This window comes from Arthrobacter sp. FX8 (genome assembly GCF_026723805.1).
GTDB lineage: Bacteria > Actinomycetota > Actinomycetes > Actinomycetales > Micrococcaceae > Arthrobacter.
In genome coordinates this window covers 2,356,982-3,267,344 of the sequence record NZ_CP113505.1, presented here as the reverse complement: position 1 = coordinate 3,267,344, position 910,363 = coordinate 2,356,982, and the positions used below count along the sequence as shown (strand labels likewise).

General features: G+C 66.1%; 822 protein-coding genes, 5 tRNA genes, 80 pseudogenes and 1 riboswitch (2 of these 908 cut by a window edge). Of the genes and pseudogenes, 511 read left to right on the top strand and 396 right to left on the bottom strand.

From position 1 onward, the window contains the following. Positions 1-346 (top strand): annotated as a pseudogene (locus OUO20_RS15315) (ammonium transporter) (it extends 946 nt beyond the left edge of the window). Between the two features lie 150 nt (positions 347-496). Here the strand turns inward: OUO20_RS15315 and OUO20_RS15310 are convergent. Beyond that, a complete protein-coding gene (locus OUO20_RS15310) occupies positions 497-1,543 on the bottom strand; it encodes a family 43 glycosylhydrolase (RefSeq protein WP_268002087.1) in 1,047 nt (348 codons plus the stop codon). A gap of 124 nt (positions 1,544-1,667) precedes the next feature. Then, positions 1,668-5,168, bottom strand: coding sequence for a DEAD/DEAH box helicase (locus OUO20_RS15305; RefSeq protein WP_268002086.1), 3,501 nt, complete (start codon positions 5,166-5,168; stop codon positions 1,668-1,670). A gap of 213 nt (positions 5,169-5,381) precedes the next feature. On the opposite strand from OUO20_RS15305, the gene OUO20_RS15300 reads away from it, so the two are divergent. The 4 genes from OUO20_RS15300 to OUO20_RS15285 all read left to right on the top strand — a co-directional run bounded on the left by OUO20_RS15300 (position 5,382) and on the right by OUO20_RS15285 (position 8,252). After that, the gene (locus OUO20_RS15300) at positions 5,382-5,963 is read left to right on the top strand and encodes a DMP19 family protein (protein ID WP_224084138.1); all 582 of its coding nucleotides are present in this window, start codon (positions 5,382-5,384) and stop codon (positions 5,961-5,963) included. An 87-nt stretch (positions 5,964-6,050) separates the two neighbouring features. Further along, complete coding sequence (locus OUO20_RS15295; RefSeq protein ID WP_224084137.1) at positions 6,051-6,746, top strand: protein tyrosine phosphatase; 696 nt, start codon at positions 6,051-6,053, stop codon at positions 6,744-6,746. Positions 6,747-6,928: 182 nt separating this feature from the next. Next, the gene (locus OUO20_RS15290; protein WP_224084136.1) at positions 6,929-7,507 is read left to right on the top strand and encodes an RNA polymerase sigma factor; all 579 of its coding nucleotides are present in this window, start codon (positions 6,929-6,931) and stop codon (positions 7,505-7,507) included. Further along, complete coding sequence (locus OUO20_RS15285) at positions 7,500-8,252, top strand: hypothetical protein (protein ID WP_224084135.1); 753 nt, start codon at positions 7,500-7,502, stop codon at positions 8,250-8,252. The genes OUO20_RS15290 and OUO20_RS15285 overlap by 8 nt, the downstream gene beginning before the upstream one ends. Positions 8,253-8,275: 23 nt before the next feature. Here OUO20_RS15285 and OUO20_RS15280 read toward each other — a convergent pair whose 3' ends face one another. Then, positions 8,276-8,833 (bottom strand): COG4315 family predicted lipoprotein, encoded by a 558-nt coding sequence (locus OUO20_RS15280; protein ID WP_224084134.1) that lies wholly within the window; start codon positions 8,831-8,833, stop codon positions 8,276-8,278. Between the two features lie 233 nt (positions 8,834-9,066). Between OUO20_RS15280 and OUO20_RS15275 the strand changes: the two genes are divergently transcribed. Both OUO20_RS15275 and OUO20_RS15270 read left to right on the top strand, forming a co-directional pair. Continuing rightward, complete coding sequence (locus tag OUO20_RS15275) at positions 9,067-9,567, top strand: sigma-70 family RNA polymerase sigma factor (protein WP_056391805.1); 501 nt, start codon at positions 9,067-9,069, stop codon at positions 9,565-9,567. Next, on the top strand, positions 9,564-10,217 hold the full coding sequence (locus OUO20_RS15270; RefSeq protein WP_268002085.1) for an anti-sigma factor family protein: 654 nt from the start codon (positions 9,564-9,566) through the stop codon (positions 10,215-10,217). Before OUO20_RS15275 ends, OUO20_RS15270 begins: the two co-directional genes overlap by 4 nt. On the opposite strand, the gene OUO20_RS15265 is transcribed toward OUO20_RS15270, so the two are convergent. Beyond that, positions 10,214-10,693: an SRPBCC family protein gene (locus OUO20_RS15265; protein ID WP_134165060.1), complete on the bottom strand. Its 480-nt coding sequence runs from the start codon at positions 10,691-10,693 to the stop codon at positions 10,214-10,216. The two genes, OUO20_RS15270 and OUO20_RS15265, sit on opposite strands and share 4 nt — an antisense overlap. 29 nt (positions 10,694-10,722) lie before the next feature. Beyond that, positions 10,723-11,540: pseudogene (locus OUO20_RS15260) on the bottom strand (DUF1206 domain-containing protein). A 312-nt stretch (positions 11,541-11,852) separates the two neighbouring features. Between OUO20_RS15260 and OUO20_RS15255 the strand changes: the two are divergent. After that, on the top strand, positions 11,853-13,427 hold the full coding sequence (locus tag OUO20_RS15255) for a hypothetical protein (protein WP_268002084.1): 1,575 nt from the start codon (positions 11,853-11,855) through the stop codon (positions 13,425-13,427). Between the two features lie 5 nt (positions 13,428-13,432). Then, the gene (locus OUO20_RS15250) at positions 13,433-13,879 is read left to right on the top strand and encodes a hypothetical protein (RefSeq protein ID WP_268002083.1); all 447 of its coding nucleotides are present in this window, start codon (positions 13,433-13,435) and stop codon (positions 13,877-13,879) included. Between the two features lie 17 nt (positions 13,880-13,896). On the opposite strand, the gene trmB is transcribed toward OUO20_RS15250, so the two are convergent. Together trmB and OUO20_RS15240 are read right to left on the bottom strand one after the other, a co-directional pair. Continuing rightward, a complete protein-coding gene (gene trmB, locus OUO20_RS15245; RefSeq protein ID WP_018770074.1) occupies positions 13,897-14,820 on the bottom strand; it encodes a tRNA (guanosine(46)-N7)-methyltransferase TrmB in 924 nt (307 codons plus the stop codon). 44 nt (positions 14,821-14,864) lie between these two features. Beyond that, the gene (locus OUO20_RS15240) at positions 14,865-15,284 is read right to left on the bottom strand and encodes a hypothetical protein (protein ID WP_134165062.1); all 420 of its coding nucleotides are present in this window, start codon (positions 15,282-15,284) and stop codon (positions 14,865-14,867) included. Positions 15,285-15,433: 149 nt separating this feature from the next. Here OUO20_RS15240 and OUO20_RS15235 point away from each other — a divergent pair, with 149 nt between their 5' ends. Both OUO20_RS15235 and OUO20_RS15230 read left to right on the top strand, forming a co-directional pair. Beyond that, entirely contained in the window at positions 15,434-16,780 is a 1,347-nt protein-coding gene (locus OUO20_RS15235) for an MFS transporter (protein ID WP_208324273.1), read from the top strand. Between the two features lie 8 nt (positions 16,781-16,788). Next, positions 16,789-18,195 (top strand): MFS transporter, encoded by a 1,407-nt coding sequence (locus OUO20_RS15230; protein ID WP_268002082.1) that lies wholly within the window; start codon positions 16,789-16,791, stop codon positions 18,193-18,195. Here OUO20_RS15230 and OUO20_RS15225 read toward each other — a convergent pair. Next, entirely contained in the window at positions 18,192-18,950 is a 759-nt protein-coding gene (locus OUO20_RS15225) for an SAM-dependent methyltransferase (protein WP_268002081.1), read from the bottom strand. The two genes, OUO20_RS15230 and OUO20_RS15225, sit on opposite strands and share 4 nt — an antisense overlap. Positions 18,951-19,266: 316 nt before the next feature. Between OUO20_RS15225 and OUO20_RS15220 the strand changes: the two genes are divergently transcribed. Next, positions 19,267-21,159, top strand: coding sequence for a DEAD/DEAH box helicase (locus tag OUO20_RS15220; RefSeq protein WP_018770079.1), 1,893 nt, complete (start codon positions 19,267-19,269; stop codon positions 21,157-21,159). Positions 21,160-21,231: 72 nt separating this feature from the next. Here the strand turns inward: OUO20_RS15220 and OUO20_RS15215 are convergent, their stop codons facing one another. The 7 genes from OUO20_RS15215 to OUO20_RS15185 all read right to left on the bottom strand — a co-directional run bounded on the left by OUO20_RS15215 (position 21,232) and on the right by OUO20_RS15185 (position 25,999). Further along, positions 21,232-21,882: an MBL fold metallo-hydrolase gene (locus OUO20_RS15215; RefSeq protein WP_018770080.1), complete on the bottom strand. Its 651-nt coding sequence runs from the start codon at positions 21,880-21,882 to the stop codon at positions 21,232-21,234. 21 nt (positions 21,883-21,903) lie between these two features. Then, positions 21,904-22,206 (bottom strand): putative quinol monooxygenase, encoded by a 303-nt coding sequence (locus OUO20_RS15210; RefSeq protein ID WP_018770081.1) that lies wholly within the window; start codon positions 22,204-22,206, stop codon positions 21,904-21,906. 45 nt (positions 22,207-22,251) lie between these two features. Next, positions 22,252-23,265 (bottom strand): aldo/keto reductase, encoded by a 1,014-nt coding sequence (locus OUO20_RS15205; protein WP_018770082.1) that lies wholly within the window; start codon positions 23,263-23,265, stop codon positions 22,252-22,254. 39 nt (positions 23,266-23,304) lie between these two features. Further along, on the bottom strand, positions 23,305-23,931 hold the full coding sequence (locus OUO20_RS15200) for a nucleoside/nucleotide kinase family protein (protein WP_018770083.1): 627 nt from the start codon (positions 23,929-23,931) through the stop codon (positions 23,305-23,307). A gap of 22 nt (positions 23,932-23,953) precedes the next feature. Continuing rightward, positions 23,954-24,331, bottom strand: coding sequence for a DMT family transporter (locus OUO20_RS15195; protein ID WP_056391787.1), 378 nt, complete (start codon positions 24,329-24,331; stop codon positions 23,954-23,956). Next, on the bottom strand, positions 24,331-24,654 hold the full coding sequence (locus OUO20_RS15190; RefSeq protein ID WP_056391785.1) for a DMT family transporter: 324 nt from the start codon (positions 24,652-24,654) through the stop codon (positions 24,331-24,333). Before OUO20_RS15190 ends, OUO20_RS15195 begins: the two co-directional genes overlap by 1 nt. Positions 24,655-24,664: 10 nt before the next feature. Continuing rightward, a riboswitch (guanidine-III (ykkC-III) riboswitch) is annotated at positions 24,665-24,730 on the bottom strand. 87 nt (positions 24,731-24,817) lie between these two features. Continuing rightward, complete coding sequence (locus tag OUO20_RS15185; protein WP_056391782.1) at positions 24,818-25,999, bottom strand: ROK family transcriptional regulator; 1,182 nt, start codon at positions 25,997-25,999, stop codon at positions 24,818-24,820. Positions 26,000-26,220: 221 nt separating this feature from the next. On the opposite strand from OUO20_RS15185, the gene OUO20_RS15180 reads away from it, so the two are divergent. From OUO20_RS15180 to OUO20_RS15150, 7 genes are all read left to right on the top strand, one after another. Further along, on the top strand, positions 26,221-27,453 hold the full coding sequence (locus tag OUO20_RS15180) for an ABC transporter substrate-binding protein (protein WP_268002080.1): 1,233 nt from the start codon (positions 26,221-26,223) through the stop codon (positions 27,451-27,453). A gap of 124 nt (positions 27,454-27,577) precedes the next feature. Further along, positions 27,578-27,865 carry a hypothetical protein gene (locus tag OUO20_RS15175; protein ID WP_268002079.1) on the top strand — a complete coding sequence of 96 codons (288 nt, stop codon included), beginning with the start codon at positions 27,578-27,580 and terminating at the stop codon, positions 27,863-27,865. Then, positions 27,856-28,365: a carbohydrate ABC transporter permease gene (locus OUO20_RS15170; RefSeq protein ID WP_268002078.1), complete on the top strand. Its 510-nt coding sequence runs from the start codon at positions 27,856-27,858 to the stop codon at positions 28,363-28,365. Before OUO20_RS15175 ends, OUO20_RS15170 begins: the two co-directional genes overlap by 10 nt. Beyond that, positions 28,362-29,246: a carbohydrate ABC transporter permease gene (locus OUO20_RS15165; protein ID WP_144600154.1), complete on the top strand. Its 885-nt coding sequence runs from the start codon at positions 28,362-28,364 to the stop codon at positions 29,244-29,246. The genes OUO20_RS15170 and OUO20_RS15165 overlap by 4 nt, the downstream gene beginning before the upstream one ends. 23 nt (positions 29,247-29,269) lie before the next feature. Then, positions 29,270-30,358 carry an ABC transporter ATP-binding protein gene (locus OUO20_RS15160; RefSeq protein ID WP_144600155.1) on the top strand — a complete coding sequence of 363 codons (1,089 nt, stop codon included), beginning with the start codon at positions 29,270-29,272 and terminating at the stop codon, positions 30,356-30,358. After that, positions 30,355-31,710 carry a glucosylglycerate hydrolase gene (ggh, locus tag OUO20_RS15155; protein ID WP_268002077.1) on the top strand — a complete coding sequence of 452 codons (1,356 nt, stop codon included), beginning with the start codon at positions 30,355-30,357 and terminating at the stop codon, positions 31,708-31,710. Before OUO20_RS15160 ends, ggh begins: the two co-directional genes overlap by 4 nt. Before the next feature lie 45 nt (positions 31,711-31,755). After that, positions 31,756-33,030 (top strand): Gfo/Idh/MocA family protein, encoded by a 1,275-nt coding sequence (locus tag OUO20_RS15150; RefSeq protein ID WP_268002076.1) that lies wholly within the window; start codon positions 31,756-31,758, stop codon positions 33,028-33,030. Here OUO20_RS15150 and OUO20_RS15145 read toward each other — a convergent pair. Continuing rightward, the gene (locus OUO20_RS15145; protein ID WP_268002075.1) at positions 33,014-33,583 is read right to left on the bottom strand and encodes a HutD/Ves family protein; all 570 of its coding nucleotides are present in this window, start codon (positions 33,581-33,583) and stop codon (positions 33,014-33,016) included. The two genes, OUO20_RS15150 and OUO20_RS15145, sit on opposite strands and share 17 nt — an antisense overlap. Positions 33,584-33,688: 105 nt before the next feature. On the opposite strand from OUO20_RS15145, the gene OUO20_RS15140 reads away from it, so the two are divergent. Together OUO20_RS15140 and OUO20_RS15135 are read left to right on the top strand one after the other, a co-directional pair. Then, positions 33,689-34,300 (top strand): phosphoribosylanthranilate isomerase, encoded by a 612-nt coding sequence (locus OUO20_RS15140; RefSeq protein ID WP_268002074.1) that lies wholly within the window; start codon positions 33,689-33,691, stop codon positions 34,298-34,300. An 84-nt stretch (positions 34,301-34,384) separates the two neighbouring features. Further along, on the top strand, positions 34,385-34,801 hold the full coding sequence (locus OUO20_RS15135; RefSeq protein WP_018772137.1) for a YccF domain-containing protein: 417 nt from the start codon (positions 34,385-34,387) through the stop codon (positions 34,799-34,801). Here OUO20_RS15135 and OUO20_RS15130 read toward each other — a convergent pair. From OUO20_RS15130 to OUO20_RS15120, 3 genes are read right to left on the bottom strand one after another with little or no spacing between them, the layout of a single operon-like run. Beyond that, positions 34,798-35,181 carry a VOC family protein gene (locus tag OUO20_RS15130; RefSeq protein WP_018772136.1) on the bottom strand — a complete coding sequence of 128 codons (384 nt, stop codon included), beginning with the start codon at positions 35,179-35,181 and terminating at the stop codon, positions 34,798-34,800. The two genes, OUO20_RS15135 and OUO20_RS15130, sit on opposite strands and share 4 nt — an antisense overlap. Before the next feature lie 56 nt (positions 35,182-35,237). Then, positions 35,238-36,047 (bottom strand): 2-phosphosulfolactate phosphatase, encoded by an 810-nt coding sequence (locus OUO20_RS15125; RefSeq protein WP_268002073.1) that lies wholly within the window; start codon positions 36,045-36,047, stop codon positions 35,238-35,240. Further along, on the bottom strand, positions 36,044-36,913 hold the full coding sequence (locus tag OUO20_RS15120; protein ID WP_268002072.1) for a DUF4031 domain-containing protein: 870 nt from the start codon (positions 36,911-36,913) through the stop codon (positions 36,044-36,046). The genes OUO20_RS15125 and OUO20_RS15120 overlap by 4 nt, the downstream gene beginning before the upstream one ends. 118 nt (positions 36,914-37,031) lie before the next feature. Here OUO20_RS15120 and OUO20_RS15115 point away from each other — a divergent pair, with 118 nt between their 5' ends. From OUO20_RS15115 to clpB, 5 genes are all read left to right on the top strand, one after another. After that, the gene (locus OUO20_RS15115) at positions 37,032-37,442 is read left to right on the top strand and encodes a TOBE domain-containing protein (protein ID WP_268002071.1); all 411 of its coding nucleotides are present in this window, start codon (positions 37,032-37,034) and stop codon (positions 37,440-37,442) included. Continuing rightward, the gene (modA, locus tag OUO20_RS15110; protein WP_268002070.1) at positions 37,439-38,341 is read left to right on the top strand and encodes a molybdate ABC transporter substrate-binding protein; all 903 of its coding nucleotides are present in this window, start codon (positions 37,439-37,441) and stop codon (positions 38,339-38,341) included. The genes OUO20_RS15115 and modA overlap by 4 nt, the downstream gene beginning before the upstream one ends. 38 nt (positions 38,342-38,379) lie before the next feature. Then, on the top strand, positions 38,380-39,240 hold the full coding sequence (locus tag OUO20_RS15105; protein WP_268002069.1) for an ABC transporter permease: 861 nt from the start codon (positions 38,380-38,382) through the stop codon (positions 39,238-39,240). Further along, positions 39,237-40,322 (top strand): sulfate/molybdate ABC transporter ATP-binding protein, encoded by a 1,086-nt coding sequence (locus tag OUO20_RS15100; protein ID WP_268002068.1) that lies wholly within the window; start codon positions 39,237-39,239, stop codon positions 40,320-40,322. Before OUO20_RS15105 ends, OUO20_RS15100 begins: the two co-directional genes overlap by 4 nt. A gap of 161 nt (positions 40,323-40,483) precedes the next feature. Further along, on the top strand, positions 40,484-43,126 hold the full coding sequence (gene clpB, locus OUO20_RS15095) for an ATP-dependent chaperone ClpB (RefSeq protein WP_018772129.1): 2,643 nt from the start codon (positions 40,484-40,486) through the stop codon (positions 43,124-43,126). 46 nt (positions 43,127-43,172) lie between these two features. On the opposite strand, the gene OUO20_RS15090 is transcribed toward clpB, so the two are convergent. Next, positions 43,173-43,850 carry a septum formation family protein gene (locus OUO20_RS15090; protein WP_268002067.1) on the bottom strand — a complete coding sequence of 226 codons (678 nt, stop codon included), beginning with the start codon at positions 43,848-43,850 and terminating at the stop codon, positions 43,173-43,175. A gap of 272 nt (positions 43,851-44,122) precedes the next feature. Between OUO20_RS15090 and OUO20_RS15085 the strand changes: the two genes are divergently transcribed. Both OUO20_RS15085 and OUO20_RS15080 read left to right on the top strand, forming a co-directional pair. Then, complete coding sequence (locus OUO20_RS15085) at positions 44,123-44,356, top strand: DUF3073 domain-containing protein (RefSeq protein WP_018772127.1); 234 nt, start codon at positions 44,123-44,125, stop codon at positions 44,354-44,356. 126 nt (positions 44,357-44,482) lie between these two features. Next, on the top strand, positions 44,483-45,256 hold the full coding sequence (locus OUO20_RS15080; RefSeq protein ID WP_268002066.1) for a VOC family protein: 774 nt from the start codon (positions 44,483-44,485) through the stop codon (positions 45,254-45,256). A gap of 46 nt (positions 45,257-45,302) precedes the next feature. Here OUO20_RS15080 and purM read toward each other — a convergent pair whose 3' ends face one another. The 3 genes from purM to OUO20_RS15065 are packed head-to-tail and all read right to left on the bottom strand — an operon-like array spanning position 45,303 to position 48,487. Continuing rightward, on the bottom strand, positions 45,303-46,448 hold the full coding sequence (purM, locus tag OUO20_RS15075) for a phosphoribosylformylglycinamidine cyclo-ligase (protein WP_018772125.1): 1,146 nt from the start codon (positions 46,446-46,448) through the stop codon (positions 45,303-45,305). Continuing rightward, a complete protein-coding gene (gene purF / locus OUO20_RS15070) occupies positions 46,445-48,115 on the bottom strand; it encodes an amidophosphoribosyltransferase (protein WP_018772124.1) in 1,671 nt (556 codons plus the stop codon). Before purF ends, purM begins: the two co-directional genes overlap by 4 nt. 57 nt (positions 48,116-48,172) lie before the next feature. Next, a complete protein-coding gene (locus tag OUO20_RS15065; protein ID WP_018772123.1) occupies positions 48,173-48,487 on the bottom strand; it encodes a hypothetical protein in 315 nt (104 codons plus the stop codon). A 319-nt stretch (positions 48,488-48,806) separates the two neighbouring features. Between OUO20_RS15065 and OUO20_RS15060 the strand changes: the two are divergent. The 3 genes and pseudogenes from OUO20_RS15060 (at position 48,807) to OUO20_RS15050 (ending at position 53,017) form a co-directional block, all read left to right on the top strand. Beyond that, a pseudogene (locus OUO20_RS15060) lies at positions 48,807-49,912 on the top strand (S-(hydroxymethyl)mycothiol dehydrogenase). Beyond that, positions 49,909-50,529: an MBL fold metallo-hydrolase gene (locus tag OUO20_RS15055; RefSeq protein WP_268002065.1), complete on the top strand. Its 621-nt coding sequence runs from the start codon at positions 49,909-49,911 to the stop codon at positions 50,527-50,529. The pseudogene OUO20_RS15060 and the gene OUO20_RS15055 overlap by 4 nt, the downstream one beginning before the upstream one ends. Before the next feature lie 140 nt (positions 50,530-50,669). Continuing rightward, positions 50,670-53,017, top strand: a pseudogene (locus OUO20_RS15050) (FdhF/YdeP family oxidoreductase). 429 nt (positions 53,018-53,446) lie between these two features. On the opposite strand, the gene OUO20_RS15045 reads toward OUO20_RS15050, so the two are convergent. The 8 genes from OUO20_RS15045 to purU all read right to left on the bottom strand — a co-directional run bounded on the left by OUO20_RS15045 (position 53,447) and on the right by purU (position 66,595). Then, positions 53,447-54,925 (bottom strand): HNH endonuclease signature motif containing protein, encoded by a 1,479-nt coding sequence (locus tag OUO20_RS15045; protein WP_268002064.1) that lies wholly within the window; start codon positions 54,923-54,925, stop codon positions 53,447-53,449. A gap of 499 nt (positions 54,926-55,424) precedes the next feature. Further along, positions 55,425-57,932, bottom strand: a complete 2,508-nt coding sequence (locus OUO20_RS15040; protein WP_268002063.1) for a GcvT family protein — start codon at positions 57,930-57,932, stop codon at positions 55,425-55,427. Positions 57,933-58,188: 256 nt separating this feature from the next. Beyond that, positions 58,189-59,601 carry an MFS transporter gene (locus OUO20_RS15035; protein WP_268002062.1) on the bottom strand — a complete coding sequence of 471 codons (1,413 nt, stop codon included), beginning with the start codon at positions 59,599-59,601 and terminating at the stop codon, positions 58,189-58,191. A gap of 525 nt (positions 59,602-60,126) precedes the next feature. Beyond that, positions 60,127-61,458, bottom strand: a complete 1,332-nt coding sequence (locus OUO20_RS15030) for a molybdopterin molybdotransferase MoeA (RefSeq protein ID WP_018771782.1) — start codon at positions 61,456-61,458, stop codon at positions 60,127-60,129. A gap of 156 nt (positions 61,459-61,614) precedes the next feature. After that, positions 61,615-62,520, bottom strand: coding sequence for a bifunctional 5,10-methylenetetrahydrofolate dehydrogenase/5,10-methenyltetrahydrofolate cyclohydrolase (locus OUO20_RS15025; protein WP_018771781.1), 906 nt, complete (start codon positions 62,518-62,520; stop codon positions 61,615-61,617). Beyond that, positions 62,517-63,143 carry a cyclodeaminase/cyclohydrolase family protein gene (locus OUO20_RS15020; RefSeq protein ID WP_018771780.1) on the bottom strand — a complete coding sequence of 209 codons (627 nt, stop codon included), beginning with the start codon at positions 63,141-63,143 and terminating at the stop codon, positions 62,517-62,519. Before OUO20_RS15020 ends, OUO20_RS15025 begins: the two co-directional genes overlap by 4 nt. Positions 63,144-63,147: 4 nt before the next feature. After that, on the bottom strand, positions 63,148-65,640 hold the full coding sequence (locus OUO20_RS15015; RefSeq protein WP_268002061.1) for a GcvT family protein: 2,493 nt from the start codon (positions 65,638-65,640) through the stop codon (positions 63,148-63,150). A 49-nt stretch (positions 65,641-65,689) separates the two neighbouring features. Further along, positions 65,690-66,595, bottom strand: coding sequence for a formyltetrahydrofolate deformylase (purU, locus tag OUO20_RS15010; protein WP_018771778.1), 906 nt, complete (start codon positions 66,593-66,595; stop codon positions 65,690-65,692). Between the two features lie 122 nt (positions 66,596-66,717). Here purU and OUO20_RS15005 point away from each other — a divergent pair, with 122 nt between their 5' ends. Then, positions 66,718-67,398, top strand: a complete 681-nt coding sequence (locus tag OUO20_RS15005) for a GntR family transcriptional regulator (RefSeq protein ID WP_018771777.1) — start codon at positions 66,718-66,720, stop codon at positions 67,396-67,398. Positions 67,399-67,530: 132 nt separating this feature from the next. Then, positions 67,531-67,812 carry a hypothetical protein gene (locus OUO20_RS15000; protein WP_268002060.1) on the top strand — a complete coding sequence of 94 codons (282 nt, stop codon included), beginning with the start codon at positions 67,531-67,533 and terminating at the stop codon, positions 67,810-67,812. 28 nt (positions 67,813-67,840) lie between these two features. Here OUO20_RS15000 and OUO20_RS21565 read toward each other — a convergent pair. Beyond that, positions 67,841-69,156: pseudogene (locus OUO20_RS21565) on the bottom strand (LuxR C-terminal-related transcriptional regulator). Positions 69,157-69,286: 130 nt separating this feature from the next. Here OUO20_RS21565 and hxlB point away from each other — a divergent pair. The 3 genes from hxlB to OUO20_RS14975 all read left to right on the top strand — a co-directional run bounded on the left by hxlB (position 69,287) and on the right by OUO20_RS14975 (position 71,644). Beyond that, the gene (gene hxlB, locus OUO20_RS14985; protein ID WP_134165085.1) at positions 69,287-69,886 is read left to right on the top strand and encodes a 6-phospho-3-hexuloisomerase; all 600 of its coding nucleotides are present in this window, start codon (positions 69,287-69,289) and stop codon (positions 69,884-69,886) included. Between the two features lie 54 nt (positions 69,887-69,940). After that, positions 69,941-70,564 (top strand): 3-hexulose-6-phosphate synthase, encoded by a 624-nt coding sequence (hxlA, locus tag OUO20_RS14980; RefSeq protein WP_018771773.1) that lies wholly within the window; start codon positions 69,941-69,943, stop codon positions 70,562-70,564. A gap of 102 nt (positions 70,565-70,666) precedes the next feature. Further along, entirely contained in the window at positions 70,667-71,644 is a 978-nt protein-coding gene (locus tag OUO20_RS14975) for a glucose-6-phosphate dehydrogenase assembly protein OpcA (RefSeq protein WP_268002058.1), read from the top strand. Between the two features lie 65 nt (positions 71,645-71,709). Here the strand turns inward: OUO20_RS14975 and OUO20_RS14970 are convergent, their stop codons facing one another. From OUO20_RS14970 to OUO20_RS14935, 8 genes and pseudogenes are all read right to left on the bottom strand, one after another. After that, complete coding sequence (locus OUO20_RS14970; RefSeq protein ID WP_268003447.1) at positions 71,710-73,557, bottom strand: BCCT family transporter; 1,848 nt, start codon at positions 73,555-73,557, stop codon at positions 71,710-71,712. A gap of 458 nt (positions 73,558-74,015) precedes the next feature. Next, a complete protein-coding gene (locus OUO20_RS14965; RefSeq protein WP_018771770.1) occupies positions 74,016-74,825 on the bottom strand; it encodes an IclR family transcriptional regulator in 810 nt (269 codons plus the stop codon). 81 nt (positions 74,826-74,906) lie between these two features. Continuing rightward, positions 74,907-75,244: pseudogene (gene uraH, locus OUO20_RS14960) on the bottom strand (hydroxyisourate hydrolase). After that, positions 75,241-75,738 (bottom strand): 2-oxo-4-hydroxy-4-carboxy-5-ureidoimidazoline decarboxylase, encoded by a 498-nt coding sequence (uraD, locus tag OUO20_RS14955; RefSeq protein WP_268003446.1) that lies wholly within the window; start codon positions 75,736-75,738, stop codon positions 75,241-75,243. The pseudogene uraH and the gene uraD overlap by 4 nt, the downstream one beginning before the upstream one ends. A gap of 195 nt (positions 75,739-75,933) precedes the next feature. Next, complete coding sequence (locus OUO20_RS14950; protein WP_018771767.1) at positions 75,934-76,359, bottom strand: ATP-binding protein; 426 nt, start codon at positions 76,357-76,359, stop codon at positions 75,934-75,936. After that, entirely contained in the window at positions 76,352-76,684 is a 333-nt protein-coding gene (locus tag OUO20_RS14945; protein WP_268002057.1) for an STAS domain-containing protein, read from the bottom strand. Before OUO20_RS14945 ends, OUO20_RS14950 begins: the two co-directional genes overlap by 8 nt. Beyond that, a complete protein-coding gene (locus tag OUO20_RS14940) occupies positions 76,684-78,642 on the bottom strand; it encodes a glycosyltransferase family 2 protein (protein ID WP_018771765.1) in 1,959 nt (652 codons plus the stop codon). Before OUO20_RS14940 ends, OUO20_RS14945 begins: the two co-directional genes overlap by 1 nt. Continuing rightward, on the bottom strand, positions 78,639-79,721 hold the full coding sequence (locus OUO20_RS14935) for a PP2C family protein-serine/threonine phosphatase (RefSeq protein WP_268002056.1): 1,083 nt from the start codon (positions 79,719-79,721) through the stop codon (positions 78,639-78,641). The genes OUO20_RS14940 and OUO20_RS14935 overlap by 4 nt, the downstream gene beginning before the upstream one ends. A 274-nt stretch (positions 79,722-79,995) precedes the next feature. Here OUO20_RS14935 and OUO20_RS14930 point away from each other — a divergent pair, with 274 nt between their 5' ends. Further along, positions 79,996-80,277, top strand: coding sequence for a hypothetical protein (locus tag OUO20_RS14930; protein WP_223992807.1), 282 nt, complete (start codon positions 79,996-79,998; stop codon positions 80,275-80,277). Between the two features lie 172 nt (positions 80,278-80,449). Here OUO20_RS14930 and OUO20_RS14925 read toward each other — a convergent pair. After that, positions 80,450-81,021, bottom strand: a pseudogene (locus OUO20_RS14925) (GNAT family N-acetyltransferase). A gap of 70 nt (positions 81,022-81,091) precedes the next feature. Between OUO20_RS14925 and OUO20_RS14920 the strand changes: the two are divergent. Further along, positions 81,092-82,573 (top strand): MFS transporter, encoded by a 1,482-nt coding sequence (locus OUO20_RS14920; RefSeq protein ID WP_268002055.1) that lies wholly within the window; start codon positions 81,092-81,094, stop codon positions 82,571-82,573. On the opposite strand, the gene bcp is transcribed toward OUO20_RS14920, so the two are convergent. The 7 genes and pseudogenes from bcp to OUO20_RS14885 form a co-directional block, all read right to left on the bottom strand. Beyond that, a complete protein-coding gene (gene bcp, locus OUO20_RS14915; RefSeq protein WP_018771759.1) occupies positions 82,551-83,030 on the bottom strand; it encodes a thioredoxin-dependent thiol peroxidase in 480 nt (159 codons plus the stop codon). The genes OUO20_RS14920 and bcp overlap by 23 nt on opposite strands. Before the next feature lie 81 nt (positions 83,031-83,111). Then, complete coding sequence (locus OUO20_RS14910) at positions 83,112-83,756, bottom strand: winged helix-turn-helix domain-containing protein (protein ID WP_223992806.1); 645 nt, start codon at positions 83,754-83,756, stop codon at positions 83,112-83,114. 9 nt (positions 83,757-83,765) lie between these two features. Continuing rightward, positions 83,766-85,108: pseudogene (gene allB, locus OUO20_RS14905) on the bottom strand (allantoinase AllB). Beyond that, positions 85,101-86,294, bottom strand: a complete 1,194-nt coding sequence (locus tag OUO20_RS14900; protein WP_018771756.1) for a glycerate kinase — start codon at positions 86,292-86,294, stop codon at positions 85,101-85,103. Before OUO20_RS14900 ends, allB begins: the two are co-directional and overlap by 8 nt. A gap of 2 nt (positions 86,295-86,296) precedes the next feature. After that, positions 86,297-88,087 (bottom strand): glyoxylate carboligase, encoded by a 1,791-nt coding sequence (gcl, locus tag OUO20_RS14895; RefSeq protein WP_268002054.1) that lies wholly within the window; start codon positions 88,085-88,087, stop codon positions 86,297-86,299. A 166-nt stretch (positions 88,088-88,253) separates the two neighbouring features. Further along, a complete protein-coding gene (locus OUO20_RS14890) occupies positions 88,254-89,207 on the bottom strand; it encodes a 2-hydroxy-3-oxopropionate reductase (protein ID WP_268760781.1) in 954 nt (317 codons plus the stop codon). A gap of 37 nt (positions 89,208-89,244) precedes the next feature. Continuing rightward, the gene (locus OUO20_RS14885; protein WP_268002053.1) at positions 89,245-90,045 is read right to left on the bottom strand and encodes a hydroxypyruvate isomerase family protein; all 801 of its coding nucleotides are present in this window, start codon (positions 90,043-90,045) and stop codon (positions 89,245-89,247) included. A 189-nt stretch (positions 90,046-90,234) separates the two neighbouring features. On the opposite strand from OUO20_RS14885, the gene OUO20_RS14880 reads away from it, so the two are divergent. The 8 genes and pseudogenes from OUO20_RS14880 to OUO20_RS14845 all read left to right on the top strand — a co-directional run bounded on the left by OUO20_RS14880 (position 90,235) and on the right by OUO20_RS14845 (position 99,557). Continuing rightward, a complete protein-coding gene (locus OUO20_RS14880; protein ID WP_268002052.1) occupies positions 90,235-91,107 on the top strand; it encodes a hypothetical protein in 873 nt (290 codons plus the stop codon). A gap of 182 nt (positions 91,108-91,289) precedes the next feature. Beyond that, on the top strand, positions 91,290-92,573 hold the full coding sequence (locus OUO20_RS14875) for an ABC transporter substrate-binding protein (RefSeq protein ID WP_018771752.1): 1,284 nt from the start codon (positions 91,290-91,292) through the stop codon (positions 92,571-92,573). A 66-nt stretch (positions 92,574-92,639) separates the two neighbouring features. Beyond that, on the top strand, positions 92,640-93,527 hold the full coding sequence (locus OUO20_RS14870; RefSeq protein ID WP_268002051.1) for a carbohydrate ABC transporter permease: 888 nt from the start codon (positions 92,640-92,642) through the stop codon (positions 93,525-93,527). Next, positions 93,527-94,477, top strand: coding sequence for a carbohydrate ABC transporter permease (locus OUO20_RS14865; protein ID WP_268002050.1), 951 nt, complete (start codon positions 93,527-93,529; stop codon positions 94,475-94,477). The genes OUO20_RS14870 and OUO20_RS14865 overlap by 1 nt, the downstream gene beginning before the upstream one ends. Positions 94,478-94,545: 68 nt before the next feature. Continuing rightward, the gene (locus tag OUO20_RS14860; RefSeq protein WP_018771749.1) at positions 94,546-95,589 is read left to right on the top strand and encodes a LacI family DNA-binding transcriptional regulator; all 1,044 of its coding nucleotides are present in this window, start codon (positions 94,546-94,548) and stop codon (positions 95,587-95,589) included. A 39-nt stretch (positions 95,590-95,628) separates the two neighbouring features. After that, positions 95,629-97,211 (top strand): annotated as a pseudogene (locus OUO20_RS14855) (glycoside hydrolase family 32 protein). Between the two features lie 34 nt (positions 97,212-97,245). Beyond that, complete coding sequence (locus OUO20_RS14850; protein WP_268002049.1) at positions 97,246-98,193, top strand: carbohydrate kinase family protein; 948 nt, start codon at positions 97,246-97,248, stop codon at positions 98,191-98,193. A gap of 26 nt (positions 98,194-98,219) precedes the next feature. Then, positions 98,220-99,557: a NosD domain-containing protein gene (locus tag OUO20_RS14845; RefSeq protein ID WP_268002048.1), complete on the top strand. Its 1,338-nt coding sequence runs from the start codon at positions 98,220-98,222 to the stop codon at positions 99,555-99,557. 78 nt (positions 99,558-99,635) lie between these two features. On the opposite strand, the gene OUO20_RS14840 is transcribed toward OUO20_RS14845, so the two are convergent. Together OUO20_RS14840 and OUO20_RS14835 are read right to left on the bottom strand one after the other, a co-directional pair. After that, positions 99,636-100,925, bottom strand: coding sequence for an MFS transporter (locus tag OUO20_RS14840; RefSeq protein ID WP_026266147.1), 1,290 nt, complete (start codon positions 100,923-100,925; stop codon positions 99,636-99,638). A gap of 45 nt (positions 100,926-100,970) precedes the next feature. Next, positions 100,971-102,238: pseudogene (locus OUO20_RS14835) on the bottom strand (M20 metallopeptidase family protein). A 137-nt stretch (positions 102,239-102,375) separates the two neighbouring features. Between OUO20_RS14835 and OUO20_RS14830 the strand changes: the two are divergent. The 6 genes from OUO20_RS14830 (at position 102,376) to OUO20_RS14805 (ending at position 107,914) form a co-directional block, all read left to right on the top strand. Further along, a complete protein-coding gene (locus tag OUO20_RS14830; RefSeq protein WP_018771743.1) occupies positions 102,376-103,395 on the top strand; it encodes an Lrp/AsnC family transcriptional regulator in 1,020 nt (339 codons plus the stop codon). A gap of 195 nt (positions 103,396-103,590) precedes the next feature. Further along, a complete protein-coding gene (locus tag OUO20_RS14825; RefSeq protein WP_268002047.1) occupies positions 103,591-105,042 on the top strand; it encodes a cation:dicarboxylate symporter family transporter in 1,452 nt (483 codons plus the stop codon). Positions 105,043-105,082: 40 nt separating this feature from the next. Further along, on the top strand, positions 105,083-105,382 hold the full coding sequence (locus OUO20_RS14820) for a putative quinol monooxygenase (protein ID WP_026266145.1): 300 nt from the start codon (positions 105,083-105,085) through the stop codon (positions 105,380-105,382). Between the two features lie 92 nt (positions 105,383-105,474). Continuing rightward, positions 105,475-106,353: a Rieske 2Fe-2S domain-containing protein gene (locus tag OUO20_RS14815; protein ID WP_134165102.1), complete on the top strand. Its 879-nt coding sequence runs from the start codon at positions 105,475-105,477 to the stop codon at positions 106,351-106,353. A 151-nt stretch (positions 106,354-106,504) separates the two neighbouring features. Further along, positions 106,505-107,077, top strand: a complete 573-nt coding sequence (locus OUO20_RS14810; protein WP_268002046.1) for a GyrI-like domain-containing protein — start codon at positions 106,505-106,507, stop codon at positions 107,075-107,077. 3 nt (positions 107,078-107,080) lie between these two features. Then, entirely contained in the window at positions 107,081-107,914 is an 834-nt protein-coding gene (locus tag OUO20_RS14805; RefSeq protein ID WP_018771738.1) for an MBL fold metallo-hydrolase, read from the top strand. A gap of 86 nt (positions 107,915-108,000) precedes the next feature. On the opposite strand, the gene OUO20_RS21560 is transcribed toward OUO20_RS14805, so the two are convergent. The 6 genes from OUO20_RS21560 to OUO20_RS14780 all read right to left on the bottom strand — a co-directional run bounded on the left by OUO20_RS21560 (position 108,001) and on the right by OUO20_RS14780 (position 113,631). Beyond that, positions 108,001-108,327 (bottom strand): HNH endonuclease signature motif containing protein, encoded by a 327-nt coding sequence (locus tag OUO20_RS21560; protein WP_326498043.1) that lies wholly within the window; start codon positions 108,325-108,327, stop codon positions 108,001-108,003. Positions 108,328-108,333: 6 nt separating this feature from the next. Beyond that, the gene (locus OUO20_RS14800; RefSeq protein ID WP_326498042.1) at positions 108,334-109,473 is read right to left on the bottom strand and encodes a DUF222 domain-containing protein; all 1,140 of its coding nucleotides are present in this window, start codon (positions 109,471-109,473) and stop codon (positions 108,334-108,336) included. A gap of 81 nt (positions 109,474-109,554) precedes the next feature. Further along, positions 109,555-110,754 (bottom strand): N-acetylglucosamine-6-phosphate deacetylase, encoded by a 1,200-nt coding sequence (locus OUO20_RS14795; RefSeq protein WP_268002045.1) that lies wholly within the window; start codon positions 110,752-110,754, stop codon positions 109,555-109,557. Positions 110,755-110,757: 3 nt separating this feature from the next. Beyond that, entirely contained in the window at positions 110,758-111,561 is an 804-nt protein-coding gene (locus tag OUO20_RS14790; RefSeq protein ID WP_268002044.1) for a copper homeostasis protein CutC, read from the bottom strand. Further along, positions 111,546-112,325, bottom strand: a complete 780-nt coding sequence (gene nagB / locus OUO20_RS14785) for a glucosamine-6-phosphate deaminase (protein ID WP_268002043.1) — start codon at positions 112,323-112,325, stop codon at positions 111,546-111,548. Before nagB ends, OUO20_RS14790 begins: the two co-directional genes overlap by 16 nt. Positions 112,326-112,380: 55 nt before the next feature. Beyond that, positions 112,381-113,631, bottom strand: coding sequence for a PTS transporter subunit EIIC (locus OUO20_RS14780; protein WP_268002042.1), 1,251 nt, complete (start codon positions 113,629-113,631; stop codon positions 112,381-112,383). 231 nt (positions 113,632-113,862) lie between these two features. On the opposite strand from OUO20_RS14780, the gene OUO20_RS14775 reads away from it, so the two are divergent. Both OUO20_RS14775 and OUO20_RS14770 read left to right on the top strand, forming a co-directional pair. Next, positions 113,863-114,093 carry a glucose PTS transporter subunit EIIB gene (locus tag OUO20_RS14775; protein WP_018770722.1) on the top strand — a complete coding sequence of 77 codons (231 nt, stop codon included), beginning with the start codon at positions 113,863-113,865 and terminating at the stop codon, positions 114,091-114,093. Beyond that, the gene (locus tag OUO20_RS14770) at positions 114,093-114,551 is read left to right on the top strand and encodes a PTS sugar transporter subunit IIA (protein WP_018770721.1); all 459 of its coding nucleotides are present in this window, start codon (positions 114,093-114,095) and stop codon (positions 114,549-114,551) included. The genes OUO20_RS14775 and OUO20_RS14770 overlap by 1 nt, the downstream gene beginning before the upstream one ends. A 10-nt stretch (positions 114,552-114,561) precedes the next feature. Here OUO20_RS14770 and OUO20_RS14765 read toward each other — a convergent pair whose 3' ends face one another. After that, positions 114,562-115,314: a GntR family transcriptional regulator gene (locus OUO20_RS14765; protein WP_142070787.1), complete on the bottom strand. Its 753-nt coding sequence runs from the start codon at positions 115,312-115,314 to the stop codon at positions 114,562-114,564. Positions 115,315-115,424: 110 nt separating this feature from the next. After that, positions 115,425-116,819, bottom strand: coding sequence for an MFS transporter (locus tag OUO20_RS14760; RefSeq protein WP_268002041.1), 1,395 nt, complete (start codon positions 116,817-116,819; stop codon positions 115,425-115,427). A 59-nt stretch (positions 116,820-116,878) separates the two neighbouring features. Here OUO20_RS14760 and OUO20_RS14755 point away from each other — a divergent pair, with 59 nt between their 5' ends. Beyond that, positions 116,879-117,880 carry an IclR family transcriptional regulator gene (locus OUO20_RS14755; protein ID WP_268002040.1) on the top strand — a complete coding sequence of 334 codons (1,002 nt, stop codon included), beginning with the start codon at positions 116,879-116,881 and terminating at the stop codon, positions 117,878-117,880. Between the two features lie 5 nt (positions 117,881-117,885). Next, a complete protein-coding gene (locus tag OUO20_RS14750; protein WP_268002039.1) occupies positions 117,886-118,764 on the top strand; it encodes a hypothetical protein in 879 nt (292 codons plus the stop codon). An 84-nt stretch (positions 118,765-118,848) separates the two neighbouring features. Here the strand turns inward: OUO20_RS14750 and OUO20_RS14745 are convergent, their stop codons facing one another. The 3 genes from OUO20_RS14745 to OUO20_RS14735 all read right to left on the bottom strand — a co-directional run bounded on the left by OUO20_RS14745 (position 118,849) and on the right by OUO20_RS14735 (position 122,575). Next, positions 118,849-120,336 (bottom strand): C4-dicarboxylate transporter DctA, encoded by a 1,488-nt coding sequence (locus OUO20_RS14745; RefSeq protein ID WP_018770716.1) that lies wholly within the window; start codon positions 120,334-120,336, stop codon positions 118,849-118,851. Between the two features lie 108 nt (positions 120,337-120,444). Then, entirely contained in the window at positions 120,445-121,029 is a 585-nt protein-coding gene (locus tag OUO20_RS14740; protein WP_268002038.1) for a dTMP kinase, read from the bottom strand. Positions 121,030-121,192: 163 nt separating this feature from the next. After that, the gene (locus OUO20_RS14735) at positions 121,193-122,575 is read right to left on the bottom strand and encodes an SLC13 family permease (RefSeq protein WP_268002037.1); all 1,383 of its coding nucleotides are present in this window, start codon (positions 122,573-122,575) and stop codon (positions 121,193-121,195) included. A gap of 115 nt (positions 122,576-122,690) precedes the next feature. On the opposite strand from OUO20_RS14735, the gene OUO20_RS14730 reads away from it, so the two are divergent. Both OUO20_RS14730 and OUO20_RS14725 read left to right on the top strand, forming a co-directional pair. Beyond that, on the top strand, positions 122,691-122,966 hold the full coding sequence (locus tag OUO20_RS14730) for a hypothetical protein (RefSeq protein WP_018760893.1): 276 nt from the start codon (positions 122,691-122,693) through the stop codon (positions 122,964-122,966). Between the two features lie 2 nt (positions 122,967-122,968). Further along, the gene (locus OUO20_RS14725; RefSeq protein ID WP_268002036.1) at positions 122,969-123,901 is read left to right on the top strand and encodes a threonine/serine dehydratase; all 933 of its coding nucleotides are present in this window, start codon (positions 122,969-122,971) and stop codon (positions 123,899-123,901) included. An 80-nt stretch (positions 123,902-123,981) separates the two neighbouring features. On the opposite strand, the gene OUO20_RS14720 is transcribed toward OUO20_RS14725, so the two are convergent. Next, complete coding sequence (locus OUO20_RS14720; protein ID WP_018770711.1) at positions 123,982-124,332, bottom strand: hypothetical protein; 351 nt, start codon at positions 124,330-124,332, stop codon at positions 123,982-123,984. Between the two features lie 156 nt (positions 124,333-124,488). Between OUO20_RS14720 and OUO20_RS14715 the strand changes: the two genes are divergently transcribed. Beyond that, positions 124,489-125,406, top strand: coding sequence for an SMP-30/gluconolactonase/LRE family protein (locus OUO20_RS14715; RefSeq protein ID WP_018770710.1), 918 nt, complete (start codon positions 124,489-124,491; stop codon positions 125,404-125,406). Between the two features lie 53 nt (positions 125,407-125,459). Here OUO20_RS14715 and OUO20_RS14710 read toward each other — a convergent pair whose 3' ends face one another. The 3 genes from OUO20_RS14710 to hisC all read right to left on the bottom strand — a co-directional run bounded on the left by OUO20_RS14710 (position 125,460) and on the right by hisC (position 127,973). After that, complete coding sequence (locus tag OUO20_RS14710; protein ID WP_056391642.1) at positions 125,460-126,101, bottom strand: NADPH-dependent F420 reductase; 642 nt, start codon at positions 126,099-126,101, stop codon at positions 125,460-125,462. A 70-nt stretch (positions 126,102-126,171) separates the two neighbouring features. After that, positions 126,172-126,804: a YitT family protein gene (locus OUO20_RS14705; protein WP_268003445.1), complete on the bottom strand. Its 633-nt coding sequence runs from the start codon at positions 126,802-126,804 to the stop codon at positions 126,172-126,174. Positions 126,805-126,854: 50 nt separating this feature from the next. Continuing rightward, a complete protein-coding gene (gene hisC, locus OUO20_RS14700; protein ID WP_268002035.1) occupies positions 126,855-127,973 on the bottom strand; it encodes a histidinol-phosphate transaminase in 1,119 nt (372 codons plus the stop codon). A 92-nt stretch (positions 127,974-128,065) separates the two neighbouring features. Between hisC and OUO20_RS14695 the strand changes: the two genes are divergently transcribed. Continuing rightward, positions 128,066-128,539 (top strand): Lrp/AsnC family transcriptional regulator, encoded by a 474-nt coding sequence (locus tag OUO20_RS14695; protein WP_018770706.1) that lies wholly within the window; start codon positions 128,066-128,068, stop codon positions 128,537-128,539. A 244-nt stretch (positions 128,540-128,783) separates the two neighbouring features. After that, complete coding sequence (locus OUO20_RS14690; protein WP_268003444.1) at positions 128,784-130,784, top strand: rhamnogalacturonan lyase; 2,001 nt, start codon at positions 128,784-128,786, stop codon at positions 130,782-130,784. Positions 130,785-131,172: 388 nt separating this feature from the next. Here OUO20_RS14690 and OUO20_RS14685 read toward each other — a convergent pair whose 3' ends face one another. The 3 genes from OUO20_RS14685 to OUO20_RS14675 form a co-directional block, all read right to left on the bottom strand. Beyond that, positions 131,173-131,712 carry a hypothetical protein gene (locus OUO20_RS14685; RefSeq protein WP_134165512.1) on the bottom strand — a complete coding sequence of 180 codons (540 nt, stop codon included), beginning with the start codon at positions 131,710-131,712 and terminating at the stop codon, positions 131,173-131,175. A 59-nt stretch (positions 131,713-131,771) separates the two neighbouring features. Then, positions 131,772-132,593 carry a hypothetical protein gene (locus OUO20_RS14680; protein ID WP_224084126.1) on the bottom strand — a complete coding sequence of 274 codons (822 nt, stop codon included), beginning with the start codon at positions 132,591-132,593 and terminating at the stop codon, positions 131,772-131,774. A gap of 523 nt (positions 132,594-133,116) precedes the next feature. After that, on the bottom strand, positions 133,117-133,995 hold the full coding sequence (locus OUO20_RS14675) for a MurR/RpiR family transcriptional regulator (RefSeq protein ID WP_026265989.1): 879 nt from the start codon (positions 133,993-133,995) through the stop codon (positions 133,117-133,119). 101 nt (positions 133,996-134,096) lie between these two features. On the opposite strand from OUO20_RS14675, the gene OUO20_RS14670 reads away from it, so the two are divergent. The 3 genes from OUO20_RS14670 (at position 134,097) to OUO20_RS14660 (ending at position 137,214) form a co-directional block, all read left to right on the top strand. Then, on the top strand, positions 134,097-135,491 hold the full coding sequence (locus OUO20_RS14670; RefSeq protein WP_442781086.1) for an MFS transporter: 1,395 nt from the start codon (positions 134,097-134,099) through the stop codon (positions 135,489-135,491). A gap of 116 nt (positions 135,492-135,607) precedes the next feature. Beyond that, on the top strand, positions 135,608-135,979 hold the full coding sequence (locus OUO20_RS14665; RefSeq protein WP_268002033.1) for a GAF domain-containing protein: 372 nt from the start codon (positions 135,608-135,610) through the stop codon (positions 135,977-135,979). Then, the gene (locus tag OUO20_RS14660) at positions 135,976-137,214 is read left to right on the top strand and encodes a metal-dependent hydrolase family protein (protein ID WP_268002032.1); all 1,239 of its coding nucleotides are present in this window, start codon (positions 135,976-135,978) and stop codon (positions 137,212-137,214) included. Before OUO20_RS14665 ends, OUO20_RS14660 begins: the two co-directional genes overlap by 4 nt. 70 nt (positions 137,215-137,284) lie before the next feature. On the opposite strand, the gene OUO20_RS14655 is transcribed toward OUO20_RS14660, so the two are convergent. From OUO20_RS14655 to OUO20_RS14645, 3 genes and pseudogenes are all read right to left on the bottom strand, one after another. After that, entirely contained in the window at positions 137,285-138,253 is a 969-nt protein-coding gene (locus OUO20_RS14655; protein ID WP_268002031.1) for an SRPBCC family protein, read from the bottom strand. Between the two features lie 177 nt (positions 138,254-138,430). Beyond that, positions 138,431-141,004 (bottom strand): annotated as a pseudogene (locus OUO20_RS21725) (exo-rhamnogalacturonan lyase family protein); the annotation flags it as partial. Between the two features lie 226 nt (positions 141,005-141,230). Then, positions 141,231-141,386: a hypothetical protein gene (locus tag OUO20_RS14645; RefSeq protein ID WP_018770695.1), complete on the bottom strand. Its 156-nt coding sequence runs from the start codon at positions 141,384-141,386 to the stop codon at positions 141,231-141,233. 227 nt (positions 141,387-141,613) lie between these two features. Between OUO20_RS14645 and OUO20_RS14640 the strand changes: the two genes are divergently transcribed. Further along, entirely contained in the window at positions 141,614-142,225 is a 612-nt protein-coding gene (locus OUO20_RS14640; protein WP_018770694.1) for an NADPH-dependent FMN reductase, read from the top strand. Positions 142,226-142,318: 93 nt separating this feature from the next. Here OUO20_RS14640 and OUO20_RS14635 read toward each other — a convergent pair whose 3' ends face one another. Beyond that, entirely contained in the window at positions 142,319-142,795 is a 477-nt protein-coding gene (locus OUO20_RS14635; RefSeq protein WP_018770693.1) for a sensor histidine kinase, read from the bottom strand. 169 nt (positions 142,796-142,964) lie between these two features. Here OUO20_RS14635 and OUO20_RS14630 point away from each other — a divergent pair, with 169 nt between their 5' ends. Next, positions 142,965-143,717, top strand: a complete 753-nt coding sequence (locus OUO20_RS14630) for a ZIP family metal transporter (protein WP_056391631.1) — start codon at positions 142,965-142,967, stop codon at positions 143,715-143,717. Between the two features lie 12 nt (positions 143,718-143,729). On the opposite strand, the gene OUO20_RS14625 is transcribed toward OUO20_RS14630, so the two are convergent. Both OUO20_RS14625 and OUO20_RS14620 read right to left on the bottom strand, forming a co-directional pair. Continuing rightward, a complete protein-coding gene (locus OUO20_RS14625) occupies positions 143,730-144,434 on the bottom strand; it encodes an ABC transporter ATP-binding protein (protein ID WP_018770691.1) in 705 nt (234 codons plus the stop codon). 26 nt (positions 144,435-144,460) lie between these two features. Beyond that, positions 144,461-145,564: an FtsX-like permease family protein gene (locus OUO20_RS14620; RefSeq protein ID WP_268002030.1), complete on the bottom strand. Its 1,104-nt coding sequence runs from the start codon at positions 145,562-145,564 to the stop codon at positions 144,461-144,463. Between the two features lie 166 nt (positions 145,565-145,730). Here OUO20_RS14620 and OUO20_RS14615 point away from each other — a divergent pair, with 166 nt between their 5' ends. The 5 genes and pseudogenes from OUO20_RS14615 (at position 145,731) to OUO20_RS14595 (ending at position 149,665) form a co-directional block, all read left to right on the top strand. Next, the gene (locus OUO20_RS14615) at positions 145,731-147,050 is read left to right on the top strand and encodes a sensor histidine kinase (protein ID WP_268002029.1); all 1,320 of its coding nucleotides are present in this window, start codon (positions 145,731-145,733) and stop codon (positions 147,048-147,050) included. Next, positions 147,043-147,701, top strand: a pseudogene (locus tag OUO20_RS14610) (response regulator). The gene OUO20_RS14615 and the pseudogene OUO20_RS14610 overlap by 8 nt, the downstream one beginning before the upstream one ends. An 86-nt stretch (positions 147,702-147,787) precedes the next feature. Beyond that, a pseudogene (locus OUO20_RS21720) lies at positions 147,788-148,857 on the top strand (AMP-binding protein); the annotation flags it as partial. 78 nt (positions 148,858-148,935) lie between these two features. Continuing rightward, positions 148,936-149,400 carry an AMP-binding enzyme gene (locus OUO20_RS21715; RefSeq protein ID WP_442781141.1) on the top strand — a complete coding sequence of 155 codons (465 nt, stop codon included), beginning with the start codon at positions 148,936-148,938 and terminating at the stop codon, positions 149,398-149,400. Between the two features lie 79 nt (positions 149,401-149,479). Then, positions 149,480-149,665 (top strand): hypothetical protein, encoded by a 186-nt coding sequence (locus OUO20_RS14595; protein ID WP_268002027.1) that lies wholly within the window; start codon positions 149,480-149,482, stop codon positions 149,663-149,665. Between the two features lie 188 nt (positions 149,666-149,853). On the opposite strand, the gene OUO20_RS14590 is transcribed toward OUO20_RS14595, so the two are convergent. Beyond that, positions 149,854-150,372, bottom strand: coding sequence for a GNAT family N-acetyltransferase (locus OUO20_RS14590; RefSeq protein ID WP_268002026.1), 519 nt, complete (start codon positions 150,370-150,372; stop codon positions 149,854-149,856). Between the two features lie 127 nt (positions 150,373-150,499). Here OUO20_RS14590 and OUO20_RS14585 point away from each other — a divergent pair, with 127 nt between their 5' ends. After that, on the top strand, positions 150,500-151,738 hold the full coding sequence (locus OUO20_RS14585; RefSeq protein ID WP_268002025.1) for a sensor histidine kinase: 1,239 nt from the start codon (positions 150,500-150,502) through the stop codon (positions 151,736-151,738). A gap of 59 nt (positions 151,739-151,797) precedes the next feature. Here OUO20_RS14585 and katG read toward each other — a convergent pair whose 3' ends face one another. Further along, positions 151,798-154,092, bottom strand: a complete 2,295-nt coding sequence (gene katG, locus OUO20_RS14580; protein WP_268002024.1) for a catalase/peroxidase HPI — start codon at positions 154,090-154,092, stop codon at positions 151,798-151,800. 573 nt (positions 154,093-154,665) lie between these two features. On the opposite strand from katG, the gene OUO20_RS14575 reads away from it, so the two are divergent. The 7 genes from OUO20_RS14575 (at position 154,666) to OUO20_RS14545 (ending at position 164,273) form a co-directional block, all read left to right on the top strand. Beyond that, positions 154,666-155,775: an SDR family oxidoreductase gene (locus tag OUO20_RS14575; protein WP_268002023.1), complete on the top strand. Its 1,110-nt coding sequence runs from the start codon at positions 154,666-154,668 to the stop codon at positions 155,773-155,775. 156 nt (positions 155,776-155,931) lie between these two features. Continuing rightward, the gene (locus OUO20_RS14570) at positions 155,932-157,680 is read left to right on the top strand and encodes an ABC transporter ATP-binding protein (RefSeq protein ID WP_268002022.1); all 1,749 of its coding nucleotides are present in this window, start codon (positions 155,932-155,934) and stop codon (positions 157,678-157,680) included. Continuing rightward, the gene (locus OUO20_RS14565; protein WP_326498041.1) at positions 157,677-159,713 is read left to right on the top strand and encodes an ABC transporter ATP-binding protein; all 2,037 of its coding nucleotides are present in this window, start codon (positions 157,677-157,679) and stop codon (positions 159,711-159,713) included. The genes OUO20_RS14570 and OUO20_RS14565 overlap by 4 nt, the downstream gene beginning before the upstream one ends. Before the next feature lie 179 nt (positions 159,714-159,892). Beyond that, on the top strand, positions 159,893-161,341 hold the full coding sequence (locus OUO20_RS14560; protein ID WP_268002021.1) for an HNH endonuclease signature motif containing protein: 1,449 nt from the start codon (positions 159,893-159,895) through the stop codon (positions 161,339-161,341). Between the two features lie 308 nt (positions 161,342-161,649). After that, positions 161,650-162,528: a phosphatidylinositol-specific phospholipase C/glycerophosphodiester phosphodiesterase family protein gene (locus tag OUO20_RS14555; protein WP_144600218.1), complete on the top strand. Its 879-nt coding sequence runs from the start codon at positions 161,650-161,652 to the stop codon at positions 162,526-162,528. A gap of 27 nt (positions 162,529-162,555) precedes the next feature. Further along, entirely contained in the window at positions 162,556-163,611 is a 1,056-nt protein-coding gene (locus OUO20_RS14550; RefSeq protein ID WP_144600219.1) for a hypothetical protein, read from the top strand. A 179-nt stretch (positions 163,612-163,790) separates the two neighbouring features. Continuing rightward, positions 163,791-164,273 (top strand): SRPBCC family protein, encoded by a 483-nt coding sequence (locus OUO20_RS14545; RefSeq protein ID WP_018770662.1) that lies wholly within the window; start codon positions 163,791-163,793, stop codon positions 164,271-164,273. Positions 164,274-164,352: 79 nt separating this feature from the next. Here OUO20_RS14545 and OUO20_RS14540 read toward each other — a convergent pair whose 3' ends face one another. The 3 genes from OUO20_RS14540 to OUO20_RS14530 form a co-directional block, all read right to left on the bottom strand. Beyond that, positions 164,353-165,063 carry an MFS transporter gene (locus OUO20_RS14540; protein WP_268002020.1) on the bottom strand — a complete coding sequence of 237 codons (711 nt, stop codon included), beginning with the start codon at positions 165,061-165,063 and terminating at the stop codon, positions 164,353-164,355. 11 nt (positions 165,064-165,074) lie between these two features. Continuing rightward, complete coding sequence (locus OUO20_RS14535) at positions 165,075-165,749, bottom strand: MFS transporter (RefSeq protein ID WP_268002019.1); 675 nt, start codon at positions 165,747-165,749, stop codon at positions 165,075-165,077. A gap of 115 nt (positions 165,750-165,864) precedes the next feature. Further along, positions 165,865-166,800 (bottom strand): dihydrodipicolinate synthase family protein, encoded by a 936-nt coding sequence (locus tag OUO20_RS14530; protein ID WP_268002018.1) that lies wholly within the window; start codon positions 166,798-166,800, stop codon positions 165,865-165,867. A gap of 166 nt (positions 166,801-166,966) precedes the next feature. On the opposite strand from OUO20_RS14530, the pseudogene OUO20_RS14525 reads away from it, so the two are divergent. Next, positions 166,967-167,991: pseudogene (locus OUO20_RS14525) on the top strand (LacI family DNA-binding transcriptional regulator). Between the two features lie 14 nt (positions 167,992-168,005). Here the strand turns inward: OUO20_RS14525 and OUO20_RS14520 are convergent. Next, positions 168,006-168,484, bottom strand: a pseudogene (locus OUO20_RS14520) (GNAT family N-acetyltransferase). Positions 168,485-168,674: 190 nt separating this feature from the next. Here OUO20_RS14520 and OUO20_RS14515 point away from each other — a divergent pair. Then, positions 168,675-169,595 carry a patatin-like phospholipase family protein gene (locus OUO20_RS14515; RefSeq protein WP_268002017.1) on the top strand — a complete coding sequence of 307 codons (921 nt, stop codon included), beginning with the start codon at positions 168,675-168,677 and terminating at the stop codon, positions 169,593-169,595. A gap of 208 nt (positions 169,596-169,803) precedes the next feature. After that, on the top strand, positions 169,804-169,947 hold the full coding sequence (locus OUO20_RS14510) for a hypothetical protein (protein ID WP_155845608.1): 144 nt from the start codon (positions 169,804-169,806) through the stop codon (positions 169,945-169,947). Between the two features lie 238 nt (positions 169,948-170,185). Here OUO20_RS14510 and OUO20_RS14505 read toward each other — a convergent pair whose 3' ends face one another. Further along, positions 170,186-170,545, bottom strand: coding sequence for a VOC family protein (locus OUO20_RS14505; protein WP_268002016.1), 360 nt, complete (start codon positions 170,543-170,545; stop codon positions 170,186-170,188). Positions 170,546-170,664: 119 nt separating this feature from the next. Between OUO20_RS14505 and OUO20_RS14500 the strand changes: the two genes are divergently transcribed. The 10 genes and pseudogenes from OUO20_RS14500 to OUO20_RS14445 form a co-directional block, all read left to right on the top strand. Continuing rightward, entirely contained in the window at positions 170,665-171,567 is a 903-nt protein-coding gene (locus OUO20_RS14500) for a LysR family transcriptional regulator (RefSeq protein WP_018770653.1), read from the top strand. Positions 171,568-171,698: 131 nt separating this feature from the next. Next, positions 171,699-173,072, top strand: a complete 1,374-nt coding sequence (locus tag OUO20_RS14495; protein WP_018770652.1) for an MFS transporter — start codon at positions 171,699-171,701, stop codon at positions 173,070-173,072. Further along, positions 173,069-173,980 carry a shikimate dehydrogenase gene (locus OUO20_RS14490; RefSeq protein ID WP_268002015.1) on the top strand — a complete coding sequence of 304 codons (912 nt, stop codon included), beginning with the start codon at positions 173,069-173,071 and terminating at the stop codon, positions 173,978-173,980. The genes OUO20_RS14495 and OUO20_RS14490 overlap by 4 nt, the downstream gene beginning before the upstream one ends. Continuing rightward, positions 173,977-174,717, top strand: a complete 741-nt coding sequence (locus OUO20_RS14485; RefSeq protein WP_018770650.1) for an SDR family NAD(P)-dependent oxidoreductase — start codon at positions 173,977-173,979, stop codon at positions 174,715-174,717. The genes OUO20_RS14490 and OUO20_RS14485 overlap by 4 nt, the downstream gene beginning before the upstream one ends. A 66-nt stretch (positions 174,718-174,783) precedes the next feature. Further along, complete coding sequence (locus tag OUO20_RS21710; protein WP_442781085.1) at positions 174,784-175,992, top strand: Gfo/Idh/MocA family protein; 1,209 nt, start codon at positions 174,784-174,786, stop codon at positions 175,990-175,992. Next, a complete protein-coding gene (locus OUO20_RS14470; RefSeq protein ID WP_268002014.1) occupies positions 175,916-177,472 on the top strand; it encodes an FAD-dependent oxidoreductase in 1,557 nt (518 codons plus the stop codon). Before OUO20_RS21710 ends, OUO20_RS14470 begins: the two co-directional genes overlap by 77 nt. Beyond that, entirely contained in the window at positions 177,469-177,981 is a 513-nt protein-coding gene (locus OUO20_RS14465) for a hypothetical protein (RefSeq protein ID WP_268002013.1), read from the top strand. The genes OUO20_RS14470 and OUO20_RS14465 overlap by 4 nt, the downstream gene beginning before the upstream one ends. Beyond that, positions 177,978-178,847, top strand: coding sequence for a sugar phosphate isomerase/epimerase family protein (locus OUO20_RS14460; protein ID WP_134165491.1), 870 nt, complete (start codon positions 177,978-177,980; stop codon positions 178,845-178,847). The genes OUO20_RS14465 and OUO20_RS14460 overlap by 4 nt, the downstream gene beginning before the upstream one ends. Next, entirely contained in the window at positions 178,844-179,683 is an 840-nt protein-coding gene (locus OUO20_RS14455; RefSeq protein WP_018770646.1) for an aldo/keto reductase, read from the top strand. The genes OUO20_RS14460 and OUO20_RS14455 overlap by 4 nt, the downstream gene beginning before the upstream one ends. 20 nt (positions 179,684-179,703) lie before the next feature. Then, a pseudogene (locus OUO20_RS14445) lies at positions 179,704-181,488 on the top strand (FAD-dependent oxidoreductase); the annotation flags it as partial. A 61-nt stretch (positions 181,489-181,549) separates the two neighbouring features. Here OUO20_RS14445 and OUO20_RS14440 read toward each other — a convergent pair. Then, complete coding sequence (locus OUO20_RS14440; protein WP_268002010.1) at positions 181,550-183,421, bottom strand: pectinesterase family protein; 1,872 nt, start codon at positions 183,419-183,421, stop codon at positions 181,550-181,552. After that, complete coding sequence (locus OUO20_RS14435) at positions 183,421-184,764, bottom strand: pectate lyase family protein (RefSeq protein WP_268002009.1); 1,344 nt, start codon at positions 184,762-184,764, stop codon at positions 183,421-183,423. The genes OUO20_RS14440 and OUO20_RS14435 overlap by 1 nt, the downstream gene beginning before the upstream one ends. Positions 184,765-184,929: 165 nt before the next feature. Here OUO20_RS14435 and OUO20_RS14430 point away from each other — a divergent pair, with 165 nt between their 5' ends. From OUO20_RS14430 to OUO20_RS14415, 4 genes are all read left to right on the top strand, one after another. Further along, positions 184,930-185,343, top strand: a complete 414-nt coding sequence (locus OUO20_RS14430) for a hypothetical protein (protein WP_326498040.1) — start codon at positions 184,930-184,932, stop codon at positions 185,341-185,343. Then, complete coding sequence (locus OUO20_RS14425) at positions 185,316-185,630, top strand: ArsR/SmtB family transcription factor (protein WP_018770641.1); 315 nt, start codon at positions 185,316-185,318, stop codon at positions 185,628-185,630. The genes OUO20_RS14430 and OUO20_RS14425 overlap by 28 nt, the downstream gene beginning before the upstream one ends. Further along, positions 185,627-186,034 carry an SRPBCC family protein gene (locus OUO20_RS14420; protein WP_268002008.1) on the top strand — a complete coding sequence of 136 codons (408 nt, stop codon included), beginning with the start codon at positions 185,627-185,629 and terminating at the stop codon, positions 186,032-186,034. The genes OUO20_RS14425 and OUO20_RS14420 overlap by 4 nt, the downstream gene beginning before the upstream one ends. 103 nt (positions 186,035-186,137) lie before the next feature. Next, entirely contained in the window at positions 186,138-186,386 is a 249-nt protein-coding gene (locus OUO20_RS14415; RefSeq protein WP_018770639.1) for a hypothetical protein, read from the top strand. Positions 186,387-186,818: 432 nt separating this feature from the next. Here the strand turns inward: OUO20_RS14415 and OUO20_RS14410 are convergent, their stop codons facing one another. After that, a complete protein-coding gene (locus OUO20_RS14410; protein WP_268003441.1) occupies positions 186,819-188,579 on the bottom strand; it encodes a DUF5671 domain-containing protein in 1,761 nt (586 codons plus the stop codon). After that, entirely contained in the window at positions 188,576-189,040 is a 465-nt protein-coding gene (locus OUO20_RS14405; protein WP_018770637.1) for a hypothetical protein, read from the bottom strand. The genes OUO20_RS14410 and OUO20_RS14405 overlap by 4 nt, the downstream gene beginning before the upstream one ends. 265 nt (positions 189,041-189,305) lie before the next feature. Between OUO20_RS14405 and OUO20_RS14400 the strand changes: the two genes are divergently transcribed. The 3 genes from OUO20_RS14400 to OUO20_RS14390 all read left to right on the top strand — a co-directional run bounded on the left by OUO20_RS14400 (position 189,306) and on the right by OUO20_RS14390 (position 192,942). Beyond that, positions 189,306-190,676: an MFS transporter gene (locus OUO20_RS14400; RefSeq protein ID WP_268002007.1), complete on the top strand. Its 1,371-nt coding sequence runs from the start codon at positions 189,306-189,308 to the stop codon at positions 190,674-190,676. A gap of 110 nt (positions 190,677-190,786) precedes the next feature. After that, the gene (locus OUO20_RS14395) at positions 190,787-192,043 is read left to right on the top strand and encodes an aminopeptidase P family protein (RefSeq protein WP_018770635.1); all 1,257 of its coding nucleotides are present in this window, start codon (positions 190,787-190,789) and stop codon (positions 192,041-192,043) included. Between the two features lie 62 nt (positions 192,044-192,105). After that, positions 192,106-192,942: an IclR family transcriptional regulator gene (locus tag OUO20_RS14390; RefSeq protein ID WP_056391544.1), complete on the top strand. Its 837-nt coding sequence runs from the start codon at positions 192,106-192,108 to the stop codon at positions 192,940-192,942. 26 nt (positions 192,943-192,968) lie between these two features. On the opposite strand, the gene OUO20_RS14385 is transcribed toward OUO20_RS14390, so the two are convergent. Together OUO20_RS14385 and OUO20_RS14380 are read right to left on the bottom strand one after the other, a co-directional pair. Continuing rightward, positions 192,969-194,303 carry an MBL fold metallo-hydrolase RNA specificity domain-containing protein gene (locus OUO20_RS14385; protein WP_223992714.1) on the bottom strand — a complete coding sequence of 445 codons (1,335 nt, stop codon included), beginning with the start codon at positions 194,301-194,303 and terminating at the stop codon, positions 192,969-192,971. Positions 194,304-194,369: 66 nt separating this feature from the next. Continuing rightward, positions 194,370-194,837, bottom strand: coding sequence for an Hsp20/alpha crystallin family protein (locus OUO20_RS14380; RefSeq protein WP_018770632.1), 468 nt, complete (start codon positions 194,835-194,837; stop codon positions 194,370-194,372). Positions 194,838-195,108: 271 nt separating this feature from the next. Between OUO20_RS14380 and OUO20_RS14375 the strand changes: the two genes are divergently transcribed. Together OUO20_RS14375 and OUO20_RS14370 are read left to right on the top strand one after the other, a co-directional pair. After that, on the top strand, positions 195,109-195,576 hold the full coding sequence (locus OUO20_RS14375) for a DUF4383 domain-containing protein (protein ID WP_018770631.1): 468 nt from the start codon (positions 195,109-195,111) through the stop codon (positions 195,574-195,576). A gap of 44 nt (positions 195,577-195,620) precedes the next feature. Then, a complete protein-coding gene (locus tag OUO20_RS14370; RefSeq protein WP_268002006.1) occupies positions 195,621-196,076 on the top strand; it encodes a universal stress protein in 456 nt (151 codons plus the stop codon). 501 nt (positions 196,077-196,577) lie between these two features. On the opposite strand, the pseudogene OUO20_RS14365 reads toward OUO20_RS14370, so the two are convergent. Continuing rightward, a pseudogene (locus tag OUO20_RS14365) lies at positions 196,578-198,189 on the bottom strand (PucR family transcriptional regulator). Positions 198,190-198,295: 106 nt separating this feature from the next. Between OUO20_RS14365 and OUO20_RS14360 the strand changes: the two are divergent. Next, positions 198,296-199,846 (top strand): purine-cytosine permease family protein, encoded by a 1,551-nt coding sequence (locus OUO20_RS14360; RefSeq protein WP_144600233.1) that lies wholly within the window; start codon positions 198,296-198,298, stop codon positions 199,844-199,846. A 62-nt stretch (positions 199,847-199,908) separates the two neighbouring features. Further along, a complete protein-coding gene (locus tag OUO20_RS14355) occupies positions 199,909-200,856 on the top strand; it encodes a polysaccharide deacetylase family protein (RefSeq protein ID WP_268002005.1) in 948 nt (315 codons plus the stop codon). Between the two features lie 87 nt (positions 200,857-200,943). Here the strand turns inward: OUO20_RS14355 and OUO20_RS14350 are convergent, their stop codons facing one another. Beyond that, the gene (locus OUO20_RS14350) at positions 200,944-201,786 is read right to left on the bottom strand and encodes a helix-turn-helix transcriptional regulator (RefSeq protein WP_268002004.1); all 843 of its coding nucleotides are present in this window, start codon (positions 201,784-201,786) and stop codon (positions 200,944-200,946) included. An 85-nt stretch (positions 201,787-201,871) separates the two neighbouring features. On the opposite strand from OUO20_RS14350, the gene ilvD reads away from it, so the two are divergent. The 6 genes and pseudogenes from ilvD (at position 201,872) to OUO20_RS14320 (ending at position 208,161) form a co-directional block, all read left to right on the top strand. Continuing rightward, entirely contained in the window at positions 201,872-203,731 is a 1,860-nt protein-coding gene (gene ilvD, locus OUO20_RS14345; RefSeq protein ID WP_134165483.1) for a dihydroxy-acid dehydratase, read from the top strand. A 105-nt stretch (positions 203,732-203,836) separates the two neighbouring features. Beyond that, positions 203,837-204,610, top strand: coding sequence for a hypothetical protein (locus OUO20_RS14340; protein ID WP_018770624.1), 774 nt, complete (start codon positions 203,837-203,839; stop codon positions 204,608-204,610). 82 nt (positions 204,611-204,692) lie between these two features. After that, positions 204,693-205,510 (top strand): annotated as a pseudogene (locus OUO20_RS14335) (oxygenase MpaB family protein). Then, complete coding sequence (locus OUO20_RS14330; protein WP_134165480.1) at positions 205,503-206,411, top strand: DUF817 domain-containing protein; 909 nt, start codon at positions 205,503-205,505, stop codon at positions 206,409-206,411. Before OUO20_RS14335 ends, OUO20_RS14330 begins: the two are co-directional and overlap by 8 nt. A gap of 470 nt (positions 206,412-206,881) precedes the next feature. Then, the gene (locus tag OUO20_RS14325) at positions 206,882-207,721 is read left to right on the top strand and encodes an MFS transporter (RefSeq protein ID WP_268002003.1); all 840 of its coding nucleotides are present in this window, start codon (positions 206,882-206,884) and stop codon (positions 207,719-207,721) included. A 44-nt stretch (positions 207,722-207,765) separates the two neighbouring features. Continuing rightward, positions 207,766-208,161, top strand: coding sequence for a (R)-mandelonitrile lyase (locus tag OUO20_RS14320; RefSeq protein WP_144600322.1), 396 nt, complete (start codon positions 207,766-207,768; stop codon positions 208,159-208,161). Between the two features lie 77 nt (positions 208,162-208,238). Here OUO20_RS14320 and OUO20_RS14315 read toward each other — a convergent pair whose 3' ends face one another. The 6 genes from OUO20_RS14315 to OUO20_RS14290 all read right to left on the bottom strand — a co-directional run bounded on the left by OUO20_RS14315 (position 208,239) and on the right by OUO20_RS14290 (position 214,128). Further along, positions 208,239-208,661, bottom strand: a complete 423-nt coding sequence (locus OUO20_RS14315) for a universal stress protein (RefSeq protein WP_018770619.1) — start codon at positions 208,659-208,661, stop codon at positions 208,239-208,241. A gap of 112 nt (positions 208,662-208,773) precedes the next feature. Then, entirely contained in the window at positions 208,774-210,150 is a 1,377-nt protein-coding gene (locus OUO20_RS14310) for an LLM class flavin-dependent oxidoreductase (protein WP_268002002.1), read from the bottom strand. Positions 210,151-210,174: 24 nt separating this feature from the next. Next, a complete protein-coding gene (locus OUO20_RS14305) occupies positions 210,175-210,933 on the bottom strand; it encodes an ABC transporter ATP-binding protein (protein ID WP_018770617.1) in 759 nt (252 codons plus the stop codon). Then, complete coding sequence (locus OUO20_RS14300; protein ID WP_223992704.1) at positions 210,909-211,763, bottom strand: ABC transporter permease; 855 nt, start codon at positions 211,761-211,763, stop codon at positions 210,909-210,911. The genes OUO20_RS14305 and OUO20_RS14300 overlap by 25 nt, the downstream gene beginning before the upstream one ends. Next, complete coding sequence (locus tag OUO20_RS14295) at positions 211,760-212,878, bottom strand: ABC transporter substrate-binding protein (RefSeq protein WP_268002001.1); 1,119 nt, start codon at positions 212,876-212,878, stop codon at positions 211,760-211,762. Before OUO20_RS14295 ends, OUO20_RS14300 begins: the two co-directional genes overlap by 4 nt. Positions 212,879-213,234: 356 nt before the next feature. Further along, a complete protein-coding gene (locus tag OUO20_RS14290; protein ID WP_026265975.1) occupies positions 213,235-214,128 on the bottom strand; it encodes a helix-turn-helix transcriptional regulator in 894 nt (297 codons plus the stop codon). Between the two features lie 140 nt (positions 214,129-214,268). Here OUO20_RS14290 and OUO20_RS14285 point away from each other — a divergent pair, with 140 nt between their 5' ends. Then, a complete protein-coding gene (locus OUO20_RS14285; protein ID WP_268002000.1) occupies positions 214,269-215,285 on the top strand; it encodes a zinc-dependent alcohol dehydrogenase family protein in 1,017 nt (338 codons plus the stop codon). Positions 215,286-215,430: 145 nt separating this feature from the next. Beyond that, the gene (locus OUO20_RS14280) at positions 215,431-216,471 is read left to right on the top strand and encodes an NAD(P)-dependent alcohol dehydrogenase (protein ID WP_018770612.1); all 1,041 of its coding nucleotides are present in this window, start codon (positions 215,431-215,433) and stop codon (positions 216,469-216,471) included. 90 nt (positions 216,472-216,561) lie between these two features. Here the strand turns inward: OUO20_RS14280 and OUO20_RS14275 are convergent, their stop codons facing one another. The 5 genes from OUO20_RS14275 to OUO20_RS14255 all read right to left on the bottom strand — a co-directional run bounded on the left by OUO20_RS14275 (position 216,562) and on the right by OUO20_RS14255 (position 220,193). After that, positions 216,562-217,599, bottom strand: a complete 1,038-nt coding sequence (locus OUO20_RS14275) for a nitronate monooxygenase (protein WP_018770611.1) — start codon at positions 217,597-217,599, stop codon at positions 216,562-216,564. Positions 217,600-217,769: 170 nt separating this feature from the next. Beyond that, positions 217,770-217,964 (bottom strand): hypothetical protein, encoded by a 195-nt coding sequence (locus OUO20_RS14270; protein WP_018770610.1) that lies wholly within the window; start codon positions 217,962-217,964, stop codon positions 217,770-217,772. Between the two features lie 318 nt (positions 217,965-218,282). After that, a complete protein-coding gene (locus OUO20_RS14265) occupies positions 218,283-219,014 on the bottom strand; it encodes a GAF and ANTAR domain-containing protein (RefSeq protein ID WP_268001999.1) in 732 nt (243 codons plus the stop codon). Between the two features lie 33 nt (positions 219,015-219,047). Further along, complete coding sequence (locus OUO20_RS14260; protein WP_268001998.1) at positions 219,048-219,464, bottom strand: hypothetical protein; 417 nt, start codon at positions 219,462-219,464, stop codon at positions 219,048-219,050. Between the two features lie 9 nt (positions 219,465-219,473). Further along, entirely contained in the window at positions 219,474-220,193 is a 720-nt protein-coding gene (locus tag OUO20_RS14255) for a GAF and ANTAR domain-containing protein (RefSeq protein WP_268001997.1), read from the bottom strand. Between the two features lie 67 nt (positions 220,194-220,260). Between OUO20_RS14255 and OUO20_RS14250 the strand changes: the two genes are divergently transcribed. Next, a complete protein-coding gene (locus OUO20_RS14250) occupies positions 220,261-220,995 on the top strand; it encodes a GAF and ANTAR domain-containing protein (RefSeq protein ID WP_268001996.1) in 735 nt (244 codons plus the stop codon). A 31-nt stretch (positions 220,996-221,026) separates the two neighbouring features. Here OUO20_RS14250 and OUO20_RS14245 read toward each other — a convergent pair whose 3' ends face one another. Beyond that, positions 221,027-221,752 (bottom strand): Type 1 glutamine amidotransferase-like domain-containing protein, encoded by a 726-nt coding sequence (locus tag OUO20_RS14245; RefSeq protein ID WP_223992691.1) that lies wholly within the window; start codon positions 221,750-221,752, stop codon positions 221,027-221,029. Positions 221,753-221,834: 82 nt separating this feature from the next. Here OUO20_RS14245 and OUO20_RS14240 point away from each other — a divergent pair, with 82 nt between their 5' ends. The 3 genes from OUO20_RS14240 to OUO20_RS14230 all read left to right on the top strand — a co-directional run bounded on the left by OUO20_RS14240 (position 221,835) and on the right by OUO20_RS14230 (position 223,433). Further along, complete coding sequence (locus tag OUO20_RS14240; protein ID WP_056391489.1) at positions 221,835-222,167, top strand: ArsR/SmtB family transcription factor; 333 nt, start codon at positions 221,835-221,837, stop codon at positions 222,165-222,167. 12 nt (positions 222,168-222,179) lie between these two features. After that, a complete protein-coding gene (locus OUO20_RS14235; RefSeq protein ID WP_018770603.1) occupies positions 222,180-222,677 on the top strand; it encodes an SRPBCC family protein in 498 nt (165 codons plus the stop codon). A 156-nt stretch (positions 222,678-222,833) separates the two neighbouring features. Further along, positions 222,834-223,433 (top strand): J-domain-containing protein, encoded by a 600-nt coding sequence (locus tag OUO20_RS14230; RefSeq protein ID WP_056391486.1) that lies wholly within the window; start codon positions 222,834-222,836, stop codon positions 223,431-223,433. Between the two features lie 133 nt (positions 223,434-223,566). Here the strand turns inward: OUO20_RS14230 and OUO20_RS14225 are convergent. Beyond that, positions 223,567-225,737: pseudogene (locus OUO20_RS14225) on the bottom strand (transglycosylase domain-containing protein). A gap of 178 nt (positions 225,738-225,915) precedes the next feature. Here OUO20_RS14225 and OUO20_RS14220 point away from each other — a divergent pair. Beyond that, entirely contained in the window at positions 225,916-226,542 is a 627-nt protein-coding gene (locus OUO20_RS14220) for a PadR family transcriptional regulator (protein ID WP_018770600.1), read from the top strand. A gap of 24 nt (positions 226,543-226,566) precedes the next feature. Here OUO20_RS14220 and OUO20_RS14215 read toward each other — a convergent pair whose 3' ends face one another. The 3 genes from OUO20_RS14215 to OUO20_RS14205 all read right to left on the bottom strand — a co-directional run bounded on the left by OUO20_RS14215 (position 226,567) and on the right by OUO20_RS14205 (position 229,239). Next, positions 226,567-227,886, bottom strand: coding sequence for an ammonium transporter (locus OUO20_RS14215; protein WP_056391480.1), 1,320 nt, complete (start codon positions 227,884-227,886; stop codon positions 226,567-226,569). A 322-nt stretch (positions 227,887-228,208) separates the two neighbouring features. Then, on the bottom strand, positions 228,209-229,003 hold the full coding sequence (locus OUO20_RS14210; RefSeq protein WP_268001995.1) for a carbon-nitrogen hydrolase family protein: 795 nt from the start codon (positions 229,001-229,003) through the stop codon (positions 228,209-228,211). Next, entirely contained in the window at positions 229,003-229,239 is a 237-nt protein-coding gene (locus tag OUO20_RS14205) for a DUF2630 family protein (protein WP_026265973.1), read from the bottom strand. Before OUO20_RS14205 ends, OUO20_RS14210 begins: the two co-directional genes overlap by 1 nt. Positions 229,240-229,324: 85 nt before the next feature. On the opposite strand from OUO20_RS14205, the gene OUO20_RS14200 reads away from it, so the two are divergent. After that, positions 229,325-229,723 carry a hypothetical protein gene (locus tag OUO20_RS14200; RefSeq protein ID WP_018770596.1) on the top strand — a complete coding sequence of 133 codons (399 nt, stop codon included), beginning with the start codon at positions 229,325-229,327 and terminating at the stop codon, positions 229,721-229,723. A 32-nt stretch (positions 229,724-229,755) separates the two neighbouring features. Here the strand turns inward: OUO20_RS14200 and OUO20_RS14195 are convergent, their stop codons facing one another. From OUO20_RS14195 to OUO20_RS14185, 3 genes are read right to left on the bottom strand one after another with little or no spacing between them, the layout of a single operon-like run. Continuing rightward, entirely contained in the window at positions 229,756-230,091 is a 336-nt protein-coding gene (locus OUO20_RS14195) for a DUF202 domain-containing protein (protein WP_018770595.1), read from the bottom strand. 4 nt (positions 230,092-230,095) lie between these two features. Next, the gene (locus OUO20_RS14190; RefSeq protein WP_056391475.1) at positions 230,096-230,491 is read right to left on the bottom strand and encodes a YidH family protein; all 396 of its coding nucleotides are present in this window, start codon (positions 230,489-230,491) and stop codon (positions 230,096-230,098) included. A gap of 9 nt (positions 230,492-230,500) precedes the next feature. Further along, positions 230,501-230,860 (bottom strand): YnfA family protein, encoded by a 360-nt coding sequence (locus OUO20_RS14185; protein WP_268001994.1) that lies wholly within the window; start codon positions 230,858-230,860, stop codon positions 230,501-230,503. 54 nt (positions 230,861-230,914) lie between these two features. Here OUO20_RS14185 and OUO20_RS14180 point away from each other — a divergent pair, with 54 nt between their 5' ends. From OUO20_RS14180 to OUO20_RS14170, 3 genes are all read left to right on the top strand, one after another. After that, positions 230,915-231,943 carry an LLM class flavin-dependent oxidoreductase gene (locus tag OUO20_RS14180; protein WP_268001993.1) on the top strand — a complete coding sequence of 343 codons (1,029 nt, stop codon included), beginning with the start codon at positions 230,915-230,917 and terminating at the stop codon, positions 231,941-231,943. A gap of 156 nt (positions 231,944-232,099) precedes the next feature. Continuing rightward, complete coding sequence (locus OUO20_RS14175) at positions 232,100-233,197, top strand: ferredoxin reductase (RefSeq protein ID WP_056391470.1); 1,098 nt, start codon at positions 232,100-232,102, stop codon at positions 233,195-233,197. Positions 233,198-233,210: 13 nt separating this feature from the next. Next, on the top strand, positions 233,211-234,395 hold the full coding sequence (locus OUO20_RS14170; protein ID WP_056391468.1) for a fatty acid desaturase family protein: 1,185 nt from the start codon (positions 233,211-233,213) through the stop codon (positions 234,393-234,395). Positions 234,396-234,468: 73 nt separating this feature from the next. On the opposite strand, the gene OUO20_RS14165 is transcribed toward OUO20_RS14170, so the two are convergent. Further along, a complete protein-coding gene (locus OUO20_RS14165; protein WP_442781140.1) occupies positions 234,469-235,380 on the bottom strand; it encodes a cation diffusion facilitator family transporter in 912 nt (303 codons plus the stop codon). A 155-nt stretch (positions 235,381-235,535) separates the two neighbouring features. Next, complete coding sequence (locus OUO20_RS14160; RefSeq protein ID WP_235509800.1) at positions 235,536-235,943, bottom strand: ArsR/SmtB family transcription factor; 408 nt, start codon at positions 235,941-235,943, stop codon at positions 235,536-235,538. Between the two features lie 174 nt (positions 235,944-236,117). Here OUO20_RS14160 and OUO20_RS14155 point away from each other — a divergent pair, with 174 nt between their 5' ends. Beyond that, a complete protein-coding gene (locus OUO20_RS14155; protein ID WP_268001991.1) occupies positions 236,118-236,954 on the top strand; it encodes an alpha/beta fold hydrolase in 837 nt (278 codons plus the stop codon). A gap of 99 nt (positions 236,955-237,053) precedes the next feature. Here the strand turns inward: OUO20_RS14155 and OUO20_RS14150 are convergent, their stop codons facing one another. Next, complete coding sequence (locus tag OUO20_RS14150; protein WP_134165453.1) at positions 237,054-237,464, bottom strand: response regulator transcription factor; 411 nt, start codon at positions 237,462-237,464, stop codon at positions 237,054-237,056. A gap of 76 nt (positions 237,465-237,540) precedes the next feature. Beyond that, entirely contained in the window at positions 237,541-238,284 is a 744-nt protein-coding gene (locus OUO20_RS14145; RefSeq protein WP_268001990.1) for a GAF and ANTAR domain-containing protein, read from the bottom strand. 295 nt (positions 238,285-238,579) lie between these two features. On the opposite strand from OUO20_RS14145, the gene OUO20_RS14140 reads away from it, so the two are divergent. The 4 genes from OUO20_RS14140 to OUO20_RS14125 all read left to right on the top strand — a co-directional run bounded on the left by OUO20_RS14140 (position 238,580) and on the right by OUO20_RS14125 (position 242,935). Beyond that, entirely contained in the window at positions 238,580-239,173 is a 594-nt protein-coding gene (locus tag OUO20_RS14140; protein ID WP_056391456.1) for an adenylate kinase, read from the top strand. Between the two features lie 46 nt (positions 239,174-239,219). Further along, positions 239,220-240,098 (top strand): NAD-dependent epimerase/dehydratase family protein, encoded by an 879-nt coding sequence (locus OUO20_RS14135; protein WP_018770582.1) that lies wholly within the window; start codon positions 239,220-239,222, stop codon positions 240,096-240,098. Between the two features lie 95 nt (positions 240,099-240,193). Next, positions 240,194-242,041, top strand: coding sequence for a S8 family serine peptidase (locus tag OUO20_RS14130; RefSeq protein ID WP_268001989.1), 1,848 nt, complete (start codon positions 240,194-240,196; stop codon positions 242,039-242,041). Between the two features lie 96 nt (positions 242,042-242,137). Then, positions 242,138-242,935 (top strand): phosphatase PAP2 family protein, encoded by a 798-nt coding sequence (locus OUO20_RS14125; protein ID WP_134165452.1) that lies wholly within the window; start codon positions 242,138-242,140, stop codon positions 242,933-242,935. Between the two features lie 60 nt (positions 242,936-242,995). Here OUO20_RS14125 and OUO20_RS14120 read toward each other — a convergent pair whose 3' ends face one another. After that, positions 242,996-243,313 carry a MerR family transcriptional regulator gene (locus OUO20_RS14120; RefSeq protein ID WP_018770579.1) on the bottom strand — a complete coding sequence of 106 codons (318 nt, stop codon included), beginning with the start codon at positions 243,311-243,313 and terminating at the stop codon, positions 242,996-242,998. A 144-nt stretch (positions 243,314-243,457) separates the two neighbouring features. Here OUO20_RS14120 and OUO20_RS14115 point away from each other — a divergent pair, with 144 nt between their 5' ends. The 4 genes and pseudogenes from OUO20_RS14115 to OUO20_RS14100 all read left to right on the top strand — a co-directional run bounded on the left by OUO20_RS14115 (position 243,458) and on the right by OUO20_RS14100 (position 246,388). Beyond that, positions 243,458-243,883: an Hsp20/alpha crystallin family protein gene (locus tag OUO20_RS14115; RefSeq protein ID WP_026265970.1), complete on the top strand. Its 426-nt coding sequence runs from the start codon at positions 243,458-243,460 to the stop codon at positions 243,881-243,883. A 64-nt stretch (positions 243,884-243,947) separates the two neighbouring features. Continuing rightward, complete coding sequence (locus tag OUO20_RS14110; RefSeq protein WP_018770577.1) at positions 243,948-244,325, top strand: J domain-containing protein; 378 nt, start codon at positions 243,948-243,950, stop codon at positions 244,323-244,325. Between the two features lie 41 nt (positions 244,326-244,366). Then, complete coding sequence (locus OUO20_RS14105; RefSeq protein WP_018770576.1) at positions 244,367-244,744, top strand: hypothetical protein; 378 nt, start codon at positions 244,367-244,369, stop codon at positions 244,742-244,744. Between the two features lie 97 nt (positions 244,745-244,841). Continuing rightward, positions 244,842-246,388: pseudogene (locus tag OUO20_RS14100) on the top strand (glycoside hydrolase family 1 protein). Positions 246,389-246,409: 21 nt separating this feature from the next. Here OUO20_RS14100 and OUO20_RS14095 read toward each other — a convergent pair. Continuing rightward, complete coding sequence (locus OUO20_RS14095) at positions 246,410-247,522, bottom strand: App1 family protein (protein ID WP_261377375.1); 1,113 nt, start codon at positions 247,520-247,522, stop codon at positions 246,410-246,412. A 32-nt stretch (positions 247,523-247,554) separates the two neighbouring features. Further along, positions 247,555-248,286 (bottom strand): DUF72 domain-containing protein, encoded by a 732-nt coding sequence (locus OUO20_RS14090; protein ID WP_268001988.1) that lies wholly within the window; start codon positions 248,284-248,286, stop codon positions 247,555-247,557. A gap of 43 nt (positions 248,287-248,329) precedes the next feature. Here OUO20_RS14090 and OUO20_RS14085 point away from each other — a divergent pair, with 43 nt between their 5' ends. From OUO20_RS14085 to OUO20_RS14075, 3 genes are all read left to right on the top strand, one after another. Then, a complete protein-coding gene (locus tag OUO20_RS14085; RefSeq protein ID WP_261377376.1) occupies positions 248,330-250,156 on the top strand; it encodes a glycoside hydrolase family 15 protein in 1,827 nt (608 codons plus the stop codon). Positions 250,157-250,270: 114 nt separating this feature from the next. Further along, positions 250,271-250,561, top strand: coding sequence for a hypothetical protein (locus OUO20_RS14080; RefSeq protein ID WP_018770571.1), 291 nt, complete (start codon positions 250,271-250,273; stop codon positions 250,559-250,561). Further along, on the top strand, positions 250,561-251,271 hold the full coding sequence (locus tag OUO20_RS14075; RefSeq protein WP_268001987.1) for an HAD family hydrolase: 711 nt from the start codon (positions 250,561-250,563) through the stop codon (positions 251,269-251,271). The genes OUO20_RS14080 and OUO20_RS14075 overlap by 1 nt, the downstream gene beginning before the upstream one ends. Before the next feature lie 37 nt (positions 251,272-251,308). Here the strand turns inward: OUO20_RS14075 and OUO20_RS14070 are convergent, their stop codons facing one another. Beyond that, positions 251,309-251,557, bottom strand: a complete 249-nt coding sequence (locus OUO20_RS14070) for a hypothetical protein (protein ID WP_134165448.1) — start codon at positions 251,555-251,557, stop codon at positions 251,309-251,311. Positions 251,558-251,748: 191 nt separating this feature from the next. On the opposite strand from OUO20_RS14070, the gene OUO20_RS14065 reads away from it, so the two are divergent. After that, the gene (locus OUO20_RS14065) at positions 251,749-252,930 is read left to right on the top strand and encodes a zinc-dependent alcohol dehydrogenase (protein WP_268001986.1); all 1,182 of its coding nucleotides are present in this window, start codon (positions 251,749-251,751) and stop codon (positions 252,928-252,930) included. Positions 252,931-253,015: 85 nt separating this feature from the next. Here OUO20_RS14065 and OUO20_RS14060 read toward each other — a convergent pair whose 3' ends face one another. From OUO20_RS14060 to OUO20_RS14045, 4 genes are read right to left on the bottom strand one after another with little or no spacing between them, the layout of a single operon-like run. Further along, positions 253,016-253,828: a bifunctional allantoicase/(S)-ureidoglycine aminohydrolase gene (locus OUO20_RS14060; protein ID WP_268001985.1), complete on the bottom strand. Its 813-nt coding sequence runs from the start codon at positions 253,826-253,828 to the stop codon at positions 253,016-253,018. 17 nt (positions 253,829-253,845) lie between these two features. Continuing rightward, positions 253,846-255,123: a DUF6986 family protein gene (locus OUO20_RS14055; RefSeq protein ID WP_056391412.1), complete on the bottom strand. Its 1,278-nt coding sequence runs from the start codon at positions 255,121-255,123 to the stop codon at positions 253,846-253,848. 3 nt (positions 255,124-255,126) lie between these two features. After that, positions 255,127-256,725 (bottom strand): malate synthase A, encoded by a 1,599-nt coding sequence (gene aceB / locus OUO20_RS14050; RefSeq protein WP_224084119.1) that lies wholly within the window; start codon positions 256,723-256,725, stop codon positions 255,127-255,129. Positions 256,726-256,759: 34 nt separating this feature from the next. Next, on the bottom strand, positions 256,760-258,208 hold the full coding sequence (locus tag OUO20_RS14045) for an NAD-dependent malic enzyme (RefSeq protein WP_268001984.1): 1,449 nt from the start codon (positions 258,206-258,208) through the stop codon (positions 256,760-256,762). A gap of 221 nt (positions 258,209-258,429) precedes the next feature. Here OUO20_RS14045 and OUO20_RS14040 point away from each other — a divergent pair. Continuing rightward, positions 258,430-259,184, top strand: a pseudogene (locus tag OUO20_RS14040) (IclR family transcriptional regulator). A gap of 89 nt (positions 259,185-259,273) precedes the next feature. Here OUO20_RS14040 and OUO20_RS14035 read toward each other — a convergent pair. After that, positions 259,274-260,778: pseudogene (locus OUO20_RS14035) on the bottom strand (nucleobase:cation symporter-2 family protein). A gap of 134 nt (positions 260,779-260,912) precedes the next feature. After that, positions 260,913-261,821 (bottom strand): factor-independent urate hydroxylase, encoded by a 909-nt coding sequence (gene pucL, locus OUO20_RS14030; RefSeq protein ID WP_018769698.1) that lies wholly within the window; start codon positions 261,819-261,821, stop codon positions 260,913-260,915. 371 nt (positions 261,822-262,192) lie between these two features. Between pucL and OUO20_RS14025 the strand changes: the two genes are divergently transcribed. Continuing rightward, positions 262,193-262,363: a hypothetical protein gene (locus OUO20_RS14025; RefSeq protein WP_268001983.1), complete on the top strand. Its 171-nt coding sequence runs from the start codon at positions 262,193-262,195 to the stop codon at positions 262,361-262,363. A gap of 30 nt (positions 262,364-262,393) precedes the next feature. Here the strand turns inward: OUO20_RS14025 and ligD are convergent, their stop codons facing one another. After that, a complete protein-coding gene (gene ligD / locus OUO20_RS14020; protein WP_018769700.1) occupies positions 262,394-263,638 on the bottom strand; it encodes a non-homologous end-joining DNA ligase in 1,245 nt (414 codons plus the stop codon). A 31-nt stretch (positions 263,639-263,669) separates the two neighbouring features. After that, positions 263,670-265,040 (bottom strand): 8-oxoguanine deaminase, encoded by a 1,371-nt coding sequence (locus tag OUO20_RS14015; RefSeq protein ID WP_018769701.1) that lies wholly within the window; start codon positions 265,038-265,040, stop codon positions 263,670-263,672. A 401-nt stretch (positions 265,041-265,441) separates the two neighbouring features. On the opposite strand from OUO20_RS14015, the gene OUO20_RS14010 reads away from it, so the two are divergent. The 9 genes from OUO20_RS14010 (at position 265,442) to OUO20_RS13970 (ending at position 276,605) form a co-directional block, all read left to right on the top strand. Next, entirely contained in the window at positions 265,442-265,936 is a 495-nt protein-coding gene (locus tag OUO20_RS14010) for a nucleoside deaminase (protein ID WP_018769702.1), read from the top strand. After that, positions 265,918-267,486: an NCS2 family permease gene (locus OUO20_RS14005; protein WP_442781139.1), complete on the top strand. Its 1,569-nt coding sequence runs from the start codon at positions 265,918-265,920 to the stop codon at positions 267,484-267,486. Before OUO20_RS14010 ends, OUO20_RS14005 begins: the two co-directional genes overlap by 19 nt. A gap of 99 nt (positions 267,487-267,585) precedes the next feature. Then, on the top strand, positions 267,586-268,803 hold the full coding sequence (locus tag OUO20_RS14000; protein WP_268001982.1) for an XdhC family protein: 1,218 nt from the start codon (positions 267,586-267,588) through the stop codon (positions 268,801-268,803). Then, positions 268,794-269,729, top strand: coding sequence for an FAD binding domain-containing protein (locus tag OUO20_RS13995; RefSeq protein ID WP_268001981.1), 936 nt, complete (start codon positions 268,794-268,796; stop codon positions 269,727-269,729). Before OUO20_RS14000 ends, OUO20_RS13995 begins: the two co-directional genes overlap by 10 nt. A gap of 2 nt (positions 269,730-269,731) precedes the next feature. Next, entirely contained in the window at positions 269,732-272,575 is a 2,844-nt protein-coding gene (locus tag OUO20_RS13990) for a molybdopterin-dependent oxidoreductase (RefSeq protein ID WP_268001980.1), read from the top strand. A 98-nt stretch (positions 272,576-272,673) separates the two neighbouring features. After that, entirely contained in the window at positions 272,674-273,654 is a 981-nt protein-coding gene (locus tag OUO20_RS13985; RefSeq protein WP_056391390.1) for an aldo/keto reductase, read from the top strand. Between the two features lie 32 nt (positions 273,655-273,686). Further along, positions 273,687-274,427: a HEAT repeat domain-containing protein gene (locus tag OUO20_RS13980; protein ID WP_268001979.1), complete on the top strand. Its 741-nt coding sequence runs from the start codon at positions 273,687-273,689 to the stop codon at positions 274,425-274,427. Further along, positions 274,424-275,074: a uracil-DNA glycosylase gene (locus OUO20_RS13975; RefSeq protein ID WP_268001978.1), complete on the top strand. Its 651-nt coding sequence runs from the start codon at positions 274,424-274,426 to the stop codon at positions 275,072-275,074. Before OUO20_RS13980 ends, OUO20_RS13975 begins: the two co-directional genes overlap by 4 nt. A gap of 49 nt (positions 275,075-275,123) precedes the next feature. After that, positions 275,124-276,605: an HNH endonuclease signature motif containing protein gene (locus tag OUO20_RS13970; RefSeq protein ID WP_268001977.1), complete on the top strand. Its 1,482-nt coding sequence runs from the start codon at positions 275,124-275,126 to the stop codon at positions 276,603-276,605. A 13-nt stretch (positions 276,606-276,618) separates the two neighbouring features. Here the strand turns inward: OUO20_RS13970 and nboR are convergent, their stop codons facing one another. The 3 genes and pseudogenes from nboR to aceE form a co-directional block, all read right to left on the bottom strand. Further along, positions 276,619-277,269 carry a nicotine blue oxidoreductase gene (nboR, locus tag OUO20_RS13965; RefSeq protein WP_268001976.1) on the bottom strand — a complete coding sequence of 217 codons (651 nt, stop codon included), beginning with the start codon at positions 277,267-277,269 and terminating at the stop codon, positions 276,619-276,621. Positions 277,270-277,303: 34 nt separating this feature from the next. Further along, positions 277,304-278,281: an NAD(P)H-dependent flavin oxidoreductase gene (locus OUO20_RS13960; RefSeq protein ID WP_442781084.1), complete on the bottom strand. Its 978-nt coding sequence runs from the start codon at positions 278,279-278,281 to the stop codon at positions 277,304-277,306. 118 nt (positions 278,282-278,399) lie between these two features. Next, positions 278,400-281,138 (bottom strand): annotated as a pseudogene (aceE, locus tag OUO20_RS13955) (pyruvate dehydrogenase (acetyl-transferring), homodimeric type). A 311-nt stretch (positions 281,139-281,449) separates the two neighbouring features. Here aceE and OUO20_RS13950 point away from each other — a divergent pair. The 3 genes from OUO20_RS13950 to OUO20_RS13940 are packed head-to-tail and all read left to right on the top strand — an operon-like array spanning position 281,450 to position 284,563. After that, positions 281,450-283,018, top strand: a complete 1,569-nt coding sequence (locus tag OUO20_RS13950; RefSeq protein WP_268001974.1) for an NCS1 family nucleobase:cation symporter-1 — start codon at positions 281,450-281,452, stop codon at positions 283,016-283,018. Between the two features lie 26 nt (positions 283,019-283,044). Then, positions 283,045-283,788 carry an aspartate/glutamate racemase family protein gene (locus OUO20_RS13945; protein WP_056392547.1) on the top strand — a complete coding sequence of 248 codons (744 nt, stop codon included), beginning with the start codon at positions 283,045-283,047 and terminating at the stop codon, positions 283,786-283,788. A 13-nt stretch (positions 283,789-283,801) separates the two neighbouring features. Beyond that, positions 283,802-284,563 carry an SDR family oxidoreductase gene (locus tag OUO20_RS13940; protein ID WP_268001973.1) on the top strand — a complete coding sequence of 254 codons (762 nt, stop codon included), beginning with the start codon at positions 283,802-283,804 and terminating at the stop codon, positions 284,561-284,563. 40 nt (positions 284,564-284,603) lie between these two features. Here the strand turns inward: OUO20_RS13940 and OUO20_RS13935 are convergent, their stop codons facing one another. The 3 genes and pseudogenes from OUO20_RS13935 to OUO20_RS13925 all read right to left on the bottom strand — a co-directional run bounded on the left by OUO20_RS13935 (position 284,604) and on the right by OUO20_RS13925 (position 287,677). Continuing rightward, positions 284,604-284,981, bottom strand: coding sequence for a sterol carrier family protein (locus tag OUO20_RS13935; RefSeq protein ID WP_018768993.1), 378 nt, complete (start codon positions 284,979-284,981; stop codon positions 284,604-284,606). Between the two features lie 40 nt (positions 284,982-285,021). Further along, positions 285,022-286,038 carry an asparaginase gene (locus OUO20_RS13930; protein ID WP_268001972.1) on the bottom strand — a complete coding sequence of 339 codons (1,017 nt, stop codon included), beginning with the start codon at positions 286,036-286,038 and terminating at the stop codon, positions 285,022-285,024. 53 nt (positions 286,039-286,091) lie between these two features. Further along, positions 286,092-287,677 (bottom strand): annotated as a pseudogene (locus OUO20_RS13925) (molybdopterin-dependent oxidoreductase). 95 nt (positions 287,678-287,772) lie between these two features. On the opposite strand from OUO20_RS13925, the pseudogene purD reads away from it, so the two are divergent. After that, positions 287,773-289,088, top strand: a pseudogene (purD, locus tag OUO20_RS13920) (phosphoribosylamine--glycine ligase). A 1-nt stretch (position 289,089) separates the two neighbouring features. Next, the gene (locus tag OUO20_RS13915) at positions 289,090-290,028 is read left to right on the top strand and encodes a phosphoribosylaminoimidazolesuccinocarboxamide synthase (RefSeq protein WP_018768989.1); all 939 of its coding nucleotides are present in this window, start codon (positions 289,090-289,092) and stop codon (positions 290,026-290,028) included. Between the two features lie 48 nt (positions 290,029-290,076). On the opposite strand, the gene OUO20_RS13910 is transcribed toward OUO20_RS13915, so the two are convergent. Further along, on the bottom strand, positions 290,077-291,345 hold the full coding sequence (locus OUO20_RS13910; RefSeq protein WP_018768988.1) for a helix-turn-helix domain-containing protein: 1,269 nt from the start codon (positions 291,343-291,345) through the stop codon (positions 290,077-290,079). A gap of 128 nt (positions 291,346-291,473) precedes the next feature. Between OUO20_RS13910 and OUO20_RS13905 the strand changes: the two genes are divergently transcribed. Further along, positions 291,474-291,692: a hypothetical protein gene (locus OUO20_RS13905; RefSeq protein WP_018768987.1), complete on the top strand. Its 219-nt coding sequence runs from the start codon at positions 291,474-291,476 to the stop codon at positions 291,690-291,692. A 137-nt stretch (positions 291,693-291,829) separates the two neighbouring features. Here the strand turns inward: OUO20_RS13905 and OUO20_RS13900 are convergent. From OUO20_RS13900 to OUO20_RS13880, 5 genes and pseudogenes are all read right to left on the bottom strand, one after another. Next, positions 291,830-291,906, bottom strand: a tRNA-Pro gene (locus tag OUO20_RS13900). A gap of 83 nt (positions 291,907-291,989) precedes the next feature. Then, positions 291,990-293,816: an ABC transporter ATP-binding protein gene (locus OUO20_RS13895; RefSeq protein ID WP_268001971.1), complete on the bottom strand. Its 1,827-nt coding sequence runs from the start codon at positions 293,814-293,816 to the stop codon at positions 291,990-291,992. After that, a complete protein-coding gene (locus OUO20_RS13890) occupies positions 293,813-295,621 on the bottom strand; it encodes an ABC transporter ATP-binding protein (RefSeq protein ID WP_268001970.1) in 1,809 nt (602 codons plus the stop codon). The genes OUO20_RS13895 and OUO20_RS13890 overlap by 4 nt, the downstream gene beginning before the upstream one ends. Before the next feature lie 136 nt (positions 295,622-295,757). Continuing rightward, positions 295,758-296,702: a metallophosphoesterase gene (locus OUO20_RS13885; protein ID WP_018768984.1), complete on the bottom strand. Its 945-nt coding sequence runs from the start codon at positions 296,700-296,702 to the stop codon at positions 295,758-295,760. Between the two features lie 6 nt (positions 296,703-296,708). After that, a pseudogene (locus OUO20_RS13880) lies at positions 296,709-299,029 on the bottom strand (transglycosylase domain-containing protein). Between the two features lie 37 nt (positions 299,030-299,066). On the opposite strand from OUO20_RS13880, the gene OUO20_RS13875 reads away from it, so the two are divergent. From OUO20_RS13875 to arfA, 8 genes are all read left to right on the top strand, one after another. Beyond that, positions 299,067-299,222 carry a DUF4177 domain-containing protein gene (locus OUO20_RS13875; RefSeq protein ID WP_009359196.1) on the top strand — a complete coding sequence of 52 codons (156 nt, stop codon included), beginning with the start codon at positions 299,067-299,069 and terminating at the stop codon, positions 299,220-299,222. Between the two features lies 1 nt (position 299,223). After that, positions 299,224-299,757 (top strand): RidA family protein, encoded by a 534-nt coding sequence (locus OUO20_RS13870; protein WP_018768982.1) that lies wholly within the window; start codon positions 299,224-299,226, stop codon positions 299,755-299,757. Positions 299,758-299,772: 15 nt separating this feature from the next. Further along, positions 299,773-300,684, top strand: coding sequence for an NUDIX hydrolase (locus tag OUO20_RS13865; RefSeq protein WP_018768981.1), 912 nt, complete (start codon positions 299,773-299,775; stop codon positions 300,682-300,684). A gap of 59 nt (positions 300,685-300,743) precedes the next feature. Next, the gene (locus OUO20_RS13860) at positions 300,744-301,742 is read left to right on the top strand and encodes a LacI family DNA-binding transcriptional regulator (protein WP_026265720.1); all 999 of its coding nucleotides are present in this window, start codon (positions 300,744-300,746) and stop codon (positions 301,740-301,742) included. Positions 301,743-302,033: 291 nt separating this feature from the next. After that, the gene (locus OUO20_RS13855; protein ID WP_377204863.1) at positions 302,034-303,299 is read left to right on the top strand and encodes an extracellular solute-binding protein; all 1,266 of its coding nucleotides are present in this window, start codon (positions 302,034-302,036) and stop codon (positions 303,297-303,299) included. Positions 303,300-303,325: 26 nt separating this feature from the next. Beyond that, positions 303,326-304,228, top strand: a complete 903-nt coding sequence (locus OUO20_RS13850) for a carbohydrate ABC transporter permease (protein ID WP_018768978.1) — start codon at positions 303,326-303,328, stop codon at positions 304,226-304,228. Positions 304,229-304,230: 2 nt separating this feature from the next. Continuing rightward, positions 304,231-305,127 carry a carbohydrate ABC transporter permease gene (locus OUO20_RS13845; protein ID WP_018768977.1) on the top strand — a complete coding sequence of 299 codons (897 nt, stop codon included), beginning with the start codon at positions 304,231-304,233 and terminating at the stop codon, positions 305,125-305,127. Positions 305,128-305,192: 65 nt separating this feature from the next. Then, a complete protein-coding gene (gene arfA / locus OUO20_RS13840; protein ID WP_268001969.1) occupies positions 305,193-306,731 on the top strand; it encodes an arabinosylfuranosidase ArfA in 1,539 nt (512 codons plus the stop codon). A gap of 129 nt (positions 306,732-306,860) precedes the next feature. On the opposite strand, the gene OUO20_RS13835 is transcribed toward arfA, so the two are convergent. Next, positions 306,861-307,538, bottom strand: a complete 678-nt coding sequence (locus OUO20_RS13835) for a Crp/Fnr family transcriptional regulator (protein WP_011775987.1) — start codon at positions 307,536-307,538, stop codon at positions 306,861-306,863. 195 nt (positions 307,539-307,733) lie between these two features. On the opposite strand from OUO20_RS13835, the gene OUO20_RS13830 reads away from it, so the two are divergent. After that, complete coding sequence (locus OUO20_RS13830; protein ID WP_134164154.1) at positions 307,734-308,918, top strand: MarP family serine protease; 1,185 nt, start codon at positions 307,734-307,736, stop codon at positions 308,916-308,918. A gap of 10 nt (positions 308,919-308,928) precedes the next feature. On the opposite strand, the gene aroQ is transcribed toward OUO20_RS13830, so the two are convergent. The 5 genes and pseudogenes from aroQ to OUO20_RS13805 form a co-directional block, all read right to left on the bottom strand. Further along, on the bottom strand, positions 308,929-309,393 hold the full coding sequence (gene aroQ, locus OUO20_RS13825; protein WP_018768974.1) for a type II 3-dehydroquinate dehydratase: 465 nt from the start codon (positions 309,391-309,393) through the stop codon (positions 308,929-308,931). 81 nt (positions 309,394-309,474) lie between these two features. Next, positions 309,475-311,666: pseudogene (locus OUO20_RS13820) on the bottom strand (alpha-galactosidase). 152 nt (positions 311,667-311,818) lie between these two features. Further along, the gene (locus OUO20_RS13815; RefSeq protein WP_268001968.1) at positions 311,819-313,165 is read right to left on the bottom strand and encodes an ABC transporter substrate-binding protein; all 1,347 of its coding nucleotides are present in this window, start codon (positions 313,163-313,165) and stop codon (positions 311,819-311,821) included. A gap of 76 nt (positions 313,166-313,241) precedes the next feature. Further along, positions 313,242-314,165, bottom strand: a complete 924-nt coding sequence (locus tag OUO20_RS13810; protein WP_018768971.1) for a carbohydrate ABC transporter permease — start codon at positions 314,163-314,165, stop codon at positions 313,242-313,244. Between the two features lie 10 nt (positions 314,166-314,175). Further along, the gene (locus OUO20_RS13805; protein WP_018768970.1) at positions 314,176-315,108 is read right to left on the bottom strand and encodes a carbohydrate ABC transporter permease; all 933 of its coding nucleotides are present in this window, start codon (positions 315,106-315,108) and stop codon (positions 314,176-314,178) included. 181 nt (positions 315,109-315,289) lie between these two features. Between OUO20_RS13805 and OUO20_RS13800 the strand changes: the two are divergent. Further along, positions 315,290-316,494, top strand: a pseudogene (locus OUO20_RS13800) (Gfo/Idh/MocA family protein). A 10-nt stretch (positions 316,495-316,504) separates the two neighbouring features. Continuing rightward, positions 316,505-317,526, top strand: a pseudogene (locus OUO20_RS13795) (LacI family DNA-binding transcriptional regulator). Here the strand turns inward: OUO20_RS13795 and OUO20_RS13790 are convergent. Both OUO20_RS13790 and acs read right to left on the bottom strand, forming a co-directional pair. Beyond that, a complete protein-coding gene (locus OUO20_RS13790) occupies positions 317,523-318,320 on the bottom strand; it encodes a DeoR/GlpR family DNA-binding transcription regulator (protein ID WP_018768967.1) in 798 nt (265 codons plus the stop codon). The pseudogene OUO20_RS13795 and the gene OUO20_RS13790 overlap by 4 nt on opposite strands. A 90-nt stretch (positions 318,321-318,410) precedes the next feature. Then, the gene (acs, locus tag OUO20_RS13785; RefSeq protein WP_268003439.1) at positions 318,411-320,432 is read right to left on the bottom strand and encodes an acetate--CoA ligase; all 2,022 of its coding nucleotides are present in this window, start codon (positions 320,430-320,432) and stop codon (positions 318,411-318,413) included. A 410-nt stretch (positions 320,433-320,842) separates the two neighbouring features. Here acs and OUO20_RS13780 point away from each other — a divergent pair, with 410 nt between their 5' ends. The 3 genes and pseudogenes from OUO20_RS13780 to OUO20_RS13770 all read left to right on the top strand — a co-directional run bounded on the left by OUO20_RS13780 (position 320,843) and on the right by OUO20_RS13770 (position 323,775). Further along, positions 320,843-322,264: a hypothetical protein gene (locus OUO20_RS13780; RefSeq protein WP_268001967.1), complete on the top strand. Its 1,422-nt coding sequence runs from the start codon at positions 320,843-320,845 to the stop codon at positions 322,262-322,264. A gap of 43 nt (positions 322,265-322,307) precedes the next feature. Continuing rightward, positions 322,308-323,102: an endonuclease III gene (nth, locus tag OUO20_RS13775; protein WP_018768965.1), complete on the top strand. Its 795-nt coding sequence runs from the start codon at positions 322,308-322,310 to the stop codon at positions 323,100-323,102. Continuing rightward, positions 323,099-323,775, top strand: a pseudogene (locus tag OUO20_RS13770) (NUDIX hydrolase). Before nth ends, OUO20_RS13770 begins: the two are co-directional and overlap by 4 nt. 3 nt (positions 323,776-323,778) lie before the next feature. Here the strand turns inward: OUO20_RS13770 and OUO20_RS13765 are convergent. Further along, positions 323,779-323,970: a YegP family protein gene (locus OUO20_RS13765; protein WP_018768963.1), complete on the bottom strand. Its 192-nt coding sequence runs from the start codon at positions 323,968-323,970 to the stop codon at positions 323,779-323,781. A 165-nt stretch (positions 323,971-324,135) separates the two neighbouring features. Further along, positions 324,136-325,871: pseudogene (locus tag OUO20_RS13760) on the bottom strand (bifunctional 3'-5' exonuclease/DNA polymerase). Positions 325,872-326,202: 331 nt separating this feature from the next. On the opposite strand from OUO20_RS13760, the gene ssd reads away from it, so the two are divergent. From ssd to OUO20_RS13670, 19 genes are all read left to right on the top strand, one after another. Beyond that, on the top strand, positions 326,203-326,982 hold the full coding sequence (ssd, locus tag OUO20_RS13755) for a septum site-determining protein Ssd (RefSeq protein ID WP_326498039.1): 780 nt from the start codon (positions 326,203-326,205) through the stop codon (positions 326,980-326,982). After that, positions 326,979-327,281, top strand: coding sequence for a hypothetical protein (locus OUO20_RS21545; protein ID WP_326498038.1), 303 nt, complete (start codon positions 326,979-326,981; stop codon positions 327,279-327,281). Before ssd ends, OUO20_RS21545 begins: the two co-directional genes overlap by 4 nt. Beyond that, positions 327,278-328,582, top strand: coding sequence for a TadA family conjugal transfer-associated ATPase (locus OUO20_RS13750; RefSeq protein WP_268001966.1), 1,305 nt, complete (start codon positions 327,278-327,280; stop codon positions 328,580-328,582). Before OUO20_RS21545 ends, OUO20_RS13750 begins: the two co-directional genes overlap by 4 nt. After that, positions 328,579-329,376, top strand: coding sequence for a type II secretion system F family protein (locus OUO20_RS13745; protein WP_268001965.1), 798 nt, complete (start codon positions 328,579-328,581; stop codon positions 329,374-329,376). The genes OUO20_RS13750 and OUO20_RS13745 overlap by 4 nt, the downstream gene beginning before the upstream one ends. Beyond that, complete coding sequence (locus OUO20_RS13740) at positions 329,373-329,978, top strand: type II secretion system F family protein (protein WP_268001964.1); 606 nt, start codon at positions 329,373-329,375, stop codon at positions 329,976-329,978. The genes OUO20_RS13745 and OUO20_RS13740 overlap by 4 nt, the downstream gene beginning before the upstream one ends. Before the next feature lie 164 nt (positions 329,979-330,142). Next, positions 330,143-330,445 (top strand): hypothetical protein, encoded by a 303-nt coding sequence (locus OUO20_RS13735; RefSeq protein ID WP_268001963.1) that lies wholly within the window; start codon positions 330,143-330,145, stop codon positions 330,443-330,445. After that, the gene (locus tag OUO20_RS21540; RefSeq protein WP_326498037.1) at positions 330,445-331,866 is read left to right on the top strand and encodes a recombinase family protein; all 1,422 of its coding nucleotides are present in this window, start codon (positions 330,445-330,447) and stop codon (positions 331,864-331,866) included. The genes OUO20_RS13735 and OUO20_RS21540 overlap by 1 nt, the downstream gene beginning before the upstream one ends. A gap of 267 nt (positions 331,867-332,133) precedes the next feature. Further along, positions 332,134-332,328 carry a helix-turn-helix domain-containing protein gene (locus OUO20_RS13725; RefSeq protein ID WP_268001961.1) on the top strand — a complete coding sequence of 65 codons (195 nt, stop codon included), beginning with the start codon at positions 332,134-332,136 and terminating at the stop codon, positions 332,326-332,328. Between the two features lie 225 nt (positions 332,329-332,553). Further along, positions 332,554-332,718, top strand: a complete 165-nt coding sequence (locus OUO20_RS13720) for a hypothetical protein (RefSeq protein ID WP_268001960.1) — start codon at positions 332,554-332,556, stop codon at positions 332,716-332,718. Continuing rightward, a complete protein-coding gene (locus tag OUO20_RS13715; protein ID WP_268001959.1) occupies positions 332,715-332,870 on the top strand; it encodes a hypothetical protein in 156 nt (51 codons plus the stop codon). The genes OUO20_RS13720 and OUO20_RS13715 overlap by 4 nt, the downstream gene beginning before the upstream one ends. Then, the gene (locus tag OUO20_RS13710; protein ID WP_268001958.1) at positions 332,860-334,251 is read left to right on the top strand and encodes a DUF3631 domain-containing protein; all 1,392 of its coding nucleotides are present in this window, start codon (positions 332,860-332,862) and stop codon (positions 334,249-334,251) included. Before OUO20_RS13715 ends, OUO20_RS13710 begins: the two co-directional genes overlap by 11 nt. Beyond that, positions 334,248-334,436 (top strand): hypothetical protein, encoded by a 189-nt coding sequence (locus OUO20_RS13705; protein ID WP_268001957.1) that lies wholly within the window; start codon positions 334,248-334,250, stop codon positions 334,434-334,436. The genes OUO20_RS13710 and OUO20_RS13705 overlap by 4 nt, the downstream gene beginning before the upstream one ends. Positions 334,437-334,438: 2 nt before the next feature. After that, positions 334,439-335,074 carry a hypothetical protein gene (locus tag OUO20_RS13700; RefSeq protein ID WP_268001956.1) on the top strand — a complete coding sequence of 212 codons (636 nt, stop codon included), beginning with the start codon at positions 334,439-334,441 and terminating at the stop codon, positions 335,072-335,074. A 203-nt stretch (positions 335,075-335,277) separates the two neighbouring features. Further along, positions 335,278-335,460 carry a hypothetical protein gene (locus OUO20_RS13695; protein WP_268001955.1) on the top strand — a complete coding sequence of 61 codons (183 nt, stop codon included), beginning with the start codon at positions 335,278-335,280 and terminating at the stop codon, positions 335,458-335,460. A gap of 17 nt (positions 335,461-335,477) precedes the next feature. Further along, complete coding sequence (locus tag OUO20_RS13690; protein ID WP_268001954.1) at positions 335,478-335,639, top strand: hypothetical protein; 162 nt, start codon at positions 335,478-335,480, stop codon at positions 335,637-335,639. 4 nt (positions 335,640-335,643) lie between these two features. Beyond that, positions 335,644-336,444, top strand: coding sequence for a hypothetical protein (locus OUO20_RS13685; protein ID WP_268001953.1), 801 nt, complete (start codon positions 335,644-335,646; stop codon positions 336,442-336,444). A 123-nt stretch (positions 336,445-336,567) separates the two neighbouring features. After that, positions 336,568-336,909, top strand: a complete 342-nt coding sequence (locus tag OUO20_RS13680; RefSeq protein WP_268001952.1) for a terminase — start codon at positions 336,568-336,570, stop codon at positions 336,907-336,909. 389 nt (positions 336,910-337,298) lie between these two features. Beyond that, the gene (locus tag OUO20_RS13675; protein ID WP_268001951.1) at positions 337,299-337,487 is read left to right on the top strand and encodes a hypothetical protein; all 189 of its coding nucleotides are present in this window, start codon (positions 337,299-337,301) and stop codon (positions 337,485-337,487) included. Between the two features lie 42 nt (positions 337,488-337,529). Then, positions 337,530-337,841 carry a hypothetical protein gene (locus OUO20_RS13670; RefSeq protein ID WP_268001950.1) on the top strand — a complete coding sequence of 104 codons (312 nt, stop codon included), beginning with the start codon at positions 337,530-337,532 and terminating at the stop codon, positions 337,839-337,841. Positions 337,842-337,906: 65 nt separating this feature from the next. On the opposite strand, the gene OUO20_RS13665 is transcribed toward OUO20_RS13670, so the two are convergent. From OUO20_RS13665 to OUO20_RS13650, 4 genes are all read right to left on the bottom strand, one after another. Beyond that, positions 337,907-338,149: a hypothetical protein gene (locus tag OUO20_RS13665; RefSeq protein WP_268001949.1), complete on the bottom strand. Its 243-nt coding sequence runs from the start codon at positions 338,147-338,149 to the stop codon at positions 337,907-337,909. Continuing rightward, a complete protein-coding gene (locus tag OUO20_RS13660; RefSeq protein WP_268001948.1) occupies positions 338,146-338,478 on the bottom strand; it encodes a hypothetical protein in 333 nt (110 codons plus the stop codon). Before OUO20_RS13660 ends, OUO20_RS13665 begins: the two co-directional genes overlap by 4 nt. Positions 338,479-338,896: 418 nt before the next feature. Next, positions 338,897-339,112, bottom strand: coding sequence for a helix-turn-helix domain-containing protein (locus OUO20_RS13655; protein ID WP_268001947.1), 216 nt, complete (start codon positions 339,110-339,112; stop codon positions 338,897-338,899). Continuing rightward, positions 339,109-339,234 carry a hypothetical protein gene (locus tag OUO20_RS13650; protein WP_268001946.1) on the bottom strand — a complete coding sequence of 42 codons (126 nt, stop codon included), beginning with the start codon at positions 339,232-339,234 and terminating at the stop codon, positions 339,109-339,111. Before OUO20_RS13650 ends, OUO20_RS13655 begins: the two co-directional genes overlap by 4 nt. Before the next feature lie 99 nt (positions 339,235-339,333). On the opposite strand from OUO20_RS13650, the pseudogene OUO20_RS13645 reads away from it, so the two are divergent. From OUO20_RS13645 to OUO20_RS13635, 3 genes and pseudogenes are all read left to right on the top strand, one after another. Then, positions 339,334-339,453, top strand: a pseudogene (locus tag OUO20_RS13645) (DUF4244 domain-containing protein); the annotation flags it as partial. Continuing rightward, complete coding sequence (locus OUO20_RS13640) at positions 339,450-339,953, top strand: TadE family type IV pilus minor pilin (RefSeq protein ID WP_268001945.1); 504 nt, start codon at positions 339,450-339,452, stop codon at positions 339,951-339,953. The pseudogene OUO20_RS13645 and the gene OUO20_RS13640, both read left to right, overlap by 4 nt. Then, a complete protein-coding gene (locus OUO20_RS13635; RefSeq protein ID WP_268001944.1) occupies positions 339,950-340,372 on the top strand; it encodes an Rv3654c family TadE-like protein in 423 nt (140 codons plus the stop codon). Before OUO20_RS13640 ends, OUO20_RS13635 begins: the two co-directional genes overlap by 4 nt. Positions 340,373-340,393: 21 nt before the next feature. Here the strand turns inward: OUO20_RS13635 and OUO20_RS13630 are convergent. Both OUO20_RS13630 and OUO20_RS13625 read right to left on the bottom strand, forming a co-directional pair. Then, positions 340,394-342,768 (bottom strand): annotated as a pseudogene (locus tag OUO20_RS13630) (DEAD/DEAH box helicase). A gap of 86 nt (positions 342,769-342,854) precedes the next feature. Then, positions 342,855-343,547 carry a GNAT family N-acetyltransferase gene (locus OUO20_RS13625; protein ID WP_268001943.1) on the bottom strand — a complete coding sequence of 231 codons (693 nt, stop codon included), beginning with the start codon at positions 343,545-343,547 and terminating at the stop codon, positions 342,855-342,857. A 132-nt stretch (positions 343,548-343,679) separates the two neighbouring features. Between OUO20_RS13625 and trhO the strand changes: the two are divergent. Next, positions 343,680-344,575: pseudogene (trhO, locus tag OUO20_RS13620) on the top strand (oxygen-dependent tRNA uridine(34) hydroxylase TrhO). A gap of 65 nt (positions 344,576-344,640) precedes the next feature. Here the strand turns inward: trhO and OUO20_RS13615 are convergent. Both OUO20_RS13615 and OUO20_RS13610 read right to left on the bottom strand, forming a co-directional pair. Beyond that, positions 344,641-345,204: a hypothetical protein gene (locus OUO20_RS13615; protein WP_268001942.1), complete on the bottom strand. Its 564-nt coding sequence runs from the start codon at positions 345,202-345,204 to the stop codon at positions 344,641-344,643. A 50-nt stretch (positions 345,205-345,254) separates the two neighbouring features. Next, positions 345,255-345,731 (bottom strand): hypothetical protein, encoded by a 477-nt coding sequence (locus OUO20_RS13610; protein ID WP_268001941.1) that lies wholly within the window; start codon positions 345,729-345,731, stop codon positions 345,255-345,257. A gap of 43 nt (positions 345,732-345,774) precedes the next feature. Here OUO20_RS13610 and OUO20_RS13605 point away from each other — a divergent pair, with 43 nt between their 5' ends. The 5 genes from OUO20_RS13605 to proC all read left to right on the top strand — a co-directional run bounded on the left by OUO20_RS13605 (position 345,775) and on the right by proC (position 352,830). Beyond that, positions 345,775-347,442, top strand: coding sequence for a N5-glutamine methyltransferase family protein (locus OUO20_RS13605; RefSeq protein WP_268001940.1), 1,668 nt, complete (start codon positions 345,775-345,777; stop codon positions 347,440-347,442). A 128-nt stretch (positions 347,443-347,570) separates the two neighbouring features. Further along, entirely contained in the window at positions 347,571-350,294 is a 2,724-nt protein-coding gene (gene topA, locus OUO20_RS13600; protein ID WP_268001939.1) for a type I DNA topoisomerase, read from the top strand. 51 nt (positions 350,295-350,345) lie between these two features. Beyond that, entirely contained in the window at positions 350,346-350,765 is a 420-nt protein-coding gene (locus tag OUO20_RS13595) for an SseB family protein (RefSeq protein ID WP_018768947.1), read from the top strand. Between the two features lie 7 nt (positions 350,766-350,772). Continuing rightward, positions 350,773-351,762 (top strand): Ppx/GppA phosphatase family protein, encoded by a 990-nt coding sequence (locus tag OUO20_RS13590; RefSeq protein WP_018768946.1) that lies wholly within the window; start codon positions 350,773-350,775, stop codon positions 351,760-351,762. A gap of 234 nt (positions 351,763-351,996) precedes the next feature. Then, entirely contained in the window at positions 351,997-352,830 is an 834-nt protein-coding gene (gene proC, locus OUO20_RS13585; protein WP_268001938.1) for a pyrroline-5-carboxylate reductase, read from the top strand. On the opposite strand, the gene OUO20_RS13580 is transcribed toward proC, so the two are convergent. Together OUO20_RS13580 and OUO20_RS13575 are read right to left on the bottom strand one after the other, a co-directional pair. After that, complete coding sequence (locus OUO20_RS13580) at positions 352,827-353,459, bottom strand: NAD-binding protein (protein WP_018768944.1); 633 nt, start codon at positions 353,457-353,459, stop codon at positions 352,827-352,829. The two genes, proC and OUO20_RS13580, sit on opposite strands and share 4 nt — an antisense overlap. Before the next feature lie 45 nt (positions 353,460-353,504). Then, positions 353,505-354,938: a TrkH family potassium uptake protein gene (locus tag OUO20_RS13575; RefSeq protein WP_018768943.1), complete on the bottom strand. Its 1,434-nt coding sequence runs from the start codon at positions 354,936-354,938 to the stop codon at positions 353,505-353,507. Between the two features lie 104 nt (positions 354,939-355,042). On the opposite strand from OUO20_RS13575, the gene OUO20_RS13570 reads away from it, so the two are divergent. Beyond that, positions 355,043-356,254 (top strand): acetoin utilization protein AcuC, encoded by a 1,212-nt coding sequence (locus tag OUO20_RS13570; protein ID WP_056392604.1) that lies wholly within the window; start codon positions 355,043-355,045, stop codon positions 356,252-356,254. 60 nt (positions 356,255-356,314) lie between these two features. Further along, positions 356,315-356,958, top strand: a pseudogene (locus tag OUO20_RS13565) (ArsR/SmtB family transcription factor). Between the two features lie 29 nt (positions 356,959-356,987). On the opposite strand, the gene OUO20_RS13560 reads toward OUO20_RS13565, so the two are convergent. Next, positions 356,988-358,325, bottom strand: coding sequence for an alpha-hydroxy acid oxidase (locus OUO20_RS13560; protein WP_142071129.1), 1,338 nt, complete (start codon positions 358,323-358,325; stop codon positions 356,988-356,990). A gap of 66 nt (positions 358,326-358,391) precedes the next feature. On the opposite strand from OUO20_RS13560, the gene OUO20_RS13555 reads away from it, so the two are divergent. Further along, entirely contained in the window at positions 358,392-359,084 is a 693-nt protein-coding gene (locus OUO20_RS13555; RefSeq protein WP_268001937.1) for a FadR/GntR family transcriptional regulator, read from the top strand. A 25-nt stretch (positions 359,085-359,109) separates the two neighbouring features. Here the strand turns inward: OUO20_RS13555 and OUO20_RS13550 are convergent, their stop codons facing one another. Next, on the bottom strand, positions 359,110-360,144 hold the full coding sequence (locus OUO20_RS13550) for a LacI family DNA-binding transcriptional regulator (RefSeq protein WP_018768938.1): 1,035 nt from the start codon (positions 360,142-360,144) through the stop codon (positions 359,110-359,112). A 359-nt stretch (positions 360,145-360,503) separates the two neighbouring features. On the opposite strand from OUO20_RS13550, the gene OUO20_RS13545 reads away from it, so the two are divergent. From OUO20_RS13545 to OUO20_RS13525, 5 genes are read left to right on the top strand one after another with little or no spacing between them, the layout of a single operon-like run. Continuing rightward, positions 360,504-361,919 (top strand): Gfo/Idh/MocA family protein, encoded by a 1,416-nt coding sequence (locus OUO20_RS13545; RefSeq protein ID WP_018768937.1) that lies wholly within the window; start codon positions 360,504-360,506, stop codon positions 361,917-361,919. 10 nt (positions 361,920-361,929) lie between these two features. Beyond that, on the top strand, positions 361,930-362,895 hold the full coding sequence (locus tag OUO20_RS13540; protein WP_018768936.1) for an NAD-dependent epimerase/dehydratase family protein: 966 nt from the start codon (positions 361,930-361,932) through the stop codon (positions 362,893-362,895). Beyond that, on the top strand, positions 362,892-363,797 hold the full coding sequence (locus OUO20_RS13535; protein ID WP_018768935.1) for a 5-dehydro-4-deoxyglucarate dehydratase: 906 nt from the start codon (positions 362,892-362,894) through the stop codon (positions 363,795-363,797). Before OUO20_RS13540 ends, OUO20_RS13535 begins: the two co-directional genes overlap by 4 nt. Then, positions 363,797-364,906: a mandelate racemase/muconate lactonizing enzyme family protein gene (locus tag OUO20_RS13530; protein WP_018768934.1), complete on the top strand. Its 1,110-nt coding sequence runs from the start codon at positions 363,797-363,799 to the stop codon at positions 364,904-364,906. Before OUO20_RS13535 ends, OUO20_RS13530 begins: the two co-directional genes overlap by 1 nt. Before the next feature lie 28 nt (positions 364,907-364,934). Next, a complete protein-coding gene (locus OUO20_RS13525) occupies positions 364,935-366,386 on the top strand; it encodes an aldehyde dehydrogenase (NADP(+)) (RefSeq protein ID WP_268001936.1) in 1,452 nt (483 codons plus the stop codon). A gap of 78 nt (positions 366,387-366,464) precedes the next feature. Here OUO20_RS13525 and OUO20_RS13520 read toward each other — a convergent pair. The 4 genes and pseudogenes from OUO20_RS13520 to OUO20_RS13505 form a co-directional block, all read right to left on the bottom strand. Then, positions 366,465-367,576, bottom strand: a pseudogene (locus OUO20_RS13520) (M24 family metallopeptidase). Further along, a pseudogene (locus OUO20_RS13515) lies at positions 367,573-369,617 on the bottom strand (DUF6807 family protein). The pseudogenes OUO20_RS13520 and OUO20_RS13515 overlap by 4 nt, the downstream one beginning before the upstream one ends. A gap of 30 nt (positions 369,618-369,647) precedes the next feature. Next, a pseudogene (locus tag OUO20_RS13510) lies at positions 369,648-370,768 on the bottom strand (acetylxylan esterase). Between the two features lie 54 nt (positions 370,769-370,822). After that, positions 370,823-372,091: an ABC transporter substrate-binding protein gene (locus OUO20_RS13505; RefSeq protein ID WP_268001935.1), complete on the bottom strand. Its 1,269-nt coding sequence runs from the start codon at positions 372,089-372,091 to the stop codon at positions 370,823-370,825. A 371-nt stretch (positions 372,092-372,462) separates the two neighbouring features. On the opposite strand from OUO20_RS13505, the gene OUO20_RS13500 reads away from it, so the two are divergent. The 3 genes from OUO20_RS13500 to OUO20_RS13490 all read left to right on the top strand — a co-directional run bounded on the left by OUO20_RS13500 (position 372,463) and on the right by OUO20_RS13490 (position 375,953). Then, complete coding sequence (locus OUO20_RS13500; RefSeq protein ID WP_268001934.1) at positions 372,463-373,407, top strand: carbohydrate ABC transporter permease; 945 nt, start codon at positions 372,463-372,465, stop codon at positions 373,405-373,407. Then, positions 373,397-374,341 carry a carbohydrate ABC transporter permease gene (locus tag OUO20_RS13495; RefSeq protein ID WP_018768928.1) on the top strand — a complete coding sequence of 315 codons (945 nt, stop codon included), beginning with the start codon at positions 373,397-373,399 and terminating at the stop codon, positions 374,339-374,341. The genes OUO20_RS13500 and OUO20_RS13495 overlap by 11 nt, the downstream gene beginning before the upstream one ends. A 253-nt stretch (positions 374,342-374,594) precedes the next feature. Further along, on the top strand, positions 374,595-375,953 hold the full coding sequence (locus OUO20_RS13490; RefSeq protein WP_134164126.1) for an ABC transporter substrate-binding protein: 1,359 nt from the start codon (positions 374,595-374,597) through the stop codon (positions 375,951-375,953). Between the two features lie 122 nt (positions 375,954-376,075). Here OUO20_RS13490 and OUO20_RS13485 read toward each other — a convergent pair whose 3' ends face one another. Beyond that, on the bottom strand, positions 376,076-378,127 hold the full coding sequence (locus tag OUO20_RS13485; RefSeq protein ID WP_268001933.1) for a beta-galactosidase: 2,052 nt from the start codon (positions 378,125-378,127) through the stop codon (positions 376,076-376,078). 198 nt (positions 378,128-378,325) lie between these two features. On the opposite strand from OUO20_RS13485, the gene OUO20_RS13480 reads away from it, so the two are divergent. Genes OUO20_RS13480 through OUO20_RS13460 form a run of 5 tightly spaced genes read left to right on the top strand, consistent with a single transcriptional unit; the run spans position 378,326 to position 383,465 of the window. Then, positions 378,326-379,615 carry an ABC transporter substrate-binding protein gene (locus OUO20_RS13480; protein ID WP_268001932.1) on the top strand — a complete coding sequence of 430 codons (1,290 nt, stop codon included), beginning with the start codon at positions 378,326-378,328 and terminating at the stop codon, positions 379,613-379,615. Between the two features lie 45 nt (positions 379,616-379,660). Then, positions 379,661-380,614, top strand: coding sequence for a carbohydrate ABC transporter permease (locus tag OUO20_RS13475; RefSeq protein WP_018768924.1), 954 nt, complete (start codon positions 379,661-379,663; stop codon positions 380,612-380,614). Then, positions 380,611-381,528, top strand: a complete 918-nt coding sequence (locus tag OUO20_RS13470; protein ID WP_056392638.1) for a carbohydrate ABC transporter permease — start codon at positions 380,611-380,613, stop codon at positions 381,526-381,528. The genes OUO20_RS13475 and OUO20_RS13470 overlap by 4 nt, the downstream gene beginning before the upstream one ends. 18 nt (positions 381,529-381,546) lie before the next feature. After that, entirely contained in the window at positions 381,547-382,182 is a 636-nt protein-coding gene (locus OUO20_RS13465; RefSeq protein WP_018768922.1) for a hypothetical protein, read from the top strand. Positions 382,183-382,184: 2 nt separating this feature from the next. Beyond that, positions 382,185-383,465, top strand: a complete 1,281-nt coding sequence (locus OUO20_RS13460) for an MFS transporter (protein ID WP_223992632.1) — start codon at positions 382,185-382,187, stop codon at positions 383,463-383,465. Here the strand turns inward: OUO20_RS13460 and OUO20_RS13455 are convergent. The 4 genes from OUO20_RS13455 to OUO20_RS13440 are packed head-to-tail and all read right to left on the bottom strand — an operon-like array spanning position 383,452 to position 387,930. After that, entirely contained in the window at positions 383,452-385,503 is a 2,052-nt protein-coding gene (locus OUO20_RS13455; RefSeq protein ID WP_268001931.1) for a family 78 glycoside hydrolase catalytic domain, read from the bottom strand. The genes OUO20_RS13460 and OUO20_RS13455 overlap by 14 nt on opposite strands. Continuing rightward, entirely contained in the window at positions 385,500-386,075 is a 576-nt protein-coding gene (locus OUO20_RS13450; RefSeq protein ID WP_268001930.1) for a hypothetical protein, read from the bottom strand. The genes OUO20_RS13455 and OUO20_RS13450 overlap by 4 nt, the downstream gene beginning before the upstream one ends. After that, on the bottom strand, positions 386,036-386,716 hold the full coding sequence (locus OUO20_RS13445) for a glycoside hydrolase family 78 protein (RefSeq protein ID WP_268001929.1): 681 nt from the start codon (positions 386,714-386,716) through the stop codon (positions 386,036-386,038). Before OUO20_RS13445 ends, OUO20_RS13450 begins: the two co-directional genes overlap by 40 nt. Positions 386,717-386,721: 5 nt before the next feature. Continuing rightward, complete coding sequence (locus tag OUO20_RS13440) at positions 386,722-387,930, bottom strand: Gfo/Idh/MocA family protein (protein WP_268001928.1); 1,209 nt, start codon at positions 387,928-387,930, stop codon at positions 386,722-386,724. A 192-nt stretch (positions 387,931-388,122) separates the two neighbouring features. Here OUO20_RS13440 and OUO20_RS13435 point away from each other — a divergent pair, with 192 nt between their 5' ends. The 6 genes from OUO20_RS13435 (at position 388,123) to OUO20_RS13410 (ending at position 393,739) form a co-directional block, all read left to right on the top strand. Continuing rightward, complete coding sequence (locus OUO20_RS13435) at positions 388,123-388,845, top strand: YesL family protein (RefSeq protein ID WP_268003437.1); 723 nt, start codon at positions 388,123-388,125, stop codon at positions 388,843-388,845. Positions 388,846-388,968: 123 nt separating this feature from the next. After that, positions 388,969-390,498, top strand: coding sequence for an extracellular solute-binding protein (locus OUO20_RS13430; RefSeq protein WP_144601086.1), 1,530 nt, complete (start codon positions 388,969-388,971; stop codon positions 390,496-390,498). Continuing rightward, positions 390,499-391,473 carry an ABC transporter permease gene (locus OUO20_RS13425; protein ID WP_268001927.1) on the top strand — a complete coding sequence of 325 codons (975 nt, stop codon included), beginning with the start codon at positions 390,499-390,501 and terminating at the stop codon, positions 391,471-391,473. Positions 391,474-391,475: 2 nt separating this feature from the next. After that, entirely contained in the window at positions 391,476-392,348 is an 873-nt protein-coding gene (locus OUO20_RS13420) for a carbohydrate ABC transporter permease (protein WP_268001926.1), read from the top strand. Positions 392,349-392,371: 23 nt separating this feature from the next. After that, positions 392,372-393,067, top strand: a complete 696-nt coding sequence (locus OUO20_RS13415) for a rhamnogalacturonan acetylesterase (protein ID WP_018768914.1) — start codon at positions 392,372-392,374, stop codon at positions 393,065-393,067. Beyond that, the gene (locus OUO20_RS13410; RefSeq protein WP_134164117.1) at positions 393,068-393,739 is read left to right on the top strand and encodes a DUF1961 family protein; all 672 of its coding nucleotides are present in this window, start codon (positions 393,068-393,070) and stop codon (positions 393,737-393,739) included. 94 nt (positions 393,740-393,833) lie between these two features. On the opposite strand, the gene OUO20_RS13405 is transcribed toward OUO20_RS13410, so the two are convergent. Then, a complete protein-coding gene (locus OUO20_RS13405; protein ID WP_223992628.1) occupies positions 393,834-394,397 on the bottom strand; it encodes an ABC transporter substrate-binding protein in 564 nt (187 codons plus the stop codon). A gap of 197 nt (positions 394,398-394,594) precedes the next feature. Further along, entirely contained in the window at positions 394,595-394,777 is a 183-nt protein-coding gene (locus OUO20_RS13400; RefSeq protein WP_018768911.1) for a hypothetical protein, read from the bottom strand. Between OUO20_RS13400 and OUO20_RS13395 the strand changes: the two genes are divergently transcribed. Next, the gene (locus tag OUO20_RS13395; protein ID WP_043424831.1) at positions 394,712-395,089 is read left to right on the top strand and encodes a DUF7793 family protein; all 378 of its coding nucleotides are present in this window, start codon (positions 394,712-394,714) and stop codon (positions 395,087-395,089) included. The two genes, OUO20_RS13400 and OUO20_RS13395, sit on opposite strands and share 66 nt — an antisense overlap. A gap of 17 nt (positions 395,090-395,106) precedes the next feature. On the opposite strand, the gene OUO20_RS13390 is transcribed toward OUO20_RS13395, so the two are convergent. Further along, complete coding sequence (locus tag OUO20_RS13390; RefSeq protein ID WP_223992627.1) at positions 395,107-396,126, bottom strand: LacI family DNA-binding transcriptional regulator; 1,020 nt, start codon at positions 396,124-396,126, stop codon at positions 395,107-395,109. A gap of 150 nt (positions 396,127-396,276) precedes the next feature. Here OUO20_RS13390 and OUO20_RS13385 point away from each other — a divergent pair, with 150 nt between their 5' ends. From OUO20_RS13385 to OUO20_RS13350, 8 genes are all read left to right on the top strand, one after another. Then, positions 396,277-396,621, top strand: a complete 345-nt coding sequence (locus OUO20_RS13385) for an L-rhamnose mutarotase (protein WP_018768908.1) — start codon at positions 396,277-396,279, stop codon at positions 396,619-396,621. A gap of 120 nt (positions 396,622-396,741) precedes the next feature. Continuing rightward, positions 396,742-397,908 (top strand): L-rhamnose isomerase, encoded by a 1,167-nt coding sequence (rhaI, locus tag OUO20_RS13380; protein WP_144601091.1) that lies wholly within the window; start codon positions 396,742-396,744, stop codon positions 397,906-397,908. A 6-nt stretch (positions 397,909-397,914) separates the two neighbouring features. Next, positions 397,915-399,951 carry a bifunctional aldolase/short-chain dehydrogenase gene (locus OUO20_RS13375; RefSeq protein ID WP_134164115.1) on the top strand — a complete coding sequence of 679 codons (2,037 nt, stop codon included), beginning with the start codon at positions 397,915-397,917 and terminating at the stop codon, positions 399,949-399,951. Then, positions 399,948-401,399, top strand: coding sequence for a rhamnulokinase (locus OUO20_RS13370; RefSeq protein WP_134164114.1), 1,452 nt, complete (start codon positions 399,948-399,950; stop codon positions 401,397-401,399). Before OUO20_RS13375 ends, OUO20_RS13370 begins: the two co-directional genes overlap by 4 nt. A 106-nt stretch (positions 401,400-401,505) precedes the next feature. Continuing rightward, entirely contained in the window at positions 401,506-402,525 is a 1,020-nt protein-coding gene (locus OUO20_RS13365; protein ID WP_056392665.1) for an acetylxylan esterase, read from the top strand. Between the two features lie 315 nt (positions 402,526-402,840). Continuing rightward, the gene (locus tag OUO20_RS13360) at positions 402,841-403,980 is read left to right on the top strand and encodes a 3-deoxy-7-phosphoheptulonate synthase (protein ID WP_018768903.1); all 1,140 of its coding nucleotides are present in this window, start codon (positions 402,841-402,843) and stop codon (positions 403,978-403,980) included. Positions 403,981-404,134: 154 nt separating this feature from the next. Continuing rightward, complete coding sequence (locus tag OUO20_RS13355; RefSeq protein WP_018768902.1) at positions 404,135-404,347, top strand: helix-turn-helix domain-containing protein; 213 nt, start codon at positions 404,135-404,137, stop codon at positions 404,345-404,347. Between the two features lie 151 nt (positions 404,348-404,498). Further along, positions 404,499-404,597 (top strand): 30S ribosomal protein bS22, encoded by a 99-nt coding sequence (locus OUO20_RS13350; protein WP_003792170.1) that lies wholly within the window; start codon positions 404,499-404,501, stop codon positions 404,595-404,597. A gap of 79 nt (positions 404,598-404,676) precedes the next feature. Here the strand turns inward: OUO20_RS13350 and OUO20_RS13345 are convergent, their stop codons facing one another. After that, the gene (locus tag OUO20_RS13345) at positions 404,677-405,495 is read right to left on the bottom strand and encodes an HAD family hydrolase (RefSeq protein ID WP_018768901.1); all 819 of its coding nucleotides are present in this window, start codon (positions 405,493-405,495) and stop codon (positions 404,677-404,679) included. A 78-nt stretch (positions 405,496-405,573) separates the two neighbouring features. On the opposite strand from OUO20_RS13345, the gene OUO20_RS13340 reads away from it, so the two are divergent. Together OUO20_RS13340 and OUO20_RS13335 are read left to right on the top strand one after the other, a co-directional pair. Next, entirely contained in the window at positions 405,574-405,828 is a 255-nt protein-coding gene (locus OUO20_RS13340; RefSeq protein ID WP_018768900.1) for a glutaredoxin family protein, read from the top strand. 93 nt (positions 405,829-405,921) lie between these two features. Next, positions 405,922-406,626, top strand: a complete 705-nt coding sequence (locus OUO20_RS13335; protein WP_018768899.1) for a redox-sensing transcriptional repressor Rex — start codon at positions 405,922-405,924, stop codon at positions 406,624-406,626. Positions 406,627-406,738: 112 nt separating this feature from the next. On the opposite strand, the gene OUO20_RS13330 is transcribed toward OUO20_RS13335, so the two are convergent. Next, positions 406,739-407,590, bottom strand: coding sequence for a hypothetical protein (locus tag OUO20_RS13330; protein ID WP_268001925.1), 852 nt, complete (start codon positions 407,588-407,590; stop codon positions 406,739-406,741). A 208-nt stretch (positions 407,591-407,798) separates the two neighbouring features. Beyond that, positions 407,799-408,347: a YceI family protein gene (locus OUO20_RS13325; protein ID WP_018768897.1), complete on the bottom strand. Its 549-nt coding sequence runs from the start codon at positions 408,345-408,347 to the stop codon at positions 407,799-407,801. Positions 408,348-408,562: 215 nt separating this feature from the next. Between OUO20_RS13325 and OUO20_RS13320 the strand changes: the two genes are divergently transcribed. The 11 genes and pseudogenes from OUO20_RS13320 (at position 408,563) to OUO20_RS13270 (ending at position 422,696) form a co-directional block, all read left to right on the top strand. Continuing rightward, positions 408,563-409,243, top strand: coding sequence for a histidine phosphatase family protein (locus tag OUO20_RS13320; protein WP_026265708.1), 681 nt, complete (start codon positions 408,563-408,565; stop codon positions 409,241-409,243). A gap of 35 nt (positions 409,244-409,278) precedes the next feature. Beyond that, positions 409,279-409,857, top strand: coding sequence for a TlpA family protein disulfide reductase (locus tag OUO20_RS13315; RefSeq protein ID WP_056393113.1), 579 nt, complete (start codon positions 409,279-409,281; stop codon positions 409,855-409,857). Positions 409,858-409,871: 14 nt separating this feature from the next. Next, a complete protein-coding gene (locus OUO20_RS13310) occupies positions 409,872-410,627 on the top strand; it encodes a cytochrome c biogenesis CcdA family protein (RefSeq protein WP_268001924.1) in 756 nt (251 codons plus the stop codon). After that, complete coding sequence (resB, locus tag OUO20_RS13305; RefSeq protein WP_018768892.1) at positions 410,627-412,405, top strand: cytochrome c biogenesis protein ResB; 1,779 nt, start codon at positions 410,627-410,629, stop codon at positions 412,403-412,405. The genes OUO20_RS13310 and resB overlap by 1 nt, the downstream gene beginning before the upstream one ends. Beyond that, the gene (gene ccsB / locus OUO20_RS13300) at positions 412,405-413,517 is read left to right on the top strand and encodes a c-type cytochrome biogenesis protein CcsB (protein ID WP_018768891.1); all 1,113 of its coding nucleotides are present in this window, start codon (positions 412,405-412,407) and stop codon (positions 413,515-413,517) included. The genes resB and ccsB overlap by 1 nt, the downstream gene beginning before the upstream one ends. 197 nt (positions 413,518-413,714) lie before the next feature. Next, on the top strand, positions 413,715-414,077 hold the full coding sequence (locus tag OUO20_RS13295) for an Hsp70 family protein (RefSeq protein WP_268001923.1): 363 nt from the start codon (positions 413,715-413,717) through the stop codon (positions 414,075-414,077). Beyond that, positions 414,068-415,516, top strand: a complete 1,449-nt coding sequence (locus tag OUO20_RS13290; RefSeq protein WP_326498095.1) for an Hsp70 family protein — start codon at positions 414,068-414,070, stop codon at positions 415,514-415,516. The genes OUO20_RS13295 and OUO20_RS13290 overlap by 10 nt, the downstream gene beginning before the upstream one ends. Before the next feature lie 284 nt (positions 415,517-415,800). Further along, positions 415,801-417,899, top strand: a pseudogene (locus tag OUO20_RS13285) (LuxR C-terminal-related transcriptional regulator). Between the two features lie 165 nt (positions 417,900-418,064). Then, entirely contained in the window at positions 418,065-419,183 is a 1,119-nt protein-coding gene (locus OUO20_RS13280) for an IniB N-terminal domain-containing protein (protein ID WP_056392675.1), read from the top strand. A gap of 154 nt (positions 419,184-419,337) precedes the next feature. Further along, a complete protein-coding gene (locus tag OUO20_RS13275) occupies positions 419,338-421,206 on the top strand; it encodes a dynamin family protein (protein WP_018768887.1) in 1,869 nt (622 codons plus the stop codon). Beyond that, positions 421,203-422,696, top strand: a complete 1,494-nt coding sequence (locus tag OUO20_RS13270) for a dynamin family protein (protein ID WP_268001922.1) — start codon at positions 421,203-421,205, stop codon at positions 422,694-422,696. Before OUO20_RS13275 ends, OUO20_RS13270 begins: the two co-directional genes overlap by 4 nt. A gap of 3 nt (positions 422,697-422,699) precedes the next feature. Here the strand turns inward: OUO20_RS13270 and OUO20_RS13265 are convergent, their stop codons facing one another. Both OUO20_RS13265 and OUO20_RS13260 read right to left on the bottom strand, forming a co-directional pair. After that, positions 422,700-423,269 carry a hypothetical protein gene (locus OUO20_RS13265; protein ID WP_268001921.1) on the bottom strand — a complete coding sequence of 190 codons (570 nt, stop codon included), beginning with the start codon at positions 423,267-423,269 and terminating at the stop codon, positions 422,700-422,702. Between the two features lie 5 nt (positions 423,270-423,274). Next, positions 423,275-423,664 (bottom strand): PLD nuclease N-terminal domain-containing protein, encoded by a 390-nt coding sequence (locus tag OUO20_RS13260; protein WP_018768884.1) that lies wholly within the window; start codon positions 423,662-423,664, stop codon positions 423,275-423,277. Positions 423,665-423,725: 61 nt separating this feature from the next. On the opposite strand from OUO20_RS13260, the gene OUO20_RS13255 reads away from it, so the two are divergent. Continuing rightward, positions 423,726-424,040 (top strand): DUF4229 domain-containing protein, encoded by a 315-nt coding sequence (locus tag OUO20_RS13255; RefSeq protein WP_018768883.1) that lies wholly within the window; start codon positions 423,726-423,728, stop codon positions 424,038-424,040. On the opposite strand, the gene OUO20_RS13250 is transcribed toward OUO20_RS13255, so the two are convergent. The 5 genes from OUO20_RS13250 to OUO20_RS13230 all read right to left on the bottom strand — a co-directional run bounded on the left by OUO20_RS13250 (position 424,037) and on the right by OUO20_RS13230 (position 428,431). Further along, the gene (locus tag OUO20_RS13250) at positions 424,037-424,918 is read right to left on the bottom strand and encodes a 1,4-dihydroxy-2-naphthoate polyprenyltransferase (protein WP_026265707.1); all 882 of its coding nucleotides are present in this window, start codon (positions 424,916-424,918) and stop codon (positions 424,037-424,039) included. The genes OUO20_RS13255 and OUO20_RS13250 overlap by 4 nt on opposite strands. A gap of 76 nt (positions 424,919-424,994) precedes the next feature. Next, on the bottom strand, positions 424,995-426,188 hold the full coding sequence (locus OUO20_RS13245) for an AMP-binding protein (protein WP_268001920.1): 1,194 nt from the start codon (positions 426,186-426,188) through the stop codon (positions 424,995-424,997). 12 nt (positions 426,189-426,200) lie between these two features. Continuing rightward, positions 426,201-427,154: a 1,4-dihydroxy-2-naphthoyl-CoA synthase gene (locus tag OUO20_RS13240; RefSeq protein WP_268001919.1), complete on the bottom strand. Its 954-nt coding sequence runs from the start codon at positions 427,152-427,154 to the stop codon at positions 426,201-426,203. A 22-nt stretch (positions 427,155-427,176) separates the two neighbouring features. After that, positions 427,177-427,617: a VOC family protein gene (locus OUO20_RS13235; protein WP_268001918.1), complete on the bottom strand. Its 441-nt coding sequence runs from the start codon at positions 427,615-427,617 to the stop codon at positions 427,177-427,179. A 52-nt stretch (positions 427,618-427,669) separates the two neighbouring features. Beyond that, positions 427,670-428,431: a CPBP family intramembrane glutamic endopeptidase gene (locus OUO20_RS13230; RefSeq protein ID WP_018768878.1), complete on the bottom strand. Its 762-nt coding sequence runs from the start codon at positions 428,429-428,431 to the stop codon at positions 427,670-427,672. A 166-nt stretch (positions 428,432-428,597) separates the two neighbouring features. On the opposite strand from OUO20_RS13230, the gene OUO20_RS13225 reads away from it, so the two are divergent. The 4 genes from OUO20_RS13225 (at position 428,598) to OUO20_RS13210 (ending at position 433,458) form a co-directional block, all read left to right on the top strand. Next, positions 428,598-428,945, top strand: coding sequence for a hypothetical protein (locus tag OUO20_RS13225; protein ID WP_018768877.1), 348 nt, complete (start codon positions 428,598-428,600; stop codon positions 428,943-428,945). Beyond that, a complete protein-coding gene (gene nirB, locus OUO20_RS13220; protein WP_442781083.1) occupies positions 428,945-431,491 on the top strand; it encodes a nitrite reductase large subunit NirB in 2,547 nt (848 codons plus the stop codon). Before OUO20_RS13225 ends, nirB begins: the two co-directional genes overlap by 1 nt. Next, positions 431,488-431,823 (top strand): Rieske (2Fe-2S) protein, encoded by a 336-nt coding sequence (locus OUO20_RS13215; protein WP_018768875.1) that lies wholly within the window; start codon positions 431,488-431,490, stop codon positions 431,821-431,823. The genes nirB and OUO20_RS13215 overlap by 4 nt, the downstream gene beginning before the upstream one ends. A gap of 174 nt (positions 431,824-431,997) precedes the next feature. After that, positions 431,998-433,458, top strand: a complete 1,461-nt coding sequence (locus OUO20_RS13210) for an amino acid permease (protein ID WP_268001917.1) — start codon at positions 431,998-432,000, stop codon at positions 433,456-433,458. A gap of 108 nt (positions 433,459-433,566) precedes the next feature. Here OUO20_RS13210 and OUO20_RS13205 read toward each other — a convergent pair whose 3' ends face one another. Beyond that, positions 433,567-434,304: a dienelactone hydrolase family protein gene (locus OUO20_RS13205; protein WP_268001916.1), complete on the bottom strand. Its 738-nt coding sequence runs from the start codon at positions 434,302-434,304 to the stop codon at positions 433,567-433,569. Positions 434,305-434,376: 72 nt separating this feature from the next. On the opposite strand from OUO20_RS13205, the gene OUO20_RS13200 reads away from it, so the two are divergent. Next, a complete protein-coding gene (locus tag OUO20_RS13200) occupies positions 434,377-435,483 on the top strand; it encodes a DNA polymerase IV (RefSeq protein WP_442781082.1) in 1,107 nt (368 codons plus the stop codon). A 45-nt stretch (positions 435,484-435,528) separates the two neighbouring features. Here the strand turns inward: OUO20_RS13200 and OUO20_RS13195 are convergent, their stop codons facing one another. Beyond that, complete coding sequence (locus tag OUO20_RS13195) at positions 435,529-435,705, bottom strand: CsbD family protein (RefSeq protein WP_018768872.1); 177 nt, start codon at positions 435,703-435,705, stop codon at positions 435,529-435,531. 129 nt (positions 435,706-435,834) lie between these two features. On the opposite strand from OUO20_RS13195, the gene OUO20_RS13190 reads away from it, so the two are divergent. The 4 genes and pseudogenes from OUO20_RS13190 to OUO20_RS13175 all read left to right on the top strand — a co-directional run bounded on the left by OUO20_RS13190 (position 435,835) and on the right by OUO20_RS13175 (position 439,539). Beyond that, on the top strand, positions 435,835-436,509 hold the full coding sequence (locus OUO20_RS13190) for a pentapeptide repeat-containing protein (RefSeq protein ID WP_056392683.1): 675 nt from the start codon (positions 435,835-435,837) through the stop codon (positions 436,507-436,509). 119 nt (positions 436,510-436,628) lie between these two features. Beyond that, positions 436,629-437,854 (top strand): annotated as a pseudogene (locus OUO20_RS13185) (thiolase family protein). Further along, entirely contained in the window at positions 437,854-438,663 is an 810-nt protein-coding gene (locus OUO20_RS13180) for an enoyl-CoA hydratase/isomerase family protein (RefSeq protein ID WP_018768869.1), read from the top strand. Before OUO20_RS13185 ends, OUO20_RS13180 begins: the two are co-directional and overlap by 1 nt. 3 nt (positions 438,664-438,666) lie before the next feature. Further along, complete coding sequence (locus tag OUO20_RS13175; RefSeq protein WP_018768868.1) at positions 438,667-439,539, top strand: 3-hydroxyacyl-CoA dehydrogenase family protein; 873 nt, start codon at positions 438,667-438,669, stop codon at positions 439,537-439,539. 9 nt (positions 439,540-439,548) lie between these two features. On the opposite strand, the gene OUO20_RS13170 is transcribed toward OUO20_RS13175, so the two are convergent. Next, positions 439,549-439,782: a DUF6480 family protein gene (locus tag OUO20_RS13170; protein WP_018768867.1), complete on the bottom strand. Its 234-nt coding sequence runs from the start codon at positions 439,780-439,782 to the stop codon at positions 439,549-439,551. Between the two features lie 74 nt (positions 439,783-439,856). Here OUO20_RS13170 and OUO20_RS13165 point away from each other — a divergent pair, with 74 nt between their 5' ends. Then, on the top strand, positions 439,857-440,465 hold the full coding sequence (locus tag OUO20_RS13165) for a GNAT family N-acetyltransferase (protein WP_056392686.1): 609 nt from the start codon (positions 439,857-439,859) through the stop codon (positions 440,463-440,465). Between the two features lie 13 nt (positions 440,466-440,478). Here the strand turns inward: OUO20_RS13165 and OUO20_RS13160 are convergent, their stop codons facing one another. Further along, complete coding sequence (locus OUO20_RS13160; protein ID WP_268001915.1) at positions 440,479-441,267, bottom strand: SGNH/GDSL hydrolase family protein; 789 nt, start codon at positions 441,265-441,267, stop codon at positions 440,479-440,481. Between the two features lie 293 nt (positions 441,268-441,560). Here OUO20_RS13160 and OUO20_RS13155 point away from each other — a divergent pair. The 4 genes and pseudogenes from OUO20_RS13155 (at position 441,561) to OUO20_RS13140 (ending at position 444,538) form a co-directional block, all read left to right on the top strand. Beyond that, positions 441,561-442,264: pseudogene (locus tag OUO20_RS13155) on the top strand (tyrosine-protein phosphatase). Positions 442,265-442,354: 90 nt separating this feature from the next. Further along, a complete protein-coding gene (locus OUO20_RS13150) occupies positions 442,355-442,945 on the top strand; it encodes a hypothetical protein (RefSeq protein ID WP_268001914.1) in 591 nt (196 codons plus the stop codon). 106 nt (positions 442,946-443,051) lie between these two features. Then, positions 443,052-443,420, top strand: coding sequence for a hypothetical protein (locus tag OUO20_RS13145; protein WP_268001913.1), 369 nt, complete (start codon positions 443,052-443,054; stop codon positions 443,418-443,420). Positions 443,421-443,593: 173 nt separating this feature from the next. Continuing rightward, a complete protein-coding gene (locus OUO20_RS13140; protein WP_268001912.1) occupies positions 443,594-444,538 on the top strand; it encodes a hypothetical protein in 945 nt (314 codons plus the stop codon). Positions 444,539-444,606: 68 nt separating this feature from the next. Here OUO20_RS13140 and OUO20_RS13135 read toward each other — a convergent pair whose 3' ends face one another. Both OUO20_RS13135 and OUO20_RS13130 read right to left on the bottom strand, forming a co-directional pair. After that, positions 444,607-445,314, bottom strand: a complete 708-nt coding sequence (locus tag OUO20_RS13135) for a DUF4397 domain-containing protein (RefSeq protein WP_134164097.1) — start codon at positions 445,312-445,314, stop codon at positions 444,607-444,609. A gap of 104 nt (positions 445,315-445,418) precedes the next feature. Further along, positions 445,419-445,862, bottom strand: coding sequence for a PaaI family thioesterase (locus OUO20_RS13130; protein WP_051081334.1), 444 nt, complete (start codon positions 445,860-445,862; stop codon positions 445,419-445,421). A gap of 144 nt (positions 445,863-446,006) precedes the next feature. Between OUO20_RS13130 and paaZ the strand changes: the two genes are divergently transcribed. Both paaZ and OUO20_RS13120 read left to right on the top strand, forming a co-directional pair. Continuing rightward, complete coding sequence (paaZ, locus tag OUO20_RS13125) at positions 446,007-448,118, top strand: phenylacetic acid degradation bifunctional protein PaaZ (protein WP_268001911.1); 2,112 nt, start codon at positions 446,007-446,009, stop codon at positions 448,116-448,118. 136 nt (positions 448,119-448,254) lie between these two features. Next, the gene (locus OUO20_RS13120; RefSeq protein ID WP_268001910.1) at positions 448,255-448,662 is read left to right on the top strand and encodes a VOC family protein; all 408 of its coding nucleotides are present in this window, start codon (positions 448,255-448,257) and stop codon (positions 448,660-448,662) included. Positions 448,663-448,770: 108 nt separating this feature from the next. Here the strand turns inward: OUO20_RS13120 and OUO20_RS13115 are convergent, their stop codons facing one another. The 5 genes from OUO20_RS13115 to OUO20_RS13095 all read right to left on the bottom strand — a co-directional run bounded on the left by OUO20_RS13115 (position 448,771) and on the right by OUO20_RS13095 (position 452,877). Next, positions 448,771-449,076: a hypothetical protein gene (locus tag OUO20_RS13115; RefSeq protein WP_018768858.1), complete on the bottom strand. Its 306-nt coding sequence runs from the start codon at positions 449,074-449,076 to the stop codon at positions 448,771-448,773. A 13-nt stretch (positions 449,077-449,089) separates the two neighbouring features. Further along, entirely contained in the window at positions 449,090-450,226 is a 1,137-nt protein-coding gene (locus tag OUO20_RS13110; RefSeq protein ID WP_056392698.1) for a S1C family serine protease, read from the bottom strand. 100 nt (positions 450,227-450,326) lie between these two features. Then, positions 450,327-450,932 (bottom strand): TetR/AcrR family transcriptional regulator, encoded by a 606-nt coding sequence (locus OUO20_RS13105; protein WP_134164094.1) that lies wholly within the window; start codon positions 450,930-450,932, stop codon positions 450,327-450,329. Positions 450,933-451,047: 115 nt separating this feature from the next. After that, entirely contained in the window at positions 451,048-452,400 is a 1,353-nt protein-coding gene (gene paaK / locus OUO20_RS13100) for a phenylacetate--CoA ligase PaaK (protein WP_268001909.1), read from the bottom strand. 6 nt (positions 452,401-452,406) lie between these two features. Beyond that, positions 452,407-452,877 carry a hotdog fold thioesterase gene (locus tag OUO20_RS13095; protein WP_018768854.1) on the bottom strand — a complete coding sequence of 157 codons (471 nt, stop codon included), beginning with the start codon at positions 452,875-452,877 and terminating at the stop codon, positions 452,407-452,409. A gap of 189 nt (positions 452,878-453,066) precedes the next feature. Between OUO20_RS13095 and pta the strand changes: the two genes are divergently transcribed. After that, positions 453,067-455,193, top strand: coding sequence for a phosphate acetyltransferase (pta, locus tag OUO20_RS13090; protein WP_268001908.1), 2,127 nt, complete (start codon positions 453,067-453,069; stop codon positions 455,191-455,193). Between the two features lie 76 nt (positions 455,194-455,269). On the opposite strand, the gene OUO20_RS13085 is transcribed toward pta, so the two are convergent. Then, entirely contained in the window at positions 455,270-456,010 is a 741-nt protein-coding gene (locus OUO20_RS13085; RefSeq protein ID WP_268003434.1) for an MFS transporter, read from the bottom strand. Positions 456,011-456,033: 23 nt separating this feature from the next. Next, positions 456,034-456,447 (bottom strand): annotated as a pseudogene (locus tag OUO20_RS13080) (MFS transporter); the annotation flags it as partial. A 422-nt stretch (positions 456,448-456,869) separates the two neighbouring features. On the opposite strand from OUO20_RS13080, the gene OUO20_RS13075 reads away from it, so the two are divergent. The 4 genes from OUO20_RS13075 (at position 456,870) to OUO20_RS13060 (ending at position 461,838) form a co-directional block, all read left to right on the top strand. Further along, positions 456,870-457,676 carry a GntR family transcriptional regulator gene (locus tag OUO20_RS13075; protein WP_268001907.1) on the top strand — a complete coding sequence of 269 codons (807 nt, stop codon included), beginning with the start codon at positions 456,870-456,872 and terminating at the stop codon, positions 457,674-457,676. Positions 457,677-457,766: 90 nt separating this feature from the next. After that, the gene (locus OUO20_RS13070) at positions 457,767-459,116 is read left to right on the top strand and encodes an L-fuconate dehydratase (protein WP_268001906.1); all 1,350 of its coding nucleotides are present in this window, start codon (positions 457,767-457,769) and stop codon (positions 459,114-459,116) included. After that, positions 459,113-460,642, top strand: coding sequence for an aldehyde dehydrogenase (NADP(+)) (locus OUO20_RS13065; RefSeq protein WP_268001905.1), 1,530 nt, complete (start codon positions 459,113-459,115; stop codon positions 460,640-460,642). Before OUO20_RS13070 ends, OUO20_RS13065 begins: the two co-directional genes overlap by 4 nt. After that, complete coding sequence (locus tag OUO20_RS13060) at positions 460,639-461,838, top strand: fumarylacetoacetate hydrolase family protein (protein ID WP_056392711.1); 1,200 nt, start codon at positions 460,639-460,641, stop codon at positions 461,836-461,838. The genes OUO20_RS13065 and OUO20_RS13060 overlap by 4 nt, the downstream gene beginning before the upstream one ends. 86 nt (positions 461,839-461,924) lie before the next feature. On the opposite strand, the gene OUO20_RS13055 is transcribed toward OUO20_RS13060, so the two are convergent. Next, positions 461,925-462,215: a hypothetical protein gene (locus OUO20_RS13055; protein WP_018768847.1), complete on the bottom strand. Its 291-nt coding sequence runs from the start codon at positions 462,213-462,215 to the stop codon at positions 461,925-461,927. 111 nt (positions 462,216-462,326) lie between these two features. On the opposite strand from OUO20_RS13055, the gene OUO20_RS13050 reads away from it, so the two are divergent. From OUO20_RS13050 to OUO20_RS13040, 3 genes and pseudogenes are all read left to right on the top strand, one after another. Further along, the gene (locus OUO20_RS13050; protein WP_223992593.1) at positions 462,327-462,683 is read left to right on the top strand and encodes a VOC family protein; all 357 of its coding nucleotides are present in this window, start codon (positions 462,327-462,329) and stop codon (positions 462,681-462,683) included. Between the two features lie 55 nt (positions 462,684-462,738). Continuing rightward, positions 462,739-463,899: an acetate kinase gene (locus OUO20_RS13045; RefSeq protein ID WP_268001904.1), complete on the top strand. Its 1,161-nt coding sequence runs from the start codon at positions 462,739-462,741 to the stop codon at positions 463,897-463,899. 5 nt (positions 463,900-463,904) lie between these two features. Further along, positions 463,905-464,470 (top strand): annotated as a pseudogene (locus tag OUO20_RS13040) (GNAT family N-acetyltransferase). Here OUO20_RS13040 and OUO20_RS13035 read toward each other — a convergent pair. The 3 genes and pseudogenes from OUO20_RS13035 to OUO20_RS13025 form a co-directional block, all read right to left on the bottom strand. Then, complete coding sequence (locus OUO20_RS13035) at positions 464,467-465,663, bottom strand: NAD(P)/FAD-dependent oxidoreductase (protein ID WP_268001903.1); 1,197 nt, start codon at positions 465,661-465,663, stop codon at positions 464,467-464,469. The pseudogene OUO20_RS13040 and the gene OUO20_RS13035 overlap by 4 nt on opposite strands. Positions 465,664-465,667: 4 nt before the next feature. Next, a pseudogene (locus OUO20_RS13030) lies at positions 465,668-465,873 on the bottom strand (DUF2945 domain-containing protein). A gap of 213 nt (positions 465,874-466,086) precedes the next feature. Further along, positions 466,087-468,321 (bottom strand): S9 family peptidase, encoded by a 2,235-nt coding sequence (locus tag OUO20_RS13025; protein WP_018768840.1) that lies wholly within the window; start codon positions 468,319-468,321, stop codon positions 466,087-466,089. A gap of 147 nt (positions 468,322-468,468) precedes the next feature. Between OUO20_RS13025 and OUO20_RS13020 the strand changes: the two genes are divergently transcribed. The 3 genes from OUO20_RS13020 (at position 468,469) to OUO20_RS13010 (ending at position 471,639) form a co-directional block, all read left to right on the top strand. Then, positions 468,469-469,035: a hypothetical protein gene (locus tag OUO20_RS13020; protein WP_134164087.1), complete on the top strand. Its 567-nt coding sequence runs from the start codon at positions 468,469-468,471 to the stop codon at positions 469,033-469,035. Positions 469,036-469,048: 13 nt separating this feature from the next. Next, positions 469,049-470,710, top strand: a complete 1,662-nt coding sequence (locus OUO20_RS13015; protein WP_268001902.1) for an FAD-dependent monooxygenase — start codon at positions 469,049-469,051, stop codon at positions 470,708-470,710. 506 nt (positions 470,711-471,216) lie between these two features. Continuing rightward, positions 471,217-471,639, top strand: a complete 423-nt coding sequence (locus OUO20_RS13010; protein ID WP_018768837.1) for an Hsp20/alpha crystallin family protein — start codon at positions 471,217-471,219, stop codon at positions 471,637-471,639. A gap of 177 nt (positions 471,640-471,816) precedes the next feature. Here OUO20_RS13010 and OUO20_RS13005 read toward each other — a convergent pair whose 3' ends face one another. From OUO20_RS13005 to OUO20_RS12970, 8 genes are all read right to left on the bottom strand, one after another. After that, a complete protein-coding gene (locus OUO20_RS13005) occupies positions 471,817-472,764 on the bottom strand; it encodes an NAD(P)H-hydrate dehydratase (protein WP_442781138.1) in 948 nt (315 codons plus the stop codon). Continuing rightward, entirely contained in the window at positions 472,748-473,539 is a 792-nt protein-coding gene (locus OUO20_RS13000) for a histidine phosphatase family protein (protein WP_142071279.1), read from the bottom strand. Before OUO20_RS13000 ends, OUO20_RS13005 begins: the two co-directional genes overlap by 17 nt. A gap of 162 nt (positions 473,540-473,701) precedes the next feature. Further along, on the bottom strand, positions 473,702-475,387 hold the full coding sequence (locus OUO20_RS12995; RefSeq protein ID WP_268001900.1) for an alkaline phosphatase D family protein: 1,686 nt from the start codon (positions 475,385-475,387) through the stop codon (positions 473,702-473,704). 219 nt (positions 475,388-475,606) lie between these two features. Next, the gene (locus OUO20_RS12990; RefSeq protein WP_223992580.1) at positions 475,607-476,761 is read right to left on the bottom strand and encodes an LCP family protein; all 1,155 of its coding nucleotides are present in this window, start codon (positions 476,759-476,761) and stop codon (positions 475,607-475,609) included. A 133-nt stretch (positions 476,762-476,894) separates the two neighbouring features. Further along, the gene (locus tag OUO20_RS12985) at positions 476,895-477,587 is read right to left on the bottom strand and encodes an arsenate reductase/protein-tyrosine-phosphatase family protein (protein ID WP_268001899.1); all 693 of its coding nucleotides are present in this window, start codon (positions 477,585-477,587) and stop codon (positions 476,895-476,897) included. Between the two features lie 141 nt (positions 477,588-477,728). Continuing rightward, on the bottom strand, positions 477,729-478,361 hold the full coding sequence (locus OUO20_RS12980) for a DUF305 domain-containing protein (RefSeq protein WP_268001898.1): 633 nt from the start codon (positions 478,359-478,361) through the stop codon (positions 477,729-477,731). 53 nt (positions 478,362-478,414) lie between these two features. Beyond that, on the bottom strand, positions 478,415-478,924 hold the full coding sequence (locus OUO20_RS12975) for a hypothetical protein (RefSeq protein WP_268001897.1): 510 nt from the start codon (positions 478,922-478,924) through the stop codon (positions 478,415-478,417). 32 nt (positions 478,925-478,956) lie between these two features. After that, positions 478,957-481,092, bottom strand: a complete 2,136-nt coding sequence (locus tag OUO20_RS12970; protein ID WP_268003433.1) for a heavy metal translocating P-type ATPase — start codon at positions 481,090-481,092, stop codon at positions 478,957-478,959. 443 nt (positions 481,093-481,535) lie between these two features. Between OUO20_RS12970 and OUO20_RS12965 the strand changes: the two genes are divergently transcribed. Both OUO20_RS12965 and nhaA read left to right on the top strand, forming a co-directional pair. After that, positions 481,536-482,234: a PAS and ANTAR domain-containing protein gene (locus tag OUO20_RS12965; protein ID WP_268003432.1), complete on the top strand. Its 699-nt coding sequence runs from the start codon at positions 481,536-481,538 to the stop codon at positions 482,232-482,234. An 83-nt stretch (positions 482,235-482,317) separates the two neighbouring features. Continuing rightward, entirely contained in the window at positions 482,318-483,670 is a 1,353-nt protein-coding gene (gene nhaA, locus OUO20_RS12960; RefSeq protein WP_056392746.1) for a Na+/H+ antiporter NhaA, read from the top strand. Between the two features lie 14 nt (positions 483,671-483,684). Here the strand turns inward: nhaA and OUO20_RS12955 are convergent, their stop codons facing one another. The 8 genes from OUO20_RS12955 to OUO20_RS12920 all read right to left on the bottom strand — a co-directional run bounded on the left by OUO20_RS12955 (position 483,685) and on the right by OUO20_RS12920 (position 492,187). Continuing rightward, a complete protein-coding gene (locus tag OUO20_RS12955; protein WP_018768825.1) occupies positions 483,685-483,945 on the bottom strand; it encodes a hypothetical protein in 261 nt (86 codons plus the stop codon). 197 nt (positions 483,946-484,142) lie between these two features. Beyond that, complete coding sequence (locus OUO20_RS12950) at positions 484,143-485,300, bottom strand: ABC transporter ATP-binding protein (protein WP_186447816.1); 1,158 nt, start codon at positions 485,298-485,300, stop codon at positions 484,143-484,145. Then, positions 485,297-486,886: an ABC transporter permease gene (locus OUO20_RS12945; protein ID WP_026265696.1), complete on the bottom strand. Its 1,590-nt coding sequence runs from the start codon at positions 486,884-486,886 to the stop codon at positions 485,297-485,299. Before OUO20_RS12945 ends, OUO20_RS12950 begins: the two co-directional genes overlap by 4 nt. A 4-nt stretch (positions 486,887-486,890) precedes the next feature. Then, entirely contained in the window at positions 486,891-487,946 is a 1,056-nt protein-coding gene (locus OUO20_RS12940) for an iron ABC transporter substrate-binding protein (RefSeq protein WP_018768822.1), read from the bottom strand. A gap of 182 nt (positions 487,947-488,128) precedes the next feature. After that, entirely contained in the window at positions 488,129-489,883 is a 1,755-nt protein-coding gene (gene ctaD, locus OUO20_RS12935) for an aa3-type cytochrome oxidase subunit I (protein WP_268001896.1), read from the bottom strand. A 15-nt stretch (positions 489,884-489,898) separates the two neighbouring features. Beyond that, the gene (gene ctaC / locus OUO20_RS12930; protein WP_018768820.1) at positions 489,899-490,756 is read right to left on the bottom strand and encodes an aa3-type cytochrome oxidase subunit II; all 858 of its coding nucleotides are present in this window, start codon (positions 490,754-490,756) and stop codon (positions 489,899-489,901) included. Positions 490,757-490,915: 159 nt separating this feature from the next. Then, positions 490,916-491,404 (bottom strand): hypothetical protein, encoded by a 489-nt coding sequence (locus OUO20_RS12925; protein WP_018768819.1) that lies wholly within the window; start codon positions 491,402-491,404, stop codon positions 490,916-490,918. 60 nt (positions 491,405-491,464) lie between these two features. Then, positions 491,465-492,187 carry a VIT1/CCC1 transporter family protein gene (locus OUO20_RS12920; protein ID WP_268001895.1) on the bottom strand — a complete coding sequence of 241 codons (723 nt, stop codon included), beginning with the start codon at positions 492,185-492,187 and terminating at the stop codon, positions 491,465-491,467. Between the two features lie 200 nt (positions 492,188-492,387). On the opposite strand from OUO20_RS12920, the gene OUO20_RS12915 reads away from it, so the two are divergent. Continuing rightward, positions 492,388-493,563: a carboxylate-amine ligase gene (locus OUO20_RS12915; protein ID WP_018768817.1), complete on the top strand. Its 1,176-nt coding sequence runs from the start codon at positions 492,388-492,390 to the stop codon at positions 493,561-493,563. Here the strand turns inward: OUO20_RS12915 and OUO20_RS12910 are convergent. The 6 genes from OUO20_RS12910 to OUO20_RS12885 form a co-directional block, all read right to left on the bottom strand. After that, complete coding sequence (locus tag OUO20_RS12910; RefSeq protein ID WP_268001894.1) at positions 493,557-495,191, bottom strand: phospholipase C; 1,635 nt, start codon at positions 495,189-495,191, stop codon at positions 493,557-493,559. The genes OUO20_RS12915 and OUO20_RS12910 overlap by 7 nt on opposite strands. 1 nt (position 495,192) lies before the next feature. Beyond that, positions 495,193-496,395: an alkaline phosphatase family protein gene (locus tag OUO20_RS12905; RefSeq protein WP_261377463.1), complete on the bottom strand. Its 1,203-nt coding sequence runs from the start codon at positions 496,393-496,395 to the stop codon at positions 495,193-495,195. Between the two features lie 133 nt (positions 496,396-496,528). Then, positions 496,529-497,293, bottom strand: coding sequence for an ABC transporter permease (locus tag OUO20_RS12900; RefSeq protein ID WP_268001893.1), 765 nt, complete (start codon positions 497,291-497,293; stop codon positions 496,529-496,531). Further along, the gene (locus OUO20_RS12895; protein WP_268001892.1) at positions 497,290-498,105 is read right to left on the bottom strand and encodes an ABC transporter ATP-binding protein; all 816 of its coding nucleotides are present in this window, start codon (positions 498,103-498,105) and stop codon (positions 497,290-497,292) included. Before OUO20_RS12895 ends, OUO20_RS12900 begins: the two co-directional genes overlap by 4 nt. Positions 498,106-498,130: 25 nt before the next feature. Next, positions 498,131-498,496 (bottom strand): DUF1048 domain-containing protein, encoded by a 366-nt coding sequence (locus tag OUO20_RS12890; RefSeq protein WP_268001891.1) that lies wholly within the window; start codon positions 498,494-498,496, stop codon positions 498,131-498,133. Then, positions 498,493-498,849, bottom strand: a complete 357-nt coding sequence (locus tag OUO20_RS12885; protein ID WP_223992555.1) for a PadR family transcriptional regulator — start codon at positions 498,847-498,849, stop codon at positions 498,493-498,495. The genes OUO20_RS12890 and OUO20_RS12885 overlap by 4 nt, the downstream gene beginning before the upstream one ends. 197 nt (positions 498,850-499,046) lie before the next feature. On the opposite strand from OUO20_RS12885, the gene OUO20_RS12880 reads away from it, so the two are divergent. The 11 genes and pseudogenes from OUO20_RS12880 (at position 499,047) to OUO20_RS12830 (ending at position 508,983) form a co-directional block, all read left to right on the top strand. After that, positions 499,047-499,403: an SPW repeat domain-containing protein gene (locus OUO20_RS12880; RefSeq protein WP_144601347.1), complete on the top strand. Its 357-nt coding sequence runs from the start codon at positions 499,047-499,049 to the stop codon at positions 499,401-499,403. A gap of 14 nt (positions 499,404-499,417) precedes the next feature. Then, positions 499,418-499,765 carry a CU044_2847 family protein gene (locus tag OUO20_RS12875; protein ID WP_018768809.1) on the top strand — a complete coding sequence of 116 codons (348 nt, stop codon included), beginning with the start codon at positions 499,418-499,420 and terminating at the stop codon, positions 499,763-499,765. A 5-nt stretch (positions 499,766-499,770) separates the two neighbouring features. Further along, a complete protein-coding gene (locus OUO20_RS12870; RefSeq protein WP_018768808.1) occupies positions 499,771-501,111 on the top strand; it encodes a phosphoribosyltransferase in 1,341 nt (446 codons plus the stop codon). Beyond that, positions 501,108-502,441: pseudogene (locus OUO20_RS12865) on the top strand (erythromycin esterase family protein). Before OUO20_RS12870 ends, OUO20_RS12865 begins: the two are co-directional and overlap by 4 nt. 52 nt (positions 502,442-502,493) lie before the next feature. Then, complete coding sequence (gene acsA, locus OUO20_RS12860) at positions 502,494-504,329, top strand: acetate--CoA ligase (RefSeq protein ID WP_268003431.1); 1,836 nt, start codon at positions 502,494-502,496, stop codon at positions 504,327-504,329. Next, positions 504,326-505,375, top strand: coding sequence for a pyruvate dehydrogenase (acetyl-transferring) E1 component subunit alpha (gene pdhA, locus OUO20_RS12855; RefSeq protein WP_268001889.1), 1,050 nt, complete (start codon positions 504,326-504,328; stop codon positions 505,373-505,375). Before acsA ends, pdhA (OUO20_RS12855) begins: the two co-directional genes overlap by 4 nt. Continuing rightward, positions 505,372-506,364, top strand: a complete 993-nt coding sequence (locus OUO20_RS12850) for an alpha-ketoacid dehydrogenase subunit beta (protein WP_268001888.1) — start codon at positions 505,372-505,374, stop codon at positions 506,362-506,364. Before pdhA (OUO20_RS12855) ends, OUO20_RS12850 begins: the two co-directional genes overlap by 4 nt. Next, on the top strand, positions 506,357-506,719 hold the full coding sequence (locus OUO20_RS12845; RefSeq protein ID WP_268001887.1) for a biotin/lipoyl-containing protein: 363 nt from the start codon (positions 506,357-506,359) through the stop codon (positions 506,717-506,719). The genes OUO20_RS12850 and OUO20_RS12845 overlap by 8 nt, the downstream gene beginning before the upstream one ends. Beyond that, a complete protein-coding gene (locus OUO20_RS12840) occupies positions 506,668-507,741 on the top strand; it encodes a dihydrolipoamide acetyltransferase family protein (protein WP_326498094.1) in 1,074 nt (357 codons plus the stop codon). The genes OUO20_RS12845 and OUO20_RS12840 overlap by 52 nt, the downstream gene beginning before the upstream one ends. A 28-nt stretch (positions 507,742-507,769) precedes the next feature. Then, the gene (locus OUO20_RS12835) at positions 507,770-508,012 is read left to right on the top strand and encodes an acyl carrier protein (protein ID WP_018768802.1); all 243 of its coding nucleotides are present in this window, start codon (positions 507,770-507,772) and stop codon (positions 508,010-508,012) included. After that, entirely contained in the window at positions 508,009-508,983 is a 975-nt protein-coding gene (locus OUO20_RS12830) for an alpha/beta fold hydrolase (protein WP_018768801.1), read from the top strand. The genes OUO20_RS12835 and OUO20_RS12830 overlap by 4 nt, the downstream gene beginning before the upstream one ends. A gap of 9 nt (positions 508,984-508,992) precedes the next feature. Here the strand turns inward: OUO20_RS12830 and OUO20_RS12825 are convergent, their stop codons facing one another. The 7 genes and pseudogenes from OUO20_RS12825 to OUO20_RS12795 form a co-directional block, all read right to left on the bottom strand. Continuing rightward, the gene (locus OUO20_RS12825) at positions 508,993-510,270 is read right to left on the bottom strand and encodes an MFS transporter (RefSeq protein ID WP_018768800.1); all 1,278 of its coding nucleotides are present in this window, start codon (positions 510,268-510,270) and stop codon (positions 508,993-508,995) included. Between the two features lie 140 nt (positions 510,271-510,410). Next, entirely contained in the window at positions 510,411-511,811 is a 1,401-nt protein-coding gene (locus OUO20_RS12820) for an MBL fold metallo-hydrolase (protein ID WP_268001886.1), read from the bottom strand. Positions 511,812-511,915: 104 nt separating this feature from the next. After that, a pseudogene (locus OUO20_RS12815) lies at positions 511,916-512,184 on the bottom strand (thioredoxin family protein); the annotation flags it as partial. A gap of 1 nt (position 512,185) precedes the next feature. Next, positions 512,186-512,482, bottom strand: a complete 297-nt coding sequence (locus tag OUO20_RS12810) for a rhodanese-like domain-containing protein (RefSeq protein WP_018768797.1) — start codon at positions 512,480-512,482, stop codon at positions 512,186-512,188. Positions 512,483-512,538: 56 nt separating this feature from the next. Then, positions 512,539-512,877 (bottom strand): annotated as a pseudogene (locus tag OUO20_RS12805) (rhodanese-like domain-containing protein); the annotation flags it as partial. A 20-nt stretch (positions 512,878-512,897) separates the two neighbouring features. After that, positions 512,898-513,656 (bottom strand): sulfite exporter TauE/SafE family protein, encoded by a 759-nt coding sequence (locus OUO20_RS12800; protein WP_018768795.1) that lies wholly within the window; start codon positions 513,654-513,656, stop codon positions 512,898-512,900. After that, positions 513,653-514,270 carry a rhodanese-like domain-containing protein gene (locus tag OUO20_RS12795; RefSeq protein WP_134164064.1) on the bottom strand — a complete coding sequence of 206 codons (618 nt, stop codon included), beginning with the start codon at positions 514,268-514,270 and terminating at the stop codon, positions 513,653-513,655. The genes OUO20_RS12800 and OUO20_RS12795 overlap by 4 nt, the downstream gene beginning before the upstream one ends. A 124-nt stretch (positions 514,271-514,394) precedes the next feature. On the opposite strand from OUO20_RS12795, the gene OUO20_RS12790 reads away from it, so the two are divergent. Together OUO20_RS12790 and OUO20_RS12785 are read left to right on the top strand one after the other, a co-directional pair. After that, the gene (locus OUO20_RS12790) at positions 514,395-514,652 is read left to right on the top strand and encodes a metal-sensitive transcriptional regulator (protein ID WP_018768793.1); all 258 of its coding nucleotides are present in this window, start codon (positions 514,395-514,397) and stop codon (positions 514,650-514,652) included. 45 nt (positions 514,653-514,697) lie between these two features. Further along, positions 514,698-515,102, top strand: a complete 405-nt coding sequence (locus OUO20_RS12785) for a DUF302 domain-containing protein (RefSeq protein ID WP_134164063.1) — start codon at positions 514,698-514,700, stop codon at positions 515,100-515,102. A 78-nt stretch (positions 515,103-515,180) separates the two neighbouring features. On the opposite strand, the gene OUO20_RS12780 is transcribed toward OUO20_RS12785, so the two are convergent. Beyond that, positions 515,181-515,951: a CDP-alcohol phosphatidyltransferase family protein gene (locus OUO20_RS12780; protein ID WP_268001885.1), complete on the bottom strand. Its 771-nt coding sequence runs from the start codon at positions 515,949-515,951 to the stop codon at positions 515,181-515,183. Between the two features lie 41 nt (positions 515,952-515,992). After that, complete coding sequence (locus OUO20_RS12775) at positions 515,993-516,406, bottom strand: hypothetical protein (protein ID WP_268001884.1); 414 nt, start codon at positions 516,404-516,406, stop codon at positions 515,993-515,995. A gap of 160 nt (positions 516,407-516,566) precedes the next feature. Between OUO20_RS12775 and OUO20_RS12770 the strand changes: the two genes are divergently transcribed. Both OUO20_RS12770 and OUO20_RS12765 read left to right on the top strand, forming a co-directional pair. Then, on the top strand, positions 516,567-517,112 hold the full coding sequence (locus OUO20_RS12770; protein WP_018768789.1) for a YceI family protein: 546 nt from the start codon (positions 516,567-516,569) through the stop codon (positions 517,110-517,112). Between the two features lie 38 nt (positions 517,113-517,150). Beyond that, positions 517,151-518,512, top strand: a complete 1,362-nt coding sequence (locus OUO20_RS12765) for a phenylacetate--CoA ligase family protein (protein WP_268001883.1) — start codon at positions 517,151-517,153, stop codon at positions 518,510-518,512. A gap of 41 nt (positions 518,513-518,553) precedes the next feature. Here the strand turns inward: OUO20_RS12765 and OUO20_RS12760 are convergent, their stop codons facing one another. Further along, complete coding sequence (locus OUO20_RS12760; RefSeq protein WP_268001882.1) at positions 518,554-519,300, bottom strand: ABC transporter permease; 747 nt, start codon at positions 519,298-519,300, stop codon at positions 518,554-518,556. Positions 519,301-519,413: 113 nt separating this feature from the next. On the opposite strand from OUO20_RS12760, the pseudogene OUO20_RS12755 reads away from it, so the two are divergent. The 4 genes and pseudogenes from OUO20_RS12755 to OUO20_RS12740 all read left to right on the top strand — a co-directional run. Next, positions 519,414-521,429: pseudogene (locus tag OUO20_RS12755) on the top strand (DUF4118 domain-containing protein); the annotation flags it as partial. 188 nt (positions 521,430-521,617) lie between these two features. Next, positions 521,618-522,013 carry a sensor histidine kinase gene (locus OUO20_RS12750; protein ID WP_268001881.1) on the top strand — a complete coding sequence of 132 codons (396 nt, stop codon included), beginning with the start codon at positions 521,618-521,620 and terminating at the stop codon, positions 522,011-522,013. Then, a pseudogene (locus tag OUO20_RS12745) lies at positions 522,010-522,691 on the top strand (response regulator). Before OUO20_RS12750 ends, OUO20_RS12745 begins: the two are co-directional and overlap by 4 nt. Before the next feature lie 142 nt (positions 522,692-522,833). Beyond that, positions 522,834-524,809, top strand: a pseudogene (locus tag OUO20_RS12740) (amino acid transporter). Here OUO20_RS12740 and OUO20_RS12735 read toward each other — a convergent pair. Beyond that, positions 524,778-525,218 carry a hypothetical protein gene (locus OUO20_RS12735; RefSeq protein ID WP_056392795.1) on the bottom strand — a complete coding sequence of 147 codons (441 nt, stop codon included), beginning with the start codon at positions 525,216-525,218 and terminating at the stop codon, positions 524,778-524,780. The pseudogene OUO20_RS12740 and the gene OUO20_RS12735 sit on opposite strands and share 32 nt — an antisense overlap. A gap of 166 nt (positions 525,219-525,384) precedes the next feature. Here OUO20_RS12735 and OUO20_RS12730 point away from each other — a divergent pair, with 166 nt between their 5' ends. Next, positions 525,385-525,903: a GNAT family N-acetyltransferase gene (locus OUO20_RS12730; RefSeq protein WP_018768782.1), complete on the top strand. Its 519-nt coding sequence runs from the start codon at positions 525,385-525,387 to the stop codon at positions 525,901-525,903. A 3-nt stretch (positions 525,904-525,906) separates the two neighbouring features. On the opposite strand, the gene map (OUO20_RS12725) is transcribed toward OUO20_RS12730, so the two are convergent. Next, on the bottom strand, positions 525,907-526,680 hold the full coding sequence (map, locus tag OUO20_RS12725) for a type I methionyl aminopeptidase (RefSeq protein WP_018768780.1): 774 nt from the start codon (positions 526,678-526,680) through the stop codon (positions 525,907-525,909). 140 nt (positions 526,681-526,820) lie between these two features. Between map (OUO20_RS12725) and OUO20_RS12720 the strand changes: the two genes are divergently transcribed. The 4 genes and pseudogenes from OUO20_RS12720 (at position 526,821) to OUO20_RS12705 (ending at position 529,840) form a co-directional block, all read left to right on the top strand. Then, the gene (locus OUO20_RS12720) at positions 526,821-527,171 is read left to right on the top strand and encodes an ArsR/SmtB family transcription factor (RefSeq protein ID WP_268001880.1); all 351 of its coding nucleotides are present in this window, start codon (positions 526,821-526,823) and stop codon (positions 527,169-527,171) included. Beyond that, a pseudogene (locus tag OUO20_RS12715) lies at positions 527,168-527,871 on the top strand (aquaporin). Before OUO20_RS12720 ends, OUO20_RS12715 begins: the two are co-directional and overlap by 4 nt. Continuing rightward, positions 527,868-529,253: an FAD-dependent oxidoreductase gene (locus OUO20_RS12710; RefSeq protein ID WP_268001879.1), complete on the top strand. Its 1,386-nt coding sequence runs from the start codon at positions 527,868-527,870 to the stop codon at positions 529,251-529,253. Before OUO20_RS12715 ends, OUO20_RS12710 begins: the two are co-directional and overlap by 4 nt. Before the next feature lie 38 nt (positions 529,254-529,291). Further along, positions 529,292-529,840 (top strand): DinB family protein, encoded by a 549-nt coding sequence (locus tag OUO20_RS12705; RefSeq protein WP_268001878.1) that lies wholly within the window; start codon positions 529,292-529,294, stop codon positions 529,838-529,840. 169 nt (positions 529,841-530,009) lie between these two features. On the opposite strand, the gene OUO20_RS12700 is transcribed toward OUO20_RS12705, so the two are convergent. From OUO20_RS12700 to OUO20_RS12690, 3 genes are read right to left on the bottom strand one after another with little or no spacing between them, the layout of a single operon-like run. Next, entirely contained in the window at positions 530,010-530,840 is an 831-nt protein-coding gene (locus OUO20_RS12700) for an oxidoreductase (protein WP_268001877.1), read from the bottom strand. Between the two features lie 47 nt (positions 530,841-530,887). Next, positions 530,888-531,916, bottom strand: coding sequence for an aldo/keto reductase (locus tag OUO20_RS12695; protein ID WP_223992529.1), 1,029 nt, complete (start codon positions 531,914-531,916; stop codon positions 530,888-530,890). A gap of 30 nt (positions 531,917-531,946) precedes the next feature. Next, on the bottom strand, positions 531,947-532,828 hold the full coding sequence (locus OUO20_RS12690) for an aldo/keto reductase (RefSeq protein WP_268001876.1): 882 nt from the start codon (positions 532,826-532,828) through the stop codon (positions 531,947-531,949). Positions 532,829-532,921: 93 nt separating this feature from the next. On the opposite strand from OUO20_RS12690, the gene OUO20_RS12685 reads away from it, so the two are divergent. Further along, the gene (locus OUO20_RS12685; protein ID WP_268001875.1) at positions 532,922-533,803 is read left to right on the top strand and encodes a helix-turn-helix transcriptional regulator; all 882 of its coding nucleotides are present in this window, start codon (positions 532,922-532,924) and stop codon (positions 533,801-533,803) included. 142 nt (positions 533,804-533,945) lie between these two features. Here the strand turns inward: OUO20_RS12685 and OUO20_RS12680 are convergent, their stop codons facing one another. From OUO20_RS12680 to OUO20_RS12645, 8 genes are all read right to left on the bottom strand, one after another. Continuing rightward, positions 533,946-534,527, bottom strand: a complete 582-nt coding sequence (locus tag OUO20_RS12680; protein ID WP_268001874.1) for a hypothetical protein — start codon at positions 534,525-534,527, stop codon at positions 533,946-533,948. A gap of 226 nt (positions 534,528-534,753) precedes the next feature. After that, a complete protein-coding gene (locus OUO20_RS12675) occupies positions 534,754-535,728 on the bottom strand; it encodes a type IV toxin-antitoxin system AbiEi family antitoxin domain-containing protein (RefSeq protein ID WP_268001873.1) in 975 nt (324 codons plus the stop codon). A 169-nt stretch (positions 535,729-535,897) separates the two neighbouring features. Continuing rightward, entirely contained in the window at positions 535,898-538,543 is a 2,646-nt protein-coding gene (locus OUO20_RS12670) for an AMP-binding protein (RefSeq protein ID WP_018768769.1), read from the bottom strand. A 22-nt stretch (positions 538,544-538,565) separates the two neighbouring features. Continuing rightward, positions 538,566-539,249, bottom strand: a complete 684-nt coding sequence (locus OUO20_RS12665) for a hypothetical protein (protein ID WP_268001872.1) — start codon at positions 539,247-539,249, stop codon at positions 538,566-538,568. A 48-nt stretch (positions 539,250-539,297) separates the two neighbouring features. Further along, complete coding sequence (locus tag OUO20_RS12660; protein WP_223992519.1) at positions 539,298-539,759, bottom strand: sortase domain-containing protein; 462 nt, start codon at positions 539,757-539,759, stop codon at positions 539,298-539,300. Positions 539,760-540,028: 269 nt separating this feature from the next. Further along, entirely contained in the window at positions 540,029-540,799 is a 771-nt protein-coding gene (locus tag OUO20_RS12655; RefSeq protein ID WP_026265692.1) for a CHRD domain-containing protein, read from the bottom strand. Between the two features lie 154 nt (positions 540,800-540,953). After that, positions 540,954-541,346 (bottom strand): cupredoxin domain-containing protein, encoded by a 393-nt coding sequence (locus OUO20_RS12650; RefSeq protein ID WP_018768765.1) that lies wholly within the window; start codon positions 541,344-541,346, stop codon positions 540,954-540,956. Positions 541,347-541,452: 106 nt separating this feature from the next. Continuing rightward, positions 541,453-542,478 carry a hypothetical protein gene (locus tag OUO20_RS12645; RefSeq protein ID WP_268001871.1) on the bottom strand — a complete coding sequence of 342 codons (1,026 nt, stop codon included), beginning with the start codon at positions 542,476-542,478 and terminating at the stop codon, positions 541,453-541,455. Between the two features lie 356 nt (positions 542,479-542,834). On the opposite strand from OUO20_RS12645, the gene paaA reads away from it, so the two are divergent. The 6 genes from paaA to OUO20_RS12615 are packed head-to-tail and all read left to right on the top strand — an operon-like array spanning position 542,835 to position 547,703. Continuing rightward, on the top strand, positions 542,835-543,830 hold the full coding sequence (gene paaA / locus OUO20_RS12640; RefSeq protein ID WP_018768763.1) for a 1,2-phenylacetyl-CoA epoxidase subunit PaaA: 996 nt from the start codon (positions 542,835-542,837) through the stop codon (positions 543,828-543,830). Further along, positions 543,827-544,207, top strand: coding sequence for a 1,2-phenylacetyl-CoA epoxidase subunit PaaB (gene paaB / locus OUO20_RS12635; RefSeq protein ID WP_268001870.1), 381 nt, complete (start codon positions 543,827-543,829; stop codon positions 544,205-544,207). Before paaA ends, paaB begins: the two co-directional genes overlap by 4 nt. Further along, positions 544,204-545,130 carry a 1,2-phenylacetyl-CoA epoxidase subunit PaaC gene (gene paaC, locus OUO20_RS12630; RefSeq protein WP_268001869.1) on the top strand — a complete coding sequence of 309 codons (927 nt, stop codon included), beginning with the start codon at positions 544,204-544,206 and terminating at the stop codon, positions 545,128-545,130. The genes paaB and paaC overlap by 4 nt, the downstream gene beginning before the upstream one ends. Before the next feature lie 5 nt (positions 545,131-545,135). Further along, positions 545,136-545,657, top strand: coding sequence for a 1,2-phenylacetyl-CoA epoxidase subunit PaaD (paaD, locus tag OUO20_RS12625; RefSeq protein WP_268001868.1), 522 nt, complete (start codon positions 545,136-545,138; stop codon positions 545,655-545,657). Between the two features lie 9 nt (positions 545,658-545,666). Beyond that, a complete protein-coding gene (gene paaE / locus OUO20_RS12620; protein ID WP_223992512.1) occupies positions 545,667-546,893 on the top strand; it encodes a 1,2-phenylacetyl-CoA epoxidase subunit PaaE in 1,227 nt (408 codons plus the stop codon). 24 nt (positions 546,894-546,917) lie between these two features. After that, positions 546,918-547,703, top strand: coding sequence for an enoyl-CoA hydratase/isomerase family protein (locus tag OUO20_RS12615; RefSeq protein ID WP_268001867.1), 786 nt, complete (start codon positions 546,918-546,920; stop codon positions 547,701-547,703). Between the two features lie 145 nt (positions 547,704-547,848). On the opposite strand, the gene aceB (OUO20_RS12610) is transcribed toward OUO20_RS12615, so the two are convergent. Next, a complete protein-coding gene (gene aceB / locus OUO20_RS12610) occupies positions 547,849-549,465 on the bottom strand; it encodes a malate synthase A (protein WP_268001866.1) in 1,617 nt (538 codons plus the stop codon). Between the two features lie 227 nt (positions 549,466-549,692). Here aceB (OUO20_RS12610) and OUO20_RS21705 point away from each other — a divergent pair. From OUO20_RS21705 to OUO20_RS12590, 3 genes and pseudogenes are all read left to right on the top strand, one after another. Beyond that, positions 549,693-551,437 (top strand): annotated as a pseudogene (locus OUO20_RS21705) (L-lactate permease). Between the two features lie 102 nt (positions 551,438-551,539). After that, a complete protein-coding gene (locus OUO20_RS12595; protein WP_026265688.1) occupies positions 551,540-552,910 on the top strand; it encodes an FAD-binding oxidoreductase in 1,371 nt (456 codons plus the stop codon). 126 nt (positions 552,911-553,036) lie between these two features. Further along, positions 553,037-553,762 (top strand): FadR/GntR family transcriptional regulator, encoded by a 726-nt coding sequence (locus OUO20_RS12590; RefSeq protein WP_268001864.1) that lies wholly within the window; start codon positions 553,037-553,039, stop codon positions 553,760-553,762. Position 553,763: 1 nt separating this feature from the next. Here the strand turns inward: OUO20_RS12590 and OUO20_RS12585 are convergent, their stop codons facing one another. After that, positions 553,764-554,456 (bottom strand): GntR family transcriptional regulator, encoded by a 693-nt coding sequence (locus OUO20_RS12585; protein WP_018768753.1) that lies wholly within the window; start codon positions 554,454-554,456, stop codon positions 553,764-553,766. Between the two features lie 156 nt (positions 554,457-554,612). Between OUO20_RS12585 and OUO20_RS12580 the strand changes: the two are divergent. From OUO20_RS12580 to galU, 8 genes and pseudogenes are all read left to right on the top strand, one after another. Continuing rightward, positions 554,613-556,330, top strand: a pseudogene (locus tag OUO20_RS12580) (L-lactate permease). Continuing rightward, entirely contained in the window at positions 556,330-559,161 is a 2,832-nt protein-coding gene (locus tag OUO20_RS12575; protein ID WP_268001862.1) for an FAD-binding and (Fe-S)-binding domain-containing protein, read from the top strand. Before OUO20_RS12580 ends, OUO20_RS12575 begins: the two are co-directional and overlap by 1 nt. A gap of 298 nt (positions 559,162-559,459) precedes the next feature. Next, the gene (locus OUO20_RS12570) at positions 559,460-560,020 is read left to right on the top strand and encodes a hypothetical protein (RefSeq protein WP_268001861.1); all 561 of its coding nucleotides are present in this window, start codon (positions 559,460-559,462) and stop codon (positions 560,018-560,020) included. Next, a complete protein-coding gene (locus OUO20_RS12565) occupies positions 560,017-560,298 on the top strand; it encodes a PqqD family protein (protein WP_268001860.1) in 282 nt (93 codons plus the stop codon). Before OUO20_RS12570 ends, OUO20_RS12565 begins: the two co-directional genes overlap by 4 nt. 4 nt (positions 560,299-560,302) lie before the next feature. After that, positions 560,303-561,523, top strand: coding sequence for a hypothetical protein (locus OUO20_RS12560; RefSeq protein WP_268001859.1), 1,221 nt, complete (start codon positions 560,303-560,305; stop codon positions 561,521-561,523). Positions 561,524-561,569: 46 nt separating this feature from the next. Next, positions 561,570-563,108: a polysaccharide biosynthesis tyrosine autokinase gene (locus tag OUO20_RS12555; protein ID WP_268001858.1), complete on the top strand. Its 1,539-nt coding sequence runs from the start codon at positions 561,570-561,572 to the stop codon at positions 563,106-563,108. Between the two features lie 7 nt (positions 563,109-563,115). Then, positions 563,116-564,018 carry a nucleotidyltransferase family protein gene (locus OUO20_RS12550; RefSeq protein ID WP_268001857.1) on the top strand — a complete coding sequence of 301 codons (903 nt, stop codon included), beginning with the start codon at positions 563,116-563,118 and terminating at the stop codon, positions 564,016-564,018. Positions 564,019-564,134: 116 nt separating this feature from the next. Beyond that, on the top strand, positions 564,135-565,025 hold the full coding sequence (galU, locus tag OUO20_RS12545) for a UTP--glucose-1-phosphate uridylyltransferase GalU (protein WP_134164035.1): 891 nt from the start codon (positions 564,135-564,137) through the stop codon (positions 565,023-565,025). A gap of 10 nt (positions 565,026-565,035) precedes the next feature. Here galU and OUO20_RS12540 read toward each other — a convergent pair whose 3' ends face one another. The 5 genes and pseudogenes from OUO20_RS12540 to OUO20_RS12520 all read right to left on the bottom strand — a co-directional run bounded on the left by OUO20_RS12540 (position 565,036) and on the right by OUO20_RS12520 (position 571,204). Next, entirely contained in the window at positions 565,036-565,494 is a 459-nt protein-coding gene (locus OUO20_RS12540; RefSeq protein ID WP_268001856.1) for a VanZ family protein, read from the bottom strand. Between the two features lie 244 nt (positions 565,495-565,738). Next, on the bottom strand, positions 565,739-566,338 hold the full coding sequence (locus OUO20_RS12535) for an LPXTG cell wall anchor domain-containing protein (RefSeq protein WP_268001855.1): 600 nt from the start codon (positions 566,336-566,338) through the stop codon (positions 565,739-565,741). 171 nt (positions 566,339-566,509) lie between these two features. After that, a complete protein-coding gene (locus tag OUO20_RS12530) occupies positions 566,510-568,336 on the bottom strand; it encodes a DUF4012 domain-containing protein (protein ID WP_268001854.1) in 1,827 nt (608 codons plus the stop codon). Positions 568,337-568,389: 53 nt separating this feature from the next. Next, positions 568,390-569,701: pseudogene (locus tag OUO20_RS12525) on the bottom strand (UDP-glucose dehydrogenase family protein). Between the two features lie 60 nt (positions 569,702-569,761). Beyond that, a complete protein-coding gene (locus OUO20_RS12520) occupies positions 569,762-571,204 on the bottom strand; it encodes a sugar transferase (protein WP_268001853.1) in 1,443 nt (480 codons plus the stop codon). Positions 571,205-571,583: 379 nt separating this feature from the next. On the opposite strand from OUO20_RS12520, the gene OUO20_RS12515 reads away from it, so the two are divergent. The 6 genes from OUO20_RS12515 (at position 571,584) to OUO20_RS21530 (ending at position 577,610) form a co-directional block, all read left to right on the top strand. Next, positions 571,584-572,558 (top strand): NAD-dependent epimerase/dehydratase family protein, encoded by a 975-nt coding sequence (locus tag OUO20_RS12515; protein ID WP_268001852.1) that lies wholly within the window; start codon positions 571,584-571,586, stop codon positions 572,556-572,558. Next, complete coding sequence (locus tag OUO20_RS12510) at positions 572,548-573,759, top strand: glycosyltransferase (protein ID WP_268001851.1); 1,212 nt, start codon at positions 572,548-572,550, stop codon at positions 573,757-573,759. Before OUO20_RS12515 ends, OUO20_RS12510 begins: the two co-directional genes overlap by 11 nt. Next, positions 573,759-574,679 carry a glycosyltransferase family 2 protein gene (locus OUO20_RS12505; RefSeq protein ID WP_268001850.1) on the top strand — a complete coding sequence of 307 codons (921 nt, stop codon included), beginning with the start codon at positions 573,759-573,761 and terminating at the stop codon, positions 574,677-574,679. The genes OUO20_RS12510 and OUO20_RS12505 overlap by 1 nt, the downstream gene beginning before the upstream one ends. 391 nt (positions 574,680-575,070) lie before the next feature. Next, positions 575,071-575,664 (top strand): glycosyltransferase, encoded by a 594-nt coding sequence (locus OUO20_RS12500; protein WP_268001849.1) that lies wholly within the window; start codon positions 575,071-575,073, stop codon positions 575,662-575,664. A 29-nt stretch (positions 575,665-575,693) separates the two neighbouring features. Beyond that, a complete protein-coding gene (locus tag OUO20_RS12495) occupies positions 575,694-576,989 on the top strand; it encodes a hypothetical protein (RefSeq protein WP_268001848.1) in 1,296 nt (431 codons plus the stop codon). 27 nt (positions 576,990-577,016) lie between these two features. Continuing rightward, positions 577,017-577,610, top strand: coding sequence for a CatB-related O-acetyltransferase (locus OUO20_RS21530; RefSeq protein WP_326498036.1), 594 nt, complete (start codon positions 577,017-577,019; stop codon positions 577,608-577,610). A 1,265-nt stretch (positions 577,611-578,875) separates the two neighbouring features. Here the strand turns inward: OUO20_RS21530 and OUO20_RS12485 are convergent. Both OUO20_RS12485 and OUO20_RS21700 read right to left on the bottom strand, forming a co-directional pair. Further along, entirely contained in the window at positions 578,876-580,024 is a 1,149-nt protein-coding gene (locus tag OUO20_RS12485) for a polysaccharide biosynthesis tyrosine autokinase (RefSeq protein ID WP_442781137.1), read from the bottom strand. Then, positions 580,025-580,321: pseudogene (locus OUO20_RS21700) on the bottom strand (Wzz/FepE/Etk N-terminal domain-containing protein); the annotation flags it as partial. It abuts the gene before it with no gap. A 326-nt stretch (positions 580,322-580,647) separates the two neighbouring features. On the opposite strand from OUO20_RS21700, the gene OUO20_RS21695 reads away from it, so the two are divergent. The 6 genes and pseudogenes from OUO20_RS21695 to OUO20_RS12460 all read left to right on the top strand — a co-directional run bounded on the left by OUO20_RS21695 (position 580,648) and on the right by OUO20_RS12460 (position 586,042). Beyond that, positions 580,648-581,172 carry an acyltransferase gene (locus OUO20_RS21695; protein WP_442781081.1) on the top strand — a complete coding sequence of 175 codons (525 nt, stop codon included), beginning with the start codon at positions 580,648-580,650 and terminating at the stop codon, positions 581,170-581,172. Between the two features lie 303 nt (positions 581,173-581,475). Beyond that, positions 581,476-582,302, top strand: a pseudogene (locus OUO20_RS12480) (MBL fold metallo-hydrolase). A gap of 275 nt (positions 582,303-582,577) precedes the next feature. Beyond that, positions 582,578-582,724, top strand: coding sequence for a hypothetical protein (locus OUO20_RS12475; RefSeq protein WP_268001846.1), 147 nt, complete (start codon positions 582,578-582,580; stop codon positions 582,722-582,724). A 343-nt stretch (positions 582,725-583,067) separates the two neighbouring features. Then, complete coding sequence (locus OUO20_RS12470) at positions 583,068-584,306, top strand: MinD/ParA family ATP-binding protein (protein WP_268001845.1); 1,239 nt, start codon at positions 583,068-583,070, stop codon at positions 584,304-584,306. Between the two features lie 80 nt (positions 584,307-584,386). After that, positions 584,387-584,677 carry a hypothetical protein gene (locus tag OUO20_RS12465; protein ID WP_268001844.1) on the top strand — a complete coding sequence of 97 codons (291 nt, stop codon included), beginning with the start codon at positions 584,387-584,389 and terminating at the stop codon, positions 584,675-584,677. 3 nt (positions 584,678-584,680) lie between these two features. Next, positions 584,681-586,042, top strand: a complete 1,362-nt coding sequence (locus OUO20_RS12460) for an O-antigen ligase family protein (protein ID WP_268001843.1) — start codon at positions 584,681-584,683, stop codon at positions 586,040-586,042. On the opposite strand, the gene OUO20_RS12455 is transcribed toward OUO20_RS12460, so the two are convergent. From OUO20_RS12455 to OUO20_RS12445, 3 genes are read right to left on the bottom strand one after another with little or no spacing between them, the layout of a single operon-like run. Further along, on the bottom strand, positions 586,020-586,979 hold the full coding sequence (locus tag OUO20_RS12455; RefSeq protein ID WP_268001842.1) for an alpha/beta hydrolase family protein: 960 nt from the start codon (positions 586,977-586,979) through the stop codon (positions 586,020-586,022). The genes OUO20_RS12460 and OUO20_RS12455 overlap by 23 nt on opposite strands. After that, positions 586,976-587,722, bottom strand: a complete 747-nt coding sequence (locus tag OUO20_RS12450; RefSeq protein ID WP_268001840.1) for a LamG-like jellyroll fold domain-containing protein — start codon at positions 587,720-587,722, stop codon at positions 586,976-586,978. The genes OUO20_RS12455 and OUO20_RS12450 overlap by 4 nt, the downstream gene beginning before the upstream one ends. Positions 587,723-587,731: 9 nt before the next feature. Further along, a complete protein-coding gene (locus OUO20_RS12445) occupies positions 587,732-587,872 on the bottom strand; it encodes a hypothetical protein (protein ID WP_268001838.1) in 141 nt (46 codons plus the stop codon). Between OUO20_RS12445 and OUO20_RS12440 the strand changes: the two genes are divergently transcribed. After that, positions 587,864-588,733, top strand: coding sequence for an O-antigen ligase family protein (locus OUO20_RS12440; protein ID WP_268001837.1), 870 nt, complete (start codon positions 587,864-587,866; stop codon positions 588,731-588,733). The genes OUO20_RS12445 and OUO20_RS12440 overlap by 9 nt on opposite strands. 5 nt (positions 588,734-588,738) lie before the next feature. Here OUO20_RS12440 and OUO20_RS12435 read toward each other — a convergent pair whose 3' ends face one another. The 6 genes from OUO20_RS12435 to OUO20_RS12410 all read right to left on the bottom strand — a co-directional run bounded on the left by OUO20_RS12435 (position 588,739) and on the right by OUO20_RS12410 (position 593,293). Beyond that, positions 588,739-588,888 carry a hypothetical protein gene (locus OUO20_RS12435; protein WP_268001836.1) on the bottom strand — a complete coding sequence of 50 codons (150 nt, stop codon included), beginning with the start codon at positions 588,886-588,888 and terminating at the stop codon, positions 588,739-588,741. Next, complete coding sequence (locus tag OUO20_RS12430) at positions 588,885-589,274, bottom strand: hypothetical protein (RefSeq protein WP_268001835.1); 390 nt, start codon at positions 589,272-589,274, stop codon at positions 588,885-588,887. The genes OUO20_RS12435 and OUO20_RS12430 overlap by 4 nt, the downstream gene beginning before the upstream one ends. A gap of 153 nt (positions 589,275-589,427) precedes the next feature. After that, on the bottom strand, positions 589,428-590,627 hold the full coding sequence (locus OUO20_RS12425; protein ID WP_268001834.1) for an alpha-hydroxy acid oxidase: 1,200 nt from the start codon (positions 590,625-590,627) through the stop codon (positions 589,428-589,430). Between the two features lie 23 nt (positions 590,628-590,650). Then, positions 590,651-591,415 carry an amino acid ABC transporter ATP-binding protein gene (locus OUO20_RS12420; protein WP_326498035.1) on the bottom strand — a complete coding sequence of 255 codons (765 nt, stop codon included), beginning with the start codon at positions 591,413-591,415 and terminating at the stop codon, positions 590,651-590,653. Then, positions 591,412-592,374: an amino acid ABC transporter permease gene (locus OUO20_RS12415; RefSeq protein WP_268001833.1), complete on the bottom strand. Its 963-nt coding sequence runs from the start codon at positions 592,372-592,374 to the stop codon at positions 591,412-591,414. Before OUO20_RS12415 ends, OUO20_RS12420 begins: the two co-directional genes overlap by 4 nt. 4 nt (positions 592,375-592,378) lie before the next feature. Further along, a complete protein-coding gene (locus OUO20_RS12410; RefSeq protein ID WP_268001832.1) occupies positions 592,379-593,293 on the bottom strand; it encodes an ABC transporter substrate-binding protein in 915 nt (304 codons plus the stop codon). A gap of 228 nt (positions 593,294-593,521) precedes the next feature. Between OUO20_RS12410 and OUO20_RS12405 the strand changes: the two genes are divergently transcribed. The 3 genes from OUO20_RS12405 to OUO20_RS12395 all read left to right on the top strand — a co-directional run bounded on the left by OUO20_RS12405 (position 593,522) and on the right by OUO20_RS12395 (position 596,922). Next, positions 593,522-594,220 (top strand): GntR family transcriptional regulator, encoded by a 699-nt coding sequence (locus OUO20_RS12405; protein WP_144600895.1) that lies wholly within the window; start codon positions 593,522-593,524, stop codon positions 594,218-594,220. A gap of 190 nt (positions 594,221-594,410) precedes the next feature. Next, positions 594,411-595,811: a glutamate decarboxylase gene (locus tag OUO20_RS12400; protein ID WP_268001831.1), complete on the top strand. Its 1,401-nt coding sequence runs from the start codon at positions 594,411-594,413 to the stop codon at positions 595,809-595,811. A 241-nt stretch (positions 595,812-596,052) separates the two neighbouring features. Beyond that, positions 596,053-596,922 carry a class II glutamine amidotransferase gene (locus OUO20_RS12395; RefSeq protein WP_268001830.1) on the top strand — a complete coding sequence of 290 codons (870 nt, stop codon included), beginning with the start codon at positions 596,053-596,055 and terminating at the stop codon, positions 596,920-596,922. 24 nt (positions 596,923-596,946) lie between these two features. Here OUO20_RS12395 and OUO20_RS12390 read toward each other — a convergent pair whose 3' ends face one another. Next, positions 596,947-597,681 (bottom strand): hypothetical protein, encoded by a 735-nt coding sequence (locus OUO20_RS12390; RefSeq protein WP_268001829.1) that lies wholly within the window; start codon positions 597,679-597,681, stop codon positions 596,947-596,949. Between the two features lie 147 nt (positions 597,682-597,828). Here OUO20_RS12390 and OUO20_RS12385 point away from each other — a divergent pair, with 147 nt between their 5' ends. Next, the gene (locus OUO20_RS12385; protein ID WP_268001828.1) at positions 597,829-598,200 is read left to right on the top strand and encodes a hypothetical protein; all 372 of its coding nucleotides are present in this window, start codon (positions 597,829-597,831) and stop codon (positions 598,198-598,200) included. An 84-nt stretch (positions 598,201-598,284) separates the two neighbouring features. On the opposite strand, the gene OUO20_RS12380 is transcribed toward OUO20_RS12385, so the two are convergent. The 3 genes from OUO20_RS12380 to OUO20_RS12370 form a co-directional block, all read right to left on the bottom strand. Continuing rightward, a complete protein-coding gene (locus OUO20_RS12380; protein ID WP_082581824.1) occupies positions 598,285-598,491 on the bottom strand; it encodes a hypothetical protein in 207 nt (68 codons plus the stop codon). A 56-nt stretch (positions 598,492-598,547) separates the two neighbouring features. Further along, positions 598,548-599,474: a multidrug DMT transporter permease gene (locus tag OUO20_RS12375; protein WP_268001827.1), complete on the bottom strand. Its 927-nt coding sequence runs from the start codon at positions 599,472-599,474 to the stop codon at positions 598,548-598,550. Between the two features lie 85 nt (positions 599,475-599,559). Beyond that, the gene (locus OUO20_RS12370) at positions 599,560-599,838 is read right to left on the bottom strand and encodes a hypothetical protein (RefSeq protein ID WP_268001826.1); all 279 of its coding nucleotides are present in this window, start codon (positions 599,836-599,838) and stop codon (positions 599,560-599,562) included. A 418-nt stretch (positions 599,839-600,256) separates the two neighbouring features. Between OUO20_RS12370 and OUO20_RS12365 the strand changes: the two genes are divergently transcribed. The 4 genes from OUO20_RS12365 (at position 600,257) to OUO20_RS12350 (ending at position 601,883) form a co-directional block, all read left to right on the top strand. Further along, positions 600,257-600,508, top strand: coding sequence for a hypothetical protein (locus tag OUO20_RS12365; RefSeq protein WP_268001825.1), 252 nt, complete (start codon positions 600,257-600,259; stop codon positions 600,506-600,508). Then, entirely contained in the window at positions 600,505-600,783 is a 279-nt protein-coding gene (locus OUO20_RS12360) for a hypothetical protein (RefSeq protein ID WP_268001824.1), read from the top strand. Before OUO20_RS12365 ends, OUO20_RS12360 begins: the two co-directional genes overlap by 4 nt. Further along, positions 600,780-600,932 (top strand): hypothetical protein, encoded by a 153-nt coding sequence (locus OUO20_RS12355; RefSeq protein ID WP_018768715.1) that lies wholly within the window; start codon positions 600,780-600,782, stop codon positions 600,930-600,932. The genes OUO20_RS12360 and OUO20_RS12355 overlap by 4 nt, the downstream gene beginning before the upstream one ends. A 129-nt stretch (positions 600,933-601,061) precedes the next feature. Continuing rightward, the gene (locus OUO20_RS12350) at positions 601,062-601,883 is read left to right on the top strand and encodes an alpha/beta fold hydrolase (RefSeq protein ID WP_018768714.1); all 822 of its coding nucleotides are present in this window, start codon (positions 601,062-601,064) and stop codon (positions 601,881-601,883) included. Between the two features lie 81 nt (positions 601,884-601,964). Here the strand turns inward: OUO20_RS12350 and OUO20_RS12345 are convergent, their stop codons facing one another. Continuing rightward, entirely contained in the window at positions 601,965-603,053 is a 1,089-nt protein-coding gene (locus OUO20_RS12345) for a glycerophosphodiester phosphodiesterase family protein (RefSeq protein ID WP_018768713.1), read from the bottom strand. A 277-nt stretch (positions 603,054-603,330) separates the two neighbouring features. Here OUO20_RS12345 and OUO20_RS12340 point away from each other — a divergent pair, with 277 nt between their 5' ends. The 4 genes from OUO20_RS12340 (at position 603,331) to OUO20_RS12325 (ending at position 609,375) form a co-directional block, all read left to right on the top strand. Beyond that, positions 603,331-604,353 (top strand): DUF6454 family protein, encoded by a 1,023-nt coding sequence (locus OUO20_RS12340; protein ID WP_018768712.1) that lies wholly within the window; start codon positions 603,331-603,333, stop codon positions 604,351-604,353. Positions 604,354-604,384: 31 nt separating this feature from the next. Continuing rightward, positions 604,385-606,079, top strand: a complete 1,695-nt coding sequence (locus OUO20_RS12335) for a phospholipase C (RefSeq protein ID WP_223992436.1) — start codon at positions 604,385-604,387, stop codon at positions 606,077-606,079. Positions 606,080-606,169: 90 nt separating this feature from the next. Further along, positions 606,170-606,841 carry a hypothetical protein gene (locus OUO20_RS12330; RefSeq protein ID WP_018768710.1) on the top strand — a complete coding sequence of 224 codons (672 nt, stop codon included), beginning with the start codon at positions 606,170-606,172 and terminating at the stop codon, positions 606,839-606,841. 5 nt (positions 606,842-606,846) lie between these two features. Then, entirely contained in the window at positions 606,847-609,375 is a 2,529-nt protein-coding gene (locus OUO20_RS12325) for a hypothetical protein (protein WP_268001823.1), read from the top strand. Here the strand turns inward: OUO20_RS12325 and OUO20_RS12320 are convergent. The 9 genes and pseudogenes from OUO20_RS12320 to OUO20_RS12280 form a co-directional block, all read right to left on the bottom strand. Then, a pseudogene (locus OUO20_RS12320) lies at positions 609,293-611,127 on the bottom strand (glycoside hydrolase family 15 protein). The gene OUO20_RS12325 and the pseudogene OUO20_RS12320 sit on opposite strands and share 83 nt — an antisense overlap. Before the next feature lie 63 nt (positions 611,128-611,190). Further along, positions 611,191-611,946, bottom strand: a complete 756-nt coding sequence (locus OUO20_RS12315) for a ZIP family metal transporter (protein ID WP_018768707.1) — start codon at positions 611,944-611,946, stop codon at positions 611,191-611,193. Beyond that, complete coding sequence (locus OUO20_RS12310) at positions 611,946-612,563, bottom strand: hypothetical protein (RefSeq protein ID WP_018768706.1); 618 nt, start codon at positions 612,561-612,563, stop codon at positions 611,946-611,948. Before OUO20_RS12310 ends, OUO20_RS12315 begins: the two co-directional genes overlap by 1 nt. A 42-nt stretch (positions 612,564-612,605) precedes the next feature. Next, positions 612,606-613,712 (bottom strand): enolase C-terminal domain-like protein, encoded by a 1,107-nt coding sequence (locus OUO20_RS12305; RefSeq protein WP_018768705.1) that lies wholly within the window; start codon positions 613,710-613,712, stop codon positions 612,606-612,608. 3 nt (positions 613,713-613,715) lie between these two features. Then, a complete protein-coding gene (locus OUO20_RS12300) occupies positions 613,716-615,506 on the bottom strand; it encodes a thiamine pyrophosphate-requiring protein (protein ID WP_018768704.1) in 1,791 nt (596 codons plus the stop codon). A 2-nt stretch (positions 615,507-615,508) separates the two neighbouring features. Next, positions 615,509-615,970: a GMC family oxidoreductase gene (locus tag OUO20_RS12295; protein ID WP_268001822.1), complete on the bottom strand. Its 462-nt coding sequence runs from the start codon at positions 615,968-615,970 to the stop codon at positions 615,509-615,511. After that, entirely contained in the window at positions 615,967-617,163 is a 1,197-nt protein-coding gene (locus OUO20_RS12290) for a GMC family oxidoreductase N-terminal domain-containing protein (protein ID WP_268001821.1), read from the bottom strand. The genes OUO20_RS12295 and OUO20_RS12290 overlap by 4 nt, the downstream gene beginning before the upstream one ends. Continuing rightward, entirely contained in the window at positions 617,160-617,825 is a 666-nt protein-coding gene (locus OUO20_RS12285) for a gluconate 2-dehydrogenase subunit 3 family protein (protein ID WP_018768702.1), read from the bottom strand. The genes OUO20_RS12290 and OUO20_RS12285 overlap by 4 nt, the downstream gene beginning before the upstream one ends. Further along, the gene (locus OUO20_RS12280) at positions 617,822-618,289 is read right to left on the bottom strand and encodes a hypothetical protein (RefSeq protein ID WP_018768701.1); all 468 of its coding nucleotides are present in this window, start codon (positions 618,287-618,289) and stop codon (positions 617,822-617,824) included. The genes OUO20_RS12285 and OUO20_RS12280 overlap by 4 nt, the downstream gene beginning before the upstream one ends. 84 nt (positions 618,290-618,373) lie before the next feature. Here OUO20_RS12280 and OUO20_RS12275 point away from each other — a divergent pair, with 84 nt between their 5' ends. Next, positions 618,374-618,874 carry a MarR family transcriptional regulator gene (locus tag OUO20_RS12275; protein ID WP_056392902.1) on the top strand — a complete coding sequence of 167 codons (501 nt, stop codon included), beginning with the start codon at positions 618,374-618,376 and terminating at the stop codon, positions 618,872-618,874. Positions 618,875-618,995: 121 nt separating this feature from the next. Here the strand turns inward: OUO20_RS12275 and OUO20_RS12270 are convergent, their stop codons facing one another. From OUO20_RS12270 to OUO20_RS12255, 4 genes are all read right to left on the bottom strand, one after another. After that, the gene (locus tag OUO20_RS12270) at positions 618,996-619,964 is read right to left on the bottom strand and encodes an aldose 1-epimerase family protein (RefSeq protein ID WP_268001820.1); all 969 of its coding nucleotides are present in this window, start codon (positions 619,962-619,964) and stop codon (positions 618,996-618,998) included. Continuing rightward, entirely contained in the window at positions 619,961-621,034 is a 1,074-nt protein-coding gene (locus tag OUO20_RS12265) for a glucose 1-dehydrogenase (protein ID WP_268001819.1), read from the bottom strand. The genes OUO20_RS12270 and OUO20_RS12265 overlap by 4 nt, the downstream gene beginning before the upstream one ends. A gap of 133 nt (positions 621,035-621,167) precedes the next feature. Beyond that, on the bottom strand, positions 621,168-621,740 hold the full coding sequence (locus OUO20_RS12260) for a phosphatase PAP2 family protein (RefSeq protein WP_268001818.1): 573 nt from the start codon (positions 621,738-621,740) through the stop codon (positions 621,168-621,170). A gap of 341 nt (positions 621,741-622,081) precedes the next feature. Further along, positions 622,082-623,995 (bottom strand): transglycosylase domain-containing protein, encoded by a 1,914-nt coding sequence (locus OUO20_RS12255; protein ID WP_268001817.1) that lies wholly within the window; start codon positions 623,993-623,995, stop codon positions 622,082-622,084. 626 nt (positions 623,996-624,621) lie between these two features. Between OUO20_RS12255 and OUO20_RS12250 the strand changes: the two genes are divergently transcribed. The 6 genes from OUO20_RS12250 to OUO20_RS12225 all read left to right on the top strand — a co-directional run bounded on the left by OUO20_RS12250 (position 624,622) and on the right by OUO20_RS12225 (position 629,464). Then, complete coding sequence (locus OUO20_RS12250) at positions 624,622-625,086, top strand: hypothetical protein (protein ID WP_018768695.1); 465 nt, start codon at positions 624,622-624,624, stop codon at positions 625,084-625,086. A gap of 73 nt (positions 625,087-625,159) precedes the next feature. After that, positions 625,160-626,212, top strand: a complete 1,053-nt coding sequence (locus tag OUO20_RS12245) for a S1C family serine protease (protein WP_223992434.1) — start codon at positions 625,160-625,162, stop codon at positions 626,210-626,212. 224 nt (positions 626,213-626,436) lie between these two features. Continuing rightward, positions 626,437-627,786: an MFS transporter gene (locus OUO20_RS12240; RefSeq protein WP_018768693.1), complete on the top strand. Its 1,350-nt coding sequence runs from the start codon at positions 626,437-626,439 to the stop codon at positions 627,784-627,786. 517 nt (positions 627,787-628,303) lie between these two features. Continuing rightward, complete coding sequence (locus tag OUO20_RS12235; RefSeq protein ID WP_018768692.1) at positions 628,304-628,516, top strand: hypothetical protein; 213 nt, start codon at positions 628,304-628,306, stop codon at positions 628,514-628,516. Positions 628,517-628,646: 130 nt separating this feature from the next. Continuing rightward, positions 628,647-629,105, top strand: coding sequence for an SRPBCC family protein (locus OUO20_RS12230; RefSeq protein ID WP_018768691.1), 459 nt, complete (start codon positions 628,647-628,649; stop codon positions 629,103-629,105). Then, a complete protein-coding gene (locus tag OUO20_RS12225) occupies positions 629,102-629,464 on the top strand; it encodes an ArsR/SmtB family transcription factor (RefSeq protein WP_018768690.1) in 363 nt (120 codons plus the stop codon). Before OUO20_RS12230 ends, OUO20_RS12225 begins: the two co-directional genes overlap by 4 nt. Here OUO20_RS12225 and OUO20_RS12220 read toward each other — a convergent pair. From OUO20_RS12220 to OUO20_RS12185, 8 genes are all read right to left on the bottom strand, one after another. Continuing rightward, entirely contained in the window at positions 629,446-630,072 is a 627-nt protein-coding gene (locus OUO20_RS12220) for a maleylpyruvate isomerase family mycothiol-dependent enzyme (RefSeq protein WP_018768689.1), read from the bottom strand. The genes OUO20_RS12225 and OUO20_RS12220 overlap by 19 nt on opposite strands. A gap of 175 nt (positions 630,073-630,247) precedes the next feature. Beyond that, a complete protein-coding gene (locus OUO20_RS12215; protein ID WP_268001816.1) occupies positions 630,248-631,447 on the bottom strand; it encodes a hypothetical protein in 1,200 nt (399 codons plus the stop codon). Further along, positions 631,444-632,379 carry an OmpL47-type beta-barrel domain-containing protein gene (locus tag OUO20_RS12210; protein ID WP_268001815.1) on the bottom strand — a complete coding sequence of 312 codons (936 nt, stop codon included), beginning with the start codon at positions 632,377-632,379 and terminating at the stop codon, positions 631,444-631,446. Before OUO20_RS12210 ends, OUO20_RS12215 begins: the two co-directional genes overlap by 4 nt. Continuing rightward, entirely contained in the window at positions 632,376-632,873 is a 498-nt protein-coding gene (locus OUO20_RS12205; protein ID WP_018768687.1) for a hypothetical protein, read from the bottom strand. Before OUO20_RS12205 ends, OUO20_RS12210 begins: the two co-directional genes overlap by 4 nt. Position 632,874: 1 nt before the next feature. Then, a complete protein-coding gene (locus OUO20_RS12200; RefSeq protein WP_268001814.1) occupies positions 632,875-634,011 on the bottom strand; it encodes a COG1470 family protein in 1,137 nt (378 codons plus the stop codon). Positions 634,012-634,089: 78 nt separating this feature from the next. Further along, on the bottom strand, positions 634,090-634,542 hold the full coding sequence (locus tag OUO20_RS12195) for a hypothetical protein (RefSeq protein WP_144600873.1): 453 nt from the start codon (positions 634,540-634,542) through the stop codon (positions 634,090-634,092). Between the two features lie 891 nt (positions 634,543-635,433). Next, complete coding sequence (locus tag OUO20_RS12190) at positions 635,434-635,895, bottom strand: Lrp/AsnC family transcriptional regulator (RefSeq protein ID WP_043449375.1); 462 nt, start codon at positions 635,893-635,895, stop codon at positions 635,434-635,436. A gap of 180 nt (positions 635,896-636,075) precedes the next feature. Next, positions 636,076-636,303 (bottom strand): hypothetical protein, encoded by a 228-nt coding sequence (locus tag OUO20_RS12185; RefSeq protein WP_056392926.1) that lies wholly within the window; start codon positions 636,301-636,303, stop codon positions 636,076-636,078. Between the two features lie 343 nt (positions 636,304-636,646). Here OUO20_RS12185 and pdhA (OUO20_RS12180) point away from each other — a divergent pair, with 343 nt between their 5' ends. From pdhA (OUO20_RS12180) to OUO20_RS12155, 6 genes are all read left to right on the top strand, one after another. Continuing rightward, positions 636,647-637,873 carry a pyruvate dehydrogenase (acetyl-transferring) E1 component subunit alpha gene (pdhA, locus tag OUO20_RS12180; protein ID WP_018768681.1) on the top strand — a complete coding sequence of 409 codons (1,227 nt, stop codon included), beginning with the start codon at positions 636,647-636,649 and terminating at the stop codon, positions 637,871-637,873. Then, complete coding sequence (locus tag OUO20_RS12175; protein WP_144600872.1) at positions 637,870-638,997, top strand: alpha-ketoacid dehydrogenase subunit beta; 1,128 nt, start codon at positions 637,870-637,872, stop codon at positions 638,995-638,997. The genes pdhA (OUO20_RS12180) and OUO20_RS12175 overlap by 4 nt, the downstream gene beginning before the upstream one ends. A 2-nt stretch (positions 638,998-638,999) precedes the next feature. Continuing rightward, entirely contained in the window at positions 639,000-640,496 is a 1,497-nt protein-coding gene (locus OUO20_RS12170) for a dihydrolipoamide acetyltransferase family protein (RefSeq protein ID WP_268001813.1), read from the top strand. A 172-nt stretch (positions 640,497-640,668) separates the two neighbouring features. Then, positions 640,669-640,815, top strand: coding sequence for a lmo0937 family membrane protein (locus OUO20_RS12165; protein ID WP_018768678.1), 147 nt, complete (start codon positions 640,669-640,671; stop codon positions 640,813-640,815). 210 nt (positions 640,816-641,025) lie between these two features. After that, entirely contained in the window at positions 641,026-641,334 is a 309-nt protein-coding gene (locus tag OUO20_RS12160) for a hypothetical protein (RefSeq protein ID WP_186447800.1), read from the top strand. A gap of 441 nt (positions 641,335-641,775) precedes the next feature. Further along, positions 641,776-642,510, top strand: coding sequence for a glycoside hydrolase family 16 protein (locus tag OUO20_RS12155; RefSeq protein ID WP_223992431.1), 735 nt, complete (start codon positions 641,776-641,778; stop codon positions 642,508-642,510). A 275-nt stretch (positions 642,511-642,785) separates the two neighbouring features. On the opposite strand, the gene OUO20_RS12150 is transcribed toward OUO20_RS12155, so the two are convergent. Both OUO20_RS12150 and OUO20_RS12145 read right to left on the bottom strand, forming a co-directional pair. After that, positions 642,786-644,033 (bottom strand): RNA polymerase sigma factor, encoded by a 1,248-nt coding sequence (locus tag OUO20_RS12150; RefSeq protein WP_018768676.1) that lies wholly within the window; start codon positions 644,031-644,033, stop codon positions 642,786-642,788. Beyond that, entirely contained in the window at positions 644,033-644,368 is a 336-nt protein-coding gene (locus OUO20_RS12145; RefSeq protein ID WP_268001812.1) for a YciI family protein, read from the bottom strand. The genes OUO20_RS12150 and OUO20_RS12145 overlap by 1 nt, the downstream gene beginning before the upstream one ends. A 195-nt stretch (positions 644,369-644,563) precedes the next feature. Here OUO20_RS12145 and OUO20_RS12140 point away from each other — a divergent pair, with 195 nt between their 5' ends. Further along, positions 644,564-646,015 (top strand): FAD-dependent monooxygenase, encoded by a 1,452-nt coding sequence (locus OUO20_RS12140; RefSeq protein WP_268001811.1) that lies wholly within the window; start codon positions 644,564-644,566, stop codon positions 646,013-646,015. A 14-nt stretch (positions 646,016-646,029) separates the two neighbouring features. On the opposite strand, the gene OUO20_RS12135 is transcribed toward OUO20_RS12140, so the two are convergent. Next, entirely contained in the window at positions 646,030-646,446 is a 417-nt protein-coding gene (locus OUO20_RS12135) for a VOC family protein (protein ID WP_056392939.1), read from the bottom strand. A gap of 90 nt (positions 646,447-646,536) precedes the next feature. After that, complete coding sequence (locus OUO20_RS12130; protein WP_056393162.1) at positions 646,537-647,274, bottom strand: GAF and ANTAR domain-containing protein; 738 nt, start codon at positions 647,272-647,274, stop codon at positions 646,537-646,539. A gap of 143 nt (positions 647,275-647,417) precedes the next feature. Here OUO20_RS12130 and OUO20_RS12125 point away from each other — a divergent pair, with 143 nt between their 5' ends. Continuing rightward, positions 647,418-648,659: an acyltransferase family protein gene (locus OUO20_RS12125; RefSeq protein WP_268001810.1), complete on the top strand. Its 1,242-nt coding sequence runs from the start codon at positions 647,418-647,420 to the stop codon at positions 648,657-648,659. Positions 648,660-648,690: 31 nt separating this feature from the next. Here OUO20_RS12125 and OUO20_RS12120 read toward each other — a convergent pair whose 3' ends face one another. Then, on the bottom strand, positions 648,691-649,419 hold the full coding sequence (locus tag OUO20_RS12120; protein WP_268001809.1) for a cation diffusion facilitator family transporter: 729 nt from the start codon (positions 649,417-649,419) through the stop codon (positions 648,691-648,693). Further along, positions 649,416-649,742 (bottom strand): ArsR/SmtB family transcription factor, encoded by a 327-nt coding sequence (locus tag OUO20_RS12115; RefSeq protein ID WP_268003427.1) that lies wholly within the window; start codon positions 649,740-649,742, stop codon positions 649,416-649,418. The genes OUO20_RS12120 and OUO20_RS12115 overlap by 4 nt, the downstream gene beginning before the upstream one ends. A 179-nt stretch (positions 649,743-649,921) precedes the next feature. Between OUO20_RS12115 and OUO20_RS12110 the strand changes: the two genes are divergently transcribed. Continuing rightward, positions 649,922-651,460, top strand: a complete 1,539-nt coding sequence (locus OUO20_RS12110) for an HNH endonuclease signature motif containing protein (RefSeq protein ID WP_268001807.1) — start codon at positions 649,922-649,924, stop codon at positions 651,458-651,460. 17 nt (positions 651,461-651,477) lie between these two features. Here OUO20_RS12110 and OUO20_RS12105 read toward each other — a convergent pair whose 3' ends face one another. Continuing rightward, positions 651,478-653,013: an LCP family protein gene (locus OUO20_RS12105; protein ID WP_268001806.1), complete on the bottom strand. Its 1,536-nt coding sequence runs from the start codon at positions 653,011-653,013 to the stop codon at positions 651,478-651,480. A 202-nt stretch (positions 653,014-653,215) separates the two neighbouring features. On the opposite strand from OUO20_RS12105, the gene ftsW reads away from it, so the two are divergent. Both ftsW and OUO20_RS12095 read left to right on the top strand, forming a co-directional pair. After that, the gene (ftsW, locus tag OUO20_RS12100) at positions 653,216-654,517 is read left to right on the top strand and encodes a putative lipid II flippase FtsW (protein WP_268001805.1); all 1,302 of its coding nucleotides are present in this window, start codon (positions 653,216-653,218) and stop codon (positions 654,515-654,517) included. Continuing rightward, entirely contained in the window at positions 654,501-655,835 is a 1,335-nt protein-coding gene (locus tag OUO20_RS12095; RefSeq protein ID WP_268001804.1) for an MFS transporter, read from the top strand. Before ftsW ends, OUO20_RS12095 begins: the two co-directional genes overlap by 17 nt. Here OUO20_RS12095 and OUO20_RS12090 read toward each other — a convergent pair. Both OUO20_RS12090 and OUO20_RS12085 read right to left on the bottom strand, forming a co-directional pair. Continuing rightward, a complete protein-coding gene (locus tag OUO20_RS12090) occupies positions 655,832-655,978 on the bottom strand; it encodes a hypothetical protein (protein WP_155845532.1) in 147 nt (48 codons plus the stop codon). The genes OUO20_RS12095 and OUO20_RS12090 overlap by 4 nt on opposite strands. Before the next feature lie 255 nt (positions 655,979-656,233). Further along, entirely contained in the window at positions 656,234-657,022 is a 789-nt protein-coding gene (locus OUO20_RS12085; protein ID WP_268001803.1) for an ANTAR domain-containing protein, read from the bottom strand. A gap of 228 nt (positions 657,023-657,250) precedes the next feature. On the opposite strand from OUO20_RS12085, the gene OUO20_RS12080 reads away from it, so the two are divergent. Continuing rightward, complete coding sequence (locus tag OUO20_RS12080) at positions 657,251-657,769, top strand: MarR family winged helix-turn-helix transcriptional regulator (RefSeq protein ID WP_018768662.1); 519 nt, start codon at positions 657,251-657,253, stop codon at positions 657,767-657,769. A 62-nt stretch (positions 657,770-657,831) separates the two neighbouring features. Then, positions 657,832-658,275 carry a hypothetical protein gene (locus OUO20_RS12075; RefSeq protein ID WP_224084048.1) on the top strand — a complete coding sequence of 148 codons (444 nt, stop codon included), beginning with the start codon at positions 657,832-657,834 and terminating at the stop codon, positions 658,273-658,275. Between the two features lie 141 nt (positions 658,276-658,416). Here OUO20_RS12075 and OUO20_RS12070 read toward each other — a convergent pair whose 3' ends face one another. Beyond that, positions 658,417-658,740: a hypothetical protein gene (locus OUO20_RS12070; RefSeq protein ID WP_018768660.1), complete on the bottom strand. Its 324-nt coding sequence runs from the start codon at positions 658,738-658,740 to the stop codon at positions 658,417-658,419. A gap of 156 nt (positions 658,741-658,896) precedes the next feature. On the opposite strand from OUO20_RS12070, the gene OUO20_RS12065 reads away from it, so the two are divergent. Both OUO20_RS12065 and trxB read left to right on the top strand, forming a co-directional pair. Further along, positions 658,897-659,331 carry an arsenate reductase ArsC gene (locus OUO20_RS12065; RefSeq protein WP_134163971.1) on the top strand — a complete coding sequence of 145 codons (435 nt, stop codon included), beginning with the start codon at positions 658,897-658,899 and terminating at the stop codon, positions 659,329-659,331. Between the two features lie 22 nt (positions 659,332-659,353). Further along, complete coding sequence (trxB, locus tag OUO20_RS12060) at positions 659,354-660,331, top strand: thioredoxin-disulfide reductase (protein ID WP_142071539.1); 978 nt, start codon at positions 659,354-659,356, stop codon at positions 660,329-660,331. Positions 660,332-660,382: 51 nt separating this feature from the next. Here trxB and OUO20_RS12055 read toward each other — a convergent pair whose 3' ends face one another. Continuing rightward, positions 660,383-660,724 (bottom strand): hypothetical protein, encoded by a 342-nt coding sequence (locus tag OUO20_RS12055; RefSeq protein ID WP_018768657.1) that lies wholly within the window; start codon positions 660,722-660,724, stop codon positions 660,383-660,385. A 186-nt stretch (positions 660,725-660,910) separates the two neighbouring features. On the opposite strand from OUO20_RS12055, the gene OUO20_RS12050 reads away from it, so the two are divergent. Continuing rightward, complete coding sequence (locus OUO20_RS12050) at positions 660,911-661,525, top strand: PAS and ANTAR domain-containing protein (protein WP_056392957.1); 615 nt, start codon at positions 660,911-660,913, stop codon at positions 661,523-661,525. A gap of 7 nt (positions 661,526-661,532) precedes the next feature. Here OUO20_RS12050 and OUO20_RS12045 read toward each other — a convergent pair whose 3' ends face one another. After that, on the bottom strand, positions 661,533-661,928 hold the full coding sequence (locus OUO20_RS12045) for a hypothetical protein (protein ID WP_223992407.1): 396 nt from the start codon (positions 661,926-661,928) through the stop codon (positions 661,533-661,535). 193 nt (positions 661,929-662,121) lie between these two features. Between OUO20_RS12045 and OUO20_RS12040 the strand changes: the two genes are divergently transcribed. Both OUO20_RS12040 and OUO20_RS12035 read left to right on the top strand, forming a co-directional pair. Then, on the top strand, positions 662,122-662,553 hold the full coding sequence (locus OUO20_RS12040) for a hypothetical protein (protein ID WP_268001802.1): 432 nt from the start codon (positions 662,122-662,124) through the stop codon (positions 662,551-662,553). Positions 662,554-662,642: 89 nt separating this feature from the next. Continuing rightward, complete coding sequence (locus OUO20_RS12035) at positions 662,643-663,860, top strand: MFS transporter (protein ID WP_018768653.1); 1,218 nt, start codon at positions 662,643-662,645, stop codon at positions 663,858-663,860. Positions 663,861-663,908: 48 nt separating this feature from the next. Here OUO20_RS12035 and OUO20_RS12030 read toward each other — a convergent pair whose 3' ends face one another. Next, positions 663,909-664,586: an NADPH-dependent F420 reductase gene (locus OUO20_RS12030; RefSeq protein ID WP_018768652.1), complete on the bottom strand. Its 678-nt coding sequence runs from the start codon at positions 664,584-664,586 to the stop codon at positions 663,909-663,911. A 113-nt stretch (positions 664,587-664,699) separates the two neighbouring features. Between OUO20_RS12030 and OUO20_RS12025 the strand changes: the two genes are divergently transcribed. After that, entirely contained in the window at positions 664,700-665,305 is a 606-nt protein-coding gene (locus tag OUO20_RS12025) for a TetR/AcrR family transcriptional regulator (protein ID WP_261377403.1), read from the top strand. A gap of 106 nt (positions 665,306-665,411) precedes the next feature. Next, a complete protein-coding gene (locus OUO20_RS12020) occupies positions 665,412-666,113 on the top strand; it encodes an esterase/lipase family protein (protein WP_144600860.1) in 702 nt (233 codons plus the stop codon). On the opposite strand, the gene OUO20_RS12015 is transcribed toward OUO20_RS12020, so the two are convergent. Beyond that, positions 666,082-667,209, bottom strand: a complete 1,128-nt coding sequence (locus OUO20_RS12015) for a flavin-containing monooxygenase (protein WP_268001801.1) — start codon at positions 667,207-667,209, stop codon at positions 666,082-666,084. The two genes, OUO20_RS12020 and OUO20_RS12015, sit on opposite strands and share 32 nt — an antisense overlap. Positions 667,210-667,357: 148 nt before the next feature. Between OUO20_RS12015 and OUO20_RS12010 the strand changes: the two genes are divergently transcribed. From OUO20_RS12010 to OUO20_RS11980, 7 genes are all read left to right on the top strand, one after another. Beyond that, positions 667,358-668,011, top strand: coding sequence for a TetR/AcrR family transcriptional regulator (locus OUO20_RS12010; RefSeq protein ID WP_134163965.1), 654 nt, complete (start codon positions 667,358-667,360; stop codon positions 668,009-668,011). 155 nt (positions 668,012-668,166) lie between these two features. Continuing rightward, positions 668,167-668,709, top strand: a complete 543-nt coding sequence (locus OUO20_RS12005) for an alternate-type signal peptide domain-containing protein (protein WP_268001800.1) — start codon at positions 668,167-668,169, stop codon at positions 668,707-668,709. Between the two features lie 74 nt (positions 668,710-668,783). Next, positions 668,784-668,936, top strand: coding sequence for a hypothetical protein (locus tag OUO20_RS12000; RefSeq protein ID WP_268001799.1), 153 nt, complete (start codon positions 668,784-668,786; stop codon positions 668,934-668,936). Positions 668,937-668,965: 29 nt separating this feature from the next. After that, positions 668,966-669,391 carry a hypothetical protein gene (locus tag OUO20_RS11995; protein ID WP_268001798.1) on the top strand — a complete coding sequence of 142 codons (426 nt, stop codon included), beginning with the start codon at positions 668,966-668,968 and terminating at the stop codon, positions 669,389-669,391. Next, the gene (locus tag OUO20_RS11990; protein WP_268001797.1) at positions 669,381-670,025 is read left to right on the top strand and encodes a signal peptidase I; all 645 of its coding nucleotides are present in this window, start codon (positions 669,381-669,383) and stop codon (positions 670,023-670,025) included. Before OUO20_RS11995 ends, OUO20_RS11990 begins: the two co-directional genes overlap by 11 nt. Continuing rightward, positions 670,026-670,520, top strand: a complete 495-nt coding sequence (locus OUO20_RS11985) for a hypothetical protein (RefSeq protein WP_056392971.1) — start codon at positions 670,026-670,028, stop codon at positions 670,518-670,520. Positions 670,521-670,888: 368 nt separating this feature from the next. After that, complete coding sequence (locus OUO20_RS11980; RefSeq protein WP_018768643.1) at positions 670,889-671,266, top strand: VOC family protein; 378 nt, start codon at positions 670,889-670,891, stop codon at positions 671,264-671,266. A 135-nt stretch (positions 671,267-671,401) separates the two neighbouring features. On the opposite strand, the gene OUO20_RS11975 is transcribed toward OUO20_RS11980, so the two are convergent. Both OUO20_RS11975 and OUO20_RS11970 read right to left on the bottom strand, forming a co-directional pair. Further along, on the bottom strand, positions 671,402-672,334 hold the full coding sequence (locus OUO20_RS11975; RefSeq protein WP_268001796.1) for a phosphatase PAP2 family protein: 933 nt from the start codon (positions 672,332-672,334) through the stop codon (positions 671,402-671,404). 91 nt (positions 672,335-672,425) lie between these two features. Then, positions 672,426-673,647: pseudogene (locus tag OUO20_RS11970) on the bottom strand (MFS transporter). Between the two features lie 53 nt (positions 673,648-673,700). Between OUO20_RS11970 and OUO20_RS11965 the strand changes: the two are divergent. From OUO20_RS11965 to OUO20_RS11935, 7 genes and pseudogenes are all read left to right on the top strand, one after another. Next, entirely contained in the window at positions 673,701-674,687 is a 987-nt protein-coding gene (locus tag OUO20_RS11965) for an ABC transporter ATP-binding protein (RefSeq protein WP_268001795.1), read from the top strand. 1 nt (position 674,688) lies between these two features. Continuing rightward, positions 674,689-674,958: a hypothetical protein gene (locus OUO20_RS11960; RefSeq protein WP_268001794.1), complete on the top strand. Its 270-nt coding sequence runs from the start codon at positions 674,689-674,691 to the stop codon at positions 674,956-674,958. Next, positions 674,958-676,310 carry an ABC transporter permease gene (locus OUO20_RS11955; protein ID WP_268001793.1) on the top strand — a complete coding sequence of 451 codons (1,353 nt, stop codon included), beginning with the start codon at positions 674,958-674,960 and terminating at the stop codon, positions 676,308-676,310. Before OUO20_RS11960 ends, OUO20_RS11955 begins: the two co-directional genes overlap by 1 nt. Continuing rightward, positions 676,307-676,819, top strand: coding sequence for a GbsR/MarR family transcriptional regulator (locus tag OUO20_RS11950; protein WP_134163956.1), 513 nt, complete (start codon positions 676,307-676,309; stop codon positions 676,817-676,819). The genes OUO20_RS11955 and OUO20_RS11950 overlap by 4 nt, the downstream gene beginning before the upstream one ends. After that, positions 676,816-677,832 (top strand): magnesium/cobalt transporter CorA, encoded by a 1,017-nt coding sequence (corA, locus tag OUO20_RS11945; RefSeq protein ID WP_018768637.1) that lies wholly within the window; start codon positions 676,816-676,818, stop codon positions 677,830-677,832. The genes OUO20_RS11950 and corA overlap by 4 nt, the downstream gene beginning before the upstream one ends. 70 nt (positions 677,833-677,902) lie before the next feature. After that, positions 677,903-678,888 (top strand): annotated as a pseudogene (locus OUO20_RS11940) (o-succinylbenzoate synthase). 158 nt (positions 678,889-679,046) lie between these two features. Continuing rightward, positions 679,047-679,289: a hypothetical protein gene (locus OUO20_RS11935; RefSeq protein WP_018768635.1), complete on the top strand. Its 243-nt coding sequence runs from the start codon at positions 679,047-679,049 to the stop codon at positions 679,287-679,289. 34 nt (positions 679,290-679,323) lie between these two features. Here the strand turns inward: OUO20_RS11935 and OUO20_RS11930 are convergent, their stop codons facing one another. Beyond that, on the bottom strand, positions 679,324-680,496 hold the full coding sequence (locus OUO20_RS11930; protein ID WP_018768634.1) for a serine hydrolase domain-containing protein: 1,173 nt from the start codon (positions 680,494-680,496) through the stop codon (positions 679,324-679,326). A gap of 300 nt (positions 680,497-680,796) precedes the next feature. On the opposite strand from OUO20_RS11930, the gene OUO20_RS11925 reads away from it, so the two are divergent. Together OUO20_RS11925 and menD are read left to right on the top strand one after the other, a co-directional pair. Beyond that, entirely contained in the window at positions 680,797-682,863 is a 2,067-nt protein-coding gene (locus OUO20_RS11925) for a PhoX family protein (protein WP_268001792.1), read from the top strand. Positions 682,864-683,010: 147 nt separating this feature from the next. Then, a complete protein-coding gene (menD, locus tag OUO20_RS11920) occupies positions 683,011-684,768 on the top strand; it encodes a 2-succinyl-5-enolpyruvyl-6-hydroxy-3-cyclohexene-1-carboxylic-acid synthase (RefSeq protein ID WP_442781136.1) in 1,758 nt (585 codons plus the stop codon). 118 nt (positions 684,769-684,886) lie between these two features. Here menD and OUO20_RS11915 read toward each other — a convergent pair whose 3' ends face one another. The 4 genes and pseudogenes from OUO20_RS11915 to OUO20_RS11900 form a co-directional block, all read right to left on the bottom strand. Next, the gene (locus OUO20_RS11915) at positions 684,887-685,663 is read right to left on the bottom strand and encodes an amino acid ABC transporter ATP-binding protein (RefSeq protein ID WP_326498034.1); all 777 of its coding nucleotides are present in this window, start codon (positions 685,661-685,663) and stop codon (positions 684,887-684,889) included. Next, a complete protein-coding gene (locus OUO20_RS11910) occupies positions 685,660-686,622 on the bottom strand; it encodes an amino acid ABC transporter permease (RefSeq protein WP_268001791.1) in 963 nt (320 codons plus the stop codon). The genes OUO20_RS11915 and OUO20_RS11910 overlap by 4 nt, the downstream gene beginning before the upstream one ends. 35 nt (positions 686,623-686,657) lie before the next feature. Then, positions 686,658-687,611, bottom strand: a complete 954-nt coding sequence (locus OUO20_RS11905; protein ID WP_018768629.1) for an ABC transporter substrate-binding protein — start codon at positions 687,609-687,611, stop codon at positions 686,658-686,660. Between the two features lie 183 nt (positions 687,612-687,794). Continuing rightward, positions 687,795-689,191, bottom strand: a pseudogene (locus tag OUO20_RS11900) (isochorismate synthase). A gap of 115 nt (positions 689,192-689,306) precedes the next feature. Between OUO20_RS11900 and OUO20_RS11895 the strand changes: the two are divergent. The 4 genes from OUO20_RS11895 (at position 689,307) to OUO20_RS11880 (ending at position 693,751) form a co-directional block, all read left to right on the top strand. After that, entirely contained in the window at positions 689,307-690,080 is a 774-nt protein-coding gene (locus OUO20_RS11895) for a demethylmenaquinone methyltransferase (RefSeq protein WP_261377409.1), read from the top strand. A gap of 3 nt (positions 690,081-690,083) precedes the next feature. Next, a complete protein-coding gene (locus OUO20_RS11890; RefSeq protein ID WP_268001789.1) occupies positions 690,084-691,415 on the top strand; it encodes a geranylgeranyl reductase family protein in 1,332 nt (443 codons plus the stop codon). After that, entirely contained in the window at positions 691,412-692,512 is a 1,101-nt protein-coding gene (locus OUO20_RS11885; protein ID WP_056392994.1) for a polyprenyl synthetase family protein, read from the top strand. The genes OUO20_RS11890 and OUO20_RS11885 overlap by 4 nt, the downstream gene beginning before the upstream one ends. Positions 692,513-692,911: 399 nt before the next feature. Continuing rightward, positions 692,912-693,751: a type IV toxin-antitoxin system AbiEi family antitoxin domain-containing protein gene (locus OUO20_RS11880; protein ID WP_268001788.1), complete on the top strand. Its 840-nt coding sequence runs from the start codon at positions 692,912-692,914 to the stop codon at positions 693,749-693,751. 140 nt (positions 693,752-693,891) lie between these two features. On the opposite strand, the gene OUO20_RS11875 is transcribed toward OUO20_RS11880, so the two are convergent. Then, on the bottom strand, positions 693,892-694,320 hold the full coding sequence (locus OUO20_RS11875) for a hypothetical protein (protein WP_056392997.1): 429 nt from the start codon (positions 694,318-694,320) through the stop codon (positions 693,892-693,894). Between the two features lie 51 nt (positions 694,321-694,371). After that, positions 694,372-695,024, bottom strand: a pseudogene (locus tag OUO20_RS11870) (trimeric intracellular cation channel family protein). 61 nt (positions 695,025-695,085) lie between these two features. On the opposite strand from OUO20_RS11870, the pseudogene OUO20_RS11865 reads away from it, so the two are divergent. From OUO20_RS11865 to OUO20_RS11810, 12 genes and pseudogenes are all read left to right on the top strand, one after another. Beyond that, positions 695,086-695,954, top strand: a pseudogene (locus tag OUO20_RS11865) (sirohydrochlorin chelatase). Between the two features lie 54 nt (positions 695,955-696,008). Next, positions 696,009-697,754 carry a nitrite/sulfite reductase gene (locus OUO20_RS11860; RefSeq protein WP_056393000.1) on the top strand — a complete coding sequence of 582 codons (1,746 nt, stop codon included), beginning with the start codon at positions 696,009-696,011 and terminating at the stop codon, positions 697,752-697,754. Beyond that, complete coding sequence (locus OUO20_RS11855; protein ID WP_018769003.1) at positions 697,754-698,482, top strand: phosphoadenylyl-sulfate reductase; 729 nt, start codon at positions 697,754-697,756, stop codon at positions 698,480-698,482. Before OUO20_RS11860 ends, OUO20_RS11855 begins: the two co-directional genes overlap by 1 nt. After that, positions 698,479-699,423: a sulfate adenylyltransferase subunit CysD gene (gene cysD, locus OUO20_RS11850; RefSeq protein ID WP_018769004.1), complete on the top strand. Its 945-nt coding sequence runs from the start codon at positions 698,479-698,481 to the stop codon at positions 699,421-699,423. Before OUO20_RS11855 ends, cysD begins: the two co-directional genes overlap by 4 nt. Beyond that, positions 699,423-700,829 carry a sulfate adenylyltransferase subunit 1 gene (locus OUO20_RS11845; RefSeq protein WP_056393001.1) on the top strand — a complete coding sequence of 469 codons (1,407 nt, stop codon included), beginning with the start codon at positions 699,423-699,425 and terminating at the stop codon, positions 700,827-700,829. The genes cysD and OUO20_RS11845 overlap by 1 nt, the downstream gene beginning before the upstream one ends. A gap of 110 nt (positions 700,830-700,939) precedes the next feature. Further along, entirely contained in the window at positions 700,940-702,106 is a 1,167-nt protein-coding gene (locus OUO20_RS11840; RefSeq protein WP_268001787.1) for an RtcB family protein, read from the top strand. Between the two features lie 128 nt (positions 702,107-702,234). Then, positions 702,235-703,362, top strand: a complete 1,128-nt coding sequence (locus OUO20_RS11835) for an ABC transporter substrate-binding protein (RefSeq protein WP_268003424.1) — start codon at positions 702,235-702,237, stop codon at positions 703,360-703,362. A 28-nt stretch (positions 703,363-703,390) separates the two neighbouring features. Beyond that, positions 703,391-704,116 carry an ABC transporter ATP-binding protein gene (locus OUO20_RS11830; protein ID WP_056393004.1) on the top strand — a complete coding sequence of 242 codons (726 nt, stop codon included), beginning with the start codon at positions 703,391-703,393 and terminating at the stop codon, positions 704,114-704,116. Further along, complete coding sequence (locus tag OUO20_RS11825; protein WP_018769009.1) at positions 704,106-705,062, top strand: ABC transporter permease; 957 nt, start codon at positions 704,106-704,108, stop codon at positions 705,060-705,062. Before OUO20_RS11830 ends, OUO20_RS11825 begins: the two co-directional genes overlap by 11 nt. Before the next feature lie 263 nt (positions 705,063-705,325). Next, a complete protein-coding gene (locus OUO20_RS11820) occupies positions 705,326-705,781 on the top strand; it encodes an SRPBCC family protein (protein ID WP_268001785.1) in 456 nt (151 codons plus the stop codon). A 74-nt stretch (positions 705,782-705,855) separates the two neighbouring features. Beyond that, complete coding sequence (cobA, locus tag OUO20_RS11815) at positions 705,856-707,118, top strand: uroporphyrinogen-III C-methyltransferase (RefSeq protein ID WP_018769011.1); 1,263 nt, start codon at positions 705,856-705,858, stop codon at positions 707,116-707,118. 97 nt (positions 707,119-707,215) lie between these two features. After that, entirely contained in the window at positions 707,216-708,682 is a 1,467-nt protein-coding gene (locus tag OUO20_RS11810) for an FAD-dependent oxidoreductase (RefSeq protein ID WP_134163943.1), read from the top strand. A gap of 72 nt (positions 708,683-708,754) precedes the next feature. Here OUO20_RS11810 and OUO20_RS11805 read toward each other — a convergent pair whose 3' ends face one another. From OUO20_RS11805 to OUO20_RS11790, 4 genes are read right to left on the bottom strand one after another with little or no spacing between them, the layout of a single operon-like run. After that, positions 708,755-709,093, bottom strand: a complete 339-nt coding sequence (locus OUO20_RS11805) for an SRPBCC family protein (RefSeq protein WP_268001783.1) — start codon at positions 709,091-709,093, stop codon at positions 708,755-708,757. Continuing rightward, the gene (locus OUO20_RS11800; protein WP_268001782.1) at positions 709,027-710,013 is read right to left on the bottom strand and encodes an SRPBCC family protein; all 987 of its coding nucleotides are present in this window, start codon (positions 710,011-710,013) and stop codon (positions 709,027-709,029) included. Before OUO20_RS11800 ends, OUO20_RS11805 begins: the two co-directional genes overlap by 67 nt. A 28-nt stretch (positions 710,014-710,041) precedes the next feature. Then, positions 710,042-710,869: a DUF1206 domain-containing protein gene (locus OUO20_RS11795; protein ID WP_018769014.1), complete on the bottom strand. Its 828-nt coding sequence runs from the start codon at positions 710,867-710,869 to the stop codon at positions 710,042-710,044. 3 nt (positions 710,870-710,872) lie between these two features. Then, positions 710,873-711,163, bottom strand: coding sequence for a hypothetical protein (locus OUO20_RS11790; RefSeq protein ID WP_026265726.1), 291 nt, complete (start codon positions 711,161-711,163; stop codon positions 710,873-710,875). Positions 711,164-711,323: 160 nt separating this feature from the next. Between OUO20_RS11790 and OUO20_RS11785 the strand changes: the two genes are divergently transcribed. Further along, positions 711,324-711,863 carry a hypothetical protein gene (locus OUO20_RS11785; RefSeq protein WP_018769016.1) on the top strand — a complete coding sequence of 180 codons (540 nt, stop codon included), beginning with the start codon at positions 711,324-711,326 and terminating at the stop codon, positions 711,861-711,863. Positions 711,864-711,950: 87 nt separating this feature from the next. Here OUO20_RS11785 and OUO20_RS11780 read toward each other — a convergent pair whose 3' ends face one another. The 3 genes from OUO20_RS11780 to OUO20_RS11770 all read right to left on the bottom strand — a co-directional run bounded on the left by OUO20_RS11780 (position 711,951) and on the right by OUO20_RS11770 (position 715,268). Further along, positions 711,951-713,213: an AI-2E family transporter gene (locus OUO20_RS11780; protein ID WP_268001780.1), complete on the bottom strand. Its 1,263-nt coding sequence runs from the start codon at positions 713,211-713,213 to the stop codon at positions 711,951-711,953. Between the two features lie 146 nt (positions 713,214-713,359). Then, on the bottom strand, positions 713,360-714,040 hold the full coding sequence (locus tag OUO20_RS11775) for a FadR/GntR family transcriptional regulator (protein ID WP_268001779.1): 681 nt from the start codon (positions 714,038-714,040) through the stop codon (positions 713,360-713,362). 4 nt (positions 714,041-714,044) lie between these two features. After that, positions 714,045-715,268, bottom strand: coding sequence for an MFS transporter (locus tag OUO20_RS11770; protein ID WP_268001777.1), 1,224 nt, complete (start codon positions 715,266-715,268; stop codon positions 714,045-714,047). A gap of 213 nt (positions 715,269-715,481) precedes the next feature. Between OUO20_RS11770 and OUO20_RS11765 the strand changes: the two genes are divergently transcribed. Beyond that, on the top strand, positions 715,482-717,077 hold the full coding sequence (locus tag OUO20_RS11765; protein ID WP_268001776.1) for a CYTH and CHAD domain-containing protein: 1,596 nt from the start codon (positions 715,482-715,484) through the stop codon (positions 717,075-717,077). Between the two features lie 42 nt (positions 717,078-717,119). Here OUO20_RS11765 and OUO20_RS11760 read toward each other — a convergent pair whose 3' ends face one another. After that, positions 717,120-718,556, bottom strand: a complete 1,437-nt coding sequence (locus tag OUO20_RS11760; protein WP_018769021.1) for a PucR family transcriptional regulator — start codon at positions 718,554-718,556, stop codon at positions 717,120-717,122. 168 nt (positions 718,557-718,724) lie between these two features. On the opposite strand from OUO20_RS11760, the pseudogene OUO20_RS11755 reads away from it, so the two are divergent. Together OUO20_RS11755 and gabT are read left to right on the top strand one after the other, a co-directional pair. Next, a pseudogene (locus tag OUO20_RS11755) lies at positions 718,725-720,154 on the top strand (aminobutyraldehyde dehydrogenase). A 37-nt stretch (positions 720,155-720,191) separates the two neighbouring features. After that, complete coding sequence (gene gabT / locus OUO20_RS11750) at positions 720,192-721,562, top strand: 4-aminobutyrate--2-oxoglutarate transaminase (RefSeq protein WP_018769023.1); 1,371 nt, start codon at positions 720,192-720,194, stop codon at positions 721,560-721,562. A 78-nt stretch (positions 721,563-721,640) separates the two neighbouring features. On the opposite strand, the pseudogene rarD reads toward gabT, so the two are convergent. Next, positions 721,641-722,644, bottom strand: a pseudogene (gene rarD, locus OUO20_RS11745) (EamA family transporter RarD). 119 nt (positions 722,645-722,763) lie between these two features. Between rarD and OUO20_RS11740 the strand changes: the two are divergent. From OUO20_RS11740 to OUO20_RS11695, 10 genes and pseudogenes are all read left to right on the top strand, one after another. Then, positions 722,764-723,759: a DNA topoisomerase IB gene (locus tag OUO20_RS11740; protein ID WP_134164166.1), complete on the top strand. Its 996-nt coding sequence runs from the start codon at positions 722,764-722,766 to the stop codon at positions 723,757-723,759. Between the two features lie 75 nt (positions 723,760-723,834). Beyond that, positions 723,835-725,262 carry an FAD-dependent oxidoreductase gene (locus tag OUO20_RS11735; RefSeq protein ID WP_268003423.1) on the top strand — a complete coding sequence of 476 codons (1,428 nt, stop codon included), beginning with the start codon at positions 723,835-723,837 and terminating at the stop codon, positions 725,260-725,262. A gap of 43 nt (positions 725,263-725,305) precedes the next feature. After that, positions 725,306-725,620, top strand: a complete 315-nt coding sequence (locus OUO20_RS11730; protein WP_268001775.1) for a DUF4304 domain-containing protein — start codon at positions 725,306-725,308, stop codon at positions 725,618-725,620. Positions 725,621-725,674: 54 nt separating this feature from the next. Then, positions 725,675-726,280 (top strand): TetR/AcrR family transcriptional regulator, encoded by a 606-nt coding sequence (locus OUO20_RS11725; protein WP_134163934.1) that lies wholly within the window; start codon positions 725,675-725,677, stop codon positions 726,278-726,280. Beyond that, positions 726,280-727,551, top strand: a complete 1,272-nt coding sequence (locus OUO20_RS11720; RefSeq protein ID WP_268001774.1) for a glycosyltransferase — start codon at positions 726,280-726,282, stop codon at positions 727,549-727,551. The genes OUO20_RS11725 and OUO20_RS11720 overlap by 1 nt, the downstream gene beginning before the upstream one ends. Positions 727,552-727,584: 33 nt before the next feature. Beyond that, positions 727,585-728,945: pseudogene (locus OUO20_RS11715) on the top strand (GAF domain-containing protein). 123 nt (positions 728,946-729,068) lie between these two features. Continuing rightward, complete coding sequence (gene exaC / locus OUO20_RS11710) at positions 729,069-730,592, top strand: acetaldehyde dehydrogenase ExaC (protein WP_018769031.1); 1,524 nt, start codon at positions 729,069-729,071, stop codon at positions 730,590-730,592. A gap of 41 nt (positions 730,593-730,633) precedes the next feature. Beyond that, the gene (adhP, locus tag OUO20_RS11705; RefSeq protein ID WP_268001772.1) at positions 730,634-731,656 is read left to right on the top strand and encodes an alcohol dehydrogenase AdhP; all 1,023 of its coding nucleotides are present in this window, start codon (positions 730,634-730,636) and stop codon (positions 731,654-731,656) included. Next, complete coding sequence (locus OUO20_RS11700) at positions 731,656-732,063, top strand: DUF779 domain-containing protein (RefSeq protein WP_026265729.1); 408 nt, start codon at positions 731,656-731,658, stop codon at positions 732,061-732,063. Before adhP ends, OUO20_RS11700 begins: the two co-directional genes overlap by 1 nt. Positions 732,064-732,238: 175 nt before the next feature. Continuing rightward, positions 732,239-733,801 (top strand): amino acid permease, encoded by a 1,563-nt coding sequence (locus OUO20_RS11695; RefSeq protein WP_268001771.1) that lies wholly within the window; start codon positions 732,239-732,241, stop codon positions 733,799-733,801. A 76-nt stretch (positions 733,802-733,877) separates the two neighbouring features. Here the strand turns inward: OUO20_RS11695 and OUO20_RS11690 are convergent, their stop codons facing one another. From OUO20_RS11690 to OUO20_RS11680, 3 genes are all read right to left on the bottom strand, one after another. Next, positions 733,878-734,513: a DUF2461 domain-containing protein gene (locus OUO20_RS11690; protein WP_268001770.1), complete on the bottom strand. Its 636-nt coding sequence runs from the start codon at positions 734,511-734,513 to the stop codon at positions 733,878-733,880. 137 nt (positions 734,514-734,650) lie between these two features. Beyond that, on the bottom strand, positions 734,651-736,147 hold the full coding sequence (locus OUO20_RS11685; protein ID WP_134163929.1) for a catalase: 1,497 nt from the start codon (positions 736,145-736,147) through the stop codon (positions 734,651-734,653). 7 nt (positions 736,148-736,154) lie between these two features. Continuing rightward, on the bottom strand, positions 736,155-736,640 hold the full coding sequence (locus OUO20_RS11680; protein WP_018769037.1) for a Fur family transcriptional regulator: 486 nt from the start codon (positions 736,638-736,640) through the stop codon (positions 736,155-736,157). Positions 736,641-736,721: 81 nt separating this feature from the next. Here OUO20_RS11680 and OUO20_RS11675 point away from each other — a divergent pair, with 81 nt between their 5' ends. Both OUO20_RS11675 and htpX read left to right on the top strand, forming a co-directional pair. Then, positions 736,722-737,993 (top strand): MFS transporter, encoded by a 1,272-nt coding sequence (locus tag OUO20_RS11675; protein WP_268001769.1) that lies wholly within the window; start codon positions 736,722-736,724, stop codon positions 737,991-737,993. A gap of 29 nt (positions 737,994-738,022) precedes the next feature. Beyond that, positions 738,023-738,880, top strand: a pseudogene (gene htpX, locus OUO20_RS11670) (zinc metalloprotease HtpX); the annotation flags it as partial. Between the two features lie 210 nt (positions 738,881-739,090). Here the strand turns inward: htpX and efeB are convergent. The 4 genes from efeB to OUO20_RS11650 form a co-directional block, all read right to left on the bottom strand. Continuing rightward, on the bottom strand, positions 739,091-740,467 hold the full coding sequence (efeB, locus tag OUO20_RS11665; RefSeq protein WP_268001768.1) for an iron uptake transporter deferrochelatase/peroxidase subunit: 1,377 nt from the start codon (positions 740,465-740,467) through the stop codon (positions 739,091-739,093). Next, positions 740,464-741,660 carry an iron uptake system protein EfeO gene (gene efeO / locus OUO20_RS11660; RefSeq protein WP_268001767.1) on the bottom strand — a complete coding sequence of 399 codons (1,197 nt, stop codon included), beginning with the start codon at positions 741,658-741,660 and terminating at the stop codon, positions 740,464-740,466. The genes efeB and efeO overlap by 4 nt, the downstream gene beginning before the upstream one ends. Positions 741,661-741,713: 53 nt before the next feature. Next, entirely contained in the window at positions 741,714-742,577 is an 864-nt protein-coding gene (efeU, locus tag OUO20_RS11655) for an iron uptake transporter permease EfeU (RefSeq protein WP_268001766.1), read from the bottom strand. 305 nt (positions 742,578-742,882) lie between these two features. Beyond that, entirely contained in the window at positions 742,883-743,374 is a 492-nt protein-coding gene (locus OUO20_RS11650; RefSeq protein WP_018769043.1) for a YajQ family cyclic di-GMP-binding protein, read from the bottom strand. Positions 743,375-743,560: 186 nt separating this feature from the next. On the opposite strand from OUO20_RS11650, the gene OUO20_RS11645 reads away from it, so the two are divergent. The 3 genes from OUO20_RS11645 (at position 743,561) to OUO20_RS11635 (ending at position 744,678) form a co-directional block, all read left to right on the top strand. After that, complete coding sequence (locus tag OUO20_RS11645; protein ID WP_018769044.1) at positions 743,561-743,818, top strand: hypothetical protein; 258 nt, start codon at positions 743,561-743,563, stop codon at positions 743,816-743,818. Between the two features lie 166 nt (positions 743,819-743,984). Continuing rightward, positions 743,985-744,066, top strand: a tRNA-Tyr gene (locus tag OUO20_RS11640). A gap of 186 nt (positions 744,067-744,252) precedes the next feature. After that, positions 744,253-744,678 (top strand): CBS domain-containing protein, encoded by a 426-nt coding sequence (locus OUO20_RS11635; protein WP_268001765.1) that lies wholly within the window; start codon positions 744,253-744,255, stop codon positions 744,676-744,678. A 104-nt stretch (positions 744,679-744,782) separates the two neighbouring features. Here OUO20_RS11635 and OUO20_RS11630 read toward each other — a convergent pair. Together OUO20_RS11630 and OUO20_RS11625 are read right to left on the bottom strand one after the other, a co-directional pair. After that, positions 744,783-745,789 (bottom strand): annotated as a pseudogene (locus tag OUO20_RS11630) (LysM peptidoglycan-binding domain-containing protein). A gap of 401 nt (positions 745,790-746,190) precedes the next feature. Then, the gene (locus OUO20_RS11625; RefSeq protein ID WP_018769047.1) at positions 746,191-746,925 is read right to left on the bottom strand and encodes an ion channel; all 735 of its coding nucleotides are present in this window, start codon (positions 746,923-746,925) and stop codon (positions 746,191-746,193) included. A gap of 71 nt (positions 746,926-746,996) precedes the next feature. Between OUO20_RS11625 and OUO20_RS11620 the strand changes: the two genes are divergently transcribed. Then, positions 746,997-747,551, top strand: coding sequence for an acyl-CoA thioesterase (locus OUO20_RS11620; RefSeq protein ID WP_056393057.1), 555 nt, complete (start codon positions 746,997-746,999; stop codon positions 747,549-747,551). A 92-nt stretch (positions 747,552-747,643) separates the two neighbouring features. Further along, entirely contained in the window at positions 747,644-748,081 is a 438-nt protein-coding gene (trxA, locus tag OUO20_RS11615) for a thioredoxin (protein WP_268001764.1), read from the top strand. 66 nt (positions 748,082-748,147) lie between these two features. On the opposite strand, the gene OUO20_RS11610 is transcribed toward trxA, so the two are convergent. After that, positions 748,148-748,426, bottom strand: a complete 279-nt coding sequence (locus tag OUO20_RS11610; RefSeq protein WP_018769050.1) for a putative quinol monooxygenase — start codon at positions 748,424-748,426, stop codon at positions 748,148-748,150. A 103-nt stretch (positions 748,427-748,529) separates the two neighbouring features. Here OUO20_RS11610 and OUO20_RS11605 point away from each other — a divergent pair. After that, positions 748,530-750,205, top strand: a pseudogene (locus tag OUO20_RS11605) (AMP-binding protein). Here the strand turns inward: OUO20_RS11605 and OUO20_RS11600 are convergent. From OUO20_RS11600 to OUO20_RS11585, 4 genes are all read right to left on the bottom strand, one after another. After that, complete coding sequence (locus OUO20_RS11600; RefSeq protein ID WP_018769052.1) at positions 750,206-750,523, bottom strand: hypothetical protein; 318 nt, start codon at positions 750,521-750,523, stop codon at positions 750,206-750,208. A gap of 136 nt (positions 750,524-750,659) precedes the next feature. After that, on the bottom strand, positions 750,660-752,153 hold the full coding sequence (locus OUO20_RS11595) for a hypothetical protein (protein WP_268001763.1): 1,494 nt from the start codon (positions 752,151-752,153) through the stop codon (positions 750,660-750,662). Positions 752,154-752,222: 69 nt separating this feature from the next. After that, positions 752,223-752,816 carry a hypothetical protein gene (locus OUO20_RS11590; RefSeq protein ID WP_018769054.1) on the bottom strand — a complete coding sequence of 198 codons (594 nt, stop codon included), beginning with the start codon at positions 752,814-752,816 and terminating at the stop codon, positions 752,223-752,225. A gap of 104 nt (positions 752,817-752,920) precedes the next feature. Then, complete coding sequence (locus OUO20_RS11585; RefSeq protein WP_223992352.1) at positions 752,921-753,907, bottom strand: DNA-3-methyladenine glycosylase family protein; 987 nt, start codon at positions 753,905-753,907, stop codon at positions 752,921-752,923. Between the two features lie 184 nt (positions 753,908-754,091). On the opposite strand from OUO20_RS11585, the pseudogene OUO20_RS11580 reads away from it, so the two are divergent. Then, positions 754,092-754,495 (top strand): annotated as a pseudogene (locus tag OUO20_RS11580) (VOC family protein). 71 nt (positions 754,496-754,566) lie between these two features. On the opposite strand, the gene OUO20_RS11575 reads toward OUO20_RS11580, so the two are convergent. Further along, complete coding sequence (locus tag OUO20_RS11575; RefSeq protein WP_223992351.1) at positions 754,567-755,754, bottom strand: SLC13 family permease; 1,188 nt, start codon at positions 755,752-755,754, stop codon at positions 754,567-754,569. 59 nt (positions 755,755-755,813) lie between these two features. Here OUO20_RS11575 and OUO20_RS11570 point away from each other — a divergent pair, with 59 nt between their 5' ends. The 5 genes from OUO20_RS11570 to OUO20_RS11550 are packed head-to-tail and all read left to right on the top strand — an operon-like array spanning position 755,814 to position 761,098. Continuing rightward, positions 755,814-757,199 (top strand): cystathionine beta-synthase, encoded by a 1,386-nt coding sequence (locus tag OUO20_RS11570; RefSeq protein ID WP_018769058.1) that lies wholly within the window; start codon positions 755,814-755,816, stop codon positions 757,197-757,199. Between the two features lie 25 nt (positions 757,200-757,224). After that, positions 757,225-758,388: a cystathionine gamma-synthase gene (locus OUO20_RS11565; RefSeq protein ID WP_018769059.1), complete on the top strand. Its 1,164-nt coding sequence runs from the start codon at positions 757,225-757,227 to the stop codon at positions 758,386-758,388. A gap of 49 nt (positions 758,389-758,437) precedes the next feature. Then, positions 758,438-758,944 (top strand): winged helix-turn-helix transcriptional regulator, encoded by a 507-nt coding sequence (locus OUO20_RS11560; RefSeq protein WP_268001762.1) that lies wholly within the window; start codon positions 758,438-758,440, stop codon positions 758,942-758,944. Beyond that, the gene (locus OUO20_RS11555) at positions 758,941-760,302 is read left to right on the top strand and encodes an MFS transporter (RefSeq protein WP_442781080.1); all 1,362 of its coding nucleotides are present in this window, start codon (positions 758,941-758,943) and stop codon (positions 760,300-760,302) included. The genes OUO20_RS11560 and OUO20_RS11555 overlap by 4 nt, the downstream gene beginning before the upstream one ends. Before the next feature lie 25 nt (positions 760,303-760,327). After that, entirely contained in the window at positions 760,328-761,098 is a 771-nt protein-coding gene (locus tag OUO20_RS11550) for an SDR family oxidoreductase (protein ID WP_018769062.1), read from the top strand. 103 nt (positions 761,099-761,201) lie between these two features. Here OUO20_RS11550 and OUO20_RS11545 read toward each other — a convergent pair whose 3' ends face one another. From OUO20_RS11545 to OUO20_RS11530, 4 genes and pseudogenes are all read right to left on the bottom strand, one after another. Continuing rightward, complete coding sequence (locus OUO20_RS11545) at positions 761,202-762,392, bottom strand: acyl-CoA dehydrogenase family protein (protein WP_268001761.1); 1,191 nt, start codon at positions 762,390-762,392, stop codon at positions 761,202-761,204. After that, positions 762,389-763,881, bottom strand: a pseudogene (locus OUO20_RS11540) (APC family permease). Before OUO20_RS11540 ends, OUO20_RS11545 begins: the two are co-directional and overlap by 4 nt. Before the next feature lie 13 nt (positions 763,882-763,894). Then, positions 763,895-765,106, bottom strand: a complete 1,212-nt coding sequence (locus OUO20_RS11535; protein WP_026265733.1) for a glutathionylspermidine synthase family protein — start codon at positions 765,104-765,106, stop codon at positions 763,895-763,897. A gap of 3 nt (positions 765,107-765,109) precedes the next feature. Further along, the gene (locus OUO20_RS11530) at positions 765,110-765,751 is read right to left on the bottom strand and encodes a Tat pathway signal protein (RefSeq protein ID WP_268001760.1); all 642 of its coding nucleotides are present in this window, start codon (positions 765,749-765,751) and stop codon (positions 765,110-765,112) included. A 181-nt stretch (positions 765,752-765,932) separates the two neighbouring features. On the opposite strand from OUO20_RS11530, the gene OUO20_RS11525 reads away from it, so the two are divergent. From OUO20_RS11525 to OUO20_RS11490, 8 genes are all read left to right on the top strand, one after another. Then, the gene (locus OUO20_RS11525; protein WP_018769067.1) at positions 765,933-766,586 is read left to right on the top strand and encodes an MOSC domain-containing protein; all 654 of its coding nucleotides are present in this window, start codon (positions 765,933-765,935) and stop codon (positions 766,584-766,586) included. A 396-nt stretch (positions 766,587-766,982) separates the two neighbouring features. After that, on the top strand, positions 766,983-769,040 hold the full coding sequence (locus OUO20_RS11520) for a DEAD/DEAH box helicase (RefSeq protein WP_018769068.1): 2,058 nt from the start codon (positions 766,983-766,985) through the stop codon (positions 769,038-769,040). Between the two features lie 295 nt (positions 769,041-769,335). Beyond that, positions 769,336-769,406: transfer RNA gene (locus OUO20_RS11515), tRNA-Thr, on the top strand. 60 nt (positions 769,407-769,466) lie between these two features. Further along, positions 769,467-769,540, top strand: a tRNA-Met gene (locus tag OUO20_RS11510). A 338-nt stretch (positions 769,541-769,878) separates the two neighbouring features. After that, positions 769,879-770,127, top strand: a complete 249-nt coding sequence (locus OUO20_RS11505; RefSeq protein WP_056393080.1) for a hypothetical protein — start codon at positions 769,879-769,881, stop codon at positions 770,125-770,127. Between the two features lie 23 nt (positions 770,128-770,150). After that, the gene (locus OUO20_RS11500) at positions 770,151-770,342 is read left to right on the top strand and encodes a hypothetical protein (RefSeq protein ID WP_018769070.1); all 192 of its coding nucleotides are present in this window, start codon (positions 770,151-770,153) and stop codon (positions 770,340-770,342) included. Positions 770,343-770,527: 185 nt separating this feature from the next. Beyond that, the gene (gene yidC / locus OUO20_RS11495; RefSeq protein WP_268001759.1) at positions 770,528-771,316 is read left to right on the top strand and encodes a membrane protein insertase YidC; all 789 of its coding nucleotides are present in this window, start codon (positions 770,528-770,530) and stop codon (positions 771,314-771,316) included. 138 nt (positions 771,317-771,454) lie between these two features. Then, the gene (locus OUO20_RS11490; protein ID WP_268001758.1) at positions 771,455-772,009 is read left to right on the top strand and encodes a dihydrofolate reductase family protein; all 555 of its coding nucleotides are present in this window, start codon (positions 771,455-771,457) and stop codon (positions 772,007-772,009) included. Here the strand turns inward: OUO20_RS11490 and OUO20_RS11485 are convergent. The 5 genes and pseudogenes from OUO20_RS11485 to OUO20_RS11465 all read right to left on the bottom strand — a co-directional run bounded on the left by OUO20_RS11485 (position 771,994) and on the right by OUO20_RS11465 (position 780,066). Beyond that, positions 771,994-773,204 (bottom strand): annotated as a pseudogene (locus tag OUO20_RS11485) (MFS transporter). The gene OUO20_RS11490 and the pseudogene OUO20_RS11485 overlap by 16 nt on opposite strands. Before the next feature lie 45 nt (positions 773,205-773,249). Further along, positions 773,250-774,047 carry a respiratory nitrate reductase subunit gamma gene (gene narI / locus OUO20_RS11480; RefSeq protein WP_268001757.1) on the bottom strand — a complete coding sequence of 266 codons (798 nt, stop codon included), beginning with the start codon at positions 774,045-774,047 and terminating at the stop codon, positions 773,250-773,252. 2 nt (positions 774,048-774,049) lie between these two features. Next, complete coding sequence (gene narJ / locus OUO20_RS11475; RefSeq protein WP_268001756.1) at positions 774,050-774,670, bottom strand: nitrate reductase molybdenum cofactor assembly chaperone; 621 nt, start codon at positions 774,668-774,670, stop codon at positions 774,050-774,052. Next, positions 774,667-776,361 carry a nitrate reductase subunit beta gene (gene narH / locus OUO20_RS11470; protein WP_268001755.1) on the bottom strand — a complete coding sequence of 565 codons (1,695 nt, stop codon included), beginning with the start codon at positions 776,359-776,361 and terminating at the stop codon, positions 774,667-774,669. The genes narJ and narH overlap by 4 nt, the downstream gene beginning before the upstream one ends. Next, positions 776,361-780,066, bottom strand: a pseudogene (locus tag OUO20_RS11465) (nitrate reductase subunit alpha). Before OUO20_RS11465 ends, narH begins: the two are co-directional and overlap by 1 nt. Positions 780,067-780,171: 105 nt before the next feature. Here OUO20_RS11465 and OUO20_RS11460 point away from each other — a divergent pair. Continuing rightward, the gene (locus OUO20_RS11460) at positions 780,172-780,828 is read left to right on the top strand and encodes an SDR family oxidoreductase (protein ID WP_018769078.1); all 657 of its coding nucleotides are present in this window, start codon (positions 780,172-780,174) and stop codon (positions 780,826-780,828) included. Positions 780,829-780,859: 31 nt separating this feature from the next. On the opposite strand, the gene OUO20_RS11455 is transcribed toward OUO20_RS11460, so the two are convergent. Beyond that, a complete protein-coding gene (locus OUO20_RS11455) occupies positions 780,860-782,083 on the bottom strand; it encodes an ROK family transcriptional regulator (RefSeq protein ID WP_268001754.1) in 1,224 nt (407 codons plus the stop codon). A 96-nt stretch (positions 782,084-782,179) separates the two neighbouring features. On the opposite strand from OUO20_RS11455, the gene OUO20_RS11450 reads away from it, so the two are divergent. The 11 genes and pseudogenes from OUO20_RS11450 (at position 782,180) to OUO20_RS11400 (ending at position 792,805) form a co-directional block, all read left to right on the top strand. Continuing rightward, positions 782,180-783,892: a glycoside hydrolase family 13 protein gene (locus OUO20_RS11450; RefSeq protein WP_268001753.1), complete on the top strand. Its 1,713-nt coding sequence runs from the start codon at positions 782,180-782,182 to the stop codon at positions 783,890-783,892. A 31-nt stretch (positions 783,893-783,923) separates the two neighbouring features. Further along, positions 783,924-784,865: an aldo/keto reductase gene (locus OUO20_RS11445; protein ID WP_268001752.1), complete on the top strand. Its 942-nt coding sequence runs from the start codon at positions 783,924-783,926 to the stop codon at positions 784,863-784,865. 168 nt (positions 784,866-785,033) lie between these two features. Beyond that, complete coding sequence (locus OUO20_RS11440) at positions 785,034-785,897, top strand: HpcH/HpaI aldolase/citrate lyase family protein (RefSeq protein WP_134163680.1); 864 nt, start codon at positions 785,034-785,036, stop codon at positions 785,895-785,897. A gap of 27 nt (positions 785,898-785,924) precedes the next feature. Continuing rightward, positions 785,925-786,901 (top strand): annotated as a pseudogene (locus OUO20_RS11435) (DUF2797 domain-containing protein). Positions 786,902-786,936: 35 nt separating this feature from the next. Further along, positions 786,937-787,161: a DUF3188 domain-containing protein gene (locus OUO20_RS11430; protein ID WP_268001751.1), complete on the top strand. Its 225-nt coding sequence runs from the start codon at positions 786,937-786,939 to the stop codon at positions 787,159-787,161. 66 nt (positions 787,162-787,227) lie between these two features. Further along, complete coding sequence (locus OUO20_RS11425; RefSeq protein WP_056388879.1) at positions 787,228-787,689, top strand: FAS1-like dehydratase domain-containing protein; 462 nt, start codon at positions 787,228-787,230, stop codon at positions 787,687-787,689. Between the two features lie 2 nt (positions 787,690-787,691). Then, positions 787,692-788,129 carry a MaoC family dehydratase gene (locus tag OUO20_RS11420; protein WP_268001750.1) on the top strand — a complete coding sequence of 146 codons (438 nt, stop codon included), beginning with the start codon at positions 787,692-787,694 and terminating at the stop codon, positions 788,127-788,129. A gap of 30 nt (positions 788,130-788,159) precedes the next feature. Further along, complete coding sequence (locus tag OUO20_RS11415; RefSeq protein ID WP_268001749.1) at positions 788,160-789,434, top strand: MFS transporter; 1,275 nt, start codon at positions 788,160-788,162, stop codon at positions 789,432-789,434. 22 nt (positions 789,435-789,456) lie between these two features. After that, on the top strand, positions 789,457-790,524 hold the full coding sequence (locus OUO20_RS11410) for a UDP-N-acetylmuramate dehydrogenase (protein WP_144600775.1): 1,068 nt from the start codon (positions 789,457-789,459) through the stop codon (positions 790,522-790,524). Positions 790,525-790,596: 72 nt separating this feature from the next. Beyond that, positions 790,597-791,700 (top strand): winged helix DNA-binding domain-containing protein, encoded by a 1,104-nt coding sequence (locus OUO20_RS11405; protein ID WP_268001748.1) that lies wholly within the window; start codon positions 790,597-790,599, stop codon positions 791,698-791,700. Between the two features lie 130 nt (positions 791,701-791,830). Next, entirely contained in the window at positions 791,831-792,805 is a 975-nt protein-coding gene (locus tag OUO20_RS11400; RefSeq protein WP_268001747.1) for a type IV toxin-antitoxin system AbiEi family antitoxin domain-containing protein, read from the top strand. Positions 792,806-792,864: 59 nt separating this feature from the next. On the opposite strand, the gene asd is transcribed toward OUO20_RS11400, so the two are convergent. Next, a complete protein-coding gene (gene asd / locus OUO20_RS11395; protein ID WP_018769091.1) occupies positions 792,865-793,995 on the bottom strand; it encodes an aspartate-semialdehyde dehydrogenase in 1,131 nt (376 codons plus the stop codon). A gap of 250 nt (positions 793,996-794,245) precedes the next feature. Between asd and OUO20_RS11390 the strand changes: the two genes are divergently transcribed. Further along, positions 794,246-795,169, top strand: coding sequence for a phosphotransferase family protein (locus tag OUO20_RS11390; protein WP_268001746.1), 924 nt, complete (start codon positions 794,246-794,248; stop codon positions 795,167-795,169). Positions 795,170-795,432: 263 nt separating this feature from the next. Here OUO20_RS11390 and OUO20_RS11385 read toward each other — a convergent pair whose 3' ends face one another. From OUO20_RS11385 to OUO20_RS11340, 10 genes are all read right to left on the bottom strand, one after another. Beyond that, positions 795,433-795,717, bottom strand: a complete 285-nt coding sequence (locus OUO20_RS11385; protein WP_018769093.1) for a winged helix-turn-helix transcriptional regulator — start codon at positions 795,715-795,717, stop codon at positions 795,433-795,435. Beyond that, complete coding sequence (locus OUO20_RS11380) at positions 795,714-796,118, bottom strand: VOC family protein (RefSeq protein ID WP_018769094.1); 405 nt, start codon at positions 796,116-796,118, stop codon at positions 795,714-795,716. Before OUO20_RS11380 ends, OUO20_RS11385 begins: the two co-directional genes overlap by 4 nt. Positions 796,119-796,158: 40 nt before the next feature. Next, positions 796,159-796,485: a hypothetical protein gene (locus OUO20_RS11375; protein ID WP_268001745.1), complete on the bottom strand. Its 327-nt coding sequence runs from the start codon at positions 796,483-796,485 to the stop codon at positions 796,159-796,161. A 91-nt stretch (positions 796,486-796,576) separates the two neighbouring features. Continuing rightward, the gene (locus OUO20_RS11370) at positions 796,577-796,795 is read right to left on the bottom strand and encodes an NF038396 family protein (protein ID WP_018769096.1); all 219 of its coding nucleotides are present in this window, start codon (positions 796,793-796,795) and stop codon (positions 796,577-796,579) included. Positions 796,796-796,799: 4 nt separating this feature from the next. Beyond that, positions 796,800-797,384: a dihydrofolate reductase gene (locus OUO20_RS11365; RefSeq protein WP_018769097.1), complete on the bottom strand. Its 585-nt coding sequence runs from the start codon at positions 797,382-797,384 to the stop codon at positions 796,800-796,802. Then, on the bottom strand, positions 797,381-798,184 hold the full coding sequence (locus OUO20_RS11360; protein WP_268001744.1) for a thymidylate synthase: 804 nt from the start codon (positions 798,182-798,184) through the stop codon (positions 797,381-797,383). The genes OUO20_RS11365 and OUO20_RS11360 overlap by 4 nt, the downstream gene beginning before the upstream one ends. A gap of 20 nt (positions 798,185-798,204) precedes the next feature. Continuing rightward, a complete protein-coding gene (locus tag OUO20_RS11355) occupies positions 798,205-799,173 on the bottom strand; it encodes an NUDIX hydrolase (protein ID WP_134163692.1) in 969 nt (322 codons plus the stop codon). Positions 799,174-799,182: 9 nt separating this feature from the next. Continuing rightward, positions 799,183-801,432, bottom strand: a complete 2,250-nt coding sequence (locus OUO20_RS11350) for an RNA degradosome polyphosphate kinase (protein WP_018769100.1) — start codon at positions 801,430-801,432, stop codon at positions 799,183-799,185. Positions 801,433-801,562: 130 nt separating this feature from the next. After that, entirely contained in the window at positions 801,563-802,531 is a 969-nt protein-coding gene (gene mshD / locus OUO20_RS11345; protein WP_134163693.1) for a mycothiol synthase, read from the bottom strand. 34 nt (positions 802,532-802,565) lie between these two features. After that, positions 802,566-803,264: a winged helix-turn-helix transcriptional regulator gene (locus OUO20_RS11340; protein WP_018769102.1), complete on the bottom strand. Its 699-nt coding sequence runs from the start codon at positions 803,262-803,264 to the stop codon at positions 802,566-802,568. Positions 803,265-803,603: 339 nt separating this feature from the next. On the opposite strand from OUO20_RS11340, the gene OUO20_RS11335 reads away from it, so the two are divergent. The 6 genes from OUO20_RS11335 (at position 803,604) to OUO20_RS11310 (ending at position 809,015) form a co-directional block, all read left to right on the top strand. After that, positions 803,604-804,371, top strand: a complete 768-nt coding sequence (locus tag OUO20_RS11335) for a hypothetical protein (RefSeq protein WP_043424912.1) — start codon at positions 803,604-803,606, stop codon at positions 804,369-804,371. A 173-nt stretch (positions 804,372-804,544) separates the two neighbouring features. After that, positions 804,545-805,153 (top strand): FABP family protein, encoded by a 609-nt coding sequence (locus OUO20_RS11330; protein ID WP_018769104.1) that lies wholly within the window; start codon positions 804,545-804,547, stop codon positions 805,151-805,153. A gap of 16 nt (positions 805,154-805,169) precedes the next feature. After that, entirely contained in the window at positions 805,170-805,904 is a 735-nt protein-coding gene (locus OUO20_RS11325; protein ID WP_268001743.1) for a flavodoxin family protein, read from the top strand. 22 nt (positions 805,905-805,926) lie between these two features. Next, positions 805,927-807,009, top strand: a complete 1,083-nt coding sequence (gene ygfZ, locus OUO20_RS11320) for a CAF17-like 4Fe-4S cluster assembly/insertion protein YgfZ (RefSeq protein WP_268001742.1) — start codon at positions 805,927-805,929, stop codon at positions 807,007-807,009. Then, positions 807,009-807,440 carry an ankyrin repeat domain-containing protein gene (locus tag OUO20_RS11315; RefSeq protein ID WP_018769107.1) on the top strand — a complete coding sequence of 144 codons (432 nt, stop codon included), beginning with the start codon at positions 807,009-807,011 and terminating at the stop codon, positions 807,438-807,440. The genes ygfZ and OUO20_RS11315 overlap by 1 nt, the downstream gene beginning before the upstream one ends. A 51-nt stretch (positions 807,441-807,491) precedes the next feature. Further along, the gene (locus tag OUO20_RS11310; protein WP_018769108.1) at positions 807,492-809,015 is read left to right on the top strand and encodes a DHA2 family efflux MFS transporter permease subunit; all 1,524 of its coding nucleotides are present in this window, start codon (positions 807,492-807,494) and stop codon (positions 809,013-809,015) included. Here OUO20_RS11310 and OUO20_RS11305 read toward each other — a convergent pair. The 5 genes and pseudogenes from OUO20_RS11305 to OUO20_RS11285 form a co-directional block, all read right to left on the bottom strand. After that, the gene (locus tag OUO20_RS11305) at positions 808,977-809,693 is read right to left on the bottom strand and encodes a GNAT family N-acetyltransferase (protein ID WP_144600761.1); all 717 of its coding nucleotides are present in this window, start codon (positions 809,691-809,693) and stop codon (positions 808,977-808,979) included. The two genes, OUO20_RS11310 and OUO20_RS11305, sit on opposite strands and share 39 nt — an antisense overlap. Positions 809,694-809,720: 27 nt before the next feature. Continuing rightward, positions 809,721-810,746: an ATP-dependent 6-phosphofructokinase gene (locus OUO20_RS11300; RefSeq protein ID WP_018769110.1), complete on the bottom strand. Its 1,026-nt coding sequence runs from the start codon at positions 810,744-810,746 to the stop codon at positions 809,721-809,723. A 238-nt stretch (positions 810,747-810,984) separates the two neighbouring features. Further along, positions 810,985-811,242: a PspC domain-containing protein gene (locus OUO20_RS11295; protein ID WP_018769111.1), complete on the bottom strand. Its 258-nt coding sequence runs from the start codon at positions 811,240-811,242 to the stop codon at positions 810,985-810,987. A gap of 3 nt (positions 811,243-811,245) precedes the next feature. Next, positions 811,246-811,503, bottom strand: a complete 258-nt coding sequence (locus OUO20_RS11290) for a hypothetical protein (RefSeq protein WP_018769112.1) — start codon at positions 811,501-811,503, stop codon at positions 811,246-811,248. A gap of 1 nt (position 811,504) precedes the next feature. After that, positions 811,505-813,204 (bottom strand): annotated as a pseudogene (locus tag OUO20_RS11285) (PspC domain-containing protein). Between the two features lie 125 nt (positions 813,205-813,329). Between OUO20_RS11285 and OUO20_RS11280 the strand changes: the two are divergent. Both OUO20_RS11280 and OUO20_RS11275 read left to right on the top strand, forming a co-directional pair. Then, positions 813,330-814,697: an ATP-binding protein gene (locus OUO20_RS11280; protein ID WP_268001741.1), complete on the top strand. Its 1,368-nt coding sequence runs from the start codon at positions 813,330-813,332 to the stop codon at positions 814,695-814,697. After that, positions 814,694-815,383, top strand: coding sequence for a LuxR C-terminal-related transcriptional regulator (locus OUO20_RS11275; protein ID WP_018769115.1), 690 nt, complete (start codon positions 814,694-814,696; stop codon positions 815,381-815,383). The genes OUO20_RS11280 and OUO20_RS11275 overlap by 4 nt, the downstream gene beginning before the upstream one ends. Positions 815,384-815,538: 155 nt before the next feature. Here OUO20_RS11275 and OUO20_RS11270 read toward each other — a convergent pair. Continuing rightward, a pseudogene (locus OUO20_RS11270) lies at positions 815,539-816,755 on the bottom strand (pyridoxal phosphate-dependent aminotransferase). Positions 816,756-817,031: 276 nt separating this feature from the next. Here OUO20_RS11270 and OUO20_RS11265 point away from each other — a divergent pair. The 9 genes and pseudogenes from OUO20_RS11265 (at position 817,032) to rplL (ending at position 823,541) form a co-directional block, all read left to right on the top strand. Next, positions 817,032-817,104 (top strand) — tRNA-Trp (locus OUO20_RS11265). Between the two features lie 82 nt (positions 817,105-817,186). Beyond that, positions 817,187-817,471, top strand: coding sequence for a preprotein translocase subunit SecE (secE, locus tag OUO20_RS11260; protein ID WP_056388913.1), 285 nt, complete (start codon positions 817,187-817,189; stop codon positions 817,469-817,471). 115 nt (positions 817,472-817,586) lie between these two features. Further along, complete coding sequence (nusG, locus tag OUO20_RS11255) at positions 817,587-818,405, top strand: transcription termination/antitermination protein NusG (RefSeq protein WP_018769118.1); 819 nt, start codon at positions 817,587-817,589, stop codon at positions 818,403-818,405. Positions 818,406-818,533: 128 nt separating this feature from the next. Next, positions 818,534-818,965: a 50S ribosomal protein L11 gene (gene rplK, locus OUO20_RS11250; RefSeq protein ID WP_003803853.1), complete on the top strand. Its 432-nt coding sequence runs from the start codon at positions 818,534-818,536 to the stop codon at positions 818,963-818,965. Positions 818,966-819,143: 178 nt separating this feature from the next. Beyond that, a complete protein-coding gene (rplA, locus tag OUO20_RS11245; RefSeq protein ID WP_018769119.1) occupies positions 819,144-819,851 on the top strand; it encodes a 50S ribosomal protein L1 in 708 nt (235 codons plus the stop codon). A 132-nt stretch (positions 819,852-819,983) separates the two neighbouring features. Next, complete coding sequence (locus OUO20_RS11240; protein ID WP_018769120.1) at positions 819,984-821,081, top strand: GNAT family N-acetyltransferase; 1,098 nt, start codon at positions 819,984-819,986, stop codon at positions 821,079-821,081. A 7-nt stretch (positions 821,082-821,088) separates the two neighbouring features. Next, positions 821,089-822,206, top strand: a pseudogene (locus tag OUO20_RS11235) (GNAT family N-acetyltransferase). 297 nt (positions 822,207-822,503) lie between these two features. After that, positions 822,504-823,085, top strand: coding sequence for a 50S ribosomal protein L10 (rplJ, locus tag OUO20_RS11230; RefSeq protein ID WP_018769122.1), 582 nt, complete (start codon positions 822,504-822,506; stop codon positions 823,083-823,085). A gap of 78 nt (positions 823,086-823,163) precedes the next feature. Continuing rightward, a complete protein-coding gene (rplL, locus tag OUO20_RS11225; RefSeq protein ID WP_018769123.1) occupies positions 823,164-823,541 on the top strand; it encodes a 50S ribosomal protein L7/L12 in 378 nt (125 codons plus the stop codon). A gap of 72 nt (positions 823,542-823,613) precedes the next feature. On the opposite strand, the gene OUO20_RS11220 is transcribed toward rplL, so the two are convergent. Both OUO20_RS11220 and OUO20_RS11215 read right to left on the bottom strand, forming a co-directional pair. Then, positions 823,614-824,111 (bottom strand): aminoacyl-tRNA deacylase, encoded by a 498-nt coding sequence (locus OUO20_RS11220; protein WP_056388921.1) that lies wholly within the window; start codon positions 824,109-824,111, stop codon positions 823,614-823,616. Further along, positions 824,111-825,310: an acetyl-CoA C-acetyltransferase gene (locus OUO20_RS11215; RefSeq protein ID WP_026265738.1), complete on the bottom strand. Its 1,200-nt coding sequence runs from the start codon at positions 825,308-825,310 to the stop codon at positions 824,111-824,113. Before OUO20_RS11215 ends, OUO20_RS11220 begins: the two co-directional genes overlap by 1 nt. A gap of 255 nt (positions 825,311-825,565) precedes the next feature. Here OUO20_RS11215 and OUO20_RS11210 point away from each other — a divergent pair, with 255 nt between their 5' ends. The 9 genes from OUO20_RS11210 to OUO20_RS11170 all read left to right on the top strand — a co-directional run bounded on the left by OUO20_RS11210 (position 825,566) and on the right by OUO20_RS11170 (position 840,325). Beyond that, positions 825,566-826,057 carry a hypothetical protein gene (locus OUO20_RS11210; protein ID WP_268001739.1) on the top strand — a complete coding sequence of 164 codons (492 nt, stop codon included), beginning with the start codon at positions 825,566-825,568 and terminating at the stop codon, positions 826,055-826,057. Positions 826,058-826,366: 309 nt separating this feature from the next. Continuing rightward, complete coding sequence (gene rpoB, locus OUO20_RS11205; protein WP_018769127.1) at positions 826,367-829,876, top strand: DNA-directed RNA polymerase subunit beta; 3,510 nt, start codon at positions 826,367-826,369, stop codon at positions 829,874-829,876. Positions 829,877-829,979: 103 nt separating this feature from the next. Continuing rightward, positions 829,980-833,879: a DNA-directed RNA polymerase subunit beta' gene (locus tag OUO20_RS11200; RefSeq protein WP_018769128.1), complete on the top strand. Its 3,900-nt coding sequence runs from the start codon at positions 829,980-829,982 to the stop codon at positions 833,877-833,879. Between the two features lie 381 nt (positions 833,880-834,260). Further along, complete coding sequence (gene rpsL / locus OUO20_RS11195) at positions 834,261-834,635, top strand: 30S ribosomal protein S12 (protein ID WP_009358312.1); 375 nt, start codon at positions 834,261-834,263, stop codon at positions 834,633-834,635. A gap of 1 nt (position 834,636) precedes the next feature. Beyond that, complete coding sequence (gene rpsG, locus OUO20_RS11190) at positions 834,637-835,107, top strand: 30S ribosomal protein S7 (RefSeq protein WP_003803829.1); 471 nt, start codon at positions 834,637-834,639, stop codon at positions 835,105-835,107. Between the two features lie 69 nt (positions 835,108-835,176). Next, positions 835,177-837,291 (top strand): elongation factor G, encoded by a 2,115-nt coding sequence (gene fusA, locus OUO20_RS11185; protein WP_144600747.1) that lies wholly within the window; start codon positions 835,177-835,179, stop codon positions 837,289-837,291. 257 nt (positions 837,292-837,548) lie between these two features. Continuing rightward, the gene (gene tuf, locus OUO20_RS11180) at positions 837,549-838,739 is read left to right on the top strand and encodes an elongation factor Tu (protein ID WP_056334246.1); all 1,191 of its coding nucleotides are present in this window, start codon (positions 837,549-837,551) and stop codon (positions 838,737-838,739) included. A 100-nt stretch (positions 838,740-838,839) separates the two neighbouring features. Continuing rightward, a complete protein-coding gene (locus OUO20_RS11175) occupies positions 838,840-838,965 on the top strand; it encodes a hypothetical protein (protein ID WP_018769130.1) in 126 nt (41 codons plus the stop codon). A gap of 109 nt (positions 838,966-839,074) precedes the next feature. Next, positions 839,075-840,325 carry an Nramp family divalent metal transporter gene (locus OUO20_RS11170; RefSeq protein WP_026265740.1) on the top strand — a complete coding sequence of 417 codons (1,251 nt, stop codon included), beginning with the start codon at positions 839,075-839,077 and terminating at the stop codon, positions 840,323-840,325. A gap of 36 nt (positions 840,326-840,361) precedes the next feature. Here OUO20_RS11170 and OUO20_RS11165 read toward each other — a convergent pair whose 3' ends face one another. After that, a complete protein-coding gene (locus tag OUO20_RS11165) occupies positions 840,362-841,798 on the bottom strand; it encodes a GH1 family beta-glucosidase (protein WP_018769132.1) in 1,437 nt (478 codons plus the stop codon). Positions 841,799-842,196: 398 nt separating this feature from the next. Here OUO20_RS11165 and rpsJ point away from each other — a divergent pair, with 398 nt between their 5' ends. The 23 genes and pseudogenes from rpsJ to map (OUO20_RS11050) all read left to right on the top strand — a co-directional run bounded on the left by rpsJ (position 842,197) and on the right by map (OUO20_RS11050) (position 855,320). After that, complete coding sequence (gene rpsJ, locus OUO20_RS11160) at positions 842,197-842,505, top strand: 30S ribosomal protein S10 (protein WP_003803825.1); 309 nt, start codon at positions 842,197-842,199, stop codon at positions 842,503-842,505. A 17-nt stretch (positions 842,506-842,522) separates the two neighbouring features. Next, the gene (gene rplC, locus OUO20_RS11155) at positions 842,523-843,173 is read left to right on the top strand and encodes a 50S ribosomal protein L3 (RefSeq protein ID WP_018769133.1); all 651 of its coding nucleotides are present in this window, start codon (positions 842,523-842,525) and stop codon (positions 843,171-843,173) included. Between the two features lie 4 nt (positions 843,174-843,177). Further along, positions 843,178-843,798 (top strand): 50S ribosomal protein L4, encoded by a 621-nt coding sequence (gene rplD / locus OUO20_RS11150; RefSeq protein WP_018769134.1) that lies wholly within the window; start codon positions 843,178-843,180, stop codon positions 843,796-843,798. Beyond that, positions 843,795-844,100 carry a 50S ribosomal protein L23 gene (rplW, locus tag OUO20_RS11145; RefSeq protein ID WP_011692807.1) on the top strand — a complete coding sequence of 102 codons (306 nt, stop codon included), beginning with the start codon at positions 843,795-843,797 and terminating at the stop codon, positions 844,098-844,100. The genes rplD and rplW overlap by 4 nt, the downstream gene beginning before the upstream one ends. Positions 844,101-844,129: 29 nt before the next feature. Continuing rightward, positions 844,130-844,969, top strand: a complete 840-nt coding sequence (rplB, locus tag OUO20_RS11140; protein WP_026264302.1) for a 50S ribosomal protein L2 — start codon at positions 844,130-844,132, stop codon at positions 844,967-844,969. Between the two features lie 12 nt (positions 844,970-844,981). Further along, positions 844,982-845,262, top strand: a pseudogene (rpsS, locus tag OUO20_RS11135) (30S ribosomal protein S19). A 38-nt stretch (positions 845,263-845,300) separates the two neighbouring features. Continuing rightward, complete coding sequence (rplV, locus tag OUO20_RS11130) at positions 845,301-845,666, top strand: 50S ribosomal protein L22 (protein ID WP_009358304.1); 366 nt, start codon at positions 845,301-845,303, stop codon at positions 845,664-845,666. Then, positions 845,667-846,497, top strand: a complete 831-nt coding sequence (gene rpsC, locus OUO20_RS11125) for a 30S ribosomal protein S3 (protein ID WP_134163700.1) — start codon at positions 845,667-845,669, stop codon at positions 846,495-846,497. Further along, on the top strand, positions 846,498-846,914 hold the full coding sequence (rplP, locus tag OUO20_RS11120; RefSeq protein WP_043454603.1) for a 50S ribosomal protein L16: 417 nt from the start codon (positions 846,498-846,500) through the stop codon (positions 846,912-846,914). Positions 846,915-846,916: 2 nt separating this feature from the next. After that, a complete protein-coding gene (rpmC, locus tag OUO20_RS21520; protein WP_326498031.1) occupies positions 846,917-847,246 on the top strand; it encodes a 50S ribosomal protein L29 in 330 nt (109 codons plus the stop codon). Beyond that, on the top strand, positions 847,243-847,548 hold the full coding sequence (gene rpsQ, locus OUO20_RS11110) for a 30S ribosomal protein S17 (protein ID WP_018769137.1): 306 nt from the start codon (positions 847,243-847,245) through the stop codon (positions 847,546-847,548). Before rpmC ends, rpsQ begins: the two co-directional genes overlap by 4 nt. Before the next feature lie 630 nt (positions 847,549-848,178). Continuing rightward, positions 848,179-848,547, top strand: coding sequence for a 50S ribosomal protein L14 (rplN, locus tag OUO20_RS11105; RefSeq protein WP_003803789.1), 369 nt, complete (start codon positions 848,179-848,181; stop codon positions 848,545-848,547). 3 nt (positions 848,548-848,550) lie between these two features. After that, on the top strand, positions 848,551-848,913 hold the full coding sequence (gene rplX, locus OUO20_RS11100; RefSeq protein ID WP_015937845.1) for a 50S ribosomal protein L24: 363 nt from the start codon (positions 848,551-848,553) through the stop codon (positions 848,911-848,913). Continuing rightward, positions 848,913-849,494, top strand: a complete 582-nt coding sequence (gene rplE / locus OUO20_RS11095) for a 50S ribosomal protein L5 (RefSeq protein ID WP_018769138.1) — start codon at positions 848,913-848,915, stop codon at positions 849,492-849,494. Before rplX ends, rplE begins: the two co-directional genes overlap by 1 nt. Before the next feature lie 82 nt (positions 849,495-849,576). Continuing rightward, positions 849,577-849,975 (top strand): 30S ribosomal protein S8, encoded by a 399-nt coding sequence (gene rpsH, locus OUO20_RS11090; protein ID WP_018769139.1) that lies wholly within the window; start codon positions 849,577-849,579, stop codon positions 849,973-849,975. An 18-nt stretch (positions 849,976-849,993) separates the two neighbouring features. Beyond that, positions 849,994-850,530, top strand: coding sequence for a 50S ribosomal protein L6 (gene rplF / locus OUO20_RS11085; protein WP_018769140.1), 537 nt, complete (start codon positions 849,994-849,996; stop codon positions 850,528-850,530). Between the two features lie 2 nt (positions 850,531-850,532). Beyond that, positions 850,533-850,916, top strand: a complete 384-nt coding sequence (rplR, locus tag OUO20_RS11080; protein WP_018769141.1) for a 50S ribosomal protein L18 — start codon at positions 850,533-850,535, stop codon at positions 850,914-850,916. Further along, positions 850,913-851,629, top strand: coding sequence for a 30S ribosomal protein S5 (gene rpsE, locus OUO20_RS11075; protein ID WP_018769142.1), 717 nt, complete (start codon positions 850,913-850,915; stop codon positions 851,627-851,629). Before rplR ends, rpsE begins: the two co-directional genes overlap by 4 nt. 2 nt (positions 851,630-851,631) lie before the next feature. Further along, entirely contained in the window at positions 851,632-851,838 is a 207-nt protein-coding gene (gene rpmD, locus OUO20_RS11070) for a 50S ribosomal protein L30 (RefSeq protein WP_009358731.1), read from the top strand. Then, positions 851,839-852,324, top strand: a complete 486-nt coding sequence (gene rplO, locus OUO20_RS11065; protein WP_013601817.1) for a 50S ribosomal protein L15 — start codon at positions 851,839-851,841, stop codon at positions 852,322-852,324. A 210-nt stretch (positions 852,325-852,534) separates the two neighbouring features. Next, a complete protein-coding gene (secY, locus tag OUO20_RS11060) occupies positions 852,535-853,845 on the top strand; it encodes a preprotein translocase subunit SecY (RefSeq protein ID WP_026265742.1) in 1,311 nt (436 codons plus the stop codon). 5 nt (positions 853,846-853,850) lie between these two features. After that, a complete protein-coding gene (locus OUO20_RS11055; protein WP_018760442.1) occupies positions 853,851-854,420 on the top strand; it encodes an adenylate kinase in 570 nt (189 codons plus the stop codon). Between the two features lie 72 nt (positions 854,421-854,492). Next, positions 854,493-855,320, top strand: a complete 828-nt coding sequence (gene map, locus OUO20_RS11050) for a type I methionyl aminopeptidase (protein ID WP_144600745.1) — start codon at positions 854,493-854,495, stop codon at positions 855,318-855,320. A 108-nt stretch (positions 855,321-855,428) separates the two neighbouring features. On the opposite strand, the gene OUO20_RS11045 is transcribed toward map (OUO20_RS11050), so the two are convergent. Genes OUO20_RS11045 through OUO20_RS11035 form a run of 3 tightly spaced genes read right to left on the bottom strand, consistent with a single transcriptional unit; the run spans position 855,429 to position 858,715 of the window. Then, on the bottom strand, positions 855,429-856,778 hold the full coding sequence (locus OUO20_RS11045) for an ABC transporter substrate-binding protein (protein WP_018769145.1): 1,350 nt from the start codon (positions 856,776-856,778) through the stop codon (positions 855,429-855,431). 60 nt (positions 856,779-856,838) lie between these two features. Further along, positions 856,839-857,759 carry a carbohydrate ABC transporter permease gene (locus tag OUO20_RS11040; RefSeq protein ID WP_018769146.1) on the bottom strand — a complete coding sequence of 307 codons (921 nt, stop codon included), beginning with the start codon at positions 857,757-857,759 and terminating at the stop codon, positions 856,839-856,841. Continuing rightward, entirely contained in the window at positions 857,756-858,715 is a 960-nt protein-coding gene (locus OUO20_RS11035; RefSeq protein ID WP_026265743.1) for a carbohydrate ABC transporter permease, read from the bottom strand. The genes OUO20_RS11040 and OUO20_RS11035 overlap by 4 nt, the downstream gene beginning before the upstream one ends. Positions 858,716-858,930: 215 nt before the next feature. On the opposite strand from OUO20_RS11035, the gene OUO20_RS11030 reads away from it, so the two are divergent. From OUO20_RS11030 to OUO20_RS10995, 8 genes are all read left to right on the top strand, one after another. After that, a complete protein-coding gene (locus OUO20_RS11030) occupies positions 858,931-859,869 on the top strand; it encodes a P1 family peptidase (RefSeq protein WP_268001737.1) in 939 nt (312 codons plus the stop codon). 171 nt (positions 859,870-860,040) lie between these two features. After that, entirely contained in the window at positions 860,041-860,262 is a 222-nt protein-coding gene (gene infA / locus OUO20_RS11025) for a translation initiation factor IF-1 (RefSeq protein ID WP_009358723.1), read from the top strand. A 71-nt stretch (positions 860,263-860,333) separates the two neighbouring features. Next, entirely contained in the window at positions 860,334-860,447 is a 114-nt protein-coding gene (gene rpmJ / locus OUO20_RS11020) for a 50S ribosomal protein L36 (protein WP_009358722.1), read from the top strand. Between the two features lie 184 nt (positions 860,448-860,631). Continuing rightward, positions 860,632-861,006 carry a 30S ribosomal protein S13 gene (gene rpsM / locus OUO20_RS11015; RefSeq protein WP_003803743.1) on the top strand — a complete coding sequence of 125 codons (375 nt, stop codon included), beginning with the start codon at positions 860,632-860,634 and terminating at the stop codon, positions 861,004-861,006. A 54-nt stretch (positions 861,007-861,060) separates the two neighbouring features. Beyond that, the gene (gene rpsK, locus OUO20_RS11010) at positions 861,061-861,462 is read left to right on the top strand and encodes a 30S ribosomal protein S11 (protein ID WP_018769149.1); all 402 of its coding nucleotides are present in this window, start codon (positions 861,061-861,063) and stop codon (positions 861,460-861,462) included. A 130-nt stretch (positions 861,463-861,592) separates the two neighbouring features. After that, on the top strand, positions 861,593-862,603 hold the full coding sequence (locus tag OUO20_RS11005) for a DNA-directed RNA polymerase subunit alpha (protein ID WP_013601812.1): 1,011 nt from the start codon (positions 861,593-861,595) through the stop codon (positions 862,601-862,603). Between the two features lie 68 nt (positions 862,604-862,671). Next, entirely contained in the window at positions 862,672-863,253 is a 582-nt protein-coding gene (gene rplQ, locus OUO20_RS11000) for a 50S ribosomal protein L17 (RefSeq protein ID WP_026265744.1), read from the top strand. A 32-nt stretch (positions 863,254-863,285) separates the two neighbouring features. Continuing rightward, the gene (locus OUO20_RS10995) at positions 863,286-864,179 is read left to right on the top strand and encodes a tRNA pseudouridine synthase A (RefSeq protein WP_026265745.1); all 894 of its coding nucleotides are present in this window, start codon (positions 863,286-863,288) and stop codon (positions 864,177-864,179) included. On the opposite strand, the gene OUO20_RS21515 is transcribed toward OUO20_RS10995, so the two are convergent. Both OUO20_RS21515 and OUO20_RS21510 read right to left on the bottom strand, forming a co-directional pair. Further along, on the bottom strand, positions 864,180-865,025 hold the full coding sequence (locus OUO20_RS21515) for a sensor histidine kinase (protein WP_326498030.1): 846 nt from the start codon (positions 865,023-865,025) through the stop codon (positions 864,180-864,182). Next, complete coding sequence (locus tag OUO20_RS21510; protein WP_326498029.1) at positions 864,917-865,846, bottom strand: hypothetical protein; 930 nt, start codon at positions 865,844-865,846, stop codon at positions 864,917-864,919. Before OUO20_RS21510 ends, OUO20_RS21515 begins: the two co-directional genes overlap by 109 nt. Positions 865,847-866,099: 253 nt before the next feature. On the opposite strand from OUO20_RS21510, the gene OUO20_RS10985 reads away from it, so the two are divergent. Then, positions 866,100-866,885: a response regulator transcription factor gene (locus tag OUO20_RS10985; RefSeq protein ID WP_268001736.1), complete on the top strand. Its 786-nt coding sequence runs from the start codon at positions 866,100-866,102 to the stop codon at positions 866,883-866,885. A 3-nt stretch (positions 866,886-866,888) separates the two neighbouring features. Here the strand turns inward: OUO20_RS10985 and OUO20_RS10980 are convergent, their stop codons facing one another. From OUO20_RS10980 to OUO20_RS10885, 19 genes and pseudogenes are all read right to left on the bottom strand, one after another. After that, positions 866,889-867,368: an Hpt domain-containing protein gene (locus OUO20_RS10980; RefSeq protein ID WP_018769154.1), complete on the bottom strand. Its 480-nt coding sequence runs from the start codon at positions 867,366-867,368 to the stop codon at positions 866,889-866,891. A gap of 93 nt (positions 867,369-867,461) precedes the next feature. Beyond that, positions 867,462-868,346, bottom strand: coding sequence for a type II secretion system F family protein (locus OUO20_RS10975; RefSeq protein WP_268001735.1), 885 nt, complete (start codon positions 868,344-868,346; stop codon positions 867,462-867,464). A 7-nt stretch (positions 868,347-868,353) separates the two neighbouring features. Then, positions 868,354-869,286, bottom strand: a complete 933-nt coding sequence (locus OUO20_RS10970) for a type II secretion system F family protein (RefSeq protein ID WP_268001734.1) — start codon at positions 869,284-869,286, stop codon at positions 868,354-868,356. Positions 869,287-869,292: 6 nt separating this feature from the next. Then, positions 869,293-870,836: pseudogene (locus OUO20_RS10965) on the bottom strand (ATPase, T2SS/T4P/T4SS family). Continuing rightward, a complete protein-coding gene (locus OUO20_RS10960) occupies positions 870,837-872,033 on the bottom strand; it encodes an AAA family ATPase (RefSeq protein WP_268001733.1) in 1,197 nt (398 codons plus the stop codon). Next, positions 872,030-872,800: a Flp pilus assembly protein CpaB gene (gene cpaB / locus OUO20_RS10955; protein WP_268001732.1), complete on the bottom strand. Its 771-nt coding sequence runs from the start codon at positions 872,798-872,800 to the stop codon at positions 872,030-872,032. Before cpaB (OUO20_RS10955) ends, OUO20_RS10960 begins: the two co-directional genes overlap by 4 nt. A gap of 40 nt (positions 872,801-872,840) precedes the next feature. Continuing rightward, on the bottom strand, positions 872,841-873,875 hold the full coding sequence (locus OUO20_RS10950; RefSeq protein WP_268001731.1) for a pilus assembly protein TadG-related protein: 1,035 nt from the start codon (positions 873,873-873,875) through the stop codon (positions 872,841-872,843). Continuing rightward, the gene (locus OUO20_RS10945) at positions 873,863-874,252 is read right to left on the bottom strand and encodes a TadE family protein (RefSeq protein ID WP_268003420.1); all 390 of its coding nucleotides are present in this window, start codon (positions 874,250-874,252) and stop codon (positions 873,863-873,865) included. The genes OUO20_RS10950 and OUO20_RS10945 overlap by 13 nt, the downstream gene beginning before the upstream one ends. Positions 874,253-874,366: 114 nt before the next feature. Then, positions 874,367-874,606, bottom strand: a complete 240-nt coding sequence (locus OUO20_RS10940) for a Flp family type IVb pilin (RefSeq protein ID WP_268001730.1) — start codon at positions 874,604-874,606, stop codon at positions 874,367-874,369. A 484-nt stretch (positions 874,607-875,090) separates the two neighbouring features. Next, the gene (locus OUO20_RS10930) at positions 875,091-875,978 is read right to left on the bottom strand and encodes a type II secretion system F family protein (RefSeq protein WP_268001728.1); all 888 of its coding nucleotides are present in this window, start codon (positions 875,976-875,978) and stop codon (positions 875,091-875,093) included. Positions 875,979-875,995: 17 nt separating this feature from the next. Then, positions 875,996-876,946, bottom strand: coding sequence for a type II secretion system F family protein (locus OUO20_RS10925; RefSeq protein WP_268001727.1), 951 nt, complete (start codon positions 876,944-876,946; stop codon positions 875,996-875,998). 2 nt (positions 876,947-876,948) lie between these two features. Beyond that, positions 876,949-878,448: a CpaF family protein gene (locus OUO20_RS10920; RefSeq protein WP_268001726.1), complete on the bottom strand. Its 1,500-nt coding sequence runs from the start codon at positions 878,446-878,448 to the stop codon at positions 876,949-876,951. Continuing rightward, positions 878,445-879,650, bottom strand: coding sequence for an AAA family ATPase (locus OUO20_RS10915; RefSeq protein WP_268001725.1), 1,206 nt, complete (start codon positions 879,648-879,650; stop codon positions 878,445-878,447). The genes OUO20_RS10920 and OUO20_RS10915 overlap by 4 nt, the downstream gene beginning before the upstream one ends. Continuing rightward, positions 879,647-880,435, bottom strand: a complete 789-nt coding sequence (gene cpaB / locus OUO20_RS10910; protein WP_268001724.1) for a Flp pilus assembly protein CpaB — start codon at positions 880,433-880,435, stop codon at positions 879,647-879,649. The genes OUO20_RS10915 and cpaB (OUO20_RS10910) overlap by 4 nt, the downstream gene beginning before the upstream one ends. 33 nt (positions 880,436-880,468) lie before the next feature. Then, entirely contained in the window at positions 880,469-880,861 is a 393-nt protein-coding gene (locus OUO20_RS10905) for a hypothetical protein (RefSeq protein WP_268003485.1), read from the bottom strand. Further along, a complete protein-coding gene (locus OUO20_RS10900; protein WP_268001723.1) occupies positions 880,750-881,412 on the bottom strand; it encodes a pilus assembly protein TadG-related protein in 663 nt (220 codons plus the stop codon). Before OUO20_RS10900 ends, OUO20_RS10905 begins: the two co-directional genes overlap by 112 nt. A gap of 56 nt (positions 881,413-881,468) precedes the next feature. Continuing rightward, entirely contained in the window at positions 881,469-881,858 is a 390-nt protein-coding gene (locus tag OUO20_RS10895) for a TadE/TadG family type IV pilus assembly protein (RefSeq protein WP_268001722.1), read from the bottom strand. 116 nt (positions 881,859-881,974) lie between these two features. Next, complete coding sequence (locus tag OUO20_RS10890; RefSeq protein WP_268001721.1) at positions 881,975-882,187, bottom strand: Flp family type IVb pilin; 213 nt, start codon at positions 882,185-882,187, stop codon at positions 881,975-881,977. Between the two features lie 276 nt (positions 882,188-882,463). Further along, on the bottom strand, positions 882,464-883,120 hold the full coding sequence (locus OUO20_RS10885; protein WP_268001720.1) for a prepilin peptidase: 657 nt from the start codon (positions 883,118-883,120) through the stop codon (positions 882,464-882,466). Positions 883,121-883,423: 303 nt separating this feature from the next. Here OUO20_RS10885 and rplM point away from each other — a divergent pair, with 303 nt between their 5' ends. Both rplM and rpsI read left to right on the top strand, forming a co-directional pair. Continuing rightward, positions 883,424-883,867 carry a 50S ribosomal protein L13 gene (rplM, locus tag OUO20_RS10880; RefSeq protein ID WP_015937805.1) on the top strand — a complete coding sequence of 148 codons (444 nt, stop codon included), beginning with the start codon at positions 883,424-883,426 and terminating at the stop codon, positions 883,865-883,867. A 38-nt stretch (positions 883,868-883,905) separates the two neighbouring features. Then, complete coding sequence (rpsI, locus tag OUO20_RS10875; protein WP_268001719.1) at positions 883,906-884,409, top strand: 30S ribosomal protein S9; 504 nt, start codon at positions 883,906-883,908, stop codon at positions 884,407-884,409. Between the two features lie 53 nt (positions 884,410-884,462). On the opposite strand, the gene OUO20_RS10870 is transcribed toward rpsI, so the two are convergent. The 3 genes from OUO20_RS10870 to OUO20_RS10860 form a co-directional block, all read right to left on the bottom strand. After that, a complete protein-coding gene (locus OUO20_RS10870) occupies positions 884,463-886,451 on the bottom strand; it encodes an ArnT family glycosyltransferase (protein ID WP_268001718.1) in 1,989 nt (662 codons plus the stop codon). Beyond that, entirely contained in the window at positions 886,448-888,295 is a 1,848-nt protein-coding gene (locus OUO20_RS10865; RefSeq protein WP_268001717.1) for a glycosyltransferase family 39 protein, read from the bottom strand. Before OUO20_RS10865 ends, OUO20_RS10870 begins: the two co-directional genes overlap by 4 nt. Before the next feature lie 89 nt (positions 888,296-888,384). Further along, entirely contained in the window at positions 888,385-889,623 is a 1,239-nt protein-coding gene (locus OUO20_RS10860) for a bifunctional glycosyltransferase family 2/GtrA family protein (RefSeq protein ID WP_268001716.1), read from the bottom strand. 183 nt (positions 889,624-889,806) lie between these two features. On the opposite strand from OUO20_RS10860, the gene glmM reads away from it, so the two are divergent. Beyond that, positions 889,807-891,168, top strand: coding sequence for a phosphoglucosamine mutase (gene glmM / locus OUO20_RS10855; protein ID WP_026265751.1), 1,362 nt, complete (start codon positions 889,807-889,809; stop codon positions 891,166-891,168). 80 nt (positions 891,169-891,248) lie between these two features. Here glmM and mscL read toward each other — a convergent pair whose 3' ends face one another. From mscL to coaA, 3 genes are read right to left on the bottom strand one after another with little or no spacing between them, the layout of a single operon-like run. Beyond that, positions 891,249-891,650: a large conductance mechanosensitive channel protein MscL gene (gene mscL / locus OUO20_RS10850; protein ID WP_056389022.1), complete on the bottom strand. Its 402-nt coding sequence runs from the start codon at positions 891,648-891,650 to the stop codon at positions 891,249-891,251. A gap of 24 nt (positions 891,651-891,674) precedes the next feature. Then, positions 891,675-892,538 (bottom strand): M15 family metallopeptidase, encoded by an 864-nt coding sequence (locus tag OUO20_RS10845; RefSeq protein ID WP_268001715.1) that lies wholly within the window; start codon positions 892,536-892,538, stop codon positions 891,675-891,677. Positions 892,539-892,543: 5 nt separating this feature from the next. Beyond that, positions 892,544-893,539: a type I pantothenate kinase gene (gene coaA / locus OUO20_RS10840; RefSeq protein ID WP_186447803.1), complete on the bottom strand. Its 996-nt coding sequence runs from the start codon at positions 893,537-893,539 to the stop codon at positions 892,544-892,546. 117 nt (positions 893,540-893,656) lie between these two features. Between coaA and glmS the strand changes: the two are divergent. From glmS to OUO20_RS10800, 8 genes and pseudogenes are all read left to right on the top strand, one after another. Beyond that, positions 893,657-895,548: pseudogene (glmS, locus tag OUO20_RS10835) on the top strand (glutamine--fructose-6-phosphate transaminase (isomerizing)). Positions 895,549-895,735: 187 nt separating this feature from the next. Then, positions 895,736-896,083 carry a holo-ACP synthase gene (locus OUO20_RS10830; RefSeq protein WP_013601780.1) on the top strand — a complete coding sequence of 116 codons (348 nt, stop codon included), beginning with the start codon at positions 895,736-895,738 and terminating at the stop codon, positions 896,081-896,083. A 15-nt stretch (positions 896,084-896,098) separates the two neighbouring features. Continuing rightward, positions 896,099-897,682 (top strand): NAD(P)H-hydrate epimerase, encoded by a 1,584-nt coding sequence (locus tag OUO20_RS10825; RefSeq protein WP_018769183.1) that lies wholly within the window; start codon positions 896,099-896,101, stop codon positions 897,680-897,682. 68 nt (positions 897,683-897,750) lie between these two features. Continuing rightward, positions 897,751-900,063 (top strand): glycogen debranching protein GlgX, encoded by a 2,313-nt coding sequence (glgX, locus tag OUO20_RS10820; RefSeq protein ID WP_018769184.1) that lies wholly within the window; start codon positions 897,751-897,753, stop codon positions 900,061-900,063. Next, positions 900,060-902,387, top strand: a complete 2,328-nt coding sequence (gene treY, locus OUO20_RS10815) for a malto-oligosyltrehalose synthase (RefSeq protein WP_018769185.1) — start codon at positions 900,060-900,062, stop codon at positions 902,385-902,387. Before glgX ends, treY begins: the two co-directional genes overlap by 4 nt. Next, positions 902,384-904,153, top strand: a complete 1,770-nt coding sequence (gene treZ / locus OUO20_RS10810; protein ID WP_268001714.1) for a malto-oligosyltrehalose trehalohydrolase — start codon at positions 902,384-902,386, stop codon at positions 904,151-904,153. The genes treY and treZ overlap by 4 nt, the downstream gene beginning before the upstream one ends. Positions 904,154-904,174: 21 nt before the next feature. Continuing rightward, positions 904,175-905,215 (top strand): L-glyceraldehyde 3-phosphate reductase, encoded by a 1,041-nt coding sequence (gene mgrA / locus OUO20_RS10805; RefSeq protein ID WP_223992231.1) that lies wholly within the window; start codon positions 904,175-904,177, stop codon positions 905,213-905,215. A 159-nt stretch (positions 905,216-905,374) separates the two neighbouring features. After that, on the top strand, positions 905,375-906,460 hold the full coding sequence (locus OUO20_RS10800) for an inositol-3-phosphate synthase (protein WP_018769188.1): 1,086 nt from the start codon (positions 905,375-905,377) through the stop codon (positions 906,458-906,460). Positions 906,461-906,683: 223 nt separating this feature from the next. On the opposite strand, the gene OUO20_RS10795 is transcribed toward OUO20_RS10800, so the two are convergent. The 3 genes and pseudogenes from OUO20_RS10795 to mshA form a co-directional block, all read right to left on the bottom strand. Then, a complete protein-coding gene (locus tag OUO20_RS10795; RefSeq protein WP_268001713.1) occupies positions 906,684-907,286 on the bottom strand; it encodes an endonuclease domain-containing protein in 603 nt (200 codons plus the stop codon). A 591-nt stretch (positions 907,287-907,877) separates the two neighbouring features. Further along, positions 907,878-909,553 (bottom strand): annotated as a pseudogene (locus tag OUO20_RS10790) (formate--tetrahydrofolate ligase). 156 nt (positions 909,554-909,709) lie between these two features. Continuing rightward, positions 909,710-910,363: the 3' portion of a D-inositol-3-phosphate glycosyltransferase gene (gene mshA, locus OUO20_RS10785; RefSeq protein ID WP_223992220.1), read on the bottom strand. 612 nt of this gene lie beyond the right edge of the window; the window shows 654 of its 1,266 coding nt (coding positions 613-1,266); the start codon falls outside the window, past its right edge — the gene reads right to left on this strand; the stop codon is at positions 909,710-909,712.

Sequence of the window (910,363 nt, the reverse complement as noted above, 5' to 3'; positions counted from 1 at the left end):
CTTCGACGATTCCCTCGACGTCGTCGGTGTCCACCTGGTGGGCGGCATCCTGGGCACCCTGCTCATCGGCCTCTTCGCCACCGACGCAGCACCCAACGCCGTCAGCGGCCTGTTCTACGGCGGCGGGGTTGAACTGCTGGGCGTCCAGGCCCTCGCCACCGTCACGGTCCTGGTCTACTCCTTCGGCATCACCTGGGTCCTGGCAAAGATCCTGGACAAGACCATCGGCCTGCGCATCAAGCCCGAGGACGAACTGCGCGGCATCGACCTCGCGGCCCACTCCGAGCTGGCGTACCTGACGGACGAGGACCCGGTGGAACTGGGCTCGCCGCAGCGCGTCTCATAAAAGCTGCCGGGCGCCCGCCTGCTGGGGGCGGCGCCCGGTGCAGTTTTCACGCGGAGTGTCCCACGCGCCCCAGCGCACGAGTCAGGGCCAAACCTTGGACCGGTGCCGGCAGCCGCCGGCTTATAGTTCCGGGGTTTGGCCCTTCTGTGTTCAGTGTTCCGTGCAGGCCAGGATGCCGTCGCGCACCTCAAGCATCGCGGCCCGTATGTGGCTCAGCCGGGTGCGCGGGTCCGGCGCCATGGTGCCGATGTCCTCGCCGTTCCAGTGCGGGTGCGTGAAGTAGACCAGCAGTGCCCGCTCCGCGCCGCCGTCGCCAGAGTCCCCACCCTCGAGCGAGACCACGTCCGCGTGGCGTCCGACGACGGCCCGCCCGTCCACCGATTCCGGCGCCGTGAGGATCAGCCCGTCCAGGTGCTCCTGCCGGGTCCAGTTTCCGGTAGCGTCGCGGGAGCGGTAGACGCCCTGGCCTCGCCATTCGTCCACGATCATCCAGTACCAGCCGCCCAGCCGGAAGACCTTGGGCCCTTCGTGCGGCCGGCCAGGGACCGCGACGCCCTCGCGGACCCAGGATGCTGGATCCGCCGGGGTCTCCGTCACGGCGCTGTAAGTATTTGAGCCTCGGGTTTCGTCCTTGTACCAGAGCCGGTACCGGCCGTCCCCGCACCGTGCCACGGCGGCGTCGATGACCCGCGGTGAGGCCAGGTCCACGGCGCCCAGGTACTCCCAGTGCTCCAAGTCGCGGCTGGCGAGCTGGACGATTCCGGCCGTCCCGGTCCAGTCGGTGCGCCTGCCGCCGAGGACCGAGAGGTACATGATCCACCGGTCGCCGATGCGTACGACGTCGGGCGCCCAGAGGGTTGCCGGAAGGTCCGTTCCGGGCGGGATAAGTCCCCCGGCGGTGCCTTCGTAGCGCCAGGTGGCGCCGCCGTCGGACGACCTTGCGACGCCGATCCCGGTGCCGTGCACCCATTCAACCCCCGTCAGCCCCGGAGCGGTGGCGCGGCGCTGCGTGTAGAAGAGGACCCACTCGTCCCGCAGGTGGTCCGCCACCAGGACGGGATCTGTGGGGCCGTCCCACACCGGGTCCCGGTACGGGTTGGCAAAGGCGTCAGGACGCAGGTGGGGGAGGGTCGGCGGTGCAGTCATGTGCTGGGACACAATTTCTCCAACGTTGTAGTTTGCGTTGGGCACCAGCATAGGCTGCGATTGTCGACGCGGAAACGCACTTGCGCTGCGCGGATTCGCTGGCGCTACCAAGATGTGGGCCGCGACAGTGAAGATGCGCGTCGAAAACCAGGATGCGCGTCGATAACGACGGGCACTAGTCCTTGAACAGGCCCGCCAGGTCCTCGGCCGTGATGGCCCCGCCGGCCAGGGCATCGCCCTCCATGACGTCGGCAAACAGCTGCGACTTCCGGGTCTTCAGCGCCATGACCTTCTCCTCGATAGTGTCCTTGGCCACCAGCCGGTACACCATCACGTTCCGGGCCTGGCCGATCCGGTGCGTCCGGTCCACAGCCTGCGCCTCGGACGCCGGGTTCCACCACGGATCGAGCAGGAACACGTAGTCGGCCTCCGTGAGGTTGAGCCCAAAACCGCCGGCCTTCAGCGAAATCAGGAACACCGGCGCGCTGCCGTTCTTGAACTCACTGACCACGTCGGCGCGGTTCCGCGTGCTGCCGTCGAGGTAGCAGTACTCGATGTCCTCCTCGTCCAGGCGCTCCCGGACCTTGCCCAGGAACCCGGTGAACTGGCTGAAGATCAGCGCGCGGTGCCCCTCGGCCACCAGGTCCTCGAGCTGCTCGAACAACACGTCCAGCTTGCTGGACCGCACCGCTGACAACGCCGGGTCCACCAGCGACACGTCCAGGCTCAACTGCCGCAGCAGGGTCAGCGACTGGAAGATGGTGAACCGGTTCTTGTTGACGTCCTCGATCAGTCCCAGGATCTTCTGCCGCTCGCGCTGCAGGTGCGTCTGGTACACCTTCTGGTGCCGCGGGTTCAGCACCACTTCAAGGATCTGTTCCTGCTTGGGCGGCAGGTCCTTGATCACCTGGTCCTTGGTTCGGCGCATCATCAGCGGGCGGACCCGGCGGCGGAGTTTTTCCAGCTGCCCCTTGTCGCCGTTCTTTTCCACCGGCTTCTGGTAGTACTCCGCGAAGCGCTTGGGGCTGGAGAACAGGCCGGGGGCCACGATGGAGGTCAGCGCCCAGAACTCCATGAGGTTGTTCTCCAGCGGAGTGCCCGTGATGGCGAGCTTGAACGCGGCCGGCAGCTTCCGTGCACACTGGTACGCCTTGGACTGGTGGTTCTTGACGAACTGCGCCTCATCCAGCACCAGCCCGTTCCAGGTGCGGGAGGCGTAGGCCTCGTAATCGATGCGGAACAAGGCATAGGAGGTGATGACGATGTCGGCACCGTCAAGGGCCTCCGCCACCTCCTGGCCGCTCTTGGCAAAGGTCTCGCCGACCGTCCGAACGGTCAGCCCCGGCGCAAACCGGGCCGCTTCGAGGGCCCAGTTGCCCACCACGCTGGTGGGCGCCACCACCAGGAAAGGCGCGACGGCGGCGGGCCGGCTTTCAGCGGCAGCGGCAGCACCGGCGTTGGTATTCCCGTCGTCGGTGTTCCCGCCGTCGGTATTCCCAAGGGACGAAGCAGCCGCGGCGGCCAGCTCCTTGGCGGCGCACATCAAGGCCAGGGCCTGCACGGTCTTGCCCAGGCCCATGTCGTCAGCCAGGATGCCGCCCAACCCGTGCTTGTACAGGAAGCTGAGCCAGTTGTAGCCCTCCAGCTGGTACGGCCGCAGCTCCGCGTTCAAGGTGGGGGGCAGCGGCAGCCCGTCCGTGCCGCCCTCCAAGAGACCGCCCACGGCGGACCGCCAGGCCGCGGCCTGTTCGTCCACGATTCCCAGCTGTGCCAGTTCATCCCAGAGCCCCGCCTGGAACCGGCTGATCTGCAGCGGCGCATCCTTGTTGTCCTGCAGCGCCCTGGCTTCCTCGATCAGGGCCCGCAGCTGGTGCAGTTCCGGGAGGTCAAGGGAGAAGTAGGCGCCGCTGGGCAGCAGCATTTTGGTCTGTCCCGCGGCCAGGGCGGAGAACACGGCGGCGAAGGAAACAGGCTGGCCTTCCAGGGAAATCTGGATGCCCAGGTCGAACCAGTCGCGCTGTTCGGTTGCCTTGGTGGAGATGGACACCACCGGGGCCTCTTCAGCCTCGCGGTAGTCGGCGATGTCGCCCACCGTCTCCACGTCAACGTCCGGCGCCTCCCGCAGCCGCGGCAGCACTTCCTCGGTGAAGGCCAGCGTGTCCAGGCCCGTCAGTTCGGCCGACGCGGCCAGCCGGGGAGTGCCCCAGCCGCCCGTGGCGGGCTCGCCCAGCGCGGGCACCGCGTCCCACGGACGGCCAATGCCCTCAAGGATGCGGGACTCCGCCGTGTCATCGCGGTAGCCCGCATCGCCGGGGTGCCGCCACAGAGGTTGCGCGGTGACCAGCTTGCCGGTCTTGTAGTGCCACTCCCAGTGCAGCCGCACCCGGTGGTCCGCCCCGTAATTGGCCAGCAGCGACAGGGTGGGGACGGCCAGTTCGGGCAGTTCCACCGACTCGTCGCGGGCCGTCACCCGGGCCGCCTGTTTGAGCTTTGGATAAAAGCCCGTGAGGAAGCGTGACTCGTCCCTGGCAGGTATGTGCAGGGTGCTTGCGGCCGTGACGAACGCCAGCAGTTCCTCGCTGAGCCCGTTCTCCAGCGGCGCCAGGGTGATGGTTCCGTCGGGGTCGGGGACGCCGGGCAGCGCGGCCTCGCCGGATGTGAAGAACAGCCCGTGCGCCGGCCGGCCGATGGTGCCCACCGACGCCGGATCAACCTCAGCGCCCTCCACGGTAATGGTGGGTGACAGCTCCAGCCCGCCGTCGGAGGTCCCGGCGGTGGTGCCGGCCTCAGCGGCGTCCGCCACCGGAGTGCCGTACCGGCTCAGGGAAAGCCCGACGGCGGCAGGGGCCTCGGCCAGCCGGACCGGCCCGGTGCCGCGCGAGTGGACCAGGGCGAGCCCGATCTTCCCGGCCTCGGACAGCAGGCTCCACAGGTTCTTCCCCGAGTAGGAGTTCAGGCTCAGCCACAGTCCCGCGGAGTTGTGCATCCGGCTGGCGGTAGAGGAGTGGCCGGCGAGGAACTCCTGCAGCCATTCCACGTGCGCCTGGTTGGATTCGCGCCGGAAGTTCAGGTAGTTCAGGGTGTTCCAGGAAACGTCGCCGCGGATCCACTTGCCCTTGGCCCCCATGATGACGGGCCGCGCCTTGAGCTGCCGCACCCCGCGCACCGGGTCCCGGCGCCCCGTGTAGGAGAAATGCGGCGGCGGTTCCTCGATCTCGAACTGCAGGGCCAGGGGAACGCCGCTGGTGGAAGGGGCTGAACCGGGCTGGGAGATCAGCGGGCTGAGGGCCTGTTCCCAGTCGGACAGGACCGCCGAGGGTGCGCGGGATACCTGCGTGGAGGTGGACGGCGCCAGCAGCTGCACCCGGATGGACGGGTTGTCCTCAGCCGCGAACAGCAAGGCCGCCACGTGCTTGCAGTCCTTGCGGACCGGGCAGCTGCACACTCCCACGGTGCAGCTCCAGCCGCCCGCCTTCCGGACCAGCTTGGCCGTGGTGGAATAAGGGACCTCCGCACCGCCCCGGACCTTTCCCAGCATGAGGCCGGTGCCGCCGTCGAACGATATTCCCGAGACCCTGCTCGCCATGGCATAGGCCAGCCCGGCCGCCAGCGAGCGGTCGTTGATGGCGGGTGTCTGTATTGCCAGTTCCGCACTTTCGTCCGGTTGGGATGGCATGTACGCGCTACTTTCGGCAGGTCACGGCGGGGCCGGGTCCGGTGGGTGGTTATCTGATCCATCTTAGTTCGCCCGGCGGCACGCCCATGCCGGGCGCCTTCCCGGCCGGCCCCGAAAACTTCGCTTGACGTTCATTTGTCCGCCGATCCTGCCGTGGCCTGGCCGCCGTAGCGTGAAGGCGTCCGGCGTACCACCACCCCAGCAAGGAGTGCCATGACCACCAGCCAGCAGCCCGTCGTCCTGACCAGCAGCAGCATCGAAGGCAGGGACGAGGAGGTGGTGGAGGCCAACGTGGCCATCATCGATGCAATGCACAACGCCCTGCTGGCCACGGAGGACATGTCTCCCGTGGCCGTCCGCAGCTATTTTGTGGACTTCTACCTTTGCCAGGCCCTGGAGGGCGGGTTCGCGCAATACGCCGTCATGGCGGCCGCACGGTCCGCCATGGACACGCTGGTCCGGGAGGGGATGGCCGGAATGGGCGCCGGCGCGCACCTGGACCTGTTCAACCGCGCCGTGGACGCCTACGACGCACTGACCGCCGAAACAGCTGCCGCCTACCTGGACGGCATTGATGGCATCGGTGCCGTGCCCGACGGCGTCTTCCGGATGGAGGAGCTCGACGGCGAGTTTGAAGAGCTGCTGGAACGCGAAAACATCACTGCCCTCAATGCCCGCTGGCTGCGCGGCCAGGCGGACCTTCTGGTGCTGGACGATGAGGAAGTGGGCCCGTATATCCAGCGCCTCGCGGCAACCCTGGTTCCCAGGGAGAAAGAAAATTCGAGGCGCCCGTAACCTTTCCGCAACCGGAGGCGATGTAGTCCGTGATGGGTCCGCCCGGCGGACCCGATCCGATGTGTTGTCTAGGTTTGGAGAAGTTAGATGTCTGTGTTCACCGTTCTCGCCACCAGCAAAGTCGCCGCCGGAGTCCTGGCTGCAGGAACCCTGGCAGTGGGAGGAACCGGCGCCGCCGCCGTCTCGGGCGTCCTTCCCACCCAGGCCCAGCAGACTGCCCACGAGCTCTTCGGCGCACCTGCCCCCAAGCTTGCAGCCGAAGCAGCGGCTGACGCCCAGGCCACCCCGGCGCCCACGGCGACCGAAGCTGTGACCGGTGCCCTGAAGACCACCGACGCCGATGCTTCCGCCACGGCTTCCGGTTCGGCTGCGGCCTCCGACGATAAGGTCACCGCCGGTGCGACTGCTTCCGCGGCAGCCAACACCGCCGTTGACGCCGCCGGCCCGGCGGCCCTGGGCCTGTGCACCGCCTACACCCACGGTGGCGTGGACGCTTCCTCCAAGGCGTTCTCCTCGCTGTCCATCGCAGCCCAGGGTGAGGCGAACATCGAGGGCTACTGCACCGACGTCGTGGCCAAGGCCGATGCCGCTGCCAAGGCTGCGGCCGAGGCCAAGGGCTCCGCTGCCGTCGAGGCTGAGAAGCCTGAGCTTCCGTCCGCTCCCGCCGTTCCGGCAGTTCCTGCCGTCCCGGGTGCCGACGGCGCAACCGCTGTTCCTGCCGTTCCTGCCGTTCCCGCCGTGGGCGGCGACACCGTGCACGCTCCGTCGGTTTCCACCCGCTAAGGCACCTTGGCTAGTCTGGACTGCGGCCGCCGCTCCGGCTGCGGCCGCAGTCCAGGCAGCCGGCCGGGCGCGCACGCCTTTGGAAGTGCACCCCCGCCAGGCCTGCAAAGAGGCAGCTGGAAGGCCACGGAGACTGGCAGTCCGTACCGGAAACCGGGACAGGGCGCGGGCCGGATCCCGGGATGGAGGAGCCGCTGGTGCTAGACACTTTGGTCCAGGAAGAGATCGACATATTCGACAACGCGGCCGGAACCGATCCGGCCGTGTTGTTCGCGGCTGCCTATCGAACCTTCGCGGGGCCGGTGCACGGCTACCTCAAGGCCCGCGGCCTGGATGATCCCGAAGCTGTCACCCAGGACGTCTTCCTGGCCTTTTATCCCAAAATCGGCAGCCTCACCGGCGGTCTGGCGGGCGCCAAGTCCCTGCTCTTTTCCATCGCGCATGCCCGCATGGTGGACCACTACCGCCGGCTGGAGCGCAGGCCGCAGCTGACACCGTACGATCCCCAGCAGGACGGCCGCACCTCGCCGTCCGCGGAGGACCAGGCCGTGGAACTGACCGCCGGGGCCGCGGCGATGCTGGAAGGCCTCAGCGCGGAACACCAGGAAGTGCTGGCCCTGCGCGTCGTGGCGGACCTGTCCATCGACCAGGTGGCCGACATCATGGGCAAGAGCGCCGGAGCCATCAAACAGCTCCAGCGCCGTGCCCTGCAGAACCTCAAGGCCCAAACGCTCAAGAGAAACCAGGCGAACCATGAGTGACACCGCAGGATCCCGCAACGACGGGACCGTTGACCAGCTCCTGCTGGAGGCCGGCGTGGACGACGACGGCCAGCTCCGTGATGCCCTGGTCAACCTGCGCGCCCTCGGGGCAGGCGTCCCTGAGCCCTCCGCCGAAATCGCGGCCCTGATGGCGGGAACTTCCGCTGCCGGCCCCGCCCCCACCACGGTGCTCTCCGCCGCCGAACCTGCGGCACCGTCCACGCGTCCGGCCGGCCGCCCGGCCGATGAACTCGCCGCGCGCCGCAAGGCCAAGCGCCGGGTCACGCTCACCACCTTGTCTGTTGCCGCTTCGCTCGCGGCAGGTGGTGCCGTTGCCGCTGCTTCGGACCAGGGGTTCCGGGAATCCTTCACCCAGCTGAACCACGCCGTCACGTCATTCGTGACAGGGTCCAGTGCGGCACCCACCGGCCACGACATGCCGCAGGTGCCCGCGCCACAGCCTGCGGCGCCCGCCCCGCAGGCAACCAGCGGCCCGGACGCCGTCCCGGCGGCACCGGCCCCGGCTTCGGCACCTGCCGGTGCGGCGCCGTCGGGTGTTCCGGCACACGGAAACACGCCGAGCCATGGGGCTGCCACGCAGCAGCCCGCGGCTACCGAGCCGTCACTGCCCGCCACCGTTACGGAGGATGTCAGGAAGGGCCTGGAACCAAGCTCCAAGCTGCCCGTTCCCGTGCCCACGGAAGTCCCCCTCCCGGGCAAGGTCCCGGACGTTCCCCTGAAGTAGGCCGGACCGGTGGGCCTGCAGGCCTAGTAGCCCTGGCCGGCTGCCTTGATCATCGCGCCCGACGGGTCCGACAGGTACCAGACGCCGCCCACGCCCTGGCCCAGGATGTCGCCCGGCTTGGTGTCCTTTGCGAAGTAATAGAGTGGCATGCCGTTCAGTGTCACCTGCTTCTTCCCGTCAGGGGTGCTGATGGTGCCCAGCTTGCCGGTCACGCCTTCGCCCGCGGGGGAGCCCGAGGTGGTGGTCAGCGGCGGCCACTGGACCAGGCAGGAGCCGGTGCAGGCGCTGGTGCCGGAGTCCTTGGTGTCCTTGGTGAAGAAGTAGAGGCTCATTCCCTTCGCATCCACCACAATGCTGCCTGCGGATGAGGATGCCGTTTTGAGGTCGACGGCGGCGCCCGCCTGGGTCGATGACGCGGAGGCTGAGGCGGTGCCGGACGAAGAAACCGTGGCGGACGCGGTGCTGGAGGCACCCGTGGCCGGGCTGGTGGCCGACGGAGTGGTCCCGGTGCTGCTGCCGCAGCCGGTGAGGGCTGCCGCCAGGGCCAGGATGGCAAGGCCTGGCCCGACATGGTGCTTCATGATGTGCTCCTTGGCTGGTGTTTCCTGCTGATGCTGGTGCAGGCGCCCGGAGCTGAATTGCCGGACGCTAACCCCTACGACGCTTCCAGGTAAAGAATGGTTCACAGGCGCGCTCCGGAGCCGCCCGGTTGAACCTTTTCCTGCTGCCCAACGTGGTAACAGCCGGGAGCGCAGGATGCCGTGGCGTTCCACGCTGTGCAGTGATGTGAACGGGCAGGGACGGGGGAAGCGGGATGCCACTTGACGACAAGGTGGTGGAAGCCATCTACCGTGAACACGGCAGCGCCCTGCGCCGGTTCGTGCTCAGCGCCGTCCGGGATCCGCAGCTCGCGGAGGACGTGGTGCAGGAAACCGTGCTGCGCGTCTGGCAGCATGCGCCGGACATCAACGGCAGCTTCCGCAGTTATCTGTACCGCACGGCCAGGAACATCATGATCGACAACTACCGCCGGAGCCAGCGCCGGCCGAACGAGGCGCTGGAGAGCAGCCTTACCGACCCCGCCGCAGTGATGGGCCGCGTTGACGAGATGCTCAACCGGGTCCTGATGGAGGAAGCGCTGCTGCGGCTGAGCAAGGAACACCGGGACGTCCTGGTGGCCCTGCACTACCGCAGGTTCACGGTCAACGAGGCTGCCGTCCAGCTCAACATCCCCAGCGGAACGGTCAAATCCCGCGCCTTCTACGCGCTTCGGGCACTGCGCACCATCCTGGACGAGATGGGGGTGGAGCGGTGAACACCGACCTCCACCACCTGCTGGGTGCCTACGTGCTGGGCGGCCTGGATCCCGACGACCTCGCACTCTTCGAGGCGCACCTCCAGGACTGCGGCGCCTGCCGCAGGGAACTGGCGGTGCTGGAGAAGGTGCCCATGCTCCTTGACTCCGTTCCGGTCCCCGACGCCGTGGCACTGACCGCCGTCCCCGGCGGCAGCGGGGGTGCCGGCGCCACCCCTGCCCGCCTGCTCGGCGAACTGGCCAGCCGGCGTCGGACATTACGACGGCGGTGGGCGGCGCTGGCAGGTGCCCTTGCCGCCGCGTGCCTGGCCGTGGGACTTGCGGTGGGTCCCCTGCTCGCCAGGCCGCCGCATCCGGACGCCACCTACTCGGTGGCATCCGGGGGAGGGCTGCAGGTCAACATCGACATGGCCCGGAAGACGTGGGGAACCGAGCTTGCGGTGAGCGGCAGCAGCCTCCCGGCGGAAGGGACCCTTTCACTGTGGGTGCGCGACCGCGCCGGCGGGGAGGACCGTGCCTGCGCCTGGACGGCCACCCCGAGCGGGAAGGTCAAGGTCACCGGGGCAACCCCCATCCAGCTGGGCAGCATCTCAAGCGTGGAACTGCGCGACGGCGCCCAGCACGCGGTGGCGGTCATTACCGTTCCCTAGGGTGTGAGTCCCCTGAACTCCGCGACCAGTGACTCGTCCTCGCAGGCGCGGGCGAAGGCCTCGATCCGCCGTTCGATCTCGTAGCCCAGCAGCCGGCTGCCGATCCGTTCCATGAGGGGCCGGAGCGCAGCCGGGCGGCACGAAAAGGTGTATTTCCAGACCGCCCGGGTGCCGCCGTCGTCCGCCGTGAAACGCCAGCCGCCGCCGAAGTTGGTGAAGAACCAGGGGCCGGAGACCATGGTCATGCCCACGTTGCGGGGCGGCGCATAGGAGACATACTGGCTCACCATCGCCAGGCCAAGCCGGGACCTGGTGCGGGTGCGGACGCCTTTTCCTGGCGCCCGGGCGCCGTCAAGGAAGCCCTGGGCGGAGATGAAAGGGTCCCACTTGAGCCGGAAGTCCCCGGTGGTTTGGGAGAGGGCGAAGGCAGTCTCCGGATCGATGCGGATCAAGCGTTCGGCACGTACCTGGGGCATGCCTCTACCTAACCATGCTGATTGACGGCTTACTTGGTCATTTTGGCCAGCCGCGCGCGCATGATCATGTAAGCGCCGTAGCAGACCAGTCCGGCTCCCACCGCGGCCAGCAGGTAGGGGCCCAGCGGCTGGTCGCGGAGGGCCCGCAGCCCGCCGTCCAGGCCGGTGGAATCCTCAGGGTGCTCCTTGAGCGTGGCGATGGCGATAAGCAGTCCGGCCAGCAGCAGCACGGTTCCCTTGGCCAGGTAGCCCGCCACCCCCAGGGCCGTCACCGCTGTCCTGGCCGGGCCGGGGAAGGCATCCGCAACTGCTTCTCAAACGTTTTCTTTGGTCCCCGGATGCCGTACGCCACGCCCGTGACTGCCACCGCCACGCCGATCAGGACGAGCAGCGCCACCCCGCCAGGGGCCTGCATCATGGAAATGGTGAAGTCGCTGGCGGCCTTCCGGTTGTCATCGCCCGTCCCCGTGCCCATGGCGAAGTGCCACAGGGTCAGGGCCAGGACGGCGTACACGATCGCCTGCAGGGCGGCCTTGGCCTTGTTCTTGATCTTCTTCCTGGTGGGCTGGTGGTTGAAGTCGAAGATGGCGTCGCCGGTCTGCCAGAGGGACAGTGCGGCGCAGGCGGCGAAGCTTCCCCACAGCAGGAACGGCCCCACGGGCATGGTGGCAAGTTCGGCAACGGCGCCGCTGAAATCGGCGTGGCCCGTGCCGCCCATGGCCAGGCGGATGGCGATGGCACCCACCAGCAGGTGCAGGATGCCGCTGGCTGCGAATCCGGACCGTGCCAGGATCTCGAGGACGCGCGAATTGGTGACGTCCTCTGCCGTGTCTACGGCCTGTTTCAGTTCTTCTTTGATCGTCGTTCCTTTGGACAGGCGCGTTGCGCCGCTGTGCGTGCCCTTCTTACACGGGTAATCGTGCCATGCCGGCCGGGCCCGGAACAGCCGGCCCCGAACAGCCGGCCTGGAACCGCCGGCCCGGAACCGCCGGCCTCGAGCAGCCCGCCCGGCACGGCTCCACAGGAGACCGGCCACCCGATGCCCGGTTGTCCCGGCAGCCGCGGGCGATGGGGAGGGATCCCCATCGCCGGGCCCCGGCAGCCTGTGCAACCATAAGGACCAGCGATTGACGCGTACCGCACTTTTCCCGGGGGAACCATGACTTTTTACGGCGCAGACACCAGCCAGTTGCGGGCGCTGGCCAAGGCGGCAGACCAGGCAGCGTCGCTGCTGAGCAGCCGGGCAGGGTCACTGCACAGCCAGATCCAGTCCGCGCCGTGGAAGGGACGGGACGGGGACCGCTTCCGCCAGGAGTGGAGTGCCAGCCACCGGCCCAGCCTGGACAAGGTGGTGGCCAGCCTGCGGGAGAACTCGAAAATCCTGATGAAGCATGCCGACGAGCAGGAAAAGGCGTCGGCCGCCGGCGGGTCCGGCACCAGCGCTTGGGACCGGCTGACGTCGCTGGCCGCGCAGGCCAGGGAATGGCTCAGGGAAAAGGCCGAGGCAGCCAGGGCGGCGGCAGAACACCGCCGGGAGCTCGAGTCCGGGCTGGACCGGATGCTTAACGCCAGCCCGGAAGAGCAGGCGAAGTGGTGGGCCGCCCTCTCCGACGCGGACCGGAAATACCTGATTGAGGGCGAAGGCAGCGACGGCCCTTTCGCCGAGGACCTGATGCGCATGGATGGCGGCATTCCCGCCGCCGCCCAGCAGCTGGCCAAGCAGCACCTGCAGGAGCTGGCAAAGGCGGACATTCCGGTTTACTCGGAGACCGGGAAGGCCTCCATCGAGGCCCGGGTGGCCTGGGTCCATGGCGGTGCCGAGGTGGGGACCGAAGTGGTGGAGAACGCCGATGGTTCCGCCACGATGAAGGTTTACGGAAATATGGGCCTGGGCGTCAACGACACCACCGGAACGGCGGGGGCAACACTGACCGGGGAGGTCTCCCGCGAGTACACGTTCGCCAGCGTTGAGGAAGCGATGGCGGCGCGCCAACAGATGTACCGCGACCTTCCGCCGGACAGCATCGGCGAGATCAAGGACGTGGCGGGCAACCCGCCCGGATACATCCTGGACACCATTAATGATGCGGCGAAGGACAACGGTTCCACAGGGCAGACGGACAAGGCCAAGGGCACGTTTTCGCTGGCTGCCGAGGGTGAGGCCGGCACCGCGTCCGGCGGGGCAAAGCTTGACCTTGCGTACGAGCGGAACCTCACGGACGGTACCTCCACAGCCAGCGGCGAGGTCTCGGCACAGGGCAAGCTCAACCTGGACGGCAGGGTCTTCGAGGCCTCCGGCAAGGGCGGGCTGCAGGTCACCATGGACAAGGGCAACAACATCGAGTCAGTCTCCGTATCCATGGACGGCACCGTGGCCCAGGGGGTGACCTCCGGCGTGAAATCCGAGGCCGCCAAGTTCGATTCCACCGTGACCGCCGGAACGCAGGGGACGGTGAAGATTGATGTGGACTACTCACCGGAGAACCGGCCCGTCATTGACAGCTACCTTCGCAACGTCGCCCTGGGGAATGAGGCAGGCGCCGCCCGCGACGCCGCCCGCCTGTACGAGGCCGGCTCCGCCACCATCCAGGTGAACTCCGTGCTGACGGCCACCAACGAGGCAGGGTTCGACGTCAAGGTGGGTGAGGTGGAGGTCAAGACCGAGAACCAGTCCACCACCAACGTGTCCACATACTACAAAGTCCCCAATGACACCAAGCTCGAGAGGCTCTGAAACCAATGTCAGTGCACATCGAATCCCCGCTGGGCTTCACCGCAGACTTTCCCGAGCACACCCAGGTCCTGGATGATTCCACGGCCGGGCCCAACAGCGAGCAGTACGGCCTGCTGGGCGGCGTCCTGGTCACGGTGATCAAGGACGATACCTCGGTGCAGGATGCGCCGCAGGCCACCGGCTGGGCGCACCTGATGTCAGGGTTCTACCTTGAGGAACGCGGCGGCACCCTCCTGGCGGAGGGCGGGCTGAACCTGCCCGGCAAGGCCGCCTATGCGGTGGTTGTGGGATATGACGACGACGGCGGGCCGCCCAAGGTGGCGGCCACCGTGGGCGTGTGGGAAAGCGGGCGGTTCATTGGCGTGGTGGTCATCTGGCCCTACCTGAACCCGGAGGCCGAACCCCGGCTGGACATGCTCAAGGAGATCGTGGCCTCGATCAGCGTGGCCTGACCGCCGCCCGGCACCCCTCAGCGGCGGCGGTAGCAGAGATCGAAGATCAGGCGGCCTGCCTCGTGGGCCTTCGACTCGAAGCTGGTCCGGATCCTGCCCTCGAAGCGGGGAGCCCAGCCGCCCGTTTCATCCACGCCTTCGTTGGGACCGGTGTGCTCCGTGCTCACCGGTGCGCGTCCCTCGCGGACGGGGGCGCCGCCCACCACCGATTCGACGCCGGACTGCCAAACCTGGGTGAGCGGGCTTTCGGGTCCGCGGCGCTCTCCGGTGTGCAGGTTCTCGAAGTCCGCTGAGCCTGCCATGACGTCCCGGACGTGGACGGCATAGTTGGACCAGTCGGTGGCGATCCGGAACAGGCCGCCGGGCTTCAGCGCCCGGGCCGCCAGCTTGGCGAACTCCGGCTGGATGAGCCGGCGTTTGTGATGCCGCGACTTATGCCAGGGATCGGGGAAAAAGACCCACAGTTCGCTGACCGAGCCTTCGGGCAGCATGGTGGCCAGCACCTCCGGGGCATTTGCCTCCACCACCCGGACGTTGTCCAGGCCGCGGCTGTTGATCTTGATAATCGTGTTGGCCAAGCCCGGGGTGTAGACCTCGACGGCCAGGAAGTTGGTGTCCGGGTTCTGTTCGGCCGCATGGCAGATGGCGTCGCCAAGGCCGGAGCCGATTTCGACGATAAGCGGGGCCTCCCGGCCGAACTCTGCGGCGGCGTCGAAGGTGTAGTCGGGGTGGACCGAGGTGTTGGCCACGTGACGTGGAACGTTGACGGCCCAGCGCTCGGCGTGCTCTGCCCAGGCAGCCTGCCGCCGGCCCTGCAGCCTGGTGCCGCGGCGCACGAAGCTGACAGGCCGGCCGCCGTAGGTGCCAAAGGAGGCCTGGGTCCCGGGCGTAACGGGCCTGGGGACATGCGGCTGCTGGGGGTTTTCAGGGGATTCGCTCATCCCTTCCAGAATAGCGCCGCGGGGGCAGCGGAAGATCAGGGCGGTCAGAACAGGCCAATAGCGTCGAGTGCCGGGCCCAAGGCCAGGGCGAAGACCAGGCCGCAGATGCAGAGGGAAACTGCCGCGGCAGACCAGTTGCCCGATCCCCGCGGGGACCCCTTCAGGGCAGGCAGTGCCAGCCGCAGCGCCAGTACGGCGAAGAGGAGAGGCAGGCTGAACAGCACCATGGGGGTTACCCACGGCCTTGGGGACGGCCCTTCGTCCGGGTAGGTCATCAACATGGCGAACATGGACAGCGGCCCGGTGAGGAACATGCTCGCTGGGGCAAGAATCGCCAGGACCAGGCTGTTCGTTCCCTTGTTGCCTGGCCCTGCATTTCCTGTTCCTCCGTTGCCTGGCCCCCCAATGTCGTGCATGCCCGGGGGCAGGGGAGGGTGGGGGTCCTGTGATGGCGTCGTTTCCATGATGCTCCCTCAAGTTGGTGCGGCTTGTTGGTCCAGCCATTTGCCGGCCTGCGGCTGCTTACAACCTATGAAGCTGCAGGGGGTGCGGGAAGGTACCCGGCGTCGTATGTGGAAAACTCCCGGCGGCGCTTCCCTGCAAGAATGGGCGCATGACGGACGCAACGAATGCCGAAGCGAAGAAGCAGCGGCGGGGGGATGCCTCCGGCGACGCCCGGGGAAGGGCCCGGACAGGCAGCAGCGTGGTGGACACCAGCACCCTCGTGGACGCAGAAATCGATGAGCTTCCGGCAGCGGAGCCCACCCGGGTGGGCAGCCGCCGTGCCCTTGCCTATCTGGGGGTGTGCCTGGTCCTGATCGGACTGAACCTGCGCAGCGTCTTTTCCAGCCTTTCCGCGGTCCTTCCGGAGGTGACCTCGCAGGCAGCGCTGCCGGGTTGGTCCGTGGTGGTGCTGACCACCGTTCCCGTCACCCTGCTGGGTGTGTTCGCGCCGCTTGCGCCGGTCCTGGCCCGCCGGTTCGGTGCGGAGCGGGTGCTGCTGGGGGCCATGGCCCTGCTGACCGCGGGGCTGCTGCTGCGGCCAGTGGACACCGGTGCTGCCCTGGGCGGCGCCGGCCACCTGCCTGCCCTCCTGGTGGGCACGGCAGCCTGCGGCGCGGCCATCGCATTGTGCAACGTGCTTCTTCCGGGCCTGGTGAAGCGCGACTTCCCGCACCGGCTGGGACTTATGGGCGGCCTCTACACCACCGCGATTTGCGCCTCCGCCGCGCTCGGTGCCGGCTTTACCTACCCGTTCTACACCGCGACGGGGGAGTGGACCAGGGCGCTGTGGGTCTGGGCGGTGCCCGCCGCCGTCGTCCTTCTGTTGTTCCTTCCCGTGGCCGTTCGGCAGGGGACCGTCCGGCACCAGGCGGTCAGGGACGGGGTCAACGTGTGGCGCTCACCCGTTGCCTGGCAGGTGACCATCTTCATGGTGCTGCAGGCCATGATGTCCTTCAGCGGCTTCGCCTGGCTGGCCCCCATCCTCCGCGAGAGGGGTGTTGACGGGGCCACCGCGGGGCTGATCGTTGCCGTGTGCATCGTGCTGCAGATGCTGGGTTCCCTGTTCGCCCCCGCACTGGCCGCCAGGTTCCGGGACCAGCGCGCCATCAACACGGTGGTGGCGCTGATGACCGGCAGCGGGTTCGTGCTGAGCATCCTGGGCCCGCTGGACCTGGTCTGGGTGTGGGCCGGGCTGCTGGGGCTGGGGCAGGGAAGCCTTACCGCCTGCGCGCTGACCCTGATCATGCTCCGCACGCGCGACGGGCATACCGCCGCGCATCTTTCGGGCATGATGCAGGGTGTTGGCTACGGGGTGGGCTCCACGGGAACCCTCATGGTGGGCCAGCTGCACCAGGCCACCGGGTCCTTCATTCCCGCCGGAGTCCTGTTCATGGTGGTCGGCCTGCTCGCGGCGGTCTTCGGCTACCGCTCCGGCCGGGACCGGTACGTGGGCTAGGGAACGCTGTGCGCGACTCCACCCTCCCGGCCGCCCATCCCGCCACCGGGATCTTCCGGCCCCCGTACTTCTGGGTCACCATCGGCACCTGCGCCCTGGTGTTCCTGGCCGCCTTCGAATCCCTTGCCGTGACCACCATCATGCCCCTGGTCAGCCGGGAACTGAACGGCGGAAGCCTCTACGCCCTGGCCTTTGCGGGACCCTTGGCAACCGGCGTGATCGGCATGGTGGGCGCGGGCAACTGGTCCGACCGCCGCGGCCCGGCCATGCCGCTCTACACCTCCGTGGCACTGTTCGTGGCCGGCCTGCTGATCGCGGGCACCTCAAGCTCCATGCCCGTGCTGGTTGCCGGCCGGCTGGTCCAGGGGCTCGGCGGCGGCGCCCTCACCGTGGCGCTTTACGTGCTGGTGGCGCGGTTCTTTCCCGGGCCGCTGCACCCCAGGATCTTCGCCGCATTCTCGGCCGCGTGGGTGGTTCCCTCGCTGGTGGGGCCCTTCGCCGCCGGCGTCGTGGCCCAGGTCTTCAGCTGGCACTGGGTGTTTCTGGGTGTGGTTGGCCTGGTCATTCCGGCGCTGGCAATGATCGCCCCGGTACTGCGGGGGCTTGCAGAGCGCGAAAAGACAGGAGCGCCGGATAACACTGCTCCGCCCTGGGCCCCCGGACGCCTGGGGTGGGCGGCGCTGGCCGCGCTCGCCGTGCTGGGCCTGAACCTTTCCGCCGACGTCAGCATCCCCGCTTTTCCCGCCGCCACGGCACTCCTGGCGTCCGCCGCCGTCGTCCTTGCCTTGGTGGCTGTCCGGCCCCTGGTGCCCGCCGGTACCCTCACAGCCCATCGCGGGCTGCCGAGCGTGATCCTGGCGCGGGGCCTCGCCTCGGCGTCGTTCTTCGGCGCTGAGGTCTATCTGCCCTACCTGCTGATCGACCGGTACGAATTCCCGCCCACCCTGGCGGGCCTGACCCTCACCGGGGGTGCGCTGGCCTGGGCCGGTGCCGCCGCTGTCCAGGGCCGGCTGGGCTCCCGGCTCCCGGATCTCCGCGCCGTCCGGGTGGGGTCGCTCATGGTCCTGGCGGCCGTGCTCCTGGCCCTGGCCACCACCGCGCTGCACTGGCCGGCCGCCGTCGCCATCGCCGGCTGGGTCCTGGCGGGCGGCGGCATGGGCCTGCTCTACCCGCGCCTGAGCGTGATGACCCTGGCGCTGTCCACCAAGGAGAACGAAGGCTTCAACAGCTCCGCCATGTCCATCTCCGATTCCCTCGGCGGGGCATTGTCGCTCGCCACCACAGGGCTCGTCTTCGCAGCCTTTACGACGGCGGCCCAGTCCTTCGCGGGCGTCTTCGCCTTCACCGCGGCCATCGGCGTCGCCGCGGCACTGGTGGCACCCCGCGTCACCGCCGGGAAGCCCGCGGGGAACTAGGGCAGGCGGGTGGCGCGCAGGACGACGTCGGCAATGGTCGCCTCCTGCCCCTCCGGCCCGGTCACCGGCCGCTCCCTGCTGGTGAGGACCTCGATCTGCCACCCGGGGCCGTTGAGCTTCAGTTCGCGGACCACGTCATCACCCGTGTAGAACATGTCCAGGTGCTGGTGGTGGTCGTTGCCCCAGGGCGGCAGCCGGTCCGGGTGGTGGCCCACCACCAGCAGGGTTCCGCCGGGCTTGACGGCGGAGGCAGCCGTGCGCAGCGGGATCCGCCAGTCCAGTTCCTGGGAATGCAGGAACTGGGACGTCACCAGGTCATAGGAAGTGCCGGGTTGCCACTGCGTCAGGTCCGCCAGTTGCCAGGTGATCCGGCTGGCGATGTCGCCATTGGACGCGCGTACGCTTTCCCGCGCCAGCTCCGCCAGTTCGTGGGAATGCGCCCGTTCCAGGGCGACGGCGGAAACGTCGACGGCGGTCACGGACCAGCCCTGCTGGGCAAGCCAAATGGCGTCGGCGCCTTCGCCGCATCCCAGTTCCAGCGCCTTGCCCGGACGCAGTCCGCCGGCTTCCCGGACCAGCTGCTGGTTCGGCTTTCCGCTCCAAAGCCGCGCCTTGGTGCGGTACCGCTCGTCCCATGCCGCTGCGGGATCGATGCCGCCGCCGCCCCCTTCCGGCGCGCCGCCGCCGTCGTTCCCGTGATGCCGGTGGGTCTCCTCGTGCTGCGTCTCCTGGCGCCGGCCCGGCTGTTCGCTCATGCCTCAACAGTGCCCCGCCGGAGCCCCGAAGGCAACGCCGGGGACGGGTACAGGGCCGCGGGGTGCTAGACTGGAGGAACTTGATGTGCAGTGATGCCGCCTGCTCCTGATCTGGAGAACCTTTCCAGGGAGTGGGCTTTCTTCATGTGAGAGGCACATCCTGCGTCGATGAACGCGTTCCATTTGGTCCCTGCCGGCTGTCCTTATTTGCAGCGGCACGGTTGATCACCTGACTTTTCTTCGGCGAACCCCTGGTCCAACCGGCATCGGGGGCCGATATCCGCATGGATACCGCCTGAAAGACCGTAAAAACTACATGACAACTTTTGCTGCCCTCGGTACTCCCAAGGCCCTTGCAGACACCCTTTCCGCCCAGGGAATTGTTGAACCGTTCCCCATCCAGGTGAAGACCCTTCCGGACACACTGTCCGGTCGTGACGTCCTGGGCCGCGGCCGGACCGGATCCGGCAAGACCATCGCTTTCGCCATCCCGCTTGTAGCAAGACTCGCTGAGCGGGAAGCCAAGCACTTCCGCAAACCCGGCCGCCCCATGGGCCTGGTCCTGGCACCCACCCGTGAACTGGCAACCCAGATCAACGCCACCATCGAGCCGCTGGCCAAGGCCGCCGGCCTGAACACCACCGTGATCTACGGCGGCATCTCCCAGGCCCGCCAGGAAAAGGCGCTGCGTGCCGGCGTCGACATCGTCATCGCCTGCCCAGGCCGCCTGGAGGACCTGATCCGCCAGCGCATCCTGACCCTGGAGGCAGTGGAGATCACGGTCCTGGACGAGGCCGACCACATGGCCGACCTCGGCTTCCTGCCCGTGGTCAAGAAGCTCATGGACATGACCCCCAGCCAGGGCCAGCGCCTGCTCTTCTCCGCCACCCTGGACAACGGCGTGGACAAGATCGTCCAGCGCTACCTGTCCAACCCGCTCACCCACTCTGTGGACGACCCGCAGGCCGCGGTGACCACCATGGAGCACCACGTGCTGGTGGTCAACGACCAGACCGTCAAGAAGCAGCTGATCGTTGAGCTCGCTTCGGGTGCCGGCCGCCGCGTCCTGTTCATGCGGACCAAGCACCACGCCCGCAAGCTGGCCAAGACCTTGACCGACGCCGGCATCCCCGCCGTCGACCTGCACGGCAACCTGTCGCAGAACGCCCGCGACCGCAACCTCGCCGAGTTCTCCAACGGCGACGTCCGCGTCCTGGTGGCCACCGACGTCGCTGCCCGCGGTGTCCACGTCGATGACGTCGAACTGGTCATCCACGTGGACCCGCCCACCGAGCACAAGGCGTACCTGCACCGTTCCGGCCGCACCGCGCGTGCCGGCTCCGACGGCACCGTGGTCACGCTGACCCTCCCGGAGCAGCAGTCCGACGTCAAGAAGCTCATGAAGGCTGCCGGCGTCGACGTGAACTTTGAGCGCGTCACGGCAAACTCCCCGCTCGTGGCCGACCTGGTGGGCGAGATCGCCGACAAGGTCGACCCCCGCACCCGCGCCGCTCTGATGGCCGCCAAGGCTCCCCGCCAGGGCGGCGGCACCTCCACCGGTGCCAATGCTGAGCGCAAGCGTGCACGCCGCCAGGCTGCACCGTCTGCCGGTGGGCGCGGCGGCCGGGGCGGACGCGGCAAGGTTTCGGCCGAACCGGCCCGCACCGATGTTCCCCGCGCCGAGCGCCGGGCCGTGGCCTTCGAGGGCCGCACGGAAGCCCGCGCGGCATTCGACCGCAATGCCGAGCAAAATGAGGACCGCGCGGTGGCAGCAGCCGCTGCCCGCCGCAACGCCCGTGGCCGTGGTACCGCTTCGACCCACCGCAACGACGTCCCCGCAGCAGGTGGCCGCTCATCGGCCGGCCGCGGTTCGGACGGCCGTGCAGCAGAGGGCCGGGGCGATTCCCGGATCACCCGCAGCGACGCACCGCGCGGCGGCACCGGCCGTCCGGCTTCAGGCGGACGCCCCGCCGGCGGCGGCCAGCGCAGCGGCCGCCCCGCAACCGGCCAGCGTGCAGCAGCGGGGGCATCCGGCCAGCGCTCAGGTGCGGGTGCAACCGGCGGCAGCAAGGCTGTCTGGTCCTCCAACACCGGTGGAACCTCAGGCGGCTCCTACAGTGCAGGCAATGGCGGCGGCTCCGGCCGTCCGGCCCGCAGCGGCCCGCGCCGCGCGTCCGCCCCGGCGTCGAACGAACGCCGCGGCCGCTAGCCAATGAACTAGCCAATGAAAATGGCGGGCTCAACCACACGGTTGAGCCCGCCTTTTTTGTATTTGACGTACCTACCAGCCGCGGGCGCGCCACTCTTCCAGATGCGGCCGCTCGGCGCCCAGCGTGGTGGGCTTGCCGTGCCCCGGGTGCACCACGGCGCTGTCCGGGTAGGCATTGAACAGCCGCTCCGTGACATCGGACAGGAGCTGGGTGAACCGGCCGGGATCCTTCTGCGTGTTGCCCACTCCGCCCGGGAACAGCGAGTCGCCGGAGAAGATGTGGGCGGGGCCGTCCGGATCCTGGTAGACAAAAGCGATCGAGCCGGGCGTGTGCCCGCGCAGGTGCACGGCGGTCACGTCGAAGCCGTCGAAATTGCCGACGTCCCCGTGGCCAAGCCGCACGTCCACGGGAACCGGCAACGCATCGGCGTCGTCCGCTCCGGCGGCTGTCCGCGCGCCGGTGGCCTCCACCAGCCCCTTGAGCGCCCGGACATGGTCCCAGTGCTGGTGCGTGGTTGCGACCAGCGCCAGGCGCGGAGTGGCCGATGTGTCCGCAGCGCCGTCCGCGAGCAGCTGCTGGATGGCAGGGAGATCGTCAGCGGCGTCAATCAGCAGCTGTGCCCCGCTTTCCTTGGCGGTCAGCAGGTACACGTTGTTGTCCATCGCACTGACGGAGATGCTGCGGATGGTCAGGGCCGGCAGGTCGTAGCGAAGTGATTCCATGGGCTTTGTTCCAGCCACGGGCTACAGGTCCAGCGGCAGGGTGGTCGAGTAGACCTGCTTGGATGGCGGCGCGGCCAGGACCTCATGCAGCGCGCTCTTGCCTTCCGGTGTTCTCCGCCAGGCCGCGTAGTCGTCATGGTCCTGCGTGGTGGCCCAGGTTTCCACCACCAGGATGTGGCAGGGGTCGGCGTCATCCACCAGCGCTTCGATGCCCTGGTTGCCGGGCCACGCCCGGGTGGCGGCCAGCGTTTCGGACAGGTACTTCGCGGCGTTCTCGCGGTGGGCGGGGTCGATCTGGACTTCGAAGTGGACGATGGCAGGCATGGGGCTCCTTGGGTTGGGTGAGGGACGGGTTTTTGGAGAGCGGCTTTATTCCCGGCCTTCGGACACCCAGGCGGGGTCCGCTGAACGGGAGCCGACGACGGCGTCCGACGCTGCGTCGAGGGCCTCCAGGTGCGCCGGGGTGAGGTCCAGGGCAAGCGCGCCAAGGTTTTCGTCGATGCGTGCGGCCTTGCGGGTGCCGGGAATGGGGACGACCGGCAGGCCGAGCCGCTTGCCCTGGGCGAGCAGCCAGGCCAGGGCCACCTGCGCCGGCGTGGCGGCCAGCTGGTCCGCCACGGCCCGGACGGCGTCCACCACCGCCTGGTTGGCGCTTGCGGCGTCCGGCGCAAAGCGGGGGATGTTCCGCCGGAAGTCCTTCTCGCCCAGGCTTGCGGTATCGACGGTTCCGGTGAGGAATCCGCGGCCCAGCGGCGAGTAGGGGACGAATCCCACTCCCAGGGCGGCTGCGGCGGGAACAACATTGCGTTCCACGTCCCGGCTCCAGATGGACCATTCGCTCTGGACCGCGGCGATCGGGTGGACCGCTGCCGCGTCCTGCAGCTCCTGCGCCGTCACTTCTGACAGGCCCAGGTGCTTGACCTTGCCCTGCTGGACCAGTTCCGCCATGGCGCCCACGGTTTCCTCGATGGGCACCCTGACGTCCCGGCGGTGCATGTAGTACAGGTCGATGGCGTCGGTGCCCAGCCGCTGCAGGCTCCGCTCAACCGCCTGGTGCACGTACCCGGCGTCGCCACGGATGTCCGTGTAGCCGTCAGTCGGCGTGCCCACCAGCGCGAACTTGGTGGCCAGCTGGACCTCGCCCCGTCGGTCCTTGAGCAGCCGGGAAATCAGTTCCTCGTTGCTGCCGCCGCCGTAGATGTCCGCGGTGTCGATGAAGCTGACGCCGGCGTCAACGGCGTGATGCAGTGTCCGCAGTGCCTCGGCGGGGTCAACCTCGCCGTATACGGGGGTAAGGGCCATGCCCCCGAATCCAAGGGGGCTGACGGCCAGGCCGTCGCCAAGCTGGACGGTGCCGCGGCGGTCGGTGGGTGCGTTTGCCATGGGTGCTCCTGTTCGTTTCCTGCTCTTGGAATTGGTTGTCTAAAGCCAGGGGATGATGCGGTCCGCGGCCGGGCGGGTGGCCTGGATCAGCCGGGCATTTGCTTCATCGGGTCCGCCGGCCCAGGCCACCGCAGCCTCCCGGTCCATCCCGAAGGATACGTGCCGGTCCACCAGCCGCTGCAGCCGCAGCGCGGGCGGGGTCTCGAGGAACCAGACCTGGTCCAGTTGCGCCCGTACCTCCTTCCACGGTTCCTGGTCCGCCAGCAGGTAGTTGCCCTCCGTGATGACCAGCGGGACGTCCGCCGGCACGGCAATGGAAGCCGCCACCGGCTCGTCCAGGGCGCGGCGGAACTCCGGTGCGTAGACGACGGCCTCGTCCCGGCGCACCAGGCGGCGCAGCAGCGAAAGGTATCCGCCGGCGTCGAACGTATCAATGGCGCCTTTACGCTGCCGCAGCGGGGTCCCCTCGATGATGGCGTTGCCCAGGTGGAAACCGTCCATGGGAACCACAACCGACATTCCCGGGCCGAACTGCTCCTGCAGCCAGGCGGCAAAGGTGGACTTCCCGGAGCCCGGCGCCCCGGCGATGCCCAGGATGGTCCGCGTTCCGGGCGCTACCCGGTGCCGCAGGGCGTCCAAGGCGTCAGTGATCTCGGGGGAGTCCATGGCAAAAGCCTAACCGCCGGGATCAGCGGCGGCTCGACTCCACGGGATAGTCAGCGGCGGCGTGGTCCCTGGCCGGCAGCGCCTTGAGGCCGGCCGCGCAGCCCACGATGCCTGCGATGAACAGCAGTTTCACCACGCTGAACGGTTCCACCCCGGTGGCCATCGCCCAGCCCACCGTCAATGCGGCGCCAATGCCCACCCAGATGGCGTAGGCGGTGCCGAGCGGAATGCTGCGGATGGACATGCCCAGGCCCAGCATGCTCAGGGCGGCCGTGACGGCGAAGACGAGCGTGGGCAGCGGCCTGCTGAAACCGTCGGACAAGCCCAGCGCCGTGGCCCACACGGCTTCCAGGACAGCGGAGGCCAGGAGCACCAGCCAGGGAAACGGGCGCTTCATCATCACGCCACCACCTTCAGGCCAACCACGCACGCGGCGATGCCGGACAGCAGCAGCAGGCGCGCCGCCGTCGGACGTTCAACCTTGCTGGCCATCGCATAGGCGGAGGTCAGGACCACGCCCACCCCCACCCAAACCGCGTAGGCAGTGCCGGTGGGAATGGACTGCATGGCCACGGCCAGTCCGCCGGTGCTGGCGGCAACGGCCACAAGGAACAGGGCGGCAGGGGCCACGCGCCGGCGGCCGGAAGCCCGGGAGGCGTTGTGCAGGGCGGCTGCCCAGACGGCCTCCAGCGCGCCGGAAAGAAGAAGGATTAACCACGCCATGACCAGATCCTTTGGCCAGTCTTGTCGCGTGCCGGGTACTGAACCGTCGTCCGGAGGCTCGGGGTGGAGCCTTGGATCCCAGCGTAGCAACGCACGACGGCGGGCGGCCACGTTGGTGCCCAACCTCACCACCCGCGGTGGCCGGCCGGATCAACCGGCGCTCTCAGCCGGCGCGTTGCGCCAGCAGCTGTTCCACCCGCTCCGGCGCGTAGAGGCTCTCCTCCACCAGCCGGCACAGGCCCACTGCGGTGGCCTTCCGGCTGTCAGCAGGGACGATCTCCAGATCCACCAGCGAGGGTTCGAAGGCATCGGCCAGGATTTGCTGCCGGCAGGCCTGCAGGAAACCAGGGAGGACCCCCACCAGCCCGCCCACCGCCACCCGGCCGGGGTTCAGCGTTCCCACGATGGCGGCGAGGACGCGTCCGAGCACCCTTCCGGCGTCTGCGACTGCGGCACGGACGTCCGGATCGTCGTCGGCCGCGTCAACGAGCCGCCGCAGCGACCCGTAATGTGCAAATTGCGGGGCGGCAAGCAGCGCGCGCCCGGAGGCCACCGCCGCCAGGCAGCCGTCCCTGCCGCACCGGCACCGGCAGCCGGCGGCTTCCGGGATGCGCACATGCCCGATGTCACCGGCGGCCCCGTGGGCGCCGCGCACCAACGAGCCCCGGACAATGATGCCGGAGCCGATCCCGGTGCTGACCTTCACCGCGACGAGGGAGTCGAGCGGGCCGCGGACCTCCCCCACCGCCATTGACCGGGTGTCGTTTTCCAGCAGGACCGGGCAGTCGAGCCTGGATTCCATGGCCTCCTGCAAAAGCTGCAGGTCCCAATGGGCAAGGACGGTCCGCTCCAGGCCCAGGCGGTGGAGGGGGTCAACGGGGGCGGGCAGTCCCACTCCTGCCCCTACGGGTTGCCGGCCGTCCAGCAGCCGCAGCGCCTCACCCACCACCTGGTCCACCACCACCTCCTGCGCATTCCCGATCTCCACAGGGATGCGGACGGAAGCCACCACCTCCCTGCTCAGGGACAGGAGATGGATTCCGGCGTGCGTATGGCCGATTTCCAGGCACACCACCAGCTTGTCGCGGTCATCGAACCGGAGGGAGCGGGGCGGCCGGCCCCGCTGGGCGCGCAGGGGAGTGGACTCGTAGACAAGGCCCGCCGCGAAAAGTGCATCGAGCCGCTCGTAGAGGGTGGATCGCGCCATTCCGGTGATCTCCAGCAGGTCCGCCCGGCTGTACCCCGCGGTGTTGGAGCGCAGGAGCTGGAGAAGATGCCCGGCGCTGGTGGCCGGCCCCGGCGACGGCTGGGCGGTCTCGCCCACCAGCGTCCTCTGCTCCGTCATGCGGCAGGCTTCCTTTCAACTGCGGGCGCGGGCGTGGCCCGTCCATCATTGACGCGATCTGTATCACACAATTATGATCGATCATCAGACAAAATACCTAGCAGCCCTTCACCCCAGGAGGCTCTAATGTCCGTTTCCGCCCACCACGACGTCAGCCGGCGAGCATTGCTGAAGGGGGCCTGACGGTTTTGGCGGCCGGTCCGGTCCTTGCAGCCTGCGGGGTGAATACCAGCGGGAGCGGAGGCAAGGGTTCGGTCAGCTTCCTCTCCACGCAGTTCTCCCCGGTGGAGGAACGCCAGAAGTACGAGGCCACGCTCAAGAAATTCGCGGGGGACATCAGCGTGGCCTACAACCCCGTTGACACGGGCGTATTCAACACCACGCTGAAATCCCAGCTGGCAGCGGGGAAAGTCGAGGTGGGAATCGCAGGCGGACTGCACGGTGACCTGGCCCCCTTCGCCTCGCAGCTTGAGGATCTCAGCTCGCTCATGAACGACCTCTCCTCGGCGGGCTACTCCAAGGATGTGACCGAGCTGGCCAAGCTGGGCACCGACGTCCCCCGGTACATCCCCTGGATCCAGGCCACCTACGTGCTGGCCATCAACAAGAAGGCGCTGCAGTGGCTGCCGTCGGGAGCTGACGTCAACAAGCTCACCTACGACCAGTACCTTGCGTGGGCCAAGGCGGCCAAGGACGCCAACGGCCGGCCCGTCTTCGGCCTTCCCGCCGGCCCCAAGGGACTCCACCACCGCTTCTACCAGGGCTTCCTGCTGCCCAGCTTCACGGGCGGGCAAATCACCACCTTCCGCAACCAGGACGCCGTCAGCGCCTGGACGTACATGCGCGAGCTTTGGGCCAACACGAATCCGGCGTCCACCAACTACGACTTCATGCAGGAGCCGCTGGCCAACGGCGAGGTCCTGGTGGCCTGGGACCACGTGGCGCGCCTCATCACGGCCGTCAAGGACAAGCCGGACGACTGGCAGATGGTTCCGGCCCCGTCCGGGCCCAAGGGCAGGGGCTACCTCCTGATCGTGGGTGGCATGGCAGTGCCGAAGGGTTCCCCCGAGAAGGACAAAGCCTTTGAGCTCATCAAGGCCCTGTCCAAGCCCGAGGCGCAGATCGAGACACTGAAATCCAACGCATTCTTCCCTGTGGTGAAGACGGACATCGGCGGCGACCTGCCAGGCGGCATCGCCCTTGAAGCGAAGGCCGTCAAGGCGCAGCAGGAGGCTTCCGACGCCCTGCTCGCCCTGCCGCCCGTGGGCCTGGGCGACAAGGACCCCCAGGTCTCCCAGCTGTTCAAGAACTGCTTCCAGGAGATCTGCCTGAACAACTCGGACGTCAAGGCCACGCTGGACAAGCAGGGCGCGGAACTGGCCAAGATCATGGACACCCTCAACGTCCCGTGCTGGGCGCCGGATCCCAAGACATCCCCCTGCAAGGTCGCGTGATGGCCGCACCGGACGCGCCGGCGGCAGCCAGGCCGCACGTTCCCCCTGCGGGGCCCAAGGTCCGTGCCCCCAGGAGGAGGGAAGCTCCGCGGCCCTGCTCCTGATTGCCCCGTCGATCGTGTTCATGACGCTGCTCTTTGGCTGGCCGATGGTCAGCGGCGTCCTGCAGGCATTCGGCGGCCCCGAAGGCTTGACGACGGCGAACTTTACCCGGATGTCCCAGGACCCGTACTTCTGGTCCTCGGTGGGCAACACCCTCCTGCTCATCGTGGTGATGATCCCCATCCAGTTCGTCCTCGCCCTGGCGATGGCCCTGCTGATCCGGGCCAAGCCCCGGGGGCGTCTGCCTACTTCTACATCTGGGCCATCCCGCTCGCGGTCAGCGACCTCGCCGCCGGCCTGGTGTGGCTGACGGTCTTCACGGACCGCGGCTACCTCAACTCGCTCCTTGCATCCATGGGCCAGCAGCCCGTCTCCTGGCTCGCCTATGACAACTACCCCTCCATGTTCGCGGCGGTGCTCATTGCGGAGGTGTGGCGTGCCACGTCGCTGGTGTTCGTGATTGTCGTGGCCGGCCTGCAGTCCATTCCCAAGGATTACGAGGAAGCCGCCGGGGTCTTCGGGGCCAGCTTCTGGAACCGGCTGTGGCACGTGACCCTGCCGCTGCTGCGTCCCAGCCTGCAAACAGCGTTGATCCTGAGGACCATCCTGGCCTTCCAGACATTCGCCGTTGCCCTTGCCCTCACCGGCCAGAACTTTCCGCTGGTGGTGGGCGAGACCTACCGCTGGTACACAGGCCTGCAGGATCCCAACGTGGCATCGGCGCTGGCGCTGGTGGTCATGTTCGTCTCCATGGTCACGGCCGTGGGCTACCTGAAACTCCTGAGGGACCAGACGGAGGCGGCGCGATGAGCCATGCAACGACGGCCAGGACCACTGCCGGTGCCGACCGGCCCGAACCCGAGGTGGACCGCCGGCCCCTGGCCCGGCAGCGCCGCAACCGGGTGCTCCTCCAGGTGGCCTGCATCCTGATCACGCTCTTCATGGCACTGCCCATCTACCTGATCGCCCTGGCCGCGATGTCCAGCCGGCAATCGCTGCAGAAGTTCCCGCTCAGCTTCATCCCTGACAACTTCTCCACCGAGACCATGCAGACATTCCTGCAGTCCACCGGCATCCTGGGCGGCCTCATCAACTCCGTCCAGGTGGGCGTGTTCACGCTTGTGCTGTCGCTGCTCATCGGCGTTCCGGCAGGATACGCCGTGGCGCGCTTTGCCTTCCGGGGCAGGGAGCCGTACCAGCTCTTCCTGCTGTTCACCCGCGCCCTGCCGATCGTGGTGCTGTCCGTGCCGCTGGCCCAGCTCTTCCTGCAGACGGGGCTGTACGACAGCGCGCTCGCCGTCGTCCTGCTCCACTCGGCGCTGGCCCTGCCCACCACCATCCTGATTACGGCCTCGGTGTTCCTCGGTGTTCCGCGGGACGTGGAGGAAGCGGCGCGGATCTTCGGCTGCAGCCCGGTGCAGGCCTTCCTCAAAGTGGTGCTGCCCATGGCCATACCCGGCATCGCGGCGGCCTCGATCTTCACGTTCGTCATGTCCTGGAACGAGGTCCTGGGCGCGTCGATCCTGACCCTGAACCAGCGCACCCTCCCCGCCCAGGTCCTCAGCTCCCTCGCCGAATCGCCACTTGCCTACCGCTTCGCCGGCGGCTTCCTGCTGGTGGTCCCGGCACTGGTCTTCATCTTCTTCATGCGCCGCTACCTCACCAACATGTGGGGCTCCACCATCCGCTGATTGCGTCCCAGAGAGGCCGTCCCATGGCTGACATCTCCATCAAGGGTCTGCACAAGACCTACCCGGGCAGCACCGAGCTGGCCACGAACAACGTCTCCCTCGAGGTTGCCGAGGGCGAGTTCATGGTGCTGCTGGGACCCTCCGGCTGCGGGAAGACCACCCTGCTGCGCATGGTGGCGGGCCTGGACTTCCCGGACCAGGGCAGCATCTCCATCGGCGGGAGGGACGTGACCTACCTGCCCCCGCAGGACCGCAACCTGTCCATGGTCTTCCAGTCCTACGCCGTCTTCCCGCACCGGAACGTCCGCACCAACATCGCGTTCGGGCTGATGATGAAGAAGGTCCCCCGGGAAGAGCTGGAGCGGAAGGTGGAATGGGCGGCGGACCTGCTGCAGCTGAGCCCGTACCTGGACCGCTACCCCGCCAACCTCTCCGGCGGCCAGCGGCAGCGTGTCGCCGTGGCCCGGGCCATCGTCATGGACGCCGATGTGCTGCTGATGGATGAGCCCCTGTCCAACCTGGATGCCCTTCTTCGCCTCGACTTCCGCGCCGAGTTGAAGAAGATCGTCCAGCAGCTGGGTTCCACCACGCTGTACGTCACCCACGACCAGGTGGAGGCGATGAGCCTCTCGGACCGGGTGGCGGTGATGAAGAAGGGCCAGATCGCCCAGCTCGGCCACCCGATCACGGTGTACGAGGAGCCGGCCGACCGCTTTGTGGGCGGTTTCATCGGATCCCCGCCCATGAATTTCCTGGACGGCCGGATCACCCCGCAAGGAGGCCTGGAAGTGGGCGGCCAGAGCATCGCGGCGCCCGAATTCCTGGCCCGGGCAGCGGCCCGTACCGGCGGCACGGCGGTCATGGTGGGCATCCGGGCCGAGAACATTTCGCTGGAGCAGCGGGGCGCGGAGGGTTCCCTGGATGCGGCCGTGGAGGTGGTGGAACCGCTCGGACACGCCACCTTGCTGACAGTGGACCTGGGTGGGCAGACCGTCAAGGTCCAGGTTCCCTCAACAGCGCGGGTTTCGGCGGGGGACACGGTGGGACTGCGTTTCGAGCAAAGCGCCCTCCGCTTTTTCGACACGGAAACCCAGTTGGGGCTGACGGCGTGAGCGCCGAAGCGGACGCGACTGGTTTTCCGCTTCGGGACCTGGCGGACATGAGGCAGCGGGCCAGGGATGTCCTGGCCGCCAATGACCTGGGCACCATGGTCACCGCCGCGCCGAATCTCTACCCGCACATGTGGAGCTGGGACGCGGCCTTCGTGGCCACCGGCCTGTCCACGGTGAGCGTGGCCCGGGCGCTGCAGGAGCTGGACTACCTTCTCGCGGCGCAGTGGAAAAGCGGGATGATTCCGCACATCGTGTTCTCCGACGTCCCCGGCTACTTCCCGGACGTGGAGCGGTGGGGAACGCGCGGAGCATCGCCCGAGGGGGTGCAGTCCAGCGGCATCTGCCAGCCGCCCGTCCACGCGACGCTGCTGCGCCGCATCGTGGAGCGCGCGACGGCGGCGGGCGGCGAGGACGCCCGGCTCGCCGAAGAGTTCACCCGGCGGACGCTGCCCCAGTGGATCCGCTGGCATGCGTGGCTGCGCACCAGCCGCGGTGGCGACGGCTCGGGCCTGCTCACGATCTACCATGGCTGGGAGTCCGGCATGGATAACTCGCCGCGGTTCGACGGACCATACTCCAGGGTCCATCCCGGGCCGATGGAGCCCTTTGTCCGGACGGACACGCAAAAGGTCACCGACCGGAGCCAGCGGCCCAGCGACGAGGAATACAGCCGCTACCTCTGGCTGGTGCAGCAGATGGCCGGCGTCCGGTTTGACGACGCCCGTCTGCCGGAAGTGATGGACTTCCAGGTCAAGGACGTCTTCATGTCGGCGATCTTCGCCGCGGCCAACGAGGACCTGGCCGTGTTGGCTGAACACATCGGCCTGCGCGGGGATGTGGCCCGGTTGCGGGAGTGGGCGGAGGAGTTCCGGGAGGGCGTGGACGCCACCGTGGATGACCAAACCGGGCTGGCGCGGGACCGCGATGTGCTGGCCGGTGAATGGATCGGGTTGCCCACGATGGCCGGGTTCGCGCCGCTCATCTCCACGGCGGATGACTCCCTGTTGCGGCGGCAGCTGGACATCTTCGAAGGACCGGACTGGACCGGCGACCCGCGCCTGGCCTTCCCGCTGCCGGCATCAACCTCCACCACCTATGAGGGCCTCAAACCCCGGCAGTACTGGCGCGGACCGGTCTGGCCGGTGATGAACTGGTTCCTGGCGGGCTGCCTGCGCAGGCGCGGTGACGGGGAACGGTACCTGCGGCTGCGGGACGCTTCCCTTGCCCAGCTGATGGAGGGCCACTTCGCCGAGTACTACGAACCGTTTACCGGCGAGCCGCTTGGCAGCATGGACCAGTCCTGGACGGCGGCCGTTGCCCTGGAATGGCTCGCCGATCCTGACGCCGGCTGACCCGTGGAGGCGCCGCCGTCGTCCCTTCCAGTAACCGCACCACCGGTGCGCCTCCTCATTGCCGGCGCCGGTGCACGGGGTTCCGCCTATGCCCGTCTTGCCGTGGACACCGGCCGGGCCGCCGTGGTGGGGATCGCGGAGCCGCGACGGCACCTGCGCGAAGCCATCGCGGCGGAGCTCCACGTGCCGGCGGAGCGTGTCTTCGAGGACTGGCAGGCCATGCTCCGCACCCGGCTGCCTGCCGACGGCATCATCATTGCCACCCCGGACCGCGACCACGGAAGGCCGTTTGCGGCCGCCGCAGCCCACGGCTACCCGGTCCTCCTGGAGAAGCCCATCGCGCCCGACCCTGCCGGCTGCGCGGAGCTGGCGCGCCTGCAGCAGGAATCGGGAATCAGGGCAGCCGTCTGCCACGTCCTGCGCTACACGCCGCTGACCACCCTGCTGCGGCAACTTCTCTCCGCCGGGGCAGTGGGCCGGGTCATCTCCGTCCAGCACCTGGAACCCGTGGGCTTCTGGCATTTCGCGCACTCCTACGTCCGCGGGAACTGGCGGCGTGAGGCAGAGTCCAGCCCCTTCCTGCTGGCCAAGTGCACGCACGACGTCGACTGGCTCTCCTTCATCATTGGAAGCCGGCCCCTTCGGGTGTCCTCCTTTGGCAGGCTGTCGCATTTCCGGCCGGAGGAAGCGCCGGAAGGCGCGTCAGGGCGCTGCACGGACTGCCCGGCGGAAGCCCGCTGCCCCTATTCGGCCCTGCGAATCTACGGGCCGGGCCGGCCGGCGGACGGTGCCCCTGCGGACCCCGGCAGGGCCTATTTTGCCGACGTGGTGGACCCGGGCGGCACACCGGAATCGCTGTGGAAGGCGTTGGCAACGGGGCCCTACGGGCGGTGCGTCTACTCAGGAGGCAACGACGTGGTGGACCACCAGGTGGTGAACATCGACTACGAGGACGGCACCACCGCCGCCTTCACCGCCACGGCCTTCACCGCCGCAGGCCCGCGCCGCACCAGGATCTTCGGGAGCCACGGAGAAATCTCCGTCGAGGCAGGCAGCATCTCGGTCCATGACTTCCTGACCGGGACCACCACCGCCTACCCCGCCCCCGCCGCTGACCCCACGGTGCCCGGCGAAAAGCATGAAGGCGGCGACCGGGGACTCGTGCAGGCCTGGGTCGCTGCCCTGGCCGGCGGTGACTGGTCCGGAGTGGTGTCGGGGCTGGAGGAGTCATTGGTCAGCCATGCGGTGGTTTTCGCGGCTGAGGAGGCGCGCCGGAGGGGCGCCGTGGTACCGGTGGAAGGGTTCAGTTCCCGGCTGTAACCGGATCGAGCGACACCACGGCCAGGAAGCCGCGGCCCAGGACCTCGGGCGAGTCGGCGTCGGAACCCACCACGGCGTCGTACCTGCCCAGCTCCAGCGGCTCGGTGCCGCTGTCCCTGACCGTCGCCTGCCCCTGCAGCAGCACCGCAAGCTGGCCCTCAAACACTGGGTGGGCGCGCTTCTTGGACAGCTCGATGATGGACGTGTAGCCCTTGAAGGCGGCCGTTCGCGTGATGACGTTCAGGTCCCGGATGTCCCCGGTGGGCAGTTTGGCCACGGTGGCGGCGCCGCCGTCGAACCTGAAGGGACGGTACTTCTCCAGGGGCTGTTCCGCCCCGTCCACGGTGAGCAGCAGCAATTCCCCCTCGACGACCGTCAGGACCCGCTCCATGCCGGGGAACGCGGAGAAGTCCCCGGCCTTGGCCACGTCTGCGATGCTCACACGCCAGTCCCAGCCGCCGTCGGCCGCGCCCTGGCGGGCGATTTCCCTGGTCACCCCGCCGCCGTTGCGCCATGGTTCGGCCTTGAGTTCAGCGAAGCGGATGATCTGCATCAGCCCAGCCTAGTTCGCTGCGGTGGTCACGCGTCGCAGCCCGTACCCTGTCCCTGCTACTCTCCTGCGGGGGGTCATCACGAAAACAGCCTGAAGGAGCCGGGAATGTTCGTTAAAGTGTGTGGTCTCAGCACGCCCGAATCGGTGCGTGAAGCGGTGGATGCCGGCGCGGACGCCGTGGGGTTCGTCCTCACCGCAAGCCCCCGCGTTGTCTCGCCGTCGCAGGTGGCCTCCCTGCTGTCAGGGGTCCCCAAGGGTGTTTCCCCGATCGGGGTCTTCCGGGATGAGCCCGTGGCGGACGCCATCGCCATTGCCCGGGCCGCAGGCCTGGAATGGATCCAGTTGCACGGCCAGCGGTCGCGTGCGGACGTGGCAACAGTGCACGACGCCGGCATGAAGCTGGTCAGGGCCGTCACCATGGGTGCCGCCCAGGATGAGTTCGACGACTGGGGCGAGGACCTGCTCCTGATTGACGCCGCGGTGCCGGGCTCAGGGGAATCCTGGGACTACGCCTCCGTGGCGGACCTGCCGGTGCTGCAGGGACGGAACTGGCTGCTCGCCGGCGGACTGGACGCTGCCAATGTTGGCCAGGCATCAGCGGCCGCGCATGCCTGGGGAGTGGATGTTTCCTCAGGCGTGGAGGCATCCCGGGGCGTGAAGGACCCTGCCAAGATCCGCGCCTTTGTCCACGCCGCAAAGTCGGCCGCCACGGTGTAGGCGCCGCAGCCCGGCCGGGGATCAGGGCAGGATCAGGGGAGTCCCCCAGCGCCGCGTGGCAGGGGCTGGGGGCAGAATGGGTGCATGAAGACACTTCTGAACATCATCTGGCTGGTTTTCGGCGGCCTGTGGCTGGCCCTGGGCTATTTCCTCGCGGGCGTGGTCTGCTGCCTGCTGATCGTCACCATCCCCTGGGGCATCGCCTCGTTCCGGATCGCCGCCTACACGTTGTGGCCGTTCGGCCGGATGGTGGTGGACAAGCCCGGCGGCACCGGTGTCTTCTCGCTGCTGGGCAACGTGATCTGGCTGCTCGTGGCCGGCATCTGGATCGCCATCGGCCACGTGGTGACCGCGTTCGCCATGGCCGTGACCATCATCGGGATCCCGCTGGCCATCGCCAACCTCAAGCTCATCCCGGTATCCCTTATGCCGCTGGGCAAGCAGATCGTGCCCACCAATGCGCCGTTTGTGAGCAACTACCCCGTCAGCCGCCACCGCTAGGCGGATCCGTCCGGGCGCATCGCCCGCAGCACGCAGAACTCGTTGCCGTCGGGATCAGCCATGACAACCCAGGTTGCCGCTGCCCCCTGTCCCACCGAGATTTGCCGGGCGCCCAGCTCTTCCAGCCTGGCCACCTCCGCGTCCTGGTCCTCCGGGCGAAGGTCCAGGTGAAGGCGGTTCTTGAGTTCCTTCTGCTCCGGGACCCTGAGGAAAAGCAGGTCCGGCAACACGCCGTCCCCGGCGCTGCCTGCCGGCGGCTCCAGCACGATCTCGTCGTCCTCTTCATGGGTGCGGCGCCAGCCAAGCGCTTTTTCCCAAAAGGCAGCAGGAACCCGGGGGTCGGTGGAATCAATGGCAAGGGCTTGGATGCGCAGGCTCATCCGTGCAGTTTTGCATCCGGTTCCGGCATCCGTAAACCCGTGGAAGCCGCAGCCCCTTAGAGCGGCCGGAACGCCCCGTTGCGCAGGAGGGCCACCGAATCGCTTTGGTCCAGTTCCGCGGCGATGTCCACGTCCTCTGGGTAGCCGGCCCCGGTCAACTCGCGGCCGCTGGAACACAACTGGAGCATCTCACGCAGCCGAGGTTCGGCGGCTTCGAAAACGGCCATGGCAGCTACCGCCTCCGGCGCGTAGCCGTGCCTGCCGTCCCCGGCTTCGTAGCCGCCCCTGCCGGCGGCCGCCAGCCCGGCGATGAACGCGCCCGCCCCGATCTGGTCCTCCACCGCAGGCCGCAGCGTGCCGTCCGGCCAGCGCTCCCCGGCAGCAACCACCGCCAGTACCGCGTCCTCCGGAAGGTTCGCCGCCACCCAGTCGGCCGTGGCTGCGGCGTTCCGGAGGCACACTGCGGCCACCAGCGGTACGTCCCCGGCCAGCGCGTGGCAGAGTTCCGACCCGTTGGGGGAGGGCAGGACCACTTTTCCCAGGGCTTCTGCCGCGCGGAGGCTTGCGGGGGAGAGGCTCAGCCCGCCACCGCCGCGCGGGCCGGCCAGCTGCGCCTGGTGGTAGGCGGCGAAGTCTTCGGCGCTGGTGTCCCGCCACGGGTAGGGAAACACCTCCGCGCCGCGGTCCAGCGCCACACTGACGCAGGTGCTGAAGGAAAAGACATCCACCACCACCGCAATGTCGGCGCCGGACGCCACGGTCCCGGCTCCATCAAGGCCCCAGTCCAGCCTGACCGTGAACGGAAGCTGGCGGTGCGCGGCATTGGCGGAGTGCGTGTGCCGTGAACCGGAGCCCGGGGCGTTCATGCCAGTTCACCTTTCAGGTTCAGGTGCGCGGCGTCCTGCCATAGTTCCCGGGCCCGCGGGTGGTGGAAGAGCGGGTCCAGTTCCAGCAGGTGGCGCACGACGGCGGCCCTGCCGGCTGCGAAGTCGGCGTCACCGATGTGCGCGTAGTCTTTGCGGACAGCGGCAAGGTAGCGGGCGTATTCCTCAGGATCGCCGCCGAGGACCGAGAGGTCCGCGTCGCAGAGGAGGGCGCCGTCGTGGTCCCCTGGTTCGGGCTGGTGGTCCGACGTGAGCCGGACCAGCCGCGCCACTTCCGCCACCTCGTCCGGCGGCAGCCCGGTCCCGGCCAGTCGGCTTTCCGCCAGCCGGGCGGACTCCTCCTCGTCCCTGCCCGCCGCGCCGCGGTACACGGCATCGTGGAACCAGGCCGCCAGCAGCACGGTCCGCGGCGCCTCGCCCGGTTCGGTGAGCAGGTCCAGTGCCTCCAGGACGGAGAGCAGGTGGGTGCAGCCGTGGTAATGGCGGTGTGGTTCGCTCCATCGGTCCAGCAGGTCCAGGAAGAGTGCGTCACGGCCCGGCATGATGGCTTCCCAGCGGGTCAGCAGTGGGACCTTCAGCGACTTGTTCCGCCGGCGTGCCGGGATCCGGAGCCCGCTGGCGATCAGTTTGCGGACCAGCACCCTGCCCTCCACCCGGACCGCGCCTGCCGCCACCAGCTCCTCAATGCGGCGTTCCGGCACATCGTAATGGTCGCCGTCGAACGCCCGCTCCGGGATCCCCGCGGCAGCTGCGAACGCATGCAGCTCATCCAGCGAAGAGTCCGAGACCAGGTGCGAGAAATGTGTTCCGTGTGCAGGCCACAGCGGCGGGTCGATGTAGATGGCCATGGAAGGAGTCTAGTGCCGCCCTTCGGGCAGGGGACGCGCAGCCACGGGGCACGCAGTCATTTTGCATATGCTCCCAGAAGCGGAGGCATAATCCGCATCTGCGGACTAGAATCAGGGAATGACCCTTATCCGCGTTTCTGAGGCTGCCCGTCTCCTGGGCGTAAGTGACGATACCGTCCGCCGCTGGACGGAGCATGGAACACTTACCCCGCTCCGGGACGGTTCCGGCCGGCTCGCCGTCGATGGACTCGAGCTGGCCACGCATGCGCAAAAGCTGGCCCAGCTGCCCGATGACCCCAAGAGCGGGAGCAGCTCCGCCCGGAACCGGTTCGTGGGCCTGGTCACCAACGTCATCACGGACAAGGTGATGGCACAGGTGGAACTGCAGTGCGGGCCGTTCCGGGTGGTCTCGCTGATGAGCAGCGAGGCCGTGCGGGAACTGGGCCTGGAACCGGGCTCGGTGGCCACGGCGGTGGTCAAGGCAACAACGGTCATCATCGAATCCCCGAAGGGCAGGGCCACCGCATGACCCGGACCTCCACGCGTACCGCGGTGTCCGCCTCCCTGGCGCGGCTCCTTTCCCTTGCTGTCCTGCCGGCCGCCGTGCTGCTGCTGGCCGTCCTCACCGGCTGCGCTGCGGGCGGAGCGGCCCTGGGCACAGGCCCTGGCGAGGACAACAGCGCGGGCAACAGCGCAGGTAACAGCGCAGCCGGCTCAGGCGCCAAGCCGGAAGGCACCATCACCGTTTTCGCGGCCGCCTCCCTCAAAGGCACCTTCACCGAACTCGCCCGCACCTTCGAGGCGGAAAACCCCGGCACCACGGTTGCCCTGAGCTTTGCAGGGTCCTCGGACCTGGCCAGCCAGATCAGCCAGGGGGCGCCGGCGGACGTCTTCGCGCCGGCTGACCTGGCCAACATGAAGAAGGTGGAGGACGCCGGGCTGGTGGACGGCGCCGCCAGGAACTTCGCCACCAACACCCTCGCCATCGCAGTAGCGCCGGGCAACCCGGCAGGAATCACCGCACTGAAGGACCTTGCCCGGCCGGGCCTCAAACTGGTCACCTGCGCAAGGCAGGTTCCCTGCGGGACTGCCGCGGCCACGGCCGCGGAGGCGGCCGGAGTGGCGCTGAATCCGGTCAGCGAGGAGAACGCGGTCACGGACGTCCTGGGCAAGGTGGCCTCCGGGGAAGCCGACGCCGGGCTGGTCTACGGCACGGACATCAAGGCCGCCGGGTCCAAGGTGGCCGGGATCCAGTTCCCGGAATCAGGGAGTGCGGTCAACACCTACCCGATCGCCGGCGTCGCCGGCGGCCGGAACAAGGCCGCCGCACGGGCTTTCCTGGACCTGGTCACCGGTCCGGAAGGCCGGCGCGTCCTCGCTGCAGCGGGGTTTGGGCCGGCCGGAATCGGTGACGGAAGCGTCAAGTGACCCGGGAGCAGGCAGGCAGTCGGCAGCCCTTTCTGCCCATGGTGCGGCGACGCACCCCAAGTCCGGCCTACTCCGGCATCCCCGGCTGGGTCCGCGTGCTGGCCGTCCTGGCCGCCGTCGTCGTCGTGCTTCCGCTGCTGGCGATGGTGCTCCGCGTGGACTGGCCGCGGTTCCTCCCGCTGGTGACCTCCGGGCCGTCGCTGACCGCGCTGGGGCTGAGCCTGCGGACCTCGGCCGCCAGCACCCTGCTGTGCATTGTGCTGGGCGTACCGCTGGCCCTGGTCCTTGCCCGGGACACCTTCCGCCTGCAGGGGCTGCTGCGCTCGCTGGTGCTCCTGCCGCTGGTCCTTCCTCCTGTGGTGGGCGGCATCGCGCTGCTCTACACGTTCGGCCGGCAGGGGCTGCTGGGGCAGGCGCTCAACGTGCTCGGCCTGCAGATCGCATTCTCAACCACCGCGGTGGTCCTGGCGCAGACGTTCGTGGCCCTGCCGTTCCTGGTGGTGAGCCTTGAGGGTGCCCTGCGCACCTCGGGCTCCCGGTATGAGGCGGTGGCGGCGACGCTGGGCGCACGCCCCGGCACGGTGTTCCGTCGCGTCACGCTTCCGCTGGTGCTCCCGGGGCTGGCGTCCGGCGCGGTCCTCGCCTTCGCGCGGAGCCTGGGCGAGTTCGGCGCCACGCTGACGTTCGCGGGCAGCCTGCAGGGGGTGACGCGGACCCTGCCGCTGGAAATCTACCTGCAGCGCGAAACGGACCCGGACGCCGCCGTCGCCCTGTCCCTGGTACTCGTGGCCGTCGCCGTGGCGGTGGTTGCCCTTGCATACCGGCGCCCGGCACCGGGCCGTTCCGGGTCAGGCAAAAGGACGACGGCGCCGGCCCCGGCAGGAGGGGGTGTCCGGTGACATTGTCCTTCCACGCAGTGGTGGCCGGGCGCAGCTTCGACGTGGCCCTGAGCGTCCGACCGGGCGAAACCGTGGCCGTCATGGGGCCCAACGGTGCCGGTAAATCAACCCTGCTGGCCGGCATCGCGGGCCTCCTGCGGCCGGACAGCGGGCGGGCCAAACTCAACGGCAGGACCCTCTTTGACCTCGACGGCGGAAAACGTACGTGGGCGGCTCCGCACCGCCGCGGCACCGCCCTGCTGGCCCAGGAACCGCTGCTCTTCCCCCACCTGAATGCCCTGGACAATGTCTCGTTCGGGCCCCGCAGCGCCGGAGTTTCCAAGCGGAATGCGGAGGAGCAGGCGCTGCACTGGCTGGCCGAGGTGGAGGCCGGAGAACTGGCCGGGCGGCGTCCCGCCCAGCTGTCCGGCGGCCAGGCCCAGCGCGTGGCCGTGGCCCGTGCGCTCGCCGCCGACCCCGCCCTCCTCCTGCTCGACGAGCCGCTGGCAGCCCTGGATATCCACTCCGCGCCGCTGCTGCGCCGCCTGTTCAAGCGCGTCCTCGCAGGCCGGCAGGCCATCATCGTGACCCACGACGTACTGGACGCGCTGGTGCTCGCGGACCGGGTGGTCATCCTGGAAAACGGCCGGATCGCGGAGGAAGGCCCCACCCGGGCGGTGCTGGAGCGGCCGCGCAGCTCCTTTGCCGCCGGGCTCGCCGGGCTGAACTTCATTCCGGGCATCCTCGACGGGGCGGGGGTGCGGACCAGCCACGGCCTGCGGATTGCCGGCCACGACGAGGAAGCCGTCCCCGCCGCGGCGTCCGGGGAGCCTGGCCCGCTGCCCAGGGCGGGCGGTCCCGGCGTCGCCGTGTTCCCGCCGTCGGCCGTTTCCGTGTTCCTCGACGATGCGCACGGCAGCCCGCGGAACTCGTTTGCCGTCACCATCACGGACCTCGAGCCGCACGGCGACCAGATCCGCGTCCGGGCCGGCGGCCTGGCCGCGGACATCACCCCTGCCGCCTCCGCCGACCTGGGCCTTGTCCCCGGCATGACGGTGCACTTCGTGGTCAAGGCTGCGGCCGTGTCCGTGTACGGGACCTAGGCGGAGTATGTCCCGGCAGCCGATTGTCCAAGCAGGCCCGGCGGGACCTCCGGCTCTGGACAGCCGTTTCGCCGTGGGCAAACATGGCTAGTGGACGTCGCCGTCCAAAGTTGAGCGTAGTAGACTCAACTTAGTCAACAAGCCCCCGAAAGGAGCTCTCTTTGGACGTCAAATTCACCACCAAGAGCCAGGAGGCTCTTTCCGCCGCGGCAATGAACGCCTCGACGGCCGGCAACCCCCAGGTGGAACCGGCCCACCTCCTCAAGGCGCTGATGGACCAGCGTGAGGGCGTCGCCGTCGCGCTGCTTCGCGCAACCGGCGCCGATCCCGATGCCGTCAGCGTCCAGGCCAGCAGTGCCATCAAGGCACTGCCCGCCACGTCGGGCGGCTCCAGCCAGCAGGCGCAGCTGTCCCGGCCCGCACTGCAGGCCATCCAGCACGCCAAGGAGGAAGCGGACCGTCTGGGCGACAGCTTTGTCTCCACCGAGGTGCTCCTGGTGGGCCTCTCCACCGGCAACGATGCCGCCGCCCGCCTGCTGCGCGACGCCGGCGCCTCCCGCGAGGCACTTCTCGCCGCCCTGCCGGGCGTCCGCGGCGACCGCAAGGTGGACAGCCCGGACCCCGAGAACACCTTCCAGGCGCTCGAGAAGTACGGCACCGACCTCACCGCCATGGCCCGCGCCGGCAAGCTGGACCCCGTGATCGGCCGGGACGCCGAAATCCGGCGCGTTGTCCAGGTCCTGTCCCGCCGCACCAAGAACAACCCGGTGCTCATCGGCGAACCCGGCGTGGGCAAGACCGCGGTGGTGGAAGGCCTGGCCCAGCGGATGGTGGCCGGCGACGTCCCGGAGAGCCTGCGGGGCAAGACCCTCATCTCCCTTGACCTCGGCTCCATGGTGGCCGGCGCCAAGTACCGCGGCGAATTCGAGGAGCGGCTGAAGGCGGTCCTGGAGGAGATCAAGGGCTCAGACGGCCAGATTGTCACCTTCATCGACGAGATCCACACCGTGGTGGGCGCCGGCGCCACCGGCGATTCCTCCATGGACGCCGGCAACATGCTCAAGCCCATGCTGGCCCGTGGCGAGCTGCGGCTGATCGGTGCCACGACGCTGGACGAGTACCGGGAGAACATCGAGAAGGACGCAGCCCTGGAACGCCGCTTCCAGCAGGTGTACGTTGGCGAGCCCAGCGTGGAGGACACCATCGGCATCCTCCGTGGCCTGAAGGAGCGCTACGAGGCGCACCACAAGGTCTCCATCGCCGACTCCGCGCTGGTGGCGGCAGCCACGCTGTCCAACCGCTACATTTCGGGCCGCCAGCTGCCGGACAAGGCCATCGACCTGGTGGACGAGGCCGCGTCCCGGCTGCGCATGGAGATCGACTCCGCCCCGGAGGAGATCGACCAGCTGCGGCGCCAGGTGGACCGGCTCACCATGGAGGAGCTCGCGCTGGAGGGCGAGACCGACGCTGCCTCCGTGGAGCGGCTGGCTGCGCTCCGGGCCGACAAGGCGGACAAGGAGGAGGAGCTCTCCGCGCTCAACGCCCGCTGGGAGGCTGAAAAGGCCGGCCTGAACCGGGTGGGTGACCTGAAGGCCAAGCTCGATGAGCTGCGGTCCGCCGCGGACAAGGCCCAGCGCGAGGGTGATCTGGAGACCGCCTCGCGGATCCTCTACGGGGAAATTCCGGCGCTGGAACGCGAGCTGAACGCCGCTGCCGAAGCGGAGGCCGCCGTGACGGACAAGTCCGCGCAGATGGTGGCGGAGGAAGTGACGGCAGAAGACATCGCGGAGGTCATTTCCGCGTGGACCGGCATCCCGGCCGGCCGCATGCTGCAAGGGGAAAGCCAGAAGCTGCTGCACATGGAGGAGGAGCTCGGCAAGCGCCTCATCGGCCAGGGCAAGGCTGTAGCCGCAGTCTCAGACGCCGTCCGGCGCGCCAGGGCGGGCATCAGTGACCCCAACCGGCCCACGGGTTCCTTCCTGTTCCTGGGCCCCACCGGCGTAGGCAAGACCGAGCTGGCCAAGGCCCTGGCGGACTTCCTGTTCGACGACGAACGCGCCATGGTGCGGATCGACATGTCCGAGTACGGCGAGAAGCACAGCGTCGCCCGGCTGGTCGGGGCGCCTCCGGGATACGTGGGCTACGAGGAAGGCGGGCAGCTGACCGAGGCCGTGCGCCGTCGTCCCTACTCGGTGGTGCTGCTGGACGAAGTGGAGAAGGCGCACCCCGAGGTGTTCGACATCCTCCTGCAGGTGCTCGACGACGGCCGCCTCACCGACGGGCAGGGCCGCACCGTGGACTTCCGCAACGTGATCCTGGTGCTCACCTCCAACCTGGGCAGCCAGTTCCTGGTGGACCAGACGCTGGACGCCGAGGCCAAGCGCAATGCGGTCATGGCCACGGTGAACGCGTCCTTCAAGCCGGAGTTCCTCAACCGGCTCGATGAAGTGGTGCTGTTCGATGCCCTCACGGTGGAGGAGCTGGCGCACATTGTGGAACTGCACGTGGCGGAACTGGGCCGCAGGCTGCACGAGCGCCGGCTCACCCTCGATGTGACCGACAGCGCCAAGGCCTGGTTGGCGCTGTCCGGCTACGACCCCGCCTACGGCGCCCGGCCGCTGCGCCGCCTGGTGCAGCGCGAGATCGGCGACCGGCTGGCCAAGTCCATCCTCGCCGGTGAAATCAGCGACGGCGACACCGTCCTGGTTGATACCGCGCCGGACTTTGGGGAACTGACCGAAGGCAACGTGGACGCGTTGACGGGCGCCCCCAGTTCCGGGCTGTCGGTGCGGCGGAAGGACTAGCCGCAGGGCCTCTGAAGCGGGCCGTGCTGCCCTGGCGGGCTGACCGTCAGGGCAGCACGCTCGCGTTAATCACATCGCCGGTGTCTGCCGTGACGTAGCAATCAACCCTGCGGTCGCCGGATTCCCAACTGGTGCTGCTGGGGAAGCTGCGCTGGTAGTTGAGCTGGAAGTTTTTCGCCGCCGGGCCGAGTTTCGCCGCCTGGCAGACTTCCAGTGCCTTGGCCTTGAGCGGCTCCGCCCCCGGGTACTTGGCGCTTTCCGGATATGTCAAGGTGGCCACCAGCTGGGCCGAATGGCCCGTATCGCAGGGCACCAGCGTGGACGTCAGGGCCTGGGGATCGAAATCCTTGAAGCAGTCACCCAGTGCGTACGCCGGGGGTGCGACCCCTTCGCGGGGAAGGGGTTGGGGAGTGGCCGGCGGCGTGACCGTGGTTTGCAGCACGCCCTGTGCGTCATTCTTTGCCGCATCGGTGCCGGGCGATGAGTTCAACCAGACGGCAAGCCACACCAGTGAGCCGGCAACGGCAAGGATAACGACGACCAGAAACGCCTTCCACAGGGCAGGCTTCCTGTTGGTGTGTTTTTCCGGCGCAGGATCATGGCGCGGCTGGGACCAGGTAACGGATTCCGGGGCGGGGGCTGAACCGGTCCCACTGTGGATCTTCGGCAGGCTTCCGGTCCGCGGAGGCGAAGCGGGTTTCGGCGGGATGTCCTGGTGGTTCACGGGTGCGCATCCTCCTGGGTTTTGGTGCCACGGCTCGCCAACGGCCAGATAAAATCGGCAGTTCTTAAGCGACTCTACCGAAGAAAAATGCCGGAATCCCGCGGGAGGAGGTGCATCATGGTACCCCACCCGGCCGTCCGGGGCGCCGGGCGGCAAGCGGGGCCCGCCGAAAGCATGTAATCTAGGTGTACGACAAATTGACCAAACATTCCGGGGCCTCACCGATCGCCAAGGTGACCACCTCCGGTCCAAGTACAAAAGGGGGTCACGCCATGGGGCGCGGCCGTCAAAAGGCAAAAGCTACCAAGCAGGCTCGGGACATTAAGTACTACTCCCCGAACACTGACTACTCGGCACTTCAGCGTGAGCTGACGGGCCCTGGAAGTCGTTCAACGAGCCATTACTCGAATGAACCGGTCGAACCGGACTATTCGGCTTATGTGGATAAGTACGCGGATGATTTGGATGACGATGACGACGAGGTAGACAACCGTCGCATCGGCTAGTTGTCGCAAGCCTGCTGTGGCCCCCGGCCCGGCTGCTGTGGCGCCGCCTACGTCATGGAGCCCGCTGCCCCACCGAATTACCGGCAGGGCAGCGGGCTTTCCGTGTTTGGTTGGTAACCTGACCGCATGACTGTTCGGACCACGTACGCCAGCGGCGAGCCCTGCTGGGCGGATCTCCAGACCCCCGATGTTGATGCCGCCAAAGATTTCTACGCCCGCCTGTTCGGCTGGACCTACCAGGACTTCCCCACTCCGGACGGCCGCAGCTACGCGCAGGCCTTTGTCCGCGGGCAGTTGGTGGCCACCATTGCGCCGCAAAATCCCTTGCAGCTTGAGGCCGGCACCGCTGCCGAGTGGAACGTCTACTTTGCGGCCGCAGGTGCCGCGGACCTGCTCCAGGAAGCGGGCCATGCCGGCGGAACCGCCCAGTTCGGGCCTGAGACGGTGGGCGACACCGGGGTGCTGGGCTTTTTGGCCCCTCCCGGCGGCGGAACCACCGGGATCTGGCAGGCGGGTACCCACTTCGGCAGCCGGCTCTTCAACGAGCCGGGCGCCTTGGCCTGGGCTGAGCTCTTTACACCCGAGCCGCAGGCCGCCATCGGCTTCTTCCAGCAGCTTTTCGGCCATGAAGTCACCGAGTACCCCCAGGACGACGGCGGCAGCTACAGCACGCTGCTCATCGACGGCAGCGAGGTGGCCGGCATCGTTCCTGCCGACGAAGGCGAGGAAGCGGACTGGCAGATCTACTTTGGCGCGGCAGATATTGCCGCGGCGGCAGCGGCCGCCCTGGCAGCAGGCGGCGAAGTCCTGGTGGAGCCGGATGACCGTCCCACGGTGGGATCACTGGCCACCATCGAGGACCCGCAGGGCGGTGTGCTGAACCTCATACAGGTCGCTTAAAGTGGAGGCTCCCCACCGCGTGCAGTGGGGAGCCTCCAGCAGTTGGCTAGGCGTAGGCGTTGACCAGGCGGACAGCGCCGCCGTCCACGCCCTTGGCGCCCTGGACGTAATCCGGGCCGGACTTCAGGATGGAGTCCGAATCCTCGGTGACCGTGCCCATGATCCAGGACGGCAGGCCCCGGTCGTTCAGGCGGGCAACGGCGGCGTCGGCAGCTTGGGGCGACACGATGGCCACCATGCCCACGCCAAGGTTCAGGGTGCGCTCGAGGTCCGCCAGAGGCACGTTGCCCAGCTCCGAGACCAGCTTGAAGATGGCCGGCAGTTCCCAGGTGGCGCGGTCCACGGTGGCCACGAGGCCCTGGGGGAGGACGCGGGCCAGGTTGGCGGCCAGGCCGCCGCCGGTGACGTGGCTGAAGCCGTGAACAGCCGCTTCGGCGCTGACCGGGAAGGTGCGGGCCAGGTCCAGGCAATCGGCCGCGTAGACGCGGGTGGGTTCCAGGAGTTCCTCACCCAGGGTGCGGCCCAGTTCGGACACCTGGCGGTCCAGGGCCCAGCCGGCGTGGTTGATGACGCGGCGGACCAGCGAGTAGCCGTTGGAGTGGAGGCCGGAAGAGGCCATGCCGATCACGACGTCGCCCGCACGGACGCGGTCCGGTCCCAGCAGGGCATCGGCCTCGACCACGCCGGTGGCTGCGCCGGCAACGTCGTATTCGTGCTCGCCCAGCAGGCCCGGGTGCTCGGCAGTCTCGCCGCCCACCAGGGCGGTGCCGGCCACGGAGCAGGCGGCCGCGATGCCGCGGACAATGCCCGCGATGCGTTCCGGGACCACCTTGCCGCAGGCGATGTAGTCGGTCATGTAGAGCGGCTCGGCGCCTACCACCACGATGTCATCCACCACCATGCCCACAAGGTCGAACCCGATGGTGTCGTGGATGTCCATGGCCTGGGCGATGGCAACCTTGGTGCCCACGCCGTCGGTGGACGTGGCCAGCAGCGGCCTCTTGTAGGTCAGCAGCCGGGAAACGTCGTAAAGGCCGGCGAAGCCGCCCACCCCGCCGATCACCGAGGAGTTGTGGGTTGCCTTGACGGCATCCTTCATGAGCTCGACGGCGCGGTCCCCGGCTTCAACGTCCACGCCTGCGGAGGCGTAGGTGATGCCGGAGTTGTTTGCGGCGGGGCTAACGGAAGTCATACGGACTCTTTCTTATCGGCGCTGGTGGCGGCGGGTACGTCGGGCACAAGGTCGGCTTCGGTCAGCAGGTTCTCGAATTCTGAGTCCGGGCCCGGATCACAGCCGGTAGCCCCGGCCTTCTCAGCGGGGTCCTCGGTGGCGTCAACGGCCAGGGCGGCGGTTTGGCCGGGAAGCGCGGACGGGGAGGGCTTCAGGCCGCCCAGGTCGGTGCGTTCCAGGAGGTTCTTTCCCAGCTTGTCCGCATCCGGGAGCTTGATGGGGTACTTGCCGGTGAAGCAGGCGGTGCAGAGGCGTTCGCGCGGCTGGCGGGTGGCACCGATCATGCCGTCCTCGGAGATGTAGGCCAGCGAGTCTGCGCCGATGGCTTGGGAGATCTCCTCAATGGTGGCGCCGTTGGCAATCAGTTCGGCCCGGGAGGCGAAGTCGATGCCATAGAAGCACGGCCACTGCACAGGAGGGGAGGAAATCTTCACGTGCACTGCGGCGGCGCCGGCCTCCCGGAGCATCCGCACAATGGCGCGCTGGGTGTTGCCGCGGACGATCGAATCATCCACCACCACAACACGCTTGCCGCGGATCACGGATTCAAGGGCGTTGAGCTTGAGTCGGATGCCCAGCTGGCGCAGGGTCTGGGAGGGCTGGATGAAGGTACGGCCCACGTAGGAGTTCTTGACGAAGCCGTGCGCGAACGGGATGCCGGATTCTTCGGCGTAGCCAACAGCCGCGGGGGTGCCGGATTCCGGCACGGGGATGACGATGTCCGCCTGCTGCGTGTTTTCGCGGGCCAGCTGGCGGCCCATCTCCACGCGGGACTCGTACACGGAGCGGCCGGCGATGGCCGCGTCCGGGCGCGCGAGGTAGACGTACTCGAAAACGCAACCTGCCGGCGTCGGCTCCGCGAACCGCTTGGACCGCACGCCTTCCTCGTCGATGGCAATGAACTCGCCCGGCTCGATCTCCCGGATGAAGCTGGCGCCCACGGTGGCCAGGGCGGACTGCTCGGAGGCAACCACCCAGCCGCGCTCCAGCCGGCCCAGGACCAGCGGGCGGATGCCGAAGGTGTCACGTGCAGCGTAGAGCGTGCCCTCGTCCATGAACACGAAGCAGAAGCCGCCCTTGATCTTGGGCAGGAGTTCGGTGGCGGTTTCTTCCAGGGTCTTGCCGGGCTCGCCCTCCAGCAGGGCGGTGACCAAGGCAGTGTCAGAGGTGTTGCCCTGCTTCATTTCGCCGGTGAGGTGGCCGCCGTTGCGTTCGGTGATCATGGCATTGAGCTCGGCGGTGTTGGTCAGGTTGCCGTTGTGTGCCAGGGCCACCGTGCCGGTGGCGGTGGCGCCAAGGGTGGGCTGCGCATTGGCCCAGTGGCTGGCGCCGGTGGTGGAGTAGCGGCAGTGGCCCACGGCCAGGTGCCCGGTCAGGGTGTTCAGCGTGGTCTCGTCGAAGACCTGGGACACGAGGCCCATGTCCTTGTAGACGTTGATCCGCTTGCCGTCGCTGGTTGCTATGCCAGCCGACTCCTGACCGCGGTGCTGCAGTGCATACAGCCCGTAATAGGTAAGTTTTGCTACCTCTTCGCCTGGGGCCCAGACGCCGAAGACGCCGCAAGCGTCCTGCGGGCCTTTTTCGCCGGGGAGAAGATCATGGGAAAGTTTTCCATCGCCGCGTGCCACTGGTCGATTATCTCACGATATGGGGTATGACTTTTCCGGCCGCCCGTTTGTGACTTGCTACGCCTGGGGATCGGTGTCCGGCTCCGAGTCGGGAACGGCCTCCACGACGGCCCGGTCCTGCCGCTTCAGGCTGCGGCGGTCCAGGACCAGCGCCAGTGCGGCGCCCAGGATTGCGCCGCACGCGGCAAACATCACCAGGAAGAATCCGAAGACAGCGCCGGGGTCGAACGTTGCATCGCCCGGTACCGCGTAGGCAACCACTGCGGCTGCAGCAACACCCACCAGCGCACCCAGGACCAGGAAGGGAACGTACTTGGGTGCCCGGCGGACGGTTACTTCGCGCCGCTCGGCAGCGGATTCTTCAAAAGCCATGCCATCAAGCGTACTGCCGGAGATTTTGGGGACATAACGGGGCGTACGCCGCCATTGAGCGCCCTGGGCGACCAAAAACGCCCAGGCGGCCAATGCCGGACGCCTATCGCCCCGCTGCCCTGCAACTGATATATCTATTGACACTAGGTGTGGCCGCTGTCATATTGCTAGGTAGCGCTATGTGCATTCTGTTGTGCATTACGCAATTGTTCAGGGTTGGTAGGCCCAAGACCCCGTCCTTGAACAGCTGCGTCAGCTAGATTGGCACACGTCCCCGACTTACCGGACTGCCAAGGTCCAGGAAAGGAACACAAGAACAATGGTCCACAAGGTTCAAGCTGTCATTGTCCGGGAGAAGGACGCTCCGGTGTCGCTGGAGACCATCCTGGTGCCGGATCCGGGGCCGGGGAGGCCCTGGTGGACATCCTGACCTGCGGCGTCTGCCACACCGACCTGCACTATAAGCAGGGCGGTATCGGAAACGACTTCCCGTACCTCCTGGGCCATGAAGCCACGGGTGTGGTCAGTGCTGTCGGCCCGGATGTGACCTCGGTGGCCCCTGGGGACCGGGTGATCCTTAACTGGCGTGCCGTCTGCGGGCAGTGCCGTGCGTGTGCCAAGGGCCAGCCGCAGTACTGCTTCAACACGCACAACGCCACGCAGAAGATGACCCTGGAGGATGGAACCGTGCTTTCGCCGGCCCTGGGCATCGGCGCGTTCGCCGAGAAGACCCTGGTCGCCGCCGGGCAGTGCACCAAGGTGGACCCGGACGTTGACGCAGCCGCGGTGGGCCTGCTGGGTTGCGGCATCATGGCCGGCATCGGCGCCGCGATCAACACCGGCGAGGTCAAGCGCGGGGAATCCGTGGCCGTCATTGGCTGCGGCGGCGTGGGGATTGCCGCGGTCGCCGGGGCCAGGCTGGCCGGTGCGACGACGATCATCGCCGTGGACATCGACGACAACAAGATCGACATGGCCAAGTCGCTCGGCGCCACCCACGGCGTGAACTCGCGCCAGGAGGACGCCGTGGAAGCCATCCGCGCCCTCACCGGAGGCCACGGAGCGGACGTGGTGATTGACGCCGTCGGCCGCCCTGAAACCTACAAGCAGGCCTTCTACGCCCGCGACCTTGCCGGCCGCGTGGTCCTTGTCGGCGTCCCGACGCCGGAGATGACGCTTGAACTGCCGCTGCTGGATGTCTTTGGCCGCGGCGGCTCGCTGAAGTCCTCCTGGTACGGCGACTGCCTGCCCTCCCGCGACTTCCCGATGCTCGTCTCGCACTACAAGCAGGGCAACCTGGACCTCGACGCGTTCGTGTCCGAGCGGATCGCCATCGACCAGGTGGAGGAAGCGTTCGGCAAGATGCACGAGGGCAAGGTGCTGCGCTCCGTCGTCGAGGTCCAGTCGGCAGGGGCGTCCGCATGAGCGTCACCATCGAAAACCTGGTCACCTCCGGCACATTTTCGCTCGACGGCGGCACCTGGGACGTGGACAACAACGTCTGGATCGTGGGCAATGACGAGGAATGCATCATCATCGACGCGCCGCACGACGCCGCCGCGATCATCAACCAGGTCCGCAGCCGGAAGGTGAAGGCCATCCTGCTCACGCACGCGCACAACGACCACATCGGTGCCGCACGCGAGGTCGCCGATGCCCTGGGCGCACCGATCCACCTGAACAAGGAGGACCTGGTGCTCTGGGAGCAGGTCTACCCGGACGCCAAACCGGACCACTACCACTCCGATGGCGACGTGTTCCAGGTGGGCGGGGCAACCCTGAAGGCAATCCACACGCCCGGCCACTCGCCCGGGTCCACCTGCTTCCACCTGGAAAGCGAGGGGACGGTCTTCACCGGGGACACGCTGTTCAACGGCGGCCCCGGCGCCACCGGACGGTCCTACAGCGACTACCCCACCATCCTCGCCTCCATCCGCGAACGGCTCCTGACCCTGCCGGCCGACACCGTGGTCCGCACCGGCCACGGCGGGAACACCACCATCGCCGCGGAGCAGGAAACGCTGGCGAAGGTAGCCCAGTAGCAAGCGACATTCAGTAAGGTGACGTGCCGGAGAAAGGCGCGCCGGGAGGCCCGGCGCGCTTTTCACTGGCCCTCGAACACCACTCGCCTTCGAACAACACTCACCTTCGAACAACACAGGCCGGTAAGGAAGTTGGAACGATGAAGTTCGGTAAGCAGCCCGCCCCCGTCGCGGACATCAATGAGGACAACCTTGAGGTCCACAAGCCCAAGACCGAGGCCGCCGGCGTCAAGGCCGTCATGGTTGCCCTGGAGCGTGCAGTCGCCCAGGCAGGGGTGGCCCGCACGGCGCAGTCGCTGCTGCGGTTGAACCAGCGTGGCGGCTTCGACTGCCCGGGCTGCGCGTGGCCGGAATCGGACAAGAAGCGCAAGACGGCCGAGTTCTGCGAGAACGGCGCCAAGGCGGTGGCCGAGGAGAACACCCTGCGCACCGTAGGTGCGGAGTTCTGGGCCAAGCACTCCATTGCCGAGCTGTCCACCAAGACCGAGTACTGGCTGGGCAACCAGGGCCGGCTTTCCGAACCGGTGGTGATCCGGGAGGGCGAGACGCACTACTCGCCCATCTCCTGGAATGACGCGTTCGAGCTGATCGGGGAGCACATCCGGGCCAGCACCCCGGACCGGTGCGTCTTCTACACCTCCGGACGCACCGCGAACGAGACAGCCTTCCTCTACCAGTTGTTCGCCCGGTCCATCGGGACGAACAACCTGCCCGACTGCTCCAACATGTGCCACGAGTCTTCCGGCTCGGCGCTGAACCCGACCATCGGCATCGGCAAGGGCACGGTGTCCCTGGACGACATCCACGACGCCGAACTGATCTTCGTCGTCGGCCAGAACCCGGGCACCAACCACCCCCGCATGCTGTCCGCGCTGAAGGAATGCAAGGACAAAGGCGGCAAGGTAGTGGCCGTGAACCCGCTGCCAGAGGCGGGCCTGTTCAACTTCAAGGACCCCCAGACCGTCTCCGGCGTGGTGGGCGGCGGCACCCCGCTCGCGGACGAATACCTGCAGATCAAGGTGGGCGGGGACCTGGCGCTGTTCCAGGCGCTCGGCCACCTGCTCCTGGCGGCTGAAGAAGCCAACCCGGGCACCGTCGTCGACCATTCCTTCATCGCCGCGCAGACGGACGGATTCGACGCCTACCGTGAAGCCCGCCGGACTCTGGACTGGGACGAGACCGAGCGGGCCACCGGCCTGTCCCGTGGGCAGATCGAGAAAGTGGCGTCGATGCTGGTGGCGTCCAAGGCCTCGATCTTCTGCTGGGCGCTGGGCGTGACGCAGCAGCCACACTCGGTGGACACCATCAAGGAGATGGTCAACGTGCTGCTGCTGCAGGGCAACTTCGGCAAGCCCGGCGCCGGCGCCTGCCCCGTCCGCGGGCACTCCAACGTCCAGGGCGACAGGACCATGGGCATCTGGGAGAAACCCAAGGAATGGCTCCTGCAGGCCCTGGACAGCGAGTTTGGAATCACCTCCCCCGGCACCACGGCTACGACGCCGTGGAATCCATGGAGGCGTTCGAGCGCGACGAGGTGGACGTGTTCGTCTCGATGGGCGGCAACTTCTCGCTCGCCTGCTCGGACACCAAGGCCCTGGAAGCCGGGATGCAGCGGATCGGCCTGACCGTGCACATCAGCACCAAACCCAACCGCTCCCACATCGTGCACGGCCGCACCTCGCTGGTCCTGCCCACCCTGGGCCGGACCGACAAGGACGACAAGCACCCCAACGGCGCCCAGTTCCTGTCGGTGGAGGACTCCATGTCCGTGGTCCACTCCACCCAGGGCCGCCTGACCCCTGTCTCCGAGCACCTGCTGGCCGAGCCCGTCATCGTGGCGCGGATGGCCGAGGCGACCTTCGGCCCGGACCACCCCGTCAACTGGAAGGCCATGGCCGAGGACTACGACGTGATCCGCGACCACATTGCCCGCGTGCTGCCCGGCTTCGAGGATTTCAACGCCCGGGTCCGGACCAAGAACGGCTTCGTGCTGCCCAACCCGCCGCGCGACACCCGCTCCTTCGCCACGGACATCGGCCGCGGCCGGTTCACGGTCAGCCCGCTGGAATACCTCACCCCGCCGCCGGGGCACCTGGTGCTGCAGACCATCCGCAGCCACGACCAGTACAACACCACGTTCTACGGCCTGGATGACCGCTACCGCGGCATCTCCGGCGGCCGCCGCGTGATCCTCATCCACCCCGACGACCTCGCCGAATCCGGCTTCCAGGACCGGGAGCTCGTGGACGTGGTCAGCACCTTCCAGGGCGTGGACCGCCGCGCGGACAAGTTCCGCCTGGTGGCCTACCCGACTGCCAAGGGCTGCGCCGCCGCCTACTTCCCGGAGGCCAACGCCCTGGTCCATAAGGAGAACGTGGCCCGCATCTCCAACACCCCCGGCTTCAAGGCCATGTTCGTCCGTTTCGAACCCCACAAGGGCGAGGACGCGGTGGCCGAAGAGGCAGGATTGCTGCAGGCCAGCGTGTAGATGGCGCGACAGAGCGCCCCTGTGTCCCCGGCTGGATAACAGCGGGGAGGCGGGGGCGCTCTTCCGTCGTTTACGGCCTAAACAGGGTTGTTTCCGTGGGGCTCGGCCTCCGGATCCAGGTCCTTGCCATAACCGCTGGCCGAGGCAAGCCCCGACACCTGCTGGCCGGCGTTCGTTTGACCGGGGGCAAACTGCCCGTCCTGTGGGTCCTGGGTTTCCCCTCCGACCCGGGTGCGACATCCTGCCGCAGGTGCTCGTCGGAAGGAACGTTCTTGGATACCTCTTCATCAGCCATGCCAACAGCCAAACACTTGGGTCATAACGGCGGCAAGGGGTAAACGTGGGCCGCGTTCCGGCCATACTCCCGGCATACAGTCCGCCCAGTAGAACCGTGGGGCACGTCCAAAGCAGACCGGGGTGCAGCAGTCCTCATACGGGGGCGTGGAGGAACCGTTCCAAGGCTTCTTCTCCCGGGGACAGCGGAATGAACGCAAGGTCCGGTGGGCCGCCGAGTGACCTTCCGGGGGGTCCCACTATCCGTTTGAACCACTGGGGCCACCATGGTGGTTCCCAATCCTGGTGTTCGGACGTGTAATGGCGGCCGGTGGGTGAGGTCCAGCCGGGTGGTTCGTTCCTGGTGGCCGGGGTGGGTGTCCAGCCGGTGCTGTGCCGGAGTTTGTGGTGTTTTCGGCAGGGTTGTCCCAGGTTGGAGATCCCGGTGGTGCCGCCGTTGTTCCAGGCGAGGATGTGGTCGGCGTCGTTGTCGAGTGAATTGTTGCTGCAACCGGGGAACGGGCATTTTCCGTCCCGCAGCCGCAGCCAGGCCCGCATCGCGCCCGTGACCCTGTAGCTGGTCCGCCCGATCTCCAGCGGCGCCCCGTCCCGCGGATCCACCAACACCCGGTAGAACGAGCTGGCGCCGTTGGCGACGAGTTGCCTGGCCATGGACGGCGGGATGGGCCCGTAGCCGTCGAGCATGGCTGGTTCATCGGTCAATCCCATCAGCGAGGACACCGGGACGGTGACCAGCACCTGCGCTTGGATCCGTGGCGATGGGACATGTGCTGCTTCACCGACTTCAACATCCCCGGTTGCGGTGCCGCTGCCCAGAATCGCGTCGGCGAAGGTGTCGGCCCGGAGCTGGGGCATGCTGCGGGGCTCGTCGGGGCCCTGCATGCTCCGGGCGAGGGCGGTGAGCCGGTTCCAGCCGGCCAAGGCTTGGTGGGCGGGCAGGTGTGCGGAGAGCCAGGCCATGCTGTCCTGGTCCGGCCGGAACTCCACCCGCCGATCCGCCACGGACTTAGCGTGGCGTTTTCCGATGCTCTCGGCATGGTGGCGTTCCCGCCAAATCCTTGCCTTGGCCCTGAACCGGTGCGCGGGCATCTGCCCGGCCGGGCAGCCCCGTGCCGGGTCCGGGGCGCCCGGGTCCAGGAAGTGCCCTTCCAGTGCGGCGGCACCGGCGGCATCAAGGCTGGCCGTCTCGTCAACCATGGCCAGGGCATGCTGCCACGACAGGTCCCCGGCTTCCAGTGCCGACAGCGTCCGGGGCAGCGTGGTGGCCAGGGCGTGGGAGGCGGCCAGGAACGACGACGCGGCCCGCGGCCCCAGAGACAGCACACACCCGACCTCAGCCGCGACAGCCATCTCCTGCGCCTGCACCGAAGCATCCGGCCCGGCAACACGATGGGCGCTGTCCGAGTACGTCACCGCGGCCTTCGCCTTTAACGCCGCGAACCCTGCCTCCACTTGACGGGCCCCGACAAGAATATCAAGGCAACCATCGGCGAGCCCCGCCAAGGGATCAGCCGGCGAGAACGGCTCGGGACCGTGCCCCTCCACCTCGGCATGAAGCACAGCAAGGGCACCACGGATATCCGCATATGCCTTGGCCACCGCTGCTTTCCCCATGAACTAATCATCGGGGGAGGGTCTGACATTAAGAGGAGCGGCCGGACCTTTCACCGGCAGGGGAGATCGGAGCTAAACGACGGCTCCGTCATGGCGCTGCACCCGGCGGGAACGGCGGGGGAGGCGCCAGGCCCAGTACGCAATCATGAGTCCTGCCGTCGCTGCCCCTCCCGCGTATGTCGACGGCGAGCGGGAGGACCCAGGGACGGGCCGAACAACAGGAGCGTCAGCGAGGTCACCATCACGCAGACCGCGGCGAACGTCCAAGGGCGGCGGCCCGGGCGCTGCTGAATCACGGCAGTGACGCCAGAATGTCATCTGGCCACACCCTGGTCAGCACGCTGTTCCCCCAAACACCTGTTCCCTCAAATTTGTTGTTGCTCCGGTGAGTCTACGACACGGTTTTGCCGCGCGAATCAGTGCCCTCCCCGAGGCACCAAAAAGGGTGGGTGGTCCTGCCGGTCTCAAGCAGGTCCACCCACCCTTTGGGCGGGGCTGGTCAGCCGCGGAGGCGTTCCATGCCCGGGTCAAAGAGCGGCTCCGCAGTGACGGTGGCGGCCACCCGCCGGCCGAAGTACTCGATCTCCACGGCGTCCCCTTCGGACACTGACGAGGGCAGCCAGGCGTAGGCGATGGGCTTGCGGATGGTGAAGCCGTACGCCGCGCTCGTGACGTACCCAACGGCTTCCCCAGCCACAAACACCGGTTCCTTGCCCAGCACCACGGACGTGCCGTCGTCGACCGTCAGGCAGCGCAGTGTCTTGGCCGCCGGCTGTTCGCGGAGCGACGCCAGGGCCTCGGCACCAACAAAGCCCGTCTTGTCCTTGGCCACGGAGAAGCCAAGGCCGGCCTGGTAGGGGTGGTGCTCGGACGTCATGTCCGTGCCCCACAGCCGGTAGCCCTTCTCAAGGCGCATGCTGTTGAAGGCACCGCGGCCGGCGGCGACGATGCCGTGCTCCTGGCCCGCCTCGAACAGCAGGTCCCAGAGCTTCAGCCCATATTCGGCCGTGGTGTAGAGCTCCCAGCCGAGCTCGCCCACGTAGGAGAGCCGCATGGCCGTAACGGGGATGCCCCCAACGGAGATTTCCTTGGTGCGGAAGTACTTGAGGCCGTCGTTGCTGAGGTCGTCCCCGCTGACCTTGCCGATGACCTCGCGGGCCAGCGGGCCCCAGAGCCCGATGCAGCAGGTGCTGCCCGTGATGTCGGTGACGTGGACCCACTGGGCAGGATCAGCGGCCGACTGCTTCCGGGCCTCCACCCGGAGGTAGTCGAAGTCAACGTTGCTGTTGACGCCCAGCTGGAACTCCTCCTCGGCGAGCCTGGCGACGGTCACGTCACTGCGGATGCCGCCGTCGTCCGCCAGCAGCAGGCAGTACGTCACGGCACCCGGCTTTTTGGCGATATTGCCCGTGCTCAGGCGGTGCAGCAGTGCTTGGGCGCCGGGGCCGGCGACGGAGAGGCGCTTCAGCGGCGTCATGTCGAAAAGTCCGACGGCGGTGCGCGTCTTCCACGCTTCGGCGGCGGAAATGGGGGAGTGGAACATGGCGGACCATTCGTCGCGCCCAGGAGCCCGCCATTCTTCCGGCAGTTCGGCCAGGAGTCCGCGGTTGGCTTCGAACCAGTGCGGGCGCTCCCAGGCGGCGGACTCCAGGAAGAAGGCCCCGAGTTCCTTCTGGCGGACGTTGAACGGGCTGACGCGCAGGTCGCGCGGGGATTCGCGGGGCTGCAGCGGGTGCAGGACGTCGTAGATCTCCACGAAGTTCTGCTGCGACGTCTCGCTGACGTACGCGTCGGAGGTCTGCACCTTCTCGAAGCGTGTCAGCTCGCAGCCGTGCAGGTCGGTCTGCGGCTGGCCGTCGACGAGCAGTTCGGCCATGGCCTTGGCGACGCCGGCCGAGTGCGTGACCCACACTGCCTCGGCCACGAAGAAGCCGTCGAGGTCCGGCGCCTCGCCCATGAGCGGGCCGCCGTCAGGGGTGAACGAGAAGATGCCGTTGAAGCCGTCCTGGATTCCGGTGCTGCGCAGTGCCGGCAGCAGGTCCTGGCTGTCCTCCCACGCGGGCACGAAGTCTTCAAGGGTGAAGTCCAGGCGGGAGGGCATGCGGTGGTCGGACATCTCCCCGGCCGGGACCTTGGGCAGTGCAGCCATGTCCACGGGCATGGGACGGTGGGCGTAGCTGCCGATGCCAATGCGGTCGCCCCACTCGCGGTAGTACAGGTCCTTGTCCTGGTAGCGCAGAATCGGCTTGCTGGCACCCTTCGGAAGCTCGTTGACGCCCTCAAGTTCGGCAAGGGGCGTGGTGACCACGTACTGGTGGGCCAGCGGCAGCAGCGGCACCTCCAGGCCCACCATCCGGCCGAGCTCACGGCCCCAGAACCCTGCGCAGGACACCACGATGTCGGCTGGAATCACACCGGAGGAGGTCTCGACGCCGGTGACCTTGCTGCCCTCCCGTGCGATGCCGGTGACGGTGGTGGAGCCGAGGTAGGTGACACCGAGTTCGCGCGTCCGCTCGATCAGCAGCTGCACGGCCCGGGCCGCCAGGGCGATACCGTCGGTGGGGATAAGCAGGCCGCCCAGGACCTCGCGGCCGTCGGTAAGCTTGCCGGTGTTCAGCAGCGGGTAGATCTTTTCGCATTCGTCGGCGTCCACGATCCGGCTTTCGACGCCCCAGGAGGTCATCAGGCCCATCTTGCGCTTGAGGTCGGCCAGGCGCTCTGGGGTGGTTGCCAGTTCCAGGCCGCCCACTTGGTTGAAGCAGGACTGGCCGTCCTTGGTCAGGGCGAGCAGCTTGTTAACGGTGTAGGTTGCGAATTCCGTCATGGTCCTGGACGGGTTGTTCTGGAACACGAGGCCAGGGGCGTGCGACGTGGAGCCGCCTGCGAGCTCCAGCGGGCCCTGCTCGACGACGGTGATGTCGTTCCAGCCGCGGCTTGCCAGCTCGTCGGCGAGGTTGGTGCCGACGATGCCGGCTCCGATGATGACGACGCGGGGTGATGCGCTCATAATTCTTGGTTCTCCTGGTTGGTGCTGAAATCCGCCTGGCCGGGGTGATGGAGTTCGCTTCGCTATGAGCAACGCGCATCACTATATGCAACAGGGTGTCTCAGCTCACATAGGATGTCAAGGGTTTCCTGCTTTGTTGCGGGGATGGGCGGTGCTGTGATCACAGGCGGCAAAGAGGCCCCCGCCGCTGGTGCGGCGAAGGCCTCTTTGGTGCAGCTCCGGTTATCCGGCGGCGTGTGACCGTGCGGTCCCGGTGTCAGTGGGAGAAGTCTGCTGAAATCTCGGCGAGGGTGCGCCCTTTCGTCTCAGGCGCGAGCCATTGCGAGAGGACTGCGCCGAGTAATGCGACGGCGGCGGCTATGACCATGGTTGCGCCCATGCCGATGTTGGCGATCGCCCATGGCAGGGCGAAGGTGCCGAGTGCGGCTCCGATCCGGCTGAAGGACGCGGCGAAGCCCATGCCGACGCCGCGCAGGTGGCCGGGGAATACCTCGGCCGGATAGACCTGGGTCATCGTGGTGTAGCCGGCATTGAAGTAGGAGAAGGCGAGAAACAGGACGAGCACGAGGATCGCTGGTGCGTTCCCCCATACTCCGATGACCAACAGGATGCCCGCGCAGAGCCACTGCCCGGGCACAGTGAGGATTCGGCGGCCGAGCTTGTCAATCAGAAGTACGCTGGTGACAACGCCCGCGACTGCAAGTGCGGACAGGCCGACTCCACCGGCCCAGCCGCCGCCGAAGCCGAATTGGTTGAGTACCTCGTCGGCGAAGGTCGCGATCGCGAAGTACGGAGTGACCGCGCAGAACCAAAAACCTGCAGTGAAGATAGTGGCGCGCCAGTACTGCCTCGAGAACAGCATTCCGAAGGAGGCGTTCTTGATTTTGGTCCCACTCTCCGCGGCTTGGGCCTCCTGGAGCATCCTCAGATCCATCTCTCCGGTGATGCTGTCGTGCATCTGCGGCGATTCGACATATCGGTGTGCGATCTCGAGTGCTTCCTTGTGCCGTCCCTTAGTAATGAGCCAGCTCGGCGATTCGGGGAGGCCCATGCGGGCGAGGAACAGAACGAATGCCAGTAGGGTGCTCGTGCCGAGTACTAGGCGCCATGGGGTGCCGGCGTCGTGCAGGAGCGTGCCGATGATGAATGCCATCATGAAACCGACGTACCAGGCGATCAGGGTCAGCCCGAGCAACCGCCCGCGGAGCTTGGGTGGGGAGAACTCTGACAGCAGTGGCCCACCGATTGAGTACTCGCCGCCGATCGCGACGCCCATCATGAATCGGATGATGGCCAACTGGATCACGGCGCCGTCTCCAGAGGTTACGAAGAATTGGGCTCCTGAGGCGACCAGGAACAGGCCCATGTCCACCAGGAACATTGGCTTGCGTCCGAACTTGTCAGTAGCCCAGCCAGCCAGCGGGGAGCCGATGAAGATACCAGCCAGCGGGCCTGCAGCGATCATGCCCAGCGATAGTGCGTCGAGCTGGAGATCTGACCGCATGGATCCGGTGACCGGGCCGATGATTCCGAGGATGTAACCGTCGAGGAACATCCCGCCTATGAAGACCGCTACAAGCCGCATCATGAAGCGGCGCTTGAACTTGGAGCTGGTCTCTTTTGATGAGGAGGTGTCGACGGGGGCCGTCGTCTTGGTTGGATTGATCATTGAGATTCGTTCCCTTCCGGCTTCAGCGCAAACCGCTGAAGGTGCCAGAGCGCTGTTTCCTGGACCCACGGACAGGCTTCGGCGTCGTTCCCCGGTTCCGGCGCCCCGCGCTGCTTTGATCGATGGTGCTGCCATCCCTGATAGTCATAGACAGTTTCCTTTGGTGATCTGGCGCTGCCGCATGGATACTGGCAGCGTTGTGCGGCCGATGCACGGGCCAGGGCCCCTTTCGGATCGGCCATCATTCGTTCGTCTGTTCCCCAAAGTCATCACGGGTGGAGCCGGGGGACGGGAGGAGCGTATCCGGGCGTGCCTCGTTCCGTGATGATCAACAACCTTCGCTGTATGCAACAAAATCGTGCGCTAGCTCACATTCAATGTCAAGAGTGTGACCCCCTAAAGGCAAAGTGTGTAGGCGCTCCTGCTGGGGACTCCGGGTCACACCAAAGGCCCTGACCGCTGGGACAGGGAGACCTCTGCCATATCGAGTGCCTGGTGAGGGGGTAAACAGGGCAAACCTGTGCGTCAGGGTGGGATGGTGGCCTCCGCTCCGGGTGTCCTTGTGGTTTCTGGTGCTGCCCACGGAAGCGGGAGCACGGGAACGGGTCCCCCGGAATCAACACCCTGGGGTGGAACGGCCATGACCGCGTCCGCCCAGGCAAGCCCGCGCATCATGCCGGGCCCGGTGTGCTGGACTGGGAACGCAAGGCCGGACAGGAACCGGCAGGGGACCAAGCGTGTCCTTCCCGGATCGCCCTCGAGGTCGCAGCCGGACATCACGAGCTGCAACGGAGGCAGCTGCGCGCCCCCAAGCGAGGCCATCAGCGGTGCGCCCAGGGTGAGGAGGGCCATCATGGCCGCCAGGGGATTGCCGGGCAGGCCAATGACGAACCGGCCGCCGGGAAGCGCGGCGAGCACTGCCGGGTGCCCGGGACGCATCGCGACGCCGTCCACCAGCAACTGCCCGCCCATGGCGTCGACGGCGGCACGGAAATGGTCGGTGCCGGATTTTCCGGTGCCGCCGGTGGTGATGAGCACGTCTGCGTGCCCGCCATGGGGCATCACCGGGTTCTCCAGGGCAGCCAGCCAATCGCTGAACGAGTCACCGATTCTTTGCGGGCTGTCCGCAACACCGCCGAGCAGGGAAACCACGTGTCCGAGCTGCGGGCCAAAGGTGTCCCGGACCTGTCCCGGGCCCGGAATTCCCTGCGTCACCACTTCGGCGCCGGTGAGTACGACGGCGGCAGCGGGCCGGGCGCGGACCTGGACGGTGTCGTGCCCTGCCGCCGCAGCCAGGGCCACGTGCGCGGGATTAAGGACGGTGCCGGCAGGGATGAGTACGTCCCCTGACCGGGCTTCCTGCCCGGCAGGGCGGATGTGTTGGCCGCTGCACGGCTCACCGGGCTTCGCATCGGCACGCAGCGCCAGGATGTGGTTGCCGTTGGGGTCCCGCACGGCCAGGCCGCTTTCCTTGCGTAGGACGGCGTCGGCGCCGTGCGGTACCAGACCGCCGGTGGCAATCACGGCGGCACTGTTTGCAGGCAGGAATCTGTTGCCTGCAGGCACCGGGGATCCATGCTGGCCGGCTCCGGCCAGCAGCCATGGACCAGGCCCGTTCACGGCCCAACCGTCCATGGCGGACGAGGCATAATGCGGGAGGTCCTGGAGGGCGGTGACATCCCGGCTCAGCGTGCGTCCATTGGCTTCAGCGAGCGGGACTGCCACGGGCGGGAGCGGACCGGCGGAACCGAAGGCCACATGGCGCGCTTCGGACCACGGTATGCACCCGCGTTCCGGGACGGGACCCGGCGCAGCCGTGCTCCTGGAAACGGTGGCTGTCAATCCATTGGCAGGCATCCGGGGCCCCTCCTTTTAAGTCACCGGCACCATGCCGGTTGCGGGGTCCCGTTTTCCGAAAACGGTGCTTCGATGAGGAATACCTCCCCAGGTCTTAGGCCCATCGAAGCACCTTTCACGGAAAACGGGACGCCCGTTGCTAACGCTGTGCCTTTCCTAGCCCGCGGCTTCCAGGACCTGGGACTCCAGGGGCCCGGCCGCCAGCGGCAGGGAAGACACTTGCCTGCGTGCAGCCTCCACGGTGTGAAGCAGCAGCAATGCCGTGGTCACTGAGCCCACGCCGCCGGGAACCGGGGTGAGCGCCGCTGCCGTCCCGGTGACGCCGGCTTCGTCCACGTCACCCACCAGCGAGCCGTCGGGAAGGACGTTCGTGCCGACGTCGACCACTACCGTCCGGGAGGAGACATGGCTACCGGTCAGCAGGCCGGCGCGTCCGGCGGCGACCACCACGACGTCGGCATCCTTCGTGTAGCGCTCAAGAGGGCCCGACCTGGAATGGCAGACCGTCACGGCGGCATCGCGTGCCAGCAGCAGGAGGGACAGTGGCTTGCCCACCACGGCGGACCGGCCCACGACCACCACGCCCTTGCCCGCCAGGGGAACCTGGTAATGATCCAGGATTTCGACGACGGAGCGCGCGGTGGCGGGCGCAAAGGCCGGCTGCCCCACGGCAAGGCGACCCAGGCTCAACGGATTTGCGCCGTCAATGTCCTTTTCCGGGGCGATAAGGCCCACCAGGTTGTCCGTCCGGACACCGGGCGGCAGTGGAGTTTGCAGGATGATGCCGTTCACGGACGGTTCGGCGCTCAGGTCCCGCAGGACGCTGGCCAGCACCGGTTCCGTTGCGTCATGGCCCAGGTCGATGATCCGGCAACCCACTCCTGCCCGCTCCGCTGCCCGCTCGATGGAGCGGACGTACCAGTGCGTTGACTCATCGGCGGTCGCCATGACCACCGCCACGACCGGGCGGACGCCGTCCAGTTCAAGCGACCGGACCTGCTCCTGCACTTCCTTGTGGAACAAACCGGCCAAAGGCTTTCCGGAAAGTACTGCGGTGCTCAACCAAGGATCCTTTCCCGCACGCGGGCCGAGAGGGCCTCAGCCGCCAGGACTACCTTTTCCTCAATACCGTCCGTCTGCCGAGCAAGCAGCGCGCGTGCCTCCGGGTCCTTGACCGCCACGACGTTGATGTCGATGTTGACGCGCGCGGTGGCGGCAGCTGCGCGGGCGGCATCGGCAGCCGCTGCCACGTCGCTGATGACGTTCGCGTTGGCCACGTCGAACAGCTCCGTGGCGAGGTCCACGATGTCGCCTGAGACCTTGATGAGCTTGGCGGGTGTCTGTGCAGCCTGGATGAGTGCCGACTGGATCCCGGCCGCGCGCGCGGCCTTGGACTCATCCGTGTCGGACGGCAGCCTGTAGGAGTCGATGACTGCCTGGAAGGCCTGTTCGTCCGCGTCGGCCAGGCGCAGTGCCTCGGTAATGAGGTTGTCTGCTGCCTGGGTAATGCGCTGCACCTGGGGCGCGTGCTGTTCGTACCTGGCGCCTGTGGTGTAACGCGCCACCATGGCCACCAGGGCTGCACCCTGGGCCGCATGCAGGGCCGCGGCTGCACCGCCGCCCGGCGTGGGCTGTTTTGCGGCCAGGCGTGTGAGGTAGCTGCTGACTGTCTCTGAGCTGATCATGGCACTACCCGCGGAGCCGGGTCATGGTGGGGTCGTACAGCGGGTCCTGGGTCACCGTGGCAACGATCCGGCGTCCGAAGTACTCGATCTCCACGGAGTCGCCGATCGAAACTTCGGCGGGCAGGTAGGAATAGGCGATCGGTTTCCTGACCGTGTAGCCGTAGGCGGCGCTGGTCACGTAGCCAACTGCCTGGTCCTTGTAGAACACCGGTTCCTTGCCGAGCACCAGGCTGCGGCCGTCGTCGACCGTGAGGCAGCGCAGGCGCCGCGCGGAGTTCTCCTCCGTGCGGCCTTCCAGGGCCGCCTTGCCGACGAAGTTGTCCTTGGCCATCTTCACCGCGAAGCCCAGGCCGGCCTCGAAGGGGTCGTGCTCGGTGGTCATGTCCGTGCCCCAGGAGCGGTAGCCCTTTTCCAGGCGGAGCGAGCTGAACGCGGCCCGCCCGGCAGCGATGACGCCAAACGGCTGGCCGGCCTTCCACAGTGCATCCCAGAGCCGCTGTCCGTTGTCGGCGCTGGTGTACAGTTCCCAGCCCAGCTCACCGACGTAGGACAGGCGCATGGCGGTAACGGGGACGCCACCGATGACCACTTGCTTGGACCGGAAGTATTTCAGGCCATCGTTGGAGAAGTCATCGCTGCTGACGGTGCTGACGAGGTCGCGGGCGAGCGGGCCCCACAGGCCGATGCAGCAGGTGCCGCCGGTGGTGTCGCGGACCTGGACCCAGTCGTCGGCGCTGCCGCTTGCTGTCTGGTGCCGGGCTGCGCGTTCAAAGTAGGCGGTGTCGATGTTGCCGTTGGCGCCGAGCTGGAAGGTGTCCTCGCTGAGGCGGGCCACGGTGATGTCACTGCGGACCCCGCCCTGCTCGTCCAGCAGCAACGTGTAGGTGACGGCTCCGGGCTTCTTGTTCATTTCCGCGGTGGTCAGTTCCTGCAGCAGCTTCAGGGCGCCCGGTCCGGAGATTTCGAGGCGCTTGAGCGGGGTCATGTCGTACATGGCGACGGCGGTGCGCGTCTTCCATGCCTCGGCCGCGGCAATAGGCGAGCTGAACATGCCGGACCAGGAATCACGGGCCGGCGGCTGCCAGTCTGCGGGCATCTCCTTGAGGAGCTCGGCGTTGGCCTCGAACCAGTAGGGACGTTCCCAGCCGCCGCCTTCCAGGAAGTAGCCGCCCAGCTGCTTGTGCCTGGCATGGAAGGGGCTGACGCGCAGGTTGCGCGGGGAGAGCTTGGGCTGCAGCGGGTGCAGGACGTCGTAGATCTCCACGAAGTTCTGCTGCGAGGTTTCGCTGACGTATTCGGGGGTCAGCTGCACGTCCTCGAAGCGGTGGATGTCGCAGTCGCCCAGGTCGATGGAGGACTTGCCGTCCACCAGGAGTTCGGCCACAGCGCGCGCGATGCCGGCGGAGTGGGTGACCCAGACGGCTTCGGCCACGAAGAAGCCGTCGAGTTCCCTGGACTCGCCAACGAGGGATCCGCCGTCGGGGGTGAAGGAGAAGATGCCGTTGAAGCCGTCCTCGATCTCGCTTTCGCGCAGGGCAGGCAGGATCTGCTTGGTGGCTTCCCACGCGGGGAGGAAGTCCTCGAGGGTGAAGTCCAGCCGGGACGGCATGTTGTGCTCGCTGATCTCATGCGGCTTGAAGCTGCCGAGTTCGTCCAGGTCCACGGGCATGGGCTTGTGGGCGTAGGAGCCGATGCCGTAGCGGTCGCCGTGTTCGCGGTAGTAGAGGTCCTGGTCCTGGTGCCGGAGGATGGGCAGCCGGGCGCCGTTGGGCAGTTCGTTCTTGCCCTGCTGTGCCGGAACCGGGGTGGTCTTGACGTACTGGTGGGCCAGGGGCAGCAGCGGCACGGACATGCCGATCAGCTCGCCCACCTTTGCACCCCAGAAGCCGGCGCAGGAGACCACGATGTCTGCCGGGATCACGCCGTCGGGCGTCTGGACGCCGGTGACCTGCCTGCCGGACTGTTCGATGCCGGTCACAGTGGTGTTGCCCAAGTACTTGACGCCGGCCGCTTCGGTGCGCTTGATCAGCAGCTGCACCGCCCGCGCCGCGCTGGCCAGGCCGTCGCTCGGGACGTGCAGGCCGCCCAGGATGTCCTCATCGTTGATGAGCGGGTAAAGCTCCTTGCATTCTGCCGGGGAAAGAATGGAGCCTTCGATGCCCCATGCCTGCGCATAGCCGAGCTTGCGCTTCAGGTCCGCGAGGCGGGTCTCGGTGGTGGCAACCTCCAGGCCGCCCACCTGGTTGAAGCAGCTGACGCCGTCTTCGGTGAGGGACAGCAGTTTCTCCACGGTGTACTTGGCGAACAGCGCCATGGACTTGGAGGGGTTGGTCTGGAAGACCAGTCCCGGGGCGTGCGAGGTGGAGCCGCCGGGCATGTTGAGGGGTCCCTGGTCCAGGACGGTGATGTTGTTCCAGCCGCGCGCGACGAGTTCATCCGCGAGGTTGGTGCCGACGATGCCGGCTCCGATAATGACAATGCGTGGTGACGATTCCAAGGAAGTCTCTCCTGCTGCTTTACGGGTTGGGTCTGCGGACGAGGGCTGCTTACCGGAACACCACGGTGCTGGTCTGGTCCAGCAGCACGCGGTGCTGGCAGTGCCAGCGGACGGCGCGGGAGAGGGCCAGTGCCTCGGCGTCCTGGCCCACGGTGGACAGCTGCGCCGGGCCGTAGCTGTGGTCCACGCGGATGACTTCCTGCTCGATGATGGGACCCTCATCCAGGTCCGCCGTGACGTAGTGGGCGGTGGCGCCCACCAGCTTGACTCCGCGGTCGTAGGCCTGGTGGTAGGGGCGTGCGCCCTTGAAGCCAGGGAGGAAGGAGTGGTGGATGTTGATGGCCCGGCCCTCCAGCGCCCGGCAGAGATCGTCGGAGAGCACCTGCATGTAACGGGCCAGGACCACGAGGTCGGCCTCGTACTCCTCCACCAGCTCCAGCAGCCTGCGTTCGGCGTCGGCCTTCGTGTCCGGTGTGACGGGGACGTAGATGAAGGGGAGCCCTGCGGCTTCCGCCATTGCACGGTGGGTCTCGTGGTTGGAAACGACCGCTACCAGTTCGCCGCCAAGGCTGCCGCCGCGCCAGCGGAAGATCAGGTCATTCAGGCAGTGCCCGAACTTGGACACCATCACCAGAACGCGCGGCTGGGTCTTGTCGTGGAAGCTGAAACTCATGTCGAACCGGCCTGCAATGGACGCAAATTCTTCCTCGAGCATCGCCGGCGTGTAGTTGGGGGAGCCGGAGAACGCTGTGCGCAGGTGCAGGGTCTCACGCAGGCTGTCATCGAACTGCTGGTGTTCCTCGATGTTGAAGCCACGCTCGAAGAGGAACGTGGTCACGGCCTGCACAATCCCTGCCTGCTCGCGGCAGGACAAGGTCAGCACGAACTTCTGCGCCTGCTCTTCCTTGAGCGCCGGCAGGGTAGCGGTTGCTGAAGCTGTTTCAATGAGGGTCATGTCCCTCCTCCTTCTAGATATATTCAAAAGATGCGGACTGATATATTAGATTGGGTGTCAGCGTATACTGGTCTCGAGGCGAGGTCAATAGTTTTTTTCGGGTTGGGAAGAAGGGGCTCAGCATGGCATTCGAAGCTTTGGCGGTGGCGGACGACGCCGGCAGGAAGTCGCTGGCAGACGTCGCGTACGAGAGCATCCGCGACTGGTTGCTGACCCTTGAAATCAAGCCCGGCGAGCTGCTGAATGACGAGCTCCTTGCCAAGAACCTGGGCGTGGGGCGGACTCCGGTGCGCGAAGCGCTGAAGCGGCTGGAGCTGGACCGGCTGGTGAAGACCTACCCCCGGCGGGGTACCTTCGCCACCAGGGTGGACGTGACCGACCTTTCCTTCATCTCGGAAATCCGGGCCCAGCTCGAGCCCCTTGCTGCCGCACGTGCTGCCCGGGTGGCATCCCCGGCGGTTCGGGACGGGCTGCGTGCCACGCTCGAGAAGGTCGAGGCATTCGATGTTGCCGCAGCAACCGTAACCGAGACGCTGCAGCTGGATGCCCGGGTGCACCAGGGCATTTACGCCGCCGCTGCCAACCCTCACCTGGAGGACATCCTGATCCGCTATGACAACCTGGCAACGCGGATCTGGTGCATGGTCATCGACCGCCTGCCGGACCTGTCCCACCACGTGCGCGAACACCTCGATCTGCTCCGCGCCGTCATTGACGGGGATGAGGAGCGGGCCTCCGAGCTTGCCAAGGCCCACGTGAGTGGATTCGAGCATGCGGTCCGGGAGGCCCTCTTCAAGGCTTAGTCCCGGCCGGTCTGCGCGTCTGTTGACATCGGGTGTGACCTGCACCATACTCTGAATCCAGATTGATATATCAATCAAATATCAGAGTTGGATTCCCATGAGCGGCGATGGCGCCGGCGAACGGAGCGACCAGTGAATTCCCAGGCAACCCTTGAAGCCCCGCGGAGAGCCACCGGCCTTGACTGTCAACAACGTGGCCAGGGCGGCGGCACGTCGAAAAAGGCCCTTGGCCTCCGGACTGACTGGGCGCGCCTGCCTGGCCGCAATGTCGAGGTGTGGCTACTGGGGGAGTGCGTGGCCAGCGGGGTGGTGGACCAGGCTGCGGAGGATGGATCGGTGCTCTGGATAGCCGCCGAGGGCATCAGCACGCGGCGCATCTTCGACAAGCAATCGGGCTACCAGATCTGGGTGTGACTGCTCTTAGCCCTCGACGCTGCAGGTCCTAACGCAGTCCGTGGCTGTGGGCCAGCGCAATGGCTTCGGTCCGCGAAGCCACGCCCAGCTTCCTGAACAGGTTCCGCACGTGGAACTTGACCGTGTTCTCGCTGATGTTGAGCGCGGCGGCTATGCTTCGGTTGCGTTGGCCCGCAGCCAGCAGTTGGAGGACCTCGAGTTCCCGGGCCGCGAGGTTCCAGCCCGAGACGTCTGCCGGAGAAGCAGGCGGGTCCAGGGGCAGCGTGACGGAAATGTCCGCGCCCCACCCCGGCATGAGATCGACTTCCATGCGGCCGTCCAGTGCCTGGACCCTGCGCTGCAGCCGTTCCATGTTCGGGGCGTCAGCCGAGAGTCCGCCCCGTCCGTCGTCCCGGACATTGATCAGCAGGTTTTCGCCGTCGCAGTCCCACTGGGTCCGCACCCTGCGGACTTCCGGTTGCTCCATCATGGCCAACAGCAGCCCGCGCACTATGGCCCGCGCCGCGATGGCTACCTCGCCGGGCAGCGCCCGGCCATTCAAGGGGGTTCGATGAATTGCACGTCGATCCCACTGAACCGGGTCAGCGGACGCAGATCCTCGCGAAGCCGTTCGAAGGCGGTGGCCACCGGTTCCTTCACCAGTTCTGCCGTCTGGTCATTGTGCGTGCGCAGTTCCACCAGCGCCTTGGCCGCGGCGTCACTGACGGTAGCCCGTGCCGTTGCGTCATCCAGGGAGCCTGACCGTGCGGCCGCCAGGATGGTTTCCAGGGTTGTGGAATGAAGGTCCACCAGCTCGCCCGTGACCCTGATCCGTTCCGCGGATGCTGCCCGTGACTCCAGCAGGTAGGACGGCGGCGCATCCTTCACCTTCTCCTGGATCCGGCGTGCTGCCATTTCCCAGAGATAGGACACGAGGCCCAGGTTCTCCATGTCCCCGGCCTGCTGCCGACCCCCGGCCGTCCCGGGATAGGTAATGACCAGCAAAGCGTTGCTGGGAGCGTACCTCAGGGCGAAGGCCTGCCGTTGCCTGCCTGCGATCTGTGCCGTTCCCGCCCAAGGCCCCTCAGCGGCCACCTGCTCGCGCAGCTGCTGGAGTTCGCTGATCGATACCCGGGCCACCACCTCCCCGTCGCCTGACTTCTTCTGCGGGCGTCCTGTGCATTCCTCGGTGAAGATCACCAGGGCGTCGCCGCCAGTGTAGGGGCGGACAGCTTCGTGCAGCCGTTCGGCAATGGCGGAGAGGGGCGCCTCCGCGATCCGGGCCACCGCGCGGAGCAGGGGCCAGGGCAGGGCGGTTCCGGGGAAGTCCGTAACCAGCCGAACGGGCGGGGTGCTCTCAATCATCTCGACAGATTACGCGAAGAATCCCGTCCTGAACTACCCGAACGGGTGGTTAAAACCATCCCGAATTGGCGTATCACCTACCCGCCCGTTTCGGCACGATGGATGCCAGGTACACGATGAAGGAGGAGATATGGACTCAACCGTTCTGACCGCTCCCGCGGTGGAAGCAACCGGCGGGGCCATCACGGGCAATATCTCCCTGGTGTTAAGGGAGATCGCAGACACCGCGGCCCGCATCAGCCCGGACAGGCTGCGCCAGGCGGTCTCGATGCTGGAGAACGCCGACCGCGTCTTTGTGGCCGGGGCAGGCCGCAGCGGCCTGGTGCTGAGGATGGCAGCGATGCGGCTGATGCACCTCGGCCTCGTGGTCCACGTGGCCGGGGACACCACCACCCCCGCCATCCGGAAGGGTGACCTTCTGCTCGTCGCATCGGGCTCCGGCAGCACGTCGGGGATCGTGAAGGCCGCCGAGACCGCCGCCAAGGCGGGGGCCCGGATCGTCGCCTTCACTGCCAACCCCGGTTCGGCACTCGCAGGACTGGCTGACGCCGTCGTGCTGCTCCCGGCCCAGCAAAAGACCGACCACGGCTCGGGCGTCTCCCGCCAGTACTCCGGGAGCCTCTTCGAACAGGTGCTCTTCGTGGCAACGGAGGCGGTGTTCCAAACACTCTGGGACAACGCCGACGTCCCCGCCGAGCAGTTGTGGCTGCGCCACGCCAACCTCGAATAGACCTTTCCCGACTTTCCAGTCCTTTGGACAAAACCCCAACAGAAAGAAGAAGCAATGAAACTTCAGGTAGCCATTGACCTCCTCACCGTCGAGGACGCCCTCGAGCTGGCCGGCAAGGTCGCTGAATACGTGGACATCATCGAACTGGGCACGCCCCTCATCAAGGCTGCGGGCCTCTCCGCCGTTACGGCCATCAAGGAAGCCCACCCGGACAAGCTGGTTTTCGCCGACATGAAGACCATGGACGCCGGCGAACTTGAAGCCGACATCGCCTTCAAGGCGGGCGCCGACCTGGTCACCGTGCTCGGCTCCGCCGATGATTCCACGATCGCGGGCGCCGTCAAGGCCGCAAAGGCACACAGCAAGGGCGTCGTCGTTGACCTGATCGGCATTGCGGACAAGGCCACCCGGGCCAGGGAAGTGCGCGCCCTGGGTGCGAAGTTCGTCGAGATGCACGCGGGCCTGGACGAGCAGGCAAAGCCCGGCTTCGACCTGACTGGACTGCTCCGCGCGGGCGAAGAATCGCAGGTGCCCTTCTCCGTGGCAGGCGGCGTGAACGTCAGCACCATCGCAGCCGTCCAGGCCGCAGGAGCCGACGTGGCGGTGGCCGGCGGCGCCATCTACGGCGCCGCAGATCCGGCTCTGGCCGCCAAGGAACTCCAGGCTGCCATCAACTAGGCCCTGGCATACGGCGGCGGCTCCACCTGGACCGGGGTGGGGCCGCCGCTGTGCCATGCCCTCATCGAGCCCATTCCGTGGCGGACGAACCTGGAGAAGGCCATGATCGTTAACCTGCCCGACACCACCACCTCAAAGGTGTCCAAGAAACTCGTGGCCCTGCGCGAGCAGGGCGGCGTGATCGCGCTGGGCCGGGTCCTGACCCTGGTGGTCGTGACCAAGTCCGGGCTCGAGGAAGAAGCGATCGAGGCCGCGAACGACGCCAGCCGGGAACACCCCTGCCGGATCATCGTCCTCGCCGACGCCGGGAAGGACGCCGGGGACCGGCTCGACGCGCAGATCCGGGTCGGCGGGGACGCCGGCGCCTCGGAAGTGATCGTGCTGCGCGGCTATGGCCAACTGGCCCACGAGTCCGGGTCCCTGGTGGCCGCGCTGCTGCTCCCGGACGCCCCGATCGTGGCCTGGTGGCCGCACGGCGCCCCCGCGAACGCGTGCGAGACCTCCATCGGCGCGATCGCGCACCGCAGGATCACCGACTCCGCGAACGAACCCGACCCCCAGGCCGCACTGGAACGGATCCACCGCACCTACAAGGCCGGCGACACCGACTTCGCCTGGACCCGGCTGACCAACTGGAGGATCCAGCTCGCAGCAGCCCTGGACCACGTCGACCCATCCTTGGTGCTCGCCGCCGAGGTGGAGGGTGCCCCGGATTCCCCCAGTCCGCTGCTGATGGCTGCCTGGCTCAAGCTCGCGCTGGACGTACCTGTGAACAAGGTTGCAGGACCGGCAGGATCAGGCCTTGGCCGAGTGAGCATCACGCTGGCCGACGCCCGGATTCAGCTTCTCCGCCCCGGAGGCTTCGTCGCCGAACTCACCCAACCCGGCCAACCCGCCCAGCGGATCCCGCTCCCACGCCGCAGCCTCAGCGAATGCCTCGCCGAAGAACTCCGCCGCCTCCAGCCGGACCCTGTTTTCGGTGAGGTGCTGGCCACCGTGGGGCGTTTGTGCGCGGACTGGCAAGTGCAGCCGGTGCCTGAGGCCGGTTACCAGCTGCAGGGTTGCATGGTGGTGGCCTAGCCGCAGGGCCGTTAAAGGATTTGGCCCCGGCACATGATGCGCCGGGGCCAAATTCGGGTATTTACCTAACGTGTGGCTGCCTTCTCCAGATCCTGCCCGTTGCCCGGGCACCTCTGGCCATCGGCGCACTCTTCTGCGCACTCGTGCTTTGTCACAAGGTCGAACTGCGCGCCCCGGTGTTGCTCCACGCCCGCCCGGATAGCCCGTTCCACCACAGAGTCCGCCAGCCGGCGGCGCAGGGAGAGGGGGTCCCTGCGCAGGTCCTTGGTGATGGCGAAACAAAGCAACAGCATGACGATCACGAAGGGCAGGGCCGCGACGATGGTGATCCGCTGCAGGCCCGACAACGCTTCGGAGGGCTGGTCACCGCCGGCCAAAAGCATGACGGCGGCCACGGCGCCGGTGAGGGCGCCCCAGAAGATGACCAAGGCACGCTTGGGGTCGGAGCTGCCGTTGGAGCTCAGCGACGCCATGATCAGGGAGGCGGAGTCGGCGCCGGTAATGAAGAAGATTGCCACCAGGACCATGGCCAGGACAATCACGGCCGCAATCATCCACTCCGGCAAGGGGAGGTTCTTCACCAGGTTGAACAGGGCGCCGTCAAAATCGATGGTTGCCTTGCCGTCGGTGACGGTCATCAGGCCCGGCGTGCCGGCTTTGTCAGCTTCCTGCTGGATGTGGAAGGCTGTACCGCCGAAGATGCCAAACCAGATGACACTGACAATGCTGGGGACCAGCAGTACGCCGGTGACGAACTGCCGGATGGTCCGGCCGCGGCTGATCCGGGCGATGAACATGCCCACGAAGGGCGTCCAGGAAATCCACCAGGCCCAATAGAAGATGGTCCAGCCGGACATCCAGGTCCGCAGCGCCTCGTCGCCAACGGCCTCGGTGCGGGAGGACATTTCGGCCAGGTCGCGCAGATAGTCGCCCACCGCCGAGGGGATGAGGTTGAGGATGAAAAGAGTGGGGCCCGCCACGAAGACGATGGCGGCGAGGACCACTGCAAGGACCATGTTGACGTTGGACAGCCACTGGATTCCACGGCTGATGCCGGACACGGCGGAGGCGATGAAGCACGCTGTCAGGATGGCCACGATGGCCACGAGCACGGGTGTTCCGATCTCGCCTGTCCAGCCGTTCGAGGTGAAGCCGCTGCCGATCTGCAGGGCCCCAAGACCCAGTGACGCGGCGGTACCGAAGAGGGTGGCGAAGATGGCCAGGATGTTGATGACCTTGCCCACCGGCCCCTCAACGGTCCTGATGCCGAACAACGAGGTGAAGGCGGCGGAGATCAATTGCCTGCGTCCCAGCCGGTAGGTGCCATAGGCCATGGCAATGCCCACCACCGCATACATGGCCCAGGGGTGCAGGGTCCAGTGGAAAATCGAGGTGGCCATGGCAGTCTGGATGGCTGCCGGGGTGCGCCCGTCAACCGTTCCGGGCGGGGGAGAAACGAAGTGGTACAGCGGCTCGGCCACCCCATAGAACATCAGGCCGATGCCCATTCCGGCGGCGAACATCATGGCGATCCATGACACCGTGCGGAATTCGGGTTTTTCGCCGTCCTTGCCCAGCGGAATGTTGCCGAACTTGCCCATGGCCAGCCACAGGACAAACACGACGAACAGGGACGCCAGGACCATGAAGAGCCAGCCGGTGTATTCCATGACCCAGTCCAGGGCGTCCTTGGAAGTGGTGGCCAGGCTGTCCTTGTCGGCAAATCCCCACACCACGAAGGCAAGGGCAATGGCGCCGGTGATGCCGAACGTGGCCTTGTCCAGCGTCAGCTTCCGGTCGCGGCGCTGGGAGACGGCCTGCTCCCTGTTACTCAGCCGCAGTTCGGCCAGAATCTGCTTGTGTTCGTTGACGGCGGGAAGGGCGGCTGTCGATTCCTCTTGGTCGGTGTCCAGAGGCTCGGGGGAGCGCCATCTGAAGGCGGCACTTTTGGCTTGGCGGAGGTTAGATCACTATTAATGGCCATGAAAGCGGGTCCTTTGGCTAGTCCATGGGCTTGCGTTTAGTGCTGGGAATCGGGCAGAGCAATCCGGGGGTGAATTGCCGCGTGGCCGTTCGCCAGCGGTGGCAGGGCCTTGAGCCCCATGGGGGAGGTGTTCCGCAAAGATCAACAGAGTTCGCGCTAAGCAACAAGAGTGCTGTACGTCACTTTGAAAGTCAAGGATGCCAGGCAGCGTGAACCTCTTGGGGCGCATTGTGTCGCCGGACCGAGCTGTTGCATAGTGCGCTTGCTGTTGCGCTCTAGCGCCCGGGGGTTAGTGCACCGGCAGTGGCTCCCGCATAAGCGAAAGGGCAGGCCAACTGTTTGGGGACACAACAATGGCCCCGGGCACTGCCCGGGGCCATTGTTGTGTCATTTCCGCGTGTACCCCATATTGGCGCTGACCTGGAGCCCGGCTTCCTTGAGCGATTCGAGCAGGCCGGGAATCTTCTCGGGGTCGAACCGGAAGGCCGGGCCGGAGATGCTGAGGGCGCCAATCACGGTGCCCTGGTGGTTGTAGACCGGCACCGCCACGGCATTCAGGCCGATCTCGAACTCCTCGCGTACCACGGCGTACCCCTTGGCGGCTACCTCGAGCAGCTGTGCGTCCAGTTCCTTGCGGCTGGTGATGGTCCGGGCAGTCCGGGCAGCAAGGCCCGTCTCCTTGAGGATACGGTCCCGGTCGTCCGCCTCCAGGGCAGCCAGGAGGACTTTGCCGCTGGACGTGGCGTGCAGCGGGGTGAGGCTCCCCACCCAGTCGTAGGTGGCCAGGGTGGACGGGCCCATGGCCTGGTCCACATTCACCGCGTAGTTCGAGCGCAGGACCGCGAGGTTGACGGTTTCCTTGAATTCGTCGGCCAGGCTTTCCAGGACGGGCCGTGCCTCGCGGACCAGGCTGAGCCGCCCGGGGATGGAACTGGCCAGGCGCAGGATTCCAAAACCGAGCTGGTACTTGCCCCGCTCGCTGTTCTGGTGCACCATCTCGCGGGTCACCAGCGATCCCATCAGCCGGGAGACGGTGGACTTGTGGATCCCCATCTCCTCGGCTATTTCGCTCACGCCCGCGTGCCCTTCCCGGGCGAGGATCTCCAGGACGGTCAGGGCGCGCTCCACGGACTGCACGCCGCCGGACTGGCCGCCTTCGGCATCGGTATCGGATTCAGGGTCTCTATTCGAAGCCATACTTCCTGATCCTATGCCGGAAACTGTGACGGCGGTGACATTGGGTTAACGCGCTTGACACCCGGGCGCCCCCAGGCCGGCCTAGCTGCCGCGGTAGGTGGAGTACGCGAACGGGCTCAGGAGCAAAGGAACGTGGTAATGCTCCGGGCCGGTGACTTCGAAGACCAGGTCCACTTCAGGGAAGAACGTCGCGGTCTGCAGGCCGGCGTAGTACGTGCCCGTGGCGAAGTTCAACTTGTAGTGCCCGGGCTCCAGCTGTTCAGGCCCCAGGTCCTTCGCCCGGCCGTCGGCGTCCGTGCTGGAGGTGGCCAGCTCGCGCCAGGTACCGCCGTCGTTCTTCAAAAGGACGACGGCGACCCCGCCGCCGGGCGCCCGGCGCCGGTGTCGAGGATGTGGGTGGTCACGTGGGAAACGCTCATTCGCTGATCAGTCCTTCAAGCCGCAGTACGGCGATTTCGCGCAGCTGCTGGGCCACGATGGTGTCTTCCTCCTGCGGGGAATTGCCGAGCCGCTGGTTCAGGGCCTGCAGGATTTCCGGAGCGGTGCGTCCGGCGGCCCGGATCAGGAAGACGCGGCCGAACTTCTCCTCGTACTCGCGGTTCCCCCGGGCCAGGGCTTCTGCTGCCGCAGCATCGGCCGGATCCACCCCGGCCTGCTCGGAACGGGACATGGACGCCTCGGTGCTGGCCGCCGTCGGACGTTCCCCGATCCTGGGGTGGTGGGCCATGGCGGCGTCAACCTCCGCAGGAGTGAAGGGGTTGGCTGCCTGGGCGGCGAACTCCAGCAGCTGTTCCCGGCTGGCGAACGGCCGGGCTGCTGCCACCGCCTCCACCCAGCGGCTGACGTCGATGCAGGGCCGGAGGGTGGCCTGGGCCGCGGCGGAGCCGGCGGCGTTGAATTCGGCAAGCTTCATGCTGGCGTATTCCTCGATGGTCATGCTGGCATCCATGGTGACGGCTATGCGGATGCCGGAGAACCCGGCGCCTGTTCGGGGATTTCCCCAAACAAGGCTTCCGCATCATGGAACTGTTATTTCAGCATACGTAATATTCAAGAACAGCCGCGTGGCCGTGTCAAGCGGCGGCGCGCAGCTCCAGCAGGGGCAGTCCTAATCCTGGGAGGACGTCCTGGAAAGGACCCAGGTGTTGGTGGCACCCTGGCGCTCGAAGGTCACCGTGGTGACCAGCGCCTCGATCAGCGCCAGGCCGCGGCCCGACTCGGCGTCGTCGCCGGGCGTGGCCGGCTCCATGGGGCCGTACGGTGGCTTGGCGTTGTAGGCACTCACCCGGGCCTGCAGCAGCGTGGGCTGCACGGTGGTCTCCACCCCCAGTTCCACCTCCCGGTCCCCGGCCGGCCTTGCGTGCTGGACGATGTTGGAGGCGGACTCGATGACTGCGGTGGTAAACGTCATCTGGTCCATGTCGTTGACGAACGGAACGTCCAGCCAGAGGCTGTCCAGGTCGTTGTGGACCGCTTCGATGGCGTCCTCGGCAGCAGGCCCCCGGAAGCTGCGCGAGGCCAGGACCTCAGTCATTGCCGAACGCCACTTCGGCTGTGGCATACGCCGTAAGGACCTTGTCCATGCTGGTGAGCTTCAGGACCATGTTCACCTGGGGCTGCACCGCCGCGATCCGCAGGTCGCCGCCGGCCTGGCGGGCCGCCTTGAGGCAGCCGATCAGCGCGCCCAGCCCGGAGGAATCCATGAAGGCGGTGTTTTCCAGGTTCACCACGATCCGGTTGGACCCGCCGGCAATGACATCCGTGACGAACTCGCGCAGCTTGGGCGCGGAGACCATGTTGAGCCGCCCGTCCGCCTTGACTTCCGCGTACGAATCTTTGACCTCGTAACTGAACTCCATCAGGGTTCCTCTCTGTTTGCAGGTTCTGCGGCCGGTTCGTACCCCTTGTAGAGCACGGCGCGGACCAGGATGCTCATGACCACCAGGTCGAAAACCACCCAGACAACATTGACCAGGGTGCCCAGCGGTTCCGCCAGCCCGGCGGCAAGGCGGATGATTCCGACGACGGCGGCGACGGCAAGCAGGATGGACACCACGATCTGGGGCCGGATGAGGCTCCAGCTGGGTCCGCCGCTTTGGCGCGCCTTGGGGGTGACCGCGAACCCAAGGGGACGGCCGAACCACACGTTACGGGCCGCCGTCGTGCATGCCTTGATCCAGGTGGGGAACAGCGCCAGGCTGTACTGCTGCCCGCGCCAGGTGGGGATTCCGCGGCCGGCCACGGCGAACAGCAGCTGGTTGACCACCATGAACGGGATGAAGCGGATGAAGAAGTCCCAGCTCAGGCTGCTGACCGGCAGGATGCCCAGCAGCAGGTAGATGATGGGGGCCGCGAAGTAGATGACCGCGGCGAACCCGCTGAGGTAGGTCCACATGGTGGCGAAGTACATCAGGCGCTGGCCGAGCTTGAGGCCCTTCTGGACCAGCGGGTTTTCGCGGAGCAGCACCTGGATGGTGCCCTGCGCCCAGCGGAGGCGCTGGGTGAGCATGGTCTTCAGGTCCTCCGGCGCCAGGCCGTAGGCCAGGATCTCGTGGTGGTAGACGCTCTCCCAGCCCATGGCGTGCATGCGCATGGCGGTGGCCATGTCCTCGGTGACGGAGATGGTGGCCAGCGGCATTACCGGCTGGGCCTCGTCGCTGCGCTCCACGGTCAGCGCGTCCAGGACGGCCTGGACGGATTCCAGGGCGCCCAGCGGCGACCAGTCACGGGCGGACATGCGCTGGACGGCGTCGTCCGCCACCACCGGGACGCCGGACTCGCCCACGTGGGCCAGTTCCATGGCGGCGATCTCTTCGAGGTCGGCCTGCAGGGCGGCGACGTCGGCCTGGACCAGGGTCTGGACGGCGGCATCCACGCGGCGGCGGACGCGGTACGTGACCTCGCTGAGTGGCCTGCCGGCGTCCACTTCCTCCTGGGCCTCGCGGGTGGCTGCCTCCACTTCGTCGAGGACCTCGGCCACCAGGGGAGAATCCACGTCTGCCGACTTGCGGGCCTGCTTGATGGCTGCCCGGGATGCGGCCAGGGCACGGCGGATGCTCTTCTCGGTTTCCTTGACGTAGCCCACCAGGCCCAGCTGCATCAGGGCCTCGCGGCGAAGGATGGCGTTGGAGCCGCAGAAGAAGGCGGCATTCCAGCCGTCCTTGCCCTGCTGGATGGGACCGTAAAACAGGGGCGCCTGGCTGCCTAGCGGATCATCGGCCGGCACATTGCTGAAGTATTGGGGGGTTTGGACCAGGGCCACCCGGCGGTTGTTGAAGTAGCCCAGGGTCTTTTCCAGGATGTCCGGCTCCGGGATCTGGTCCGCGTCCAGGATCAGCAGGAACTCGCCGTGGGTCACCATGAGGGCGTTGTTCAGGTTCCCGGCCTTGGCGTGGCGGGGGAGGTCCTTGGTCCAGTCCTCGCTGCGGGTGACGTAGCCCAGGCCATGCTGTTCGGCCAGGGCCTTGAGCTCGGGCCGGGCGCCGTCGTCCAGGATCCAGGTGCTGTGCGGGTGCCGGATCTTCTGGGCCGCCAGTGCGGTGGTGAGGACCATGTCCAGGTCTTCGTTGTAGGTGGTGATGAAGACGTCCACGGTTGCATCGTGCGGCGGCGCGGGAGCGCCTTTGCGGATCCTCAGTTTCCACACGGTCATGCCGAAGAGCATGACGTCGATGAGGCTGTAGGTTTCGGCCACCACCAACGGCAGGGCGATCCACCAGGCGTCCCAGTTGAGGGACGCCATCCAGCGCCACGCGATGTAGTTCAGGCCGGTCAGGACGGTCAGGACAACCACCACGCGGGTCCAGAAGCGGATCAAGCCGGCACCTCCACGGGCAGGCGGCGGACCACAACCACGGTGACATCGTCTTCGGCGGTTTCTGCCGGGGCGAGGGCCAGGATGGAGTTGCTGGCTTCCTGCGCCGTACCTGCGGACTGCGTTGCGTGCTGCACTGCCTCGGTGAAGTCCTCCACTGACCCGAACACATCCAGCACTCCGTCGCTGACCACAACCAGCGAGTCGCCCGGGGCCAGCTCCAGGCCCGCCTGCGGCCACTGGGTCCCCGGCCAGGCGCCAACCGGTGGTCCGCCGGAGGGGAGGCGGTCCGCCGGTCCGGCCGGCTGGACATGCAGCGCAAGGCCGTGCCCGGCGTCTACATAGCTGACCTTGCCTGATGCCGCGTCCAGGCGGGCATGGAACAGGGTGACAAATGAGTTGGAGGAGTCCAGGTCGGCGGCGATCGCCTTGCTGGCGGCGCCGAACCCGGCGTCGAGGTCCTGCCGCAGGCCCGTGGAACGCATTACTGCGCGGACTGTTGCCGCGATCAGCGCCGCCCCCATGCCTTTGCCCATGGCATCGGCGAAAGTGAGGTGGAGCCCGTCCGGCGTCTGGTACCAATCGTAGAAGTCGCCGCCCACGCTTTGGGACGGGCGGAAGAGGCCCGCCACGTCGTAACCGTCAACCCGGATGTCTTCCTTGGGCAGGAGGCTTTGCTGCACTTCGGTGGCGCGTTCCAGCTCGCCCCGGGCAGCGGACTCCGCCGCGGCAGAGGGCCGGCGCCGGAACAGTGCATTGATCCGGGACTGCAGTTCCCGGGGGCTGAACGGCTTGCTGATGTATTCGTCGGCGCCGTTGTCCAGGCCGGTCAGCTTGTCGAGTTCGTCCGCACGGGCGGTGAGCATCACGATGAACGCGTCCGAGAACTCGCGAAGGAGCTTGCAGACCTCCAGCCCGTCAAGGTCCGGCAGGTTCAGGTCCAGGGTTACCAGGTCCGGCCTGGCGCGGCGGACTTCCTCCACCCCCGGGAGCCCTGCCCCGGCCTGGGTGACGTCGAAACCCTGCTTCACCAGGACGCGGACCAGGAGCCCGCGGATGTCGGGGTCGTCTTCGATGACCACGGCACGGCGGGTTTCGGGGGAGAGACCATAGCTCTACTTCTACAGTATTAAGGCGCACGGGGCATGTCTTAGGCTCCACAGTTTCCGGTGACTTCGCTGACAGAAACGTTGTATGCGGTCCCCTCAGCAGATCTTGCGGAAATCTTGGCATCTGCTTGCCGGGACGTTGAGGAACGGACGTCACACTCGAAGGAACGCAGCAGCGTGCAGGCGGAAAAGCCCGACGACGGGCCACGCGGCGGGCTGCATGGTTTGCGGAGAGCGGGGAAGCAGCATGGAACAAGTCAAAAAGAGGGGAGCGGACAAGGCCAAGGCATTGCTTCGCCTCTATTTCCACTCACGAAAAGTGCGGGCAGCGGCCAGGGAACTGGAGAACGCGCTGGCCGAATCGCGGGAAGTTTCCAGCTGGCCCGGAGACCGGCTCCCCGTGGGGGAGGAGATGTCCCGGCACGTGGAGAAACTGACCCGCCGGCTCAAGCTCGAGACCGAGGCGCACCACAGGCTGGGAATCCTTTTCAAGACTGCGGGTGGAGGGCATTCCGTAGCGGCGCTCTAGGTGCCACACTTAGCAGCAATCGATTGGCTGGGGATAGTCAGGAGATTGCTGTGAGTTTGTTTGTCGGTTGGTCGTACCTGATGGCTGGACTCATGACCATGGACGCGATGCTGCTGGCGCTGTGGGCCATGGAAGTCGATTGGCGAAAGTACTGGCACCGGAAGTAGCGCAGTTATTCCAGTTGCAGCCGCATCAGCACCCGGGGAAGCCGTTGAGCACCGAGGTGGTGTCCGCAGCCTTGGTGAAGCCAGTATCCTCGAACAGCTTCCGGGTGCCCACGTAGGCCATGGTGAGGTCCACTTTGCGGCCGTTGTTGTCCACCGGATAACCCTCGATGGCCGGGGCCCCATAGGAGCGGGCCATCTCCACGGCGCCTGCCAGCAGAACGTGCGAGATGCCTTTGCCGCGGTGGCCGGGACGGACGCGCAGGCACCACACCGACCACACGTCCTGGTTGTCCACATGCGGGATCTTCCTGTTGCGGGCAAAGGCCGTGTCCGCCCGCGGATGGACCGCTGCCCACCCAACGGGTTCGCCGCCGTCGTACGCCACAATGCCGGGCGGGGGATCCTGGGCCACCAACTGGCGGACCAGCTCCCCGCGTTCCCCGCCACGGAGGGAGACGTTCTGGCGGGACGGGATGCGGTAGCTCAGGCACCAGCAGACGGTGGCATCCGGCCGTTTGGGCCCCACCAGTATCTTCACGTCCTCGAAAATTGTTGCCGGACGAACCTCGATCGCCATGGAACTATCCTGACACCCACGCGCGAAACAGGGGGACCAAAAGGCGGGCGCCGTCACTACACTGGGACGCATGACCGAGCAGGACCCGGGCAGGGCGGCTGCGGATTCCGACTCCACCGGCACCTTCCTGCGGAGCCCGGCAGAGCGCTCCCGCACCTTCACCGGCATCCTGGTGAACACAGCCCTGGCCAACATCACCACCAGCTATTTGTGGTTCGCGCTGACTTTTTGGTTGTACCTGGAGACGCGGAACGTGATTGCCACCGGGGTGGTGGGCGGCGCGTACATGCTGCTGATTGCCCTCTCCAGCATCAGCTTCGGCACCTTCGTGGACCGCTGCCGCAAGCTGGCCGTGATGCGCTTCGCTGCCTGCTTCACGCTGGTCATGTTCGTGCTGTCCGGGGTGATGTTCCTGCTGGTGCCTGCCGCGTCACTGCTGGACCTGGGGCAGGCATGGTTCTGGATCTTCACTCTGGTCATCCTGGTCGGCGCCGTGGTGGAGAACCTGCGGAACATTGCCCTGTCCACCACCGTCACCATCCTGATCGAACCGGAGCGCCGTGCCAATGCCAACGGGCTGGTGGGGATGGTGCAGGGGCTGATGTTCATTGTCACCTCCCTGCTGTCCGGATTGTCCGTCGGTCTGCTGGGCATGGGCTGGACCATCGCCGTCGCGCTGGTGCTCACGGCGCTGGCCTTCGCCCACCTGCTGACCCTGCGGATGCCCGAGGAGGTGCGGCCCGCGGCAACAGACGCCCGCGGCGGGTTCGACCTGAGGGGCTCGATCGCGGCAGTGCTGGCCATTTCGGGGCTGTTCGCGCTGATCCTGTTCTCCACGTTCAACAACTTCATCGGCGGCGTGTACATGGCGCTGATGGATCCGTACGGGCTGGAAATGTTCTCAGTGCAGATGTGGGGTGCTGTCTTTGCGGTCGGATCCACCGGGTTCATCATCGGCGGCGCCTTGATCGGCAAGTTCGGGCTCGGCGCCAACCCCCTGCGCACCCTGCTGGTTGCGGTGGCGGCCATGGGAGTGCTGGGTGCGGTCTTCACGCTGCGGGAGTGGGCGTGGCTCTACATCCTGGGGATCTGGCTGTACCTGGTGCTGGTCCCGTTCGTGGAGGCGGCCGAGCAGACCGTCATCCAACGGGTGGTGCCGTTGGAGCGGCAGGGGCGCGTTTTTGGCTTCGCCATGGCATTCGAGTCCGCTGCCGCACCGGTCACCGCGTTCGTCATCGCGCCCATTGCCCAGTTTTGGATCATCCCGTACGCACGGTCAGCGGAAGGTGCAGCCCGACTGGACCCGCTGCTTGGCGGGGGCACCTCCCGCGGAATCGCCCTGGTTTTCCTGGTGGCCGGCATCATCATGATCGCGGCCGCCCTGCTGGCCTTCCTGACTCCCGTTTACCGCCGGGTTTCGGCTTCGTATGCCCACGTGGCGGCGGAGGCGAAGGCAGGTGGAACGCCCGGACGCTCCCGCAGCACGTGCGGAAGCGTCCGGGAAAACCCGCAGCAGGTGATGGATCGTCCTAGACGCCCAGGGCCTCCTTGAGGCGGGCGACGTGGCCGTCGGCCTGCACCTGGTACTGGGCCAGGGTGACTTTGCCTTCGGGGTCCACCACAACGGTGGAGCGGACAATGCCTTCGTGGATTTCGCCCTTGACCAGCTTCTCGCCCCAGGCGCCATAGGCCAGGGCAACGGCATGGTCGGGGTCCGAGAGCAGGGGGAAGGTCAGGGAGAAGTCGCCGCTGAAGCCGGCCAGGGCTTCCTGGGCATCCGGGGAAACCCCGATGACTTCGTAGCCCTTGCCCTGGAGGGAGGCGAGGCTGTCGCGGAAGTCGCAGGCCTCGGTGGTGCAGCCGGGGGTGGCGGCCTTCGGGTAGAAGTAGACAATGACGTTCTTGCCACGGTAATCGGCCAAGGAGGTCTCCCGGCCCTGGGCGTCCCGGAGGGTGAATTCAGGAGCCGGGGTGCCGGGCTGAAGCTTGGTGGTCAGGGTGGGGCTCATGGCGTTCCTTTGTAAGACTCGGTCAGTGATGGCCAAACATCAAGTGAAGCGGGTTGCCGCTTACTGATACAAACCAGCGCGTCATATGCAGTATTCCGCCGGTCCACGAACTGCAGCGTGCGGACCCGGCACAAACTGGTACCCGCCGCCGCGGACAGTTGCCACGGCATGGCGGGCGTTGCCCAGTTTCTTGCGGATCCTGCCCACGTAGACGTCGATGGAGCGTGCCGTGGCGCCGGGGAAATCGAGGGACTCCAGGAACTCCTGCAGTTCCTCGCGGCCCACCGTCCGTGACAGGTGGGTCACCAGGTAGCGCAGCACTTTGTATTCGACGCCGGTCAGGGCCACGGGCCTGCCGTCCAGCAGGACGGTGTCGGCGGCGAGGTCCACGGCGACCCGGCTGACGGGGCCGGCCGACGGCGGCAGGCGGGTGCCGCCGTCGTCATCAGTTGCGCCGGGGTTCTCCGCCGCGGAGGGAACCGGAGAGGAGTCGGCTGCGGCTCCTTCCGCGGCGGACGTGGGGGCTCCGGCGGCAGGCCAATGGACTTCCGCCTCCGGAGCAGTTTCGAGGGCCCTTGCCAGGACCATTTGGGCGGCGTGGCGCAGGAGTTCCGGGCTGGTTCCTTCGGCCGGAACCACCCACACGGCGAGACCGCGGGCGGCGGCCTTGCGTGAAGGAAATCCCGGCCGCGCCCCCGCCCCCGGATAGTGCGCTTCCACTGCCATGGCGTCTCCCTAGACGCCGCCGCGGCGGATCAGCCTGCCCGTGGGGGTCTGGCCGTCCACTACGGCGCCGCGGAGGAAGGTCTTGCGCACCACGCCGGACAGGGCTTTGCCGTCGTACGGGGTGATGGGGTTCTTGTGCTTGAGCTTGGACACGTCCACCACGAAGGCCTCGTCGGGCGCAAAGACGGCGAAGTCGGCGTCGTAGCCCAGCGCCAGCTGGCCCTTGTTGGTGAGGCGGGCCAGTCCGGCGGGCTTCTCCGCCATCCAGGACACCACCTGTTCCAGCGGGATGCCGCGGTGCCGAGCCTCGGTCCAGATCAGGGACAGGCCCAGCTGCAGCGAGGAGACGCCGCCCCAGGCCACGGCGAAGTCCCCGTTTTCCAGATCCTTCAGGTCCAGCGTGGAGGGGAGTGGTCCGAGACGATGCAGTCGATGGTGCCGTCCAGGAGGCCCTGCCACAGCAGCTCCCGGTTGGAGGCCTCCCGGATGGGTGGGCAGCACTTGTAGGCGGTGGCACCGTCCGGGATCTCTTCCGCCATCAGGGTCAGGTAGTGCGGGCACGTCTCCACGGTGAGCTTGACGCCGTCGCGCTTTGCGCTGGCGATCATGGGCAGCGCGTCCGACGACGACAGGTGCAGGATGTGCGCACGCGCACCGGTCCAGCGGGCCCGTTCGATGACCTCGGCGATGGCCTTGTTCTCGGCGCCACGGGGGCGGGAGGCAAGGAACGTGGAGTAGTGGTCGCCGCCGGGGTGCGGGGCGCGGTCAATCGCGTGCGAGTCCTCGGCGTGGACGATCATGAGGGAGTCGAAGGACTTGAGCTCGGCCATGTCCTCCTCCATCTCGTCCGCGTCCAGGTGCGGGAACTCGTCCACGCCGGAGTGCAGGAGGAAGCACTTGAAGCCGAAGACGCCCTCATCATGCAGGGGGCGCAGATCGGCCTTGTTGCCGGGGATGGCACCGCCCCAGAACCCGACGTCGATGAACGCCTGGTCTTCGGCCACCTCGCGCTTGAGCTTGAGGTTTTCCACCGTGGTGGTGGGCGGAACGGAGTTCAGGGGCATGTCGATGATGGTGGTCACGCCGCCCGCTGCCGCGGCCCGGGTGGCAGAGGCGAAGCCCTCCCACTCGGTGCGGCCGGGCTCGTTGACGTGGACGTGGGTGTCCACCAGGCCCGGGAGCAGCGTCTCGTCGTCGGCGAGGTCGATGATCTCGGCGCCGGCCAGGCCGTTGCCGAGCGGTTCGAGGGCCACGATCTTGCCGTTGCGGACGCCCACCTCGCGTGGCGCGATGCCGGCGGTGGTCAGGATGCGCCGGCCCCGGATGACGAGGTCGAAACGTTCTTCAGACACGGAGGTCCTCCTTGGTACTTGCGGCGGCAGGCCTGTTGGCTGCCAGCCCCGCACTGATTTGGGTGCCCAGCTGCTCCAGCAGCGGCCCTGCCTCTGCTATGCACCTGTTTACATCGGTTTCGAGCGCCGTCAAAGCGTAAACATCCTCGAATCCTGCGGCCGCTGCCTGGCCCTGGTCCAGGGTGGTCCGGCCGCAGACGGCGATGACCGGAACGCCCTGCGCCGCAGCAGCCCGGGCAACACCCATGGGGGTCTTGCCCAGCAGGCTTTGCTCATCCAGGCTGCCTTCGCCGGTGATCACCAGGTCGGCGCCGGCCAGCCGCTGCTCCAGTTCCGTGAATTCAAGGACGACGTCGATCCCCGGCCGCCGCGTGGCGGCCAGGACGGCGATGGCGGCGTAGCCCACGCCGCCGGCTGCCCCGGCTCCGGGAGCCTCGGCAGCCTTGACGGCGCGGAATCCGATTTCCCTGGCCAGGACTTCGACAAACCTGGCCAGGGCGGCGTCGAGCATGCCGACGTCCTGTTGTGTGGCTCCCTTTTGCGGGCCGAAAACCGCCGGGGCGCCCTGGGCGCCCAGCAGCGGGTTGTCGACGTCGGATGCCAGCACAAAGCGGGTGTCCACCAGCCGGGGCTCGAAATCGGTGAAGTCGATGCTGTGCAGGTTTGCCAGCGCAGCCCCGCCCGGTGGAAGTTCGTTGTTCCTGCTGTCCAGGAACCTGGCACCAAGCCCCTGCAGGAGCCCCGCGCCGCCGTCGGTGTTGGCGCTGCCGCCCACGCCCAGGATGATCCGCCGGCAGCCGGCGTCCAGGGCGGCCCTGATGAGCTGGCCCGTGCCCAGGCTGGTGGCTGTGGTGGCGTCAGCCGAGCCCGGCCTGCCGCCGTTCCGGACGCCCGGCATCAGCGCGAGCCCGGATGCCGTGGCCATCTCGATGACGGCTTCGTGCCCGCGGACGGCGAAGTCCGCATCCACGGGCTGCCCGCTGGGACCGGTGACCGTTGCGCTCCGGCGGGTGAAGCCGGAGCCGACGGCGGCGTCGAGGGTGCCCTCGCCGCCGTCGGCCACCGGAATCCGGACCACGTCAAGGTTCCCGCCGGCCCCGCGCTGCAGGCCCCGCTCCAGGTGGCTGCAGACCTCCGGCGCGGACAGCGAACCCTTGAACTTGTCCGGGGCGATAACCACGCGCATGGTTATGCCTGCAGGGCCAGGATGGCGGTGGGTGCGTCTGCGGCAGTCTCGGCCAGGGGCTCGAACTCGTTGACGGCGTTGATTTCCACGCCCATGGAGATGTTGGTGACCTTTTCCAGGATCACTTCCACCACCACGGGAACCTGGAACTCGCCCATGAGCGCCTTGGCCTTGTCGAACGCGGCGGCGAGGTCGTTGGGGTCCTCCACACGGACGGCCTTGCAGCCCAGGCCCTCGGCCACCTTGAGGTGGTCAACGCCGTAGCCGCGGGTGTCCTCGGACAGGTGTGCGCTGTTGATGTTCTCGAACGCCAGGGACACGTTCTGCTCCATGTTGAACCCGCGCTGGGACTGGCGGATCAGGCCCAGGTAGGAGTTGTTCACCACCACGTGGATGTAGGGGAGGTTGAACTGGGCGCCCACGGCCAGTTCCTCGATCATGAACTGGAAGTCGTAGTCTCCGGAGAGGGCCACCACGGTCTCATCCGGCTTGCCGCGGACCACGCCAAGCGCTGCCGGGGCGGTCCAGCCCAGCGGGCCTGCCTGGCCGGCGTTGATCCATTTGCGGGGACCGAACACGTGCAGCATCTGGGCCCCGGCGATCTGCGACAGGCCGATGGTGGACACGTAGATGGTGTCGCGGCCGAAGGACTTGTTCATCTCCTCGTACACGCGCTGCGGCTTGATGGGGATGTTCTCGAAGTGCGTCTTGCGGTGCAGGGAGGCTTTGCGGTCCTGGCACTCGGCAACCCAGGCGCTGTAGTCCGGCAGGGACCCTGCCGCCTTGCGCTCCCGGGCGAGCTCAACCAGCCCTGCCAGCGCCGCGCCGGCGTCGGACGCGATGCCCAGGTCGGGGGAGAACACGCGGCCGATCTGGGTGGGCTCGATGTCGATGTGCACGAACTTGCGGCCGGCGGTGTAGGTTTCCAGGCCGCCGGTGTGGCGGTTGGCCCAGCGGTTGCCAATGCCGATCACGAAGTCGCTGTGCAGGTAGTTCTCGTTGCCATAGCGGTGGCTGGTCTGCAGGCCCACCATGCCGGCCATCAGGCGGTGGTCGTCCGGGATGGTGCCCCAGCCCATCAGGGTGGGAATGACCGGAATGTTGAGGGTTTCGGCCAGCTCCACCAGCTGCGCGGAGGCGCCGGCGTTGATGATGCCGCCGCCGGCCACGATCAGCGGGTGCTTGGCCGCGGTCAGCATGTCCAGGGCCTTTTCCAGCTGCTTGCGTGAGGCCTTGGGCTTTTCAACGGGCAGGGGCTCGTAGGCGTCGATGTCGAACTCGATCTCCGCCAGCTGCACGTCGATGGGCAGGTCCAGGAGAACCGGGCCGGGGCGGCCGGAGCGCATCAGCTGGAAGGCCTTCTGGAAGGCGCCCGGAACCTGGCCCGGCTCCAGGACGGTCATGGCCATCTTGGTCACGGGCTTGGCGATGGACTCGATGTCCACGGCCTGGAAGTCTTCCTTGTGCAGCTTGGCAACCGGGGCCTGGCCGGTGATGCAGAGCATGGGGATGGAGTCTGCCCAGGCGGCGTAGAGGCCGGTGATCATGTCGGTGCCGGCAGGGCCGGAGGTGCCGATGCAGATGCCGATGTTGCCGTCCTTGGCGCGGCTGAAGCCGTCGGCCATGTGGCTGGCGCCTTCAACGTGGCGGGCCAGGGTGTGGCGGATGCCGCCGTGGGCGCGCATTGCGGAATAGAAGGGGTTGATCGCGGCGCCTGGCAGGCCGAACGCCTCGATGGCGCCTTCCTTTTCCAGGATGGCCACCGCTGCATCAACGGTACGCATCTTGCTCATGGGGTGCTCCTTGAAAGCTTGGGAAGTCTGTTTTTAGGTGTGCTGAAGGAAGGCCCGGCGGTCGCGGGGCACTTTGGGAGTGTCGGCGTCGTAAATTACGACGGCGGCCGGCGTGTCCGTGTCAATGTGCCCCGTTTTCGGGGCGGCCGGCTGGGCTGCGTGAGGGTTACTTGCGGCCGCTGAGCTGGAGGACCTGCTTGAAGAGTCCGGAGTGGTCCAGTGCGCCGTCACCCTGGCTGACGGTGGCGGCGACGAGTTGGGCGACGACGGCGCCGAGCGGGATGGCCACGTTGGCTTCGCGGGCGGCGGAGGTGACGATGCCCAGGTCCTTGTGGTGCAGGGCCAGGCGGAAGCCGGGATCGAAGTTGCGGTCCAGCATCTTCTGACCCTTCTGCTCCAGGACCTTGGAACCGGCCAGGCCGCCGCCGAGGACCTTGAGGGCGGCGCCGGTGTCCACGCCGTAGGCCTCGAGGAAGGCGATGGCCTCGCCGAGGACTTCGATGTTGACCGCAACGATGAGCTGGTTGGCTGCCTTGACGGTCTGGCCGGATCCGGAGGGGCCCACGTGGACGATGGTTTTGCCGACGGCATTCAGGACGTCCTGGGCGTCGTCAAAGTCAGCCTTGTCCCCGCCCACCATGATGGAAAGGACGGCGTCGATGGCGCCCTGTTCGCCGCCGGAAACCGGGGCGTCGAGGGGGCGGATGCCTGCTTCCCTGGCGTCTGCCGCGAGGCGGACGGCGACGTCGGGGCGAATGCTGGAGGCGTCGATCCAGAGGGCGCCCTGCTTGGCGTTGGCGAAGACACCATCCTTGCCGCTGACGACGCCCTCGACGTCGGGGGAGTCCGGCACCATGGTGATGACGACGTCGGCATCCTTGACGGCGCCCGCGATGCTGGTGGCGCCCTTGCCGCCTTCGGAGACCAGCTTGTCGATCTTGTCCTGGCTGCGGTTGAAGCCGGTGACGGTGTGGCCGGCCTTGACCAGGTTGATGGCCATTGGCAGGCCCATGATTCCGAGTCCGATGACTGCAACGTTGCTCATGATGGTTCTCTTTCCTGAAAAGTCTGTTCGTGGTTTCCCAACTGACTCGCATTTGTTGTCGTTTTGAACGCTCATAACGACAACTACTGCGAGTTAGTTGGGCGGGTGGGGACTACTTGGCGATGCGTTCGCGGATGGCCCAGCTGAAGGCCGTCTCCTGCGGTTCCTTGTACTCGAGGCCGATGTAGCCCTCGTAGCCGAGTTTGCGGCTGCGGGCGATCCATTCGCCGAGCGGGAGGGTGCCGGTGCCGGGGGCGCCGCGGCCGGGGTTGTCGGCGATCTGGATGTGGCCGAAGTCCTTGGCGTGGTTTTCGATCACGGCCGGGACGTCGTCGCCGTTGACGGCCAGGTGGTAGAAGTCGGCGAGGAGCTTGATGTTGCCGGCGCCGGCCTCGGCCTTGACGCGGGCAATGACCCTGAGTGCGTCGTCGGCGGTGAGGAGCGGGTACCTGGGTGCGCCGCTGACCGGTTCCAGGAGGACGGTGCCGCCGATGCGGGCAACCCCTTCTGCCGCTGCCGCCAGGTTCCTGACAGCCAGTTCGTCCTGTTCTTCAGGGGCGAATTCGTCCTGCCTGTTGCCGTAGAGGGCGTTGAAGGCCTTGCAGCCCAGGCGCCCGCCGATGCCGGCAACAACGTCCACGTTGTCCTTGAACTCCGAGCAGCGTCCCTTCCATGAGACCAGGCCCCGGTCGCCGCCGGGCATGTTGCCGGCGTTGAAGTTCAGCCCGGTGAGCTGGACGCCGGCGTCCGTGATGGCGTTCTCGAACTTGGTGATCTCGCTGTCCGCCGGAACGGAGGTCTCGAAAGGCCACCAGAACTCGACGGCGTCAAAGCCGGCTGCCTTTGCCGCGGCAGGGCGCTCGAGCAGGGGAAGCTCCGTGAGGAGGATGGAGCAGTTCACTGTGTACGTCATCGTAGGTCCTTCCGAGGAGGGGCTTTGATCTATCTTCCCTTGCTTCCGGCTCCCTTGCGGTTTCCGCTTCGTGGAATTTAGATTCTGCTTTATGAAAAGTGTAGGGAAGGTGGGGTGGGGTAGTCAAGGGGAGCCGGGGGAAGGAGACTGGTATGAGGTAAGCCCGCTCAACAGGAATGGACTCGAGCGATGACCACCGGTGCCCGCCTGCGTCTCCTGGCCTGGCTCGTTGCCCTGGCCGGATTCCTTGCGGCCTGTGTTCCCGTGGCGGGCCTGCAGGAGGCAACCACGGCTCCCGCTCCGGCTTCGGCCTCCGCGGAGACCGGCCTGCCGGGGGACGCTGCGGGTGGTGCGGCCCTTACTGCCCCGCCGGCTTCCAGTGATCCGGCGGCTCCGGTCCAGGCTTCCGGCCCCACCTCGGAGCCTTCGCCGGCGCCGGCACCCGTCCTTGCCCCGGTGCCGCAGCCGTTCGCCCTGAACCTCTACCGGGAGGGTGACTTCGTTCCGCAGTACACCTTTGACTGGTGCGTTGCCGCGAGCATCCAGATGGCGCACAACCTTATTGACGATACGGGCGGGGGCACCTGGGCTGACCGTGCGCAGCAGAATGAACTGTGGGAGATGGCGCGCGCCCGTTCCTCTGATTCGTTCAACGGTGCCAACCCCTTTGGCTGGGCCCAGGTGCTCACCGAATCGGGAATGGGACCGTACCGGGTGGTAAGCATTCCCGACTATCCGGAAGCGGTGAGGACGGCGGCCCGGGCCATTACCGACACGGGCCGGCCGGTGGGACTGGTCATGTGGAGCGGCAGGCACGCCTGGGTGATGAGCGGGTTCGAATCCCTCGGCGACCCCCGGCAATTCTCCGACTTCGCCGTGACCGGCATCCGCGTCCTGGATCCGCTGTACCCGTACGGCAGTGGACAGTGGGGCCCGTCGCCTGTTCCCAACAGCCTGCTGACCCCCGAGGAGCTGGCCACCCAGTTCGTGGTGCGGGAGCCACGCCGCTGGAGCAGCGGGCTCCCCGCCGGCTATCTCCTGGTGCTGCCAGTCACTGCCTGAACCTGCAGGCGGCTTCCCGGGACTTCTTTCTTGGGACTTCTTTCCCCGGAGGGTTCTTCCGCTGTGACACTTGACACCTTTCCCTGCTGAAACCTAAAGTAGGTGCCAAGTCGTTTTGGCAAAACGATTTTTCACCCCGATAGTCTCTCCGTTTCCGTTCAAGAGAAAGTGAGTCGACAGCGATGTCCACTCGTAAAAACATCAACAGGCTCGCCACCATCGGCGGTATCTGCACCGTCGTCGCCCTGGCTGCCTCCGGGTGCGGCGCAGGGGGCCCGGCATCATCGTCCGGGAGCGCCGGCACCAGCACCGTAAACGTCCTGGTGGAAGCCGGCGGCCACGCCGAGCTGACGGGCGTCGCGGAACAATGCAAGAAGGAAACCGGCGTCGACGTCAACTTCGTCGAACTGCCCTACGACGGCATGTTCAACCGTCTCTCCAGCGAATTTTCCTCCGGCACCGTCTCCTTCGACGTCGCCGCCCTGGACTCCGTCTGGCTGCCCAGCTTCAAGGACGCCGTCCAGCCCATTGACGAACTCTTTACCGATGAGGCAAAGAAGGACATCTTCCCGGCGTTGGTCAAGGAAGCCAACGTGGACGGCCATTTCATCGGGATGCCCGCCTGGACCAACGCGGAAATCATCCTGTACCGCAAGGATCTGTTCGAGGACGCCAAGAACAAGGCTGACTTCCAGGCCAAGTACGGCTACGGGCTCGCCGCCCCTACAACATGGAAGCAGTACCAGGACATTTCCGCGTTCTTCACCAAGGACGGCATGTACGGAACCGACGTCAAGGGCGGTGTGGAAACCGAATGGCTTGCCCACGTCCTGCAGGCCGGCTCGCCCATGGTCCTGGATGCGAACAACAAGGTGGTCATCGACAACGCCGCCCACAAGGAAGCCCTGGACTTCTACACCAGCCTCGTCAAGGACGCGCCCTCGGGTGCCGCACAGGTTGACTGGGCTGCCGCGCAGAACCTGTTCAACCAGGGCAAGACGGCCATGACCCGTTTCTGGGCCCACGCTTACCGCCAGATCCCCAAGGACTCGGCAGTGGCCGGCAAGGTTGGTGCTGCACCCATGATCGCCGGTTCAGCCGGCGTCGGCGGCGTGCCAGGCCCCTGGTACCTGTCCGTACCGAAAGCCACCAAGAACGCGGACGCCGCCAAGAAGTTCGTCAAGTGCGCCTACGACTACAACGACAAGGGCATCGAGTCGAATCTTGGCCTGGCCGCACGCATCTCCGCCTTCGAGAAATACCAGGACAAGCCAGGCTATGAGAGCTTCAAGCCCCTGATCCAGACCCTCAACGGCAAGGCCACGGCCACGCGCCCCGCTACCGAAAAGTGGCAGCAGATCGTGGACACCGTGCTGGTGCCCATGCTCCAGAAGGCTGTCGCCGGCGGTGACTCCGCAACTCTCCTCGCCGATGCCAAAAAGCAGATCGAGGACCTCCTTAAGTAAGACCCCCGCGGCCGGCGCCTGACTCACCGGCGCCGGCCGCGGCCCCAACCAGCGGAAGAGAAAACCGTGCGTATCTCCGATCGCCGCTTCGCATTGTTCCTGATGACACCAGCGGCGCTGTTCCTGGCAGTTTTTGTGGCCTTTCCGCTGTTCCGCCTGGTGGCGGACAGCTTCTTCAAGATTTCCCCGATTGCCGGCGGCCCCCGCGAGTTCGTAGGCCTGGACAACTACGTCAGGGCCTTCGCCTCGGAGGCCTTCACCGGCGCAGGGTGGCGGACACTTGCCTACACCCTGGTGGTGGTCACGCTGGAATTCGCGCTGGGCCTGGGCATGGCGCTGCTGTTCACCATGCTGGGCAAGAGCTCCCAGATCTGGCGGACCGTCTTCATGTATCCGCTGATGATCGCCCCCATCGTGGCCGGCCTGCTGTGGAAATTCCTGATGATCGACAACTTCGGCCTGATCGGAACCCTCCTGCACCAGGCGGGGATCCTGTCCGACCCCAACCAGATCGGCTGGCTGTCGGACCCGGGCATCGTGCTCTACTCGGTGGCCGTCCCTGACATCTGGCTGACCACATCGTTCATGTGCCTGGTGCTCTTCGCAGGCCTGCAAAACATCCCCGGTGACCTGATCGAGGCAGCACGGCTGGACGGTGCACGCGCACCGGCACTGCTGTTCCGGATCATCCTGCCCCTGCTGCGGCCGGTCATCGCCGTCGCCCTGGTGGTCCGCGGCATCGACGCAGCCCGCGCCTTTGACACCATCCTCATCCAAACCAATGGCGGCCCGCAGTCCGCGTCGGAAACCATGAGCCTGCTGATTTACCGGACCATGATCCGGTTCGGAGACCCCGGGCTGGCAAGCGCCATGGGCACCCTCTACCTGCTGGCCATGCTTGCCGTCGCCTTCGTGGCGGTATCCACCATTTGGCGGCCAGGGAAGGACAACTGATGAGAACCGCAGAAAGAGTCAGGCACGACGGCGGGGCCACGGCCATGGCGCCCGGGGCACCTTCGGCGCCGGTCGCCGCAGGCAAGGAACGCAAGCGCAGCGGTGTGAACCGGGAAGGCCTGGAAGCAGGCCGGCGGGGCACCCGTACCCTGCTGTGGGTCCTCCTGGCGGCAGCGATGGTGCTGTACGGGTTCCCGTTCCTGTACCTGCTGTTCACGTCCTTTAAGACGCCGATCGACACCATCGCGGTGCCGCCCACCATCCTTCCCCGGGAGTGGACGCTGGAGAACTACGCCAATGCGCTGGGCCGCAGCGGCGTGCCGGCGTCGTTCATCAACAGCATCCAGACGGCCATCATCAGTACCGTGCTTTCGCTGGTGCTGGCGGTGCCGGCGGCATACGGCATCACCCGGTACAAGACCCTCAGCGGCCGGATCTTCATCATGGCCGCGCTGGTGACCCGGATGGTGCCGCCGGTGGCCATCGGAATCCCGCTGGCGTCCATGATGGCCTCAATGGGGTTGGCCGACACTCCCATTGCCCTGTCCATCGCCCACACCACCATTTCCTTGCCGCTCTCGATCTGGCTCATGTCCAGCTTCTTCGAAGCGGTGCCGAAGGACCTGGAGGAAGCGGCCACCGTGGACGGGTGCAGCCGGCTGGGAGCCCTGTGGCGCGTGGTGATCCCGGTGGTGTCCGGCGGCATCGCGGTCACAGCCATCTTCGCCTTCCTGGCCTCCTGGAACGAGTTCCTGTTCGCGCTACTGATGACGGCCATCCGCTCCCAGACAACGCCCGTGGTGATCGCGAACTTCCAGACGCAGTTTGGCCTGGACTGGGGATCCATGACGGCCCTCGCCGCCGTGTATTCCATCCCCGTCATCCTCCTCACGCTGCTCCTGCAGCGCAGGATCGTGGCGGGCATGACCCTCGGCGCCGTCAAGGGCTAGATCACCAGCAACGAGTAGCCTACTGGTAGCCCCAGGGGCATCACTGACCATAAGGACGTGGGAGACAGATGAGCAACAAGAACATCGGCATCAAGGACGTGGCCGTGGCCGCCGGCGTGTCCGTCACCACCGTCTCCCATGTCCTCAATGACGTCTCATACGCCAGGGTGAGTCCGGAAACCCGGAACAAGGTGCGGTCCGCCGCCGAGCAGTTGGGGTACGGGCCAAACCGCCTGGCCCAGGCGCTGCGCACGCAGAGGACCGGCATGCTGGGCCTGGTCAGCGAGGATATCGCCACCACGCCGCACGCCGGGCGGATCATCCTCGGCGCCGACGAGGCCGCCAAAGCACGCGGGTACAACCTGATGATCATCAACACCTCCGGCTCGGCCAGCCTGGAGTCCCGGGAGGCCGACGTCGAGGCCCTCCTGGACCGCCGGGTGGACGGAATCCTCTACGCCACCATGTACCACCGCAACGTGGAACTGCCACCCAACCTCGGCAGCGTGCCCTCCGTGCTGGTGGACTCCGTGGCCACCGGCGGAAACATCACCGCAGTGATCCCGGATGAGGAAGGTGGTGCCCGCGCGGCCGTGACCGCGCTCCTCGAAGCGGGCCACACCCGGGTGGGATTCATCAACAACACTGACGACGTCCCCGCGACCCGTCAGCGGCTCCGGGCCTTCCGGGCCACGCTGACGGAAGCAGGGCTCGACGGCGACGCGGCACCTGTCGAGTCCGAGGTTTCCGAGGTGCATGGCGGCTATGAAGCGGCCCGGCGCATCCTGGCAGGCGCCCACCGGCCGACGGGCCTGTTCTGCTACAACGACCGGATGGCCATGGGCGCCTATCGCGCCGCTGCCGAACTGGGCCTGTCCATCCCGGCCGACCTTTCGATTGTCGGCTTCGATGACCAGGAACTGATCGCCGCCAACCTTTATCCGGGCCTCACCACCGTGGCCCTGCCGCACTACGAGATGGGTGCCTGGGCCACCGAGCACCTGATCGACGCCGTCGAGGGGAAGACGGACCTTTCCCTCATGGCCCTTCACCCGACCATCCTGAGTTGCCCCCTGGTGCGCCGCGACTCCATCGCGGCGCCCCGCCAGTAGGCAGCCAGCTCCTTCCACTTCCCAAGGGGAACACCAGACATGTCCAGTTGCCTTGATGCCGCCCGCCCGGAAACAGCTCCGGCAGAAATCTCCAGGTTCCGGCCTGCCATCCACTTCACGGCAAGGGATACCTGGCTGAACGATCCCAACGGCCTGGTGTTCCACGACGGCCTGTACCACCTCTTCTACCAAAACAACCCCTATGGCAGCGTCTGGGGCAACATGTCCTGGGGCCACGCCACCTCCCGTGACCTGCTGCACTGGACGGAACACCCGGTGGCGATTGCGTGCGACGAGACAGAGGACATCTTCTCCGGCAGCGTCGTGGTGGACCGCGGCAACACGGCCGGCTTCGGCACGGCGGACGCACCCGCCCTGGTGGCCATCTACACGAGCGCCTACAAAGCCGCGTCAGAACTGAACGGCACGCAGGCCCAGTCCCTCGCGTACAGCACCGACGGCGGCATGACGTGGCAGAAATACGACGGAAACCCTGTCCTCACCAGGAATTCGGCGAACTTCAGGGATCCCAAAGTGTTCCGCTACCAAGGGGAGCTGGGCGCGTACTGGGTCATGGTCGCGGTCGAAGCGCATCACCAGCAGGTGGTCTTCTACCGTTCGGATGACCTCAAGTCGTGGGATTTCCTGAGTGATTTCGGCCCGGCCAACGCCGATGCCGGTGACTGGGAGTGCCCCGATCTTTTCCCCTCGCAGTGGACGGGGACCCGGCCAACACCAAATGGGTCCTGATCGTCAACGTCAACCCCGGCGCAGTGGCTGGGGGATCCGGCGGCCAGTACTTCGTGGGCCAGTTCGACGGCGCCCGGTTCGTTCCGGACGCAGGTTCCCTCGTGGCTCCGGTCGGGCTGCGTACCGTCCCGGACCCCTCGGAGGCTTCGGCCGCGCTGCGGCAGTGCCTGTGGCTTGACTGGGGACGCGACTGCTACGCCGCCGTATCCTTCACCGACGCCCCGGATGACCGGCGCATCATCATCGGCTGGATGAACAACTGGGACTACGCCAACGAACTGCCCACAGCCCCATGGCGCTCCTCCATGACCCTGGCCCGCGAACTGCGTCTCACCGCAGTCGATGGCTGCGCCCGCCTGGTCCAACAGCCGGTCCTGCCGCAACCCGGCACAGGGGGAGCACTGCCCGCCGCAGGGGAGCACCTGACCGTGGAAACGGTTGAGCTACGGAACGAAGCCCTCCGCCTGCCGGACCCCGTACCCGGCAGTGCCCAGGTCATCGAGGCTGACATACTGCCCGGCACGGCGGACCGGATCGGGTTCCAATTCTTCGGAAACAGCGACGGCACCGCCGGCGCCATCCTCAGTTACGACCCAGCAACTGCCCAACTCATCCTTGACCGCAGGCAGTCGGGAAACACTGGCTTTCACGGGAAATTCGCTTCGGTTGAGTCCGCGCCGGTCCACCTTGAAAACGGTGTCCTGAAGCTGCTGATTGTCGTGGACCACTGCTCGGTCGAAGTCTTCGCCCAGGGCGGCAGGACGGTCCTGACCGATCTCATCTTCCCAGGCCCCGGCAACACGGAGAACCGGCTGACGGTCGACGGAGGCCCGGCAACAATACTCAAGCTCGCCGTCAGTGAACTTGCTTAACGGTTCGCCCTCGCCCAACGAAAGGTCCAAAAAGATGCCAACAGTCCAGCAGGCTGCCGACCCAAGGCAGGGCATCGACGTGGTTGTTGTCGGTGAAGCCCTCATGGACATCGTGGTCACGCCGCGGGGCACCGTGGAGCACCCCGGCGGGTCGCCGGCCAATGTGGCCTATGGGCTCGGGCGGCTGGGGGCAAGCACGGCATTGTTCACCTCGATCGGCGACGACCACCACGGCTCCGCCATCGAACAGCACCTCCAAAGCGCGGGAGTCCAACTCCTGCCGGGTTCCCGGGTCCGCGGCGCGACCTCTACGGCCACCGCGGTTCTGGCGTCCGACGGTTCCGCCCAGTACGACTTCAACATACGGTGGGACCTCCCACGGACCGCCCCGGCGGTCCTTCCCAAAATCCTGCACACCGGTTCGATCGCCTCCTTCCTGGCACCGGGAGCGCAAGGAGTCAGGGAGCTCCTTGAGCAGTCCCACGAGCGCTGCGTGGTCACCTACGATCCCAACATCCGCCCTGCCCTGCTCGGCAGCCACTTTGAGGCAAAGACCGTCTTCGAGGAACTTGTTCCGCTCACGGAGGTGGTGAAACTCAGCGATGAGGACGCCCGCTGGCTCTATCCGCGGCTGGCCGTGGATGACATCGCACAGCGAATCGTTGGGCTTGGGGCCGGTCTCGTCGCCGTCACCATGGGCGCGGAAGGATCCCTGCTCACAACAGGTGGCGCACGGGTGGAAGTACCGTCCGTCAGGTCGGCCGTGGTGGACACCATCGGGGCCGGCGACTCGTACATGGCTGCCCTCATCTACGGACTGCTTATGCGCGGAGCAGACGGGCTGGCACCGTCGGTGCTGGAGTCCCTGGGCCGCATGGCATCCAAGGCAGCGGCCATCACGGTGCGCCGCCCAGGGGCCCACCCTCCAACACTGGAGGAACTGCGGGAGGACCTCCCCGAGCATCAGCCGGTGGCCCCATGAACACCACGACACAAAGGGAAGAAGCCATGTCCAGCAACAACTACTACGACGTGACGACGTGGCCTGCCGGCGACCCGTTCGAGGACGTCGGTGAAGTCATCAACAGCATCATCGATGACATCAAGCACCGGCAGGCCGCCACCGATGCGAACAGCGGCGGAAAACCCGGCGCGGTGATCTACATACCGCCGGGGGACTACCGGCTGCGTACCCAGGTGCTGATCGACATCAGCTTCCTCAAGATCCAGGGATCGGGACACGGGTTTACGTCCTCCAGCATCCGGTTCAACGTTCCCGAAGACGACTGGCCCAACCTGCACGAGCTGTGGCCCGGCGGCAGCCGCATCCTGGTGGACATTCCCCTCAGTGGCGGCAGCGGGGAATCCCAAGGCGCCGCCTTCTACGTGGAGCGAACCGGGAGCCCGCGGATCAGCTCGGTGGAGTTCTCCAATTTCTGCATTGACGGGTTGCACTTCAGCCCGGACGGCTCGGGGATGCATCCGGAGAACACGTACGTCAACGGCAAGACTGGCATCCATGTGGCGAACGCGAATGACTCGTTCCGCGTCAACGGCATGGGATTCGTGTACCTCGAGAACGCCCTGACCATCTACAACGCTGATGCGTTTTCCATCCACGACAATTTCATCGCCGAATGCGGAAGCTGCATTGAACTGCGCGGGTGGGGGCAGGCGTCAAAGATCACTGACAACCTGATCGGGGCAGGCTTCAAGGGCCACTCGATCTACGCGGAGAAGCATGGCGGCCTCCTGGTCACCGCAAACAACGTCTTCCCCCGGGGTGCCAGCAGCATCCGTTTCAACGGCGTCACGCGCTCAAGCGTCACCAACAACCGCCTGCATTCGTTCTACCCCGGCATGGTGGTGCTCGAAGCGAACAGTTCGGAAAACCTCGTGGCCACGAACCACTTCCTGCGCGACCATGAGCCATGGACCCCGTTCCAGGGAGTCGGGAACGGACTGGACGACCTCACAGGGCTTCTCTGCGTCAGCGGCAACAGCAACTCGGTGATCGGGAACCACTTTTCCGAGGTCATCGACGCGCACAGCGTCCGGCCGGCCGGCGCCACGCCGGTCATCATCCGGCTGATGGAGGGGGCGGGCAACTTCGTTTCCAACAACCATGTGGTGGCCCTTGACGTTAATGCCTCGTCGAGTGACTCCTGCTTCGAGGCCCAGGTGGGCGCCCTGCTGGCCACTGGCGCTGCCGACGGCCTCGCCGTGACGGCCGTCGTGGTCGATTCCGCGTCAACGCGGAACACCATCCTTGATTCCGGAACTGACGCCCAAATCAGCGCTGACAGGGCCGCGAATGCCGTCAGGGCCACCCCAACGGCCGGCTGACAACGACAAGCCGGCTGACAACGACAAGAGGTCCCCGGCGCCGGAATGCTCGCCGGGGACCTCTTGGCAGCGGGACGGTCAGTGCGTCAGGTCCTTGCCCTTGGTCTCAGGGATGGTGAACACAAATGCCGCGCTGACCACCAGCAGCAGCACTGCGTACGCATTGAACACCTGCGGCGCGCCAAGCGAGGAACCCAGCCACTGCTGCAGGTAAGGGGCGGTGCCACCGAACAGGGCCACGCAGATGGAGTAGGGGACGCCCACGCCTACGGTGCGGATGGACGTTGGGAACAGCTCGGCGTACACGGCGGGGACGATGGCTGCGCTCGCGGCGATGAACACCAGCATCACGGACATGGACACCGCCAGCTGCCAGGCCGAATCCTTCAGGAGCCAGGTCATGGGGAAGTGCAGCACTGCCGAGCCGATGGCGCCGGCCCAGAGGACTTTCTTGCGGCCGATGCGGTCGGACAGCTTGCCCCATACCGGCAGCGCGGCGATGAAGACGATATTCGCGATGACGCCGGCCCACAATGCCTCGCCGCGGTCGATCTTCAGGGCGGTGGTGGCGTAGCTCGGTGCCACGACGCCCCAGATGTAATAAATGACCGTGAGGCCCACGGTCAGGCCGATGACCTGCAGCGCCTGCTTGCGGTAGCGGACAATCTGCGGCCAGATCCGCGCGCGCTTTTCGGTGACGGCTTCGCCCTGGAAGGCCTCGGTTTCGTGCAGCCGCGACCGCATGATCAGCGCGTACAGGCCCATGGCGGCACCGATGAGGAACGGCACTCGCCAGCCCCACGCGTTCATCGCCTCGGTGCTCAGGGCCATGTTCAGCACGGCTCCCAGCAGCGTGCCGAAGAGGATGCCCACCGTCCCCGACGTGTAGATCAGGGTGGCCCAGAAGCCGCGGTGCTCCTTGGGAGCCATCTCGGACAGATACGTTTGCGACGACGGCAGCTCACCGCCGTGCGCCAGGCCCTGCACCAGCCGGGCCACCAGCAGCATCAGGGAAGCGAACGCCCCGACGCTGGCAAAGGTGGGGGCGACGCCGATCATCAGGCTGCCCAGCGACGCGAGGCCGACGGCGAGCGTCATCGACGTCTTGCGGCCCACCCGGTCGCCGATCCAGCCGAAGAGGAAGCCGCCGAAGGGCCGGGCCACGAAGCCCACGGCGAAGATCGCCAGCGTGGACAGGACGGCCGATGCCGGGTCCGCTTTGCTGAACAGCTGGCTGGCAATGAACGGGGTAAACGTGGCGTAGATGGCCCAGTCGTACCACTCAACGGCGTTGCCGATGCCGGTGCCGACGACGGTCTTGGCGGTGGACATGCGTCCAGTCTGTGGCTTGGTTGCTGCAACGGACATGGTCTTCTTCCTGGTGGGTTGGGGCATGGTGGCGGTGCTGCCGGGCTAGGAGGCCTGCGAAAGGGCGGCCAGCCGGGAGATGGCGAGTTCCGCATAGAGGGCGGCCCCGTCAGCCAGCACGCCGTCGTGGAACGTTGCGTAGGGTGAATGGTTGAACGGCGAGGTTGCCGGATCGCCGCCCGGGGCCACGGCGCTGAGCCCCACAAAGGTGCCCGGTACCTCTTCGAGGACCCGGGAGAAGTCCTCCGAGCCGCTGAGGGGGTGGCCCAGCGCGAGAGGCGGCGCTCGCCGAAGAGCTCGGTGATCACCTTTTCGGCGGTGTGGGTTTCGTCCTCGCTGGTGATGGTGAGGGGATACTCCTGCAGGTAGTCGACGGCGACCTCCACCCCATGCGCGGCGGCGATTCCCTTGAGCAGGCGCGGCACGGCGTCCATCATCTTCAGGCGCGATGCTTCGGAGAACGTCCGGATGGTGGCCTCGATGCGGGCCGATTCGGGGATGACGTTCCGTTTGGTGCCGGCATGGAGCACGCCCACGGACAGGACCACGGGATCGAACATGTTGAACTGCCGGGTGACCATGACCTGCAGGGCAGTCACCATCTCTGCCGCCACGGTCACCGGATCCTTCGCCGAGTGCGGGGCCGAGCCGTGGCCGCCGGCGCCCAGCACCGTGACTTCAAGCCCGTCGGAGGCGCTGAGCATGACGCCGGGCTTGGTGCAGAAAGTGCCATGCGGTTCCAGTGAGGAGAACACGTGCATGCCGTAGGCCGCCTGGACGCGCGTGCCCGCGGCGTCCAGGACACCTTCCCGGAGCATGTAGCTGGCGCCGTCGAACCCTTCCTCACCCGGCTGGAACATGAGGACGACGTCGCCACGGAGTTGGTGCCTCTTCTCGGCCAAAAGGGTGGCGGCACCGGCGAGCATGGAGGTGTGCAGGTCGTGGCCACACGCGTGCATGGCACCGTCAGCCTGGGAGGTGAAGTCCACGCCGGTCTTCTCCTGGACAGGCAACCCGTCCATGTCGGCGCGAAGCAGGACGGCGGGGCGGACCGCGCTGTCCCCGGCATGGCTGTCCCCGGCACTGCTGCCGCCGTTCCCCTGCTCCCCGCCCGGGTGCCCGCCGCGCAGGACCGCGGTGACCGAACTCGTGTCCTTGCCCAGCGTGATCTCGTAGGGAAGTCCGTCCAGCGCCTGAAGGACCCGCTCCTGGGTGCGGGGGAGGTGCAGGCCAATTTCCGGCTGCCGGTGCAGGTCGTGGCGGAGCCGGATGAGGTCTTCCTGCAGGTCCTTGGCGTCGTCGGTTATGGGCACGTGTCACTCCTTGGAAATAGGCATCAGGGCTTGTGGACTATTCTGAAGTGGCGTGGTTCACATCAGACAAAAGCGCTGGAATTATTCGTGGAATGCCGTTTGCGGGCAGAATTCGCGCATCAAAGAAAGGTGGTCCGATGGAGCTCAGTGAGGATGACCTTGCCCTGATCCAGGTCCTGCAGGCCGCGCCGCGCCTGGGGTGGACGGACGCTGCCAAGGTACTGGACGAGCATGCCACCACGCTGGCGGCCCGCTGGGAGCGCCTTACGGAAAGCGGGGCGGCGTGGGTGACGGCGCACCTGGCGGGTGACCCGAAGCAGATGCTCCTGGCCTACGTGGCGGTGGACTGCGAAATGAACCGCCGGGACAGTGTCACGGCGGAACTGGCTGCTGTTCCCGAGATCGTGACGGTGGAGGAGGCGGCCAGCAACCGCGACCTGATGCTGACCGTCATCACACGTTCACTGGAGGAGTTCAGCGACAAGATCATTACCCGCCTCAAAGCGGTTGAGGGGCTCACAAAATACCAGGTGGCCCTGTGCACCCGGCTGCACAGCAGTGGCGACGACTGGCGGTTGAATGTCCTGAGCCGTTCACAGTTGGCCACGCTGCGCACGCTTGGCTCCCCGGCTGTTCCGGATTCCGCTCGGCCCGGCCACCTTCCGCAGAGCCACCTCGACCTGCTGCCGTTCCTTGCCAGGGACGGCCGCGCGACGGCGGCTGGGATGGCCCGCTCCCTCGGACGGCACCCGGCAACCGTGCAGCGTCAGTTGAACCGCGTGCTGGCAAGCGGCATCCTGTCGTTCCGCTGCGAGATCGCCCAGCGGTATTCGTCGTTTCCGGTGACCTGCCAGTGGTTTGTCAACGTACCAGCGGGCCAGCATGAGGCGGCTGCCGCCGGGATCCGCACCATCAGCAATGTCCGGTTGAGTGCCTCCACCACCGGGCCCACCAACTTTGTCATCATCATGTGGCTCCACACGCTGGCGGATGTCATGTCCGCCGAACTGGCGCTGCAGCAGAAGGTGCCGGGCATCGAGATCGTGGAAAGTGCGGTGATGCTGCGCACCGTCAAGCGGGTGGGCTGGATGCTGAAGGAAGACACGACGGCGAGTGGCGCCGTCGTGCATGCCGGAAGCCTGGGTGCCGCGGAGTGAGCGGGCATTGCGCCGCAACAGCGCACACGTCCCCTGGATAGCACGCTTCATCTTTAATAGTTCCGCATTACGGATTTATCTTTCCGGAAACATCCGTTTCCTACCGTTGGGGTGATCCTGCGGCGTCCGATGGCGCCGCCGTCCGAAGCAGGCGTCCTCCTGGATGACGTCCTCCCTAACGAACAGGCACCCCGCATGAATACCACCGCGCCCGCACCGCAGCCGCAAGTTCCGGCATCCGCGCCACGCACGAAACCGCTGTACAGGTCCCTCTTCGTCCAGATCCTCGCGGCGGTGGTGGCGGGTATCCTGGTGGGCCACTTCTGGCCGGACCTCGGCGCAGGGCTCCGTCCGCTGGGCGACGGCTTCATCCAGCTGATCAAGATGATCATCGCGCCGCTGATTTTCCTGGTCATCGTCACCGGCATCGCCGCGGTCAGCGACGTGAAGGCCGTGGGCCGGGTGGGTATCAAGGCCCTGGCCTACTTCACGGGTGCCACCCTGTTCGCGCTGGTCTTCGGGCTGGTGGTGGGGAACCTGGTGCAGCCGGGAGCCGGGCTCAACATCGACCCCGCAACCCTGTCCCAGGATGCCCTCAATGCCAAAACCGCCACCGCCCCGCCCAAGGATGCCGGAGCCTTCCTGCTGGGCATCATCCCCACCAGCGTCATTGGCGCCTTTGCCGGCAACAACCTCCTGCAGGTCCTGTGCTTCTCCGTGTTCTTCGGGGCGGCGATCGTCGTCGTCGGACGTGAACGCTGCCTGCCGGTGATCACCCTGATGGAAACGGTGCTGGAACTGTTCTTCAAGATCATGGCCTGGGTGATGCGGGCAGCGCCGGTGGGTGCCTTCGGTGCCATGGCCTTCATCATCGGCCAGTACGGCCTCGATTCCCTGGGGACGTACGCTGTGCTGATTGCGGCCTGTTACGGCGCCGCGGTGGCATTCATCGGGCTGCTGTTCGTGGTGGCGTGGGCCTACCCGCGGGTGCCGCTGTGGCAGTTCATGAAATATACGCGCGAGGAGTTCCTCCTGGCGCTGGGGACGGCGTCCACGGAGTCCGTACTGCCCCGGATCATGACCAAGCTGACCAACGCCGGCTGCTCGCGTGCCACCACCGGGCTGGTGGTTCCCACCGGCTACTCCTTCAACCTTGACGGGGCCGCCCTGTACCTCTCCATCTCGCTGCTTTTCCTGGCGCAGGCATTTGGCTACAACCTGGACCTGGGCCAGCAGTTGGCGGCCCTGGGAGTCCTGATGCTGACATCCAAGGGCATGGCGGGCGTTCCCGGTTCCGCCTTCCTGGCCCTTTCCGCCACCGCGGGGGCGCTGGGCATCTTCCCGGTGGCCGGCGTCGCGCTGCTGCTGGGCGCCGACCGGCTGATGGACTCCATGCGCGTCGTGGTGAACCTGCTGGGAAACTGCGTGGCCACCTTTGTCGTGGCCAAGTGGGAAGGGCAGTTCGACCGCGCCGCCATGTTGCGTGCATTTGCCGGTGAAGGTACGACGGCGGAAGCGGCCGGGCAGCCAGCCCCCACCAAGGTGCCGCAAGAGGAAGCGCCGCGCTCCGCCGTCGGGCCTGCCCACCAAAGCGCTGTGTCAGGCGGCGTCCCTGCGGAGCCCGCCGCGCCGGCGGTGGTCCCGTAGGTTCACCACCTCCTTCAGCCCCATGCTGCACAATGTCCCCATGACGTTTGCCAATGTGGGACTTCTTGGAACCAAGCCAGGCCAGCGCGACGCCCTCGTGGCCATCCTGCTCCGGCCCAAGCCCGGGATGAAGGAAGCCGGCTGCCTTCTCTATGAGGTGGGCATCAACGATGACCTGCCGGACACCGTCTTTGTTTCCGAACTCTGGGAATCCGCGGAAGCGCACCAGGCGTCGCTGGAACTGGCCAGCACGCGCGCCGCAATCGCCGAGGCGATGCCGCTGCTCTCAGGGGAGATGGGAGGCCACCGGTTTGCCGTTGTGGGGTCACCCCTGCGCTGACGGCGCCGGAGGCAGCCTGCCCAATAAACAGGTTTCCTGGACAGGGTGTTCTGTGATGAGTGGATTGCGGCGATTGGGGTAAGGGAGGACACATGAAACCGTTGCCCGCACTTGAGCTTGTCACCCGTTTCGAAGATGCCGAATGGCTTGACCCGTTGGCCAGGACTGTCCGGAAAGCCGTCAAGAAAGTCATTAAGCCCCAGTGGGCCCGGGACATCCTGCACGGCGTCCCCATCGGCCACCCGGTCCACCCCCTCGCTGTCCAGGTGCCGATTGGCGCCTGGGTCTCGGCGGGCGTGCTTGATGCCGTTCCCGGTGGCGAAAAAGCTGCCAGGTTGTTGATCGGTGTGGGCACCGCAAGCGTGCTTCCGTCCGCGCTGGCCGGGCTCATGGACTGGTCGCAGCTGCACCCGCAGCAGCAGCGGGTGGGCCTGGTGCACGCGGCGGCCAACGTCACGGCAACCGGCCTCTACATTGCATCACTCGTCCAGCGGGCCAGGGGCGGCCAGGGCGGCGGCAAGGTGCTTGCGTACCTGGGGCTCGCCACTGTGGGCGCCGGCGGGTTCCTTGGCGGGCACCTGACCTACCGCCAAGCCGCAGGGGTCAACCACAGCGAGGAGATTCCGCACCGCTTTCCCTCCGGCTGGCATCCGCTGTCCCCGCTGGCCGAACTGCCGGAGGGCGGCCTCCATAAGCGCGTCGTGGCCGGTATTCCGCTGCTGGTCCACCGCGAGGGCACCACCATCAATGTGCTGTCCGATGTCTGCAGCCACCTTTCCGGACCGCTTCACGAAGGCAAGATCAAGGACGTCGGCGGGGACGCATGCGTGGTCTGCCCCTGGCACCGGAGCACGTTCGCACTGCGCACGGGCGAAGTGAAGGCCGGTCCCGCCACGTCCAGGCAGCCGGTCTTCGAAACGCGCGTCACCGGGGACACCGTAGAAGTGTGCCTGCCCGGGGCCGACGGGTAGTGCGGGCGGACGGGTAGTAAGGACATTCGGCCCTACTGGCTGCTGTCACGCCGGGGAAAACTGGCTCCATGGGTTGGCTGCGTGTACGGTGAGTGACCTCCGGCAGGACATTGCGTCTCTCTACAAAACCCGCAAAGGAACTGTCGACTTCGTGGACATTCCTCCGCTGCTCTTCGCTGTCGTCCAGGGTCAAGGGGACCCTGATGGGCCAGCATTCGCCGGGGCGGTGCAGGCGTTGTTTACCGTCAGCTACGCGGCACACTTTGGTCTTAAGAAGCAGTCCGGTGAGGTGACAAAAGTGATGCCCCTCGAAGCCTTGTGGTGGTTCGAGGACCCGGATCACACGGAGCCGACGGAAGCCGTGAGCGCAGGCTTCACGGGACTCGGGGGCTTTGCCCGGGAGTCATGGCGCTGGCAGGCCATGATGGTGCAGCCTGAACCGATCGATGAAGCCCTTCTTGAGCGGGCCGTGGAAGAAGCCCGTCCCAAAGGGCTTCCCAGTTTGGAGTTGGTCCGCTTCGAGCGTTGGGAAGAGGGCCGCTGCGCGCAGGCGCTCCATATCGGTCCCTACGCGGATGAAGGCCAGACCATCGCCCTTCTGGACGCGGCCATCACGGCCGCCGGATTGAAGGTCCGGGGGCGGCACCATGAGATCTACCTCGGCGATCCGCGACGCAGCGCACCGGAAAAGCTGCGCACTTTGCTTCGCCACCCAGTGGTGTGATTCATGATGGTGCGGATTTCAGAACCACGGGAGATTGCCTCCGGAGTGGTCCTCATGACCACCGGTTCAGGGCCCATGGCCTCAAATCTCTACCTTGTGAGGTCAGGTTCCGCGTGGGTGATGGTTGACTGCGGATGGGCGGCCAGTGCGGAGCCGGTCCGCAAGGCTGTGGAAGACATGCTCGGATCCGGGACTGCGCCCGCAGCCATCTTCCTGACGCACATCCATCCCGACCACTCGGGCGCTGCCGGGGCCCTGGCACGGCGGTGGGACATCCCGGTGTTCGTCCACCAGGCTGAATTGCCCATGGCTGCCGGGCGGTACATCCCTGAGTTCTCCATGCCGTTGGACCGGTGGCTCATCGCCCCGTTCCTGTGGTCCCTGCCGGCCCGTGCACGCCGGCGGGTTGAAGCAGCCGGCGACATCACCGACGTGGTGCAGAGCCTGCCCCGGGACGGAAAAATGCCAGGTTTACCCGAGTGGGTCGCCGTCCCAACGCCCGGCCACACTGCCGGACACGTGGCCTACTGGCGATCCCGCGACGGTGTCCTGATCACTGGTGATGCTGTTGTGACGGTCAACTTGAACTCGATTCGCGGGCTCCTGCCGGGAAGACAGGATCTGTCCGGGCCTCCCTGGTACACCACGTGGAACTGGAAGCTGGCCATGGAATCAGCCAGGCGCCTGGCGGAGCTGGGCCCACGGTTGCTGGCACCCGGGCACGGACCGCCCCTGGCCATGGGGGTGGTGCCCCGGCTCCGGGCCCTGGCCGCCAGGGAGCGTGCCTTGCGGATTCCACTTCGTCGCCGCCTTGGGGGAGCGCCCGAGGCTGCATAGCCACATGGGCGTCGGCAGTAAACCAGGTATGCGTAACCGCTGCTCCGCCGCAGCCTGACAGTCAGTCTCAACCTACGTGGCCAGTCTTAGACGGCGAGGCGCTCCAGGAGCGCTTCCTCTAGGAGGCTTCGTTGCCCCGGGAGGGTGCCTGGTGGCCAGTGGGTTGGTCCGGGGTCTTGGTGTTCGGGGTTGTAGTGGCGGCCGGTGGGTGAGGTCCAGCCGGGCGGTCCGTTGTTGGTGGCGGGGTCGGGGGTCCAGGTGCGGGCGTGTTTCAAGCGGTGATGTTTGGGGCATAGCTGGGCCAGGTTCCGGACGGCTGTTCTGCCGCCGTGTTCCCAGGCTGTGAGGTGGTCGGTGTGGTTGTCGGGGGTGTGGTTGGTGCAGCCGGGGAAGGTGCATTTCCGGTCCCGCATGCGGATCTATTGTTTGATGGTTTCGGGGAGCCGGTAGCGGGTGCGTCCGATCTCCAGGGGTGCCCCGTCGCGGGGGTCGACCAGGACCCGGTAGAACGACTCCGCCCCGTCCGCGACAAGCCTCCGCGCCATCGACGCCGGGATCGGGCCCATGCCGTCCAGCACGGCCGGCTCATCGGTGAGTCCGAGCAGCGCGAACACCGGCACGGTGACCAGGACATCGGCCCGCGGGGTGGGAACCTTGCCAACACCACCGCTACTCCCGGTAGTTGTTCCCGCAGGATCACCCGTGGCCGTGGTGTTTCCTGCGCCGAGGAGGAGTGCTGCTGCGATGTCGGGGCGGAGTTGGGTGAGGGTGCGGGGCTCGTTAGGGCCTTGGAGGCCGTGGGCGGTGGCGGTGGTGCGGTTCCAGATGGCGCAGGCGGTGTCGCCGGGGAGGTAGAGCGAGAGCCAGGCCATGCCGTCGCGGTCCGGGGTGTATTCCATCCGCCGGTCCGCGACGCCTTTGGCGTGGCGTTTTTCGAGGGTTTCGGGGTGGCGGCGTTCCCGCCAGGCGCGGACCTTCGCGCGGAACCGGGCGGGCACCAGTTCACCGGCCGCGGCGCCGCGGGCGGGGTTGGGGGCGTCGGGGTCGAAGAAGTGCGCCACTAAGGCAGCAGCCCCGTCCGGGGTGAGCCCCTCGGTTTCATCGGCGACAATCCTGGCATGCTGCCACGACACCGACCCAGACGACAATGCACCCATCACCCGCGGCAATGAACACATCCGCCGGGACTGCTCCACCAAAGCACCCGCCGCCCCAGAACTCACTGTCAGGACACCGGCGATCTCCTCCACCGCGGACATCTCCGAAAACATGCGCTCATCCACCGGGGCGTCAGGGGCAAGCAGTGCCTGCTGGAAACCGACGCACTCCGCCGCATCGCGCGCCTTGACCGCCGCGAGCTGAGCCTCCAACCGCCACACGGCCGCCAACCGCTCCAGACACAACTCGTACCGCCGCTGCAACACATCAACAGCGGCACCTGCGACGGCCCCCAAACCAGCTGAATCGAGGGAAGCGTCTTCCAGAACCAGTACATCCAACGCAGCAACGGAGGCACGAACGCCCTCCATCACCGCCGCCAGGTCAGTACTGATTTCCATAAAAACATCGTCCTACGAGGCACTGACAATAATAGGTCGTGGGTAGGCCACGGCAGCAGACGCCCATCGCCGCAATGCAGCTCAGCCGGGTGCGGTGACCCATTCGCCGCTTCGCAGCACTGCCTTCAGGTTCAGGTCCTGGTCAAGAACGACGACGTCGGCCTGCATTCCGGCGCGCAGGTCGCCCGCATACGCCGAGAGACCCAGCAACGATGCCGGGACTGCCGACGCGGAGGTGACGGCATCCCGCAACGGAACTCCGGCAGCAACGCAGGAGCGGATGACGTCCAGCAACGTGCTGGTGCCGCCGGCAATGGCGCCAGTGGCGTCAACCCGGGCTACGCCGCCGGCAACTGTGACGGAGAGGGACCCCAGCCTGTACTGTCCGTCCTCCAGCCCGGTGGCGGCCATCGAATCGGTCACCAGCGTGATGTTGTGCGGCCCCACAAGGTCAAACACCAACTTCACGGTTTCCGGTGCCAGATGCACGCCATCGGCAATCAGCTCCACCACAGCCTGCCCGGCCTTGGCTGCGCTGAGGCTCGCCGATACTGGCCCGGGGGAGCGGTGGTGAAGCGGAGGCATGGCATTGAACAGGTGGGTTACCGTTGGGCGGTTCCTGCCGGTGGAATTGCCGGCCGAGTCCAAAGCCGCGGCCGCGCGCGACAAGAAGGCTGCCGCTGTCGCATGGTCCGCGGCGGTGTGGCCCAGGGATGGGATGATGCCGCGGGCCGCAAGCAGGGCGGCAAGTTCGGAGGCGCCGGGCAGCTCGGCCGCCAAGGTCATGGAGGCCAGGGTTGGCCCTGCCGCGGCCAGCATGCGGGCCACCACCTCAGGATCCGGTTCCAGGAGCAGGACGGGATCGTGCGCGCCACACTGCTGGCCTGAGAGGAATGGACCTTCCAGGTGCGATCCGGCAATCAGCCCCAGGCCTGCCAGCTCCCGCAGTATCTCCAGGTTCCGGACCAGGTCCCCGGGCTCTCCGGTAACCAGGCTGGCCAGCAGCGTGGTGGTCCCACGGCTGTGCAGGTAGCGTGCCGCCCGCTCGGCGCCGTCGGGATCGCCCTCCGAGAAATCCGAACCGTAGGCGCCATGGCAGTGCACGTCCACCAGTCCGGGCACCAGGATGCGTCTGGCGGGTGCGTCCGGCGGAAGTACCCCGGGGAAGTCCTGCGCCGGGCCCGCGAAGGTGACCAGGCCGCCGTCGGCCGCCACCACCCCGTCCGCAATATCCAGCGAGGCGGTGACGATGCGGCCGCGAAGAAACAGTTCCTTGCCCATCGTTTACCGTCCTTCGTTCGTGGGTTGGGGCAGCGGCACGGCCGCCACGGCGGCAGCCATGCGGGCGGCCAGTCCGTGGTCCGCGGCGCCGGCGCGGTCCCCGCCCGCCCCGCCCCCTTGCCGGGGCCGCGCCGAGGTGTGCACGGCATGGACTCCCGCTTCAAGGAGCGACGGTACCAGCGCCAGGGTGACACCCCCACCGGCCATGATCTGGACCGAGGGAGCACTCCGGCGTCCCTGCCGCACAATCCTGCGCAGCATCTCCAGCCCCGCGGCGCAGTCGGGGGCCCCACCACTGGTGAGGACCCGGTCCACCCCTGCGTGCTCCAGCCGGGAGAGCGCCCCGGCAGGGTCCAGGCCGGCGGCCAGGGCTGCGTCGAACGCGCGGTGGAACGTGACTTCGGCATCCGGCCTCACGGCCCGCGCTGCTGCCGCAATGTGCCGGATTGCCTGGACATCCGGGCCGCCGTCGGATGCCAGGACACCAACCACCACGCCCGCGGCTCCGGCACCCAAAGCCGCAGCGGCATCGCGCTCAATGACATCAAGCTCGCCGGGCGAATAGGTGAAGTTGCCCGGCCGCGGACGCACCAGGACATGGACGGGAAGGCCCAGGCCGCACGCCTGCCCGATGGTGCCGATGCTTGGCGTGACGCCCTCTGTCTCCGCCAGGGCGGCGCACAGTTCAACCCGGGCCGCGCCCACGGCGGCGGCCAGCCGGACGCCGTCGGCATTCTCCACGGCCAGCTCAAACTGCGGCGCGGTGCATTCCACGGACACCAGCCCGCGGCTTAGAGTCCCTGCCATGCCGGCTTCCGGCCGAAGGTGTCTTGGTAATACTCGCGGTGGGCGAGCCGGGAGGCTGCGGCCTCGTCCACCAGTACCGAGACGTGCGGGTGCAGCTGGAGGGCCGACGCCGGGCAGATGGCCGCTACGGGACCTTCGACGGCGGCAGCCACAGCCTCTGCCTTGGCCTCCCCCATGGCCAGCAGCAGCAGGTGCCGGGCCTCACGGATGGTTCCCAGGCCCTGGGTCAGCACATGGTCCGGCACCTCCTCCGGTGCATCAAAGAAGCGGGCGTTGTCCAGGCGCGTCTGCCGGGTGAGCGTCTTGATCCGCGTACGGGAGGCCAGCGAGGACATGGGTTCATTGAAGCCCACATGGCCATCCGTCCCGATGCCCAGAATCTGGATATCCACGCCGCCCGCGGCGGCGATCCGGGCCTCGTAAGCGGCGGCCTCCGCCTGCGGATCCCGGGCCATGCCGTCCAGTCCGTGGACCGCGCCGTCGCCGAAGTCCACGCTGGTCGTGAATTCTTCCCGGATGACCGAGTGGTATGACTGCGGATGCCCGGCAGGCAGTCCCACGTACTCGTCCAGCAGGAACGCCTGGGCCTGCGCGAAGCTCAGGCCGCCGCTGCGGTGCCGTTCGATAAGTTCCTGGTAGGTGCCCAGCGGGGTGGACCCGGTGGCCAGTCCCAGGACGGACGGGCCGCGGCGGACTTGGTCCTCGATGGCATCAGCGGCCGTGCGGGCCACGTCGTCAGGGGTGGGAAGGATGATGATTTCCATGCGCTCTGGGTGCTTCCGGTTGCAGTTGCGGGAGATGGGGATGAAAACGGTGGCGCTACTTGGCGGCGTCGGTCTCCACGGTGACTTCGTCGTCCTCGCGGCCGGGGGTGCGCAGATTCCAGCGCTTGATGACGAAGGAGAAGAGGAAGTAGTAGATCGCCGCGTAGCCAAGTCCTATGGGGATGAGCAGCCAGCCGTTCTGTGATTTGCCGAAGTTGAGGACAAAGTCGATCAGGCCTGCAGAGAATGTGAACCCGTGATGGATTCCCAGCGCGTTGACCAGGGCCATGGACGTTCCGGTCAGGACGGCGTGGACGATGTAGAGCGGGAAAGCCACGAACATGAAGGAGTACTCAAGCGGTTCGGTGATGCCGGTGAAGAAGGCGGTCAGTGCGGTGGAGAGCATGATGCCGCCGACGATCTTCTTCTGCGAGGGCTTGGCGTGGCGCCAGATGGCAAGCGCTGCTGCAGGCAGGCCGAACATCATGATGGGGAAGAAGCCGGTCATGAAGATGCCCGCGCTGGGGTCTCCGGCGAAGAAGCGGTTGAGGTCACCGCGGACCAGGTGGCCCGAGGCGTCGGTGTAGTCGCCGATGAGGAACCAGACGCCGGAGTTCAGGATGTGGTGCAGTCCCGCGGGGATCAACATGCGGTTGGCGAAGCCGTAGATGCCGCCGCCGGCAACAGCATTGCTGGCCACGGCCTGGCCCACCGCGGAAAGGCCGGCGTTGAAGAGCGGGTAGGCCAAGGCAAGGACGACGCCGGCTACCAGGCTGGAAACGGAGGTCAGGATGGGCACCAGGCGGCGGCCGCTGAAGAATCCAAGGAAGTCCGGCAGTTTTGTGCGGTAGAAGCGCTGCCACAGCGATGCGGAAAGCAGGCCCACCACAATGCCGGCCAGGACGCCGTAATTGATCATCGCCTGCTTGCCGGCCGGGTCAACCTGTCCTGCCAGGACCAGCGGGGACATGGCCTTGAAGACGCCGTCGATCACCATGTAGCCAACGACGGCGGCCAAAGCAGTGGAACCATCGGCCTTCTTGGCCCAGCCGATGGCAATGCCCACCGCAAAAATGAGCGGCAGCCAGGTGAAGACCGCATTGCCGGCTGCGGAGATGACGGCGGCGCCGCCTTCGAATCCAGGAATGGCGCCAAGCAGGTCGGCCTGGCCAATGCGCAGCAGGATGCCTGCGGCGGGAAGAACGGCGATGGGCAGCATCAGGGTGCGGCCCAGGCGCTGCAGTGTGGCAAACGCCTTGTTTGGCTTCTTTTCGGGAGCCATGGCGGCGGTCTCGGATGTTGACATGGTTGCACCTCTGCGGGTTCGGGTGGGGCTTGTAAAGGAGGGGTTCCAGCCGGTACTGTCTGGTTATGACCAGTTCAGTGTGATTCATCCCACGAGTACCTGTCAAGGCAATGGGAAATCCCGCCGGGCCATTTAAAAGGCCGGTAGTGGAAGCCATAATTGGTCGCACTTGGGCCGCCGGCCCCGGTGAGGAAGCAGTGCTCCCAGCGGGCACCATCAGAAAGGGCAACCATGTCCAAAGCAGAAAAGATCATTGAAGGACTGGGCGGAGCCGGCAATATCGTGGAGATTGAAGCCTGCATTACCCGCCTTCGCACGGAGGTTAAAGATGGTTCCCTCGTGAACGAGGCCTCCTTGAAGGCCGCCGGAGCCCACGGCGTGCTGACCTCCGGCACGGCTGTCCAGGTCATTGTTGGCCCCGAGGCCGACAACCTGGCCGAAGACATCGAGGACCTCCTCTAGTGGGTCAGTCCCTGGTGGTGCTGGCACCCATCGCGGGTACCGTAATTCGCCTTGCCGAAGTCCCGGACCCTGTGTTCGCCGGCCAGATGGTGGGTTCCGGCGCCGCAGTGGAACCGCCGGCGGGCGAGATGTTCGACGTCGTGTCCCCCGTGGCGGGAAAGGTGGTCAAGCTGCTGCCGCACGCCTTTGTTGTGGTTGAGTCCTCGGGGCGCGGCGTCCTCACCCATGTGGGCATCGATACGGTCAAGCTCAAAGGCGAAGGCTTTAAGCTGCTGATTGCCCAAGGCGACACTGTCGACGCCGGCGCTGCCGTCATGCGTGTCGATCCCACCGCCGCCCTTGCGGCAGGTTACTCGATGGTGAGTCCCGTCGTCGTCCTCGATACCAAGCCGGACGTGGCAACGCTTACTGGAGCCGGCACGGTCACCGCCGGCCAGGAGCTGTTCTCGCTGGACTAGGGGTTGGCTTCTAGAGCCGGACTTCCATGTTCAGCGAGTAGCGGTCGGAGCGGTACCACGAACGTGAATGTTCGATGGCAAGGGGGCCTGAATAGGACACCCGGTCGAAGGCCAGCACCGGCGCCCCCGTGCCGGTTCCGAGGAGTGCCCCCACATCCGCGGGGGCGCCCTCGGACCGCACGCTCTGCCGTGCCCTGTCGATCTGGTGCCCGAACTGCGCGGCGAGGGCTTTGTAAACCGAGCCGGTCAGGTCGATGTCCAGAAGGCCGCGGGCATGTTCGGGGTTGTACCAGGCGTCATCCACGCTGACCGGCCGGCCGTCTGCCAGGCGGAGGCGCTTCAAGTGGATGGCCTCGGAGCCCGGCGGCAGGCTGAGCGCCTCTGCCGTATCCGTGGGGGCAGCGCCCGCTTCGGCCACCAGCACCACCGTACTGGGCACGTGTCCCATCGCCTCCATTTCCTGCGTGAACGAAGCCAGGTGGAGTGTTGACTGCACTGGGGAATCCGCCACGAAGGTACCCTTCGCCGGAACCCGGACCAGGTGCCCCTCGTTGACCAGGCGGCCGATGGCGGCGCGGACCGTAATGCGGCTGACACCGTAGGAGTCCATGAGCGTCCGCTCGCTGGGAAGCCGGGCGCCGGGCTCCAGTTCCTCTTTGGCGAGCTTGAGTATGATCAACCGCAGCTGCTCGTGCTTGGGGACCTGGGTGTTATTGATGGCCGTGGCCGCCGCTCCGGCGGTGCTCCTTGATGTGGCGGACAATTGAGGCCCCTCCTGCTGCTGGATAAGTCCGGTCCGGACCACCTGCTTGGATTATTCCACAGGCGCGGGCCGCGGGGGCCGCCCGGCCACCTTTGTTGCCGGGCCGGGCGTTAGCGCACCAGTTCCGCATCGCGGGGCGCGGCAGGCTGCCGCACTGCCCTGGTGCGCAGGGCGAGCATGAGCACCGCACCCAGCAGGGCGGGCGCCGCGAAGGCAATGGCGGCTACGGGGACGCCGCCGCCGAAGCCCACCAGCAGTGCGCCGTAGGTTGGGCCTGCGATGGCTCCGATGCGTCCCACAGCAAGTGCCCAGCCAAGGCCGGTGGCGCGGGTGGCGGCAGGGTAGAACTGGGCGATGTAGTCGTTGATCATGTTCTGCGTGCCCAGGCCGCCGAAACCTGCGACGGCGGCGAGCACCGTCATGAGCGCGGCCGGCGGGTTGGCGGACATCAGGAGCAGGGCTGCCGCTGCACTGGCGAACCCCACCACCACCAGCGGCCCGGGCCCGAACTTCTGGCTGGCCACAGATGCCAGGACGGTGCCGACCACGGCACCCACCGAGTAGGCCAGCAGGAATGCCACGGAGGATCCGACGCCGAACCCGGCAGTGCGCATGATCTGCGGCAGCCACGTGCTGACGCCAAAGATGGTCAGCAGGCTCAGGAGAGTGATGCCCCACAGCAGGACTGTGGTCTTGCCGGTGCCGTTGGCGAAGAGGGCGCGCGTGGGAGAGACCCGCACGGCTGTGGCCGGGACATCCGTGGTGCGGGGCAGCCCGTAGGCGGCCTCGATGCTGTCGGCCTCTGCGGTGCGGGACCGGGTCCGCAGGAACGACGGTGACTCCGGCAGCAGGAACCAGGCGAAGGGAACGATCAGCAGCCCTGCGGCACCGATCGCGTACACCGGGCGGAAACCACTGGACTCCAGGACAGCGAGGGACGTCAGCGAAGCGGCAACAGTACCCGTTGCCGGCCCGGTCAGCACCGCACCGAGGACCAGTGACTTTTTCCCCGGCGGCGCGAATTCATTGGTGAGGGCTACCGCCGTCGGCAGCAGGCCGCCCACGCCGAAGCAGGCGATGAAGCGGAACGCTGCGAAGAGCTCCCAGCTGGGTGCCATGGCGCAGGCGAGCATGGCCAGCGAGAACAACGCCAGGGCGGACACAAAGATCCGGCGGCGGCCAAGCCGGTCCGTGAGCGTACCCACGATGAGTGAACCGAGCAGCATCCCCACCAGCGCCAACGAGCCCACCGCGCCTGCCGCGGCGGGCGTGACATTGAAGGGCGGCCGCCCGATCAGGGCGGGGAGGGTGGCGCCGTAGACGTAGAGGTCGTAGCCGTCGGCGAGCAGGCCAAGCCAGCACAGTACGAAGATACCGGCCAGGGATTTGCTGGGGGCATTGGAGTTCATCATTGATTCCAATCGGGTCAAGGGACGCTGGCTGTATGCCTGCGGGACGTCCATCAGCTTGGCCTGCTGCAGCAGCCCTGCGAACGGTCTTTTCACTGGGTGAAAAGCCTCTTTGTGGCGGGGCACACACCGCCCAGGCTTGAAGGACGCAACGGATGGAGGCGGAGATGGCGGGAGCGGGCAGGGCGGCAGCCGCCGCGCCCACAGAGGCCGCCACCGGTCTTCCGGGCACGCCCGTACTGGTGCGGGCTCTGAGCCTTCTTGCCCAGTTTACGGAACAGCGCCGTGCCCTGAATCTGTCCGAACTGTCCCGCCAGGCCGGACTTGCCCCGGCCACGGCCCTGCGGCTGGTGCGGCACCTGACGGAGTGGGGCGCGCTGGAACGCCTCGAGGACGGCCGCTACGTGGTGGGTGTGCGCCTCTGGGAAATTGCCTCGCTCTCGCCGCGGGGCCACGGGGTGCGGCAAATCGCCCTGCCTTACCTTGAGGACCTGTACGAGGTCACCCGGCATCACGTGCTGCTTGCCGTCCGCGAAGGCACGGACGCGGTCCTGATCGATCGGCTCTCTTCCCGGACCGCGACGGAGGTGGCCTACCGGGTTGGCGGACGCATGCCGCTGGGGACCACCGCCGTCGGGCAGGTACTGCTGGCCCACGCCGCTCCGGAGCTGCTGCAGGAACTGCTTTCGCAGCCGGCGCCCCCAGGGGTGCCGGGCAGTGTTTCGGATGCCGGGAGTCTCCCGGCGGCCCGGCTTCGCGGTGTCCTGGCAAACGTAAGGCAATCCGGCGTCGCAGTGGTTCGGCGGGACCATCCCTCCCGCACTGTCTCCGTCGCCGCACCCATTCATGGGGCTGCCGGCGATGTAGTGGCTGCATTGTCCATTGTGGTCCCGGATGCCCAGACGCCGGCGCATGATCTGGTGCCGCTGGTCAGGGCCGCCGCGCGGGCCATCTCGCGAAGCCTCGGCCACCAGGCGAAGGCCAGCGGAGCATGGCGGCACCCGCAGCCCGAGGAGCCGGGCCACCCCGGCCTGATACTTGGCGTCCTCCCGGCGCTCGCCAATCCCGCCGGTTTTGAGACCGTTCCGTTATTTGCGTCCCGCCTTTCACCCTTTACGCTTGAAACTACTAAGCATGCTGTCTATTTCGGAGGTTAACCCTGATGCGAAAAGTTTCTGCGCTTGGAGTGGTAACTGCGGCGATGCTGGCCTTGGCCGGCTGTTCGGGAGGAGGCGGCGGAACTGCCAGCCCGTCAGGCACGGCAACGACGTCGGCATCCGCCTCTGCCAGCCAAACCGCCAACGCCAAGGTGTACTCGGAGGACGAACTCCGCGACCTCATTTCGGGCATGAAGGACGCTGACGGCAACGAACTCAAGCTGTACTCCAAGGAGCAGGTTGACCAGGGCGGAAACATTGCCAACCTGCTCATGAGCACGGCAACCATCGACCCCAAGGACTGCAAGGACATTGCCACCGCCGGCTTGCTGGACAAGGTGGAAAGCGGCGACGTAGCCGTGGCGCTTTCCGAGGGCAACCAGCCGCGCACGCTGTCAGCACAGTCCGGCAGCCAGGGCCCCGACGCCGTCAAGACACTGAGTGACATCAGCGGCAAGATGAACCAGTGCGCCAAGTTCTCGGTCTCCGCCCTTGGCCAGAAGTACGACGTTTCCAGCCAGGAGCTGAAGGCGGACACTGACGCTGATGAGACCTTCGCAACCGTCAGCACCCGCAGCGGCGACAACCAGCAGAAGCTGATGCAGGTTTCCGCTGCCCAAGGGCGCCTGTTGGTGGTTGCCACCAAGGGCGGCACCGATCTGGGCGACAAGGACCAGAAGGAGCTTGAGGAGCTCATTAACGACGTGTTGAAGAAGGCCGAAGGCGGCGCAACGTCCAGCCCCACCTCCACCAGCTCGTCCGGTTCTTCCGGCGCGTCATCGCCGGGCAGCTCGGCGTCGTCCACTGCCTCGTCCACCTCGTCGGCGACGATGACCTCGGGCAGCGGTTCCTCGTCGTCGGCCTCCCCAACGGCGTCGCGGTAGCGGCACCAACTCCGCAATATTGAAACGGGGCGGGCCAGGACAATTATTGTCCTGGCCCGCCCCGTTCTCTCGTTGCCCGGCGCCCTACTTGGCTTTGCCGCTCAAGCCGACGCTGGCGCTTGTGTTTTCCGGCAACTCGGAGACGACCTCCCGTGTTGGTGCGCCCCGGAACTTCGGTGATGGGTCCTGTCCCGCTGTAAGCCGCTGCAGCTCCTGCCCCTCAAAATCCTCTTCCTTGCCCAGCAGGATCGCAGAGTCGTGGTTGGTGATCTCACCCTTGAAGGCGCGCAGCATGACGCTGCGGTCAAACTGGCCTTCCCACTTCGAGACAACGAAGGTGGCAACACAGTTGCCCAGCAGGTTGACTACGACGCGCATTGAGTCCATGAGCCGGTCTGCGCCAAGGAGCAGTGCCACGCCGGCCACCGGGAAGATACCCAGTGCTGCAGCAGTGGCGGAAAGTGCGAGGAACGAGGAGCCGGGAACTCCCGCCATGCCCTTGGATGTCAGCAGCAGTACGCCAAGGGCGGCCAGCTGTTGGCCAAGGTCAAGGTGGTGGCCGAAGGCCTGGGCCAGGAACAGCAGGGAGATCGAAAGGTAGATCGCGGCGCCATCGAGGTTGAAGGAGTAACCGGTGGGCACCACAAGGCCGGTGGTGGCACGGGAGCAGCCCGCGTTGGTCAGTTTGGTCATGATCCTGGGCATCACCGCTTCGGTTGATGCGGTGCCCAGGGCCAGGAGGAACTCCTCCCGCGTGTACTTCAGGAACTGCCAGAGCGGCACCCGGGCAAACCCCCAGGCCACGACGAACAGCAGGCCGATGAAGACCAAAGCGGCGCCGTAGCAGGCTGCGATCAGGACCGCGTAGGTGCTCAGGGTATCCAGCCCGTACTGGCCGATGATGAATGCCATGGCGCCGAAGGCGCCCAGCGGGGCGACCTTCATGATCCATGCCATGATCTTGAAGATCAGTTCCAGGATGGTTTCCATGACGTTGATGACCGGCAGGCACTTTTCGCGCCCGATCACTACGATGGCAGCACCAAAAAACACTGAGAAGAAGAGCACTTGCAGGAGGCTGTTGCTGGCAAATGCGCCGATGACGCTGGCCGGGATGATGTCCAGAATGAAGGACGCTGCATCCTTGGGTGCCGCGGACCCGGTCTTTGCGTCCAGGTCTGCCTGGGAGAGCGTCGACGGGTCGATGTTCAGGCCGGCTCCGGGCTGGACGATGTTTCCCACAATGAGTCCGAAGACCAGGGCGAACAGGGTTGCTCCCGTGAAGTAGAGCAGGGCCTTTACCCCAACCCTTCCGACCGCCTTGACGTCGCCTACGGCTGAAATTCCGGTAACGATCACCAGGAAGATCAGCGGCGCGATGATCATTTTGATGAGTTTGATGAAGCCATCTCCGAGCGGCCTCAGTTGTGATCCAAGGTCCGGCCAGAAATGCCCGATGAGGACACCTGCCACGACGGCGATCAGAATCTGGAAGAAGAGCGACTTGTACAGCGGCTTCCTCTTCGCGGGCACCGAACTCGCCTTCAGTGCCTCAGGGTTTGGGATCTTCATTGACCTTTGCCTATCAATCGGGAACAGCCCGTTTTCGGGGCCGTTTCCAACGTAATCCTCGTCACACTAATTCCGCAAGAGGAAAACCAAATTCCGCTATGTGGAATGTTAAATAGTGTTTGTGACTGCGACCCCGTCCAGTCGTGAGCGTAACGCGGCTATCAACTGCTGTGCGGGGACGGAGGCGTCCAGTTTCACGAAGCGCGCGTACTCCGGCAGGTCCCGGTATCCCGACTGGAATGCGGCGAGGTCATCAAGGCTCTCTGAGTCAGTGCCCCGGACAATGATGCGGTGGTGCGCCTCGACGGGGTCGATGTCCAGATGGAAGATGGCGTCCGGTTCCGGCAGGCGGGCCAGCAGCCACGGAAGGAACCGGCCGCGTGGCAATCCGTTGGCGGTCCGCAGTGCCAGCTGGCAGTGGAGGTGCCGGTCCATGATTACCAGGCCGTCGAACCGGCTGGCGCGCAGGTGCGATACCAGTACGTTGCCCACCCGGAGGGCGGTTTCGACGGCGTCGGCCAGTTTGGCGGGCAGGCGCACTCCCAGCCTGGCGGACAGCAGGGACATGACCCGCCGGCCCGCGTGGTTGCTCAAGAGCAGCGCACGGCCGCCCTCCGCCCGCACCGACGACGCCAAGGCGCGGGCCGCCGTCGACTTCCCTGATCCGTCGATACCCGTCAGCACAATGATCATCCGGCCTCCTCCCGCCGCCTTGTTCAACGCCGGGGGAGGGCGCAACGTCCCGGGTGAGCTGCAATTCACAGCTGGGGGACAGAGTCCGGGGCGGCAGGTCAAGGAAGTGAACAGCAAAGCGGGCCGCTAGATGCTGACGGGCCGCCTGATGGTGGAAAAGGACCTACATGATGCCGGTGGGTACCAGCAGGGCCCACGCCAGTGCCGGTGCCACCAGCACCACGCCGCCTGCGTAGAACATCAGCTGCTTGTAGACGCGCTGCCGGTCGTCGTCGCGGGCGTTGGCCACTACGAGTGCTCCGTCCGTGGAGAAGGGGGATACGTCGACGACGGTGGCTGCGATGGCCAGCGCGGCCACGGTTCCGGAGGCGCTGAGCGAGCTGGTGGCCAGGAGTGGGCCGGCCAGCGGGATGAAAGCGGTCAGCAGGGCGGTGGAGGACGCGAAGGCCGAGCCGACACCGATCACGTAGCAGAGGACCAGGGCGATCAGCAGCGGAGCCCCCAGGGCCAGGGCGTGCTCGGCAAGCGTGTCGATGACGCCCACGTGCTCCAGCAGGGATACGTACGTGATCATGCCTGCCACCAGCAGGACGGTGGACCAGGAGATGCCGCCGATGAAGGTCTTGTGTTCCTTGATGTTGACGAACGCGAGCAGGAGGCCGGCGGAGAGGGCCACGAAGCCGATGGGCATGTGGAAGCCGAGGGTGCACACCAGCATTGCCGCGATCAGCGCCAGCGTCAGGATCTGCTGGCCGTGCGGGCGTCCGGCGGAGGAAGTGTCTATGTCCACGTGCAGCCCGCTGGCACCGTCGCGCAGTTTGCCGATCAGGGCGAACAGGACGATGGTCAGCACCGAGAGGATGAGGTTCAGGGCGAAGCTGGCAATGAACAGGCCGCCCTGGGAAATCGGGAAGTCGTTCTTCAGTGCGATGTTGTGGACCAGCACGCCGGCCACGGACAGCGGGGAGAATCCGCCGGCGTGTGCGCCGTTGATGATGAAGGCGCCCATGACCACGGGGTGGATGCGCGATTCGTAAGCGAACCCGATGGCGGCCGGTGCCAGCAGCGCGATGGCGGCCGGGGAGAACGTTCCGAGCGAGGTCAGCGCGGCGGCGACCAGGAAGAACACCCACGGCAGCAGCATCGTCTTGCCGCGGACAATCCGCACACATCCCTTGACGATGATCTCGATGGTGCCGTTGCGCTGGGCCATGCTGAAGAAGTAGGTGACGCCGATGATGGTGAGGACGATGGTGGCCGGGAACTCCTCGAGGATCTGCTTGTCAGACATCCCGAGCATGAAATAGCCGACGCCGAATGACGCGACGAGTCCCATCACCCCGATGTTCAGCGGCCATTTGGTGGCCACGACGAACATCACCACGAGGATCACCAGCGGGATGATCTGGACAGCGGTCATGGTCGGCTCCGGGTCCGTGGCGGCCGCCTGGTTGAACATGCCGCCGGCAACGAGGGCAATCACGCCCAGGATGGCCAGGCCGGCCACCACCCACAGCAGGATACGACGGCGGAGGTTGCCTTCCACTCAACACTGCTGGAAATCGCGCGGGAACGGGCCGGCGACTACCTTCAGACCGTAGGCTGGAAGCCGGTCGGGGTTCCCCGGCCGGTACAGCAGTTCCCAGGTGAAAGGCAGGACCATGACCGTTTCCAGCGACGATCCCCAGAACACCGCAGACCTCCGCGGGCCGGGCGACCCGGACGGGGCCAAGGACGAAACCAAGGACGACGTCACCAAGGCCCCGCAGTCCGGCCAGCACCTGGAACAGCCGGGAGCATCCAACATCCGCGAGGAACAGCAGGGCCATGCTGCCGGAACGGTCCCGGCATCGTATGTGGGCGGCGAAGAGGCTGACCCGGAACAGAAGCCCGAAGAGGCGCTGGCGGAGCCGGGCACCTGGGATGACGAAGTCTGACAATGATCACCCGCGCTGACATCGACCAGGCCGCGCAGCGGACAGCGGGCCTTGTCCGCAGGACGCCCGTCCTGCAGGCGGATGCGGGCACCGCCGCCGGCCCGGTTTGGTTCAAATGCGAATTCATGCAGCACACGGGCACGTTCAAGGCCCGGGGCGCGCTGAACCGGATCCTGGCCAGCAAGGAACGGGGTGAACTGCAGGCGGACGTGGGGGTGGTTGTTGCATCCGGCGGGAACGCGGGCCTGGCCAACGCCTATGCGGCGGCCCAGCTCGGGGTGCCTGCAACGGTCTTCGTTCCTGAAGCGGCACCGGCCGTCAAAGTCGGCAAGCTCAGGGCCATCGGTGCCACCGTGGTCCAGGGCGGTTCAGAGTACGCGGCCGCCTACCAGGCCGCCATTGCGCACGCAGAGAAGACCGGCGCCATCTACTGCCATGCCTACGACCAGCCGGAAATTGCCGCCGGCGCCGGGACGGTGGGCTCCGAATCGCTGGAACAGGTGCCGGACGTGGACACCGTCCTGGTGGCCGTGGGCGGTGGCGGCCTGATGGCGGGAGTAGCCGCCGCCGTCGAAGGCTTTGCCAAAGTGGTGGCTGTGGAACCGGAAACTGCGCCCACCCTCCACGCCGCCCTGGCGGCAGGGGAACCGGTGGACGTCCCGGTATCGGGCGTCGCCGCGGACTCCCTGGGTGCCCGTAGCGTTGGTGACATCGGCTTCTCCGTCGCGGTCCGCTGCGGCGTCGGGAGCGTCCTGGTCTCCGATGAACAGATCATCGCCGCCCGCTCCGCGCTGTGGAACGACTACCGGATCGTGGTGGAGCACGGTGCCGCAGCTGCCTACGCCGCGCTCGCCTCCGGCGCCTACGTGCCCGGAAAGGACGAACGCGTTGCCGTCATCCTTTGCGGCGCCAACACGGATCCGGCCACGCTCTAGGCCGGAGACAGAGATAGGCCGGAGACAGAGAAAGGACCGGCCGCCTGTCCCGCAGGCGGCCGGTCCCTTCAGACGATTGTCTAGCCGCCGGCCTGGCCGCAGAACTTGCTGTAGGTGCTGCCGGCTTCCTGGTAGCCCGACTGCAGATCGGCCAGCTTGTCCTTGTCCGGGTTTTCCTTGGCCTGCTCGTCCGTGTACGCCAGGATCGAGGCCAGGGCGGGCTTGAGATCGTCCGAAGCAACGGCGTGGATGGGTCGGATCTGGTTGGCGAGGTTGTTCATCCCCGTCTTGCCGGCGTTGTTGGCGGGGTTCGACACAACGGCCTGGATCCGCTCGCAGGTTTCAGCGGTGGACAGTTGGTGCGTGGCGGAGCAGGCCGTGGCGGAGGCAACGAGGCCGGCGGCAAACAGGGCTGTGGCGAATTTCTTCATGGGTCCCTCAGTAGTGGTCAGAGGTTTCGATTGTAAGCAGATTGGGTAGGCCGATGCCTTCGCAAGCCCAATACATGCGCTTAAACTGGCAGCACCAATCGTGCGGAGCTTCCGCAGATGGGCCCCGCGCGCATCGACCCAGACTAAGGAACCAGCATGCGCCATCCAGTACGCCACGGTGCCGCCGCAGGGCTCGTGGCCTCTTTTTCATTGCTTCTTCCCACTGCCCTTCCGGCGTCGGCTGCCCCACCGTCCGGGGAGATAGTGCTCGACGGCGCCACCTCCGCCGAAGGCATCGCGGCAGGGGAGGGCAGGACTTTCTATGCAGGGGAACTCACCACGGGCGATATTTTCCGCGGCGACATCCGCAAGGGCACGGCAACCCGCTTCATCGATGCACCGGCAGGCCGCGCCGCCGCCGGGATGAAGGCCGATACCTGCCACCACCTGCTGTTTGTGGCGGGCGCCAACACCGGCAAGGCATTCGTCTACAACACCGACACGGGCAAGCCGGTTGCCGATATCCGCCTGGCCCAGGGATTCATCAACGACGTCACCCTCACCAGTGACGGGGCCTGGTTCACCAACTCAGCCGCCGCGGAGCTCTACTTCCTGCCGGTCGGCGGGGACGGGGAACTGGGCAAAGTGAAGACCCTCAAGCTCAGTGGCCCGGCGGCGGACGTCAAACAGGGGTTCAACCTCAACGGCATTGCGGCCGTGCGGGACGGCAAAATGCTCATCGTGGCCCACTCCCTCAACGGAGCCCTCTACACGGTGGACCCCAGGACCGGGGAGAGCGCTGCGATCAAGGGCGTCAAGGTTCCTTATGTTGACGGCATCCTGGTGCGCGGCGACAACCTTTGGGCCGTCCAGAACCAGCTGAACCAGATAGCGCGCATCGACCTCTCCGGCGACCTGGCTTCCGGCGAGGTACGGGACACGATCAAGAGCAGCGACTTCAATGTGCCTACAACGGTCGCCTTGTTCGGGAATACGCTCGCCGCGGTGAACGCCCAGTTCAACCAGCCGCCCAGCCCGTTCGAAGTGGTGCTGGTACCGGCCTGGAACCGTTAAACACAGAACTGGCTGGCAGTAGGCACTGCCAGCCAGTTGTCGGACGGGACGAATCAGAGAGTCCGAGTAGCCTTTTCCAAGTTGTCCTTCAGCTCAACGGCGTTCTGCCTCTTCACGTAGGCAGGACGGTCCCGCTCCACGCGCCAGCTCTCGGACAGCGGCCCCACGTTAACCGTGTCGAAACCGAATTCGTCGTACAGCCGGGTCACCAGGTCCGCGGCTTCCTGGTAGTCGCTGGCGGTGGCCAGGGCGCGCCGGTTTTCCGTGCCGTCCGGAGTTCCGTCCGTGGTGATGTCCTTTGCCATGATGTGGTTGAAGCCCTTGGCCACCTTTGACTGCGGGAGGTGCTCCTGCAGCAGACCGGAGGTGGTGGCTTCGCCGTTGTCCAGGGCGGGGATCCTGCCGTCCCGCTCCCAGTAGTAGTTGTTGGTATCGATCACAATCTTGCCGGCCAGCGGCTCCACCGGGATGTCCTTGTAGTTCTTCAGCGGCACCGTGACCACGGCGAAGTCGCCGGCCGCTGCTGCTTCAGCCGGCGTGGCGGCCCGCGCCCTGGGGCCAAGTTCCGAAACCAGCTCCTGGAGGGTTTCGGGCCCACGGGAGTTGCTGATGACTACGTCGTAGCCCAGCTCCACGGCCTTCCGTGCAACCTGGCTGCCAATATGTCCTGCACCGATGATTCCGATTGTTGTCATATGGGCGGCAACGCAGGTCCCCGCGCAGATATTTCAGCGGCCTGCAGGGAATAAATAGGCGGTTAGCCGCCTACTTTCCCAGGTACCGGCCCGGCCGGTGGTTCAGGGCGAGGACCAGGTTCAGGAGGGTGGCGCCGGCCGCGGACAGCAGCACCATCAGGGGCGGAACGAGTGCCAGGGCCGCCAGGACGATGGTCACGTCCAGCACCATCTGCACGTACCCTGCGCGCCATTTCAGCTTTTCCTGCAGCAGCAGGGCCAGGATGTTGAAGCCGCCCAGGCTGGACTGGTGCCGGAACAGGATCAGGAGGCCGACGCCGGCGAGCAGGTTTCCGCCCAGCACGCCATACACGGGGTCAATGTGCAGGGACCCCAGGGCCGCCGGGTGCAGGCTGGCCATTACGGACACCAGGGAGATCGCGGCGCCGGTGCGGAGGGCGAAGTTCCAGCCCTTCTTCCACACTGCCAGGGCGAAGAACGGCAGGTTCACTGCGAAGAAGATGACGCCAAACGGCAGTGCGACCGAATAGCTGAGCAGCAGTGCGAGGCCGGCGGTGCCGCCCGTCACGGCCCCGCTCGACTTGAGCAGGAACAGCCCCAGCGACGCCGCGAAGGTGCCGGTCAGGATGCCCAGGACGTCCTCAACCACGGAATGACGGACGGCCGACGGCGGCGCTGAAGGTGCCGCCGTCGGCCCTTCCATGTGCCGGGCTGGGGCAGGGGTTGCGGCAGCCGGTGTTTCTGTTGTGGTGCTCACTGGGCCGCGGCCGCCTCACGCAGGAACCGCCCGCGGTTGGCCAGGACAGCAAGGACCCTGTCGTTGGTGGCCCGGTCCGCCAGCGTGATGCGGACCCCGTCCACGGCGTAGCCGCGCACCAGGATGTCGGCGTCGGCCAACGCGTCCACGAGCTGCACACGCAAATCATCGTCGGCACGCAGCCAGTAGAAGTTGGCCTGGCTGTCCGGCACATCCCAGCCATAGTCCCGTAGCGCGCCGATGACCCGGGTGCGTTCCCGGGCCACCGCCTCGGTCCGCTCAAGAATTTCGTCCCCGGCGGCCAGTGAAGCAACCGCGGCCGCCTGCGCCATCCTGTTCACGCCGAAGGGGACGGCCGTCCGGCGGAGGCCCTCAGCAATTTCCGGCCGGGCAATGGCGTACCCGATCCGCAGGCCCGCCAGCCCGTATGCCTTGGAGAAGGTGCGCAGAATGCACAGGTTGGCGTGGCGGCGGTAGAAATCGAGCGAGTCGACGCCTGGTCCGCGCTGGAATTCGACGTAGGCCTCGTCCAGTACCACCAGCACCCGCGGCGGAACAGAGCGGAGGAACTCCTCAAGGTCCGCGGGGCTGATGGACACACCCGTGGGGTTGTTGGGCGAGCACAGGATGACCAGGCGAGTGCGGTCCGTGATCGCCGCGGCCATGGAGTGGAGATCGTGCTGCTCGGTGGCCAGCAGCGGCACGGGGACCGAAACGGCGCCCGCCACTGCCACCAGGATGGGGTAGGCCTCGAAGGAGCGCCACGCGTACACCACCTCGTCGCCGTGGCCGCAGACTGCGGAAATGATCTGCTGCAGGACGCCGGAGCTCCCCGGTCCGGCGGCGACTTCCCCGGCGCTGACGCCGAACTGCCGGGCAATGGCGTCCCGCGCCTCCACCGCACCCATGCTTGGGTAACGGTGGATCCTGCCCGCCTCGGCCGACATTGCCTCAATGACGGACGGCAGGGGAGCAAAGTGGCTTTCATTCGAGGCGAGGGCGGCGGTCAGGTCAGACTGCGCGCTCTTGCCGGCCACGTAGGCGGGAAGTTGGGCGACGGCGGTACGGACCTCGGGTGCCTGGGTTTCGGGAAGGGTGCTGGTCATGGAGAGCATGCTCCCGGAGCGCAGGACGTTTGCGCAACACAACTGTGTGCAGGAGGACAGATCCGGTGCGCAGGGACTGCAGGGGTGGCAAAATGCTCAGTATGCACCGCATTGATGCCCTTGACGCTGAGATCCTCCTCACACTTGACCGGGATCCGCAGGCCACGGTCCTGTCCCTCTCCAGGACGCTGGGCGTTGCCCGCAATACGGTGCACGCCCGGCTCCGCCGGCTGGTCAACGACGGCAGCCTGGCGCCCTTCAGCCAGCGGGTGCGAACGGAAGCGCTGGGCCTGCCGCTGATTGCCTTCATCTCGATCTCCATCAGCCAGTCCGCCAGCGACATTGCCGTGGCAGCGCTGCAGACCATTCCGGAAATCATCGAGATGCATGCCACCACCGGGGACGCGGACCTGCTCGCCAAGGTGGCCGCAAGGGACCCCGCCGACCTGCACAGGATCACCAACGCGATGCTGGCGATTGACGGCGTCGTCCGCACCAGCACGGCCATGTCCCTGGTGGAAGTCATGCCCACCCGCACCCTGCCGCTGCTGCAGGCGGCGACGGGGAAGCAGTGAATCCAACGAGGTGGGAAACAAACGCAATGGAACAAAATCTCCCAATTACTTCCGTCACACTATTGACCATATTTGTCATGCGCTGATAAACCTAAAGGGCAGAAAGCGTTTCCCCGCAGCTTCCATCCCTCCTCCACATCACTCGGGAGTGAGATCCTTGGCGTGAATGAAACGTTCCAAACTGACGTGCGGCAGACTCAGCTGCCGCCGCATCAAAGGAGATGTTCTTTTGGCACAATCCTCAATGTGTTCCCCGCAATCCCCAGCGGGCAGGGCCTGGAAGGCCGCGCCGGCCGCAGCGGCGGCAACGCTCGCCGCAGCACTGGCTTTCACTGGCGTCCCGCTTGCTGCTGCTGATCCCGGCCAGGCCGGGCCGGCCGCCCAGGCCAGCCCCGCCGCCCCGGCACCGTCCGGGCCCACACGCCAGGTGGAAACCCTGGACCGTGCCCCCGTGGCTGTGCTCACGGACCGGGGCGTCACCCTGGGTTGGCGGATGCTCGGCCTGGACAAGGACAGCGTGGGCTTCCACGTCATCCGTGACGGCGTCCAGATCACCGACGAGCCCATCCGCAGCACCACCACCTATGTGGATCCTGCGGGAACGGCGGCCTCGAAGTACGTCATCAAGACGGTCGGGAACGGCAACGGGCAGGACAAGCTCAGTGCCGAATTCAGTCCGCTGGCGCAGAACTACCTGCCCATCAAACTGGACAAGCCCGCCGACGGCGTCAGCAAGGACGGCAAGCCGTACACCTATACGGCCAACGATTCGAGTGTGGCGGATCTGGACGGCGATGGCGGCTACGAAATCATCCAGCTCTGGAACCCGTCCAACGCCCAGGACAACTCCAAGTCCGGCTACACCGGCAATGTGTACGTGGACGCCTACAAGATGGACGGCACCAAGCTTTGGCGAATCGACCTTGGCCGCAACATCCGTGCCGGCGCCCATTACACCCAGATGCTGGCCTATGACTTCGACGGCGACGGCAAAGGCGACGTGGCTTTCAAGACTGCGGACGGCACCACCGATGCGGCGGGGACCGTCATTGGCGATGCTGCGGCTGACTACCGCAACAGCGCCGGCTACGTCCTGTCAGGGCCGGAATTCCTCACAGTGTTCAACGGTGCCAGCGGCACCATTATGGACACGGTTCCTTACGATCCGCCGCGCGGGAGCGTAGCCGCCTGGGGTGATGGTTACGGCAACCGCGTGGACCGTTTCCTTGCCGGAGTGGCGTACCTCGATGGTGAGCACCCGTCCATGATGTTCAGCCGTGGCTACTACACCCGCACGGTCCTGGTCACCTACGACCTGGTCAACGGCAAACTGGTCAAGCGGTGGAAGTTCGATTCCGACGTGGCCGGGGCCGAATACAAGGGCCAGGGCAATCACAACCTGTCTGTGGCGGACGTGGACCAGGATGGCAGGGATGAGTTCGTCTTCGGCTCCATGACGATCGACGACGACGGCACGCCGCTGTACAACACCAAGCTGGGCCACGGGGACGCCATCCACACCGGCGACCTTGACCCCTCGCGGCCGGGCTTTGAGACGTTCGCCGTACACGAGAGCATGTCCGCGAGCGGCAATCGCGGTGCCACCTTCCGCGACTCCGCCACCGGTGAAGTGCTCTGGAGCATTCCCGCTGTCAAGGACACCGGCCGAGGCGCCACCGGCGACATCGACCCCCGGTTCCCAGGCTCGGAAAGCTGGGCCGTGGGCGGTGACGCTGCCTGGAACTCACCGGCGGGGTTCCTGATGTCGGCCAAGGGCGAGCGGATTTCGGACAAGATCCCGGCGGCCAACTTCATGGCCTGGTGGGACGGCGACCTGCTGCGGGAAATCGTTGACCACGACTTCAATGCCGAGGCAGGCGTGGGCGTACCCACCATCTCCAAGTGGAACTGGGAAACCGAAACCAGCGACCGGCTCCTGACAGCCACCGGCGCTAGGACCAACAACGGCACCAAGGGCAACCCGTCACTGCAGGCCGACTTGCTGGGTGACTGGCGCGAGGAACTGGTGTTCCCCTCCGCCGACAGCACCGAGCTGCGGATCTACACCACCACCTCTCCCACCGAGGTCCGGCTCCGCACCCTGATGCACGACCCCATGTACCGGACCGGCGTGGCCCGCGAGACGGTCGGCTACAACCAGCCTCCGCACCCCAGCTTCTTCATCGGTGAGGGCATGCAGACGCCGGCCTCACCGGCTGTCTTCTACGCAGGCAAGGCCAGGTAAGCCGCCGGACTCCGGCGAAGTCATCATGCAGATGCAGCCTGATTAAGGGCTATATGGAGGATCGGGAAGGGCGCGCTCAGCTACTCGGGGCGCGCCTTTTTCATGTCGTCGATCGGGAGGCCAGAGCCCAAAGATTTGGCGCTGCCATAGGTGCGGAGGGGTGCTGTGGGACGACGACGGGCCCCCGTTCCGACGCAGTGCGCTGGAACGCGGCGCGTGCTTAAGCGTCTGCCCGTCTGGCGGCGGGGGGCGCAGTTGTTCCCGGCTCGCGGCAAGGCGGCCACGGCGGGGCACCAATAGCCGCCGGAATGCTTCACGCTAGTGAGGATTCTTCATCTCGTCGACAAACTCCTGCGCTATCTGCGACATCAGGGTCAGTGCCTCTTCCTCAGTTATCGCCGCACCTGTGTTGGCACCCATGTCCAGAGACACCGTTCCGGCAAGGACGCGGAGCCCCGACCCCAACAGCGTTGCCGTCGAAGGATTCCTTGGTCAGGTACGCCTTCTCACCAATGTCCGGACCAGGGAGAAGTTGAATGGTGAACCTCTGGGGTCCATTGGCTGAGGAAAGTGTCTGGTCAAACATGGCGCAGCGAGCCATCAGCTCCGGGCTGTAGTCAAAGTCCGCTTTGGCGAGCGTCTCCCGAGGCGCGCTCCGCACATCAAAGAGAACCATGCCCATGCCTCGATTGCCGGCGTTGAAGATCTCGGCCAGCGCGAAGCCCATGGAGGGATCCAATTGCGCCTCGTGCTGCCACGACCTGTGGAAGACGTTGCATTCACCTGGCTCGGTCGGACCGAGGATCGGCGGAGTCGATCCAGACGCCGGTGGTTGGGTGATCAAGGCATAGGACTTGCGGACCATGGCTGTGTCTTCGGCCCTTCCGCCGTAAGGCTCCAGCACTTTGCTGCTGGCTTCTGGATGCATCGGGGTCCTCCTCCCGTTGGTTTCCGTCCCAGAGCTTGTTGGGGCGGGCAGGGGCTGTCTCAGAAGTCGATCCCCTTGACCAAGGTGACGAACTGTTCCTTAACCTGCTCTTCGGTGGGTCCAGCTGGTGAGATCAGGATCTCTGCGACGAATATGGCCATGTTCTGGCCGCGGGCCACCATCAGTGACATGTAGGTAACCGGTACATCACTTGGCGGCCGGAGAGCCTTGGGTCCGCCCGGGTCTGATCGGATTAGCAGGATTGCTTTGTCTCCAACGCCTTCGATGCTTTGGCCATCAGGCGGCATAGGCCCCGAGAGCGCGGACGCACCGCCTTGATGGAGCTCGATGGCGAATTTGAGCGAGTCCGCCCCGGGCGTACCCAGAGCACCAAATTGGTACCGACAGTTACCCTCACCCGGGAGAACCTGCGCCTGCGTTGTGGTGCCAAAGGCCTGCTTGAGCGCGTCTACGCTTACCAAGGCACATACGGGATTGTTCGTCTCAGTCTGGGGACCGACGGGCGGGGCGGGCGGTACACGGAGTTCAGCCCCGTTGCCCCACCCGCCCTCGACAAGGGCCTGGGCAAGTGCGCGCGCCGCGGCGTCGCCGTCCGGTCCCGGGGTGTCCGGTGACATTGGCGGCATGGCCACGATCCGCAGGTCGAGCGACTCGTTGCCGCGGACAGCCTTGAGCACCGTGTTTGCCGACGCCCCGCCGGACTCGCCGCGGAACCAGCCCGACCACTGCATGCATGCGAAATCACCGATGCCCTCAATGACCGAGCAGTCCGGTGTCTTTTTCGTTTCGGCGATCTCCGCCGCCGACGCGGGTGAGGTCAGTGAAACGGTGAGCGCAAGGACCTTCTCCGCCTTGCTCATGTAACTGCACACATACCCCTGGCTCCCCGCCGGTTTGCCCCCTGGGCCCATTTGGGCCAAACCAGGATCGATCTTTACGGCGATCTCGGGTGTGATCAGGTCACAGGCCGGACTGCCCGACTTGGCTGAAGCTGACCGCGTTGGTCCGGACAAGGGGGACTGCATTGGTTCGGATGAGGGCGACGCTGTTGGTGACGGAGGCGCACCGCCTTGCGCGCACCCTCCGAGGAGAAGGGCCTGTGCCGCGACAAGCGCAAGACCTTTCCACGGGGAAAGTTTCCGGTCAGCGCTCATTGCTTTCCCCTCCACCTCCAAAAAGCTGCCAAGCATCCGGCTGTTCTAATGCGCTGATGCTATGGGTGTGAAGGGCGGGTCGAAAGAGGCTAAGGACCCGCTGAAAAGAGAAGACGTGAACCGCTGAACATCACCGTGAGTTGTTCCGATGAAGCCGCGCGCACATCAGTACCGATACACCGGCCACCCACCTGAACGGCTACCTCTGCCGGTCCTATCATTGGGCAGCTTATGAACTGGGCCGCGGGTGCATGATCCGCATCTGGTCCCAGGTGCGTTCCGAAGCCGCGATACTCCGCGTCGACCGATCGCGATCCAAGGAAGCGAGCTCAACAGCCACAGCCTGCACCGCCGCCACTGCGCCCGTCAGGGAGGGGAAGAAGCCCGCACTTTCGGCAGGCACCACAATCCGGTCCGTTGCATGTTCCGCAACCGGTGAGCTGGCGGTGTCCGTGATGGTAACGATCCTGGTGCCGAGACTGTGTGCGATGTCCACGGCCCGGACGGTGCTGTCATAGACGCGCCAAAGGCTGATGGCAATGACCAGATCGTCCGGCGTCAGGCGAGCCACAGCATTGGTCAGTGCCGCCACGTCGGCGTCGAACAGCCTGACGTCGTACCCGGCAATGATGGCGTTGTGTTCCAGCGCCTTACCCGGAATGGCATAACTGCCGGCAGCAATAATGAGGGTTTGCCGCGCACCTGCGATGGCCTCGGCAACCGCATGGACCACGCCCGGATCCACGGTCCGCTCCAGGTGCGCCAGGTTGGACCGATCGGTGGTCAGCGAGGCCTGCGCCGGGCTGCTGACGTGGCCGTTGTGTTCGGCGGCGATTTCGACTGCGCTCAGCGATGCGAGGAACCGGGAGCGGAGCTCGAATTGAAACTCAGCCCACCCCTTGAAACCAAGCGTTTGGGCGGTGCGGGTCACGGTCGACGCGTTCGACGATGCCGCGGCCGCTATGTCGCTGACTGAACCGTAGGAGGCCAGCCGGGGCTGGGATCGAAGGACACCCAGTACCTGCAGCTGCCGGGCTGCAAGCTTGCGTCCCTGGGCCTGGCCGTCGAGCCATTCGGTCAAGGTGGCGCTGTTAACTTCTTGTTTCACCTATTGACCTCCGCAAGTGATCCACGTAACTTCAATCTACATGCACGGATCTGTGCAAATTCTAAAAACTGTACAACTTGGCCCACTTCGGCAGGATTCCCATGTCTCTAACAGCTCGCCTGGACCGGCTCCCACTCAGTCGTCCACACTACAAGCTTCTCCTTATCGGAGGGCTTGGATACTCCTTTGACGGCATGGACGGCGCGGTCGTGGCCTTCCTGCTGCCCCGCATCCAGGAACTCTGGGGCCTCAGCACGGCGTCCCTGGGCCTGGTTGGCTCCGCTGCACCGCTGGGCTTCTTCTTTGGCGCTATTCTTTCCGGCTGGATGGGGGACCGGTTCGGGCGCAAGAAGGTCATGCTGTGGGCCCTTGCCTTCTACTGCGCCATGTCCGTGGTTGCTGCCATGGCGCCCAATTTTGAAGTCTTCCTCGTTGCACGTGTCCTTGCAGGGCTCGGCGCTGGCGCGGAAAGCGTCATCATCGCCCCGTTCCTCTCAGAGTTCATCCCGCCCAAGCGGCGTGGCTGGTTCATCGGGACGCTGGCCGGGTTCTTCTCCTTCGGCTTCGTTGCCGCCGCATTCATCGGACGGTTCGTCGTCCCCGTGGGCGACGACGGATGGCGGTGGGCGCAGGTCATCACGGCAGTTCCCATCCTGCTGCTCCTCTGGTGGCGCCGCAGCCTGCCTGAATCACCCCGCTTCCTCATGAGTCAAGGCCGTGCGGCGGAGGCCCAACGCGTGGTTGAAGGCTTCGAGCAGAAGGTCCTCCGCGCAACAGGCAAGGAGTTGCCGGCAGTGGAGGAAGGCGTCGAGGATATTGCCAAGCATGGGCAAAAAATCAGCATTTGGAACGCCCTGAAGGTCATGTGGTCGCCGGCCCTCCGTCGCAGGACCGCCGTGATCTGGCTGATTTGGTTCGTCATCACCTTCTCCTACTACGGATTCTTCTCCTGGATCCCCACCCTTCTTGTGGGGCGCGGAATCACGGTCACCAAGAGCTTCGAATACTCCATCATCATTTACCTGGCCCAAATCCCCGGCTACTTCTCCGCCGCCTGGCTCTGCGACCGCATCGACCGCAAGAACACCATCGCCCTGTACCTGGCGGGCTCGGCCCTCAGCGCGTTCTGGCTCAGCCAATCCAGCGATGCCGGGATGATCCTGGTGGCGGCAGCAACGCTTTCCTTCTTCCTCAACGGCACCTACGCCGGCGTTTACGCATACACGCCGGAACTTTTCCCCACGTGGATGCGGGCTACCGGCGTAGGGCTGGCAAGTGCCGTTGGCAGGGTGGGAAGCATCCTGGCCCCGTCCATCATCGGTGTGTTCGCCGCAACCCTGGGCTTCGGCGGTGTCTTCACCATGACCACGGTGGTCCTGGCAGTCGGCGTTCTGGGTGTGGTCATCTTTGGAACGTCGACAGCGGGCAAGTCCTTGGAAGATATCAACGCCCGCACTGAACCGGAGCGCCCGGCCGTAGTGGGAGGCGGCAAATGAACGGATCGAAAGTCGACGCAGCACTCCAGGCCGTTTACGGAGAATTGCGCCAGGAGCCTGGGGTCATCCTGTTCACCGCCCTCCGTTGGCTGCAGGCAGACTCCGTATTGCGGCGTGTGTTCACCAGCCATCCAGAGGAGTACCCGCTGGGTGCTGAAAAGTCAGTGGAAATCTCTGCAGGCTGGCTGGAAACCGTCATAGCTAAGCAGCGGCCATTCCTGGCACCCGATCTGGAGTCGCTGGCCGAAGTGTTTACTGATGTTGCCCTGATTCAGTCCCTCGGATGCGGTGCGGTCATCAATATTCCCGTGGTCTCCGGCGGTGCGGTGGTGGGTGTGTTGGCACTGCTTGATGCCGAGGGAAAGTACACCGATCGGAGCCTCAGCACCGCATCAGCAGTTGTGTCCGCTGCGACCGAAGAGATCGCGTCGGCCTTTATCAATTCAGACCAAACCGTCTTTACCGGAAAGGAAGCAGTCCGCCCGTGACTCAATCCACCCAACCACTTGTCATTAGGAACGCCAGTGTCCTGGACGTTCACGTCGGCACCTTCTCGGTCGCCGACGTAGTCACAGCAGACGGAAAAATCAGGAGCGTAGAGAAGGGTGCGGATGCTCCGGAAGAAGCGCAGATCATCGACGGAACGGGCAAATATGTCATCCCGGGCCTCATTGACGCCCACGTGCACGTCGTGGCCTCGAGCGCGGACTTCCGTTCGCTGACCTGGACTCCGCCCTCCTATGTGTATGCGCAGACCGCCCGAATCATGCAGGGTATGCTGCGGCGGGGCTTCACCACCGTCCGTGACCTTTCAGGTGCAGATTTCGGCCTGGCGAAGGCGCAGGCCGAAGGGCTTCTTGAGGGTCCCAAGCTTCACTTCTGCGGGCGGGCCCTCAGCCAGACGGGTGGCCACGGCGATATGCGCCTTCCCGGCGAGGACCATGAGCCAAACCGCAAAGGCTGCTGCGGGATCGGCCGGGTTGCCGATGGTGTGGACGCCGTGCGCGCCGCGGCCCGTGACGAGCTCCGCAAGGGAGCCCACCACATCAAAATCATGGCCTCAGGAGGGGTATCGTCCCCCACCGATCGCATCGACTCCACCCAGTACTCGCGCGATGAAATGCGGGCCGCCGTGGAGGAAGCGGAGGCGGCCAACCGGTACGTCGCCGCGCACGCCTACACTGCCCGCGCCATCAACCGGGCCCTGGAGGCAGGAGTCAGGTCGATCGAACACGGCAACCTTCTTGATGACGAGAGCCTTCGTCTCTTCCTGGAAAAGGACGCCTTCCTGGTGCCCACCCTTGTGACATATTGGGCCCTGAAGGAAGAAGGACGGGAGTCCGGGCTGACGGAGGAGATGTGGGCCAAAGTGGATTCTGTCCTAAACAGTGGACTTGAAGCCATTGCCCAGGCCCACGAAGCAGGCGTGAAGCTGGTCTACGGTTCAGACCTGCTGGGCGGCATGCATCGTCACCAGAACGAACAGTTCAGGCTGCTGGGAAAGGTCCAGCCGGCCATCGGCGCTATCCGTGCCGCGACCACCACGGCCGCCGAGTTGCTGGGAAGGCCCGGTGAAATTGGAATTATCGCGCCCGGAGCGGACGCCGACATGCTCGTCCTGACGGCTGATCCGGTACAGGACATTGCTGTGCTTGCCGACATGGCTGACCATCTTGAGTTCGTCATCCAGGACGGCGCCGTCATCCCGGGGGCCGCAAACTAAGCAGTGACGGCAAAGCGCCGCCCGCCTTTGGGGGAAAGGCGGGCGGCGCTGGTTCTTCGGTTGGGACGGGTCAGTGGCCGCCGAGGTTGCCACCCACAGGCGGAAGGCCGCCGTCGGCGTTTCGGTCGTCCTCGCGCCGTTCGCCGGCGCTCAGGTTTTCGCCGGCAACCGTGTCATCGGACTCGCCGGTGGTGTCCACGAGGCCGTTGGTCTGGTCAAAAGCGTGGCCGATCCTGTCATCGCCCAGGTCGGCGACCGAGCCGGTGGAGCCGGCCCCCGACGTCGTGCCTGGGGTTGTGGTATCAGTTGTCCCCGTGCCCGGGTAGGCGCTGCCGGTGGTGGCGCCGGTGGTGAGGGGCTCTGCGGGTACAACCGGTTCTGCCGGGACCGCGGGAGTGGTCTGCGTAACCGTCACGTCACGCGTTTCGGTGTCTTCCTTGTTGCCGCTGGCAGCCATGGCCGCTGCTGCGCCCGCAGCCGCTGCGATGCCGACGCCGGCCGCAACCTTGCTGGAGACGCCGGCCTTGCCGGAATCGCCGCGGGAGCCCCCTGCATGTTCAACACCGGGCGTGCCCACAGCTGAGCCGGCATTGACGGATCCGCGCCAGGCGCCGCTGGCGTAGCCTTCGTCCTCAACAAATTCCTTGAACTTCTGCAGGTCCGATTCCGCCTGCCGGTCCACGACGTTGAGCTTGTCGCCCACCTTCTCGATCAGGCCTTCGGGCTCGTATTCGAGGCTCAGCCGGATTGAGGTCTGGCCGCCTCCCACGTCCTCGAACTCCACAGCGCCGGCGTTCGTGGCACCTTCGGTCGCGGCCCACGCAACTTTGCGGTCCGGGACCTGCTCCAAAATCTTGGCTTCCCATTGCCTGCGGACGCCGCCGATCTCGGCCACCCATTCCAGCCGGTCGTCACTGAGCTGGGTCACGCTCTTGACGCCGCCCATGAAGTGCGGGAATTCCTCGAACTGGGTCCACTGGTTATAAGCGGTGCTCACCGGTACGTTCACCAGAATGCGTTTTTCCACCTTCGTGCTCATAACGTCTCCTTCGCTTTGCTACCGGAAACCAATGACTCGGGAAGAATCATCAGCATGCTTACTAACATACCTTTTGATCTTGGATGTTTCCAGAGTCCAACTTGGTCATGGGGGAAAACGGACGACGGCGGCACCCGGCCAGGTGCCGCCGTCGCGGTTTTGTGCCACGCAGGAGTGTCAGTCCAGGTACCGGCCCACGAGCGCCAGGTTCTGGATGACTGCCAGCCCGAACTGGGCGGTGTCATTGGTGGACACCGTCGGCGCCTCGTCCACGGGCGCCAGCACGTGGGGCGGCTCGATTTTCCGCAGGGTGAAGGCCGATTCGTGGTTCAGGTGCTCCCCGCCTTCGGCAAAGCTTTCCCATGCCCGGGCTGCCAGTTCGGGGTCCTGCAACCTGGCCGCCGCGTAGGCCGTCAGCCTGCTGTGGGCCTGGGTGAGATGGATGCCGTCGAGCGGCCGGCCCACGGCTTCCACCTGTTCCTCCTTCGATGCCAGAAAGAGCCGGCAGTACTGCAGCCAGGCCCGCTCGAACTCCGGGTCCGGCACCAGGTCCACCAGCTCGCTGCAGATTTCCACCAGGCCGAACACCGCGCTGAGGTGTGAGACCTGCATCTGCTCGCGGCCGGTGTCGAACCGGCCCTTGTCCAGGTCATACAGCGCTTCACCGGTGAGGAAGCCGTACTTGAGCGCCCCGATGTCCGCCATGGTGCCCAGCAGCCGGTCGCGGGAACGCGGGTTGCCGGTGCGTTCCCAGTCCGTCAGCCAGGTTACGGCGAGGGAACCCCAGTCCGTCCCCAGCCCCACGCCAAGTGCGCCGCGGTTGGGGCGGTAGGTGTCGGCATCCGGGCGGACCTTGCGCACGGGGTCAAGACCCAGGAAGTTCTGGTCGCTGTCCACCAGTTCGGTCAGCAGGTCCCCGGTGCGCTCGTCCGCCGTCAGGTAGTAGTAGAAACGCCGGTAGGCCGGCGTGCTGATCCGCAGCTGCTTGGCGCTGCAGCCCCAGTGCTGGACGTTGTGCCGTGAGCCGAGCCCCTTCCAGGGACCCAGGTGGTAAACGTCCACTTCTCCCGTGTGCCGGGTCATGGCCTCGGCAAAGCGGAAGATGTCCGCCCGGCCGGAGCGCAGGTAGGAATACCAGAGCCACAGGTCGGGGGACAGTTCCGAATTGTCCCAGGCGTAGCCGCCCACGTCGTACCGCCACACGTGCCGGTCAAAGTCGTAGGTGTGCATCACGTCGCCGTAGTTCCAGAAGCCGTACCAGCGCCGCTGTTCCACCTGGCCGGCGTAGAAATCGAACAGGAAGTCCAACCGGTCTTCAAGCACGGCCCGCGCGGGAGTGCTCCGGTCCACCGGATCCCAGTCGCCAAAGACGCCCGCCGAGTGCAGATACTCCGGTGTGGCCTGCAGCAGGGCCGGGGTGGCAGCGGAGGCGGCGTCGGCCGCGAGGCTTTCGGTGGGCGCGGTGGCATCGTAGGCGAACAGGGTCAACTCGTGGGTGCGGGCAATTCCCGTGGGGTTGCCGAAGCCCGGCTCATAGTCCTCATACGTGATTTCCAGGCCGTCGAGCTGTTCCTCGAACGTTTCCTGGCCCAGGCCGTCGTGGTAGAAACGCAGGTCCATGGGCTGGGCCTCGGGGAGAACAGCCACGCCGTGAGCGAGGCCTCGCCGGTGGCGGCGCCGCGGATGTCCAGCTGGCCCGGGTGGGACTGCCAGAAGTCCTTGATGCCCACCCCGAGTCCGCCGCGGGTATCGCTCAGGGAGCAGAAGCCGCCGGCGCGGGTGCCGCCGGTGATTCCCACCCAGCCGTGGCCGGCGGCGGTGCGCTTGCGCAGCTCGAATCCGTCGGCGCTGAGCTGGCTGAGGGTGTAGTCGCCCCACGTGGGAACCAGGTGGAGGCGGGTCGAGACGTCAGGATTCCAGGTATCCGGCGGGGGAGTGGGGCGGCCGTTAATCTGCGCCTCCCGTACGTCCTCGCCCGGGTCGCGGCGGAGTCCGGTGAGGCCGCGGACTGCCTCGGCGAGGAACCCGCCGTCGGCTCCGGCGATGCGGATGTGCCGGTTGTGCAGCTCCGCCGCCAGTGGCACCGTGAACCGCACGCCCAGTCCTGCCAGGAAGTCCTGGTCCGCGTCTCCGTCCCAAATGAAAGAGTGCACCATCCGCACGCTGCGGGCGTTGGCATGGAAGTAGAAGCGGACCACAAACGGCAGCCAGTCCCGCTTTCCGCTTTCTGGAGTGTCCGGACGGTGGTTGCCTTCCAGCCGCACCACCGCCCGCACGGGGCCGCTTTGTTCCAGGACGACGGCGGTGACCCCGCCGGTGAAGGCGTCCCGGCCAACCGTTCCCGCGCCCTCGGGGACGCTGTCCTGCAGCAGGCTGACCAGCCGGGCGTCCCGGGCAACTTCCCGCCCGTTCCGGGAAAGGGTGCTGAACAGGGTGGAACCGCCGCGGTTGATCACCATCTGCAGGACGCCGGTGTCCACGGTGAGGGTGTCCGCACTTTCGGTGACCGTGACGGACGCGCCGGCCGACGACGGCTGCCTGGGTTCGGCGGCCGTGCCGCCGTCGGCCCTCACCTGATAGGTGTCCGAGGGCGTGTCCGTTGCCGGCAGCGCAATGCCCGCCCACTTCAGGGACCCGTCCGGCCAGGTGGCCAGGGGCCAGGCCTGGTTGGGGACCGGCGTGCCGCTGCCGTCCGCAACTGACAACGCCTCCACACCTTGCGCGGTGCCGCGCGGGAACGGCATCCCCCACGTGGTTCCGCCGCTGATTTCTGCGGGTACCTGCCCGTCGATCCACCTGATGAGGGTGTTGTCCGTCATGTCATCCAATTCCACTGGTGATTGCTGCGCGCGGAAGTCCCGATAGTGGGAAAGCGCTTTCTCGATGACCTACAACGTAGTAGACAGGTGGCGTGCGTGCAAGGGGATTTTGCCAGGCGGGACGGTTGGCTGCTGGGCCGGGGCTGGCGTCCGGGCGGCTATTTCCTGGCGGGGTCCCCGTCGTCGTCTGCTCCCTCGGCGGGGTCCTGGGAGTGGACGCGGATGTCGGCAGGGTCGGCGTCCGGATCGCCTTCGGCGGGCGATTCAGCGTGGACCCGGTCGTCGTCGTCGTTCCGTGAGCGATCTTCAGTCATGGCTGCTCCTCGTGGCGCTGGTTCGCGGTACCCCTCATTCAGCGCTTCGCTCCATGACGTGTCAAGGACCTCCCACGCACTCTGGCCGCAGCAGGGCTTGTGTGCTGGACTGGTGAAGCAGTGAGCACCAACCGCCGTTTCTTCGCCCCTCCGGGCTGCTGGGACGGCGCCATTTCCAACCCAAACCGACCCAGCCGGCGCGGCCCGGCTGTTGGAAAGGACCACTCATGGCAACGTACAAGATCGGATATTTCGTGGGCAGCCTGGCCAGCGGCTCCATCAACCGGGTTCTGGCCAAGGCCCTGATCAAACTCGCGCCCGGGGAACTGGAATTCACGGAGATCCCAATCAAGGACCTCCCGCTGTACAGCTACGACTACGACGCCGACTTCCCGCCGGAGGGCCGGGCCCTCAAGGAAGCCATCGAGGCCGCGGACGGGATCCTCTTCGTGTCCCCGGAATACAACCGTTCCATCCCGGGAGCCCTCAAGAACGCCATCGACTGGGGATCCCGGCCCTGGGGCACCAACTCCTTTGCCCGCAAGCCCACCGGCATCATCGGCGCCTCACCTGGCAGCATCGGGACGGCCGTGATGCAGTCCTCCATGCGGGCCGTCCTGAGCTTCCTGGACGCACCGCAGCTGAATGCGCCGGAGGCCTACGTCAAGTACGATCCCAAGGTTTTCGGCGACGACGGCGAGGTCAAGGACGGGTCCACCGCCAAGTTCCTCAGCCACTACATGGAAGAGTATGCGGCCTTCGTGGCACGGGTCCTGGCCGCCAACGCGCCCGGTCACATCGGCGACCTGGAACCGGACGCCGCCAAGCTTTCCCGCTGATTCCCTGGCGGGTCTTCATAAGGCGTACGGATGCCCGCCGTCCCAGCAACGGCGGGCATCCGAGTCTTTATGCCGGCATCGCGAGCCGGCGGGTCAGTCCAGCGGCAGCGTCACCGTCACGCTGGTGCCTTGGCCGGGGCTGGAACTGATCTCCACTGCGCCGCCCGCTTCCTGCACGGCGACCGCCATGAGCCGCAGGCCGTAGCCGTGGTGCCGCCCGCTCTTGGCGAGGATGCTGTCGAAGCCCGTGCCGTCGTCGGCCACTACCAAGCGGATGCCGTGGTCAACAGCCGCCAGCTGGATGCTGAGCGTGGACGCGGACGAGAATTTGAACGCGTTGCTGAGCGCCTCCCGGGCCGACTGGTACAGGAGGGACGCGCAGTCCGCCGGGATCTCGACGCCCCAGTGCGGAGTATCCCAGTGGACCGAGGTCCCGCGCTGCCTCAGAGGGGCGGTAAGCCGGTCAATGCACCCGGCCAGTCCCAACGTGTGGAAATCCAGCGGCTGCTTGTCCGTCAGCACGCCTCCCACGGTTGTGACCTCGTTGTCCAACGCTGTTCTGCTTCCCATGACTTCCTGCTCCCCACAAGCTGGTTTGGTCCTATGGCTAAAGCGTGGACCTGCAATGTCTAGGGATGGCAAGGTTTGCCTCAAGATCCCATCAATTCTGCGCGTGGAGGGTGACCGGGTGCACTGCTGCCCCTTGTTTCATTGCCGCCGCGCTGGGGACGGAAGAGGTATGCCTACCTGGTTGATGTCACTTGTATGGGGCACCGGTGCCGGTGCTGCCCTGGTCCTGGGAGCTGCCGTGTCCTGGCGGTGGTCCATCCCCTCCAAAATCGTCTCGACGGTCATGGCTTTCGGCGCAGGTGTGCTGATCTCGGCCCTTGCCTTTGAACTGGTGGACGAGGCGGTCAAGGGCGGTGGCCTTTGGCCCACGGTGGCGGGCTTCCTGGCGGGGGCAGTGGTGTACGTGGGCGCCAACGTGCTCCTGGCCAGGGCCGGCGCCAAGCACCGCAAGCGGTCCGGGGACCAGCAGCCCTCCGAAAAGGACAATCCGGGCAGCGGCACCGCCATCGCCGTCGGTGCACTGCTGGACGGCGTCCCGGAATCGGTGGTCCTGGGCGTCGGCCTGCTGGCCGGCGGAGCGGTGAGTCCTGCCATGCTGGCAGCCGTCTTCATCTCCAACGTGCCGGAGGGCCTGTCCGGCACCGCCGGCATGAAGAAGGCGGGCCGGAGCAGGGGGTACGTGTTCGGGCTCTGGGGCGGCATTGCGCTCCTGAGCGGAGTGGCAGCGCTGCTGGGATATGTGGCGCTGGAGGACGCCCCGGATGAGCTGGTCGCATTCATCACCTCCGTTGCCGCCGGCGGCATCCTGGCCATGCTGGCGGACACGATGATTCCCGAGGCCTTCGAGGAGCACCACAACCTGACCGGACTCACCGCGGCCGTGGGGTTCCTGACGGCGTTTACGGTGCACCACCTGGGGTGAGGACAGGGGCCCCTACGCCCCCGTCAGCACCGGCGCCGTCAGCCTGCCGTCCCGCATGGTGGCCACCACGTCCGTCAGCGGCACGAACTCGGTGTCATGGGTGACCATCACGGTGGCCACCCCGAACCCGGTGGTTACCTGGCGGAGGAGCCCGATGATCGAGGCGCTGCGTTCATGGTCCAGAGCGGCGGTTGGCTCGTCCACCAGCAGCACCTTGGGGCTGCCCATGAGTGCCCGGGCGATGTTCACCCGCTGGCGCTGGCCGCCGGAGAGCTGGTGCGGCAGTTTCCTGGCGCTCGCGGAGAGGCCAACGACGTCCAGCAGTTCCGCGGCCTTCGTCCGAGCCGCCTTGGCAGGCTTTCCGCGCAGGTGGTCGCTGATGATGAGCTGTTCGACGGCGGTGAGCGAGGGCAGCAGGTTGGGCTGCTGGAAGATGATGCCCACCTTGTGCCGGCGCAGCGCGGTGAGCTCCTTGTCCCTGAGGCCACCGGTATCGGTGCCGTCAATCATGACCTGCCCGTGGGAGGGGCGGACCAGGGTGGCGGCGACGGCCAGGAGGCTTGATTTGCCGGAGCCCGAAGGGCCCACGAGCGCAACCAGCTGGCCGGCCGGGGCCGTGAGGCTGACCCGGTCCAGGGCGGTGGTGGTTCCGCCGCCGTCCGGATATTCGAGGGTGACGTTGACCAGGCTCAGGGGAGCGGGGGTGGGGGAGGGCATGATGGCGTTCCTTTCGTAAGGGTGGATTAGTTGCCGCCGAGCGCCAGGAGCGCGTCGACCTTGGTCACGCGGCGGACCGCCAGTGCGGCGCCGGCCAGGCCCAGGGCAACAATCCCGACGACGGGAAGCACCGTGGTGCCAGCGTTCAGCAGGAACGGGGCAGCCTGGGCGGCAAGGGAACCGGCCGCGACGCCCACGGCTCCACCTACGGCGGCACCGGCGGTGAGGACGATCGCGGCCTGGGTCAGGGCGTCCCGGAGGATGTAGGCACCGGGCGCGCCCATGGCTTTCAGCACGGCAATGTCCCGGGTCCGCTGGATGGTCCATACGGTCAGGAATGCCACGATCACCAGTGACGAGATCCCGTACAGGAACGCCTGCATCAGGGTCAGGGACCCGTTCTCGCTCTTGAAGGAGCCCAGCGCCTGGAAGGACCCGGTGCGTGAGGCGCTGACCGTATGCGCGGCTGCGTCGACGGCGGCGCCATCCACCGTGGCCCCCGGGGCGTAGGTGACGGCGACGACGGTCGCCAGCTGTCCGCCGTCGGACACGTGCGCTGCCTTGGCCCACGCCGGCAGGGCCGTCCACACCACGCTGGTATGTGCGTACCACTGATCCGGCACCACCGCGGCGACGGAAAGCTCCGCGCCGCCCAGGGAGACTTTGTCGCCTTGGCCGGCCGACAGAGCCTCCGCAACCGAGGTGCCCAGCACCGCGGTGCCGGCGGACACCTCAACGGGTGCCAGCGGGCTTCCCGGGGAAACGCCGAAAACCGCCACGTTGGCCGTGCCCGACCCCTTGGCGGTCTGGGCCCGGGCCTGGGTAATGCCCAGCGGCTCTGCGGACCTGACGCCGGGCTGGTTCTTCCAGCGCTCCACCTGGGCGGCCGTCACGGAGCTTTCCGTGTAGGACGCCTTGGGGGTGGCGGAACCGGGAGCGCCGAAGACGATGGTATCCACCGGCCTGGTGCCGGCCGCGCCCAGCTTGTCGATGGCCGACGTCGACTGCTCGGCCAGGCCCGCTGTCAGGCCTGACAGCATGACCAGCAGGAGGGTGATCAGGGCTACGACGCCGCCCATCATGGCGAACCGGCCTTTGGCGAAGCGGATATCGCGGATTGCCAGGAACACGTTGTTTCTTCTCTCAGCAGGGGTGGATTCTTGTGTCCTTCCACTCTCCCGGGGGCTGCCCCCGGCGGCATCGCGGGGACGGTTGATCCTCCGGGATGGAAGGGTTGAGCCGGGAGTCAACCGTTCGGTTGATCCCCTGCAGGCGGTCCCGGCATAAGCTGGGGAAATGCCTGCCACGCCCCTGCCGCAACCACCGGAGAAGGCCGGCGGCATCCCCGCGACGGGGCCGTTGGATGCGCTGGAAAACGCATCGTCGGCGGCAATCCTTCGGGTCCTGCGGGTCACCCTGCACACGGGGTTCGCGGTGCTGCTGGCCGTGGCCCTGGTCCGGATGCTGATGTCCGGTGGTTCCCTGCGCTGGCTGTGGGCGGGCGCCGCCGTGGTCCTCGCTGCTGTGTACCTGGCCGGAACGGTCCTCGAAAAGCGCCACGCGGAAGCCCGGATCGGCTTCAACCCCCGCCGTTACGGCCTGCTCTGGCTGGCCCTGGTCACGGGCTTGTGGGCGTTGCTGCTTGCCGGGAGTGCGGACTTTGCGTGGCTGGCGTTCCCCATCTTCTTCCTGCACCTGCACCTGCTGCCCCGGCGGGCTGCGCTGCTGACCATCGCGCTGATGACGGTGGCGGTGGTTGCCTCCCAGTGGGCTGCCAGCGGCGCCCCGGTGCCGCACGCCGCGGCCGTGGTGGGCCCTGTGCTGGGTGCGGTCTTCTCGGTAATCACCGGGTTGGCGTACGCGGCCCTGTACCGCGAGGCCGAAAACCAGCGGCGTGCGGCCGACGAACTGCGCCGGACGCGGCAGGAGCTGGCGAGGTCCCAGCACGACGCCGGGATGCTGGCGGAGCGGGAGCGGCTGGCCCGGGAAATCCACGACACCCTGGCCCAGGGCCTGTCCAGCATCGTGCTCCTGGGACGGGCGGCGGAGCAGTCCCTTGCCGATGGTGATGCCGCGACCGCATCCTCACGGCTGGCGCTGGTGCAGCAGACCGCCGCCGACAACCTGGCGGAGGCGCGCAGCTTCGTCCGCGGCCTGTCCTCGCCACAGCTGGAGGGGACCACTTTGGTGGAGGCCCTGCGCCGGTTGTGCGGCAAGACGGAGGCGGGCGCTGCGGCCGCTGGGGTGGCGCTGCGGTGCCGGCTGGAGGTGGACGGTGAGCCGCAGGATCTGCCCCAGCCGGTCCGCGTGACCCTGCTGCGGGCGGCGCAGGCGAGCCTCGCGAATGTCCGCGAACACTCCCGGGCAGCGAACGCCGTCGTCACCCTTGCCTTTCTGGGCACCGAGGTGACCATGGACATTTACGACGACGGCACGGGCTTTGATCCCGCCGCTGCGGCCGGTGCCGCGGACGCAGCGGACGGCAGCGGGTTCGGGCTGCGCTCGCTGCGGGAGCGGGTCGCCGGATTGAACGGGACGCTTGCACTGGAGTCCGCGCCCGGCGAGGGCACCGTGGTGGCCATCCGGCTGCCGCTGGACGGTGGTCCCCGTGGGTGAGGTGCGCGTCCTGCTGGTGGACGACCACCCCGTGGTCCGTGCCGGGCTGCGTGCCATGCTCACCGGAATCGAGGGCATTTCCATCGCCGCCGAGGCCGCTGACGGGGCCGCTGCGCTGAAGGAACTGGCCCGGCTGACGGCGCTAGGCGAGGCGCCGGATGTGGTCCTCATGGACCTGCAAATGGGCGAGGGGATGGACGGTGTCACGGCCACTGCCGAGATCCGCAAACTTCACGCCGCTCCGCCGGTACTCATCCTCACCACGTACGACACCGACGCGGACATCCTGGCGGCCGTCGAGGCGGGAGCCAGCGGGTACATGCTGAAGGATGCGCCGCCGGACCAGCTGCGGCAGGCGGTTTTGCAGGCGGCTGCTGGCGGGACGGCCCTGGCGCCGCGGGCGGCTGCGCTGCTGATGGACCGGATCAGCAACCCCGGCACTTCGCTGACCCCCGGGAGGTGCAGCTGTTGGAGCTGCTGGCCACGGGCCTGTCCAACCGCGCCATCGCCAGGCAGGTCTTCATTTCCGAGGCGACGGTGAAGACCCACCTGGTGCACATCTACGGCAAGCTCGGCGTGGACAACCGCACCGCCGCCATCGCGGCCGCTGCCCAGCGGCGCATCATCAGGCCGCCGGGCGGCAGGGGCTGACCTGCAGTACGTTTATTCCACTGCGTTACAGAGGCCGCTGTTTCCAGGTGCCGCTGTTCCAGGTCACATTGTTCAAAGGAGAATGAATGTCCCGTCCGGTCCCAGCCGTTGATGCCCTTCTTTCCACCTACGGTGCGGCCGACGCCTGCGCGGCCGAACTCCTGTGTGACAGCCACGATCCCAACGCCGTTGCCTTTACGGTGGTTGGTGCCGACCTTTCCGCCGAGGACATCACCTACGGCGAGCTCCGGGAACGCTCGGAACGGGGAGCCGCCGCCTTGGCGGAGTTGGGAATAGGTCCGGGAGATGCGGTGGCCACCCTGATGGGAAAGTCGGCGGACCTGGTGGTGATGCTCCTGGCTATTTGGCGCCGCGGCGCCGTCCACGTGCCGCTGTTCACCGCCTTCGCGTGGCCGGCCATCGAGCTTCGCCTCACAGCCTCCGGCGCAAAGGCTGTGATCACCGACGCCGACCAGCGTGCGAAGATCCAGGAAACCGCCGCCGCCGTCGTGGTTGCCGGCGCAGAAGCATCCCTGCCGGACCTGGCGCTCACGCCGCTCCTTGCCAGGCAGCAACCGGGGATCGCGGCCGAAGCTGTGGGAGGTGACGGTGATTTGGTGCTGATCTTCACGTCCGGAACCACCGGTGCACCCAAGGGCGTACCGGTGCCCGTCCGGGCGTTGGCCGCGTTCCGCCAGTACGTCGAGCTGGGCCTGGACGTCAGTGACGAGGATGTTTTTGGAATGCCGCAGATCCCGGCTGGGCCTACGGCCTGTACTACGGGATCCTCGGTCCCATGGCGGCAGGGCGGCGGAACCTCCTGCTGCGCCCGGGTTTCTCGCCGGAACTCAGCTACAAAGTGTTGGAGGCGTTTTCCGTCACCAACTTCGCGGCTGCCCCCACCGTGTACCGCACCATGCGCGCGAAAGCCGGCGCCGGAATCAGTCCTTTCCACCTTCGGCGCGCCTCGTCCGCCGGCGAACCGCTGACCCCGGAGGTGATCAGCTGGGCCCGGGAGGTGCTGGGGGTTCCGGTACGGGACCATTACGGACAGACCGAACACGGGATGATGATCATCAATGCCTGGCATGACGGCGTGCGGACGGAACTCAGGCCGGGTTCCATGGGTCGGCCCCTGCCGGGGTGGAGCTGTGCGGTCCTCAAGGACAACGCCGACGAGCCGGCCGCGCCGGGTGAACTGGGCCGGGTTGCCGTCAATGTGGCAGATAGCCCCATGATGTGGTTCAAGGGGTACCAGGACGCACCGGAAAAGACGGCGGAAAGATTCAGTGCGGACGCCAAGTGGTACCTGACCGGCGACGCGGGCATGGTGGACGCGGACGGCTACTATTTCTTCTCCTCCCGTGATGACGACGTGATCATCATGGCCGGCTACCGGATTGGCCCTTTCGATGTGGAGAGCGTCCTGGCCACCCATCCGGCGGTCCTGGAAACTGCCGTGGTGGGCGCTCCCGACGAACTGCGCGGAGAAGTCCTGGAGGCTTATGTTGTCCTGGCGGAAGGGACCACCGGCAGTGATGCCCTGGTGGCCGAACTGCAGACCATGGTCAAGACGCAGTTCGCCGCACACGCCTACCCGCGCCGCATCCACTTCGTTGAGGACCTGCCAAAGACGCCGTCGGGCAAGCTGCAGCGCTACATCCTGAGGCAGCAGCGGGCCGCGGAACTGGGCCGCTGACTTCAGGAGATGGCCGCCTTCCGGCGCCTTTTGGGTCGGGGGCTGTTAGCGTGGAGGCCCAGCCACAGAAGGAGGAGCGATGTCCATCAATTCACCTGATTCACTGCCCGGGGATGAGCCGCCGGAAGGCTCGGCGGCCGGCAAAGGCAATGCCGACGGCGGGATCCCCGGTGGTAAGGACGGCGTCGGGATTTCCGACGGCGCCGAGCCCAACACCTTTGAACCGGAAGAGGATCCGGATGCCGCGGCGGGGCCAACGGACTGAGTTCCGATGAGATCGAGCAGTGAGTTCCGCTCAAGGTTGGCTCAAGATTGGCCGAAGGTGCCGGTTTTGGGCATTTAGGCAGGCTACCGACCGGTAATTTCTTAACTGCTTCCACGTCAGTTCCCCGGCAGGAAGCATTGGAGGCCCCTGCGCTGGAGCTAGACTCGCGCGGGGGCTTTCCCCATGGGCTAGGCGTTCTCTATCCAATAGCGGCGCTTGCCGTTGCGCGTGTCTTCGTACTGCCCGCCATTCTTTTCAATGGTGGCCCTCGATCCGGCATTGGCCTCGTCGCAGGTCAGGAGCACCCGTTCGATCCCCAGCGTACGCGCCAGGGGAAGCGCGTCTGCCAACGCTTTCGCTGCATGGCCGCGCCGCCTCGCGGAGGGCCTGACGCTGTAGCCGATGTGCCCGCCTTCGTTGAGGAGGTAGTCGTTCAAGCTGTGCCTGATGGCCAGCGAGCCGAGGAACGTGCCGCCGTCGACAATCCACAGGTAGGTGCAGGGCACGTAGCCGGGCTTCCGCACCGTTTCCGGCCTGGCGTCTTTGATGAGGACGTCAACGAACCGGCTGAACGCCTGTGCACCGATGAGATCGTCCGGGGACCAGCTGTCTGCGCCCGCACCGTCCTGCCGGGCACCGGCAAACTCTGCCGCTGCCTCAAGCCAGGATGAGTGGAGGCTGACGTCTGGTGCGATGAGCTGGGCCATGAGAAGATCCTATGCTGCGGATGTGCCTGCGTTCCGGCCGTGCACGGTGAGCGCGTTCCCGGGAAATCGCTGCTGGCCTGTACTATCGGCCCCGGACCCAAATTTGCGGTCTGAAAGGGGACAATTCATGGCGCGCACTCAGACGGTAACTGCAGCTCCCGCGGATGCGGCCGGGCGGGACGAACTGCTGCAGGAATACGGGTTCGCCTTTGCCGCTGACGAAGGATCCACGCACACCCCTGACGAGCTGTCTACGGAACCCCTGAAGAACCTGGTTCAGTTGGCCGCCAAACTTTGCGGCGTCCCCTTCGGCGTGATCAATGTTGTCACCTCCGATCAGCAACAGCAGGTGGCGGCCGTCGGCTTTGAGGCCGCCGTCTGCGCCCGCGAAGATTCCATGTGTTCACAAGTCTTCCTTTCGGGGAAGCCGACCGTTGTCCCCGACGCATCCCTGGACCCCCGCCTCGCATCGAATCCGTTTGTGACAGGGGAGATCGCCTCCGTGCGGTACTACGCGTCGGTGCCCCTGGAGACCGCGTCCGGGTTCGTGCTGGGCTCCCTCTGCGTCTTCGCCAATACCCCGGGCACCCCTGGGAAGGACCACCTGGGCATGCTGGAGATCCTGGCCCGCCAGGCCGTCCAGCTCCTGGAACTCCAGCGGCGAACCCTCCAGCTGAACAGCGCCCTCAGCGAGGTGCGCGAAAGCAATGCCAAACTGGCGGAGTTCGCGGGACGTGTCAGCCACGACCTGCGCGGACCCCTCACCACCATGCTGGGCTACGTGGAGATGGCCGGGGACGAGGTGGACGGCGACCACCCTGCGGCCGAGTACCTGCAGATCATCGATGCCAGCGGGCACCGGATGCTCGCCATGCTTGAAGACGTCCTGACCTACTCCCGGATGGGCGGTGCCCTCCAGCGGCAACGGGTCTCCCTCCAGACGGTGGCAGCAGAGGTCGCCAAGGATCTGGGCCTGTCCTTCGGCAGTGGCGCCGTCCTGGACGCCGAGGCTATGAAGCTCCATGTGGATCCCGGCCAGCTGCGCACGCTCCTGCAGAACCTGGTGGCCAACGCAGTGAATTACCGGAGCCCGGACCGGGACCTCAAGGTCCGCATCAGCGGTATTTCCAACTACCACGGAACCACGGTGTTTGTGGCGGACAACGGCAAGGGGATCGCCCCGGAGGACCGGCAGCGCGTCCTGGAACCCCTCGTCCGGCTCCACAGGGACGGTGACGGACACGGCTCGGGTCTGGGCCTGGCAATCGCCCGGCGCGTTGTGGAAGCCCACGGTGGAGAGCTGAGCCTGAAAGAGACGCCGGGCGGCGGCACCACCGCGGTGATCAGCTTTCCCGCCGGACCCTGACAATCGCTTCAAAGGAGTCAGGGCCGGCTGCGGTATGCAGCCGGCCCTGACTTAGGGGTCTAGTTCAGGTCGAAGCGGTCCAGCTCCATGACCTTGGTCCAGGCGGCTACGAAGTCGTTGACGAACTTCTCCCGGGCGTCGTCGCTGGCGTAGACCTCGGCGAGGGCGCGCAGTTGCGAGTTGGAGCCGAAGACCAGGTCCACGGGGGTGGCCGTCCACTTCAGCTCACCGGTGGCGGCATCGGTAATTTCGTAGACATTTTCCTCCGACTCGGACGCCTTCCATTTGGTGCCTGGTGAGAGAAGGTTGACGAAGAAATCGTTCGTCAGGACCTGCGGCCTGTCCGTAAGCACGCCGTGGCCGGCGCCGCCCACGTTGGTGCCCAGGGCACGCATGCCGCCCACCAGCGCCGTCATTTCCGGCGCGGAGAGGTCCAGCATGTAGGCCTTGTCCAGCAGGAGGGTCTCTGGCTGGAGCTTCAGGCCGGGCCGCAGGTAGTTGCGGAACCCGTCAGCCCGCGGCTGCAGGTACTGGAATGATTCGACGTCGGTCTGCTCCTGGGTGGCGTCCGTGCGGCCGGGCCGGAACGGCACAGTCACGGGGAACCCTGCGTCGGCAGCGGCCTTTTCCACCGCAGCCGCGCCGCCCAGGACGATCAGGTCGGCGAGGGACACGTTCTTGCCGCCTGCCTGGGCTGAATTGAACTCATCCTGGACACGCTCAAGGGCCTGGAGCACGGTGGACAGCTGCTCCGGTTCGGAGACGTCCCAGCTGCGCTGCGGCTCCAGCCGGATCCGGGCACCGTTGGCGCCGCCACGGCGGTCCGTCTTGCGGTAGGTGGCAGCCGAGGCCCAGGCCGTGCCGGCCAGTTGCGGGATGGTCAGGCCGGAATCCAGCAGCTTGGCCTTCAGGGAGGCGACGTCCTGGTCGTCAATCAGTTCATGGTCGACGGCGGGAACAGGGTCCTGCCACAGTTGCGGCTCCGGGACCCACGGGCCCAGCATGTGGGGCCCCACCGGGCCCATGTCGCGGTGCAGCAGCTTGTACCAGGCCTTGGCGAACGCCAGGGCGAACTCGTCCGGGTTCTTGAGGAAGCGCCGTCCGATCGCCTCATAGACGGGGTCGAAGCGCAGCGACAGGTCCGTTGTCAGCATGGTGGGCCGGTGCTTCTTAGCGGGATCGTGGGCGTCCGGGATGATCTCGGGGGCGTCCTTGGCCACCCACTGGTGGGCGCCACCCGGGCTCTTGACCAGTTCCCACTCGTACTCGAACAGGATCTCCAGGAAGCGGTTGCTCCATTGCGTAGGCCTGTCCGTCCAGGTGACCTCAAGGCCCGAGGTGATGGTGTCGCCACCCTTGCCGCTGCCGTAGGTGCTGAGCCAGCCCAGGCCCTGTGCCTCAAGGTTGGCGGCTTCCGGTTCGGGACCCACATGAGCATCGGCGGGGCCGGCGCCATGGGTCTTGCCGAAGGTGTGGCCGCCGGCGATCAGCGCGAAGGTTTCTTCGTCGTTCATTGCCATCCGCTTGAAGGTCTCGCGGATGAACGCGGCAGCGGCCACCGGGTCCGGGTTGCCCTTGGGGCCTTCGGGGTTGACGTAAATCAGGCCCATTTCGGTGGAGCCGACCTCTTCGGACATCTGCCCTTCGCCGACGTAGCGCTCGTCGCCGAGCCAGGCATCCTCCGGGCCCCAGAAGATCTGCTCGGGCTCCCACACGTCCTCCCGGCCAAAGGCAAAGCCGAAGGTCTTGAAGCCCATCGATTCCAGGGCAACGTTTCCGGCCAGGACCAGCAGGTCGGCCCAGGAGAGCTTCTGGCCGTACTTCTGCTTGACCGGCCACAGCAGGCGCCGGGCCTTGTCCAGGTTGGCGTTGTCCGGCCAGCTGTTCAGCGGGGCAAACCGCTGGCTGCCGTCACCTGCTCCGCCGCGGCCGTCCTGGACGCGGTAGGTGCCTGCGGCGTGCCAGCTCAGCCGAATCATGAGGCCGCCGTAGTGGCCGAAGTCCGCCGGCCACCAATCCTGCGAGGTGGTCAGGACCTCGGTGATGTCACGCTTGAGTGCCTCCACGTCCAGCTTCTGGAATTCCTCGCGGTAGCTGAATGACGGGCCCAGCGGGTTGCTCGCCTGGCTGTGCGCATGAAGCACGGAAAGGTCCAGCTGGTTGGGCCACCAGTCCTGGTTGGTCCGTGGCCGGTGCCCCTTGGGCTGCGGCGTGTCAATCGCCGGGTTTTCACTTTCGCTGCCCTGGGCCGTGGCGCTGCCATGGGCTACGGGGCACCCACCCCCAACCTTCTGGTCCAGGCCCTGTGCGCTCCCGGGCGTGGGGACCGGGGGATGGTCTTGGGGTTCGGTCATGTGCTTCTTCCTTCCGTTGGGCCGAGGCCGCGGTTGGACTCGGGCAGCCGGTGCAACCCTCCTATTGGAACATAGACGCGGGGGAGGGAAACCCCTCTTTTCCAGGAGGGATCCGTTCTCCAAGTGAGGGAACGTAACAGTTGGTCAACCGGTTGGGAGGCTGCCGCTGCCCCCAGCCATAATCAAAGTGCGGGTCCTCTCTCAGTCAGTCCGCACTCTCCATTTCTTCCCACCCTTTTGCGTGGGACTTTCGAAATTTCAGGAAACAACTTCATGGACGGTTCAAGCCTTGTAGCCCTCTTCCTTGCGAGGAGCGACGACACTGCCACCAGCGCGCTGCCGCGTGCGCCCAAGAGGGTTCGGGTAAAGAAGCCCAGCCTGTCACCCTGGTCAATCCTGCGGGGGCGGACGGCAAGTGTGCTGCACCGCCTTGCGTGGGCGATTGAGCCTGACACGGAGGGCACCTTCTAGCCCCCTCCGCCTCCACCTCGATTGAGCGGCGGAATATCTGCCTGACGCTGGGGCTTGTCGCAAGGGGGCGTCGTCGGACAACCCTGCAGCAGAAGGAGCACTATGACCATCGGTTCAGGAACAGCAGCGGGAGCAGGATCAGCAGCGGGCAACGGGCGGACTGCCCTGGTGGTGGGTGCCACCGGCATCGCGGGGTCCGCGCTGGTGGATACTTTGGTTGGCGAAGGCTGGGCTGTCCTTGCCTTGTCCCGCAGGCCCGGAGCTGAGCGCCCTGGCGTCCGGTGGCTCTCGGCGGACCTGACCTCAGCTTCCTCCCTGGCGGCTGTGCTTGGTCCGGAGAACCCCTCCCATGTCTACTTCACCGCGTGGTCGCGCCGGGCCACCGAGGAAGAGAACATCGCCGTCAATGCCGGCATGGTGCGTGATCTCCTCGGAGCACTGCAGGGCAAGGACGTGTCCCACGTCGCCCTGATGACAGGCCTTAAGCACTACCTGGGACCGTTCGAGGCGTACGCGGCCGGGGAGATGCCGGACACGCCCTTCCATGAGGAGGAGCCGCGCCTTCCAGTACCCAACTTCTACTACGCCCAGGAGGATGAACTCTGGGCGGCAGCGGCTGGGCAGGGCTTTACCTGGTCCGTGCACCGCGCACACACCGTGATTGGCCACGCGGTGGGCAACGCGATGAACATGGGCCTTACGCTTGCTGCGCAGGCCACCCTGTGCCGGGACAGCGGGGAGCCGTTCGTGTTCCCGGGATCCGAGACGCAATGGAACGGCCTCACTGACATGACGGATGCAGGCCTGCTGGCCGAGCACATGCTCTGGGCCTCCACCACCCCGGAAGCCGCGAACCAGGCTTTCAATATCGTCAACGGTGACGTGTTCCGCTGGCGGTGGATGTGGCCGAAACTCGCCGCCTACTTCGGCGTGGAGTGGGAGGGGTACCAGGGAGAGCCCCGTCCCCTGGAGCAGTCCATGGCGGGGCGCGGGGACCAGTGGCGGCAGCTCGCCGCCCACCACAACCTCAGCGAGCCGGAGCTGGACCGGGTGGCATCCTGGTGGCACACGGACGGTGACCTGGGACGCGGCATCGAGGTGGTGACGGACATGGGCAAAAGCCGGGACGCCGGCTTCATGGGATACCGGCGGACGCTGGATTCCTTCACGGCCCTGTTCGACCGCTACCGCGCCGATAGCCTGATTCCCTGATCAAGGAGGCCCAAAGAGCTGTTCGGAGGGCCCGCGTACGCCGTCAGTGAACCCCGAAACTTCCTCCAACAACGCCCGGTTAAGTCCCAGCCTCCGGACGTACACTGACCTTCGCACCACGTTTGTGGACACTCCGTCAGGTGAGGGCTTGTACGTATGCTCTGGAAGTTGCTTGTCGAATACCTGCGGCCGCACCGGCCGCTGCTGGTCGCCGTCGTGGTTTTCCAGCTGGCGCAGTCCATCGCGTCGCTGTACCTGCCAACGCTGAACGCGGACATCATTGACCAGGGTGTGGCCCGCGGCGACACCGCCTACATCATGTCCACGGGCAGCGTCATGCTGCTCATCACCCTCGCGCAGATTGCCTGCGCCGTGGTGGCCGTGTACTTCGGTGCCAAGGCCGCGATGGGCCTGGGCCGGGACCTGCGCGGCGCCATCTTTGACCGCGTGGGCGAGTTTTCCGAGCAGGAGGTCACCCGCTTCGGCGCCCCGAGCCTGATCACCAGGTCCACCAATGACGTCCAGCAGGTCCAGCAGCTGGTGCTGATGTCCGCCACGCTCATGGTGGCCGCGCCCATGCTCAGCATCGGCGGCGTGATCATGGCCATCCGGCAGGACGCCCAGCTGTCCTGGCTCATTGCCGTGTGTGTCCCGGTGCTGCTGATCGCCGTCGGGCTCATTGTCACGCGGATGGTGCCGCTGTTCCGCAAGATGCAGGCCCGGATCGACACCGTGAACCGCGTATTGCGCGAGCAGCTCGCGGGCATCCGCGTGGTGCGGGCATTCGTGCGGGAGGACATGGAAACGGCGCGGTTCGCCCAGGCCAACACGGACGTCACGGACGTTGCCCTCCGGGCCGGACGCCTGATGGCGCTGATGTTCCCCACCGTCATGCTGATCCTGAACGTATCCAGCGTGGCGGTTATCTGGTTCGGCGCCTTCCGGATCGAGGACGGGTCCATGCAGGTGGGCACCCTGATCGCGTTCCTGAGCTACCTGATGCAGATCCTCATGTCCGTCATGATGGCCACCTTCATGGCGGTGATGATCCCGCGCGCGTCGGTGTCCGCGGACCGGATCGGCGAGGTGCTGGGCACCAGTTCCAGCGTCCTGCCGCCGGAGAACCCGGTCACCAGCGCGGCGTTCGCCGGCAGGCAGCGGCGCGGCGAGTTGGAGATGCGCGACGTCGGATTCGCCTACCCGGGTGCCGACCAGCCGGTCCTGTCAGGCATCAGCTTCACCGCCCGCGCTGGGCAGACGACCGCGATCATCGGCAGCACCGGCTCCGGCAAGACCACCCTGGTGAACTTGATGCCGAGGCTCTTCGACGTCACCTCCGGCGCGGTGCTGATGGACGGAGTGGACGTCAGGGACCTGGACCCGGACCTGCTCTGGGGGCACATCGGCCTGGTGCCACAACGGCCATACCTGTTTTCCGGCACCGTGCGCAGCAACCTCCTGTACGGCAACCCGGACGCCACCGAGGACGAGCTGTGGACCGCGCTGGAGATCGCCCAGGCCCGGGACTTCGTGGAGCAGATGGAGGATGGGCTGGACGCGGCGATCTCGCAGGGCGGCACCAACGTCTCCGGCGGGCAGCGGCAGCGGCTGGCCATCGCCCGGGCCCTGGTGAAGCGGCCCGAGCTCTACATCTTTGACGACTCGTTCTCGTCCCTGGACACCGGCACCGACGCCCGGCTGCGCCAGGCGCTCAAGCGCACCACTGCCGGTGCCACCATGGTCATCATCGCCCAGCGCGTGTCCAGCATCGTTGACGCGGACCAGATTATGGTGCTCGACGACGGCAGGATCGTTGCGCACGGCACGCACCATGAGTTATTGGAGACATCCGAGACGTACCGTGAGATTGTTTCGTCCCAGCTGGCAGCGGAGGAAACGGTATGAGCACCCAACACCCTGGGACCCGTCCCGCTCGCGGCACCAAAGCCGGGCCCGGCTCCGGAGCCGGCCAGGCCGACGTCGTACGCATTCCCCGGCCGCGCGGCGGCCCAGGGCACGGCGGACCGTTTGCCGGGATGAACGTCCCGGCAGAGAAGGCGATGAACTTCAGCGGTTCGGCCAAACGGCTGCTGGGCACCCTGCGGCCGGAACGGCTCTGGCTGGTGCTGGTGCTGGTCATGGCCGTGGCGGGCGTAGTGCTGCAGGTGATTGGGCCGCGGCTGCTCGGCGAGGGCACCAACCTGATTTTCGCCGGTGTGGTGTCCAAGCAGCTGCCGCCGGGGATGACGCAGGCGCAACTGATCGCGCAGCTGCGGGCGGCGGGGGAGAACCAGAAGGCGGACATGCTCGGCGCCATGACGCTGACGCCGGGTGCGGGGATCGACTTTGCGGCGCTGGCCAGCGTGCTGACGTGGGCGCTGGTGCTGTACGTGCTGGGGTCGGCGTTCATGTGGGGGCAGGCGTATGTTCTGAACGGCGTGGTGCAGCGGACGGTGTTTGGGCTGCGCGAGAAGATCGAGGCGAAGATCAACCGGCTGCCGCTGCGGTATTTCGACTCGATCCAGCGCGGTGAGCTGCTCAGCCGGGTGACCAACGACGTGGACAACATTTCGCAGAGCCTGCAGCAGTCCATCAGCCAGGCGGTGACGTCGTTGCTGACGGTGGTGGGCGTGTTGGTGATGATGTTCATCCTGTCCCCGACGCTGGCGCTGATCGCGCTGGTGACCATTCCGCTGACGCTGGGGATCACGGCGCTGATTGCCAAGCGCTCGCAGAAGCTGTTTGTGCAGCAGTGGAAGAACACCGGTGAGCTGAATGGGCAGATTGAGGAGACCTACACCGGGCATGCACTGGTAAAGGTGTTCGGCCGGCAGCGCGAGGTGGGGGAGCGGTTCCGGCAGAAGAACGTGGAGCTGTATGAGGCGAGTTTCGGGGCGCAGTTCATTTCCGGGCTGATCATGCCGGCCATGACCTTCATCGGGAACCTGGTGTACGTGGGGATTGCCGTGGTGGGCGGCCTGCAGGTTGCGTCCGGGGCCATGCAGTTGGGTGACGTGCAGGCGTTCATCCAGTACTCGCGGCAGTTCACCCAGCCGCTGGCGCAGCTCGGCTCGATGGCCAACCTGCTGCAGTCCGGCGTTGCGTCGGCTGAGCGGGTGTTCGAGTTGTTGGATACGGAGGAACAGTCTGCCGATCCTGTGGGTGCTTCTTTGCAGAGTCCTGATGGTGCCGGGCGCGGGCGGCTGGTGTTCGAGGACGTGTCCTTCTCGTATTCGCCGGACAAGCCTCTGATTTCCAGGTTGTCTTTGGTGGCGGAGCCGGGGCAGACGGTGGCCATTGTGGGGCCGACGGGGGCGGGCAAGACCACGCTGGTGAACCTGATGATGCGGTTCTACGAGCTGGATGCCGGCCGGATCACGTTGGACGGCGTGGACATCACCACCATGACCCGGAACGACCTGCGCTCGCGGATGGGGATGGTGCTGCAGGACACGTGGCTGTTCGGTGGGACCATCCGGGACAACATTGCCTACGGCCGGCCCGCTGCGTCTTCTTCGGAGGTGCTTGAGGCCGCGCGGGCGACGTACGTTGATCGCTTTGTGAAGTCCCTGCCCGAGGGATACGACACCGTGCTGGACGACGAAGGGTCCAACGTGTCAGCGGGTGAGAAGCAGCTGCTGACCATCGCGCGGGCCTTCCTGGCGCGGCCCTCTGTTTTGATCCTGGACGAGGCGACGTCTTCGGTGGACACCCGGACCGAGGTGCTGGTGCAGAAGGCCATGAGCGCCCTGCGGTCAGACCGGACGTCATTTGTGATCGCGCACCGCCTGTCCACGATCCGCGACGCCGACCTCATCCTGGTGATGGAAGCCGGCCAGATCGTGGAGCAGGGGACCCACTCATCACTGCTGGCCGCCGGCGGGGCTTACGCACGGCTGTACGAGGCCCAGTTCGCTGCGCCGGTTGCGGAGGTTTAGGACAGCGTGCCTCCCATTTTGGGACACAGCCGGCATGGAATCTGACCCCATGCCGGCGCCCATGACCGACCGGAGTGCAAAACCCTGGCGGTGGGGAACCGAAGCGGGCGCGATGACGGATACTCGGTTCGGCTGTGGGGGGAACTCGAATTGTCAGACCCCAGTGACAGCATTTGGGTATGGAAACCGGAGCGGTTGTGGACGCGGGACGCAGGGCCGGGTTGCCGGCTGCCGTCACCTCCCTGGCCGGACTGGTGAACGAGATGGCCGGAGTCCTTGCCCGTTCCTCGGAAGCGTCGGCTCGTGGTGACGGCCTCTCTGGCCATGATCCTCTGCGGGAACTTTCCGAGTCCTGCCTGGACGGCCTGGCGGTGGTGGCCCGGATCGAAGCTGCCACAGCCGCGGCGAAGGTCCAATTGCTGGCCGGTTACGCAGAGGCATCAGAGGCGTTGGAAGGGCCGGCGCAAAGTGCCTATGAATCGTCGGCGCGGGAAATGAGCCTGGTGGCAGAGGTTGCCTGCGTCCTCACCATCGGTGAACGTGCCGCGTCTGCACTTTTGGGGGAAGCCCAGGCGCTGACCAGCTCTTTGCCGTCGACGCTGGATGCGCTGCAGGACGGAAGCATTTCCTGGCAGCACGCACGGATCCTTGTGGACGAAACCTCTGGCCTCAACCACGCTGCGGCCGCTTCATTGGAGGCTCACTTCCTTGACCCGGAGGCACCGAACGCGGCCAGGGGAGCCGCTGCTGGCGAATTGGTGCCGGCCCGGTTTCGTCGGAAAGTCCGTTCCTGGCGGGAACGGCATCACCCGGAGTCCCTGGATTCGAGGCACGCGAAGTGCGCAGGGGACCGGCGGATGGAGTACTCCCTGGACCGGGACGGAATGGCATGGGTCTCGCTGTACATGCCCGCGGACACGGCATGCGCGGTCTGGAACAGGATGTCCGCCATGGCCCGCGGCCTGCAGGGCCCGGATGAACCGCGGACGCTTGCCCAGCTCAGGGCGGATGTGGCTGCGGGGTTGCTGTTGGGCAATCCAGCCGAGGCAGTTGGCGCGGCGCCCTCCCTTAAAGCCGACGTGCTGGTCACAGTGCCGGTGTTTTCACTCCTCGGAACCGCGGACGAGGCCGCCGAGCTTGACGGCTACGGACCCATCCCGGCGTCGATGGCCCGAAGGCTCGTCACGGAAGGTGCCGGCTCGTTCTACCGGGTCCTCGTGGATCCCCGGGACGGGGCACCGCTGGAAATCAGCCGGACCAGCTACCGCCTTCCGGAATCACTGAAGCGGTGGTTGCGGATGCGCGATGGAAAATGCACTTTTCCCGGCTGCAGCAACGCCAGCCTGGATAATGAATCAGACCACCTCACAGCCTGGGAACATGGCGGAACCACCGGAATCAGCAACTTGGGTCAGCTGTGCCCCAAGCACCACAGGCTCAAGCACCGAACGGGCTGGAGCCCCGGACCAACCGCCAGGAACGAACCACCCGGCTGGATCTCGCCCACCGGGCGCCAATACAACGCCGAACAACCGGACCGGGAACCGCCACTGTGGCCGCCGGGCTTCCTGCCCGGAGAAGGAAGCCTCTTGGAAGCAGTATGCGTGGATTATCTGGCTGCGTCATAGCCGGGGTATTCATGCTCTCCGTCGGCGTGCTCCGTTGGTGTGCGCCCCGGCACAGCCAGGACCGCGTCCAACCACGGCGCCACGTGGAGCAATCATCCGTACCGGTCTTGGAAGTGAAGTAGACATCCGTGCCGGTCTTGGAAGCAGGCTGCCGGTCCTGTAGGGACCGGCCTGTTGTTCCCTTCCGTTTACCCACCATCAACCAAAGCGCTCCAAACCGTTCCAGCAGGCACAGCAAGCTGTTCGGGCACCCTTCCGCCCGTCACACCCCGGCCGGGCAGACATCCCCGACGCACCAGGAGTACTCCGTGTTCGTGAAAAGCACCCTCGCCACCGTCGCCATCCTCGCTTCCCTTGCCGGGACAGCCGTAGCCCCCGCCCAGGCGCAGACTCAAGCCCCGGCTGAGGCACCCAGGCCGGCTCCCGTCGTCGTCGGCCAGCCGCTTGCCGGGACACACGCCCACAATGATTACGAGCATGACCGGCCCCTGTTCGACGCCCTGGAGCACGGCTTCACCAGCGTCGAGGCGGACGTGTGGCTTGTGGACGGCGAACTGCGGGTGGCCCACGACCTCGCCGACGCCAAGCAGGGCGTCACGCTCGAGAGCCTCTACCTCGACCCGCTCCAGGACCTGGTCCGCAGCCAGCCCGGCCACAGCGTCTACCCCCAGTGGGACGGCAGCCTCCAACTCCTGATCGACATCAAGAGCGAAGGCGAGGCCACCTACGCCGCCGTCGAACAGGAACTGTCCGAGCACCGCGGCATCATGAGCCGCTACACCAACGGCAACGTCAAGACCGGCCCGGTGACCGCCGTCATCAGCGGCAACCGCCCACTGGCCACCATGCAGGCACAGACCCAGCGCTTCAGCTTCTACGACGGCCGCTCTACGGACCTCGCCTCAGGCCTCCCCGCCGCCCTGATGCCCCTGGTCAGCGACAACTGGACCAAGCTCTTCACCTGGCAGGGCGTGGGCCCCATGCCCGAATCCGAGCGGACCAAGCTGCGCGCCTTCGTTGCCACGGCCCACGCCAACGGCTACCGCGTCCGCTTCTGGGCCACCCCGGACCAGCCCGGCGCCGCCCGCGACGCCGTCTGGACCGAACTGGCCGACGCCGGCGTGGACCACATCAACACCGACGACCTCGCCGGCCTCCAGCAGTTCCTCACCGCCCGCGGCGCCTAGGCATTTAGCAGAAACAGGAGCAATCACATGCCCACAAAGACTTTGAAAATTACGACGGCGGCACTCACCCTGGCGCTTGGCCTCCTTGCGTCCCAGCCCGCATTCGCCGGAATACAGGCTGCGGACAGCAGCAGCGACAACAACCAGGCCTTCACCTTCGCCGCGATCGGCGACATCCCCTACGGCGCAACCGAGATCGCCAAGTTCCCGTCCCGCATCCAGGACCTCAACGCCGACAAGGACCTGAAGTTTGTAGCACACGTGGGCGACATCAAGAACGGCTCCTCCGTCTGCTCCGACGGGTACTTCTCCTACATCCGCTCCCAGTTCGACACCTTCACCCACCCGCTGGTCTACACGCCTGGCGACAACGAATGGGTGGACTGCCACCGCGCCAACAACGGCGCCTACAACCCGCTGGAACGCCTGGACAAACTGCGGGAGGTCTTCTTCAACCAGCCCGGCAAGACACTCGGCGCCACCATGCCGGTGAAGTCCCAGGCGAACCTGGGCCTGCCCGAGGACGTCCGCTTCACCAAGAACCGGGTGGCCTTCTCCGTCCTGAACGTCCAGGGCAGCAACAACTCCCTCCTGCCGTGGACGGGCCTGGGCAAGACAGAACCCACCCCGGAGCAGCTGGCGGAGGTGGAGCACCGGACGGACGCCGTCATCACCCAGATCCACCAGACCTTCGCCGACGCCAGGCGCAGCAATGAGCGCTCGGTGGTGCTCATGCAGCAGGCCGACATGTTCGACCCTTCCCTCCTGGCCGACGCCACCGCCAATCCCGAAACCGTCTCCGGCTTCCGCGGGATCGTGCAGGCGATCGTCGAGGAAACCAACCACTTCGACGCACCGGTCTACCTCATCAACGGTGACAGCCACGTCTTCGCGGAGAACCAGCCCCTCGCCGCGGGATCGCCGTGGCTGGGCATCTACGGCTCGGCCCCAGCGGACAACCTGCGGCGCATCACCGTGGACGGCGCCAACAACGCCGTGGACTATGTGCGCTTCACTGTGGCCGGCAACAGCGCCACGGGTGAGGACGTCCTGAGTTGGGAAAAGGTCGCCTTCAGCGGGTAGGCACCAACCGGAAGCGGACGACGTCGGGCGCCCACCCGCCGTCGTCCGCTTGGGAATTCCAAGGCTCTGGACACAGATAGCTGCCGGACTTATCGTGCTGGGGTGGCGGCTGCCTGACTGGCAGGAAGGCCAGTGCTGCCGGTCTGTCGCTGCGGCCGTCCGTCATAAGGAGGAAGCAGATGGAACACTTCGAAGAGGTTGAAGAGACCGTTGAAGTCGCCGTCCCAGTGGGTACCGCTTACAACCAGTGGACCCAGTTCGAATCCTTTCCGCGGTTCATGTCCGGAGTGGAATCGATAACCCAGCTGACGGACACCACCAACCACTGGGTTACCAAGGTGGGTGGCGTCAGGCGGGAGTTCGACACTGAAATTGTCGACCAGGAGCCCGATGACCGGATCGCCTGGCGCAGCGTCGACGGCAAGTCGCATGCCGGCATCGTCAGGTTCACGCCGCTGGACGCTACTCACACCAAGGTCAAAGTCCATTTCGAATGGGCCCCGGAAACCGTCACCGAAAAGGCAGGCGCGGCGCTGAAGATCGACAAGATGCAGGTCAAGGCGGACATGCGCAAGTTCAAGGACTTCGTTGAATCGCGCGGCACCGAAACCGGAGGCTGGCGTGGCGAAGTCAAGGACAGCGGCCCCACCGGCCAGTTGTAGACCTGGCAAACAGAAACGTACGACGGCGGGTGCCCACCCGGCGTCGTACGTTTCCTTGTTTTTGTGGTTGTGGTGCGGGTCAGGGCGAGAGTTCCTCGAGGACCCGGCCCTTGGTTTCGATGGCAAAGAAGATGGTGACCAGTCCACCGATGAGCGCGACTGCGGCGAAGACCGTGAAGACGTAGCTGACCCCGTAATTGTCCACGATCCAGCCGACCAGGATGGGCCCGATCGCGGAGCCTGCCCGAAGCCAGGCACTTCCGAATCCGGTGCCGATGGCGCGGAGACGCGTCGGGTAGAGCTCGGCCGAGTAGAGGTAGAGGGAAAACGAGATGGTCTGGAGGATGGCGTAGGCGATGCTGGCGAACACCACAACCTGCGTGGCGGAGACGGCGCCGAGGGCGGTGAGCACTACCAGCGGGACCGTAGCGGCGAGGAATGCCCATGAGTACCAGCGCTTGCGGCCCACGCGGTCGATGAGGAGCGCGCACAGGATGGACGCCACGACGCCTACTGCCGATGTCACCCAGCCGTAGGCAAGGCTGGCCTGAAGCGGGAGGTTGAAGGTCTGCTTATAGAGCGTTGGGAGCCAGGTGATAAGGCCGTTGTTGACCATGTAGACGCAGATCCAAAGCATCCAGATCATGAGCGTGCGTTTGCGGTAGATGCCTGAGAAGAGTTCGCGCCAGTCGGTCCGGGCGGTCGCTTTCGGGTCCACGGGGCGCACAACGGGCTCGGAAAGGGCGTGGCCTGCTTTTCGGGCTTCATTTTCCAGCATGGTGACAACCATGTCAGCCTTGTTTACGTGTCCCCGGGAGGCGAGCCAGCGGGGGATTCGGGCATCAGCCAGCGCATGGGAATGGTGAGCAGGGCGGGGACGATGCCGACGATAAACATCGCCTTCCAGCCCACCACCGGGACCAGGAAGTACCCGGCGATGCCGGCGAACATGAGGCCCACGGGGAAGATGACCTCGTAGAGGAGGAAGAACCTGCCGCGCTTTTTCGCTCCAACGAATTCGTTGATGTAGGCGCTGGCCACCGGGACCTCACCACCGGTTCCAATGCCCTGGATGAAGCGGAAGACGATCATCGACGCGGCGCCCCACGCGAACAGGCAGGCGACGTCCATGGAGACGAAGAGCAGGATGGTGATGAGCAGGACGGGAAGCCTGCCGATCCTTTCGGCCAGCTGGCCAAAGAAGAGTGAGCCGAAGATCTGGCCGACGTATCCGGCTGACAGGATCATCCCGATCTCCCCGGCCGTCAGGTGCCATTCCGTGGACAGCTGCGGCATGGCGAAGGCGATGGCCAGGACGGTGTAGGCGTCGAAGAACGTGGCGGACCCGATGATCACGCGGATCAGGGTCAGACGCCGGGTGAGCGGAAGCCTTTCGAGACGGGCTACGAGCTCTGCATTTATCCGGGCGGCGTTGGGGCCGCCAGCCATGGTGGTGGTGTTGTTCGGCTCGCGCATTGCGAGTCCTCCTTCTCCAGCGCGGTGCTGGGGTCCTCATTGACCAAGAGTGGAGATGGCAAAAGCCTAGGGGAGGATGGCGGGAGTTGTCCCCGCCATCCTCAGGATCCGTGGATCAGACAGTGGCGGTGACCTTGCCGATGTTTGCGGCGGCGAAGGCTTCCGCAATTTCGGTCTCGGCGCCTTCCGGCAGGGGAAGGAGCGGGGTGCGCACTGTGGCGTGCTCGAGGATGCCACGGTTCACCAGGCCCCACTTCAAGGCGACGGTGCCCTCCATGTGGGAGCCGCGGTGGTAAACGTTCTTGGTCACTGGCAGCAGCCGCTCATGAATGGCGTGGGCACGCTTGTAGTCCTGCGCCTTGCCGGCCTCGATCAGTTCGACGAGCAGTTCGGGGGCGATGTTGCCGTAGCCGACGAGCAGACCGTCGACATCGAACATTGTCGGGAGCAGGTACTCGTCATGGCAGGACAGCACCTGCAGCTCGGGGTACGCGGCGCGCAGTGCGGGAATCTCGGTGTACCACCGGCGCATGTTGCGGACACCGTTCTTCGTGGCAAAGACGCCCTCCTGGCCTGCGATCTCCAGCTGGGTGTCGAGGTCGTAGGTCGCCTTGGTGTTATCGGGGTACTGGAAGAGGATCAGCGGCAGGCCGGACTCTTCGTAGATCTCCTGGTAGCGCGACTGCGGGGCACCCTTCTGGTATCCGAAGCGCAGCCACCCGTGCGAGGGGTAGACGAGACCAGCTGACGCGCCGGCCTCGACGGCCTTCCTGGCCTCGAGGGCCGCGGTCTTGTTGCCCTCCTTCGTGATGCCCGCCACGACCGGAATGCGGCCGTCGGTGGACGCCACGAACGCGCGGATGACGTCCAGCTGCTCCTCTTCGGTAAGGAACGTGCCTTCGCCGGCGTGGCCCAAGACGACGAGACTCTTCACGCCCTCAATCGATCCGAGCCACGAACCCAGACGCTGGATCGCAGCGAAGTCGACAGCGCCATCTTCGGTGAACGGGGCGACAGGTGCGGGGCTGAGTCCGCGGAGATCGAGTGTCATTACAGCTACCTTCTTGTCTTCTTTGATAGTTGGCAGTTCCGCTAGTATGGGAACGTTTGCAGGAACGTTTTCAAGTTTGCACGTGTCGCAGCTCACTGTCAAGGGAACGTTTGCAAGTTGGAGGAATAGAGTGTCTGTTACACCCTTGCTGAAGAGGAGAACCGCGATGGAACGGGCCTTACCGGCTGAGATCGTTACCCTGAAGGACGTCGCAGCTGCCAGTGGCGTCAGCATCTCCACGGCCAGCCGGGCCCTGGATGAACGCACCCCGTCCCGTTCAGCGGCCGCAATACACGTCCGGAAAATCGCTGAGGAGCTCGGCTATCGGCGGAACTCCTTCGCCTCAAGTCTTCGCCGCGGCGAGACCCGGACGTTGGGTGTCTTGGTCCCCCGCCTGAGCGACACCGTCATGGCCCTGATGTTCGAAGAACTCGAAAAGGCCGCCTCTTCCCGCGGCTACTTCGCCATGGTCGCTACCAGTGGGGATGACCCCGAGGATGAACGACGCGCAGCCGAAACACTCCTGGACAGAAACGTCGACGGGTTGATTCTCGCCACGGCACGCCTCGATGACGAACTCCCCGGCGGCTGCGTGAGCGCCGGGTAGCCCATGCGCTGGTGCTGCGCACCGACGGTATCAGCCCCTCCGCGCTCGGAGACGACGAGATTGGCGGATACCTCGCCGCACGCCACCTCATTGACCTCGGTCACCGTGACATCGCGGTTGTTACCGGTCCCGCCTTCACATCAACCGGAACCGCACGCCTGGCAGGAGCCCGGAAAGCACTGAGCGAAGCAGGGATACAGCCGCGCGAAGAATGGCTGATCGCGGCCGGATACGGCATCGAGAATGGATATTCGGCAGGTGAAACCCTGCTTGGACACACTGCGGGAAACCGACCCACAGCCATATTCGCAGCCAATGACAACATTGCCATGGGGGTCATTGCCGCTGCGCACCATCACCGGATCGAGATAGGGAAAGACCTGGCCCTCGTGGGCTATAACGACATCCCCCTGGCTGCCAGGCTCTCCACGCCCCTGACGTCCGTGCGGGTACCCCTGGACCAGATCGCCGCCACCGCGATCGACCTCATTGTGAATCCCGGAAAGGAACCGCGCATACGGAAATCCCTTCCAACGCTCATTCCCCGCGAATCCAGCGGCGCCCCCAAACACTTTCCGCGGTAAGGGGGCGTCTACCCTTACGCCTGGAGCCTCAGCTCCATGAACACGCTGTTGGGGTCCAGGACGTAGTCGGCGAAGGGCGGGCACTCGGTGAAACCGTGCCGGGCGTAGAGACGCCGTGCGGGCGCGAAGTAATCCTCTGTTCCGGTCTCCAGGAAGACGTGCCCAAGGTTCCGGGCACGGGCGTCCTCAAGGATATGCCGAATCATGAGGGTGGCCACACCCCGTCCCCGCGCCGTTGCCGTGGTGCGCATCGACTTGATCTCGCCGTGCCTTGCGGTGCCGGCGGGGAGGGCAAAAGTTTGAGGGCGCCGCACCCCAGCAGCGCGCCGTCCTCGCGTGCGGTCCAGAACGAGATGGACGGCCCGGACAGCGCGGAATGGTCCAGGGCATGGACGCTTTCGGCGGGCGAGGTGGCGAACATGTCCGCCAGGTGCTCGCTCAGGAGCAGACGGACGTCATCACGCGCGGGGCTGTCCCGCTCAATCAAAATCATCGCTACAAATTTACCCGTTGCGCCCGGCCCAGCAGGTGTGCCAAGATTCCCATGATCGTGACCAGGCCGCAGGAGGTGAGACCCATGAATGCTGTATCCGCAATGGGTGCTCCCCGCAGTCCACGATCGAGCGGCTGAACTAGTCGCCACCGGGAGCGCCGAATCAGGCAATTCGCGAAGGGCGACTCCCATGAACTCAACACCTTCTTTAACTCCGCACGGCACCTCCGCGGTGTCTTCCGGGCGCGCACTGGTCCTTGGCGGCGGCGGCTCAACAGGAAATGCATGGCTGATCGGCGTCCTCGCCGGGCTGGCGGATGCCGGTTTGGACGTGGCCGGCGCCGAGCTGGTCATCGGCACCTCCGCCGGGTCAACAGCTGCAGCCCAGATCGCCGGCGCCCCTCCCGCCGAACTCTATGCGGCCGTCCTTGATGTTGCGCCGCAGCAACGAACGGCTCCGGCCGGAGCAGCTGCTGGGGTGAGTCCCGCCAGGCCGGTGTCCGACCACCTCGAGCGGACTGACCGGATCATCGCCTCAGCTGCAGATCCAGCCGACATGCGCCGCAGGATGGGCGCGCTGGCGCTGGACCTCGCTTCCGCGCATGACGCCACCGGGCGGTGGCGCGAAACCGTCGCCAGCCGGCTGCCAATCCGGGAGTGGCCGCAGCACAGGCTGCTCATTACGGCGGTCGATGCCCGCACCGGCGAACCGGCCGTCTTCGACCGCAACAGCGGCGTGGACCTGGTGGACGCCGTCGCCGCCAGCTGTGCCAGCGGGTTCGCCTACGGGATCGGGGACAGGCGCTATATCGACGGCGGCTACCGGCGCAACGAGAACGCCGACCTTGCCGCGGGGCACGGGCGCGTCCTGGTGCTTTCGCCCTTTGGCGGCAGGACCCGGATGCCGCTCGAATGGGGCATGCAGCTCACCGCGCAGATGGCGGAGCTGACTGCAGGTGGGAGCAGGGTGGAAACGGTCTTCCCGGACAGCGGTTCCGAGCACATGTTTGGCGCCAACGCCATGGATCTGTCACTTCGTCCGGCCGCGGCCCGGGCTGGGTTCGGCCACGGTGAAAAGCTGGCCCCGCAGCTCACTGAATTCTGGCGTTGAGTGGGTGGTTTTCCTGCGGCAATTTCGGAAATTTCGGCGCCATGCCCAAATCAGCAAAATCATCAATCTAATGTTTTTGTACTCCGCTCCGAAAATGACCAGAGCCCGCCGCAGGGCAGGCGGAGGCGGCTGCGTGGGGCGATTTTGGGAGGCCTGGATAAATAAATAAAACGGCGTAGGGTGGCGGGTATCGCAAGCAAGGAAAGGCGTGATTCCGATGTCCGGAAAATCTCCCAGGGGCTCCGCTGCCAAAAAGGTCGGCAAGTCGATTCTTGAAAAACGGGCCGACAAAAAAGCGAAACATGAAAGCGGCATACTCAACATCGTGAAGCCGCGCAAGAACCAGCGCTGACAGGCGCGCGGGCGGCCGGAACTCCTAGCCCGGCCGCCCGCTGCTGACGGCCGGGATCAAAGCAGGAAGGACGACGGCGGGTGCCCACCCGCCGTCGTCCTTCCTGCCTGACTGCCAGTCCTCCGATGGTGACGCCGCGCCAGAAGGTGTTTTTGCCGCTCTCCCGCAGGTAGCCGGCGTTGACAGTGTCGCGCGGGAAGTAGTGGTGCCGGCGGCGGGCTTGTTTCCGGTGACGGCGCTATCGCGGGCTTTTGTCGATGACGCAGAACCGGTTCCCGTCCGGATCCTCCAGGACCACGAAGTCCGGGTCATCCGGGTACAGGTCCCAGTCCACCCGCTGGGCGCCCAGCGAGACCAACCGGTCAACCTCCGCAGCCTGGTCATCCGCGTAGAGGTCCAGGTGGATCCGCGGGTGGTCCTGGACGGGCGTTTCGCTGAGCTGGAGGGACAGTTCCGCGCCAGGGCCCGACGCCGGCACGAGGGTCACCCACGTGTCGTCGCCAGGTTCCCGCGGGACGTAGCCGATGGCGGCGTTCCAGACGTTGGCGGCGGCGGCAACGTCGTTGACGCCGAGGACGATGGTTCCGATGGTCAACATCCGCCCAGCCTAAACCCGGTCCTTGGGGCCCGGCCAGGTTCCTGCGCATGGGGGAGCGCCGGTGTCTGCGAAAGCTGCGCGCCCACGGCAATAGGCACGAAAGAGTAAATTCTGAAGATATGACAGAGATCCGCTGGCTGGAAGCATTTGTTGCGGTCGCCGAAGAACTGCATTTCGGCCGTGCCGCACAGCGCCTGCACACTTCGCAGTCGCCGCTGAGCCAGACCATCCGGAAGCTGGAGGCGGACCTGGGGACGCGTCTCTTTGAACGCAACACCAGAAGCGTAGCCCTCACACCGGCAGGGTATGCCCTGCTGCCGCGGGCGTACCGTGTGCTCCATGAAATGCGCCTTGCCCGGGAGGCGGCCCAGACCGAGGAGGCGGGCGTCCGTGGCAACATCAGGATTGGATTCTCAGGTGCCGTAAACCATCTCACTCTTCCGCCGCTCACCCGCGCCGTCCGGCGTCGCTATCCCGACATCAAGATGGACCTCACCAGCCGGGTCCGAACGGCTGATGGACTGGCCAGCGTCGCGAAGGGCGCTCTCGACCTTGCTTTCGTTGGCCTTCCCGAATCCCCGCCAGCGTCGGTGATGACCAGGCTGGTTGCCAGTGAGGAAGTCGGCGCGGTACTTCCTTTGGACCATCCGCTGGCCCAGGAACAGTCCATCCCATTGAAGTCACTGGCAACCGACGACTTCATTTCCCCGCCGCTGGATGGCTCATCGTCAATGACCGACGTGATGCTCGCGGCCTGCCAGGCGGCGGGATTCCGTCCCCGCATCGTCCAGGAGTTGTCAGACCCCTACATGGTGTTGACCTTCGTCGCCGCCGGTGTGGGGGTCACCCTGATGAGCAGCGGGATAGCGGGCATCATTCCCTCCGGAGCCACATACGTGGCCCTGGATGACCCGCCGCATTTCATGAACCATGCCATCGCGTGGTCGGCGGAGAACGATTCAGCCGTCCTGGCCGCTGTGCTCGGAGTTGTCGAAGAGATCTTTCCGGAGATTCCCCGCTGACGGCACCTAACTCCACTTAGTGGAATAGCAGCATAGTGATAGATCATTTTAGTCGTGGACTAGCTAAGTGATGACAGCCACACTGGATGGAGCAGCCGCATCAAGCGGCGAACCACAAGAAAGGGAACTCCATGTCAGTGTCGACATCGGCTCCAGCACGCCCCAAAAACAACGCGAAAATCGCGGCCGTATCCGGCTTCGTGGGCAGCGCACTTGAGTACTACGACTTTTTCATCTTCGGCTCCGCGGCAGCGCTGATCTTCGGCAAGCTGTTCTTCGCGCCCGGTCCCTCCGCCATGCTGCTGTCCTTTGCAACGGTGGGCGTCGCCTACATCGCCCGCCCGCTCGGAGCAGTGGTCTGCGGGCACCTCGGCGACAAGTTCGGCCGCAAGCGGGTCCTGCTCCTGACCCTGCTGCTAATGGGTACCTCGACCTTCCTCATCGGCTGCCTGCCTACCTATAGCCAAATCGGGATGGCAGCGCCCATCCTCATCGTGGTTCTTCGCCTTGTGCAGGGACTTTCGGCGGGCGGCGAATCACCCGGATCAAGCTCACTGACCCTTGAGCACGCCCCTGACGGGAAGCGCGCCTTCTACACCAGCTGGACGATGAGCGGCATCATGTTCGGCATCGTGCTTTCCACCCTTGTCTTTATTCCGGTGGCATCCATGCCCGAAGACCAGCTGTTCTCCTGGGGCTGGCGCATCCCCTTCCTCGCCAGCGCAGTAGTCACAGTCATCGCCTTTATCCTCCGCCGCCTCCTCGAAGAGCCTGCCGTCTTCGAGGAAGTCAAAGAGCACGACGCAGTGGTCAAGGTACCGCTTGTTACGCTGTTCCGGCATCACTGGGCAACCGTCATCCGCGTCACGGCAATGTCGCTGTTCACCATCATCAACACCATCATCAACGTCTTCGCCCTCTCCTACGCCACCTCGGTGGTCGGCGTGGAAAAGGGACTCATGCTGACGGTGATCGCCGTCGCGAACCTTGCCGCCGTCGCCATGGGTCCGCTGGCAGGCATGCTGTCGGACCGGATCGGCCGCAAACCCGTCTTCGTCTCCGGGCTGCTGCTGCAGATCGGCATGATCTACGTGTTCTTCATGGCCCTCTCCGCCGCGAACGTCCCGCTGATCTTCCTCACCGGCATCCTGCTGATCGGTGTCGCCTACACGTCCACCAACTCCATCTACCCCGCCTACTTCCCGGAGCAGTTCCCGGTCAGGGTCCGGTACTCGGGCATGGCCATCAGCCTCATGTTCGGACTGCTCCTGGCCGGATTCGCCCCGGTCATTTCCGAGCTGCTGATCGGTGGGGACAAAGCCAACTGGGTGCCGGTCGCAACCTTCGCCGCGGTGGCCTGTGCCATCTCCGCGGTCGCTGCGCTGATGGCACCCGAGACCTTCAAGACTCCAACTGCCCAGCTGGGACTGAAGAAGTCTGACCTGGCGCGCCACCCGGCGTCGTCCGCCATTCCTGCGGCAGCCACCGCCAAGGTGCAGGCATGAGCCAGCTCGCGCTGCCTGGCCTGTGGTCATTCCAACCACGTGAAGCCGATACCGGCCACCGGTTTGTCGTCGGACTGCTCGGATCGGGGATCGGCGGCTCACTGACCCCGGCCCTACATGAAGCGGAAGCCGATAGCCTGGGCCTTTCCTGCACGTACCGAGTCATCGATCTGGACGTCATCGGAGAACCCGCAGAGCGGTCCGCGGCACTGGTGCGGCGCGCAGCAGACCTCGGATTCGACGGCCTGAACATCACCCATCCGAGCAAACAACTGGTGCAGGACGGCCTCGACGAACTCTCACCCGAAGCCCGGATCCTCGGTGCCGTCAACACCGTCACTTTCCACAACGGAAGGGCGGTGGGCCACAACACGGACCACGTTGGCTTCATCGGCGGTCTCCGGGCCGGCCTTCCGACCGCAACGACCGGCTCGGTGGTTCAGATCGGTGCCGGGGGAGCCGGTGCGGCAGTGGCCTTCGGGCTGCTCAGCGCCGGAACCAGGAACCTGGTCATTGCTGATATTGAACCGGCAAGGGCCGAAGATCTCGCCGCCAGGCTCGCCCGGCACTTCCCGGGCAGCCAGCTGTCAGTGAGCGGGACGGATGCCATCGCCGGAAGCCTCCGGGAGGCCGACGGGCTGGTGAACTCCACGCCCATCGGCATGACAGGCCACCCCGGTACACCGGTGGATCCGGACCTCATCCACCCCGGCCTGTGGGTGGCGGACGTGGTCTACCGGCCGCTCGAAACCCAATTGATCAGGGCAGCGCGTGGCAAGGGCTGCGCTGTACTTGACGGCGGCCGCATGGTGGTTGGCCAGGCAGCCGCCGCCTTCGAACTCTTCACCGGGATTCCCGCAGACGCTGACCGCATGCTTGCCAACTTCCGACGGGCGGTTAGCCGATGACACGCCAGGCACCGGCCACCATCACCGGGTCCCGCTGCCTGGTGGTCGGGGCAGCCAGCGGCATCGGGCGTGCGACGGCGTCATGCCTTCGGGCGTCCGGGGCGGCGGTGGTCGGCGCCGACCTGCCCTCGGCCACCTGGCCCGGAGAAGCCGGGACCTCGTCACTGGCCATGGACGTCACCAACCCAAAGTCCGTTGCTGCGGCCGTGTCCGCCGCAACGGAGGACATGGGAGGGCTCGACGCGGTGGTGAACTGCGCCGGCATCCTGGGTCCCGTGTCCCCTGCGGCGGACATGTCCGTGGAAGACTTCGAACGCATCATCAGGATCAACCTGACCGGGGCGTTCATCGTCTCCCGGGCCGTCCTGCCGCGAATGGCAGAAGCAGGCTACGGCCGGCTACTCCACATTTCCTCGACAGCCGGGAAGGAAGGCGTGGCCAACATGGCCGCCTACTCCGCCAGCAAAGCCGGGATCCTGGGCCTGGTCAAGTCCCTCGCCAAGGAGTTTGCGCTGTCAGGGGTCACCGTCAACGCCCTCGCCCCGGGCAATGTTGTAACCCCGCTCTTCGCCGAAGTTCCGCAAGAACAACAGGCAGCCCAGGCCGCCAAAATCCCGATGGGCAGGTTCGGCACGCCCGCCGAGGCGGCCTCGCTCATCCAATTCATCATTTCGCCGGCGGCCTCCTACACCACTGGCTTCGTTTTCGACCTGTCCGGCGGCCGCGCCACCTACTAGGCCGGAACCAGCCGGCCGCCCGGACCCACACACTTTCCCACCGCACCAGAAAGACGGCACCAGTCGATGAACACCGCACCACCTCCCACCGCCCGCCCTCTCCGGATTGGAATCGCAGGATGCGGCGCAATCTCCCGCAACCACCTGGAGGCCTTTCGCGCCCTTGACCACGTCACCATCGCCGGGGTCTGCGACATCGACCTGGACCGTGCGCGTGGCACTGCCGGGGCGTGGGGGATCCCGGCGGCAGTGAACACCGTCCGGGAGCTCCTGGACCTGGGCCTGGATATCATCTCCGTCTGCACGCCGCACCCCACCCATGAGGATGTGGTGTTGCAGGCCGCTGCGGCAGGGGTCCATGTTCTTTGCGAAAAGCCCATCGCCATTGAGCTGGCATCGGCTGAGCGGATGGTGAAGGCCTGCGGGGATGCCGGTGTGAAGTTGGGCGTCCTCTTCCAACGCCGGTTCTGGCCTGCCGCGCAGCGCATCCGTGCAGCGATTGACGACGGCACGCTGGGCCGGCCCATCATGGGCCAATGCTCGGTGATGTTGTACCGCGAACCGGAGTACTACTCCCGGGATGCCTGGCGCGGAACGTGGGCCAACGACGGCGGCGGCGTCCTGATGACCCAGGCCATCCATTACATCGACCTGCTGCAGTGGTTCATGGGAGATGTGGCAGAGGTCTACGGGAAGATCACCACCTACAAGCACGGCGGGCACATCGAAGTGGAGGACTCAGCGACGGCCGTCATTACCTTCACCTCCGGTGCCATGGCCACCCTTGAAGCGTCGACGGCGGTGTCCCCGAGCCTTGGCGTGCAGGTCAGGATCACGGGGAGACCGGTGCCTCCGCGTCCCTCACCGAATTCCCGGAAGGCAGCGACGGGCGGGTGGACCTGTGGGCAGTATCCGGGACGGTCAGCACCGAGCCTGCCTACCCGGAAGGAATGCAGGGGAACGTTCCCCTGGAAAGGATCAATGGCCAACTCATCCCCCACCACACCTCCCAGGTCAAGGATTTTGTCCAGGCCGTCCGTGAAGGAGGCGAACCGGCCATCACAGGCCGGGACGCCACGAAGGCCCTGCGGATCCTGCTGGCGGTCTACGAATCGTCCCGTACCGGCAAACCCGTCCACTTCACCCAACTGCCGTCAGATACCCTGCCCCGTGTTCGGGTTGCAGGCTAAGGAACGTCATGGAATCCAACACACGCCACGCCGCCCGTCCGCTCACCCTGGGCCGCAACGGCCGCACCCCAAAAACTCTCCGTAACCGCCTCGCCTCCGCTCCCATGGAACGCAATTACGGAACCGCCGACGGCCGGATCACCGAGCAGTACATCGACTATCTGGTGACCCGCGCCAAGGCCGGGCTGGGGATGGTCACCACCGAGGCCACGTATGTCCGCGCCGACGGCAAGGGCCGCACCCACCAGCTGGGCCTGCACAGTGATGCCATGATCCCGGGTTTGCGCAGACTCACGGACGCCCTGCACGCGGAAGGCGCGCTGGCCGCCGTCGAACTCAACCATGGTGGGCGCACCGCCCAGGCCGCCGTGTCCGGTCTCCGGAACGTGGCGCCCTCACCGGTGGCGTGCGAGGTGGCCGGCGGCGAGGTTCCGCGTGAACTCACCGTGGAAGAGTGCCACGAACTGGCGGAAGCCTACGCCCACGCCGCCCGCCGGGCGGTCCAAGCAGGGTTCGACGTCATCAACATCCACGGCGCCCACGGCTACCTGATCCATCAGTTCATGTCGCCCATTTCCAACCACCGCACGGATGAATTCGCCGCCCCGGAACGTTTCATGAACCTGGTCATCGATGCAGTGCGGGCGGCTGTCCCGGACACCATTGTGGGCATGAGGGTGTCAGTTGTTGAAGGTCCAGCGGACGGCATCACCGCCGAGCAGCAGGTGGCCATCATCGCCAGGGCCCGCCTGGAGCACCTGGACTTCCTGGACCTCTCCGCCGGCAGCTATGAAGCCGGCGAATGGATTGTGCAATCCGGCGAATGGAAGCCTGGAATCCTCGCTGACTACGCCAAGGCGTACCGACAGTTCGGCCTGCCCCTTGGGATGGCGGGGCGCCTGAACTCCCCGGCCATCATCGAAGAAGTACTCCGGGAGGAAACCTGCGATTTCGTCAGCCTTGCCCGCGCCATCCACGCCGACCCGGCTTTCGTCGGCGGCGTCCTCCAGGGCGGCCGCTACCGTCCCTGCATCGCCTGCAACGTCTGCATCGACAACCTGGGGCTCGGCCAGGTGACCTGCACCGTTAACCCGGCCGTGGGACGTTCCCGCGTTCCCGTTCCCACACCTGCCGTTCGCGAAGGATCCCGCGTTGTCGTGGTGGGTGCCGGCCCTGCGGGCCTTACGGCAGCCCGGGAACTTGCTGAAGCGGGAGCGCAGGTGACCGTCCTCGACGACGGCGCCCGCGCGGGCGGTCAGTTCGCCCTCGCCGAGCGGATGAAGTCCACGCCGGACTTCCACCGTTTTGCCGAATGGTCCGCGGAGGAGAATACACGGCTGGGCATCGATGTCCGGCTGGGGGTCCACGTGAATACCGGCCGCCTGGACGACCTTGTCCGCGGCATGGAAGCAGACGCCGTCGTGCTGGCAACGGGGGTCTCCGACCCGCGGCAGGATTCACCGGGGCAGACTCCGCCAACGTTCTGGATGTCCGCGAGTGGCTCGCCAAGCACCCGGAGGTTCTCGGCGCCAGTCCGTCAGACAGTGAAGTCCCTGATGCCGTGACCATCTGGGGAGCGGACTCCGTCGCCATGAGCGTCGCTGACACTTTGGCCCACAGGGGGACGGCTGTGCTCCTGGTGGGCCCGCAGGCGGCCATCGCGCCGGAATCCGGGCGGAGGGCCAAGATCCTGGCCGTGCCCCGGCTTGAGGCCAACCCACGGGTACGGATCCGGCTTGGCTCGACGATTGAAGAGTACGACGGCGGCCGGGTCCGGATCAGCGGTCCGGGCCTGGCTCCCGAGGGGGAGTGGCTGGACGCGCCGGGACCGCTCCTGGTTTCGCGCTCCGTGGTTCCGCTTGACGGGTCCGTCCCGGCGCGGATCCGGGACGGAGAGCTGGGCCGCCAGGCCACCGTGCCGGTGACGCTGGCCGGGACCGTGGCGGACCAGGCCCCGGCCATTGCCTCCAACGCCGTCAAGAGCGGCTATGACGCAGCGCAGAGGATCGCCGGGCTGCTGGCGTCCAGCGCCGCCGCAAACACCGAATTGAGCCTGAACGGAGCATCGTCATGACCGGAAATGCGCACAGGCCCATCGGCCTGGCACAGCTGTCCCTGCTGAACACGGCCCCGCCTGAACTTGTTGGCGTGGCAGCCCGGGCGGGCTTTGATTTCGTCGGCGTCCGGGTCCGGCCCGTAACGCCGTCCGAACGGCGTTACGAGCTGCAGCCCGGTTCACCGATGCTGCGCGAAACGCTGGCCCGGATCCAGGACACGGGCGTCGGCGTACGGGACATCGAATTCCTGCTTCTTGACGGAAGCGACCAGCGCGACGCGTGGCTGCGGATGATGGAAGCCGGCCAGGCACTCGGTGCCAGTTCCCTGACGGTGGCCGGCGGCGATCCGGACAGCACCCGCCTGACGGACACACTGGCGCGGATGACCGAGGACGGTCGAAGTTTCGGCATCACACCCACCCTGGAGGCGATCTCCTACCAGCCGGTCGCCTCCATCGCCCATGCAGCGGGCATCGCACGACAGGCGGGCTGCGGGATCGTGGTGGATACCCTCCATTTCAACCGCTGCAGCGGTCCGGGCGCGGCCGCCCAGTGGAAGGAGCTGCGCGCCAACGCGGACCTCGTGCCGCTCCTGCAGTTGTGCGACGGGCCGGCAGCACGGCCGGTCAGCCGTGAGGCGCTGGTCGTAGAGTCGCGGTCTGAGCGCGGGATTCCCGGCGAGGGCGGGTTCGGCCTTGCGGAGGCGGTTGCCGCGGTGCCGCCCGGACTTCCGGTCAGTGCGGAGGTGCCCTCGGACCGGCGCGTGGCGGAATTCGGCGAGCTCGGCTGGGCACGCCGGCTCAAGGCAGGCGTTGACACTGTGCTGGCGCAGGCCGGCAGCAGGCAGCCGAACAGCTCTGTCCGCGCGGTGGCCGCGACATGAGCGCCACCACAAGCGAGATCACGACGGCGGAGCTTACGCCGGGTGTGCGCATTCCGCTCGTCGGCCTGGGAACATGGCCCTTGACTGGTGAGGGCGCCGCAGCGGCGGTGCAGCAGGCCATCGGCAACGGCTACCGGCATATCGATACGGCCGAGAACTACGGCAACGAAGAAGCGGTGGGGGAGGGGATCCGCCGCAGCGGTATCGGGCGCGGAGACCTTTTCCTCACCAGCAAATTCAACAGCCGGTGGCACAGCCGCAGCGGAGTGCGTGATGCCTTCGGCGAGGCTGTAAAGCGGCTCCGCGTCGACTACCTGGACTTGTTCCTGGTTCACTGGCCCAACCCAACCCAGGGGAGGTTCGTCGAAGCCTGCGAAGGACTGCAGGAACTTGTCAATGACGGCTCCATCAGGGCCTGGGGCGTCTCCAACTTCAAGCCGGCGCATCTACGGCTCGTTCAGGACGCAGGCCTTGCCGTCCCGCTGAACCAGGTCCAGGTGGACCCCGAGCACGGCCAGCCGGCGCAACTGGCCTGGCACCGTCGGCACGGGATAGTCACTGCCGCCTACAGCCCGTTGGGCCGCAACGGTAAGTTCCTCGGCCATCCTGCGGTGACCGGACCGGCGCGGCAGCTCGGCAAAACCCCCGCCCAAATTGTCCTGCGCTGGCATGTCCAGCACGGCCGGGTGGCGGTGCCGAAGTCCGCGGACGGCCAACGCCAGCGCGAGAACCTGGACGTTTTCGGCTTTGCCCTGGCACCGGAACAGCTTGAGGCCATCGACGCCCTGGAGACCGGCGCGCCGCCGCGCCTGGACTCCGATACCTTCTTCCATTAAGAAAGCACCGAAATGACTGCATCATCAACAACACCTTCATCTGCCCTGCCGACGATAGACTGCGACGTCCTGGTAGTCGGCTCCGGGGCCGGCGGCCTGTCCGCCGCCGTCACGGCTGCCTACCACGGCTTAAAGGTCATTGTGGTGGAAAAAGCCGAGGTCTGCGGCGGGGCCACATCATGGTCCGGGGGTGGGCCTGGACGCCCGGAAATCCATTGGCCAAGGCCGACGGCGTCGCCGAGGACCGGGAACTGTTCCGTACATACCTGCGCCACTGTCTCGGCCGGAACTATCAGGAGGAGCGGGTAGAGGCCTTTCTGGAAGCGGCCCCGCACATGGTTGGCTTCTTCCAGAACAAGACAAGCCTCCAGTTCGTGCCGGGAACCAAGATCAAGGACATCTACGGCAACACCCCGGGCGCGGGCGCCGGCCACCGCTCAGTGGGGCCCAAGCCAATGAACGCCCGCCGGATCAAGCCAGAGCTGCGCGCCAAGATGCGCCACCAGCTCTACGAAACCTCGTTCCTTGGAATGGGGATCATGGCGGGTCCTGACCTGACCAAATTCCTCTCCGCCTCCCGTGGCAACATCAGGGGCATCGTCCATGCAGGTTGGCGGGTGGGCTTCCACCTCCTGGACCTCCTCACACACCGCCGGAACATGCAGCTTGTCAACGGCACGGCCCTCACCGGGCGCCTGCTGAAGTCGGCAGATGACCTGGGGGTGGAAATCCGCGTCTCCACCCCAGCCAAGCACCTGCTTACCGACGGTTCCGGCACGGTGACGGGCGCCGTCGTAAGTTCCCCGCAAGGTGAGCTGCAGATCGATGCCTCCCGCGGCGTCGTCCTGGCCGCAGGCGGCTTCCCCAATGACATCTCCCGGCGCAAGGCGCTGTTCCCCGGGAACCCCACGGGCCGGGAGCATTGGACACTGGCACCGAAGGAAACCACCGGGGACGGCATCACCATGGCCCAGGCCATTGGGGCACGCTTCGAGACCGATGTCGCGTCGCCCGCTGCATGGTGCCCGGTGTCGCTGGTCCCGTACCGGAACGGACTGACCGGTACGTTTCCGCACATCATGGACCGTGCCAAGCCGGGCAGCATCGGAGTCCGCCGGGATGGCAAGCGGTTCGTCAACGAGGCAAACGGCTACTACGACTACGTTGAAGGCCTGCTCAATGCGACCCCCGAGGGTGAGCCCGTAGAGGCGTGGCAAATCGCCGATGCCGCGTTCGTGCGGAAGTTCCCCCTGGGCATGGCGAAACCCCTGCCGGTGCCTCTCTTCCCGTACATACGGTCCGGCTACCTCAAGAAGGGCAACACCCTTGAGGAACTGGCGGCAGCATGCGGGATTGATCCACAGGGGCTCACGGCCACAGTGGCAGCCTTCAACGCCAATGCCCGTCTGGGCATTGACCCCGACTTCAACCGCGGTGAGACCGAGTTCAACAGGTACGGCGGCGACCCCGGGAACACCCCCAACCCTTCACTGCGTCCCCTGGAGAAGGGCCCCTTCTACGCAGTGAAAATTGTCCCCGGATCCTTCGGTACCTTTGCCGGACTCGCAGCCGATCATCACGCACGGGTCCTGGATACGCAGGGCCAGCCCATCAGCGGCCTTTACGTTGCGGGCAACGACCAGGCCTCGGTCATGGGTGGGCACTACCCGGCTGGCGGAATCAACCTGGGCCCCGCGCTGACCTTTGGGTACATTGCGGGGCGCCGCCTCGCGGACGCTACGGAGTATGAAGACGACAACACCCCCGAACCGGGAGTACAGGGGAGCCAAGTTCATCCAGGCTGAGAGACGTGCAAGCTGCGAGAGCCCGGCTCCCCTGCCGGAACCGGGCTTTCCCGTCCCGGGACTAAACGGCAGGCACCACGCTGCAATCCGCCCTTGAACCAGCGAGCTGCGGCGCCCACCCGTCACTTCCCTGCAGGTAGGTCCTGGTCGTGTACTTGGCCGCCTCAGCCGCGGGCAACTGCGGACGGTCGGGGGTAACCTGCGCGCCGGGGCCGTGGTTGTTGTACTCATGGAACCGCGCCTCGCGCCAGGAGAAACCGCTCATGTCCGTCCACGGCGTGCCGGAGATGTGGGCGCCAAGCCAGGAGTCCCGCACCAGGACCTGGGCAACGGCTTTCGGGTCGCCGCTGGGATGCCACGGCCTGCCGAGATGGACGGTGTCCCTCGCCGCGTCCGACACCAGCCGGCACTGGTCGAAGAGGTAACCGTGCGGGATGGACAGGTCCTGGCTGCCCGCCGTCACGTAACCGTTGTTGGTGGTGGAACCCCGATCCAGGGATTTGATTTCGCAGCCTCTGAAGACGGCCGTTCCGCGGCCGAAGATGAAGTCCACGTCGCCTTCCACATAGCAGCCGTCAAAGTAGAAACGGGCCTGGACGCCTGCAGCCGGTGAGTTGACCAGCAGGGTGTCCTGGTTGCCCAACAGCCTGATGTTGGACAGCACCGACCGGTCCGCCGTGATGTGCAGCGCCACGGCCTGGCGGTCCTTCATCCCCGTGTTGGCTGCCTCGTCGAAATCGTTGCTGATGGTCAGGTTCCGGGCCACAAAGTCCGGCCCGTCGATCCGGACGGACGCGCTGCCGGAGGTGCCAAAGTTCCCGCTGCCACCCGGCTTGGGGGTGCCGGACGCGTTGTTGAAGACCAGCACCACATCCTCGGGACGTCCGCCCTGGCCGATGAAGGAGATCCGCGGCTTGTCAGCCGGAACCCGCACGGCTTCGCGGTAGGTGCCGGGCTGGATCCTGATGACGGCCCGCTGGAGGCTCCCCGCAGGCGCGGAATCCACGGCGGCCTGTACGGTAGCGAACGTCCTGCCGGGTCCGACGTCGAGCGTCATCGGGACGTCGATGGGCCGCTCGGCCGGCCAGTACATGTCGAGCAGGGGTTCCGTGACGGCATCGATGTTCTGGAAATAGCCCGGCGGGACGATCTCCTTGGACTGCAGTTCACGTGCCACGAGGCGGGCCACCGCCACCGCGCCGGGGGCCTGGAAATGCGTGTTGTCCTCCGAACCCTGAGGGTACTGCGGGTGCTCGCCGGGAGCCAGGAAAAGGAACTGCGACTTGGTTCCTTCCGGCCCCAGCTGCTGCCAGAGCTGCTTCGAGGACGCGGTGAGGTCCACCAAAGGAGTGCCGGACGCGGCGGCAAGCTCCCGGACAGCCTGCGGATACGCTCCGTGGGAGTCCTTCGCATTGCCGAACGAGTCGAAGCGGCGGCGTTCCACCGGGGTGACCAGCACAGGTTTTCCCCCGCGTGCCCTGGCCCCGTCGATGTACCTGCCCAGGTACTCCTTGAACGTGGTGTCCGGGAGCGTTCCGCGCGCTGGGTCCGCCACCTTTTCGTCATTGTGGCCGAAAGAGACCAGCAGGTAATCGCCCGCCTGCATCAAGGTCAGCACCTGGTCCAGCAGCCCGGTGTCGGCAAAGCTCTTCGAGGAGGCGCCGGACCATGCGTAATCAAAGACGGTTGCCTGCGACCCCAACAGGAGTGGCAGGGCCTGGCCCCAACCGGCGCGGGGGCGCTCGGACTGCTGGTAGGCCGACGACGTCGAGTCCCCGACCACGAAGATGACCGGCCTGTTGCGGGGTTTCGTGGGGTCGGGGCCAGCTTGGGCGAAGGCCGCCGCCATGCCCGTTCCAGGGAAGGCTGCGGCGCCGGCGGTGAGTGCCAGCGCTGCCAGGACGCTGCGGCGGCTGGGCAGGATGGCAGCCATCAGAGGTCGCCTCCGGCCGTGAAGACCGGGCCCGTGGAGTCCTTGAGCAGTGCCGGCACGGCCTGGGCCGGGTGGACCTGGGTGCGCAGGGCAGGTATCCAGGACGTGTCCTCGGCCAGCTGGTCTGCGGGCGCCGCGGCGGCGTTGTACTCGGCGCGAATGTCGGTGATCTTGCCATTGACTGCATTGGCGGTGGTGGTAATGGCCGTTCCCTTGTAGCGGCCGATGATCTCCGCCGCATCAACGCCGGCTGGAAGCGTGAAGGCGTTCGCCTCCGCGTAGAGGTGTGAGCTGAACCCGGCGCCCAGGCTGTATTCGTAGGGGATGGCGCTGTCTTCGGTCACCTTAAAGTGGTTGTTGTACACGTCCACGTGGCCGAACCGGACGCGTGGCGCGCGCTGGCCCACATTTTCAAAGACGTTGTGGTGGATGGTGACCCGCAGTTTGCCGGGGTCCCCGCGCGTGGGCGAATCGGTGGAGCCGATCAGCAGCAGCTTGTCGTGGTCGGAGAACCGGTTGTAGGACATGGTTACCAGGTCCGATCCGTTGGTGACATCGACGGCGCCATCATGCACCTGGTAGGGGCGGCCGAAGTAGAGCGGCTGGGAGCTGTCGAGATTGGGGGCGTCCGTGAAAGCAGAGTGGTCGATCCAGACGTGCGTGGCCTTGTTGATGACTTGCAGCAGGTCGTATTCGCTGTTCCAGTTCCCCTCAGTGCCATCTGTGGGATCCCACGCGGGAAAGCAGTCGGCAGCGTCCCGCAGGGTGAGGTTACGGACGATGACATTGCTGGCTCCGTTGATGCGGAGGGCTGCGCCGGTGATGCTGCTGCCGGGAGTGGCACCGACGATGGTGGTGTTGCCTGGGATGTCCCACCGGATGGTCTTCGCCTGCTTTGCGGCGGCCAGGCGCCTCGCGTCCTCCTGCGGGCCCTCCGGCTTGCGGTCCCGGCCGTAGGTTGCCGGATCAAAATCCTCGAGGTACTGCGCCAGGCTGTAGTTCGTGCCGTCCGCGTAGCTTTCGCAGGTGAGTGGCGAACCATCCGCGGCAGTGTTGGCGTCGATGCTGCCGTGGACACGGACAATCTTGGGCTGGTTGCCGCCGGTGGCGAATGCAGCCAACAGTTCCGCCTTTGTGGAGACGTCGTAAACATTGGCGGCCTCTGCTGCCGAGCCGCCGGTGGTTCCAGTATCTTCGGATGCCCAGCCGTTTCCAGTGGGAAGAATCTGGCGCTCAAGCGGCGTCTGGGCGGTCTGGGCCGTGGGATCCGCCACTGGAACTGGGGAAGCTCCTGCCGGTCCGGCAACGAGGAGTGCTCCTGCAATGGCAATGGCTGCAGACATGGATAGGTGCGTACTGCTTTTTCGCATGTTCTCTCTTCCGTCATTGGAATGAACTGCGCCCAGGACCGGGGGCCACTATGCCGCCGACATTTGTGAGCGCTGACAAGGACCATATCCAGAAAACGGTTTCTCGGCAATAGTTCTACTCCGGCTAGACTCGCCTGCATGGGGGAGAACAACATGCCTGACGAGCGCCAACCGTCCAAACGCGGCAAGCTTCCAGCCGCCGTCGTGCCAGTGCTCGGTGCTGCGGCGGTGCTGCTTGGCTGCCTGATCGCGTACCTGAACCGCAACTTCACCGGCTGGTTTGCCTATGCGCCGCTGAGCAAGACGCCCTTCAGCGCCAACGGCGCGGCCTTCGTCACCCAGGGGACCCAGATAGGCCTGGCCATCATCGCCGCCGGGCTGCTGGTGCTCGCATTCTGGGCCGGCTACCGGTTGGGACGGCGGGCGAAGCCCGGACGCCAAGGCGTCGCCAGACCCGAGCCAGCGGAGCCGCCCAGCGGAACCCGCCTTGATACGTCGGAAAATTCCGACATATACTGTTGGGTGTGCTTCCCGATGTCTTTGCCGCCGTAGCCAACCCGGCACGGCGCACCATCCTGGACGAGCTTCGGCAGGGACCGCGGACGGCCGGTGAGCTTACCGGCCTGCTGGACCTCAGCCGCCCCGCCGCGTCCGAACACCTGGCCGTGCTTCGCGAGGTGGGGCTGGTCCGCGAGGAGCGGCAGGGCCGGAACCGGGTGTACCACCTCCAGCCTGCCGCCCTCGCCGAGGTCGGTGGCTGGGTAAAGAACTTTGAGCACTACTGGAACCAGCGGCTGGACGCGCTGGCAGACCTTCTGGACGAGGAGAATCCGTCATGACCGAGAATGCCATCCGGCTGGAACGCCGCTACCCGCACCCTGCCCCGGCGGTGTGGGCTGCACTGACCACGCCGGAACTGCTGGCGCGCTGGTGGGCGCCCGGCGATATTGCGCCCGTGGCGGGACATCGTTTCACCATGGACATGGACGCCTGGGGCCGGCAGCAGTGCGAGGTCCTGGCCGTGGAGGAGGGCAGCTCCATCAGCTTCCTCTTCTCCGAAGGCCAGCTGGACACCACCATCACCTGGCGGCTCGAACCAGTCGACGGCGGTACCGTCCTCCACTTCGAACACGCGGGCTTCCAAGTCGATACCCCTATGGGCCGCCATGCCATAGAAGGCATGGGCAACGGCTGGCCGGGCCTGCTGGCCCGCATTGACGGGATCCTCGCCGAAGTCTCCTGACGCCTTGGGGGAGCGGACGACGGCGGGACGCGCCCGCCGTCGTCCGCTCCCTTCCGCGCCTTCCGCGGGTTTACCGCCCGAAGGCGAAGGGTAACGATGGAGTATGACTGATTCAGGAGCGGGCGGCGCCAACGACCCCTTTGACGGCAGCGACGGGATCGTGGCCGGAACCGAGCACCTTGAGACGCCTGAAAGCATCGCCGAGGATGTCCGCCACGACATCCAACTGGGCCACGTCCAGGACGATGTTACCCACGTCCTTGAGGAGCGGTTCGAGGAAGCAGGCATTGAGGCCCGCCCTGAGGAAGTGGATGACCTCGCCGAAGAAATCGAGCGGGACGCATCAAGCTAAGCCCCTGGCGTCGACGCCAAGGAGCAGGTGCTTCACCGAGCAGGACGGGCCTGAAACGGCAGGTAACAACCTGGTCCAGTGCGCTGGCCGTGTTGGGCGCATGGCTCCAAGGAGTCATACCGGTGGTCCAGGTGGCCCGCCCCTCAACAGGGTGGTTGCGGCTTAGGGCCAATCGGCCCGGGTGAAGCGTATGGGGCTCCGCAGTGTGAGAAGGCAATCGGATGTCCACTCGGCGACCTTGCCTTGTGAGTCCTGTGCATTGGGCGCTGCGACCTGCTGCACGTCCTGGTTTGCAGCGTCTTGAGGACCATCGGCGATGCTTTTCATTTATCCCCCTTGGCAAGCGTGTGTGCCCACCCTAGGCACCCCGGAATGCCAAAGGAAGGGGTTAATCCACCAGCGGGATAAACTGCGCAAATCTTGAGTATCACGCTACTCGGCACCAGGAACGGTCCGTGTTCGCGCTGTGGTTGCTGCCTTCCAGGGCCCCGCCCCGGCTGCTACCAGCGGCGTGACTTCCAGCCGGGTTCCCGGCCCTGCCAGCACCAGGACATGCTGGGCTGCCACGCCCTCCAGGGCGGCAGCCACCTGCGGGACGATGTCCTCCACCCCGGCAGGAAGGACGGACGACGGCGGAAGTCCGGCGCCGCCGTCGTCCGCCCTCAGCCACGTGGTCACCTTGGCGCCGCCGGTGGCATCAGCGATGCCACGTGCCAACGCCTCCGGGTCCACGGTTCCCGGCGCGTAGCCGCTGATGAGCGTGACCCGCTCAATCACCCGTTTATGGATGGGTGCGGCGGCGGCAAGCAGGGCCCGGTCATGCCGCCACAGCCCAAAGTGGTAACCCGCCACCAGCCCGGCCGCCACCAGGAGGCCCAGCGGGGCCCGGATCCGGTCCAAAAGGCTGCCGCCCGAAACGTCACCCAGGAGGAATTCGAAGAGCCGGTAGCCAATGACCAGCAGCGTAATGAGCGCCACCACCGCACTGACACCGAAAAACGCCACCAGGTAGACGCGCCGGCCGGGAGGGATATCGGCTGCCGTCCGCGGCTGGTGCCTCGGCTTCCAGGCCTGCCACCAGACCGGGCCGCCGACGGCAAGGGAACTGATGCCGCCCAGGAGCAGGGTGCGCGTGGCACCACCGGCCAGTGGCGATACCGCAGCGGCCAGCAACGCGTTCACCACCACCCCGATGCCGGACGCGGCCGCGGCAAGCGCCACGGCCGACGTCACCAGGAGACTGGCGCGGCGGGTCCGGGGTGATCGGTGGACGGACGTGGTGCGGTGGTACCGCCACACCAGGGCGCCGATGACGGCGGCCGCAATGGCCGGGGCGAGCGGTTCGAGCAGGTCGTTCAGCGGGTCGCTCCGGTCAAACGCCAGCCGCAGGAGGACAAACAGGATGACACCCAGCCCGCCCAAAGCGGAGATCCCGGCGACGAAGATGCCGACAACGATGATGGTGACGTCCACCAGCCCCGTTTGGTAGCGCCGGCCACCCTCCCGGAACCAGTGCCACCACCACACCACTGCTCCGCCGGCGGCCCAAATGAGGGACCGGAGGGCGTCGACCCACCACGGCTCAAAGGTGGCGGTGGCCGTGAAACCGCGGATGGCGACATCCAGCAGCGTACTGAGCGCGGCAATCGAAGCGCCGGCGGCCAGCAACAGGCCAAAGACGAAGCCGACGACGGCGCGCACGTCCTCAAGGTGCGATGACGGTTTGCGGGGGTGCTTCCACATCCACCGGTGCCACCACCAGATAGCTGCCCACACAAGGGCGTTGGCCAACGGGGACTGCCACTGGCTTTCCTTCGCATCAACAAAAGATGAGGCGAGGTCCAGCAGCGATGTGGTGCCGATGATGAGCGAGACCGCGTACATACCGGTCAGGTAGAGGCCCCACCCGGGCGCAGTCCGCTCCGATTCGTCGTCGAGCCTCCGCCACACGAACCACCAGAGAAGCAGTGCCAGCGGTCCGCCGATCAGGGTGAAGGCCAGCGACAGGGCCAGCCCGGCCACGTCGCCCGCCGCCAGGACGGACGCCGTTCGGAACAGCCGTTCCAGCAGTCCGCTGAGGCCTGACGCCGTGATGACCACCAAGGCAAACAGCAGAACGTACAGGATCAGGCGGCGAAGTGTGGCCAGGCCGCTGGCGGGAGCGGGAGCCAATGGTGCTGCCGGCGCCGTCATTGCTTCACCGGCGTCACGGTGCAGGCCATCAGGGGGTACGGCGGCTGGTCGATCATCCATGTCCCGTTCACCTTGAGGAGCGAGAAGGCGTCCTCCATCTCATACTCTGAGGGGCCGAACGGTCCACCCTGTGATGACCGCACGATCGAAACTTTGACGGTGGCTGAATCGGTGCGCTCCGTCGTCGAAATCAACACCACCCGGGCAGGGCGCGGTTCGCCCGGGTAGGACCCGCTGCACCTGCTCCGGGCACCCTCGGTGAGGAAGGACTGCGCGGTGGGGATGTCGCCGTCGATCACGGCTTTGCTGTACTGCTGGACCACTCCGGCGGGGCTCGCCTTATCCAGCGGTGCCGGCTCACCCCGGGTAAATACCACGGCCAGCGCAACCACCACCAGCACCACCACAACGCCCGCCAGCGCGAGCAGGATCCGGTCCGGTTTTCGCGCTGCGTCATCCATGGCGCAAGTATGCGGCAGGGCGGCGGCTTTCGCCCGTGTCTTAGGACCTGATTTTCCGCCGCCACTCGAAAACTCAACAAAGTTGCGCCTCACGCAACGTACTCGGGCATTGCTGGCCGATTGCGTTCGTCCTGCGACGGCGTTGCCACTCCGTGGAATGGGCCAAAAAACTTCATCGGCGGGTATTGACTGTGGCACGCGTCACGGCCTATCTTGAAACAACCATGTTGCAACAGTTGCAACCCCTACTTTTACTGGTGGTTCCATGAGTAACGAATCAAACTCACCCGTCGCAGGAGTCATTGCCAATGACGTTGATGTTCCTTCCGCGGCAGGCCACGGCGCGGACAACCCGGTGGCCAGCAAGGACGTTCGACGCCGGGTGGTCACGGCGAGCTTCATCGGCAACTTCGTCGAGTGGTTCGACTACGCCGTGTACGGCTATCTCGCGGCCGTAATTTCCTCGGTATTCTTTCCCGAAGCCGACCGGCAGACCGCGCTGCTGGCAACCTTCGGCGTCTTTGCCATTTCCTTCTTCGTCCGGCCCCTGGGCGGCTTCTTCTGGGGCCACATCGGCGACAAGCTGGGCAGGCGCAAAGCCCTGTCGCTCTCCATCGTCATCATGTCCGTCTCCACCTTCTGCATCGCCCTCATTCCGGGATACTCAACCATCGGCATGCTGGCTCCGGTCCTGCTGCTCCTGGTCCGCGTGGTGCAGGGCTTCTCGGCAGCCGGCGAATACGCAGGCGCCTCAGCCTTCCTGGTGGAATACGCCCCGGCCAACCGCCGCGGACTCTACGCCGCGGTGGTCCCGGCCAGCACCGCAGCGGGCCTGCTCCTGGGTTCCCTGATCGCTGCGCTCCTCAGCTCTGTGCTCAGCACCGAACAGCTGCACGAGTGGGGCTGGCGGCTGCCGTTCCTCCTGGCGGCCCCCATGGGCCTGATCGGCCGCTACATCCGCACCAAGCTGGAGGACACACCCGCCTTCCGCGCCCTGGCCGACCAAGCCGAATCAGCGCCTAAGGCTCCTGCGCTGGACATGTTCCGGACCTACCGCAAGCAGCTGATCATTGCCTGCGGGGCAGTGCTGCTCAACGCCGTCGGCTTCTACGTCATCCTCAGCTACATGCCCACGTACCTTTCCGAGGAACTGGGCTTCGGGCCCACCGAATCCTTCCTGGCCACTACCATCGCCCTGGCCAGCTACATCGGATTCATCTTCCTGACCGGCATCGCGTCGGACCGGTTCGGCCGCAAGAAAATGCTGATCACCGCCTCCGTGCTGTTCATCCTCCTGACCGTCCCCGCCTTCATGCTCCTGGACACCGGCAACTTCCTGGTCATCGTGCTGGTCCAGATCCTGCTGGGCGGCATGCTCACCCTGAACGACGGCACCCTGCCCAGCTTCCTTGCCGAACTGTTCCCCACCAAGGTCCGGTACAGCGGATTCGCAGTCAGCTTCAACCTGTCCAATGCATTGTTCGGCGGCACCGCACCCTTCATGGCCACACTGCTGATCGGCCTGACGCAGAGCAAGCTGGCCCCCGGCTGGTACCTGGTGGCGGCCTCTGTCGTATCCCTGGTGGCCGTGCTGTTCGCCGCCGAAACGTCGCGGAAGCCCCTTAAACACCTCTGAGCGACCAGAGGCCCCTCAACCAACCCCTCGCACAAACAACACCAACTGCAGCGCAATCACCTGCCGCGGCATGCCCTGGCAGCAGCTGCATCCATTAGAAAGGCACACCCGTGACCATCACTGCCGACAACGCCTCATCCATCGCCGAGCTGGAGCGCCTCAAGGTCCTGCACAACGGCACCAAGGGCAAGCTCACGTTCTCCGACGCAGAGTTCGAGCGCCGCCTGGGCGGGCTCCGCCGGATCATGGCCGCCAAGGACCTGGACGCGGTCATCCTCACCAGCTACCACGGCATCAAGTACTACTCCGACTTCCTGTACACCACGTTCGGCCGCAACTACGCCCTGGTGGTCACCGCTGACGACTCCGTCACCGTCACGGCCAACATCGACGCCGGCATGCCCTGGCGCACCTCCTACGGCGAGAACATCGTCTACACCGACTGGCGCCGCGACAACTTCTACTTCGGCCTGCAGGAGGCACTGCGCCAGCGCGGCGTCAAGGCCTCCCGCCTGGGCGTCGAGGACGACTTCCTCCCCGGCCTGACCCGCGAGAAGATCGCCGCCGCCTTCCCCGGAGCGGAACTCCTGGACGTTTCGCAGGACGCCATGCGCCAGCGCATGATCAAGTCCGCCGAGGAGATCGAGGTCATCAAGCACGGCGCCCGCATCGGCGACCTGGGCGGCGAAGCCATCCGCAACGCCATCCGCGAGGGCATCACCGAGTACGAGGTGGCCCTGATCGGCACCGAGGCCATGGTGCACGAAATCGCCCGCACGTTCCCGCACCGCGAGGTCCGCGACACCTGGGTGTGGTTCCAGTCCGGCATCAACACCGACGGCGCCCACAACTGGGCCACCACCCGGAAACTGCAGCAGGGCGACATCCTCTCGCTCAACTGCTTCCCGATGACCTCCGGCTACTACACCGCCCTGGAGCGCACCCTCTTCCTGGGCCAGCCGGACGAACGCTCCCTGGAACTGTGGAACATCAACGTGGAGGTGCACCGCCGCGGCCTGGAACTCATCAAGCCCGGCGCCGTCTGCAAGGACATCGCCGCCGAGCTCAACGAGATCTACATCAGCCACGGCCTGCTGGCCAACCGCACCTTCGGCTACGGACACTCCTTCGGCGTCCTCAGCCACTACTACGGCCGCGAAGCCGGCCTGGAACTGCGCGAGGACATCGACACCGTCCTGGAACCCGGCATGGTGGTCTCCATGGAACCCATGATCACGGTAGCGGACGGCCTGCCCGGCGCCGGCGGCTACCGCGAGCACGACATCCTGGTCATCGGCGAGGACAACACGGTGGAGAACATCACCAAGTTCCCGTTCGGCCCGGAACACAACATCATCCAGGCATAACCATCACACTGGGAGGCGGCGCCACGGACACGTGGCGCCGCCTCTGCCGTCCATGAGGAAAGATGGTGTCCACCATGACTCCTGCAAAAACCTCCGACAGCAACGGCAACGGGACCGGCACCAACGGCGGGACGGACGCGAAAGGCGCCTCCGTCGTCGTCAATGCCATCGCCGTCCTGCGCACCTTCACGGCTGACGAACCCCTGCTGGGCGTCACCGAAATCGCCAACCGCGTAGGCATGCACAAGAGCAGCGTCTCCCGGATCCTGGCCACCTTCGAGCAGGAAAACCTGGTGGAACGGGACCCCGAAACCAAGCGGTTCCGGCTGGGGCTGGGACTCATCGCCGTCGCCGGGCCGCTGCTGGCCGAGATGGAGGAACGGCGCGTGGCGTATCCGGTCCTGCGGCAATTGACCGAGCAGACCGGGGAAACCAGTGCGCTGATGCTCTGGAACGGGGATGAGGCCATCTGCGTGGAGCAGATCGCCAGCCACCATCAGATCAAGCACACCACGCCTTTGGGGGCGCGCTACCGGGACGCCATGAGCGCCTCCGTCCAGGTATTCCTCTCCACCCTCCCGGCCGAGCGGGTACGGGAGCTGCTGCGCAGCGGAACCATCACCTTTCCAGGACTGGACGACGCCGGACTGGCAGCTTACGAAGCCAGGCTCCAGGATGTGGCGGAGCGGGGATGGGCGGGAAACTACGGCGAATCGTCCATGGACGAGGTTGGCGTCGCCGCCCCCGTCCGGGACCACCGCGGCGACATAGTGGCCGCCGTCCTCATCCCAGCCCCCCGCTTCCGGGTATCGAAGGAACAGTTCGAAAGCCTGGGGGAGGCCTGCGTGGCCGCCGCCGCCAAAGTCACCACCCGCCTGGGCGGGCGCCCCACAACCTGAAGCGGCGTGGCGGTGTTCTGCGTCTTTTAGCTGGGGTGTTCGAGCGAGATGGTTTCCAGGTGCTCGGGGACGCGGGCTTTCCAGCCAAGTTGGCGCTTGATGCGGGCCCGGAGGGTGTCTGCGGCGTCCGGTTCACCATGCGTGACGTAGGTCATGGCCGGCGCCTGGGAAGCGGTCTTCATCCATTGGATCAGCTCGTCGGAATCCGCATGGGCTGACAGTCCTTCCATTTGGATGACTTCTGCTCCGATTTCAACGTCCTGTCCGTAGATGCGGAGGTGTTTTTCACCCGCGGCGAGCGATGCTCCGCGCGTGCCTCCGGCCTGGTATCCGCTGAGGATGATGGCGTTGCGCCGGTCCGGCCCGTAGGCCGCGAGGTGGTGCAGGATCCTGCCGCCAGTGAGCATGCCGCTGGCGGAGATGATGATCATGGGTCCGCCGCGAAGGTTGAGCAGCTTGGATTCGTCAGCGCTTCGGACGGGCGTAGCCACTTTGTACATGCTTTCGAATTCGTGCTGTTTGAGCCTGTGTTCCTCGCGGTGGCGCTGGTACATACCGGAGGCGTCAATGGCCATCGGGCTGTTGAGGTAGATCGGGATGGAGGGGATGGCATTCCTGGCCAGAAGGCGTGAGAGGTGCAGCAGGACTGTTTCGGCCCGGCCGACGGCGAACGCAGCGATCATGATGACGCCGCGTCGTTTGGCCACCCGGCTGATGATCTCGCCCAGTTCGGTTTCAGGGTTCCCCGCGGGATGTGCCCTGTTGCCGTAGGTGGATTCGGTGACCAGTACGTCCACGGGCTCAAGGTCACGGGGCGGGTACATCAGTGGGTCGTGGGTGCGGCCCAGATCCCCGGTGAAATGGATCGTCCTGCCGCCGAGTTTGAGGTGCACCTGTGCGGCGCCCAGGATGTGGCCGGCGGGAAGGAATGTCGCTTCGATGCCCCCGGGCAGGGAAAACGGGGAGTCGAAGCCCTGGGTCCTGAAACTGTTGAGCGATCGGACGGCGTCTTCTGCAGTGTAGAGGGGCACTGGCGGATGATGTGTTGATGATGCTGTGCGGTCCGCATACCGGGCTTCCTCTTCCTGGAGGTAACCGCTGTCGGGAAGCAGCAGTGAACACAGTTCTGCCGTACCAGGGGTCGCATAGACAGGGCCGTTGAAACCGTCGCGGACCAGGGCAGGAACATACCCGGTGTGGTCCAGGTGGGCATGTGTGAGGACAACGGCGTCGATGTTCGCGGGGCTGACCTGGAACGCTACCCGGTTACGGTCGCGGAGGTGTTTATAGCCTTGGAACAGACCGCACTCGATCAGGACCCGGTGGCCGCGTGAACGGATCAGGTATCTGGAACCCGTCACAGTGTCGGTTGCACCGAGGAACTGCAACGTCGGGGGATGCTGGTCCCTTGGCTGGGGCACTGCCCGTTACCCGCGGGTGATGGGAAGTTTTTTCGGTTCGGTGGGTTGGGCCTGCTCGGGCAACGGGGTGCGGACTTCCAGGACCCCGTTGGTGTAGGTGGCTTTGATGTCTTCTTCCTTGACCCCGTCAGGGAGCGGGATGTTCCGGCTGAAGGACCCGTAGCGGAACTCTGACCGATAGCTGCCTTTGTCCTTGTGTTCTTCCTTTTCCTGGCGTTCAGCGCGGATCCGCAGGAACCCGTCATCCATTGTCACTTCAATGTCTTTGTCAGGATCGACGCCGGGCATCTCGGCACGCACCACAAGGGTCTTGTCGTCGACGAACTCTTCGACCCTGATCGGGGCAGGGCTGGCCGGTGACTCAAACATGCGCTCTATGGAGTCCAGCAACTCCGCCGGGGAGCGCAGGGCAGACGTGAAGGGGGAGGGCCACCGGGAGGCTGCGAAGGGGGACCATTTGAGCAGATCAGACATGACAAAAACTCTCCAGATTCGGTGCGGAGGACGCCCGGAAGGGGCCGGATTAATCCAGTAAATACCCGTGCAGCCGGGGCTGGCAGGGGCAAAAGACCCGCCCGCCCGGAGCCCTCACGCACAGCCCTGAAATTCATGGATACCTGAGGACTAAAGCCTCTGAAGGCAAGACGCGCCCGGCTCGAAGCTGGAACCATAGGGAGGCTTGCCCCACCCCGGCAGCCGAACTTAAACACAACAATTTCCCTCCCCGCGTACAAGGAAGCAAGCCATGTCTGCATCATCAGCACATCCGGGCGTAGGCGCACGTCACCACCGCACGGCCATCGAAATGACTGCCCTGGCGGCGGGAGCAGTTTTCGCCCTGGTGGGCGTTCTCGGTTTCATCCCTGGAGTCACCACGAACTATTCGGAACTGAGTTTCGCCGGCCCCGACTCCGGCGCGATGCTCCTGGGTGTCTTCCAGGTATCCATCCTGCACAACATTGTTCACCTCCTCTTTGGAGCAGCCGGCCTGCTCATGGGCAGGACCGCCTCCCAGTCGAAGTACTACCTCATCGGCGGCGGCGCCCTCTACCTGGTTATTTGGCTCTACGGACTCCTGATTGACCAGGCATCCTCGGCCAACTTCATCCCGGTGAACACCTCAGATAACTGGCTCCACGTGGTGCTGGGAGTCGTCATGCTCGCAGTGGGGATTGTGCTTGGCCGCGGAACCGGCCCGGCGAAAGCACCCTGATCCCTCTGACCCAGTACGGCTCGGGGCAGTGAAAGGAAAGACGAATGACCAGCACTGGTCCATTCCTGATTGTTGTCGGCTTTGACGGTTCCGAACCCTCCCAGGCAGCACTGGACTGGGCGATGGATGAGGCCCGCCAACGCAATGGCCAACTCCGCTTCGTCACCGCCTGGAACAAGCCGCCAATGGCGTGGTATCCGGCTGTCCTGGAAACGGCCGCAGGTGAAATTGCCGCCGAAGAGTCTCCGGAGCACATCGCCCGGACGCTCCAGGGTGAGGCGCTGAAGGCCGCCGCAGATGGCGGCGTGACCGCTTCGGGGCAACTCGTAGACACCCATTCACCTGCTTCGGCGATTCTTGACGCCGCCAAGGACGCGGATCTCATTGTCGTCGGCTCCCGGGGCCATGGGGGATTTCCAGGGCTGCACTTGGGCTCCGTATCCACCCAGGTGGTCAACCACGCCCCCTGTGCTGTCCTGGTGGTCCAATCCAAGGCGTAATGCCCCTGGAGCCTGCTCAGCTGGGCCCCGTCAGCCGCTGCAGCTGGGCGCGTGGAGGGGACGCACACCAAAAGTTCAAGCGGAATGCGCTCTACCTCTGCTGGAGTGCCGGGGCCGGTCGTAGAGTGGAAGTGCCTGCAGGTAACCATCAGATGACGCCGGGTTGTTCAGGACATGAGAATGTCCGAGCCGTCTCTTAGCGAGATCGCGAAGGTACCTGCAGGTTCTGCGTTTAAACACTTTTCTCCGCTGGAAATTTGGCTCTTGCGTCCCCGCAAAACCAGGCGTAACACTGTTAATACGTTCTTCGAAAGAAGGGCGTGAACGGACAACAGGGAACCCTGGAACACACCGTGGATCTGATCCAGGTGGTCTGCCGGTGACGAGGCAGGAAGCACCAGGATTCCCGCAAGTTCGGGAGATGATGTTCGTCATAACGGAATCAAAACAGTCGAAGCCCCTTCAGCATTGCTGGTGGGGCTTCCCCTATGTACTGCCAGGTCAGGGCAGTCCGGCCATCCGGGCCGCCAGGTGCAGTGCCGCCAGCCGGCCCGTGCCGCGCGGATCACCGCCGCACAGCTCGAAAATGCGCTGCAACCTGTGGTGCATCGACTGGCGCTCCAGGTGCAGTTCCCGTGCAGACTGCGCTGTGTTGCAGCCTGAGTCCAGCCACACCTGCAGGGTCTCCAGCAGCTGGGACTGCCGCTGCGCATCATGCTCAAGGACCGCCCGCAGCTGCCGGTTGACGAACGCCTCCCGTGATGAGGCATCAAGGCAGGTCAGGGACAGGCTCTCCACGGCAGCGTCCTCCGCATCCACCACCACCAGGCCGCGGGCCGGATAGCGCCTGCGCGCCGACGCGTTCCTGCGCCGGATCTGGCGCACCTCCAGGGTGCGGCGGGCTTCGGCCAGGGACCAGGCGGCTTCCGCCACGCCGCCGGCCAGGGGACCGACGGCGATCACCGCATCATGGTCCCCTTCCAGCCCCTTCAGCGATTCCACTAGCTGCCGCCGTTCACCGACAGTGTCAGCGCAGGGCAGGCCGATCATCACCACCAGTTCGGCATCATCCAGATAGGCGGCGCACGGAATGCGCCGTGAGCTGAGGAAGCTTTCGACGGCGCCACGCAGCTCCTGCGGTGACGCGGCGTGGATTGCCGCCACCACGGAGGGGAGTCCGTGGGGAAGCCGGCACCCGGGGCCAGCTGCTCAAGGCGCCACTCCGGAGCTGCGTTCAGGACTGCCCGCATCAGTTCGGCGCCAGCCAGAGCATGCAGTCCGGGAGGCGTGTGCTGCAGCAGCGCCAGGCCCAGGATGTCCACGGCGCGTTCCCCCGCCACCTGCGCCAGGGCCACGTCCGCGGCATCCGGAACCCGCACCTCCAGGCGGCCCATGAGGACACCCCGCACGGGAATGTCCACGGTGATCACCGTTCCGCCGGCCCTGCCGTGAAAGCCGCCGTGCCCGCCCGGCCCGGAGCCGCCGTCGTCCGCTGTATCGCCAGCTGCCGCCGCCCCGGCTTCCGCGCCAATGTCACCGTTCCAGCCCTCGGGCATGGCGCTGCCCATGGTGACTCCCCAGGGGAGGTGAGCTTCACCGCGGAGCTGGTCATGCCGGCCAGTACGCCCAGGATCTTGTCGAGTGAAGCGCCGTGGGCCAGCTCCGCCGCCATGGCCCGGGTGGCAGCGTCAGCCTGCTGGAGGTGTCCCACGGACTCGCTCACAAGCAGGGAATTGATGGCCTGCATGACGCCCACGAACGGCACCACCTTGCGCAGCTCCACCACCGGAAGGCCATATTCCTCGGCCTTTTCGAGCATGTTGGCCGGGATCTCCGGCAGGGCGCCACCGGTCTCGATGGCGAGCGCTGCAATCCCGCGCTGGGCCAGTTCGCGCACGTAGTCCTCGCGCTTGGCAGGCGTGGCCGTGGCCAGGGTGATCCCGCCGCACAGCAGCAGTTCGCCGCCCCGGAGCAGGGGTGCAATGTCAAGCACTTCGCTGGAGTGGACCCAGCGGACCGGTTGCGCGTCGGCCGCCACACCCAGGGGGTGGACCACGGGATCGGCGGCGGCGAGGGCGGGGTGGGCGAGTATTTCGCCAAGAAACACTGACACGACAGTCCGTAACGTAGTAGGGGAATCTGTTCGACACATCGTATCTTGTTCCTTGTGATGGGGGCCACATAGCCTTTTGGTACTTATCCACCTCACGGAGGCCCCCATGCAAGAAAAGCTTTCACCAGCCACGCACGGCCAGCCCGGCCAGGCCACGCAGGACCACAACGCCGTGGACCACGAAGCCTGGCTCCAGCCCATCCCCGAATCAGCACGCACACGCAAGGTTTCCGGCCAGTTCTGGATCTGGGCGGGCGCCAACCTGGCACCCATCAACTGGGTGCTGGGGGCACTCGGGATCCAGCTGGGACTCGGGTTGGCGGACACCGTCACCGTCCTGGTCCTGGGCAACCTGATCGGCATGCTGCTCTTTGGCTGCTTCGTCCTCCTGGGCCAGAAGACCGGCGCCACTGGCATGGTCCTGGCCCGCGCCGCATTCGGACGGCGCGGCAATTACCTCCCGGCCGCCATCCAGGCCCTCCTGGTCATCGGCTGGTGCGCGGTGAACACCTGGATCATCCTGGACCTGGTCATGGCGCTCTTCGGAACCCTTGGGTGGGTTGACCCGGAAGCCCCCAACTACGCCTGGAAGATCGGCGTCGCCACCTTCATCATGGCCCTGCAGGTAGCCATCGCCTGGTTCGGCTACAAGGCCATCGCGGCCTTCGAAAAATGGACCGTACCGCCCACCATCCTCATCCTGGCCGTCATGTCGGCCGTCGCCTGGTTCGGCATGGACATCGACTGGGGCTACGCCGGACCGGCCGGCGCCATCCTGGAAGGCTCGGAGCGGATCGCCGCCATGAGCGCCGTCATGACCGCCATCGGCATCGGCTGGGGCATCACCTGGTTCACCTACGCCGCGGACTACTCCCGGTTCGTCAGCACCAGCGTCCCCAAGAAGAAGGTCTACCTCGCCTCGGTCCTTGGCCAGTTCATCCCGGTGGTCTGGCTGGGTGTCCTGGGCGCCAGCCTGGCCACCAACTCCGGGGAGATCGACCCCGGCAAGCTGATCGTCCTCAACTTCGGCGCCATGGCGCTGCCGGTGCTGCTCATGGTGCTCCACGGCCCCATCGCCACCAACATCCTCAACATCTATACGTTCTCCGTCGCAACCCAGGCACTGGATATCTCCATCAGCCGCCGCAAGCTCAACCTGTTCGTCGGCGTCTTCTCGCTGGCCGCCGTCGTCTTCTTCATCTTCCAGGAGGACTTCGCCGCGGTACTCGACGCCTGGCTGATTGGCCTGGTGGCCTGGGTGGCCGCCTGGGGCGGCATCATGCTGGTGCACTACTTCTGGCTGGACAAGCGCTGGCCGGGCGAGCCGGAGCGCCTGTTCGACGCCGTGGGCACCAAGCGGCTGCCCGGCGTCAACTGGGCCGGTGTCATCTCCCTGGTGGCCGGGATTTTCGCAACGTGGCTCTTCATGTACGGCCTGATCCCCATCATGCAGGGCCCCATCGCGGTGGCGCTGGGCGGCTGGGACCTGTCCTGGCTGGCCGGTGGACTGACCAGCGCCGGGGTGTACGCCATCCTCGGGCCGCGGCAGCACATCCGCTACCTGGCCCTGCAGCCCCGCATCAAGGAGGCGGCGGACAGCGCCCCTGGAGCGGACGGCAAGGCAGCGGACAGCGCGCCCGCCCTTCCCGCCCTCTAAACGGCCCTGCCCTTCTTCCCCAGCACCTGGCGGGCGCACTGCGCCCGCCGAAAGGATTTCCCATGAACCAGCCCGCCATCGCAGACCCGCTGCACCCCATCATCTGGCCCGACGGTGCCAAGGCCGCCGCATCCTTCACCTTCGACGTGGACGCAGAGTCCTGCACCATCGCCCACAACCCCACCAGCACCCGGCGCATGTCCCTGATGAGCCACCAGTCCTACGGCCCCAAAATCGCGGTGCCGCGGCTCCTGGCCATCCTGGCGCGCCAGGACATCCAGGCCACCTTCTTCATCCCGGGCTTCACCGCCGAGTCCTACCCGGACGTGGTGCGGCAGATCGTGGACGGCGGCCATGAAGTGGCGCACCACGGCTACCTGCACGAACCCATGCAGGGCATCGACGCCGCCACCGAGGCAAGCTACATCGACCGGGGCCTTGAGGCCCTGGCCACGGTGGCCGGAGTCCGGCCGGTGGGCTACCGGGCACCGTGGTGGGAGCTGAACTGGCACTCGCCGGGTCTGCTGGCCGACCGCGGCTTCCTCTACGATTCCAGCCTGCTCGACGGCGACGCCCCCTACCGCTTCGCCGTCGCCGCCGATGATCCCCGGGACATTGTGGAGATTCCGGTGGACTGGACCCTTGACGACTGGGAGCAGTACGCGTTCTATCCCGGCGTGACGGGCAGCGGGGTGATCGAGAGCCCGGCCAAGGTCCTGGAGATGTGGACCCTTGAAGCCGAGGCCCACCACTCCCAGGGCAGCTGTTTCGTGCTGACCAACCACCCGTTCATCTCCGGCCGGCCGTCCAAGGCGGTGGCGCTGGAGCAGCTGATCGAGCGGGTTAAGGCGATGGACGGCATGTGGGTAACCACCATGGAACAGATTGCCCGGCACACCAAGGAAACCGTGACGGAGGTCCACACCCACGCTCGGATCGACGTGCCGGTATTCCCGGGCGCGGGTGCACAGTTCCAGCCCGCCTTGGTGCGGCAGGGGGTGCTGGCCTAGCGTCCTGGGGTAGCGCCCGGGGCAAGCGTCCCGGGCGAGGAAAGCGGCCGACGGCGGGAGTTCCCGCCGCCGGCCGCTTTCGGTTGTTTACGACTGGTCAGCCGTGGTCATCAGGGACTGCATCTGGGCTGCGGCGCCGCTGCCCGGGGCGGGCGTGTAGACAACGATGTGCAGGTCCGGCCGGTCCGAAGGCGACACTTGGTGGTGTTCCAGCTGGAGGACTCCGACGGCGGGGTGGTGGAAGAGCCGCTCGCGGGATTCGAAGCCCAGGATGTCGTACAGGTCCCAGCCCTGGCGGAACTCGGGGCTTGCCTCCTTGAGCCGTTCCACCTGGTACTGGATGTCCGGATCACCCAGCCGCTGTCCGGTTTCGGCGCGGAATTCGGCAAGGAAACGCTTGCTGGTGGTGTCCCAGTCCGGGAGCAGGTCCCGGACGTAGGGGTCGGTGAACACCAGCCACAGCAGGTTCCGGTCCGCCGGGGGCACGGTGGCGATGTTGGGGTACAGCGCCGCATAGGCCTTGTTCCAGCCGGCTACGCCCCAGTCCGGGAACAGGGCAAAGGACGGATTGGGATCAAGTGCATCCAGCAGCCGCTGGATGTGGGGCGGAGCAGTATCGGCGGCGGGGCCCGAGGGCGCCGCGGACGCATACCCGCCCAGGGACAGGACATAGCCAAGGCCGGTGGTGGAAAGATGCAGCGCGCGGCTGACGGCCTCCAGGACCTGGCGGGAGGGGCTGATGTCCCTGCCCTGCTCCAGCCAGGTGTACCAGGTGACGCTGACACCGGAGAGGAAAGCCACCTCCTCGCGGCGCAATCCCCGGTCGCGCGAGCGGCCGATCGGCGGCAGGCCATAGTCGGCCCGCAGCGCCTGGTCGCGGCGGGCGCGCAGGAAGAGGCCAAGTTCCCTGCGCCGTCCGGGATCACTCACCCGGAAATACTATTACTCTGGTACTCCTACTACTAGTAGCAAGAGCGTCTTCCACCCCGCCCTATGAGCCCGCAGGATGGTAGGCATGCCTGCACTTCGCTCTAAAACAGTCACCCATGGCCGCAACATGGCCGGCGCCCGCGCACTGCTGCGCGCTTCCGGCGTCGCCAATTCGGACATCGGAAAGCCGATCATCGCCGTGGCCAACTCCTTCACCGAGTTCGTCCCCGGCCACACCCACCTCGCCCCCGTGGGCCGGATCGTCTCCGACGCGATCCTCGCCGCCGGTGCCGTGCCGCGCGAGTTCAACACCATCGCCGTGGACGACGGCATCGCCATGGGCCACAGCGGCATGCTCTACTCGCTGCCGTCCCGCGACCTGATCGCCGACTCCGTGGAGTACATGGTCAACGCACACTGCGCCGACGCCCTGGTATGCATCTCCAACTGCGACAAGATCACCCCCGGCATGCTCATGGCCGCGCTGCGCCTGAACATCCCCGTGGTCTTCGTCTCCGGCGGCCCCATGGAAGCAGGGCGCGTGACCCTGACCGACGGCTCCGTCCGCTCCCTGGACCTGGTGAACGCGATTGCCGATGCCGTGGACGAGTCCATCTCCGATGCCGACATCAACCTCATCGAAGAGAACGCCTGCCCCACCTGTGGCTCCTGCTCCGGCATGTTCACCGCCAACTCGATGAACTGCCTCACCGAGGCCATCGGCCTGTCCCTGCCGGGCAACGGGTCCGTGCTCGCCACCCATACCGCACGCAAGGCCCTGTACGAGAAGGCCGGCGCCACCGTCGTCGAACTCGTCAAGCGCTACTACGACGGCGACGACGATTCCGTGCTGCCGCGCTCCATCGCCACCGCGAAGGCCTTCGATAACGCCATGGCCCTGGACATCTCCATGGGCGGCTCCACCAACACCATCCTGCACCTGCTGGCCGCCGCCCAGGAGGCCGGCGTGGACTACGGCCTGGCCGAGATGGATGCCAAGTCCCGCCAGGTGCCCTGCCTGGCCAAGGTGGCTCCGAACGTGGCCAAGGACAAGACCTACTACATGGAGGACGTGCACCGCGCCGGCGGCATCCCCGCCCTGCTGGGCGAGCTGAACCGAGGCGGCCTCCTGCACAAGGACGTCCACTCCGTGCACTCCGATAACCTGGACGGCTGGCTGGATGACTGGGACATCCGGGGCGGCAAAGCCACCGAGGAAGCAAAGGCCCTGTGGCACGCCGCTCCCGGCGGCGTCCGTTCCTCCACCGCGTTCTCCCAGTCGAACGAGTGGACCTCCCTGGACACCGACGCCGCAGAAGGCTGCATCCGCTCGGTGGAGCACGCGTACTCCAAGGACGGCGGACTGGCCGTGCTCCGCGGCAATGTGGCCATCGACGGCGCCGTGGTGAAGACCGCCGGCGTGGACGAGTCCATCTGGACCTTCTCGGGCCCGGCCGTGGTGTGCGAATCCCAGGATGAAGCCGTGGAAAAAATCCTGAACAAGACCGTCAAGGAAGGCGACGTGGTGGTCATCCGTTACGAAGGCCCCCGCGGCGGCCCCGGCATGCAGGAAATGCTCTACCCGACGTCGTTCCTCAAGGGCCGCGGCCTGGGCAAGAAGTGCGCCCTCATCACTGATGGCCGTTTCTCCGGCGGCACGTCCGGCCTGTCGATCGGGCACATCTCGCCGGAGGCTGCCTCCGGCGGCGCCATCGCCCTGGTGGAGGACGGTGACATCATCAGCATCAACATCTCGCAGCGTTCCATGCAGCTTGAGGTCTCGGACGAGATCCTGGCCGAACGCCGCGAGAAGCTGGAGGTCAACGGCGGCTACAAGCCCAAGGACCGGGACCGCCAGGTCTCCGCTGCACTGCGCGCCTACGCCGCCATGGCCCTGTCCGCGGACAAGGGCGCAGTACGGGACGTGTCGCTGGTAGAGCGGTAAGGCGTCCACGGCGGGAGAGGGGAGAAGCAGGTCCTCCGGCCCTCCCCCGCCCGGGCCCGGCGCGCCACACTTGAAGGGTCATCGGCAGGCCCAAAGGAGGGTGTGGTGCGCAGGCTCATCACGGCGTTTTCGGCAGCGGCCCTGGCAATGCTGTTCCTGGCCGGCTGCTCACCGCAGCCGGGAAGTCCACAGCCCTCGCCATCCACGGCGGGCTCTGCCGCCACGTCAGCAACGGCCACCGGTACGGCCGCCGGGCCGACGCCGTCGAGCGTCCCTTCCACACCAACAGCCGCGCCCGGCACTTCTGCGGCCGGTTCTGCCGCGGCTGCCTGGACCACGTTCACGACGGCGGATGGCGCCATGGCGTTCGACTTACCTGCCGCCTGGAGCGTCAAGGATCCGGCAGGGGAGTTGGCGGAGGGCGGAGGGGCCTTTGCGGAGGTGCGGAACCAGGCCGGAAAGGTGATGGCCACGCTGCGGACCAACATGGCCACCGGCTCCACGTGTACCGAGAGGTACCCGTATGAAGTCCTGGACAGCGCGGACATCCCGGTACTGGTCCAGGGCGGAGTGGTGCCGCAGTTCGTGTTCGAGACCCGCGCAAACGCCGCGGCGCCGGGCATGTACCGCACCCCGGCGGCCGGCTACGGCATTACGTCCGGCCCTCCGCCGAGCGGTCCCGACGCCTGCCCCATCTTCCAGTTTTTCCGGTGGCCGCCCAACGCTGCCATGTTCGGCGCCTCCTACGACCCGGAAATCAACGCGACACCCGGCGACCAGTCACTGCCGTACCTTGAGCTGGCGCGGAAATACCGGGACACGGCCGAGTACGCGGACATCAAGAGAATGATCACCTCGCTGCGGCCGGTAAACCGCTGACCGGACGATACGTGGGCCTGGCCCCTTGTCAACGGGCCAAAGGACCGGTCCTGCCGTCCTGCCGTGACGGTACCCTGTTGACATGGTGCAGGAATTTTCCGACTACCGGGCGGAAGGCATCCTGCTTGCTGGGGCAGGGCGGGCCATACTGCTGCAGCTTGCCAATCCGGCCATTGGCCGGGGCGTGGCGGAACACAGCACGTTCACTGAGCGCCCCGTCAACAGGCTCAAAGGCACACTGACGTATGTCTACGCGGTCGTCTATGGAAACGACGCCCAGGTTAACGAGGTCCGCCGCAGGGCTAACCGGGCTCATGTTCCGGTGCACGGCACTGCGGACAAAACGTCCGCCGGGTACAACGCCTATGATCCGGAACTGCAGCTCTGGGTGGTAGCCACACTCTACGACACCGCTCTGACCATCATCGAGAAGATCTACGGCCCGCTGGACGATGCAGCTGCCGACGCCATGTACCTGGACTACGCGCGGATCGGCACCGCGCTGCAGCTTCCGCCGGGCATGTGGCCCAAGGACAGGACGGAGTTCGGCCGCTACTGGGCCGAACACGTCTCCACCCTGCACGCGGAGGCCCCCGGGGTCCGCGTTGGACGCGGCCTGCTGTTTCCCAAGCACACAGCCCTGTGGTACCGGGCCATCATCCCCCTGCCAGGTTCCTCACCGCCGGACTCCTTCCCCACCAGTTGCGGAAAGACTTCGGCCTCGGCTGGAGCGACCGGCACGAACGGCGCTTCAACCGCACCTTTCGCATCCTGGCCGTTGCCTACCCGCGGCTGCCGCGGGGCATCAGGTACTGGTTCAAGAACTACTGCCTGCGCGAACTCGACAGGGACCTGAAGAGGAACACCCGGCCAAGCCAGCGCCAGGGGATCAGTGCCTAGCCCCAGACGCGGTTCACCACCGGTGGAGCAGCGGATCGACGAACGGGCCAGGAGGTTCCTGGCAACTGCTCCGGCCGGCGGCGGCAAAACAAGACTCACTGAGTTCGTGGTCTTTGGCCTCAAGCAGGGCTGGGCCTGCATCTTCGGCGCGGCGCTCCTGGCAGTGCTCATGGCCGCCAGGATCTGGTATCCGGACACTGCCGGCCTGGCGCGCAACGACTTCCTGACGATCGCCGCCGTCGTCATCCAAATCCTGATGGTGGCGTTCAAGCTGGAAACCCTGCGGGAACTGCGGGTCATCGTCCTGTTCCATCTGGTGGGGACCGTCATGGAACTGTTCAAGACGGACGTGGGTTCGTGGTCCTACGATGCCCAAGGCTTCCTGCGCATCGGGGCCGTGCCGCTCTTCAGCGGGTTCATGTATGCCGCCGTGGGCTCGTACATGGTGCGCGTCTACCGGCTGTTCGACCTGAAGTTCGCCGCCTACCCCCGGCGCTGGATCACCGCCGTCCTCGCCGCCGCGATCTACGCCAACTTCTTCACCCACCACTACATCTGGGACCTGCGCTGGGTGCTGCTCGCCGCCGTCGTGCTCATCTACGGCCGGTGCGTCATGCACTTCCGCGTGTTCCGCCGGGAGTTCCACATGCCGCTGCCGGTCTCTTTCCTGCTGGTGGCGCTGTTCATCTGGCTCGCCGAGAACATCGCCACCTGGTCCGGCGCCTGGCTCTACCCCAGCCAGGTGGACGGCTGGCACCCGGTGGGCCTTGAGAAACTCGTGGCTTGGTTCCTGCTAATGATCATCTCTGTGGTGCTGGTGGCCTGGGTGTACAAGCCGCAGCCCCCGGTGGCGGCCACGGGAGGGCGGCGGGAGGCCCCGTCGTCAGCTGTGCTGCGGTAAGGGGGTCTGCCAAGACCCGTTTCAGCAGGGCCCTCGCTAGGGCTTCGGAAGCGCGCTTTGATGGAGGCTATGGCCTCCGAAACAACCGTCATCAACACCAGCGGGCAGCAGCGACCAGGCATCCCCGGGCACCAGCAGGCCCACTGGGGAGGCGTCTTCGCGATGTCGCTGTGCGTCTTCGCGCTGATCGCCTCTGAGTTCATGCCGGTCAGCCTGCTCACGCCGATGGCCTCGGAACTGCAGGTTTCCGAGGGCATGGTGGGACAGGGCATCGCGGTCTCCGGCGTGCTGGCCGTCCTGACCAGCCTGTCCGTGTCCACTCTGGCCGGCGGCATGAACCGCAAGACCCTGCTGCTGGGCCTGACGGCGCTGATGGCCGCCTCCGCGGCGCTGGTGGCCACGGCCCCGGGGTACCTGCTCTTCATGATCGGCCGCGCCCTCATCGGCGTGGTGATCGGGGGTTCTGGTCCATGTCGGCAGCCACCGCCATGCGGCTGGTGCCGGCCCACCAGGTGGCGCGGGCCCTGGCCATCTTCAACGGCGGCAACGCCCTCGCAACCGTGCTGGCTGCACCGCTGGGAAGCTACCTTGGCTCCGTCATCGGCTGGCGCGGGGCGTTCTTCTGCCTGGTGCCGGTGGCCGTGCTCGCGCTTCTCTGGCAGTGGATCAGCCTGCCGTCCATGAACGTCCAAAGGCACGCGCGTGCAGCGGGAAACATCTTCGGGATCTTCGCCGCGTTCAAGAGCCGGCCGATTGCCTGGGGCATGGCCGCCTGCGGCGCCTTCTTCATGGGGCAGTTCGTCCTGTTCACCTACGTCCGCCCGTTCCTGGAAACGGTGACCCGCGTCGATGCGGGCATGGTGTCCCTGGTGTTGCTGGTCATCGGTGCGGCGGGATTTGCAGGCACCCTGCTGATCGGCCGGTTTCTCGGCACCGGACTGTACCGGACGCTGGTCTTTATTCCGGCGCTCATGGCGGTCCTTGCCGCAGCGCTCGTTCCCTCCGGCGGGTGGATCGCCGCCGTCGTGGTTCTCCTGGGCCTGTGGGGCCTGATGTCCACGTCCGCGCCGGTGGGCTGGTGGAGCTGGATTGCGAAGGCGATGCCCCACAACGCGGAGGCGGGCGGCGGCCTGATGGTGGCCGTCATCCAAACATCAATCGCCATCGGATCCACGCTGGGCGGAGTGCTGTTCGACTGGGCCGGCTACCGCGTCACCTTCCTGGTGGCCGCAGCGGTCCTTGCGGCGGCGTCCGTCCTGGCCTTCGTGACGTCCCGGGCCACGCCTGCCGGCCCCGGGCAGACAGCATGACCAACGCACACCTTCCCATCTACCCGAACCACCAGGAGGAGAACATGAAGTACACCCAGAGCGGCGGCCAGACGACGGCCGGGCCCAAGGAATGGTTCACGGGTACGGTCCAGATCGACGGGATCCGGAATCCGGATGAACAGTCAGCCATTGGCTGCGCGCACGTCCGGTTCGCGCCCGGCGCCCGGACCGCCTGGCACCACCACCCCATGGGCCAGACCCTTTACGTGACGGACGGCATCGGCCTGGTGGCCCGCCGCGGCGGCGAGGTACAGGAAATCCGCCCCGGCGATGTGGTCTACATCGAACCCGGCGAGGAGCACTGGCACGGGGCCACCCCTGAGCGGTTCATGGCACACATCGCCATGCAGGAAGCCGACGGGAACGGACAGGTTGTCACCTGGCTCCGCCACGTGACCGATGAGGAGTACGGGGCGTAACTCACCGTTGCGCAGAAGGAGGGCGGACGACGCCGGGAGTTCCCGCCGTCGTCCGCCCTCCTTGTGTGTGGGGCAGGTCAGTCCTCGTACGTGTTCGCGATGTAGACATCGCAGGGGGCATTGTGCGCCACACTGTTGGCGACGCTTCCCAGGAGCCGGCCGATGCCGCGCATCCTGCGGTTGCCCACCACGATCAGCCGGGCATCCAGGCGGATGGCTTCCTTGATGAGGGAATCGGCCGGCTTGCCGCGGGCAGCGAAGTGGGTAATCTCCACTCCCGGCCGCGAGGCGCCGAGCGACTTTGCCACCATCTCCGAGCTGTCCGCGTTGGAGATGCGCACCTTGTCCGAGCCCACCCCGAAGGTTTCGGCGTTCTCCATTTCAAAGGCGGTCACCACATGGAGTGTCGCTCCCAGCGACTCCGCCAGCCCCAGCGCCACTTCCGCAGCCTTCCGTGCGGACGGGCTGGCGTCCACACCTACAACGATTACACCGCTCATGTCCTGCTCCTTCGTCCAGTCCTGGCCTTAATGTTCACTGCCAGTCTAGGGACTACCCCTCCCGGGCCCTCGTATCACACGGTCTGGGGCACCGTCTCATGGATCCCGGCAGTCAGAACGCGGATCCAATCGAGGCAAGGCCGGCGGCGGACGCCCCCGCGTACCGGTTGGCCGGCCGTGGCAGGCCGTAGTGCTCCCTCAGGGTCCGGCCCGTGTATTCGGTCCGGAACAGGCCGCGCTCCTGCAGGATGGGCACCACCTGGTCCACGAAGGTTTCCAGCCCGGACGGGAGCACCGGCGGCATGATGTTGAAGCCGTCCGCCGCTCCGCCGTCGAACCATTCCTGGATGGCGTCCGCCACCTGCACCGGGGTGCCGGTGAAGGTGCGGTGCCCGCGGCCGCCGCCCAGGCGGCCGATCAGCTGCCGCACGGTGAGCTGCTCCCGGCGCGCCAGCTGGACGATCAGGGTGTAGCGGCTCTTGGCGCCCTCGATCTCATCCTCGCTGGGCAGGTTGTCCGGCAGTTGCCGGTCCAGCGGCAGGTCCTCCGGGTCCACGCGCAGGGTCTTGGCCAGCTGGATCCGGGCGTATTCGGGTTTGATCAGCCGGTCCAGCTCGCGCTCCAGCTCCTGGGCTTCCTCCGCTGTGGCACCAATGACCGGCACGATGCCCGGCAGGATCTTGATGGCCTCCGGATCACGGCCGGCGGCCGCGGTGCGGGCCTTCAGGTCGCGGTAGAACTCCTGCGCATCGGCAAGGGTCTGGTGGGCGGTAAAGACGGCGTCCGCGTACCGGGCAGCGAGGTCCTTGCCGTCCTCGGACGAGCCCGCCTGGACGATCAGCGGGTGCCCCTGCGGTGAGCGGGGAACGTTCAGGGGACCGCGGACCTTGAAGTGCCTGCCCTCGTGGTCGATGGCCCGGATCTTGTCCGCGTCACCCCACACGCCTTCGGCCTTGTCGGCCAGCACGGCGTCGTCCTGCCAGCTGTCCCACAGCTTCTGCGCCACCTCGATGAACTCTGCGGCGCGCTCGTACCGGACAGCGTGGGCGGGCTGGTCGTCCACGCCGAAGTTGCGGGCGGCGTCCGGGCCGGCCGTGGTCACCACGTTCCACCCTGCCCGTCCGCCGCTGGCCCAGTCCACGGACGCGAAGCGGCGGGCCAGGTTGAAGGGCTCGTTGTAGGTGGTGGACGCGGTGGCGATCAGCCCGATCCGTTCGGTGGCGCCGGCGATCGCCGTCAGCAGCACCGTGGGCTCGAGCTTGCCGGCAGGACGGCGGCCCACCTCGCCGAACAGGACGGGGGAGTCGGCAAAGAAGATGGAGTCCAGCTTGCCGCGCTCGGCAGTCTGGGCGAGCAACTTGTAGTGCCCAATATCCGTGCTGGCCGGCGGATCGCTTTCCGGCAGCCGCCATGAGGCCTCGTGGTGGCCGGTGCTCATCAGGAACGCGTTCAGGTGGAGCCGGCGCCGGGGAGGGTTATTGGAAGTCATGGGTAGTCCTTCGGGTCTGGTGGTTCAGTGGGTGGCGCCGACGACGCCAAGATCGGTGAGGAGGCCGCGGCGGAGGGCTTCATGCCCGGCCGCATCGGCGGAGGAGCGGATCTCCGGCGTTACCGGGCGGACGGTGGCGATGCGGCCGTGGTCCAGGACCACGATCCGGTCTGCAAGCGCGATGGCCTCGTCCACGTCGTGCGTGACCAGCAGGACGGCTGGGCGGTGCGCGGCCACCAGGTCCTGGAGCAGCCCGTGCATCCTGATCCGGGTCAGCGCATCCAGGGCGCCGAACGGCTCGTCGGCCAGCAGCAGCTGGGGTTCGCGGACCAGTGAACGGGCCAGCGCCACGCGCTGCTGTTCGCCGCCGGACAGCTGGTGCGGCCATGCTTTTTCACGTCCGGCGAGCCCCACTTCGGCGAGGGCCTTGCGGGCGCGGGCTTCGGCGTCGTGCTCCCGGACGCCCAGGGTGACATTGCCCAGCACGCTGTCCCAGGGCAGGAGCCGCGAGTCCTGGAAAACCACGGAGACGCGGTCCGGGACGCTGATCACGCCGCTGCCCCGGACGTCGTGGTCCAGGCCGGCCAGGGCGCGCAGCAGGGTGCTTTTGCCGCAGCCGCTGGGTCCCAGCAGGGCCACGAACTCGCCGGGGGCGATGTCCAGGTCAACGCCGTTCAGGACTCCCTTCGGGCCGAATCCCCGGACCAGGTCCCGGACGGAAACGGCGGAACGTACGGGACGTGCGGGGCCGATGGCGGTCAGCCCGCCAGGGTGCGCTGCCATGAGAGGGCCTTTCGTTCGATGAAGCGGACAATGCCGTCGGAGAGGAGGCCAAGGATGCCGTAGACGGCCAAGCCCAGGACGATGATGTTGGTCTGGCCGTAGGTGCGGGCGAGCTCCATCATGTAGCCGATGCCGCTGGTGGCGTTGATCTGCTCCACCACCACCAGGGACACCCAGGCGCCGGTCACGGCGAAGCGCAGGCCCAGGAAGAACCCGGGCAGGGCACCGGGGAGGACCACCTTGCGGATGAAGCCGGCCCGGCTGAGCCCCACGGTCTGTGCGAGCTCCACGAAGCGCAGGTCGATGCCGCGCAGGCCCGCATGCGTCTGCAGGTACACCGGGACAAAGACGCCCAGGGTGATGGTGAGGACCTTCATGGTCTCGTCGATGCCGAACCACAGGATCAGCAGCGGGATCAGGGCCAGGCCGGGGATGGCGCGCTTGATCTGCACGGGCCCGTCGATGAGGGCCTCACCCACCCGGCTCAGCCCGGACAGGAGCGCCAGGACGGCGCCCACCAGGATGCCGAAGAAGAGCCCCAGGCCGGCGCGCTGGGCGGAAATGGCCAGGTTCTCCTGGAGCCGGCCGTCCGCGATGAGCTCACCGGCGGTGGCCACCACGGTCCAGGGTTCGGAAAGGATGCGCGGGTCCAGGAGCCCTGTTGCGGAAGAGACTGTCCACAGCAGCAGCAAGGCGGACGGGCCCACCCAGGCGAGCTGCCGGCGTCGTCCGGGCCCCAGCCGCTTCCCTGCGGGCCGCACATCCGGCCGCCCTGCCGGTGCCGGATCCTGGTGGGCTGCCACCACGGGCCGGTCCAGTACGGCGCTCATGCGGCACCTGCCTTTCCGGCGGGCGCAAATGCCGTGCCGGCGAGGGCTTCAAACCTGCTGTCGTACAGGTCGGCCGCCGTCAACTGCGGCTTCTTCTGCTCGCGGGCCAGGAGGTCGATGGTTTCCTGGTGCCTGGCGATCGCTTCGGTCCAGGCGGTGGGCAGGTCGCGCTTGCCGGTTGCATCGATCAGGTATTGGCCGTCCTCGCGGGACAGCCCCTGGTCCTTGACGTAGTAGCCGTCAAGCCACTCCGCCGGGTGGTCTTCGATCCAGCGCTGCGCCTTGCCCCAGACCTTCACGTAGGCGGCCAGGGCGGCGGCCTTGGCCGGATCGGCCAGGACCTTGGCGGGGGAGTAGAGGAGGCTGGGATCATCGCGCAGCCCGTGGCGGATGGTGGTGGCGCCGTCGGCCTTGAACTTGGCCAGGTAGCGCTTGATCTGGACCCCGCCCAGGGGAGCGGCGTCCACCTGTTTGCTGGCCAGCGCCGTGGCATAGGCGTCCCCGGTGCTGGGCAGCTCCACCAGCTTGACGTCCTCCTGCCTGAGCCCGGCCTTGTCCAGGATCCGCAGCACCAGCGCACCCTGCGCCTGGCCCGGGCTGTAGGCCACTTTCTTGCCGCGCAGGTCTTCCAGGCGGCTGATGCCCGCTCCCGGGGCGACGCCCAGCTCATAAATGGGATGGTTCACGGCATCCTGGCGGTAGCCCGCGGCGATGATGCGGACGTCCACGCCGGTCCAGGTGGCGTGGATGGGCGGAATGTCGGCCACGGACCCCACGTCCAGGGCGTTCGCCCGGAACGCCTCGGTGGTCTGCGGGCCGCCGGAGATGTTGGCGAACTCCACCGTGAAGCCGTCCAGGTCCTTGATCAGGCCGGACAGTTCCAGCGCCACTTTGATGCTGGGATCGCCCACCTTGATGGTGGTCCCGGCAGGCACCGAGGCAGCCAGCGGTTCCAGGGCGCCCTGGCTGATGCGGGCGCCGCCTGCGGTGGCGGTCCCGCCGCAGGCGGACAGCAGGCCGACGGCGGGAATCGCCAGAAGTGCCCCCAGCGCACGGCGGCGGGTGAATGCCGGGGAGCCGGGGCTGGAGTGGGGCGGGGGTGCTGGGAAGGACATGGTGTTCCTTTCGGGAAAAGATTCCGGGTACGACGACGGCACCCGGGGTGTGTGCCCGGGTGGACGTGTGAGGTGGGTGGGGCCGTCGGCGCGGCGGCGTGCCCGCGCTTTGGGCTGGTGCTTACGGCCTGGCCGGTGCCGTGAAAACACTCAAGCACGGTCCGCAGGGCGTTGGCCAGCAGCACGCAATGGAGGCTAAACGCTGCGAAACGGCGCTACTTATGGCGCCATCCGGCCGACAAACGCGGACCAATGGGGACAAGCCAGGCAACGCGGAGCCACGAACCGCAACGGAGGTTAATGTGACTGGACGGCGAGTCGCGGGCGAAGGCCGGCGGCCGGTGAAGCCCTGTGGCCTAGGCGCGGACTTGGCCCTGGGCCATGTCCGCGATCTTTTCGGTGGCCGCCCAGGAGGCCAGGAGCTTGAGGGCCTCCTCGGAGGGGCTGCCGGGAGTGGCGGGATACACGGTGAGCGTGTGCCCGGGGTCCTCTTCCAGGCCCAGGACCTGGTAGTTCAGTTCCAGGAGGCCCACCACGGGGTGCTGGAAGAACTTGGTCCCCGCGTAGTGGCGGCGGACGTTGTGCGCTGCCCAGAGCGTGCGGAACTCGTCACTCCGCATGGACAGCTCACCGATGAGTTCGGCGATGCCCTTGTCATGCGGGTTGCGGCCCGCCTCGCGGCGGAGGATGGCCACATTGGTGTTGGCGGCCCGGTCCCAGTCGGTGTAGAAGTTGTGGGCCCGGGGGTCAAGGAAGATGAACCGGGAGTGGTTGGCCGGCCGTGACGGGGCACGGTACATGTCCGAGTAGAGGGCGTAGCCAAGGGTGTTGGCGGCCACGATGTCCATCCGGTTGTTGCCGATGAACGCAGGTGCCCCGGTGATGGTGTCCAGGAGGTACTGCAGCTCGGGCCGGACTTTCGAGGGCGCGGAACCTCCGGCGCCCGCAGCCCTCTTCCGGCCCGACGTGTTGGCCGCCCGGGCCAGGTCGTAGAGGTGGTCGTGTTCCGCGCGGTCCAGTTCCAGGGCACCGGCAATGGCATCCAGGACACTGTCCGAAACGCCGCTGAGGTTCCCGCGTTCCAGCCGGGTGTAATAGTCCACGCTGACGCCCGCCAGCCGGGCCACCTCCTCGCGGCGCAGCCCCGGTACGCGCCGCCGGCCGCCGTACGGTTCGATGCCGGCCTGCTCAGGGGTGATGCGCCCACGGCGGGAGGACAGGAACTGTCGGACCTCGGCTCGGTTATCCATGGGGACCACGTTACGACCATCGGCATCGCCCTAAGGAGGTTCTGCCAGAACCAGTTACAGCAGGGCCCTCGCCAACATTCCCCGGGCCGGGTTTGATGGGATTGTCCGTTTTCAGCTTTCCACCCCTTGGAGGACCCAGCATGCGCGCAGCCATCATGCACGCCCCCGGAGACGTGCGCGTCGAGGACCGTGACAAACCCGCCATCAGGCAGCCCAGCGACGCGGTCATCAAACTCGTTGCCGCCTGTGTCTGCGGGTCCGACCTCTGGCCCTACCGGGGCGCAGACAAACTGGCCAAACCCATGCCGATGGGCCACGAATACGTGGGAATCGTCGAAGAAGTGGGCACCGACGTGAAGAATGTCCGCCCCGGCCAGTTCGTGGTTGGCTCCTTCTTCGCCTCGGACAACACCTGTGAGATCTGCCGCTCCGGCTACCAAAGCGGCTGCGTCCACCGGCAGGGCGTGGGCGGTGCGCAGGCTGAGTACCTGCGCGTCCCGCTGGCGGACGGCACCCTGGTGGCCACGCCGGAGATGCCCGACGCCGGCATGGTTCCGTCGCTGCTTGCCGCCTCCGATGTCCTGGGCACGGGATGGTTTGCCGCCAAGGCGGCCGAAGCGGGACCAGGCAAAACCGTGGCGGTGGTGGGCGACGGCGCCGTGGGGCTTTTGGGGATCCTGGCCGCACAGCAGATGGGCGCCGAACGCATCATTGCCATGTCCCGCCACGCCGACCGGCAGGCCCTGGCCCGCGAATTCGGCGCCACCGACATCGTCGAGGAGCGCGGGGACGCAGGCGTGAAGAAGATCAAGGAACTCACGGGCGGGCTCGGCGCACACTCGGTCATCGAGGCCGTTGGCACGCAGGAATCCATGCTGCAGGCAATCCACGCCACCCGTGCCGGCGGCCATGTGGGCTTCGTCGGTGTCTCCCATGACGTGGCGCTGCCAGGCCGGGACCTGTTCTACTCGCACGTCCACCTGCACGGCGGTCCCGCTCCGGTCCGGCAGTACCTTCCCGAGCTGATCGACCTGATCCTCCGTGGCGACATCAACCCCGGAAAGGTGTTCGACCTCGAACTCCCCTTGGACCAGGCAGCAGAGGCGTACAAGGCCATGGACGAACGCCGCGCCATCAAGGTGCTCCTCCGGCCCTGACGTTTCACCGGCTTGGCCAGGCTGCGGAGGGTAGGACTGCCAAGACCAGGTACAACAGGGCCACGCTGGCCCCACCTTTTCCGGGGTTTGATCCGAACAACCCCGGTAGCATTTCAGTTATCCCCCAACAGATCACAGGAGAACCATGACTACCGTCAAGGCTTATGCATCCCCGTCCGCCACGGAGGACCTGGTGGCAACCACCATTGAGCGCCGCGAGGTGGGTCCCCACGACGTCATGATCGACATCAAGTTCGCCGGCATCTGCCACTCGGACATCCACACTGTCCGCGGCGACTGGGGCCCGCAGCAGTACCCGCTGGTTCCCGGCCACGAAATCGCGGGCATCGTTACCGAGGTGGGCTCCGCGGTGACCAAGCATGCCGTTGGCGACCGTGTTGGTGTTGGCTGCATGGTCAACTCCTGCAAGGAGTGCGCCAACTGCCAGAAGGGCGAGGAACAGTACTGCCTCAAGGGCAACGTTGGCACGTACGGCGCCGTTGACCGCGACGGCACCATCACCCAGGGCGGCTACTCCACCCACGTTGTGGTGACCGAGGACTTCGTGGTGACCATCCCCGAGGGCATCGAACTCGATGTCGCCGCACCGCTGCTGTGCGCCGGCATCACCACCTACTCACCGCTGCGGCACTGGGGCGCCGGTCCCGGCAAGAAGGTCGCCGTCGTCGGCCTCGGCGGCCTGGGCCACATGGCCGTCAAGCTCGCCCACGCCATGGGCGCCGACGTGACTGTCCTGTCCCAGTCGCTGAAGAAGCAGGAAGACGGCCTGCGCCTGGGCGCTGACAGCTACTACGCCACCAGCGATCCCGCCACGTTTGAGGTGCTCGCCGGCTCCTTCGACCTCATCATCAACACGGTCAGCGCTTCAATCGACATCAGCTCCTACCTCGGCCTGCTGAAGCTTGACGGCGCACTGGTCAACGTTGGTGCTCCTGCCGAGCCGCTTCCCGTCAATGCGTTCGCACTGATCGGCGGCCGCCGCTCCTTCGCCGGTTCCATGATCGGCGGCATCCGCGAGACCCAGGAGATGCTCAACTTCTGCGCCGAGCACGGCCTGGGCGCCGAGGTCGAGGTCATCCCGGCTGAGAAGATCAACGAAGCCTACGAGCGCGTCCTTGCCTCGGACGTCCGCTACCGCTTCGTGATCGACACCGCCACCCTCTAAAGCACCCCCGCGCGGCGGGCCGGCTCCGAAAGGGGCCGGCCCGCCGTCGTCCGTGGCAGAAGCAGCAGCCGTGGCAGAAGCATCAACCCGCTACGGGGCGAGGCTCTTGAGGATCGCCGCCGCGGGGCCGTCCACGGCATGCCGGTAGTTGATGCCGGCCCACAGGTTCAGCCAGTCCGGCTCGCCGGCGGCTGCAGCCGCTGCCCGCAGGGGAGTGGTCAGGTGGTGGATCTCCGGGTAGCCGTAGGGGGCATCGGGGTCGTGGCGGCGCATGAATTCGTTGTAGAGGCCGCGGGCGTTGCGGCCCGAGAAGGCGCGGGTGACGGCGGTGGTGGTGAACCGCTCCGATGACGACAACGCGGCCCGGTGCGCCGCCTTGGTTCCCGCTTCATCCGCGCGGAGGAAGGCGGTTCCGGCCTGGACCGCCGCGGCACCCACGGCGAGGGCAGCCCGCGTGTCATCGGGCGTGGCAATCCCGCCGGCCGCGATGAGCGGCACCTCAAGGTCGGAGAGCTCTTCGAGGATGCCATGCAGGGGCACCTCGGGAGGCGGAACATCCGCCTTGAACGTCCCGCGGTGGCCGCCGGCTTCCGGGCCCTGGACGCACAGGGCGTCGGCGCCTGCTTCAAGCGCCTGAAGCGCTTCGCCGCGGTCCGTCACCGTGGCGACCACATACACACCCTGCTTTTGGAGGGCCTGGACCACCCCGGTAGCGGGAACGTCGAAGGTGAAGGACACAACGGCCGGCGCGAGCTCCAGCAGGACCTCGAGCTTTTTGTCCCAGTCGTCATGGTCATGCCGTGGCTCGCCCAGGCTGACACCGAAGCGCTCGGCGTCAGGGGCCAGGGACGCCGCGTACTGCTGAAGGGACGCCGGGCTGATGACCGACGGCTGGGGAACGAACAGGTTGACCCCGAACGCCCGGCTGGTGAGTGAGCGCACCGTCTCAATCTCGGAGCGCATCGCCGCGGCGGTCTTGTATCCGGCCGCGAGGAAGCCGAGGCCGCCGGCGGCAGTGGCAGCCGCCGCGAGCTGAGGTGTGGAGGGCCCGCCTGCCATCGGTGCCTGGATGATCGGCACTGCCAGGGACCCGAGGTTGAACCGGCCGGGCTTTTGCTGGGTATCCATGTTTCCTCCCCGTCCTGCTGCGCGTACCTCACGAATGCTACGCCGTTCCGCGGCGGCGGGCTGCGCCAGGTTGTGCGGTCAGGGCCCCGTCCCCGCGGGGCAGCAAAAAAGGCGCGGACGACGGCGGGTGGTTCCCCGGCGTCGTCCGCGCCCCCTGGTGGTGGGAGTGCCTAGAGGGCCAGTGCCGCCTCGTCGCCGCGAACACTCAGGGTGAAGGTGTTGGGCCCGCTGCACGTGACAGCGATGCGGCAGGTGGTGGTGTTGTGGCGCGACGACAGGTCGCTGACCGCGGAATCGAGGGTCTCGTGGAGTGAGGTACGGTCCCAGATCTTCAGGGTCACGGATTCGGCAGTATTAAACGTCATTGTTCAGACTTTCCTGTATCAAGCCGGCGCTGCGTCCGGTCAATTGGCCTGTCCGCGCTCAGAGGATCGGTGGCCGGTGCTCACCGGTGGGCCTCATTGCGTCACCAGGATGTCAAGGGCCGATGTGTCCGGCCCTGCCCTTCCATAGTGCCCATGACGAAAGTGCCTGCTCAACCAAAATGCCCTATTATTGCGAGTGATTCTCATCACTTGTGAGCGGGCGCACAGTCCACTCCGGCGTTACAGAAGCGCAGTGCTGCTCCACGCCGTTGCTCGTTGGCTTCGATCAGCTGGTCCGGCCCCCGGTCCATTCGGCATTCATCTTTTACCCCCACCCGGATCGGCATTAAGGCTGCCCCTCGCCACGATCTCCTGCGCAATCTCCTGGATCCGGCGGTTGCCGGATGCGGCAGCGGTCTGGAGGAGGTCCAGTGCGCCATCCCGGCCGCCGCGGGCCTGGAGCATGACCAGCGCAATGGCTGCGTCAACCACCGCGCGCGACTTCAGTGCGGCCCGCAGGTCCTCGGAAAAGACCTCAGGGGCGTGGAGCCGCAGTGCGAGCCGAAGGATGCGGGACATCGACGCCGCCTGGTCCTCCACCAGCTTGACGGTCTCGGGGTCGAAGGCATGGACAGCATGGGCGTAGCAATTGAGGGCCGCTTGGGAAAGGGGCTCCGTGCGGATGGGTACCGCCAAAACCGAGCGCACACCCAGCTTTGCAACGGCATAGGTGTACGGTGCCCACCTCTGGTCAAGCTGCAGGTCGTCGATCAATACGCTGCGCTGCTCCCTGAGCGCGGCGAGGCATGGGCCTATGCCAAAGGCGTACTGGGTCTCGTCCAGCCGGCGGCCCTCTTCGCTGCTGTAGGCAAACGTGGACAGGGCGCCGTCGCGCTCCACGGTGACCGTACATGCCACCGTCGCCCCGTCGCCCCCCAGCTGCGACGCGGATATGGTCGCAAGGCCCAGGAGGAACTGCGAAAATTCCGGGGTGTTGAGCAATAAATCCTGATACTGGTCTGCGGTGGTGACTGCATCGTTGTTGGCCATAAGGCCTCAATCCCTAGTTGCGCCAGTGATCCTTTATTCGACACTACGCCTGTAAAGGGGATTCCGAACAGGGTTTGATGCCCGTCTCACTGATGCTGCTTCAGGGCCTGGCGCGGCGGCGCCTGGTTCGCTGCCGCCGTCGTCATCCCCTTCCGCATCCCCATCCGCATCCTCTTCCCCGGCCTCCGGCCTGGATGTGAAGTCATTGGAGTAGGGCGCACGCGGCCGCGGCCGCTCGTCAATCAACTCGTTCGCCGCAAGCGCCAGCAGGTCGCGCTGGATCGGCGGCAGCGAGAGAAGGCCCTGCAGGTAGGCCTCCACCTCATATTCGCCTGCGTCTCCGGACATGCCAAAGTACTTCAACCACAGCTCCGACACGGAGATATCCGCTGCCCTGAGGGCTGCACGGAGCCGGCGCCTTTGTTCCGGTTCGTGTGGATCGAAACCCATCCGCGCTGCCTAAATCCCGGACGCCGGCGTCCCGGCCAGAATGGATTCGCTGATGTTCAGCAGGGTGGTGCGCTCGTTCCGCGCCCGGTTCATCAGCTGTTGCAGCGCCGCCTTGTGCGTCGTGCCCAGGCGTTCCATCACCACACCGCAGGCGCGGTTGATGACATCCCTGCTGTGGAGCGAAGTCTGCAGCCCTTCCGTCATTTTGCGCGGAGCTTCGCTTCCTTGGACGTGCGACAGAAGGGTCGCGGCCGGCCCGGCGAACAGTTGAATCAGCCGCACGCTGGTTTCGTCGTAGCCGGACGGTGTGGCGGCATACAGTTTGAGGGCGCCGATCGCTTCCTTGCCGGCCATCAACGGTGCACTCACCACTGACCGGATGGGTAGTCCCCGCACCGAGTCCCGCCATAGCGGCCACCGCATGTCGTCGTGGAGGTCCTGGACCAGGACGGGAATCTCTGCCGCCCAGGCTGTCAGGCAGGGACCTTCGCCATGGCGGTACTGTTCGGCGTCAGCCTGTTCCACCACCCCGTCGGTGTAGCCGCTGCTGGTCCGCCGGCCCCGGGAGTCAAGCAGGGACACGCCAGCACCGATGGTGCCCGGGACTGACTCCTTGGCGGCCCGCGCCAGGAGGCTGACCGCGGTGCCCACCTTTTCCTCTGTCAGCAACAATCCCTGAATCCGAGCAATCACAATGCTGAGCTCGTCAATGGGCAGGTGCTGGGGCATCTCTCCAGCATAGGTTAACCACTTGGCGTCTCCACGCGCCGCTTGGCTGCAACAGTAGGATTGCAGCATGTCGACATCAGCAGATAACGAGTCGGTCCGTCAGCTGCAGGAAATCCTGGTGGGCGCGGAGGGCATTGTGGATTTCCTGTCCGGGCTGTCGGGCATGGCTGCCGCAGCGGTCTCCGAAGCTGCGAACGACACGATCGAGTGTGCTGTCACCCTCAAAGTCCGGCGGCGTCCTGCCACTGCAGCCGGCAGCAGCGACCGTGCGCTGGAGCTCGACCACATAGAGCAGCTGTTGGGCGACGGGCCTTGCGTCCGTGCCCTCCGGGAGATGACTCCGATCATGATTGACGACGTCGCAGAAGACCCGAGATGGCCGGACTTCAACAAGAAGTTGGCCGAGCGCAGCGTGCGCAGCAGCCTTGGCGTGCCGTTGGTGATAACCGGTGATGCAAGGGCGGCGTTGAACTTTTTCGCCGCCAAACCCCACGCGTTCACCGCTGATGTATACGATAAGGCAGTTGGTTTCGCTGGTGCCGCCCACAACACCATGCAGCTCTCCGTGCGCATCAACACGAGCGAAAACCGGGCCGAGGACCTGGAAGCCGCCCTTGAGAGCAGGACCGCCATCAATCTGGCCTGCGGCGTGATCATGGCGCAGAACCGATGCTCGCAGGAAGAGGCGATGGAGATCCTCACCAAGGTCTCAAGCAACCGCAACCGTAAGCTCCGGGATGTTGCCAAGGAACTGATTGAGCAGTTGTCCGGCACCAGCGTCCGCACGCACTTCGACTCGTAGCCGGCAGGTTGCCAACCTGATTCCGGTCCGGTCAGTGTGCAGATCTTACGGATACGACGGCGGTCCCTCCGCTTCGGTGAACGTCCCAGCAGTGGCCGCTGCCGATGACGTCGTAGTCCCCGTCGCCCAAGGCCGCTAAAACCACGGCTGTTTGCTCGTCAATGGCCACCGCCCTTTCCACCAGGCCAGCTGCCACGGCGCCCACGGCACGGCTCAGGGTCCCGGCCTGGGCGGCATGGACATCCACGGAAAACCCGGCCAGCCCCAGACCCTCGCGGATATCCACTGAGTCCAGGCCCTCCGAGCACTCTTCGCCGCAAACTTCCACTCCGTTGACCTTGTATCCGCCAACCAACGCCCGCCGGGGTGCCACCATGGCGCCGGCGGAAAACCCCAGATAGGGTGCGCCGCCGGCAACCAGGCGCCGTATCGTTGCGGCCGCGGGGTGCAGGGCCTCCCAATAGGCCGGTGTGAGACCGCCGCCCACCACCACCGCATTGACTTTCGCGAAAGCGCCGGGGTCGGCAGGCTTGCCGTCTGGAAGCGGTACGGCAGCAATGTCGCACTCGATCCTGGCCTGGAGGGGTTCGGCGCAGGCGGCCACGAGTTCCTGCAGGTTGCCGCCGCGTTGGTCCACGGCTACGGCGATGCGGGGAGTCCGGCGGCCGGCATGTTCCCGGACGTCGAGTGCGAACCGGTCGAAGACCTCCTGGAATGCCAGCGGATCCGGGCCCGCCCCGGCGAGGAAGATGCTCATGGCCTTCAAGATACCGGCACGGCCGGGGTGCCCACGGCAGGACCATTGACGCACGTCCAACTGAGGGCTAATCTACAACCAAATGGTTGTAGATACGCTGACTGAGACTGAACTGGACCGCCTCTTCCAGGCGTTCGCCGATTCCACCAGGCGGGACATCGTCCGCCGGGTGACTGTCGGCGAGTACTCCGTTTCCGGCCTGGCAGCGCTTTATGCCATGAGTTTTGCGGCCGTCCAGAAGCATGTGGCGGTGTTGGCGCGGGCATCCCTGGTCGCCAAGGAAAAACGCGGAAGGGAGCAGATCGTGCGGGGCAATCATGAAGGACTGCGGAAAGCCCGGCAGCTGCTCGACGAATATGAACAAATCTGGCGGCAGCGCGCCGCCAGGATGGCAGACATTCTCGCTGAAGGTTAGGAAGGCTTTGCCATGGCAGTCATCACTATGGACAAGAACCCGGAGGCGCTGACCCTCACCCTGGTCGCAGAGTTCGACGCCGGCGTCGATCGTGTGTGGCAGCTGTGGGAGGACCCCCGCCAGCTGGAGCGCTGGTGGGGCCCACCCACCTGGCCGGCCACATTCCACAAACTGGAATTCGTCCCCGGCGGCCGTGCCAACTACTACATGACCGGCCCGGAGGGGGAGAAGGCCCACGGCTGGTGGGAATTCACAGCGATTGATGCCCCGCGGACGCTGCAGTTCGACGACGGGTTCGCGGACGACGACGGCAATCCCACCGGCGACCTGGGCGTCACCCACGCCACGGTCACGTTGGAGCCGCTGGGGGAGCGTACCCGCATGACCATCCAGTCGTCCTTTGAATCCGAGGAGCAGTTGGAGCAGATGGTGGCCATGGGCATGGAGGAGGGCCTGAAGGGAGCCGTGGGCCAGATCGACGGCATCCTCGCCGAGCACGCCAACGCCTGACTGCACGGCTGCCACGACGAACTCCCGCCACAGCATCTGGTGGGCGGACGACGGCGGGACGTCCCGCCGTCGTCCGCCCACCTTTGCCGTTGAACAAGGAAGCCGCCCGTTGAAATACTGGAAGGTGGTTCAGGCCGAGGGAAGGCGGTGGCAGCAATGAGCGGCGGGACAGGGGATTTCCGGAAGCGCCTGGAGAGGGCAGTGGAGCTCCGTTCATACCGCGGCGCCGGCATCAGTGCCGAGGAGGAAGCCGCGCTGGACGCCCTCGACGAGAGGGAGCGTGAGAAGCGGAGGAAAGTCAGTGATGCCGCCCGCGCCGAGTACCTGGTCCGGGACGCCATGGCACAGGGCAAGTTCGACAACCTCAAGTACGCGGGCAAACCGATCCCCGGCCTGGGGGACTCGTACGATCCCGACTGGTGGGTCAAGGGGCTGATCCAGCGGGAACATATCAGCGGCCTGGGCCCGGCTGCCATCCTGCTCCGCGCCGAGGACGCTGAGCTCGAAGCCAAGCTGGATACCCAGTACACCGAGCAGCAGGTCCGGGACCTCCTTCAGGATTTCAACCGGCGCGTGATCGATGCCCGCCGCCAGCTGCAGGGCGGGCCGCCGGTGGTCACCAAGACCCGTGACGTGGAGGAGGAAGTGGAGCGCTGGCGCAGCCGGCGTGCGGCGCGGAGTGTGGAAGTTCCTGTCGAACCGGAGCCCCAGCGTTCGTGGTGGAAGCGGTTGTGGAAGGGGACGGGCCAGGAATAAGGGTTCCACTGCTCATGGAGCCGGCTGGCAGATGGGGGGACAGTTATCGGCGGTCAGCTGGTTTTCCACATAGGGCTTCTGGGTGGCTGTCGCTGTCGGACCCTGAGGTCTGCCGCTCCGCTGAAGCCAGGGCCTACGGCTTCGGGGTGGGGCTGGGACCAATCATCGAAGCGGGAGGCGGCGCGAACGGGGTTGCGGGATAAAGCGGCGCCACCTTGAGCATGTAGTTGGCCCACTGTGGACCGGCGATCATGTATCCGTCCAGCCGGGGGTAGAAGGTGCCGTTGATGGTCACGTTTTGTCCTGGCCGCTTTTGGCCTTCCAGGGCATCCCCGAAGAAGGAAGCGGTGACCATGCCGGTGGTGTATCCCACCACCCAGGTGGAACCGTTGTTGTTCGAGGTCCCGGTCTTGGCTGCGGTGGGGACCTTGTCATGGACCTTCGGGTTGATCCAGACACCGGAGCCCCTCTTCAGGACATCCTGCAGTACCGAGTTGACGCCGCGGGCTACGTCCGGTTTGACGGCATCGTGGCAGTCCGGGGCCTGGGCAGGCAGCTTCGCCCCGGCTGCATCCGTGACATCAACCAGTCCAATGGGTGCGCAGAAGCGGCCGTCCGTGGCGAAAGTGGCAAAGGCATTGGCAAGGGTAAGGGGGCAACGCCGGTTCCGCCCAGCAGGTTGCCCAGCTGGTGCATGTTGACCGGGGTGCTGTCGAGGCCACTGTGCAGCCCGACGGCATCCACCATCTTCTGGATGCCGCAGAAGTCCAGCTGCGCTGCCGCGGCGAAGGTGGCGGTATTGATCGAGTTGTACAGGCCGTAGTTGACGGGCATCGGCCGGTAGAAGCCGTCCTCGGCATTCTGCAGGTCGTCGGCAGCACCAAGGGCGGGGTTTGCCTGCGCGGTGCTGTAGGCTCCCAGCACCTTTCCGCAGCTGTCCTTCCACGGGAACCCCAGGGGATAGACGCGGCGTGAGGCGTCCACTTCGGCGGTGATCGACTTTCCCTCGTTCAGCCACTCCGCAAAGGTGAAGGGCTTCATGGTGGACCCGGGCTGGAAACCTCCGGCGCCGTTCAGGTCGTTGCCCTGGGCGTCCTTGGCATCCACGTTGAAGTTGAGGTTGGTGTCGAACTTGCCGGGTTGCGGAAGGAACACCGTGTTTTGGGCCATCGCCAGGATCTTGCCGCTGCCGGGCTGGATGGTTACCAGCGAAGCTGCCCACCGGTCAGGATTTGCGCCTGCGGTGCCGTCAACCTGGGCCTGTGCGGCAGACTGAAGCCTGCTGTCCAGGGTGGTGACGATAGTGAGCCCACCCCGGTACAGCCTTCGTTCCCGTTCAGGTTCCGTCGGGCCGTAGGCGGGATTGTTGAGGATCAGGTGCGAGATGTAATCGCAGAAGTACGGCGCGATGGCCGCATTGGCGCAACCCTGCTGCTGGGGCGTGATCTTCAATTCAATCGGAGCGGCCACGGCCTCGTCATGCTGGGCCTGGGTGATCTTGCGCAGGCGCAGCATTTCGGACAGGACCTGGTTGCGGCGCACAATGGACTTGTCCGGGTTGGTGGCCGGGTTGTACAGGGTTGGGCTGTTGACCAGCCCGGCCAGCAAGGCTGCCTGGGGAAGGGTGAGGTCTTTCGCGCTGGTGCTGAAGAAGTAGCGTGCCGCGGCTTCAATTCCGTAGGCGTTGCTGCTGAAGAACACGATGTTGAGGTAACCCTCAAGGATCTGGTCCTTGGTGTACTTCTTCTCCAGCGTGATGGCGAGCTTCATTTCCCGCAGTTTGTCGCCAAGGGTCTTCTGCCCGTTCAGGACCACCGCGTCCGGCCTGTCCTGTGAGAGCTGTGCCTCGTTCAGGACGTTGGTGACGTACTGCTGGGTGATGGTCGAGGCGCCCTGCTCGCCGCCCTTGGTCAGGTTGGACACCATCGCCCGCAGGATCCCCTGCGGATCAACACCCGCATGGTCGTAAAACCTGCTGTCCTCGATGGCGACAATGCCGGTCTTGATGAAGGGCGACATCTGGTCCAGCGGTACCCGCACACGGTTCTCCGCGTAAAACGTGGCGATCGGTTGCCCATCGGCGGTCAGGACCTTCGTAGCCTGCGACGGCGGCTGCACCGTCAATTCCGCCGGCAGGCTTTCGAAGAAGCCAATGGAGGAACTGACGCCCATCCCGGCGGCTGCCACAGCCGGAACCACCAGGCTGGCTGCCAGCACGCCGCACATGACGCTCGCTGCGAGGAACCCCAGGATCCGTCCCAGGGCCGCGCCAAAACCGCCCCTGCGCTTCCGCTTCTTCACCATTCCTCAGCCCTCGTCCTGTGAGGTGGGAACAGGATACGCCCCTGCCAAGGGCCGAAACAGTGGCGGAAGGTCAGGATTTGGTCACACCGAACCATTGACCAAGCGATAGTTACCGACATATCGTTAGCTATCGCTGAATAAAACAGCGAGCTTCTGAAAACGAAAGGACCATGCCACCATGAAAGGCATATTTGATGACAGGAATCCCGGCCCGGAATTCGGCAAGGGCCGCTTCGAACGGGGGAGGGGCCACAGGGGACCGCACGGGCACCGGGGTCCGGGCTTTGGTCCCGGTTTCGGACCTGGTTTTGGACCTGGTTTCGGACCCGGATTCGGGCCGGGCTTTGGCCCGGGTTTCGGGCGGGGCGGCCGGCGGGCCAGCCGGGGCGATGTCCGTGCAGCCATCCTCTCGCTCCTTGCGGAGGCGCCATCCAATGGTTACGGACTGATCAAGACCATCGCCGCAAAGACCGGCGGAATGTGGCGGCCAAGCCCGGGATCCATTTACCCCACGCTCCAGCAGTTGGTGGATGAGGGCCTGATCGAGGCGCTCAGTGAAGGCCGCGGGACCGAGTTCGCACTCACGGACGCAGGCAGGGCCTATGTGGCAGAGCATGCCGAGGAGATGGAGAACGCCTGGAACGCCGAACCGGACAGCGCCGACAGGGACTTCCACCAAAGCATCGGCAAGCTCCTGGGCGCCATCCATCAGTTCCGCACCGGCGTGACCCAGGAACAGCGTGCTGCTGCGATCGAGAAGATGGATGAAACCCGCCGGGCGCTTTACAAAATCCTTGCGGACTAGATTCTTAGGCCGCGGCTGCGGAAGCTACGCGAAGGAGTCTTCCCGGGCGTGCCGCTCCGCGGGAGCAGCAGCGGTCGGGATGTGCGCAGCTGCCTGGCGCAGGGGGTTGAAGCCTGCTCCGATCTCGCCGAACGCGTAGGCGGTCTCGGCGTGCTCGGACAGGTCCACGCCGGCGGTCTCGGCCTCGTGGCTGACGCGGAAGCCCACCGCCTTGTTGATGATCCGCGCAATGACCGCCGTGCCAAGTCCGGACAGCAGCAAGGTGATGACGACGGCGGCTGTCTGGGCGATGAGCTGCTGGACACCGCCGCCGTAGAAGAGGCCGCCGCCCTGGCCGTTCACGGGGAGGGCGATGAATCCCAGGGACAGGGTGCCAATGAGGCCGGCCCCCAGGTGGACGCCCACCACGTCGAGGGAGTCATCAAGGCCGAACCGGTACTTGAGGTCCACGAATACGCAGCATGCCGCTCCCGCCACCAGGCCCAGGCCGATTGCTGCCACCGGGCTGACGTTGGCGCAGGAAGGGGTGATGGCCACAAGGCCGGCCACAACGCCGGAGGCGGCGCCCAGGGAGGTGGGGTGCCCGTGGCGGATCTTTTCGGTGATGAGCCAGGTGAGCATGGCCGCGGCGGGGGCCACCAGCGTGTTGATCCAGATGAGGCCGGCCTGTTCAGCGCTGGTTGCGGCGCCGCCATTGAAGCCAAACCAGCCGAACCACAGGATGGCCGCGCCCAGCATGATGAAGGGCAGGTTGTGGGGGCGGTGATTGGGGTCCTTAGCGAAGCCGTGGCGCTGGCCCACGATGATGGCCAGCACCAGCGCGGCAGTTCCTGAACTGATTTCCACCACGGCGCCACCGGCGAAATCGATGACCTGGCCGAAGATTGCGGTGACGGCCCCGCCTGCACTCATCAGCCCGCCACCCCAGATCATGTAGGCGAGAGGGCAGTAGATCAGGGTGATCCACACGGGAACGAACAGTGCCCATGCGCTGAACTTCGCGCGGTCGGCGATGGCGCCGCTGATCAGGGCCACGGTGATGATGGCGAAGGTGGCGCTGTAACCGGCCTTGAGGAGGTCCGGCGAGCCCATCAGGTTCTGCAGGCCGAAACTCGTGAAGGGATTGCCGAAGAGCCCCAGGATGCCGTCTCCGGTAGTCATGGAGTAACCCCAGAGAACCCACACCACGCCCACGATCCCGGCGGAGATGAAGCTCATCATGATCATGTTCAGCGCGGCCTTGGCGCGGGTCATGCCGCCGTAGAAGAGGCCGAGCCCAGGGGTCATCAGCAGTACCATGGCGGCCGAAATCATCAGCCAGACGTGTTGGGCAGTGATTTCCACCGGTGGGTCCCTTCGCAACGTGATCTTGGTCCGGGGCCTGTTTTGGCCCCAAGCATTTCCCCCGGGATCCATTTTTGGCGTCGCGTGTTTCAGTCAATGCCGCTTAAAGTTGCAGGCACGTTACACAAATCGCTCCCGCGTGAAGTTCACGTATCCGGTATGTTTCGGGAATGTAAACGGCTTCTCTGGCCGGAGCCACCCACGCTGGCACCTTCCCAAAACTTCCCCGCCGGCACAGGCGACGCAGCGCACCTAAGGTGAGAAACGCCGTCGTACCCTGCTTGGCCTTCTGTTTCAGAGCTATGAACGGCAGCTCACAGGGTCAGAACCTGCGCGCGTTGGCCAGGACCGGCAGGTTGGCCCGTACGTCGGCCACCGTGGCGGGGTCAATATCGACGACGGCGAGTTCGGGTTTTCCGCCAAGGGTCACCAGCGGTTTGCCGAGTGGGGTCACAACCGCGCTGTGGCCGATTCCCGTGGGTGCTGTTCCGGCGGGACCAGCGCCGACGGTTTCGGGATCCCCTTGGCCGCAGGCAATCACGAACGCGGTGCTGTCCAGCGCCCGTGCGCGAACCAGCAGGTCCCACTGCTCGGCCTTGCCCTCCCCGGCGCCCCAGGAAGCGCACACGATGTTCACCTGCGCCCCCGCGTTCGCGTTTGCCGTGAACAGGCCGGGAAAGCGCACGTCGTAGCAGGTGGCAAGGCCGAAGACGGTCCCGTCCAGTTCGAACGTAACCGGCCCTTCCCCTGCGTCCACTGTCCTGGACTCCGTGAACCCAAAGGCATCGAAGAGGTGGATCTTGTCGTAGGAAGCATCCACACCGGGTCCGGTGACCAGCAGCGTGTTGCGGACGCGGCCGTCCTTCCCCGGCGTGAACATGCCGGCCACAATCGTGATCTCCAGCTCCCGGGCCATCCTGCGGACCTCGCTGGCCCACGGGCCGTCGAGGGGCTCGGCAATGTCCCTGAGGGAGTGCCCGAACGCGCGCATCGTCGCTTCGGGAAAGACAACCAACTGCGCGTCCGCATTACTGGCCTGCGCGGCGTAGTCCCACATCAGTTCAAGGTTGGCGGCGGTGTCTGCACCGCTGATGATCTGCGCTACTGCAATACGCATTACTGCCGGTAGCCCTCAACCTCGCTGATGGGGCGGGCCTCGGCGTCGTTCGGGTTCTCCCCGGAATCCTTCTTGGCCCGGCGCTGGCGCAGCAGGTCCCAGCACTGGTCCAGGCTTTCTTCCACGTACTTCAACCGCGCCGGGTCCGGGGCCTGCCCGCTGCCCGATCCCTCGCGCAGCGAGTGCTCCTCCTCCACCAGGGCCTGGATGTGCGTCAAAATGTCCTGATCATTCATGGCTTCCCCTAACTCCGGACCGGTCACCTTCAGCGTACGGATCAGGTGCTGAAGCCACCAGTCCCCGCGCGGTACCATCAACTTCATGCCCACTGCGCTCGATATGGCAGGTCCCATCCTGGAAGTGCTCACCTGGTTGTGCCTGCCCGCCGGGCTGGGACTGCTTTTCTACACCGGCTTCCTCCGCCGCTTCGTGCACCCCTGGGACGTGGCCGAGGCCGTGGTGTACTCCGATTCCACCGGCGTGGGGTTCCGCTGGTTCGACCGGAAGCACCAGGTCCACAACGCCCCCATGTCTCCCTACGACATCAGGGACATGGCGGCGGGAGACACCCTCCCCATCTACTACCACCCCAAGCGCCCAACGCAGTGGCAGACCACCGCGCCGGAGGAAGCCGGCAGGACAGCCTCGGTCCTGGGCCGCTGCCTGACGGCGATCGGCTCGGTAGCGCTCCTGGCCGGCTTCGTCCTGCCGATGTTCTAGGAACCGGCTGTGTTCCAGGGGCTGGCTGTGTTCTACGGACTGATCAGGACCACAACAATGCCAAGTCCGCCAAGGACCACTCCGGCGAGAGCGGTCCAGAGCACGGCAGGCAGGTCCGCTTCGATGCTTTCGCCTGCCAGGCCATGGGACCTGGCCCGGTACCGGCGGCGCTGCGTGAGGTAGATGGCAAGGGCGGCGCCGCCGGAAATCGCCGGCAGCATCAGGATGGGTAACCCGTAGACGGGTAGCCAGCGCAGGAAGAAGGCGCTCGCCGTCACCAACGCCAGCATGGTGCGGCCCCATGCCAGGGCGGTCCGCTCGGGCTGGAGGCCGGGATCGCCGTGGGGGCTGGGAACATGGGCTGCCACAGGCTCAGCGCCAGAGGATAAAGACCAGGACGACGGCGGCAGCCAACGCCCCTGCCCCGGCCAACAGGGGCACAAAAAACGGCAGGGGCAGCGGGGCCCTGGTGCGCATGCTCCGCTCCACCCGAAGCCACCGCACCGCGGCACCACCGCTGAGCATCATGCCCAGCAGCAGCAGGAGGACCGCAAGGCCTTTACGGACAGGCTCAACAAAAAGTCCGGACGTGAACGCCTCAACGGCAATGCCGCCTGCCAGCAGCGCCAGCGACGTGCGGATCCAGGCGAGGAAGGTGCGCTCGTTGGCAAGCGTGAAGCGGGGGTCCGGTTCCTCGCCGCCGGGGAGCAGCCGTTCGGCCATTTTTCCGCGCGGGGGCGGGCCGGGCGGCTGCTCACTGTTGGTCACCGGGCCAGTTTAGCCGCCGCTCCGCGGGGCAAACATGATCACGGCAACACCCAGCAGGCAAACCAGGGAGCCTGTGATATCCCACCTGTCGGGGCGGAAGCCGTCAAAGACCATGCCCCATGCCAGGGAACCTGCCACAAACACCCCGCCATAGGCCGCCAGGATCCGGCCGAAGTGCGCGTCCGGCTGCAGGGTGGCCACGAAGCCGTAGGCGCCGAGTGCGACCACGCCAAGTCCGGCCCACCACCAGTCCCTGCCTTCGCGGACGGACTGCCACACCAGCCAGGCGCCGCCGATCTCCGCTGCCGCGGCCAGCACGAACAACACAATGGCCTTGAAAATACTGACGGTTTCCTCCGGAATGCCCACGGAGCCATCATTCCAGCCGGGAATGCCACCGGTATCCGGACAGTTGGGCAAGGTATGCAGCGCATAGGATTCCTTTCATTCGGCCACTGGGGCCCCGGCCAGGGCTCGCGCACCAGGACGGCGGCGGACGCCCTGCTCCAGGGGATCGAACTGGCGGTTGCCGCTGAAGAACTCGGCGTGGACGGGGCATTCTTCCGGGTCCACCACTTCGCCAGGCAGCAGGCATCACCTTTCCCACTCCTGTCAGCCATCGCCGCCCGCACCCGCCGGATCGAAATTGGCACCGGCGTCATCGACATGCGCTACGAAAATCCCCTGTACATGGCGGAGGAGGCTGCAGCGGCAGACCTGATCAGCGGTGGCAGGCTGCAGTTGGGCATCAGCCGCGGGTCACCCGAGCCGGCCCGGGAAGGCGCGTCGGCATTCGGCTACCGGCCGCAGGCGGGGGAGACCGACGCCGACATGGCCCGGCGCCACACCGCCGTCTTCCGCAAGGCCATCACGGGTGCCGGCATGGCTGAGGCGGACCCCAGGTACGCCGGCGGCGCCACCGGCCTCCTCCCCGTCCAGCCCCAGTCCCCGGGCCTCGCGGAACGGATCTGGTGGGGCGCCGGCAGCAGGAAGACCGCCGTCTGGGCCGCGGAACTGGGCATGAACCTGATGAGCTCCACACTGCTCACCGAGGACACCGGTGTCCCCTTCCATGAACTCCAGGCCGAACAGATCCAGCTGTTCAGGGACGCGTGGGCGGCAGCAGGACATACCCATGCCCCGCGTGTTTCGGTCAGCCGCAGCGTCCTTCCCATCGTGGATGAGGAGGACAACTACTACTTCGCCGGCAGCGCCCTTCGTGACGGCCGCGACCAGGTGGGCGTTATCGACGGACTGACTGCCAGGTTCGGCAAGAGCTACGTGGGCGCGCCGGACCTCCTGGCGGAACAACTCGCAGCCGATACGGCAGTGCAGGCAGCGGACACCCTGCTGCTGACCGTTCCCAACCAATTGGGCGTGGACTTCAACGCCAAGCTGCTGGGAAACATCGCCGGGCACGTCGCCCCGGCCCTGGGCTGGAGCCGCCAATAAGGTGCGGAAACCAGGTGCGGGAACAATTTGTGAGACCGAACCGTTACTCTTATAGTGCGGCGTGGGGGCTTCGCGCCCTTAACTAGTGTGTGACTGCGGAACGGTCATATGACGGAGAGAGAGATATATGGCTCGCACCGCTCTAGGCTTAACCGTATGATCCGGCTACGTCAGCTGGCCCAGGCGGCCTCAGTGCTTACCACCCCTTTGGCGCCGGAAGACATTCTGGCACTTTTCAACCCTGTCTACTCAGCCAGGCAACTGCGCGGCGTGGTCACCCGCGTGGTCCAGGAGACGGCCCAGTCGGCCACCATCTTCTTCCGCCCCGGCCGCGGCTGGAAGGCGCACCTTGCCGGTCAGTGGGCCCGCATCGGCGTCGAACTGGACGGCGTCCGGCACTGGCGCTCCTATTCGCTCAGCGCTCCGGCAGGCAAGGATCCTGCCATCACCGTCACGGACGTCGGCGCCGTGTCCGGCACGCTGGTGCGCACCACCAAGCCCGGCGATGTCCTGTTCCTGGCTCCGCCGCAGGGCGACTTCGTGCTTCCTGAACACCCCCGGCCCCTGCTGATGGTTACGGCGGGCAGTGGCATCACCCCGGTGATGTCCATGATCCGTACGCTTGTGCCGCGGCGTCCGGATGCCGACGTCGTGCTGGTCCACTCCGCACGCACTCCGGGCGACAGCCTGTTCCGTGAAGAGCTGGCCGAACTCGCGGACCAGTTCCCCAACTTCCGCCTGGCCCACTGGTACACCGGTGAACAGGGGCGGATGGACTTCTCCAGCACCAAGGAGCTGGACGAAATCTGCCCCGACTGGAAGGACCGGGCTGCCTACGCCTGCGGTCCGGACAGCTTCCTGGACGACGCCGAGGCCCTCTGGAAGCGCGCTGCGCTGACCACCCGGGCGCCGGGGACCGACGTCGCCGTTGCCGGAGACGCCGGCAACCTCATGATCGAGCGCTTCAACACCACCTTCAACGCCGGTGTAGGGCACGACGGCGGCTTGGTCACCTTCGAAGCCTCGGACCGGGAGGTGGAGGCCGACGGCGACACCCCCATCCTGGACATCGGCGAGGACGCCGGGGTGCTGATGCCCAGCGGCTGCCGGATGGGCATCTGCCACAGCTGCCTCACACCGCTCCTGGCCGGCCAGGTCCGCGACCTGCGGACCGGGGAAATCCATGGCGAACCAGGCCAACTTATCCAAACGTGTGTCTCGGCAGCCGCCGGACCCGTCAACCTCGAACTCTGAGGAGCAGTACCGTATGACTGTCATCTCACCCACAAAGACCACGGCCGCCGGAGGAGCCAGCGCCGGCACCTCACGGACGCGCCCGGGCAAACTCGCCGAATCCGGCAGCCCTACCGTCCGCCCGCCGGCCGCCGCACACCTCAGCGACGAGCAGGTAGCTGAACTCGGCCGCGAACTGGACGCCATCCGGGACGAGGTCCTGGCCAAGCGCGGGGCCGAGGATGCTGCCTACATCCGCCGGATGATCAAGATCCAGCGCGGCCTGGAGATTTCCGGCCGCGCCGCCCTCCTGGTCAGCAAGAACAAAGCCGCCTGGGTTACCGGCACCACCCTGCTGAGCCTGGCCAAGATCCTGGAAAACATGGAGCTGGGCCACAACATCCTGCACGGCCAGTGGGACTGGATGCGGGACCCGGACATCCACTCCACCACCTGGGAATGGGACTTCGTCACGCCCTCGCGGTCCTGGCAGCACACCCACAATGACCTGCACCACCGCTGGACCAACGTGGTGGGCAAGGACAACGACGTCGGATACAACCTTCTGCGCATGGACGAGAACCAGCCGTGGAAGCCCATCAACCTGGCCAACCCGCTGTTCAATGCCATCCTGGCGCCGGTTTTCGAGTGGGGCATCGCCATCTACGACCTCGAGCTGACCGAGTACAAGGAAGGCACCAAGTCCAAGGAAGCCCTGCTCAAGGACCTCAAGGCGCTGGGCAAGAAAGTCGTTACCCAGTTCACCAAGGACTACGCGGCCACTCCTGCCGTCGCCATGCTGACCGGATCCGGCAAGCAGGCGCTGTTCGGCACGATCACTGCCAACGCCGTCCGCAATGTGTGGGCCCACGCGGTTATCTTCTGCGGCCACTTCCCGGAAGGAACCGACACCTTCACCGAAGAGATGGTTGACGGCGAAACCCGCGGTGACTGGTACGTGCGGCAGATGATCGGCTCGGCGAACATCTCGGGCTCCAAGTTCATGCACCTCATGACCGGCAACCTCTCGCACCAGATCGAGCACCACCTTTTCCCCGACCTGCCCTCCAACCGGTACGCCGAGGTGGCGCCCAAGGTCCGCGAGATCTGCCAGCGCTATGGCCTGAAGTACACCACCGGCCCGCTGCTGAAGCAGGTGGGTTCGTCCTGGGCCAAGGTCTTCAAGCTGGCCCTGCCCGGCAAGGCTGCGCGGGCCTAGAGGCCTCAAAGCAAAACCCGGGAAGTGACCCGGCCGGCGCTGCCCGGCCGGGTCACTTCTGCGTAGGCGGCCTTTAGCGCCGGGTGCCTGGAACCAGGAGCACGTGGTCCAGCTTGGGCAGTGCATGACGCAGTCGGTGTTCGGCGCTTTCAAGGACCGCTTCCGCCCGGGACAATTCCGTGTCCGCCAGGTCAATCCGTGCCGAGCCCTGCAACCGGTGCCCGGACCACCGCAGCTGCAGTTGCCGGACTGCCAGGACGCCCGGCGTCGCCGCCAGCGCGGCTTCGGCACGCGACACCAGGTCCGGCTCGATGCCATCCATGAGCCGGCGCCCAATGCTGCGGACCGTTCCCCACAGCAGGACCATGATGGCAGCGGAGATGATCAGCCCGACGATCGGATCAGCCAGCGGGAAACCCATCATGACCCCCACCGCTCCGATGACCACCGCGAGCGAAGTGAAGCCATCCGTCCTGGCATGCACACCGTCCGCCACGAGCGCCGCGGAACCGATCCTCCGGCCAACCCGGATGCGGTAGATTGCCACGGCCTCATTCCCGGCGAAGCCGATCAGGCCGGCGGCGATGACCCAGCCGAGGTTTTGCAGCGGCTGGGGATGGATCAGCCGGTCCACGGACTGCCAGCCGGCCACCACTGCGGAGAGGGCCACCACGGCCACGATGAACAGTCCGGCCAGGTCCTCAGCCCTGCCGTAGCCATACGTGTAGCGGCGGGTGGCGGCCCTGCGTCCCAGGATGAAGGCCACCCACAGGGGCACCGCGGTCAGGGCGTCCGAGAAGTTGTGGATGGTGTCCGCGAGCAGGGCCACCGAACTGCTGAACAGGACCACCAGGAACTGCAGCGCCGTCGTGGCCAGCAGGACGAACATGCTGATCTTCAGCGCCCTGATGCCCTCGGTGCTGGCCTCCATGGCATCGTCAATGGAATCTGCGGCGTCATGCGTGTGCGGAACGAAGAGCTCCATCAGCCAGCCCTTGAAGCCGGTGTGGTGATGATGCCCGTGGTCGTGGTCGTGGTCGTGGTCGTGGTCGTGGTCGTGTCCGTGGTCGTGCTGGTGGCCGCCGTGGTCCGTCCCGTGCGGGTGGCCGTGGGCGTGCGTTGACCCGCGGTGCGGGCCGCTCACGACGCGTTCCCCTGTCCGGTGTGGACGAAGCCCTGGTTGTGGGGGACCTGCTTGTGGGGAGCGCGGTGGTGGGCAGGTTCGCCGCCGAGTGCATGCTCGGCCTGGAAGATGGCGTCCGCCACCAACTGCCGCGCGTGTTCATTTTCCAGCCGGTAGAGCACCCGGGTCCCGTCCTGCCGCGTGGAAACCATTCTTGCCAGCCGCATCTTGGCCAGATGCTGGGACACGGCGGCGGGGGACTTGCCCACCACGTCCGCCAGGGCACCCACCGCCATCTCGCCGTCACGGAGGGCCAAAATGATCCGCACCCTGGTGGCGTCCGCCAGCATGGCAAAGACCTCCACGGCCAATTCCACGTACTGGCTGTCCGCCTTCAGTGAGCAAGCATTACTATCTGCATTCATGCGCATATAGTGTCACACTACTTCACAGCAGCGCATCCAGGCCGCCGCGGGCACCGAATGGCGCGACGAATCGAGGCTGCTGGAGCGGGGGCCGCCCCCTAGAGTAGGAGGTGCAGGGCCCGGCGTTCCGCCGGACCGCTCCGATCAGATCAGTCTCGAAAGGAACTTGCCTCCATGGCTTTCATTAGCGTAGGTACCGAGAACAGCACTGACATCGAGCTCTACTACGAGGACCACGGCTCCGGCCAGCCCGTCGTGCTGATCCATGGCTACCCGCTGGACGGATCATCCTGGGAAAAGCAGACCGCCGCCCTCCTGGATGCCGGGTACCGTGTCATCACCTATGACCGCCGAGGCTTCGGAAAATCCAGCAAGCCCACCGAGGGCTACGACTACGACACCTTCGCAGCGGACCTCAACACCCTGCTCAACACCCTGGACCTGAACAACGTGGTGCTGGTGGGCTTCTCCATGGGCACGGGAGAGGTGGGCCGCTACCTCGGTACGTACGGCTCGGCCCGCGTGGCCCGCGCGGCGTTCCTCGGGTCCCTGGAGCCCTTCCTGCTCAAGACCGATGACAACCCCGACGGCGTCCCGCAGGACGTGTTCGACGGCCTCAAGGAAGCGGTCACCGCCGACCGCTACGCCTTCTTCACCGAATTCTTCAAGAACTTCTACAACTCCGACACCTTCCTGGGCACCCCGCGGCTCAGCCAGGAAGCCGTCAACGCCAGCTGGAACCTGGCTGCCGGCGCCGGAGCGCATGCTTCTGTCGCAGCGCAGCCCACCTGGCTTACGGATTTCCGCCAGGACATCCCCAAGATCGATGTTCCGGCGCTGATCCTGCACGGCACCGCTGACAACATCCTGCCCATCGATTCCACCGGCCGGCTGTTCGCCAAGGCCCTGCCGAGTGCCGAGTACGTGGAGATCGAGGGTGCACCGCACGGCCTGCTCTGGACGCACGCCGCGGAGGTCAACGAAGCGCTGCTGGCCTTCCTTTCGAAGTAGGGGTCAAGCGGACAAACGGCGACGACGGTATGCCGCCGTCGCCGTTTGCTCACCACCGCGGTCCGCTGAGGTGTCATGCCTCATTTCCAGGAGGCGAACTTAGCAGGCGGGTTTGCCCGTTATGTGCGGCTCCTGGGAAACCGGCGGCGGTGTCACCAGTTGTACGGCGAGCTCCCTGAGCTCCTGCGGACGGAAAGGCTTGGTGAGGTACCCCGCGGCCCCCGATGCCATGCCGGCCAGCACGTCGTCCTGCTCGGAACGGGCCGTGAGGAACAGCAGGGGCGCGCTGGTAAGGGCGCGGATGGCGCGGGCCACCACGTACCCGTCCATATCCGGCAGCCCAACGTCCAGGGTCACCAGGGCGATGGCGGGATCAGCCGCGGCGGCAATGGCCTCGGCCCCCGTGCCCACCATCCTGACCTCAAAGCCCGCGCGCGACAGGACCACTTCGATCAGTCCGCGGATATCGTCGTCATCCTCCACGACAAGGCAAACACGCTGCTGTTCCATCAAGCCCCCCGGCGAAAAGTTGGCACCAGTCTACCTGCGGGAACGCTGCCGGCATGACCGACGCAAAAGATGGCCACTAGCCGTCGTAATGCGTGCGCGCCGGGCCCTGGCCCAGGGCGTTGACGACCGCGGCGGCCACATCATGCAACTTGGTGTTCCGGGTGCTGGAAGCGGTCTTCAGGATGTCGAAGGCTTCCTGCTGGCTGCACCGGTTCTGGGCCATGATGATGCCGACAGCCATGTCAATGACCGTGCGGGACTCAAGGGTGGCCCGAAGGTTCGCGGCCGTTTCGCTGTAGTGCGCGAACCGCACCGCAAGGCGGAGCGCCAGCGAGGTCTGGCCGACGAAATCCTCGGCAAACTTCAGCACGCGGCCCTCGAACCGGTGCGGGCGGCGGGAGTACAGCAGCAGCGATGCCTTGGTTTCCCCCTCAAGCCGGAACGGAACCGCCGCCACGGAGCGGATCCCCTCGGCAGTCGCGGCGGCGGCGTACTCAGGCCAGCGGCCATCCGCGGTGAGGTCCGGAGCGTGCACGATCTCCTGGGCCGTGGAAGCCGTGAGGCCCGGGGTGTCGCTGTACCTGTGTTCAAGCCGTCCGATGGACTTTGCATCCGGGCTGCTGCTGGCGACCGTGGCGGCCTTGCGTTGCCGGAGGAGGGTGATGGCGCACAGCATTTCGTCGCCGGGCTCGGAGAGATTGCGTGCGGAGACCTGTGCCAGTTCATTAAGGAAGTCCTCAACGTCGGAGCTGTTGAGGACAAGTTCATGCAGGTGCTCAGTGATGGATGTATCGGTTTTTGCTGTTGACTCGCTGGCCACGATTTTCTGGTGCCATTCGCTCAGGTCAAAACGAGCCGGCAACACGCCAACACCCCGCAACTGGGCGGGGAGCCGGTGATGGTCGCTGGATCGACGAACTTTCCAACGGCCTGCTGCTAAACCGATAACCAGAAGTATATACATCCCCGTGCCGCCCAAAGCGTCATATATGGCTGCCCCGGAGCGGGCAAAGGCTGGCGCGGGGCCGGGCATACCGGCACAATGAAGCAGGCGCCGGTGCTGCTGCGGGCTGGCCGCGGGACCAGGGGCTGCTCAGCGGCGGAGGGACAGGAACATGACCAGGCTGCTCATCATTGGACCACCAGGGTCCGGCAAGGGAACCCAGGCCGAACACCTCGCGCGGCACTTCCGGGTCCCTGCCGTTTCCACCGGGGATATTTTCCGGAGCAACGTCAGCCAACAGACCGACCTGGGGAACCAGGCCGCCCGGTACCTGGATGACGGCCATTTCGTACCGGACCACCTCACCAACGCGCTGGTCAAGAACCGTCTCCTCGAAAGCGACGCGATGCACGGGTTCCTGCTGGACGGCTATCCGCGGACAGCTCAACAGGTACTGGAACTCGACCGCATGCTTGAGGCACAGGGGCATGCGCTGGACGCCGTGATCGAACTGCAGGCGCCCGACGAGGAACTGGAGCAGCGGATGCACCGCCGCGCCCTGGAGCAGGGGCGCACGGATGACACCATCGACGTCTTCAGGCGCCGGCTGGACCTCTACCACCGCCAGACGCATGAAGTAGTCTCGGTGTACGCGGGCCGGGGCATTCTTGTGTCCGTCAACGGCAGCGGGGACCCGGGCGGGATAACTGCACTGGCAATCGCCGCCGTCGAAAAGTTCCTTGCAGCCCCGCAACCCCCGTCCTGACCGAAAACACCGCACGGTGAACGCACTCGAGCAAAAGGAAACAGTGATGAGAATTGCCGTTACAGGCGGAAGCGGAAAACTGGGGCGGCACGTGGTGCGCCGGCTGACAGGCGACGGCCACCAGGTCCTCACCCTGGACCGTGCGGGTGCCCGCAGCCCGGAACTGCTGGTGGTTGACCTGCGCAACTACGGCCAGGTGGTGGACGCGCTGCTGGGCGTTGATGACCGGCATGACGGGTTCGACGCCGTGGTGCACCTGGGTGCCATTCCCGCCCCGGGCATCCTTCCGGACGCAGCCACCTTCGAAAACAACATGCTGTCCACCTACAACGTCTTCCAGGCGGCGCGGCGCGCCGGCATCAAGAAGGTGGTGTACGCCTCCAGCGAGACGGTCCTGGGGCTGCCGTTCGACATCGACCCGCCCTACATCCCGGTGGATGAGGAGTACCCGCCGCGGCCGGAAAGCACCTACTCGCTGGTGAAGACGCTGGAGGAGCAGATGGCTGTGGAGATGACGCGGTGGGACCCCGAACTGAGCATCACCGGCCTGCGGTTCTCCAACGTCATGGACGAGGCCGACTACGCCAAATTCCCCTCCTTCGACGCCGACGCGACGCTGCGGAAGTGGAACCTGTGGGGCTATATCGACGGCAGGGACGGCGCGCAGGCCGTAGTACGTGCGCTGGAGAACGCCAAACCAGGGTTCGAAGCCTTCATCATCGCCAACGCTGACACGGTGATGAGCCGGTCAAGCGCCAGCCTGGCGGAAGAGGTCTTTCCCGGCGTCAAGGTCACCAAGGACCTGGGAGAGCACGAAACGATGCTGTCCATCGACAAGGCGCGGCGCCTGCTCGGTTTCGAACCCGAGCACAGTTGGCGTAACCACGTGGCGGCCGGCTCCAACACGGTGGAAAGCCAGCGATAACCACCGGTCCGCAGGAATCGCCGAGGGTTCGCGAAGGATCATCCAAGGAGCCGGAAGCCGTGTGCTTCCGGCTCCTATCCTTTTGGTATCCCCCCTTGCCCCGCCACCACAAGGACCCCAAAATTCGTACCCGATTCTTCGTGCTGCCGGCCCTCACGGCGCTGCTCTCCGCCGTCGGCCTTTCCACCGTGTCCCTGCCGGCGGCTGCTGCTCCTGCCCCCGCCGCCGCAACCGGCCGTTACATCGTGCAGTACGCCGCCACTGCCGACCTCGCAGCCGAGGTGTCCGGGCTGCGCGGCCAGGGCCTCGCCGTCGGCCGTACCTTCGAGCATGCAGTCCGCGGCGCCGTCGTCACGGCCAACCCCGCGCAGGCGGCAGCCCTTGCCAGGTCCGGGAAGGTGCTGTCCGTGGAGCCCGACGCCCCCGTCAAGGTTTCCGGGGCCGAGCAGCCCGCCCCCTGGGGCCTGGACCGCGCAGACCAGCGGACCCTTCCGCTCTCCGGTTCGTACTCGTGGACCGCGGCGGGCGCCGGGGTGACCGCCTACGTGGTGGACACCGGCATCCTGGCATCGCACACCGACTTCGGTGGCCGGGTCGCGGCAGGCTGGACAGCGGTGGCGGACGGCAACGGCACCACCGACTGCAACGGCCACGGCACCCACGTGGCCGGAACCGTGGCCGGAGCCACGTATGGCGTCGCCAAGAGCGCCACGCTGGTGCCCGTGCGGGTGCTCGACTGCAGCGGGTCCGGCTACAACTCGGACGTGGTGGCCGGCCTGGACTGGATCGCCGCCAACCATGCGGCCGGAACCCCCGCCGTGGCAAACCTCAGCCTGGGCGGAGCGGCCAGCAGCACCGTGGACGCCGCCATCCAGGCAGTTCTTGACGACGGCGTCACCACAGTGGTTGCCGCAGGAAACTCCGCCGTGGATGCCTGCACCGCTTCGCCCGCCCGCGTCCCCGGGGCTGTCACGGTGGCAGCCAGCGACTCCGCCGACAAGCAGGCCTCGTTCTCCAACTTCGGGTCCTGCGTGGACCTGTATGCGCCCGGCGTCGGCATCACCTCCGACTACTACACCTCCACCACCGCCACCGCATCCATGTCCGGAACCTCCATGGCCGCGCCGCACACCGCCGGAGCAGCCGCCGTCCTGCTGTCGCAGAACCCTGCCCTGGCACCGGCCGACGTAGCAGCGGCACTGGTAGCCAATGCCACGTCCGGCGTCATCGCCGGCGCCTCCGCGGGAACCCCGAACCGCCTGCTGTACACCGGCGCAACGGCACCTGCACCTGCGCCTGCCCCTGCACCCGCTGTCACGTCTGTTTCACCGGCCGCCAAGGCCACCGCCGTGGCAGCTGGAACGAACGTCACGGCCACCTTCAGCACCGCTGTTCAGGGCGTGAGCGCCGGGACGTTCGTGCTCAGGAATGCAGCCGGCAACAGCATCGCGGCCACCGTCACGTACAACGCCACCACCCTGACCGCCACCCTTGACCCGGCAGCAAGCCTTGCCCCCGATGCCAGCTACACCGCAATCCTGACAGGAGGAGCCTCGGCCATCCGCGATGCCGCAGGTACCCCGCTGGCGTCCACCAGCTGGACGTTCACCACTGGCCCCGCGCCCACCGTCACCAGCTACTCGCCGGGCAGCAACGCCCTCCTGGTCCGCAGGAGCAGCAGCATCAGCGCCACCTTCAGCGAGGCGGTCCAGGGCGTTAACACCACCACGTTCACCCTGAAGAACCCGGCCACCGGCGCCGTGGTGGCAGCAACGGCCTACCGCAACGGCACCACCAACCAGTGGATCCTTGACCCCCAGGAGACCCTCGCCGCCAAGACGCGGTACACCGTGACCCTCACGGGCGGGACCAGCGGCATTCGGGACCTGGCCGGCAACCCCCTCGCCAGCCGGAGCTGGCAGTTCACCACCGGCTCCTTCTAGCCGCCTGATGGAGTGAATGGGCCGTGGCCGGGATAATCTTCACCCTAGGCATTCATCACGGCACGCATCTTCCGCGGCGTAGGGACGGGCAGTACATTGGCACAGAAATCAGCAGGTTCCGCAGTCTCTGAACGGAAAGCGGGAAGGTGGCACGCCTTCCACGAGAAGTTCGTGGTGGAGGAACGCTACGTGGACCCTGCCGACCGGCGGGGTCTGTACCGCGCGTCGATCATCCTGGCCGTCGTGGGGCTGGCACTCTTCATTGCCACCCTGGTCAGCGTGGTGCAGGCCGACGGCCTTTCCGTTGCCGACACTCCCGTGCATGACTGGCTGCTGACCACCCGTTCAGCGGCCGTCACTGCCATCATGATCTTCCTGGCGGTGATCTTCGGCCCCATCGCACTGCCCATCATCGTGCTGGTGGTGATCCTTGTCTGGGGATTCGCAGCCAAGCACGCCTGGCGCCCCATCCTGCTCGCCTCCGCGATGCTGACCGGAGTGGTCATCTCGCAGATCATCCTCCACATCGTCCAGCGCTCCCGCCCTCCCGTGGACCAGATGCTGTTCGGCGCGGACCAGACCTTCTCGTTCCCGTCCGGGCACGTCCTGGGGGCCTGCGACTTCCTGCTGGTGGGCGCCTACCTGATTTTCTCCCGGCGCCGGAACCCGCGTGCCGCGGTGTTCGGCTTCATCGGGGCCGGGATCGGCATCATCCTCGCTATCGCCAGCCGGTTGTACCTTGGCTACCACTGGCCCACGGATGCGTTGGCGTCGTTCGCGCTCTCGCTGCTCATCCTCTCCGGGGTCATCGCGCTTGACACGTGGCGGACGGCCAGGATTCCGGGGGAACCGATCACCGGAGAGCTGTCAAGGGCCGAATCCACCGGAGAGTAGGAACTTACCGGGAGCAGTCCAGGAACCGGATCCCGCTTACTGGGCCGCTTCCTGGCCCACTTATTGCGGCCGCGATTTTGCCCGCTTGAGTGCCCGGTGCAGCTTCACGATGGCTGCCTCCAGCTCCAGTACCTTCGCAACGCCCGCCAGGTTCAACCCCTCCTGCAGGAGTTCGCCGATCCGCAGCAGTACGGCAATATCGTCGTCGCTGTACTGGCGCGTGCCGCCCGCCGTCCGCGAGGGCGTCAACAGTCCCTTGGTTTCGTACAGCCTGATGTTCTGCTGTCCGGTTCCCGTGAGCTCCGCCGCCACCGAGATGGCGTACAGGGCCCGTGAACCGGGGGAGCGGCCAGCCCGACCTGCTTCAGGATCCGCCATTCTTTCTCCCAAAAATCGCTTCCGCTGGTACCTTGCTTCAGTTTTGCACGAGTGCTATAAAAAATCTATATCCACCACCATAGATTAATGGAGATGGTGGGTAGCTGCAGATCCAGCACCTGGAAGCTAAAGGAGTGGGAAATGATGTTGATGCGTACGGACCCGTTCCGTGAGCTGGACCGGCTCACGCAGCAGGTCTTTGGAACCTCCGCCCGCCCGGCAGCCATGCCCATGGACGCGTGGCAGGAAGACGGGGAATTCGTGGTGGCGTTCGACCTTCCCGGTGTGAACGTGGATTCCCTGGACCTGAACGTTGAGCGGAACGTCCTGACCGTCCGGGCGGAGCGCAAGGACCCCACGCAGCCCAACGTGGAGCTCGTGGCCTCTGAGCGTCCCCGGGGCGTGTTCAGCCGCCAGTTGATCCTGGGTGACACCCTGGACACTGAGCACATCAAGGCCAGCTATGACCAGGGTGTCCTGACCCTGCGGATTCCGGTTGCCGAGCAAGCCAAGCCGCGCAAGATCGAGATCCAGACCCAGCAGGGCGAGAAGCACCAGATCGGCAGCTAGGACCATTCTTTCGTGCCGGCGCCCCTGACCCTCCGGGCGGGGCGCCGGCGAAACAGGAGGCAGGATGACTGATCTCCCCGACTACTACGCCATCCTGGGCGTAGGCCGGGACGCCGGCCGCCAGGAAATCTCGCATGCCTACCGCGCCCTCATGCGCACCCACCATCCGGATATGGACGGTGGGCGGGCTTACGAAGGCATGGAGACCATGGGGGATACGACGGCGGAGAAGGGCAACACTGCACAGGGGGAGGAACTTCTCCGGATCATGCAGGCGTTTAACGTGCTGCGTGACCCCGGGCGCCGCGCCGACTACGACAGGAAGCTGGCGGCAGCTGCGCCCACCATCATTCCGGTCCGGAAAGTCCGCAGCCGTGGCGGGCAGTCCGGACCTCCCATCCGCGTCACGCCGGTGCGGTGGGAAAGCGGGCCCTGGTCCTGATCCAGGCCCTGGGCCATTGATCCAAGGAGGCGGAAAACTGCATGGGCGACTGGCGGCGCTACGATTCACACCTCATTCCTGCATTCTTCGAACGCTTTGAGCAGCGGTGGGGCGAGGGAACCGCGCCCTTCCTGGACCCGGAGGCGCACGAACAGCCTCTGCCGCGGGCACAGTGGATCAACCCCACCACGGGTGCTGCGCTGGCGGTGGTTCCGGTATGGACCGCCGATGAGAGGCAGCAGCGTTCCTTCGGCGTGTTCTACCTCCCGCCGGGCGGGGACATCTGGGTCCTGCGGCCCGGGTACACCGGCTACCTGGAGCCGTCCGACGACGACACGGAACACCTGGTGACGCTCCGGAATGATGCCTTCCGCAAGGCAGTGGCGCACGCCAAGGAGTTCCTGTTCGGCACCCAGTAGTTGCCGGCGCAGGGAGCGGAGTTGCTGCTCGTCAGCCGACCTCCGCTGTGACATTCTGGGACGTACCCTAACTACCGTGACCAAAGGCTGGACCCCAATGCACATCACCGCCAAGGACCTCGCAGCGCTCATCCCCCGGGGTTCACGCTTGGCGTCGCAACCGCAGCATTCCAGATCGAAGGGGCGCTGGACGAGGATGGGCGGGGACCGGCGGGCTGGGACAGGTTCGCTGCCCGGCCCGGTGCCATCGTTGAGGACCACAGCCCGGTGGTGGCCACGGACCACTACCACCGGATGCCGCAGGACGTGGCCCTCCTGAAGCAGCTCGGCGTTGACTCCTACCGGTTCTCTTTCTCCTGGCCGCGCATCCAGCCGGGCGGCACCGGCCCGGCCAACCGCGCAGGCATGGCGTTCTATGACCGGCTCCTGGACGAGCTCCTGGCCAACGGAATTTCGCCCATGGCCACCATCTACCACTGGGATACGCCCCTGGAACTGGATGAGGCCGGCGGCTGGATGAACCGGGACACCGCCTACCGGCTGGGGGAGTACGCGGCGCTCGTGGCCGATGCCTTCGGTGACAGGGTGGCCCGGTGGGTCACCATCAACGAGCCGGCAACGGTGAGCGCCAACGGCTACTCCCTGGGGCTGCACTCCCCAGGCAAGGAGCTGGCCCTGGGTGCCTTCCCCACGGTCCACCACCAGCTGCTGGGCCACGGGCTCGCCGTCCAGGCCCTTCGCGCGGCGCGGGTGCCCGGCGAAATCGGCATGACCAACGTCTACTCACCCATGGTGCCCAACTCCATCAACCCGCTGGACAAGATCAGCGCGGGACTTATGGACCTGGGGCAGAACCGGCTCTACGCGGACCCTGTCCTGACGGGCAAGTACCCGGACCTCATCCGCGCGGCCAAGTTCTTCAGCTCCTTCGAACATCCCGAAGAGGACATGGAGATCATTTCCCAGCCCCTCGATTTCTACGGGCTCAACTACTACATGCCCACCAAGGTGGCCGTTGGGCCGGGCAACGGCGCCGTGCCGGCCAGCATGGCCGAGGCCATGGGCAGCGACCTCAGCGCGGCCGGAAACGGCGCTACGCCCTTCCACGTGGAGACGTGGCCGGAAGCGGACGTCACCGCATACGGCTGGCCGGTCAAGCCGGAGTACATGGCCGTGGCCCTGAAGGAGATGGCGGAGCGGTACCCCAACCTGCCGCCCGTGATCATCACCGAGGGCGGAGCCAGCTTCGAGGACATCATTGTCCGGGACAAGTCCACCAACACCAGGTTCATTCCGGACGAGCGGCGGCTGAAGTACATTTCAGACCACCTTGAAACCGCGCTCCGGGCCACGGCGCCCGGTGGGGTGGCCGAATCCGTGGACCTGCGCGGCTACTACGTGTGGTCCTTCCTGGACAACTTCGAGTGGTCCGCCGGCTACAACCAGCCGTTCGGCCTCCTGCACGTGGACTTCGAAACGCTCGACCGCACACCCAAGGCGTCCTACTTCTGGTTCCAGGAGCTCATCGAGGAACGCGACCTGGCTGCCGCGGCCGGGGCGGCCATCGCGCAGGCAGCGGTTCCGGAGCTGTTGGACAGTGAATTGCCCGACGACGGCGCACCCCTGGGTGCCAACGCGCAGTAAGGCTGCGCAGCCGGGAGCCGTTCAGCCCCGGAGCAGGTCCAGCATGGCCAGCTGCTTGGCGATGCCGGCGCCGTCGGGCGAGTAGATCCACGGCACGCGGGAGGTGGTGTGGTCGCCGTCCTCGGAGTGGCCGCCGGCGAACACGGATTCGCTGACGGACAGCTGCCGGATGGCGATTGCTGCAACCTTGTCCGGGTTTTCGGCGGCAAAGGCGGAGTAGATGGCCTCGTCATGCTGTCCGTTGTCGCCGATCAGGAGCCACCGCATGTCCGGGAATTCCTGGGCCAGCCGCTCCAGGTTGCGGTGCTTGTGGTCCTGGCCGCTGCGGAACCAGCGGTCCTGGGTGAGTCCCCAGTCCGTGAGCAGCAGCGCGCCCTTGGGGTACATGTTGCGGGTCAGGAACCGTGCCAGCGTGGGGGCCGCGTTCCAGGGGCCGGTGGACAGGTAAATGACCGGGGCTTCAGGGTGCTCGATGGTCAGCCGGTCCAGCAGCACGGCCATCCCCGGAGTGGCCATGCGCGCCCGTTCGCTGAGCACGAAGGTGTTCCACAGGGCCAGGAAGGGCCGGGGCAGGGCGGTCACCATGACGGTGTCGTCGATGTCCGAGACGATGCCGAACTGCACGCCCGGAGCGATCACCTGGATCAGTGCCTCCGCCGGCTCGGTTCCCTCGGCCCGCAGCACGGCAGTGTGCCAGCCGGGGGACAGCTGCACGTCCACCTCGGTGTCGATCAGCCCGCCCCGGTCCGCCGTGACGTGGGTGACCACATCACCGATGGTGATTTCGACGTCGGAAAACTGCAACGGCACCCCCGTGAACGCCCGCCAGCCGCGGATGTTCTGGTTGCCGTTCCTGGCCGCGTGCTCGGCCTTGCTTCCGGGCGGCGGCTTCTGTGTCAGCAGTACCCTGCCCAGGACGCGCACCCGGGTGGTGGAGCCATAACCCTGGTACGCGATGGTCTGCGGCACGAACTTCCACCGCTTGGCGAGCTGGATCCGGACGTCGTTGACCGCGTCCGACAACCGGTGTGCCAGCCGGAAGAACTGGCTTCCGGACAGGGCGGTGCGGCCCTTCGTGTTCCGCCGGGGTGGGCGTGCCGTGTCCTGGTCGGGGTTCTGCGGGGCCGAGTCCATGCCACCACTCTGCCACAGGGCGGCAGCGGGCATCAGCCGTTGCCGAGGATCGCGCGCAGGGTCCGGGCGTTCCACACGGCGTTCCCGCCGCCGTCGTTGTTGAAGTACGCGTAGACATCGATGCCCTCGCCGTCCCACTCACGGATCCGGTCGGCCCACCAGTGGAGGTCGGCGTCCGAGTAGGAGCCGCCGTAGAGGTGCTGGTGGTCGGGTCCGTGCAGCCGGACATATGCGAAGGGGGCGGTGGTCCGCAGGATGCAGGGCAGGTTGGCGCCGCTCATGATGCAGTAGGCGGTCTGGTGCCGTTTCAGCAGGGCAAACACCTCAGGGCAGTCCCAGCTGGGGTGCCTGAACTCCACGGCAACCCTGATCCACGGCGGAACCGCAGCGAGGAAGTAGTCCATCCTGGCGTCGTCGCGCTCCAATTGGGGCGGCAGCTGGACCAGGAGCACGGCACGTTTGTCCCCCAGTTCGTGCCAGCAGCGGGCAATCCGCTCCACCCAGACTTCCGGTGAATACAGTTTCCGCGCGTGCGTGAGTCCCCTGGGAGCTTTGACGGACATGGCGAACCCGGGCGGCAGGCGCCTGTTCCATCCGGCGAAGGTGGTATCCCTGGGCCAGCGGTAGAAGCTGGCGTTCAGTTCCACCGTGCTGAATTCGGCGACGTAGCACTGGAGCCGGTCCCGCACGGGCAGCCCGGGCGGGTACAGGACGTTCTCCCAGTGGTCGTAGCTCCAGCCGGAGGTGCCGATGTGGATTCCCATTTGCCTCAGGCTACACCGGGCTTCCCCTTCCGTTCGGGCCCGGGTGTGGCAGGGTAATGTCATGGCGCGAATCGAAGATTATGCGGTTGTTGGCGACCTTCAAACCGGAGCCCTGGTCAGCAGGGAAGGCTCGATCGACTGGCTCTGCCTCCCGAGGTTCGATTCCCCTGCCTGCTTCAATTCGCTGTTGGACACGCCGGACTCGGGGCGCTGGCTGCTGGCTCCGGAAAGAGGGGGCGAATGCACCCGCCGGAGCTACCGCGAGGGCACCCTCATCCTGGATACGGAGTGGGAGACGCCGGACGGAACCGTGCGCATCACCGATTTCATGCCGCCGCGTGATTCCGTCGCTGACATCGTCCGGATTGTGGAAGGCATCAGCGGCAGCGTCAGGATGCACGGCGAACTGGTCCTGAGGTTCGACTACGGGCACATCATTCCGTGGGTGCGCAAGGACAAGCGCGGGCTGCACGCGATCGCCGGTCCGGATGCCGTCTACCTGGTCACTCCGGCACCCCTGCATGGCGAGAACATGCACACTGTCAGCGACTTCACCGTGAATGCAGGCGAAAAGGTACCTTTCGTGCTGACCTGGGCGCCCAGCCATGTGGGACGCCCGGTATCCGTGGACGCGGAAGTAGTCCTTGACAGCACCTTTGCATTCTGGCGGGGCTGGTCCTCGCAATGCACCGTCAAGGGCAAGTACCGGGAGGCCGTGGTCCGTTCCCTGATAACGCTCAAGGCGCTGACGTATGGCCCAACCGGCGGGATCGTCGCGGCCGTCACAACGTCGCTGCCGGAGCAGCCGGGCGGCCAGCGTAACTGGGACTACCGCTACTGCTGGCTCCGGGACGCCGCCATGACGCTGCAGGCGCTGCTGGCGGCCGGCTACACCGCGGAGGCGGCGGCCTGGCGGGACTGGCTGCTCCGGGCCGTGGCCGGCGACCCCGCCGACCTGCAGATCATGTACGGGATCCATGGCGAGCGGCGGCTGCCGGAAATGGAGTTGCCGTGGCTGAAGGGTTATGAGAACTCGGTACCGGTGCGGATCGGGAATGCGGCGGCTGAGCAGTTCCAGCTGGATGTATGGGGTGAGGTCCTTGACTGCCTGGCGCTGACCCGGAACTCGCTGCTGACGCATACGGACGAGGCCTGGGACGTGCAGATTGCGCTGATGGAGCACCTTGAAACCATCTGGGACCAGCCGGACAACGGGCTCTGGGAGATGCGTGGGCCGCGCCGGCATTTCACCCACTCCAAGGTCATGGCGTGGGTGGCTGCGGACCGGATGGTGAAGGGTGTGCGCGAGTCTGGCCTGCCGGGCCCCGTGGAGCGCTGGGAGCTGCTGCGGGACCAGATCCGCAAGGACATCATGGCCAACGGCTTCGACGCGGAGCGCAATACGTTTGTCCAGTCCTACGGCCGTCCGGAGCTGGACGCCAGCCTGCTGTTGATTCCCAGGGTGGGGTTCCTGCCGCCCGATGATCCCAAGGTGGTGGGAACCATCGAAGCAATCCAGCGGGAGCTGACCCAGGACGGGTTTGTGCTGCGGTACCGGCCGGAGCAGAGCGACGACGGCCTGCCGGGCGACGAGGGCGTCTTCCTGGCGTGCTCGTTCTGGCTGGTGGAGGCGCTTCTGGGGGCGGGCCGCCATGAGGAATCCCGCGAACTCTTTGAGCGGCTGCTGGAACTGCGCAACGACGTCGGGCTGCTAAGCGAGGAATGGGCGGTGAAAGCCAAGCGTCAGCTGGGCAACACGCCGCAGGCGTTCAGCCATTTTGCCCTTGTGACTAGCGCCCTGGAGCTGCATCAGGATACGGTTCGGCGCAGTGACAGCCCCATTCCGCCTGAAGGGGTGGATTCGCGCTGAGGCGGCGCGGACCGGGGCTGGAACTTCTCCTTCGCAGGATAGATAAGTATACTTACTAATACCTCATGGAGTGCTCCCAAGCACAGCGCCGTGATTGATGGAGGAGTGATAGTTATGGCCGGATATTTTGAGCTCGTTGATGCCCCCGACGGCGGGTACCGGATCAGGATGATGGACGGAAGCGGGAACCTGATGGCCATCTCGGTAACCTTTCCCACCAAGAGGGCTGCTGTGGCGGGCGTCGCGATGGCCCGGGAAATTGCCGGCACCGGCCTGATCCGGGACAAGAGCCTGGACGGCGCCGGATCGGTCATCCGCGACCGCGTGCGGCCCGTCAACTCCCCCAAGGAGGAGGCGGCCCGGCGGAAGAAAGCGCCGGAGGCACGACGGGCAGCGGTGAGCTGATGCCGGGTTCCACTCCACCCCCGGCGGCCCGCGCCGGGGTCCTCTTTGACGTTGACGGGACGCTGATCGACTCGTCCTACATCCACACCGTCGCCTGGTGGGGGGCGTTCCGCCAGTACGGCCACGACGTGCCCATGGCGGCCATTCACCAACTCGTTGGCATGGGCGGCGCCCGGCTGGTGGACAATCTCCTGCCGTCCGGCCGCGACCGCGGCGAGGATGAGGACATCATGGCCAGCCACGGCGCGCTGTATGCCTCGCACTGGCCCTCCCTCCGCGCCCTCGACGGGGCCAAGGAACTGTTAGGCCGGTGCCATGCAGGCGGGCTGGCCGTGGCCCTGGCATCCTCGGCGAGGGACCGCGACCTCGAGGTGATGCGGTCCGTCCTCGACGCCGACCCCTTCATCGATGCCGCCACCAGCGCGAATGATGCGGAGGAAAGCAAGCCTGCGCCGGACATCCTGGAGGCGGCCCTGGCGGCCACCGGCCTCGATGCCGCAAACGTTGTCTACGTCGGGGACGCGGTATGGGACATGAAGGCGGCGGCGGCGCTGGGGATCCCTTCCATCGGCGTGACCTGCGGTGGAATCCAGGCCGGCCAGCTGCGTGACGCCGGCGCGGTGGAGGTCTACCAGGGACCGCGCGACCTGCTGGAAAACCTGGGCTCAAGTGCCATTGGCCGGCTGCTCGCGCTCCAGCCGAACGCCTGACAGCACCCCGCTTGACGGCACCCACGCCTGGCGGCGGTCATAACGGCTGGCCGCCGGGCACCGAATCCTCGTTGCCGGCGATGGCGGGCTTCGTCCACGACACCACCACCTTCACCGAGCCGTCGTCATTCCGCTCGATGTCAGTGGCCACCTCTGCTGCGGGCGCGCCCATTTCCGCGATCCGCGCGCGGTAGGTGCTGACCAGCTCAGCCAGGCTTTCTTCCGTCCATTCACCCGGACGCATGCGGGTGGAGATCTCGACTGGTTCCGGCTGGTACAGCGACATGGCGTTCCTCTTTCCCGTTGTCTTTTGCCTGCCCTTCCTACGCTAGGAGCAGTCGACGGCGGTCACAAGGTTTTCATCAGCATGCTTACTTTTTCCCCTAAAACAGATAGCGTCGAAGAAAGGGTGCCTGCAGGCGCCCTTCGCACGCCCCCGGAGAGAGCCCGGCGGCAGGACAGAGTGAAAGGGAGACTGTGAAAGCACTGACGTGGCAAGGAAAACGGTCGGTAAGCGTTGAAGAAGTACCCGATCCCGTCATCCAGGAACCGACGGATGCGATCGTCCGGATCACCTCCACAGCCATCTGCGGCTCGGACCTGCACCTCTACGAAGTCCTGGGGCCATACATGCACAAGGGCGACGTCATCGGCCACGAGCCGATGGGCATCGTGGAAGAAGTGGGAAGCGGCGTCACCAACCTCCGCAAGGGCGACCGCGTGGTGATTCCCTTCAACATCTCCTGCGGTTCCTGCTTCATGTGCAGCCAGGGCCTGCAGTCGCAGTGCGAAAACACACAGGTGAAGGATAAGGGTTCCGGCGCGGCACTGTTCGGTTTCTCCGAGCTGTATGGATCCGTACCCGGCGGGCAGGCGGAATTCCTTCGCGTCCCGCACGCGGACTATGGCCCCATCAAGGTGGGCAGCGAGCTACCGGATGAACGCTACCTGTTCCTTTCCGATATCCTGCCCACGGCGTGGCAGGGCGTGGAGTACGCCAATGTCCAGCCCGGTGGCACCTTGACGGTTTTCGGGCTGGGGCCCGTAGGCCAGTTCGCCACCCGGATCGGGATCCACCGCGGTTACCGGGTCATTGGTGTGGACCCGGTCCCGGAGCGGCGTGAAATGGCCGCCCGCCACGGCGTGGAAACCCTTGACTACAGCAAAGGCGTCGCCGACGAACTGCGGGAGATAACAGACGGCAGGGGCCCGAACGGCATCGTGGACGCCGTCGGTATGGAGGCGCACGGTTCCCCGGTGGCCGGCTTCGCCCACCAGGCCCTTGGCCTCCTGCCGGACAAGCTCGCACAGAAAGCGATGGAGACTGCCGGCGTGGACAAGCTGGCCGTGCTGCATACCGCAATCGACGCGGTCCGCCGCGGCGGCACCCTGTCGCTGAGCGGCGTCTACGGCGGCGAAGCCAGCCCCATGCCACTGATGACCATGTTCGACAAGCAGCTCCAGCTGCGCATGGGTCAGTGCAATGTCCGTAACTGGACGGACCAGCTCATCCCGCTGGTGGAGGACGACGCCGATCCGCTTGGCGTCATGGACCTGGTCACCCACCGCTCCGGCCTGGAGGGTGCGCCCGCCCTGTACGAAAAGTTCCAGAAGAAGGAAGACGGCTGCATCAAGGTGGTCCTCAACCCCGGCGCCTGATGCCCGGGTGTCTGTACACACAAGCAGGGGCGGTTACGGAAATCCGTAACCGCCCCTGCTCCTGTCCGGACAGGCCGGAAAACTCCTAGGTGAGCTTCACCTGGCGGTTCATGTCCTTGTAGAGCAGGTAGCGGAACTCACCCGGGCCGCCGGCGTAGCAGGCCTGCGGGCAGAAGGCACGCAGCCACATGAAGTCGCCGGCCTCCACCTCCACCCAGTCGTTGTTCAGCAGGTACATGGCCTTGCCCTCCAGGACGTACAGGCCGTGCTCCATGACATGGGTTTCCGGGAACGGGATCACGCCGCCCGGCTGGAAGGTCACGATGTTGACCTGCATGTCATGGGCGAGGTCGCTGGAGTCCGTGAAGCGGGTGGTCTTCCAGACGTCGTTGGTGTCCGGCATGGACGTGGGCGCCACGTCCTTTTCGTTGGTGACGAAGGACTTGGCCTCATAGGCTTCCAGGCGCTCGTAGGCCTTGCGGATCCAGTGGAAGGACACGATGTCGTCGGAGATGTTCTCCAGCCCCCACTGCGCGCCGGCCGCCAGGTAGGCGTAGCCGCCCTCCTCCAGCTGGTGCAGCTCGCCGTCGAGGGTCAGGTTGACCGTGCCCTTGGTGACGAAGACGACGCCCTCAACGCCTTCCTCGAACTCCGCCTTCGGCGCCCCGCCGCCGGGAGCGATTTCCACGATCAGCTGCGAGAACGTGGTGGCGAAACCGGAGATGGGGCGGGCAATGATCCAGGAGCGGGTCTTCGAGAAGCCGGGCAGGTTGGACGTGACGATGTCCGTCAGCACGCCCTTGGGGATGACCGTGTAAGCCTCGGTGACGATGGCGCGCTCGGTGGTGAGGTGGGTCTGCGGCGGCAGGCCGCCTTGCGGGTAGTAGTACTTGCCCATGAACGAAGGTCCTTTTCTTAGGAGTTTGACGTGGTGGCGAGCCGCGGGTGCGCCAGCGCGGTGAGCTGCGGAATCCCGACGCCGGCAAGCGCCTGGACTTCATCCGCACCGACTGCGCCGCACTGGACGCCGCGGAGCACGAAGGCGGCCAGGGCCCGTGCGGTGGCGGGCTCGTCCATGACGCCGCCTTCGGTCCGCTCCACATAGTTCCGCAGGCGGGCGGCGGCGGCCGGCAGGCCCTCGCGGTAGAACGCATAGGTGGCGGCAAACCGGCTGGGAAGCTGGGCCGGATGCAGGTCCCAGCCCTGGTAGTAGCCGCGTTCCAGCGACCGGCGGACCAGGCGCCCGTGCAGCTGCCAGGCGTTCTCCACGTTGTCGCCCACCGGGATGATGTTGGTGGACCCGTCGGAGAGCCTGATGCCGGTGCCGGCGACGGCCAGCTGCATGACCTCCTTGGCGAAGTCGGCCACCGGGTGCTCCATGGACTGGTACTCGGCAGAGATCTGCAGCGACGCCGAGTAGTCGTAGGTGCCGTAGTGCAGCCCGCTGATCCGGCCCGGCACGGCATGCGGCAGCTGCGCCACCGGGGAGGTGCCGTCGGGGCCGAGGATCAGCTGTGGCGTCTCCACCTGGACCTCGAAGCGGAGCCGTCCGGCGGGCAGCGAGTGGACTTCCTCCAGCCGCGACACCGCGTAGTCCATTGCCTGGACCTGGGCCACGGTGGTGACCTTGGGCAGGGTCAGGACCAGGCCCTCCGGCAGTTCGCCGGCGGCGGCGAGGCCGGAGACAAACAAGTCCAGGGTGCGCAGCCCCCGCGCACGGGTGGCCGCCTCGAAGCACTTGAAGCGGATGCCGATGAACGGGGGAGCGGACCCGGCCGAGACGGCGGCGGCCACCGCGGACGCCGCGGCAACCGCGGCGGCGTCCTCGGCGTCGTCGCCCCGGTCCCCGAAGCCGTCCTCAAAATCGAGGCGCAGGTCCTCGATAGGTTCGCTGGTGAGCTTCGCTTCCACGCGCCCGGCGACTGCTTCGGCGAGGCTGCCTTCCTGGCCCAGGAGCCGGCCCAGTGCTTCCAGGCCGCCGTGGGCGTTGGCCACAGCCAGCGCCTGGGCGCCCCAGTCGGCAGCGAACGACGGCGTGAACCGGTCCGCGGGCACGTAGACCGTATGCACGGGCTGGCGGGAGCCGTCGTCGCCCGGGTAGTTGCGCTCCAGCAGCCGGTCGGTGGCGGCCAGCTGCCCGTCGATGTGCGCGAGGTCCCCTGCGGACAGCGAGGGCCTGGATGCTGCGGCCATGCCTCAGCCCACCAGTTCGTAGGCCGGCGTGGTGAGGAAGTCCGTGTACTCGTCGGAGAGGCAGATGTCCGCGATCAGTTCGCTGGCCGGCTGGTAGTAGCGGCGGAACGCTTCATCGCCGAACTCCGTGCGGAGCCGTTCCGTCTCCTCGGCGAGGATCCGCTCCACCAGTTCCCTGGTCACGGTGTTGCCGGTGTCGGCCAGGACGGACTTGTTGCGGATCTGCTGCCATACCTGTGAGCGGGAGATTTCCGCGGTGGCGGCGTCCTCCATCAGGTTGTGGATGGCCACGGCACCGTTTCCGGACAGCCAGACGGCCGTGTAGGCGACAGCCACGTAGAGGTTCAGGCGCAGGCCGGCCTCGGTGACCTGGCCGTCGGCGGAGGAAACGTCCAGCAGCTGTTCCGCCGTGACCGAGACGTCCGGGCGCTGCTTGTCCACCTGGTTGGGCTTGTCACCCAGCACCGAGTCGAAGACTTCGCGGCAGGTGGGGACCAGGTCCGGGTGGGCAACCCAGGAGCCGTCGAAGCCGTCGTTTGCCTCGCGGGTCTTGTCCGCCCGCACCTTTTCGAAGGCAGCCTCGGTGACTTCCGGGTGGCGCCGGTTGGGGATCACCGCGGCCATGCCGCCCATGGCGAAGGCGCCGCGCTTGTGGCAGGTCTTGACCAGGAGTTCGGTGTAGGCACGCATGAAGGGCGCGGTCATTACCACGGACGCGCGGTCCGGGAGGACGAATTCCTCGCCGGCGTCCCGGAAGTACTTGATGATGCTGAACAGGTAGTCCCAGCGGCCGGCGTTCAGGCCGGAGGCGTGGTCCCGCAGTTCGTACAGGATCTCGTCCATCTCGAAGGCGGCCGGGATGGTCTCGATCAGCACGGTGGCGCGGATGGTGCCCTGGTGCAGTCCCAGGAAGTCCTGCGCGAAGACGAACACGTCGTTCCACAGCCGGGCTTCAAGGTGGCTCTCCATCTTGGGCAGGTAGTAGTACGGCCCCTGGCCGTTGAGCACCAGCTGCTTGGCGATGTGGAAGAAGTGCAGGCCGAAGTCCACCAGCGCACCCACGGCCGGCTCGCCGTTGACCAGCAGGTGCTTCTCCTGCATGTGCCAGCCGCGGGGGCGGGCCACCACCACGGCGAGCGGCGCGTCGGTGCGGAGGCGGTACTCCTTGCCTTCCTCCGAGGTGTAGCTGAGGGTGCCTTGGGCGGCGTCCCGGAGGTTCAGGATGGCGTCGATGACGTTGGCCCAGGTGGGTGTGCTGGCGTCCTCGAGGTCCGCCAGCCACACCTTGGCTCCGGAGTTCAGGGCGTTGATGGCCATCTTCGCCGGCGAGGCGGGCCCGGTCATCTCAACCCGGCGGTCCTGCAGGGCTGCCGGTGCGGGCGCAACCTTCCAGTCGCCGTCGCGCACGTCCTTGGTTTCCGGCAGGAAATCCAGCTTGCCGGTTTCTGCCACCCGCTGCCGCTTGACGGCGCGGGCCGCCAGCAGCTCGTTGCGGGTGCCGGCGAACCTGTTGTGAAGTTCCTCCACGAAGGCCAGTGCCTTGGGCGTGAGGATCTCCTCTGCGCGTGCGATGGGCCGGGGGTCTGTGACGGTGATGGCCATTTCTGGTCCTTTCCTTTGGCTGGACGTCGGGCGGTCAGGCGGAAGCCAGTGCTGCTGCTGGTTCCAAGGCGGAATCGGCCGGTTCAGCCGTTGCAACATGTGCGGACCGGGCGGCCGCGGCCACCGCTGCGGCAACGTCGGCAGCCACATGGGGATCGAAGACGCTGGGGATAATGTAGCTGGCATTCAGCTCATCGTCAGCCACGCGGTTGGCAATGGCCTCCGCGGCGGCCACCAGCATGTCCGGTGTGATGTCCGAGGCTCCGGCGTCCAGCAGGCCGCGGAAGAAGCCGGGGAATGCCAGCACGTTGTTGATCTGGTTGGGGAAGTCGCTGCGGCCGGTGGCCACCACGGCGGCGTGCCGGGACGCGATGACGGGATCGATCTCGGGCGTGGGGTTGGCCATGGCGAACACGATGGCGTTCTCCGCCATGGCTGCCACCTGCTCCTCGCCGATCACGTGCGGTGCACTGACGCCGATGAAGACGTCCGCGCCCACGAGGGCCTCGTGCAGGCTACCGGCAAAGCCTTCCCCGTTGGTGTTCGCGGCGATCCACCTGCGGTGCTCATCCCCGTAGGTCTCGCCGGAGTGGATGGCACCGGAGCGGCCGGCGGCGATGATGTGCCGCGCACCCTGGGCTTTGAGGAGCTGGATGATGGCGGAGCCGGCGGCGCCGACGCCGGAGACCACGATCTTGACGTCCTCCAGCTTCTTGTCCACTACGCGCAGGGCGTTGACCAGGGCTGCGAGCGTGACGATGGCGGTGCCGTGCTGGTCATCGTGGAACACGGGGATGTCCAGCTCCTCGCGGAGCCGGTTCTCGATCTCGAAGCAGCGCGGGGCGGCGATGTCCTCAAGGTTGATGCCGCCGTAGACGGGGGCCATGGCCTTGGCGATCATGATGATTTCTTCGGTGTCCTGGGTGTCCAGGCAGACCGGCCACGCGTCCACGTTGGCGAACTGCTTGAACAGGGCAGCCTTGCCCTCCATTACGGGGAGGGCTGCGGCGGGGCCGATGTTGCCCAGGCCCAGGACGGCCGAACCGTCGGTGAGGACGGCGATGGTGTTGCGCTTGACCGTCAGGTTGCGGGCTGCCGCGGGATCCTCGGCAATCGCCAGGCAAACGCGGGCGACGCCGGGCGTGTAGGCGCGGGAGAGGTCGTCCCGGTTGCGCAGGGCTACCTTCGGGACGACCTCGAGCTTGCCGCCCAGGTGCATCAGGAACGTGCGGTCCGAGACGTGCTGGACCGTGACGCCGTCGAGCGCGTCCAGGGCGTCCTTGACGCGGGCGGCGTGGGCGTCGTCGGTGGTGTTGCAGGTGACGTCCACCACCAGGGTCTCGTGGTGGGATTCGCTGACGTCCAGGGCGGTGATTGCTGCGCCTGCGGCTCCCACGGCTGCGGCGAGTTCGCTGGTGGCGCTGAAGCTTGACGGTGCTTCCACGCGCAGGGTGATCGAATTTCCGGGGCTGGGGTTCGCCATTGAATGTCCTCCTGTTGGGCCTTGGGCCGGGTGCTGCTCGGATCCGAATGTTTTCGTATTATGGATATTATTATCTACTTTATGGAAACACAACCCCTCCGATTGCGACCGGAGGCCAACGTCGCCGTGGAAACCCGCGTGCTGTATCTTGGGTGTTCTAAGCAATTCTTTTCACGATGCGGATAAGAGTTGTCGGATTCCGAGCCGTAGGAGACAACGGAATGGCAGAAAAAGCCTCTGGTGGGGTGCAGTCGGTGGAGCGCGTCTTCGAACTGCTGGAACTCATCACCGATGCCGGCGGCGACGTCACGCTCAGCGAGCTGTCGTCCTCCACGGACCTGCCGCTGCCCACCATCCACCGCCTGCTGAGGACTTTGGTGTCGCTGGGCTACATCCGGCAGCTGCCCAACCGGCGCTACGCCCTTGGTCCCCGGCTCATCAGGCTGGGGGAGGGTGCCAACAAACAGCTGGGTGCCCTGGCCCAGCCGCAGCTGAAGATCCTGGTGGACCGGCTGGGGAGACCTCCAACATGGCTGTGCTGGACTCGGACATGGTGATCTACGTGGCCCAGGTGCCGTCGCTGCATTCCATGCGCATGTTCACCGAAGTGGGCCGGCGCGCCCATACCCATGCCACCGGCGTGGGCAAGGCCATCCTGGCCCAGCTCGACGACGACACGGTCCGCGGCATCGTGGCCAGGGCCGGGATGCCCACCCCTACCGCCAAGAGCATCGGAGACGTGGACGAACTCCTGACGGACCTTAAGCTCATTCGCGAGCGGGGATACTCCATTGACGAGGAAGAGCAGGAACTGGGTGTCCGCTGCTTCGCCATGGCAGTACCCAACGCGCCCACCCCCACGGCGATTTCCGTATCCGGTCCCGTGTCCCGGGTGGACGAGGACTTCGCCGACAAGGCCGTGCCGGTCCTCCGCGAAGCGGCCGAGGCCATCTCCCGCGAGCTCAACCGCACCTGACGCACCTGCCCTGCGCGGGCGGTGCCAACCACGCGCGACGGCGGCCCCTCCTTTCCGGAGCGGGCCGCCGTCGTCGTTTGCGTGGAAGGTCAGTGCTCTGTTGCCTTGCCGGCTGACTGGATGGGGACTTCCTTACCGTCGCAGTCGATGAGCTTGCCGTTCTCGAAGCGGTCGCCTTCGGCCAGGCACCGGAGGTCCTCCGAGCGCACCAGCCGCTCCGTGCCGGCCACGAAAACGGACTGGTTGTCCGAATTTCCGGCCCGGAGATGGTTGAACAGCAGGTTCAGCAGGATGGCCATCACGGCGGCCGAGCTGATGCCGGAGTGGAAGATGGTGCCGAACCAGGACGGGAACTGGTCGTAGAAGGCCGGGGCGGCGATGGGGATCATGCCGAAGCCGATGGAGGCGGCCACCACGATCAGGTTCATGTTGTTCTTGTAGTCCACCTTGGACAATGTCCGGATGCCGCTGGCCGCAACTGTGCCGAAGAGCACGACGCCGGCACCGCCCAGGACGGGGGTGGGCACCGCGGCCACCACCCGGCCAAGGACCGGCAGCAGGCCAAGGACCACCAGGATCACGCCGCCGGCGCTGACCACGAACCGGCTCTTGACGCCGGTGATGGCCACCAGTCCCACGTTCTGCGCGAAGGCGCTCTGGGTGAAGGAGTTGAACAGCGGGGAGACGGCGCTGGACAGCATGTCCGCCCGCAGGCCGTTGCCGATCCGCTTGGAGTCCACCTTGGTTCCAACGATCTCGCCCACGGCAATGATGTCTGCGGAGGTCTCGGTGAGGGTGACCAGGATGACGATCAGCATGGAGATGATGGCGGCGAGTTCAAACGTGGGCGGTCCGAACGCGAAGGGGGTGGGGAAGGCGACGATCCCGCCCTGGCCCACCTTGGAGAAGTCGGCCATGCCGAACGCGACGGCAATCAGCGTGCCCAGGACCATCGCCAGCAGGATGGACAGCCGGGAGATGGCGGCGCTGCCCACCTTGCTCAACAGCAGGACGATGCCCATGGTGGCTGCTGCCAGGCCGATGTTCGCAACGCTGCCGTAGTTGGGCGCCTTGTTGTTGCCGCCCATGGCCCAGTTTGCGGCAACCGGCATCAGCGTCAGGCCGATGGTGGTGATCACCGTGCCGGTGACCACCGGCGGGAAGAACCGGATGATCTTCGAGAACAGGGGGTGATCAGCAGGCCGATCAGGGAGGCCGCGATGACCGAACCGAAGACGGCCTGGATGCCCCCGCCGCCGTGGACGATAGCCACCATCGTGGAGACCCCTGCGAAGGAGACGCCCTGGACCAGCGGCAGCTGCGAACCGAAGAAGGGGACGCCGACCGTCTGCAGGATGGTGGCCAGGCCGCCGACGAAAAGGCAGGCCGCAATGAGCAGGCCAATGTCCTGGGAGTTCATGCCTGCGGCCGCGCCGATGATCAGGGGCGGGGCAATGATGCCGCCGTACATTGTGAGGACGTGCTGGAAGCCGTAGGCAAACATGCTTCCGATCGGGAGGCGCTGGTCCTCGGGGCGGGCGGGCCGTGCGCCTTTTTCGGCGGCTGCAGTGGCCAGTTTCTTCTTGGTGTTCATGGCAGACTTTCTTGGTTCATGGCAGACGTCATCGTCTGGCTAACGTTGTCTGGCTAACAGGTGAAGCTGTGGGGTGGCCTCGACGGGCCCAGCCGCCAATGGTGGTTGGGCCCGTCGAAACCTGTTGTCGTGCTTTAGCAGAAGCCGGCGATACCCGACCAGGCGGCCGGGGCCGCCGCAGCGTCCTCGCGCTGGACGGTGGCCTCGATCAGGCCGTACGGGCGGTCGGCCGCGTAGAAGACCTCATTGGGGTTGTCCAGGCCGAATGGGGAAAGGTCCACCAGGAAGTGGTGCTTGTTGGGCATGGAGAACTTGATCTCGTCGATTTCGCTGTGCGCCTCCAGGACCTTGGCGCCCATGTCGAACAGGGTCTGCTGCAGTGCATGGGAGTACTTTTCCGTGAAGCCTTCGAGCAGGAGGCCCTTGACGTCGTCGTAGCTCTTGTTGAAGTCCAGCGCGCTGAAATCGGTGCCGGTCTTGAAGCGCCAGCGGGCCGAAACGTCCGTTGCAAGGATGCGGTCGGTGGTCTCGGGAAGCGTGGTGTAGCGGTCCCGGGGGTAGCCGACAAAGCCGGACTGGGTGGACTTGAGGACGGTGAGGTCCTTCAGCCCGGAAATCAGGTGGCTGGTGGCCCCGTCACGGACCAGGACGGCGGTCCGGACTTCCTGGCCGTTGCGGACGAACGAGTGGTCGTGTTCGCTGCCGTGGGCCTGGATCCGGTTCCATGCGTAGGACTCGGCTTCCCAGCGGCCCCCGGTGACCCAGTCGAAGCTGGACGTGAAGTGCTCGCCGAGGCGCAGCAGGAACGCTTCCGGCGAGCCGATGCCCTCACGGGCGAAAGCGTAGATGGTGTTTTTCTGGGTGTCCGTGGCCACCACGTGGGCGTTGTCGCCCTCAAGGTGGGCCGCGGCAAAGTCGCCCCGCAGCTGCGAGGTGACGTTCAGGTCCTCGATCTCGTGGCGGTTGGTGTCGCGGGTGATCTTGACGACGCGCACTTCTGCCTTGCCGTACTGGTTTTCGCCGAGGATGATCTTGCTGCTCATGGTCTTTTCCCAACTTCCGGTAAGTGGAACCTAGGTTCCATCACTGAAATTAAGCGCGCATTTCATGCGCGTTTCCGATGGAGCCGACCCAACAAAAAAGAGCCGGCATCCGTTGATGCCAGCTCATTACGACCCTGCCTGCTGCTCCCAGGTTACGTGACGTGCGCCACGAGTTGCCTAACAGCGTACCTCCGCAAACCGGTGGTGTACATCACAAGGCCAAAAATCATTTTATGACTGCCGTATGCCCAGCCGGCCCCGGAGCGCCATTGACGGCACCGTTGACGGCAAGCTGCTCCACTACCTACACTTTTCATATAGCAATAAATAAATTCCGAGATACGGAAACGCTATAGGAACAGGAGGAGCAGATGAACCCCCAGGAACAGAACCAGGTTGTGGAATTCCCGGCGCCGGGCCAGGAGTTGTACCTGCCCTTCGGAGCCAGTGATCCCGACTTCTACATTCCGGCCGACCACGAGCGGCGGTCCGGAGGCATTTCACGCTGGCTCCGCGCCCTTCCGGTGTTCGGGCGCCGCTGACCCCGGCCGCCGCTGACCCCTGGCCGGGCGTCAGGAGCCGGGGCCTCCGGGCCACTGCTTGCCCGCCCAGGGGTCGTAGTCCGCGACGAGCTCCTCCTGGGGCGGCCGGTCCGCCTCGGGTACATGCTGCAGGTTTACCCGCACCCGGTACCAGAGCGAGCTGGATCCACGCATCCCGTCCACAAGGACATCGGCGGGCTGAAGGGCCGCCACGACTCCGGCGTGCCGGGACCTCCATTCATCGAGCGCGGCGAGCGCCTCGGGCTTGGTCCTGGTCCGGGCCACTTCGATGAGCGGCATCACCGACTGCCGGCGTCCGGATCCGTTGCCGCCGCGCGGTGCCTTCTCTGCGGGACCCAGTTTTTCGGCAAGGGCCAGGAGTCCATCGAGCCTGCCCACCGCGCCGTCAATACCCGCATGCGGATCGCCGATCTCGGCGAACCGCTCCAGGACGGTGGGCACCGTGAACTGTTCCGGCCTGGCGGTGCGCACCTCTTCCCAGGTAAGCGGCGCCGAGACCCGGGCATCGGGCAGCGGCCTGACTGAATAGGCGGAGGCCACGGTGCGGTCCTTGGCGTTCTGGTTGAAGTCCACGAACACGCTCTCGCCGCGCTCCTCCTTCCACCACCGTGCCGTGGCGAGTCCGGGAGCGCGGTTTTCCACCTCCCGGGCCAGGGTTTCCGCAGCGAGCCGGACATCGCGGTAGGACCACTCCGGGGCAATGCGCACCAGGATGTGCAGCCCCCGCGAACCGCTGGTCTTCGGCCACCCCTCCAGGCCCACGTCCGCCAGGACCTCCTGCGCCACGTAGGCCACGTCCACGATCTGCGGCCAGTCCACTCCCGGCATGGGGTCCAGGTCCACGCGGAGTTCGTCCGGGTGTTCCAGGTCCTCTGCCCGGACCGGGTGCGGGTTCAGGTCAAGGCAGCCGAGGTTGATCACCCAGGCCAGGCCGGCCGCATCGCGGATCACTGCCTCCTCCGCCGAGGTCCCGGACGCGTAATGCAGCGTGGTGGTGTCAATAAAGGGCGGGTGGTTTTCCGGGACGCGCTTCTGGAAGAACGGCTCCGCGTCGATCCCCTTGGGAAACCGCTTGAGCACCATCGGCCGCCCTCCCGCACCCCGCAGCGCTCCGTCCGCCACAGCCAGGTAATAGCGCACCAGGTCAAGCTTGGTCAGCCCCGGCTGGGGGAATACCACCTTGTCCGGGCTGGAGATCCGGACCTCAACACCCTCGATATCCAGGACTTCGGCCGGCGTCTTTGACGGAGTCATGCCGCCACGGTAGCAGCGGCCAGTATCCCTGTCAGCCGTTTATCAGGCGTCGTGCCGCGGCGGAGTGCTCCGCGATGAGCCCCGCCACGTCCAATCCCGGAACCTGGCCGTCCACCACACGCCACTGCCCGCCGACCATCACCCGGTCCGCCCGGTCCGCGGCGCACAGGAGGAGGGCGGCCACGGGATCGTGGCTGCCGGAGAAACGCAGGTCGTCGAGCCGGAAGAGTGCCAGGTCCGCCTGCATCCCGGGTGCCAGCTGGCCCAGTCCGGTTCTGCCCAGGACCGCGGCGGATCCGCGGGTGGCCCAGCCCAGGGCCCGTTCCACCGGTACGTCGGCCCCGTACCGCAGCCGCTGGAGGTAGAGGGCCTGCCGCGCTTCCAGGATCATGTTGGAGGCGTCATTGGATGCCGAACCGTCAACGCCCAGCCCCACCGGAACTCCGGCGTCTTCCAGTTCCAGGACCCGGGCGGTGCCTGACGCCAGACGCATATTGGAGGTGGGGCAATGCGCCACCGCGGTCCCCGCGGCACCCAGCCGGGCGATCTCCGCGTCGCTGAAATGGATGCCGTGGCCCAGCCAGGTGCGGTCCGTCAACCAGCCGACGCTGTCCAGGTAGTCCACCGTCCGCAGCCCGAACATCTCCCGGCAGAAGTCCTCCTCGTCGAGGGTTTCTGCCAGGTGGGTGTGCAGCCGGACGTCCAGCCGCCCGGCGAGGGCCGCGCTTTCGGCCATGATCTCCTTGGTTACCGAGAACGGGGAGCACGGCGCCAGCGCAATCTGGATCACCGCGTCATCGCCGCGCTCGTGGTACCGGCCCACCAGGCGCTCGCTGTCCGCCAGCACCACTTCCGGGGCCTGCACGGTGGACTGCGGCGGCAGGCCGCCGTCGTCCGTTCCCAGGGTCATGGACCCGCGGGTGAGGGTGGCCCGCATGCCCAGCCGGCGCACCGCCTCCACTTCAATGTCAATGGCGTCCTCAAGGCCCGCGGGAAAAAGGTAGTGGTGGTCGGCAGCGGTGGTGCAGCCCGAGAGCAGCAGTTCGGCAAGGGCCACCGTGGTGGCCAGTTCCAGGTCTTTCGGCGTCAGCCGGGCCCACACCGGATAAAGGTTCTGCAGCCACGGGAACAGCGGGGCGTTGGCCACCGGACCCCAGGCCCGGGTGAGGGTTTGGTAGAAGTGGTGGTGCGTGTTGACCAGGCCCGGCAGCAGGACGTGGCTGCCGGCGTCGAACGTTTCGGTGCAGGGCGCGGCCGGCTTCTGCCCCGCTGCCAGGACTTCTTCAATCACTCCGCCGTTGACCACCACGCCACCCGAGGCGTCAAGAGTGTTGGCGGTGAAGGCGGCCAGGGGGCTCCGGATCCACAGGCGGGAGGCGGGCGCTGGATGGGGCTGGGGCATGGGATGTCCTGTTCTGGGCGCAGTGGCAGTTGTTCCAGCTCAGTGAGGCCCTGTCTGCTGATCCAGGTGCCCGCCACCTGCAGGCAGGACGGGTGGGATCAGACTAGGAAAGGGCCTCCACCTGCGTCAATGGAAGTGATTGTGACTGCGTGGCGGCATCCGCCGTGAAGGCGTCGAAACATGGATTTCACATTGCGAAATTAAATTTCCAGAAAACTATGGCGCAGCCCACAAAGCGGTGCTAATCTCGATTCTGCCAAAGGCGGGCGCCCCTCCTCGGGGAAGCTATCTACCAGGCGCAACTTAACCTTCACAGCACATGCTGAAGCCTGGTAACCGTTCGCACCTGGTTCTACTGGTACTGCACGGCATCAGGCTTCCCGGCAAAAGGAAGTCGCATCATGAGTACCACCGTCACGGCCGAACAATTTCTGGCCCGCTCCATCCGGCTGGCAACGGCCAACGTCCTTAACAGCGGAGGCCCGTTCGGCGCCATGATCGTCACGGCGGACGGCCAAACGTTCGACGGCGTCAACCGTGTCACAGCGGACAACGATCCCACCGCCCACGCCGAAGTCACCGCCATCCGCACCGCCTGCCGCGAACTGGGCACCTTCGACCTCAGCGGCGCAGTCCTGTACACCAGCTGCGAGCCATGCCCCATGTGCCTGGCGTCCGCACTTTGGGCCCGGGTGGGCCGCGTGGTCTACGCCGCGGACCGCCACGACGCCGCCTCCGTCGGCTTTGACGACGCCGTCTTCTACGAATACTTCGAAAACCAGGACAGGGACTCCCTGATGCCGGTATCCAAACTGGAGCTGGGCGATCCCCAGGCCCCGGCACCACTGGAGCCGTTCAACACCTGGAACACGCTCGAATCCAGGATCGACTACTAGGCGGCTGGGATGACCATCCTGGACCATTCCCACGAGGAGCATCCGGCTCCAACCACCAGCACCCCCGGCGGGCGCCGCGCACTTCGGCACAGGGACCGCACGTCCCGCTGCCGCCGGCCCCGGAATCCTTCCTGGACCGCTTCTTCCAGGTCACCCGGCGCGGCTCAACCCTTGCCCGCGAATTCCGCGGGGGCCTGGTCACCTTCTTCACCATGGCGTACATCGTCATCCTGAACCCCCTCATCCTCGGCGGGTTCAGCGCGGACAACGCCCCCACCGACGTCGCCGGGGGCTGGCTATCCGCAGCCCAGGTGGGTGCCGTCACCGGCCTCACTGCCGGCGTCATGACCATCCTCTTTGGCCTCATCGCCAACCTGCCCTTCGGACTTGCCGCCGGCCTGGGCATCAACTCCTTCCTGGCCGTCTCGGTGATCCAGGAAGTCACCTGGCCCGAGGCCATGGGCCTGGTGGTGATCAACGGCATCCTGATCGTCCTCTTCGGCGTCACCGGCGCCCGGACCGCCATCTTCCGGGCAGTGCCCAAGGAACTGAAGGCCGCCATCACCGTGGGCATCGGCCTGTTCATCGCCTTCATCGGCTTCGTGGACTCCGGCTTCGTCCGGCCCACGGCAGGCGGTCCGCCGGTCCAACTGGGCGACGGCGGCTCCATCACCTCGGTACCCACGCTCGTCTTCGTCATCGGCCTCCTTGCCATGGGGATCCTGGTGGCGCGCAAGGTCCAGGGCGGCCTGCTCATCGGCATCGTCGGCACCACCGTGCTGGCCGCCGTCGTGGAAGCCGTCCTGAAGCTTGGCCCGGCCAGCGCCACCAACCCCGGCGGCTGGCACCTGAACACCCCCGTCCTGTCCGGCCGGCTGGTCTCGGCACCGGACCTCGGTTTGGTGGGGCAGTTCGACCTGTTCGGCTCGTTCGCCCGGATCGGCGGCCTGGCCGCCACCATGCTGGTGTTCACGCTGGTGTTCACCAACTTCTTCGACGCCATGGGAACCATGACCGGCCTGGCCAGGAGCGCCGGCGTCGCCCGCAAGGACGGCACGTTCCCGCGGCTGAAAGCGGCCTTCATCGTGGAAGGCTTCGGCGCCGTGGCGGGCGGGGCAACCTCCGGTTCCTCCAACACCGTGTACATCGACTCCGCCGCCGGCATCGGCGAAGGGGCACGGACCGGCCTGGCCTCAGTGGTCACCGGCGTGCTGTTCCTCGGCTCGATGTTCCTCACCCCGCTCACCAGCGTGGTGCCGCTCGAGGTCGCGGCCGCCGCCCTGGTGGTGGTGGGGGCGATGATGATGGCGCAGATCCGGGAGATCAAGTTCACCAAGTTCACCGTGGCCCTGCCGGCATTCCTGACCATCGTCACCATGCCGCTGACCTACTCGATCGCCAACGGCATCGGTGTTGGCTTCGTGAGCTGGGCCGTCATCGGGGCTGCGTCAGGCAAGGCGAAGAAAATCCATCCGCTGATGTGGGTGGTGAGCATCGGGTTCCTGGTGTACTTCGCCCGCGGTCCGATCAACCACCTGCTCGGAGGCTGAGCTTGCGCCAGCCACACCGGGGGCCGGGCCAACCCTTGGCCCGGCCCCTGCCAGGACCGACAATGGACACCACCGCCGCGCGGAAGAAGGAGTGCCGCCATGCTTGACCTGATCCCTTCGCTGGGCCCGTGGCTGCACCGGCTTGCAGACGGGCAGTTCGCCGTTGCCACCATCGTGGCGGCGTCCGGTTCCGTGCCCCGGCCGCTGGGAACATCCATGCTGGTCACCGAATCCGGCGAGGTGCTGGGCAGCCTCTCCGGCGGCTGCGTGGAAGGCGCCGTGGTGGTGCTCGCCCAGGAGGCAATGGACGACGGCGGCCCGCGCCTTGAGTCCTACGGGTTCAGTGCCGCCGACGCCTTCGCCGCCGGGCTCACCTGCGGGGGACGGCTGGACATCCACATCCAGCCGGTGCCCGCCGCGGTTCCGGGCGAACCCGCCCATCCGCTGCGCACTGCCCTGCTGCAACTCGCCGAAGCCGGCCCGGACCAACCCATGGCCCTGGTACGGCTGCTGGGCAGCCCGGGAGGCGCCGCCGTCGTACTGCACCACCCCGCCACGGCCGGCGTGGCCGCATCCCCGGAGCTGTCCTTCCTCCAGGGGGAGGCGGCACTGCAGGTGGAGGCCATCCTGCGCCTCGGTGGCACCGGCCTGGTCAGTATTCCCGGGGCAGGGGACTGTCTGCCAGACCGGACAGGGCAGCCTATGGACGGGTCCGCCGTCCTCGTGGAGTCGCGGCTGGCCCCGCCGCGGATGCTGGTGTTCGGCGCCAACGACTTCGGCGCGGCACTGGTACCGGCTGCGAAGCTGCTGGGCTACCACGTGACCCTGGTTGATGCCCGGCCCGCCTTCGCCAGGCAGCCCCGTTTTGCCGCCGCCGACCAGGTGGTGGCCGACTGGCCGCACCGGTACCTGGCGGCGGAAGCGGCTGCGGGCAGGACGGACCACCGCACCGTGGCCGCCGTCCTGACCCATGATCCGAAGTTCGACATCCCGTTGCTGGAAGCCGCGCTGGCCCTGGACCTCGCCTACGTTGGCGCCATGGGCTCCCGCCGGAGCCACCTCCAGCGGGTGGGCGAACTCCTCAGCGCGGGTGTCCCGCCGGAGCGGATCGCCCAGCTGCACTCACCCATCGGGCTGGATCTTGGTGCCGCCACCCCCGCCGAAGTGGCGGTGTCCATCACCGCGGACATCATCGCAGCCCGCAACCGCGCCGCCAGTTGCCTGCCGCTGCGCGAAACCTCCGGCACCATCCACCCCCACCCCGCGCCCACGCCGGCGCCTACAGACTCTGACAAGCAGGAGATCGCATGGACATGAACACCATTGAGGCGGTGGTCCGCACCACCGACCCCGCGGAATGGCGCGACGGCGACGCCTGGCTTGCCGGCGGGACGGTCCTTTTCTCCTACGGCAGCTACGCCTTCGGGCCCCAGCCGCTCAAACGGCTCCTGGACCTCGGCGCCGCAGGCTGGACGCCGATCACCGTCACCGACGACGGGATCGAGCTTGCCGCCACCTGCACCATCGCCGGGCTGTACAGCCTTCCCGGGCTTCCGGATGTGTCGGACCGCGGCTGGCGGGCGCTGGACCTGGTCCGGGCATGCTGTGACTCCTTCGTGGCTTCCTTCAAGGTGTGGAACATGTCCACCGTGGGCGGCAACCTCTGCACCTCGCTGCCCGCCGGGCCCGTCATTTCGCTGTGCGCCGGACTGGACGGCACAGCCACCCTCATCGCACCGAATGGCGGCAGCCGCACCCTTCCGGTGGCGGACTTCATCACCGGCGACGCGAAAAACGCCCTGGCACCCGGTGAGCTGCTCCGCAGCGTCCACCTCCCGGCGTCGGCCCTTTCCGCCCGCGTGGCGTTCCGCCGCCTGTCCCTGAGCAACCTGGGCCGGTCCGGCGTGCTGCTCATTGGAAGGCTCGACGGCGGCACCTCCCTGGTGCTGACCGTCACCGCCGCCACCAAGCGGCCCGTGCAGCTGCGCTTCGACGCGCTGCCGGACGCGGACCGGCTGGCGGCCGGACTCGATGACCATATTCCGGCGGAGCTCTACCACGACGACATCCACGGGCTGCCCGCCTGGCGCCGCGACATGACGTACCGGCTGGCCGAGGAAATCCGCGGCGAGCTGGCAGCGCCGCAGGGAACGCCGGGACTGGCTGTGTCCGGGGACTTCTGGCCGCCCCGGACCGGCGGGATGCCGGGGCCCGGGCCCACAACTCTTTCGAAAGGGGCCTGAGCATGGCCATCGAGATCAACGGAATTTCCGCGGACGCGGCACCCCGTCCCGGGCAGTGCCTGCGCACGTTCCTGCGGGAGCAGGGAAACCTTGGGGTAAAGAAAGGCTGTGACGGCGGCGACTGCGGTGCCTGCACGGTGCACGTGGACGGCACCCCGGTCCACAGCTGCATCTACCCGGCTGTCCGGGCGGAGGGCCATGCCGTCACCACTATCGAGGGGCTCGCGGGTGCCGGCGGCCCCGACGGGCAGCTCCACCCGGTGCAGCAGCAGTTCCTGGAGCGCCAGGGCTTCCAGTGCGGCTTCTGCACGGCCGGCATGGTGATGACGGCCGCCACCTTCACAGATGAACAGAAGGAGAACCTGCCCCGGAACCTCAAAGGCAACCTCTGCCGGTGCACCGGCTACCGTGCCATCGCGGATGCCGTCTGCGGGGACGCCGGGCACCCGGATCCCCAGGGGCCGGGCTCCGGCATCGCAGGGGACGGGCAGCCGGATCCGGAGCCGGGCCGGCTGGGCGATGACGTCCCGGCGCCGGCCAGCCGCGCGGTGGTCACGGGCGCTGCCCGGTACACCCTGGACGTGCCGCCGGAGCAGCTGAGGGAACAGCTGCAGGGCCTGCTGCACCTGAAGATCCTGCGTTCGCCCCATGCCCACGCGCGGGTGGTGTCCATCGACAAGGCTGCGGCGCTGAGGGTTCCCGGCGTGGTAGCCGTCTTCACCTCCGAAGACGCCCCGGAACAGCTGTTCTCCACCGCACAACACGAGCTGTTCACGGACGATCCCGATGACACCCGGGTGCTCGATGACGTGGTCCGGTTCATTGGGCAGCGGGTGGCCGCCGTCGTGGCTGAATCGGTGGGCGACGCGGAGGCCGGCGTCCGTGCCCTCCGGGTGGACTATGAGGAACTCCCGGCGGTCCTCTCACCGCAGGTTGCACTGCTGCCCGGCGCCCCGCTGGTCCACGGTGGCAAGGATGCTGCAGGCTCCCGGATCGCCCGGCCTGAGCGGAACGTGGTGGCGGAGCTCCACTCGGAGCTGGGCAGCGTGGCCGACGGTTTCGCCGCCGCCGACTTCATCCACGAGAAGACCTACCAAACCCAGCGGGTCCAGCACGTGGCACTGGAAACCCATGCTGCCATCGCCTCGGTGGACGCGGAAGGACGGCTGCAGGTGCGCACCTCCAGCCAGGTCCCCTTCCTGGTCCGCCGCACCCTGTGCCGGATCTTCGGCCTGGAAGAGGACAAGGTGCATGTGGTGGCCGGCCGCGTGGGCGGCGGGTTCGGCGGCAAGCAGGAAGTGCTCACCGAGGACCTCGTGGCGCTCGCGGCCCTCAAGCTCGGGCGGCCCGTCCAGCTGGAACTGACCCGCACCGAACAGTTCACCGCCACCACCACCCGGCACCCCTTCACCATCAAGCTGAAGGCCGGAGCCAGCAAGGACGGGAAGCTGACGGCCCTGGAGCTGGACGTGGTGACCAACACCGGCGCCTACGGAAACCACGGCCCCGGCGTCATGTTCCACGGCTGCGGCGAATCGCTGGCGGTCTACAACTGCGCGAACAAGAAGGTGGACGCGCATTCTGTGTACACCAACACCGTGCCGTCCGGAGCTTTCCGCGGGTACGGGCTGAGCCAGATGATCTTCGCCGTCGAGTCCGCCATGGATGAGCTCGCCGCCGGGATCGGCATGGACCCGTTCGAGTTCCGCCGCCGGAACATGGTCCGGGAAGGGGACCACATGCTGTCCACCCAGCCGGACCCGGAAGAGGACGTCCATTACGGCAGCTACGGGCTGGACCAATGCCTGGACCTGGTCAGGGACGCCCTGGACCGCGGCCGCGAACGCTACCGGCAGGCCGGCCTTGAGGACCTGGGGCCTGACTGGATGGTGGGCGAAGGCACGGCCCTGTCCATGATCGACACCGTGCCGCCGCGCGGCCACTTTGCCCATTCAAGGCTCCGGCTCCTGCCGGACGGAACGTACCAGGCCGACGTCGGGACCGCCGAGTTCGGGAACGGCACCACCACGGTGCACGCCCAGCTTGCCGCTACCGCCCTCTCCACGGAAGCGTCCAGGGTGGCGGTGCGGCAATCGGACACGGACTTGGTAGAGCACGATACCGGCGCCTTCGGCTCGGCCGGCACCGTAGTGGCCGGCAAAGCCACCCTCGCCGCAGCAGAGGAACTGGCCGTCCGGATCCGTGCATTCGCCGCCGGCATCCGGCAGACCCAGGCGTCCGCCTGCGTCCTTGAGGACGACGTCCTGGTGGTCGACGGGACTCCCGTGGCACTGTCTGAACTGGCCCAGGCCGCGGAGAGTGCCGGCGTCGAACTCGCCGCCGAGGGGCGCTGGGGCGGGACCCCGCGCTCGGTCGCCTTCAATGTGCACGGCTTCCGGGTGGCGGTGAACCGCGGCACCGGCGAGCTGAAGATCCTGCAAAGCGTGCAGGCGGCCGACGCCGGCGTGGTGGTCAACCCGCGGCAGTGCCGCGGCCAGATCGAAGGTGGTATCGCCCAGGCCCTTGGCGCCACGCTCTACGAGGAGGTGGTGGTGGACGACGCCGGAAAGGTCACCACGGACATCCTGCGGCAGTACCACATCCCTACTTTTGCGGACGTGCCGCGCAGCGAGGTGTACTTCGCGGACACCAACGACAAGATGGGGCCGCTGGGGGCCAAATCGATGAGCGAAAGCCCCTTCAACCCGGTGGCGCCGGCGCTGGCCAACGCCATCCGCAACGCCACGGGCGTGCGCTTCGCGTCGCTGCCAATTGCCCGGGACCGCATCTACCTGGGGCTGAAGGAGGCGGGGCTGGTGCCCAAGCTCGAGCACGCCCGGTCATAACGCCGGGGCCCTGCCCGCACCGTGCGTGCGGAAGGCCCAAAAGGTGTTCGCAGCGGGGCAACCTGACTGCGGGTTGCATCGTTGCATATAGTCAGGGGATGGAACAGCGGATTTTAGGCAAGACCGGACGGAACGTCTCCATCGTGGGGCTCGGCACCTGGCAGCTCGGCGCGGACTGGGGCAACGTGGACCCGGCACAGGCGCAGGCCATCCTCGCCGCCTCCGTGGAGGCCGGGGTCACCCTCTTCGACACCGCAGACGTGTACGGCGACGGCAAGAGTGAGCAGGCTATCGGGAAGTTCCTGGCGGACAACCCGGGCCTCGGCGTCACGGTTGCCACCAAGATGGGCCGCCGGATGGAACAGCGGCCGGAAAACTACAGGCTGGCCAATTTCCGCCAATGGGTGGACCGCTCAAGGAAAAACCTGGGCACGGACACCCTGGACCTGGTCCAGCTGCATTGCCCGCCCACCCCGGTCTACAGCAACAACGAGGTCTACGACGCCCTGGACACCCTTGTGGCCGAAGGCGCCATCCGTAACTACGGCGTCAGCGTGGAGCGGACGGACGAGGCCCTCGAAGCCATCCGCCACGAGGGAACTGCCTCGGTGCAGATCATCCTGAACGCCTTCCGGCTCAAGCCGCTGGACGAGGTGCTTCCGGCCGCCAAAGCGGCCGGGGTGGGCATCATCGCCCGCGTGCCGCTGGCGTCCGGCCTGCTGTCCGGGAAGTACTCGAAAGAGACCACCTTCGCGGAGAACGACCACCGGAACTACAACCGCAAGGGCGAGGCGTTCGACGTTGGCGAGACTTTCTCCGGCGTGGACTACGAACTGGGCCTGAAGGCCGTGGCGGAGTTCGAACAGCTGGTGCCGGAGGGCGCTACCACCGCGCAGGCGGCCATTGCGTGGATTGCCGCGCAGGACGGCGTCACCTCGGTGATCCCCGGCGCGCGCAACGTGGATCAGGCCAGGGCGAACGCCGCTGCGGCCACGGTCAGCATCAGCGAAGAGTTCGACGCCGGCGTCCGCTGGATCTACGACCACTACTTCCGTGAGGCCATCCACCCCCGCTGGTAAGGCAGCACCTGAGGGCGGCAGGGAGTTGAACGATGACCAAGACGTCGGACTACCGGGCGGTCCTGGAAGCGCTGCCGTCGGCGCAATGGGAGGCGTACCTCCGCGCCGAGTCAGGATTGCCGGGGCCGCGCGGCAACCTTGAACTGGTTGCGGCGTTCGCCGACGTGGCGGATCCCGGCCTGATCCGACGGCTCGTTGACAGTCCGGACGAGTACCTTGCCATGTGTGCTGCTGTCGGCCTCGGCCGCCTGGTTGCCGCGGGTGACCAGCGCGCCGCGGAAACACTAAGGGTCATGGCGGAGGACGGGCGCTGGCGGGTTCGTGAAGGTGTTGCCATGGCCCTGCAGCGGCTGGGAGACGCGGACATGCGGGCACTGTGGGCGTTGGCCAGGGAATGGGTGGACGGGAAGCACCTGGTCCAACGTGCCCTTGCAGCCGGGGTCTGCGAACCACGGCTGCTCCGCGTACCGGAAGATGCAGCCAAGGCAGTGGAAACCCTCGACCGGATCACGGCGTCGGTCGAAGGAACCGGCCCGGAATCGCGGAAGCTGGATCAATTCCGCGTGCTGCGCCAGGGGCTCGGCTATTGCTGGAGCGTTGCCGCGGCCGCTTCCCCTGCCCTGGGCTTCGCGCGGCTGGAGCGGTGGGCAGCCAGCCAGGACAAGGATGTCCGCTGGATCGTGCGCGAAAACCTTCGGAAAGCCCGGCTGTCCCGCGCGGACGCACCGGCAGCGGAACGCGTTGCGGCGGTCCTGGACCACTCCGGCGGATGACAGCGCCAGCAATTCAAGCCTTCGTTGAGCGGCTGGCCGCCGTCGAGGCCGGGCCGGTCTGCAACAACTTCTTCAACCGTTCCGTCCCGGCGAATGAGCTGCGCCGGCGCAACCTTGAGATCTACCTGCAGGAAATGCTGGACCGGCGGCCCAGGGTACTGCTGGTGGGTGAGGCCCCGGGCTTTAGGGGCATGCGGATCACGGGCGTGCCCTTCACCAACAGGACCATCATCGAAGGTCCCGTCAACAGGTTTGGACTCTTCGGCCCCGGCAAAGGCTATGTGCTGCCGCCGGACGCCGCGGGAATAGCCGCCGAACCTACTGCAACGGTGCTGTGGCAAGTCCTCGAAGAAGTGGACTTCGTACCGCTGCTCTGGAGTGCTTTCCCCTGGCACCCCCACCAGCCCGGCAAGCCCTTGTCCAACCGCACACCAAAACCCTCGGAAACCAAGCTCGGAACATCCTTCTGGCAGGAGCTCGCGGAGATCTTCGGGATCAGCTCCATCGTGGCAGTGGGAAATGTGGCCCAGCACAGCCTGCAGCGCAGCGGCCTGGCTGCCCCTAAGATCCGGCATCCTGCCCATGGCGGCCGGTCCGGCTTCAAGCGGGGACTCGAGGAGTTGCTTGAGGGAAGGCTGCAGGATTGACCTGACTCTTCACGGCCAGAATGTCGGACCCCCTTGCCATGATGGGTTTATGGGGAAGGCGGCGGTGGTGAGGGCGTTCGAGGAGATTCGCGCTGCCCTTGCGGTGCTTCAGGCTGAGGTGGATGGGGAGGGTTCGTTGCCGTTCTCGGATATTGATCCGCTGGCCGGTCTGGCCGATGGCTGCCTGGATATTCTTGCCGGGGCCCGGGAGGTGGAGGCGCGGGTTGCGGGGTTGAAGGCGAAGGCTGCGGTGGGGTACGCGGAGGCTGCGCATGCTGTGGCGGGGCCGGACGTGCCGGTGGTGGCGCAGGAGATGGCGGTGGCGGCGGAGATCGGGTGCGTGCTGGCGTTGGGTCCCCGGGCGGCGGCGTCGTTCCTGGCCACCTCCCACGCCCTGACCAGCAGCTTGCCGCGGACTTTGGAGGCGTTGCAGTCCGGGACCCTGTCATGGCAGCACGCGATAGTGCTGGCCGACGAAACGGCGTCCCTTGATGCGGCCGGGGCGGCGGCGTTGGAGGCGCATTTCCTGCCACCCGATACACCGGACCCGGACGCCCTTCCCCCGGCCAGGGGGTGCCCGGTTGGGGAGCTGCCGGCGCACCGGTTCCGGGTCAAGGCGCGGACCTGGCGGGAGCGCCACCACGCCGAATCGATGGAGAAGCGGCATGCCAGGGGTGTGGCGGAGCGGCGGGTGGAGTTCCGGGCGGACCGGGACGGGATGGCGTGGCTGGGCGCGTACCTGCCCGCGGATCAGGCCCAGGCTGGGTGGAACCGGCTCACCGTTGCCGCACGGGGTTTGCAGGGCCCGGCCGAGGACAGGACCATGCCCCAGTTGCGGGCCGACAATTTCACCGCAGCGATCCTCGGCAGCGGCGACACCCGGGGCGGCAGCACCAGCGGCAGCGGGACCAGCGCCGCATCGGGAACTGGCCACCAGCCGCCATCGGTCCGCGCCGAGGTCCTGGTTACGGTTCCGGTGTTCGCGCTGATGGGCCTGACCGATGAACCGGCGATGCTGGACGGGTATGGTCCGGTGCCGGCGTCGATGGCGCGGCGACTGGTCGCGGACGGGGCGGCCTCGTTCTACCGGGTGTTGGTGGATCCCCGGGACGGGGCGCCGTTGGAGATCGGCCGGAAGAGTTACCGGGTTCCCAGGGCCATGCGGGCCTGGCTGCGGATGCGGGACGGGAAATGCCCGTTCCCGGGCTGCAGCAACACCTCCCTGGACACGGAGGCCGACCATCTCCTCGCCTGGCACCACGGCGGCACTACCGGAATCAGCAACCTGGGACAGCCCTGCCCGAAACACCACAGGCTCCGGCACACCACCGGCTGGAAACCCACCCCGGCCAGCACGAACGAACCACCGGGCTGGACCTCGCCCACCGGCCGCCACTACACAAGCGAACACCAGGACTGGGAACCACCAAGGTGGCCGGAACGCCCACAGCCGGGCAGCATCGACATCGTTCACCACGGCACGTCCCCCTGGGAGGATGCCCTTGAGAAGTTCCTGCACGCCCATGCCTGACCACCCTCGGTTGCTAACGGAGAAGCCCCAACTGGTCCGGGGTATCCACATCCTCACCCGTTGACTGGTCGCTGCAATCCACCTCATCCACCAGTTCCGGATGCGCCCGCAGGAAGCCGCGTGCGCCGGCGTCGCCCTTCACTGTTGCACACACCGCTTCCCGCAGGGTCACGTCGATGAGCAGGGGATGGCCGCGCTGGAGTTCAGCGTCCCCGCCCTCGCCGGGGCCGTCGCGTCGGCGGTAGGCGGCAGCGGTAATCCGTCCGGGGCGGTGGCGGTCCAGCAGCCGCTCCACGGTTTCGGAGGTCAGGCCCGGCTGGTCCACCAGCGCAACCAGCAGGTGGTCCTGCGGAGCCGCGGCCTGGTTCCCGAGCAGGAAGGAGCTGCCCATGCCTGACTGCCATTCCACGTTGGTCAGCACTCGGCAGTGGTCCAAACGGGCAGCAGCCTCAACATCAGCTGCTCCCGCCCCCAGGACCACCACAACTTCCCGGCAGCCGCCGTCGAGCAGCCTGCCTGCGATGGCCTCAACCAGCGGCCGACCGCGATACGGCAACAGGGCCTTGGGACCCAAACCCAGCCGTGTCCCGCCTCCGGCTGCCAGCACAATGCCCGTCACCGTGGGGCCAGCCGATTCCGCTCCGCGGGCATCCATGCTCGTCATAGCTGCACTGTAGTGCTTCCGAGGCGGTGGCCTTTTACACACCAAGTTCCCGGGCACGCCGCAATGCGCCAACGGCTCCAGCCACGAGCTCCTGCACGATCCCTGCGGCCGGGAGAATGCTGCTGACCAGCCCCGCGGACTGGCCGGTGAATGGTACATACTCCTCCATCCGCCCCTCCCGGATTCCCGTTCCAATTTCTTCCTGGAGCCGGGCCGACTGGTGCACCGCTCCAGCCCGGTTGGGTTGCCACTGATCTATGAAAGGGGTCCGCAGGGCGCGGGGAACCACATCGAAGGCACCGCTCCCCGGTTTCGTGAAGATATCGTCCCAGACCTCCACCTTGACGGCGTCCTGGGCTTCGGCGGCTACCAGGGAGCGTTTCCAGCCTTCGCTGATCGATGCTTCTGTCGACGCCAGGAAACGCGTCCCGATATTGGCTCCCTGGGCGCCCAGCATGAGGGCAGCCGCCAAGCCCCTGCCGTCTGCAATTCCACCCGCAGCCAGAACCGGCAAGGGATTCACCGCATCCACCACCTGCGGCACCAGGACCAACGTGGAGATACTCCCGCCGAACCCGCCGGCTTCAGCTCCCTGGGCAATGATCACGTCCGCGCCGCGGTCCGCAGCCAGCCGGGCCTGCTGGACAGTGTGGACCTGCTGTACAAAAAGGCCACCCGCTGCATGCACCTTTGCCGGGAACCCGTACGGATCGCCCAGCGCCATGGAAATCACAGGCGCCTGCATCTCCACAGCTATGTCGAAGGACTCGGGGTGGCCCTGCAGCCAGGGCTGGGTGAAGTTCACCGCGAAAGGCCGCCCGGTGAGCTCCCGGATTCGCCGGATGCTGCCGCGAAGATCCTCGGCGGTGCGAAGTGCACCGCCGAGGCTGCCCAAAGCGCCTGCGTTGGAAACAGCAGCAGCCAGTGCTGCATCGCTCCCGAAGGGCCCCATTCCCGCCTGCATGATGGGGTAGTCAATTCCGAGGAGTTTACAAAAAGACGTCCGCAGCATCGGACTCCACCGCTGCTCCTTCACACAACAGGGACGGGCTTACAGGGCAAGTACAGACCGCAGCTGCACCGTCGTCAATAGGCCCAAAGGCCTCCGGAATTTGGCGCGGTTCCCCGTCTCAGGCGTCGCCGCCCGCGCCACCGGTGGTGCCGGCGTTGACGTCCAGGAGTTTGTAGCGGTCCAGGGCATACGACGGCGCGCCCTCCTCAACCTCGCCCCTCGCCGCCAGCATTTGCAGCACTTTCACCACGATGGAGTGGGTGTCGTTCTTGAAGTAGCGGCGCGCTGCTGCGCGGGTGTCGGAGAAGCCGAAGCCGTCGGCGCCGAGGGTGGCGAATTCGTTGGGGACGAACTGCCGGATCTGGTCGGGGACGGCTTTCATGTAGTCGGAGACGGCGACGATGGGGCCGGTGGCGCCTTCGAGTTGCTGGGTGACGAACGGGGTGCGGGCGGGTTGGCCGGGGTTGAGGAAGGCTTCTTCTTCGGCGGCGAGGCCGTCGCGGCGCAGTTCGTTCCAGGAGGTGACGGACCAGACGTCGGCGGAGACGTTCCAGTCGTCGGCCAGGACGCGCTGGGCTTCGATGGCCCAGGGCACGGAGACGCCGGAGGCGAGGATCTGGGTGCGGGGACCGTCGATCTTTGCCGGGGCGAGCAGGTAGATGCCCTTGATGACGCCTTCGATGTCGAGGTTTTCGGGTTCGGCGGGCTGGACGATGGGTTCGTTGTACACGGTGAGGTAGTACATGACGTTCTTGTCCGTTGAGTCCGGCCCGTACATGCGTTCGAGGCCGGAGCGGATGATGTGGCCGATTTCGTAGCCGTAGGCGGGGTCGTAGGTGAGCACGGCGGGGTTGGTGGAGGCGAGCAGGGGGAGTGGCCGTCGGCGTGCTGGAGGCCTTCGCCGGTGAGGGTGGTCCGGCCTGCGGTGGCGCCGATGATGAAGCCGCGGGTCATTTGGTCTGCTGCGGCCCAGAAGGCGTCGCCGGTGCGCTGGAAGCCGAACATGGAGTAGAACACGTAGACCGGGACCAGGGCACGCCGTGGGTGGCGTAGGAGGTCCCGGCTGCGGTGAAGGCTGCCACGGCGCCGGCTTCGTTGATGCCGGGGTGGATCAGTTGCCCGGCGGGGGATTCCTTGTAGGCCAGGACCAGGTCGCGGTCCACGGAGAGGTAGTTCTGGCCCTCGGGGTTGTAGATCTTCGCGGTGGGGAAGAACGCATCCATGCCGAACGTGCGTGATTCATCCGGCACGATGGGCACAATCCTGCCCCCGAACTTTTTGTCACGGAGCAAATCCTTGAGCAGGCGGACGAAGGCCATGGTGGTGGCGGCCTGCTGCTTGCCAGAACCCCGCCTGGCTACCTCGTAGGACTTTTCATCCGGAAGCTCCACAGCACTGTATCGGCTGCGGCGCTCGGGAACCGATCCGCCCAACGCCCGCCGCCGTTCAAGGAGGTAGGCGATCTCGGGTGCATCCAGGCCCGGGTGGTAATAGGGAGGCCGGTATGGGTCGGCGTCCAGTTGTTCGTCCGAGATGGGGATCCGCAGGTAATCCCTGAAGTCCTTGAGATCCTCGACCGTCAGCTTCTTCATTTGGTGCGTGGCATTCCTGCCTTCAAACCGCGGTCCCAGGCCGTAGCCCTTGACGGTGTGGGCGAGGATGACGGTGGGTTTGCCCTTGAATTCGGTGGCGGCTTTGTAGGCTGCGTAGACCTTGCGGTAGTCGTGGCCGCCGCGTTTGAGGTTCCAGATCTGGTCGTCGGTGAGGTCCGCGACGAGGTCTTTGGTCTGCGGGGTCTTGCCGAAGAAGTGTTCGCGGACGAACCCGCCGGATTCGGCCTTGTAGGTCTGGTAGTCCCCGTCGACGGTTTCGTTCATGATTTTCACCAGGGACCCGTCGGTGTCGCGGGTGAGCAGGTCATCCCATTCCCGGCCCCAGACGACCTTGATCACGTTCCAGCCCGCGCCGCGGAAGAACGCTTCGAGTTCCTGCATGATCTTGCCGTTGCCGCGCACCGGCCCGTCCAGGCGCTGGAGGTTGCAGTTGATCACGAAGTTCAGGTTGTGCAGGTTTTCGTTCGCCGCCAGCTGCAGCAGGCCGCGGGATTCGGGTTCGTCCATTTCGCCGTCGCCCAGGAACGCCCAGACCTGCTGGTCCGAGGTGTCTTTCAGGCCACGGTTGTGCAGGTACCGGTTGTTCTGGGCCTGGTAGATCGCGTTCATCGGGCCGATGCCCATGGACACGGTGGGGAATTCCCAGAAGTGCGGCATCAGGCGCGGGTGCGGGTAGGAGGACAGGGCGTGGCCCTCGCGGGACTTTTCCTGCCGGAACCCGTCCAGGTCCTCCTCGGAGAGGCGTCCTTCCATGAACGCCCGGGCGTACATGCCGGGGAGGCGTGGCCCTGGAAGAAGACCTGGTCCCCGCCGCCGGGGTGGTCCTTGCCGCGGAAGAAGTGGTTGAACCCGACCTCGTACAGGGTCGCGGCACCGGCGTAGGTGGAGATGTGCCCGCCGACGCCGATGTCGGGCCGCTGCGCCCGGTGGACCATGACCGCGGCGTTCCACCGCATGTAGGCCCGGTACCGGCGCTCGTACTCCTCGTTGCCCGGGAACTGGGCTTCCTGGTCCACCGGGATCGTGTTCACGTAATCGGTGGTGGTCACCATCGGCACCCCGACGCTCTGCGCGCCGGCGCGCTGCAGCAGGCTCCGCATGATGTATTGGGCACGCTCGGTGCCCTGTTCCCTGATCAACGCATCCAGGGACTCAACCCACTCGGCAGTCTCTTCCGGATCACGATCAGGCAGCTGGTTAGTCAACCCGCTGAGGATATGGGAGGTATCTTCTCCTGCAGCCACGGCAGCCTCTTTTCATCTTCGAATGCTCGGCTTGAGTTTTCATATTACGAGAAAACATTATTGCTAGATGAGATTAGTCAGACGCGGGGGTATGGTCAATGCGACCGGTGCCCCTGAGCCCGCAGAGTGCGCAGGCCGGGAGGAAGAAACAGTTTGTGACTGCCCGCCCATGCCGGCATTGCTTGACGCCCCCGTGACGCAGGTCATACTCTTATTTCACTATTCAATATCTCGATTCCGCAATGTGGAATAACAGAAACGACCCAAGGTCGGCCTCACCACACGGAATCCACCAAAGAATTGAGACCCCTATGCAGACCCCTCCATCGGCGGGCGTTGACGCGGACCTGGACCTGACAGCGCCGTCAGCCGGGCCGGTCCACCCGGCCGGCAGTGTCGAAGCCCTGTGCGAATCGGCCAGCGCGGCTTCCGGCAAGAGCATCAGCCCTTCCCTCTACAATGCAGACCTTGCCCCCACCAAACGCACGGGCCGCAGCTGGACGAGCTACAGCATCTTCACCCTGTGGGCCAATGACGTGCACAGCCTGGGCAACTACGCCTTCGCCATTGGGCTGTTCGCTTTGGGGCTGGGCGGGTGGCAGATCCTGATGGCACTCGGCATTGGTGCCGCGCTGCTGTTCGGCCTCCTTACCCTTTCCGGCTTCATGGGGGTGAAGACCGGCGTCCCCTTCCCGGTCATGAGCCGCATCAGCTTCGGCATCAGGGGCGCCCAGATCGCCAGCCTCCTCCGCGGCGCGGTGGCCGTGGCCTGGTTCGGCATTCAGACGTACCTGGCGTCCGTTGTCTTCCGCGTCATGCTCGTGGCCGTGTTTCCGGGCCTCCACGACCTGGACCAGGACTCCCTCCTGGGGCTGTCCACGCTGGGGTGGATGGCATTCGTGGCCCTCTGGGTGGTCCAGCTGGTCATCGTCAGCTTCGGCATGGAGATGATCCGCAAATACGAGGCCTTCGCCGGCCCCGTCATCCTGGCCACCATGGCCGCAATGGCTGTCTGGATCTTCGTGGAGGCCGGCGGAAGCATCGCCTGGTCCTCCAACAAGGCCCTGGAAGGGCCGGAAATGTGGCTCACGATCTTCGCCGGCGGCGCCCTCTGGGTTTCGATCTACGGCACCTTCGTCCTGAACTTCTGCGATTTCACCCGCTCAGCCGTCTCAAAGAAGGCCGTGGTCCGCGGAAACTTCTGGGGCATCCCCATCAACATGCTCGTGTTCGGCGCCATCGTGGTGGTCATGGCCGGTGGCCAGTTCAAAATCAACGGGACCATCATCAAGAGCCCCTCGGATATCGTCCAGACCATCCCCAACACGCTCTTCCTGGTCCTTGCGTGCCTTGCCCTGCTGATCCTGACCATCGCAGTGAACCTCATGGCCAACTTCGTCGCCCCTGTCTACGCCCTGACCAACCTGTTCCCCCGGCGGTTGAACTTCCGCAAGGCAGCAATGGTCTCCGCCACCATCGGCCTGGTCATCCTGCCCTGGAACCTCTACAACAACCCGCTGGTCATCGTGTACTTCCTGGGCGGCCTCGGTGCCTTGCTCGGCCCGCTGTTCGGCGTCGTCATGGCTGACTACTGGCTGATCCGCCGTGGCAAGGTCAACGTCCCCGAGCTCTACACGGCATCACCGGAGGGCGCGTACTTCTACAGGAAGGGCGTCAACCCCCGGGCGATCATCGCCATGGTTCCGGCCGCCGTCCTTGCCCTGCTGATCGCCTTCGTACCGGCACTGGCTGCCGCGGCACCCTTCGCCTGGTTCTTCGCAGCGGGCATTGCGGCGGCACTGTACTTCTTCATCGCCGACCGCAACCAAAGGCTGGACGACCACGACGGGGAAGCCATCGCCGTCGTCAGTACCCACTGAGCCAGTCACAAGCAAGGACCTACCCAATGCGCATACTTGTCGCCAACGTAAACACCACGCAATCAATGACGGACTCCATCGCGGCCTCGGCACGCAGTGTTGCCGCTCCCGGCACGGAAATCGTGGGAATCACCCCGAGGTTCGGCGCGGACTCCTGCGAAGGCAACTTCGAAAGCTACCTGGCTGCCATCGCCGTGATGGACGCCGTCACCTCCTTCCCGGGAACGTTTGACGCCGTCATCCAGGCCGGCTACGGCGAGCACGGGAGGGAAGGGCTCCAGGAACTGCTGGACGTGCCGGTGGTCGACATCACCGAGGCTGCCGCCGGCACAGCCATGTTCCTGGGCCATAAGTACTCGGTGGTCACCACGCTGGACCGGACGGTTCCCCTCATCGAGGACCGGCTGAAGCTGGCCGGCCTGGACGCAAGATGTGCTTCCGTCCGTGCCAGCGGAATGGCGGTCCTGGAACTCGAGGAGGAACCGGAACGCGCCGTTGAGGCAATCATCAACCAGGCCATGCTGGCCGTCACTGAGGACAAGGCCGAGGTGATTGTCCTTGGCTGCGGCGGGATGGCGGGGCTGGACGAACAGATCCGGCAACGGGCAGGCGTTCCCGTAGTGGACGGTGTGGCCTCGGCCGTAACCATCGCCGAATCGCTGGTCCGGATGGGCCTTTCCACCTCCAAGGTGCGGACCTTCGCTGCGCCGCGTCCCAAGACCGTCATAGGCTGGCCGCTGAACAAGCCGGCCGTGCCGGTGCAGTTTTAGGCCAGGAGACCGCATGACCACTTCCCTTCCCACAGCACGCGTCGCCGTAGTGACCGGGGCCGGCTCCGGCATTGGCCGGGAGGTTGCCCGGCAGATGCTGGCCGACGGCTACCGCGTGGTGCTGGCCGGCCGCCGCGAGGCCCAACTTGCTGAAACGGCGGACGGCCACGCGGACGCCCTGGTGGTGCCGTGCGACGTCACCCGGCGCGACGACGTCGAACGGCTTTTCGAGGCAGCGCGCCGGAAGTGGGGGCGGGTGGACGTCCTGTTCAACAATGCCGGCGTGTTCGGTCCCGCCGCCGGGGTGGATGAGATCAGCCTGGAAGACTGGAACGCCACCCTTGCCGTGAACCTCACCGGGTCCATGCTGTGCGCCGCCGCGGCGGTAAGGACCATGAAATCGCAGGAACCGCAGGGCGGCCGGATCATCAACAACGGCTCCATCTCGGCGCATTCACCGCGGCCGCGGACGGTGGCGTATACGGTCACCAAGCATGCCATGACAGGCCTGACCAGGAGCATCGAACTGGACGGCCGGGGTTACGGCATCACCTGCGGGCAGATCGACATCGGCAACACCGCCACCGACATCATGGACACCATCGGCGTCGGCTCGGGGGCCCTGCAGGCAGACGGCAGCCGCAAGGTGGAGCCCATGTTTCCGGTGGCGGACGCGGCCCACGCAGTACTGATGATGGCCAACATGCCGGCCTCGGCCAGCGTGGGGTCAGTAGTGGTCACCGCTGCGGGCATGCCCTTCATCGGTCGCGGCTAAGGCTTCTGCCGGGCCGGAGCAGCGCGAAGGGCCGGAGGGGCTAGAGGGGCAGCAGGGCTGACAGGTCCGCGCGCAGCCCGGACGCGGCCACCTTGCCGGCGCTGACTGCGTCGGCCCACTCCATCTGTCCCGTCACCATCGCAAGCCAGGTGGCGGCGTCGCACTCAATCACGTTGGGCGGGGTGCCGCGCGTATGCCGCGGGCCCTCAACGCACTGGGTGACGCCGAACGGCGGGACGCGCACCTCCACGGAGTTTCCCGGTGCACGCGCCGTCAGCTCCTCCAGCGAGTACCTGACGGCAGTGGCCAGGACGGTTCGCGGCAAGGGAGCGTCCGACGACGGCTGGGCAGCTTCCAGCCATGCGTTCAGTGCTGCTTTGCCTTGCTGGACGTCAATACGACGGCGGGCTACGGCCATGCGGTCAGCCTTCCTTTGATGTCTGGTGTGGGAAGGGGTGTCAGTCCAGGAGGGCGGAAACAGCAGGGCCCAGGCGGATTTTCCCTACCGGCCGTCCGCCGCCCATCACCGGTTCCACCACCTGCTCCAGGACGCTGGCAACTCCCGGGATCTCCACGGCCCCCGCCGCGGCGAGCAGCGTCAGGGCCACCAGCGAGGTGGCCCTGATGTTTCCGTCCAGGATCTTGACGGCCACGGACACGCCCTGCGGAGTGGCCATGGCCAGCACCCCCTCTGCCCCGATCTTGGCGATGATCTCCAGCTCGTCCATCACCAGGGTGTTGGCCTCGCCACGGCCCTGTACCGCCCATGGGTAATCGAGCATCGAAGTGGCGATGGTGGCGGCCCTGGCGCTGAAGCTCTGGTCCCCGGGAGCCTTGGCGAGCTGGGAGTAAGCCCTGGCCAGGCCTTTCAGGGAGACAGCCGCCACGGGGGCGCCGCAGCCGTCGATCCCCAGGTGGGCGATCTTCTCACCCGTGTATTCCTCCACAACGGTGCGCACGCGCTGCTGCAGCGGGTGGTTCGGCTCCAGGTAGCTGTGCGTGTCCCACCCGTTTTCCGTGCAGGCCCACAGGAAAGCGGCGTGCTTTCCGGAGCAGTTGTACGCCAGCCGCGACTTGCCCTTTTCGGAGCGCACCAGCCAGTTCCGGGCCGTTTCATCCTGCGGCCAGGCCTCGGGGCACTGCAGCTGGTCTTCACGGACTCCGGCGGCCTTGAGCATGCCCGCCACCACGTCCATGTGGTCCAGGGAGCCCGTGTGGCTTCCGCAGGCAATGGCCACCTGGGCGCCCCGCAGCGGAACCCCGGACTGCATGGCGGCCAATGCCTGGAACGGCTTGAGCGTGGACCGCGCGAAGATGGGCGTGTTGATGTCTCCGAGTTCGGTGACCACCGAGCCGTCGGCGGACAGGAGCACGGCGGAACCGATGTGCCGCGACTCCACAAAGCCGCTGCGTTCGATCACGGCCAGTTCGACGGCGGAGTCAACAGTGAAGGTGGCATGCGGATTATGCGGCATACTGCCAGTCTATGGGCCAGCCCCGCAGAAGCCCGGGCACTCCGGGCTGCGGCCTACTGCACGGTGACCATTATCGACTGCCAGCCCGACGCACCGTCAGGCACGGGATCTGCGCGCTGGTCGGTTTGGACCGCCCCGGTCCCGTCGGTTGCCCGTACCTTGATGTAGTGGGGGCCGGGCGTGGCGTCCCACTCATAGGACCACTGGCGCCAGGTAACGGTGGACGCTTCGGCGGAGAGGGTGGCTTCCGCCCACCCGCCGTTGTCGATCTGGATTTCCACTTTGCTGATGCCGCGAGTTTGGGCCCATGCGGTGCCGCCCACCGCGACTTTCCCGGCCGGCACCTTCGCGAAGGACTTGGGCACGTCCACGCGGGCCATCGTCTTGATGGGGCCGCGCTCGGACCAGCCGCGCTCGGTCCAGTAGGCCTTGCTGTCCGCGAAACGGGTGACCTCCAGGTCCACCACCCATTTGGTGGCGGACACAAACCCGTACAGTCCGGGGACCACCATCCGCACGGGGTAGCCGTGCTCCAGCGGAAGCGGCTCACCGTTCATGCCGATGGCCAGCATGGCGTCCCTGTCATCCTGCAGGACCTCAAGGGGAGTGGAAGCGCTGAAGCCGTCGATGGACTTTGACAGCACCATGTCTGCTCCGTCTTTGGGCTTGGCGCGCGCCAGCACCTCACGGATGGGCAGGCCCAGCCACTTGGCGTTTCCGGCGAGGTTGCCGCCCACTGGATTGGACACGCAGGTGAGCGTGACGTGGGATTCGATGAGCTCGGCGTCGAGCAGGTCCTGGAAGGTGAGCGTCACTTCCTGCTCCACCAGCCCGTGAACGCGCAGTTCCCAGTCGTCAACGTTGATTTCCGGCACGCTCAAAGCCGTATCGATCCGGTAGAACTCGCCGTTGGGCGTCAGCCACGGCGGGACGCCGGGGACCGTGGACTGGACCCCGGCCGGTACGGCGGCTGCAGCTTTCGCCGGCGTTGGCAGGCTCAACGCTTCACGGGCCTGGGCCACATTGCTGCGCGCCGCAGCCAGCAGCCGCCCACCGGTGGCGGCGATGCCCGCGGCTACGGCCGTGATCCCGGCAGTGGCGAAGAAGCGCCGGCGGCTGGTGCCTTCGCCCCCAGGCCGTTCGCCGCCGTCGGACGCTGTATCCGCCGGCGCTTCCGGCCACGCCTTCAGCCCCCACAGCGGCACCATCAGGCGGTGCAGGACCACCAGTCCGGCCAGGGTTCCCAGCACCGAAGGGATGGCGTCGGCGGGCCCCACGCCGGCGCGGGTCACCACGCTGGCCACGATCACGGCCCCCATGAAGAGCACACCCAGGACGCCGAGGGCCCATTTCCGGTAGGCCACCACGCCCAGGATGCAGGCGAGCACCGCAATGGTCAGGCCCATGCCCACGAATAGCGCTGTCTTGTCGTTGGTGCCGAACGTGGCGATCGCAAAGTCCTTGAGCCACGGCGGCGTGAAGTCGATGAAAGTGGACCCCAGGGCAAAGAGGGGGTGGCGCGGGCGGTAAAAAATGCGCCAATCAGCTCCGCAACGGCAAGTACGACGGCGGCTGCCACCACGCCTGCCAACGCGGCCATGGTTCCGGCGCCTGTCATCCTGTTTCGCAGCTTTGTCATATGTATGGTTCGGAGCGGGCGGGACTCCGGATTGACCAGGCGGGGGAGGACACAGCTTAGGAGCGGGGAGGGTGCACAAAGTACCCTTGGACACTGTGAAGGTACTCGTCATTGGCCCCGGAGGCCGCGAACACGCCATTGTCCGCTCCCTGCTCGCCGACCCCAACGTGTCCGAGGTCCACGCGGCACCTGGCAATGCCGGCATCAGCAAACTGGTTCCCACCTACGAGATCAACGGCAACGATCCCGACGCCGTCGCCGGGCTGGCCGCACGGCTCGGTGTAGACCTCGTGGTGGTGGGCCCGGAAGCTCCGCTGGCCGCAGGCGTATCGGACGCCGTCCGCGAAGCCGGGATCCCCGTCTTCGGACCCAGCAAGGCAGCAGCCCAGCTGGAGGCCTCGAAGGCCTTCGCCAAGGAGGTCATGGCGGAAGCCGGCGTCCCCACGGCGATGGCCATGGTGGCCACCAACGCCGAGGAAGCAGCATCGGCACTGGACACCTTCGGCGCCCCCTACGTGGTGAAGGACGATGGACTCGCCGCGGGCAAGGGTGTTGTTGTCACCCGCAACCGCGATGAAGCTTTGGCACATGCCCAGTCCTGCTTCGACGCGGGCGGCTCCGTGGTCATCGAGGAGTTCCTGGACGGCCCGGAGGTTTCCCTGTTTGTGCTCTGCGACGGGCAGAACACGGTGGCGCTCTCGCCCGCCCAGGACTTCAAGCGCATTTTCGACAACGACGAAGGGCCCAATACCGGCGGCATGGGTGCCTATACCCCGCTTGAATGGGCCCCCGAGGGGCTGGTGCAGGAAGTCCTTGAACGCGTGGCCCAGCCCACCGTCAACGAGATGGCCCGCCGCGGCACCCCTTTCGTCGGCGTGCTGTTCGTCGGCCTGGCCCTCACGTCACGCGGCACCCGCGTGATCGAGTTCAACGTCCGCTTCGGCGACCCGGAAACCCAGGCCGTCCTCGCCCGGCTCAAGACCCCCTCGGTGCGCTGCTGATGGCCGCCGCCAAGGGCGAACTGGACAAGGCTGAGGAGCTGCGGTGGTCCAAGGAGGCCGCCGTCGCCGTCGTCATTGCCTCCGAAAACTACCCGGACACGCCCCGCACCGGTGATCGGATCCGTGGCCTCAAGAAAGTGGAAGCGCTGGACGGCGTGCACGTTATCCACGCCGGAACCGCCCTGGACAAGGAAGGCAAGGTGGTGTCCGCCGGCGGCCGTGTCCTGGCGGTTGTCGCCCTGGGCAGTGACCTGGTGGAGGCGCGCGAGAAAGCGTACGACGGCGTGGAGCTGGTTCAGCTGGACGGGGCGCAGTTCCGCACCGACATCGCCCGCAAAGCCGCCCGTGGCGAGATCAAGGTTCCTTACGGCGCCACCGGTTCGATGCCCATCGTGAAAGCAAAGGCCTGACATGACTGAAAACCGAGAGAACCGCGGCTACGCCACCAAAACACTGGATCTTCCCGGCTGGACCCACGTCTACTCCGGCAAGGTGCGCGACCTCTATGAGCCCGCCGACGAATCCATCCTGCAGCGCGTTGGGCAGGACTGCGTACTGGTGGTGGCCAGCGACCGCATCAGCGCCTTTGACCATGTGCTGTCCAGCGAAATCCCGGACAAGGGACGCATCCTCACGCAACTGAGCCTCTGGTGGTTCGACCAGTTGGGCGTGGAACACCATGTGCTCGGCTCCACGGTGGAGGACGGCGTCCCGGCCGAGGTTGAAGGCCGGGCCATGATCTGCAAGAAGCTGGACATGTTCCCGGTGGAATGCATCGCACGCGGCTACCTCACGGGCTCCGGCCTGCAGGAGTACAAGGCCTCCGGAACCGTATGCAACATCCCGCTGCCGGAAGGGCTGGTGGACGGATCCCGGCTGGAGCACGCCATCTTCACGCCGTCGGCCAAAGCGCTGATCGGGGAGCACGATGAAAACATCACCTACGACGCCGTAGTGGCGCTGGTGGGCGACGACATCGCGGGCCGCCTCAGTGAGTTGACACTGAAGATTTACACGACGGCGGAAAAGATCGCCCGGGAGCGCGGCATCATCCTGGCGGACACCAAGGTGGAGTTCGGCTACGACGCAGCCTCCGGGTCGATCACTCTGGGCGACGAGGTGCTGACCCCGGATTCCTCGCGTTTCTGGGACGCTGCCACCTACAAGCCGGGCCAGGCCCAGCCGTCCTACGACAAACAGTATGTGCGGGACTGGCTGACATCGGCGGAGTCCGGCTGGGACAAGGCCTCGGACACGCCGCCGCCGGCGCTCCCCGCTGAAGTAGTGGAACGGACCCGCAGCCGCTACGTCGAAGCATACGAGAAGATCACGGGGAAGGCGTTCTCCTAGAACAACCGGAAGCCAGGTAAGCCCGCACTGCGGGTTTACCTGGCCTGGTCAGCTGGCTTTCGCAGCCGCAGCGGCGGCGCGTTTCTGCGCCAGCTTAATCTCGAGGATCGCGTCCAGCGCCTGTTGAACCCGGTCCTGGGCGCCGGCAGTGGCGAAGGCCTTTTGGGCTTCCTCGAGATGCACCAGTGCTTCGTCCGTATCACCCGCGGCCTTGAGGGACTTGCCCAGGAGGAGGGAAACTTCACCCGCGGTGTGCTTGGCGAGCTCCGCGCGTTCGGCGTGGATTTCCCGCAGCTTTTCGACGGCGGCCACAATGTCCCCGGTCAGGTACAGCCAGCGGGCACGGATGAAGGCGACCTCCAGCTGATCGGACTTGTTCCCACCCACAATCGACAAGGCCAGTTCGGCACGTTCGATTGCCGACAGGGTCTCCGGCTCCACGATCCCCGAGGAAAGCCGGACGGCTGCGGAGGCCTTGTTGAACCGGGCCCACAGTTCGATGTCATTGGCGGGGGAGAGCAGGCGTGCTGCCCGCTCATGGTGTTTGACGCCTTCCGTGTAGTCATGCCGCATGAACGCAACGTTCCCCACAACCCAGGCCACCTCGCCGGCGAGCTGCGTCATGGAAAGCTCATCCACGTGGTCGATCATGGCCTGGCAATACTTCCAGGCCTCGTCGAGCCGCCCGCTTTCTGCAAGCGCCCCGATCAGCGCGTGATGGGCGTTGATGATCAGGGTGGATCCCTTGGGAAGCTGCCTGCAGAGGTCCACTGCCTGGATCCCCTGGTCCACGGCAAGGCTCAGCTGGCCTTGTCCCTGGTAGATACCCGCCAGCATCTGGTGTGCCCGTACGGCAAGGCCGGCGGATTCCCTGGCCATGGGGTGCTCCAGTAAGTGCTCCATGATCTTCTGGGCTTCGCGCCAGTTTCCCTGTTTGATGAGGCATTCGGCCTGCATATAGGTCATGTTCCACCAGGCGCTGGTGTTCCGCCCCTCGAGGGCAATCTTTGCGGCCGTGGCAGCGTGGCTTGCCGCCAGTGGATAATCACGAAGGTCCCACGCCTGGCGGGCATAGAGGCCTGCCAGCACGTACTCGGCGTCGCTCACGGAAATTGGCTGGCTCCAAGCCTCCAGCGCCTTGGGGGCCAGTTCCAATCTGCGTGCCAATTCTTCAATTACTTCGGCTGTCGGCTCCCGGCGGCCGGTTTCCAGCAGCGAAATGTAGCTGGGTGAATACAGGTCCTTGCCCAGTTCGGCCTGTGTCAGTCCACGCTCCAGGCGCTCCGCGCGGAGCTTTTCTCCGAACCCGTTGCCCACGCGTTTCCTCCTTCTGGACACTTGGGCTGCCGAATGCTTGACAGTCCCTGTGGAAAATATTTTACAATGTGTGTCAACAAGGACAGTGCTGGCTTTGTAACGAATCCGACTCGTATTGAGGAACTTATATGTTGAAGAAGATCGCAACCGCGGCCGTCCTGGCTGGGGCCCTGGCTTTTTCTGCGGCGGCTCCGGCCGTCCTGGCTTCAGGTTCCGTCGCCGATAATTCGGGTGTGTCGGTAGCTGTTGGTAACTGGCCTGATCCCGCCTCAGCAAAGGTGAAGAAGGACAAGAAGACCGATACTACCTACACAACGTACGTGGGCAACTGGCCTGATCCCGCTTAAACAGCTTCCTCACACAGGAGGCGGGAGTGGCCCCGGAGCAACAGCTCCGGGGCCACTCGTTTTAACCCCGGTGTGCCGGGCCGTGACCACATCGAGACAAAAAAGAGGGCCTCCGCAAGGAGACCCTCTTTTCGTTATGGTCGGGATGACAGGATTTGAACCTGCGACCTCTTCGTCCCGAACGAAGCGCGCTACCAAGCTGCGCTACATCCCGATCCGCTGCAAAAGCAACTTTACAAGGATAGCCGATTCCGGGTCCCGATGCGAAATCCTGCCCGGTCCGGGGCGGGACGCGGGTCAGACCAGGGAGTCCTTCCACGCCCCATGCAGGTCGGCGAAGCGTCCGCCGCCGCCGATCAGTTCCTCCGGCGTGCCGTCCTCCACGATCCGCCCGTCGTGCACCACCAGGACACGGTCCGCCGTCTCCACCGTGGACAAGCGGTGGGCGATGATCAACGCCGTCCGGCGTCTGGCTTCCGTGCCGGCCAGCAGGCGGGCCAGTCCGGCCTGCACCAGGCGCTCGGACGGGATGTCCAGTGAGGAGGTTGCCTCGTCCAGGATCAGCACGGCCGGCTGCGCCAGGAACGCCCTGGCAAAGCTGATCAGCTGCCGCTGGCCGGAGGAGACCCTGCCGCCGCGCTTGTTGACGTCGGTGTCGTAGCCCACGGGAAGTTCAAGGATGAATTCGTGGGCGCCAACTGCCTTGGCGGCCTCTTCGATTTCGGCGCGTGATGCCTCCGGCCGGCCCAGGGCGATGTTGTCCGCCACCGAGCCGCTGAACAGGAAGGCCTCCTGGGTGACCATGACGATGTTCCGGCGGAGGTCGGTGGTGGCCAGGTCGCGGAGGTCCACGCCGTCCAGGGTGAGCGTTCCCGAGGTGACGTCGTAGAACCGGGCGATGAGTTTGGCCAGGGTGGATTTTCCAGCGCCCGTTTGTCCCACCAGCGCCACTGTCTGTCCGGCCGGGATGTGCAGGTCCAGGCGCGGCACCACCAACGGACCGTCGCCATAGCGGAACTCGACGCCGTTGAAGTCGATGCGTCCCGTGGCGCTGGGCAGGGCCACCGGGTTCCTGGGTGGCCGGACCGTGGGAACCTCTTCGAGCAGTCCGGACACCTTCTCCAGTGCTGCCTGCGCGCTCTGGAATGAGTTGTAGAACATGGCCATCTGGTCCACCGGCTGGAAGAACCGCTTGGTGGACAGGATGAGGGCCAGGAGCACGCCCACTGCCAGGCCGCCGTCCAGCACCCGGAATCCGCCGAAGAGCAGGACCACGGCAACGCAGACGTTGCCAATCAGCACCAGTCCCGGTTGGAAGATGCCGTTGAGGTTGATGGAGCGGACTGTGACCAGGCGGTAGTCCTCGGCGAGTTTCCCGTAGCGCTCCGAGTTCTCCTTCTCCTTGCGGAAGGCCTTGACGGCGCGGATGCCGGTCATGGTCTCCACGAAATGCACGATCAGCCGGGCGGAGACCACGCGGGACTCCCTGAAGGCAATCTGCGAGTGCTTCTGGTACCAGCGAGAAAGGAAGAACATCGGCACGCCGGCGGCCAGCACCAGCAAACCGCTCCGCCAGTCCAGGGCAAAGATGGTGACGGCGGTGAAGGCCATGAAGAGCATTCCCGAAGCCAGTGAACTGACCCCCGAGTCGAGGAGTTCGCGCAGTGCTTCAAGGTCTGAGGTCTGCCGGGCGATGATCCTGCCGGAGGTGTATTTCTCGTGGAACTCCAGGCTGAGCCGCTGCGTGTGCCGGAAGACGCGCACCCTGAGGTCCAGCAGCATCGCCTGGCTGAGCCGCGCCGTGGAGGTGACGTACAGGGCGGTGAGTCCCGCCGTCGCAATGGCTGCCAGAAGGTAGGCGACGCCGGTGAACACCAAGGGGGCGTTGTTGCCGGCCTGGAGGGCGGGAAGGGCATGGTCGATCCCGAACGCGATCAGTGCCGGGCCGGCCACCCGCGCGGTCTGGGACAGGACCACCATGGCGATGGTCAGCCAGAACCGCGCCCGCACGGGACGGATCAGCGATCGCAGCAGGGCAAGTGACCGCCGTCGTACTGCCCGGCTGTCGCTCTTGCTGAGGTGGGCATTGTCTTCATTTGCGGTGCCGAACGTTGCAGTGCTCATCGGGACACTTCCTCAGCATTGTCTTCAAGTGCCGACAGTTCAGAGTCCAGGTCCCGCGGCTCCCGGTCCAGGCTGGCGATGACGTAGCGGTAGTGCTGGTTATGGGCCAGCAGTTCGGTGTGCGTTCCGACGGCGGCGATGCGGCCGTCCTCCAGCAGGGCCACCCGGTCCGCGAGGGCCACGGTGGACGGCCGGTGGGCCACGATCAGGGTGGTGGTATCCTTCAGGACCTCGCGGAGGCGGGCCTCCACCAGCTCCTCGGTGTGGACGTCCAGGGCTGACAGCGGGTCGTCCAGGACCAGGATCCGCGGACGGGCGGCGATGGCACGTGCCAGGGCGATCCGTTGCCGCTGGCCGCCGGACAGGCTCAGGCCTTCCTCGCCGATCAACGTGTCCACACCCCCGGGCAGGGAATAGGCGAAGTGCGCCTGCGCCACATCGAGGGCCTCGTCCAGGACCGCCTCTGTGCGGGCCGGGGCGCCGAGCAGGACGTTGTCCCGCACGGAATTGAAAAAGAGCGTGGTGTCCTCGAAGGCCACCCCCACGATCCGGCGCAGCTCCTCCACACCGAAGTCCCGGATGTCGACGCCGTCGATGGTGATGGCGCCGCCGGTGACGTCGTACAGGCGCGGCACCAGCTGGATCAGCGCACTCTTGCCGCTGCCGGTGATGCCCACCAGGGCCATGGTTTCGCCGGGCCGGATGTCCAGGTTGATGTCCTTGAGAATGGGCTTGTCCGGGGCGTCCTCGAAGGCGAAGGTTGCGTTGTTGAAGCGCAGTGCCCCGGCCAGCTCAGCCGGCCGGCGGGGCTGGGCGGGACTGGTGATGGTGTTTTGCGTGTCCATCACTTCGTAGTGGCGGTCGACGGCGGTCTTGGCGGTGAGTGCCATGGCCAGCAGCATGCCGGAGAATTCCACGGGGGAGGCGATGACTGCCGCGGTGGCGAAGAACGCCACCAGGGAGCCGATGCTCAACTGGCCGCTGGCGCACAGCATGACCCCGACCACCAGGCCGGCTCCCAGGGCGAGTTCAGGAAGCAGGGTGACCACCATGGTGAACGTTGCCTGGTGGCGTGCCTTCTCGATCTCTGTCTGGCGCAGGCCCTCTGCCTGCTCGTTGAAGTTTTCCAGGGCTTCCCGGCTGCGTCCGAAGGCCTTGAGCACGCGGATGCCGTGGACCGATTCCTCCACGGTGGTGGCAAGGTCGCCGGCCTGGTCCTGGCTTCGCCGCGCCACCTTGCTGAACCGGGTGCGGAACCGGAAGCTGTTGATGGTGATGGGAACGGCGGCGGCCAGGAAGATCAGGGCCAGCTGCCAGCTCATGGCGAACATGGCCACGACGCCGATGATCACCGTCAGGGTGGTGACCACCAGCATGATGGCGCCAAAAGCCATCCAGCGGCGCAGGAAGTTCAGGTCCGTCATGGCCCGGGACAGCAATTGGCCGGATCCCCACCGGTCGTGGAAGGAGACGGTCAGGTCCTGCAGATGGTTGTAGAGGGACACCCGCATGCGGGTCTCCACGGTGGTGGCGGGGTTGATGACGAACTGCCGGCGCAGCGCCACCAGTCCGGCTTCTGCGATGCCCAGGACCAGGATGACGGCAGCCGACACCCAGACCGCCTCCGGCGTGGCCCCTGGCTGCAGCGCGGTATTGACCAGGACCCGCAGCACCTGGGGGATGGTCAGCGCCACGACGCTTGCGAGCAGGGCGCACAGAAGTCCCAGCAGGAGCCTGGGGATGATGGGCCGGACGTGCGGATAAAGACGGCTGATGGATCGGAAAAATGGAGTCTGCTTGGCCATGCCCGCTTCTCAAGCTCTAAAACGAATGTAGTTTCCTCTAGCAACTACCCTATGCCATTGGCGTGAGGCGGTTCACAGGGATTTGCGGTGCTGGCCGGCTGCTTGCCCAGTTATTGCAGACCGTAATGCTTTCGGTTCAGTTGGGGGAGGTAAGGGTCAGCAGGACGGCCTCGGGTTTGCAGGCGATCCTTACCGGGGCGAAGCGTGAGGTGCCGATGCCGCCGGACACGTTGACCGGCGTCGTGCTTCCGTTGCTTGACCAGTCGTTGAGGCCCTTCGCCCGCCATGTGGGGAGGTCGCAGTTGGCCACGAGGGCGCCATACCCGGGGATGCACAGCTGGCCCCCGTGTGTGTGGCCGGCCAGCAGGAGGTCCGCGCCGCTTTCGGTGAAGTGGTCCAGGACCCGCTGGTACGGTGCATGGATGACCGCGATCCTGAGGTGGTCCTTGGCATCCTGGCTGACCGTTCCACGGGGCCAGCCGGCGTACCGTTCCCGGTTCAGGTGCGGGTCGTCGACGCCGGAGAAATCGAAGCGCATGCCGTTGAGGACCAATGACTGGTGGCGATTGGTCAGGTCCACCCAGCCGCTCATGCCGAAGCCGGACCGCAGGCGCGGCCAGTCGAGGGCAACCGGCTTGGGCTTCGCCTTGGACGGCCCCAGCAGGTAGGACGCAGGGTTCTTTGGGCTGGGCGCGAAGTAGTCGTTGGACCCGGGGACAAAGACGCCGGGGAACTGCAGCAGCGGTTTCAGGGCATCCAGCAGCGGGTCCACAGCCTTCACGTGGCTGAGGTTGTCGCCGGTGTTCACCACCAGGTCCGGCCTGAGGTCCGCCAGGGACCTTAGCCAATCAGCCTTCTTCCGCTGCCCCGGCACGAAGTGGATGTCGCTCAGGTGCAGGATGCGGAACGGACCGCGGCCGGGAGGGAGGATGGCCAGGGTTTCCTCCCGGAGGACGAACTGGTTCTTCTCCCACAGGCCGTAGCCGAAGGCTGCCATTCCGGCCGCGGCCCCGGCGCCTGCAGTGACGGCAAAGCCGCGCCCGATTGCGCGGGCGCGGCCTGCCAGGCTGTCGATGCTCATGCGTGCTTAGCCGTTGCCCTTTCCATTCCCGTTGCCATTGCTGGTGGGGGCGGGGGCCGGCGCCTGGGTGGCGGGCGCCTGCGTTGCCGGCGTGGACGGTACGGGAGCCTGGGTGGCCTGCGGGGTGGTCCTTCCAGGCGAGGTAGTGGTTGTTCCGTTGACCATGTTGCTCGGCGGTGCCGGGAACGGGTTGGTGCCGTATGCCGGGGCGATCTTCGCCATGTAGTTGGAGAACATGGGACCGGCGATCATGTAACCATCGATGCCTTTATAGAACTTGCCGTTGACCGTGATGTTCTGCCCTGCACGGTCCTGTGCTCCCAGCGGGTCGCCGAACCAGGCGGCCGTTGCCAGGCCGGTGGTATGCCCAACAACCCAGGTGGAGCCGTTGTTGTTGGACGTACCGGTCTTGGCACCAATGGGGAAGCTGGTCTTGGTGGAAATCCGGGGCTGGATCAGCGAACCGGAGCCCCTGTTCAGCACTTCCTGGAGCGCGTAGTTCACGCCGCGTGCAACCTCCGGTTTGATGGCGTCACGGCAGCTGCTGGACTGTGCCGGGAGCTGCTTGCCGGTGGCGTCCGTCACCGAGGTGATGGCGATGGGCTCGCAGTACTTGCCGTCGTTAGCGAAGGTGGCAAACGCGCTGGCCATGGTCAGCGGAGAGGTCTGCGTGGACCCCAGCAGGTTGCCCAGCGTCATCATGTTCACCTTGGGGTTCGGCTCGCTGCCGTCCGCTGAGGGCAGGCCGCTGTGCAATCCCACCGCATCAGCGATCTTCTGGATGCCGCAGAAGTCCAGCTGTGCCGCGGACGCAAACGTCACCGTGTTGATCGAGTTGTAAAGGCCCTCCAGGACCGACAGCGGCTTGTACCACTGGGGCTCGGCGTTCTGGAGGTCGTCAGCCGCGTCCAGGCCCGCGTTCTTCTGCGCCGTGCTGTAGGCACCCTGGACCTTGCCGCAGGTGTTGCGCCACGGATAGCCGATCGGGTAAACGCGCTGGGCCGCGTTGACCATGGTGTTCATGGACTTGCCCTCGTTGAGCCACTCGGCAAAGGTGAACGGCTTCATGGTGGACCCGGGCTGGGCGCCGCCCATGCCGTTGAGGTCGTTGCCGTCCTTATCCAGCTTGTCCACGTTGAAGTTGAGCTGGGAATCGAAGCCCTGGCCGGGCAGGAATGTGGTGTTCTGGGCCATTGAGATGATCTTGCCCGTACCCGGCTGCACCGACACCATGGAGGCACCCCACTTGTCGGGGTTGGCGCCGGCGGCGGCATTGGCCTGCTCCTGGGCCGTGGCCTGGGCCTTGGGGTCCAGTGTGGTGGTGATGGTCAGGCCGCCGCCGTAGATCAGCCGCTGGCGCTCCTTGACGTCCGCGCCGTAGGCAGGGTTGTTCTCCAGCAGGTGCAGGATGTAGTCGCAGAAGTACGGGGCCGAGGCCGCGTAGGCGCAGCCCTGCTTGGGCTGGGTCACCTTGGGCTCCACCGGGGTGGCGACGGCGGCGTCGTGTTCCGCCTGGGTGATCTTCTTCTGGTCAAGCATCAGTCCCAGCACCAGGTCCCTGCGCTGCTTTGACTTCTCGGGATTGATGATGGGGTCAAAGGCGGAGGGGCTGTTCACCAGGCCGGCCAGCAGCGCTGCCTGGGGGAGCGTCAGGTCCTTGGCGGTGGTGCTGAAGAAGTACCTGGAAGCGGCCTCGATGCCATATGCATCACGGTTGAAGAACACGATGTTCAGGTAGCCCTCAAGGATCTGGTCCTTGCTGAACTCCTTCTCCAGGGCGATGGCGAGCTTCATCTCGCGGAGCTTGTCACCAACACCCTTGTTGACGCCGTTCAGCTTGATCTGGTCCTCCTCGCCGGCGGCGGCGAGGTTGGCGTTGAGAACGTTGTTGACGTACTGCTGAGTGATGGTGGAGGCACCCTGCTTGTTGCCTCGGATGGTGCTGACCAGCGCGCGGAGGATACCGGTGGTGTCCACGCCGCCGTGGTCATAGAACCTGCTGTCCTCGACGGCGAGGATGGCGTTCTTCATGTTCGGTGAAATCTGGTCCAGCGGAACCTTGGTGCGGTTCTCGGTATAGACGCTGGCGATCTCGCTGCCGTCGGCAGCCAGGATCCGGGTGGTCTGGCTGGGGGATCTACCTTCAGCTCCGCCGGAAGGGAATCGAAAAAGTCGATGGAACCGCTTGCCGCGCTGCCGGAGACGGCCGCGGCAGGCACCAGGAGGCCTGCCACGAGGACACCGCAAATTGCGCTCACACCAAGGAAAAGAAGGATCTTACCCAGTGTGGTGGCAGTGTCGAATAAGGGGTTCTTGCGAGTCGCCATGTTTTCCACTTTACCGGCAAGGGCTACGCTTTCTTTCATGACCAAATGGGAGTACGCGACGATTCCGCTCATTATCCACGCCACAAAGCAGATCCTGGACCAGTGGGGAGAGGACGGCTGGGAGCTCGTCCAGGTAGTCCCCGGACCTGACGGCAACGGCCTTGTCGCCTACCTCAAAAGGGAGAAGCAGTAGCATGAGCACCCCCGCAGAAGCCCAGTCCAGCGCCGCAGCGGCGCCCGTATCCGCCGTCGAGCAGCGCCTCGCGGAACTCGGCATCACCCTGCCCGAGGTCGCCGCCCCGGTGGCCTCCTACGTTCCCGCCGTCGTCTCCGGGAGCCATGTCTACACCTCGGGCCAGTTGCCGTTTATTAACGGCAAACTCGAAGCTACGGGCAAGGTGTCCGCGGGCACCGAAGGGTACGCCGACGAGCCCACCGTTTCCCCGGAGGACGCGCAGCGCTTCGCAGCGGTCTGCGCCGTCAACGCCCTGGCCGCCGTCAAGAGCGTCATCGGGGACCTGGACCGGATCACCCGGATCGTGAAGGTGGTGGGATTCGTCGCTTCGGATCCCTCGTTCACGGGCCAGCCCGCCGTCGTCAACGGTGCCTCGGAACTGCTGGGCCGCGTCCTCGGTGACGCCGGGCAGCACGCACGTTCCGCCGTCGGCGTTGCCGTTCTTCCGCTCGACTCTCCCGTAGAGGTCGAGCTCATTGCCGAATTCAGCTAAGACCGGACACTTCCCTTGCCGCACCTCGCACGACGCCTTTTTGCACTTCCCCAAGACCTTGAAGGGGCGGCGCAAAGCTGGCTCGAACACGGCGAGCGCACCCCCCGGGCCGCGCGCTACGCCTCATCCGTAGTCCTCCTGCGTGATTCACCCACCGGCCTGGAGACTTGGCTGGGTTACCGGCCCGGCTCCTCGCCGCTGGGCGTCCTGGCGTTCCCCGGCGGGTCCCTTGACCCGGCCGACGACGACGCCATGGGTTGGCTGGGACCCTCACCGCAGCATTGGGCCGAGCAGATGGGAACGGACGACGTCGGGCTGGCCCGCCGCCACGTGGTGGGCGCCATCCGGGAACTCTTCGAGGAGACCGGCGTGCTCCTGGCCGGTCCCGACATGTCCAGCACGGTGGAGGCCACGTCCACGTCCGAGTGGATGCGGGCACGCGTGGCGGTGGCCGACCAGGAGAAGACGCTTGCCCAGGTGCTGGGCAAGCGCGGGCTCTCCCTGCGCACCGACCTGCTCAAGTCCCTCGTCAACTGGCGCAGCCCCGACTTCGCGCACCGCCGCTTCGACACCCGCTACTTCGCCGCCACGGTGCCGCTGGGCCAGGAACCTTCGCTGCTGGACGGCAAGGGCGTGTGGGGCAGGTGGGTCAACGCCGCGCAGGTGATCCAGGAGCGGAACTCCACGGCGCTGGGCGACGAGGCAGGCCAGGAGAACACGGTGGGCCGCCCGCTGGGCGAACTGCTGGTCCCGGGTTCCGAAATCATGCTCGAGAAGATGGCCGCGGCCAACGGCTGCATTGCCTACCTGAGCTACAAGCGCAAGCCCCACGTTTACCAGCCAACCCTGGTTGAAGAGGACGGCAGGCTCATGCTCGAAGTCGAGGCTGCCAAGACCGTGGCGGGGGACCACCAGCGCGAACGCTGACGCTCCACGGAGCCGGGTAAAATCTTCACCAAAGCCACACCGGGAGCAAGGGGGCGCCTTTGCGCGCAACGGTCAAGGACGTAGCGCGCCTCGCAGGGGTTTCGCCAAAGACCGTCTCGAACGTCATGAACGGCATTGTTCCGGTCAGCGGCCCCACCAGGATCAAGGTGGAGCAGGCCATGGCGGAACTGGACTACGTTCCCAACCTCTCTGCCCGGGGACTGCGCAACGGAAGGTCGGGCGTCATCGCCCTGGCCCTGCCCGATCTGGCCACGCCGTACTCCGCCGAGATCGCACACAGCGTGGTGGAGGTGGCCCACGAGCAGGGGTGGAGCGTGCAGATCGAGGAGACGGGGTCCGATCCCACGCGCGAATACGAGCTGATGTCGCGGGCGCGGTCCAACCTCATCGACGGGCTCATCCTCAACCCCGTGGTTTTGGACGAGAGTGCCGTGAAGGTGGGGGTTGCCCTGCCTCCGGTGGTCCTGCTGGGTGAGGTGACGCAGAAACTGGCTGACCGTGTATGGGTGGACAGTGTTGCCGCCGCACGGGACATGACGCTGGCGCTGGGCAGCACCGGCAGGCGCCGTATTGCCGTGCTGGGGGCCGCGGAAGGCAGGGGCTCGGCGGCGGCCGTCCTCCGCACCCGTGGGTACCAGGCTGCACTCGAAGAACTTGGCATTGGCTGGGATGACTCACTGATCATCCCCTGCGAAAAGTGGAGCCCGGATACGGCGGCGAAAGCGCTGTCCACCTACCTTGACTCGCATCCCCTGCCCGAGGCCTTGTTCTGCTTCACCGACTCCATGGCCATCGGGGCCCTCAGTGTGCTGTGGAAGCGGGGCATCAGGGTGCCCGACGACGTGGCCGTAGCCGGCTTCGACGACATCGCCGACGCCAGGTATGCAGTGCCGTCGCTGACCACCGTTTCCTTTGACAAGCGCCAGGTGGCCAGGGAGGCCTTGCGCCTCCTGACCGAGCGCATGGCCGACCGTGAGGGCCCGCAGAAGGTAGTGGCCATCGATTACCGGATCGTGGAACGGCAGAGTACCTCCTAGGCTCCTGCCCTCCGACCGGGATCCTGGCGCGGGAGCCCTAATCGAGAGTGGCGGGTCACTTTGCGAACGCTAACAATTATCCATTGCGGTGGCCATTACATCGATGTAATGTGAGGCGTGCGTCACACCGGGGGCCCCGCGGGGCATGGCTGCCCAGCATGCGGCAGCAACGGTTTGTGGCGCGGGAATGACTTTCAGCGGACCCATCCAAAGGAGTGACGGGTGAAGCAGTTTGATTTTTTCGCAGGCAGGCAGCTGTCGAGACGGCAGCTGTTGTCGGGAACCGCAGCAATGGGCAGCGTCATTGCTGCGGCGGCCCTGGCAGGGTGCGGTGGGAATGCCTCCGCAGCGGCCGCCAGGGACATCCAGTTCTGGCATCTGTTGTCCGGCGGCGACGGCATCAAGATGCAGGCCATGATCAACAAGGCGAACGAAGCCAACCCCGGGTTCAAGGTGCACCCGACCGTCCTTGCGTGGGGCCCGCCCTACTACACCAAGCTCGCCATGGCCTCGGCTGGCGGCCGGCCGCCGGAGTTGGCCATCATGCACGCCAGCCGTGTCCCGGGCTACGCCCCGGGCGGCCTGATTGAGCCCTGGGACCTCTCGCTGCTGGCAGAGCACGGCGTCACCGGCGCCGACTTTGCCCCGCGGATCTGGCAGAAGAGCCAGCAGGACGGCAAGGTGTTTTCCATCGCCCTGGATTCGCACCCGTTCATCATGTTCTACAACACGGACATTGCCCGCAAGGCCGGCGTCCTGGGTGGTAACGGGCAGCTGCAGGAGGTCACGTCCCCGCAGGGGTTCATGGCCATGGCCAAGGAAATGCAGAAGGTCACGCAGGCCCACGGGTTGTCCTTTGGCTACCTCGGCAGCGGATCCCAGATGTGGCGGCTGTTCTACACGCTCTACAAGCAGCACGGCGCGGACATGACGCTGACGCCGGGCCAGCCGATGAAGGTTGACCGGGACGCCGCCATTGAGTCGCTGGAATTCATGGCATCGCTTTTCGACGACACCATTGCGGCAAAGAGCGGCGACATCAGCACCGGCATCGCGGAATTCGCCCGCGGCGGCTCGGGCATGCTGTTCAGCGGCGTCTGGGAACTGCCGACCATGAAGAAGGCAGGCCTCCCGGTGGACGCTGCAACGATCCCCACGCTCTTTGGCACCCCGGCCGCGTACGCGGACTCGCATTCCTTCGTCCTGCCACGGCAATTGAACGTGGACGATACGAAGCGGCGCGATGTCTACAAGTTCGTCAGCGACATCCTCAAAGGATCGCTGTCCTGGGCGGAGGCAGGACACATCCCCGCCTACCAGCCCGTGGTCCAGTCCCAGGCGTATAAGGCCCTCACACCGCAGGTGCATTACGCCAACGCCGCGGACGTCATTGCCTACGATCCCGAAGCCTGGTTCAGCGGCTCCGGTTCCGACTGGCAGACCTACTTTGCCGAAAACGTCCAAAACGTCCTCCTAGGCCGCGACAAGGCAGCGGCCGGATGGGACGCCTTCGAAAAGCGCACCAACACCCTTCTTTCCCGGCCAAATCCGGTCTAACCGCCCGAGCGACAAAGGAGTCCTTCATGAGTTCTTCACCAGCAGCCCGGCGCAGGACCGGGAGCCTCGCCAGGAGCAACCTCAGCGGTTGGGGGTTTGCGGCGCCCTTCCTGGCTTTCTTCGTCGTCTTCCTGGTGTGGCCGGTTCTTTACGGCATCTATATGAGCCTCACCGGCAAGTCCCTTACCGGAGCCAACGACAGCGTGATCGGTTTCGCGAACTACGCCGAAGCCTTCGCCGATGCCGACATGTGGCGTTCGCTCGGCAACACCCTCTACTTCACCGTCATCAGCACGGTCCCGCTGGTGCTGGTCGCTTTGGTGATGGCGGCACTGCTCAACGCCGGCCTGCCGGCGCAGTGGCTGTGGCGGCTGTCCTACTTTGCCCCGTACCTGCTCGCGTCCACCGTCGTTTCGCTGTTCTTCAGCTGGATGTACAACCCGCAGCTGGGCCTCATCAACGATTCCCTGTCCAGGATCGGCATCCCCAAAGTCGCCTGGCTCAACGACCCCAACGTGGCCATGTGGGCCATCGTCATTGCCACGCTGTGGTGGACGGTGGGGTTCAACTTCCTGCTGTACCTGGCGGCCATGCAGAACATCCCGCAGCAGCACTATGAGGCGGCATCCCTCGACGGCGCCGGAGCCTGGCGCCAGCTCTTCTCGATCACCTTGCCGCAACTGGGCCCCACCACCGTGATGATCGTGCTCCTCCAGGTCCTTGCCTCGCTCAAGATCTTCGACCAGGTGTACCAGATGACCGCCGGCGGGCCCGGAGGGTCCACCAGGCCGGTGGTGCAGTACATCTTCGAAACCGGGTTCACCGGCTACCGGCTGGGCTATTCCGCAGCCATCTCCTACATCTTCTTCGGACTGATCGTGGTCGTCTCGGTCATGCAGTTCGTCATCACCCGCCGCAGGAGTGCATAACCATGGCAACCCAGACCATCAGCCGGCCCCGGCCGGGCACCAACACCAGCCAGGAAACCCGCCAGCCCCGCAAGACGATGACCCCGGGCAAGATCGCCACCCTGGTGGTGGCCGCGGCCATCGCGGTCCTGTGGCTGGTCCCGTTCGCCTGGGCCACCGCCACCGCCTTCAAGAGCGAGACGGATGCCGCAGCTCCGAAGGTCAGCTGGCTGCCGCCGTCGGGCTTTACTGCCGACGCATTCGTCAAGGTCTTCCAGGACGGAAACATCCCGCTTTGGACGTGGAATTCCCTCTATACTTCGGCCGCCATCACGGCCATCACCCTGGTGATCTCGGCGCTCGTGGCCTACGCCCTGTCCCGGATCGACTTCAAGGGCAAGAAGGTGCTGATGACGGTGATCATCGCCTCCATCATCGTCCCGCCGCCGGTCCTGATCATTCCGCTCTTCTACCAGATGCTCGCCCTGCACATGGTGGACACCTCATGGGCCATCATCCTGCCCCAGGTCATCCACCCGGCCATGGTGTTCGTACTCAAGAAGTTCTTCGACCAGATTCCCCGCGAACTTGAGGAGGCCGCGGTGATGGACGGTGCCAGCCGCATGAGGATCTTCACCCAGATCATCCTGCCGTTGTCCCGGCCCATCCTGGCCGCCGTCGCCATCTTTGTGTTCATCGGCGCATGGAACAACTTCCTGTGGCCGTTCATCGCCACCAACGACGCCTCGCTGCTCACCCTCCCGGTGGGCCTGCAAACCATCAAGAGCGCCTACGGCATCCAGTACGCGCAGAACATGGCGTCCGCCCTGCTCGCGGCGCTGCCGCTCATCCTCGTGTTCCTTTTCTTCCAGCGCCAGATCATCAAGGGCGTCGCGACGACGGGCCTCGCCGGAACCTGAGCCGGCACCTTCCGCCCATCCAGACCCACACCTGCGAACCAACCACAACCAAGGAGATGTCTCACATGTCCCGCGCACGGATCACCCTCGACCGCGACTTCACCATCGGCGAAGTCCCCCGACGCCTCTTTGGCTCCTTCGTGGAGCACATGGGCCGCTGCGTCTACACCGGCATCTACGAACCGGGCCACCCTGAAGCGGATGACAACGGCTTCCGGCAGGACGTCCTCAAACTCGTCAAGGAACTCGGCGCCACCGTCATCCGCTACCCGGGCGGCAACTTCGTCTCCGGCTACAACTGGGAAGACGGCATCGGCCCCCGCGAAAACCGGCCCCGCCGGCTGGACGGCGCCTGGCACACCGTGGAGACCAATGCGTTCGGCCTCCACGAATTCGTGGACTGGTCCCGCCAGGCCGGCACAGAAATCATGGAAGCCATCAACCTGGGCACCGGGGGAGTGGACGCGGCCCGCGAGATCGTCGAGTACGCCAACCACCCCGGCGGCAGCTACTGGTCCGACCTCCGCGCGAAGAACGGCCACAAGGATCCGTTCAACATCAAGCTCTGGTGCCTGGGCAACGAGATGGACGGGCCGTGGCAGATCGGCCACAAGACCGCAGAGGAATACGGCCGTCTGGCCCAGGAAGCCGCCAAGGCCATGCGTTTCGTGGACCCGGACATTGAACTGGTGGCCTGCGGAAGTTCCAACTCCGGCATGCCCACCTTCGGCGCCTGGGAGCAGACTGTCCTGACCCATGCCTACGACGAGGTGGACTACGTCTCCCTCCACGCCTACTACCAGGAGCACGACGGCGACGTGGGCAGCTTCCTCGCCAGCGCAGTCGACACCGACTATTTCATCGAGTCAGTCATCGCAACCGCCGACGCCGTCCGGGCGAAGGGAAAGCACAAGAAACACATCAACCTTTCCTTCGACGAATGGAATGTCTGGTACCAGCGCGGCCGGGACACCGAGGACCAGCTGCGCAACGTCGCCAAGGCCGGCTGGCGCGAGCACCCCCGGCTTATCGAGGACAAGTACAACGTGACGGATGCCGTGGTGGTGGGAACCCTGCTGAACTCGCTGCTCCGCCACGGCGACCGCGTCAAAATCGCCAACCAGGCGCAGCTGGTCAACGTCATCGCCCCGATCTTCAGCGAGGAGAACGGCCCGGCCTGGCGCCAGACCATCTTCCACCCGTTCGCCCGGATGGCAGAGCTGGCCAAGGGCCAGATCCTGCGGTTGTCCGTGGACTCGGACCAGTACGCCAACAGCCGGTTTGGTGACACGGACCTGGTGGATGTCAGCGCCACCTGGAACGAGGAAACCGGCCGCGTGGCCCTGTTCCTGGCCAACCGCGGCCTGGAAGAGGCCGCGGACGTGGAGGTCAGCCTGCGGGGCTTCGACGCACGGCGGGTGGTCAGGGCGGAGGTGCTCGAGATCCCGGAAGGCGGCGACCGCTTCACCATCAACAACCAGGAAAAACCCGACCGGGTGGGCCTGAAGCCGCTTGAGGGAGCCAAGGCAACAGGATCTGAGCTCCGGCTGGGACTTCCCGCCCTGTCGTGGGCTGTGGTGGAACTGGACGTGGCGAAGAACTGACCCACGTTCCAGGCACAAAAGGTCAGGCACAAAGGTCAGGCACAGGAAAGGCCGCCCCGAGGGGCGGCCTTTCCTGTTGGGCCTGGTTTTGTTGGGCTTGGTATTTCTTGGTTCTGGTTTTTGTTGGTCCTAGCGGGAGCGCTGGCGGAGGCGCTGCATGTCCAGGATGACCACCGCGCGGGCTTCGAGGCGCAGCCAGCCGCGCTGGACGAACTCGGCCAGGGCCTTGTTGACCGTTTCGCGGGAGGCGCCCACCAGCTGCGCCAGTTCTTCCTGCGTGAGCTCGTGGGCCACCAGGACGCCGTCGGTAGCCGGCCGGCCGAAGCGGTCCGCCAGGTCCAGCAGCGCCTTTGCCACGCGGCCGGGGACGTCGGAGAACACAAGGTCCGAGAGGGAGTCGTTGGTGCGGCGCAGGCGGCGGGCCAGGGCCTGCAGCAGCTGGGCCGAAACCTCCGGGCGGGTGCGCAGCAGGGCGTTCAGGCTCTCGTTCTTCAGCCCGGCCAGCCGGGTTTCGGAGACCGCGGTGGCGGTGGCGGTGCGGGGGCTGGGGTCGAACAGCGCCATCTCACCAAAGAGCTCGCCCGGGCCGAGGATGGCCAGGAGCGATTCACGGCCGTCGGGCGAGGTGCGGCCAAGCTTTACCTTGCCGGAGACGATGAAGTACAGCTGGTCACCCTGGTCACCTTCGCGGAACACCGAAGCGCCGCGGGACAGGTCCACCTCGGTGAGCTCGTCCGTCAGCAGCCGGAATGCGTCGTCGTCGAGCGTGGCGAAAAGGGGTGCTCGGCGCAGTACCTCGATGTCCATGAAATCTCCTGAGTAAAAGTATCGGCTGTGGCGCTTGTGCCATTGTTTCAGAATTTTCAACGTTCTGTGACGAACTTGGCAGCCGAAACGCCTGCGGGCAGCCGAATGCAGGTCTGCCGGAGGGCGGTGCACGCCACAGAAGATTGTCAGCGTCCGCCACTAGAATGGGGGTTCAACTGTAAATAAGGAGCCTTTGTGGTCGGCCTGACTGTCCTGGACATCGTCCTGATCCTGGCGCTGCTGTCATACCTGATCTATGGCCTCCGCAACGGGTTCCTGGTCACTGTCGGCGGCCTCGCCGGGTTTGCTGCCGGTGCCATCGCCGCATTCTTTGCCGTCCCCCTCGTCAGCACCTTTGTCGAGGACTCCGGGTGGAGGCTTACCGCCATCATCGCCGCCGCCGTCGTGCTGATGGCCGTGGGACATGGCCTGGGCACCATGGCCGGGCGGCAACTGCGCGGCGTGGTGCGGATCCGTCCCTTGCGGGCGGTGGACCGGCTGGTGGGCGGGGCGCTGAACCTGGTGGTCTCCGCGCTGGTCATGTCCATGCTGGCGTTCAGCGTCAGCTCCCTGGGCGTGCCTTTCGTGTCCCAGCAGCTGGCCGAGTCCAAGGTGATCCGCTTCATCGACGGGCTCACCCCCACCCCCGTCAAGGCCACCATGGCGCAGCTGCGGTCCACCGTGATCGGCAACGGCATTCCCACGTTGATCGAAGGGCTGGACCAGGGCCAGGCGGTCCAGGTGCCCAACACCAGCACCAACACTCCGGCGCTGAACAAAGCGGCGCAGTCCGTCCTGAGGATCGCCGGCACTGCCTACGAATGCGGCCAGAACCAGACCGGCAGCGGCTTCGTGGTTTCCCCGGACCGCGTGGTGACCAACGCCCACGTCGTTGCGGGCGTGTCGCAGCCGGTAGTGGAGATGCCCGACGGCGGTGCGATGCCCGGCCGCGTGGTCTACTTCGACACCAAGCGGGATCTGGCGGTCCTGGCGGTGGACAACCTGCCGTCCCGGCCGCTGCCGCTGAGCCGCGACCTGCCCGGCGGCAGCCAGGCCGCGTTCGCCGGGTACCCGCACGGCGGGCCTTTCCAGTCCAAGCCCGCCACCGTGCAGGACATTGCCACGGTCCTGGTCCCGGACATCTACGGGAACAACCCGTCCCCGGAGGACATCTACCGCCTTGCCGGGGACGTGCAGCCGGGAAACTCGGGCGGCCCGCTGCTGACCACTGACGGCCAGGTGGCCGGGGTGGTCTTTGCCAAGGCAACCTCTGACGCCGAGGTGGGGTTCGCCATCACCATGAACGATCTTGACCCGGTCGCGGAGCAGGCACCCGCATTGTCCACACCCGTCTCCTCCGGGCAGTGCATCCAGAAGTAGCGGCTCCCGGCTACAGGACCTCGGCCAGGTAGTCGATGGCAAGTTTGTAGCCGAACACCCCGGCACCAACGATCACCGCCGCGCAGACCGGCGACAGGTAGGAGTGGTGCCGGAATTCCTCGCGCTGGTGCACGTTGGTGATGTGCACCTCGACGGTGGGCACCTGCACGGCGGCCAGGGCGTCACGAAGAGCCACGGACGTGTGCGTGAAGGCGCCGGCGTTCAGGACAATGCCCACCGCGGTGCCCCGGGCGGCGTGGATGGTGTCCAGCAGGACGCCTTCGTGGTTGGACTGGACGCACTCCACTGCGAAACCGTGCCGCTCTCCGGCGGAAGCGGCCAGCCGCTCCACATCGGCAAGGGTGGAGGTGCCGTACTTCTCCGGCTCCCGCGTACCCAGCAGGTTCAGGTTGGGGCCATTGATGACCAGGATGGTGCCGCGGCCGGCTTCGACAGTGGAGGAGGCTTCAGTCATGCCTGCAAATCTATCGGTTGGCCCTGCCCGCCGCGCATTCTTACGTCCGGATGCGCGGCGGGCAGGGGGTCCGATGGCTGTTTAGAGGGCCGTCGCCTTCAGCAGCAGGGCATGCTCGGGGTTCAGCACCGGCATCGGCAGCCCTACCTCCGCGAGGAAACGGCCGTTGGCCACGGCTCCACCGGCAAGCCACGCCGGCGGTTGCGCCTGGGTGAAGGTGTGCGCGTAGTCGGCGTCCTCCTGGACGGGGGCGAGGACCGCAACCCGGTAATTCCGCTCCGGCTCCAGGCCGGGGAGGCCCATGCGTCCGGGCTGCTCCGCGGCAGAGGTGCGCGTGCCCACGACGGCGAACAGGGCCGCCGTCGTGCTGTCCGCGATGGACCCGTCCGCCACCACGCCGTGCAGCAGGAAGGCATCATCGGCGACGTCCGCGTGGACCCGGCGGCCGCTGTGGATCAGGTCCCGGTGTTCCTTGTACAGGCCCACGATGCGCCGAAGTTCGTCGCGCTCCTTGCCCTGGACGCTCCGGACGTCCCATTCCATGCCAAAGTGGCCGAACAGGGCGGTGATGGCCCGGAAGGACAGGTCGTGCGTGCGGGCGGTGGTGTGCGACGTGGTGGGGCCGATGTGGCTGCCCACCAGCTCGGGCGGGACCACCGCGCCGGTCCAGCGCTGGATGGTCTGCCGTTCCAGCGCATCGTTGCAGTCCGAGGCCCAGATCCGGTCGGTCCGCTCCAGGATGCCCAGGTCCACGCGCGCGCCGCCGGAGGAGCAGCTTTCAATCTCCACGCCGGGGTGTGCCTTGCGGAGCTCGTCGAACAACCGGTACGCGGCGAGGGTCTGCGCGTGGACGGAAGGGGCGCCGGCGTGGCCGTGTTCCACGAGGTCGCGGTTCTGGTCCCACTTCAGGTAGCTGATGTTGTTGCCGGACAGGAGCCCGTCGATCCGGTCGTAGATGTACTGCCACGCGTCCGGGTTCACCAGGTCGATGACGTGCTGGTTGCGCCACTCCAGGGGCAGCCGGCCGCCGTCCTTGTGTGCCTTCGCCGACGGGCCCACGATCCAGTCAGGGTGGGCGCGCGCGATGTCCGAGTCAAGGTTGACCATCTCCGGTTCAACCCACAGCCCAAACTCCATGCCGCGGGAGGTGACGGCGTCGATGAGGGGGCCAGGCCGTTGGGCCACAGGGTTTCGTCCACGTACCAGTCGCCCAGGCCTGCATGGTCGTCCCGGCGGCCGCGGAACCAGCCGTCGTCGAGCACGAAGCGCTCCACGCCGAGGTCGGCGGCCGATTCCGCCAGTTCGGTCAGGATGTCCAGGTTGTGGTTGAAGTAGACGGCCTCCCAGACGTTGAGGACGACGGGCCGCGGCTTGCCGGCGGGCAGGCCGGTGGACGCGGCGGGCAGGACATGGTGGGGACGGGAGCGGAACCAGCTGTAGAACGCTTCGGTAATGCCGTCCAGGCCGTGGTCGGAGTAGGCGGCGAACAAAGCGGGGGTGGTGTAGCGGGCACCTGGTTCAAGGATGACTTCGGCGGGACCCAGCAGCTCGGAACCGCCGATCATGGTCCGGCCGTCGCCGATGGTGTCGGCGAACTGTTCATGGTTGCCGCTCCAGGCCAGGTGGGTGGCCCACACCCTGCCGTGCCGGTTGCCGAAGCCCTTGGTGCCGGCGGCGAACAGCAGGGAGGAATCGTGGCCGGTGCGGCCGTGCCGGCCGGTGCGAACCCAGGTGCCCTGCTGGATGGGGCGGCGCTGGGGATGCCGCTCGCGGCACCAGCGCCCGGTCAGGTCAAGGAGTTCGACGGCGTCCGGTGCCACGGGCAGGACGGTCGCCAGCTCGTCCACCTGGAAAGGCGTGGTTCCCTCATTGGTGATGGTGTGGCGCAGTTCCAGCAGGCCGCCCGCATGAAGCGCAAGGGACGTGGCGACGCTCAGGCCCGTGTCGCCGTCGGCCTGCACGATGGTGGCGCAGGATCCTTCGGTGCTGACGGAGGTGACGCGGAGGCGGGAGGAGAAGTCCCGGCCGGCGCCGCTGTCCGTGATCCTGTGGCCACGCAGGGCCGGGCGCCCGCGCCAGGCCGAGGAAGCCTGGGGGAGGAGGCCCGCGGGAACGCGGACGTCGATCGACGAGGGCGGCACCGCAGCCGTGAGGATGGCCAGGTCCGGCAGGTCTGCGCCCAGCTCGGCGCCCCAGTGGATGACTTCGGCCTCTCCGCTGTCGAAGCTGATCACCAGGCTGGTGCCGGCGGAACGGAGGTGCAAGGGATCCATAGGGAAGTCTCTTTCAGTGTTCAGGGATTGCGTCGTCACGAACGCGCAAAAGGAAAATCACGGGAAGGGGAGGCCGGGTGCCGCCGCCGCGAGGAGGGGACGGCGGCACCCGGCCGGGTGGCTGCGACCACATACGCAGCCACGTGCAGGGGTTACTTGAAGAGGGCGTTGACCTGGTCGTTGGCGGCCGTCAGGGAGCTGGCCTTGGATTTGCCGGAGACCACGGAGTCCATGGCCGGCTTCATGATGCCGTCAACCTTCGCGGCGTTGTCAGCGATCGGGTAGAGGAACGTGGTGCCGTCCTTGACCTGCTGGCTGAAGGGGGTGACGTCCACGCCCTTGGCCTTGAAGGCTTCCACGGCCTTGTCTGCGGAGGTCTTGATGGCGGGGAAGACGACGGCCTTGGAAGCCACCACGTCCTGGCAGGCGGCGGAGCCGAGGTATTCGACCCACTTGATGGCGGCTTCGGGCTTCTTGGTGCCGGCGTAGATGGAGTCCGCCAGGCCGTTGTACATGCTGGCGCGCTTGCCGTTGACACCCACCGGGGTGGGGGCGATGCCCACCTTGACGTCCTTGTAGCCGGTGTACTGGCCGATCATCCAGGAGCCGTTGGCGTTGATGACGGACTTGCCGGCGGCGAAGGTATCGGCCATGCTGGCGCCCACCGTGGTTTCGAGCTTGGGCATGTAGCCCTTCTCCACCAGCCCGGCGAACCAGTCGATGCTTTCCTGAAACTTGGGGTCGTCGTAGTTGAAGTGCTTGCCCCACGGGTTCTTGTCCGTGTGCGTCCAGCCGGTGGTGCCGGTCAGGTAGCTCCATTCGGTCTGGCCCTGGCCGGAACCGGAGCCGTTGAGGCCGAGCCCGTAGACGGCAACGTTGTTCTTGTCGAAGCCGGGCTCGTCGCCGCGCTTGCCGTTCTTGTCCACGGTCAGGTGGGCGATGGTCTTTTCGTATGAACCGCCGTCCTTCGGATTCCACGTCAGGTTGGCCATCTGCTCCGGGGTGACGCCGGCGTCCGCGGCAAGTTTGGTGTTGTAGAACAGCGCGATGGTGTCCCAGTCCTTGGGAAGTCCGTAGCGCTTGCCGTCCTGGCCCACCCAGAGGTCCGCCAGGCCGGAGTTGTAGATGCCGGTGTCGATGTTGTCCTTCTTGACGGCGTCGTCCAGGGCGAGCAGCTGCTTGTTCTTGATGAATTCGGGGTACTTGCCCAGGTGGTCGGTGAAGACGTCCGGGGCGGTGCCTGCCACGAATCCGTTGGTCAGGGTGCCCCAGTAATCGTCCCAGCCGCGCTGGGTGACCTTGACGGTGATGTCCGGGTTGGCCTTGTGGAAGTCGTCGGCGCACTGCTTGTAGGCGGGGAGCTGGTTGGCGTCCCAGAGCCAGTAGTTGAGCTCGCCCTTGCCGGCTTCCGCGGAGCCGCCGCCTCCGCAGGCGGAGAGGGCCAGGACTGCTGCCGCGGCTGCTGCGAGGGAGCCGAGTGCTTTCTTGTTCAGGTTCATGGGGGTCCTTTCAGGGTGCTTCCGGGCAGGCCGCCGTGGCGCGCGCCGGGAGGGGGAATTTCGAGGGAAGGGGTGATTACTTGATGCCGGAGAAGCCGATGGAGTTGACGATTTTCTTGCCGAAGACGGCGAACAGGATCAGGACGGGAAGGGCGGAGACCAGCGTGGCCGCCATGAGGCCGGACCAGTCCGGCGCTCCCTGCGGCGATTGGGACTTGAACACGCCCAGGCCCACCGTGAGGACGCGGACGGACTCCTCCTGGCCCACCAGCAGCGGCCAGAAGTACTCGTTCCACTGGCCGATGAAGGTGAGCAGGGCCAGGGTGGCGATGGGGGCTGCGGCGTTTGGCAGGATGATCTGGAAGAAGATCCGAAGGTGCTTGGCGCCGTCGAGCATTGCCGCTTCCTCCACCTCGCGGGACATGTTCAGGAAGAACTGCCGGAGGAAGAAAATGGCGAACGGGGTCATGAAGATGTAGGGGAGTACCAGCCCCGCCATGGTGTTGAGCAGGCCCAGGTTCTTGATCAGGAGGAAGTTGGGCAGCGCGGTGAAGATCGGCGGCACCATCATGGTGGCCAGGAACAGGCTGAAGACCAGGTTCCGTCCCCGCCACCGCAGCCGGGCGAAGGCGTAGGCGGCCATGGCGCTGAAGAACACTGCGCCGGTGGTGGTGATGGAGGCAAAGAGCACGGAGTTGCGCAGGTAGATCCAGAAGTCGATTTGCGCGCCGGATCCGCCCTGGGCCACTGCCTCTTCGGGGGACTGCAGGCCGAAGACGCGCTGGAATGCGCCCAGGCTGAATTCTGCGGGCAGCAGGTTGGTGGCGTTGCCGGCCAGGGCCCCGTTGGTGGACAGTGCCGTCCGGAGGATCCAGTAGAAGGGGAGGACCGAGACAGCCACGGCGATGGCCACAAGGAACCAGGCGGCGGTGCGGCGCCAGTTGAACGGACGACGCCGGGTGGCGGGCCGGGCGGGTGCGGAGACTTTTGCGGTGGTCATGGAAGTGTCCTTAATCCAGGTCTGATTCGTTGCCCTTGAGGAACTTCATCTGGATGAAGGCCACCAGGGCGAGGATGACGAAGAGGATGACCGCCAGGGCGGAGCCGTAGCCGAAGTCCGATTCCGTGAAGGCCTTTTGGTAGATGTAGAACTGCAGCACCCGGCTGGCATTGACGGGTCCGCCCAGGGTGGTGACGGCAACGGTGTCGAACACCTGGAAGGAACCGATGACGGTGACGATCAGGACCAGCGCGAGCACCGGGCGCAGCAGCGGCATGGTGATCTTGCGGAATGTTTGCCAGGGTGAGGCGCCGTCCAGGTTGGCCACTTCGTAGACGTGGCTGGGAATGGCCTGCAGGCCGGCGAACAGCAGCAGGGCGGTGTAGCCCATGTGCCGCCAGGTGTTGATGAGGGCCTGGGTGGGGATGGCCCATTCCTCGCTGCCGAAGAATGCCACCTTGGGCAGGCCGATGGCGTCGATGAAGTAGTTGACGATGCCGATCTGGTAGTCCAGGAGCCAGAACCAGAGGAGGGCGGCGATCACGTTCGCCATCAGGTACGGCAGCAGAAGCGCGCCGCGGATCACGGTTGATTTGGCTACCCGGTGCATCAGCAGGGCAAGCCCCAGCGCGAGCGTGGTCTGGAGGAGGATGTTGATCAGGACGTACTGCCCGGTGACAGCCAGCGCATTCCAGAACAGGGGGTCCTTGGCGATGGCCTCATAGTTGGCGGCACCGATCCACGTCGGGTCGCCGAGGATGCTGTATTCGGTGAAGCTGAGGTAGATGCCCCGCAGGGTGGGCACCAGGTAGAAAACGATAAATCCGATCATCGCCGGGGCTATGAAGAACAATGCGATCTTCAGGTCGCTCTGTCCCCGGCGCTTCAGCGGCCGGTGCGCTGCGTGCACTGCCGGGCTGGCGTTCCTGGTAAGGGTGGTCATCGTCGACCCTTTCCTGAGTGTGATGGAAGTAACAGGCTGGAAAGAAATCTACACGAGTAGATATTCGACGGCAAGGGCTTATTTCAATGTTTCAAAACCAGGGCAATTACGCCAGTGACTGGATATTGACTCGAGTAGATGCGGATGAAACACTCGGATAAACTTCAATCGGAAGGCAACAATGACGTTCTCCATCGGCATCGTGGGCGCGGGCCAGTTCGGCAGCCAGTTCGCACACCTGTTCAACCTGCATCCCGGCGTCAGTGCGGTCTATGTTGTGGACGAGCTGCCGGAGCGGGCTGAATCCGTGGTCCGAAGGCTGGATCTTGCCGGCGTCGTGCCCGACTTTGACGCCCTTCTGGCCTCCGACGTCGACGCCGTGGCGGTCTTCACCCAGCGCTGGACGCACGGACCCCTGGTGGAGCGTGCTCTCCGCGCCGGCAAGCACGTCTACTCAGCCGTGCCCATGGCGGTTGCCGAAGAGGAGATCGCCCGCATCATCCAGGCCGTCCGGGACACCGGCAAGGTGTACATGATGGGTGAGACCAGCTACTACAACCCCGCCACCGTGTATGCCCGCGAACAGCAGGCGGCCGGCAGGTTTGGCCGGGTCTTCTACTCCGAAGGCGACTACGTCCACGACATGGACCTCGGCTTTTATGACGCCTACCAGTACAGCGGGGGCGAGCGGTGGAAGGAGACGGCAAGCTACCCGCCAATGCTCTACCCCACCCATGCGATCGGCGGGGTGCTGGGGGCCATCCCGGCGCACGCCGTCAGCGTCAGCTGCGTGGGCGTCAAGGACCAGCGGGATGACGGGGTATTCGACAAGGACGTCAGCATGTTCGGCAATGACTTCTCCAACGCCACGGCGCTCTTTGAACTGAACGACGGCGGCGTGATGCGCACCAACGAGATGCGCCGCGTGGGCTATCCGTCCCACATCCGCGAATCGCGCTTCCGGTTTTTGGCACGGAGGCAAGCTTTGAACAGCTCGCCAGGGTCACCGTCTGGCAGGACAAACAGAATGTCCACGACATCTCCGAGCAGATGGAAACCCGGCCCAGCATGTCCCTGGACGATCCCTCACTGGCCAACGTGGCCCCGGAACTCCGGGACGCATTCGTGTCGGGACTCGCTCCCGTCCACGACGCCGGACGGTTGCCTGAGGAGTTCCGCGGCGCACCGAACGGGCACGAGGGAAGCCACCATTTCCTGGTGGACGACTTCGTCACGGCGGTCAATGACGGCACACTGCCGCCCGTGAATGCGTGGGTGGCCGCCCGCTTCACCCTCCCGGGCATCGTGGCCCACCAGTCCGCCCTGCAAAACGGCGTACGGCTTCCCATCCGTGACTTTGGGGATGCGCCGGGTATGAGTGGTTAGCATGGACAGCATGACTTCCCCGGCCGCGCAGGCCTCCCGCGGCGGCCCGGTGACCCGCAAGGATGTGGCGCGCTATGCCGGCGTCAGCACCGCCGTCGTCAGTTACGTGGTCAATGGCGGACCCAAGAAAGTGGCGCCGGCAACCGAAGCCAAGGTCCAGGACGCCATCCGCGTCCTGGGCTACCGGCCCAACGCCGCCGCGCGGGCGCTGAAGCTCGGCTCAAGCGAGACCCTGGGGCTTATCGTCCCGGACATCTCGAACCCGTTCTTCTCACTGTTTTCGCACGCCGTGGAGGATGCCGCCGCAGACCTGGGGTACGCGCTGGTGTTGAGCAACTCGGACGGAAACCTGGCCAAGGAACGCCGCAACATCCGGAACCTCGCCGCCCGGCAGGTGGACGGCGTCCTGCTGGCCAGCGTCCTTTTCGAACCCGATCTCGAGGCGCTGGAAACGGCGGACATCCCGTCCGTGCTGCTCAACCAGGAACGTGACGCCCCGGGCTTCAACAGCATCGGTGTGGACCTGGCGGCCGGAGCCAGGATCGCGGTGGAACACCTGATCAGCCATGGCCACACCAACATCGGCCTGGCCATGGGAACCAACGTCTCCGGGGAGACCGACGGCCGTGAAGTAGGTTGGCGGCAAGCGCTCCAGGAAGCTGGTCTGCCCGAGGGGCCCATTGCCTACAGTGCCTTCACCCGGCCCGGAGGGTACGTGGCCGGGCAACGCCTCCTGGCGTCAGTGAACCGGCCAACGGCCGTCTTCGCCACGTCCGATATGCAGGGGATTGGACTGCTGCGGGCCATCCATGAAGCGGGACTGTCTGTTCCGGGCGACATTGCCGTGGCGTCTTTTGACGGCTCGGCCGACTCTGAATACTCCTGGCCGCCGCTGACCACCGTTGAGCAGCCGGTGGCGGCCATGGCGGAGGCTGCCGTGGCGGCACTCGTTGGAGCCAGCCGGGGGAGGACCCGCGGCACCGGATCTTTCCCACCAAACTGCACGTACGCCAATCCTGCGGCTGCCCCTAGCCGGCCGACTGCATGGCGGGCAGGCGCAGCCTGGTCCGCTCCTGCAGGACCCGCCGGGCCTCCGGGCCAAGTCCGGAATCGCTGATGACCTCATCCACGTCATCCAGGGCGGCGATGGAACTGATGCCCAGCATTCCCCATTTGGTGTGGTCGGCCAGCACCACTGTCTTGCGCGCTGCTGCCATGAAGGCCCGGTCGGTTTCGGCTTCGAGCAGGTTGGGTGTGGTGAAGCCCGCCTCGGCATCCATCCCGTGGACGCCCAGGAACAGCACGTCCAGGTGCAGTTGCTTGAGGGCGCCCGTTGCGATGGGCCCCACCAGGGCGTCTGAGGGCGTGCGCTCGCCGCCCACCAGGATCACGGTGGAGGAGTAACGGGCCGAGCCGGACGAGGCAGCGTGGTGGAAGAGGTCCGCGATCCTGACAGAGTTGGTGACCACCGTGATCCGCGGCCCTCCAACCAGTTCCTTGGCCAATGCCCACGTGGTGGTGCCGGCACCCAGGCCGACCGCCATGCCCTCGTGGACCAGGGCGGCCGCCTCCACGGCGATGGCGCGCTTCTCCGCGGTCAACTGCGTGGACTTCAGCTCGAAACCGGGCTCATGCGTGCTTGCATCCCCCGGCAGCTTGGCGCCGCCGTGGATTCGTTCCAGCTTGCCGCCCTCCTCGAGCAGCTCGATGTCCCGCCTCACCGTCATCAACGAGACGCCAAGCTGGGTGGCGAGGTCCGAGACCCGGACCACCCGCTCCCGCTGGACGGCATCCAGGATTGCTTGGTGTCGGGCGGCAGGCAGCATGGAGGCGGATCCTTCAACGCGGGTGGCAAGGGTGCTCCCAGCATACGGCGACGGCGCCTCCCCGGCTGGGGAAGCGCCGTCGCCGTATTGCTACTTCCGGAGGCTGGCCGCGATCTGCTGCATGATCGTGGGGTCGGACAGCGTGGTGGCGTCGCCCGGGTCGCGGCCTTCCGCCACGTCCTTGAGGAGCCGGCGCATGATCTTGCCGGACCGGGTCTTGGGCAGTTCGGGCACCACCAGGATGTTCTTGGGCTTGGCAATGGGCCCGATTTCCTTGCCCACGTGGTTGCGCAGCTCCTGTACGGTGGCGTCGCCGTTGTTCACGGCATCGCCGCGGAGGATCACGAACGCAACCACGGCCTGGCCGGTGGTTTCGTCCGTGGCGCCCACGACGGCGGCCTCCGCCACGGCGGGGTGGCTCACCAGGGCGGATTCGATTTCTGTGGTGGAGAGCCGGTGCCCGGAGACGTTCATGACGTCGTCCACGCGGCCCAGCAGCCAGATGTCCCCGTCTTCGTCCTTCTTGGCGCCGTCCCCGGCGAAGTAGATGTTTTCGAAGCGGGACCAGTAGGTGTCCTTGAACCGCTGCGGGTCGCCCCAGATGCCGCGCAGCATGGCCGGCCAGGGTTCGCGGATCACCAGGAAACCGCCGTGGCCGTTGGGGACGGACTCGCCCATTTCATCCACCACATCCACGGCGATACCGGGCAGCGGCACCTGGGCGGAGCCGGGCTTGGTGGCGGTGACCCCGGGAAGCGGGGCGATCATCTGTGCGCCGGTTTCGGTCTGCCACCAGGTGTCCACGATGGGCGCCTTGTCGCCGCCGATTACCTTGCGGTACCACATCCAGGCCTCGGGGTTGATGGGCTCGCCCACCGAACCCAGCACCCGCAGGGAGGAAAGATCGTACTTCGCCGGGATCTCCGCGCCCCACTTCATGAAGGTGCGGATGGCGGTGGGAGCGGTGTACAGGATGGAGACCTTGTACTTTTCCACGATCTCCCACCAGCGGCCCTGGTGCGGGGAGTCCGGCGTGCCCTCGTACATGACCTGCGTGGCGCCGTTGATGAGCGGGGCGTAGGCGACGTAGGAGTGGCCCGTGACCCAGCCGACGTCGGCCGTGCACCAGTACACGTCCGTTTCCGGATGCAGGTCAAAGACCGCCCTGTGGGTGTAGGCGGTCTGGGTGAGGTAGCCGCCGGTGGTGTGCAGGATGCCCTTGGGCTTCCCGGTGGTACCGGACGTGTAGAGGATGTACAGCGGGTGCTCCGAATCGTGGCCCCCTGCGGTGTGCTCTGCGCTGGCCGTCCCCACCGTGTCCGCCCACCAGTGGTCCCGGCCCTCGTGCCAGTCCACGTCCTGGCCGTTGCGCTTGACCACCACCACGTTCTGCACCGTGTGGCCATCGTGGGCCAGGGCATCATCGACGGCCGGCTTCAGGGGGCTCGGCTTGCCGCGGCGGTAGGTGCCGTCGGCGGTCACCACCAGCTTGGCTTCGGCGTCGTCGATCCGGGACCGGAGGGCCTCCGCGGAGAATCCACCGAACACCACCGAGTGGACCGCGCCGATGCGTGCGCAGGCCAGCAGCGTGATCACGGCCTCCGGGATCATCGGCAGGTACACCGCAACCCGGTCACCCTTGGCCACGCCCAATGACTCGAAAGCGTTGGCCGCCTTCTTCACTTCCTCGGTCAGCTGGGCGTAGGTATAGGTGCGGGTGTCGCCGGGCTCGCCCTCGAAGTAGATGGCCACGCGGTCGCCGTTGCCGGCCTCCACATGCCGGTCCAGCGCGTTGTACGCCGCGTTGATTTCGCCGCCAACGAACCACTTGGCGAACGGCGGATCAGACCAGTCCAGCGCCTGTGTGAAGTCCTTGGACCACGTCAGCAGCTCCCGGGCCTTCTTCGCCCAAAACGCGGGCCGGTCGGCGTTCGCCTCCCCGTACTCGGCGGCGGTGACAACGGCGTCGGCCGCGAATTCCGGGGAGGGTGGAAAGGCCCGCGTCTCATGCAGCAGGTTCGCGAAGGCGTCGCCCTGGTGGCCTTGCTGTCCTGCCGGCTGGGCGGAAGCGGACGGAACGGTAGCCGTGGAGCTGGGGGTGTCCTGGGACATGTGAACCTCATCATTCATCGATCTTTGCCGCGCGGGACGCCGCCACCGCATTGGCCCGCCGATCGCACGGCATTGGGCTCCAGCCGGGGGCGGGCATACCGCAAAGAGCTGTTCCGCAACCAAGCCTAATGCTTACGGTGCATCCGCTGTGTGCCCCGTCACATACGCGGCCATGAGCGGCATTTTTTATGCGGTGAATGGTCTCTTCATGACTCGCCAGGCACCGCCGGAGGCCTGCCCCAGCTAGTGATCGGCCGGGCCGTTGACTAGGCTGAGATGGAATTGTGACTTCACTTCGGACCTCTCCGGCCGGGCGCAAACAGCGCCTTGCCGGGCCCGGACCGCATGTCAAGACGGCACAGTTTTCGGGTCCGGACCGGGCCCGGTGCCGCCACGCTAAGGAGAGCAGAATGAACCAGCAGAGTTACGGCCAGCGAACGGGTCCGGACACCAAGGCAGGGCCAGGAGCCTCCGGGCCTGCCGTGGGAGGATCCGCGCACGCGACACCGGCCGGCAACGCCGCCAAGGGGCAGGCTGCAGGGCAGAAGGCCGGCTCCGGGAAGATCGACCCGAACGCCAACCAGGCGGTCCTCGGTCCGTTCACCGTGCGCGACCTGGCCGTCTTCGCAGGCACCCTGATCCTCTTTGTCGCGTCCCTGCTTCCCCTCTTCGGCGCCCGGTACAACCTGTGGAACCTCAACAACCTGTTCTTCCTGGGACTGGGCATCGTCCTGCCGCTGATCGCCAGCGCATTGTTCGCGGCGCGCCGCCTGGCACCCGCCACAAGGATCCGCGTGGGGTCGCTCTCGATCGACCAGTTCGCCTCCGTTGTGGCCTCCTTCGCCCTGGCCTTCTTCTTCCTGTCCGTTGCAGGCGGCTACGTCACCAGCCTGCTGGTGGGCCTGATCGGCTCGCTCGTCCTCTTCGCCGCCACCGTGCTGGGCCGGTTCCTGCCGTACCTTTCCGGTGACTTCAAGGACCGGCCAGAGACGCCGGCGCACATTGTGGCCCGCGAGGCCGCGGTCCCGCTGCGGAAGCCGCGCACCCCCAAAGCCCCCAAGCCGGAGTCTGGCTCCAACCAGTCAAAGGGCGGCTTCAAAGGTGCCACCCTGTTCGGTGGGGCCGGTGCAGGTTCCTCCGCCGTCGAGCCGGGATCTTCCAGCCCCAACCCTGCGCCGCCGCGTTCCACCCACACGCCCGCCACTGCCGCCGTCCCCGTGGCCAATGCCGGGGCTGCCGTTGCAGGGACCGGTGCTGCAGCTGCCGGCGCTCCAGCTGCGGGCACCGTCGCGGGTCCGGCTGCCTCGACCCCCGCGGCGCCAACCACCCCTGTATCAACCAGCCCTGTATCGTCCACCCCTGTATCAACCGCCCCCGAAGCCGCTGACCGGGAAGCCGGCACGCCGCATGTGGACGCCGGCCCGCCCACCCAGGCGGCCGACGTCGTCCGTCCTGACTCAACCCCGGCCCCGGCAGCCGAGGAGACCCAGCACGGTGCCGTCCCCGCCGCGGGCGCTCCGCAGGCAGCGTGGGAGCCGCCGGCCGCCACCGCTGTCCACCAGCAGGTCCGTTCCGAGCAGCCCATCGGCGCGACGGTGGACCCGTCCACCCGCCATGACGAGACCGACGGGCAGCCCATCCATGAGGCATTCTGGTTCGCCGTCGCCCAGCACCGCACCGCCTACGACCCCCGCACCGGTGCGCCTGCCTTCGTGATCGAGCCCGGCGGCTGGGTACTGGCGCTTGAGGACCGGGGCCACGAATTCCTGGTCCAGCACACGGACGGACGGCTGGGCGTCCTGCGCGACCTCAGCAACATCGAGCGCGGCTGACGCCGTGGCCGGGCCACGCAGCAAGAACGGGCAGGCCGCGGGGATGCCCGTGGTCTCGTCCGAATCCGTCCTGGCGCTGAAACGGCGGGCACGGCGCATCCACCGGGCCCTGGCCGAAAAATATCCCTACGCCCACGCGGAACTGGACTTCCGCAACCCCTTCGAACTGCTGGTGGCCACCGTGCTGTCCGCCCAGACCACCGACGTCACGGTCAACCAGGTCACCAAAGTGCTGTTCGCACGCTGGCCCAATGCCCGGTCCCTGGCCGAGGCGGACCCCACGGAGCTTGAAACCATCCTCAAGCCCACGGGGTTCTTCCGCGCCAAAGCGAGGAACGTCCTGGCGCTGTGCACCCGCCTGGTGGATGACTTTGACGGCGAGGTCCCGGGGCGGATGGAAGACCTGGTCACCTTGCCCGGGGTGGGCCGCAAAACCGCCAACGTGGTGCTGGCCAACGCCTTCGGCATCCCAGGCATCTCCGTCGATACCCATTTCGCCCGGCTGGCCAAGCGGTTTGGGTGGACCCAGTCCGAGGACCCTGTGCAGATCGAACAGGACGTGGCGGAGTTGTTTGACCGCAGGGACTGGACCATGCTGTCCCACCGTGTGATCTTCCACGGCCGCCGCGTCTGCCACGCCCGGAAGCCCGCCTGTGGTGCCTGTCCCGTGGCTAATTGGTGCCCGAGCTATGGCCTGGGGGAGACCGACCCCGTCAAAGCAGCCAAGCTCCTCAAGTATGAACTTGCGCCCGGCAGCGAGGCGTTGCTGGAGCAGTACCTGTCTGAACAGCAGCGGGCTGCGGAGATCCGGATGGCCTCCCAGGCGAGGGCCACGTGAGCGCAAGGGAAGACCTGGCCGCGCTGGTCCAGCGGGCGGAAGCCGGGACGGCCGGGCCCCTGATCCACGCTGGGCTGCACTGACAGTAGATGCCTCCCGCGCCCGCAGGGCCGCGGTCCTGATGCTTTTCGGGGTGCTCGACGACGTCCCGGCCGCGTCCGGCAAGCCACTGGCGCCGGCGGATCTGGACGTCCTGCTCCTGGAGCGCGCCCACACCCTGGGTTCGCATCCAGGGCAGGTGGCGTTTCCCGGCGGCAGCATCGACCGGGGCGAAACGCCGGTGGCGGCTGCGCTTAGGGAAGCCGAGGAGGAAACCGGACTGGACACCGGCGGGGTGGAAGTCCTCGGCACGCTCCAGGAACTGGGCCTGGCGCACAGCAACTTCCTGGTGACGCCGGTGCTCGGATGGTGGCACTCGCCGTCGCCGGTACGGGTGGTGGACTACGCCGAATCCGCCCAGGTATTCCGCGTCCCGGTCAGGGACCTCCTGGACCCGGACAACAGGGTGATGGCCACGGTGCACCGCGCAGGCCGCACGTTTGACAGCCCTGCCTTCACTGTCAACGGCGTGGTGGTGTGGGGCTTCACCGGCATTGTGCTGAGCGGCCTCTTCGACCAGCTCGGCTGGTCCGTTCCATGGGACCGTACCAGACTGCACCCGATCGGGGTCTAGTTTTCAGGCCTGCTGGTGGCGCAAATCCACCACGATTCCGGTGGCGGCATTCTCGCGCATGGCGTTGATCCCGTCGCGGAGCAGGCTGAGGGACCTGAAGGTTGGTGACACCGCAACGATATTGCCTTCGGCGTCGGTCAGCCGCAGCCGGTACGACTCATCGCCTGCACGGTGAATTTCAAATCTTCCCGCCATGGACGGGGACCTCCCTGGTATGCGTCGTTGCATCAGCGTGTGGACCGGTCTGCATCAGCCCCGCTTCGACTGTAACGTCCGTCACCGGGCGCGCATAGCTACCGCCGGGTAGATTACTTATCGTCTCGACGACAGTAAAAGAGGCAGCACGGGATGCCCTCCGCCCTATTTGGCGAGGTCGTAGGAGTCCACCACGGCCATGCTGACGGGGAACTCCACGGGGATGGGACCGAACAGCAATTCCTTGGCGGCCTTGGCCGATTCCTCGATTGCCGCGATGCAGGCATCGACGCGGTCCGAGGGCGCGTGCACCATGACTTCGTCATGCAGGAAGAAGGCGAGTTGGGCCCCCACAGGTCCGCCGCTGCCGCCGGTTCCTGCCGGCCGCAAGGCGCGCAGCCGCCGTCGCAATTCTGCCAGCCAGCAGGCCGCCCAGTCCGCTGCCGAGCCCTGGACCACGAAGTTCCGGGTAAACCGCCCGCGGGACCGCGCGATCGACTCTGCCCTCCGCTGCTCCTCCGCCGTGGCCGAGCGCTGGCTGAGGAACCACTGCCCGGACGGCGGAGGGCTGCTGCGGCCCAGCCTGGTGGTGACCGTCCCGCCCGCTTCGCCCGCCCGTGCCGCCCGCTCCACAAAGTCCACGGCACGCGGGTAGATGCGGGCCAATTGCGGCATGAGGCGGCCGGCCTCGCCGGAGGTGGCGCCGTACATGGCGCCCAGCAGGGCCATCTTCGCCTTGGCCCGGTCGCCGCCAAATCCCTTGGCGGCGATCCCGGCGTACAGGTCCTGGTCCCGCGCCGCCTCAGCCATGGCCGAGTCCTGCGCCAGGGCCGCCAGGACGCGCGGCTCCAGCTGCGAGGCGTCCGCAACGATGAGCTTGTGGCCAGGGTCGGCGTGCACCGCGCCGCGGACCTGGCGCGGAATCTGCAGCGCCCCGCCGCCGCGGGATGCCCAGCGGCCCGACACCACGCCTCCCACCACGTATTCCGGGCGGAACCGGCCGCCGTCCACCCACGCGTCCAGCCAGGACCAGCCGTTGGCGGTGTGAAGGCGGGAAAGCCTCTTGTACTCCAGCAACGGCTCGATGGCGGGGTGGCTGGACTCCCTCAGCTCCCACTTGCGGGTGCTTTTGACCTCGATCCCGTTGCGGTGCAGGGCGCGCATCAGGTCCTGCGGGGAGTCCGGGTTGAGCCCGGGTGAGTTGAGCATGACGCGCAGCTCCGCCGCCAGCGCCTCCAGTTTCACGGGACGCTGCCCGGCGGGCGGGCGGGGTCCCAGATGGCCGGCCAGGATCTGTTCGTGCAGGTCTTCCCGCCAGGGGACCCCGGCGTGCTGCATCTCGGCGGCCACAATAGCTGCCGCCGACTCCGCCGCGAGCAGCAGCTGGAGGCGGTTCCGGCGGTTTTCCTCCGTGCCCACGCCTGCCAGCGCACTCTGTTGGGCTGCGTATTCGGAACGGAGTTCCTCGAGCGGCGCCCCCGGCGGCGGCCCGGTTGCGGGATCATCGAACAGCGCGCCCTGGTCTGCAGGGGGACGCGGCGGCTGCAGCGACTTAGGCGGAAGAGCGGGATCCTCCACCGGTACCCTGTCCGTGTTCCGGGCGTAGTCGGTGTGCGCGCTGAACTGCGAGAAGGCCAGGATGTTGCCGCACAGGGTGAGGTCGTAGCAGCGCTCCACCTCCACCCCGGATGCGAGCAGCGCCGGGTACCAGTCCTGGGTCCGGTGCCATATCCAGCGGGGCGGTTGGCCACCGGGGCGCCGTGCCTCCAGTTCGCGGACGACGGCGGCAAGGTCGGTGAGTGCCACAACGCGGGGTTCGGGATTGGCCGGCTGGGCGAGGCCCGCCAGCGTCAGTTCCTGGAGCGCCGCGCCGCGGGGTGGGCGGCGAGCAGCAGGTACATGTTCCCATTGTGCCTTGTTGGAGGCTGTGCCTCGTTGGAGGGTTGGGCCTTGTTGAGGTGTCCGCGCTGCAGGTTGTCCACATACGGGACTTGCTCCCTTAACCAGGCCGCACCGCCGCGGCAGAGTGGCTCCATGAGCAGGCACCAGCTGAACGCATCCACATCCGGTCCGGGACCGGCCTCCGGCTCCTCGTGGCGGCCAACGAACACGGCGCCACCATCCCGCGGGGGTCCTGTTGCGGACAGCGGGGAAGCGTCCGAAGCCGCCTGGCTGCCGGAGCATTCAAAGCCTGGCGCTTCAGGGCTCAGGGGTTCAGGGCTAAGGGGTTCAATGCCCGCCGGGATTCGGCCGGATGGTGCGGGAGAGGTTCTGCTGGTGACCTCCTCCGGCGTCCTCCGTGCCGAAGTGGAGCGTATTGTGGCAGCCGCCGGCGCGCACCTGCACGTTGTCCCGGACGCAGTGGAGGCAGGCCGCTACTGGGAGGCGGCAGCTGCCGTCCTGGTGGGCAGTGACGTGCGTGAACTGCAGCCCCGGCGCAGCACGCCTGCGGTCATGGTGGGCCTCGACGGCGAGGGCGACAGCCTCTGGCACCTGGCGGCGGCCCTCGGGGCAGAGCGTGTTGCCGTACTGCCGGATGCCGCCGCCTGGCTGGCAGACCATCTGAGCAGGTCGCGGTCGCCGGGCCCGGGCGGAGTGGTCCTTGGCATCACGGGCGGTTGCGGCGGTGCAGGAGCCACCACCGCCGCCATCTGGATAGCGCAGGCGGCAGCAGGGCTGGGGGTACGGGTCCTGCTGGTTGACGGCGACCCGTGGGGTGGCGGCCTGGAGCTGGCGCTCGCAGCAGAGGAAACCCCCGGGCTCCGATGGCCGGACCTCGCCGAGGCCAGGGGAAGCATCGACCCCCTGCAGCTCTCGGATTCCCTACCCGTTGCGGGAGGCTTTTCCTTCCTGTCCTGGCCTGCCACACGGGAGCAACCCCTTCCCGTCGCCGCCGCAGCCGCAGCAGGTGTGCTTGATGCTGCGCGCCGTGGCTATGAACTGGTCCTGCTCGATGTGGGAAGGGGGCAGAGCCGCTCCATACGGTGGCCTGGGACTGCGACCGGATCATGATGGTGGTACCCGCACAACTGAAGGCAGCAGTGGCGGCCGTACGCCTGATGCAGGAGCTTCCGCCGGTGGAGGCGGCCCTGCTGGTGCGGGGCCGGCCGGGCTCCGCGCTGGACAGTTCGCTGATCGCTGACGCCGTGGGACTGCCGGTCCAGGGCCGGATACCAGAACTCCGCGGCGTCGGCGGAGCCATGGAATCCGGCCGGCTGCTGGACCTGGGGAAGCGCCGGAACATCCGGCGCTTCGCTGCATCTGTGATCGATTGGCTTGGCGATGACCTGCCGGCTGGAGAGTTGGCATGAGCCCGGCGCCGGGTAATCCGTCGGCTCCGGCCGGGAAAGCGGGCAGCGCAGCGGGGGCGGGAGGCCTGGGCTCACGGCGCAGCGTCCGCATCCTGGAAGCAAACCAGGCAGGCCGCCTGAGGCGCAGCAGGGGAAGCGCCGGCAGCGGCAGGACCATCGATTCAGGGCTGCTGGAATCCGTCCGCGAATCGATGATGGCAGAGGCCGGTGCCGTGACGCCGTCTCGGGTTGCCGCGGCAGTCCAGGCCACCGGCAAGCTGTTGGGCACCGCAGGATCCCTTGCCGCCGTAGAGCGGATCAGTGCCGAACTCAACGGGCTGGGGCCGCTGCAGGAGCTCACCCGGGATCCCGCCGTCACCGACATCTTCGTCAACGCTCCCCACTCCGTCTGGGTGGACCGGGGCCGCGGCATCGAGCGGGTCCCCGTCCTGTTCGACGGCGAGGCACAGCTGCGGGCGCTGGCCTGCAGGCTCGTCGCTGCAGGCGGGCGCCGCCTCGATGACGGCTCGCCCTGTGTCGATGTCAGGCTCGCCGGCGGCTACCGTGTCCATGCCGTGTTGCCGCCGGTTTCCACGTCCGGGACGCTGCTGAGCGTCCGGATCCGCAGGGAGAAGGTCTTCAGCATGGAGGAGCTGCGCGCCGGGGGCATGTTCGGCCCGGGAGTGCAGGCGGTGCTTGAGAAGGTCGTGGACAGGAGGCTGAGCTTCCTGATCAGCGGTGCCACGGGTTCCGGGAAGACCACGCTGCTGTCTACGCTCCTGGGATTGTGTGCGGCGGAGGAGCGGCTGGTCCTGATCGAGGATGCGTCCGAACTGAATCCTGTCCACCCGCACGTGGTCGCGTTGGAATCACGGCACGGAAACCTCGAAGGCGGCGGGACAGTGGACCTGGGGGAACTCGTCAGGCAGGCACTTCGCATGCGTCCGGACAGGTTGGTGGTGGGCGAGTGCCGGGGCGCGGAAGTCCGCGAGCTCCTTACCGCGATGAACACCGGGCACAGCGGCGGTGGAGGAACCATCCACGCCAACACGGCAGCAGCAGTCCCCGCAAGGCTCAACGCCCTGGGCGCGCTCGCCGGGCTGGGACCCGAGGCTGTTCGGCTCCAGGCTGCCAGCGCCCTTGACGCTGTGATCCACGTGGGCAGGACGTCCCGGGGGAGGGAAGTCCTTTGCATCGGACTGATCGGCGACGGCCCGGAGGGGCTGACGGTGGTGCCGGCGGTTGAAGAATCGGGGGTGGCAGGTCCCGCATGGCCGGCGCTGGCTGCCCGTTTGGGAATGGACTCCGGGGTCGCCCTGTGACGATCCTCCTCATCGGAGTCCTGGGCGCCGCTGTGGTGCTGCTCCTCAAGCCGCCCCTTGATGCTGCGTCCAGGTTGCGTGCAGCAGGCGGCAGCAGCCAGAAGCCACCGGGATCCTGGCAGGGCCGGATACTGCGCTGGGGCAGCGCAGGCGGACGGGGCCCGGCGAAAGTGCGGGGCCCTGGACTGACCCTGGTGGTGCAGCAGCTGGCGGCGCTGCTCAGGGGCGGCCGGTCACCCGGGCGGCTGTGGGACGAGCTGTGGTCCGTGTACGGCACGCCGCAGGACGGGCAACGGCATGACCACGCCGCGCTCCCATCCCCAGCGCTGTCAGAGGGTTCAACTGCCGTCCTGGCTTCCGCACGCGCGGCCGCGGCAACCGGAGCCCCTGTCTCGGAGGCCATCCGGCGTGCGGTTTCCACGGCGTTGCCTCACAGGGACCGGGAGGCCAGGACCTGGTCTGAGCTTGCTGCCTGCTTTGACATCGCCGAAGCCAGTGGATGTCCGCTCGCCGACGTGCTGACCCGGTTCGTGGCCCAGCTGGAAGCGGAGGATGATGCGGATGCAGCCAGGCAGACCGCCCTCGCCGGCCCCAAAGCCACGGTCCGTCTTTTGACCTGGCTTCCATTGATGGGTCTTGGACTGGGTGCTGCCCTGGGCGTGGATCCATTGGCCACCCTGCTGGGAACACCCCTGGGACTGGCCGCATTGTTCAGTGGCGCGGTGCTCACGGCAGCAGGAAGGGCGTGGTCCGCCAGGCTTGTTGCGGCGGCCGCAGGGACAGGAGTGCCATGACACCGGGTTTGGCTGCAGGCTTTGCACTGTTCCTGCTGCTCGCCGCAAGTGCCTGGCTTGCCTGCTCCGGCTCTAACCGGTCGCATCACCGGCTCCGCCATCTGTTTCATGCCGGCCCGGGGGCGCAGCAGGTGGCCGAAGCCGAGTGGCCCGCAGGGAGCCGCGGCGAAGGCCTGAAGGACACTGCCATGATGCTCGAACTCGTGGCGGCGATGCTGGATGCCGGAGCCGGCATCGGGCGATCGCTCGAACTGGTGGCTGCCTCGGCCGCGCCGCAGTACAGGGACTCACTGCGGCCGGTGGTCTCGGCGCTGGCCATCGGGGCCGACTGGGAAACAGCGTGGCGCAGCTCCGCCGTCCGGCTCCCCGAAATCCTGGAGCTCCGGGATGCGCTGGGCTTCGCCGCGCTCACGGGGGCGCCATCGTCTGCAATCCTCTACGCCCAGGCAGCAAGGCTTCGCCGGGAACGGTTCCGGGCCGCGGAAAAGCGGGCCGCTTCGCTTGGCGTGAAGCTGGTGGTTCCGCTGGGCCTGTGTTCACTCCCTGCCTTTATCTGCCTTGGCGTCGTCCCCGTGCTGCTTGCCCTGGTTCCCACCGGGTAACCTGCCGCTGCCGTGGCCACCGCGAAGGCCGATCCCTTCCTCCACAACACCGGGACGGCCCACCTTTTCCACTTAGCGCATCCCCTCCCTTACCTGCTCCCGTTGGGCGGGGAAGAGTCAAGACAGCCGGGAAACCACCGGAAACCAATGGAAAGGAAAACCACATGTCCATCCACCACCGCCGTCACTACACGGCAGGAACCTCCGCGTTCGCCGCGTCCGGCCAGAAGCCCACGAAAAAGGACGGCGCCCCGCGCAGCACCAGCAGCATCCCATCCGCTTCCGCCCCTGCCTTGGGCCCAAAGACTTCCCTCCCGGAGGCAGGCAGGATCGTCGAACTCCACCCTGGTTCGGGAAGTCTCCGGCCCAAGACATGGCGCCCCACGGGGCTGCTGGGTTCCCAGGCCGGCATGGCCACCGCGGAATACACAACCATTGTGTCAAGTTACTCGCCCGCTAGAATTTGATGGTGAGCAAATCTAAGGGCACCCGAGCGGCCATCTACTGCCGTATTAGCCGCGACCAGCAGGGGCAGGGCTTAGGCGTAGAGCGGCAGGAGCAGCTATGCCGGGAGCTCGCCAAGTCGCTTGGGCTTGAAGTGACAGAGGTCTACACGGACAACGACATTAGCGCCTACTCAGGCCGCCGCCGGCCCGCATATGAACGAATGCTTGCCGACATTCAGGAAGGGCGCGTCTCCGCTGTACTCTGCTACCACTCAGACAGGCTCATGCGCCGGACCAGAGAGCTCGAACGGTACATCGATATTTGCCGGCCCCGCGGAGTCGTCACACACCAGGTAACAGCCGGGCTCCTGGATCTTTCGAGCGCTACCGGCTTGGCTGTAGCTAAGACTGTGGCGGCATGGTCACAGCACGAGTCAGACCACAAGGGCGAGCGCATCGCCGCGCAGAAAGCCCAAGCCGCAGCACAAGGGAAATTCTTAGGTGGGCGCGTGCCATGGGGATGGCATAAGACTAAATCTGGCATTGAAGTAGAGCCTGTTGCCGCCCAGCACATCCTGGAGGGAACGGCCGCCATCATCGCGGGCAAATCGCTAGTCGGGGTAACGAGGGCATGGGCGGACGCTGGAGCCGCTAGCTTGTCTGGAACGCCCATGAACACCACCCAAGTGCGCCGCGTCCTCCTACGGCCGCGCAACGCCGGACTCATGACCTTTCATGGCGAAGTAGTGGCGGATTCCTGGCCCGCCATCGTGCCTCTAGAGATGTTCCGCCAGTGCGAAGCGATCCTGACGAGCCCCGAGCGCCCCCAGCAGTCAGAGGCCAAGTTCAAGTACCTGCTAAGCGGGATCGCCAAGTGCTTTTGCAGCCGGTATGTGACAGGGTTTGGAGCCGAAGGCCACAGGCGCTCTTACCGCTGCAAGATCCACCAGGAGGGCGGCAAGTACGTTCCGGGGCACGCTAACCGCGCAATGACGCCCCTTGACGACTATGTGCGCGAAGTGACCGCCGAATACATCCGCCGCGACGACGTGCGGCAAGCTCTCATCGCCCGCATGGAGAAGTTGGATGCCACAGCCCAGCCAGTCCAGGGCCAGAGCATCAGCGAGCTACTGAACCGAAAACACGCCCTTGCCCGCCTCTTTGCTCAGGGCTCAATCAGCGAAAGTCAGTTAGTCGAGGGCAGCCGCGAAATTGAAGGCAAGATAGGCCGCCTGGAATCAATGGCCGTAGCCAAGGGCAGCAATCGCGCCGTAGCGGGCGTGATCCTCACTGACGATCCAGGCGCCAGTTTCCTAGCCGCGGATACCGACGTGCAACGGGAAGTAGTGCGGTCCCTGCTCAATATTCAGCTCAAACCCACAGGCCCACACCGGGGCGCATTTGACCCTTCCAGCCTCCAAATATCCCCCCGAGACGACTAAAAACCAGAGGGCAGGAACGACATACGAGGACAGAGAATGACAAGCGTGTAATTTACTGATACGGTGTCCATAGAAGTTGAATAGCTTAACTAGCTGGATGTGCCTGACCGTCCTAGACGGACCCGCATGGGGCTCAGGAAGATAAGGCGAACGGTGAGACCAGTTCAAGCGCCTAGCGTTTGAGAACCCCGACACGGGAGCCGAGTACACAGCACCTCAGATAGGTGTATGTGTCTCGGCTCTTCTTGTTTTCAGGGAGTGGACTCATTGGACGCACCACAAGCGTTACAGCCGAATTTTGATCTAATCCAAGCCGGCGCTGAGAAGTACAAGACCAGCACCCGCACTATCCGCCGCCTCATCGAAGCGGGGAAGCTCACCGAATACCGAGTCGGACGCGTCGTCAGAATCGACATGACCGAACTTGACCGCCTGTTTGCCCACGGCGGTGACAGCGAGTGAAGCCGGAAACCGCCGAACACATCCGCAAAATGGTGGCCGCGTGGCCTGCACCGAAGCCCGAACGCATCGAACGCGTGGCTGTCCTCCTGCGTGGTGGTGCTGCATGACACAAAAACGAGAAAACCCCTGGCGGGCAACCAAGGGGCAGAAACGTTCTCGGGCGGGAACACTCCAAGTCTATCAGCGGCAACCGACAGGACAACGGCAACCGCGCTGGTAACAGGCGTGCATGTCGTAGTGGTGGAAACCACCCAGGACCGACACCGCCGGCGCGTGTACTTCAACCTTCCCAGCGCCCAGCGTGCCGCAGACAGGGCCATCATGGCAGGGCACCCCGCGCACGTCATTCTGTGCCAGCTCATGCCAGTTTCCGGCGGTGAGTCACTGTGACAGACGAAGACCTCAGCGAATTCATTGCCGACGCCCCGGACGTGCGCACCATCGCCCGCAGGGCCAGCGAATGGATAGGGGTACACGCTTCCCGCACCTGCACCGGAACCGCCTACGTCCCCAGGGCAGGAGACCGCCGCTATGAACGATAAATTTGCACCCCTCACAGATGAAGACCTCGCCGCGGCAGGCTTCAACGTCGGTTCTGTCGGATACGTCGCTCCCGTCGGTTTGTTTCCAGACCCCCAAACCGTCGGTTCAGCCGGTTCCGGCGGTCCCGTCGGTTCATTTGAGAGGGTACTAACCGACGTAAGAGCCTGGCTCTCCCGGTTTGTGTGCGTCATGGACGACCTGGATCTAGACCTGCTCACCCTCTGGGCCGCTCACACTCACCTTGCTTTCGAGACGTACACAACACCCCGCCTTGTCCTGGATTCATCCATGCCGGGCTCAGGCAAGACAACCGTCCTCGAACACCTTTCCAGGCTCTGCCTGGAGCCGGTACAGGCCGCATCGCTCTCATCCCCGGCACTCCTAACCCGGATGCTCAACAAATCAATGCGAACCATCCTCATTGATGAAGTGGACAGGTCACTGGATCCCAAGAAACCCGGAGTAGAAGACCTTATCGCCGTCCTCAACTCCGGATATAAGCGGGGAGCTACACGCCCCGTCCTAGTCCCCAGTAAAGGCGGGGAATGGGACGTAAGCGAGATGTCCACCTTCAGCCCGGTAGCAATGGCAGGCAACGCCCCAAACCTCCCAGACGACACCCGCTCACGCTGCATCCGCGTGCTTCTAATGCCAGACCTCGAAGGCCGCGTCGAATCCTCCGACTGGGAAGAGATAGAGGAAGAGGCCCGGGAACTCGGCCGGCGCCTGACCGAAGGCGCGGAAGAGGTACGGGAGTTTGTGCGGACAGCACGCCCGGAACTCCCCGCCGGCTGCATCGGACGAATCAAAGAGCGTTGGAACCCCATCAAGCGCGTAGCAACAGCCGCAGGCGAGCAATGGGCCGCTATCGCGGATGAACTCATCAAGAGGGACATAGCGGAGGCAGAAATGGACAAGGAAGACGGAATAACCCACCTGCCGCCCGCGGTGATCCTCCTGAAGGACATTCGGGACGTATGGGACCCCGCCGACGCCTTCACCCCGTCAGCAGTCCTCATTCACCGGCTGATCCAGCACAACCCGGCAATGTGGGGACAGTTGAGCAGCTACGGCAAGGAACTAAACGCCCAGCGACTCGGCCGGATGCTAGTTACCGCTTTCAAACTCCACTCCACCAGGCAGGGAGATTCCAAGCGCGGTTACTTCCGGGCCAACCTCGAAAACGTGTGGCGTCGGATGGGCATGACCCCTCCAAAAGAAACCGACGGGACTGACGAAACCGCCACAACCGACGGTCACAGTCTCCCAAATCAAACCGACGGAACCGCCGCAACCGCCGAAACCGACGGATGCAAGCTGCACCCCACCCCAAAGCCGAACGTCTGCTTCACCTGCTCAAACCTTCAGGAGGCATCATGACCACCCGCCACGAACTCACAGCCGCAGACGGCACACCGGAGGAACCGCTCCCGGATGTCCCGGCCCTGACAGCCCGCGAGGACGAACACCGATGGATGAATCGCGCCTTACTCGCTGAAGCCCAGCTAGCCGTCCTAAAGGCCGCATACCAGCCCGCCAGCACCCCCACGAATCAGGAGAAGTAGACATGGCACAGCCAGGAGCATTCGGAACCCGCGGCGAAGACTACATCGTCAGGGAAATAGCCGACCTCAAACGCTCCCTCAGGGAACTCGCCGCGGCCAATCCATTCGGCCCTATGGGCATCAGGCCGCAGATGGGCGGCATGGTTGTGGAGGGTTATCAGACAGTCAACGGGCCCCTGACCATCACGGGAAGCCTAGACCTTCCCGCCGGCAGTGTTCCTGACGCCGCCCTCGCTAACCCGGTCCAGACGGACACGGCAAGCAACGGCATCACAAACTACGCCATCGATACGACGGCGACCGTCCGGGCATCTGTGACGCTGACCGTCCCGGCAGGAGGCTTTACTACGGCCATCGTCATTGCCAACGCCACCGCTGCGGGCACCAACTCCGGCAGCACCGCAGATTACCTCTACTGCTCCGCGATTGTGGCAGGAGTCAACGGCGGGGAACTCTACTCATCAGCAGCCCCCGGCCTGGGCGTAGGACTCACGTCCCCGTTCAACCCGACGCTCACGGGACTTACCAGCGGGCAAACCATCACCGTAAGCGTTGCCACCCGCGCCGGCACCGCAACATGGGCAGCCGCCACAGCCAATCAGTGTTCTATCGCCGCGACCGCCATCTTTCTGAAGTAGGAGCCACCATGACCGCACAGACCCCCGAACCCACCACCACGGCACCTGTAAAGACTTTTACACCTGAGCCAGCCACGGACGCCCCGCTGACCTTCCAGGCACCTCCCCCGAGAGCCCGGGAGCCCCAAACCCGATCCCTCGCGGGATCCCCTTCAACGAGCCCATCACGCCCGCCGCAGCCGCAGCCGAACAGGAGAGCTGACATGCCACGCCCGGGCCACGGCATCTACTCAGACAGGACCCTCGAAAGCTGGGACGCCCCAGCAGCAGCGGCCGCACTCTGGGAACGAGCCCGTCACCTCCAGGAACGCGTCGAGTACTGGGAACGCCGCGCCAAATCAGCGGAAGCCCGCATGCTGGCCCACGACTGCAACGCCGACCAGTGAAGAACCAAGGAGCACCCATGAGCGACGACCTCGAAGCAGCACTACGCCGGGCAGTCGGACTCGAAACCGAAGACGACACCACCACAGGCACCACCGCCGGCGAACCACCGGCCCTCAACTCAGACCGCCTACTCACCACACTCACCGCAGCACTCGGCATCATCAACGAAGGGAACTAACCCAATGTTCTACAGCATCCGCTCCACCGCCCGTACCTTCACCAACCTCGGCGTTGAACTCCCCGCCGCCTGCACCCAGGCACTCGAACTGGCCGACGCCATCACCGAAGCGACCACCACCACCGCAGCCGCCGACCTCAACCAGGGCATCACGGACGGCACCGTAACCCCCGCAAACGTCGTCAAGAAACTCCGGGAAGCAGCACAGGCCATGCTCATCGCCGAACGCCTCCCGCAGGCAGCGCAGGCCACAGAATCCGCGCTCACCCTCGCATTCAACGCAGGCATCCGCGACAACGCAGACAACATCATCGAACAGCTCCGGGAACCCTTCAACGCAGCAGCAGCAACCATCACCACAGCAGGCCGGCACTTCCACCCCGAAGCCAACGCCGCTACCGTCCTCGCCGCAGGAGTAGAAGCAGCCACCGCATGGCAGGACCTCACCGAAGCACGCAACACCCTGGCGCAAATCCGCAACGCCCGCACCATCCTGGCCGACCTCGAACGTGACCACACCAACCCGGCACTGTTCTACGTCGCCGGACCACTCAGCACCCAGGACGTATGGAACGTACAGAGCAACTGGGGCGGAGCCGGGGACTTCTTCCACCAGGTAACCCACGAGGGCTACAGCCTCAGCCTCAACACCAGCGAAGAAGCGCAGGCAATCGAACGCGCAGCACTCAGCGCAGCCGAACGGGAAGCAGCAAACACGGCAGCAGCAGCCCGCAGGAAGAACGAAGCTGACCCGCACTCAGAGCCCGCGATCCGCAAAGCAATGATCGACGCAGCACGAGGCTAACGACAACGAGGGTGGGGGAGGTACCCCCACCCCACCCCTAAGGCCCGCCTCCGGCATAGGGCCAGATTCACTCATGACGGGCTGGATCAATCGACCTAGCCCCCTTTGTAAAGGATTTTGGACATGGAACACGAAGCCCCGGCAGGCTTGAAAGAGGCCGGCCTGAGGATGTGGCGGTCTATCGCAGACGAGTACGAACTAGGGGAGCATGAGCTTTCCATCCTCTTAGAGGCTGCCAGGACGGTAGATGCTCTGGACGATCTGGAACGGATTGTCAGGGAGGAAGGCGTCACTAATGTCTCGCCGCAGGGCGTGAGGGCTCACCCTGCCCTTGTGGAGGCCCGGCAGCAGCGCGTCACCCTCGCCAAGCTCGTAGCCTCGCTGCGGATCCCGCTGGATGAGGAAGAGAGTATCGGCCGCACGCAGCGCCGGGTAGGCGTCCGGGCAGTCTCGAGTATCCGGTGAGGCGCCGAACTAGGGAGCACACGTTGGACGGTGGCAGTATCCCGGAAAGCGTGCTGACGTTTGTTCCTGCGGATTGGCCGGGCGACTCGGAGTATCAGCGCTGGACGGCTTGGGATGCCGCCTCTCGGTTGTGGGCTAGGAAGAACCTCCGGAACGGGGAGGACGGCTTACCCAACTTGCTTGTCCGGGCAGCTTCCGCCCCGGACCAGCCGTGGGACGAAGTAAAAGACGCCCTTTAGGACCCGGGGGCTGGGGGCTATACACCCCCGCCCCTGCTTTCCAGTCGCCCCTCCGGCATAGCGACAAATATCCCCCCGAGGTTCTGTTTTTCCGCGGACGTGGACGAAATCAACCACACGCACGAGACAACTGACAGATAGGCTCCCGTCATGACTAACGAAACTCAGACCGAAACTAAGACCATTGAAGACTTGAACAGGACCGCTAAGGCTACCCTGCTCGAAGCGATCGCCGAAGCGGCCTACGATGAGGCCCGCCCGGATGCTCTGGAGGCCCTTGCTAGGGCTTACGCAGCAGTGGCGGCCAACGGGCCAACCAAGGGCGAAGTGCCTGCCTGAACAAATCGTAGGAGACCCGCCCGAACAACCAGGAGATAAGCAATGACGATCCCAAAGGCTAACGTTCGCCCGATTGACCAGGCACGCGCTTTGCGTGCGATCCTCTCTTTCCGCAACTCGGATCAAATGGGAGTTGAAGTTGTAGCCAGGGAAGCAGCAGGCGATAGTGACCCGGAGTCCGTGGCGCATCTTGTTATGGCACTCACGGAAGCAGCCGCACGGTTCATTGACCCCACGCCAGACGCTGACGATCAGATCCGCAGGCAACTTCTGCTATTCGCTCAACTTGAAGCCGAGCAGCACGATTCAGAGGGCGACGACCCTGACAGCTCCAGAGTCGAGACGGACCGGTAAAGCGCAAAAAGAGCCCCGCCAGGTATCGCCCGGCGGGGCTCTAACTGTGAAACAGCACACGCGTGCTAAATGTCCACGTCCGGTTGCTGCATGCCGATGCCCTGCTGCTTCATCCACGCTTGATAGCTGGCAAGCGCCTCTTGCATCGCGTCCCAGACTTCCGGCTCGACGTCTCGGGGATTCTGTTTCATGGAATCGACCATTTGCCGGAACACGGCTATATCGTCCGTGATCTTGCCCTTGATGGCTTCCCGCTGGATGTGGGCCTCATCTTCCGGGCTGAACATGTCTTCCAGTTCTTGGCTCATGCTGCGGCCAGCTTGGATACTTCCGCCAGTGCCGCGGCGATCTTCCCGGCCTCTGCGCCCTGGATGGCGTTGTCTCCGTCGCCGTCAACGTAGAACGTGACGCCCTCGTTTATGGTCCAGTCGGTTGTTATCTTCCATCCCTTGCCCTCGAATGTTGGCCCGGACCAGAGGGCATAGTCGCCGTCGCTGGATGGATCCAGAGTGAAACCGGCCGGCGGCATCGGTACTGGCCCCAGCTCGCCCAGGTACTCTGACGGCTGCATGCCTCTTGCTGCGGCCTGTTCGATGAGTTCCCCGACAGTGTTGGGCATGGTGATTGTGGCAGTCATGGTGAGACCTTCCCCCTATTTGTTTGGTACCCGCATCCCCAGCGGATGCAGTGACAGTAACGCGTGGTGCTGACTTTCAAGGAATAAGACGGACCTAACGGGCTGGCTTGTCATAGTCCCTCACCCCGTCACGAAACCCGCCGCCCCCGCCTCCGTCAGCGACATTCCAACGCCTGTAGCCCGCCCAAGGTATCGGGGCAGGCTGGCGCTCATAGCGGCTGCACGGCCGTGGCAGTCGCTCCGCCCCCGGTAGGGCGGCTAAGGGAGGTGTAAGACACCGGGCCGACGCTGGTTTACGTCTAGGTCAGCAGGAACGACGCAGGCGGAAGCCTGGAACCAGCCAAGGAAACAGTGCCCTTGAATGGATCCCGACCGCCGCCACATCGGACATTTGTCCGACGTGAACAGGCAGAGGGATTTAGGCGACAATCTCAGACATGGGGCAGCCGAAAACATCGGCCAGCGCGGCTATCTCGGACGGCTTGAGCAGCACAGCCCCGGATAGCTTTGCTTCCAGTTCCGGCCCAGCAACGCGGAGGGCTACGGCGGCATATTCCGGTGAGACGCCGGAAGCCTGCATGCGGCTACGGATCAACGCCAGAGTTGCGGCGTAGTACGAGACGGGCGCGCTCATGCCGCAAGCCCGAAGATCAGACCCTCAACGATGGAGGGGACAAAGAAGAAAGCCAACACAATCAGTGTGTGGAAGAGGAATTGCACTGCGCCTTGCACGGCACGGGCTGTATTCTTATTCATGTTGCCGGTCCTATTCACTGGTAACCACGCCCCCGGATTGTTGACGCAATCGCGGGGGTTTACCCGTATTCGAGCGGGTAACTTCAAACAGTGTCCGTCTATGCCATTGCTACCCTGGCCGCCGTCGGGTTCGCCGGGCTGCTTGTGTTCATCCTCCGCAGCGACGAGGTACGTGGTTTCCTGCTCAACCTCATCCGCACCGCGCTGGCGCTGCCGTGACACCTCTGCCGGCGGGGCTGCGAATTCATGGACCCCTCACGGCCGTCGTCGGCAGCAGCGCCGGCGGCAACGATGACCGGAAGACGGCGGACGCCGGTGCAAACGCCCGCGGCGCGGTTACCGCAGAGTTCGCCGTGGCACTGCCTGCCGTACTGGCATTGCTGGCCATGCTGCTTGCAGCAGCCGCCGCGGGGATGACGCAACTGCGCATCGAGGAGGGAGCCAGGGCCGGTGCCAGGGCGCTGGCCCGGGGTGATGACACCGCGGCAGTGGAACGGACGGTCCGGACGCTCGCCGGCGGTTCGGCGGCTGCGTCAGTTGCTGCAGACGGCGAGTGGTTCAACATCACGGTCACGGACCGCGTGCCTGGGCCATTGGGAGCATCCATCCCGTGGACCCTCACCGCGCGGGCGTCAATGCGGAGCGAAACAGCCGGGACGGGAGCCGGCATCGGCGCCGGTGCCCTCAGGGGCTCCACGCATGGCCAGGCCGCCAAATGATGGCCGATGCCGGACGGCCCCACCCTGCCGCCGCCAGGCGCCACACCACCAAGGGCCGGCGCGGGGCGGGAAGGCATGACGGCCGCGAACGCGGTTCGGGCACAGTCCTGGCCGCAGGGCTGGCCCTTGTGGTCATGACGGCCATGGCCGTCATGCTGCTGCTGGCCCAGTCCGCCGTGCTGGCCAGCAGGGCGGCAGCGGCTGCGGACCTGGCGGCCCTTGCCGCAGCGGATGCGCTCCGCGGCATCACCACGGGCGAGCCCTGCAGTGTTGCCGCCGAGGTCGCCGCGCGGCACGCCGCCACGGTCCTTAGCTGTACCGAGGGCGCGGGCCAGACCATTGAGGTGCGGACCCGGCTCGGCGAGCGCCCGCTGCTGGGAGCCGCAACCGGACATGCCCGGGCAGGGCCGCCGCCATAGCGATGACGCCGGCCTCGGGCGTCAGCTCCTCGCCTCCACATCCACACGGGACGTCTCGGAGGCATCCTTGAGCAGGACATCCAGCAGGGTCACCGCGGCGGCCTTGTCCAGCGGATTGTTCTTGTTGCCGCACTTGGGGGACTGCACGCAGGACGGGCAGCCGGACTCGCACTCGCAGGCCTTGATGGCGTCCCGGGTTGCCGCCAGCCACACCATGGCCTTGTCGAAGCCCCGTTCGGCAAACCCCGCCCCGCCGGGGTGCCCGTCATACACGAAGATGGTGGGCACCCCGGTGTCCGCATGCAGTGCCGTGGAGACCCCGCCGATGTCCCAGCGGTCGCTGGAGGCGACGAGGGGCAGGAGCCCGATCGCGGCGTGCTCGGCGGCGTGGAGGGCACCGGGGAACTGGGCTTCGATGAGGCCGGCCCCCGTCAAGGAACGGTTGTCCACCACGAACCATACGGCCTTGGTGAAGAGCTCCCGGGCACCCAGCTCAAGGGGCTCCTCACCCAGGACTTCGTTGGAAATCAAGGCCTTGCGCTGGAACGAGACAACCTGCGTGGTGACCTTCACATCGCCGAAGTGGACGGTTACATCGCCCCATTGCATGGTCCGCACCGTGTCCAGGACCTCGATCTGGGTCACGTCCCGTGCTGTGGTGTAGTAGTCGGGGTTTGCCCGGCGAACCATGACACAGTGGTCGTCTTCGTTCAGGTCCTCCACCACGTAGGTGTCGCCCTGGTGGACGTATACCGCGCCCGTGTGGGCCTGGTAATGGGTCTGGGGCGAGTCCATGGTCCCCAGCAGCGAGCCGGTCTCGGCGTCAACGATGCTGACCGGACCGCCGCCGTCGGCCCGGAGATTGACCATGGCCGCGGCGCTTTGCGAGTGGGTCCAGAACCAGCCGGCGGGACGCCGCCGCAAATATCCCTGCGCCACCAGACGGTCCAGGAGCTTTTCGGCAGTTCCGCCAAAAAGGTCCAGCTCCGCCGGTCCCAGGGGAGTTCCGCTGCCGCGGCGCAGAGGTGTGGTCCCAGCACATAGGGGTTGGACGGGTCGAAGACCGTGGCCTCCACCGAGACATCGAAAATCGCCTCCGGGTGGTTCACCAGGAAGGTGTCCAGCGGATCATCGCTGGCCACAAATGCGGCGATGGCATCCTGGCCCGCCCTGCCGGCGCGGCCAATCTGCTGGAACAGGGAAGCCCGCGTCCCGGGCCAGCCGGCCACCAAGACCGCATCGAGACCGGAAATGTCGATTCCCAGCTCCAGGGCGGACGTGCTGGAAACGCCCAGCAGCTGGCCCGACCGCAGCGCCTTCTCCACCGCGCGCCGCTCTTCCGGAAGGTATCCGGAGCGGTAGGCGGCCACCCGCTGCGGGAGGCTGGGGTCCACCTCGTCAAGGAGTCGCTTGGTGATGGCGGAGATGGTCTCGGCGCCGCGGCGGGATTTGATGAAGGCAATCGTCCGGATCCGGGCGGACACCAGGTTGGCGAGCAGGTCAGAAGTTTCGGCCACTGCCGTCCGCCGCTCCTTGGCCCCGTTCTCGCCCCGGACCTCGGTCAGCGCCGGTTCCCAGAGCGCCACGGTGGTGGCCCCGTGGGGCGAGCAGTCCTCGGAGACCGCCTTCACGGGGGCGCCGATGAGGCGTGAGAAGGAGACATCAGGCTCGGAGGCGGTGGCGGAAGCCGCGATGAAGACCGGTTCGGGGAACGAGGTGCCCGCGCCGTAGTACGCGCAGATCCGGCGGAGCCGGCGCATCAGGTTGGCAACATGCGATCCGAAGACGCCACGGTAGCTGTGTGCCTCGTCCACGATGACGTAGCGCAGCCGGCGGAAGAACCCGGCCCACCAGGCATGGTTGGGAAGGATGCCGAAATGCAGCATGTCCGGGTTGGCCAGGATGAAATTCGCGTGGTCCCGGATCCACCGCCGGGCGGCCGGATCCGTGTCGCCGTCGTACGTTTCCGCCCGTACCGTGGGCAGCCTCAGGGCCCGGATGGCGTTCAGCTGGTCGGCCGCCAGCGCTTTGGTGGGGGAAAGGTAAAGGGTGACGGCACCGTCGTCGTGGATCTTTCCCGGCTCCGCCAGCACGCGCAGCTCGGAACGGTGGATCGCATCCAGCGCCGGCAACTGGTACGCCAGCGACTTCCCGGACGCGGTTCCGGTGGCCACCACAACGTGCTCCCCGGCATATGCTGCATTGGCCGCGTCCACCTGGTGCCGGTACGGCTCGCGGATGCCAAGCGACCCGTACGCCCCGAGAATGTCCGGGTGCACCCAGGCCGGCCACGGCGCGTGGATTGCCTCCCGCGCCGGGATCCTGCGGACATGACGGAGCTGTTCCGGGTCCGGGCCGCGGCCCAGCAGAGGAATCAGGGAGTCATGGGGGTTCACCCCACCATTCTTTCATCCGATGCACCGCGGCAGGCCACGGGTCACCAACGGGAACCCCGCAGCCCGGCTCCGCCGGACGGCCCGGCTCAGCTCAGCGACAGATCCGATCCGTCATGCGATGCCGAAAGCATCAGGACCCGGGCAATGGTGCTCCAGCCGAGGTGCGAATAGAGCTTCTGCCCGTCCACGGACGCCAGCAGGAGTCCGGTCCGGATGCCGCGGCCGGACGCCTGCGCCGCCAACGCCCGCATGATCAGGCTCCCCAGGCCCCTGCGCTGGAATGCCGGCTGGGTGATGATCTTGTCAAAGACGGCGGTATCACCCACCACGAAGGCCCGGCCGCCCGCCGCGACCGCGTCCCCCGAAAGGACTTCGGCGTAATACACGCCGTCCCGTTCGTACGTGGCAAGGCTTAGGTCGTCATCGGAAAGCCACGGGTCCTCCGCGTCCTGGGTTTCCATGTCAACGATCATCATCGCCTGCGAATCCGAGGTGACATTCAGGCCCTGCCGGCCTGCCATTGCCGCATAGCGGGAGGGGTCATTGGTAAGGATGGTCAGCACCCGCGCGGGGGTTTCTGCGGTTCGGGCGGCCAGCGTGGCGAACTCGTCATCAGTAGGTTCTGAGGCGAAGACTTCCCACTCGCCGCTGGTATCAGCACGGAGTGCTGCGGGGAAGCGGCCCTCCTTGGCGGTCTGGTAACCGCGACACCCGGCCCAGCCCGCAACCCACACCTCAAGCAGGCCAGTGATGTCTTCAACAGCGGTTTCCGGACTCATGGCAAGAAGACTATTCCAGCCCGATCGCCAGCAACAGGGGGTAGGGAATCGCTTATGCAATCGTAATGAGGCCCTCCTCCGGGCGTTGTGAAGCAGGACCAGGCTGCCGCTGCAGCCGGTACCCTTAAATGCGTGGCTTTGAACAAAATTGTGCTTTTCTACGGCTTCACCCCCATCACCGATCCGGACGCCGTCCGGCTCTGGCAGCGCGCCCTCTGCGAGAAGCTGGGCCTTACGGGCCGCATCATCCTCTCCAAGGACGGAATTAACGCCACCGTGGGCGGGGAAATCGGCGCCGTTAAGCAGTACGTCAAGACCACGCGCGAATACGCCGGGTTCCGCGGCATCGACGTCAAATGGTCCGACGGCGGAGCAGAGGACTTCCCCGGCTCAGCGTCAAGGTGCGGGACGAGATCGTCTCCTTCGGCGCACCCGGAGAACTCAAGGTCGACGCCAACGGCGTGGTGGGCGGCGGGAAGCACCTCAAACCCGAGGAACTCCATGAACTGGTGGATGCCAGGAAGAAGGACGGCGAGGACGTCGTCTTCTTCGACGGCCGCAACGCGTTCGAAGCTGAGATAGGCCGGTTCAAGGACGCTGTAGTCCCGGACGTGGCCACCACCCACGACTTCATTAAGGAACTGGACTCCGGCAAGTACGACTCCCTGAAGGACAAGCCGGTGGTCACCTACTGCACCGGGGGCATCCGCTGCGAGGTGCTCTCCAGCCTGATGGTGAACCGCGGCTTTAAAGAGGTGTACCAGCTGGACGGGGGCATCGTGCGCTACGGCGAAGCCTTCAAGGACCAGGGACTGTGGGAAGGCTCGCTCTACGTCTTTGACAAGCGCATGCACCTGGAGTTCAGCGACGACGCCAAGACCATTGGCCAGTGCGCCCGCTGCTCCGCGCCGACCAGCAAGTTCGAGAACTGTTCCAATCCCAGCTGCCGCACGCTGACGCTGTACTGCACGGAGTGTGCCGCCAGTCCCGAGACGTTGCGCTGCCCCCAAGGCTGCACCGCCGCCTGAGGACGGTGCCGCCCCGGACGCAGGTGCCAAGCCAGGGTGAGGCCCCGCCGGGACAACCCCGGCCGTCAGAGCCGGTACACGCGGAACGCATAGTTGGCCGCGGTCCTGGCCTCCACCCTGACCGTCAGGACGCTGTCCGTGGACAGGTAGATGACGTTTTCGCGGTTGATGCCGCACCGCAGGCCCAGGTCCACCAGCGTGAGGGTCTCAGTGCGCACCGTGAAGGTCACCCGGCGCTGGCTCCTGCAGGCGATGGCCAGGGTGTAGGTTCCGGTCTTCAGGACCGGTGAGGAGATGGTCCGCACTTCCGCGGGGGCCAGGAGCCCGGCATCGGCCTGGACCACCGGACCGGTGCCGTCGGGGAGCGCCCGCGACACCCAATCGCCCAGGTCCGCCTCGCTGACCGGGTCCTGCTGCAACGGGTCACGGGTGAAGGCCGGCGCCGGGGCGGCGCTGGCGGTGCCCTGCACGGTGCCGGTCCGGGCGTCGTCGTACGTATATTCGCAGCCGGCCAGCGCACCTGCCGCAAGCACCAGCCCAAGGGCGACGGCGGCGGCGGGCTTCGGTGCCAGCGGCGCCCGTGCTCTCCCTCGGGGAAGGGGCGCGGAGATTCTCCGCACACTGGGCATAGTCAGACTTTATGCCCGCAGCGGGCGGCGGACCATAGCCCGAGCGGGCGTTATTGGGCCGGTACCAGCTGGTAGGCGTAAAGCAGCGGAGCGTCCACGCTGGAGCTGCTGATTTCTACCCGTCCGGCAGCCGGCAGGCTGATTTTCGTGGTCTCGCGCCGGCCGTTGCAGGCGGCCCCGGCTTCCGCCACGGGCTTGCCGTCCAGCGTCACCGCGAAGAAGGCCTTCCCCGTCCCGTCACAGACTGCCGTCAGCGTGTAGCTTCCGGCAGGCACCCTTGCGGCCGCCTGCACGATCCGGTCGCGGTTAAGGATCTTGCCCGAGTCCTGGAGCGCAACGGCCGCTGAGGAGGAGGGCAGGGCCGTGGCCCGCCACTTGGGGACATCCGCATTCTCCACGGAGGTCCCGGGCGAACACCCCGCAACGGCCAGGGCGAGGACCGCGGCAAACAGAGTCCCCGGCAGCGGCCGGCGCACCGCAGCGGCTGCCATGCGGGCGCGCGGAAGGAGGGCAGGACGTGAAGGCATGGCTCCACCGTACCGCGCAGGCAGGCCGGACTAAACTTGAGCGGTGCCTAGATCCCCTCACGAGTCCACCGCCGTCAACACCCCCGACGCTCCCCGCAGCGACCTTCCCGGCCTGCTGGCGGCGCTCGCCGCAGACCTCCGCCGCCTCGATTACACGCTCGACGGCGTCGCCCGGCTGCTTGGCCCCACCGCCTCCGCGGCACTGAACCGGGACCAGATCATCCCCGCGCTGCTCGCTGCCGAGCGGGCAGTGCGGCAGGACAACCAAGCAGCGCCGCTTGCCGCCGTCGTCCGTCTGTGGCTCCTTGCCGAGCCCCAGGAACGGGAAACGCTCGACGCCGCCCTGCCGGGCACAGGCGTGGAAGGCCTCCTCGAGCTTGGGCTGGTACAGCCCGTTCCCGGCTCGGGCCTGCTCACCGCCAAGGCCGACCTGCGGCCGTACGGATGGGACAGGAATGACGACGGCAGCGGCGGCGCCGAGCTGTGGGTGGCCAGCGACCTTGCCGCCCACCAGCAGGCCGGGGTGCTGCGGCACGACCACGTCCTGGGCATCGGGCAGGCCTCCACCACCCTGGTGCAGACCACCATCCGCCGCCACACCGAGCGCGCCCTGGACCTGGGAACCGGCTGCGGCATCCAGGCCTTCCACCTGCTCCACCACTGCCAGCACGTGACCGCCACCGACATCTCCGAGCGAGCCCTGGCCTACGCCCGGTTCAACATCCTGCTCAATGCAGAGGCGCTGTCCGTCGATCCCGACCGGCTCGAGGACCGGGTGAGCCTGCGCCTGGGTTCCCTCCTGGAGCCTGTAACCGGTGAGGAATTCGGCCTGGTGGTCTCCAACCCGCCGTTCGTCATCACCCCGCGCAGTTCCGGCGAGGATGCCGCGGACCAGTTCACCTACCGCGACGGCGGCCTCCCGGGCGATGACATCGTCGCCTCCCTGGTGGCAGACCTGCCCGGGATCCTGGCCCCCGGCGGTTCGGCACAGATGCTGGGCAACTGGGAAGTCCCGGCCGGCTCTGGCTGGGACGAGCGGCCAAAGTCGTGGGTGCGGGCGGGAACTGACGCATGGTTTATCCAGCGCGAGCAGGTCAGCCCGGAACAATATGCCGAAACCTGGCTGCAGGACGCCTCGGAATCCCGGGACCGGCAGCACTACCGGGACGCGTACGCCGCCTACCTTGACGACTTCGCCTCCCGGGACGTGGCAGGGATCGGTTTCGGCATGGTGTGGCTGCGGCGCCCCGCACACGGCGGCCCGGCCGCCATCAGCCGTTTCGAGGAAATCAGCTACCCCATCGAGCAGCCCATCGGACCCCACCTGGGTGCCGCCGTCGAACGCAGCGACTGGCTGGCCGCGCATGATCTTGCCGGCACGCACCTGCTGGTGGCCGACGACGTCACCGAGGAGCGCCACCAGCGCCCCGGCGCCGAACACCCGGGCGTGATCCTGCTCCGGCAGGGTGCCGGGCTTCGGCGCACCAACCTGATGAGCACCGAGCTGGCGGGCTTCGTGTCCGCGTGCGACGGCGACCTCACCGCCGGTCAGATCGCCGGTGCCCTGGAGGCCCTCCTGGGTGGGGCCCTGGACGCCGGCGGGGACGGGGAGGAAGGGTTCGACGCCGGATCCTTCCAGGGTGCGCTGCTCGCCGACGTGGCCAACCTGGTCCGCGACGGCTTCCTCGTTCCGGCAGGGAGCCCAGCCTGACGGAGGCCCCCTAAGACGCTCGCCGGAACCCCGTCTTTTCCACATGAATGCGCACGATTCCCCAAAATATGGTGAACTAGGCGAACATGGGCTCATCTGCCCCAGCAACCTTTTTCTGTAGGAGCACAGTGCCAAGCAAGGCCAAAACCGGCAAGAAACTCGTGATTGTGGAGTCTCCGGCCAAGAGCAAGACCATCGCCAAGTACCTCGGCGAGGGCTTCATCGTTGAGGCCTCCATTGGTCACATCCGCGACCTGCCGCAGCCGTCCGAACTCCCTGCCGAGCTGAAGAAGACCTCGGTGGGCAAGTTCGCCGTGGACATTGAGCACGACTTCAAGCCGTACTACGTGGTGTCCCCGGACAAGAAAAAGGTGACCGAGCTCAAGGCTGCGCTCAAGGACGCCGACGAACTCTATCTCGCAACCGATGGGGACCGCGAAGGCGAAGCAATCGCGTGGCACCTGCTGGAAGTGCTGAAGCCCAAGGTCCCGGTGTACCGGATGACGTTCGGCGAAATCACCAAGGAAGCCATCCAGCGCGCCATGGGCAACCTGCGCGACGTGGACCAGGACCTGGTGGATGCCCAGGAAACCCGCCGCGTGCTTGACCGGCTCTACGGCTACGAAATCTCCCCAGTGCTGTGGCGCAAGGTGGCGCGGGGACTGTCCGCCGGGCGCGTGCAGTCCGTGGTCACCCGCATGGTGGTGGACCGTGAACGCGAACGCATGGCCTTCAAGGCAGCCTCCTACTGGGACCTGACCGGCCAGTTCGGTGCCGACTCCGGCTCCTTTAAGGCCAAGCTTGCCGCCGTTGACGGCGCCAAGGTGGCCACGGGCCGCGATTTCAACGACAACGGCGAACTCACTTCCCGGAACGTGGCCCACCTCAACGAGGAACTGGCAACGTCCCTGGCGGCAGGGCTGCAGGATGCGGAGTTCCGGGTCCGCTCCGTTGACACCAAGCCGTACACCCGGCGTCCCGCGGCGCCGTTCACCACCTCCACGCTGCAGCAGGAGGCGGGCCGGAAGCTGCGCTTCTCCTCCAAGAGCACCATGCAGATCGCCCAGCGGCTGTATGAAAACGGCTACATCACCTATATGCGTACGGACTCCTCCGCGCTGAGTGACGAAGCCATCACCGCTGCCCGCCGGCAGGCTTCGGAGCTGTACGGCCCCGAGTACATCCCGCAGTCACCGCGCGTGTACACCGGCAAGGCAGCGAACGCGCAGGAGGCACACGAGGCCATCCGCCCCGCCGGCGACTCGTTCCGCACCCCGGCCCAGGTGGCCAAGCAGCTGTCGGGCGACGAATTCCGTTTGTACGAACTGATCTGGAAGCGCACCGTCGCCTCCCAGATGGGCGACGCCAAGGGTTCGACGGCGACCATCCGCCTGGGTGCCGTGGCCACCGACGGGCGGGACGCGGAATTCTCCGCCTCCGGCACCGTGATCACCTTCCCCGGCTTCCTCGCCGCCTACGAGGAAGGCAAGGACGAGACGCGCGGCGACGACGACTCCGACGAAGCGCGCCGCCTGCCCAACGTGGCCAAGGGCGACTCCCTCACCGCTGCGGACATCCAGGCCGTGGGCCATGAGACCTCCCCGCCTCCGCGCTACACCGAAGCATCCCTGACCGCGGAACTGGAAAAGAAGGGCATCGGCCGCCCGTCCACCTACGCCTCCACCATCTCCACCATCCAGGACCGCGGCTACGTCCGGAAGCAGGGCTCCGCGCTGGTGCCCAGCTGGATCGCCTTCTCGGTCATCCGGCTCCTGGAGCAGCACTTCTCCGACTACGTGGACTACGAGTTCACCGCCGACATGGAAGGCGATTTGGACAAGATCGCCAACGGCCAGGAAGCCGGCGCGTCATGGCTGCGGCACTTCTACTTCGGCGAGGACTCCGACCCCGGCCTGCTGAGCATCGTGAACAACCTGGGCGAGATCGATGCCCGGGAAATCAACTCGATCCCCATCACCGACGACATCACCCTCCGGGTGGGCAAGTTTGGCCCCTACCTGGAAAGCTCGGCGGCAGTGGTGGACCCGAAGACCGGCGAAATCGTCGAATCGGCGCGCGCCAATGTGCCCGAGGACCTGGCCCCCGACGAGCTCACCGCCGCCAAGGCCATCGAACTGATGGAGACGGCGGCGCCGGAGGAACGCGTGCTGGGCACCGACCCGCACACGGGCCACACCGTTGTTGCCAAGAACGGCCGCTACGGAGCCTACGTCACCGAAATCATCCCGGAGATGACCGAGGAACAAATTGCGGCGCAGCCGGTGGAGTACTACAAGAACGGCAAGCCCAAGCCGCCCAAGAAGCCGGTCAAGGCCAAGCCGCGCACCGGTTCGCTGTTCAAATCCATGACCGTCGAATCGGTCACGCTGGACGAGGCGCTGCAGCTCATGAGCCTGCCCCGCGTCCTGGGCGAGGACGCCGAGGGCAACCTCATCACGGTGCAGAACGGCCGGTTCGGCCCGTACCTGAAGAAGGGAACCGACTCCCGGTCCATCGGCTCGGAAGAGGAAATCTTCACCATCACGCTGGAGCAGGCGCTGGAGATCTACTCCCAGCCCAAGCAGCGGGGCGCCCGCGCCGCGGTTCCGCCGCTGGCAGAGTTCGGCCCGGACCCGGTGTCCGAGAAGAACATCGTGGTGAAGGAAGGCCGGTTCGGCCCCTACATCACCGACGGGATCACCAACATCACGGTTCCGCGGGCCACGCCCCTCGAGGAACTGACGCGCGAACAGGCCGTGGAACTCCTGGCCGAGAAACGCGCCAAGGGTCCGGTCAAGCGGACCGCCACCCGCAAGGCTCCGGCCAAGAAGAAGGCAACGGCGAAGAAGTAGCCGGTGGCCGGCGCGTTTGCGCCGGCCACCGGATCGTGATCGGCTAGTCGTATGACTGAACAGCCAGCGCACACGGACCTCCAGCCGCTCAACGACCTCGAAGAGAAGCTCGCCACCGGCGGACAACCCGACGCGAACCCTGTGGACGTCATCCTGTCGTTCCTGAACAGCGAGGTCTACATCATCAGTTCGGACACGGTTGAGGGCATTGACTCCCAGGTGGAGCCCCTGGTCCTTGCCAACGCCGACGGCGACCCCGTCCTTGCCGTGTTCTCGCACCCGAGCCGGGTGGACCAGCAGTACCTGGAAGCTGCACCCAACGTGCTGGGCACCCAGGGCGCCGCCATCATCGCCAACCTTGGCGATGAACTCGGCATGGTGATCAACCCCGGTGCTGCCTATGGTTTCGAGATCAACCCCGAAGGCGTGGCCAACATCAGGCGCGACTTCAAGCGCGCTGACGAGCAATAATGTCCCCATGCGTCTAGGCGTCCTCGATATCGGTTCCAATACTGTCCATCTGCTCCTGGTGGATGCCCACCCCGGTGCGCAGCCGGTCCCGTTCGCGTCCCACAAGCGGCCGCTGTCCCTGGTCCAGTACCTGGAGCCGGACGGCAGCATCAGCGACGAGGGCCAGCACGAGCTGACCGAGTTCGTGCTGGAAGCGTGGGAATTTGCTGCCCGGCACAAGGCCGAGGACCTGCTGGCCTTCTGTACGTCAGCCATCCGCGAGGCCACCAACGGCCCGGCAGTGCTGGCCCGGGTCAAGCACGAAACCACGGTGACCCTCCAGGAACTCACCGGAAGCGAGGAAGCGTCCATGACGTTCTTCGCGGTGCGGCGCTGGCACGGGTGGGGCGCCGGACCCATCCTGAACCTGGACATCGGCGGCGGTTCCTTTGAAATGGCTTTCGGCCAGGACGAGCTCCCCGAAGTGGCCACGTCCGTGCCGCTCGGCGCAAGCCGCCTCACCCGGGACTGGCTCGCCGAGGATCCGCCGTCGGCCAAAAGCGTCAAGGAACTCCGGCGCTATATCAGGGCGACGCTCAAGCCCGCCGTCCGCGGGTTCGACGGCCTGGGCCGGGCCAATGTGGTGGCCGGCACCTCCAAGACCTTCCGCTCCCTGGCCCGGATCGCCGGGGCTGCCCCCAGCGCTGAGGGCCCGTACGTCAAACGGGAACTGCACGCCTCGGACCTGGGCATCTGGACCCAGCGGATCTCGGCCATGAGCTCGGAGGACAGGCTGCACCTTCCCGGCGTATCCGAGGCGCGGGCCCATCAGCTCCTGGCCGGCGCGCTGGTGGCCGAAGCCGCGCTTGAGATGTTCAAGTTCAAGAAGCTCCGCATCTGCCCCTGGGCACTGCGTGAAGGTCTCATCCTCCGGCGCCTGGACCAGCTGGTATTTTCCGGTCCGCTGGAGCCGGCACCGCATGTGGCCGCTTCCCGGCCGGTGGAAGCACCGGTCTAGGGGCCCAACGCCCCCGCTGCCGCGGCCGTTAAAGCGGAAGCACCGGGGCGGGCAACAGGAAAATGGGGGAAAACCTGTCGCCGCGCCGCCGGTGCCCTGGCAGGCATCCCCATGCCTGCCGCATCACTCGCACCCTCAATGAGGTAATAACTACGTTAGGACCGCAAGTTGTGTGCTGCCTGCGGTGAAGATGGGAGTTGCCTGTGAATGCCTGCCTCCTGCAATGATGGAGGCATGAGCAACCGAATCGCATTCCTTGGCTGTGGATCCATGAACGAGGCCATTCTTGGCGGCCTGCTGGAGGCAGGGACGGATCCCGGGGATGTGGTGGCCACGGTCCGCCGCGCGGAGCGTGCGTCCGAGCTGGCCGAGCGCTACCCGGGGATCACTGCCATTGCCGGCGAGGAGGAACCTGACAACAACAGGCAAGCCACCAAGGGGTCCGCCGTCGTCATCCTTGGCGTCAAGCCGGTGGGCATCGCGGACCTTGCCCGGGAGATCAGCCCGGCACTTTCGCCGGACACCGTGGTGGTCAGCGTCGCCGCCGCGGTCTCGATCGCCCAACTCGAGGCAGCCCTCCCGGAAGGGCAGCCGGTCATCCGGACCATGCCCAACACGCCGGCAAAACTGGGGCGCGGCGTCGTGTCCGTCTCGTCAGGAACCCACTGCAGCCCTGGGCAGCTCCAGAAGGTCAAGGACATCCTCCAGGGCGCAGGCACCGTGGTGGAGGTCCCGGAGGAGCAGGTGGACGCGCTCTCCGCCATCAGCGGGTCCGGCCCGGCCTACGCCTTCTACCTCGCAGAGGCCATGGCGTCCGCCGGGGAGGAACTGGGCCTGGACCGGGAGTTGTCCCTGCTGCTGGCGCGCGAAACGGTTGCCGGTGCGGGCCTCATGCTCGCCCAGCCCGGAGCGGACCCGGCAGCGCTGCGCAAAGCCGTGACCAGCCCCAACGGCACCACCGAACGCGCCATCGCCACCTTCGACGAACAGGGCATCCCGGCCATCATTGCGGCCGGTGCCCGCGCCGCAGCCGACCGGGCAGCGGAGATTACCAGGCAGCTCGGCTAGGGCCGCGCGGCGAACCGTTCGAGCAGGTCCACGTGGCCGGAGACGATGAGCATGTCGCGGGAGGACACCTTGGTCTCGGGCCGGGCATAGGTGAAGTCCTCGCCGGGGGACTTCACGCCCACAATGGTCACGCCGTACTTGGAACGGACCTTTGACTCGTCCAGGGTGAAACCCACCGTTTCGCGCGGCGGGTACATTTTCACGATGGCAAAGTCGTCGTCGAACTCGATGAAGTCCAGCATGCGCCCGGAGACCAGGTGCGCGGCGCGGACACCGGCGTCGGCTTCCGGGTAGATCACGTGGTTGGCGCCGATGCGGGTCAGGATCTTGCCGTGGGAGGGCGTAATGGCCTTCACCCACAGGTGCTCGATGCCGAGGTCCACCAGGTTGACGGTGATCAGCACGGAGGATTCGATGGAGGTGCCCACACCCACGACGGCGGAGCTGAACTCCTGGGCGCCGAGCTGGCGGAGCGCATCGATGTTGGTGGCGTCCGCCTCCACCACGTGGGTCAGGAGGGGCGCCCATTTCTGCACCAGGTTCCGGTCCCGTTCGATCGCGAGGACTTCCCGGCCCTGCTTCACCAGCTGTTCAGCCGTGGATGATCCGAAGCGGCCCAGCCCGATCACCAGTACAGGGGCATTGTGGGCGGGGCGCCGGGGGCGTCTGTGGAACTAGCCAATGATCGGCCTCTCTTCGGGATAGTGGTACAACTGGCTGCGCTGGCGCAGGGCCAGGGCAGCGGCGAGGGTAACGGTACCCACGCGGCCCGCGAACATCAGCGCCGTGAGGACGTAGACGCCGGCGGGCGGCACCTCCGCGCTGAGGTTGGTGCTGAGTCCCACCGTGGCGAACGCGGAGATGGTTTCGAACAACACACGGTCAAGTGACTGGCCGCTGATGTGCAGCAGCAGGAAAGCCGACACGGAGACCAGGGTGGCGCCGGCGACGATCACGGAGATGGCCACCCGCATGCTGCCCTGCGGGATGGTCCGGCCGTAGACCTTGACGTCGGCGTCGCCACGGGCTTCGGCGACGATGGCCAGGAACATGACGGCGATGGTGGTCACCTTGATGCCGCCGGCCGTGGAGGCGGAGCCGCCGCCGGCAAACATCAGGGCATCGGTCAGCAGCATGGTGGTGGAGTCCATTTGGTTCTGGTCCACCAGGTTGAATCCGCCCGAACGCGTCATCACGGACGCGAAGAGCGCGTGGGTGATCTTGTCGCCCACGCTCATGGTGCCGATGGTCCGGGCGTTGTCCCACTCCATCAGCGCCCACAGGAACGCCCCTGCCGCCAGGAGGATCAGGGAAACCTGGATGGTGAGCTTGGTGTGGAGATTCCACTTCTTCCAGTTCAGGCCGTTCTGCTGCAGGACCATCACCACGGGGAATCCCAGGCTGCCCATGAAGACCCCCACCATGAGGGGGATCAGGATCCAGAGGTCCGTCTCGTAGGGCACGATCCCGTCCGAGTGCGGCGTGAAGCCGGCGTTGTTGAACGACGAGATGGCATAGAAAATACCGTGCCACACCGACTGCCAGAAGGGCTCACCCAGGGTGAGGAACCGGGGGACCAGCGCGAGCGCCAGGACACCCTCGATGACCACGGACGTGGTGATGACGATCCGCAGCAGGGTGCCCACCTCGCCCAGGCGCCCGGCGTTGTTCATGGACTCCGCCGCGATGATCTTGCCCCGGACACCCAGCCGCTTGCTCACCATCAGTGCCAGCAACGACGCCAGCGTCAAGGTGCCCAAGCCGCCGATGAAGATGCCCACCAGGATCACCAACTGGCCGAAGAAGGACCAGTGGACCGCCGTCGACACCACCGTGAGCCCCGTGACGCACACCGCAGAGACCGCGGTGAACAGCGCCTGGTGGATAGGCGTGGGGGTTCCGTCAGCTGAGGAGACCGGCAGGGACAGCAGGAACGTGAACACCGTGCAGACGGCGGCGAACGCCGTCAGCGCCAGCCGTGCGGGTGTGGTGTTGGCAATGTCGTCAATGAAGTCGCGCAGCCGCGTGAGGACCCGGAGGCCCTCCCGCTCCTGCGCCGGGGGGTGCCAGGTGGCCGGCGTCCGGGGCCTCGACTGGCTCTGGGTCATGTGTGGCTTTTCCTCGGTTGTAACGGCTTCCCCCAGTAGTAAACCACTAAAGCCCGCGTCATGGCCGGGTGGGCGGCCGTGCGGGCTCGGGTAGCCTGTGATTGATGACATACCTGCCCGGCCTCAGCCAGCCCGCGCCGCCAACGATGGTGGCGTGGAGTCCTGACATGACAGCCTACAACTTTGGTCCGGGCCACCCCATGGCGCCGGAGCGGATGGACCTGACGGCCCGCCTTGCCCGCAGCCTGGGTCTGTTCGACCTGGACCATGTTGACGTCGCGGCGCCGGAGGTGGCCTCGGACGCCGACCTGCAGTCCGTTCACTCGCCGGAATACGTGGCGGCGGTCCGCCGTGTCAGCACGGACCCCTCCCGGCCGGACGAGTCCCGGGGGCTGGGAACTGAGGACGATCCCGCGTTCGCCGGCATGCATGAGGCCGCGGCACGCCTGGCCGGCGGCTCCCTGCTGGCGGCATCGCGCGTGCTGGAGGGGTCGGCCGTCCACGCCGTCAACTTTGGCGGCGGCATGCACCACGCGTCCCGGGACCGTGCCAGCGGATTCTGCATCTACAACGACGCAGCGGTTGCGGTGCAGAAGCTGCTCGACGGCGGCGTACGCAAAGTGGCCTACATCGACGTCGACGCCCACCACGGGGACGGCACCCAGAACATCTTCTGGGATGATCCCCGGGTCCTCACCCTCTCGCTGCATGAGACAGGGCTGACCCTCTTTCCCGGGACCGGGTTCGCCAACGAGATCGGCGGCCCGGCGGCAGAAGGAACGGCAGTGAATGTTGCCCTGCCTGCGGGCACCGGTGACGCCGGGTGGCTCCGCGCCTTCTACGCCGTGGTGCCGCAACTGGTGGGCGCCTTCGAACCCGAGGTGATCGTGAGCCAGCACGGCTGCGATTCACACCGCAGCGATCCCCTGACGCACCTCAACCTCAGCGTGGACGGACAGCGGGAGGCAGCGAACGCCGTCGGGCATCTGGCCGAGCGCTACTGCGGTGGCCGGTGGATCGCCACCGGCGGCGGCGGCTACAACGTGCTGGACGTGGTGCCGCGGGCCTGGAGCCACCTGGTGGCCATCGCCGCCGGACGGCCCGTGCCGCTGCGGACGCCCGTGCCCGGGGACTGGCGGCAGTATGTGACGGAGAAGTTCGGCAGGGAGGCGCCGGCCCTCATGGGGGATGACGTGGAGCTGTGGTGGCGGTCCTGGGAAGTGGGCTTCGACCCCAACGACGCCGTGGACCGCACTGTCATGGCCACCCGCAAGGCAGTGTTCCCGCTGCACGGGCTGGACCCCTGGTTCGACTAGGCTCCCTGGCGGCCGAAATAGTTGATGCCTTTCGGGGCATATGTCGCTAGGGTGGGAGGCATGGTGACAGACGACGTATTTGCCGTCATAGCGGAATCCACCCGGCGGGATATCCTGGTGGCCCTCCGGGCAGGAGACAAGGCCGTGGGGGAGCTGGTGGAGGAACTGGCGGCGAGCCAGCCCACCATTTCCAAGCACCTGAAAGTCCTTCGTGAAGCACAGCTGGTCAGCATGCGGGCCCAAGGCCAGAAGCGGTACTACGCGTTGAACCGCGGGCCGCTGGAGGGCATCGCCAGCTGGCTGGAGACGTTCGACGTCGGCCCTGGAGCCAAAGCCGCCACGGCACCGCGTGGCCATCATCAGGAAATCCCGGATCAGGCAGTCCCGGCCCAGGCGGGCAGTGCCACAGCGGGCGCTGCCCACCTGACCGAAGGCGTCGCCGCCGCGGCCCCTCCCTGTCCCGGGCCGCCGGCGCTGCCGGGCCAGGCACGTCGCAGACCCGGGAGGAAGTCCCGGCGCCCGTCCTGGTGCGCGAAGGCGCCGAGCTGAGCCCCGCCGTCGTGATTCCCGGCGGGACGGCCGCCCCGTTGAGCGATGACAGCGTGCCCCAGCAGATCGGCAGGACTGTTGGCCGCGCCGCCACCAAGGCCGCCGACCTGCTGGCGAACCTGCCCAACCTCCCTAAGTTCGGCCGCAAGAAGTAATCCCTGCGGAGCGGTAAGCGCAGCGCAGCCTACTTGGCCAGCAGGCGCACGTGGTCCGGGGTGAGTTCGGACACCTTGCTGACGCCCAGCAGCGCCATGGTCCGCGCCATGTCCTTCTCGAGGATCTGCAGGGTGCGGTCCACTCCCGCCCGTCCGCCGGCCATCAGGCCGTAGAGGTAGGCGCGGCCGATCAGGGTGAAGTCCGCGCCCAGGGCCAGGGCGGCCACGATGTCCGCGCCGCTCATGATCCCGGTGTCCAGGATGATGGCGGCATCGGTGTTGTCCGCCGTGAAGGCCTCCTTGACCCCGGGCAGCAGGTGGAACGGGATGGGGGCCCGGTCCAGCTGGCGGCCGCCGTGGTTGGACAGGACCACGCCGTCGGCGCCGTGGTCCACTACCTTGCGGGCGTCCTCAACGGTCTGGATGCCCTTGACCACCAGCTTGCCCTTCCAGGTTTCGCGCAGCCAGTCCAGGTCCTCGAACGTGAGGGTGGGATCGAACATGGAGTTGATGAGATCGGCCACGGTGCCGGTGTAGCGGGAGAGCGAGGCGAACGTGAGCGGCTCGTGGGTGAGGAAGTTGAACCACCAGGCCGGCCGGTAGGAGGCATCCAGGACGGTCTTCACCGTGAGCGCCGGCGGGATGGTCATGCCGTTGCGGACGTCGCGCAGGCGGGCGCCGGCCACGGCAGTGTCCACGGTCACCATGAGGGTGTCGTTGCCCGCCCTGGCTGCGCGCTCGATCAGTTCCAGCGACCGGTCCCGGTCCGTCCACAGGTACAGCTGGAACCAGTTGCGCCCGTTGGGTGCGGCAGCGGCGACGTCCTCGATCGAGGCGGTGCCCATGGTGGACAGGGTGTAGGGGATGCCTGCGGCCTCCGCTGCCTGCGACCCTGCGTATTCGCCCTCGGACTGCATCATCCGGGTGAACCCTGTCGGTGCGATGCCAACGGGAAGCCGCGAGGGCTTTCCCAGGATCTCCGTACTGAGGTCGATGGCGGAGACGTTCCGCAGGATGCCCGGCCGGAACTCGATGTCCAGGAAGGCCTGGCGGGCGCGGCGGAGCGTGATCTCCTCTTCAGCCGCGCCGTCGGTGTAGTCGAAAGGCGCCTTGGGGGTGCGGCGCTTGGCGATGTCGCGGAGTTCCCAGATGGTGCTGGCCCGCTTCAGCCGCGCCTCCTTGCTGAACTCCGGCTTCTTGAACTGCATCAGCGGCGCCAGGTCCGAGTACTTGGGAATGCGGCGCTTCAGGGCTGCGGGCAGCGCGGACGACGACGGTGCCGGGGCGGGTGCCGGCGCTGCGGGGATGTCGGTGGTGTCCGGCGCCGGGGTCGCCTCAGGGTTGTTGGGCTGGATGGTATGCGTCATGGGTCCTCCTATGGTCCAACCACACTCTAGGTGATGTGGTCCAACCACATCAAGTACCATTGGCCTATGCGTACCCATCAGCTGGTCCTGTCCTGGATCGAGGACCAACTCTCGGCCGGCCGGTTGGCCGTGGGCGGAAGGCTGCCGGCGGAGCGCACCTTGGCCGAACAGCTCAAGGTCTCCCGCACATCGGTCCGCGAGGCGATCCGGATTCTGGAGGCAATGGGAGTGGTCCGCGCGGGCGTCGGGTCCGGGCCGGAAGCCGGGACGGTGGTGATTTCGGACCCCACCGCGGCGCTGGGCTCCGCCCTGCGGCTGCACGTGGCCACCCAGCACCTGCCCGTGGCGGACATCGTGGAAACGCGGGTCCTGCTGGAGTCATGGGCTGCGGCGAAAGCCCCGCAGGACGCACCCGAACTTGACGGGGCGTCCGCGCTCCTGGCGGCCATGGATGCCCCGGACGGACTCTCGGCCAGCGATTTCCTGGCCCTCGATGTCCGGTTCCACCTGGCCCTGGCCAACGCCGCCGGCAATGCGGTGGTCAGTGCCATGATGGGGTCGCTCCGGGAAGCCATCCAGGGCTACGCTGCCGAACTCACGGCCACCTTGCCGGACTGGGAAGCCACAGCGTCGCGCCTGCGCACCGAACACCACGCCATCCTCGCTGCGGTCAGGAATGGCGACGGCGCCCGGGCCGCGGAACTCGTGGCGGCCCACATCGAGGGATTCTACAAAGAGGCCGGGCTGGGCGCGGGATAAACCTGGGCGGAGCGTACAGAAAGGCTCAGCCGTGGACCGTGCTGCGCGGCGCCTTGGCCGGCCCGGTGCTGGCCCGCACTTCCAGCCGCGGCTGGTAGCGGCTGCCCGTGGACGCATTGCCTTCCTTCCGGATCAGCGCCCGGAGCTGGTGCCAGGCCTGCTCGCCCAGTTCGGTGATGGGGACCGCACCGGTGGTGAGGGCCGGCGTCGTGTACCTGGCGAAGGGGATGTCATCGAAGCCGGTCACGGAAATGTCCCCGGGGACGTCCAGGCCGCGCTCATGCAGTCCGCTCATCAGGCCCATTGCCACCAGGTCATTGAAGGCCAGGATGCCTGTGGCCCCGCTCGCCAGGACGGCATCCACCGCTTCGTGCCCGGTGTCGAAGTCGGAGCCGCCCTCCAGCATGGTCACCTCCACCTCGGGGTGGGCGGCCCTGAAGGCCTCCAGGCCCTTGAGCCGCATCTCATTGGAGGCGCTGCGGGGCGGGCCCGCGAGGAAGGCCAGGCGGGTGTGGCCCAGTTCCACAAGGTGCCCCGCGATGTCCTGGACGCCCTGGCCGTAGTCCACCACCAGGCTGGGCACGTTCGGAGTGGAGGTGGTGCGGTTGATCAGCACCAGCGGGTGCAGCGAGGGTGCGATCTCCTCCAGTTCCGCATCGGACATGCGCGGGGCGCACAGGACCAGCCCGTCGCAGCGCCGGCGCGCCTCGCCCGCGAGGATGGACTCCTCGCTGGACACTTCGAATGAGTCCGCGATGAGCACGCGGTAACCGTCCTGGGCGGCTGCCCGGCTCAGGCCGCGGAGGATCGCCTGGAAGGTGGGGTTGGCCAGGTCCGGCACCACAATGCCGATGGTGTCCGTCTTGCCCAGGGCCAGGCTGCGGCCCACGGGATTGGGCTGGTACTTCAGTTCGGCGGCCGCTGCACGGACCCTGGCGGCAATGTCCGGGTCCACGGTGAAGTTTCCGTTCATGACACGCGAAACGGTGGCATGGGAGACTCCCGCCTTCACGGCGACATCTGCGATGCCGATCCTGCCGCTTGCCGATTTCCTGGCCATGGGGAACCCTTCGTTTGCGCCGTCCGCCGGAGCTGCCGCGACCGGTTGGTGCCCGGGCGGCCGGCCGTGATGGCAACCTGCTTTGAAAGACAGCATATACGGGCGTAGGAAAGCGATTTCTATGCTTTTCCCAGCCGTTTTCCCGGACCGCCGGCAGATGTCCTGCGCCGGGAGCGAAGAAAGCGCTTTCCCTCAGCGCGGGAAATGGTTGACGAATGCCCCGCGGGGTTGGTACAACTTTTATAGACAACTGAGAAAACGCTTTCTCGCCTGCTTTTCCAACCGGTGCAGCAGAGTGCCGCCGCTGATCCACAGCCGCCGTTCCCACGGCCGTTCAATGAGCTTTCGAAAGGGACCCCATGGTCAACACAGCCGAGACGACGTCGGCCGCAGCTGCCGCCCAGGCCACTGCCAAGGACGGCGGGAAGACCCGCATCGCCCTGATCGGCACCGGTGGCCGCTCCGAGATGTACATCCGGGCCATCTTCGGCAAGCACGCCGATACCGCCGAACTGGTGGCGTTCTCCGACGTGAATCCCGGACGCGTGGAGTTTTACCAGAAGCTCATCCAGGAACTGGGCGCGCCGGGACCGGTGGCGTCCTTTGATCCCGCGGACCTGACAGCGTTTATCCAGGCCAACGGCATCGACCGGATTATTGTCACCACCCCGGACTACACCCATGCGGACTATATTGTTGAGGGTCTTCGTGCCGGAGCGGATGTCGTGGTCGAAAAGCCACTGACCATCGATGCCGAAGGCTGCCGCCGTATCACCCAGGCCGTCCAGGAAACCGGCCGGAACGTGGTGGTCACGTTCAACTACCGCTACTCGCCCCGCAACAGCGCGCTCAAGGAAATCATCCAGAGCGGCGTGATCGGCAAAGTCACGTCCGTCGACTTCAGCTGGGTCCTGGACACCGTCCACGGCGCGGACTACTTCCGCCGCTGGCACCGTGAGAAGAAGAACTCCGGCGGGCTGCTCATCCACAAGGCGTCGCACCACTTTGACTTGGTCAACTGGTGGATCGACGACGTCCCGGAGCGGGTCTTCGCTTCCGGTGGCCTGAAGTTCTATGGCGACAAGAACGCTGCCGAGCGCGGCCTTGGCCCACGCCCGGAACGGGGAACGCCCGACGCCGATGCCCCCGCCGGCGAGAAGGACCCCTTCGCGCTGGACCTGCGCGAGGACGAGCGGCTCAAGGCACTGTTCCTGGACAACGAACACTACGACGGCTACCGCCGCGACCAGGATGTCTTCACCGCCGGCATCACCATTGAGGACAACCTGGCCCTGGTGGTGGAGTACCAGGGTGGGCCGCGCCTGAGCTACTCGCTGAACGCGCACAGCCCCTGGGAAGGCTACCGGGTGGCGGTCAACGGCACCGAGGGCCGGGCGGAGCTTGAAGTGGTGGAACGCGCCGCCGTCCTGCACAGCACCGACCAGAAAACCGTCGTGGACCCTTCCGCAACCCCCGTGGAGGAAGAGGACGCCGTGCGCCGCAACGGCGAGCGGCTGGTGGTCCAGCGCCACTGGGAGGCCGCCTACGAGGTGCCGATCGTCAACGGCGAAGGCGGGCACGGCGGCGGTGACGAACTGCTGCTGTCGGACCTCTTCAACGGACCGGGCGAGGACCCCCTGGGCCGGCCCTCCGGTTACCTGGACGGCCTGCGTTCAGTGTCCGTGGGCATCGCAGGCAACCGCTCCCTGGAATCGTCCCTGCCCGTCCGGGTCGAGGACCTGGACCTCGGCGTCGACCTTCGCCGCGCCAAGTAGAGGAAAAACCATGAGCAGGATATTCGTGACCGGCGGCGCGGGCCGCCTTGGCCGCAGCGTGGTGGCGGGGCTGGCCCAGGCGGGCCATGAGGTGGTCTCGGTTGACCGTGACGCCGTCCCCGCCGGGCTCCTGCCGGCCGGCGTCGTCCAGGAGACCGCGGACCTCCTGGCGCCGGGCGAGGCACTGCGCCTCCTTCGGGATGCAAGGCCCGACGCCGTCATCCACCTTGCGGCGATCGCGGTACCGTTCAGCGCACCCGAGGACGTCATTTTCGCCACCAACACCCGGCTCGCCTTCGCGGTCATCAGCGCCGCAACGGAACTGGGCGTTGGCAAAATCGTCACCGCCAGCAGCCCCACGGTCCTGGGCTACGGATGCCCGGCGGGGTGGCTGCCGCCGTCGTTCCCGTTGGACGAGCGCACGCCGCCCAAGCCCTGGAACGCCTACGCGCTGTCCAAGCTCATCGCCGAGCAGACCATGCAGATGTTCGCCACGGCGCAGGGAGAGAAGATCCGGTACGCGGCGTTTCGTCCCTGCTTTGTCATCTCGCCGGAGGAATGGGACGGTGCCCCCACCCAGCAGGGGCACACGCTCGCCGAACGCCTGGCCGACCCCGCCCTCTCCGCTCCGGCGCTGTTCAACTACGTGGACGCCCGGGATGTGGCTGATTTCCTGGACCTGCTGCTGCAGAAAATGGCGGACATTCCGAACGGGGAAACCTTCTTCGTAGGGGCAGCCGACGCACTGGCCACCGCGCCCCTGGCGGAGCTGATGCCAAAATTCCTGCCGGGAAGCGAAGCGCTCAGCGCCGGCCTGACCGGAACCAACCCGGCGTTCTCCATTGCCAAGGCCCGGGAACTGCTCGGCTGGCAGCCCAAGCGCAGTTGGCGCACAGAACTCAAGTCCCACCCAACCCTCAACGACGAGGCTTCCACGCTGGTTACCGCCAGCGCCGGAGGCAAGGAGACATCATGAAATTCGACGGCGTACTGTTCTTCCCCGTCACCCCGTTCACGGCCGAAGGTGCCGTTGACGTGGAACTGCTCAAGGAACACATCAGCTCCCGGCTGCCTTTCGGCCCGGGCGGCGTCTTCCCCGCCTGCGGCACCGGCGAATTCCACGCCCTCAGCATCGGGGAGGTCCGCACCGTGGTGGCGGCCGCCGTCGAGGTCGTTGCCGGGCGAGTCCCTGTGGTGGCCGGTGCGGGCGGACCCCTGGGCCACGCCCTCGCAGCCGCCCGGGCTGCCGAGGAAGCAGGCGCCGACGCGCTGCTGGTGCTTCCGCCGTACCTGGTCACCGGCCCCACGGACGGGCTGGTGGCCTACATCGAGGCCGTGGCCAACGCCAGCAGCCTGCCGGTCATCGTGTACCACCGCGGCAACGCCAAATTCACCGCGGCGTCAATGGCCAAGCTCGCCGCCAACCCCAAGGTCATCGGTTTCAAGGATGGTCTTGGCGACGTGGGCCTCGCCCAGGAAATCGTGTCCGCGGTCAAGGCAACGGGCCGCAAGGACTTCGCCTTCTTCAACGGCCTGCTCACCGCCGAACTGACGCAGGGCGCGTACCGCGGTCTGGGCATCCCGCTATACTCCTCGGCGGCTTTCGCCATGGCCCCGGAGATCGCCAAGGCCTACTACGATGCCTACGCTGCCGGAGACGAGGAACGGCGCAACGCCCTCCTTGAGGGCTTCTACGCACCCCTGGTACGCCTGCGGGACCAGACCCCCGGCTTCGGCGTTTCCCTGATCAAGGCGGGCCTCCGGCTGGGCGGAATGCCGGTGGGTTCCGTCCGCCCGCCGCTGGTGGACCCCACGGAGGAACAGCTCGTGGAGCTCAAGGCCATCCTGGCCAAGGGTTACGAGCTGGCCGGGCACTGATGGGCGCACCGGCGGCCGAAGCCGTCCGTACCGTTCCGCGCATCACCGGCCTGTCGACGCGGCTCCTCACCGTTCCGCTGCGCCGCAGCTGGGGCGCAGAGGCGCCGGAGAACCACGTGATCGCCACGGAGGTTCACACGGACGACGGCGGCACGGGCTTTGGTTTCTCCTGGACGCCCACCATCGGTCCCCAGGCAGTCAAGGCGCTGCTTGATCACGACATCGCCCCTTTCATCGCCGGTCTGCCCGCCACCCCCGAGGGCGTGTGGGACGTGCTCTGGAAGCGGCTGCACGAGGCCGGCGGCGGAGGGCTCACCACCATCGCCATGGCTGGTGTGGACCTGGCGCTGTGGGACCTGCAGGCCCGCCGTGCCGGGACATCGGTCACCGGCCTGCTGGGCCAGCGGCAGGAATCAGCCGAGGTTTACGGCTCCGGCGTGAACCTGCACTACACCCTGGACGAGCTGGTGGCACAGGCTGAACGCTGGGTTGCCGCCGGCCACCAGGCAGTGAAGATCAAGGTGGGCAAACCGGACCTCCGCGAGGACCGCGAACGCGTTGCCGCCGTCCGCTCCGTCCTGGGCCCGGACCGCAGGCTCATGATCGACGCAAACCAGCGGTGGGACCTGCCCACCACCTTCCGGGCCCTCGATGTGCTGGCCGAATTCGGGCTGGAATGGCTGGAGGAACCCATCCGCGCGGACGATCTCTGGGCCTACCGCAGGCTCCGGAAGCACTCGCCCGTGCCCATCGCCCTTGGCGAAAACCTGCACACCATCTACCGGTTCCGCGATTTCATAGAGGCGGAGGCGGTGGACATCATCCAGCCCAACATCATCCGGGTGGGCGGCATTACCCCGTTCCGGCGGATCGTTGAGCTGGCACGGACCAACAGCATCAAGATCATGCCGCACCTGCTGCCCGAACTGTCCGGGCAGCTGGCCCTGACCCTGGCGGAGCCCACCATGGTGGAGGACGTCGAGGAGGCATCCTTCGAACAGTTGGGGATCCTGGCCGGCCCGTCGCCGGTGCGGTTCGCCAACAGCAGGGTGGCCCTGGCGGACCGGCCCGGACTGGGCTTCCGCTTCCGGGAAACCCCGCAGCCATGAACTTCCATACGACGAACAGGTACCTGACGTGACAACTGCAACGCTTTCCCTGACAGAGCTCACCGCTGCGGCCACAGCAGCAGCCAGGATCTCGGCCGCAGCCCCTGACGCAGAGCGCGCCGGCTGGCTGAACGCGGTGGCTGACGCCCTGGACGCCAATGCTGCTGAACTGGTGGACATCGCGGACGCCGAGACCAGCCTGGGTGCCCCGCGGCTGACGGGGGAGGTGGCCCGCACCACCGGCCAGCTGCGCCTGTTCGCCCGGGTGATCACCGAGGGTTCCTATCTTGAAGCCATCATCGACCACGCGGATCCCGCTGCCACCCCGCCCAGGCCTGACCTCCGCAGGATCCTCAAGCCCATCGGCCCTGTTGCCGTCTTTTCCGCCTCCAATTTCCCGTTTGCCTTCTCCGTGGCAGGCGGTGACACCGCCTCGGCCCTCGCCGTCGGGTGCCCGGTCATCGTCAAGGCACACTCAGGCCACCTGCGGCTGTCCGAACGCACGGCGGAGATCGTGGCGGAGGCGCTTCGCGGCGCGGGTGCACCGGACGGCCTGTTCGCCCTGGTCCACGGCCGTGAAGTGGGAACAGCCCTGGTCCAGGACCCCGCCATCAAGGCCGTGGGCTTCACCGGGTCCATCCCCGGCGGCCGGGCCCTGTTCGACCTTGCCACCTCCCGCCCCGACCCCATCCCGTTCTACGGGGAACTGGGGAGCCTGAACCCCGTGGTCATCACCGCGGCGGCACTGGAGGAACGCTCCGCGGAACTCGCCGCCGGACTGGCAGGCTCCTTCACCCTTGGGGCGGGCCAGTTCTGCACCAAGCCGGGCCTGGTGTTCATCCCCGCGGGGACGCAGTTTGCCGGGGCCGTGGCGGAGGCCAGCAAGGACAAGCCGGCCCTGGGCATGCTCACCAGCCGGATCGCGGAAGCCTACCCGGACGGGTTGCGCGCCTTCGCGTCAGTCGACGGCGTGGAGGTGGTCAGCGGCGCCGTGGACCAGGACGCGGCCGCCAACGGCGCCGCTCCGGTGGTCTTCTCCACCACCGCCGCCAAGGTGCTGGAACGCCCGGAGCAGCTGCTGGAGGAGTGCTTTGGCCCCACCACCATCCTCATCGAATACACGGGCCAGGACGAACTGTCCGCCGTCCTGGCCAAGGTCCCGGGGAGCCTGACCGGCACCCTGCACGCCCAGCCCGGTGAGGACATCGCAGGCCTGGTGGAGCAGCTGTCCGGACTTGCAGGACGCGTCCTGTTCGAAGGCTGGCCCACGGGCGTGGCCGTCAACTGGGCCCAGCAGCACGGTGGCCCGTACCCGGCCACCACGTCACTGTTCACCTCGGTGGGCGCGACGGCGGTCCGCAGGTTCCAGCGGCCGGTGGCCTACCAGGACGCCCCGGAGGCAGTGCTGCACCCGGCACTGCGTGAGGACAACCCCCTGGGCATCCCGCGCCGCGTGGACGGTGAACTGCAGCTTCCGTAAGCCAAGGGCCGGCAGGACCATCAACTAAGCCCCGGGACCGCAAGGTCCCGGGGCTTACGTGATGCCTGCAGAAGCGCCTTACAGCTGCAGCGTCACCGGCCGGTCCAGCCCATTCACGGTGGCCACAGGCCAGCGCGGGTCCACGGTGAGCACTCGAAGTCCGGATTCCGTGAGCTGTACCGTGTCTTCGATCTTGACGCCGGGGCCGGAAGGGTTCCAGGTGAAGGCCTGGTCCAGCACCACAGTGTCGGTGGCTTCGGATGTCACCCGCGGGTCACGGCCCGCGTAGCCGGCCGGACCACCCTGGTGGTGCTGCTCCCACTGGTCCGCCCCGAAACCGTGCCGCACGTAGGATGCCTGGATCTCGGCGAAAATCCTGTCCAGCCCGACTCCCGGGACGGTGGCGTCAAAAACATCCGCTTCCACCGCCGCGATGCGCGCCTCGGCGTCGCGCTCTTCCTGGGTGCCGGCGTCGAACCTGATCCAGCGGGTGATGTTGGCAACCAGGCCTTCGCGGCGGGCGCACACGACGGCCATGGCACGCCTGCCGAGGGGGAGTGCGTGGCCAACGGGTGCCGGAAGGTGGTGCGGGAGCTGCCGTTGCACAGCAGGACCAGCGGCTCCGCGCCGGCGGCCACCACCCGGCCCGCCAGGGCCGAAACCAGCTCGAATTCCGTGGTGTCGGGGCGGGCGGCAGACAGGACATCGGTCATCATGGCGGCCAGTTCCGCGCTGAGGATGGAATAGCGGGCGCTTTCAGCGGGAAGGAGCCGCTGCCGGGCGGCCCGCAGCTGCGAAGAGACGTCCGCTTCCGCCAGCGGCCGGGAGCCGTTTCCGACGGCGGCCGCGGCCTGGTGCAGGTTCCCGTACCAGGGCACGGTGTGCAGGTTGACGCCGCCGGGAAGCTCCTCGGCCGCGATCCTGCCGGCTTCGTTGTTGAACGTGACCAGGTGGTCGCCGTCCCGGTCCACCAGCAGGGCGGCGATGGGATCGCCGGCCAGGCTGATGTGGACGCGGCTGCCGTCCAGGTACCACGTCAGGGCGGTGTTCGTGGTGAGAAGCACGGAGTCATGCCCGGCGGCGTCGAGAATGTCCAGGACACGCTGGCGCTTGATGGCCCGGTCCGTCCTGGACCCGGGAGCCACCCGCGCCTCCCGCCCGGAAACGGCTGATGTTGTTGTGTGGCTCATGACGGGTCCCCCTGCTGGTTGGTCAAATCTTCGATGTCGGTTGTGGACAGGATTCCGTCGGCCACAAAGACGGTGACGCGCCGCCGCACGGGACTGCCCGGCCGGGCCGTCACGGGGGCGTCCCATGCCAGGGACTGGCCCACTCCGGGGTAGCCGTCCACCCGGACAAACCAGGGATCCGTGGACCCTTCCGGTGCGACGAACACCAGGGTGGCGGGCCCGCCGTCGAACTTTCCTGACCAGGCGAGCCAGGGCGTGACGCTTCCGTGGGCCTCCGCCTCACCGGAACCGGCGGGCGTCCAGACCGCGGCGTCACCGCAAGGGGGCAGGCGCCAGAAGAAGCCACCGTAACCGCCCTCGAAGCGTCCGTTCGATCCCGGGCTGCCCAGGCTGACCGGCTTGTCACCGGCGGGGGACAGCGCGAAGTCGAGGGACAGCCGCCAGATGGAGGGCGCGACGCCGGACCACGCCCAGGAGCGCTCCTCCACCAGGATGGGGGCACCGTCGGGCCCGTTCCAGTCCAGGGTTTCCTGGAGCTTGCCCGCACGCCCTTCGCCGGCGTCGGCCTGCACCGCCGTGGTGGCGGTGCGGACGATGCTGCCATGATCAGGACGCCAGACGTACTGCCCGGCTTCCCGGGTATAGGTGCGGCCGCCCCAGAAATTCACCCCGTCCACGTCCTGCAGCGCCACCCCAACCCCCAGGTGCCACACGTGGTCCAGCGGCTGGTGGTCCGTCACCACGGTTCCGGCCAGTGTCCGGACCGGGTGCAGGTAGGGGCGCGGGGAGGATACTGCCCGGATATGGCTGCCGTCCTGGTAGTCCGCCACCGGTCGGCCCCCAACGGTCAGCGTCCGGACCGGCGGAAGCGGGCGGGCCCAGGGGACGCCGAGTTCGGCGAACGTTGCCTGCGCCTTGACGGCGCGGGCCATCAGGTCGGTGATGCCCGGGACCACGGGGTGGGCGTCGTCGCCCCCGCCCTCCCAGGTGACGTACCGGGCGTCGATCGGGGCCGGTGCCGGAGAGGTGCGGATGGCCTCCAGGACGGCAGTGAACGCGCCGGTGTCCTCAAGGGCGCAGAGCAGGGGAGCCCCGTGGCCCGGGCCTCGAGCAGGTTCTCCAGCAGGTCCGTCCGCGCGTAGGTCTCCCGGCGCTCGCCGTCGGGCGTGGTGATGACCACCTCATCGCTGGTGTAGGAAAGGGTGATGTCACCCAGGGTTCCGTGCACGGTCACCGTGGGGTCCAGCTGTTCCGGGGCGCAGAGCGTGAGGGCGCACAGCAGCGTGGTTCCCTGGGAAGTGCGGACGCGCAGCACGGAGGTGTCGTCGCTTTCGGTCTGGTTGGCCCGGTACAGGTCCGTTTCCACGGAGGCAATGTCCGCCAGGGTGTGTGCCCCGGCCAGATGCAGGGCGGTGGCCACTGCGTGTGCCAGGGCATTGGTGGCCACGCCGTCCACCACGTCCACGCCGTCGAGGCTGCGCTTCCCGGCCCAGCGCGAGCGCTTGAAGTATGCCGTGGTCCGGAGCCACTGGCCGGTGGCGCTGATGCCCAGGACGGTGCCGATGTCCCCGGCGGCCACCAGGTCCCTGATGGCGGGCAGGGCGTGCGATCCCAGGCTCTGGAAGCCTACCTGGACCAGGCGGCCCGCTTTCCCGGCGGCTGCCAGCACGTCCTGGAACTGGGCGAGGGATGCTACCGGCGGCTTTTCCACATACACGTCCTTGCCCGCTGCCAGGGCGGCGAGGGCCAGGGGAGCATGGGTCTGGATGGGGGTGGCAATGATGACGACGTCGACGCCCGGCTGGGCGGCCAGCAGCCCGTCCATGTCCGGGTACACAGCCACCGAACCGGCCAGGCTGCCGGGCTGCGGCGGGTTGGGATCGGCGACGGCCACCAGTTCAAGGGCGCCTGCCTGTTCAAGGCGGGCCAGGTTGGCAAGGTGCCGCTCGCCGAAGCCGTGCACGCCCACCAGGGCCACCCTGGGGAGGTCTGTGGACGGGGGCTGCCGGTATGTGGATTCCGCCGAATGCTGTGTGGTCACGTGGGTCCTTGGGGAGGTTGTGGAAGAGGGTCAGAAGGCCAGCGTCTTGGCCAGGAACTCAAGGGCTTCGTCCTGCATGGGCGCGGTGAAGACGTGCCCGCCGGGCCAAAAGCTGCCCGTGTACCTGTCGGTGCCCCCGTACAGGGATTCCAGTATCCGGTGCGCCTGGCGCATTCCGTCTTCCGGAAAGAGATCGTCGGCCAGGGCGTACTGCACCAGGAACCGGGCGGCTCCTGCGCGGGCGGTGAGTTCGGGCCAGTCGCCCAGCTTCCACAGCCCGGGAGTCTGCAGCAGCCACGAATGGGCGTCCAGGTAGGCCGGGAGCAGGGACTCGAAGGTGGTCATCATGCAGGACACCACGGCGGCCCGGATACGCGGACTAAGGACTGCCAGGGCCAGGGAACGGCCGCCGCCGCCGGAGAATCCGATGCAGCCCAGCCTGTCCTGGTCGACGTCCGGCAGGGACGCCAGGATGTCCAGCGCGGCGAGGTCGTCGTGTGCCACCATGCCTGCGAGGCTGCTGCCGAGCAGCCCTGCGGCCTTGGCCACCGTGTCCTCGTGAAAGCCCGCAGCGGCGTTGTAATCGTCCGCGTCGGAAGGTACGACGCCGTCGTCCCGCCATTGTGCCCGCCGCGCGTCCAGTGCGGCGGAAGTGCGCCAGGGGGAGCAGAAAGGTCGAATTTGCGGCTGCCCCAGGCGAAAGAGTCATGGGCCAGCACAGCGAAGCCGCGGCGAGCGGTGTCGGTGGCCAGGGCGTGGCCGTCGTAGTGGCCGGCGCGGGCTGCCGCCGCCGACGGATGGTTGTCCGGCAGTTCCACCAGCCGGTCGGCGCCGCCGAACTTGTTGCCGCCGTGGCAGTGCAGCGCCAGGACCCCCGGCAGGGGCCCGGAGCTTCCGGCCGGCCGGACCAGCCAGCCCGTGGTCCGTGGGCCGAAGCCCAACTGCCAGCTGAGCTGGGAGGTGGTGGCGCCGTCGTGCGTTTCCTCCCAGTGCACGGTTAGTCCGGAAGGTGCGCATGCGCCGGGAACACCCAAGGCGTCCGAGAACTCCTGCGCAGGAGGGGCGGAGGCCTGATGCCGTGGATGGTTCCGGACGTAGGCAGGCCAGTCTTCATAGCCGGCAATGGCACTGGGGCGTGCTGTCGGGGTCATCCAGCCTGCCTCCTTTCGGCGGTGATTCTGCTATTACAGCGCGGTCGGTCCGGTTCACGCGAGGTTCTGATTAACCTCGGAGATCATGCCCTTGGCTGCGTCCCTTGGGGAGATCTTCCCGAAGAGTACATCCGTGTTGTAACGGTTCAAAACTTCCAGGGTTGCGGATGATCCTGCCGGGAACGGCTTGGGGGCCTCGACCTTCAGGGCGGCGATGCGGTCCAGGTACGCTGCCTCCTTCTGCTGTGTTTCCTTCAGCAGTGGAGTGATGCCCGCCTTCAGTTCGGTGTTGGCAGGCATGCCCCGGTCGCTCTTGATCTTGGACGCTGCATCCATGTTGTTGACCAGATAGTTGATGAAAAGGGCCGCTTCCTTGGGCTGCGCGGACTTGGACGAGATGGCGTATTCCATCGAGGACCGCAGCCAGGCGCCAGGCTGTTTGCTCTCACCCGGCAGCTTGGCCATGACCAGGGGTGCACCCGAGTAGGACGTCATCTGGTTGCTCCAGGAAATCTTCATGCCTTGTTTCCCCTGTCCCATCAGCGTCAGTTCCGGCTGCGCGGAACCGTCCTCAACGGTCTGGGACGCGGAGGGGGCGCCTCCGGTTTCCATCAGCTTCTTGTTGAGCTCAAACCACTTGGCGAGCGTGTCCTCGCTGATGCCCATTTTCTTGCCGTCGTCCGTGTAGAGCTCCTGGCCATTCTGGCGCGCCCAGACGGCAAGGAAGGAGTCGTTGGCCATGGGGGTCGTGCCGAAGGTGCCGGCGGGCGACTTTTTGGTGATTTCCGCGGCGATCCGCGCGTAGTCGTCCCAGGTCCAGGTTTCGTCGTCCGGCAGCGGCACCCCGGCGGACTCGAAGACCTTGGGGTCCAGGACCATGGACATGGAGTTGACGCCCGCCGTAATGGTGTACTGCTTTCCGTTGATCTTGCCCAGGTCAACGGTCCCGTCGGCGAACTTCGAGGTGTCGATCTGGTCCTTGACCTTGTCGAGGTCCAGGAGGACGCCGCGGCTGGAGTATTCGCTGGGGTAGGCGCCGCTCATGGCGATCACGTCCGGGGTGGTTCCGCCGGCGATCTGGGTGGCCATCTTGTCCCAGTAGGAACTGAATTCGGTGTTCTCGCCCTGGACCTTGATGGTGGGGTTGGCGGCTTCGAAGGCTTTGATGACCTCCATGGTGGTCTTTGCCCTGGAGTCGTTGCCCCACCATGCGAACCGGATCGTGACGGGATCCTCCGCAGTCCCTACTTTCCCGGCCTGCGGGCTGTTGCCGCAGCCGGTAAGAACAATAGCCAGTGCGGCGGCGGCGCCGGTGATTCCCATTACCGATTTCCTGAGACCAAACCTCATTGTTGTCCCCTCATATTTGGTAGTCACGTCCCCCTGCCACATGTAACAGAAAACGTTTTCTCAAAAACTAACAAAGGGCTGTACAGGAGTCAAGAAACCGTTTACTTTGGTACGGAGCCGCTTTCTAAAACGACGCTCCCGGCGGGCGGAACCGCTCCAGCCCTGGCGGGCATGCAGCGGGCCCGCAAAGGGAGTCCCGATCCCCCATCGCCTGGCGATGACCGAAACGTGGAGGCCACGATGACCGAAGGAGACCACATGGCCGCAAAACATATTCCCAGGACGCGCCGTCCGGCCCAGTTGCCGGCCGCAGCGTGCCTGCTGTCCGTGACGGAGCAGCAACCGTGAGCGCCATCAGCGAACTGTCTTCGCTGAGCCGGCGGAAGGGCAAAGCCACCGCTGAGGAGAAGAAGGCCAACGGGCGGGACAACAAGGCCGCCTACATCTTCCTGCTCCCGTGGCTGGTGGGCCTGGTGGCTATCACCATCGGCCCCATGTTGATGTCCCTCTACCTGTCCTTTACGGACTACAACCTGCTGCAGCCGCCTGAATGGACGGGGCTGGACAACTTCACCAGGATGCTCAGCGATGCCCGGCTGCACAACTCGTTGCGGGTTACGTTCACGTACGTCCTGGTGGGTGTTCCACTGCAGCTGGCTGTTGCACTGCTGATCGCGCTCGTCCTGGATAAGGGGCTCCGCGGCCTTCCGTTCTACCGCTCGGTGTTCTACCTTCCGTCGTTGCTGGGCGGTTCGGTGGCCGTCGCCATCCTGTGGAAGCAGATCTTCGGTACCACGGGCTTGGTCAACCAGGTGCTGGCCATGTTCGGGATCCAGGGTCCCGGCTGGATCTCGGATCCCAGCACCGCCCTGGGATCCATCATCCTGCTGCACGTCTGGACCTTTGGCGCTCCCATGATCATCTTCCTTGCGGGGCTGCGACAGATCCCAAATATGTACTATGAGGCGGCCAGGGTGGATGGTGCCACCACGCTGCAGCAGTTCTGGCGGATCACCATGCCGATGCTGAGCCCGATTATCTTCTTCAACCTGGTGCTGCAGATCATCGGTTCGTTCCAGTCCTTCACCCAGGCGTTCATCGTCTCCGGCGGCAACGGCGGACCATCCGACTCGACGATGTTCTTCACCCTGTACCTCTACCAAAAGGGCTTCGGCCAGTTCGACATGGGCTACGCCTCAGCCATGGCGTGGGTGCTGCTGCTTATCATCGGCGTCTTCACCGCCATCAACTTCATCGCTTCTAAGTATTGGGTTTTCTATGACGACTAAGCTTGAGACGCTGCCCACCCCGGAGAAGAAGTCCGGGGGCGCCGGCAAGCCTACGAACCGCAAGCCCAGGGTCCGCGAGTCCCGGGGAACCCTGGCCTTCAGCCGTGCCCAGCGCAGCAAATCGCTGATGAAGCACGGCATTCTGATCCTCGCCGGCACGCTGATGATCTACCCGCTGCTGTGGATGGTGGTGTCCTCGCTGCGTCCGAACGAGATGATCTTCCGTGAACCGGGCCTGTGGCTGAACAGCCTGGAAATGAGCAACTACACGTCCGGATGGTCGGCCCTGACCCATCCGTTCGGCCACTACATGATCAACTCCGCGATCGTCGTGATTGGATCGATCCTGGGCAACCTGGTCTCATGCTCGATGGCTGCCTACGCGTTCGCCCGCCTGCAGTTCACCGCCAAGAAGCTGTTCTTCGGCATCATGCTGCTGACCATCATGCTCCCGTTCCACGTGGTGATCGTTCCGCAGTACATCCTGTTTTCGCAGATCGGCTGGGTGAACACCTTCTGGCCGCTGATCGTCCCCAAACTGCTCGCCACGGATGCGTTCTTCGTCTTCCTCATGGTGCAGTTCATCCGCGGCATCCCCAAGGAGCTTGACGAGGCCGCCAGAATCGATGGAGCCGGCCACCCGCGCATCTTCCTTCGCGTGATTCTGCCGCTGATGGTGCCGGCCCTGGCCACCACCACCATCTTCACCTTCATCTGGACCTGGAACGACTTCTTCGGCGCCCTGATCTACCTCACGGACCCGGACATGTTCACGGTTCCGGTGGCCCTGCGGGCCTTCGTGGATTCGCAGTCGGCCACGAGCTGGGGCTCCCTGTTTGCCATGTCCATCGTGTCCCTGCTGCCGGTTTTCCTGGTCTTCCTCTTCGGCCAGCGGTTCCTCATCAAGGGCATCGCCACCACCGGAATCAAATAACGGCAGGCCTCGCCCGTCGCCGCGGTACCCCCTGCACTATCTGTTCGAACGGCCCGTCGCCAGCGACGGGCCGTTCGTGCGTCACGGGACGGGGGCATTTCGTCCGCATCTTGTAATACAAGTAACGAACTTGTAGCATTAGGTACAGAAAGCGCTTTCGCGGACTGTGGCCGGCCTTCGAAACCTCGACGGCCATGCCACCGGCCAGCCCCAACATCACCGCACCTGGATCAAAGAAGATCGGAGTTACACAGTGCCGCTATTTCCCCGTCCTGCATCCGCTGCCAAGCAGCCGGCAGGGGTACCACCTTCACGCCCATTGCGCCGAACCCGTACAGCAGGTGCGGTCGCCGCTGCCGTCGCCGCCGTCCTTGCCCTCAGCGCCTGCGGCGGGGGAGCCGCTCCGCAGAACGCTGACGGAACCGTTGAGCTTCGCTTCTCCTGGTGGGGCGGCGACAAACGCGCCCAACTGACGCAGGAAGCTATCAAGCAGTTCGAAGCCGAAAATCCCAAGATCAAGATCAAGCCGGAGTTTGGGGACTGGAGCGGCTACTGGGACAAGTTGGCCACGCAGGTGGCAGCCAACGATGCCCCGGACATCATTCAGATGGACGAGAAGTACATCACGGAGTACTCCAGCCGCGGCGCCCTTCTTGACCTGTCCAAGTACGACATCGACACCTCCAAGCTGGACGAGGCAGCACTCAACGCAGGCAAGGGCGAGAAGGGGCTGACGGGGATTGCCGCCGGCATTAACGCGGCCACCATCCTGGCCAATCCTGCCGTCTTCCAGGCTGCCGGGGTTCCGCTCCCGGACGATAGCAAGTGGACCTGGGACGACTTTGGCCGCATTGCCGCTGAGATCACCGCTAAGTCGCCCAAGGGGACCTACGGCGCTGCAGCCTATGGAACTGACGAGGCGTCCCTGGGTGTCTGGCTTCGGCAGAACGGCAAATCCCTGTATACCTCCGATGGAAAGCTGGGCTTCGAGCCGAGCGATATCGCCGAGTGGTGGGCATTCCTGAAGCAGCTGAGCCAGAAGAAAGCAGTCCCATCCGCGTCCGAGGTAGTGGAAGCCGAGGCTGCCCCGCTTGACCAGAGCGGATTGGCAACAGGCAAGAACGGCATGGCCTTCTGGTGGTCCAACCAGGCGCCGGCCCTGGAAAAGGCAAGCGGCGGGGACCTGAAGATTCTGCGGTTCCCCACCAAGACCGGCTCTGCCGCTGATGCAGGCCTCTGGTACAAAGCGTCGCAGTTCTGGTCAGCTTCCTCGCGCACCAAGCACCCGCAGGAAACGGCCAAGTTCATCAACTTCCTGACCAACAATGTCAAAGCCGGCGAGGCCCTCCTCGCTGACCGGGGTGTCTACCCCAACTCCGACGTGCGGGCCGCGATCCAGCCGAAACTCACCCCGGCCGATGTCAAGGTGGTCAAGTTCATCGACCAGATCAAAGACGAGCTCGGCGAGGCGCCGGCGCCGCCGCCGAAGGGAGCCGGTGCCATCCAGGAGATCATCAAGCGTTACACCTCTGAGGTCCTCTTCGAGCGCTTGTCCCCGGATGATGCCGGCAAGAAGGCCACCGACGAGATGAAGTCGGCCATCAGCAAGTAGGACTCCACACCGCCAACACGGCTCCGGACAACATGGGTGGGTGCCTCCCCACCCAGATGTCCGACGGCGGGTGGCAGCTCCGCCCCGGCGGGAACCGATGGTTCCTTTCCGGGGCGGAGTTGTTAAAGCGCAGTTGTACGGCTGCCGGCTTGCTGCGCCTGGCTTTCAGTTACCACTGCGACGCCGCCGGCAGGAACTGTGCCCGGAAACTGCTCACCGGTCAGCAGGTCCACACCGGCGGCTGTGACGGCGGCATCCGCCCGCGTGTGGTTGATCGCGAACAGGAAGCTGCGCCCGTCGGCGGACCGGCGTCGCACCACTTCCACCCCGGGATCGGCAGTGGCAACGGGGGATACGCCTGATTCGGCCAGCAGTTTGTCAACCAGGGCCTCAATCCCGTCGGCATCGGGGAACGTGGCCAAGTACCAGGCAGCCCCGGAACCCACGGGCCGGCGGGTGAGGGAAGGGACGCCCTCCAGCGGGTATTCGGTGAAGGTCTGGATGGCCTCGGCGCCGGCAAGGTGCAGGTGTTCGCTCCAGACGGATGACACAGTGCCGTCGCCCAGCTTCAGCTGCGCCCCGGCCAGCAGCGGATGGAACTCCTCCACCCTTACTCCCAGGAGCTCACGGAAGGCGCCCGGATAGCCGCCCAGCCGCACATGGTCCTGCATGTCCACGATCCCGCTGAAGTAGCTGACCAGCACCGTTGCGCCGGAGTCGGCCGCAGCGGCGACATTGTCAGCGGACTCATCGGACACGGCGTACAGCGTGCACACCAGCACCAGGTCGTAGCCTTGCAGTGACGTTGACGGATGCACCAGGTCCACGGAGACTCCGCGCAGGACCAACGACCGGTGGAACGCCCGCAGCAGGTCCAGGTACTTCACGTCGATGCTCGGCTTGGAGTCGATCTCAGTGGCCCACCAGGCCTCGTAGTCGAACACAATGGCGGTACGCGACTGGACCCGCGAACCGCGCACGGGTTCGAGGCGTTTCAGTGCCGCGCCGAGCTCCACCACCTCACGCCACACCCGCGTGTCCCGTCCGCCGTGCGGGACCATCGCTGAATGGAATTTCTCGGAGCCCACATAGCTCTGCCGCCACTGGAAGAACATCACGGCGTCGGCCCCGCGTGCCACGTGCGACAGTGAATTGCGCAGCATCTCGCCGGGCATCTTGGGCTGGTTGCGCGGCTGCCAGTTAACGGCCGACGTCGAATGCTCCATCAGGATCCACGGGTCGCCCCCCGAGATACCACGGGTGAGGTCCGCGCTGAACGCGAGTTCCAGGTGGCGTTCCGGGTCCGCGGCCACAAGGTAGTGGTCGTTGGCGATGACGTCCAGGTCTTTGGCCCAGCTGAAGTAGTCCATGGATTTGGTGGCACTTGAGGCCATCAGGTTGGTGGTGCAGGGGATGTCCGGGGTCACCTCGCGAAGGACGGCCACCAGCTCCCGGTAGTAGTCCATCAGCGCCCACGAGTTGAACCGCTGAAAGTCCAGTTGCTGGCCCGGGTTCAGGGTGGACGGGGCGACGGCGGGCGGCAGGATTTCGTCGAAGGAGCCGTAGTTCTGGGACCAGAATGCCGTGCCCCAGGAGGCGTTCAAGGCATCGATGCTCCCGTACCGGCGTTCGAGCCAGGCGCGGAAGGCGGCTGCGTCCTCTTCCCCGTAGAACTCCGAGACGTGGCAGCCCAGTTCGTTGTCAACGTGCCACAGCGCCAGCGCGGGGTGATTCTTGTACCGTTCGGCGAGTGCGCGCGTGATCCCGGCGGCGTAGCGGCGGTACACGGCCGACGACGGCGTGTAGTGCCGCCGTGAGCCTGGTCCCAGCACGGTCCCGTCAGCCGTTACCGGCAGGATTTCCGGGTGTTTGCGGACCAGCCAGGCGGGAGGCGCGGCGGTGGCGGTGGCCAGGGCCACTTTAACGCCGACCCCGGCGAGGTTGTCCATGACTTCGTCCAGCCAGCCGAACTCGTAGTGCCCTTCCGCGGGTTCCAGCAGGGCCCAGGAGAAGATGCCGACGCTGAGGAAATTCACGCCCGCTTCCTGCATGAGTTCCAGATCCTCCAGCCGGACACCCGCGGGCCATTGCTCGGGGTTGTAGTCGCCCCCGAATGCGATGCCCCCGACGTTGCTCCAAACTTTGGACGGGCGGGTGCTTTCCTGCTGTGTCATGGGACTCCTTTGTCGACTGAGGTGCTGCCTTACAGTAAGGAAACGCTTTCTTGGAAAACGCTTGCCTGAGGGCTTGGAAAACGCTTGCCCATTGATCCGAATGCAGCTATTGTATCGTTTCAGAAGCCATGTTAGCCAGCTCACTACTTACGTTGTAGACCGAGCCAGGCCAGGCACCCGTAGAGCAAGGAGGCTCCCGTGATCAACAGAAGGCATTTCCTCACAACCGTGGCCATCGGCACCGCATCTGCCGCAGCCCTGGCAGCCTGTGGGAACGGAGGCAGCTCGTCCGGCCAGACCGGATCCGCTGAAAAACCCGTGACCATCAACTACACCTGGTGGGGCAACGACGACCGCGCCGAGCGGACCCGCAAAGCCATCGCCCTGTTCGAGTCGAAGAACCCGGACATCAAGGTCAACGGCAACTTCACGGACTTTGCCGGCTACTGGCAGAAGCGCGCCACCGAAGCGGCAGGCGGCGGCCTGCCTGACGTGATGCAGTGGGACCTGTCCTACCTGCGCGATTACGGCCAGCGCAACCAGCTCCTGGACCTGGGCGCAGTGAAGATCGATACCTCCGCGTTCGAGAAATCACTCCTGCCGTCCGGCCAGATCAAGGGCAAGACCTACGGCATCCCCACCAGCACCAACGCCTTCGCGGTCTACTACGATCCCGCCAAGCTGGCCTCCCTGGGCATCGCCGAACCCACCGGTAAGTGGACCTGGTCCGAATTCCAGGCATTCCTGAAGGAAGTTGGGGACAAAGGCAACGGCACCCTGTACGGCTCCACGGACTTCACCGGCGTGTGGTGGCAGTTCAACATTTGGCTCCGGCAGAAGAACATCCAGGCTTTCACCAGCGACGGGAAGCTGGGATTCAGCAAGGACGACCTGAAGACCTGGTGGAACCTCAACTCGAAGCTGCGCGGCACCCAGGCCCTCGTGCCGGAAGACCGGGTAACCCAGCTCAAGCCCAAGTCGCCGTTCGGCTCCAACGTCAGTGCCGCCGAGGTTACCTGGGACAACTTCATGGCCGGATACCTGGCCGACAGCGGTGCCAAGCAACTCAAGCTGGTACCGGTACCCTCGGACGACCCGAACAACCTGGGCCTGTTCCTGAAGCCGTCCATGCTGATGGTGGCCAGCGCCAAGACCAAGTTCAAGGACGCTGCCGCACGCTTCATCGATTTCATGGTCAACGACCCCGAGGTGGGCCAGATCTTCAAGACCTCCCGCGGCGTTCCGGCCTCCAAGACCCAGCGCGACGGCACCACGTTCGATGGCGCCGACAAGCTGGTGGTTGATTACGAGAAGTCCATCGAGCAGTACCTCAAGGACGCACCCGAGCCGCCCATCGTCGGTTTCGGCACGCTCGAAGCGTCGTTCGGCCGGATCGCCTCCGACCTCAACTACGGCAAGCTCACCGTTGACGGTGCCGTCGACGCGTGGTTCAAGGAAGCCGAAGACCTCATCAAGCAGAATGCCTGATCCGGCCAGTGCCGATCGAGTGTTCACGACTGACGGATTGAACTCGTGACTCAAAGCCCAACCCTGAGCAGGCGCCAGGGGCACTCCGGTACCGCGCTGCCGCGCAAGTCGCGGCAGCGCGGGGCGGATGCCCGCGCCGGTTACACCTTCCTGCTGCCCTGGCTGCTGGGTTTCATCGCCCTGACGGTCGGGCCGATGATCTCCTCGCTGTACCTGTCGTTCACCAACTACAACCTGTTCGAGCCGCCCAAGTGGATCGGCTTCGACAACTACGCCACCCTCTTCCAGGACGAGCGGTTCCTGCAGTCCGTGGGCGTGACCCTGTCCTACGTGGTCTTCGGCACCCCGCTCAAGCTCGCCGCGGCCTTGGCGGTGGCGATGCTGCTGAACAGCAAGCGCCGCGGCCAGGGCTTCTACCGGTCGGCTTTCTACGCCCCGTCCCTGATTGGGGCCTCGGTGTCCATCGCGATCGTCTGGAAGGCCATGTTCGGCGATTCCGGACCCGTTGACCAGGGCCTGTCCTTCTTCGGGATCAACATCGGCGGCTGGGTGGGGAATCCGTCCATGACCATGCCCATGATGATCCTGCTGACCGTGTGGCAGTTCGGCGCCCCGATGGTGATCTTCCTGGCCGGCCTGAAGCAGATCCCGGGCGAACTCTACGAAGCAGCATCGATGGACGGTGCCGGTCCTGTCCGGAAGTTCTTCAACATCACCTGGCCCATGCTCTCCCCGGTGATCTTCTTCAACCTCCTGATGGAAACCATCCACGCGTTCCAGATCTTCGCGTCGGCGTACATCATTTCCAACGGTGAAGGCGGCCCCGCCGGATCCACCCTCTTCTACACCCTCTACCTGTACCTGCGGGGCTTCAGCGACTTCCGGATGGGCTACGCCTCAGCCATGGCATGGTTGCTGGTGATCGTGGTAGGCATCATCACCCTGATCTTCTTCCGCACGTCCAAGTCCTGGGTCCACTACAGCGGTGATGCAAAATGACAACCACGGCAACCCCCGTCCAGCCGGCCCCGGGCGCCACCGCCCCGGCCTACAACCCGAAATCCGAATCCAGCAGCGCAAAACGCGCCAAGAGCACCATCTTCCACGCCGCAGCGCTCGTGCTGACCTGCGTGGTGCTCTACCCGGCCCTGTGGATGATCGCCTCCGCGTTCAAACCCAACTCGGAAATCGGCGGCCAGAACACCTCGCTGTGGTCCAACAACTTCAGCCTTGACAACTTCGCCACCGCGATGGACGGCATCGGCGGGGTCTCCACCCTGCAGTTCTTCACCAACTCGCTGATCCTGGCCGTCGGCGCCGTCGTGGGCACCATCCTCTCAGCGAGCGTGTCCGCCTACGCCTTCGCCCGGATCAAGTTCCCCGGACGCAGCGTGTTCTTCGGCATGATGATCGCCACCTTGCTGCTGCCGTTCCACGTGGTGATCATCCCGCAGTACATCATCTTCCAGCAGCTCGGACTGGTGGACACCTACGTCCCCCTGCTCATCGGCAAGTTCCTCGCCGGAGACGCGTTCTTCGTGTTCCTCATGGTCCAGTTCATGCGAAACCTCCCCGCCGAACTCGACGAAGCAGCCCGCATCGACGGCGCCGGGCACGTCCGGATCTTCACCTCCATCATGCTGCCCCTGATGAAACCGGCCCTGATCTCCACCTCGATCTTCTCCTTCATCTGGAGCTGGAACGACTTCCTGGGCCCGCTGCTCTACTTGAACACCCCCGACAAATACCCGCTGCCCCTGGCCCTGCGCCTCTTCGTGGACCAAACCCAGTCTTCGGACTACGGCGCCATGATCGCCATGTCCGTCCTGGCCCTGCTCCCCGTGCTGATCTTCTTCCTCATCTTCCAGCGGTACATCGTCGAAGGCGTTTCCACCCAGGGCCTCAAGGGCTAACGGTCAACGGAGAGAAAAATGAGCATCATGGACAGCACCACACCGGCAGCCCACCAGCACGAGCCCATCCCGGTGAACAGGTTTGCCCTGTTCTCCGAAACCCTCCTGGCAGGACTGCTGGTGCTGGTGCTGTCCATCCCGCTGGTCACTATCCCCGCCGCCTACGCCGCCGGCATCGCCCACCTGAAACGCCACCTGGCGGGCCGGGATGATTCGGTCCGCGGACTCTGGAGCCTCTTCAAGGAGGCCCTGCCGGGCAGCTGGAAGCTGGGCCTCACGACGGCGGCTGCCGCCGTCGTGATTGTCCTCAACCTCCTGCTGGCCTGGGTGGGGCAGCTTCCCGGCCGTGGTGTGGTGCTGCCTGCCACCCTGGTCCTGGCGGCCGGGGCGGCGATCGTGCTGCTCCGCACCGCCTCCGCCTGGTCCGACGGCCAGCCCACCGGCGCCACCGGCAACAACATGTGGCACCAGGCCCTCCGTACCGGCAAGGACATCTCCCTGCGCGACTGGACCGGTTCGCTGCTCCTCGCGGCCGCGCTGTTCTGCGCCGTGGTGTTCGTCTGGATGCTTGCGGCGCTCTTCGTGGTAGTCCCCGGCACCCTGATCCTCGCCGCGGCCGCAGTCAAACTCCGTTCCCACCGCACCCTCCGGTAGCTGTGCCTTCCCGACGAACCCGTTCCGGACCCGCCGCCAGTCCCGGTACCACCCGGGCCCGCTGGTACCACCCCCTCAGCCAACACAATTACCGTCTGTTCCTGGCCATGCAGCTGGCCGGGAGCCTTGGCGTGTGGATGCAGCGGCTGGCGCAGGACTGGCTGGTGCTGCAGCTGACCGGAAGCCCCGCGGCGGTGGGGGCCGCCGTCGCCCTGCAGTTCCTGCCCATGCTGGTGGTGGGCCCGCTGGCCGGACTGGTGGTGGACCTCTTCCCCAAGCGCCGGATCATGATGGTGTGCCAGTCCGTCATCGTGCTCCTGGGCCTTGGGCTGGCGGCATGGGCGGCAAGCGGCACCCTGACCGTCTGGGTGGTCTACGGCAGCTGTATCGCCCTGGGCGTCACCGCCGCAGTGGACCAGCCCACCAGGCAGGTCTTCGTCAATGAAGTGGTGGGCGACGCCGCCCTGCGCCCGGCGATCGGACTCAACAACGCCCTGTCCCAACTGGGCGCCATGGCCGGGCCTGCGCTGGGCGGCATCGTGATTGCGCAGGCAGGACCGGCGGCCGCGTTCGCTTTGAATGCGTTGATCGGGGTTGTGGTGCTCGGCCTGATTGCCGGCATCCGGTTGCACGAACTGCACCCCGGCGCACCGGCCGAAAGGGGCCGGGGCCAGGTCCTTGCCGGCTTCCGGTATGTCCGGGAGAGGCCGCGCCTGCTGCTCCTTATTGTGTTGGCCGGGCTGCTGGGCGCCTTTGGCATGAACGGGCCGGTGGTCCTTGCCGCCTTTGCCGAGCGGGTGTGGCACAACGGGGTGGAAGGCTTTGGCCTGTTCAACACGGTCAGCGCCTTGGGCGCACTGGCAGGCGCACTCCTGGCGGCACGGCTGGGCAACATGGGCCGAAAGGGCATCGTGGCCGCGGCGGCCCTCTTCGGGTTGTCCCAGCTGGTGGCCGCGCTCATGCCCACCCTGGTGCTGTTCGTGGCGATGCTGCTGGTGGTGGGTGTGATGACGCTGCTGTTCCTGACCTCCGCCGCCACGGCCGTCCAGCTCGAAGCCGGTCCCGCTATCCGCGGCCGGGTGATGGCCCTGTATTTGCCGCTCCTGCTGGGCGGGCATGCCTGCGGCGGCCTCCTGGCCGGCTGGCTGACCGAGCAGTTCGGTGTCCGGGCCGGGCTGGTGGTCACCGGCTGCCTGGGCATGCTGTCCGCCGTGGTCATCGGCTTCCTGCTCTGGCGGCACGGGCGGCGCACCCGTCCTCCCGTGGCAACTACCGGGCCGTAAACGTCCAGGTGCCGGTGTGCACGCGGAATTCCCTGGCGGCGCCGGCCGCTGCGCGCAACGGGACGGAAGGTACGACGACGGCATCCGCGGAGGGCCCCTTCACCCCGTAGGCGCCGTCGGGCAGCCGGACGATTGCCGTGGTTCCGGGTGGAATGGTGCATTCCAGTTCCACCAGGCCGCCGCGCCGGTGCCAGCCGGCCTGAACGTATCCGTTGCCGGTAGGGACGCTGCCGCGGGCATGCTCCAGCCGGCAGAGCGGTGGTTCGACCACTACTTCGGTGCCGCCGGCCACGGCGTACCGGATGCCGAGCAGGTGCTCAAGGATCTCCTTGAGCACGGACGCGGACCAGGCATGCGACTGGCTGTAGTCGCTGCCGTCAACCAGGTCCCACGCCTCCCACGTGAAGGTGGCCCCGCGGTCCAGGAGCCGTGCCCAGCCGGGCTGCCCCTTGCCGGTGAGCAGGTCCAGCACGGCGTCAGTCATGCCCTGGTCCACCAGCGCGCGGACCAGCCGGTGGACCGTCATGGGTCCCTGCCGCATTCCGATTCCGGCAATCCGGGCGGCATCCGCAGCCGCATAGGCGGGGTCAGTGATGCCGAGCGACAGCGGGAAGGACGTGGCGTGCTGGGAAGCGTGGGAACTGGGTGTCCCGTCCTCGTGGAGCCCGTCCACCATCACCCCGCCAACGCGCAGCCGGCTGCGGATCGCGCCGGCCAGGGTGCGGGCCATGCCGGCATAGTGGGCCGCCGCGTCCTGTTCGTCGGCCGCGCCGCAGAGCCGGGCGGTGGACACCAGGGCCGAGTAGGCCTGGGCGTTGACGGTGGTTTTGGCCGCGCAGTCCATGTCGTAGCCGAACCGGCCGGGCGCCGGCCAGTCGACGATGCCGTGCAGGTAGGGTCCGGAGCCGCCGCCCAGCCTGGTGACCAGTCCCGCCGTCGGGCCCTCCGCAGGAATGTACCGGAGCGCATAGTCGGCCGTGTCGCGCAGGTGCGGCAGCAACTCCCGGACCAGGGCAAGGTCACCCGTGCGCAGGTGGTACTCCTCCGCCCATTCCGGCAGCATCAGGGAGAAATCGGGGATGTCGCGCTTCCCGTCGCCGTTGGGATAGACAGCGTTGTAGCGCCCCTTCTCCTCCCCGTCATGCCAGTAGCGGCAGGCTGACCAGGCGAACTCCCGCAGCGCCTGCGCCGTATAGGCGTGTTCGCCGAACAGCGCCATGGTGGCATAGGAAATGTTCGCGGCGTCGGCCAGGAACTGGCCTTTTTCCCGGGTGGGAGTGTCCACGAACTGTTCCTGGATGCCATGCAGCGCAGAATCGCGGAGCAGGCCGAACACCGCGTCCAGGGTTGGGTCCGAACTGCTGAAGCTGCCCTCGGCGGGGTGGCTGGCATGGACGATGGCGGCGCCAACGCGTGAGACTTCCGCGGCATCCACGCCGGGAAGCTCCAGGTAGCGGAAGCCCAGATGCACTGAGGCCCGGTACTGCTGGGGCCCGGAAGCCTGGGTGTATGGGAAGGACATGTCGGTGTTCTGGCTGGGGGTCTTCCCGGCGTCCACCCTGCCATCGGGGCGCAGGACGTAGCCGGCCCGGAGCATCACGGTGCGCCCGGGCACCCCGTCCAGGAAGTCCACCTCCGGCCGCGCGGCGATGACCTGGCCAAAGTCGGCAACCATTGTGCCGTCGTCGGCCGTCAGGAACTGCCGTGGCGCCACGAACCTTCCGGCAAGGAAGGTCCTGCGGGGGTGCAGCCGGGGAAAGTCCGACGACGGGTGGCCGGCAATGGGGATGGCGGCCGGCAGGTCAAAAGCCGCGTCAAGGGACGCGGCTGCCTGTCCGTCGAGGTGCTCGACGGGATCGCCCTCGTCGTTGCGGTAGCCGGCCTGGCGGTACGGCGCCTCGCCGGCGGACCAGCCAGGGCCCGAGGCAAGGATTTCCCGGCGCCCGTCGTCGTAGTCCACGGTGAGCCGGACCAGGAGGCCGGGGATGCCGGCGGCGCGGCCTTGGCCCGGGCCGTACCAGTGAAGCAGGGCCGTCACCGGCACGGGCGTGTCCGGGGGTGTCCGGCGAGGAGCTCCGTAAGGTCGGCGGCGTCGTAATAGCCCTCGCCGGGATAGCCGAACGAGGTGGTGCTGAGGCAGTGCGTTCCTGCCACGGAGAACTGGGCGTGATGGTGGGCTGCGGCGTAGAGCCGGGCACGCCGCACGGTCCCGCCGAGCGTGAAGGTGGTCCGGAACAGGGTCCACTCATCCGGCTGGCGGTGGAGGGTGGTTCGGGGCCAGTGCGCCAGGCATGCCAGGGCCTGGTCAGCGTCCGTGTCGAAACGGTGGTCCAGCAGCAGGTTTTCGCGTCCGCCGGCCGTCCCGGCGACGCGCAGGGAGGCGTACTCGGCCTGGCTCCGCGGGCCCTGGTGCAGCGCAAGCATGGCTGCGCCGCCTTCGTCAACAGGGACGTCAACCGCCAGCAGTTCGGCGCCGTCCACGGCGACGCGGATGATCCGGCCATCATCGCTGACCGCAAGGTTCCGCCAGGCGCCGCCGGACGCCGCGTTGGTGGCCTGGGCGCTGGCTATTAATGCCGTCTCCGGAGCCGCGGGGAGGGGATCTCCCATGCCGGGGCGTGGCGGAGCACCACTTCCCCCGTGGCACCCAGTTCCAGCAGCAGGCCGGTTCCGGGGCAGCTGCTGCGCAGGAGCAGGCCGGCCCGGCCCATCACGGGGCGTACCCGGGCCTCAAGCCGGAAGCTGGGCAGCGCAGGGCAGGGAACAGGGAGGAAGGGGGAACCTGCCACCCGGAGTGCGTGGTCGAGCACTTCCAGCGGGGCCCGTCCACCCGGGGCCCGTCCCATCCAGCCGGCCCGCCACGAACTGTCCGTGAGGCCGGTGCTGAAGGGCTGGAGGGCGGACCAGGGACCGGGGACACCGGTGGCGTCCCGGATGCGCACGCGCCAGGCGTAGTCGGTGTCCTCGTCAAGGCGGGAACCGCCGTACGGAACCCCACGCTGGGAGGAGGCCGGCACCTGCCCCGAGTTCCACAGCACGGCGCCCAGGGCATCCTGGACCTCAAGCTCGTAGCCGGTCTGCCGCGCAAGGGCGGGATCGCCGTCGTCGTCCTGCCCCAGCTGCCAGCTGAACTGAGGTGACAGTGCGGCGGTCAGGCACGAGGCAAGCCCGTCCGTCAGGAGGTTGATGGCGTGGAGCTGCCCTGCGTCTTCCGAAATCGCTGCGGCCTCGCGGTCTGGGGCTTCCTCCACGCCCCTCATGAGGCCGGGATTTCGAAGGAAGTTGGTTTGGCGGCAGCCCAGGGGAGGCCAAGCTCACTGAACGTGGCATGCTGCCGGCCCGCGCGCTCCAGGGCGTCCTCGATGCCAACCACCACGGCATGGGCTGCATCGCCTTCGCCTTCCCATCGGACATGCGCTGGATCGATGGGAACGGGACGCGGTGCTGTCCTGACGGCCTCAAGCACCAGCATGAACGCCCCGCTGTCCACCAGGCTGCTGATCAGCGGAACGCCGTGGGCCCGGTGGGCCAGGAGGTTCTCCGTCAGGTCGTCGCGGCCGTAGGTCTCCTCCGTGCGCCCGGACGCCGTCTCGATGGTGAGCCGGTCCTCGGTGTAGTGGAACACCGCACTGCCGGCCGAGCCCTGAAGGGTGACATAGGGCTCCACGGATTCCGACGCGCAGATGGTCAGGGCGCAGGTGATCGGCAGGCCCGTAGCGGTGCGGATCCGGATCACGGACGTGTCATCCGACTCGATGTCGTTGGCACGGTACAGCTCGGTCTCCACGGAAGCGAGGTCCGCGGTGGTGCGCGCCCCGGCGATCCGCAGCGCGGTTGCCACGGCGTGCGCAAGTGGATTGGTGGCAACACCATCCACCACGTCCACCCCATTAATGCTCCGTTTTCCCGCCCAGCGGGAGCGCTTGAAGTAGGCCTTGTCCCGCACCCAGCGGCCGGTGGCGGAGATGCCTTCCAGGGTTCCGATGGTTCCGGCGGCAACCAGTTCTTCGATGGCTTTCAGGGCGTGCGAGCCGAGGCTTTGAAAGCCGATTTGTACCTCCCGGCGCGGTTGCGATGCCGCCGAACACAGCCGGTTGAAGTCCACGAGGGAGGCCACGGGAGGCTTCTCCAGGTACAGCTCAGCGTCCGTTGAGAGGGCGGCCAGGGCCAGCGGGGCATGGGTCTGGATGGGCGTAGCCACAATGATCAGGTCCAGGTCCCGGGTCGCCTCGAGGAGGTCATCGAGCCCCTGGTAAACAGCGGCCGACGGCGGGACGGCGCCGGGTGCCGGCGGCTGCGGGTCCGCCACGGCCACCAGTTCAACGCTCCCGGCCGCCTGGAGGCGTTCGAGGTTCCGAAGGTGATGGGTGCCAAAGCCGTGCACCCCCACCAGGGCAATCCTTGCCGCAGCAGGTGCGGTGACTGTCCCGGCGCCGCCGCCGGCGGCTTCCGTTGCTGTTCCCAATGGTTCTCCGTTCTGCCCGGGCACCGGCCTGCGGGTACCAGCATCGAGGTGCGCAGCAGTCCAGCAAGCGCTTTCCACCTTTTAGTGTGCGGTATGCACGCGTCCCCCGTCCAGCTATGTAACGATTCAAAATTCCGCTTGACCCGGGTGTGGAGGGAGGGCTAGATTTTCGAGGAACCGATTACTGGCGTGATGCGGACCACTTTCCGCTTCGCCTCTGCAACGATGGAGAAGGGGGATTGCGGCATGCTGTCCGGAACCTTGAGTGCGCGCGCCTACTCATTTTTTGACACGCTCGTATGGATAGCCTGCCTCAATCTGCTGTGGATCGCCTTCACCGTTCTGGGTCTGGGGGTCTTCGGTGCTGGACCGGCTACTGCCGCCGCCCAGATTGCGGTGCGCAAGCGGGCCGCTGGGGACGCCGCTCCTCTGCTGCGTGGCTTCACCGCCGCATACTTCCGGAGCTTCCGCAGGGCGAACATGCTTTCACTCCCGGTCATGGCCATCGCAGCGGCGCTTGTCCTGAACTGGAACTACTTCTCCCGGGGCGCAGGCCTCTTTTCGCAGCTCATGGCGGCCGGCATTTTCGTTGCGGCGATCTTCGTGGCCGGTGCCGCCTGTTACGTGTTCCCCATGTATGCGCGGTATGAGCTCCCAATGACGCAGTACCTGCTGGTGTCCTCCCGGTTTGCGGTGCGGCACCTGGCGGGAACGGTGATCCTGCTCTTTGTTTCGGCCGCGGTGGTTTATGCCAGCGGCAGCCTTCCGGGCTTGATCCCGTTCTTCAGTATCGGCGTCTGGCTCTACCTCACCGGCTGGTTGTGTGACCGCTTCTTCACCGCCAATGACGAGGCCGTAGCCGCTGTGGCGGAACCAGCCGTCCCGCCAGCCCTCCAGCAGGCCTCGACTGCCTGACTTCCCCGGGCAGCCGGCCGCTTGCATTGATGTGGCCCAGACCTGCCCGGACACGTGAATGAAACGTATCAACAAGGGGCGGAACAACCCCCAAGTACCCCAACGAAGTGGAAAAGGAAGAATATGATCCGCAGGAAACTTTCCCTGGCCGCCGCCGTCGTCACCGCCACGGCACTGAGTCTCACGGCCTGCAGCGGGAGCAACACTCCCGCTGCGGACCTCACCTCGGTCTCCATCATGGCCCCGTTCCTGGAGGCGCAGCCGCCAGCAGCGGACGGCGCGGTCCAGAAGAAGCTGGAAGAACTGACCGGCAAACAGGTCAAGATCAACTGGGCCCCCAACGCCTCCTATGAGGACAAGACCAACATCACGCTGGCCGGATCCGACATCCCGCAGGTCATGGTGATCCAGGGCAAGACACCCGGCTTTGTGAAGAACGCCCAGGCCGGCGCCTTCTGGGACCTCACGGACAAGCTGGACAAGTACCCCAACCTCAAGACAACTCTTCCGGACATCCAGAAGAACGCCAGCGTCAACGGCAAGGTCTTTGGGGTATTCCGGGGCCGCGCCCCCATGCGTACGGCCGTCATGTTCCGGCAGGACTGGCTGGACAAGCTGGGTCTCCAGCCGCCCAAGACCGTGGAGGACCTGTACAAGGTGGCCAAGGCCTTCACCGAACAGGACCCGGACGGCAACGGCCAGAACGACACCTACGGCATCACCATCCCTAAGTGGGGTGCGCTGGGCACCAACAGCCCCTACGACGTGATTGAGGAGTGGTACGGCGCGGGGAACCGCTGGACGGAGCGGGACGGGAAACTCATCCCCAGCTTCGAAACGGACGAATTCCTCGAGGCGGACCGGTTCATCAAGAAGATGGTGGACGAAAAACTCATCAACCCGGACTTCGCCACCTTTGACAGCACCAAGTGGAACGAACCGTTCTTCAACGGAAAGGGCGGCATCATTGTCGACGTCGATTCCCGGGTGAGCGTGCTGATCAACCTGTTCAAGCAGGCAGACCCCAACAACTTCCAGAACAAGGTGGGCTTCGTGGGCAACCTCGAAGGACCCGACGGCGAACTGCACGCGCACCCCACCGACGGCTACTCAGGATTCCTGGCCATTCCCAAGGCCAGTGTCAAGAGCGAGGCCGAGCTGGACAAGGTCCTGCAGTTCCTGAACACCATGAACGGCAAGGACGTGGCCGTCCTGCTGAACAACGGCATCGAAGGCGTGAACTTCACGGTGGAGGACGGCAAAGCGGCCACCATCAAGCCCGAGACCGCTGAGGGCAAGGCTGTGACCACCGATATCAAGAGCTACGCGCAGCTTGGCATGAATGTGGCGGGCAACCAGTTCTACCCGGTCAAGCAGCCCACCGACTACGAGCAGCAGGTGTTCGACAAGCGCACCGAAGTGATGGCGGAAGACTTGAAGAGCGCCGTCTACAACCCGGCCGCCCCCTACGTCTCAGAAACCTACGTTGCCAAGGGTGCGCAGCTGGACAACATTGTGGCCGATGCGCGCATCAAGTACCTCGCCGGCCAGATCGATGAGCAGGGCCTCAAGGACGCCATCAAGCTGTGGGGCACCAGCGGCGGCAACAAGGTCAAGGAAGAGATCAACAAGCTGTGGCAGGACAACAAGTAAATGGCAGCCCCTGTCATTGACACCCTCGCCGGGGAGCAGACGCGCGGGAATGCCACCGCTCCCCGGACCGGGGGCAGGTTCTCTGTCCATTTCGCCCACTACAAGTGGCTGTACCTGCTGCTCCTGCCCGGAGTGGTGTACTTCGCGGTGTTCCGCTACGCCCCCATGTACGGGGTGTCCATCGCGTTCAAGGATTACGTCCCGTTCCTTGGCGTGAACGGCAGCCCCTGGGTGGGGTTCCGGAACTTCGAGGACTTCTTCGCGAACCCCGACTTTCCCCGGCTGCTGGGCAACACCCTGATCCTGGCCTTCCTGAACCTGGGCGTGGCCTTTCCGCTGACCATCATCCTGGCGCTGCTGCTCAACGAGGTCCGGCTGTCCATCCTGAAGCGTACGGTCCAGACGCTGGTGTATATCCCGCACTTCCTGTCCTGGACCATCGTGGCATCGCTGAGTTTCCTGCTGTTCGCGTTGGATCTTGGCCCGCTGTTCCAGCTCCTGAACAACGTCCTGGGCACCCACATTGATTTCCTGTCCGACCCCGCGTGGTTCCGGCCCCTGATCGTGCTGCAGGAAATCTGGAAAAACACGGGCTGGGGGACCATCATCTTCCTGGCGGCTCTGTCCACCGTGGACCAGGACCAGTATGAGGCGGCGATCATCGACGGCGCCGGCCGGTTTCGGCGGGTCTGGCACATCACCCTTCCCGCGATCCGTTCCACGATCATCGTGATGCTGATCCTGGCCATCGGGCAGATGCTCAACACGGGCTTCGAGCAGATCTACCTGATGACCAATGCCCTGAACCGGGAAGTGGCGGATGTCTTTGACACTTACGTCTACTTCGTGGGCATCACCCAGGGTGCCTACAGCTACTCCACCGCGGTGGGCCTGTTCAAATCCCTGGTGGGCATCGTGCTGATCTTCGGCACCAACGCCCTGGCCAAGCGATTCAACCAGAGCGGACTGTTCTAGCCATGAAAATCCACAACACCCGCGGCGGCCGCGTCTTCGATGCCGTCAACTACGTCTTCCTGTCCCTGATCGGCATCATCACGCTGTTGCCGTTCGTCTACGTCTTCGCCGGGTCCTTCGCCAACGAAGCCGAGATCACCCGCCGGGCCTTTTTCGTGTGGCCGGAGCAGTTCACCCTGGGCTCCTACGAATACATCTTTGCCACCCCGGCGTTCATCCGCGCTCTGGTGACCACCATCCTGGTCACCGCGGCGGGCACCCTGGTCCAGCTGGCCTTCACCGTGACCATGGCCTACCCGCTGGCCAAGAAAACCCTCCGCGGCAGGAACGTCATCCTGTCCCTGGTGGTTTTCGCAATGGTCTTCTCCGGCGGCATGATCCCTACCTTCCTGCTGGTCAAGGACCTGGGCCTGCTCAACACCTACTGGGCCCTGATCCTGCCCGCGGCCATCAACCCGTTCAGCCTGATCATTATCAAGAACTTCTTCCAGGAACTCCCCGCGGAGCTTGAGGAATCAGCCAAGATGGACGGCGCCACCGAGATTGGGATTCTCTGGCGGATCCTGCTGCCGCTGTCCAAACCGGTCCTGGCAACGTTCGCGCTGTTCTACGCCGTGGGCATCTGGAATGACTTCATGTCGCCCCTGCTCTACCTCAGCGACAACTCCAAGTGGACGCTCCAGATGTACCTCCGCCAGGTCACCGCCGCCTCGGACCTGCTGGGAACCGGCAACGTGGACCCCAACTACATTCCGCCGGAACAGGGCATCAAGTTCGCCGTGATCGTCGTGGCTACTTTGCCCATCCTTATTTTCTATCCGTTCCTGCAAAAGCACTTCGCCAAGGGCATGCTCATCGGTTCCGTGAAAGGCTGATCCGCCCGTTGAGGAAAGACACCATGAAGATCCTGCTGGCCGGAGATTCCACCGTGGCCAACTGTCCCACCCATGAGTTCCCCATGAGCGGCTGGGGTGCACACCTGCCTCCGCTCACGTACAGGTGGGGAGCGGTCCACAACTTCGCCAAGGGCGGGGCCAGCACGGAGTCCTTCCGCGATGACGGGCTGTGGGCGGCGCTGCTGGCGGAGGCCGGTGAAGGCGACGCGGTGCTCATCCAGTTCGGCCACAACGACCAGAAGAAGCAGCACCTGGCCGCCCGGACCGGCTACGCGGCCAACCTGCGCGCCATGGTGGGGGAGGTCCGGGACCGGGGCGCGGCTGCGGTGCTGTGCACCTCCGTGGAGCGGCGGCACTTCCTGGACGCGCCGTCGTCGGACGCTGTCCTGGCGGAAAGCCTGGAGGACTATCCGGAGGTGGTCCGCGAACTCGGCCTGGAGCTGGCGGTCCCCGTCGTGGACCTGAATGCCTGGACCCGGCGCCTGTACCGCCGGCTGGGGCCGGACAGATCCCGGGAGCTCTTTTGCCACTTCGGGCCCGGGGAGCACGCACATTGGCCTGCCGGCCTGGCGGACAACACCCATTTTTCCCAGTCCGGGGCTGCGTTGGTGGCGGGGGAAGTGGCCCGGCAGCTTGGTTCGCTGGGATACGGCGCGGCCGGCACCAAAGAGTTAAGTACGACGGCGGGACGCGGCTAGGTGGGCACGACGGGCTTGGAGACGGGCATCCTCTACAGCAACCCGCTGGCAGGACCGGATGACGTGGCCGGTTGGGTGGCGGAAGGGCCGCTGCGGATGGGGAGCCATGAAGGAGCCCTGGAGCTGTCCGGCGCACTGGACGACCAGGAGTTCGGCGACCACGCGCATTGGACGGTCTGGTGCCCCCGGGACTTCCCGGACGGCATCCGCATCAGCTGGGACTTCCGGCCGCTCGCGGAGCCCGGCTTGGCCATGCTGTTCCTTGCAGCCACAGGACAGGCCGGGCTGGACCTGTTCAGCCCGGCCCTTGCGCCCCGGACGGGCTTCTATCCCCAGTACCACTCCGGCGACATCAACACCCTGCACGTCTCCTACTTCCGGCACAAGCACCCGTCCGAGCGTGCCTTCCGTACCTGCAACCTGCGCAAGAGCGCGGGATTTGAGCTGGTGGCGCAGGGTGCGGACCCGTTGCCGCCCGCGGAGGATGCCGCCGGCTTCTACCGGCTGGAGGTGGTGAAGGACGGGCCCCGGGTGGCATTCTCCATCAACGGCCTGCTCCTCTTTGAGTGGGACGATCCCTCGGGAAGGGTGCTTGGCGGCGGCCGGATCGGGTTCCGGCAGATGGCTCCGCTCCGGGCTGCCTACCGGAACCTGGTGGTGGAGAGGCTTTAGGGACAGCGCAAAACTTGGGGGGACAGCGCAAAAGCGGACGGCCTCGAAGGGCCGCCCGCTCCTGGCAATACCTGGTTGTTGGAGTGCTGGCAGACTACAGTCCCAGGACCCGGTTGAGCAGGTTGGCCAGGCCGCTCAGGCCGGTCCCGCCGTCCAGGAGTCCGGTGATGGCGCACAGGAGGTTGCCCACCAGCTTGCCTGCGCCGGACTGCGCCACGATGTCCAATACCACCTGGTTCAGGTCGACGTTGAGTCCCAGGACATCGAGGTGAAGCGGGCCGAGGACAAGGTTCACCACGTCGCAGCCGCCACCGCCGCCGCCGGCCATGGTGGTGGGTGCAGCAGCGGCGGTTGTGGTTACCGTCTGGCTCACCTGGGTGGCCTTGCCGGCGAGGTCGGTGAAGGTGCCCTGCACCAGGCCGGTCACCATGAGCTGGCCGTCCTGGGCATCGAAGCCGGTGGGAGTGAAGGAGCCCGCAAAGCTGCCTACGCCCTCGATGGTCTGGTTGATGGTGCCCGTAACGCCGGCAACCTTTGATGACTGGGAGGCGGCAGAAGGAGCCGCGGGTGCTGCTGCCGTGGCCGGGCCTGCCATGCCAAAGAGCATGGCGCCGGAGAGGGCGAGAGCGGTGATTGAAGCTGAGACCTTGGTTCGCATTTTCGGTAAATCCTTTCAGCGCCGGGTGGCGGCGCAATGAATCCTCCGAGGCTCCGCCCCCATGGAGAACCCCGGCGGAACTGTTTATTTCAAATGCAGTTCATTTCAAATGCAGCCTCGACGGGCCGCGACACGTGGCGTTTGACTGGTGATCCAGGCCACGGGCACGTCGACCAACCTATTAGTAAGCATGCTGATCAGTCAAGCCCGTCGGAGGGCAGGCCCGTGGTCCGGGGAGTGGCGCGCGCCTGGCTGTCCATGCGTGGGGCAAGATAGAGGGGTTCAGCAACTGCCCACTGGAGGGAGGCGGCGTCATGGAGCCCGTAACGGTCGACGGTGGCAAGGGCACCGTGGAATTGCGCACCGATGGCATCATCCATCTCATTTGGGAACCTCGTGTCCGGATAGAACTCCAGGATGCGCAGGCGGCCATGGCGACGGTGAACCGGATAGCCGGGGATGGCAGCTACCCCATGCTGGTGGATATGGCCACCACGGAGGCCGTCAGCAGGGATGCGCGGTCGGTCTTCTCCATTCCATGTGCGGCCAACCGCATCGCGCTGCTCGGGGCAAGTCCGGTGGACCGGATCATCGCCAACTTCTTCCTGGGAGTCCATATTCCACCCTGCCCCACCCGCTTTTTCACTTCGCGGGATGAGTCCATGAAGTGGCTGCAGCAGGGCGGAAACTAGCCTGGCCGGTGGGGTTGTCAGCCGGCGGTCGGTGCCGTGCTCTGCCGGATGACAAGCTCAGGCGTGAAGACCACTGACCGGTGGACGGGGTTCTGGGACTCCACTTCCTCGGCCAGCAGCTCGATGGCTGTCCGGCCCAGCAGCTCGGTGGGCTGGCGGATGGAGGAGAGCGGCACCACGGCGGAGACGGCAAAATCGATGTCGTCGTAGCCGATCAAGGCTACGTCCTCAGGAATGCGGAACGTATGCGTCATGGTCAGTGACTGCATGACACCCAGGGCCAGAAGATCGTTGGCGCAGAAGATCCCGTCCGGCAGGTCCGCCCGGCCGCGCTGCACCAGCATGTCGCCCACGCTGCGTCCCGCAAGGACCGTCTGCCCCTTTGAATCCAGCACCTCCAGCGTGGCGTCCGGTTCCTCTTTCACGGCCCGCCGGGCACCCTGGAGGCGGTCCGCCACCTGCCGGATGGAGGTGGGGCCGCCAACGAAGGCGAGCCGGCGGCGGCCGGTGTCCAGCAGGTGCCGGGCTGCGAGGTACCCGCCGGCGTCGTCATCCACTGCGACTGAACTGAACTTTGATTCGTCAGCCAGCCGGTCCACCAGTACCGTGGGCACCCCGCGCTCGCGGAGGAGGTCCAGCCGCTCCGTGATGTCCCCCACCGGCGAAATCAACAGGCCCTGGACACGCTGCTCCTGGAAGAGGTCGATGTAATTGGCCTCCCGGCCGGCGTTGTGGCCGCTGTCGCCCAGCAGGACGGCGCTTCCCTGCAGTGCGGCAGCGTCCTCGGCGGCGCGGACCACGGAGGTGAAGAAGGGGTTGCCGACGTCCAGGACAATGAGTCCGATGGTGCGGCTGTGGCCCGCGCGGAGTTGCCGGGCGGCGTCGTTTCGGACAAAGCCAAGTTCATCGATGGCGCGCAGGACCCGTTCCTTGGTCCGTGCCGACACCCGGTCCGGATAATTCAGGACGTTCGACACCGTCCCCACGGCCACGCTTGCATGGTTGGCCACGTCCTTGATACTGGCTGTGCGGTTCATCGATTCTCCGTGCTGACTTGCCCGCTGCAGGAGGTTCCGTGCGGGAGATCAAAAGTTCCTGTCATTGCTTGACAGCTGCTCAAGTCCAAGAGTACTTTGAATCGTATTAATGAAACGATTCAAAGATCAACGTTTGAAAAAGGAGTCCCAATGAGGGTGTGCTTCCGTTCCTCGGTGCAGCCGGCGCTGATCGATGAATACCGTCGCCGGCACGCCGCGGTGTGGCCGGAGATGCTGCATGCGCTCAAGGAAGCGGGATGGCATAACTACTCCCTCTTCCTGGCGGAGGACGGCCTCCTGGTGGGCTACGTGGAGTGCGACGACTTTGACGCCGTCCGCGCCCGCATGGCCCTGACCGAAGTCAACGCCCGTTGGCAGGCGGAAATGGCAACCCTCTTTGCAGATTCCGGCCAGGCGCCCGACGAAGGGTTCCAGGTCCTGGAAGAAGTTTTCAACCTTGACAGCCAGTTGGCCGCACAGCCCTCGGCGGGCTGACGGGCTGAAGCAGGCAGCCCGCCGTCGAATCCGTCGGGCACCACCACCAGCACGGCTCCAGCAGCGGGGCACCCATCCACAACGCATCAGACAGACGCTCAGACACCGGAAAGAACCATCATGAATGACGTAGCAAAGGCGCTGGGCAGGCTCGGGGAGCTTGCCATCGAGGTCCCATCGTGGGCTTATGGAAATTCAGGCACGCGGTTCAAGGTGTTTGGCACACCCGGTACGCCGCGGACGGTCCAGGAAAAGCTGGCCGACGCCGCGAAGGTCCACGAGTTGACCGGGCTGGCTCCCACCGTGGCCCTGCATATCCCGTGGGACAAGGTGGACGACTACTCCGCACTGAAGGATTACGCCGCCGGACTGGGGGTGGGGCTGGGCACCATCAACTCCAACACCTTTCAGGATGATGAGTACAAATTCGGTTCACTGACCTCCTCCAACGAGTCGGTCCGCCGCCGGGCCATTGACCACCACCTGGACTGCATCGACATCATGCACGCCACGGGTTCGAAGGACTTGAAGATCTGGCTGGCGGACGGCACCAACTACCCGGGCCAGGACGACATGCGCGGCCGCCAGGACCGGCTGGCCGAGTCCCTGCAGGAAATCTACGCGGCCCTGGGGGATGGGCAGCGGCTGGTACTGGAGTACAAGTTCTTTGAGCCGGCTTTCTACCACACCGATGTTCCGGACTGGGGCACTTCCTACGCCCAGACCCTGGCCCTGGGTGAGAAGGCGTTTGTCTGCCTCGACACCGGCCACCACGCGCCGGGCACCAACATCGAGTTCATCGTGATGCAGCTGCTGCGCCTGGGCAAGCTGGGTTCCTTCGACTTCAACTCGCGCTTCTATGCCGACGACGACCTGATCGTGGGTGCTGCGGACCCGTTCCAGCTCTTCCGCATCATGTGCGAGGTGATCCGCGGTGGCGGCTTCGGCAAGGATTCCGGTGTGGCCCTCATGCTGGACCAGTGCCACAACCTGGAGGAGAAGATTCCTGGCCAGATCCGTTCCGTCCTGAACGTCCAGGAAATGACCGCCCGCGCCCTGCTGGTGGACACCGCGGCGCTGGCCGAGGCGCAGCGCGCCGGCGATGTGCTGGCCGCCAACGGCATCTTCAACGATGCGTTCTACACCGACGTCCGCCCGGTCCTTGCCGAGTGGCGTGAATCCCGCGGCCTGCCCGCGGACCCGATCGCTGCCTTCAAGGCCAGCGGCTACCAGAAACAGATCAACGAGGACCGCCTTGGCGGCCAGCAAGCCGGATGGGGCGCATAACCAGCCATGAGCAACAAGACTGTTGAAGACCTGATTTCCCGTTCCAACCGCCTGGGTGCGGACAAACGGAACACCAACTTCGCCGGTGGCAACACCTCCGCCAAGGGCACGGAGAAGGACCCGGTCACGGGCGAGGATGTACAGCTTTTGTGGGTCAAGGGTTCCGGTGGTGACCTGGGCACGCTGAAGGCACAGAACCTGGCGGTGCTCCGGTTGGACCGGTTGACCGCCCTGAAGAACGTGTACCCGGGTGTTGAGCGTGAAGACGAGATGGTGGCGGCTTTCGATTATTGCCTGCACGGCAAGGGCGGCGCCGCTCCGTCGATCGATACGGCGATGCATGGTTTGGTGGACGCCGCGCATGTGGATCACCTGCACCCGGACTCCGGCATCGCCATTGCCACCGCCGTTGACGGGGAAGCACTGACCACCAAGATCTTCGGCAACAAGGTGGTCTGGGTTCCCTGGCGCCGTCCCGGATTCCAGCTGGGCTTGGACATCGCCGCCATCAAGGACGCCAACCCGCAGGCCATCGGCACCATCCTGGGCGGCCACGGCATCACCGCCTGGGGCGCTACCAGCGAAGAAGCGGAAGCCAATTCCTTGTGGATCATCGAACAGGCCGAAAAGTACATCGCAGAGAACGGCACGGCCGAGCCCTTCGGCGCCAAGCTGCCCGGATATGCGGCCTTGCCAGAAGCTGAGCGCCGCGCCAAGGCCGCAGCCCTGGCGCCTGTGATCCGCGGCCTGGCCTCCACGGACAAGCCGCAGCTGGGGCACTTCAGTGACGACGCCGTCGTCCTGGACTTCCTCGAAGCCGCCGAGCACCCGCGCCTGGGCGCCCTGGGCACCTCCTGCCCGGACCACTTCCTGCGCACCAAGGTCAAGCCGCTGATCCTGGACCTTCCGGCCGACGCCTCCATTGAGGATTCGATTGCCCGGCTGCAGGAGCTCCACGCCGGCTACCGCGAGGACTACCAGGCCTACTACGACCGCCACGCGGATGCCGATTCGCCGGCGCTGCGCGGCGCCGACCCGGCCATCGTGCTCGTGCCCGGCGTGGGGATGTTCTCCTTCGGTGCCAACAAACAGACCGCCCGGGTTGCCGGCGAGTTCTACATCAATGCCATCAACGTCATGCGCGGCGCCGAGGCCATCTCCACCTACGCACCCATCGAGGAATCCGAGAAGTTCCGGATCGAATACTGGGCGCTGGAGGAAGCCAAGTTGGCCCGGATGCCCAAGCCCAAGTCGCACGCCACCCGCATTGCGCTGGTGACCGGCGCGGCATCCGGGATCGGCAAGGCCATCGCCAAGCGCCTCGCCGCGGAAGGCGCGTGCGTGGTCATCGCCGACCTGAACCTGGAGAACGCGCAGAAGGTCGCTGAGGAACTCGGCGGCCCGGATGTCGCGGTCGGCGTCCAGGCCGACGTCACCGACGAAGCCCAGGTCGCCGCGGCGATCGACGCCGCCGTGCTGGCCTTCGGCGGCGTGGACCTGGTAGTCAACAACGCCGGACTGTCCATCTCCAAGCCGCTGCTGGAAACCACCGAAAAAGACTGGGACCTGCAGCACAACGTCATGGCCAAGGGCTCCTTCCTGGTGGCCAAGGCCGCCGCCAGGGTGATGATCGCCCAGGGCCTGGGCGGGGACATCATCTACATCTCCTCCAAGAACTCCGTGTTCGCCGGCCCCAACAACATCGCCTACTCCGCCACCAAAGCAGACCAGGCCCACCAGGTCCGGCTCCTCGCGGCCGAACTGGGGGAGCACGGCATCCGCGTCAACGGCATCAACCCCGACGGCGTGGTCCGCGGCTCCGGCATCTTCGCCGGCGGCTGGGGCGCCAAGCGCGCAGCGGTCTATGGCGTTGACGAGGAGAAACTGGGCGAATACTACGCCCAGCGCACACTGCTCAAACGTGAAGTCCTGCCCGAGCACGTAGCCAACGCGGCCGCCGTCCTCACCAGCAACGAACTGTCCCACACCACCGGCCTGCACATCCCCGTGGACGCCGGAGTAGCCGCAGCCTTCCTCCGATGAGTGCGGCTGTGATTGCCGCCGTCGACATCGGTGCCTCCTCCGGGCGGGTCATGCTGGGCCGGGTCTCCCCGGACTCGGGGGTATCGCTGGAGACCGTCCACCGGTTCCCCAACGGTGTAGTGGAGCTCGACGGCGGCCTCCGCTGGGACTTCGACGCCCTGTTCGCGGAGGTCCTTGCGGGCCTCCGCGCCGCGGCTACGGCGGCGGCGGCGCAGGGCGAAACAATTGCCAGCATCGGCATCGACACGTGGGCCGTGGATTACGGCCTGGTGAACAAGGCCGGCGAGCTGGTGGCACAGCCCTTCAGCTACCGCGATGACCGGAGCAGGGCCGCCGTCGCGCCGGTGCACGCCAAGCTGGACCCTGCACGGCTCTACCGGACCACCGGGCTGCAGTTCCTCCAGTTCAACACCATCTACCAGCTGGCCGCCGAGCGTAACCTGGCCGGGCTGAAGGCCCTGTTGATCCCGGACCTGATCGCGTTCCTGCTCACCGGGGTGCGCCGGACCGAGGCCACCAACGCCTCCACCACAGGGCTGTTCGATGCCGTCGCGGGGGAGTGGGCCACCGATTTCTTCACCGCCCTCGGGCTGCGGAAGGACCTGTTCCCGCCGCTGATCCAGCCCGGGGAACCCTACGGGTACCTCCTGCCGGACATCGCCGCGGCCCTGGGACTGCCGCGTGAAACCACGGTGGTGGCGGTAGGTTCGCACGACACTGCGTCCGCCGTCGCCGCAGTCCCAGCGCAGGGCGAAAACTTTGCCTACATCTCCTCCGGCACCTGGTCCCTGGTGGGGCTGGAGCTGCAGCAGCCCGTCCTGACCGAGGCCAGCCGGGAAGCGAACTTCACCAACGAACGCGGCGTGGACGGCACCATCCGCTACCTGCGCAACGTGGGCGGACTCTGGCTCCTGAGCGAGTGCCAGCGGACCTGGGCGGGCGAGGGTTTCCAGCCTGACCTGGCCGCGCTGCTCTCCGCTGCCGCAGCCCTGCCTGCCGGCGGTCCCCAGGTCAACGCCGACGACCCCTACTTCATCGCCCCGGGCGATATGCCCGAGCGCATCCGGGCAGCAGTCCGGCGAACCGGGGACGTCCTGCCCAACGAGCCCGCGGCGATCACCCGCTGCATCATGGACAGCCTCGCAGCTGCTTATGCCAGGACCATCACCACGGCCGAACGCCTGGCAGGCCGTGAGGTGGACGTGGTGCACGTGGTGGGCGGCGGCTCGCAGAACACCCTGCTCTGCCAGCTCACCGCCAACGCCACCGGCCGCCCGGTCATCGCCGGTCCGGTCGAAGCCACCGCCCTGGGAAACGTGCTCATCCAGGCCCGCGCCGCCGGGGCTGCCACCGGGGGCCTGCCACTCCTGCGCGGAACCATCGCCGCCGGAACGGACCTTCGACGGTACGAACCCCAGGAGCTGACACTGAACGCCGCCAGGAATTGAACTCCTGGGTGTCCACAGGCCCAGGCAGCGGGATGCCGTCATCGTGCGCTAGAAATAGAGGAGCGTCCCGCTGGGGCGCCAACAACCGAAAGCAGGACGGACAACGATGCCCCTCTTCGACCTACCCCTGGCCCAGCTCCGCAGCTACACCTCCGACGTCACCCCGCCGGAAGACCTGGATGCGTTCTGGGATGCCACCCTGGCGGAGGCCCGTGCCTTCCCGTTGAACCCCGCGTTTGAGCCGGTGGAGAACTACCTGACGCTGATCGACACCTTCGACGTCACGTTCGCCGGCTTCGGCGGGGCACCGGTCAAGGGTTGGCTGCACCTTCCTGCCAACCGGGACGAGGGGGCCCGGCTACCGGTGGTGGTGAACTACATCGGCTATTCCGGTGGCCGCGGCCTGGTCAACCAGGACACGCGCTGGGCGCAGGCCGGGTACGCGCACTTCATCATGGACACCCGCGGCCAGGGGTACGGCGGCACCCTGGGCCACACCGCGGATCCCCACCCCTCGGCGGGGGATGTGGCGCACGCAGGCCTGATGACCCGGGGCATCGCGGCCCGGGAGGACTACTACTACCGCCGGGTCTACGTGGATGCTTTCCGGGCGGTGGAGGCGGCCCAGGCCCACCCCGCGGTCGATCCGTCCAAGGTGGTGCTGGCCGGAGTCAGCCAGGGCGGCGGCCTGGTGGTGGCCACGGCAGGGCTTACCGCGGGACGGCTCGACGGCGTCATCGCCGCGCTGCCCGACGTCCCCTTCCTCCAGGACTTTCCCCGCGCCATCGACATCACCCCGCGCGGGCCGTACCCGGAGATTGCCCAGTTCCTGGCACGCCACCGGGACCGCTATGAGTCCACCCTTGCCGTCCTCAACTACTTCGACGGCGTCAACCTGGCCGGCCGCGCCACCGCCCCGGCACTGTACTCCGCGGCGCTGATGGACGACATCTGCCCGCCGTCCACCGTTTTCGCCAGCTTCAACGCCTACGGTTCCGGATCGGGCGCCTCCTCCGCCAGCGGGGCGGACAAGGAGATCGAGGTGTACCGGTTCAACAACCATGAAGGCGGCCAGGAACATCACTGGATCCGGCAGCTCCAGTACCTCCGCAAACTCCTCGGCTGAGCCCGGGCAGCGGGCCGGTAAAGCCTAAGCTTGTTCGCGGATCCGCACCTTGTGCGTCCGGATCCGCGAACAAGCCCGGGATGGAATGTGACGGAAGCCGATTTTGCTCCCGCGGCGGCCCGGGTTTATGGTCTTTTCCATGACTAACCGTTGGTATGCGTATTTTTCGTTGGCTCTGGAGGGGCCCGCGTCTAACTGACACGCATCCAGCATTCCTTCAGAGCCAACAGGGCAGAGATTATTCTCTGCCCTTCGCCGTTTCTCCGGCGGGTTCTGAAATCCGGGCCCGCTTCCCATCTGGAACAGGACCCGAACATGAGCACCGCAACAGCACCGGCACAAACCACCTCAAACCAGCGCGCCAGCGACACTAAGTCCACGTCCAACCTGCGCGTCAGCGAGTTCACTCCGCTGCCCACTCCTTCCGACCTTCTCGCGGAACTGCCGCTGGACGCCCGGGCCGCTGCCGTCGTCGAACGCGGCCGCGATGAAGTGCGCGCCATCATGGACGGCGTGGACGACCGCCTGCTGGTCATCGTGGGTCCCTGCTCCATCCACGACCCCAAGGCAGGGCTGGAATACGCCCGCCGGCTGGTCAGCCAGGCGGAGAAGCACAAGGAAGACCTGCTGATCGTCATGCGGACGTACTTCGAAAAGCCGCGCACTACCGTGGGCTGGAAGGGCCTGATCAACGATCCACGGCTGGACGGCACCCATGACATGGTCACCGGCCTCCGCACCGCCCGGCTGTTCCTGCAGCAGGTCACCGCGCTGGGCCTCCCCACGGCAACGGAGTTCCTCGAACCGATCAGCCCCCAGTACATGGCGGACCTGATCTCATGGGGTGCCATCGGTGCCCGCACCACCGAGAGCCAGATCCACCGCCAGCTTGCCTCCGGCCTCTCCATGCCCATCGGCTTCAAGAACGGGACCGACGGCGGCCTCCAGGTGGCCATCGATGCATGCGGTGCCGCGGCGGCGGCGCAGGCCTTCCTGGGGATCGACGGCGACGGCCGGGCTGCGCTGGTGGCAACGGCTGGAAACCCGGACACCCACGTGATCCTGCGCGGCGGCCGCAAGGGACCCAACTACTCAGCGGCCGATGTGGAACGCGCCTCCGGTGAACTGGCAGGCAAGGGGCTGAACCCGCGGCTGATCGTGGATGCCAGCCATGCCAACAGCGGCAAGAGCCACCACCGGCAGGCTGAGGTGGCCCTGGAGATTGGCGCCCAGCTGGAGCAGGGCGGGGCTGCCGCGCGGGCCGTGGCCGGCGTGATGCTGGAAAGCTTCCTGGTGGGCGGCGCGCAAAACCTGGATGTTGCCGAGCACGCGGCCGGACGCGCGGAGCTGGTGTACGGGCAAAGCGTCACGGATGCGTGCATGGACTGGGACGTTTCCGCGTCCGTCCTTGAGCAGCTGGCGGCATCGGCACGGAAGCGGCGGCAGTCAGATTAGGGGCTGAAATAGGGGAAGCACTACTTTCACATCTGCCACATGAACATCTAGAGTATCTTTTTAGGTGGTTGGTGGATGGCTCAGCATCGTAACACCGCATTGGCACGTACCTGGGGTCACTGTTGTCCATCCGTCAGCAAAGGAAAATAGGGAAATGTCGGCAGAACAGAACTTCTCCAACGCGAAGTTCCTGACCGTGGCTGAAGTAGCCGAGGTCATGCGGGTCTCCAAAATGACTGTTTACCGGCTGGTCCACTCCGGCGAAATGCCGGCGGTGCGCTTCGGCCGCTCCTACCGGGTCCCCGAAAACGCCGTCGAACAGTACCTCAGGGGTGCTGTCGTGGAAGGCCACACCGAAACCGCCTGAGACTGCCTGTCCTGAGCGGCTCCCGATAAGCGGTACCCTGTTAAGGAACGTTTTACGTCATTGTAAGAATCTGTCAGTTGTTCAGTTCGTAGCTTTGTCCACGGACATTCTCCATCAGACAGGTACTGCATCTAGTTTGTAAGGAACTTTCGTGGGTTCAGTTATTAAGAAGCGTCGCAAGCGTATGGCCAAGAAGAAGCACCGCAAGCTGCTTCGCAAGACCCGTCACCAGCGCCGCAACAAGAAGTAGCGATACTTCAAGCAGCGTGGAAATGCCCGTCGCCTTCCAAGGCGGCGGGCATTTCGTTTAACCCGGCAAGAGGTAAGAATTATGCCCGCGGGCCGCGGATGCGGGCGAAGCCCTTCCAGAGGCCGTAGATGGCCCCGCCGAAGGTGGCCGCCTTGAGTCCCAATGTCGCGGCACGGCGGCCTGCGCGGAAATCGTAAACCGGCCAGTTGCGGTCGCGGGCGTGGCGTCGCAGCCTGGCGTCCGGATTTATGGCCACCGGATGGCCCACCAGCGACAGCAGCGGGACGTCGTTGTAGGAGTCGCTGTAGGCCCAGCAGCGCTTGAGGTCCAGGCCCTCATCATCGGCGATGGCCTGCACGGCCACGGCCTTGGCCGAGCCGTGCAGGATGTCTCCCACCAGCCGCCCGGTGTACAGGCCGTCCGAGACCTCCCCCACGGTCCCCAGGGCTCCGGTCAGTCCCAGCCGGGTGGAGATTACGGTGGCCACTTCGATGGGGGTGGCTGTCACCAGCCAGACGCGGCGGCCCACCCTCAGGTGCTGTTGCGCCAGCGCTTTGGTGCCGGGCCAGATCCGGGACGCGATCATCTCGTCATAGACTTCTTCGCCCAGCGCCTTGATGTCATCCACACTGATGCCTACGGCCAGGGTCAGGGCCGAGTCCCGGACGGCATGGACATCGTCCATGTTCTCGCCGCGGGCCACAAACTTGAACTGCTTCCAGGCCATACCCGCCGCCTGCCTCAGGGTGAAGGCTCCCCGCTGGTGCATCTTGCGGGCCACATGGAACAGGCTGGCACCCCGCATCAGGGTGTTGTCCACATCGAAGAACGCCGCCTCGCCGGGCTGCGGCGCAGCAACCGGCCGTGTGACTACGGCGACGTATTTCTCCTGGGGCATGGAGTTGAGTCTAGTCAATCCACTGGCCCGCCGCCGTCGGCGTCAGCCTCACGCCGGGAACGGCGATACCGTTAAGCCATGGCTACACCCCGCGTCGTCCTGGTCACCAAAGCTGACTGCCACCTTTGTGAGGAGGCGCGCGACGCCGTCGGCCGGGTCACTGCCTCATTGGGCCTTACCTGGAGCGAAGAGCTGGTGGACAACCAGCCTGAACTGCGGGAGCGCTACGCCGAAGAGATCCCGGTGGTCCTGGTGGACGGCGTGCAGCGCGACTTCTGGAAGATCGACGAGGTCCGGCTGGCACGCGTGCTGCAGCGCGCCATGGGCCGGTAGGGCAGTGGCGGCAGTTTCTGATGGTCCTGGTTTTGAAGGCATGAGCGGCAGGGACCTAGAGTGGACTCACAACGCGACGCAAGGGAGGTGCGGGTGACATCCCTGGGTTCTTCGCCCCAGTCTGTCCCGGACCTTCCGGATGCCACGGGCGCATTGACCAAGCAGATACCTCCTGCCGCCGTGGCCCGGCTCACCATCTACCTCCGTGCCCTGAACACATTGCTGTCCGAGGGCGTGGAGCGCGTTTCCTCCGAATCCCTGGCAGAAGCCTCCGGCGTCAGTTCTTCAACCCTCCGCAAGGACCTCTCCCATGTGGGGTCCTATGGCACCAGGGGCGTCGGTTATGAGGTGCAGTACCTCAGCCGCCACATCGCCGCCGCGCTCGGACTGACCCACGACTGGAAAGTGGCCATTGTGGGCGCCGGCAACTTGGGCAAGGCGCTGGCACGCTACGGCGGCTTTGAGTCGCGCGGGTTCGATGTGGTGGCCATCTTCGACGCCGACCAGATGGTGGTGGGCAACGAGGTGGGATGGCTGCGCGTCAGCGACGTGGCAGACCTGGAGACCGTCCTGCACCGCACCGGGGCCAACATGGTGGTCCTGGCCCTTCCCGCGGCCGTCGCGCAGGGCGTTTGCGACCGTGTGGTGGCGGCAGGCGTGCGCAGCGTGCTGAGCTTTGCACCCGTGATGCTGCAGGTTCCCGAAGGGGTCAATCTTCGCAAGGTGGACATGGCCACTGAACTCCAGATCCTGGCCTACCACGCCCAGCGGGCCCAGACGCCCGGGCAGACGGCCTAGGGTTTCCCTGGAAGTTTCCCCCGGCCCAAGTCTTGGCGGACCCGTTAAAGCAGGTGGCCCGGGATGCGAATGATGCATCCCGGGCCGCGTGCAGTGTCAGCGGGCGGAGTGGCTACCGCCCGTACGGGTTGCCGAAGCCGCCCGAATAGGGGTTGGCGAAAGGCTGCTGCTTCCGGAAGTACGGGGCGGCTGCCGGAAGGTAGAGCAGCACGATGGCCGCAATTCCCAGGAGCGTTCCGATGGTGGCAAAGCTGGGGGGACCAAAGAGTCCGAAGACGGACAGTGCAGCGAAGACCGTTCCCAGGATGCGGGCCCAGTTCTTGCCCTTTCGGACGAAGAAGGCCACCAGCAGGTAGAGGGCCACGCCAATGATCGCGAACACCACCAGGGTGCCGGCGATGACCCCCTTAATGTCGTCATAGGTGACTCCACTGGCGCCTCCGGCCGCCATCTGGTCCTCGAATGTCCGCCGGAACACCGGATCATCCAGCTGCGTCAGCCCGGTCAGCAGGGAGATCACGAAGATCACTGCCGACGCGATCAACAGCCAGAACGAGATGTTCACCAGCTGCGGGACGCCGTTGCCTCCGGCCGGCTGCGGCTGCTCCGACGGGTACTGGCCGTAGGGGGACTGCCCGTAGGGCGGCTGGCCGTACTGGGGTGCATTCTGCCCGAACTGGGCGCCATACTGCGGCGGGTTCTGGCCGTAGCCCGGGGCCTGCGGCGCATTCTGGCCGTACTGGGGCTGATTTTGGCCGTACTGCGGCGCTGCCGGCGGCTGGTTCTGGCCGTACTGGGGCGCGTTCTGCCCAAATTGCGGGGCGTTCCGGCCATACTGCGGCGCATTCTGCCCGTAGCGGGGCTGCTGCTGGTCTCCGGACTGGGGGCTGCCGGCCTGTTCATGCCCCGGCTGGTCGTTGCTGGGGTCTTGGGGCGACGGGGGCGGGACGGGAGGAGTACTCATGGCGTTCCTTCTGCAGGTCGGGATCCGGGTAGGCTGCCGGGAATCAGTCCTCTGCCTTCCCCCAGCATGGCTTAAGTCCACCGTACCCCCGGCGGGCGGCGTTGTGGGTGATTCAGCGGGTATTGGCGCAGGTGGTTGCCGTTGAACAGGGAACCCCGGCGCCAGGCCGGGGAGGCCTGGTGCCGGGGTTGTGCCCTGGCGGGCGGAACTACGCTGCGGGCGCGATGAAGGCGAGTTCGAGGTTGATGGCAACCTTGTCGCTGACCAGCACGCCGCCGGCTTCCAGGACGGCGTTCCAGGTGAGGCCGAAGTCCTTGCGGCTGATGGTGGTCTCGGCGGAGACGCCGGCGCGGGTGTTGCCGAACGGATCAACGGCAACACCGTTGAATTCGGTTTCCAGGGTCACCGGGCGGGTGACACCCTTGATGGTCAGGTCGCCGGTGAGCTCGTAGCTGTTGCCCTTGGCCACCAGGCCGTTGGATACGAAGGAGATCTCGGGGAACTTCTCCACATCGAAGAAGTCCTCGCCCTTGACGTGGCCGTCGCGGTTGGCGTCGCCGGAGTCGAAGCTGGCGGTCTGGATGGTGGCGTTGATCCTGGACTCAGCCACATCCTGGCCCAGGTCCAGCGTGGCGGCGGCCTCTTTGAACTGGCCGCGGACCTTGCTGATGCCGGCGTGCCGGACAGTGAAGCCGATCTCGCTGTGGGAGTTGTCCAGGGTCCAGGTGCCGGTGGTGACGTCTGCGGGAAGTGCCATGATGTTGCTCCTTGTAAAGGTGTATGTACTGAGGTCCTGCCGTTGAACCTTCATCTGTTGAAGCCTCAACTAACTTGCTGCATCCAGTATAAACATGCATTTGCATGTTTTGTTCCCGTCCACGGAACATTTCTTCAAGAACTTAAGTTCTACTCTTTGTAGAAGGAGCGGCCCGAGATTTCGGATCGCACGCCATCTTTGAGAAACTGGTAAACATGCCCCAAGCCACTGTCCATCTGCTCCGCCACGGCGAGGTCCATAACCCCGAGGGCGTTCTCTATGGGCGGCTTCCCGAATTCCACCTCTCCGAACTGGGGCAGGAGATGGCCCGGACGCTAGCCGAATACTTCCGGCAGCGCGCCGAACGCGGCGCCCGCATCACCTACCTGGCCGCCTCCCCACTGGACCGCGCGCAGGAAACGGCGCGGCCGACGTCGGAAGCCCTGCAGCTGCAGGTCCACACCGACGAGCGGATCATCGAAGCGGAAAACTACTTTGAGGGCATGAAGGTCACCAAGGCCGAACTCCGCCGGCCCAGGCACTGGCCGCACCTGGTCAACCCGCTGCGCCCCTCCTGGGGCGAACCGTACAAGGAGCAGGCCGCGAGGGTGGCGGCCGCGGCGCAGGACGCCCGGCTGCGGGCCATCGAACTTGCTGCCGGCGACTTCGGTGCCCACGGCCCCGAGGCGATCCTGGTGAGCCACCAACTGCCGATCTGGGCTGCCCGGCTCAGCGCCGAAGGCCGGCCCCTGTGGCACGACCCACGCAAGCGCGAGTGCACCCTGACGTCCGTCACGTCCCTGGTGTTCGACGACGACGGCTCGCTTTTGCGGGTCGAGTACAGCGAACCCGCGGCGTCCCTTCTTCCCGGTGCCGCCAGCACCCCTGGAGCCTAGAAGTGAGCAACAACAACCTCCCCTCCCGCCGCAGCATGCTCGCCGCCGGCGGCATGGCCCTGACCGCACTGACCCTGGGCCTCTCCGGCTGTGCCCAGGAGGATGCGCTGGCCAAGCAGGCCAAGGCAGGGGACAACAAGAACTATGTGGCCGGCGACGGCTCCGTGACAGAGTTCGCCGCCGGGGACCGCAAGGAAGCCGTGCAGATCCAGGGTGCGCTTTTCAACGGCACTGCGGTAACCCCGGCCGACTTCCAGGGCAAGGTGAGCGTCCTGAATTTCTGGTTCGCCGCCTGCGCGCCGTGCCGCGTGGAAGCTCCCCTCCTGGAAGCGCTGCACCAGGAGTTCAAGGACCAGGGCGTGCAGTTCTTCGGCGTCAACCTCCGGGACGAGAAACCCACGGCGGAGGCGTTCGAAAAGACCTTCAACCTGACCTACCCGAGCTTTGACGACAAGGACGGAAGCGTCCTGCTGTCCGTGTCCGGCCTGGTACCGCCCGGCGCCGTGCCCACCACCCTGGTCCTGGACAAGCAGGGACGGGTGGCCTCGCGCGTCCTCGGCGAGATCGAGAAGGGCACCCTGAAAGCCCTCATCACCGCCGCCGTGGCCGAGTAGGGCGGGCCGGGAGCATGAACAGCCCCTTCGCCGAAGCCATCCTCAGCGGCTCCATCCTGCTGGCCATTCCGGTGGCACTGCTTGCCGGACTGGTCTCCTTCCTTTCCCCCTGCGTCCTTCCCCTGGTTCCTGGCTACCTGGGTTACGTCACGGGCCTGAGCGGCGTGGACCTGCAAAAGCAGAAGCGCGGCCGGATGCTGGCCGGGATCGGGCTCTTCGTCCTGGGCTTCTCGGTGATCTTCGTCCTGCTGGGCGGCGCATTCGGTCAGTTGGGCACCCTCATTACCGGCAGCCAGAATGCCTGGATCACCCAGCTCCTGGGGGTCCTGGTGATCATCATGGGCATTGTCTTCATGGGCGGCTTCAGCTGGCTCCAGCGGGACGCCAAGATCCACGCCAAGCCGCCCGCCGGGCTCTGGGGAGCACCGCTGCTGGGCCTGACCTTCGGCCTGGGCTGGGCGCCGTGCATCGGCCCCACCTACTCGGCCGTGCAGCTCCTCAGCCTTTCCGGCGGCTCCTCGGCCGCCAAGGGCGCCTTCCTGGCATTCGTCTACAGCCTGGGACTGGGCATTCCGTTCCTGTTGATCGCGCTGGCCCTGCGCCGCGGAATGGGCGTCATGGCGTTCTTCCGCAAGCACCGCGTTGCCATCCAGCGGACCGGCGGCGGAATCCTGGTGGTGCTGGGCCTGCTGATGGCCACCGGCGTATGGGGAGCCTGGGTGACCGGGCTGCAGTACTGGTTCCAAACCGACGTGAAGTTGCCGATCTGATGAGCGAGCGTGTGAACGTAAAGAAGAAGCAATCCGCCCCCGTAGCGGAGGCAAAAGCCCAGGCCGCCCTTCCGGCCCTGGGCCCCAAGGGCATGCTGCGGTGGGCCTGGACCCAGCTGACCAGCATGCGCACCGCGCTGTTCCTGCTGCTGCTCCTCGCCGTCGCCGCCGTCCCCGGATCCCTGTTCCCGCAGCGGCCCGCCAACCCGGCCGTAGTGACCCAGTACATCAAGGACCATCCGGACTACGGCAAGCTGCTGGACTCCCTGCAGCTCTATGACGTCTACTCCTCGGCCTGGTTCTCGGCGATCTACCTCCTGCTGTTCATCTCGCTGATCGGCTGCGTGGTGCCGCGTGCCATCGCCCACTACAAGGCCATGCGCTCCCAGCCGCCACGGACGCCGCAGCGCCTGTCCCGGCTGCCGGAATACGGCACCCTGGTGATTCCCGCCCGCACCGGCATCCCGGCGTCGGAGGCCATCAACAGTGCGGCCGGACTGCTGCGGAAGCGCGGCTACCGGGTGGAGGTCAGGGACGCCGACGGCAACCGCCCGTCCCTGGGGGCCGAGCGCGGCTTCCTGAAGGAAGTGGGCAACCTCGTCTTCCACACCTCGCTCATCGGCGTGCTGGTGGCCGTGGCCGCAGGCGGCCTGTTCGGCTACAGCGGCCAGCGCATCCTGGTGGAAGGCGACACGTTCGTGAACACCCTGGTGGGCTACGACCAGTTCAACCCGGGCACCAACTTCCAGTCCAGCCAGCTGCAGCCGTACTCGCTCCAGCTGGACAAGTTCAACATCACGTTCGACCGCGAATCCAAGGGCAAGTTCGGCCAGCCCATCGACTTCGCCGCCACGGTGACCACCAAGGAAAACCCGGACGCTCCAGCCAAGCAGGAAATCCTGAAGGTCAACGATCCCGTGACCCTGGGCGGCACCAGCATCTACCTCACCGGCAACGGCTACGCACCGGTGGTGACCGTACGGGACGGCGCCGGCAACGTGGCCATGCAGGGCCCGGTGGTGGCCAAGCTGCAGGGCGATAACTACTACTCGTCCGTGGTGATCAAGGTTCCGGACGCCCAGCCGGACCAGCTGGGGTTCGTGGGCTTCTTCCTCCCCACCGCGTTCGTGACGGACAAGAACGTTTCGTTCAGTGCCGACCCCGAACTGTTCAACCCCCAGCTGACCCTGAACTCCTACTACGGGGACCTGGGCCTGAACACCGGTGCCCCGCAGAACGTCTTCGAACTGGATGTCAAGAACCTGACGCCGCTCAACGCCAGGAACCTCGCGGCCGGCGGCATCACGCTGGCACCCGGCTCCACCTTCACACTGCCGGACGGCAAGGGCACCATCAGTTTCGACGGCGTGAAGCGGTACATCGGCGTGGACATCCACCACAACCCCGGGCAGGTCTACGCCCTGGTCTTCGCTTTGCTGGCCGTGGCCGGCCTGATCCTCTCGCTCTACGTCAACCGCCGGCGCGTCTGGGTACGGACGGGCACCGCCGCGGACGGCCGCACCATGGTGGAATACGGACTCCTGGCCCGCGGCGAGGACCACCGCCTCGCGGGCGAGGCGGCAGCGCTCCGGAAACTGTTCTCCGCCGAGTGGCAGTTGCCGGAAGACACCGAAGACACGGGCCAGTCCCAGCAAACTCCCAGCCGGCGGGGCGATAATGTCGCAGGCTCCGCCGCTAATGCCGCAGGCTCCGCCGCTAATGCCGCAGGCTCCGTCACCACCCCAGCAGGCCCCACCGGGCCCGAAAAGGACCAGTAATGCCATTTGGAATCAATGAAACCATGGGCCAGTACAGCGAACTCTTCATGCTGCTGGCGGCGGGTACCTACACGGTGGCCTTCATCGCCTTCGCCTGGGACCTGGCCAAGAGCAGCAAGGCGCTGCGCGCTGTGGACCTCAGGGCCGCGCAGGCCGGTGCTGCCGCCAAGGTCCCCGTAACCGCCGGCGTTGCTGCCGGAGCAGGGGCGCGCGAAGGATCCCGCGGTGTTGAGGCCCGACTGGACGGGCCGGCCGGACGGGCCGAGCGCCCGTCGTCGTCCGCCGCCAAAGCCAGCGGTGCAGGAACCGGAGGCTTCATGACTGCCGACGGCGACATGAAGTACGCCGCCGAGCGCCGGGTTCCGGCGCGTGTTGCGGTGGCCGTGACCACCCTTGCTGTCGTCATCCACGGCGCCGGCGTGGTCACCAGGGCCCTGGGCGCAGGCCGGGTGCCGTGGGGCAACATGTACGAATTCCTCACCACCGGCGCCTTCCTGGTGGCGGCCGTGTTCCTGCTCTCGCTGATCCGCCGCGACCTCCGCTTCCTGGGCACCTTCGTGGTGGGCCTGGTGATCATCATGCTGGTGGCTGCCTCGGTGGCGTTCTGGACCCCCGTGGGACACCTGGTTCCCGCCCTGCAGAGCTACTGGCTGGTCATCCACGTTTCCATCGCCGTGCTCTCCTCGGCGCTGTTCACCCTGACCTTCGCGATGTCCGCACTGCAGCTGGTGCAGACCCACCGGCAGAAGACCGTGGCCGCCGGCGGTGCCGACAAGCTCGGCTTCATGCGTCTGGTGCCCTCCGCGCTGAGCCTGGAAAACCTGTCCTACCGCATCAACGCCATCGCCTTCATCGGCTGGACCTTCACCCTCATGTTCGGTGCCATCTGGGCGGAAAAGGCCTGGGGCCGGTTCTGGGGGTGGGACACCAAGGAGGTCTGGACCTTCGTGATCTGGGTTGTCTACGCCGGCTACCTGCACGCCCGGGCCACCCGCGGCTGGACCGGAACACGGGCCGCCTGGCTGTCGATCGTGGGCTACCTTTGCGTGATCTTCAACTTCACCATCGTCAACCAGTTCTTTAACGGACTCCACTCCTACTCCGGCCTTTAAACAAGGGCCTTTCGGCCCCTAAAACGGGGGTTTCCGGGTCCTAAAACCGGGGGCGCAGTCGAGAGACGGCAACGGTCCGATAAATAACCATTCGATGTAGCAACAGGGGTGTTCCCCGGTCCTTCGGAAATGCTACGTTGGTGACGTTCCCTGTGATGAAGCTTGCAGGTGGACCACCAGCCTTTCGAGGTACCCCAATGAGCTACGCTCTCGCCGTTGACGTCGGGACCAGTTTCACGGCAGCTGCCGTTGTGCGCTTTAACCAAGGTCCCAACGCCGTGCCCGAATGCCTGCCCCTGGGCACGCGTGGAGCGTCTGTGCCCTCCGTGGTGTACTACCCGGAGGAAGGCGCGGTCCTGGTGGGGGAGGCGGCAGAACGCCGAGGACTGGACTCGCCGGAACGCGTGGTCCGGGAATTCAAGCGCCGGATTGGCGACGACGTACCCTTCGTCCTGGGCACCCTGGTCCTGCGGCCGGAGGACGTCTATGCCACCGTTGCCCGCTGGGTGGCGGACCGGGCCACCGAGCGTGAGGGGGCCCGGCGTCGGCCATTTTCCTGACCCACCCCGCAGCCTGGGGCAACCACCGGCTTTCCGTCGTCCGCGACGCCCTCGCCGCGCATGGCCTGGAGAACGTCACGCTCCTTCCCGAACCCGAGGCCGCAGCCCTGCATTACGCCTCCCAGGTGCGCGTGGAGGAAGGCAGCACCATCGCCGTGTACGACCTCGGCGGCGGCACGTTCGACACCGCCGTGCTGAGGAAGTGCGGCAGCAGCCGCTTTGAGCTCCTGGGGCACCCGGAGGGCATCGAGGACCTGGGCGGCGCCGACTTTGATGCCGCAGTGTTCCGGTACGTGGCTGCGCACACCGGGAACGCCCTGGACGATCTGGACACTGGCGACCCGGCGGTGCTGGGGGCCCTCACCCGGCTCCGCCGCGAATGCGTCGAGGCCAAGGAAGCACTCTCCGCGGACAGCGAATCCACCATTCCGGTGCTCCTGCCCGGCATCCAGCAGCAGATCCGGCTGGTCCGTTCAGAATTCGAGGCGCTGATCGAAGAGCCCGTACGGGAAACAGTGGAGGCGCTGGAGCACTCCCTGGCCCAGCTCCACCTGGTACCGGCAGACTTGTCCACGGTGCTGTTGATCGGGGGATCGTCCCGGATCCCCCTGGTGGCCCAGGTGGTGTCGGAGGAGCTGGACCGGCCTATCGCTGTGGATGCCGATCCCAAGTCCTCCATCTGCCTGGGGGCGGCAGTGGCAGCCGTCCTCGCCCACACGGCCGCAGTGGCGGCAGCAGCTGACCCGGCAGAAACTGAAGCGGACGCCCGGGAGGCGCCGGCCGCCGTCGTACCCTCCGACGTGCCGCCCGCTCCAACCGGCCCAGGCAGGCCCAGTTGGTCGCGGAAATATACGACGGCGGCAGGCGCCCCGGCAGGGCCAGTCGCCGTCCGCGGTGCCCGGCGCGGGGCGCGGGGCGCGCACGCGCCGAAGCCCACCGTCCGCGTGACCGCCGTGGCCGCGGCTGCTGCGGTCCTGACGGTCCTCACGGCAACGGCCGCGCAAAGCCCGGACGGTTTCGGAAGCCTGACTGCCATGTTCGTGCCGCAGGCCGGTGCCAGTACCACGGGAGGCTCCGCCGGCACCGATGCCGGCGGTTCGGACGCCGCCGGTGCAGGGGAGTCAGCAACCCCGGCCGCGGTGGCCCAACCACTCGCGGGCATCGAGGCCAGCGCCAGGAAACCCCTTGCTCCAGGGACCGGACTGGAAGCATCTGCCACGCCCCCGGCGGGCAGGCGGCAGGCAACGACGGGCCGGCGGCTGGAAGCAGCGCGATTGCCGACGGACCTGTCGTCGCAGCGGCGGCAGCCCCCGATGCGCTTGCCGGCTCCGGGGGACAACGGGCGGGTCAGGCGTTGCTCCCGAGGCCGTTACGGTGGTTCCCACGCCCGCTTCCGACACCCCGCAGGCAGGCGGTTCCGCCGACCCTACACAGAGTGAAGGCACCCCAACGCCCACCGACTCCGGGACGGCTGACCCGACGACTCCTGCGGCGACTGATTCGCCCACGGCAACTGAATCGCCTACACAGGACGACACCAGCCAGCCCACGCAGACAGAGAGCCCAAGTGCCACAACTGCCCCGGATCCCTCGATGACACCAACGGAGGTGGCCGTGGAAGCTACCGGCAGCCCAGCGCCGCAAGTAACACCGCTTGAACCCGAAACCACGTCCGCCGCAGCCGCCGTTGAAACGGCCACGACCGCCGCTCCGGGGGCCTGAGATGGACGGGCAGCTTCAGGACGGACAATTCCAACGGGAGGAACAACCCGGGGCGGCGTCCACGGGACCGGACCACCAGGGGCACCCGCTGCACGCTGCCGAGCAGATGGCCAAGCAGCTGAAGGGTGCCAACGCCGTGGTGCGGGAACTGCTGCTGGCGCTCTCGGTGGGCTTCGCCTTGCCGGGGCCGCTGCCTGCGGACCTGCAGCAAAAGTTCGGCAGCGGCGGGGCGGAGGACCTCGATGTCCTGGTGGACCGGGCCGAGGCCGCGGGACTGCTTGGGCCGGACGGCACCGTGGTGGGGACGGCGCAACATGCACTGCTGGCTGCCACACCCATTGCCAAGGTGCACGCGCTCCAGCGTGAGCTCGTGGGCGTCTACACGGCCGCCGGACAGCGGTTGGGTAATCTCGCCCGCGAGCTTGCCCGCGGCGGGCTCACCGACCCCCGGGTGGCTGCTGAACTGGAGCTGGCCGCGGACAGTGCGTTGGAGCATAACCCCCGGCTCGCATCGCAGCTTTACGAGGAGGCCCTCCTGGCGGGCGCCGATCCGGTAGCGACGGCAGCCCGCCGCGCGCAGGCGGCGGCCGGTGATGGTGAGCTTGATGCGGCTGCGCGCATCATTGACACCCTCCTGGTCAGCGCCGACCCGCGGGATGTGCGCCGGGGTGCGGATGTGGCCGCCTCCGTGTGGGCGCAAAGGGGCATGCTGGCCCGCGGGGCCGATGTTTACAACTGGTTGGGCCCCGAGCGTGTGGGCGTATCAGCGCCCCTCGCCGCCGTTGTCCTGATAGGAGTCGGAGACCGGTCTGGGGCGGAGGCGTTCTTCCAGCCCGCCGCGCCGGCAGCTTCCCCCACCCTTCTTGCCGCCACGCTGGTCCAGACGGGGCAGGGGGTCTTCGCATCCCTGGGGGAGAAACCACAACAGGGCATCTCCGTGCTGATCCATGCCTCGGACATGCTGAACTCGGCAGGCATATCGCTTCCGCTGCCGGAAACGCCGGCTGCGCTGGCAGCCTTGCTGGCCCTGCACACCGGTGAGCCGCACCTGGCGGAAACCGTCTGCCGGGCAGCGGCCGCTGCCGGGCAGGGAGGCAATGCCGCACAACCCAGGCTGCTGCTGCTGCAGGCCTGGGCGGACATGATGCAGGACAAACTCGAGGATGCCCGGCTTGCCGCCACGGAAGCCGCCAAGGCCAACCATTGGCCGCTGGTCCCGCGCGACGAGTTCATGTGCGCTGCACTTGAGGTGGGGCTAGCCCGGCGGAACGGTGACGTGCCGGAGCTCCTCAGGGCGTGGGAGCGGGCCCGCGAGGCCATGCTCCATACCTCGGTGGACCTCTACAACCTCCTGCCGTGGGGGAAATGCTGATTGCTGCTGCCCGCCTGCGCGAAACGCGGCGCGTGGCGCACTACCTGGAAGAAGCCTGGAAGCTGCTGGGGCGCCTGGACGAACCCGCGCTGTGGGCCGTTCCCCTGCACTGGGCCGGCGTCCAGGCCGCACTGCTGAATGAAAGCCCCGCCGATCTTGCTCCGCATGCCACTGCACTGGCCCGGGCCTCCGTCCACAGCCAGCTTGCCGCAGTCTTGGCCACCGCGGGAAAGGCCTGGGTTTCGGTGCTCGCCGGCCGCTTCCGTACTGCCGACGTGGAGGGCGCGGCCCGGCTGCTGGGCGCTGTAGGAATGCCCTGGGAGGGTGCAAGGCTGGCCGGCCACGCTGCCGCACGTGCTGACGAGCGGCGGGACATGATGCGCCTGCTGTCCTGCGCCCGGGACCTCCACCCGCAGGGCAACCCGGCCGGTGCCGCGTCAGGGGCCGCCATCCAGGCAGGAACCCCCGCCGACAACGGCGGCAGGGCGCACCAGCCGGACGGCTCCGGACTGAGTGAGCGGGAAAAGGAAGTTGCCAGGCTGGTGCTTGAGGGCAAAACCTACCGGGAAATCGGTGAGGCCATCTACATCTCGCCCAGGACGGCAGAACACCACATTGCCCGGATACGCCGCCGCCTGGGCGCCGAAAACCGGTCTGACCTGCTGGCCCGTTTACGGGTGGCCTTGGGCGTTGAGAATTCCCAGCACATGAACCCGCAACAGGAGTAGTCCCTAATGCCCCTAGCCGCGGACCCGGGAGCACCCCGGTACGGCTTCCACCGGTAGGGGGAATGCGCCCGATGCCCAGTCTCCGGCAGCGAACCTAGTTTTGAAGCAGCCAGACACGTTCCGCCGGATGATCCGCAACTCGACGAAGATGTGAGGACCACTCATATGCCAACACTCGCAAACGACCTTGTTCAATTCCTGATGCACCTCTTTGGCAGCCGCAAGGCAATCCAGGCGTTCCTGGACAACCCGGAGAAGACGCTGGCCGAACACGGCCTGGGCAACGTGTGCTTGGCCGACGTTGACGCTGCAATGCCTGTTGTCCTCGACTACGCTCCCATCACCGTCAACGCCTCGTCGTTCGAACGCGAATACAACACAGGCGGCAGCAGCGCATGGGCGGGCGCAGGTGCGTCGGCTGGCTCTGTGTCAGCGGGTTCTGTGGGGGGCGCAACAGCCATCCACGCCGGAAGCCAAGGAATGGTACATGGCATCCCGAACTACGACCAGGACGACCACGCCCACGCAGTACAGCAACTGCACAACGTGATAAACCACTTCTCCTACACCACCAGCACCACCACGGTTGACGACCGGGACACCATGACCGACCAGTCCGTCAACCAGAACATCTGGGCGCACGGAGACGTGGAGCAGTGGTTCGACAACGACGCCGTGGTGGCCACCGGGGACCGGGCCGTCGCCGCCGGCGATGACGCCGATCTCAGGGACTCGAACAACATCAGGGATTCCTACAACACCGATAACTCCACGGATAACTCCACGGACAACTCCATCCACGCCGGCGGGGACGTCGGCATCGGCAATGAGGAGACTGACATCTCGGACTCCTTCAACACCGACGTCGGCCTGGATGTTGACGATTCCTTCAACGACAACTCGGACAACTCCGACTACTCGGACCATTCGGACCACTCCGTCAGCACCGATACTGACCTCGATGTCCGCGACTCGTTCAACGACAATTCCGACAACTCCACCCAGGCCTCGGTGGAGGTGGAGGACTCCTTCAACCAGGACAGCTCCAGCACCACGACGCTGGAAGATTCGTTCAACCAGGACAACTCCACCGCCAGCACAGTGGATGTCAACGTGGAGGACTCCTTCCAGGACAATTCGGCCACGAGCATCGTGGAGGACAACGTGGTGGTGGCAGACAACCAGTTCGATTTCACGGAGGACAATTCCAGCCACACCGATATCGACCAGGACAACCACACCACCATCGACGATTCAGTGGTTGACGACTCCACCGTCCTGTAACACGCTGTTTCCGGGAGGCGAACCGCCCGGCAGGAGGCATCCCACCTTCTGCCGGGCTCTTCCCGTATTACCGAAGGCGCACTGGACACATTTTCCGCACTGGAACGAGGGGCACGCTGTGGCAGAAGCAGGACCGGCAAGGGCAGCGGGGCCCATGACGGCCGGCCAGCTGGTGAGGCTTGTTGACGAGGGCCTGCAGCTGGTGGGCGGCGGGGAGCGTGCGGACCTGCGCAGGAGGCTGGAGCAGGCCATGGCACGGCTGCAGGATCCCAGCATCCGGGTGATTGTGGTGGGGGAGTTCAAACAGGGGAAGAGCAAGCTCATCAATGCCCTGGTGAACGCGCCGGTGTGCCCGGTGGATGACGATATTGCCACCTCGGTTCCCACCATCGTCCGCTATGGTGAACCGGCCTCGGCCGCCGTGCTGGTCCCGGCAGCTGAAAAGGCGCCCGGGGAGGCTGCCGCCGACGGCCGGGAAGGAAACGTTGAGCGCCGGCCCGTCGACCTGGCAGAACTGCCGGCCCTCGTCTCGGAGCAGGGCAATCCGGGAAACAGCCTGAAGCTTGCGGCCGCGGAGGTCTGCCTGCCCCGACGGATCCTCACCGGTGGGCTCACCATCATCGATTCCCCTGGGGTGGGCGGCATGGGCTCCACCCACACCCTCACCACCCTTACCGCCCTTCCCACCGCGGATGCCATGCTGCTGGTCTCGGACGCCTCCCAGGAATACACGGAACCGGAACTGCGGTTCCTGCGCCAGGCCATGCGGATTACGCCCAGCGTTGCAGCCGTCCTTTCCAAGACGGACCTCTACCCGGACTGGCGCCGCGTAGGGGAACTGGACAGGACACACCTGGACCAGGTGGCACCGGACATTCCCCTGTTTCCCGTCTCCGCGGACCTCCGCCTTGAGGCCTCCCGGCTCCAGGACAGCGAGCTCAACGCGGAATCGGGCTTTCCCGGCCTGGTGGCCCATCTGCGCAACGATGTGGTGGGCAAGGCGCAGCGCATCCAGCGCCGCTCCGTCAGCCAGGACCTGCTGTCCGTGACGGACAACCTGCGGCTGTCCCTGCAGTCCGAGCTTGAGGCCCTGGAGAACCCTGCGGGTACGCCGCAGATGCTCGCGGACCTTGAGCAGGCGAAAACAGAGGCGGACGACATGCGGAAACGGTCTGCGCGCTGGCAGCTGACCCTCAGCGACGGCATCAACGACCTCATTGCCGACATGGAATACGACCTCCGGGACCGCCTGCGCCGGATCCAACGGGAAGCCGAGTCGGCCATCGACCAGGGCGATCCCGGGCCGGTCTGGACGGAATTTTCCCAGTGGCTCGAAGATTGCGCCGCCGCGGCGGTGTCGGACACCTTTGTCTGGACCAGCGAGCGGTCGCAGTGGCTGGCGGCGCAGGTGGCGGAACATTTCGCTGCCGACGAAGTATCGCTGCCCGTCCTGCACGTTGCCGATTCAGGGGACGCGCTGGATCCGGTCGACCAGATGGCGGAACTGGACCCGGGCCGGGTCAACCCAATCCAGAAAGTCCTGATCGGCATGCGCGGCTCCTATGGCGGCGTTCTGATGTTTGGCCTCCTCACAGGTATTTTCGGGATGGCCCTGATAAATCCCCTGTCGGTGGGCGCCGGACTGCTGCTGGGGCGCAAGGCCTACCGGGAGGACAAGGAAACGCGGCTCAAGCGGCGCCAGGGCGAGGCCAAGGCGCTGGTGAGGCGCCAGCTCGACGACGTGACGTTCCAGGTGGGAAAGCAGCTCAAGGACAGGCTGCGCCTGGTCCAGCGGACCATCCGGGACCACTTCACCGACATCGCGGACGAGTACCACAGGTCATTGTCGGATTCGGTGGCCGCGGCCCAGAAGGCCGCCAAATCGTATGCCGAGGAGAGGGAAGGGCGGATCCGGGAGATCAGGGCCGAACTCAAAAAAGTGGATGCGCTGCACCGGGCCGCGGAAGCCGTGGCCGCGGAGGTCATGGCCGCCGGGACCCGTGCCGGGGCGGGCGTTGGATGACGCCGTCCACCACGGCCGGGGCAGCCGGACTGATCCGGGAAGCGCTGGAGGTCTACGGCGACGACACCCAGGCTGCCGAAGCGCTGCGCGGCTACGCGCGGCGGCTTGCCGAGCCATTGCGGATTGCCATTGCCGGCATGGTGAAGGCAGGAAAGTCTACGCTCCTCAACGCCATCATTGGTGAGGAGATCGCGCCGACGGACACCGGCGAATGCACGCGGATCGTCACCTGGTACCGGCACGGCCACACTCCCCGCATCACGCTCCACCCCGTCACTGGGGAGCCCCGGAACCTGCCGTTGAAACGCGTGGACGGGCGCCTGGTCTTCGCCCTCGACGGCGTCGAGGCGGAGGAAGTGGAACGGCTCGACGTCGAATGGCCTGCGCCGGCCCTGCAGGCCATGACGCTGATCGACACCCCCGGCATCGCTTCCGTGTCCCAGGACGTGTCCGCACGGTCCATACGTTTCCTGACTCCGGAGGATTCGGCGTCGGAAGCTGATGCCGTCATCTACCTGATGCGCCACATGCACGCGTCCGATCTGAGGTTCCTGGAATCATTCCGCGACACCGCGGCGGGCCGCTCGGGTACGGTCAACGCCATCGCGGTGCTGTCCCGTACCGACGAGGTGGGAGCCGGACGGATCGACTCCCTGTTGTCCGCCGGCAGCATCGCGGAAAGGTACAGCCGGGACCCCAACCTCCGGAAGCTGGCACTGGGCGTTGTCCCGGTGGCCGGACTCCTGGCCCAAAGTGCCCGCACCCTGCGCCAGCCGGACTTTGAGGCCCTCCAGTTGCTGGCCACCCTGGACCGGGCCGCGCGCGAACGGATGTTGCTGTCCGCCGACAGGTTCCGCCGGTCCGGGGAACCCGTGGCACTGACGGAAGAGGCACGGTCCTCACTGCTGGAGCGCTATGGGCTTTTCGGTATCCGGCTGGCCGTGGTCCTTATCCGCAATGGCTACCCCGAGCCAACGCCCCTGGCCCATGAGCTGGCCCGGCGCAGCGGCCTGGATCCGCTGTTGGAGGTGCTGGACCGGCAGTTCCAGGCGCGGGCGGAAGCGTTGAAGGCCAGGACCGTGCTGGTGGCGGTGGGGAACCTCCTGGACAGCCGCCCCCGCGAGGGAACGCAAGAGTTGGCGGCGTCCCTGGAGCGCGTCCAGGCCAACGCGCATGAGTTCCGCGAACTCCGGCTGCTGGCGGCCCTGCGCACTGCCGGAGTGGACCTGGCTCCCGAACTGGCGGCGGAAGCTGAACGGCTCATTGGCGGCCGCGGCGCGGCGGCATCCCTGCGGCTCGGCATGGCGCCTGACTCCGGTCCGGACGTGCTGGCCGCTGAGGCGCGGCGCTGCCTGGCGCGGTGGCGCAGGGTTGCTGAAAGCCCGCTGACGGCCAGGTCCGCTGTTGAAACGTGCCGGGTGGTGATCCGCAGTTGCGAGGGTGTCCTTGCGGATTTCGCAGCCAGGGACGCCCAGGCGCAGTCAGCGTAGGGCTCAGGCCTGCGTGGCCTCCCGCTTCAGCCAGGAGCCGGCGGACGGCAGGAACAGAAGCACCAGCCCGGCGAACGCCAGGAGCAGGCCGGCACCCCACAGCATCACCACGTAGCTGCCGTCGGCGCCGTTTGGGACCAGGAAGGCGGATGCCAGGAGCAGGACGGGAAGGTGGGCGGCCAGCAGCAGGACCAGGACCCAGCGGGCCCAGTTTTTGCGGCCCAGCGCCGCGGCCAGGACAGCAGCTTCAAGCACGGTCACCAGCAACAGGGCGCCGATGCTCCCCCAGAAGACGATCTCCGCCGCGGTCCCTACCGACCCGGCGTCGCTGCCCGCAGCCATGTCCGCCACTACGCCACGGAGCCGCTGCAGGTTGGAATCCCGGGCCACGAAGGATCCCAGCAGGACGGCCAGGCCCGCCACGAAGCTTAAGATCCAGAGCGTGCGGGCCGTCCGGACAACCTGGGGTACCGGGGGAATGACAGGGATGGGCGGCGGCGCGGAGTAGGACAGGCCGGGCCTCGGTGGGGGAGCCGGCACGCGCCGCTCTTCTCCGCCGGGTTGGAACGCCATAAGCGTTATTTCAGTCCGTCGGTATCGTGTTCATCGGTGCCGCGCTGGCCTTTGCCGCCGTCCTCCTTGGCTTTTGCGTCCAGCTCGTCCCGGAGTTTCTTGAGGCGCTCCGTTTCGGCCTGCTTGCGGCGCCGTGCCTCAAGGTTGCGGAGGAAGTCCGGGTCATCGTCCGGAGCCACGGGATGCGGGTAGCTGGGCCGGGGCTGCTCAGTACCGCGCGGCCTGCCAATCAGCAGCCACAGGATGGCTCCCAGGACGGGCAGGACAATCTGGACGATGATCCAGGCCGGTTTGGAAATCCCGCGGGTCAGTCGGCCCTCAGTGCGAATCACGTCCACCAGGCCATACACGAAGATGACGAGGACTGCGACGGCCAAAGCCACACGGAAGAGCATGCCATTAAGTCTATCGTCAGGACGCGCAGGGGCCGCTGGCGGAGGCGGCTAAACTTGAATAGTGGCCTTTTTGAAATATTCCCTGATCCGGCTGGCAATCTTCGTGCCCCTGTTTGCCCTGTTCGCGCTTCTGCAGGTGGGGGTGCTGATGTCCGTGATCTGCGCCGCGCTCATTGCCTTTGCCATCAGCTACCTGTTCTTCCAGAAGCAGCGCGACGCTGCCGCCGCGGCCCTGCAGCACCGCTTCTCCGGGAAGGCCAAGCCGCTGCGCTCCGCCGGCGAAGTCCAGGACGCCAACGCCGAGGACGCCCTGCTGGACGCCAACCCGGACATCACCATCAACAACGCCAAGGGCAGCAACAACAACAAGCGCTAGAACCCGTGGCTGAGGATCAGCCCCAGTGAGAACAGCACGCTGTAGCCAAGGTTGATCAGGCCGGTCTGCTTCAGGACCGGGATCAGGCTTTTGCGCTTGCGCCCGTTGATCATCAGCCAGGCCGGCATCAGGCAGGCCGGAATGAGCAGCAGCACGATCAGGATCCACGGCCGGCCCGGTGCCAGGATCACCACCAGCAGGATGGCGACGGCGAGCATCAGCACGTAGCTTTCCCGCGCATGCTTGTCGCCCAGCCGCACCGCCAGGGTCTTCTTGCCGGCCTGCATGTCGGTGGGGATGTCCCGGACGTTGTTGGCCATGAGCAGCGCCGTGGCGATCAGGCCGGTGCCGATCGCTCCGATGACCGCGGACAGGCTGATGTGGCCCGCCTGCGTGTAGGTGGTGCCCAGGGTGGCCACCAGGCCGAAGAAGACGAAGACGAACAGGTCGCCCAGGCCCATGTAGCCGTAGGGGTTCTTGCCGCCGGTGTAGCCCCAGGCGGCCATCACACAGCCGAGCCCCACCAGGATCAGCCACCAGGCCTGGGTGAGGACCACCAGGACCAGGCCGAACACCATGGCCAGGGCGAACGTTCCCAGCGCCGCCCACTTGACGTGTTCAGGCTTGGCGGCGCCCGAGCCCACCAGCCGCAGCGGACCCACGCGGTCGTCGTCGGTCCCGCGGATGCCGTCCGAGTAGTCGTTGGCATAGTTCACGCCCACTTGGAGCAGGAGCGCCACCAGAGCCGCAAGGATGGCGTTGGGCAGGAGGAACGAGTCCATTTCGTAGGCGGCGGCGGTGCCGATCAGCACTGGCGCGATCGCTGCCGGCAGCGTCCGGAGTCGGGCGCCTTGGATCCATTGGGCGGCTGTTGCCACGGTTAGTACCTCGTGTTGTTTCGGTAAGACGGCAGGATGGAACGTGCGCACCCGCCGCGGTGGTGCAGGTCCAACTCTACTTTCCCCCGTGCAGGGCGCTGAGCTCGGCGGTCATGGCGAGCCGGTCCGGTTTGCCGTTGGGCAGCATCCGCAGGGCCGGTGCGGTGAGGACGGTCTTGGGCGCCAGGACGCCCAGTTGCTGCTGCCACAGTTGTTGGAGCACGACGGCGGCGTCCCCGGCTTCCTGCCCGGACGCGCCTTCGGGGGTGAGCGCCACGTAGGCGGCCACGGCCTGCCCCCACTCCGCGGACGGCACACCGGCCACGAAAGCCGCGGCGACGGCGTCGGATTGTTCCAGCTGCTCCTGGACGTGACCGGCGGAGACCTTCACGCCGCCGGTGATGATGACGTCGTCGGCCCGGCCCAGCACGGTGAGCCGGCCGTCGTCGTCAATGGAGCCCAGGTCGCTGGTGCGGTACCAGCGCACGCCGTCCTCCTCGAAGAACGTCCCGGTTTCCTCGTCCGGCGCCTCGATGTAGCCTGCGGCCACCGTGTCCCCGCCCAGCAGGATCCGGCCGTCCTCCGCCACGCGGACCGAGACGCCTTCAAGGGGGTAGCCGTCGTAGACGCAGCCGCCGGAGGTCTCTGCGGAACCGTAGGTGGTGATGACCCTGGCCCCGGCGTCCCGGGCGGCTGCCAGCAGGGCCGGCGGGGCCGGGGCGCCGCCCAGCAGGATGGCATTGAAGCGGCGCAGCACGGCGAGCGTGTCCGGTGACGGGTGGTCCAGGAGCCGCTGCAGCTGGGTGGGAACAAGGGAGGTGAACCGGATTTTGTCCGTCAGTTCCAGCGCGGCGGCCGTGAACGCCTCCGGGGTGAAGCCGCCGGACATGTCCATGACCCAGGGCCGGGTGCCGGCGAACAGGGAGCGCACCAGCACCTGGATGCCGGCCACGAACTGGACGGGCAGCGCCAGCAGCCACTGGCCCTCGCCCTTGAGCCGGAGGGCGGTGGCCATGGAGGAGGCCGCCAGGGATTCCACGGTCAGCACTGTTGCCTTGGGTGTGCCGGTGGAACCTGACGTGCGGACCACGGCTACGGCGTCGTCGCAGCCCGGCGTCTCCACGTGGCCCACGACCAGGCTGCCGTCCGGGCCCAGGGACAGTTCGACGGCGGGGCCCTCACCATGGAGGGCGGCCGCGAGGGCTTTCAGGGCGGGTTCGATATTCAGTGGCCCGGTGGGGGCGGGCGCCGGTGTTGCTTCGCTGTTCATTGCCGTCCTGCCTTAGAAGTAGTGCGGGAAGCGTGACCAGTCGGGGTCGCGTTTTTGCAGGAAGGCCTCCTTGCCCTCCACGGCTTCATCCGTCATGTACGCCAGGCGGGTGGCTTCGCCGGCGAACACCTGCTGGCCGGCCAGGCCGTCGTCCGCGAGGTTGAAGGCGAACTTCAGCATGCGGATGGCCTGCGGGGACTGGCGGGCGATGTCCGCGGCGTACTCCAGCGCCACTTCCTCGAGCCGCGCGTGGTCCACGGCCTCATTCACTGCACCCATGCGAACCATGTCCTCTGCGGAATATTCGCGGGCCAGGAAGAAGATCTCCCGGGCTGTCTTTTGCCCCACCTGGCGGGCCAGCAGCGCGGAGCCGTAGCCGGCGTCGAAACTTCCCACGGTGGCGTCTGTCTGCTTGAACTTGCCGTGCTGCCGGGAGGCGATGGTGAGGTCGCTGACCACGTGCAGTGAATGTCCGCCGCCGGCGGCCCAGCCGTTGACCACCGCGATGACCACCTTGGGCATGGTGCGCATGAGCCGCTGGACTTCCAGGATGTGGAGCCGGCCGGCGCGGGCGGGGTCGATGGTTTCCTGCGTCTCGCCGTCGGCGTACCGGTAGCCGTCCCGGCCCCGGATCCGCTGGTCGCCGCCGGAGCAGAAGGAGTGGCCGCCGTCCTTGGGGGAGGGGCCGTTGCCGGTGAGGAGCACGGTGGCCACGTCGGGGGTCATCCGGGCGTGGTCCATGGCGCGGTAGAGCTCGTCCACGGTACCCGGCCGGAACGCGTTGCGGACCTCGGGCCGGTTGAATGCGATGCGGACCGTGGGCAGGTCACGCACCCAGCCGCCGTCGGAATCCCGCTCCACCTGCCGGTGGTAGGTCATGTCCTGGAAGTCCTCGAAGCCGGAGACCACCCGCCAGCGCGTGGGATCGAAGACGTCGGACACCGGGGAGGGGATCTGGTTGCTCACCGTCCAAGTCTAGTAATCGGCATCAGCTGATGCAGAACTCGTTGCCCTCGGGGTCCGCCATGGTGTGCCAGGAATGGGGCCCCTGCCGCGCCGACCACAGGAAGGAGGCGCCGCGGGCCTCAAGCTCGCGCCGCACTTCGTCCTTGTCCCGGCCGTCCAGCCTGACGTCCCAGTGCACCCGGTTCTTCACCGTCTTTCCCTCCGGGACCGACTGGAACAGCATGCGCCGCGCAGGCGCCTTGGCCTCGATCTCCTCCGGCGGCCGGATGGCAGCGCCGTCCTTCCACACCAGGTTCCCGCGGTGCGTCATGGTCTGGTCCTCCGCGGCGAAGCCCTGGTCGACCATGGAGCGGATGAACCCGGCGTCCTGCGGTTCCACGGCCCACTGCAGGGTTTCCGCCCACCAGTCGGCGAGCTCGTGCGGCCTGGCGGAATCAATGACTATCTGGATATTCAGTCCCATCCGTCCACCGTACGGCCGCATGCAGCGGTGCGGAAGATGTTGTGGAGCGGGCCTATGCCTGGATGTTCTGCATCTGCTCGAAGAGTTCCGGCGGGATGGCGTAGACCAGGATTACCGCCAGCAGGTTCTTGGCGGCGTGCACGAAGTAGGAGAACATCACGTTCTTCCCCGTCCACACGTAAACGAACACCAGCGTGGCGCCCATGGCCAGGTAGGGGAGCAATGCGGTGAGGGTGATCGCTTCCTGCCCCACGATGTGGAGCGCTGCGAACAGCAGGACGGACAGGGCACAGCAGATCCAGATGTTGAGGCGCCTGCTGAGCTTGCCGATCAGCAGGTGGCGGAAGATGTATTCCTCCACGAACGGGCCCACCACCACCAGCAGCGGAACCATGAGCCACGCGGGAACCTGCTGCATGAGCGCCTGCAGGCCCGCCTGGTTCGCGGAGGTCTCCACCTGCCCGTTGGCGGCCACCACAATTGCGGTGAGGATCATCATGGCGATTACGGCCGCCGGCACCATCAGCAGCGTGAACCAGGGCCGGGTTGCCAGGACCTTGAGGTCCCGGACCACCACTTTGCGGGCGGCCAGCAGCGCCAGTATTCCCACCGAGGCATAGAACAGCAGGTTCACGGCGTAGGTGGCGGCGGCGGGGGACGGTGCGATCTGCCGGACGAAGGGAACCACCAGATCGCCGGCAACCGCGAAGAACCCTGCGATGGCAACGTAGAGGCACAGCGTGGCCAGGTCCATGGGGGAGAAGCGGTACAGCTGGGGCTGTGGCGCGGGCGGTACGCGGTGGACTGTTGCCATGCTTTCAGCCTATCCCCCAACCAGGCAGCAGCAGGTGCCGGTATCCGGGCTGACGGAACGGTGAGAATCGCGTAAAGCAGTCTTTACCGGGGGACCGGCGGCCGGAAACATCGGCGGCGGAGGATGGGCCCATGCCCGTCTTTCCGCCGGCCGAAAGGATCTGTCCGTGATCACCAAGAACCTTTTCCTGCAAGGCATTTACCACTTCCAGGGCGTGGGAATGGAGAAGCCCGTCCCCCTGCACAGCGAACTCTCGCACTACGTCCCGGACGGGGTGATCAACCAGGCGCTGTACTTCCGCGGCGGCAACTCAAGCAGCGAACTGATCGCCGTGGTGCTCATGCGCAACGGCGTTCCGATGCGGTACTTCCCCATCGGAGCCAGGAACGAGGTCCATGTTCCGCTGCGCGTGGTGGAGGACATCGACGGCGGCTCGGTGATTGAGCTGTACCTGGCGGCGCCCGAGGGAGTCCACGGATCCGTGGTGATCGACCTGGGGATGGTGGAACACTGATGGGCAGCATGGCGGAGCAGACGCAAACCGGGGCGCAAGCCGCAGCCCGACCCAGGCCCCGGTCCCGCGCAGGGGACAGTCGCCGGCGCCTCGTGGTCATCGGCAACGGCATGGCCGGCGCCCGGGCGGTCGAGGAGATCCTGGCCCGGGGCGGTGCGGAGCAGTTCAGCATCACCATGTTCGGGGACGAGCCGTACGGAAACTACAACCGGATCATGCTCAGCCACGTCCTTTCGGGCGAGGAGAGCGACGCGGACATCTTCCTCAACCCCCTGTCCTGGTACCAGGACAACGGGATCACGCTGCACGCGGGCGTCCGGGCGGACAGGATCGACCGGTTCGCCAAGCACGTGTTTTCCAGCGACGGCCGGGTGACGCCCTACGACACGCTGATCATCGCCACGGGAAGCCGCTCCCACCTTCCTCCCCTGGACGGCCTTTACACCCCCGGCGGGTCGGTGAAACAGGGCGTCTTCGGCTTCCGCACCATCGATGACACCCGCAAAATGGCTGCCCACGCACAGCAGGAACATCACCGGCACGCCGTGGTGATCGGCGGGGGCCTGCTGGGGCTGGAGGCCGCTGCCGGGCTGCGCAGCTTCGGGCTGGGCGTGGACGTGGTCCACTCCGGCGGCCACCTGATGAGCGCACAGATGGGGCCCGACGGCGGTGCGGTGCTCCGCCGGAGCGTTGAGGCCCTGGGCATCGGGGTGCTGACCGGCTGCCGGACCACGGCCGTCCTTGGCAGGGAGAGGGTGACCGGCGTCAGCCTCCGCGGCCGGCCGGACATTGCGTGCGACATGGTGGTGGTGGCGGCCGGGATCCGTCCCAACGTGGACCTGGCTGTCCTCAGCGGGCTCCCGGTGGAGCGGGCCATTGTGGTGGATGACAGCCTGCGGGTCCAGGACGAGGACGACATCTACGCGGTGGGGGAGTGCGTCCAGCACCGCGGTGAGGTGTACGGGCTGGTGGCCCCGCTGTGGGAGCAGGCGGTGGTGCTGGCCAACCATGTGACGGGGACGGACACGGGCGCCGCGTACCTGGGCTCGCGCACCGCCACCAAACTGAAGGTGGCCGGCGTCGAGGTGGCTTCCATGGGCCTGCACGGGCCGGAACTTGAGACGGACGAACACATCGTCTTTTCCGAGCCCAGCCGCGGGGTCTTCAAGTCCATCGTGGTGCGGGACAACAAGATGGTGGGCGCCACGCTGCTGGGGGACAGCCGCAAGGTGGCCTACCTGACCCAGGCGTTCGACCGCGGGCTTCCGTTGCCCGAGGAACGGCTCGGGCTGATGTTCGATCTTGGCGCGCCCGGGGAGGAGACCGGAGTCGCGGAGCTCGACGGCGAAGCACAGGTCTGCAACTGCAACGGCGTCAGCAAGGAAGACCTGGTGGGCGCGGTGAAGGGCGGCTGCACCTCGGTGTCCGGGGCCATGGAGGCCACCCGTGCCGGCAAAGGGTGCGGCTCCTGCAAGCTCCTGGTGCGGCAGGTGGTGGAGTGGGCGGCCGACGGAGCGGTGGAAGAGGATCCCGCTGCCGGCTACTACGTTCCCGGCATCCCCCTGGACAAGCAGGCCCTGATGGCAGAAGTCCGGGCACGCGGCCTGCGGTCGGTTTCGGCCGTGTTCCAGGCGCTGGCGCCGGGCGGCGCCGAGGATGCAAAGTCGAAGATGGGCCTGGCTTCGCTGCTCAAGATGATGCTGGGGGACCGGTACATCGACGAACGCGACGCCCGCTTCATCAACGACAGGGTCCACGCCAACATCCAGCGGGACGGCACCTTTTCCGTGGTGCCCCAGATGAAGGGCGGCGTGACGTCGGTCCAGCAGCTGCGCCGGATCGCAGATGTTGCGGAGAAGCACAACGTCCCGCTGATCAAGCTCACCGGGGGGCAGCGCATCGACCTGCTGGGGATCCGCAAGGAGGACCTGCCGCAGGTGTGGGCGGACCTGGACATGCCCTCCGGCTATGCCTACGGCAAGAGCTTCCGCACCGTGAAAACCTGCGTGGGAAAGGACTTTTGCCGCTACGGCACCGGCGACTCCACCAAATTGGGCATCGAGATCGAATCCCGCTTCCAGGGCCTCGAGGCGCCCGCCAAACTCAAGCTCGCAGTCTCCGGGTGTCCCCGGAACTGCGCCGAATCGCTGGTGAAGGATGTGGGCGTGGTGGCAGTGGAGGGCGGCCGCTGGGAGATCTATGTAGGGGGAGCCGCCGGTGCCCACATCCGCAAGGGAGACCTGCTGGCCACCGTGGACGATCCGGAAGAGGTGAAGGTCCTCACCGGCCGTTTCATGCAGTACTACCGCGAACAGGCCAACTGGCTGGAACGGACCTATGCCTTCGTCCCGCGCGTGGGCATCGAGCACCTGCGGGCCGTGATTGTGCAGGACGCAGAGGGGATCGCGGGACGGCTTGACGAGGCGATGCAGGCCTCCGTGGACAGCTACGTTGATCCGTGGCAGGAACGCGATGACCCGCGAACGCCCGGCCAGTTCAGGACTTCGCTGCCCCTGACCGTCCTCCCTCAGGTGCCGGTCCGATGAGCGGCGCCGGAACAGGTGCCGGCGCCCATGTCCTGGGACCGGTGGACCAGATTCCGCTGGGCGAGGGAAGGGCCTTCGGAGTCGGGAGCGAACAGGTGGCCGTCTTCCGGCTGCGGGACGGTTCGTTGCGGGCGGTCTCCGGGGTCTGCCCCCACCGCGGCGGCCCTGTTGCGGACGGCACCGTGGACCGGCAGGTGGTGATTTGTCCGCTGCACCAGCACGCGTTCGACCTCACGTCGGGATGCTCCACCACCGGAGCGGAACCCCTGCGGACCTACCGGATTTCCCTGGATCCGGAGCAGAATCTGGTGCTGGAGACGGCTGAGATGTAGTGCGCGTCACGTACCACTCCGGACTGTCTTGTAGGATGGTCAGGTCGCGTGAAGCTTCGGCAGTTCGACGATCCGCCCACACATCTGCAGGTTCAACGGCCCAGAGGCCGAATTTTGTGAGCTTGATCATACGAAGTCCGGATGCGGCCAACCCCCAACCCACAAGGAATCGTTGTGCCTCAAAGTACCCCCACAGATCTCGAGAACCGCACGGCCCCATCCGTCGCCGTCGACTCATCCCTCAGCGCCGAGGGCTACAGCAAGACGCTGGGCCGGCGCCACGTCACCATGATCGCCATGGGCGGCGCCATCGGCGTCGGCCTCTTCATGGGAGCCGGCGGCCGCCTCGCCTCCACCGGCCCGGCCCTGATTTTCTCCTACGCCATCGCCGGCGTCATCGCCTACCTGCTCATGCGGGCCCTGGGCGAACTCATCATGTACCGCCAGACCTCCGGCTCCCTGGTGAGCTACTCCGGTGAGATGTTCGGCCAAAAGGGCGCCTACCTGTCCGGCTGGATGTACTTCATCAACTGGGGCATGACCGGCATCGCCGAGCTCATCGCCATCGGCCTGTACTTCCAGTTCTTCTTCCCCAATGTCCCCGTGGAAGCCTCGGCCATCGCCGCCCTGGCGCTCCTGGTGGCCGTCAACCTGCTGAGCGTCAAAGCGTTCGGCGAGTTCGAATTCTGGGCCTCCTGCCTCAAGGTCGGCGCAATCGTCATCTTCCTGGCCGTGGGCACCTTCATGGTGGTCACCAACGCCAAGGTGGGCGACGGCCACGCGTCCGTGTCGAACCTCTTCGCGGCCGAGGGCGGCATGTTCCCCAAGGGCGCGCTGGTGATGGTCCTGGTCCTCAATGCCGTCATCTTCGCCTACAACGGCATCGAACTGGTGGGCGTCACCGCCGGCGAGATGGAAAAGCCGGAACGCGAAGTGCCCAAGGCGATCCGCGCCGTCGTGCTGCGCATTGTGGTGTTCTACGTAGGGTCCGTCCTGCTTCTGGCCATGCTGCTGCCGTCCGACCAGTACAAGGCCGGCACGTCCCCGTTCGTGACCGTCTTCGGCCAGATGGGCCTGGGCTGGGTGGGCGACGTCATGAACATGATCGTCATCACCGCCGCCCTCTCCTCCTGCAACTCCGGGCTGTACTCCATCGGCCGGGTCTTCCGCACCATGGCCAACAACGGCCACGCCCCGCAGTGGCTCACCAAAATGTCCAAGCGGCACGTCCCGTATGCAGCCATCCTGGCCATCGCCGCGTTCTACCTCGTGGGCATCCTGCTGAACATCTGGCTGGGCGGCTCGCACGCGTTCGACCTGGCGCTCAACAGTGCCTCCATCGGCGTGATCTTCTGCTGGGGCTCCATCTTCGCCAGCCAGATCGTGCTGCGGCGCCGCAAGGGCGTCACTTCCACCCTGCCCATGCCCGGCTCGCCGTGGACCAGCTGGGCGGGCATGCTGGGCCTGCTCGCCATCACCGTGCTGATCGGGTTCGACACCATGACCAGCAAGGACGGCGAGGTGTTCTACCTGGGCCTGTGGACCCTGGCCACCATTCCGTTCTTCGCGCTGGTCCTGTGGCTGGGCTGGCAGAAGGTCAAGAACAACCAGCCCAAGAGCCAGCTCTTCAGCTAGCCCTTCCGGCCCCAGCAGCACGGACGACGGCGGGACTCCCCTTGGCGGGAGACCGCCGTCGTCCGCGTTTGGGCCACTTGGCCTTGCTCCGTCCAGCCAGGCGGCCCGTCAGCCGCGAAGGTACCTGGCGAGGTGATCCTCAATGCGCTGCCAGGCTTCGGGCGAGGACTCCGGGTCCGGTCCCACGCCCATGACGCGCATCAAGGGCCGGAGGAGGACCGGACCCAGCTCTTCATCATTGAGGAACGCGTGGCCGGCCGCAGGGAATTCCTTGACGCTGTGCTCGATGCCCAGCTGGTCCAGGGCTGACTCCAGCCGTGCTGCGGCTCCCTTCAGTGACTTGTCAGCACCGCCATAGTTGGCCACGATCGGACAGGCTCCGCGCAGCGCTTCCACCAGGTCCTCCTGCTGCTTTCCCGGAAGCCGGCCGTAATTGACGGAGGCGGCATCGAACCCGTCACGGGCCACCAGCAGGGCGAACCCGCCGCCCATGCAGAAGCCGATCACCCCTGTCCTGCCGTTGCCGAGTTCCGATTCCGCAAGCCATTTCCGGGCCGTGGCGATGTCGATGAAGGGCCGGCCCCTGCGGGCCGCCATGGCTCGCATGGTTCCCACCAGGCACCGCCGCCGTCCGCCGTCGCTGAACAGGTCCAGGGCCAGCGTGAGGTAGCCGGCACGGGCCAGACGGTCCGCGTGCCGACGGGTCTGGTCATCCAGGCCGAACACCTCATGGATCATCACGACGGCGGGAAAAGGGCCTTGCCCGTCAGGTACTGCCAGGTAGCCGCGCAGGCCGGGGGAACCGCCCGCGGCGGCGCTTTCGTCGCCCAGCTCAACGATGGTCATCGGCCAAGGCTAACCGCACGCCCTGCGGAAGTCCCGCCTTTCGGGTTCCAGCCCTGATGGGTTGTGGGAAGGATGGCCTGCAGCGCCGGGTCGGGGCAGACTGGGCATGTGAGCGAACCATGGGTGCTGCACGTGGACCTGGACCAATTCATCGCTGCCGTCGAAGTGCTCCGCCGGCCTGAGCTCGCGGGCAAGCCAGTGATCGTGGGCGGCCGAGGTGATCCCACCGAACGGGCAGTCGTGTCTACGGCGTCCTACGAAGCCAGGGCCTATGGCGTCGGCTCCGGCATGCCGCTGCGCATCGCCGCGCGGAAAGTGCCGGACGCGGTCATCCTTCCCGTGGACCACGAGGCGTACCTGGAGGCATCGGAGAAGGTCATGGCAGTGCTGCGCTCGCAGCCCGGGTCAACGGTGCAGGTGCTCGGCTGGGATGAGGCGTTCGTCGGCGTCGAGACGACGGATCCGGAGGCCTGCGCCCGGCAAATCCAGCAGGCCGTCCTGGCGGAAACGCGCCTCCACTGCAGCATCGGGATTGGCGACACCCTGGTCCGTGCCAAGGTTGCCACCGGATTTGGCAAGCCCGCCGGCATCTTCCGGCTGACGGAAGGCAACTGGCTTGACGTCATGGGGGGCCGTCCCACGATTGAGCTGTGGGGCATTGGTGCAAAGGTCTCCCAGCGCCTGGCCAAGCTGGGCATCAAGACTGTCGAGGCGCTCGCAGCCGCGGACCCCGGTGACCTGGTCCCCGAGTTCGGTCCCAAGATGGGTCCCTGGTACGCCCAGCTTGGGCGGGGTGACGGAGCGCGGGTGGTCGACGATACTCCCTGGGTGGCCCGGGGGCACAGCAGGGAGACCACCTTCCAGCGCGACCTGACGGATGCGGCGGAAATTGACGACGCCGTTAGGGAGTTGGCCGCGCGGGTGCTGGAGGATGTTGCTGCCGAGGGGCGGCCGGTGATTGGCCTGACGTTGAAGGTGCGGTACGCCCCGTTCAGCACCACGACCTACGGACGGAAGATCCCCGCGACGTCCGATCCGGGCGAAGTACTGGCCCGGACCTTCGACCTCCTGGCGAAGATCGAGCCGGGCCGGCCCATCCGGTTGCTCGGCCTCCGGGCCGAGATGACCATGCCCGAGGATTCGCGAAAGGGGCACACGCCCACCCGCAGTGGATGGTGAGGGCTGGTGCAGCACGCCGTTCGCTGCGGCCGCACCAGCAAGGAACTAGTCCCGCTTGAACTCGTCCTTCACACTCTCGCCGACCTTCTTGGCATCGGCTTTGACCTGGTCGGCCTGGCCCTCTGCCTTCAGCCGGTCATTGTCGGTCGCGGTTCCTGCAGCTTCCTTGGCCTTGCCGCCAAGGTCCTCTGCCGCGTTACTGATCTTGTCTCCGAGGCCCATGGTTCCGGCCTCCTTTCGTTTCCGTCGATCAACCGTGCTCTCTCACAATATGCAAAGCTTGCTTACTATTTCAAGCCCCTGGCCCTGGGCGTGCTGTTCCTTGTCGGTGCCGGCCGTTAGGCTCGGGCCATGGATAAAGTGCGAGGCAAGGGGGTGGCCAAAGTGGCGCCGCCCCGGCTCTCCCCGGTGGAACTGCAGGGTCTTGAGGACCGCCCGGACCTCGAGTTCCGGCGTGGCGGGAGGCATGAGAACGTCCGGTTCAGCCGTCCCGCCGCCGACGGCCTGGACCTGGGCGGTGCCGTCTTTTCCGAGTGCGTCTTCGAGGCCGCGTCCTTCAACGAGACCCAGCTGCGCGGTGCCTCGTTCCGCGACTGCATCCTGGCCGAACTGTATGCGCCCGTCTTCCGGGGCGCACGGAGCACCTGGCAGGAGGTGGAGTTCCGCAATCCGCGCCTGGGCTCTGCCGAGCTCTATGAAAGCGGCTGGCGGTCCGTCCGGATCGACGGCGGCAAGCTGGACTTCCTCAACCTCCGCGGCGCCAAGCTCACGGATGTGCTGATCACCGGCTGCATCATCAATGAACTTGACCTTGGTGCCGCCGTGGCAACCCGCGTGAAGCTTGTGGACTGCACGGTGGGATCGCTGGACCTGGCTGGAGCCAAGCTGAAGGACTTTGACCTCAGGGGCACGGAATTCCGCAAAATCAGTGGACTCGGCAGCCTGGCCGGCATGGTGATTGACGATTACCAGCTGGGACTCCTCGCGCCACTCCTTGCCGCCCACCTGGGGGTGACAGTCCTGTAACTGGATGCGCATGCACAGCATCGCCGTGTACCATTTACAGAACGAACGGTCGGTAAGTGGAGGATTCCGCTGTGCCGGCCGCCGATGACAGTGCTGTTTATCGCGTGAAGGGTGTTTCCATGGCTGCAACCGCAGGTCCGCAGGCTTTCCTTGTTGGCGGGGTCCGAACGCCCGTGGGCAGGTACGGAGGCGCGCTGTCCGCCGTGCGCCCGGACGACCTCGCCGCCCTGGTGCTCCGCGAGGCCGTGGAACGCGCCGGCCTGGATCCCGAGAGCATTGACGAAGTAATTCTCGGCAACGCGAACGGCGCGGGGAGGAGAACCGGAACGTGGCCCGGATGGCCACCCTGCTTGCCGGGCTGCCGCTGCACATCCCGGGCATAACGGTCAACCGGCTCTGTGCCTCCGGCCTGAGCGCCATCATCCAGGCCAGCCATATGATCAAGGCCGGCGCCGCGGACATCGTGATTGCCGGCGGGGTTGAGTCCATGAGCCGGGCACCCTGGGTGCAGGAGAAGCCCACCGCCGCCTTCGCCAAGCCGGGCCAGATCTTTGACACCTCCATCGGCTGGCGGTTCACCAACCCCCACTTCCAGCACGGCGGGCTGTCCCGCGACGGCAAGATGACCTACTCCATGCCTGAAACGGCAGAGGAAGTGGCCAGGGTGGATGGCATCTCCCGCGAGGACGCCGATGCATTCGCCGTCCGCTCGCACCAGCTTGCCCTGGACGCCATCGAAGCCGGCCGCTTCAAGGACGAGATCGTTCCCGTGACCGTCAAGACACGCAAATCCGAAACGGTGGTGGATACGGACGAAGGCCCGCGCCCCGGCACCAGCATGGACGTTCTTGCAGCGCTGAAGCCGGTGGCGCACGGCGGATCCGTGGTGACGGCCGGGAACTCCTCGTCCCTCAACGACGGCGCCTCGGCGATCATTGTGGCGTCGGAGGCAGCTATCGAGCGGTTGGGCCTGACACCCCGGGCGCGCATCATCGACGGCGCGTCTGCCGGCTGTGAACCCGAGATCATGGGCATTGGTCCTGTCCCCGCAACCCAGAAAGTACTCAAGCGCAGCGGCCTGGGCGTCGGTGACCTGTCCGCCGTCGAACTTAATGAAGCCTTTGCCACGCAGTCCCTGGCCTGCATCCGGCGCCTGGGGCTGGAGCCGGAAATCGTGAACCGCGACGGCGGAGCCATCGCCCTGGGGCACCCGCTTGGTTCCAGCGGCTCACGGATTGCCATCACCCTGCTGGGACGGATGGAGCGTGAGGACGCCCGAATCGGCCTTGCCACCATGTGCGTGGGCGTCGGCCAGGGCACCGCCCTGCTGCTGGAGAAAATCTGATGGCGGCCTGGGTGGACTTGGCGGCGGAAGAGTTCACCGCCCTTTTGGTGGAGGAGCGGGACGACCGCGTGGTGGTGCTGCTCAACCGGCCCGAGGTGAAGAACGCAATTGACCAGCAGATGGTGGATGAGCTCCATGTTGTCTGCACAGCGCTGGAACAGAACCCCAAGGTGCTGATCATTGCCGGCGTGGAGGGTGTCTTCGCCTCCGGCGCGGACATCGCGCAGCTTCGCGAAAGGCGTCGGGACGATGCCCTGCAGGGGATCAACTCCACCATCTTCGTCCGGATCGCCAAGCTGCCCATGCCGGTCATTGCCGCACTGGACGGTTACTGCCTGGGCGGCGGGGCGGAGCTTGCCTACGCTGCGGACTTCCGGATCGGCACCCCCAACGTGCGGATCGGCAACCCGGAAACCGGGCTGGGAATCCTCGCCGCGGCCGGTGCCAGCTGGCGGTTGAAGGAGCTGGTGGGCGAACCGATGGCCAAGCAGATCCTGCTGGCCGGCCTTATCCTCGGCGCCGATGAGGCCAAAGCGGCCAACCTCATCACCGAAATCCACGATCCCGCGGAGCTTTTGGATGCAGCCCACGGCCTGGCCAACAGGATCGGGCGGCAGGACCCGCTGGCCGTCCGCATTACCAAATCCGTGTTCCACGCCCCTGCCGAGGCGCATCCGCTGATCGACCAGCTTGCCCAGGGCATCCTGTTCGAATCCCAGGCCAAATTCGACCGGATGCAGGCGTTCCTGGACCGGAACGCAGCCAAGAAGGCCAACGCCGCCTCCGCCAATCCAGCCGACGGAAAGTAGACCATGAGCAACATTGAAGTCCCCGCCAACCTTCCCACTTACGTGGGAGTGCTGGGCGGCGGCCGCATGGGCGCCGGTATTGCCCACGCTTTCCTGATTAAGGGCGCCGACGTGCTGGTGGTGGAGCGCGACGACGTCTCCGCCCAGGCCGCCCGGGAAAGGGTGGAGTCTGCGGCCGCGAAGAGCATTGAGCGCGGCGGTGTGGACGCCAACTTCGAAGAGCTGGTGTCGCGGCTCACCGTCAGCACCGACTACGACTCCTTTGCCGGCCGTCAGCTGGTGGTGGAAGCCGTCCCCGAAGACTGGGACCTCAAGGTGACGGCGCTGCGCGGGATCGAGGAACGGCTGACGGAGGATGCCTGCATCGCGTCCAACACCTCGTCGCTGTCCGTCAACGGCCTGGCCCGTGAACTGAAGCGGCCGGAGAACTTCCTGGGCCTGCACTTCTTCAACCCCGTGCCGGCCTCCACCCTCATTGAGGTGGTGCTGGGTGAGCGCACGTCTCCCGAACTTGCCGCCGCGGCGAAAACGTGGGTGGAGGCACTCGGCAAGACCGCCGTCGTCGTCAATGATGCCCCGGGGTTCGCGTCATCCCGGCTTGGCGTGGCCATCGCCCTCGAAGCCATGCGGATGGTGGAGGAAGGCGTGGCGTCCGCTGAGGACATCGACGCCGCGATGGTGCTCGGCTACAAACATCCCACCGGACCGCTCAGGACCACGGACATCGTGGGCCTGGATGTGCGGCTGGGCATCGCCGAATACCTGCACTCCACCCTGGGCGAGCGGTTCGCGCCGCCGCAGATCCTCAAGGACAAGGTGGCCCGCGGTGAACTGGGTCGCAAGACGGGCAAGGGCTTTTTCGACTGGCCCAGCTAGAGACGCTGCCTAGTCGAAGAAGCCCACAATGTAGCCGATGAAGTACAGGAGGCACAGCAGGACCACGACGCCGATAACGGCGATCCACAGGAACTGCGTGCCCTTCCCGGGCCCGCGCTCCTCATGGCCCTGCGGGCCGACGGTGGATGCTTCCCCCGGCGGAGTTTCGCCCGGCGGAACCCCGCCGCCCGGCTCGAGGCCGGTGATCTTGTCGTCCTCGGGATCCGGGTTGGTTCCTGACACAGTAACTCCCTCGCTCGACGCCGTGGTGCTGCCCCCAAGCGTAACCCGCCTGCCGGCGGCCCTAGGCTGGTGCAGTGACTTTCCTTGAACCCCTTACCCTGACCGGCCGCTACGTAATCCTGGAGCCGCTCGCGGAGGAGCACCACGACGGCCTGGTGGATGCGGCCAGTGACGGCGAGCTGTGGAAGCTTTGGTACACGTCGGTCCCGGCTCCGGACGCCATGGCGGCGGAGATCCGGCGCCGCCTGTCCCTGCAGGAGCAGGGATCAATGCTCCCCTTCACCACCCGTATGATCGACGCCGCCAGCGGCGGGCCGGGCCGCATCATCGGCATGACCACCTACATGAACATCGACCCCGCCACGCCGCGCGTGGAGATCGGCTCCACCTGGAACGCCGCCTCCGCGCAGGGCACCGGCACCAACCCGGACTCCAAGCTCCTGCTGCTTCGGCACGCCTTCGAGGTGGTCGGTTGCCCGGCCGTGGAGTTCCGCACCCACTGGCTGAACCACCAGTCGCGGGAGGCCATCGCCCGGTTGGGCGCAAAGCAGGACGGCGTGCTGCGCAGCCACTCACGGACCAGCGACGGGAACCTGCGGGACACCGTGGTGTTCTCCATCCTGGACCATGAATGGCCTGCCGTCCGTGCCGGGCTTGAGTACCGGCTGGCCCGGCGGACGTAGTGGTTTGGCCTGATTACTGCACGGCCAACGGCGCCGAACTAATGGCGCTCCTCACCGCTGACGCATAAGCCCGGTGTCCGGCGGCGTTTGGGTGAAAGTTGTAGTCGGCAGCGAAGTTGTTTGGGTCCAGTCGAAGCCACGGATCCAGGGAGTTGGCGGCATGCCCTGCGAACCGTGCCGTGACGTCGACGTAGCGGGCGTTGGTGCCGTAAAGGCCATTAGCGGTGTCCACGGCACCGGAAATGGTGCCGTTGACCGTCAGCGTGGCCTGGTTGATCAGCATTTGGTTGGTAACGGGAATGGGAGCGAAAGCGCTCGACGGCTCGAAGAGCAGCGGATAACCCAGCACTACGATCCTGGCGTTTGGGGCTGCTTGATGAATAGCGGAGTATGCCTGCACCAGGCCTGTCGTCAGGAAGGCGAGTGCTGCCGGCGATGTGGCCTGCGCAATTGCGGCCTGGCACGCCGTATCCCCATAGAAGGCGCACACACCCAAAACCCGGGAGAAGCTCAAATCGTTGGCTCCGGCCGTGATGGAAACGAGTTCGGTATCAGGGCTGAGCTTGCCGGAGCTTACAAGGCCCTGGAGCTGCTCCTGGACGGTGGGCGTGTAGACAACAGGATCGTAGGTGGGGCTGGCCGTCGACAGGACGGCTCCATGGCAGGCGGCATTCTCCACAAGGTCAACACGGCCGATCTTCGCCACGATGTCCACGTAGCCCGGATGGCTCTGCCAACAGGACACGCCGGCAGGGCGGAGGGCTGCGCCCGCCCCTGTTCCAGCGGTATAGGAATCTCCCAACGCGACATAGTCGATTGGGGAGGCGCTGCCTGCGCCGGAATGGCCGCAAGGCCCAACGCCATGGCCATGCTGGCAAGGCCGGCCGCTATAGCCGGGAGTCGGCGTCGTAGTACAGCATTTCCCACTGGGGTCCCCTTTGAACATCAGTCACATGAAGTAGCTAGTGCCCGCAACAGTATTGCCCAGCGGGTGGAAGCCAGGAGGCCTTTGTACCCTTCCCTGTTGTGACCTTTTGTGCTGCAGCATTCAGGAGCTTGTGGTTAGCTGTGCGGATGAGTGAGCGTGGCAGGCCCATGGACTGGGACGGAGCTGTCAACGCGTGGCACATTTCCGGGGGCATCTACCGGATGGGCCGGCGTGAATGGCTGACCGGGGCGGGATGGAAGCAGGTGTTCGACGACGGCGTCCGCACGGTGGTGGATCTCCGTAACACCGCGGAGGGGCGGCGCCGGGACAACGACCCGGTGGTGCCGGAGGAGGCGTGGACGGGGATCGACATGGTGCAGGCACCCACGGAGGATCCGGATGACCCGCGCTTCACCGCAATTACCGGACCCTACCTGAATGATCCCGCGCATTACGCCGCGAATGCCCGTTTTTCCCCGAGAAGCTGGTGGGCGTCTTCCGGAGCATCGCCCTGGCCGCGCCCAAGGGGAACGTCCTGCTGCATTGTGCCGCAGGCCGGGACCGCAGCGGGCTGGTGGCCGCCATGGTCCAGGACCTCGCGGGGGACTCCGACGACGCGATCGCCGAAGGGTACCGGCGGGCTGCCCGCGGCATCAACGAGCGCTACCGCACGCACGGTCCGCCGCACAGCCGGGAACGCTGCCTGCCCGAATCGGAACTGGCTCCGCTGCTGGAGCAACGCGGGCTGGCGGTGGTCGCGTTTGTCCGCGGCCTGGACACCCGGAGCTACTTGCTGGCGAACGGATTGAGCCCTGCGGAATTGGATGCCGCTTCCGGCCTTGCACGCCAAAAGGATACTCTTGTGACTTGAGTGACAGGTGTGGTTGCTGTGACCTGTGCGACCGCGCCGTCATCCCAGCGCGTGTAAACGCAGATGCGGACGAGCGGAACGGCGATCCCAATGAAAAGAATTACTGCCACAGGAACGGTAGCCGGCGTGGCACTGGCCTTGGGCCTCGCTGCCGGGCCCGCTGCGGCCTTCCCGGCACCCGCCGGCTCCGAAAACCCGTCGCCGGCTCCGGGAACCTCCGCAGGGACGTTCACGTCTTCCGGTACAACACCAGGCGCGGGCACAACCACCCTGTCAGAGGCAGCGCTGGACGATGCGGTGCAGCGGGACCTCAAGCTGACTCCCCAGCAGTTCGAGGCCGCGGGCGAGTTGGGTGCGCAGGCGGCTGCCGCGGCTGTTCAGTTGCGCCAGGTCCCGGGCTACGCAGGAATCCGGATCGACGGCCGCACCATCATCGTGATCGGATCCGGCGATGCGCTTGGGAGGGCGGTTGCCGCCCTTGCCGGCAATACATTCCCCATGTTGCTCGAAGCACCCGCGGCGGAGCCGCCCACGGCGGCGCCGGCGCCCTCACCCTCGACGGCTGCGGACGGCTCCAGGGCACAACTGGCAGTGAACACGGAGCAGCTGTTCCAGGCATACCTCCGCGACGTCGGCCCGCAGGGTTTGCAGGCCGTCATGTCCGCGGGGGAAAATTCGTGATCCGAACCGGCGGAATCAACACGCCGGAGGCGCTTTCCGCCGTTTCCCCCGCAGCCGGGGCAGACGCAGCCGGCAAGAGCACCGGCAAGGTTTCCCTGAACAGTTCGTGTCCCGTTACGCCAACGTGGAGCTCGACGGCGGGACTCCGCTGAAGCCCGAGGCGGACGTTCCCGGCGGCATTGGATACCAGACGGACATCGGCTTCGTCTGTTCCACAGGCTTCTCGGCATTCGACCCCGCCGGGCTTCCCACCGTCCTGACTGCCGGCCACTGCGCATCGGATGGTGCCGCCAAGACAGCAACCCTGGAATTCCAGGGGTACCGGCCGGGCCCCTGGGAAAGTTCGGCTTCAGCCAGTTCGGTGGCCCGGGCAACTCACCGGTTCTCGATCCCAGTACGCCTTCAGGCCCTGATTACACCGCCATCACAGACCCCGGGAATGTCGGAACGGACATATCTGTCATCCAGTCACTAAGACAGGACATCGATCCGCTTCCTGCTGCCAGTACCTGGGGCGACCCTTCAGCGCCCGGGCCGGACGTGAAGATCGTTGGTTCGGCGGACCCGGTGGTTGGGATGCCTGTTTGCCGGTCCGGCAGATCCTCAGGCTGGTCCTGCGGAACCGTCGACGCAGTGGGGATCTTCCTGGTGCCAGGACCTGACTATAAGAAGAACGCCAACGACATCCGGGCCTTTGATGGCTTTCTGTCCTACGGAGTACAGTCCAGCGGCGGTGACTCCGGCGGACCATACCTCAGTGGGAACTACGCCCTGGGCACCCACTCCGCGGGGGATACGCCGGATGCGAATGGCAATGTGGTGCAGAATTTTGCTGTCGCAGCAACCCTGCGGGACAGCCTGGCTGTGCTGCCCGGCTACCAGCTGGAACTGTTCCTCAACAAGCCTGCCATCACGGCACCAGCGCCCGGCGAAACCTACAAGCCCGGCCAGGTCCTTTCCGGCCAGGTTCCTGCCGCGCCCGCTTCGGCCGTCGCTGCCGGGTCCAGCGTCAGGATCACAATCCAAGGGAAGGACCCGTTCGACGTGCCCGTGGACGCGGCCGGAAAGTGGAGTTTCACGGCTCCGCAGAGTGCGGACACGCTACGGTTCACCGCTGAGACGGTCAATGGGTTCAGCCGGTCCGGGGTCAGCAGTTTCGAGTTCGCGGCCGCCACAACGGGACCGCCGACAGCAACGCCGACGCCGACTGCGCCGACAGCAACGCCGACGCCGACTGCGCCGACAGCAACGCCGACGCCGACTGCGCCGACAGCGAGCAATCCAGTGCCAAGCAGCCCTGCCCCTGCTCCAACCACACCTGCTCCCATCGCCCCTGCCCCCGCCGACCCGTCGCCTGCCCTGCCGACTGAAACTCCCGCCGTCGTACCTCCGCCGGCGGCCAGCCCGACTCCCAGCGCACCACCTGCGGACCTTGCCAACACCGGTGGACACGATGATCGTGGCGCCGGCGGCCTGGCCTACACCGGAGCGTCCGGGTTGATTACCGCAGCGGCCTGGGCGGCGGGAGCCCTCGCCGTCGGACTCCTGCTCATGGTCCTTGTCCGCCGGCGGAACAGGCGTGCATCACGGTAACCGGACCCGGGCAGGGCCCCGCCAGGGGCCTGCCCGCAGCCATAGCGCTGTGGATGGTAACTGCGTGGTTAGTCGTGCTCGTCGCACTTCTCCTTGCCGCCAACCACCTGGACGGCCAGTTTCAAGGTGTTGTCGGCCAGGCTTCCCCACGCGTAGACGATGGTGTTCTTCCCGGCTTCGACGGTGATGTCCGCTGGGCCGATCACGGGATCGGTGGTTCCGGCGGCGGCTACCGCTGCTGAAATGGTCCCGGCCTTCAGCTTCAGGGTGGCCTCGTCCGGGTTGCGGAGGTCCTCGATCACTGCCGATCCGCCGGCCAGCACATCCACGGCGGGGGCTGCGGCCACGTGCCGGACCGTCAGCTTGCCCTTCTTGTCGTTGCGGGGCGCCTTGGTGTCGTTCGTGAAGAGCGATGCGGTGGGTGCCCCATCAGCGCTGAGGTGCGCCACGGCAGTGTAGTTGCGGCCCTCGTCGAGTTCCACGTCGACCGGCCCGATCACCGGGTTCTCCGCACTGGTGGCATCCGATGCCGTGATGGCGATCCGGTAGTCACCGGCAGCCAATTCCAGCGGGCCGGCCAGGGTCCCTGGTGTGAAGTCATCGAGGGTGAGCTCGCCGTTCACCCACACGTCGACGGTCAGGCCGGGAACCCCGTGCAGGACGGACAGCAGGGCGGGATCGTCATGGTGGTGCCGGCCGCCTGCCTGGGCGGGGGCGGCGAAAGCCAGCGAAGCGGCAAGGGAAAGCGCTCCAGCGGCGTAGGTCATTTTGCGCATGTCGAACTCCTTGAGGGAAGCCCGGTAGCCGGGCAGAGGATGCTTACGCGCTTACTACCGCCGCAACACCGTCCCTGGATGCACGGCCCGGCATCTTTTTTAGATCAGCTTTTTCTTTTCATCAGCAGGTTGGTGATGCGCAGGGTGCACAGCCGCTGGCCCGCCTCGTTGGTGATCAGCACCTCGTGCGTGGCCAGGGTGCCGCCCAGGTGGATGGGGGTGGCGGTGATGGTGATCTGGCCTTCGCGTGCGGAGCGGTGGTGGGTGGCGGAAACGTCCACGCCCACCGCCGTCTTGCCCATGGTGCTGGCGTGGATGACGGCAGCCCAGGATCCCACGGCCTCGCCCACGGCAAGGGAGGCGCCGCCGTGCAGCAGTCCGAAGGATTGCCTGTTGCCCTCCACCGGCATGGTGGCCACCACGCGTTCAACGGACTCCTCCAGGATCTTCACGCCCATCTTTTCGTCCAGCTCGCCGAGCGTGATCTTCCACAGCTCGTGCGCATCGGGCTGGTTCCCGGCAGCATCCATGGGGGTTGGGGCGCTCATACGTTCTCCTTTGGGTGGCCGAATTCAGTCCCGGCCTTCTAGTGTGCAGCACGGCACTTCATGTATGGTGAATATATTACCGAACGGACGGTCAGTAATGACCCGTCCTGTTTGCCTGCCCCCTTGTTGGAAGGACCGTCAACGATGACCACCACCGCCACAGCTCCCCAGGCCACGGTCGACACCGTGGAGACAGTGCCCAGCTTCATCATGGATGCATGGTGGACGCCCGACGCCGGGTCGTCGGCTTCGGCAGTCCCCGTCCGTGATGCGAGCACCGGGGAGATCCTGGCGAAGGTGAGCACGGAGGGCCTGGACCTGGCCGCCGTCGTGGACTACGGCCGCACCACCGGCCAGGCTGAACTGGGCAAGCTGACCTTCCACCAGCGGGCGCTCAAGCTCAAGGAGCTGGCGCAGTACCTGCAAGCCCGGCGCGAACACTTCTACACCTTCTCGGCCCAGACCGGTGCCACCAAGCTGGATTCCATGATCGACATCGACGGCGGCATCGGCGTCCTCTTCACGTTCGGTTCCAAGGGCCGGCGCGAGCTCCCCAATTCCCAGGTGGTGGTGGACGGGCCCATGGAGGTGCTGTCCAAGGACGGCTCCTTCGCGGGCGAGCACATCTACACCCGGATCCCCGGCGTCGCCGTGCAGATCAACGCGTTCAACTTCCCGGTCTGGGGCATGCTCGAGAAGTTCGCGCCCGCCTTCATCGCCGGCGTGCCCACCATCGTCAAGCCCGCCACGCCTACCGGCTACGTGGCGGCCGCCGTGGTCAAGGCCATCGTCGAGTCGAACATCCTGCCCAAGGGCTCGCTGCAGCTGGTCTCCGGTTCGGTCCGCGGGCTGCTGGACGTCCTGGACTACCGCGACCTGGTGGCCTTCACCGGCTCCGCGTCCACCGCACTGTCCCTGAAGTCCCACCCCAACGTGGTCCAGGGCGGCGTCCGCTTCACCTCGGAAACCGACTCCCTCAATGCCGCCATCCTTGGCCCCGACGCGGTGGAGGGCACGCCGGAATTCGACGCCTTCGTCAAGTCCGTGGTCACCGAGATGACGGCCAAGGCCGGGCAGAAGTGCACGGCCATCCGGCGCGCCATCGTGCCGCAGGAACTCGTTCCGGCCGTCTCCGCCGCCATCGGCAAGCGCATCGCCGAGCGCGTCGTCCTCGGTGACCCCCGCGCTGACGGCGTTACCATGGGCGCCCTCGCCTCCGTGGAGCAGCTGAACGATGTGCGGGCGGCCGTGCAGTCCATGCTCGACGCCGGCGGTGAGCTTGCGTACGGAACGCTGGATTCGCCGTCGGTCACCTCAGCCGACGGAACCACCGGTGTGGTGGAGGGCGGGGCATTCATGGCGCCCGTCCTGTTGAACTGGCAGGACCCGGAAGCGGAGGAAGTCCACTCTCTGGAGGCCTTCGGTCCCGTTTCGTCCGTGATCGGGTACAAGGACATTGCCGACGCCGTCCGCCTGGCCGCCCGCGGCAGCGGCTCGCTTGTTGCCTCGGTGTGCACCAATGATCCTGACGTGGCTCGGGAACTGGTCACGGGAATCGCAGCGCACCACGGACGTGTCCTGATGCTCAACCGCGAGGACGCCCGCAGCTCCACCGGGCACGGTTCGCCCGTGCCGCACCTGGTGCACGGCGGTCCCGGCCGCGCCGGCGGCGGCGAGGAACTGGGCGGCATCCGCTCGGTGATGCACCACATGCAGCGCACCGCCATCCAGGGTTCGCCCAACATGCTCACCGCCGTCACCGGTGTGTGGCACACGGGCGCGGACCGCAACTTCACGGTGGAAACCGAGGGGACGCACCCGTTCCGGAAGTCCCTGGAGACGCTGCGGATCGGTGATGCCGTCCGCTCGGACCTGCGGCAGGTCACCCTCGAGGACATCACTGCTTTCGCCAACTCCACGGGCGACACGTTCTACGCGCACACCAACCGGGAAGCCGCCGAAGCCAACCCGTTCTTCCCGGGCATCGTGGCCCACGGCTACCTGCTCCTCGCCTGGGGAGCCGGACTGTTCGTCGAGCCCGCCCCGGGCCCGGTCCTGGCCAACTACGGGCTGGAAAACTGCCGCTTCACCACCCCCGTGGCCGCAGGTGATTCGATCCGGGTGACCCTGACCGCCAAGAAGATCACTCCCCGTGAAACGGACGAATACGGCGAGGTGGCCTGGGACGCCGTGCTCACCAACCAGAACGACGAGATCGTGGCCACTTACGACGTCCTCACCCTCGTGGAGAAGTAACCTCCAACGCCCCATCACGTTCCGTTAGGAGGTGATGGGGCGTTTTGGGTTTTGGTGCGGGAGGTGGTGGGGCGTTTGGGGGAGGGTCTTTTCCGGCATCCCGGGCGTAAGATTCTTCCCGTAGGAGGTGGCCCACATGAACCTTAAACTGAGCACAGCCACAACCATCCTGCCCGTCGATGATGCAGCCCGCGCCCGCAGTTTCTACACAGAAAAGCTCGGGCTCCCGCACCGCGGCAAGGCGGACGACGGAAGCGAATTACTCGGCACCGACGGCGGCCCCCTGCTGCAGCTGATGCCGGTCGCGGACGGCAAGCACTCCGATCACACTGCGCTGAGCTTTGAGGTCCCGGACATCGAGGCAACTGTCAGGGACATGGAAGCCAAGGGTGTGGTGTTCCAGGACTATGACCTGCCTACGCTGCGGACGGAGAACCACATCTGCACCACGGACTCGGAGAAGTGCGCCTGGTTCATGGACACGGAGCACAACATCCTGTGCGTCCACCAGAACCTCACCAGCGCCCTCGAGTACCAGGTCTAGGCGAGTACCAGGTCCAGGCGCGGCAGCTGCAGGCAAGGCCAAACTGAAGCAGCAGAGGTGTCCCGGTCGGATCGGGGCACCCCTGCTGCTTGTCTTGGTTCGCCGGCGTCAGCTTTCGGCGCCGCCGTGCAGGCTGTCGTCGCTGCTGTCATCCTCGCGGCCGGTGCCGTGGCCGTCCTCGCTGCGGTCGGAGAGGTCCATGTTGCCGCGGGCCTCGTCCATGGTGGGGCCGCCGGAGGGAATGCTGTAGGTGTCCGGGCGGACGCCGTGCGACTGTTCCTCGATCAGGGCCTGCTCCTCGCTGAAGCGGATCACGTTGGCCTCGTCGCCGGCGTCGCCGGGAACGTCCTCGCGCATTTTTGAGGGGTCCGGGATGATGAATCCTGCGTCGGGCTCTTCCTTGGGGTGGCTCATATTCTTTTCCTTCCTATCGGGTGGTTGTGCTGGCAGGCCGGTCGCTCAGGTCCACCTTGATATCCAAACTTTGATCGCCGCGCTTGACCTTGAAGCCTACGGTGTCCCCTGGGTTGCGCTTGCGCAGTTCCGCCAGGAGCTTCTCCGGGGTGGTCAGCTCCACGCCCTCCATGGACTGCAGGACGTCGCCCGGCCGGATCCCCGCGCGCCCGGCAGGACCGTCACCGTCGGCAGCGAGCACCACGACGCCGGCCCCTTCCTGGATTCCCAGCTGGTCCGCAATCTGCGCCGTCAGCTCGCCTGGCGTCAGCCCCAGGTAGGCGTGTTTTGCGGTGCCGTTGGCCAGCAGTTCTTCGGCGACGTCCACGGCGGTGGCGGCGGGAATCGCGAAGCCCAGTGACACCGCGCCGGCTGACGGCGGGATGTAGGCCTCGCTGATCCCGATCACCTCGCCGCGCATGTTGATCACGGCGCCGCCGGAGTTGCCGGGGCTGATGGGCGCGTCCGTCTGGATGAGGTCCACCAGGGAGAGGCTGTTGGACGCGGATCCGGGGATGGAGCGGTGGAGTCCGGAGATGATGCCGGCGGTGGCCGTGTTTTCAAAGCCGAGGGGTGAGCCCAGGACCAGGGCGCCTTCGCCCACCTTGGGCAGGTTGCTTTGATAGGCGGGCTTCGGCAGGCCGGTGCGTTTGGCCTGCACCAGCGCAAGGTCCGTCACCGCGTCGCTGGCCTTCACCGTTCCTTCCACCCGCTGACCGTCCGCGAACCCCACCTCAACGTTGGTGGCGCCGCGGATCACGTGCTCGTTGGTCAGGATCAGGCCGTCGGCCGAGTACACCACCCCGCTGCCCAGGCCGCCCTCCGTGAAGATGGTGACAACCGACGGCGACAGGTTTTCCACGAGTTGCGGCAGGTTTCCGGCCGCTGTCCCGGAGTTGCCGCCTTCCGTCCCGGCCGAACCGGAGGTGGAGGGAGCGGGCGTGGAGTTGGCGGAGGCCGACGGCGACGCCTGGTTTGGGGAGGTGCCGCTGGGGGCCGGGGGGCTTGGCGTACCGGTGCAGCCGCTGAGTGCCAAGGCGGCCGCCAGGGCGCCGCCGGCAAGCACTGTCCGGGGGCGCCGTGAACGCCGTGGATCTGTGGCCTGGCCCATCGGTACCTCCTGCGGATGCTGGTTTTCTACCACCGTAGCCGGGGAGCAGGAAAATACCAAGCACGCTTATTATTGATGCCTGGGCCGGCCCGGCTGCCGCCTATGCGTCAGCATGCAGGCCGTCGAACGCCATGGTGATGACGTCGTCAGCCAGCCGCTGCGGGGACAGGGAGCCGCCCGGCTTGTACCACTCGACAATGGAGTTGATCATGCCGAACAGGAGCCGTGAGACGGTCCGCGGGTCGATGTCCTGGCGGAGCGAGCCTTCGTCGCGCGCGGCGGAGATCAGGGCCGCCACCTTGTGGTCGAAGGTGCGCCGGCGTTCCAGCGCATCCCGTTCGATGTCCGTATTCCCGCGGAGGCGCAGGAGCAGCGTGACGAAGGGCAGGCGGTCCACCAGCACCGCCACGGTCTGCCGCAGCACAAACTCCAGCCGCGCGTCGGCTGCCCCGGAGGTAGCCTGGGGCTGCTCCAGGATGGCCTCGAGGCCGCCCAGGGCGTGGTCCAGGGCAAGCTTGAGGAGGTCGCCCTTGGACGGTACGTGGTGGTAGATCGCAGACTTGGAGATACCCAGGTTCTCGGCCAGGATGCCCATGGAGGTGGCATCGTACCCGTGGCGGTTGAACACGTCGACGGCAATCAGCAGCACCGACTGCTGGTCATACCCGGGCCGGCCGCGCTTTGCAGGAGCATCTGTGGAAGACATAGCCGCCATTTTCTCATGAACGTTCGGTAATCGGCCGGAGCCCGGCCACCGGGTCCAGCAGCGCTGGAGCCGGTGGCCGTCTAAGCGGCCCCGGCCGACCGTGGAGAACTGACTCCTAGCCCTTGGGGCGCAGGTCGTAGATCCGGCGCAGCTTGCCGTTGGACCGCTCCAGCGAGCCCGGCTCCACCACGTCCACCGTGCACGAAGAACCCACGTGGATCTTGATCTGCTCCTTCAAGGTGCGTGCCGCCGTCGTGCCCTGTTCAATGCTCACCGCGTCGCGGCGCTCGATGCGCACGGTCAGCTGGTCCATCCGCTGGCCCTCGGGGCGGGTGAGTTCGAGCTGGAAGTGCGGGCTGAGCTCAGGGATCCGCAGGGCGATTTCCTCGATCTGGGACGGGAAGAGGTTCACGCCGCGCAGGATGATCATGTCGTCGCTGCGGCCGGTGATGCGGCCCATCCGGCGGTGCGCTGGGCGGGCCGTGCCGGGCAGCAGGCGGGTGAGGTCCTTGGTCCGGTAGCGGATGATGGGCAGCGCTTCCTTGGTGAGGGACGTGAACACCAGCTCGCCGTGTTCGCCGTCGCGCAGGACGTTCTCCTTGCCCGCCACCGGGTTGAAGGGGTCGATGATTTCGGGGCGGAAGTGGTCCTCCCAGATGTGGCTGCCGTCCTGGGTCTCCACCGCCTCGCCGGCGACGCCCGGGCCCATGACCTCGGACAGCCCGTAGATGTCGCATGCCTTGATGTTCATGGTGACCTCAAGTTCATGCCGCATCTCCTCGGTCCACGGCTCGGCGCCCAGCACCGCATACTTCAGCGATGTGGAGGCGGGATCGATGCCCATGTGGGCCATGGCGTCGGCGATGGTGAGCAGGTATGTGGGCGTGGCCAGGATGGCGTCCGGCTTGAAGTCCTGGATCAGCTGGATCTGGCGTTCGGTCTGGCCGCCGGAGATGGGGATGACGGTGCAGCCCAGGGCTTCGGCCCCGGCGTGGGCGCCCAGGCCGCCGGTGAACAGGCCGTAGCCGTAGGCGTTGTGGACCTTCATGCCCGGGCGGATGCCGGAGGCGCGGAAGCTGCGGGCCACGAGCTTCGCCCAGTCTGCCAGGTCCTGCTTGGTGTAGCCCACCACGGTGGGGCGGCCCGTGGTGCCCGAGCTCGCGTGGACGCGGGCCACTTCGTGCTGCGGTACCGCGAACATGCCGAACGGGTATTCCTCGCGCAGGTCGTCCTTGGTGGTGAACGGGAAGTTGCCCAGGTCGCTCAGTTCACGCAGGTCGTTGGGGTGGATGCCGGCGTCGTCGAACTTGCGCTTGTACAGCGGCACGCGCTCGTAGGCGTAGGCCACCGTGTGCTGCAGGCGGCTGAGCTGGAGGGCCTCGAGCTCATCGCGGGAGATGGTTTCCTCGCGGTCCAGGCCGGGGTCGATGCCGGCAGCGGCGGGGGTTTCGGGGGCATGCAGGGTCATGGTTTCCTACTTCTTGGGAATGGTGCGGCTGCGTCCGCGGAACTCGGCGATGAGCTCGCCCGGGGAACTGGGTTGGGTTTCGGAAGCCGGCGCGGCGGCGTCGGCCGCGAAGATCTGGATGTCGTACAGGCCGCTTCGCCCGGCACTGGAGCGGCGGTCTGCGACGGCGGTCAACACCTGGCCGCGGAAGGCGGGCTTGAGGAAGTTGATGTCGACGCCGGAGGCCACGGTGATGGTGCCTTCCTCGCCGGGTGCAGGGTGGATGGGGTTGCACGCGAGGGCGAAGGCGGTGTCCCCGAACGCGAAGATCATTCCGCCGTGGGCCATCCCGAAACCGTTGAGCATTTCCTGCCGGAGGGTCATCCGGATGGTTGCATGGCCGTCGCTGAGGGCGAGGACCTGGATTCCCATCCATTCGGAGGCGTAGTCGTTTTCCAGGATGGGGTGGGTGGCCCCGGAAAGTGTTGCTTCAGCCATGCGTCATTGCCTCCAGCTTTATTTACCGAATGTTCATTAGGTAATCCCATGAGGGGGTCCGGTGTCAAGGGCAGCGTGCGTTGGCCTGGAAGGCATCCGGGGTGGAATGCCCGACGGCGGCGCGCGCCACGGGGCTTGAAGTGCAAGGATGGGAGGACCTGCACCAGCAAGAACAGCAAAGGGCGGACCATGGCCAAAGGCATCTACGTCAGCGCAACCACCCCCGGCTCGGGCAAGTCCCTGGTAGCCCTGGGCCTGGCGGACACCCTGCACCGGCACGCGGACCGGATCGGCTTCTTCAAGCCCGTGGTCCACGGCCCCTCGGCAGCCGAGGACCCCATGGTGGCGCTGATGAAGTCCCGGTTCGCCCTGGACGAGGACCGGTGCCGCGGCGGCCTGACCTACGGGGAGGTCCGCACGCTGCTCGCGGAGGGAAACCGGGCCGAGATCGATGCCAGGTGCGTGGAGATCTTCGCCGACATCGCCCGCCTCTGCGACGTGGTGATCGTCGAAGGCACAGACCTGGTGGGCCAGGACTCCGCCGTCGAGTTCGACCTCAATGCCCGGCTTGCCAACAACCTGGCCACGCCCGTGGTGGCCGTTGTGGGCGCCAAGGGGCGGACCGTTCCGGAGACCGCTGCCGCCGTCGAAGTGGCGCGCAAGGAACTTGCCGCGGAAAAGTGCTCGCTCCTGGCCATCATGGTCAACCGGGCAAACGCCGATGACCTGGATGCCATTGCGGCGGCCCTGAAGCCCGGTGCCTCCGGCCGGCCCGTGTACATCCTGCCGGAACTGGAGGAGATCGCCCGGCCCACCACCGGGGAGGTGGCCATGGCGCTGGGCGTGCGGCAGATCGCCGGCACGCCGGACATGGAACGCGACGTCAGGGACATCAAGGTGGCCGCCATGAATGTGGGCAACTTCCTGAACGTGCTGGATGAAGGCGCCCTGGTGATCGTGCCGGGGGACCGGGCGGACGTGATGGTGGCCTGCCTGGCATCCTCCTTCTCACCCGAGTTCCCGGTGGCGTCGGCGCTCATCCTCACCGGCGGCCTGGCCCCGGATGCCAACATCTACCCGCTCCTGGCGCAGGCACCGTTCCCGGTGTTCGCCACCGGAGATGACACCTACCAGGCCGCCCGCCGGGTCTCCGAGGTCCGCAGCGAGATCTGGTCCGGGCACCGGCGCAAGGTGGCCTCCGCCCTGGGGCTCTGGTCCCGGCGGGTGGATGAAGCCGAGCTGGTGGAGCGCCTGCACCTGCCCAGGCCCGAGCGGATGACCCCGCTGCGGTTCCTGCACGACCTCATCGAGCGGGCCCGGTCGCAGCGCCGCCACGTTGTCCTGCCGGAGGGAACCGATGTCAGGATCCTGCGCGCAGCCGAAATCCTGCACCGCCGCGATGTCTGCGACCTGACGCTGCTGGGCCCCGAATCCGCCGTCCGGGAACTGGCCGCCGCGAACGGCATCGACCTCACCGGGATCAACGTCATTGACCCTGCCACCTCCGAGCTTCGGCTCACGTTCGCAGAGAAGTACGCCGAACTGCGGGCGCACAAGGGCATGGACCTGCCCAAGGCGCTGGAGATCATGCAGGACGTGAGCTACTTCGGCACCATGATGGTCCAGCTGGGCGTGGTGGACGGGATGGTCTCCGGCGCGGCGCACACCACGGCGCACACCATCCGGCCGGCCCTGGAGTTCGTGAAGACCCGGCCGGGCGTGAAGATCGTGTCCTCGGTGTTCCTGATGCTCATGCCGGACCGCGTGCTGGTCTACGGCGACTGCGCGGTGAACCCGGACCCCAACGTGGAGCAGCTGGCGGACATTGCCCTGGCCTCGGCCGAGACCGCCGCCCAGTTCGGCGTGGAGCCGCGGGTTGCCATGCTCTCCTACTCCACCGGAGGCTCAGGATCGGGCGAGGCGGTGGACGAGGTGCGGCAGGCCACCGAGCTGGTCCGCCGGCGCCGCCCGGACCTCGCCGTGGAGGGCCCCATCCAGTACGACGCCGCCGTGGATGCCTCCATTGCCGCGTCCAAGATGCCCGGCTCCTCGGTAGCGGGGCAGGCCACGGTGTTCATCTTCCCGGACCTGAACACCGGCAACAACACGTACAAGGCGGTGCAGCAGAGCTCGGGTGCCGTTGCCGTGGGCCCCGTCCTGCAGGGGCTGCGGAAGCCGGTCAACGACCTCTCCCGCGGCTGCACGGTGGAAGACATCGTGAACACCGTGGCCATCACAGCCATCCAGGCGCAAAGTACTGCGAAAGCCCAGGTGCAGGAACAGGCGCAGGTCTCCGCAGAGGCACCGGCCTCCTAGGGCACCACGCAGAAAAAGTACGACGCCGGCACTTTGGTAAGTGCCGGCGTCGTACTTGCCTGGCGGCTGGGAAGGCCTAGGCGGCTGCCTTGACCTTCAGCGGCTCGATCTTGCCAATGACGAACAGGTAGTTGGCTGCGCCAATGAGGGAGATCGCGCCGATGACGGCCAGCGGCGCCACGAAGGATCCGGTCTGGTCCACCAGCACGCCGATCAGGATCGGCGTGAAGATGCCGGCCAGGTTGGATGCGAAGTTCTGCAGTCCGCCGATGGAGCCGACGTGCCGTGAACTTGGGGCAACGTCCGCCGGCAGGGACCAGATGCCGGTTGCCGCCACGGTGAGGCTGGAGTAGGCGACGGACAGGAGGGCAAGGGCCATCCAGGCTTCCGGGACCAGTGCGGCAAACATGATGACGGAGCCGCCTGCCAGGCCGCCGGCGATGGCCGTTTTGCGGACCTTGCTGACCGGGGACCCGGCGCGCACGGCACGGTCGGCCAGGTAGCCACCCAGCCAGCCGAACAGGACGGCGCAGATGCCGGGGATGGCGCCGAAGAAGCCGAGCTTGAGGAGGTCGAAGCCGCGTTCCTTGACCAGGTAGCTGGGGAAGAACGTGATGAAGAAATAGATGGCGCTGTTCAGGCAGAAGAAGCCGAACATCATGCTCAGGATGGTGCGGTACTTGAAGAGCGAACGCCAGGGAGTTTGGCTGCGCTTTCGTCGTCGCTTGCCGCGCCGCGGGCGCCGCCGTCCTGGATGTAGCTGACTTCGGCGGCGTTGGCGCCGGCGTGCTCCTCCGGGCCGCGGTAGTACTTCCACCACACGGCGGCCCAGATGATTCCAAGGACACCGATGATGATGAACACCGCGTGCCAGGAGGTGAAGGCGACGATCAGGGTGACGATCGGCAGGGCGATGACGGCCCCGACGCGCGAGCCGGAGTCCCAGATGCTGGTGGCGAAGGCGCGTTCGCGGACCGGGAACCAGGTGGCCACCACCTTGGCGGCTGTGCTGGGCGCCGGGCTTTCACCCACGCCGAGGAGGAAGCGCGCCGCGAAGAGGGACCAGAAACTGGATGCGGCGGCGGTGACCATGGTGAAGACGGACCACCACACGGCGGCCAGTGAGAACGAGCGGCGCGGGCCTACCTTGTCCACGTACCAGCCCGCTGCGAGCTGGAAGAAGTCGTAGGCCCAAAAGAAGGCGGCAAAGATCAGGCCCTGTTGGGTGGCGCTGAGTTCAAAGTCCTTGCCCATGAAGGGCAGTGCGACGCTGAGGCTGGAACGGTCCAGGTAGTTGATGCTGAGGCCTATGAAGGCAAGCCAGATGATCACCCAGCGTTTGCGGGTCATCAGGCGGGGCTGCCGGGCTGGAGTGCCAAGGGTTGTTTTACTTCCGAGCGTAGTCATGCGGTCTCCTTCGACATATACATGGCTTCGGGTGCGGTGCGCACGGGCGGGAGGGGAGACGCGGAAGATATCAGCGCCAAAATCATATAGGAATCGGGTTAATCATATAGATTTTGTGATCCAGATCAAGTGTTGCTTTTGGAAAGCCTGCGGAGAAGCTGCCGGCGGCGGGTGGCTTATGATTCCCCCAGCAGCTTCACTCCAACCGGCGCCCGTGCAACCGGGTGCCCCGGTTCAACCCGGTCCACTCCAGTTCAAGAGGTAATTGCGTGCCCCCACGTCAACCATCCGAAGTTCCGCGCGGCAAAGCAGCCGTTCCCGACGTCTACACGGCCATGCGCGCCTCCATCCTGGACGGCGGGATTGCTCCGGGCACCCGCATCAACATTGATGCCGTGGCCCGCAGCCTTGGCGTCTCGCAGACCCCGGTCCGTGAGGTGCTCCAGCGGCTCGAGGGCGACAACCTGGTGGTGTACAACCCCGGCCGCGGCTACAGCACCACCCCGCTCCTGGACCTGCCGGAACTGCGCTCGCTGTTCGAGTTCAGGCTCCTGGTGGAGCCCTGGGCGGCGCGTGCGGCGGCGGTGGACCGCCTTGCCAATCCGGCCGCCGCGCTGGAAAAGGAGCTGGCGGGCTTCCGGGGCACCATGAAGCGCAGCAAGGACCTGAGGCAGGATCTGGTGGCGCACGACACCCGCTTTCATGACACCATCCTGGCCGCCTCCGGAAATCCTGTGGTCCGGCACGCCTTTGCCCAGACGCACTGCCACCTGCACACCTTCCGGCTCTACCCGGCAGATGTGGACGGCGCCATCACGGTGGCTGAGCATACGGCCGTGCGTGAGGCGATCGAAGCCTGCGATCCGGAGCGGGCCGAGGCGGCCATGACCACCCATATCCGCAACTCCTTCGACAGGTTTGCCCAGGCCTTCGAAGGTGAACTTGCCCCCTGGAGGACAGCGGCCCGCCGCGCAGGCGGATCATCACCGGCTAGCCCAGTGCGGCGCAGCCCCGGCCCTGCAGGGCCGGGGCTTTTGTGTGCCCGGGCAAGCGAATGCCTGCCGGGCAGGTCTTGACCTGGATCATATGTCCTATATGATTTTAGAAATTCGTATAGGAATCGAATCTTTCCCCTCCCAGCAGTCGTAAACCGAAAGTTGAGTTCCATGCCTTCCATCACGTCCATCAAGACCCAGGACGTACGTTTCCCCACATCCCTCGAACTTGACGGTTCCGATGCGGTCAACGTCGACCCTGACTACTCCGCCGCCTACGTTGTCATCCGCACCGACGCGGGCGATGAGGGCCACGGCTTCATCTTCAGTTGCGGCCGCGGCAATGAAATCCTCACGTCCGCGATTGACGCCTACGCACGCCTGCTGGTGGGCCGCGACATCGACGAGCTGATTTATGACCTGGGCGGCGCGTCCAGGCTCCTGGTCCACGACTCCCAGCTCCGCTGGCTGGGACCCGAGAAGGGCGTGACCCAGATGGCCTGCGGCGCCCTGGTCAGCGCTTTGTGGGACATCCGTGCCCGCCGCGAAAACAAGCCGTTGTGGCTCCTCCTTGCCGAAATGACACCGGAGGAACTGGTCAGCGTGGTGGACTTCACCCACATCCGCGACGCCCTCAGCCCCGAGGAAGCCCTGGAGATCCTCCGCGCCGGCCAGGAAGGCAAAGCCCAGCGCATCGAGTCGCTCCGGAACAACGGCTTCCCCGCCTACACCACCTCCCCGGGCTGGCTGGGCTACAGCGACGAGAAACTGGTCCGGCTGAGCAAGGAGGCGGCCGCGGAAGGCTTCTCCATGATCAAGCTCAAGGTGGGCGGCGACATCAACGACGACCGCAGGCGCATGGCCCTGGCCCGTGAGGCGGTGGGCGCCCTGCCCATCGCCATTGACGCCAACCAGCGCTGGGAAGTCTCCGAGGCCATCGAGTGGGTCAACCAGCTGGCCGAATTCACCCCCTACTGGATCGAAGAGCCCACCAGCACGGATGACATCCTGGGCCACGCCGACATCCGCAAGGGTGTCACCCCCGTACGGGTGGCCACCGGAGAGGCCGTGGCGAGCCGGATCGTCTTCAAGCAGCTCCTCCAGGCCGGCGCCATCGACGTCCTGCAGCTGGACTCCACCCGTGTGGCCGGCGTCAACGAGAACATCGCCATCCTGCTGCTGGCAGCCAAGTTCGGGGTCCCCGTCTGCCCGCACGCCGGGGGAGTGGGCCTGTGCGAGCTGGTCCAGCACTTCTCCTTCTTCGACTACGCCGTGGTGGGCCGCAGCCAGGAAAACCGCATGATCGAATTCGTGGACCACCTGCACGAGCACTTTGCCGAACCCGTCCGGATCATCGACGGCCGCTATGCCGCCCCGGCACTGCCCGGCACGGGCGCCGAGATGCTCAACGCCTCCCGCGCCCGCTGGGAATTCCCCAACGGCGCAGGCTGGCAGGAAGTGGGCAACCGGGCCGCCGTCACCGGCGGATCCCTGACCGCGGCGGCAGGAGCCGGCCGATGACCGCGGCCCCCCACGCAACGGCCGTCCTCGCCGGACCCACCACCGCAGGGGAGCTCGACGCCGCCGTCGGCGCCGCCCACCGTGCCTTCGAACAGGCCCGTTTGGCGGACCCGCACCGGCGCGCCGGGTGGCTTGAAGCCATTGCCGCCGGCCTGGAGCAGGACGCTGCGGGACTTGTGCAGACCGCCGTGGCCGAAACACACCTCGGGACGGCCAGGCTGGAAGGGGAACTGAAGCGCACCGTGTTCCAGCTGCGGCTCTTCGCGGCGGAAATCCGCCTCGGGGAGCACTTCGACGCCACCATCGACCACGCCGACCCCAACTGGCCCATGGGCCCGCGCCCGGACCTTCGGCGCTACAACGTCCCGCTCGGCGTCGTGGGCGTCTTCGGCGCCTCCAACTTCCCCTTTGCGTTCAGCGTGATGGGCGGGGACAGCGCGTCGGCCCTGGCGGCCGGCTGCGCCGTCGTCCACAAAGCCCACGACGCCCACGCCGGGCTTGCGGCCCGGACCGCGCGGAACGTGATCGATGCGCTGGAAGGTGCAGGTGCGCCGTCGGGCCTGTTCTCCATGGTGACCGGGCGGCAGGCAGGCGAGGCGCTGGTGGACCACCCCCAAGTGAAAGCCATCGGTTTCACCGGCTCCACCGCGGGCGGCCGCGCCCTGCTCGACCGCATCGCTGCCCGCCCGGAGCCCATTCCGTTCTTCGGTGAACTGGGCGGCATCAACGCCGTCTTCGTCACGGGCAGGGCCTGGGCCGCGCGGCGGGCGGACATCCTCGCCGGCTATGCTGCCTCGTTCACCCTGGGCATGGGCCAGTTCTGCACCAAGCCCGGGCTGCTGTTCGTCCCCGCGGGGCAGGCCGATGACGTTCGCCGCGAACTGGCGCAGGCCCTGGCAGGTTTCACGCCCGCCCGGCTGCTCAGCCCCCGCCTGCACGACGGGTACAGCGATGCCGTCAGCCGGCTCCGGGACACCGACGGCGTGGACATCCTGGTGGAAGGCGACTTTGCCGAGGAGCCGGCCCCCACCGTCCTGCTCACCACTGCCGACGAGGTCCGGAAGAATCCGGAACTGCTCCGCCAGGAGATGTTCGGGCCGGCCAGCCTGGTGGTCGCGTACGACGACGAATCCGGGTTGCCGGCCCTGGCCGGGCTGCTGGAAGGGCAGCTGACCACCACGCTCCAGGCGGAAGCGGACGACGACGTCGCCGCGCTCGCTGCCCGGCTGGCGGACATCAGCGGCCGGGTCCTGTGGAACGGCTGGCCCACCGGAGTTACCGTCAGCTACGCCCAGCACCACGGCGGGCCATACCCCGCCACCACCTCGGCCACCACGTCGGTGGGCACGGCGGCGGTCCGCCGGTTCCTGCGGCCGGTGGCATACCAGGACTTTCCCGCGGACCGGCTGCCCGAACCCCTGCAGGACAGCAATCCCTGGCAGGTTCCGCAAAGGGTGGATGGCGTCTGGCAGCGCCCATCCGGCGCCGCAGCCGGGGTTGTGGCCACCCAGGAGGACAAGCAATGAACGCCACAGGCCCGGAAGACGTCCACGCCATACTCCCCGAGGACGCGGACCAGGCCCTGCTGATCGGGCGGGTCTGGGATGTGGAGAGCGGGGGACCACGCGTTGTGGCCGTCAGCGGGGGCAGCGTCTTTGACCTGCACCGCCTGGCCGGAACGGTCGCGGATCTCCTGGAGCTGCCCGATCCCGCTGCCGCCGTCCGCTCAGCCCTGGCAGATCCCGGCCTGGCGGAACCGCGTTGGGACACGGCCGGCGTCGTCAAGGCGTCCCTGGAGGGTGACAGCACCCGGACCCGGTTGCTGGCCCCCGTGGACCTCCAGGTCATCAAGGCCTGCGGCGTCACGTTCGTGGACAGCATGATTGAGCGCGTCATCGAGGAGCGCTGCGCCGGCGACGCCGGACGCGCGGCCGGGGTCCGGGAACTGGTGGGCCGCGCCCTGGGTGGAAGCATTTCCGCCCTGCGGCCGGGATCGCCGGAAGCCGCCGAAGCCAAACGCGTCCTGATCTCCGAAGGCCTGTGGTCGCAGTACCTGGAAGTGGGGATCGGTCCGGACCCGGAAGTCTTCACCAAGGCCCCGGTCCTCTCCTCGGTAGGCCTGGGCGCGGGCATCGGCATCCCGGCCTTCTCGTCCTGGAACAACCCGGAGCCGGAGCTGGTCCTGATCGCCACCTCCGGCGGCACAGTGGTGGGTGCGACGCTCGGCAACGACGTGAACCTGCGTGATGTTGAGGGCAGGAGCGCGCTGCTGCTGGGCAAGGCCAAGGACAACAACGCCTCCAGCGCGCTGGGACCGCTGATCCGGCTGTTCGACGGCCAATTCACCCTGGATACGCTGCGCGGCGAGGAGATCCTGCTGCGCGTCGAAGGCCCGGACGGCTACCTGCTGGAGGGCCGGAACAGCGTGTCCCGGATCAGCCGGCCCTTCGAGGAGCTCGTGGCGGCGACGCACGGGAAGCACCATCAGTACCCGGACGGATTCGCACTGTTCACGGGGACCCTGTTTGCGCCCACACAGGACCGCGACGTGCCCGGACAGGGCTTCACCCACAAACACGGTGACCGGGTGACCATCCGCAGCCGGCACCTGGGTGCCCTGATCAACCGGGTGGGGCCCTGTGAGGAACTGCCGGAGTGGTCATTCGGCCTGCGCCGGCTGTTCGCATACCTGGCCGCGCAGCAGCAGGAGGCGCGGGCCTAGCTGTGGTGCAACAACGTACGACGCCGGCACTTTGGTGAGTGCCGACGTCGTACGTTGTTCATGGGGTGCTTTGGTGCCTGCGGTGCTTAGCTGTTGTCCGGCTTGGCCAGGCTCTCCTGATCCTCTTCCTTGGCAGGCTCGTCGGAGAGGCCCTGCGGGGTGAGGTCCAGGTCCTCCCGGTTCTCGGGCGCCTCCGGCGCTTCCCCGGTTTCTGCGGCCTTGAGGTTGCCCGTGTCGTCCAGGGCCGGATTGGCGCCCTCCACTCCCGTGGGATCACCCTTGCCGCCGGATCCCGTTCCGGCGTTGAGCGGGGCGGTGCTGCTGGATCCCGTGTTGGTGGGGTCGTTCTCGTCGATCGAATTGGGCTCGTTCGTCATGGAATTGTCCTCTCGGCGTGGTCCAGCCTTGTCCGCCGACCATAGGCACAGCGGGGCCTGATCCGCAAGGAAGGGCCCGACCCGATGTTCCCCTCGGCTAACATCGCTGGCATGCCCGGTACAGCCATCACCACTGCCTTCATCCCTGTCCGCAACCCACACGCCGCGGCCGACTGGTACCGCCGGTTTCTTGGACTCAGCGTCGCGGAGGCGAACACCTTCTCAGCAGTCCTCACCGCTGCGGGAACCGCGTCCGTCACGCTGATGGGCCCGGACAGCGGCATCAAGGCCGCCCCCGGGCTGGCGTGGGCAACCTGCAATTTCATGGTGGACGACCTGACTGGAACGCATGCCGTGCTGGCGGAAAGCGGTGTTCCGGTCGGTGCCATCGAGGGGTCTCCGGAGGTATGCCTCTTCTTCACGGCGCAGGACCCGGACGGCAACACGCTGCTGCTCACCGACCGATAGCGGCTCAACCTATAGTGGGGGTTGAACTGCAGACGCCAGGCTGAGGAGGCCCCGCATGCTCGTGCTCGTCATCAACTCCGGTTCGTCCTCCCTGAAGTATCAGGTCCGTGACGTGGCAGCCGGAACGGTCCTCACCGAGGGGCTGATCGAGAAGATCGGCATGGGCAACGGCGGCGGCGGGGACGGCGAGATCGAGGGCCCGCGGGACCACGCGGAGGCGCTGGAGCAGGTGGACGCGGCCATCCACCGGGAACTGGGCGGCCTTGAGCTCGGTGCGGTGGGGCACCGGGTGGTCCACGGCGGCGAGCGGTTCGCCGAACCCGTCCTGGTGGACAACGAGATCACCCGCGCCATCGAACGCCTCAACCCGCTGGCGCCGCTGCACAACCCCGCCAACGTGCTGGGCATCCGCGCCATCACCAAAAAGTGGCCCAAAATGCCGCAGGTGGCCGTGTTCGACACCGCCTTCCACCGCACCCTGCCCGAGCACGCGTGGCGCTACGCCGTCCCGGACGAGCTGTACACCAACCACGGCATCCGCCGCTACGGTTTCCATGGGACCTCCCATGAGTACGTGGCGCGCCGGTCGGCCGCCCTGCTGGACCTTCCCGCTGAGGAGTTCGACGGCGTCATCGCGCACCTGGGCAACGGTGCCTCCGTGACCGCCATCCGCGGCGGGAAGTCGGTGGACACCTCCATGGGCTTCACCCCGCTGGAGGGCCTGGTCATGGGCACCCGCTCCGGCGACCTTGACCCTTCCATCCTGGTGTTCCTTGGCCGCGCCGGCTGGACGCCCGAGGACATCGACACCATGCTCAACCGGGAATCGGGGCTGAAGGGCCTGGCCGGCAACAACGACATGCGCTCGGTGGTGGAAGCCTCCGAGTCCGGGAACGAAAAAGCCACGATGGCGCTCGCGGTGGCATCCTACCGGCTGGCCAAATACATCGGCGGCTACCATGTGGCCGTCGGTGGGGCCAAGGCTCTGGTGTTCACCGCGGGGATCGGCGAGAACTCCTCCCAGTTCCGGGCGCAGGTGGCGGACCGGCTGGGCGCCCTGGGCATCGAGCTCGACGGCGGCCTGAACTCCCAGCGGTCCAAGGAACCGCGCGTCATTTCCGCGACCTCGTCCGCGATTCCCGTCCTGGTGGTCCCCACGGATGAGGAACGCGCCATCGCAGAGGCAACGGCCGCCGTCGTCTCCGCCGGCCGATAAGCCCCATGGCCGCCATTTCCCTGCCGATCCGCACCGAACGGCTGGTCCTCCGCCGTTTTGACGGCGGTGACCTTGAGGCTTTCCATGCCTACCACTCGTTGCCGGAGACCGCCCGGTTCCTGCCCGGCCCGGCCAAGAGCTACACCCAGTCGATGGAGCGGGTGGGCCGGTACGCCAACTTTGCCTTCGAGAAGGAGGGCGACTGGGTGGCCCTCGCCATCGAGGCAGCGAATGAGCCCGGGCTGCAGGGGAGGTGGTGCTCAAATGGCTGCCGGGACTCGGCCAGGGCGAAGTCGGGTGGACACTGGCGCCCGGAGCACGCGGCAAGGGTTACGGCACGGAGGCCGCCCGGGCCATGCTCCATCTGGGCTTCGGGGAACTGGGCATGCACCGGATTGAAGCCCGGCTGGATGAACTCAATGTGGCGTCGGCGTCAGTGTGCGGCCGGCTGGGCATGCGGCTGGAGGCGCGGCACATCGACAAGTGGCATTACAAGGGCCAGTGGGCCACCGAGCTCATCTATGCCATCCTGGCCGATGAATGGCGCATCGGTTCCGGCGGTGAGCTTTAGGCCCTGCCCTTGAGGATCAGGTTCCAGTAGATCTTCGGGAACAGGTCCCGGTCCACAACCCATGACAACTTGCTTTCGTTCCAGGTGGGCACCCGCGGAATGGTGGGCATGGGGCGGTAACGGTCATCGAACTCGGCGAACACCACCGTGTCCCGTGACACCGTGAACGGGCACACCGAGTAGCCGTTGTACTTCGCCGGCAGCCGCTTGCCTTTCCGGGCTGCCACCAGGTTCTTGGCCACCACTTTGGTCTGCTTGCGCAGCGCCCCGCCGGATTTGGAGTTGGTGGTGCCTGCGGCATCGCCCAGGGACCACACGTTGGGGTAGCGGAGGTGCCGAAGGGTCTGCCGGTCCACCTCCACGAAGCCGCCCGTGTCACCGGCGGCCGGCAGGTCCGTGGCCTTGAGCCAGTCCGGGGCCGACTGCGGCGGGACGGCGTTGAGGACGTCGTAGTGCAGGTTCTCCACGGTACCGGCGGCAAGATCCCGGATGGTGGCTGTCTGGCCTGCAGCATCCACGCCAACCAATTCGCTGTTGGTCCGCAGTTCGATGCCGTACTCCGCAATCTTGCGGTCGAGTTCGCGGTCCACCTCCGGAACCCCGAAAACGGTGGGGTAAGGCTGGACCATCACCACGCGGATCCGGTCCAGGAGGCCCTGTTCCCGCCAGGAGTCGCAGGCCAGGTACATGGGTTTCTGGGCAGCGCCGCCGCACTTGATGGGGCCCGCCGGCATGGTGAAAACGGCGGTGCCGGACGTCATGCTGCGGAGCAGCGTCCAGGCCTTGGACGCCAGTTCGAACTCGTAGTGGGAGGCGCCGGAGGGCGAGTGCACGGCCTCGGCCAGGCCCGGTACCGCGTCCCAGTCGTATTGCAGCCCGGGGCACACCACCAGCTGCCCGTAGGCCACGGTGGAACCGGACGCCAGGGTGACCGTGTTGGCGGCGGCGTCAATGCCCGCGGCGGCGTCATGGATCCACGTCACGCCCTGGGGCGTCACGGATTCCTGCGAGCGGATGGCTTCCTGTGCCTGGGCGCGGCCTCCTGCGATATGCGAAAACAGCGGCTGGTAGAGGTGATGGTCCTTGGGCTCGATCACAGCCACGTCTTTAACGCCGTACCGCTGCAGCCGGGCCGCCAGGGAGATGCCGGAGTTTCCGCCGCCGATGATGACTACCTCGTGCTGGGCAGCCACGGCGCTACTTCTTCTCGGTCAGCGCGGATGCCTTGTGCGCCGCGCGGGCACCCGTCTTGTCCGACTCCACCACATACTGAGGTTCGTCCTCACTGGCGCGGTGCGTGTTGCCGTCGAGTTCAAAGTCGCTGGTCTTTTTTCGACGATTTTGCCGTGCGTCTTGCCCTGCGAAGTGTTCCACTCCACATGCGTTCCCTTGCTCAATGACATGCCTGCTCCTCTGGGATCCCTGTGGAAAACAAGTGCCCTCCAATAGTAAGCATGGTTAGCTTATGGGCGCATTGACAGGGAATTCCTCTGTCACCGCCTCTGAGCAGGTGGGCGGCGGTCCCGTCGCGAAGGGAACCAGCCCTGAAGCAGTGCCTGCCGCAGGGCTGGCGAAGGAAAGCGTACGACGGCGGGACGCGCCCGCCGTCGTACGTTTCAGTCCTGCTTCAGGCCGGCTCCGGGCAGCAGTTCTGTTGCGCCCAGGGAATCGGCGATGAAGGCGTAGTCCCAGGCCCTCTCGCGCCACTGCACGTACCGTCCGGACGCGCCGCCGTGGCCACCGTCCATCTCGATCTTCATCACGATAGGTTCGGACCCCGTGGTCTTGTTCCGCAGTTCCTGCACCCACTTGGCCGGCTCCACGTACAGGACCCGGGTGTCGTTGAAGGACGTCACCGCGGCGATCTTGGGGTAGGCCACCGCCCGCACGTTTTCGTAGGGGGAGTAGGACTTCATGTAGGCGTAGGCCAGCGGGTCCGTGATGGGATTGCCCCACTCCTCCCACTCCAGCGCAGACAACGGCAGGTCCGGATCCAGGATGCTGGTGAGCGGGTCCACGAACGGCACCTGCGCCACGATGGCCGCGTACTTCTCCGGTGCCATGTTGGCCACGGCACCCATCAGGAGTCCGCCGGCCGAACCGCCCAGGGCGGCGATGCGGGAGGGATCCACCCAGCCCGAGTCCGCCAGCCAGTCGGTGGCGTCCACGAAGTCGGTGAAGGTGTTCTTCTTGGTGAGCTTCTTGCCGTCCTCGTACCAGTGCCGGCCCAGCTCGCCGCCGCCGCGGATGTGGGCGATCACGAACACCACACCGCGGTCCAGCAGGGACAGCCGTGCTACTCCGAAGCCGGGGTCCATGCTCATCTCGTAGGAGCCGTACCCGTACACCAGGCCGGCCGCCGTCGAATCCTGTTTGACGGCCTTGTGCCGCAGGACCGACAGCGGGATGCGCGTGCCGTCACCTGCGGTGGCCCATTCCCGGGTGGCCACGTAATCGCTTCCGTCATAGCCACCCAGCACGGGGCTCTCCTTGCGGAGCAGCAGTTCGCCGGTGGGCTGCTCCGGGGTGGGCAGGACGAAGTCGTAAATGCGGGACGGCGTGAAGTAGGACGTGTAGCCCAGCCGGATCACGGGTGCCTCGTAGTCCGAACCGCCCACCCCCGCCGTGTACAGCTCCTCGTCGAACGCCGGCTCCACCGGCGCCTGCTGCGCAGGCGTGCCCAGGCCGGCCAGCCCCATCACCTGGACGCGCTCGATGGTGTCCTTGCGGATGGACACGACCAGGTGCGTGGCGGTGACACCGGCGCCGTTGACGCGGACGTCGCCGGAATGTTCCACGACGGTCTGCCAGGTCTGTTCTGCCAGCGGCTTGTGGAGTTCTTCCGCGTCAGCCAGGGAGACCATGGAGTTGATGGCGCCGTGGTTGTGCGTGAGCAGGATTTTCTCGGTTTTCCCGTCGGGGCCGTCGAGCAGGAAGGGCTCGGCCTCATACAGGATGCGTTCATCCCGCGAGATCACCGTGCTGACGGTTCCGGTGGGGTCGTCGAAACGGAGCAGCCGGGTTTCGCTGTACTCCGAGCATCCAATGCCCAGCACCAGGTAGCGCCGGTCCGCGGAGAGCTCGAAGCCCAGCCACATGGCGGGGTCGTCCTCCTGGTACACCACAACGTCGTCGGCCACGGGTGTGCCCAGGACGTGCGCCTTCACCTGGTACGGGCGCCAGGACTCGTCCACCACTGTGTAGAAGATACGGGTGCCGTCCGGGGAGAACGCCACGCCGTAGAAGATGTTTTCGATGGCATCCGGCAGCAGTTCACCGGTGCGGAGGTCCTTGATCCGGAGGGTGAAGCGTTCGTCTCCGGAGTTGTCCACTGCGTAGGCATAGAGGGTTCCGTCAACCGTGACGGCGGTGCCGCCTATGGAGAAGAACGGCTTGCCTTCGGCTTCCACGTTGCCGTCCAGCAGGATTTCCTCGCCGGGGATCTGCAGGCCGGGTTCCACGGCGGGCGGAGTCCAGTCCGCCACCTTGTCTCCGGTGTCCTGCGCCTTGACCCGGCAGTGGATGCCGTATTCCTTGCCCTCCGCGGAGCGGCTGAAGTACCACCAGCCGTCCTTGCGGTGTGGAACGGAGAGGTCTGTTTCCTGGGTGCGGCCCTTGATCTCCTGGAAGATGGCCTCGCGGAGCGGCTCCTGGTGCGCGGTGACGGCTTCCTGGTACGCGTTTTCGGCCCGCAGGTGCTCCACGACCTCCGGCGATTCCTTGTCCCGCAGCCACTCGTAGTTGTCCACGAACGTCTCCCCGTGGTGGGTGCGTTCGGTGGGGATCTTCTTGGCAACCGGGGGCGCCGGGGTGGCAGTGCCGGTGGAATCCTGCAGGGAGGTGGAGGTCATGGATTCAATATATAGACCAGCCCGGACAAGTCGGCAGGCCGTTCGCTACCGGGGGAGAAGGGACGCCCCGAATGGGGCGAAAGACTCTGGGATCCTACCCGCGGTTCCCGGCACCCTGAAAGGGTCCCGCAGGGAAAAGGAGAAACCATGACCCCCGAATCCGGACCGGCTCCCCGCGCCAAAGCATGGCTGGCGGTGACCCGCTGCATGGGAACGTCGTGCGTGATGCTGGTCCGCAGGCAGGTGCATCTTCCCAAGGAAAACGTGGGCCGGGTGCTGCGCTTCGCTGACGGCAGCACCTCGCGGGTCTACCGGGAGACCGCCGTCGACCGGCAGCCCGGTGAGCCCTGCATCCTGGTGGTGGCCTTCACGCTGCGCCTGGTCCGGGGCCGGGCGCACCGGCTATTCGAGGCGGAAAGCCTGGTGAATACCCCGCTCTTCGTCGGGTTCCCGGGCTTTGTTTCCAAGCTGTGGTGCGCCCACGACACCTTCGGTGCCTACCGCGGCCTGTACGAATGGGACGGTGCCGAGCGGGCGCGAAGCTACGCTGCGGCCCTCTGGCGGGTCCTGGAACTGGTCAGCGTCCCCGGGTCCATCAGCTACAAAGTGGTTCCCGGGCTGCGCCGCGACGAGGTGCTCGCAAACCCCGCCCGGATGCAGGAAGCAGCAGCCACCCAGGACCACGCCTGGTGGCGGCTTCTCGGCCAGGCATGACGGCCGGGCGGGTATGGCAGGCAGGCAACGCACGACGGCGGACACCGACCTTCTGGTGGTAGGCGCCGGTCCCGCCGGGCTCACCACGGCCCTCCAGGCGCACGCCCACGGAGCCACGGTCCGGGTGGTGGACCGGCGCGAACACCGTGTCAGGCCGTCCCGGGCGATGATGCTGCATGCACGGGCACTGGAGGGCCTTCGCCCGCTGGGCGTGACCGACGTGTTGCTGGACCGGGCCGACACCACGCCCCTGGCACGCATACACTTCGGCCGGCGCGTGGTCGAAGCCCGGTTGGGCCACGCGGACCTCCCGGATACCGCCTTTCCGCACCTGACCCTGGTCCGGCAGGCCGACGTCGAGGACGTGCTCTGGCAGGCACTGCAGGCCAGGGGCGTGCCGGTGGACTGGGGCGTGGAGTTCTGCGGACTGGGACCGGAGGGCACCCTGGATACCGGCGGTGGCCCGGGGCCTGGTCTGGTGCATGCGGAGCTTCGCGACGCCGGGGGCGGAGCCGGCGGCCACGCTTCCCGGTTCCTGGCCGGATGCGACGGGCAGTCCAGCACGGTCCGCGGCTTCACCGGCGCGCAGTGGCGGGGTGCCCCGTACCGGGTGGAGGCGGTCCTGGCAGACCTGGAGCTTGATGGCGCCCTGGACCCTGGCCTGCTGCACGTGGCCGTCGGGACCGGGGGACTGGCCTTCCTCTTCGCGCTGGGCGAGGGCGCCACCTGGCGGATGCTGGCCACCCGGCCGGCGCTGCCGCAATCCACCGCCGGCTTCGGACAGCTGGGTCCGCCCGTTCCGCCGGATGAAGTGGCCCGCCTGCTCCGGGAGTCGGGACTGGGTGCTGCCGTCCGGGACGTGCGCTGGTCGGCCCAGGTTCCGCTTCAACACCGCCTGGCCAGCACGTTCGGAAACACTCCGCTCTTCCTCGCCGGCGACGCCGCGCACGCCCACTCGCCTGCGGGCGGGCAGGGCATGAACAACGGCATCCTGGACGGCCTCAACCTCGGGTGGAAGCTCGGTTTCGCCTCGACGGCAGGCGGGCCGCTCCCGGAACTGCTGGCAACCTATGGGCACGAGCGGCGGCTCGCGGCCCGGCGCGTGCTGGCGCTGACGCACGTCATCTTCTTCGGCGAAGCCTCGCCGCACCCGGTGGCCCGCCTGGCCCGGAGCCTCCTTCCCGCGTTCGCTCCGGTCCTGCCGGTGCTGCTCCGCCGGCAGTGGCTCACCTCCCAGGGCATCAGGCTGTTGTCCCAGCCATTCGTTCGCTACCGGAACAGTGCCATCTCCCGGGACGGCACGCCGCGCGCCGCTGGGTGGCCGAGGCCCGGCGAGCGGCTGCCGGATGCGCCCGTGACGGTCGGCGGGCGGGCGGCCCGCCTTCACGAACTGACCGCCGTGCCCGGCGTCCACCTTTGCTGGAACGCGACGTCGGCCCTGGTGCCTTTGGCGGGAGCCCCACCTTGCGGTCACAGACGGGACCCGATCCCCTGCTCCATGTCCACCGCCTCGACAGCCACCCGGGCCGGGGCGTTGTGGCGGTCCGCCCGGACGGATACGTCGGTTTCCGCTGTGGGGAGGCAGGCTCCGCCCAGCTGCGCGACTGGCTGCGGCTGGTCGGCGCCGTCCCGGACCAATCAACGCTGTACTAAACGGCGCCGGACTGGAGGGTAGTTGCCGGCGGGCCGCAGGCGTATTCTGTTCAGTTCAAGGCACATCCGCCCAGCGTGAGAGGGGAAGTTCCATGACCATCCCGCCAGTGCACGAACCCGAGCCGTTTCCGCCCGAACCCGGTCCGGAGCCCACATCGCCGGATCCCACCCAGCCGCGCCCGCCCGGCCCGCCGTCTCCCAATCCGTTCCCCGCGCCGGCGCCCCCAGGCCCGCTGCCCGTCCCGGATCCAGGGCCCGCACCGCTGCGTCCGGACCCCACCAGGGACTGACCGGAGAAGCCAGAACCTAGTCCGGAAGGGGCCTCTTGCACAGCAGGAGCTGTGCAAGAGGCCCCTTCCGTGTGCCCGGGTAAAGGCGGAAATCCGAAGCCTGCAGGACCGAAAAATTCTTCAGGAATCGGCACCCAAACCCCTTGCGGACCTGCTTCCACGGTGCTAAAAAATCTATGTCAGCGAATATAGATCGACTGACGTGGATGTTGGATCAACTCTCACGAGGAGGGAAGCCATGTTGATGCGAACCGATCCGTTCCGCGAGCTGGACAGGCTAACCCAGCAAGTCCTCGGAACCACTGCACGTCCGGCGGCGATGCCGATGGATGCATGGCGCGAGGACCAGGAATTCGTCGTGGCCTTTGATTTGCCGGGTGTCACGGCGGACTCGGTGGACCTGGATGTCGAACGGAACGTCCTGACGGTGCGGGCGGAGCGTCCCGATCCCGCTGGCAAGGATACCGAGCTGATTGCCGCTGAGCGGCCGCGCGGCGTCTTCAGCCGCCAGCTGATTCTTGGCGACACCTTGGACACAGAGAAGGTGAAGGCCAGCTATGACGCCGGTGTCCTGACGCTGCGGATCCCGGTCGCCGAAAAGGCCAAGCCGCGCAAGATCGAAATCGAAACGAAGGGGGAAAAGCAGGAAATCGCTGCCTAGACCTTAAGGACCGGGAGGCGGCCATATCTGTTGACTGCCTTTTTGGGGCGAATCGCCATTCTGTGCACGCCACAGCGCCAAACAGCGCAACGGCAGCGTAGGCCCTGACCTCCCGACACGGCGGCCCCCGGCTTTGGCCGGGGGCCGTCCGCATGTCCGGGCGGTCCACGTCAAGGGTCAGGTGCCCAGTTCCAGCATCAGCGCCGGCAGTTCGTCGGCAAGTTCACGGGCCAGGAACCCCAACGGGCCCAGCCTGCTGGCCAGCCTGTCTGCCGCGGCTGCGTGCAGGTGGGTACCCCAACAGGCTGCCTGCGCGCTGCTGGTTCCCCGGGCACGGACCCCGGAAATGGCTCCGGCCAGCACGTCCCCGCTGCCGGAGGTGCCCAGTCCGCCGTACCCCGTGGTGATCTTCCACAGGTCCGGTTCGTCGGGGTTCAGCCCTGGCGGCTGGGTGATCAGCCCCTGGCAGCTGACCACGGCGTCGAACCGTTCGGAGATTTCGGCCAGGTCCTTCTCGAGGTCATCCGTGTCCCGCCCCAGCAGGATGCCGGCCTCCGTGGGATTCGGTGTGAGGATGAGGCGGCCGCGCCACGGGTCCAGCTGGTCCTCCAGGTGTACCAGCGCGGCCAGCGCGTAGGCATCGAGGACGACGGCGGCGCCTTGCCTGCTGCCGGCGCCACCACCGGGGTTGCCGCCACCGCCGTGGTCGCCGCCGGCCTCGCGCTTAAGCAACGCCTCCAGCAGTTCACCGGCAAGGTCGGGGTCGTCCAGGCCGGGCCCCACCAGGAGGGCATCCGCCTGGTCCACGTAGGAGTGGATGCTGTCCAGTTCCGGTTTGACCGAGCCGCCGGCAGTCTCTGGCAGGCCGATGGAACCGCACTCGGGCAGCGCCACCCCCAGCTGGACGGCCACCGACCCGGCAACGGCCAGGGTCAGCTTTCCGGCGCCCGCGCGCAGCGCTGCGGTGCCGGCCAGCAGGGCGGCGCCGGGGGTGGCCCGGGCACCGCCCACCACCAGCACTGAGCCACGGGAATACTTGTCCGCGCCCGGTGCCGGCAGCGGCCAGTCCCGCAGGAGCGACGGCGTCACCAGGGTGGCGCCGGAGGATTCACCGCGGCCGGACACTGGTGTCTCCGGCATGCTCGGTGACGGTGACGCCCTGCTCGGCCAGGTGGTCGGCAACGTTGAAGCTCTCCAGCGTCCACGGCCCAACGCCGGAGGGGCGGACGAACCGGGTCACCGAGGCGTTGAGGATGGCCTCCGTGGCTGCCAGGTCCAGCAGTTCCTTCTCGCTCAGCCCCTCCAGCACGTACCGGAACAGCATGATCACGGCGTCGTGGCACACCAGCATCACCCGCTGGCCGGTGCCCAGGCCGTTCAGCTCTGCCAGGACGGACCGCAGCCGCAGCGCCACGTCCGCCCAGGATTCCCCTCCCGGCGGCCGGTAATACAGTTTTCCCAGCCAATCCCTGCGTTCGGATTCCTCGGGGTAGCGGCTCTCCACGCCCAGCCGCGTGAGCCGGTCCAGGATGCCGAGTTCGCGGTCGCGGAGCCGCTCGTCCGTGCGCACCTGCAGCGGCCAGCCGGCTGTTTCCACCGCAATTTCAGCGGTCTGGCGGGCACGGGCATAGGGGGAGGACACCACGGCGTCAGGGCGGAACTCCCCGGCGGTCCGGCCCAGGGCGATACCCAGCGCCTTGGCCTGTTCCCTCCCGGTTGCCGACAGGTCCACGTCTGCATCACGGGCCGGAACCTCGATGACCTCCACTCCGGCCGCACGGGCCTCGGTGGCCGCCACGTTGCCCTCGCTCTCGCCGTGCCGGATCAGGAGCAACTCCACGGCCCCGGCCTGCTGGACGGCCTCCGTCAGGCCGTCGTCGTTTGCTGATTCACCCTTCAAGAAACCACCCCGTCCTCGCCGTGCCCGAAATGCCGTGCCGATTGCAGGAACACTACCAACGGTGTACCCAGGGGGCGGCGGAAAATAACGGCCGACGGCGGCCGCGCACCATGGGTGCGCGGCCGCCGTCGGCGCAGCAACAGTGCCGCGGGGGACCCGAAGCTACGGCTCCGGCGTCAGGACCTTGGAGAACACCGTGGCTCCGTTGGCGTTGCGAAGGCTCACGGTGAAGCTGTTGTCCGCATCCAACTGGACGTGCCCGAAGAACTGGTTTTCGCCGCCGCGCGGGGACTCCCCGGCAAAGCGCCCTGCCTTCGAGAACACCACCTCGGGCCCGAACGTGCCGTCCATCGTGTTGGGGCCGAATGATCCCGCGGCGATGGGCCCGGCCACGAACTCCCAGAACGGATCGAAACCGGTGAAGGCTGCCCGTTCGGGGGAGTAGTGGTGGGCGGCGCAGTAGTGCACATCGGCGGTGAGCCACACCGTGTTCTTCACGCCGTTGCGCTTGAAGGCGCTCAACACCGCGGCAATTTCCAGCTCACGGCCCAACGGGGCGCCGGCGTCGCGGTTGGACAGGCTCTCCTGGTTGACCGGGCCGTCCGGCACCACGATGCCCAGCGGCAGGTCCGCGGCGATCACCTTCCAGGTCGCCTTTGACTTCGAAACTTCGCGGATCAGCCAGTCCACCTGCTCCTGGCCCAGGATGGAGGTGGCGTAAGGCTCCTTGCCGTCCGTGTTGGGCGATTTGAAGGTGCGCATGTCCAGGCAGAAGACGTCCAGCTGCGGTCCGCGGCTGATTTTCCGGTAGATCCGGGCGGGCTGGTACTGGCCGGCGTCGTCGAACGTTCCCGGGCGCCAGACGGCCGAGCTGTCCGCGATGGGCATGTTTTCCTGCCATGCCTGCCGGCCGCGGGCAGCCAGGGTGTTGACGTCCCGCACCGTGTATCGGGAGTCATCGATGATCTGGCCGGGGTACCAGTTGTTGTGGGTCTCGTGGTCGTCCCACTGGGCGATCACGGGGACGTCAGCGAACATGGCCCGCATGTTGGCGTCCATGGAGTTGTACCGGTGCCGGCCGCGGAACTCGGTGAGCGTTTCGGCCACCTTGGAGACCTCCTCTGTAACCAGGTTCCGCCACACCTGGCCGTCCTTTTCCACCACGCTTTCGGCGATGGGCCCGTCGGCGTAAATTGTGTCGCCGGAGTGGATGAAGAAGTCCGGGCGGGTCTGGTGCATGGCCCGGTAGCCGCGCATCCCGCCGATCTCCTCGTTGATGCCCCACCCCTGGCCAGCGGTGTCGCCGGTCCACACAAAGCTTTGCGCAGACGACGCCGGGACGTCGCCGCCGCTGCTGGTGCCACCGGTGCGGCCCGTGCCGTTGATCGGTCCGGCGTCCGGCGCCGTGCGGAAGCTGCCGCGGACCGTCTCGCCGGCCGCCCCGCCGTCGTCCTCGAAGCTGATGTCCAGTGCGAAGCGGGTGTTGGACGGCAGGTTTCCCGCATGGATCTTGGCGGTGAAATCGGACGCCTGGGTGGCCCGGGGCCCGCGGAGCACCCGCTCAAAGGCGCCGCGCCCGCGCAGGACCTGGCCGCCGTCGTCCACGGCCCGCAGGACTGCCGTCATCCGGCCTGCGCCGGACGCGCGGGACCACAGAACGGCTGAATCGGAGGTGACGTCGCCGGTGGCGATGCCGCTGGGCAGGGTCAGGCGGTTGCGGACCAGCGCAACGCCTGACGGTGTGGTGCCTGCCTGGGCAGCGGCCGGGACGGATGCGAGCGCGGCGGCCAGGACCGACCCCTTGACGACGGTGCGGCGTGAAACGGTGGCGCGGGAGTTCTCAGTCATGCCCTCAGGTTCGCTCCGGCGGGCGCACAGACTCTGTCCCGCTGGTGAACCCCGGGTAAGCCGCTGCTGAACAAGGCGTGGCGGCCGCGTCCGGAGCGTATTGCCGCAGTGGCGACGCGCAAATTCCGCTGCGACGCCCAAAGTCATCGGCGCACCCCAAATATCGCCGCGCCAGGGAATATGCGCGTCGCCAGTGAATAAGCGTGTCGCTGGCGTGCCCTAAGGCCTCGCGAAGTCGCCGATCCGGCCCTCCCGAAGTGCCGCACCCACGGCCGCGATCCCTCCATAGTCCGGAAACAGTACGGACTGCCCGGCAACGAATCCGGAGCCCGCCGTCGGAAGCGTCATGGTGCCAATGGCGTTCACATCAAGGTTGCGCAGGCTGTAGGCCAGGATCGCTGCCTGGACGGGATCGAAACCCTTGTCCACGGTGAGGCAGCAGGAGGCGAAATCAACCAGCGACCGCACCGCGTTCACGTCGTTCAGGGCACTGCCCCCGGTGAGGCGGGCCAGGATGGCACGGAGCATGATCTGCTGGTCGCGGACCCGTTGGAAATCGCCGTCGGAGAACGCGTAGCGCTCGCGGGAAAATTCCAGGGCGGCCTGTCCGTCCAGGTGGTTCATGCCCTGGGTGAAGACGTGCTGGGTTTCGATCGAGGACTGGAAGGACATCGGCACATTGACGTCGATGCCGCCCAGGCCGTCCACCAGGAGCTTGAACCCGCCAAAGTCGAGCATCAGGGTGTGGTCGATGGTAATTCCCAGCAGCTGCTGCACCGTGGCGGTTTGCAGGTCGATCCCGCCATACTGGAGCGCGGAATTGATCTTGGCGCTGCCGAAGCCGGGGATGTCCACCCAGTTGTCGCGGTTGATGGAGACGAGGTAGAGGTTCCGGCGGTCGGCAGGGACATGGACCACCATCAGGGTGTCCGCCCTCTGGTCTGAGGGTTCACCGGTGGCTGCAGTGTGGGCGGCGGCGTCGCGTGCGGGAGTGTCACGGATGTCGCTGCCGATGACGAGGATGTTCATCGGGGTGGCGGGCAGGTCCGGGATCGGGGCAGGCGGCGGTGGGGGCGCAGGAGCGGGCGGGGGAGTTTCAGAGGGGGTCGGGGTGGGCGTGGGCGTCGGCGTCGGGCTGGGCGACTCGGTTTGGGTGGCTGCAGGCTGTGCTTGCTGGCCGGAGCGGCTCAGGCTGAAGACCGCGACTCCGGCAGCCACCACAAGTGCCAGCACCACCAGGGCGGCGACCCAGCGGCGGCGGCCCAGAGCCGCCAGCCAGGCCGGCCGGTGGGAACCGGAGGAACCCGGCGGCAGGGAACCGGAGTTCCCGGAGTTACCGGGCCCGGATGGATCAGAACCGCCTGGGATGCTCATGACGCCTCCACCTCATTGTGTTTGGTGGGTTCAGTGTGCGTCGGGCAGGCCCCGGTTGGCTACAAGGTTATCCAAACTGTCACCTGCGAAGGTTCCATCCGGTTCGGCGTCGAGCTGCTGTAACGCTGTTCCGCTAGGGCGACTGGGGCGCGGTCCCGGGGACCCGGGCGTTAAGGCGGGCATGGCGCAGGATGGAGACAATGGCGGGGGCCAGTTGGTCCTCCATCTCCCGGTACACCTCCGGCGCACGGCGGTACGGGTCCACGATGTCGTTGTCTGCGGCGTCGGCGGGGAGCGAAAGGTGGCGCACCCCGGCGGCCCGTGCCGGCAAGCCGCGCCACAAGGCGGCGTTGGCAGCCAGCCGGGCGTCGTCGTCGGACGCGTTGCTGCCGGGCAGCGCACCTGGGGAAGATTCGACGGAGGCCCGCTGGGCGTCCGTCCCGGAGGCCCGCTGGGCCAGGACATCAAGCATCCGGGCGAACTCGCGGATGGTGAACGTCCGCTTGAGAAGGGAGGCATCAAGCTGCAGGACCTCGCCGCGGTGCCCGGACGTCATGGTGAGCACCAGGTCAACACCCCGCAGGATCCTGGGCGTGAGCTGCCGTGCCGCGAACCCTTCGGGATCACCGCCAAAGGTCCGCACGATGTCCGCTGAAATGGGCTGCATGGGTTCGCCCACCAAGGCGCGGGTGCCGGCGCTGGACACCTGGAAACCGCCCGGCACCACCTGGTCGAGTCCAGCCTGCAGCAGCCGTTCGGCCACCGGCGAGCGGCAGATGTTGCCGGTGCAGACGGTCAGGATTCGTACTGGTGCGGAAGTGTCCAAGGAGATGTCTCTTTTCCCAGCTGCTGGCGGATCCGGTCCGGACCCGTGCCTTTCAACTTAACACGCAACGGCGCGGCGGCGGGCTCCCGGGCCGGGTGCCGCCGCCGCGCCGCAGGACTGCCCGGCGGCCGGAAGTGCCGGTTACAGGGTGGCCAGCAGCTGCTTCATCTGCGTGATCTCCGCCTGCTGCGCGTCCACGATGTCGTGGCCCAGCTTCACGGCGTCCGGGAATTTGCCGGCGCTGATCTCCTGCTGGGCCATGTCGATGGCGCCCTCATGGTGCCCGATCATCTGCTCGAGGAACAGCCGCGCGGCCTCGGTACCGGTGGCAGACTTCAGCTTCTCGATGCCGTCGTCGTCCACCATGCCGGTCATGCCGTGTCCGGAGTGGTCGCTCATCATGGTGGGCACGTTCCACCCGCTGAGCCAGCCGGTCATCTGCGCGATCTCCGGTGCCTGCGCCGCCTTGATCTTGGTGGCGAGCGCGGTCACCTCTGCGGGCATGTCCGGCTTGGCCAGGATGATGCCGCTCATCTCCACCGCCTGGGCGTGGTGCGGGATCATCATCTGGGCAAACATGATGTCCGCCTGGTTATGGTCGGCGTTGGCGCTGGGCATGGTGCCGGCGCTTGGCATCGTGCTGGACATGGGGTTGGAGCTGCCGTGGTCCATGGGCATGCCGTTGCCGGAGCCGGCATTGGCCGCGCATCCTGCCAGGCCGAGGGAAGCCGCCAGGGCAGCAGCAATGGACAGGGTTTTGATAGTGGTGTTCATGGGTCCTTCAGGGATGTAGTGGAACTGGGCCGGGGTACAGGGCGCAGTCCGGTTTACGTCCGGCTGATGGAGAGGTCGCACGGTGATGGGCTGGGCGGCAGGTACCCGTAGGAAGAGCCTGGGTTGCCCGCCGCCGGCAGCAACGGAAGGACGGCAAGGGTTGCCTGCGGCGGGAGGACCGTCACGGGGCCGCCGGGGACCGACGGCACGCAGGGCGCCCCCGACTCCTGCGCCCCCGGGCAGGAGTTGCCGCAGGTGCCCGGCGCCAGGGCCGGCGGGTCGGTGGAAGCCGGGGCGGCCGCGTGGCCGGCGTGGCCGGGATGGTCCCCAACCGCGGAATGCACGACGGCGGCGGCCCCGGCCGGTGCCGCGGGGGAGTCAGCGCTGTGGGAGGCCATGCTGTGCGACGCCACGCTGTGCGTATCCATGCCCTGGGCAACAGGCCCGTGCGAGGCATGCCCGGCGGTCAGCACGTGCATGCCCAGCAGCCCGGCGATGACGGCCAGGGTGGCGGCCAGCAGCCAGGCTGCGCGGAGGAAGGACGCCACGGCGCGGGTGGTCATGGCTGTCCCTCCTTCCGATCTGTCCATGCTGTTCAACGTACCTCAGACGGGTTCAGTTTCAGGCGCCGGAGCAGCTGGGCGTTCAGGGCCACCACGATGGTGGACGCGGACATCATCACAGCCCCGGCAGCCGGGGACAGAACCACCCCGGCGAAAGCCAGGACGCCCGCGGCCAGCGGCACGGACAGGATGTTGTAGCCGGTGGCCCACACCAGGTTCTGCCACATCTTGCGGTAGCTGGCGCGGGACAGGTCCACCATGGACAGCACTGCCCGGGGGTCGTTCCCGGCCAGCACCACGCCTGCCGATTCCATGGCGACGTCGGTTCCGGCGCCAATGGCGATGCCCACCTCCGCGCGGGCCAGCGCCGGCGAGTCGTTGACGCCGTCGCCCACCATGGCCACCTTCAGCCCGCGGCCCTGCAGCTCGGCCACCTTCTTGTCCTTGTCCGCGGGCAGGACCTCGGCGAACACTTCGTCAATGCCCAGGTCCGCCGCCACGGCCTGCGCCACCTGGTGCGCATCACCGGTGACCATGGCCACCTTGACGCCCCTCCGTTGCAGGGCGGACACAGCCTGCCGCGACTCCGGCCGCACCGCGTCCTCCATGCTCACGGCACCCAGGACTGTGCCGCCGTCGACAACGTGGAGCACGGCGGCTCCGCGGTCCATCCACGCCCGGGTGCTTGAGGCCAGGGCCTCGGGTTCGACGACGCCGAGCTCGCGCAGGAGCGCAGGCCCGCCCACGTGCACGGTGCGGCCGTCCACGCTGGCCCGGACGCCCCGGCCCGGCAGGGAGGTGAAACCGGTGGCTTGGGGCAGTGGCAGGCTCCGGGCCCTGGCGGCGCGGACGATGGCCCGCGCCACGGGGTGCTCGCTCTCCGACTCGACGGCGGCGGCGAGGGCCAGCACGGCGTCCGCCCCGACGCCGCCGGCCACGGCAACGTCCTTCAGCTCCGGCTCACCGGTGGTCAGCGTGCCGGTCTTGTCGAACAGGACCACGTCGATGGTGCGCATCCGTTCAAGCGCCATCCGGTTCTTGATCAGCACCCCGGCCCGGGCCGCCTGCTCCGTGGAAATGGCGATCACCAGGGGTATCGCCAGACCCAGGGCGTGCGGGCAGGCGATGACCAGGACGGTGACGGTGCGGGTGACGGCGTCTGGAACGCTTCCCAGCAGTGTCCAGGCGATGAAGGTCAGGACACCGGCGCCGGCGGCGAAGTAGAAGAGGAAGGCCGCTGCGCGGTCTGCCAGTGCCTGGGCACGCGACGACGACGCCTGCGCCTCTTCCACCAGCCTCTGGATCCCGGCCAGGGCGGTCTGGTCGCCCACGGCGGTGACGCGCACCCGGACACTGCTGTCCGTGGCCACGGTTCCGGCCACCACCGGGTCGCCGGCGCCGCGTGCCACGGTTTTGGATTCCCCCGTGATCATGGACTCGTCGAACTCAGCCTGCCCGTCCATCACGGTTCCGTCCGCGGGCATGCGGGCGCCGGGGCGGACCAGGACCAGGTCGCCGGTCTTGAGGTGGGAAACGGGGACGGTTTCCGTGCCGCTGTCCGTAATGCGTTCGGCCTCGTCCGGCAGCAGAGCCGCGAGGGCATCCAGGGCGCCCTGCGCCGACCCGAGGGCACGCATCTCGATCCAGTGGCCCAGCAGCATGATGGCCACCAGCAGCGCCAACTCCCACCAGAAGTCCAGGTCGAAGCCGCCGATGCGCAGGCTGGTGACCCAGGAAGCGGCAAAGGCCACCGTGATGGCCATGCCGATCAGCAGCATCATTCCCGGAGCGCGATCCTTGAGCTCCTGCAGGCCGCCTTTGAGGAACGGCTGGCCGCCGTACAGCAAGATGACGGTGCCCAGGACCGGCGGGATCCAGGCGGAACCGGGGAATTCGGGCGGCATGTAGCCCAAAAGGTCGCCCATCATGGGGCTGAAATAGACCACCGGAACGGCCAGGACCAGCGTCAGCCAGAACCGGTCCTTGAACATGGCTGTGCTGTGCCCGGCGTGCTGGCCGTGCGTGTGGACGGTATGGTCGTCGTCGCTGTGGCCGCCGTGTTGTCCATGCCCGGCGCCGTGCGCCGGCGGCTGGGTCAGGGTTCCGCTGGGTGGCTGGTGATGGTCGTGCGGGCCGCCGTGGTGCTGCATGTCGTGATGGTCCTGCATCATTCCTCCTTCGAGGAAGCCGCTGCCAGGCGATCGGAATTTCCGACGGCGGCAGGGCGCTTTGTGCCTCAGGCGCGGGCAGGGTGGTGGCCGGTTCCGCGGCGCCGGCAGGCGCAGCAGCTGCAGCCGGAGGAAGCGAGGGGGAGCTCGGGGCGGTTCCCGGTGTTCATGTCAGTTCCAATCCGTTGAGGGAATCAAGGGGCGCTGGGGTTGAACGGCTGTGAAGGCCGGTGTGGGCACCAGCCGGGACATACCACTTCACTGACAACACCACCAATATACCCCCTAGGGGTATAAGTGGCAAGGGTCCCTACTCTATGTGTCCGCTGCATCCATAGGGCATCCCGCCCTACCTTCCGGCGCGTGGGGCGACCATACTGGGAGTAGTGACGAGAGCCCGCTCCCACAGGGGGCTGGCCGGTGTGCGGGAGGGTGGACCTGTGATGGAGCTCAGCGATCTATACACGTATTCGAGTGCGCTCGGAGACAGTGAAAGCGATGCGGGCATCTTCAGGGTGGAGATGGGGCCTGCAGGCCCAACCTTCCACTGGTCGGACGGGATGTTCCGGCTGCACGGCTACCAGCGCGGCGATGTTGTCCCCAGCATGGAACTGATCTTGTCCCACAAGCACCCGGATGACCGGGAGCGGTGCGAGGAGATCCTGGCGCAGGTATCGACCACCGGCGGGTTCTTCTGCATGTACCACCGGATCGTCGATGCCCGCGGCCGGACCAGGCGTGTGCTCACCTCCGGCGAGGCGATCCTGGCCGCTGATGGAACGCTGGCGGCGTTCGAAGGCGTGACGGTGGACCTCAGCCGGACGCTGCAGCGCGAAACTGAAGAGGCTGCGCGCGAGGCCGTGGTGGGTGCCACCGCAACCCGCACGTTGATCGACCAGGCCAGGGGCATCCTCATGGGGCAGCTGAAGCTCGGCTCCGACGACGCCTTCCAGATGCTGGTCAGCACCAGCAGCCACCGCAACGTCAAGCTGGTGGTGGTGGCAGCGGAGTTGGTGCAGCTGGCCAACTCCCCGGAGGCCCGGACTTACCTCGACCGGGCCGTGCGGGCCATCCAGTTGAACAGCCGGGCAGAACGCATGAACGGCCGGGCAGACCGCGCCGGGGGCCGCCGCGCCGGGTAGCCGGTACCCGGTAGGATACGTGGAGGTGCGCCGGGAAGTCTGGTCGGCATGGATTTGCCGAACCCGGATTTAAGGACGCCTTCATGACCTCCACCCCGCCCACGCCCAGCAGGAACAAGTTTTTCGGCTCCACCGTCTTCGCCCGCGGCAGCTACGCCGAAGCCCTGCGCATCGGGGAGATCCTCCGCAAGGAAACCGTGGGTGGAGCCCTCCTGGTCCTGGCTGCCGTGATTGCCCTCATCTGGGCCAACTCCCCGGCGTCGAACAGCTACTTTGCCCTCCGGGATCTCAGGGTGGGTTATGAGCCGTGGCACCTGGACCTGAGCCTGGGGGCCTGGGCAGCGGACGGGCTGCTGGCCATCTTCTTCTTCCTCGTGGGCCTGGAACTCAAACGCGAATTCGTTGCCGGCGACCTGCGGCAAGTCAGCAAGTCCATCGTGCCAGTGGCGGCCGCCGTGGGCGGCGTGGCTGTCCCGGCGGTGATTTACGCCGTCGTCAACCTCGCCAGCCCGGAAACGCTGCGCGGCTGGGCCATCCCCACCGCAACGGACATTGCCTTTGCCGTGGCGGTCCTGGCCATCATCGGATCCCACCTCCCCAGCGCCCTGCGGATCTTCCTGCTGACGCTGGCCGTGGTGGATGACCTGATTGCCATCACCATCATCGCGTTCTTCTACTCCAGCGACATCCAGGCCGCGCCGCTGCTCCTGGCCCTCATCCCGCTGGCCGTCTACACCTTCCTGGCCCAGAAGTACCGCCGGTTCTTCGGCCGCCACGCAGTTGCCGCCTGGCTGATCCTGCTGCCGCTGGGTGCCGCGACCTGGGCGCTGGTGCACGCCTCCGGCATCCACGCCACCGTGGCCGGGGTACTCCTGGGCTTCGCCATTCCCGTGATCCGGTCCCGGGCCTCCGGCGGCCCGGAGGCAGGGCCCGGACTGGCCGAGATCTTCGAACACCGGTTCCGTCCGATTTCCGCCGGCGTGGCCGTTCCCATCTTCGCGTTCTTCTCCGCCGGCGTGGCCGTTGGCGGGTGGGAGGGCCTGGGCTCAGCCCTGACGGACCCGGTGGCGCTGGGTATCATCCTGGGCCTGGTCCTGGGCAAGCCGGTGGGCATCATGGGCACCACGTGGATCCTGACCAAGGCCACCAGGGCCAGTCTGGACAGCTCCTTCAAATGGATCGATGTGTTTGGCGTGGCGCTGCTGGCAGGGATCGGGTTCACCGTGTCCCTGCTGGTGGCGGAGCTCAGCTTCGGCCATGGCAGCCTCCATGACGACCACGCCAAGGTGGGCATCCTGGCTGCGTCACTGATCGCCGCGCTGCTGGCCACGGCTGTGCTGCGGACCCGGAACCGGCAGTACCGGGTCGCCGAAGAGCTTGAGAGGGTGGATTCGGACCACGACGGCGTCCCGGACGTCTACCAGGAACGCACCTGACCCTTCGCCGGGCTTCAGGCGGGGGCGAGTGGTTTTGCCTGGGTCTTGGCTGATACCTGGGTTCCCGTTTCGGCAGGGGCTTCCACGTGGCGGATCTCCAGGGCCTCGGGGTCCAGCAGCTTGCGGGTGCCGGTGCGGGCGTCCAGGATCCAGAAGAGTTCCAGGTGCGGGACGACGTCCGTCACCCGTCCCTTGTGGAAGAGCCTGCCGCGGTGCCATGCCTCAATCTGGTCCCCGATGCGGAGCTGGGCGGTACGTACTCCTTGTGCCTCCATGTGGGCTGCCTCCTGCTGTTGTATCCCCGTAAGCACAGCTTGCCCTGACGAGGTTGCCGGAGTGTTTCCGCCCGGTGTTTTTTCTGTGTCAGCAGGGGCGGGCGCACCGATCAGAAGCTTGTTCGTCCATCTGTGCCCTGTAGCTTCGGATGGGCGGACAAGCTTCTGATACGCAGCTGAGCGCGGCAGGCCGGAGCTCAGTCCTCGATCGGGAACGCGACGGCTTCGCCCACAACCCGCAGGCACAGCTCCATGCCGGGCCGCGCGATCGACGCGTTCCAGTGCCGGATGGTGATCACTTCGCCGCCGCCGGGGTAGCGGTGGTCGGCGTGCTCTGCCACTTCCTGGGGCACGTTCAGCTTCAGCCGCACCGTGGTTTCGGGCCCGAAGTAGTCGGTGTCCACCACCACGCCGCGGATGGGGCCGTCTTCGGCGATGCGGATCTGTTCCGGCCGCAGCATCAGCTGCACCCGTCCCTGCGCCGGCGGCCTGCGCACCGGGATGCCGCCCAGGGAGCAGGTGGCCAGGGACCCTTCCAGCCAGGCGTCCAGGATGACGGCGTCGCCCAGGAATTCAGCGGTGGCGCGGTCTGCGGGGCGGGTGTACACCACAAAGGGGTTGCCGATCTGGGCCAGCTTGCCGCCGCGCATCACGGCCACTTGGTCGGCGAAGGAGAGGGCCTCGGCCTGGTCGTGCGTGACCAGGATGGTGGTGACGCCGGCCTCGGCCAGCACCTTGGCCACGGCGCGGCGGGTGGCCACGCGGAGCCCGGCATCCAGGGCGGAGAAGGGCTCGTCCAGGAGCATCAGCTCCGGTTCACGGGCCAGCGCCCGGGCCAGGGCAACCCGCTGCTGCTGGCCGCCGGAGAGCTGGTGCGGCCGGCGCTTGGCCATGGCGGCATCCAGGGACACCATTTCCAGGAGTTCGGCAACGCGTGCTGCCACGGCCCGCCTGCCGCCTTCAAGCTTTGCCGCATCAAGGCCGAAGGCAACGTTCTGGCCAACGGTGAGGTGCGGGAACAGGGCACCGTCCTGCGCCACGTAGCCGATCTGGCGCTTGTGCGCCGGCAGCCAAGCGCCCTCACCCGCCACCAGAGTCCCGTTCAGCGAGATGCTGCCGGTGTCCGGATGCTCAAACCCGGCAATCAAGCGCAGGAGCGTGGTCTTGCCGGAGCCTGACGGTCCCACGATGGCGGTGGTTCCGCCCTTGGCCACGGACAGGTTGACGCCCCTCAGGACCGCCTGCGATCCGAAGTTCTTGGTAACGTCCGTGATCTGCAGGTGGCTGTTGGTGGTTGCGGCCACTGAGGGTGCCACCCGCGGCTCGGGCAGCCTGCGGGTCGATGGTGCTGTCACTGTCCGGCTACTTTCTTGGACTGTTGGAAGAGGAGATAGGTCATGGGTGCGGAAAGCAGGATCATCAGCAGGGCATAGGGTGCGGCGCCGGCGTAGTCGATTTCGCTGCTCTTGCTCCAGAACTCGGTGGCCAGGGTCCGGGTGCCGTTGGGGGACAGGAGCAGCGTGGCGGTAAGTTCGTTGGCGATGGCCAGGAACACCAGGGCAGCCCCGCCCGCGGCGGCCGGAGCCGTGAGCCGCAGGGTGACACGGATGAAGGCCAGCAGCGGCGGCTTGCCCAGCGCCTGTGCCGCCTCGTCGAGTTCCTTGGGCGCCTGTGCCAGGCCGGCCCGGAGGTTCACCAGGGCCCGCGGAAGGAACAGGAGAACATATGCGGCCACCAGCACTCCCGCCGTCTGGTAGATCCCCGGTACCAAGCGGATGCTGACGGTGACGAAGGCCAGGGCCACCACGATGCCGGGCATGGAGCTGGTGACATAGTTGGACAGTTCCAGGGACTTGCTGAACCAGCCGGGCCTCCGGACCGCGAGGTAGGCCATGGGGAAGGCGACCACGATGGTGGCTGCGGCGCCGAGGAGCCCGTACCAGAACGTGGCAAGTAGTGCGGGGAGGAATTCGGAGGCGGTCCAGGCCTCGGCCCCGCCGGCCAGGATCCACTTCAGCACGTAGAACAGCGGGAGGCCGAACGCCAGGGCGGTCAGCGCCAGCAGGAAGAGCTGGGCGGGGACGTGGTAGGCATGCAGGGGGAGCCGCAGAGCCTTGGCCTGCACGCCTGAACCGATCCTCGCGTAGCGTGCCGTGCCGCGGCTGCGGACTTCGGCCACCAGCAGCAGCAGGCAGAAGAACACCAGCACGCTGGCCAGCATGTTCCCGGCGGCGCCGTTGAACGTGGACCGGTACTGGGTCATGATCGCGGTGGTGAAGGTGTCGAAGCGGATCATCGCGAATGCGCCGTATTCGGCCAGCAGGTGCAGCCCCACCAGCAGCGCGCCGCCCGTCAGTGCGATCCGCAGCTGGGGGAGCACAACCCGGAAGAAGGCCCGCCAGGCGCCCAGTCCCAGCGCGGCGGCCGACTGCTCTATGGCCGGGTCCAGCCGGCTCAAGGTGGCTGCCGCCGGAATGTAGACCAGCGGGAAGTAGGAGAGGGTGGAAATCAGGATCCCCGAGCCCAGGCCGCCCAGCGACGGGATGGCCGACACCCAGGCGTAGCTGTTCACGAACGCCGGGACGGCCAGCGGCGCGGCCAGCAGGACTGCCCAGATTCGGTGGCCGCGCAGTTTGGTCCGTTCCACCAGCCACGCCCCCGCCACGCCAAGCAGCAGGCACAGCGGGATGGTGGCAGCCATCAGGAGCAGGGTGTTCAGCAGCAGTTCGCCCACCCGGGGCCGCAGGATGAGGCCGACGGCGGTGTCCCACCCGGTTGCCACCGTCATGTAGGCCACGTACCCCAGCGGGATGAGGGAGAAGAGGGCGATCAGCACCGCCACGACGGACACCGCGGAAACGCCGAAAGGCGGGCGGGGGCGTGTGCCCCGGCCCGCCGTCGTCGTGCTCCGCCGTGGGGGAGCCGATAGATCGGAGGTCACGGAATTACAGTAGTCCTGCCTGGGTCATCAGATCGCTGACCTTCTGGGAGTTGAGTTTCGCAGCGTCCACCTTGGGGGCCTGCAGGTCCTTGATGGGAACCAGCTTGTCGTTGGCAGGCACATCAGAGCCGATGGCGTACTCGAAGGACGTGCCGTTCTTCAGGACTTCCTGCCCCTTCTTGCCGGTGATGAACTTCAGGAAGGCCTGCGCGGCTGCTGCGTTCTTGGACGACTTGAGCACGCCGCCGCCGGAGACGGACAGGAAGGCGCCAGGGTCCTCATTCTTGAAGTAGTAAGGCGTGACGTTGTTGGAGTTCTCGCCGGTCTTGGCCTGGTCGCCGTAGTAGTAGTAGTGGTAGATCAGCGCGGCATCCACTTCACCGGCGTTCACTGCCTTCATGGCCGTGCTGTTGCCCTTGTACGCCTTGGAGTTGTCCTTCATGGCCTTGAGCCAGTCCTCCGTGGCGGACTCGCCCTTCAGTTCCAGCAGTGCGGAGACAATGGCCTGGAAGTCCGCGCCGGTGGGCGACGCAGCCCAGCGGCCCTTCCATTCGGGCTTGGCCAGGTCAAGCATGGACTTGGGCAGCTGGTCCTCGGTGAGCTTGGTCTTGTTGTAGACCAGGACGGTGGAGCGTGCGGCGATGCCCGTCCACTTCCCGGTGGAGGGGGTGAATTCGGAGGGGACCTGGGCCAGGGTGTCCTTGTTGACGTCGGCGAACAGGCCGGCGTTCTCCACCTGGGTCATGGCGGGGGAGTTTTCGGTGAGGAACACGTCCGCGGGGGACGCCTGGCCTTCCTGGATGATCTGGTTGGACATCTCCGTGTCATCGCCCTGCCGGAGGGTCACCTTGATGCCGGTTTCGGCCGTGAAGGCATCCACCCATTCCTTGGTGAGGCTCTCGTGCTGGGCGTTGTACACCGTAATCCCGCCCGCGGCGGCGCCGCCGGAAGCGGAAGACGAGCCGTTGCCGGCGGGGGTGGCGCCGCCGCAGGCGGTCAGGCCAAGAGCGGCGGTGGCGGCGAGTGCGATGCCGGCCAGCGCGCTGTTGCGGATCTTCATTGAGGCTGCTTTCGGTGGGGAAAAAGTCTGCTTGAACCTAAGTCCTGATGGGCGCCGGTAAACGGTGCCTATGTCAGGAAACTGTAGGGTAGGCAAACCTAAGCTCCAAGCCGGAAAGCGCTTTAAGTGATGAGGTTCACATCAATTACGCAAACAAGGCGTGACGTAATTCTGATGGTCCACTAGGTGTTCGGGTTGGGGTCGTGGACGTCGTGCTCCCCTATGTCCGCGGCACCCAGGAGGCTCTCCCCGGGGGCGTTTTCGGACGGGTGGAGCCGGACGCTCAGCTCCGGGTGGTGCAGGTCCAGGGCGGGACGTTCCGAACGGATCCGGGGCAGCGAGGTGAAGTTGTGCCGCGGCGGCGGGCAGGAGGTGGCCCACTCCAGCGAAGCGCCGAAGCCCCAGGGATCGTCCACGGTGACCTTCTTGCCGGCGCGCCAGGTGATGTAGACGTTCCAGAAGAACGGGATGAGGGACGCTCCAAGGAGATACGACCCGATGGTGGAGAACTGGTTCATTCCGGTGAAGTTGTCCTCCGGCATGTAGTCCGCGTACCGGCGGGGCATGCCCAGGACACCCAGCCAGTGCTGGATGAGGAACGTGGCGTGGAAGCCCAGGAACAGCATCCAGAAGTGGATCTTGCCCAGGCGCTCGTTGAGCATGGTGCCGGTGAACTTGGGCCACCAGAAGTAGAACCCGGCGAACATGGCGAACACCACCGTGCCGAACACCACGTAGTGGAAGTGCGCCACCACGAAGTAGGTGTCCGAGACGTGGAAGTCCATGGGCGGCGAGGCCAGGATAATCCCGGTGAGGCCGCCGAACAGGAACGTGGCCAGGAACCCCATGCTCCAGAGCATCGGCGTTTCGAAGGTCAGCGACCCGCCCCACATGGTGCCGATCCAGTTGAAGAACTTCACGCCGGTGGGCACCGCGATGAGCATGGTCATGAAGGCGAAGAACGGCAGGAAGATCGCGCCGGTGACGTACATGTGATGGGCCCACACCGTCACGGACAGGGCTGCGATGGCGATGGTGGCGTACACGATGCCCTTGTAGCCAAACAGGGGTTTGCGGCTGAAGACCGGGAAGATCTCCGACACGATGCCGAAGAACGGCAGCGCAATGATGTACACCTCCGGGTGGCCGAAGAACCAGAACAGGTGCTGCCAGAGGATGGCGCCGCCGTTGGCCGGGTCGAAGATGTGGGCGCCGAACTTGCGGTCCGCGCCGAGCGCGAACAGGGCGGCGGCCAGCGGCGGGAATGCCATGAGCACCAGGATGGCGGTGACGAGGGTGTTCCAGGTGAAGATGGGCATCCGCCACATGGTGAGCCCCGGGGCGCGCATGCAGATGATGGTGGTGATGAAGTTGACGGAGCCCAGGATGGTGCCGAAGCCGGACAGTGCCAGGCCGAAGACCCACAGGTCACCGCCGATGCCTGGGGTGAACGTCGTGTTCGACAGCGGCGCATAGGCGAACCAGCCGAAGGACGCTGCGCCCTGCGGGGTGATGAAGCCGGACACCGCGATGGTGGAGCCGAACAGGAAGAACCAGAAGGCCAGCGCGTTCAGGCGCGGGAAGGCCACGTCAGGGGCGCCGATCTGCAGCGGCATGATCACGTTGGCGAACCCGGCAAACAGCGGGGTGGCGAACATCAGCAGCATGATGGTGCCGTGCATGGTGAACAGCTGGTTGTACTGTTCCTTGGTCTGCAGGATTTGCATGCCGGGCTCGAACAATTCGGCACGGATCAGCAGGGCCATCACGCCCCCGGCGCAGAAGAACACGAAGGACGCAATCAGGTACATGTACCCGATGGTCTTGTGGTCGGTGGAGGTGATCCAGTTGACGATGATGGTGCCTTTGGAGCGCCGGACCACTGCCGGTGCGGCCGTGGCTGCGGTTCCGCCCATTCTTTGGCCTGTGGTGGTCATGTTCGGTGCCCTCCTTTACTGTGCTGCGTCCGGGGCCTGCGGTGACGGGGCCGACATCGGTGCCCTGTTGTAGTCGGCGCCCAGGTTGCCCGTGTTGCCCTTGGCCTTCAGGTCCGCGATGTGGCTGTCATACTCCTGCTGGCTGACCACCCGGACCTTGAAGAGCATCTCGGAGTGGTACTCGCCGCAGAGTTCGGCGCACTTGCCCATGTATTCGCCCACGCGGTTGGGGGTGATGTTGATGTAGGGGTTGTACTGTTCGTGGCCCGGATACAGGTCGCGTTTCTGCAGGAAATCCACCACCCAGAAGGAATGCTGCACGTCGCGGGACTGCAGGTGCAGTTCCACTTTCTTCCCCACCGGCAGGTAGAGGGTGGGCAGCCGGTCCGGGGTGCCCCAGTCGCCCGTCAGGTGGGCCTGCTGTCCGGCGTCCTCGTGAACCTGTTCCTTGACGTAGTTGAAATCCCAGGACCACTGCTTGCCGAAGACGTCGATCACCACGTCCGGGTTGGGGTAGCGTGCATCGATGGCCCGCTGTTCCCGGTCCGTGAAGACGAACAGGACGCCGATGACGATCAGCGGGATGGCCAGGTAGAACACTTCCAGCGGAAGGTTATAGCTCAATTGCGCGGGGAACCCTACGGTGTTCTTCCGGCGCCGGTAGGCAACGATGACCCAGATCATCAGTCCCCAGGTGATGATGCCCACCACCAGTGCAGCGATCCAGGAGTTGACCCACAGGTCCGTGATCAGCGCGGTGTTGTTGGTGGTGTCACGGTTGCCGGGCAGGAAGCCGCGGGACACTTCGGCGGAGCAGGAGGCCAGCAGCGGCAACACACCAAGGCCAGCGCCCAGTCCTGCCAGGCGCCGCATGCTTTGGTTTTTGAATGGTTTCCTACCCACCTGTGGTCCCTCCGGCATGCTCCAGAAGCCCAACTGCATGAGCCCACTGCTGGCCCCGGGACCAGCAGTTGTGTGCCCCACCCTACGCCGGGGCGGATGCTGATGGGAAGAGGTTTTCGGGGGGCTGCGCTAGCGGCTGCCGGCCCAAACGGACACTGCTCCCGAATGGCCGGTCACGATGCTTTGGTACACCAGGAACAGTCCCGCCAGTACGCCCAGCACCGAGGTGGCGGGGAGCAGCCAGCGGGACTCCAGAAGCCCGCGGAGACCGTGGAAGGCGGGCCGGCGTGTCAGGAGCGTGGGGAAGGCTGCGGTGATCTGGGCACCCACGGCCACCAGGAACAACACTGTGACGTAGCGGAGGAAACTCCCCTGGTGGGCGTGCTCCTCAACCAGTTGTGACGCGCCCCTGGCCTTTTCCAGCTGTTCCCCCGCTTCGGCGGTAAGGACGGACAGCGGAACCAGCAGCAGTGCCAGGACTCCCATGGGCCAGGCCAGGTAACGCCTGGTGCGCCGGAGCAGGGCGAAAACCACTGCCGAGACCCCGGCCAGCGGAGCCAGGACCACCACGCCGTGGATCAACAGAATATGGGCCGGAAGGCCGGCGATCTCCAGCACGGGAAACTCCTGATCAGTAGCGGGCAGCGGAATGTGGGAAGTGGCTGGGTTCGAGAAGGGCTAGGCGATGCCGGTGGTGCCCAGGAGGCTTCCCACTGCGAACGTGAAGGCCATGGCAAGCGCCCCGCCAACCACCAGCCGGATGGTGGCCTTGCGCTTGGAGCTGCCGCCGATTTTGGCGCTGACGGTGCCGGTCAGCGCGAGCGCCAGGATGACGGCGACGAACGTGACCGGGATGCGCGCCCCTTCGGGCGGGAAGATGATGGCCAGCATAGGCAGCACGGCGCCGACGGTGAACGCGATGGCGGAGGCGAAGGCTGCGTGCCAGGGGCTGACCACTTCCTCTTCGTCGATGTTCAGTTCGGCAGACAGGTGTGCCTTCAGTGCGTCCTTTGCCGTCAATTCTTCGGCAACTGTCCGGGCCGTGGCTTCGCTGAGTCCCTTTGCCTGGTAGATGTGCGCAAGCTCTGCCAGTTCGCCGTCGGGATCGTCTCTGAGCTCCTGGCGTTCCTTTTCGATCAGTGCCCGCTGGCTGTCGCTTTGGCTGCTCACGGAAACGTATTCGCCCAACGCCATGGACACGGCGCCGCCCACCACCGCCGCGGTGCCTGCCACCAGGATTGGCGCGAGGTCGTTGGTCACCCCGGCCACGCCCACCACAGTTGCCGCCACGGAGACGATGCCGTCGTTCGCGCCCAGGACACCGGCCCGCAGCCAGTTCAGGCGGGATGTCACGCTGCTGTCGTGCGGTTCGTTGCGGCTCAGCTTGAGAGTTTCAGACATGCTGGCAGTAAAGCACTGCAGGGACCCCTCTGCCACGAAGGTTTGCATCCCCTAACCACACGGGCATGCCTGGTGCAGACCCTGTACCAACTGCAATCCTGGGCGTACCTTAAAACAAATAAGTTTACTTACTAGTCCTGAAAAGGCAGGATCCAGGCCTGGACGCTCCATGAGCAGGCAACGGGAGAAGGACGACGGCGATGGACACCTACGGCAATGACGGCAACGGAGGCGCGGGCGCAGGCAGGCGGACGTTCGGCGTCGAGGAGGAGCTGCTCCTGGTGGACCCCGCAAACGGGGAAGCCGTGCCGATGGCCGGAGCACTCCTGAACCTGTACGTCCGCCCCCTGCAGGCCGGAGCCGGGCCCGTCCTGGCCGCTGAGTTCCAGCAGGAAATGATCGAGGTGGTCACCCCGCCCCACGCCACCCTGGCACGGCTGGAACAGGACATCATTGCCGGGCGGGGCATCGCCCGGCAGGCGGCAGGGGACATCGGCGTCAGGGTGGCCGCGTTGGGCACCTCGCCGCTCCCGGCCGACCCGCATCCCGTACAGCTCCGGAGATTCAGGGCAATGACGGAGGAATACGGGCTGACCGCCAGGGAACAGCTCACCTGCGGGTGCCACATCCACGTTTCGGTGGAGTCGCCGGAGGAAGCCGTGGCCGTGCTGGACCGGATGCGTATCTGGCTGCCGGTGCTTATCGCCCTCAGCGCCAACTCACCGTTCTGGCACGGCCAGGACAGCGGCTACGCCAGCTACCGCTCCCAGGTCTGGAACCGCTGGCCCTCGGCCGGTCCGCTGGACATCCTGGGGACCCCGGACGCCTACCACCAGCTGGTGCACGACATGGTGAGCACCGGCGTCGCCCTGGACGAGGGCATGGTCTACTTCGATGCCCGCCTCTCGCGGCACTACCCCACAGTAGAGATCCGCGTGGCCGACGTGTGCCTGCGGCCGGAGAACACCGTCATGCTGGCGGGAATTGCCAGGGGCCTGGTGGAAACGTCCGCGCGGGAATGGCGCGAGGGCATCGAGCCGGTGTCGGCGCCCTCGGCGCTGCTTCGGCTGGCCGCCTGGAAAGCAAGCCGGTGGGGGCTGCGGGGAGAACTGCTGGACCCGCATACGCACCGCCCGGCGTCCGCGCTCGCCGTCGTGAATTCCCTGCTGAACCACATCCGTGGGGCGCTGGAAGACATGGGTGACCTGCCCCGGGTGGAGGCCCTGGTGGACGCGGTACTCAACACCGGCACCGGCGCCGTGCGGCAGATGGAGGTGCTGCACCGCACCGGCGACCTGGAGCAGGTAGTACAGGATGCGGCTGACTGCACTGCCGGCTCCTCCTGGGAGCCGCGTCCTGGACGCAGGCGTCAGTAGGTGGTGGCGTTGGGCAGGATCAATGGCGGCAGCGGTGTCTGGTTGAAGTCGAAGGCGTTGGCCAGATCGCCCAGTTGCGGGTTGTTCTCCCGGACCCCGGGGCGGTTGTCGGGCCGGCCGTCGGTGGCGGGGTCGATCCTTTCGCCGCCCAGGAAATCGTCCTCGATGAATTTGAAGTAGGCGTCCTGGCTGAGGATCTGATGGTCGATGTAGCCCTTCTTCGCGTAGGGGCTGATGACCATGGCGGGGACGCGCAGGCCGTAGCCGCTGTTGTCCACCGCAGGTGGCTGGACATGGTCATAGAACCCGCCCCAGTCGTCCCAGTTCAGGAAGATGGCGGTGCTGTCCCAGTCCGGGCCGCTCATGATCGCGTTGACCAGCCCGGCAACATACTGCTGGCCGGTGCTGACCTTGGCCGGGGGATGTTCGCTGACCTCGTCGCTGGGTGCCACCCAACTGACGGCCGGCAGCCTGCCCTGCCTGGCGTCGTCGTAGAAACCGGCAAGCGGTTTGATGTTGCCTTGCTCGCCGTCCTCCTTGACCGTGTCGAAGTACGGCAGCGGATTCCACCGCCCCGGCGTTTCGGCATCCTGCTCAACGGGGGCGCACGTGGCGGCATCGTTGCGGCAGTCCGGCTCGGTGCCGCTGAAGACGTAGTAGGCCCACGGCACATTGTGTTTGTGGAGCAGGTAGGTCAGGTCGGTCCAGGCGTAATTGGGCTGTTTCAGGTTCTTGGCTGCTGCTGCCAGCTTCTCCTTCAGCGCGGCCGGGAATGGTGCTGCGTCGACGGCGGCCTTGCAGGTGGCGTAGGAATCGGTGCGTTTGCAGCTGGCCGTTGCCAGCTGCTGGGTTTGGACGGCAAGGTCGGGGCCACTGCCTGCCTCCCCGAGGGCGTCGCGGCAGGTCTGCAGGTCCTGGTCTGCCTGGCATTCGCCGATCAGGCTGTCATCGAACTCCGCCTTTTCAGGTTCATTGTCCAGGCCATCCAGTGCATCCACGCACGACGACGGCTCCCCGGGCTTCGTGCACTTGGCCGACCACTCGGACACCATGTAGAGGTGGGCCTGCAGGCTTCCGGCTGCGGCGGAGGTGAACATGTGGTCCTGAAGCACGAAATTGTCGGCGTATGTCCAGTAGGTCGGCAGCTGTTTTCGGTCGTGGTAGCCCATCACGTCGGTGCGCCTGGTCTTGTACGTGCAGTCGGTGGCGGTCGCCTCGCAATGGGCAACGCCCTTTTCCGCCTGGGCCACGAACCCGTCCATGGCACCGTTGTTGATGTCTGCCGCCGCGTCGGCCGGACTGTGCGGGCCGCCGTCGTTGCTGTCTGATGAATCGTAGAACGGCGCAACGCAACCTCCGCGCGCCGGGTCCGGCAGGCAAACGGCAGGCTTGCCGTCCTGCATGGGAATGCCGTCGGCACCCGGGTAGGTGCCGAAGTAGCTGTCGAAGGACCTGTTCTCCTGGGTAATGATCACCACGTGCTTGATCTTGGAGATCCCTCCGTTGGTTCCGGACGAGGTCCCGGGGCGCAGGGCAACGGGAACCACGACGGCGAGCAGCACCAGGGCCGCCACGGTCAAGGCGGCGGCCGGGACACCGGGCCGTCGTCCCTGCCCCGGGAAGCCCATCTTAGGAAGCCTGCCGGAAGACATCGCCGCCAAAGGCCTGCACGCCCGGGTCGCCGGCCATCCCGAGCCGCGGCAGGTGGAAGATGTCCTCCATGGTGGCCAGCAGGCTGTAGTGGTTGTACGGCTGGTCCGATGTGGCCCCTGCCGGGCTGAACGGGGACAGCACCAGGGCACCCACCTTGCCGCCGGCTGCACCGCCTCCGGGGCTCCCGGCGTCTCCGGCGGACGGCCCGGCCGTGTCGCCCTCGGCCTCGTCGAAGGTGATGACCAGCACGCCGTCCTGCTTGTATGCGGGGGAGGACAGGATGGCCGGCACATGGGCCTTAAGCCACGAGTCCACGGCCCTCAGTCCCCCGCGGGTGCCGTCGGCGCAGGATTCGTCATGCCCGTCGTGGCAGAGGTTGGGCGTGATGTAGGCAAGGTTTGGAGTGGTGGCTGCGGATTTCAGGTCTTTTGCCAGCGCCGAAAAGTTCACCACGTTCTTCACGCAGTCCGGGGACGACGTGATGGCGTGGAAGTAGACGAAGGGGTTGTGGTGCGTGGAGTACATCTCGTCGGCGGTCGCCCGGATGTGGTTGTCGGGTTCGCCGGGGACCGGGTGCTCACAGGGCTGCTGCATGTCCTCCATGTACCCCTTCCACGTCTTGCCAGACGCGCTCAGCTGCCCGGCGATGGTCTGTGCCTGGTCCGGGTAGAGGCAGCCGTTGCCCTGCAGGGTGCCGTCCCCGTCGCTGCCCGTGGTGTTGAACTCCGTGTAGGTGCGGCAGTCCTGCTCCGTATTGTCGTTGGGCCGCTGGCCGGAAATCTGGGCCAGGTAGTTGGGCAGCGAGTTGTGGGCGATGCCGTAGTAGTTCTGCAGCAGCACGCCCTTCTTCCGGAGGGTTCCGGACAGGTAAGGCGCGGCGGAGTTGCCACCCCACACGGAGTCGTAGCTCTTGTTCTCCAGGTTGATCACGAATACGTGGCCGGGGGCTCCGGCGGCCGTGGGGGTGCCCTGCGGATCGACGGCGGTGCCTGGGGTCTCTGTGGGTGTTGGTTCCGCGTCGGGGCTTTCGGATGGCGTGGCGCTTTGGGAATCGGGAGGCGATGCCGGTGCTGGACCCTGGCAGGCCACGAGCCCGAACAGCAGCAGGGTCAGCAGTGGCAGCAGCGCGGGTGAGGGCCGCCGCCGAACAGCGGTTGAGCGGGCTGATATTCGGTACACACGCGGCCCCTGTCGTCGGTCTCTACAGCGCCCCAGCGTTGACGCCACTCTTGCATACAGATGCCGAGTTGTGCAGGGGCAATCGCTGTGAGTTGGCAGTGAATCAGGTTCCGGGTTGCCGCCGGTGCCGGGTTCAGGTGAACTTTCGGCGGTATACGGCGGCGGCGACTGCGCTGGCTGCCACGAGAAGTCCCGCCAGCCAGGCCAGGGCCGTCCAAATGCCGCTGCCCACGGCTTCCTGCGCCAGCAGGGCACGGATGGCATCGACGATGGACGTCACCGGCTGGTTCTCGGCGAACCAGGCCACCGGGCCGGGCATGGAACCGGTGGGAACAAAAGCGGAGCTGATGAACGGCAGGAAAATCAGCGGGTAGCTGAAACCGCTGGCCCCGTCCACGGTTTTCGCCAGCAGCCCGGCGATCACGGCGATCCAGGTCAGTGCCAGCGTGAAGAGGGCGAGGATTCCGACGACGGCGAGCCAGGCGGCCACGGAGGCTCCGCTGCGGAATCCCATCAGCAGGGCAACGCCCACCACGGCGGCCAGTGCCCCGAAGTTGGCGGCCAGTGACGTGAGCACGTGGGCCCACAGGACGCTGCCCCTGGCCACCGGCATGGAGGTGAACCGTTCGAATATGCCGCCCTGCAGGTCCAGGAACAACCGGTAGGCGGTGTAGGCGACGCCGGACGAGACGGTGATGAGCAGGATCCCGGGGAGCAGGTAGTTGACGTACGGGCCGCCGGAGCCGGTGTTGATCGCACCGCCGAACACGTAGACGAACAACAGCATCATGGCCACCGGTGTGACGGCGGTGGTGATGATGGTGTCCGGGCTGCGCAGGATATGGCGGAGCGAGCGTCCGGCCAGGACCCGTGTGTCGCTAAGGACATTGGTTGTCATGGCAGTTCCTTTCGTGCGCCGGTGGTGCTTTCGGAGCCGTCCTTGGCCGGGTCCCCGACGAGGGCGAGGAAGACGTCCTCCAGCGAGGGCTGCTTCTCGACGTATTCCACCGTGGCGGCCGGAAGCAGCCGCTTGAGTTCGGCCAGGGTTCCGTTCCTGATGATGGTGCCCTGGTGCAGGATGGCTATCCGGTCGGCCAGGTGTTCGGCCTCCTCGAGGTACTGTGTGGTGAGCAGCACCGTGGTTCCGCGGGCAGCAAGTTGGCGCACGGTCTGCCAGACGTCAAGGCGGGCCTGCGGGTCCAGGCCGGTGGTGGGCTCGTCCAGGATGATGACCGGCGGGCTGCCAACCAGGCTCATGGCGATGTCCAGTCTCCGGCGCATCCCGCCGGAGTAGGTGGACACCCTGCGGTTCCCGGCCTCGGTGAGGGAAAACCTGGCAAGGAGCTGGCCGGCAATCTCCCCAGGGCTCCGCAGGTGCCGCAGCCTGGCCATCAGCACCAGGTTCTCCCGGCCGGTCAGCACGTCGTCCACCGCGGCGAACTGGCCTGTGAGGCTGATGGAGCCGCGCACCCCCTCCGGCTCCGCGCCGGCGTCGTACCCGTTCACCAATGCGGTGCCCGCATCCGCCCGCAGCAGCGTGGACAGGATGCGCACCAGCGTGGTCTTCCCGGCGCCGTTGGAGCCCAGGAGCGCGAAAATGCTTCCCGGCGCCACGTCGAAGTGGACGCCCCGCAGAACGCGCAGGCCCTTGAACGACTTTTCGATGCCCTGTACCCGGATGGCGGGTGCCGGGGCCTGGTCATGGGTCATGGCCGGTCCTTTCCCTTGGCGGTGGTCAGGCGCCGTCGGCGGCGGCCCGGTTGATGGAGTCCGTCAGGCGCTGCCGCTCCTTGCTGATCCACTGGCCGTCGGAGTAGTTGCTGATGAAGGTTTCGGCGAACTCCACCGGATCGTCCCCCACGATGTCCCGAATGGCCGTACCGTCAGCGGCGGCCCCTTCCACCAGGTCCGCCAGGTCTTCGAGCATTTGCATGAGGACGTCGCCCTTGACGATGGCCCCGGCATAGGTGAAATAGCGCTCAAGGGCGTCAATGGTGGTGCGGTAGCTGCCGGGCAGCTGCTCTTTGCGCGCCTTGTACTGGCGCCAGCGCTTCTTGTCGTCGAACGGGCCGGTGACTTTCTCGATCCATCCCTGCGTCATGGTTGTTCTCCTTTTTCCTGTGGCTGGTTCTTGTTGTGGTGAAGGTGCTCTATCCGTTCGGCGATGAAGCTCCAGGTGCTCCAGAACTCGTCCAGGTAGGCGCTGCCTGCCGTGTTCAGTGTGTAGACCTTGCGGGGTGGCCCCTTTTCGGATGGGACCTTTGCGACGTCCACGAGGCCGCGCTGTTCTAAGCGGACCAGCAGCGCGTACACTGTGCCCTCGACAATGTCGGCGAAGCCCTCCTCCCGCAGCCGGGCCGTTATTTCGTACCCGTAGGCGGGCTGCGCGGCGAGGATGGCAAGGACGATGCCCTCCAGGGTGCCCTTGAGCATCTCGGTCATTTGCTTGCCCATTGGGGGCTCCTCATTACTACTTAGTGATGCTGACTACCAGTAGATAGTATCACTGAGTACCAGGAGTGCAAGGGCCTCGTAGGTCTTTCTGCCCTAGCACCCCGCTGTTGCCGGGCGTTGACTTAAACCGCGGGAAGCTGGGGCCTGCGGGGCGGACACGCACAGGGCGTGCCGCCCGCAACAGAAAGGAAAGTTCAGTGAAAAAGTGGTATCGGTGGCAGGACTACGTAACAGTCGCCGCCGGTCTCTTCACCGCTATTGCGGTCCTGTGGACGCGGCAGCAAAGCATGTCCACCACGCTCATGCTCCTCTTCGGCGGGCTCCTGGTGGTCAGCGGCGTCATCAACCTGGCCATGCCGGGAATGCCGGCGATGGAATGGGCACAGGCCGTGCTGGCCGCTGCGCTGGTCCTCTCGCCGTGGGTGGGGTCCTACACGGGCGCGACGGGCGCTGCATGGACATCGTGGATCGCCGGGGCAGTAGCGCTGGTGGTCACCGCGGTGGCCATTAAGCCCAGCACGGAAGCCCATCACAATCTCCGCATCTCGCATTAGCGGAGGCATCCGCCATGACTGAAGTGCTGCGTTACGAAGTGGGCTCCGGAACAGTGCTGGTTGAGACTGCGGACGACAGCTACGGCGTGGACCATCCTGCCCGCAATGAACAGGGGATCCTGGACACAGGCAGGCGGCTGGAAGACGCTCTTGCCAGCGTCCGCCCGGCCGCCCGCGCAGCACTGGAGGCCATGGCGGAACTCACCCCCGAACAAATAGAGATCGAGTTCGGGGTGAAGCTCGCGGGGGACGCAGGGGCGGTGATTGCAAAGAGCAGTTCCGACGCCCATTTTGTCCTTCGAATGTCCTGGAGCCCGGCGGCTGGAGCCCTGCCCGGGGAAGAAATCACGCATAACGGGTGATGACTATGGTTGCGTTTCATGACAGGTCCGACGCCGGGCGGCGGCTGGGTAAACGGCTCGCCCCCCTGCGCGGAAAGGACGTTGTGGTGCTGGGACTGCCCCGGGGCGGCGTCCCGGTGGCGTTCGAGGTAGCCAAGGCCCTGGACGCGCCGCTGGATGTGATCGTGGTGCGGAAACTGGGGGTTCCGTTCCAGCCCGAGGTGGCCATGGGAGCCATCGGGGAGGGAAATGTCCGGGTCCTGGATCCGCGCACCATTTCCATGGCCCGGGTGACCCAGGAGGACCTGCAGCAGGTTGAACGGCATGAACGCGCCCTGCTGGAAAGCAGGGTGGCGCGGTTCCGCCAGGGGCGCCGGCGCATCGACCTCACCGGCCGCACGGCCATCATCGTGGATGACGGCATCGCCACCGGCTCCACCGCCAGGGCGGCCTGCCAGGTGGCCCGGCAACTCGGTGCGGCAAGAGTCATCCTTGCCGTTCCTGTTGCCCCCGCCCGCGCCGTCGTGGAGCTCAAGGAACCGGACGACGTCGTCTGCCTGCTTTCACCCCAAAACTTCCAGGCCGTGGGCTACTACTACCACGACTTCTCGCCCACGGAGGATGGCGAGGTGGTGCAGCTGCTCGACGCCGCCGCGTCCCCGCCCCGCCACCGCGCCGAGGAAGGGGAAGACGGGAGCCTGGAAGAGAATGTTGAGATTCCGGCGGGAACGGTGACACTGCGGGGCAGCCTCTACCTGCCCGCCAGGTGTGACGGCACGGTCCTCTTTGCCCACGGCAGCGGCAGCAGCCGGCACAGCCCGCGCAACCGCTTCGTGGCCTCCGTCCTGCATGGGGCCGGCCTTGGCACCCTGCTCCTTGACCTGCTCACACCCCAGGAGGAAGTCAACCGGGCCAACGTGTTCGATATCGCCCTGCTGGCCCAGCGCCTCTCGTCCGCCACCCATTGGCTGGAAGCGCGCCACGACGGATCCGCCGGCCGGATCGGCTACTTCGGCGCAAGCACCGGGGCCGGCGCCGCTCTGTGGGCTGCAGCCGAGCCCGGCGCCCAGGTTGAGGCCGTTGTCTCCAGGGGCGGCCGGCCGGACCTTGCCGGGCCGCGGCTTCCCGCCGTGAAGGCCCCCACCCTGCTGATCGTGGGCGGGGCGGACACCCAGGTGCTGGCCCTCAACCGCCAGGCCATGGCGCAGATGCATGCCCCCACGCGGCTGGAGATCGTTCCCGGGGCCACCCACCTGTTCGAGGAACCGGGCACCCTGGCCATGGCGGCCACCCTGGCCGCGGACTGGTTCCGGCAGTACCTCCTGCCGTCCCCGGTGGGGCGCGCCCGGCCGGAGGCCAGGGAATGACGGCGGCCCAGGGCAACCGGGATGAACACGGCGGGGAACGGGCGGCGGAAGAAGCCCAAATCCGCAGCCTCGCCCACCCGCTGGCCACCGCCGACGACCTCGAACCGCTGGTCCGCCTCGCCGCCCCGGCCCGTTTCGTGTGCCTGGGCGAGGCATCCCACGGCACCCAGGAGTATTACCACTGGCGGGCGCTGCTGAGCCGCCGGCTGATCGAAGAGTACGGCTTCACCTGGATCGGTGTGGAAGGCGACTGGCCGGACTGCTGGCGCATCAACCGCTGGGTCCGGGGGAATCCGGACAGGAGATGGACGCGCGCCGGCTGCTGGCCGGATTCGAACGGTGGCCCACGTGGATGTGGGCCAACCACGAGGTGGCCGAATTCCTCACCTGGCTGCGCGAATGGAACCTCCGCCTGCCCGAACACCAGCGGACGGGCTTCTATGGCCTGGACGTCTATTCGCTGTGGGACTCGCTGCGGGAAATCTTCGCCTGGCTGGAGGCCAACGCCGCCGACGCCCTCCCGTCCGCCCTGCAGGCCTGGCACTGCTTTATCCCGTTCCGGGAGGACCCGCAGCGGTATGCCATGAGCAACCGGCTGGTGCCGCAGTCCTGTGAAGCGGACGTGGTGGCATTGCTGGCGGAAGTCCGGCGGCGGACGCTGGGCCGGATGCAGGACGATCCGGCGGCCTTCGACGCCATCCAGAACGCCATCGTGGCCACCAACGCCGAGCGCTATTACCGGACCATGGTGCGCGGCGACCAGCAGTCCTGGAACATCCGCGACCACCACATGAGCGACACCATCGAACGCATCGCCGCCCACCACGGGCCGGCATCCAAGGGGCTGGTGTGGGCGCACAACACGCACGTCGGCGACGCGCGGGCCACGGACATGGCGCTTGACGGCATGGTCAACGTCGGCCAGCTGGTCCGCCAGCGCCACCCGGGACAGGTGGTGCTGGCCGGGTTCGCGTCCTACTCCGGGTCCGTTACGGCCGCCGAATCCTGGGGTTCGCCGGAGTGGACCATGGATGTTCCGGCCGCAGTGCACGGGAGCCACGAGGACCTCCTCCACGAGGCGCTGGGCGAACCGTCGGTGCTGGTGTTCGGGCCGGAACGGGCCGGGCGGTGGCTGACGTCCTGGCGCGGGCACCGGGCCATCGGCGTGGTGTACAACCCACGCCGGGAGAGGGGCAACTATGTGCCCACCCGGATGGGCGACCGTTACGACGCGCTGTTCTGGCATCCGCGGACCGAGGCCCTGCGGCCGCTGCACCACGAGTACCAGCCCGGCGAACCGGAGCTCGAAACCGAGCCCTCGGGGTTCTAGCCCACAGCGGTTCCACCCATAACAAAGGAACATGATGGACCAGAGGAGCACCATGGCCACCGGAACCGAGGGGTCCACGCGCTGGCCTGCCATCACCAAGGACGTGGCAGCCTTCCCGGTCCAGCCTAATTTGGCCGATTATGATGCCGCCCGGCGGGACTTCAGCTGGGACCAGGCACGGCAGGCGCTGGCTGGGCTGCCCGGCGGCCGCGGCCTCAACATTGCCTACGAAGCCGTTGACCGCCACGTGGCGGAAGGCCGCGGCGGCAAGGAAGCCCTGCGCTTTGTGCAGGCCGACGGCGGCACCCGGTCCATGAGCTACGGCGACCTTGCGGACCAGACCAACAGGTTCGCCGCCGTACTTCGAAGCCTTGGGGTGGGGCGGGGCGAGCGGGTCTTCTCGCTCCTGGGCCGCAGCCCCGGGCTGTACGTGGCCGTGCTGGGCACCTTCAAGAACGGCAGCGTCTTCTGCCCGCTCTTTTCCGCCTTTGGCCCCGAGCCTGTCCGGCAGCGGCTGCACCTGGGGGCCGGCCGGGTACTGGTGACCACCAAAGCGCTCTACCGCAAAAAGGTTGCGCCGCTCCGGGACACCCTTCCCGAACTCCGCCACGTCCTGCTGGTGGACGCGGACGGCAGCCCCGAACCGGGAACCCTGGACCTGGCCCGGCTCCTGGCTGGGGCTGACCCAATCGACGCGGTCGCGGACACCCAGCCGGAGGACATGGCCCTGCTGCACTTCACCAGCGGCACCACGGGCACGCCCAAGGGCGCCATCCATGTCCATGGCGCCGTCGCGGCCCACTATGCCACCGGCCTCTACGCGCTGGACCTGCACCCCGATGACATCTACTGGTGTACCGCCGATCCCGGCTGGGTGACCGGCACGTCCTACGGCATTATCGCGCCGCTGGTGCACGGGGTCACCGCCATCGTGGACGAGGAGGAGCTGGACGCCGACCGCTGGTACCGCATCCTCGCGGAGCAGCGCGTCACCGTCTGGTACACCGCCCCCACGGCCCTGCGGATGCTCATGAAGGCAGGCGCGGAACGAGCCGCCGGGCATGTCCTCTCCGCCCTGCGCTTCATCGCCAGCGTGGGGGAGCCGCTGAACCCCGAGGCAGTGGTGTGGGGCCAGGACGTGCTGGGCCTGCCGGTGCACGACAACTGGTGGCAGACCGAAACGGGCGGGATCATGATCGCCAACTACCCCGCCATGGACATCCGTCCGGGCTCCATGGGCCGGCCACTGCCCGGCATCGAGGCCGCCCTGGTGGCCCGGGACGCCGACGGCAAGCCCGTGCTCCGGGACGGCCAGGCGGTCCTGGTTACCGAGCCGGACGCCATGGGGGAGCTGGCGCTGCGGCCCGGCTGGCCGTCCATGTTCCGCGGCTACCTCAACGAGGAGGAACGGTACCGGCGGTGCTTCGCGGGCGGCTGGTACCTCACCGGGGACCTGGCAAAGCGCGACGGCGATGGCTACTTCTGGTTCGTGGGCCGCGGCGACGACGTGATCAAGTCCTCCGGCCACCTGATCGGGCCCTTCGAAGTGGAAAGCTGCCTGATGGAGCACCCGGCCGTCGCCGAAGCGGGCGTGATCGGCGTGCCGGACCCCGTGGCCGGCGAAGTGGTCAAGGCCTTCGTGGAGCTCAAGCCTGGCAACGAGCCCACGGAGGAGCTGCAGCTGGACATCATCGGGTTCGCACGGAAACGGCTGGGCGCCGCCGTGGCACCCCGGCTGCTCGACTTCACCGCCACCCTGCCCAAGACCCGCAGCGGCAAGATCCTGCGGCGGCTCCTCAAATCCCGCGAGCTGGGGCTGCCCGAAGGCGACACCTCAACACTCGAATCACCGGCAGGACCGGCCATGACACTGAAGGACCAGCCGTGAGTACCCTCAAGAACCAGGCCGTCCCGGACGCGGAGCATGCCCTCCACCTGCTGCGGCAGATGCTGCGGGTGCGCCGGCTCGAGGAAAAATGCATCGAGCTGTACAGCGCCGCCAAGATCCGCGGCTTCCTGCACGTCTACATCGGCGAGGAAGCCGTGGCGGCCGGGGTGATGGAAACCCTGGCACCCGAGGATGCCGTGGTGGCCACCTACCGCGAACACGGGCACGCCCTCCTGCGCGGCGTCTCCGCCGGAGCCATCCTGGCCGAAATGTACGGCCATGCCGAGGGATGCTGCCGCGGGCGTGGCGGATCCATGCACCTGTTCGACGCCGCCACCCGCTTCTACGGCGGAAACGCGATCGTGGCAGGGGGCCTGCCGCTTGCCGTCGGCCTGGCGCTCGCGGACCGGATGTCCGGGCGCCAGCGGGTCACCGTCTGCTTCTTCGGCGAAGGCGCGGTGGCCGAAGGCGAGTTCCACGAAAGCATGAACCTGGCAGCGCTGTGGCAGCTGCCGGTGCTGTTCTGCTGCGAAAACAACCTTTACGCCATGGGAACCGCGCTGGGCCGTTCCGAGTCCCAGACGGACATCGCGCTCAAGGCCGCCGGGTATGAGATCCCCGCCTGGGCCGTGGACGGCATGGACGTGCTCGCGGTCGAGGAAGCAGCGAGGCGTGCCGTGGACGCCGTCCGGTCCGGCGGCGGCCCGCACTTCCTGGAACTGCGCACGTACCGCTTCCGCGCCCACTCCATGTTCGATCCGGAGCTGTACCGGGAGAAAGCCGAGGTGGCGCAGTGGATGGAACGGGACCCCATCAGCCTGCTGCAGGGTGCCATGCGGGCGGCGGGACGGCTGCCGGAGAAGGACTGGGTCGCACTTACGGCGGACGTGGACGCGGAGATCAGCACCGCCGTCGGGTTCGCCGAGAACGGGACGCCGGAACCGGTGTCCGAACTGGCGCGGTTCGTGTACAGCGACCGGGCGGAGAGTGACAGTGGCGATGTCAGTGCCGGCGACGGGGCCGGGAAAGGCAGGGCGGAAGGATGAAAACCACCTACCGGGAAGCCATGCGTGCCGCGCTGCGCGAGGCCATGCAGCGGGACGAACGGGTGTTCCTCATGGGCGAGGACGTGGGCCGGTACGGCGGCAGTTTCGCCGTGAGCCTGGGGCTGCTGGAGGAATTCGGGCCGGAGCGGATCCGCGATACCCCGCTGTCCGAGTCCGGCTTCGTGGGGGCAGGGATCGGGTCTGCGCTGGGCGGGATGCGGCCCGTCGTCGAGATCATGACCGTCAACTTCAGCCTGCTGGCGCTGGACCAGATCATCAACAACGCGGCCACCCTGCTGCACATGTCCGGCGGCCAGTTCAACGTGCCCATCGTCATCCGGATGACCACCGGCGCCGGCCGTCAGCTCGGGGCCCAGCACTCGCACAGCCTGGAGGGCTGGTACGCCCACATTCCGGGGCTGCGCATCCTTGCCCCGGCCACCCTGGCCGACGCCCGCGGTATGCTCTGGACCGCGCTGCAGGACCCGGACCCGGTGCTGATCTTCGAGCACGGTTCCCTGTACAACATGGCCGGCGAGATCGACGACGATGCCGGCGCCGTGGACATCGACAAGGCGGCGGTCCTGCGGCAAGGGAACGGCGGCGGGCAGGGCCTGACGCTCATCACCTACGGCGGCACCCTGCCCATGGTGCTGGACGCGGCCGGTCAGCTGGCCGGGGAAGGGATCGACGCCGACGTCATCGACCTCCGCTCCCTCCGCCCGCTGGACATGCACACCGTCCTCGCCAGCGTGGAAAAGACGCACCGCGCCGTGGTGGTGGACGAAGGTTGGCGCAGCGGCAGCATCTCGGCCGAGATCGCGGCCAGGATCGCCGAGCAGGCCTTCTTCGACCTGGACGCGCCGGTGGAGCGGGTGTGCAGCCTGGAGGTCCCTGTCCCGTACGCCAAGCACCTGGAGCAGGCCGCGCTGCCGTCCGTGGAGCGGGTCATGGCCGCCGCGCGAAGGGCCGTGGGCGCCGGTGGCTGAGTTCCGGATGCCGTCCCTGGGCGCGGACATGGAACACGGCAAGGTGGTGGAATGGCTGGTCAAGCCCGGGGACTACATCCACAAGGGTGACCTGGTGGCGGCCGTGGACACCGACAAGACCGTGATGGACATCGAGTCGTTCCAGGAAGGCGTGCTGGCCGAGTTCCTGGTGGACATCGGCGACACCGTGGACGTGGGCACCCCAATCGCCCGGATCACCGCCACGCCCGCCGAACTCCCGCCAGCCCCGCCCGCGGACCGCGAGGCAAAGGCAGCACCCCGGTCCGGCACCTTGCGCACACGCTGGGGGTCGACGTCGGACGCATCAGCGGCAGCGGCACGGACGGCGAGGTGACCAGGGCCGACGTCGAACGCGCCGCTGCGGCGCCCAGCACCCGGGCGCCGGAGCCGGCAACAGCACCCGAAACGCACCGGGTCCGGTCGTCGCCGCTGGCACGGCGGCTTGCCGCCGAACTCGGCGTCCAGCTGTCCGCGGTCACGGGGACGGGCCCGGGCGGTGCGGTCACCGAGGAGGACGTGCTCGCCGCCGTTCCGCCCCGGGGACGGCCAGCTAAGGAAGCCGGTGCGGAAAAGCCCGCGGCAGCACCGCCGTCGGAAGCCCAACCGGTGGAAGCCCCAACCGTCGAAGCGCCGCGCGGAACCCCGGAGGAGGAGCCACCCGGGCGGAAACGGACGACGGCGGCCGGCGGCAAGGCGGAAAGCCTGCGGCAGGCCATCGGCGCGCTGATGTCCCGCTCCAAGAAGGAAATTCCGCACTACTACCTGTCCACCACCCTGGACCTGGCGGCGGCGATGGCGTGGATGCAGGCGGCGAACCAGCAGCGCCCCGTGTCATCGCGGCTGGTGCCGTCGGCCCTGCTGCTGAAGGCCACCGCGCTGGCGGCGAAGGAAGAACCGGACATGAACGGGTTCTTCACCAAGGGCGCGTTCCATCCCAGCAGTGCCGTCCACCTGGGCGTCGCCGTTGCCCTGCGGCACGGCGGGATCGTGGCCCCGGCGGTGCACCACGCGGACACCCTCAGCCTGGACCAGCTGATGGACCAGCTGCGGGACCTGGTCGGCCGGGCCAGGGCGGGGCGGCTTCAGCGCGCGGAGATGGCCGATCCCACCATCACAGTGACCAACCTCGGGGACCTCGGCGTGGAAAGCGTGTACGGGGTGATCTACCCGCCGCAGGTGGCCATGGTGGGCTTCGGCAAGGTGCTGGAGCAGCCGTGGGCGCACAACGGGATGCTCGGCATCCGGCACGCCGCCATCGCCACCCTGTCCGCGGACCACCGGGTCAGTGACGGGCTGCGCGGCGGGCGTTTCCTGGCCCGCATCGACGAACTGCTGCAGGCGCCGGAAAAGTTGTGAGCAGCGGGAGCCGGACGGAGGAGGAGCCATGAACGAACAGGATGCGCGCCAGGCGGTGGAGGCCGCCATCGGCAAAGTGGCGCCCGACGTGGGTCCCGAGGACCTGGAGGGCAGCGCCAGGCTGCGCCAGGACCTGGAACTGGACTCGCTGGATTTCCTCCGCCTGGTGGAGGTCATCGCGGAGAGCACGGGAGTGGACATCCCGGAGGCCGACTACCCTGCGGTAGCCACCGTGGACGGCCTGGTCACGTACCTGGCAGGGCACGGGTGAATACCCGGAAGAAGCGCCGCCGTTGGGGCCGCCGCCTGGGGATCGCGGCGCTGGTTGTCCTGGGGCTGGTCCTGGTCTCGGCGATGGCCAACGCGGCCCTGGAGGCGCAGGAGAAGGCAACCATGCCCGGCTACGGTGAGCGGGTGGCGGTGGCCGGGGGATCGTTGAATGTGGTCCGCAATGGAAACGCGGCAGCACATCAGGGCCCGCCTCTCATCCTGCTCAGCGGCCTGGGAACCGCCGCGCCCGGCCTGGACTTCACCCCGTTGATCCGCGAACTCGGCGACTTCGATGTGATCGTGGTGGAAGGGTTCGGCTATGGCTACAGCGACATGGAGGCCAGCGCGCGGACCAATGAGAACATCAGCAACGAGCTCCATGAGGTCCTGTCAAAGCTCCAGGTCCGGCAGCCCTATGTCCTGGCCGGCCACTCTATCGCCGGGTTCTACCTGCTGGACTATGCCAACCGTTACCGCCCGGAAGTCTCAGCGGTGGTGGGCATCGACGCGACAATTCCCAAACCGGGGGACCATCCGGTGGAGGAGCCGCAGCCCGGCATCAACTGGGCGAAGCTGGTGGCCGCAACGGGGCTGGTCCGCGACGTTGCCGCCGTGGCGCCGGGCCTCTTCGATCCGGACAGCAACGCCTATTCCGACGAAGAGCTGAAGCGGATGCGAACCATGATGATCTGGAACTTCGGCAACTCCGCGGTGGCCGATGAAACGGCCCGCATCGCAAACAACGCTGCGGCGCTCCGCGGCGTCACATACCCCGCAGACCTTCCGGTCCTGGCCTTCATCGCTGATGAACAGAATGACAGGACAGCCACTAAAACGGCCGCGGCTGAAGACCTGCTGAGGAACATCACGCGGCACCAGGTGCTGCCCCTTGAGGGCGGTCATTACCTCCACTGGACGCAGTCCGGGCGGATGGCGGCGGAGATCCGGCGGTTCGTTGCCCCCGGCGGCTAACGGCCGGCTTTATCCCGTGGCGTGGTCGCTGCCCCGCATTCGGACGGCAACCACGGCGCCGGAGGCTGCGGTAAGGATCGCGACGGCGGCGATCGCGGCGGGGATGCCGTAGAAGTCGGCGAGGACACCCGAGAGGAGGGCACCGACGGCGAATCCGCCGTCGCGCCACAGCCGGTAGACCCCCACGGAGCGGGCCCGCCAGGCCGGGTGGGCCACGTCTCCGATGGCGGCCAGCAGGGTGGGGTAGACCATGGCGGTACCGAGGCCCAGCACGACGGCGGCGGCGAGCCACGGCCCGAAGCTGTGCGCTGATGCGACCACTCCCAGTGCCACGGCCTGCACCAGCATGCCGGCCGCGATGAACCATTTCCGTCCCCACCGGTCCGACGCGGCGCCGGTGGCCAGCTGGGCGGCACCCCAGGCGGCGGGGTACGCGGCCGCCAGGATGCCGATCTGGCCGAGGTCCAGGCCTGCGCCGGCGAACAGGACGGGGAAGAGGCCCCAGGCCAGGCCGTCGTTGAGGTTGTTGACCAGGCCGGCCTGGCTGGCTGCCGAAAGGGATCGGTCCCTGAAGCTGGTGAGGGTAAACACCTGGCCCGTGGAGAGGCCGGCATGGGCGTTGCTGTGGACGCCGACGTGTTGTGAGGCCTCAGCCATGGCATGGTGTTGGGTCTCCCGGACAGCCACGACAGTCAGGCCCAGTCCCAGGGCAATGAACGCGGCACCCAGCAGGAACGGGGCCGGGCGGAGGCCGTAGGCAGTTGCCAGGTAGCCGGTGGCCAGCGCGGTGGCGGCCACGCCCAGGTAGCCCGCCGCCTCGTTGAATCCCATGGCCAGGCCACGCTGCCTGGGGCCGACGAGGTCCATCTTCATGATCACGGCCGTGGACCAGGTGAGGCCCTGGCTGATGCCCAGCAGCACGTTGGCCGCCACGATCCAGCCCCAGGACTGGGCGAAGATGAGCATCAGCGGTACGGGCACTGCCACCAGCCAGCCCGCCACGAGGACGGGTTTCCGGCCGTACCTGTCCGAGAGCGTGCCGGCGAAGTAGTTCGTCGCGGCCTTGGACAGGCCGAAGGCCAGGATGTAGGTCAGCGCGCCCGTGTACAGGTCCAGATGGAACGTCCGGGATGCGAGCAGGGGCAGGACGGTGCGTTCCTGGCCCAGGGTGCCGCCCACCAGCGCGTTGACAGCCACCAGCAGCATGAACTGCGCCAGGTTCTGCCGCAGGCCCAGCACGGCACCGGCTGTTCCGGTGGCATGGCGGGGGAGGGTCCTGCCCGGCATGGGGTGCTCCGTTCGTGGGGACGTAAGGTGGCCCGGGCGTGCGGGGGCACGCCCGGGCCGGGTCCGGACGCGCGGGGGACGCGCCCGGACCTGAACCCGGGCAGGAGGGGGTCCTGCCCGGGTGGTCTTGGGTGGAGTGGCTAGGCGGCGGGGACGCTGTTCTGCCAGGCGTTCCAGGCGGCGTAGCTGCCATCGAGTTCGACGACGTCGTACCCGGCCCGGCGCAGGGCGCTGGCGGCGACGGAGTTCCGGACGCCCGACTGGCAGTAGGACACGATGGTGACGCCGGCCGGCAGTTCATCCAGGTGCCACATGAGGCGGCCGCCGCTGAGCTGGTACGCGCCCGGGACATGCCCGGCCTTGTACTCGGTCTTGTTGCGGACGTCCAGGAGCATCGCGGCGTCGAACTTCCCGAGTTCCTCCGGCTGGATCAGCTTGGGAGTGAAGGTGGGCAGGCCGTCCATGCCGGTGACGTAGCCGGCCACGTTGTCGATGCCCACCCGGACCAGATGGTCCCACATGTCCTGGGCCTGGTCCCGGTCCTTGGCAAGGAGCACCAGCGGGTTCTTGTCCGTTTCCGGGTTGACCACCCAGGCGCCGTAGCTGGCCACGGACATCCCGGCGGGGACGTTCAGGGACCGGGCCACCGTGCCGCGGTGGACTTCGTCATTGGAACGGGTGTCGATGAAGGTCAGCGTGTCCTCCGCCAGGCCATTGGCCACGACGGCGGCGTCCAGTTCCTTCAGCGGAGCGCGTTCGCCCATGACGGCCGGCCCCACGCGGTTTTCGCGCTTCATGCGGCCGAAGTAGGCGTGGGCGTCGGGCTGGCCGTCCAGGAGTTCATCGATGAAGCCCTGCTCGTCATTGGCGGCGAGGTACGGGCCCCACCAGGCGTAGAGGCGTTCGTAGCCCACGGTGGAGGACGGGATGGCGCCGAGGGCCTTGCCGCAGGCGCTGCCCGCGCCGTGCGCGGGGTGGACCTGGACGTAATCCGGCAGGGTCAGGAACTTGTCGCGCAGGCTGGCGAAGAGCTGCCTGGCGCCCACGAAGCGGGTGTCCACGCCGCCGGCTGCTTCGTCCAGCAGGTCAGGCCGGCCCAGGTCGCCGGAGAACACGAAGTCGCCTGAGAGCAGGTAGCCGGGCTGGTTGCTGAACGCGCCGTCGGTCACCAGGAAGGACAGGTGCTCCGGGGTGTGGCCCGGGGTGTGGACCGCCTTGATGGTGATGTTGCCCAGGGTGATGGTGTCGCCGTCGTACAGCCGCTCGCCGTCGAATTCGTACTGCCAGTCCGGGCCGCCCTCGCCGGAGACGTAGATCCTGGCGCCGGTGGCAGCGGCAAGTTCGCGGGTGCCGGAGAGGTAGTCGGCGTGGATGTGGGTCTCGGTGACGGCCACGATCTTCATGCCGTTTTTCGCGGCGAGTTCCTGGTAGACGGCGATGTCGCGGCGGCCGTCTACCACGATGGCTTCACCCTTGGCCTGGCAGCCGATCAGGTAGCTGGCTTGGGCCAGGTCTTCGTCGTAAATGCGTTCGATAAGCATCTGGTGCTCTCCTTCGGGTGAAAGGGGATGGAGGGGTTCTGAATCAAGTATAGATACCCCCGGGGTATAACGCAACGAGGGGAACTGATGTGGCCGCCGTTGGCTCAGGCGTGCTGGTGGCCGGCTTCGGCGCGTAGTTTGTCCATGTCCAGGTTCTTGACGGCCTGGATGACTTCCTCGAGGCCGGTGGCGTTGAGTGCTCCAGGCTGGGAGAAGACGAGGGTCTTGTCCTTGAAGGCCATCAGGGTGGGGATGGAGGTGATGTTTGCTGCGGCGGCGAGGGCCTGTTCGGCTTCGGTGTCCACCTTGGCGAAGGTGATGTCCGGGTGGCGTTCGGCGGCGGCGCCGTAGGTGGGGCGAACATGCGGCAGGGCCTAGGTGGTGGGGAGTCCGGCGCGGGTCCACGCGGTCATGCCGCCGGCCATGGTGTCCGCCTTGTAGCCGACGCCGTTGAGGGCTTCAGCGACGGCGGCACTGCGGTTGCCGCTGCGGCAAATGGCGATCACGGGCACGGCCGGGTCCAGTTCGGACAAGCGGGCCTGCAGCTCGCCCATGGGGATGTGCAATGCGCCGGGGATCATCCCTTCGGCGACTTCGAAGTCCTCGCGGACGTCAAGGATCCGGGCGGTGGAGCGGCGCTGGTCGGTTTCGGTGATGGTGATTTCAGCCATGGTGGTTCTCCTTTGAAGTGGTTTCGGCTGGGTTGCCGGGTGGTGTTGCTTGCCTGGCGGACGGGCTCGCCGGCGTGGCGCCATGCGGCCATGCCGCCGCGTACCGAGTAGGCGTCGTACCCCTTGGCGGCCAGGAGGCGTGCTGCTGAGGCGGACCGTACTCCGGAGGCGCAGACGGCGATCACGGGGCGGGTCTTCTGGATCCCGGCGGTGCTGGCCTGCAGCCGGTCCAGGGGGACGTGCTTGGCCTGCGGCGCCCGGCCGGTCCGCCATTCCTGGGCTGACCTGACGTCGATCAGGGTGGCCCCCGAGCCCAGGAGTTCCTTGGCCTGCGCCACGGATACCGTCTTGTAGGGCTTGCTGAAGGCTTTTTTGAGGGAATCGATGAGTCCCATGGTGTTCTCCTCTTGGTGGGTCAGGCGGTGACCGTGCCGGCGGTGACCCATGCCGCGACGGCGAAGATGAGTACCGCGAATGAGATGCGGATGTGCTTGTCATGCAGGCGGCGGGCCAGCCGCGCGGCGACGACGGATCCCAGGATTGCCGGGACCGCGAACGCCAGGGTGGTGGCCCAGTCGACGGTGTAGCCGGCGGCGTGGGCGCTGAAGCCGGCAGCGGAGTTGACCACGATGATTGCCAGTGACGTTCCGACGGCCTGCTTCATGCGCAGGCCCAGGAAGATGGTCAGCGCCGGGGTGATGAGGAAGCCGCCGCCCACGCCGAGCAGCCCGGTGAGGAACCCGACGAGCAGGCCAACGCCTACGGCCTTCGGGGCGCAGGAGCGGAACGCCCGGTGCGGCCCCGTGCTGCAGGACCCTTCGGTTTCACGGGGTTTCATCAGCATCCGGATGCCTGCGGCCACCATGATTCCGGCGAACGCCAGCATCAGGAGGTTCGGGTCCAGCAGCTTGCCCACGGCCGCGCCGGCCCAGGCCGCCGGAATCCCGGCGCCGCCGACCAGGGCGATCACGGGCCAGTTCAGGCCCTCCCGGATCCTGGGGAGCAGGGCCGTGAGCGAGGATACGCCCACCACCAGCAGCGACGTCGGAATCGCCTGGGCGGGGCTCATGCCCACGCCGTACACCAGGGCCGGAACGGCGATGATGGAGCCGCCGCCGCCCACGACGCCCAGGACGATGCCGACGACAAGCCCCAGGCCCAGGGCCGGAATCATGCCGCGGCGTCCTCTTCTGCTGCCGGAACGGGAAGCTGGAGGATGGCGCTTTCGCGGGTGGGCTCCTTGGCGGCCTTGTTCCACGGCATGGCCGAAAGGGCCTTGCCCATGGCGCAGGTGTTGGTTGCGGCCGAGAACGTCAGGCCGGTTCCGATGGCGCCGGCAAGCATGCGGACCTTGGGGGAGACGAACTTGCCGCCCACCAGGCCCAGCATCACCAGGGAGCCTGCGGCCAGGCGGACCTGGCGCTCCAGGTCCCAGCGGTCCTTGCCCTTGACCACGTCGCCGCCCGCGGCGGCGAAGCCCGGAACGCCGCCGGTGAGGACGTAGGCGGTGTCGAGGCCGACGGTGGCCATCCGCTGCCGTGCCTGCTCGGCGCGGACGCCGGACTGGCACACCAGGACCACGCGTGAACCCAGCCGGGCGGCGAGCTCATCGGTGTGCTCCGAGAGCAGCGGCAGCGGCACGTTGTAGGAGCCGCGGATGTGCATGGACCCGAATTCGGCGGCGGAGCGCACGTCGATGACCACGAGGTCCTGGTGCTCCGTGAACCAGGACCGGAGGGTTTCGGGGGCAAGCGCTGTAACGGCGGTTGCTTTTGAAGGGGAAGTCATTGATGCCTCTCGGAGGGGATGGGCTGGATACCCCACCGAGTATCACAGATACCCCCGGGGGTAGTCAAAACACCCGGAGGGGTATACAGTTGACGGGAGCACCCCATCAATGGAGACCCTTCTTATGGAACTGAACCCAACCGAACTCACGCCCGTGATCAACCGCCTCAAGCGCGCCCAGGGACAGCTCGCCGCCGTCACCCGGATGCTTGAAGAAGGCCGGGACTGCAAGGACGTGGTCACCCAGCTGGCCGCCGTGTCCAAAGCCCTCGACCGCGCCGGCTTCGCCATCATTGCCACCGGGCTGGAGCAGTGCATCACGCAGAAGGACCAGACCATGGACCGGAAGGACCTGGAGAAGCTCTTCCTCTCCCTGGCCTAATCAGCCTGCAATATCAGCGGACCGTCGAATATCCCGAGGAGCACCATGACGTACACCCTGGCCACCACCGTGTCCCTGCCTTGGGCGGAAGCGCTGGAGCGCACCCGCGAGGCCCTTGCGGCACAGGGCTTCGGGATCCTGACGGAAATCAACGTCCGGTCCACCTTCGAAGCCAAGCTGGGCGCCGAGGCCGCGGACGCCGTCGGGGATTACGTCATCCTGGGCGCCTGCAATCCGGCCCTTGCCAGCCGTGCCCTCGCAGCCGAGCCGGAAATGGGTGCGCTGCTGCCCTGCAACGTGGTGGTGCGGCGTAAGGCCGATGCCACCGAGACCACCGTCGAGGCCATTGACCCGCAGGCCATGGTCCAGCTCAGTGACGCTGCCGCGGTCAAAGAGGTTGCGGACGACGCCGGCGCGCGCCTTCGGAAGGCCCTCGCCAGCCTGGGGTGAGGCAGGCGAAGTCCGCACCAGACTTCTTGTGGCGACGCGCTTGAACACCTGCGACGCGCATATTCCCCAGCGCTCGGGCTATTCGGGCAGCGCCGGGGAATGTGGGTGTCGAAAGTGAGCGTGGGCAGCGGGAAGCTCTCGGGAGCGGTGGCGGGTCTCCAGCTGGACCACATCGCGCGCGAAGGAATACGTGAGCAGCGCCAGCGCCACCGCCGGGAAGGCGGCAGCCCACGGGATACCAGGGAGAAGCGCCACCAGCAGCGCCAGCGGTTGGAAGGCTCCGATGGCCTTGCGGGAAACACTGGGCGGCAGCGGCTCACGCAGGTGCGGCCTGAAGAACGCGGCGGCCGTGAACACGTAGTACATGCCCCCGATCGCCAGTGTCCACGGGCCCGCCACCGCCGCGGCCGCGATGGACAGCACAAGCACCAGCGCGGCGTCGGTGGCGGCATCGAAGCGTGCTCCCGCCGGGGACGCTGTCCCGGTCCGCCTCGCCACGGCGCCGTCCAGCCCGTCCATCAGGAAGGCGACGCCGCCCAGGACCGGCACCAGGAAACTGCTGCGCCCGGTGAACAGTTCCGGGACGGCCACCACGGCGCAGAGTGCCACCAGGACGGCACGGAGCAGGGTGACGCGGTCTGCCGGAGTTGAAAAGCGCGGGATGCGCTGCAGGACAGAGCCGACGGCGGCCGCGGTCACCAGGGCACCCGCACACAGGCCGGCCATTTGGAGGACCGGTCCGGAGGCGGACAGGGATGACAGCCACAAGGCCGGGAGCGCGTAGGCGGCCAGGGTTGCCACCGCGTCAGGCATCGCGTGCCTGGACATCGCCCATCCGGCTGCGCCCATCTGCCACCTCCCCCGCATGCTGGCAACGGCTCCGGCGATCGTCACGGCCGGCGACGCCCGGGACGGACCCCCGTGCCGCCGTCGGCCCTTCTCCCGCGGCCGCTACGGACCAGGCCCGCCAGGGCCAGCAGCGATCCCGCCCCTTCGGCGACGGCGCTGAGGGTTTTCGAGAAGAACCATACGGGATCGTACATTGCCGGAATCGGACCTATGGCCGGGATGTCCACGTATCTGTAGAGCATGACGGCGGCGAAGGCGCTCAGTGCCACCGCCAGGGCGAGTGCATAGGCGGCGCGGCTGCCGCGGACCAGGACATAGAGGCCGGCCACCAGGGCCGCCGCGGCTTCGAGCAGGAACAGGGTGCCCTGGCTGATGGTGCCCGGCTGCGCGGCCTGGTAGCCCGGGGCCAGGAAGAGATGGACGCCGGCATCGATGAACAGCGCCAGGGCGGTCAATAAACGTAGAGCCACGTCTATGTATACGCCCGAAGTTCCCTCCCGGTTCACCCCGGACCCTTATATCTGCGGGTTTTATGGGGAATATTTAGGGGCATCCGCAGTCTTGCCCCTGTAGCGGGCAGCGAAGCCTGCGGCCCTACGAGTAAGGAGAATGACAATGACCCTTCCCCAGGAACTCACGCCGGGAACATGGCTCCTGGACATGTCCCACAGCGAGATCGGCTTCAGCGTCCGACATGCCGGAATCAGCAAGGTCCGTGGCCGCTTTACCCAGGCCAGCGCCGAAGCCAGGGTGGGGCGGTCCCTGGAGGAGTCCTCGGTGCATGCCACGGTGTCCACGGCAAGTTTTGACTCCGGTGACGCCAACCGTGACGCACACGTGAAGGGCGCGGACTTCTTCGACGTCGAAAAGTATCCCGAAATGACGTTCCGCGGCACCCACATCGAAGGGGACGGGGAGGAATACACCCTGACGGGGGACCTGACCATCAAGGGCGTGACCCGGCCGGTGGAGCTTGAGGTTGAGTTCACCGGCGTCGCCGTGGATCCCTTTGGCGCCACGCGGGCAGGATTCTCCGCGGAAGCCGAAATCAGCCGCAAGGAGTTCGGGCTCACCTGGAACGCCGCGCTGGAAGCCGGCGGCGTGCTGGTCAGCGACAAGGTCAAGATCAACCTCGAGGCGGCTCTGGTCAAGCAGGGCTGACAGGCCGGACCGCGGCAAGGAAACGTCAGGCAACCGCCGTGGACCTCCGCCTGGTCCCCCGTGTGCTGTTCCTCCGGGCTGCGTGGCGGAAACGGGACCGCTGGGACGCCGCCCGGATCGCCGCACACCAGGACCATGCCCTGACGGAACTGCGCCGGGCGGCCTACGCCGGCTCGGAGTTCTACCGCCGCCACCATGCCGGCCTGCACGACGCTCCGCTGGACCGGCTGCCGCCCGTGACCAAAGCAGACCTGATGGAGCACTTCGATGAGGCCATCACCACCCCGGACCTGACGCTGGCGGAAGTGGAAGGCCATCTGCGGTCGCTCGTCGAGAGCGGTGGGGACCCCGGACTGCCATGGAAGGGCCGCTGGTGGGCGGCGGCGACAGCCGGGACCACCGGCCGGCGCGGAACGTTCGTCTGGAACCGCGCGGAGTGGGCTACCGTCCTGGCCTCGTACGCCCGCGCGAACGACTGGGCAGGGTTTACCCTGGGGCTGACCCGGCCGCTGAAGGTGGCCCTGGTCAGCTCGCGGGTCCCCACCCACCAGTCAGCCGTCGTCGGCGCATCGGTGCGCTCCGGAGTGGTCCCCACCCTTCGCCTGGACGTCACCGCACCCATGGAGGAGAACGTCGCCGCCCTCAACCGGTTCCAGCCCCGGGTCCTCGTCGGTTACGCCTCAGCGCTCAAACCCCTGGCCGCGGAACAGCTGGCAGGGCGGCTGCACATCGCGCCGCAGGGGGTGATGTCAGCCTCCGAGGTGCTCAGCGCCCAGGCCGCAGCGGAACTGGAATCCGCGTGGGGCAGCGCCCCTTTCGACGTCTACGCCGCCACCGAAACGGCGGGGATCGCATCCCCCTGCACCTACCGGAACCGCCACGTTTACGAGGACCTCCTCATCATCGAACCCGTGGACCAGGCCGGCAACCCCGTCCCGGCGGGGACAACCGGGTCCAAGCTCCTGGTCACCGTCCTGTTCTCCCGGACCGTGCCGCTGATCAGGTACGAGATGTCGGACACCGTAAGGCTCGGCGGCAGGGGCTGCCCCTGCGGACGCAGTTTCACCGTCATGGAGGATATCGAGGGGCGCATCGAGGACGTCCTGCAACTGCCGGGCAGGACCGGCACCGTCAACGTGCACCCGAATGTCTTCCACCAGGTCCTGGACCAGGCGGCCGTCGCAGGCTGGCAGGTCATCCAGGAACCGTCCGGGCTGCGGGTGCTGCTGGCCGGACTCGCACCCGGGCAATCCGAGGAAGGCGTCCGGGCTGCGGTGACCGCCGCCCTTATGGCTGCCGGCGCGGCGCACATGCCCGTGGACATCCGGCTGGTGGAGCGGCTTGAACGGACCGCCCTGGGGAAAGCACCATTCGTGCGCGCCTGGAAAAACCGGCCCTAAGGTGCCCCCGGACGGAGGCAACCGGCCCGTTGACGCCCGGCCTACACCGGTTCCGGCCGCACCTTCACGTTGCCCAGCGAGCGGATCAGAGCGACGGCGGTGATGGACCCGGCCGCCATGATCGAGGCCAGCACCACCACCTGGAACCGGCCGGCCTCCAGGGGCGAGGCGCCGCCGAAGATCGCGCCCACGAACGCGCCGGGAAGGGTGACCAGCCCGGTGGTCTTGGTTTGGTCCGTGGACGGGATCAGGGCCGAGTGCACTGCCTGCCGCGACTGGAGCAGGGTGGCCTGCCGGGGCGTCGCCCCCAGCGCCAGCCAGCCCTCCACCTGGTCCCACTGCTCCAGGACGGCCTCGAAGAAACGGCGTCCGGCCAGGGTGGCGATGGTCATCGAGTTGCCGATCACGATCCCGCCCACAGCCAGCAGGTACCGCGGCGCGAATTCGATGGCGCCCGTTCCAAACACGACGGCCACCGTCACCAGGATGCCGGCAGCCATGGTCACCGCCACCAGGGCGAAGCGACGCCAGGACCAGGTGAGCCTTCGTGTTGCCGTCACGGACGCTACGGTGAACATGACCAGCAGGGCCACCCCCACCCACAGCGGGTTGCTGATGACGCCGCCCAGCACCAGGCTGATGGCCACGAGCTGGGCTGTCCCGCGGAGGATGGCCAGGGCAGGGGAGAGGTACGACGGCGTCCGGGCGCCCCAGAGGATTCCCACCGTGAGTGCCGCCAGGATGGCAAGGGCCACCAGGGTGGGCAGCAGGGCGGAAAGGGCGGGCATGCCGCCAGCTTACTGAGCTACCGCGGCTGCCCCTGCCACGCCCGCTCACACCCGGCAGGTTTTGCTCGAGCGCCCGCCCACGTCTGACCCGCAAAGGCAGCGGGTTGGTCAGTATGGCCGGAGGGGATAAGACTGTGGGTATGGCACGGGGAACGCTTCGGATCTTCCTGGGTGCGGCAGCGGGGGCCGGCACCACGTACTCCATGCTGCGTGAGGCGCAACAGATCCTGGCCGGCGGCAGGGACGTCGTGGTCGGCATCGCCGTCGCGCACGGGAGGCCTGACACCGGGCAGCTCCTTGACGGGCTCGACGTCGTGGCGCCGCGCCTTCTGCCCGACGGCAACGGGGCGGAGGTACCCGAGCTTGACCTGGACGCTGTGCTGGCAAGGAAACCGGAGGTGGCCGTCGTCGACGAGTATGCGCACGTCAATGCTCCGGGCAGCAGGAATACCCGACGCTGGCAGGACATCGAGGAGCTTCTGGCGGCGGGGACGGACGTGCTGACCACGCTTGCCGTCCAGCATGTGGCATCGCTGAAAGACGTCGTCGCCGCAATCACCGACGAACCAGACGGGGAACCGGTCCCGGACGCCGTGGTGCGGCGGGCAGACCACATCGAGCTGGTGGACATATCGCCCGAACTCCTGCGCCAGAGGGTTGCTGACGGGAGCGTTGTGCCCAGGGACAGGATCGACGCTGCCCTGGCCAACGAATTCCGGCTGGGCAATCTCATTGCCCTGCGTGAAATCGCCTTGATCTGGCTGGCGGACCGGGTGGACGAAGGGCTGGCGGGCTACCGGAAAAGCCAGGGGATCACCGCCACCTGGCCGGCCCGCGAGCGGGTTGTCGTCGGACTCAGTGGAGGCCCCGAAGGGGAGCTGCTCATCAGGAGGGCGGCCCGGATCCTGTCCCGGGTCAACGGCGGGGACCTGCTGGCGGTTCACGTCCGGCGCGCCGAAAGCACGGCCGCGACGCGAGGGCAGCTGCTGGACGCGCAGCGGCGCCTCGTCGCCGACCTCGGCGGCACCTGCCATACGGTGTCCGGTGAGGACGCAGCGGGGTCCCTCCTGGAATTCGCCCGCAGCGTCAACGCCACCCAGATCGTCATCGGCGCCTCACCGGGGACGCTCCGGAGCAGGATCCTCGGTATCGGTGCAGGCGCCAAAGTGGTCCGGGGCTCGGGCGATATCGACGTGCACATCGTCTCCCTTCCCCAGGGCGGCCCTGGACTGCCGGGGCCATCTCCCGCGGCGCTCAGCGGCAGGCGCACGCTGATCGGCTTCGTCCTGGCTGTGGTCCTCCCGGTCCTGGTGACCGCGGCGCTGTCCCGCAACCCGGAGCTCAACCTCGCCACCCACGCACTGGTCCATCTGACCGGGGTGATGGCCGTGGCGTTCATCGGCGGCCTGTGGCCTGCGGTGCTCGCCGCCGTCCTGGACTCGCTGCTGCTGAACTACTTCCAGACGGACCCGGTGGGAACGCTCAATATCAGCGACCCGCAAAACGTCTTCGCGCTGCTGGTCTTCCTCAGTGCCGCGGTGGCCGTGTCACTGGTGGTGGGACTGTCTGCAAGGCGCGCCCGGGAAGCCGCACGGGCCCGCGCGGAAGCCGCCACCCTCGCGGACCTCGCCCACGATGCCCTCCTGGCCGATGACACCGTTGCAGCGTTCATGGGCAAGGTCCGGGAAACCTTCCAGGTCCGTTCGGCCGGGCTCTTCACCACATCCGGGGACAAAGACGCAGCATGGGAGCTCCAGGCGTTCTCCGGGGAGGCGCCTCCTCCCTCCCCGGACACGGCAGGGTTGACGGACAGCGTGGAACTCGCCGACGAGCGGACCGCCCTGGTCCTCTCCGGACGCACCCTCACCGCCGGGGACCGGCTCCTCCTGTCCGCCCACGGCGCCCACCTCCTGTTGCTGCGCCAGCGCCATGCCCTTCAGCGGACGCTGCAGAGCACCGCGAAGATGGCCGAGGGCAACAACGTCCGCACGGCCATCCTGCGGGCGGTCAGCCATGACCTGCGCACGCCGCTGGCGGGGATAAAACTGGCCGTAACGGCCCTGCGGCGCCAGAGCCGCAGGCTTCCCGATGAGGTGCAGGCCGAGATGCTCGAGACCGTCGAGTCCTACACCGAGCGCCTGGACGCCCTGATCGCCAACCTCCTGGACATGTCCCGGATCTCCAGCGGTTCGGCTGCGCCACTGACAGCGCCCGTCACGTGGCGTGATGCAATCGAGGACGCGCTGCGCGGCCTCCCGGCGGACCGGATCCGGGTGGAGCTTCCCCGGACATCCCTGCGATCTATGCCGACCTGGGGATGTTGGAGCGGGTCATCGCCAACATCGTGGAAAACGCGCTTAAATACGCGCCGGCGTCCGACGTGGCCATCGTCGGCGTTTCGACGCGAACCAGGGGAGTGGGCGACGCCGGAACCCCCTTTGGCGAGTTGCACATCGTCGATCACGGGCAGGGCGTGCCCGCTGCCGCCGTCGAGGGGATCTTCCAGCCCTTCCAGCGCCTCGACGACGCCCCCGCGGGACTCGGGATGGGGCTTGGCCTCGCCGTCGCGAAAGGCTTCACCGAGGCCATGGGCGGTCACCTGCTGGCCGAGCCGACCCAGGGCGGGGGACTGACAATAGTCATCCGCTTGCCCCAGGTTGCCGCACCGGACGTTTCCACCCCTCGCCGGAAAGCAGGCACCAGCACCTCATGAGGACAGTATTGATCGTTGACGACGAGCCGCAGTTCCTGCGTGCCCTCCAGGTCAACCTGGAGGCTGAGGGCTACCGGGTGCTGACCGCCCTGGACGGGATGGCCGCCCTGAAGCACGCGGAAGGCGGCCATCCGGATGCCATGGTGCTGGACCTCGGACTGCCGGACATCAACGGCGTGGACGTGATCACCAGGATCCGCCGCACCAGCAGCATGCCCATCATCGTGCTTTCCGCCCGGCACGGGTCCGTGGACAAGGTCCGGGCCCTGGACGCCGGGGCGGACGACTACGTCACCAAGCCGTTTGGCCTGGACGAACTCCTGGCCCGGCTACGCGTTGCCGGCCGCCGGAGCGGCACGCTGGACGTGGCGGACGGCGGGGCCGCCATCGATGTGGGTGACTTCCAGGTGGACCTGGCCAACCGGAAGGTGACCCGGGCGGGGGACCCGGTCCGGCTCACCCCGCGAGTGGGCCATCCTGGAAATGCTGGTGCGGAATCCCGGCCGGCTGATAACGCAACAGCAGATGCTCGCCAGGGTCTGGGGTCCCGGCTATGACAACGAGACCCACTACCTGCGCGTCTACATGGGCCAACTGCGGCGCAAACTGGAGGCGGATCCCGCCCGCCCCCGCCACCTGCTGACCGAGGCCGGCATGGGCTACCGCTTCGAGCCGTGACCTGCCGCCGGACCGCTCCGGCCGCCGTCGAACATCACGCGTAAAGGAAACATCAAGAATTCCCTTTCTGGCGCTTCCGCCAATTTCGCCGGTGCTAGCTTCGCAATGATCGCGGTGCAACGGGCAGCGCGGAAAGGCAGACATGACCACGTTGAGCAGGCCCCCGGCGGATCCTTCCGCCACCCACCCGCACGGAAGGGAGGCGCTGAAGGACTGGCTGCTGTTCGGGCTGCAGGACAGCAAGGGCACCCACCAGGGCCCCGGCGGTGTTCCCACCCAGCACGAAAAAAGCACTCGTGGTGGCAGGTCATGTGCCTTACCGGCGTGGACTACTTCTCCACCCTGGGCTACCAGCCGGCCATCGCCGCGCTGGCAGCCGGTGTCATCTCCCCGCTGGCCACCCTGGTCCTTGTGGCCGTGACACTGTTGGGTGCCCTGCCGGTCTACCGCCGGGTTGCCGGTGAAAGCCCCCGCGGTGAGGGCTCCATTGCCATGCTGGAGCGGCTGCTGCCCCGCTGGGGAGGAAAGCTCCTGGTGCTGGTCCTGCTCGGGTTCGCCGCCACCGACTTCATGATCACCATGACGCTCTCGGCCGCCGATGCCACCGCACACCTGATCGGCAATCCTGTTGCCCCCGGTTGGCTCCAAAACCAGAACGTCCCCGTAACGCTTTTCCTGCTGGCCCTGCTGGCTGCCGTGTTCCTGCGCGGGTTCAAGGAAGCGATCGGCGTCGCCGTCTTCCTGGTTGTCCTGTACCTGGGCCTGAATGCGGTGGTGGTGGTTGCCACCCTGATGCAGGTGGTCTCCCACCCGGTGGCGATGGGCGACTGGTGGACGAATCTGTGGGTGTCCCACGGCAACCCCCTGATGACGGTGGCCATCGCACTGCTGGTGTTCCCCAAACTGGCGCTGGGCCTGTCCGGCTTCGAAACCGGCGTTGCCGTGATGCCGCAGGTCCGCGGAGCGGCGGATGACACGGAGGAGAACCCGGCCGGCCGAATCCGCGGAGCCCGGCGCATGCTCACCACGGCTGCGGCGATCATGAGCGTGTTCCTGCTGACCACCAGCTTCATTACCGTTGTCCTGATTCCGGAACAGGAATTCCAGCCCGGCGGCCAGGCGAACGGGCGTGCCCTGGCCTACCTGGCGCACGAATACCTGGGCGTGGGCTTCGGCAGCGTCTACGACATCAGCACCATCGGCATCCTCTGGTTCGCCGGTGCCTCCGCCATGGCCGGCCTGCTGAACCTGGTTCCCCGCTACCTGCCCCGCTACGGCATGGCCCCGGAGTGGGCCAAGGCTGTCAGGCCCCTGGTGCTTGTGTTCACCCTGGTCGGGTTCCTCATCACCTTCATCTTCAACGCCGACGTCGACGCCCAGGGCGGTGCCTACGCCACCGGCGTCCTGGTGCTGATGACCTCCGCAGCGGTGGCCGTCACGTTGTCGGCGCGCCGGCGCGGGCAACGGAACCTCACCTTCGGCTTCGGTGCCATCTCCGTGGTGTTCGCGTACACCACGGTGGCCAACATCTTCGAGCGGCCCGAAGGCATCCGGATCGCGGCGATCTTCATCCTGGGCATCATCGTCATCTCCCTGCTGTCCAGGGTCCGCCGGTCCTTTGAGCTGCATGCAACCCGGGTGCACCTGGACCAGCAGGCCCTGGAGTTCATGTCCAGCACCCTGGACGGCCCCATCGCGATCATCGCGCACGAGCCGCTGCGGATGTCTGCAGAGGCATACCGGGACAAGCTTGAGTCGGCCATCGAGGTCAGCCACCTCCCGCTGGCAGGCGATGCCCTGTTCCTGGAAGTGATCGTGGATGACTCCTCCGACTTCGAAACGGAACTCTACGTCCGTGGCGTGAACCGCCACGGGTACCACATCCTGGAAGTCCACGGGCCGGTTGTTCCCAATACCATCGCCTCGGTACTGCTGCATATCAGGGACGTCACGGGGCTCATGCCGCACATCTACTTCCGCTGGACTGAGGGGAATCCGATCACCAACCTGGTGCGGTTCCTGTTCCTGGGCGAGGGCGAAATCGCGCCGGTGACCAGGGAGGTGCTGCGCGAGGCCGTCCCGGACGTCACCCAGCGCCCGTGGGTCCACGTCGGCTGACCGGGGGATACGTCGTCGTCCCGTCCCTGTGCGCAGGGGCGGCCACATGGGGCACTGTTGCCGCCACCCGCGCGGCGTCCGCCAGGCTGACCGGGACGTCCGCGCGGAAGGCGGCCTCGGCGTCGTCCTCCCGCACGCCCGCCGCCAGCACCATCACATGCACCATGTCGCCGTAGGAATCGTTGCAGGCCAGGATGTCGCCGGGCACTCTGTGCCCCTGCCCGCCCGTCGAGGGCCACGGCTGGAAAATGACCCACCACCCCTCGCCGTCCTGGTCGGGGAAAAGGTAGCCGCCGGCCGGGTGGAGGGCGCGGCCGTTCAGTGCGCGCCCGCCGTAGCCCTCCACGGCCTCGGCTGCCGCGGCAAACCTGACCCTGCCACGGTCATCAGGCGCCTCATCCCATCGCATCTCCGCTCCTCGCCGTCGCGTGCATGTGCTGACCTGCCTCCATCAAAGGACGGTGCACGCGCGGCCGGGGCGGCAGGGCCGTTTTATTGACGGAATATTTACAGCCTGTCCCGCCGGGGAGGTGCCTGGCCCACCACCGCCGTGGTCGGCCACCATAATGGAACCCATGCACAGCCCCGTCACCATCCGCCCCATGTGCCCCGAGGACTGGGACGCCGTCCACGCGATCTACGCCGCCGGCATCGCCACGGGGGAGGCGACGTTCGAGAGCGAGCCGCCCACCTGGGAGGCGTTCGACGGCGGCCGGTTGCCCGGGCACCGGCTGATCGCCGAGGACGCGGGCCGGGTTCTGGGCTGGGCCGCCGTGACGTCCGTTTCGTCCCGGGAGGTCTACCGGGGCGTCGTGGAGCACTCCATTTACGTGGCGCCGGAAACGCACGGCCGGGGCGTGGGCAGGCTGCTCCTCGGTGCACTGATCGATTCCACGGAGGCGGCAGGAATCTGGACCATCCAGTCCAGCATCTTCCCGGAGAACACGGCCAGCCTGGCGCTGCACCGGAAGCTCGGCTTCCGGGTGGTGGGAACCAGGGAACGGATCGCGCGGATCAGCCACGGCCCCAAGGCCGGGCACTGGCAGGACACCCTGCTCCTGGAACGCCGCAGCGCGGTGGCCGGGACGGAGTAAGGCCTACCTCGAAGGCAGCGTCAGGATCTCGGCGCCGTCCTCCGTGATGGCGATGGTGTGCTCGGTGTGGGCCGTCCTGCAGCCGGTGGCGCTCCTTAGCGTCCACCCGTCGTCGTCCGTCACCAGCTGGTCCGTGTCCGCCATGATCCAGGGCTCCAGCGCGAGCAGAAGCCCGGGCCGCAGCTTGAAGCCGCGGCCGGGCCGCCCGGTGTTGGGCACGTGCGGGTCCTGGTGCATGGTGGAACCGATGCCATGGCCGCCGAACTGCGTGTTGACCGGATACCCCGCATCAATGAGGACGCGGCCGATGGCGTACGAGATGTCCCCGATCTTGGCTGCCGGCCCTGCGGCGGCGATCCCGGCTGCCAGGGCGCGTTCGGTCGCCTCGATCATGGCCACGCTCTCCGCCGGCCGTGATTCGCCCACGATGAAGCTGATGGCGGCATCCGCGGCCATCCCGTTCTTGACGACGGCGAGGTCCAGGGTCAGCAGGTCGCCGTCAGCCAGTGCGTAGTTGTGGGGCAGCCCGTGCAGCACAGCATCGTTGACGCCCGTGCAGATGTAGTGGCCGAAGGGACCCCGGCCGAAGGACGGCGCGTAGTCCACGTAGCAGGATTCCGCCCCCGCGTCGGTGATCATCTCCTTGGTCCACTGGTCGATGTCCAGGAGGTTGGTGCCGACGGTTGCGCGGCTTTTCATCGCCTGCAGGATGTCAGCCACCAGGGCGCCGGTCTCCCGGGCGCGGGCCACCTCAGCCGGGGTGAGGATCTCGATCATGGTGCGCCCTTCGTGTGCGGCGGTTAGCTCCAGGTGCCATCCTATTTGCCCGTGCGCAGAAGGGTGCAAGGGGCTCTTTCGTACAGCGGAATGTTGGGGTTGCCAAAGACATAGATGAGTGTAAATATTTACGTGTGTCTATGTCTTTGGAGTTGACCCCGGTCCAGGCGGTGGCGTGCTGCGCGCCGCTGGCCCGGGAGCCTTTGTCCCTGCCGGAAGCTGAAGGGATCGCCCCCTTGCTGAAGGCCCTGGCGGATCCGGTCCGGCTGCGGCTGATGTCCATGGTCGCCTCGCATGAGGGCGGCCAAGCCTGCGTCTGCGACCTCAACGATGCCTTCGAGCTGTCCCAGCCCACCATCAGCCACCACCTGAAGATCCTGCATGAGGTGGGTCTGCTGGAGCGGGAAAAGCGCGGCGTGTGGGTCTACTACCGGGCCCGCACCGAGGCCCTGCAGAACCTGGCCGCCCTGATCGGCGGGCCGGCCGCATGACCGGTCTGGCCCGGCGTGCCACGGCAGAGTTCATCGGCACCGCGTTCCTGGTCATGGCCGTGGTCGGCTCGGGCGTGATGGCCTCCAGGCTGTCACCGGACGACGTCGGCCTGCAGCTTTTGCAGAACAGCCTCGCCACGGGTGCCGCGCTGGTGGCGCTGATCATGGCACTGCAGCCGGTGTCGGCGTCGTTCAATCCGGTGGTGACCCTGGTGGAACGGGCGCTGGGGATGATCGACACCACCACGGCGGCCGGCCTGGTTGCGGGGCAGATCCTGGGCGGCCTGGCCGGCACGGTGGCCGCCAACCTGATGTTCGGGCTGGACGCCGTCAGCTGGTCCACGCACCAGCGCACCGGCGTCCCGCTCTGGCTGGGGAAGTCATTGCCACGGTGGGCCTGCTGCTGGTCATCTTCGGCACCGTCCGGTCGGGCCGTGCTGACCGCGTGGCGTTCGCCGTCGGCGGCTACATCACGGCCGCCTATTGGTTCACCAGCTCCACCAGCTTCGCCAACCCTGCGGTGACCATGGCGCGCACCGTCACGGACACCTTTGCCGGCATCGCACCGCCGTCGGCCCCTGCCTTCATCCTGGCGCAGCTGCTGGGCGGCGCCGCCGGATTCCTCCTGGTCCGCTTCCTCTACCTCTCCTTTGCTGCTGTTTCCGCCGCCCCGGCGGCCGACCGAAAGGTGCTCTCATGAGCCACAAGGCAAGCTCCGCATCCCTCCCCGTGGCCGTCATCGGCGCCGGGCCCGTCGGCCTGGCCGCGGCCGCGCACCTGCTGGAACGCGGACTGGAACCCATCGTGCTCGAGGCCGGGCCCACGGTGGGTGCCGCCATCCGTGAGTGGGGCCATGTGCGCGTCTTCTCCACGTGGAAGTACAACCTGGATGCCGCCGCCGTGCGCCTGCTGGAACGGGCCGGCTGGGCAGCGCCCCGCCCCACCGCGCTGCCGTACGGCTCCCAGATCGTCTCCGACTACCTGGAACCGCTGGCTGCCACACCGGAACTCAAGGACCGGATCCGGACCGGGGCGAAGGTAGTTGCTGTCAGCCGGCAGGGCATGGACAAGGGCCGCAGCCAGGGCCGCGACGCCGCCCCGTTCCTCCTGCGCATCCAGGACGGCAGCGGGGAAACGTCGGAGCTCCTGGCCCGCGCCGTGATTGACACCTCCGGAACCTGGACCACGCCGGCGCCCTTGGGAGCTTCCGGCCTGCCCGCCCCGGGTGAGGCGGAAGCCCGGGCCGCCGGGCTGGTCACCGGGCCCCTGCCGGACGTGGCCGGCGGCGGATTCGCCGGCCGCCGCACCCTTGTCATCGGCTCCGGACACTCCGCCGCCAACATGGTCCTGGACCTGGCCCGCGTGGCCCGCGCCAACCCGGGAACGGAAGTCTTCTGGGCCATCCGGGCCGCCACGCCTGCCCGTGCCTACGGCGGCGGGGACGCCGACCAGCTGCCCGCCCGCGGCCAGCTGGGCGCCCGGCTGCACACCGCCGTCGACACCGGTGCCGTCCAGCTCCTCACAAACTTCCACACCGGCCGCCTCGAAGCCCGTGACGGCAAGGTCACCGTGCACGCAACGGATGGCCGCAGCCTCACCGTGGACAGGGTCATCCCGGCCACAGGGTTCCGGCCGGACCTGTCCATCCTGTCCGAGCTGCGGCTGGACCTGGATCCGGCCGTCGATGCCCCCAAGGCCCTGGGCCCGCTGATCGATCCTGACTTCCACAGCTGCGGCACGGTTCCGGCCCATGGCGCCAGGATCCTGGAACAGCCGGAAAAGGACTTCTACCTGGCCGGCATGAAGTCCTACGGCCGGGCGCCCACCTTCCTCATGGCCACGGGCTACGAACAGGTCCGCTCCATCGCCGCAGCCCTGGCAGGTGATACCGAAGCCGCGGACACCGTGGAACTCGAACTGCCGGAGACCGGGGTGTGCTCCACCAGCCTCCCTACCGAGGCCGGTGACGCCGCTGACACCGCCGGGGACTCCTGCTGCGGAACGCCCGCGCCGGTGCCCGTGACCATCGGCTTCGCCACGGGCCTGCAGCACGGACGCACCGCCGAACCTGCCAGCCTATGATGTGAACACCGGCTGATGTCCAAGGACGGGAGGCCCCGATGACGGAACCGGACAGTGACCCCGTGAAGGCGGACCTGCTGTGGATCGCGGCCGACTTCCGGAGCATCGTCCTGGGCGCCAGCGATGACGAGCTGGACCTCCCGTCCTTTGGAACGCGGTGGACCAACCGGCAACTGCTCTTCCACATGGTCCTGGGCCAGAACATCACGCTGGCGGGCATACCGCTCCTGGGGCTGTTCTCGCACCTGCCGCCCCTGGCCTCCCGGACCTGGAGCCGCCTCCTGGATTCGTGCGCCCGCCCGTACAACTGGGTGAACTGGGCCGGGAGCGCCGCCGGGGGCCGGGTCCTGAAGCCAGCCGGCATGCTCCGGATGATGGACCGGACTACGGCGGTGATCGTGAACTGGTACGGCCACGCCAACCAGGATGCGCTGGGTCGCGGCATGACGATGCCCACCGCGTGGGACCCCTATTTCATGCCGTGGATGAGCCGCCGGGACGTCCTGGAGTGGGCGCCCAAGCACTACCGTCACCACCGCGCGCAGCTCAGCCTGACCACGCTGCCGTCCCTGCCCCCAGGTAGGTAGCGCGAACTCACCCTCGCACCGGGCCTGCGCCATTTTGCTGCGACGCGCCTCTTCATTTCCGACGCGCACATTCCCCTTCGCGGCCCTGATTTGGGCTGCGTGGGGGAATTTGAGCCGCGAAGATGAAGTTGCGCGTCGCTGAAGCCAGCCCGGCCGGTGGCTGACCGGCTCAGTCCGTGATGTCGGTGCTCGTGCTCAGCTCCTGCCACTGCTCCAGCTCGGCGCGCTGGGCTTCCGCCACCTTGCCGAACGCGCCGAAGGCGTCGGTGCCCAGGACCAGGAGGCCCGGCGGGTTGGCGGATTCGACGACGGCGATGATGGCCCGGGCGGCCTTGTCCGGGTCGCCGGGCTGGTTGCCGTGGGCGGTGTCGTGTTCCTTGCGGCGCTTGCCGGCCGTGTCCGCGTAGTCGTCGATCGCCGTCGAGGACTGGGTCAGCGAGCGGCCCGCAAAGTCCGTCCGGAAGCCGCCGGGTTCGATGGCGGTGACGTTGATGCCCAGCGGTTTCAGCTCGTTGCGCAGAGACCCTGACATGCCCTCCAGCGCCGCCTTGGTGGCCGCGTAGTAGCCGGAGCCGGCGGGGGTGATGCGGGCGCCGATGGATGAGATGTTCAGGATGGACCCGGCCTTGTTGGCACGCATGCCCGGGAGGACTGCCTTGATCATGTCCACGGCCCCGAAGAAGTTGGTGTCGAACAGGCGGCGGATGTCGCCGTCGTCCGCTTCCTCCACGGCGGCCCGGTAGCCGTAGCCGGCGTTGTTGACCAGCACGTCGATGCTGCCGAACTTTTCCTCCGCCGCCTTGACCGCCGCGCTGATCTGCGTCTTGTCCGTGACGTCCAGCGGGAGTGCCAGCGCGGTGTCCGGGAAGCCGGCGGTGACCTCCTGCAGCGTTTCCACCTTGCGGGCGGTGACGACGGCGTTGTGCCCGGACGCGAGCACGGCTTCCGCCAGTGCCCGGCCAAGTCCGGTGGAGCAGCCTGTGATGAGCCACGTTGCCATGGTTTTTCCTTTCATAGGGGGTTGGAGAGTGAGGCGGGCGCCGGCATTTAAGCCCGGTGCCGCCGTCGTGCCTGTGCCGTCAGTTCATGGGCGCCGTAGCTGTTGTCGTCCGGGTTGACGGTGACGCCGGGCGCCACCAGCTGGTCGATGCGGTCCAGCACCTCGGGCGCCAGCTTGGTGTCCGCCGCGGGGAGGTAGGACTCCAGCTGCTCCATGGTGCGCGGACCCACGATGGCGGAGGTAACGCCGGGGTGGTTGATCACGAACGCGATGGCCAGCTCGATCATGGTGACGCCGGCCCATTCGGCCACCTGGGCGAGCTCCTCCACGATGTCCAGCTTGCGCTGGTTGGCGGGCTGGGTCATGTCGAACCGGGCGCTGGGGCGGGCACTGGAAGTGGGCCTGGATGCCGAGTCCTTCCGCCACCGGCCGGAAAGCCAGCCGCCGGCCAGCGGGCTGTAGGTGAGGGTGCCCATCCCGTGCCGCTGCACGGTGGGCAGCACATCCTCCTCGATGCCGCGGGTCAGGATGGAGTACGGCGGCTGCTCGGTGACGAACCGCTCCAGGTTCCGTTCGCGGGACGCCCACTGCGCCTCCACGATCTGGGACCCGGAGTAGGACGAGGAGCCGATGTAGCGCACCTTGCCCTGGCGGACCAGGTCGGTGAGGGCGCCCAAGGTTTCCTCCACATCGGTGTCCGGGCTGGGCCGGTGCACCTGGTACAGGTCGATGTAGTCGGTGTTCAGCCGGCGCAGCGAGTCCTCTACCGCGCGCATGATCCAGCGGCGGGAGCCGCCCCGGCGGTTGGGGCGGTCCTCATCCATGGGCATAAAGAACTTGGTGGCCAGGAAGACGTCATCGCGCTTTCCCGCGAGCGCCTCCCCGACAATCTCCTCGGAGGCCCCCGCGGAATAGACGTCCGCGGTGTCGACGAAGTTGATGCCGGCATCCAGCGCGTGGTGGATGATGCGGGTGGCGTCGGCGCGGTCGTTGTTGCCCCACGGGCCGAACATCATGGCACCGAGGCAGAGGGGGCTGACCTGCACACCGGTGCGGCCAAGCGGGCGGTATTCCATGCTGGTTCCTTCTCTGTGGTTCTTTGGCTTCTAGGCTTCGGGGATGACCATGGCGAACCGCTCGGGGCGGGCCACGTCCGGGTCGGGGCCGCTGCGGACGCCGGTGTCCAGGGCGTCGATGGCGGCGAGCTCGGCCGCGGAAAGCTCGAAGCCGAACACGTCGAAGTTCTCCGCGATGCGGGCCGGGTTGGTGGACTTGGGGATGGCGGAGCGGCCCTGCTGCAGGTGCCAGCGGAGCATCACCTGGGCGGGGGTCTTGCCGTGGGCCTGCGCGACGGCGGCGATCGCCGGGTCCCGCATGACGTTTTTCCGGTTCTCGCCCCAGCCCGGGTAGAACGTGATGCCGCCGATCGGCGACCACGCCTGGGTGAGGATGCCGTGCTCGGCGTCCGCCGCCTGGACGTTCCGCTGGGCGAAGTAGGGGTGCAGTTCGATCTGGTTGACGGCAGGGACCACGTCGGTTTCCTCGAGCAGCTGCGCCAGGTGGTGAGGCATGAAGTTGCTGACGCCGATGGCCCGCACCCGCCCGTCCTTGAGCAGGGTCTCCAGCGCCTTGTACGCGGCGATGGTCTTCTCGAACCGGTCCGGGGCGGGCTGGTGCAGGATGAACAGGTCCAGCTGCTCCACGCCCAGCTTGCCGGCGGCCTTGTCCCAGGCGTGCAGGGCCCGGTCGTAGCCGTAGTCGCTCACCCAGATCTTGGTCTCGATGAACACGTCGGCCCGGTCCAGGCCGGAGCGGCGGATGCCCTCGCCAACCTCCCGCTCGTTGCCGTAGGCGGCGGCGGTGTCGATGTGCCGGTAGCCCACCTCGAGCGCTGTCTGGACCGCCGCCGTGGTCTCTTCCGGGGGACTCTGGAAGACGCCCAGGCCGAGCGCCGGCATTGTGATTTTGTTGTTGAGCGTGAGTTCCATAACCATGCCTTTCACGGTATTGGGGTGGACGGGTTTGTGGGAGGGGCTGGCAGTCCCTCCCTTGGGATATTTGCCCGGCGTAGCGTGGGAGCCATGACGAACAGCGATGACGTGCGGAAGTTCCTGACCTCCCGCCGCGCCAGGATCACACCGGACGACGCCGGGCTGCCCGCGTACGGCGGCAACCGGCGGGTTAAGGGCCTGCGCCGGGAGGAGGTGGCCATGCTCGCCGGAATGAGCATCGATTACTACATCCGGCTGGAGCGGGGAAATCTGTCCGGAGCGTCGGACAGTGTCCTGGAGTCCCTGGCCCGCGCCCTGCAGTTGGACGACGCCGAGACCGCCCACCTTTTCGACCTGGCCCGCGCGTCCACGGCTGCTCCGCGGGCGCGGCGCAAGCGGAGCCCGCAGACGGTGCGGCCCAGCGTGCAGCGGGTGATCGATGCGATTACGGCGGCGCCGGCCTGGGTCCGCAACGACCGTGGCGATGTGCTGGCGTCCAATGAGCTGGGCCGGGCCCTGTACCTGGAGATGATGACCGACGGCGGCACCCCACCCAACAGCGCACGGTTCACCTTCCTGAGCCCGAAGGCGCGGGGGTTCTTCGCCGACTGGGAGCGCGCCGCTGACGACATCGTGGCCGTGCTGCGGTCCACGGCCGGGAAGAACCCGTACGACAAGGACCTGTCCGACCTGATCGGGGAGCTCTCAACGGGCAGCGAGGAGTTCCGCGTCCGCTGGGCCCGGCACGACGTGAAGTACCACCGCACCGGCCGCAAACGACTCCACCACTCGATCGTGGGGGACCTGGACCTGGCCTACGAGGCGATGGAGCTCCCCGCGGATCCCGGGCTGCGGATCAACATCTACACCGCCGAGCCAGGCAGCCCGTCCGAGGACGCGCTGAAGGTCCTCGCCAGCTGGGCGGCTACGCAGGCGGCGGCCGGGGTTCCGGCCCAGGAGAAGGCCACCTGAGCCAGCCTGCGCTGCGCAAACCCGTTCTCGACGCGCATATTCGGTTGTGAACCCCACATCCGTCCTCGACGCGCATATTCGTAAGCGCACCCCATATTTGGGCCGCGCCAGGGAATGTGCGCGTCGTCAGCGGCTTTGCGCGTCAGGACTGCGCGTTGATGAACCCAATGATGATCGCCGTCCACCAGCAGAGCTGCGAGACCACCAGGCATGACATCAGGTGGACGCGCTGGCCAGTGGATAAATCCTTGAACGCAATCCTGGCAGGGAGCCGCGCGAGCCGCCGCATCAGGGGGATCAGCATGATTCCGTTCAGGCTGAGCACCAGGACCGCCGCGAGCTTGACCTCTGTCATCGGGCTGTCCAGGTGCGGACTCAGGAACACCCCGGTGGCAAGCATGCCCGCCAGACCACCCCAGATCAGGGGTGTCGCTGCCCCATCGAGTCGAATGATTTCGCCGAGTGTCCGCCGGCCGATCAGCCACAGGAATCCATGCCAGTCGACCAGGATGATGGCGCCGAAAGCCACAACGAGGAAAAGGTCATGCACCACCAGATCGACGTCGTGGACGAAGCCGTCAACGCTGACCGCGGCTGACAGCAACACGGACAATAGCCACGCCGCGATGGCAACACCGGACAGGGCAGCAACAAGGCGCCGCGTGGACCGCTCGGATTCACGGTGCAGCCTGATGGTGCGTCTGCTGACGGGGACATAACTCATGACATACCTCTGCGAGACCTGTCAGCGATGGCCGTCCCAGCCGGGCCCGGGCGTAGCTCCAACATAGCCCCGTCGCGTGGCCGTCAACAAGGAAAATTCACCCGCTGATGCACCGCTCCTGGCCCCGCTTCGGTGCACGGCTGCCGTTTTCGACGCGCATATTTGTCGTCGCCACGCATGCTCCCTTGCGACGCGCGTATACGGGGCGCGGGAAGGGATATGCGCGTCAGAGGCGGTTTTGCGCGTCGATAACGGCAGAGCGCGTCCGACGGCGGCCCACACCTGCCGCCGCCAGCTTCCGTTCCAGCGTCCCGGGCACCTTGAGGTCGGCCCAGTCCCAGCGCACCACGTTGCAGCCCAGGGCGCGGATCCGGTTTTCGCGCTGCTTTTCAGCCACAACAGCCTGGGATGCGGTCAGGCCCTTGAGGAACTCGGACTTGAGGTACTTTTCCTCGCCGTCGAATTCGCCAACAACCCTGGACTCCTTCCAGTAGAAATCCGAGTAACCAACCAGCCCGTCCGCGTCGGAAAACCGCTGTTGGAGGACCGGGGGTTCGAAGCCGGCCACATGGATCAGCGCCCGGCTCCAGGACTCCCCGGCCGAGCCTGAAGCGGGATCGGCAAACTCGATGGCCGCCCGGATTCTCCGCGTGGCAGCGGCGGAGTAGACCGATCCCATCCCGCTCTCCAGCTCAGCCTTGGTGATGGCAGGCAACTGCCGGCGCGGATCCAGCCGGAGCACATGGTCCAGCGGCACAACGGCCTCGGCGAAGGGGCTGAAGGCTGCCAGGTCCAGGACGGTCCGGATGCGGTCGGTGACCAGGAGGCCCTCCAACCGGACCACCTTCAAATCCGCCCGCGCCGCAAAGTGCCGGCTGACCCCGGCACGGGACCGGCCGCCGTCGTTCTTCAATGTGAGTGCCTGGACCGGGTGATGAAAGCCGATGGTGGGGATTTCCCACACGCTTGCCGCGGAATGGCGGCCGAAAACTGTGGGCTTCTCGAATGCTTCCGCGGCCGCCTGGATGCGGAGCCGGTACTGTTCCCACGGCTTCATGGCCCGCCACGCTGGGCCGTCGATGTAGATGCCGTGCCGCACCCGGACCAAAGCGCCGGACCGCACGCGTTTGGCGAGATCGTTGGCACTCAACCCGAGCAGGTTGCGGTCGCGCGACAACAGCAACGGTGGAAGATCGGTCATGCAACCACATTGCCCGGCACACCTTCGCTGCAGGAGTGGAGTGTGCCGCTATGTGGAAAAGCCCCGGTGGCGCGCCCGCCCATATTCGACTCGCATGCTCGCCGGCGCACCCAACATACGGTCTGCGCAAGGGAATCTGCGCGTCGAAAACCGGTCTGCGCCCAACCCGCTACATAGCGGCCGGCTCAACCGAGGCGCGGGAGAGGGACCGCCGCCGCTTGATCCACCGTTCCGCCGCACCCATGGCCCGGGTGGCCCCTGCCCAGTAGAGGACGCCGCAGGCCAGGGACGCCAGCACGGCCAAACCCTTGTCCGCGCGCTCGAAGAGGTCAACGGAATCAAACAGGGGATACACCAGCCAGTGGGTGACGTAGATGTAGAGCGAAGCGCTCGCCAGCAGCGCCATGATCCGGTGGAGTCCCCGGGGCACCCGCAGCGTGGGCAGCCAGAGCAGGATGAGGCAGCCGGCCAGGATGGTGGCGCTGCGGTACGGGTTGTCGAAGGAGGCCGGAGCCGCCAGGACGGCCAGAACCGTAACGGCTGAACGCTGCCACAGGGTGCGGGACGCGGCGGCCGCCCAACCCAGCCCGAACAGCCACAGGACCGGCCCCTGCCCCGGGTACCGGCTCTCCACCAGGCCAAAAAGCAGGGGCAGATCCACCAGGACCAGGGCCACCCCAAACGCCCACGGCCAGCGGCGCGCCGCCCGGTCAACGGCCGGCACCGCCAGCAACAGGGCCAGGCCCACCAGGATGTGGACCAGGACCTCTACGAACCAGAACCGCGAGTAGTCGCTCCACCCCGCCGGCCCCACCAGTGAGTTCAACAGGAAAACGTTGTGCAGGGCGTACTTGTCCGTCACGGCGAAGGCCAGCGCGATCACGGCAACGCTCGGCACCACGATCCGCGCGACGCTGCGCAGGTGCCGCCGGAACCGTTCCGTACGCTCCCCCGACAGCTGGAAGCGGGCGAAGTTGTAGCCGGCCACCGCCATGAGCACGTGGGCCGTGCCTTGCCAGTGGAAGAACCCAATATGCGTGGAGACGATCGCGATGATGGCGACGGCGCGCAGCACTATCCCGGTCTCCATCGGCGCGAGCAGCCTCCGCCGGGCACTGCGCACCCAGGTGCCGGAAGCAGTGCCGGAAGGCCCAGCACTGCCGGAAGGCCCGGCACTGCCGGGAGGCGCGACGGCGGCGGGCACCACGTGCGGCGATGGCGACAGTTCGCAGACCGGCATCAGGTGCCAGCCCCCGGGAAGGTAGCCCAGGGCCCGCTCCAGCCGGACGGACGCCACCACATAGGACAGTGAATCGCCGCCCAGGGACACGAACGAATCGGTCCCGGCGACGTCCTCCACCTCCAGCACCTCGGCGAAGATGCGCCGCACGTCATCCGAGCCCGCGTCCACAACCCCGGCCGGGCCGCCGTCGTCCGCTTCTCCTCCACGGGCGAGCGCGGCGACGGCAGGATAGTCCGGCTTTCCGTTGCCCAGGCGCGGAATGGCTTCCACCGGGTAAAGGTCGACGGCGGCGCGCGGCAGGCCCAGGTCCTGCGCCAGGGTTTTGGCGAGCAGCGCCACGTCGTGGTCGCCTTCGATGGCGGCCACCACGGCGTCGTCGGAGCCTGCGGCCGCAGCCGTCACCCCGAGGTCCGCCAGCATCCGCTCCACCTGGCCCAGATCCACGCGGAGCCCCACGATCTTCACGAACCGGCTGCGCCGGCCCACAATCTCGTAGAGCCCGTCCGGGCCGCGGCGGGCCAGGTCGCCGGTGCGGAGGTCGGTGACCACCCGGCCCAGGCTGAGGTCCGCCGGCTGTTCGGCGTACCCCAGCATCACGTTGGGGCCGGAGTACACCAGCTCGGACGCGCCCAGGCCGGGGACGGGCTCAAGCCGGAAGGACCCGCCCGGGATCGGGACGCCGATGGCCTGTGGTTGCTCCATGGCCTGGTCCGGCGGCAGGTAGGCCATGCGGGCGGTGGCCTCGGTCTGCCCGTACATGACGAACAGGTCCCATCCTTGCCGCCGGCCCTGTTCGGCATAGGCGCGCACGCGGTCGGGGGCCAGCCGTCCGCCGGCCTGGGTGATGTACCGCAGGCTTGGCACATCCATGTCCTTGAAGCCCACCCGGTCCAGCAGGTCGAAGGTGTACGGCACTGCCGCGAAGGATGTCACCTGTTCCGTGCGGACCAGGTCCCAGAAGCAGGGGTCCACCACCGAGAGGTCGGTCAGCGCCAGGGATGCACCCGCCAGGAGGTGGCTGTTCACCACGCTCATGCCGTAGCAGTAGGAGAGGGGCAGGGTGGTGGCCGCTGTGTCGCTGGGGCGCAGCTGCAGGTACTCCGCGATCGCGGCGGCGTTGGCCTGGATGCCGTCGGCGGAAAGCCGGACGAGTTTGGGGGAGCCGGTGGACCCGGACGTGCTCAGCAGCAGCGCGAGTTCCGGGTGCAGGTCGTGCCGGGTCTGCTGCCGCCGGACATCCAGGACCGCTTCGCCGTTCGACGCGCTGACAACAACGTCGGGGTCGTAGGCCGCCACCAGTGCGGCCGCGGCAGAGTCCCCCGCGGGCAGGATCAGTAACGGAGTGCCGGAGGACAGGGCCGCCAGGTAGGACACCAGGGCCGGCAGGGTGTTCCCGGCTTCCAGCGCAATGAGGCGCCGGGCCGGCCCGAACGCGCGGACCATGTCCTCCACCTGCCGGGCCAGTTCCCGGTAGCTCAGCGACCGGCCGTGGGCGCTGACGGCTGGGCGGTCGCCGAAGCGGGCCAGGTCCGCGGCGAACGGAACCCCGGCGAGCTTTGTCTCTGTAGTCACCGGAGAACCATAGAAGGGTAACCTAACCTAACTCAAATGGATTAGGAAAGATTTTTGTGCCGTAAAGCCGTCGGTTAGTGGTGTTCCACCCAGCAGGCCAGGATCGTCGTCGAAAGCTGGTAGGCCAGGGCGTTGCGGGTGATGCTGTCCGGCCCCAAGGCGGGGGAAGACCTGACGCGTCTACGTGCAGCACGAAGCTGTCCTTCTGGAAGACGGCGGATCCGTCGGCCGTTTCGTATGCCGGAAAACCAAGATTTGCCAGGCCGTCGATTGGTGTTGCGCCTTTTGCGAGGGCCTGCATTGCGGTGAAGTACTTGAGTGCCGCCGCCTTGTCCGCCGTTTCCTGGACAGAAATGACCAGCGATCCCTCGGCCAGATGGTAGGTGCAGGTGAAGGTGCTGTCCGCCCAGATGTCCACGGTGTGCGGGTTCGAAGCCAGGTCCAGGATGGACCGCAGCCTCTCCTTCGGCTGGTCGCCGCAAACCATCAGGGCAGCAGCGCTCGGCCCGCCCGCCGGCGGACCAGGGGATGCCGATTCCTGGGCGTGGTGGCCGCCGCCGTCGTGGCCCACCGCCGGTGACGTTGCCGGCGGGGCCGCCGTCGAACTGTCTGGAGCTGCGGTGACGGATCCCGCCGCTGTTGCACAGCCGGAAAGCAGCAGGGTGCATAGGGCCACGGAGGCCAGCAGGGACTTGTGCTGTTTCATGGCGCATCCAATTCTGCCGGCCCCTGGGAGTGGGGTGCGCGGCTGTTGTCAGGCTTTGAGCTTGGCGTAGATCACGTAGTTGTCATCGAAGAGCCCCGTTGCGGGGTCGTAGCCGTCGCAGGTGATGAGCCGAAGCTCTGCACCGGCAGTGTTGCCGTAAACCTCGAGGGTGGGGAATTCGTTTTTGGAGTAAAGGGCCCCGTGGTCGACGGTGAAGACGGCAGTGCTGCCATCGGCCCGTGAAACGTTGACCTCGGCACCGGGCCCGAGCTTCCGGAGGTCAGCAAACACACCCTTGTGCCCTCCGAGGGCGTTGACGTGGCCCAGGATCACCGAGGGGCCCCGTTCGCCGGGCGTGGGGGAACCGTTGTACCAGCTGGCCGGTGCGCCGTTGCCCACATCCTCCGGCACTTTCAGCGAACCGTTCTCCTCCAGTCCCAGGTGGAGAAGGTCCGTCCGCACCCCGATGGAAGGAATGCTCAGGACAGCAGGAGGCGAGGCATCCAGCACGGCCGGCGGCTGCGGCGCAGCCGGGGCCTCTGGTGGAGAAGGGGCTGCTGGTGGAACAGGGGGCGCCGGTGCTGTTGATGTAACCGCGGGGGAAGCCACTTGTGGTGCGGAGGCGGAAGGGGAAGGCCTGGGGTCTGAAGTAGCGGCGCTCCCGGCGGCACAGCCCGCCAGGGAAAGCGCGAGCAGAACCCCGGCCACCGCAGAGGCCCCGGGACCTCCACGGCGGCCGAAATTCCTTGATGTCACAGAATTGATCCGTTCAGCCTTGGCTATGCTGCCGCGTTCCGGCGGCGGACGGCGTAAGCTCCGCCTGCGAGGGCAACCAGGGCCAGGCCGCCGCCGATGGCGAGGGCGCCTGTGTCGGTGCCAGAGCCGGGTTCAGAGGGGATGCCGGTGTTGGCGCCGCCTGCAGGCATCTTCATTTGGCCGGCCGTCAGCGTTCCGCACAGGGCGGGGGACGTAGCCGCCAGCGGCAGTGATGGAACCAGATCACTCTTGGCGGCCTGGCCTGCGGCGCTGAGGGTGGCGGGGTCAAGGCCGTGGACCACAACCACTGCCGTTCCGGATTCCAGGGCCGCCTTGGTTTCGGCGTTCAGTTCGAACGTGCGGTCCACCGTATAGGAAGCGCCCTGTCCGGCGACCTTCAGGTCAAGGCCTGCTGCCTTACTGGTATCGCCGCTGGTGGAAAGGGTGGTGACGATGCCACCGTATGAGGGTGCGCCCTCGGTGGTGGAGATGACTTTGTCGCCGTCCTTGTCCGCAGAAGGGTCGGGGCAGACGCCCTTGGCCCCGCCGTGGATGTGCTGGACGTGGGGGTACGGCGCATCCATGAAGGTGGCGGGCAGGCCCGACACCTTGAGGACGACGTGGGCCTGGTTGCCCATGACATCAACTGTGACGGTGCCCGATCCGGCGCTGCCGTTGATCTGCTTCAGCGTTGACTGGTATGAGCCGTCGGCGGCCATTGCAGGGGAACCGGACAGGGCGAGTGCGGCGAGGGCAAGGGTGGGGACTGCCATAAAGCGAAGTGACTTATTCATTCGGAAAATCTCCTCATTCACGTCCGTGTGATGTTGGCGTCCCCAGAGAGGAGACACCGGTACTTCGCGGCGGCACCATCAGCGGATGGGTGTGGACGTGGCCTGATTCACTTTTTCCGTGTGGTCATTGCTCTTTTGATGGAGGCTGTGGCGGTCACTTCACCATCAGCGTTCCCGTCATTCGGGAATGGAAGCTGCAAACGAACCCGTACTCCCCGGGTGAGTCGGGCGCTTTGAAAATTGCGGTTTCACCGGGATCGACCGCAACGTCGAACCCGCCATGGTCCTTTGCCGTCACCGTGTGCGGGGCGCTGTCGGCGTTCGTCACCGTCACCATCGATCCCGGTCTGACCGTGGTGGGGACCTCGAACTTGAAATTCCGTATCGTGATCACCGAAGTGGCGGCTTGCGCCGATCCCTCCGCCGACGATCTGGGGGAACCAGCTGAAGGCGTGGCAGGAGTATTCCCACTCCCGGCAGCGCACCCGGTGATCCCGCCCAAGGCGATGGCCACGGTGACGGCCCGGATCCAAGAAGAAGCTTTCATGGCAATCCCTTTCAGGAGGGATGCGTCCGTTGCCCGCCGGATGGCGGGCCTTCAGGAAACTACCCTGTGCGCCCTATTCGTTGCCCCCGGCCTCCAGGATGGGGGGTCAGTTCGCCACCGTAAAGGGCACAACCATCACCCCGGAGTTGGTGGAGCCCAGCTTGTCGTCCCGGCAGGACGTCCGCAGGTGCAGCTTGTGCACGCCGTTGGCCAGGCCACGGGTGTCGATCGCGAGGGGAGCGGCCCCGAAGGGCTCGGGTCCGAAGGCGCCCGCCGAGTCCCAGAGGACCAGCCCCGGGTTGGCCGGAACCGCGTGGAAGTCCGGGTCTACCGAGATGAAGGAGTGGGTAGCCGGCCGCGAGCCGTCCGTGTGGCTGGTCAGGCCCACGAGGGGAGCCCAGACTCCCGACACCGGTCCGTCGGGAAGGGGCAGGCTGCGGACCGAGGACTCGCAGTATCCGGCGTGGGTGTACCAGCCCTTGCCCCGCAGGAAGGGGTCCCTGGTCACATCGGAGGCGGACTTGCCGTTCTGGATGTTGACCTGCCAGTTGAAGTTGGCCCTCATTTCGTTGCCGTCCGGCTCGGAAACGAACCCGCGGAAGCGGACCTCCTGCGTGCCTGAGTGGTTGAAGCCGGAGATGGGTGCGGAGAAGGTGAGCCAGCGCTCGCAGGTGCCGGTGCACGTGAAGTCGCCCCCGCCGGCGCCGGCCGGCCCCGGGCAGCTGAAGTCCGGTGCCGCGGCCCGCAGGTAGCATTTCTGGACGGTGGTTTCCCGGTCCGAGGTTTTGAACACCATGGCCACGTAGTCGGCGGTGCCCGGGTTGTCGTGAAGGATCACCCGGACGTTCACGGTGAGGTTGCCCGAGCTGATCGTTTCCCGTTCCGGGACGCAGGCCCCCAGGTGGAGGTGGCCGGTGTTGGTGACGGAGTTGTTGGCCTGGTCAGCGTCCGGCATCCACCACGACTGCGTATCCACGAACTGCCGGGTCTCCGCGTACACGGTGCCGTCGGCAGGCGGCGCACCCATGCACAGCCCGGCCGCAGCCCTGGCGGTACCGGGACTCAACCCGGTCATGGCAATGAAGGCCAGCGCAACAGCAGATACCAGGGCAAGGAACCGTCTCAAGAGCATCCATCCTTCACGGAGAAACTGCGCGCATTGCTGTCGCCGGCATCGGAACGCCGAACCATGGGATGTTTCGTTATTTGGGCCCGGTAGGGCGTGGAAAGTATAAGACCGGACTCATCGCCAAAACCAGAGTTGACAGGCCATTACGACGGCGGCACGCACCTTTTGCGGGACCTGATGGGGCGTTTGGGGAAAGGGTGCAGGAAGTGATGGGGGATCGCGGGAAAGGGGGCAGGAAGTGATGGGGCGTCGCGAGGGGGAGGGGGACGCTTGACGAGGTCCGGCGCTCCCGCATATCCTGAACGAACGGTCGGTAAATAATTCGGCACGTCCCAGACGGTCTTTGCATAGGAGCAACCATGGCAGCGCAGAACCTGCAGTCAGTGCCCGCTGAGCTAACCCCGGAAGAAGAAGCCGCAGGCCAGGCCCACTTCGACCGGATCATCGCCGAGGACTCGCGCATCGAGCCCCGCGACTGGATGCCCGCGGCCTACCGCAAGACCCTGCTGCGCCAGGTGTCCCAGCACGCGCACTCCGAGATCATCGGCATGCAGCCGGAGGCCAACTGGATCTCCCGCGCCCCCAGCCTGAAGCGCAAGGCCATCCTCATGGCCAAGGTCCAGGACGAGGCCGGCCACGGGCTCTACCTCTACTCCGCCGCCGAGACCCTTGGACAAACAAGGGACAAGATGATGGACGACCTCATCGCCGGCAAGGCCCGCTACTCCAGCATCTTCAACTACCCGGCCCTGACCTGGGCGGACATGGGCGCCATCGGCTGGCTGGTGGACGGCGCAGCCATCTGCAACCAGGTCCCGCTGTGCCGCGCCTCCTACGGACCCTACGGCCGCGCCATGGTGCGCATCTGCAAGGAGGAGTCCTTCCACCAGCGTCAGGGCTTCGAGATCCTCCTCGAACTCTCCAACGGCACCCCCGAGCAGAAGCAGATGGCCCAGGACGCCGTGAACCGCTGGTACGCCCCGGCCCTGATGATGTTCGGCCCGCCGGACGACGATTCCCCCAACTCCAAGCAGTCCATGGCCTGGAACATCAAGCGGTTCAGCAATGACGAGCTCCGCAGCCGCTTCGTGGGCATGATGGTGGAGCAGGTCAGGGTCCTGGGCCTCACCCTCCCCGATGACCAGGTCCGCTTTAACGAGGACACCAGGAAGTGGGAGCACGGCCCGCTGGACTGGCACGAGTTCCAGGAAGTCCTGGCCGGCCGCGGTCCCTGCAACGCCCAGCGCCTTGAGCGGCGGAGGGCAGCGCACGACGACGGCGCCTGGGTCCGCGAGGCAGCGGCGGCTTACGCAGCAAAACAGTCAGCAAAGCAGCAGAAGGAATACGCAGCATGAGCCCGCACGGCAACCCGGAAACCCCGGCCAGCTCCGCCACGGAGATCAACCGCGAAGCCCCCAAGGCATCGCCTGCCCCCACCGAGCATCATGACCGGAGCGCCTGGGGCCTCTGGGAGGTCTTCGTCCGGTCCAGCCGCGGCCTGAGCCACGTCCACGCCGGATCCCTGCATGCCCCGGATGCCGCCATGGCCCTGCGGAATGCACGGGACCTCTACACCCGCCGCAACGAGGGCGTCTCCATCTGGGTGGTCCCCGCGGACGCCATCGCCGCGAGCGACCCCGACTCCAAGGGCTCGTTCTTCGAGTCCCCGCAGGGCAAGGACTACCGGCACGCCACGTACTACACCAAGAGCGAAGGGGTGAAGCACCTGTGAACACCCCCGAAACCAGCACCCACGAAGCCACAGGCCACGGCGACATCTCCACCGGTGTGGCCGGCGGCGACTCCAACGCCTCCGCCACCCGCATCACCCCCGGCAACGCCCTGCGCCCGGAGGATATCGCACTCGAGGTCCGCACCGGCCTGGTGAAGCCCTCGGAGGACATCGCCGAGTACGCCCTCCGCCTGGGCGACGACGCCCTCATCCTCGCCCAGCGCCTGGGCCACTGGATCTCCCGCGCCCCGGAGCTTGAGGAGGACATCGCCCTGGGCAACATCGCCCTGGACCAGCTGGGCCACGCCCGCAGCTTCCTCACCTACGCCGGCGCCGCGTTCACCAACGAGGACGGCTCGGCCAAGTCCGAGGATGACCTGGCCTACTTCCGCCGCGAGCACGAGTTCCGCAGCGTCCAGCTGTTCGAGCAGCCCAACGGCGACTTCGCGGCCACCATCGCCCGCCAGTTCGTGGTGAGCTACTACCAGTACGAGCTCTACCGCCGCCTCACCGGATCCACCGACGCAACCCTGGCCGCCATCGCCGCCAAGGCCGTCAAGGAAGTGGACTACCACCGGGACCACAGCGCCCAGTGGGTCCTGCGCCTGGCCGGCGGCACCGAGGAATCCCGCAAGCGGATGATCCACGGCCTGCGCCTCATGTGGCCGTACGTCAACGAACTGTTCCAGGACGATGACCTGACGCAGCGCCTCGCCCAGGCGGGTGCCGCCGTCGCCCCTTCCTCGCTGAGGGAGGACTTTGACCGCCTCACCGCGGAAATTCTCACCGAGGCCGAACTGGAAGTCCCGGACGTGCCGGCAGCCCCGGGCGGCGGCCGGTACGGCAAGCACTCGGAGTACCTGGGCTACATCCTTGCGGAGATGCAGGTGCTGGCCCGCGAGCATCCCGGGGCCAGCTGGTGACAGCCATGTACATCTCGGACTTCGAAAGCCGCACCCGGACCCCGCAGCAGCGGGCCTGGGACATCGCGGCCACCGTGGTGGATCCGGAGATCCCGGTGCTCACCATCGCGGACCTGGGCATCCTGCGCAACGTGGACGTGCAGGGCAACAGCGTCACTGTCACCATCACGCCCACGTACTCGGGCTGCCCGGCCATGGACGCCATCCGCGACGACGTCTACGCCGCCTTCAAGAAGGAGGGCTACCAGGACGTGCACGTGGACCTGGTCCTGGCCCCGGCCTGGACCACGGACTGGATGACGGAGTCCGGAAAGCAGAAGCTGCAGGAGTACGGCATCGCCCCGCCCACCGGGCACAGCAAGGCCGGCGGCCATTCCGGCCCGGTCCGGCTGAGCCTGGCCGTGAAGTGCCCGCAGTGCAACAGCCTCAACACCAAGGAACTCACCCGTTTCGGTTCCACGTCCTGCAAGGCGCTGTATGTGTGCCAGGACTGCAAGGAACCGTTCGACTACTTCAAAGTCCTGTAAGGAAGCCCCATGCCTGTTGTCCGCCAGACCGCCGCCGAAGAGGCTGAGCTGACCGGCCGCCGTCGTCCGTCCTTCCACACCCTCACGGTGAAGGAGGTGCGCCGGCTCACCGATGATGCCATCGAGGTCAGCTTCCATGTGCCGGCGGAGCTCGCCGGCAAGTTCGACTACCTGCCCGGCCAGTACGTGGCCCTGCGCACCACGCTGCCGGATGAGAACGGCGAGCCCAAGGAGATCCGCCGCAGCTACTCCATCTGCGCCGAGCCGCGCAGCTTCGCCGACGGCACCAGCGAGATCCGCGTGGCCATCAAGAAGGACCTGGGCGGGCTGTTCTCCACGTGGGCCAACGCCGAGCTGAAGGCGGGGGACACCCTGGACGTGATGAGCCCCATGGGCGCGTTCGTGTCCAAGCACGGCCGGGACGGTGTGGCCGTGGAGCAGAACGTCATGAACTCCATGAACCACCCGGAGGACCTGGCGGGGGAGCCGGGAAACTTCGTGGCCATCGCGGCCGGGTCCGGCATCACCCCGGTGATCGCCATCGCCCGGACACTGCTGGCCGCCAACCCGGACACCCGGTTCGACCTGATCTACGCCAACAAGGCCGCCATGGACGTGATGTTCCTGGAGGAGCTGGCGGACCTGAAGGACAAGTACCCTCAGCGGCTGGCCATCCACCACGTGCTCTCCCGCGAGCAGCGGATCGCGCCGCTGCTGTCCGGCCGAATCGACGCGGAGAAGCTGCAGCAGCTGCTGGGCACCGCCCTGCACGCGGACGATGTGGACGAGTGGTTCCTGTGCGGGCCGTTCGAGCTGGTGCAGCTGTGCCGGGACACCCTGGCCGAGCGCGGGGTGAAGCCGGAGAACATCCGGTTCGAGCTCTTCACCTCCGGTAAGCCGGACCGCCCGGAAGGGCAGGCCGGCCGTCCCGTGGTGGTGGACGAGTCCAAGGAGACGTACAAGATCACGTTCAAGCTGGACGGCCTGCAGGGCGAGGTGGCCAGCCCCACGCACGCCCGCGAGTCCATCCTCAACGCCGCGCTGCGGGTCCGCCCGGACGTGCCGTTCGCGTGCGCCGGCGGAGTGTGCGGCACCTGCCGGGCCAAGGTGGTCGCCGGCAGCGTGACCATGGACGAGAACTACGCGCTGGAGCAGGATGAGCTGGACAGGGGCTACGTGCTGACCTGCCAGAGCCACCCCACCAGCAAGGAAGTCACGGTCGACTTCGACGTCTAGGTTGTTACTCACTAAAGGAGCCCCATGATTTCCCTTTCCATCAGCAACGGTGTTGCAGAAGTCGTCCTGGACGCGCCCCACAAGCTGAACTCGCTGGATGAGCAGGCGCTGCGGGATTTAGCACAGGCGTACGACGACGCTGCTGCCGCCGCCTCACGCGGTGAGGTGCGGGCGCTGCTGCTGAGGGGAGAGGGACGCGCCTTCTGCGCGGGCAGGGACATTGCGGGGGTTACCCCGGAGAGCGACGACGCCGCAGCGTACCTGGGCGGGCTGGTGGAGCCGCTGCTGAAGAAGATGGCTTCCTTTCCGGCTCCTACGTTTGCTGCGGCGCAGGGGGCCTGCCTGGGCGTGGGGCTGGGGCTGCTGCTGGCCACGGACGTGGTGTACGTGGCGGAGAACGCCAAGTTCGGCTCGCCGTTCGCCAAGCTGGGGGCCACGCTGGATTCGGGCGGGCACTGGTACTTCACCGAGCGGCTGGGCATGCACCGGACGCTGGACCTGATCTACACGGCGGACCTGATCTCCGGCGCCGAAGCGGTGGCGCAGGGAATGTTCAGCCGCGCCATGCCGGCTGATTCTTTGCTGGAGTCAACGCGGGCCATTGTCTCGCGCGTTGCCGCCGGCGCCACCGAGGCGTTCGTTGCGTCCAAGGAGCTGGTGGCGCACATCCGTGACCAGCGGCTGGGCCTGTGGCAGGCCATGCAGGAGGAAAACGAGGAGCAGGCACGGCTCTGCAAAACCGACGACTATGCGGAGGGTTTCCGGGCCTTCCAGGAGAAGCGCGAACCGAAATTCACCGGCGGCCACTGATTACACCTCCTCGATTGGTCCGCAACTGTCCTTTCCGGGGCCGAAAACGGCAGTTACGGAGCAATCGATGGGGCTGGAGGTCCGCCGCCGCATTGGCGCCGGGCCTCCAGCCGTCTAACGGTTGAAACTGCCGGGGCAGGTACCCCTACCGGGCCGCCATCTCCGATTCCAGTAGCTCGTAGGCCGGTGTGGTGAGGAAATCGGTGTAGTCCTCGGACAGGCAGATCCGGGAAATGATGCCGGACGCCGGTCCGTAGTACCGGTTGAACAGATCGTCGCCCACCTCGTTCCGGAGCTTTTCCGTTTCCTCGACCAGCAGGCGCTCAACCAGTTCGCGGGTTGCCGTGTTCCCCGTGTCGGCGAAGACTACCCCGTTGCGGATTTGCTGCCAGACCTGCGACCGGGAGATTTCCGCCGTCGCGGCATCCTCCATCAGGTTGTGGATGGCAACTGCCCCGTTCCCGGACAGCCACACTGCGGTGTAGGCGACGGAAACGTACAGGTTCCCGCGAAGACCGGCTTCGGTGGCGTCGCCGGGTGCCGACTCGATGTCGAGCAGTTGTTCGGCGGTGACGTGGACCTCTGGGCGGGTCCGCTGCACCTGGTTGGGGGCATCTCCCAGGACCTGGTCGAATACCTCCATGCAGATGGGAACGAGGTCCGGATGCGCAACCCAGGAGCCGTCGAATCCGTCGTTGGCCTCGCGGGTCTTGTCCGCCCGCACCTTCGCGAAGGCCTCCTCGGTGACTTCCGGCTGGCGGCGGTTGGGGATGACGGCTGCCATGCCGCCCATGGCGAAGGCGCCGCGCTGGTGGCAGGTTTTGACCAGGAGTTCGGTGTAGGCCCGCATGAAGGGAACGGTCATCGATACCGCTGCACGGTCAGGCAGGGTGAATTTCGAACCGGAATCGCGGAAATACTTGATGATGCTGAACAAGTAATCCCAGCGCCCCGCGTTGAGGCCGGAGGCGTGGTCCCGCAGTTCATACAGGATCTCGTCCATCTCGAAGGCCGCGGGAATGGTTTCCACCAGGACGGTGGCCCGGATGGTTCCCTGCGGGATGCCGAGGGCGTCCTGTGCGAAAACGAAGATGTCGTTCCACAGCCGGGCTTCAAGGTGGCTTTCCATCTTCGGAAGGTAGTAGTAGGGGCCGTGGCCGTTCTCAAGGAGCTGCCTGGCGTTGTGGAAGAAGTGCAGTCCAAAATCCACCAGGGCGCCGATGGCGGGCTTGCCGTCAAATTCCAGGTTCCGCTCCTCCATGTGCCAGCCGCGGGGGCGCATGATGACGACGGCGGTGGGCGCATCGGTTCGAAGGGCGTACGTCTTGCCCTCGGGGGACGTGTAGGCCAAGGTTCCGCGTGCGGCGTCGTACAGCGAGAGTTGGCCGTCGATGACGTTGAACCAGGTGGGGCAGCTGGCGTCCTCCAGGTCTGCCAGCCATACTTTTGCCCCCGAATTCAGGGCGTTGATCGCCATCTTGGCGGGGGAGCAGGGGCCGGTGATTTCCACCCGGCGGTCCTGGAGGGCGGGCGGCGCCGAGGCAACGGTCCAGTCGCCTTCGCGGACGGCTGCTGTCTCCGGCAGGAAGTCCAGGGCTCCGGTCTTTGCGGCTTCTGAACGGCGCTCCTGCCGTGCAGCAAGGCGGGCATCGCGTTCGGCGGCGAAGCGTCCATGGAGTGCGGCGAGGAACTCCAGGGCTTCCGGTGTCAGGATTTCGGCGGCGCGGTCAAAGGGCAGGGCAGCGGTTCGGGTCAGGGGCATTGCTTGGTCCTTTCGAGGAGTTTCACGATACGGACATTATGTTCTGTCAGATGAAAAAACAAGAGCTTCAGAATAATCGGTCAGACCATTGACTAGCGGTCAGACCAATACATACAGTTTGTCCACGAGGCAATATCTCAATCTCACATTGTGGAATTCCCGCTCGGCGTTTCTTATCCCATTCATCGCGCCCCACCCTCCCCGCTCCAAATACAAAGGAGTTTTTTGTGAGCACTTACCAGCAAGTCGTGGACCCCCTCTGGGGTTCACTCGGCCTGTCCGCGCTCTGCGCGGCGTTGCCGTTGATTCTCCTGTTTGTCCTGCTGGGCGTCTTCCGGGTGAAAGCGGCCAAAGCCGCGATCGCCAGCCTGGCGCTGTCCATCATCCTGGCCCTGATGGTCTGGCGTATGCCTGTGGACCAGGTCTTCAACGCCACGGCAGAAGGAGCCTTCTACGGTCTGTTCCCCATCCTGTGGATCCTCATTAACGCGCTCTGGCTCTACAAACTCACGGTGGCCACGCCTTGGTTTGATGCCCTGGGCCGGACCATCCGCTCCATCTCCAACGATCTGCGGATCCTGTCGATCCTGATTGCGTTCTGCTTCGGCGCGCTCCTCGAATCACTCGCCGGTTTCGGCGCCCCGGTTGCCATCACGTCGGCGATGCTGATGGCCGCCGGCATGAAACCGCTGAAATCCGCCATCGTCTCGCTGTTGGCCAACACCGCGCCGGTGGCCTTCGGTGCCATGGCCGCGCCCATCATCGCCCTGAACGGCGTGACCGGCCTGTCGCTGCACGACCTGTCCTCGATGGCCGGCCGCCAGACCCCTTCATCGCCCTCATCGTGCCGCTGCTCCTGGTCTTCATCGTGGACGGCAGGCGCGGCCTCAAGCAGACCTGGCCCGTTGCACTGGTGGCCGGCGCAGTCTTTGGCATCTTCCAGTTCATCACGTCCAACTTCATCGCTGTGGAACTGACCGACGTCGTGGCTGCTGTGGCTACCGTGGCCGCCGTGCTGCTGATGCTCCGTGTCTGGCAGCCGCGGGAAATCATTGATATGTCCGGGCAGTCCGGAGGGTCAGGCGATCTTGAGGAAGGACGTCCGTCCGGCCCGTCATCCTCAAGCCGCGGTTCGGCAAGGATACCGGCATCCGCATCGGTTACGGAGGCTGTCTCCGCGGCTGCGACCACCCGGGTCGCGGTGCGGCCCAGCGCCACGGAGCGGCCCGTCCGCCGGGAAATCTGGATGGCTGTGGCGCCCTACCTGATCATCATGGCCGTCTTCTCCATCGCCCAGATCCCCGCAGTCAAGGACTGGCTGAGCGCCAACGGAAGCGTCAGCTTCGCCTGGCCGGGCCTGGACGTCGTGGACGCCGGCGGGAAGCATGTTGCCGCGCAGAAGTTCAAGTTCGACCACCTCAAAGCCACCGGAACCCTGCTTCTGGTCTCCGGCCTCATCACCATGATCCTGTACCGCCTGTCGGCAGCCCAAGGTCTGCGCATTTACTGGGAAACCCTGAAGCAGCTGCGCTGGACCATCCTCACGGTCACCACCGTCCTGGCCCTGTCCTTCGTCATGAACCTGTCCGGACAGACCACCTCCCTGGGCCTCGCCCTCGCGTCCGCCGGCGGCTTCTTCGCCTTCCTCTCGCCGCTGATTGGCTGGATCGGTGTTGCCCTTACCGGATCGGATACCTCGTCCAACTCACTCTTCGGGCAGATGCAGGCCACCGCCGCCGCGCAGACCGGCCTCCCGCCGGTGCTGATGGCTGCCTCCAACTCCTCGGCCGGCGTGATGGGCAAGATGCTTTCGCTGCAAAACCTGGCCGTCGCCTCAGCGGCGGTGGGCCTGGAGGGCGCCGAGGGCACGCTGTTCCGCAAGCTGATCGGCTGGAGCCTGGGCCTGCTGGCCCTGATCACGGTGCTGATCGTCCTGCAGTCCACCCCGGTACTCGGCTGGATGATCCCCTAGCCGGCGCCACCCTTGCACACCGGGAATACGGCCGGGCGGAGCGGTTCCGCCCGGCCGGGTGCCCAAAGAACCCACCCTAGAAAACAAAGAGGTTTCCTTCCCATGAGTACAACTACAGCTGTCACAGCATCAGCAGCGCTTTTGGCTGCAAGCGCTCACACCTCCACAGACCTGGATGAGCGGGTCAGGGTAAGCACGGACCGTTCCGGCTACGTTCCGCCGAGCCTGCCCGACGGCGTCGTTTATGCCACCAGTGCCGAAGAAGTTGTGGCAACCATGAAGCTTGCCGCGGCCCACAATGTCCCGGTGGTTCCCCGGGGAGCCGGAACGGGCCTTGCCGCCGGAGCTTCCGCGCAGGCCGGGGAAGTAGTCCTTGACCTGGCCCGGATGAACCGGATCCTGCACATCGATCCCGTGGAGCAGTTGGCCGTGGTTGAACCCGGAGTCCTCAACGCGGAGGTGAATGCGGCCGCGGGGGAGCATGGACTCTTCTATGCGCCGGACCCGGCCAGCACGGCAATCTGCTCCATCGGCGGCAACATTGCCACCAATGCCGGCGGAATGTGGTGCGCAAAATATGGTGTTACACGGGAATCCGTGCTCGCCCTCCGCGTGGTCCTGCCCGACGGCCGGGTGCTGCGGACCGGGCGGAACACCATCAAGGGCGTCACGGGGTACGACCTGAACGCGCTGATGATCGGCTCCGAGGGAACGCTGGGCGTGGTGGTCGAAGCTACGCTCCGTCTGCGGCCCAAACCCATCCAGACCGCCACCGTCGCCGCCTATTTCCCGGACGTGGACGCCGCCGCGCTGGCAGCATCCGCCATCATCGCCGCCCGGCTGCAGCCCTCGGTGCTGGAACTCATGGACGGCCCCACGCTGGAAGCCGTCGATACCGTGCATGGCACCAACCACCGGTCCAAGGGCGGCGCCTTCCTGCTGGCGCAGACTGACGGGTACGGCGCGTTCCTTGAGCAGGACGTCCTCCTCAAAGCCATTGAACCCTTCGCCAGTCACGTCGAGAAAGCAGTGGACACGTCGGCAGCGGACGCGCTCGTGGCCACCCGGCGGGAAGCGATTCCCTCCCTTGAGACGTTGGGCCGCGTGTCCATTTGCGACATCGGCGTGCCGCGGAACCGGCTGGCAGATGTCTTTGCGGGGCTGGAGGACATCTCCCGGAAGACGGGGGTCCGGATCTTCAATGTGGCCCACGCAGCGGACGGCAACCTGCACCCGATGATCGTCGTCAACCCCGACCAATCCATCACGGAAGGACCGGCCAAAAAGGCCCTTGGCGACATGTTCTACCTGGCACAGCGCCTGGGCGGCACGCTGACCGGGGAACACGGCGTCGGCCTGCTCAAGCGCGATTGGCTCGAGGACGAGCTCGGCAGCACCTCGCTGGAACTCCAGCGCGCCATCCGCAATGTCTTCGACCCCCAGGGAATCCTCAATCCCGGCAAGGCAATCTGAGCCGGACAACCCGTCCCATGGTTCCTTGATCCGCTTCTGTCCTGCTGCGCCGGTTCTCCGTGGCGCAGCAGGACAGGGCAGGACAGGACAGGACGCAGGTGCTGGTTGTTAGGGCAGGATGGATCCATGACCAAACCTTCGGTGGCACCGGGATCCAGGCGGACTTACGACGTCCTGGTAGAGGATATTGAGGCGGGGCTGCGCTCAGGCCGGTTCAAAATCGGGGATCAGCTGCCAGGTGAACGGATACTGGCGGAAACCTACGGCATTTCGCGCGCTTCAGTGCGCGAAGCCATGCGCCTGCTTGACGCCATGGGGGTCCTTCGAAGTTCCAACAGGTCCGGCCCCAAGTCTGGCTCGGTCATCGTTTCCGAGCCGTCAGCCGGCTTGTCCGCCACCCTACGCCTGCACATTGCCAGCAGCCGTCTTCCGGTTGCGGAGATCGTCGAAGCCCGGATTCTTCTGGAAACCTGGGCAGCCAGGACGGCGGCCCTGCACGACGACCCGGCCGGGATCCAGCGGGCCAGGGAACTGCTCGAGGCCATGGATGCCCCGGACATCGATCCGGAAACATTCCACGCCCTCGACGCGGAGTTCCACCTGGCCCTCAGTGCCATGGGCGGTAACACGGTTATCGAAACGATCATGGAGTCGCTCAGCGGCTCAATCCGTGGCTACCTCAAGGACGCCCTGGATGCCCTTGGGCAGTGGCCCATGGTGCTGGAGCAGCTGAGGGCCCACCACCACGGGATCTTCGATGCTGTGGAGGCAAAGGACGCCGAGCGCGCCGCGGAGCTGCTGCGGAGCCATATCGCATGGCTGTACGAACAGACAGCTGACAGGGTGCGCTGAGTTACTGCCGCACCGGCATGGACGGCAGGTCCGCTTCCGGGCCCGCCTCGCCGCCCATCGCGGCCACCAGGCGCTCGCGGGCGCGTCCCAGGTGCTGGTCCAGGAGCTGGGCGGCCTCTTCGCCTTGTCCGGCCTCGATCAGCTTCAGGAGCTTTTCGTGTTCAGCCTGGATCAAAGTGGTGTCCAGGAGGTGCAGCGACTGTACCCGGGACATGCACAGGCGTACTTCGGCCACGAGGGACGAGTACATCCTGCTGATCCGCTCGTTCCCCACGGCGTCGATCAGGCTGGTGTGGAACCGCATGTCCGGTTCCACCACGTCCAGCGGCGCTCCGGTGGCCAGCGCAGCGATATCCCGGTTGGCCTGTACCGCCCCAGCGGGCACTGTTCGTGCGGCGGCGAGCCGGCGAAGCACTTCGCTCTCCAGGTACGCCCGGGCCAGGTAGATATCCCGCACCGATTCCGGTCCCAGGTCCGCCACCCGGGCGGTCTTGTGCGTGCCGCGAACCAGCAGGCCCTCGGCCACCAGCTTCTCGATGGCTGCCTTCGCGGTGGGGCGAGCGACGTCGTAGGACGTAGCCACGTCGGTCTCCGTCAGCGCGTGGGCGGAGGGTAGCTCACCGGAGAAAATGCGGAGCCGCAGATCCGAAGCCACCGCTTCCACAATCGAGACAGCTGCAATACGGCCGGCCACAGATCTCCGTTCCAACAAATAAGTTTCGAGCAAACAAGGGGCGTCTCCGTCCCATTTTGCCAGACAAGTATTCATCGCTCTTGACGGACATGTGTACTTGTTAGACAATCGATGAGTCGTCACGCCGATGTGGCGCCGCTCACCATCTGGAGTCCAATGTTTCAGCAGATCCTTGACCCCATCGCCGGGTCCCTCCTGCTTTCCGCCCTGTGCGCGGCCCTTCCCCTGGTCCTGCTGTTCGTCCTGCTGGGCGTCTTCCGGGTCAAGGCCGCCAAAGCTGCCATCGCCAGCTTGGTCCTGTCCTTCGTCCTGGCCGTCGCAGGTTGGCAGATGCCCCTGGACCAGGCCCTCAGCGCCACCGCCGCGGGCATCTTTTACGGGCTGTTTCCCATCCTGTGGATCCTCGTCAATGCGCTCTGGATCTACAAGCTCACCGTGGCCACGCACTGGTTCGACGCCCTGGGCCGGACCATCCGCTCCATCTCCAACGACCTGCGGATCCTCTCGATCCTGATTGCGTTCTGCTTCGGTGCGCTCCTCGAATCGCTGGCAGGCTTCGGCGCGCCCGTCGCGATCTCCGCAGCCATGCTGATGGCCGCCGGCATGAAACCGCTCAAGTCCGCCGTCGTCTCGCTGTTGGCCAACACCGCCCCGGTAGCCTTTGGCGCCATGGCCGCGCCCATCATCGCCCTGAACGGCGTCACCGGCCTGCCGCTGCACGACCTCTCTTCGATGGCCGGCCGCCAAACCCCCTTCATTGCCCTCATCGTGCCGCTGCTTCTGGTCTTCATCGTGGACGGCAGGCGCGGCCTCAAGCAGACCTGGCCCGTTGCGCTGGTGGCCGGCGCCGCGTTCGCCGCCGCGCAGTTCATCACCTCCAACTTCCTCGCCGTGGAACTGACCGACGTGGTGGCCGCGGTGGTCACGGTGGCTGCGGTGCTGCTGATGCTGAAGGCCTGGCAGCCGAAGGAGTCGGTGCGCGTGGAAGGATCGGTACAGGATGTGTCGGTTCCAGCCATGGCCGGCCGAGAGAGTGCGGTCGGCAACGGCACGCAGGTAAGCACGACGGCGGGTGCCCGGCAGGGGAGCGTTCCGGACCGTTCCGGAGTCCCCACGGACAATTCCCGCCCGGCGCCCCGTGAGGTGTGGCTCGCCGTCGCACCCTACCTGATCATCATCGCCGTGTTTTCCATCGCCCAGATCCCGTTCATCAAAACCTGGCTGGGGCAGGTGGGCACCGTGACGTTCGCCTGGCCCGGCCTGCACATTGGGGACTCGGAGGGCAAAGCGGTAGCGGCCACCAAATTCAAGCTGGACCACCTCAAATCCACCGGGACGCTGTTGTTGCTCTCCGGCCTGCTCACCATGGCGCTGTACAAAATCCCGGTTGGCAAAAGCCTGCGCGTCTATTGGGAAACCCTGAAGCAGTTGCGCTGGACCATCGTCACGGTCACCACCGTCCTGGCCCTGTCTTTCGTCATGAACCTGTCCGGACAGACCACCACGCTGGGATTCGCCCTTGCCTCGGCCGGCGGCTTCTTCGCCCTCCTTTCGCCGCTGATCGGCTGGATCGGCGTGGCCCTCACCGGCTCGGACACATCATCCAACTCCCTCTTTGGCCAGATGCAGGCCACCGCCGCCGGGCAGACCGGACTCTCCCCGGTACTGATGGCCGCCGCCAACTCCTCGGCCGGCGTCATGGGCAAGATGCTCTCCCTGCAGAACCTGGCCGTCGCCGCCGCCGCGGTGGGGCTGGAAGGCGCAGAGGGAACCCTGTTCCGCAAGTTGATCGGCTGGAGCCTGGGCCTGCTGGCCCTCATCACGGTACTGATCTTCCTGCAGTCCACCCCCTACTCGGCTGGATGGTTCCCTGATGCAGAAACTCGAATTTTTCCGGCAGGCCGTGGCCGATCCCGCACAGGTGAAGACCCGTGCCATCGACCTGCACGCCAACGCCCATGACGCCTCGCACTTCCTGCTCATCCCCCAGGCGGTGGCCGTGGCCAAGGACGCCGCGGAGGTGGGCGCGCTGCTCCGGGCCAGCGCGGCGCAGGGCGTTCCGCTCACCCTTCGCTCCGGCGGCACCAGCCTCAGCGGACAGGCCGTCACGGACGGCGTGCTGGTGGACGTGCGCCGCAACTTCCGGGATATTGAAGTGCTCGACGGCGGTGCGCGGGTCCGCGTGCAGCCGGGAGTCACGGTGCGGGCCCTGAATGCGCGGCTGGCGCCCTACGGGCGCAAGTTCGGGCCGGACCCTGCCAGCGAGGCCGCGTGCACCATCGGCGGCGTGGTGGCGAACAACTCCTCGGGCATGAACTGCGGAACGGTGGACAATGCGTACCGCACACTCGAGTCGCTCACCGTGGTGCTGCCGTCCGGGACGGTAATTGACACCGGGGCAATGGACGCGGACACCCGGCTGCGGACGCTGGAAGCGGAACTGTATGACGGCTTGGTGCAGCTCGCGGCAAGGGTGCGGGGGAACAGCGATTCCGTGAACCGCATCAGGCAGCAGTTCAGCATGAAGAACACCATGGGCTACGGCCTGAACTCCCTGCTGGACTATGAGCGCCCGGTGGACATGCTGGCGCACCTGATCGTCGGCAGCGAAGGCACCCTGGGCTTCGTGGCAGACGCGGTGTTCCGGACCATCCCGCGGCTTTCGCACTCCGCCACCGGCTTGCTTGTCTTCCCGGACCTGCAGGCCGCCAACGCCGCATTGCCGGCGCTGGTGGACACCGCCGCCGCCACGGTGGAACTCCTGGACGCGCTCTCGCTCAAGGTGGGCCAGACGCTGAAGGGAACTCCCGCCGTCGTACGCGACCTTGCGGTGCGCGAACACGCTGCGCTGCTGGTGGAATACTCCGCCGGGCAGCCGGACCAGGTTGCGGCACTGCGTGAGGTGGGCGAACGCGCCCTCGCCGGCCTCAAGCTGGCGGCCCCGGCGCAGTTCACTGCTGATGCGTCCGCCCGCGCCCAGCTGTGGCACCTGCGCAAGGGCCTGTACGCCTCCGTGGCGGGTGCCCGGCCGCAGGGGACCACGGCACTGCTGGAGGACATTGTGGTGCCGGTCCCCGTCCTGGGCCGCACGTGCCGTGAATTGATAAGGCTGTTCGACAAGTACCGGTACGAAAACAGTGTGATCTTTGGGCATGCGAAGGACGGCAACGTCCACTTCATGCTTACGGACGGCTTCGCCACGGCGGAGGAGCTGGACAGGTACAGCGCGTTCACCGAGGACATGGTGGACCTGGTCCTGGGGGAGGGCGGCTCGCTCAAGGCGGAGCACGGCACCGGCCGGGTGATGGCACCGTATGTGCGGCGGCAGTACGGGGACGAGCTGTACGGCGTAATGCGCCGGATCAAGGAGCTGTTCGATCCCGCCGGCATGCTCAATCCCGGCGTGCTCATGGACGATGATCCCAAGGCGCATCTGCGGCACATCAAGACGGCGCCGCCGGTGGCTGAGGAAGTGGACCGCTGCGTCTCCTGCGGGTACTGCGAGCCGGTGTGCCCCAGCAAGGACCTGACCCTGACGCCCCGCCAGCGCATCGTCACCCTGCGCGCCATCGAGGCCGCACGGCTCGCCGGCGACACGGCGTTGGTTAAAGAGCTGGAGCGGGACTACGACTACGAGTCCGTGCAGACCTGCGCCGTGGACGGCATGTGCCAGACGGCCTGCCCCGTGGACATCAACACCGGCTTGCTGGTCAAGCGATTGCGCCGCGAGGACGCCGGTCCGGTGGCCAACGCGGCCTGGAACGCTGCGGCCAAGCACTGGGGCGGGGTCACGCGCGGGGCTTCGCTGGCCCTGACCGTGGTGGACAGGCTACCGGCCCCGGCCGTCGTGGCGCCCAACAAGGCGGCGCGTGCGGTGCTGGGCACGGACACGGTGCCCCTGTACTCGCCCGAACTGCCCGGCGGCGGTTCCGTACGCAAGCGCCCGACGCCGGACCGGGCACCGGACGCCGTCTACTTCCCGGCCTGCGTGGGGACGATGTTCGGGCCCGCCGGTGCGGGTTCCCAACCCGGTGGTCCCGCTGGCGGACGGGGCGTCCAGTACAGCCTGGAGCAGCTGTGTGAACGGGCCGGGATCACGCTGCTGATCCCGGAGGGCATCGATTCCCTCTGCTGCGGGACGCCGTGGTCTTCGAAGGGAATGGGGGCCGGCCAGGCGACCATGAAGGAGAAGACCCTGGCGGCGCTGCGGGAGGCAACCCGGGACGGCGAGCTGGCCATCATCTGTGATGCGTCGTCCTGCACCGAGGGCCTCCGGCAGGTGGTGGAAGCCGACGACCCGCTGGTAGGTCAGCGGCCGTTGCGGATCGTGGATGCCGTGGACTTCGTCGCCGAGCGCATTCTGCCCAGGCTGCCGGAGCACGCAAAGCTCGAGTCCCTGGCCTTGCACCCCACCTGCTCTTCCACACGGATGGGGATCAACGGTGCCTTGGAATCGGTGGCCCAGGCCGTGGCGGAGAAGGTGGATGTGCCGGTGAACTGGGGCTGCTGCGCGTTCGCGGGGGACCGCGGAATGCTCCACCCCGAGCTCACGGCATCCGCCACCCGGAAGCAGGCTTTGGAAGTGGAGCAACTGGACGCGACGGCGCACGCCTCGTGCAACCGCACCTGCGAGCTGGGCATGACCCGCGCCACGGGCCAGGACTACCGGCACGTGCTGGAACTGCTGGAAGAGGTCACGCGATAGGGAACCGGTACCTTCCCGCCACGTGCTCTCCCGGACAGCAGCGGATCGACCCGCTGCTGTCCTACCCGGATCGGTGCGGTGCCCAGCAGCTGCTGTGCACCGCCGTCGGGGGAGTCCGTGGGGATGATCAAGAGGCTTGCAGAATTCTTGATTAAACCTTGCAAGGCAATTGCAGAAATATTAATTCGCGTTCGCAAGAGTAGGCGCAGCCGGACAAAATTCGGTTGATGCGCGCTGCCGGTCTCAAGTAGGCAGCCCCATCTGGAAACTTATTCTGGGGGCACAATTGTCTGAGGTTTTGAACGCTGATGTCGATGGTAAGGAAGAGAACGGTTTCAGCCGTCGCAGGGTAGTCGCGGGCGTTGCCTGGTCGCTTCCCGTTATCGCCACGGCCATCGCGGCTCCGGCTGCCGCGGCATCACCAGGGCCAACCGTGTCCTCGTCGGTCACATGGGGGCTAGTTGGGCCAAAAACTGCGACAGGTCCCTTAGGCTCACTCGCGATTCAGGCGCCGACGAGCTTTGCTGTCCAAACCGGAACTGCTTTTGCCGGAGGTTCCCTCTCCTACACAATTGCGATCAAGGCTGATAAGACCGAGCAGAATGCGTTGGTGAATATTTCCTCAGTTTCGTCAGCAGCTGGCACGGGCTCTCCAGTTACTATCAAGCAAGGCGACAAGTCAGCTACCTTTAGTGGAACTCTGACTGCCGCCCAGGGCAATCAAACACTCAGTGTTGTTCTGAACGGATTTACCTACACAAGGCCTAACAAATCAGGTCAGTACACGTACACGGCTACGCTTTCGGTCAGCGGAATCGTCCCGTCGGTGGTTTCCACACTGACTGTCACGTTCCCGTGATCTGGCACCACTCCCGCCACGTCGCCCAGGTCTGCACCCAACCGCGTGCCCGCGTCGCCCTGCTGCACCTCGATGCAATCCAGCCGGTGGTGTTGGAGGGTCCGGCCGCCGTCATCTGGGACCTCATCGATGGCCAGCGCAGCGAGCAGGACATCTTCGCTGAGCTGGAAGCCACCTTCGAGGACCAGTCAGGACAGATGCAGGCGCAGGTGGAAGGCTTCCTGGCGAGCCTCGAAGCGCAGCGCCTGATCGAGGCTGCCCGCGGCGTTTCCCACTAACGGCATGACGTCCGCGGGGCTCTCGGGGAGCGCACAGTCGGCGTGGCAGCAGCGCCTGTTCGAGGAGTTGGCAAGGGGCGGGGACCTGCTGTGCCTGAAGGTCTTGGGGCAGCGGTTTGTGGTCCGCTGGGGCCCTGCGGTCACGTGGCAGCAGCGGGCAACAATGAGCTTGGCCTGGGCGCGGTGCATCAGCAGCAGCCCTGAGCCCCTGCTGCCGCCGGAGCCAATGGAACCCACCGGAGTTAGTCAGTTCACGGCCTCAGTCACCTGCGCCTCCATGAAGTACGGGGACGGCACCTTCCATATTGGAACCGCGTCCTTTGAGGAGCTTGCTGAGAACCTCACGTCACGGCTCACGGTGTCGGCGATTCTGGCCAATGCCGGTGAACTGACCATGCTCCACGCCTGCGGGGTTGCTGATCCGGGCACGGGGGCCGTGGTGGCGCTGGTGGCCAAATCCGGGACAGGGAAGACCACCGCAGCTTCCGTGCTCGCCAGGACCTACGGCTACGTCACGGACGAGACAGTAGCCGTCGCCTGGGACGGCTCCGTGGTCCCCTACCCCAAGCCTTTATCGGTCAAGCAGGAAGCCTCTGCATCCAAGCGCCAGATAGGGCCGGACGAGTTTGGTTTGCAGCCAGCCCCGGCCATGCCCTTCATCCAGTGCATCGTGCTCTTGAACCGCGTCCAGGGGGCGAATCCGGTGGCTCCAGCGCTGGAACGGGTGCCACTGGCCGAGGCCCTGCTCGCGCTCATCCCTGAATCGTCCTCGCAGGCAGAATTCGTGGATCCGCTGCAATCGCTGTGCCGCCTCATCGAGAGTGTCGGGGGAGTGTGGCAGGTGACCTATTCGGAGGCCGCGGACCTGCCGGCCGTCCTGGAGCCCCTGTTCCGGCTGCAGGCAACCTCGAAATCGGCGTGGGAACCCGCCACAGAAGAAGTTGCCAGACGAGGACCCATTCCGGCCGGCAGGATCAGACGCAGGACCCCAAAAGACGCTGTGAAAATCGGCGCCGAGCTGCTGGTCATGCTGGACAACGAGATAGTGCGCCTGACCGGTATCGGACCCGCGGTCTGGGAAGCCTGCGCCGGGCCGGTAGGGCTGGACGACGTGATGGACCACGTAGGGAAGGTGCACGGCGAACCCGAAGGTTACCGGGCCGCCGTCGCAACAGCCGTAGAACACCTCATCGCCAAGTCGGTATTGGAGCGCGGCGAAAAGTAAGACCGCCTGCAAGGCGCGTACAAAGACCTGAATCTGAGGAATCATCATGAGTACAACAACCACGCCCCCGGAAGTGTCTCCGGGCCTGGACCTGGCGGACTACCTGAACATCCTGAGGGTGTACTGGAAAGCCATTGTCGCCTTCACCCTGCTGGCCACCCTGGCAGCTGCGGGATGGACCGTCCTGCAGCCAAAGATCTACTCCTCCGATTCCAGCGGCATCGTGGTCACGCCGGGCTCGGACAACGTGAGCCTGGCACTGGCCGGCGACAGCCTGGCCAAGGCCAAGGTCAAGAATTACGAATCCGTGGCAAAATCGCGGCTCGTCGCGGACCGGGTCATCCAGGCCCTGGACCTGAAGACAACTGCCGATGCCCTCCTCGGCAGCATCAGTGTCAAGGTACCGCTGGACACGGCCGAGATCAGGGTGACCGCACAGTCCACGGATCCGGCAACTGCGCAGCGGGTGGCGGATGCCTGGGTCAACGGACTGGCCGCCCAGGTGGAGGCTATCGAGACGGCGCCCTCCGCCGGCGCATCCGGGTCGTCACCGAGTGCAGAGACGGCTGTCCGCGTTCTCCCGCTGGGCAAAGCCGTGCTCCCCACCAGCCCCACATCACCCAACACCAGGCTCAACCTGGCGCTTGGCGCCTTCGTTGGCTTGGCCCTTGGCGTGGCTTACGCGCTGATACGCCGGCACCTGGACCGGCGCATCCAGAAGGCTGCGGACATTGAACGGCTGTTCGGCGTTCCTGTGATTGGCACCCTCCCTGTGGACCACCGCCTGGATGGGAAGAGCACCATTGTGGACGCCGGCACCGCCGCGCAGTTCCATGACGCCGGCGGCGCCATGGCCGAGGCTCTCCGCGAGCTGCGCACCAACCTCAGTTTCCTGGACGTGGACCAGCCACCACGGATCATCGTGGTCACCAGCTCAATGCAGGCAGAGGGCAAGTCAACGGTGACGGCCAACTTGGCGGTCACCATGGCGGCAGCAGGTGAAAACGTAGTAGTGGTCGACGGCGACCTCCGCCGGCCCACGCTGGTGGACGTCTTCAATCTTGTTCCCGGAGTTGGGGTAACCGATGTGCTCACGGGCACCGCCCAGCTCGCCGATGTCCTCCAGCCCTGGGGTGCGCTGCCCAACCTCTCAGTCCTGGGATCAGGCCGCATCCCGCCGAATCCCAGCGAGCTGCTGGGCTCCCGGGCCATGAAGAACATGCTCAGCACCCTGGCCAAGGACGCTGTTGTCCTGATCGATGCACCGCCGCTTCTTCCGGTGACGGATGCTGCTGTCCTCTCCCGCGTGGCCGACGGTGCCATTGTGGTGATTCGGACCGGCAGGACCACCCAAGAGCAGTTGGACCAGTCCCTGGGGAACCTTGAGAAGGTCAAGGGGCGCGTCCTGGGAGCCGTTCTCAACTACGTTCCCATCAAGGGAAGGGACGCCTACTCCTACTACGGAACATATTCCTCGGCGCCCATCCCGCCGTCTGCGGGAACTGAGCCCGTAGCCGGCAGGCTGGGCGCCGATACCAGCGACGTGCTGGAAGCCGTCCCTGGCAGCCGCAGGACCAGGATCTAGGGGTCCCATGACGTTCACCGGACACCAAACCCAACTAAGCATCCCGGAGGGCGTGCTCCTCGGCCACGCCCTCGTGGCGCGGTTGGCGGACAGTTTGGGAATACGGGTCTTCTTTATCAAAGGACCAGTCAGCGTCATGCAGGGGCTGCGTCAAGCCAAAATATCGGCGGACGTGGACGTTTTTGTGGATCCCTCCAAGCTGGATGAATTGCTGCAGGCTGTTTCCGATCGGGGCTGGCGTAAACGCCCCGTCGATCCGGACAGTATGACTTCACCGAAGCACTCGATCACGGTCCATCATACGGAATGGCCTTGCTGTATCGACATTCATTTCCATTTTCCGGGGATGGAAAAACCCCACAGGGACTGCTTCGAGTCCATGTGGGAGAACACCCATACGATCGAACTTGCAGGACAGCAGTTGAAGGTCCCGGTAAGAGAGCTTGGGACCTTGTTTGTGGCCCTACACGCCTTGAGATCACCCGGCGTGGCTGCATGCCGCCAAGAGCTTGAGTACCTTGCCGAGTTCACGCGGCTGGAATCCCAGTCGCAGGCGCTCTTGGAGCTCGCTACAGCCACGGGCGCCCTGGCCGCCGTCCGGCCCTTCCTTGAAGGTCTTCTCCCCGAATCAATAACCCCTGCATGGCCGGAGCCCACTTTGGAGTGGCGCAACCGACTCATGGCGCAGGAGCCTGGGAGCGCACGGCTGATTGCTATTACGCAGGCTCCATGGCGTGATCGGCCGAAGATTCTGTGGCGGGGTGTCTTCCCGCAAACAGAGGTTCTCCTCAGCCGGAACATCTACGCTGACATGTCGCTTCCAGGACGACTGGCTCAGTATCGTGACCGGTGGGCCAGGTTTCTTCGTGCAGTTCCGCGCCTTGTCCGCGACCTTCGTCACCTCCCCTGAGGTTGCCATGGGTGAGACTATGCATCGTGGCAAATTCCCCTAGTTGGCTGGTGTTTGGGCCTTCCGATTCCGCATCCGATTGCCGATTAGCACACCAAATTTGTTAAGGTTCAGCTATGACTAAGGGGAAAGCTATTACCAAAGCCGTCATTCCTGCTGCCGGATTGGGGACACGCTTCCTGCCCGCCACCAAGGCAATGCCGAAGGAAATGCTGCCGGTGGTTGATCGCCCGGCCATCCAGTATGTGGTGGAGGAAGCGATTGACGCAGGCCTCACGGACCTGCTGATGATCACGGGCCGCAACAAGCGCGCCCTGGAGGACCACTTTGACCGCGAGCCGGGCCTGGAGGCCGCGCTCGAGGCCAAGGGGGACAAGGACAAGCTGGGTCTGGTGGAGTACGCCTCCAACCTGGGCCCCATCCACTATGTCCGCCAGGGCGAGGCCAAGGGTCTGGGCCACGCCGTGCTGTGCGCCCAGCAGCACGTGGGCGACGAGCCGTTCGCTGTCCTGCTTGGTGACGACCTCATCGACGAGGCTGAGACCCTCCTGAGCACCATGATGGAGGTGCAGCAGAAGACCGGTGGTTCTGTGATCGCTTTGATCGAGGTTGATCCGTCGCAGATCAGTGCCTACGGCTGCGCAGACATCACTGCCGTGGACGGCGAGGACTACGTGCGCGTCAACAGCCTGGTGGAGAAGCCGGCCGTCGGCGAAGCTCCGTCCAACCTAGCCGTGATCGGACGCTACGTGCTGCACCACTCTGTGTTCGGGGTTCTTGAGAACACCGAACCGGGCCGCGGCAACGAGATCCAGTTGACAGACGCCCTGCAGACCCTTGCCGCCGGCGAGGGCGAGGGCTCCGGCGTTTACGGCGTGGTCTTCAAGGGCCGCCGTTACGACACCGGCGACAAGCTCAGCTACCTCAAGGCCGTGATCACCCTCGCATCCGAGCGCGTGGAGTTCGGCGAGGACCTGAAGACCTGGATGAAGAACTTCGTCGGCTAGGCCCGACTCTCTATCGCTTTTTGGAGGCCCGTTGCCGGAAGGCGGCGGGCCTCCTGCGTGTTTTGGCCGCCAAGGCTGCCAGGAGGCCTCCCATGACAGCTCCTGACGTGTTTGTCACGATGTCTGACGGGCTTGCAAAGCGGTCGTGAAGAAACATGAGCTGGCCCAGCTCGATGCAGCCCGAAACCAGCAATCCAAATGCCCCGATCTGCCACCAACGTTTTTCCGGAAATGCGAGTGCACTCACAAAACCGACCGGTACGAATAGGACGACGTTGGCGGCGGCCTCGATAAATTTGTAATTGAACCAGCGGGGAATGCCGTGGTGGTGGAGGAAATCCAACACAAAGGCTAGCTGCCCTGAGACTGGTTGGTCTACGGGTGTTGGCCAAAATGCGACAAGCGCCAAAGGCACCGCCATGGCCGCGAGGATTAGCTGCCACAGCCTGTGGTTGTAGAGGTGCTTCAAAAAAGCCTCAGGACGTCCGTAGAAGGGCAAAGGCAGCTGTGGCTAGGGCACAGGCCGCGAGAAGTACGAGGAGGGCGTAGCCCAGTACCTGTGGCCGGGGGAGTGGAACAGAAAAGTCGTATTCGCGTGGTGCTCTGCGCCAATGTCTCCCCATAGTTCAAATAGATACCACACAAAGCAAAAGTGGGTGCTTCTCCGTTTCTGGAGAAGCACCCACCTTCATTGGTGCTAAGAGCTGTTGTTGTTAGGCAGCAACCTCTGCCTTGGCGCGGCGGCGAACCACCACAACGGAGGTCGCACCGGCGGCCAGTGCGCCCGCGCCCACCAGGGTCCAAAGGATCAGGCCGGAGTCGGCGCCGGTGTTGGCGAGGCCGCCGGTGTTAGCCAGCGGAGCACCGGCGGCGTTACCGCCGGTGTTGGCCAGTGAAGCTGCCACGGTAACCGTTACGGGCCCGACGGTGACACCGGACTGGGTGCCGGTAGCGGTGATGGAGTAGGTCCCGGCTTCGCTGATCGCGATCGGGAGTGCGACAGCGCCCTGGGCGTCTGCAGTAGCTGACAGGTTCTGAGCCTCGGTGACGACGGCGATGCGGGCGGCAACCGCACGGTTACCAACGCCAGCGCCGTTGGAAGCGGGAGCCTGGCCGGGCGTAACGCGGATGATCAGTGGCTCGCCAGCACGGAAGCCCTGGCCGCGGAAGATGAAGGATTCGCCCGGGCCAACGACACCGTCAGAAACGGCTGCCTGAGGCGGAAGAGCAGGGTAGGTTGCGGCCATGGCAGGAGCCGAGCCAATGAGTGCGATGGAGCCCGCAAGCGCGAGTGCAGCGAAAGTCTTCTTCATGAGTGTCCCCCGGAGACGTTTAAGTTTTTGATACCCGATTTAGGGGAAATGTCCCCTCTGCACGAGACCGTGTGCAGAACTACGGATAGATATCCCAAGAAAGACGGTACCATCCTCAACCAGCAGTCACCAAGCTCAATCAAGTCGGTTTACATAGTGTTAACGCCACTGTCACTGTCCTTGCGCGCAAGACTCATTCTGCGTGGGCAGGACAACGTCCTTTACAGACTGCACACTGGGTGTGACAACCAAGTCAGGTTCGGAGTGCTGAACTATTTTCCCGAAAGTGAACTCAACGGTCTTGCTTTCTCCGGGTGCCAGCTGCTGAGCAACAACGCCCACGGGCCTATTCGCGTGCAGGTACGGCGCAAAGGGTGTCTTTTGGCCGTCCACGCTGGCTGATTCGACGTTTGCTTGGACAGGCCCGTATACCACGATGTTCGTCTGTATCGTCCCTGGCCTTACCCCGAAGACACCTCCTCCAGTCACGTAGGCGGGCAGCGACGTGGCCGCATCCCCAGCGGCTGTGTTGCTACTAATGATGCGAATGGTTGTCTGTTCGTAGCCGTCCGCCGGGCATTCCTTCACGAGCTGAACAGTGCGCTTCACGTAGTAGTCCATCTTGGCTCCAGTGCCGTCGTTGAAATAAACCCCAAACTGAGCGGGAGCCACGCTTGGTCCAGAGATAGAACCGCTCAGAGGGTATTTTGAAATTACAGACTGCTCAGCGCCGTTGGAGGACCATGCTAGGACACGACCTTCTTCAGTGCCACGGATCATCCCGTTGATGATTCCCTTGGCTTCTCCCTTCCCGCTCGAGAGGGCGGAAAAGACTTCTTGGGCCACGCCCGCGAAATAGGCGTCTTGCAACTTTGGTTGCTGGATTTTGGCGTACACGTCTGATAACAAAGTCTGCACAACATTGCTTCCGGTCAGTTCGGTTGGAAGCCCTGCCGCTTTCACAGCTGCAAGTTCAGGCCCATTGACCTGAACTGGGCCCGTTGCCTGCAGGATGTAACTCAGGACCACAGGGTCGATGGAGAGGACACCATCGACCCGCTGTCCCGTTTTCCTTTCCCACATTGCTTGGGCAGTGCTGGCGGCCGTGGGGAAGTCTGGAGTCAGATTAACATCCTGCATGTATTTGCCAAGCCGCGCTGAATATATCTCTTGCTGTTGGGTGTCTACTGGCAAGGAGGGGGACATTATTCCGATATCGTTTGCGCTGCTTTGGGCGCCAAGAGAGAGCTTGCCCTTATCAAGTCCTAGGACCGCAAGGGCGCCAGGTATGCCGCCAGATGCCCGGGCTTCAGCATTATTCTGAATGATAAGCAGATAGTTCCTCGGGCCATCCACACCCAACATTCCGGGAGCGACACTAGCCGCATCGGCGGCAGACTCAAGCGCAGAAGTTGCCTGTTTGAGTTCCCCGCTAGCTTGCAGCAAGGGGCTTGCGACTTGCTGCAGCAGTTCGGAGGTGTCAATTCTTTCCAGTCTCTCCCAGCTTGCACGCACTGCGTAGGCCGAGGCTTTAACACTTGGAGCTGCGGCTTTTAGAGGCTCTAAATTAGTGCCTGAGGTACTGGGCATTAGGGTCTCCCAGTCGAGGGAGTCGTACACGCTGACCAGTGGGGTCAAACCCAGCCTCGCAACATCGTCAGCCGAATTGGCGACCTGGGCAATTGCGCTGAGGTTCGGACCCAGCCACGGTAATCCCGATGTAAGCGTCCAAAGTGGATCTTCCGCTGAATGACGAGCGGCAGCAGTGTGGTCTCGAATTTTGGAGAGCGTGCTCGTTGCCGCTGCTGCATTTGAGGCTAGGATTTCTTCCTTTAACTGGGGGACCAGGGACGTTGCCGTTTCCAGATCCGTTCTTATTGCGGCGGCTTTGAAGGCTAGCCAAGCCGCTCCAGCACCAACAAGCGCACAGAGAATAAGAAGTGAAAATGCAACTCTGAGCAGCCTTCCTTGTTTTCCCTGTCTGGCGCGTTGGGCCAAATCTGCAGGTTGATCAGTCGACAGCGCCTGTTGAGGATATTTGTCAACCATTGTCAGGGGCGGCCGAGTCCACGATACGACCATCCGGCGGCTCGCCACTTGCTGGCATCCAGAATATTCCTGCCGTCAAGAATTCTGGGAGTTGAGACCAGAGCCGCCGCTTCGTACGGATCGAGGTCACGGTATTCCCGCCATTCGGTCAGCAGGAGGAGTGCGTCTGCTCGATGCAAGGCATCATTGGTGGACTCTTCATAGTGCAGCTCCGGGAAACGTCGGGCAGCATTGGAGAGGGCTTCCGGATCTGTAACTGTCACGACCGCGCCCTGCAATTGTAATTGGGCAGCTATGCTTAGTGCCGGCGAATCACGGACGTCGTCGCTTTCCGGCTTGAACGCGGCCCCTAAGACCGTGATTCGTTGTCCCATAAGTGACCCACCGAGCAGTTCCCGAGTGAGTTCCACTACCCGGGTCCTTCGCCGCATGTTGATAGCGTCAACTTCTCTAAGGAAAGTCAGTGCCTGGTCAGCGCCGAGTTCCCCGCCCGGGCCATGAAGGCCCGTATGTCCTTTGGGAGGCAGCCTCCACCGAACCCGATTCCGGCGTTGAGGAACTTTCGTCCTATCCTGTCGTCCATACCGATGGCATCAGCTAGTAGGGTTACGTCAGCGCCAGCGGCATCGCACAACTCAGCCATAGCATTAATGAAGGAAATCTTGGTTGCCAAGAAAGAGTTGGCAGCGGTTTTTACCAGTTCAGCTGTGGGAAGGTCTGCAACAATCCTTGGTGTCCCCGCTTCGAGTGGAACGGCGTAGACACGATCCAGTACCTGCACGGCATTATTATCTTCAGAACCACCATTGACGCCATATACGAGCCGGTCAGGGTGAAGCGTGTCCGAAACGGCGTGCCCTTCACGGAGGAATTCTGGGTTCCACATCAAATGGGCAGTAGGTTCCGCTTCGCAGACTATTCGCGCGAGTCTCTCAGCTGTGCCGACCGGTACCGTCGACTTACCTACGACGACGTCGCCCGGAGAAAGGTGCGCGACGAGTGCCATCGTGGCCGCATCAACATAAGTCAGATCGGCACCGTTTTCTCCCTTTTTTGGGGGGTGCCCACACAGATGAAGTGCACTTCACTTCCTTGTGCAGCCGACATGTCAGTTGTGAATGACAGTCTTCCGGTCGACTGTACTTCCTTGAGGAGGTCCTCCAGTCCGGGTTCGTAAAAAGGAGCCCGTGCCTCAGAAAGCTCAGAGATTTTTCTTTGGTCCACATCGATGCCAACGACTTCGTGCCCGAGTTTAGCCATGCATGCTGCATGCACCGCCCCGAGATAACCACAGCCGATAACCGAAATGCGCATTTTTTGCCTTCCCAGTACCAGGATTGGCGGATTTTCCGCCATAGATTTAGCCGGAGGTGGTCAGACCGCACCGGTGCTTTTGAACACTGCCTTGAAAGTCTTGAAAAGGATGATGATGTCGCCCATTAGGGACCAGTTCTCTACATAATAGAGATCCAGACGAATGCTCTCTTCCCAAGTGAGATTCGACCGGCCACTTACCTGCCATAGACCGCTCATACCTGGGCTGACATATAGCCTGCGGTGTGCCGCATCGTCGTAAAGAGCAACTTCGCGTTCACGTTGGGGCCTGGGCCCCACGAGACTCATGCTGCCGTTTAGGACGTTGAGGAGTTGAGGCAGTTCGTCGAGAGAATATTTACGAATCACTTTACCGACAGAAGTAATTCGTGGATCATTGTCTACTTTAAACAGTGGTTTGTTGGCGGATCCCTGCGCGCGAAGAAGGTCGGAAAGTTCCGCGTCAGCATTTACTCGCATCGATCTGAACTTGAGCATGCTAAACGTTGAACCGCGCAGACCAATTCTCTCTTGCCGGTAAAAAATTGGTCCTCGATCTGTTAGATACACCAGCGCAGCAACAACCACGAACAAGGGCGATAGGCATATCAATAGAGCACCAGAGATGGTTATGTCAAAAGTTCTCTTGGCAACTTTCTTCCCGCCGGTCAGCTTAGGTGTTGATACGTGTATTAGTGGCAATCCCGCCACAGGCTGGGTATGAATTCGCGGCCCCGCAATGTCTGTAAGTGCCGGAGCAAGGATCATTCCAATGTCTTGGGCGGCCAATTCCCATCCCAGGCGGCGCAAGTCAGTGGGATGCAAGTTGACGCCGGCGGAAACGGCTACCGCATCAACGCGGGCCGCCTTGATAGCGCCAAGGATTGAATCGAAATCCGATTCTTGACCCAGTATGGGGAGGGACAGATCGCGGGTTGCGCTGCCGCTGAATGCGTATCCTGGAACGTGTGCAGCTACGGGTAGATATCCTGCCGCCGGAGCACTCTTCAGGGACTTGGCCAAATGCTCCGCCGAATGCGGACCTCCGATAATCAGAACTCGGGAACAGCTCTCTCCGCGGCGACGTTCAAGTGCCAAGTGTTGACGCACCAGCCAGCGCGCCACTATGAGCCCTGCCACCCCTGCGGGAAATGCGAGCCCGACAAAACCTCGGGCGGTATCTATGCGAGTGGCATATGACACGACAGCCACGCAGCCGAACAGCCAAACAGAAGCCGCCAAGACCCTCTTGTACTCTTCGGAACCAGATCCCAGGATCTTATACTCGCGCGAACCCCAGATGGTGAGCATTGTCCACCATGCAAGGGCAAGGCCGGCTGAAAGTACAAGGTAATCGGTATCTCGCAAACTGCCATCGCTTAGATCGGAAAATCCAAAGCGCACTGCGTAGGCCCCTAGTACCGCCCATACCACTACGCAAGCGTCTACGATACCGAGCCGGAATCTGTAGCGAGCACGCCAATCGCGCCTGTTTGATGCCATGTCCCCCGGCCCCTCTTCCACATCTATATCACCCGCATACTAGCTGCCCTAAGTTGCCTTTGCGTAAATTACCGCTAGGCGACGCTTAATCCAGGCGCCGATACCTAGGCTGGCCGAGTGGCATCAGTCACAGATTTCTAACATGGTTTGTGCGCGAATGACCCGTCCGTCACAATATGTGTGACGAGTCGCCGAAGCAGGCTCTCGCTGGTGAGTGCGAACGCCATCACACACTCTTGGAGCGCCGGGGATTTCCCGGCGGACGTCAAGAGCTTGGCCCATGGACTGATCGGGGCGCAGCCGGCCCCCTTCTCGCCACAAGTCTTGGTCTCGGATGCCATGAACGTCCCAGTTCTGCGCATCATACATAGGGGGAAAAATGAAAGTTGTAGTTACTGGGGTGGCAGGCTTCATCGGAAGCAATCTTGCCAAGACCTTGCTAAAGCTTGGTGATATCGACGTGGTCGGAATTGATTCGCTTACTGACTACTACCCTGTTGAGAATAAATTACGAAATCTCCACGGGCTGCAAAACGACCGTTTTGACTTCATCGAAGGCGACTTAGCCACCATCGAGCTCTCGCCAGTCTTGTCCGGCGCCTCTGCCATATTCCATCAGGCCGGTCAGCCGGGCGTCAGGAAGTCGTGGGGAGAAGAGTTCGGGCTTTATGCGACCCAAAACGTACTGGTCACGCAAAGGCTTCTGGAGGCTGCAAGCGGACTAGAATGCCTTGAGGCGTTTGTCTATGCATCTTCTTCATCAGTGTACGGAGACGCAGAGAGCTATCCTACTTCGGAGCTGGATCGGCCGATGCCGATGAGCCCGTACGGGGTAACGAAGCTTGCCGCCGAGCATCTAACTACTCTGTATGGGAAGAACTTTGGCGTTCCCACGGTCTCGTTGCGTTACTTCACTGTGTACGGTCCTGGTCAACGGCCAGACATGGCTTTTAATAAGTTCATTAAAGCCGCGATAAATGATGCGCCAATACCAGTTTATGGCGATGGAACCCAGATCCGAGAGTTCACTCACGTGTCAGACATCGTAGAAGCGAATATCCGTGCGTGGCAACAACGTCCTCCGGCCGGCTCGGTAATCAATTTGTCGGGCGGTTCATCGGTCACGGTAAACGAAGTTTTATCCAAGATCGCCGATATCTCAGGCAAGAACCTAAACGTTGAGTATCTCCAAAAGGTGGCCGGTGACGTCTTTCGAACGGGAGGTAGTACCGACCTTGCAAGAAAATTGTTGGGATGGCAGCCGCTGATCGGAATCGACGAAGGCCTCCGTTCTGAATATGAGTGGATGAGTGGTCTCTTAGCGTCTGACAGGAAGTCCCCAATTGCACGATGAAAGCGCCACTCTCAAGGGAACTGGCGTCCCGCTAGGAACAGCTGACAGTGCTGCCGCAGTTCAGTTCGGCCGTAATTACCGAACCAAGAAGAAATTTGTCTTTGTGGTCAACAACGACCGATTCTTCCTTACCCATCGAGCGAGTTGGGCAACCGCACTTGCCGCATCTGGTGGGGGAATAATTGTTATCGCCCAGGACACCGGGCATTCCGCAGCAATCCGAGCCTTAGGGTTTCAGTTCATCCCGCTGCATTTCGGCCGCGAATCTGTTTCGGTCCAGGAAGCTGCAAAGACGGCGTCTAAGCTATTGCTCTTGTTGCTGCAGCTTAGGCCTCATGGGGTCTTTCTGGTTGCTACGGCGGCGTATTCTCTGGGCTGGCCCGCAGCCTTGTTGTTGCCGCAGACTAGGTTCATCAGAGTCATAACAGGTGCGGGCCGCGCCCTCACTGCCGATTCGGCTTCCTCCGGAGCCACGGGTGTCGTCAGGAGGGGTCTCGGGATATCGGCTAGATTCCCTAACGTGCATTCGCTCTTCCAACTGGAATCAGACCGGGATCGCTTCGTTGCGGAACGACTGGCTGCCGCTGCCCGTAGCCACGTAGTCGCCGGCACAGGAATAGACACAAACACTTGGACGCCTCCGGAGACGTATGAGCGACCTTTGCCAGTTGTGTTGTTTGCTGCGCGGTTGTTCCGCGAAAAGGGAATTTACGAGTTTATCGATTTGGCGCGCGATACGCCTAAAGGTCTTGCTAAGTTTGTAGTTGTTGGTAAACCAGACACGGGCGTCAACTCAAGTGTCACTGATGAGGAACTGAAGGCTTGGCAAGCCGAAAAAATCATCGAATATCTGGGCGAATCAGACGATATGCTGGGCACCTATAGGGGAGCCGACATTTATGTGCTTCCTTCCACACATCCTGAGGGTACACCGAGGAGTCTAATTGAAGCCGCAGCCTGTGGCGTCGTTGCAATTGCTTCCGATCAGCCAGGATGCCGAGCCGTTGTGAAGGACGGAGAGACTGGCCTCATTGCACGAATTGAGGAGACGGGGAGTTTTCAAGCTGCGCTTGAGCGGTTGCTTAATGATTCTGATTATCGCCAATTCTTGTCGGACGGAGCTCGAGACCGTGCCGTGAAGGAATTTTCTTTGCATGGCACGCTAAGCCGGATCTATCCTATCGCAGGAGTGGAACCCTGATGGAAAAAAGCAAAGACACTCTAAACAACAAAGCTCATGGTCCCGACGTCTTGGCAGTAATACCGAGTATTGGGGGTGCTGGCTATGACGCCGTTATAGAACTCCAAGATAAATTGAATAGCATTGAGCCTATTTCTTGCCTTGTTATCTCTAACTCGCGGAGTCTCACAGCTCACTTACGGTCACTCGATGTTTCAGTCGCAACTGACGGCAGCAACAGAGGTTTCGGGCACTCTGTCTCGATCGGAGCAGCAACCTCAGAAACATGGGATTGGCTGTTGATTGTAAATGATGATATCAACTTGGAAGTGGACCTGTTCAGGGCAGCGATCATGGGGACGCTAGAAACTCAAGGGGTCGTGAATGAGATCGTCTACTTCGACATTGATAGAATTCGGCGCATTCCTCAACGTTTGCAAGTCTTCTTGCAGGTTTCTCTTCTCGGCAAAGTGTTGCCTGTTCATGAAAAACATCTTCATGCGGATTCAAATTCATACCGATCATTCAGTTGCGTTGCGATATCACGAAGAACCTTTGAATTGAATGCTGGGTTCGATCCGGACCTTGTCTTCACATACGAAGATGCTGATTTTGTTTCTCGTGCCATACGCACTGGTGCGAGACAGCGCTGCGTAACCGCAAGCGGAGTTACCCATTCACACTCCGTGAGTAGCGGCAAATATATAGATGCCGTGCTTCCGGTTGCCACATATTCGGCGGCAAAATACTTGGACAAGCTGGGGAGTCCGCGCCTGTTAAATACCCTCATTATTCTTGCTGCTCTCGCACTCCGAATACTTTTCGTTCCGGCGACTCGCTCACCTAAGAGCAAACATCTTAAGGGAATCCTCTCTTCGTGTATTGCAGTAATCAATCGAGGGCGCGTACAGCCTCAACTGCCCCTCTACTCTGAATTGTAGGAATCTTTATGGTGCAAGTGGCTTCTAGCGGTATGGCTCGGGGAAATACCGGGATAGGTGTGGTTCAGCGCAATTTGTATCCACATCTGATCAGTTGTTGTGGACCTCTTCGGTATTCTCCCATTCGCGACTTGGGACGTCGTCCCTGGCAACGCTTGGTTGGTCTATTTAATGGCTTCCGCCCCCTCGCGATGATTATGACGTGTTTCTGTCGATCGTTCCCCCTTTACCTTTTGGGCTGTCGGGTCGAGTCGTGAGTGTTGTGCACGACCTTCGTTGGCTACGGACGCGAGGATTTATAAGCCGTCTTTATCGCATGTGGGACTTGAAGCGCACTGTTGCCAGATCTGATGCTCTTATTTGCATAAGTCAGCGCACACACGATGACCTTGTGGCAGCGCTTCCTGCGGCGGAAGGCAAAGCGACTGTCGCTTGGCTGGGTCCAGGGCTTGTCCAAACTACATCGCTAAATCCACGAGACACAGGAAACCTGTTGTTAATTGGCGGTGCGGCACATAAAGAAAATGAAGCCGCGGCAGAAATGTTAGCTCGGATCAAGCCTCTGTGGCTTAAAAGCGTCACGGGCATTGGTGTATCGACTGAGGTAAAAGCCATTATCGACCGGGAGTTCGGGCCAGATTTTGGAACATGGATGAGCAACGTCTCCGACGACGAGGTCTTACGTGCCTACAGACAAGCGGAGTTCTTCATGCTTCTTAGCCAGGACGAAGGGTTCGGTCTGCCCTTCGTTGAAGCCCTGGCTTCTGGCTGCCAGGTGATTGCACTCGATCAACCCCTTACGCGTGAACTCCTCGGTGACGCCTGTACTTACGTCAGTAGAGACCACGCGAGTGACTCTCTGATCCTCGCCGAAAAACCAGCCATTTCCGTTGAAGCAAGGATGTCCGTTGTTAATCGATTCAGCTGGAGCAATTTCGGCGACGCTGTGGTCGGTAAACTCCAAGTCGATGATCTGGCTCAATAGGAATGGAAACGATAGCTAATAAGGGGGTGATGTCAGCCCAGATCCAGTCCCTGTTTCGGCGTATGTTGTCAGCGGCGACCGGTCCATTAGTCAGCTTTCTCGTCCTGCTCGCACTTCCACTTTGTGGTGCAGCGTTTCTTCCAACGGACCAGTTCGCCATGTGGACTATTCTTAGCACGATCACGACTGTGGCGCTGAGTCTTGACTTCGGTGGTGTTGCGCTGACATCAGCGCGCTTCGGTACTATTTCGACCGTCCGCCTAGTCGTGCAATCGAGCGCATTGTCTTCTGTCGGCGCGTTGGTTGTTGGGATTGTTTCCGCTTTCTTATGGATCCCATATTCTCAGACTGCCTCAGCACGGGCGTTTAGCTTTGAGGAAGGCTTGGCGGCAATCGCTCTTTGCTCTCTAGCCGCCATCTTTAGGAGTACTCTCGCGGTCCTGGCGCAGACAGCTCTACACCTCAACCAGGCATACGCGCGTATGTTTCTTACTGCAGGCCAAGCTTTTCTCTGTTTTGGAATTGCCCTAGCATTCCTAGTTTCTCGTCCATCAGCGTGGGCTCTCCCAGTTGGTTGGTCCGTGTCATCTGCCGTCGTACTCATCATCGGAGTTATTTGGATGGCGTGGAAAGGAGCATTCCAGGCCACAGTGAGCGGCCAAGGGCATAATCCGACTTCGACTTTCACATTCGTTTGGTCTCGAACTTTAGCTAGTTTGCTTGGGTCCGCCATTCTTCAAGGAGATCGTTGGATCATCGGGGCAGTTGCGGGGCCGGAGTTTCTAGCGGCGTATGAAGTGGCCTGGCGGGTTGCTGCCCTTCCTCGATTTCTGATCCAAAACTTAGCCATCGCTGTAAGCGGCGACGCAGGGCATCTCTATCGTACGGCGCCTCGGAGAATTCCGCGCGTCCTCCGCAGTTCGACGCTGATATGTGCAGGCATCGCTATTTTGGCGTCTGTTGGGGTGAGTGCCTTCTACTTCGTTGTGGCTGAGCCACTGGGCGTTGACGTTTTGCCTACGGTCTTTTTCTCGCTTTTGGGTGCGTTCACTCTTATTGGCATAACAGCGCCGCTTTCCTTCTTGGCAGTTGCCATCGGGTTGCCGACGCTAGATATCGCATATCTAATTTTGACCGCATCGATTTTTTCAGTTGCCGGAATCGCATCTTTGTACCTGCATTCGGCAATACTTTTTGCGGTTGGCAATGCACTGTCTATATCTGTGGGTGCGTTGTGGTATCTGCATTATGGCAGTTCCAAAGTCTATGAGCGCTGTCGCCATGCTGCCCGAGCCGCCACTTTGAGAATGATTGAATCAACGTGAGCCGACGAAGTTTAGAAAGAGGATCCAATGCTTCCTTCTGCAATTAAAAAGTTTACCCCGTACAGAGTCTACAAAGCGGTGATGAAGCGAGTCTCACCTTTTGCGCATCTCGTTAGGGCTGGGCGTGTCGCTATTGGAACTGGCTCATACGGTACCCCGGAGGTTGTGACATATGCTGGAGATAAGTCCACTCGCCTTCTTATCGGGAACTATTGCAGTATTGCGTCTTCCGCGACTTTTCTTCTCGGCGGTAACCATCCAATGGATCGCGCCTCCACTTTTCCTATTCGTCTCCGCCTACTCTTGGATGACTCTGCTGCCGATGGATTTCCATCCTCAAAGGGAGATATTGTCCTGGACCATGGTGTGTGGGTCGGCCATGGTGCTCTCATTGTAAGCGGAGTCACAGTAGGCAGGGGTGCGGTTGTTGCCGCTGGTGCTGTGGTTACTAAAGATGTGGCACCCTATGCCATCGTGGGTGGTAATCCGGCGCGCTTCATTCGCTATAGGTTTTCAGAAGAACGGATTGCTGAAATCGAGCAGTCACGGTGGTGGATTCTAAGTGAGGCGGAAATGACCGCCAAAGCTGAAGAGTTGAACGGACGTATTTATACTTCCTGATCGTCTACATCGCCGGGTTAGTTAGTGAGTGCTGTTTGTCACCTTCGCTCGTGTGGCTCTACGCCAACGTCTTTTTAGAACTGGCTTCATCCCCGAGTGTTGATGCACGAAAGGGGCTCGCGCCAGTTTGTTCCGTCGTCGCCCACTGACTTTGCAATGGCCGCGCTGGCGGGTGATTGGTGTAGGCATAGTGGTGGGTGTGTTCCTGCCCGGTCCGAGCGAATGCCGTGACTCGAACGTGCGGTCGCCGTCTGGGTTGATGCGTCTCTTCTTGTTTCGTCCTGAAATTATCCGGTGTCGTAGATGTCAGGGCTGCGGCCCTGACGGCGAGATTGTGTGAGGATACAAGCCAGGAACAGGACGACGATCCTTGTCTGAGGCCACCGGGGGAGTCTGCTGCCACCAGTCTCTGCAAAGTGCCCGCGTCATTTCGGTGTGGTCTTGCGTCTCTCAGCGATGGGTCGAAAAGTGTGCTATTTTGTGGGCTTGACGTCTAGTGGTCATTGCAACTCCTGAGTTTTTAGTAGTTGCCACTGGCAGATATGAAGCGACCACGAAAGTCACGGGTGCCCCTCCAAAGAAGGCTCCACGGGCTCACATTGATTAGCCGGTGAAACTAGGGAATGGGCAATTCCGAAGCGAGCCGGATTGTCGGAATCAGCCGTAGTTCCGGCACTCGATGGCGGCACGGTCACACGGTTCTTCTGAAGTCCGGCGACGTCAAAAAGATCGCCTACCCCCGTCTAAGACCATCCGAGATTTCTGCCCGATTTCTCTCCGAGTCCGAACTGATCATAATGGCGGACCTCCAGTCGTCATCGAGACTGATCAGCCACTCGCTGCCCAAGTCGCGGTGTCGTGGCGACACAGTTGGAGGAATATGGCTCTTAGAGTCCAAGCTCCGGAGTTCTTGGCCATGCCCCCATGTCCAAGCCCTAGGACCATAGAGAAGTCGTGGTAGTGCATTCCAGCTGAGCCGTTATGTGGAGGACGACCTCCGCGGGTCTGGTCAACGGGCAAGCGGTGGCCGCAAAAACGGGCCGGACCCACAAGAGCTTGCCTTGGCAAGTGCGGCGACACGTGCCACGGATCTATGATCACGGCCTACCCGGAGCGTCCTACGCCATGAATGCTTATTCGACCCTGTACAGGCCTCTGGACTACCTGGCCGACCGGCCGACCCGGAAGGGATGATCGCCAGTCCATAAGCTCCTGCTGGGCCTATATCTTGCCGGAGTTTCAGTGAGCGTGCGTCCGGTGAAGGGTCAAATACGAGAAGTGGCTGCCCGTTCGTCCGTCTTGTTCTTCTCAATGTCCTTCGGAGATGAGTAGTAACCGTAGCTGTACGAGTCTGGACCTTTCGCCGGAATCCTGTTCATAACAACGCCGATTACGTTTGCCTCAACCATGTCAAGCGCCCGCAATGATTTTTCCAAATCGTGAAGCTTCACCTTCTGTGTGCCAACTACAACTACCACACCACCCACATGCTGGCTGAGCACGGCCGCATCTGTCACGGGCAAGAGAGGCGGCGCATCGATCACAACCACATCGAAGACCTCTTCCAGCCGCTCGACCAGTGACTTCATGGCACTGGATCCGAGGAGTTCACTTGGGTTCGGCGGGATGCGCCCAGATGTTAGTACATAGAGGTTTTCCCCACCCCATGGTTGCAGCAAATCGTTGACATCGGCTGACCCTACAAGGGCTGTTGTGAGCCCTGCGTTCCTCTCAAGTCCAAGATAATCGTCAACCATGGGGCGGCGGAGATCAGCATCGATAAGGCAGACTGTCTGACCCGCTTGTGCGAGTGAAATTGCTAGATTCGTCGCAGTCGTGCTTTTGCCTTCACCTGGAAGCGAGGATGTGACCAAGATGGTTCTCGCCTGCCCGGCTACGTTGGCGAATTGAAGATTCGTTCTCAGTTGCCTGAAAGACTCGGCCCTTGGGCTTTGGGCTGCTACTTGGGTAAGCAGTGGCTTTTTGGCAGCGTCTTGATCGAATGTAATCCCACCAAGCAAAGGTGCATCTGTAACGCGCCGCAAATCCGCCTCGGTCCGGATGCGATAATCGAGAAGGGTTCTCAAAATCGCGAGGGCAAGCCCAAGGAATAGTCCCGCCACTACACCAAGGGCGAGATTCAGTTTCGTATTCGGGCCTGAAGGCGTTGTGGGAGCCTCCGCCGGCCTAACGATCGACAGCTTTACGGGCGATGTTCCACCTGTTCTTGGCTTTTCTAAGGAGTCGATCGCTTCAACTAAGCTGTCGGCCACTGCCTGAGCGGTGGCTGAGGCCTGGACCGGCGACGAATCTGTAACAGCGATGTTGATTATCACAGTATCCAGATCGGCGCTGGCTTTCACTCGAGATGCGAGTTCTGCGCTCGTGGTCTGGAGGCCCAGCCTGTCGATCACGGGCTGAAGTACCAAGGGAGTGGATACGGTCCGGACATAGGATGCCACTCGGGCTTGGCTGAAAGTATTGCCTTGCTGAAGCTCTTGAACCGTGCCCGAGTTTTGGATGGCCACAAAAAGTTGTGTCTCGGAAGTGTACGTCGGCTTGACCAGGATGGTCGCTCCGCCGCCCCCGAGTAGACCCAAGAGGGAGAACGCGGTTATCCAGATCCAGTTACGGCGCAAGATTCGAAAATATTCGCGCAGATCCAATGAAGGTCCCCCCTGGGTGAATGATCGGGACCTGCCTCGTGGCACGCCACCAAGAACGGCAATTTTAGTGCGGTGCAATCAATTATACCGGCTGAAGTCAGTACTCGCGGGACAGGGGGAGCCCAGTCAATCGCTGTGACCGCAGGAAGCCGGTTCGTTTGCGCCATGATGCACGGCCGGGCTTCAGTAGTCGTGGTAGTTAACGTCTGGGTAGGGCTCGCGCTCTGCCTGCAGCAGGCGGTTGCTTAATGTTCGTTGGACCAAAAAGGCACCCCGCCCAGCATTCGGATCGACTGTCAAGTTCGTCCCTTTCCACTCCAGCAACCCGGAAGCCTAACTGACAGGTATGAGGATTGCCGTAGGCTGTGGCCATGGGGCACATTTCTTACAACAAGCTGGCAAAGATAGTTTCGAGCTTGACGCGGGACACTGTCCTAAACGGGTTTGTAGCGTCCAAAGCAGTTCCTCGTCCACTGCGGTGGAGGCTCCTGCGGGCCCTTGGTTTACAAATTCAGTCATCGGCCATTTCTGCCGGTGGCTTCTATGGTGGAACGAATATATTCATTGACCACGGGACGTTTCTGAATTACGGCGTGTTCCTGGACAATGCAGCGCAGATAACTATTGGCAGATCCTGCCAGATCGGGCCGCAGGTTATGTTGCTGACTGGAACACACCAGATTGGTGGACCAGCGCAACGCGCCGGACGGGCGGTGGGCAAACCCGTAGTAATCGGCGACGGGGTATGGATCGGAGCGCGCGCAACGATCCTCCCTGGCGTGACGGTTGGATCCGGTTGCATAATTGCAGCGGGCGCGGTTGTGATCGGAGACTGTGAGCCCAACGGGCTATACGCTGGAGTGCCGGCGGAACGCAAGTCGGAGCTGCAGTTGTAGTTGCTATTCCCATTGCCGCCGCCCCGCTCGGCCACTTACCAGTTTTGCCGGGTGAGCGCCAGACTTATCTGAATCGAAGTGACGTGGTCGCAGCTAACTGGGGCTTGACGTCCACGGTCACCGTCATAGTTCTGGAGGTGGCGTATCACCCGGGACACTGCATAGGACAAACGGTGGGGGTCGGAAGGGCAATTTCCCCCGGTTAGCGGGGGAACCTCGTATCTACCGACATCATGGAAGAGCGCTGGCTACAATCAGTCCCCTAGACAAACGCACACTGCTTGCCGGAGGTACGGAGAAACAATGTCGGAATGGCTCGAAGTCGGCGCGGACAACTATGTACTGGTCACTGAAGGATCCCTGCTGAATACGGGCCTCATCATCGGCTCACAGCGCGCAATGGTTGTCGACACTGGGTGCGGTCCCCGGCAGGGGCGCGAAATTCTGAATGCGGTACGCGAGAAGACGCACCTGCCCCTTGTTGTGGTCAACACGCACGCCCACTACGACCACTTTTTTGGCAACGCTGTCTTCGCAGAACAAGGAGTCACGGAGTTCTGGGCTCACCAGAACTGCACCACAGAGATCGACCAGCGCGGTGACGTGCAGCGCCGGCACGTCGGAACGCTGGAACCGGAGATGGCATCCGGCGAGGGGGACAACGTCGAACTCGTCGTTCCCAACGCCATCGTGAAGAACCAGCCCGTCCTCGTTGACCTTGGTGGCCTGACCGCAACCCTCTTCTACCTGGGCCGCGGGCATACGGACGGTGACCTTTTGGTTGGCACACCAACCACTCTCTACGTGGGCGACCTCGTGGAACAGGGTGCCCACCCCTCTTTGAAGACTCTTACCCGGAGGAATGGGCGGACGTGCTCCGGCACATCTCGGCGCTGCGCCACCGCTACGAGTTCCTTATTCCTGGGCACGGAAAGCCCTGCAGTGATCAGTTCGTCAAGACGATGGCCAACACTATGACGACGGCCGTCCGGCAGGCCTGGCAGTCCATTCGGGATACCCCCAACGACGCGACCAAGGCGATTCCCGTCCTGCCATACGGCCCCGAGCAGTCCCGGTGGTTCATTAAGCGGCTGCGGGAGACCCGGCTCAAACCCCAGGAAGCCTCGTAACAATACGTCTTTCTTGAGGAGATCTTGAGGTTGGGCCCCAGGGATTTCCACGATGGTGATGGGCACGCGGGCAGGAACGCTGAAAGTGAAAGATAAGCTTACTTTCCTTTGTTTTGCTGGCCGCCCTCGCGACTGAATGCTCTTCTGGGCGCACTTACAATGTCGCAGATCATCGGTCTAGAGGCTTAGGGTCCCCTTTCGACGTGACTTGTCAATGGACACGTCCCGTGATTGGGTCATGGCGATGGGGATCACTTTGACCAATGGAGGCTAATGTGGCTTTTTCGGACTACGCCCTGGCGCTGAGCGCTTTACTGGGCACCCTGCTGGTTCCCTTCGCTGTCCTGTATCAAATGTTGCGGCTCAAGCGCCGCGCACTCCGGATCCCCGTCCGGCCCGCACCCCAAGGTAACCAGCGCTGACCATGCCGTATGTCGACATCAACCCCCACAAAGGCCGTCCCAAGTGGGTGGGGTACATCATCCTTGCCGTTCTCCTGGTGCTCACCGCAGCTGTGGTTTCAGCCGCGCTCATCCATCACTGACCAGCGGATACGAGGCAGGAGCTCCTGATCGGACCCCCTAGACTTACTGATTGAACCAGTGCCGCAGAACCGTTTGCCGAAACGTCCGGGGGACAGACATGCCAGATCCGGCGGATCAGAATGCAGGCGCCCAAGCAGAGGATGCAGGGCAGCCGCAGCTGCGCCGACGCCGCGACCTTCGTCGTGCCGACGGCTCACTTCAGGATGCCTGGACAGGAACCATGCCAGCAGTAACCCCTTCCCCTTTCAGTTCCAACGACGCCGGGACGCCGGCTACACGGCGCACGTCCTGGGCGGAAGCGGCTGCCGCAGCCGACGCCATCAAGCCGTCGCGCGCACCATCGCCTGCAACCGCCGCTCCTGCGCCACCGGCCAGGCAGCCAGCCGCGGATCCCATCGCGTCTGTTCCTTCCGCTGAGCCCGCCGCTGCTCCCGGTGACGTGGCTTCCGAAGCTGCCTCACCGCCGTCGGACGCTCCTTCTTTCCGCCGCAGCCGACCGACTGTTTCGGACGCGATCGCCGACAGCCCCATGCCGGACTTCATCAGCTCGCCGGGCCTGTTCGTCAAGGAGCAGAAGCCCCGCCCGAGGGGTGGCATCCGCGGTGCGCTGTACAACCTGACCGGGGGCGCATGGAACCTGGGTCCCGGACCAAAGCAGCGCCAGGAAGACGACCTGGCCCGCCGCATTTCGAGGCAACTCCAGGGCAGCTACAACACCGCGGTCCTGAGCCTCAAGGGAGGGATCGGCAAGACCTCCACCACCGTGGGTGTGGGCCTGACCCTGGCCGAATACCGCGGTGACGCGCCCTGCGCCATCGACGCCAACCCGGACTCGGGCGACCTCGTGGAGCGCGCCCTAGGCGAGGGCATCTACCAGCAGGCCAGCCCGCGGACCATCACGGACCTGTTGGAGAACATCGAGTCCATCGACTCGCTGACGGCGCTGGCCCGGTACATGCACCACGCGGGAAGGCTGCACCTGATCGCAGGGGAGCAGGACCCGGAGGTCTCTGACTCCCTGACCGCTGAGGAGTACCTGCGGATCCGCAAGCTCATCGCCGGCTACTACTCAGTCGCATTGACCGACTGCGGCACCGGCGTGACCCACAACGCGATGAGCGGCATCCTGCAGTCGGCCGACAACCTGGTGATCGCCGCCGGGTATGCCGTTTCAGGGGCCAAGCGGGCCCGTAGCACCCTGCACTGGCTGGCCAGCCACGGGTACGAGGACCTGGCACGGAACGCCATTGTGGTGATCACAGACAAGGACGAGGTGTCCTCCCGGGTGGACAAGGATGCCATCGAGGAACACCTCTCCGGGATCTGCCGGGAACTTATTGCCGTCCCGCATGACCGTGGCGTGGCCGACGGTGATTTGGTGACCCTCGATGTGCTGAAGGCTGAGACCCGGCGGGCTTATAAGGAAATTGCCGCCGCGATCGTAGATGGGTACCGGTAGCGGCGCGCGTTTCTCTTTCACCTGTTCAATAGCTGCTCACGGGAACATAGCCGGTCTTATTCGCCCCTTACAATTAGCGGATGGGGACATTACCGATTGAACGGCTGCACGCGTGGTGGATCAGCATAACGACGCCTGCTGTACTGCTTTGCGACAACTGCAATCAGGTTGGTGAAACCTTCCCCGCAGAGGGTGGCTATCGGTATTGCTCACCACAGTGCGCGGCGGCGGGGGCTGGGCTTCTGGCCGCCAAGCCTGCCTCGAATGGTCTGCTCCTCGAACGCTTCAACTCGCAGTCCCCCAAGGAGTTTGCCGTCATGGCCGTCTCGATACTCGGCGTAGCGATGTTCGCCATCTTCTTCCTCCGTTAGCTCATGACGATTCTGGGCGCGATATTCGCCATCGCATATCTGATTGGGCTCGGCAAGTACGGGATGCGCGGCCTGCTGACAGTGACTGTCTGCGCGGCCCCGTTCAGTAGTTCCGCGATGATAGCTTTCGGCGGCAACGGTGTGACTCCGTTTTACGTCGGCGTCATCCTCTACATCATCGTCTCGCTGGCTGAAACTCTCAGGAGCCCGGTCGAGAGGGCTCCTTTCCAGAGCCGCTCTGGGGTCCTCGCCGTACTCGTTTCTGTTGTGGGCTTGACTGCGATTGCAGGCCCGACATGGTTCGCTGGCCTTCCGGTCATCGCACCCGGAGTCGGCCTGGACCAGCAGGTGGGGACGCAGACTCCATTGACCTATTCGATGTCTGGGCTGGCGCAGTTCGGCTACCTAGCGCTTGCCCTGCTGCTGGTCCACCTGAATCAACGCCACCAGTTGATCAGCCGCCGCATGATTACCATGGCGCTGGCCATTGGAGTCACTGTTGCCCTGGCCGCGTATGCCTTCAGTGTTGTGGGGATTACCTGGCCCAAAGCCTTTTTCGATAATTTCCCTGGCAACTTCTATGCCAAGGGTTCGAGTCGGTTACGCGCCCAGTTCGCGGAGCCGTCCCAGTTGGGGGCCTTTTCCCTGGTGGCTTTCGCTTATTTCGCCACCGCTACGCTGACGGCGCGAGCCCCCAAGCGGGTGCTGGCCCACTTGGCTTTCGCTGGCGGATCCGCCCTGCTGCTGGTCGCCAGCTACTCCGGCACAGCCATCGTGGGGCTCGTGATCACGGCTGCTTTCGGAGCGGTCATCGGCGTGGTGGTCTGGATCAGAAACGGTGCCCGGATACGCCCAGTCATGGCCATTTCCGGATGCGTGATGGTGATCGTTGCCATTCCGCTGTCCGAGTACCTCGTGAACTTCGTAACTGAGGCGGTCGATGGTAAGTACGGCGGGACCTCCTTCCGGAACCGAGGACTCGCAAACGACATCGCCTTCAGGATCTACAACGAGACGAACTTCATCGGTGTTGGGATCGGGAACAACCGTGCCTCATCACTGTTCCCGATGCTGCTGAGCACTATAGGCATTCTCGGTGTGCTGCTGTTCCTCGTCTTGATTTGCCGCTCCATCTTCACGAGCGTCGCTCTCATGGATCGCCGGCCTCTCGCGATGGGCCTCTTGGCGCAAATGGCCGCGGCGTTCACGTCGCTGGCTGACTTTTCTTCCCCGATCATGTGGACACTGATCGCCGCCTGTTATGTGGCACGGCCACGACCGGAAGAGATGGTCCCGCAGATCGCCGCTTTGAATGGTCAGCGACCTGCGGGCAGTAGTCTGATTAGGCGTAGCACCTCTGCATAAAGGCGACGACATCCGCGGGCCATACGCCGTGCGGGTCGAGGTGTCCGAGCGGGTGCGCCTGGACGGAAACCTCTGTGGCCGTCCCACCAACCAGCGTGGCAAAGGTGTCCGCGTTCCCAGCCTTAGCGACTGAGGTGTCGGCGCTGGATGCGTAGAGCCGGTACCTGAGATCCGTGTACGCCGAAGCGGCGTAGAGGTTCGGGTCATTGCCGCTCGTCGCAGTCCCGTAGCTTGCGTCCGACCCGGATGCCTTGAAGATCGAAACGCCTGAAGCGTGCGCCTTCGTTGCTGCGGATGAGAGGGTGAGCGTGTATGGGCCGGTGCCAGCAACCGAGCTGACGGTGACTGTTTCTTGGTTCGTGCCGGAGTCCACCGTAAGGACTGTCGATGCTGGGAAGGACACGGTGGAAGACAGCGTTATTGCGCCGCTGGACGATGCTGCGGCGAGCGTGCTGGACGCCATGCCGTAGGCGGTCTGGATGACGAAAGCGTATTGGCCGGCGTCGTACATGTTGGCGAGGTTCGTCACGGCATCGAAGAGGCACGCGCCCTTCACCTTCCCGGCAAAAAGGTTGGCCTTGGCGATGGTCAGCAGGGACGCCAGGCCGCCCATGGATCCGCCTGCCATGACGACCTTCGAGACAGTCATCTTCCCGACCATGTAGTTGTAGGCGTTCACGGTGTCGGTGAGCGATGCCGCGTTGCCCCACGACCGTCCATGAAGGTTCGACGCGATGACCGCGTACCCGTCTTGGATGAACGCCTGGATCAGGGGATAGGCCCAGTACCCGGGCGTGATCTGTTCGGTCTGGGAGTCGGGGTGGGACCAGATGACAAGGTTGGTTGCCCCCGCGGGGAGCCAGTAGCGGACGGCGATCCCGGCCGAGTCTGTAGCGTCCACATAGGTTACGGCTTTAGTTTGGCGTCCGAGCGTCATGAGAGGCCCCATTTCGTTGCAAGGTACTGGGTGTAGTTGTCGATCTGGACGCGGGTGAGGCGGCCGGACAAGACATCAACCTGGGCGATGTCCGAGACTCCCAAAGGGGCAGAACCGTCTACTGCTGCACCGATCGCGAACCCTCGCAGGACGCTTGTGCCGTGCGCCTGTGTGGCGAGCCCGGCGACCAGGTAGCCGTCCGTGTAGAACGACGAGGACCCCGTGTCGAACTGGGCGATGGTGATGTGCCACTGGTCATCGTTGACGGGCTTGCCGCCCGTGGCTCCAGCGGAGGCGCCGAAAAGCGCGATGGAGCCGCTGGTGTCCACCTGCATAGAAGGACGGTTGGAAGATGCCGGGGAGGCCCAACCGGTCAAAGCCCCATTGGCCGCCCGTGAGCCGGTTGAGCTGACTCGGTAGAGGGCAGCGATGGTGAGGGGCTGGGCGTAGCCTGCCCCGCCGTTCTCGAAGTTGGCACCGAAGTCAGAACGCGCCATATAGGACGTGGCCCCGAGGCGAACCGTGCGGAGCCCGTTGAGGCTGTTCGCGGTGACCGTGGGCTGTGCCCCCGTCGTGGGCTGGGTGAGATCCTGGAGACTTACTCCGGAGTCAGGCCACACAACGAGGCTGGAACCGTTGGCACCAGTCAGAGTTGAAGCGTCGTAGGAAGAGATGCGGTTCGCGTCCCTGCCTGGGTGGAATGAATCGAGGTGCCGGCCCCGATAGTCCTTCATGTAGCCCATGCCCATGGTCTATGCCTCCGATACGATGTCGAGGATTTCGCCGGTCGTGGAGTCAACCTTGATGACCACCTGGCGGCTGGCGATGGGGTTGCCGTTCTGGTCAACGAACCGGACATAAGTGGCGCTGAGGCTCTGCGGGCCTTGCACCAAAACGCAAGCACGCCCTGGGGTAATTCCAACTACGTTGCCGGCGTCTTGGTGGTGACCGGCATGCTCGTCATCGGTCGCGCCCAACTCCTGCGGCGCGGCCGATGGTTGGCTTACATGATTGCCCTCTTGGGATTTATTGCGGCCGTACTTACCCTTTCGCGAGACGGCGTAACGGCGCTGGCGGTGGGTATCGCCGCGGCTCTGTGGGTGCTACCGGAGAAGCCTGTCGCCAAGTTCTTCATGCGGGCGGCCGCGCTCACGCTCCCCGTCGTCGCCTGGTACGCCGTTGACGTTATCCAAGCTCAGCGCGCTCAAGTTAATGCTCAGGTGTATGAAAACGTGGACACCCGGTTTGGCCTATGGTCGCTCGCGTGGAAAGCGTTCCTGGACTCTCCGTTTAGTGGGTCCGGTTGGGAGCACTTCCGAACGATATCGGCCAACCTGGAGCAGCAGACGTTCGCTCACAACTTGTTCCTGTCCTACTTACAGATCGGTGGGCTGGTGTTCGGATTGCCGCTGGTTATCATGCTGATCAGGCTCTGGATCCGGAGTAGCCGCCGTTTTCGGCCCATCGGCCCGGCCCTGCTCGCACTGTTTGCGATCTCCCAGACTGACCCCTACACCGAGGGATCTGTTGGTGGGATCACCGTGTGGCTAGTAGTCGCGTTCGCTTTCGCGCTCCCAGCTTGGGCGCGCACTGACCAGTCCGATGTGTCGAGCGAGCCGGAGGATGACGCTTCCCCCAAAAAGGCACGTATGGGGCGCTCCCCCGGGAGAGTTTTCTACCCCCTGAGCGAGCGCCCAAACAGGAATCATCGCGGTTACTTGGCGCCGAGGCGCGCCACGACGCGTTCTCGGTAGTCGAGCTATCCGGAGACGCTTGGGTGCGTTGTATCGGTGCTGATCAGGTCGCCGTTGCGTGCATCGGTGTAGCTAACCCAGCGGTCGTACATGTTTAACACCCGAAGGTTGTTCGACTCTGCCAGGGTGTGGATCACGTCCGAGTAGGGCGTCAAGCCTGCCGCCGCGTCGAAGTAGTTTCCGATGGCTGGCGGGCTATTTGCACTAACTCCGAAGACATCTTGATAGCCGTGATGATGCTCTGGAGCCGGCTAATGTGCTGAGCCGCGGACACGCCGGTGGAGCCCATAGGGTCCCTTAGCGCATAGTTGGTACCAAGCACCAGAATGAAGAGGTTGGTCCCGGCAGTGTCGCCGAGCTGCGGGCGCAGCGCGAGCGTCGCATCGTCCTTCCACCCGGTCAGTACCCAGTCGTCAGTGCTGGACCCGGAAGGGCCGAAGTTGTCCATCACAAAGCCGTTGCCGCTGGTGCAGTCGAAACCGTGCAGCACAAAGCCGGTCCCGGTCATGGTGACCTTGATCGTGTGCGCGCTGTTCGCCAACCCGGACCATGTGACGGACCCGATGGTGGTACCGCCGGCAGGTCTGACAGCGGAGTTCGATGCAGGCGCTGCACCGTCGGGAAATTGCCGCGGCAATCGTGGACGGGTACCGGTAAGACAAAAGAACTGCCCGCCTCCGAGGGAGGCGGGCAGTTACCTGGCTACGCTTTCAGTTCTTCTACACAAGCAGGCCCTCGGGAACGCTGACGTGCTGCGCCCTGCAAAGATGCTGCTGTCCAGGTCCGCAACGGATGACTTGCCCACGAACCCCATCGCGCCCTTGAGCTCGTCCTGGAGGATTCCGAAGACCCGGTCCACCGCCGGCTCCCCACCAGTGGCAAGGGCGTAGGCAAACGGGCGCCCGGCCAGTGCCGCCTTGGCGCCCAGCGCCACTGCCTTGACGATGTCGTGGCCGCGCCGGATGCCGCCGTCGAGATAGATTTCCGCCCGGCCGCCGACAGCGTCCGCGATGGAGGGGAGGACATCGATGGTGGCGGGCTGGGAATCGAACTGCCGGCCGCCGTGGTTGGAGACGAAGATGCCGTCCGCGCCCTCGTCCACGGCCCTGGCGGCGTCCTCGGCGTCCATGATGCCCTTGATCACCAGGTTGCCCTTCCACTCGGACCGGAGCCTGGCGAAGTCCTCCCAGGTGGCGCCCGGGTTCTTGTTGGTCGCCATCCAGTTGTTCATCTCGTCCATCCGCAGCGGGCGGCCGTTGATCTGGTAGTTCCCGTAGGTCATCTTCCGGCCGGTGAGCCAGCGCCACAGCCAGGCCGGGCGGGTGGCGGCATTGAAGTAGTCCGCCACCGGCGGGCGGGGCGGCATGGACAGTCCATGGTGCAGGTCCCGTTCCCGCTTGCTGGAGGACCCGACGTCACCTGCCACCACCAGGGTCTCAACCCCCACGGCCCGGGCCCGGTTGATGTAGCTGGCGGTTTCCTCCGGATCCCTCCAGAAGGCGATTTGCGCCCACAGGTTGTTCGGGGCCACCTTGGCCACCTCCTCCAGCGAGCAGCCGGCCCACGCGCTGTGGATGAAGATCGACCCCGCCCTGACCGCGGCCCGGGCAACCGCAGGATCCGAACCCGGGTGGAAGATGGTGAGCATGCCCATCGGTGCCACCATCAGCGGCAGCGCCAGGGAATGGCCCAGCACTGTGGTGGACGTGTTCAGCCCCCGAAGGTCCACCATTGACCGTTGGCGAAGCATCAGGGCATCGAACCGGTCCTCGTTGGCGCGCATGGTGGTCTCGTCCAGCGCGCCGCCCTCCAAATAGTCCGAGATCATTTTCGGAAGCTGTTTCCGGGAAGCCTTGCGGTAGTCATCGATGCTGACAATCCATTTGTTTCTCAAGGGTCCTGCTCCAATGTGAAGGTCTAAATTACTTTCGCCAAGAATTGTTTGGTGCGTTCATGCCGGGGGTCGCGCAGGACGGTCCGGGGGTCGCCCTGCTCCACGATGCCGCCCCCGTCCATGAAGATCAGGTGGTCGCCCACTTCCCGGGCGAAGCCGATCTCGTGCGTGACCACGATCATGGTCATCCCGCCGTCCGCGAGCTTGCGCATCACGTCCAGCACCTCGCCCACCAGCTCCGGATCCAGGGCCGATGTGGGTTCATCGAACAGCATCAGCCGTGGCTCCATGGCCAATGCCCTGGCGATGGCCACGCGCTGCTGCTGGCCGCCGGACAGGGACGCCGGGTAGGCATGCACCTTCTCGGAAAGCCCCACCCGCTCCAGGAGGACGCGGGCCCGGTCCTGGACGGCCTTCCGGTTCTCCCTCTTCACCCTGACCGGCGCTTCGCAGATGTTCTCAAGCACCGTCATGTGGGGGAAAAGGTTGAAGCTCTGGAAGACCATGCCGATGTTCTCGCGCATCCTCGCCGCCTCGGCGTTGTTCTGCGCGTGCAGCCGGCCTTTCCTGATCTTCACGCCAACCGGCTGTCCGTCCACAAGGATGTATCCGCCGTCGAGCGTTTCCAACTGGTTGATGCAGCGGAGGAACGTCGATTTGCCCGAGCCGGACGGCCCGATAATGCAGGTCACACTGCCCTTGGGGATGGTGAGGTTGATGCCCTTGAGGACTTCGAGGTCGCCGAAACTCTTGGTGACCCCCTGCGCTTCGATCATCACGTCACTCATGGCCGGGCCTCCTCTGGTGTGGTGCGGGCGTTCGCCGCCCTGGGCTTGCGGGGCCGCCGGGGGCTGCGTCCTGAAGTGATTCCGCCCCGGTTGAAGTGCCGTTCAATGAAGAACTGCCCAAGGCTCAGAACGCTGGTCACCAGCAGGTACCACATGCTTGCGGCGATAAGCAGCGGAATGGTTTTGAAGTTGGCGCTGTAGACCAGCTGCGCTGAATAGAGCAGCTCGGGGAAGGCCAGGACGCTCACGAGGGAGGTGGTCTTCAGCATGGAGATGGTCTGGTTGCCCGTTGGCGGGATGATGATCTTCATTGCCTGTGGCAGGACGATCCGGGAAAGTATCGCGAACCGGCGCATGCCCAGTGCTGTGGCCGCTTCCGTTTGTCCACGGTTGACGCTCAGGAGCCCTGCCCGGACGATCTCGGACATGTAGGCACCTTCGTTCAGGCCCAGGCCGAGTATTGCCGCCATGAAGGGGGTGATCAGCACGTTGGCATCCACCGAGAAGAACTCAGGCCCGAACGGCACGCCCACCGCAATCCGTGGGTAGATGGCGGCGATGAAACCCCAGAAGAGGAGCTGGACGAAGACCGGAACCCCGCGGAAGAGCCAGACCAGGAACGCGGCGGTCCCGGCCACGATGGCGTTCGGGGCGAGCCTGGCCAGCGCCAGCAGGACGCCGACGACGATTCCCACAGCCATGGAGATGGCCGTCAGTCCCAGCGTGCGCAGGAGGCCTGTGAACAGCCGCTCCGAGGTGAACCAGCCGAAGACCACGTTCCACTCGAAGCGCGGATTGGTGACGAGGGAGTAGCCGACCAGGAAGATCGCGAACAGGACGATTGCCGCCGTCAGCCACAACCCTCCGTGGCGCTGGTGCGGACGGCCCAGGAGAAGCTGGCGGTCCAGCGCGTCACCGGCGGGTGCCTTGGCGTCGGGTTCCGTGGCTGTGTTGGCCATGTGGCTACTGCGCTTTGTTGAAGGCGAAGTCAGAGATTGCACCGGTGCCCACGCCCCACTTGTCGAGGATTTCCTTGTACTTGCCGCTCTTCGCGAGAGACTCCATGCCCAGCTGCACCGCCTTTTCCATGCCCGCGCCCTTCTTGAAGCCGATGCTGACGGGGGAGACGTCCTTTTCGCCGAGCAGTTCGATCTGGCCGCCCTGCTTGATGGCGTAGCCCAGGGTGGGTCCGTCGATGTAGACAGCATCAATGCGTCCGGCCGTCAGTGCGAGATTGGGGGCCTGCATATCGGGGTAGGTCATGGCCTCGATGGCTGGGCTGCCGGCGGCGGTGCACGCCTGGGACAGGGCAGGCAGGCGCTTGAGGTCCTGGAATGAGCCCTTCAGCACGCCAACACGCTTCCCGCAGAGTGTGTCCAGCGTGAGGTGCTGCGGGTTGCCCGGAGCCACACCAATGCCGCTGCCTGACTGGTAGTAGTCCACGAAATCAAGCACTTTCATGCGTTCCGTCGAGGGGGACATCTGGGAAATGGCCATGTCGAACTTGCCGGCAGCAATACCGGGGATGATGCCGTCGAAGGGGCCGCTCTTGACCTCCGTCTTCAGGCCCAGCGTCTGGCCCAGGGCCATGGCAATTTCCGGGTCAATACCTTGAATGGTTGTCCCGTCGGCGGCCATGAAGTGCAGTGGAGGCGAGCTCTGGCTCATGGTGACGGTCAGGGTTCCCCTGTCCCGCGCCTCCTTGGGGAGGGCTGCGGCGGCAGCTTCGTCGACTTTGACGGCCTCCGCGGAGCTCGAGCTTTTAGGGGCATCGGACTGGGCTGAGCTGGTCATTTCGGGGTTGGAGCACCCGGAGAGAAGCACGCTCGCCATGGAAACTGCGGCGACGGTCACCAACATCGATCGAAACTGAATCATCTACACGCCTTCGGAAGTGGGGGAGGAGGGGTGGTAGGAGAGCTTCCAACCTTGATGGGCAGCTTGGCTGTGGTACAGATCACTTCGCTGTCCGGTATCATGTACCGTACATCATGCACGATTTTCTGCAAACACCCTTTTCGCCGTGTTTGGTTTGTGACGACGCGCTCGTGGAAGTGGTGTTACGGCTGCATGCGACTGACCGAAAAATTCACATAGGATTCCGAAATGAACGCCGCTTCACCTGAAGAAGAAGTCCTGATCCCCGGCAGGCCCATGCTGGTCGACCAGGTGTTCGAGGCCATCCTGTCCCTGTTGCTCGACGACAAGATCTCCACCGGATCGCCGTTAAGCATTGACGGATTGGCCAAGCGCTTTAAAGTTTCTTCGACTCCCGTGCGGGAAGCCCTGGCACGCCTGGAAACCACCGGCATGGTCAGGCGGGAAGCCCTGCGCGGCTACAAGGTAGCGCCGGAGCCCACCGCCAGCGACATCGCCGCGCTTCTGACGTCGCGTCAGATCCTCGAGCCTGCATGCACCAGCATCGCCTGCACCAACTCAACACAGGATCTCGTGGCGGACCTGGAAGGGTTCCACCGCGACCTTGAGGCGTCACGCCATGGCGGCGACACCTTCGCGGGATACCGGGCCTACTGGAAGGCCGACGAAAACTTCCACCGGCGGATCGTGGAGGCAACGGACAACGAGTTCCTGCTCCGGGCCTACGGGTCCATCGAGGGAAGCATCCAGCGCTTCAGGCTGATGGTGCACAACGACATGAGCGGTGACCACACGGTGCAGGAGCACCAGGCCATCATTGATGCCTTCAAGGCCGGGGACTGCGCAGCGGCGACGGCCGCGATGAACAACCACATCGAGGGGATCAGGTCCCGCTCGCTGAGCTTGAAGAAGTTCGGCCAGCAGTAGGTCTCTCCCGGCCCTTTTGTACGGTGCCGCTGGCTCCCTGGTGCGTGCCGCCGTCGTACTCCTGCCGCGCCCTAACCCGCCGCCCTGCTGCCCTTTGCTCCGGGTGCATGAATAATACGGAGTGCTGGGAACAGCGGAAGTGCGGCCCCAGGCGCCTGCCTGCGGACGACGGCGGGCGAAGGAACTGGACATGACGAGGTCACACCGGAGCGAACGGCACGAGCCCGAAACGAGCGTGGAGCTGAACCCGTTGTTCAGCCGGCCGGGGGAATCCACCCTCTTTCCGCGCTTCACCATCCCGGACGGGGAGTCGCTGCCGGGCACCGCCTACCAGGTGGTCCACGACGAGGTGATGCTGGACGGCAATTCCCGCCTGAACCTGGCCACGTTCGTGGGGACCTGGATGGAACGGGAAGCCTCGCAGCTTTATGCGGAAGCGTTCGACAAGAACATGATCGACAAGGACGAGTACCCGCAGACCGCGCTGATCGAAACCCGGTGCTGGCGGATGCTCGCGGACCTGTGGAACGCGCCGGATCCTGCGGCGGCCATCGGCACCTCCACCATCGGCTCCTCCGAAGCCTGCATGCTGGCCGGCCTGGCCCTCAAGCGCCGGTGGCAGCACCGCCGCCGCGCCGAGGGCAAGCCCACGGACGCGCCGAACATCGTCCTTAGCTCCGCCGTGCAGGTGTGCTGGGAGAAGTTCTGCAACTACTGGGAGGTGGAAGCCCGCTACGTTCCCGTGTCCAGGGAACACCCCACCCTGGACGGCCACGACCTGGACCGCTACGTGGATGAGAACACCATCGGCGTGGCGGCCATCATGGGCGTCACCTACACCGGCGCCTACGAACCCGTGGAGCAGATCTCCGCCGCGCTGGACCGCATCCAGGCCGCCACGGGCCTGGACATCCCCATCCATGTGGACGGCGCCTCCGGGGCCATGGTGGCGCCGTTCCTGCAGCCGGAACTGGTGTGGGACTTCCGGCTGCCCAGGGTGGCCTCCATCAACACCTCCGGCCACAAGTACGGCCTGGTGTATCCCGGCCTGGGCTGGATCGTCTGGCGGGACCAACAGTCCCTCCCCGACGACCTGGTGTTCCACGTCAGCTACCTGGGCGGGGACATGCCCACCTTCGCCCTGAACTTTTCCCGGCCCGGAGCCCAGGTGCTGCTGCAGTACTACCTGTTCCTCCGCCTGGGCTTCGCCGGCTACAAGTCCGTGCAGGCCAGCTCCCGCGACGTCGCCCTGTACCTCTCCCACGAGATCGGGAACATGGACGCCTTCACCCTCTGGAGCGACGGCTCCGACATCCCGGTCTTCGCCTGGCAGCTCACCGACGGCCACACCAGGAACTGGGACCTGCACCACCTCTCCGAACGCCTGCGCATGAACGGCTGGCTGGTCCCGGCCTACGCCCTGCCCGAAGGGCTCAGCGGCATCACGGTGCAGCGGATCGTGGTCCGCAACGGCTTCACCCGGGACCTCGCCTCCAGCTTCCTGGACGACCTCAAGAAGGAAGTGGCCTACCTGGACGCCCTGACGTCGCCCATGCCCACCGACAAGCACCGGGAAGCGTTCCACCACTAGGTATCGCTGCCCGCAGATTGAAGTATCTGGTTACTGGTCCAATTTTCCGGCCAGGCGCATAACCTTCATCCATGCTGAACACCATGCTTCGGAGCCTTCGACCCAAGCCAAAATGCAAGGTTTGCGGCTTGGACCTGCCTCCAACTCCCTCTGCGCTGTTTTGCTCCCGTGACTGCTACGACCGCTATCAGGCCATGGATCACACATCCCGCCACTAGCCCGTTGCCGGGAGGAGCGCTCCATGTGCCGGTTGTTCGGGCTCCATGCCGGATACCGGCCCGTCCGCGCCACCTTCTGGCTCCTTGACGCCCCGGACAGCCTGTCCGAGCAGAGCAGGAAGGAGCCCGACGGCGCCGGGATCGGCACGTTCGATCCCGACGGCGGCCCGCGGGTCACCAAACGGCCGCTCGCCGCATGGGAGGACCACGCCTTCGCCCGGGAGGCCAGGGAGCTGCGGAGCACCACCTTCCTGGCCCACGTCCGGTACGCCAGCACCGGCGCGCACACCCTGGTGAACACCCACCCGTTCGAGCAGGACCGGCGGCTGTTCGCCCACAACGGCGCCTTCCACAGCCTGGACCGGCTCGACGAGCGCCTGCGTGAGTACGGCGTGGCGGACCTGGTGCAGGGCCAGACCGACAGTGAGCGGCTCTTCGCCCTCATCACGGCAGAGAGCCGCCGGGCCGGCGGGGACGTGGCCGAGGGCATCTCCCGGGCGGTGGGCTGGGTGGCCGCCGAACTGCCCGTCCTGGCCCTCAATATCATCGTGACGACGGCCACCGACCTCTGGGCGCTCCGCTACCCGGCAACCCACCCGCTGTACGTGCTGGAACGCGACCCCTTAACTGAACCCGCTCCGGTGGCACCGCTGGACGCCAGAAGCCCCCGGATCCACTCCCGAAGCACCGAACTGGCGGCTGCCCGCTCCGTGCTCTTCGCCACCAAACGGATGAACCAGAACCCCGGCTGGCGTCCCATGGCACCGGGCGAGCTGGTGCACGTTGGCCCGGACCTGGCGGTGACGTACACCTTCCCCTTCCCGGACCAACCGGCCCACCCGCTCACGCTCGCCGACCTGGAACCGTCCGCGGCGGCGTCGCAAATGTCCTGACGGTGTATCTCGGGAAGGCGCGGCTTACGTGGACGGCGCCGCGGCAGCCTTCTTCGCCAGCGCCTGGGCCATCTTCTGGATCCTGGCACCGTAGCCGCCATTGATGGCGGTGTCCTTGATCTTGTTTGCCTGGGCATCCAGATCAGCCGGGGCGGCGTTCTTGAGTGCGGTCAGGTCCGCCTGGAGGTTTGCCGGGAGCTTGGCGAACAGCTTGGGGTGGTTGATGAGCTGGTCGGCCACCTTCTGGAGCCCGGCGCCGGGATTGTCCGACTTGAACGCGGTGCGCAGCTCCTGGCGCAGGCCGGCCAGGCCGGTGGCGGCCTTCTCCAGCGCTTCGGCGCGCTTTTGGATCTCGGCGCCGTACCCGCCGGACAGGGCGGTGGTCTTGATCTTGTAGGCATCCTTAACGCGGTCCGCAGTGGCGGCGTCCTTGAGGGCTGTCACGTCCGCCTGGAGGACAGCGGGGAGCTTGGCGAACAACTTGGGGTGGTTGACCAGCGCCGCGGCTGCTTCCGCCGCACGGTCCCCGGCGGCCTGCGGGCTGTCAGCGTTCAGGGTCAGGAAGGCCTTCAGGCCGCCGGCGCCCTTTGCTGCCTTGACGTCGCTGGCTGCTGTGGTTGAGGTTGCAGACACGGATGTTGGGCTGGGGGATGCGGACGCGGCACCCACGCCCGCGGCGGCCATGGCACCGGCGGCCAGTATTGCTGCCGCTCCGACGCCGATGCGGGCCCTCATTGACGGAATTGATGGCTTCACCACGGTGTGTTCCTCCAAATGTGCGCGTGGGTCCACCCGACGGGTTGGACCGGCAGGGTTCACTGTAGGACCGCAGGCTGGGGAAATGCTGAATGCCGCTCCTGCACCTTTATCCCTACCTTAATCCGGGACGCGGATTATGCTCGGCCTATGAAGATGCGTGATCCCCGGGCGAAGCCTGTTCCTGCCGGCAAACTGGGTTTTTGGCAGCAGCGGACGTGGCTGTGGATTGTCGCCGCGGGATTCGACGTGTACATCCTTGGTTTCGTCATCGGGTTGCAGCCGTCCGGCCCGCTCTGCGGCAGCCCGTTGCTTCCCAACAGCCGCGCTGCCGAACTGGCTGACCTGGAAGAGGCCGGCAGAGGGGCCGCGGCCACGTGCTACCGGACCATCGACTCCGATTCCGTGCCCGTGTGGAGCCTCATGGCCCTGGGAATCGGCCTGGTTCTGCTGGGAGTGGTGGTCCGGATAGTCCGCATCCGGCTTTTCGCCGGCTCCGCCGACGCGGTGAAGGCCAGCTAGGTGCGGTAGGCACCCAAAGACAGGAAAGCTCCCGGCCTGCGCCGGGAGCTTTCGTGTGTTTGCCGAAGGGACGGATGGTGCCCGCTACTCCGCGAGCTTGGCGACGGACTGCGCCCAGATGAAGAACTTGTTGGTGCCCAGGTCCTTGACGGTCTTGATGTTCAGCGCCTCTTTGAGCTTCTGCGCGTCGCTTTCGGACAATCCCTTCAGCGCCTCCACGGGCGCCTTCGCCAATTCGTCGATGCCCTTGTCGAGGTACTCCTTGTCGAACTTTGCGTTGATTCCAGCCATAGTGTCCTCCTGGTGCTCGGATGGGTCCTGACTGTGCTCTGGGGCACAGTGGTCATTCAACCACGAACCGAGGCACGCGCCGCCGTAGGCGGCTTCTTGACCGTGGCGAGCAGGAAAACGCCGGCGACGGCGGTGGCCCCCGACAGGAGGAACAGGAGGATTGCCAGCGGGGGTGCTGCGTCCGCCTCGCCCAGGATGGTGATGCCGATGGCGACGGCGACGAGGGGGTCGATGACGGTCAGGCCGGCCACCACGAGTTCGGGTGTTCCCCTTGTGTGGGCGTTCTGGACCAGGAAGCTGCCGGCCAGGGCGGCGATGAGCAGGCCTGCCAGGCATGTCAGCGACAACCACTCGAAGTCGCCCTGGAACAGCCGGGCGATGACGGTCTTGGCCAGGGCCGCGACGAACCCGAAGAGGATCCCGGCTCCGGCGGTGAACACTACGGCACCCGACCGGTGGCGCCACAAGGCGAAGGCCACAGCAACACCGGCCAGGACCACGGCGAGCACGATCAGGATGGTGATCAAGTGCCGGTCGCTGACCTCCACGTCCTCCGCGGACAGCGCCGCCACGGCAACGAACACACCCACGCCGCCAACGCATAACGCCACTGCGGTGAGGGCCCGCCGCCCGGGGGACCGGCGGGTCATCCGGGCCGTTGCCAGGGTGGTGACCACCAGGGCGATGGCGCCGATGGGCTGCACCACGATCAGGGGCGAGAACCGCAGGCTGGTGAGCTGGAGGAGGATGGCGGCGCCGAGCATCCCCGTCCCGGCCAGCCACACCGGCCTCCGGACCAGGGCCTGCAGGCGTCCGCCGCCCATGCTGCCCGCCGCGCGCCCGGCTGCAGCCGGCTGGTCTTCCACGGCGCGATGCTGGAACAGCGTTCCCAAGGCAAGCAGGACGGCGCCGGCCGCGGCAATCGGGATGCCCAGCCAGTGGTAGGACGACAGCGCGGACACGGCCGCAGCCTGCTGGATCATGATCAGACCTTACCCAACCCGGACGCGGCTACCCACCCGGGGTGACCACCCGCCGTCGGGCCTTTTCCCTCTACAGCTTGCCCGGCTACAGCAGGCTGGGCCGGCTGGCGAGGATGTAGTCCACGGCCGCAGGGCCGGTCATGCACAAATCCGGCCACTCGTTCCGGCCGCCGCGGTGCCGCTGCAGGTACCCTTCCTGCCGCACCGCTGCCCACAGCGATGCGGTGGGGCCGGGCTTCCTGGCATTGAGCAGGCACCAGCTCAGGTACAGCCCGTACACCTCGTCGTCGCTGAGGCCCGGCTGCTTTGCGGGGACGGGGACAAGGCATTCGGACAGGAATTGTCGATGATTCGGGGCGCTCATGTTTGGCCCTTCAGCCGGGTGCGGCCGTATGCTCACACATGCTGCATTCGTAGCCGCGGGTGCCCTGGATGGGTCCGCTCCCGGCATTCCTTTGGGCCCGGAAATTAGGCAACCCCTCGCCGTGCGCCACGCCGCCCCCAGCTTGCTTATTACTGGGTCTACACCTAAAGTCTACAGTGTAGAGAAATTGTCGACATGGTTTTAGTCAAGGGATCAGAGTTTGCATGGCCGCTACGGCTGCTCACACATATCCCAGGAGAACTACATGGCCCCCCTTCTCCTCCCACCCCACGTTTGATTTTCCCTGCCGGGCACTCACAGCTCCCCGCAAACCCGCCCGGTGCACTGTGCAAGGCTCCGGGTTTGAACCGCTGTAGCCGAACGGCGAACAACTGCACCTTGTTTGAAAAGAGCCACCATGGCGCAATCACAGTTCGACCAGTTCCTCACCGAAGCCACCTGCCCGGACCACGAGTCCGGGAGCAGCCTTGACGACGACACCCTGTACGGCCTCTACACCAGCTGGTGCAACCTGTCCCAGCAGGAGCCGCAGGACGAGTACGTCTTCTTTGAGGCGATGAGCCGACGCGTCCGCCCCGACGCCTGCCTGCGCATGACCGGACCGGCGGCCGCCGACTACATCCTGTGCAGCTACCGAGCCGTGGTGTGACAGTCCTCGTCACCCAGGCCTCCAACAGCTACGTGCCCAGGCACACCCTCCAGCCCCACGGAAAACGCCCCTGGTGCGTCCGCTGCGACACGGACTTCCACCTGTTCGTTGACTCGCCGCCCGTCCTGAACCCCCGCGCCTCAACAGTTGCTGTGGCCATCCACTGTTCCCAGTGCCGCCATTCCCGGGTCCTGGAGACCACGGCAGAGCACGTGGCGGCGCTTCCCGCGCACACCCCCATTCCGCATGAAACGCAAGGAATTTCACACCCATGATGAACAACACCCATACCCCGCACGGCCCCGCCGCCGCCCGCGAAGCCCGTGCCGCCGTCGAGCATTTTGACCTCACGCCCGCCGGCCTGGCCGACGCGCCTGCCCAGCAGCTGGACCTGGACAGCCTTGTCCACACCGGCAACAGCTAGGAACCGGCGCATGGGCACGCCGCGGTCGCCCGACGCCGACACGCAGGTCACCGTCCATAGCGCACCTGCCGCGCTGGCCACTTTAGGGTAGGAACCGCTCGATGGATTTGAACTTGAAAAGGACTGCCGGTGCACGCCGCAACCGACCAACCACCCGCCGCTGAACCCGCGCGCCGCCCGATGCACCTGCCCGGCATGCGGCCCTGCCTTACGCCCCGGATTGTCGCCGCCGGCGGACTGACCTCACACGTGTACCTCCTTGCCGGCCCTGCGGGTTCCCCGCGACCGGTCTTCGTGCTGCTCCACGGCATCGGAATGTCGCACCGCTATTACCGGCGGCTGCAGGCGCTGCTGGCCCGGCACGGGGACACCTACGCCGTGGACCTCCCCGGCTTCGGCGGCACCCCCACCCCGGACCGGCAGCTGTCCGTGGCCGACTACGCCGCACACACGGCTGCGGTGCTGGAAAAGATGGGTGTACCCCGCGCAGTGCTGGTGGGGCACTCCATGGGCACCCAGTTCGCCACCGAGCTGGCGGTCCAGCGGCCGGACCTGGTGTCCCATGTGGCGCTGCTGGGCCCGGTAGTGGACCCGACCCGCCGGACCGTCCTGGAGCAGTCCCTGGCCCTTGGCCTGGACGGGCTGAAGGAGAGCCCGCTGGGCAATGCCATCGTGTTTACCGACTACATCCGGTCCGGGCTCCGCTGGTACCTGACCGAGCTGCCCGTCATGATGGGCTACGACCTGGACGCGCGGCTGGCCCTGGTGAGCCAGCCGGTCCTTGTGGTCCGAGGTTCACGCGACCCCATCGCCCCGAGGGACTGGTGCGAGAAGCTGGCCGCGACGGTCCCCAACGGCACCTTCCTGGAAATTCCCGGCAAGCCGCACATCGTCCAGCACGGTGGCGCTGCCGGGACCGCGGCGGGGATCCTGGGGCTCGCCCGGAGTTAGTTCCCGGCGCCGGCCGCGGACCGTAGAAGGCCCCCGTCCCGGAAACTCCGGAACGGGGGCCTTCTGCGGGTGCGGAGAGGTTCAGCCCGCTGCCGTTGCTGATGCTCCGGGTTCCAGCGTGTACTGCTTGGGCAGCTTCAGCGACCGTTCGGCCATCACGTCACGCAGCACGTTGGGGTAGTCGGTGATGAGCCCGTCCACACCCACGTCCATCAGGGCGCGCATGGTGGGCTTGTCGTCCACCGTCCAGGGGATGACCTGCATTCCCTTGGCGTGGGCCCGGTTCACCATGTCCACGGTGACGTACGGGACGTAGCCGGGATCGGTGACGGTTCCGTTCTGCGGTGTGCCGTGAACCGGCGAGACGGCGTCGAAGCCCAGGGACGCGGCTGCATCGACGAGGTCACCGCCGAAGTCGTCGGCGTCGATGCCGCCCAGCCAGGGTGAGGCGCCGGGCATGCCGGCCTGCAGGAAGTCCTTGTTGGTCAGGGCCACCGTGCGGATACCGGGCTGGCGTTCCTTCACCACGCGCAGGGCGCCCCAGTCGAAGCTCTCGATGGACACCCGCTCGGCCATGTTGGCGGCGTTGATCTCACGCAGGGCCACGTCCACGAACTGTTCACGCGGCGCCGTCTGCTCGGGAGCCCCTGCCTCCACCTTGGTCTCGATGTTGAACTTGACCTGGCTGGCGCGGTACTGCCTGGCCAGGTCGAAGACCTCGGCGAGGGTGGGCATCTTGGCGCCGGGGGAAGCCTGCTGGCCGGGGAACTGCGGCAGGGTCTTTGAGCCGCAATCAAGGCTGCGGACCTGGGCGAACGTGAGGTCCTTGATGTATTTGCCCACGTAGGGGAACTGCGGATCCCCGGGGGTGACGGGTGCGGTGTCCTGGCACTTCTGGCCGCTGATCTTGCGGTCGTGGGTGATGACTTCGCGGCCGTCCTTGGTGATCTGCAGGTCCAGTTCGAGGGTGGACACGCCCGTTTCGATGCCCTTGGCGAAGGACGCCAGCGTGGACTCGACCGTCAGGCCGATCCCGCCGCGGTGGGCCTGGAGGTCAAAGTGGTTTTCGGTGCCGTTGGGGTTGGTGTCCGCTGCGTGGGCCGGGAGGGATGTTCCCATGGCCAGGCCGGTGCACACGGCGGCTGCGGTCAGCAGCTTTGCATACTTCATCAGACAAGTCTCCAAATGTGGGGGAGGGGGCCCCGGGGCGGGGCCTTCGCCACTGTTCCCACCCACGGCAAATGTCCGGCGACGCCCAGGCAAACTGCACGTGGCCGTCGCGCGAACGGGAAACCCGCTGCTCCAACCGGCTGACCAGCCCAGACGCCTGCCTTTGGAACGTGATCCATGACGCCATCTGGCGTTCACCTACCTGCCAACAGGCATTAATTACCGCTAAGTAACTTGGGGACCTCTTGCTACGACCCATCTTTGAGAGGCTCCCCCAATGAGCACGTCCCCTACCCGAGGCATTCTCACGGCCGCCGCAGCCATCATCCTGGCGGCGTCGGCACTCGGCGGCACCGCCGTCGCCCAGGCAGCAGGCAACAGCAACGCCAAGGCCGGCAACGAATCCGGCGACCATAAGGAAGCCGACACCGCCCTGGCCGAAGCCTTCACCGGCGTGGACCGGGGCACCAAGTGGCAGCAGACCTCCAAGCTGAAGCTGAATTTCCCCACCTACCACACCGAGGGCATGGCCTACAGCGCGGACCACATCTTCCTGTCGGCCGTCCAGATCACCGAGCCAACCACCAAGTTCCCCACTCCGCAGGGAGGATTCGACCGCACCCCGGGCAAGGGCATCGGCCACCTCTTCGTCATGGACAGGGCCGGCAACCTCCAGAAGGACATCATCCTGGGCGAGGGGGACATGTACCACCCCGGCGGCATCGACTTTGACGGCACCAACGTCTGGGTCCCCGTGGCCCAGTACCGGCCCGACAGCAGTGCCATCATCTACCGGGTGGACGCCACCACCCTGGACGTGCACAAGCAGTTCGAAGTGGCAGACCACTTCGGCGGCGTCGTGATGGACAAGAAGACCGGCCACCTTGTGGGCAACACCTGGGGATCGCGCCGGTTCGCGGAATGGGACCTCCAGGGCAAGCAGCTCTCCACCTGGGAAAACCCCAACTACTTCATCGACTACCAGGACTGCCAGTACGTGCCCGACTCCAAAATGCTCTGCGGCGGGATCACCAACCTCCCGCAGACCCCGGCCGCCGGCGGCACCGGTGCCACCTACGAACTGGGCGGCATGGCGATGATCGACCTGAAGTCCCGCAGCGTGAGCCGCGACGTGCCGTTCCAGCAGTGGTCCTCAGCAGGCCACGTGGCCACGCGCAATCCCTTCAAAATGACCGCCGACGGCGGCCACCTCACCATGACGGTGGCCCCGGACAACGGCGAAGAAGCCAATGGCACCGAAATCCTCACCTACGAAGCCACCGTCACCCCCGCCCCGTAGCCCGCAGCACCAGGAACGAACGGATTCAACCATGCCCCAATCACGACGACGGTCCACACCAAGGCGCGTGGCCGCGGCCACCGGCGCCACGGCCCTGGCTGCCTCGGCACTGACGGCCGGGCTCTTCGGCCTCGGCGCGGCGCCCGCCACCGCAGGCGATAACACCGCGACGCCCATCAAACACGTGGTGGTGATCTTCCAGGAAAACGTCTCCTTTGACCACTACTTCGCCACCTACCCCAACGCCGCCAACACCCCAGGTGAAACCCAGCAGGGCTCCGGCGCGCCGACGGCCGCCTTTACAGCCTCCGAGGACACGCCCAAGGACATCAACACCCTTGCCAACGCGGGGCTGCTGGCACCGAACAACCCCAATTCCATCCAGCCCGCCCGGCTCTCCCCGATGCAGGCCGTCACCTGCGACCAGGACCACGGGTACAACGCCGAACAGAAGGCCTTCAACGGCGGGCTCATGGACAAGTTCGTCCAGTACACCAGCCGGGACGCCTGCGGCACCAACCAGTACGGGCGCCCCGGGCTCACCATGGACTACTACGACGGCAACACCGTGACCGGCATCTGGAACTACGCCCAGAACTATTCCATGAGCGACAACCACTTCAGCACCGTCTTCGGCCCCTCCACCCCGGGCGCCCTCAATCTGGTGTCCGGGCAGACCCAAGGCGCCAAGGAATACACCGCAGACGGACAGCCCGCTGCCACTCCGGCCACCGGGAGCACCGCCGTCCGCCAGCCCGACGCAAACGGGGTGGGGACCGTGATCAACGACCCCGACCCCGTCTACGACGACTGCTCCAACAACAGCCACGCCAAGGCGAACAACCTGGCCGGCATGACCGGCACCAACATCGGCGACCTGCTCACCACCAAGGGCGTCTCCTGGGGCTGGTTCCAGGGCGGGTTCACGCCCACCACCCCCGCGACGGCCACCGGACCGGCGTCGTGCCTGTCCACGCACACCAACGCCGCCGGTGCCGGCGTGACGGACTACTCCCCGCACCACCAGCCGTTCCAGTACTACGCCTCCACCGCCAACCCGCACCACCTGGCGCCAGCCACGGACGCGGAAATCGGGCACAACGGGCAGGCCAACCACCAGTACGACCTGACCGATTTCACCAAGGTGCTAAATACGGACAATATGCCCGCCGTGTCCTTCCTCAAGGCCGGCATGTACCAGGACGGCCACGCCGCCTACTCCGACCCCGTGGACGAGCAAAACTTCATCACCGCCACCGTCAACCAGATCCAGCAGTCCAAGAACTGGGACGACACCGCCGTCGTGCTCGCCTACGACGACTCCGACGGCTGGTACGACCACGTGGCCGCGAAGGTGAAGAACTCATCCAACACCGCGGATGACGCCGCCTGGTGCCAGGACGCCGCGGCCAGCGGAGTCCCCATGGCCGGTGGCTACGCAGACCGCTGCGGCCCGGGCCCCCGCCAGCCGCTGGTGGTCATCTCCCCGTATGCGAAGAAGAACTTCGTGGACCACACCGAAACGGACCAGGCCTCCATCCTTCGCTTCATCGAGGACAACTGGAACACCGGCCGGATTGGCGATGCCTCCGCTGACGCCGCTGCGGGTTCGCTGGGTGCCATGTTCAACTTCCACCACCAGCGCAACGACAAAGTCCTGCTCAACGAACAAACCGGAGCCATTGACTCGGTCAGCCATATTCCTCTTCCCTCTGCACAAAACTAATAATCATGCTTACTATTGTGTGGCGCGGGCTGTCCGCTGGGGGCAGAGCACCCGCGCCGCACCGGAGGTCTCTCAAGCATGGACAATGAAATGCGTCCCCTCACTGATGAAGAACTGATGTCGGAACAGGCCACCGCGCTTCCGGACAAGGAAGTTGCATCGGTCCTGGACCTGAACGCTGACCTGGACCTTGGTATCAACGCCGCAGCACCCATCGACCTGGCCGTAGCCGCCAACGCCAACGTGGCGGCACCGATCGACGCAGCAGCCTCGGCCAACATCCTGTCCTTCGGCTCGGACGCGCAGGCACTGTCCAGCCAGGACGCCGCCATTGACCAGGGCATCACTGCCGACGCGAATGCGGACTCCACGCAGGACAGCGTCATCGGCCAGGCTGATGGCACCGCTGACGGGGGTACCACCGATACCGGAACCACGGACGGGACCACGGACGGAACGTCCGGTTCGGTAACGGTCCCCTCGGGCACCGGCGGGCTGACGGATGCAGCGGGCGCCCTGAACGGCAACCTTCTGAACGTCGATGTAAACCTGGACGCCGACGCCGCCATCGCGGCACCCATCAACGGTGCCGTGGCCGCCAACGCCAACGTTGCCGCTCCCATCGACGCGGCGGTGGCCGCGAACATCGGCTCCATCGACAGCCAGGCCTACGCCATCTCGGACCAGAGCGCCACCATCTCGCAGCACATCGACGGCGAGGCCAACGCCACGGCCGATCAGCAGTCCGACCTGCAGCAGTAAGGCAGATGACCCAAACCCACGGCGGGCCGCCTCCCGAGGCGGGCCCGCCGTCGTCACGCGCCACCCTTGCCCAGGACCCGCCGGACCAAGGCAGCTCGACGGCGGGCGGCCACCTTCCAGCCCTGGCCGACGGTGTGCAGCTGCTTGGCCCCGCCGAGGGATCCGGCTACCGCGAACCGCCCGCCTTGGTTCGGCGCGCCGACGGCCAGACCCTGCAGCTGACCAGGCTCCTGTATTTGGTGCTGGAGGCCGCCGACGGGACGCGGGACCTTGAGGGCATCGCCCGGCGCGTCAGCGAAGGCTCCGGACGGCTGGTCAGCGCGGACAACGTGCGCACCCTGATGGATTCGCAGCTGCTCCCGATGGGCCTCCTCCGGCTCGCCGACGGCACCCAGCCCGAAGTCAGGAAGGCCAACCCGCTGCTGGGCCTGCGGTTCCGCTATATCGTGTCCGACCCCCAACGCACCCGCAGGATCACGGCCCCGTTCGCTGTCCTCTTCAACCCGCTGATCGTGGTGGCAGTAACGGCGGCGTTCCTGGCCGCCTGCTGGTGGGTGCTCATGGTCAAGGGCCTGGGCTCGGCCACCCACGAGGCGTTTGCCCAGCCCGCTCTCCTGCTGCTGATCCTCGCCGTCACCATCCTCTCCGCCGGCTTCCACGAATTCGGCCATGCCGCCGCCACCCGCAAGGGCGGGGCAACACCCGGGGCAATGGGCGCCGGGCTGTACCTGCTGTGGCCCGCGTTCTTCACGGACGTGACCGACTCATACCGGCTGGGCCGCGGCGGCCGGATCCGCACGGACCTGGGCGGCCTGTACTTCAACGCCATCGTGGCAGTGGCCATCATGGGACTGTGGTGGGCTACCGGCTTTGATGCGCTGCTGCTGGTGGTGGTCACGCAGATCCTGCAGATGGTCCGCCAGCTGATCCCGCTGGTGAAGTACGACGGCTACCACATCCTGGCCGACGCCACCGGCGTGCCCGACCTTTTCCAGCGGATCAAGCCCACCCTCCTGGGGATCCTTCCGTGGCGGTGGGGCAACCCTGAAAGCAAGGTGCTCAAGCCCTGGGCCCGGGCCGTGGTCACCGTCTGGGTCCTGGTGACCGTTCCGGTGCTGCTGTTCAGCATGGTGATGATGGTGCTTTCCCTGCCGCGGCTGCTGGCGACGGGCTGGGCGAGTGCGGTCAAGCAGCAGGAAATGCTGGCGGCGAGTCTGTCGTCCGGCGACGTTTTGGGCGCGGCGGTGCGGGCACTGGCGGTTGTTGTGGTGGCCGTGCCGGTGCTGGGCGTGCTGTACATCGTGGTGCGGCTACTGCGGCAGCTGGTGACCGGGCTGTGGCAGAAAACGCGCGGCAAGGCGGTGCAGCGCACCGTTGCCATGGCCGCCGTCGCGGCTCTTCTGGCAGGGCTCGCCTGGGCATGGTGGCCCGACGGCGGGACCTACCGTCCGGTCCAAGCTTACGAACGCGGGACACTGGGGGACGCCACCCGCGCAATCCTTCCCCAGCGTGAGCGCGGGGCGCTCCGGCAGGGAGCAACCGGGCAGACCGTTGCGCTGTGGCCGGCCGGCGCCACCAAGCCCACGCGGGACAACCCGCAGCTGAGCATGGTGCTGGTACCCGCAGATGCCTCTGGTACCGGGGCGTCCTCCACCGGCGGCGCTTCTTCCGCTGCGGCGCCGTCCTGGGTGTTCCCGTTCGACCGGCCCGCCGCCCCGGAGGGCGACGGAAACCAGGCGCTCGCGGTCAACACCACCGACGGCTCGGTGACGTACAGCGTGGCGTTCGCGCTGGTGTGGGCCGAGGACGGCAATCCCGTCACCACCACCAACGAGGCTTATGCGTTCGCCAACTGCACGGGCTGCGCCGCGGTGGCTGTCGGATTCCAGGTGGTCCTGGTGGTGGGGCAGGCGGACGTCATCGTCCCGCAGAACCTCTCCGCGGCGGCGAACTACAACTGCCTGGACTGCCTGGCCTACGCCCTGGCCAGCCAGCTGGTCCTGACCCTGGACGGGCCGCTGGATCCGGCCAGCAAGCAGCAGCTCGAGGCGTTGTGGGCGCAGATCGCCGAGTACGGCCGGAATCTCCAGGACGTGCCGCTCTCCGATATCCAGGCCACGTTGAACGGCTACAACGAGCAGATTACGGCCATCGTTAAGGGCACTTCCGGGACGTCGTCCTCCGGGCCGACATCTCCGGCATCAGCAGGACCCTCCCCGGGGCCCACGACGTCCAGTTCCCAAACCGAACCCACCGTCCCGGCCCAGCCGACGGCCCCGGCCGGCGCGCCCAACCCGGCTCCGACTGAGGTGGCCACAGCGCCGGCGGGCCAGGACGGGGAAGGCGGGCAGCCGACGTCGTCCGTTGACGAGGCAACGCCGGCACCCACCGTGGATTCCGGCGCAGGGGGACCCCCGCACCAATCCCCACTTCCAGCGCCGGCTGAGCCGTTCACTTCAGGCCAGCATGCCTTTCCTTCAGCGGCATATTGCTATGGTGCGGGCCGTGCTGCAGCTGGAGGGCGCAGTGGATGAGCGGGAAATGGCTGAATGCCTGGGGCGTGTTGCCCAGCTGGCGGTTGTTGCGGGGGTCCCATTCCTCACTGAGCAGGCCCACGTCGTTGCGCAGCGAAAGCAGGCGTTCAAACAGGTCCACGGCCTCGTCCCGGCGGCCGATGCCCAGCAGCGCGTCGGCGAGCCAGAAGGAGCATGCCAGGAAGACGCCTTCGGTGCCAGGCAGCCCGTCATTGCTGGCCTCGGGGTGGTACCGCAGGACGAACCCGTCCTCGGTCAGGTTCTTCTGGACCGCGTCCACCGTGCCCACGACGCGGGGATGGTCATGGGGAAGGAACCCGACGCGGGGGATCAGCAGCAGGCTGGCATCGAGTTCGCTGCTGCCGTAGGACTGGACGAAGGTGTTGCGTTTTTGGTCGAAGCCGTGCGTCATGACGTCGTCGTGGATCTGCTTGCGCAGTGCGGCCCAGCGCCCCCGGGTCCGGGAAGGCCGGATTCCTGGACGGCCTTGACCATCCGGTCCGCGGCCACCCAGGCCATGACCTTGGAATGGGTGAAATGGCGCCGGGGCCCCCGCATCTCCCAGAGCCCGTTGTCCGGCTGGTCCCACGCGCCCTCCAGGAACTCCATCAACGCCACCTGGATATCCCAGGAATCATCCGTGGTGCCGGGGTCCGCGGCCCGGGTGAGGGCCAGGCCGTCCAGGACCTCTCCCCACACGTCCAGCTGCAGCTGCGGGGCCGCGGCGTTGCCGGTCCGGACAGGCTTGGAACCTTCGAACCCTCCAAGCCACGGCAGCTCGGCCTCGGGCAGCCGGCGTGTCCCGTCCAGCCCATACATAATCTGCAAATCCGCGGGGTTGCCGGCCACCGCACGCAGCAGCCATTCCCGCCACGCTGCTGCTTCATCCTTGTAGCCGCAGGCCAGCAGGGACTGCAGCGTCAGGGTGGCGTCCCGCAGCCAGCAGAAGCGGTAGTCCCAGTTGCGGCTGCCCCCGGGGTTCTCAGGCAATGAGGTGGTTGCGGCGGCCACGATGCCTCCGGTCGGGGCGAAGGTAAGTGCCTTGAGGGTGATCAGGGACCGTTCCACCGCGTCTTTGTAGTCGCCAGCCATGGAGTTCCGGCCGGTCCATTGCTCCCAATACTCCTGCGTGGAGGCCAGCGCCTTCTCCGGCTCGGTTTGGTCCGGGACGGCCTTGTAACTGTGTGCCCAGCGCAGGACGAACGGGATGCGGTCACCGGCGTTGACGGTGAATTCACTGACGGTCCGCATGTCCTTGCCCTCCAGCGGCGCGGGGGTGCTGAGGTAGGCGGCGTCAGGGCCCGCGATGGCGCTGATGCCGTGGCTGGTCCGCCGGACCCACGGAACGATCCGGCCGTAATCGAAGCGCAGGGACAGTTCGCCCTGCATGGCAACGCTCCCCTTCAGGCCCTCCACCATGCGCACCACGTCAGCGGAACCATCGCGGACCGGCATCAAGTCCGTTACCCTGACGCTTCCATCCGCCGTGTCCCATTCCGTCTCCAGGATCAGCGTGCCGGGCCGGTAGCGCCGCCGGGTGCAGTCACCGGCTCCGGCCGGGGCCAGCCGCCACCGCCCCGCCTCCGGCGAGTCCAGCCGCCACCGCCCCGCCTCCGGCGAGTCCAGCAGGGCCGCGAAGCATGCCGGTGAATCGAAGTTTGGCATGCACATCCAGTCGATGGACCCGCTGCGGCCCACCAATGCAGCCGTGTGCAGGTCACCGATGATCGCATAGTCTTCGATCCTTGCCATCTGTTCCTCCGGGGTTTCGTATCCGACATGGTGCGGCTTCCCGCCAGTTGGGAAGCCGGGAAGCTATCCGCCCACCTGGTCCACGGTGAATGCCGCCAGGAATCCCGCGGCGGCGATCAGGCCGGTAAGCAGGTGGTGCTCCTCGAAGGCCTCGGGAATCATTGTGTCGGCGAGCATCGCCAGGATGGCGCCGGCCGCAACGGCGGTGATGAAGGCGACCAGTTCCCCGGGGGCGTTCTGCAGGACCAGGAACCCGACCAGCGCGGCAAAACCGGAGAGGACGGCGATGCCGCCCCACACGCCGAACACGTAGCCAGGCCCGCGGCCGGCCCTTTTCATCCCAGCTGTGCTGGACAGTCCCTCGGGGACATTGGAGATGAAGACGGCGGCCAGCATGGCAGGGCTGACCGCGCCCGCTGTCACCAGCCCCACCCCCAGGACCACCGATTCCGGGATGCCGTCCAGCAGCGCGCCGATGGCGATGGCCGTCCCGCTGCCCGGCTTTTCCTTTTCGGAGGGCTGCTTGCCGCCCGACCGTTTCCGATGCTTCGCGCCCTTGCTGGCCAACACGGCATTGGCAGCCACATACACCAGGGCGCCGCTGGCGAACCCGGCGATGGTGGGCCACAGTCCGCCGCCGTTGACGGCCTCCTCCACGAGCTCAAACGACAGCGCAGAAATCAGCACACCGGCGCCGAACGACATCACAGAGGACACCACCTTTGGCGGGATCTTCCATTTCCACGCCAGCGCGCATCCCACTACCAGCGCCCCGCCGGCGATGGTGCCCCACATCCATGCCTGCAGCCATGCCGGCATTAGGCACCACCCGCCGTCGAACGCCCGCTTCTCCAGCGCCGTGCGTTCCTCGCCGCCCGGACCGCCGCAAAGGCCAGGCCCGCGGCCGCGCCTGACGCCGCCACGGCAAGCATCCGCCGCGCCGCACGGGTGCTTTCCAGCACGGCCCGGGCGTCGGGGCCCGGCTCCGGCCTTCTGCCGGTGGCGTCGTTCTCATCCAACTCCCAGGCCGACGCGGGAGGAAAGATCCCCGACGGCAGTTGTTCCTGCCGCAGCTCCCGGCGTACGGCCAGCCGTTCCCGTACCTCCTGGTTGGGGGCGGGCACTGCACCCTCCGCCGCCAGGGCTGCGGGGAGGTCGATGATGTACGGCTCTCCATAGAACGCCGCGGAAGCCACCGAGTCCAGCCATGCATTGGTAGGTGCCGCCACGCCGGCGCGCGCGAAACCTGACTGCAGCATGTCCCGGATATCCGCCAGCCCCCGGCCTTCGGTCTCCCGTGCGACCTCGAAGATCACCGCCTGCAGCAGCGCTTTATGCCTCCCGCCGGGGTCCTCGGCGCTCGGATCCTGGCCTGTGGGGTCAGGGTCAAGTGGCTTTGCCCCGGAGGGGTTCGCGTTGCCTGGGCTGGTGCTCATGGGCTTCCTTTCGGTCCTGTCATGGTTGGCGGGTACCTGCTTTTACTGGACCCGGTAAGGGCGGGCGTCGGCAGCGCGGAAGGCCAGCCCGTTGCCGGGGACATCCGACGGCCATACCCATCCGCCGTCCGGGTCAAGCGCTCCGTCAAAGAACAGGTTTTCGATCCGGACGTGGTCGTGGAACCACTCAAGGTGCCGGGAATTAGGGGTGGCTGCGGCGACGGCGGCACTGAGGTGGGGTGCGCAGTGGCCTGAGATTTCCAGTCCGTGGGCGGCCGCGACGGCGGCCACGCGCAGCCATTCGCTGATCCCGCCGCACCTGCTGACATCGGCCTGGAGGCAGTCGACGGCGTCCGCGCTGCACATGCGCCGGAAGTACACCAGTCCCGTTCCGTACTCCCCGGCGGCCACGTCGGCGTCGACGGCGGCGCGCACCGCCCGCAGTCCGGCGAGGTCGTCGCTGGAGACGGGTTCTTCGAACCAGGTGACGTGCTCATCTGCTGCTTCCCGCATGACCCGGACCGCTTGCTTGGCGCTGTAGCCACCGTTGGCGTCCACGAACAGTTCCGTGCCGGGCCCGATGGCGGCACGCGCCTGGCGGATGCGCTCCAGGTCCCGCGCGACGTGCGTCCCGCCGTCCTGGCCGATCTTGATCTTCACCCGGGGGATGTGCTGGCCCTGGGCCCAGCCCTGGAGCTGGTCCCGCAGCTGGTCGTCGGAGTAGGTGGTGAACCCGCCGCTGCCGTACACGGCCACGGAATCCCGGACAGCGCCCAGGAGTTTATGCAGCGGCACCTCCAGCAGCCGGGCCTTCAGGTCCCACAGGGCACAGTCGACGGCGGACACGGCATAGGATGCCAAGCCGGTCCGGCCAGGGTTGCGCACCGTCCGCGCCATCGCAGCTGCCGCGGCCGGCACGTCCAAAACGTCAATGCCCTGGACGGCCGGGGCCAGCAGGCCTTCCACCAGGGCCGCCGCCGGCACCGGGGCGTAGGTCCAGCCCAACCCGGTCTTCCCGCCGCCGTCCGCTTCCACCAGGACCAGGGTGGTGGAGTCCCAGCTGTAGGTGCCGTCCGCTTCGGGTGCGTCGGTTGGAACCGTGAAGGCGCTTGCCCGGATGGCGGTGACCGGGGTGGCGGCGGCGGACACGGTTCAGCCCTCCTTGTGCGGCAGGAATTCCTGGATCTTGGTCTTGACCCCTTCCTTCACCACGCCCCAGGCGCTGTCGTCACCCTTGACCATGGCCTCCGCGGTCTTCCGCGCCTGTTCAAAGGTGGCGTGCGGCGGGATCGGCGGAATATCGGGGTCGGTGCGGACGTCCAGGAGGGTGGGCCGGTCCGCGGCGAGGGCCTTCTCCCAGGCCGGCCCCACGTCGTCGGGGTCCTCAACGTGGATGCCCTGCAACCCCAGGCTCTCCGCAAAACCCGCGTAGTCGACGTCGGGCAGGGCCTGGGACTCGCGGAAGGCCGGCACCCCGCCCATGGCCCTCATTTCCCAGGTGACCTGGTTCAGGTCATTGTTGTGCAGGACGGCCACCACCAGCCGGGGATCATTCCATTCGCGCCAGTAGTGTTTCACCGTGATGAGCTCCGCCAGCCCGTTCATCTGCATGGCGCCGTCCCCGGCGAAGGCGATGGCGGGCCGGGCCGGAAAGGCGAACTTGGCGCCGATGGCGTAGGGCACACCGGGGCCCATGGTGGCCAGGTTACCGGACAGCGAGCCGCGGACGCCTTCCCGGAACTTCAGCTGCCGCGCGTACCAGTTGGCTGAGGAGCCGGAATCGGCGCTGAGCATCGCGTCCGCCGGCAACCGGGTGGAGAGTTCGGCGAACAGCCGCATGGGGTTGACCGGGTTGGCGCTGACCATGGCTTCGTCGTGCATGGTTTCCCACCAGCGGCTGATGTTCGATTCCAGGTTTTCCCGCCAGGACCGCTCCTGCTTGCGGGCCAGGTGCGGAATCAGGGCGCGCAGGGCGGCAGCGGCGTCGGAGACGATGTTGAATTCGTTGGTGTAGCGCAGCCCGATCATCTTGGGGTCGACGTCGATCTGCACGCCACGCGCCTGGCCCGGTTCAGGCAGGAACTGCGTGTACGGGAAACTGGATCCCACCGTGAGCAGGGTGTCGCAGTCCCGCATCATCTCGTAACTGGGGCGGGTGCCCAGCAACCCGATGGAGCCGGTGACGTAGGGAAGGTCATCGGGCAGGGCGTCCTTGCCCAGCAGCGCCTTGGCCACCCCTGCTCCCAGCAGTTCAGCCACTTCCCGGACCTCCGCGGCCGCGCCCCGCGCCCCTTGTCCGATCAGGATGGCCACCTTGGAGCCTTCATTCAGGAGTTGCGCGGCACCGCGGATCGAGTCGGTGTCAGGCTGGATGTCGGGCCAGCGGACACCGACGCTGGAAGGGACCATCTTGAAGTCGTGGGTGGGGGCGGCATACTCGAGTTCCTGCACATCGGCCGGGATGATCACAGCGGTGGGTGCCTGTTGGGCCTCCGCGATCCGGATGGCGCGGTCGATGACGTTGGGCAGCTGCTGGGGGACGGTCACCATCTGGACGTAGTCGGAAGCCACGTCCTTGAAGAGAGTCAGCAGGTCAACCTCCTGCTGGTAGGAGCCGCCCATGGCGCTGCGTGCCGTCTGTCCCACGATGGCCACCACCGGAACGTGGTCCAGCTTGGCGTCGTAGAGGCCGTTGAGCAGATGGATGGCTCCGGGCCCGGAGGTGGCCATGCACACGGCCACGCGGCCGCCGAACTTGGCGTAGCCCACGGCCTCGAACGCGGCCATCTCCTCGTGCCGTGCCTGGATGAATTTCGGCTGGTTGCCGGCCTCGCCAAAGGCGGCCAGGATGCCGTTGATACCGTCTCCGGGGAAACCGAAGACCTTGTCCACACCCCACTCACCGAGGCGTGCGAGCAGGCAGTCGGCCACTGTGGTTGCCATGATCAGTCTTCCTTTGCGCTCATCGTGGCGCCGCGGCGGGCGCCTTGGACCAGGACGCGGGCGGCGCGGGCCGCCAGCGCCATGATGGTCAGGGCGGGGTTGGCGCTGCCCTGGGTGGGCAGCACGCTGCCGTCCGTGACCAGGAGGTTGCGTACCGCGAAACTGCGGCAGTTCCGGTCCACCACACCGGCGTCCTGGGTGGCTGCCATCCGGGCCCCGCCCACCAAGTGGGCATAGCGGTTGATGGTGATGACTTCCTCTGCCCCTGCAGCGGTCAGGATTTCTTCCATGACCTGCTGTGCTGCGGACATCAGCTGCCGGTCGTTGTCGCACTGGCCGTAGCTGAAGCGCGCCACGGGAATGCCGTGCCGGTCCGTCTCGTCAGCCAGCGTTACCCGGTTCTCCTTCAGGGGGAGGAATTCGCACAGGGCGCCCAGGCAGGCCCAGTGCGGGTAGTCGCTCATGTAGCGGCGGAGGGTGGACCCCCAGTGCCCTTGCGCGGCAACATGCTCGGCCCAGGTAATGGGCAACGGGGACACGCACTGGATGGAGAATCCCCGCTTGTATGGCTTTGCCGGGTCCGTTTCGTAGAAGTCCTCCGTGCTGACTTCGGGGGAGGAGCCTTCCACATCCGCACCTCGGCCTGGAACCGCCCGGCGGTTTGGGGCGCGCCCTGCACCATCAGGTACCGTCCCACCTGGTCGAAGTCGTTGCACATCCCGTCCGGGAAGCGCGGCGTGGCGGAGTTCAGCAGCAGCCGCGGGGTTTCGATCGAGTAGCCGGCCACGGCCACCAGGCGGGCCCGCTGGAACTTCGTGACACCGCCCTGGACATATTCGACGCCGGTTGCCAGCCCGCTGCGTTCGTCAAAGCCGATCCGGGTGGCCATCGAGTCGGGGCGGATTTCGGCGCCGTGGGCCAGCGCGTCCGGGACGTGCGTGATCAGCGGGGATGCCTTGGCGTTGACCTTGCAGCCCTGGAGGCAGAATCCCCGGTAGATGCAGTGCGGCCGGTTGCCGAACCTGCCGTTGGCGATGGCCACCGGACCCACCTTCGCGGTGATGCCGCGGGCGTTGGCGCCGCGCAGGAACAGCTCGCCGTTGCCGGACACAGGATGCGGCCGGTGCGGGTAGCCGTGCGGGTCGCCCCACGGCCAGCGCTCCCCGGCGACCGGCAGTTCCGCTTCGATGTCTTCGTAGAACGGCCGCAGTTCCGCGTACTCCAGAGGCCAGTCGGCGCCCACCCCATCAGCAGTGAAGGTCCGGAAATCGCTGGGGTGGAAACGTGGCGTGTACCCGGCGAAGTGGACCATGGAGCCGCCCACCCCCCGGCCCGAGTTGTTTGACCCCAATGGCACGGGATCAGTCCCGGCAATAACCCGTGGTTCGGTCCAGTACAGGTGGTGGGATCCGGCTTCATCGCTGACCCAGTCCTGCTCGGGTTCCCAGAACGGACCCGCCTCCAACGCCACCGCCCGCCACCCGGCCCGTGCCAGGCGCTGCAGCAGCGTGGAACCTCCTGCTCCGCAGCCCACGATGACCATGTCCACCTCATCGGTTTCGGCGTACCGCCGCATGTTCTCCCGCAGCCGAAGGTTGCTGCCGGGTCCGGAAGGGAGCAGCCACGCGGACTCATTGCGTTCGCGGACCCTGTTCACCGGTCTGCCCCGTGGCCTGCGTGGTGGGTTGGCCCGTGGGTGGGGTCAGCATCGGGGCGGATGTCGCGCACCTCGAACGGCTCCAGGCGGTTCACACCCAGGTTCTTGTAGCCGCGCGGGTAGGCCGGTCCCGCGAAGCCGATTTCGTCCCAGGCCAGGGGATGCGAGTAGAAGGCGGTGCAGGCGTACCGGGTCCAGAGGCTCCACACCCGGTCCGCCGGCAGGCCGTGCCAGAGTTCCCGGTGCAGATTGCAGATGTCCTGCAGGAGCCCGGCCTGCTGCTCTGGATCCAGGCCGGCAAAGGTGGAGCCGGCACGGGAGTGCGCTTCACGGTCCAGCGCCGCGAGCGTTGCCCGCCACGCTTCGCCGTCCCTCGGCATGTTGTCATAGTGCCAGCCGTCGGTTTGCTCATCTGCCAGGCGGGCGTCCACCATGTTCACCACCGGCACCCGGGGCTCGCCCTGCTGGCCCAGTAACTGGTCGAAGAGGGCGCGCGCTGCGGCCTCCTCTGCGGGCGTGAAGAAACGGACGTCCGGCGGCATACCCAGGCGGGACTCGACGACGGCGGCTGTCGCCCGGTCCCAATGGCCCGCCTGGGCGCGGGTGCTGAAGCCGGGGTAGCGGCCGCCGCCGTCGGACATGTCCAGTGGGAGGCTGCTCATGGTTCCCGCCTCAGGACGGAGGCCAACACCCCCATTCCGCCCACCAGGGTGACCAGCAGCGGCGCGAACAGCGGCGGACCCATCTCCAGGTTGTAGCGCAGGTTGGACAGGCCGCCCGGTTTCTGCCGGATGCCCTGCAGGTGCAGCCAGGTTCCTTGCAGCCCGTTGGCAATGATCGCGGCGCTGGCCAGCGGGAGGGCGGTCTTTGCCATGCGGCGGCTGAATACGCCGGCTACTCCCGCGGCGGCACCCAGCGGGCCCAAGGCAACGGGAACCCACATCCACTTGTTGCCGAAACTGGCCTTGTCATGTTCCAGATAGATTTCCGCCGCCGTGACCAGGGCACCGGCAGCCGTCAGGCCTGACAGGGAGCGCTCAAACCTCCCCGTCTGCACATTCCGTACAAGCCGGTCGATGCCATTCACCGTGCTGCGGACCGGATCTGCCGGGTGTTGCGTCTTCATGATTCTCCTTCGGGCCGCCTGCGAACAGACGAGGGAAGCTGGCAAACTTTGCGGGACAGCAACCACTAGAGGAAACTGGTGCCCATGGATACATCTGCCGGATCTGCGTTGATCCCTGAACCTTCAAGTCGGGAAGTCGAAGCGGTGATGGGCGCCGCCGACACTCTTCTGCGCGTGGTGGCCCGCTCTGTTGCTGAGGTTGAGGACATCGTCAATACGCCACAGCTGCGGGTGCTGGTCCTTATCCATACCCGCGGACCACAAAACCTCGGCGGCGTCGCCGCAGAGCTTGGCGTGCACGCATCCAATGCCACCCGCATCTGCGACCGGCTGGTAGCGGCTGACCTGCTGCGGCGCCGTGAAGACCCCGCGGACCGCCGATACATCCGGTTGGAGTTGACCAGCAAGGGCAAGGAACTGGTCAACTCCGTGTTGGAACACCGGCGGCAGGCCATCGCAGAGGTGATTTCCAGGATGCCTGCGGGCCGGCGTCCTGCGCTGGCCGCCGCGCTGGAGGCCTTCGCAGCCGCCGCCGGCGGCCAGGGTACCTCCGACGGTCGCTTTACGTTGGGAGCCGGTACGTGACGTGACCGGATCCTGGTGCGGCAAGCCATGTTTTCATTGAAACCCAATATTTGCGTTTGCGCAATAGTTGGCAAAAGTGGGATGTCTTCTCTGCTGGACCCGGATCGGCGGAGGGAATCCTTCAGGCTGGCTTGATGCCCCACTGTCCGGTGTGGGATTGCCCGGGGTCCAGGGTGATCAGGCCTTCGCCGGAGTTGAAGGCGTCAGGGGCGCACGTCATGGGCTCCACGCCCAGCCCGGTCCGGCGGCGGTCCCGTTGGGGGAGGGTGTCCCCGGTGAAGATCTCCAGGTAGGGGTATGTGTCGTCCACCCACAGCTCAACTCCTCCGGAGCGGTCCGGGCGCAGCAGCCTTACGCGGGCGCGCCCATCCCCGCCGCGGAGAAGGTCGGTGTAGGCCACGTCGATGTGCCGGCCACCAAGTTGCTGGAGTTCCCGCAGGTCGTACTTTGTGCCGTCCACACGCTCGTGCCCGGTGGGGATGCCGCGTTCATCCACGGGCAGGTACGTCCGCCCCGGCACCTGGACCAAGGCGGTGTCGATAGCGCCCGCGCGCACCGTTCCTGTGCTGAGGTAAGGATGCGCCCCAGTCCCGTAGGGGCACGGCGAGTCGCTCCGGTTCACCGCCGTGCTCCGCACCGTCAATCCGTCCGGACCGAGTTGATAGTCCAGGCGGCAGTCGAGGACCCAGGGCCAGCCTTGGCAGGCGTGCAGGGTGTAGGCGAAGGAGATGGAGTCGTCGGTCTGCTCCACAACCGGGGCATTCCAGTTCCGCCAGCGGGTCAGTCCGTGGATGGCCCCGCCTTTGTCCGGCTCGCTCAGGTCAAGCTGGAGCCGACGGCCTTCCCACTCATAGCTGCCGGCCTTGATCCGGTTCGGCCAGGGAATGAGCGACTGACCGCGTGCGCCCGTGCACATCTCATCCGGTCCATACCCGTCCAGCAAGGGGCGGCCGTCCAGCAGGTAGTCCCGCAATGCCCCGCCAACCTCCGTGAGGTGCGCGGTTTGCCCGCCGTACCGGATTTCGTACTGGAGCCCGGACGGGTGCCGGTGGTCGATGGTGGCTTCTGTTGGTTCCCGGCGGAGAATCATCGCTGGTCGCCTCTGCCGCCGCGGGACTCTTGCAGGTCCAGCACAACCTTGACGTCGTCAGGCCTGTGATGGAAGGCCTCAGCGTAGTTTTCGAGGGGTACCCGGCGGCTGATGAGGCGGCGCAGCCAGTCGGGGTTGGCAGAGGACAGGGCCTTGGCGCCGGCATCGTAGTGGCGCCGGTTGGCGTTGACACTGCCGAAGACCACGCCGTTCATCAGCACTTCCTCGCGGTTGAGGGCGCCGACATCCACTTCCGTTTGGTTCCCGGTTCCCGAGACGCCGGTCAGGCAGGTGATGGCGTCCTGGGCGCGGCAGCGCAGTGCGTCCAGGACCACGGGGGTGACGCCCGTGCACTCAACCAGGACGTTCGGTTTCAGGCCGGAGTCCGGCAGTGATTCGCTGTGGTAGATGGCTCCGAGGTCCCGGACCAGCTCCGGCTTGGGCCCGTCCTTGACGATGTCGAAGACGTGGACTTCCAGGCCCTGCTGGACGCCCAGAAGTGCGGCGAGCAAGCCAACGGGTCCGGCTCCGGTCACCACGGCGATATGAGGGTCGAAGAAAGCCCGCTGCCCGATCCTGGTGATCTGTTCCCAGGCCTTGGCCACGATGGTGGTGGGCTCCAGCAGCACACCCACGTCTTCCAGCCCCGCCTCCAGTTTCACTATCGACTGCGGGTCGGCGCGCCATTGCTGGCGCGCGAATCCGTCCAGGCCTTTGATGCCGTGCTCGGTGTACTTGCCGTTCAGGCACATGTCCCACTCGCCGGCGGCGCAGGCTTTGCAGGGTTCGGGATCGGGCCTGCGGACAATGCCCACCACCAGGTCTCCCTCGGCGAGGCCGGAATCCCGCGGAGCTTCCCGCACCCGGCCCAGGTTTTCATGGCCCAGCACCAGGTAGTCCTGACCCGGCGGAGCCTCGCCGTAATCTGCCGCGATGATCTCGGCGTCGGTGCCGCAGAGGCCAACCGCCAGGGCATCCACCAGCACTTGTCCTTCACCCGCTGCCGGTTCCGGAATGTCGCGCAGGTGAAGGGAGTCCTTGACTCCCGGGGTCACTGTCAGCGCACGCATGATGTCTCCCTTTAGCCGTGGTTGTCCTGGCCAGTGTCTCGCTTTATTTGCGATGACGCAACAGTGTGGGGGAAGCAAGCGCTAACGTCCATCGAGCCCGCTCAGCAGCCGGGCAGCCAGTCGGCTTTCGCACTCATTGTTCTGCCGCATGGCCGCCGCGGTTGATATCCAGCATGATCACGACCGCGAGGAGAACCACGGAGATGGAGGCGGAGGCGAGCGTATCTGTAAACCAGTGATAGCCGAGGTAAACGCGGCTTGCTGCTTCCAGTGTCAGGCCTCCGGCTGCAGCGCTGAAGGCAACGATTACGGAAACCGTGCGGGAGGAGCGGGAATAGAGCAGGTATGCGCCGATCAGCAGAAAGTTTGAGGCACCGACGACGTGCCCGGAAGGAAACGATGAAGTGGCATCGGCGCCCAGCATCATCAGTGCCGCTGGGGGACGGGAACGTCCCACGGCGTGGGCGATGACCTCCGTAATGATGACCCCCGTGAGCATCGACCCGGCGAGCAGCAAGGGGCGCCAAAGGCGGCGGGTTAAAAGGGCCCAGGCCGTGGTGGCGAGCAGTGTTATCAGCGGAAGGGCGACCGGGCCGAACACAATGGCGAGTCCCGCCAGAACCATGGTGGCAGCACTGGTCCGGTGATTCACGAACCACTCGGTCATGGGCCCGTCAGCCGCTGTGACGCCATTGCCGTGAAGCACTTCCCCCAGCGTCAGCAAAAGGAAGCGGCGCCGGCCAGGGCCAGCGCAAGTGACACTGCGCTCAGGACGAGGAACCGGCCTGGGGGAACAATGAATCCGTGGCCTAAGCGAAAAGCCAAGGATTGAGACTGCGACTCTTTTACATCAGGGCGGACATCGTCGTAATCGCTTGCCACGGCGGCACCCATTCCTCCTGCTGGACTGGTTCCTCGTCGTTGGGGAACTTTCGCGGTTTGGGAAGTGAAGCTCGTGAAAAAGCCACCGTTGCTTCACCGAGTATCAATGAACGATAGCGCAATAATTGTAATTGCGCAATGGAATACGGGGCTGGCCCGCCCCCGTCAGCGGAGCATTGACGGTGGTGGCGAGGGAAAAGGGCCGCCTGGGTATTTTGGGGCCGCGGCGTTCATGAGGTGGGCCCACTGGGTGCCGGCGATGTTTGCTCCGTCCAGACCGGCGTAGTACTTTCCGTTGATGGTGATGTGCTCATTTGCCCATTCCGGCCCGAATCCTTTGTAGCTTCCGAACCATGAGGCGGTGGCGATGCCTGTGGTGGCGCCAACGGTCCATGTCTGGGTGTGTCCGTCGGTGGTGCCGGTTTTGGCGAAGATGTCCTGTTCCTTGTTCACGGGAATGTTGTAGCCCGATCCTTTGGTCAGTACTGGCTTCAGGGCGTACGTGACGCCGGCAGCGACGTCCGGGTCGATGGTCTGGGTGCAGTCCGCGGCTGGCACCGGGTAGTGGTGTCCGCCGGGTCCGGTGACCGTCTCCAAGGCGACGGGTCTGCAGCGGATTCCTCCGGCCGCGAAAGTTGCGTAAGCGGTAGCCATGTCCAGCGGCGCGACATCCTGGGTGCCGATCAGGTTGGCGATACTGGAGAGGTCGTAGGGCTTGTTGGTGTGGCCGTCCTTGATGCCCGCCGCTGTGGCCATCTTCTGGATGTTGCAGAAATCCAGCTGCGTTGCTGACTGGAACGTGATGGTGTTGATTGAGTGGTACAGGCCTTCCAGGACACTCATCCGGTAGTAGTGGTAGGGGTCGTCGTTGGGCAGGGGTGTCTGGCCGAGGGCGGGATCGTAGGACCCGGCCGTCGTGCCGCAGCTGTTTTTCCATGGGAAGCCGGCCTTGTAGGTGCGGACCGAGCCGTCCAGCCGGACAGCCATGGACCGGCCGGAATTGAGCCATTCAGCAAAGACGAATGGTTTCATCGTGGAACCGATCTGGAAGCCGCCGGCACCATGGAGCGGCTTACCGCGGCTGTCCGTTTCTGGGAGGGCGAAGTTGCCCGTGTAGTGTCCGGGCCCAGGCGCAGGGTTGTATATGGTGTTTTGGGCCATGGCAAGGATCTTGCCCGTCCGGGGCTGGACGCTGACAAGGGCGGCCCCGCGCTGCAGGGGATCCGCCGGGGGAAGCGAGGCATTGACCTGTCCCTGGGCCACTTTTTGCAGGTCCGGGTCCAGAGTGGTGTGGATGGACAGCCCACCCTGGTGCAAAAGTCTGCGCCGGGCCGTCTCGTCGGCCCCGAAGGCGGGGTCGTTGAGAATCAAACGTTGGACGTAGTCGCAGAAGTATGGAGAAGTCGCCGCGGCGCATCCTTGGACGGTTGGCTGGACGTTCAAGGCGAGGGGCGCGGCGGTAGCCTTGTCGTGCTGGACCGTGGAGATGTAACCCTGTTGGAGCATTTGGTCCAGAACTTCATTGCGCCGGGCCACCACATGGCCTGGTTCGGTGATCGGATCGTAGTACAGGGGCCTGTTGACCACTCCTGCCAGGGCGGCGGCTTGGGTAAGGCTGAGGTCGCTTGCGGGGACGCCGAAATACTCTTTGGCTGCCGACTGGATGCCGTAGGCTCCGTTGCCGAAATACACCAGGTTCAGGTAGCCCTGAAGGATCTGGTCCTTGGAGTACTTGTCCTCGAGGCTGACGGCGAGTTTCATCTCCCGAAGTTTGTCGCCGATGGTCCTGGCCGCGCTGGACTTGACCTCGTCCGCCCTGCCGCTGGAGATCAGCGCCTGGATGAGCACGTTCTTGACGTACTGCTGGGTGATGGTCGATGCGCCCTGCCGGCCGCCCAAGGTGTCCACGTAGATGGCCCGGAGAATGCCCGCTGGATCGATGCCGCCGTGCTCATAGAAACGGGAGTCCTCGATGGCCACGATCCCGTCGCGCATAAACGGTGATACCTGCTCCAGTTCCACCGGCACGCGATTCTGCGAATAGAACGTGGCGATGACCGACCCATCTTTAGCCAGCACCTCCGAGTTCCGGGCCGGGGGTTCAGATCCAGCACTGAGGGCAGCTGCTCGAAAAGCTTGGTGGATGTAGCGGCCAGGGATGAGCCCAACGCCGCCGCGGGGACCAGGAGCCCGGTGACCAGGAAGCCGCCGATGACGCAGGCAGCCATGAAGGCGGCAGCCTTTCGCCACAGTTTGTCTCTAAGGAGCATGCAGGAGAATTCCTTGTCGTGTCGTCACTGCACTTCGATCAAGGCGTCGCATGGACAGGGGTGCCTGGAAGCAACCCCTCGTGGGTCTAGTGCCGCTTGTCTCGGAATGATTGCCAATGTGCAAACAATGCTATGTCCCGAATCTGCATCGACAGGGCTGAATCCGGTAACAGGAGGGCAACAATTCAGAAAAGTGGAACTTGCTAAGTGGGTAGTGATTGCGTTGGCGCAAGTGCTGCGCCACACTGAGGGAGGGGATATACCGGGGAAGCCCACGGATGAAGCCCTAAAGCTAACCACGGTGGGGCAGGGGAAAAGCTGTACTGGGCTGCCAGGCGACCTGCGCCATCTCCGCCGCATTGTCACCTGCAGATCTCATGCAGGCTTCTGTTTTGACCAGCCGGCAGCATCTCAACGCCAGGGAAAGGAACATCCATGAAACCCGCCCACGGCACCATACGGTTTTTCCGCCTCCTGCCCGTCCTGGTGATCTCGGCCCTTCTGGCTACCGGCTGCTACAACCCTTCCGAAGGGGACCGCGATCCCATTGCGCTCGGTTCCGACTTGAACTTTGCCGGGCTGGAGTTGCGAAGCGTTCTGCTTGTGACATCAGGGCAAAATGAACCCGCACGCGTGTTGGGAACGATCATCAACACCACGGCTGCTGATATTGAGATGGTCCTGGCCGACTCCGACGAGCAAGTCCAGGTCAGGATCCCGGCAAGCGGGAACAAGGAGTTTGACCAGACGCCCCTCATTCTCAACAGTGCCGCGGAGGCTCCCGGGGCGCGCACTGACCTGACAGTAAGCGTGAAGGGGCAGGAAACCAGAATCAACGTCCCCATTCAGGACGGGACTTTTGACCAGTACCAGCCTTATGTTCCTTCGCCCAGCCCTTGACGCTGGCAGCAGCCCTGCTGGGCAAGACAGGCGACCGCCCCTCCCGGGCGATCTCTCAAAGAGGAGGTATCCAATGAGGTTAAGACTCTACGCGGCGGCTGGAATGACCGCAGCGGCGCTGACGCTGACGGGCTGTACGGGAAACCCGGCACCGGGGCCCGGTTCCTCCACTGCATCACCGGACGCATCCAAGGCAAGCCTGTCGGGCGGCGGCGGCCTGGCCGCGGTTCCCGGCGTGGTCAGGGAGGTCGAACCATCCGTGGTCACCATCAGGACTGCTGTCGGCCTTGGCAGCGGTGTCATCTACGACGGCAATGGATCCATTGTCACAGACGCCCATGTCGTGGAGGACCAGCAAAAACAGCCCTTTAAGAACGTTGAGGTCCAGTTCGCTGATGGCTCTCAGTCCCAAGGCACAATAGTTGGCGTTGACGACGTCACGGACCTTGCTGTCCTCAAGGTCGACCGCACCGGCCTTCCGGCCGCAAAATTTGCTGCAACAGATCCGGAGGTGGGTTCGATGACCGTTGTCATCGGAAGCCCGCTGGGGTTGGAGGAAACCGTCACTGCCGGAATTGTCTCGAGCCTGCACCGGAACATGCCGCCGTCGAAGGAATCACCCCACGGCGCCATCGACCTGCTGCAGACCGATGCGCCGATTTCCCCCGGTAATTCCGGCGGTGCGGTGGCGAATGCCGGCGGACAGGTAATCGGTCTTTCCGAGGCTTACCTTCCACCCAGCACCGGAGCCGTAGCCATCGGGTTCGTTACGCCATCTTCCACTGTCACCGACGTTGCAGACCAGCTGTTGGCCAGCGGATCGGTCAAACACGCCGCCCTCGGTGTGGTCCCCACCGACATCACGCCGCAACTCGCCCAACGGTTCTCCCTGCCCACGACGGCAGGGGCGCTGATCGTGAGCGTTTCGCAAGGAAGCCCAGCGGAACAAGCCGGCATGAAGGCAGGAGACATCATCACCAAGTTCGCCCAGGCAGACATTGGAAACGTGACGGACCTGCTGGTGGCCCTCAGGAAACAGGACCCCGGGCAGCAGGTGGACGTCATCGTGCAGCGCGGCTCAGCATCCCAGAACCTGCACGTCACCCTTGGCGACCTGGCTAAATGACTTATTGCGCTAACGCAATAGTTGCGTGAAAATAAGAAAATGCTGCTCGGGTAAGGGTCGCCAACTCAAGGCGTAAAAGCCTGCAACGTCAGGTCGGCTCTGTCCGAACAAGTCCCGCTCGTTCCGCCGCTTGGCGGAAAGCGAACCCCGACGAGGTCCGCGGGAGAGCAGTAGCTTTACTGGGGGGGCGGTCTGATCAGCCATATCGCGAAGGAGCATTTCCAATGGCACAGAACGTCAAGTCAGCAACGGCAGTGGGCAATGCCCGGTGGAAGCGGTTGATTCCCGTCGCCATTGTCGTCTACATCATTTCGTTTATGGACAGGACCAATATCGGGTTCGCCCTGAACGGACTCCATCAGGACCTGGGCATCGACGCCGCCCAGCAGGGCCTGGCTGCAGGCATCTTCTTCATCGGCTATCTCGTCCTGCAAATTCCAGGCGGCCACCTCGCCGAGCACTGGAGCGCGAAGAAGTTCGTCGGAATCATGGTGCTCATCTGGGGCGTACTGGCCGTTCTTTCCGGATTCATCCAAAATTTCACGCAACTGCTGGTGGTGCGCTTTTTCCTGGGTGTCGCCGAGGCCGGAATCTGGCCTGCGATCCTTGTCCTGATCAGCCACTGGTTCCCGGCCGCTGAGCGGGCACGGGCCTACGCATTCTGGATGATGAACATCGCCATCGCCTCCATCATTACGGGCCCCCTCTCCGGCTGGATTCTCTCCTTCTCGGACTGGCGGTGGCTGTTCATCATCGAGGGCATCTTCCCCTTCGTCATCGCCGCACCCCTGTGGTGGGCCCTGATCGCTGACCATCCGCGCGAGGCGGCATGGTGCTCGGTCCAGGAGCGTGAGTACATCGAGAATGGGCTCGCTGCGGATGCAAGGGAACATCCTCAGCAGGAGAAACTGGGCCTGCGCCACGTTATGTCCAACACGGTTGTGTGGCGGCTGACCTTGGTGTACTTCCTCATCCAGATTGGCTTCTATGGCATCAACATCTGGCTGCCGCACGTGATCAAGACAATTACCTCCGGATCGTCTATGGAGGTGGGGCTCATCACCGCAGTTCCGTACGTGCTGGCGATGGTCGGCCTCTGGTACAACGCCAAAGCGGCCGACCGTTCCGGCCGCTACTCCACTCACGTGCTGCTGTCGATGGCAGTCGGTGCTGTTGCGCTGGTGGTCTCGGTAGCAACCGGAGACAATATGCCGTTCCTTGCGGTTACCCTCATTAGCATCGCCGTCGCCGGGGCCTTGGCCTACGACGGTCCATTCTGGGCTTCAGCGTCCCGGGCCATGCCGGTGGCCGTCGCCGGCACCGCTATGGGACTGATCAATGCGGTAGGAAACCTCGGCGGATTCGTTGGACCCTACGTTGGTGGTTTCCTGCAGGATGTGACGCACGGCAGTTTCCTGGCCACGTCCATCTTCCTGGCATGTTGCCTCCTGGCTGCAGGCCTGGTGATGCTGACATTGCGGCGAAGCGGTGACAGGCCGCTGTCCGGTGCCCGGCTGCAGGGTGCCCTCTCCGGCGGGGCAGAGGCAGAAGCAACCAGGAGGAAAACATCCTGACGGGCGCCCTTGCAGCACGGGCAACTGCGCCGGTAGCGGGATGCCGGTCGCAGCCTCGTCACTGGTAGGCGCTCGTCACGGTAACTCAGCGGTGAAGGTGGGCCATTCCGAGACATGACCCACCCCCGCATCAGTTGCGCCAGTGCAACGGATTGTGGGTTTGTGGGGGAGAGGAGTCCGCATATCCACGCGAACAACTAAGGGCCGGGGAGGGTTCCGGAGGGGTGGGTGTTGGGGGATAAGCCTCCAGGAGGAGGGGATTTTCCTTTCGTTGCGTAGGCCCACCCCGCGCCCGTTCCCGGGATTGCGGGAGTCATGATTGGGTAGGCCGTGCTGCATAAGGGGTGCCCGGGACCCTTATGGCTGCCCGGGCGGTTCATGTACTTTGGTCCTGCCGGAGAGTCCTGAGCTGGCAGGATTCGCATTTTGGGGAATCGGCTGGGGACCCAGTTGCGCTGGCCCTCGTCCAGGGCCGGCCGCCCGTCAATCTCCCTTGCCGAATCCAAGGAGCCCCCCGTTGCACAAGCGCACTGTCCCGGTCATCGCTGCCGTTTTTCCGGCACTCTTCCTCTCCGCAGGGCCAGCCCCGGCCACCGCGGGCTATGACGAGGAAGTCCTTAACACCTACGTGGATTGCCCGCTGGAGCGCATCGGCACCCAGCTGGTCCGCTGCGACAACCTCACAGGAGCGGGGGTGAATGCCCCGTTCTGGATACCCGAGCAGAAGTAGGCAGGCGATCTCAGCCGTCGTCATCTCTGCCGCTCCGGGTTGGCGAAGACGCCTGCGCAACCGATGGTTGCGCTTCGGGTGCTGCGTCGTTTAGGCTCTTAGCAACCAATGGTTGCGAAAGGAACTGGACATGCACAACAGCATTGAGCGGGAAATCCACATTGAAGCGGCGCCGGAGATTGTTTTCGAGGTCATCAGCACCCCCGAACACCTGCGCCAATGGTGGCCCGATGAGGCCGCCTTTGACCCCACCGCGGGTTCAAGCGGGGACATAGTCTTCGGCGACCGGACGGCGGCAGATGCAAAAGTGGTGAAGCTGACGGTTGTGGAGGTCGAGCCGTCGCGGCGCTTCTCCTTCAGGTGGGTTTACGACGAAGCCGCGGCATCGCCGGAAAACTCCCTCCTGGTGACTTTTGAGCTGATTCCGCAGGGCTCGGGGACACTGCTGCGCTTTACGGAGGCAGGGTTCCAGGACAAGGGATGGGAGCAAGCTGACGTCGAGCTTAACTACAATGACCACGTCCGGGGCTGGGACTACTTCCTGCCACGGCTTGTGGCCTACATCGGCCGGCTGGTCGCTGCGCAATGACCATCGCTATCGACGACGATCTCTGGTCCGCGGTGGGTGATCCCACCCGGCGGAAGATGCTCGACCTGATCCTGTCCGAAGGCGGCGGCACGGCCACGGGCCTGAGCACCCGGCTGCCCGTGACCAGGCAGGCGGTGGCGAAGCACCTGGAGGTACTGCACCGTGCGGGGATGGTCTATGTCAGGCCCGCAGGCCGGCAACGCGTTTATGAGGTGAACCAGGCAGAGCTTTCCCGCGCCGTTGCCCAGTTGTCGTCGGTCAGCGCTGCATGGGATGCCCGGCTCCAGAGAATCAAGAGCATGGCCGAAGCCATTCAACGAAGCAGCCGGGATCGGGAAAGTCAGCGGCCCCTGCCCTGAAGCAGAATGGCTCCTTCGCCGGTCAGCTCGGCTGCGGATCCCTGCCGCCCCGCAAGGGTGGAGATCAGGGCCGACGCGCTGCCCAGCACCTGGGCGCCGGTGCCGTGCCTCCAGCCCGTGTCCTGGGTGGAGAAGGCAAGCCCATCGATCAGGCCCGGTTTCAGTGAACGCTGGGCCTGGGGCGTGGTGAGCTGGTCCAGGACGATGTTGGCACTCTCCGGCTCTATCACATGGTCGATCTTCAGGGGCCTGTAGATGTCCTCCGCATGTATGACAAGGTGGCTCAGCGGTGCTTCAGGGCCGGCGCCTGGAACCCCGAAACGCTCCGCCTTCGTGCGCCGAAGGGCTGACAGCAGTTCATCCTTCGGGCGGGTGTCCCGGGTGGCCCAGCGGTCCGCCATCCTGTCGAACGCGAACCCGGCTGCGGCCATATTGATGAAGAACCGCGGTAGGGACATTTGGTAGGGCATCAGGAGATGGACGACGACGTCCCTCACCCGCCAGCCACCGCACAGGCTCGGTGAGTTCCAGCGTTCGTCGTCGAGCCTTTCCAGGGCGCCGATGAGGCGGTTCCGTTCGGCGTCGATCAAGGCATCAAAGTCCGTCATTACGTTGGGTTCCTGTTCCCTTGGGCGGTCCGGGGGTGCTTGATCACGCGCCCCTTTGCTGGATCCGCTAGCCAAAGTGTATGTGGGGTGTGTCGTAAGGAGCGTGAACCACACCCCGGCCGGACACGCACCGGCTCCCCGCCGAATAGTCGGTGGGGAGCCGGTAACGCGTCACCTATCCCAGTCCTGAGGAGAGGGTGTCTCTGAACGAGACAGTACCGATCAGGTTCCCCGCCACGTCGGTCAGGCTCTGTGGTGGGGCGTACGCCGGCAGGCCCGCAGGGACACCCGCGTTGAGTGTGCCCGCGCCTGCGCTGCCGTTAGGCGCATTGCCGAGTTTGATAACCATGGCGTTGTTGGCGGCATCCCAGTTGAGGGTTGAGCCTGTTCCCTGGGCTCCAAAGGTGGCCGCGGCGCCGTTGAGGTAGTCCCCGCCGAGGGATACCGTGCCGACGGAGCAACCGGGGATCGTGACACCCAGTGTGTCATTGCCCGCATTATCAGTGATCGTTGCAGTGCCCGACAATTGGGAGCCGGTCCAGTTGGTGCACACCTTGGCCAGGTCCAACTTTTCCGAGAATTTGAGGGTAATGGTGTCGCCAGCGTCCGCTGAGGCCTGGCGGGTATTGGTCGAGCCGCCGTTGAGCAGCTTGACTGAGGTAACTGTGGGCCCTTGGGTGTCCTTGACCGCGGTGGCCGTGACCGTACTGCTGTTTCCTGCCGCATCGCTTGTGGTGGCAGTGATAGTGACCGTGACCACCGGTACAACCGTGGACGTCTCCTTGAGGCCCGCCAGGTTGAGGCCGCCGGTTGTCCATGGCGTCCCTGATGCCGTGGCCGGGACGCTGGTGGTCGAATCGCTGACGCTCAGGCTGACGGTCAGGCCAGGATCATTGGTGCCGCTGACCTTATAGCCGCCCACGTTGCCCGAGTAGATGTACGCCGGGGTGTCAATGGTCAGCTTCGGTGCCACAGTGTCCTTCAAACTGGTGGGGCTCGGTGTAACGGCCGAACTGCTGTTGCCTGCGGCGTCCTTGACTGTGACGGCGTAGGTGACTGTTCCATCCTTGAGCGGCGTGAGGTTCAGGTTCAGTGACCAACCCGTTCCGGGGTCAGTGGCCGTGCCAGTGACCGGAGGGGCAGTAGTGGTGTCCGTGGCCGCAACCGTCACAGTGGTCCCGGTTTCGGCGCTTCCGAAGACCCGAACGGAGGAAACGGTGGTGCTGTTGACGTATACCGGCACGCCCACGCCCTGCGCTGGCGCAGGAGCAATGGTGTCCTTAATGCTCGCCGCCGTCCTGGCCGTGCTGGTGTTTCCGGCAACGTCCGTGGCCACCGCCGAGTAGGTCACTGTGCCCTGGTTCAGGCTGGTCAAGTCCAGGCTCGCGGTCCAATTTCCGGTCGCGTCAGCCGTGGCGGTCGCGGGGGAGCGGAATGGGCGGAGCCGGTGTCGCCGGCGGTCAGCGTGATCTTGGCCCCTGCCTCCGCCGTTCCGGTGACGGGTACGGCGGCAACGTTGGCGGAGTTCACAAAGCCCGGCACGCTGAGCCCCGGCGCGGCAGGCGCCTGGGTGTCGATCCGCACCGTCTCGCTCTGCGCCGTGCCGGCATTGCCGGCGTTGTCGGTGGCGAAGTAGGAGACCGTGTGCGTTCCGTCGCCGCTCACCGGGATGCTGGTGACGCTGCCGCCCACAGTTTGCTTGGCGCCGCCGTCGACCGCGTAGGTAATGGAGGCGACGCCGGATCCAGCCGTCCCGTCGTCGGCGGTGATGGTCACGGTGACCGGGCTGGTGCTGTTCCAGCCGGCGGCGTTGGGGGTGGGCGAAATGCCGGACACCGAGGCCACCGGGGCGGTGGAGTCACTGCTGACGCCGGTGCTGCGCGGGCTTTCCGAACCCGTCCACAGCGCGATCGTGGGGGTGACCGTGTAGTACCAGATGCCGCCCGGGACATTCTGTTCGGTGCAGGTGAGCGTGGTGACGGTCCCCGCGCAACCACCTGTTGCCGGTGTTCCGGTGCCGCCCGTGGCCGCCGCGTACCTGGTGACGGTGTACCCGGTGGCCGCCCGGCCGTTGACCGTGGTGCCGGCCGCCCAGCTGACGCTGAGCGAGGCACCGTTGGCGGTGACGGCGGGCTTGGACCCCGCGGACAGCGCGTCGGCAGCGGCGGCCGCGTTGTTGCTGCTGGTGGTGGAGGCCCAGAAGGCATAGGCCGCGGTACCCGTGCCCAGCAGGAGCAGGAGCGCGGTGATGATCCAGGGCACCCGGCGCGACGGGCGGCCGAACAAAGCACGGATGGCGAGGCTCATTTGCGCACCTCCGCCGTGACGGGAAGGTGGAAGGTGGCGCCCTGGCAGGCTGCGAGAGAGGTGGTATCCATGGCGGCCGATCCTGGAAGGGTGAGCAGGGTGGACGAGTTGGCCGGAACGAAGGTGGCCGGGGACAGTGGTGCCGCGCTCCCCACAAAGCTGACTCCGGTGGTGGTGCAGCCGGGGTGTGCCGCGTCCGCGGTGGCGGCCCCGTTGGCCGTGACGCTGTAGACCTGCACGGCGTAGGGGTTGGGGTTGGTGAGGCGGAGGACGACGTCGGCAGTACCGCCGGGAACAAGCGTCGACTTTGGGTTGTCCCCGGCGACGAGCGCGTCCACGGTGACGGCCTGCATGGTGGCCGCGGCTGCGGAACCGGTGCCGGTGCCCGCGGTGCCCCAGTACGCGTAGGCGGTTCCGGCGCCGGCAGCGGCCAGGAGTCCGGCGAGGGCCGCTGCCCTGACCGCACGACGGCGGGTGGTTGGGTTGGCGGTCATCTCAGTTCCCCTGTCCTGATCCTGAGTAGCTGAGCTGGAGCGAGGCACCCTTGCAGCCGTCCTGGTTGGCGGAGGTGTCCAGCATTCCCACCCTGGGCCACACCGACGGTGGCAAACGGAGCCCGGAAAGGGAGCTGCTGCCCGCCGGAACGGAGACCGGGTAGGGGCCGCTGTACTGCGTGACCACGAAGTCCGCTGCGGTGCAGGAAAGGTTCCTGGCCACGGCGTCCGCGCTGCGGGTGACGCCTGCCACCGCCACGGACATGTTGGTCAGCGAGAGCGCCTTATTGTTGGGGTTGCTGATTTGCAGGTCCAGGCCGGCCGACGTGCCGGGGGACAGGGTGCCGGGGACGTTTCCGGAGAGGACGAACTGCTTGATGGTGGAGTCCAGGACCAGCTGCACGTTGGCGTAGGCGTACTGGGCCTTCCCGGCGGCATCCTTGCCCGTGCCCATGAGGTAGAGGCTGTAGCTGCCGTTCGGTGAAGCGGCCGTTGTTGCCACCTGCAGGGTGGTGGAGGTGCCGGTCACCGGATTGGGCGAGAACGTTGCGGCGGCGCCGGAGGGCAGTCCGCCCAGGACGCTGAAGGTGACCGGCCCGGACAGGTTGTTCCGGGTGATCTGCAGGGTGTACACCGCGGTGGAACCGGGCGGGACGGTGAGGGAATCAGGGGAGGCGACGACTGTCAGTCCGGAGGAGATCTTGTAGTTGACGGTGATGCCGGCCGTGACGCTGCCGGAGACCTTGCCGCTGGTGCCAGTGATGGTCAACGAGCTGGTGCCCGCCGGGGTGGTGGCTGCCGTGCTGACATTCAGGTTGGAGGTTGACGTGGTGCCTGAGCTGAGGGTGACGGACGACGGCGTGAAGGCACCTGCTGCTCCGGCCGGCAGTCCCGCGGTGGTCAGGTTGACCGCACCGCTGAAGCCCCCGGTGGACGTCACCGTCACCGTGTACGCCGCGGACTGCCCCTGCTGGACCGACTGGCTGGCGGGCGAGACCTGGACCGTGATGCCCGCTTTGGTGCTTTGCGTTGCGGCGAACAGCGCCCCCGCGCTGGCCAGCATCACCGCAAGCCCGATCAGCGCCACCTTGATGGCCTGCCGCAGGCGATGCCGCGGTTGCCCGTCTTTGTTGTGCACCCCGTGCCCCTTCCACTTTGGTGCGATTGACGACGGGCCGGGGACGGGATTTTCACCCGTCCCCGGCCCGCTCGTTTGTTAGTTGCTGCCGACGGTCACAGTGATCGTGGCGCCCTTGCAGGCGTTCTGGTCCGTGTCAGGGAGATCGCTGAGCGTCAGCGTTCCGGTGCCAAGGCCGGTGGTTGCGCCGGCGAGGACAGTGGTGGTGGTCGTCGGTGCCGTGGCCGTGAACCATTCCGGCAGGCAACCGGAAGCGCTGGTGGTGACCACCGGCGCGGCAAGCGTCACCGGGGTGCTGCTGGTGTTCGGATTGGTGGCCGTGTAGGTGATGGCCTTGGGCGTACCGGGGGCGACGCCTGGCGCCACTGTCACGTTGATCGTGACGGCCTGCGTGCCGGCCGCCGCCGCTGCCGATCCATTGCCGGAGCCCGTGGTGCTCCAGTAGGCGTAGGCGGCACCGCCGCCAACAGCCACCAGGGCGGCGGATGCGGCAACAGCGGCGATCTTGTTCTTCTTGGTCATTGGGCGCATGGAAAGACTCCTTGTGAATGTGATTGAGAACCCGTTCCCCCATGAGCGGCCCCATCCTGGTGCCTTTCGGTGGATCGATGACCCAATGTTTTCGGCTGGAGCTCTGCCCAACAACACGTACCGGTACTCGAATTTTCAGGGGAGTGTGAATTCCACTACTGGGATTCGTGCGCCGCTACTCGGGTGGCCAAAGTCAAAGCGGGTGCCAATGCCCCCCAGTCCGCTGTCCGCAGCCGGCGGGCGACGACGACGGCCGGACGTATGCTTTTGCCGTCAGTAACGATGTATCGCTGGAGAGGAGTTCCGGATGCTCGACGGTCCCAGCGCAGGGGTCAGCATCGGCGCGTTGGTGGCGGTGGCCGTTGCCCTGTATATCGTGCTGGTGGTGCGCCGCAGGAAGTGACCCGCGACGCGCTTCCCGATTTTCGACGCGCATATTCCGTGGCGCGGCTCGAATGTGGGCGGCGAAAGGGAATGTGCGCGTCGTGGGCGAATATGCGCGTCAATCAACGCAGGGACGCGAGCGTACGACGGCGGCCGCGTCCCGCCGTCGTATGTCCCACTTGGGGTGCGGGGGCCGGCGGCTTTTTCGGATCGACGCTGATCCGTGCCTCCGCCGCAGGCCCCTGGTCTTGTGTGGAAAGTTGAGTTGGATGCCTGGCGGCGCCCTTGCTTAGCGCCGCCAGGCTTCTGAGACCGTCGGTGTTATCCGACGCAGGCGCGGGTTGACTGGGACCCAGTACCCAGGTGCATCAGCGATGCGCTCCCGTCCTTCACGCATCACTTTGGAGGGAACGCCTCAAGGACGTCCCCGGATCCGGTCAAGAATTCATCAAGGTCGGCTCAATATTGGCCGCTTGATTTCGGTGCGCGGCAGCGAGGAAGGCCGGCTTACCGCGTATCCACGTCCTCGAACACCAGGAACGTCTGCGTGTCCAGCACTCCGGGCATGGTCTGCAGCTGGTCGAAGATGACGCGGCGCAGGTCGATGTTGTCCACGGCCCGGACCAGCAGGATCACGTCGAAGTCGCCGCCCACCAGCGCGATGTGGTGCACCTCCGGGATGGCGCCCAACTGGTCGCGGAGTTCCCGCCACGAATCCTGCTTCAGCTTCAGCGTCACGTAGGCGGAGGACTTCAACCCTGCCTTGATGGGATCCACCAGCGCGGTGAACCGGGTGAGCACGCCGTCACCGGTCAGGCGGGCAATGCGGGAATAGGCATGCGCCCGGGAAATGTGCACGTTTTCCGCCACCTGCGTGACGGACATGCGGCCGTCCCGGGTGAGTTCGCTGATGATGCGCCGGTCGATCTCATCCAGCGGAACCTCGGCCGCCGCATCCTTGCCCGCCATCGTGCCCACGGCTCCCGTCGGTAGTCCACCTCACGAATACAAATCGTCTTCCATAGTAGGCAGATTTGAGGAGAGTCTCCGTGGCCGGAGCGCGCGGGAATACAAAACCGGCAGCAGGAACGCCGCTGGAACGAATGATGTTCAACCGGTCGGCCTTTCCCGGGCCGTCCGGGGTGTGGATCAGGACCCGTGGTGGCGGGTCCCGGTCCCCTCCGCTGCGCCGCGGATGAAGTCGCAGTCGCCGGGGGAGAGCACGGTTTCGCCGTGCCTGTCCTGTTCGAATTCGACTCCGGTGCTCTTCATGATGGCCGCCGCGACGGTGCGCGGAAGGATCTTGCAGCCGGGATTATCAACCAGCCATTGCCGCGTGTCCGGGTCGAGCCTGTCCCACAATTTGGCTATTTCCATAGCTAACGCCCCCGCCTGTCACTGCTGTTAGGAAAATGCCGCAGTCCCGGATGTCCCGGGACGGTGCGTACCCGCATCATCCGAGTGTGGGCCTTCGGGAGACAGGGGTCAATGCACTTCTTTCCGTTGGCCGCCAGGCTTTCGCGCCCGGATGGAAGCATGAGCAGTTTCCCAGCCCGCCATTTTGTCCACGGCTCCGGTCGGTAATCCACGTCACAGTTACAAATCGTCTTCCAAAGCCGGCACTTCAGGGCAGCTTCTCCACGATTTGCGCAGGTGCTGGATACGAAACCTCGCCCGGGACAATACTGGGAGGGAATAGTGGCTACCGAAGGACGGACCAATGACGATCTCCGCAGACCACACCGCGCCGGACACCGCCAGCACCGAGCCCGCAGACGATGCGCTCACGGAAGCTGTGAAGAAGTTCGGCATCACGGTGGAGGACTACATGCTCCCCGCCCGGCACCAGATCCAGATGGTGGATCCGGACGGCCGGCTCATCCCGGACAGCGAGCAGGGCACCCAGCCCGGCCACGAATACCCTGTGCCCGGCGATGACGAACTGCTGGCAGCGTACGAACGCCTCGTCGTCGGACGCCGCGTCAACGACCAGAACTCCGCCCTGGTCCGGCAGGGCCGCATGGCCGTCTACCCCTCCAGCCACGGCCAGGAAGCCTGCCAGGTGGCCGCCGCCCTCTGCCTGTCCGAGCGTGACTGGATGTTCCCCACCTACCGCGACGCCGTGGCCGTGATGACCCGCGGCGTGGACCCGGTACAGGTGATGACCATCTTCCGCGGCGACTGGCACGGCGGCTACGACCCCCTCAAATACAAGGTGGGCATCCAGTGCACGCCGCTGACCACCCAGTTGCTGCATGCCGTGGGCGTGGCGCACGCCGCCAAGCTCCGCGGCGAGGACACCGTGGTGCTGGCCATGTGCGGTGACGGTGCCACCAGCGAAGGCGACTTCCACGAAGCCCTCAACTTCGCCGCCGTCTTCCACCTGCCGGTGGTCTTCTTCGTCCAGAACAACAAGTACGCCATCTCGGTGCCCCTGGCGCACCAGTCCGTGGCGCCGTCGCTGGCGCACAAGGCCGTGGGCTACGGCATGGCCGGCGAACGCGTGGACGGCAATGACGTGGTGGCCCTCCTCGCCGTCCTGGACCGCGCCGTGAAACTCGCCCGTGAAGGCTCCGGCCCGCTCCTGGTGGAAGCCAACACCTACCGCATGCAGGCCCACACCAACGCCGACGACGACACCCGCTACCGGGAAAACAGCGAGGTTGCGGAGTGGCGGGCCAAGGATCCCGTCAACCGGATGCGGACGTACCTGACGGACCGGGGGCTGCTGGATGACGACGCCGAAGCACGCATCGCTTCCCACGCTGAAGCGGTTGCCGCCCAGCTGCGCGAGGGCCTGAGCGAGGACGTGCAGGTGGACCCGCAGGAACTGTTCCGCCACGTCTTCGCCCGGCAGACGCCGCAGTTGAAGGAACAGTCCGCCATGCTCGCCGACGAGCTGGCCCGCGACGCAGCAGCTACTGATTCACAGGAGGCCGGCAAGTGAGCCCCACCATCACCACCTCGTCCGAAGCCAACGGCAACGTCAGTGCCGCCACCGCCCGGGCCGCAGCCTCGGCCGCCGCGTCCGCCGAAGCCGCGGGTCCCCAGCCCGTCACCATGGCCAAGGCCCTCAACACCGCCCTGGCGGACGCCATGCACGCTGACTCCTCCGTCCTGGTGTTCGGCGAGGACGTGGGCATGCTGGGCGGGGTCTTCCGCATCACCGACGGCCTGACCGCCACGTTCGGCGAGCAGCGCTGCTTCGACACCCCGCTGGCCGAATCCGGCATCGTGGGCATGGCCGTGGGGATGGCCATCAACGGGATGCGCCCGGTGATCGAGATGCAGTTCGACGCGTTCGCCTACCCTGCGTTCGAGCAGATCGTCAGCCACGTGGCCAAGATGCACAACCGCACCAAGGGGGCCGTGAAGCTGCCCATGGTGATCCGCATCCCGTACGGCGGCGGCATCGGGGGAGTGGAGCACCACTGCGACTCCTCCGAGTCCTACTACGCGCACACCGCGGGCCTGAAGGTCTATACCCCGGCCACGGTGGCGGACGGCTACCGGATGCTGCGCGAAGCCATCGACTCCGACGACCCCGTCGTCTTCATGGAGCCCAAGAAGATGTACTGGACCAAGGACTCCGTGGACCTTCCCGAGCTCCGCCGCCTTCACGAGGAAGGTGCTTCCGCGGAAGGCACGACGGCGGGACGCACCTCCGAAGGCCGTGCCGCCGTCGCACGTCCCGGCACGGACGCCACGCTGATTGCCTATGGCCCGTCCGTCCCCACCGCGCTCGCCGCCGCCGAAGCGGCCGCGTTGGAAGGCCGCTCGCTGGAGGTCATCGACGTGCGGACCATCGTCCCGTTCGACGACGACACCGTGTGCGCGTCCGTCCGCAAGACCGGCCGGGCCGTGGTGATCGCCGAGGCGCACGGCTTCGCGTCCGTGTCCTCCGAGATCGTGGCCCGGGTCCAGGAACGCTGCTTCCACTACCTGGCCGCCCCCATCCGCCGCGTTACCGGATTCGACGTCCCCTACCCGGCACCCAAACTCGAGAAGTACTACCTGCCCGGCGTGGACCGCATCCTCGACGCCGTTGACGACCTTCAGTGGGAGAACTGACCATGAGCGAACCACGTGTGTTTTTGCTGCCCGACCTCGGCGAGGGCCTTACCGAAGCTGAACTCGTCTCCTGGCACGTTGCCGTGGGCGACGAGATCGCCGTCGACCAGCCGATTGCCGAGGTGGAGACCGCCAAGTCCGCCGTGGAGGTACCGTCCCCGTATGCCGGAATCGTCACCGAACTGCACGGCCAGCCCGGCGAGACCCTGGACGTGGGGAAGCCGCTGATTACGGTGACGCCTGTTGGTGCTAATGCCGGGGCCGCCGCGGATGATGCCGCCCCCGCCCCTTCGCCGGCCCAGCCGGAAGTCCAGCCCACAGAGACCGAGCTTGCCGAGCCCAAGCCGGCCAATGCGGCAGCCGAAGCCTACCGGGAAGAAGAGAAGGCCGGATCCGGCAATGTGCTGATCGGTTATGGAACTCCCGGCGGACACGGTGTTGCCCGGCGCACCCGTGCCCGGAAGACCGCCGTCGCCCTCGCTGAGCCGGCTGAACCGAAGCCCGCCGAGGACGACCTCACCCTCCTGCACACCCGCGTCCCCGGCAAGCTCGGCGCGGTGATCTCGCCGCTGGTCCGGCGCATGGCCCGGGAGCACGGCGTCGACCTCGGGGACATCTCAGGCTCCGGCGACAGCGGCCTGATCATGCGGCGCGACGTTGAGGCTGCGCTGCGGACCACTGCACCGGTGGAAGCCCCCGCAGCCAAGCCCGAGGAGGCCAAGCCCGCCGAAACGCGGCCGGCCACGGCGCCCCGGGAAGCCACCCCGGCCAACGGCGTGGACGCCCGCACCGGGCTTGGCATTGCCGCCCGCACCCCGGTCCGTGGGGTCCGCAAGGCCGTGGCCGCCAACATGGCCCGCAGCCGGTCCGAGATCCCGGAAGCAACCGTATGGGTGGATGTGGACGCCACCGCATTGCTGGAGCTCCGCGAGGGACTTAAGGCCAACGGCGCCGAGGCTCCTGGCCTGCTGGCATTCATCGCCCGTTTCGTCACCGCAGGGCTGAAAAAGTACCCGGAGCTGAACACCCGGATCGAAGCCGCGGAGGACGGGTCGCAGGAGATTGTCGCGTTCGACGGCGTCAACCTGGGCTTCGCGGCGCAGACCGACCGGGGCCTGGTGGTCCCGTCCGTCCGCGGCGCCGAGAAGCTCAGCGCCAGGGAGCTCGACGGCGAGATCCGCCGCCTCACCCAGGTGGCCCGCGACGGGAAGGCGACGCCCACCGAGCTGGGCAGCGGCACGTTCACCCTGAACAACTACGGCGTGTTCGGTGTGGACGGGTCCGCGGCGATCATCAACCATCCGGAGGTGGCCATCCTCGGCGTCGGCCGGATCATCGACAAGCCGTGGGTGGTCAACGGTGAGCTGGCGGTCCGCAAGGTCACCGAACTCACGCTGACCTTCGACCACCGCGTCTGCGACGGCGGCACCGCCGGCGGCTTCCTCCGCTTCGTGGCAGATGCCATCGAAAACCCCACGTCGCTGCTGGCCGACATTTAGTGGCCGCTGTTTGAGGGACGAATTCTTGGTGCGATTCGTGGCGCCATTTTCTCTAATGGAAATCTGAATTAGGGTAAGAGGCACCACGCGGTAAACCTTTGTGGGCCTTTCCAGGGGCCGCCCCTGGCGGGGGTATATATGTGCCATCTGGAAACGAACCAAGGAGATTCTGATGTTGCTTTGGATAGCCATTATCATCGCGGTCCTCTGGCTTCTGGGCCTGCTAGCCAATATCGGCGGGGGACTGATCCACATACTTCTGGTTGTCGCCGTGGTGGTCCTGATCTTCCATTTCCTGCGTGGCAGGACCCGCGCCTGACATTCCTGCAAAGGCCCGTCCGTCACACAAAGGCCCGGTCCCGGTACTCGGCTAGCACCCGCGATCCAGGGCCGGGCCTTTGCGTGGGCTCGTGCGGTGCCCCGCACCCAAAATGTCAGGGAATCATCATCCTGTAGACACCCGGCAGTCAGCTTGCGCAGGAAGGATATGAGACAGGGGGATCTGTAAGCCAAGAGAAAAGGATGAGTCGTGACAAGTCTTGACCCCCATGTCGTTGGATCCTGCAGTGAGCTCGTTTCCGGCGATGCGATCGAAGCTTTCTACCAGAACACGTTGATTCATCGGGGCCCGGTGACGGACACAGACCCGGAATACGGGCGGTTTTGGATTCTGGACACATTGACGGGAAGCAGGTGTCTGCTCGATATCTTCGAACTCGAAATTGTCCGTATTCCGCCGCCTATGGCCGAGTCAGGGACAGGGCTTTTTTCCCGTAACGCGCACCAAAAGGAAACCGGCGCAACCTCATACTGGCGCACGGTATCCCCATTGGGCTGACGGTCCTCCCCGTAATCAACCTAACGCGTAGCCCCCTCAAGGCCCTGAACGGAAATATGAGTACCCACTACTCGTGACCGAATGCGCGGCTTGTCCGTAGGCTGAATTGACTAGGGGGACCAGGCTCCCGTCCAAGGTCTTCTGGGAGGAGCGAAACTCTTGAAGAGGATTCAGCATCGTGCATGGACTTGCGTCGTCCTCGTCTTGGTTATGACGCTTTTATCAGCTGTGGCATGCGGCGACCTCAGGCGTGCTCCAGGTTCATCGCCGCCCCAGGGAGCCGAACCGGAGAGCACGGTCTCCGATTCTGCGCAGGCGGCGACGGACGTCCCTTCCGCGGCCTCTGAGTCAGCACAGCCACCAACGGAGGAGCCTTCGCCTGGTTCGGTACCGCCCCTTGTCCTCGATCGACCCTCAGACCCTTCTGCAGCCTCCCTGTCCGTGCCAGTGGGAGACCTGCCTGGCTGGAGGCAGGTTTTTGTTGAGGACTTCGCCGAAGGAGACGTTGGCACTGGCGGATTCCCGGGCCCCGTCTACGGCACGCGCTGGAGCGCGAACTACGCGGACGGCACGCCGGACACAGCCGCCCAGCAGCAAAACAAGGGCGAACGGACATCCGGGTATTTCCCGTCGAAGGTCCTGAGTGTCCACGATGGCGTCCTGGACTTCTACCTGCATTCTGAAAACGGCGTGGCAATGGGTGCTGCTCCGTCACCGAAACTGGATGGGGCCAGCCAGCGGCCGTACAACAGCTTGGTGTACGGGCGCTATTCGGTCCGCTTCAAGGCCGATGTCCTGCCGGGATTCAAACTGGCATGGCTGCTGTGGCCGGACAGCAAGCGATGGCCCGAGGACGGCGAGATCGATTTTCCCGAGGGAGACCTGTCAAAGCTCATCTACGCAGCCGTACACGGCGTGGAGAACGGCGTGCACCGTTGGGACGCCCTGCGTCCGGAAGTACCGTACGGGGACTGGCATATCGCTACTACTGAGTGGCGTGCCGACGGCATCGAATTCTTCCTTGATGGAAATTCGATCGGTGTGTCCAGGTCGTTCGGACTGAACACACCCATGCACTACATCCTGCAGACCGAGTCCTGCTCGCCAAAATGCCCGCTGCCCGAGACCAGCGGCCACGTCCTGGTCGACTGGGTGTCCATCTGGGCTAAGTCCTAGCCACGGCGAAGGCTTGGACTGACCCAACCAGCCATGGCACGACGGCGGCCCCGCGCCGTCGTCGTTCCTTTCAAGTTTTTCGGCACAAGGGTCTTTACGCACTGGCCACATGTTATTAAAGTGGGTTGGGTCATAGTCCGGATGGGCGCCGGGGGCGTCCGGGAAGGGGAGTGCATCACCACTGACCGTTACCTACAGACAAATGACCACTACGTTGAAAGCCCCTCCTAGGAGGGGCTTTCCCTTGCCCGGAACAGGACAGGAACCGGCGATGGCTACTCCACGAGTTGACCCAGGCGGGCCCGGAGGGCACGCCGCTCCGCCTCATTGCCGGTGAGGATCAGGGCTTCCTGGAACGCCACCCGCGCCTCCTCCGGGTGCCCAAGCCGGGCCAGGAAGTCGGCCCGCGCCGCGGCAAGATACGGGTACCGGGCGAGCTGCGGCTCGGCACCGAGCGCATCCAGCTCCGCCAGGCCTTCCGCATAACCCACGGCGAAGCCCAGCGCGATGGCCCTGTTGAGCTGGACCACCGGGGACGGCCACCTTTCCATCAGCAGGTCATACAGGACCAGGATCTCCTGCCAGTCGGTGTCGGACCAGGATCCGCTTTCATCGTGCACAGCGGCAATCGCGGCCATCAGGGCGAACCTGCCGGGAGGCCGCGAAACCAAGGCCTCCCGCAACAGCCCAACACCTTCCGCGATGGCACGCCGGTCCCATTTCGACCGGTCCTGGTCCTCGAGCAGAACCTGGTCGTCGTGCTTGTCTACCCGGGCGTCCCTGCGGGCGTCCGTAAGCAGGACCAGGGCCAGCAGGCCGGCAACATCGGGGTCAGCGGGTAGCAGGACCCGCAGTGTCCTTGCCAGCTCCAAACCGCGTTCGGCAAGGTCGCGGCGCATCAGGTCCGAACCTGACGGGGAGGTGTGCCCCGTCGTGTACACCAGGTACACCACCGACAGCACCCCGTCCACGCGTTCGTGCAGCTCAGACACCGGCGGTACCCGGTAGGGGATGCCGGCGGCGGCAATCTTCTTTTTCGCGCGGGTGATCCGTGCCGCCATGGTGGCTTCCGGGACCAGGAACGCGCGCGCCACATCGGCGGTGGACAGTCCGCACAGCAGCCGCAGCGTCAGCGCCACCTGGGCTTCGAGCGCCAGGGCGGGATGGCAGCAGGTGAAAATCAGCCGGAGCCGGTCGTCCGGGATGTCATCAGCGTCCGGCGCGTCGTCGCCATACTCCTCAGGTTCCAGCAGCTTGGGCAGGGCCCGCTGGAGGGTGGCCACGCGGCGCCGCATGTCCAGGGCCCGCCGTCGTGCCGTAACCGTAAGCCAGGCCCCCGGATTCCTGGGGATTCCGTTCACGCCCCACGTGGACAAAGCACTGGCATACGCGTCCTGGACCGCCTCTTCGGCGGCGTCGATATCCCCGGCAACACGCACCGTGGCCGCCAGCACGAACCCCCATTCGCGCCGGTGGGCGTCGGCCACCGCCGCGGCGACCTCGGAGCTGGCGGCGTGCGGCATCAGCTGACCACCCGAACGGGCCAGACCTCCACTCCAACCCCGGCGGGTACCTCCTTGGCGATTTCGAGGGCTTCATCCAGGTCGGCTGCCTCCACCAGGTAATAGCCGCCCAGGGTTTCCTTCGACTCCGCGAACGGACCATCCGAGACCAGGAACCCGCCCGACCCATCACGCCGGACGGACGTCACGGTCGAGGATGGCTGCAGGGCGGCCCCGTTGATCAGGTTGGAATCGCGCCGCTGCATGAACTCCTGGTAGCTGGCGCTGATCGACTCGCCTTCGGCCTGCCGCGCTACCGCCTCATCCTGGAAAATCAGGATCAAATACTTGGACATGTCGTGCTCCCTTCGCTGTTGGCCGGAGCCCTTCAGTGGAGCCCCTACCCATACGACGCGCACCGGAAGCGAAAATCGACAGCAGCGCGGGAATCCCCTTCCATTTCCAAGGTACCCCGCCGCGGGGGCCTTGCCGCAAGGCCCCGGGGGTGCCGCATACTGGCGATCGACTATTCGTGGATTGAGGGGGACGGCATGCATGACGTGGTGATTGTGGGGAGTGGGCCCACGGGGTTGATGCTGGCGGGCGAGCTGCGGCTGGCGGGGGTGGACGCCGTTGTCCTTGAACGGCGGGAGTCCCAGGAGTTGGCGGGCTCCCGCGGGGGCGGAATCCATTCCCGCACCCTTGAACTGCTGGACCAGCGCGGCATCGTGGACAGGTTCCTTGCCGAGGGCAAAACGATTAACGCGGCCACGTTCGGCAACACACCGCTGGACTTAGGCGGGCTGCCCACCCGGCATCCATACACGCTGGCGCTGTTCCAGAACCACATTGAGCGGCTGCTGCTTGAGTGGGTGGAGGAGCTGGGCGTGCAGGTCCGGCGGGGCGTGGAGGTCACCGGCGTGGAGGCGGACGACGGCGGCGTGGACGTTCAGCTTGGCGCGGGCGGACCGCTGCGGGCCCGGTATGTGGTGGGCACCGACGGCGGGCGCAGCACGGTGCGGCGTTCGGCGGGCATCACGATGGCGGGCCCGGACGCGACCCGGAGCAGCCTGATTGCCGAGGTGAAGGTGGCGGGGGAGCCTGTCCAGCAGGGAAAGGTGGACGCCCGCGGCATCCACGGCCTCTACCCGATGGGGGACGGCACGGTCCGGGTGGTGGTGACCGAGGCTGCGCTCGGTCCAACCACCGAGCCCACCCTGGCGGACCTGCGGCAGGCGCTGACCGACGTGTTCGGCACCGACTTCGGCGTGCACAGTCCCACCTGGCTGTCACGGTTCACCGACGCCACCCGCCAGGCGGAGACCTACCGGAAGGGCCGGGTGCTGCTGGCCGGCGACGCGGCGCATGTCCACTCACCGACAGGCGGGCTCGGTATTGGCCTCGGCGTGCAGGACGCGGTCAACCTTGGGTGGAAGCTGGGGCAGGTAGTGCGGGGCCTCTCCGGTGAGGAACTGCTGGAGACCTACCACGCGGAGCGCCACCAGGCGGGGGAGCGGGCGCTGAAGTACACCATGGCGCAGTCGCTTTTCCAAAAATCAGACCCCCGGCAGGAGGCGCTGCGCGACCTGCTTGGCGAGGTGCTCCGCGTGGAGGGGGCCGGGGTTCCCATCGCGGCGCTTGTGACAGGGCTCGACGTGGCCTACGACCTGGGCGCCGGCCATCCGCTCCTGGGTCGCCGGATGCCGGACCTGGAAGTCACCACTGCCGAAGGTCCCATCCGGGTCTTCGAACTGCTGCACCAGGCGCGGCCCCTGCTGCTGGACTTCAGCGGGCAGGAGTTGGGTGCGGGCCTTTCCAACGGCAGGGTGCGGCATGTTCCGGCCACGTACGACGGCGGCTGGCAGCTTCCCGTGCTGGGTGCTGTGGGTGCGCCCGCCGCAGTCCTGGTGCGGCCGGACGGGTACGTCGCCTGGGTGGGCGCGGGCTCAGCAGACAGGCTTGCCGAGGCCCTGGACACTTGGTGCGGCAGGGCTGGCGGCTGACCTCTCAGCGCAGGTTACTGCTTCGGCCCGGCGATGTTCACCAGCCACTGGACACCGAATTTGTCGGTGCACATGCCAAAGGTGTCACCCCAGATGGCTGTGTTCAACGGCATTGTCACCGTGCCGCCGTCGGACAACTTCTCCCAGTAGCCCCTGAGTTCCGCGTCGTCACCGCCGCTGAGGGAGATGCTGAACGTGTTTCCGGGCGTGTAGTCCATCCGCTGCGGGGTGTCCGACGCCATCAGGGTCAGCCCCGTTGGGGTATCGAGTTGTGCGTGCATGACCAACTGGTCTTCGGAGGGATCCTGGCTGGCCTGGAATTCCGCGAACGTGCCGATGTTCAGTTCACCGCCAAAGACGTCTTTGTAGAATTCCATGGCTTCACGGGCATTGTTTCGAAAGCTCAGATAGGGATTGAGCCGGGTGGGCATACGGGGACTCCTTTTGTGAGCGGGACTTCGTTGTCGGCACGCGTCATGCTAACAGGGCCCTCCCCAAGCGGGAAGGGGTGGGGTGAAGCCTCAGTCGTCGAAGTGGGCCTCAGCTGTTCCAGGGCCCGAGAACCGGTCCACCAGCGTTTCGGCGAGTTCGTTGAGCTTTTGGTTCCGGGTGCTGGAGGCGTTGCTGAGAAGGCCGAAGGCGGCATCCTTGCTGCAGTTGTTCTGGGCCATAATGATGCCGCAGGCCAGGTCGATGGCGGTCCTGGTGTCCATGGCCGACTTCAAGTGCTCGGCCCGCTGTTCCGCAGCCACGATCCGGACTGCGAGCCGCAGGGCCTTTCCCGCCATCTCGGCGAACCGGAGCCCATCAGACACCGCCTGCTCAGTGAAGCACCCCGTGGAGGGGGCAAAGAAATCCAGGACTGCCCCGGCGTCGTCATTCATCTTCATGGGGATGCCAAGGGCACTGGCAACCCCCGCGGCAGAAAGGGCGCTCCGGTATTCCGGCCACCGCAGGTCGGACGAAACGTCTCCCAACAGGACGGGAACTCCGCTTTCCAACGCTTCCACGCAGGGCCCGTCTCCCAGCGTTTGTTCAATCCGGTCAAGCACCGCGGCCCTGCCGCTGCTGCCGCCGATGGTGGCCGTACGCTTGCGCCGGTGCAGGGTGACAGCGCATTCGATGGGCACTCCGGTAGTGCTGGTCATGCTGGCTGCCGCGAAGCCGGTGAGTCCATCCAGCACCGACTTGATGTCCTCCGTCCCGGCGATCAGATCCACAATCCCTTCAAAGTCGTCCGCCATGTCCTGGTCCACCATCTTTTCAATGTAGAAGCAGCAGGAATCAGCCACAAGGGCGGGATCAGCGCACCGATACCAGCCTTCTCCAAGCCCGCGCACAGCGCAGTTATGGAAACGTTATATATGCTTGCTTAGTGGTTTTTAGGTCCAGCAGCGGAAATTTGTCAGTACCGGAACGCCCGTCGGCGCCCCAAACGGGGCTGATCGCGGGGCGCAAGCATGCCCTGGATGGGCTCCGGAGCATCGCCGTGGCGGGCGTGTTCTTTTTCCATACCGCCACCGACTCCATGCCGGGTGGATCCATCGGTGTTGACGTGTTCTTCACGCTGAGCGGCTTCGTGATCACGCTGCTGATCATGAAGGAACGGATCGCCACCGGCCGGCTCCACCTGGGCGTCTTCTACGCCAAGCGCCTGGCCCGGCTTTGGCCGGCGCTCCTGGCACTCTGCGCGGTGATCGTCGCCGTCGGCCTTCTGTTCCCGGCGTCAGGCTGGGGCGGCCAGGCGGGGTTCGTCCTTCCCGCTGCCGCGTACGTGATGAACCTGGCGCACTTTGGCATGTTCGGCGAGTCCATCGCGGGTGAAACCCTCGGCCCCACCTGGACCCTCGCCGTGGAAGAGCAGTTCTACCTGGTGTGGCCGCTGCTCCTGCTGCTGATGCTCCGCTTCTGGAAGGTCCGTACCTCAGCCTTGGCCACCGTCGCCCTGGCCGCCGTCTTCGTACTGAACCGGTTCCTGCTGGTGAACGCGGGCGAGCCGCTGGACCGCATCTACAACGGACCGGACACCCGGGCGGACGAACTGCTGATCGGCTGTGCGCTCGCCTTGATGTTCACGGCCGTGCGGGACGGTTCCCGGCTGCACCGCGCACTGGTGTCCGCTGCCCGCTGGGCTGCACCGCTGGCCGGCATCTCCCTGGTGGCAGCGCTGTTCCTGCTTAAGGAGCCGGACACCCCCGGCGACTGGTTCAACCTGTTTTGGACGTGGGGGCCCGCGGCGCTCGCGTTGTTGTCCGCGGTACTGATCGGTTCCCTGGTGCTCCAGCCGGCCGGGTTCCTCTCCCGTATCCTCAGCCACCCCTGGCTGGCCCGCCCCGGCCGCGATCTGTCCTACGGCCTGTACCTCTGGCACCTGCCGGTCTACCTGCTGCTGATGCCCCTGATCCCGGCGCTGCCGCTCCGCATCGCACTGACCGCAGCCCTCACGGTATTGCTGGCGTACGCGTCCTTCCGCTTTGTTGAGCGGCCGCTCCGGGGATGGGCGAACAAAAGGTTGGAGGCCGCCGTCGACCGTTCAACGCCTGCAGGTTCCCTTCCCGGGACTCCGGGCCGCGCGCGTTCGGCGCCTAATGCTTCCAAGCAACCAGCGCAGGAACCCGAGCCTGCCGGCCAATTGACCAACTGACGCCTGACCAACCGACGCCGGAAGCTGCAGGTCAGTCCTTTCGGATGCCGGGCATACCCATGGGCTCCGGTTGAGCGGTGCTGGAACAGTCCGGGCAGCACGCAGTGTTTTCGGCTTCTTCAGCCACCACGTGGGGAACGGCGCAGCAGGCGTCCCCGCGCCACGCGTTGACGCCTTCACGCACCGCAATGCCGGCGATCACCAGCGCCGCGCCGGCGTCTGCCCACCACCAGCCCAGGGTGCTGTTCAGGACCAGGCCAACCAGCAGCACGGCGGAGAGGTAGGTGCATAGCAGCGTCTGCTTGGAATCGGCCACCGCTGTCCGTGATCCCAGTTCCCGCCCAGCCCTGCGTTGGGTCCAGGACAGGACCGGCATGACGGCCAGGCTTAGCGCCGCGATCACGATGCCGGGCACCGAGTGCTGGGCTTCTCCCGCACCCGCCAAAGAGCGGATGGCATTCACAGCCACGAATGCGGCCAGGGCGAAGAATGAGATGGCGATGATGCGCAGGGTCAGATGCTCACGCCGCTCCGGGTCCTTGGCGGAGAACTGCCAGGACAATGCCAGTGCGGAGGCCACCTCGATCACCGAATCCAGGCCGAAGCCGATCAGCGCCGAGGAGTCGGCCGCGCCGCCCGCCCACAGGGACACGACGGCCTCGACGACGTTGTAGGTGATGGTTGCTCCCGCCAGAAGCCGGATTCGCCGGCTCAGCACCCTGCGGCGTTCCACGGTGGGGGAGTTAAGCGCAGCGGTCATGCGAAGCACTCCCCATTCGGGGCGCAGCAGGCTGGGTCAACCGCGAGGACAACATTGATGAGGTCCTTGATAGCGTGGCCGATCCGGGCGTCCGCCAGTTCATAACGGCTCCGCCGCCCGTCCGGCACCGCAACCACCAGTCCGCAGCCGCGCAAACAGGTCAAGTGATTGGACATGCTCTGCCGGGACACCCCTAAGTTGTCCGCCAGGTCGGAAGGATAGGAGGGGGCGTCTGCAAGTGCCAGCAGGACTCGGGCGCGGGTAGGGTCCGACACCGCATAGCCAAAACGGGCCAGCACAGGGGCGTGGGTGAGGGTCTGCATGGGCTGGAGGGTTTGCACGGTTTTAGAGTACATCCATCACTGTATTCAGGTGAAGATGAACTGTAATCCCAGTCCCGCGACAAGTTTTTCGGCTTGAACAACCGCCGCTGCAGTGGAGGGGGCGGTTCACTTTCGGTGGCCCACCGGCAATTGTCGGACCCCCTTGTCATGATGGGTTTATGGGGAAGGCGGCGGTGGTGAGGGCGTTCGAGGAGATTCGCGCTGCCCTTGCTGTGCTTCAGGCTGAGGTGGACGGGGCGGGTCTGGAGGCGTTCTCGGATGCTGATTCGTTTTTGGATGCTGAGCCTTTCTCGGTTCCTGATCCGTTGCGCGGTTTGGCGGATGGGTGCCTGGAGATTCTCGCCGGGGCCCGGGAGGTGGAGGCGCGGGTTGCGGGGTTGAAGGCGAAGGCTGCGGTGGGGTACGCGGAGGCTGCGCATGCTGTGGTGGGCCCGGACGTGCCGGTGGTGGCGCAGGAGATGGCGGTCGCGGCGGAGATCGGGTGCGTGCTGGCGTTGGGTCCCCGGGCGGCGGCGTCGTTCCTGGCCACCTCCCACGCCCTGACCAGCAGCTTGCCGCGGACTTTGGAGGCGCTGCAGTCCGGGACCCTGTCATGGCAGCACGCGATAGTGCTGGCCGACGAAACGGCGAGCCTTGATGCGGCCGGGGCGGCGGCGTTGGAGGCGCATTTCCTGCCACCCGATACACCGGACCCGGACGCCCTTCCCCCGGCCAGGGGGTGCCCGGTTGGGGAGCTGCCGGCGCACCGGTTCCGGGTCAAGGCGCGGACCTGGCGGGAGCGCCACCACGCCGAATCGATGGAGAAGCGGCATGCCAGGGGTGTGGCGGAGCGGCGGGTGGAGTTCCGGCCGGACCGGGACGGGATGGCGTGGCTGGGCGCGTACCTGCCCGCGGACCAGGCCCAGGCTGGCTGGAACCGGCTCACCGTTGCCGCACGGGGTTTGCAGGGGCCGGCCGAGGACAGGACCCTCTCCCAGCTGCGGGCCGACAGTTTCGCCGCAGCGATCCTCGGCAGCACCAGCGGCAGCGGGACCAGCGCCGCATCGGGAACTGGCCACCATTCGTCGCCGGTCCGCGCCGAGGTCCTGGTTACGGTTCCGGTGTTCGCGCTGATGGGCCTGACCGATGAACCGGCGATGCTGGACGGGTATGGTCCGGTGCCGGCGTCGATGGCGCGGCGACTGGTCGCGGACGGGGCGGGCTCGTTTTACCGGGTGTTGGTGGACCCGCGGGACGGGGCGCCGTTGGAGATCGGCCGGAAGAGTTACCGGGTTCCCAGGGCGATGCGGGCCTGGCTGCGGATGCGGGACGGGAAATGCCCGTTCCCGGGCTGCAGCAACACCTCCCTGGACACGGAGGCCGACCATCTCCTCGCCTGGCACCACGGCGGCACCACCGGAATCAGCAACCTGGGACAGCCCTGCCCGAAACACCACAGGCTCCGGCACACCACCGCCTGGAAACCCACCCCGGCCAGCACGAACGAACCACCGGGCTGGACCTCGCCCACCGGCCGCCACTACACAAGCGAACACCAGGACTGGGAACCACCAAAGTGGCCGCCAGGGTTCCTGCCCGGCGAACGAAGCCGGGCCCGCGAACGAAGCCTCCTCGGCGAACGATGCCGGACCCGCGAACGAAGCCTCCTGGGGAAGCACGCCTTCAGCCCCATGCCGTGTGAGCCGCCGCGCCGGTAGACCGGCCTGTAGTCCTGCTACCCCAGCGGGTTGGCCGATTGGCAGGTCTGGTCGCTGCCCGTCTGGGCCACCACGCCGCCTGAGGAGTCGGCGGACGACGGCGGTGCGGCGGGTTTGGTGCCGGCGGCAAAGTCCGTGCCCGCGTACAGTTGCACGCCCTGGATGTTCGCCACCTGCTGCACGTTGCCTGCGGGCAGGCCGAACAGCGCTGCCACGTCCGCGGCCACGTCCTCGAACCCGGCCGAGTAGTAGACCATGGTCTTCTCCTGCGCCTGGGCCTGCAGCTTGGTCAGGTTGGTGAAACCGGCCTCAGAGAGCAGCCCGGCAATGGCATTGCTCCGCCCCGTCACGCCGGTGCCGTTGGCAATGGAGACGGGCTGCAGCGACTTGTCGTAGGCGGGTGCCGCGGGAGTTGCAGGCGCCTGCGTGGGGGAGGCGGAGGAGGGCTGGCTCAGGTCCGGGCTGCTTCGGAGCGCGGCGAAGAAGTTGGAGGCTGTCGGCTCATTCAGTGCCAGCCGGTTGGGGTCCGCCGGCGCCGGCACCGTGGGCGTGGTGATGAAGTTGATGTTGGCCGGGTCGATGTTCTTCAGCCGGTTGGCGATGGTCAGCAGCGATGGGATGGAGGACAGGCCCGAGTCAACGGTCAGGTTCCTGGTGATGGTATCGGCAATGGTCAGGGTTTTCTGCGGATTGCCCAGCGTGCCCTCGGACTTGAGCTTCCGGCTGAGCGAAGCCAGGAAGCCCTGCTGGGCCTGGATGCGCCCCAGGTCCCCGCCGTTGGCGAAAGCGTGCCGGGTCCGCAGGAACGCCAGCGCCTGTTCGCCCTGCACCTGGGACGTTCCGGCAGGCAGGTTCAGCCCGCTGTCCGGATCGTGCACGGCATCGCTGACGCAGACCTCCACGCCACCCACGGCATTGGACAGTTCCTTTACCGCGTTGAAGTCGGCCATCATGAAGTGGTCCACCTCCAGGCCGGTCAGTTTGTTCACGGTGTCCACGGCGCAGCCGATGCCGGCCTGTGCCATGGCGCTGTTGATCATCACGTCCTGGCGGGCGGGATATGCCTGCTTGGTTTTGGGGTCCGTGCACGCCGGCACGTCCACCAGCAGGTCGCGCGGGAAGCTGACCACGTTGACGTGCTTGTTGTCCGCGGAAATGTCCAGCAGCATCATGACGTCGGACTGGCCGTAGCCGGAGGAGTCCTCCGCGCTGCCGTACTGGCTGTTGCTGCCGTCCCGGGTGTCGGAGCCCAGGACCAGGATCTGCATCCGGTCCGTGCTGTCGTTCACGGTCCCTTCGGTCCGCTCCCCACCCGCCGTCAGTTCAGACGTTGTGATGTTCGACTGCAGGCGCCACGCCCAGTAGCCGCCGAAGGCCACGGCACCGACAAGCAGCGCGGACACCACGGCGGTAACGGCCTTGAGCCAGCGCGGGACACGGCGTACAGGCCGACGGCGGCGCAAACTGGCGGCGTACAACTCGCCTTGGCCGGGGTAGGCGCCGGGGGCGGAGCCAACCTGATCCGGGTCGGGGGATTTTCTGGAACCGAACACGAAAAAATGACCTTCGGGAGGGGACAGGTTTCGGCTACCCTACAGGCCCAAGCTGGCAATTCCCCAAGAACGGCAGCCTGCAGCCGCGCCGTCCCGGTCCTGGCGGCGGCAGAGGGCGTACTCTTTTTCTCGGCGGGTACCCGCCCCGGAGATGGGCCCGGCCATGGGGAAAGCCCTGCTGTGCAGGCTGAGGAACGGACAGATGAATACAGGACAAAAGCAGCGCGTGGCGGGCCGTCCTGCCCGGCGCGGGCTGGGCAAAGTGGCGGTGTGGCTGGTGGATGACTCCCCGGGACGCCTCCGGCCGCTGATCCTGGCGGTGGTCCTCACGCTCTCGGCGATCGGACTCGTGGAGGTGGCATCGGCGTCGTCCGTGGAATCTGTGGCGGCAGGAAACAATCCGTACGACCTGCCCCTGAAGCAGGCCATGTGGACCGTGGCTGGCGTGGTGATCATGCTGGTGCTGGCCCGGATGCCCGTGCGGCGGATCCGATGGCTGGGTTGGCCGCTGCTGATCGGCTCCCTTGTTGCCCTGGTGCTGGTGTTCACACCGCTGGGAATGTCCGTCAACGGCAACCGGAACTGGCTGAGCGTGGGAGGTTTCACCGCGCAGCCCTCCGAGTTCGCAAAGCTCTCGCTGATCGTCTGGGCCGCCGCCATCCTGGACCGCAAGCAGGCCCTCCTGGGGCAGTGGAAGCATGCGGTCATTCCGTTGGCACCCGCAGGGGGACTGATCATGCTGATCGTGGCGCTGGGGCACGACCTGGGCACCACCATGATCATCATGATGATCCTCGCCGCCACCATGTTCTATGGCGGAGTCCGGATGAAGGTGTTCTCGGTTGCGGGGCTGGTCTGCGCGGTGGCAGCGCTCCTGCTCGCGGCCACCAGCGGCAACCGGATGGGGCGGATCTCATCCTGGCTGGGCATGGGATCCGACGAGGACGCGCAGGGAATGGGCTACCAGGCGCAGCACGGCGCGTACGCCCTGGCCTCCGGCGGCTGGTTTGGCGTGGGCCTGGGACAGAGCCGGCAGAAGTGGAACTGGATCCCCGAAGCCCACAACGACTTCATCTTCTCCATCCTCGGCGAAGAACTCGGCCTGGCCGGAACCCTGCTGGTGCTGGGGCTGTTCGCCATCCTGGCCATCGCGGTGTTCAAGACCATTGCCCGCACCACGGACACCTTCTCGCGGATCGTGGCCTGCAGCGTGATCACCTGGATCCTGGGACAGGCCGTGATCAACATCGCCATGGTCAGCGGACTGCTGCCGGTGATCGGCGTGCCGCTGCCGTTCATCTCCTATGGCGGATCGGCCATGGTCTCCTCACTGGCGGGCATCGGGGTGATCCTGGCGGTAACGCGTCCGGAAGGTGTACACCCTCACCCCACCCGGTCCCGTCGCGCCGGACCCGGCCGTCCCGTGTCAGCCCGGCCCGTGTCAACCCGAGCTGTGTCCGGCCGGGGCGTGAAGCAGGCCCGGGAGCATGCGTACCAGCGGTAGCGCCGGCGGGACAACTCCTCCGGCGCCCATGACTGCCATCCGCTTCATCCTGGTCTTCGGGGTGGTCAGTGCGCTGATGGACATGGTCTACGAAGGGGCGCGGAGCGTCACCGGCCCTTACCTGGGTGCGCTGGGCGCGTCCGCGCTCCTGGTCAGCGTGGTCACGGGGGCTGGTGAAGCGGTGGCCTTGGTGCTCCGCCTGGTGTTCGGGCGGCTGGCCGACCGGCCGGCGCTGCGATGGACGCTCGCACTCAGCGGTTATGCCCTGACCGCGCTGTCCGTGCCGTTGCTGGGGATCACCGATGCGCTGTGGATAGCCTGCCTGCTGGTCCTGGCGGAAAGGCTGGGCAAGGCGGTGCGGAGCCCGGCGAAGGACACCATGCTGGCCGAGGCCGGTTCAGCGATGGGGCAGGGCAAGGCGTTCGCGCTGCACGAGGCGCTGGACCAGGTGGGGGCGCTGGTGGGGCCGCTGCTGGTGGGGGCGGCCCTGGCGCTGTCCGGCAGCTACGGTCCCGGGTTCCTGCTCCTGGCTGTTCCGGGGCTTGCTGCCATGCTGATTCTGTTCCGCCTCAGGCGACGCGTTCCCGACCCCGGTGTCTACGAGCCTTCCGCCGCGCCGCCAGCCCCACCCACCCCCGTTCCCGCCAGCCCCGTTCCCGCCAGCCCCGTTCCCGCCAGCCCCGTTCCCGCCAGCCCCGTTCCCGCCCAGGACACAATTGCTGGGAAGCCGGCCCCAATGCCGCGCCAGTACTGGCTCTACGCAGCCTTCAGCAGCCTGACCATGTTCGGCTATGCCACGTTCGGCCTGCTGTCGTTCCATCTGGTGGCCACCGGACTCCTGCCGCCCTCATTGGTCCCGGTGCTTTACGCCGCGGCCATGGGAGTGGATGCCGTGGCGGCATTGGTTTCCGGCTGGCTTTTTGACCGGGTGGGGTTGAAGGTTCTCCTGGCCCTTCCGGTCCTGGCCGCCGCGGTCCCGTGGCTGGGCTTCAGCAACAGCACGGCGCTTGCGGTGGCGGGGGTGCTGCTGTGGGGAGCAGCGATGGGTGTCCAGGAAAGCACCATGCGGGCCGGGGTGGCGGGCCTCGCTCCGGTGGCCCGGCGGGGGAGTGCTTACGGGATGTTCACTGCCTGCTACGGCCTTGCCTGGCTGGCCGGCAGTTTCGTCATCGGCCTGCTCTACGAGATCTCAGTTCCTGCACTTGCGGTTACCGTCACGGTGGTCCAGGCCGCGGCCCTGGCGGTCTTCGCCGTCGTGCGTCCGCACGCCTCCGGCATGGAAGGCCAACTGCCGTCTTCGGGGAACGAAACTACCTAGGCGACCGCCCCGGCAATCTCGGGGCACTCAACGCAGCGGACGTCCGCAACCAGGGACCCGGCGTCGTCCTTTTGGAAATGGGTGACGTGATTGGTGGTCCTGCCGCAGGTGGGGCAGAAGCTCTGGCTTTGTTTTGTCCACATGCATGAATAATACGGAACGCCCCTACAAAGAGAAGATCGCGGGCCAAAGTATGTGGATCGCCGCAGTTTTCCTTTACCGGATCTTGACCAAAGCTGCTGGCGATCCTTCAGGAAATGCTGAGTTTCGCCGCATAGCTTGGGCTCATCAGGCAGTACGGAAGGAGCGCAGGACAATGACCATTACCGATTACTTTGTGGCTCTCGGCGGCATGCTGGCTTCACTCGGAGGTGCAGGGCTGGTGGCGGCCGGCCTTATCAGGGCACGGGCACGGCACTAGGATTTTCGCCGCAGTTCCTACGCGATTGCGGGGGCTCGAACCGTGTTCCGGGCGTGCCGCTGGGCAGTGACCTCAGGATGTTCTCCGCAACGCTGCGGACCTTCAGGTTCCGGTGCCGCGAGGTGCCGGCAAGCTTGCTGAACGCCTCCGTGTATGAGCAGCGGTTCTGCGCCATGAGCACGCCGCAGGCCACGTCGATGCTGGTCCGGCTCTCCAGTACCTGTTTCAGGTTGTCCCCGGCGCGGATGACGCCGTGCACGTCGAGGGCCAGCTTCAGGCTGTGCGATGCGACCTCGCCAAACCAGGCTGCCTCGTTGATCACCTTGGCGTTGAAAACGTAGTTTGCCGGTCCCAGGAACACGAGGGCTCCAGCCGAGCCCGGCTGCAGTTCCAGGGGAACGGCAAGCGCTGAGCCGAAGCCTTTGTCCAGCAGCCGCCTGCGGTACGCCTCCCAGCGGGCGCCGGCCTGGTTGATCACTGCCGGCGCCATCAGCGGCGAACCAAGAGCGGTGGGGCTGTCCCCGTGCTCGTCCTCCGATGCCACGCTGGCCGCGGCCGGAGTGCTGCCGGCGGTGGCAAAACAGGACCGCTGCCGGTGCAGGACGGCGGCGCACTCCAGTGCCCTTCCGGCGGAAGTGCTGATCCAGCGGGCGGCAGCATCGGTGAGCTTCTGCAGGGACCCTGCATCGCCGTCGGCCCCTGTCACCAAATCCAGCAGGAACCCCTGCCGTTCGGGCTCCACATTGTCTGCCGGGCCAACCGCCACCCTGCACCCCCGTCTCGTCACGCCCCTTGGCCGTGGCGCCGCGGGTTGGATAGAAACTTATTGGGCCGGGACGGTGTGCGGCACGAGTAGCCGGTACTCTACTTTTCCCGTGCCGCCCGCCCGGGTACTTGCCTGCTGCTTTTCAACGTTGTGGAGGTGGCGGGGGAACAAGTGGGCTACCATGGGTTTGTTAGACAGCCAAGCAAGTAGGATATCGAAGGAATTCGCATGAACCCGCATGGTGCAAGCGAAGGCTACTGGTACCCACCCGTCGAGGGCGTCGAGCCCGGGGCTGTTGATGTCATCAACGCGCTCCGCGAATTCCGGACCTCGGAGAGCGCTATGAGAAGGCGCACCCGCTCGTCCGCCGCAATGGGGGAGACGGACCTCCTGGCGCTGCGGTACCTCATCGATGCAGAGGCTGCCGGCGTGGGAATCCGACCCACGGAACTTGCAGCCCGCCTGTGCATCACGTCCGCCTCCATGACCAGTCTTGTGGACCGCCTGGTGTCCGGCGGCTACGTCACCCGGGAGCCCCACCCCTCGGACCGCCGTGCCGTCATCCTGCGGCCTACTCCCGGCGCCGACGAGGAAGTCCGGCACAACCTGAACCAGATGCACAAGCGCATGCTGGAAGCCGCCGAATCGTTGTCTTCCGAAGAAATCAAGGCCGTCATGCACTTCCTGGTGCGCATGCGGGAAGCAGTGGACGCCGTCAACTCCGGCCCCGGCATTACCGGCCGGTAGACAAAGAGATAATCCTAGTTAGACTAGCTACATTGTTAGTTAACTACCGGACGGCGGATTGCATGACTGCAGTACTTGAACCTCAGGCGCCGGGGCAGTCGACCCGCGTTGAGCATTACGAAGAACTCCCGCTTCAGCCCGCGCCCTCTGTGATTGGCGACCCCGCGGCACCCTTTCACTGCGGCGCAGCGATGGCGGCCGGCCCCGTACCGATAGCGTCGCTGGGGTGGGCACCATTGGAGCTTGGCTCGGCGGAATGGTCCTGCGCATGCGGTTACAGGATCGTCGACGGCGGCACTGCCGGTGATCCGCTGGAGGCCGTCCAATTGGCTTCCGCAAGGGTGGAGAGCCTCCAGTGGGAGCTGGATGCGGCGCAGGAGCGGTTTGAGCATGCAGTCCAGAGCGCCGCGAGGCTGGGTGCAGGGCAGGAGGACCTGGGCAGGGCCGCCGGCCTCACCGTTGAGGAGCTTCAGGACATCCTGGTTGCCAAGGACCAGCTCCGGTAAAACAAAAACTGCCCCACCATCCCGAAGTGCAGCCATCCGTTTGTTCAGATGCAGCTGCACTTCGGGCTGTTGGAGCGGAAAGAGAAGCGGTGGTCGGCCTGCTCTGGCCCGAAAAATGGGCGCGGCGAGCGGCCGGGAAATTTATGCGGCCAGGCGGCCGGCCGTGTGACGCGGATGTCGGCGGTCAGCCAGCACGCTGATGGTGCAGGGAGCCTGTTCCGGATCGATTTTGGCTGGAAGGTGCCTTGTTTCAGAGGCGGCGCGGAGCATTTCCAGTGCTTCCTCGTCCACCCAGGCGCTGGAAACGTCCAGTTCCAGGTCCAGGCCTCCCCTGAGGGAGTTGGCACGCTTTGCCACTACATAGAGGGCGTTGACGCTGTGAATGGTGATATGCCCCGTTGCAATCACCTTGGCCTTGCTGTGGTCCAGATCCACCCGGACTACGATGTTCAGCTTAGAGTTCAAGTTGTAAAGCCTTCCCCGGCATTGGCTGCGACGCTGCAGCTTCTTGCATGGCCCGTTTGCATGAGCCTCAATTAGATTAGGCAACAAATGTGACCTGCGCAACACGGGGGGCCTTTATTACACCGAACGTAGTTTCCTACCAGTTTGAGGAGTGCCATGAGCATCGACCCCGCAGGAAAGCCTTCCGTCCTCTTTGTCTGCGTCCACAACGCCGGCCGGTCCCAGATGGCGGCAGCGTTCCTCACCTCCTTGTCCAGGGGAGCCGTCGAGGTGCGCTCCGCCGGTTCCCAGCCGGCCGACAAGGTCAATCCGGCGGCGGTGGAGGCCATGGCCGAGGTAGGCATCGACATGTCCGCAGAGGTCCCCAAGGTACTCACCACCGAGGCAGTGAAAGAATCGGACGTGGTGATCACCATGGGCTGCGGTGACGAGTGCCCGTTCTTCCCGGGCAAGCGTTACGAAGACTGGGTCCTGGAGGATCCGGCCGGCAAGGGCGTTGAGTCCGTCCGTCCAATCCGTGATGAGATCAAGGCACGCGTTGAACAACTGATCACCGAACTCCTGCCCGCGCAGCACGCGGACGCCCAGTAGTACCGCCACCGAAGGACAATCCATGAGCAAAGAACAGCTGATCATCATCGGCTCCGGCCCCGCCGGCTACACCGCCGCCATCTACGCCGCCCGCGCGGGCCTGAACCCCCTGGTCCTGGCCGGCTCCGTCACCGCCGGCGGCGCGCTGATGAACACCACTGAAGTGGAAAACTTCCCGGGCTTCCCCGGCGGCATCCAGGGCCCTGAGCTGATGGACGGGCTGCAGCAGCAGGCGGAAAAGTTCGGCGCGCGCATTGAGTACGACGACGCCACGTCCGTTGACTTGAGAGGTTCCGTTAAGCGCGTGGTCACCGGCGGCGGGGAGACTTACGAGGCTACGGCCGTCATCCTGGCCACCGGCTCTGCGTACAAGGAACTCGGCCTGCCTGAGGAGAAAAAGTTCAGCGGCCACGGTGTTTCCTGGTGTGCCACCTGCGACGGGTTCTTCTTCCGTGACCAGGACATCATCGTGGTTGGCGGCGGCGACTCCGCCATGGAGGAAGCCACCTTCCTGACCCGGTTCGGCAAGACCGTGACCGTGGTGGTGCGCAAGAACGAGCTGCGCGCCTCCCGCATCATGGCGCAGCGGGCCAAGGACAACCCCAAGATCCGCTTCGCCTGGAACTCTGCCGTTACCGCCATCCACGGCGACGGCAAGGTCACCGGCGTAACCCTCACAGACACCCGTTCCGGTGAGACCCGGCACCAGGACGCCACCGGCATCTTTGTGGCCATCGGACACCTGCCGCGGACCGAACTGGTGGCGGGCCAGGTGGACCTGGACGAGGAAGGCTACATCAAGGTGGACGCCCCCACCACGTGCACAAACCTGCCGGGCGTCTTTGCCTGCGGCGACGCCGTGGACCACCGTTACCGGCAGGCCATCACCGCCGCCGGCACCGGCTGTGCCGCCGCCCTGGACGCAGAGCGGTTCCTGGCCGCACTGGAGGACGCGGCCAGCATCGCCACCGCCCTCGTGGAAGAACCCACGCACAGCTAAGTACTCCTGCCCGGGCACTCACTGTTGCCCGGGCAGGCTTCATTCCGCGGGTCAGACGACTTCGGGAAGCCGTCCGGTTAATACTGAAACTGGAGCTGCGGACCAGCGTTCACGCTCCGGCTCGTAGGAGATCACCATGGACGCGTCGTTCTCGCGCGCCTCGTCGATGGCCAGCAGCAGGGCGTCTTCCATATGCCTGGCATATTCCAGCCGTTCGGGCAGGGACCCCTGCAGCCCGCCGTCGTCAATCAGCACGTGGCCCTTGCCGTCCACGATCACTTTCAATGAATACCCGCTGTCCTCATGCAGGGACCCGCGGGTAGATGAAATCTCCGTGACTCGATCTGCCCGGACCAGCCCGTTGCCCAGCGTGCGGATCCACACTTCGCCCATGAATTGACCTCCCCTTGGCTGCGGGCGCGGATCAGCGCCCATAAGGCGAACGCTACTCCTCCGCGCGGCTTTTGTGACCCCCGAATCCGCCTGCTGCGCCAGCGGATATGGCAACCAGCGGCCGCCGGATTCAGCTATTGTTGTGCGAGAAAACCCGCACTGGGTATGTGAGTTTTGGAGGAATGCATGTGGTCGAAGTTGGATGCGTACCTCTTTCCGCTGCCGATCACTGCCGTCTGTCCGTCGGGGACCTTTGAGCTGGACGTTGCCTCAGGAAGCATGAACTGGTCCGAGGGCATGTTTGGCATTCACGGGCTGCAGCCAGGTGAGGTGGTGCCCACTTTTGACGTGCTGATGGCCCACAAGCACCCGGGGGACCGGGAACCGGTGCGCGCGCTGTGGGCGGACCTCCTTGAGGGCGGTGGCCAGGGTGCCCTGCTGCACCGGATCATTGACGTCCGCGGCAGGGAGCGGCGCGTCTTTTCTGCGATCCAGGCCGTCGCCGCGCCTTCCGGGCGCGTAGAGCTGGCCCGCGGCTTCATGGTGGATGTGACCCAGAGCCTGCGCATCGAGTCCCAGCATGCCGCGACGGAGGCCATCGAGGGTGCGTTCGGGCACAAGGCGGTCATTGAGCAGGCGAAAGGCATTGTCATGGCCCTGCACAGTGTGGATGCCGAATCGGCGTTCCGGGTGCTGGCCGCCAGAAGCCAGCACGCCAACGTCAAGCTGCACCTCGTGGCGGAGGAGTTGACCAGCGCGGCGGCAAACGGGAAGGCCAGGGAAGTCCTGGAGGGTTACTGATTCCCGGTTATCCCATGACCTGCTGGTTCACCCACCGCTCCAGCGACGGGACCAGCAGCAACACCGCGACGCCGGCCACCATCAGGACGTGGACGAACACATTCCACGCCGTGGTCCCGACAGTTTCGCCCCCGCCGATGGCTGCGAACCAGAAGGGCGCCAGGGCCACAAGCCCAAGTGCAGCCGACGCGAGGGCCGCATTTTCCCACCAGCTCCACCGGGCAAACAGTCCCCACGTGGCCACCAGGAACCCCAAGACGGTCAGCAGCGCAAGCACCATGGTGATGTTCCACCAGATACCTGACGTGTTGACCCCGCGGGTGGCGAAGGTGGGCGTAATCCACAACCAGCTGCTCCCGGCCATCAAGAGGGCGATGCCGCCCAGGGTGCGAAGCGTAAACATCTTCCACCACCTCCTTCAGCCAGCGTGGTTGCCCTGGGCGTCGGCGAAACAGGGCCGAAGGGCCCGCCGTTGTCCGGTTCGTGGGTCCGTGGGTTCTCGGCGGCTGGGCGGTAGGGCTGGGCGGTGGCAGGAAGGCGCCGCCGGGGGACCTTCGGCACTTTCGGGCATGGTCCCTATGCCGGACCCTGTTGCCATGGCGGACAGGACAACCACCAGCCGCAGCGGCAACCTTGGCTCAGCCATCGTCAACGCCCTGCTGCTGTACGGGATCAACATGTGGCCTGGGTGGCAGGTGCTGCCGTTCCTGACAGCCGACATGTCCCGCGTCCTTGACCTCATCAACGCGTCCCTGATCGCGGGCATCATCGTCAACCTCGTCTGCGTGGTGATCCACGCACGTACCCTCGTGGCGCTGGGCAACCTGGTGGTCATAGGCGTCGGGGTTGCCGCCATGCTGCGCCTGTGGGAGGTATTTCCCTTCGACTTCGGCACCGGCTGGTCCGGCTGGCCGGTGCTGGTGCGGGTGCTGCTGGTGCTCGGCATCGTGGGCTCGGCCATCGGGGCGGTGGTGGAAGTCGTCAACCTGTTCCGCGCCCTGGCCGGGTTGGAACCAAGGGCCCGTTGATCCACTCTCCGCGGAGGCCACTGTGAGTCCCTGTCCGCTGCGTCACACTGCAGCCTCCCCAGGGAGGGGGCGGCCATAGGATAAATCTGATGACTTCCCCGGACCCCTCCCAGCCCTTCAGCCTGCGCAGCATTGCGGTCGCCGCTTTCGGACCCACACTGCTCTTCGGAATTGGGCAGGGCGCCATCCTTCCGGTGGTGGCATTATCTGCCCGCGAGTTGGGCGCTTCGGTGGCAGTGGCGGCCCTGATCGTCACCCTCATCGGACTGGGATCCTGGTTCTTCAACCTGCCGGCGTCGCTGGTAACCCTTCGCTTCGGTGAACGCTGGTCCATCGTGGGCGCCGCCGTCGCCGGTGGCCTGGCGCTGGCAGCCGCCGCCACCTCCGCCCTGGCCCCGAACGGACTGTGGCTGCTCGCCGTGGCGATGGCCGTCGTCGGGATGTCCGGGGCGGTGTTTGGCCTGGCCCGCCAGAAGTACCTGACGGAGGCGGTGCCGGTGGCCTTCCGCGCCCGGGCGCTGTCCACGCTGGGCGGCGTGAACCGCATCGGCGTGTTCATCGGCCCGTTCGCGGGCGCGGCGGTGATGCAGTTCTTCGGCATCGCCGGCGCCTACTGGGTGGGGGTGGTGGCCATGGCGGCCGCCGCGCTGCTGTCCCTCACCATCCCGGACCTTGCGACGCCGGATGTCCCCTTGGGCGGGGACGCGGGCCCCCAGCCCACGCTTCGGAGCGTCGCGGTGTCGCATGCCGGCGTGTTCCTTTCGCTGGGCGTGGGCATCCTGCTGCTCAGCGCGCTGCGGTCCTCCCGGCAGGTGGTGATCCCGCTCTGGGCCGACCACCTGGGCATGGACGCCACCTCCGCATCCCTGATCTACGGGCTCTCCGGTGCCATCGACATGCTGGTGTTCTATCCCGCCGGGAAACTGATGGACCGGAAAGGGCGGCAGTGGGTGGCGATTCCCTCCACGCTGCTCATGGGGACTGCGCTGCTCCTGATCCCGCTCACCGGTTCCTTCGTGGGACTGCTGCTGGCGGCGCTGCTGATCGGCTTTGGCAACGGCATCAGCTCCGGCCTGGTGATGACGCTGGGCGCCGACTTTTCGCCGGACCGGGGCCGCGGCCAGTTCCTGGGCCTCTGGCGGTTCATGGCGGATGCCGGCTCCACAGGCGGCCCGGTCCTGCTGTCCGGGGTGACCGCCCTGGCCTCCCTGGGCCCGGGGATCTCAGCCACAGGCCTGCTGGGGTTCGCGGCGGCGGCCGTGTTCGGCGTCGTCATTCCCCGCCTGAAGCACCGCCGCAACTACTGACCGCCGGGACGCCACCCCAAGGCTGGCGTCCCGAACCGGTTCCCCGGGTCAGCGAACGATCTTGAAGTTGAACTCCGGCGTGCCGAGGGCGCCCCAGAGGCGAAGCCAGACAGGGAGGAGCATCTCCGTGCCACGGGCGGTCGAGATGTCCCCGAGGTCGATGACGTCCTGGTGCCCGAAATCCTTCAACAGTTCCGTGACCATGTGCTTGGCGTCCGCGTCGTTTCCGGAGACGAAGACAGTGCTGGCCTCGGGAAGGGTGTCCGGACGCGCCATGAGGTCGGCATTGAGGGTGTTGAGGGACTTCACCACGCGGGCGGTGGGGAAAGCGCGCTGGATCTGCTCACCGAGTGAATCGGTGTCCTTGACGAACAGGGTGGGCGGCATGCCCTGGCTGAAATCGAGCGGGTTGGCGATATCCAGAATGACCTTGCCGTCAAGGTTCTCCGCGCCTACCTGTGCCAGGGCATCCAGGGATCCGTTGCCGTTGGTGGCGTTGACGATGAGCTCCGCCCCGACGGCGGCCTCTGCGTAGCCGGCCAGCGTGACGCCCGGGTTTGCTGCAGCCCAGGTGGCGAAGGGTGCGTTGCCCATGGCGTCGGCCTCAGTGCGGCCGAGCGTGGCTTCGGGGCTGCGGGTGCCAATGGTCACGGTATGTCCGAGCTCTGCCAGGCGGGTGGCGATGGTGCGGCCGACAGTGCCGGTTCCGAGGACAGCAGTCTTCATGGTGGTTCCCTTAGCTTCTTATTTATCGGGTCGGATCTGATGTGACGGATCGTTCTCATTAGTTTGTGACGGATCGATCCGTCTGTCAAACTAAAGGCGGTACATTTTTTGGCTTGGGTTTTGGAAGGGTGGGGTTTGCCGTGGCGCGCAAGAGCGGCGAGGAGAACCGGCGCAATGTGCTTGAGGTGGCCACGCGCCTGTTCTACCAGCGGGGAATCCGCGCGGTCGGGATGGATACGGTGGTCAAGGAATGCGGGGTGGGAAACGCCACCATTTACCGCCAGTTCCCCACCAAGGACGCTCTCGCCACAGCGTTCGTTCAGGGACGCGCGGACGCCTGGTTCGAGCGGATGCGGCAGGCGGCCGGGGAACGCGACGACGCCCGGGAGAAACTCACTGCCGTTTTTGAGGTGTTGGCCGGAGATACCGCCGGTGCTACCTACCGCGGCTGCCCGATGCTGAACACGAACACCGAGTTCCCGGAGGGCAACCACCCGGCCCATCTGGTGGCGGCAGCGCACAAGCAGCAGGTGCGGGACTGGTTCCAGTCGCTGGCAGCCGACGCCGGTGCGCAGGACCCTGGCGAGCTGGCCGAGGAGTTGCTCATCGTCCTCAACGGGGCCTATGCAACAGGCGCGGTTCTCGACGGTGCCCGCTACGGCAAGCGTGCCCTGAACCTGGCCCGGCGCCTCGTGGACGACGCCTGCACCCAGCGCTAGTCACGGTGAAGCTGGTCGGGGCTAATACGCCAGGTCCAGCTGCGGCTCCACTTTCCCCCGGGCCGTCATTGCGGGAAGTGTCGCAGGAGCGCGTTATTCTCGACACATGAGTGATCCCGGCGCTGAAGCCCGCATCAGCCCGCTGCAAAAAGCCGTGTGGTGGGCGCAGGACTATGTTTATGCCGCGGGCTGGCAGGTCCGCGGATTCCTGTCGCGCGTGCAGCCGGAGTCCTTCCGCAACGGCACCCGGCAGCCCGTGCTGATCATTCCCGGCGTGTACGAAAACTGGCAGTTCATGATGCCGCTCATCCAGGCCATCCACGACGCCGGGCATCCCGTGCACGTGGTCACGGTGCTGCAGCGCAACAAGATGAAGGTCCCGGACGCTGCAAAGCTGGTGGCCCAGCACCTGGAGGAGGCGGGACTGCGCGATGCCATCCTGGTGGCGCACAGCAAGGGCGGCCTGATTGGGAAGTACGCCATGCTGTCCCTGGACCCGGAGCACCGGATCGACCGGATGATCGCCGTGTGCGCACCGTTTTCCGGCTCGCGCTACGCCCGGTACATGCTGCTGCCCAGCCTCCGGATCTTCTCGCCGCGCAACGCCCTGACCCTCCAGATGTCCCGTGAACTGACTGTCAACAGCCGCATCACGTCCATCTACGGGCCGTTCGATCCGCACATTCCGGAGGGGAGCGTCCTTCCCGGTGCCACCAACATTGAACTCCCGGTGGCGGGGCACTTCAGGATCCTGGGCGACCCCGGAACCGCGCGGATCATTGTGGAGCAGCTGAACCTTCCGGCCTGACGCCGGCCGGTGTCTGTGTTGCCGTGGATGCCCTGGTTGCTGCGATGCTCCTGGCGATGAACGCTGCGTCCGTGCCTACGCCGTGGACCATGGAGGACGCCAGCGACTGCTGGAAGACGGCGCCCAGGAAGTAGAGCCCCGCCTGCGCCCTTGCGACGCCGCGGTCCTGCTCCGGCTCGCCGTCCGGGCCGAACACTGGCAGACGGAGCCACTCCAGCGCGGGCCGGAAGCCGGTGCACCACATGACGTTGGCAACCTCAAGGGTCCGGCCGTCCGCCAGCAACGGGCGGCCGTCCCTGACGCCCTCCGTCCTGGGGACGCGTTCGACGCCGGCACGCACCAGGTCCCGGTTTTTCACCCTGACCAGTGGTCCGCTGTGCGCAAGGATTTGTGGGCGGGCCTTGCGGCCCATCGGCGTGTTGAGCGTCAGGACGTGGGAGAAAGCGAAGAAGACCGCGAGGGTCAGTGGCCTTGCTGCCACGGCGTCGATGGGCCAAGGAATCTCGCCGGGATGCCTGCCTGAGAGATATGTCGTGCGGCTGGTGGCCAGCTCCAGGGCAATGTCCGCGCCCGAATTGCCCCCGCCGACCACCAGGGCCGGGCCCGGGGCGAGGTCTCCTGGGTTCCTGTAGCTTGCCGCCGTGAACTGCTGGATGTCCGGGTTGAGGTGATGTGCGAATGCCGGGACTTTGGGCTTCCGGTCCCAGCCGGCAGCCACCACCACGTTGTCCGCCTCGAACTGCCGGCCGCTCTCGGCTTCAATGACGAAGTGATGTCCGTTGCGGCTGAGGCTGGTGACCCGGACGTTGTTCCGGATCGGCAGCGCAAATCTTTCCGCGTAGCTGCGCAGGTAACCGGCAAACTCCTCCCGGGACGGGTAGGACCACGGGGGAGCCGGGTAGCGGCTGCCGGGAAGGGCGTCGTACCGGGCCGGGGTGAACAGCCGGAGGGAGTCCCAGCGGCTGCGCCAGCTGTCCCCGGTACTGGCGTTTTCATCCAGGATGACGTAGGGGCGCTTGAGGCGGGACAGGTGGTAGCCCATGGCCAAACCCGCCTGGCCGCCGCCGATGACGACCGTATCGAAGTGCTCTGACATGACGCCTGCCCTTCCGCACCGGACTGCTGTGAGCCTGCCACGGCGTTGCGGCTTTTGCCGCCGCCTTGCGGGTTCGCTACTGCCTGTCCGGGCTTCCTGCTAAGATTCATCCGAATATACTTCGGATGAAATTAGGGTAGGCCTCCCGATGGATGCAGTCAATGCCCCGGCCCGCCGCTATCACTCGCCGCTCCGGAAGGAACAGGCGGCGGCCACCCGCGACGCCGTGTTGGCTGCTGCCCGTGAACTTTTTGTGGGGGAGGGCTACCGTTCCAGCACCGTGGCCGGCATCGCACGGCGGGCTGGCGTCGCCGTCGACACCATCTATGCCACCATCGGCCGAAAACCGGACCTCCTGCGGGAAGTGGTGGAAACGGCCATCTCCGGGACCGGCCAGGCGGTGCCCGCCGAGCGCCGCGACTATGTAATCCGAATGCGGGAGGCGAAGGCGGCAGCCGAAAAGATTTCCATCTACGCCCATGCTCTGGCCCGCATCCAGCCGCGCCTGGCTCCGGTATACGTGGCGTTGCGCGATGCCGCCGGCACGGATCCCGACTGCGCAGCACTGTGGCAGGAAATCTCGGACCGGCGCGCGGCCAACATGCTGAAGTTCGTTGAGGACCTTGCCTCCACCGGGGAACTGCGGACGGACCGGCCTGCCGAAGAGCTCGCCGACGCCGTATGGAGCATGAACGGGCCCGAATACTGGGTGCTGCTGGTGGACCAGCGCGGGTGGAGTCCGGATAAGTTCGCCGAGTGGTTGACCGATGCCTGGTGCCGGCTGTTGCTGGAGCAGAAATAAGCTGCATTCCGATAGAAGTGCAGGTCAGGTGCTGGTTGAAATTTCAAATAACTTGAGCTTTCGTTGACGTTTTACCCCCTCACTTCCTGAGCTTGGCACGGCAATGTTGTCCCCAGCTAGACAAAACGCACACACAAAAAGTCTGAGGGGACATCATGAAGAACAGCACTCTGATTAAGGGAACCGCAGCCATCGCCGTTGGCGCAGCACTGTTGCTGGGCGGCGGGGGAACCCTGGCCAACTGGAACGACCAGGCAACTGCAGCGCCCGGCAACATCGTTTCCGGTGACCTCAAGGTTGGCCTGAACAGCACTCCCGGTGTCTGGACTGATCGTGCAGGAACGGACATCACGGCCAAGATCAAGGACGGCTCATATTTGGTGGTTCCCGGTGACCTGCTCACCTTCAAGCAGGACCTCGATGTGACGCTCACGGGGGCCAAGATGGCTGCGAACATTACTGCAAGTGGTGCGAACGCCGTGAATGGCTTCGTAGGGGACAGCGTCACCGTCTCTGCTCCGACGCTTTCAATCGGCACTACTCCTGTTGCGAACCCGCTCACCACCTCCAAGAAAGTCACTGCGACCATTACTTTCGAGTTCAAGTCGGCAACAACCTCTCGGGTGGATGTCAACAAGACCTACAACTTCAACAACGTCGAGTTCAACCTTTCCCAGGTTCTTCCGGCAGGCGCCTAACAGTGCCGAGGCGGGTGGCCTCAAGGTCACCCGCCTGGATTGACCGAAGCCCGGAATCAGGACCAGGAGGAACCATGCGCACCAAGCGCAGGCTGCAGGCGGCAGCGCTGACCGCCGTTGCAGTGGTCCTGGGACTGTTCACCGTTCAGGGAACCTACGCGTTGTGGAGCGCGGCGGCATCCGCCTCCCCGGGACCATCACGTCGGCGTCGTTCGATACGGCGCTGACGGCGGTCAACACGGGACAAACAACCACAATGACCCTTGCTGACGGTTCGGCTGCCACCTTGACCCTTTCTCCCGCAGGGACACTGGGCCCGGGCACCTCGGTCTACGGCGGCGTGGTGGTCACCAACAACACCAACGCCGGCGGCCAGTTCAACACGGCGATCACGGCAGGCCAGCCCACCATCGCAAACGTCAGCGGCGGAACCCTCGCCGGTTACGTCACGGTCAACGCGAAAACTGCGGCTTCCTCCGCGGAATGCAGCACCGCCACAGGCTTCGCGTCAATCAGTACCGCAGGGCTTGTCTCGCCCACGGTTGCCAAAGGCGGTTCCACCGTCTTCTGTTTCCAGGTGAGCCTGAGCACCAGCGCCCCCTCCACAGTGAAAGGACAGGCAGTGAACATCTCGCTCCAACTCACCGCACGTCAGCTCTGCGGGGTGCCCAGTGGCTGCTGACCTGACCGAACGCCTGCTGGGCGGCGAAGCCGACCGGACAGAACCGCGGAGCGGGACTCGGGCGACCACCCCGCAGCGTGGACGAAGGCGCACCGCCGCCTGGGCCGTCGTCGGACGTTTCCTGAGCATGGCAGCCATGCTGGTGTCACTGTTCGCCGCCCTGGTCCTCATCGTGGTTCCGGTGGCGACGGGTTCGCAGACCTATACGGTGCTGACCAAATCCATGGCGCAGAAGTACCCGCCGGGCACGTTCATGGTGATGAAACCTGCCCCGTTTGATGAGCTGAAATATGGCGACGTCATCACTTTCCAGCTTTACTCAGGCCGGCCCGATGTGGAGACGCACCGGATCGTGGGGTTCGGGTCCACCCAGCAGGGCGAGAAGACACTGATCACCAAGGGCGACAACAACGGCGCCAACGATGAGAACCCCGTCCGCGCCATCCAGGTCAAGGGCAAGCTGTTCTACGCAGTCCCGTACGTGGGTTTCGTGGCCAACTTCCTGGGGAATTCCGACCGTGGGACCTGGACAGTCATCGCTGCCGTGGCACTCATCGGCTACGGAGCCATGACCGTTTACAGGTCGGTCCGCAAGACCCGTTCCCGGGACAACGCGGCTGCCGGGGCGATGTAGATGGCACGGTTCGGGAATGTTCCCGGTGCGGGCCTGGCCGCCGGGGCCTTCATCCTCACGGTGCTGCTGGGCATAGGCGGCGCCTCGGCCTCGGCCCTTTGGCAGCAGAGCGCCACGGCCACCATGACTGTCACTGCCTCCGGCGCGTGGCCGAACCAGTTCTCGGGATTCACCTGCACCAATGACAACCCGCGGCAAACCGCAACCTTGTCAGCGGTGGGGACGACGGCGCCAACGACACTCACCTACGCCGCACTCCAGTCGAACGGCACGTATGGGCCCTCCTACAACGAGTCCGTAAGCCTGGGAACAACCAGCACCATCACCCTGACCATCAACTCGCAGATCGTGCTGGCCAACAGGACCACCACCCCACTCACCATCCGTGTCACAGCGACATACGCGAACCAGGTGCAGACCACCGCGTCAGCCACCGTGTCACTGGAACAAGGAAACAACAGCAACAAAGTCACCTGCTTGTCCACGACCTTCTAGGCGCCGGTCCACCGCCAGCCCGACGGAAGAAGGCGCCGCTGCTAACACCCCCACGCAGCGGCGCCGCCTCCCGCCGGGCTGGGTTGCCCGTCCAGCTGTGGTTCAGCCCGCCCTTGTCACGACGCGCATGTTCACTTTCGACCCGCAATTGCCTTTGCGCCCCGGATATTTGGGCCGCGGAGGGGAATATCCGCGTCGAGAACAACTACGCGCGTCGAGAACAACTACCCGCGTCGAGAACCAACTACGCGCGTCGAGAACAACCCTGCGCGTCGAAGGTGAGTTCCCGCGCAAGGTGCGTGCCGCCGTCGTGCCTTCCGGTCTGTGTCCGCCCGCACGCAGCCGCGGCCCGTCCGTACACTGGCACCATGTCATGCCGTATCAGCGAACTGGTCCTGAACTGTGCCGACCCGGAACTGCTTGCGCGGTTCTGGAGCGGGGTCCTGGGTTATGTGGAGATCGACCGGGAGGATGGTGCGATTGAGATCGGACCGCCCGATGCCGGTTTTGGCGGTCTGCAGCCCACTATCTTCCTGAGCCCCAGCAGCAATCCGCGGGTGGGGAGGCTTCCGCTGCATATCGACGTCAACCCCGTGGACCGGGACCAGGACGCGGAGCTGGAACGCTTGCTGGCCCTCGGCGCACGGCCGGCCGACGTGGGGCAGACCGGCGACGAGCAGTGGCACGTGCTGCAGGACCCGGAAGGCAACGAGTTCTGCCTCCTGCGCAAGCGGCTCGATCCCTGAGACCTCCGCCGGAGAGGCTGCAAGCGGGAGAGCAGTGGGGGTACCGGGCGGCGCCCACTTCAAGACGCCGCCCGGGCACCTGCAACTATCCCGGGCATGGCTCAAGCCAGGGGGTATCAATTCCTCAAGATTTGCTCAAAACCCCGCTGCCGGCGGCCGCGCCGTGCTACTGGGCGCGTCCCGCCGTCGTGCCGCGTAGGCGAACAGGGAGGTGGTGGCAACGGTGGCCAGGTATCCCGCGATCACAATCAGGGAGATGCCCGCCCAGAAGTAGTTGGTGGTGCTGGCCTCCTGCCACGGACTGGGCGCAATCCGGATCAACGAATACACCGCCACCACGGCCGAGGCCAGCCCGATCAGCACCGGCAGCGTAAGCCAGATCCGGGCGGATCCCACGTGCTCGCCGAACCCGTCCCATTCGTTCCATGAACCACGGCGGAGGATCAGCCAGCCGGCAGGGATCATGAACGCCCCCACCAGCAGGAACGCTGCCACCACGTCGGCCGGCCGGTGCCATTGGTTGATCAGCGTGGACACCCCCGAGGCGATGGCAAAGGTGCCGCCAATGAAGCCGGCCATGGGGCGCCAGCGCGGCGACGCCATCAAAAACACCGCAGCCGCCGCGGACGCGGCCAGGGTGGTGTGCCCCGACGGCAGCGAATTCAGCTCCAGCGTCAACACGCCTTTGTCCGGGCGCGGCGGCAGGAGGTCCTTCAGTACCTGGGTTGCCACGTTGGCGCCGACGCACGCGGCCACGGCGATCCCTGCCTCCGTCCAGTGCCGCCGGATCACCGTCACAAAAAGGACCACGACGGCGGCCATCACCAGCGAGATGGTGGGCAGCAGGTCCAGGAACCGGGTGGCGGCCTTGCCGGCGGGGCCGTGGATCTCCACGGCCTCCACCAGCGCGGACTCGTCAATGAACTGTCCGGTGGTGGTCTGGACGAAGAAGTAGTAGGTGGCAACCAGCCCGGCAATGCACGCCAGGGTGGACAGCACGAACAGGAACGCCGAGCCCGGGGCAGGCCGGGCCGGGGTCCTGGTGGGTAGTTGCCGTGAAGAAGTCATCGCGGTTAAGGGTGACACAGAAAGCTGGAAGACCTCTCAAGCGTTGAAACTGGCTCGCACTAACTGTCGTTTTCAGGGCTCAAAACGACAGTTACTGCGAGCTAGTTGGGCCGCGGGGGTTGATTGGGCCGCGGTGGGTGGGTTGGACCGGGTCCAGCCGGGGGATGCTCGCCGCGGCCACCAGCAGCGCCAGCACACCCAGCCCGAACGGAAGCGCCGTGGCCGTGGCGATGCCGCCCACCAGCAGCGGCCCGCCGGCGTCGCCCAGTTCGCGTCCCAGTTCCGCCGAGCCCATGGTCCTGCCCATCCGTTCGGGGGTGTGGTGTCCGCCAGGTGGGCGAAACCGAGGGGGTCACCGCGCCGATCCCAACCCCGATGAACGCCGCGGCAACGAAGATGGTGACCACTCCCGGGGCGGCCGCCACCAGGCCGACGCCCGCGGCAATCAGCAGCAGGCCCGTCGTCGTGCCCCTGTTGTCCGTGACGGCGTGCCGGTCCCGCAGCCGCCCGATCCACGGCTGGGTCAGCACCGAGCCCAGCGCCACCACGCTCACCGCCGCCGTCCCGGCGAAGGCGTCCAGGCCGTGCCGGGTGGCCAGCGCCGGAAGGAAGCCGACGGCGGCACCCAGCGCACCCGTTGAGGCAGCCAGCACCAGCGTGGGGACCAGGAACCGGCGCTCGCCCACCTGCCGCGCCAGGTCCAGCACCGTGTACCGCTTTCGCGGCAGCGGCGCCAGATGCGGCACGGACACCAGCACCCACACCGCAGTGACAGCGGCCAGCGCCGACAGCGTGCCGAACAGCAGCGGGAAGCCGCCGGCCAGGATCAGGCCGGCACCCAGAGGCGGCCCGATGATGTAGCCCAGGCTTTTCCAGGACCCGTACCGGCCAAAGTAGGTGCCGGCCTTCCCGCCGCGGGCCATCCTTGCCACCATGGCGGACGACGCCGGCGAGAAGGCCGACGCCGCCGCTCCCTGTCCCAGCCTGGCCAGGGCAAGGATCAGCGGGTCAGCTGCGCCAAGGCCGATCAAGGACAGGGCGGCAAAAGCGAAGAGGCCGCCGACGACGACGGGTTTGGCGCCGATCCGGTCGCTGAGCGCACCGAAGACGGGCTTCAGGAAGACCTCGGCAACGTCGTAGAGGGCCAGCAGGATGCCCAGGTTCAGCAGGGTCAGCCCGATGTTTCCGCTCTGCGCGCCCAGCCCGGCCGCGATGCTGTGGGCACCGAAAGCGGTGACGAACCCCGCTGCATACAGCGGTGCCGAGGACGAGCTGGCGGCCTTGCCGCTGGACTGGGGGTGGCCGGTGCTCATAGTGGGGACTTTAGTACCTTCATAAATTTGTGAAAACTTCGAAGACTTGAACCATGAACACCGTTGTCCACACAGCGAACCTGCACAAGCACTTTGGGCACGTCAGGGCCCTTGACGGCCTCGACCTGGAAGTCCAGCGCGGTGAGATCCACGGTTTCCTGGGTCCCAACGGCGCCGGGAAATCCACCACCCTGCGCATCCTGCTGGGGCTGGCCAGGCCCACGTCCGGCTCCGCGTCCGTCCTGGGTTTCGAGCCCTGGACACAGGCGGTGGAGCTGCACCGCCGGCTGGCCTACGTTCCCGGCGACGTCCGGCTCTGGCCCAACCTCTCCGGCGGGGAAACCATCGACCTGCTGTCCCGGCTGCGCGGCGGCACCGCCGACGGCGGTGCGTACCGGCGTCGAAAAGCCCGGCTGTGCCAGGTCTTCGACTTCGATCCCGCCAAGAAGGGGCGCGCCTACTCAAAAGGCAACCGGCAAAAAGTGGCCCTGATCGCGGCCCTCGCCACCGAAGCCGAGGTGTACCTGCTCGACGAACCCACCAGCGGCCTTGACCCGCTCATGGAGGAGGTCTTCCGCAGGGAGCTGCTCACCGCCGTCGACCGCGGAGCCACCGTGCTCCTCTCCAGCCACATCCTCTCCGAGGTGGAGGTGCTGTGCCACCGGGTGAGCATCATCCGCGCGGGCAGGATTGTCGACGGCGGGACGCTGGACTCCCTGCGGCACCTCACCAGGTCGGAGGTGTCGTTCGCCGCTGACGGTTTGGACCCCGAGGCCCTGGCCCGCCTGGGGGCTGTGCATGACTTGACGGTCGACGCCGGGCGGATCCGGTTCAGCGCCGACACCGACCGGATCGCGGAGGTGCTTCCCGCCCTGGGCGCCCTGGGCGTTCAGGGCCTGACGATTGTTCCGCCGTCCCTGGAGGAACTGTTCCTGCGCCACTACGGCGACAGCGCCGGTACCGCCGGGCCACAGGCTGATGCGCCCGACGGCGGACATGGCTCCCGGCGCCACCTGCTCGGCGCGAGGGGGCGGGGCTGACATGGCCGTCCTCCTGGTCCTTTGGGGCCAGCGGCTGCGCCGGGACCGCTGGCAGCTGGTGAGCTGGGTGGCGGCCATCGGGGCGTTCGCCTGGTTCGCAGCCGCCGCAGTGACCCAGACCTACGGCAACGTGGCCAGCCGCACGGAAATCCTGCAGGTGGCCATCGCCACGCCCGCCATCCTGATGCTGCGCGGCCTGCCCCGTGGCGCCGACCAGGGGCCTTCACGTTCTTCCTCATCTACGCGTTCCTTGCCCTGCTGGCAGGCCTGATGAGCACCTTCCTGGCGGTACGCCACACCCGGGCGGACGAGGAGACGGGGACGGCGGAACTGGTGGCCGCCACGCCTGCCGGCCGCCTGCTGCCCAATACCGCCACCCTGCTGCACGGCGTCACAGCCAACATCCTGGTGGCGCTCGCGGTGTTTGGCGGATTCGCCGCCCAGGGGCTGGACGCGCAGGGTGCCCTGACCGCCGGAGCCGCAACGGGCGCCGCCGGCCTCGCCTTCCTGGGCGTGGGACTGCTGGTGGCCCAGTTCATGGGGACTTCGCGCGGTGCGAACGGGGTCTCGGCCGCGCTGGTTGTCCTGGCCTATGTCCTGCGTGGGATCGGGGACGCCACCGGAACGCCCGGCGCCGACGGGACCACTATGACTGAAGGGGCAGCCAGCTGGTTCTCGCCCATCGGCTGGGGCCAGCAGACGTTCGCGTTCTCTGGAAACCGTGCCTGGCCGCTGCTGCTGCCGGTGGGGCTTGCAGTCGGCTGCCTCACGGCCGCCTGGCTCATCCTCCGCACGCGGGACAGCGGGGCCAGCGTCTGGGGTGCCAGGCCGGGACGCGCCGCCGCCCGGCCGGGGCTGCGAAGCCCCGTGGCCCTGGCGCTGCGGCTGCAGTCCGGGTCAATCATCGGCTGGGGGTTCAGCGGCCTGGCCCTCGGGCTGCTGGCGGGGTCGCTGGGAAAGGCGATTGCCGCCGTCGACACCCCTGACACCAACATCACTGCCGTGATGCGGGCCATGCTCCAGTCGCAGGGCACATCACTGACCCAGCTCATGGTGTCGGTACTCTTCTCGATGGCCGGGGTCCTGGCGGCGGCGTGCGCCCTCCAGGCGGTGATCAGGCTGCGGCAGGAGGAAGCCGCCGGATCCGCCGAACTCTTGCTGGCCGCACCGGTGGGCCGCGTCCAGTGGCTGGCCGGCTACCTGCTGCTGGGCGCGGGGGCCGTGGTGCTGGTGGTGGGACTGGCCGGGGTGGGGGCGTGGGCCACGCTCACCGGTTCCGGGGATACCTCAATGCCGGCCGATGCGCTGTGGGAAACCGCGCTGGCCCAGCTGCCCGCAGCGTTGATCTACCTTGCCGTTCCGGCGCTGGTGTTCGTCCTGTGGCCTGCCGGGACCACCGCCACCAGCTGGGCGTTGCTTGCCCTGGGCGTGATGCTGGGAATCTTCGGGGGCATGCTGGGGCTGGACCAAAGCCTGCGCGACCTGTCCCCGTTCACCCACACACCGGTACCGCACGGGGACGCCACGGACTGGAGCGGCGCATGGTGGATGCTGGCCATCGCCGCGGCTGCCGCCGCGCTGGCCATTGCGGGCATGCGGCGGCGGGAAGTGGGGTCGGCATGAGCACCCGAGCTGAGGTGGCGGCTGCCCGGGACACGCTGGCCGCCGCGGCTTCCACCGCCGCCGCTGCCGAAATAACTGCCGCTGCCTTCGCCGCCGCCGGTTTCCCCAAGATGCCGGCACGGACCCTGCTGGCACTGGTGTCCTCCGAGCAGGGGAGCCTCACGGCTGCGGAACTTTCGGAGCGGCTGGGGGCCAGCGCCGCGGCGGTCTCCGGGGCTGTGCGGTACCTGCAGACGGTGGGCTTCGTCCATCGCGTCTCCCAGCCCGGCAGCCGCCGCGACCTCTACGCCCTGCATGAGGACGAGTGGTACGTGGTGTCCATGCGGAACAGCCCCATCTACGAAAAGCTGGCGGCCCTGACCGACGCCACGGCGGAAACCCTCCCGGAGGGATCAGCGGCCCGGGCCCGGGTGGCGGACATGGCCCGGTTCTACCGGTTCCTCAATGCGCGGATGCCGGCCCTGCTGGACGACTGGGAGCGCGAACGGGCCAGGGAGGCCACGCCGTGACCATCATCGACAACGCCGTGTACGTGAACGGGCTGCGCACCGAGGACCCGGAAGACCTTGACGAGACCTACTTCCTGCTCCGCCAGCGGGAGGGGATGGCGTGGATAGGGCTGTACCGGCCTGACGCAGAGGAACTGCAGTCGGTCGGCGAGGAATTCGACCTCAACGCGCTGGCCATCGAGGACGCACTTGCCGGCCACCAGCGGGCCAAGCTGGAGCACTACGGCGAGTGCCTGTTTTTGGTGCTGAGGCCAGCCCGGTACCGTGACGACGAAGAAAGGGTGGACTTCGGCGAGATCCACGTCTTCGCCGGCGACGAGTACGTGGTGACCGTCCGGCACGCCGAGTCCCCGGATTTGGCCAAGGTCCGCCGCCGGATGGAGTCCATGCCGGAATTCCTGGCCCTGGGACCGGACGCGGTGCTCTACGGGATCCTGGACCAGGTGGTGGACGAATACGAGCCGGTGGTGGCGGGCCTGGAAAACGACATCGACGAAATTGAGGATGACCTGTTTGGTGCGGATCCGGACGTATCCCGCCGCATCTATGAACTGTCCCGGCAGGTCATCACCTTCCAGCGGGCCACGAGTCCGCTGGCGGGGATACTGCAGGCCCTGATCGCCGGAGCCCCGGACCGCGAACAGTCAACCGAGCTTCGGGACCACTACCGCGATGTCCTGGACCACGTCCTCAGGATCAATGAACGCGTGGCATCCTTCCGGGCCCTGCTCCAGAACGCGCTCGCCGTCAACGCAGCCCTCGTGGCCCAGCGGCAAAACGATGAAATGCAGCGGATGACAGAGTCCAGCTTTGAGCAGAACGAGCAGGTCAAGCGCATCTCCTCCTGGGCTGCCATCCTGTTCGCCCCCACGCTGGTGGCGTCCATCTACGGCATGAACTTCGTCAACATGCCCGAACTGGCGTGGACCTATGGCTACCCCTATGCGCTGGGCGTGATGGCGGCCATGGGGCTGGCCCTTTACCTGGCGTTCAAGCACAACAAGTGGATCTGACTTTCCTTCGCTGGCCCTGCGCCTCCACGACGCGCAAAATTCGCAGTGAGGTGCGGCTACAGTAAACGGCATGCTTGACGAACTCCTGGCCAGCGCGCATGTGGTCAGCCTGCCCATGCGCGTGAAGTTCCGGGGAATCATGGAACGCGAGTCCCTCCTGCTCCGCGGGCCGGCGGGCTGGGGCGAGTTCTGCCCCTTTCCCGAGTATGGCGACGCCGAGGCATCGCACTGGCTGGCCGCCGCCATCGAGGCGGGCTGGCAGGGGTTCCCGGCCCCGCTGCGGGACAGCATCCCGGTGAACGCCACCGTGCCGGCTGTCTCCGCGGACCGGGTGCCGGACGTCCTGGCCCGGTTCGGCCGCGTGGACGCCGTCAAGGTCAAGGTGGCGGAGCAGGGCCAGTCGCTTGACGACGACGTTGCCCGGGTCCGTGCCGTGCGCGCCGCTTTGCCGGACGCGGCCATCCGCGTGGACGCCAACGGCGGCTGGGACGTGCCCGGCGCCGTGGAGGCGTTGACCCGGCTGGCGCCTGTTGGGCTGGAATACGCAGAGCAGCCGGTGCCTTCCATCGAGGGCCTTGCCGAGGTCCGGTCCCGGCTTCGGGACGCCGGGACGCCGGTGTTGATCGCGGCCGACGAAAGCGTCCGCAAGGAAACCGATCCGCTCCGGGTGGCCCGGGCGGGCGCGGCGGACCTGATCGTGGTCAAGGTGGCACCGCTTGGGGAGTGCGGCGCGCCCTGGACATCGTGGCACAGGCCGGACTCCCCGCCGTCGTCAGCTCCGCGCTGGACACCTCCATCGGCATCCGCGCGGGCCTTGCCCTCGCCGCCGCCCTGCCCGAGCTGCCCTACGCCTGCGGCCTGGGAACGGTGTCGCTGTTTGACTCGGACATCACCACGGACCCCCTAGTGGCCGACGACGGCGCCATCCGCCTGCGCGACGTTGCCGCCGACGCCGGGCTGCTTGAGCGGTTTGCGGCTCCCGCGGACCGGCGGGACTGGTGGCTGGACAGGCTCCGCCGTGTCCACGCCCTCCTCACCCGAGCGACTGCTGAGTAGCTGCCGTTTTCACGCCCCAAACGGCAGTTAGCCGGCATTGGATGTCGCTGCAGGGTGGCGTCCTGCGGGTGATTGCCGGAGGGTTGCGTGGCTCCTATCATGGTTCCACCGGTTCCTCCCTGCACCGAACAGGGACGTTATTTAAGGTCGCAAGTGCCATGGTGAAGATACCTTTCAGGCATCAGGCGGATGAATCGAAAAAGCGGGAAAACTCCGGGGAGCATCACCGGCTGCACCTGGCGGAATGGCTGAGGCGGGAGGACGAGGGCATCGAGCGTGCCTCCAGCAGTATCTTCCTCAGCAGCCATGACCGGCCCCTTGCCCCGCAACGGACCTGCATCCAGGGGCATGAGATCCTGCCGGGGGAGGACCACTGCTCGCACGGGCATCCCGTGGGTTGAGGAAGACGGCCACCAATCGGGGAGTGGTGTTTCCTCATTTTGCCGGCGCGCACAGCCGGTCAAGGGCCTCGTTAAGGGTTGACTCGATTTGGCCGACCAGGAGTTCGCGCATGTTCTGGGTGGACTCATCCTCCAGCTCTGTCGGAAGCGGCGGGGTGGTGACGGTCATCGCGGCCTGGTAGCGCCCGTCGCTGCTGCTGACCGCCACAGTCTGATAGTCCCAGAAGAGCCCCCTGCCCGCGTAGCGCGGCTGGGGCGAGCAGCCATCTGCGTGTTCCCAGAGGCCCAGCCCGTACGGCGAGAAGACGGTCTTCGCCGTCATCGCGCCCAACGACGCGGCGGAGATTGCCCGGCCCTGGAAAAGGGCCGCCATGAAGTGGTTCATGTCCTCCACTGTCGAAACGGCGCCCACGGCCGGCGAACCGGCACTGAAGATGTTGTCAGTGGTATCGATCCGCTCACCCCGGAGGGTCACATAGCCGTGGAGAAGCCCGGATTCGAGGGGGTCGAGGTGGTCCAGGGTGGTGCTCTTCAAACCAAGCGGACCAAAGATCTCCTCACGCATGACGCTGGTAAAGGGCTTATGCCGCAGTTCCTGGATAAGCAGGCCGAGTGCGAGGTAGTTCGTGTTCGAGTACCTAAAGGAGCCGACGCTGGACCCATCCCACGGGAGGGTGCCGGCCAGCTGCAAACCCCGCTCCATCGTCATCGTCCGGGAAACACTTGGGCGGAAGTCGACGTCGCGCGGCAACGCATCGTTGGCCTCCGGCATGCCAGACGTGTGGCTGAGCAGCTGTCTCACCGTGATGGGGCCCGGAGGCTTGAGTGCTGTGAAGCCGGGGATGACATCGTTTACGGGGTCGTCCAGGCCGATGAGGTGGTCGTCGACGAGTTTGAGTACTGCCACGGCCGTCATCGTTTTGGTGACGCTGGCGATCTGCACACGGTCGGTGGCCTGTGCCGGGGTCCTCGTTTCAAGGTCGCGCATGCCAAAGGCCTTGGACCACTCACCTTCCGGCCATTTGACCTGCACGACGGTGGCCACCGCGCCGTCGTTCATGAACAGCTTCACCTGGTTCTCAAGGGAACCGAAGGGGTTGGGGGAGCTTGGGGAGGGGACGGGCTCGTCCGGGGTGTAGGTGCAGCCGGTCACGGCGAGGACGGCGGCGAAGACCGCCCGCCGCCAGGCAGGTCTGTTCGTGCTCATGCCGGGGCATCCGCTCTGGACAGGGTGACGTGTTTGGGCCGCCTGCAGCACCGTGTCCGGCCAAACCTCTGATGGCGCCGTCCGCCCAGCACTCCAATTTTAAGTCCGCCACCGCCAGCGGGAAGCAGCCGCGGCATGTTCAGCCAACCCACGGAACGGGCGGTACCACCTGCATTGACGGATGAAACGTTCCTGCAGGTCACGGGCGGTTCACCATAACTTCATCCAATTGATGGCTTCCTGTAGGAACCGGCTGGAAGGGTGATCGGGCACCCCAGCGAGAATTCTTGGAAGGTTCCCATGTCTGAAACTGCCCGCAAGTTCACCCTGCTGCCCATGCTCGGCCATACCAAGGGCAAGCGCAGCCCCGTCACCTGCGCGCTCAAGTGCGACAACGCCTGCGCCGGCGACGTCTGCAACACCAGCTCCAACAGCTACTTCCGCGACATCGCCTCCGCCACCCTGTCCCGCCGCGCCGCCCTGGGCATGGGAGCCGCCGGTGCACTCGCCGTCGTCCTCGGTTCCGCGGTGAGCTCCGCCGAACCCGCCTCCGCTGCGGGCTTGTCCAAGGCCGCCAAGGAAGGCTTCGGCAACTCCAAGCTGCAGTTCATCGCCATCAAGCCCGTGGACAAAGCCGTCGACGCCTTCACCGTTCCGGAAGGTTTCACCTGGCAGCCGATCATCCGCTGGGGCGACCCGCTGTTCGCTGACTCGCCGGACTTCGACCTCAACAACCAGACTGCCGCAGCCCAGGCCCGCCAGTTCGGCTACAACAACGACTACACGGACATCGTGGAAATCCCGGGCAGCAAGGGCCGCCGCGCGGTACTGTTCACCAACCACGAATACACCAACGAGAACATCATGGTCCCGGCCGGCTACGACGCCGCCGAAACCCGTGCCATCGGCCGCGCAGCGCACGGCCTGGCCGTGGTGGAACTCGAGCGCAAGAACACCACCAAGCCGTGGAGCTACGTCAAGGGCGCCCCGCTGAACCGCCGCTACCTCTCCGATACCACCTACGAACTGACCGGCCCCGTCGCCGGCTCGGCCCTCGTCAAAACCGTCGCCGATCCCTCCGGCCGCGCCATCAAAGGCACGTTCGGCAACTGCTCCGGCGGCACCACCCCCTGGGGCACCATCCTCTCCGGCGAGGAAAACTTCAACGGCTACTTCGTGGCCGGCGGCACCTCCGCCAGCGACAAGCGCTACGGCCTCACCGCCAAGCCCACCGCCCGCAAGTGGGAGCTGGACGATCCCCGCTTCGACACCCGCAACGCCGGCTACGAAAACGAAACCAACCGCTTCGGCTGGATCGTGGAAGTCGACCCCTTCGACCCCACCTCAACGCCCAAGAAGCGCTCCGCGATGGGCCGCTTCAAGCACGAGGGTGCCAACGTGATCGTGGCCGAATCCGGTCACGTGGTGGCCTACATGGGCGACGACGAGAAGTTCGACTACCTCTACAAGTTCGTCTCGGCGGAGAAGTACCGTGAGGGCGACCGCAGGCACAACATGGACCTGCTGTCCCAGGGTGACCTCTACGTTGCCAAGTTCACCGGCAACTCTCCCGCGGCAGAAATCACCGGAACCGGGGCGCTCCCCTCCGACGGCGCGTTCGACGGCACCGGAGAATGGCTGCCTCTGGTGGTCGGCGGCAAGTCCGCCGTCCCCGGCATGTCCGTCGAGGAGGTCCTGGTGTACACCCGACTGGCCGCGGACAAGGTGGGGCCCACCAAGATGGACCGGTGCGAGGACGTCCAGCCCAGCCTGCACACCGGCAAGGTCTACGTGGTCTGCACCAACAACTCGGACCGCGGCACCGGCACCAAGGAAGGCGCCACCGAAGTCAACCCGCGCACGCAGAACCGCGACGGGCACATCGTGGAAATCACCGAAACCGGCGACCAGACCTCCACCAAGTTCAACTGGACCCTCCTGATGGTCTGCGGCGACCCCGCCCAGGGCGACGTCACCTACTTCTCCGGCTACCCGGTGGACAAGGTCTCGCCCATCTCCTGCCCGGACAACGTGGCCTTCGACTCCGTGGGCAACCTCTGGATCTCCACCGACGGCGCGCCGTCCGGCATCGGCTACAACGACGGCCTCTTCAAGGTCACCCTGGACGGCGCCGAGCGCGGCAAGGTGGAGCAGTTCCTCTCCGTTCCCCGTGACGCCGAAACCTGCGGCCCGGTCATCCACGACGACGAGCGCATGGTGTTCGTCTCCGTGCAGCACCCGGGCGAGGAAGGCACCTTCGAGGCGCCGCACTCCTACTTCCCGGACTACGTCCCGGCAGGCACGACGCCGGCACCCGGCCAGGTGCGCGCGCCCCGTCCCGCGGTGGTCCAGGTGTTCCGCGGCTGACCCTTCGGACGCCCCATCACCTTCCGTGGGTTTTTCGGCGACGCCCCATCACCTACCGGCCCACAGCGGCAGGAGGTGATGGGGCGTCGGGTGTTTTGGTGCGGGAGGTGATGGGGCGTCGCGGGGTGGCAGACTGGTTGGGTGACTTTGCCGAACGAACCTGCCCCGGAGGCCGCCCCTGGATTCCCCGACCGGGATGACCCGAAAGCCCAGTTGAGCGCCCTGGCTGCGGCGCGGATCGCCGTCGACGTCCTGCTCGACGGCGGCGTGCGGCACGCGGTGGTGTCGCCTGGTTCCCGGTCGGCCCCCATGGCGTACGCCCTGGCCGAGGCCTCCGCGGCCGGCCGGGTGGACCTGCTGGTCCGGATCGACGAACGGTCCGCCGGGTTCACGGCCCTGGGCCTGGCCCTGTCCACCGGCTCGCCCGCAGCCGTGCTCACCACGTCCGGGACCGCCGTCGGAAACCTGATGCCGGCGGTGATGGAGGCCAACCATGCTGCCGTACCGCTCATCGTCCTGTCCGCGGACCGGCCGGAGGAGTTGCGCGGAACCGGCGCCAACCAGACCACCGTGCAGCCGGACCTGTTTGGTGACCAGGTCCGGTTCGCGGCCGACATACCCGCGGGAACCAGTCCGGAGCGGGCCATTCAAACCGGGCTTTCCGCGGCAACCGGCGCCTTCCCGGACCTGCCGCCGGGCCCTGTGCAGCTGAACCTCGCGTTCCGCGACCCCCTGGTCCCGTCCCCCGAAGAAGGTCTGCCGGAAGCGGTGGAACGGACGCGCTACCGGGTGGGCACCGAGCCCCTGGTCATGAACCTGCCCCCGGCAGCGGACAGCCTGCCGGAGCGGCGCACCGTGGTGCTGGCAGGGCACGACGCCGGCCCGGTGGCCGAGGCGTTCGCCCGCGCCCACAACCTGCCGCTGCTCGCCGAACCGTCCTCCAATTCCCGGTTCGGACCCAACGCGGTGGGCCCGTACCGGCTGCTGCTGGAGCATTTCGGACCCGGATCGGCGCAGCCGGTTGAGCGCGTGGTGCTGTTCGGCCGGCCCACCCTGTCCCGTCCCGTGGCCGCGCTGCTGGCCCGCGACGATGTTGAATCCGCCCTGTACCAGCCGGTTCCGGTCGCGTGGTACGAGCCTGGCCGGCGCACCGAGCTGCCGCTGGAGAACCTGGCCGACCTTGCCGATTTCGCCGGCCGGGGCACCTCCGCCTGGCTGGACTCCTGGCTCCTCGCCGGCTCGGCTGCCCAGCATGCCCTGGACCAGGTGGTCTCCGCAGAGGCCGCCGCCACCGGCCCCTCCGTTGCCTCACAGGTCTGGAAGCATGCACGCGGCCAGCTGCTGCTCGGGTCCTCCAATGGCATCCGGGATGTGGACCTGGCCGGCGTGCCCGCCACTGATCCGTCCGCCACCGTCTACGCAAACCGGGGCCTTGCCGGGATCGACGGCACCATTTCCACAGCAACCGGCATCGCGCTGGGCGGCCGGCAGGAGACCACCGCCCTCATGGGCGACGTGACCTTCCTCCATGACGCCGGCGGACTCCTCCTCGGCGCGGGGGAGGAGCAGCCGGACCTGCGGATCGTGGTCCTCAATGATTCCGGTGGCGCCATCTTCGGGCTGCTGGAGCACGGGGGAGTCGAGGAGGGCGGCCGGTACGGGGACGTCGTCGAGCGCCTCTTCGGTACCCCGCACTCAGTGGACATCGCGGCACTCGCCGCAGCGTACGGCGTCGCACATTCACTGGTAAGTACGACGGCGGGACTCGCCGAAGCGCTGGCCCGGCCTGTGCAGGGGCGCAGCATCGTGGAGGTCCGGACGGACCGCCGGTCGCTGCGGCAGCTCCACGGCCGCATCAAGGAAGCGGTGGCCGCGGCAGTTGAGGGCGTGCTGGCCAGCCGGTAAGCGCCTGGGGGGCGTGCGCACGTCCTCGACGCACATATTCCCTCTGGAAGCACAAATTCCCTGGCGCTACCGAGATAACGGCAGCGCCAGGGAATCTGGGCTTCGAAAGCGGACGAAGCTACAGCACGCGGCTGAGGAACTCCTTGGTGCGCGCATGCTGGGGGTTGGCGATGATCCCGCGGGGATCGCCCGACTCCACCACCACGCCGCCGTCCATGAAGGTCAGGGTGTCGCCCACTTCGCGGGCGAAGCCGATCTCGTGGGTGACCACGATCATGGTCATGCCTGACTTTGCCAGGTCCTTCATCACGTTCAGGACGTCGCCCACCAGCTCCGGGTCCAGGGCCGAGGTGGGCTCATCAAAGAGCATGAGCTCAGGCTCCATGGCCAGCGCCCGGGCGATGGCCACGCGCTGCTGCTGGCCGCCGGAAAGCTGGGACGGGTAGTGGCCTGCCCGGTCGCCCAGCCCCACACGGTCCAGCAGCTCAAGCGCCCGCTTCTGGGCCTCGGCCTTCGGCTGGCCCTTCACATGCACCGGTGCTTCCATGACGTTCTGGAGCGCGGTCTTGTGCGGGAACAGGTTGAACCGCTGGAACACCATGCCGATTTCCCGGCGCTGGGCGGCGATTTCCTTGGTCTTGAGGTCGTGGAGCCGGCCGTTGACCTCGCGGTAGCCGATCAACTGACCGCCCACGGAAATCCGCCCGGCACTGATCGTTTCCAGGAGGTTCACGCAGCGCAGCATGGTGGACTTGCCGGAACCCGAAGGCCCGATCACCACTGACACTTCGCCCTGGTTGACGGTCATGTCGATGCCCCGGAGCACATGGTGGTGCCCGTAGTACTTGTGCAGGCCTTCGATCTTGACCAGCGGCTTTTCGGCTGTGATCGTCATCGTGCACTCTCCTCGGGGAAGTCCGTCTTCATTGAGTGGTGCGCGTCAGCACCCGCACCGGAGGCTTTGGCAGCAGCCGGGTTGACGCCGGCTGCCGGGGCCTGGTTGTCCACGCCCCTGCCGTAGTAGGCCTCAAGGTAGTGCTGGCCGACCATCAGGATGCTGGTGACCAGGAGGTACCAGAAGGCGGCAACGATCAGCAGCGGGATCGGCAGGTAGATGCGGTTGGCGAGGGCGTTGGTGGCGAAGGTCAGGTCCAGGGTGAACGGGACGGCGAGGACCAGCGAGGTGGTCTTCAGCATGCCGATCGTTTCGTTGCCTGTGGGCGGCACGATGATCCGCATGGCCTGCGGCAGGATGATCCGCCACATGATCTTGCCCTTGGACATGCCGAGCGCCTCCGCGGCTTCCTGCTGGCCCCTGTCCACGGACTTGAGGCCGGCCCGGAAGATTTCCGCCAGGTAGGCCGACTCGTTCAGGCCGAGGCCGAGGATCGCGGGGATCAGGCCTTTGCTGGGATCGGAGAGCGCATAGCTGAACAGTTCAGGACCAAACGGGATCCCCAGCGTGAAGGCCGGGTAGAGAACCGTAACAAGGCCCCAGAACACCAACTGCGTGTAGACCGGTGTTCCGCGGAAGAACCACACCCAGACCCAGCTGGACCAGCGGAACACGGGGTTGTCGGACTGCCGCATGACTGCCAGCAGGATGGCCAGGACAATCGCCAGAACCATCGACGCCACGGTCAGCAGCAGGGTCCAGCCCACGCCCTGGACAACCTTCACGTCCAGGATGTAGGTGCCCACAATGTCCCAACGGAAGTTGGGGTTGGTGAACAGGCTCTGAAGAAGGCCTGCGACCAGGAGGAGGATGATGGCGGCGCTGATCCACCGGCCGGGGTGGCGCACCGGTACTGACTTGTTCAGTACCGGTGTGTCCCGGTGTTGATGATGTTCCATATGCACGCCTGACTTGTCGTCGGTAACGCGAAAACTCAAGACTTGACCGCCGGGTTGACCTCGGACTTGGTGATGGCGCCCTCAGAGTTGCCCCAGCCCTCAAGGATCTTCTTGTAGGAGCCGTCTTCCATCAGCTTGGTGACGGTCTTCTGGATGACCTCTGCCCAGGCGGTGTCAGCCTTGGCCACAGCAATGCCCTGGGGAGCGGAATCGTAGACGTCGCCCAGCTTCTCCAGCTGGCCGTTGGTCTGGGTCAGCGCGTAGCCGATGATGGGGGAGTCGGCGGTCATGGCGTCGATGCTGCCGTTCACCAGTCGGGTGGTGACATCCGTCTGGTTCTTCAGGGTGACGATGTCAATGGGCTTCTTGCCGTCTGCGACGCACTTCTTGTTGCGGTCGGAAAGATCGGGGTCTTCCTGGACGGTGCCGGTCTGCACACCGATGGACTTGCCGCAGACATCATCCAGGGAGAACTTCTTGGGGTTGCCCTTCTGCACGGCCCAGGCGGTGCCGGCGTTGAAGTAGCTGACCATGTTCACGGCGCCCAGTCGCTCCGGGTTGATGGTGAACGAGGAGATGCCCAGATCGTACTTGGGGCCGAGGGCCGGAAGGATGCCGGTGAATTCGGCAGTCTGGACCTGGACCTTGAGGCCCAGCGTGGCGCCGATGGCCTTGGCGATGTCCACGTCGTAGCCCACGGGAGTCTGGCCGTCCGGACCCAGGAATTCGGCCGGTGCGTAGCTGGTGTCGGAGCCTACCGTGATGGTGCCCTTGGACTTGATGGTGTCCGGGACCATGGCAGCGAGGGCGTCGTCCTTCTTAACCGTGGACGGATCAAAGCTCGCGCTGGCCTTGCCTGAGGACGTGGCCGCGCCGGAGGGACCCGTTTCCGAGGCGTTCGTGCATGCTGAGAGGGCCAGGGCGCTGATGGCGATCATGGTGGCAGCGGTCAGCTTGGAAGTGCCCAGGAGGGTACGGGGAGTCTGCATTTCTTACCTTTTGTTGCAGGGGCTATGAGGTACTAACGCGGCTTATAGTGTAACGCTCAACAAGAGAGGTACGTCACACGCAACTAAGTTTCACTATTGGATAACTGTAGCGGGGGCAAAAGCAAGCCTTTAGGAGCGGGAAGAGTCTGTGATCCCAGACTTCGTACCCAGTCCGGAGAAGAATCAGCTCTTGATGCCCAGCGATTCCAGCATGGGCCGGAACTTGGCCCACGTTTCGGCCAGCTCGGCTTTGGGCTGCGAGCCGTCAACGATGCCGCAGCCGGCATATAGCCTCACGGTGTCGGTCGACTCGATGACCGCACCGCGCAGGGCGATGCCCCATTCGCCGTTCCCGGCGGCATCCAGCCAGCCCACCGGCCCGGCATAGGGGCCGCGGTCAAGATGTTCCAGCTTCCGGATCAGTTCGCCCGCCACCAGGGTGGGGGTTCCGCAGACAGCTGCCGTGGGATGCAGGGCGTTGATCAGGGCCAGGCAGGTGGGCACGTGGCCCTCCACCTCGGTGAGTTCCGCCTTGACGTCCGAGGCCAGGTGCCACACGTTGGGCAACTCCAGGATGAAGGGCTCATCATGCGCATTCATGGCCTCCGAGAACGGCGCCAGCTGCCTGGTCAGGGACTGGATGGCAATCTCGTGCTCATGCCGCTGCTTCTCGGAGCCGGCGAGCACGCGCGTAGCGTAATCCATGGGCGGACCGTCCTCGCCGTGCGCGTCGCGGCGGTCCAGGGTGCCGGCCAGCACGCGAGCCTGCGCGGTGCGGCCCTCCACCTGGATCAGCATCTCGGGCGTGGCCCCCACCAGCCCGTCCACGCCGTACGTCCAGCATTCGCGGTACCGTGCGGCAAGTTCGCGCAGCACGTCCGCGGCATGTACGCCGGAAGGAATTGTAGCCACAACGTCCCGCGCCAGCACCAGTTTCTCCAGTGCCCCCGTGCGGATCTCGGCAACACCGGCGGCCACGGCCTCCATCCAGGCTTCCTCACTGAGGGAACCGGTGTGCAGCGTTGCGCCGGCCGCCAGGAGGGGGCGTACGACGGCGCCGCGGGCTTTGCCGGGCACGCCGCCCAGGGAAGCGTCCCCGGCGGAGTCCGCTGCCGCCGTCGTGCCTTCAACGTCCGGGTCTTCGGCGGAAGCACCGCTGAGCCAGCGGTCCAGTGCGGCGAGGGCCGACTCTTCGGTGAGCTGGCCGTCGTCGAACGTCAATTGCGTGAGCCATGCCTGGTTGTCCCGCACGCCCACCACGATCTCCGGCACGATCAGCCGCGACTCGTGGGCGGAAGTCTTGGAAAAGGCAAAGGAGCCGAAGGCGACGGGGCCGGTGCCGGGCAGCTCCACGGAGTCCGCGACCTCAGCCTCGAGGACCAGGTGCCGCCACCAGATGTCCGCCTCCAGGAACCGGTCCGGCCCGGTGGCAGTGAAGCGCGCAATCTCGCCAAACCCGGCCAGCCCGGCTTCCCTGCGGGTCCAGCACAGGACATCGTCCCTGACCAGAAACGAAGGCAGCCCCCGGGGAACGCTTTGCCATCCAGGGGGACTGTCAAGGTGCGGAACGTGCTCGTCATGATGAGACAACACTACTCCCGCGTACACGGTGGCCTCCCCGGCACCCTGAAGCAGGCTTGAGTGGGCAAAAAAGGGCTGGTCAGCACGCACGGGAACATTTGAGACAATGTCATGGTGAACCGAGCATCCTTGGATAAGCGTCCGGACGAAGTAGCCACGATGTTTGACGACGTCGCACCGAAATACGACGTCGTCAACGATGTCCTCTCCATGGGGCAGACCCGCCGCTGGCGGAAGATCGTGGTGGAGGCGATGGAAGTCTCCAAGGGCCAGCGCGTCCTGGACCTCGCGGCCGGAACGGGGACCTCCAGCGAGCCATATGCCGACGCCGGCATAGACGTGGTGGCCTGCGACTTCTCCCTTGGCATGCTCAAGGTGGGAAAGCGCCGCCGCCCGGACATCAACTTCATTGCCGGTGACGCCACCAACCTGCCGTTCGCTGACAACACGTTCGATGCCACCACCATCTCCTTCGGCCTCCGCAACGTGAACGAGCCCAAGAAGGCGCTGCTGGAGATGCTGCGCGTCACCAAGCCGGGCGGCCGGCTGGTCATCGCCGAGTTCTCCCAGCCCGTGGTCCCGCTGTGGCGCACCATGTACACCGAATACCTGATGCGGGCCCTGCCGGCCATCGCGGTCAAGGTCGCCTCCAACCCCGACGCCTACGTCTACCTGGCCGAGTCCATCCGTGCCTGGCCGGACCAGGACCACCTGGCCGCCTGGCTGCAGGAGGCCGGCTGGGAGAATGTCACCTACCGCAACCTGACCGGCGGCATCGTGGCAGTCCACCGCGCCTTCAAGCCCGCCTCGCCGTCCAACGGCGGCGCTGCCGCCATCGCCGCGCACAAGGGCCCGGTGGCCAAGCTGCGCCGCAACATCGTCCGCTGACCTGTGAAGGTACTGATTGTCGGCGCCGGCCCTGCCGGATCCACCGCCGCGTACTACCTCGCCAAGGCCGGCCTCGATGTCACGGTCCTGGAGAAAACCAGCTTCCCGCGCGAGAAAGTCTGCGGCGACGGACTCACGCCCCGGGCCGTCCGCGAGATCCAGAAGCTCGGCCTGCCGCACCCTGAGAACGACGGCTGGCGGCGGAACAAGGGCCTGCGCCTGATCGCCGGCGGCCGCACCATCGAACTGCCCTGGCCCGAGGTGTCCGACTTCCCGCAGTACGGCCTGATCCGCACCCGGCTTGGCTTTGACGAGGAACTGGCCCGGCACGCCCAGGCCGCGGGTGCCACCATCCTCGAGCGGCACAGCGTCACCGATGCCCTCCGGGACGACGACGGCCGGGTCACCGGGGTCCGCGCAGCGCTCCTTGACGAGTCCGGACGCAAGACGGGACAGACGCACGACTTCAGTGCCGACGTCGTCCTGGCCGCCGACGGCAACTCCACCCGCACCGCCGTGTCCCTCGGCATCCAGAAGCGCGACGACCGGCCGCTCGGCGTCGCCGTCCGCACCTACTTCACCTCGCCGCGGACGGACGACGACTGGATGGAAGGCTGGCTGGAACTTCCCGGCCGTGACGGCAAGCTGCTGCCCGGCTACGGCTGGGTGTTCGGCGTGGGCGACGGCACCTCCAACGTGGGCCTGGGCATCCTGAACTCCTCCAAGGAATTCGGCAAGCTCGACTACAAGCAGGTCCTGCGCGAATGGACCGCCGGCATGCCCGCCGACTGGGGCTTCACACCGGAAAACCAGGTGGGGGAGATCCGCGGCGCCGCGCTGCCCATGGGCTTCAACCGTACCCCGCACTACTCGCCGGGACTCCTGCTGCTGGGCGACGCCGGCGGCATGGTGTCCCCGTTCAACGGCGAGGGCATCTCCTACGCGATGGAGTCGGCGCGTTTTGCCGCGGAGTTCATCATCGACGCCTCCTCGCGCTCCACGGCAGCAGGCGGAACGTACGACGCCGACGCGCACCTTTCGCGGTACGCGGACTACGTGCGGGACCAGTGGGGCTCGCACTTTACCCTCGGCCGGGCCTTCGCCGCGCTGATCGGCAAGCCGGCCGTCATGAAACTCGCGCTGCGGACAGGCATGCCAATCCCAGTGCTGATGCGGTTCGTGGTCAGGCTCCTTGCCAACCTCACGGACCCCACCGCCAAAGGCTTCGAGGACCGGGTGATCCGCGTCCTGGAATCGCTGGTTCCGGCCACGTCCAATACCCCGTCAGCTCCGAATCAGCGGTATCCGCAACAAAAAGTTAGGGTTAACCCGTGACCAAATCCGCAGACCACAGCTGGACGCACGCCGGGCACGGCCTGCCGGACTCCGAACCCAGCCTCAACACCACCGCCATTGCCACGGGCCTCCAGCTGCCGGCAGGCTTCGCGGCCATCGCGGGGGACGCCGAGCTGGGGCCGGCCATCACCAACAACCTGGCCAAGGTGGAGAAGAAACTCCGGGAAGCCATCGCCAATTCGGATCCGCTGGCTGACGCAACGTCGCGCCACCTGGTGGAAGCCGGCGGCAAGCGCATCCGGCCGCTGCTGACCCTGCTCTGCGCCCACCTCGGGGACGCATCCTTGCCCGCAGTGGTGCAGGCCGCCGTCGTGGTGGAACTGACGCACCTGGCAACCCTGTACCACGACGACGTTATGGACTCCGCGCCGTTCCGCCGCGGCGCCCCTACGGCCCACGAAGTATGGGGCAACTCCGTGGCCGTCCTGACCGGGGACCTGATCTTTGCCCGGGCCTCCATCCTGGTGTCCGAACTCGGCGGGCGTGCGCTGGGCATCCAGGCCCGCACGTTTGAGCGGCTGTGCCTGGGCCAGCTGCACGAAACGGTGGGGCCCCGCCCTGACGAGGATCCGGTGGAGCACTACCTCTCCGTGATCGCGGACAAGACCGGCTCGCTGGTGGCAGCTTCCGGCCAGTTCGGTGCCATCTTCTCCGGCGCCGACGAGGCCTTTGAGGACATCCTGGTGGAGTACGGCGAGAAGGTGGGCGTCGCGTTCCAGCTGGCCGACGACGTCATCGATGTAACCGGCGTGAAGGTGAAGTCCGGCAAGTCGCCCGGAACGGACCTGCGTGAAGGCGTTCCCACCCTGCCCGTCCTGCTCCTGCGCAAGGCTGCCGCTGACGGTGACCAGTCCGCCGTCGACCTTTTGACGCTGATTGACGGTGACCTGTCCTCTGATGATGCACTGGCTGCCGCTGTGGCCGGGCTGCGCGAGCACCCTGTCACTGCTCAGTCCTGGGTGGTGGCACGCCGCTGGGCCGACGAAGCCATCGCTGCCCTGGCCCCGCTGCCCGAGGGCGTGGTCAAGGAGTCGCTGTCCAACTTCGCGCTGGCCGTGGTGGACCGCGCCAGCTGATCCTTGGTTTTTAGGAGCCCGGTTCCCCTGGTTCATCCAGTTGGTGCCGGGCTTCTTCTTGTGCCCCCGCTTAACGGGACAGCCCCGGTCCTCAACAACCGAAGCTGCTGTGAACCGGGGCCATCTCTCCGTTCGCATCAGACCCGCCGGAGGCGTTTAGCGGATCCGTGAATAGCTTATGACAGCTTTGTCATAATGCGCAAGTCCCTTGTTACTGCCGGTGTCAAAGATTTTTCAGGGCTGCCTTTGCGGCCGTCGTGGGGCACATTGAGGGCCGCCCCCTGCATACAGGGCTGAACCCGCGGCGGGTCCGTGTCGAAGTGCCCCACGACTGCAGGTTCTCCACATGGCGCGGCCCGGAACTGTCGCTTGCGGCAAGGTGCAGGGGACCGTGGAGCCATGGATATTGAGGCTTTTCTCCGTCGCCGGCGAGGGGTGGCCCGGACTGCAGCACTGCACCGGGCGGGATTCTCCAGAACGCGGCTGGACAAGTTCCTGGCGGCAGGCCTCATCGTGAGGGTCCGGCGGGGTGTTTATGGCCTGCCGGTGGAAGGCGGCGTGCTCGGTTTGGCGCTGCAGCACAATGCGCTCGTGACCTGCCTTTCCGCTGCCCCCGTTTATCAGCTGTGGACCCTGGAGAAGGCGGGTGTGGTCCATCTGAGCCCTGGGCACAGGAAGGCAGTGCCGGGCACCCTCACCCACGGCCGGATCCGCCACCCTGTCCATCCCTGGCTGCCGGTGGCAGGCCTGGCCGACGTCCTCATCCATGCCCTGCACTGCCTGCCGGAACTGGAGGCGCTGGTAATGGTCCAGTGCGCCGCGCAACGCGGTGATGTGACGGTGGACTTCCTGCGGCGCAAGCTTCCCGGGAACCGCAACGCCCGTGCCCGGTCAGTCCTGGATCACGTAATTCCGCGGGCGGACTCGCTCCTGGAAGTCTTGGCTAACTACCACTTCCACAGGGCCGGCCTCCATGTCCGCCGGCACGTGGAGCTCCCGGGGGTGGGTGAAGTGGACTTCCTGATTGAGGATTTCCTGGTGGTGGAAACCGACGGCGCCAGCCACCTGGAGGCAAAGCAGGTTAAGAAGGACAGGGCACGCAACAATGCCACAGTGGTTGGCGGGCGTCTCTGCCTGAGGTTCGGCTATGCGGATGTGGTCCACCATCCCGAGGTGATGGTGGACCAGGTCCTGGCGGTGCTGGAACAGAGCCGGCGGGGATCATTCAGTGCGCGGTGAGTTCCCGCGGTCGCGGGGCACTTTGGCCGCGACAGTTGGCAAAACAGGCTGGGATCACGGCGTGTCCGTGTCAAAGTGCCCCAGGACCGCAGCAGTGCCCCAGGACCGCAGCAAGGCAGCCCAGCCGAAGCGGGGAGTCCCTACTCTTCCTCTTCGTCCTCGAACGCCCACTCGAACATGTCGAAGACGAATTCGGAGAAGGTGCCTTCCTCGGACTTCCACTGGCCGCGGGCATTGTTGCGGCGGTACACGATGGGATCGGGGACGCTGAGGTCTCCTACGCGGAAGCCCCAGGTGAACTGTTCCTCTTCGTCCTCGAGGAACATGAGGAAGCCCTCGTCGTCGACCTCGAGCTCTTCGGGGTCCCAGAAGTAGTGGTAGGCCTCCATGAGGTCCTCGCAGCCGCCAAGGGCCAGGTAGAACTCGCGCAATACCAGGGGGATCTGGAACTGGTGCCCGGCGAGGGCCTTATCCAGTTCCTCAGGGGTCAGGCCGTCCTCTTCCTGCCATTCATCCTCGAGATACTTCGGAACAAGCGCACGGAACTTCTCGAGGAACATGTCAGTCATGCTCATATCCTAGCCAATGCGGAGCACCCCAAAATGACACCGGGGCAGCACTCACAGCCCTGGATCGGTGCCGCGCCGGTGCCACCCGCGGACTGCGAGGGGGCCTGCCAGGAACGCCGCCACGCCAGGACCCGGAACGTGAAAACCACTGCCGCGATGGCGGCCGCCGTCAGGACGTTGAACACGCCGAAGACCCAGAGCACGGCAGTCATGGCAGCCCCTACAAATGCCGGCAGCGCGTAGATGTCCTTGGGGTTGAACAGTTCGGGAACCTCATTGGCGGTGATGTCCCGCAGCAGCCCTCCGCCCACCGCCGTCGTCACCCCCAGCAGCACGGACGCCACCGGGTTAAGGCCCGTTGCCAGCGCCTTGAGCGTGCCGGTCATGCAGAACAGGGCCAGGCCCGCGGCGTCGAAAAGGATCAGCAGGGACGTGTAGCGCTGCACGCTGGAGAACAGGAAGAAGACCAGCACCGTGGCCAGCAGCGGCGGGGCCAGGTACGCCGGATTGGTGAAGGCGGCGGGAACAATGGCCAGGATGATGTCCCGGATGACGCCTCCGCCGAGCCCCACCAGGGAGGCGAGCAGCAGCGATCCCACGATGTCGATCTGCTTCCGCGCCGCCAGCAGCGAGCCCGAGACGGCAAAGAAAAACACGCCCAGCAGATCCAGCCACACCGGGGAGTTGTCAAAGGCGAATGTCATGAGGCGTCCCCGGTATTTCAAAGAGGGCGGACAGGGCGGCTCCAACGTTACGCTAGCCCCTATGAACAGCCCCATCATGATCGCCTGTGCCCATGGGACGTCCAACACACAGGGGGCCGCGGAGGTCAACGCCCTGCGCGCCGCCATTGCTGAACTGCGGCCAGGCCTCGACGTCCGGGAAGCCTATGTGGACGTCCAGCAGCCGGACCTGGTGGATGTGGTGGCGGGCCTGCCGGAGGGGAGGCCGCCGTGGTGGTTCCCTTGCTGCTCAGCGTTGGATACCACGTGAAGGTGGACATCGCGCGGGCCGTGAAGAGCCGTCCGGGCAGTGCGGCCGCCGCACCGCTGGGCCCCGACCCGCGGCTCGCCAGACTGCTGGACCAGCGGCTGCGCGAAGCCGGGACCACGGACAACGACGTCATCGTCCTTGCCGCCGCCGGCTCGTCCAACCCCAACGCCGCCGACAGCGTGGAGGAGTTGCTGCGCCAGCTCCAGGAGCTCCGGTCCAACCGGATCGTGGCCGCCTACGGTGCATCGGCCAAGCCCTCAGTGCCCGACGCCGTCGCGATGCTTCGGGAGGAACTTGAAGGAGGTGCCGGGGCGGGGGAGTCCGCCGGGGCCGTCGACGTCGGCGGAAGGGTGGTGATTGCCTCCTACCTCCTGGCGCCGGGCTTCTTCCACGACCAGCTGGCCAAGGCAGGAGCCGACGTCGTGACCGAACCCCTGCTGCCGTCCCCCGTGCTCGCCGAGATCGCGCTGGACAGGTACGACGCCGCCGTCGCAACGATGAACGGGACCCCTGCGGAAGCACCGGCAGCGGCACCCCTGGAAGCCGCCGCACCGGCCCCGGCCGCACCCGCCACGGATGCACAGGAGGGTGGCATCTTCAAGGCCCTCCGGCGTTTCGTGACGAAATATTTCCCTAGGTGACTTAGCGTTTCCGGCCCTTTGTGACGCAATTCGGGCGGGACCTACAGTCGATGCATGACTGATACAGCTCTAGCCGGAGCGTCCGCGGACTCCGCTGCCACCAAGCGCCCCGCCCGCCCGTCCCGTCCTGCTGCGAAGCCGCACGGGCAGTGGAAGGTGGACGGCAAGACGCCCCTGAATGCCAACGAAACCTGGAAACAGGAAGACGACGGCCTGAACGTGCGCGAGCGTATCGAGACCATCTACGCCAAAGAGGGCTTCGACGCGATCCCCGGCCAGGACCTGCACGGCCGGTTCCGCTGGTGGGGCCTGTACACCCAGCGCAAGCCCGGGATCGACGGCGGCAAGACCGCAACGCTTGAGCCGCACGAGCTCGAGGACAAGTACTTCATGCTGCGCGTGCGGATCGACGGCGGCGCCCTGACCACCGAGCAGCTGCGCGTCATCGGCCAGATCTCCGTGGACTTCGCCCGCGACTCCGCCGACCTCACCGACCGCCAGAACATCCAGCTGCACTGGATCCGCGTGGAGGACATCCCCGAGATCTGGAACCGCCTGGAAGGCGTGGGCCTGTCCACCACCGAGGCCTGCGGGGACGTTCCCCGCGTCATCCTGGGCTCGCCCGTGGCGGGCATCGCCAAGGACGAGATCATCGACCCCACCCCGCTCATCGAGGAGCTGGGGGAGCGGTTCATCGGCAACCCGCTGCTGTCCAACCTCCCGCGCAAGTACAAGACCGCCATCACCGGCCACCCCAGCCAGGACGTGGTGCACGAGATCAACGACTGCGCCCTGGTTGGCGTGAAGCACCCCGAATTCGGCGCCGGCTACGACCTGTGGGTGGGTGGCGCGCTGTCCACCAACCCGATGCTCGGCAAGCGCCTGGGCGCGTTCGTGAAGCCGGAGCAGGCCGCGGACGTGTGGCTGGGCGTCACCAGCATCTTCCGTGACTACGGCTACCGCCGCATGCGCACCAAGGCCCGCCTGAAGTTCCTGCTGGCTGACTGGGGTCCGGAGAAGTTCCGCCAGATCCTCGAGGACGAATACCTGGGCTACAAGCTGGCCGACGGTCCCGCCGCGCCCAAGCCCACCGCACCGGGCGACCACATCGGCGTGCACGAGCAGAAGGACGGCAAGTTCTTCATCGGCGCCACCCCGCTGGCCGGCCGGCTGTCCGGTGCCCAGCTGGTCAAGCTCGCGGACACCCTAGAGGCCCGCGGCTCCCGGCGCCTGCGCACCACCCCGCACCAGAAGCTGGTGGTCCTGGACGTCGAGAAGGAACAGGTTGAGCCCCTGGTGGCTGAACTGGACGCCCTGGGCCTGTCCGCCCGTCCGTCCGTGTTCCGCCGCGGCACCATCGCCTGCACCGGCATCGAGTACTGCAAGCTGGCCATTGTGGAGACCAAGCACACCGCCGCCACGGCCGTGGCCGAGCTGGAGCGCCGCCTGGCCGACCTCGCAGGCTCGGGCCAGCTGCCGCAGGCACTTTCGCTGCACATCAACGGCTGCCCCAACTCCTGCGCCCGCATCCAGACGGCGGACATCGGGCTGAAGGGCATGATGCTGCCAACGCCCGACGGCGACCCCTCCCCGGGTTTCCAGGTCCACCTGGGTGGCGGGCTGGCTTCCAACGACCGCGAGGAAGCAGGGCTGGGACGCACCGTCCGCGGCCTGAAGGTGTACGTGGACGACCTGCCCGACTACGTGGAGCGGGTGGTCCGCCGGTTCGTGGCCGACCGTGCCGAAGGCCAGACCTTCGCCGAATGGGCCCACGCAGCAGACGAGGAGGCATTGCAGTAATGGCAAAACACCTGGCACCCGCACCCGCCAAGCGTCCCGTGGAGGAGCTCAAGGCGCTGGCTGAAGCCGGCGCTGCCGAGCTCGGCTGGGACGCCCCTGCCCGCGATGTCATCGCCTGGGTGGAGCGCAACTTCGAACTGCCCGCCGTCGCCGTCGCCTGCTCCATGGCCGACGCCGTCCTGCCCGCCCTGGTGGCGGACCAGATGCCCGGCGTCGACGTCCTCTTCCTGGAGACCGGCTACCACTTCCCGGAAACCTACGCCACGCGTGACGAGGTGGCCGCGAACCTCCGCGTCAACGTGGTGGACGTGCTCCCCGAAAACACCGTGGAGCAGCAGGACCGGCTCCTGGGCAAGGACCTCTTTGCCCGCGACGCCGCCCAGTGCTGCGCCCTCCGCAAGGTGGCCCCGCTGCAGCGCACCCTGGCCGGCTACGAGCTCTGGTTCACCGGCGTCCGCCGCGACGAAGCCCCCACCCGGACCAACACGCCGCTGATCGGCTGGGACGAGAAGAACGGCCTGGTCAAGGTCAACCCCATGGCCGCCTGGACATTCGACCAGCTGGTCCAGTACTCCGACGACAACCTCCTGCCCGTCAACCCGCTCCTTTCCCAGGGCTACCCCTCCATCGGCTGCCAGCCCTGCACCCGCAAGGTGGCACCCGGCGAGGACCCCCGCGCCGGCCGCTGGGCAGGAACCGACAAGACAGAATGCGGACTACACGTATGAGCACTTCACTTACCGAGGAGACCCAGGTGACTGACGCCGCCGTATCCACGCGCCTGTCCAGCCTGGACACCCTGGAGTCCGAGGCCATCCACATCATCCGCGAGGTTGTTGCCGAGTTCGAGAAGCCCGCGCTGCTGTTCTCTGGCGGCAAGGACTCCGTGGTGATGCTGCACCTGGCCACCAAGGCGTTCTGGCCCGGCAAGGTGCCGTTCCCCGTGCTGCACGTGGACACCGGCCACAACTTCCCCGAGGTCATCGACTTCCGCGACCGCACCGTTGAGCGGCTGGGCCTGAAGCTGGTGGTGGGCTCCGTCCAGGAGTTCATCGACCGCGGCGAGCTGGCCGAGCGCGCCGACGGCACCCGGAACCCGCTGCAGACCGTCCCCCTGCTGGACGCCATCCAGCAGAACAAGTTCGACGCCGTGTTCGGCGGCGGCCGCCGCGACGAGGACAAGGCCCGCGCCAAGGAGCGCATCCTGAGCCTCCGCGACGAGTTCGGCCAGTGGGACCCGCGCAACCAGCGCCCCGAGTTGTGGAACCTCTACAACGGCCGCCACACCGTGGGCCAGCACGTCCGGGCCTTCCCCATCAGCAACTGGACCGAGCTGGACATCTGGCGCTACATCGAGCGCGAGAACATCGAGCTGCCGGGCCTCTACTACGCCCACGAGCGTGAGGTCTTCGCCCGCGACGGCATGTGGCGCGCGGTGGGCGAAGTGTCCCAGCCCCGCGACGGCGAGGAAGTCATCACCAAGACCGTCCGCTACCGCACCGTGGGGGACATGTCCTGCACCGGTGCCGTGGAATCCAACGCCTACACCGTGTCCGATGTCGTGGTGGAAGTCGCCGCCTCCACCCTGACCGAACGTGGCGCCACCCGCGCAGATGACCGCATCTCCGAGGCCGCCATGGAAGACCGCAAGAAGGACGGGTACTTCTAATGACCACCGAAGCAGTTCTCCCGGCAGACCTGGAAACAGCCCTGCCCACCACGCTCTTCCGCTTCGCCACGGCAGGATCGGTCGACGACGGCAAGTCCACTCTGGTGGGCCGCCTCCTTCACGATTCCAAGGCCATCCTGGCTGACCAGCTCGACGCCGTCGCCCGCACCTCGGCCGACCGCGGCTTCGGCGGCGACAAGGGCGGCATCGACCTGGCCCTGCTGACCGATGGCCTGCGCGCCGAGCGCGAACAGGGCATCACCATCGACGTGGCCTACCGCTACTTCGCCACCGACCAGCGCAGCTTCATCCTGGCCGACTGCCCCGGGCACGTGCAGTACACCAAGAACACGGTGACCGGCGCGTCCACTGCGGATGCCGTCGTCGTGCTCATTGACGCCCGCAAGGGTGTGCTGGAGCAGACCCGCCGGCACCTGTCCGTGCTGCAGCTGCTGCGCGTGGCGCACGTGATCGTGGCCGTGAACAAGATCGACCTGGTGGACTTCAGCGAGTCCGTGTTCCGCGGGATCGAAGCCGACGTGCAGCAGGTGGGCCGCGAACTGGGCCTGGGCGCCGACGGCATCAGCGACCTCCTGGTCATCCCGGTCTCCGCTCTCGACGGCGACAACGTGGTGGAGCGCTCCGAGCGCACCCCCTGGTACACCGGCCCCGCACTGCTTGAGGTCCTGGAGACCCTGCCCGCCGCCGATGAACTGGAAAGCCACCTGGAAAGCTTCCGCTTCCCGGTGCAGCTGGTCATCCGGCCGCAGGGCGCCCTGGCCCCCGACGCCGTCGCCGCCGGCCTGGATGTGGAGGCGTTCCGCGACTACCGCGCCTACGCCGGCCAGATCACCGAAGGCTCCGTAAAGGTGGGGGACCAGGTGTCCGTGCTGACACCGGGCCAGGCACCGCGGACCACCACCGTGGTGGGCATCGACTTTGCCGGGGCTTCCCTGCAGGAAGCCGCCGCCCCGCAGTCGGTGGCCATCCGGCTGGCGGACGAGTTCGACGTCGCACGCGGTGACACCATCGCGGCCGCCGGCACCGTCCGCGAGGCTTCCGCCGACCTGTACGCCGCCCTGTGCTGGCTGTCCCCGAAGCCGCTCCGCGAAGGCCAGAAGGTGCTGGTCAAGCACGGCACCCGGACGGTGCAGGCGATGGTCCGCAGCGTCTCAGGCAAGCTGGACCTGGCCACCTTCAAGCTTGAAGGCGCCTCCAGCCTGGAACTGAACGACATCGGGCACGCGCAGCTCCGGCTCGCCGCCCCGCTGCCGCTGGAGAACTACCTGCACCACCGCCGCACCGGCGCATTCCTGGTGATCGACCCGCTGGACGGCAACACGCTGGCCGCCGGCCTGGTCAAGGACCACCCGGGCGACCACGAGGACGAGCGCTACAGCATCTAGGTACTCCTTTCGAAACCGCGGCTTGTTCGCAGATCCGGACCGTGAAGGTTCTGACGCGCGAACAAGCCGCGGTTTTGCCGTCTCGTAAGGTTGTCAGAGGAGGCGAAAGCATGGAGACCATCAGCCCGAAGCTCCTCAACTGGGCGTCCATCCTGGATGACAAGACCCGCGAGCAGGCAGTGATGACCGCGGCCCTGCCGTTCATCTACCCGCACCTGGCGCTGATGCCGGATGCGCACCTGGGCATGGGCGCCACCGTGGGCTCGGTCATCCCCACGCTGCGTGCCATCATTCCGGCGGCCGTTGGCGTGGACATCGGCTGCGGCATGATCGCGGTCCGCACCCAGTACTCCGTGAAGGACCTGCCCAAGGACCGCAAGCGCCTCCGGGAGGACATCGAGCGGGTCATCCCCTTATCGGCAGGGCACAACAACAAGCAGGTCCTTCCCACGGCGCAGCCGCGGATCGCGGAGCTGAAGCAGCGGGCCGCGAAGGCCGGTTTCAACCCTGCCCAGTACGTTCCCAAGTGGGAGCTGCAGCTGGGGTCCCTGGGCTCGGGGAACCACTTCATCGAGGTCTCCGCAGACGAGGACGACGGCGTGTGGCTCTTCCTGCATTCGGGCTCGCGGGGCATCGGTAACAGGATCGCCCAGCACCACATCGGCGTCGCCCGGCATATCAGCCGCAAGAACCAGATTTACCTGCCGCACCCGGACCTCGCGTACCTGGACGAGGGAACCCCGCAGTTCGAGCGGTACATTGCCGAGCTGCGCTGGGCCCAGCACTTCGCCCTGCTGAACCGGGAGGAGATGATGGACCGCGTAACAACCCAGTTCAGCCACTGGGTGGGCGGGCCGGTCCGGGAACGCGAGCGGATCAACTGCCACCACAACTTCACCGAGCAGGAAACGCACTACGGCAAGTCCGTGTGGGTGTCCCGCAAGGGCGCCATCAAAGCCGCCCCCGGAGATCCCGGACTTATCCCCGGGTCCATGGGGACGGCGTCGTATGTTGTGGTGGGCCGTGGCAACCCGGCGTCGCTGAACTCCTCACCGCACGGGGCGGGGCGTGAGTACTCCCGGAACGCTGCCCGGAAGGCCTTCACGCTGGAGGAGCTGAAGCGGGCCATGCGGGGCATCGAGTTCCGCGCCTCGGAGGCCTTCATTGACGAAATCCCGGCCGCGTACAAGCCGATCGACCAGGTCATGCAGGATGCCGCGGACCTGGTCACGGTGCGGCACAAGCTGCGGCAGCTGGTCAACGTTAAAGGCAACTGAATCTGCGAAACAGGGCAGGAGTGCGCCAAATGTGACGCTAGATGAACGTGCGTGACCCCCGTTTCCGCGTCGTTGAACGGGTTTGGGCCACTCCCTATGGTGAAACAATGACTAGTTCCAAGCCCGGGATGACCCGCATCGTGGCAGGCGAAAGCGCGGTTCCCACGCGCAGGCGCGCCGTCGAGGCTGCCTTGGCCATTGGGCTGGTCCTGCTGATCGCCGTCGGCGCCATCGTGGCCTCGAACATTTCCCGCAACAGCGAGGCGCAGGCCGCCGAGCCCACCCCGGCCGCGGAACTGAAGCTGGGCTACTTCGGCAACGTCACCCACGCCGCGGCCCTGGTGGGCATCAAGGGGTTCCTCGCGCACGCCCTGGGCAGCACCAGGCTCAGCACCGAAACCTTCAACGCCGGCCCGGCAGCCATCGAGGCCCTGAATGCCGGTGCCATCGACGCCGCCTACATCGGCCCCAATCCGGCCATCAACTCGTTCGCCAAGAGCCAGGGACAGTCCGTGCGGGTGATTGCGGGCGCCGCGGCGGGCGGTGCACAGCTGGTGGTCAGGCCCGGGATCAACTCCGCCGCCGACCTCAAGGGCAAGACGCTCGCGTCCCCGCAGCTCGGCGGCACGCAGGACGTCGCGCTCCGGGCCTGGCTCAGCAAGCAGGGCTACAAGACCAACGTGGACGGCAGCGGCGATGTCGCCATCAACCCCACAGACAACGCCCAGTCCCTCAAGCTGTTCCAGGACGGAAAGCTCGACGGCGCGTGGCTGCCTGAGCCGTGGGCCTCACGATTGGTGCTCCAGGCCGGCGCCCAGGTGCTGGTGGACGAAAAGGACCTGTGGGACGGAACCGGCACCGGCAAGCCGGGCGAGTTTCCCACCACCATCCTGATCGTGAACCAGAAGTTCGCCGCGGACCACCCGGACACGGTCAAGGCGCTGCTGAAGGGGAACGCGGAATCGGTAGCGTGGCTCAATTCGGCGCCGGCCGGCCAGAAGGCGGAGCTCATCAACTCCGCCCTGCAGGAAACCGCCGGGGCAGCACTGCCGGGAGATGTCCTTACCAGGTCGCTGGCCAACATCACCTTCACCCTGGACCCCCTGGCCGGCAGCTACTCCAAGCTCCTCCAGGACGGCGTGGAGGCCGGCACCACCAAGAAGGCCGACATCAACGGCCTCTTCGACCTCCGTGCCCTCAACCAGGTCACCGGCGGTACCGACAAGATTTCTGCGGCCGGACTCGGCCAGGACTGACCCACCCCCACTACCTAAGGACGGCACCATGCCAGTCGTACTGGAACACCTGGGCAAGCGCTTCGGCGACGGCGCCCCGGTACTGGACGACGTCAACGCCAACATCAAGCAGGGCGAGTTCGTTGCCCTCCTCGGTGCCTCCGGCTGCGGCAAATCCACCCTCCTGAACATCATCGCGGGACTCGAAGCGCCGACGTCGGGCGCCCTGGAAGTACCTAGCGACGGCGCCGCCTTCATGTTCCAGGACGCCGCCCTCTTCCCGTGGCTCACCGCCCGGGAAAACATCGAGCTGGCCCTCAAGCTCCGCGGGGTGGGCAAGGCCGAGCGCAAGGCCAAGGCCCAGGAGCTCCTGGAACTGGTGCACCTAGGGACGGCGGGGGACAAGCGCCCGCACGAGCTCTCCGGCGGCATGCGGCAGCGCGTCTCGCTGGCACGTTCGCTGGCCCAGGACCGGCAGCTGCTGCTCATGGACGAGCCGTTCGCCGCGCTGGACGCAATCACCCGCGACCTGCTGCACGACGAGCTGGAACGCATCTGGAAGGAAACCGGGCGCACCATCGTCTTCGTCACCCACAACGTCCGCGAGGCCGTCCGGCTGGGCCAGCGCGTCCTGCTGCTGTCCTCGCGCCCCGGCCGCGTGGTCCAGGAATGGGCCGTCACCGAGGAACACCGAACCGACGCCGGGCTCGCCGGCCAGCTGACCGGGGTCATCACCGCCCGGCTGCGGGAGGAGATTCGCCGCCATGCCAAGTAAGTCCCTGTCCGGCTCCGCGCCGGTGGTTGAGCCCGACGAAACCAAAACCCGCGAGCCAGTCCATGCCGCCCTGACCCGGACGTCCACCGGCAACGAGGACCTCCGGGAGCTGGAATCCGGCCTTGACTCGCTGCAGTCCGACGCCGACCGCAAACACCGGATCGACTGGAGCCGCATCCTCCTGCCCGTAGCCGCGCTGCTGGTGCTGGTGCTGGTCTGGCAGTTCTACGTGTCCCTGGGCGTCAAACGGCGCGACCTGGTTCCCGGGCCGCTGGACGTCCTTGGCCAGCTGGGCGTTCTCTGGGGCGACGGCAAGTTCCAGGAATCAGTCTGGACGTCGCTGCAGCGCGGCGTGGTGGGCTTCCTGATTTCGGTGGCCATCGCTACGCCGGTCGGCTTGCTCCTGGCCCAGGTGGCACCGCTGCGGCGCGCGTTTGGACCGCTCATTTCGGGACTGCAGGTCCTGCCCTCCGTGGCCTGGGTCCCCGCGGCCATTATCTGGTTCGGCCTTACCGACGCCACCGTGTACTTCGTGGTGTTCATGGGCGCCATCCCGTCCATCATCAACGGGCTCATCTCCGGCGTGGACCAGATCCCGCCGCAGTACCGCCGGGTGGGCACGGTGCTTGGCGCGTCCCGGCTGCAGATGGCCCTGCAGATTGTCCTCCCGGCCGCGCTGCCGGGCTACCTGGGCGGCCTCAAACAGGGCTGGGCCTTCTCCTGGCGCTCCCTCATGGCCGCGGAGATCATCGCTGTGGGCGGCACCATCGGCTTCGGCCTGGGGTCGCTGCTGGACCAGGGCCGGACCCTGTCCGATATGGGCGTGGTCATGGCCGCCATCCTGCTGATCCTCGCAGTCGGCATCCTGATTGAGCTTCTGGTGTTCGGCCCCATCGAGAAGCGCCTCCTGCGCCGCCGCGGCCTCCTGGCCGGCAGCACCCGCTAAGTCAGCCCGCACCCAGGCACCCTGAGAGCCCGAAGGCGAGTCCCGCCGTCGGGCTCTCTGCTGTCCTGTGCTCTTCTGTCCTGTGCCCTGACTGTTCTGCGCCCTGCTGTCCTGGGCCCTGACTGTCCTGTGCCCTGACCTGACGGAACCGGGGCACTTTGACACGGACACGCCGGGTTTCAGGGCCGGTTCGACGCCGGAACGCGCCAAAGTGCCCCGGGACCGCCGGCGCCCACCAGGACGGGCCGTGGCAGACTGGCCGGATGACCGCCAGCTTCGAGTGCCGCACCGCGTCCCCGCTCCCCGTGGAGCAACTCTTCGACCGGGCGCGCAGCATTGACATCCACTTGGAGTCGCAGCGGTCAGCGGGCGAGCGGGCGGTGGGAGGGGTGACAACCGGGCTTATCGGGGAAGGCCGGGAAGTAACGTGGCGAGCCAGGCACCTCGGCATACCGCTCACCATGACCAGCCGCATTACCGCCTTCGATTACCCGCGCAGTTTTACCGACGAACAGGTCAAGGGCCCCTTCAAGGCCTTCCGGCACGTCCACGAATTCGCGCCTACTGCCACGGGAAGCCTGATGGTTGACCGGGTGGAGTTCACCGCCCCGCTGGGGGTCCTGGGCCGCGCCGTCGAGCGCCTGTTCCTGGCCCGGTACCTGGAGCGCCTCATCGTCCGCAGGGGCAGGTTCCTCGCCGCCGCGGCTAAACGTTTGTGACGCAGCATTACCTTACGTGAACTGGTGTTGCTCGGCCTTTGTGGGCGAATGTGACGCGGACCTACCGTTGATTCATGGCAATTCAGGACATTTACCCCACGGCGCTGCGGCTGCTCGGCCGCCCGGTGCTGGTGGTGGGCGGCGGCCCCGTTGCCGCCCGCCGCGCCAAGGGGCTGCTCGACGCCGGGGCCGTGGTCACCGTCGTGGCTCCGGTTGCCTCGCCCGCGCTGCTGGAGATGGCCGGCGCCGGCCTGCTCACCTGGGAAGCGCGGCCCTACCTTTCCAGCGACGTCGACGGCGTGTGGTTCGTCCAGACCGCCACCGGCGATTCCGCCGTGGACGCCCAGGTGTCGGCCGACGCCGAGGCACAGCGCGTTTGGTGCGTCAACGCCTCCAACCATGAAGCTTCCGCCGCCTGGACTCCCGCCGTTGCGGAGGTCGACGACGTCAAGATCGCCATCAACGCCGGCGGCGACCCGCGGCGGGCCATGGCCGTGCGCGATGCCGTGGCCACCGCCCTCGAAACCGGCGACCTGCCGCTGCGCCGCCGCCGCGCACACCAGGGATCCGTCGCGCTGGTTGGCGGCGGTCCCGGCGATACGGGCCTCATCACGGTCCGCGGCCGCCGTCTCCTGGGCCAGGCCGACGTCGTGGTCGCCGACCGCCTGGGCCCCCGCGGACTGCTCAACGAACTCGCCCCGGACGTCCGGATCATCGAAGTCGGCAAGACCCCCGGCCACCACCCCGTTCCGCAGGCTGGGATCAACCGGATCCTCGTCGAGGAAGCCCTCAAGGGACACCGCGTTGTCCGGCTCAAGGGCGGGGACCCCTACGTGCTGGGCCGCGGCGGCGAGGAAGCCGAATACTGCCGCCAGCACGGCGTCGAGGTTGAAGTGGTCTCCGGCGTCACCTCGGCAATCTCCGTTCCCGCAGCAGCCGGCATTCCCGTCACCCACCGCGGCCTGGCCAAGGGCTTCAGCGTGGTCACCGGCCACGAGGAACTCTCCGAGGTACCCGCCCGTCCGGACCACACGATCGTCCTGCTCATGGGCGTCGGCCAGCTGCGCGAATCCGCGTCCGCGCTGGGCGAAGCCGGCCTGCCGCAGGACACTCCGGTTGGTATCGTGGAAAACGGCTATTTGCCGGACCAGCGCGTCACCATTGGCACGCTCGGTTCCATCGCCGACCAGGCCCAGGCGGCCGGCGTCGCAAATCCTGCCGTGATTGTCATCGGTGACGTGGTGCGCGTAAGCCCCTTCGCGCCGTCGCACTTCAAAACCGCTGACTACAGCACCACCACCCCGAACAGCCCCCGCAAGACCGTCCTCACCACCTAGCCCCACCCAACTGACTGGCAGTTGTTGTCGTTCTGAGCCGTCAAAACGACAACAAATGCGAGCCAGTTGGGCCGGAACGAAGAAAAGGAACACAGCCGTGTCATCCAGCACCACCGTAGGATCTGCTGCGCGTCCGCTGCGCGTCGCCGTCGTGGGCTCCGGCCCGGCCGGCGTCTACGCCGCCGACATCCTCACCAAGAGCGAAGCCGTCAAAAGCGGCGAGCTGACCGTCAGCATCGACCTCTTTGACCGCTACCCGGCACCCTACGGCCTGATCCGCTACGGCGTGGCCCCGGACCACCCCCGCATCAAGGGCATCGTGAACGCCCTGCACAAGGTGCTGGACCGCGGCGACATCCGCTTCTTCGGCAACGTGGACTACGGCACGGACCTCACCATCGAGGACCTCCGGACCCATTACGACGCCGTCATCTTCGCCACCGGCGCCATCAAGGACGCGGACCTGAACATCCCCGGCATCGAGCTGGAGGGCTCGTTCGGCGGCGCCGACTTCGTCTCCTGGTACGACGGCCACCCCGATGTCCCGCGCGAATGGCCGCTCGAGGCCAAGGAAATCGCGGTGATCGGCAACGGCAACGTGGCCCTGGACGTGGCCCGCGTGCTGTCCAAGCATGCCGACGACCTCCTCACCACCGAGATCCCGGACAACGTCTACGCGGGCTTGAAGGCTTCCCCGGTCACCGACGTGCACGTCTTCGGCCGCCGCGGACCCGCCCAGGTCAAGTTCACCCCGCTGGAGCTGCGCGAGCTGTCCCACTCCAAGGACGTGGACATCATCCTGTACCCGGAGGACTTCGAGTTCGACGAGGAATCGGACCGCCAGATCCAGACCAACAACCAGACCAAGACCATGGTGGGCACGCTCACCAACTGGATTGCCGAGCAGCCCGAGGACGTCTCCGAGCTCAAGGCGTCCCGCCGCCTGCACCTGCACTTCCTGCACAGCCCGGTGGAGATCTATGACGACGCCGAGACCCCGGGCAAGGTGGCCGGCATCAAGTTTGAGCGCACCGAGCTGGACGGCACCGGCAACGCCCGCGGCACCGGCGAGTACGTGGACTACCCGGTCCAGGCCGTCTACCGCGCCATCGGCTACTTTGGTTCCGCCCTCCCGGACGTGGAGTTCGACCACAAGAAGGGCGTTGTGGTGAACGACGGCGGCCGCGTCCTGGACTCCGACGGCAACCACGTGCCGGGCATCTACGCCACCGGCTGGATCAAGCGCGGGCCGGTCGGCCTCATCGGCCACACCAAGGGCGACGCCCTGGAGACCGTCACCTACCTGCTGGAAGACCGCGAAAACCTTCCCGTCGCTTCGGCACCGGAGGAGGACGCCGTCACCGAACTCCTCGACGCACGCGGCGTGAAGTTCACCAGCTGGGAAGGCTGGCTGGCGCTGGACGCGCACGAACTCGCACTGGGTGCAGCTGCCACTGAGGCCGGGGGATCGCACGGCGTGGAGGTCAAGCGTGAGCGCATCAAGGTGGTGCCGCGCGAGGACATGGTGGACATCTCCCGCGACGGTGTGGCCGCGCAGGTCTAACGCACGGATTCAACGCACCATCAGACAGGAACCGCGGGGCCATTGGTCCCGCGGTTCCTGCTTTAATATGCCCTAATCCTGTTGCTTACCAGCGCCGCCAACGGCCATCAGCTCCAGGCGCCGCAGGGTCTCCCGGTTCCGCGCCGAAATCAACGGGTCCCGCAGGAATTTCGGCATCAGCCTGCCGGGCCCGCGGATGGCATCCTCGGCGATGGTCACCAGGCACTGGTCGCCCCGGTCCTCCAGCGTGATCTCCACCTTGGCCTCGCCCATCGGCCAGCCCCGCGCCACCAGTTCCAGCGAGCGGCCTGGCTCGACGGCCGCCACACTGGTGCTGTCATCAATCACCAGCGGCCAGGCGCCCACGGAGTGGTGCAGCCGGGAACCCTGCCGGGGCCATTCGGCGTCCACGTCCCTGATCCGGGATGCGCCCACCACCCAGCCGGAATACAGCCAGCCGTCGGCGATGACCCGCCAGACGTCGGCCGCGGGGAGGTGAACAGCTGCGAGACGGTGGACATGGAGTTCCTTCCGGTTCCGGTCATGCTTTGGTGGGGTGCTTCGGCGGACCCCGTCGGGTGTCCGGGGTCCTTCAAGTGTCCGACGGCGGGAGGTGCGGGCCGCCGTGCGGCCCGGTAGGACGGCTTCCGCAGGCGGCGGGTCCAGGCGTACGTCCGGGCGCCCGGCGGCTGGTTCTCAAGGGGGTCGAAACGCAGCGGGATGTCCGCGGGGTCCGCACCCGCGTTCAGCCGCAGTTCACCGCACGCCCGCCACGGCCCTCCGGGTTTGGCCCAGGACAGTCCCAGCACCCATTCGCCGGAGGCCGGCGACCCCGAAGGCAGGTTCAGCGTCCGCAGTCCCAACAGCACCGGGCCCGTCCGGCCGCGGTACGGCATCAGCGTGGTCAGGGTGGCTCCCGCAATGTCCAGCCGCGGCATCAGGAGGAACCTGCCCGGCAGTCCCCAGCCGGTGGAGGCAAACAGGACGTCCGCGGGGTTGGTACCGGAGGCAGCGGCAGGGGTCGAGGAACCGGCGGAAGCACTGGTCGGCGAAACCCGGAGCGCCAGGCCCAGGATGTCCGGCAGCGCCTGCGGCAGGCCCAGGGACCGTGAAAAGCGGGCCACCACCGGGTCGGTCCCCGGGGAATCGAGCCAGTCGATGCCGCTGGGCTGTGCGGGGTTGCCGGTCCTGGTGAGCTGTCCGGCCAGGCCCAGGCCCTGGGGGTGGATAGGCCGGTCCGGCCGCGCGAGTTTGAGGAGCCGGAAGAGGGCGGCAAAGGCCTGCCCGGCACTCCCGGTGACGGTGGAAAGAACGCGCGGCTGCTGGGTCATACTTCCTTCCTACCCATAAAGCGGCGGACTACATGCGCCCGAACCGGGCCCGGATCAGCGCGAAGATCCCGTAAGCGATGAAGCCGGCGCCAATGGCCACCAGGAGGGTGGGCCCGAACGGGTGGTGCTGCAGGGCCTTGAGGCTGCCGTCCAGGCCGGTGGATTCCTCGGGCCGGTGCTTGGCCGCGGCGATCACGAACAACAGGCCCGTGAGGTCCAGCGCTATCCCTTTGGCCACATGGCCGGTGACGCCCAGGCTGTCGATAAGCCTGCCGCGCCGGGTGCCGTCGAAGTGGAACAGCTCCTCCTTGAAGCCGCGACGGATTCCCTTGACGATGAAGTAGATGCCGATGCCCAGGATGGTCAGGCCCAGCGCCACCAGGACCCACGGCCCCAGGGGGTTGGCCATCAGGCTGGCACTGAAGTCCCGGGTGTTGTCTCCCGAGTCGCTGCGCTGGCCCAGGGCGAAGCCGGCGAACGTAAGGCCCACACTGCCGTATGCGATGGCCAGGAATCCCGAGGAGACCAGCTTGGCCAGCCGTTCCTTGCGTGCCAGGCTCCGTGCGCGCAACGTCGCTTCGCTGGCCTGCCACAGGGCAAGGCCCAGGCATGCCGCCACGCACCCCCACATGACCACGGGTCCCCACGGGTTGTCCGCGAGCTGGGCGATGGCGCCGGTGGGTTCGGCATCGCCCGGATGGCCGAGGGCGATGGCAACGGCGATGGCCCCAACGATGATGTGCAGCACCGCCATGACGGCAAATCCGGTGCGGGCCAGGACGTCCAGGGCCTTGTGGTTGGACGCCTCCTCGACAGCGTCTGCTGCCTGGCTGAGGGTGGAATCGCCGTCGGACATGGTTCAGCCGTTCATGGGCCCTTCGGCCCTCAGCTTCTCCGCGCCCGGTCCCTCCACGTGCACGGTGCAGCGGACCACCAGCTGGCCCGGGGCGTTGTCCAGTTCCACCAGGGAATCGTCCGCGCTGAGGACGGTGAACACCTCGGACCCGGTGACCGCCTCCACGCCCTTGGCTTTGGCGGTTTCCCGCGCATTCCTGAGCGCCTCGCGCTGCAGGCCGTCCACGTAGCCGCCGTCACTTTCACGGGCGGGGTCCCCGAAGGCCCAGCCGAACAATGTTCCTGTTTTTCCCATGGCGACGATATTACGCGGTTGCCCCCGCCCGGGACGGGGTTTCGTAATATTAGTAAGTGTGCTTACCATGGGCGCACCATACCTCGATGGAACAGGCAAGCGAAGTCCGCTGCACAGCGGCAAAACCCGGAACCAGTTCACAACGTTAGGAACGCACATCATGGCAGGAAACCTCATTGCCCGTTCAGTTCACGACCTGACCGCGGCAGCATGGTTTGGCGGATCACTCATGGGCGCCATCGGACTCAACGGCGCGGCGGCCCAGGCCAAGGACCCCGCCGAGCGCACCCGGCTTTCCAGTGCCGGCTGGATGAAGTGGGCGCCGTTCCAGACGGCGGCTTTCGCCTCCCACCTGGTGGCGGACCTCGCCATCGCCTGGGAGAACAAGGGCCGCATCGCCAAGCAGGAGGGCGTGGCCCGCGACACCGTCATCAAGACGGCGGTCACCGTGGTGGGCGCCGCGGTGACCCTGTACTCGGGCATCCTGGGCAAGAAGGTGGAAAAGCTTGCCGGTGAAGGCGCCGAAGGCGCAACGGAGCCGCACGGCGCGGCCTCGGACGAATTGAAGACGGCCCAGCAGCAGCTCAAGCTCCTGCAGTGGGCCATCCCCGGCTTCGCTGCCCTGGTGATCATCCTCGGCGCCAAGCACGGCGAGATGCAGCGGCCCAAGAACGTGTTTGCAGGCCTCCGCGGCGAGTAGGGCGGACGCGCAGTAAAGCTGACGACGGCGGCCCGGCACGTAAGTGCCGGGCCGCCGCCGTGTCCGGGGTGCTTGGGGCGGAGTCCGCTAGACCGGTTGCGTATTGGCCGGGGGCAGGTCCGGGTTCATGTCCTTCAGGTCCGGGTCCTCGGCTGTCCACACTTGGATGATGGCCCAGGCCACCGCCGCCAGCGGCACGGACAGGACCGCGCCCACGATCCCTGCCAGGATGGTGCCGGCAGTCAATGCCATGAGGATCACCAGGGCATGGAGCTGAAGTGACTTGCCCATGACGACCGGCTGCAGGAGGTCGCCCTCCAGCTGGTTGACCGCGACGACGACGGCCACCACAATGAGGGCCACCACCGGCCCGTTGGCAACAAGCGCCACGAGGGCGGCCAGGATGCCTGCGACCGTTGCCCCCACCAGCGGGATGAAGGCGGTAATGAAGACGATGATGGCCAGCGGAATGGCCAGCGGTACCTGCATGATCAGCAGCGCCGCACCGATGGCCACTGTATCCACCAGGGCCACGATCGCGGTGCCGCGGACGTAGCCGCCCAAAACCTCGAGCGTGCGGCGTCCGGACCGGCGCAGCTTGGCTTCACGCTGGCCGGAGAAGGGGCGGAGGAAGAAGTCCCAGATCTTGGCGCCGTCCTTGAGGAAGAAGAACAGGATGACCACCATGAGGCTGGCCCCGGCAATAAATTCGGTCACCACGGACAGCCCGGTGACCGCGCCGGAGCGGACCTGGCTGCTGGTGGCAAACTGAACCACCGCCTCCCGTGCCTGGTTGAGCTGTTCCTGCTCGATGGGGATGGGCCCCGTCAGCAGGAACTGCTCCAGCTCGTCGAGGCCGGAGGAGGCCTGCGCCGCCAGTTCGCCCCACTGGTTCCGGACGGAGAAATAGATGACGGTGGACACGCCGGCCAGGATCACCAGCAGCGCCACGAACGCCATGCCGGTAGCCAGGCCGCCCGGTATCCCGCGGCGGCGGAGCATGTTCACGAACGGGCCGATCGCTGCTGCCAGGATCAGGGCGATCAGGGCGGGGATCACCAGGAGCTTGATCTGCATCAGTGCGAAGACGGAGACGGCGACCACCAGAACAACCAGCAGAACCTGGGCTGCGCGGGTGCCTGCCCTGCCCAGGCCGTCAGACCAGAGCGCGCCCGGCGGCCTGGAGCCCGATGCTTTCCCGATGGTGCCTGCGCGCTGACCCTGGCGGGCTGCACCGCCCGGCCGCCCGGCATCGGCATGTGCCCCATCGGCAGCCGCTGCACCGTCCTGCGCCTGCCGGAGGGGCTCGTTGCCCAGCTCTTGATCACTAAGGCGTGTTGATCGCGCCATGGGTACTCCTCATCGTCCGGAGGGTGCCCTGCGCCACGGGATGCGGCGCAGGGCAGAACAACCTTCGTCAGATGGTAAGCCTACTGATGGTTTGGGGGTGCGGAAACCCCGGAGCGGGCCCTTCCCCGCAGGGTGTGCCGCCGGGACTACTCGGCCAGCCACTCCGCGCAGGAGTTCAGGTTCCGGTTCACCGTGGCGACGGCAGCGTCCTCATCGCGCCGCTCGATCGCAGCGAGCAGCGTCTCGTGGCCGTCCCGCGGAAGCCCGTTGAAGCCGGGCCGGCGCTGCTGTGTGAGGAGATCCTGGTGGAACGCGGTTCCGAAGCTGGCGTAGAGCTCGTGCAGCAGCGGGTTCCCGGACGCCCGGGCGATGCCTTCGTGGAAGTGCCAGTCGGCGTCCGCCCAGGCTTCGACGTCCCCGTTGTTCCAGGCCTGGTCCCGGTTGGCGAGCAGGGCACGCAGGGCCGTGACGTCGTCGTCCGTGGCATTGCGGGCGGCCAGCCGGGCCGCCTGGGTGTCCAGGCCCAGCCGCACCTCAAGGATGTGCTGCTCGGTGTGGTCCTGGTACATCCGCTGCGCGGCGCCGGACATCTCGCTTGTGGCGCGCACATAGGTGCCGTCCCCGCGCCGGACCTCCAGCATGCCGCCGTGGGCAAGGGCCTTGACCGCTTCACGGAGGGTCCCGCGGGAGACGCCGAGCCGGGCCATGAGTTCCGGTTCGGGCGGGATGCGCTGGTTCAGGGCCCACTCGCCGGAGTGGACCATCCCGCGCAGCTTGGCCGTGACTTCGGCGGCGAGCGGCGGCCGGACTGACGGGCTCAGGGACATGGCGTTACTTCCTTCCATCCGCAGCCCGGACCGGAGCTGCCCCTGCGGGCTTTCCGGTCATGGCGCGGCCGGTAATCAGGTGGGATACCACAATCTGTACCAGGGCCAGTGCCAGCAGCAGCACCAGCGGCAGGATCCAGCCGCCCGTGGCGCTGTGCAGCAGGCCCATGCCGAACGGGCCCACCGTGGCCAGCAGGTAGCCCGACGACTGGGCCAGCGTGGACAGTGCAGTGGTTTCGGCGGTGCTGGTGCCGCTGCGGCTGATCATGACCATCACCAGCGGGAAGATGCCCAGGCCAAAGCCCAGCAGGACGGCGGGGACGGCTGCCAGCTCCACGGGAAGGACCAGGAGCGCCAGGATTCCCACGGCCATGGTGATACTCACCAGGTAGAACGCCGGGCGCAGCATCCGCGGGCGGGAACCGATGGCGATCAGCACCATGCCCGCCGGAACCGAGACCAGCTGCATGAGCCCGAACATCAGTCCGCTGTCCGAGGCACTCAGGCCCATGGTGGTGAGCATGTACGGAAACCAGCTGAGCAGGGCGTATGCGAGCAGGGCCTGAAGGGCAAAGATCGCGGTGAGGAGTTGACCTTTGCGGGTCCGCAACAGCGGCCAGGGGGACACGCGCAGGCCCGTGGCCGGGGCGGCGTTGCGGTGCGCGTGCAGTGCCACGGGCAGGAACCCCAGGAAGGCGGCCACGGCAGCGATGCCCACGGCGCCCACCGCGGCGGACGGGGATCCGAGGGCTTGGGCCAGGGGTACGACCAGGACGGAGGTCAGGGTGCCACCGGTGGTCATGGTCACGGTGTAGACGGCGGTCATGAGCGAGGTGCGGGAGGCGAAGTGCTCGCGGATGAAGGACGGCATGGCCACGTTGCAGATGGCCAGTCCGGACATGCCCACCACGCTGCCGGCCACGAGCATGCCGGTGGCGGGGATGCCGCGCAGCAACAGGCCGCCGGCCAGCAGGGCCAGCGACAGCAGGATGGCTTTCTCCACACCCACCTTGCCGCTGAGCCAGGACGTCGCGGCGCCGGCCACCGCGAAGCAGAGTGTGGGAATCGACGGAATGATGGCCGCCACCAACGCCCCGTAGCCCAGTACCGACTGGAGGTCGTGCAGCAGGGCTGACGCCCCGGTGATGCCCGCGCGGAGGTTCAGCCCGATCAGCACCAACGCAATGACACCGAACACGACGGCGGAGCGTGGCTTGGCAGGCGCCATGCCGGGTGCCGGCGCGGCGGGGGCTGCGGTGGGCGCCTGGATGCTTGCGGGCGGGGAAGCGGGGGAGTGGCGGACATACCCTCCACACTAAAGGTTAGACGTTTGATGTTTGCGCTTTTGTGGCCAACCTCTCCCGGTCCGGCGCCGCTGCAATAGACTGCCAACGGACTGTCGGAGGGCCTGGCGCGGACCAGGTGGTGCGGAAGGACGGCTGTGGAGGCTTCCCGGGGACTCGAGATCGAGAAAAAATACGACGTCGACACTGGCGCCGCAGTGCCCGCATTGGAGCAGGCGGCAGGGGTGGCCCGCATGGGCAAGCCGCATACCGATCTCCTTGAAGCGGTCTACTTCGACACGCCAAAGCATTCCCTCGCCGCCCGGCGCATCACCCTCCGCCGGCGAACGGGCGGGAAGGACGCCGGGTGGCATCTGAAGCTGCCACCCCAGGCCGCCGCCGCAGCCGGGGAAGGCCCGCAGCAACGCACGGAACTGCACGCACCCCTGGGCCGCCCGGACGTGGTCCCGGACGCCCTGCTCACCCACCTGCATGCCTACCTCAGGGGTGCCGTCCCGGTGCCGGTGGTCCGACTGCACACGCGGCGCACCACCTACCCCCTGTACGGTGACGACGGCGTGCACCTCGCCGACCTCGCCGACGACCAGGTCACCGCCGAACGGCTGCAGGATGGGGCCGCAGCCACCCGGCAGCAGTGGCGCGAGTGGGAACTGGAACTGGTCCACGGCGACCCAGGCCTCTTTGGCCCGGTGGAGGAACTGCTTGCCGCTGCCGGCGCCCGCCCCGCAGGCCATGCCTCCAAGCTGGCCCGCGCACTGGGACCGGGCAAGGCGGCCGGAACGCGGACCGCCGGCAGCGGGGACGCCGCCGGCCCCGCCGGCGACGAAGGCAGCCCGGCGCTGCTGGCGGGAAAGCGTGCCCCCGCAGCCGCCGTCGTCACCGTGTACGTGGGGGCGCAGATTGAGCAGATCCTTGCCACCGACGCCGCTGTCCGGGACGAGGAGCCGGAGGCGGTCCATGCCATGCGCTCGGCAACGCGCCGGATCCGCTCGGTCCTGGGCGCCTACGGGAGGCTGTACCGGGCGTCGCCGGTGCGCAAGCTGCGGAGCGAACTGAAGTGGCTGGGCCAGCTGCTGGGCCGGCCGCGCGACGCTGAAGTCCTGCGGGAGCAGCTCCGCGGAGAGCTGGCCGGGCTGCCGCCCGGGGACGGTGTTGCGGGAGCAACGGCAGGGCTGGAACAGCGCACGGCCGCCGATTACGACGACGCGTACCGGCTCCTGCGCGAAGCCCTGGGAACGGAGCGCTACTTCCGGCTCCTGGACAAGCTCGAGGACTTCCGGGACAACCCACCGGTGCGGGCCGAAGCGGTTACGCCCGGCCGGCGGGCGGCGGCAAAGGCGGTGGACAAGGCCGCCAAACGGCTGCGCCGCTCACGCAAGGCTGCCAAGGGGGCACGGCGCGGCAGGGAACAGGAACTTGCCCTCCACCGTGTCCGCAAGGACGCCAAGCGGCTGCGCCACGTGGCCGAATCAGCCGCGCTGGTGCATGGCAAGCGTGCGGGCAAGGTGGCAAAGGCCGCCCGCCGGCAGCAAAAGATCCTGGGCAGGTTCCAGGACGCCGCAGTGGCCCGCGACCTGCTTGCCGGTGTCGCCGCCGACAACACCGACGCGGCCGCCGCAGGCATCTATGCCCACCTGCTCAGCCGGCAGGAAGAACGGATGCTGGCAGCCCGGGCCGGCTTCCGGAAGGCCTGGAAGAAATCCCGCGACCTGTTGGGGCACGGCGTCATCTGACCCGGCAGCAGGGCGCTGCCGGCCCCTTTTCCGCCTCCCTGCCTACCGGCCCTGGCGGGCCGACAACCGGGCCACGGCCAGGGCGAGCCACAGCTGCACGCGGTCGGCGGTGACCGCGGGGTCGTACCCCGTCAGTTCGGTGATCTGGGCCAGCCGGTAACGGACGGTGTTGCGGTGCAGCGTGAGCTCCTCCGCCACCGCGGCCACCGAGCCGTTGTTGTTCAGGTAGCTCTCCAGCGTGGCCATCAGCTCAGAGCCGTGTGCGGCATCGAAGGACCGCAGGGGGTTCAGTGATTCGTGGGCCATATCCGCCAGCGGCACATCCTCGCTGGCCAGCAGCAGCGACGTCAGGCTGAGCCGCTCGGGTTCGTTGACGGGCAGGCCGTGGCTGGCGGCGTCCCGGGCCTCGAAGTAGCTCCAGCGCAGGCCGTTCGGCTTGGTGTACGCCCCGCCGATGCCGATCGTGGCGTGGATCCCGGCTTCGGCGAGGTGGTCGCTGAGCTTCCGTGCCAGCGCCGGCGCCGTCCCGCCGTCGTCATTGACCACCAGTACCAGGTCCTTGCCCACGACGGCGGCAACGGCCTTTTCCAGTTCCAGCGGCACCGAGGTGCTCCCCAGGGCCTTGCCATGGGCGGCCGAAACAGCGAGCAGCACCACGTTCTTGCGGGTGCTGTTCACGCCCACGCCGGCCAGGCGGCGCTGCGCCTCGCTGGTCTCCAGCGCGCCGTGGATCACGTCTTCCAGCACCTGGCCGCAGAGGGCACGCTGGGCCTGCCGCTGCTTGACCATGTTGTTCAGCTCCACGCTGATCAGGTTCTGCGCGTAGCCAATGATCCCTGTGTCCTCGAACGGCTGGCGCACCCACAGCGTGCACGCATCGCGCCGCCCGGTAGGGACGGGATAGCTGGACCAGGTCTCCGCCGACGGGCTGGCGGTGCTGCTGTTGTACAGCTGCGCCGTGAACTGCGTGAGCGCGATGTCGGTACGCAGCATGCCCCCCAGGTTCTTCAACAGCTCGGAAAGTCCGCCGCCGGTCAGCAGCGCCCGCGCCAGCACCTGGTGCCCTGCGATCAGCCGTTCCAGCTTGGCGTAGTGGTCCGCCGACTGCGCGTCCGCCACCAGCTTGGTGATGGCAATGAAGGGAGTCTCGTACGGCACCTCCACCACGGGCAGGCCCCAGCGGTTGGCCTCCGCCAGGAGGGCCGGCGGCACCGCCTCATGCGAAAGGCCCACGCCGAAACCGATGCCCACCGCGCCGGCGCGCTGCACCTGGCGGACAAAACGGCGCTGCTCAGGGGCAGAACGCAGCCGCAGGCCGGTGGTGAGGACCAGCTCGCCGCCGTTGAGGAACCGCTGGGGATCCTCCAGCTCCGTGACGGCAACCCAGTTGATGTCCTGGTTCCAGGTAGTCTCCGCCACGCCCGCCTTGGACAGCTTCAGGGAGGACACGCCCACCAGGGCAGCAAGGGAAATGGCCATGAAGCAAGGATAAACGTGAGCTGGGCAACCGCACTAAACCTCTTTGGCAAGGGTGTGCAGGTGGCTATTCACCCCGCTTGGGCGCTGGCATAGGCTCAAGGCAGTTCCATCCATCCGTCGTGGTCTCCGCCCGGCCGCCGATGGCCCTTACGAAAGAGGTTGCACACCGTGGTCCAAACCTTGCAGAACTTCATCAACGGGAAGTTCGTCACCCCCGCCGGCACCACCCTGCTGGACGTGGTCAACCCCACCAACGGCGACGTGGTGGCGCAGGCCCCCGTTTCCGTGCAGGCGGACGTCGATGCCGCCATGGCGGCTGCCAAGGACGCCTTCAGGACCTGGAAGCATGTCACCCCGGGCCAGCGCCAGCTGATGCTGCTCAAGCTCGCCGACGCCATCGAGGCCAACAGCGACGAGCTCGTCGAAGCCCAGCACCGCAACACCGGCCAGGTCCGCTCCCTGATCGCCTCCGAGGAAGTGGCTGCCGGCGCCGACCAGCTCCGCTTCTTCGCCGGCGCCGCCCGCATCATGGAAGGCAAGTCCGCGGGCGAGTACTTCGAGGGCCACACCTCCTACGTCCGCCGCGAACCCATCGGCGTAGTGGCCCAGGTGGCGCCCTGGAACTACCCGTTCCTGATGGCCATCTGGAAGATCGGCCCCGCGCTCGCGGCCGGCAACACCGTGGTCCTGAAACCGTCGGACACCACCCCCGAATCAACCCTGGTCCTGGCACGCCTGGCCGGCGGCATCTTCCCGGCCGGCGTGCTGAACGTGGTGCTCGGCACCGGCGAAACAGGCGCCATGATGGTGGAGCACAAGGTCCCCGGCCTGGTGTCCATCACCGGTTCCGTGCGCGCCGGCATCGCCGTTGCCTCCGGTGCCGCAAAGGGCCTGAAGCGTGCGCACCTGGAGCTCGGCGGCAAAGCCCCGGCCATCGTGTTCAAGGACGCCGACATCAAGAAGAGCGCCGCGGCCATCGCCGAGTTCGCCTTCTTCAACGCCGGCCAGGACTGCACCGCCATCACCCGCGTGCTGGTGGAGGAGTCCGTGCACGACGACGTCGTGGCCGCCATGGTGGAGCACACCAGGACCCTGCACACCGGCTCGCAGAACGACGAAGACAACTACTTCGGCCCCCTGAACAACGTGAACCACTTCAACGCCGTCACGTCGGTGGTGGAGAACCTGCCGGCCAACTGCCGGATCGAAACCGGCGGCCACCGCGCGGGGAGAAGGGCTACTTCTTCGAACCCACCATCATCACCGGAGCAAAGCAGACCGACGACGTGGTGCAGAAGGAAACCTTCGGCCCGGTCATCACGGTGCAGAAGTTCAGCACCGAAGAAGAGGCAGTGGCCATGGCCAATGACGTGGACTACGCCCTGGCCTCCAGTGTCTGGACCACCAACCACGGCACCGCCATGCGGCTGAGCCGCGACCTGGACTTCGGCGCCGTCTGGATCAACACCCACATCCTGCTCACCGCCGAAATGCCGCACGGCGGCTTCAAGCAGTCCGGCTACGGCAAGGACCTCTCCATGTACGGCGTGGAGGACTACACGCGCATCAAGCACGTGATGTCCGCCCTCGACGCGTAAAACCACCCACCGCCAGGCTTCAAAGAAAGGCCTTCCCATGACCACCACCGCATCAGACATCACCTACCGCCTGGAGCAGAAGCGCAACGTCCAGGCCGACTTCCCGGGCCCCAAGTCCGTGGCACTGACCGAACGCCGCAAGTCCGTGGTGGCTGCCGGCGTCGCCTCCAGCGTCCCGGTCTACGTTGCAGACGCCGACGGCGGCATCATCCACGACGTCGACGGCAACTCCTTCATCGACCTCGGCTCGGGCATCGCCGTGACCAGCGTGGGAGCGTCCGATCCCGCCGTCGTCGGCGCCGTCAAGGAAGCGGTGGAGCACTTCACCCACACCTGCTTCATGGTCACCCCGTACGAAGGCTACGTGGCGGTCGCCGAGCAGCTGAACCGCCTCACCCCGGGCGACCACGAAAAGCGCACCGTCCTCTTCAACTCCGGCGCGGAAGCAGTGGAAAACGCCGTCAAGGTGGCCCGCCTGGCAACCGGCCGGGACGCCGTCGTCGCCTTTGACCACGCCTACCACGGCCGCACCAACCTGACCATGGCGCTGACCGCCAAGGCCATGCCGTACAAGACCAACTTCGGACCGTTCGCTCCCGAGGTCTACCGCATGCCCATGAGCTACCCGTACCGCGAGGAAAACCCCTCCATCACCGGTGCCGAGGCCGCCAAGCGTGCCATCACCATGATCGAGAAGCAGATCGGCGGCGACCAGGTGGCCGCGATCATCATCGAGCCCATCCAGGGCGAGGGCGGCTTCATCGTTCCCGCCGAGGGGTTCCTGCCCGCGCTGGCCGCCTGGGCCAAGGAAAAGGGCATCGTCTTCATCGCGGACGAGGTCCAGTCCGGCTTCTGCCGCACGGGCGAATGGTTCGCAGTGAACCACGAGGGCGTCGTCCCGGACATCATCACCATGGCCAAGGGCATCGCCGGCGGCATGCCGCTGTCCGCCATCACCGGCCGCGCCGACCTGCTGGACGCCGTCCACCCCGGCGGCCTGGGCGGCACCTACGGCGGCAACCCGGTGGCCTGCGCCGCGGCGCTGGCCTCCATCGGCTCCATGGAGGAGTACGACCTGAACGGCCGTGCCCGCCACATCGAGGAACTCGCGCTGGGCCGGCTCCGCGGCCTGCAGACTGAACTGGCCGGCTCCGGCACCGCCGTGATCGGCGACGTCCGCGGCCGCGGCGCCATGCTCGCCGTCGAACTTGTCCAGGCAGGGTCCAAGGAGCCGAACCCGGAACTGACCAAGGCTGTTGCCGCCGCCTGCCTCAAGGAAGGCGTCATCATCCTCACCTGCGGCACCTACGGCAACGTCATCCGCCTGCTGCCGCCGCTGGTCATCACCGACGAACTGCTGAACGACGGCCTGGATGTCCTCGCCGCCGCCATCAAGGCCAACGCCTAACCGGAACGACTCCCTCCGGCAACGCAAAGAAGGTGGGCTCCCGGTTGGGAGCCCACCTTCTTTGTCATCGGACGCTTTCTAGGCGGCCTGGCGGAGCGCTGCCCGGCGGGCCACCGAGTTCCTGCGCGCCGTCCGCAGCATGTCCAGGGTCAGCAGGAGCAGTGCCAGCCACACCACCCCGAACCCCATCCAGCGCGCCACGGTCATGGCCTCCCGGAACACCAGCAGCGCTACCAGGAACTGCAGCACGGGGGCAAAGTACTGCAGCAGCCCGATGGTGGTCATGGGCAGCCGCCGCGCGGAGGCGCCGAAGAAGAGCAGCGGAACGGCGGTGATCACGCCGGACGCCAGCAGCAGCCAGAAGTGCCCGGGCCCCTGGGAAGTCAGCGTGGAGCTGCCGTTCGCGGCCAGGACCACCATCGCCACGGCGGCCAGCGGCGCCAGCACCATGGTCTCCACGCTGAGGCTGGTGATGGCGTCCACCCTCGACCCCACCCGGTTCTTGACGAAGCCATACAGGCCGAAGCTGAACGCCAGCGTCAGCGCAATCCACGGCAACTTCCCGTAGGAGTAGGTGAGGACGCCCACGGCCACGAAGCCCACGCCCACCGCGGCCCACTGGAGCGGACGCAGCTTCTCCTTCAGGACCAGCACGCCGAGGAGCACCGAGACCAGCGGGTTGATGAAGTAGCCCAGTGACGTTTCCACCGCCTGCCCGGTGGTCACGCCGTAGGTATAGGTCAGCCAGTTGATGGCGATCAGGAAAGCAGCCAGCGCCAGGGAACCAAACACGCGGCGGTCCTTCAGCGCCGCAGCCAGCACCCCCACGCCCGGGTGACCGTGATCAGGAGGGCGCAGAACAGGAGCGACCACACCACGCGGTTGGCCACGATCTCGACGGCGCCGGCCGGCATCAGGATGAAGAAGTACAGCGGGAGCAGCCCCCACAAAACGTACGCGCCGATGCCGAACAGCATTCCCGCCGTCGAATCCCCGGCGACTGCCTTGGGACCCGCGGGCACCGCATCACCTGCCGTGGAGCGTGACGTGGGGGAGGTGGCTACGGGGGTTCCTTCTGGCATGGGCACGCTTTCCATAACAGCAGCCCGCGGGCAGGTATTCCGGGACGCAGGCGGGAAAACCGGAAAATAGTCAGTAGGCTTTCTTTCATGACATGTGCCCGTACCCCGCAGCCGGCCCCATGAGGCTCCGGCGCAGCAACGCCTCGGGCCGCGGCTACCGCAGGGTACCGGCAGGCAAAGGCTTCAGTTACCGGGACCTGGACGGCTCCACCCTGCCGCCCGGTCCCGTCCGTGACCGGCTGGAGAGCATCGGCATCCCGCCCGCGTGGACGGACGTCTGGATTGCCCCGTTTGAGAACGGCCACATCCAGGCCACCGGGGTGGACGCGGTGGGCCGTCGCCAGTACATCTACCACCCGGAGTGGCGTGAGCGTAAGGATCGGGTGAAGTTCGACCGGTCCCTCCAGCTGGCCGAATCGCTGCCCGCGGCACGCCGCATGGTCACCATGGACCTGCGCAGCGATGGCTTCACCCGCGAGCGGGTCCTGGCGGCCGCGTTCCGGATGCTGGACAGCGGATCCCTGCGCGTGGGGTCCGAACGCTACACCAATGAAAACGGCAGCCGGGGCCTGGCTACCCTGCTGTGCGCCCACGTCCAGGTCCGCAAGGACCGCATCCTGCTGCGCTTCCCGGGCAAGAGCGGCAAGGACTGGGAATCGGAGATCCGCGACCCGGACCTCGCCGTCGTGCTGCGCCTCCTCAAGCGCCGCGGGCCCAACGCCCGGCTCCTGGCCTACAAGGAGGGCAGGACCTGGCGTCCGGTCACCAGCGCGGACATCAACGCCTACGTGAAGGAGCGGACCGGATCGGACTTCACCGCCAAGGATTTCCGCACCCTTCGCGGGACGGTGGCCGCGGCGGCAAGCCTTGCCCGGACCGGCCCCCAGCGCACGGCGGCCAAACGGAAACGGGCCATCAGCCGGGCCATGCACGAGGCCGCGGAGACGCTGGGCAACACACCCTCCATCGCCCGGAAGAGCTACGTGGACCCCCGCGTCCTGGACCACTTCCATGACGGCGAAACCATCGATCCAAAGCGCCTGGACTCGGCGGAGGCCGAACTCCGGGCACTCCTGTACCGCGAAGGCAAGGTGGTGGCCCTGGCCGCCAACTAGAATGGGGGACTGTGCGCTGCATGACGCGGCGCAGTCTCATAAAACGTGAGCAGGACCAGTTCAGAAGGGCTCCCGGTGTCCAACAAGAGCGAAACCGCCAACCGTCCCCTCCGCGTCGCCATCGTCGGCGCAGGACCGGCAGGAGTCTATGCTGCGGACATCCTCACCAAGTCCAGCGGGGTGAAGGACGGCGACTTCCAGGTCAGCATCGACCTCTTCGAGGCCTACCCCGCGCCCTACGGACTGATCCGTTACGGCGTGGCCCCGGACCACCCCCGCATCAAGGGCATCGTGAACGCCCTGCACAAGGTCCTGGACCGCGGGGACATCCGGTTCCTGGGCAACGTGACCTACGGCCGGGACCTTACCCTGCACGATTTCCGGGCCTTCTATGATGCCGTGATCTTTTCCACGGGCGCCGTGAAGGACGCGGACCTGGACATTCCCGGCATCAACCTCCAGGGCTCGTTCGGCGGCGCCGACTTCGTGTCCTGGTACGACGGGCACCCCGATGTTCCCCGGGAATGGCCGCTCGAGGCCAGGGAAATCGCCGTCATCGGCAACGGCAACGTGGCCCTGGATGTGGCCCGCATGCTGATCAAGCACCCCGAGGAGCTGCTGAGCACCGAGATTCCGGACAACGTCTACCAGGGCCTGAAGTCCTCGCCCGTCACGGACGTCCACGTTTTCGGCCGCCGCGGACCGGCCCAGGTTAAATTCACCCCGCTGGAACTGCGCGAGCTGAGCCACATGGACGACGTGGACATCGTCCTGTATCCGGAGGACTTTGAATTCGACGAGGCCTCGGATGAGGCCATCCGCAGCAACAACCAGGTCAAGACCATGGTGAACACGCTCACCAATTGGCTGGTTGAGGAGCACGCGGAGTCGGAGAGCCCCTCCTCCCGCAGGCTGCACCTGCACTTCCTGCACAGCCCCGTGGAAGTGCTCGACGACGGCACGGGCAGGGTGGGTGGCATCAAGTTTGAGCGCATGCAGCTGGACGGGACCGGCAACGCCAAGGGCACCGGGGAGTACGTCGAATACAACGTCCAGGCTGTCTACCGGGCCATCGGCTATCACGGCTCCGCCCTGGACGAACTGGAGTACGACGCCAAGCGCGGCGTCATCCCCAATGAGGGCGGACGCGTCCTGGATGCCGACGGGAACCCCGTCCCGGGCATCTACACTACGGGCTGGATCAAGCGCGGACCCGTCGGGCTCATCGGCCACACCAAGGGCGATGCGCTGGAGACCATCGGCTTCCTGCTGGAGGACCGGCCGAACCTCCCCGCTGCACAAAACCCGGACCCGCTGGCCATCATCGACTTGCTCGAGGAACGCGGTATCGAATACACCACCTGGGAAGGGTGGAACAAGCTCGACGCCCATGAGGCTGGACTCGGGGCCGCTTGGACCGGACCCGAAGGCCTGGACCACGTGGTGCGCGAACGGATCAAAGTGGTGCCGCGCGAGGACATGATCCGCATCTCCCGCGGCTGACTCCGGCCGCACTCCACCAGCAGGTGGTTACTTAGGGAGGGCCATGAGCAGGAACGTCATTCAAACCACTTTTGACGGCTTCATGAAGGGTGCGGGATTCTCGAAGCACAGCGGATCCTGGTACCGCGACACCGATGACGTGATCACTGTGGCCGAATTGCAGAAATCGCAGTATGGACTGCAGTACTACGTGAACATTGCACTGTGGCTGCGCCCTCTGGGAGAGGCGAAAACCCCCAAAGAGCAGGCCTGCCACTTTCGCAGCCGCCTCTCACTGCTTGTTGGAAGCGCGGACGGGCAGCTGGAGGCTCTGGCCGTGAAGGGGCCATCTGATGGGTCGGGCGGGCCCTGGTTGTAAACCTGGCCCTGTGACCTCTGGCCTCAGAGCCGTATTCAAGTTAGTCTGATTAACATGAATATGGCGGGAACCCGTGCCTACGACTCCCGGAAGCGTGCGGCCTCTGCCGCCGCAACCGGGCGCCGGATCCTGCAGGCAACGCTGGACCTCTTCATGGAGGGGCCGCTCGCCGGCGTGACGCTGAACGCCGTTGCTGAACGGGCCGGGGTGACCGTCCAGACCGTCATCCGCCGCTTCGGCGACCGCCCGGGCCTGATCCACGCCACGGCGGAATTCGCGTCAGCGCAGGTTGCCGGCCAGCGCGGTGCCGCTCCTCCCGGCGACGTACCCGCCGCCGTCGACAATCTCCTGGAACACTACGAAACCACCGGCGCCCTGGCCCTGAAGATGCTGGCCGAGGAGGAAACGTCCCCTGTCCTCGCAGAGATCACCGAAGGCGGCCGGCAGCTCCACCGGCAGTGGTGCGAACGCGTCTTCGCGCCCTTCCTCGCAGATGACTTCCTGCCGGACGGGGTAGAGCGGAAGCGCCGCCTTGCCCAGTTCGTCGCCGTCTGCGACGTCTACACCTGGAAGCTGCTGCGCCTCGATGCCGGGCTCAGCCGCGACCACGTGGCCCACTGCCTGCTCGAAATGCTGGAACCCTTCATCCGGAGGCCCTGATGTCCACCGTCCTTGCCTACACCTCTCCCGCCATCGGCCACCTTTTCCCCATGGTCCCGCTGCTCCAGGAGCTGAAGGCCCGCGGCCATGGTGTCCACGTCCGTACCCTGCGCCGGCAGGTCCCGCTGCTCATGGAGGCGGGGTTCCATGCCGGACCGGTGGATGACCGGATACTTGCGGTCGAGGCCACTGACTACCGCGCCAACAACGCGAAGGCGGCCCTGGCTTCCAGCGTGGAGACCTTCACGGCCCGCGCCCGGTTCGACGCCCCGGACCTGCAGCAGGCCATTGATGACGTTCGCCCGGACCTGCTGCTCATCGACATCAACGCCTGGGGAGCCCGCATCCAGGCCGAATCCTCGGGGCTGCCGTGGGCCACCTTCAGCCCCTACACCCCGCCGCTCCAGTCGAGGGGAACGCCGCCGTTCGGACCCGGGCTTGCCCCCATGTCCGGCCCGCTGGGGAGGGCCCGTGATGCACTGGCCCGCCGCCTGGTGACCGGCGCCGTGGAAAAGCTGATGCTGCCGCACATCAACGCGCTGCGGGCTGAGCTGTCCGCCGGCCAACTGCCACCCGTCAGCGGTGCGGACGAGATGTTCCGCACCGCGCTGCTGATGCTTGTGGCCACGTCGCAGCCGTTCGAGTATCCCCATCCGGACTGGGGGCCGGACGTGCGGATGATCGGCGCGCTCGGCTGGGAACCGCCCGCGGAGCCTCCCTCCTGGCTCGGGGATGGCCAGGACCCCGTGGTCCTGGTGACCACATCCTCCGAATACCAGGCCGACGAAGCCCTGGTACGGGCGGCGCTGGCCGGCCTGGCCGCTGAACCCTTCACCGTGGTGGCCACCCTGCCGGCAGCGGACACCGGGTCCGCCGGGGCGCACCGGGCATCCGGCGCCGAAGCCTTTGCGTCCGTCCCGGCCAATGCCCGGCTGGAACACTTCGTGCCGCACGGTCCCGTCCTTGACCGCGCCGCCGTCGCCATCACGCACGGCGGCATGGGGGCGACGCAGAAGGCGCTCGCCAAAGGGGTGCCCGTGGTGGTGGTTCCGTTCGGCAGGGACCAGCACGAGGTGGCGGCGAGGGTGGTGGCCGCCGACGCCGGGGTGCGGCTGAGCCGGAAGCACCTCACCCCGGAAAGGCTCCGCGCCGCCGTCCACCAGGCCCGGACCAAGGCGCCGGGGGCGCGGCGGGTTGCGGAGGGCTACGCTGCCGCGGGTGGAGCAGTGGCAGGGGTGGATGCGCTGGAGGAACTGGTACGGCTAGACTAGCCGCGCCAGAAGCCTGCACTTTCCGGGAGTTCGATGACGAACCTGCTCCAGCCTGAACCGCGCCAGCGCGCCGCGCTGGCAGGTCACGAGCGCCTGGACGGTGCCATTCCAGAGATGCCGGGCCTGGGCGATGCCACGCCCGAAATCCCCGGCCTGCGCAAACTCATCAGGGAATCGTGGCTACGGTCCGCCGGCTTCAAAGCCAATCCTGACAATGCGGCCGCGCCGCTTGCCTTCGACTGGGACGAGCTGGAGGACTACCGCCGGCAGCACCCCTTGCAGCGATCATGCCGGTCATCAACAAACTCCTGGTCCAGCCCAGCCATGACAGCGGCCTCCTGGTGGCCGTAGGCGATGAGGTGGGCAGGCTCCTGTGGGTGGACGGCGACCCCACGCTCCAGCGCCGCGCCGAAGGCATGATGTTCGTCCCCGGTGCCGACTGGTCCGAGGCCAGTGTTGGCACCAGTGCCCCGGGAACGGCCCTGGCCCTGGGCAAGGGGATCCAGATCGCCGGCGCCGAGCACTACCAGCGGGCCGTCCATCCCTGGAGCTGCACCGCCGTCCCCTTCCACGACCCCGATTCAGGCGCCGTGCTGGGCGTCGTGGACATCACCGGGACAGCCACCGCGGTGGCGCCGCATACGCTGTCGCTGGTGGAGGCCACCGTGGCGGCCGCGCAGGCGCAGCTGCGGGTGGAGCGCCTGCAGCGCGCGGCGGAGCTGGCCAGGAAGCCCGTACGACGGCGGTCCCCGGCGTCCGCCGGCAGGCAGGGCCAGGGTGCCAAGGAAGGCAGCCTCTACCGGAACAGCCTGCAGCTGCTGGGCCGCGACCAGGCGCTGCTCAGCCTGGGCGGCAGGACGGTTTCGCTGTCCGCCCGGCACAGCGAGATCCTGGCCCTGCTCAGCACCCACCCGGACGGGCTCACCGCGGAGGAACTCAGCTCTCTGCTGTATCCCGGGGACGGCCCTACCATGACGCTGCGCGCCGAGATGGTCCGCCTGCGCAAGGTCATCCAACAGCTTTCCCCGGACGCTGTTCCCGGCTCGCGCCCCTACCGGCTGCCTGTCGACCTGGTGCCGGACACCGGCCAGGTGCTTAGTTGCCTGCAGCGCGGTGCACACCGGATTGCCCTGGAGATTTACCGCGGCGGCGTGCTCCCGCGCTCCGAGGCGCCCGGCATCATCGAGCTGAGGAACAGGGTCTCGTCCCTGCTCCGGGAGGCCGTCCTCACGGATGGAAGTGCCGAGTCCCTGCTCAAGTACGCCGCGCTTCCCGAGGCAAGTGACGACGTCGGAATCCGCCGCGCCGCGCTCCGCCTCCTGCCGCCGCGCTCACCCAAGCGGGCCGCCGTCGTGGCCGACCTGGAACGGCTGGAAGCCGAACTGCGCGCCTGACAACGCCCCCTGTGACACCGGCCACAGGCCTGCAACCTGGCTGCAACCTGCCAACTCCTACGCTGTCTCCAACGGCGAACGGCCCCTGGGGCCCGCCTTCTGCACAGCAAAGGAGCTAAGCACATGACCGTTTACGCACAGCCGGGAACCGACGGTTCGAAGGTCACCTTCAAGGATCGGTACGAAAACTGGATCGGCGGGGAATGGGTGGCCCCCGTGAAGGGGCAATACTTCGACAACATCACTCCGGTGACGGGCAAGGCGTTCTGCCAGGTGGCCCGCGGCACGGCCGAAGACATCGAACTGGCGCTGGACGCGGCGCACAAGGCGGCACCGTCCTGGGGCAAGACCTCAGCAGCGGAACGTGCCGCCATCCTGAACAGGATCGCCGACCGCATCGACGAAAACCTGGAAATGCTCGCCGTCGCCGAAACCTGGGACAACGGCAAGCCGGTCCGGGAGACCCTGAACGCGGACCTGCCGCTGGCGGCGGACCACTTCCGCTACTTCGCCTCAGCCGTCCGTGCCCAGGAAGGCAGCCTCTCCCAGCTGGACGAGAACACCACCGCATACCACTTCCACGAACCGCTCGGCGTGGTGGGCCAGATCATTCCCTGGAACTTCCCCATCCTCATGGCCGTCTGGAAGCTGGCACCCGCGCTCGCCGCCGGAAACACGGTGGTGCTCAAGCCCGCCGAACAGACGCCAAGCTCCATCCTGGTGCTGGTGGAACTCATCGGGGACCTGCTGCCCGCCGGCGTGCTGAACGTGGTCAACGGCTTCGGCGTGGAGGCCGGCAAGCCGCTGGCCTCCAGCTCCCGGATCCGGAAGATCGCGTTCACCGGCGAGACCACCACCGGCCGGCTGATCAGCCAGTACGCCAGCCAGAACCTCATCCCCGTCACCCTGGAACTGGGCGGCAAGAGCCCGAACATCTTCTTCAACGACGTTGCCCAGGAGAACGACGCGTTCTACGACAAGGCCCAGGAAGGTTTCGCGCTGTTCGCCTTCAACCAGGGCGAAGTCTGCACCTGCCCGTCCCGGGCGCTGGTGCAGGAGGACATCTACGACTCCTTCATGGCGGACGCCGTGGCCCGGGTAGAAAAGATGGTCCAGGGCAACCCGCTGGACACCGATACGCAGGTTGGTGCACAGGCCTCCAACGACCAGTTGGAGAAGATCCTGTCCTACATTGACATCGGAAAGCAGGAAGGCGCCAGGATCCTCACCGGCGGCGCCCGCGCCGAACTCCCGGGCGATTTGGCGGGTGGCTTCTACGTCCAGCCCACCGTGTTTGAGGGCCACAACCGGATGCGGATCTTCCAGGAGGAGATCTTCGGGCCCGTGGTGGCGGTGACCAAGTTCAGCGACTACAACGACGCCATGGGCATCGCCAACGACACCCTCTACGGGCTGGGCGCCGGTGTCTGGTCCCGCAACGGCAACGTGGCCTACCGCGCCGGCCGGGAAATCCAGGCCGGCCGTGTCTGGGTCAACAACTACCACGCCTACCCGGCGGGTGCCGCCTTCGGTGGCTACAAGTCCTCGGGCATCGGCCGTGAAAACCACGCCATGATGCTGGACCACTACCAGCAGACCAAGAACCTGCTGGTCAGCTACGACGAAAACAAGCTGGGCTTCTTCTAGGCCAGCACTACCCCCGCCACAACGACTCAAGGATTTCGCCAATGACGACGACAATGCAAGCAGCAGTAGTAAACGAATTCGGTGCCGACCTGTCCGTCCAGGACGTCGCCATGCCGGTACCCGGGCCCGGCCAGGCACTGGTCAAGGTCTTGACCACCGGCGTATGCCACACCGACCTCCACGCAGCAGAGGGGGACTGGCCGGTCAAACCCGCCCCACCGTTCGTTCCCGGCCACGAGGGCGTGGGAGAGGTGGTGGCACTGGGTGAAGGCGTCACCGACCTCCGCATCGGAGACGTGGTGGGCAACGCCTGGCTGTGGTCCGCCTGCGGCGACTGCCAGTACTGCCGCACCGGCTGGGAGACCCTCTGCGAGGCCCAGCAGAACGGCGGCTACACGGTGGACGGGTCCTTCGGGGAGTACATGCTCGTGGACTCACGCTTCGCGGCGCGCATACCGGCGGGATCCGACCCCGTCGAGGTGGCGCCGGTACTCTGTGCCGGCGTCACCGTCTACAAGGGCCTGAAGATGACCGAGACCCGGCCGGGGCAGTGGGTCACCATCTCCGGCATCGGAGGGCTGGGGCACATCGCCGTCCAGTACGCCGTCGCCATGGGCCTGCGGGTGGCCGCCGTGGACGTCGCCGACGACAAGTTGGCCCTGGCCAGGGCCCACGGAGCGGAAGTGACCGTCAACGCGCTGCATGAAGATCCGGTAGAGGTGATCCAGCGTGAAACAGGAGGGTGCCATGGGGTGCTGGTTACGGCGGTGCATCCGTCAGCGTTCGGACAGGCCATTGGCATGGCCCGCAGGGGCGGCACCATCGTGTTCAATGGACTGCCTCCGGGGGACTTTCCGGCGCCGATCTTCGACATCGTGCTCAAGGGGCTGACGGTCCGCGGTTCCATCGTCGGAACCCGGCAGGACCTTGAGGAAGCGCTGGATTTCTACGCCAGGGGAAAGATCCGCCCCACAGTGTCCGTCCGGGAGCTCTCCGAGGTCAACGCCGTCTTCGATGAGATGAAGCACGCCAAGATCGACGGCCGCGTGGTGCTGAGGTTCTGATGCCGGACCACGGGATGGACGCCGCCGTGACGCTGCCCGGGGAAGACTTTTCCCGGGTGGCGCTCACGCCGGCGGCCGTGGACCTGCTGCGGATGCTCTGGGACCGGCACGGACCGCTCATGTTCCACCAGTCCGGAGGCTGCTGCGACGGGTCCTCACCCATGTGTTACCCGGCAGGGGACTTCATCACGGGGGACTCGGACGTCCTGCTGGGGCTGTTCGACCTGTCCGACGGCCTGCAGCCACTTCCGCTGGAGTTCTGGATGTCCCGGGAACAGTTCAATTACTGGAGCCACACCCACCTGACCGTGGACGTTGTACCGGGCCGGGGGAGCGGCTTTTCGGTGGAAGCGCCGGAGGGCAAACGCTTCCTGATCCGGTCAACGCTGATGGACTGGCCTGCCTAGCAAGTTCGACGCTTTACGCCTCGGGGCTCTCCATTAGGAGGGCCCCGAGTGCGTTGGCGGAAGAATATTCGGCGCAGAGGCCGTCTCACTATTCGGGACGATTGGGGCCGTCCAGTGGATGGACACTATCGTTGATAGGTCTGTTTCCATCACAAACCAGGATTGTGACCCCCTTATGAATCTTCTGCGGACAAAATCCATCGAGCAGTCGATTGCCGACGCCGATGAGCCAGGGCGCAAACTCAAGCGTTCCCTCAGCACCTGGGACCTCATGATCATGGGCGTCGCCGTTGCTGTGGGCGCCGGTATCTTCTCGGTGGGCGCCAAGGCCGCTGCCAACTTCGCGGGCCCCGCCGTCACCGTCTCCTTCGCCATCGCCGCCGTCACGTGCGCGCTGGCCATCATGTGCTACGCAGAGTTCGCCACCGCCATCCCCGTGGCCGGATCGGCCTACGTCTTCACCTACGCCACCATGGGCGAACTCCTTGCCTGGATCATCGGCTGGAACCTGATCCTCGAGCTGTTCACGGCCGCCGCCGTCATCGCCAAGTACTGGGGCATCTACCTCAGCAAGGTGTTTGCCCTCACGGGCCTCGACATCCCGCCGGCCCTCTCGCTGGGCGGCGTGGACCTCTACTGGGGCGCCTTCCTGATCGTGGCCATCTTCACCGTGCTGCTGGTGCTGGGCACCAAGCTGTCCGCCCGCGTGGGCAACATCTTCACCCTGATCAAGATCGGCGTGGTGCTGTTCGTGATCGTGGTGGGCTTCACCTACGTGAAGCTGGAGAACTACAGCCCGTTCGTTCCCGCCGCCCAGCCCACGGCAGGCACCGGCGCCGCGGACGTCCTGAAGCAGTCCTTCTTCGGCTTCCTGACCGGTGCCGCGCCCGCCCAGTACGGCACCATGGGCATCTTCGCCGGGGCCGCACTGGTGTTCTTCGCCTTCATCGGATTCGACGTGGTGGCAACCTCCGCCGAGGAAGTCAAGAACCCGCAGAAGACGCTGCCCCGCGGCATCTTTGGCGGCCTGGCCCTGGTGACGCTGCTCTACATCCTCGTGTCCCTGGCCCTGACCGGCATGGTGTCCTACACCCAGCTGGCCGAGGCCAAGAGCCCCACCCTCACCACTGCCTTCGAGGCCGTGGGCGACACGTCCGCCGCCAAGGTCATCGCCTTCGGTTCCCTGGTGGGCCTGACCACCGTGATCATGGTGCTCCTCATGGGCCTGTCCCGCGTGGTGCTGGCCATGAGCCGCGACGGACTGCTGCCCCGGTCGCTGTCCAAGACCAGCGACAAGCGTTCCACCCCGGCGCGCCTCCAGATCATCTGCGGCGCCGCGGTTGCCCTGGTGGCAGGCCTGACCAACGTGGACCTGCTCGAGGAAATGATCAACATCGGCACGCTGTCCGCGTTCGTGGTGGTCAGCCTGGGCATCCTGGTGCTCCGCAGGAAGCGCCCGGACCTGAAGCCCGCCTTCCGCGTCCCGTTCGGCAAGGTACTGCCGGTTGTCTCCGCGGTGCTGTGCCTGTACCTGATGACCAACCTCGCCGTGGAGACCTGGATCTTCTTTGTCTTCTGGCTGGTCATTGGCCTGGCGATCTACTTCGCGTACGGACAGCGGCACTCCCGGCTCAACGAGCGCTTCGCCGAGGCCAACGCCAGCGTCAACGGCGCCGCGGGTTCCGCTGCAGCCCCCGCCGCCGAACGGGACGACGAGGATGAGCTGAGCCGCACCTGACAGCCCGCGACCACTCCTCCTGAACTGCCCGCCCGGCCTGTGCCGGGCGGGCAGCCGCATTTCCGGCAGCCGCGTTTCAGGGCGCCGCGTACCGGCCCACCCATTCCACGAGCGGCCGGAGCTGCCGCCACCGTTCCGCGATCCGCTCCTTCGCGGCGGGTGTGGAGACCCACTCCGGCCGGCCCACCTCGACTCCGGCGGAGAGCGATTTGTGCTTGAGCAGTTCGGCGCGGGGATGGTCTTTGTCGAATCCCCGCGGGACGGTTTTCAGCGTCTCGCCCTCGATGGCAAAACCGGCGCCGGCCACGGCATCAACAATGTCCTGCAGGGCGGCGCCGCTGGCGGAAGCGTCGGCGGCCGCGCGGAACCGTGCCAGCTGGGCGGGAGTGTGGGAGTGGTAGCCCCCACCGATCAACAGCCCGTCAGCATTGATTTGGAGATAGAAACCCACGCCTTCCTGGCGCGCAGCGAATGCTCCCTGGGCAGTTTTGTAGGGCGACTTGTCCAGTGAGAAGCGGACGTCGCGGTTGGGGCGGAAAAGCTTGGCCGGTCCGAACTCGGGTTCCAGCTCGGAGAGCAGGAGGGTGAGTGGTGCCTTGACTGATTCCTCGTACGTTGCCTTGTGTGCCAGCCACCAGTCGCGGTTGTTGTTGTCCTCCAGCTGTGCGTAGAAGCGGAAAGCTTCGCTGGGGATGCCTGCGAAAGTGTTCATCTACGGAGCGTAGGGCTGCCGCCCGCAACCAGCCAGATCTACGCCGCCGTATGTGCAAAAGCGGCCCGACAGCAGAACACCCCGCCACGGAGGCCCGTGACGGGGTGTTCTTTCGGTTCAGCCGGCAGGAAGCCTGGTCAGCCGATCTTGTTGGCGGACTCTGCATCCGAGGCCGGAGCGGAGGGGGCATCCCCTGCGCCGAGGTTGGCGCGCAGCTTGGCGCCGAGTTCGGCATCAACGTTGGTCCAGTACTGGATGGCGCGTTCCTTGATGCCCGGGCTCTTGACGCCGCCCACGGCACCGGTGATGGTCTCCAGGAAGCGGGCCTTTGCTGCCTCGTCGTAGACCTCGCGGTACAGCGCGCCGGCTTGGACGAAGTCGCTGTCCTCGGCGTGGAGGGAGTGCGCGGCAAGGGTCAGCTCGCCGTCGTTCTCCCAGCCGCCGGCCGGGTTCTGCGGCTCAACGGCAGCCGGGCCGCCCACGGAGTTGGGTGCGTAGACAGGCACGGAGGGAGCGTTGAACAGGTAACGTCCGGCACCGTCCTGGCTGTAGTTGTTGACCTGGTTCTTGGGCTGGTTCACCGGGATCTGCGCGTGGTTGGTGCCCACGCGGTAGCGGTGTGCGTCCGCGTAGGAGAAGATGCGGGCCTGCAGCATCTTGTCCGGCGAGGCGGCGATGCCCGGCACGAAGTTCGACGGCGCGAAGGTGGCCTGCTCGATCTGCGCGAAGTAGTTCTCCGGGTTCCGGTTCAGCTCCATGGTGCCCACCTTGATCAGCGGGTAGTCGCCGTGCGGCCACACCTTGGTCAGGTCGAACGGGTTGAAGCGGTAGGTCTTGGCATCCTCGTACGGCATGACCTGCACGTGCAGGTCCCAGGACGGGAAGTTGCCCGCGGCGATGTTCTCGGACAGGTCGCGGATGTAGAAGTCCGCGTCGGAGCCGGCCAGCTGTTCGGCCTGCTCGGAGCTCATGGAGTTCACGCCCTGGTTGGACTTGAAGTGGTACTTGACCCAGAAGCGCTCACCGGCTTCGTTGATCCACTGGTAGGTGTGCGAGCCGTAGCCCTGCATTTCGCGCCAGGAGGCCGGCAGGCCGCGGTCACCCATGAGCCAGGTGACCTGGTGGGCGGACTCGGGGGACAGGGTCCAGAAGTCCCACTGCATGTCGGCGTCGCGGAGGTGCGTGCCCGGCAGGCGCTTCTGGGAGTGGATGAAGTCCGGGAACTTGATGCCGTCGCGGATGAAGAAGACGGGGGTGTTGTTGCCCACGAGGTCGTAGTTGCCCTCGGTGGTGTAGAACTTCACGGCGAAACCGCGGGGGTCGCGCCAGGTGTCCGGGGAGCCGTTCTCGCCCGCGACGGAGGAGAAGCGGATCAGCATCTCGGTCTCGACGCCGGGCTGCAGGAACGCGGCCTTGGTGTACTTGGAGATGTCTTCGGTGGTCTTGAACGTGCCGAATGCGCCGCCGCCCTTGGCGTGCACTACGCGCTCCGGAACCCGCTCGCGGTTGAACTGCGCGAGCTTTTCAACGAGGTAGTGGTCGGTCAGGATGATGGCACCATCGGCACCAACTGACTTCGAGTGAGCGTCGGATGTAACCGGCGCGCCTGACTGGGTTGTGGAAACGGCAGTCATTGTTCTCCTATTTCTCTTTTTCTTGCGAGGGACTGTGGGGAGGAAGTTGCTGGGCCTGCTGGCATTCCTGGCAGATGCCCTGGTACATGACGTCCGCGATCTGGATGGTCATGGGCTTGGCGTCCGGGTTCCAGTGCGGCGTGAGGCAGGGGGCGTGGCCGACGGCGCAGTCCACGTCCTCCACCCGGCCGCAGCTGATGCAGATGGCGTGGTGGTGGTTGTCGCCCACGCGCGTCTCATACAGGGCAGGGGAGTGCGGCGGCTCGAAGCGGCGCAGCATGTGCAGGTCCGTCAGGTCGCCGAGGACTACATAGACGGACTGGGCCGTCAGTTCGGGCAGCTCGGCCCGGGCGGCGGCAAGGATGCTTTCGGCAGGCGAGTGGGGGTGGCGTTCGACGGCGGCAAGGACGGCCAGCCGCTGCTTGGTCACCCTGCGGCCGTGGGCGCGCAGGGCTGCAGCCCACGCTTCCTGGCCGTCAAAGTGCTCCATCATGGCTCCATTGAAACACTTATTTTTAGCAACTCACAATAAGGCGTGGCTTACCTTCCCGTGTCGCCCGCTAGTGTTACGGGGGTGGGGAAACTGCTTGCCGATGTCACACCGCTCAGGGAAAGCCCGGCATTCCGCCGGTTGTGGCTCGGATCGGCGGTGTCCGCCGTCGGCAGCCAGCTCACCCTGGTGGCAGTGAGCCTCGAGGTGTACCGCCTGACGCAGGACAGCTTCTACGTGGGCCTGCTGGGCATCTTCGCGCTGGTTCCCCTCGTGATCGGTGGCCTGATGGGCGGCTCCATCGCCGACGCCCACGACCGCAGGCGGATTGCCCTGCTGGCCACCACCGTACTCTGGCTGACCACCGGCCTGATCGCACTGCAGGCCTGGGTGCAGCTCGGCAACGTGTGGGTGCTGTACCTGCTGGTGGCACTGCAAAGCGGGGCCCAGGCCATCAACCAGCCGGCACGCAGCGCCATCATCCCCACGCTCATCCGCAAGGAACTCCTGCCGGCCGCCAACGCGCTGAGCATGCTGACCCTGGGCCTTGCCATGACCGCGGGGCCGCTGCTGGCCGGTCTCCTGGTGGCGTGGCTCGGGTTCGGCTGGACCTACACCATCGACTTCGTGAGCTTTGCCTTCGTCTTATGGGCTGTCTACCGGCTGCCACCCATGCCGCCCACCGGTGGACACAGCAAGGCGGGGATCCGCTCCGTCATCGAGGGGTTCCGGTTCCTTGGTACGCGGCCCAACCTCCGCATGACCTTCATCATCGACCTCATCGCCATGGTCCTTGCCCAGCCGCGGGCGCTGCTGCCCGCAGTCGCGGCCCTCATGATCGGCGGCGGCGAGGCAACCGTGGGCATCCTGCTGGCCTGCACCGCCGTCGGGGCCTTCCTGGCCGGCTTGTTCTCCGGTCCGCTGGGCAGCGTGCGCCGCCAGGGGACCGCCGTCGTCGTTTCGGTGATGGGCTGGGGCGCGTCCATCGGGGCGTTCGGCCTGGTGGTGCTGCTGGCCGGTCCCACGCCGGACGGGGCAGTGACCCTGTGGCTCCTGCCCGCCGCCGTCTGCTGTGCCCTTGCAGGCATTGCCGACTCCATCAGCAGCGTCTACCGCAACACCATCCTGCAGGCCGCGGCCCCTGACCACCTCCGCGGCCGGCTGCAGGGCGTGTTCATCGTGGTGGTGGCCGGCGGCCCTCGAATCGGGGACCTGCTGGCGGGTGGCGCGACTAAGATTTTGAATGAGGGCTGGGTCCTGCTGCTCGGCGGTGCGCTGTGTATTGCGGGGGCCTTGCTGGCGGCGAAACTGCAGCCGGGCTTCCGGACGTACGATGCGCGGAACCCGGTTCCCTAGCCGGCCGTTCCTTTTAACGAGGAGGAAACGTGCACAACCATCACAACGGACTGAAGACCGCGGCACTGTTCGGGGTGCTGTGGGCGGTGCTGCTGGGCCTTGGTGGGCTCATCGGCGTGGGGACACGCAGCTCGGCCCCCATCTGGATCATGGCCCTGATCGGCGTCGGCACCACCTTCTACGGATACTGGAACAGCGACAAGATTGCCATCCGGGCCATGCAGGCCATCCCGGTCTCCGAAGCCCAGGCGCCGCAGCTCTACCAGATTGTCCGCGAGCTTTCGATGCGCGCCAACCAGCCCATGCCGCGCATCTATGTGTCGCCCACCATGAACCCCAACGCGTTCGCCACCGGACGCAATCCGCAAAATGCCGCGGTCTGCTGCACCGAGGGCATCCTCCAGCTCCTGGACGCCCGTGAACTCCGCGGTGTCCTGGGACACGAACTGATGCACGTCTACAACCGGGACATCCTCACCTCATCCGTGGCTGCCGCCGTCGCGGGCGTCATCACGTCCGTGGGGCAGATGCTGCTGTTCTTTGGCGGCGGTGACCGGCGCAACGCCAACCCCCTGGCCATGATCGCCATGGCACTGCTGGCGCCGTTCGCGGCGTCGCTGATCCAGATGGCCATCTCCCGCACCAGGGAGTACGACGCCGACGAGGACGGTTCGCAGCTCACCGGCGATCCGCTGGCGCTCGCCTCGGCCCTGGCCAAGATCGAACGCGGCGTCACCATCGCGCCCCTGCCGCAGGACCAGCGGCTGGTCAACGCCTCCCACCTCATGATCGCCAACCCCTTCCGCGGCGGCGCCATGAACAAGCTGTTCGCCACCCACCCGCCCATGCGGGACCGGATCGCCCGGCTGGAGCGGATGGCCGGCCGGCAGCCGGCCGGTTGCCCGCCGTCGGACCTGTATGCCGACGCCCTGCCTTCAGCAGCGACCCGCGCCTTCGCCGGCGACGCCCACCTTCATTTTCGCTGCGCAGATTCCTTGGCGCCCCTGGTATTTCGGGTGCGCCAAGGAACCTGCGCAGCGGTTAGCCTTTGGCGCGTCGGGAACGACGGCGGGGCGGGGCCGGCATGGGCGGTCCCGCTACGCGAAGAGGCCTTCGCCGATGAAGCCGCCGGGCTTCACGCCGCCCGGCACCGCGAAAAGTCCGGAGCCCGTGTGCTTCAGGTACTCCACCGCCAGGGTGTCGCCCTTGGCCATCGCCATCTGCATGGGGACATAGTGGGTCCGTGGATCGGTGACGAACGCAATGAAGAACAGCCCGGCGTCCAGGTGCCCCAGGCCGTCGGAACCGTCGGTGTAGTTGTAGCCCCGGCGCAGCATCCGCACGCCGCTGTTCTGGCTGGGATGTGCCATCCGCATGTGGGAATCGAGGGGGATCAGGGGTTTTCCGCCCTTGCCCTGCCGCGCGAAATCGGGCTCGGTGAACTCCCCGCCGCCGGACAGGGGTGCACCCGTTCCCTTGGTCCGGCCGATCAGGCCTTCCTGTTCGCCCAGGGACGTGCGGTCCCAGATCTCGATGTGCATGCGGATCCGGCGGGCCACCAGGTAGCTGCCGCCTGCCATCCAGGCATCCTGGGGCCGGGCGGCCGCTGCCCACACATGCTGGTCCAGCAGTTGCTGGTCCTCCACCTTCAGGTTGTTGGTGCCGTCCTTGAACCCGAAGAGGTTCCGCGGGGTCTGCTGCGTGCGGGACGTGGACGAGGTCCGGCCGAAGCCCAGCTGGGACCACCTGACCCGCACCTTGCCGAAGCCGAGCCGCGCCAGGTTCCGGATGGCGTGCACCGCCACCTGGGGGTCGTCCGCGCAGGCCTGCACCACCAGGTCGCCGCCGCTGCGGGCGGGGTCCAGGTCGTCGCCGGGGAAGTGCGGCAGGTCGGCCAGGGCCTCGGGCCGGCGCCCTTCCAGTCCGAAGCGGGCCACACCGTCCTTTTCGAACAGGCCGGCGCCGAAGCCGAAGGTCAGGGTCAGCTTTCCCGCGTTGAGGTCCAGCGCCTCGCCGGTGTCCTCCGGAGGGGCGCCATAGGGTCCGTCCACGGCGCCGGTTGCGCCCGCCGGGCGGCCCTCGGTCAGTGCTTCCGCAGCCCGTGTCCAGTCCTTGAGCAGCTGGACCAGTTCCTCACGCTTCGTCGTGGTGACGTCGAACGCGGCCATGTGCAGGCGGTCCTGGGCGGGGGTGGTGATGCCGGCCTGGTGGTCGCCGTGGAAGGGGACCACCGGGCTGTCGGCGGCCGGCGGCGCGGCAGAGGCGGCCACGGCGTCGTGCCCCAGGAAGCCTGCGGCGAGCCCCGCTGCCGCACCGCCCAGTCCGGCGATGCCAAACAGGCCGCGCCTGCTCAGGCGGGCTCCCGCCGTCGGCTGTTCCCGGTCCCCGCCATCCTGCGCCGCCCCAGGTGAAGCGGCAGGTTCATCCGGCGCGGAGGCCTCCGGCGGCCGGCCGCCAAAGGGGCAGCCGGTCACAGGACCACCGCCGCCGTCAGCCGGGACAGCGGTTCGCCGAGCGCGTCAACCAGTGACGCCAGCCGCTGGACCTGCTCAGGGGCCAGCTTGTCGTAGGAGGCGAAGCCAGTGCCCTGGGCGTGCGTGGCCAGCTCCGCCTGCAGTGCGGCGAATTTCTCATCCAGGGAGGAGGCCAGGGCAGCGTCCTTCCGAAGCAATGCGGGCTTCAGGCTTTCGAAGGCGATGCGGGCGCCGTCGACGTTCGCCTGGAAGTCCCAAAGATCCGTGTGCGACCAGATCTCCTCCTCCCCGGTCACCTTTCCGGTGGCAACCTCGTCCAGCAGTTCCTTGGCGCCGTTGCCCAGCATGTCCGCGGAAATCTCCAGGGTGCGGGTGCGCTCCACCAGGTCCTTGGTGTCGGCCACCATCCGGTCTGCGATCGAGGACCGTTCCGGTGCCGTCAACGCCGTGTAGTCCGCCGGCGGGAACAGATCCTTCTCGGCACGGTGCCAGCCGGTCCACTCCTGGCCCGGTTCGAGATCGGCTTCACGGGCATCAAGTTGCGGGTCCAGGTCCCCAAAGGACTCGGCCACGGGCTCGATCCGTTCCCAGTGCTGGCGCGTTGCCGCGTACAGGGAGCGCGCCTCCTCCGCGTTGCCGGCCGCGAAGGCGGCGGCGAACTGCTGGGTGCCGGTGAGCAGCTGCTCGCTCTGGTCCTTGACGTAGGAGGCGTACTGCCCGGTGGCGGTGTCCAGGAGGTGCTGGAAGTCCGTGTCGGCCGACGGCTGGTTTCCGGACTGGGTGACTTCCAGGGCGCCCCTGATCCCGTCGCCTTCCATGCCCGGCTTGCAGGCTGTCGTGTAGGTGCCTGCCGGGGCGGTGACCACCAGGTTGCGGGTCAGGCCGGGGCCGATGTTCTCCACCTCGCCCAGGATGCGCAGCCCGTCCGCTGCCAGCAGGTAGAACTCGGTGACCTCCGTGCCCTCGTTCTTCACGGAGAAGCTGAGGTTTCCGCTGGGCACGCTGCCGGCCGAGACCTTGCACTCGGTATTTGAGCTGACAACCTCGATGGCGCCACCCGAGGTGTCCGCTGCCTTGGTGTTGTCCGTGCAGCCGGTGAGGAGCAGCGGGACGGCCACGACGGCGGCAGCAAGGGCGGCGGGCTTGTTTCGGAAGACGTACCGGGGTGTTTTGGGCAGGGTGAAGCCGGGCATTGGGTTGTCCTTTGGGTGCGGGTGCGGAGGTCTTTTGGCGGTCAAGCAGTCGGTCAGGCAGCGGCCGGGGCTTTGGCGGCGTGGTTGTTGCCGGCCATGGTCCTGCCTGGCGGCACCGACGTGAAGTGGGTGCGCAGGTAGAGGAACAGCACGGGCAGTACGTACACAAGCCACGCCGCGGCTTCCAGCCAGGTGGTAGCCGGGGAGAAGTTCAGGGTGCCCTTGAGCAGGGTGCCGTACCAGGACGACGGCGGTACCGCGGCGCTGATATCGAACGCCAGGGAGTGCAGGCCCGGAAGGAGCCGGGCCTCCTGGAGATCATGGACGCCGTAGGACAGCACGCCGCCGGCGATGACGATCAGGGCGGCGCCGGTCCAGGTGAAAAAGCGGGAGAGATTGACCTTCAGGACGCCGCGGTGCAGCAGGTAGCCCAGGCCGGCCGCGGTTGCCAGGCCAAGCAGGGCGCCCAGCAGTGGCTGGGTGGTCTCACCGGTGGCCTTGGCCGCCGCCCACAGGAAGAGGGCCGTTTCCAGGCCTTCCCGTCCCACGGCGATGGCTGCCACCACGGCCAGGCCCCAACCGGCCCCGCCTGCGGACCGGTCAACGCGCGACTTCAGGTCGCTGCCGAGTGTCCGCGCGGTGCGGGCCATCCAGAAGACCATCCAGGTGACCAGGCCGACGGCGAGGATGGACAGGCTGCCGCCAATCGCCTCCTGCGCCTCAAACGTGAGGCCCTTGGGGCCGAAGGTCAGGAGGGCCCCGAACCCGACGGAGACAGCCACGGCCGCCGCAACGCCTGTCCACAGCCGGGGGATGAGGTGGCGGCGGTCCGTCTTGGCGAGGTAGGCCATGAGGAGGACCACCACCAGGGTGGCTTCGAGTCCTTCGCGCAGGCCGATCAGGTAGTTGGCAGTCATGGAGGTTCTTTCGCTCAGGTAAGCCTTACTTAGGCAGGCCTAAGGATGAGATTACCCGGCGCCGGCAATTACGCAAACTAAACGTGCTGTAATTTCGCTTTCGTTACGCATGGCGGGGCCGCAGCGGAATCGGCGACCGGCTCCGCCGCCCGCGACACGCAAAGCCGCCCGCGACACGCAAAGCCGTCCGCGACACGCAAAGCCGCCCGCGACACGCAAAGGCCGGCGCCCCCGGAATATCGGGTGCGCCGGCCGTTAGGCGTAGCGGAGGAAATTATCCGCGTCGAATTCGACGGCGGGGAGGGCTAGCTGCGGAAGTTCACAAACTGCAGGTCGGCTTCCTCGAAGTCCTTCAGCAGCGCCATGGTGGCCTGCAGGTCATCGCGGGACTTGGAGGAGACCCGCAGTTCGTCGCCCTGGATCTGGGACTTCACCGATTTGGGCGCCTCGTCCCGGATCAGCTTGTTGATCTTCTTGGCCAGGTCCTGCGCAATGCCTTCCTTGATGGAGGCTTCCAGTCGGAACTCCTTGCCGGATGCGTAGGGCTCGCCGGTATCCAGCGACTTCAGTGAGATTCCGCGGCGGATCAGCTTGGACTGCAGTACGTCCAGGACCGCCAGGACGCGTTCCTCGGAGTTGGCCTTCATGAGGATCTTCTCGCCGCTGAAGTCCACCTCGGCCCCGACGCCCTTGAAGTCGTAGCGCTGGGCGAGTTCCTTCTGGGCCTGGTTGAGCGCGTTGGCCACTTCCTGCTTGTCCACTTTGCTTACGACGTCGAACGTTGACTCGCCTGCCATGACTCTCCTTTGTTGATGGGGCGCCCCGTGCGGAACAGGGCCAGGATCACTGGAATCCAGCCTAGTACGGATGCCCGGACCGGTGGGGGCCGCGGATTCACAGTTCCCTCTCAGCGGACGCACCGGGGGAACGAAGGCGCGCTGGTGAGAGTTGGAGCAGTTGTACTGAAGTTCGAGAGGAACACCATGCACCGCAAGGCCGCCCGTTATGTCACCCGGACCACATCAGCAGCAGCGGGGGCGGTGGCCACGGCGGCGACCTCGGTGGCGGCGGCGGCGCTGGCAGCCTCCATCATCTTCAGCCCGGTGGCCGACGCCTCCTCCCGCATGGACGGGGTACGGGCGGACCTTCAGCGGGCCGTGCAGCTGAACCAGATCACCGAGGAGCAGGCCCTGAGCTTCGAGGCCAAGCTGGCCGGACGCATCCTGGGCCAGGAGGCATAAAACAGCGGTTTTCCGGCGCTGTTCCGCGGCTTTTGGGGCTGCCCGGGACTCGATTCGATTCTTCGGCGGAAGTTCTGTAAAGTTGTCTTGCCCGCGGTTACTGAAGCGGAACGGACGGAAACGGACGCTCCGAACACTGCATCAGCGGGTACTTCTTTTGAAGTTCGGCAGATTACCCGAGCGGCCAAAGGGGGCTGACTGTAAATCAGCTGGCAACGCCTACGGGGGTTCGAATCCCTCATCTGCCACCCAAGGAAAGCCTCCGGAACCACCAGGTTCCGGGGCTTTTTCGTGTCTTCAGGCAGGGTCGGAGGCCGCCTGGAAACGGTGCCAAACCGTCGTCGACACCATGGGGGTGCGGGCGTAGTCTGACAGAATCGGCGCACGTGCCCCGATGCCCTGCGTCGATAAATCCATCGATGAAGGAGGATTCAATGAGTGCTGTACGTGAATTCATGACCACGGATGCGCGATGTATCCGTGAAGGCGAGTCCCTTGTGGACGCCGCCCGGATGATGCAGGACCTGGACTGCGGCGCCCTCCCCATCTGCGGGGATGACGGCAAGTTGAAGGGCATGCTCACCGACCGCGACATTGTGCTCAAGTGCGTCGCCGCCGGCCGTGACCCGGGCCAGATGATGGCCCGCGACCTCGCCTCCGGCAAGCCCTACTGCGTCGACGCCGACGCCAACGTCGATGCAGCCATCGACATGATGGAAAAGCACCAGGTCCGCAGGCTCCCGGTGATCTCCGACCACAAACTGGTGGGCATCATCAGCCAGGGCGACATTGCGCGCAACTACTCCGAACAGCGCGTAGGCGAACTGGTGGAGCACATCTCGGAGCGCCACGGGATATAGCGCCGGCGACATGTCATGGCCTTGTCCGCGGATCCAAGCCGTAAAGGTTCGGACCCGCGGACAAGCTTTTGATAACCCGGGTCAGCTCCCGGGTTCACGTGCCTTCAGTTCAGTGCGATCAGCAGCATCTGGCTGGTGCCCGGGATGCAGGTCTGCAGGATCGCCCGGGGAAACCGCCGAACACCGCAATCACGTCGTTGGTGGTTCCGGGATTGGGGACCGTCCCGCGCCCCGTTACCGTGAAGGTTCCATAGCCCGGGATGCTCACCGTCTCACCCACGCTGATCCCGGAGAACCGGGCCCAGCCGCCGCAGAAATCATGCTCGGTGATGAACAGTGAATAGCCGTCATTGGGGGTGAAGTGGATCGGCCCGATGCAGGCGTCCACCATGGACTGGCCGCCGGAGCCGGCAACGTAAATGGTCCGGATTGCAGGCGCTGCGGGGACGGGAGCCGGAGCAGGTGCCGGTGCGGCCGCTGGAGCCGGGGCCGCGGCAGGTGCCGCGGCCGGAGCCGGGGCGGGTGCGGCCACTGCGATGGCCGGACCGGTCAGCAGGAGCGTCTGGCCAGGGTAGATGATGCTGTAGGCGCTGAGCCCGTTGGCCGCGAGCATGGCGTTCATGTCCACGCCATGGCCGGCAGCAATCGCGCCCACGGTGTCGCCCGGGACCACGGTGTACACGTTGGGGTCACCGGCAGGCGCGGGGGCCGGTGCGGGGGCCGGTGCGGGCGCAGGTTCGGCTGCTGCCGGTGCGGGGGCAGGCGCCGGGTCGGCGGCCGGCGCAGCAGCCTGTGCCGCCACCGCCGATGCCGCACCCGGATCGCTTTGTCCGGATGCCACGGCGTCCGTGGCTGTTTCGGCTGCGGCGCTTGGCGACGGTGGTGAGGCGGCCTCTGCCACCTGGGCCGCCGCCGTCGTGCTTCCGCCGAGGGTAGCGGGCGGCGCTGCCATGGCGCCCACGCCTACCGCGGCCACAACGGCCGCCGTGGCCATGCCGGCCCATAACTTGTTGCTGATGACCGGCCGGCCGCTGTTGAGGTCAGTCCGTGGTTCGTCGGTGGCGAAGCTTCTGCTGGTGCCCTCGGGGGAGGGGATGAAAGGCTGTTTCATGGAGTTGGCCCATCTGGGTTCGGTCCAGCCAGGTTGTGCTGCTGCACACCGGTGCGCCGGACGGATGGCGAAGTCATTGCACCGCCGGCCCCGGCAGTTGCCGGAGCCGCAGGCGGCACAGGGTGGAGGCATCCGCATACCCAGAAAATGCGGAACTCCGCGTGAAGGCAGGAACGTCCGGAAGCCACCCGGGGGACCTGCCAGTGCGTGTTGGTCCTAGGAATCCCGAGTCTAGGAATCGCCCCAAGGCCGGGGCACCAGTAGGAATTACCCGAGTTTTCGGGGCCGGTACCCGCCCGCGGCAGCGAAGCTACTCAGCATCCGGAAGCCCAATACTTGCCACCGGCCGTGACCTGGAGGGCGCAGGCCAACCACCAAACGGAATCTCTCAATCCCCGCTTCTACGGCGTCCGGCGTTCCCGCAGCTCGGCGATTTCCCGGCGCAATGAGGCAATCTCGGCCACCAGTTCCGTCACTTCAACCCGCAGCGGCTCTTCCACGGCCTCCGCCACCGTTTCCGCTGTATCCTCAACCCGCTGGACGAGCCAGGAGGCAATGGACGCCGTCACGACACCCAGCACGGCGATGCCGCTCATCATCAGCGCCGTGGCCACCAGCCGGCCGATGGGCGTCACCGGGTACATGTCCCCATAGCCCACCGTGGTGATGGTTGCGGTGGCCCACCACAGGGCATCGCCGAACGTGGTGATCTTGGCGTCCGGCGCCCATTGTTCGACGTCCAGCACAGCCAGCGCACCGACAAAAACCAGCAGCGCCGCGGACCCCGCCACATACGTGACCACGCGGCCGCGCAGCGTTTCGCCCACGGTACGGTGCAGGACGGACAACAATGTGACCAGGCGCAGCAGGCGCAGCGGCCGGAAGAACGGCAAGGCCACGATCACCAGCTCGTGCAGGTTCCGGATGAACCACTGCCGCCGGTCAGCCGAGAGCCACAGGTTTGCCGAGTAGTCCAGGACGAAGACGAACCAGGTCACCCACATGACCGCCTCAAGCCAGTCCGCCCCACTGCCCTCGACCCTGCCGATGACCTGCCAGGCGTATGCGCCGAGAAATACCAGTGCCGTCGCCATCAGGGGCCACTCCGCCAGGGCCCGGTAGCGTTGCTGCGTCATGCAGAAAATCCTAAGGGGATGGACCGCGGCACAGCAGGCCAAAAGATGTTACCGGCGGGTAACATTGAGGCATGCACCTGCTCCTGAGAACACTGCTTCTGCTTTTCCGGTCGAAACGGCGGCCGCCGCTCACCGTATGGGAACCGGCATCCCTGCCATTGCGCGTCCTGCCCACGGACATCGACATCGCCATGCACGTCAACAACGGCATGTACCTGTCCCTGATGGACCTGGGCCGGTTCGACCTCATGGTGCGCAGCGGCGTCTGGAAGCGGATGCGCCGCCGCGGCTGGAGCCCGGTGGTGTCGGCGGAAACCATCTCCTTCCGCAAATCCCTGCAGCTGTGGCAGGACTACGCCATCGAGACCCGCATCATCGGGCTGGACACCAAGGCGATCTTCTTCGAGCAGCGCATGGTGGCCGACGGCGAGATTTACGCACGTGCCTACATCGCCACCCGGCTGGTCACCAAGACCGGCCCGGTCAGCCAGGAGGAGATCATCGCGGAGTTCGGGACACCGCCCGGGGACCTGGTGCTGCCCGAGTGGATCCATGAGTGGCGCGCCTCCAGCGCCCTGCCCGGCAGCCGCACGCCTTCCCCGCACCTGTGGGATGCCAACCGCTGAACCCCCGTGCCGGCGTCGTCCTTGCCCTATTCCCGATGACGCGGGGAGCGAACACGGGCGACAGCCGGGGCCCCGGCGCGTAGCGTGGACACATGGCTACCCTCGACATCACAGGTGAACAGTTCGCATCCACGATCGAAGGCAACGACATTGTCCTGGTCGATTTCTGGGCAGAATGGTGCGGCCCCTGCAAGCAGTTCGGCCCCACCTACGCAGCAGTTTCCGAGAAGCACCCTGACGTCGTGTTCACCAAAGTGGACACCGAAGCAGAGCAGCAGCTGGCGGCGGAGGCAGGCATCACCTCCATCCCCACCCTGATGGCCTTCCGTGAAAAGGTGCTGGTGTTCTCGCAGCCCGGCGCCCTGAACGCCCAGCAGCTGGAACAGGTGGTGGACGCGGTGAAGGCACTGGACATGGACGAGGTCCACGCCCACGTGGCCCGCCAGCGGGAAGAAGCGGCAGCGGCGGCCAGCCAGCCTGCCGGCCCCCGGGACGGTACGCAGGACGGCACCCAGATCCCCGACCTCTAAGACTCTGACAGCACAAAAATGCGGGACCTCCCACTGGAGGTCCCGCATTTTTGCGTTCAGGCTGCGTCAGACGCGTTCCAGCTTGACCGGTTCGGCCAGCAATGCGCTCAGCGACTCGTTCAGGTCCTGCACAGCGGTGCCCTTGGAGTGCTTGTCCAGGTCCTCCTCGGACGCCCACTGTTCGGTCAGGACCAGCTTCTCCTCCGTGGCTTCGGTCAGCTCGTAACGGATGCAGCCTGGCTCGTTCACCACCTCATCGATCGCGATTTCCAGGGCCAGCTTGACGCGGAAGAACTCGCCGTCGTTGGGAATGAACGTTGCTATCAGGTCAATGGGTGCACTCATGCCTTTCACAATACCGGGGCTGCAGGTGGCGCCCCGTTGTGTTGCGCCCGTTTCCCCGCCTGTCTTCCTTCTCCTGCAGGGATCCTGTTGGTAGCGTGCCATCATGCGTGCTTATACAGCCGGGGACACTGACGTCCCGCTCCTGGAGGAAACCATCGGCGCGAACTTCGAGCGCGTGGCCGCCCAGTTCCCCCTCCATGACGCCTTGATTGAGGCCGCACCGGTGCCGGGCGCCGATGCCCGCCGCTGGAGCTACACAAAGATGAACGACGACGTCGACCGGCTGGCGCGTGCGCTCCTCGCCCTGGGCATCGCCAAGGGGGAGCGGGTGGGCATCTGGAGCCCCAACTGCGCCGAATGGACGCTGCTGCAGTACGCCACCGCCAAGGCCGGCGCCATCCTGGTCAACGTCAACCCGGCCTACCGCAGCCATGAACTGGAATTCGTGGTCAAGCAGAACGGCATGCGCATGCTGTTCACGGCGCCGTCGGACAACAACAGCGACTACGTGGCCATGGCGCGGCAGGCCCTGCTGACTTGCCCGGACCTGCGGGAGCTGGTCTTCCTGCCGGACCACGGCCTGGAGGGGCTGACGGCCGGGAGCCCCCAAAGCGATGCCGAACTGACGTACGCCGAACTGCTCAAGCGGGCGGACGACGTGAGTCACGCTGCCCTGAAGGCCCGCATGGCCGAACTCCACCCGCACGATCCCATCAACCTCCAGTACACCTCCGGCACCACGGGGTTCCCCAAGGGTGCCACGCTGACGCACCACAACATCCTGAACAACGGTTTTGCGATCGGCGAGCTGCTGGGCTACACGGAGCACGACCGCGTGGTCATCCCTGTGCCCTTCTACCACTGCTTCGGCATGGTGATCGGCAACCTCAACGCCCTCAGCCACGGCGCCGCCACCATCATCCCGGGCCGGGGCTTCTCGCCCGCCGCCGCACTTGAGGCCGTCCAGGACTTTGAGGGGACGTCCCTGTACGGGGTGCCCACCATGTTCATCGCCGAGCTGGCGCTGCCCGACTTCGGTTCCTACGATCTGTCCACGCTCCGCACCGGCGTCATGGCAGGTTCGCTGTGCCCCATCGAGGTGATGAACCGGGTCATTTCGGAAATGAACATGGTGGATGTGGCCATCTGCTACGGCATGACCGAGACCTCGCCGGTTTCCACCATGACCCGCAAGGGCGACACCCTGCAGCAGCGCACCGAGACCGTGGGCCGGACCATGCCGCAACTGGAGAGCCGGATCGTTGACCCTGCCACGGGGAGGAACTGGAGCGCGGGCAGATCGGTGAGCTCTGCACCCGCGGCTACGCGGTGATGGCCGGGTACTGGAACCAGCCTGACAAGACGGCCGAAGCCATCGACGCCGACGGGTGGATGCACACCGGCGACCTCGCCCGGATGGACGACGACGGGTACGTGGTGGTGGAGGGCCGGATCAAGGACATGGTGATCCGGGGCGGGGAGAACATCTACCCCCGGGAAATCGAGGAGTTCCTGTACACGCACCCTGCCATCCAGGACGTCCAGGTGATTGGGGTTCCTGATCCCACATATGGGGAGGAGCTGATGGCCTGCATAATCCTCAAGCCGGGCGCGGAACGGCTGGACGCCGCAGCGGTGGCCGAGTACTGCCGGGGGAGGCTGGCCCACTACAAGATCCCGCGCTACGTGGAGGTGCGCGAGAGTTTCCCCATGACGGTCTCAGGGAAGGTCCGCAAGGTCCAGATGCGCGAGGAAGCGGTGGCCCGGCTGGGGCTCTGACTAGCGGGGCTGCTGCACCAGGTCGAATCGGACTTCGCCCTCGCAGATCGAGGTGATCCGGATGGTGTAGCCGTCAAATGTGGCTTCCTGCCCGAGTGCCAACCCCGGAAAGTCTTTCGATGCCGGGCTGCTGACCTCGAACAAGGCTACCGACAGGTCCACCGTCGGCGGGTCATTCTTCAGGTGTGTGCTGGACAGTCGCACGAGCGGTGTGGCATCCGAGCCCCGCGGGGAATCCGGCAGAAGCGGAAAAGAGCCATTTGCAGACGGGATGATCCGGTAAATTCCAGTGTTGGTGCAGCTTGCCGTTGACGTCATGGCTGGCTCCTTTGATGCTTGGGGTGAGTGCTGTTGGGACGGCTCTGCGGAGGGGAGCAGCCGCTCAGAGAGAGTGCCAGAGGCAAAACCGTGCAAGCGAGAATGCGGCCACGAAGCCGCAGGGCTGGACGCGGCATCAGCGCGCCACCGTGGCATCGCTGAAGAGCTTGGTGAATTCGTCCTGCGAGATGTACATGCGCGGCTCGGAGGGGCCCCATGGGTTTTGAAGGATGATGTTCCCCCGCTCGTCAACTCCGGTAACGAAATAGGCGTGGCCGGCACGGTATCCGTTGGGCGCCTCCTCCGGCGTTTCACCCAGTGTTGTGACCAAGGCCGGACGTCCGCGGCCGGCCGCCTCCCACAGCTTCCCGGCGTCGTCGGTGCGTTCCACGTCCGGTCCTGCCAAAAACTGGAATGCGTCGGGACCCCAGTTGCCTTCAATGGCGCGGTAGTTGCCTGGCGGATACGCCTGGTCCGGGGGCGCCCCTTCCGCTGTCCCGTCGTTTCTGTCGTCCTCGGTGTAAACCTGTGCCAGCGCTTTCTCGACATAGGCAGGCCAGTTGCCGCCAAACCCTGCTTTGGCTCCCATCTGTGCGCCCTTGCTGTTTGCCGGCAGGTCCGAGGTGACGGTGATCCACTGCTCCTCTCCGTTCTTGTCGAACAGCAGGACGGAAACCGTGCCGTTGCCGTTGTCCGTTACGTGCTCGCGGGCCCAGCCCGAATCGGCATTGATCATGGCCCCGGCGGCGGCCAAAACCACGCAGTCCCCGTACTGCCCCTGCCTGATGTCGTCAGTGCCCGGGCGTTGTCCGACCACCGGCCACTTGGGTTCCATCCACCGGTTCGTGCTGCTGGCGTCAGGGCCATCAGGCCTCGCTGCATCTCCCATGGCCTGCCCGTCCGGCTGGGCCCACGGTATGAGGTCCTTCAGGCGCCCCACCTGCTCTGCTGACGCCTTGGACAGGAGCTGGTCCAGCAGTTGCTGACGTTCGAAAGGCGTGGTTCCCTCCCAGTTGAACAGTCCCCTGCCGTCGGTCGCCGCGCCGCTGCCCAGGCTTCGGAGCTCATCATCGGTTAACGACTCCAGCAACTGGTTCAGCTGGGCAGGTTTGAGCCCGGTCAAGGCGTCGCGGAGCTTGTTGACGTCCGAATCGTTGCCCACAAAGAAGTTGTCGCCCGACGCAGCGTCCCTGACCAGGCCCTGTAGCCTGTCCAGTTCGGGCGCGGCAAGGTTCGCTTCGCCGCGGTCGGGGTGGCGCGCCACAGAATGCTCCCCGCCGGTCAGGTAATCGGACGTCGCATCCCCGGCGGCCTTGCCGGGAGGGCCCCCGGCCGTACTGGTCCGGCCTGACGCGCCACCGGCGCCGCTGGCGCGTTCCTGCTCGTCCGCGTGCTGTGCGGCTGCCTTCCCTGCGTCCGCAAGGGCCTCAATGACGCGGCCCAGCAGGAGGCTGTGCGTGCCATTCCAGTCGTTCCGGAACCTCTCGGCGTCGGCCCCTTTCCAGGTGCCCGGCTCGCCCATGTTCCTCGACAGCGCCGTGGCAGTGGACATCAAGCGCGCGGAAGAGGCGGTAAGGGCCTTTCCCAGGGCGCGAAGTTGGGCGACGTCCGCCCCATAAATGCCTGCCATTATTCCCCCAAATATCCAGGCTCAAGCTTACGCGAGGCGCGCCGCCGGAGGCATGGGGAGAACTGCCCGCTAGCTACTGCGGCCGGTTGGGCGGCGGGATAGCCGTAGCGCCACAACGGCCACGACGGCGCCCGCCGCCAGTGCGACCAAGGCCAGGACCGCTGCCCCGTTCCTTCCGGCCATGGGGGCCTGTCGCGTCCTGCCGCCGGTGACCTCGTTGGCGGGAATGTGCCACTCGGACGGGGCCGGAAGGATCCCCTGCGGCAGTTGGGTCTCGCGCAGTTTCCGTCGGGCGGCCAGCCGCTCCCGCACCGTCTCATCGGGGGCAGCCTCCAGATCGTCGGCGGCGATGGCTGTTGGGTAGTCGATGATGTAGGGCTCACCGTAGAACGCCGACGACGCCACGGACTCCACCCAGGTGAACGGTGGTGGGGCAACGTCCCGCGCGGTGAACGCGGTCAGCAGCATCTCCCGGATTTCCTCAAGGCTCTTGCCCGTGGCCCCGCGGCGAGTCACGTCGAAGATGGCCAGTTGCAGCTTCAATTTGGCATCCCCGTCAGGATCGTGCGCCTCCGGGTCCACCACCGCGGGGTCTTGCCCGGTTGGATCCACGTCCAGGGGTTCCCCGCCGGCGTAGTTGGTGCGTCCAGGATCGGAGCTCATGGATTCCTCTCAATCGTGGTCCGGCCGTGCCTGGCTGGACGCCACACCGTAGCCTTACCCATCGCGGTCCGGATCAAGCACCCGTTGACCTGCCGTGGCAAGCCTCAGTGCCCCCGGTGGTCCTGGATGGTCATCCGCGGGCCAAAAGTGGGCTTGCGGTAACCGGTGCTCTGGATCATCCGGACCACGCGCTGCCGGTGCCCCCGCCAGGGTTCCAGCAGCCGGAGCATCCCGGCGTCGTCCGTCCTGCGTCCGGTGAGCGCCGCCCCCACGTAGGCGGCGAGGTGGTAGTCGCCCACGGAGATCGAATCCGGGCAGCCGTGGGTGCGCTGCACAACCTCGGCGGCGGTCCATACCCCGATGCCCGGAATGACCTGCATCTTCCCGGCAGCCTCCGCGGCCGGCAGCGCGGCGAGCCGTTCAAGTGCGGCGGCGGAGCGCAGCGCGCGCATGACGGTGGCTGAGCGCTGGGGACCCACGCCGGCCCTGTGCCACTCCCAACTGGGAACCTGCAGCCACTGCGCTGCCGTTGGCGCCACCACCAGCCCGGCCGGGGTGGACGTACCGGCCCGGGGCGCCGGGGTTCCGTACCGGTGCACCAGGTAGCGGTAGGCGCGCCGCGCCTCAATGACCGTCACCTTCTGCTCCAGGATGATCGGCACCAGCTGGTCCACCATGCGGCCGCTGGACGGCAGCCGCACCGCCAGGCTGCGCCGCCGGGCCTCCCGGACCATGTGGGGCAGTGTGGCATGGAAGGAGGGTTCGTCGAAACCCCGCCAGTCGTCGTCGTCCCCCAGGAGCCGGGGCGCTGCCCTGACGGCGGCCGCGGCGCCGGGACCCCAGGCCTGGATGTCCACCAAGGGGCCGTCTGCTGCCTCGCCGCCCGCCGGGGCGAGCCGCATGGTTGCCGGACCGGCCGGCGTCGTAAACGCATTCCAGATAACGTCGCCTTGAACGCAGAAGGAAGGATCACTGTTGCCCCGCAGAAGAGGCGCAAGCGTGCGGGAAAGGCTGTACGGGGCCTCCGGATACCACCGCAGGGACACGTCCGCCGCGGCTGCCACCCGGGGAGGTGCCTCTGCGATCGTCATGCCTTCAATCGTCCCACGGACCACTGACAGCGGCGGGACAACCAGCCGGCCCATAAGCCAGCCGGGGGAGGAAAACGGCCGGAAGCAAAGGTAGAACGGCCCTAATTCGCCGCCCGGGCAAAACCTAGAATCCACCCTGTGGCGCGGAACAGACTGCGCCGCAACCCGACACGGCAGGAGGGCCATGATGGGCGGAGTGGTGCATTTCGAAATCCCCGCGGACGACCAGGACCGGGCCAGCAAGTTCTACCGGGAAGCCTTGGGCTGGCGGATCGAACCAGTGCCAGGGATGGACTACAGCATGGTCATCACCGCGGACATGGATGACAACGGCCAGCCGGTGGCCGCCGGTGCCATCAACGGGGGCATGATGGCCAGGGAGGGGAGATCACCAACCCGGTGGTCACGGTGGACGTCCCGGACATCAATGCCACCCTCAAGAGGGTGGAGGAACTGGGTGGATCAGTGGTGGTACCGAAGAACGAAATTCCCGGCATGGGCTACACGGCCTACTTCAGGGATTCCGAGGGCAACGTGATGGGCCTCTGGGAGAATCTCCCGGCCGAAGGGGACGCCCAGCGCGGCTGACAGCCTTCGCTGTACGGTGCCGTTTCACGGGTGCCGGTCCGGGGCTGCCGTTTCACGGCGGCCCGGCCGTTTCACGGCGTGCCGGAAACCAGCCACAGCGCCAGGACGGCCAGCGGCACCGTCAGCACCACGGCCACCAGGCCCGCCAGGGCGAACCCGCCCCACCGGATGGGGACGTTCAGCACCCGCAGCCGCTCATGCCAGAGCAGGGTGGCCAGCGACGCCCACGGAGTCACCAGCGGCCCAAGGTTCACTCCGATGAGCAGTGCCGCAAGCCTTGCCGGCGATCCCGCCACCGGTTCCAGTGCCAGGTAGGCGGGCAGGTTGTTGGCGGCGTTGGCGGCACCGGCACCCAGCCCGGCCAGCTGCAGGAGCGCAGGCAGGCTCTCACCGGAACCGGCAACACCCGCCAGCAGTGCGGTCAGGCCGTGCGCGTGCAGCGCTTCCATGAGCATGAACAGGCCCACCGTCAGCATCAGCGGCCGCCATGGCACCATTGACCACCGCAGGACGGACGGCCGGCGGCGCAGGAAGACCACCAGGAGGAAGGCCGCGGCTGCCAGTGCCGGATACTGCACCGGCACTCCGGACACCAGCGCAGGCAACAGGACCAGGAGCGTGACGGCAGCGGCCTTCAACAGGGTGCGGTCGCGGATGGGATGCGCAGGCTGCGGCCCGTATGTTCCGCGCAGGTCCCGCCGGAAAGCCAGCCACAACAGGACCAGGGGGACCAGCAGGCCCACCAGGGCAGGCGCCCACACCAGCCCCGCAAAACGCCAGGGGCTCAGGCCCAGCCGGTCCTGGGCCAGGAGGTTGGTGAGGTTGGAAACGGGAAGCAGCAGTGAAGCGGTATTGGCCAGCCAGATGCTGGTCAGCGCAAACGGCAGCGGCGGGATCCGGGCATGGACGGCCAGCAGGACCACCACGGGCGTCACCAGCACCGCCGTCGTATCCAGGGACAGGAACACAGTGGACACCGTGGCCACCGCCACCACCAGCAGCCACAGCTGGAAGACCCGGCCACGGCCCAGGGCCGCCAGCCTGTCCGTCACCACCCGGAACAGTCCTGCCTCGTCCACCAGTTCGGTGACCAGGGACATGGCCAGCACGAAGGCCAGGATGGGAATGGTCCGGGAAGAAAGCTCCCCGAACGCGGGCAGGGGGAGCGCACCGAGTGCCAGGGTGGCTATACCTGCTGCCAGCGTTCCGCCGGGCAGCAGGTAGCTCCGGGCGGCTTTCAGCCATGCGAACTGCTTCACCGGCCTATCCTCGCATCCCGCACCGGGGCGGGCGCGCAGGAAGCGGTAGCTTAGTACCTATGAAGTACGCCCAGTCCATCCTGGACCTCATCGGCAATACCCCGCTCATCAAACTCAACCACGTGACCGACGGCCTCAAGGCCACCATCCTGGTCAAACTTGAGTACCTGAATCCGGGCGGATCCATCAAGGACCGCATCGCCGCGCAGATGATCGAGGACGCCGAGCGCGAGGGCAAGCTGAAGCCCGGCGGCACCATTGTGGAGCCCACCTCCGGCAACACCGGCGTGGGCCTGGCCCTGGTGGCGCAGCAGAAGGGCTACAAGTGCATCTTCGTGGTCCCGGACAAGGTGGGCGAGGACAAGCGTGCGGTGCTGCAGGCGTACGGCGCGGAAGTGGTGGTCACGCCCACCTCCGTTCCGCCGGACAGCCCGCAAAGCTACTACGGCGTCTCGGACCGCATCACCCGGGAGACGCCGGGCGCCTACAAGCCGGACCAGTTCTCCAATCCCGCCGCCCCGGGCAGCCACTACAAGACCACCGGCCCGGAGATCTGGCGCGATACCGACGGCAAGGTAACGCACTGCGTTATCGGCGCGGGCACGGGCGGCACCATCACCGGCACCGGGCGGTACCTCAAGGAGGTTTCGGCGGACCGGCCGGAGTCCGACGGCGGCGTGGTCAAGATCATCGGCGCGGACCCCGCGGGCTCGGTCTACTCCGGCGGGACCGGGCGCCCCTACTTCGTGGAGGGCGTTGGCGAGGACATGTGGCCGGCCAACTACGACAAGTCGGTCCCGGACGAGGTGATCGCCGTCAGCGACGCCGATTCCTTCGCCATGACCCGCCGGCTGGCGCGGGAGGAGGGACTGCTGGTGGGCGGCTCCTCCGGGATGGCCGTGGTAGCCGCGCTGCAGGCGGCCCGGGACCTGCCGGAAAGCGCCGTCGTCGTGGTCATCCTCCCAGACTCAGGACGCGGCTACCTGGCCAAGATCTTCAACGACCAGTGGATGCGCTCCTATGGTTTCCTCTCCGGCGGCGAGGAAACCTCCGTGGGGGAGGTCATCAAGTCCAAGAACGGCGAACTGCCGGACCTGGTGCACATCCACCCCAACGAGTCTGTCCGCGACGTCATCAACATCATGAACGAGTTCGGCGTCAGCCACATCCCGGTCCTGTCCCAGGAACCGCCCGTGGTCATGGGCGAGGTCCTCGGCGCCGTGGACGAGCGCACACTGACTGCCAAACTGTTCCGGGGCGAGGCCAAGCTGACGGACAAGATCTCCGAGCATATGGGACCCAAGCTGCCCGTCATCGGATCGCTGGAAACCATCTCTGCCGCCAGGGAACTGCTGTCTGACACGGACACCCTGATGGTCACGTTCGTGGGTGCGCCCGTTGGCATCCTCACCCGGCACGACCTGCTGGCCTACCTCAGCAACTGATCTGCGTTACCCGCAAAGGAGCACCATGTCCCTGCCTGAAAACCAAGGTTTCAACACCCGCGCCGTCCACGCCGGCCAGGACTTCGAGCCCCGCACCGGAGCCGTGGTGCCGCCGCTGCACTTCAGTTCCACCTATGCCCAGGACGGGATCGGGGGACTGCGCAGCGGCTACGAATACGGGCGCGGCGGAAACCCCACCCGGGACGCGCTGCAGGAACAGCTCGCGTCGCTGGAACTGGGCACCTCCGCCTACAGCTTCAGCTCCGGCCTGGCCGCGGAGGACGCCCTGATCCGCGCGCTGACCCGCCCCGGGGACCACATCGTGCTGGGCAATGACGCCTACGGTGGCACGTACCGGCTGATCAGCCGGGTGCTCGGCGACTGGGGAATTGGCAACACCCCCGTGGACATGGCCAACCTGGACATGGTCCGCGACGCCGTGGCCTCCCATAAGACCCGCTTCCTGTGGGTGGAGACCCCCTCCAATCCGCTGATGAAGATCACCGACATCGCAGCGCTCGCGGACATAGCGCACGACGCCGGGGCCCTCCTGGTGGTCGACAACACCTTCGCGTCCCCCTACCTGCAGACCCCGCTCGCCCTGGGTGCGGACGTGGTGGTCCACTCCACCACCAAGTACATCGGCGGCCACTCCGACGTGGTGGGCGGCGCCGTCGTGGTGAAGGACGCCGAACTGGCGGAAAAGATCGGCTTCGTCCAGTTCGCCGTGGGCGCCGTGTCCGGGCCCATGGACGCCTTCCTGACCACCCGCGGACTGAAGACCCTGGGCGTCCGCATGGACCGGCACAGCGAGAACGGGCAGGCCGTGGCGGAGTGGCTGCTGGAACGACCGGAGGTTGAGGCCGTCCTGTATCCGGGCCTGCCCAGCCACCCCGGCCATGAGCTCGCCAAAAAGCAGATGCGGAAGTTCGGCGGCATGGTCTCGGTGCAGTTCAAGGGCGGTGAGGCGGCGGCCCGGAAGGTGGCGGAGTCCACGTCCGTGTTCACGCTCGCCGAATCCCTGGGCGGGATCGAGTCGCTGATGAACTACCCCTCCGAGATGACCCACGCGTCCGTCAAGGGCACCGAGCTGGCCGTCCCGGTCAACCTGCTGCGGCTGTCCTGCGGCATCGAGGACGTGGAGGACCTGATCGCGGACCTGGACCAGGCGTTCTCGGCCATCCCGTAACCACGAAAGGGTCTGGCTTTCTTGAGGAAAGCCAGCTAGGGTTTTCCCTATGCCTCTTCGATCCGACTGGTCCCAACGCAGCTGCAGCATGGCCCGCGGCCTGGACATCCTGGGCGACCCCTGGAGCATCCTGGTGCTGCGCGAGGTCTTCTTTGGGAATGGCCGCTTCGACGCCATGAAAAGCCGGCTGGAAGTGGCGGACTCGGTGCTCACCAAACGCCTGGCAGGCCTGGTTGAGTCCGGGCTGCTGGCCAGGAAGGCCTACGACGACGGCGGCCGCACACGCCAGGAGTACGTCCTCACCCCCAAGGGTGAGGACGCCCTGCCGGTGCTGAACGCGGTCACCATGTGGGCGGAAAAACACCTGCCCGCGCCGTCGGACCAGGCCCACCTTTACGTGATCCACACCGGCTGCGGGAAACCCACCACCTCGGCGGACACCTGCACCGAATGCGGCGCGCGGCTGACGGCGGCCAACACCAGCTGGCACAGCCGGTCCAGGTCCGATCAACCCATCCGGCTGTCCACCGCATCCGGGAAGGGAGCGGCATCGTGAGCACCCTGCCCGAGGAAACGGCCGGAACTCCCTCGCAGACCACCGTTCTTCAGGCACCCGGACCTCGACGCCGCCTGCACCCGGCCTGGATCGTCGCCGCCGTGGCATTCCTTGCCTTGGTTGGGGCAGCCGGATTCCGGGCCGCCCCGGGCGTCCTCATGGTGCCGCTCCAGCAGGAGTTCGGCTGGTCCACCACCGTGCTCTCGGCGGCCGTCAGCATCAACCTGGTGCTGTTCGGCCTCACGGCTCCGTTTGCCGCCGCCCTGATGGAGCGGTTCGGCATCCGGGCCGTCACATCAACAGCCCTGGTCCTGATCGGCATGGGCAGCGCGCTGACCGTGCTGGTCAACCAGTCATGGCAGATCCTCCTCACCTGGGGGCTGCTGATCGGGCTCGGCACCGGCTCCATGGCACTGGTCTTCGCCGCCACCATCGCCAACACGTGGTTTACGAAAAACCGGGGCCTGGTCATCGGCATCCTGACGGCCGGCAGCGCCGCCGGCCAGCTGGTCTTCCTGCCCTTCATCGCCCTCCTCGCGCAGGATCCCGGGTGGCGCCAGGCCTCCCTGCTGATCGCTGCCGGGGCGCTTGCCGTGGTCCCGCTGGTGCTGAAGTTCCTCAAGAACTCGCCGGCCGACGTCGGGGTGCTGCCCTACGGCGCGGAAGGGCCAGCCATTGAAGAACAGGCTGGTTCCCCGGCAGCGGCTCCGGAAGGCGCCCCGCGCAGCAACGCCGCCGTCCGGGCGCTCCAGGTCCTCAAGCGCGCCAGCAGGGTGCGCACGTTCTGGGCGCTCGCGGCCGGTTTCGCCATCTGCGGCGCCACCACCAACGGTCTGATCGGCACCCACTTCATCCCCTCCGCCCATGACCACGGCATGCCCGAAACCACGGCCGCGGGCCTGCTGGCCGTCGTCGGAATCTTCGACATTATCGGGACCATCGCCTCGGGCTGGCTGACGGACCGCTTCAACCCCCGCGTCCTGCTCGCCGTCTACTACCAGTTCCGCGGCATCGGGCTGCTGGTGCTGCCGCTGCTGCTGAATGCACACGTGCAGCCCAGCATGATCGTGTTCGTGGTGATCTACGGATTGGACTGGGTGGCCACCGTTCCGCCCACGGCCGCCATCTGCCGTGAAACGTTCGGTGCTGACGGCAGTGTGGTGTTCGGATGGGTCTTCGCCGCCCACCAGCTGGGCGCCGCCGCGGCGGCCATCGCGGCCGGGGCCTTGCGGGATGCCACCGGCCACTACACCTACGCCTGGCTGGGAGCCGCAGCCATGTGCACCATCGCTGCGGTCATCAGTGCCACCATCCGCCGGCACCACAGTTCGCGGGAAGCGGAGCCGGCAGCGGCTTGATCTGGGGCGCGGCTAGGCTGGTCGGATGGAACCCGTCGCACCCGCCCCTGTCCGTCCCGTTGCCCTGGTCACCGGCGTGGGACGGCTTGCCGGCATTGGGGCCGGCATTGCCCGGCAGCTCGCGGCGGACGGCTGGGACCTGGCCCTGTCCTACTGGGCCGACTACGACGCCCGCATGCCGTGGGGGAGCGAACCCGAGGACGTGGTCCGCCTCACCGCCGAGCTGGAAGCGATTGGCGCCAAGGTCCAGGTCTTGTCGGCAGACCTCCAGGATCCCGGCGTCCCGGACAGGCTGGTGGCCGAGGCCGGGCAGCTGGCGGGCCCGCTTCAGGGCCTGGTGCTCAGCCACGCTGAATCGGTGGATTCGGGCGTGCTGGACACCAGTATCGAATCCTTTGACCGCCACTTCGCCGTCAACACACGCGCCAGCTGGCAGCTGATCGCCGCCTTTGCGCGGCAGGCACCGGACGACGGCGGCGCGATCGTTGCGCTGACCAGTGACCATACGGCGTTCAACCTTCCGTACGGTGCCTCGAAGGGTGCCCTGGACCGGATCGTCATCGCCGCCGCCCGCGAGCTGGGTCCGCAGGGGATCTCGGCCAACGTGCTCAACCCGGGGCCGGTGGACACCGGCTGGATGTCCCCGGAGGTCCGCCGGGAGCTCACCGCGCGCCAGCCCACCGGGAGGCTCGGCACCCCGGCCGATGTCGCCGGCACCGTCGCGTTCCTCCTGTCCCCGGCCGGCCGCTGGGTATCCGGGCAGCTGATCAAGGCGGACGGCGGCTTCTCGGCCTGAGTGCCCTGCACCCCCTTCGCGCCGCGCCCTCCCAACTGACTCGCAGTAGATGCCGTTTTGGGCCCCCAAAACGGCATCTACTGCTAGCTGGTTGGGGGAGGGGTCAGTGGAAGGCGTCCAGGCCGGTGATGTGCCGGCCAAGGATCAGGGTGTGCACCTCGTCCGTGCCCTCATAGGTGCGGACCGACTCCAGGTTCGCGGCGTGCCGCAGCGGTGAATAGTCCGTGGTGATGCCGTTGCCGCCCAGGATGGACCGCGCCTCCCGGGCCACGGCAATCGCCTCGCGGACGTTGTTCAGCTTGGCCAGCGAAATCTGCTCCGGCCGGATGCTTCCGGCGTCCTTCAGCCGGCCCAGGTGCAGCGCCAGCAGGGTGCCCTTCTGGATTTCCACCAGCATGTTCACCAGCTTCTCCTGCGTGAGCTGGTAGCCGGCCAGCGGCCTGCCGAACTGCAGCCGCTCCTGCGAGTACGCCAGGGCGGTTTCGTAGGAATCCCGGGCGGCGCCCATGGCACCCCAGGCGATGCCGTACCGGGCCTCGTTCAGGCAGGTGAACGGCCCACGCAGCCCCCGCGCTCCCGGGAGCAGGGCCTCGGGACCCAGCCGGACGTCGTCGAACACCACATCGCACTGGATGGAGGCGCGCATGGACAGCTTCTGCCGGATAGGCGTGGCAGTCACGCCGGGGGTGCCCGCCGGAACAAGGAAGCCGTGGACGCCGTCGTCCGTCATGGCCCAGACCACCATCACCCCGGCCACTGAGGCGAGCCCGATCCAGCGCTTGGCACCGTTGAGCACCCAGCCGGCGTCATCCCCGCTGCCATCCCGCTCCGCGAAAGTGGCCATGGAGGCGGGATCTGAACCCGCCGTTGGCTCGGTCAGGGCGAAGCACCCGATGACCTCCCCGGCCGCCATCCGGGGCAGCCACTCCTGCTTCTGCTCCTCGGATCCCCAGGTATGGATGGCCGTCATGGCCAGCGAGCCCTGGACGGACACGAAGGTGCGGATGCCGGAATCGCCGGCCTCCAGTTCCATGGCCGCCAGGCCGTATTCGACGGCGGACCGGCCCGGGCAGCCATAGCCGTCCAGGTGCATCCCCAGGACGCCCAGCTCACCCAGTTCCGTCGCGAGGTCGAGGGGAAAGACGGCGTCCTCGTACCAGCGGGCGATGTCCGGTTTGATCCGCTGCCGGGTGAAGTCGCGGACCTTTTGCCGGAGCTCCAGTTCCTCCGCGGACAGCAGGGAGTCGAGGTCCAGGACGTCCGACGGGCCCGCGGTCACGGCTTCACCAGTCATTTCTTCACCTGGAAGTATCCGCGGGTGGACGGCATGAAACGGCACGCGGCCGCGAGGACCACGCCCAGCGCCAGCAGCAGCACCCCGCTCACAAAGGCGCCGCCGACACCGAAGATTTGGGTGTCGCCGTACGCCGGGTCCCACATCTGGACCGCCGAAATGAAGAAGGCGGCGGTCAGGAGCAGCGCGCCGGCGAGGGGAGGATGCCGCGGAACCAGAGGTTGCGCGCCGATGCCCGCAGGGTTCCGCGGAAGTACCAGAAACAGGCGAAGCCGGTCAGGGCGTAGTAGAACGCGATGAAAAGGCTGATGGCACTGATGGAGTCCGCCAGCAGGTTCTCGCTCAGGAAGCTCATGGCCACGTAGTAGGCCGCGGCGGCGCCTCCCATCACCTGGGTGGAAAATCCCGGGGTCTGATTGCGCGGATGCACCTCTGCGAACTTTGCCGGCAGCGCGCCGTGGACCCCCATGGAGAGGGTCCCGCGGGCCGTGGGCAGGATGGTGGTCTGGGTGGAGGACAGCACCGAGGCAAGAACCGCGACGACGATCAGCCAGCCCCACGGGCCCAGCACCACGTCCTTCATGGCCAGGAACACATCGTCCTGGTTGGCCTCGTTGCCCAGGCCGATCCCTTCCGAGCCCACGGTGGCGTACATCATCACCAGCAGTGCCACGGAAACGTAGATTGCCACCAGGACGAACGCCGAGATCACGGCGCCGCGGCCGGGTGTGGTGGACGGGTTCTCGGTCTCCTCGTTCACCGCCAGGCAGGTGTCCCAGCCCCAATAGATGAACAGGGCAAGGAGGGCGCCGTGTACTACGGCGCCGGGGTCGGCAAAGGCGCCGGCCGGGTTGAACCATTCCAGGTCAAAGGCCTGCCCTTCCGGTGCCCCGCCCACGATCCGCACCACGATGGCCAGTGCGAAAATGCCCAGCGCAATGTACTGCACGTAGGTCAGCACGCGCTGGACGTGCTCGCCGAGCCGGATCCCGCGGTAGTTCACCAAGGTCATGAGGATGATGAACAGCAGCCCCGTGCCGGTGACCAGCAAGGTGTTCTCCGCCAGCGATCCGTCGCCCACCAGCAGCCAAAGATACTTCCCCGCTACCTGGGCGAGGTTGGCCAGGACCACGATTCCGGCCAGGGCCACGCCCCAGCCGCCCAGCCAGCCTGCCCAGGGGCCGAAGGCCTGGCGGGACCACGTGAAGGTGGTGCCGCAGTCCGGGATGGCGCTGTTCAGCTCGCGGAACGCGTAGGCGATGAACAGGACCGGGATGAAGCCCAGCAGCAGGATCAGGGGAGTGTAGTTGCCGTTGACTGCAACGATCAGGCCCAGGGTGGCGGCGAGGGAGTACACCGGCGCGGTGGAGGCCAGCCCCAGCATCACGGAGTCGCCCAGGTCCAGGATGCCGGCCCGCAGTCCCTTGGCCGGCACGGTGGTGCCGGTCCCGCGCCCGGGGCCGCCCGTCGTCGTCATGTCCGTGCTCATGCTGTCACCGGTTTCATAGAACGATTCCTGCCTTGGTGGAGTCGGCCACCGCCGAAAGCGGCGCCGGCGCGTCAATGGTGTTGGGGACGAAGCGGCAGAAGTAGTCCGTGACCGGCCCGTCCGATTCCCGGATGCCGCAGCCCACGGACTCGCCGTCCACCACCCAGAGGCCCAGCACCGGATGGTTGCCGTCGAAGTCCGGCAATGGGTGGTACTGCTGGTAGCACCAGCCCTCCCGCCCGTAGCCGCCGGGCTGCTCCAGGCTGATCCCGTCCGCGTGGATCCGGATGTTGTCGCCTTCACGGCCGTGGAGGGGCTTGCCCACCCACTCCTTCAGCGGCCCCGGATCCGTGAGGTACGCGGGCAGCAGGTTGGGATGGCCGGGGTACAGATGCCACAGGGCGGCCAGCAGGGCCTTGTTGGAGAGCAGCATCTTCCAGGCGGGTTCCACCCAGCGCGGGTTGTGCGCCCGCTCCAGCAGGCGGGGCCCGAACTCCTCCTTCATCATCAGCTCCCAGGGATAGAGCTTGAAGATGGTGTTGATCAGGAAGTTGTCCAGGTCCACGAAGCGGTTCAGGTTGGGGTCCCAGCCGATATCGGACATGTTGATCCCGATGGTGGTCCACCCCGCCTGGCCGGCGACGTCGCGCATGTACGCGGCGGTCATCCAGTCCTCGCCGGATTCCTCCACCTCGGAGTGGGCCACGTGGAGGGTGCTCATGCCGGTGCGGTACTGGAATTTCTTCCACTGCCGGATGAGGGCCTCGTGGATGCCGTTCCACTGGTCCTTCTCCGGAAACACGTCCTGGAGCCAGAACCATTGGGCGACGGCGGCCTCGATGAGTCCGGTGGGGGTGTCGGCGTTGTATTCGAGCATCTTGGCCGGCCCGCCCCGGCCGTCGTAGATGAAGTCGAACCGGCCGTAAACATCCACGTCGCCGGCCTGCAGCGATGCGGCCGCCAGTTCCAGTGCCTGGGGACCGATGCCGATGCTGCCCATGGCCCCGGTGGCCAGGAACTTCGCGGCTTCCAGGCACATCCGGTGCATCTCCTCGGCCGCCACTTCAAGGGTCTCCACCTCGTCCATGGTGAACTCGTAGTACGCGGATTCGTTCCAGTACTCGATCCGGCGCCCGTCGTCCATGGTGGTGGTGGAGAACACCAGGCCCTGCTCTTCGATCTTCTGCTTCCAGCCCGGCCGGGGTTCGGACAACATCCTCTTCATCCGTCAGCCCCCCGAGACCTTGCCGCCGCCACCGCTTGAGCCGCTCTTGGCGCTGGAGCCGAAACCGCCGCGGCTGACCGTGCCGCCCTGGCTGCTGTACCCCGTGGAGGCCTTTGCGCCGCTGGGGACGGTCCGCGTGTAGTTGGGCGCGGTGGACCGGTTCTGGCCAATGGGCGGAACACTTGCCCCGCGGGAGTAGAAGTACCAGGCGTAGATGCCGCCCCCGCGGCCCGCAGAGCTATCGCATTTGGTGTCCGCCACGCGCTCGCCGGTTTCGTCGTTGAAGCACACCTGCGCGTACTCGGGATCATCCTCATTGCTGGCCACCACGGCAGTGATGGTCCCGGCCAGGAGGGCTGTCACGCCCAGGCCCACCATCACGGTACGCCGCTGGGAACGCTTCTTCCGTGCGGCCGCGTCATTGAGCTGCTTTTCCCGCTCCCGCGCGAACGGGTCGACAGGGGTGACCGGTTCATTGAGGAGTTCGGGGCGCAGGTCCGGCTTGGGGACCTGCCAGGGCGGAGGCTTGGCGGTGCTGCTGCCGGTTCCCGGTTGCGGCCGGCCGGACGCGCCGTGCTCCACTTCGGAAGCGATGTCCGGCTCCTTGCTGGGATCCTCGTTCGGGTCCATGGTGTTTGAATCCACAGCGTCCCCTTCAGTTGTCCACGTGAATTGGGCACAGCGCTGCACCCCCAATTGCAATCCTCGGATCAGCGTAATCCCTGGGCAGGCCGGCTGCGAGTAAAACCGCGCTCGACGGCAGGGGAGAACTGCCCATCCCCGAGCCGCAGGGAGCCCGCCGCGGGGGAACCCTAGACTGGATGCCATGGAATCTGGTTCTGTCCTTGCTGTCTGCCGCGTCCACCAGCTCATCGCGGACCAGGGAAACGTTGGCGTGACGGCCATCGACAAGCGCCCGGCGGACGGTCCGGTGAAGGTCCACAAGCTGGGCCTGCGGGGAGACATCCAGGCCAACCGGGTGCATCACGGCGGAGAGGATCAGGCCGTCTACGCCTATTCCCAGGCCGACGCCGACTTCTGGGCGCGCACCCTGGGACGCGAGCTGCCGCCGGGCATGTTTGGCGAGAACCTGCGGGTGGCCGGCATCGAAGCCACCCACGCCGTCATCGGGGAGCGCTGGAAGGTTGGGGCCGACGTCGAACTCGAGGTCACCTCGCCGCGCGTCCCCTGCGCCACGTTCCAGCGCCGGATGAAGGAACCGCAGTGGGTGAAGCGGTTCACCGAGGAGGGGCGGGTGGGGACCTACCTGCGCGTCATTCGCACCGGCAGCATCCGCGCCGGCGACCCCATCCAGCGGACCTTCGTGCCGCGCCACGGCATCACGATCGGCCAGTGGTTCAGTGAGCCGGACGCGGAGGTCATCGAGGCGCTCCGCAATGCAGAGGCCGACGGCGAGATCCGGCTCCAGGACGAATACCACACCAAGTTTGGGCTGCTGCTGCGGCGGCTGGGGCAGTAGCACCCCTGCCCAGGGCGGGCTGTGTGCGCAAGCTCACCGCCGTCGTCGGGCATTGAATTGGCGGTCAATGGCGTCCGTACCTTACACTTGAAATATCCCCCACTCCGGAAATCCCTTATTCCTGCCCAATTTTTGAGGCAGGACTGGCAAGTGTTGGGGCCCGCACAAGCGATGCGGGCATTTTCATAGGGAGAGCCGGCTAAAGAAAACGCTGTACAGACTGCTGGGATAGCAGCCAAGAGATGCAGCGCGAAGTCCTGCCACGGGATTGCGAAAGCGCCGGACTTCTGTGACCGGCCGGTCAACGTTTGCCCGGCATCAATCGGCACGCGTACTGCGGCTCCGCTCACCTCGGGTAGTGCCGCCTGGCCCCCTATGGATGAGGAATATCCCCCTATGCCCGAAAACCAGAACGAAACCACCGCCGTTGTTGAGGATGCCCCCGTGGCTCCCGCCGCCGAGGCTCCCGCAACCGCTCCCGCCGCCGAGGCTCCTGCCGCTGCGGACGCCCCTGCCGCTGAGGCAGAAGAAAACACCGTGAAGTTCGCCGACCTTGGCATCGACGGCCGCGTCCTGGCCGCCCTGCAGGACGTTGGCTACGAAAAGCCTTCCCCCATCCAGGCAGCAACCATCCCGCTGCTGCTTGAAGGCCGCGACGTCGTGGGCCTCGCCCAGACCGGCACCGGTAAGACTGCAGCATTCGCAGTACCGGCACTGTCCCGCCTGGCCGAGCTCCACGACCTCAACGGCCCGTCCCGCAAGACCCAGGCCCTGGTCCTGGCACCCACCCGCGAGCTGGCCCTCCAGGTGGCCGAGGCCTTCACCTCCTACGCCAAGCACATCGACGACTTCACCGTCCTGCCCGTCTACGGCGGCTCCGCCTACGGGCCCCAGCTGGCCGGCCTGCGCCGCGGCGCCCAAGTGGTTGTTGGTACCCCCGGCCGCGTGATCGACCACATCTCTAAGGGTTCCCTGGACCTGTCCGAACTCCAGTACCTGGTGCTGGACGAGGCCGACGAGATGCTGCGCATGGGCTTCGCCGAGGACGTTGAGCAGATCTTCCAGCAGACGCCGTCGGACCGCCAGGTGGCACTGTTCTCCGCCACCATGCCGAGCCAGATCCGCCGCATGTCCAAGCAGTACCTGAACGATCCCGCCGAGATCTCCGTCAAGTCCAAGACCACCACCGGCGCCAACACCCGCCAGCGGTACCTGCAGGTCATGGGCCCGCACAAGCTCGACGCCATGACCCGCATCCTCGAGGTGGAAGACTTCGACGGCGTCATCGCCTTCGTGCGCACCAAGATGGCCACCGAGGACCTTGCTGACAAGCTGAAGTCCCGCGGTTTCCAGGCCGCCGCCATCAACGGTGACATCCCGCAGCAGCAGCGCGAGCGCACTGTTGACGCGCTGAAGGAAGGCCGCATCGACATCCTGGTGGCCACCGACGTCGCCGCCCGTGGCCTTGACGTGGAACGCATCAGCCACGTCATCAACTACGACATCCCGCACGACACCGAGTCCTACGTGCACCGCATCGGCCGCACCGGCCGTGCAGGCCGTTCCGGTGACGCCATCCTGTTCATGACGCCGCGGGAGAAGTACCTGCTGCGTTCCATCGAAAAGGCCACCCGCCAGCCGGTGGAGCAGATGCACCTGCCCACGGCCGAGACCGTGAACACGTTGCGCCTGGGCAAGTTCGCCGAGCGCATCACCGAGACCCTCGCCTCCGAGGACGTCGCGGCGTTCCGGGACCTCATCGCGTCCTACGAGGAGGAGCACAACGTTCCCGCAGCAGAGATCGCTGCCGCCCTTGCCGTAATGGCGCAGGGCGGGCAGCCGCTGCTGGTCAAGGAACTGCCTGCCGCTCCTGAATTCCAGAAGCGCGAGCGCTCCAAGGACGGCTTCGGCTCACGTGGGCCGACCCGTGCGCTGACCGAGGGCAATGCCACCTACCGGATCGCGGTGGGACGCCGCCAGCGCGTCATGCCCGGCTCCATCGTGGGCGCCATTGCCAACGAAGGCGGCATCTCCTCCGCGCAGATCGGCGGCATCGACATCCGCTCGGACCACTCCCTGGTGGAGCTGCCCGCGGACCTGAGCCCCGACCAGCTGAAGGCCCTGTCCCGCACGCGGATCGGCGGCGAGCTGATCCACCTCGAACTGGACAACGGCCGCAAGCCGTCCGGTGACCGCGGTGCCTACCAGGGCAGCCGCGGCGGCGACCGGGGAGGCAACTTCAAGGGCAACGGCGGGTTCAAGAAGGAATTCCGCAAGAACGACGGCGAGCGGTCCTCCGCTGACCGCGGCGGCCGTTCGTACAGCGAGCGCTCCTTCAGCGACCGCGGCCAGTCGGGCGACTCCCGCTTCGGCGGCCACGGCGACGGCTCCCGCAAGCCCCGCAGCGGCAGCGAGGGCGGGCACCGCGACTTCAACCGCAAGGGCAAGTGGTAAACCCCCGGCGTTGAGGAATTGACGACGGCGATGGGCCGGCTTTCGAGCCGGCCCATCGGCGTTTAACCGTACTGGTGTGGGACTCGCCACATTCGGGCTCCGGCACGGTGGCGAGGGGCCCTGGGATGGCGCCTGCCGCCGTCGTCCGCCCTGCTTCCCATCACCCCTCCAGCCCCGGAATTCCGCGGAAAAACATGCTTCCGCAGCCCGGAAAAGCACTTGCCCGACCGTCCGGAAGGGGCTCCGGTCGCCGATTTGTTGGTGCGTAAATCTTCCGGTAGAGTATTTACTCGTTGCCCCCCTAGCTCAGTGGTAGAGCGCGTTCTTGGTAAGAACGAGGTCACCGGATCGATTCCGGTGGGGGCTCTGAATGAGGGCCTGCGTCAAGGCGGTTTGACCGGCTTGACGCAGGTTTTTCTCATTCGTGGCGGTGTAGCTCAGTTGGTTAGAGCGCACGACTCATAATCGTGAGGTCGGGAGATCGAGCCTCCCCACCGCTACAGGCTAAGCCCCCGGGATCCATGGATCCCGGGGGCTTTTCTGTTTGCTGCAAGTCCATCCATCTCTAGCGGCGTCTCGACTTCAAGGCACTTATCTAAGCGGCCGGTGTTGACTGCTCAGCATGCTTACTATTAGGTTGGACTGAGCAGAAAAGTGGCATATGTCACGCCATATTAGGGCCCGTCAGGGCACAACAGGCTGCTTGGCCTGTAGATAAAGTACCCAGCCGCTGGCTTTGACTCCCCAGCTGCTGGACGAGGCGGGTGGTTCCTTACGGCGGCCGCCCGCCTCACCACACCAGGAAGCTCCGTGGACGCCCTATTGGGAAGGTGGAAGCATGGGCACTACGTCATCTGACGGGCACGAGGGCTGGATTCTGCCTTGGTGGGGCTTCATCCTCGGCTTATGCCTGCTTATTCCAACCCTGGTGCGGTTCGATTGGGAAGGCTGGACCGGGGTCGATATTTTTTTCGCGGCAACAGGCACGGTTCTGGTCATCGCCTGCGTGAGCAGGCTTGGGATCATCCTGAGCCGTGCGCGGCACTATCGGGTGAAATCAGAAACTGAAGGGCGTGACGCTCTGTAGGCCCCGCAGGTCGAGATTGAGCCATGTCGTTCACCTACTTATCGATTTCTGCCGCGATTATCGTGGCCTCGCTGGTGCTGTACGATCAGTGGCTCATGGCAGACCAGCGGGGCAAAACCAGGCAGTACAAGAAGACACGCCTGATCAGCATGTGGATCGGCTTAGCCATGGGTGCGGCCTTCCTCTTCCTCTTCCTTTTCGTCCAAACAGACTGAAGATTCATCCTGCATGTCCCACACACGGGGCCGAGGGGCCGCTGAACGTCCTGTCTGCCCCCTTGGCCTTCCCCAAACCAATACCTGTCTGCGGCGGCCAAGCCCCCGGAATCCGCAAGGTTCCGGGGGCTTTCCTGTTTCCCGGATCCGCAGTAGCTTGGCAGCAATTGGCGGACGGGGGATCGGTGGACTTTTTCACGGCGGTGATGCAGCCGTTCCGGTGGCTGGTGTCCGCCATCATGGTGGCTTTCCACGACGGGCTGGCCGCCGTGGGCATGCCGGCGGCGGGCGGCTGGACCTGGACGCTGTCCATCATCGGGCTGGTCCTGGTCATCCGCGCAGCACTAATCCCGGTGTTCCTGGCCCAGGTGAGGGCCCAGCGCAGGATGCGGCTCCTGCAGCCGGACCTGAAGGAGCTCCATGACAGGTACAAGGGCAGGACAGACCCTGCGTCCCGGCAGGCCATGGCCCAGGAACAGATGGCCCTTTACAAAAAGCACGGCACCAACCCGTTCTCTGCATGCCTGCCGCTGTTGATCCAGGCACCGTTCTTCCTGGCGCTTTTCCAGGTGCTGTCAGGAGTTTCCAATGCATCCCGCCAGGGTGTGGGCATCGGGGTGATGGGCCACGACCAGGTGATCCAGTTCGACTCGTCCAGCATCTTCGGGGCACCTCTGTCAGCCTCCCTGCTGCACGGCGCAGGCGACCCGGCCGCCGTGGCTGTGCTCGCCGTCGTCATGATCCTGGTGATGATCGCCAGCCAATTCCTGACGCAGAAACTTGTGGCCGCACGGACCATGGACGGCCAGGACAGCGACAGTCTCCTGATGCGCCAGCAGCAAGTCCTGCTGTACGTCCTGCCCGTGGTCTTCGGCGTGGGCGGGATCTTCTTCCCCATCGGAGTCCTGGTCTACTGGACGGTTTCCAACCTCTGGACCCTGGGACAGCAGTACCTGGTGTCGCGGCAGCAGTAAGGCTTTGCCGGATGCTGCGGTCCTAGCCTTGTTCGCAATGACCCGAGTAGAAGGCACGGATGTGCGAACAAGCCCAGGAATGCCGCAAGCAGCGCCGAAAACCTATGCGGGCCTGATATCCGGCGGCAGAATGGGGCCATGGCGAAGCTGATCTACTCCGCAATCATGTCCCTCGACGGCTACACGGCAGACAAGGACGGCAACTTCAACTGGTCCGCGCCGGATGTGGAGGTCCACGGTTTCATCAACGACCTGGAGCGGGATGTGGGCACCTACCTCCTGGGGCGGCGGATGTACCAGGTGATGTCTGTCTGGGAAACCATGGGCACGTCCGGGGATCCTTCGGTGATCCAGGACTATGCCCGGATCTGGCAGGGGGCGGACAAGGTGGTGTACTCGACGACGCTGGCCATCGCTCCCACGCCCCGCACCAGGCTGGAGCGGCAGTTCCGCCCGGAGACGGTGCGGGACATGAAGGCCGGCACGGACAGGAACATCAGCATCGGCGGCCCCACGCTGACGGCACACGCCCTCAACGCCGGCCTGGTGGACGAATGCCAGTTCTTCATCACCCCGGTTGCCGTGGGCGGCGGCCTGCGCTTCCTGCCGGACGGACTGGAGGCCCGGCTGGAACTGCTGGAGGAACGCCCGTTCGGAAACGGCGTGGTGTACCTGCGCTACGGAGTCCTCTGAACCGCCGGCGCACCCGTCCTGGGCTGGACCGCGAAGAGGGTGAACAACAGGGCCACCAGCGCGGTGCCCACCAGCAGGAGCAGCCCGATCGAATAGCTGCGGGTCGCTGCGTCATAGGCGGCGCCCATGACCAGAGGGGGAAGTATCCGCCCAATCCGCCAGCGGCGCTCACGATGCCGCTGATGCTGCCCACCTTCCCCGCCGGTGACAGGACGCCGACCCACGCAAACACGCCGCCCGTTCCCAGACCCAGCGCCGCCGCCATGGCAACGAATGTGGCACCGGCGGGGACTTCGCCGTCGGGCCGCATGTTCACCACCCAGCCCAGGACCGCGACGGCGGCAAGGGCGGTGAGGACTACCGGTTTCGGGCCCAGCTTGTCAGCCAGGACCCCGCCCACCGGACGGGCCAGGACAGCGGCCAGGGCAAACCCGGCGGTCCGGGCGCCGGCGCCGGAGGGATCGAAACTGTACACGTCCCGCAGATAGGTGGGCAGGTAAGTGGCGAAGGAAACGAAACCGCCGAAGACCACGGCGTAGAGGAAGCACATCTTCCAGGTGACTGCCGTCCTGGCAGCGTCGAGGAGTTTGGGCAGCACCGGCAGGTGGCTGGGCGCCCAATCCGGGGATTCCTTCATGGCGAACCACACCAGCGCCGCCATCACGGCCAGGACGCCGGCGATCAGCAGGTGCGTCTGAAAGTATCCGATCCCGGCCACAAGCCGGGGATTCAGAAATGCCGCCAGCGCCGTGCCGCCCATCCCGGCGCCGAAGACACCGGTGGCGAACCCGCGGCGGGCTGGTTGGTACCAGGCGCTGACGAACGGGATCCCGACGGCGAAAACGGTCCCTGCCACGCCGAGCAGCAGCCCGGCCCCCAGTACCAGCGCGAAGGAACTCAGGAGGCCGCCGACCGACACCAGGAGGAGGGGAGGGATGGCGGCCAGGAGCACGAAGGTGAACATGGCCCTGCCGCCGTACTTGTCCGTGAGCGTGCCCACCACGATCCGTCCCAGCGAACCGACGAACACCGGCATGGCCACCAGGATCCCGGTGCTGGCCGGCGTCAGGGACAGGTTCTGGACGTAGAAGGCGCCCAGCGTGGCCACGGAGTTCCATGCCCAGAAACCTGCCACGGATGCCGCCGTCGCCAGCGCAAGGTTCAGCGCCCTCCAGGTGCCCGGCGCTGTGGTCATTCCGGCCACTTCCTGCTCCTCACCATGATCCAAACGCACCGCCGGTCAGCGGTTGCGGGTGTCCCTGTCCGGCGTGCCAACGGCGGACCAGCCCCGGCCCTTCGTTTCCCTGTCCCGCGAGCGGTAGACGATGTACGGGCGGAAAAGGTAGTGCAGGGGTGCCGTGAATGCGTGCACCAGGCGCGTGAACGGCCAGATGACGAACAGCGCCATGCCCACCAAGGTGTGCAGGTGGAAGGTTAACGGCGCAGCGGCCATCGCCGCGATGTCCGGCTGGAAGATGAACAGCGACCGGAACCACGGCGCCACCGTTTCCCGGTAGTTGTGCCCGTGTTCTCCATCGAACACACTGGCCAGGGTGGTCCACAGGCCAAGGACGATGGCCGCGGTCAGCACCACGTACATGGTCTTGTCGTTCCTGGTGGTCGCCATGAAGACCGGGCCGGTGGTGCGCCGCCGGTAGATCAGCAGCGCGATCCCGCCCAGCGTTCCCACCCCGGCGATGCCGCCCACCAGCAGGGCGTTGAAGTGGTAGAAGTCCTGGCTCATGCCCGCCGCCGCCGTCCAGGCCATCGGGATCACCAGGCCGAAGAAGTGCCCGGCGATGACCGCAAGCAGCCCGAAGTGGAAAAGCGGGGAGGCGATCCTCAGGAGCCGGGATTCGTAAAGCTGGGAGGACCGGGTGGTCCAGCCGAACTGGTCGTACCGGTAGCGCCACACCAGCCCGCCCACCAGCACCACCACCATGACATAGGGCAGGACGCCCCACAGGACGGTATCCCAGGCGTTGAGGACGACGGCGGGTCCCGGCTCCGCCACGGTGGACGCCTTGAGTGCGGGCATGGTCAGGCCCTCCTGACCGGCAAAAGCCGCGGGTCGTAGGGATCCAGTCCCACGCTTTCGGAGGGTGGACCGTATCCGGCCATGCGCATCACTTCCTGCTCGTCCTGGGGTGACTTCCCGGGCAAGGTGGCGCAGATGGCCGCCAGGATCGTGGCATGCGGCAGGTTGTCCCGAAGCAGCCCCAGCCGAAGCATCTCCAAGCTGGCCCGGTAACGCTTCAGCAGGGTGCGTCCGGCCGCGGAATCCACCCGGGCAGCGAATTCCAGCACCATGGGCAGGTAGTCGGGAAGTTCCCCGTCCAGGTCCACCAGGGCGCCGCTGTGCCGGTAGGCCTCCTTGAAGAAGCCCAGCACCTCACCGCGGCGCCGGGTGTCGCCATCGGTCCAGTAGCTCAAATGCAGCGGGTGCCGCCGGCCGAGATCGAACTCGCGGACATATTGGGCCTGCAGTTCCATGGGCGGGGTGGCCTCGAGAAGGTCCAGTACCGGCGCAAATGCCGGCAAAGCACCGGGAAACTCGGAAAGCGCTGCCCGGACCAGGGGAACCCGCTGCACCAGGTCCTCATCGGGATAGGACAGGCACCAGGCCGCTGCCAGGTACACCACCTGGTCGTGGCGGTTCACGGCCGGTCCTCCGCAGCGTCGAGGGTATCCGCTTCGTGCCCCTTGTCCGGGAACAGGCCGGGCGGCGCCCCGCGGCCGTCCCAGTTCAGCAGGTTCACCCTGCCCTTCAGGCCCGTCCCCGCGGAGACCTCGTCACTTGTCTGCCGGTCGCGCAGGGCGTGGAAGGTGTCCACGGCCACCGGGACGGGCCTGCCGCTCGCCTCCCCGAAGGGTGCCGAATCCTGCATGCCAGGGCCGCCGTCGAAATCCAGCGAGCAGCCCATCTCCTCCAGGTCGTGGGCCTGCTCCACGTGCGCCTTGGGAATGACGTACCGTTCGTCGTATTTGGCAATGGCCATCAGCCGGTACATCTCGTACATGGTCTGGCCGTCCATGCCCACGGCCTCGGGGATCGAGTCGTCCGGGTCGTTGCCGAGGCTGATGCCGCGCATGTAGGAACGCATGGCGGCCAGCTTCTTCAGTACGGCCGTGACCCGGTCCGCATCGCCCGCGGTGAACAGTTCCGCGAGATACTCCACCGGGATGCGCAGCGCATCAATGGCGCCAAAAAGATTGCCGTGGTCCTCGCCGTCGTGCCCCTGGTCCCGCAGCAGGTCCACAACGGGTGAGAGCGGCGGCACATACCAGACCATCGGCATGGTGCGGTACTCGGGGTGCAGCGGGAGTGCCACCTTGTAGACCTTGGCCAGGGCGTAGACCGGCGAGCGCCGCGCGGCGTCGATCCAGTCCTCGGGGATCCCCTGGGCGCGGGCCTCGGCCTGGACGGCGGGGTCGTTCGGGTCCAGCAGCACGTCCATCTGGGCGTCGTAGAGTTCCTTGGGGTCGGTGACCGCGGCCGCCGCGGTGACGGCGTCGGCGTCGTACAGGAACAACCCCAGGTACCGCAGCCGGCCCACGCAGGTCTCCGAACAGACCGTCGGCAGCCCCACCTCCACCCTTGGATAGCAGAAGGTGCACTTCTCGGCCTTGCCCGTCTTGTGGTTGAAGTAGATCTTCTTGTACGGGCAGCCGGTGACGCACTGCCGCCAGCCACGGCACTTGTCCTGGTCCACCAGCACAATCCCGTCCTCCACCCGCTTGTAGATCGCGCCGGAGGGGCAGGACGCCATGCAGGACGGGTTCAGGCAGTGCTCGCAGATCCGCGGCAGGTAGAACATGAACGTCTGCTCGTAGGCGAACTTGATCTTGTCCTCGGACTCGCGCCGCACCTTCTCCACGATCGGGTCCAGGTGGCCGTTTTCGGTGGAGCCGCCCAGGTCGTCGTCCCAGTTCGCGGACCACGTGATTTTCGTGTCTTTGCCGGTGATCAGGGACTTGGGCCGGGCCACCGGGAAGTCGTCGCCCAGCGGCGCGTCCACGAGGGTCTTGTAGTCGTAGGTCCACGGCTCGTAGTAGTCCTTGAGCTCGGGCTGGACGAGGCTGGCGAAGATCCCCAGGAGCTTCTTCACCCGGCCCCCGGCTTTCAGCACCAGCTTGCCGCGCTTGTTCAGCACCCAGCCGCCGTGCCACCTCTCCTGGTCCTCGTAGCGGCGCGGATACCCCTGCCCGGGCCGGGTTTCCACGTTGTTGAACCAGACGTACTCGGTGCCCGCACGGTTGGTCCAGGCCTGCTTGCAGGTCACGGAACAGGTGTGGCAGCCGATGCATTTGTCCAGGTTCATGACCATGCCCATTTGAGCCATGACACGCATCAGTACTGCACCTCCTGGGAACGACGGCGGACGGTGGCAACCATGTCGCGCTGGTTCCCGGTGGGGCCGAGGTAGTTGAACGCGTAGGCCAGCTGGGCGTAGCCGCCGATCAGGTGCGAAGGCTTGACCAGCAGCCGGGTCACCGAGTTGTGGATGCCGCCGCGCCGTCCCGTGGCTTCAGACTTCGGTACGTCGATGGTGCGTTCCTGTGCGTGGTGGACGTAGACCACGCCGGCCGGCATCCGGTGGCTGACGATCGCCCGGGCCACCAGGACCCCGTTGATGTTCAGGCACTCCACCCAGTCGTTGTCCTTGACCTGGATCGCCTCGGCGTCGGCGGGGCTCATCCAGACCGTGGGGCCGCCGCGGGAGAGCGAGAGCATGAGCAGGTTGTCCTGGTATTCGGAGTGGATGGACCACTTGGAATGCGGCGTCAGGTACCGGACCACCACTTCCAGCTCCCCATTCCGGCCCAGTTTGGGTTCGCCGAAGAGCCGGTGCATGTCCAGCGGCGGCCGGTAGATGGGCAGCCCCTCGCCGATGTCCGTGATCCAGTCGTGGTCCAGGAAGAAATGCATCCGCCCCGTCAGGGTATGGAAGGGCTTGAGCCGTTCGATGTTGATGGTGAACGGGGCGTAGCGCCGGCCGCCCGTTTCGGAGCCTGACCATTCCGGCGACGTGATCACGGGGACCGGTCCGGCCTGGGTCTGGGCGAAGGTGATGAACTTTTCCTCGGAGCCCTCGGACAGGTCCGCCAGCTTCCTTCCGGTGCGGACTTCGAGGTCTTTGAAGCCCTGCACGGACAGCGCACCGTTGGTGGTGCCGGAGAAGGCCAGGATGGCCTCGGCCATTTTCGCGTCGGTGTCGATCGCCGGCCGCCCGTCCGCTGCGCCGCCGAGCATCACGCCGTTGGAACGGCTGAGCCGCTCCAACGGGCCGGCGAGTTTGTACGTGACGTTCTTGACGGTGAAACCGAGCTTGTCGGCCAGGGGCCCGACGGCGGCGAGCTTGTCCGCGATGGCCGTGTAGTCCCGCTCCACCACCGAAAAGGCGGGCATGTTCTGGCCCGGTACGGCGGGAATGTCCGTGTCACGCCAGTCCCGCACGATCCCCCGGGCTGGGCCAGCTGGCCCGGGGTGTCGTGCTGCAGCGGCACGCTGACCAGGTCCCGGCGGACGCCCAGGTGGGTCTTGGCCATCCGGGAGAACTCCCCGGCCAGCAGGTGGAACATCTCGAAGTCCGTTTTGGTTTCCCACGGCGGGTCGATTGCTGGGGTGAAGGCGTGCACAAACGGGTGCATGTCCGTGGAGGACAGGTCGTGCTTCTCGTACCACGTGGCGGCCGGGAACACGACGTCGGAGAGCAGCGTGGTGGAGGTCATCCGGAAGTCCGCGGAGACCAGGAAGTCCAGCTTTCCTTCCGGCGCCTTTTCGTGCCACTTCACATCCTTGGGTTTAAGTCCCTCGGCATCCGTGCCCAGGACGTTGTTGTGGGTGCCCAGCAGGTTCCGCAGGAAGTACTCATTGCCCTTGGCGGAGGAACCGAACAGGTTGGAGCGCCACAGGATCAGCGTGCGCGGCCAGTTCTCCGGGGCGTCCACGTCCTCGATGGCCGGGTTCAGTGTCCGGTTCTTGAGTGCGTCCGCGATATAGCTGGGGGTGTCCTTGGCGGTTCCGGCGGCGACGGCGGCCTCCGCCTCGTCGGCGAGGTCCAGGGGGTTGCGGTCGAACTGCGGGTAAAACGGCATCCATCCAAGCCGCGCGGACTGGGCGATGGCGTCCGCGGTGTGCAGGCCGTCCAGGGCGCCGGTGGACAACGGGGACTTCAGCGCATCCGCTGAATATCCGTCCTGGCGCCACTGGTCCGTGTGCATGTACCAGTACCCGGTGCCGATCATGGTGCGCGGCGGCCTGGACCAGTCCAGGGCATTGGCCAGCGACACCCAGCCGGTGATGGGGCGGGTCTTTTCCTGCCCCACGTAGTGCGCCCAGCCGCCCCCGTTCCGTCCCATGCAGCCGGTCAGCATCACCAGCGCCAGGATGGCCCGGTACGTGGTGTCGCCGTGGAACCATTGGCAGATGCCGGCGCCCATGATGATCATGGACCGGCCCTTGGACTGCTCGGCGTTGCGGGCGAACTCGCGGGCCACCCGGATGCAGGCCTGGGCGGGTACGGAGGTGATCTCCTCCTGCCATGCCGGGGTGTAGGGCGTGGCGGCGTCGTCATAGCTGGCGGCCCAATCCCCGGGCAGCCCGTCGCGGCCCACTCCGTACTGCGCGAGCATGAGGTCGAACACCGTGGTGGCCAGCTGGCCTTCCACCTCGATGACGGGCACGCCGCGGCGGAGCACGCTGCCGGTGCCGTCCGCCTGCTCGAAGCACGGGAGCAGGACCTCGGCGCTTTCTCCCGAGACCTCCCGCAGCGACAGCGCCGGTTCCATCCCCTCGAGGTCCAGGTTCCACTTGCCCTCGCCGCTGCCGGAGTAGCGGAAGCCCAGGGACCCGTTGGGGACGGCCGGACGGGCGGCCTTCTTGTCGAACAGGACGGTGCGGAACGCAGCGTCCTCTGCCCCGGACTCCGCCGGGATGTCACGCGCAGTGAGGAATTTTGACGGCGTCAGCGCGCCGTCGTCGTTCCTCACCAGCCGGACCAGGAACGGAAGGTCCGTGTACTGCTTCACGTAGTCGGTGAAGAACGGCACGTCCCGGTCCACGAAGAATTCCTTCAGCATGACGTGCCCCATCGCCATCGCCAGGGCAGCGTCCGTTCCCGCCTGGGCGGGAAGCCATTCGTCCGCGAACTTGGTGTTGTCCGCATAGTCCGGGCTGACCGTGACCACCTTGGTGCCGCGGTACCGCACCTCGGCCATCCAGTGCGCGTCCGGAGTTCGGGTGACCGGGACGTTCGATCCCCACATCATGAGGTAGCGCGCGTCCCACCAGTCACCGGACTCGGGAACGTCGGTCTGGTCCCCGAACACCTGCGGGCTGGCGACAGGCAGGTCAGCGTACCAGTCGTAGAAGGACGTCATCACCCCGCCGATCAGCTGGATGAAGCGCGTACCGACGGCGTGCGAAACCATTGACATGGCCGGGATGGGGGAGAAGCCGGCGCAGCGGTCCGGGCCGTAGGTCTTGATGGTGTTCACGTGGGCGGCGGCGGCAATCTCGATCGCTTCCTGCCAGGAGACCCGGACCAGGCCGCCCTTGCCGCGGGCCTGCTGGTAGCGCCGGCGCTTGTCCGGGTCGGCCGCTATCTCGGCGAAGGCCAGGACCGGGTCGCCCAGGCGTGCTTTCGCTTCCCGGTACATCTCCACCAGTACACCGCGTGCGTAGGGAAAGCGGACCCGGGTGGGGGAGTAGGTGTACCACGAAAAGGCTGCCCCGCGCGGGCAGCCTCTCGGTTCGTATTCGGGACTGTCAGGGCCCACCGACGGGTAGTCGGTCTGCTGGGATTCCCAGGTGATGATGCCGTCCTTGACGTACACCTTCCAGGAGCAGGAACCGGTGCAGTTCACCCCGTGGGTGGAGCGGACCACCTTGTCGTGGCTCCACCGGTCGCGGTAGAAGATGTCGCCCTTGCGGCCCCCTCCCGGAAGACGGCCCTGCCGTCGTCGGTCTGGTCCCACCGGGTAAAGAAACGGCCCAGCTTCAACATTGCTTCTGATGCGGGTCCATCTAACCCCGCACGGGGTCCGGCAGCCATGCCCCCAAGCTAGGCGGGAGCCGGAAACGCGGAACAGGGCACAAAGGCCCTGTTCCGTGGACCATGGCTGCTCCGAATCCCTCCCGGGGCGGGCAGAATGGGTGCATGACACGCATCGCCATCATCGGCGGCCACGGGAAAGTGGCCCTCCTCCTGTCCCAGCTCCTCACCGGCGAGGGCCACTCCGTCACCTCGTTCATCCGCAATCCGGACCATGCGGACGACGTCGCCGCCACTGGCGCCACGCCGTCGGTCCTGGACGTGGAAAATGCCACGACGGCGGCCATCGCCGATGCCTTGGCCGGGCATGACGCCGTGGTCTGGTCCGCCGGGGCTGGCGGCGGCAACCCCGGCCGCACCTACGCGGTGGACAGGGACGCTGCCATCCGCTCCATGGATGCGGCGGCCCAGGCAGGGGTGGACCGGTACGTGATGGTGTCCTACTTCGGTGCGGGCAAGGACCACGGAGTGCCGGAAGACAACAGTTTCTTCGCCTACGCCGAAGCCAAGGCGGCCGCTGACGAGTACCTGCGCGGCAGCGGGCTGGCGTGGACCATCCTGGGCCCCGGGGCACTGACCGACAAGCCGGGGACCGGGCTGATCGACGTGGACCCGTCGCCGGATGGGGACCGTGACACGTCACGTGCCAACACGGCGATCGTGGCCGCGGCGGTGCTGGACCTGCCCCAGACCGCAGGCCGGACCATCGAGTTCCGCGACGGCACGCTGCCGGTGGCAGCGGCCCTGGAACCGGGCGCGTAGACCCCGGCGGGCAAGGGGCGCGTGGCCTCGGTTATGCCGGGGCGACCGGCGCGGCCAGCTCCAGGTCCAGGTCCAGGTCCAGGGAATTCTGCTCCACGTAGTCCAGGGCGCAGCGCACGGCACCCACCGTGACGATTGAGTCGCCCAGCGGGGAGACCGCCACCCGCGCGGGGGTGGCGGTGAAGTCTTTCAGGCGCTCGCTGATGGGTGCAAGGAGTACGCCCGCGGAATCGGCCACCCCGCCGCCGATCACCACCAGCTCCGGATTGAGCAGGGTGGCTACGGTTCCCACCACCCGTGCCATCCTGTCCGTCAGCCGGTCCATGATGCCAAGAGCCACGGCGTCGCCCTGTTCCGCCGCCGCAAAGACCTGCTCAGCTTCCAACCGCCCGTGGGGGACGGAGCGGAGGGCGGTGGGGACCGGGGTGGCCAGGGCTTCGGCGGCCCAGGTCCGCGCCAGGTGGGCGATGCCGTAGGTGTCGCCCACGCCTTCCACCAGGTCCAGGTACGCCAGCTCCCCGGCGCTGCCCCGCGTTCCGTGGACCAGCCGGCCGCCCTCCACGATGCCCGAACCCAGCCGTTCGCTGGCCAGGATCACCACCACGTCGTCAATTCCCGCGGCCGCCCCCTGCCAGCGTTCGCCCAGGGCCGCAAGGTTGGCGTCGTTTTCCAGCAGCACCGTCCAGCCCCGGGTTTCCTTGAGGGCCGCCCCCAGTCCCAGGTCGAACAGCCCCCAGAACTTCTGCGTGGCCACCACCTCCCCGTGCCGGTCCACCGGTGCGGCAACTCCGGCGCAGACGGCCAGTACCCGGCCGGGCTCCGTTCCTGCGGACCGCAGGGCCGCCTGGGCTACGCCGTCGATGAAGGCTATGCGTTCCCGGGAACCAACGTCTCCCGCCTGGAAAGGCCGGCTGGACCGTCCCAATGTCTTGCCCCGGAGGTCGGAAACCACCACGGTGACCTTTGAATAGCCGATGTCCATGCCCAGGACCACGCCTGCGCGCTCGTTGAGTTCGAACCGGCGGGCGGGGCGGCCCTTGTGGTACCCGCCGAACTCGCGCTGGTTTTCCCGCTCCAGGACCCAGCCGCGCCGGACCAGGTCCTCGCAGACGGCGATGGTGGTGGCGCGGGTCAGGCCCGTGGCGGCCATGACGTCCGTGACGGTCACCGCGGCCGAGGCGCGGAGGAATTCGAGCACCGCGCCGGCACTGACCCGCCGCAGCAACTGGGGAGTCGCCGGAACCAGTTCAGGCATGCTGTTGACCTTCCTGAGCAAAGCACCAGATAATACTTGGGGAAGTAAATTTAGATTCAATATAAATGTACCTGCTGCAAAGAAAAGGACCACCCCTTGTCCACCACTGCCACGCTGGCAACCCTGTCCGACTCCGACCGTCCGGCCGACCCCAACTGGTGGCGCCAGGCCTCCGTATACCAGATCTACCCGCGCAGCTTTGCCGATTCCAACGGCGACGGCATCGGTGACCTGAAGGGCATCACCGCCAAGGTCCCGTACCTGAAGTCGCTGGGCATCGACGCCGTCTGGCTGAGCCCGTTCTACCCCTCCGCGCTCGCCGACGGCGGCTACGACGTGGACGACTACCGCGACGTGGATCCCAAGCTGGGCACCCTGGACGACTTCGACGAGATGGCCAAGGCCCTCCACGAAGCCGGCATCAAACTCATTGCCGACATCGTCCCCAATCACTCCTCCAACCGGCACAAGTGGTTCCAGGAAGCCCTGGCCTCGCCGAAGGGTTCGCCGGCCCGCGACCGCTACATCTTCCGTGACGGCAAGGGCTCCAACGGTGAGTTCCCGCCGTCGGACTGGGACTCTGTGTTCGGCGGCCCCGCCTGGGAGCGCATCACCGAACCGGACGGCACCCCGGGCCAGTGGTACATGCACATCTTCGCCAAGGAGCAGCCGGACCTGAACTGGTCCAACCGCGAGATCCGGGATGACTTCCTGAAGACGCTGCGGTTCTGGTCCGACCGCGGCGTGGACGGTTTCCGCGTCGATGTGGCCCACGCCCTCACCAAGGACCTCACCGAGCCGCTGCTCTCCAAGCTGGAACTGAGCGCCGCCAACACCGGAGTGGACGGATTCGACGACGGGACGCACCCGTTCTGGGACCGCGACGAAGTGCACGAGATCTACGCCGAATGGCGCGAGGTGTTCAACGAGTACAACCCGCCGCGCACCGCCGTCGCCGAAGCCTGGGTGCACGCCACCAGGCGTGCCCGCTATGCCAGCCCCCAGGGCCTGGGACAGGCGTTCAACTTCGACCTGCTGCAGGCCGACTTCGACGCCGCCGAGTTCAAGGAGATCATCACCCGCAACCTGGCCGAGGCTGCCGCCACCGGCGCCTCCTCCACGTGGGTGTTCTCCAACCACGACGTGGTACGGCACGCCACCCGCTACGGGCTGCCGCAGGTGGCCAAGGAAAAGGCCGGCGCCAAGGGCCAGGACGGCAAGGACTGGCTGCTGGCCGGCGGCCCCAAGGACCAGCTGGACGTTGACCTGGGCGAGCGCCGTGCGCGGGCCGCCACCCTCCTGATGCTCGCCGTTCCCGGCTCCGCGTACCTGTACCAGGGCGAGGAACTGGGCCTGCAGGAAGTGGCCGAGATTCCCGAATCGGAACGGCAGGACCCGTCCTTCTACCGCAACAAGGGCGTGGAGATTGGCCGCGACGGCTGCCGCGTGCCGCTGCCCTGGAAGGTGGAAGGCACCTCCTTCGGCTTCGGCGACGGCGGCTCCCACCTGCCGCAGCCGGATTGGTTCAGCAAGTACGCCGTGGAGGCCCAGGACGGCACCGAAGGTTCCACCCTGGAGCTCTACCGCGAGGCCCTGAAGCTCCGCCGTGAACTGCAGACGGACGAGGACCTCGAATGGGTTGACAACGGCAACCCGGACGTCCTGCACTTCAAGCGCCCCAACGGGTGGCAGTCCGTGACCAACTTCGGGAACACCGCTGTCGACCTTCCGGCCGGCAAGGTGCTGGTCAGCAGCGGCCCGCTGGAGGACGGCAAGCTGCCGGCCAACACCACCGCGTGGTTGCGCTGATGGGCGTGAACCGCCGGCGTGGGCGGGCCTGATGCAGGAGGTCATCTACGGATGCATGGGACTGGGCGGCAGCTGGTCTGACGAACCACATGGCAGCCACCATGTGGACCAGGCCGCCGCTGCCGTCCAGGCCGCCCTGGACGCCGGGATCACCCTGTTCGACCACGCGGACATCTACCGCAGCGGCAAGTCCGAGGCGGTGTTCGGCGAGGTCATGGCCGCCACTCCGGGTCTGCGGGAACGGATCCGGCTGCAGACCAAATGCGGCATCCGGCTGAACGAACGCGGCCTTCAGACCCACTACGACCTGAGCCGGGACGCCATCCTGGAACGGGTCAACGGCAGCCTGGAACGGCTCCGGACGGACTACGTGGACATCCTCCTGCTGCACCGCCCGGACCCCCTGGCGGACCCCGCGGAGGTGGCCTCCGCCGTCGGGCAGCTCATGGACGAAGGCAAGGTCCGGCAACTGGGCGTGTCCAACATGTCCGCAGCGCAGATCGAGGCGCTGCGGGACCGGCTGGAGACCCCGGTGGTTGCCAACCAGCTGGAAATGAGCCTGCTCAAGCGGGCATGGCTGGAAAGCCAGGTCCTGGTCAACCACCCGGAGCACCTGGACTACAGCTTCCCGCACGGGACGCTTGAGTATTGCACCCGGAACAACATCACCCTGCAGGCGTACGGCGCCCTGGCCCGCGGCGTCTACACCGGCGCCGAACCGGACAGTCCCACCTCAGCCGATGCGGCAACGGCCGAACTCGTGGCGGGGCTTGCGGGGGAGTACGGCACCTCCGGCGAGGGTGTCCTGCTGGGCTGGCTGATGAAGCACCCGGCCGGAATCGCGCCGGTCATCGGGACCGTCAACCCGGACCGCATCCGGGCCTGCGGCGACGCAGCCCGGGTGGCGCAGGCCCTCACCCGCGCCGACTGGTACAAACTCTGGGTCACGGCTCGCGGGAGCAACATCCCCTGACCCTTCCCATGCGGGCAGCAGCAAGGGCCGTTGTGCAGGTCACAACGGCCCTTTCTGCTGCCCGCATTTAACCGGAGACACAGTCATATCCCGTTTAGTTCGTATTGATCCTCACAAGCTGGCCGATTTCTTCGCCTTGCCGCTTGCGGGGCGGATACTGTAGAAAGCATGACGTCTACCATCGCCGCCGAAACTGTTAGGCCGGAACGCAATATCCCCGCAGAGATCGCCCGTTCCTGGCTGCTGGTCAATGCCATGAAGCCGGAGCTGTTCGACCAGTCGGCCGTTTCCCGCGCCGATTCGATCATCCTGGATATTGAAGATGCGGTGGACCCGTCCCAGAAAGACCAGGCCCGCGCCAACGTGATCGACTGGCTGACCGGCGGCGGCAAGGCCTGGGTGAGGATCAATGACGCCACCAGCCCGTTCTGGGCTGATGACCTTGCCGGGCTGCGCGGCACCCCGGGCCTGCTGGGCGTCATGCTCGCCAAGACCGAATCCGCGGACCAGGTCACCGAGAGCTTCCACCGCATGGACGGCAAGACCCCCGTGATCCCGTTGGTGGAATCCGCCCTGGGCATCGAGGAAGCCAACCATATCGCCAAGGCCCAGGGTGCGTTCCGCCTGGCCTTCGGTTCCGGCGACTTCCGCCGCGATACCGGCATGGCCGCCACCCCGGAGGCCATGGCCTACCCGCGGGCCAAGCTCGTGGTCGCCAGCCGGGTGGGCAACCTGCCGGGCCCCATCGACGGCCCCACCGTCGGCACCAACCACCCCATCCTGCGCGAGCAGACCGGGATCACCGTGATGATGGGCATGACCGGCAAGCTTTGCCTGGCCATTGACCAGACGCCGGTGATCAACGAGGTCATCAGCCCCACGCCGTCGGACGTCGCGTGGGCCACCGACTTCATGAACGACTTCGAAGCCAACGGCCGCGTCATCCGTGACGGCTCCGACCTGCCCCGCCTTGGCCGCGCCGAGAAGATCATGAAGCTCGCCGTAGCCTTCGGGGTGCAGCCCGCGCTGTAGCACCCACCCGCCACTTCAGGAGACCCCGTGACCGATACCCGCTATCTGGTCCACGGGGTCTTTTGGGATGCGCTGCCGGGTTCCAGGGCGCCGGAGGGTTCCAGGGCGCCGGAGGGTTCCAGGGCCGCGGACGACGGCGGCGGCGCGGTTTTGCGCCTCCAGTCACCGGAGGGGGACTTCCGTCAGCTCAGCCTTAGCCCCGGCCGGCGCCTCGGCTTCGAGGTGGTGGAACCGGGCAGGTCCTGCCTGGGCCACATCCGGGTCCAGTCGGCAACCTCGCGGAGCCACGTCCTCTGCGCCTCCGCTGCCCCGGCCCTGCGGGGAAAGCAGTGCGAGCGGTGCTTTGTGCTGGACGAGTCCCGGCTCATGCACGACTTCCACCGGGGCGGCAGGGTCACTCCGGGCCTCCGTGACTACCTGATGCAGGAACACTGGCTGTACATTGCCACGTTCGCGGGCGGTGCCACCAAGGTGGGAACGGCCTCCGGCCCGCGAAAGTGGAACAGGCTCGCGGAGCAGGGGCCGCTGCGGCCGCTTATGTTGCCCGGGCCCGGGACGGCCGGGTGGTGCGGATCCTGGAGGACCTGGTGACAGCCGAGGTGGGCCTGACGCAGCAGGTGCGGTCCGCAGCCAAAGCGGACGCCCTCCTGCAGCCGCTCCCGGAACGGGACCTGCAGTCCGCCAACGCCCGCGCGGCCGGCGAGGTGCGCACACTGCTGGCACGCACCGCCGTCGACGGTTTTGTAACTGTGGAGGAGCAGTGGGCGAGGCCGGCGCACGCTGAAGCCCTCTACGGGCCCGCCAAACGCCATGCCTACCCGCACGCGCTGGACCAGGGGCAGCACGGCTTCACGGTCACTGCCCTGAGCGGGGCAAATGCTCTGGCCCGGCTGGATGGAACGGACGCCGCGTTCGTGGTCAACCTCTCCCAACTGGCCGCCCGGACCATCATCCTGGGCGGCTACGCCTCGGAGGTCCCGGCGGTGCAGGAATCCCTGTTCTAGCGGGATCCGGCAGGCCCGGCGGGTAGACTTGCACGGTGCTGAACGAATTCTGGGCCACCGCGCCAACCCGTTACAAAGTCCTGGTCTTCGGCGCGATGGGACTGATCGCCGTCGGCATCATCCTGAACATCATCGGCAACACCGGCGGCAACCAAACGCTGGCCTGGGCCTCCCTGCCGCTGATCGGACTGGGCCTTGTCCTGCACGTCGTGGGCATCGTGGTCCGCGGCCAGGCCATCCGGAAGAACCTGCGCCGGTAGCGCCCGCCGTAACGGTTGCGGCGGGCCTTTTCTGCCCGCCAACACGCGGGCGATAGGCTGGAATCCATGACTATCAATCCGGATCTGCAGGGCCGAAGCTACCCTGCCGCAGAGGTGTACGACGTTGGCCGCGAGAAAATCCGCGAGTTCGCCCGCGCCGTGAAGGCCACCCACCCCGCGCATTTCGACGTCGACGCCGCCGAGGCGCTGGGCCACACGGACCTGGTGGCGCCGCCCACCTTCGCGATCATCATCGCCCAGCGGGCCGACGCCCAGCTCATCGAGGATCCGGAATCCGGCATCGACTTCTCCCGCGTGGTCCACGCGGACCAGCGCTTCACCCACCACCGGCCCATCATTGCCGGGGACCGCCTCGTCGCGGAACTGCATGTCGACGGCGTCCGGGCCATGGGCGGCGGTGCCATGATCACCACCCGCTCGGAGATCTTCGCCCTCGGTTCCGGCGATTCACGGGAACCGGTCACCACCACCACGTCATCCATCCTGGTCCGCGGAGAGGGACAGTAACCATGAGCCCCAGCTTCAATGAACTCAGCGCCGGCCAGGAAATCGGCAGCCGCACCATCGAGGTCACCCGCACGGACCTGGTCAAGTACGCCGGTGCCTCCGGCGACTTCAACCCCATCCACTGGAACGAGGCCTTTGCCACCAGCGTGGAGCTGCCGGGCGTCATCGCACACGGCATGTTCACCATGGGCTCAGCCGTCCAGCTGGTGACCGACTGGGCAGGCGACCCCGCCGCCGTCGTCGATTTCCAGACCCGCTTCACCAAGCCGGTCCTGGTCGCGGACACCACCGGAGCGGACCAGCCCGGCGCCACCATCGAAGTCAGCGGCACCATCGGAAAGCTCGACGCCGACGCACGCACCGCCCGCGTTGACCTCACCGTTGTCTCCGCAGGGCAGAAGGTCCTGATGAAGGCCCAGGCCCTCGTCAAGCTGTCCTGATGCGCGCTTGGTGATGATGGGCAGCACCCGTTGACCTCCGCTCCCAAAACCGAGGCTACCGCCGCCCAGGTCACCCACTGGCGCAACGCCGTCGTGGTGGCCTATGGCGCCAGTGGCCTGGCGTTCGCCTCCTGGGTGTCCCGGCTGCCCGCCATCCGGGACGCGCTGGACCTGAGCCCGGGCAACATCGGCGTGATCCTGCTGTGCATGACGCTGGGCTCCTTCGCCTCTGTCTCGGCCTCCGGGCTGATCGTCCTGCGGTTGGGGTCCAAACGGACCATCCGCACTGGCAGCATCATGGTGGGGGCCGGGCTGCTGACCGCCGGTTTTGGCACAACCGTGCTGGCAAGCCCGGTGGCAACGGCCATAGGCCTGGCCATCATCGGCCTGGGGACGGGGAGTTGGAACACCGCGTCCAATGTGGAAGGCGCAGCCGTGGAACGTGCAGTGGGCCGGCACATCATGCCCCGGCTCCACGGTGCGTTCAGCCTTGGCACGGTGGCGGGTGCGGGGCTTGGTGCCGCTGCGGCGGCAGTGTCCCTGCCAGTGTTCTGGCACCTTGCGGCGGCGGGGGCCGTGGTGGCCGTGTCGGTGGCGACGGCGGCGTCCTGGTTCCGCGCCGACGTCACCCCGGTGGCGGGGGAGCGCACCTACTCCCCGGACAACTTCGAAGACCCCATCACGGGCCCCATCCCCCTGATCCGCGCCGGGAGCACGGCGGAGGCGCCGCTGGACAACAAGCGCAAGATCGCGCAGGCGTGGCGGGACCGCCGGACACTGCTGCTGGGCGTCCTGGTGCTCGGCCTCGCCCTTGCCGAAGGCGCCGCGGGGGACTGGGTGGCCCTGGCCCTGGCGGACGGCCACGGCCAGAGCGATGCCGCCGGCGCCGCCGGATACGGCCTGTTTGTCACGTTCATGACCATCGGCCGGTTCGCCGGGACGCCGCTGCTGGACCGGTTTGGGCGGGTACCCGTCATGCGCTGGTGCGCTGCGATGGCTGTCCTGGGCCTGGCCGTCTTCGTGTTCGCCCCGGCGCCGTGGCTCGCCTATGTTGGCCTCGCCGCGTGGGGCCTGGGTGCGTCCCTGGGCTTCCCGGTGGGCATGTCCGCAGCAGCCGACGATCCGGCGAAGGCAGCGGCCCGGGTATCGGTGGTGTCCACCATCGGCTACGGGGCGTTCCTGTGCGGGCCGCCGCTGCTGGGCCTGCTGGCCGAACACGTGGGCATCCTGCACTCGCTCCTTGCCGTGGTGGTGATGCTGGCCGTGAGCTTCGTGCTGTCCCCGGTGGCCCGGAAGCCCGCCTAGGTTTCCCTAGTATTGTTGATGGGTGACTCCCACCCTGCTTTCCTCCCTGACCACGTCCGCCGTAGGCGGCCCCGCCGGCAAGTTCATTGAGGCCCGGACCGAGGCAGAGATCATCGACGCCGTCCGGTCCGCGGACGCGGCCGGCGAGCAGGTCCTGATCATCAGCGGCGGGTCCAACCTCCTGGTGTCCGACGACGGGTTCCCCGGGACCGTTGTCAGGATCGCCTCGGAGGGGTTCACGGTCAACGCCGAGGACTCGTGCGGTGGCGTGGCAGTGGTGGTCCAGGCCGGCCATAACTGGGACAAGCTCGTGGAGCACGCCGTCCGCCACGCGTGGTCCGGGATTGAGGCATTGTCCGGGATCCCCGGCTCAACGGGTGCCACGCCGGTCCAGAACGTGGGGGCGTACGGCTCTGAGGTCTCGCAGACCATTGCCGCCGTGCGCACCTGGGACCGGGAACGCAACGCCGTGCAGACCTTCACCAACTCCGAACTGAAGTTCGGCTACCGGGATTCCATCCTCAAGCAGACCACCGTCAACGGCTCGCCCCGGTACGTGGTGCTCACTGTGGAATTCCAGCTGCCGCTGGGACGGATGAGCGCGCCCATACGCTACGCCGAACTGGCCCGTTCCCTCGGGGTGGAGGTGGGCAAGCGCGCCTACGCCAACGACGTCCGCCGTGAAGTGCTCCGGCTGCGTGCCTCCAAGGGCATGGTGTGGGACGCCGCCGACCGTGATACGTATTCCACGGGTTCCTTCTTCACCAACCCCATCGTCCCGGCCGCTGTCGCGGACACGCTGCCCGAAGCAGCGCCGCGGTATCCGGCAGGCCAGGACGGCCTGGTGAAACTTTCTGCCGCGTGGTTGATCGACCAGTCTGGGTTCGGCAAGGGCTTTGGCCTGGAACCGGATGGCGTGGCCGGTGGCCGCGCCTCACTGTCCACCAAGCACACCCTGGCCATCACCAACCGCGGCTCAGCCAGCGCCGCCGACATGGTGGCTGTGGCACGGGAGGTGCGGGCCGGCGTCGAACGCCGCTTTGGCATCCAGCTGCACCCGGAGCCGCTGCTCATCGGACTGGAACTGTAGGCATCCCGGAACTGTAGGCATCCCGGAACTGTAGGCATCCCGCCACCGCGGTCCCCGGCCTAGGATGGGCGCATGGCTGCATCTGGTTCCGTGCGCGACCACAGGATGATCGGCAGGCTCCGGCTGGTGTCGCAGCGTCTCACCGGGGACGGTGCCGCCTCAGTACCGGAACTGGTCCGGTGGATGACCGCCATGCAGGCGCAGGACCTGCCGGCGGCGCTGTGGGCAGTGGGGGTCCGGGTACCCGGTGCGGGGATCGCCGACGTCCGCGCTGCCATCGATTCCGGGAGTGTGGTCCGGTCGTGGCCCATGCGTGGAACGCTGCACCTGGTTGCCCCCGAGGACCTGCGCTGGATGCTGGACCTCACCGCCGAGCGGCTTACCCGGAGCATTGCGGCCAGGCACCGGCAGCTGGAGATTGCCTGGGCTGATGTTGAGAAGGCGCGCGACCTGGCGCTGGACCGCATCCTGGCCGATGGTCCCGTCAGCCGATCCGGGCTGTTCAAGGTTTTCGACGCCGGCGGCCAGCCAACGCAGGGCCAGCGCGGCATCCATCTCCTGGGTACGCTGTGCCGGCACGGCTGGCTGGTGCCGGGGCCGCTTTCGGGTAACCAGCAGCTGATCGCGGCTTTCGACGAGTGGATTCCGGCGTCCCGCCTTCCTGGGCGCGAGGAGGCCATCGGTGAGTTCATGGTTCGGTACTTCCGGAGCCATGGCCCGGCCACCGTGCGCGACTTTGCCTGGTGGACCCAGCTGCCGCTGACCGAGGTGCGCGCCGCGTTCCAGCACGTGCAGGGCCAACTGGTGGAGCTGGACATCGATGGGACCAGCTACTGGCTCTCACCGGAGGTGGCGTCCCTCCTGGATTCCGGTGTTCCCGGTGGCCGCTCCCTTCACCTGCTGCCCGGGTTCGATGAGTTCGTCCTCGGCTACACGGACCGGACTCCCGTCCTGGCGCCGGAGCATTCGGACCTGATAGTTCCCGGCGGCAACGGAGTCTTCAAGAAGACGGTGGTTGCGGCGGGGAATGTGGTGGGCACCTGGGCGCTCCAGGGCACGGGCAGCAGTGCCGCCGTCGTGCCCGAATTCTTTGACGAGACCCGGCAGCTGGGGCCGGCAGCCCAGGCAGCCCTCACCAGGGCCGCCCGGCGGTATCTAACGTTCCTTGCCACGTGAGCGGTGCTGCCCCGCATAAACGGTGCGGGGCAGCAACGGTATTGCGGGCAAGGGCCGCTCAGGCTACCGACAATCCACATGGCGGTGGGGGCGGCTGTCACCATGCCTGCACGCCAGCGACGCTTGAACGATGAAAGCCGAGACAGTACGTGCCCTGGTTTACGATCGCTGGCCTGAAGGAGCCGTTGCATCCACCGCACAGCTGGCCGCTGCCGGGCTGGATGACCGGGTGGTGACAGCAGCAGTGAAGAGCGGTGCCCTGCTCCGCGTGCGGCGGGGAGCATATGTCCTTGCCGCACACTGGAACACCATAAAACCGTGGGACCGGGACCAGCTCCGAATCATGGCGCACTTTGAGTCGACCTCGGGACGGGCCCGGTACAGCCATGCGAGCGCGGCACGGCTGCACGGCTGCCATGTGTGGAACGCCGGATCCCTGGTCCACGTGACAACGCAGTACTCCAATTCGCGGGCCAGCGCCGGCAAGGACGTCCAGACCCACCGCCTCCCGCTCACAGAAGAAGAACTGGCTTCATTGTGGACGCCCGACGGACGCGAAATCCTGGCCACTTCCATCGAAAGGACCGTCCTGGACTGCGCCCGGACCCTGCCCCTCGACAAGGCTGCCGTCATCGGCGACCACGCCCTCCGCAAGGGGGCATCATTGGCCACAATGAGGCGGTTGCTGGAGGAAAGCCATGTCACCCGCGGGGGCAGGCGCGCTTCGGACCTGCTGCAGGTTCTGGATGCGAGATCGGAATCGGCCGGGGAGACCAGGACCAGGCTGCTGCTCTGCTCGTTCGGTCTGGCCACATTCAAGCCACAGGTGGAGATCACGACGACTGCGGGCCTCTTCCGGGCAGACTTCGCCGATGCTGAAACCCGGGTGATCGTCGAATTTGACGGCGCCGTCAAATACACGGACCACAAACCGACACAGGAAGTGCTGCTCGCGGAGCGTTGGCGGGAAAATGCGCTTGTGGAGGCCGGGTGGCGGGTCTTCAGGCTGCACTGGAATCACTTGGACCGGCCCGGGGAGCTCCGTGCCCGGCTGACGGCGTTCCTCGGACAGCCCGGAACACACAAACGGCCCCTGCCCGCATGAACGGCGCTGGGGAGCACCGTTCATGCGGGCAGGGGCCGCTTTAAGGGCAGCTCTAGGGCTTACAGGTTGCCGGTGGCGATGTTGAGCATGCGGCGCAGCGGCTCGGCGGCGCCCCAGAGGAGCTGGTCGCCCACGGTGAAGGCGCTGATGTACTGCGGGCCCATCTCCATCTTGCGGATGCGGCCCACCGGGATGTCCAGGGTGCCGGAGGCGGCCACGGGGGTCAGCTCCGCCATGGAGGCTTCCTTGGTGTTCGGAATGACCTTGGCCCACTGGTTGTCCTCGTCCAGGAGCTTTTCGATTTCGGCGACGGACAGGTCCTCGCGGAGCTTGAGCGTCAAAGCCTGGGAGTGCGACCGCATCGCGCCGATGCGGACGCACAGGCCGTCCATGATCACGCGATTTTCCTCCGAGGTGCCCAGGATCTTGTTGGTCTCCACCCCGGCCTTCCACTCTTCCTTGGACTGCCCGTTGCCCAGGTCGGCGTCGATCCAGGGGATCAGGGACCCGGCCAGGGGAACGCCGAACTGGGTCGCGTCGATGTCCGTGCGCTGGTGGGCCAGGACCTTGCGGTCAATGTCCAGGATGGCCGACGCCGGGTCGTCCAGTTCCGTGCTGACCTCGGCGTTGAGCGTGCCGAACTGGCTGAGCAGCTCACGCATGTGCCGGGCACCGCCGCCGGACGCCGCCTGGTAGGTCATGGAGGTGCCCCACTCCACCAGGCCGTTCTTGAACAGGCCGCCGAGGCCCATCAGCATGCAGGAAACGGTGCAGTTGCCGCCGATGAAGTCCTTGGTGCCGTTGACCAGGCCCTTGTCGATGACGTCGCGGTTGATGGGGTCCAGCACGATGATCGAATCGTCATTCATGCGCAAGGTGGAAGCGGCGTCGATCCAGAGGCCGTCCCAGCCGCGGCTGCGCAGTTCGCCGTGGACCTGCTTGGTGTAGTCGCCGCCCTGTGCGGTAACGATAATCGGCAGCTTGGCCAGGGTGTCGACGTCGAACGCGTCCTCGAGCTTGCCGGCGCCTTCAGCGAAGGAAGGCGCGGCACCTCCCGCGTTGGAGGTGGAGAAGAACACCGGGTTGATGTTGGCGAAGTCGCCCTCGTCCTGCATGCGCTGCATCAGGACGGAACCGACCATGCCGCGCCATCCGACCAGGCCGACGGAAGGGGTAGCTGCTGTAGTCATTGGTCCAGTTTAGACTTCGGAACCGGCAGGTCGCAGTCGGTTACGTCACGCCGCCGGCAGCCCGGAAAGGTACGACGGCGGCCTGCGTGAGGGGCCCGTTGTCCCGGCAACGCCTTGCGGGTCATTTGCTGACGTGTCCTGTTCCAGGTTCGGGTGCCTGCCGCTTCTTGCGCAGCTCGTTGGCCTGGTCCCGGCAAGCGGCCGGGAAAGTTCGGTGTATCAAGGAACTGCCAGCTCCTAGAATCAGTGGGTGAACCTTTCGCATCTCGGCGCGCCGATCGGGCCGATGATTCGTGTCCACGGCGGGTTCGCCAACCGGGTGTACCGACTCGACACTGACCAGGGGTCGTTCGCGGTGAAGGAGTTGAACCTCGTCGACCGCCGCTGGACCTATCGCGTCGAGGATGTGTTCAGGTTTGAGCGGGCTGCGTTCGCTGCCGGCATTCCGATGCCAGAGCCGATCTCGGCCAGCCACCATACACTCGTTCACCGATGGGTCGAAGGCGAGAAGCTGCCCGAAGCGCCGGTGTCGGCGGAGTACGCGTTTGAGATCGGTGAGATCCTCGCGCGCGTCCATCCACTCGACATCCCGTGGACGCAGGTGCCGGTCGAGGACCCGGTGCCACGGGACTGGCCCGAACTCGCAGTGCGGGCGGCGGCGACCGGACAACCGTGGGCCGACGAGCTCGCTTCTCACGTCGAGACGTTCCTCGAGATTGCCCGCTTCGTCGACACCTGCGAACGGCCAGGCCCCGTCGTACTGACCCACAGGGACATCCAACCATGGAATCTGCTCACTAGAGAGCGTCGGCCGGTGGTGCTCGACTGGGAGCTCTCCGGCATGCTCGACCTGTCCGGTGAGCTCGGCTCGACCGCGCTGAGCATCGCGAAGGGGTGTGGTTTCGACGACATCAAGCCCAGCATTTTCCGCTCGGTTCTCGAGGGCTATGTCGCGGGGGACGGAACCCTGCCGCCTTCAGGTCCAAGCTGGTTTGTATTGATGATCGGCGGCTGGCTGGGGCACACAAGGTGGAACATCCTCCGGTGCCTCGCCGGTGTCGAGGCGGGCACCGGCCCTGACCTCCCGCTGTCGCACGAGGCTGTGCGCAACGGGGTGCGCGGCCTCCCCGACCTGTTCGGCCGACTTCCGGAGCTCGAGGCGCTGCTCGTTTGACAGCAACCTGCGTCGGTCCGTGGTACGCGGCGTAAGGCGCGCTCCGGATTCCGCTCGGTGCCACCGGCCCCTTGCGGGCAGCACCAAGTCAATGAAGTGAGCGGCGCCGACGCCACTTTTTTCGCGGATGAAGATCTTCACGGCAGACAACCAGAGGCATCGCCTTCTCGCCGCTGTGCCGGGACCGCTTTCAGGGCTCCCGCTGCAACTCACAACCCTGGCATAACCGAGCTTGTGGAGCGCATCGCGATTCCTCGCCACACCTAAACCACTTCCTCGCCGCCCCAGCGTGCCAGCGCGACGATCGCCTCGCGCAAGGCGAGCCCCCGGTCGGTCAGCGCATAGGCCCGGGTGTTGTGCCGGAGGGGCAGACGGGACAGTACGCGGGCGGCCTCAAGCTCGCGCAGGCGGGTCGCGAGAATGTTGGTCGGCACTCCGAGGTCGCGCTGCAGATCGCCGTAGCGCTGTGGCCCGTCGAGCAGCCGCTCTACGATGAGCAGGGCCCACCGTGCTCCGACGACGTCGAGGGCCGCGGCGAGGTCGCTCACTCGGTCGCGTCGGTGTCCGGCTTCATCCAAAACGGCGAGTAGTGGTAGCCGTCGGGGTCGTCGAACTGGCGCTGGTACATGAAGGGGTAGTCGTCGGTGTCACCGATCCGCCCGCCGGCTGCGCCGGCGCGTTCGGTGAGCTCGTCGACCGCCTCGCGGCTGCCGAGGTCGAATGAGACCGTGATCTTCGAAGGAGTGTCGGGTCCGCCGACCAGCTCCTCGGCGCCGCCGACGCTTGCGTACATCTCGCGGCTTCCGAGCATGACGTACTGCTCGGGCGCAATCTGGAAACATGACACGTTGTGATCGGACATCTCGGCGTTAAGGGTCCAGCCCAAGGCGGTGTAGAAGGCGGTTGCGCGCTCGACGCTCTCAACCGGGCAGGTGATGAAAAGGCTCATGCGGCTCATACTTGCAAAATGCAAGTACATCGTCAAGCCTCTATGTGTGGAGATAGTGGTCCATGATCCGTCGCCGCCATTCTTCACGGAAAGGGTCTGTACGGTGGGATCCTCGCGGCGGGCGAAGAGTGACGCCGCCCTCTAGGTTGCTGCCAAGGTGCTGCTTGATAACCATGAGGTTGGCTTCGGGATCAGTGAGCCAGTCCGCGCCTTTCCACGCCGGAATGTTGTTGATCTGGCTGCCCAGCTGTGTCGATTGCTGCTGCAGCAGGTCCGCGGTTTTGCTGAAGTGCTGCGCGAGGGTGCGCAGTGGATCGACGTCGGCACCCCACAAAGTCCCTGCCACCAGGATTCCCCCAATTTTCATCCCGCAGCAGTTCAGCGCGCTGCAGGCCCCAGCCTAAGGCAGGATCACTACGGCCGCGTTGGGTTGTCCTGCCCATGCACGGCAGTATGCACTAACCCCGGTCCGACTCCTCCAGCACGGCAGCCTTCCGTGCCCGCAGCGCGAAGAACGCGCCGAAGGCGAAGGCTTGGGTGACGACAACCAGCACGATTGCACCGGCGATCTTGTTGCCGCCCAGGATCATGGTCAGGCCGACGATCGCGGACAGGAGCGCCAGCAGGGGCAGCAGCATGTAGCCCAGGACAAACAGGGTTTCGGGTTTCTTCAGCATGTTCCTAGCCCTCGGTCCGTGACCATTTGGTGAATCGGTAGCGCGTGCCGTTGGCGGCTGTCAGCCAGCCGTCCGGCGGGACGGAGGCGGACGCCACCCAACTGGGACCAAGCTCGGGAGCGAACGTGTCGCCGTCGGCCTTCATGTCGATGGTGGTGACCACGGCAACGTTGGCGAGGTCCGTGGACTGGCGGAAAACATCGCCGCCGCCCAGGATCCAGACCGTTTCGCCGCCGTCGACAAACTGCGACTCAAGGAGCGCGTCATCCAGCGAGGGAACCACGACGGCGCCCTCCGCCTCAGGCGTACTGGCCCAGCTTTTCTGCCGGGTGATGACGATGTTCGTGCGGCCGGGCAGGGGGCGGTACTTGTCCGGGAAGGACAGCCAGGTCTTGCGGCCCATGATGACCGGGTGCCCGGTGGTGAGGCGGGTGAAGTGCTTCAGGTCCTCGGGCAGGTGCCAGGGCATGTCCCCGTCCTTGCCGATGACGCCGTCGGACGTCTGAGCCCAGACCAGGCCGACGCCGGTGATGGAGGCGGCGAGCTCCTCCGTGAAGGACTGGGGATCGGTGAAGTTTTCGGTGCTCATACGGCGATCGGTGCCTTGATCGTGGGGTGGTGCTTGTAGCCCACCACCTCAAAGTCCTCCAGCGTGTAATCGAAGATCGAGGCCGGCTTGCGGGCGATCTTCAACCGCGGGTATTCGTACGGCTCGCGTTCCAGCTGCTTGAGGACCTGGTCCATGTGGTTCTCGTAGATGTGCACGTCGCCGCCGGTCCAGACGAATTCGCCGGGCTCAAGTCCCACCTGCTGGGCCACCATGCAGGTGAGCAGTGCATAGGAGGCGATGTTGAACGGGACGCCCAGGAACATGTCCGCCGACCGCTGGTAGAGCTGGCAGGAGAGCTTGCCGTTGGCCACGTAGAACTGGAAGAACGCGTGGCAGGGCGGCAGCGCCATGTCGTTGAGTTCGGAGACATTCCAGGCGGAAACAAGGTGCCGCCGGGAGTCCGGGTTGGACTTGAGGTTCTCGATTAGTTCGGCGATCTGGTCGATGTGCCCGCCGTCCGGTGTGGGCCAGCTGCGCCACTGCACACCATAGACCGGGCCCAGGTCGCCGTCCTGGTCCGCCCATTCGTTCCAGATGGTGACGCCCTGGTCCTGCATCCACTTGATGTTGGTTTCACCGCGCAGGAACCACAGGAGTTCAACGGCAACGGACTTGAAGTGGACCCGCTTGGTGGTGATCAGCGGGAAGCTCTTGGCCAGGTCAAAGCGCATCTGGCGGCCGAAAACGCTGGTGGTTCCGGTTCCCGTGCGGTCCGACTTATGGGTGCCGGAGGCCAGGACATCGCGCAGGAGGTCTTCATAGGGAGTAGGGATGCTCACGCCCCAAGTCTACTGGCTGCCTAGTCGTCGAAGGGCTTGAACTGCTCCACCGCCACGACCCGTTTCTTTCCGCCGTTGGCCACGTGGCACACCACCACCTCGCCGGGGGACAAGTAGGGCTCGCGGCCGGGCAGGAGCTTCGCCAAGGGTGCCGGCGTATGGGTGGCCACCTGCTTGAGGACGGTGGGCAGTGCCGGCCGGTGCGTGCAGACAACCACGGGCCGCTGCTTATCGAAAAGGGATTCGATGACGGCCGCGGTCTTCTTGGGACTGCGCTGGTGCTTGTGTTCGGTCAGGCCTTCCGCCAGCTTCACTTTCGCCCCCGCCGCCCGCGCGTAGGGGGCCACGGTTGCCACGCAGCGCAGCCATGGGCTGGTGACCACCCGCATGGGCTTCCACACATCCAGGAGCCGGCCGACGGCCTGTGCCTGGCGGTTGCCTGTGGCCGCAAGCGGACGCTCGCCCTCTGCCTTGCTCCAGGATGAGCGCGGCTTGGCTTTGGCGTGCCGGAGCACCAGCAGGGGCCACGTGTCCAGGGTGCCCGCTTCGTGCGCGTCCCGCAGGTGTTCAAGAGGCGCGACGTCGGAAGGGTTGGACAGCAGGCCGGCCGCCTTTTCTGGGGCGCACCACATGACGCTGTCCACCTCCTTGCCGTCCGGAACCAGGGTGTTGCCGTTGACTTTGACCGCCCAGTAGTAGACCTTCTTGAGGCCCGACGCCACGTGGTAGTGGATAGGCGGCAGCGGTATGCCCAGGGGCGCGCGGAGGCCGATCTCCTCCCACACCTCACGGACGGCGCATTCGGGAATGGTCTCGCCGTTGTCGATCTTTCCCTTGGGCCAGGACCAGTCGTCATAGCGCGGGCGGTGGATCAGCGCGACTTCCAGGAGGTCCTTGTTGACCCGCCACGGGATGGCGCCCGCAGCGGTCACGGCTACGGGTTCCCCCGGGTGGTCAGTCTGGTCGGCTACGAGTGCATCGCTCGACAACGCGGCTGCCTATCGCCGGCTCAGGCTGCGTTGACGCGGCCGGGACGCCAACAACCAGGACTGGACATCCTCAAGCGGCTTCCCGTCCTCGGACAGGTGGTGCCGGTTCCAGCGGCCCTCGTTGTCCAGGTGCCAGCTGGATGTTTCCGGCGCCATGTAGCGCTTCATGAGGTCCAGGACATAGGCGATGTCGTCCGCGCTGGCCAGCTGGACCAGCGCCTCCACCCTGCGGTCCAGGTTGCGGTGCATCATGTCGGCCGAACCGATGTACACCACGGGATCCCCGCCGTTGGCGAAAGCGAACACCCGGGAGTGCTCCAGGAACCGGCCCAGGATGGACCGGACAGTGATGTTGTCGCTCAGCCCGGGAACGCCGGGGCGCAGCGAGCAGATGCCGCGGACCACCACATCCACCTTGACCCCCGCCTGCGAGGCGCGGTAGAGGGAATCGATGATGGCCTCATCGACCATGGAGTTCACCTTGATCTGCACATGTCCCGGCACGCCGGCCCTGGCGTTGCGGATCTCGGTCTCGATCCGGTCGATAAGTCCCGACCGGACGGAACGGGGTGCCACCAGGAGCCGTTTGAAGGTCGATTTCGGTGCGTAGCCGGAAAGCTGGTTGAACAGCTTGGACAGGTCCTCGCCCACCTGTTCGTTCGCCGTCAGCAGGCCCAGGTCCTCGTAGTAGCGGGCGGTCCGCGGGTGGTAGTTGCCGGTGCCGATGTGGCAGTAGCGGCGGAGCCCGTCCACTTCCTGGCGGACCACCAGCGACAGCTTGCAGTGCGTCTTCAGGCCCACGATCCCGTACACCACATGCACGCCGGCCTGCTCCAGTTTGCGGGCCCAGGAGATGTTGGCCTGCTCATCGAAGCGCGCCTTGATCTCCACCAGGGCCAGGACCTGCTTGCCGGCCTCGGCGGCATCAATCAGCGCGTCAACGATGGGGGAGTCGCCGGAGGTGCGGTACAGGGTCTGCTTGATGGCCTGCACCTTGGGATCCGCCGCGGCCTGTTCCAGGAACGCCTGCACCGAAGTTGAGAACGAATCGTACGGGTGGTGCAGCAGGATGTCGCGGCGGCGCATGGCGGCAAACACGTTCGCCGCCTTGGAGGTCTCGGACTCATTCAGGTACCGGGACGTGTGCGGCACGTGCTTGGGGTAATGCAGGTCCGCGCGGTCGATTCCGGCGATGACGGACAGGCCGCGAAGGTCCAGTGGAGCCGGCACCGAGTAGACCTCGGATTCCTCCACGCCCAGCTCGCGGATCAGCAGGGCCCTGATGTTGGGGTTGATGTCGTTGGCCACCTCCAGCCGGACGGGCGGGCCGAAGCGGCGGCGCAGGAGTTCCTTCTCCAGGGCCTGCAGGAGGTTTTCGGCGTCGTCCTCCTCCACCTCCAGGTCCTCGTTGCGGGTGACCCGGAAGGTGTGGTGTTCCAGCACCTCCATGCCCGGGAACAACTTGTCCAGGTGGACGGCGATGACTTCCTCCAGCGCAATGAACCGGGCCACCCGCCCGGGCACCGCGCCGGCGCGGGGGCCGTCGATGGAGATCAGGCGGGGCAACTGGTCCGGCACCTTCAGGCGGGCGAAGAGCTCCTTGTCGCTGACGGGGTTCCGGACCACCACGGCCAGGTTCAGTGACAGGCCCGAAATGTAAGGGAAGGGGTGGGCAGGGTCAACGGCCAGCGGGGTGAGGATGGGGAAGACTTTTTCCGCAAACATCACGCTCAGCTGCTGCTTGGCGGCGTCGTCCAGTTCGTCCCAGTGCATGAGGTGGATGTGCTCGTAGGCCAGGGCCGGGCGGATCTGGTCAGCGAACACCTGGGCGTGCCGTGCCTGGAGCCGGTGGGCTTCCTCGCTGATCCGCTCCAGCACCTCGACGGGGCTCAGGCCGGCGGGGGAGGGGACGGCGAGTCCCGTGGCGATACGGCGCTTGAGGCCGGCCACGCGGACCATGAAGAACTCGTCCAGGTTCGACGCGAAAATGGAGAGGAAGCTGACGCGTTCCAGCAGGTGCAGGGTGGGGTCCTCGGCCAGTTCCAGGACCCGCGAATTGAAGGCGAGCCAGCTCAGCTCGCGGTCCAGGAACCGGTCAGGCCGGATGTCGCCTTCCGGCTGCAGGTTCGGCGCGAATTCAGGGATGTCAATGCGGTCCTGGGTGGCCCTGGAGGCCGGTACCTCGGAGGAGCCGAAGCGTGCCCGTACAGGCGCCGCAACATCCTGGGACGTAGCTGTTCCGGAGGGTTCCGGGTTCATGGCTTCTCCTTTAGCTGGCGCGTTGGTGCCGGCGCTTCCGCCCCGCGCGGTTCCCTTTCAACCTTACAAGCATTCACCCACGCCACGGCCCCTGTTCCTCCCGGGCGGGGGATTCTTCCGGCTGTCCTGCCTACCCCGCCGCCGGGCCATACATGACGTCCATGTCCCAGCGCGTAAAGCCGAGCCGCCGGTAGAGGGCGACGGCCGCGGCATTGTCGGCGTCCACATAGAGCATGACCCCATTCAGCCCGGAGTCGCGAAGGTGCCTGATACCGGAGATGGTCAATGCCTTGCCCAGGCCCATGCCCTGGGCTTCGGGTGTCACGCCCACCACATACACCTCGCCGATGGCTGGGTGCGAGCCGTGCCGGGGGTGGACTTTGGTCCAGTGGTAGCCCAGCAGGCGGCCGGCCCGGTCCTCCGCCAGGAAGAACCCGGCCGGATCGAACCAGTCCTCCGCCATGCGCGCCTCGAGGTCCGCCCGGGTGAGGTTTCCCTGTTCCGGATGGTGGGCGAAGGCAGCCCTGTTGGCGGCCAGCCAGGCGTCCTCATCCTTGCCCGGCACGAAGGTGCGGATGGCCACCCCGTCCGGGAGGCCTGCGTCGGGAAGCTCCGCGCCCGCCGTCGTCATCCGCATCTTCCACAACTCACGCACCGGCGCGTAGCCGTACCGCGCAGCAAGGTCGGCAGCTGCCTCGTGGTTGCCGTGGGACCAGGCGTTCAGCCCGCCAAAGCCCCGGACCTCCTTGAGGGCCCCCACCAGGCGGTCCGCCACGCCCTGGTTCCGGTAGGAGGGGTGGACGGCGATCTCCAGGATGCCGTGGCCGTCCGGCTCCTCAACCACGACGGCGAAGCCCGCCAGGTCCTGTCCGGTCGCCGGATCGGAGTCCTCGTCGGGTGCATACAGGGCCAGCGTCAGCAGGGTGTGCTCCGCGGAGTCCCCGGCGCGCATGGTCACCAGGGTCTGCTCGGAGATGGAAGGGTTTCCATCCGATTCCTCAGCCGCGGCCAGGAGGTCGCGGCAGTCCTTCAGGAGTTGCTGGTCAACTCCGCCCCGGACGACATGGACGGGCCACTTCTGCGGATGCGCTGGAGTCATGAGCCAAGGCTATACGTCAATGGCGCGCCGGGGCTCAGGCCTCGGTGAGTTCGTCTTCCTGCTGCCGGACGAGGGTGAGGCGGTAGCCGACGTTCCTGACCGTGCTGATCAGGTTCTCGTGGTCCGCGCCGAGCTTTGCCCGGAGGCGCCGGACGTGGACGTCCACGGTGCGGGTGCCGCCGTAGTAGTCGTAGCCCCAGACTTCGGTGAGGAGCTGCTGCCGGGTGAACACGCGGCCTGGATGCTGGGCCAGGTATTTCAGGAGCTCGAACTCCTTGAACGTCAGGTTCAGCGGGGCGCCGTTGACGCGTGCCGTGTAGCTTGCCTCGTCGATGATGACGCCGGCGGCGCGGATCTCACTCGGAGCGTCTTCCTGCTCGGGGACTGCCCGGGCAACGGACAGCCGGATACGCGCCTCCACTTCGGCGGGTCCGGCGGAATCGAGGACGATGTCGTCAACGGCCCACGCGGAGGAAACGGCGGCCATGCCGCCTTCTGTGAGGATCAGGACCAGGGGGGCGCTCAGCCCGGTGGCTTTCAGGAGCTGCGTGAGTGAACGGGCGCCCACCAGGTCCTTGCGGGCATCCAGCAGGACGATGTCGCAGGGGTCTGTCTCAAGGAGGGCCGTGGGCTCGGCCGGGAGGATGTGGACCCTGTGGTTCAGCAATTCGAGGGCAGGCAGGATGTCCACCGAAGAACCGGTGCTGTTGGTCAGTAACAGGATGTGCGACATTGTTCCTCCAAGGGCCGTCCGCGCATCATTGGGCGACTGAACCGGATTCTCACCGGCCGGTACTGGCTTCCTGCACGAGGCTCTGGGCCGTCAGCACGCCGCCGGCCAGCTACCTCAGCAGGGAGCGTAGCTGAACCTTGAGTATACCCGGCGGCCTCCTCCAGGCCACAGATCCAGGCCGCGGACGGGAGCGTTTTGCGACATATGCCCTTCACATAAGGCAGGATTGAAGCAGGGCGGACCAGCCCTGCCATGAGGGGGCGGACCAGCCTTCCGGCCAACGCCAGGATGGGAAAACAGCGCAGTGAGTGCACCGACGAAGCACAGGCCGGGCCCTGCATGACGGCGGACCTGCAGGCACCCGTGCGTTCGCTGGGTTCCTGGACCATCGGCGTTGTCGGCATCGCCGGCCTGGCCGCCATCATCGCCGGGGTCTATGCCTCGCCTGAAGCACTCGTCGCCGTCGGTGTCGCCATCGCCGCCGCAGTGGGGATCGGGTGGCCGCATTTCCTCCGCATCCCCGCCAAGAAGACCCTTGCCGCCGTCATCGCCCTGCCGGGCGCAGGCGCTGCCGTGGCGGCCGGCGTGGCGCCGGCCCCGGGCTACCTGGACTGGACGCCGGCCTTCGTGGCGCTGGGAATGATGGCGGTGTTTGTGGTGCAGTTGGTCCGCGGTACGGGACAGGCCCAGCGGCTGGAGTCCACACTGGGCTGCTGCGCCGGTGTCCTGCTGTCCTGCCTCGGCGCCGGCTGGGTTGCCGGAGCGCGGTTCAACGGCGTCCGCGAAATGCTGCTTGTGGCGGCAATCAGTGCCGCGGTGGCCCTGCTGGCCGGCCTTATCCGCTGGCCGGACAGCATCATTGCTCCGCTGGGCATTGTCCTGGCGGGCCTGGCCGGGCCGCTCGCCGGACTGGTCCTGTCGGACATCGCCGTCCTGCCGGCCGCGGTCTTCGGCGTGGTGGTGGGCGCGGTCCTGGCAAGCTTCCGCAGACTGGCCACGCTCCGCGGCGCCCCGCTGAATTTTGCGGCCGCACTGAGCATGGGCCTGGCCCCCGTCTCAGCGGTGGGATCCCTCGCTTACTTCATAGACAAACTACTCATCTACTAACGGGTTAGGATGGCACCATGTCCGTACTTGCTTTTGAAATCTTCTTCCTTGTCCTGCTCGGCATCGCGAGCCTGTCCATGGCCTGGTTCGCCGGATTCGTGGTCTACCGCCTCTTCAAGGGCCAGAAGTAGCCACCCCTCTTCCGGAGCCGGCCGTATCTCGAGGTAGAACAAATGCCCATTGAGATTCCTACAGATCTGACCCCTGAACTCGTCCCCCTTTCGTGGCTCATTGGCGAGTGGGAGGGCCGCGGCCGGCTGGGCAGCGGCGACGAGGATTCGGAACACTTCCTGCAGCACGTCTCCTTCACCCACAACGGCCTGCCGTACCTGCAGTACCGGGCCGAGAGCTGGTTGACCGACGACGAGGGCACGCGCCTGCGGCCGCTCACCGTTGAGACCGGCTTCTGGGCGCTTGAACGCAAGCAGCTGGATGCCGACGGCGGCCCGGGCCTGGTGCCTGCCGACATCGTCCCGGTGTTGAAGAGTGCCGATGAGGTGGAGGCGCTGCGCAACAAGGACGGCGGCTTCGACATCTCGGTGTCCATCGCCCACCCAGGCGGCATCACCGAGCTGTACTACGGCCAGATCAAGGGCCCGCAGATCCAGTTGACCACCGACATGGTGATGCGTGGCAGCCACTCCAAGGAGTACAGTGCGGCCACCCGGATCTTTGGCCTGGTGGACGGCAACCTCCTGTGGCGGTGGGACGTGGCGACAGGCGGCGAAACCGGCAAGGGCCTTGAAGCCCACGCCTCCGCGTTCCTGCATAGAGTCTCCTGAACAGGAAAGAAACCTCATGGAAGACGGCACGGATCAAGCACGAAAGCCCAGCGGCTACGGCGACCTCAAGGCCGTCTTCTTCAACGGCACCCTGAAGAAGTCGCCGCAGACATCCAACACGGACGGGCTGATTGCCATCAGCCGCCGCATCATGGAAAAGCAGGGTGTCAGCACCAGGGTGATCCGTACCGTGGACCACGACATCGCCAGCGGTGTCTACCCGGACATGACCCAGTACGGGTGGGCCACGGACGAGTGGCCGGATCTCTATCCCGCTGTCCAGGAAGCTGACATCGTGGTGGTGGCGGGCCCCATCTGGCTCGGTGACAACTCGTCGCAGACCAGGAAACTTATCGAGCGCCTCTACGCCCACTCCGGCCAGCTCAATGACAGGGGCCAGTGGGCCTTCTATCCGAAGGTGGGCGGCTGCCTGATCACCGGCAACGAGGACGGCATCAAGCACTGTTCCATGAACATCCTCTACAGTCTTCAGCACATCGGCTTCAGCATCCCGCCGCAGGCCGACGCGGGTTGGATCGGGCCGGTTGGTCCGGGCCCAAGCTACCTGGATGAAGGCTCCGGCGGCCCGGAGAGCGACTTCACCAACCGCAACACCACCTTCATGACCTGGAACCTCCTGCACCTGGCAAGGATGCTGAAGGATGCGGGCGGCTACCCGGCCTACGGCAACCTGCCCAACGAATGGAACGCCGGTACCCATTTCGATTTCGAAAATCCGGAATACCGTTAGCCTCCAAGGACTTCTACTTCATATGACTACGCCCAGCCCCTTGTTGTCGCGCCCCGGCGCCGTCGAGGCCGGCGGCCCTGACGCCGGAGTCGCCGCCCACTACGGCGAGCCGCTGCGCGAGCAGCGCGCGCTCGCTGCCGGAACCGCCGTCGTCGACCTTTCCCACCGCGGCGTGGTCACCGTCACCGGCCCGGACCGGCTGAGCTGGCTTAATACCCTGTCCTCCCAGCAGGTGGCCGCGCTGAAGCCGGGGGAGTCCAGCGAGCTGCTGCTCCTCAGCGTCCAGGGCCGCATCGACTTTGACGCCCGGGTTGTCGACGACGGCGGGACCACGTGGCTGATCGTTGAGGCCGCCGAGGCAGCGCCGCTGGCGGAGTACCTCAACCGGATGAAGTTCATGCTGCGGGTGGAAATCGCCGACGTCTCGTCCGACTGGGCAGTCGTGGGCAGCACCCGTGCCGTCCCGGAGTGGTCCGCCCGCCTCGCCTGGCAGGACCCGTGGCCGCACGTATCCGCCGGCGGATACTCCTATGCCACCGTGTCGGAGGAGAACCATCCGGGGCTGGAGCGCCCCTGGTTCGAGTACCTCATCCCGGCCGCCGAACTGGAAGAGGCCGTCGCGGGGCGGTCTCTGGCCGGTGTCCTCGCCGCGGAAGCCCTGCGGGTCGCCGCCTGGCGCCCCCGGATCGGTGCCGAGACGGATGACAAGACCATCCCGCACGAGCTTGACCTGCTGCGCACCGCGGTGCACCTGGCCAAGGGTTGCTACAAGGGCCAGGAGACCATCGCCCGCGTCCACAACCTGGGCCACCCGCCCCGCCGGCTGGTCTTCCTGCAGCTGGACGGCTCGCAGCACACCCTCCCCGCCGCCGGCAGCCCGGTCATGGCAGGGGACCGGAAAGTCGGGACCGTCACCTCCGTGGCGCAGCACTACGAGATGGGTCCTGTGGCCCTGGCAGTCATAAAACGTTCCGTGGCCGCGGATGAGATACTGACCGTCCTGGACGGCGATGAGCCGTATGCCGCCGTCCAGGAAATCATTGTTGCCCCGGATGCCGGCCAGGTGGTGGGGCGCCAGACCGGATTCCTGAGGGGGCCACGCTGATGACCGAGCACACCGGGACCACGCCTGCCGGCGTTGGGACGACGGCAGCGGAAGGGCACGACGACGACGCGCTGGCTTTGGCGCAGGCGCTCTTCGAGGCTGCGCGTGAGGGGAGCGACGCCCTGCTGGGTGCCTACCTGGACGCCGGGGTTCCCGCGACCATGACCAACTCCGCCGGTGACTCCCTGCTCATGCTGGCCGCCTACCACGGCCACGCCGGCACCGTTGGGCTGCTCCTGCAACACGGCGCCGACGCCAACGCCGCCAACGACCGGGGCCAGACCCCGCTCGCAGGCGCCGTATTCAAGGGCTACACGGACGTGGCCCGCGTCCTGCTTGACGCCGGAGCGGATCCGGACGCCGGTGCGCCCTCGGCACGTGCCGCGGCGCAAATGTTTGCCCGCACGGAGATCCTGGACCTGCTGGGCTAGCTCTGCCCGGGTTCCGCCCGGCACCAACAAAAACTCCTGAAGGATGACCGAGTGGAAAACGTAGCAAAGCCCTGGCCGGCACTGTGGTCCCTGGTGATCGGGTTCTTCATGATCCTGATCGACACCACCATCGTGTCCGTGGCCAACCCCCGCATCATGGAGGGGCTGGACGCCGACATCAACTCGGTCATCTGGGTGACCAGCGCCTACCTGCTGGCCTACGCCGTCCCGCTGCTCATCACCGGCAGGCTGGGCGACAGGTTCGGGCCCAAGAAGCTCTACCTCTCCGGCCTGGTGGTCTTCACCCTCGCCTCGCTGTGGTGCGGCCTCTCAGGCGACGTCCGGATCCTGATCGCCGCCCGTGTCCTCCAGGGCCTTGGCGCCGCGATGATGACGCCTCAGACCATGGCCGTGATCACCCGGATCTTCCCGCCGGACCGCCGCGGCTCAGCCATGGCGGTCTGGGGCGCAACAGCGGGCATGGCGACGCTCGTCGGGCCCATCCTTGGCGGCGTCCTGGTGGACGGCCTGGGATGGGAGTGGATCTTCTTCATCAACGTGCCCATCGGCGTCGTGGGCTTCATCCTGGCGCTGCGCAACGTCCCGGCACTGAGCACCCATCCGCACCGCTTCGATATTCCCGGCGTCCTGCTGAGCGCCGTCGGGCTGTTCCTTCTGGTGTTCGGGATCCAGGAGGGCGAAACCTACAACTGGGGCACCATCACCGGGCCCATCAGCGTGTGGGGCCTGATAATCGCCGGCATCGTGGTGCTGGCTGTCTTCGTCCTGTGGCAGCGGTTCAACAAGGGCGAGCCGCTGCTGCCGCTGGCGCTGTTCCGGGACCGCAACTTCTCGCTGGCCAACATCGGGATCACCACCGTCGGCTTCACGGTGACCGCCTTCAGCCTGCCGCTGATCTTCTACTACCAGCTGGTCCGGGGCCTAACCCCCACACAGTCCGCCCTCATGATGGTGCCCATGGCACTGATCTCCGGCGGGCTTGCACCCGTGGTGGGCAAGCTGGTGGACCGCGTGAACCCGAAGTTCATCACGGCCACCGGGCTGGTGCTCATGGCGGTGGCGCTGCTGTGGAACTCGGTCCTGATGCAGCCGGATACGCCCATCCTGATGTTCCTGCTGCCCAGCGCCGTCCTGGGCTTCGCCAACGCCGGCATTTGGGCCCCGCTGAGCACCACTGCCACCAGGAACCTGCCGCCGCGCCAGGCGGGTGCCGGTTCGGGCGTGTACAACACCACCCGCCAGATCGGCGCGGTGCTGGGCAGTGCGGCCATCGCTGTGTTGATCCAGTCGCGGCTGGCCGCCGAGCTTCCCTCGGGAGGGCCGGGCGGGTCCGCCGGGGAAGGACTGGCAATGGGTGGCTCGCTGCCCGGGTTCCTGCACGCCGGATTCTCGACCGCGATGGGCCAGTCCATCCTGCTGCCCGCCGGAGTGATCCTGGTGGGGGCGGCGGTGGCACTGTTCTTCGCCAAGCCGCAGCCGGTCCAGGGCTGGGGGACGCAGGGCCAGGACCAGGCGTCAGCGAAGGTGGACGCTGGTCTGGATTCCGCCGGCTGAGAGGCCAAGCTGCCTGGCCAGTGCCAGGCAGCCGGTGTTGCTGACGTCCGCACGCCACTGAAGCGTCAGCCCGGCGGCGAGGGCCTCGTGCGCCGCGATGGATGCGGCCAGCGAGCCCAGGCCGCGCCGCCGCCATTCCGGGTCCACCAGTACACCCATGTTGGCCAGCAGGCCCTCCCATTCGCCGTACGCACCGCAGGCCAGGGGCACGCGCCTGCCGTCCTGCTCACGCACGATGGTGTAGCGGTTTTCGAGGTCGGAGAGCCCCACTTCGTTGACGTCGTCCGGCGGGCAGCGGCCCTCCAGTTCAATGGCCTCCGGGTTCCCGTGTGAGACCGTGAGTTCCCCGGAGGGCTGCTGCAGCGGCAGGTCGTCGGCGAAGAACAGGGCGGCAGCGCCGAGCCCATGGCCGCCCCGGTCCCTGGTCAGTTTCAGCAGCGTGACGTGCTGGGCCATCTCCTCGTCCGGAATGTCCGTTGCGGCTTCGATGACGCTCTGCGGGCCCACCAGCGCGGAACTGCCAAACAACCGGACGAACTCGACGGTCCGGGCCGATTCGTCCGCCCGGACGATCCGTGCCCCGGAGACCAGGGCGTCCCCGAACGCGTCGTCGTCAAGGCCCAGCCGGCGTGCCCACGCCAGCTGGATGATGGCCGCTGAGCCGGGATCGAGTGTCATGGTCCCAGCCTAGGGCGGCCCACTGACTTAGCCGAACAGGACCGCGGCTTCGTCGTAGCGGTTTTGCGGGACGGTCTTCAGCTGGCCCAGGGCCTCTTCGAAGGCAACGTGCCGGATGTCGGTGCCCTTGAGCGCCACCATGGTGCCCCAGTAGCCTTCCACCACGGAATCGATGGCAGCCATGCCAAGCCGGGTGGCCAGGACCCGGTCGAAGGCCGACGGGACGCCGCCGCGCTGGATGTGGCCCAGGATGGTGGCGCGGGTTTCAATGCCGGTGCGTGCCTCCAGTTCGGGGGCGAGCTGGTCCGCGATGCCGCCCAGCCGGGGACGGCCGAAGGTGTCCAGGCCGCGCTCGGAGTGCGGGCTTTCCATGTGCTCGGGTACGAAGCCTTCGGCCACCACCACCAGGGGCGCGCGGCCACGATGATGGGCTTCCTTGACCCATTCGGTGATCTGCTCGATGCTGACCTTCTGCTCCGGGATCAGGATGGCGTGCGCGCCTGCGGCCATGCCGGCGTGCAGGGCGATCCAGCCCACGTGCCGGCCCATCACTTCGGCAATCATGCAGCGGTGGTGGGATTCGCCGGTGGTGCGGAGCCGGTCAATGGCTTCGGTGGCGATCTGCACGGCAGTGTCGAACCCGAAGGTGTAATCGGTGGCGTCAAGGTCGTTGTCAACGGTCTTGGGGACGCCGACGATCTTGAGTCCGGCGTCGGTCAGGCGCTTGGCGGCGGCGAGTGTTCCCTCACCACCGATGGCGATGATGGCGTCGATGCCCAGCCGGTCCATGTGGGCCTTGATGGCCTCCGGGCCGCCGCCGTTTTCGAACGGGTTGGTGCGGGAAGTGCCAAGGATGGTGCCGCCCTGCTTGGCGATGCCGCGGACCATGGTGCGGGGGATGTCGATGATGTCCCCCTCCACCACACCCCGCCATCCATCGCGGAATCCGACGAATTCCTGGCCGTGGACGGCGATGCCCTTAAGCACGGCGCCTCGGATCACGGCGTTCAGTCCGGGGCAGTCGCCACCGCTGGTGAGGATTCCAATTTTCATGTTCGGCTCAAATCCTGGAGAGAAGGTTTACAGGCAGAGCGCCACGCTGAGCTCACCTAGAAGTGTAATGGGGTGTGTGGGGTACGACACAAACCGGTTACATGGGGGTGCCCGGGCCGGGCAGTGCCGGGACAGGAAAGGCCCCTGCTGTCGGAGAGTGTCCGCGAAAGCAGGGGCCGTGGTCCTGGCCGATTTCTGGTGCCGGCGCCAGTGTGTCCGGCGCCGGCGACTTGGCTGGTCAGGGCCGGTTGAGCGACCGGCGGTCCAGGAACGTCTGGAGCAGGATCTCGTTGCGCTGGTCCGGGAGGATCACCCAGGCCAGGAGGTAGAAGATCACGGCAGGTCCGGGGAGCAGGCAGAACAGCAGGAATGCGATGCGGACGTAGGCGACGTCGACGTTGAGCTTGGCCGCGATGCCGCCCAGCACTCCGCCGAGCCACCGCTGTGGGCCGCGCTGCAGGCCAAGGCCCCTGACAATGCTGAAGAACTTATCCATGGTTCAAGACTTCCCTGTAGTTGATGCGTTGTCACGTTTGCGGGCTGAGAGCAGGCCGCCGGCCACCAGGGCCACACCTGCGCCGATCATGAGGCCGATCAGGACGTAGGTGCCATTGAGTGTCACGATGCCCAGCTGCGCCACGATGATGAGTGCGGCCAGCGCCAGGACGATCAGTCCCCACACCACCGTCCCCACCCTCGCCGGTGCCGGTCCGGCGGGGTCTTGGCCCGCCGTCGTCGGAATGTTGCTGCTGTCCATGTCAGTTGCCTTCCTGGATTGTGACGTTGCTGAACGTGCCGTCGATCCGCACCACCAGGTGGTTGCCGGGCTTGTCCGCGTTGTAGCTGCTTTCGCGGGTGGTGGTGCCGCCGCGCTGGCCGGTGGCCTCGTTAAGGTTTCCCATGGTCATGTCCGCCTTGATGTCGACGGGCAGGTTCTGCGGGATCACCACGGTCACGTTGCTGGCGGTGATGTCCAGGGGAACCACGACGTCGGACGTCAGGGGGCGGTGGGTGACAGGCCCGTGAGGTCCACGGTGCCCCGCCCGGCGGTGATGTCGATGCCGCCGCGTGCCTCCTCAATGCTTGCCGGGTTCCAGTCCACCTGCTGGAAACGCATCCGGCCGTCGTCCAGCGTGTTGTAGATGCCGCCGGTAACCAGGGCGATTACGGCAAAGAGGCTCAGGACGCCGGAGGTGCGGCCGCGGAAACCCGCCACCAGGATGCCCAGGCCTAGCACTGCTGCCGCGCTGGCCCACACGATGGCGTTGGCGGAGCCGCCCAGGTCGATGATGTTTGCGGCATCCAGCGCCTTGAGGCCACCGCCCACCACCAGGGCCGAGCCCGTGGCGATGGCGACGGCGGGAGCGCCGGGGCCGGACGGCCGGGGCTTTGGCGGTTGCGGGGGCACCCACGGTGCGGGGTAGCTGCTTCCACCGGGAACGCCGCTGCCCGGCCCGCCTGTGCCCGGCCCGCCGCTGCCCGGCCCGCCTGTGCCCGGCCCGCCTGGGCCTGTGCTGCCTGAACCGGAGCCGTTTGGGCCGGCGGAGGTGCCTCCGACGGGAACACCGGTTCCGATAGGAGTGCCGTGTCCGCCCGGGCCATAGATACCGGTGGACGCTGAGCTGGTGGGGCCGCCGCTGTACCGGGGCGCCGCCGGGAAGCCGGGCGCCGGCCCGGAGGGCGTGCCTGCGGAGAACGACGAGGTGTAGTCCGCGCCCGGGCGTCCGGCCGGGTGGCCCGCGCCGGGGGCTGCCTGCGTGTGGCCGGCCATGGTGGGGTGGGACTTGTTGCGCTGGGAAAGGTAGTAGACCAAATAGATTGCGCCGGCCACCCAGAAGACGGTCCAGAGCAGTCCGCTGAGGCCGTTATGGCTCCAGCCCCAGAAGCCTCCGCCCAGGCCGGTGAGACCCAGGACCGTGGCAATCAGGGAGCCCGTCATGCCACTGGACCAGCGTCCGGCGCCGGCTTCCTGGACGTGGATCCGGCCGTCCGGTTCCGGCAGGAACGCCCATGCCAAGCCATAGAAGAACACGCCAATGCCGGCCAGGAGAGTGAGGACAATGAAGGCGCCGCGGATGATGATCGGGTCCACGTTCAGCCGGTGGGCGATTCCGCTGCAGACGCCGCCGACCCAACGGTCGTTGCCCCGGTAAATGCCGTTGCTGCGGATCCAGCCGAAGAAGTCGGTGGAAGGAGTTGGGGCGGTGGGGCTGCTGCGGTAGGCATAGCCCTGGGTGTTATCAGCGGGATCAGGGCCCGGTCCGGCACCCGGATCAGCTGAGGGACCGGCGCCAAGACCACCTGACGGGCCGGCCGCGGGACCGGCACCCGGGCCAACCTCAGGCTCCGGAGGCGTTGCAGGGGAGGACGGCAGCGGCTCCGTGGGCCGCTCGCTGTCGGATCCGGGGATGGCCCCGGCAGGGTGTTCGTCGTCAGGGGAGGGGGTCTGCGAGTTCATACCTCGATCCTCCCGTCCGGGCCCGTCGCCGCTCTACTGGGGGATACCCTGAACGGCCCCTGAGCTGTCCCCGGTAAGCGGCCGGATACGGTCCGGGCAACCCTGATCCGTGTTTGGATTGATCCATGACAACCCTCCCGGTGCGCCCGCCCCTGGCACGGAGCAGCGACCGTGTCATCGCCGGCGTCTGCTCCGGCCTCGCCGCGCACCTGGGCTGGCCGGTCAAGAATGTCCGGCTGGGCATGGTCCTCGCCTCCTTCGCAGGCGGGGCCGGCCTGGTCTTCTACGCATGGCTCTGGATCATGGTGCCCACCGCGGACGAGGCCGCGCGCCGCAACGCCCGCCGGCCGGCGTCGCCCATTGCTCCCGCCGTCAGCCAGCTGGGACCGGGCCAGCCGCAGCAGGCCCAGCCGGCGCAGGAGACGGCGTCCGACGGCGGAACACCAGCAGGTGCCGATGGGCCCGTTCCGGCCGGAGCGGGAGCCTCCGGAGAGCCCCCTTGGTTCCGGGCGCGCGGGATGCGGTACGGCAAGGAAATCCTGCTGGGCTGCGGGCTCCTGCTGGTGGCCGGCATCATGATTGCCCAGATGCTGGGCGTGGACGTGTCCCTGGGGACGCTGATCCCGGCTGCAGCTGTGCTGGGCGGCGCGTCGATCGCCTGGATGCAGCTGGATGAGACGCGCCGCGCAGGGCTGGTGGACAAGACCAAAGCGGACCAGGCCGGCGGGTGGGGCAGGCTCGCTGCAGGACTGGCGCTGGTGGTGGCAGGGGTCCTGGTGATGGTGTCCGGCTCGGGCTCCTGGGAACAGACCTGGCTGGCGCTGTTGGCGTCCGTGGCCGTCCTGGGCGGCGTGGTGCTGGTCCTGTTGCCGTGGGCGCTGAAGTTCTGGCGGGACCTGGAATCGGAACGAGCCGGCCGGATCCGGGAGACGGAACGGGCGGAGATCGCTGCCCACCTCCACGATTCCGTGCTGCAGACACTGGCCCTGATCCAGCGGCGCGCCGGCAACGAGCATGACGTGGTCCGCCTGGCCCGTGCCCAGGAACGCGAGCTGCGCGGCTGGCTGTTCCAGGACCCCGGCCGTGAAAGCGGTCAGCTTTCAGACCGGATCAAGGCTGTTGCGGCGGAGGTGGAGGACCTGCTTGGCAACGCCGTGGAGGTGGTCACCGTGGGTGACGCCGCCATGACCGAGGCGCACGAAGCAATGGTCCAGGCAAGCCGGGAGGCCATGCTCAACGCCTCGCGGCACGGCGGCGGAACCGTCTCGGTCTACCTTGAGGCATCGGACGGGCAGGCTGAGATCTTCATCAAGGACAGGGGACCCGGTTTCCAGCTGGGGGACGTCCCGGCGGACCGCCTCGGTATCAGGGAATCGATCATCGGCAGGATGAAACGGCATGGCGGCTCGGCGGCCATCCTCAGCACGGGGGATGGTACCGAGGTCCGCCTGAGGCTGCCGGCTGCAGCAGAACACGCGGAAGGAAAATCATGAACACGACCCAGGGGACAAGTACCGGAAGCGCCCGGCCGGCAAACTCCGTGAGGGTGGTCATCGTGGACGATCACGCCATCTTCCGGTCCGGGCTGAAAGCTGACCTCGACGCCGGCATCCAGGTGGTGGGGGAGGCCGCCACCGTTGAACAGGCCATTGCCGTGATCGCCCAGCAGCGGCCCGACGTCGTTCTTCTCGATGTCCACCTGCCCGGAGGACTGGGCGGCGGCGGCCGGGAAGTCATCGCCGGCTCCGCCGCGCTCCTGTCCACCACCCGTTTCCTGGCATTGAGCGTCTCCGACGCTGCGGAGGACGTGGTGGCCGTCATCCGCGCCGGTGCCCGCGGATACGTCACCAAGACCATCTCCGGTGCCGAGATCACCGACGCCGTGTTCCGGGTGGCCGGCGGCGACGCGGTCTTCTCCCCACGCCTTGCCGGGTTCGTCCTGGACGCCTTCGGCACCGCTCCTGCGGATATTGCCGATGACGAGCTGGACAAGCTCTCCGCCCGGGAACTTGAGGTCATGCGCCTCATCGCCCGCGGCTACAGCTACAAGGAGGTGGCCAAGGAGCTCTTCATCAGCATCAAGACGGTGGAGACCCACGTGTCAGCCGTGCTGCGCAAGCTCCAGCTCTCAAGCCGCCACGAACTGACCAAGTGGGCAGCCGAGCGCCGCCTCCTCTAGACGCCCCATCAGATCCTGCGCCTTAAACCCAAACGCCCCATCATCTTTCGGGCCTTAAAACCAAACGCCCCATCAGATCCTGCGCCTTAAACCCAAACGCCCCATCACCAGGTGATGGGGCGTTTGGGTTGTTCCTGCGGAAGGTGATGGAGCGACTACTGGGCCTTGCCCAGGAAGTCCTGCAGGCGCTGGACGCCCGTGGCGAGGTCGTCGTCGCCCAGGGCGTAGGACAGGCGCAGGTAGCCCGAGGGGCCGAAGGCTTCGCCGGGAACCACTGCCACCTCAACCTCGTCAAGGATGAGCGAGGCCAGTTCCGCGGAGGTCTGCGGCGTGGCCGTACCGGACGCGGTCGGGAATTCCTTGCCCAGCAGGGCACGGACGTCCGCGTACACGTAGAAGGCGCCCTTCGGCGTCGGGCATTCCACTCCGTCGATCGCGTTCAGTCCTGCCACGATCGCCTTGCGCCGGCGGTCGAACGCAACCTTCATTTCGTCCACGGCGGTCAGCGGACCCGACACGGCGGCGAGGGCGGCGATCTGCATGATGTTGGACACGTTGGAGGTGGCGTGCGACTGCAGGTTGGTGGCAGCCTTGATGACGTCGGCCGGGCCGATCATCCAGCCCACGCGCCACCCGGTCATGGCGTACGTCTTGGCAACGCCGTTGAGGATGACCACCTTGTCGCCCAGTTCGGGGGCCGCGGTGGCGATCGACGTGAACGGCACGCCGTCGTAGGTCAGGTGCTCATAGATTTCGTCCGTGACCACCCACAGGCCCTTGGCGGCGGCCCACTTGCCGATTTCCGCCACCTGCTCAGGGGAGTAGACGGCGCCGGTGGGGTTCGACGGCGAGACGAACAGCAGGATCTTGGTGCGGTCCGTCACGGCTGCTTCGAGCTGTTCGACGGTCACCAGGTAGTCCTGTTCGGGGCCGGCGAAAACCTCCACGGGGACGCCGCCGGCGAGCCGGATGGCCTCCGGGTACGTGGTCCAGAACGGGGTGGGAACGATGACTTCGTCGCCCGGATCCACCAGGGTGGCGAAGGTGTTGTAGACGGCCTGCTTGCCGCCGTTGGTGACCAGGACCTGGGAGGGGTCCACCTGGTAGCCGGAATCGCGGAGGGTCTTCTCGGCGATGGCCTTCTTCAGCTCGGGCAGGCCGCCGGCGGGGAGTAGCGGTGGAACTTGGGCTGCCCTGCAGCCTCGATGGCCGCCTGCACGATGTAGTCCGGGGTGGGGAAGTCGGGTTCACCCGCGCCGAAGCCAATAACGGGCCGGCCAGCTGCCTTCAGCGCCTTGGCCTTGGCATCGACGGCCAGGGTTGCGGATTCGGCAATTGCGGAAATGCGTTGGGAAACGCGGGCGGCAGACATGGCAGGTCCGTTCTTCGCTTGCAGCCGGGTGGCTGGAATGTGGGATTCGACGAGTTCTACTCTATGCTGTTCACCGGACCCTCCGGGGAGCCGGTTTTGATTTATGACTGCCCTGCGCAGCACCTTTCAGGCCGGACTTCGGACGGACCGGGCCGGGCTGGTTTTACCTACGCGAAGTTCTTGCGTAGACTGGTTCACCGGTGTTGAAACACGGATGATGACGTGCGCCCCAGTTCAAGCTGGTGTTGGGTCGTCAAAGAGTGGAATTCACTCCATAGGGTAGTGGCGCAATTGGTAGCGCAGCGGTCTCCAAAACCGCAGGTTGCAGGTTCGAGTCCTGTCTGCCCTGCGCAAGCTGCTCCGGGCGAAAGCCCGGGGCAGGCGCAGCAACCATGGTTCTGATCAGGGCCGGGTAATCCACCATTGCAAAGATGAGCGAGGACCAGGTGACCGAAACAGCTGCCAGCAGCTCCAAGGGCCGCCCAGCTAAGAAGGAAGCCAAGGCAAACTTCTTCGCCCGCATTGCACTCTTTGTCCGCCAGATTATCGGCGAACTGAAGAAGGTTGTTGCCCCCACCCGCAAGGAACTGATCAACTACACGCTCGTGGTGCTGGTGTTCGTGGCCATCATGATGGTCATCGTCAGCCTGCTGGACATTGGTTTCGGAACCGCTGTCAGCTGGATCTTCGGCGGTACCGGCCCCAAGGACAGCTAAGGCTGCACAGTCCGCAGGCCGCGTGTTCCATCCGGGAAACCGGAAGGGATGCGCCGGTGTGCGGGATTGAGCCATTTAAATAGGCATGTTAGGCAATGAGGAAGCAGGAGACCAAGTGTCTGAGCAGGAGCTCGAGGTAACCGAGACGGGGCTGGAAGAATCCCCGGACGTCACGGCAGAAGCCGGTGAAGAGTCCGAGGTTGAGTCCTCCACGCCCGAATCCGACGACGCCGCCTCCGACGTGGTAGTTGCTGCCGAAGGCGATGCATCAGACGCTGACGGGGAAGACGAGTCCGCCGACGCCCTCGCCGCCGCGGCAGCAGCTGCAGCCGTGGATCCCGCTGAGGAGTTCAAGGCCAAGCTGCGCCGCCAGGAAGGTGACTGGTACGTCATCCACTCGTACGCAGGTTACGAAAACCGCGTGAAGGCCAACCTTGAAACCCGCATCCAGACCCTGGACATGGAAGATTACATCTTCGAAATCCAGGTGCCCATGGAAGAAGTCGTGGAGATCAAGAACGCCCAGCGCAAGGTGATCAACCGCGTCCGCATCCCCGGCTACGTCCTGGTCCGCATGGACCTGACCGACGCCTCCTGGGGCGCCGTCCGCCACACCCCCGGCGTCACCGGATTCGTGGGCAACGCCCACAACCCGGTCCCGCTGCGCCTTGACGAGGTCTTCTCCATGCTCGCCCCTGTCTTCGAAGAGGAACAAGCCGAGAAGGGCAAGCCGGTCAACAAGCAGAACCAGGCTCCCGTGGCCGTCGACTTCGAGGTCGGTGAATCCGTCATCGTCAAGGAAGGTCCCTTCGAGACCCTTCCCGCCACGATCTCCGAGATCAAGCCCGAGTCCCAGACCCTCGTGGTGCTGGTCTCCATCTTCGAGCGCGAAACGCCCGTCACCCTGGCGTTCAACCAGGTCACCAAGATCTGAGAATCCTAGAATTCGTCCCGGCGCCGCCCGCTTAGCTGCACCGGAACGGCCGGCCGCCTTGCCATGGCGGCCAAAAACCTGAGGCACGCTCCTGTGCCCCAGGACGTTATTGAGAGAAGGACCCTACATTGGCTCCCAAGAAGAAGGTCACCGGCCTCATCAAGCTGCAGATCCAGGCAGGTGCCGCCAACCCGGCCCCGCCGATCGGTCCTGCGCTTGGCCAGCACGGTGTCAACATCATGGAATTCTGCAAGGCGTACAACGCTGCGACGGAAGCCCAGCGCGGAAACGTCATCCCCGTGGAAATCACGGTCTACGAAGACCGTTCCTTCACGTTCATTACCAAGACCCCGCCGGCTGCAGAACTCATCAAGAAGGCTGCAGGCGTCGCCAAGGGTTCAGCAACTCCGCACACCGTCAAGGTTGCCAAGCTGACCCAGGCCCAGGTCAACGAGATCGCCTCCACCAAGATGGAAGACCTCAACGCCACCAGCCTCGAAGGCGCAGCGAAGATCATCGCCGGCACCGCCCGCTCCATGGGCATCACCGTCGAGGGCTAACCACCCTTCCCGCTGTCCAGCGTCAGGTAGTTGACGACGACGGGCGGCACCGCCGGGACACCGGCACCAAACACATTGAAATGTTGGTCATCCGGGCCGGATAACGAACCGGATCACCGACTGTGGCAGGGCCCAGCGCGGTCCGCAGACCACAACTGCACAAGGAGAAATAAGCAGCATGGCAAAGCGCAGCAAAGCATATGAGGCAGCAGCCGCCAAGATCGACGCGGAGAAGCACTACGCGCCGTTCGAGGCAGTAACGCTGGCCAAGGACACCAACCCGTCCAAGTTCGACGCCACGGTTGAGGTTGCCTTCCGCCTCGGCGTTGACCCCCGCAAGGCCGACCAGATGGTCCGCGGCACCGTCAACCTGCCCCACGGCACCGGTAAGACGGCCCGCGTCCTGGTCTTCGCCACGGGCGACAAGGCTGAGGCCGCAATCGCAGCCGGCGCCGACTTCGTTGGTTCCGACGACCTGATCGAAAAGATCGCCGCCGGCTGGACCGACTTCGACGCCGCCGTTGCCACCCCTGACCTCATGGGCAAGGTTGGCCGCCTCGGTAAGGTCCTGGGTCCGCGTAACCTGATGCCGAACCCCAAGACGGGCACCGTGACCCCCGACGTCACCAAGGCCGTCAACGACATCAAGGGTGGAAAGATCGACTTCCGCGTCGACAAGCACTCCAACCTGCACTTCATCATCGGCAAGGTTTCCTTCGACGCCGTGAAGCTGGCCGAGAACTACGCAGCCGCACTGGAAGAGGTCCTTCGCCTCAAGCCGTCCGCATCCAAGGGCCGCTACATCCAGAAGGCCACCGTGGCCACCACGTTCGGCCCGGGCATCTCCGTTGACCCCAACGTCACCAAGGTGCTCACCGAGGCGTAAATCCTCAGCAGCGTCCCGTGCCTTCCGGCACTTCTGAAGGGACCGTCCGGCTACCAGCCGGGCGGTCCCTTCAGGCGTTAAAGGCCGCTTGCGCACCCTCGACAGCCGTCCACGGCTGGCTACGCTTGGGGAATGACGCAGCCGAACGCCCTGGTGATTTCCGCCGTCGTTGTTCCTCCGTCAACCGAGGGCGGCAGCGACTTTCAGGACTTCAACGACTGCCAGTCAATGCGGGAAGCGCACGAACTGCAGACATGGGGCGACCTTGACCGTGGCTACACCTACGCGGAGGAGGTGGAACACTGGCGCGGCACCGCATACGAGGCGCGGCACCTCTTTGTCGCCCGGCTGGGCAAGGAACCGGTGGGCATGTGTTCGGTGACGCTGCCCCTGCGGGAGAACACCGCCACGGCAGGGATCAACGTCCTGGTGGCGCCGGCCTTCCGGCGGCGCGGGCTGGGGCGGCGGCTCCTTGACCACGCGGAGAAGGTGGCCCGCGCCAACAACCGGACGTCGCTGGATGGCTACTTTGAACTCCCTGCCCGCCTGGTGGATGACGCGGGTCCGCTGGTACCTGCCATGTCGCGGGCCGGGGGACTTCCTTTGGCTGACCCGGCCACCTCCTTCGCCCTGTCCGCCGGGTACCGGCTGGAACAGGTGGAGCGTTCCAGCCGGCTCGACCTCCCCGTTCCGGGACAACTGCTGGCGCGGCTGGAGGCTGATGCCCTCAGCCACGCCGGCCATTATGGGCTGACGGCCTGGGACGTGCACTGTCCGGACCCGTTGATCGCCCGGTACGCCGCCCTGCGGGCACAAATGAGCACCGATGCGCCCACCGCCGGGATGGACTGGGAACGCGAGGACTGGGACGCCGCCCGCGTCCGGGACGATGAGCAGGCGCTGGCCAGGAGCGGCGTGCACTCATCCGTGGCGGCGGCCCTGCACCCCCGCACCGGTGAGCTGGTGGCCTATACCGTCCTGACCTGGCGGCCGCTGGTGCCGGGGTCGCTGCTCCAGCAGGACACCCTGGTCTCGGAGGAACACCGCGGCCACCGGCTGGGCATGCTGGTCAAGGTGGCCAACCTCCGCCGCGCACAGGAAAAGTGGCCCCGGGCGCGCTCGGTCCTGACATGGAATGCCAGCGAAAACCAGCATATGCTGGCGATAAATACCGCACTTGGATTCAGGCCCGCTGGCTATGAAGGTGAGTGGCAGAAACGGCTGGGATGATGCCCGAATGGCAATAGACGTAAAGATCGAGCAGCTTTGGATCCCCGACTCACTGGACACCCCCGACGCAGCGGACTTCCTTGCCGCCGTCGAAGTCGGCCGCAAGGTGCGGATGGCCACGTGGGGCAGCGACGATCTGGCTTACGGTCCACTGGAGAAGCTGCTTGAGTTCGCGGATCCGTATGAGCGCCAGCTGATCCTCGTGGCCAAGGTGGATGGCACCATTGTGGGAACGGTGGACATTGCACTGCCGCTGACTGACCACCTGGACCTCGCCGAACTCACTTTGGACATCCTCCCCGAGTACCAGCGGCAGGGCGTGGGACGGCGGCTGCTGGAGGCAGCCGAACAACTGGCAAGGGGGAAGGGCGCAGCATGATCCTGGTGGACACCAACCACCCCGGCGCGTCCCTGTCTGAGTTTGAACAGGCCCTGCTGGTTCCCGGTACCGGCCAGGGGTTCGTGCCGCTGGAGAGCCGCGAAGTGGAGTTCGCGCAGAAGACCGGATACACGCTGCAGCACATCGAGCAGTTCAGCTCCTGCCGCTTGCCGCTGGACAGCAAGCTGGTGGCGGACCTCCAGGCTGAGGCCGACGAAGCAAACAACGGCAGGTACAGGCTGCACCACTGGACCGACCGCTGCCCGGAACGCTGGCTGGAGGCCGTGGCCGTCCTGGAAAACCAGGCCGGGGCCGATTTGGATCCCTCGCTGGACGCGCCCGTTGAGCAGGAGATGGTGTTCGACGGCGGCATCCTGCGGGAGGCGGAGGACGTCGCCATCGCGCAGGGCCGCAGAACGGTGGTCACCGCCGTCGAGCACATCGCCACCGGAGCCCTGGTGGGACTGACCACCATCACCGTGCTGGCGCACCGGGCCGACGTCGTGTTCCAGGACGACACCCTGGTGCTGCAGGAACACCGCGGCAACAAGCTGGGCCTGCTGATTAAGGTGGCCAACATGGAGCGGCTCAGCGAGCAGTTTCCTGACGCCCGCATCATCTACACCTGGAACGCGCCGGAGAACCGGTACCTCCTGACCGTCAACAGGCAGCTCGGCTTCCAGACGGCCGGCGTCACCGGGATCTGGCAAAAAGAGCTCCCCACGTTGCACACCAGTACCAGCTGAGCCCCCGATTTGGCGGAGCGGCAACGCCTCGCGTAAGCTGGGAGTACCAAAGACCGTCGGTTGTTGGAAATCCACTCTCCTGAACATGGCTCAACTCTGCAGTTGTGCTCCGGAGGCCACAGTGGGTTTCCGGACGAAGGACCCTCAACGCAGGGCGGCCGGCGCAGGTGAACGAAGCAAAGCTCCGCGGTTCAGCCGTGTTGAGCCAAGCCCCGTGCATCTGCGCGGGGCGTTTATAGTTTTAGCTCTCTTGAGCGGGGACCGTCGAATACCGGCACTATCCCCGGAAGGAGGGTTATGGCAACGCCTACCAAGGTTTCAGCAGTAGCTGAGATCACTAACGATTTCAAGGAATCGAACGCCGCTGTCCTGACCGAATACCGCGGGCTCACCGTTGCACAGCTCAAGCAGCTGCGTGTTTCTCTCGGCCAGGACACCAAGTTCGCGGTCGTCAAGAACACCCTGACCGCCATTGCAGCCAAGGAAGCCGGCGTCGAAGCATTCGACGGCCAGCTTGCCGGCCCCACTGCAATCGCGTTCATCAAGGGTGACGCAGTTGCCGCTGCCAAGAGCCTGACGGATTTTGCCAAGGCCAACAAGCAGCTGGTCATCAAGACCGGTTACTTCGAGGGCAAGGCGCTGGACGCCACCGAGGTTGCCGCACTTGCTGCCCTCGAGTCCCGTGAGCTGCAGCTCGCCAAGGTTGCAGGTGTCCTCAAGGCACCGGCCGCCGCAGCTGCACGCATCATCGACGCACTGCGCCTCAAGCTTGAAGAAGAGAACGGTGCACCGGCAGCTGCCGAAGCGCCCGCCGCTGAAGAAGCCCCCGCCGCTGAAGCTGAAGCTGCCGCTGAAGCTCCCGCTGCCGAAGAGAACTGATTCTCTTACCCCCACCAGACTCCGGTGCCCCTCAGGCCATGCGCCATTGCGGACACCACAACAGGAAGGACGCCTACCATGGCGAAGCTCAGCAACGAAGAGCTCATTGAAGCTTTCAAGGAACTGACCATCATCGAGCTCTCCGAGTTCGTCAAGCTCTTCGAAGAGACCTTCGAAGTTACCGCCGCTGCTGTTGCAGTTGCCGGCCCCGCCGGTGGCGGAGCTGCTGAAGAGGTTGAAGAGAAGACCGACTTCGACGTCATCCTCGAAGCTGCCGGCGACAAGAAGATCGCAGTCATCAAGGAAGTTCGCGCCATCACCTCCCTCGGCCTCAAGGAAGCCAAGGACCTGGTTGACGGTGCCCCCAAGGCTGTCCTCGAAGGCGCCAACAAGGAAGCTGCCGAGAAGGCCAAGGAGCAGCTCGAGGCTGCAGGCGCCACCGTTACCCTCAAGTAACAACGCCTTTTCCTCAGAAAACCCCGTCCACTCCGGTGGGCGGGGTTTTCTGCCTTAAACGGGTCTCCCGCGTTACGCGGGGTCGCTGATATCCGCCACAACCGCGTCCAGGGCTGCGGTCAGGGCATCGGCGTCAACGAACGCACTGTAGCCATGGGCGCCGGCCCCCATGGAGATCCGTCGCCCAGTGATCGTGGCGTCGGCATAGACCGGCCACGCGGTGGTGCTCCCCAGCGGAGTGATCGTGCCCCGCTCATAGCCGGTTGCCTCCAGCGCGGCAGCGGCGGGCGGGAGGGACAGCTTGTTGACGCCTACCAGGGCGCGGAGCTTGGGCCAGGAGATCTGCCGGTCGCCCGGGACCAGGGCGAACAAAAAGGTGCCGTCCTTGTGCTTGACCACCAGGGATTTGACGATGTCGGACGGGCTGATGCCCAGGATGCCGGCGGCCTCTTCGAGGCTCTTTGCTGCCGGGCGCTGCACCACGTCAACCTGCAGGCCGCGGGCCGCGGCGTCGGCCAGGAAGCGTTCCCGTCCGACGCCGTCCGTTCCGTTTCCGGATGCGCCCGCCATCAGTCGCGGTACAGCAGGAGGGCCTCGCCCTGCCCGCCCCCGCCGCAGAGGGACACGGCGGCTTTGCCCGTTCCGCGCCGTTTCAGCTCATGGGCCGCATGGGCCGCCAGCCGTGCGCCCGAGGCCCCGATCGGATGTCCCAGCGCGATGGCACCGCCGTGTATGTTGCACTTTTCCAGGGGGTAGTCCAGGTCCTTCAGGGACTGTACCGCCACGGATCCGAAGGCCTCGTTGATCTCGATGAAGTCAAGGTCCGCAGTGCTCCACCCGGCCTTGCCCAAGGCGTTCATGATGGCGTTTGACGGCTGGGAATGCAGGGAGTTGTCAGGGCCGGCCACCTGTCCCGGCTTTCCCACCACGGCCAGGTACTCCAGCCCGTTCTCCTCCGCGTAGCCTCGGGATGCGAGCACCAGGGCGGCGGCGCCGTCGGACAGGGGAGAGGAGTTACCGGCGGTGATGGTGCCATCGGTGACGAACGCTGCGCGCAGGCCTGCCAGCGACTCCACCGAGGTGTTGGGGCGGACGCCCTCGTCGGAATCCACCACCAGGGGCTCGCCCTTGCGCTGCTTCACGCTGATGGGTGCGATCTCGCCGTCGAACGTTCCGTTCTTTGCCGCCAGCGCCGCGCGCTGGTGGGACTGGGCGGCAACGTTGTCCTGCGACGTGCGGTCAATGCCCAGCGTGAGGTTCCGTGTTTCCGTGGACAGGCCCATGGACTGGCCGTCGAAGGCATCGGTCAAGCCGTCATGGGCGGCAGCGTCCAGCGCCTGGATGGAGCCGTACGTCCATCCCTGGCGGGACCCCGGGAGCAGGTGCGGCGCGCGGCTCATCGACTCCTGGCCGCCGGCCACCACCACCGCGGCCTCGCCGGCACGGATCATCCGGGCGGCGTCGATCACCGCCGTCAGGCCTGAAAGACACACCTTATTGACTGTGACCGCGGGGACGTTCCAGCCGATGCCGGCGCCGACGGCGCTCTGCCGCGCTGGATTCTGCCCCGCACCGGCCTGAAGCACTTGGCCCATGATCACGGCCTCCACGTCGCCGGTGCCGACGCCGCTGGATTCCAGTGCGGCTTTGATGGCGTGGGCGCCAAGGTCCACGGCGGTGAGACTCGAGAGCTGGCCGTTGATCCGGCCCTGCGGAGTCCGTGCTGCCCCGAGGATGACAACGTCACTGTTGTCGGGAGAGTTGCCCATGGTTTTCACTTTCAGTCCGGTTCCGGTGTAAGCCACCAAGGCTATCGTGACCCTGGTCACCTAACTATTCAAACGCTGGAACCCCTATGTGCATTCCTGAATCAGTTCGTTCCACACGCGGCAGGGGAGAGGTACCCATCGGCAGCGTTGTGCACGACGGCGGCCTCTTGCGTAGGGTGGACGGCGAGGCTTTGCAGGGGCACATGCTTTGCAGGGGGACAGATGGTCCGGAGCCGGGACGGACGGAGCGACACAGTGAAGACGACAACTATCGCCGCAGCCACCGCCGCCACGGCCTTGCTGGTGGGCGGAACGATGGCAGCCTGCTCGGTGTCCACCCCGGCGCCGGCGGAATCGGTCCAGTCGACCGCATCGCCGGAGCAGACCCGGGATGCGGCCGCCAGCAGCCCCCTGGCCACCGGCGGCACGGCAAGCCAGGGTGCCAGGGCGGGCGGAACCCGGGAAGCCTGCGAGCTCTTCAACAGGCTGGTGGCGGATTACTCCGCTGTTGCACCCACTGACTCCAAGGGCTATGAGGACGTGTACCTGAAGGCCCAGGACGCCAAGGACACTGTCTCCGGGGATCTGCAGGGACTGTTTGCCTCCCTGAGCCTGCTGGCCATCGACCACTCATCCGCGGCGGAGGCCGGAGCCAAGCCGGCGCCGGAGTCCCAGGACGCGGTGCGGGACGCCGTCTTCGCCAACTCCGCGGCTTGCACGGCGGCGGGAGTCACGCTCAGGCTCTAGCATCCGGGCGGCGCCCTAGGGGTCCCCAAAAATCAGGTGCTTGCAATCCGGCCGGATGTGGGGTAGACACGTAGGTTATTTTGCCGTATCGTAGATATTTGCGTCTTCCCTGTTTACCTTCAGCCTTCATATAGCGGTGGGCTTTGCCTGGCAGCTGGCAATCAACGTGCCGTAACAACGGTCACAGCATAGTCAGTATCAGGTCCCGGGTCATATAGCGGAACCGGATGGTAGCGCTGCGGAGTCACTCCGCAGGGTGCACAGCGGGGGAGATCTGAAAACGCCTGAAGGTCTGTGGAAGGATCCCTCTTGGTCGCCTCGAGCACCTCTAATAACGAAACCGCTAACACTGCCGACAGCACTGATGGTGCCACTCGCCGGCTCTCATTCGCAAAGATTCACGAACCTCTTGACGTTCCGAATCTGCTTGCCCTGCAGACGGACAGCTTTGACTGGCTGGTCGGCAATGAGCGCTGGCAGGCACGCGTGGCAAAGGCTGTCGAAGAAAACGATCTCAGCGTCGCCACCACGTCCGGCCTGTCGGACATCTTCGAAGAGATCTCCCCGATCGAGGATTTCCAGGGCACTATGTCCCTGAGCTTCTCCGATCCGGAGTTCGCTGACCCCAAGTACACCATGGCCGAATGCAAGGACCGGGACGCAACGTACTCGGCTCCGCTGTACGTCAAGGCCGAGTTCATGAACAACAACACGGGCGAAATCAAGCAGCAGACCGTGTTCATGGGTGACTTCCCGCTGATGACCGAGAAGGGCACCTTTGTCGTCAACGGCACCGAGCGTGTCGTCGTCTCCCAGCTGGTCCGTTCCCCGGGCGCCTACTTCGAGCGCGCCGCTGACAAGACCAGCGACAAGGACATCTTCACCGCGAAGATCATCCCGTCCCGCGGTGCCTGGTTTGAGCTCGAGATCGACAAGCGCGACCAGGTCGGTGTCCGCCTCGACCGCAAGCGCAAGCAGTCCGTCACCGTCCTGCTGAAGGCCCTTGGCTGGACCGAAGGCCAGATCCTCGAAGAGTTCGGCCAGTACGACTCCATGCGGGCAACCCTGGAGAAGGACGCCACCGAGACCCGCGAAGACGCCCTGCTGGACATCTACCGCAAGCTGCGTCCGGGCGAGCCGCCCACCGTCGAGGCTGCCCAGTCCCTGCTGGACAACCTGTACTTCAACTCCAAGCGCTACGATCTGGCCAAGGTTGGCCGCTACAAGATCAACCGCAAGCTGGGCATCGACCGCTCCCTTGGCGACAAGGAAGCTTCTGTCCTGCACGTTGAAGACATCGTTGCCATGATCAAGTTCCTCGTCGCGCTGCACGCCGGCGAGAAGACCATCAAGGGCACCCGCGATGGCCAGGAAGTGGACCTGCGCGTCGAAATCGACGACATCGACCACTTCGGCAACCGCCGCATCCGCGCCGTCGGCGAGCTCATCGAGAACCAGGTCCGCACGGGCCTGTCCCGCATGGAGCGCGTTGTCCGCGAGCGTATGACCACCCAGGACGTCGAGGCCATCACGCCGCAGACCCTGATCAACATCCGCCCCGTGGTCGCAGCCATCAAGGAGTTCTTCGGGACCTCCCAGCTGTCGCAGTTCATGGACCAGAACAACCCGCTCTCGGGCCTGACCCACAAGCGCCGCCTGTCGGCCCTTGGCCCCGGTGGTCTGTCCCGTGACCGCGCCGGCATGGAAGTCCGTGACGTGCACCCGTCCCACTACGGACGTATGTGCCCCATCGAAACCCCTGAAGGCCCCAACATCGGCCTGATCGGTTCGCTGGCATCCTACGGACGCATCAACCCGTTCGGGTTCATCGAAACCCCGTACCGCCTGGTCAAGGACGGCGTCGTGTCCGACGACGTCCAGTACCTGACAGCCGACGACGAGGCCGAGGTCCTGATCGCCCAGGCCAACGCGCCGCTGGACGAGAACAACAAGTTCGCTGAAGACACCGTGCTGGTCCGTGCCCGTGGTGGTGGGGGCGAGCCCGTCCTGGTTCCGGCCGCGGACGTTGAGTTCATGGACGTCTCCCCGCGCCAGATGGTGTCCGTGGCTACCGCCCTGATCCCGTTCCTGGAGCACGACGACGCCAACCGCGCACTCATGGGTGCCAACATGCAGCGCCAGGCTGTGCCGCTGGTCCGTTCCGAGGCCCCGTTCGTGGGCACCGGCATGGAGCGCGCTGCCGCCGTCGACGCCGGTGACGTTGTCATCGCCAAGAAGGCCGGTGTGGTCACCGAGGTTTCCGCCGAGCTCGTCATCATGCTCAACGACGACGGCACCGAGACCAACTACCGCATCAACAAGTTCGCCCGCTCCAACCAGGGCAACTGCTACAACCACCGCGTCCTGGTGAACGAAGGCCAGCGCCTGGAAGTTGGCGGCATCATCGCCGACGGCCCGGCAACGGACCAGGGCGAACTCGCACTGGGCAAGAACCTGCTCGTGGCATTCATGTCATGGGAAGGCCACAACTTCGAAGACGCCATCATCCTCTCGCAGCGCATCGTTGCCGAGGACGTCCTTTCCTCCATCCACATCGAGGAGCACGAGATCGATGCCCGCGACACCAAGCTTGGTGCCGAGGAGATCACCCGTGACATCCCCAACGTGTCCGAGGAAGTCCTTGCAGGCCTGGACGAGCGCGGCATCATCCACATCGGTGCCGAGGTTGAAGCAGGGGACATCCTGGTTGGAAAGGTCACCCCGAAGGGTGAAACCGAACTGACCCCGGAAGAGCGCCTGCTGCGCGCCATCTTCGGTGAGAAGTCCCGCGAAGTCCGCGACACCTCCCTGAAGGTGCCCCACGGCGAGTCCGGCACCGTCATCGGCGTCCGCGTCTTCGACCGCGACAACGACGACGAGCTGCCCCCGGGCGTGAACCAGCTGGTCCGCGTCTACGTGGCCGCCAAGCGCAAGATCACCGACGGCGACAAGCTCGCCGGCCGCCACGGCAACAAGGGTGTTATCTCCAAGATCCTCCCCGTTGAGGACATGCCCTTCCTTGCAGACGGCACCCCCGTTGACATCGTCCTGAACCCGCTGGGTGTTCCGGGCCGTATGAACGTGGGGCAGGTGCTCGAAACCCACCTTGGCTGGGTTGCCAAGACCGGTTGGAAGATCGAAGGCGAGCCGGAGTGGGTCAAGCAGCTGCCGAACCTGCCGCGCGAGAGTGGTCCCACCACTGTTGCAACGCCGGTGTTCGACGGTGCCCGCGAAGAGGAAATCACGGGCCTGCTGGATTCCACCAACGTGACCCGCGATGGTGAGCGCCTGATCAACTCCTCCGGCAAGACCCGCCTGTTTGACGGCCGCTCCGGCGAGCCGTTCCCGGATCCGATCTCGGTCGGCTACATGTACATCCTGAAGCTCCACCACCTGGTGGACGACAAGATCCACGCACGCTCCACCGGCCCGTACTCCATGATCACGCAGCAGCCGCTGGGTGGTAAGGCACAGTTCGGTGGCCAGCGCTTCGGTGAAATGGAAGTGTGGGCGCTCGAAGCTTACGGCGCCGCCTACACGCTCCAGGAACTCCTCACGATCAAGTCGGATGACATCCACGGTCGTGTGAAGGTCTACGAAGCGATCGTCAAGGGCGAGAACATCCCCGAGCCGGGCGTTCCCGAGTCCTTCAAGGTCTTGATCAAGGAAATGCAGTCGCTGTGCCTGAACGTGGAAGTCCTTTCCACGGACGGAACCACAATTGAAATGCGTGACTCTGATGACGCAGTCTTCACGGCTGCGGAGGAACTGGGCATCGATCTGTCTCGCGCAGAGCCCAGCTCCGTAGAAGAGGTCTAGCAGGAGGTTTGCGACGGCGGGTGACCACCCGCCGTCGTACGCCCCCTCCCTCATCCCGCACCAAGACTTCAGAATTTAGAGAACAAGAGAGAACAGGGACCATATGTCCAGCGAATCCTCCTTCGGCCTCATGCAGATCGGCCTCGCCACCGCGGAAGACATCCGCGGCTGGTCGTACGGCGAGGTTAAGAAGCCGGAAACCATCAACTACCGCACGCTCAAGCCCGAGAAGGACGGCCTCTTCTGCGAGAAGATCTTCGGCCCGTCCCGGGACTGGGAATGCTACTGCGGCAAGTACAAGCGCGTGCGCTTCAAGGGCATCATCTGTGAGCGCTGTGGCGTTGAAGTCACCCGCGCCAAGGTCCGCCGTGAGCGCATGGGCCACATCGAACTGGCCGCCCCCGTCACGCACATCTGGTACTTCAAGGGTGTTCCGTCCCGCCTGGGCTACCTGCTTGACCTGGCCCCGAAGGACCTCGAAAAGGTCATCTACTTCGCCGCCTACATGATCACCAGCGTCGACGAAGCTGCCCGCCACGAGGAACTGCCCAACCTGCAGGTTGAGCACGACATCGAGAAGAAGCAGCTGATCGACAACCGCGATGCCGACATCGCCGCGATCGCCCGCGACCTCGAAGGCGAAATCGCACGCCTCGAAGGCGAAGGCGCCAAGGCTGCCGACAAGAAGAAGGCCCGCGACTCCGCCGACCGCCAGATGGCCAACGTGCGCAAGCGTGCCGACGCCGACATCGAGCGCCTCGAGCAGGTCTGGGACCGCTTCAAGAACCTGAAGGTCGCCGACCTCGAAGGTGACGAAGGCCTGTACCGCGAACTGCGCGACCGCTACGGCATGTACTTCGAGGGCTCCATGGGTGCCGAAGCCATCAAGAAGCGCCTTGAGAACTTCGACATGCAGGCCGAGTCCGACCTGCTGCGCGACGTCATCGCCAACGGCAAGGGCCAGCGCAAGACCCGCGCCCTCAAGCGCCTGAAGGTGGTCAACGCGTTCCTGACCACCAACAACAGCCCGCTTGGCATGGTCCTCGACGCCGTCCCGGTGATCCCGCCGGAACTGCGCCCCATGGTCCAGCTGGACGGTGGCCGCTTCGCGACCTCCGACCTCAACGACCTCTACCGCCGCGTGATCAACCGCAACAACCGCCTCAAGCGCCTGCTTGACCTGGGTGCTCCGGAGATCATCGTCAACAACGAGAAGCGCATGCTTCAGGAAGCTGTTGACAGCCTCTTCGACAACGGCCGCCGCGGCCGTCCGGTCACCGGACCGGGCAACCGTCCGCTGAAGTCCCTGAGCGACATGCTCAAGGGCAAGCAGGGCCGTTTCCGCCAGAACCTCCTCGGCAAGCGCGTCGACTACTCCGGCCGTTCGGTCATCGTCGTCGGCCCGCAGCTGAAGCTGCACCAGTGCGGCCTGCCCAAGCAGATGGCCCTGGAGCTCTTCAAGCCGTTCGTGATGAAGCGCCTGGTTGACCTCAACCACGCCCAGAACATCAAGTCGGCCAAGCGGATGGTGGAGCGCTACCGCCCGCAGGTCTGGGACGTGCTCGAAGAGATCATCACCGAACACCCGGTGCTGCTCAACCGTGCACCTACACTGCACCGCCTGGGCATCCAGGCGTTCGAGCCGCAGCTTGTTGAAGGCAAGGCAATCCAGCTGCACCCGCTGGTTTGTGGCGCGTTCAACGCCGACTTCGACGGCGACCAGATGGCAGTGCACCTGCCGCTGAGCCCCGAGGCGCAGGCTGAGGCCCGCATCCTGATGCTGTCCTCGAACAACATCCTGAAGCCCTCCGACGGACGCCCGGTCACCCTGCCTTCGCAGGATATGATCATCGGCCTTTACCACCTGACCACAAAGCGTGTCGGTTCAGCCGGCGAAGGCCGCATCTTCGGTTCGGTTTCGGAAGCCATCATGGCGTTCGATGCCCGCGAGCTGCACCTGAACTCGCAGGTCAAGATCCGCCTCGAAGGCTTCGTGCCCTACGCCGGCTGGGAAGCTCCGGAAGGCTGGGAGCCGGGTCAGCCCGCACTCGTCCAGACCTCCCTGGGCCAGGTCCTCTTCAACGAGACCCTGCCCGAGGACTACCCCTGGGTTGAGGCTGTTGCCGACAAGGGCGAACTTTCCCGCATCGTCAACGACCTTGCCGAGCGCTACCCGAAGGTCGTCACCGCAGCAACGCTGGACAACCTGAAGGATGCCGGTTTCTACTGGGCCACCCGTTCGGGCGTCACCGTCGCCATCTCCGACATCGAGGTCCCGGCCGCCAAGCCGGAAATCCTTGCCGGGTACGAAGAGCGGGCCGCCAAGATCCAGGGCCAGTACGACAAGGGCCTGATCGACGACGACGAGCGCCGCCAGGAACTGATCGAGATCTGGAACAAGGCAACCAACGAGATCGCCCAGGCAATGCGTGACAGCCTGTCCCCGATGAACACCATCAACCGCATGGTGTCCTCCGGTGCACGTGGTAACTGGATGCAGGTCCGCCAGATCGCGGGTATCCGTGGCCTGGTGGCCAACCCGAAGGGTGAGATCATCCCGCGCCCCATCAAGTCCTCCTACCGTGAGGGCCTGTCGGTGCTGGAATACTTCATCGCCACCCACGGCGCCCGTAAGGGCCTGGCCGATACCGCTCTGCGTACCGCCAACTCGGGTTACCTGACCCGTCGTCTGGTGGACGTCTCCCAGGACGTCATCGTCCGCGAAGAAGACTGCGGCACCGAGCGTGGCCTGGTCACGCCGATCGCCGTCGCCGACTCCAACGGTGAACTCGTCCTGGACGAGAACGTCGAGAACAGCGCCTACGCACGTACGCTCGCCGTCGACGTCGTGGACTCCGAGGGCAACGTCCTCGCAGCCGCCGGCACCGACTGTGGCGACGTCGTCATCGCCGAGCTCTTCAAGGCAGGCATCACCGAGGTCAAGGTCCGCTCCGTACTCACCTGTGAGTCCAGCGTCGGCACCTGCGCCCTGTGCTACGGCCGTTCGCTTGCCACCGGCAAGACCGTGGACATCGGCGAGGCCGTGGGCATCATCGCCGCACAGTCCATCGGTGAACCCGGTACCCAGCTGACCATGCGTACGTTCCACACCGGTGGTGCAGTTTCCGCCAGCGGCGGCGACGACATCACCCAGGGTCTGCCCCGTATCCAGGAGCTCTTCGAAGCCCGTACTCCGAAGGGTGTCGCCCCGATTGCTGAAGCAGCCGGCCGCATCACCATCGAAGAGTCCGAGCGCCAGATGCGCCTGGTCATCACCCCGGATGACGGAACGGAAGAGATCGCTTACCCGGTCCTGCGCCGTTCACGCCTGCTGATCGAAGACGGCGACCACGTCTCCGTCGGACAGAAGCTGATCAACGGCCCGGTGGACCCCAAGCAGGTCCTGCGCATCATGGGTCCGCGTGCGGCACAGAAGTTCCTGGTGGACGAAGTCCAGGGCGTGTACCGCAGCCAGGGCATCGGTATCCACGACAAGCACGTCGAGGTTATCGTCCGCCAGATGCTGCGCCGCGTCACGGTCATCGAGTCCGGCGAATCGGACCTGCTGCCCGGCGAGCTCGCCGAGCGCAGCCGGTTCGAGGAAGCGAACCGCCGCGTCGTGTCCGAGGGCAAGACTCCGGCTTCCGGACGTCCCGAGCTCATGGGCATCACCAAGGCGTCGCTGGCCACCGAGTCCTGGTTGTCCGCAGCTTCCTTCCAGGAGACCACCCGCGTCCTGACGCAGGCGGCCATGGAAGGCAAGAGCGATCCGCTGCTGGGCCTGAAGGAAAACGTCATCATCGGTAAGCTGATCCCGGCCGGCACGGGCCTCCCGCGCTACACCGAGGTCACCGTCGAGCCCACTGAGGAAGCAAAGGCCAACCTGTTCACCGGCCCCAGCGCATTCAGTGACTTCTCGTACGACACCCTGGGCGGTGACGGAGCCCCCGAGTTCCACGCCATCCCGCTGGATGACTACGACCTGGGCAACGACTTCCGGTAACCAACTCCGGTAGAGCCTTACGAGGGGATGGTCCCGCACCGAAAGGTGGGGGACCATCCGCTTTCCCCCGATTAAGGCATGGAGCCTGTCCGTGCTAGACTTGTTACCAATTGTTATTGTGGCAGTGGATGAGAGCGCCGGTACCAGCTGAAAAGCTGGACCAGAGCGACGTTTCCGGTTTGCAGGGTTCTTGTGCAACGTATGCCACATTTTTGCATGCCTAGGGACTTGTCCGACGCCAGTCGCCCCCGGGAATGCGATCCGACTATTAAGGCTTCGCCTTCGCCGCCCTGGAGATCTTCTTCAAGGCCCGGGCGGCGGGGCAACGCAACAGGAGAGTGGCCGGAAACAGCCACTCCGGATAAAACGGAGAACACGAGAGTGCCTACGATTAACCAGCTGGTCCGCAAGGGCCGCACGCCTAAGGTCTCAAAGACCAAGGCTCCCGCGCTTAAGGGCAGCCCCATGCGCCGCGGTGTCTGCACCCGCGTCTACACCACCACCCCGAAGAAGCCGAACTCGGCTCTGCGTAAGGTGGCACGTGTGCGCCTCAACGGCGGCGTGGAAGTTACCGCGTACATCCCCGGTGTTGGCCACAACCTGCAGGAGCACTCCATTGTGCTCGTTCGCGGTGGTCGTGTGAAGGACCTCCCGGGTGTCCGCTACAAGATCGTCCGTGGCGCCCTCGATACCCAGGGTGTGAAGAACCGTAAGCAGGCCCGCAGCCGCTACGGCGCAAAGATGGAGAAGAAGTAATATGCCTCGCAAGGGTCCGGCCCCCAAGCGGCCGCTCGTTTCGGATCCGGTATACGGTTCCCCGCTGGTAACCCAGCTCATCAACAAGGTGCTCGTTGACGGCAAGAAGTCCACGGCAGAGCGCATTGTCTACGGTGCACTCGAAGGCGCACGCGCCAAGTCCGGCGGCGACCCCGTTGCAGCCCTGAAGAAGGCCATGGACAACGTCAAGCCTTCCCTCGAGGTCCGCTCCCGCCGTGTCGGTGGCGCCACCTACCAGGTTCCGGTTGAGGTCAAGCCCGGCCGCTCCACCGCACTCGCCCTGCGCTGGCTGGTTGGCTACTCCAAGGCCCGCCGCGAGAAGACGATGACCGAGCGTCTCCAGAACGAAATCCTGGATGCGTCCAACGGTCTCGGTGCCGCTGTGAAGCGTCGCGAAGACACCCACAAGATGGCCGAGTCCAACAAGGCCTTCGCACACTACCGCTGGTAATACTCCCCGGACGCCGCCGGCTCAACAGAGCCGGCGGCGAACGCGTAGTCCATCCCAAAAGGAGACCCCGTGGCACAGGACGTGCTTACCGACCTTAGTAAGGTCCGCAACATCGGCATCATGGCCCATATTGATGCCGGCAAGACCACCACCACCGAGCGCATCCTGTTCTACACGGGTGTGAACCACAAGATCGGCGAAACGCACGACGGCGCTTCGACCACCGACTGGATGGAACAGGAAAAGGAACGCGGCATCACCATCACGTCTGCCGCCGTGACCTGCTTCTGGGAAAACAACCAGATCAACATCATCGACACCCCCGGCCACGTTGACTTCACGGTTGAGGTTGAGCGCTCCCTGCGCGTCCTCGACGGTGCAGTCGCCGTCTTCGATGGCAAGGAAGGCGTTGAGCCGCAGTCCGAGACTGTTTGGCGTCAGGCTGACAAGTACAACGTTCCGCGTATCTGCTTCGTCAACAAGATGGACAAGCTCGGTGCTGACTTCTACTTCACCGTAGACACCATCATCAGCCGCCTCGGTGCCAAGCCGCTGGTCATGCAGTTGCCCATCGGTGCCGAGAACGACTTCATCGGCGTCGTTGACCTGCTCTACATGCGCGCCCTGGTGTGGCCCGGCGATGCCAAGGGTGACGTGACCATGGGTGCCAAGTACGAGATCCGCGAGATCCCGGCTGACCTCCAGGAAAAGGCTGAGGAATACCGCGCGACCCTTATTGAGACTGTCGCTGAGTCCTCCGAGGAACTCATGGACAAGTACCTCGAGGGTGAAGAGATCTCGATCGACGAGCTCAAGGCCGGCATCCGCAAGATGACCATCAACTCCGAGCTGTACCCGATCTTCTGCGGTTCCGCTTTCAAGAACCGTGGCGTTCAGCCCATGCTCGACGCAGTTGTGGACTACCTGCCGAACCCGCTCGACGTCCCCCCGATGGTCGGCCACGATCCTCGCGACGAAGAGAAGGAACTGACGCGCAAGCCTTCCTCGGAAGAGCCCTTCTCGGCTCTGGCGTTCAAGATTGCTGCGCACCCCTTCTTCGGCCAGCTCACCTTCATCCGCGTGTACTCCGGTCACGTGGAAGCAGGCGCCCAGGTGGTCAACTCCACCAAGGGCAAGAAGGAGCGCATCGGCAAGCTGTTCCAGATGCACGCCAACAAGGAAATGCCCGTTGAGGGCGCTACCGCCGGCCACATCTACGCAGCCATTGGCCTGAAGGACACCACCACGGGTGACACCCTGTGTGATGCCAACAACCAGATCGTGCTTGAGTCCATGAGCTTCCCGGAGCCCGTGATCTCGGTTGCCATCGAGCCGAACACCAAGGGTGACCAGGAGAAGCTCTCCACGGCCATCCAGAAGCTCTCCGCTGAGGACCCCACCTTCCAGGTGTCCCTCAACGAAGACACCGGCCAGACCATCATCGCCGGCATGGGCGAGCTCCACCTGGACATCCTGGTGGACCGCATGCGCCGCGAATTCAAGGTCGAGGCAAACGTGGGCAAGCCCCAGGTTGCCTACCGCGAAACCATCAAGCGCGCCGTCGAACGCCACGACTACACGCACAAGAAGCAGACCGGTGGTTCGGGCCAGTTCGCAAAGATCCAGATCGCCATCGAGCCGCTGGACACCGCCGAAGGCGAGCTGTACGAGTTCGAGAACAAGGTCACCGGTGGCCGCGTTCCGCGCGAATACATCCCGTCCGTTGACGCGGGCATCCAGGATGCACTGAACGACGGCGTCCTGGCCGGCTACCCGGTTGTCGGCATCAAGGCCACGCTGATCGACGGCGCGTACCACGATGTTGACTCCTCGGAAATGGCGTTCAAGATCGCCGGCCGTATGGCTTTCAAGGAAGCTGCACGCAAGGCGAACCCGGTTCTGCTCGAACCACTGATGGATGTCGAGGTCCGCACCCCTGAGGAATACATGGGTGAAGTTATTGGTGACCTCAACTCCCGCCGTGGCCAGATGCAGTCCATGGAAGATGCACAGGGCGTCAAGGTCATCCGTGCGCACGTTCCGCTGTCCGGCATGTTCGGCTACATCGGTGACCTGCGCTCCAAGACCCAGGGCCGCGCTGTGTACTCCATGACGTTCAACAGCTACGCCGAGGTCCCGAAGGCAGTTGCCGACGAGATCATCCAGAAGTCCCGCGGCGAGTAGTCCTTCCGGACTTTCAAAGCGAACACCTCGGTTGGGCAGTCCGCCAGCGGACAGCGCAGCCGGTGCAGGTGGCCGGGCCGGCCGGATTTATCCGGCAAGCCGGTCCGGCCCCTGCACGAACAGGCTCAGGGGATTAGTATTAGTTCCTGAATCTGCAATTTCACCAATCCAAAGCCCCCCAAGTAGACTTGCCTGAGTTCTACCGCGATAAGCGCGGCTGGAGGGCAAGCTATTTGAAAACGTTCTAGGAGGAACCTGTGGCAAAGGCAAAGTTCGAGCGGACTAAGCCGCACGTCAACATCGGCACCATTGGTCACGTTGACCACGGTAAGACGACGCTGACGGCCGCCATTTCCAAGGTGCTGTACGACAAGTACCCGGATCTCAACGAGAAGCGTGACTTCGCGTCGATTGACTCTGCACCCGAAGAGCGTCAGCGCGGTATTACCATCAACATCTCCCACGTGGAGTACCAGACCGAGAAGCGTCACTACGCACACGTTGACGCCCCCGGCCACGCTGACTACATCAAGAACATGATCACCGGTGCTGCCCAGATGGACGGCGCAATCCTCGTGGTTGCCGCTACCGACGGCCCGATGGCTCAGACCCGCGAGCACGTTCTGCTCGCTCGCCAGGTTGGTGTTCCCTACCTGCTGGTCGCCCTGAACAAGGCCGACATGGTTGACGATGAGGAACTGCTGGACCTCGTTGAAATGGAAGTTCGTGAGCTCCTGAGCTCTCAGGGCTTCGATGGTGACGAAGCTCCCGTCGTCCGCGTTTCCGGCCTGAAGGCCCTGGAAGGCGACCCCGAGTGGGTCAAGTCCGTTGAGGACCTGATGGCAGCAGTCGACGAGTCCGTTCCGGACCCCGTACGTGACCGCGACAAGCCGTTCCTGATGCCGATCGAGGACGTCTTCACCATCACCGGTCGTGGCACCGTTGTTACGGGCCGCGCCGAGCGTGGAACCCTCGCCATCAACTCCGAGGTCGAGATCGTCGGCATCCGCCCGGTCCAGAAGACCACGGTTACCGGTATCGAGATGTTCCACAAGCAGCTCGACGAAGCATGGGCCGGCGAGAACTGTGGCCTCCTGCTCCGCGGTCTGAAGCGCGACGATGTCGAGCGTGGCCAGGTTGTCGTCAAGCCGGGTTCCATCACCCCGCACACCGACTTCGAGGCCAACGTCTACATCCTCTCCAAGGACGAAGGCGGACGTCACAACCCGTTCTACTCCAACTACCGCCCGCAGTTCTACTTCCGCACCACGGACGTAACCGGCGTTATCACCCTGCCCGAGGGCACGGAAATGGTTATGCCTGGCGACAACACTGAGATGACCGTTGCGCTCATCCAGCCGATCGCTATGGAAGAGGGCCTCGGCTTCGCAATCCGCGAAGGCGGCCGCACCGTTGGTTCGGGACGTGTTACCAAGATCATCAAGTAGTACTTGCTGACCTGAAGGACAGCCCCGCTGCAGTAGCAGCGGGGCTGTCCTTTTCGTTAAGGGGCCACTGGTACTGTTGCACCACTGAAAGGAGTTCATCATGGGATGGCTTATTTTCCTGATCATCGCGGTTGCCGTTGTAGCCGGGGTGTTCTGGACCAGGAAGTACTTCCGGCGCGAGATTGACCGGGCCAAGCGGATCAACAGGGCAAACAAAAACCAGTAGCAACAGCGGCAGCACACCGATCTGCCGGTACTCCTTACTCCTACTTTTCGGTATACTTAAATTCGGGGTATCCTCGTCATATCGACGCCCGCAACGACGAGGACACGCAATGGCTGTTTCAACAATGACGGCGGAATCCGCCACCCCCAGGATCTGGTCCCGCCTGCTCCTGCTCGGGCCGGCATTCGTTGCTGCCATTGCCTACGTCGACCCGGGAAATGTCGCCGCCAACCTGACCGCCGGCGCCAGCTTCGGCTACCTCCTGGTCTGGGTCCTCGTTGCAGCCAATGGCATGGCCGTACTGATCCAGTACCAGTCAGCCAAGCTGGGGCTCGCCACCGGCATGAGCCTGCCCGAAATCCTTGGGAAGCGCCTGGGCACGCGGCGCCGCCGCGCCTATTGGGTGCAGGCCGAGATCGTTGCCGGGGCCACTGACATGGCCGAGGTTATCGGTGGGGCAGTGGCACTGAACCTGTTGTTCGGCCTGCCCCTGCTGACCGGCGGCGTCATTATCGGCCTGGCGTCCATGCTGCTGCTGGCGCTCCAGTCGCACCGCAGCCAGAAATCCTTCGAATTTGCCATTCTTACCCTGCTGGGCGTCATTGCTGTCGGGTTCGTTTCGGGCCTCTTCGTCGCACCGCCTGACGCCGGCGGCGCCCTGGCCGGACTGGTGCCCCGGTTCGAGGGAACCGACACCGTGCTGCTCGCGGCGAGCATGCTCGGGGCCACGGTTATGCCGCATGCCATCTACCTGCATTCCGCCCTTGCCCGCGACCGCCACGGATTCTCGGAAGATCCGGCGGTCAGGACCCGGCTGATCCGAACCACGCGCGTGGATGTCGCCGGCGCTCTGCTGCTCGCCGGCGTCGTCAACATTGCCATGCTGCTGCTGGCTGCCTCCAGCCTTCGCGGCGTGGAGGGTACTGACACCATAGCCGGCGCGCACGCTGCCGTGACGTCCGCACTGGGCCCTGTGATCGGCGTCGTTTTCGCTGTGGGCCTGCTGGCCTCCGGCCTGGCGTCCACCTCGGTGGGATGCTACGCCGGGGCCACCATCATGGGCGGCCTCCTCAAGGTGCGGATTCCCCTGCTGGTCCGGCGGACCGTCACCCTGATTCCCGCGCTGGCGGTCCTGGGCGCAGGGATTGAACCGACGCTGGCGTTGGTCCTGAGCCAGGTCCTCCTGAGTTTCGGCATCCCGTTCGCGCTGATCCCCTTGATCCGGCTCACCGGCAGCCGCAAGGTGATGGGCATCCATGCCGATTCAAAGCCGCTCAAGATCGCCGGGTGGACCAGCGCCACCCTGATCGTGGGTTTGAACTGCGTGCTGATCTTCCTCACGGTGTTGGGACACGGCTGAACCCGCGGCCGCCGCTACGGTGCTGGTGGCGCGCCACTAATGTGGCCGGTGGCGCCGTGCCCTGGACAGCGCCTGGTACCAGTAGAAGGACCGCTTGGGCGTCCGCTCCAGTGTCTCGAAGTCCACGTGCACCAGCCCAAAACGCTGCGAGTAGCCGGCCGCCCACTCAAAGTTGTCCATCAGTGTCCAGACGTAGTAGCCCCGGAGATCCACGCCCTCGGCGTGGCCGCCGGGGGCGGTGGCGTCAAGCGCTGCCGTCAGATGTGCGGCAAGGTACTCCACGCGGTCGGTGTCTTCCAGTGTGCCGGCGATACGGTCGGGTTCGGGGAAGCTGGCACCGCCCTCGGTGATGTACACCGGCGGGAGGGCCGCTCCGTACCGGTCCCGCATTTCCCGCAGCAGGATTCCCAGATGGTCCGGTGCCACAGGCCAGCCGAATCCTGTGCTGTCGAACTCGGAGTAGCCAACCTCGTGGAAGGGCAGCTTGGCGAGTTGCTTGTGCATATCCGCAGGCAGGGGAGTGATGCCCGGCCCCAGGGCCACCTTGACGGGGAAGTAGTAGTTCAGTCCGTAGAAGTCCAGCGGCTGGTGGATGGTCCGGAGGTCCGCATCGGAAATCCTCCCGATTGATCGCAGCCAGGGCTTAGCGTACAGCGGCAGCGAGGGGTATTGGCCCAGCAGGACGGGGTCGGCATAGATCCTGTTCATGAGCAGGTCGTAGAGATGGGCCACCAGCCGGTCGCCAAGCTTCCTGGTGGCGGGCCTGACGGGGGAGTGCAGGTTGGTCAGGCCGATGCCGCCCGCCACGCCGGCGGCCCGCAGTGCCTGCACGCCGAGCCCGTGCGCCAGGAGCTGGTGATGGATGGCGGGAAGGGCGTCAAACATCAACCGGCGCCCCGGTGCGTGCACTCCAAGGGCATAGCCGTTCAGGGTGACCGAGACCGGTTCGTTGAGGGTGACCCACTGCGCCACACGGTCGCCGAACCGCTCGCCGGCAGCCCTGGCATACTCGCCAAACCGCTCCGCGGTGTCACGGTTCAGCCAGCCGCCGCGGTGTTCCAGGGGCAACGGGGTGTCCCAGTGGTAGAGCGTTGCCATGGGGGAGATGCCGGCCTCAAGGAGTTGGTCGATCAGCCGGTCGTAAAAGTCCAGGCCCTCGGGATTGAAGCCGCCCTGGCCATCCGGCTGGATGCGTGGCCAGGACAGCGAGAACCGGTATGAGTCAACGCCCAGTTCCTTGAGCAGCGCCACATCCTCCGGCAACCTGTTGTAATGGTCGCAGGCCACGGCGGGGGAGTGTCCGTCCTGGATGGCGCCGGGCTTCTCCGCAAAGGCATCCCAGCCCGATGGCCCACGGCCCCCGGCCTTGAGTGCGCCTTCAATTTGGAACGCCGCCGCCGCGACGCCAAGCGTGAACGACGGCGGAACGCGTCCGGCCAGTTCGGTCACCGATTCAGTGCCTTCCAGGGTCATGCTCCCTATCATCCAGCGCGTTCGGGTCCGCGGCAATGGCCGGTGACCAGCCCGGACCCGGAGCCGATTCGCATCTGCCGCGGATTTCCGGCATACTAGATGAGTTGTTCAAGCGCTTCTTCGCGTCCCGATCCGGATAATGCCGGGTGCAGGGTCCAAGCTGAAGACCAAACATAACCCACCCCCATGGAACTGCGGATTTATATGTGCGCCCAGCGCGACACGCCCGACCGCGGGGGTCGGTTACGCCGGCAAGGTGAGGAACCCGGATTCATCCGGATTCAGTTTGTGCGGCGGATGGTGGTTACGACCTCAAATGCTTCGGCAGCCATACAACGAGTAAGTGAACAGGGCAGCCCTAAACCGGGGAAGCACAGACTGAAAGAGAGTCAGGCGACATGGCGGGACAAAAAATCCGCATCCGGCTGAAGTCATACGACCACGAGGTCATTGACGTTTCAGCACGGAAGATCGTTGAGACGGTCACGCGCGCAGGCGCAACGGTAGTCGGCCCCGTGCCGCTGCCGACGGAGAAGAACGTGTACTGCGTGATCCGCTCTCCGCACAAGTACAAGGACAGCCGCGAGCACTTTGAAATGCGCACGCACAAGCGTCTTATCGACATCATCGATCCCACGCCGAAGGCTGTTGACTCGCTCATGCGTCTCGACCTGCCGGCTGACGTGAACATCGAAATCAAGCTGTAGGGAGGTGCTGAGAAACTATGACCGCAACCCGTAACGTAAAGGGCCTGTTGGGCACGAAGCTCGGCATGACCCAGGTCTGGGACGAGAACAACAAGCTCATCCCCGTCACTGTGGTCCAGGCAGACTCGAACGTCATCACCCAGCTGCGCAACGCTGAGACCGATGGCTACGTCGCCGTTCAGATCGGCTACGGCCAGATCGATCCCCGCAAGGTCACCAAGCCGCTGGCTGGTCACTTTGAAAAGGCAGGCGTCACGCCTCGCCGCCACGTCGTCGAACTCCGTACCGCAGATGCTGCCGAGTACGAGCTGGGCCAGGAGCTCTCCGTAGAGGTCTTCGAAGCCGGCCAGAAGATCGACGTCATCGGCACCACCAAGGGTAAGGGCTTCGCCGGTGTTATGAAGCGTCACGGCTTCCACGGTGTTGGAGCTTCCCACGGTGCCCACAAGAACCACCGTAAGCCCGGTTCAATCGGTGGCGCATCCACCCCGAGCCGCGTCTTCAAGGGCATGAAAATGGCCGGCCGCATGGGCGCCGTTCGTCACACCACGCTGAACCTCACGGTCCACGCGGTTGACGTCGAGAAGTCGCTGCTCCTTATCAAGGGTGCCGTTCCCGGCGCCCGCGGCCAGGTCGTACTCGTACGCACCGCCGTGAAGGGAGCCTAGTTCAATGGCTAACACTGTCCAGGTCGACCTGCCTGCAGAGATCTTCGACGTTCAGACCAACGTGCCGCTGCTGCACCAGGTTGTCGTTGCCCAGCTCGCTGCTGCCCGCCAGGGAACCCACAAGACCAAGACCCGCGCTGAAGTTTCCGGTGCAGGACGCAAGCCGTTCAAGCAGAAGGGCACCGGCCGCGCCCGTCAGGGTTCCATCCGTGCTCCCCACATGACCGGCGGTGGCATCGTCCACGGTCCCACCCCGCGTGACTACAGCCAGCGCACCCCCAAGAAGATGATTGCTGCTGCACTGCGCGGCGCACTGTCTGACCGGGCACGCAACGGTCGCATCCACGTTGTCGCAGAACTGGTTGAAGGCACCAAGCCCTCCGCCAAGACCGCACTGGCAACGCTCCGCGGTGTGTCCGACCGCAAGAACCTGCTGGTCGTCATCGAGCGCGATAACGACGTTGCCGCACTGTCCGTGCGCAACCTCGCCGGCGTTCACGTTCTGTACGTAGACCAGCTGAACACCTACGACGTTCTCGTCTCTGATGACGTTGTCTTCACCAAGGCTGCCTACGACGCATTCGTTGCCGCTAAGGCAGCTAAGAACGAGGAGGATGCCAAGTGAGTGCAGCCACCATCAAGGATCCCCGCGACGTCGTGCTTGCACCCGTCGTGTCGGAAAAGAGCTACGGCCTGATCGACGAGGGCAAGTACACCTTCCTGGTGGACCCCCGTTCGAACAAGACCGAGATCAAGCTGGCCGTGGAGAAGATCTTCTCCGTCAAGGTCGAATCGATCAACACCATCAACCGTGCCGGTAAGCGCAAGCGCACCAAATTCGGATGGGGTACCCGCAAGAACACCAAGCGTGCGATTGTCACCCTCAAAGAAGGCACCATCGACATCTTCGGCGGTCCGCTCGCGTAGCGGAGACCACTTTAACGAGGAAATAAATTATGGGAATCCGTAAGTACAAGCCGACTACCCCGGGCCGTCGTGGCTCGAGCGTAGCGGACTTCATCGAAATTACGCGGTCGACGCCGGAAAAGTCGTTGGTACGTCCGCTGCCCAAGAAGGGCGGCCGTAACAACACCGGTAAGATCACCACCCGTCACAAGGGTGGTGGGCACAAGCGCCAGTACCGTCTGATCGACTTCCGTCGCCACGACAAGGACGGCGTCAACGCCCGCGTTGCCGAAATCGAGTACGATCCGAACCGCACGGCTCGCATCGCCCTCCTGCACTACGTTGATGGCACCAAGCGTTACATCATCGCTCCCAACAAGCTCTCCCAGGGTGACGTTGTCGAGGCAGGTGCCGGTGCTGACATCAAGCCCGGTAACAACCTGCCCCTGCTCAACATCCCGGTGGGTACCGTTATCCACGCAGTGGAACTGCGTCCGGGTGGCGGCGCCAAGATGGGCCGCTCCGCCGGCGCATCCATCCAGCTTGTTGCCAAGGAAGGCCGCTTCGCCCAGCTGCGCCTGCCTTCCGGTGAAATCCGCAACGTTGACGTGCGCTGCCGCGCAACCGTCGGCGAGGTGGGCAACGCCGAGCAGTCGAACATCAACTGGGGCAAGGCCGGCCGTATGCGGTGGAAGGGCGTCCGCCCGACCGTCCGTGGTGTTGCCATGAACCCGGTTGACCACCCGCACGGTGGTGGCGAGGGTAAGACGTCCGGTGGACGTAACCCCGTCAACCCGAACGGTAAGCGTGAAGGCCGCACCCGCCGCCCCAACAAAGAGAGCGACAAGCTTATTGTGCGTCGCCGTCGTACTGGCAAGAACAAGCGATAGGAGCCTGGACACATGCCACGCAGCCTGAAAAAGGTCCTTTCGTTGACCAGCACCTCTTTGTGAAGGTAGCCAGGGAAAACGAAAAGGGCACCAAGAACGTCATCAAGACCTGGTCCCGCCGTTCGATGATCATCCCCGACATGCTCGGACACACGATCGCCGTACACGACGGACGCAAGCACATCCCGGTGTTTGTCACTGAGTCGATGGTCGGGCACAAGCTCGGCGAATTCGCTCCCACGCGGACATTCCGCGGCCATGTCAAGGACGACCGTAAGGGCAAGCGCCGCTAGGCGCCTGCGTTTACGTCAAAGACGAGAGAAGGAAAGCAATGGAAGCCAAGGCAATTGCGCGCCACATCCGCGTAACGCCTATGAAGGCCCGGCGCGTCGTCAACCTTGTTCGTGGATTGCAAGCGAATGAGGCTCTGGCAATTCTGAAGTTTGCCCCCCAGGCAGCTTCGGAGCCGGTATTCAAGGTAGTTCAGTCGGCAATCTCCAACGCCCGGGTCCTCGCGGACCGCGACGGCGTGGCGTTTGACGAAGGCGACCTCATCATCAGCGAAGCGTTTGTTGATGAAGGCCCGACCATGAAGCGGTTCCAGCCGCGTGCCCAGGGTCGTGCATTTCAGATCAAGAAGCGCACCAGCCACATCACCGTGGTAGTCGCTACCCCGGAGAAAGAGGAGGCTCGCTAAGTGGGACAGAAAGTAAACCCGCACGGGTTCCGACTCGGCATCACCACCGATCACGTATCGCACTGGTTCGCTGACAGCACCAAGGCAGGCCAGCGGTACAAGGACTTCGTCCGCGAAGACATCCGCATCCGCCAGCTCATGTCCACGGGCATGGAGCGCGCCGGCATCGCCAAGGTCGAGATCGAGCGCACCCGTGACCGTGTCCGCGTGGACATCCACACGGCACGTCCCGGCATCGTCATCGGCCGCCGTGGAGCAGAAGCAGACCGCATCCGCGGCGAGCTCGAAAAGCTCACCGGCAAGCAGGTCCAGCTGAACATCCTCGAGGTCAAGAACCCCGAGATGGAAGCCCAGCTTGTTGCCCAGGGCGTTGCTGAGCAGCTGACTTCCCGTGTGGCATTCCGCCGCGCTATGAAGAAGGCCATGCAGTCCGCACAGCGTGCAGGTGCCAAGGGCATCCGTATCGCCTGCTCGGGCCGCCTGGGTGGCGCTGAAATGTCCCGCTCGGAGTTCTACCGCGAAGGCCGTGTGCCCCTGCACACCCTCCGCGCGAACATCGACTACGGCTTCTACGAAGCCAAGACCACCTTCGGCCGTATCGGCGTGAAGGTCTGGATCTACAAGGGTGACGTCACCGCCAAGGAACTGGCAGCACAGGCTGCTGCAGCTCCGTCCCGCGGTAACCGTGGCGACCGTCCCGGCCGCCCGGGTGGCGCTGACCGTGGTGACCGCCGCCGTCGCACCGACCGCCCGGCCGCTGACGCAGCTCCTGCTGCCGAAGCACCGGCAGTTGAAGCAGCACCTGCTGCTGCAGAAGGAGGACAGGCTTAAATGCTTATCCCACGTCGAGTAAAGCACCGTAAGCAGCACCACCCGGGTCGTTCCGGCGCTGCTACGGGCGGTACCCAGGTCTCCTTCGGTGAGTACGGCATCCAGGCCCTGAGCCCGGCATACGTCACCAACCGTCAGATCGAGTCCGCTCGTATCGCGATGACCCGCCACATCAAGCGTGGCGGTAAGGTCTGGATCAACATCTACCCGGACCGTCCCCTGACCAAGAAGCCGGCCGAAACCCGTATGGGTTCCGGTAAGGGTTCACCGGAATGGTGGGTCGCCAACGTCAAGCCGGGCCGGGTTCTGTTCGAACTCTCCGGTGTCAATGAAGAGGTAGCTCGCGAGGCCCTGCGCCTGGCAATCCACAAGCTGCCGTTGAAGGCACGCATTGTGCGTCGCGAGGGTGGTGAATAGAAATGGCAGTAGGATCCAAGGATCTGGCTCCCGCACAGCTGGACGGTTTCGACAACGAGCGTCTCGTTGAAGAACTCCGCAAGGCCAAGGAAGAGCTGTTCAACCTGCGTTTCCAGTCCGCCACCGGACAGCTGGAGAACCACGGTCGCCTGCGCGCGGTAAAGAAGGACATCGCCCGCATCTACACCGTTCTCCGCGAACGCGAGCTGGGCATTCGTGCCGAGGTTGCCGCACCGGTTGTGGAAGCCAAGGAAGACAAGAAGTCCAAGAAGGCTTCAACCAAGAAGGCCGACAAGGCTGAAAAGGCTGAGACCGAGGAGGACGCCAAGTGAGTGAAAAGGACCAGAACGTGACCGAAACTGCTACCGCAGCCAAGGCTGGGCAGCGCGGTTACCGCAAGACCCGTCGCGGCTACGTGGTCTCTGACAAGATGGAAAAGACCATCGTCGTCGAGGTTGAAGACCGTGTGAAGCACGCACTGTACGGCAAGGTCATCCGCCGCACTTCCAAGGTCAAGGCACACGACGAAGAGAACACCGCCGGCATCGGCGACCTCGTAGTCATCGCCGAGACCCGTCCGCTGTCCGCCACCAAGAACTGGCGGCTCGTGGAAATCCTCGAGAAGGCCAAGTAGCACCTGCTGCTTAGCTGTTGCCCCTGCTCCCTCCCGGGAGCAGGGGCTTCCTCGTTTAACGGACAGCGGGCGTGGCCGTCCGTCCCACACAGACGCCCCATCACTTCCTGCATCTTTTCCCGAAACGCCCCATCAGTTCCTGCACGCTTTTCGGAAACGCCACATCACTTGCCGAAACGTACCAGCGGGAGGTGATGGCGCGTTGGAGGATTTCCTGCAGGTAGTGATGGGGCGTAGTGGACTGCCGGACGACGGCGGCGCCTGGACTGGCGGGGGAGTGGCACCTTTGGTGGGCCGAAAGGCTGCCCTGCGTGACGCCGTCGTCCGTCTTGCGGGGTGGTGGGCGGTGGTGATATGGGGACCGGCGAAAAACGTGCTAGGATATTGAGTTTGTATGGCGCCTTTCGCGCGCCGTCATCAACCTCGTAAACAAGCGTGCCACAGCATAGTGCCCCTGTGCGCCCGGGATCCGTCCCGGACCGGATGGGAGCAACTGCTTCTGGCACGGGCGTTTAGGCCTGGTCTGGCAAAATCCAGGCAGGTCAAGAGACACCCCGATCAACCGTTCCGCAAGGCTCATTCCGTAGCAAGATCACGGCCTGAGAACCGGCGCGACGCAAGGAGTAAATAGTGATTCAGCAGGAGTCGCGACTCAAGGTCGCCGACAACACGGGTGCTAAGGAAATCCTTACCATTCGCGTTCTCGGTGGATCCGGCCGTCGCTACGCAGGCATCGGTGACGTCATTGTCGCCACCGTCAAGGATGCAATCCCGGGCGGCAACGTAAAGAAGGGCGATGTGGTCAAGGCCGTCATCGTCCGTACCAAGAAGGAACGCCGCCGTGCGGATGGTTCCTACATCAAGTTTGACGAGAACGCAGCTGTGATCCTGAAGAACGACGGTGACCCCCGCGGTACCCGTATCTTCGGACCGGTTGGTCGTGAACTGCGTGACAAGAAGTTCATGAAGATCGTTTCTCTGGCTCCGGAGGTGCTCTAGTCCATGGCTGCAAAGATCAAAAAGGGTGACCTGGTTCAGGTCATCACTGGCGCCAAGGCTGAGCGCGGCGGCGACCGCGGCAAGCAGGGCAAGGTTCTGCGCGTATTCACCGACACCAACCGCGTGCTGGTTGAGGGTATCAACCGCGTCACCAAGCACACCCGGGTTGGACAGTCGCAGCGCGGCACCAAGACCGGTGGCATCGAGGTCGTAGAGGCCCCGATCCACATTTCCAACGTGGCCCTGGTTGACCCGTCGACCAAGAAGCCGACCCGCGTGGGCTTCCGCCTCGACACGGTGGAGAAGAACGGTGTCAAGAAGACCGTCCGCATCCGCGTGTCCAAGAGCTCCGGGAAGGACATCTAATGACTGAGACTCTCGAGACTCCGGCAACGAAGATCGTTCCTCGTCTGAAGACCAAGTACGCCGAATCCATCAAGGCAACGCTCCAGGATGAATTCAAGTACGAGAACGTGAACCAGGTACCCCGCCTGGTGAAGGTTGTTGTGAACATGGGTGTTGGAGATGCCGCCAAGGACTCCAAGCTGATCGACGGCGCTGTCCGCGACCTCACCCAGATCACCGGCCAGAAGCCGCAGGTTACCAAGGCCCGCAAGTCGATCGCACAGTTCAAGCTGCGCGAAGGCATGCCCATCGGTGCACACGCAACCCTGCGTGGCGACCGCATGTGGGAATTCGTGGACCGCCTGGTCACCCTGGCCCTGCCCCGTATCCGCGACTTCCGCGGCCTCAGCGGCAAGCAGTTCGATGGCAACGGCAACTACACCTTCGGTCTGACCGAGCAGGTTATGTTCCACGAAATCGACCAGGACAAGATCGACCGCGTCCGCGGTATGGACATCACGGTTGTGACCACCGCCAAGACCGATGACGAAGGCCGCGCGCTGCTCAAGGCGCTTGGTTTCCCGTTCAAAACCGAAGCTTAATTAACTACGTAAAAGGTCCGGCCGCTCCGCTCCATCAAGGAGGGAACGGCGGAAACCGTTACGAGGAAGGGCATGAGCCCACATGACAATGACAGATCCTGTCGCAGATATGCTTACGCGCCTGCGTAACGCAAACTCGGCATACCACGACTCCGTGTCTATGCCTTACAGCAAGCTCAAGGCACGCGTTGCCGACATCCTCAAGGCCGAAGGTTTCATCGCCGGCTGGAAGGAAGAGGACGCTGAGGTTGGCAAGAAGCTGACCCTCGAACTCAAGTTCGGTCCGAACCGCGAGCGTTCCATCGCCGGTGTACGCCGCATCTCCAAGCCGGGTCTCCGCGTTTACGCGAAGTCCACCAACCTGCCTCACGTGCTCGGTGGCCTGGGTATCGCAATCCTGTCCACCTCTTCCGGCCTCCTGACTGACAAGCAGGCCGGCAAGAAGGGCGTGGGCGGCGAAGTCCTCGCGTACGTCTGGTAACGGGAAAGGAAGAGAATAATGTCACGTATTGGACGTCTCCCCATCACCGTTCCTGCCGGCGTTGAGGTCAAGGTTGACGGCTCTGTCGTCAGCGTCAAGGGTTCCAAGGGGGAGCTGACCCACACTGTGGCCAGCCCCATCGAGGTTGCCCTGGACGAGAACACCCTGACCGTCAGCCGCCCGAACGACGAGCGCGCCTCCCGTTCGCTCCACGGCCTGACCCGCACCCTGATCGCCAACATGATCCAGGGCGTCACCGCAGGCTACGAGAAGAAGCTTGAAATCGTCGGTACCGGTTACCGCGTTCAGGCCAAGGGATCTGACCTTGAGTTCGCTCTCGGCTACAGCCACCCGGTCAGCGTTTCCGCTCCGGCCGGCATCACCTTTGCAGTAGAGGGACCGACCAAGCTCTCTGTCTCAGGTATCAATAAGCAGCAGGTCGGCGAAGTTGCTGCCAACATTCGTAAGCTGCGGAAGCCGGACCCCTACAAGGGCAAGGGCATCCGTTACGCCGGCGAAGTCATCCGCCGCAAGGTCGGAAAGGCTGGTAAGTAACCATGGCCATCTCCATTAACAAGAAGCGTACGAACAAGAGCAAGGCTGCTGCCCGCAGCCGCCGCCAGCTTCGTATCCGCAAGCGCATTGCCGGTACGGCTGCCCGCCCCCGCCTGGTGGTCAACCGCTCCGCACGCCACGTATTTGTCCAGGTTGTCGATGACAGCATTGGCCAGACCGTAGCAAGCGCGTCCACCCTGGAAGCTGACCTCCGTGCATTCGACGGTGACAAGACTGCCAAGGCCAAGCGCGTCGGCGAGCTCGTTGCCGAACGTGCCAAGGCTGCCGGCGTCGAGGCTGTCGTGTTCGACCGTGGTGGTAACAAGTACCACGGCCGCATTGCCGCCGTCGCTGACGGTGCACGCGAAGGTGGGCTGTCACTGTGACCGAAGCAAACAAGGAAAAGGACACTGTGTCTGCAGATCAGAAGGCGCCCGAAGCCGCAGCTGCTGAGACCACTGCCCCCGCTGCCGAGGACCGCCGTGGTGGCGCCCGTCGCGGCGAGCGTGGCGACCGCGGCCAGGGCCGCGGCGACCGCGGTGGCCGTGGCGGCCGCGACGGTGGCCGTGAAGCCGAGAAGAACCAGTTCGTAGAGCGCGTTGTCACCATCAACCGCGTTTCCAAGGTCGTCAAGGGTGGTCGTCGCTTCAGCTTCACCGCACTCGTCGTCGTTGGTGACGGTAACGGCATGGTCGGCGTGGGCTACGGCAAGGCCAAGGAAGTTCCCGCTGCTATCGCCAAGGGCGTTGAAGAGGCCAAGAAGTCCTTCTTCCGCGTTCCCCGCGTTGGCAGCACCATCCCGCACCGCGTTCAGGGTGAAGCCGCTGCAGGCGTTGTAATGCTGCGTCCGGCCTCCGCCGGTACCGGTGTTATCGCCGGTGGTCCGGTCCGTGCAGTACTGGAGTGCGTGGGTATCCACGACATCCTCTCCAAGTCGCTCGGTTCCTCCAACGCCATCAACATCGTTCACGCGACTGTTGATGCCCTGAAGCGCCTCGAAGAGCCGGCAGCAGTGGCAGCACGCCGCGGCCTGCCCCTCGACGAGATCGCTCCGGCGGCACTGGTGAAGGCCCTCCTCGCCCCTAAGGCAGGTGTTTAGTCATGGCTAAGAACCTGGTCCCCTCCGACGCTCAGTTGGAGATCACTCAGATCAAGTCCGCCATTGGCGGCAAGCAGAACCAGCGCGACACCCTTCGGTCCCTCGGCCTGAAGCGGATCGGACACACCGTTGTCCGCACCGCCGATGCCGTGACCGTTGGAATGCTCAACACGGTTCCGCACCTGGTAAAGGTAGAGGAGGCGAAGTAAATGGCAGAGAACACTGCTGATAAGGCACAGGCTGCTGAGAAGCAGAACGCCCTGAAGGTTCACCACCTGCGTCCCGCGCCGGGTGCCAAGACCGCCAAGACCCGTGTTGGTCGTGGTGAGGCATCCAAGGGTAAGACTGCCGGCCGTGGTACCAAGGGTACGGCTGCCCGCTACCAGGTGAAGGCTGGCTTTGCCGGCGGCCAGTTGCCGCTGCACATGCGCCTGCCGAAGCTGCGTGGCTTCAAGAACCCGTTCCGGGTTGAGTTCCAGGTTGTAAACCTGGACAAGCTCAACGAGCTGTTCCCGGAAGGTGGCGCAGTCACCGTGGAGAACCTGGTCGAAAAGGGCGCAGTTCGCAAGAACCAGCCCGTCAAGGTGCTGGGCACCGGCGACATCACCGTCAAGGTTGACGTCACCGCCCACGCATTCTCGGCCAGTGCCGCTGAAAAGATTGCTGCAGCAGGCGGAAGCACCACCGCCCTCTAGGGGACGGCGCCAGCTGTTGAACTCCCGGTATCCGCGGGCTTCGGCCCCGGATACCGGGAGTTTTTCACATCCGCCGGGCGATATTTTCCTGCCATCCGGCGCATGCGCGCTGGCGCGGATTGTTCGCACGGCACATTGAACCGTTAGACTCGGTTGTCGGGATTTATCAAGTTCCGCACCCTCACTCTTATTGACACCACAGGAGGACGCTTGCTTAGCGCATTTGGCCGGGCCTTTCGCACGCCTGATCTGCGACGCAAGTTGTTGTTCACGCTGGGAATCATCACCATATTCCGCTTGGGTGCTTTCATTCCCTCGCCAGGTGTGAACTACCAGAATGTCCAGCAATGCTTGCAGAACGGTCAGACCGCCGGCGGGCTGTACCAGCTCGTTAACCTCTTCAGCGGCGGTGCGCTGCTCCAGGTGTCCATCTTCGCCCTGGGCATCATGCCTTACATCACGGCCAGCATCATCGTCCAGCTGCTCCGGGTGGTCATTCCCCGGTTCCAGCAGCTTTACGACGAGGGCGCGTCGGGACAGTCCAAGCTGACCCAGTACACCCGCTACCTCACCATCGCGCTGGGCCTGCTCAACGCCACCACGCTGGTGTCCCTGGCCCGCTCCGGGCAGCTGCTTCCCGGCTGCCAGCTGCCGGTGATCCCGGACAACAGCATCATCACCACCATCCTGATCATCATCACGCTGACGGCCGGCACCGGCCTGATCATGTGGATGGGTGAGCTCGTCACCGAGAAGGGCGTGGGCAACGGCATGTCGCTGCTCATCTTCACGTCCATCGCTGCGCAGTTCCCCACCTCGCTGGGTGCCATCTGGACCTCGCAGGGCCCCGGGACCTTCTTCATTGTCCTGGCCGTTGGCCTGCTCACCGTCGCGCTGGTGGTCTTCGTGGAACAGTCCCAGCGGCGCGTTCCGGTCCAGTACGCCAAACGTATGATCGGCCGGCGCACCGTGGGCGGCACCAGCACCTACATTCCCATCAAGGTGAACATGGCCGGTGTCATTCCGGTGATCTTCGCCTCCTCCATGCTCTACATTCCCGGGCTGATCGCACAGTTCAACCAGCCCCGGAACGGCGAGTCGATGCAACCGTGGGTTGAATGGATCAACAACAACCTCACCCGCGGTGACCACCCGATCTATATGGCGGTTTACTTCGTCCTGATCGTGTTCTTCACCTACTTCTACGTCGCGATTACCTTCAACCCTGAAGAAGTCTCAGACAACATGAAGAAGTACGGCGGCTTCATCCCAGGTATCCGCGCCGGCAGGCCGACCGCTGATTACCTGCAGTACGTGCTCTCTCGGATCACCCTGCCCGGCGCCCTCTACCTGGGCTTCGTGGCGCTGATCCCGTTGGTTGCACTGGTACTGATCAACGCAAACCAGAACTTCCCGTTCGGTGGCACCTCGATCCTGATCATGGTGGGCGTTGGGTTGGAGACCGTAAAGCAAATTGATGCGCAGCTACAACAACGTCACTACGAAGGGCTTTTGCGATGACGAGAATGCTGATTATTGGACCTCCCGGTTCCGGAAAAGGAACGCAGGCGGAGCGGATCTCAGAACGCCTCGGCGTTGTGGCCATCTCCACCGGTGACATCTTCCGGGCCAACGTGAAGGGTGAAACCCCTCTGGGCATCGAGGCCAAGAAGTACATGGACAACGGTGACTTTGTTCCGGACAGCGTGACCAACAAGATGGTCCGCGACCGCCTGGGCGAGTCCGACGTCGAGAACGGCTTCCTGCTTGACGGCTACCCGCGCACCACCGCGCAGGTGGACTACCTGGACGAGATCCTCGCCGACGGCGACGAGAAGCTCGACGTGGTCCTGCAGCTGACCGCCGATGACGAGGAGCTGGTCCACCGCCTCCTGGGCCGGGCCAAGGAAACGGGCCGGAGCGACGACAACGAAGCCGTCATCCGCCACCGCCTTGACCTGTACCACGAGCAGACCGAAGCCGTGGTGGCAAAGTACGCCGAGCGCGGCATCCTCACCCAGGTTGACGGGATCGGTCCCATCGACGAAGTCACCAACCGCGTAATGCAGGCCATCAAGGCCGCACAGGCAGCCTGACCCCAGGCGCCCGGTTTATCGAGGCTCCTCCCGGCATCCGGGAGGAGCCTCAGCCATTTGAAAGGACACACCATGGCCTTCGGCCAGCCCCGCATCGAATTCAAGAACAACGCCCAGATGCGCACCATGCATGAGGCCGGCCTGGTCCTCAGCCGTGCACTGGATGCCGCCGTTGCCGCCGCGGTGCCGGGGGTCACCACCAAGCACCTGGATGACGTCTTCGCCGCAGTCCTCAACGAGGCAGGTGCCAAGTCCAACTTCCTGGGCTACCACGGCTTCCCCGCTACCATCTGCACGTCCGTCAATGAGGAAGTGGTGCACGGCATCCCCGGCAGCCGCGTCCTGCAGGACGGCGACATCATCTCCATCGACGGCGGCGCGATCGTCAACGGCTGGCATTCGGACTCCGCCCGCACGGTGATCGTGGGAAACGCGGACCCCGAGGACCAGCGGCTGTCCGACGTCACCCATGCAGCGATGTGGCGGGGGATCGCGGCACTGGCAACCGGCACGCATGTGGGGGACATCGGAGCCGCCATCGACGACTACGTTTCATCTGTGCCGGGCAAACCGCTTGGCATCCTTGAGGACTACGTGGGCCACGGCATCGGCTCCGAGATGCACATGGCACCGGACGTCCTGAACTACCGCACCAACCACCGCGGGCCCAAGATCAAACCGGGCCTGTGCCTGGCCATCGAGCCCATGCTGGTCCGCGGCAGCATTGACACGGCAGTCCTGGATGACGACTGGACGGTGGTAACCACCGACGCCAAGCGTTCCTGCCAGTGGGAGCACTCCGTGGCCGTGCACGAAAAAGGCATCTGGGTGCTTTCAGCTCCCGACGGCGGCGCGGAGCACCTGTTGCCCCTCGGCGTCACCCCCGTGCCGATCCCATAGGCGACGCGCCGATTCCGTAAGCGACGCGGGCCTTCACGCACGACACGCAAAAGCCCTGGCGACACCTGTAAGTGGGTGTCGCCAGGGCTTTTGCGCGTCGGCCAGGTGCTACGACTTCAGCTTCGGCTTCACGTCGCGGTCGTAGATGCTCTGCAGGGTGTTCTTGAGGTCCGTCATGGTGGACTTGACGTCGCCCTGCTGGGTGAGGATCTTGGCGGCGGCCTTGGCCATTTCCTGGTCGGCGCCCGGCAGGAACACCCGGGCGTTGTCCTGGACTTTGGTCACCGCCAGCTGGTCCATGGCGGTCTTGATCTGTGGCGTCTTGGCCAGGACGGCCGCCATGTCCGCGGACTTGCGTGTGGGCATGTAGCCGGTGGCTGCCGAGAACTCCGCCGTGCTCTCCGGCTGGGTGACGAAGTCCAGGAACTTGCCGGCGGCCAGCTGTTCCTCCTTGGTGATCCCGCTGGGGATGCCCAGCCCGGCGCCGCCCGTGGGGCACACGTTCGACTGGGATTTGGGACCGCCCGGCAGGAAGCCAACACCAACGTTGAACTTGGCCGACTTCAGGATCCCCAGCAGCGAACCGGTGGACGAAATGGTGGTGGAGGTCAGCCCGGCCGAGAAGTCATCCGCCGCTTCCTTGGACGAAACACCGGCCCACTTGTCCTTGTAGATGGAGTCCTGCGCCCACTGCAGGGCCGCCACGGAATCGGTGGAGTCGCACGTGATGTTCCATTCCTTGGACCAGCCGCCGCCCCAGCCCCACAGCATGTTCTGCAGCGTCCAGCCCGCGTACCCGGCGAGGGCGGGGTAGATGTAGGCGTACTGCGCGCCCGAGCTTGCCTTCAGCTTGGGTGCCCACTGACTGAACTCGTCCCAGGTCTTCGGGGCACGGTCGGGAATTCCAGCCGCCGCAAAGTGGTCCTTGTTGTAGTAGAACAGCGGCGTTGACCGGCCGTAGGGCAGTGCCCACTGCTTGCCGTCGTATTTGTAGTCATTGACCAGCGACTGCTGGAAGTCGTCCATCTTCATGTCCAGCTGCTTGATAAGGCCGTCAACCGGAATGATGCTGCCGTTGGTGTAGTAGCGGAACCACCAGACATCGGACAGGACCACCACGCCCGGCAGGCCCGACTTAGCGGCCTGGGCGGTCTGGAACTTCTGGGCAATTTCCTCGTAGTTGGCACCGGCGGTGACCAGGTTGACGGTGATGTCCGGGTTCTTGGCGTGGAATTTGTCGATCAGGCTCTTCTCCACCTCCTGGGACTGGCCAGGGTGGCTGGACCAGAAGTCGATCTTGGCGGCGGGCTTCACGCCGTTGAAGTCGATCTCGGCTGCCTGGGAGGTAGCCTGGCCGCCGCCGGTTGTTGATGGTCCGCCGCATGCGGCCAGGGCAGCTGCAGAGGCGGATACCCCTGCCAGGCCCAGGAAATGCCTCCGGTCCAGGTGCAGTGTCATGACGGTTCCTTTCGGTTGTTGCCTTGGTAAAGGTTGGAAAGTACGACGGCGGCCGGCAGCTTAGCCGGTTACGCTGCCCTGGGTGAGGCCCGCAACGATGTAGCGCTGGAGGGCCGCGAAAATGATCAGGATGGGAACGATGACCAGGACCGCCCCGGCCATGAGGACGCCCCAGCCGGCGGCGTTGCTTTCGTTGTTCTGCAGCAGGGTGAGACCCACGGGCAGGGTCATGGTTTCGGGGCGGTCCGTGATGATGAGGGGCCAGATGTAGTCATTCCATTCGGTCACGATCGTCACCAGCGCCACGGTGGCGATGGACGGGACCGAGACGGGAACCACGATCTGCCAGAGCCGGCGCCAGTGGCCGGCACCGTCCACCTCGGCCGATTCCAGGATGGAGGCGGGAAGCGTGCGGAAGTGCTGGCGGAGCAGGAACGTTCCGAACGCGGTGCCAAGGCCGGGGAGGATGATGCCCCACAGCGTGTTCTTCCCGCCGATGCCGGCGATCAGGATGAAGTTGGGCAGGATGGACACCTGCGGCGGCACCATGAGGGCCACCAGGATCAGCAGGAAGATGAAGTTCCGGAACGGGAAGCGGACAAACACCAGGGCATAGGCCGTCAGGATCGCCAGCAGCACCTTGATGGTGGCCCCGGCCAGGGTAACGATGGTGCTGTTCAGGAAGAACTGCCCAAACGGCACCGTGGTCATGGCGGTCCGGTAGTTCTGCAGGTCCAGGCTTTCAGGGAGGATCTTCAGGTCCGTGGTGACGATCTCGCCGGACGTCTTGAAGGAGCTCAGGACCATCCACAGGAGGGGCAGGAACACCACCAGGGTGGCCACGAGCAGCGGCAGGTAGCCGGCCACCACGGTCCGGATGAGGTTGCGGCGGGAGAACGGCCGGTCACGGTGGAGGCTTGGCTCCGGTCCGGCAATGGCGGGAGCTGCGGGGTCGGGGCTGACCGGGGAAAGGGAAGTCACGAGTAATGCACCTTTCGTTCCACGAACCGCAGCTGCAGCACGGTGATCACCAGGAGGATTGCGAACAGGACCACGGAAATGGCTGCCGAGTAGCCGGCCCTGTTGTACGCCCCGAAGGCCTGCAGGTAGGCCTCGTAGATCAGGGTGCTGGTGCCGGTGCCCAGCGGCGTCATGATCCGGATGAGGTCGAAGGCCTGCAGCGAGCTGAGCATGGTGGTGATCAGGAGGAAAAACGTGGTGGGGGACAGCAGCGGCAGCGAGATGCTGACAAAGCGGCGGAATCCGTTGGCGCCGTCCAGGGACGCGGCTTCCATGACATCCGCCGGGAGGGACTGGAGCCCCGCAAGGTACACCACGGCGCAGTAGCCCAGGTTTTTCCAGACGTAGACCAGGATCACCATGACCAGCGAGAGTTGGGGGTCGTTGATCCACTGCGGGCTCTGCTGCCCGATGCCGCGCAGCAGCCAGGCCAGGACGCCGTAGCCGGGGTCGAAGATGAACAGCCACACCAGGCCCACGCCGACGCCGGAGAGTACGTACGGGGCAAAGACGGCCGAACGGGCGAAGGTGGTGCCGCGGACCTTCGCGTTCAGTGCCAGCGCCACCAGCAGGCCCAGCACCATGGAGCCGCCCACCGTGACCACGGTGAACACAGCCGTGGTCCCCAGGACTTTCGGCGCATCATTGCTGGTGAAGAAGGTGACGTAGTTGCTGAGGCCAACCACGGTGGCCGTGGGGGAGCCAAGGGTCCAGTCGAGGGTGGAGTAATAGATATTGCTGAACAGCGGCCGGTAGGTGAAGACGGCGATCAGCACCAGGTTGGGCAGCGCCATGGCCAGGAAGACAAAGAAGTCCCTGCGGGTCCGTGCAGTCCACCGGCGCTTAGGGATTTTCGCGGACCGCCCCGGAGGCCTCTTGGGTTTGGCGGCGGGGTGGGGGGCGAGTTGACGGGTCATGCGTGTCTCTCCCGGGTTGGGAGCCTGCTCGTGGCCGGCCCTGGCTTGATCTAGGGACTACTACACCAGACCGTCAGGGGGCTGAAACCCGCATATGCCCTTGTCAGGGGACTGTTATCCAAGGCTTCGTCGCCCGTTAACGCTGTGTTGAATGCAGTCTCGCACAAAGTCCCGCGATGCGGCAGGGGCGCGCTCACAGAGGGGAGAATAGGGGAATGGGAACCATCACCGACGTGCCGGGCATCCGGGTAGGCCAGGTCCACAAGGACAGCGGGGGCTGGCTGACCGGGGTCACCGTGGTCCTGCCGCCGCCGGGCTGCGTGGGTTCGGTGGAGGTCCAGGGCGGCGGCCCTGCCACACATGAAACGGACGCCCTTGACCCCACCACCCTGGTCAGGGCGGTGGACGCCGTGGTGCTGACCGGCGGCAGCGCCTACGGGCTGGCGTCCGCGGCCGGTGCCCAGCGCTGGTGCGAGGAGAATGGGCGGGGGTTCGCCGTTCCCGGGGGCGTCGTGCCCATCGTCCCCGCTGCCGCGATCTTCGACCTTGGCAGGGGCGGCGACTTCAAGGCACGGCCGACGCCGGACATGGGCTACGCGGCAACGGCCGCCGCGGCAGCACAGAAGGAAGGGCACGTCGTCGAACGCGGCAACGTGGGTGCCGGAACCGGGGCACTTATTGGCAGGGGGCAATACAAAGGGGGAGTTGGCACGGCGTCGGTCACGCTGGAGAACGGGGTAGTGGTCGGCGCGCTGGCCATAGTCAACGCACTCGGGCTCCCGTTCGACCAGACCAAACCTGGCTTTCCAGCGCCAATCAAAGCAGCGACCACGACGAACACCACCCTTGCCGTGGTGGCCACGAATGCCGTCCTTGATGCGGCCGAGTGCAAGCGCACGGCGGCTGCCTCGCACGCGGGGATTGCCCGTGCCTTGAATCCCAGCCACACCCTCGCCGACGGGGACACCGTTTTTTGCCTGGCGACCGGTGCCGTGGCACTGGACCGCTCGGACGAAGCTGCCCGGCAGGTCAGCCTTATTACGCTGCAGAGTGCGGCGGCCGACGTCGTCCGCCTGGCCATCCTGGACGGCGTGGCCAGCGCTGCAGGCGTCAGCACGCCAGCAGGCGAATATGGTGCGTACCGCCCGGCGTAGGCTACTATGGCCGATTTAACTTTTACCGGCCAACGGGGTAGTGTTGTTTGTTGGTTGTCTGGACTGCCACGCCCTTTTGGGCCTGGAGGCGGCAATCGATCCAACAAAAACGTTCGTGGTCATGCCCGGTGCATTCCGGCGGGACTGCGGCAACAACAGTTAGCGGAGGGTATGGCCAAGAAGGACGGGGTCATTGAGATCGAAGGCGTTGTGACCGAGGCGCTGCCTAACGCGATGTTTCGCGTTGAGCTCACCAACAAGCACATCGTTCTGGCACACATCTCTGGAAAGATGCGTCAGCACTACATCCGAATCCTCCCCGAGGACCGCGTAGTGGTGGAGCTGAGCCCGTACGACCTCACCCGTGGTCGTATCGTCTACCGCTACAAGTAAATTGCTGGGCGGCTTCAGCACAAGCTGACCGCTGCTCCAGTTGACCACACTGCTACACGCAAAGGAACGCCATGAAGGTCAAGCCGAGCGTCAAGCAGATCTGCGAAAAGTGCAAAGTGATCCGCCGTAATGGCCGGGTCATGGTGATCTGCGAGAACCCGCGCCACAAGCAGCGCCAGGGCTAATTTCCTTCCCTGAAGGAAATCCTGGGTTGCTAACCCACGCAAGTAAATAAAGGCAGCACAAGCTGATCTGGAACATTGAGCTCGAAAGAGTCCGGACAGCTAACCCCCGGTCGGAGGCTGGGGCCGCATGGAACATGCGGGTGTACTGCCTACGACCTCCGGTTTATCAAGGAGTACTGCCACTATGGCTCGTCTCGCTGGCGTAGACATTCCCCGCGAAAAGCGGCTGGAAATTGCGCTTACTTACATCTACGGCGTGGGCAAGACCCGTGCACACGAAACCCTGGCTGCCACGGGCATCAGCGCTGACGTTCGCGTCAAGGACCTGACTGACGCCCAGCTGGTTGAGCTGCGTGACTACATTGAAGGCAACTACAAGGTTGAGGGTGACCTTCGCCGCGAAGTAGCAGCAGATATCCGCCGCAAGGTTGAAATCGGCAGCTACGAAGGCCTGCGCCACCGCAAGGGCCTGCCCGTACGCGGTCAGCGTACGAAGACCAACGCACGTACCCGCAAGGGCCCGAAGCGTACCGTCGCCGGCAAGAAGAAGGCCCGTTAAAATCCCCGCTCGGGATTTACGGACTTTCCCCAATAACTTTCTGTAGGAGAAAAAATGCCCCCGAAGACTCGTGGCGCGGTTCGCAAGCCGCGTAAGAAGGACAAGAAGAATATCGCGCTTGGCCAGGCGCACATCAAGAGCACCTTTAACAACACCATCGTTTCCATCACGGATCCGAACGGCGCTGTTATTTCCTGGGCTTCCTCCGGTGAGGTTGGCTTCAAGGGCTCGCGCAAGTCCACCCCGTTCGCTGCACAGATGGCTGCTGAAGCCGCTGCCAAGCGTGCGCAGGAGCACGGCATGCGCAAGGTAGACGTTTTCGTCAAGGGACCGGGTTCCGGTCGCGAGACGGCAATCCGTTCGCTGCAGGCCGCAGGCCTCGAGGTTGGCTCCATCCAGGACGTCACCCCCGCAGCCCACAACGGCTGCCGCCCGCCGAAGCGCCGCCGCGTCTAATTCTTTTCCGCAGCAGGAGCTTGCCCGGACCAGCGATGGTCCGGGCAAGCCCAGCGCGTTAAGTCTTCAGACCGAATTTCCACCACCTGTGTTGCGTCATATAGCGGATGCTCGCCGAAAGGAAACCTAAGTGCTCATTGCACAGCGCCCCACCCTCTCCGAAGAGGTAGTCTCCGAAAACCGTTCGCGTTTCATCATCGAACCGCTGGAACCGGGCTTCGGCTACACCCTCGGAAACTCCCTCCGCCGTACCCTGCTCTCCTCCATCCCCGGTGCTGCCGTAACCAGCATCCGGATCGATGGTGTGCTGCACGAGTTCACCACGGTTCCGGGTGTCAAGGAAGATGTCACCGAGATCATCCTTAACATCAAGAGCCTGTCGGTTTCCTCCGAGCACGACGAGCCCGTCGTGGCTTACCTGCGCAAGCAGGGCCCCGGAGTCGTCACCGCCGCGGATATCGCTCCGCCGGCCGGCGTCGAATTCCACAACCCGGATCTGCACATCGCCACGCTGAACTCGAAGGGCAAGTTCGAACTCGAACTGACCATCGAGCGCGGCCGCGGCTACGTTTCGGCAGCTCAGAACAAGTCCGGCGATGCAGAGATCGGCCGTATCCCGGTCGACTCCATCTACTCGCCGGTGCTGAAGGTTACTTTCCGCGTGGAAGCAACCCGTGTTGAGCAGCGCACCGACTTCGACAAGCTGATTGTCGACGTCGAGACCAAGCAGGCCATCGCCCCGCGCGATGCCGTCGCTTCCGCAGGCACCACCCTGGTGGAACTGTTCGGTCTGGCCCGTGAGCTGAACACCGCAGCTGAAGGTATCGAGATCGGCCCGTCGCCCACCGACGCTGCCCTGGCAGCCGACATGGCACTGCCGATCGAGGATCTGGACCTCACCGTCCGTTCCTACAACTGCCTCAAGCGTGAGGGCATCCACACCGTGGGTGAACTCGTTGCCCGCTCCGAGGCTGACCTGATGGACATCCGCAACTTCGGTGCAAAGTCCATTGACGAGGTCAAGGCAAAGCTGGTTGAACTGGGCCTGTCCCTCAAGGACTCGCCTCCCGGTTTTGACCTCGCAGCACGCGCCGCAGCAATCGAAGAGGACGACGCCGCCTTCGGCGACGACGAACTCTAAACCAGACCTTGGCCGGAGGGCAGCACCACGGTGTGCCGCCCACGGCTTCCACATGAGGAGAAACAATTATGCCTACCCCCACTAAGGGTCCGCGCCTCGGAGGCGGCCCGGCTCACGAGCGCCTCATGCTCGCGAACCTGGCAGCATCCCTGTTCGAGCACAAGCGGATCACCACCACGGTGACCAAGGCCAAGCGCCTGAAGCCGTACGCAGAGCGCCTGGTGACCTTCGCCAAGCGTGGCGACCTCGCTTCCCGCCGCCGCGTTCTCGGCCTGATCAGCAACAAGGGCATCGTCCACGAGCTGTTCACCGACATCGCCCAGGCTGTGGAGAACCGCGATGGCGGCTACACCCGCATCACCAAGATCGGCAACCGTAAGGGCGACAACGCTCCCATGGCTGTCATCGAACTGGTCCTCGAGCCGGTTTCCGCCAAGCAGGCCGTCGTAGCCGAGGCTACCTCCGCTGCCAAGCGCGATGCCGACAAGAAGGAAGCTGCTGCTGCACCCGTTGCAGAAGAAGCTCCCGAGGCTGAGGCCGTGGAGACCGAAGCTGCTGAGGCTCCGGCTGAAGAGGCTGCAACCGAAGAGGCTCCCGCCGCTGAGGAAGCTCCCGAGGCTCCCGCCGCCGAAGAGAAGGACGCGAAGTAATTCGCTGATTCTCTTCGCATAGACTTAGGTCTGTGAACCACCAAAAACCCGCGGCCCCCGTTCCAGGGGGCGGCGGGTTTTTGCGTATCCGGCTTGACCTTTCGTACGACGGCGGCCCGTTCAGCGGTTGGGCGCTGCAACCGGGACGGCGCACCATCCAGGGCGTCCTGGAAGAGGCGATCGCCCTGTTGGTACGCCGTCCGGTGCGTGTCACCGTGGCGGGACGGACCGACGCCGGCGTGCACGCCCGCGGCCAGGTGGTCCACCTGGACCTCACCGAAGACGAGTGGCAGAACCTGCCGCGCGGGCACGAACTGGATCCCGCCGTCGCCATGCTGCGCAGGCTCCGCGGGGCATTGAACCGGGCCCTGGGCGATCTTCACGGGGCCGTGGAAGTGCATGACATCTCGTTGGCACCTGTGGGCTTTGACGCCCGCTTCTCGGCTCTCTGGCGCCGCTACAGCTACCGGATCGCAGACGGGCCCGCCCTGTGGGATCCCTTGGAGCGGTATTTCACGTTGTGGCACAAGAATCCGCTGGACGTGGGACTGCTGAACGAGGGCGCCTCGCAGCTGCTGGGCCTGCAGAACTTCCTGTCTTTCTGCAAGCCGCGCGAAGGCGCCACCACCATCCGGGAACTCCAGCGGTTTGAGTTCAGGCGCGGCGAGGACGGCGTCATTGTGGCCACCGTCCAGGCTGATGCGTTCTGCCACAACATGGTGCGCGCCCTCATCGGCTCCGCGCTGTACGTGGGTGAAGGCGTTGTGGAGCCGGGCTGGCTGCACGAACGGCTGCTGCTGCAGAAGCGGGACGCCAAGTCGGTCCTGGCCGCCCCGCATCCGTTGGTGCTTGAGGAAGTGGCCTACCCCTCGGACAGCGAACTCCTGGCCCGCGCCGAACAGACCCGGGCGCTCCGCGAGCCCTGACTAGAACGCCGGGGGTGGACCCTCGGCCGGCAGCGTCACCGTAAACGTGCTGCCCTGGCCCTCGCCGCTCTCGCAGGCGATCGTCCCGCCGTGCCGCTCCACAATCATTCGGGTGATTGACAGACCCAGACCTGCGCCTGGAATGGCGGCCTTCCGGGCGGTCTCGGCGCGGAAGAAGCGGTTGAAAGCCCTTGCCGCGTCCTCGCTGGACATGCCCATCCCGGTGTCTGTGACGCTCAGCCTGACCCACTGCCGGTCTGCGTCCGCGCTGATGCTGACCTTGCCGCCGTCGGGAGAGTACTTGATGGCGTTGGAGACCAGGTTGTCCAGCACCTGCCCGATCCGCAGCGGATCCGCGTAGGCCCACAGCGGCGAGGGGACATCGGCGGCGATCTCCACGTGGGAGCGTTGCGCCAGGGCCTGGGCGGAACCCAGGCTGGTCTCCACCAGGCTGGCCAGATCGGTCCGCTTGGGGTGGACGTTCAAGGTGGTGGAGGCGGAGGCCGTCAAATCGGCCACCAGGTCCAGCAGCCGTTCCGCGTTGCGCTGCACCACGAGCAGGCGCTGGGCCACCTGCCGGGGCAGGCTGTCGGCGTCGTCCAGGACCAGGTCCACGTTGCCCAGAATCGAGTTCAGTGGGTTCTTGAACTCGTGCGAGACGTTGGACACCAGCTCCTGGTTCGCGGCCAGGGACTCCACCCAGCCGGTGACGTCCGTGTAGACCACCACTGCCCCGGTCAGCCGGCCGTCCTCGCCGACCAGCGGGCGGGCGGCGGTGGATATGGCGCGCTGCTCCGGGCCTTCGCCGGCCCACACCAGGTAGTCGGCGAAGGACTCACCCGCCATGGCCCTGTTGATGGGCCGCCGGTCCCGGGGAGCAGCGTGCGCCGGTCCTGTCCAAAGATGAGCTGGTGCCCCTGGCCGGGGAGGGCGTCGTCAGCGCCTGTGACACGGCGGAAGTTGCGCTGGCGGCTGTTGGACACCAGGAAGTGGCCGGAGCGGTCGACGGCGGCAATTCCGACGTCGGTGGCCTCCAATACAGTTTCGAGCAGCTTCTCCCGTTCCCGGCTTGCGGCCAGCAGTTCGCGGAGTTCACGGTCCTTGTCCGCCAGTTCACGCTGCTGCTGCCGGAGGCTTACGCTCGCGAAGCGGATGGCCAGGGATACAGCGAGCATCATCACGGGAAAGAGCAGGACGGTGGTGAGGTCCGAGGCCGTGACGGTGGGGAAATGGCCCACGGCAGATGGAACCATGATCAGGAAGGGCCCCGCAAAACTGAGCACCAGGCTGCTGCGCGCCAGCATGCCGGAGGCGGAAAGCCAGATGACTGGGAAGACCACCAGTACCGCGAGGCCCGGCAGGAGCGGAGCGGCGCCGTTGCGCAGGAACCCGATCAGCGCGAAGTCCAGCACGGGGATCAGCAGGTATGGGCGGTGCGCCAGGCGTTCCCAGGGAACCAGGAAGCAGCCCAGGAACAAAACCGCGTTCAGGGCAAGGCCGGCCACGTACAAGGGGGAGTGCATGAGTGAGGGCCAGGCGAAGGGGGTGGCCACGGCAATGACAAGCACAAGGAAGGTAAGGGGGAGCTGGCACAGCGCCACTTGGGCGCGGGTTCCCAGCCGCCGGAAGATGCGTCCGGGTCCACGCTGGAACAACGGCTCGGCCATGTTTCTGACTCGTACCCCTTTAGGTCCGGAAAGCAGGCGCCGCCAAGATGTAGCAATTCCCCCCAGTTACCTTGGCCAGCACCCTTTCCCTTGGATAATGCACATGTCTTGTCATAGTAATTGACTTTTCAATTTTCAGTGTCGATTCGGATGTGCACAGCCGGGCTTACTAGTAGCGTATAAATTGTTGGAGCGGGAATGGCATTGGCGCTGGGCCAATGGGGGGCCATCTCCGCCTGGCGCAGGGGTATTAATGGACGATCTTGGTGTAGCGGTGGTTATCGAGGACGACGCCGACGTACGCAACCTCCTTGAAGGTGTCTTGACCCAGGCGGGATTCGAAGTGCATACGGCCGTTGATGGGCGGGCCGGGGTTGAGGTGGTTCGCGCTAAGCAGGCCAATGTTGTGACGCTCGATATTGGCCTGCCGGATATCGACGGGTTCGAGGTTTTGCGGCGAATCCGGAATTTCAGCAATGCGTACGTGGTCATGCTGACTGGCCGGACCGACGAACCGGACCTGCTGTCAGCACTGAATGCGGGCGCGGATGACTATATCGCCAAGCCCTTCAGGCCCAGGGAACTCAGGGCCAGGGTGGCGGCCATGATGCGCAGGCCGCGCCACGAGGTGAACGGGCAGGACGCGTCTACACCACATGGGGGACACGCAGCGGCTCCGGCCGCCGCGCAGCCCGAGCCCGGCGTCCTGCGGCACAACGGACTCCTGTTGAACCACCGGACACGCACCGTGGAGGTTAAGGGCGAGCCGCTGGGCCTGACCCGCAGCGAGTTCGACCTGCTCCACGTGTTGCTGAAGGGCGGTGGTGCCGTGTGCACCAGGGCGGACCTGGTGCGGGCGGTGCGGGGCGATTTCTATGACCGGGACACCTACATCAGCGAGGCGGACGAGCGGGCGGTGGAGGTCCACGTGGGAAACCTGCGGCGCAAGCTCAAAGAGGACCAGTTGTCCCCGCGCTGGCTGCAGACAGTCCGTGGGGTGGGTTACCGGCTGGCGCCGAGGCGGCCGGACGATGCTTAACTGCTAGCCGTTCTCCATGATGTAGGTTGACTGCAGTTCGGACACGGTGCGTGCCCCGTCCTGGGCCACGCCTGCCATCATCGCCTGCCCCTGGACAAAGTCACCCCGCCGGATCAGGCCCTCCAGGAGTTCGGCGAGCTTTGCCAGCCGTACCCCGCCCACCATGGCGGAACTGATTTTGAGGCTGATGACCGCGTCCAGGGCAGAGTCCCCGTCCCGGCTCAGCACCGCTGTTCCCAGCCGGGCCAGCCGCACGTCCCACATGGCCGCGTAGTCCCTGGCGAAGCGCTGCGCCAGTCCGGACCCGGCCAGCTCATCTTCGAGTTCCGCCAGCACTGCGGCATCAACCAACGGCAAGAGAGCGGCCGCTTCCAGTGAGGGGTCCACGCCGGCGGGAGCGGGAGCGGGAGGAAAACCGACCCCGGACAGCGGGAAGTCCGCAGCGGGGCTCTTTCCGCTGGAACCGGGATCGGGACTGTTCATTGTTCAAGGCTACTTCCTGGAAATGCTTCGGGGTCCTGTTTTTCATCATTCTGTGTAAACCTTGAGACAACCTTGCCGCCGCGCTGAGCATCTTTACTGGCCGCTGAAGGTCACCACTGTATTGATTACGGCCGGCCCCAGAATGGCAATGAAGAGGACCGGAAAAATAAAGAACAGCAGCGGGAAAAGGATCATGACGGGCAGCTTCATGGCCTTTTCCTCGGCCCGCTGGCGCCGTTTGACCCGCATGACCTTCGCCTGGACGCGCAGGACCCGGCTGATGGCGATTCCGTACGTGTCCGCCTGCACCACGGCCTGCACAAAGCTGCGCAGTTCCGGGATGTTGGTCCGTTCCGCCAGTGCGATGTAAGACTCACGGCGGCTGCGTCCCACCTGCATGTCCTGCAGGGTGCGGACAAGTTCTTCGGCAAGGGGGCCCTTGCCGTTCTCGCCTGCCCGGGCCATGGCGCCTTCGAAGCCCAGCCCGGCTTCCACTGAAATCAGCATTTGGTCCAGCGTGTTGGCCAGTTCCAGCTGCATCGCCTTCTGCCGCTCCAGGCCCTTGCTGTACAGGAGGAGATCCGGGATGAAGTAGCCCAAGAAGATGACGAAGAGCCCGGCAAGTTTCATGATGGGCGTGGTGCCAATGGTCGCGAGGTAGAGGCCAAATGACGCGCCGACCAGGCCCAGGCCGAGCTTGGCGCTGAGGACCTTTTCCAACGGCATGGACAGCGGCCTGCCGGCCAGTGACAGCAACCGGTCCAGTTTCCGGACGTAGGCGGGCGGCGTCAGGCGGTAGCCGATTCCCGCCAACAAACCTGACGACTTCTTTTTAGTTGCCTCGGGAACCATACGTCCACGGTTGAGGATGGCCACCGTAGCCGTGCGGGCCTTGCGATCTACGGAGAGAATGGACCATGCCAGGTAACCGACGGGGACGGAAACCAGCAACAGCGAGGAAATTATCAGTGGACTCATGATCGCCTCAGAACTTCAGATCGATAATTTTGCGCATCCACAGGCTGCCGATTGTCATCAGTACCACGGATGCTCCGATCATGGCCCATCCAAGCGGGTGGGTGAACATCGAATTCATGTAGCCCGGATTGACCATCATCAGCATCACCACGATGCCGAACGGCATCGCGATGAGGATATAGGCGGAGAATTTGCCCTCAGCAGCGAGCGACTTGATGTGTCCTTTGATCTCGCTGCGCTCGCGGATGGTTTCATTCACCTGGTCAAGCACCTCAGCCAGGTTTCCGCCCACTTCGCGGTTGATCTGGATGGCCTGCGAGATCCACACGAAGTCCTCGTTCTTCATCCGGTCTGCGGTGTCATTGAGCGAGGCCAACAGATCGCGGCCCAGGCTTGTCTCGGTGATAACCCGCCGCATCTCCTCGGCGGTGGGACTCTGGGATTCGGCTGCCGCGGCGTCGATGGCACGAAGGATGCTGTGTCCCGCCCGGAGACCGCCGGAGAGAAGTTGAAGCGTGTCGCCAAGCTGGCTGTCGAACTTGGTCCGGCGCTTGCCTGCCAGGAATCCGAGCACAAGGTGGCCTGCGAAAGGCGCCAGGATAAACAGCAGGACGGAGATCACAGGTACTCCGATCACCAGCCCTACCAGTACTCCCACGATGGCGCCAGCAATGACCAGCACCATGTATTCGGCCTGGTCAAAGCGGACGCCGGCGTTTTCAAGTGCCTCACGGTTGTAGAGACGGACGTTTCGGGTTGCGAGGAACCGGCGCAGGGTACCAACCGTCCCGTCAGCGAGCCGGGTGAGGTTCGACGGCGGATCTGCTTGAAAAGGCCGGCGCCTTTCGAGTGCGATGTCGGGGGTACGGGGCAGCACCAGGGCAACGCCCACCATGATGGGGGCAAGGAAGAGGAGGGTGGCTCCGATGACGATCAACATGCGGTCCTAGTCCTTTCCGGTGCCAGAGGGGTTTGAGCCAGCCGGAGCAGCACCGGACGGGGTAGCGAAGACGGCAGGCGAAACGTGGATGCCAAGGTCCTCGAACCGGTCAATGAAGCGTGGCCGGATGCCCGTCGCGACCGGTTTGCCCAGGAACTTGCCGTGGGCGTCCACTCCGGCGGAGTAATCGAAGACAAAGGCGTCCTGGAGGGTCACGATGTCTCCTTCCATGCCCTGCACTTCGGTGACGTGGGTGATGCGGCGGGACCCGTCACGGAGCCGGGAAATCTGCACGATCAGGTTCACGGCGGAGGCGATCTGCTCGCGGATAGCGCGCAGCGGAAGATCCATGCCGGCCATCAGCACCAGGGTCTCAAGGCGGGCCACCGCGTCGCGGGGCGAGTTGGAGTGAACGGTGGAGAGGGAGCCGTCGTGGCCGGTGTTCATGGCCTGCAGCATGTCCAGCGATTCGCCGCCGCGGACCTCGCCCACCACGATGCGATCGGGGCGCATTCGCAAAGAATTCCGAAGGAGCTCGCGGATAGTCACCTCACCTTTGCCCTCCGTGTTTGGGGGCGGCTTTCCAGCCGGACAACGTGCTCCTGCTGGATTTGGAGTTCCACCGCGTCCTCGATGGTGACGATTCGTTCATCAGCCGGGAGGAAGGAGGACAGCACATTGAGCAACGTGGTCTTTCCGGTACCTGTACCGCCCGAGACGATGATGTTCAGCTTCGCTTTGACACAGGCGTTCAGGAGTTCTGCCATCTCGGGCGTGAGCGTGCCGAAGTCGATGAGGTTGCGCACGGTGAGCGGTACCTTGCTGAACTTACGGATGGTCAGCGAAGAACCGCCGACGGCCAGGGGAGGGATCACGGCATTGACTCGGGAACCGTCTTCCAGGCGGGCGTCCACCAACGGGGATGACTCGTCGATGCGGCGGCCCACCTTGGACACAATGCGCTCAATCACCTTGCGGAGGTGCTCCTCCGAACTGAACCTGGTATCGGCCAGGGTGAGGTGACCTTTGCGCTCCACATAGATCTGGTCCATGCGGTTGACCATGATTTCCGTAACGGCCGAGTCATCCAGCAACCGCTGCAGCGGGCCGTATCCAAGGACATCATCCGCGACATCCTGGATCAAGCGCGTGCGCTCGTCGGGCGACAGTGGAACCTGCTCAGAGTCGATGATCCGTGTAAGTTCATCGCGTGCTGCGGTCTTCAGATCATGCTCGGTGATGGCGGAGTCGTTAAATCGGGCGCCCAAATGCTCAAAGAGGGCTGTCGCTGCCCGTTGCTTAAGTGCTGCGAAAACATCGACTGGTTGCTGAAGTTTTGGCTTCGGCTCTTCAAGACGTGGGCTGGCATCCACGGCAGCCGGCGCCGCCGTCGTCTGCTTTTCCTTGGTCTGCTCCAGCCACTGCACGCGTTGGGCGGGAACTTCGGGACGCGGCACCGCGCGTGAGGGCGTCGATGCCTTGGCAGGGGCAGGCTGGGTGGCCGGCTGGCTTTTCGTCTGCGCGGCATTAATCCGCTCTGAAAGTTTCACTTAGACCACTACCCTTCGGTGCAGTTTGCGCTGGGACTTTGCCCGCCATGCGGGATTGAATCGCTCGACGAGGTGGTTAAGCCCCTTTACCGCCGGGTCCTTTACCGGCTCTTGGAGGACCGGGATTCCCCGGTTAGTGGATAGGGCAACGGCACGCGAACGGGGGATGCTCACGTCAATCGGCGCCCCAATGGTTGACTCAAGGTCCTGGACTGTGAGGCCGTTCTTGGAGTCAGCCATATTGAGCACAACATGGCGGGTATCAGGAATGATATCCAGCTGGCGCAGGATCTCCAGGCCGGAACGAAGGCCCCGCACACTCGGAATGTCCATGCCGGCCACCCAGATCACATCGGTGCACTTTTCCATGGCCGCGAGACCAATCTCCGGGAGGCCAGGCGCGGTGTCCACCACCACGTACTGAAACTGCTGTGACAGCTGTTCGAGCAACCTGCCGATCTGTTCGGGAGTGATCTCGTCAGCATCGACGGGGGTGGGGGGAGCACAGAGGGCATAAATGCTGCTTGGATGCACCGTTAGGAATGCCTTGAGTACCAGAGAATCCTGGCTCGCGGCTGGAGTCACGGCGTCAGTAACTGTGTGCTCCGGGTCCAGGTACAGGCCCGAAGCGACATCACCGAACTGAAGGTCGAGGTCCACAATCACTACGCTCATGGGGGCGATCTTTCCCAGCCCGATGGCGATGTTGGTGGCGATGGTGGTTTTGCCCACGCCGCCCTTTGGCGAGAAGACGCCGATCACCAGGCCCTTGTTGCTCTCAGCTGCCTGCTGGGGTGCGAGTACGCGGTGCCGGCTGGCGAAGGATTGGCTGGCTCGTTCCAGCAGGACCCGCAGCTGTGCAGCGTCGGAATCCGGGGAAACGATGTCTTTGATGCCTGCCCGCATAGCGTACAGAAGGAAGTCCGGCTCGGGCTCGGCTGCGACAATCACGCCGAGCTCCGGGAAGCTGACGTTCAAGATGGTCGAGAATCGAAGTGCTTCTTCCAGAGGCACGTCAGGTCCCAAGATCAGGACCTCAGGCTGCTCCTGGTCGAGGCTCGCGAAGAGCTGGTGCGGGTCCGCGGGGAGCAGACTGGTGAAGAACGTCTGGACTCCACCTTGCAGGCCTCCTGCCACGGCTTGGCGCAATCGGGCGTCGAAGTCGGTGTCGGGAGTGATAAGGACGAAGCGGCTCACTTGTACAGGTCCTGCCGGGTCATGACGCGCGGCCCGCTGTCCTGGGCATCCAGTGGTTCGCGGCTGAGCCAAAGGGAAGCATACTCTGCGGCGAAAACGATCTTGTTCGAGTTCACGTCGTTAACGGCCACCGTGACCATGAGCATCCCCGTGGGCAGGTTTACGTCCTTGGGGTTTGGCTGGGCAGGGTCGGTTGTGGTGGCGGAGGGCTTTGCCGCTGCCGCTTCGGGTGCGCGCTGCACTGCAGTCACCAGCGCCTTATGGATCGAGAGCTGGACAGTTTCCTTGTCCGGCTTCGCCTCGAGCCCGCCATTGGGTAGGGAGATGAAGATGCCTATCGTGTCGCCTGGAGCCAAGCGGCCTCCGATAACCCGCTGCGGCTCAAGCTGGAATGAAACTTCCTGCAGCCCTGGGGGCACGGGCACGGAGCCGGAGGTCTTCAGTTCCTCGGGGGAGACCAGCCGTTCGGACACTACCTGTTCGCCCGGCACAAGGTCAGCAGACGTGACCTTCCCCGCGGATCCGTCAAGGGTGTTCAAGGCAGTCTTTGCGACCGCGGTGCCCGGCAACTGCTGAAGCGACACGGCGGTTTTCAGAGTTTCGATGGATGCGCCGGCCGGCACCTCTTTGTTCACCACCAGGACTCCAACGGGATCGAGGTTTGCGACTGCCCGCTGGTCTGCCCCCTGGGCGTAGGTCACTACAATGACTGCGCCGACGACGGCGAGCAGCACCGCCAATATTCCGGCTAGCAAACGGGACTTCACGGATTTCTCCTGGATCGTTCATGGATCATGGATTGCAGGGCTAACGGAATTCGACGACGGTTGCACCATCAGGGTTGACGTCTCCCAATTTGTAGCCCTTGGCGAGGGAAACGTATTGGACGAAACTTCCGATGATGCCGCGGCACGGCTCGCGGCATTCCAAAGCCGCCGGGACGTCCGGTGTTCGGTTGCGGAAAGTGTAGGGGAGACCTGTGTTGCCGACTTTCCAGCCGGCCACCTTGAATGCCGCGAATGTTGTGAGCCCGTAGACGGCGCCGGATCCGGTGCCTGTCACGGAATTGAAAATTGGCAGCAGCAGGATCACATCCTTGCCCGCGTTCATGTCGGCCGCCCAGCCATTCAGCAGGGTTTCGCAGTTTGAGGGTGGATCAACACCGGTGGACCCACCGGCAGTGCCTGTGCTCGCCTTGATGTCAATTAGCGCACCGCATTGACCGCTGTCCTGCTTGAGGCCGCCGAAGCCGCCTTGTACCGCGGCGCCGGAGGGGCCGTAGTTGCAGTCGGGATTGGCGTTCTTTCCGTGCAGTTGCAGAAGCTGCATTATCGCTGTCTGGCCCCGGACCTGGCAGATGGACACCGTAATGGGAAAGACGGTCGGGCCCTTTTCCGGACTGCCCCACCCAACAGTTGATGGGGCATTGACCTCGGTGGTGTTGAAGCCGAGGGCGCGGGCAAGGAAAAGGGACACCTGGTTCGGCACGTGACCGGCTTCCTGAGACCCGACGGTGGCCGTCACGGTACGGCCGGTTGTGTTGAGGGCGATCGACTTGATATTGCTCCGCCCATCATTGGCGTTGCTGTTGGCCAGGCTTCGCGCGAGAGAAGAGGTGTTTGAGCAGTCGGGGTCGCTGGCGCTTTTCGCACACTTCTGGGCCACAGCGAGAGCGGCCGCATCAGCACCGTTTCGAAGTTGAGCGCGCTCTGCATAAAGCATGGCGACATCTACAGCCATGGCACCGAAGCCCAACAGAACCACCAGCATAATGGCGACGATCACGCTGACGGTGCCGCGTTCGCCGTCGTTATTCTTGTTCCCCAACGTCAGCCGCCGCACAGCATCGCTCCTTTGCCGGACATCGTGAACGGTCCCGCTATTCCCGTAAGTGTGGACAGGGAGTAGGTGATGGTGACGGTGGCCTGGGGACTGGTACCGGTGCTAACCATTGAAGGGCAGGCCGGCCCAAAAACTATGTTGGCATCCTGCAATCCGGGCTTCAGGGACACCGCTGCGGATTTTGCTGCTGACTTGGCTGTCGTTGCATTGCCGGTAATGGCCATCACCCGGACGCCTTCACGTGCAGCTGCGGAAAGCGAGGCCTGAGCGTTGTAGGCACGGCTGAATTCCATAATGCCCAAGAGCAGCATGACAAGGACGGGGGCAACGATGGCAAACTCCACCGCAACGGCTCCACGCTCAGATGCCTTGGACATGGTGGTTGCCTTTCGGAGCGGCGGCTTGCTTACATAAAGCAGTGGCGGCGGCAATGCCACCGCCACTGCTTTAGTCTTAGCGGCATGGGGTCGTAGGCGACCTTTGGCGGAGAGTTACGGGGCGCAGCTTCCGCTGGCGGCAGCAGTGGCGGTAGCAGCTGTTGCGGTCCAAGCCCCACCGCTGACGCGGCACTGGACTTCTTCGAACATCAAGTTAAGCGTGCCGCCGAGGAGGCTGACGGCGACGATGATGACAACGGCGATGAGGCCAACCATGATGCCGTACTCAACGGCGGTTGCACCCTTTTCGTTGGTGTGGAGGCGGGTCGTGATGTTGGTGTAGAGAGAAAGCATTTGAGACTCCTGAGCGAGTGAGGAAGCTGGTCCAGCACCAGCTCTGAAATCAAGTTAGCAACGGGCTCCCGCCTTTCTGCCGGATCTTGGAACATCCTGCGCGAAGGCTTTATGGGGTGTACCTTTCCTGCGCTTTTCCTGCGTTAATACTGGGATTTGGGTACGTAAGCGCGCACAAACGGACCCCCTCGGTTCTGGGTGCCGAGGGGGTCCTGTCTATGGGGCGCCGGAGGCGCGTGGGCGATATCTCAGGGAGTTTCGTGCCCGAAAAAGGGCGGTCAGGGGATACCCAGCAGTAGTTTCAAGTGGACTGTAAGTTCGTCGAACCAGCCCTGCAGCGCCAGGCCGAAGAGGGTAATGACGGCAATCGTTGCTACCGCAATGAAGCTCATGAGCACACCGTACTCGGTCGACGTGGCGCCCCTTTCCTTGGTAAGGAAGACCTGCCACAAGTGGGATCGAACAGCGCGGGCTGGCCGTCGAATCACAAGGTGCCTCCGGAGAACAGCTCCATGATGCTGATCACGGATGGTCCTAGGACCACAATGAACAACGTGGGCAGGATGAAGAAGATCAGCGGGAACAGCATCTTGACCGGCATCTTCATTGCGTGTTCCTCAGCACGTTGTTTCCGTTTGATCCGCATGTCCGATGCCTGGGCCTTGAGTACGCCTGCGATGGCGACACCGTAGGCGTCTGCCTGAACAACCGCCCGGATGAAGCTGCGAACATCTGGCACGTCGATCCGGTCAGCCATCTCCAAGTAGGCTTCCTTGCGAGACCTTCCCACTTGGATGTCCTGCAGTGTGCGGATCAGTTCATCTGCCAACGGGCCGCTGCCGTTGTTGCCTGCACGTCCCATGGCCATTTCGAAACCCAGTCCGGCTTGGACCGCGATCAGCATCTGGTCCAAGGCATTCGGGAGTTCCAAACGGATGGCCTCGCGGCGTTTCTGTGCCCTGTTCCTGATGAGGATGTCCGGTACGAAGTAGCACAACGTCGTGATGGCCAGCATGATCAGGAAGTTGGGGGCAGTGGGGGAGGACAGGAAGAACAGATAGCCGAGGACGGCCCCCGTAAGGGCGAGCAGCGGCTTGATCATGATGACTCGTGCCAGAGGCCATTCTTTCGGACGCCCGGCGCCGGCCAGCTGCTTGTCCAGCCAGCCGGCGTAACCATTCGGTGTCAGCCTCTGGCTTACCTCGGTCAACGTCACGTTGACACTGAATCCTTGACGCTTCACCTTTACGGCCTTGCCAAGATTGGCCTGGATGTTGCGCAGCCCAGCCCGGTCGCCGGTGAAGACGAGGAACGTCATAAGGGTTACTGGCAGCACGATGGCCAGGATGCCGGCATATGCGATCACTTGCATTGACAATCACCTGCTTTCTAGAACTTCGGCTTGACGAGGCTCTTCAGCCACAGACCGCCAAGAGTCAAGAGGATAAGTCCGGCAGCAATCATCAGATAGCCGGGCAAAGTGGTGTAGAACGTTCGGGAGTACAACTCATTGAAGGCAGTCAGGCCCAGGAACATCACAACAGGCAGTGACATCAGGACCAGCGCTGACATACGGCCTTCAGCGCTCAACGCCCGGATCTGTCCGCGAACCTGATTACGGTCGCGAACTGTGTCACCCAGATGATCAAATACCTCTGCCAGGTCCCCACCAACTTCCCGGTGGATTTCAATCGCTTGGGCGATGGCCGCGAAGTCCTCGCTCTGCGTACGCCGGGCCACATCGGCAAGCGACTCTCCAAGGTCACGTCCAATCCGGGTTTCATTCACAATCCTGCTGAGCTCTTCAGACATCGGCATCTGGCTTTCCTGTGCCGCAGCATCGACAGCACGAAGCAAGCTATGGCCCGCGCGCAAGCCGCCGGCCAGCATCTGCAGCGTGTCCGGAACCTGATCGTCGAACTGACGCCGCCGTCTGGCAGCCAACAACTTCAAGGCGAGGTGGAGCAGCACCGGCGTAACGAGCGTTAGGAGAAGAGCGGGTGCAAACCCGCCGAGGAAGAATCCAGTGACTCCTGCAAGGAGGGTAATCACGCCGCCCATGAGCAGGTAGTCACCCGGATCCTTCTTGAGCCCGCATTCGTCCAAGCGATCCCTGCTCAAGAAGCGATTGCCCCGTTCTTTAACGCTCCTGTTGAGGACGCCCACAGCACGTTCAGTGAGTCGGCTCAACCCCGTGGAATGCGGAACGACATCCGGCCGGCGACGCGACATGGGGATGGCGGCGCTGTTCTTGAAGACAACCCAACCGAACAGGACGAGCGCCAGATAGACCAGGAACAGTCCGGCAATAAAAATCGCCGGCGAGACCTCCTGCAACATAACTACCGCCCCTTTGATCTGGGCCCGCTGGCCAATTGGGCACCAAATACCGATGGGGAAATAGGTATGCCCAACTCGGCAAACCGGTCCGTGAACCGGGGCCTCACACCGGTTGGCACCGGTTTGCCCAAAAACTTGCCATTGGCGTCTATTCCAGCTGAATAGTCGAAGACAAAAGCATCTTGAAGGGTGACCACGTCTCCCTCCATCCCCTGGACTTCGGTGATATGCGTGACCCGGCGGGTGCCGTCCCGGAGCCTTGAAATGTGCACTATCAGGTTGATCGCTGAGGCAACCTGTTCTCGAACCGCACGCAGCGGGATATCCATGCCGGCCATCAGCACCAAGGTCTCCAGCCTGGCTATAGCGTCCCTCGGTGTGTTGGCATGCACAGTCGAGATAGACCCATCATGTCCAGTGTTCATGGCTTGCAGCATGTCCAAACATTCCCCGCCGCGGACCTCGCCCACCACGATTCGGTCCGGGCGCATGCGGAGGGAGTTCCGCACTAAATCCCGGATGGAGACTGCGCCCTTACCCTCAATGTTTTGGGGGCGGCTCTCGAGCCGGATCACATGGTCCTGCTGGAGTTGGAGTTCGACGGCGTCCTCTATGGTGACGATCCTGTCGTCCGACGGGATGAATGAGGACAATACGTTGAGAAGGGTCGTTTTACCGGTACCAGTGCCACCCGAAACGATGATATTCATTCTCGCCAAGACACAAGCCCTTAACAGTTCCGCCATCTCAGGAGAGAGGCTGCCGAGGGCGATCAGATTGTTGACGGTAAGCGGGTCCCGGCCGAATTTTCGGATGGTGAGGGCGGGCCCGTTCACAGCGAGCGGAGGGATGATGGCATTGACGCGCGAACCGTCTGCCAGCCTTGCGTCCACTAAGGGTGACGATTCGTCGATCCGCCGGCCGACCTTTGACACTATCCGCTCGATCACTCTGCGCAGGGCGTCATCCGAACTGAATTTCGTGTCAGTCAAGAAAAGGTGGCCTTGGCGCTCGACGTAAACCTGGTCGAAGCGGTTGACCATCACTTCAGTAATCGATGGATCGTCCAGGTAGCGTTGGATGGGGCCATGACCGAGCACGTCGTCTATGATTTCCCGAATCAGCCGCTGGCGTTCGGCACCGGAAAGGGGCACCTGTTCTTCGTCAACGACAATTTTCAACTCATCCCGTACAAACTGATGGAGCTCGGCCTCCTCAAGAGACGAATCCGTAATCCGTGACCCGAGTCGCTCATAGAGGGCTTGGCTGGCTCTTTCCTTCAAGGAAGTCAGGGCGTCACTTGCCACCGCTCCCGTTTGGGGCACTTCCAGCGTCACCACTGCACTTGCGGCGGCTTCTGCAGTCTTGGCTTCCTGGATCTTACCCAGAGTGGCCGGCGCAGGTGGCGCGAGGAAGGCGCCGTCGAAAGGGCTGCTTGGCTTGGACTCCTGGGTTGGCTTGGATTCACCCCGGAGCTGCTGGAACCGATCGGTGAGGCTCACTGTACTACCGCCCTTCTGTGCAGCTGTTTGTGGGTTCGTGATTCCCAGTCGGGTTTGAAACGGTCAACCAGCTTCCGTAGGCCCTTCGTGGCTGGGTCCCGGCTCCCGTCCTGAAGAAGCGGAATTCCCTTGTTGGTCGAGTACGGCAGCGACTTGGATCTCGGAAGTACTACATCAACTGGTGCGTTGATAGTTGCCTCAACGTCCTGCAGAGTCAGTCCTGTCCGGCGATCGGCCATATTCAGCACCACGTGGCGCTGGGCCGGCATGAGGTTCAATTCATCAAGGATTTGGAACCCGGTGCGCAGCCCCCTGATGCTCGGAATATCCATGCCGCAGACCCAGACTGCGTCAGAAGCATGTTCAAGCGTCGCCAGGACGTGTTCCCCCAGGCCCGGTGCGGTGTCCACGATGATGTAGTGGAATTCCTCTTTCAGCTGGGTGAGCAGCCGTGAGACATGTTCTCCTGTGATCCTGTCCATCTCGACAGGATTGCGCGGGGCGCAGAGGGCGTAGATCCCGGCCGGATGGACTGTGAGGTAGGTCTTCAGGACCATGGAGTCTTGGCTCGCTGCCCCCACGACGGCATCCGTAATGGTGTGTTCGGGTTCAAGCAGCAAGCCGCTGGCCACATCGCCGAACTGGAGATCCAGGTCGACAATGACAACCCCCATAGGTGCGGCTTTGGCCAGGCCGACAGCGAGGTTCGTAGCTATCGTCGTCTTGCCGACGCCTCCCTTTGGTGACATCACTGCCACGACCCGACCGCCTTTTCCGTGGTCCGCGTGTTCGGAAGTCCCAGGAGCCAGGCCCCTACGGCGGCCTGCAGCCGCTAGGCTGGCTCTTTCCAACATGACGCGGATGGCGTCGGGATCGGATCCCGGATCCAGCAGGTCCCGGACTCCAGAGCGCATGGCCTTGATGACCACGTCGGAGGTTTCCGGGACCACGAGCACAACACTTATTTCTGGAAATTGGAGATCCATGACCGAGGCCAGCTTCAAGGAATCGTCTACCGGAAGCCCAGGGCCAAGGATTAGGACCTCAGGGGGTTCCCCTACGAGCTGCCGCAGGAAGTCCTGCGGGCCCTCGGGCAGATAGTCGGCTTGGAAGGCCTGAAGGGAACCATGGATGCCTGCAGTCGCAAGCCGGGTCTTCTGCTCGAAATCTGCATCTGGTGTGATAAGGACGAAGCGACTCATCGGAACAACCTTGTCTTGTCTACGACGCCGACTGTGCCTTCAATGGCATTACCGGGTTCTCTGGACAGGTAGATGTTGCCGAACTCGGCGGCAAAAACTATTTTTTCGGCGTCTGCCGAACCCCGGGCCAGTGTGATGAGGTAGGTACCGTCTCCGGTGGCATCCTTCTTGGCAGGGGCTGAGCCGCCGGCGGAAGCAGTGGCAGTAGAATCTGACTTCGCGGCCGTGCCGTTGCTGAACTGTGATGCTGTGACCAGGACTTTGTGGAACGTTAGCTGTGTACCGCTGGACTTGCTGACGACATCACCGGTGGCAGCGTTCGTTGTTGCATCGTCCAAGGAAATGAATAGGCCAACGGTGTCTCCCGCTTTCAGGACGCCACCAACAACGCGCTCGATTGGCAGTTTAAGCGTGATCTCCTGCATCCCCTCCGGCACCTGAACCCTGGACGGGCCAAGCAGGGAGTTAGCGTCGACCAGGCGAGATGAAAGGAGTTGCTCCCCGGGTACGAGGGGAACAGCTGTTACTTTGTCCCCAAGATCGCTCAAGCTGCTGACCGTGTCAGAGGCCAGCGCCAATTTTGGGACTTCCTTCTTGGCAACGGAAGCAGCCAGCTTGTCAGCGGCGGTGCCGGCCGCAACGGGCTTTTCAACGACGTAGACGGATTCTGTTTCGGTGTCGGCGAGAGCCCGTTTGTCTGCATTTTGGACGTACATGACCAGCATCACCGTCCCTATGACGGCCACAAGCAGTGCGGCAATGCCTCCCAGTAGGCGTGTTTTCATTTGATCCCCTTAATAATTTGGTTGATGCCTTTGCTAGTTGATGAGGTGAGCAATAGAGGTCCCGAAATCAGCCCCGGGAGGCCCAGTGAAGGACCCAATAGACTCGAACTTGATGAATTGCCCGATAACGCAACGGGCCTGTCCGGCTGTGCAAGCCAAGGCGCTCGTCATACCCGGGTCGCTGGCTGCGTTACGAAACTCGTATGCATGGTTGTTGCCGAACTTCCAGCCCCAGATCTTGAAGGTGGCGTAGCCGATAATGTTGAACTGGCCGTTCTGGCCTTGGTTCGTTGCGTCATCGAAAATTGGAAAAGCTACTTTGACTTCACCGCCGGCCAGGATGGTGGCCTTCCATTGGAGGAGGATTGTCTGGCAGCCGCTCGGAGGATTGTTTCCCGGATCGGACCCGAGTTCGTTGCTACCCACCTCAGTAGTTGCTTCACAGGGGGAGCTTTGGTCAAGCCATCCCCAACCTCCCGGAATCTGCGTGCCAGAGGGGCCGGTGCAGGTTCCACCAGGTTTGTAAGAGATCTTCTGAACTTCTGCGGTTGGGGTCGCGGTGGAGAGATTGAAGCAGTTGTCCGAGATTGCCAAAGGAAAGCCGGAGCCGCTGCCGGGAGGGTTAAAGCCGCTGTCGCGTGCGCGCCCACGGTTGCTGGGGGCGCGTTGAGCGCAGCAGAGAACATCTGCCGAAGGAAGCCAGCGCCGCTGACGCCATCCCGCGTTGTGGTCCGAACCGTCACTTGGTTAGCAACGTTTTGGTCTACTTCGAATACGGTCGACGAACCATCGTTGGAGTTGCCGTCGGCCATACCTTGAGCGACACCTTCGGCGATTGACTGGGAACATCCTGTTTGATGGCAAGCGTCCAGGACTGCCAAGGCGCCGGCGTCAGCGCCGTTTTGGAGTTGGGCTCGCTCAGCGTAGACCTGTCCGACATCAACTGCCAGGGCACCAGCACCGATGAGGACGAGCATGATGCCAGCCACCAGGACCCCGACGGCACCACGCTCAGCGTCCGGTTTCGGTTTTCCTAACCACCGCATCGCATTGCTCCTACTCCGACTAGGGTGACGCCGCTCCCAAAGAGGCCTGTCAGGGTGTCGGCGGTATACGAGATTTCCACGTTGACTGTCCCGTCGGCTACGCAGGTGGTGGGTGTGAACGTGTAAGAGAACGTGTCTGTGGCGAGGCCGGGAGCGCCGTTGGCCGCCGCCGTTTCTGCTTCCGCCTGGCTATTAGTGATGGCCATCGTCCGGGCCGCTTCACGCGCCGCTTGGGTGACCGAAATTTGAAGATTGAAAGCATGGGCAAACTCGACGATGCCGCCGAGAAGCGCCAGAAGTATTGGCGCCACGAGTGCGAACTCGACGGCGACGGCGCCGCGACTGCGTTCTTCGGCGCGGGATGCTTTGCGTTTCAAGGGGTCCCCCTGTGCTGTTGCAACTGTGGTGAGCGTTCTTGAGGCTGGCGATAAAGAGCTTGTGCCGCGCCCGCGTTGCGCGGACGCGGCACAAGTCCTTGGTGAACTGCCTTTTACTACGGGCCGGTGGTCCAGCCGTCGACCACGACGCCCAGATCCGAGAACCAGTTGCTGAGCGCCTGGCCGAACAGGGCTGCGCCCACGATGATGGCGAATGCTACGAAGGCGATCAGGAGTGAGTACTCCGTTGCAGTCGCCCCTTTTTCAGATTCGAAGCGATCCTTGATGCCGGCGATGAATGCAGTCATCGAGACCATAAGAGAAGTCATTTTATTTCCTTAATTCGGTGAAATGAATGATTTTGATTTCAACGAATCTCCAGCTGCCCCCATAAATCTTTAGCGGCTGGACTTCGCTAAGAAGAGATTCTCACTGGGGGGCATATGGCAACAATGCGTAGTGGTACTCGACTTTCTCGAGAGGCGCGCAAACTATGTACCTGAAAGATGACGGTTGTACTCGGAATAGGATGCGAGTACACGGCCGACTACTTGGAGTGACCTTTTGTGAGGCACGGAGACCTAGGGATGTTCTCTCAGTGCTTCCTAGCCGATGAAGAACGTAACCGCTGCGAGGGCTCCGAGCATTGATGGGCCGTGGGGTAGCTCTGTAGCCTTGTTCCGGCCTTTTCTACTAATCACGAGCACCGCAACCAAGCCATTCAGGATGAAACCGAGGAGCCCGCCGTAAAGCAACTGCCCCCAGCCTAAGTACCCGAGGTAGAGCCCGACGGGCGCTGCGAGTTTCACGTCCCCCATGCCGATGCCGCCCGGGGAAATAAGTCCCAAAACCAGGTAGGCAACAAACAAAATGACGGCTCCGAGGACTGCCCGAAGTAGATCGTCAGATTGCCTACCAAGTGTTCCTGGTAATAAAAGCAGCAAAAGACCGCCGGCGAGCAGCAAAAACACAAGTGCGTTTGGCAGCAGGTGGAGTGAAACGTCAATCCGTGCCAGCTGAACGCCCAGCAATGCAAGGAATAGAAAGGATGGAAGGCTAAAGGTAATTCCAAGATGCAAAGTAAAGGCGATGCACGCTAGGCCGGTGATTGCCGCCGTCGTAATCCGAACCCGCAGGATAGGCACTCCACCGAGTCTCGGAAGGAATCTTGCGATCAGGATCTCGGCGATGGGGGAGAGGGCGCATCCCAGGAGTCCGACCCCAATGACAAGCAGCCAACTGTTGTAGTCCACGTTCGCCACTGACAACACTGTATCCCCCATGTTGGTTGAGCCGGCATGGGCCCCGGTGGCCGTCGGCTAACCCATTTTGACCCTGAAGACCTTAACGCGCTAATCTTGGTAGTCGTTGTGCGTGTCCTATTCCGATGGTGCGTGCCCGCTTGAGAATCCGGTTGCAGGATAACTACTCAACGTGCACATTCGGAACTTCAGGATGACTGGTTACATGGAGCCCTCACCTCTGTTCCGGTAGCGCGCAGACAGTAGGTGCGCGAGCTAGCGACACCTAAACAAGAACGCCAGAACAAGAACGAGGCAAACACCGTGCGTACGTACACCCCGAAGCCCGGCGATATCAACCGCCAGTGGCACGTCATTGACGCCACCGACGTTGTCCTTGGTCGTCTTGCAAGCCAGACCGCAATCCTGCTGCGCGGCAAGCACAAGGCCACTTTCGCATCCCACATGGACATGGGCGACTTTGTCATCATCATCAACGCTGAAAAGGTAGCCCTGACCGGTGCCAAGCTGGAGCAGAAGCGCGCATACCGCCACTCCGGCTACCCGGGCGGCCTGACCTCCGTCAACTATGCGGAACTGCTGGAATCCAACCCGGTCCGTGCCGTTGAGAAGGCCATCAAGGGCATGCTCCCCAAGAACTCCCTGGCTGCCCAGCAGCTCGGCAAGCTGAAGGTGTACCGCGGTGCTGAGCACCCGCACGCCGCCCAGCAGCCCAAGACTTTCGAAATCACCCAGGTCGCCCAGTAGTCCTGGCCACCAAACAACTTATCTATACAAGGAGAATCGTGGCTCAGAACGAAGAGACCACCGAGGTCGTCGCGGCCGAGGAAAACCTGACCAGCTACACCTCTGAGAGCTCAGCTGCTGAAGCTGCTCCCAAGAAGGAGCGCCCGGCCCTGACCGTTGCCGGCGCAGCCGTTGGTCGCCGTAAGGAAGCCGTTGCACGCGTCCGCGTTGTGCCCGGCTCCGGCAAGTGGACCATCAATGGCCGCGAGCTGGCGAACTACTTCCCGAACAAGCTCCACCAGCAGGACGTCAACGAACCCTTCAAGATCCTCGATCTCGAAGGCGCCTACGACGTCATCGCCCGCATCCACGGCGGCGGCATCTCCGGCCAGGCCGGTGCCCTGCGCCTCGGCATCGCCCGTTCGCTGAACGAGATCGACGTCGAGAACAACCGCGCCACGCTGAAGAAGGCCGGTTACCTGTCCCGCGACGCCCGTGTCATCGAGCGTAAGAAGGCAGGTCTCAAGAAGGCCCGCAAGGCCCAGCAGTACTCCAAGCGCTAAGTCCGCATGCACAGAAGCCCGTCCCGCCATTTGGTGGGGCGGGCTTTTGTTGTTTAGGGCTGATGCACTGTTAGGTCATAAATTGTTTCAGCTCCGAGCTTGGTTGGGATGAAGTTTTCATGGATCCACTGAAGGATGGTTTCCGCCTCCTTGCCAACCTTTTGCTCCGCCAACAGCCCGGGCTGGTCAATGAAATAGCCAATGTGGCCCTGAGCCACAAGATTTTGGAACACCTCCAGCGTCGGAGTGGGATCCAGCCCGAGCCAGCCACCTAGAGCGGCTACAGGTCTTCGTGATTCAAGCTGGTATAACGCCGCGTTTTGCGCCGTCACAGTCATAGCAGCCCAGGTCTCATCGCCAGTGTTAGCTCGCAGGAGCTGCACGAGTTCCGGATTAGGCGGGGCACCGAACGCTAGGTGGAGACTCCGGAGATCCTCGCCCTGCCGGGCTGCCTCGAACCTTTTGGATAATGAGCCGTCGAAGGCCGAGGGCGGCCCTGACAACGGATTAGTTCCGCCCTGTGGCGTACTGACTGTGTAGAGGTTGGTCACGGCCGGACCCATAAGTAGGGAGAGTGCAACGGGCAGGAGGATTGCCATTCTAGTTTTACCTTGCGGCAACAACCACAGCAGGCTTGCCGCGAAGCAACCCACAGGGAGCAGCAGTTGCCAACCCGGTGGCCAGTCGTGGCTGTACTCCAAGATTTTGGACGCAAGATAGCCTGTTGCCGCGATAACAACCGAGCCAATCGCCCGGCTGACCAACCGGTGGCGGGAAGTCCAAAGCTGTCGGAGGCCGAGCGGCAGCACAATTGCCATGGGGGCGGCAAACGAGAATGTGTAGTAGGAGTGAACCATCGTTCCGGCCATTGCGAGAACTCCAACTACCGTGATGAGCCAAGTTGATGCAATGAGAGCTGTGGCCGAGGTCTTTTGTCGACTGGACGGGTCTCGCAGTACCAACAGAACCAGCGCGCATGCAAGAGACGGAAATAGTAACCACGCGGCCTCTGGGGCGAAATCGGCACTGAACAATCGTGAAAAGCCAGCGATGATTGTGTTCGGAAGGGACTGGGATTCACTCGGTACAGGCACTCCATCATGATTCGTGAATTGCGCGAAGCGTCCGATGCCGTTGTAACCCATAGTCAATTGGAGGGCGCTGTTGTTGGCGGAACCGCCTATGTAAGGGCGTTGTGATGCTGGAACTAGTTCCACAATCAGCACCCACCAGCCTGCTGTAACCAGAAGTACGGCGAATGCCCCAACTAGCCGCATTATCCGCGCGCCGAGTGGGCTCGTTCCAAGAAATAAGACGGCTAGGATCAAGCTCGGTACAACCAGGAGGGCCTGTATCTGTTTAGCCATAAAACCGAACCCCAGCGCCGCGCCGCAGAGCAAAAACCAGCGCCATCGGCCATCCTCGATTGCCTTGACCGCGAAGTAGACCGCCGCGACAACGAGGAGTCCCATCAGGGGTTCGGGATTGTTGAACCGGGACATGAGTACGACGACAGGAGTTGTGGCATAAACGGCCGCCCCAAGGAGGGCAACGTGTGGTGTCGAAGTTGTCCTGATGGTCTTGTAGATGAGCCAGGTGGTAGTAACTCCCATTAAGGTTTGGGGAAGCAAAATGCTCCACGAACTCAGACCGAAGAGGCGCACTGATAAGCCCATGATCCAGACGCTCAAAGGTGTCTTATCGACAGTCACCAGGTTGCCGGCGTCCGCTGACCCGTAAAACCATGCGGTCCAGTCCATAGCCCCGGCCTGTGCGGCTGCTGAGTAATAGGGATTGGCCCAGCCATTAGCGTCCAGACGCCACAAGTACAGCACGGCTGTCGCGAGGAGAAGCACGCCGAGAGCAGCACCTTCCCTGCGGTCGTTCCATTCTTGGCCTTGCCAGTTCTTCTGCCGGGCATGGCCTCGTTGAGTGGCTTCTGGACGCCTCAGTTCCTCCCTTCGCCCTTGACGTGGGGCCTGCTTCACATGTCCCAGGTGTGCGTCCTGGGAAGCATTTGTATCGAGGGGCAGTGGCGTCATGGTGCCGGAAATTGGAAGAGTTCAGCACCATCCACGTTCTCGGCGGCGTAATGGCTTCGGACCCATGCGACGATCTTTGCTGCCTCGCCTTGGCCCTCCAAAGTGAGCGGGGGCAGGGTTTGAAACGTCAGTGCTCCTACTCGGCCTTCACGAATCATTTGTTGAAAACTTTCTAGTGTGGGGTAAGGGTCCGTGCCATCAAAGCCGCCCAACGAAAGGATTCCACGGCCGCTGGCCAACTGCAGGTTGGCGGCACTTTCAGCTCCAATTGTCGCTGCTGCCCATGTCACCGAGTCATCGACGGTTCGAATTCTGCGTAGCAATCCTGGTTGCGCCGGGTCGCCGGTTATTACCGCTGTGAGTCCAGCGGAAAGACGGGGACCCCTCAGCTTCGGATCCGGATGATCGCCTCTGATGCCAAGGATGCCCGGCCCTGCTGTGACTCCGGCCCCAACATGGGGGGAACCCACGGAATCCACGGACCAGAGAAGCGGGCACATTATCACGGTGCCTATTAAAGCGCCCGTGGTGACTCTCGTCATAAACAAATTTGGGGGCGGAACCAGTAATAACGTCATTGTGAGTCCTCCGGCGACCGCGACAAGTGAGGGTAGCCACGGAAAGTCGGCTACGGAGCGAAATACGGTAACTGTGGCCAGAAACAGATAGGCGATCATTGCCACGGAAATTAGGAGTCTAAACGGCACATGCCTTAGCCGCCGGGTGCAAAACAAGATGCCAGATGCCGCCAACGCCGACAGGGGTGGCGTAGCCGTAAGCGAGTAGTACGGATGAACTATTCCGGACATATAAGCGAGAACCGTAGCGGTCGTAATCAACCAAACCGCAGAAAACACCACAAGGGCATGAGTCGAAGTTAGTTTTGGATTTTTGCGAAAGTACCAGATCGCAACGATTATTCCCACCACTGCGAAGGGAAGGAACCAGGCGAATTGTCCGGAGAATTGGGGTAATAAGAACCTCTGGAACCCTGCGTCCAGCTTGTCTGCGATGGCGGCGGTCGAACTGGTGATGGTTCGGCTTGCATCTGCGCCAGTGAGCCGATCGAGGCCGTTGTATCCCAACGCCAGTTCAAGGGTGCTGTTCGTTCGTGACCCGCCAATAAATGGACGGGTCGCCGGATCAGCAAGCTGAACCAAGAGAAGCCATGTTCCTGCTACTAAAGATGCAGTGCCGCCTGCCATGAACAGGTGCAGCAAGCGTTTAGACAAGCTCGCCCGCGCAAAGGACAAGTACGTAATAACGAGACCTGGCAGAATCAGCCCTATCTGCAATTGCTTTGTGAGAAACCCAGCACCCACAAGTGCTCCCGCAAAGATCAGCCAGCGCAGTCGGCGTTCGTCAATGGCCTTCAGAACGGTGAACGCAACTGCCACCATGATGAGGACCAGCAGCGCGTCAGGGTTGTTGTACCTAAACATGACTGTGCTGACGGGTGTTACTGCCATGAAGGAGGCCGCCAAGAGACCGACGGCGGTACCAAACCGATTCCGAACGAGTAAGTGCAGCAGGAATACCGTGGACACACCCATGAACGCCTGTGGTAGCAATATGCTCCAACTACTGAGGCCAAAAAGTCGTACGGACAGCGCCATAATCCAGATACTCATCGGCGGTTTGTCTACCGTAATGGCGTTGCCGGGATCGAAAGATCCGTAGAGGAATGCCGACCAGTTTTGGGATCCGGCCATGGCGGCCGCGGAATAGTACGCGTTTGCCCAGCCGTTCCTGTCTAGTCCCCAGCAGTAGAGGAAACCAGTCAGCAGGAGAATAGTAGCGAGCGCAGCCCATTCCAAGCGAGGAAATGAGGGGATCTTACGCACGAACCGAGCGGACGGTGAGGAAGGCGTGTCTAAACTTTGAACTGCAGCGGGTGGAGAGCCGCCAGGGATTTTCTCTTGTGCGGGAGTATTCATGGGGCGGACTGACCCTGAGGCCACAAACGTGCGGCAGCTGTAGGGCGAGCTTCCCGTTTGACTCGAAACACCCAGAGGCGTAAGAGTACGAACCGCATCAGGGTTGCAAGAATATTGGCTGCAGTGAGGACTAGGAGTTCCAAATTTGGTGCAGCAATGGCGTTAATCGAGTGCAGTACCAGCAGCGACGATGACGTTATGCTCCAGGCAAGTAAGAACACGAGGAACCCCTGGAACTGTTGGGTAAACAGCTTCTCTGGGCCACTGATACCGAAGGTGAACCTACGGTTCGCCGCTGTATTCCCCACCGCTGTAAGCAGAAGTGCAAGGAAGTTGGCTTCCTGGGATCCAAAGGGCCCCTGCATGGCGAGGTAGAGAAGCGCGAAAGCCAAGGTCGAGGCGACACCCACAAGCCCAAAACGGAGCACCTGTCCAAAGAAGCTCGGCCGGCTAACTTGAGTCATTGGCCGGCGGCCTAGTTCAGCGTAAATTGCCTGGACTGGGATGAGTCCCTTCACAAGGGAGGTGCTTACACGTACCATTCCACGGAGGTCGTCGAGAGCTGTCTGTTTAATGTCCACACGGCTGTCAGGATCGTCTACCCAGTCAACGGGAATTTCATGGATACGAAGGCCTGATCGTTCAGCAATAATCAACAACTCAGTGTCGAAAAACCAACAGTTGTCCTCAATGTGGGGAAGCAGCCTCTTAGCGACATCGGCTCGAATGGCCTTGAACCCACATTGGGCATCAGAAAACCTGACCTGCATGGTGCGTCGGAGTAGAAAGTTGTAGGACCTGGAGATGAACTCACGCTTCGGCCCCCGCCTTACCCGCGCGCTCTGGCCCAGACGAGTGCCGATTGAAATGTCGGAATGGCCGGACAGCAGGGGAGCCACAAGGGGCAGCAGTGCGGCAAGATCGGTGGATAGATCAACGTCAAGATAGGCCAGAACTTTCGCTTCGGAAGCACTCCAAGCGTCTCTCAACGCGTAGCCTCGTCCCTTGACCTCAAGGCGCCGGTATCCAACATTCTGCATGTGCTCGCTGAGTCGAGCGGCAATCACCGGAGTCCTGTCGGTGCTCGCATTATCGGCGATGGTAATTTTCCACGTCGACGGCATTTCATTCGTCAGATATTCGGCGAGCCTTGTGATGCTGCGTTCGAGTACCGCTTCTTCGTTGTAGACCGGTACTACAATTTCGAGCGCCAAGCCCCCATAGCTAGGTGTCATGCATGGATCGTAGGGGCCGCCAAATAGGCGTGGCGAGGGTTTAGAGCAAAGACAGGTAGCAACGAAAAAAGCAGGTAGTCCCAGTAATTGGCCGAGGCAACAGGCAGGTACTCACCAAGTAGATCCGGGCCAGAAGGAGTCGCCTACGCAGGTTCCAATGCACCGATCCTCTACACTTGACCGGTGTCTAGATTATTTGGAACTGATGGTGTCCGGGGGCTGGCCAACGGCCTGCTGACAGCAGAACTCGCCCTGCAGCTGGCCCAGGCGGCCGCCGTCGTGCTCGGCCACGACCGCAACTCCAACGGCTCCCGGCCCCGCGCCGTGCTGGCCCGTGACCCGCGCGCCAGCGGCGAATTCATCGCCGCAGCCGTGGAAGCCGGGCTCTCCAGCTCAGGCATCGACGTCTATGACGCAGGGGTGTTGCCCACCCCCGCGGCCGCTTACCTGGTGGCGGACCTGGACGCGGATTTCGGCGTCATGATCTCCGCCTCCCACAACCCGGCACCGGATAACGGCATCAAGTTCTTCGCCCGCGGCGGCCAGAAGCTGCCCGACGAGGTGGAGGACGCCATCGAAGCCCAGATGGGCAAGGAAGCCGTCCGGCCCACCGGCGCCGACGTAGGCCGCATACAGCGCTTCTCCGACGCAGAGGACCGCTACATCGTCCACCTGCTCCGGACCCTCCCGCACCGCCTCGATGGCCTCACCGTGGTCCTTGACTGCGCCAACGGTGCGGCCAGCGGCTGCTCGCCCCAGCTCTTCAAGGACGCCGGAGCTGACGTGGTCGTCATCGGCGCCGATCCGGACGGACTCAACATCAACGACGGCGTCGGCTCCACCCACCTCGGCCCGCTCAAGGAAGCCGTGATCAAGTACGGTGCCAACCTGGGAATCGCCCACGACGGCGATGCCGACCGCTGCCTGGCCGTGGACCACGAAGGCAACGAGGTTGACGGCGACCAGATCATGGCCATCCTCGCCGTCGCGCTCAAGAACTCCGGCAAACTCAAGGATGACGTCCTGGTAGCCACCGTCATGAGCAACCTCGGCCTGAAGATCGCCCTCCGCGAAGCCGGCATCACCATCGTGGAAACCGCGGTGGGGGACCGCTACGTGCTGGAGGGCATGCGCGACGGCGGCTACAACCTGGGCGGCGAACAGTCCGGCCACGTCATCTTCGCCGACCACGCCACCACCGGCGACGGCCTCCTCACCGGCCTGCAGCTCGCCGCACAGGTGGCCCTGACCGGGAAACCGCTCAAGGAACTCGCCACCGTGATGACCAAGCTCCCGCAGGTCCTCATCAACGTCAAGGGCGTGGACCGCACCCGCGTGGGCAGCAGCGACGTCCTGGCCCAGGCCGTGGCATCGGCGGAAGCAGCGCTTGGGGAAACCGGCCGCGTCTTGCTCCGCCCATCCGGCACCGAGCCCGTGGTCCGCGTCATGGTGGAGGCCGCCGACGAGGAGACGGCCCAGTCCATCGCCGAACACCTGGCCCAGGTGGTCCGCACCGAACTCGCGCTGGAGCTCGCCTCCAACTAGCCGGCGCGGCTCAAAACAACCGCAGAAAAGAGTGGCCCGCCTCCCAACATGGAGACGGGCCACTTTGCGGTTGGAAAGGCTTAGACCCGGTCCTTCAATGCATCCCGGATCTCGGTCAGGAGCGCAACCTGCGGATCCTCTGCAGCGTCCTTCTTCACATCCTTGTTGATCCCAAGCCGGCGGTTGCGGCGCTCAATCATGATGTTCATCGGCATCACCACCACAAAATAGATGGCCGCCGCAATGAGCAGGAAGTTCACCACAGCGGTCAGCAGCACCCCGAACTCGATGGCGTTGCCGTTCAGCTCCACCCTTCCGAAGCTGTCGAAGTTGGGTGCACCCACCAGGCCTGAGACGAAGGGCATCAGCACTTTGTTGACCAGCGCCGTCACCACGGCGCCGAAAGCAGTACCCATGACGACGGCGACGGCAAGGTCAACCACGTTGCCCTTCATGATGAAGTTTTTGAATCCACTAAGCATGGAAACCAACCTAGCGCACCGGCATTACAGGTACGCCGGTGCCGCCTCCAGGCCGAAGTATTCCTCCAGCGTGCCGATGCCCCGGTTCAGCATGTCCGTGGCCGCCTCCACGCCCACGTACCGCAGGTGCCACGGCTCGTAGTAGTACCCCGTGACGGGGTGCAGCATCCAGGGATACCGCACCACGAATCCGAAGCGGTGGCCGTTGGCTTTCGCCCAGGACGCCGCTGGCTGGTCGGCAAAGCACGGCTGGAAGCTGCAGGCGCCCCCGCCGTCCGCGATGTCGAACGCCCACCCCGTCTGGTGCTCCGAGTGGCCGGGCCGGGCACTGGCCGTGTCGGCATCGGCTTGCCCGCGCGCCGCGACGTACCCGTTGTAGGTGGTCACCTGCGTGCTGTACGAGCGGTAGCCGCTGGCCAGGACCAAAGCCACGCCATCCTGCGCGGCGGCCGCGAACATCGCTTCGGCCGCCGCAGCCGTCGTGCTGTTCAACAGCGCCGCCTCGCCCGCGGCGGAAATGGCGACGGCGGGACGCACCAGGTCAGCCGGCACAAAGTCCGCCGGCTTCAGGGGCCGGTGCTTGTTGACGATGACCCACTGGCTGGCCGGGTCATCAAGCGAAAACTGACGCGCCAGGGCCGCCGACGGCGACGGTGACGGTGCGGGGGACGGCACCTCCGGTGACTGGCCCACCGTGGCGGCTTCCGCCGTCGGGCCCGCTGAAGCGGTGACCGCAGCAGGGGAGGGGGCTGCGGAAGAAGCAGCGGACGACGCCGGCACGGCCTTGGGTGCCTCAGGCGTGCACGCTGAGAGGACAGTCAGCCCGGCCCCCGCTGCGAGGAACCGGGTGAAGCTGCGCCGGCTGGGGGACCCGCATTGGTAGCACACCTGTGCTACACCTTCCGGAGGAGCATGCGGCGAATGGAGTGGTCCGCTTCTTTGGTCAGCACCAGCTGCGCCCGCCCCCGCGTGGGAAGGACATTCTCCTCCAGGTTGGGCTCGTTGATCCGCTTCCAGATGTCGCGTGCCGTGGTTTCGGCTTCCTCGTCGGACAGCGTGGCGTAGCGGTGGAAGTAGGACTCCGGCTGCGCGAACGCGGTGCTGCGCAGCTTCCGGAACCGGTCCACGTACCACTCCTCAATGTAGGAGGTCTTGGCATCGACATAGATGGAGAAGTCAAAGAAGTCGCTCAGTGCCAGCCCCTGGCGGCCGTCATGCCGGGGCCGTGCCGGAGCCAGGACGTTCAGGCCCTCCACGATGAGCACGTCCGGGCGGCGGACCACCACTTCCTTGCCGGGCACGATGTCGTACGTGACGTGGGAGTACCAGGGCGCGCGCACTTCCTCGGCGCCGCCCTTGATCTCGCTCACGAAGCGCAGCAGCGCCCGCCGGTCGTAGGACTCCGGGAAGCCCTTCCGGTCCAGCAGTTGCCGGCGCTTGAGTTCGGCCAGGGGGTAGAGGAAGCCATCGGTGGTGATGAGTTCCACGTTGGGGGTGCCCGGCCAGCGGCGGAGCATCTCACGCAGCACGCGGGCGATGGTGGACTTGCCCACGGCAACCGAACCGGCCACGCCGATCACGAACGGGGTGCGCTGGGTCTGCTCGCCCAGGAACGTGGTAGTGGCCGCGTGCAGCTGCCCCGCCGCCTCAACGTACAGGTGCAGCAGCCGTGACAGCGGCAGGTAGACATCCCTGACTTCATTGATGTCCAGGGGGTCACCGAGCCCGCGAAGGCGCAGCACATCCTCTTCATTAAGGGGCTGTTCCATCTGGGCTGCGAGCCGGGACCAGGTTTGCCGGTCCAGCTCCACGAACGGCGAGGCACCCTCCCCGTTCGCTTCATTGCGTTGCGAAGTCACGCTAAAGATTCTGCCCCGCGCCCGGCCCATCACGAAATGAGCGCCCTGCTCAGCGCGGCGGAGCCCGTCACGCAGGCCCCCGTAAAAGCCCCGCCGGGTGGGCCGCCGGTTTAGAGCAACAGGCACGCTGCCGATAGTCTTGTGCCTATGTGTGGAATCGTGGGATACGTAGGCCGTCCGGTTGACGGTGCAATTAACGGTCACAGTGCCCTGGATGTTGTCCTTGAAGGACTGCGCCGCCTGGAGTACCGCGGTTATGACTCTGCCGGCGTGGCAGTGGTGTCCAAGGGCGCCATTGAGTCGCGGAAGAAGTCCGGAAAGCTGAGCAACCTGATTGCCGAGCTGGAGGCCCGCCCGTTGCCTGAGACGGTGACCGGGATCGGACACACCCGCTGGGCCACGCACGGCGGCCCGACGGACCGCAACGCGCACCCGCACCTGGCTGACGGCGGCAAGCTGGCCGTGATCCACAACGGCATCATCGAAAACTTCGCCGAGCTCAAGCTCGAGCTGCTTGAAAAGGGCGTCACGTTCCTGTCCGAGACGGACACCGAGGTCGCTGCCGCGCTGCTGGCCGACATCCTCCGGAACAAGCTGGGCGGGGACACCGCGAACGGTGGCCTGACCCGCGCCATGGAGCTGGCCTGCCAGCGCCTGGAGGGCGCCTTCACCCTGCTGGCCGTGCACGCGGACCAGCCCGACGTCGTCGTGGCCGCCCGCCGCAACTCACCGCTGGTGGTGGGCCTGGGCGAGGGGAGAACTTCCTGGGCTCGGACGTGTCAGGGTTCATCGACTACACCCGCCGCGCGGTGGAGCTGGGCCAGGACCAGATCGTGACCATCACCGCGGACACGGTGGAGATCACCGATTTCTACGGCAACCCGGCCCAGGGCAAGGAATACCACGTGGACTGGGACCCGGCCTCCGCGGAAAAGGGCGGCTTCTCCTCCTTCATGGAGAAGGAAATCCACGACCAGCCCGACGCCGTGGCGCAGACCCTGCTGGGACGTTCGGACATCAAGGGCAAGCTGACCCTGGACGAGCTGCGGATTGATCCGGAACTGCTGAAGCAGGTCAACAAGATCATCGTGCTGGCCTGCGGCACCGCCGCCTACGCGGGCATGGTGGCCAAGTACGCCATCGAGAACTGGTGCCGGATCCCCACGGAAGTGGAGCTGGCACACGAGTTCCGCTACCGGGACCCGATCCTGGACCAGAACACCCTGGTGGTCTCCATCAGCCAGTCCGGCGAGACCATGGACACGCTGATGGCAGTCCGGTACGCCCGCGAACAGGGCGCCAAGACCATCTCCATCTGCAACACCAACGGCTCCACCATCCCGCGCGAATCCGACGCCGTGCTGTACACGCACGCCGGCCCGGAAATCGCGGTGGCGTCCACCAAGGCGTTCCTGGCGCAGATCACCGCCGCCTACCTGCTGGGCCTGTACCTCGCCCAGCTGCGCGGCAACATCTTCTCCGGCCAGATCAAGGACGTCCTCGCGGACCTGAACAAGATCCCCGCGAAGATCCAGACCATCCTGGACAACGCCGGGCCGCTGCGCGAACTGGCCCGCAGCATGGCGAACGAGAAGTCCGTGCTGTTCCTGGGCCGCCACGTGGGCTACCCGGTGGCCCTCGAGGGCGCGCTGAAGCTCAAGGAAATCGCGTACATCCACGCGGAGGGCTTCGCGGCCGGTGAGCTCAAGCACGGCCCCATCGCCCTGATCGATGAAGGCCAGCCGGTGTTCGTGGTGGTCCCGTCCCCGCGCGGCCGCGACTCGCTGCACGCCAAGGTGGTCTCCAACATCCAGGAAGTCCGCGCCCGCGGCGCCCGCACCCTGGTCATCGCCGAGGAAGGCGACGAAGCCGTCAAGGCCTACGCCGAGTACGTCTTCTACGTCCCCGAAACCCCCACCCTGCTCATGCCCCTGCTGACCACCGTCCCGCTGCAGATCTTCGCCGCGGAACTCGCGGCAGCCAAGGGCTACGACGTGGACCAGCCCCGCAACCTCGCCAAGAGCGTCACCGTCGAGTAACAGCCAGCCAATGAACAGCTGAAAGCCCCGGGCCCACTGAACCAGTCAGTGGGCCCGGGGCTTTCACCCTTAACCCTGCCGTGCCAAAACCAGGTGTTTGCGCTGATGGCGGACAACCGCAATTTCCGGGGTCAAACCGCACCCTGCACCCGCTTCCGGCCAGGCGCGCCCCCGTAGAATGAAGCCCATGATCGTTGGCATCGGGGTAGACGTAGTAGACATCGAGCGGTTCGGCCGCCAGCTGGAACGGACGCCGGGCCTGAGGGACCGGCTGTTCGTGCCGGCGGAACGGGAACTGAACACCCGCTCCCTGGCAGCCAGGTTCGCCGCGAAGGAAGCCGTGGCCAAGGTCCTCGGTGCGCCCGCCGGCATGAACTGGCAGGACTGCTGGATCGGCCTTGACCACAACGGACCCACCGTCCAGGTCAAGGGGACCGTCCTTGCGGTTGCCGAGGCCAAAGGCGTCAAGCGCTGGCACCTGTCCATCAGCCACGACGGCGGCATCGCCACCGCAACGGTCCTGGCCGAAGGCTGACCAGGCAGCCGCCGCATGATCAACGCCTACACCGGAACGCAGGTCCGGGCCGCCGAGCAACCCCTCCTGGCCACCGGCCTGGGGGACGTGCTCATGCAGCGCGCCGCACACGGCCTGGCCGGCGCCGTCGTCCAGGAACTCAAGTCCCGGGGCCGCCGCCTGAGCGGTGCCCGCGTGGTGGTGCTGGCCGGCAAGGGCAACAACGGTGGCGATGGCCTGTTCGCAGCCGCCTTCCTTGCCGCCCGCGGAATGCGCACGACGGCGGTACTCACCGGCGATTCCGCCCATCCGGCTGGCCTTGCGGCATTCGAGCGCGCCGGCGGCCGGGTGCACCGGCTCACTGAATCTGCAATCCCGGGACTGGCGGCGGAAGCTGCCGCGGCCGACGTCGTCATTGACGCCGTGCTGGGGACCGGAGCGAAAGGCGGGCTGCGGGGCAGCGCTGCAGACCTGGTCCAGGCTGTCAGTGACGGCATCAGGAGCGGTTTGGTGGTGGCCTGCGACCTCCCGAGCGGCGTGGACGCCGATACCGGCGAGGCAGCCGGGCCGGTCCTTTCCGCTGACCTGACCGTGACGTTCGGGGGAGCGAAGGCCGGCCTGCTGGCGGACCCGGGCGCGGACCATGCTGGACGCGTCCTGGTGGTGCCGATCGGGATCGAGGAGCACCTGCCGCAGCCGTCCCTTCGCCGGCTGGAGGATGCCGAACTGGCCCACCTCCTGCCCCGTCCTGCACGGCGGGCCCAAAAGTACTCCCGCGGAGTGCTGGGAGTGGTGGCCGGATCCGAAGACTATCCCGGCGCCGCAGTCCTGGCGTGCCGGGGCGCCCTGGCCGCAGGAGTCGGCATGGTGCGGTACCTCGGTCCGCCGGCCGTGGCCGACCTCGTCCGGCAGTCCTGCCCTGAGGTGGTGTGCAGCACCGGGAGCGTGGCCGACAACCGGGTGCAGGCATGGCTGGTGGGCTCGGGCATGGGCCCGCAGGACCATGACCAGTTGACGCGTGCCCGCGATGCCATCGCGTCCGGACTTCCCGTCGTTGCCGACGCCGGCGCGCTGCCCGCGTTGCCGGCCATGCTCGCCCCGCACATGGTGCTGACCCCGCACGCCGGCGAGCTGGCGTCGCTGTTCCAACGCCTGGGCGGTGGGGAGGACCGGGAAGCCGTGGAAGCCGGAACCCTCGCCGCCGTACGCCAGGCCGCCAACCGTACGGGAGCCACCGTCCTGCTCAAAGGCGCCACCACACTCGTGGCGGCACCCTGGGGAGAGACCTTCAGCCAGGCGGACGGTACGCCCTGGCTCGCCACTGCAGGCAGTGGGGACGTCCTGGCCGGGGTCATTGGTGCGCTGCTCGCCCAGGCGGGGCCCGACGTCGGCCGCTTCAGTGAGGTGGGCATAGCGGCGGAGGGGCGGTGGGCCGCCATCGCCGCACTGGGCGCCGCGCTGCACGGGCGGGCAGGGCTGGCGGCGTCGGAGGCGGTGACAGGTGGTCCGATCACGGCAGGCGGCGTCGCGAATGCCATACCCGAAATTTGGGGTAAAGTCAGCATGCTTAGTAAATATGGAGCCTGGAAACGTAATAGTCACAGCCAACCACTACGGTAGGCATTAGTTCGCACCAGCAGCGGGGCGTACCGATGCCCTCTGCTGCTGACCACAAAATGAGGAGCACGATGGAAGTCTGGCCTGGAACTGCCTATCCGCTGGGAGCGACCTTTGATGGCACCGGCACCAATTTCGCCCTGTTCAGCGAACGGGCCGAGCGGGTCGAACTCTGCCTCCTGGCTGATGACCTGACCGAAACGCGCATCGAACTGACCGAGGTGGACGGCTATGTGTGGCACTGCTACCTGCCGCACATCCAGCCCGGCCAGAAGTACGGCTACCGCGTGCACGGTCCCTACGACCCCGCCAGCGGCAACCGCTTCAACCCGAACAAGCTGCTGATGGATCCCTACGCCAAGGCCATCCAGGGCCAGATCGACTGGGACCCGGCCCTCTTCTCCTACGAATTCGGCGACCCCGACTCCCGCAACGACGCCGATTCCGCCCCGCACACCATGCACGGCGTGGTCATCAACCCCTTCTTCGAATGGGACGGCGACCGCCAGCTGCGGATCCCGTACCACGAGTCGGTGATCTACGAAGCCCACGTCAAGGGCCTCACCGAGCTCCACCCGGAAATCCCGGACGAACAGCGCGGCACCTACGCCGGCGTGGCCCACCCTGCGGTCATTGAGCACATGAAGAAGCTCGGGGTCACGGCCATCGAACTCATGCCCGTCCACCAGTTCGTCAACGACGGCACCCTGGTGGAAAAGGGGCTCAGCAACTACTGGGGCTACAACACCATCGGCTTCTTCGCCCCGCAGAACACCTACAGCGCCACCGGCGACGTGGGGCACCAGGTCCAGGAATTCAAGGCCATGGTCCGCGACCTGCACCGCGCCGGCATCGAAGTGATCCTCGACGTCGTCTACAACCACACTGCCGAAGGCAACCACCTGGGCCCCACGCTGTCCTTCAAGGGCATCGACAACCAGGCCTACTACCGCCTGGTGGACAACGACCTCAAGCACTACATGGACTACACCGGCACCGGCAACTCCCTGAACGTCCGACACCCGCACTCGCTGCAGCTGCTCATGGACTCCCTGCGCTACTGGGTCACGGAGATGCACGTGGACGGCTTCCGCTTCGACCTTGCCTCCACCCTGGCCCGTGAGTTCTACGACGTGGACAAGCTCTCCACCTTCTTCGAACTCATCCAGCAGGACCCGGTAGTTTCCCAGGTGAAGCTGATCGCCGAGCCGTGGGACGTGGGCCCGGGCGGCTACCAGGTGGGCAACTTCCCGCCGCAGTGGACCGAATGGAACGGCAAGTACCGCGACACCGTCCGCGACTTCTGGCGCGGCGAGCCCTCCACGCTTGGCGAGTTCGCCTCCCGGCTAACCGGCTCCGCCGACCTCTACGAAAGCTCCGCCCGCCGTCCAGTGGCCTCAATCAACTTCGTCACCGCCCACGACGGTTTCACCATGCGGGACCTGGTCTCCTACAACGAGAAGCACAACGAGGCCAACGGCGAGGGCAACAACGACGGCGAATCGCACAACCGCTCCTGGAACTGCGGCGTTGAAGGCGACACCGACGACGACAAGGTCCTGACCCTGCGCGCCCGCCAGCAGCGGAACTTCATCGCCACGCTGCTGCTCTCCCAGGGCGTGCCCATGCTGCTGCACGGCGACGAGCTGGGCCGCACCCAGCAGGGCAACAACAACACCTACTGCCAGGACTCCGAGCTCAGCTGGATCCACTGGGAAGCCATGGACCAGCCGCTGGTGGAGTTCACCGCCTTCGTGAACAAGCTCCGCCACGACCACCCGACGTTCCGCCGCAGCCGCTTCTTCGACGGCCGGCCGGTGCGCCGCGGCGAAGGCGAAAAGCTGCCGGACATCGTCTGGCTCAAGACGGACGGCACCGAAATGCTGCCGGAGGACTGGGGGAGCGGCTTCGGCCGCACCATCGGCGTGTTCTACAACGGCGACGGCATCCAGGAACAGGATTCACGCGGCCGGCGCATCACGGACGACAGCTTCATCATGGCCTTCAACGCCCACGACGATGCCGTGGACTTCTGCCTTCCCAACGAAGAGTACTCACAGTACTGGGAGGTCCTGATTGACACCGCGGCCCAGGCTGACGCGTATGAACCGCTCAAGGCGAAGGCAACGCTGACCCTGGACGCGAAGTCCATGGTGGTGCTGCGCGCCTACTCCGGCCCGGAAGCTGAAGTGGACACGTCCGCTGCCGCTTCACTGGCGTCCAGGGTAGAGCACGAGGAAGCCCAGGAGGAGATGGTGGAGGCCCAGACCAAGGCCGCGGAAGCGAGCGAGGCAAAGGCCGAGGAAACCAAGGCAGCCAAAGCCGAGGACGCCAAGGCTGCGAAGGCGGAGGAGACCAAGGCTGCGAAGGCAACCGAGGCATGAGGACGCCCGTCTCCACCTACCGTTTGCAGATCCGCAGCAGCTTCACCCTGTTCGACGCCGCCAACCAGGTCCCGTACCTGAAGGACCTCGGCGTGGACTGGGTGTACCTGTCGCCCATCCTCACTGCGGAAAAAGGTTCGGACCACGGCTATGACGTGACCGACCCCTCCGCCGTGGACCCGGACCGCGGCGGCCCTGAAGGGCTGCTGGCCCTGTCCAGGGCAGCGCGCGAGCACGGCATGGGCGTCCTGGTGGACATCGTGCCCAACCACGTGGGCGTGGCATCCCCTCCGCAGAACCCGTGGTGGTGGTCCCTGCTCAAGGAGGGCCGCGAATCACCCTACGCGGAAGCTTTCGACGTCGACTGGGACCTGGGCGGCGGAAAGGTCCGGCTCCCCATGCTGGGCTCCGACGCCGACCTGGACAAGCTGGAGGTCAAGGACGGCGAACTCCGCTACTACGATCACCGGTTCCCCCTGGCCGAAGGCACATACAGCGACGGTGATTCCCCGCAGGACGTGCACAGCCGCCAGCACTACCAGCTGATGGACTGGCGCCGCGCCGACGCCGAGCTGAACTACCGGCGCTTCTTCGCGGTCACCACGCTCGCCGGAATCCGCGTCGAAGAACCCTCGGTCTTCCAGGAAGCGCATGCCGAGGTGGGGCGCTGGTTCACCGAGGGCCTGGTGGACGGGCTCCGCGTGGACCACCCGGACGGCCTCGCCGATCCCACCGGCTATCTCCGCTGGCTGAAGGACCTCAGCGGCGGCGCCTACGTCCTGGTGGAGAAGATCCTGGAACCGGGCGAGGTGCTGCCGCAGGAGTTCGCGTGCGAAGGCACCACCGGATACGACGCGCTGGCGGACGTGGACCGGGTCTTTGTGGACCCCGCGGGGCAGCAGGCACTGGACGCACTCGACGCCAGGCTGCGGGGCTCCTCAGAGCCCGCGGACTATGCCGCAATGATCCGCGGCACCAAGCGCATGATCGCCGACGGCATCCTGCGCTCGGAAGTGCTGCGGCTGGCCCGGCTGGTCCCGGAGTCCTACGGCCTCGCCCTGGACCAGGCAGGCGACGCCATCGCGGAGATTATCGCGTCCTTCCCGGTGTACCGTTCGTACCTGCCCGTGGGCGCCGATGTCCTCAAGGAAGCATGCGAATCCGCGGCAGCCCACCGGCCGGACCTGGAAGTGGCGGTGGGAACCCTCCTTCCGCTGCTGCTGGATCCGGCCAACGCCATCGCCATCCGGTTCCAGCAAACCTCCGGCATGGTCATGGCCAAGGGCGTGGAGGATACGGCGTTCTACCGCTACACCCGCCTTGGAACCCTGACCGAGGTGGGCGCTGAACCCACCGAGTTCGCCGTGGGCCCGGAGGAATTCCACCAGCGGATGCAGCGGCGCCAGCAGGACCTCCCGCTGTCCATGACCACCCTGTCCACCCACGACACCAAACGCAGCGAGGATGCCCGGGCACGGATCTCGGTCATCGCCGAGCTGCCGCAGGAGTGGGCGGAAACGCTGGAGAGCCTTCGCGGCCTGGCGCCCATCCCGGACGGCCCGTACGAAAACCTGCTGTGGCAGGCAATCATCGGTGCCTGGCCGGCAAGCCGGGAACGGCTTCAGGGATACGCCGAGAAGGCGGCCCGGGAAGCCGGGAACTCCACCACCTGGACCAATCCCAATGGGGACTTCGAGGCCGCGGTGAAGGCCGCCGTGGACGCAGTCTTCGACGACCCCAAGGTCGCCAACGTGGTGACGGACTTCGTGGCCCGCATCGACTCCTTCTCCGCCGCCAACTCGGTTTCCGCCAAGCTGGTCCAGCTGACCATGCCCGGCGTGCCGGACGTGTACCAGGGCAGCGAGTTCTGGGAACGTTCGTTGACGGACCCGGACAACCGCCGGCCGGTGGACTTTGGTGCCCGGCAGGCTGAGTTGGCAAAGCTCGACGCCGGCACCTTGCCGGACGAGGGCACAGAGGCCAGCAAGCTCCTGGTCACCTCGCGGGCACTCCGCCTGCGCCGGGACCGGCCGGAGCTGTTCCAGGGCTACACGCCAGTCCCAGCCACCGGCGCGGCTGCCGGGCACCTGCTCGCATTCACCCGCGGAACCGATGCCTCCTCCGGCGCCCTCACGCTTGCCACCCGGCTCCCCGCCGGACTGGAAGCCGGCGGCGGGTGGCGGGACACCGCCGTCGACCTTTCCACTGCCATGCGCGACGAACTTACGGGAGCCAGCTACGGGCCGGGCCCGGTTTCGGTGGCAGAAGTGCTGGGTACCTACCCGGTGGCCCTGCTGGTACCCGAAGATGGAGAGAAGGCATGACCCTGGTCAACGTTGGACCTGAGCGCTTCGATGTGTGGGCGCCGGACGTTTCATCGGTGGTTTTGCTGGCCGATGGCCGGCAATATCCCATGCAAAAGAAGGACACGGCGCCGGGATCGGAAGGGTGGTGGACGGCCCCCGACGCGCCCGCGGACGGCGACGTGGACTACGGCTACCTGCTGGACGGGGACACCACCCCCGTCCCGGATCCCAGGTCCCGCCGGCTTCCCGCCGGCGTGCACGAGCAATCCCGGACCTACGATCCCGCAGCCTATGCATGGCAGGATTCCGGCTGGCGCGGCAAGGACCTGCAGGGTTCCGTCATCTACGAACTCCACGTGGGCACCTTCACCCCCGAAGGAACCCTGGACGCCGCCGCGGAGAAGCTGGGCTACCTGGTGGACCTGGGCATCGACTTCGTGGAGCTGCTGCCGGTCAACGGATTCAACGGCACGCATAACTGGGGCTACGACGGCGTCCAGTGGTACACCGTGCACGAAGGCTACGGCGGGCCGGCCGCGTACCAGCGATTCGTTGACGCCGCCCATGCCGCCGGACTGGGCGTCATCCAGGACGTGGTCTACAACCACCTTGGCCCCAGCGGAAACTATCTGCCCAGGTTCGGCCCCTATCTGAAGCAGGGGGACGCCAACACCTGGGGCGACTCGGTGAACCTGGACGGGCCCGGCTCGGACGTGGTCCGCGAATACATCCTGGACAACGCCGCTCTCTGGCTGCGCGACTACCACGTGGACGGGCTCCGCCTCGATGCCGTGCACGCGCTGCGGGACGAGCGCGCGGTGCACATCCTGGAGGACCTGGGGGCGTTGGGCGACGCGATTTCAGCCGGGACCGGGCTGCCCAAGACACTCATCGCGGAATCGGACCTCAACAATCCGCGCCTGCTCTACCCCCGTGACGTCAACGGGTACGGACTGGCCGGGCAGTGGAGCGACGACTTCCACCATGCCGTGCATGTCAGCGTCAGCGGCGAGACCACCGGCTACTACTCCGACTTCAAATCCCTGGCCGTGCTGGCCAAGGTGCTGAAGGACGGGTTCCTGCACGACGGCAGCTACTCCAGCTTCCGCGGACGCCACCACGGCCGGCCCATCAACGCCGCCCTGGTGGACCCCGCGGCACTGGTGGTCTGCAACCAGAACCACGACCAGATCGGCAACCGTGCCACGGGGGACAGGCTCTCGCAGTCCCTGTCCTACGGGCAGCTCGCCGTGGCCGCGGTCCTCACGCTGACCTCCCCGTTCACCCCCATGCTGTTCATGGGCGAGGAATACGGCGCCACCACACCATGGCAGTTCTTCACCTCCCATCCCGAACCGGAGCTCGGGAAGGCCACCGCGGAAGGGCGCATCAAGGAATTCGAGCGCATGGGGTGGGATCCCGCCGTCGTGCCTGACCCGCAGGACCCGGAAACCTTCCGCCGGTCCAAGCTGGACTGGGCCGAGGCCATCTCTGGCGACCACGCGCGGCTCCTGGAGCTGTACCGGGCGCTGACGGCGCTGCGCCGCGGGCATCCGGAGCTGGCGGGGCTTGGCTTCGGCGGGACGGAAGTTAAGTTCGACGACGACGCGGGCTGGCTGCGGTTCCGGCGCGGATCCGTCGAGGTCCTGGTGAACTTCGCGGACTCGAAGGTCCGGCTGGACGAGGCCGCCGGCAGCGTCCTGCTGGCCACGGACAACGGAACCACACTGGACGGCGGGTCCCTGGAACTGGCGCCCTGGAGCGCTGCGATCCTCAAAGCCTGAACCGACGGAAGAGAGAAACTGATGACCTACATTGCAGCAGGCGACCGCTACGAATCCATGCCCTACCGCCGGGTGGGCCGCAGCGGCCTGAAGCTCCCGGCCATCTCGCTGGGACTGTGGCACAACTTCGGCGACGACAAGCGCTTCGAGGAACAGCGGGACATCCTCCGCCGCGCCTTCGACCTGGGCGTCAACCACTTCGACCTCGCCAACAACTACGGGCCGCCGGACGGGTCCGCCGAGACCAACTTTGGCCGGCACCTGCGGGACGACTTCAAGCCCTACCGCGACGAACTGGTCATCTCCACCAAGGCCGGCTACTACATGTGGCCCGGTCCCTACGGCGAATGGGGCTCGCGCAAGTACCTGATCTCCAGCCTGGACCAGTCGCTGCAGCGCATGGGACTGGACTACGTGGACATCTTCTACAGCCACCGGCCCGACCCGGAAACACCGATGGAGGAGACCATGGGTGCCCTGGACTACGCCGTCCGTTCCGGCAAGGCACTGTACGCGGGCATTTCCTCCTATACGCCGGAGCAGACCCTCGAGGCCGCCCGTATCCTCAAGGAACTGGGCACGCCGCTGCTGATCCACCAGCCCAGCTACTCCATGCTGAACCGCTGGACCGAGGACGGTTCACCCAACCTGTACGAGGTCCTGGACCAGGTGGGCGCCGGATCCATCGCCTTCTCGCCGCTGGCGCAGGGCATGCTCACCGACCGATACCTCCACGGCATTCCTGACGACTCGCGGGCAGCCAAGGCGCGCTTCCTCTCGGAGGACTCCATCACCGAGGAAAAACTGGACCGGGTCCGCGGACTGCGGAAGATCGCCCAAGGCCGGGGGCAGACCCTGGCCCAGATGGCCATCGCCTGGATCCTGCGCGACCAGCCCAAGGGCTCGCCCGTCACCTCGGCACTGGTTGGCGCCTCCAGCGTCCAGCAGTTGGAGGACACACTGTCCTCCATCAACAACCTCAGCTTCTCGGATGAAGAGCTGACCGCGATTGACGAGTTTGCGGTTGAGTCGGACATCAACCTCTGGAAGCAAAACGCCTGACGGTGATTCTCTTTACGCAGCGGGACCGGGTGCACTGCGCCCGGTCCCGCTGCGTTGGGTAGTATGAAAAGGCGCCGCGCGGCGCCGAGCCAGCCGGCCGCCGTCGTACTGTCTGCGAAGCAAAACCGGCCGGCTGACGTTTGTCCCCAAAGGAGTTCTGTGTCTTCACATCCCATCCGTGTTGCAATCGTTGGCGTGGGCAACTGCGCCGCCTCGCTGGTGCAGGGCGTCCAGTACTACAAGGATGCCGATCCCGCAGAGACTGTTCCGGGCTTGATGCATGTTGAGTTCGGCCAGTACCACGTGGGTGACGTTCAGTTCGTCGCCGCGTTTGATGTTGACGGCAAGAAGGTCGGCGTTGACCTTGCCGACGCCATCACGGCCAGCGAAAACAACACCATCAAGATCGCCGACGTCCCGCCCACCGGTGTCACCGTCCAGCGCGGCCACACCCTGGACGGGCTGGGCAAGTACTACCTCGAGACCATCGAGGAATCCACTGAAGAGCCCGTGGACGTGGTCCAGGCCCTCAAGGACGCTGCCGTTGACGTTATGGTCTGCTACCTGCCCGTCGGCTCCCAGGAAGCGGCCGAGTTCTACGCGCAGGCCGCGATCGACGCCGGCGTGGCGTTCGTGAACGCGCTGCCGGTCTTCATTGCCGGAACCAAGGAGTGGGCGGACAAGTTCACTGCCGCGGGTGTTCCGATCGTGGGCGATGACATCAAGAGCCAGATCGGCGCCACCATCACCCACCGGGTCATGGCGAAGCTGTTCGAGGACCGGGGCGTGACCCTGGACCGGACGTACCAGCTGAACGTTGGCGGCAACATGGACTTCAAGAACATGCTGGAGCGTGACCGGCTGGAGTCCAAGAAGATCTCCAAGACCCAGGCCGTGACCTCCAACGTTGAGGCCGAGCTGGCTGCCAAGGACGTGCACATAGGTCCGTCCGACTACGTCCAGTGGCTCGATGACCGCAAGTGGGCGTTCGTCCGCCTGGAGGGCCGCAACTTTGGCGACGCCCCCGTGTCGCTGGAGTACAAGCTGGAGGTCTGGGATTCCCCGAACTCCGCAGGTGTGATCATCGACGCGATCCGCGCCGCGAAGATCGGCCTGGACCGTGGCATCGGCGGCCCGCTGCTGTCCGCGTCGAGCTACTTCATGAAGTCCCCGCCGGAGCAGTTCAACGACGACCTCGCCCGCGAAAAGGTGGAAGCCTTCATCCGCGGCGACGTGGAGCGCTAGAACTCCACTCCTCGTTGCCGGCGCTCCCTCACCCTCCGGGGTGGGGGAGCGCCGCCATTTAAGACGCCCCATCATTTCCTGCAGTTTTTCTGGCGACGCCCGCTCACTTTTGGCGGATTTTTCTACGACGCCCGCTCACTTTTGACGACTATTCTGGGGACGCCCGCTCGCATCTCACCGGCGAACGTTCAGTCGATCCCAGCTGAAAGTGAGCCCCGTTCAACTAGTCCCCGTTTGCGAACCCCGACGCCACCGTCGCATCCGCCACAGAGTTCTTCACGGCTCGCCTGATCTTTCTGATAGCGGCAGCGAAGCTGTCCTTCTGATCGGCCTTGTCGACGATGATGACAGTCCACCCGGCCGCTTCGAAGGCCTTGTCCCTGCGCCGATCGCTTAGTCGCTGGGCTTCCATAAGGTGATGGCCGCCGTCGTACTGGATAGCAATTCTTCGCTGCCGAAATCCGAGGTCGGCAGACGACGATCGAGGGTCTCCAGGATAAAGTGCCAGCTGCAGCTCTGGCTCCGGGAGACCAGTGTCAAACATGGCCAACCGGAGGAAGGTCTCGGGCGCGGAGTCCGATCCAACCCGCGCCAAGTCCAGTGCCTGCCGGGCACGCACAACCCCTTGAAGGTTTGGATGACGGGCAACCATGTCCCGTAGTTCCTCAATTGTTGAGTAGGCGCCCTCCCTGCCCTCCAGTTCAGGCCGGGGCAGCCGTACCAGTTGGTCCGCCATAGCCACCAAGTCTGCCAACGGCAGTAGCCGTGACATGTCCAGCCATGTCCGTGCCCGTGTGCTGATCCATATCCCCTCGACGAACTCCACCTCGCCAGGCTTCACAATGAGCCGGTGTCCGTGAATTCCTTTCCTGCGGGCTCCCGGAAGCAGCGTGGGCTTGCTTAGGTGAAGTTCGCTGGAGTCGGACAACCAAGCGGGCAGGAGCGAACTCTGGAGGCGCGCCGCTGTCACATGGGAAATCCATGCGCCGGGCGTCGCCTCCGACAATGCGCGGGCAGCATGCTCGAGGCAGAAGTCCCATGCAGCAGGGCGGTAGAGGCCCCGGCTGATGTGTTCGACGTTGTTGTGACGCAGGCGGTTGTGGTCCAGTCCGGCGCTTCTTGAGCTTTCAAGCGTGAAGGGTCTGCCAGCCAGATGCACAGGCAAGGGAAGGCGGGATCGCATACTGCATTGTCATGCATATGTCGGATACCCGTGTTGAGTTATCCACAGGCCGTGCCGGTTCGCCGTTTTGCCCGACGCTCGCCGCGGAAGGGGGTGAGCGGGGGTTTGGTTTTGTGCTGCCAAAGGTGAGCGGGGGTTTGGTTTTGTGCTGCCAAAGGTGAGCGGGGGTTTGGGGATGTGTTGCCAAAGGTGAGCGGGGGTTTGGTGTTGTGCTGCCAAAGGTGAGCGGGCGTGTCAGGTGAGGCCTACCGGGTTGCCGTCCGCGTCCACGTCCATGCGCAGGGCTGCCGGGACGGCGGGGAGGCCGGGCATGGTCATCACCGCGCCGGTCAACGCCACGATGAAGCCCGCACCTGTCTTGGGCAGGAGGTCCCGGACATGGATGGTGAAGCCCTTCGGGGCACCGAGCCGGGAGGCATCGTCCGTGAACGAGTACTGTGTCTTGGCCATGCAGACCGGCAGCCCGCTCCAGCCGTTCCGCTCGATATCGGCCAGCCGCTTCAACGCCGGAACCGAGAAATCCACGCCGTCGGCGCCGTAGATCTCCTGGGCAATGGTCCGGATCTTGTCCTCCACCGGCAGCCCCAGGGCGTAGAGGTGCCGGAAGCTGTTGGGCCCCTCCGCAGCCTGGAGGACCAACGCTGCCAGTTCGTCGCCGCCGTCACCGCCGCCGCCGCGACCCCACACGTCCGCCACGGCCGCCGCCACGCCTTCGGCAGCACACCAGGCCAGCAGCCAGTCCAGCTCCTCCTGGGAATCGGAGGAGAACCTGTTGATCGCCACCACCGGGGTGACCCCGAACTTCTCCACGTTGCGCACGTGCCGGCGCAGGTTGGCCACCCCTGTTTCGAGGGCAGCCAGGTCCGGCTGGGCCAGCCGGTCCTTGGCCACCCCGCCCTGCATCTTCAGCGCCCGCACCGTGGCCACCACCACCACGGCCGACGGCGCCAGGCCCCCGTACCGGGCCTTGATGTCCATGAACTTCTCGGCCCCCAAATCCGCGCCGAAACCGGCCTCCGTGACCACGATGTCCGCCAGCCGCCGGGCGGTCTGGGTGGCAATCAACGAATTACAGCCGTGCGCGATGTTGGCGAACGGGCCGCCGTGGACCAGGGCCGGGGTGCCGGCGATGGTCTGGACCAGGTTGGGTTTGACCGCCTCCTTCAGGAGCAGCGTCAAGGCGCCCTGCACCCCCAGGTCCGCCACCGTTACGGGTACCCGGTCGTAGGTGTAGCCGAAGGTGATCCGGCCCAGCCGGGAGCGCAGGTCCGCCAGATCCTTGGCCAGGCAGAAGACGGCCATGACCTCGGAGGCCACGGTGATGTCGAACCCGTCCTGCCGCGGCACCCCCTGCGAAGGCCCGCCCAGGCCAATGACCACTTCACGCAAGGCGCGGTCGTTCATGTCCAGCACACGCTTGAACGTCATGCGGCGGGGATCGATATTGAGCGCGTTGCCCTGGTAGATGTGGTTGTCCACCAGCGCCATCAGGGCGTTGTTGGCCGAGGTGATCGCATGGAAGTCGCCGGTGAAGTGCAGGTTGATCTCATCCATGGGCAGCACCTGCGAATAGCCGCCGCCGGTGGCGCCGCCCTTCATCCCCAGGACCGGACCCAGCGAGGGTTCCCGCAGCGCGATCATCACCTTCCGGCCGGCCCTGGCCAGGGAATCCGCCAATCCCACGGTGGTGGTGGATTTGCCCTCGCCGGCGGGCGTGGGGGACATGGCCGAGACCAGCACCACTTTGCCGTAGGGAGCCGGCGCATCGAGCTTGGCCGGATCGATCTTGGCCTTGAACCGCCCGTACTGTTCCAGGGCTTCCGGATTAACCCCGCGGCAGCCGCGATGTCCGCAATGGGACGGATCCGGGCAGCCCGGGCTATCTCGAGATCAGAAGGGAGAGCAGACATCGTTGTCCTTTCCTGCGCAGCTTCATCCTGCCCAGTCCATTCCGGCGCCGGCAGGCGCCGGAGGCCTGCCCCTAAGCTAACAGCACCCGGGGCGCCCGCGAAGGAAAAGGAAAAGCCCATGACAGAAAAGCCGGGCGGGAAACCAGGGCAGGAACGTCACGAAGCGGGAACCACCGGGGCCAGGCGCCGGCCCACAAAATTCTCGACGGCGGCATGGTAGCTTTCCAGCGTGATGGCGGCTGTGCGCTGCCAGCCGGAGTTCTGGGCGCGGATGGCGGCGGCGCGGCCCAGTTCTTCGCGGGTGGCGGGGTCGTCGTACAGGGCTTCGAGGGCATCGGCCCAGTCGGCGGCATGGTGGCCATCCACCAGGAGCCCCGTCCGGCCGTGGAAGATGGCGCGGGACAGCCCGCCGACGCGGGTGGCCACGACGGGCGTACCGCAGGCCTGGGCCTCGAGTGCCACCAGCCCGAAGGATTCGCTGAAGGAAGGCATCACCACCACGTCCGCCGCGCGGAACCAGGACGCCAGCTCAGGTGCCTTAACCGGCGGAAGCTGCGTGACGACGTCGTCCATTCCTGCCTCCGCAACCAGGCAGCGCAGGTTGAATTCCTTGTTGCCGCTCAGGGCGCCCAGGATGGTGACGCGCAGGTCGATGTCCGGCCGGCGTTTGCGCAGCAGCGCCGCCGCCTTGACCAGGACCTGCGGGCCCTTCAGCCGTTGGATGCGGCCGGCGAACACCAGATGGAAGGTGTCCGGGCTGATGCCGTGCCGGGCCCGGGACCGCGCCCGGAATGCCGGCGTGAAGGTGGC

Excerpts from the sequence above, each read along its gene's own strand:
- OUO20_RS12550 (WP_268001857.1), top strand. The coding sequence starts at position 563,116 with ATGACGTTCACCGGACACCAAACCCAACTAAGCATCCCGGAGGGCGTG.
- cysD (WP_018769004.1), top strand. The coding sequence starts at position 698,479 with ATGAGCACTTCACTTACCGAGGAGACCCAGGTGACTGACGCCGCCGTA.
- rpmD (WP_009358731.1), top strand. The coding sequence starts at position 851,632 with ATGGCTAAGAACCTGGTCCCCTCCGACGCTCAGTTGGAGATCACTCAG.
- OUO20_RS12495 (WP_268001848.1), top strand. The coding sequence starts at position 575,694 with ATGTCAGCCCAGATCCAGTCCCTGTTTCGGCGTATGTTGTCAGCGGCG.
- OUO20_RS14790 (WP_268002044.1), bottom strand. The coding sequence starts at position 111,561 with ATGGCAGGGACTCTAAGCCGCGGGCTGGTGTCCGTGGAATGCACCGCG.
- OUO20_RS12420 (WP_326498035.1), bottom strand. The coding sequence starts at position 591,415 with ATGAGTGACGTGATGATCGAAGCGCAGGGGGTCACCAAGAGTTTCGGC.
- OUO20_RS12975 (WP_268001897.1), bottom strand. The coding sequence starts at position 478,924 with ATGACCACCCGCGCCGTGGCGTCCTTCCTCCGCGCAGCCTGGCTGCTG.
- OUO20_RS14725 (WP_268002036.1), top strand. The coding sequence starts at position 122,969 with ATGATCACCCGCGCTGACATCGACCAGGCCGCGCAGCGGACAGCGGGC.
- OUO20_RS14300 (WP_223992704.1), bottom strand. The coding sequence starts at position 211,763 with ATGAGCGCCGTACTGGACCGGCCCGTGGTGGCAGCCCACCAGGATCCG.
- OUO20_RS11460 (WP_018769078.1), top strand. The coding sequence starts at position 780,172 with ATGACACGCATCGCCATCATCGGCGGCCACGGGAAAGTGGCCCTCCTC.
- aceB (WP_268001866.1), bottom strand. The coding sequence starts at position 549,465 with ATGCCCCTGACCCGAACCGCTGCCCTGCCCTTTGACCGCGCCGCCGAA.
- OUO20_RS12955 (WP_018768825.1), bottom strand. The coding sequence starts at position 483,945 with ATGGAGGCACAAGGAGTACGTACCGCCCAGCTCCGCATCGGGGACCAG.
- OUO20_RS14625 (WP_018770691.1), bottom strand. The coding sequence starts at position 144,434 with ATGCCCTCCCCCACCCCCGCTCCCCTGAGCCTGGTCAACGTCACCCTC.
- OUO20_RS15195 (WP_056391787.1), bottom strand. The coding sequence starts at position 24,331 with ATGATGAAGCGCCCGTTTCCCTGGCTGGTGCTCCTGGCCTCCGCTGTC.
- OUO20_RS12150 (WP_018768676.1), bottom strand. The coding sequence starts at position 644,033 with ATGCCGCACGCCGCCAGCTCCGAGGTCGCCGCGGCGGTGGCCGACGCC.
- OUO20_RS13230 (WP_018768878.1), bottom strand. The coding sequence starts at position 428,431 with ATGGCAACAGTCCACCGCGTACCGCCCGCGCCACAGCCCCAGCTGTAC.
- OUO20_RS13400 (WP_018768911.1), bottom strand. The coding sequence starts at position 394,777 with ATGGATGATGCCATCGGTGCGCAATTCCACGGTGCCCTTGCCACCGTC.
- OUO20_RS12375 (WP_268001827.1), bottom strand. The coding sequence starts at position 599,474 with ATGATCCAGCAGGCTGCGGCCGTGTCCGCGCTGTCGTCCTACCACTGG.
- OUO20_RS13625 (WP_268001943.1), bottom strand. The coding sequence starts at position 343,547 with ATGAGTCCGGAAACCGCTGTTGAAGACATCACTGGCCTGCTTGAGGTG.
- OUO20_RS15300 (WP_224084138.1), top strand. The coding sequence starts at position 5,382 with ATGACCACCAGCCAGCAGCCCGTCGTCCTGACCAGCAGCAGCATCGAA.
- OUO20_RS12410 (WP_268001832.1), bottom strand. The coding sequence starts at position 593,293 with ATGATTCAGTTTCGATCGATGTTGGTGACCGTCGCCGCAGTTTCCATG.
- rplJ (WP_018769122.1), top strand. The coding sequence starts at position 822,504 with ATGGCAACGCCTACCAAGGTTTCAGCAGTAGCTGAGATCACTAACGAT.
- rplQ (WP_026265744.1), top strand. The coding sequence starts at position 862,672 with ATGCCTACCCCCACTAAGGGTCCGCGCCTCGGAGGCGGCCCGGCTCAC.
- aroQ (WP_018768974.1), bottom strand. The coding sequence starts at position 309,393 with ATGACTGAAGCCTCCTCCACTGTCGAAGCCGGCCGCGGCACCATCCTG.
- OUO20_RS12135 (WP_056392939.1), bottom strand. The coding sequence starts at position 646,446 with ATGCCCACCCGGCTCAATCCCTATCTGAGCTTTCGAAACAATGCCCGT.
- OUO20_RS14850 (WP_268002049.1), top strand. The coding sequence starts at position 97,246 with ATGCCAACAGTCCAGCAGGCTGCCGACCCAAGGCAGGGCATCGACGTG.
- OUO20_RS14535 (WP_268002019.1), bottom strand. The coding sequence starts at position 165,749 with ATGCGCGAGCCGAACAACACCACCACCATGGCTGGCGGCCCCAACGCC.
- OUO20_RS13025 (WP_018768840.1), bottom strand. The coding sequence starts at position 468,321 with ATGACCTCCACCTCCCTGCAGGATTCCACCGGCACTGCCACCCCGGCG.
- paaE (WP_223992512.1), top strand. The coding sequence starts at position 545,667 with ATGCCTGTTGTCCGCCAGACCGCCGCCGAAGAGGCTGAGCTGACCGGC.
- OUO20_RS13635 (WP_268001944.1), top strand. The coding sequence starts at position 339,950 with ATGATGGCCGATGCCGGACGGCCCCACCCTGCCGCCGCCAGGCGCCAC.
- OUO20_RS13280 (WP_056392675.1), top strand. The coding sequence starts at position 418,065 with ATGCCAACACTCGCAAACGACCTTGTTCAATTCCTGATGCACCTCTTT.
- OUO20_RS11560 (WP_268001762.1), top strand. The coding sequence starts at position 758,438 with ATGCCTCTTCGATCCGACTGGTCCCAACGCAGCTGCAGCATGGCCCGC.
- OUO20_RS11930 (WP_018768634.1), bottom strand. The coding sequence starts at position 680,496 with ATGAGCACGAACAGACCTGCCTGGCGGCGGGCGGTCTTCGCCGCCGTC.
- OUO20_RS11165 (WP_018769132.1), bottom strand. The coding sequence starts at position 841,798 with ATGACCCTGGAAGGCACTGAATCGGTGACCGAACTGGCCGGACGCGTT.
- OUO20_RS13135 (WP_134164097.1), bottom strand. The coding sequence starts at position 445,314 with ATGCGCAAAATGACCTACGCCGCTGGAGCGCTTTCCCTTGCCGCTTCG.
- OUO20_RS10940 (WP_268001730.1), bottom strand. The coding sequence starts at position 874,606 with ATGCTTTCTCTCTACACCAACATCACGACCCGCCTCCACACCAACGAA.
- OUO20_RS12820 (WP_268001886.1), bottom strand. The coding sequence starts at position 511,811 with ATGCTTATCGAACGCATTTACGACGAAGACCTGGCCCAAGCCAGCTAC.
- OUO20_RS15190 (WP_056391785.1), bottom strand. The coding sequence starts at position 24,654 with ATGGCGTGGTTAATCCTTCTTCTTTCCGGCGCGCTGGAGGCCGTCTGG.
- adhP (WP_268001772.1), top strand. The coding sequence starts at position 730,634 with ATGACGACGACAATGCAAGCAGCAGTAGTAAACGAATTCGGTGCCGAC.
- OUO20_RS14945 (WP_268002057.1), bottom strand. The coding sequence starts at position 76,684 with ATGGAGTTCAGTTACGAGGTCAAAGATTCGTACGCGGAAGTCAAGGCG.
- rpsM (WP_003803743.1), top strand. The coding sequence starts at position 860,632 with ATGGCTCGTCTCGCTGGCGTAGACATTCCCCGCGAAAAGCGGCTGGAA.
- OUO20_RS14950 (WP_018771767.1), bottom strand. The coding sequence starts at position 76,359 with ATGACTGAGGTCCTGGCCTCGCGCAGCTTCCGGGGGCCTGCTGCCGAG.
- OUO20_RS13265 (WP_268001921.1), bottom strand. The coding sequence starts at position 423,269 with ATGGCGTTCCAACCCGGCGGAGAAGAGCGGCGCGTGCCGGCTCCCCCA.
- OUO20_RS14710 (WP_056391642.1), bottom strand. The coding sequence starts at position 126,101 with ATGACAACAATCGGAATCATCGGTGCAGGACATATTGGCAGCCAGGTT.
- OUO20_RS11740 (WP_134164166.1), top strand. The coding sequence starts at position 722,764 with ATGAGGCTCCGGCGCAGCAACGCCTCGGGCCGCGGCTACCGCAGGGTA.
- OUO20_RS13405 (WP_223992628.1), bottom strand. The coding sequence starts at position 394,397 with ATGCGAACCAAGGTCTCAGCTTCAATCACCGCTCTCGCCCTCTCCGGC.
- OUO20_RS12080 (WP_018768662.1), top strand. The coding sequence starts at position 657,251 with ATGAACCCGCATGGTGCAAGCGAAGGCTACTGGTACCCACCCGTCGAG.
- OUO20_RS13610 (WP_268001941.1), bottom strand. The coding sequence starts at position 345,731 with ATGCCTTCACGTCCTGCCCTCCTTCCGCGCGCCCGCATGGCAGCCGCT.
- rplA (WP_018769119.1), top strand. The coding sequence starts at position 819,144 with ATGGCAAAGCGCAGCAAAGCATATGAGGCAGCAGCCGCCAAGATCGAC.
- OUO20_RS11300 (WP_018769110.1), bottom strand. The coding sequence starts at position 810,746 with ATGAAAATTGGAATCCTCACCAGCGGTGGCGACTGCCCCGGACTGAAC.
- OUO20_RS14110 (WP_018770577.1), top strand. The coding sequence starts at position 243,948 with ATGACTGATCTCCCCGACTACTACGCCATCCTGGGCGTAGGCCGGGAC.
- OUO20_RS15280 (WP_224084134.1), bottom strand. The coding sequence starts at position 8,833 with ATGAAGCACCATGTCGGGCCAGGCCTTGCCATCCTGGCCCTGGCGGCA.
- OUO20_RS12240 (WP_018768693.1), top strand. The coding sequence starts at position 626,437 with ATGGCACAGAACGTCAAGTCAGCAACGGCAGTGGGCAATGCCCGGTGG.
- OUO20_RS12970 (WP_268003433.1), bottom strand. The coding sequence starts at position 481,092 with ATGCAGGACCATCACGACATGCAGCACCACGGCGGCCCGCACGACCAT.
- OUO20_RS13175 (WP_018768868.1), top strand. The coding sequence starts at position 438,667 with ATGAGCAACATTGAAGTCCCCGCCAACCTTCCCACTTACGTGGGAGTG.
- OUO20_RS15240 (WP_134165062.1), bottom strand. The coding sequence starts at position 15,284 with ATGGAAACGACGCCATCACAGGACCCCCACCCTCCCCTGCCCCCGGGC.
- OUO20_RS12900 (WP_268001893.1), bottom strand. The coding sequence starts at position 497,293 with ATGACAACCAATGTCCTTAGCGACACACGGGTCCTGGCCGGACGCTCG.
- OUO20_RS11595 (WP_268001763.1), bottom strand. The coding sequence starts at position 752,153 with ATGGCAGGCATTTATGGGGCGGACGTCGCCCAACTTCGCGCCCTGGGA.
- OUO20_RS15200 (WP_018770083.1), bottom strand. The coding sequence starts at position 23,931 with ATGGACTCCCCCGAGATCACTGACGCCTTGGACGCCCTGCGGCACCGG.
- OUO20_RS12170 (WP_268001813.1), top strand. The coding sequence starts at position 639,000 with ATGAGCGAACCACGTGTGTTTTTGCTGCCCGACCTCGGCGAGGGCCTT.
- OUO20_RS14240 (WP_056391489.1), top strand. The coding sequence starts at position 221,835 with ATGGTTGTAGATACGCTGACTGAGACTGAACTGGACCGCCTCTTCCAG.
- OUO20_RS14210 (WP_268001995.1), bottom strand. The coding sequence starts at position 229,003 with ATGCGTATTGCAGTAGCGCAGATCATCAGCGGTGCAGACACCGCCGCC.
- OUO20_RS15255 (WP_268002084.1), top strand. The coding sequence starts at position 11,853 with ATGACTTTTTACGGCGCAGACACCAGCCAGTTGCGGGCGCTGGCCAAG.
- OUO20_RS14305 (WP_018770617.1), bottom strand. The coding sequence starts at position 210,933 with ATGGCAGCGCACCCTGGCGGGCTGACCGCCATCGGCCCCGCACGTCCC.
- OUO20_RS10860 (WP_268001716.1), bottom strand. The coding sequence starts at position 889,623 with ATGACACCTAGCTATGGGGGCTTGGCGCTCGAAATTGTAGTACCGGTC.
- OUO20_RS15055 (WP_268002065.1), top strand. The coding sequence starts at position 49,909 with ATGAGCGTCACCATCGAAAACCTGGTCACCTCCGGCACATTTTCGCTC.
- OUO20_RS13060 (WP_056392711.1), top strand. The coding sequence starts at position 460,639 with ATGAACGCCACAGGCCCGGAAGACGTCCACGCCATACTCCCCGAGGAC.
- OUO20_RS10900 (WP_268001723.1), bottom strand. The coding sequence starts at position 881,412 with ATGCTCGTCCTCATCGGTGCTGGTGCCCTGGCAGTTGATGTCGGACAG.
- hisC (WP_268002035.1), bottom strand. The coding sequence starts at position 127,973 with ATGCTCTCCATGACCAGCACCCTTCCCGAAACCCAGGCACCCGAGGTC.
- OUO20_RS13950 (WP_268001974.1), top strand. The coding sequence starts at position 281,450 with ATGCAGACCCCTCCATCGGCGGGCGTTGACGCGGACCTGGACCTGACA.
- OUO20_RS13885 (WP_018768984.1), bottom strand. The coding sequence starts at position 296,702 with ATGAGCATCGACAGCCTGGCAGGCCGCGCCCGCGCAATCGGGCGCGGC.
- nhaA (WP_056392746.1), top strand. The coding sequence starts at position 482,318 with ATGACCTCCACCCCGCCCACGCCCAGCAGGAACAAGTTTTTCGGCTCC.
- OUO20_RS14485 (WP_018770650.1), top strand. The coding sequence starts at position 173,977 with ATGACACGCCAGGCACCGGCCACCATCACCGGGTCCCGCTGCCTGGTG.
- OUO20_RS13975 (WP_268001978.1), top strand. The coding sequence starts at position 274,424 with ATGACAGCGCCAGCAATTCAAGCCTTCGTTGAGCGGCTGGCCGCCGTC.
- OUO20_RS12810 (WP_018768797.1), bottom strand. The coding sequence starts at position 512,482 with ATGGCTGAAATCACCATCACCGAAACCGACCAGCGCCGCTCCACCGCC.
- efeO (WP_268001767.1), bottom strand. The coding sequence starts at position 741,660 with ATGCCCGGCTTCACCCTGCCCAAAACACCCCGGTACGTCTTCCGAAAC.
- infA (WP_009358723.1), top strand. The coding sequence starts at position 860,041 with ATGGCCAAGAAGGACGGGGTCATTGAGATCGAAGGCGTTGTGACCGAG.
- OUO20_RS12165 (WP_018768678.1), top strand. The coding sequence starts at position 640,669 with ATGTTGCTTTGGATAGCCATTATCATCGCGGTCCTCTGGCTTCTGGGC.
- OUO20_RS13680 (WP_268001952.1), top strand. The coding sequence starts at position 336,568 with ATGGAACACGAAGCCCCGGCAGGCTTGAAAGAGGCCGGCCTGAGGATG.
- OUO20_RS12010 (WP_134163965.1), top strand. The coding sequence starts at position 667,358 with ATGGATGCAGTCAATGCCCCGGCCCGCCGCTATCACTCGCCGCTCCGG.
- OUO20_RS12035 (WP_018768653.1), top strand. The coding sequence starts at position 662,643 with ATGACTTCCCCGGACCCCTCCCAGCCCTTCAGCCTGCGCAGCATTGCG.
- OUO20_RS12330 (WP_018768710.1), top strand. The coding sequence starts at position 606,170 with ATGCGTCCCCTCACTGATGAAGAACTGATGTCGGAACAGGCCACCGCG.
- OUO20_RS12885 (WP_223992555.1), bottom strand. The coding sequence starts at position 498,849 with ATGGGCAAGCAAATGACCGAGATGCTCAAGGGCACCCTGGAGGGCATC.
- OUO20_RS12825 (WP_018768800.1), bottom strand. The coding sequence starts at position 510,270 with ATGCCGGGCAGGACCCTCCCCCGCCATGCCACCGGAACAGCCGGTGCC.
- OUO20_RS13700 (WP_268001956.1), top strand. The coding sequence starts at position 334,439 with ATGGCACAGCCAGGAGCATTCGGAACCCGCGGCGAAGACTACATCGTC.
- OUO20_RS14645 (WP_018770695.1), bottom strand. The coding sequence starts at position 141,386 with ATGACTGAAGATCGCTCACGGAACGACGACGACGACCGGGTCCACGCT.
- OUO20_RS14230 (WP_056391486.1), top strand. The coding sequence starts at position 222,834 with ATGAGCGGCGGGACAGGGGATTTCCGGAAGCGCCTGGAGAGGGCAGTG.
- galU (WP_134164035.1), top strand. The coding sequence starts at position 564,135 with ATGACTAAGGGGAAAGCTATTACCAAAGCCGTCATTCCTGCTGCCGGA.
- OUO20_RS13200 (WP_442781082.1), top strand. The coding sequence starts at position 434,377 with ATGGCCTGCAGCGCCGGGTCGGGGCAGACTGGGCATGTGAGCGAACCA.
- OUO20_RS11775 (WP_268001779.1), bottom strand. The coding sequence starts at position 714,040 with ATGTCCCTGAGCCCGTCAGTCCGGCCGCCGCTCGCCGCCGAAGTCACG.
- OUO20_RS11785 (WP_018769016.1), top strand. The coding sequence starts at position 711,324 with ATGGCAGGAAACCTCATTGCCCGTTCAGTTCACGACCTGACCGCGGCA.
- OUO20_RS14800 (WP_326498042.1), bottom strand. The coding sequence starts at position 109,473 with ATGGAAATCAGTACTGACCTGGCGGCGGTGATGGAGGGCGTTCGTGCC.
- purM (WP_018772125.1), bottom strand. The coding sequence starts at position 46,448 with ATGACTTCCGTTAGCCCCGCCGCAAACAACTCCGGCATCACCTACGCC.
- OUO20_RS21540 (WP_326498037.1), top strand. The coding sequence starts at position 330,445 with ATGGTGAGCAAATCTAAGGGCACCCGAGCGGCCATCTACTGCCGTATT.
- OUO20_RS14740 (WP_268002038.1), bottom strand. The coding sequence starts at position 121,029 with ATGATCATTGTGCTGACGGGTATCGACGGATCAGGGAAGTCGACGGCG.
- OUO20_RS14500 (WP_018770653.1), top strand. The coding sequence starts at position 170,665 with ATGACAGAGATCCGCTGGCTGGAAGCATTTGTTGCGGTCGCCGAAGAA.
- OUO20_RS12075 (WP_224084048.1), top strand. The coding sequence starts at position 657,832 with ATGACTGCAGTACTTGAACCTCAGGCGCCGGGGCAGTCGACCCGCGTT.
- OUO20_RS14275 (WP_018770611.1), bottom strand. The coding sequence starts at position 217,599 with ATGGATACCCAGCAAAAGCCCGGCCGGTTCAACCTCGGGTCCCTGGCA.
- OUO20_RS12270 (WP_268001820.1), bottom strand. The coding sequence starts at position 619,964 with ATGATTCTCCGCCGGGAACCAACAGAAGCCACCATCGACCACCGGCAC.
- OUO20_RS11055 (WP_018760442.1), top strand. The coding sequence starts at position 853,851 with ATGCTGATTATTGGACCTCCCGGTTCCGGAAAAGGAACGCAGGCGGAG.
- OUO20_RS13375 (WP_134164115.1), top strand. The coding sequence starts at position 397,915 with ATGAGCAACAAGACTGTTGAAGACCTGATTTCCCGTTCCAACCGCCTG.
- OUO20_RS13395 (WP_043424831.1), top strand. The coding sequence starts at position 394,712 with ATGGAGCCCGTAACGGTCGACGGTGGCAAGGGCACCGTGGAATTGCGC.
- OUO20_RS13845 (WP_018768977.1), top strand. The coding sequence starts at position 304,231 with ATGGCAACCCAGACCATCAGCCGGCCCCGGCCGGGCACCAACACCAGC.
- OUO20_RS12990 (WP_223992580.1), bottom strand. The coding sequence starts at position 476,761 with ATGAGCATCCCAGGCGGTTCTGATCCATCCGGGCCCGGTAACTCCGGG.
- OUO20_RS10980 (WP_018769154.1), bottom strand. The coding sequence starts at position 867,368 with ATGAACAGTCCCGATCCCGGTTCCAGCGGAAAGAGCCCCGCTGCGGAC.
- OUO20_RS12120 (WP_268001809.1), bottom strand. The coding sequence starts at position 649,419 with ATGACCGCTGCGCTTAACTCCCCCACCGTGGAACGCCGCAGGGTGCTG.
- OUO20_RS14455 (WP_018770646.1), top strand. The coding sequence starts at position 178,844 with ATGAGCGCCACCACAAGCGAGATCACGACGGCGGAGCTTACGCCGGGT.
- OUO20_RS11280 (WP_268001741.1), top strand. The coding sequence starts at position 813,330 with ATGACAACCCTCCCGGTGCGCCCGCCCCTGGCACGGAGCAGCGACCGT.
- OUO20_RS14095 (WP_261377375.1), bottom strand. The coding sequence starts at position 247,522 with ATGGACTCGGCCCCGCAGAACCCCGACCAGGACACGGCACGCCCACCC.
- OUO20_RS15125 (WP_268002073.1), bottom strand. The coding sequence starts at position 36,047 with ATGAACGCCCCGGGCTCCGGTTCACGGCACACGCACTCCGCCAATGCC.
- OUO20_RS14205 (WP_026265973.1), bottom strand. The coding sequence starts at position 229,239 with ATGAATGATCAGGACATTTTGACGCACATCCAGGCCCTGGTGGAGGAG.
- OUO20_RS12645 (WP_268001871.1), bottom strand. The coding sequence starts at position 542,478 with ATGCTCTTGAGACGGTTCCTTGCCCTGGTATCTGCTGTTGCGCTGGCC.
- OUO20_RS13930 (WP_268001972.1), bottom strand. The coding sequence starts at position 286,038 with ATGCCGCATAATCCGCATGCCACCTTCACTGTTGACTCCGCCGTCGAA.
- OUO20_RS14910 (WP_223992806.1), bottom strand. The coding sequence starts at position 83,756 with ATGGCAGTGGAAGCGCACTATCCGGGGGCGGGGGCGCGGCCGGGATTT.
- OUO20_RS11880 (WP_268001788.1), top strand. The coding sequence starts at position 692,912 with ATGGATATTGAGGCTTTTCTCCGTCGCCGGCGAGGGGTGGCCCGGACT.
- trmB (WP_018770074.1), bottom strand. The coding sequence starts at position 14,820 with ATGAGCGAATCCCCTGAAAACCCCCAGCAGCCGCATGTCCCCAGGCCC.
- OUO20_RS12690 (WP_268001876.1), bottom strand. The coding sequence starts at position 532,828 with ATGGAACTCACGCTCAACAACAAAATCACAATGCCGGCGCTCGGCCTG.
- OUO20_RS13940 (WP_268001973.1), top strand. The coding sequence starts at position 283,802 with ATGACCACTTCCCTTCCCACAGCACGCGTCGCCGTAGTGACCGGGGCC.
- OUO20_RS13050 (WP_223992593.1), top strand. The coding sequence starts at position 462,327 with ATGCCCGGTACAGCCATCACCACTGCCTTCATCCCTGTCCGCAACCCA.
- OUO20_RS13330 (WP_268001925.1), bottom strand. The coding sequence starts at position 407,590 with ATGAGTACTCCTCCCGTCCCGCCCCCGTCGCCCCAAGACCCCAGCAAC.
- OUO20_RS13120 (WP_268001910.1), top strand. The coding sequence starts at position 448,255 with ATGAACCTTAAACTGAGCACAGCCACAACCATCCTGCCCGTCGATGAT.
- OUO20_RS21510 (WP_326498029.1), bottom strand. The coding sequence starts at position 865,846 with ATGGCCGAGCCGTTGTTCCAGCGTGGACCCGGACGCATCTTCCGGCGG.
- OUO20_RS14505 (WP_268002016.1), bottom strand. The coding sequence starts at position 170,545 with ATGTTGACCATCGGAACCATCGTCCTCGGCGTCAACGACGTTGCCGCC.
- OUO20_RS12800 (WP_018768795.1), bottom strand. The coding sequence starts at position 513,656 with ATGATTCCGGCCCTGGGCCTGGGGCTTGTCGTCGGCATCGTCCTGGGC.
- OUO20_RS15040 (WP_268002063.1), bottom strand. The coding sequence starts at position 57,932 with ATGAGCGCATCACCCCGCGTCGTCATCATCGGAGCCGGCATCGTCGGC.
- OUO20_RS10975 (WP_268001735.1), bottom strand. The coding sequence starts at position 868,346 with ATGAGTCCACTGATAATTTCCTCGCTGTTGCTGGTTTCCGTCCCCGTC.
- OUO20_RS12355 (WP_018768715.1), top strand. The coding sequence starts at position 600,780 with ATGATGAACAACACCCATACCCCGCACGGCCCCGCCGCCGCCCGCGAA.
- OUO20_RS12595 (WP_026265688.1), top strand. The coding sequence starts at position 551,540 with ATGAGTACAACTACAGCTGTCACAGCATCAGCAGCGCTTTTGGCTGCA.
- OUO20_RS11840 (WP_268001787.1), top strand. The coding sequence starts at position 700,940 with ATGGAGACCATCAGCCCGAAGCTCCTCAACTGGGCGTCCATCCTGGAT.
- OUO20_RS14560 (WP_268002021.1), top strand. The coding sequence starts at position 159,893 with ATGGAAACCGGAGCGGTTGTGGACGCGGGACGCAGGGCCGGGTTGCCG.
- rpmJ (WP_009358722.1), top strand. The coding sequence starts at position 860,334 with ATGAAGGTCAAGCCGAGCGTCAAGCAGATCTGCGAAAAGTGCAAAGTG.
- OUO20_RS14200 (WP_018770596.1), top strand. The coding sequence starts at position 229,325 with ATGCCCACTGCGCTCGATATGGCAGGTCCCATCCTGGAAGTGCTCACC.
- OUO20_RS12190 (WP_043449375.1), bottom strand. The coding sequence starts at position 635,895 with ATGGCGGGCAAGGATGCGGCGGCCGAGGTTCCGCTGGATGAGATCGAC.
- OUO20_RS12555 (WP_268001858.1), top strand. The coding sequence starts at position 561,570 with ATGAGTACAACAACCACGCCCCCGGAAGTGTCTCCGGGCCTGGACCTG.
- OUO20_RS12560 (WP_268001859.1), top strand. The coding sequence starts at position 560,303 with ATGACGTCCGCGGGGCTCTCGGGGAGCGCACAGTCGGCGTGGCAGCAG.
- nagB (WP_268002043.1), bottom strand. The coding sequence starts at position 112,325 with ATGGAAATCATCATCCTTCCCACCCCTGACGACGTGGCCCGCACGGCC.
- OUO20_RS11370 (WP_018769096.1), bottom strand. The coding sequence starts at position 796,795 with ATGCTGAAGAAACCCGAAACCCTGTTTGTCCTGGGCTACATGCTGCTG.
- OUO20_RS14355 (WP_268002005.1), top strand. The coding sequence starts at position 199,909 with ATGAACCAGCCCGCCATCGCAGACCCGCTGCACCCCATCATCTGGCCC.
- OUO20_RS14885 (WP_268002053.1), bottom strand. The coding sequence starts at position 90,045 with ATGACGTACACAGTGAACTGCTCCATCCTCCTCACGGAGCTTCCCCTG.
- OUO20_RS13365 (WP_056392665.1), top strand. The coding sequence starts at position 401,506 with ATGCCCCTCTTCGACCTACCCCTGGCCCAGCTCCGCAGCTACACCTCC.
- bcp (WP_018771759.1), bottom strand. The coding sequence starts at position 83,030 with ATGAGCCCCACCCTGACCACCAAGCTTCAGCCCGGCACCCCGGCTCCT.
- OUO20_RS12335 (WP_223992436.1), top strand. The coding sequence starts at position 604,385 with ATGCCCCAATCACGACGACGGTCCACACCAAGGCGCGTGGCCGCGGCC.
- OUO20_RS14120 (WP_018770579.1), bottom strand. The coding sequence starts at position 243,313 with ATGGCGGATCCTGAAGCAGGTCGGGCTGGCCGCTCCCCCGGTTCACGG.
- OUO20_RS15250 (WP_268002083.1), top strand. The coding sequence starts at position 13,433 with ATGTCAGTGCACATCGAATCCCCGCTGGGCTTCACCGCAGACTTTCCC.
- OUO20_RS15290 (WP_224084136.1), top strand. The coding sequence starts at position 6,929 with ATGGAGGAGCCGCTGGTGCTAGACACTTTGGTCCAGGAAGAGATCGAC.
- OUO20_RS11975 (WP_268001796.1), bottom strand. The coding sequence starts at position 672,334 with ATGACTTCTTCACGGCAACTACCCACCAGGACCCCGGCCCGGCCTGCC.
- OUO20_RS12275 (WP_056392902.1), top strand. The coding sequence starts at position 618,374 with ATGGATACATCTGCCGGATCTGCGTTGATCCCTGAACCTTCAAGTCGG.
- OUO20_RS14680 (WP_224084126.1), bottom strand. The coding sequence starts at position 132,593 with ATGAGCAAGGCGGAGAAGGTCCTTGCGCTCACCGTTTCACTGACCTCA.
- OUO20_RS13295 (WP_268001923.1), top strand. The coding sequence starts at position 413,715 with ATGAGCTACGCTCTCGCCGTTGACGTCGGGACCAGTTTCACGGCAGCT.
- OUO20_RS11635 (WP_268001765.1), top strand. The coding sequence starts at position 744,253 with ATGAGTGCTGTACGTGAATTCATGACCACGGATGCGCGATGTATCCGT.
- OUO20_RS14655 (WP_268002031.1), bottom strand. The coding sequence starts at position 138,253 with ATGAGCACGAAGGTGGAAAAACGCATTCTGGTGAACGTACCGGTGAGC.
- OUO20_RS14595 (WP_268002027.1), top strand. The coding sequence starts at position 149,480 with ATGTCCATCAATTCACCTGATTCACTGCCCGGGGATGAGCCGCCGGAA.
- OUO20_RS13045 (WP_268001904.1), top strand. The coding sequence starts at position 462,739 with ATGCTCGTGCTCGTCATCAACTCCGGTTCGTCCTCCCTGAAGTATCAG.
- OUO20_RS13990 (WP_268001980.1), top strand. The coding sequence starts at position 269,732 with ATGGCCATCGAGATCAACGGAATTTCCGCGGACGCGGCACCCCGTCCC.
- ligD (WP_018769700.1), bottom strand. The coding sequence starts at position 263,638 with ATGACTCCGTCAAAGACGCCGGCCGAAGTCCTGGATATCGAGGGTGTT.
- OUO20_RS15130 (WP_018772136.1), bottom strand. The coding sequence starts at position 35,181 with ATGAGCCTGCGCATCCAAGCCCTTGCCATTGATTCCACCGACCCCCGG.
- OUO20_RS11035 (WP_026265743.1), bottom strand. The coding sequence starts at position 858,715 with ATGACCCGTCAACTCGCCCCCCACCCCGCCGCCAAACCCAAGAGGCCT.
- pdhA (WP_018768681.1), top strand. The coding sequence starts at position 636,647 with ATGACGATCTCCGCAGACCACACCGCGCCGGACACCGCCAGCACCGAG.
- OUO20_RS12385 (WP_268001828.1), top strand. The coding sequence starts at position 597,829 with ATGAAGATGCGTGATCCCCGGGCGAAGCCTGTTCCTGCCGGCAAACTG.
- OUO20_RS15030 (WP_018771782.1), bottom strand. The coding sequence starts at position 61,458 with ATGCCTGCCAATGGATTGACAGCCACCGTTTCCAGGAGCACGGCTGCG.
- rplX (WP_015937845.1), top strand. The coding sequence starts at position 848,551 with ATGGCTGCAAAGATCAAAAAGGGTGACCTGGTTCAGGTCATCACTGGC.
- OUO20_RS13705 (WP_268001957.1), top strand. The coding sequence starts at position 334,248 with ATGACCACCCGCCACGAACTCACAGCCGCAGACGGCACACCGGAGGAA.
- OUO20_RS21530 (WP_326498036.1), top strand. The coding sequence starts at position 577,017 with ATGCTTCCTTCTGCAATTAAAAAGTTTACCCCGTACAGAGTCTACAAA.
- OUO20_RS11275 (WP_018769115.1), top strand. The coding sequence starts at position 814,694 with ATGAACACGACCCAGGGGACAAGTACCGGAAGCGCCCGGCCGGCAAAC.
- OUO20_RS13245 (WP_268001920.1), bottom strand. The coding sequence starts at position 426,188 with ATGAACAGCGAAGCAACACCGGCGCCCGCCCCCACCGGGCCACTGAAT.
- OUO20_RS14235 (WP_018770603.1), top strand. The coding sequence starts at position 222,180 with ATGGCAGTCATCACTATGGACAAGAACCCGGAGGCGCTGACCCTCACC.
- OUO20_RS13650 (WP_268001946.1), bottom strand. The coding sequence starts at position 339,234 with ATGAATAAGAATACAGCCCGTGCCGTGCAAGGCGCAGTGCAATTCCTC.
- OUO20_RS11550 (WP_018769062.1), top strand. The coding sequence starts at position 760,328 with ATGGAACCCGTCGCACCCGCCCCTGTCCGTCCCGTTGCCCTGGTCACC.
- OUO20_RS11800 (WP_268001782.1), bottom strand. The coding sequence starts at position 710,013 with ATGACCCAGCAGCCGCGCGTTCTTTCCACCGTCACCGGGAGTGCCGGG.
- OUO20_RS12965 (WP_268003432.1), top strand. The coding sequence starts at position 481,536 with ATGGAGCTCAGCGATCTATACACGTATTCGAGTGCGCTCGGAGACAGT.
- OUO20_RS12795 (WP_134164064.1), bottom strand. The coding sequence starts at position 514,270 with ATGACTTCCCCTTCAAAAGCAACCGCCGTTACAGCGCTTGCCCCCGAA.
- OUO20_RS13980 (WP_268001979.1), top strand. The coding sequence starts at position 273,687 with ATGACCAAGACGTCGGACTACCGGGCGGTCCTGGAAGCGCTGCCGTCG.
- OUO20_RS11915 (WP_326498034.1), bottom strand. The coding sequence starts at position 685,663 with ATGACGATCACAGCCGAAAAGCCGCTGGTCAAGATCGAAGGCCTGCAC.
- OUO20_RS14290 (WP_026265975.1), bottom strand. The coding sequence starts at position 214,128 with ATGGATAACCGAGCCGAGGTCCGACAGTTCCTGTCCTCCCGCCGTGGG.
- rplP (WP_043454603.1), top strand. The coding sequence starts at position 846,498 with ATGCTTATCCCACGTCGAGTAAAGCACCGTAAGCAGCACCACCCGGGT.
- OUO20_RS14720 (WP_018770711.1), bottom strand. The coding sequence starts at position 124,332 with ATGAAGAAATTCGCCACAGCCCTGTTTGCCGCCGGCCTCGTTGCCTCC.
- OUO20_RS12910 (WP_268001894.1), bottom strand. The coding sequence starts at position 495,191 with ATGGGCTTCCCGGGGCAGGGACGACGGCCCGGTGTCCCGGCCGCCGCC.
- OUO20_RS12040 (WP_268001802.1), top strand. The coding sequence starts at position 662,122 with ATGGCGGACAGGACAACCACCAGCCGCAGCGGCAACCTTGGCTCAGCC.
- OUO20_RS11570 (WP_018769058.1), top strand. The coding sequence starts at position 755,814 with ATGAAGTACGCCCAGTCCATCCTGGACCTCATCGGCAATACCCCGCTC.
- OUO20_RS13695 (WP_268001955.1), top strand. The coding sequence starts at position 335,278 with ATGCCACGCCCGGGCCACGGCATCTACTCAGACAGGACCCTCGAAAGC.
- OUO20_RS11845 (WP_056393001.1), top strand. The coding sequence starts at position 699,423 with ATGACCACCGAAGCAGTTCTCCCGGCAGACCTGGAAACAGCCCTGCCC.
- OUO20_RS12055 (WP_018768657.1), bottom strand. The coding sequence starts at position 660,724 with ATGGGCGAAGTGTGGATCCGCACGCTGGGCAACGGGCTGGTCCGGGCA.
- OUO20_RS15210 (WP_018770081.1), bottom strand. The coding sequence starts at position 22,206 with ATGCCTGCCATCGTCCACTTCGAAGTCCAGATCGACCCCGCCCACCGC.
- OUO20_RS13855 (WP_377204863.1), top strand. The coding sequence starts at position 302,034 with ATGGGCAGCGTCATTGCTGCGGCGGCCCTGGCAGGGTGCGGTGGGAAT.
- OUO20_RS14150 (WP_134165453.1), bottom strand. The coding sequence starts at position 237,464 with ATGGAACAGCAGCGTGTTTGCCTTGTCGTGGAGGATGACGACGATATC.
- OUO20_RS12230 (WP_018768691.1), top strand. The coding sequence starts at position 628,647 with ATGCACAACAGCATTGAGCGGGAAATCCACATTGAAGCGGCGCCGGAG.
- narI (WP_268001757.1), bottom strand. The coding sequence starts at position 774,047 with ATGCCCGCACTCAAGGCGTCCACCGTGGCGGAGCCGGGACCCGCCGTC.
- OUO20_RS12110 (WP_268001807.1), top strand. The coding sequence starts at position 649,922 with ATGGGGAAGGCGGCGGTGGTGAGGGCGTTCGAGGAGATTCGCGCTGCC.
- OUO20_RS12705 (WP_268001878.1), top strand. The coding sequence starts at position 529,292 with ATGACGGAACCGGACAGTGACCCCGTGAAGGCGGACCTGCTGTGGATC.
- OUO20_RS10985 (WP_268001736.1), top strand. The coding sequence starts at position 866,100 with ATGGACGATCTTGGTGTAGCGGTGGTTATCGAGGACGACGCCGACGTA.
- OUO20_RS11240 (WP_018769120.1), top strand. The coding sequence starts at position 819,984 with ATGACGCAGCCGAACGCCCTGGTGATTTCCGCCGTCGTTGTTCCTCCG.
- OUO20_RS11795 (WP_018769014.1), bottom strand. The coding sequence starts at position 710,869 with ATGTCCGACGGCGATTCCACCCTCAGCCAGGCAGCAGACGCTGTCGAG.
- OUO20_RS12915 (WP_018768817.1), top strand. The coding sequence starts at position 492,388 with ATGGACACCTACGGCAATGACGGCAACGGAGGCGCGGGCGCAGGCAGG.
- OUO20_RS15165 (WP_144600154.1), top strand. The coding sequence starts at position 28,362 with ATGAGCCATGCAACGACGGCCAGGACCACTGCCGGTGCCGACCGGCCC.
- OUO20_RS13390 (WP_223992627.1), bottom strand. The coding sequence starts at position 396,126 with ATGAACCGCACAGCCAGTATCAAGGACGTGGCCAACCATGCAAGCGTG.
- OUO20_RS12345 (WP_018768713.1), bottom strand. The coding sequence starts at position 603,053 with ATGAAGTATGCAAAGCTGCTGACCGCAGCCGCCGTGTGCACCGGCCTG.
- OUO20_RS11520 (WP_018769068.1), top strand. The coding sequence starts at position 766,983 with ATGCCCGAAAACCAGAACGAAACCACCGCCGTTGTTGAGGATGCCCCC.
- OUO20_RS15235 (WP_208324273.1), top strand. The coding sequence starts at position 15,434 with ATGACGGACGCAACGAATGCCGAAGCGAAGAAGCAGCGGCGGGGGGAT.
- OUO20_RS13235 (WP_268001918.1), bottom strand. The coding sequence starts at position 427,617 with ATGGGACTGAATATCCAGATAGTCATTGATTCCGCCAGGCCGCACGAG.
- OUO20_RS13780 (WP_268001967.1), top strand. The coding sequence starts at position 320,843 with ATGAACCAGCAGAGTTACGGCCAGCGAACGGGTCCGGACACCAAGGCA.
- OUO20_RS13505 (WP_268001935.1), bottom strand. The coding sequence starts at position 372,091 with ATGGGAATCACCGGCGCCGCCGCCGCACTGGCTATTGTTCTTACCGGC.
- OUO20_RS13535 (WP_018768935.1), top strand. The coding sequence starts at position 362,892 with ATGAAATTCGACGGCGTACTGTTCTTCCCCGTCACCCCGTTCACGGCC.
- rpsK (WP_018769149.1), top strand. The coding sequence starts at position 861,061 with ATGCCCCCGAAGACTCGTGGCGCGGTTCGCAAGCCGCGTAAGAAGGAC.
- OUO20_RS11290 (WP_018769112.1), bottom strand. The coding sequence starts at position 811,503 with ATGGACAGCAGCAACATTCCGACGACGGCGGGCCAAGACCCCGCCGGA.
- OUO20_RS13675 (WP_268001951.1), top strand. The coding sequence starts at position 337,299 with ATGACTAACGAAACTCAGACCGAAACTAAGACCATTGAAGACTTGAAC.
- OUO20_RS13935 (WP_018768993.1), bottom strand. The coding sequence starts at position 284,981 with ATGGCCGTAGCCCGCCGTCGTATTGACGTCCAGCAAGGCAAAGCAGCA.
- OUO20_RS13195 (WP_018768872.1), bottom strand. The coding sequence starts at position 435,705 with ATGGGCCTCGGAGACAAGATCAGTAACGCGGCAGAGGACCTTGGCGGC.
- OUO20_RS11645 (WP_018769044.1), top strand. The coding sequence starts at position 743,561 with ATGCACCGCAAGGCCGCCCGTTATGTCACCCGGACCACATCAGCAGCA.
- OUO20_RS12250 (WP_018768695.1), top strand. The coding sequence starts at position 624,622 with ATGAAACCCGCCCACGGCACCATACGGTTTTTCCGCCTCCTGCCCGTC.
- OUO20_RS14930 (WP_223992807.1), top strand. The coding sequence starts at position 79,996 with ATGGAACAAGTCAAAAAGAGGGGAGCGGACAAGGCCAAGGCATTGCTT.
- OUO20_RS12450 (WP_268001840.1), bottom strand. The coding sequence starts at position 587,722 with ATGGGCTACATGAAGGACTATCGGGGCCGGCACCTCGATTCATTCCAC.
- OUO20_RS11425 (WP_056388879.1), top strand. The coding sequence starts at position 787,228 with ATGACTATCAATCCGGATCTGCAGGGCCGAAGCTACCCTGCCGCAGAG.
- nboR (WP_268001976.1), bottom strand. The coding sequence starts at position 277,269 with ATGACGAGCATGGATGCCCGCGGAGCGGAATCGGCTGGCCCCACGGTG.
- OUO20_RS12000 (WP_268001799.1), top strand. The coding sequence starts at position 668,784 with ATGCGCACCAAGCGCAGGCTGCAGGCGGCAGCGCTGACCGCCGTTGCA.
- OUO20_RS13575 (WP_018768943.1), bottom strand. The coding sequence starts at position 354,938 with ATGACCCAGAGCCAGTCGAGGCCCCGGACGCCGGCCACCTGGCACCCC.
- OUO20_RS12095 (WP_268001804.1), top strand. The coding sequence starts at position 654,501 with ATGCGTACCAGCGGTAGCGCCGGCGGGACAACTCCTCCGGCGCCCATG.
- OUO20_RS14860 (WP_018771749.1), top strand. The coding sequence starts at position 94,546 with ATGAGCAACAAGAACATCGGCATCAAGGACGTGGCCGTGGCCGCCGGC.
- OUO20_RS11980 (WP_018768643.1), top strand. The coding sequence starts at position 670,889 with ATGTCATGCCGTATCAGCGAACTGGTCCTGAACTGTGCCGACCCGGAA.
- OUO20_RS12205 (WP_018768687.1), bottom strand. The coding sequence starts at position 632,873 with ATGACCGCCAACCCAACCACCCGCCGTCGTGCGGTCAGGGCAGCGGCC.
- OUO20_RS14170 (WP_056391468.1), top strand. The coding sequence starts at position 233,211 with ATGACTGTCATCTCACCCACAAAGACCACGGCCGCCGGAGGAGCCAGC.
- OUO20_RS13370 (WP_134164114.1), top strand. The coding sequence starts at position 399,948 with ATGAGTGCGGCTGTGATTGCCGCCGTCGACATCGGTGCCTCCTCCGGG.
- OUO20_RS14690 (WP_268003444.1), top strand. The coding sequence starts at position 128,784 with ATGTGTTCCCCGCAATCCCCAGCGGGCAGGGCCTGGAAGGCCGCGCCG.
- OUO20_RS12665 (WP_268001872.1), bottom strand. The coding sequence starts at position 539,249 with ATGAAACAGCACAAGTCCCTGCTGGCCTCCGTGGCCCTATGCACCCTG.
- OUO20_RS11955 (WP_268001793.1), top strand. The coding sequence starts at position 674,958 with ATGAGCACCTTCCTGGCGGTACGCCACACCCGGGCGGACGAGGAGACG.
- OUO20_RS11315 (WP_018769107.1), top strand. The coding sequence starts at position 807,009 with ATGACCGAGCACACCGGGACCACGCCTGCCGGCGTTGGGACGACGGCA.
- OUO20_RS11950 (WP_134163956.1), top strand. The coding sequence starts at position 676,307 with ATGAGCACCCGAGCTGAGGTGGCGGCTGCCCGGGACACGCTGGCCGCC.
- OUO20_RS13320 (WP_026265708.1), top strand. The coding sequence starts at position 408,563 with ATGCCCCAAGCCACTGTCCATCTGCTCCGCCACGGCGAGGTCCATAAC.
- OUO20_RS12995 (WP_268001900.1), bottom strand. The coding sequence starts at position 475,387 with ATGACTGAGAACTCCCGCGCCACCGTTTCACGCCGCACCGTCGTCAAG.
- resB (WP_018768892.1), top strand. The coding sequence starts at position 410,627 with ATGAGCGAGCGTGTGAACGTAAAGAAGAAGCAATCCGCCCCCGTAGCG.
- OUO20_RS13465 (WP_018768922.1), top strand. The coding sequence starts at position 381,547 with ATGAGCATCATGGACAGCACCACACCGGCAGCCCACCAGCACGAGCCC.
- OUO20_RS13355 (WP_018768902.1), top strand. The coding sequence starts at position 404,135 with ATGTCGGCAGAACAGAACTTCTCCAACGCGAAGTTCCTGACCGTGGCT.
- nirB (WP_442781083.1), top strand. The coding sequence starts at position 428,945 with ATGGGCAGCATGGCGGAGCAGACGCAAACCGGGGCGCAAGCCGCAGCC.
- OUO20_RS11590 (WP_018769054.1), bottom strand. The coding sequence starts at position 752,816 with ATGAGCTCCGATCCTGGACGCACCAACTACGCCGGCGGGGAACCCCTG.
- OUO20_RS14730 (WP_018760893.1), top strand. The coding sequence starts at position 122,691 with ATGACCGTTTCCAGCGACGATCCCCAGAACACCGCAGACCTCCGCGGG.
- OUO20_RS14070 (WP_134165448.1), bottom strand. The coding sequence starts at position 251,557 with ATGTCGCTGTACCAGCCGGAACCAGTCGAGATCTCCACCCGCATGCGT.
- OUO20_RS13150 (WP_268001914.1), top strand. The coding sequence starts at position 442,355 with ATGAAAAGAATTACTGCCACAGGAACGGTAGCCGGCGTGGCACTGGCC.
- OUO20_RS14000 (WP_268001982.1), top strand. The coding sequence starts at position 267,586 with ATGCTTGACCTGATCCCTTCGCTGGGCCCGTGGCTGCACCGGCTTGCA.
- OUO20_RS13750 (WP_268001966.1), top strand. The coding sequence starts at position 327,278 with ATGAGCCCGGCGCCGGGTAATCCGTCGGCTCCGGCCGGGAAAGCGGGC.
- OUO20_RS13430 (WP_144601086.1), top strand. The coding sequence starts at position 388,969 with ATGATCCGCAGGAAACTTTCCCTGGCCGCCGCCGTCGTCACCGCCACG.
- OUO20_RS14420 (WP_268002008.1), top strand. The coding sequence starts at position 185,627 with ATGACCGAGAATGCCATCCGGCTGGAACGCCGCTACCCGCACCCTGCC.
- OUO20_RS13765 (WP_018768963.1), bottom strand. The coding sequence starts at position 323,970 with ATGGCGGGAAGATTTGAAATTCACCGTGCAGGCGATGAGTCGTACCGG.
- gcl (WP_268002054.1), bottom strand. The coding sequence starts at position 88,087 with ATGAGCAAGATGCGTACCGTTGATGCAGCGGTGGCCATCCTGGAAAAG.
- OUO20_RS13115 (WP_018768858.1), bottom strand. The coding sequence starts at position 449,076 with ATGAGCCACCCCAAGGAAGAGCCCGACGCAGGATTCATCATCCCGGAC.
- OUO20_RS14135 (WP_018770582.1), top strand. The coding sequence starts at position 239,220 with ATGAGAATTGCCGTTACAGGCGGAAGCGGAAAACTGGGGCGGCACGTG.
- OUO20_RS11905 (WP_018768629.1), bottom strand. The coding sequence starts at position 687,611 with ATGCAGACTCCCCGTACCCTCCTGGGCACTTCCAAGCTGACCGCTGCC.
- map (WP_018768780.1), bottom strand. The coding sequence starts at position 526,680 with ATGATCGAGATCCTCACCCCGGCTGAGGTGGCCCGCGCCCGGGAGACC.
- OUO20_RS14175 (WP_056391470.1), top strand. The coding sequence starts at position 232,100 with ATGATCCGGCTACGTCAGCTGGCCCAGGCGGCCTCAGTGCTTACCACC.
- OUO20_RS14430 (WP_326498040.1), top strand. The coding sequence starts at position 184,930 with ATGGGGGAGAACAACATGCCTGACGAGCGCCAACCGTCCAAACGCGGC.
- OUO20_RS12130 (WP_056393162.1), bottom strand. The coding sequence starts at position 647,274 with ATGGTGGACCAGGACATGGCGGACGACTTTGAAGGGATTGTGGATCTG.
- OUO20_RS13540 (WP_018768936.1), top strand. The coding sequence starts at position 361,930 with ATGAGCAGGATATTCGTGACCGGCGGCGCGGGCCGCCTTGGCCGCAGC.
- OUO20_RS11720 (WP_268001774.1), top strand. The coding sequence starts at position 726,280 with ATGTCCACCGTCCTTGCCTACACCTCTCCCGCCATCGGCCACCTTTTC.
- OUO20_RS21695 (WP_442781081.1), top strand. The coding sequence starts at position 580,648 with ATGGGGCACATTTCTTACAACAAGCTGGCAAAGATAGTTTCGAGCTTG.
- OUO20_RS13020 (WP_134164087.1), top strand. The coding sequence starts at position 468,469 with ATGACCCCCGAATCCGGACCGGCTCCCCGCGCCAAAGCATGGCTGGCG.
- OUO20_RS13340 (WP_018768900.1), top strand. The coding sequence starts at position 405,574 with ATGGCTACACCCCGCGTCGTCCTGGTCACCAAAGCTGACTGCCACCTT.
- OUO20_RS12650 (WP_018768765.1), bottom strand. The coding sequence starts at position 541,346 with ATGAAAGCTTCTTCTTGGATCCGGGCCGTCACCGTGGCCATCGCCTTG.
- OUO20_RS11585 (WP_223992352.1), bottom strand. The coding sequence starts at position 753,907 with ATGACGATCGCAGAGGCACCTCCCCGGGTGGCAGCCGCGGCGGACGTG.
- pta (WP_268001908.1), top strand. The coding sequence starts at position 453,067 with ATGGCCAAAGGCATCTACGTCAGCGCAACCACCCCCGGCTCGGGCAAG.
- OUO20_RS14315 (WP_018770619.1), bottom strand. The coding sequence starts at position 208,661 with ATGAGCGGTGTAATCGTTGTAGGTGTGGACGCCAGCCCGTCCGCACGG.
- OUO20_RS11830 (WP_056393004.1), top strand. The coding sequence starts at position 703,391 with ATGCCAGTCGTACTGGAACACCTGGGCAAGCGCTTCGGCGACGGCGCC.
- OUO20_RS14025 (WP_268001983.1), top strand. The coding sequence starts at position 262,193 with ATGAACCCCCAGGAACAGAACCAGGTTGTGGAATTCCCGGCGCCGGGC.
- OUO20_RS12850 (WP_268001888.1), top strand. The coding sequence starts at position 505,372 with ATGAAAACCACCTACCGGGAAGCCATGCGTGCCGCGCTGCGCGAGGCC.
- cobA (WP_018769011.1), top strand. The coding sequence starts at position 705,856 with ATGGCAATTCAGGACATTTACCCCACGGCGCTGCGGCTGCTCGGCCGC.
- OUO20_RS12185 (WP_056392926.1), bottom strand. The coding sequence starts at position 636,303 with ATGGAAATAGCCAAATTGTGGGACAGGCTCGACCCGGACACGCGGCAA.
- OUO20_RS13095 (WP_018768854.1), bottom strand. The coding sequence starts at position 452,877 with ATGGCTGAAGCAACACTTTCCGGGGCCACCCACCCCATCCTGGAAAAC.
- OUO20_RS15120 (WP_268002072.1), bottom strand. The coding sequence starts at position 36,913 with ATGGCCATCTACATCGACCCGCCGCTGTGGCCTGCACACGGAACACAT.
- cpaB (WP_268001724.1), bottom strand. The coding sequence starts at position 880,435 with ATGAAAACACGCCTACTGGGAGGCATTGCCGCACTGCTTGTGGCCGTC.
- glgX (WP_018769184.1), top strand. The coding sequence starts at position 897,751 with ATGGAAGTCTGGCCTGGAACTGCCTATCCGCTGGGAGCGACCTTTGAT.
- OUO20_RS12700 (WP_268001877.1), bottom strand. The coding sequence starts at position 530,840 with ATGGCAACGTGGCTCATCACAGGCTGCTCCACCGGACTTGGCCGGGCA.
- OUO20_RS11215 (WP_026265738.1), bottom strand. The coding sequence starts at position 825,310 with ATGGGCAACTCTCCCGACAACAGTGACGTTGTCATCCTCGGGGCAGCA.
- OUO20_RS11440 (WP_134163680.1), top strand. The coding sequence starts at position 785,034 with ATGACGTCTACCATCGCCGCCGAAACTGTTAGGCCGGAACGCAATATC.
- OUO20_RS13065 (WP_268001905.1), top strand. The coding sequence starts at position 459,113 with ATGACCGCGGCCCCCCACGCAACGGCCGTCCTCGCCGGACCCACCACC.
- modA (WP_268002070.1), top strand. The coding sequence starts at position 37,439 with ATGACCCGGACCTCCACGCGTACCGCGGTGTCCGCCTCCCTGGCGCGG.
- OUO20_RS10830 (WP_013601780.1), top strand. The coding sequence starts at position 895,736 with ATGATCGTTGGCATCGGGGTAGACGTAGTAGACATCGAGCGGTTCGGC.
- OUO20_RS15085 (WP_018772127.1), top strand. The coding sequence starts at position 44,123 with ATGGGGCGCGGCCGTCAAAAGGCAAAAGCTACCAAGCAGGCTCGGGAC.
- OUO20_RS12265 (WP_268001819.1), bottom strand. The coding sequence starts at position 621,034 with ATGCGTGCGCTGACAGTGACCCCGGGAGTCAAGGACTCCCTTCACCTG.
- OUO20_RS15215 (WP_018770080.1), bottom strand. The coding sequence starts at position 21,882 with ATGGAATCACTTCGCTACGACCTGCCGGCCCTGACCATCCGCAGCATC.
- OUO20_RS13110 (WP_056392698.1), bottom strand. The coding sequence starts at position 450,226 with ATGGGCCAGGCCACAGATCCACGGCGTTCACGGCGCCCCCGGACAGTG.
- OUO20_RS11690 (WP_268001770.1), bottom strand. The coding sequence starts at position 734,513 with ATGAACACTTTCGCAGGCATCCCCAGCGAAGCTTTCCGCTTCTACGCA.
- OUO20_RS12140 (WP_268001811.1), top strand. The coding sequence starts at position 644,564 with ATGCATGACGTGGTGATTGTGGGGAGTGGGCCCACGGGGTTGATGCTG.
- OUO20_RS14900 (WP_018771756.1), bottom strand. The coding sequence starts at position 86,294 with ATGCGCGTGGTTATCGCCCCGGACAAGTTCAAGGGTTCGCTGTCCGCG.
- trxA (WP_268001764.1), top strand. The coding sequence starts at position 747,644 with ATGGCTACCCTCGACATCACAGGTGAACAGTTCGCATCCACGATCGAA.
- OUO20_RS11330 (WP_018769104.1), top strand. The coding sequence starts at position 804,545 with ATGCCCATTGAGATTCCTACAGATCTGACCCCTGAACTCGTCCCCCTT.
- OUO20_RS14045 (WP_268001984.1), bottom strand. The coding sequence starts at position 258,208 with ATGGCGAACCCCAGCCCCGGAAATTCGATCACCCTGCGCGTGGAAGCA.
- OUO20_RS15220 (WP_018770079.1), top strand. The coding sequence starts at position 19,267 with ATGACAACTTTTGCTGCCCTCGGTACTCCCAAGGCCCTTGCAGACACC.
- OUO20_RS13905 (WP_018768987.1), top strand. The coding sequence starts at position 291,474 with ATGTTGAAGAAGATCGCAACCGCGGCCGTCCTGGCTGGGGCCCTGGCT.
- OUO20_RS10890 (WP_268001721.1), bottom strand. The coding sequence starts at position 882,187 with ATGACTTCTCTTATGGTCTCGATGACTGCATTCATCGCCGGCATCAAG.
- secE (WP_056388913.1), top strand. The coding sequence starts at position 817,187 with ATGAGCGAGGACCAGGTGACCGAAACAGCTGCCAGCAGCTCCAAGGGC.
- OUO20_RS13735 (WP_268001963.1), top strand. The coding sequence starts at position 330,143 with ATGTCCATCCACCACCGCCGTCACTACACGGCAGGAACCTCCGCGTTC.
- OUO20_RS14220 (WP_018770600.1), top strand. The coding sequence starts at position 225,916 with ATGAAAGGCATATTTGATGACAGGAATCCCGGCCCGGAATTCGGCAAG.
- OUO20_RS13870 (WP_018768982.1), top strand. The coding sequence starts at position 299,224 with ATGAGCACCCCCGCAGAAGCCCAGTCCAGCGCCGCAGCGGCGCCCGTA.
- OUO20_RS11620 (WP_056393057.1), top strand. The coding sequence starts at position 746,997 with ATGCACCTGCTCCTGAGAACACTGCTTCTGCTTTTCCGGTCGAAACGG.
- OUO20_RS15295 (WP_224084137.1), top strand. The coding sequence starts at position 6,051 with ATGTCTGTGTTCACCGTTCTCGCCACCAGCAAAGTCGCCGCCGGAGTC.
- OUO20_RS12300 (WP_018768704.1), bottom strand. The coding sequence starts at position 615,506 with ATGGCAACCACAGTGGCCGACTGCCTGCTCGCACGCCTCGGTGAGTGG.
- ftsW (WP_268001805.1), top strand. The coding sequence starts at position 653,216 with ATGAATACAGGACAAAAGCAGCGCGTGGCGGGCCGTCCTGCCCGGCGC.
- OUO20_RS12535 (WP_268001855.1), bottom strand. The coding sequence starts at position 566,338 with ATGAAGAAGACTTTCGCTGCACTCGCGCTTGCGGGCTCCATCGCACTC.
- OUO20_RS12575 (WP_268001862.1), top strand. The coding sequence starts at position 556,330 with ATGCAGAAACTCGAATTTTTCCGGCAGGCCGTGGCCGATCCCGCACAG.
- acs (WP_268003439.1), bottom strand. The coding sequence starts at position 320,432 with ATGTCCCAGGACACCCCCAGCTCCACGGCTACCGTTCCGTCCGCTTCC.
- OUO20_RS12415 (WP_268001833.1), bottom strand. The coding sequence starts at position 592,374 with ATGGCCAACACAGCCACGGAACCCGACGCCAAGGCACCCGCCGGTGAC.
- OUO20_RS14840 (WP_026266147.1), bottom strand. The coding sequence starts at position 100,925 with ATGTCCGTTGCAGCAACCAAGCCACAGACTGGACGCATGTCCACCGCC.
- OUO20_RS10970 (WP_268001734.1), bottom strand. The coding sequence starts at position 869,286 with ATGTTGATCGTCATCGGAGCCACCCTCCTCTTCCTTGCCCCCATCATG.
- OUO20_RS14265 (WP_268001999.1), bottom strand. The coding sequence starts at position 219,014 with ATGGCCAACAACGATGCAGTCACCACCGCAGACCAGTATCAGGATTTA.
- OUO20_RS11910 (WP_268001791.1), bottom strand. The coding sequence starts at position 686,622 with ATGGAACATCATCAACACCGGGACACACCGGTACTGAACAAGTCAGTA.
- OUO20_RS13550 (WP_018768938.1), bottom strand. The coding sequence starts at position 360,144 with ATGGCCAGGAAATCGGCAAGCGGCAGGATCGGCATCGCAGATGTCGCC.
- OUO20_RS14630 (WP_056391631.1), top strand. The coding sequence starts at position 142,965 with ATGCCTACCTGGTTGATGTCACTTGTATGGGGCACCGGTGCCGGTGCT.
- OUO20_RS15135 (WP_018772137.1), top strand. The coding sequence starts at position 34,385 with ATGAAGACACTTCTGAACATCATCTGGCTGGTTTTCGGCGGCCTGTGG.
- OUO20_RS13105 (WP_134164094.1), bottom strand. The coding sequence starts at position 450,932 with ATGTCTTCCACAGATGCTCCTGCAAAGCGCGGCCGGCCCGGGTATGAC.
- OUO20_RS15005 (WP_018771777.1), top strand. The coding sequence starts at position 66,718 with ATGGCATTCGAAGCTTTGGCGGTGGCGGACGACGCCGGCAGGAAGTCG.
- OUO20_RS11695 (WP_268001771.1), top strand. The coding sequence starts at position 732,239 with ATGAATCTTCTGCGGACAAAATCCATCGAGCAGTCGATTGCCGACGCC.
- OUO20_RS14495 (WP_018770652.1), top strand. The coding sequence starts at position 171,699 with ATGTCAGTGTCGACATCGGCTCCAGCACGCCCCAAAAACAACGCGAAA.
- rpsJ (WP_003803825.1), top strand. The coding sequence starts at position 842,197 with ATGGCGGGACAAAAAATCCGCATCCGGCTGAAGTCATACGACCACGAG.
- OUO20_RS11175 (WP_018769130.1), top strand. The coding sequence starts at position 838,840 with ATGGGATGGCTTATTTTCCTGATCATCGCGGTTGCCGTTGTAGCCGGG.
- OUO20_RS12340 (WP_018768712.1), top strand. The coding sequence starts at position 603,331 with ATGAGCACGTCCCCTACCCGAGGCATTCTCACGGCCGCCGCAGCCATC.
- OUO20_RS13595 (WP_018768947.1), top strand. The coding sequence starts at position 350,346 with ATGACTGAACAGCCAGCGCACACGGACCTCCAGCCGCTCAACGACCTC.
- OUO20_RS13530 (WP_018768934.1), top strand. The coding sequence starts at position 363,797 with ATGGGCGCACCGGCGGCCGAAGCCGTCCGTACCGTTCCGCGCATCACC.
- OUO20_RS14435 (WP_268002009.1), bottom strand. The coding sequence starts at position 184,764 with ATGTCTGCAGCCATTGCCATTGCAGGAGCACTCCTCGTTGCCGGACCG.
- gabT (WP_018769023.1), top strand. The coding sequence starts at position 720,192 with ATGACCACCACCGCATCAGACATCACCTACCGCCTGGAGCAGAAGCGC.
- OUO20_RS12920 (WP_268001895.1), bottom strand. The coding sequence starts at position 492,187 with ATGTCTGAAACTCTCAAGCTGAGCCGCAACGAACCGCACGACAGCAGC.
- coaA (WP_186447803.1), bottom strand. The coding sequence starts at position 893,539 with ATGGGCCGGGCGCGGGGCAGAATCTTTAGCGTGACTTCGCAACGCAAT.
- OUO20_RS12750 (WP_268001881.1), top strand. The coding sequence starts at position 521,618 with ATGTTGGAGCGGGTCATCGCCAACATCGTGGAAAACGCGCTTAAATAC.
- OUO20_RS11925 (WP_268001792.1), top strand. The coding sequence starts at position 680,797 with ATGTCTGAAACTGCCCGCAAGTTCACCCTGCTGCCCATGCTCGGCCAT.
- OUO20_RS12615 (WP_268001867.1), top strand. The coding sequence starts at position 546,918 with ATGATTTCCCTTTCCATCAGCAACGGTGTTGCAGAAGTCGTCCTGGAC.
- OUO20_RS14090 (WP_268001988.1), bottom strand. The coding sequence starts at position 248,286 with ATGGGAATCCACATCGGCACCTCCGGCTGGAGCTACGACCACTGGGAG.
- OUO20_RS13545 (WP_018768937.1), top strand. The coding sequence starts at position 360,504 with ATGGTCAACACAGCCGAGACGACGTCGGCCGCAGCTGCCGCCCAGGCC.
- OUO20_RS13385 (WP_018768908.1), top strand. The coding sequence starts at position 396,277 with ATGAGGGTGTGCTTCCGTTCCTCGGTGCAGCCGGCGCTGATCGATGAA.
- OUO20_RS12090 (WP_155845532.1), bottom strand. The coding sequence starts at position 655,978 with ATGTGGACAAAACAAAGCCAGAGCTTCTGCCCCACCTGCGGCAGGACC.
- OUO20_RS13970 (WP_268001977.1), top strand. The coding sequence starts at position 275,124 with ATGGGGAAGGCGGCGGTGGTGAGGGCGTTCGAGGAGATTCGCGCTGCC.
- treY (WP_018769185.1), top strand. The coding sequence starts at position 900,060 with ATGAGGACGCCCGTCTCCACCTACCGTTTGCAGATCCGCAGCAGCTTC.
- OUO20_RS11725 (WP_134163934.1), top strand. The coding sequence starts at position 725,675 with ATGAATATGGCGGGAACCCGTGCCTACGACTCCCGGAAGCGTGCGGCC.
- OUO20_RS12405 (WP_144600895.1), top strand. The coding sequence starts at position 593,522 with ATGAACGCCGCTTCACCTGAAGAAGAAGTCCTGATCCCCGGCAGGCCC.
- OUO20_RS12790 (WP_018768793.1), top strand. The coding sequence starts at position 514,395 with ATGGAACTGAACCCAACCGAACTCACGCCCGTGATCAACCGCCTCAAG.
- OUO20_RS12870 (WP_018768808.1), top strand. The coding sequence starts at position 499,771 with ATGGTTGCGTTTCATGACAGGTCCGACGCCGGGCGGCGGCTGGGTAAA.
- OUO20_RS11625 (WP_018769047.1), bottom strand. The coding sequence starts at position 746,925 with ATGACGCAGCAACGCTACCGGGCCCTGGCGGAGTGGCCCCTGATGGCG.
- treZ (WP_268001714.1), top strand. The coding sequence starts at position 902,384 with ATGACCCTGGTCAACGTTGGACCTGAGCGCTTCGATGTGTGGGCGCCG.
- OUO20_RS14010 (WP_018769702.1), top strand. The coding sequence starts at position 265,442 with ATGAGTACCACCGTCACGGCCGAACAATTTCTGGCCCGCTCCATCCGG.
- OUO20_RS11610 (WP_018769050.1), bottom strand. The coding sequence starts at position 748,426 with ATGAGTGCACCCATTGACCTGATAGCAACGTTCATTCCCAACGACGGC.
- OUO20_RS12780 (WP_268001885.1), bottom strand. The coding sequence starts at position 515,951 with ATGGGCGCAGCCGGATGGGCGATGTCCAGGCACGCGATGCCTGACGCG.
- OUO20_RS14105 (WP_018770576.1), top strand. The coding sequence starts at position 244,367 with ATGGGCGACTGGCGGCGCTACGATTCACACCTCATTCCTGCATTCTTC.
- OUO20_RS11420 (WP_268001750.1), top strand. The coding sequence starts at position 787,692 with ATGAGCCCCAGCTTCAATGAACTCAGCGCCGGCCAGGAAATCGGCAGC.
- OUO20_RS13835 (WP_011775987.1), bottom strand. The coding sequence starts at position 307,538 with ATGGACATCGAGGTACTGCGCCGAGCACCCCTTTTCGCCACGCTCGAC.
- rplL (WP_018769123.1), top strand. The coding sequence starts at position 823,164 with ATGGCGAAGCTCAGCAACGAAGAGCTCATTGAAGCTTTCAAGGAACTG.
- OUO20_RS13435 (WP_268003437.1), top strand. The coding sequence starts at position 388,123 with ATGCGGACCACTTTCCGCTTCGCCTCTGCAACGATGGAGAAGGGGGAT.
- OUO20_RS13685 (WP_268001953.1), top strand. The coding sequence starts at position 335,644 with ATGTTCTACAGCATCCGCTCCACCGCCCGTACCTTCACCAACCTCGGC.
- OUO20_RS15020 (WP_018771780.1), bottom strand. The coding sequence starts at position 63,143 with ATGATCAGCTCAGAGACAGTCAGCAGCTACCTCACACGCCTGGCCGCA.
- OUO20_RS12195 (WP_144600873.1), bottom strand. The coding sequence starts at position 634,542 with ATGCGCCCAATGACCAAGAAGAACAAGATCGCCGCTGTTGCCGCATCC.
- OUO20_RS14295 (WP_268002001.1), bottom strand. The coding sequence starts at position 212,878 with ATGTCCTTCCCAGCACCCCCGCCCCACTCCAGCCCCGGCTCCCCGGCA.
- OUO20_RS14845 (WP_268002048.1), top strand. The coding sequence starts at position 98,220 with ATGTCCAGCAACAACTACTACGACGTGACGACGTGGCCTGCCGGCGAC.
- OUO20_RS11960 (WP_268001794.1), top strand. The coding sequence starts at position 674,689 with ATGGCCGTCCTCCTGGTCCTTTGGGGCCAGCGGCTGCGCCGGGACCGC.
- OUO20_RS14875 (WP_018771752.1), top strand. The coding sequence starts at position 91,290 with ATGTCCACTCGTAAAAACATCAACAGGCTCGCCACCATCGGCGGTATC.
- OUO20_RS13915 (WP_018768989.1), top strand. The coding sequence starts at position 289,090 with ATGACTGAAAACCGAGAGAACCGCGGCTACGCCACCAAAACACTGGAT.
- OUO20_RS13345 (WP_018768901.1), bottom strand. The coding sequence starts at position 405,495 with ATGCCCCAGGAGAAATACGTCGCCGTAGTCACACGGCCGGTTGCTGCG.
- rplD (WP_018769134.1), top strand. The coding sequence starts at position 843,178 with ATGGCTAACACTGTCCAGGTCGACCTGCCTGCAGAGATCTTCGACGTT.
- OUO20_RS11400 (WP_268001747.1), top strand. The coding sequence starts at position 791,831 with ATGAAAGCCGAGACAGTACGTGCCCTGGTTTACGATCGCTGGCCTGAA.
- OUO20_RS15265 (WP_134165060.1), bottom strand. The coding sequence starts at position 10,693 with ATGCCCCAGGTACGTGCCGAACGCTTGATCCGCATCGATCCGGAGACT.
- paaB (WP_268001870.1), top strand. The coding sequence starts at position 543,827 with ATGAGCCCGCACGGCAACCCGGAAACCCCGGCCAGCTCCGCCACGGAG.
- OUO20_RS13420 (WP_268001926.1), top strand. The coding sequence starts at position 391,476 with ATGAAAATCCACAACACCCGCGGCGGCCGCGTCTTCGATGCCGTCAAC.
- OUO20_RS14695 (WP_018770706.1), top strand. The coding sequence starts at position 128,066 with ATGCACCGCATTGATGCCCTTGACGCTGAGATCCTCCTCACACTTGAC.
- OUO20_RS14715 (WP_018770710.1), top strand. The coding sequence starts at position 124,489 with ATGCGCCATCCAGTACGCCACGGTGCCGCCGCAGGGCTCGTGGCCTCT.
- OUO20_RS14140 (WP_056391456.1), top strand. The coding sequence starts at position 238,580 with ATGACCAGGCTGCTCATCATTGGACCACCAGGGTCCGGCAAGGGAACC.
- OUO20_RS11760 (WP_018769021.1), bottom strand. The coding sequence starts at position 718,556 with ATGGCCATTTCCCTTGCTGCCCTGGTGGGCGTGTCCTCCCTGAAGCTG.
- OUO20_RS14405 (WP_018770637.1), bottom strand. The coding sequence starts at position 189,040 with ATGGATGACGCAGCGCGAAAACCGGACCGGATCCTGCTCGCGCTGGCG.
- nth (WP_018768965.1), top strand. The coding sequence starts at position 322,308 with ATGCCCGTGGTCTCGTCCGAATCCGTCCTGGCGCTGAAACGGCGGGCA.
- OUO20_RS15285 (WP_224084135.1), top strand. The coding sequence starts at position 7,500 with ATGAGTGACACCGCAGGATCCCGCAACGACGGGACCGTTGACCAGCTC.
- OUO20_RS14815 (WP_134165102.1), top strand. The coding sequence starts at position 105,475 with ATGAAACCGTTGCCCGCACTTGAGCTTGTCACCCGTTTCGAAGATGCC.
- OUO20_RS14080 (WP_018770571.1), top strand. The coding sequence starts at position 250,271 with ATGGCCGGATATTTTGAGCTCGTTGATGCCCCCGACGGCGGGTACCGG.
- OUO20_RS12685 (WP_268001875.1), top strand. The coding sequence starts at position 532,922 with ATGACGAACAGCGATGACGTGCGGAAGTTCCTGACCTCCCGCCGCGCC.
- narH (WP_268001755.1), bottom strand. The coding sequence starts at position 776,361 with ATGCGTGTCATGGCTCAAATGGGCATGGTCATGAACCTGGACAAATGC.
- OUO20_RS11525 (WP_018769067.1), top strand. The coding sequence starts at position 765,933 with ATGGAATCTGGTTCTGTCCTTGCTGTCTGCCGCGTCCACCAGCTCATC.
- OUO20_RS12695 (WP_223992529.1), bottom strand. The coding sequence starts at position 531,916 with ATGGAATACCGCCCGCTTGGCCGCACCGGTGTGCAGGTCAGCCCCCTC.
- OUO20_RS14585 (WP_268002025.1), top strand. The coding sequence starts at position 150,500 with ATGGCGCGCACTCAGACGGTAACTGCAGCTCCCGCGGATGCGGCCGGG.
- proC (WP_268001938.1), top strand. The coding sequence starts at position 351,997 with ATGAGCAACCGAATCGCATTCCTTGGCTGTGGATCCATGAACGAGGCC.
- OUO20_RS11455 (WP_268001754.1), bottom strand. The coding sequence starts at position 782,083 with ATGCCTGAACTGGTTCCGGCGACTCCCCAGTTGCTGCGGCGGGTCAGT.
- pucL (WP_018769698.1), bottom strand. The coding sequence starts at position 261,821 with ATGAGCAGCAAGATCATCCTCGGCGAAAACCAGTACGGCAAGGCAGAA.
- OUO20_RS14390 (WP_056391544.1), top strand. The coding sequence starts at position 192,106 with ATGGTGTCCACCATGACTCCTGCAAAAACCTCCGACAGCAACGGCAAC.
- OUO20_RS14470 (WP_268002014.1), top strand. The coding sequence starts at position 175,916 with ATGGAATCCAACACACGCCACGCCGCCCGTCCGCTCACCCTGGGCCGC.
- OUO20_RS13890 (WP_268001970.1), bottom strand. The coding sequence starts at position 295,621 with ATGGCCAAGCAGACTCCATTTTTCCGATCCATCAGCCGTCTTTATCCG.
- OUO20_RS14705 (WP_268003445.1), bottom strand. The coding sequence starts at position 126,804 with ATGGAAGGGCCGACGGCGGCACCTTCAGCGCCGCCGTCGGCCGTCCGT.
- OUO20_RS12065 (WP_134163971.1), top strand. The coding sequence starts at position 658,897 with ATGAGCATCGACCCCGCAGGAAAGCCTTCCGTCCTCTTTGTCTGCGTC.
- OUO20_RS13485 (WP_268001933.1), bottom strand. The coding sequence starts at position 378,127 with ATGACACAGCAGGAAAGCACCCGCCCGTCCAAAGTTTGGAGCAACGTC.
- OUO20_RS12470 (WP_268001845.1), top strand. The coding sequence starts at position 583,068 with ATGCCAGCAGTAACCCCTTCCCCTTTCAGTTCCAACGACGCCGGGACG.
- OUO20_RS12145 (WP_268001812.1), bottom strand. The coding sequence starts at position 644,368 with ATGTCCAAGTATTTGATCCTGATTTTCCAGGATGAGGCGGTAGCGCGG.
- OUO20_RS13660 (WP_268001948.1), bottom strand. The coding sequence starts at position 338,478 with ATGACTGCCACAATCACCATGCCCAACACTGTCGGGGAACTCATCGAA.
- OUO20_RS11505 (WP_056393080.1), top strand. The coding sequence starts at position 769,879 with ATGGGCACTACGTCATCTGACGGGCACGAGGGCTGGATTCTGCCTTGG.
- rplC (WP_018769133.1), top strand. The coding sequence starts at position 842,523 with ATGACCGCAACCCGTAACGTAAAGGGCCTGTTGGGCACGAAGCTCGGC.
- OUO20_RS11045 (WP_018769145.1), bottom strand. The coding sequence starts at position 856,778 with ATGACACTGCACCTGGACCGGAGGCATTTCCTGGGCCTGGCAGGGGTA.
- ssd (WP_326498039.1), top strand. The coding sequence starts at position 326,203 with ATGCCCGCCGGGATTCGGCCGGATGGTGCGGGAGAGGTTCTGCTGGTG.
- OUO20_RS12875 (WP_018768809.1), top strand. The coding sequence starts at position 499,418 with ATGACTGAAGTGCTGCGTTACGAAGTGGGCTCCGGAACAGTGCTGGTT.
- OUO20_RS14615 (WP_268002029.1), top strand. The coding sequence starts at position 145,731 with ATGCCTGCCACGCCCCTGCCGCAACCACCGGAGAAGGCCGGCGGCATC.
- OUO20_RS12890 (WP_268001891.1), bottom strand. The coding sequence starts at position 498,496 with ATGACGCAGGGATGGATCGAGAAAGTCACCGGCCCGTTCGACGACAAG.
- OUO20_RS14055 (WP_056391412.1), bottom strand. The coding sequence starts at position 255,123 with ATGGCCGCAGCATCCAGGCCCTCGCTGTCCGCAGGGGACCTCGCGCAC.
- OUO20_RS12515 (WP_268001852.1), top strand. The coding sequence starts at position 571,584 with ATGAAAGTTGTAGTTACTGGGGTGGCAGGCTTCATCGGAAGCAATCTT.
- OUO20_RS14575 (WP_268002023.1), top strand. The coding sequence starts at position 154,666 with ATGACCATCGGTTCAGGAACAGCAGCGGGAGCAGGATCAGCAGCGGGC.
- mscL (WP_056389022.1), bottom strand. The coding sequence starts at position 891,650 with ATGCTTAGTGGATTCAAAAACTTCATCATGAAGGGCAACGTGGTTGAC.
- OUO20_RS11380 (WP_018769094.1), bottom strand. The coding sequence starts at position 796,118 with ATGAGCCTTTTCATCACCTGCCCGGTTGAGAGCGTCGAGCGCGCAACC.
- purU (WP_018771778.1), bottom strand. The coding sequence starts at position 66,595 with ATGACCCTCATTGAAACAGCTTCAGCAACCGCTACCCTGCCGGCGCTC.
- rplR (WP_018769141.1), top strand. The coding sequence starts at position 850,533 with ATGGCCATCTCCATTAACAAGAAGCGTACGAACAAGAGCAAGGCTGCT.
- OUO20_RS12655 (WP_026265692.1), bottom strand. The coding sequence starts at position 540,799 with ATGAATAAGTCACTTCGCTTTATGGCAGTCCCCACCCTTGCCCTCGCC.
- OUO20_RS14245 (WP_223992691.1), bottom strand. The coding sequence starts at position 221,752 with ATGAGCATCTTCCTCGCCGGGGCGGGCCCGGATCCGCTGGCATTCCAG.
- OUO20_RS13130 (WP_051081334.1), bottom strand. The coding sequence starts at position 445,862 with ATGAGCGCCCCAACCCCCATGGATGCTGCCGGGAACCAGCCCGATGCG.
- OUO20_RS13190 (WP_056392683.1), top strand. The coding sequence starts at position 435,835 with ATGGATAAAGTGCGAGGCAAGGGGGTGGCCAAAGTGGCGCCGCCCCGG.
- trxB (WP_142071539.1), top strand. The coding sequence starts at position 659,354 with ATGAGCAAAGAACAGCTGATCATCATCGGCTCCGGCCCCGCCGGCTAC.
- OUO20_RS12220 (WP_018768689.1), bottom strand. The coding sequence starts at position 630,072 with ATGACGGACTTTGATGCCTTGATCGACGCCGAACGGAACCGCCTCATC.
- OUO20_RS11825 (WP_018769009.1), top strand. The coding sequence starts at position 704,106 with ATGCCAAGTAAGTCCCTGTCCGGCTCCGCGCCGGTGGTTGAGCCCGAC.
- OUO20_RS11685 (WP_134163929.1), bottom strand. The coding sequence starts at position 736,147 with ATGACTGCCGTTTCCACAACCCAGTCAGGCGCGCCGGTTACATCCGAC.
- OUO20_RS11860 (WP_056393000.1), top strand. The coding sequence starts at position 696,009 with ATGACTGATACAGCTCTAGCCGGAGCGTCCGCGGACTCCGCTGCCACC.
- hxlB (WP_134165085.1), top strand. The coding sequence starts at position 69,287 with ATGGACTCAACCGTTCTGACCGCTCCCGCGGTGGAAGCAACCGGCGGG.
- OUO20_RS14415 (WP_018770639.1), top strand. The coding sequence starts at position 186,138 with ATGACTGATTCAGGAGCGGGCGGCGCCAACGACCCCTTTGACGGCAGC.
- OUO20_RS13555 (WP_268001937.1), top strand. The coding sequence starts at position 358,392 with ATGCGTACCCATCAGCTGGTCCTGTCCTGGATCGAGGACCAACTCTCG.
- OUO20_RS14920 (WP_268002055.1), top strand. The coding sequence starts at position 81,092 with ATGACCGAGCAGGACCCGGGCAGGGCGGCTGCGGATTCCGACTCCACC.
- OUO20_RS14590 (WP_268002026.1), bottom strand. The coding sequence starts at position 150,372 with ATGGCCCAGCTCATCGCACCAGACGTCAGCCTCCACTCATCCTGGCTT.
- OUO20_RS21545 (WP_326498038.1), top strand. The coding sequence starts at position 326,979 with ATGATGGTGGTACCCGCACAACTGAAGGCAGCAGTGGCGGCCGTACGC.
- OUO20_RS14550 (WP_144600219.1), top strand. The coding sequence starts at position 162,556 with ATGCCCACAAAGACTTTGAAAATTACGACGGCGGCACTCACCCTGGCG.
- OUO20_RS14180 (WP_268001993.1), top strand. The coding sequence starts at position 230,915 with ATGCAGCGCATAGGATTCCTTTCATTCGGCCACTGGGGCCCCGGCCAG.
- OUO20_RS21715 (WP_442781141.1), top strand. The coding sequence starts at position 148,936 with ATGATGTGGTTCAAGGGGTACCAGGACGCACCGGAAAAGACGGCGGAA.
- OUO20_RS12455 (WP_268001842.1), bottom strand. The coding sequence starts at position 586,979 with ATGACGCTCGGACGCCAAACTAAAGCCGTAACCTATGTGGACGCTACA.
- OUO20_RS11780 (WP_268001780.1), bottom strand. The coding sequence starts at position 713,213 with ATGGCGCGATCAACACGCCTTAGTGATCAAGAGCTGGGCAACGAGCCC.
- OUO20_RS12835 (WP_018768802.1), top strand. The coding sequence starts at position 507,770 with ATGAACGAACAGGATGCGCGCCAGGCGGTGGAGGCCGCCATCGGCAAA.
- OUO20_RS11375 (WP_268001745.1), bottom strand. The coding sequence starts at position 796,485 with ATGAAAATTGGGGGAATCCTGGTGGCAGGGACTTTGTGGGGTGCCGAC.
- OUO20_RS10870 (WP_268001718.1), bottom strand. The coding sequence starts at position 886,451 with ATGACGCCACTGCCCCTCGATACAAATGCTTCCCAGGACGCACACCTG.
- acsA (WP_268003431.1), top strand. The coding sequence starts at position 502,494 with ATGGCCACCGGAACCGAGGGGTCCACGCGCTGGCCTGCCATCACCAAG.
- OUO20_RS13415 (WP_018768914.1), top strand. The coding sequence starts at position 392,372 with ATGAAGATCCTGCTGGCCGGAGATTCCACCGTGGCCAACTGTCCCACC.
- OUO20_RS14060 (WP_268001985.1), bottom strand. The coding sequence starts at position 253,828 with ATGGGCAAGTACTACTACCCGCAAGGCGGCCTGCCGCCGCAGACCCAC.
- OUO20_RS12940 (WP_018768822.1), bottom strand. The coding sequence starts at position 487,946 with ATGAAGATCCGCAACAGCGCGCTGGCCGGCATCGCACTCGCCGCCACC.
- OUO20_RS14880 (WP_268002052.1), top strand. The coding sequence starts at position 90,235 with ATGACCACCGGTGCCCGCCTGCGTCTCCTGGCCTGGCTCGTTGCCCTG.
- OUO20_RS14015 (WP_018769701.1), bottom strand. The coding sequence starts at position 265,040 with ATGCCCCAGCCCCATCCAGCGCCCGCCTCCCGCCTGTGGATCCGGAGC.
- arfA (WP_268001969.1), top strand. The coding sequence starts at position 305,193 with ATGTCCCGCGCACGGATCACCCTCGACCGCGACTTCACCATCGGCGAA.
- OUO20_RS14795 (WP_268002045.1), bottom strand. The coding sequence starts at position 110,754 with ATGGGCAAGGAACTGTTTCTTCGCGGCCGCATCGTCACCGCCTCGCTG.
- OUO20_RS15205 (WP_018770082.1), bottom strand. The coding sequence starts at position 23,265 with ATGGCAAACGCACCCACCGACCGCCGCGGCACCGTCCAGCTTGGCGAC.
- OUO20_RS14805 (WP_018771738.1), top strand. The coding sequence starts at position 107,081 with ATGATGGTGCGGATTTCAGAACCACGGGAGATTGCCTCCGGAGTGGTC.
- OUO20_RS11405 (WP_268001748.1), top strand. The coding sequence starts at position 790,597 with ATGGCTGCATCTGGTTCCGTGCGCGACCACAGGATGATCGGCAGGCTC.
- OUO20_RS13570 (WP_056392604.1), top strand. The coding sequence starts at position 355,043 with ATGACATACCTGCCCGGCCTCAGCCAGCCCGCGCCGCCAACGATGGTG.
- OUO20_RS10915 (WP_268001725.1), bottom strand. The coding sequence starts at position 879,650 with ATGAGTCGCTTCGTCCTTATCACACCAGATGCAGATTTCGAGCAGAAG.
- OUO20_RS12770 (WP_018768789.1), top strand. The coding sequence starts at position 516,567 with ATGACCCTTCCCCAGGAACTCACGCCGGGAACATGGCTCCTGGACATG.
- OUO20_RS15275 (WP_056391805.1), top strand. The coding sequence starts at position 9,067 with ATGCCACTTGACGACAAGGTGGTGGAAGCCATCTACCGTGAACACGGC.
- OUO20_RS11335 (WP_043424912.1), top strand. The coding sequence starts at position 803,604 with ATGACGGCGGACCTGCAGGCACCCGTGCGTTCGCTGGGTTCCTGGACC.
- OUO20_RS21560 (WP_326498043.1), bottom strand. The coding sequence starts at position 108,327 with ATGCGGGACCGGAAATGCACCTTCCCCGGCTGCACCAACCACACCCCC.
- paaD (WP_268001868.1), top strand. The coding sequence starts at position 545,136 with ATGTACATCTCGGACTTCGAAAGCCGCACCCGGACCCCGCAGCAGCGG.
- OUO20_RS14750 (WP_268002039.1), top strand. The coding sequence starts at position 117,886 with ATGCGAAAAGTTTCTGCGCTTGGAGTGGTAACTGCGGCGATGCTGGCC.
- rpsH (WP_018769139.1), top strand. The coding sequence starts at position 849,577 with ATGACAATGACAGATCCTGTCGCAGATATGCTTACGCGCCTGCGTAAC.
- OUO20_RS10945 (WP_268003420.1), bottom strand. The coding sequence starts at position 874,252 with ATGTCCAAGGCATCTGAGCGTGGAGCCGTTGCGGTGGAGTTTGCCATC.
- OUO20_RS13655 (WP_268001947.1), bottom strand. The coding sequence starts at position 339,112 with ATGAGCGCGCCCGTCTCGTACTACGCCGCAACTCTGGCGTTGATCCGT.
- OUO20_RS13895 (WP_268001971.1), bottom strand. The coding sequence starts at position 293,816 with ATGAGCACTGCAACGTTCGGCACCGCAAATGAAGACAATGCCCACCTC.
- OUO20_RS12310 (WP_018768706.1), bottom strand. The coding sequence starts at position 612,563 with ATGAGCACCAGCCCAGGCAACGCGAACCCCTCCGGGGCAAAGCCACTT.
- OUO20_RS11350 (WP_018769100.1), bottom strand. The coding sequence starts at position 801,432 with ATGAACCCGGAACCCTCCGGAACAGCTACGTCCCAGGATGTTGCGGCG.
- OUO20_RS13875 (WP_009359196.1), top strand. The coding sequence starts at position 299,067 with ATGACCAAATGGGAGTACGCGACGATTCCGCTCATTATCCACGCCACA.
- OUO20_RS12460 (WP_268001843.1), top strand. The coding sequence starts at position 584,681 with ATGACGATTCTGGGCGCGATATTCGCCATCGCATATCTGATTGGGCTC.
- OUO20_RS14865 (WP_268002050.1), top strand. The coding sequence starts at position 93,527 with ATGAGAACCGCAGAAAGAGTCAGGCACGACGGCGGGGCCACGGCCATG.
- OUO20_RS12400 (WP_268001831.1), top strand. The coding sequence starts at position 594,411 with ATGACGAGGTCACACCGGAGCGAACGGCACGAGCCCGAAACGAGCGTG.
- OUO20_RS10930 (WP_268001728.1), bottom strand. The coding sequence starts at position 875,978 with ATGCAAGTGATCGCATATGCCGGCATCCTGGCCATCGTGCTGCCAGTA.
- OUO20_RS11820 (WP_268001785.1), top strand. The coding sequence starts at position 705,326 with ATGACCGCCAGCTTCGAGTGCCGCACCGCGTCCCCGCTCCCCGTGGAG.
- OUO20_RS11855 (WP_018769003.1), top strand. The coding sequence starts at position 697,754 with ATGGCAAAACACCTGGCACCCGCACCCGCCAAGCGTCCCGTGGAGGAG.
- OUO20_RS12285 (WP_018768702.1), bottom strand. The coding sequence starts at position 617,825 with ATGAGCAGCCTCCCACTGGACATGTCCGACGGCGGCGGCCGCTACCCC.
- OUO20_RS21515 (WP_326498030.1), bottom strand. The coding sequence starts at position 865,025 with ATGGCGGGTGAGTCCTTCGCCGACTACCTGGTGTGGGCCGGCGAAGGC.
- OUO20_RS12785 (WP_134164063.1), top strand. The coding sequence starts at position 514,698 with ATGACGTACACCCTGGCCACCACCGTGTCCCTGCCTTGGGCGGAAGCG.
- OUO20_RS12015 (WP_268001801.1), bottom strand. The coding sequence starts at position 667,209 with ATGTCAGAGCACTTCGATACGGTCGTCATCGGCGGCGGCCAGGCGGGT.
- hxlA (WP_018771773.1), top strand. The coding sequence starts at position 69,941 with ATGAAACTTCAGGTAGCCATTGACCTCCTCACCGTCGAGGACGCCCTC.
- OUO20_RS12465 (WP_268001844.1), top strand. The coding sequence starts at position 584,387 with ATGGGGACATTACCGATTGAACGGCTGCACGCGTGGTGGATCAGCATA.
- OUO20_RS13995 (WP_268001981.1), top strand. The coding sequence starts at position 268,794 with ATGGACATGAACACCATTGAGGCGGTGGTCCGCACCACCGACCCCGCG.
- OUO20_RS13805 (WP_018768970.1), bottom strand. The coding sequence starts at position 315,108 with ATGACCACCCTTACCAGGAACGCCAGCCCGGCAGTGCACGCAGCGCAC.
- OUO20_RS13215 (WP_018768875.1), top strand. The coding sequence starts at position 431,488 with ATGAGCGGCGCCGGAACAGGTGCCGGCGCCCATGTCCTGGGACCGGTG.
- OUO20_RS15115 (WP_268002071.1), top strand. The coding sequence starts at position 37,032 with ATGACCCTTATCCGCGTTTCTGAGGCTGCCCGTCTCCTGGGCGTAAGT.
- OUO20_RS14375 (WP_018770631.1), top strand. The coding sequence starts at position 195,109 with ATGTCTGCATCATCAGCACATCCGGGCGTAGGCGCACGTCACCACCGC.
- OUO20_RS21710 (WP_442781085.1), top strand. The coding sequence starts at position 174,784 with ATGAACACCGCACCACCTCCCACCGCCCGCCCTCTCCGGATTGGAATC.
- OUO20_RS11770 (WP_268001777.1), bottom strand. The coding sequence starts at position 715,268 with ATGGCGCCTGCCAAGCCACGCTCCGCCGTCGTGTTCGGTGTCATTGCG.
- OUO20_RS11200 (WP_018769128.1), top strand. The coding sequence starts at position 829,980 with ATGTCCAGCGAATCCTCCTTCGGCCTCATGCAGATCGGCCTCGCCACC.
- OUO20_RS15045 (WP_268002064.1), bottom strand. The coding sequence starts at position 54,925 with ATGGGGAAAGCAGCGGTGGCCAAGGCATATGCGGATATCCGTGGTGCC.
- OUO20_RS14400 (WP_268002007.1), top strand. The coding sequence starts at position 189,306 with ATGAGTAACGAATCAAACTCACCCGTCGCAGGAGTCATTGCCAATGAC.
- OUO20_RS14540 (WP_268002020.1), bottom strand. The coding sequence starts at position 165,063 with ATGGTTGTCACCATGCTGGAAAATGAAGCCCGAAAAGCAGGCCACGCC.
- OUO20_RS11445 (WP_268001752.1), top strand. The coding sequence starts at position 783,924 with ATGCAGGAGGTCATCTACGGATGCATGGGACTGGGCGGCAGCTGGTCT.
- OUO20_RS13960 (WP_442781084.1), bottom strand. The coding sequence starts at position 278,281 with ATGCTGCGGACGTCTTTTTGTAAACTCCTCGGAATTGACTACCCCATC.
- OUO20_RS12115 (WP_268003427.1), bottom strand. The coding sequence starts at position 649,742 with ATGCAGACCCTCACCCACGCCCCTGTGCTGGCCCGTTTTGGCTATGCG.
- OUO20_RS14830 (WP_018771743.1), top strand. The coding sequence starts at position 102,376 with ATGGAGCTCAGTGAGGATGACCTTGCCCTGATCCAGGTCCTGCAGGCC.
- rplO (WP_013601817.1), top strand. The coding sequence starts at position 851,839 with ATGGCAGAGAACACTGCTGATAAGGCACAGGCTGCTGAGAAGCAGAAC.
- OUO20_RS13360 (WP_018768903.1), top strand. The coding sequence starts at position 402,841 with ATGAGCACCGCAACAGCACCGGCACAAACCACCTCAAACCAGCGCGCC.
- OUO20_RS11030 (WP_268001737.1), top strand. The coding sequence starts at position 858,931 with ATGGGAACCATCACCGACGTGCCGGGCATCCGGGTAGGCCAGGTCCAC.
- OUO20_RS14115 (WP_026265970.1), top strand. The coding sequence starts at position 243,458 with ATGTTGATGCGTACGGACCCGTTCCGTGAGCTGGACCGGCTCACGCAG.
- mgrA (WP_223992231.1), top strand. The coding sequence starts at position 904,175 with ATGACCTACATTGCAGCAGGCGACCGCTACGAATCCATGCCCTACCGC.
- OUO20_RS13055 (WP_018768847.1), bottom strand. The coding sequence starts at position 462,215 with ATGACGAACGAGCCCAATTCGATCGACGAGAACGACCCCACCAACACG.
- OUO20_RS12050 (WP_056392957.1), top strand. The coding sequence starts at position 660,911 with ATGTGGTCGAAGTTGGATGCGTACCTCTTTCCGCTGCCGATCACTGCC.
- OUO20_RS14635 (WP_018770693.1), bottom strand. The coding sequence starts at position 142,795 with ATGGGAAGCAGAACAGCGTTGGACAACGAGGTCACAACCGTGGGAGGC.
- OUO20_RS11565 (WP_018769059.1), top strand. The coding sequence starts at position 757,225 with ATGTCCCTGCCTGAAAACCAAGGTTTCAACACCCGCGCCGTCCACGCC.
- paaZ (WP_268001911.1), top strand. The coding sequence starts at position 446,007 with ATGACCACCACCGCCACAGCTCCCCAGGCCACGGTCGACACCGTGGAG.
- exaC (WP_018769031.1), top strand. The coding sequence starts at position 729,069 with ATGACCGTTTACGCACAGCCGGGAACCGACGGTTCGAAGGTCACCTTC.
- OUO20_RS13260 (WP_018768884.1), bottom strand. The coding sequence starts at position 423,664 with ATGCTCTTCCGTGTGGCTTTGGCCGTCGCAGTCCTCGTCATCTTCGTG.
- OUO20_RS14640 (WP_018770694.1), top strand. The coding sequence starts at position 141,614 with ATGGCAACGTACAAGATCGGATATTTCGTGGGCAGCCTGGCCAGCGGC.
- OUO20_RS13790 (WP_018768967.1), bottom strand. The coding sequence starts at position 318,320 with ATGCTGCCTGCCGCCCGACACCAAGCAATCCTGGATGCCGTCCAGCGG.
- OUO20_RS11500 (WP_018769070.1), top strand. The coding sequence starts at position 770,151 with ATGTCGTTCACCTACTTATCGATTTCTGCCGCGATTATCGTGGCCTCG.
- OUO20_RS12735 (WP_056392795.1), bottom strand. The coding sequence starts at position 525,218 with ATGCGATGGGATGAGGCGCCTGATGACCGTGGCAGGGTCAGGTTTGCC.
- OUO20_RS14780 (WP_268002042.1), bottom strand. The coding sequence starts at position 113,631 with ATGTCAACATCCGAGACCGCCGCCATGGCTCCCGAAAAGAAGCCAAAC.
- OUO20_RS11545 (WP_268001761.1), bottom strand. The coding sequence starts at position 762,392 with ATGACTGGTGAAGCCGTGACCGCGGGCCCGTCGGACGTCCTGGACCTC.
- paaK (WP_268001909.1), bottom strand. The coding sequence starts at position 452,400 with ATGACCCTGCATGCCCCCGAAACCCCCGCCGCTGCCGGCATCGACCCC.
- OUO20_RS13425 (WP_268001927.1), top strand. The coding sequence starts at position 390,499 with ATGGCAGCCCCTGTCATTGACACCCTCGCCGGGGAGCAGACGCGCGGG.
- OUO20_RS14320 (WP_144600322.1), top strand. The coding sequence starts at position 207,766 with ATGAAGTACACCCAGAGCGGCGGCCAGACGACGGCCGGGCCCAAGGAA.
- OUO20_RS11535 (WP_026265733.1), bottom strand. The coding sequence starts at position 765,106 with ATGAAGAGGATGTTGTCCGAACCCCGGCCGGGCTGGAAGCAGAAGATC.
- OUO20_RS13325 (WP_018768897.1), bottom strand. The coding sequence starts at position 408,347 with ATGGCACTTCCCGCAGACGTCACCACCGGCACCTGGACCCTGGACAAC.
- OUO20_RS14440 (WP_268002010.1), bottom strand. The coding sequence starts at position 183,421 with ATGGCTGCCATCCTGCCCAGCCGCCGCAGCGTCCTGGCAGCGCTGGCA.
- mshD (WP_134163693.1), bottom strand. The coding sequence starts at position 802,531 with ATGACTCCAGCGCATCCGCAGAAGTGGCCCGTCCATGTCGTCCGGGGC.
- OUO20_RS12590 (WP_268001864.1), top strand. The coding sequence starts at position 553,037 with ATGACCAAACCTTCGGTGGCACCGGGATCCAGGCGGACTTACGACGTC.
- OUO20_RS14160 (WP_235509800.1), bottom strand. The coding sequence starts at position 235,943 with ATGAATGCAGATAGTAATGCTTGCTCACTGAAGGCGGACAGCCAGTAC.
- OUO20_RS11965 (WP_268001795.1), top strand. The coding sequence starts at position 673,701 with ATGAACACCGTTGTCCACACAGCGAACCTGCACAAGCACTTTGGGCAC.
- OUO20_RS14775 (WP_018770722.1), top strand. The coding sequence starts at position 113,863 with ATGTCCAAAGCAGAAAAGATCATTGAAGGACTGGGCGGAGCCGGCAAT.
- OUO20_RS14565 (WP_326498041.1), top strand. The coding sequence starts at position 157,677 with ATGAGCACCCAACACCCTGGGACCCGTCCCGCTCGCGGCACCAAAGCC.
- OUO20_RS14685 (WP_134165512.1), bottom strand. The coding sequence starts at position 131,712 with ATGCATCCAGAAGCCAGCAGCAAAGTGCTGGAGCCTTACGGCGGAAGG.
- OUO20_RS11700 (WP_026265729.1), top strand. The coding sequence starts at position 731,656 with ATGCCGGACCACGGGATGGACGCCGCCGTGACGCTGCCCGGGGAAGAC.
- rplV (WP_009358304.1), top strand. The coding sequence starts at position 845,301 with ATGGAAGCCAAGGCAATTGCGCGCCACATCCGCGTAACGCCTATGAAG.
- OUO20_RS13560 (WP_142071129.1), bottom strand. The coding sequence starts at position 358,325 with ATGACGCATACCATCCAGCCCAACAACCCTGAGGCGACCCCGGCGCCG.
- OUO20_RS14570 (WP_268002022.1), top strand. The coding sequence starts at position 155,932 with ATGCTCTGGAAGTTGCTTGTCGAATACCTGCGGCCGCACCGGCCGCTG.
- OUO20_RS15310 (WP_268002087.1), bottom strand. The coding sequence starts at position 1,543 with ATGCTGGTGCCCAACGCAAACTACAACGTTGGAGAAATTGTGTCCCAG.
- OUO20_RS12280 (WP_018768701.1), bottom strand. The coding sequence starts at position 618,289 with ATGAAGACGCAACACCCGGCAGATCCGGTCCGCAGCACGGTGAATGGC.
- OUO20_RS14515 (WP_268002017.1), top strand. The coding sequence starts at position 168,675 with ATGAACTCAACACCTTCTTTAACTCCGCACGGCACCTCCGCGGTGTCT.
- OUO20_RS14890 (WP_268760781.1), bottom strand. The coding sequence starts at position 89,207 with ATGAGCGTTCAAAACGACAACAAATGCGAGTCAGTTGGGAAACCACGA.
- OUO20_RS14260 (WP_268001998.1), bottom strand. The coding sequence starts at position 219,464 with ATGGGTTTCGATCCACACGAACCGGAACAAAGGCGCCGGCTCCGTGCA.
- katG (WP_268002024.1), bottom strand. The coding sequence starts at position 154,092 with ATGACCGAACCCCAAGACCATCCCCCGGTCCCCACGCCCGGGAGCGCA.
- OUO20_RS14975 (WP_268002058.1), top strand. The coding sequence starts at position 70,667 with ATGATCGTTAACCTGCCCGACACCACCACCTCAAAGGTGTCCAAGAAA.
- OUO20_RS15225 (WP_268002081.1), bottom strand. The coding sequence starts at position 18,950 with ATGAGCGAACAGCCGGGCCGGCGCCAGGAGACGCAGCACGAGGAGACC.
- OUO20_RS13945 (WP_056392547.1), top strand. The coding sequence starts at position 283,045 with ATGCGCATACTTGTCGCCAACGTAAACACCACGCAATCAATGACGGAC.
- OUO20_RS13670 (WP_268001950.1), top strand. The coding sequence starts at position 337,530 with ATGACGATCCCAAAGGCTAACGTTCGCCCGATTGACCAGGCACGCGCT.
- OUO20_RS15035 (WP_268002062.1), bottom strand. The coding sequence starts at position 59,601 with ATGATCAATCCAACCAAGACGACGGCCCCCGTCGACACCTCCTCATCA.
- OUO20_RS11490 (WP_268001758.1), top strand. The coding sequence starts at position 771,455 with ATGGCGAAGCTGATCTACTCCGCAATCATGTCCCTCGACGGCTACACG.
- OUO20_RS13205 (WP_268001916.1), bottom strand. The coding sequence starts at position 434,304 with ATGACCATCGTTGAGCTGGGCGACGAAAGCGCCGCCGCGGGCGGTTCC.
- OUO20_RS12710 (WP_268001879.1), top strand. The coding sequence starts at position 527,868 with ATGAGCCACAAGGCAAGCTCCGCATCCCTCCCCGTGGCCGTCATCGGC.
- OUO20_RS12045 (WP_223992407.1), bottom strand. The coding sequence starts at position 661,928 with ATGTTTACGCTTCGCACCCTGGGCGGCATCGCCCTCTTGATGGCCGGG.
- rplB (WP_026264302.1), top strand. The coding sequence starts at position 844,130 with ATGGGAATCCGTAAGTACAAGCCGACTACCCCGGGCCGTCGTGGCTCG.
- OUO20_RS11305 (WP_144600761.1), bottom strand. The coding sequence starts at position 809,693 with ATGACACTCGATCCCGGCTCAGCGGCCATCATCCAGCTGGCGTGGGCA.
- map (WP_144600745.1), top strand. The coding sequence starts at position 854,493 with ATGGCCTTCGGCCAGCCCCGCATCGAATTCAAGAACAACGCCCAGATG.
- OUO20_RS11875 (WP_056392997.1), bottom strand. The coding sequence starts at position 694,320 with ATGACTGACATGTTCCTCGAGAAGTTCCGTGCGCTTGTTCCGAAGTAT.
- OUO20_RS11995 (WP_268001798.1), top strand. The coding sequence starts at position 668,966 with ATGACCCTTGCTGACGGTTCGGCTGCCACCTTGACCCTTTCTCCCGCA.
- OUO20_RS13010 (WP_018768837.1), top strand. The coding sequence starts at position 471,217 with ATGTTGATGCGAACCGATCCGTTCCGCGAGCTGGACAGGCTAACCCAG.
- OUO20_RS11220 (WP_056388921.1), bottom strand. The coding sequence starts at position 824,111 with ATGGCGGGCGCATCCGGAAACGGAACGGACGGCGTCGGACGGGAACGC.
- OUO20_RS14745 (WP_018770716.1), bottom strand. The coding sequence starts at position 120,336 with ATGAAGATCCCAAACCCTGAGGCACTGAAGGCGAGTTCGGTGCCCGCG.
- OUO20_RS13275 (WP_018768887.1), top strand. The coding sequence starts at position 419,338 with ATGACGGCCGGCCAGCTGGTGAGGCTTGTTGACGAGGGCCTGCAGCTG.
- OUO20_RS14755 (WP_268002040.1), top strand. The coding sequence starts at position 116,879 with ATGGAGGCGGAGATGGCGGGAGCGGGCAGGGCGGCAGCCGCCGCGCCC.
- rplF (WP_018769140.1), top strand. The coding sequence starts at position 849,994 with ATGTCACGTATTGGACGTCTCCCCATCACCGTTCCTGCCGGCGTTGAG.
- OUO20_RS12680 (WP_268001874.1), bottom strand. The coding sequence starts at position 534,527 with ATGAGTTATGTCCCCGTCAGCAGACGCACCATCAGGCTGCACCGTGAA.
- OUO20_RS13180 (WP_018768869.1), top strand. The coding sequence starts at position 437,854 with ATGGCGGCCTGGGTGGACTTGGCGGCGGAAGAGTTCACCGCCCTTTTG.
- OUO20_RS14270 (WP_018770610.1), bottom strand. The coding sequence starts at position 217,964 with ATGACGTTTAATACTGCCGAATCCGTGACCCTGAAGATCTGGGACCGT.
- paaA (WP_018768763.1), top strand. The coding sequence starts at position 542,835 with ATGGCAGCGCAGAACCTGCAGTCAGTGCCCGCTGAGCTAACCCCGGAA.
- OUO20_RS12760 (WP_268001882.1), bottom strand. The coding sequence starts at position 519,300 with ATGCCCGCCCTTTCCGCCCTGCTGCCCACCCTGGTGGCCCTTGCCATC.
- OUO20_RS12720 (WP_268001880.1), top strand. The coding sequence starts at position 526,821 with ATGTCTTTGGAGTTGACCCCGGTCCAGGCGGTGGCGTGCTGCGCGCCG.
- OUO20_RS12315 (WP_018768707.1), bottom strand. The coding sequence starts at position 611,946 with ATGCCGGCATGGCTGCAGGCATGGATGTGGGGCACCATCGCCGGCGGG.
- OUO20_RS11835 (WP_268003424.1), top strand. The coding sequence starts at position 702,235 with ATGACCCGCATCGTGGCAGGCGAAAGCGCGGTTCCCACGCGCAGGCGC.
- OUO20_RS14530 (WP_268002018.1), bottom strand. The coding sequence starts at position 166,800 with ATGACACTCGATCTCCGCGGACTCAGCCCCGCACCTGTCGCCCCGTTC.
- OUO20_RS13985 (WP_056391390.1), top strand. The coding sequence starts at position 272,674 with ATGGAACAGCGGATTTTAGGCAAGACCGGACGGAACGTCTCCATCGTG.
- OUO20_RS12325 (WP_268001823.1), top strand. The coding sequence starts at position 606,847 with ATGACCCAAACCCACGGCGGGCCGCCTCCCGAGGCGGGCCCGCCGTCG.
- OUO20_RS15105 (WP_268002069.1), top strand. The coding sequence starts at position 38,380 with ATGGTGCGGCGACGCACCCCAAGTCCGGCCTACTCCGGCATCCCCGGC.
- OUO20_RS14965 (WP_018771770.1), bottom strand. The coding sequence starts at position 74,825 with ATGGCTTCGAATAGAGACCCTGAATCCGATACCGATGCCGAAGGCGGC.
- OUO20_RS14490 (WP_268002015.1), top strand. The coding sequence starts at position 173,069 with ATGAGCCAGCTCGCGCTGCCTGGCCTGTGGTCATTCCAACCACGTGAA.
- uraD (WP_268003446.1), bottom strand. The coding sequence starts at position 75,738 with ATGAAGCTTGCCGAATTCAACGCCGCCGGCTCCGCCGCGGCCCAGGCC.
- OUO20_RS15080 (WP_268002066.1), top strand. The coding sequence starts at position 44,483 with ATGACTGTTCGGACCACGTACGCCAGCGGCGAGCCCTGCTGGGCGGAT.
- OUO20_RS13315 (WP_056393113.1), top strand. The coding sequence starts at position 409,279 with ATGCTCGCCGCCGGCGGCATGGCCCTGACCGCACTGACCCTGGGCCTC.
- OUO20_RS14545 (WP_018770662.1), top strand. The coding sequence starts at position 163,791 with ATGGAACACTTCGAAGAGGTTGAAGAGACCGTTGAAGTCGCCGTCCCA.
- OUO20_RS11295 (WP_018769111.1), bottom strand. The coding sequence starts at position 811,242 with ATGGATAAGTTCTTCAGCATTGTCAGGGGCCTTGGCCTGCAGCGCGGC.
- OUO20_RS12505 (WP_268001850.1), top strand. The coding sequence starts at position 573,759 with ATGGAAAAAAGCAAAGACACTCTAAACAACAAAGCTCATGGTCCCGAC.
- OUO20_RS12895 (WP_268001892.1), bottom strand. The coding sequence starts at position 498,105 with ATGACCCATGACCAGGCCCCGGCACCCGCCATCCGGGTACAGGGCATC.
- OUO20_RS12005 (WP_268001800.1), top strand. The coding sequence starts at position 668,167 with ATGAAGAACAGCACTCTGATTAAGGGAACCGCAGCCATCGCCGTTGGC.
- OUO20_RS11650 (WP_018769043.1), bottom strand. The coding sequence starts at position 743,374 with ATGGCAGGCGAGTCAACGTTCGACGTCGTAAGCAAAGTGGACAAGCAG.
- OUO20_RS14820 (WP_026266145.1), top strand. The coding sequence starts at position 105,083 with ATGACGTTTGCCAATGTGGGACTTCTTGGAACCAAGCCAGGCCAGCGC.
- OUO20_RS11365 (WP_018769097.1), bottom strand. The coding sequence starts at position 797,384 with ATGAGCACCGAAAACTTCACCGATCCCCAGTCCTTCACGGAGGAGCTC.
- OUO20_RS12210 (WP_268001815.1), bottom strand. The coding sequence starts at position 632,379 with ATGAGCCTCGCCATCCGTGCTTTGTTCGGCCGCCCGTCGCGCCGGGTG.
- rplE (WP_018769138.1), top strand. The coding sequence starts at position 848,913 with ATGACTGAGACTCTCGAGACTCCGGCAACGAAGATCGTTCCTCGTCTG.
- OUO20_RS15185 (WP_056391782.1), bottom strand. The coding sequence starts at position 25,999 with ATGACGGAGCAGAGGACGCTGGTGGGCGAGACCGCCCAGCCGTCGCCG.
- OUO20_RS13810 (WP_018768971.1), bottom strand. The coding sequence starts at position 314,165 with ATGACCACCGCAAAAGTCTCCGCACCCGCCCGGCCCGCCACCCGGCGT.
- OUO20_RS12245 (WP_223992434.1), top strand. The coding sequence starts at position 625,160 with ATGAGGTTAAGACTCTACGCGGCGGCTGGAATGACCGCAGCGGCGCTG.
- OUO20_RS14075 (WP_268001987.1), top strand. The coding sequence starts at position 250,561 with ATGCCGGGTTCCACTCCACCCCCGGCGGCCCGCGCCGGGGTCCTCTTT.
- OUO20_RS12980 (WP_268001898.1), bottom strand. The coding sequence starts at position 478,361 with ATGAACACCACTATCAAAACCCTGTCCATTGCTGCTGCCCTGGCGGCT.
- OUO20_RS13590 (WP_018768946.1), top strand. The coding sequence starts at position 350,773 with ATGCGTCTAGGCGTCCTCGATATCGGTTCCAATACTGTCCATCTGCTC.
- OUO20_RS15160 (WP_144600155.1), top strand. The coding sequence starts at position 29,270 with ATGGCTGACATCTCCATCAAGGGTCTGCACAAGACCTACCCGGGCAGC.
- rpsG (WP_003803829.1), top strand. The coding sequence starts at position 834,637 with ATGCCTCGCAAGGGTCCGGCCCCCAAGCGGCCGCTCGTTTCGGATCCG.
- OUO20_RS14670 (WP_442781086.1), top strand. The coding sequence starts at position 134,097 with ATGTCTCTAACAGCTCGCCTGGACCGGCTCCCACTCAGTCGTCCACAC.
- ctaC (WP_018768820.1), bottom strand. The coding sequence starts at position 490,756 with ATGCGGCGCCTGGCAGGACTGGGCGCTGGCCTTGGTGTGTTGCCGCTG.
- OUO20_RS13015 (WP_268001902.1), top strand. The coding sequence starts at position 469,049 with ATGGCAGGCAGGCAACGCACGACGGCGGACACCGACCTTCTGGTGGTA.
- OUO20_RS14155 (WP_268001991.1), top strand. The coding sequence starts at position 236,118 with ATGGCTTTCATTAGCGTAGGTACCGAGAACAGCACTGACATCGAGCTC.
- OUO20_RS12395 (WP_268001830.1), top strand. The coding sequence starts at position 596,053 with ATGTGCCGGTTGTTCGGGCTCCATGCCGGATACCGGCCCGTCCGCGCC.
- ccsB (WP_018768891.1), top strand. The coding sequence starts at position 412,405 with ATGCCATTTGGAATCAATGAAACCATGGGCCAGTACAGCGAACTCTTC.
- OUO20_RS11790 (WP_026265726.1), bottom strand. The coding sequence starts at position 711,163 with ATGGGAAAAACAGGAACATTGTTCGGCTGGGCCTTCGGGGACCCCGCC.
- OUO20_RS14460 (WP_134165491.1), top strand. The coding sequence starts at position 177,978 with ATGACCGGAAATGCGCACAGGCCCATCGGCCTGGCACAGCTGTCCCTG.
- OUO20_RS12520 (WP_268001853.1), bottom strand. The coding sequence starts at position 571,204 with ATGGCATCAAACAGGCGCGATTGGCGTGCTCGCTACAGATTCCGGCTC.
- OUO20_RS11985 (WP_056392971.1), top strand. The coding sequence starts at position 670,026 with ATGGCACGGTTCGGGAATGTTCCCGGTGCGGGCCTGGCCGCCGGGGCC.
- OUO20_RS14250 (WP_268001996.1), top strand. The coding sequence starts at position 220,261 with ATGTCGACATCAGCAGATAACGAGTCGGTCCGTCAGCTGCAGGAAATC.
- OUO20_RS12030 (WP_018768652.1), bottom strand. The coding sequence starts at position 664,586 with ATGAAGACTGCTGTCCTCGGAACCGGCACTGTCGGCCGCACCATCGCC.
- OUO20_RS13850 (WP_018768978.1), top strand. The coding sequence starts at position 303,326 with ATGAGTTCTTCACCAGCAGCCCGGCGCAGGACCGGGAGCCTCGCCAGG.
- OUO20_RS11170 (WP_026265740.1), top strand. The coding sequence starts at position 839,075 with ATGGCTGTTTCAACAATGACGGCGGAATCCGCCACCCCCAGGATCTGG.
- OUO20_RS12225 (WP_018768690.1), top strand. The coding sequence starts at position 629,102 with ATGACCATCGCTATCGACGACGATCTCTGGTCCGCGGTGGGTGATCCC.
- OUO20_RS14360 (WP_144600233.1), top strand. The coding sequence starts at position 198,296 with ATGCAAGAAAAGCTTTCACCAGCCACGCACGGCCAGCCCGGCCAGGCC.
- OUO20_RS14310 (WP_268002002.1), bottom strand. The coding sequence starts at position 210,150 with ATGACTTCCAATAACCCTCCCCGGCGCCGGCTCCACCTGAACGCGTTC.
- OUO20_RS14255 (WP_268001997.1), bottom strand. The coding sequence starts at position 220,193 with ATGCCCCAGCACCTGCCCATTGACGAGCTCAGCATTGTGATTGCTCGG.
- OUO20_RS13070 (WP_268001906.1), top strand. The coding sequence starts at position 457,767 with ATGCCTTCCATCACGTCCATCAAGACCCAGGACGTACGTTTCCCCACA.
- rhaI (WP_144601091.1), top strand. The coding sequence starts at position 396,742 with ATGAATGACGTAGCAAAGGCGCTGGGCAGGCTCGGGGAGCTTGCCATC.
- aceB (WP_224084119.1), bottom strand. The coding sequence starts at position 256,725 with ATGGCCATCACCGTCACAGACCCCCGGCCCATCGCACGCGCAGAGGAG.
- ilvD (WP_134165483.1), top strand. The coding sequence starts at position 201,872 with ATGCCTGCACTTCGCTCTAAAACAGTCACCCATGGCCGCAACATGGCC.
- OUO20_RS13710 (WP_268001958.1), top strand. The coding sequence starts at position 332,860 with ATGAACGATAAATTTGCACCCCTCACAGATGAAGACCTCGCCGCGGCA.
- OUO20_RS11600 (WP_018769052.1), bottom strand. The coding sequence starts at position 750,523 with ATGACGTCAACGGCAAGCTGCACCAACACTGGAATTTACCGGATCATC.
- OUO20_RS13690 (WP_268001954.1), top strand. The coding sequence starts at position 335,478 with ATGAGCGACGACCTCGAAGCAGCACTACGCCGGGCAGTCGGACTCGAA.
- OUO20_RS15175 (WP_268002079.1), top strand. The coding sequence starts at position 27,578 with ATGACGCTGCTCTTTGGCTGGCCGATGGTCAGCGGCGTCCTGCAGGCA.
- OUO20_RS13740 (WP_268001964.1), top strand. The coding sequence starts at position 329,373 with ATGACACCGGGTTTGGCTGCAGGCTTTGCACTGTTCCTGCTGCTCGCC.
- OUO20_RS13665 (WP_268001949.1), bottom strand. The coding sequence starts at position 338,149 with ATGAGCCAAGAACTGGAAGACATGTTCAGCCCGGAAGATGAGGCCCAC.
- efeU (WP_268001766.1), bottom strand. The coding sequence starts at position 742,577 with ATGACTGCCAACTACCTGATCGGCCTGCGCGAAGGACTCGAAGCCACC.
- OUO20_RS13615 (WP_268001942.1), bottom strand. The coding sequence starts at position 345,204 with ATGCCCAGTGTGCGGAGAATCTCCGCGCCCCTTCCCCGAGGGAGAGCA.
- OUO20_RS13470 (WP_056392638.1), top strand. The coding sequence starts at position 380,611 with ATGACAACCACGGCAACCCCCGTCCAGCCGGCCCCGGGCGCCACCGCC.
- OUO20_RS13815 (WP_268001968.1), bottom strand. The coding sequence starts at position 313,165 with ATGAACCTGAACAAGAAAGCACTCGGCTCCCTCGCAGCAGCCGCGGCA.
- OUO20_RS12365 (WP_268001825.1), top strand. The coding sequence starts at position 600,257 with ATGGCGCAATCACAGTTCGACCAGTTCCTCACCGAAGCCACCTGCCCG.
- OUO20_RS11935 (WP_018768635.1), top strand. The coding sequence starts at position 679,047 with ATGGTGAAGATACCTTTCAGGCATCAGGCGGATGAATCGAAAAAGCGG.
- OUO20_RS14165 (WP_442781140.1), bottom strand. The coding sequence starts at position 235,380 with ATGGAGCTCTTCGTTCCGCACACGCATGACGCCGCAGATTCCATTGAC.
- OUO20_RS11680 (WP_018769037.1), bottom strand. The coding sequence starts at position 736,640 with ATGATGGAGCACTTTGACGGCCAGGAAGCGTGGGCTGCAGCCCTGCGC.
- OUO20_RS14325 (WP_268002003.1), top strand. The coding sequence starts at position 206,882 with ATGTCGGCAGCCACCGCCATGCGGCTGGTGCCGGCCCACCAGGTGGCG.
- OUO20_RS15145 (WP_268002075.1), bottom strand. The coding sequence starts at position 33,583 with ATGCAGATCATCCGCTTCGCTGAACTCAAGGCCGAACCATGGCGCAAC.
- OUO20_RS15305 (WP_268002086.1), bottom strand. The coding sequence starts at position 5,168 with ATGCCATCCCAACCGGACGAAAGTGCGGAACTGGCAATACAGACACCC.
- OUO20_RS15065 (WP_018772123.1), bottom strand. The coding sequence starts at position 48,487 with ATGGCTTTTGAAGAATCCGCTGCCGAGCGGCGCGAAGTAACCGTCCGC.
- OUO20_RS14410 (WP_268003441.1), bottom strand. The coding sequence starts at position 188,579 with ATGACGGCGCCGGCAGCACCATTGGCTCCCGCTCCCGCCAGCGGCCTG.
- OUO20_RS15140 (WP_268002074.1), top strand. The coding sequence starts at position 33,689 with ATGTTCGTTAAAGTGTGTGGTCTCAGCACGCCCGAATCGGTGCGTGAA.
- rpmC (WP_326498031.1), top strand. The coding sequence starts at position 846,917 with ATGGCAGTAGGATCCAAGGATCTGGCTCCCGCACAGCTGGACGGTTTC.
- OUO20_RS14825 (WP_268002047.1), top strand. The coding sequence starts at position 103,591 with ATGAATACCACCGCGCCCGCACCGCAGCCGCAAGTTCCGGCATCCGCG.
- OUO20_RS11340 (WP_018769102.1), bottom strand. The coding sequence starts at position 803,264 with ATGTCGCACATCCTGTTACTGACCAACAGCACCGGTTCTTCGGTGGAC.
- OUO20_RS10825 (WP_018769183.1), top strand. The coding sequence starts at position 896,099 with ATGATCAACGCCTACACCGGAACGCAGGTCCGGGCCGCCGAGCAACCC.
- OUO20_RS11325 (WP_268001743.1), top strand. The coding sequence starts at position 805,170 with ATGGAAGACGGCACGGATCAAGCACGAAAGCCCAGCGGCTACGGCGAC.
- asd (WP_018769091.1), bottom strand. The coding sequence starts at position 793,995 with ATGACTACAGCAGCTACCCCTTCCGTCGGCCTGGTCGGATGGCGCGGC.
- OUO20_RS13450 (WP_268001930.1), bottom strand. The coding sequence starts at position 386,075 with ATGGGAGATCCCCTCCCCGCGGCTCCGGAGACGGCATTAATAGCCAGC.
- OUO20_RS12675 (WP_268001873.1), bottom strand. The coding sequence starts at position 535,728 with ATGACCGATCTTCCACCGTTGCTGTTGTCGCGCGACCGCAACCTGCTC.
- OUO20_RS12295 (WP_268001822.1), bottom strand. The coding sequence starts at position 615,970 with ATGAGCGACTACCCGCACTGGGCCTGCCTGGGCGCCCTGTGCGAATTC.
- OUO20_RS13310 (WP_268001924.1), top strand. The coding sequence starts at position 409,872 with ATGAACAGCCCCTTCGCCGAAGCCATCCTCAGCGGCTCCATCCTGCTG.
- OUO20_RS14285 (WP_268002000.1), top strand. The coding sequence starts at position 214,269 with ATGCGCGCAGCCATCATGCACGCCCCCGGAGACGTGCGCGTCGAGGAC.
- ctaD (WP_268001896.1), bottom strand. The coding sequence starts at position 489,883 with ATGACCACCACAGGCCAAAGAATGGGCGGAACCGCAGCCACGGCCGCA.
- OUO20_RS14380 (WP_018770632.1), bottom strand. The coding sequence starts at position 194,837 with ATGTCTGATCTGCTCAAATGGTCCCCCTTCGCAGCCTCCCGGTGGCCC.
- OUO20_RS11730 (WP_268001775.1), top strand. The coding sequence starts at position 725,306 with ATGAGCAGGAACGTCATTCAAACCACTTTTGACGGCTTCATGAAGGGT.
- OUO20_RS12730 (WP_018768782.1), top strand. The coding sequence starts at position 525,385 with ATGCACAGCCCCGTCACCATCCGCCCCATGTGCCCCGAGGACTGGGAC.
- OUO20_RS13495 (WP_018768928.1), top strand. The coding sequence starts at position 373,397 with ATGACGACTAAGCTTGAGACGCTGCCCACCCCGGAGAAGAAGTCCGGG.
- OUO20_RS14370 (WP_268002006.1), top strand. The coding sequence starts at position 195,621 with ATGACCAGCACTGGTCCATTCCTGATTGTTGTCGGCTTTGACGGTTCC.
- ygfZ (WP_268001742.1), top strand. The coding sequence starts at position 805,927 with ATGACTACGCCCAGCCCCTTGTTGTCGCGCCCCGGCGCCGTCGAGGCC.
- OUO20_RS12380 (WP_082581824.1), bottom strand. The coding sequence starts at position 598,491 with ATGGCTGGAATCAACGCAAAGTTCGACAAGGAGTACCTCGACAAGGGC.
- OUO20_RS13270 (WP_268001922.1), top strand. The coding sequence starts at position 421,203 with ATGACGCCGTCCACCACGGCCGGGGCAGCCGGACTGATCCGGGAAGCG.
- OUO20_RS10925 (WP_268001727.1), bottom strand. The coding sequence starts at position 876,946 with ATGTTGCAGGAGGTCTCGCCGGCGATTTTTATTGCCGGACTGTTCCTG.
- OUO20_RS14280 (WP_018770612.1), top strand. The coding sequence starts at position 215,431 with ATGACTACCGTCAAGGCTTATGCATCCCCGTCCGCCACGGAGGACCTG.
- OUO20_RS12370 (WP_268001826.1), bottom strand. The coding sequence starts at position 599,838 with ATGAGCGCCCCGAATCATCGACAATTCCTGTCCGAATGCCTTGTCCCC.
- OUO20_RS12020 (WP_144600860.1), top strand. The coding sequence starts at position 665,412 with ATGAGTGATCCCGGCGCTGAAGCCCGCATCAGCCCGCTGCAAAAAGCC.